Origin of the sequence: Aureimonas populi (assembly GCF_017815515.1) — a bacterium.
Lineage (GTDB): Bacteria > Pseudomonadota > Alphaproteobacteria > Rhizobiales > Rhizobiaceae > Aureimonas > Aureimonas populi.
This window is the reverse complement of the sequence record NZ_CP072611.1, coordinates 1,185,556-2,087,580: the sequence shown is the minus strand read 5'-3', so window position 1 is coordinate 2,087,580 and position 902,025 is coordinate 1,185,556. Positions and strand designations below refer to the sequence as shown.

Annotated in this window: 818 protein-coding genes, 8 tRNA genes, 3 rRNA genes, 1 other RNA gene, 19 pseudogenes and 5 riboswitches (2 of these 854 cut by a window edge); of the genes and pseudogenes, 388 read left to right on the top strand and 461 right to left on the bottom strand. The window is 68.8% G+C overall.

Features of this window, described 5'->3' with window-relative positions; all coding sequences use genetic code 11:
* The 25 genes from flgK to motA all read right to left on the bottom strand — a co-directional run.
* Positions 1 to 1,248, bottom strand: partial view of a flagellar hook-associated protein FlgK gene (gene flgK / locus J7654_RS09655; protein ID WP_209735703.1) — the 5' portion only. It extends 231 nt beyond the left edge of the window; 1,248 of the gene's 1,479 nt are visible here — the first part of the coding sequence; it begins with the start codon at positions 1,246 to 1,248; the stop codon falls past the left edge of the window.
* A gap of 69 nt (positions 1,249 to 1,317) precedes the next feature.
* Complete coding sequence (locus tag J7654_RS09650) at positions 1,318 to 2,622, bottom strand: flagellar hook protein FlgE (protein ID WP_209735702.1); 1,305 nt, start codon at positions 2,620 to 2,622, stop codon at positions 1,318 to 1,320.
* 170 nt (positions 2,623 to 2,792) lie between these two features.
* Entirely contained in the window at positions 2,793 to 3,461 is a 669-nt protein-coding gene (locus J7654_RS09645) for a response regulator transcription factor (RefSeq protein WP_209735701.1), read from the bottom strand.
* A 201-nt stretch (positions 3,462 to 3,662) separates the two neighbouring features.
* Positions 3,663 to 5,012, bottom strand: coding sequence for a flagellar hook-length control protein FliK (locus tag J7654_RS09640; protein WP_209735700.1), 1,350 nt, complete (start codon positions 5,010 to 5,012; stop codon positions 3,663 to 3,665).
* Positions 5,009 to 6,202 carry a hypothetical protein gene (locus J7654_RS09635; RefSeq protein WP_209735699.1) on the bottom strand — a complete coding sequence of 398 codons (1,194 nt, stop codon included), beginning with the start codon at positions 6,200 to 6,202 and terminating at the stop codon, positions 5,009 to 5,011. The genes J7654_RS09640 and J7654_RS09635 overlap by 4 nt, the downstream gene beginning before the upstream one ends.
* A complete protein-coding gene (locus tag J7654_RS09630; RefSeq protein ID WP_245195449.1) occupies positions 6,199 to 7,350 on the bottom strand; it encodes a flagellar motor protein MotB in 1,152 nt (383 codons plus the stop codon). The genes J7654_RS09635 and J7654_RS09630 overlap by 4 nt, the downstream gene beginning before the upstream one ends.
* Positions 7,347 to 8,126 (bottom strand): hypothetical protein, encoded by a 780-nt coding sequence (locus J7654_RS09625; protein WP_209735697.1) that lies wholly within the window; start codon positions 8,124 to 8,126, stop codon positions 7,347 to 7,349. Before J7654_RS09625 ends, J7654_RS09630 begins: the two co-directional genes overlap by 4 nt.
* A 3-nt stretch (positions 8,127 to 8,129) precedes the next feature.
* Positions 8,130 to 9,827, bottom strand: coding sequence for a flagellar basal-body MS-ring/collar protein FliF (gene fliF, locus J7654_RS09620; RefSeq protein WP_209735696.1), 1,698 nt, complete (start codon positions 9,825 to 9,827; stop codon positions 8,130 to 8,132).
* Between the two features lie 191 nt (positions 9,828 to 10,018).
* Positions 10,019 to 10,792, bottom strand: a complete 774-nt coding sequence (fliP, locus tag J7654_RS09615; protein WP_209735695.1) for a flagellar type III secretion system pore protein FliP — start codon at positions 10,790 to 10,792, stop codon at positions 10,019 to 10,021.
* A complete protein-coding gene (locus tag J7654_RS09610; RefSeq protein ID WP_209735694.1) occupies positions 10,789 to 11,322 on the bottom strand; it encodes a flagellar basal body-associated FliL family protein in 534 nt (177 codons plus the stop codon). The genes fliP and J7654_RS09610 overlap by 4 nt, the downstream gene beginning before the upstream one ends.
* A 114-nt stretch (positions 11,323 to 11,436) precedes the next feature.
* On the bottom strand, positions 11,437 to 12,093 hold the full coding sequence (flgH, locus tag J7654_RS09605) for a flagellar basal body L-ring protein FlgH (RefSeq protein ID WP_245195761.1): 657 nt from the start codon (positions 12,091 to 12,093) through the stop codon (positions 11,437 to 11,439).
* A gap of 53 nt (positions 12,094 to 12,146) precedes the next feature.
* Positions 12,147 to 12,728 (bottom strand): MotE family protein, encoded by a 582-nt coding sequence (locus J7654_RS18345; RefSeq protein ID WP_245195448.1) that lies wholly within the window; start codon positions 12,726 to 12,728, stop codon positions 12,147 to 12,149.
* 1 nt (position 12,729) lies between these two features.
* Positions 12,730 to 13,932, bottom strand: coding sequence for a flagellar basal body P-ring protein FlgI (locus J7654_RS09600; protein ID WP_245195447.1), 1,203 nt, complete (start codon positions 13,930 to 13,932; stop codon positions 12,730 to 12,732).
* A complete protein-coding gene (gene flgA, locus J7654_RS09595) occupies positions 13,932 to 14,426 on the bottom strand; it encodes a flagellar basal body P-ring formation chaperone FlgA (protein WP_209735692.1) in 495 nt (164 codons plus the stop codon). The genes J7654_RS09600 and flgA overlap by 1 nt, the downstream gene beginning before the upstream one ends.
* Positions 14,426 to 15,211 (bottom strand): flagellar basal-body rod protein FlgG, encoded by a 786-nt coding sequence (gene flgG, locus J7654_RS09590; protein WP_209735691.1) that lies wholly within the window; start codon positions 15,209 to 15,211, stop codon positions 14,426 to 14,428. The genes flgA and flgG overlap by 1 nt, the downstream gene beginning before the upstream one ends.
* Positions 15,212 to 15,223: 12 nt before the next feature.
* The gene (fliE, locus tag J7654_RS09585) at positions 15,224 to 15,538 is read right to left on the bottom strand and encodes a flagellar hook-basal body complex protein FliE (RefSeq protein WP_209735690.1); all 315 of its coding nucleotides are present in this window, start codon (positions 15,536 to 15,538) and stop codon (positions 15,224 to 15,226) included.
* A gap of 2 nt (positions 15,539 to 15,540) precedes the next feature.
* On the bottom strand, positions 15,541 to 15,960 hold the full coding sequence (flgC, locus tag J7654_RS09580) for a flagellar basal body rod protein FlgC (protein ID WP_209735689.1): 420 nt from the start codon (positions 15,958 to 15,960) through the stop codon (positions 15,541 to 15,543).
* 6 nt (positions 15,961 to 15,966) lie between these two features.
* Positions 15,967 to 16,347 carry a flagellar basal body rod protein FlgB gene (gene flgB, locus J7654_RS09575; protein ID WP_209735688.1) on the bottom strand — a complete coding sequence of 127 codons (381 nt, stop codon included), beginning with the start codon at positions 16,345 to 16,347 and terminating at the stop codon, positions 15,967 to 15,969.
* A 187-nt stretch (positions 16,348 to 16,534) separates the two neighbouring features.
* The gene (locus J7654_RS09570; protein ID WP_245195446.1) at positions 16,535 to 16,978 is read right to left on the bottom strand and encodes a hypothetical protein; all 444 of its coding nucleotides are present in this window, start codon (positions 16,976 to 16,978) and stop codon (positions 16,535 to 16,537) included.
* 89 nt (positions 16,979 to 17,067) lie between these two features.
* Positions 17,068 to 18,156, bottom strand: coding sequence for a flagellar biosynthesis protein FlhB (flhB, locus tag J7654_RS09565; protein WP_209735687.1), 1,089 nt, complete (start codon positions 18,154 to 18,156; stop codon positions 17,068 to 17,070).
* A gap of 47 nt (positions 18,157 to 18,203) precedes the next feature.
* Positions 18,204 to 19,232 carry a FliG C-terminal domain-containing protein gene (locus tag J7654_RS09560; protein WP_209735686.1) on the bottom strand — a complete coding sequence of 343 codons (1,029 nt, stop codon included), beginning with the start codon at positions 19,230 to 19,232 and terminating at the stop codon, positions 18,204 to 18,206.
* A 7-nt stretch (positions 19,233 to 19,239) separates the two neighbouring features.
* Positions 19,240 to 19,578 (bottom strand): flagellar motor switch protein FliN, encoded by a 339-nt coding sequence (fliN, locus tag J7654_RS09555; protein WP_342451467.1) that lies wholly within the window; start codon positions 19,576 to 19,578, stop codon positions 19,240 to 19,242.
* Between the two features lie 110 nt (positions 19,579 to 19,688).
* Positions 19,689 to 20,027, bottom strand: coding sequence for a hypothetical protein (locus J7654_RS09550; RefSeq protein WP_209735684.1), 339 nt, complete (start codon positions 20,025 to 20,027; stop codon positions 19,689 to 19,691).
* The gene (locus J7654_RS09545) at positions 20,008 to 20,943 is read right to left on the bottom strand and encodes a FliM/FliN family flagellar motor switch protein (protein WP_209735683.1); all 936 of its coding nucleotides are present in this window, start codon (positions 20,941 to 20,943) and stop codon (positions 20,008 to 20,010) included. The genes J7654_RS09550 and J7654_RS09545 overlap by 20 nt, the downstream gene beginning before the upstream one ends.
* Positions 20,944 to 20,958: 15 nt before the next feature.
* Positions 20,959 to 21,834, bottom strand: coding sequence for a flagellar motor stator protein MotA (motA, locus tag J7654_RS09540; protein WP_209740396.1), 876 nt, complete (start codon positions 21,832 to 21,834; stop codon positions 20,959 to 20,961).
* A 200-nt stretch (positions 21,835 to 22,034) separates the two neighbouring features.
* Here motA and flgF point away from each other — a divergent pair, with 200 nt between their 5' ends.
* On the top strand, positions 22,035 to 22,760 hold the full coding sequence (flgF, locus tag J7654_RS09535) for a flagellar basal-body rod protein FlgF (protein WP_209735682.1): 726 nt from the start codon (positions 22,035 to 22,037) through the stop codon (positions 22,758 to 22,760).
* The gene (locus J7654_RS09530; protein WP_209735681.1) at positions 22,757 to 24,100 is read left to right on the top strand and encodes a FliI/YscN family ATPase; all 1,344 of its coding nucleotides are present in this window, start codon (positions 22,757 to 22,759) and stop codon (positions 24,098 to 24,100) included. The genes flgF and J7654_RS09530 overlap by 4 nt, the downstream gene beginning before the upstream one ends.
* 21 nt (positions 24,101 to 24,121) lie before the next feature.
* On the opposite strand, the gene J7654_RS09525 is transcribed toward J7654_RS09530, so the two are convergent.
* The 9 genes from J7654_RS09525 to J7654_RS09485 form a co-directional block, all read right to left on the bottom strand.
* Complete coding sequence (locus J7654_RS09525; RefSeq protein WP_209735680.1) at positions 24,122 to 26,554, bottom strand: putative bifunctional diguanylate cyclase/phosphodiesterase; 2,433 nt, start codon at positions 26,552 to 26,554, stop codon at positions 24,122 to 24,124.
* A 95-nt stretch (positions 26,555 to 26,649) separates the two neighbouring features.
* Entirely contained in the window at positions 26,650 to 27,012 is a 363-nt protein-coding gene (locus tag J7654_RS09520) for a DUF423 domain-containing protein (RefSeq protein WP_209735679.1), read from the bottom strand.
* A gap of 3 nt (positions 27,013 to 27,015) precedes the next feature.
* The gene (mnhG, locus tag J7654_RS09515; RefSeq protein WP_209735678.1) at positions 27,016 to 27,435 is read right to left on the bottom strand and encodes a monovalent cation/H(+) antiporter subunit G; all 420 of its coding nucleotides are present in this window, start codon (positions 27,433 to 27,435) and stop codon (positions 27,016 to 27,018) included.
* Positions 27,432 to 27,815 carry a cation:proton antiporter gene (locus J7654_RS09510; RefSeq protein ID WP_209735677.1) on the bottom strand — a complete coding sequence of 128 codons (384 nt, stop codon included), beginning with the start codon at positions 27,813 to 27,815 and terminating at the stop codon, positions 27,432 to 27,434. The genes mnhG and J7654_RS09510 overlap by 4 nt, the downstream gene beginning before the upstream one ends.
* Positions 27,812 to 28,285: a Na+/H+ antiporter subunit E gene (locus J7654_RS09505; protein WP_209735676.1), complete on the bottom strand. Its 474-nt coding sequence runs from the start codon at positions 28,283 to 28,285 to the stop codon at positions 27,812 to 27,814. The genes J7654_RS09510 and J7654_RS09505 overlap by 4 nt, the downstream gene beginning before the upstream one ends.
* Entirely contained in the window at positions 28,282 to 29,943 is a 1,662-nt protein-coding gene (locus J7654_RS09500) for a proton-conducting transporter transmembrane domain-containing protein (RefSeq protein ID WP_209740394.1), read from the bottom strand. The genes J7654_RS09505 and J7654_RS09500 overlap by 4 nt, the downstream gene beginning before the upstream one ends.
* A 46-nt stretch (positions 29,944 to 29,989) precedes the next feature.
* Positions 29,990 to 30,367, bottom strand: a complete 378-nt coding sequence (locus tag J7654_RS09495; RefSeq protein ID WP_209735675.1) for a Na+/H+ antiporter subunit C — start codon at positions 30,365 to 30,367, stop codon at positions 29,990 to 29,992.
* Entirely contained in the window at positions 30,367 to 30,786 is a 420-nt protein-coding gene (locus J7654_RS09490) for an MnhB domain-containing protein (RefSeq protein WP_209735674.1), read from the bottom strand. The genes J7654_RS09495 and J7654_RS09490 overlap by 1 nt, the downstream gene beginning before the upstream one ends.
* Positions 30,783 to 33,161, bottom strand: a complete 2,379-nt coding sequence (locus tag J7654_RS09485; RefSeq protein WP_209735673.1) for a putative monovalent cation/H+ antiporter subunit A — start codon at positions 33,159 to 33,161, stop codon at positions 30,783 to 30,785. The genes J7654_RS09490 and J7654_RS09485 overlap by 4 nt, the downstream gene beginning before the upstream one ends.
* 381 nt (positions 33,162 to 33,542) lie before the next feature.
* Between J7654_RS09485 and J7654_RS09480 the strand changes: the two genes are divergently transcribed.
* Entirely contained in the window at positions 33,543 to 35,657 is a 2,115-nt protein-coding gene (locus J7654_RS09480; protein WP_209735672.1) for a S9 family peptidase, read from the top strand.
* A 77-nt stretch (positions 35,658 to 35,734) separates the two neighbouring features.
* Here J7654_RS09480 and J7654_RS09475 read toward each other — a convergent pair whose 3' ends face one another.
* A complete protein-coding gene (locus J7654_RS09475) occupies positions 35,735 to 36,337 on the bottom strand; it encodes a superoxide dismutase (RefSeq protein WP_209735671.1) in 603 nt (200 codons plus the stop codon).
* 150 nt (positions 36,338 to 36,487) lie between these two features.
* Positions 36,488 to 37,354: a branched-chain amino acid aminotransferase gene (locus tag J7654_RS09470; protein ID WP_209735670.1), complete on the bottom strand. Its 867-nt coding sequence runs from the start codon at positions 37,352 to 37,354 to the stop codon at positions 36,488 to 36,490.
* 185 nt (positions 37,355 to 37,539) lie between these two features.
* Here J7654_RS09470 and J7654_RS09465 point away from each other — a divergent pair, with 185 nt between their 5' ends.
* Positions 37,540 to 38,259: a L,D-transpeptidase gene (locus J7654_RS09465; protein ID WP_209735669.1), complete on the top strand. Its 720-nt coding sequence runs from the start codon at positions 37,540 to 37,542 to the stop codon at positions 38,257 to 38,259.
* A 61-nt stretch (positions 38,260 to 38,320) separates the two neighbouring features.
* Here J7654_RS09465 and J7654_RS09460 read toward each other — a convergent pair whose 3' ends face one another.
* Both J7654_RS09460 and J7654_RS09455 read right to left on the bottom strand, forming a co-directional pair.
* Entirely contained in the window at positions 38,321 to 38,596 is a 276-nt protein-coding gene (locus J7654_RS09460; protein ID WP_209735668.1) for an NINE protein, read from the bottom strand.
* Between the two features lie 62 nt (positions 38,597 to 38,658).
* Positions 38,659 to 40,287 (bottom strand): helicase HerA-like domain-containing protein, encoded by a 1,629-nt coding sequence (locus tag J7654_RS09455; protein ID WP_209740391.1) that lies wholly within the window; start codon positions 40,285 to 40,287, stop codon positions 38,659 to 38,661.
* 188 nt (positions 40,288 to 40,475) lie between these two features.
* Here J7654_RS09455 and J7654_RS09450 point away from each other — a divergent pair, with 188 nt between their 5' ends.
* From J7654_RS09450 to J7654_RS09440, 3 genes are all read left to right on the top strand, one after another.
* On the top strand, positions 40,476 to 40,826 hold the full coding sequence (locus tag J7654_RS09450) for a DUF2267 domain-containing protein (protein WP_209735667.1): 351 nt from the start codon (positions 40,476 to 40,478) through the stop codon (positions 40,824 to 40,826).
* 246 nt (positions 40,827 to 41,072) lie between these two features.
* Complete coding sequence (locus tag J7654_RS09445; RefSeq protein ID WP_209735666.1) at positions 41,073 to 43,013, top strand: putative bifunctional diguanylate cyclase/phosphodiesterase; 1,941 nt, start codon at positions 41,073 to 41,075, stop codon at positions 43,011 to 43,013.
* 181 nt (positions 43,014 to 43,194) lie between these two features.
* Entirely contained in the window at positions 43,195 to 43,971 is a 777-nt protein-coding gene (locus J7654_RS09440) for an N-acyl amino acid synthase FeeM domain-containing protein (protein ID WP_209735665.1), read from the top strand.
* Positions 43,972 to 44,028: 57 nt separating this feature from the next.
* Here the strand turns inward: J7654_RS09440 and J7654_RS09435 are convergent, their stop codons facing one another.
* Complete coding sequence (locus tag J7654_RS09435; RefSeq protein ID WP_209735664.1) at positions 44,029 to 45,030, bottom strand: asparaginase; 1,002 nt, start codon at positions 45,028 to 45,030, stop codon at positions 44,029 to 44,031.
* Between the two features lie 86 nt (positions 45,031 to 45,116).
* Here J7654_RS09435 and J7654_RS09430 point away from each other — a divergent pair, with 86 nt between their 5' ends.
* Complete coding sequence (locus J7654_RS09430; protein WP_209735663.1) at positions 45,117 to 45,857, top strand: DUF3750 domain-containing protein; 741 nt, start codon at positions 45,117 to 45,119, stop codon at positions 45,855 to 45,857.
* An 81-nt stretch (positions 45,858 to 45,938) separates the two neighbouring features.
* Here the strand turns inward: J7654_RS09430 and J7654_RS09425 are convergent, their stop codons facing one another.
* The 5 genes from J7654_RS09425 to J7654_RS09405 all read right to left on the bottom strand — a co-directional run bounded on the left by J7654_RS09425 (position 45,939) and on the right by J7654_RS09405 (position 50,326).
* Positions 45,939 to 46,703 (bottom strand): outer membrane protein, encoded by a 765-nt coding sequence (locus tag J7654_RS09425; RefSeq protein ID WP_209735662.1) that lies wholly within the window; start codon positions 46,701 to 46,703, stop codon positions 45,939 to 45,941.
* Positions 46,704 to 47,052: 349 nt separating this feature from the next.
* Positions 47,053 to 47,889 (bottom strand): outer membrane protein, encoded by an 837-nt coding sequence (locus J7654_RS09420; protein ID WP_209735661.1) that lies wholly within the window; start codon positions 47,887 to 47,889, stop codon positions 47,053 to 47,055.
* 343 nt (positions 47,890 to 48,232) lie between these two features.
* The gene (locus tag J7654_RS09415) at positions 48,233 to 48,640 is read right to left on the bottom strand and encodes a Fur family transcriptional regulator (protein WP_209735660.1); all 408 of its coding nucleotides are present in this window, start codon (positions 48,638 to 48,640) and stop codon (positions 48,233 to 48,235) included.
* On the bottom strand, positions 48,637 to 49,443 hold the full coding sequence (locus tag J7654_RS09410; RefSeq protein ID WP_209735659.1) for a metal ABC transporter permease: 807 nt from the start codon (positions 49,441 to 49,443) through the stop codon (positions 48,637 to 48,639). The genes J7654_RS09415 and J7654_RS09410 overlap by 4 nt, the downstream gene beginning before the upstream one ends.
* Entirely contained in the window at positions 49,433 to 50,326 is an 894-nt protein-coding gene (locus tag J7654_RS09405; protein WP_209735658.1) for an ATP-binding cassette domain-containing protein, read from the bottom strand. The genes J7654_RS09410 and J7654_RS09405 overlap by 11 nt, the downstream gene beginning before the upstream one ends.
* A 43-nt stretch (positions 50,327 to 50,369) precedes the next feature.
* Here J7654_RS09405 and J7654_RS09400 point away from each other — a divergent pair, with 43 nt between their 5' ends.
* Positions 50,370 to 51,296: a zinc ABC transporter substrate-binding protein gene (locus tag J7654_RS09400; protein WP_209735657.1), complete on the top strand. Its 927-nt coding sequence runs from the start codon at positions 50,370 to 50,372 to the stop codon at positions 51,294 to 51,296.
* Positions 51,297 to 51,354: 58 nt separating this feature from the next.
* Here the strand turns inward: J7654_RS09400 and J7654_RS09395 are convergent, their stop codons facing one another.
* Both J7654_RS09395 and J7654_RS09390 read right to left on the bottom strand, forming a co-directional pair.
* Positions 51,355 to 52,266, bottom strand: a complete 912-nt coding sequence (locus J7654_RS09395; RefSeq protein WP_209735656.1) for a class I fructose-bisphosphate aldolase — start codon at positions 52,264 to 52,266, stop codon at positions 51,355 to 51,357.
* Between the two features lie 232 nt (positions 52,267 to 52,498).
* Positions 52,499 to 53,389, bottom strand: coding sequence for a PhnA-like protein (locus J7654_RS09390; protein ID WP_209735655.1), 891 nt, complete (start codon positions 53,387 to 53,389; stop codon positions 52,499 to 52,501).
* 257 nt (positions 53,390 to 53,646) lie between these two features.
* Between J7654_RS09390 and rpsU the strand changes: the two genes are divergently transcribed.
* The 3 genes from rpsU (at position 53,647) to J7654_RS09375 (ending at position 55,599) form a co-directional block, all read left to right on the top strand.
* A complete protein-coding gene (gene rpsU / locus J7654_RS09385; RefSeq protein WP_209735654.1) occupies positions 53,647 to 53,880 on the top strand; it encodes a 30S ribosomal protein S21 in 234 nt (77 codons plus the stop codon).
* Between the two features lie 190 nt (positions 53,881 to 54,070).
* Positions 54,071 to 54,943, top strand: coding sequence for a tetratricopeptide repeat protein (locus J7654_RS09380; RefSeq protein WP_209735653.1), 873 nt, complete (start codon positions 54,071 to 54,073; stop codon positions 54,941 to 54,943).
* 125 nt (positions 54,944 to 55,068) lie between these two features.
* Positions 55,069 to 55,599 (top strand): DUF992 domain-containing protein, encoded by a 531-nt coding sequence (locus tag J7654_RS09375; RefSeq protein ID WP_209735652.1) that lies wholly within the window; start codon positions 55,069 to 55,071, stop codon positions 55,597 to 55,599.
* A 73-nt stretch (positions 55,600 to 55,672) separates the two neighbouring features.
* On the opposite strand, the gene J7654_RS09370 is transcribed toward J7654_RS09375, so the two are convergent.
* The 4 genes from J7654_RS09370 to J7654_RS09355 are packed head-to-tail and all read right to left on the bottom strand — an operon-like array spanning position 55,673 to position 58,994.
* On the bottom strand, positions 55,673 to 57,073 hold the full coding sequence (locus J7654_RS09370; RefSeq protein WP_209735651.1) for an NAD(P)(+) transhydrogenase (Re/Si-specific) subunit beta: 1,401 nt from the start codon (positions 57,071 to 57,073) through the stop codon (positions 55,673 to 55,675).
* A gap of 4 nt (positions 57,074 to 57,077) precedes the next feature.
* The gene (locus J7654_RS09365) at positions 57,078 to 57,491 is read right to left on the bottom strand and encodes a proton-translocating transhydrogenase family protein (RefSeq protein WP_209735650.1); all 414 of its coding nucleotides are present in this window, start codon (positions 57,489 to 57,491) and stop codon (positions 57,078 to 57,080) included.
* Positions 57,491 to 58,720, bottom strand: a complete 1,230-nt coding sequence (locus J7654_RS09360) for a Re/Si-specific NAD(P)(+) transhydrogenase subunit alpha (protein WP_209740389.1) — start codon at positions 58,718 to 58,720, stop codon at positions 57,491 to 57,493. The genes J7654_RS09365 and J7654_RS09360 overlap by 1 nt, the downstream gene beginning before the upstream one ends.
* Positions 58,721 to 58,769: 49 nt before the next feature.
* Positions 58,770 to 58,994, bottom strand: coding sequence for an aa3-type cytochrome c oxidase subunit IV (locus J7654_RS09355; RefSeq protein ID WP_245195445.1), 225 nt, complete (start codon positions 58,992 to 58,994; stop codon positions 58,770 to 58,772).
* 175 nt (positions 58,995 to 59,169) lie between these two features.
* On the opposite strand from J7654_RS09355, the gene J7654_RS09350 reads away from it, so the two are divergent.
* On the top strand, positions 59,170 to 59,430 hold the full coding sequence (locus tag J7654_RS09350; protein WP_209735649.1) for a hypothetical protein: 261 nt from the start codon (positions 59,170 to 59,172) through the stop codon (positions 59,428 to 59,430).
* Positions 59,431 to 59,484: 54 nt separating this feature from the next.
* Here the strand turns inward: J7654_RS09350 and J7654_RS09345 are convergent, their stop codons facing one another.
* From J7654_RS09345 to J7654_RS09335, 3 genes are all read right to left on the bottom strand, one after another.
* Positions 59,485 to 60,048, bottom strand: a complete 564-nt coding sequence (locus J7654_RS09345) for a type 1 glutamine amidotransferase domain-containing protein (protein WP_209735648.1) — start codon at positions 60,046 to 60,048, stop codon at positions 59,485 to 59,487.
* Positions 60,049 to 60,167: 119 nt separating this feature from the next.
* Entirely contained in the window at positions 60,168 to 60,713 is a 546-nt protein-coding gene (locus J7654_RS09340; protein WP_209735647.1) for a regulatory protein RecX, read from the bottom strand.
* A 49-nt stretch (positions 60,714 to 60,762) separates the two neighbouring features.
* Complete coding sequence (locus J7654_RS09335) at positions 60,763 to 61,458, bottom strand: chromosome partitioning protein ParA (protein WP_209735646.1); 696 nt, start codon at positions 61,456 to 61,458, stop codon at positions 60,763 to 60,765.
* 298 nt (positions 61,459 to 61,756) lie between these two features.
* On the opposite strand from J7654_RS09335, the gene J7654_RS09330 reads away from it, so the two are divergent.
* A complete protein-coding gene (locus tag J7654_RS09330) occupies positions 61,757 to 62,506 on the top strand; it encodes a gamma-glutamyl-gamma-aminobutyrate hydrolase family protein (RefSeq protein WP_209735645.1) in 750 nt (249 codons plus the stop codon).
* Here the strand turns inward: J7654_RS09330 and J7654_RS09325 are convergent.
* The 4 genes from J7654_RS09325 to J7654_RS09310 all read right to left on the bottom strand — a co-directional run bounded on the left by J7654_RS09325 (position 62,491) and on the right by J7654_RS09310 (position 65,702).
* Complete coding sequence (locus J7654_RS09325) at positions 62,491 to 63,555, bottom strand: nickel/cobalt transporter (RefSeq protein WP_377946328.1); 1,065 nt, start codon at positions 63,553 to 63,555, stop codon at positions 62,491 to 62,493. The two genes, J7654_RS09330 and J7654_RS09325, sit on opposite strands and share 16 nt — an antisense overlap.
* A complete protein-coding gene (locus tag J7654_RS09320) occupies positions 63,510 to 64,172 on the bottom strand; it encodes a DUF1007 family protein (protein ID WP_209735644.1) in 663 nt (220 codons plus the stop codon). Before J7654_RS09320 ends, J7654_RS09325 begins: the two co-directional genes overlap by 46 nt.
* Positions 64,173 to 64,244: 72 nt before the next feature.
* Positions 64,245 to 64,751 (bottom strand): L,D-transpeptidase, encoded by a 507-nt coding sequence (locus J7654_RS09315; protein WP_209735643.1) that lies wholly within the window; start codon positions 64,749 to 64,751, stop codon positions 64,245 to 64,247.
* 18 nt (positions 64,752 to 64,769) lie between these two features.
* Positions 64,770 to 65,702 (bottom strand): LysR family transcriptional regulator, encoded by a 933-nt coding sequence (locus J7654_RS09310; protein WP_209735642.1) that lies wholly within the window; start codon positions 65,700 to 65,702, stop codon positions 64,770 to 64,772.
* Positions 65,703 to 66,224: 522 nt separating this feature from the next.
* On the opposite strand from J7654_RS09310, the gene odc2 reads away from it, so the two are divergent.
* Both odc2 and J7654_RS09300 read left to right on the top strand, forming a co-directional pair.
* The gene (gene odc2 / locus J7654_RS09305) at positions 66,225 to 67,358 is read left to right on the top strand and encodes an ornithine/lysine decarboxylase (protein ID WP_209735641.1); all 1,134 of its coding nucleotides are present in this window, start codon (positions 66,225 to 66,227) and stop codon (positions 67,356 to 67,358) included.
* A gap of 85 nt (positions 67,359 to 67,443) precedes the next feature.
* Complete coding sequence (locus J7654_RS09300) at positions 67,444 to 67,749, top strand: I78 family peptidase inhibitor (protein WP_245195444.1); 306 nt, start codon at positions 67,444 to 67,446, stop codon at positions 67,747 to 67,749.
* Positions 67,750 to 67,758: 9 nt separating this feature from the next.
* On the opposite strand, the gene J7654_RS09295 is transcribed toward J7654_RS09300, so the two are convergent.
* Both J7654_RS09295 and J7654_RS09290 read right to left on the bottom strand, forming a co-directional pair.
* A complete protein-coding gene (locus J7654_RS09295) occupies positions 67,759 to 68,733 on the bottom strand; it encodes a WD40 repeat domain-containing protein (RefSeq protein WP_209735640.1) in 975 nt (324 codons plus the stop codon).
* Positions 68,733 to 69,851: a CobW family GTP-binding protein gene (locus J7654_RS09290; protein ID WP_209735639.1), complete on the bottom strand. Its 1,119-nt coding sequence runs from the start codon at positions 69,849 to 69,851 to the stop codon at positions 68,733 to 68,735. Before J7654_RS09290 ends, J7654_RS09295 begins: the two co-directional genes overlap by 1 nt.
* A gap of 160 nt (positions 69,852 to 70,011) precedes the next feature.
* On the opposite strand from J7654_RS09290, the gene J7654_RS09285 reads away from it, so the two are divergent.
* From J7654_RS09285 to J7654_RS09275, 3 genes are all read left to right on the top strand, one after another.
* A complete protein-coding gene (locus J7654_RS09285) occupies positions 70,012 to 71,037 on the top strand; it encodes a LacI family DNA-binding transcriptional regulator (RefSeq protein WP_209735638.1) in 1,026 nt (341 codons plus the stop codon).
* Positions 71,038 to 71,051: 14 nt separating this feature from the next.
* Positions 71,052 to 72,032, top strand: coding sequence for a 2-hydroxyacid dehydrogenase (locus J7654_RS09280; RefSeq protein ID WP_245195443.1), 981 nt, complete (start codon positions 71,052 to 71,054; stop codon positions 72,030 to 72,032).
* A gap of 96 nt (positions 72,033 to 72,128) precedes the next feature.
* Positions 72,129 to 72,566 carry a hypothetical protein gene (locus tag J7654_RS09275; RefSeq protein WP_209735636.1) on the top strand — a complete coding sequence of 146 codons (438 nt, stop codon included), beginning with the start codon at positions 72,129 to 72,131 and terminating at the stop codon, positions 72,564 to 72,566.
* 51 nt (positions 72,567 to 72,617) lie between these two features.
* Here J7654_RS09275 and J7654_RS09270 read toward each other — a convergent pair whose 3' ends face one another.
* The 19 genes from J7654_RS09270 to J7654_RS09180 form a co-directional block, all read right to left on the bottom strand.
* On the bottom strand, positions 72,618 to 73,280 hold the full coding sequence (locus J7654_RS09270; protein WP_209735635.1) for a GNAT family N-acetyltransferase: 663 nt from the start codon (positions 73,278 to 73,280) through the stop codon (positions 72,618 to 72,620).
* Positions 73,277 to 74,158 carry an alpha/beta hydrolase gene (locus J7654_RS09265; RefSeq protein WP_245195442.1) on the bottom strand — a complete coding sequence of 294 codons (882 nt, stop codon included), beginning with the start codon at positions 74,156 to 74,158 and terminating at the stop codon, positions 73,277 to 73,279. Before J7654_RS09265 ends, J7654_RS09270 begins: the two co-directional genes overlap by 4 nt.
* The gene (eda, locus tag J7654_RS09260) at positions 74,155 to 74,793 is read right to left on the bottom strand and encodes a bifunctional 4-hydroxy-2-oxoglutarate aldolase/2-dehydro-3-deoxy-phosphogluconate aldolase (RefSeq protein ID WP_209735633.1); all 639 of its coding nucleotides are present in this window, start codon (positions 74,791 to 74,793) and stop codon (positions 74,155 to 74,157) included. Before eda ends, J7654_RS09265 begins: the two co-directional genes overlap by 4 nt.
* 37 nt (positions 74,794 to 74,830) lie before the next feature.
* On the bottom strand, positions 74,831 to 76,315 hold the full coding sequence (locus J7654_RS09255) for an alpha,alpha-trehalose-phosphate synthase (UDP-forming) (RefSeq protein ID WP_209735632.1): 1,485 nt from the start codon (positions 76,313 to 76,315) through the stop codon (positions 74,831 to 74,833).
* Positions 76,302 to 77,039 carry a trehalose-phosphatase gene (otsB, locus tag J7654_RS09250; RefSeq protein WP_209735631.1) on the bottom strand — a complete coding sequence of 246 codons (738 nt, stop codon included), beginning with the start codon at positions 77,037 to 77,039 and terminating at the stop codon, positions 76,302 to 76,304. The genes J7654_RS09255 and otsB overlap by 14 nt, the downstream gene beginning before the upstream one ends.
* A gap of 53 nt (positions 77,040 to 77,092) precedes the next feature.
* Positions 77,093 to 77,899: an N-acetylmuramidase domain-containing protein gene (locus J7654_RS09245; protein WP_209735630.1), complete on the bottom strand. Its 807-nt coding sequence runs from the start codon at positions 77,897 to 77,899 to the stop codon at positions 77,093 to 77,095.
* Positions 77,900 to 77,980: 81 nt separating this feature from the next.
* On the bottom strand, positions 77,981 to 79,312 hold the full coding sequence (locus J7654_RS09240) for a D-amino acid dehydrogenase (RefSeq protein WP_209735629.1): 1,332 nt from the start codon (positions 79,310 to 79,312) through the stop codon (positions 77,981 to 77,983).
* Positions 79,313 to 79,352: 40 nt separating this feature from the next.
* A riboswitch (glycine riboswitch) is annotated at positions 79,353 to 79,465 on the bottom strand.
* A riboswitch (glycine riboswitch) is annotated at positions 79,466 to 79,554 on the bottom strand.
* Positions 79,555 to 79,619: 65 nt separating this feature from the next.
* The gene (locus J7654_RS09235; protein WP_209735628.1) at positions 79,620 to 80,693 is read right to left on the bottom strand and encodes a sn-glycerol-3-phosphate import ATP-binding protein UgpC; all 1,074 of its coding nucleotides are present in this window, start codon (positions 80,691 to 80,693) and stop codon (positions 79,620 to 79,622) included.
* 4 nt (positions 80,694 to 80,697) lie between these two features.
* Positions 80,698 to 81,546: a sn-glycerol-3-phosphate ABC transporter permease UgpE gene (gene ugpE / locus J7654_RS09230; protein WP_209735627.1), complete on the bottom strand. Its 849-nt coding sequence runs from the start codon at positions 81,544 to 81,546 to the stop codon at positions 80,698 to 80,700.
* Positions 81,547 to 81,556: 10 nt separating this feature from the next.
* Entirely contained in the window at positions 81,557 to 82,438 is an 882-nt protein-coding gene (ugpA, locus tag J7654_RS09225; protein ID WP_209735626.1) for a sn-glycerol-3-phosphate ABC transporter permease UgpA, read from the bottom strand.
* Between the two features lie 102 nt (positions 82,439 to 82,540).
* A complete protein-coding gene (gene ugpB, locus J7654_RS09220) occupies positions 82,541 to 83,797 on the bottom strand; it encodes a sn-glycerol-3-phosphate ABC transporter substrate-binding protein UgpB (RefSeq protein ID WP_245195759.1) in 1,257 nt (418 codons plus the stop codon).
* Between the two features lie 207 nt (positions 83,798 to 84,004).
* Positions 84,005 to 85,531, bottom strand: coding sequence for a choline-sulfatase (betC, locus tag J7654_RS09215; RefSeq protein WP_209735624.1), 1,527 nt, complete (start codon positions 85,529 to 85,531; stop codon positions 84,005 to 84,007).
* 59 nt (positions 85,532 to 85,590) lie between these two features.
* A complete protein-coding gene (locus J7654_RS09210) occupies positions 85,591 to 88,740 on the bottom strand; it encodes an efflux RND transporter permease subunit (RefSeq protein ID WP_209735623.1) in 3,150 nt (1,049 codons plus the stop codon).
* A gap of 36 nt (positions 88,741 to 88,776) precedes the next feature.
* Positions 88,777 to 89,865, bottom strand: a complete 1,089-nt coding sequence (locus J7654_RS09205; protein ID WP_209735622.1) for an efflux RND transporter periplasmic adaptor subunit — start codon at positions 89,863 to 89,865, stop codon at positions 88,777 to 88,779.
* A gap of 599 nt (positions 89,866 to 90,464) precedes the next feature.
* Positions 90,465 to 90,579: ribosomal RNA gene (rrf, locus tag J7654_RS09200) — 5S ribosomal RNA — on the bottom strand.
* Positions 90,580 to 90,664: 85 nt separating this feature from the next.
* Positions 90,665 to 93,486: ribosomal RNA gene (locus J7654_RS09195) — 23S ribosomal RNA — on the bottom strand.
* Positions 93,487 to 94,081: 595 nt separating this feature from the next.
* Positions 94,082 to 94,157: transfer RNA gene (locus J7654_RS09190), tRNA-Ala, on the bottom strand.
* A gap of 46 nt (positions 94,158 to 94,203) precedes the next feature.
* A tRNA-Ile gene (locus J7654_RS09185) sits at positions 94,204 to 94,280 on the bottom strand.
* Positions 94,281 to 94,527: 247 nt separating this feature from the next.
* Positions 94,528 to 96,012, bottom strand: a 16S ribosomal RNA gene (locus J7654_RS09180).
* The 16S, 23S and 5S rRNA genes sit together here with 2 tRNA genes alongside, the layout of an rRNA operon.
* 959 nt (positions 96,013 to 96,971) lie before the next feature.
* Between J7654_RS09180 and J7654_RS09175 the strand changes: the two genes are divergently transcribed.
* Positions 96,972 to 98,912: a M23 family metallopeptidase gene (locus tag J7654_RS09175; RefSeq protein WP_209735621.1), complete on the top strand. Its 1,941-nt coding sequence runs from the start codon at positions 96,972 to 96,974 to the stop codon at positions 98,910 to 98,912.
* 54 nt (positions 98,913 to 98,966) lie between these two features.
* Here J7654_RS09175 and J7654_RS09170 read toward each other — a convergent pair whose 3' ends face one another.
* From J7654_RS09170 to J7654_RS09160, 3 genes are all read right to left on the bottom strand, one after another.
* Positions 98,967 to 99,230 carry an excalibur calcium-binding domain-containing protein gene (locus J7654_RS09170; RefSeq protein ID WP_209735620.1) on the bottom strand — a complete coding sequence of 88 codons (264 nt, stop codon included), beginning with the start codon at positions 99,228 to 99,230 and terminating at the stop codon, positions 98,967 to 98,969.
* 89 nt (positions 99,231 to 99,319) lie between these two features.
* The gene (locus J7654_RS09165) at positions 99,320 to 100,204 is read right to left on the bottom strand and encodes an extensin-like domain-containing protein (protein WP_209735619.1); all 885 of its coding nucleotides are present in this window, start codon (positions 100,202 to 100,204) and stop codon (positions 99,320 to 99,322) included.
* Positions 100,205 to 100,218: 14 nt separating this feature from the next.
* Entirely contained in the window at positions 100,219 to 101,628 is a 1,410-nt protein-coding gene (locus J7654_RS09160) for a L,D-transpeptidase family protein (protein ID WP_209735618.1), read from the bottom strand.
* A 336-nt stretch (positions 101,629 to 101,964) separates the two neighbouring features.
* Here J7654_RS09160 and J7654_RS09155 point away from each other — a divergent pair, with 336 nt between their 5' ends.
* Positions 101,965 to 102,348, top strand: a complete 384-nt coding sequence (locus J7654_RS09155) for a PRC-barrel domain-containing protein (RefSeq protein ID WP_209735617.1) — start codon at positions 101,965 to 101,967, stop codon at positions 102,346 to 102,348.
* Positions 102,349 to 102,425: 77 nt separating this feature from the next.
* Here the strand turns inward: J7654_RS09155 and clpB are convergent, their stop codons facing one another.
* The 6 genes from clpB to J7654_RS09125 form a co-directional block, all read right to left on the bottom strand.
* Positions 102,426 to 105,041 carry an ATP-dependent chaperone ClpB gene (gene clpB / locus J7654_RS09150; protein ID WP_209735616.1) on the bottom strand — a complete coding sequence of 872 codons (2,616 nt, stop codon included), beginning with the start codon at positions 105,039 to 105,041 and terminating at the stop codon, positions 102,426 to 102,428.
* 176 nt (positions 105,042 to 105,217) lie between these two features.
* On the bottom strand, positions 105,218 to 106,276 hold the full coding sequence (locus tag J7654_RS09145) for a DUF4167 domain-containing protein (protein WP_209735615.1): 1,059 nt from the start codon (positions 106,274 to 106,276) through the stop codon (positions 105,218 to 105,220).
* A gap of 312 nt (positions 106,277 to 106,588) precedes the next feature.
* On the bottom strand, positions 106,589 to 107,503 hold the full coding sequence (gene prmC, locus J7654_RS09140; RefSeq protein WP_377946354.1) for a peptide chain release factor N(5)-glutamine methyltransferase: 915 nt from the start codon (positions 107,501 to 107,503) through the stop codon (positions 106,589 to 106,591).
* Positions 107,484 to 108,563 (bottom strand): peptide chain release factor 1, encoded by a 1,080-nt coding sequence (prfA, locus tag J7654_RS09135; protein WP_209735613.1) that lies wholly within the window; start codon positions 108,561 to 108,563, stop codon positions 107,484 to 107,486. Before prfA ends, prmC begins: the two co-directional genes overlap by 20 nt.
* A 45-nt stretch (positions 108,564 to 108,608) precedes the next feature.
* Complete coding sequence (gene ptsP / locus J7654_RS09130; RefSeq protein WP_209735612.1) at positions 108,609 to 110,876, bottom strand: phosphoenolpyruvate--protein phosphotransferase; 2,268 nt, start codon at positions 110,874 to 110,876, stop codon at positions 108,609 to 108,611.
* 79 nt (positions 110,877 to 110,955) lie between these two features.
* Complete coding sequence (locus J7654_RS09125) at positions 110,956 to 112,215, bottom strand: aspartate kinase (protein ID WP_209735611.1); 1,260 nt, start codon at positions 112,213 to 112,215, stop codon at positions 110,956 to 110,958.
* Between the two features lie 191 nt (positions 112,216 to 112,406).
* Here J7654_RS09125 and ubiG point away from each other — a divergent pair, with 191 nt between their 5' ends.
* From ubiG to J7654_RS09105, 4 genes are all read left to right on the top strand, one after another.
* On the top strand, positions 112,407 to 113,150 hold the full coding sequence (gene ubiG / locus J7654_RS09120) for a bifunctional 2-polyprenyl-6-hydroxyphenol methylase/3-demethylubiquinol 3-O-methyltransferase UbiG (RefSeq protein WP_209735610.1): 744 nt from the start codon (positions 112,407 to 112,409) through the stop codon (positions 113,148 to 113,150).
* Between the two features lies 1 nt (position 113,151).
* Entirely contained in the window at positions 113,152 to 114,030 is an 879-nt protein-coding gene (locus J7654_RS09115) for a serine hydrolase domain-containing protein (RefSeq protein WP_209735609.1), read from the top strand.
* 160 nt (positions 114,031 to 114,190) lie between these two features.
* Positions 114,191 to 114,667 carry a hypothetical protein gene (locus J7654_RS09110; RefSeq protein WP_209735608.1) on the top strand — a complete coding sequence of 159 codons (477 nt, stop codon included), beginning with the start codon at positions 114,191 to 114,193 and terminating at the stop codon, positions 114,665 to 114,667.
* 155 nt (positions 114,668 to 114,822) lie between these two features.
* Positions 114,823 to 115,305: a Dps family protein gene (locus J7654_RS09105; protein WP_209735607.1), complete on the top strand. Its 483-nt coding sequence runs from the start codon at positions 114,823 to 114,825 to the stop codon at positions 115,303 to 115,305.
* Between the two features lie 51 nt (positions 115,306 to 115,356).
* Here the strand turns inward: J7654_RS09105 and J7654_RS09100 are convergent, their stop codons facing one another.
* The 6 genes from J7654_RS09100 to J7654_RS09075 are packed head-to-tail and all read right to left on the bottom strand — an operon-like array spanning position 115,357 to position 118,329.
* A complete protein-coding gene (locus tag J7654_RS09100; RefSeq protein ID WP_209735606.1) occupies positions 115,357 to 115,653 on the bottom strand; it encodes a DUF1289 domain-containing protein in 297 nt (98 codons plus the stop codon).
* Between the two features lie 41 nt (positions 115,654 to 115,694).
* The gene (locus J7654_RS09095; protein ID WP_209735605.1) at positions 115,695 to 115,991 is read right to left on the bottom strand and encodes a DUF1289 domain-containing protein; all 297 of its coding nucleotides are present in this window, start codon (positions 115,989 to 115,991) and stop codon (positions 115,695 to 115,697) included.
* Complete coding sequence (locus J7654_RS09090; protein WP_209735604.1) at positions 115,988 to 116,431, bottom strand: DUF1178 family protein; 444 nt, start codon at positions 116,429 to 116,431, stop codon at positions 115,988 to 115,990. The genes J7654_RS09095 and J7654_RS09090 overlap by 4 nt, the downstream gene beginning before the upstream one ends.
* Positions 116,428 to 117,291, bottom strand: a complete 864-nt coding sequence (locus J7654_RS09085) for a carbon-nitrogen hydrolase family protein (protein WP_209735603.1) — start codon at positions 117,289 to 117,291, stop codon at positions 116,428 to 116,430. The genes J7654_RS09090 and J7654_RS09085 overlap by 4 nt, the downstream gene beginning before the upstream one ends.
* Positions 117,292 to 117,302: 11 nt before the next feature.
* Positions 117,303 to 117,557 (bottom strand): glutaredoxin 3, encoded by a 255-nt coding sequence (grxC, locus tag J7654_RS09080; protein ID WP_209735602.1) that lies wholly within the window; start codon positions 117,555 to 117,557, stop codon positions 117,303 to 117,305.
* Positions 117,558 to 117,594: 37 nt separating this feature from the next.
* Positions 117,595 to 118,329 carry a ComF family protein gene (locus J7654_RS09075; RefSeq protein WP_209735601.1) on the bottom strand — a complete coding sequence of 245 codons (735 nt, stop codon included), beginning with the start codon at positions 118,327 to 118,329 and terminating at the stop codon, positions 117,595 to 117,597.
* Between the two features lie 102 nt (positions 118,330 to 118,431).
* Here J7654_RS09075 and J7654_RS09070 point away from each other — a divergent pair, with 102 nt between their 5' ends.
* On the top strand, positions 118,432 to 119,331 hold the full coding sequence (locus J7654_RS09070) for a methyltransferase domain-containing protein (RefSeq protein ID WP_209735600.1): 900 nt from the start codon (positions 118,432 to 118,434) through the stop codon (positions 119,329 to 119,331).
* On the opposite strand, the gene J7654_RS09065 is transcribed toward J7654_RS09070, so the two are convergent.
* The 5 genes from J7654_RS09065 to J7654_RS09045 form a co-directional block, all read right to left on the bottom strand.
* Positions 119,295 to 119,588, bottom strand: a complete 294-nt coding sequence (locus J7654_RS09065) for a hypothetical protein (protein ID WP_209735599.1) — start codon at positions 119,586 to 119,588, stop codon at positions 119,295 to 119,297. The genes J7654_RS09070 and J7654_RS09065 overlap by 37 nt on opposite strands.
* 127 nt (positions 119,589 to 119,715) lie before the next feature.
* Positions 119,716 to 120,129 carry a (deoxy)nucleoside triphosphate pyrophosphohydrolase gene (locus J7654_RS09060; RefSeq protein WP_209735598.1) on the bottom strand — a complete coding sequence of 138 codons (414 nt, stop codon included), beginning with the start codon at positions 120,127 to 120,129 and terminating at the stop codon, positions 119,716 to 119,718.
* Between the two features lie 20 nt (positions 120,130 to 120,149).
* The gene (locus J7654_RS09055; RefSeq protein WP_245195441.1) at positions 120,150 to 120,935 is read right to left on the bottom strand and encodes a GNAT family N-acetyltransferase; all 786 of its coding nucleotides are present in this window, start codon (positions 120,933 to 120,935) and stop codon (positions 120,150 to 120,152) included.
* Positions 120,916 to 122,148 (bottom strand): bifunctional glutamate N-acetyltransferase/amino-acid acetyltransferase ArgJ, encoded by a 1,233-nt coding sequence (argJ, locus tag J7654_RS09050; protein WP_209735596.1) that lies wholly within the window; start codon positions 122,146 to 122,148, stop codon positions 120,916 to 120,918. The genes J7654_RS09055 and argJ overlap by 20 nt, the downstream gene beginning before the upstream one ends.
* A 76-nt stretch (positions 122,149 to 122,224) precedes the next feature.
* A complete protein-coding gene (locus J7654_RS09045) occupies positions 122,225 to 123,226 on the bottom strand; it encodes a peptidylprolyl isomerase (RefSeq protein WP_209735595.1) in 1,002 nt (333 codons plus the stop codon).
* Positions 123,227 to 123,493: 267 nt separating this feature from the next.
* Between J7654_RS09045 and secA the strand changes: the two genes are divergently transcribed.
* Complete coding sequence (secA, locus tag J7654_RS09040) at positions 123,494 to 126,217, top strand: preprotein translocase subunit SecA (protein ID WP_209735594.1); 2,724 nt, start codon at positions 123,494 to 123,496, stop codon at positions 126,215 to 126,217.
* A gap of 457 nt (positions 126,218 to 126,674) precedes the next feature.
* Positions 126,675 to 126,943, top strand: a pseudogene (locus J7654_RS18340) (GIY-YIG nuclease family protein); the annotation flags it as partial.
* Positions 126,944 to 127,938: 995 nt separating this feature from the next.
* Here the strand turns inward: J7654_RS18340 and J7654_RS09030 are convergent.
* From J7654_RS09030 to J7654_RS09015, 4 genes are all read right to left on the bottom strand, one after another.
* The gene (locus J7654_RS09030; protein WP_209735593.1) at positions 127,939 to 128,946 is read right to left on the bottom strand and encodes a L,D-transpeptidase family protein; all 1,008 of its coding nucleotides are present in this window, start codon (positions 128,944 to 128,946) and stop codon (positions 127,939 to 127,941) included.
* 295 nt (positions 128,947 to 129,241) lie between these two features.
* Positions 129,242 to 130,201 (bottom strand): acetyl-CoA carboxylase carboxyltransferase subunit alpha, encoded by a 960-nt coding sequence (locus J7654_RS09025; protein WP_209735592.1) that lies wholly within the window; start codon positions 130,199 to 130,201, stop codon positions 129,242 to 129,244.
* 102 nt (positions 130,202 to 130,303) lie between these two features.
* A complete protein-coding gene (locus J7654_RS09020) occupies positions 130,304 to 131,206 on the bottom strand; it encodes a site-specific tyrosine recombinase XerD (RefSeq protein WP_209740376.1) in 903 nt (300 codons plus the stop codon).
* 26 nt (positions 131,207 to 131,232) lie between these two features.
* Positions 131,233 to 131,412 (bottom strand): histidine kinase, encoded by a 180-nt coding sequence (locus tag J7654_RS09015; RefSeq protein WP_209735591.1) that lies wholly within the window; start codon positions 131,410 to 131,412, stop codon positions 131,233 to 131,235.
* A gap of 185 nt (positions 131,413 to 131,597) precedes the next feature.
* Here J7654_RS09015 and J7654_RS09010 point away from each other — a divergent pair, with 185 nt between their 5' ends.
* Both J7654_RS09010 and aroB read left to right on the top strand, forming a co-directional pair.
* A complete protein-coding gene (locus J7654_RS09010; RefSeq protein WP_245195440.1) occupies positions 131,598 to 132,197 on the top strand; it encodes a shikimate kinase in 600 nt (199 codons plus the stop codon).
* The gene (gene aroB, locus J7654_RS09005) at positions 132,187 to 133,311 is read left to right on the top strand and encodes a 3-dehydroquinate synthase (protein ID WP_209735589.1); all 1,125 of its coding nucleotides are present in this window, start codon (positions 132,187 to 132,189) and stop codon (positions 133,309 to 133,311) included. The genes J7654_RS09010 and aroB overlap by 11 nt, the downstream gene beginning before the upstream one ends.
* 209 nt (positions 133,312 to 133,520) lie before the next feature.
* Here aroB and J7654_RS09000 read toward each other — a convergent pair whose 3' ends face one another.
* Both J7654_RS09000 and J7654_RS08995 read right to left on the bottom strand, forming a co-directional pair.
* On the bottom strand, positions 133,521 to 134,222 hold the full coding sequence (locus J7654_RS09000; protein WP_209735588.1) for a YoaK family protein: 702 nt from the start codon (positions 134,220 to 134,222) through the stop codon (positions 133,521 to 133,523).
* Positions 134,219 to 134,518: a BolA family protein gene (locus J7654_RS08995; protein WP_209735587.1), complete on the bottom strand. Its 300-nt coding sequence runs from the start codon at positions 134,516 to 134,518 to the stop codon at positions 134,219 to 134,221. The genes J7654_RS09000 and J7654_RS08995 overlap by 4 nt, the downstream gene beginning before the upstream one ends.
* A gap of 129 nt (positions 134,519 to 134,647) precedes the next feature.
* Between J7654_RS08995 and J7654_RS08990 the strand changes: the two genes are divergently transcribed.
* The 4 genes from J7654_RS08990 (at position 134,648) to J7654_RS08975 (ending at position 139,227) form a co-directional block, all read left to right on the top strand.
* Entirely contained in the window at positions 134,648 to 135,259 is a 612-nt protein-coding gene (locus J7654_RS08990; RefSeq protein ID WP_209735586.1) for a J domain-containing protein, read from the top strand.
* Between the two features lie 96 nt (positions 135,260 to 135,355).
* Positions 135,356 to 136,342 carry a cobaltochelatase subunit CobS gene (cobS, locus tag J7654_RS08985; RefSeq protein ID WP_209735585.1) on the top strand — a complete coding sequence of 329 codons (987 nt, stop codon included), beginning with the start codon at positions 135,356 to 135,358 and terminating at the stop codon, positions 136,340 to 136,342.
* 6 nt (positions 136,343 to 136,348) lie between these two features.
* Complete coding sequence (gene cobT, locus J7654_RS08980) at positions 136,349 to 138,241, top strand: cobaltochelatase subunit CobT (RefSeq protein WP_209735584.1); 1,893 nt, start codon at positions 136,349 to 136,351, stop codon at positions 138,239 to 138,241.
* Positions 138,238 to 139,227: an esterase-like activity of phytase family protein gene (locus J7654_RS08975; RefSeq protein ID WP_209735583.1), complete on the top strand. Its 990-nt coding sequence runs from the start codon at positions 138,238 to 138,240 to the stop codon at positions 139,225 to 139,227. Before cobT (J7654_RS08980) ends, J7654_RS08975 begins: the two co-directional genes overlap by 4 nt.
* A gap of 21 nt (positions 139,228 to 139,248) precedes the next feature.
* On the opposite strand, the gene J7654_RS08970 is transcribed toward J7654_RS08975, so the two are convergent.
* Both J7654_RS08970 and rpmB read right to left on the bottom strand, forming a co-directional pair.
* Complete coding sequence (locus tag J7654_RS08970; RefSeq protein WP_209735582.1) at positions 139,249 to 139,938, bottom strand: queuosine precursor transporter; 690 nt, start codon at positions 139,936 to 139,938, stop codon at positions 139,249 to 139,251.
* 144 nt (positions 139,939 to 140,082) lie between these two features.
* Positions 140,083 to 140,394: a 50S ribosomal protein L28 gene (gene rpmB, locus J7654_RS08965; RefSeq protein WP_209735581.1), complete on the bottom strand. Its 312-nt coding sequence runs from the start codon at positions 140,392 to 140,394 to the stop codon at positions 140,083 to 140,085.
* Between the two features lie 259 nt (positions 140,395 to 140,653).
* On the opposite strand from rpmB, the gene J7654_RS08960 reads away from it, so the two are divergent.
* A complete protein-coding gene (locus J7654_RS08960; RefSeq protein WP_245195439.1) occupies positions 140,654 to 141,430 on the top strand; it encodes a DUF3108 domain-containing protein in 777 nt (258 codons plus the stop codon).
* A 3-nt stretch (positions 141,431 to 141,433) separates the two neighbouring features.
* On the opposite strand, the gene gloB is transcribed toward J7654_RS08960, so the two are convergent.
* Entirely contained in the window at positions 141,434 to 142,204 is a 771-nt protein-coding gene (gene gloB, locus J7654_RS08955) for a hydroxyacylglutathione hydrolase (RefSeq protein WP_209735580.1), read from the bottom strand.
* Positions 142,205 to 142,323: 119 nt separating this feature from the next.
* Between gloB and J7654_RS08950 the strand changes: the two genes are divergently transcribed.
* On the top strand, positions 142,324 to 143,214 hold the full coding sequence (locus J7654_RS08950; RefSeq protein WP_209735579.1) for a class I SAM-dependent methyltransferase: 891 nt from the start codon (positions 142,324 to 142,326) through the stop codon (positions 143,212 to 143,214).
* Here J7654_RS08950 and J7654_RS08945 read toward each other — a convergent pair.
* The 3 genes from J7654_RS08945 to metX all read right to left on the bottom strand — a co-directional run bounded on the left by J7654_RS08945 (position 143,163) and on the right by metX (position 145,639).
* Positions 143,163 to 143,720, bottom strand: a complete 558-nt coding sequence (locus J7654_RS08945) for a tyrosine-protein phosphatase (protein WP_209735578.1) — start codon at positions 143,718 to 143,720, stop codon at positions 143,163 to 143,165. The two genes, J7654_RS08950 and J7654_RS08945, sit on opposite strands and share 52 nt — an antisense overlap.
* A 69-nt stretch (positions 143,721 to 143,789) precedes the next feature.
* Positions 143,790 to 144,404 (bottom strand): methionine biosynthesis protein MetW, encoded by a 615-nt coding sequence (gene metW, locus J7654_RS08940; RefSeq protein ID WP_209740371.1) that lies wholly within the window; start codon positions 144,402 to 144,404, stop codon positions 143,790 to 143,792.
* Positions 144,405 to 144,454: 50 nt separating this feature from the next.
* Complete coding sequence (metX, locus tag J7654_RS08935; protein ID WP_209735577.1) at positions 144,455 to 145,639, bottom strand: homoserine O-acetyltransferase MetX; 1,185 nt, start codon at positions 145,637 to 145,639, stop codon at positions 144,455 to 144,457.
* A gap of 193 nt (positions 145,640 to 145,832) precedes the next feature.
* On the opposite strand from metX, the gene hisC reads away from it, so the two are divergent.
* The gene (hisC, locus tag J7654_RS08930) at positions 145,833 to 146,936 is read left to right on the top strand and encodes a histidinol-phosphate transaminase (protein ID WP_209735576.1); all 1,104 of its coding nucleotides are present in this window, start codon (positions 145,833 to 145,835) and stop codon (positions 146,934 to 146,936) included.
* Positions 146,933 to 147,877 carry a prephenate/arogenate dehydrogenase family protein gene (locus J7654_RS08925; RefSeq protein ID WP_209735575.1) on the top strand — a complete coding sequence of 315 codons (945 nt, stop codon included), beginning with the start codon at positions 146,933 to 146,935 and terminating at the stop codon, positions 147,875 to 147,877. The genes hisC and J7654_RS08925 overlap by 4 nt, the downstream gene beginning before the upstream one ends.
* Positions 147,878 to 147,977: 100 nt before the next feature.
* Here the strand turns inward: J7654_RS08925 and J7654_RS08920 are convergent, their stop codons facing one another.
* The gene (locus tag J7654_RS08920) at positions 147,978 to 148,997 is read right to left on the bottom strand and encodes a DUF2125 domain-containing protein (RefSeq protein WP_209735574.1); all 1,020 of its coding nucleotides are present in this window, start codon (positions 148,995 to 148,997) and stop codon (positions 147,978 to 147,980) included.
* An 84-nt stretch (positions 148,998 to 149,081) separates the two neighbouring features.
* On the opposite strand from J7654_RS08920, the gene J7654_RS08915 reads away from it, so the two are divergent.
* Positions 149,082 to 149,594, top strand: a complete 513-nt coding sequence (locus J7654_RS08915) for a gamma-glutamylcyclotransferase (protein ID WP_209735573.1) — start codon at positions 149,082 to 149,084, stop codon at positions 149,592 to 149,594.
* A gap of 100 nt (positions 149,595 to 149,694) precedes the next feature.
* On the opposite strand, the gene J7654_RS08910 is transcribed toward J7654_RS08915, so the two are convergent.
* The 4 genes from J7654_RS08910 to ftsE all read right to left on the bottom strand — a co-directional run bounded on the left by J7654_RS08910 (position 149,695) and on the right by ftsE (position 152,940).
* Positions 149,695 to 150,474 carry a lysophospholipid acyltransferase family protein gene (locus J7654_RS08910; protein WP_209735572.1) on the bottom strand — a complete coding sequence of 260 codons (780 nt, stop codon included), beginning with the start codon at positions 150,472 to 150,474 and terminating at the stop codon, positions 149,695 to 149,697.
* A 63-nt stretch (positions 150,475 to 150,537) separates the two neighbouring features.
* Complete coding sequence (locus J7654_RS08905) at positions 150,538 to 151,218, bottom strand: YdcF family protein (RefSeq protein WP_209735571.1); 681 nt, start codon at positions 151,216 to 151,218, stop codon at positions 150,538 to 150,540.
* 89 nt (positions 151,219 to 151,307) lie between these two features.
* The gene (locus J7654_RS08900; protein ID WP_245195438.1) at positions 151,308 to 152,288 is read right to left on the bottom strand and encodes a cell division protein FtsX; all 981 of its coding nucleotides are present in this window, start codon (positions 152,286 to 152,288) and stop codon (positions 151,308 to 151,310) included.
* The gene (gene ftsE, locus J7654_RS08895; protein ID WP_209735570.1) at positions 152,281 to 152,940 is read right to left on the bottom strand and encodes a cell division ATP-binding protein FtsE; all 660 of its coding nucleotides are present in this window, start codon (positions 152,938 to 152,940) and stop codon (positions 152,281 to 152,283) included. Before ftsE ends, J7654_RS08900 begins: the two co-directional genes overlap by 8 nt.
* A 145-nt stretch (positions 152,941 to 153,085) precedes the next feature.
* On the opposite strand from ftsE, the gene J7654_RS08890 reads away from it, so the two are divergent.
* The 3 genes from J7654_RS08890 to J7654_RS08880 all read left to right on the top strand — a co-directional run bounded on the left by J7654_RS08890 (position 153,086) and on the right by J7654_RS08880 (position 154,410).
* The gene (locus J7654_RS08890; protein WP_209735569.1) at positions 153,086 to 153,310 is read left to right on the top strand and encodes a hypothetical protein; all 225 of its coding nucleotides are present in this window, start codon (positions 153,086 to 153,088) and stop codon (positions 153,308 to 153,310) included.
* 88 nt (positions 153,311 to 153,398) lie between these two features.
* A complete protein-coding gene (gene hpt / locus J7654_RS08885; protein ID WP_209735568.1) occupies positions 153,399 to 153,935 on the top strand; it encodes a hypoxanthine phosphoribosyltransferase in 537 nt (178 codons plus the stop codon).
* A 73-nt stretch (positions 153,936 to 154,008) separates the two neighbouring features.
* Positions 154,009 to 154,410, top strand: coding sequence for a response regulator (locus J7654_RS08880; protein WP_209735567.1), 402 nt, complete (start codon positions 154,009 to 154,011; stop codon positions 154,408 to 154,410).
* Positions 154,411 to 154,414: 4 nt separating this feature from the next.
* Here J7654_RS08880 and tam read toward each other — a convergent pair whose 3' ends face one another.
* The 5 genes from tam to argH (J7654_RS08855) all read right to left on the bottom strand — a co-directional run bounded on the left by tam (position 154,415) and on the right by argH (J7654_RS08855) (position 160,857).
* A complete protein-coding gene (gene tam / locus J7654_RS08875) occupies positions 154,415 to 155,200 on the bottom strand; it encodes a trans-aconitate 2-methyltransferase (protein WP_209735566.1) in 786 nt (261 codons plus the stop codon).
* A gap of 41 nt (positions 155,201 to 155,241) precedes the next feature.
* Entirely contained in the window at positions 155,242 to 157,767 is a 2,526-nt protein-coding gene (locus tag J7654_RS08870) for a TIGR02302 family protein (RefSeq protein ID WP_209735565.1), read from the bottom strand.
* A gap of 177 nt (positions 157,768 to 157,944) precedes the next feature.
* On the bottom strand, positions 157,945 to 159,207 hold the full coding sequence (lysA, locus tag J7654_RS08865) for a diaminopimelate decarboxylase (RefSeq protein ID WP_209735564.1): 1,263 nt from the start codon (positions 159,205 to 159,207) through the stop codon (positions 157,945 to 157,947).
* A 22-nt stretch (positions 159,208 to 159,229) separates the two neighbouring features.
* On the bottom strand, positions 159,230 to 159,466 hold the full coding sequence (locus tag J7654_RS08860) for a hypothetical protein (RefSeq protein ID WP_209735563.1): 237 nt from the start codon (positions 159,464 to 159,466) through the stop codon (positions 159,230 to 159,232).
* Positions 159,463 to 160,857 carry an argininosuccinate lyase gene (gene argH / locus J7654_RS08855; protein WP_209735562.1) on the bottom strand — a complete coding sequence of 465 codons (1,395 nt, stop codon included), beginning with the start codon at positions 160,855 to 160,857 and terminating at the stop codon, positions 159,463 to 159,465. The genes J7654_RS08860 and argH (J7654_RS08855) overlap by 4 nt, the downstream gene beginning before the upstream one ends.
* A 23-nt stretch (positions 160,858 to 160,880) precedes the next feature.
* On the opposite strand from argH (J7654_RS08855), the gene tlpA reads away from it, so the two are divergent.
* Together tlpA and J7654_RS08845 are read left to right on the top strand one after the other, a co-directional pair.
* Positions 160,881 to 161,543 (top strand): thiol:disulfide interchange protein TlpA, encoded by a 663-nt coding sequence (gene tlpA / locus J7654_RS08850; RefSeq protein ID WP_209735561.1) that lies wholly within the window; start codon positions 160,881 to 160,883, stop codon positions 161,541 to 161,543.
* A gap of 86 nt (positions 161,544 to 161,629) precedes the next feature.
* Positions 161,630 to 162,001: a DUF1622 domain-containing protein gene (locus J7654_RS08845; RefSeq protein WP_209735560.1), complete on the top strand. Its 372-nt coding sequence runs from the start codon at positions 161,630 to 161,632 to the stop codon at positions 161,999 to 162,001.
* Between the two features lie 40 nt (positions 162,002 to 162,041).
* Here the strand turns inward: J7654_RS08845 and J7654_RS08840 are convergent, their stop codons facing one another.
* The 8 genes from J7654_RS08840 to J7654_RS08805 all read right to left on the bottom strand — a co-directional run bounded on the left by J7654_RS08840 (position 162,042) and on the right by J7654_RS08805 (position 167,243).
* Complete coding sequence (locus J7654_RS08840) at positions 162,042 to 162,782, bottom strand: L,D-transpeptidase (RefSeq protein ID WP_245195437.1); 741 nt, start codon at positions 162,780 to 162,782, stop codon at positions 162,042 to 162,044.
* 82 nt (positions 162,783 to 162,864) lie between these two features.
* A complete protein-coding gene (locus J7654_RS08835) occupies positions 162,865 to 163,191 on the bottom strand; it encodes a hypothetical protein (RefSeq protein ID WP_209735558.1) in 327 nt (108 codons plus the stop codon).
* A 46-nt stretch (positions 163,192 to 163,237) separates the two neighbouring features.
* Entirely contained in the window at positions 163,238 to 163,450 is a 213-nt protein-coding gene (locus J7654_RS08830) for an alkylphosphonate utilization protein (protein ID WP_209735557.1), read from the bottom strand.
* A gap of 11 nt (positions 163,451 to 163,461) precedes the next feature.
* Positions 163,462 to 164,340, bottom strand: a complete 879-nt coding sequence (locus J7654_RS08825) for a 3-hydroxybutyryl-CoA dehydrogenase (protein ID WP_209735556.1) — start codon at positions 164,338 to 164,340, stop codon at positions 163,462 to 163,464.
* Between the two features lie 57 nt (positions 164,341 to 164,397).
* Positions 164,398 to 165,327: an electron transfer flavoprotein subunit alpha/FixB family protein gene (locus J7654_RS08820; protein WP_209735555.1), complete on the bottom strand. Its 930-nt coding sequence runs from the start codon at positions 165,325 to 165,327 to the stop codon at positions 164,398 to 164,400.
* Between the two features lie 14 nt (positions 165,328 to 165,341).
* On the bottom strand, positions 165,342 to 166,091 hold the full coding sequence (locus tag J7654_RS08815; RefSeq protein ID WP_209735554.1) for an electron transfer flavoprotein subunit beta/FixA family protein: 750 nt from the start codon (positions 166,089 to 166,091) through the stop codon (positions 165,342 to 165,344).
* Positions 166,092 to 166,409: 318 nt separating this feature from the next.
* Complete coding sequence (locus tag J7654_RS08810; RefSeq protein WP_209735553.1) at positions 166,410 to 166,982, bottom strand: cob(I)yrinic acid a,c-diamide adenosyltransferase; 573 nt, start codon at positions 166,980 to 166,982, stop codon at positions 166,410 to 166,412.
* A 72-nt stretch (positions 166,983 to 167,054) separates the two neighbouring features.
* Positions 167,055 to 167,243, bottom strand: coding sequence for a twin transmembrane helix small protein (locus tag J7654_RS08805; RefSeq protein ID WP_209735552.1), 189 nt, complete (start codon positions 167,241 to 167,243; stop codon positions 167,055 to 167,057).
* A 148-nt stretch (positions 167,244 to 167,391) separates the two neighbouring features.
* On the opposite strand from J7654_RS08805, the gene J7654_RS08800 reads away from it, so the two are divergent.
* Entirely contained in the window at positions 167,392 to 168,351 is a 960-nt protein-coding gene (locus J7654_RS08800; RefSeq protein WP_209735551.1) for an AEC family transporter, read from the top strand.
* Here J7654_RS08800 and gluQRS read toward each other — a convergent pair.
* On the bottom strand, positions 168,322 to 169,227 hold the full coding sequence (gene gluQRS, locus J7654_RS08795) for a tRNA glutamyl-Q(34) synthetase GluQRS (RefSeq protein WP_209735550.1): 906 nt from the start codon (positions 169,225 to 169,227) through the stop codon (positions 168,322 to 168,324). The genes J7654_RS08800 and gluQRS overlap by 30 nt on opposite strands.
* A 33-nt stretch (positions 169,228 to 169,260) precedes the next feature.
* Between gluQRS and J7654_RS08790 the strand changes: the two genes are divergently transcribed.
* Together J7654_RS08790 and J7654_RS08785 are read left to right on the top strand one after the other, a co-directional pair.
* A complete protein-coding gene (locus J7654_RS08790; RefSeq protein ID WP_209735549.1) occupies positions 169,261 to 169,998 on the top strand; it encodes a DNA-3-methyladenine glycosylase family protein in 738 nt (245 codons plus the stop codon).
* Positions 169,999 to 170,084: 86 nt separating this feature from the next.
* Complete coding sequence (locus J7654_RS08785) at positions 170,085 to 170,645, top strand: HNH endonuclease (RefSeq protein WP_209735548.1); 561 nt, start codon at positions 170,085 to 170,087, stop codon at positions 170,643 to 170,645.
* Here J7654_RS08785 and J7654_RS08780 read toward each other — a convergent pair.
* Complete coding sequence (locus tag J7654_RS08780) at positions 170,615 to 171,169, bottom strand: disulfide bond formation protein B (protein ID WP_209735547.1); 555 nt, start codon at positions 171,167 to 171,169, stop codon at positions 170,615 to 170,617. The genes J7654_RS08785 and J7654_RS08780 overlap by 31 nt on opposite strands.
* 464 nt (positions 171,170 to 171,633) lie before the next feature.
* Here J7654_RS08780 and J7654_RS08775 point away from each other — a divergent pair.
* Positions 171,634 to 171,718, top strand: a tRNA-Leu gene (locus J7654_RS08775).
* A gap of 93 nt (positions 171,719 to 171,811) precedes the next feature.
* Here J7654_RS08775 and J7654_RS08770 read toward each other — a convergent pair.
* The 17 genes and pseudogenes from J7654_RS08770 to J7654_RS08690 all read right to left on the bottom strand — a co-directional run bounded on the left by J7654_RS08770 (position 171,812) and on the right by J7654_RS08690 (position 189,442).
* Positions 171,812 to 172,729, bottom strand: a complete 918-nt coding sequence (locus tag J7654_RS08770) for an alpha/beta fold hydrolase (protein ID WP_209735546.1) — start codon at positions 172,727 to 172,729, stop codon at positions 171,812 to 171,814.
* A gap of 260 nt (positions 172,730 to 172,989) precedes the next feature.
* Positions 172,990 to 173,214 (bottom strand): annotated as a pseudogene (locus J7654_RS08765) (glutathione S-transferase family protein); the annotation flags it as partial.
* A gap of 116 nt (positions 173,215 to 173,330) precedes the next feature.
* Positions 173,331 to 173,669, bottom strand: coding sequence for a LysR substrate-binding domain-containing protein (locus J7654_RS08760; RefSeq protein ID WP_245195758.1), 339 nt, complete (start codon positions 173,667 to 173,669; stop codon positions 173,331 to 173,333).
* Complete coding sequence (gene trbL / locus J7654_RS08755) at positions 173,627 to 174,862, bottom strand: P-type conjugative transfer protein TrbL (protein WP_245195436.1); 1,236 nt, start codon at positions 174,860 to 174,862, stop codon at positions 173,627 to 173,629. The genes J7654_RS08760 and trbL overlap by 43 nt, the downstream gene beginning before the upstream one ends.
* Positions 174,863 to 174,866: 4 nt before the next feature.
* Entirely contained in the window at positions 174,867 to 175,232 is a 366-nt protein-coding gene (gene trbK-alt, locus J7654_RS08750; RefSeq protein WP_209735545.1) for a putative entry exclusion protein TrbK-alt, read from the bottom strand.
* A gap of 10 nt (positions 175,233 to 175,242) precedes the next feature.
* Positions 175,243 to 176,013: a P-type conjugative transfer protein TrbJ gene (trbJ, locus tag J7654_RS08745; RefSeq protein ID WP_209735544.1), complete on the bottom strand. Its 771-nt coding sequence runs from the start codon at positions 176,011 to 176,013 to the stop codon at positions 175,243 to 175,245.
* Positions 176,010 to 178,466 (bottom strand): conjugal transfer protein TrbE, encoded by a 2,457-nt coding sequence (trbE, locus tag J7654_RS08740; RefSeq protein ID WP_209740040.1) that lies wholly within the window; start codon positions 178,464 to 178,466, stop codon positions 176,010 to 176,012. Before trbE ends, trbJ begins: the two co-directional genes overlap by 4 nt.
* Before the next feature lie 12 nt (positions 178,467 to 178,478).
* Positions 178,479 to 178,760 (bottom strand): VirB3 family type IV secretion system protein, encoded by a 282-nt coding sequence (locus J7654_RS08735; protein WP_044415520.1) that lies wholly within the window; start codon positions 178,758 to 178,760, stop codon positions 178,479 to 178,481.
* Between the two features lie 4 nt (positions 178,761 to 178,764).
* A pseudogene (locus tag J7654_RS08730) lies at positions 178,765 to 180,069 on the bottom strand (helix-hairpin-helix domain-containing protein); the annotation flags it as partial.
* A 3-nt stretch (positions 180,070 to 180,072) separates the two neighbouring features.
* Complete coding sequence (locus J7654_RS08725) at positions 180,073 to 182,097, bottom strand: Druantia anti-phage system protein DruA (protein WP_209740039.1); 2,025 nt, start codon at positions 182,095 to 182,097, stop codon at positions 180,073 to 180,075.
* Positions 182,098 to 182,171: 74 nt separating this feature from the next.
* Positions 182,172 to 183,884 (bottom strand): ATP-binding protein, encoded by a 1,713-nt coding sequence (locus tag J7654_RS08720; protein WP_209740037.1) that lies wholly within the window; start codon positions 183,882 to 183,884, stop codon positions 182,172 to 182,174.
* A 3-nt stretch (positions 183,885 to 183,887) separates the two neighbouring features.
* Positions 183,888 to 184,541, bottom strand: a complete 654-nt coding sequence (locus tag J7654_RS08715; protein WP_209740035.1) for a hypothetical protein — start codon at positions 184,539 to 184,541, stop codon at positions 183,888 to 183,890.
* A 196-nt stretch (positions 184,542 to 184,737) separates the two neighbouring features.
* A complete protein-coding gene (locus tag J7654_RS08710) occupies positions 184,738 to 186,666 on the bottom strand; it encodes an ATP-binding protein (RefSeq protein ID WP_209740034.1) in 1,929 nt (642 codons plus the stop codon).
* Positions 186,667 to 186,965: 299 nt separating this feature from the next.
* A complete protein-coding gene (locus J7654_RS08705) occupies positions 186,966 to 187,349 on the bottom strand; it encodes an XRE family transcriptional regulator (RefSeq protein ID WP_209740032.1) in 384 nt (127 codons plus the stop codon).
* Between the two features lies 1 nt (position 187,350).
* Positions 187,351 to 187,719, bottom strand: coding sequence for a type II toxin-antitoxin system RelE/ParE family toxin (locus J7654_RS08700; protein ID WP_209740030.1), 369 nt, complete (start codon positions 187,717 to 187,719; stop codon positions 187,351 to 187,353).
* A gap of 12 nt (positions 187,720 to 187,731) precedes the next feature.
* Positions 187,732 to 188,034, bottom strand: a complete 303-nt coding sequence (locus J7654_RS08695) for a helix-turn-helix domain-containing protein (RefSeq protein WP_209740028.1) — start codon at positions 188,032 to 188,034, stop codon at positions 187,732 to 187,734.
* Positions 188,027 to 189,442, bottom strand: coding sequence for a tyrosine-type recombinase/integrase (locus tag J7654_RS08690; RefSeq protein WP_209740026.1), 1,416 nt, complete (start codon positions 189,440 to 189,442; stop codon positions 188,027 to 188,029). Before J7654_RS08690 ends, J7654_RS08695 begins: the two co-directional genes overlap by 8 nt.
* A 325-nt stretch (positions 189,443 to 189,767) precedes the next feature.
* On the opposite strand from J7654_RS08690, the gene J7654_RS08685 reads away from it, so the two are divergent.
* The 3 genes from J7654_RS08685 (at position 189,768) to J7654_RS08675 (ending at position 191,784) form a co-directional block, all read left to right on the top strand.
* Positions 189,768 to 190,493, top strand: a complete 726-nt coding sequence (locus tag J7654_RS08685) for a CoA transferase subunit A (RefSeq protein ID WP_209740023.1) — start codon at positions 189,768 to 189,770, stop codon at positions 190,491 to 190,493.
* Positions 190,493 to 191,149, top strand: coding sequence for a 3-oxoacid CoA-transferase subunit B (locus J7654_RS08680; protein ID WP_209740020.1), 657 nt, complete (start codon positions 190,493 to 190,495; stop codon positions 191,147 to 191,149). Before J7654_RS08685 ends, J7654_RS08680 begins: the two co-directional genes overlap by 1 nt.
* A gap of 116 nt (positions 191,150 to 191,265) precedes the next feature.
* On the top strand, positions 191,266 to 191,784 hold the full coding sequence (locus J7654_RS08675) for a superoxide dismutase family protein (protein WP_209740017.1): 519 nt from the start codon (positions 191,266 to 191,268) through the stop codon (positions 191,782 to 191,784).
* A gap of 54 nt (positions 191,785 to 191,838) precedes the next feature.
* On the opposite strand, the gene J7654_RS08670 is transcribed toward J7654_RS08675, so the two are convergent.
* Both J7654_RS08670 and J7654_RS08665 read right to left on the bottom strand, forming a co-directional pair.
* Positions 191,839 to 193,113, bottom strand: a complete 1,275-nt coding sequence (locus J7654_RS08670; RefSeq protein ID WP_209740014.1) for a GNAT family N-acetyltransferase — start codon at positions 193,111 to 193,113, stop codon at positions 191,839 to 191,841.
* A gap of 97 nt (positions 193,114 to 193,210) precedes the next feature.
* On the bottom strand, positions 193,211 to 193,759 hold the full coding sequence (locus tag J7654_RS08665; protein WP_209740011.1) for a DUF924 family protein: 549 nt from the start codon (positions 193,757 to 193,759) through the stop codon (positions 193,211 to 193,213).
* A gap of 81 nt (positions 193,760 to 193,840) precedes the next feature.
* On the opposite strand from J7654_RS08665, the gene J7654_RS08660 reads away from it, so the two are divergent.
* Positions 193,841 to 194,065, top strand: coding sequence for a sulfurtransferase TusA family protein (locus tag J7654_RS08660; protein WP_209740009.1), 225 nt, complete (start codon positions 193,841 to 193,843; stop codon positions 194,063 to 194,065).
* On the opposite strand, the gene J7654_RS08655 is transcribed toward J7654_RS08660, so the two are convergent.
* Positions 194,062 to 195,147: a CobW family GTP-binding protein gene (locus J7654_RS08655; protein ID WP_209740007.1), complete on the bottom strand. Its 1,086-nt coding sequence runs from the start codon at positions 195,145 to 195,147 to the stop codon at positions 194,062 to 194,064. The two genes, J7654_RS08660 and J7654_RS08655, sit on opposite strands and share 4 nt — an antisense overlap.
* 2 nt (positions 195,148 to 195,149) lie before the next feature.
* On the bottom strand, positions 195,150 to 196,328 hold the full coding sequence (locus J7654_RS08650; protein WP_245195728.1) for a D-alanyl-D-alanine carboxypeptidase family protein: 1,179 nt from the start codon (positions 196,326 to 196,328) through the stop codon (positions 195,150 to 195,152).
* 237 nt (positions 196,329 to 196,565) lie between these two features.
* On the opposite strand from J7654_RS08650, the gene J7654_RS08645 reads away from it, so the two are divergent.
* Positions 196,566 to 197,735 carry a M20 aminoacylase family protein gene (locus J7654_RS08645; RefSeq protein ID WP_209740006.1) on the top strand — a complete coding sequence of 390 codons (1,170 nt, stop codon included), beginning with the start codon at positions 196,566 to 196,568 and terminating at the stop codon, positions 197,733 to 197,735.
* Positions 197,736 to 197,757: 22 nt separating this feature from the next.
* Here the strand turns inward: J7654_RS08645 and J7654_RS08640 are convergent, their stop codons facing one another.
* Positions 197,758 to 198,126, bottom strand: coding sequence for a helix-turn-helix domain-containing protein (locus tag J7654_RS08640; protein WP_245195727.1), 369 nt, complete (start codon positions 198,124 to 198,126; stop codon positions 197,758 to 197,760).
* Positions 198,127 to 198,530: 404 nt separating this feature from the next.
* Here J7654_RS08640 and J7654_RS08635 point away from each other — a divergent pair, with 404 nt between their 5' ends.
* Positions 198,531 to 198,905, top strand: a complete 375-nt coding sequence (locus tag J7654_RS08635; protein ID WP_209740004.1) for a response regulator — start codon at positions 198,531 to 198,533, stop codon at positions 198,903 to 198,905.
* Positions 198,906 to 198,908: 3 nt separating this feature from the next.
* Here J7654_RS08635 and J7654_RS08630 read toward each other — a convergent pair whose 3' ends face one another.
* Positions 198,909 to 199,790 (bottom strand): LysR family transcriptional regulator, encoded by an 882-nt coding sequence (locus J7654_RS08630; protein ID WP_209740003.1) that lies wholly within the window; start codon positions 199,788 to 199,790, stop codon positions 198,909 to 198,911.
* Between the two features lie 125 nt (positions 199,791 to 199,915).
* On the opposite strand from J7654_RS08630, the gene J7654_RS08625 reads away from it, so the two are divergent.
* Positions 199,916 to 201,412 (top strand): CoA-acylating methylmalonate-semialdehyde dehydrogenase, encoded by a 1,497-nt coding sequence (locus tag J7654_RS08625; protein ID WP_209740001.1) that lies wholly within the window; start codon positions 199,916 to 199,918, stop codon positions 201,410 to 201,412.
* Positions 201,413 to 201,505: 93 nt separating this feature from the next.
* Here the strand turns inward: J7654_RS08625 and J7654_RS08620 are convergent, their stop codons facing one another.
* The 3 genes from J7654_RS08620 to cpdR all read right to left on the bottom strand — a co-directional run bounded on the left by J7654_RS08620 (position 201,506) and on the right by cpdR (position 202,794).
* Positions 201,506 to 202,138: a thiamine diphosphokinase gene (locus J7654_RS08620; RefSeq protein WP_209740000.1), complete on the bottom strand. Its 633-nt coding sequence runs from the start codon at positions 202,136 to 202,138 to the stop codon at positions 201,506 to 201,508.
* Between the two features lie 102 nt (positions 202,139 to 202,240).
* Positions 202,241 to 202,315: transfer RNA gene (locus J7654_RS08615), tRNA-Val, on the bottom strand.
* A gap of 113 nt (positions 202,316 to 202,428) precedes the next feature.
* Complete coding sequence (gene cpdR, locus J7654_RS08610; protein ID WP_209739998.1) at positions 202,429 to 202,794, bottom strand: cell cycle two-component system response regulator CpdR; 366 nt, start codon at positions 202,792 to 202,794, stop codon at positions 202,429 to 202,431.
* A 320-nt stretch (positions 202,795 to 203,114) separates the two neighbouring features.
* On the opposite strand from cpdR, the gene J7654_RS08605 reads away from it, so the two are divergent.
* Both J7654_RS08605 and hisN read left to right on the top strand, forming a co-directional pair.
* Positions 203,115 to 203,999 carry an N-formylglutamate amidohydrolase gene (locus J7654_RS08605; RefSeq protein WP_209740363.1) on the top strand — a complete coding sequence of 295 codons (885 nt, stop codon included), beginning with the start codon at positions 203,115 to 203,117 and terminating at the stop codon, positions 203,997 to 203,999.
* 72 nt (positions 204,000 to 204,071) lie between these two features.
* Entirely contained in the window at positions 204,072 to 204,848 is a 777-nt protein-coding gene (gene hisN / locus J7654_RS08600; RefSeq protein WP_209739996.1) for a histidinol-phosphatase, read from the top strand.
* On the opposite strand, the gene J7654_RS08595 is transcribed toward hisN, so the two are convergent.
* Together J7654_RS08595 and J7654_RS08590 are read right to left on the bottom strand one after the other, a co-directional pair.
* The gene (locus tag J7654_RS08595; protein ID WP_209739994.1) at positions 204,838 to 205,848 is read right to left on the bottom strand and encodes an alpha/beta fold hydrolase; all 1,011 of its coding nucleotides are present in this window, start codon (positions 205,846 to 205,848) and stop codon (positions 204,838 to 204,840) included. The two genes, hisN and J7654_RS08595, sit on opposite strands and share 11 nt — an antisense overlap.
* A 208-nt stretch (positions 205,849 to 206,056) precedes the next feature.
* Positions 206,057 to 206,452 carry a hypothetical protein gene (locus J7654_RS08590; RefSeq protein ID WP_209739990.1) on the bottom strand — a complete coding sequence of 132 codons (396 nt, stop codon included), beginning with the start codon at positions 206,450 to 206,452 and terminating at the stop codon, positions 206,057 to 206,059.
* A 286-nt stretch (positions 206,453 to 206,738) separates the two neighbouring features.
* Between J7654_RS08590 and J7654_RS08585 the strand changes: the two genes are divergently transcribed.
* The gene (locus tag J7654_RS08585) at positions 206,739 to 207,203 is read left to right on the top strand and encodes an Hsp20 family protein (protein WP_209739987.1); all 465 of its coding nucleotides are present in this window, start codon (positions 206,739 to 206,741) and stop codon (positions 207,201 to 207,203) included.
* Between the two features lie 81 nt (positions 207,204 to 207,284).
* On the opposite strand, the gene J7654_RS08580 is transcribed toward J7654_RS08585, so the two are convergent.
* The 13 genes from J7654_RS08580 to J7654_RS08520 form a co-directional block, all read right to left on the bottom strand.
* A complete protein-coding gene (locus J7654_RS08580; RefSeq protein WP_209739984.1) occupies positions 207,285 to 207,476 on the bottom strand; it encodes an Rmf/CrpP family protein in 192 nt (63 codons plus the stop codon).
* A 74-nt stretch (positions 207,477 to 207,550) separates the two neighbouring features.
* Positions 207,551 to 212,266, bottom strand: coding sequence for a glutamate synthase large subunit (gene gltB / locus J7654_RS08575; RefSeq protein WP_209739981.1), 4,716 nt, complete (start codon positions 212,264 to 212,266; stop codon positions 207,551 to 207,553).
* A gap of 230 nt (positions 212,267 to 212,496) precedes the next feature.
* Positions 212,497 to 212,982 carry a hypothetical protein gene (locus tag J7654_RS08570; protein WP_209739979.1) on the bottom strand — a complete coding sequence of 162 codons (486 nt, stop codon included), beginning with the start codon at positions 212,980 to 212,982 and terminating at the stop codon, positions 212,497 to 212,499.
* Positions 212,983 to 213,089: 107 nt separating this feature from the next.
* Entirely contained in the window at positions 213,090 to 213,398 is a 309-nt protein-coding gene (locus J7654_RS08565; protein ID WP_209739976.1) for a plasmid stabilization protein, read from the bottom strand.
* 58 nt (positions 213,399 to 213,456) lie between these two features.
* The gene (gene metH / locus J7654_RS08560; protein WP_209740361.1) at positions 213,457 to 217,227 is read right to left on the bottom strand and encodes a methionine synthase; all 3,771 of its coding nucleotides are present in this window, start codon (positions 217,225 to 217,227) and stop codon (positions 213,457 to 213,459) included.
* Between the two features lie 74 nt (positions 217,228 to 217,301).
* Positions 217,302 to 217,517, bottom strand: a complete 216-nt coding sequence (locus tag J7654_RS08555; protein WP_209739973.1) for a hypothetical protein — start codon at positions 217,515 to 217,517, stop codon at positions 217,302 to 217,304.
* Positions 217,518 to 217,736: 219 nt separating this feature from the next.
* The gene (locus J7654_RS08550; RefSeq protein WP_209739969.1) at positions 217,737 to 217,910 is read right to left on the bottom strand and encodes a hypothetical protein; all 174 of its coding nucleotides are present in this window, start codon (positions 217,908 to 217,910) and stop codon (positions 217,737 to 217,739) included.
* A 124-nt stretch (positions 217,911 to 218,034) separates the two neighbouring features.
* On the bottom strand, positions 218,035 to 220,308 hold the full coding sequence (gene glgX / locus J7654_RS08545) for a glycogen debranching protein GlgX (RefSeq protein ID WP_209739965.1): 2,274 nt from the start codon (positions 220,306 to 220,308) through the stop codon (positions 218,035 to 218,037).
* Positions 220,309 to 220,456: 148 nt separating this feature from the next.
* Complete coding sequence (locus J7654_RS08540) at positions 220,457 to 221,500, bottom strand: TerC/Alx family metal homeostasis membrane protein (RefSeq protein ID WP_209739963.1); 1,044 nt, start codon at positions 221,498 to 221,500, stop codon at positions 220,457 to 220,459.
* 150 nt (positions 221,501 to 221,650) lie between these two features.
* Positions 221,651 to 222,310, bottom strand: coding sequence for a ribulose-phosphate 3-epimerase (gene rpe, locus J7654_RS08535; RefSeq protein ID WP_209739961.1), 660 nt, complete (start codon positions 222,308 to 222,310; stop codon positions 221,651 to 221,653).
* Positions 222,311 to 222,374: 64 nt separating this feature from the next.
* A complete protein-coding gene (tkt, locus tag J7654_RS08530; protein WP_209739957.1) occupies positions 222,375 to 224,384 on the bottom strand; it encodes a transketolase in 2,010 nt (669 codons plus the stop codon).
* Positions 224,385 to 224,456: 72 nt separating this feature from the next.
* A complete protein-coding gene (locus J7654_RS08525; RefSeq protein WP_209739954.1) occupies positions 224,457 to 225,485 on the bottom strand; it encodes a class 1 fructose-bisphosphatase in 1,029 nt (342 codons plus the stop codon).
* Positions 225,486 to 225,511: 26 nt separating this feature from the next.
* Complete coding sequence (locus tag J7654_RS08520; protein ID WP_209739952.1) at positions 225,512 to 227,014, bottom strand: helicase HerA domain-containing protein; 1,503 nt, start codon at positions 227,012 to 227,014, stop codon at positions 225,512 to 225,514.
* 186 nt (positions 227,015 to 227,200) lie between these two features.
* On the opposite strand from J7654_RS08520, the gene J7654_RS08515 reads away from it, so the two are divergent.
* The 4 genes from J7654_RS08515 to J7654_RS08500 all read left to right on the top strand — a co-directional run bounded on the left by J7654_RS08515 (position 227,201) and on the right by J7654_RS08500 (position 230,401).
* Positions 227,201 to 228,634 carry a cytochrome ubiquinol oxidase subunit I gene (locus J7654_RS08515; RefSeq protein ID WP_209739947.1) on the top strand — a complete coding sequence of 478 codons (1,434 nt, stop codon included), beginning with the start codon at positions 227,201 to 227,203 and terminating at the stop codon, positions 228,632 to 228,634.
* Positions 228,635 to 228,645: 11 nt separating this feature from the next.
* Positions 228,646 to 229,659, top strand: coding sequence for a cytochrome d ubiquinol oxidase subunit II (gene cydB / locus J7654_RS08510; RefSeq protein WP_209739944.1), 1,014 nt, complete (start codon positions 228,646 to 228,648; stop codon positions 229,657 to 229,659).
* On the top strand, positions 229,649 to 229,780 hold the full coding sequence (locus J7654_RS08505) for a DUF2474 family protein (protein ID WP_209739941.1): 132 nt from the start codon (positions 229,649 to 229,651) through the stop codon (positions 229,778 to 229,780). The genes cydB and J7654_RS08505 overlap by 11 nt, the downstream gene beginning before the upstream one ends.
* Before the next feature lie 129 nt (positions 229,781 to 229,909).
* Complete coding sequence (locus J7654_RS08500; protein ID WP_209739939.1) at positions 229,910 to 230,401, top strand: hypothetical protein; 492 nt, start codon at positions 229,910 to 229,912, stop codon at positions 230,399 to 230,401.
* Between the two features lie 9 nt (positions 230,402 to 230,410).
* Here J7654_RS08500 and J7654_RS08495 read toward each other — a convergent pair whose 3' ends face one another.
* Both J7654_RS08495 and J7654_RS08490 read right to left on the bottom strand, forming a co-directional pair.
* Positions 230,411 to 231,877: a UdgX family uracil-DNA binding protein gene (locus J7654_RS08495; protein WP_209739936.1), complete on the bottom strand. Its 1,467-nt coding sequence runs from the start codon at positions 231,875 to 231,877 to the stop codon at positions 230,411 to 230,413.
* Positions 231,877 to 233,112, bottom strand: a complete 1,236-nt coding sequence (locus J7654_RS08490) for a putative DNA modification/repair radical SAM protein (RefSeq protein WP_209739934.1) — start codon at positions 233,110 to 233,112, stop codon at positions 231,877 to 231,879. The genes J7654_RS08495 and J7654_RS08490 overlap by 1 nt, the downstream gene beginning before the upstream one ends.
* Positions 233,113 to 233,302: 190 nt before the next feature.
* Here J7654_RS08490 and J7654_RS08485 point away from each other — a divergent pair, with 190 nt between their 5' ends.
* From J7654_RS08485 to J7654_RS08435, 11 genes are all read left to right on the top strand, one after another.
* Positions 233,303 to 233,758 (top strand): BA14K family protein, encoded by a 456-nt coding sequence (locus J7654_RS08485; RefSeq protein WP_245195726.1) that lies wholly within the window; start codon positions 233,303 to 233,305, stop codon positions 233,756 to 233,758.
* A 318-nt stretch (positions 233,759 to 234,076) separates the two neighbouring features.
* Positions 234,077 to 236,035, top strand: coding sequence for an autotransporter assembly complex protein TamA (locus J7654_RS08480; protein WP_245195725.1), 1,959 nt, complete (start codon positions 234,077 to 234,079; stop codon positions 236,033 to 236,035).
* Positions 236,035 to 241,692, top strand: coding sequence for a translocation/assembly module TamB domain-containing protein (locus J7654_RS08475; RefSeq protein WP_209739931.1), 5,658 nt, complete (start codon positions 236,035 to 236,037; stop codon positions 241,690 to 241,692). The genes J7654_RS08480 and J7654_RS08475 overlap by 1 nt, the downstream gene beginning before the upstream one ends.
* A gap of 114 nt (positions 241,693 to 241,806) precedes the next feature.
* Positions 241,807 to 243,444, top strand: coding sequence for a glucose-6-phosphate isomerase (gene pgi / locus J7654_RS08470; protein ID WP_209739928.1), 1,638 nt, complete (start codon positions 241,807 to 241,809; stop codon positions 243,442 to 243,444).
* Between the two features lie 3 nt (positions 243,445 to 243,447).
* A complete protein-coding gene (locus tag J7654_RS08465) occupies positions 243,448 to 245,922 on the top strand; it encodes a glycogen/starch/alpha-glucan phosphorylase (protein WP_209739925.1) in 2,475 nt (824 codons plus the stop codon).
* A gap of 164 nt (positions 245,923 to 246,086) precedes the next feature.
* A complete protein-coding gene (glgC, locus tag J7654_RS08460; protein ID WP_209739922.1) occupies positions 246,087 to 247,346 on the top strand; it encodes a glucose-1-phosphate adenylyltransferase in 1,260 nt (419 codons plus the stop codon).
* On the top strand, positions 247,343 to 248,797 hold the full coding sequence (glgA, locus tag J7654_RS08455) for a glycogen synthase GlgA (protein ID WP_209739919.1): 1,455 nt from the start codon (positions 247,343 to 247,345) through the stop codon (positions 248,795 to 248,797). Before glgC ends, glgA begins: the two co-directional genes overlap by 4 nt.
* Positions 248,794 to 250,425, top strand: a complete 1,632-nt coding sequence (locus J7654_RS08450; protein ID WP_209739916.1) for an alpha-D-glucose phosphate-specific phosphoglucomutase — start codon at positions 248,794 to 248,796, stop codon at positions 250,423 to 250,425. Before glgA ends, J7654_RS08450 begins: the two co-directional genes overlap by 4 nt.
* A gap of 12 nt (positions 250,426 to 250,437) precedes the next feature.
* Entirely contained in the window at positions 250,438 to 252,468 is a 2,031-nt protein-coding gene (gene glgX, locus J7654_RS08445) for a glycogen debranching protein GlgX (RefSeq protein ID WP_209739913.1), read from the top strand.
* Between the two features lie 53 nt (positions 252,469 to 252,521).
* On the top strand, positions 252,522 to 254,315 hold the full coding sequence (gene mutL, locus J7654_RS08440) for a DNA mismatch repair endonuclease MutL (RefSeq protein ID WP_209739911.1): 1,794 nt from the start codon (positions 252,522 to 252,524) through the stop codon (positions 254,313 to 254,315).
* A gap of 54 nt (positions 254,316 to 254,369) precedes the next feature.
* Positions 254,370 to 254,582: a DUF2093 domain-containing protein gene (locus J7654_RS08435; RefSeq protein WP_209739908.1), complete on the top strand. Its 213-nt coding sequence runs from the start codon at positions 254,370 to 254,372 to the stop codon at positions 254,580 to 254,582.
* 33 nt (positions 254,583 to 254,615) lie between these two features.
* On the opposite strand, the gene lpxK is transcribed toward J7654_RS08435, so the two are convergent.
* From lpxK to J7654_RS08405, 6 genes are read right to left on the bottom strand one after another with little or no spacing between them, the layout of a single operon-like run.
* Positions 254,616 to 255,638 carry a tetraacyldisaccharide 4'-kinase gene (gene lpxK / locus J7654_RS08430; protein WP_209739905.1) on the bottom strand — a complete coding sequence of 341 codons (1,023 nt, stop codon included), beginning with the start codon at positions 255,636 to 255,638 and terminating at the stop codon, positions 254,616 to 254,618.
* The gene (gene waaA / locus J7654_RS08425; RefSeq protein ID WP_209739902.1) at positions 255,635 to 256,966 is read right to left on the bottom strand and encodes a lipid IV(A) 3-deoxy-D-manno-octulosonic acid transferase; all 1,332 of its coding nucleotides are present in this window, start codon (positions 256,964 to 256,966) and stop codon (positions 255,635 to 255,637) included. Before waaA ends, lpxK begins: the two co-directional genes overlap by 4 nt.
* A complete protein-coding gene (locus J7654_RS08420) occupies positions 256,963 to 257,784 on the bottom strand; it encodes a lysophospholipid acyltransferase family protein (RefSeq protein WP_245195724.1) in 822 nt (273 codons plus the stop codon). The genes waaA and J7654_RS08420 overlap by 4 nt, the downstream gene beginning before the upstream one ends.
* Entirely contained in the window at positions 257,781 to 258,017 is a 237-nt protein-coding gene (locus J7654_RS08415) for a DUF4170 domain-containing protein (RefSeq protein WP_209739899.1), read from the bottom strand. The genes J7654_RS08420 and J7654_RS08415 overlap by 4 nt, the downstream gene beginning before the upstream one ends.
* Entirely contained in the window at positions 257,995 to 258,843 is an 849-nt protein-coding gene (locus J7654_RS08410) for a 3'(2'),5'-bisphosphate nucleotidase CysQ (protein WP_245195723.1), read from the bottom strand. Before J7654_RS08410 ends, J7654_RS08415 begins: the two co-directional genes overlap by 23 nt.
* A complete protein-coding gene (locus tag J7654_RS08405) occupies positions 258,840 to 260,186 on the bottom strand; it encodes a TldD/PmbA family protein (protein WP_209740350.1) in 1,347 nt (448 codons plus the stop codon). The genes J7654_RS08410 and J7654_RS08405 overlap by 4 nt, the downstream gene beginning before the upstream one ends.
* Before the next feature lie 158 nt (positions 260,187 to 260,344).
* Here J7654_RS08405 and J7654_RS08400 point away from each other — a divergent pair, with 158 nt between their 5' ends.
* The gene (locus J7654_RS08400; RefSeq protein WP_209739896.1) at positions 260,345 to 261,382 is read left to right on the top strand and encodes a DNA topoisomerase IB; all 1,038 of its coding nucleotides are present in this window, start codon (positions 260,345 to 260,347) and stop codon (positions 261,380 to 261,382) included.
* Positions 261,383 to 261,395: 13 nt separating this feature from the next.
* Here the strand turns inward: J7654_RS08400 and J7654_RS08395 are convergent, their stop codons facing one another.
* The 5 genes from J7654_RS08395 to J7654_RS08375 form a co-directional block, all read right to left on the bottom strand.
* Positions 261,396 to 262,286, bottom strand: coding sequence for a patatin-like phospholipase family protein (locus J7654_RS08395; RefSeq protein WP_209739893.1), 891 nt, complete (start codon positions 262,284 to 262,286; stop codon positions 261,396 to 261,398).
* A gap of 71 nt (positions 262,287 to 262,357) precedes the next feature.
* Positions 262,358 to 263,668, bottom strand: coding sequence for a M16 family metallopeptidase (locus J7654_RS08390; protein WP_245195722.1), 1,311 nt, complete (start codon positions 263,666 to 263,668; stop codon positions 262,358 to 262,360).
* A gap of 25 nt (positions 263,669 to 263,693) precedes the next feature.
* The gene (locus J7654_RS08385; protein WP_209739889.1) at positions 263,694 to 265,178 is read right to left on the bottom strand and encodes a M16 family metallopeptidase; all 1,485 of its coding nucleotides are present in this window, start codon (positions 265,176 to 265,178) and stop codon (positions 263,694 to 263,696) included.
* A 108-nt stretch (positions 265,179 to 265,286) separates the two neighbouring features.
* Positions 265,287 to 265,844, bottom strand: a complete 558-nt coding sequence (gene rsmD / locus J7654_RS08380) for a 16S rRNA (guanine(966)-N(2))-methyltransferase RsmD (protein WP_209740348.1) — start codon at positions 265,842 to 265,844, stop codon at positions 265,287 to 265,289.
* A gap of 6 nt (positions 265,845 to 265,850) precedes the next feature.
* Complete coding sequence (locus J7654_RS08375) at positions 265,851 to 267,710, bottom strand: pseudouridine synthase (RefSeq protein WP_209739887.1); 1,860 nt, start codon at positions 267,708 to 267,710, stop codon at positions 265,851 to 265,853.
* Between the two features lie 87 nt (positions 267,711 to 267,797).
* On the opposite strand from J7654_RS08375, the gene J7654_RS08370 reads away from it, so the two are divergent.
* The gene (locus tag J7654_RS08370) at positions 267,798 to 268,247 is read left to right on the top strand and encodes a nucleoside deaminase (protein WP_209740345.1); all 450 of its coding nucleotides are present in this window, start codon (positions 267,798 to 267,800) and stop codon (positions 268,245 to 268,247) included.
* Here the strand turns inward: J7654_RS08370 and J7654_RS08365 are convergent.
* From J7654_RS08365 to J7654_RS08345, 5 genes are all read right to left on the bottom strand, one after another.
* Positions 268,244 to 268,909 carry a hypothetical protein gene (locus J7654_RS08365; protein WP_209739884.1) on the bottom strand — a complete coding sequence of 222 codons (666 nt, stop codon included), beginning with the start codon at positions 268,907 to 268,909 and terminating at the stop codon, positions 268,244 to 268,246. The genes J7654_RS08370 and J7654_RS08365 overlap by 4 nt on opposite strands.
* Before the next feature lie 149 nt (positions 268,910 to 269,058).
* Entirely contained in the window at positions 269,059 to 272,022 is a 2,964-nt protein-coding gene (gene ileS / locus J7654_RS08360) for an isoleucine--tRNA ligase (protein ID WP_209739882.1), read from the bottom strand.
* Between the two features lie 299 nt (positions 272,023 to 272,321).
* Positions 272,322 to 273,302 carry a bifunctional riboflavin kinase/FAD synthetase gene (locus J7654_RS08355; RefSeq protein ID WP_209739879.1) on the bottom strand — a complete coding sequence of 327 codons (981 nt, stop codon included), beginning with the start codon at positions 273,300 to 273,302 and terminating at the stop codon, positions 272,322 to 272,324.
* The gene (locus tag J7654_RS08350; protein ID WP_209739876.1) at positions 273,299 to 274,153 is read right to left on the bottom strand and encodes a TIGR01459 family HAD-type hydrolase; all 855 of its coding nucleotides are present in this window, start codon (positions 274,151 to 274,153) and stop codon (positions 273,299 to 273,301) included. The genes J7654_RS08355 and J7654_RS08350 overlap by 4 nt, the downstream gene beginning before the upstream one ends.
* 86 nt (positions 274,154 to 274,239) lie before the next feature.
* Positions 274,240 to 276,408: a TadE/TadG family type IV pilus assembly protein gene (locus tag J7654_RS08345; protein ID WP_209739874.1), complete on the bottom strand. Its 2,169-nt coding sequence runs from the start codon at positions 276,406 to 276,408 to the stop codon at positions 274,240 to 274,242.
* A 261-nt stretch (positions 276,409 to 276,669) separates the two neighbouring features.
* On the opposite strand from J7654_RS08345, the gene groES reads away from it, so the two are divergent.
* The 5 genes from groES (at position 276,670) to J7654_RS08320 (ending at position 280,881) form a co-directional block, all read left to right on the top strand.
* Positions 276,670 to 276,966: a co-chaperone GroES gene (gene groES, locus J7654_RS08340; RefSeq protein ID WP_019996686.1), complete on the top strand. Its 297-nt coding sequence runs from the start codon at positions 276,670 to 276,672 to the stop codon at positions 276,964 to 276,966.
* Positions 276,967 to 277,041: 75 nt separating this feature from the next.
* A complete protein-coding gene (groL, locus tag J7654_RS08335; RefSeq protein WP_209739870.1) occupies positions 277,042 to 278,688 on the top strand; it encodes a chaperonin GroEL in 1,647 nt (548 codons plus the stop codon).
* Positions 278,689 to 278,869: 181 nt separating this feature from the next.
* A complete protein-coding gene (locus J7654_RS08330) occupies positions 278,870 to 279,055 on the top strand; it encodes a CsbD family protein (RefSeq protein ID WP_209739867.1) in 186 nt (61 codons plus the stop codon).
* A 151-nt stretch (positions 279,056 to 279,206) separates the two neighbouring features.
* Positions 279,207 to 280,598 (top strand): class II fumarate hydratase, encoded by a 1,392-nt coding sequence (gene fumC / locus J7654_RS08325; RefSeq protein WP_209739864.1) that lies wholly within the window; start codon positions 279,207 to 279,209, stop codon positions 280,596 to 280,598.
* Positions 280,599 to 280,653: 55 nt separating this feature from the next.
* Positions 280,654 to 280,881, top strand: coding sequence for a hypothetical protein (locus J7654_RS08320; protein ID WP_209739861.1), 228 nt, complete (start codon positions 280,654 to 280,656; stop codon positions 280,879 to 280,881).
* A gap of 39 nt (positions 280,882 to 280,920) precedes the next feature.
* Here the strand turns inward: J7654_RS08320 and hisG are convergent, their stop codons facing one another.
* The 4 genes from hisG to J7654_RS08300 all read right to left on the bottom strand — a co-directional run bounded on the left by hisG (position 280,921) and on the right by J7654_RS08300 (position 284,979).
* Entirely contained in the window at positions 280,921 to 281,616 is a 696-nt protein-coding gene (gene hisG, locus J7654_RS08315) for an ATP phosphoribosyltransferase (RefSeq protein ID WP_209739859.1), read from the bottom strand.
* Positions 281,613 to 282,731 carry an ATP phosphoribosyltransferase regulatory subunit gene (locus tag J7654_RS08310; protein WP_209739856.1) on the bottom strand — a complete coding sequence of 373 codons (1,119 nt, stop codon included), beginning with the start codon at positions 282,729 to 282,731 and terminating at the stop codon, positions 281,613 to 281,615. The genes hisG and J7654_RS08310 overlap by 4 nt, the downstream gene beginning before the upstream one ends.
* The gene (gene hisS / locus J7654_RS08305) at positions 282,728 to 284,242 is read right to left on the bottom strand and encodes a histidine--tRNA ligase (protein ID WP_209739853.1); all 1,515 of its coding nucleotides are present in this window, start codon (positions 284,240 to 284,242) and stop codon (positions 282,728 to 282,730) included. Before hisS ends, J7654_RS08310 begins: the two co-directional genes overlap by 4 nt.
* 107 nt (positions 284,243 to 284,349) lie before the next feature.
* Positions 284,350 to 284,979 carry a DNA-3-methyladenine glycosylase I gene (locus J7654_RS08300; RefSeq protein ID WP_209739851.1) on the bottom strand — a complete coding sequence of 210 codons (630 nt, stop codon included), beginning with the start codon at positions 284,977 to 284,979 and terminating at the stop codon, positions 284,350 to 284,352.
* A gap of 93 nt (positions 284,980 to 285,072) precedes the next feature.
* Between J7654_RS08300 and J7654_RS08295 the strand changes: the two genes are divergently transcribed.
* The 5 genes from J7654_RS08295 (at position 285,073) to J7654_RS08275 (ending at position 288,615) form a co-directional block, all read left to right on the top strand.
* A complete protein-coding gene (locus tag J7654_RS08295; protein ID WP_209739848.1) occupies positions 285,073 to 285,777 on the top strand; it encodes a DUF2927 domain-containing protein in 705 nt (234 codons plus the stop codon).
* A gap of 134 nt (positions 285,778 to 285,911) precedes the next feature.
* Positions 285,912 to 286,754 (top strand): L,D-transpeptidase, encoded by an 843-nt coding sequence (locus J7654_RS08290; protein WP_209739845.1) that lies wholly within the window; start codon positions 285,912 to 285,914, stop codon positions 286,752 to 286,754.
* 131 nt (positions 286,755 to 286,885) lie between these two features.
* Complete coding sequence (locus tag J7654_RS08285; protein ID WP_245195721.1) at positions 286,886 to 287,668, top strand: L,D-transpeptidase; 783 nt, start codon at positions 286,886 to 286,888, stop codon at positions 287,666 to 287,668.
* Positions 287,669 to 287,850: 182 nt separating this feature from the next.
* Positions 287,851 to 288,375 (top strand): O-acetyl-ADP-ribose deacetylase, encoded by a 525-nt coding sequence (locus J7654_RS08280; RefSeq protein ID WP_209739842.1) that lies wholly within the window; start codon positions 287,851 to 287,853, stop codon positions 288,373 to 288,375.
* A gap of 60 nt (positions 288,376 to 288,435) precedes the next feature.
* Positions 288,436 to 288,615, top strand: coding sequence for a hypothetical protein (locus J7654_RS08275; RefSeq protein ID WP_209739838.1), 180 nt, complete (start codon positions 288,436 to 288,438; stop codon positions 288,613 to 288,615).
* A gap of 63 nt (positions 288,616 to 288,678) precedes the next feature.
* Here the strand turns inward: J7654_RS08275 and J7654_RS08270 are convergent, their stop codons facing one another.
* A complete protein-coding gene (locus J7654_RS08270; RefSeq protein ID WP_209739835.1) occupies positions 288,679 to 289,473 on the bottom strand; it encodes an SDR family NAD(P)-dependent oxidoreductase in 795 nt (264 codons plus the stop codon).
* 105 nt (positions 289,474 to 289,578) lie between these two features.
* Here J7654_RS08270 and J7654_RS08265 point away from each other — a divergent pair, with 105 nt between their 5' ends.
* The 4 genes from J7654_RS08265 to J7654_RS08250 all read left to right on the top strand — a co-directional run bounded on the left by J7654_RS08265 (position 289,579) and on the right by J7654_RS08250 (position 294,145).
* A complete protein-coding gene (locus J7654_RS08265) occupies positions 289,579 to 290,319 on the top strand; it encodes a 16S rRNA (uracil(1498)-N(3))-methyltransferase (RefSeq protein ID WP_209739830.1) in 741 nt (246 codons plus the stop codon).
* Positions 290,320 to 290,447: 128 nt separating this feature from the next.
* The gene (locus J7654_RS08260; RefSeq protein WP_209739829.1) at positions 290,448 to 291,821 is read left to right on the top strand and encodes a glutamate--cysteine ligase; all 1,374 of its coding nucleotides are present in this window, start codon (positions 290,448 to 290,450) and stop codon (positions 291,819 to 291,821) included.
* Between the two features lie 126 nt (positions 291,822 to 291,947).
* Positions 291,948 to 292,724 (top strand): hypothetical protein, encoded by a 777-nt coding sequence (locus tag J7654_RS08255; protein ID WP_209739826.1) that lies wholly within the window; start codon positions 291,948 to 291,950, stop codon positions 292,722 to 292,724.
* A 113-nt stretch (positions 292,725 to 292,837) separates the two neighbouring features.
* Positions 292,838 to 294,145, top strand: a complete 1,308-nt coding sequence (locus J7654_RS08250) for a hemolysin family protein (RefSeq protein ID WP_209739823.1) — start codon at positions 292,838 to 292,840, stop codon at positions 294,143 to 294,145.
* Between the two features lie 83 nt (positions 294,146 to 294,228).
* Here J7654_RS08250 and J7654_RS08245 read toward each other — a convergent pair whose 3' ends face one another.
* Positions 294,229 to 294,492 carry a YjiS-like domain-containing protein gene (locus J7654_RS08245; RefSeq protein ID WP_209739820.1) on the bottom strand — a complete coding sequence of 88 codons (264 nt, stop codon included), beginning with the start codon at positions 294,490 to 294,492 and terminating at the stop codon, positions 294,229 to 294,231.
* Between the two features lie 174 nt (positions 294,493 to 294,666).
* Between J7654_RS08245 and J7654_RS08240 the strand changes: the two genes are divergently transcribed.
* Positions 294,667 to 295,623 carry a LysR substrate-binding domain-containing protein gene (locus J7654_RS08240; protein WP_209739817.1) on the top strand — a complete coding sequence of 319 codons (957 nt, stop codon included), beginning with the start codon at positions 294,667 to 294,669 and terminating at the stop codon, positions 295,621 to 295,623.
* A 43-nt stretch (positions 295,624 to 295,666) separates the two neighbouring features.
* Positions 295,667 to 297,238: an exodeoxyribonuclease VII large subunit gene (gene xseA, locus J7654_RS08235; protein ID WP_209739816.1), complete on the top strand. Its 1,572-nt coding sequence runs from the start codon at positions 295,667 to 295,669 to the stop codon at positions 297,236 to 297,238.
* Positions 297,239 to 297,241: 3 nt separating this feature from the next.
* On the opposite strand, the gene J7654_RS08230 is transcribed toward xseA, so the two are convergent.
* Positions 297,242 to 297,318 (bottom strand) — tRNA-His (locus tag J7654_RS08230).
* A gap of 100 nt (positions 297,319 to 297,418) precedes the next feature.
* Complete coding sequence (locus J7654_RS08225; protein WP_245195720.1) at positions 297,419 to 297,943, bottom strand: phasin family protein; 525 nt, start codon at positions 297,941 to 297,943, stop codon at positions 297,419 to 297,421.
* A gap of 210 nt (positions 297,944 to 298,153) precedes the next feature.
* Here J7654_RS08225 and J7654_RS08220 point away from each other — a divergent pair, with 210 nt between their 5' ends.
* The 3 genes from J7654_RS08220 (at position 298,154) to J7654_RS08210 (ending at position 304,206) form a co-directional block, all read left to right on the top strand.
* Entirely contained in the window at positions 298,154 to 301,015 is a 2,862-nt protein-coding gene (locus J7654_RS08220; protein WP_209739813.1) for a PAS domain-containing sensor histidine kinase, read from the top strand.
* 178 nt (positions 301,016 to 301,193) lie between these two features.
* Entirely contained in the window at positions 301,194 to 303,074 is a 1,881-nt protein-coding gene (locus J7654_RS08215; protein WP_209739810.1) for an AsmA family protein, read from the top strand.
* Between the two features lie 37 nt (positions 303,075 to 303,111).
* Positions 303,112 to 304,206 (top strand): hypothetical protein, encoded by a 1,095-nt coding sequence (locus tag J7654_RS08210; protein ID WP_209739809.1) that lies wholly within the window; start codon positions 303,112 to 303,114, stop codon positions 304,204 to 304,206.
* Here the strand turns inward: J7654_RS08210 and J7654_RS08205 are convergent.
* The 6 genes from J7654_RS08205 to J7654_RS08180 form a co-directional block, all read right to left on the bottom strand.
* Complete coding sequence (locus J7654_RS08205) at positions 304,203 to 305,024, bottom strand: ABC transporter permease (protein ID WP_209739807.1); 822 nt, start codon at positions 305,022 to 305,024, stop codon at positions 304,203 to 304,205. The genes J7654_RS08210 and J7654_RS08205 overlap by 4 nt on opposite strands.
* A complete protein-coding gene (locus tag J7654_RS08200) occupies positions 305,021 to 305,938 on the bottom strand; it encodes an ABC transporter permease subunit (protein WP_209739805.1) in 918 nt (305 codons plus the stop codon). The genes J7654_RS08205 and J7654_RS08200 overlap by 4 nt, the downstream gene beginning before the upstream one ends.
* Positions 305,939 to 305,943: 5 nt before the next feature.
* Positions 305,944 to 307,095, bottom strand: coding sequence for an ABC transporter ATP-binding protein (locus J7654_RS08195; RefSeq protein WP_209739802.1), 1,152 nt, complete (start codon positions 307,093 to 307,095; stop codon positions 305,944 to 305,946).
* 13 nt (positions 307,096 to 307,108) lie between these two features.
* Entirely contained in the window at positions 307,109 to 308,194 is a 1,086-nt protein-coding gene (locus tag J7654_RS08190) for a polyamine ABC transporter substrate-binding protein (protein WP_209739800.1), read from the bottom strand.
* Positions 308,195 to 308,300: 106 nt separating this feature from the next.
* Positions 308,301 to 308,786 carry a GNAT family N-acetyltransferase gene (locus tag J7654_RS08185; protein WP_209739797.1) on the bottom strand — a complete coding sequence of 162 codons (486 nt, stop codon included), beginning with the start codon at positions 308,784 to 308,786 and terminating at the stop codon, positions 308,301 to 308,303.
* Positions 308,787 to 308,794: 8 nt separating this feature from the next.
* Positions 308,795 to 310,216 carry a helix-turn-helix domain-containing protein gene (locus J7654_RS08180; protein WP_209739794.1) on the bottom strand — a complete coding sequence of 474 codons (1,422 nt, stop codon included), beginning with the start codon at positions 310,214 to 310,216 and terminating at the stop codon, positions 308,795 to 308,797.
* A gap of 220 nt (positions 310,217 to 310,436) precedes the next feature.
* On the opposite strand from J7654_RS08180, the gene aceA reads away from it, so the two are divergent.
* The 9 genes from aceA to edd all read left to right on the top strand — a co-directional run bounded on the left by aceA (position 310,437) and on the right by edd (position 322,254).
* A complete protein-coding gene (aceA, locus tag J7654_RS08175) occupies positions 310,437 to 311,741 on the top strand; it encodes an isocitrate lyase (RefSeq protein ID WP_209739791.1) in 1,305 nt (434 codons plus the stop codon).
* A gap of 31 nt (positions 311,742 to 311,772) precedes the next feature.
* Positions 311,773 to 312,030 carry an SMc00767 family acetate metabolism repressor gene (locus tag J7654_RS08170; protein WP_209739788.1) on the top strand — a complete coding sequence of 86 codons (258 nt, stop codon included), beginning with the start codon at positions 311,773 to 311,775 and terminating at the stop codon, positions 312,028 to 312,030.
* A gap of 78 nt (positions 312,031 to 312,108) precedes the next feature.
* Entirely contained in the window at positions 312,109 to 313,644 is a 1,536-nt protein-coding gene (locus tag J7654_RS08165) for a glutamine synthetase family protein (protein WP_209739787.1), read from the top strand.
* Entirely contained in the window at positions 313,637 to 314,926 is a 1,290-nt protein-coding gene (locus tag J7654_RS08160) for an NAD(P)/FAD-dependent oxidoreductase (protein WP_209739784.1), read from the top strand. The genes J7654_RS08165 and J7654_RS08160 overlap by 8 nt, the downstream gene beginning before the upstream one ends.
* A gap of 17 nt (positions 314,927 to 314,943) precedes the next feature.
* Positions 314,944 to 315,558 carry a biliverdin-producing heme oxygenase gene (locus J7654_RS08155; RefSeq protein WP_209739781.1) on the top strand — a complete coding sequence of 205 codons (615 nt, stop codon included), beginning with the start codon at positions 314,944 to 314,946 and terminating at the stop codon, positions 315,556 to 315,558.
* The gene (locus tag J7654_RS08150) at positions 315,555 to 318,137 is read left to right on the top strand and encodes an HWE histidine kinase domain-containing protein (RefSeq protein WP_245195719.1); all 2,583 of its coding nucleotides are present in this window, start codon (positions 315,555 to 315,557) and stop codon (positions 318,135 to 318,137) included. The genes J7654_RS08155 and J7654_RS08150 overlap by 4 nt, the downstream gene beginning before the upstream one ends.
* An 80-nt stretch (positions 318,138 to 318,217) precedes the next feature.
* Positions 318,218 to 319,696, top strand: a complete 1,479-nt coding sequence (zwf, locus tag J7654_RS08145; protein ID WP_209739775.1) for a glucose-6-phosphate dehydrogenase — start codon at positions 318,218 to 318,220, stop codon at positions 319,694 to 319,696.
* Entirely contained in the window at positions 319,693 to 320,406 is a 714-nt protein-coding gene (gene pgl, locus J7654_RS08140; RefSeq protein ID WP_377946347.1) for a 6-phosphogluconolactonase, read from the top strand. The genes zwf and pgl overlap by 4 nt, the downstream gene beginning before the upstream one ends.
* Before the next feature lie 30 nt (positions 320,407 to 320,436).
* Complete coding sequence (gene edd, locus J7654_RS08135) at positions 320,437 to 322,254, top strand: phosphogluconate dehydratase (RefSeq protein ID WP_209739773.1); 1,818 nt, start codon at positions 320,437 to 320,439, stop codon at positions 322,252 to 322,254.
* A 163-nt stretch (positions 322,255 to 322,417) separates the two neighbouring features.
* Here the strand turns inward: edd and J7654_RS08130 are convergent, their stop codons facing one another.
* Both J7654_RS08130 and J7654_RS08125 read right to left on the bottom strand, forming a co-directional pair.
* The gene (locus J7654_RS08130; RefSeq protein ID WP_209739771.1) at positions 322,418 to 324,424 is read right to left on the bottom strand and encodes a GumC family protein; all 2,007 of its coding nucleotides are present in this window, start codon (positions 324,422 to 324,424) and stop codon (positions 322,418 to 322,420) included.
* A gap of 94 nt (positions 324,425 to 324,518) precedes the next feature.
* On the bottom strand, positions 324,519 to 325,607 hold the full coding sequence (locus tag J7654_RS08125; RefSeq protein WP_209739769.1) for an endo-1,4-beta-xylanase: 1,089 nt from the start codon (positions 325,605 to 325,607) through the stop codon (positions 324,519 to 324,521).
* 31 nt (positions 325,608 to 325,638) lie between these two features.
* Here J7654_RS08125 and J7654_RS08120 point away from each other — a divergent pair, with 31 nt between their 5' ends.
* Complete coding sequence (locus tag J7654_RS08120) at positions 325,639 to 326,931, top strand: lipopolysaccharide biosynthesis protein (RefSeq protein ID WP_245195718.1); 1,293 nt, start codon at positions 325,639 to 325,641, stop codon at positions 326,929 to 326,931.
* Here the strand turns inward: J7654_RS08120 and J7654_RS08115 are convergent.
* Together J7654_RS08115 and J7654_RS08110 are read right to left on the bottom strand one after the other, a co-directional pair.
* Entirely contained in the window at positions 326,903 to 327,787 is an 885-nt protein-coding gene (locus J7654_RS08115; RefSeq protein WP_209739766.1) for a DUF6492 family protein, read from the bottom strand. The two genes, J7654_RS08120 and J7654_RS08115, sit on opposite strands and share 29 nt — an antisense overlap.
* Complete coding sequence (locus J7654_RS08110) at positions 327,784 to 329,682, bottom strand: WecB/TagA/CpsF family glycosyltransferase (protein ID WP_209739764.1); 1,899 nt, start codon at positions 329,680 to 329,682, stop codon at positions 327,784 to 327,786. The genes J7654_RS08115 and J7654_RS08110 overlap by 4 nt, the downstream gene beginning before the upstream one ends.
* Positions 329,683 to 329,905: 223 nt before the next feature.
* Between J7654_RS08110 and J7654_RS08105 the strand changes: the two genes are divergently transcribed.
* From J7654_RS08105 to J7654_RS08080, 6 genes are all read left to right on the top strand, one after another.
* Entirely contained in the window at positions 329,906 to 330,868 is a 963-nt protein-coding gene (locus J7654_RS08105) for a glycosyltransferase family 2 protein (protein ID WP_209739762.1), read from the top strand.
* Positions 330,837 to 332,126 (top strand): O-antigen ligase family protein, encoded by a 1,290-nt coding sequence (locus tag J7654_RS08100; protein WP_209739759.1) that lies wholly within the window; start codon positions 330,837 to 330,839, stop codon positions 332,124 to 332,126. The genes J7654_RS08105 and J7654_RS08100 overlap by 32 nt, the downstream gene beginning before the upstream one ends.
* A gap of 76 nt (positions 332,127 to 332,202) precedes the next feature.
* On the top strand, positions 332,203 to 332,673 hold the full coding sequence (locus tag J7654_RS08095; protein WP_209739756.1) for a DUF2948 family protein: 471 nt from the start codon (positions 332,203 to 332,205) through the stop codon (positions 332,671 to 332,673).
* Positions 332,674 to 332,698: 25 nt separating this feature from the next.
* Positions 332,699 to 334,006, top strand: coding sequence for a histidinol dehydrogenase (hisD, locus tag J7654_RS08090; protein WP_245195717.1), 1,308 nt, complete (start codon positions 332,699 to 332,701; stop codon positions 334,004 to 334,006).
* On the top strand, positions 334,003 to 334,473 hold the full coding sequence (locus J7654_RS08085; protein WP_209739751.1) for a UPF0262 family protein: 471 nt from the start codon (positions 334,003 to 334,005) through the stop codon (positions 334,471 to 334,473). The genes hisD and J7654_RS08085 overlap by 4 nt, the downstream gene beginning before the upstream one ends.
* Before the next feature lie 103 nt (positions 334,474 to 334,576).
* Positions 334,577 to 334,999, top strand: coding sequence for an arsenate-mycothiol transferase ArsC (locus tag J7654_RS08080; RefSeq protein ID WP_209740334.1), 423 nt, complete (start codon positions 334,577 to 334,579; stop codon positions 334,997 to 334,999).
* On the opposite strand, the gene yihA is transcribed toward J7654_RS08080, so the two are convergent.
* From yihA to rpmH, 4 genes are all read right to left on the bottom strand, one after another.
* A complete protein-coding gene (gene yihA / locus J7654_RS08075; protein WP_245195755.1) occupies positions 334,967 to 335,629 on the bottom strand; it encodes a ribosome biogenesis GTP-binding protein YihA/YsxC in 663 nt (220 codons plus the stop codon). The two genes, J7654_RS08080 and yihA, sit on opposite strands and share 33 nt — an antisense overlap.
* Before the next feature lie 92 nt (positions 335,630 to 335,721).
* Complete coding sequence (yidC, locus tag J7654_RS08070; protein ID WP_209739745.1) at positions 335,722 to 337,524, bottom strand: membrane protein insertase YidC; 1,803 nt, start codon at positions 337,522 to 337,524, stop codon at positions 335,722 to 335,724.
* A complete protein-coding gene (gene rnpA / locus J7654_RS08065; protein WP_245195754.1) occupies positions 337,524 to 337,907 on the bottom strand; it encodes a ribonuclease P protein component in 384 nt (127 codons plus the stop codon). The genes yidC and rnpA overlap by 1 nt, the downstream gene beginning before the upstream one ends.
* 24 nt (positions 337,908 to 337,931) lie before the next feature.
* Positions 337,932 to 338,066, bottom strand: a complete 135-nt coding sequence (gene rpmH / locus J7654_RS08060) for a 50S ribosomal protein L34 (RefSeq protein ID WP_209739743.1) — start codon at positions 338,064 to 338,066, stop codon at positions 337,932 to 337,934.
* A gap of 253 nt (positions 338,067 to 338,319) precedes the next feature.
* Between rpmH and J7654_RS08055 the strand changes: the two genes are divergently transcribed.
* The 6 genes from J7654_RS08055 to J7654_RS08030 all read left to right on the top strand — a co-directional run bounded on the left by J7654_RS08055 (position 338,320) and on the right by J7654_RS08030 (position 343,560).
* The gene (locus J7654_RS08055) at positions 338,320 to 339,804 is read left to right on the top strand and encodes a sensor histidine kinase (RefSeq protein ID WP_209740330.1); all 1,485 of its coding nucleotides are present in this window, start codon (positions 338,320 to 338,322) and stop codon (positions 339,802 to 339,804) included.
* A 117-nt stretch (positions 339,805 to 339,921) separates the two neighbouring features.
* Positions 339,922 to 339,998 (top strand) — tRNA-Arg (locus tag J7654_RS08050).
* A 1,162-nt stretch (positions 339,999 to 341,160) separates the two neighbouring features.
* On the top strand, positions 341,161 to 342,471 hold the full coding sequence (locus J7654_RS08045) for a hypothetical protein (RefSeq protein WP_209739740.1): 1,311 nt from the start codon (positions 341,161 to 341,163) through the stop codon (positions 342,469 to 342,471).
* A gap of 107 nt (positions 342,472 to 342,578) precedes the next feature.
* Positions 342,579 to 342,992 (top strand): hypothetical protein, encoded by a 414-nt coding sequence (locus tag J7654_RS08040; protein WP_209739738.1) that lies wholly within the window; start codon positions 342,579 to 342,581, stop codon positions 342,990 to 342,992.
* A gap of 64 nt (positions 342,993 to 343,056) precedes the next feature.
* A complete protein-coding gene (locus J7654_RS08035) occupies positions 343,057 to 343,248 on the top strand; it encodes a hypothetical protein (RefSeq protein ID WP_209739736.1) in 192 nt (63 codons plus the stop codon).
* A gap of 162 nt (positions 343,249 to 343,410) precedes the next feature.
* Positions 343,411 to 343,560: a hypothetical protein gene (locus J7654_RS08030; RefSeq protein ID WP_209739733.1), complete on the top strand. Its 150-nt coding sequence runs from the start codon at positions 343,411 to 343,413 to the stop codon at positions 343,558 to 343,560.
* 48 nt (positions 343,561 to 343,608) lie between these two features.
* Here the strand turns inward: J7654_RS08030 and J7654_RS08025 are convergent, their stop codons facing one another.
* Both J7654_RS08025 and J7654_RS08020 read right to left on the bottom strand, forming a co-directional pair.
* Positions 343,609 to 345,708 (bottom strand): DotA/TraY family protein, encoded by a 2,100-nt coding sequence (locus J7654_RS08025; RefSeq protein ID WP_209739730.1) that lies wholly within the window; start codon positions 345,706 to 345,708, stop codon positions 343,609 to 343,611.
* A 5-nt stretch (positions 345,709 to 345,713) separates the two neighbouring features.
* Positions 345,714 to 345,977, bottom strand: a complete 264-nt coding sequence (locus J7654_RS08020) for a hypothetical protein (protein ID WP_209739728.1) — start codon at positions 345,975 to 345,977, stop codon at positions 345,714 to 345,716.
* A gap of 306 nt (positions 345,978 to 346,283) precedes the next feature.
* Between J7654_RS08020 and J7654_RS08015 the strand changes: the two genes are divergently transcribed.
* The 3 genes from J7654_RS08015 to J7654_RS08005 are packed head-to-tail and all read left to right on the top strand — an operon-like array spanning position 346,284 to position 348,864.
* Positions 346,284 to 346,574 (top strand): hypothetical protein, encoded by a 291-nt coding sequence (locus J7654_RS08015; protein ID WP_209739726.1) that lies wholly within the window; start codon positions 346,284 to 346,286, stop codon positions 346,572 to 346,574.
* Positions 346,571 to 348,394, top strand: a complete 1,824-nt coding sequence (locus J7654_RS08010; RefSeq protein WP_209739722.1) for a MobA/MobL family protein — start codon at positions 346,571 to 346,573, stop codon at positions 348,392 to 348,394. Before J7654_RS08015 ends, J7654_RS08010 begins: the two co-directional genes overlap by 4 nt.
* Positions 348,391 to 348,864: a hypothetical protein gene (locus J7654_RS08005; RefSeq protein ID WP_209739719.1), complete on the top strand. Its 474-nt coding sequence runs from the start codon at positions 348,391 to 348,393 to the stop codon at positions 348,862 to 348,864. The genes J7654_RS08010 and J7654_RS08005 overlap by 4 nt, the downstream gene beginning before the upstream one ends.
* A gap of 22 nt (positions 348,865 to 348,886) precedes the next feature.
* Here J7654_RS08005 and J7654_RS08000 read toward each other — a convergent pair whose 3' ends face one another.
* From J7654_RS08000 to J7654_RS07985, 4 genes are all read right to left on the bottom strand, one after another.
* On the bottom strand, positions 348,887 to 349,786 hold the full coding sequence (locus tag J7654_RS08000) for a DUF3825 domain-containing protein (RefSeq protein WP_209739717.1): 900 nt from the start codon (positions 349,784 to 349,786) through the stop codon (positions 348,887 to 348,889).
* Positions 349,787 to 350,137: 351 nt separating this feature from the next.
* Positions 350,138 to 351,886, bottom strand: a complete 1,749-nt coding sequence (locus tag J7654_RS07995; RefSeq protein WP_209739714.1) for a tyrosine-type recombinase/integrase — start codon at positions 351,884 to 351,886, stop codon at positions 350,138 to 350,140.
* Positions 351,887 to 352,101: 215 nt separating this feature from the next.
* On the bottom strand, positions 352,102 to 352,344 hold the full coding sequence (locus J7654_RS07990; protein ID WP_209739711.1) for a hypothetical protein: 243 nt from the start codon (positions 352,342 to 352,344) through the stop codon (positions 352,102 to 352,104).
* Positions 352,345 to 352,567: 223 nt separating this feature from the next.
* Positions 352,568 to 353,422 carry a D-amino-acid transaminase gene (locus J7654_RS07985; protein ID WP_209739709.1) on the bottom strand — a complete coding sequence of 285 codons (855 nt, stop codon included), beginning with the start codon at positions 353,420 to 353,422 and terminating at the stop codon, positions 352,568 to 352,570.
* Between the two features lie 337 nt (positions 353,423 to 353,759).
* Here J7654_RS07985 and J7654_RS07980 point away from each other — a divergent pair, with 337 nt between their 5' ends.
* The 15 genes from J7654_RS07980 to J7654_RS07910 all read left to right on the top strand — a co-directional run bounded on the left by J7654_RS07980 (position 353,760) and on the right by J7654_RS07910 (position 368,722).
* Positions 353,760 to 354,611 carry a transporter substrate-binding domain-containing protein gene (locus tag J7654_RS07980; protein ID WP_209739706.1) on the top strand — a complete coding sequence of 284 codons (852 nt, stop codon included), beginning with the start codon at positions 353,760 to 353,762 and terminating at the stop codon, positions 354,609 to 354,611.
* A gap of 14 nt (positions 354,612 to 354,625) precedes the next feature.
* Positions 354,626 to 355,372, top strand: coding sequence for an amino acid ABC transporter ATP-binding protein (locus J7654_RS07975; protein WP_209739703.1), 747 nt, complete (start codon positions 354,626 to 354,628; stop codon positions 355,370 to 355,372).
* A gap of 4 nt (positions 355,373 to 355,376) precedes the next feature.
* Complete coding sequence (locus J7654_RS07970) at positions 355,377 to 356,048, top strand: amino acid ABC transporter permease (RefSeq protein ID WP_209739700.1); 672 nt, start codon at positions 355,377 to 355,379, stop codon at positions 356,046 to 356,048.
* A gap of 10 nt (positions 356,049 to 356,058) precedes the next feature.
* Complete coding sequence (locus tag J7654_RS07965; protein WP_209739698.1) at positions 356,059 to 356,724, top strand: amino acid ABC transporter permease; 666 nt, start codon at positions 356,059 to 356,061, stop codon at positions 356,722 to 356,724.
* Positions 356,725 to 356,758: 34 nt separating this feature from the next.
* On the top strand, positions 356,759 to 357,685 hold the full coding sequence (locus J7654_RS07960) for an N-carbamoyl-D-amino-acid hydrolase (RefSeq protein WP_209739695.1): 927 nt from the start codon (positions 356,759 to 356,761) through the stop codon (positions 357,683 to 357,685).
* A 14-nt stretch (positions 357,686 to 357,699) separates the two neighbouring features.
* Complete coding sequence (gene hydA / locus J7654_RS07955; protein WP_209739692.1) at positions 357,700 to 359,163, top strand: dihydropyrimidinase; 1,464 nt, start codon at positions 357,700 to 357,702, stop codon at positions 359,161 to 359,163.
* On the top strand, positions 359,160 to 359,828 hold the full coding sequence (locus J7654_RS07950; RefSeq protein ID WP_209739689.1) for an aspartate/glutamate racemase family protein: 669 nt from the start codon (positions 359,160 to 359,162) through the stop codon (positions 359,826 to 359,828). Before hydA (J7654_RS07955) ends, J7654_RS07950 begins: the two co-directional genes overlap by 4 nt.
* A complete protein-coding gene (locus J7654_RS07945) occupies positions 359,825 to 360,811 on the top strand; it encodes a LysR family transcriptional regulator (protein ID WP_209739687.1) in 987 nt (328 codons plus the stop codon). The genes J7654_RS07950 and J7654_RS07945 overlap by 4 nt, the downstream gene beginning before the upstream one ends.
* Before the next feature lie 154 nt (positions 360,812 to 360,965).
* Positions 360,966 to 362,192 (top strand): efflux RND transporter periplasmic adaptor subunit, encoded by a 1,227-nt coding sequence (locus J7654_RS07940; protein WP_209739684.1) that lies wholly within the window; start codon positions 360,966 to 360,968, stop codon positions 362,190 to 362,192.
* 11 nt (positions 362,193 to 362,203) lie between these two features.
* Entirely contained in the window at positions 362,204 to 364,195 is a 1,992-nt protein-coding gene (locus J7654_RS07935; protein WP_245195716.1) for a MacB family efflux pump subunit, read from the top strand.
* 126 nt (positions 364,196 to 364,321) lie between these two features.
* Positions 364,322 to 364,810, top strand: coding sequence for a copper chaperone PCu(A)C (locus J7654_RS07930; RefSeq protein ID WP_209739682.1), 489 nt, complete (start codon positions 364,322 to 364,324; stop codon positions 364,808 to 364,810).
* 149 nt (positions 364,811 to 364,959) lie between these two features.
* The gene (locus J7654_RS07925) at positions 364,960 to 365,883 is read left to right on the top strand and encodes a siderophore ABC transporter substrate-binding protein (RefSeq protein ID WP_209739679.1); all 924 of its coding nucleotides are present in this window, start codon (positions 364,960 to 364,962) and stop codon (positions 365,881 to 365,883) included.
* A 172-nt stretch (positions 365,884 to 366,055) separates the two neighbouring features.
* Positions 366,056 to 367,015, top strand: a complete 960-nt coding sequence (locus tag J7654_RS07920) for an ABC transporter permease (protein WP_377946349.1) — start codon at positions 366,056 to 366,058, stop codon at positions 367,013 to 367,015.
* Positions 367,008 to 367,967, top strand: a complete 960-nt coding sequence (locus tag J7654_RS07915; RefSeq protein ID WP_209739675.1) for an iron chelate uptake ABC transporter family permease subunit — start codon at positions 367,008 to 367,010, stop codon at positions 367,965 to 367,967. The genes J7654_RS07920 and J7654_RS07915 overlap by 8 nt, the downstream gene beginning before the upstream one ends.
* Complete coding sequence (locus J7654_RS07910) at positions 367,964 to 368,722, top strand: iron ABC transporter ATP-binding protein (RefSeq protein WP_209739672.1); 759 nt, start codon at positions 367,964 to 367,966, stop codon at positions 368,720 to 368,722. The genes J7654_RS07915 and J7654_RS07910 overlap by 4 nt, the downstream gene beginning before the upstream one ends.
* Before the next feature lie 20 nt (positions 368,723 to 368,742).
* Here the strand turns inward: J7654_RS07910 and cobF are convergent, their stop codons facing one another.
* The 7 genes from cobF to cbiE are packed head-to-tail and all read right to left on the bottom strand — an operon-like array spanning position 368,743 to position 374,974.
* The gene (gene cobF, locus J7654_RS07905) at positions 368,743 to 369,504 is read right to left on the bottom strand and encodes a precorrin-6A synthase (deacetylating) (protein ID WP_209739670.1); all 762 of its coding nucleotides are present in this window, start codon (positions 369,502 to 369,504) and stop codon (positions 368,743 to 368,745) included.
* A gap of 5 nt (positions 369,505 to 369,509) precedes the next feature.
* Positions 369,510 to 370,523, bottom strand: a complete 1,014-nt coding sequence (gene cobT, locus J7654_RS07900; RefSeq protein WP_209739669.1) for a nicotinate-nucleotide--dimethylbenzimidazole phosphoribosyltransferase — start codon at positions 370,521 to 370,523, stop codon at positions 369,510 to 369,512.
* 11 nt (positions 370,524 to 370,534) lie between these two features.
* Positions 370,535 to 371,290 (bottom strand): adenosylcobinamide-GDP ribazoletransferase, encoded by a 756-nt coding sequence (gene cobS, locus J7654_RS07895; protein WP_209739667.1) that lies wholly within the window; start codon positions 371,288 to 371,290, stop codon positions 370,535 to 370,537.
* Between the two features lie 6 nt (positions 371,291 to 371,296).
* On the bottom strand, positions 371,297 to 372,607 hold the full coding sequence (locus tag J7654_RS07890; protein ID WP_209739663.1) for a cobyrinic acid a,c-diamide synthase CobB: 1,311 nt from the start codon (positions 372,605 to 372,607) through the stop codon (positions 371,297 to 371,299).
* A complete protein-coding gene (cobM, locus tag J7654_RS07885; RefSeq protein ID WP_209739660.1) occupies positions 372,604 to 373,368 on the bottom strand; it encodes a precorrin-4 C(11)-methyltransferase in 765 nt (254 codons plus the stop codon). The genes J7654_RS07890 and cobM overlap by 4 nt, the downstream gene beginning before the upstream one ends.
* A complete protein-coding gene (locus J7654_RS07880) occupies positions 373,365 to 373,724 on the bottom strand; it encodes a cobalamin biosynthesis protein (RefSeq protein WP_245195715.1) in 360 nt (119 codons plus the stop codon). Before J7654_RS07880 ends, cobM begins: the two co-directional genes overlap by 4 nt.
* Before the next feature lie 11 nt (positions 373,725 to 373,735).
* Positions 373,736 to 374,974: a precorrin-6y C5,15-methyltransferase (decarboxylating) subunit CbiE gene (cbiE, locus tag J7654_RS07875; protein ID WP_209739653.1), complete on the bottom strand. Its 1,239-nt coding sequence runs from the start codon at positions 374,972 to 374,974 to the stop codon at positions 373,736 to 373,738.
* Here cbiE and J7654_RS07870 point away from each other — a divergent pair.
* Positions 374,973 to 375,725, top strand: a complete 753-nt coding sequence (locus tag J7654_RS07870; RefSeq protein ID WP_209739650.1) for a cobalt-precorrin-6A reductase — start codon at positions 374,973 to 374,975, stop codon at positions 375,723 to 375,725. The two genes, cbiE and J7654_RS07870, sit on opposite strands and share 2 nt — an antisense overlap.
* Here J7654_RS07870 and J7654_RS07865 read toward each other — a convergent pair.
* Genes J7654_RS07865 through J7654_RS07835 form a run of 7 tightly spaced genes read right to left on the bottom strand, consistent with a single transcriptional unit; the run spans position 375,689 to position 383,724 of the window.
* Positions 375,689 to 376,453, bottom strand: a complete 765-nt coding sequence (locus J7654_RS07865) for a precorrin-3B C(17)-methyltransferase (protein ID WP_209739646.1) — start codon at positions 376,451 to 376,453, stop codon at positions 375,689 to 375,691. The two genes, J7654_RS07870 and J7654_RS07865, sit on opposite strands and share 37 nt — an antisense overlap.
* Positions 376,450 to 377,175, bottom strand: a complete 726-nt coding sequence (locus tag J7654_RS07860; RefSeq protein ID WP_209739644.1) for a precorrin-2 C(20)-methyltransferase — start codon at positions 377,173 to 377,175, stop codon at positions 376,450 to 376,452. The genes J7654_RS07865 and J7654_RS07860 overlap by 4 nt, the downstream gene beginning before the upstream one ends.
* On the bottom strand, positions 377,172 to 377,807 hold the full coding sequence (locus tag J7654_RS07855; RefSeq protein WP_245195714.1) for a precorrin-8X methylmutase: 636 nt from the start codon (positions 377,805 to 377,807) through the stop codon (positions 377,172 to 377,174). The genes J7654_RS07860 and J7654_RS07855 overlap by 4 nt, the downstream gene beginning before the upstream one ends.
* Positions 377,804 to 378,970: a precorrin-3B synthase gene (gene cobG / locus J7654_RS07850; protein WP_209739638.1), complete on the bottom strand. Its 1,167-nt coding sequence runs from the start codon at positions 378,968 to 378,970 to the stop codon at positions 377,804 to 377,806. The genes J7654_RS07855 and cobG overlap by 4 nt, the downstream gene beginning before the upstream one ends.
* Positions 378,967 to 382,266, bottom strand: a complete 3,300-nt coding sequence (cobN, locus tag J7654_RS07845) for a cobaltochelatase subunit CobN (RefSeq protein ID WP_209739634.1) — start codon at positions 382,264 to 382,266, stop codon at positions 378,967 to 378,969. The genes cobG and cobN overlap by 4 nt, the downstream gene beginning before the upstream one ends.
* Position 382,267: 1 nt before the next feature.
* Positions 382,268 to 383,305 (bottom strand): cobalamin biosynthesis protein CobW, encoded by a 1,038-nt coding sequence (gene cobW, locus J7654_RS07840; RefSeq protein WP_209739632.1) that lies wholly within the window; start codon positions 383,303 to 383,305, stop codon positions 382,268 to 382,270.
* Positions 383,302 to 383,724 carry a DUF1636 family protein gene (locus J7654_RS07835; RefSeq protein WP_209739630.1) on the bottom strand — a complete coding sequence of 141 codons (423 nt, stop codon included), beginning with the start codon at positions 383,722 to 383,724 and terminating at the stop codon, positions 383,302 to 383,304. Before J7654_RS07835 ends, cobW begins: the two co-directional genes overlap by 4 nt.
* Before the next feature lie 31 nt (positions 383,725 to 383,755).
* Positions 383,756 to 383,967: riboswitch (cobalamin riboswitch) on the bottom strand.
* Between the two features lie 108 nt (positions 383,968 to 384,075).
* Here J7654_RS07835 and cobU point away from each other — a divergent pair.
* Genes cobU through J7654_RS07820 form a run of 3 tightly spaced genes read left to right on the top strand, consistent with a single transcriptional unit; the run spans position 384,076 to position 386,665 of the window.
* On the top strand, positions 384,076 to 384,588 hold the full coding sequence (gene cobU / locus J7654_RS07830; protein ID WP_209739628.1) for a bifunctional adenosylcobinamide kinase/adenosylcobinamide-phosphate guanylyltransferase: 513 nt from the start codon (positions 384,076 to 384,078) through the stop codon (positions 384,586 to 384,588).
* On the top strand, positions 384,588 to 385,202 hold the full coding sequence (cobO, locus tag J7654_RS07825) for a cob(I)yrinic acid a,c-diamide adenosyltransferase (RefSeq protein WP_209739625.1): 615 nt from the start codon (positions 384,588 to 384,590) through the stop codon (positions 385,200 to 385,202). Before cobU ends, cobO begins: the two co-directional genes overlap by 1 nt.
* Positions 385,203 to 385,219: 17 nt before the next feature.
* Entirely contained in the window at positions 385,220 to 386,665 is a 1,446-nt protein-coding gene (locus J7654_RS07820) for a cobyric acid synthase (protein ID WP_209739621.1), read from the top strand.
* Here the strand turns inward: J7654_RS07820 and cbiB are convergent.
* A complete protein-coding gene (gene cbiB, locus J7654_RS07815) occupies positions 386,646 to 387,620 on the bottom strand; it encodes an adenosylcobinamide-phosphate synthase CbiB (RefSeq protein WP_209739618.1) in 975 nt (324 codons plus the stop codon). The two genes, J7654_RS07820 and cbiB, sit on opposite strands and share 20 nt — an antisense overlap.
* Between cbiB and cobD the strand changes: the two genes are divergently transcribed.
* The 3 genes from cobD to J7654_RS07800 all read left to right on the top strand — a co-directional run bounded on the left by cobD (position 387,619) and on the right by J7654_RS07800 (position 390,240).
* Positions 387,619 to 388,653 (top strand): threonine-phosphate decarboxylase CobD, encoded by a 1,035-nt coding sequence (gene cobD, locus J7654_RS07810; protein ID WP_209739615.1) that lies wholly within the window; start codon positions 387,619 to 387,621, stop codon positions 388,651 to 388,653. The two genes, cbiB and cobD, sit on opposite strands and share 2 nt — an antisense overlap.
* Before the next feature lie 91 nt (positions 388,654 to 388,744).
* On the top strand, positions 388,745 to 389,626 hold the full coding sequence (locus J7654_RS07805; protein WP_209739613.1) for an NAD-dependent epimerase/dehydratase family protein: 882 nt from the start codon (positions 388,745 to 388,747) through the stop codon (positions 389,624 to 389,626).
* Positions 389,623 to 390,240 (top strand): sugar transferase, encoded by a 618-nt coding sequence (locus tag J7654_RS07800; RefSeq protein WP_209739611.1) that lies wholly within the window; start codon positions 389,623 to 389,625, stop codon positions 390,238 to 390,240. Before J7654_RS07805 ends, J7654_RS07800 begins: the two co-directional genes overlap by 4 nt.
* A 69-nt stretch (positions 390,241 to 390,309) precedes the next feature.
* Here the strand turns inward: J7654_RS07800 and J7654_RS07795 are convergent, their stop codons facing one another.
* Positions 390,310 to 390,966 (bottom strand): Spy/CpxP family protein refolding chaperone, encoded by a 657-nt coding sequence (locus tag J7654_RS07795; protein WP_209739610.1) that lies wholly within the window; start codon positions 390,964 to 390,966, stop codon positions 390,310 to 390,312.
* A gap of 93 nt (positions 390,967 to 391,059) precedes the next feature.
* Between J7654_RS07795 and J7654_RS07790 the strand changes: the two genes are divergently transcribed.
* From J7654_RS07790 to J7654_RS07780, 3 genes are read left to right on the top strand one after another with little or no spacing between them, the layout of a single operon-like run.
* Complete coding sequence (locus J7654_RS07790; RefSeq protein WP_209739608.1) at positions 391,060 to 391,233, top strand: hypothetical protein; 174 nt, start codon at positions 391,060 to 391,062, stop codon at positions 391,231 to 391,233.
* A complete protein-coding gene (locus tag J7654_RS07785) occupies positions 391,199 to 391,936 on the top strand; it encodes a response regulator transcription factor (RefSeq protein WP_209739607.1) in 738 nt (245 codons plus the stop codon). The genes J7654_RS07790 and J7654_RS07785 overlap by 35 nt, the downstream gene beginning before the upstream one ends.
* A complete protein-coding gene (locus tag J7654_RS07780) occupies positions 391,933 to 393,171 on the top strand; it encodes an ATP-binding protein (protein ID WP_209739605.1) in 1,239 nt (412 codons plus the stop codon). Before J7654_RS07785 ends, J7654_RS07780 begins: the two co-directional genes overlap by 4 nt.
* Before the next feature lie 192 nt (positions 393,172 to 393,363).
* On the opposite strand, the gene J7654_RS07775 is transcribed toward J7654_RS07780, so the two are convergent.
* The gene (locus J7654_RS07775; RefSeq protein WP_209739603.1) at positions 393,364 to 393,984 is read right to left on the bottom strand and encodes a glycosyltransferase family 29 protein; all 621 of its coding nucleotides are present in this window, start codon (positions 393,982 to 393,984) and stop codon (positions 393,364 to 393,366) included.
* Between the two features lie 105 nt (positions 393,985 to 394,089).
* Between J7654_RS07775 and J7654_RS07770 the strand changes: the two genes are divergently transcribed.
* Positions 394,090 to 395,073 (top strand): glycosyltransferase family protein, encoded by a 984-nt coding sequence (locus J7654_RS07770; RefSeq protein ID WP_209739601.1) that lies wholly within the window; start codon positions 394,090 to 394,092, stop codon positions 395,071 to 395,073.
* On the opposite strand, the gene J7654_RS07765 is transcribed toward J7654_RS07770, so the two are convergent.
* On the bottom strand, positions 395,061 to 396,245 hold the full coding sequence (locus J7654_RS07765) for a glycosyltransferase family 4 protein (protein ID WP_209739599.1): 1,185 nt from the start codon (positions 396,243 to 396,245) through the stop codon (positions 395,061 to 395,063). The two genes, J7654_RS07770 and J7654_RS07765, sit on opposite strands and share 13 nt — an antisense overlap.
* Positions 396,230 to 397,315, bottom strand: a complete 1,086-nt coding sequence (locus J7654_RS07760) for a glycosyltransferase family 4 protein (protein ID WP_209739597.1) — start codon at positions 397,313 to 397,315, stop codon at positions 396,230 to 396,232. The genes J7654_RS07765 and J7654_RS07760 overlap by 16 nt, the downstream gene beginning before the upstream one ends.
* A gap of 44 nt (positions 397,316 to 397,359) precedes the next feature.
* Here J7654_RS07760 and J7654_RS07755 point away from each other — a divergent pair, with 44 nt between their 5' ends.
* The 4 genes from J7654_RS07755 (at position 397,360) to J7654_RS07740 (ending at position 402,652) form a co-directional block, all read left to right on the top strand.
* On the top strand, positions 397,360 to 399,423 hold the full coding sequence (locus J7654_RS07755; protein WP_209739596.1) for an HAD-IIB family hydrolase: 2,064 nt from the start codon (positions 397,360 to 397,362) through the stop codon (positions 399,421 to 399,423).
* Positions 399,405 to 400,268 (top strand): glycosyltransferase family 2 protein, encoded by an 864-nt coding sequence (locus tag J7654_RS07750; protein WP_209739594.1) that lies wholly within the window; start codon positions 399,405 to 399,407, stop codon positions 400,266 to 400,268. The genes J7654_RS07755 and J7654_RS07750 overlap by 19 nt, the downstream gene beginning before the upstream one ends.
* A 31-nt stretch (positions 400,269 to 400,299) precedes the next feature.
* Positions 400,300 to 401,433: a glycosyltransferase gene (locus tag J7654_RS07745; RefSeq protein ID WP_209739592.1), complete on the top strand. Its 1,134-nt coding sequence runs from the start codon at positions 400,300 to 400,302 to the stop codon at positions 401,431 to 401,433.
* Between the two features lie 124 nt (positions 401,434 to 401,557).
* Positions 401,558 to 402,652, top strand: a complete 1,095-nt coding sequence (locus J7654_RS07740) for an N-acetylglucosamine-6-phosphate deacetylase (RefSeq protein WP_209739590.1) — start codon at positions 401,558 to 401,560, stop codon at positions 402,650 to 402,652.
* Between the two features lie 37 nt (positions 402,653 to 402,689).
* Here J7654_RS07740 and J7654_RS07735 read toward each other — a convergent pair whose 3' ends face one another.
* The 6 genes from J7654_RS07735 to J7654_RS07710 all read right to left on the bottom strand — a co-directional run bounded on the left by J7654_RS07735 (position 402,690) and on the right by J7654_RS07710 (position 409,756).
* On the bottom strand, positions 402,690 to 404,117 hold the full coding sequence (locus J7654_RS07735) for a M20 family metallopeptidase (RefSeq protein ID WP_209739589.1): 1,428 nt from the start codon (positions 404,115 to 404,117) through the stop codon (positions 402,690 to 402,692).
* A 55-nt stretch (positions 404,118 to 404,172) separates the two neighbouring features.
* On the bottom strand, positions 404,173 to 405,186 hold the full coding sequence (locus J7654_RS07730; protein ID WP_209740327.1) for an ABC transporter ATP-binding protein: 1,014 nt from the start codon (positions 405,184 to 405,186) through the stop codon (positions 404,173 to 404,175).
* Positions 405,174 to 406,163 (bottom strand): ABC transporter ATP-binding protein, encoded by a 990-nt coding sequence (locus tag J7654_RS07725; RefSeq protein ID WP_209739587.1) that lies wholly within the window; start codon positions 406,161 to 406,163, stop codon positions 405,174 to 405,176. Before J7654_RS07725 ends, J7654_RS07730 begins: the two co-directional genes overlap by 13 nt.
* Entirely contained in the window at positions 406,160 to 407,089 is a 930-nt protein-coding gene (locus tag J7654_RS07720; protein WP_209739585.1) for an ABC transporter permease, read from the bottom strand. Before J7654_RS07720 ends, J7654_RS07725 begins: the two co-directional genes overlap by 4 nt.
* Positions 407,086 to 408,063, bottom strand: a complete 978-nt coding sequence (locus J7654_RS07715) for an ABC transporter permease (protein ID WP_209739583.1) — start codon at positions 408,061 to 408,063, stop codon at positions 407,086 to 407,088. Before J7654_RS07715 ends, J7654_RS07720 begins: the two co-directional genes overlap by 4 nt.
* 73 nt (positions 408,064 to 408,136) lie before the next feature.
* Complete coding sequence (locus tag J7654_RS07710) at positions 408,137 to 409,756, bottom strand: ABC transporter substrate-binding protein (protein WP_209739581.1); 1,620 nt, start codon at positions 409,754 to 409,756, stop codon at positions 408,137 to 408,139.
* 151 nt (positions 409,757 to 409,907) lie between these two features.
* Here J7654_RS07710 and J7654_RS07705 point away from each other — a divergent pair, with 151 nt between their 5' ends.
* Both J7654_RS07705 and argE read left to right on the top strand, forming a co-directional pair.
* Positions 409,908 to 410,897 (top strand): LysR substrate-binding domain-containing protein, encoded by a 990-nt coding sequence (locus tag J7654_RS07705; protein ID WP_209739579.1) that lies wholly within the window; start codon positions 409,908 to 409,910, stop codon positions 410,895 to 410,897.
* Between the two features lie 35 nt (positions 410,898 to 410,932).
* Positions 410,933 to 412,090: an acetylornithine deacetylase gene (gene argE / locus J7654_RS07700; RefSeq protein ID WP_209739578.1), complete on the top strand. Its 1,158-nt coding sequence runs from the start codon at positions 410,933 to 410,935 to the stop codon at positions 412,088 to 412,090.
* 9 nt (positions 412,091 to 412,099) lie between these two features.
* On the opposite strand, the gene J7654_RS07695 is transcribed toward argE, so the two are convergent.
* Both J7654_RS07695 and J7654_RS07690 read right to left on the bottom strand, forming a co-directional pair.
* Positions 412,100 to 412,777 carry a response regulator transcription factor gene (locus J7654_RS07695; RefSeq protein WP_209739577.1) on the bottom strand — a complete coding sequence of 226 codons (678 nt, stop codon included), beginning with the start codon at positions 412,775 to 412,777 and terminating at the stop codon, positions 412,100 to 412,102.
* Positions 412,774 to 414,330: a sensor histidine kinase gene (locus J7654_RS07690; RefSeq protein ID WP_209739575.1), complete on the bottom strand. Its 1,557-nt coding sequence runs from the start codon at positions 414,328 to 414,330 to the stop codon at positions 412,774 to 412,776. The genes J7654_RS07695 and J7654_RS07690 overlap by 4 nt, the downstream gene beginning before the upstream one ends.
* Before the next feature lie 162 nt (positions 414,331 to 414,492).
* Here J7654_RS07690 and J7654_RS07685 point away from each other — a divergent pair, with 162 nt between their 5' ends.
* From J7654_RS07685 to J7654_RS07665, 5 genes are read left to right on the top strand one after another with little or no spacing between them, the layout of a single operon-like run.
* Complete coding sequence (locus J7654_RS07685; protein WP_209739573.1) at positions 414,493 to 415,731, top strand: glycosyltransferase family protein; 1,239 nt, start codon at positions 414,493 to 414,495, stop codon at positions 415,729 to 415,731.
* A gap of 4 nt (positions 415,732 to 415,735) precedes the next feature.
* The gene (locus tag J7654_RS07680) at positions 415,736 to 416,983 is read left to right on the top strand and encodes a glycosyltransferase (RefSeq protein WP_209739571.1); all 1,248 of its coding nucleotides are present in this window, start codon (positions 415,736 to 415,738) and stop codon (positions 416,981 to 416,983) included.
* The gene (locus tag J7654_RS07675; protein WP_209739570.1) at positions 416,983 to 418,158 is read left to right on the top strand and encodes a glycosyltransferase family 4 protein; all 1,176 of its coding nucleotides are present in this window, start codon (positions 416,983 to 416,985) and stop codon (positions 418,156 to 418,158) included. Before J7654_RS07680 ends, J7654_RS07675 begins: the two co-directional genes overlap by 1 nt.
* Positions 418,155 to 419,960: an ABC transporter ATP-binding protein gene (locus J7654_RS07670; protein ID WP_209739569.1), complete on the top strand. Its 1,806-nt coding sequence runs from the start codon at positions 418,155 to 418,157 to the stop codon at positions 419,958 to 419,960. The genes J7654_RS07675 and J7654_RS07670 overlap by 4 nt, the downstream gene beginning before the upstream one ends.
* A gap of 14 nt (positions 419,961 to 419,974) precedes the next feature.
* A complete protein-coding gene (locus J7654_RS07665) occupies positions 419,975 to 420,946 on the top strand; it encodes a phosphotransferase (protein ID WP_209739568.1) in 972 nt (323 codons plus the stop codon).
* A 48-nt stretch (positions 420,947 to 420,994) separates the two neighbouring features.
* Here the strand turns inward: J7654_RS07665 and J7654_RS07660 are convergent, their stop codons facing one another.
* The 8 genes from J7654_RS07660 to J7654_RS07625 all read right to left on the bottom strand — a co-directional run bounded on the left by J7654_RS07660 (position 420,995) and on the right by J7654_RS07625 (position 430,455).
* Positions 420,995 to 421,546 carry a sarcosine oxidase subunit gamma gene (locus tag J7654_RS07660; protein ID WP_209739567.1) on the bottom strand — a complete coding sequence of 184 codons (552 nt, stop codon included), beginning with the start codon at positions 421,544 to 421,546 and terminating at the stop codon, positions 420,995 to 420,997.
* A gap of 10 nt (positions 421,547 to 421,556) precedes the next feature.
* The gene (locus tag J7654_RS07655; RefSeq protein WP_209739566.1) at positions 421,557 to 424,556 is read right to left on the bottom strand and encodes a sarcosine oxidase subunit alpha family protein; all 3,000 of its coding nucleotides are present in this window, start codon (positions 424,554 to 424,556) and stop codon (positions 421,557 to 421,559) included.
* Positions 424,553 to 424,840 (bottom strand): sarcosine oxidase subunit delta, encoded by a 288-nt coding sequence (locus tag J7654_RS07650; protein WP_209739565.1) that lies wholly within the window; start codon positions 424,838 to 424,840, stop codon positions 424,553 to 424,555. The genes J7654_RS07655 and J7654_RS07650 overlap by 4 nt, the downstream gene beginning before the upstream one ends.
* Before the next feature lie 13 nt (positions 424,841 to 424,853).
* A complete protein-coding gene (locus J7654_RS07645) occupies positions 424,854 to 426,110 on the bottom strand; it encodes a sarcosine oxidase subunit beta family protein (protein WP_209739562.1) in 1,257 nt (418 codons plus the stop codon).
* Between the two features lie 160 nt (positions 426,111 to 426,270).
* On the bottom strand, positions 426,271 to 427,110 hold the full coding sequence (locus J7654_RS07640) for a glycine betaine ABC transporter substrate-binding protein (protein ID WP_209739560.1): 840 nt from the start codon (positions 427,108 to 427,110) through the stop codon (positions 426,271 to 426,273).
* A gap of 31 nt (positions 427,111 to 427,141) precedes the next feature.
* Positions 427,142 to 427,984, bottom strand: a complete 843-nt coding sequence (locus J7654_RS07635; protein ID WP_209739558.1) for an ABC transporter permease — start codon at positions 427,982 to 427,984, stop codon at positions 427,142 to 427,144.
* Positions 427,984 to 429,222, bottom strand: a complete 1,239-nt coding sequence (locus J7654_RS07630; protein ID WP_209739556.1) for a quaternary amine ABC transporter ATP-binding protein — start codon at positions 429,220 to 429,222, stop codon at positions 427,984 to 427,986. Before J7654_RS07630 ends, J7654_RS07635 begins: the two co-directional genes overlap by 1 nt.
* A gap of 192 nt (positions 429,223 to 429,414) precedes the next feature.
* Entirely contained in the window at positions 429,415 to 430,455 is a 1,041-nt protein-coding gene (locus J7654_RS07625; protein WP_209739554.1) for a GlxA family transcriptional regulator, read from the bottom strand.
* 198 nt (positions 430,456 to 430,653) lie between these two features.
* On the opposite strand from J7654_RS07625, the gene J7654_RS07620 reads away from it, so the two are divergent.
* From J7654_RS07620 to J7654_RS07595, 6 genes are read left to right on the top strand one after another with little or no spacing between them, the layout of a single operon-like run.
* Positions 430,654 to 431,931: an aromatic ring-hydroxylating oxygenase subunit alpha gene (locus J7654_RS07620; protein WP_209739552.1), complete on the top strand. Its 1,278-nt coding sequence runs from the start codon at positions 430,654 to 430,656 to the stop codon at positions 431,929 to 431,931.
* Positions 431,932 to 431,939: 8 nt separating this feature from the next.
* Positions 431,940 to 433,046 carry an FAD-binding oxidoreductase gene (locus J7654_RS07615; protein WP_209739550.1) on the top strand — a complete coding sequence of 369 codons (1,107 nt, stop codon included), beginning with the start codon at positions 431,940 to 431,942 and terminating at the stop codon, positions 433,044 to 433,046.
* A 2-nt stretch (positions 433,047 to 433,048) separates the two neighbouring features.
* Positions 433,049 to 435,088 carry an NADH:flavin oxidoreductase gene (locus J7654_RS07610; RefSeq protein ID WP_209739548.1) on the top strand — a complete coding sequence of 680 codons (2,040 nt, stop codon included), beginning with the start codon at positions 433,049 to 433,051 and terminating at the stop codon, positions 435,086 to 435,088.
* Positions 435,089 to 435,092: 4 nt separating this feature from the next.
* Positions 435,093 to 437,000 (top strand): DUF3483 domain-containing protein, encoded by a 1,908-nt coding sequence (locus J7654_RS07605; protein ID WP_209739546.1) that lies wholly within the window; start codon positions 435,093 to 435,095, stop codon positions 436,998 to 437,000.
* Between the two features lie 41 nt (positions 437,001 to 437,041).
* Complete coding sequence (locus J7654_RS07600) at positions 437,042 to 438,148, top strand: electron transfer flavoprotein subunit alpha/FixB family protein (RefSeq protein ID WP_377946351.1); 1,107 nt, start codon at positions 437,042 to 437,044, stop codon at positions 438,146 to 438,148.
* Positions 438,145 to 438,852: an adenine nucleotide alpha hydrolase family protein gene (locus J7654_RS07595; RefSeq protein WP_209739542.1), complete on the top strand. Its 708-nt coding sequence runs from the start codon at positions 438,145 to 438,147 to the stop codon at positions 438,850 to 438,852. The genes J7654_RS07600 and J7654_RS07595 overlap by 4 nt, the downstream gene beginning before the upstream one ends.
* A gap of 53 nt (positions 438,853 to 438,905) precedes the next feature.
* Here the strand turns inward: J7654_RS07595 and J7654_RS07590 are convergent, their stop codons facing one another.
* Positions 438,906 to 440,252, bottom strand: coding sequence for a dicarboxylate/amino acid:cation symporter (locus J7654_RS07590; RefSeq protein ID WP_209739540.1), 1,347 nt, complete (start codon positions 440,250 to 440,252; stop codon positions 438,906 to 438,908).
* A 217-nt stretch (positions 440,253 to 440,469) separates the two neighbouring features.
* Between J7654_RS07590 and J7654_RS07585 the strand changes: the two genes are divergently transcribed.
* Both J7654_RS07585 and J7654_RS07580 read left to right on the top strand, forming a co-directional pair.
* Positions 440,470 to 442,329 carry a sensor histidine kinase gene (locus J7654_RS07585; RefSeq protein WP_209739539.1) on the top strand — a complete coding sequence of 620 codons (1,860 nt, stop codon included), beginning with the start codon at positions 440,470 to 440,472 and terminating at the stop codon, positions 442,327 to 442,329.
* Entirely contained in the window at positions 442,326 to 443,693 is a 1,368-nt protein-coding gene (locus J7654_RS07580) for a sigma-54-dependent transcriptional regulator (RefSeq protein WP_280842360.1), read from the top strand. Before J7654_RS07585 ends, J7654_RS07580 begins: the two co-directional genes overlap by 4 nt.
* Before the next feature lie 31 nt (positions 443,694 to 443,724).
* Here J7654_RS07580 and J7654_RS07575 read toward each other — a convergent pair whose 3' ends face one another.
* Positions 443,725 to 444,789 carry a dipeptidase gene (locus J7654_RS07575; protein ID WP_209739537.1) on the bottom strand — a complete coding sequence of 355 codons (1,065 nt, stop codon included), beginning with the start codon at positions 444,787 to 444,789 and terminating at the stop codon, positions 443,725 to 443,727.
* A 28-nt stretch (positions 444,790 to 444,817) separates the two neighbouring features.
* Entirely contained in the window at positions 444,818 to 445,012 is a 195-nt protein-coding gene (locus tag J7654_RS07570; RefSeq protein WP_209739534.1) for a hypothetical protein, read from the bottom strand.
* A gap of 90 nt (positions 445,013 to 445,102) precedes the next feature.
* On the opposite strand from J7654_RS07570, the gene J7654_RS07565 reads away from it, so the two are divergent.
* On the top strand, positions 445,103 to 445,660 hold the full coding sequence (locus J7654_RS07565) for a GNAT family N-acetyltransferase (RefSeq protein WP_245195712.1): 558 nt from the start codon (positions 445,103 to 445,105) through the stop codon (positions 445,658 to 445,660).
* Positions 445,657 to 445,899, top strand: coding sequence for a hypothetical protein (locus J7654_RS07560; protein WP_245195711.1), 243 nt, complete (start codon positions 445,657 to 445,659; stop codon positions 445,897 to 445,899). Before J7654_RS07565 ends, J7654_RS07560 begins: the two co-directional genes overlap by 4 nt.
* On the opposite strand, the gene J7654_RS07555 is transcribed toward J7654_RS07560, so the two are convergent.
* The gene (locus J7654_RS07555; protein WP_209739532.1) at positions 445,871 to 446,956 is read right to left on the bottom strand and encodes a LysR family transcriptional regulator; all 1,086 of its coding nucleotides are present in this window, start codon (positions 446,954 to 446,956) and stop codon (positions 445,871 to 445,873) included. The genes J7654_RS07560 and J7654_RS07555 overlap by 29 nt on opposite strands.
* 92 nt (positions 446,957 to 447,048) lie before the next feature.
* Positions 447,049 to 447,149, top strand: a riboswitch (TPP riboswitch).
* 51 nt (positions 447,150 to 447,200) lie between these two features.
* Here J7654_RS07555 and thiB point away from each other — a divergent pair.
* From thiB to thiQ, 3 genes are read left to right on the top strand one after another with little or no spacing between them, the layout of a single operon-like run.
* Positions 447,201 to 448,202: a thiamine ABC transporter substrate binding subunit gene (gene thiB / locus J7654_RS07550; protein ID WP_209739530.1), complete on the top strand. Its 1,002-nt coding sequence runs from the start codon at positions 447,201 to 447,203 to the stop codon at positions 448,200 to 448,202.
* Positions 448,203 to 448,215: 13 nt separating this feature from the next.
* Positions 448,216 to 449,784 carry a thiamine/thiamine pyrophosphate ABC transporter permease ThiP gene (locus tag J7654_RS07545; RefSeq protein ID WP_209739528.1) on the top strand — a complete coding sequence of 523 codons (1,569 nt, stop codon included), beginning with the start codon at positions 448,216 to 448,218 and terminating at the stop codon, positions 449,782 to 449,784.
* Positions 449,781 to 450,494, top strand: a complete 714-nt coding sequence (thiQ, locus tag J7654_RS07540; protein ID WP_209739526.1) for a thiamine ABC transporter ATP-binding protein — start codon at positions 449,781 to 449,783, stop codon at positions 450,492 to 450,494. Before J7654_RS07545 ends, thiQ begins: the two co-directional genes overlap by 4 nt.
* Positions 450,495 to 450,497: 3 nt before the next feature.
* Here thiQ and J7654_RS07535 read toward each other — a convergent pair whose 3' ends face one another.
* The 3 genes from J7654_RS07535 to J7654_RS07525 form a co-directional block, all read right to left on the bottom strand.
* Complete coding sequence (locus tag J7654_RS07535) at positions 450,498 to 451,601, bottom strand: 5-methyltetrahydropteroyltriglutamate--homocysteine S-methyltransferase (protein WP_209739524.1); 1,104 nt, start codon at positions 451,599 to 451,601, stop codon at positions 450,498 to 450,500.
* Between the two features lie 179 nt (positions 451,602 to 451,780).
* A complete protein-coding gene (locus tag J7654_RS07530) occupies positions 451,781 to 453,691 on the bottom strand; it encodes a TonB-dependent receptor plug domain-containing protein (protein WP_209739522.1) in 1,911 nt (636 codons plus the stop codon).
* A gap of 164 nt (positions 453,692 to 453,855) precedes the next feature.
* Positions 453,856 to 454,032: riboswitch (cobalamin riboswitch) on the bottom strand.
* A 90-nt stretch (positions 454,033 to 454,122) separates the two neighbouring features.
* On the bottom strand, positions 454,123 to 455,040 hold the full coding sequence (locus J7654_RS07525; protein ID WP_209740321.1) for a DMT family transporter: 918 nt from the start codon (positions 455,038 to 455,040) through the stop codon (positions 454,123 to 454,125).
* 205 nt (positions 455,041 to 455,245) lie between these two features.
* Here J7654_RS07525 and J7654_RS07520 point away from each other — a divergent pair, with 205 nt between their 5' ends.
* The gene (locus J7654_RS07520; RefSeq protein ID WP_209739520.1) at positions 455,246 to 455,890 is read left to right on the top strand and encodes a DedA family protein; all 645 of its coding nucleotides are present in this window, start codon (positions 455,246 to 455,248) and stop codon (positions 455,888 to 455,890) included.
* A 275-nt stretch (positions 455,891 to 456,165) separates the two neighbouring features.
* Positions 456,166 to 457,446 carry a glycerate kinase type-2 family protein gene (locus tag J7654_RS07515; RefSeq protein ID WP_377946353.1) on the top strand — a complete coding sequence of 427 codons (1,281 nt, stop codon included), beginning with the start codon at positions 456,166 to 456,168 and terminating at the stop codon, positions 457,444 to 457,446.
* Here the strand turns inward: J7654_RS07515 and J7654_RS07510 are convergent.
* The 7 genes from J7654_RS07510 to J7654_RS07480 all read right to left on the bottom strand — a co-directional run bounded on the left by J7654_RS07510 (position 457,443) and on the right by J7654_RS07480 (position 466,348).
* A complete protein-coding gene (locus J7654_RS07510) occupies positions 457,443 to 459,257 on the bottom strand; it encodes a monovalent cation:proton antiporter-2 (CPA2) family protein (protein ID WP_209739518.1) in 1,815 nt (604 codons plus the stop codon). The genes J7654_RS07515 and J7654_RS07510 overlap by 4 nt on opposite strands.
* Positions 459,258 to 459,585: 328 nt before the next feature.
* Positions 459,586 to 460,578, bottom strand: a complete 993-nt coding sequence (locus J7654_RS07505; RefSeq protein ID WP_209739516.1) for an ABC transporter ATP-binding protein — start codon at positions 460,576 to 460,578, stop codon at positions 459,586 to 459,588.
* Positions 460,575 to 461,591 (bottom strand): ABC transporter ATP-binding protein, encoded by a 1,017-nt coding sequence (locus tag J7654_RS07500; RefSeq protein WP_209739514.1) that lies wholly within the window; start codon positions 461,589 to 461,591, stop codon positions 460,575 to 460,577. Before J7654_RS07500 ends, J7654_RS07505 begins: the two co-directional genes overlap by 4 nt.
* Positions 461,588 to 462,544 carry an ABC transporter permease gene (locus tag J7654_RS07495; protein WP_209739512.1) on the bottom strand — a complete coding sequence of 319 codons (957 nt, stop codon included), beginning with the start codon at positions 462,542 to 462,544 and terminating at the stop codon, positions 461,588 to 461,590. The genes J7654_RS07500 and J7654_RS07495 overlap by 4 nt, the downstream gene beginning before the upstream one ends.
* An 11-nt stretch (positions 462,545 to 462,555) precedes the next feature.
* On the bottom strand, positions 462,556 to 463,536 hold the full coding sequence (locus tag J7654_RS07490; protein ID WP_209739510.1) for an ABC transporter permease: 981 nt from the start codon (positions 463,534 to 463,536) through the stop codon (positions 462,556 to 462,558).
* Positions 463,537 to 463,643: 107 nt separating this feature from the next.
* A complete protein-coding gene (locus J7654_RS07485; protein ID WP_209739509.1) occupies positions 463,644 to 465,221 on the bottom strand; it encodes an ABC transporter substrate-binding protein in 1,578 nt (525 codons plus the stop codon).
* A 344-nt stretch (positions 465,222 to 465,565) separates the two neighbouring features.
* The gene (locus J7654_RS07480; protein WP_209739507.1) at positions 465,566 to 466,348 is read right to left on the bottom strand and encodes a hypothetical protein; all 783 of its coding nucleotides are present in this window, start codon (positions 466,346 to 466,348) and stop codon (positions 465,566 to 465,568) included.
* A 227-nt stretch (positions 466,349 to 466,575) separates the two neighbouring features.
* Between J7654_RS07480 and argB the strand changes: the two genes are divergently transcribed.
* Together argB and J7654_RS07470 are read left to right on the top strand one after the other, a co-directional pair.
* The gene (argB, locus tag J7654_RS07475) at positions 466,576 to 467,463 is read left to right on the top strand and encodes an acetylglutamate kinase (protein WP_209739505.1); all 888 of its coding nucleotides are present in this window, start codon (positions 466,576 to 466,578) and stop codon (positions 467,461 to 467,463) included.
* A 69-nt stretch (positions 467,464 to 467,532) separates the two neighbouring features.
* Complete coding sequence (locus tag J7654_RS07470; RefSeq protein WP_209739503.1) at positions 467,533 to 468,252, top strand: pyrimidine 5'-nucleotidase; 720 nt, start codon at positions 467,533 to 467,535, stop codon at positions 468,250 to 468,252.
* Positions 468,253 to 468,289: 37 nt separating this feature from the next.
* On the opposite strand, the gene J7654_RS07465 is transcribed toward J7654_RS07470, so the two are convergent.
* Positions 468,290 to 468,577 carry a hypothetical protein gene (locus J7654_RS07465; RefSeq protein WP_209739502.1) on the bottom strand — a complete coding sequence of 96 codons (288 nt, stop codon included), beginning with the start codon at positions 468,575 to 468,577 and terminating at the stop codon, positions 468,290 to 468,292.
* Positions 468,578 to 468,712: 135 nt separating this feature from the next.
* On the opposite strand from J7654_RS07465, the gene dapD reads away from it, so the two are divergent.
* Positions 468,713 to 469,561: a 2,3,4,5-tetrahydropyridine-2,6-dicarboxylate N-succinyltransferase gene (gene dapD, locus J7654_RS07460; RefSeq protein ID WP_209739500.1), complete on the top strand. Its 849-nt coding sequence runs from the start codon at positions 468,713 to 468,715 to the stop codon at positions 469,559 to 469,561.
* Between the two features lie 43 nt (positions 469,562 to 469,604).
* Here the strand turns inward: dapD and J7654_RS07455 are convergent, their stop codons facing one another.
* Positions 469,605 to 470,597: a lytic transglycosylase domain-containing protein gene (locus J7654_RS07455; protein WP_209739498.1), complete on the bottom strand. Its 993-nt coding sequence runs from the start codon at positions 470,595 to 470,597 to the stop codon at positions 469,605 to 469,607.
* Positions 470,598 to 470,771: 174 nt separating this feature from the next.
* Here J7654_RS07455 and dapE point away from each other — a divergent pair, with 174 nt between their 5' ends.
* Together dapE and J7654_RS07445 are read left to right on the top strand one after the other, a co-directional pair.
* Complete coding sequence (dapE, locus tag J7654_RS07450) at positions 470,772 to 471,950, top strand: succinyl-diaminopimelate desuccinylase (protein ID WP_209739496.1); 1,179 nt, start codon at positions 470,772 to 470,774, stop codon at positions 471,948 to 471,950.
* A 13-nt stretch (positions 471,951 to 471,963) separates the two neighbouring features.
* Positions 471,964 to 472,545 carry a hypothetical protein gene (locus J7654_RS07445; RefSeq protein WP_245195710.1) on the top strand — a complete coding sequence of 194 codons (582 nt, stop codon included), beginning with the start codon at positions 471,964 to 471,966 and terminating at the stop codon, positions 472,543 to 472,545.
* On the opposite strand, the gene truA is transcribed toward J7654_RS07445, so the two are convergent.
* The 3 genes from truA to def are packed head-to-tail and all read right to left on the bottom strand — an operon-like array spanning position 472,503 to position 474,770.
* Positions 472,503 to 473,282 carry a tRNA pseudouridine(38-40) synthase TruA gene (gene truA, locus J7654_RS07440; RefSeq protein WP_209739494.1) on the bottom strand — a complete coding sequence of 260 codons (780 nt, stop codon included), beginning with the start codon at positions 473,280 to 473,282 and terminating at the stop codon, positions 472,503 to 472,505. The two genes, J7654_RS07445 and truA, sit on opposite strands and share 43 nt — an antisense overlap.
* Positions 473,282 to 474,241, bottom strand: a complete 960-nt coding sequence (gene fmt / locus J7654_RS07435; protein WP_209739492.1) for a methionyl-tRNA formyltransferase — start codon at positions 474,239 to 474,241, stop codon at positions 473,282 to 473,284. The genes truA and fmt overlap by 1 nt, the downstream gene beginning before the upstream one ends.
* 13 nt (positions 474,242 to 474,254) lie before the next feature.
* A complete protein-coding gene (gene def, locus J7654_RS07430) occupies positions 474,255 to 474,770 on the bottom strand; it encodes a peptide deformylase (protein WP_209739490.1) in 516 nt (171 codons plus the stop codon).
* 92 nt (positions 474,771 to 474,862) lie between these two features.
* Here def and J7654_RS07425 point away from each other — a divergent pair, with 92 nt between their 5' ends.
* A complete protein-coding gene (locus tag J7654_RS07425) occupies positions 474,863 to 476,035 on the top strand; it encodes a DNA recombination protein RmuC (protein WP_209739487.1) in 1,173 nt (390 codons plus the stop codon).
* Between the two features lie 123 nt (positions 476,036 to 476,158).
* The gene (locus J7654_RS07420; protein WP_209739485.1) at positions 476,159 to 477,607 is read left to right on the top strand and encodes a serine protease; all 1,449 of its coding nucleotides are present in this window, start codon (positions 476,159 to 476,161) and stop codon (positions 477,605 to 477,607) included.
* Positions 477,608 to 477,615: 8 nt separating this feature from the next.
* On the opposite strand, the gene J7654_RS07415 is transcribed toward J7654_RS07420, so the two are convergent.
* Together J7654_RS07415 and J7654_RS07410 are read right to left on the bottom strand one after the other, a co-directional pair.
* The gene (locus J7654_RS07415; RefSeq protein ID WP_209739483.1) at positions 477,616 to 478,530 is read right to left on the bottom strand and encodes a cation diffusion facilitator family transporter; all 915 of its coding nucleotides are present in this window, start codon (positions 478,528 to 478,530) and stop codon (positions 477,616 to 477,618) included.
* Positions 478,531 to 478,587: 57 nt separating this feature from the next.
* Positions 478,588 to 479,811: a lytic murein transglycosylase gene (locus tag J7654_RS07410; RefSeq protein WP_209739481.1), complete on the bottom strand. Its 1,224-nt coding sequence runs from the start codon at positions 479,809 to 479,811 to the stop codon at positions 478,588 to 478,590.
* Positions 479,812 to 480,527: 716 nt separating this feature from the next.
* Between J7654_RS07410 and J7654_RS07405 the strand changes: the two genes are divergently transcribed.
* Positions 480,528 to 480,980, top strand: coding sequence for a nitroreductase family protein (locus tag J7654_RS07405; protein WP_245195709.1), 453 nt, complete (start codon positions 480,528 to 480,530; stop codon positions 480,978 to 480,980).
* Between the two features lie 148 nt (positions 480,981 to 481,128).
* Here J7654_RS07405 and recR read toward each other — a convergent pair whose 3' ends face one another.
* The 3 genes from recR to J7654_RS07390 all read right to left on the bottom strand — a co-directional run bounded on the left by recR (position 481,129) and on the right by J7654_RS07390 (position 484,093).
* Positions 481,129 to 481,734, bottom strand: a complete 606-nt coding sequence (recR, locus tag J7654_RS07400) for a recombination mediator RecR (RefSeq protein ID WP_209739479.1) — start codon at positions 481,732 to 481,734, stop codon at positions 481,129 to 481,131.
* A 98-nt stretch (positions 481,735 to 481,832) separates the two neighbouring features.
* Entirely contained in the window at positions 481,833 to 482,156 is a 324-nt protein-coding gene (locus J7654_RS07395; protein WP_209739477.1) for a YbaB/EbfC family nucleoid-associated protein, read from the bottom strand.
* Positions 482,153 to 484,093, bottom strand: a complete 1,941-nt coding sequence (locus J7654_RS07390) for a DNA polymerase III subunit gamma/tau (protein ID WP_209739475.1) — start codon at positions 484,091 to 484,093, stop codon at positions 482,153 to 482,155. Before J7654_RS07390 ends, J7654_RS07395 begins: the two co-directional genes overlap by 4 nt.
* A 164-nt stretch (positions 484,094 to 484,257) precedes the next feature.
* On the opposite strand from J7654_RS07390, the gene J7654_RS07385 reads away from it, so the two are divergent.
* Complete coding sequence (locus J7654_RS07385) at positions 484,258 to 484,854, top strand: methyltransferase family protein (protein WP_209740313.1); 597 nt, start codon at positions 484,258 to 484,260, stop codon at positions 484,852 to 484,854.
* A 25-nt stretch (positions 484,855 to 484,879) separates the two neighbouring features.
* On the opposite strand, the gene ffs is transcribed toward J7654_RS07385, so the two are convergent.
* Positions 484,880 to 484,977: signal recognition particle sRNA small type (ffs, locus tag J7654_RS07380), an RNA gene on the bottom strand.
* An 80-nt stretch (positions 484,978 to 485,057) separates the two neighbouring features.
* On the opposite strand from ffs, the gene J7654_RS07375 reads away from it, so the two are divergent.
* From J7654_RS07375 to J7654_RS07365, 3 genes are all read left to right on the top strand, one after another.
* Positions 485,058 to 485,471: an HIT domain-containing protein gene (locus tag J7654_RS07375; protein WP_209739473.1), complete on the top strand. Its 414-nt coding sequence runs from the start codon at positions 485,058 to 485,060 to the stop codon at positions 485,469 to 485,471.
* Complete coding sequence (gene nudC / locus J7654_RS07370; protein WP_209739471.1) at positions 485,468 to 486,397, top strand: NAD(+) diphosphatase; 930 nt, start codon at positions 485,468 to 485,470, stop codon at positions 486,395 to 486,397. The genes J7654_RS07375 and nudC overlap by 4 nt, the downstream gene beginning before the upstream one ends.
* Positions 486,398 to 486,552: 155 nt before the next feature.
* Positions 486,553 to 486,699, top strand: coding sequence for a DUF1127 domain-containing protein (locus J7654_RS07365; protein WP_209739469.1), 147 nt, complete (start codon positions 486,553 to 486,555; stop codon positions 486,697 to 486,699).
* Positions 486,700 to 486,773: 74 nt separating this feature from the next.
* On the opposite strand, the gene J7654_RS07360 is transcribed toward J7654_RS07365, so the two are convergent.
* The gene (locus tag J7654_RS07360; protein WP_245195752.1) at positions 486,774 to 487,637 is read right to left on the bottom strand and encodes a prephenate dehydratase; all 864 of its coding nucleotides are present in this window, start codon (positions 487,635 to 487,637) and stop codon (positions 486,774 to 486,776) included.
* Between the two features lie 57 nt (positions 487,638 to 487,694).
* Positions 487,695 to 488,327, bottom strand: a pseudogene (locus J7654_RS18335) (3-deoxy-manno-octulosonate cytidylyltransferase); the annotation flags it as partial.
* Positions 488,328 to 488,626: 299 nt separating this feature from the next.
* Here J7654_RS18335 and J7654_RS07355 point away from each other — a divergent pair.
* The 8 genes from J7654_RS07355 (at position 488,627) to J7654_RS07320 (ending at position 499,308) form a co-directional block, all read left to right on the top strand.
* Positions 488,627 to 489,535, top strand: coding sequence for a c-type cytochrome (locus J7654_RS07355; RefSeq protein WP_209739468.1), 909 nt, complete (start codon positions 488,627 to 488,629; stop codon positions 489,533 to 489,535).
* A 201-nt stretch (positions 489,536 to 489,736) separates the two neighbouring features.
* Entirely contained in the window at positions 489,737 to 491,686 is a 1,950-nt protein-coding gene (locus tag J7654_RS07350; RefSeq protein WP_209739466.1) for an extracellular solute-binding protein, read from the top strand.
* Positions 491,683 to 493,563, top strand: coding sequence for an extracellular solute-binding protein (locus J7654_RS07345; RefSeq protein ID WP_209739464.1), 1,881 nt, complete (start codon positions 491,683 to 491,685; stop codon positions 493,561 to 493,563). Before J7654_RS07350 ends, J7654_RS07345 begins: the two co-directional genes overlap by 4 nt.
* A gap of 56 nt (positions 493,564 to 493,619) precedes the next feature.
* Positions 493,620 to 494,708: a microcin C ABC transporter permease YejB gene (locus J7654_RS07340; RefSeq protein ID WP_209739462.1), complete on the top strand. Its 1,089-nt coding sequence runs from the start codon at positions 493,620 to 493,622 to the stop codon at positions 494,706 to 494,708.
* A gap of 3 nt (positions 494,709 to 494,711) precedes the next feature.
* Complete coding sequence (locus J7654_RS07335; RefSeq protein ID WP_209739460.1) at positions 494,712 to 495,959, top strand: ABC transporter permease; 1,248 nt, start codon at positions 494,712 to 494,714, stop codon at positions 495,957 to 495,959.
* Between the two features lie 121 nt (positions 495,960 to 496,080).
* Positions 496,081 to 497,727, top strand: a complete 1,647-nt coding sequence (locus J7654_RS07330) for an ABC transporter ATP-binding protein (RefSeq protein WP_209739459.1) — start codon at positions 496,081 to 496,083, stop codon at positions 497,725 to 497,727.
* Entirely contained in the window at positions 497,724 to 498,365 is a 642-nt protein-coding gene (locus J7654_RS07325) for an NUDIX domain-containing protein (RefSeq protein WP_209739457.1), read from the top strand. The genes J7654_RS07330 and J7654_RS07325 overlap by 4 nt, the downstream gene beginning before the upstream one ends.
* A gap of 46 nt (positions 498,366 to 498,411) precedes the next feature.
* Positions 498,412 to 499,308, top strand: a complete 897-nt coding sequence (locus J7654_RS07320) for a 2-hydroxyacid dehydrogenase (RefSeq protein WP_209740310.1) — start codon at positions 498,412 to 498,414, stop codon at positions 499,306 to 499,308.
* A 4-nt stretch (positions 499,309 to 499,312) separates the two neighbouring features.
* Here J7654_RS07320 and copM read toward each other — a convergent pair whose 3' ends face one another.
* The 4 genes from copM to J7654_RS07300 form a co-directional block, all read right to left on the bottom strand.
* The gene (gene copM / locus J7654_RS07315) at positions 499,313 to 499,708 is read right to left on the bottom strand and encodes a CopM family metallochaperone (protein ID WP_209739455.1); all 396 of its coding nucleotides are present in this window, start codon (positions 499,706 to 499,708) and stop codon (positions 499,313 to 499,315) included.
* Positions 499,709 to 499,768: 60 nt separating this feature from the next.
* Positions 499,769 to 500,626, bottom strand: a complete 858-nt coding sequence (locus J7654_RS07310; protein ID WP_209739453.1) for a C40 family peptidase — start codon at positions 500,624 to 500,626, stop codon at positions 499,769 to 499,771.
* Positions 500,623 to 500,973 (bottom strand): MarR family winged helix-turn-helix transcriptional regulator, encoded by a 351-nt coding sequence (locus J7654_RS07305; RefSeq protein WP_209739451.1) that lies wholly within the window; start codon positions 500,971 to 500,973, stop codon positions 500,623 to 500,625. The genes J7654_RS07310 and J7654_RS07305 overlap by 4 nt, the downstream gene beginning before the upstream one ends.
* A 118-nt stretch (positions 500,974 to 501,091) precedes the next feature.
* The gene (locus J7654_RS07300; RefSeq protein ID WP_209739449.1) at positions 501,092 to 502,450 is read right to left on the bottom strand and encodes a leucyl aminopeptidase family protein; all 1,359 of its coding nucleotides are present in this window, start codon (positions 502,448 to 502,450) and stop codon (positions 501,092 to 501,094) included.
* A gap of 114 nt (positions 502,451 to 502,564) precedes the next feature.
* Here J7654_RS07300 and J7654_RS07295 point away from each other — a divergent pair, with 114 nt between their 5' ends.
* On the top strand, positions 502,565 to 503,374 hold the full coding sequence (locus tag J7654_RS07295; RefSeq protein WP_209739447.1) for a tetratricopeptide repeat protein: 810 nt from the start codon (positions 502,565 to 502,567) through the stop codon (positions 503,372 to 503,374).
* Positions 503,375 to 503,433: 59 nt separating this feature from the next.
* Here J7654_RS07295 and J7654_RS07290 read toward each other — a convergent pair whose 3' ends face one another.
* The 9 genes from J7654_RS07290 to J7654_RS07250 all read right to left on the bottom strand — a co-directional run bounded on the left by J7654_RS07290 (position 503,434) and on the right by J7654_RS07250 (position 512,163).
* Positions 503,434 to 504,417: a type II secretion system F family protein gene (locus J7654_RS07290; protein WP_209739445.1), complete on the bottom strand. Its 984-nt coding sequence runs from the start codon at positions 504,415 to 504,417 to the stop codon at positions 503,434 to 503,436.
* Positions 504,418 to 504,425: 8 nt separating this feature from the next.
* Positions 504,426 to 505,430 carry a type II secretion system F family protein gene (locus J7654_RS07285; RefSeq protein ID WP_209739443.1) on the bottom strand — a complete coding sequence of 335 codons (1,005 nt, stop codon included), beginning with the start codon at positions 505,428 to 505,430 and terminating at the stop codon, positions 504,426 to 504,428.
* Entirely contained in the window at positions 505,427 to 506,875 is a 1,449-nt protein-coding gene (locus J7654_RS07280) for a TadA family conjugal transfer-associated ATPase (protein ID WP_209739441.1), read from the bottom strand. The genes J7654_RS07285 and J7654_RS07280 overlap by 4 nt, the downstream gene beginning before the upstream one ends.
* A 40-nt stretch (positions 506,876 to 506,915) precedes the next feature.
* The gene (locus J7654_RS07275; protein ID WP_245195751.1) at positions 506,916 to 508,127 is read right to left on the bottom strand and encodes a CpaE/TadZ family protein; all 1,212 of its coding nucleotides are present in this window, start codon (positions 508,125 to 508,127) and stop codon (positions 506,916 to 506,918) included.
* A gap of 68 nt (positions 508,128 to 508,195) precedes the next feature.
* Positions 508,196 to 508,867: a CpaD family pilus assembly protein gene (locus J7654_RS07270; protein WP_209739437.1), complete on the bottom strand. Its 672-nt coding sequence runs from the start codon at positions 508,865 to 508,867 to the stop codon at positions 508,196 to 508,198.
* Complete coding sequence (locus J7654_RS07265; RefSeq protein WP_209739434.1) at positions 508,864 to 510,471, bottom strand: type II and III secretion system protein family protein; 1,608 nt, start codon at positions 510,469 to 510,471, stop codon at positions 508,864 to 508,866. Before J7654_RS07265 ends, J7654_RS07270 begins: the two co-directional genes overlap by 4 nt.
* An 11-nt stretch (positions 510,472 to 510,482) precedes the next feature.
* Positions 510,483 to 511,292 (bottom strand): Flp pilus assembly protein CpaB, encoded by an 810-nt coding sequence (gene cpaB / locus J7654_RS07260; RefSeq protein WP_209739432.1) that lies wholly within the window; start codon positions 511,290 to 511,292, stop codon positions 510,483 to 510,485.
* 135 nt (positions 511,293 to 511,427) lie between these two features.
* The gene (locus tag J7654_RS07255) at positions 511,428 to 511,925 is read right to left on the bottom strand and encodes an A24 family peptidase (protein ID WP_209739430.1); all 498 of its coding nucleotides are present in this window, start codon (positions 511,923 to 511,925) and stop codon (positions 511,428 to 511,430) included.
* A 52-nt stretch (positions 511,926 to 511,977) separates the two neighbouring features.
* Positions 511,978 to 512,163 carry a Flp family type IVb pilin gene (locus J7654_RS07250; RefSeq protein WP_209739428.1) on the bottom strand — a complete coding sequence of 62 codons (186 nt, stop codon included), beginning with the start codon at positions 512,161 to 512,163 and terminating at the stop codon, positions 511,978 to 511,980.
* A 249-nt stretch (positions 512,164 to 512,412) separates the two neighbouring features.
* On the opposite strand from J7654_RS07250, the gene J7654_RS07245 reads away from it, so the two are divergent.
* From J7654_RS07245 to J7654_RS07215, 7 genes are all read left to right on the top strand, one after another.
* Complete coding sequence (locus tag J7654_RS07245; protein WP_245195708.1) at positions 512,413 to 512,862, top strand: pilus assembly protein N-terminal domain-containing protein; 450 nt, start codon at positions 512,413 to 512,415, stop codon at positions 512,860 to 512,862.
* A gap of 87 nt (positions 512,863 to 512,949) precedes the next feature.
* Entirely contained in the window at positions 512,950 to 513,480 is a 531-nt protein-coding gene (locus J7654_RS07240) for a TadE/TadG family type IV pilus assembly protein (RefSeq protein ID WP_209739426.1), read from the top strand.
* Positions 513,480 to 514,025 (top strand): TadE/TadG family type IV pilus assembly protein, encoded by a 546-nt coding sequence (locus tag J7654_RS07235; protein WP_209739425.1) that lies wholly within the window; start codon positions 513,480 to 513,482, stop codon positions 514,023 to 514,025. The genes J7654_RS07240 and J7654_RS07235 overlap by 1 nt, the downstream gene beginning before the upstream one ends.
* A 57-nt stretch (positions 514,026 to 514,082) precedes the next feature.
* Positions 514,083 to 515,273, top strand: a complete 1,191-nt coding sequence (locus J7654_RS07230; protein WP_209739424.1) for a phosphopentomutase — start codon at positions 514,083 to 514,085, stop codon at positions 515,271 to 515,273.
* Positions 515,270 to 516,274, top strand: a complete 1,005-nt coding sequence (locus tag J7654_RS07225) for an adenosine deaminase (RefSeq protein WP_209739423.1) — start codon at positions 515,270 to 515,272, stop codon at positions 516,272 to 516,274. Before J7654_RS07230 ends, J7654_RS07225 begins: the two co-directional genes overlap by 4 nt.
* 38 nt (positions 516,275 to 516,312) lie before the next feature.
* Positions 516,313 to 516,942, top strand: coding sequence for a uracil phosphoribosyltransferase (upp, locus tag J7654_RS07220; protein ID WP_209739422.1), 630 nt, complete (start codon positions 516,313 to 516,315; stop codon positions 516,940 to 516,942).
* 75 nt (positions 516,943 to 517,017) lie between these two features.
* Positions 517,018 to 517,542: a retropepsin-like aspartic protease family protein gene (locus J7654_RS07215; protein WP_209739421.1), complete on the top strand. Its 525-nt coding sequence runs from the start codon at positions 517,018 to 517,020 to the stop codon at positions 517,540 to 517,542.
* 3 nt (positions 517,543 to 517,545) lie between these two features.
* On the opposite strand, the gene deoA is transcribed toward J7654_RS07215, so the two are convergent.
* The 7 genes from deoA to J7654_RS07180 are packed head-to-tail and all read right to left on the bottom strand — an operon-like array spanning position 517,546 to position 524,494.
* A complete protein-coding gene (gene deoA / locus J7654_RS07210; protein WP_209740306.1) occupies positions 517,546 to 518,856 on the bottom strand; it encodes a thymidine phosphorylase in 1,311 nt (436 codons plus the stop codon).
* A 5-nt stretch (positions 518,857 to 518,861) separates the two neighbouring features.
* Positions 518,862 to 519,629 carry a deoxyribose-phosphate aldolase gene (gene deoC / locus J7654_RS07205; RefSeq protein WP_209739418.1) on the bottom strand — a complete coding sequence of 256 codons (768 nt, stop codon included), beginning with the start codon at positions 519,627 to 519,629 and terminating at the stop codon, positions 518,862 to 518,864.
* Positions 519,629 to 520,426, bottom strand: a complete 798-nt coding sequence (locus J7654_RS07200; protein WP_209739416.1) for a purine-nucleoside phosphorylase — start codon at positions 520,424 to 520,426, stop codon at positions 519,629 to 519,631. The genes deoC and J7654_RS07200 overlap by 1 nt, the downstream gene beginning before the upstream one ends.
* Positions 520,423 to 520,818, bottom strand: a complete 396-nt coding sequence (locus tag J7654_RS07195; RefSeq protein WP_209739414.1) for a cytidine deaminase — start codon at positions 520,816 to 520,818, stop codon at positions 520,423 to 520,425. The genes J7654_RS07200 and J7654_RS07195 overlap by 4 nt, the downstream gene beginning before the upstream one ends.
* 24 nt (positions 520,819 to 520,842) lie before the next feature.
* The gene (locus tag J7654_RS07190; RefSeq protein ID WP_209739412.1) at positions 520,843 to 521,808 is read right to left on the bottom strand and encodes an ABC transporter permease; all 966 of its coding nucleotides are present in this window, start codon (positions 521,806 to 521,808) and stop codon (positions 520,843 to 520,845) included.
* Positions 521,808 to 522,944, bottom strand: a complete 1,137-nt coding sequence (locus tag J7654_RS07185; RefSeq protein WP_209739410.1) for an ABC transporter permease — start codon at positions 522,942 to 522,944, stop codon at positions 521,808 to 521,810. Before J7654_RS07185 ends, J7654_RS07190 begins: the two co-directional genes overlap by 1 nt.
* The gene (locus J7654_RS07180) at positions 522,941 to 524,494 is read right to left on the bottom strand and encodes an ABC transporter ATP-binding protein (RefSeq protein WP_209739408.1); all 1,554 of its coding nucleotides are present in this window, start codon (positions 524,492 to 524,494) and stop codon (positions 522,941 to 522,943) included. Before J7654_RS07180 ends, J7654_RS07185 begins: the two co-directional genes overlap by 4 nt.
* A 193-nt stretch (positions 524,495 to 524,687) precedes the next feature.
* Between J7654_RS07180 and J7654_RS07175 the strand changes: the two genes are divergently transcribed.
* Together J7654_RS07175 and J7654_RS07170 are read left to right on the top strand one after the other, a co-directional pair.
* The gene (locus tag J7654_RS07175; RefSeq protein ID WP_209739406.1) at positions 524,688 to 525,137 is read left to right on the top strand and encodes an acyl-CoA thioesterase; all 450 of its coding nucleotides are present in this window, start codon (positions 524,688 to 524,690) and stop codon (positions 525,135 to 525,137) included.
* On the top strand, positions 525,134 to 525,340 hold the full coding sequence (locus tag J7654_RS07170; protein ID WP_209739405.1) for a SlyX family protein: 207 nt from the start codon (positions 525,134 to 525,136) through the stop codon (positions 525,338 to 525,340). The genes J7654_RS07175 and J7654_RS07170 overlap by 4 nt, the downstream gene beginning before the upstream one ends.
* A 51-nt stretch (positions 525,341 to 525,391) precedes the next feature.
* Here J7654_RS07170 and J7654_RS07165 read toward each other — a convergent pair whose 3' ends face one another.
* Both J7654_RS07165 and J7654_RS07160 read right to left on the bottom strand, forming a co-directional pair.
* Complete coding sequence (locus tag J7654_RS07165) at positions 525,392 to 526,387, bottom strand: BMP family lipoprotein (RefSeq protein WP_209739404.1); 996 nt, start codon at positions 526,385 to 526,387, stop codon at positions 525,392 to 525,394.
* A 333-nt stretch (positions 526,388 to 526,720) separates the two neighbouring features.
* Complete coding sequence (locus J7654_RS07160) at positions 526,721 to 527,011, bottom strand: hypothetical protein (RefSeq protein WP_209739403.1); 291 nt, start codon at positions 527,009 to 527,011, stop codon at positions 526,721 to 526,723.
* Positions 527,012 to 527,279: 268 nt separating this feature from the next.
* Between J7654_RS07160 and J7654_RS07155 the strand changes: the two genes are divergently transcribed.
* A tRNA-Ser gene (locus tag J7654_RS07155) sits at positions 527,280 to 527,369 on the top strand.
* A gap of 65 nt (positions 527,370 to 527,434) precedes the next feature.
* On the opposite strand, the gene J7654_RS07150 is transcribed toward J7654_RS07155, so the two are convergent.
* From J7654_RS07150 to J7654_RS07130, 5 genes are all read right to left on the bottom strand, one after another.
* Entirely contained in the window at positions 527,435 to 527,608 is a 174-nt protein-coding gene (locus J7654_RS07150) for a hypothetical protein (RefSeq protein ID WP_209739402.1), read from the bottom strand.
* Between the two features lie 39 nt (positions 527,609 to 527,647).
* Positions 527,648 to 529,153 carry a DASS family sodium-coupled anion symporter gene (locus J7654_RS07145; protein ID WP_209739401.1) on the bottom strand — a complete coding sequence of 502 codons (1,506 nt, stop codon included), beginning with the start codon at positions 529,151 to 529,153 and terminating at the stop codon, positions 527,648 to 527,650.
* Between the two features lie 160 nt (positions 529,154 to 529,313).
* A complete protein-coding gene (locus tag J7654_RS07140; protein WP_209739399.1) occupies positions 529,314 to 530,426 on the bottom strand; it encodes an ABC transporter permease in 1,113 nt (370 codons plus the stop codon).
* A 4-nt stretch (positions 530,427 to 530,430) separates the two neighbouring features.
* The gene (gene rbbA, locus J7654_RS07135) at positions 530,431 to 533,193 is read right to left on the bottom strand and encodes a ribosome-associated ATPase/putative transporter RbbA (RefSeq protein ID WP_209739397.1); all 2,763 of its coding nucleotides are present in this window, start codon (positions 533,191 to 533,193) and stop codon (positions 530,431 to 530,433) included.
* A complete protein-coding gene (locus J7654_RS07130; RefSeq protein WP_209739395.1) occupies positions 533,190 to 534,257 on the bottom strand; it encodes an HlyD family secretion protein in 1,068 nt (355 codons plus the stop codon). The genes rbbA and J7654_RS07130 overlap by 4 nt, the downstream gene beginning before the upstream one ends.
* 162 nt (positions 534,258 to 534,419) lie before the next feature.
* On the opposite strand from J7654_RS07130, the gene J7654_RS07125 reads away from it, so the two are divergent.
* Positions 534,420 to 535,061 carry a TetR/AcrR family transcriptional regulator gene (locus tag J7654_RS07125; RefSeq protein WP_209739393.1) on the top strand — a complete coding sequence of 214 codons (642 nt, stop codon included), beginning with the start codon at positions 534,420 to 534,422 and terminating at the stop codon, positions 535,059 to 535,061.
* A gap of 105 nt (positions 535,062 to 535,166) precedes the next feature.
* Here J7654_RS07125 and J7654_RS07120 read toward each other — a convergent pair whose 3' ends face one another.
* The 3 genes from J7654_RS07120 to J7654_RS07110 form a co-directional block, all read right to left on the bottom strand.
* Positions 535,167 to 535,604, bottom strand: coding sequence for a YqaA family protein (locus tag J7654_RS07120; protein WP_209740305.1), 438 nt, complete (start codon positions 535,602 to 535,604; stop codon positions 535,167 to 535,169).
* 298 nt (positions 535,605 to 535,902) lie between these two features.
* Positions 535,903 to 537,513 (bottom strand): enterochelin esterase, encoded by a 1,611-nt coding sequence (gene fes, locus J7654_RS07115; RefSeq protein ID WP_209739391.1) that lies wholly within the window; start codon positions 537,511 to 537,513, stop codon positions 535,903 to 535,905.
* Positions 537,514 to 537,521: 8 nt separating this feature from the next.
* Complete coding sequence (locus tag J7654_RS07110) at positions 537,522 to 539,720, bottom strand: TonB-dependent siderophore receptor (protein WP_245195706.1); 2,199 nt, start codon at positions 539,718 to 539,720, stop codon at positions 537,522 to 537,524.
* A gap of 141 nt (positions 539,721 to 539,861) precedes the next feature.
* Here J7654_RS07110 and J7654_RS07105 point away from each other — a divergent pair, with 141 nt between their 5' ends.
* On the top strand, positions 539,862 to 540,803 hold the full coding sequence (locus tag J7654_RS07105) for a helix-turn-helix transcriptional regulator (protein WP_209739389.1): 942 nt from the start codon (positions 539,862 to 539,864) through the stop codon (positions 540,801 to 540,803).
* 144 nt (positions 540,804 to 540,947) lie between these two features.
* Here the strand turns inward: J7654_RS07105 and J7654_RS07100 are convergent, their stop codons facing one another.
* The 6 genes from J7654_RS07100 to J7654_RS07075 form a co-directional block, all read right to left on the bottom strand.
* A complete protein-coding gene (locus tag J7654_RS07100; protein ID WP_209739387.1) occupies positions 540,948 to 542,849 on the bottom strand; it encodes an AMP-binding protein in 1,902 nt (633 codons plus the stop codon).
* 41 nt (positions 542,850 to 542,890) lie between these two features.
* Positions 542,891 to 544,357: a succinyl-CoA:acetate CoA-transferase ScpC gene (gene scpC, locus J7654_RS07095; RefSeq protein WP_245195705.1), complete on the bottom strand. Its 1,467-nt coding sequence runs from the start codon at positions 544,355 to 544,357 to the stop codon at positions 542,891 to 542,893.
* Between the two features lie 87 nt (positions 544,358 to 544,444).
* Entirely contained in the window at positions 544,445 to 546,415 is a 1,971-nt protein-coding gene (locus J7654_RS07090; RefSeq protein ID WP_209739383.1) for an acetyl-CoA carboxylase biotin carboxylase subunit, read from the bottom strand.
* Between the two features lie 36 nt (positions 546,416 to 546,451).
* Positions 546,452 to 548,584: a methylmalonyl-CoA mutase gene (scpA, locus tag J7654_RS07085; RefSeq protein WP_209739381.1), complete on the bottom strand. Its 2,133-nt coding sequence runs from the start codon at positions 548,582 to 548,584 to the stop codon at positions 546,452 to 546,454.
* Complete coding sequence (gene mce / locus J7654_RS07080) at positions 548,571 to 548,990, bottom strand: methylmalonyl-CoA epimerase (protein ID WP_377946452.1); 420 nt, start codon at positions 548,988 to 548,990, stop codon at positions 548,571 to 548,573. Before mce ends, scpA begins: the two co-directional genes overlap by 14 nt.
* 23 nt (positions 548,991 to 549,013) lie before the next feature.
* On the bottom strand, positions 549,014 to 550,546 hold the full coding sequence (locus J7654_RS07075; RefSeq protein ID WP_209739380.1) for an acyl-CoA carboxylase subunit beta: 1,533 nt from the start codon (positions 550,544 to 550,546) through the stop codon (positions 549,014 to 549,016).
* A 193-nt stretch (positions 550,547 to 550,739) separates the two neighbouring features.
* Between J7654_RS07075 and J7654_RS07070 the strand changes: the two genes are divergently transcribed.
* The 3 genes from J7654_RS07070 to J7654_RS07060 all read left to right on the top strand — a co-directional run bounded on the left by J7654_RS07070 (position 550,740) and on the right by J7654_RS07060 (position 554,647).
* The gene (locus tag J7654_RS07070) at positions 550,740 to 552,068 is read left to right on the top strand and encodes a helix-turn-helix domain-containing protein (protein WP_245195704.1); all 1,329 of its coding nucleotides are present in this window, start codon (positions 550,740 to 550,742) and stop codon (positions 552,066 to 552,068) included.
* A gap of 192 nt (positions 552,069 to 552,260) precedes the next feature.
* Complete coding sequence (locus J7654_RS07065) at positions 552,261 to 552,935, top strand: VOC family protein (RefSeq protein WP_209739376.1); 675 nt, start codon at positions 552,261 to 552,263, stop codon at positions 552,933 to 552,935.
* 182 nt (positions 552,936 to 553,117) lie between these two features.
* Positions 553,118 to 554,647, top strand: coding sequence for a M81 family metallopeptidase (locus tag J7654_RS07060; RefSeq protein ID WP_209739374.1), 1,530 nt, complete (start codon positions 553,118 to 553,120; stop codon positions 554,645 to 554,647).
* Positions 554,648 to 554,769: 122 nt separating this feature from the next.
* Here the strand turns inward: J7654_RS07060 and J7654_RS07055 are convergent, their stop codons facing one another.
* Positions 554,770 to 555,999, bottom strand: a complete 1,230-nt coding sequence (locus J7654_RS07055) for a metal-dependent hydrolase family protein (protein ID WP_245195703.1) — start codon at positions 555,997 to 555,999, stop codon at positions 554,770 to 554,772.
* Positions 556,000 to 556,070: 71 nt separating this feature from the next.
* The gene (locus J7654_RS07050; protein WP_209739372.1) at positions 556,071 to 557,576 is read right to left on the bottom strand and encodes an ABC transporter substrate-binding protein; all 1,506 of its coding nucleotides are present in this window, start codon (positions 557,574 to 557,576) and stop codon (positions 556,071 to 556,073) included.
* A gap of 374 nt (positions 557,577 to 557,950) precedes the next feature.
* Here J7654_RS07050 and J7654_RS07045 point away from each other — a divergent pair, with 374 nt between their 5' ends.
* From J7654_RS07045 to J7654_RS06945, 22 genes are all read left to right on the top strand, one after another.
* Positions 557,951 to 558,733, top strand: coding sequence for a GntR family transcriptional regulator (locus J7654_RS07045; RefSeq protein WP_209739370.1), 783 nt, complete (start codon positions 557,951 to 557,953; stop codon positions 558,731 to 558,733).
* Positions 558,730 to 560,238 (top strand): ABC transporter substrate-binding protein, encoded by a 1,509-nt coding sequence (locus tag J7654_RS07040; protein WP_209739368.1) that lies wholly within the window; start codon positions 558,730 to 558,732, stop codon positions 560,236 to 560,238. The genes J7654_RS07045 and J7654_RS07040 overlap by 4 nt, the downstream gene beginning before the upstream one ends.
* A 77-nt stretch (positions 560,239 to 560,315) precedes the next feature.
* Entirely contained in the window at positions 560,316 to 561,242 is a 927-nt protein-coding gene (locus J7654_RS07035; RefSeq protein ID WP_209739366.1) for an ABC transporter permease, read from the top strand.
* On the top strand, positions 561,242 to 562,105 hold the full coding sequence (locus tag J7654_RS07030; protein ID WP_209739363.1) for an ABC transporter permease: 864 nt from the start codon (positions 561,242 to 561,244) through the stop codon (positions 562,103 to 562,105). Before J7654_RS07035 ends, J7654_RS07030 begins: the two co-directional genes overlap by 1 nt.
* Positions 562,106 to 562,114: 9 nt before the next feature.
* Complete coding sequence (locus J7654_RS07025) at positions 562,115 to 562,903, top strand: SDR family NAD(P)-dependent oxidoreductase (RefSeq protein WP_209739361.1); 789 nt, start codon at positions 562,115 to 562,117, stop codon at positions 562,901 to 562,903.
* Positions 562,903 to 563,802, top strand: coding sequence for a polysaccharide deacetylase family protein (locus tag J7654_RS07020; protein ID WP_209739359.1), 900 nt, complete (start codon positions 562,903 to 562,905; stop codon positions 563,800 to 563,802). The genes J7654_RS07025 and J7654_RS07020 overlap by 1 nt, the downstream gene beginning before the upstream one ends.
* Entirely contained in the window at positions 563,795 to 565,336 is a 1,542-nt protein-coding gene (locus J7654_RS07015) for a gamma-glutamyltransferase family protein (protein WP_209739357.1), read from the top strand. Before J7654_RS07020 ends, J7654_RS07015 begins: the two co-directional genes overlap by 8 nt.
* The gene (locus tag J7654_RS07010; protein ID WP_209739355.1) at positions 565,333 to 566,307 is read left to right on the top strand and encodes an ABC transporter ATP-binding protein; all 975 of its coding nucleotides are present in this window, start codon (positions 565,333 to 565,335) and stop codon (positions 566,305 to 566,307) included. Before J7654_RS07015 ends, J7654_RS07010 begins: the two co-directional genes overlap by 4 nt.
* Positions 566,304 to 567,287, top strand: coding sequence for an ABC transporter ATP-binding protein (locus J7654_RS07005; protein WP_209739353.1), 984 nt, complete (start codon positions 566,304 to 566,306; stop codon positions 567,285 to 567,287). The genes J7654_RS07010 and J7654_RS07005 overlap by 4 nt, the downstream gene beginning before the upstream one ends.
* Positions 567,288 to 567,308: 21 nt before the next feature.
* Positions 567,309 to 567,701 (top strand): RidA family protein, encoded by a 393-nt coding sequence (locus tag J7654_RS07000; protein WP_209739350.1) that lies wholly within the window; start codon positions 567,309 to 567,311, stop codon positions 567,699 to 567,701.
* A 234-nt stretch (positions 567,702 to 567,935) separates the two neighbouring features.
* Positions 567,936 to 568,844, top strand: coding sequence for a LysR family transcriptional regulator (locus tag J7654_RS06995; RefSeq protein WP_209739348.1), 909 nt, complete (start codon positions 567,936 to 567,938; stop codon positions 568,842 to 568,844).
* Positions 568,845 to 568,962: 118 nt separating this feature from the next.
* On the top strand, positions 568,963 to 570,465 hold the full coding sequence (locus J7654_RS06990) for an ABC transporter substrate-binding protein (protein ID WP_209739347.1): 1,503 nt from the start codon (positions 568,963 to 568,965) through the stop codon (positions 570,463 to 570,465).
* Between the two features lie 38 nt (positions 570,466 to 570,503).
* Positions 570,504 to 571,451, top strand: coding sequence for an ABC transporter permease (locus J7654_RS06985; RefSeq protein ID WP_209739345.1), 948 nt, complete (start codon positions 570,504 to 570,506; stop codon positions 571,449 to 571,451).
* Positions 571,448 to 572,296, top strand: coding sequence for an ABC transporter permease (locus J7654_RS06980; RefSeq protein ID WP_209739343.1), 849 nt, complete (start codon positions 571,448 to 571,450; stop codon positions 572,294 to 572,296). The genes J7654_RS06985 and J7654_RS06980 overlap by 4 nt, the downstream gene beginning before the upstream one ends.
* Positions 572,296 to 573,120, top strand: a complete 825-nt coding sequence (locus tag J7654_RS18330; protein WP_245195702.1) for an ATP-binding cassette domain-containing protein — start codon at positions 572,296 to 572,298, stop codon at positions 573,118 to 573,120. The genes J7654_RS06980 and J7654_RS18330 overlap by 1 nt, the downstream gene beginning before the upstream one ends.
* Complete coding sequence (locus tag J7654_RS18325; RefSeq protein WP_245195701.1) at positions 573,117 to 573,959, top strand: ATP-binding cassette domain-containing protein; 843 nt, start codon at positions 573,117 to 573,119, stop codon at positions 573,957 to 573,959. The genes J7654_RS18330 and J7654_RS18325 overlap by 4 nt, the downstream gene beginning before the upstream one ends.
* Positions 573,956 to 575,359, top strand: a complete 1,404-nt coding sequence (locus J7654_RS06970; RefSeq protein ID WP_209739341.1) for an amidase — start codon at positions 573,956 to 573,958, stop codon at positions 575,357 to 575,359. Before J7654_RS18325 ends, J7654_RS06970 begins: the two co-directional genes overlap by 4 nt.
* Positions 575,360 to 575,800: 441 nt before the next feature.
* Positions 575,801 to 576,811, top strand: coding sequence for a FecCD family ABC transporter permease (locus J7654_RS06965; protein WP_209739339.1), 1,011 nt, complete (start codon positions 575,801 to 575,803; stop codon positions 576,809 to 576,811).
* Positions 576,808 to 577,854, top strand: a complete 1,047-nt coding sequence (locus J7654_RS06960; protein ID WP_209739337.1) for a FecCD family ABC transporter permease — start codon at positions 576,808 to 576,810, stop codon at positions 577,852 to 577,854. Before J7654_RS06965 ends, J7654_RS06960 begins: the two co-directional genes overlap by 4 nt.
* The gene (locus J7654_RS06955) at positions 577,851 to 578,681 is read left to right on the top strand and encodes an ABC transporter ATP-binding protein (RefSeq protein ID WP_209739335.1); all 831 of its coding nucleotides are present in this window, start codon (positions 577,851 to 577,853) and stop codon (positions 578,679 to 578,681) included. The genes J7654_RS06960 and J7654_RS06955 overlap by 4 nt, the downstream gene beginning before the upstream one ends.
* Entirely contained in the window at positions 578,681 to 579,592 is a 912-nt protein-coding gene (locus J7654_RS06950) for an ABC transporter substrate-binding protein (RefSeq protein ID WP_209739333.1), read from the top strand. The genes J7654_RS06955 and J7654_RS06950 overlap by 1 nt, the downstream gene beginning before the upstream one ends.
* A 562-nt stretch (positions 579,593 to 580,154) precedes the next feature.
* A complete protein-coding gene (locus tag J7654_RS06945; RefSeq protein WP_209739331.1) occupies positions 580,155 to 581,606 on the top strand; it encodes an FAD-binding oxidoreductase in 1,452 nt (483 codons plus the stop codon).
* On the opposite strand, the gene J7654_RS06940 is transcribed toward J7654_RS06945, so the two are convergent.
* From J7654_RS06940 to J7654_RS06925, 4 genes are read right to left on the bottom strand one after another with little or no spacing between them, the layout of a single operon-like run.
* Complete coding sequence (locus J7654_RS06940; RefSeq protein WP_209739329.1) at positions 581,586 to 582,743, bottom strand: alpha-hydroxy acid oxidase; 1,158 nt, start codon at positions 582,741 to 582,743, stop codon at positions 581,586 to 581,588. The genes J7654_RS06945 and J7654_RS06940 overlap by 21 nt on opposite strands.
* 3 nt (positions 582,744 to 582,746) lie before the next feature.
* Positions 582,747 to 583,643, bottom strand: a complete 897-nt coding sequence (locus J7654_RS06935; protein ID WP_209739327.1) for a dihydrodipicolinate synthase family protein — start codon at positions 583,641 to 583,643, stop codon at positions 582,747 to 582,749.
* A 26-nt stretch (positions 583,644 to 583,669) separates the two neighbouring features.
* Positions 583,670 to 584,413 (bottom strand): amino acid ABC transporter ATP-binding protein, encoded by a 744-nt coding sequence (locus J7654_RS06930; protein ID WP_209739325.1) that lies wholly within the window; start codon positions 584,411 to 584,413, stop codon positions 583,670 to 583,672.
* 10 nt (positions 584,414 to 584,423) lie between these two features.
* Positions 584,424 to 585,071: an amino acid ABC transporter permease gene (locus J7654_RS06925; protein ID WP_209739323.1), complete on the bottom strand. Its 648-nt coding sequence runs from the start codon at positions 585,069 to 585,071 to the stop codon at positions 584,424 to 584,426.
* A gap of 271 nt (positions 585,072 to 585,342) precedes the next feature.
* Between J7654_RS06925 and J7654_RS06920 the strand changes: the two genes are divergently transcribed.
* Positions 585,343 to 586,221: a transporter substrate-binding domain-containing protein gene (locus tag J7654_RS06920; RefSeq protein WP_209739321.1), complete on the top strand. Its 879-nt coding sequence runs from the start codon at positions 585,343 to 585,345 to the stop codon at positions 586,219 to 586,221.
* Between the two features lie 56 nt (positions 586,222 to 586,277).
* On the opposite strand, the gene J7654_RS06915 is transcribed toward J7654_RS06920, so the two are convergent.
* The gene (locus tag J7654_RS06915; protein WP_245195700.1) at positions 586,278 to 587,045 is read right to left on the bottom strand and encodes an enoyl-CoA hydratase/isomerase family protein; all 768 of its coding nucleotides are present in this window, start codon (positions 587,043 to 587,045) and stop codon (positions 586,278 to 586,280) included.
* Positions 587,046 to 587,061: 16 nt separating this feature from the next.
* Positions 587,062 to 588,585: an AMP-binding protein gene (locus tag J7654_RS06910; protein ID WP_209739319.1), complete on the bottom strand. Its 1,524-nt coding sequence runs from the start codon at positions 588,583 to 588,585 to the stop codon at positions 587,062 to 587,064.
* A gap of 135 nt (positions 588,586 to 588,720) precedes the next feature.
* Here J7654_RS06910 and J7654_RS06905 point away from each other — a divergent pair, with 135 nt between their 5' ends.
* From J7654_RS06905 to J7654_RS06900, 3 genes and pseudogenes are all read left to right on the top strand, one after another.
* The gene (locus J7654_RS06905) at positions 588,721 to 589,470 is read left to right on the top strand and encodes an IclR family transcriptional regulator (RefSeq protein WP_209739318.1); all 750 of its coding nucleotides are present in this window, start codon (positions 588,721 to 588,723) and stop codon (positions 589,468 to 589,470) included.
* Between the two features lie 44 nt (positions 589,471 to 589,514).
* Positions 589,515 to 589,577: pseudogene (locus J7654_RS18520) on the top strand (hypothetical protein); the annotation flags it as partial.
* 315 nt (positions 589,578 to 589,892) lie between these two features.
* Positions 589,893 to 590,831: an acetamidase/formamidase family protein gene (locus J7654_RS06900; RefSeq protein ID WP_245195699.1), complete on the top strand. Its 939-nt coding sequence runs from the start codon at positions 589,893 to 589,895 to the stop codon at positions 590,829 to 590,831.
* Positions 590,832 to 590,851: 20 nt separating this feature from the next.
* Here the strand turns inward: J7654_RS06900 and J7654_RS06895 are convergent, their stop codons facing one another.
* The 10 genes and pseudogenes from J7654_RS06895 to J7654_RS06860 form a co-directional block, all read right to left on the bottom strand.
* On the bottom strand, positions 590,852 to 592,351 hold the full coding sequence (locus J7654_RS06895; protein WP_209739315.1) for an ABC transporter substrate-binding protein: 1,500 nt from the start codon (positions 592,349 to 592,351) through the stop codon (positions 590,852 to 590,854).
* A 121-nt stretch (positions 592,352 to 592,472) separates the two neighbouring features.
* Positions 592,473 to 592,646 carry a hypothetical protein gene (locus J7654_RS06890; RefSeq protein ID WP_209739313.1) on the bottom strand — a complete coding sequence of 58 codons (174 nt, stop codon included), beginning with the start codon at positions 592,644 to 592,646 and terminating at the stop codon, positions 592,473 to 592,475.
* Positions 592,643 to 594,400 carry a YyaL domain-containing protein gene (locus J7654_RS06885; RefSeq protein WP_209739311.1) on the bottom strand — a complete coding sequence of 586 codons (1,758 nt, stop codon included), beginning with the start codon at positions 594,398 to 594,400 and terminating at the stop codon, positions 592,643 to 592,645. Before J7654_RS06885 ends, J7654_RS06890 begins: the two co-directional genes overlap by 4 nt.
* The gene (locus tag J7654_RS06880) at positions 594,397 to 595,587 is read right to left on the bottom strand and encodes a beta-barrel domain-containing protein (RefSeq protein ID WP_209739309.1); all 1,191 of its coding nucleotides are present in this window, start codon (positions 595,585 to 595,587) and stop codon (positions 594,397 to 594,399) included. Before J7654_RS06880 ends, J7654_RS06885 begins: the two co-directional genes overlap by 4 nt.
* Position 595,588: 1 nt before the next feature.
* Positions 595,589 to 597,808 carry a type I secretion system permease/ATPase gene (locus J7654_RS06875; RefSeq protein ID WP_209739307.1) on the bottom strand — a complete coding sequence of 740 codons (2,220 nt, stop codon included), beginning with the start codon at positions 597,806 to 597,808 and terminating at the stop codon, positions 595,589 to 595,591.
* A 76-nt stretch (positions 597,809 to 597,884) separates the two neighbouring features.
* Positions 597,885 to 599,792 (bottom strand): BapA/Bap/LapF family large adhesin, encoded by a 1,908-nt coding sequence (locus J7654_RS06870; protein WP_245195750.1) that lies wholly within the window; start codon positions 599,790 to 599,792, stop codon positions 597,885 to 597,887.
* On the bottom strand, positions 599,765 to 600,211 hold the full coding sequence (locus tag J7654_RS18320; protein WP_245195807.1) for a hypothetical protein: 447 nt from the start codon (positions 600,209 to 600,211) through the stop codon (positions 599,765 to 599,767). The genes J7654_RS06870 and J7654_RS18320 overlap by 28 nt, the downstream gene beginning before the upstream one ends.
* A 145-nt stretch (positions 600,212 to 600,356) precedes the next feature.
* Positions 600,357 to 600,638: pseudogene (locus J7654_RS18515) on the bottom strand (BapA/Bap/LapF family prefix-like domain-containing protein); the annotation flags it as partial.
* A 372-nt stretch (positions 600,639 to 601,010) separates the two neighbouring features.
* Complete coding sequence (locus J7654_RS06865) at positions 601,011 to 602,414, bottom strand: TolC family protein (protein ID WP_245195698.1); 1,404 nt, start codon at positions 602,412 to 602,414, stop codon at positions 601,011 to 601,013.
* Positions 602,415 to 602,685: 271 nt separating this feature from the next.
* On the bottom strand, positions 602,686 to 603,411 hold the full coding sequence (locus tag J7654_RS06860) for a haloacid dehalogenase type II (protein WP_209739303.1): 726 nt from the start codon (positions 603,409 to 603,411) through the stop codon (positions 602,686 to 602,688).
* Between the two features lie 130 nt (positions 603,412 to 603,541).
* On the opposite strand from J7654_RS06860, the gene J7654_RS06855 reads away from it, so the two are divergent.
* The 5 genes from J7654_RS06855 to J7654_RS06835 all read left to right on the top strand — a co-directional run bounded on the left by J7654_RS06855 (position 603,542) and on the right by J7654_RS06835 (position 609,628).
* Positions 603,542 to 603,844 (top strand): hypothetical protein, encoded by a 303-nt coding sequence (locus J7654_RS06855; RefSeq protein ID WP_209739301.1) that lies wholly within the window; start codon positions 603,542 to 603,544, stop codon positions 603,842 to 603,844.
* A 157-nt stretch (positions 603,845 to 604,001) separates the two neighbouring features.
* Positions 604,002 to 604,694 carry an outer membrane protein gene (locus J7654_RS06850; RefSeq protein WP_209739299.1) on the top strand — a complete coding sequence of 231 codons (693 nt, stop codon included), beginning with the start codon at positions 604,002 to 604,004 and terminating at the stop codon, positions 604,692 to 604,694.
* Positions 604,695 to 604,848: 154 nt separating this feature from the next.
* Entirely contained in the window at positions 604,849 to 606,234 is a 1,386-nt protein-coding gene (locus J7654_RS06845) for a hypothetical protein (RefSeq protein WP_209739297.1), read from the top strand.
* Positions 606,235 to 606,381: 147 nt separating this feature from the next.
* Complete coding sequence (locus J7654_RS06840) at positions 606,382 to 607,599, top strand: polysaccharide biosynthesis/export family protein (RefSeq protein ID WP_209739296.1); 1,218 nt, start codon at positions 606,382 to 606,384, stop codon at positions 607,597 to 607,599.
* A gap of 4 nt (positions 607,600 to 607,603) precedes the next feature.
* Positions 607,604 to 609,628 carry a capsular polysaccharide biosynthesis protein gene (locus tag J7654_RS06835; RefSeq protein WP_209739293.1) on the top strand — a complete coding sequence of 675 codons (2,025 nt, stop codon included), beginning with the start codon at positions 607,604 to 607,606 and terminating at the stop codon, positions 609,626 to 609,628.
* A 5-nt stretch (positions 609,629 to 609,633) separates the two neighbouring features.
* Here the strand turns inward: J7654_RS06835 and J7654_RS06830 are convergent, their stop codons facing one another.
* The 6 genes from J7654_RS06830 to pseB form a co-directional block, all read right to left on the bottom strand.
* Positions 609,634 to 610,680, bottom strand: a complete 1,047-nt coding sequence (locus tag J7654_RS06830; RefSeq protein ID WP_209739291.1) for a polysaccharide pyruvyl transferase family protein — start codon at positions 610,678 to 610,680, stop codon at positions 609,634 to 609,636.
* A gap of 10 nt (positions 610,681 to 610,690) precedes the next feature.
* Positions 610,691 to 612,043, bottom strand: a complete 1,353-nt coding sequence (locus J7654_RS06825; RefSeq protein ID WP_209739289.1) for a capsular polysaccharide export protein, LipB/KpsS family — start codon at positions 612,041 to 612,043, stop codon at positions 610,691 to 610,693.
* Between the two features lie 117 nt (positions 612,044 to 612,160).
* Positions 612,161 to 612,811 (bottom strand): ABC transporter ATP-binding protein, encoded by a 651-nt coding sequence (locus J7654_RS06820; protein ID WP_209739287.1) that lies wholly within the window; start codon positions 612,809 to 612,811, stop codon positions 612,161 to 612,163.
* Between the two features lie 3 nt (positions 612,812 to 612,814).
* Positions 612,815 to 613,630, bottom strand: a complete 816-nt coding sequence (locus J7654_RS06815; protein ID WP_209739285.1) for an ABC transporter permease — start codon at positions 613,628 to 613,630, stop codon at positions 612,815 to 612,817.
* Between the two features lie 54 nt (positions 613,631 to 613,684).
* Positions 613,685 to 614,962 (bottom strand): KpsE/RkpR family capsule polysaccharide export protein, encoded by a 1,278-nt coding sequence (locus tag J7654_RS06810; RefSeq protein WP_209739283.1) that lies wholly within the window; start codon positions 614,960 to 614,962, stop codon positions 613,685 to 613,687.
* 130 nt (positions 614,963 to 615,092) lie between these two features.
* The gene (gene pseB / locus J7654_RS06805) at positions 615,093 to 616,088 is read right to left on the bottom strand and encodes a UDP-N-acetylglucosamine 4,6-dehydratase (inverting) (protein WP_209739281.1); all 996 of its coding nucleotides are present in this window, start codon (positions 616,086 to 616,088) and stop codon (positions 615,093 to 615,095) included.
* Positions 616,089 to 616,272: 184 nt separating this feature from the next.
* On the opposite strand from pseB, the gene J7654_RS06800 reads away from it, so the two are divergent.
* Positions 616,273 to 617,367 (top strand): DUF2793 domain-containing protein, encoded by a 1,095-nt coding sequence (locus J7654_RS06800; RefSeq protein WP_209739279.1) that lies wholly within the window; start codon positions 616,273 to 616,275, stop codon positions 617,365 to 617,367.
* A 7-nt stretch (positions 617,368 to 617,374) separates the two neighbouring features.
* On the opposite strand, the gene J7654_RS06795 is transcribed toward J7654_RS06800, so the two are convergent.
* From J7654_RS06795 to J7654_RS06735, 13 genes are all read right to left on the bottom strand, one after another.
* Positions 617,375 to 620,932, bottom strand: a complete 3,558-nt coding sequence (locus tag J7654_RS06795; protein WP_209739278.1) for a capsular polysaccharide export protein, LipB/KpsS family — start codon at positions 620,930 to 620,932, stop codon at positions 617,375 to 617,377.
* Between the two features lie 49 nt (positions 620,933 to 620,981).
* Positions 620,982 to 622,037 (bottom strand): pseudaminic acid synthase, encoded by a 1,056-nt coding sequence (pseI, locus tag J7654_RS06790; protein ID WP_209739276.1) that lies wholly within the window; start codon positions 622,035 to 622,037, stop codon positions 620,982 to 620,984.
* A complete protein-coding gene (gene pseG, locus J7654_RS06785; protein ID WP_209739274.1) occupies positions 622,034 to 623,656 on the bottom strand; it encodes a UDP-2,4-diacetamido-2,4,6-trideoxy-beta-L-altropyranose hydrolase in 1,623 nt (540 codons plus the stop codon). Before pseG ends, pseI begins: the two co-directional genes overlap by 4 nt.
* On the bottom strand, positions 623,653 to 624,348 hold the full coding sequence (gene pseF, locus J7654_RS06780) for a pseudaminic acid cytidylyltransferase (RefSeq protein ID WP_209739272.1): 696 nt from the start codon (positions 624,346 to 624,348) through the stop codon (positions 623,653 to 623,655). The genes pseG and pseF overlap by 4 nt, the downstream gene beginning before the upstream one ends.
* Positions 624,345 to 625,547 carry a UDP-4-amino-4,6-dideoxy-N-acetyl-beta-L-altrosamine transaminase gene (gene pseC / locus J7654_RS06775; protein ID WP_209739270.1) on the bottom strand — a complete coding sequence of 401 codons (1,203 nt, stop codon included), beginning with the start codon at positions 625,545 to 625,547 and terminating at the stop codon, positions 624,345 to 624,347. The genes pseF and pseC overlap by 4 nt, the downstream gene beginning before the upstream one ends.
* A gap of 137 nt (positions 625,548 to 625,684) precedes the next feature.
* On the bottom strand, positions 625,685 to 626,629 hold the full coding sequence (locus J7654_RS06770) for a PhnA-like protein (RefSeq protein WP_377946476.1): 945 nt from the start codon (positions 626,627 to 626,629) through the stop codon (positions 625,685 to 625,687).
* 221 nt (positions 626,630 to 626,850) lie between these two features.
* Positions 626,851 to 627,780, bottom strand: a complete 930-nt coding sequence (locus tag J7654_RS06765) for a YsnF/AvaK domain-containing protein (RefSeq protein WP_245195696.1) — start codon at positions 627,778 to 627,780, stop codon at positions 626,851 to 626,853.
* A gap of 4 nt (positions 627,781 to 627,784) precedes the next feature.
* On the bottom strand, positions 627,785 to 628,219 hold the full coding sequence (locus tag J7654_RS06760) for a DUF2382 domain-containing protein (RefSeq protein ID WP_245195695.1): 435 nt from the start codon (positions 628,217 to 628,219) through the stop codon (positions 627,785 to 627,787).
* Positions 628,203 to 628,361 (bottom strand): CsbD family protein, encoded by a 159-nt coding sequence (locus tag J7654_RS06755; protein ID WP_245195694.1) that lies wholly within the window; start codon positions 628,359 to 628,361, stop codon positions 628,203 to 628,205. The genes J7654_RS06760 and J7654_RS06755 overlap by 17 nt, the downstream gene beginning before the upstream one ends.
* A 123-nt stretch (positions 628,362 to 628,484) precedes the next feature.
* Entirely contained in the window at positions 628,485 to 629,990 is a 1,506-nt protein-coding gene (locus J7654_RS06750; protein ID WP_209739265.1) for a helix-turn-helix transcriptional regulator, read from the bottom strand.
* A gap of 129 nt (positions 629,991 to 630,119) precedes the next feature.
* Positions 630,120 to 631,244: a DSD1 family PLP-dependent enzyme gene (locus J7654_RS06745; protein ID WP_209739263.1), complete on the bottom strand. Its 1,125-nt coding sequence runs from the start codon at positions 631,242 to 631,244 to the stop codon at positions 630,120 to 630,122.
* 8 nt (positions 631,245 to 631,252) lie between these two features.
* Positions 631,253 to 632,569, bottom strand: coding sequence for an NAD(P)/FAD-dependent oxidoreductase (locus tag J7654_RS06740; protein WP_209739261.1), 1,317 nt, complete (start codon positions 632,567 to 632,569; stop codon positions 631,253 to 631,255).
* 32 nt (positions 632,570 to 632,601) lie between these two features.
* The gene (locus J7654_RS06735) at positions 632,602 to 633,123 is read right to left on the bottom strand and encodes a helix-turn-helix domain-containing protein (protein WP_209739259.1); all 522 of its coding nucleotides are present in this window, start codon (positions 633,121 to 633,123) and stop codon (positions 632,602 to 632,604) included.
* A 348-nt stretch (positions 633,124 to 633,471) separates the two neighbouring features.
* On the opposite strand from J7654_RS06735, the gene J7654_RS06730 reads away from it, so the two are divergent.
* The 7 genes from J7654_RS06730 (at position 633,472) to J7654_RS06700 (ending at position 642,528) form a co-directional block, all read left to right on the top strand.
* Complete coding sequence (locus J7654_RS06730; RefSeq protein WP_245195693.1) at positions 633,472 to 635,130, top strand: ABC transporter ATP-binding protein; 1,659 nt, start codon at positions 633,472 to 633,474, stop codon at positions 635,128 to 635,130.
* 63 nt (positions 635,131 to 635,193) lie between these two features.
* Positions 635,194 to 636,864 (top strand): peptide ABC transporter substrate-binding protein, encoded by a 1,671-nt coding sequence (locus tag J7654_RS06725; protein ID WP_209739257.1) that lies wholly within the window; start codon positions 635,194 to 635,196, stop codon positions 636,862 to 636,864.
* Between the two features lie 70 nt (positions 636,865 to 636,934).
* Positions 636,935 to 637,885, top strand: coding sequence for an ABC transporter permease (locus tag J7654_RS06720; RefSeq protein ID WP_209739255.1), 951 nt, complete (start codon positions 636,935 to 636,937; stop codon positions 637,883 to 637,885).
* Positions 637,886 to 637,918: 33 nt separating this feature from the next.
* Entirely contained in the window at positions 637,919 to 638,794 is an 876-nt protein-coding gene (locus J7654_RS06715; protein WP_209739253.1) for an ABC transporter permease, read from the top strand.
* A 22-nt stretch (positions 638,795 to 638,816) separates the two neighbouring features.
* On the top strand, positions 638,817 to 639,743 hold the full coding sequence (locus tag J7654_RS06710; protein WP_209739251.1) for a 2-hydroxyacid dehydrogenase: 927 nt from the start codon (positions 638,817 to 638,819) through the stop codon (positions 639,741 to 639,743).
* 267 nt (positions 639,744 to 640,010) lie between these two features.
* Positions 640,011 to 641,054 carry a tartrate dehydrogenase gene (locus J7654_RS06705; protein WP_209739249.1) on the top strand — a complete coding sequence of 348 codons (1,044 nt, stop codon included), beginning with the start codon at positions 640,011 to 640,013 and terminating at the stop codon, positions 641,052 to 641,054.
* Positions 641,055 to 641,070: 16 nt separating this feature from the next.
* Positions 641,071 to 642,528: an NAD-dependent succinate-semialdehyde dehydrogenase gene (locus tag J7654_RS06700; protein ID WP_209739247.1), complete on the top strand. Its 1,458-nt coding sequence runs from the start codon at positions 641,071 to 641,073 to the stop codon at positions 642,526 to 642,528.
* A gap of 18 nt (positions 642,529 to 642,546) precedes the next feature.
* Here the strand turns inward: J7654_RS06700 and J7654_RS06695 are convergent, their stop codons facing one another.
* Together J7654_RS06695 and J7654_RS06690 are read right to left on the bottom strand one after the other, a co-directional pair.
* Entirely contained in the window at positions 642,547 to 643,824 is a 1,278-nt protein-coding gene (locus tag J7654_RS06695) for an NAD(P)/FAD-dependent oxidoreductase (protein ID WP_209739245.1), read from the bottom strand.
* Positions 643,825 to 643,838: 14 nt separating this feature from the next.
* Complete coding sequence (locus tag J7654_RS06690; protein WP_209739243.1) at positions 643,839 to 644,507, bottom strand: haloacid dehalogenase type II; 669 nt, start codon at positions 644,505 to 644,507, stop codon at positions 643,839 to 643,841.
* A 275-nt stretch (positions 644,508 to 644,782) separates the two neighbouring features.
* On the opposite strand from J7654_RS06690, the gene J7654_RS06685 reads away from it, so the two are divergent.
* From J7654_RS06685 to J7654_RS06660, 6 genes are all read left to right on the top strand, one after another.
* Complete coding sequence (locus tag J7654_RS06685) at positions 644,783 to 645,607, top strand: GNAT family N-acetyltransferase (RefSeq protein WP_209739241.1); 825 nt, start codon at positions 644,783 to 644,785, stop codon at positions 645,605 to 645,607.
* Positions 645,608 to 645,856: 249 nt separating this feature from the next.
* Positions 645,857 to 646,543 carry an HAD-IA family hydrolase gene (locus tag J7654_RS06680; protein ID WP_209740286.1) on the top strand — a complete coding sequence of 229 codons (687 nt, stop codon included), beginning with the start codon at positions 645,857 to 645,859 and terminating at the stop codon, positions 646,541 to 646,543.
* Positions 646,544 to 646,619: 76 nt separating this feature from the next.
* Positions 646,620 to 648,230, top strand: a complete 1,611-nt coding sequence (locus J7654_RS06675) for an ABC transporter substrate-binding protein (RefSeq protein ID WP_209739240.1) — start codon at positions 646,620 to 646,622, stop codon at positions 648,228 to 648,230.
* A gap of 47 nt (positions 648,231 to 648,277) precedes the next feature.
* The gene (locus J7654_RS06670; RefSeq protein WP_209739238.1) at positions 648,278 to 649,228 is read left to right on the top strand and encodes an ABC transporter permease; all 951 of its coding nucleotides are present in this window, start codon (positions 648,278 to 648,280) and stop codon (positions 649,226 to 649,228) included.
* On the top strand, positions 649,228 to 650,076 hold the full coding sequence (locus J7654_RS06665) for an ABC transporter permease (RefSeq protein WP_209739236.1): 849 nt from the start codon (positions 649,228 to 649,230) through the stop codon (positions 650,074 to 650,076). The genes J7654_RS06670 and J7654_RS06665 overlap by 1 nt, the downstream gene beginning before the upstream one ends.
* Entirely contained in the window at positions 650,077 to 651,747 is a 1,671-nt protein-coding gene (locus tag J7654_RS06660; RefSeq protein WP_209739234.1) for an ABC transporter ATP-binding protein, read from the top strand.
* A gap of 16 nt (positions 651,748 to 651,763) precedes the next feature.
* On the opposite strand, the gene J7654_RS06655 is transcribed toward J7654_RS06660, so the two are convergent.
* Positions 651,764 to 652,240, bottom strand: a complete 477-nt coding sequence (locus J7654_RS06655; RefSeq protein ID WP_209740283.1) for an Lrp/AsnC family transcriptional regulator — start codon at positions 652,238 to 652,240, stop codon at positions 651,764 to 651,766.
* Between the two features lie 226 nt (positions 652,241 to 652,466).
* Between J7654_RS06655 and J7654_RS06650 the strand changes: the two genes are divergently transcribed.
* On the top strand, positions 652,467 to 653,789 hold the full coding sequence (locus J7654_RS06650) for an NAD(P)/FAD-dependent oxidoreductase (RefSeq protein WP_209739232.1): 1,323 nt from the start codon (positions 652,467 to 652,469) through the stop codon (positions 653,787 to 653,789).
* Here the strand turns inward: J7654_RS06650 and J7654_RS06645 are convergent.
* The 9 genes from J7654_RS06645 to J7654_RS06605 form a co-directional block, all read right to left on the bottom strand.
* Positions 653,786 to 655,291, bottom strand: a complete 1,506-nt coding sequence (locus J7654_RS06645; RefSeq protein WP_209739230.1) for a tripartite tricarboxylate transporter permease — start codon at positions 655,289 to 655,291, stop codon at positions 653,786 to 653,788. The two genes, J7654_RS06650 and J7654_RS06645, sit on opposite strands and share 4 nt — an antisense overlap.
* 7 nt (positions 655,292 to 655,298) lie before the next feature.
* A complete protein-coding gene (locus J7654_RS06640) occupies positions 655,299 to 655,811 on the bottom strand; it encodes a hypothetical protein (protein ID WP_209739229.1) in 513 nt (170 codons plus the stop codon).
* Between the two features lie 24 nt (positions 655,812 to 655,835).
* On the bottom strand, positions 655,836 to 656,816 hold the full coding sequence (locus J7654_RS06635; protein WP_209739227.1) for a Bug family tripartite tricarboxylate transporter substrate binding protein: 981 nt from the start codon (positions 656,814 to 656,816) through the stop codon (positions 655,836 to 655,838).
* 73 nt (positions 656,817 to 656,889) lie between these two features.
* Entirely contained in the window at positions 656,890 to 658,203 is a 1,314-nt protein-coding gene (locus tag J7654_RS06630) for an MFS transporter (RefSeq protein WP_209739225.1), read from the bottom strand.
* A gap of 171 nt (positions 658,204 to 658,374) precedes the next feature.
* Positions 658,375 to 659,403 (bottom strand): 2,5-dihydroxypyridine 5,6-dioxygenase NicX family protein, encoded by a 1,029-nt coding sequence (locus J7654_RS06625; protein WP_209739223.1) that lies wholly within the window; start codon positions 659,401 to 659,403, stop codon positions 658,375 to 658,377.
* Positions 659,404 to 659,465: 62 nt separating this feature from the next.
* Entirely contained in the window at positions 659,466 to 660,101 is a 636-nt protein-coding gene (locus tag J7654_RS06620) for an N-carbamoylsarcosine amidohydrolase (protein ID WP_209739221.1), read from the bottom strand.
* A 10-nt stretch (positions 660,102 to 660,111) separates the two neighbouring features.
* Positions 660,112 to 660,867, bottom strand: a complete 756-nt coding sequence (locus J7654_RS06615) for a maleate cis-trans isomerase family protein (RefSeq protein WP_280842359.1) — start codon at positions 660,865 to 660,867, stop codon at positions 660,112 to 660,114.
* A complete protein-coding gene (locus J7654_RS06610) occupies positions 660,864 to 661,679 on the bottom strand; it encodes an alpha/beta fold hydrolase (protein WP_209739219.1) in 816 nt (271 codons plus the stop codon). The genes J7654_RS06615 and J7654_RS06610 overlap by 4 nt, the downstream gene beginning before the upstream one ends.
* Positions 661,676 to 662,821, bottom strand: a complete 1,146-nt coding sequence (locus tag J7654_RS06605; RefSeq protein ID WP_209739218.1) for an FAD-dependent monooxygenase — start codon at positions 662,819 to 662,821, stop codon at positions 661,676 to 661,678. The genes J7654_RS06610 and J7654_RS06605 overlap by 4 nt, the downstream gene beginning before the upstream one ends.
* 355 nt (positions 662,822 to 663,176) lie before the next feature.
* Here J7654_RS06605 and J7654_RS06600 point away from each other — a divergent pair, with 355 nt between their 5' ends.
* From J7654_RS06600 to J7654_RS06590, 3 genes are read left to right on the top strand one after another with little or no spacing between them, the layout of a single operon-like run.
* A complete protein-coding gene (locus tag J7654_RS06600) occupies positions 663,177 to 663,650 on the top strand; it encodes a MarR family winged helix-turn-helix transcriptional regulator (protein ID WP_209739216.1) in 474 nt (157 codons plus the stop codon).
* Between the two features lie 13 nt (positions 663,651 to 663,663).
* Positions 663,664 to 664,185 carry a (2Fe-2S)-binding protein gene (locus tag J7654_RS06595; protein WP_209739215.1) on the top strand — a complete coding sequence of 174 codons (522 nt, stop codon included), beginning with the start codon at positions 663,664 to 663,666 and terminating at the stop codon, positions 664,183 to 664,185.
* The gene (locus tag J7654_RS06590) at positions 664,182 to 667,640 is read left to right on the top strand and encodes a molybdopterin cofactor-binding domain-containing protein (protein ID WP_209739213.1); all 3,459 of its coding nucleotides are present in this window, start codon (positions 664,182 to 664,184) and stop codon (positions 667,638 to 667,640) included. The genes J7654_RS06595 and J7654_RS06590 overlap by 4 nt, the downstream gene beginning before the upstream one ends.
* 13 nt (positions 667,641 to 667,653) lie before the next feature.
* Here the strand turns inward: J7654_RS06590 and J7654_RS06585 are convergent, their stop codons facing one another.
* Entirely contained in the window at positions 667,654 to 668,640 is a 987-nt protein-coding gene (locus tag J7654_RS06585) for a LysR family transcriptional regulator (protein WP_209739211.1), read from the bottom strand.
* A 170-nt stretch (positions 668,641 to 668,810) separates the two neighbouring features.
* On the opposite strand from J7654_RS06585, the gene J7654_RS06580 reads away from it, so the two are divergent.
* From J7654_RS06580 to J7654_RS06570, 3 genes are read left to right on the top strand one after another with little or no spacing between them, the layout of a single operon-like run.
* Positions 668,811 to 669,650, top strand: coding sequence for an HpcH/HpaI aldolase/citrate lyase family protein (locus J7654_RS06580; protein ID WP_209740279.1), 840 nt, complete (start codon positions 668,811 to 668,813; stop codon positions 669,648 to 669,650).
* Complete coding sequence (locus J7654_RS06575; protein ID WP_209739209.1) at positions 669,647 to 671,014, top strand: MmgE/PrpD family protein; 1,368 nt, start codon at positions 669,647 to 669,649, stop codon at positions 671,012 to 671,014. The genes J7654_RS06580 and J7654_RS06575 overlap by 4 nt, the downstream gene beginning before the upstream one ends.
* A complete protein-coding gene (locus tag J7654_RS06570) occupies positions 671,011 to 672,531 on the top strand; it encodes a fumarate hydratase (RefSeq protein WP_209739207.1) in 1,521 nt (506 codons plus the stop codon). Before J7654_RS06575 ends, J7654_RS06570 begins: the two co-directional genes overlap by 4 nt.
* Positions 672,532 to 672,559: 28 nt before the next feature.
* Here J7654_RS06570 and J7654_RS06565 read toward each other — a convergent pair whose 3' ends face one another.
* Entirely contained in the window at positions 672,560 to 673,537 is a 978-nt protein-coding gene (locus tag J7654_RS06565; RefSeq protein WP_245195691.1) for a tripartite tricarboxylate transporter substrate-binding protein, read from the bottom strand.
* A 287-nt stretch (positions 673,538 to 673,824) separates the two neighbouring features.
* Here J7654_RS06565 and J7654_RS06560 point away from each other — a divergent pair, with 287 nt between their 5' ends.
* The 3 genes from J7654_RS06560 to J7654_RS06550 are packed head-to-tail and all read left to right on the top strand — an operon-like array spanning position 673,825 to position 676,963.
* Positions 673,825 to 674,991 (top strand): acyl-CoA dehydrogenase family protein, encoded by a 1,167-nt coding sequence (locus J7654_RS06560; protein ID WP_209739206.1) that lies wholly within the window; start codon positions 673,825 to 673,827, stop codon positions 674,989 to 674,991.
* Positions 674,991 to 676,121, top strand: coding sequence for a CaiB/BaiF CoA transferase family protein (locus tag J7654_RS06555; RefSeq protein ID WP_209739204.1), 1,131 nt, complete (start codon positions 674,991 to 674,993; stop codon positions 676,119 to 676,121). The genes J7654_RS06560 and J7654_RS06555 overlap by 1 nt, the downstream gene beginning before the upstream one ends.
* A complete protein-coding gene (locus J7654_RS06550; RefSeq protein ID WP_209739202.1) occupies positions 676,118 to 676,963 on the top strand; it encodes an HTD2 family dehydratase in 846 nt (281 codons plus the stop codon). Before J7654_RS06555 ends, J7654_RS06550 begins: the two co-directional genes overlap by 4 nt.
* Positions 676,964 to 676,987: 24 nt before the next feature.
* Here the strand turns inward: J7654_RS06550 and J7654_RS06545 are convergent, their stop codons facing one another.
* Positions 676,988 to 677,584, bottom strand: coding sequence for a HutD/Ves family protein (locus tag J7654_RS06545; RefSeq protein ID WP_209739201.1), 597 nt, complete (start codon positions 677,582 to 677,584; stop codon positions 676,988 to 676,990).
* Positions 677,585 to 677,598: 14 nt separating this feature from the next.
* Complete coding sequence (hutF, locus tag J7654_RS06540; RefSeq protein WP_245195690.1) at positions 677,599 to 678,963, bottom strand: formimidoylglutamate deiminase; 1,365 nt, start codon at positions 678,961 to 678,963, stop codon at positions 677,599 to 677,601.
* 136 nt (positions 678,964 to 679,099) lie between these two features.
* Between hutF and hutC the strand changes: the two genes are divergently transcribed.
* On the top strand, positions 679,100 to 679,843 hold the full coding sequence (gene hutC, locus J7654_RS06535) for a histidine utilization transcriptional repressor HutC (RefSeq protein ID WP_209739199.1): 744 nt from the start codon (positions 679,100 to 679,102) through the stop codon (positions 679,841 to 679,843).
* A gap of 262 nt (positions 679,844 to 680,105) precedes the next feature.
* Here the strand turns inward: hutC and J7654_RS06530 are convergent, their stop codons facing one another.
* The 4 genes from J7654_RS06530 to argH (J7654_RS06515) are packed head-to-tail and all read right to left on the bottom strand — an operon-like array spanning position 680,106 to position 684,054.
* A complete protein-coding gene (locus J7654_RS06530) occupies positions 680,106 to 680,942 on the bottom strand; it encodes an ABC transporter substrate-binding protein (RefSeq protein ID WP_209739198.1) in 837 nt (278 codons plus the stop codon).
* Between the two features lie 24 nt (positions 680,943 to 680,966).
* The gene (locus tag J7654_RS06525; RefSeq protein ID WP_209739196.1) at positions 680,967 to 681,743 is read right to left on the bottom strand and encodes an amino acid ABC transporter ATP-binding protein; all 777 of its coding nucleotides are present in this window, start codon (positions 681,741 to 681,743) and stop codon (positions 680,967 to 680,969) included.
* A gap of 5 nt (positions 681,744 to 681,748) precedes the next feature.
* Entirely contained in the window at positions 681,749 to 682,618 is an 870-nt protein-coding gene (locus J7654_RS06520) for an amino acid ABC transporter permease (RefSeq protein ID WP_209739194.1), read from the bottom strand.
* A complete protein-coding gene (argH, locus tag J7654_RS06515; RefSeq protein ID WP_209739193.1) occupies positions 682,615 to 684,054 on the bottom strand; it encodes an argininosuccinate lyase in 1,440 nt (479 codons plus the stop codon). Before argH (J7654_RS06515) ends, J7654_RS06520 begins: the two co-directional genes overlap by 4 nt.
* A 192-nt stretch (positions 684,055 to 684,246) precedes the next feature.
* Between argH (J7654_RS06515) and J7654_RS06510 the strand changes: the two genes are divergently transcribed.
* Positions 684,247 to 685,158: a LysR family transcriptional regulator gene (locus tag J7654_RS06510; RefSeq protein WP_209739191.1), complete on the top strand. Its 912-nt coding sequence runs from the start codon at positions 684,247 to 684,249 to the stop codon at positions 685,156 to 685,158.
* A 7-nt stretch (positions 685,159 to 685,165) separates the two neighbouring features.
* Here the strand turns inward: J7654_RS06510 and J7654_RS06505 are convergent, their stop codons facing one another.
* Complete coding sequence (locus J7654_RS06505; RefSeq protein ID WP_209739189.1) at positions 685,166 to 685,966, bottom strand: creatininase family protein; 801 nt, start codon at positions 685,964 to 685,966, stop codon at positions 685,166 to 685,168.
* On the bottom strand, positions 685,963 to 686,409 hold the full coding sequence (locus J7654_RS06500; RefSeq protein ID WP_209739186.1) for a RidA family protein: 447 nt from the start codon (positions 686,407 to 686,409) through the stop codon (positions 685,963 to 685,965). The genes J7654_RS06505 and J7654_RS06500 overlap by 4 nt, the downstream gene beginning before the upstream one ends.
* A gap of 142 nt (positions 686,410 to 686,551) precedes the next feature.
* Between J7654_RS06500 and J7654_RS06495 the strand changes: the two genes are divergently transcribed.
* From J7654_RS06495 to J7654_RS06395, 21 genes are all read left to right on the top strand, one after another.
* Complete coding sequence (locus J7654_RS06495; RefSeq protein ID WP_209739184.1) at positions 686,552 to 687,547, top strand: ABC transporter substrate-binding protein; 996 nt, start codon at positions 686,552 to 686,554, stop codon at positions 687,545 to 687,547.
* A gap of 104 nt (positions 687,548 to 687,651) precedes the next feature.
* Positions 687,652 to 688,428 carry an ABC transporter ATP-binding protein gene (locus tag J7654_RS06490; protein WP_209739182.1) on the top strand — a complete coding sequence of 259 codons (777 nt, stop codon included), beginning with the start codon at positions 687,652 to 687,654 and terminating at the stop codon, positions 688,426 to 688,428.
* Positions 688,425 to 689,285, top strand: coding sequence for an ABC transporter permease (locus tag J7654_RS06485; protein WP_209739180.1), 861 nt, complete (start codon positions 688,425 to 688,427; stop codon positions 689,283 to 689,285). Before J7654_RS06490 ends, J7654_RS06485 begins: the two co-directional genes overlap by 4 nt.
* A 4-nt stretch (positions 689,286 to 689,289) precedes the next feature.
* Positions 689,290 to 690,597: a cytosine deaminase gene (locus J7654_RS06480; protein WP_209739178.1), complete on the top strand. Its 1,308-nt coding sequence runs from the start codon at positions 689,290 to 689,292 to the stop codon at positions 690,595 to 690,597.
* Positions 690,594 to 691,988, top strand: a complete 1,395-nt coding sequence (locus tag J7654_RS06475; RefSeq protein WP_209739176.1) for an FAD-binding oxidoreductase — start codon at positions 690,594 to 690,596, stop codon at positions 691,986 to 691,988. Before J7654_RS06480 ends, J7654_RS06475 begins: the two co-directional genes overlap by 4 nt.
* Positions 691,989 to 691,999: 11 nt before the next feature.
* Complete coding sequence (locus tag J7654_RS06470) at positions 692,000 to 692,593, top strand: NAD(P)H-dependent oxidoreductase (RefSeq protein WP_209739174.1); 594 nt, start codon at positions 692,000 to 692,002, stop codon at positions 692,591 to 692,593.
* Between the two features lie 121 nt (positions 692,594 to 692,714).
* The gene (locus J7654_RS06465; RefSeq protein WP_245195687.1) at positions 692,715 to 693,578 is read left to right on the top strand and encodes a LysR family transcriptional regulator; all 864 of its coding nucleotides are present in this window, start codon (positions 692,715 to 692,717) and stop codon (positions 693,576 to 693,578) included.
* A 178-nt stretch (positions 693,579 to 693,756) separates the two neighbouring features.
* Positions 693,757 to 694,320, top strand: a complete 564-nt coding sequence (locus J7654_RS06460) for an NAD(P)H-dependent oxidoreductase (RefSeq protein WP_209739170.1) — start codon at positions 693,757 to 693,759, stop codon at positions 694,318 to 694,320.
* Between the two features lie 55 nt (positions 694,321 to 694,375).
* Entirely contained in the window at positions 694,376 to 695,563 is a 1,188-nt protein-coding gene (locus J7654_RS06455; protein ID WP_209739168.1) for an MFS transporter, read from the top strand.
* Positions 695,564 to 695,592: 29 nt separating this feature from the next.
* Positions 695,593 to 695,982: a RidA family protein gene (locus J7654_RS06450; RefSeq protein WP_209739166.1), complete on the top strand. Its 390-nt coding sequence runs from the start codon at positions 695,593 to 695,595 to the stop codon at positions 695,980 to 695,982.
* A 299-nt stretch (positions 695,983 to 696,281) separates the two neighbouring features.
* Positions 696,282 to 697,388 carry an LLM class flavin-dependent oxidoreductase gene (locus J7654_RS06445; RefSeq protein ID WP_209739164.1) on the top strand — a complete coding sequence of 369 codons (1,107 nt, stop codon included), beginning with the start codon at positions 696,282 to 696,284 and terminating at the stop codon, positions 697,386 to 697,388.
* 52 nt (positions 697,389 to 697,440) lie between these two features.
* Positions 697,441 to 699,528 carry a hydantoinase/oxoprolinase family protein gene (locus J7654_RS06440; RefSeq protein ID WP_209739162.1) on the top strand — a complete coding sequence of 696 codons (2,088 nt, stop codon included), beginning with the start codon at positions 697,441 to 697,443 and terminating at the stop codon, positions 699,526 to 699,528.
* Entirely contained in the window at positions 699,515 to 701,257 is a 1,743-nt protein-coding gene (locus J7654_RS06435) for a hydantoinase B/oxoprolinase family protein (RefSeq protein WP_209739160.1), read from the top strand. The genes J7654_RS06440 and J7654_RS06435 overlap by 14 nt, the downstream gene beginning before the upstream one ends.
* 26 nt (positions 701,258 to 701,283) lie before the next feature.
* Positions 701,284 to 702,894 (top strand): ABC transporter substrate-binding protein, encoded by a 1,611-nt coding sequence (locus J7654_RS06430; protein WP_209739158.1) that lies wholly within the window; start codon positions 701,284 to 701,286, stop codon positions 702,892 to 702,894.
* A gap of 41 nt (positions 702,895 to 702,935) precedes the next feature.
* Positions 702,936 to 703,955 (top strand): ABC transporter permease, encoded by a 1,020-nt coding sequence (locus tag J7654_RS06425; RefSeq protein ID WP_209739156.1) that lies wholly within the window; start codon positions 702,936 to 702,938, stop codon positions 703,953 to 703,955.
* Positions 703,952 to 704,830 (top strand): ABC transporter permease, encoded by an 879-nt coding sequence (locus J7654_RS06420; RefSeq protein WP_209739154.1) that lies wholly within the window; start codon positions 703,952 to 703,954, stop codon positions 704,828 to 704,830. The genes J7654_RS06425 and J7654_RS06420 overlap by 4 nt, the downstream gene beginning before the upstream one ends.
* Positions 704,827 to 706,515 carry a nickel ABC transporter ATP-binding protein NikE gene (gene nikE, locus J7654_RS06415; protein ID WP_209739153.1) on the top strand — a complete coding sequence of 563 codons (1,689 nt, stop codon included), beginning with the start codon at positions 704,827 to 704,829 and terminating at the stop codon, positions 706,513 to 706,515. The genes J7654_RS06420 and nikE overlap by 4 nt, the downstream gene beginning before the upstream one ends.
* Positions 706,516 to 706,529: 14 nt before the next feature.
* The gene (locus J7654_RS06410) at positions 706,530 to 707,927 is read left to right on the top strand and encodes an aminotransferase (RefSeq protein ID WP_209739151.1); all 1,398 of its coding nucleotides are present in this window, start codon (positions 706,530 to 706,532) and stop codon (positions 707,925 to 707,927) included.
* A gap of 39 nt (positions 707,928 to 707,966) precedes the next feature.
* Positions 707,967 to 709,037, top strand: a complete 1,071-nt coding sequence (locus tag J7654_RS06405; RefSeq protein ID WP_209739149.1) for an LLM class flavin-dependent oxidoreductase — start codon at positions 707,967 to 707,969, stop codon at positions 709,035 to 709,037.
* Positions 709,021 to 710,049, top strand: coding sequence for a transcriptional regulator GcvA (gene gcvA, locus J7654_RS06400; protein ID WP_209739147.1), 1,029 nt, complete (start codon positions 709,021 to 709,023; stop codon positions 710,047 to 710,049). Before J7654_RS06405 ends, gcvA begins: the two co-directional genes overlap by 17 nt.
* 33 nt (positions 710,050 to 710,082) lie before the next feature.
* Positions 710,083 to 712,374, top strand: coding sequence for a molybdopterin-dependent oxidoreductase (locus J7654_RS06395; protein WP_209739145.1), 2,292 nt, complete (start codon positions 710,083 to 710,085; stop codon positions 712,372 to 712,374).
* 11 nt (positions 712,375 to 712,385) lie between these two features.
* On the opposite strand, the gene J7654_RS06390 is transcribed toward J7654_RS06395, so the two are convergent.
* The 6 genes from J7654_RS06390 to J7654_RS06365 form a co-directional block, all read right to left on the bottom strand.
* Positions 712,386 to 713,090 carry an ABC transporter ATP-binding protein gene (locus J7654_RS06390; RefSeq protein ID WP_209739143.1) on the bottom strand — a complete coding sequence of 235 codons (705 nt, stop codon included), beginning with the start codon at positions 713,088 to 713,090 and terminating at the stop codon, positions 712,386 to 712,388.
* Positions 713,090 to 713,872 (bottom strand): ABC transporter ATP-binding protein, encoded by a 783-nt coding sequence (locus J7654_RS06385; RefSeq protein ID WP_209739141.1) that lies wholly within the window; start codon positions 713,870 to 713,872, stop codon positions 713,090 to 713,092. Before J7654_RS06385 ends, J7654_RS06390 begins: the two co-directional genes overlap by 1 nt.
* Positions 713,869 to 714,888, bottom strand: a complete 1,020-nt coding sequence (locus tag J7654_RS06380; protein WP_209739140.1) for a branched-chain amino acid ABC transporter permease — start codon at positions 714,886 to 714,888, stop codon at positions 713,869 to 713,871. The genes J7654_RS06385 and J7654_RS06380 overlap by 4 nt, the downstream gene beginning before the upstream one ends.
* Before the next feature lie 8 nt (positions 714,889 to 714,896).
* Positions 714,897 to 715,760 carry a branched-chain amino acid ABC transporter permease gene (locus J7654_RS06375; protein ID WP_209739138.1) on the bottom strand — a complete coding sequence of 288 codons (864 nt, stop codon included), beginning with the start codon at positions 715,758 to 715,760 and terminating at the stop codon, positions 714,897 to 714,899.
* A 112-nt stretch (positions 715,761 to 715,872) separates the two neighbouring features.
* Positions 715,873 to 717,039: an ABC transporter substrate-binding protein gene (locus J7654_RS06370; protein WP_209739136.1), complete on the bottom strand. Its 1,167-nt coding sequence runs from the start codon at positions 717,037 to 717,039 to the stop codon at positions 715,873 to 715,875.
* A gap of 307 nt (positions 717,040 to 717,346) precedes the next feature.
* The gene (locus tag J7654_RS06365) at positions 717,347 to 718,708 is read right to left on the bottom strand and encodes an aromatic ring-hydroxylating dioxygenase subunit alpha (protein WP_209739134.1); all 1,362 of its coding nucleotides are present in this window, start codon (positions 718,706 to 718,708) and stop codon (positions 717,347 to 717,349) included.
* Positions 718,709 to 718,961: 253 nt separating this feature from the next.
* Between J7654_RS06365 and J7654_RS06360 the strand changes: the two genes are divergently transcribed.
* Positions 718,962 to 719,765 carry an IclR family transcriptional regulator domain-containing protein gene (locus tag J7654_RS06360; protein ID WP_209739133.1) on the top strand — a complete coding sequence of 268 codons (804 nt, stop codon included), beginning with the start codon at positions 718,962 to 718,964 and terminating at the stop codon, positions 719,763 to 719,765.
* A gap of 15 nt (positions 719,766 to 719,780) precedes the next feature.
* Here the strand turns inward: J7654_RS06360 and J7654_RS06355 are convergent, their stop codons facing one another.
* Positions 719,781 to 720,581: an IclR family transcriptional regulator domain-containing protein gene (locus J7654_RS06355; RefSeq protein ID WP_209739131.1), complete on the bottom strand. Its 801-nt coding sequence runs from the start codon at positions 720,579 to 720,581 to the stop codon at positions 719,781 to 719,783.
* A gap of 152 nt (positions 720,582 to 720,733) precedes the next feature.
* Here J7654_RS06355 and J7654_RS06350 point away from each other — a divergent pair, with 152 nt between their 5' ends.
* The 6 genes from J7654_RS06350 to J7654_RS06325 are packed head-to-tail and all read left to right on the top strand — an operon-like array spanning position 720,734 to position 727,376.
* Positions 720,734 to 721,048 (top strand): 2Fe-2S iron-sulfur cluster-binding protein, encoded by a 315-nt coding sequence (locus J7654_RS06350; RefSeq protein ID WP_245195686.1) that lies wholly within the window; start codon positions 720,734 to 720,736, stop codon positions 721,046 to 721,048.
* Complete coding sequence (locus tag J7654_RS06345; protein ID WP_209739127.1) at positions 721,045 to 722,274, top strand: NAD(P)/FAD-dependent oxidoreductase; 1,230 nt, start codon at positions 721,045 to 721,047, stop codon at positions 722,272 to 722,274. Before J7654_RS06350 ends, J7654_RS06345 begins: the two co-directional genes overlap by 4 nt.
* A gap of 15 nt (positions 722,275 to 722,289) precedes the next feature.
* The gene (locus tag J7654_RS06340) at positions 722,290 to 723,750 is read left to right on the top strand and encodes a glutamine synthetase family protein (RefSeq protein WP_209739125.1); all 1,461 of its coding nucleotides are present in this window, start codon (positions 722,290 to 722,292) and stop codon (positions 723,748 to 723,750) included.
* A 49-nt stretch (positions 723,751 to 723,799) separates the two neighbouring features.
* Positions 723,800 to 723,961: a hypothetical protein gene (locus J7654_RS06335; protein WP_209739124.1), complete on the top strand. Its 162-nt coding sequence runs from the start codon at positions 723,800 to 723,802 to the stop codon at positions 723,959 to 723,961.
* Positions 723,958 to 725,802 carry a hydantoinase/oxoprolinase N-terminal domain-containing protein gene (locus J7654_RS06330; protein ID WP_209739122.1) on the top strand — a complete coding sequence of 615 codons (1,845 nt, stop codon included), beginning with the start codon at positions 723,958 to 723,960 and terminating at the stop codon, positions 725,800 to 725,802. Before J7654_RS06335 ends, J7654_RS06330 begins: the two co-directional genes overlap by 4 nt.
* The gene (locus J7654_RS06325; RefSeq protein ID WP_209739121.1) at positions 725,799 to 727,376 is read left to right on the top strand and encodes a hydantoinase B/oxoprolinase family protein; all 1,578 of its coding nucleotides are present in this window, start codon (positions 725,799 to 725,801) and stop codon (positions 727,374 to 727,376) included. The genes J7654_RS06330 and J7654_RS06325 overlap by 4 nt, the downstream gene beginning before the upstream one ends.
* A gap of 34 nt (positions 727,377 to 727,410) precedes the next feature.
* Here the strand turns inward: J7654_RS06325 and J7654_RS06320 are convergent, their stop codons facing one another.
* Positions 727,411 to 728,319 (bottom strand): LysR family transcriptional regulator, encoded by a 909-nt coding sequence (locus J7654_RS06320; protein WP_209739119.1) that lies wholly within the window; start codon positions 728,317 to 728,319, stop codon positions 727,411 to 727,413.
* Positions 728,320 to 728,420: 101 nt separating this feature from the next.
* Between J7654_RS06320 and J7654_RS06315 the strand changes: the two genes are divergently transcribed.
* The 4 genes from J7654_RS06315 to J7654_RS06300 are packed head-to-tail and all read left to right on the top strand — an operon-like array spanning position 728,421 to position 732,695.
* A complete protein-coding gene (locus tag J7654_RS06315) occupies positions 728,421 to 729,656 on the top strand; it encodes an NAD(P)/FAD-dependent oxidoreductase (protein ID WP_209739117.1) in 1,236 nt (411 codons plus the stop codon).
* Positions 729,657 to 729,703: 47 nt separating this feature from the next.
* Entirely contained in the window at positions 729,704 to 730,684 is a 981-nt protein-coding gene (locus J7654_RS06310) for a Bug family tripartite tricarboxylate transporter substrate binding protein (protein WP_245195685.1), read from the top strand.
* Positions 730,681 to 731,190 (top strand): tripartite tricarboxylate transporter TctB family protein, encoded by a 510-nt coding sequence (locus J7654_RS06305; RefSeq protein WP_209739114.1) that lies wholly within the window; start codon positions 730,681 to 730,683, stop codon positions 731,188 to 731,190. Before J7654_RS06310 ends, J7654_RS06305 begins: the two co-directional genes overlap by 4 nt.
* On the top strand, positions 731,187 to 732,695 hold the full coding sequence (locus J7654_RS06300) for a tripartite tricarboxylate transporter permease (protein ID WP_209739112.1): 1,509 nt from the start codon (positions 731,187 to 731,189) through the stop codon (positions 732,693 to 732,695). Before J7654_RS06305 ends, J7654_RS06300 begins: the two co-directional genes overlap by 4 nt.
* An 85-nt stretch (positions 732,696 to 732,780) precedes the next feature.
* On the opposite strand, the gene J7654_RS06295 is transcribed toward J7654_RS06300, so the two are convergent.
* The 4 genes from J7654_RS06295 to J7654_RS06280 form a co-directional block, all read right to left on the bottom strand.
* Positions 732,781 to 733,845 carry an ABC transporter ATP-binding protein gene (locus J7654_RS06295; protein WP_209739110.1) on the bottom strand — a complete coding sequence of 355 codons (1,065 nt, stop codon included), beginning with the start codon at positions 733,843 to 733,845 and terminating at the stop codon, positions 732,781 to 732,783.
* Between the two features lie 28 nt (positions 733,846 to 733,873).
* Entirely contained in the window at positions 733,874 to 734,716 is an 843-nt protein-coding gene (locus tag J7654_RS06290) for a carbohydrate ABC transporter permease (protein ID WP_209739108.1), read from the bottom strand.
* Positions 734,716 to 735,594 carry a carbohydrate ABC transporter permease gene (locus tag J7654_RS06285; RefSeq protein ID WP_209739107.1) on the bottom strand — a complete coding sequence of 293 codons (879 nt, stop codon included), beginning with the start codon at positions 735,592 to 735,594 and terminating at the stop codon, positions 734,716 to 734,718. Before J7654_RS06285 ends, J7654_RS06290 begins: the two co-directional genes overlap by 1 nt.
* Positions 735,595 to 735,659: 65 nt before the next feature.
* Positions 735,660 to 736,892: a sugar ABC transporter substrate-binding protein gene (locus J7654_RS06280; RefSeq protein WP_209739105.1), complete on the bottom strand. Its 1,233-nt coding sequence runs from the start codon at positions 736,890 to 736,892 to the stop codon at positions 735,660 to 735,662.
* 184 nt (positions 736,893 to 737,076) lie between these two features.
* On the opposite strand from J7654_RS06280, the gene J7654_RS06275 reads away from it, so the two are divergent.
* Both J7654_RS06275 and J7654_RS06270 read left to right on the top strand, forming a co-directional pair.
* Positions 737,077 to 738,093 carry a LacI family DNA-binding transcriptional regulator gene (locus tag J7654_RS06275; protein ID WP_209739103.1) on the top strand — a complete coding sequence of 339 codons (1,017 nt, stop codon included), beginning with the start codon at positions 737,077 to 737,079 and terminating at the stop codon, positions 738,091 to 738,093.
* The gene (locus J7654_RS06270) at positions 738,090 to 739,073 is read left to right on the top strand and encodes a nucleoside hydrolase (RefSeq protein WP_209739101.1); all 984 of its coding nucleotides are present in this window, start codon (positions 738,090 to 738,092) and stop codon (positions 739,071 to 739,073) included. The genes J7654_RS06275 and J7654_RS06270 overlap by 4 nt, the downstream gene beginning before the upstream one ends.
* Before the next feature lie 37 nt (positions 739,074 to 739,110).
* Here the strand turns inward: J7654_RS06270 and J7654_RS06265 are convergent, their stop codons facing one another.
* Positions 739,111 to 739,578: an Lrp/AsnC family transcriptional regulator gene (locus J7654_RS06265; protein WP_209739099.1), complete on the bottom strand. Its 468-nt coding sequence runs from the start codon at positions 739,576 to 739,578 to the stop codon at positions 739,111 to 739,113.
* A 379-nt stretch (positions 739,579 to 739,957) separates the two neighbouring features.
* Here J7654_RS06265 and J7654_RS06260 point away from each other — a divergent pair, with 379 nt between their 5' ends.
* From J7654_RS06260 to J7654_RS06225, 8 genes are read left to right on the top strand one after another with little or no spacing between them, the layout of a single operon-like run.
* Positions 739,958 to 741,541 carry an ABC transporter substrate-binding protein gene (locus J7654_RS06260; RefSeq protein WP_209740275.1) on the top strand — a complete coding sequence of 528 codons (1,584 nt, stop codon included), beginning with the start codon at positions 739,958 to 739,960 and terminating at the stop codon, positions 741,539 to 741,541.
* A gap of 59 nt (positions 741,542 to 741,600) precedes the next feature.
* A complete protein-coding gene (locus tag J7654_RS06255; RefSeq protein WP_209740274.1) occupies positions 741,601 to 742,584 on the top strand; it encodes an ABC transporter permease in 984 nt (327 codons plus the stop codon).
* The gene (locus J7654_RS06250; protein ID WP_209739097.1) at positions 742,581 to 743,456 is read left to right on the top strand and encodes an ABC transporter permease; all 876 of its coding nucleotides are present in this window, start codon (positions 742,581 to 742,583) and stop codon (positions 743,454 to 743,456) included. The genes J7654_RS06255 and J7654_RS06250 overlap by 4 nt, the downstream gene beginning before the upstream one ends.
* On the top strand, positions 743,453 to 745,093 hold the full coding sequence (locus tag J7654_RS06245) for an ABC transporter ATP-binding protein (RefSeq protein WP_209739096.1): 1,641 nt from the start codon (positions 743,453 to 743,455) through the stop codon (positions 745,091 to 745,093). Before J7654_RS06250 ends, J7654_RS06245 begins: the two co-directional genes overlap by 4 nt.
* Positions 745,094 to 745,101: 8 nt before the next feature.
* On the top strand, positions 745,102 to 746,433 hold the full coding sequence (locus J7654_RS06240; protein WP_377946482.1) for an NAD(P)/FAD-dependent oxidoreductase: 1,332 nt from the start codon (positions 745,102 to 745,104) through the stop codon (positions 746,431 to 746,433).
* Between the two features lie 14 nt (positions 746,434 to 746,447).
* Positions 746,448 to 746,981 (top strand): L-2-amino-thiazoline-4-carboxylic acid hydrolase, encoded by a 534-nt coding sequence (locus tag J7654_RS06235; RefSeq protein WP_209739094.1) that lies wholly within the window; start codon positions 746,448 to 746,450, stop codon positions 746,979 to 746,981.
* The gene (locus J7654_RS06230) at positions 746,960 to 748,168 is read left to right on the top strand and encodes an amidohydrolase (RefSeq protein WP_209739093.1); all 1,209 of its coding nucleotides are present in this window, start codon (positions 746,960 to 746,962) and stop codon (positions 748,166 to 748,168) included. The genes J7654_RS06235 and J7654_RS06230 overlap by 22 nt, the downstream gene beginning before the upstream one ends.
* Positions 748,165 to 749,286 carry a PLP-dependent cysteine synthase family protein gene (locus tag J7654_RS06225; protein ID WP_209739091.1) on the top strand — a complete coding sequence of 374 codons (1,122 nt, stop codon included), beginning with the start codon at positions 748,165 to 748,167 and terminating at the stop codon, positions 749,284 to 749,286. Before J7654_RS06230 ends, J7654_RS06225 begins: the two co-directional genes overlap by 4 nt.
* Before the next feature lie 13 nt (positions 749,287 to 749,299).
* Here the strand turns inward: J7654_RS06225 and J7654_RS06220 are convergent, their stop codons facing one another.
* From J7654_RS06220 to J7654_RS06180, 9 genes are all read right to left on the bottom strand, one after another.
* The gene (locus tag J7654_RS06220; protein ID WP_209739089.1) at positions 749,300 to 750,763 is read right to left on the bottom strand and encodes a phospholipase D-like domain-containing protein; all 1,464 of its coding nucleotides are present in this window, start codon (positions 750,761 to 750,763) and stop codon (positions 749,300 to 749,302) included.
* A gap of 92 nt (positions 750,764 to 750,855) precedes the next feature.
* The gene (locus J7654_RS06215; protein ID WP_209739087.1) at positions 750,856 to 751,269 is read right to left on the bottom strand and encodes a DUF3830 family protein; all 414 of its coding nucleotides are present in this window, start codon (positions 751,267 to 751,269) and stop codon (positions 750,856 to 750,858) included.
* Positions 751,266 to 752,696: a dihydropyrimidinase gene (gene hydA, locus J7654_RS06210; protein WP_209739086.1), complete on the bottom strand. Its 1,431-nt coding sequence runs from the start codon at positions 752,694 to 752,696 to the stop codon at positions 751,266 to 751,268. Before hydA (J7654_RS06210) ends, J7654_RS06215 begins: the two co-directional genes overlap by 4 nt.
* A gap of 12 nt (positions 752,697 to 752,708) precedes the next feature.
* A complete protein-coding gene (locus tag J7654_RS06205) occupies positions 752,709 to 753,437 on the bottom strand; it encodes an amino acid ABC transporter ATP-binding protein (protein WP_209739083.1) in 729 nt (242 codons plus the stop codon).
* Positions 753,434 to 756,355 carry an FAD-dependent oxidoreductase gene (locus J7654_RS06200; RefSeq protein ID WP_209739082.1) on the bottom strand — a complete coding sequence of 974 codons (2,922 nt, stop codon included), beginning with the start codon at positions 756,353 to 756,355 and terminating at the stop codon, positions 753,434 to 753,436. The genes J7654_RS06205 and J7654_RS06200 overlap by 4 nt, the downstream gene beginning before the upstream one ends.
* Before the next feature lie 7 nt (positions 756,356 to 756,362).
* Positions 756,363 to 757,259, bottom strand: a complete 897-nt coding sequence (gene dapA / locus J7654_RS06195; protein ID WP_209739080.1) for a 4-hydroxy-tetrahydrodipicolinate synthase — start codon at positions 757,257 to 757,259, stop codon at positions 756,363 to 756,365.
* An 18-nt stretch (positions 757,260 to 757,277) separates the two neighbouring features.
* Positions 757,278 to 757,970, bottom strand: coding sequence for an amino acid ABC transporter permease (locus J7654_RS06190; protein WP_209739078.1), 693 nt, complete (start codon positions 757,968 to 757,970; stop codon positions 757,278 to 757,280).
* 64 nt (positions 757,971 to 758,034) lie between these two features.
* The gene (locus J7654_RS06185; protein ID WP_209739076.1) at positions 758,035 to 758,862 is read right to left on the bottom strand and encodes an ABC transporter substrate-binding protein; all 828 of its coding nucleotides are present in this window, start codon (positions 758,860 to 758,862) and stop codon (positions 758,035 to 758,037) included.
* Positions 758,863 to 758,973: 111 nt separating this feature from the next.
* Entirely contained in the window at positions 758,974 to 759,624 is a 651-nt protein-coding gene (locus J7654_RS06180; protein ID WP_209739074.1) for a GntR family transcriptional regulator, read from the bottom strand.
* Positions 759,625 to 759,698: 74 nt separating this feature from the next.
* On the opposite strand from J7654_RS06180, the gene J7654_RS06175 reads away from it, so the two are divergent.
* The 6 genes from J7654_RS06175 (at position 759,699) to fdhE (ending at position 767,742) form a co-directional block, all read left to right on the top strand.
* Positions 759,699 to 760,388, top strand: a complete 690-nt coding sequence (locus J7654_RS06175; RefSeq protein WP_209739072.1) for a GntR family transcriptional regulator — start codon at positions 759,699 to 759,701, stop codon at positions 760,386 to 760,388.
* Positions 760,389 to 760,678: 290 nt separating this feature from the next.
* Positions 760,679 to 762,013 (top strand): NAD(P)/FAD-dependent oxidoreductase, encoded by a 1,335-nt coding sequence (locus J7654_RS06170; protein ID WP_209739070.1) that lies wholly within the window; start codon positions 760,679 to 760,681, stop codon positions 762,011 to 762,013.
* Positions 762,014 to 762,226: 213 nt separating this feature from the next.
* A complete protein-coding gene (gene fdnG, locus J7654_RS06165) occupies positions 762,227 to 765,319 on the top strand; it encodes a formate dehydrogenase-N subunit alpha (protein ID WP_209739069.1) in 3,093 nt (1,030 codons plus the stop codon).
* Positions 765,316 to 766,200 (top strand): formate dehydrogenase subunit beta, encoded by an 885-nt coding sequence (gene fdxH / locus J7654_RS06160; protein ID WP_209739067.1) that lies wholly within the window; start codon positions 765,316 to 765,318, stop codon positions 766,198 to 766,200. Before fdnG ends, fdxH begins: the two co-directional genes overlap by 4 nt.
* A gap of 13 nt (positions 766,201 to 766,213) precedes the next feature.
* A complete protein-coding gene (locus J7654_RS06155) occupies positions 766,214 to 766,879 on the top strand; it encodes a formate dehydrogenase subunit gamma (RefSeq protein WP_209739065.1) in 666 nt (221 codons plus the stop codon).
* Positions 766,876 to 767,742 (top strand): formate dehydrogenase accessory protein FdhE, encoded by an 867-nt coding sequence (gene fdhE / locus J7654_RS06150; RefSeq protein WP_209739064.1) that lies wholly within the window; start codon positions 766,876 to 766,878, stop codon positions 767,740 to 767,742. Before J7654_RS06155 ends, fdhE begins: the two co-directional genes overlap by 4 nt.
* 30 nt (positions 767,743 to 767,772) lie before the next feature.
* Here the strand turns inward: fdhE and J7654_RS06145 are convergent, their stop codons facing one another.
* Together J7654_RS06145 and J7654_RS18510 are read right to left on the bottom strand one after the other, a co-directional pair.
* On the bottom strand, positions 767,773 to 768,816 hold the full coding sequence (locus tag J7654_RS06145) for an aldo/keto reductase (protein WP_209739062.1): 1,044 nt from the start codon (positions 768,814 to 768,816) through the stop codon (positions 767,773 to 767,775).
* A gap of 213 nt (positions 768,817 to 769,029) precedes the next feature.
* Positions 769,030 to 769,170: a hypothetical protein gene (locus J7654_RS18510; RefSeq protein WP_425340254.1), complete on the bottom strand. Its 141-nt coding sequence runs from the start codon at positions 769,168 to 769,170 to the stop codon at positions 769,030 to 769,032.
* A 38-nt stretch (positions 769,171 to 769,208) separates the two neighbouring features.
* Between J7654_RS18510 and J7654_RS06135 the strand changes: the two genes are divergently transcribed.
* Complete coding sequence (locus J7654_RS06135; protein WP_245195683.1) at positions 769,209 to 769,919, top strand: SDR family oxidoreductase; 711 nt, start codon at positions 769,209 to 769,211, stop codon at positions 769,917 to 769,919.
* A 155-nt stretch (positions 769,920 to 770,074) separates the two neighbouring features.
* On the opposite strand, the gene J7654_RS06130 is transcribed toward J7654_RS06135, so the two are convergent.
* Positions 770,075 to 770,677 carry a nuclear transport factor 2 family protein gene (locus J7654_RS06130; RefSeq protein WP_209739060.1) on the bottom strand — a complete coding sequence of 201 codons (603 nt, stop codon included), beginning with the start codon at positions 770,675 to 770,677 and terminating at the stop codon, positions 770,075 to 770,077.
* Between the two features lie 161 nt (positions 770,678 to 770,838).
* On the opposite strand from J7654_RS06130, the gene J7654_RS06125 reads away from it, so the two are divergent.
* On the top strand, positions 770,839 to 771,735 hold the full coding sequence (locus J7654_RS06125; protein WP_209739058.1) for a LysR family transcriptional regulator: 897 nt from the start codon (positions 770,839 to 770,841) through the stop codon (positions 771,733 to 771,735).
* Between the two features lie 99 nt (positions 771,736 to 771,834).
* Here the strand turns inward: J7654_RS06125 and J7654_RS06120 are convergent, their stop codons facing one another.
* The 5 genes from J7654_RS06120 to J7654_RS06100 form a co-directional block, all read right to left on the bottom strand.
* Positions 771,835 to 772,809, bottom strand: a complete 975-nt coding sequence (locus tag J7654_RS06120; RefSeq protein ID WP_209739056.1) for a carbon-nitrogen hydrolase family protein — start codon at positions 772,807 to 772,809, stop codon at positions 771,835 to 771,837.
* A gap of 1 nt (position 772,810) precedes the next feature.
* Positions 772,811 to 773,566: a flavin reductase family protein gene (locus tag J7654_RS06115; protein WP_209739054.1), complete on the bottom strand. Its 756-nt coding sequence runs from the start codon at positions 773,564 to 773,566 to the stop codon at positions 772,811 to 772,813.
* Positions 773,567 to 773,677: 111 nt separating this feature from the next.
* Complete coding sequence (locus J7654_RS06110) at positions 773,678 to 774,730, bottom strand: ABC transporter substrate-binding protein (RefSeq protein WP_209739052.1); 1,053 nt, start codon at positions 774,728 to 774,730, stop codon at positions 773,678 to 773,680.
* Complete coding sequence (locus tag J7654_RS06105; RefSeq protein ID WP_209739050.1) at positions 774,727 to 775,572, bottom strand: ABC transporter ATP-binding protein; 846 nt, start codon at positions 775,570 to 775,572, stop codon at positions 774,727 to 774,729. The genes J7654_RS06110 and J7654_RS06105 overlap by 4 nt, the downstream gene beginning before the upstream one ends.
* Positions 775,573 to 775,581: 9 nt before the next feature.
* Positions 775,582 to 776,343, bottom strand: a complete 762-nt coding sequence (locus J7654_RS06100; RefSeq protein WP_245195682.1) for an ABC transporter permease — start codon at positions 776,341 to 776,343, stop codon at positions 775,582 to 775,584.
* A 394-nt stretch (positions 776,344 to 776,737) separates the two neighbouring features.
* Between J7654_RS06100 and J7654_RS06095 the strand changes: the two genes are divergently transcribed.
* Complete coding sequence (locus J7654_RS06095; RefSeq protein WP_245195681.1) at positions 776,738 to 777,487, top strand: TrmB family transcriptional regulator; 750 nt, start codon at positions 776,738 to 776,740, stop codon at positions 777,485 to 777,487.
* A gap of 85 nt (positions 777,488 to 777,572) precedes the next feature.
* On the opposite strand, the gene J7654_RS06090 is transcribed toward J7654_RS06095, so the two are convergent.
* Positions 777,573 to 778,139: a helix-turn-helix domain-containing protein gene (locus J7654_RS06090; protein WP_209739045.1), complete on the bottom strand. Its 567-nt coding sequence runs from the start codon at positions 778,137 to 778,139 to the stop codon at positions 777,573 to 777,575.
* A gap of 43 nt (positions 778,140 to 778,182) precedes the next feature.
* Here J7654_RS06090 and J7654_RS06085 point away from each other — a divergent pair, with 43 nt between their 5' ends.
* The 12 genes from J7654_RS06085 (at position 778,183) to J7654_RS06030 (ending at position 789,309) form a co-directional block, all read left to right on the top strand.
* On the top strand, positions 778,183 to 778,806 hold the full coding sequence (locus J7654_RS06085; protein WP_209739043.1) for a glutathione S-transferase family protein: 624 nt from the start codon (positions 778,183 to 778,185) through the stop codon (positions 778,804 to 778,806).
* A gap of 117 nt (positions 778,807 to 778,923) precedes the next feature.
* Complete coding sequence (locus tag J7654_RS06080) at positions 778,924 to 779,460, top strand: GNAT family N-acetyltransferase (protein ID WP_209740267.1); 537 nt, start codon at positions 778,924 to 778,926, stop codon at positions 779,458 to 779,460.
* 283 nt (positions 779,461 to 779,743) lie between these two features.
* On the top strand, positions 779,744 to 780,814 hold the full coding sequence (locus J7654_RS06075; protein WP_209739041.1) for an ABC transporter ATP-binding protein: 1,071 nt from the start codon (positions 779,744 to 779,746) through the stop codon (positions 780,812 to 780,814).
* A complete protein-coding gene (locus tag J7654_RS06070; RefSeq protein ID WP_209739040.1) occupies positions 780,814 to 781,893 on the top strand; it encodes an MBL fold metallo-hydrolase in 1,080 nt (359 codons plus the stop codon). The genes J7654_RS06075 and J7654_RS06070 overlap by 1 nt, the downstream gene beginning before the upstream one ends.
* Positions 781,887 to 782,474: a histidine phosphatase family protein gene (locus tag J7654_RS06065; RefSeq protein ID WP_209739038.1), complete on the top strand. Its 588-nt coding sequence runs from the start codon at positions 781,887 to 781,889 to the stop codon at positions 782,472 to 782,474. The genes J7654_RS06070 and J7654_RS06065 overlap by 7 nt, the downstream gene beginning before the upstream one ends.
* Before the next feature lie 36 nt (positions 782,475 to 782,510).
* The gene (locus tag J7654_RS06060; RefSeq protein ID WP_209739036.1) at positions 782,511 to 783,497 is read left to right on the top strand and encodes an ABC transporter substrate-binding protein; all 987 of its coding nucleotides are present in this window, start codon (positions 782,511 to 782,513) and stop codon (positions 783,495 to 783,497) included.
* Positions 783,490 to 785,232, top strand: coding sequence for an ABC transporter permease (locus tag J7654_RS06055; protein WP_209739035.1), 1,743 nt, complete (start codon positions 783,490 to 783,492; stop codon positions 785,230 to 785,232). Before J7654_RS06060 ends, J7654_RS06055 begins: the two co-directional genes overlap by 8 nt.
* A 152-nt stretch (positions 785,233 to 785,384) precedes the next feature.
* A complete protein-coding gene (locus J7654_RS06050) occupies positions 785,385 to 786,788 on the top strand; it encodes a GGDEF domain-containing protein (protein ID WP_209739033.1) in 1,404 nt (467 codons plus the stop codon).
* Between the two features lie 180 nt (positions 786,789 to 786,968).
* The gene (locus J7654_RS06045) at positions 786,969 to 787,196 is read left to right on the top strand and encodes a DUF1413 domain-containing protein (protein ID WP_209739031.1); all 228 of its coding nucleotides are present in this window, start codon (positions 786,969 to 786,971) and stop codon (positions 787,194 to 787,196) included.
* A 73-nt stretch (positions 787,197 to 787,269) separates the two neighbouring features.
* Positions 787,270 to 787,914, top strand: a complete 645-nt coding sequence (locus tag J7654_RS06040) for a TetR/AcrR family transcriptional regulator (protein WP_245195680.1) — start codon at positions 787,270 to 787,272, stop codon at positions 787,912 to 787,914.
* The gene (locus J7654_RS06035) at positions 787,911 to 788,321 is read left to right on the top strand and encodes an organic hydroperoxide resistance protein (protein ID WP_209739030.1); all 411 of its coding nucleotides are present in this window, start codon (positions 787,911 to 787,913) and stop codon (positions 788,319 to 788,321) included. Before J7654_RS06040 ends, J7654_RS06035 begins: the two co-directional genes overlap by 4 nt.
* 10 nt (positions 788,322 to 788,331) lie before the next feature.
* Positions 788,332 to 789,309 carry a zinc-binding dehydrogenase gene (locus J7654_RS06030; protein ID WP_209739028.1) on the top strand — a complete coding sequence of 326 codons (978 nt, stop codon included), beginning with the start codon at positions 788,332 to 788,334 and terminating at the stop codon, positions 789,307 to 789,309.
* A gap of 120 nt (positions 789,310 to 789,429) precedes the next feature.
* Here J7654_RS06030 and J7654_RS06025 read toward each other — a convergent pair whose 3' ends face one another.
* Positions 789,430 to 789,843: a winged helix-turn-helix transcriptional regulator gene (locus tag J7654_RS06025; RefSeq protein WP_209739026.1), complete on the bottom strand. Its 414-nt coding sequence runs from the start codon at positions 789,841 to 789,843 to the stop codon at positions 789,430 to 789,432.
* Positions 789,844 to 789,939: 96 nt separating this feature from the next.
* On the opposite strand from J7654_RS06025, the gene J7654_RS06020 reads away from it, so the two are divergent.
* The 3 genes from J7654_RS06020 to J7654_RS06010 all read left to right on the top strand — a co-directional run bounded on the left by J7654_RS06020 (position 789,940) and on the right by J7654_RS06010 (position 793,460).
* Positions 789,940 to 790,788, top strand: a complete 849-nt coding sequence (locus J7654_RS06020; RefSeq protein ID WP_209739024.1) for an SDR family oxidoreductase — start codon at positions 789,940 to 789,942, stop codon at positions 790,786 to 790,788.
* Between the two features lie 123 nt (positions 790,789 to 790,911).
* Positions 790,912 to 792,303, top strand: a complete 1,392-nt coding sequence (locus J7654_RS06015) for an NAD-dependent succinate-semialdehyde dehydrogenase (RefSeq protein ID WP_209739022.1) — start codon at positions 790,912 to 790,914, stop codon at positions 792,301 to 792,303.
* Positions 792,304 to 792,380: 77 nt separating this feature from the next.
* A complete protein-coding gene (locus J7654_RS06010; protein ID WP_209739020.1) occupies positions 792,381 to 793,460 on the top strand; it encodes an aldo/keto reductase in 1,080 nt (359 codons plus the stop codon).
* Here J7654_RS06010 and J7654_RS06005 read toward each other — a convergent pair.
* The 3 genes from J7654_RS06005 to J7654_RS05995 form a co-directional block, all read right to left on the bottom strand.
* The gene (locus J7654_RS06005) at positions 793,435 to 793,839 is read right to left on the bottom strand and encodes a MerR family transcriptional regulator (RefSeq protein ID WP_209739019.1); all 405 of its coding nucleotides are present in this window, start codon (positions 793,837 to 793,839) and stop codon (positions 793,435 to 793,437) included. The two genes, J7654_RS06010 and J7654_RS06005, sit on opposite strands and share 26 nt — an antisense overlap.
* A 67-nt stretch (positions 793,840 to 793,906) precedes the next feature.
* Entirely contained in the window at positions 793,907 to 794,566 is a 660-nt protein-coding gene (locus J7654_RS06000) for a DsbA family protein (protein WP_209739017.1), read from the bottom strand.
* Positions 794,563 to 795,030 (bottom strand): disulfide bond formation protein B, encoded by a 468-nt coding sequence (locus tag J7654_RS05995; RefSeq protein WP_209739016.1) that lies wholly within the window; start codon positions 795,028 to 795,030, stop codon positions 794,563 to 794,565. Before J7654_RS05995 ends, J7654_RS06000 begins: the two co-directional genes overlap by 4 nt.
* Positions 795,031 to 795,205: 175 nt before the next feature.
* Between J7654_RS05995 and J7654_RS05990 the strand changes: the two are divergent.
* Positions 795,206 to 797,301, top strand: a pseudogene (locus tag J7654_RS05990) (heavy metal translocating P-type ATPase).
* Between the two features lie 28 nt (positions 797,302 to 797,329).
* Here the strand turns inward: J7654_RS05990 and J7654_RS05985 are convergent.
* Both J7654_RS05985 and J7654_RS05980 read right to left on the bottom strand, forming a co-directional pair.
* Positions 797,330 to 800,464 (bottom strand): efflux RND transporter permease subunit, encoded by a 3,135-nt coding sequence (locus J7654_RS05985; RefSeq protein ID WP_209739014.1) that lies wholly within the window; start codon positions 800,462 to 800,464, stop codon positions 797,330 to 797,332.
* Between the two features lies 1 nt (position 800,465).
* Entirely contained in the window at positions 800,466 to 801,620 is a 1,155-nt protein-coding gene (locus J7654_RS05980) for an efflux RND transporter periplasmic adaptor subunit (RefSeq protein ID WP_209739012.1), read from the bottom strand.
* A 213-nt stretch (positions 801,621 to 801,833) separates the two neighbouring features.
* Here J7654_RS05980 and J7654_RS05975 point away from each other — a divergent pair, with 213 nt between their 5' ends.
* The 3 genes from J7654_RS05975 (at position 801,834) to J7654_RS05965 (ending at position 804,805) form a co-directional block, all read left to right on the top strand.
* Positions 801,834 to 802,505: a response regulator transcription factor gene (locus J7654_RS05975; protein WP_209739010.1), complete on the top strand. Its 672-nt coding sequence runs from the start codon at positions 801,834 to 801,836 to the stop codon at positions 802,503 to 802,505.
* Positions 802,505 to 803,827, top strand: coding sequence for a sensor histidine kinase (locus tag J7654_RS05970; protein ID WP_209739009.1), 1,323 nt, complete (start codon positions 802,505 to 802,507; stop codon positions 803,825 to 803,827). Before J7654_RS05975 ends, J7654_RS05970 begins: the two co-directional genes overlap by 1 nt.
* 150 nt (positions 803,828 to 803,977) lie before the next feature.
* Positions 803,978 to 804,805, top strand: a complete 828-nt coding sequence (locus tag J7654_RS05965; RefSeq protein ID WP_209739008.1) for a DUF3313 domain-containing protein — start codon at positions 803,978 to 803,980, stop codon at positions 804,803 to 804,805.
* 47 nt (positions 804,806 to 804,852) lie between these two features.
* On the opposite strand, the gene J7654_RS05960 is transcribed toward J7654_RS05965, so the two are convergent.
* From J7654_RS05960 to J7654_RS05950, 3 genes and pseudogenes are all read right to left on the bottom strand, one after another.
* Positions 804,853 to 805,701: a fumarylacetoacetate hydrolase family protein gene (locus tag J7654_RS05960; protein WP_209739007.1), complete on the bottom strand. Its 849-nt coding sequence runs from the start codon at positions 805,699 to 805,701 to the stop codon at positions 804,853 to 804,855.
* Positions 805,701 to 806,123 carry a cupin domain-containing protein gene (locus tag J7654_RS05955; protein WP_209739006.1) on the bottom strand — a complete coding sequence of 141 codons (423 nt, stop codon included), beginning with the start codon at positions 806,121 to 806,123 and terminating at the stop codon, positions 805,701 to 805,703. Before J7654_RS05955 ends, J7654_RS05960 begins: the two co-directional genes overlap by 1 nt.
* A 36-nt stretch (positions 806,124 to 806,159) precedes the next feature.
* Positions 806,160 to 806,555, bottom strand: a pseudogene (locus J7654_RS05950) (RidA family protein).
* Between the two features lie 51 nt (positions 806,556 to 806,606).
* On the opposite strand from J7654_RS05950, the pseudogene J7654_RS05945 reads away from it, so the two are divergent.
* The 8 genes and pseudogenes from J7654_RS05945 to J7654_RS05920 form a co-directional block, all read left to right on the top strand.
* A pseudogene (locus tag J7654_RS05945) lies at positions 806,607 to 807,026 on the top strand (SDR family NAD(P)-dependent oxidoreductase); the annotation flags it as partial.
* A gap of 153 nt (positions 807,027 to 807,179) precedes the next feature.
* The gene (locus J7654_RS05940) at positions 807,180 to 807,572 is read left to right on the top strand and encodes a nucleoside deaminase (RefSeq protein ID WP_209739004.1); all 393 of its coding nucleotides are present in this window, start codon (positions 807,180 to 807,182) and stop codon (positions 807,570 to 807,572) included.
* Between the two features lie 43 nt (positions 807,573 to 807,615).
* Positions 807,616 to 808,077, top strand: coding sequence for a MarR family winged helix-turn-helix transcriptional regulator (locus tag J7654_RS05935; protein ID WP_245195679.1), 462 nt, complete (start codon positions 807,616 to 807,618; stop codon positions 808,075 to 808,077).
* 68 nt (positions 808,078 to 808,145) lie between these two features.
* Complete coding sequence (locus tag J7654_RS05930) at positions 808,146 to 808,409, top strand: flavin reductase family protein (protein WP_209739001.1); 264 nt, start codon at positions 808,146 to 808,148, stop codon at positions 808,407 to 808,409.
* 302 nt (positions 808,410 to 808,711) lie between these two features.
* A pseudogene (locus tag J7654_RS18505) lies at positions 808,712 to 809,049 on the top strand (recombinase family protein); the annotation flags it as partial.
* 21 nt (positions 809,050 to 809,070) lie between these two features.
* Positions 809,071 to 809,829 (top strand): recombinase family protein, encoded by a 759-nt coding sequence (locus J7654_RS18460; protein WP_342451463.1) that lies wholly within the window; start codon positions 809,071 to 809,073, stop codon positions 809,827 to 809,829.
* Complete coding sequence (locus J7654_RS18455) at positions 809,829 to 810,245, top strand: ribbon-helix-helix domain-containing protein (RefSeq protein WP_342451445.1); 417 nt, start codon at positions 809,829 to 809,831, stop codon at positions 810,243 to 810,245. Before J7654_RS18460 ends, J7654_RS18455 begins: the two co-directional genes overlap by 1 nt.
* A gap of 76 nt (positions 810,246 to 810,321) precedes the next feature.
* Positions 810,322 to 810,585 (top strand): type II toxin-antitoxin system RelE/ParE family toxin, encoded by a 264-nt coding sequence (locus tag J7654_RS05920; protein WP_245195678.1) that lies wholly within the window; start codon positions 810,322 to 810,324, stop codon positions 810,583 to 810,585.
* Positions 810,586 to 810,606: 21 nt separating this feature from the next.
* Here the strand turns inward: J7654_RS05920 and J7654_RS05915 are convergent.
* Positions 810,607 to 811,058 (bottom strand): annotated as a pseudogene (locus J7654_RS05915) (transposase); the annotation flags it as partial.
* A gap of 41 nt (positions 811,059 to 811,099) precedes the next feature.
* On the opposite strand from J7654_RS05915, the gene J7654_RS05910 reads away from it, so the two are divergent.
* Positions 811,100 to 811,855 (top strand): glutathione S-transferase family protein, encoded by a 756-nt coding sequence (locus J7654_RS05910; RefSeq protein ID WP_209738999.1) that lies wholly within the window; start codon positions 811,100 to 811,102, stop codon positions 811,853 to 811,855.
* Here J7654_RS05910 and J7654_RS05905 read toward each other — a convergent pair.
* The 3 genes from J7654_RS05905 to J7654_RS05895 all read right to left on the bottom strand — a co-directional run bounded on the left by J7654_RS05905 (position 811,806) and on the right by J7654_RS05895 (position 813,494).
* Positions 811,806 to 812,117, bottom strand: a complete 312-nt coding sequence (locus J7654_RS05905; protein WP_209738996.1) for an Atu4866 domain-containing protein — start codon at positions 812,115 to 812,117, stop codon at positions 811,806 to 811,808. The two genes, J7654_RS05910 and J7654_RS05905, sit on opposite strands and share 50 nt — an antisense overlap.
* Positions 812,118 to 812,200: 83 nt before the next feature.
* A complete protein-coding gene (locus J7654_RS05900) occupies positions 812,201 to 812,734 on the bottom strand; it encodes a nuclear transport factor 2 family protein (protein WP_209738995.1) in 534 nt (177 codons plus the stop codon).
* Between the two features lie 37 nt (positions 812,735 to 812,771).
* Entirely contained in the window at positions 812,772 to 813,494 is a 723-nt protein-coding gene (locus tag J7654_RS05895; protein ID WP_209738993.1) for an SDR family oxidoreductase, read from the bottom strand.
* A 98-nt stretch (positions 813,495 to 813,592) separates the two neighbouring features.
* Here J7654_RS05895 and J7654_RS05890 point away from each other — a divergent pair, with 98 nt between their 5' ends.
* The 3 genes and pseudogenes from J7654_RS05890 to J7654_RS18500 all read left to right on the top strand — a co-directional run bounded on the left by J7654_RS05890 (position 813,593) and on the right by J7654_RS18500 (position 817,614).
* Positions 813,593 to 814,480 carry a LysR family transcriptional regulator gene (locus tag J7654_RS05890; protein WP_209738991.1) on the top strand — a complete coding sequence of 296 codons (888 nt, stop codon included), beginning with the start codon at positions 813,593 to 813,595 and terminating at the stop codon, positions 814,478 to 814,480.
* Between the two features lie 643 nt (positions 814,481 to 815,123).
* Positions 815,124 to 816,180: pseudogene (locus J7654_RS05885) on the top strand (IS630 family transposase); the annotation flags it as partial.
* 327 nt (positions 816,181 to 816,507) lie between these two features.
* Positions 816,508 to 817,614, top strand: coding sequence for a sensor domain-containing diguanylate cyclase (locus J7654_RS18500; protein ID WP_377946493.1), 1,107 nt, complete (start codon positions 816,508 to 816,510; stop codon positions 817,612 to 817,614).
* A gap of 8 nt (positions 817,615 to 817,622) precedes the next feature.
* Here J7654_RS18500 and J7654_RS18495 read toward each other — a convergent pair.
* Together J7654_RS18495 and J7654_RS05865 are read right to left on the bottom strand one after the other, a co-directional pair.
* Positions 817,623 to 818,600: pseudogene (locus J7654_RS18495) on the bottom strand (NAD(P)/FAD-dependent oxidoreductase); the annotation flags it as partial.
* 133 nt (positions 818,601 to 818,733) lie between these two features.
* Positions 818,734 to 819,570, bottom strand: a complete 837-nt coding sequence (locus tag J7654_RS05865) for an ABC transporter permease (RefSeq protein WP_209738989.1) — start codon at positions 819,568 to 819,570, stop codon at positions 818,734 to 818,736.
* 224 nt (positions 819,571 to 819,794) lie between these two features.
* Between J7654_RS05865 and J7654_RS05860 the strand changes: the two are divergent.
* Positions 819,795 to 820,972, top strand: a pseudogene (locus J7654_RS05860) (IS110 family RNA-guided transposase).
* Positions 820,973 to 820,980: 8 nt separating this feature from the next.
* Here the strand turns inward: J7654_RS05860 and J7654_RS05855 are convergent.
* Genes J7654_RS05855 through J7654_RS05845 form a run of 3 tightly spaced genes read right to left on the bottom strand, consistent with a single transcriptional unit; the run spans position 820,981 to position 823,608 of the window.
* Positions 820,981 to 821,871, bottom strand: coding sequence for an ABC transporter permease (locus J7654_RS05855; RefSeq protein ID WP_209738987.1), 891 nt, complete (start codon positions 821,869 to 821,871; stop codon positions 820,981 to 820,983).
* Positions 821,868 to 822,947: an ABC transporter ATP-binding protein gene (locus J7654_RS05850; RefSeq protein WP_245195746.1), complete on the bottom strand. Its 1,080-nt coding sequence runs from the start codon at positions 822,945 to 822,947 to the stop codon at positions 821,868 to 821,870. Before J7654_RS05850 ends, J7654_RS05855 begins: the two co-directional genes overlap by 4 nt.
* Positions 822,948 to 822,996: 49 nt before the next feature.
* Complete coding sequence (locus J7654_RS05845; protein WP_209738983.1) at positions 822,997 to 823,608, bottom strand: cupin domain-containing protein; 612 nt, start codon at positions 823,606 to 823,608, stop codon at positions 822,997 to 822,999.
* A 397-nt stretch (positions 823,609 to 824,005) separates the two neighbouring features.
* Here J7654_RS05845 and J7654_RS05840 point away from each other — a divergent pair, with 397 nt between their 5' ends.
* From J7654_RS05840 to J7654_RS05825, 4 genes are all read left to right on the top strand, one after another.
* Positions 824,006 to 825,052 (top strand): extracellular solute-binding protein, encoded by a 1,047-nt coding sequence (locus J7654_RS05840; protein ID WP_209738981.1) that lies wholly within the window; start codon positions 824,006 to 824,008, stop codon positions 825,050 to 825,052.
* Positions 825,053 to 825,157: 105 nt separating this feature from the next.
* Entirely contained in the window at positions 825,158 to 827,206 is a 2,049-nt protein-coding gene (locus tag J7654_RS05835) for a hydantoinase/oxoprolinase family protein (protein ID WP_209738979.1), read from the top strand.
* Positions 827,203 to 829,224 carry a hydantoinase B/oxoprolinase family protein gene (locus J7654_RS05830; RefSeq protein WP_209738977.1) on the top strand — a complete coding sequence of 674 codons (2,022 nt, stop codon included), beginning with the start codon at positions 827,203 to 827,205 and terminating at the stop codon, positions 829,222 to 829,224. Before J7654_RS05835 ends, J7654_RS05830 begins: the two co-directional genes overlap by 4 nt.
* 12 nt (positions 829,225 to 829,236) lie before the next feature.
* Entirely contained in the window at positions 829,237 to 830,430 is a 1,194-nt protein-coding gene (locus J7654_RS05825) for an NADH:flavin oxidoreductase/NADH oxidase (protein ID WP_245195673.1), read from the top strand.
* A gap of 203 nt (positions 830,431 to 830,633) precedes the next feature.
* On the opposite strand, the pseudogene J7654_RS05820 reads toward J7654_RS05825, so the two are convergent.
* Both J7654_RS05820 and J7654_RS05815 read right to left on the bottom strand, forming a co-directional pair.
* A pseudogene (locus J7654_RS05820) lies at positions 830,634 to 831,638 on the bottom strand (integrase core domain-containing protein).
* Positions 831,639 to 831,802: 164 nt separating this feature from the next.
* A complete protein-coding gene (locus J7654_RS05815) occupies positions 831,803 to 832,534 on the bottom strand; it encodes a FadR/GntR family transcriptional regulator (protein ID WP_209738976.1) in 732 nt (243 codons plus the stop codon).
* A gap of 122 nt (positions 832,535 to 832,656) precedes the next feature.
* On the opposite strand from J7654_RS05815, the gene J7654_RS05810 reads away from it, so the two are divergent.
* The 10 genes from J7654_RS05810 to J7654_RS05765 all read left to right on the top strand — a co-directional run bounded on the left by J7654_RS05810 (position 832,657) and on the right by J7654_RS05765 (position 842,942).
* Positions 832,657 to 833,958, top strand: a complete 1,302-nt coding sequence (locus tag J7654_RS05810; protein WP_209738974.1) for an NAD(P)/FAD-dependent oxidoreductase — start codon at positions 832,657 to 832,659, stop codon at positions 833,956 to 833,958.
* 11 nt (positions 833,959 to 833,969) lie between these two features.
* A complete protein-coding gene (locus J7654_RS05805; protein WP_209738972.1) occupies positions 833,970 to 835,349 on the top strand; it encodes an ethanolamine ammonia-lyase subunit EutB in 1,380 nt (459 codons plus the stop codon).
* Positions 835,346 to 836,179: an ethanolamine ammonia-lyase subunit EutC gene (gene eutC, locus J7654_RS05800; protein WP_209738970.1), complete on the top strand. Its 834-nt coding sequence runs from the start codon at positions 835,346 to 835,348 to the stop codon at positions 836,177 to 836,179. Before J7654_RS05805 ends, eutC begins: the two co-directional genes overlap by 4 nt.
* Before the next feature lie 5 nt (positions 836,180 to 836,184).
* Positions 836,185 to 837,225: an ABC transporter substrate-binding protein gene (locus J7654_RS05795; RefSeq protein ID WP_209738969.1), complete on the top strand. Its 1,041-nt coding sequence runs from the start codon at positions 836,185 to 836,187 to the stop codon at positions 837,223 to 837,225.
* Positions 837,195 to 838,361, top strand: coding sequence for an ABC transporter ATP-binding protein (locus J7654_RS05790; RefSeq protein WP_209738967.1), 1,167 nt, complete (start codon positions 837,195 to 837,197; stop codon positions 838,359 to 838,361). Before J7654_RS05795 ends, J7654_RS05790 begins: the two co-directional genes overlap by 31 nt.
* Complete coding sequence (locus J7654_RS05785) at positions 838,358 to 839,209, top strand: ABC transporter permease (protein WP_209738965.1); 852 nt, start codon at positions 838,358 to 838,360, stop codon at positions 839,207 to 839,209. The genes J7654_RS05790 and J7654_RS05785 overlap by 4 nt, the downstream gene beginning before the upstream one ends.
* The gene (locus J7654_RS05780; protein WP_209738964.1) at positions 839,202 to 840,020 is read left to right on the top strand and encodes an ABC transporter permease; all 819 of its coding nucleotides are present in this window, start codon (positions 839,202 to 839,204) and stop codon (positions 840,018 to 840,020) included. Before J7654_RS05785 ends, J7654_RS05780 begins: the two co-directional genes overlap by 8 nt.
* A gap of 22 nt (positions 840,021 to 840,042) precedes the next feature.
* On the top strand, positions 840,043 to 841,587 hold the full coding sequence (locus J7654_RS05775) for an FAD-dependent oxidoreductase (RefSeq protein WP_209738963.1): 1,545 nt from the start codon (positions 840,043 to 840,045) through the stop codon (positions 841,585 to 841,587).
* Between the two features lie 201 nt (positions 841,588 to 841,788).
* Complete coding sequence (locus J7654_RS05770; protein WP_245195672.1) at positions 841,789 to 842,049, top strand: hypothetical protein; 261 nt, start codon at positions 841,789 to 841,791, stop codon at positions 842,047 to 842,049.
* 5 nt (positions 842,050 to 842,054) lie between these two features.
* A complete protein-coding gene (locus J7654_RS05765) occupies positions 842,055 to 842,942 on the top strand; it encodes an MFS transporter (RefSeq protein WP_209738961.1) in 888 nt (295 codons plus the stop codon).
* 65 nt (positions 842,943 to 843,007) lie between these two features.
* On the opposite strand, the gene J7654_RS05760 is transcribed toward J7654_RS05765, so the two are convergent.
* On the bottom strand, positions 843,008 to 843,673 hold the full coding sequence (locus tag J7654_RS05760; protein ID WP_209738960.1) for a DMT family transporter: 666 nt from the start codon (positions 843,671 to 843,673) through the stop codon (positions 843,008 to 843,010).
* 29 nt (positions 843,674 to 843,702) lie between these two features.
* Between J7654_RS05760 and J7654_RS05755 the strand changes: the two are divergent.
* A pseudogene (locus J7654_RS05755) lies at positions 843,703 to 843,918 on the top strand (transposase); the annotation flags it as partial.
* 77 nt (positions 843,919 to 843,995) lie between these two features.
* On the opposite strand, the gene J7654_RS05750 reads toward J7654_RS05755, so the two are convergent.
* The 4 genes from J7654_RS05750 to J7654_RS05735 all read right to left on the bottom strand — a co-directional run bounded on the left by J7654_RS05750 (position 843,996) and on the right by J7654_RS05735 (position 846,297).
* Positions 843,996 to 844,442 (bottom strand): DUF2383 domain-containing protein, encoded by a 447-nt coding sequence (locus J7654_RS05750; RefSeq protein ID WP_209738958.1) that lies wholly within the window; start codon positions 844,440 to 844,442, stop codon positions 843,996 to 843,998.
* Between the two features lie 75 nt (positions 844,443 to 844,517).
* A complete protein-coding gene (locus tag J7654_RS05745; RefSeq protein ID WP_377946496.1) occupies positions 844,518 to 845,495 on the bottom strand; it encodes a recombinase family protein in 978 nt (325 codons plus the stop codon).
* A gap of 20 nt (positions 845,496 to 845,515) precedes the next feature.
* Positions 845,516 to 846,007: a GNAT family N-acetyltransferase gene (locus J7654_RS05740; protein WP_209738957.1), complete on the bottom strand. Its 492-nt coding sequence runs from the start codon at positions 846,005 to 846,007 to the stop codon at positions 845,516 to 845,518.
* On the bottom strand, positions 846,007 to 846,297 hold the full coding sequence (locus J7654_RS05735; RefSeq protein ID WP_209738955.1) for a type II toxin-antitoxin system TacA family antitoxin: 291 nt from the start codon (positions 846,295 to 846,297) through the stop codon (positions 846,007 to 846,009). Before J7654_RS05735 ends, J7654_RS05740 begins: the two co-directional genes overlap by 1 nt.
* A 574-nt stretch (positions 846,298 to 846,871) precedes the next feature.
* Between J7654_RS05735 and J7654_RS18305 the strand changes: the two are divergent.
* Positions 846,872 to 847,117 (top strand): annotated as a pseudogene (locus J7654_RS18305) (recombinase zinc ribbon domain-containing protein); the annotation flags it as partial.
* A 489-nt stretch (positions 847,118 to 847,606) separates the two neighbouring features.
* Here the strand turns inward: J7654_RS18305 and J7654_RS05725 are convergent.
* Together J7654_RS05725 and J7654_RS05720 are read right to left on the bottom strand one after the other, a co-directional pair.
* A complete protein-coding gene (locus J7654_RS05725) occupies positions 847,607 to 849,316 on the bottom strand; it encodes a recombinase family protein (protein WP_209738953.1) in 1,710 nt (569 codons plus the stop codon).
* A 19-nt stretch (positions 849,317 to 849,335) separates the two neighbouring features.
* A complete protein-coding gene (locus J7654_RS05720) occupies positions 849,336 to 849,548 on the bottom strand; it encodes a hypothetical protein (RefSeq protein ID WP_245195671.1) in 213 nt (70 codons plus the stop codon).
* Positions 849,549 to 849,822: 274 nt separating this feature from the next.
* Between J7654_RS05720 and J7654_RS05715 the strand changes: the two genes are divergently transcribed.
* The 4 genes from J7654_RS05715 (at position 849,823) to J7654_RS05700 (ending at position 852,089) form a co-directional block, all read left to right on the top strand.
* On the top strand, positions 849,823 to 850,119 hold the full coding sequence (locus J7654_RS05715; RefSeq protein ID WP_209738951.1) for a type II toxin-antitoxin system TacA family antitoxin: 297 nt from the start codon (positions 849,823 to 849,825) through the stop codon (positions 850,117 to 850,119).
* 4 nt (positions 850,120 to 850,123) lie between these two features.
* Entirely contained in the window at positions 850,124 to 850,630 is a 507-nt protein-coding gene (locus J7654_RS05710) for a GNAT family N-acetyltransferase (protein WP_209738949.1), read from the top strand.
* A gap of 104 nt (positions 850,631 to 850,734) precedes the next feature.
* Positions 850,735 to 851,091 carry a MerR family transcriptional regulator gene (locus J7654_RS05705; RefSeq protein WP_209738948.1) on the top strand — a complete coding sequence of 119 codons (357 nt, stop codon included), beginning with the start codon at positions 850,735 to 850,737 and terminating at the stop codon, positions 851,089 to 851,091.
* Between the two features lie 68 nt (positions 851,092 to 851,159).
* The gene (locus tag J7654_RS05700; protein ID WP_209738946.1) at positions 851,160 to 852,089 is read left to right on the top strand and encodes an NADP-dependent oxidoreductase; all 930 of its coding nucleotides are present in this window, start codon (positions 851,160 to 851,162) and stop codon (positions 852,087 to 852,089) included.
* 274 nt (positions 852,090 to 852,363) lie between these two features.
* On the opposite strand, the gene J7654_RS05695 is transcribed toward J7654_RS05700, so the two are convergent.
* On the bottom strand, positions 852,364 to 853,269 hold the full coding sequence (locus J7654_RS05695) for a LysR family transcriptional regulator (RefSeq protein WP_209738944.1): 906 nt from the start codon (positions 853,267 to 853,269) through the stop codon (positions 852,364 to 852,366).
* Positions 853,270 to 853,373: 104 nt separating this feature from the next.
* On the opposite strand from J7654_RS05695, the gene J7654_RS05690 reads away from it, so the two are divergent.
* Both J7654_RS05690 and J7654_RS05685 read left to right on the top strand, forming a co-directional pair.
* A complete protein-coding gene (locus tag J7654_RS05690; protein WP_209738942.1) occupies positions 853,374 to 854,552 on the top strand; it encodes an MFS transporter in 1,179 nt (392 codons plus the stop codon).
* 11 nt (positions 854,553 to 854,563) lie between these two features.
* Positions 854,564 to 855,598: an aldo/keto reductase gene (locus tag J7654_RS05685; protein WP_209738940.1), complete on the top strand. Its 1,035-nt coding sequence runs from the start codon at positions 854,564 to 854,566 to the stop codon at positions 855,596 to 855,598.
* 56 nt (positions 855,599 to 855,654) lie between these two features.
* Here J7654_RS05685 and J7654_RS05680 read toward each other — a convergent pair whose 3' ends face one another.
* The gene (locus tag J7654_RS05680) at positions 855,655 to 856,560 is read right to left on the bottom strand and encodes a LysR family transcriptional regulator (RefSeq protein ID WP_209738938.1); all 906 of its coding nucleotides are present in this window, start codon (positions 856,558 to 856,560) and stop codon (positions 855,655 to 855,657) included.
* A gap of 107 nt (positions 856,561 to 856,667) precedes the next feature.
* Here J7654_RS05680 and J7654_RS05675 point away from each other — a divergent pair, with 107 nt between their 5' ends.
* Together J7654_RS05675 and J7654_RS05670 are read left to right on the top strand one after the other, a co-directional pair.
* Positions 856,668 to 857,708 (top strand): zinc-dependent alcohol dehydrogenase family protein, encoded by a 1,041-nt coding sequence (locus J7654_RS05675; RefSeq protein ID WP_209738936.1) that lies wholly within the window; start codon positions 856,668 to 856,670, stop codon positions 857,706 to 857,708.
* The gene (locus J7654_RS05670; protein WP_209738934.1) at positions 857,701 to 858,450 is read left to right on the top strand and encodes an SDR family NAD(P)-dependent oxidoreductase; all 750 of its coding nucleotides are present in this window, start codon (positions 857,701 to 857,703) and stop codon (positions 858,448 to 858,450) included. The genes J7654_RS05675 and J7654_RS05670 overlap by 8 nt, the downstream gene beginning before the upstream one ends.
* Positions 858,451 to 858,595: 145 nt before the next feature.
* Here J7654_RS05670 and J7654_RS05665 read toward each other — a convergent pair whose 3' ends face one another.
* Complete coding sequence (locus J7654_RS05665) at positions 858,596 to 859,225, bottom strand: TetR/AcrR family transcriptional regulator (protein WP_245195670.1); 630 nt, start codon at positions 859,223 to 859,225, stop codon at positions 858,596 to 858,598.
* 66 nt (positions 859,226 to 859,291) lie between these two features.
* Between J7654_RS05665 and J7654_RS05660 the strand changes: the two genes are divergently transcribed.
* Entirely contained in the window at positions 859,292 to 860,434 is a 1,143-nt protein-coding gene (locus J7654_RS05660) for a serine hydrolase domain-containing protein (RefSeq protein WP_209738932.1), read from the top strand.
* Positions 860,427 to 861,614: an MFS transporter gene (locus J7654_RS05655; RefSeq protein ID WP_209738930.1), complete on the top strand. Its 1,188-nt coding sequence runs from the start codon at positions 860,427 to 860,429 to the stop codon at positions 861,612 to 861,614. Before J7654_RS05660 ends, J7654_RS05655 begins: the two co-directional genes overlap by 8 nt.
* 32 nt (positions 861,615 to 861,646) lie before the next feature.
* Here the strand turns inward: J7654_RS05655 and J7654_RS05650 are convergent, their stop codons facing one another.
* Positions 861,647 to 862,534, bottom strand: coding sequence for an AraC family transcriptional regulator (locus tag J7654_RS05650; protein ID WP_245195669.1), 888 nt, complete (start codon positions 862,532 to 862,534; stop codon positions 861,647 to 861,649).
* A 116-nt stretch (positions 862,535 to 862,650) separates the two neighbouring features.
* On the opposite strand from J7654_RS05650, the gene J7654_RS05645 reads away from it, so the two are divergent.
* Positions 862,651 to 863,604 carry an SDR family NAD(P)-dependent oxidoreductase gene (locus tag J7654_RS05645; RefSeq protein ID WP_209738927.1) on the top strand — a complete coding sequence of 318 codons (954 nt, stop codon included), beginning with the start codon at positions 862,651 to 862,653 and terminating at the stop codon, positions 863,602 to 863,604.
* On the opposite strand, the gene J7654_RS05640 is transcribed toward J7654_RS05645, so the two are convergent.
* A complete protein-coding gene (locus J7654_RS05640) occupies positions 863,596 to 863,958 on the bottom strand; it encodes an ArsR/SmtB family transcription factor (protein ID WP_245195668.1) in 363 nt (120 codons plus the stop codon). The genes J7654_RS05645 and J7654_RS05640 overlap by 9 nt on opposite strands.
* 108 nt (positions 863,959 to 864,066) lie before the next feature.
* Here J7654_RS05640 and J7654_RS05635 point away from each other — a divergent pair, with 108 nt between their 5' ends.
* The 4 genes from J7654_RS05635 to J7654_RS05620 all read left to right on the top strand — a co-directional run bounded on the left by J7654_RS05635 (position 864,067) and on the right by J7654_RS05620 (position 866,175).
* Positions 864,067 to 864,912, top strand: a complete 846-nt coding sequence (locus tag J7654_RS05635) for an MFS transporter (RefSeq protein ID WP_209738926.1) — start codon at positions 864,067 to 864,069, stop codon at positions 864,910 to 864,912.
* On the top strand, positions 864,872 to 865,300 hold the full coding sequence (locus tag J7654_RS05630) for a hypothetical protein (RefSeq protein WP_209738924.1): 429 nt from the start codon (positions 864,872 to 864,874) through the stop codon (positions 865,298 to 865,300). Before J7654_RS05635 ends, J7654_RS05630 begins: the two co-directional genes overlap by 41 nt.
* 148 nt (positions 865,301 to 865,448) lie before the next feature.
* The gene (locus J7654_RS05625) at positions 865,449 to 865,646 is read left to right on the top strand and encodes a transcriptional regulator domain-containing protein (protein ID WP_209738922.1); all 198 of its coding nucleotides are present in this window, start codon (positions 865,449 to 865,451) and stop codon (positions 865,644 to 865,646) included.
* A 64-nt stretch (positions 865,647 to 865,710) separates the two neighbouring features.
* The gene (locus J7654_RS05620) at positions 865,711 to 866,175 is read left to right on the top strand and encodes a DUF2285 domain-containing protein (protein ID WP_342451442.1); all 465 of its coding nucleotides are present in this window, start codon (positions 865,711 to 865,713) and stop codon (positions 866,173 to 866,175) included.
* 178 nt (positions 866,176 to 866,353) lie between these two features.
* Here J7654_RS05620 and J7654_RS05615 read toward each other — a convergent pair.
* Positions 866,354 to 866,430, bottom strand: a tRNA-Met gene (locus tag J7654_RS05615).
* 211 nt (positions 866,431 to 866,641) lie between these two features.
* The gene (locus tag J7654_RS05610) at positions 866,642 to 868,309 is read right to left on the bottom strand and encodes a long-chain-fatty-acid--CoA ligase (RefSeq protein ID WP_209738920.1); all 1,668 of its coding nucleotides are present in this window, start codon (positions 868,307 to 868,309) and stop codon (positions 866,642 to 866,644) included.
* A 134-nt stretch (positions 868,310 to 868,443) separates the two neighbouring features.
* Between J7654_RS05610 and J7654_RS05605 the strand changes: the two genes are divergently transcribed.
* From J7654_RS05605 to J7654_RS05595, 3 genes are all read left to right on the top strand, one after another.
* A complete protein-coding gene (locus J7654_RS05605; protein ID WP_209738918.1) occupies positions 868,444 to 869,361 on the top strand; it encodes a class I SAM-dependent methyltransferase in 918 nt (305 codons plus the stop codon).
* Positions 869,358 to 870,092 (top strand): pseudouridine synthase, encoded by a 735-nt coding sequence (locus tag J7654_RS05600; RefSeq protein ID WP_209738916.1) that lies wholly within the window; start codon positions 869,358 to 869,360, stop codon positions 870,090 to 870,092. Before J7654_RS05605 ends, J7654_RS05600 begins: the two co-directional genes overlap by 4 nt.
* A gap of 142 nt (positions 870,093 to 870,234) precedes the next feature.
* Positions 870,235 to 870,951 carry an OmpW/AlkL family protein gene (locus J7654_RS05595; RefSeq protein WP_209738914.1) on the top strand — a complete coding sequence of 239 codons (717 nt, stop codon included), beginning with the start codon at positions 870,235 to 870,237 and terminating at the stop codon, positions 870,949 to 870,951.
* Positions 870,952 to 871,013: 62 nt separating this feature from the next.
* Here the strand turns inward: J7654_RS05595 and gndA are convergent, their stop codons facing one another.
* The 11 genes from gndA to J7654_RS05540 all read right to left on the bottom strand — a co-directional run bounded on the left by gndA (position 871,014) and on the right by J7654_RS05540 (position 886,072).
* Complete coding sequence (gndA, locus tag J7654_RS05590; protein WP_209738912.1) at positions 871,014 to 872,438, bottom strand: NADP-dependent phosphogluconate dehydrogenase; 1,425 nt, start codon at positions 872,436 to 872,438, stop codon at positions 871,014 to 871,016.
* 31 nt (positions 872,439 to 872,469) lie between these two features.
* A complete protein-coding gene (gene fghA, locus J7654_RS05585; protein WP_209740250.1) occupies positions 872,470 to 873,306 on the bottom strand; it encodes an S-formylglutathione hydrolase in 837 nt (278 codons plus the stop codon).
* 8 nt (positions 873,307 to 873,314) lie between these two features.
* Positions 873,315 to 873,593: a BrnA antitoxin family protein gene (locus tag J7654_RS05580; protein WP_209738910.1), complete on the bottom strand. Its 279-nt coding sequence runs from the start codon at positions 873,591 to 873,593 to the stop codon at positions 873,315 to 873,317.
* A 94-nt stretch (positions 873,594 to 873,687) separates the two neighbouring features.
* Entirely contained in the window at positions 873,688 to 874,800 is a 1,113-nt protein-coding gene (locus J7654_RS05575) for an S-(hydroxymethyl)glutathione dehydrogenase/class III alcohol dehydrogenase (RefSeq protein WP_209738908.1), read from the bottom strand.
* A 119-nt stretch (positions 874,801 to 874,919) separates the two neighbouring features.
* Entirely contained in the window at positions 874,920 to 876,107 is a 1,188-nt protein-coding gene (locus J7654_RS05570) for a c-type cytochrome (protein WP_209738906.1), read from the bottom strand.
* Positions 876,104 to 876,481, bottom strand: coding sequence for a hypothetical protein (locus tag J7654_RS05565; protein WP_209738904.1), 378 nt, complete (start codon positions 876,479 to 876,481; stop codon positions 876,104 to 876,106). The genes J7654_RS05570 and J7654_RS05565 overlap by 4 nt, the downstream gene beginning before the upstream one ends.
* The gene (gene ctaD / locus J7654_RS05560; protein WP_245195667.1) at positions 876,481 to 879,108 is read right to left on the bottom strand and encodes a cytochrome c oxidase subunit I; all 2,628 of its coding nucleotides are present in this window, start codon (positions 879,106 to 879,108) and stop codon (positions 876,481 to 876,483) included. The genes J7654_RS05565 and ctaD overlap by 1 nt, the downstream gene beginning before the upstream one ends.
* Entirely contained in the window at positions 879,105 to 880,076 is a 972-nt protein-coding gene (locus J7654_RS05555; RefSeq protein ID WP_245195666.1) for a cytochrome c oxidase subunit II, read from the bottom strand. Before J7654_RS05555 ends, ctaD begins: the two co-directional genes overlap by 4 nt.
* 134 nt (positions 880,077 to 880,210) lie before the next feature.
* Positions 880,211 to 883,651 (bottom strand): error-prone DNA polymerase, encoded by a 3,441-nt coding sequence (locus J7654_RS05550; RefSeq protein ID WP_209738901.1) that lies wholly within the window; start codon positions 883,649 to 883,651, stop codon positions 880,211 to 880,213.
* Complete coding sequence (locus tag J7654_RS05545; RefSeq protein ID WP_209740248.1) at positions 883,648 to 885,108, bottom strand: Y-family DNA polymerase; 1,461 nt, start codon at positions 885,106 to 885,108, stop codon at positions 883,648 to 883,650. Before J7654_RS05545 ends, J7654_RS05550 begins: the two co-directional genes overlap by 4 nt.
* Before the next feature lie 100 nt (positions 885,109 to 885,208).
* Complete coding sequence (locus J7654_RS05540) at positions 885,209 to 886,072, bottom strand: ImuA family protein (protein ID WP_209738899.1); 864 nt, start codon at positions 886,070 to 886,072, stop codon at positions 885,209 to 885,211.
* 266 nt (positions 886,073 to 886,338) lie between these two features.
* Between J7654_RS05540 and J7654_RS05535 the strand changes: the two genes are divergently transcribed.
* Complete coding sequence (locus J7654_RS05535) at positions 886,339 to 886,761, top strand: metallopeptidase family protein (RefSeq protein ID WP_209738897.1); 423 nt, start codon at positions 886,339 to 886,341, stop codon at positions 886,759 to 886,761.
* A 208-nt stretch (positions 886,762 to 886,969) separates the two neighbouring features.
* Here J7654_RS05535 and J7654_RS05530 read toward each other — a convergent pair whose 3' ends face one another.
* The 3 genes from J7654_RS05530 to J7654_RS05520 all read right to left on the bottom strand — a co-directional run bounded on the left by J7654_RS05530 (position 886,970) and on the right by J7654_RS05520 (position 888,795).
* Entirely contained in the window at positions 886,970 to 887,644 is a 675-nt protein-coding gene (locus J7654_RS05530; RefSeq protein WP_209738894.1) for a TIGR02117 family protein, read from the bottom strand.
* Positions 887,645 to 887,714: 70 nt separating this feature from the next.
* Positions 887,715 to 887,921 carry a DUF1737 domain-containing protein gene (locus J7654_RS05525; RefSeq protein ID WP_209738892.1) on the bottom strand — a complete coding sequence of 69 codons (207 nt, stop codon included), beginning with the start codon at positions 887,919 to 887,921 and terminating at the stop codon, positions 887,715 to 887,717.
* A gap of 4 nt (positions 887,922 to 887,925) precedes the next feature.
* A complete protein-coding gene (locus J7654_RS05520) occupies positions 887,926 to 888,795 on the bottom strand; it encodes an HpcH/HpaI aldolase/citrate lyase family protein (protein ID WP_245195665.1) in 870 nt (289 codons plus the stop codon).
* Positions 888,796 to 888,905: 110 nt separating this feature from the next.
* Between J7654_RS05520 and leuD the strand changes: the two genes are divergently transcribed.
* The 3 genes from leuD to leuB all read left to right on the top strand — a co-directional run bounded on the left by leuD (position 888,906) and on the right by leuB (position 891,066).
* Entirely contained in the window at positions 888,906 to 889,511 is a 606-nt protein-coding gene (gene leuD, locus J7654_RS05515) for a 3-isopropylmalate dehydratase small subunit (protein WP_209738890.1), read from the top strand.
* Positions 889,508 to 889,888 (top strand): RidA family protein, encoded by a 381-nt coding sequence (locus J7654_RS05510; protein ID WP_209738888.1) that lies wholly within the window; start codon positions 889,508 to 889,510, stop codon positions 889,886 to 889,888. The genes leuD and J7654_RS05510 overlap by 4 nt, the downstream gene beginning before the upstream one ends.
* 62 nt (positions 889,889 to 889,950) lie before the next feature.
* Positions 889,951 to 891,066, top strand: coding sequence for a 3-isopropylmalate dehydrogenase (gene leuB / locus J7654_RS05505; RefSeq protein WP_209738887.1), 1,116 nt, complete (start codon positions 889,951 to 889,953; stop codon positions 891,064 to 891,066).
* Between the two features lie 80 nt (positions 891,067 to 891,146).
* On the opposite strand, the gene J7654_RS05500 is transcribed toward leuB, so the two are convergent.
* Positions 891,147 to 892,778: an MFS transporter gene (locus J7654_RS05500; RefSeq protein ID WP_209740246.1), complete on the bottom strand. Its 1,632-nt coding sequence runs from the start codon at positions 892,776 to 892,778 to the stop codon at positions 891,147 to 891,149.
* Positions 892,779 to 893,358: 580 nt separating this feature from the next.
* On the opposite strand from J7654_RS05500, the gene J7654_RS05495 reads away from it, so the two are divergent.
* Together J7654_RS05495 and J7654_RS05490 are read left to right on the top strand one after the other, a co-directional pair.
* Entirely contained in the window at positions 893,359 to 894,390 is a 1,032-nt protein-coding gene (locus J7654_RS05495; protein ID WP_209738886.1) for an aspartate-semialdehyde dehydrogenase, read from the top strand.
* A 219-nt stretch (positions 894,391 to 894,609) separates the two neighbouring features.
* The gene (locus J7654_RS05490) at positions 894,610 to 895,275 is read left to right on the top strand and encodes a YiaD family glycine zipper/OmpA-like lipoprotein (protein WP_209738885.1); all 666 of its coding nucleotides are present in this window, start codon (positions 894,610 to 894,612) and stop codon (positions 895,273 to 895,275) included.
* Positions 895,276 to 895,350: 75 nt separating this feature from the next.
* On the opposite strand, the gene J7654_RS05485 is transcribed toward J7654_RS05490, so the two are convergent.
* From J7654_RS05485 to J7654_RS05470, 4 genes and pseudogenes are all read right to left on the bottom strand, one after another.
* Positions 895,351 to 896,874, bottom strand: coding sequence for a tripartite tricarboxylate transporter permease (locus J7654_RS05485; protein ID WP_209738882.1), 1,524 nt, complete (start codon positions 896,872 to 896,874; stop codon positions 895,351 to 895,353).
* A complete protein-coding gene (locus J7654_RS05480) occupies positions 896,874 to 897,323 on the bottom strand; it encodes a tripartite tricarboxylate transporter TctB family protein (RefSeq protein ID WP_209738879.1) in 450 nt (149 codons plus the stop codon). The genes J7654_RS05485 and J7654_RS05480 overlap by 1 nt, the downstream gene beginning before the upstream one ends.
* Before the next feature lie 500 nt (positions 897,324 to 897,823).
* Positions 897,824 to 898,192, bottom strand: coding sequence for an ASCH domain-containing protein (locus J7654_RS05475; protein WP_209738876.1), 369 nt, complete (start codon positions 898,190 to 898,192; stop codon positions 897,824 to 897,826).
* A gap of 355 nt (positions 898,193 to 898,547) precedes the next feature.
* Positions 898,548 to 898,821, bottom strand: a pseudogene (locus tag J7654_RS05470) (IS66 family transposase); the annotation flags it as partial.
* A gap of 11 nt (positions 898,822 to 898,832) precedes the next feature.
* Between J7654_RS05470 and J7654_RS05465 the strand changes: the two are divergent.
* Positions 898,833 to 899,443: pseudogene (locus tag J7654_RS05465) on the top strand (IS630 family transposase); the annotation flags it as partial.
* A 59-nt stretch (positions 899,444 to 899,502) separates the two neighbouring features.
* Here the strand turns inward: J7654_RS05465 and J7654_RS05460 are convergent.
* The 3 genes in view from J7654_RS05460 to J7654_RS05450 are tightly spaced (at most 46 nt apart) and all read right to left on the bottom strand, a layout consistent with a single transcriptional unit that may run on beyond the window.
* The gene (locus tag J7654_RS05460) at positions 899,503 to 901,032 is read right to left on the bottom strand and encodes an ABC transporter substrate-binding protein (protein WP_209738874.1); all 1,530 of its coding nucleotides are present in this window, start codon (positions 901,030 to 901,032) and stop codon (positions 899,503 to 899,505) included.
* 46 nt (positions 901,033 to 901,078) lie between these two features.
* Entirely contained in the window at positions 901,079 to 901,903 is an 825-nt protein-coding gene (locus J7654_RS05455) for an ABC transporter permease (RefSeq protein ID WP_209738872.1), read from the bottom strand.
* 1 nt (position 901,904) lies between these two features.
* Positions 901,905 to 902,025, bottom strand: partial view of an ABC transporter permease gene (locus J7654_RS05450; protein ID WP_209738871.1) — the 3' end only. Its footprint extends 836 nt past the window's final position; the window shows 121 of its 957 coding nt (coding positions 837–957); the start codon falls outside the window, past its right edge — the gene reads right to left on this strand; the stop codon is at positions 901,905 to 901,907.

Below are 902,025 nucleotides of genomic sequence, written 5' to 3'. Positions count from 1 at the left end.
GAAATCGACCAGCGTCGCGCTGGTGCCGATGCCGGCCTCTGCCGAAAAGCCGCGCGTGCCGCCCAGCGCATCGGCAAGGCCGAGGATGCGGGTCGAGAAGCCCGCGGAGCCCTCGCTGTTGTAGAGGAAGGCGCCCGGATGGTCGGGATCCACATTGATGCCGCCGTCGCGGATGAGGGTGGGCGTCTCGATCGCCCGATCGGCGATCTTGAGGCGGCCGGCGAGGCCAGCCACGCCCTCGCCATTCTCCAGTTGCGCAAGGTCCAGGCTGCCGCCCGAGGCGGTGAAGAGGCCCGGCAGGGAGCCGAGCGTGCCGCCCGCCCTCTGGTCGCTTTCCGCGAAGGTGAGGACCAGCGCGCGGGCGATCTCGTCGAGCTGCGTCTGGAAGGTGACGGCCACCTCGTCGCGAAGCGTCGTCAGCCCCACCACCGCGCCGCTCTTGAGCGGCATGGAGGCGCTGGCGCCCGTCACGGTGACGCCGTCGATCTTGAAGGCGTTGCCCGAAACGCCCGGCTGCAGCGGGCTGGTGGGCGTGAACTCGACGAGCCGGGCCTTGGTGTCGAACAGCGTCACGCCCGAATCGGTGTGCAGCACGAGGTCGTTGTCGCCGCGGATGCGCGCGGTCACGCCGACATATTCCGACAGCGCCGTCACCGCCTGGTCGCGCTTGTCCACGAAGTCGGTCACGTCCGTGCCGGCGGCGGTGCCCTGGACCACCTTCTTGTTCAGCGCCTCGATCTCGCCGAGCAGGCGGTTCATGTCCTCGGCCGCGCTCGCCAGCGAGTTGTCGGCATCGCGCCGCACGGTCTCGACCGTGGCGTTCACCTCGGTGATGGAGGTGGTCAGGTCGCGCGCGGCATCCAGCGCCGCGCGGGCGAACTCGCTGCTGGAGGGGTTGGAGGCATAGGCCTGCAACGCATCCGACAGGTTGGAGATGCGCGCGGCCGGAGAGCGGGCGAGCGTCGTGTCGCCGATCACCTCGTCGATGCGCTGGTAGCCCGAAGCGAGCGTCGACCATGCCCCGACCGCCGAGGAGGAATCCAGCATGTTCCGAAACAGGACCGAATTCTGCGACTGGGCGATGGAGGCCACCTCCACCCGCCCGCCGATGCCGGTCACGACGTTGGCGTATTTGCGCGTGGCGCCTTCCGTGTTCAGGTTGGCGATGTTGCGCGAGACCAGCGCCGTGTGCGTCTGAGACGCGATCAGCGAGGATTTGGCCGTGTCGAGGGCAGAGGATAGCGACATCGCTGAGGGTTCCGGCGAATTTATCTAGACAAGGACGGCCGGCCCGGCCTGCGAAGCCGGGGACCGCGATCAGCGTTTGAGGTTGACGAGAACGTCGAGGATTTCCGAGCCGGTCTGGAAGACCTTGGAATTGGCGGTGTAGCTGCGCTGGCTCTCGATCATGGTGGTCAGCTCGCTGGCCAGATCGACCGTCGACTGCTCCAGCGCGCCGTGAACCAGGGTTCCAAGGCCGCTCTCGCCGCCGAAGCCCAGCATGATCTCGCCGGACTCCTTGCCCGCCACGAAGACGTTGCCCGGCAGGGAGCGAAGATTGTCCGGGCTCTCCACCATGGCGAGCGGGATCTTGTAGAGCGGCACGAGCTCGCCCGAGGCGAAGCGCGCCGAGACGATGCCGTCATCGGCGATGACGATCTGGTCCACATTGCCCGGCGGGTTGCCGTTGACCGTGGCGGCAAGCGGCTGATAGGCGGCGCCGACCTGCGAGGTGCCCGAGATGTCGAGCGTCATCTGCTGGCCGTTGGGAATGGTGAAGGAGAGCGAGCTGGGGTTCACCAGCTTGCCGGCCGCGTCGAAGGTCACGCGGACCGGGGCCATCACCTGCGCGTCGGCATCGTAGGGGAACGGCGTGTCGGAGCCGGAGCCCGCGCCGGAACGGTCGTAGATCGCATATTCCCACTCGCTCTCCGTCTCCGGGTTCGTCAGCGAGCCGTCGACGGTGCGCGTCATGTAGACATCGAGGATGACCTCGTTGCCGGCATTGTCGTAGACGACGATGGAGTCGGTGAAGCTGTAGGCGGCGTCCGCCGCGTTTCCGCCCGGCAGCGCAGCGTCGGCCACCGTCTCCCCGCCCTTGGGCAGGTTGACGCGGAAGACACCGGAATCGGTGGGCGTCAGGCGCAGTTGCGAGGCGTTGAGGTTGACGTTCTGAAGGCCGGCGAAGCCGTTCAGCACCCCTTCCGTGTCGCCGAGCGGCAGCGGGTAGCCCTGCAGGATGTAGCCGGCAGCGTTCACGAGGTCTCCATTGCCGTTCTTCACGAAGGAGCCGGCGCGCGTCAGGAAGGTGCCGCCCGACCCGTCGGAGACCACCATCATGCCCTTGCCCTGGATGGCGAGGTCCACGGCCTGCGAACTGCTGGCGTTGGAGGTGTAGGTCAGCCCGCCCTGCTGGCTGACGAGCTGGCGCGTGTTGGCTTCCACCACGCCCGAATTGTACTGGCCCGAACCGGACGCCAGGACCAGCGCCGAGAACTCGGTGGTCTGGCGCTTGTAGCCCGTGGTGTTGGCGTTGGCGATGTTTTCCGAAACCCCGGCCAAACGCGTCGCCTGGGCATTCATCCCCGACACGCTGGTCCGCATCAAACCGCCGATGCTCATCGCGCTACCTTACTTTGTCTTCCAAACCTAACCAACACTTAGCCTGCGAAGCTTGCGCGGGGCTGCGCGATGGGCAGATTTTCTATCGCAATTTGGGGTTGAAAAAGCAAAAACCCCACATTCCGAAGCAGAATGTGGGGTTCATACTTAGTTAATACTTTGTACTGATATCAGACGCCAATCCCGTACCCAAGGTAGCGCTTGGACGAGACCGGATCGTAGCCGAGGCGCATCTTGAGCTTCTTGCGAAGCTTGGAGATATGGCTCTCGATGACGTTCTCCTCGACGTTCTCGTCGAAAATGCCGTAGATCGCCGAGAAGAGCTGCTGCTTGGTGACGCGGCGGCCGCGATTGGCGACCAGATATTCCAGGATGCGCCGCTCGCGGCGCGGCAGCACCATCGGCTCGCCCGCCACTTCCGCATCGCGCCCGTCGTTGAAGACGCAGATCTCGTCCACCGAGGTGCGGGCCCGGTCCACCCCCTCGCGGCGGCGGATGGCGCCGACACGGGCCAGGATCTCCTTCACGTGCACCGGCTTGGTGACGACATCGTCGATGCCGGCCGCGAACAGGTCGAGCGTGGAGTTCAGCGCCTTGGTCTCGGCCAGCGCGATCATCGGCGCGGTCGAGCGGCTCCGAACGAGCCGCGTGAAAGAATTGCGCTCGGGAAAATCGCCCAGCAGGAAAGCTTCGACGGCCGAGACGTCGGTATCCGACGCGCTCTCAACCCAGTCCCGAAACTCCTCTACCTGGAACCCGGCAGACGAAACCCCCTCGCTGCCGAACAACGACTTGTAACCACCCGTGACCAGATCACGATCATCCACAACTACAATCATCTCACCACCGCCTGCGACTTGCTTCCCCGTGATTTATTGATAGGCGGTGAAGGCGCCGGGGAGCTATCCCTAAAAATCACTATAGGGTTAACGAAAAGTGTCGCGAATGGGGCATTGCGCCTTATCTGCCAATAGCTTGCGCGAAAATGACACGGGTCGAAAAAAGGCGATCCGGTGGCATTTCGATTCGCAAGGCCAGGATCAGAGGTAGACGGAAGACGACGGTTGACGCGCTGAAGATGCGTTTTCACCTCCGCGATCCGGCTGCCGTCGATCAGGTTCCGAATCTTTCTGTGGACGATTTTGCCGCCCGGCCTCCTGCCCGGCCGGCTCGCCCTGGCGCTGCATGGTCCCTTCGCCGCCTGTCTCCGCGCCGCGCTGGGCGGCCGGAACGGTATCGCGCGCCACCACGGTGATCGCGCTTTCGTCCACCGAGAAGCCCGCCTTTTCGAGAAGCGACTTCAGGCTCGCCTTGTCCTCCAGGAGGACACGGGCGGTTTCCATGCGGCTGGCCGAGAGTTCCAGGGTCAGTTGGCCGTCCACGAGGCGCATGGAAACGTCGAGCGTGCCCAGCGTCTCGGGCTGAAGCTGGATCGTCAGCGTCTTGAGCGCGGCGCCGCCGGCGCGCATGCGAAGATGGGTCTCGCCGGAGGGTAGCTCGGCCTCGCCCTTCGGCCCGCCCGAGCCCGGCGCGAAGGCATCGACGATGCGCGCGGCGATCTGGCCCGTCATGGGCAGCGCGTTACCGGTCGGGGCGGTGGTCGAGGATGCGACGGCGGGGGCGGCGGCAGGCGCGAACCGCTCTTCCAGCGCGGCGAAGCGCGCCGAGCGCCCATCCAACAGGGTTGCGCGGCCGGCGGCCGAGCGCCCGCTCGCCGCCTTGCTCACCGGGGCGGCCTCCCCCTCGGCGGCACCGAGGCGCGCCAGCGTCTCGTCGAAGCGCGGGCGGATCGCCACCGTTTCCGTACCTGCCTCCCGGTCCGCCTTGCCCGAAGGGCCGGACAGGATGCGCAGGAGCGCGTCCTCGTCGGCCGCCTCGCCTGAAGCCTGCGCCTCGCCGTCCTTGCGCACGATCACGCCGCCGTCCTGGCCGGGCTCGAAATGCGTTTCCATGTGAACGACTTCGAGCTTCACCCGGCCCCTGGCGAGCGTGATCACATCGGCGGTCTCGCGCCCCGCGCGCGGCGAAGCAGGCACCTCGGCGTCGTCCGCCGCCCCCTCGTGCCCGGCCGGCTCCCCGGCCTGCGCCTCTTCGGCGGGCGGCGGAGTGCGGGCGCGGTTGGCTGCGTCGATCAGGCCGAGCATTTCCCCGGCGGCCCGCCTGGGCTCGGCCGGCGCTTCATCGTCCGGGGCTTTCTCGGGGGCATCGCCGAGCCCTTGCTCGCTTGCCTCGGGGCGCGTCTCGGCCCGGCGCGGCGTCTCACCGCCCCGCCCTTCCAGCTTGCCCACCTCGACGTCGAAGGCGCGCGCGTCGGCGCCGTCGCGCCGCCCCCCCTTTGCGGCTGGGAGCACGTCCCGGTCGAGAGGCATCGGGGCACCGGGAATGTTCATTGCGTTTGCGTTCCAAACTCGGAATTGAGGCGGCCCAGAACCCGTTCGGCCCGGTCGAGGACGGGCGAGGCCATGCCGTCCACGGGTTCCTCGGAAATTTGCGTGAGCAGCGAGGGCGCGCGCTCGATCTCGGCCACGATGTTGCCGGCCGCATCCAGCAGCGCGGCGTCCTGCGGATGCAGAAGGTCGCGGGGAATGTCGGCCAGCGCCCGGCGCGCGCCGGCGGAATCGCCGGGGCCGACGGCGGCGGCGGCATGATAGAGCCGGGCGCGCGCCTCGTCGGCCGGCGTCATGCCCCCGATCTCCAGCGCCGCGCCGGCGGCCTGATGGGCAAAGGCCATGCGCCCTTCCACCAGCGCGCGGCGCGCCACGGCGAGCAGGAGCGTGCGGCGGCGCTCGGCCGGCAGGCCGGCGATGACGTCGGTCATGGCCGCCATGGCCTTGTCCGCCTCCCCCATGCCCCGTGCCGAGAAGATGGCCGCGAAGCGCGCCTCGAAATTGGCGCTGTAGGAGGAGGCTGAATAGCGGTCGAAATACTGGCGCGCCAGGCGGTCGGCCTGATCGTGCCGGCCAAGGCCGTCGACGATCAGCACCTCCAGCCGCAGGGCGGCTTCCTCGATGAGGCCGCCGGGCGCCAGAAGCCGGGCGCGGTCGAGATAGCCCGCCGCCCGCTCGGGCTCATCCTCCTGCCAGAGCTGGCCGAGGACGAGGTTGATATGGCCGGCAAGGCCCGGCTCCATGTCCGACAGATCGACCAGCGACAGGGTATCGCGGGCCCTTGCCACGTCGTTGCGCACATAGGCGATGGCGCCGTCATAGAGCCCGCGATCCTCGATCGGCAGCACGTCGGCGGCGATCAGCCCTTCCAGCACCTCCGCCGGCCCGCCCGACAGGACGAAGAGCACGGCGGCGCGCTGATTGCGCGGGTCGCTCCACACGGGCGCGTCGGCCGCCAGGAAGACCGGCGCGAAGCGCTTGAGCAGAAGCGCCTGGACACGGATGGCCCGGTCGTTGCCGCGCGCCACCTGATCCTGGAGGAACTGGAGCGAGCGGATGATGTCGAAGGGCATGGGCGAGCGTGTGGACGCCGCGCCGGCCTCCGATGTCGGCTCGGCCGGGCTTTCCTGCGCCCCGGCCGGCGCGCAAAGGCCGAGCGCGAGCACGGCGGAAAGGACGAGGCGGTGGGTCACGCGGCCGGCTCTTGCAGCAGGATCTCGATGCGCCTGTTCTCGGCGGCGTCCGGCTCGGCCGGGTTCTTCAGGCGGCGATCGGCGAAGCCCTCGATGGCCGAGACGCGGGCCTCGTCGAGGCCGCCGCGCAGGAGCATGTAATAGGCCATGTGGGCGCGCGCGGTGGACAGGCGCCAATTATCGAATTCCTCGCCCCGATAGGGCCGCGCGTCCGTGTGTCCGCGGATGATCACGGTTCCCTCGCGCTCGGACAGGACCCTGGCGATCTCCTCCATCAGGCTGATCGTGGCGGCATTGGGCCTGGCCGAGCCGATCTCGAACATGCCGCTGGTCAGGCTGTCGGCGAGCGAGATGGTGATCCCGCCCTCGCCCTCGCTCACCTCCACGCCGGCGGCCGTTCCGGGCGTGGTGGTCATGCGCAGTTGCTGCTCCAGCCGGTCGGCCTCGGAGCCGGCCGGCGCGGGCGCCTCGGCCGGTTCCTCCACCACGGCCTCCGGCGCCTCGGCCTCGGCGGCCGTGGCCACGGCGGGGGTGGGCTCGACGACGAGCGTCGCGAACTGGCTCTGCGCCTCCCTCTCGGCCTCGGCACGCCCCTCGGCATTGGGCTGGAGCTGCCAGGAGGTCGGATCGAAGGGGTCGCGATAGGCGTCCCCGCCGTTCAGGCCGGGCAGGCCCGTGCCGTCGGGCACGGGCTCGTTGCGGCCGGTCTGCGTGCCCGGCCCGCCGCCCTCGGCGACGATTTCCGCCAGCACCGCATAGGGGTCGCGGAAGATCGCCTGATCCTCGCCGCCCGTCTCCGTGCCGCCCACGGGCTTGCCGTCCGAGGCGCCCGGCGCCTCCGTCTCGCCGGACAGGGGCAGCGGCTCCTGGCTGGCCGGGGTCGTCTCGCCCGTGTCGAGGCCGGGCGTGGGCGGCGTGGAGGCGTTGAGCTTGATGGGGTTGAAATACTGCGCGACCTGGCGCCGCGTGGATTCGTCCGACGCGTTCACCAGCCACATGACCAGGAAGAACGCCATCAGCGCCGTCATGAAATCCGCGAACGCGATCTTCCAGACGCCTCCGTGATGGGCCTCTTCCTCCTCGTGCCTGCGGCGCACGATGATGATGTCGCCATGGCGGCTGATGGCCGCGCCGTCCTGTGCGCTCACGAAAGGGCCTTCTCGAGTGCCTTGCCCCATGCCGAGAGGCGGGTTTCGATGGTGGTGGCGTCCGCGTCGAGGCGAATGTCGACGCGGCTCTCATCCGGCTTGACGGACAGGCGCCCGGCCTTGTCGCCCAGCTTCTCGCGCAGCTTCTCCAGAAGGTCGCTGGGGCCGGTGGCGGCGAAGCGGAACTCGGCGCCTTCCGGCGCGATCACCTTCACCGCGTCGGCCAGGTCCTCCAGCGCGCGGCGCTGGCGGGCATCCATGGCGAGCGGCCGCAGCACGTTCTTGACCGTCGCCTTCATCGTGTCCTCGAACACGGCGAGCTGGAGGATCATCAGGTCCGCCAGCCTGTCGGCCTGCTCGCTGGACCAGCGCTCCCGCGCGGCGGCCAGGGCCTCCTCGTGGGCTGATTCCATCTCGGCCCGCACGGCCGCGCCGGCAGCCTCGCCGGCCGCCTCCATCTCGGCCCGCACCGCGGCCTGCGTTTCGTCCCGCGCCTCCTGCCGGGCCTCCTCCACGGCGGCCTGGAGCGCCTCACGCTCGGCCGCCCATGCGGCGCGCTCGGCCTCCAGCTCGGCCAGAGGCACCTTCTTCACCTCCGGCGCGGGGGCCATGGCCTGCGCCAGCGGCACGGGCTTGCGCGCGGCCACGGGCTTCAGGGTGCGCACGAAGGGGGGGTCGCCGGCGGGCCGGGCGGGGGCGCGGCGCTCGGAAACCGCACGCAGCGGCACGAACTCCTCGCCCTGGATGTCGCTGAGATACTGCGCCAAGGGGATCATGGGCTAAGCCGCCTCTTTCTGGTGAATCCACTGCTTCAGGATCGAGGCGGCCTGCGCCTCGTCGAAATCGATGAGCTGTTCCAGCCGCGCCTGCGGCGAGCGGTCCCGGCGGCTCGTCAGGTCCTCCAGCAGATCGGGGTCCATGCCCCCGCCCCCGCCGACGCCGCCCCCGAAGCCGAAGTCCGCGCCGAACCCGGGGAAGGCCGGGGCGCCGTCACCCTCGCCGAAGCCGGCATTGCCCAGCTCGATGGGCTCGCCGCCCAGGCCGCCCGCGCCGAGCGCCTCGGGCTGGGGCGCGGCGATGGCCTTGATGGCGGGCTTGAGGCCGAACCAGATGAGCAGCACCGCCACGAGAAGGATGGTGAGCGCGTTGATGAGCGTGCCGGACTGGCGGGCCAGCGTCTCGCCGATGCCCACGGGCTCGACGGGCTGCAATTCCTCGCCGCTGGCCAGGAAGTCCACCGCCGTCACCTCGATCTGGTCGCCCCGCGCCTGGCTGAAGCCGGCGGCGGAGGAGACGAGCGCGCGGATCTCGGCCAGGGCCGTATCCAACTGCTCGGGCGTCGCGCCCTCGCCCACCGTCTGCATCAGACGGCTGCGGTTGACGACGACCGCGACGGACAGGCGCTCCACCTCGTAGCCATCGCTCACCGTCTGCACGGTGGTCTCGTTGATCTCGAAATTGGTCAGTTCCTCGCGCCGCTCGGTCGCCTCGGAGGATTCATTGCCCTGGGGCGAGGCCTGCGCCTCGGCCTGCGGCACGTTCTGGTCCACCGTGGTCGGCGTCTGGCTGTCGCGGTCCGTCGCCTGCCCGGTCTCGCGAACCGTGCGCACGGAGCGCTCGACGCGGCCGTCGGGGTCGAAGGTGCGCGCGTTGACGGAGCGGCGGTCCGTGTTGAGCTTGGCCTGCACGCTGGACTGGAAATTGCCCACGCCCAGATAAGGCGCCAGCGTGCGGCGGATGGAATCCTCCACCTGCCGGGAGACGACCCCCTCCATGCCGAGCTGCTTGGAGGGCGCGGCGGAGACCCCGTCGTCGCCCGAGGCCAGAAGCGTGCCGTCGGTGGAGAGCACCGTGACCTGGTCGACATTCATGCCGGGAATGGCGCTGGCCACCAGATGGCGGATGGCCTGCGCGGAGGAGAAGGCGGCCACGTCGTCGGTGCGGATCACGACGCTGGCGGAGGGCGGCTGGCGCTCGCGGCGGAAGGAGCCCTCCTCCGGCATGACGATGTGGACGCGCGCGGCGCGCACGTCCTTCAGAGACTGCACGGTGCGGGCGATCTCGCCCTCCAGCGCGCGAACGCGCGTCACCTGCTGCATGAAGGAAGTCAGGCCCATGGAGCCGATCTGGTCGAACAGCTCGTAGCCGGCATTGTCCGATCGCGGCAGGCCGCGCTCTGCCAGCAACATGCGGGCGCTCGCGGTCTGCGAGAAATTGGTCAGGACGGTATCGCCCGCCGCATTGACGTCGAAGGGAATGCCCGCCTCCGTCAGCGCCGCGCCGATGCGCGTCACGTCCTGCCTGTCGAGGCCGGAATAAAGCGTCTCCATCTGTGGCCGCGAGAGCGCGTAGGCCCCCAGCGAGACCAGCGCGACCACGAGCAGGCCGATCAGGCCCAGCGCCGCGAGCTTGCGGGTGCCAAGTGCGTTCAGATTGGAGAGGAGCTGCTGGGCTTGAGCCCCAACGACCAAGGACATGCCGTTTCTGCTTTCACACGTACCGTTCGATGCGGTGCACCATGGGCGAGGAAGCTTGTGCGGAACGGGGATTGGGGCCGCTTTCGGGCAGGAATGACACAGGTGTGACTTTCAGGCGCAAGCGTCGCAAAAGCCCCGGCCTCCTTGCGGAAGACCGGGGCCCGGAAAGACGCCGTCGAGGGGGAGCATCGTCAGAAGAAGGAGCGCACCAGAGAGCCCGTCAGCATGTTCCAGCCGTCGATGAGGACGAAGAACAATATCTTGAACGGCAGGGAAATGATGGTGGGCGGCAGCATCATCATGCCCATGGACATGGTCAGCGTCGCGACGATCAGGTCGATCACGAGGAAGGGCAGGACGATGAGGAAGCCGATCTCGAAGCCGCGCCGCAATTCGGAGATCATGAAGGCGGGGATCAGGATGCGCAGCTCGACCGCGCCTTCCTCTCCCGAACCCTGCTGCACCTCCGGCAGGCGGTCGCGCATCGAGGCTTCCGAGATGTCGGCGAAGAGCGCCAAATCCTGCTCGCGCACCTGGGACAGCATGAAGTCGCGGAAGGGGTCGGCGATGCGGGTGAAGGCCTCCTCCTCGGTGATCTCGTTCTGCAGAAGCGGACGCAGCCCGTCGCGCCAGGCCTGGTCGAAGGTCGGCGTCATCACGAAGAAGGTGATGAACAGCGACAGCGAGATGAGGATGAGGTTGGCCGGCGTCGACTGGAGCCCCAGGCCCATGCGCAGGATGGACAGCGCGATGACGACGCGCGTGAAGGACGTGACCATCACCAGGAGGCCGGGCGCGATGGACAGCACCGTGACGATGCCGAAGAGCTGGACGATGCGCCCCGAGATCGCCGCGTCTCCGGCGGGAATGAGGGAGGCGAGATCGCCCAGCCCCCCGCCGCCCGCCTCCTGCGCGAAAGCGGGGCCGGCGGCCAGAAGCGCCAGCAGGAGGACGAAAAGCCTCATTGGGCGATCAGCGAGTGGATGATGTAGTCGGCCACGGCCGGCGAGCGCTGCATGGCGCGCTGCTTCAGGTCCTCGCGCAGATGCAGGAGGCCGCGCGAGCCCTCGATCTGGGCAAGGTCCAGCGAGCGGGCGAAAGCGAGCGTGTCGGCCGAGACCTGCGCGGCGAGCACGTCGGTGTCGCCCGCCTGCTCGGCTTTCAGCACGAGGCTGGCCTCGACGCGCAGGATCGTGGAGGGAGGCGAGGAGATGTTGGTGACGATGGGCTCCACCGGCACGATGACAAGCGGGCCGAGCCCGGCGCCGTAGGCCGCGGGGGCGGCAGGCTCGCCGGCCTCCCCGCCCTCCTCGGCGCCGGCGGCGTCGGGCTGGCGCATCTCGCTCATCAGGAAGCCGGTGGCGCCGCCGGCCACCACGGCAATCGCGGTGGCGGCCGCCACGCCCAGGATGATGGGCATGCGGGCGGGCCTGGCGCCACCCTCGCCGGCGATCAACTGACCTGGATCGAATGCCAGCGCGTTCTCGTCCGCCATCGGTTCCCCTCGCGAATGCCGAAGGCGCCAAGGCCCGGCCGGCCGCCGTCATGGCGGGTTCTTAACGAGGACTTAACGAGGCTGGCTGACCCGGGCCTTGTCGGCCCGGGCCGGTCAGTACGGCAGGATGTTGTCGAGCACCTGCTGGCCCCAGGCCGGCTGCTGCACCTCCGACAGGCGCCCGCGCCCGCCGTAGGAGATACGGGCCTCGGCGATCTTGTCGTAGGGAATGGTGTTGTTGGGCAGGATGTCGCCCGGCCGGATGAAGCCTGCGATCTGGAGCACGCGCAGCTCGTAATTGACGCGCACCTCCTGCTGGCCGGCGATGAAGAGGTTGCCGTTGGGCAGGACCTGCGTGACGACGGCGGCCACCGACAGGTCGATCCGCTCCGAGCGGCGCACCGAGCCGCGCCCCTGCGAGCTGGTGTCGTTCGACACGTCGAGATTGAGCCCGAGCGTTCCAAAGGAGCGGCCGCGCCAGTTGCCGTCGAAATCGGTGCCGAACTCGGTCTCGCCCGTGCGCGAGCGACGGCTGTCGTTGCTGAGTTGGGCCTGGTCCTGGATCTGGATGCGCACCGTGACGATGTCGCCGACATTGAGCGCGCGGGTGTCGCGGAAGAAGTCGGCGTTGCGGTCGGTCCAGAGCGAGTTCGTCTGGCGCGGCAGCTCCGCCGGAAAGGAAGTGGGCTGCACCACGGGGGTGTTGTGGTGGATGCCCGCGCCCACCGGGCTCATCACCGGCTCGGCGCGGAAGTCCTGCCGGCTCGTCATGCAGCCGGAGAGAAGGAGCACCGCCGTCAGGCAGGCCGAGGCGCGAAGGAGGCTCACGAGCGGGCCTCCCCGCCGACGCCGGCCGTTTCGAGGTCCGCGCTGCGGTCGGTGCGCTTCACGATGAGGCCGGCCAGCTCGGAGGCCACGGTGGCGGGCATCTCGGTCATGATCGCGCTGGCCTGGCGCGCCTTCAGCTTGGCGATGATCGCAGCGGCGGCTTCCCGGTCGATGCCCGCGAGCTGGGCGGCGGCGGCGTCCGGACGCATGGTCGCGTAGATGTCGAGCATGATGGAGGAGGTGGAGCGCAGGAAGGCCTCGCGCTTGTCGAGCCATTCCTGGTACTCGGCGCGCTTGGCCTCCAGCTCGTCGATGCGCTTGTCGACCTCGGCCTCCAGCTCGCGCAGGCGCTCGCTCTGCAGGGCCTCGCGGGCCTCGCGGGCGGGGTCGGCGATGGCGGTGCAATAGCGCTCCACATCGCTGAGGACCACCGGGGCCACCGATTGCTCGGTGCCGTCCTCGCCGATCACCCGCACGCTCTGGCGCGGCTGGAGGGGCGCGCCCTCCTGCGCCAGGACGGCGGGGGCGAGGGAGGAAAGGAGGGTGAAGCCCGCAAGGGCGAGGCGGACGCTTTTCATGTCACTGCACCACGAGATCGGCCTGGAGGGCGCCTGCGGACTTGATCGCCTGAAGGATCGCGATGATCCCGGTGGGGCGGAGGCCGAGGCGGTTGAGGCCGCGAACGACCGAATCGAGATTGGCGCCCTGCACGAGGGCGAGCTGACCCCCCTCCTGCGCGGCATCGACGACGGTGTCGGCCGTCACCACGGTCTGCCCGTCCGAGAAGGGCTCGGGCTGGGAGATGACGGGCATGTCGGTGATGCGGACCGTCAGGCTGCCATGGGTCACGGCGACGGTGGAGATCTGCACGTCCTTGCCGATGACGATCGTGCCGGTGCGCTCGTCGATCACCACGCGCGCCGTCTGGTCGGGCTCGATGGTGATGTCGCCGATCTCGGCCAGAAAGCGCGTGGAGGAGAAGTCGGCCGGCCGCGTGAGCGTGACGGTGCGGATATCCTGCTCGCGGGCCACCGGCTTGCCGTATCGCGCCTTCGCGAAGGCGTTGATGGCGTCCACCACGCGGATCACCGTGCGGTAGTCGGGGTTGCGCATCTCCATGGTGATGACGGGGCTTTCAACATCGGGGCGCGAAACCTCGCGCTCGATGAGAGCGCCGCTGGGAATGCGCCCGGCGGTGGGCACCCCCTGCGTCAGGGTCTCGTTCACGCCCTCGCCGGTGAAGCCGGAGACGGCGAGCGGCCCCTGCGCCACGGCGTAGATCTCGCCATCCGCGCCGTAGAGCGGCGTCATGATCAGCGTGCCGCCCATGAGGGAGGACGCGTCGCCCAGCGAGGAGACGGTTACGTCGATGCGCGAGCCGTGGCCGGCGAAGGCCGGCAGCTCCGCCGTGACGACAACGGCCGCCACGTTGCGGGTGCGCGGGTTGGCCGAGCGCACATTGACGCCCATCCGGTCCAGCATCGACTGGAGCGACTGCTGCGTGAAGGGCGAGTTGCGCAGGCTGTCGCCCGAGCCCTGCAGGCCGATCACGAGGCCGTAGCCGACGAGCTGGTTCTCGCGCACGCCCTTGACGGTGGTCACGTCCTTGATGCGCACGCCGGCGGTGCGGCGCGCTTCGGGGGAGCGGTTGAGGTTGGAGAAATGCTCGCGCGCGCCCATGCCCATCTGGCCGGACGGGCCGAAATAGTCTGCGGCGCGGGCCGGCACGGCACCCAGCGCCAGCGCACAGGCCAGGAAGAGGGACAGGGCGCGATGCGACATCAGTTGACGACCTCGATGGACCCGTCGGCGGCCACGATACCGGAAATGGTGACGCCGGAATCGGCGTTGCGCACGCGCACCATCTGCCCCTCGCCGGCCGAGGCCAGCGGCACGCCGACACCCGCGATGGACAGGCCCGGCTCGCGGTAGACGATGGTGACCGGCACGCCGGCGCGCACCACGTCGGGCGACTTCAGGTCCGACAGCATGATGGGCTTATTGGGCAGCAGCGTGCGGGCGGCGACCTTGTCGCGCAACATGCCGCGCTCGACCACGTAGGAGGCGAGGCTGGCGCCCGGCACGCGGAAGCGCGCCGAGATGATACCCCGGTCCAGCACGTTCTGGCCCGGATAAACGACGGCGGCGGGAACCGGCAGGTCGATATCCGCCGCCCAGGCGCGAACCGGGATGGCGAGGAGGATGAGGGCGAGCACGAGGACGCCCGCGCCGTAGAGCGCGACGACGACCGTCTCGCGGGCCGAGCCTTCGCGCATCAGCGGATACCCTTGGAGACGATGCCGGCCATTTCGTCGGCGGCCTGGATGACCTTGGAGTTCATCTCGTAGGCGCGCTGCGCCGAGATGAGCTCGGAAATCTCCTTCACCGGATCGACGTTGGAGCTTTCCAGATAGCCCTGCTTGAGGATGCCATAGCCCGGATCGCCCGGAACGCCGGCGACCGGCGCGCCGGAGGCCAGCGTCTCGCGGAAGAGGTTGCCGCCCTCGGCGCGCAGGCCCGCCTCGTTGGCGAAGGTGACGAGCGTGAGCTGGCCGAGCTCCTGGTCCTCCTCGCCGTCGAGGCGCGCGAAGACCTGGCCGCTGTCGTTGACGATGACCTCGATGGTCTCGGCCGGCACGTCGATCGCCGGCTCCACCTGGAAGCCGTCGAGGGTGACGAGTTGCCCGTCGGCATTGGTGTTGAAGGCGCCGTTGCGCGAATAGAGGATGTCGCCGCCCGGGCCCTGGATCTGGAACCAGCCGGCGCCGTTGATGGCCAGGTCCAGCCGGTTGCCCGTCTGCTCCAGCGCGCCCTGCAGATGCACGTTGCGCACGGCGGCGGTGCGCACGCCCAGGCCGATGGCCGCCCCCTCGGGCACCACGTTCTCGCCGCCTCGGGCGGGCACGCCCTGCATGCGTTCGATCTGGTAGAGAAGGTCGGTGAACTCGGCGCGCGCGCGCTTGAAGCCCGTGGTATTGATGTTCGCGATGTTGTTGGCGATCACCTCCACATTGGTCTGCTGCGCGTTCATGCCGGTGGCGGCGATCGCAAGTGCTCTCATCGTCTTAAGTCCTCAGATCGCCATGCGCGAGATTTCGAGATAGGCGGAGACCACCTTGTCGCGCAGCGCGACGGCGGTCTGGAGCGTGCGCTCGGCATCCATCACCGCCTCGACGACGGCCTGGGTGGAAGCGCCGCCCTGGACGCCCTGGATCGAGACGGTCTCGGCCGTCTTCAGGCTGGTCATCGCGTTGCCGGCGACCTCGGCCATGACGGCGGAGAAGTCCGCCGGCATCGCGCCTTGGGCGGCCGAGGCCGCGGACGGGGCCGCCGCGGAGACGGAGCCGGTGTCGAAACGGGGGAAGGAGGCGCCGATGGCGGGGATCATGGTCAGTTCCTCATCAGGTCGATGGCGAGGTTGATGAGCTCGCGGGCCTGCTTCACAACCTGGAGATTGGCTTCGTAGGAGCGGTTCGCCTCGCGCATGTCGGCCATCTCGACCAGCATGTTGACGTTGGGCAGCTTGACGTAGCCCTCGGCGTCGGCGGCCGGGTTGCCCGGGTCCAGCTCCTTGCGGAACTCGGCCTTGTCCGTGCCGATATTCGAAACGTGCACAAGGCTCGCGCCCGACAGCCGGTCCATCTCGCCGGCGAAGGTCACGGTCTGGCGGCGGTAGGGGTCGGAGCCCGGCGTCTGCCCGGTGGAGCGCGCGTTGGCGACGTTCTCGGACACGATGCGAAGGCGCGTGGACTGCGCCTCGAGCGCGGAGGCGGCGATCTTGAGCGTGGAGGAGATCGGATCGGTGGACATGCGGCGTCAGCCCCGGATCGTGGTGAGGAACATGCGGTGGAAGGCCTTTGTGATGGAGGTGTTGAGCGCGTAATCGCGGGCGATCTCGCCGGATTTCAGCATCTCCTGCTCCAGGCTCACCGTGTTGCCGGAATGGGTCACGTCCCAGCGATCGGCGGCGCGCTCCTCCACCCCGCCGGCGCGCCCGGCGGCGGCCGCCAGATGCATGCGGTCCGTGCCCGCCATCTGGAGGCGGGTCGTCTCCAGCGTCTCGGAGAAGCTCTTGACGTCCTTGGCGCGGAAGCCCGGCGTGTCGGCGTTGGCGACGTTCTCGGCAACGACGGTCTGACGGTTCGTCAGCCAGTCGGCCTGCCGCGCGGCAAGCCCGAAGAGATAGATTCCGCTCATGTCCGGCCCTTCAGAACTCGGCGATCGTGGTTAACCGTGTTCTAAAGATAGGCACTTGTGCGAAGCTTGTCCTATTAAGAAGAAATGGAACAGCTTTGCGCGCGTTAACTTGTCATTAACAATATAATTAAAGGAACGTTAACTCGGACGGCGCAGGCGCGCCGTCCGGGGATACTTTCGACGGCCTTCAGCGCGCGGGATGATAGCGGGCGGATTCGATGGCCGCGCGCAGGCGCTCGGTGTTGGCCTCCGGCGCGGCGTCCGGCTCGGCGAAGGCGATGTAGGTGATGCGCACCGAAGCGTTGGTCGCCGTCAGCCCCAGCCGGAAATGCGCCGTCACCCCTTCCGATCGAAACTCGAGGTCGAGGTCGATGGAGGGCGGCGTTCCCCAGGTGAGGTGGATGTCGCCGCCATTGCCGAAGATCAGCGCGCCGGGGCGCAGATAGAGCTGGCTGGAGCTTTCCACGAGGTCGGCGATGTTGCCGAGCTGGTCCATGCGCAGGAACGCCACATAGTCGGCGACGTCCACCAGCCGCAGCTCGGCCGCGACTTCCTTGACCGCGCCGGCCAAAAGCTTCTCGCGCTCAAGGGAATGCTTGTTCCGGATATCGAGCATGGCGTGATAACCCATGAGACGCTTTCTCTGTTCTTGCGACTGCTGACTCTGCCGGCGCCCTGGCGTAGGGCTTCTCCCACGGGGCACGGGTTCCGCCTTCCGGATCAGGCGGCCCCGACGTCCATCCTCGCCCCATCCCGCGTATGCAGGTAGTAGATGAGTTCGGCCACGGCCTTGAAGAACTGTGGCGGAATCATCTGGTCGACTTCGACATGATCGTACATCGACCTTGCCAATAGCTTGTCTTCGATCACCGGAACGTCATTTGCTTCGGCGATCTCGCGAATCTTGAGCGCCACGAGGTCCGTGCCCTTGGCCAGGACGGTCGGCGCGCCGCCCTCCTCGCGCACATAGCGCAGGGCGATGGCGTAGTGAGTCGGGTTGGCGATGACGAGCGTGGCCTGCGGCACCGCCGCCATCATGCGCTTGCGCGTGCGATCACGCGCGATCTGGCGCTGGCGCGCCTTGACCATCGGGTCGCCCTCGGCCTGCTTGTGCTCGTCCTTGATCTCCTGCTTGGTCATCTTCAGGTCGCGCCGCCAGTGGACGCGCGAGAAGACCAGGTCGGCGGCCACGAGGACGATGGTGGCGATCGATACGGCCGAGAGAAGCTGCATCGACATGGACAGGATCGTCTCGGGCAGTTGCGCCGGATCGGAGAACATGGTGCCGACGGCCGCCTCGAGATCGCGCACCAGGAACATCGAGACGATGACCGAGATGGCGCCGAACTTGAACAGCGCCTTGCCGAACTCGGTGAGCCCGCGAAAGCCGAACAGGCGCTGCCAGCCCGAGCGCAGCGAGACGTTGGACCATTTGGGCCGGATGCGCTCCACATTGATCTGCGGCGCGTTCTGCAGGATGGCCGAGAGGATGCCGGCCAGGATGAAGAAGCCTGCGGCCGGGGCGGCGAACCGCCCCATCTCCAGCCCCGTCATGTGCAGGAGGTGCAGCGCGTCGCGCCCCGTCGCCAGATCCCATTGCGAGGGATTTTCGAACGTGGCGCGCAAGGAGGCCGAGAGGCGCTCTCCGACGTCCTGGAACTGGAAGGAGAGGAACGCCATGGCGGCGAACAGGGAGCCGAGGATCGGCGCCTCGCGCGAGACGGGCAGGTTGCCCTTCTCGACGGTGTCGCGGATCTTCTTCTCTGTCGGCTGCTCGGTTTTCGAGCTCTTCTCGGCGGATTCGGACACGCGCGCCCAGCCTTACCAATGAAACCGGCGGGGGGCACGCATTCGGGTCAGGCTTCCTCTTCACCGACGAGGGCGATGCGGCCTTCGTTCGCAAGGCGCAGGGCGAGCGAGGCGATGGAGCGGCGCGCCGCCGCCACGTCCTTGGGGTCGAGCGCGCGCGGCTGCGAAAGCTCGGCCTCCACCATGCGCCGGGCGCGCGCCGCGAGGGAGGAGAGGACCGTCTCCTTCAACTCGTCGCCAGCACCGGTCAGGGCCGTGATGACGGTGTCGGAGGACACGTCGTCGAAGAGCACGAGCCTGGCCTTCTTGGTCAGCGAGGGCAAATCGTCGAAGGAGAAGATCAGGCGCCGGATGGCGGCCGCCTCTTCCGGTTGGCGCTCGGCGATGGTCGCCAGAAGCTCCTCGGCCTGCGCCTTCTCCATCCGGTTCACGATCTCGGCCAGGTTGCGGTGGCGCTCGTCGCGCCCGGCGCGGTCCGTATCGGCGATATAGGCCTGGCGCAGGCTCGTCTCCATCAGCGCCTGCGCGGCCGGCGAGAGCGGCTTGACGAGCAGCATCCGGCGCAGGATCTCGTTGCGCAGCGGCGCCTCGAACACCGCGACCACGCCGGCCGCCGCCTCGGGCGTCAGGCGCGTGAGGATGATGGCGACGAGCTGCGGGTGCTCGCGCTTGAGGATGTCGCACAGGGCGGCGATGCCCATCGCCTCGAGCTGCTCGAAGAGGGGCATCTCGAATTCGGCCGCGGGCATGCCGCCGCCGTCTTCCAGCACCGCCGAAAGCTCTTCCTTGGAAAGCGATTCGAGAAGCAGCTTCTCCATCTGCCCGTCGAGGCCGATGAGGCCGGGGCCCGTCTTGAAGGCCTCCTGGAACTCGCCGACCAGCTCGTCCAGCTCCTCGGCCGAAACGGGGGACTGGCCTGCCGCCGAGCGCCGCAACATGCGGATCTCGGCCGGCGACAGGTGCTTGATGAGGCGCGAGGCGCCGCTCGGCCCCATGGCCAGGAGAAGCACCGCGGCGCGCGCGGGGCCCACGATGCGCGCCGGCGCGCCGAACTGGTTGTAGGTGCCGAATTCCATCCGCCTATCAGCCCGTCACGGAGCGGCCGCGGGCGGGCCGCGTTCCAGGCGAGACGATCTCGGTCAGCGTGATGCCGAAGCGTGTCTCCTCATTGTCGAGGACCACGACCTCGCCCCGCGCCACGACGCGGCCGTTGACCATCAGGTCCACCGGGTCGCCGACATTGGTGTCGAGCTTGACCACGGCGCCCCGGCCGAGCTTCACGAGGTTGGCCACCGGCATGACGGCGCTGCCCAGGACGACCTGCATCTTCACGGGGATGTCCATGATGAGGTCGAGATTGGGCTTGGCCTCGGCGACCGCCTCCTCCTCCTCTTCCTCGACCTCGATAAAGGGGGTCTCCATCGTCAGCTCGTCGTCGTCGTTCATCAGTCGGCTCGCATCGTGAAAATCATCGGAAGAATGGGTGATGAAGGCTTAGCGCCCCAGGCTGGCGCGGGGCCGATGGCGGCCGTTCAGGCCGCCAGCTCGGCGCGGCGGGCGCAAGCCTCGGCCTCCTCGGCGAGAGCGAAGCGCAGGTCGGCCACGCGGATGGCGTAGTCCAGCCGCTCGCCCTCGGCGCGGGCCTGCGCGATGCGCTCCTCGAGGCCGCCGATCGTGCGCACGCCCTCGCTCTTGAGCATCACCACGGCATGGGCGGCGCGGTTGATGGAGGCCTCGGAGGCTTCCAGCGTGCGGCGGAACTCGGAGTTCTCGCTCCTCAGGAGGCGCAGCTCGCGATAGAGCACGCCGGTGCGCCAGGCCGTGGCCGCCAGGGCCAGAACGAGGATGGCATCAGTGAGATAGGATATCATCGATGAACTCCTCGGTCGGGTCGATCTTCTCCTCGATGCGCACGAGGTAGGATTCGCGGTCGCGGCCCATGCGGCCCCGGAAGAGGCGCTGCTCCTCGCACTCGACGGTGATGAGGCTCTCGGTGCCGGTGTCGAGCACGATGGTCTGGCCCACGGTGAAGCGGGCGATCTCGCCGAGCGTGGTGGAGCGTTCGTCCAGCAGCGCGCGCAGATGCATGTCCGCGTGCTGGAGCCCCTCCTCCATGTCTCGCGCCCAACCCTCGTCGGCCAGGGCGGGTGCCGGCTCGGGCAGCCGGTCCAGCTTGCGCCGGTGGAGCGCGAGGGCGGCCTGCGGCAGGGCCACGCGCAGGCGGGCCTTGAGGGTGCCGACATGCACGCGGAAATTCATCTCCACGAAGATCTGCGGCTCATCCTCGCACATCTGCGACAGATGCTCCTCGATGCCCTCCCCCATCAGCTTCTCGACCGCCATGCCCGGTGCCATGATCGGCTCGAACACGCGGTTGCCGTGGGAGACGAGGCGTTCGGCGAAGAGGTGGCAGAAGCGCCGGTCCAGCGCGCTCAGCGCCCGGCCGGAAGGACGCCCTGCCCCGCCGTCACCGCCGAACAGGCCCTCGACGACGACGTCGGCGACTCCATCCTCGATCATGACGAGGGCGGGGCGCGGCCAGCCGGGCGAGGGCGCCAGGGCCATCAGCCGCACAGGGCTGGCGAGCGGCTCGCCCGCGCGAAGGGCCAGCGAGGAGGCGCCGGTGAATTCGATCTGCGGCGCCTGGCCGAACTCGGCCGCCAGCATCTGCGCCACGCCCTGCGCCCATTCCGCCCCGAGGGCGCGCAGGCGAGGCAGGCGGTCGGGCTCGACACGGGCGGCGGAGCGAAGCTTGGCGCCGATATTGCGTTCTGCTGTCAGGACCATGGTTCAGGCCCCCGCTCAGGCGGCCTGGGCGGCAGGAGCGCCGCCGCCGATGGTCTCGGACTCCACCTGGTCGATGGACGGCCGGTCATAGGCCGAGATGGTCTTGCGGCCGTATTCCAGCGCGACCTGCGGCATGGCGCCGTTCATGTAGGCGATCAGCGTCTGCTTCACGATGACGTAGAGGCGCAGCTTCTTCTCGCGCACGCTCTTCACCTTGCCCGCGATGGGGCCGACGACGGCATAGGAGAAGAAGATGCCGGCGAAGGTGCCGACGAGCGCGGCGCCGATGAGATGGCCGAGCACTTCGGGGCTCTGGTCGAGCGCGCCCATCGCCTTGACGATGCCGAGCACCGCCGCGACGATGCCGAGCGCGGGCAGCCCGTCGGCCATTTCCTGAAGCGCGTGCTTGGGCTTCATGGAATCGCGGCTGATGGTCTGGATTTCCTCGTCCATCAGGCTTTCGATCTCGTGCGGGCGCACATTGCCGATGATGATGAGGCGGCAGTAATCGCACACGAAGCTCGTCATCGCCTTGTCCTTCAGGATCGAGGGGAAGGCGGTGAAGATGGGCGAGGTCTCAGGGCTGTCGATGTGGTTCTCCACCTCCGAGCGCGGCTTGGAGCGCATTTCGCGCATCAGCGAGTGGAGGAGCCCGAGCAGGTCGAGATAATCGCGCTGCTTGGGCACCTCATTCTTGAACGCTTCCACCGTCGCCTTGCCGGCGTCCTTCACGACCTTCATCGGGTTCGCGACGAAGAAGGTGCCGATCGAAGCGCCGAGAATGATGACGTATTCGAAGGGCTGAACAAGGACGGCTATATTACCGCCCATCGCCATGAAGCCGCCCAGAACACAGGCGAGCGTCACGACGAGTCCCAGAACGATACCCATAGCTTCCAAATCCTGTTGCAGTGCCTCCAAGCGGTCTACGGAGAGCGACTTGCGCGAGCCTGTCCGGCCCTTGCGGCGCAGGAGGAACCTTTCCATGCGGGCGTCTAGGCTGGGACAAGCTCGCCGGGCCATGGTCGCGGAACGATGGTGACGGCGCGCCCTGCCCGTCCCACTTTCCTCCTCATTTCAGCCGAGTGTCCATGCAAACCTCCCTGCCGGTCGCCCTTTCCGCCCAGATCGCGATGGAGAAGCGGATGGAGACCATCGCCAACAACGTCGCCAATGTCGGCACGGCCGGCTTTCGCGCCGAAGAGGTGAAGTTCGAATCCTACCTGTCCACCACCGCGCGCAGCCGCACGGCCTTCGTCTCCTCCGGCGAGACCTTCATCTCCACCCGTACGGGGCCGATGAACCAGACCGGCAACGAGCTGGACATGGCGATCTCGGGCGATGCCTGGTTCGCGTTCCAGGGCCCGAACGGCACCGCCTATACCCGCGACGGGCGCATGAAGCTGAGCGAGGAGGGCGAGCTCCTGACCCTGACCGGCCGCCCCATCCTCGATGTCGGCGGCGCGCCCCTCCTCGTCGATCCCGCCGGCGGCTCCATCGCCATCGCGCGGGACGGGATGATCACGCAGAACGGCGCACAGCTCGGGGCCGTGGGCCTGTTCCAGATGCAGCCCGGCACGCAGCTCTCGCGCACCGACACCTCCGGCGTCCTGCCCGACCGCGCGCCGACGCCGATGCTCGACTTCAACGAGGTCAACGTGGTGCAGGGCTTCGTGGAGGGCTCCAACGTCAACCCCATCCTGGAGATCACGCGGCTGATCGAGGTGCAGCGGGCCTTCGAGCAGGCCGCCAACCTCACCCAGACCTCCGAGCGCTCGCTCGATAGCGCGATCTCGCTGCTCGGGGCGCCCAAGTGACGATCGCCGCCCCGGCGCCGCAGGAGGCGTCGGCTTCGTTTCCGGGGCTGGACGACCCGACCATCCGCATCTGCGGACAGATCGTCGATGTCAGCGCGCAATCCTTCAAGGTCGCGGGGCTCTCGCCCTTCGTGCGCCTGGGCGACTGCGTGGCCTGCGAGGGCCCGGACGGGCCGGAGCTGGGCGAGGTGGTGCGGGTGGAGGAGAGCGCGGCGACGGTCAAGCCGTTCGCGGTCGGCTTCCGCTCCGGCGTGCGCACCTCGGTCTGGCGCGCCGGCCCCATCACCGTGGCGCCGGCGACGAGCTGGCGCGGGCGGGCCGTGGACGCTTTCGGCCGCCCCTGCGACGGGCTCGGCCCCATCGAGCAGGGCCCGCGCGCGGCCGTGGCGGACCGCCTTCCCGACGCCGCAATGAAGCGCGGGCGCATCAGGACGCCGGTGAAGACCGGCATCAAGGCCATCGACATCTTCACCCCGCTGGTCAAGGGCCAGCGCATGGGCATCTTCGCCGGTTCTGGCGTCGGCAAATCGACGCTGATGGGAATGCTGGCGCGCGCCAGAGGCTTCGACACGGTGGTCGTGGCGCTGGTGGGCGAGCGCGGGCGCGAGGTGCGCGAGTTCCTGGAAGAGACGATGAAGGGCGAGCTTTCGCGCGTCGTCACCGTGGTGGCGACCGGCGACGAAAGCCCGATGATGCGCCGCCTCGCGCCCAAGACAGCCATGTCGGTGGCCGAGCATTTCCGCGACCTCGGGGAGGATGTCCTCCTCATCGTGGATTCGGTCACGCGTCTTGCCCATGCCGCGCGCGACGTGGCGCTGGCGGCCGGCGAGCCGCCCGTGGCGCGCGGCTATCCGCCCAGCGTCTTCTCCGAGCTGCCGCGCCTGCTGGAGCGGGCGGGGCCGGGCGCGGAGGGCGCGGGCACGATCACCGGCCTCTTCGCCGTGCTGGTGGACGGCGACGACCATAACGAGCCTATCGCGGACGCGATCCGGGGCACGCTGGACGGCCATATCGTGCTGGACCGCGCCATCGCGGAGGAAGGCCGGTTTCCGGCCATCGACGTCCTGAAATCCATCTCGCGCCTGGCCGAACTCGGCTGGAGCGGGGGCGAGCGCGACCTCGTGAGCAAGCTCAAGGCGATGATCGCGCGCTTCGAGGACACGCGCGACCTGCGGCTCCTGGGCGGCTACCATCGCGGCGCCGATGCGGGGCTCGACCAGGCGGTCGATCTCGTGCCGCATCTGTATTCGGCGATCTCGCAATCTCCGGCCGACACGGTGCCGGCCGACGCCTTCGAGGACCTTTCGAGGATGCTGAAGGCGGGCATGGGCGTCGCCTGAGGGCGCTCGGCCGACGATGCCTCAGGCGCGCTGCCGCGCGGCGGGCGCCCCTTGCGCGAACTCGCCCTGGGCGAAGGCGGAATTGATGCGCAGGATAAGCCGGGCCAGATCGGCGGCCGGTCGGGGCCGGCTGAAGAGATAGCCCTGCATCTCGCGGCACCCTTCCTGGCAGAGCCGTTCGAACTGCTCCGGCGTCTCCACGCCTTCCGCGATCACCGACATGTTCATGGCCGAGGACAGGCCGATGACGGCCCGCACGATGGCCGCGTTCTCCGCCTTGTCCATGGCGCGCACGAAGGACTGGTCGATCTTGATCTTGTCGAAGGGAAAGCGCGACAGATAGCCGAGCGAGGAATAGCCGGTGCCGAAATCGTCCATGGAGATGGTCAGGCCCAGCGCGCGCAAGGCGCGAAGCGTGGCGAGCGTGCCCTCGTCATTGTCGAGGAACAGCGATTCCGTCACCTCGAGCTGAAGGCGCTGCGGGGCGAGGCCGGCCATCTTGAGGGCCGTGCGGATGTCGTCGATGAGGCTCGCGCTGCGGAACTGCACAGGCGACAGATTGACCGACAGGGTGAGGTCGCCCGGCCAGCCGGTGGCCTGCCGGCAGGCCTCGCGCAGCGCCCAGACGCCCAGCTCGTCGATCAGGCCCACCTCCTCGGCCAGCGGGATGAAGGTGCCGGGCGGCACCATGCCGCGCACGGGGTGGCGCCAGCGCATCAGCGCCTCGAAGCCCGAGACACGCCCGCGCGTCACGTCGATGAAGGGCTGGTAGAACAGCTCGAGCTGGTCGCTGCCGATCGCGGCCCGGAGGTCGGCCTCCAATTGCCGCCGCTGGTCCATCTCCTGGCGCATGGCGGATGCGAAAAGGCAGACCGAACCCAAACCCTGCCGCTGCGCATGGGCCAGCGCCAGCTCCGCATCCTGCATGACCGTGTAGGGGTCGAGCGGCACGCGCTGGCCGCGCGCCTTGATCTGCACCATGCCTATGCTCAGGCTGGCCGGCAGTGTGCTTCCCTCCACGGAGATCGGCGGCCGGCAGGCCTGCCGGATATCCGCCGCCAGCGCCTCGCAACCGGCTGGCTGGGGCAGGCCCTTCTGGACGATGGCGAAATCGTCCGCGCCGATGCGGGCAAGATAGCCGCGGTCGCCGATGCAGGCCTCGAGCCGGGCGGCCACCTCGCGCAGCACCGCGTCGCCGACGGCGTTGCCATAGGTGGAATTGATGCCGCGAAAGCCGTCGATGTCGAGGCACAGGACGCCGATGTCGCTCTTCTGGTTCTCCCGGCGAAGCGCCGCGTTCAGGTGGTCGTGGAAGCGGATGCGGTTGGGAAGCTGCGTCAGCGCGTCGCGCCCGGCCAGTTCCTCGATGCGCCGGCGCGCCTCGCGCTGCTCGGTCACGTTTTCCACGGTGATGATCGCGCCCCGGCCGTCGAGGCCCATCCGGCGCACCTCGATGACCTGTCCGTCCGGCGTCTCGCGGACCACCACCTCCCCGCCCTGGCCGGAAAACAACGGCTCCAGCTCGGGGTCGGCCTGCAGCTCCTTGGCCGTCACCTGCGTGCCGAGATAGGAGAAGATGCGCCGGAAACTGTCATTGGCGGCAACGAGGTTCCGCTTTTCGTCCAGCATGCAGAAGCCCTGCGGCATGTTGCCGATCGCGGCCTCGAAGCGCCGCTTCAGCTTGTCCACCTCCTCCTTGAGCGCGGCCGTGCCGGCGGCGAAGCCCTTTTCGCGCTCGGCCTGGCGCTCGCGCAAGCGCGACTGAAGGGAGACGAGCGCGCCGAACAGCTCGGTGAAAGGCCCCAGCCCCCTTTCCTCGATGGGCGCGGACGGGTCGCTCTCTATGGAGCGCACGGCCTGCGCGGCGGCGCGCACCGGCCGCGCCACGCTGGAGGAGAGGTAGGCCGCCACCAGAAGCCCCATCAGCAGCAGGCCCGCCAGCCCGCTCGCCTGGATCTGGAAGGCCTGCGCGTATCCCGCGTTGCTGCGGTTTCGCAGTTCCACGATCTCGTTCTGCATGTCGGCGACGGCCGTGTCGAAGAGGGCGCCCGCCGCCGCCAGCTCCCTGCGCATCAGCCGGGCGCTGACATCGCCCTGCGCCGCCTTCAGGCGGCTGAGGATGACGCGGATCTCCTCCATGGTGCCGATCACCGCGCTGCCGGGAGGAACGGCGGGCGCCAGATTGCCGAGGCGCAGCAGGATATCGTTGAACTCGGCGGTAAAGGGGCGGCTGCCAGCGCCAGGCATGTCCTGCGCCTCGGCCAGGCGCAGCGTGAGCGCCTCGGTGCGCGCCTGCGCCGCCTGGAGTGCGGACAGGGGCTCCACGCCCCAGGTGAAGATCCGGGCGCCGATCTGGCTCGCGCCGGATTGCACGAGCTGCGACTGGACAAAGGAGCCGACCGCGATCGCAGCCAGCAGAAGGCCCCCGAAGAGCAGCTTCGCGTTGATGGACATGAAGAAGCCTGCGGGGCGCCTCACGCAACAAAGAATGCCGGCCGGCGCCCGTTCGGACGGCGGGTCGATAGTCGCCGAACGGTCTTAGAAGATCGTTACCTTCCCTTGCCGGCCGGAAGGACGGCGAGCGGCGCCAAGGACAGCCAGCCGAGCATCAGGAGCACGCCCCCGGCCGGCGCCGCATTGGGAAAGAGACGCGTTTCGAGGAACAGGCGCGCCGCAAGATCGCCCGAGAACAGGAGGACGCCGCCGATCCAGAACAGGCCGGGCAAGGCGGCGGCCCGGATGCGGCCGGGGCCGGCAAGTGCAAGCGCGAGAAGCGCCGGGGCGTGGACGAGCGCGATGGCCGCGGCCGTGGCCGCAAGCCGCGCCTCGGCGCCATGAGCCGCATAGGCCGCGCCCGCGACGCCGGCCGCCCCGAACAGCGCCGCGAAGAGGAGAAGCAGCCGCGCGGCCACGGCCTAGCTGCCTGGGCTGACGGGATCGGCAGGCTCGCGCCGGCGGGGCCGATCGTCCTGCTCGGGATCGGCCCGCTCTACCTCGCGCTTGGGCTCCACATAGGGCAGTTCGTCCTGCACCGAGCCTTCCCAGAGCTGGTAGCCGGCCGAATGAGCGGCCTTGCCCAGAAGATGCGCGGAAAGCGGGGCGGTGAGGAAGAAGAAGAAGATGGCGGCGATGGCGCGCAGCACCTCGGCCGTCTCGTTGGAGACAATGGCCAGCGCGACGAGGGTCAGCGCCGAACCCACCGTACCCGCCTTCGCGGCGGCGTGGACACGGGTGTAGAAGTCGGGAAAGCGCAGGAGCCCGAGCGCGGCGATCAGCACGAAGGAGGAGCCGGCGATGACGAACAGCCCGGCGATGATATTGGCGATCGCGCTCATTTGAGCATCTCCTCGCGGTCGAACGGCTCGCGCCGGCGGTGCCGCTCCTCGATGTCGCGCTTGGGCGTTTCCTGCACGGGCGAGCGCTCGGTATCGCCGCGCGCCATGATGAAGCGGGCGAAGGAAATGGTCGCCAGGAAGCCGACGAGGCCGAGCGCGATGGCCACGTCCACATAGAGCGTATAGCCCGTGTCGATGCCGATGACCGCCACGAAGCCGATGGAGCTGGCCGTCAGCACGTCGAGCCCCAGCACGCGGTCCGGCAGGGTGGGCCCCTTCCAGATGCGGAAGATGGTCATGACGAAGGCCACGCCCAGGAGGAAGAGCGCAAGGCTCAGCGAGAAGTCGAGGATGCGCTCGGAAATGTCGATCAGCCTCATCGCAGGGCCTCCAGAAGCCGGCGCTCGAAGCCTTGGGCGATGCGACGGCGCTCCGCGTCGGGATCGGAACAGTCGAGGGCATGGATGTAGAGCGTGGTCCGGTCCTCGGAAATGTCGAAGACGAGCGAGCCGGGCGTCAGCCCGATGAGGTTGGCCAGACACGCGATCTCGAAATCGCGATCCACCATCAGGCGGTAGGAGAAGACGCCGGGCTTCAGCTCATGGCCCGGCCGCAGCACGGCACCCGCCACCTTCACCGCCGACACGGCAATCTCGGCGATGAGGAAGGCCAGGAGCTGGAAGACCTTGACGCCCCGCGTGAGATAGCCGCCCGTCCCGATCTGCTCGCGGATGAGGAAAAGAACCATCGCGGCCAGCACGAAGCCGAACGCCAGGTTCGTCAGGCTGAAGGTGGCGGTGACGATGACCCAGACGAGCGCCAGGACGATGTTGACGACGAAGAGGTTCATCGAACGTCCCCCAGAACGGCGTTCAGATAACCGGCGGGCCGGAGCAGCTCGCCTGCGGCGGTATAGCTCAGCGAGGCCAGCCATTCGGGCCACACGCCGGCGATGACGACGAAGAGGCACAGGCCGACGAGCGGAATGAGCGCCAGCGGCCGGCCCGGCGGTGGCGCGCGGAAGGTCTCCTCCGCGATCTCCCTCGCCTCGGCCGGATCGGCCGCCCGCCCCAGCGCCGGCAGCGGCCGCCAGAAGCCGAGGGTGAAGATGCGGATGCTGGCGATGGTGACGAGGAAGCCCGAGAAGAGGACGCTGGCCGCGAGCCAGGGCAGGTCCGCCGCGAGCGTGGCGCGCACCAGGAGCATCTTGGGCCAGAAGCCGGAAAAGGGCGGAAGTCCGGAGACGGCCAGCAGAAGCACCAGGAACAGCGCCGAGAACAACGGATGGCGCCGCCACAGGCCGCCCATCTCGTGCAAGGAGGAGGAGCCGTTGCGGAAGGCGGCGACGCCGGCCGCCAGATAAAGCGCGGTCATCACCACGATGGAGTGCATGGCATAGAAGATCGAGCCCGCAAGGCCGCTGGCGAGCGTGCCCTGCGCGGCCAGGTTGGTGGCGCGCATCACGGCCGTCTGGTTTTCGATGACGCTGGCCGCCCCGGTCGTGATGATCGAGGTGCTTTCCAGAAGGGGCGGCACGGCGAAGCCGGCCAGGATCGTGCCGATTCCCGTGATGACCACATAGTTCAGGAGCCGGCGCACATCCGTCTGCGACAGGGCGCCGAGCGCGCCGATGACCATCGTCAGCCCCGCCATCCAGGCGATGAGAAGCCCCATCGCCTCGCGCTCAGGCGGAAACAGCATCAGCACGATACGCAGCATCGCATAGACGCCGACCTTGGTGAGCAAGCCCGCGAAGAGCGCCGACACCACGAAGCGCGGCGTGTGGTAGGAGGCCGGCAGCCAGAAGTTCAGCGGGAAGGCCGCCGCCTTCATGGAGAAGGCGACGAGGAAGAGCACCGCGATGGTCTGAAGCTCGCCCTGCCCCTCCATCTCGGCGGCCTTCACCGCGATGTCCGCCATGTCGAGCGTGCCGAAGATGCCGTAAAGATAGCCCGTGGTGAGCAGGAAGATGGTGGCGGCGATGAGGTTGAGGAAGCAGTACTTCGTCGCCCCGTCCAGTTGCTCGCGCTCCGAGCCGAGGATCAGGAGCCCGAAGGAGCCGATCAGCATCACCTCGAACCAGACATAGAGGTTGAACACGTCGCCCGTGAGAAACGCGCCCGACACGCCCGCCATCAGCATGAAGAGGAAGGGATAGAAGCCGTAGCGCCTTTCCTCCGAATCGATGGAGGCGATGGCGTAGATGCCGCAGGCCAGCCCCACGAAACCGGACACCGCCAGGAACATCGCGCTCGTCATGTCGGCGACGAAGCTGATGCCGAAGGGCGGACGCCAGCCGCCCATGGCCATGGAGCGCGGCCCGCTATTGGCGATCTCCACCAGAAGCGCGATATCCACGGCCAGCAGCACCACCAGCCCCGTGATCGCGACCGGCGGATGCCAGTGCATCTGTCGGCGCATCATCAGAAGCACGGAGCCGAACAGGAAGCAGACGAGGATCGGCAGGATCAGCAGCCAGTCGGCCAGCGATCCCTGCCCCAGCACCATGGAGTCGGCAATCAGGTCGTCGAGGCTCTGCGTCGCGGTCAAGGCTTCAATATCCGAGGGGCGGCAGCCCCTCGTCCTCCGGTTCGGCCACACGCATGCGGCGCGTGTCGTCAGTCTCGAGATCCTGATAGGCGCGATAGGTCAGCACCAGCAGGAACACGAACAGCGAAAACGAGATGACGATCGCCGTCAGCACCAGCGCCTGCGGCAGCGGGTTGGCGATCTCGGTGGGCGGCATGTCGAGACCGGACGGGATCAGCGGCGGCGCGATGGGCCCGAGGCGGCCGGCGGTGAAGATCGACAGGTTCACGGCATTGCCCAGGATCGCGACGCCGATCACCATGCGGATGATGTGCCGCGACAGCAGCAGGTAGATCGCGAAGGAGAACATGATGCCGGAAACGGCGGCGACGGCGACCTCCATCAGTCCGAATACCTTTCCTCGAGCGAGAGGGCGATGGCGCAGATCGCCCCGACGATGACGAGATAGACGCCGATGTCGAAGAACAGCGTCGAGGAAATCGGCACGTCTCCGCCCAGCGCCTGCGGGAAGGCCCACAGCCCGGTCATGAACTGGAAGCCGGCGAACACGGACGCCGCGCCCGAGAGCACCGCCATCGCCAGCCCGAAAGCGGCGTACACGATGGGATGGAAGTAGAGCGAGCGGCGCACCGCCTCCACGCCCACGGCCATGCCGTAGACGGCGATGGCGGAGGCGGCGATGAGGCCGCCGATGAAGCCGCCGCCCGGCTCGTTGTGCCCGCGCAGGAGCACGAACAGCGAGAAGAGGAACATGAGGGAGGTGAGATAGGGCGCGCTGACGCGGAAAATCACGGTTCTCATAGGCTCTCCGCCTGCGCCATGCGCTTCTTCTTCCGGGTTCCCTGCCGATCCTTCTTGGAGACGCGGATGCGCACCAGCGCCAGGATCGCGGCGCCCGTCGTCAGCACCACCGCGATCTCGCCCATCGTGTCCACCGCCCGGAAATCCACCAGGATGACGTTCACGATATTGCGGCCATGGGCCACGGTATAGCTGTAGCGGGTGAAGAACTCCGAGACGGACGAATCGAACGGCATCTGCGTCACGGACATCAGGAACAGGGCGAAGCCCAGCCCGCCCATGACCGCGAGCGCCATCTCGGGAATGACCTCGCGCCACGGCCTGCGGTCGGCCGGCATCAAGCGCAGGCGCGTCATCACGAGCGCCAGGATGGCGACCGAGAGGATCTCGACCATGAACTGGGTGAAGGAGAGGTCGGGCGCGCCGAGCAGCATGAACAGAAGCGCGACGGCCACACCCTGGATGCCGAGCGAGACGACGGCCGCCAGGCGGCTCTTGGCGTTGGCCACCACGAGCAGGCCGAGCACGATGAGACCGAGCACCATCCATTCGTAGAAATAAAGGCTCGGGAAGGGCACGCCGCTGGGCAGTGCGCCGGAGAAGACCATCGCGCTCCACAGGGCCACCACCACCACCAGGAAGGTGACGCGCATGTAATAGTCGAGCCGGCCGGGCTGGAGCACGTTGGTCAGCCGGAAGGACCCGGCGATCAGGCCGCGCATCAACTGGTCGAAGCCGCGATCGGGCCCCCAGCCGATCGCCGACAGGATACCCGCGATCCGCGCGCGCACCGCCTGCGACTTCCAGTACAGGAGCGCACCGGCAACGATGGTGACGATCGACAGATAGAGCGCCGGCCCGAGGTGGAACCCGACCGAGATGGTGATCGCCACGGCCTCGTCGATGGAGGGAGGCGCCATGGGGTTGGAGATGAACTGGTGGGTCACTTCCGAGAAGATGCCCGCCAGGAGCCCGATCACGCCCAGCAGCAGCGGCCCGAACCAGACGAGGAAGGAGGTCTCGTGCGCCTTGCGCAGGCCGGAGGGCAGCGATCCGACGAAGGGCTTGAGCGCCACCACCAGGATCGTGGCGAACATGACGGTGTTGCCCACCAGCGCGGCGGCCGTGACAAGATAGGCGTAGAGCCCCGGCCCGGCCTCGGCGACGGCCGCATAGACCTCCTCCTTGGCCAGAAAGCCGAAGAGCGGCGGCAGGCCGCCCATGGCGGCGGCACCCAGGAGCGCGGCGGCGAAGGTGACGGGCATGGTGCGCCACAGGCCCGCCAGCGCACGGATATCGCGCGTGCCCGCCCCGTGGTCGATGGAGCCCGCGACCATGAAGAGGCAGGCCTTCGCCAGAGAGTGGGCGATGAAGTAGAGGACGGCCGCTTCCAGCGCGAGCTCCGAGCCGATGCCGATGAGCATCACCAGCAGGCCGAGCGAGGCGACCGTCGTGTAGGCCAGCATCAGCTTCACGTCGCTCTGCCGGATGGAGAGCAGCGCGCCGACGACCAGCGTCACGCCGCCGAAGAGAGGCAGCACGATCTCCCAGAGCGGCGTGCCGCCGAGCATCGGAAACATGCGCATCAGGAGATAGATGCCGGCCTTCACCATCGTCGCCGAATGGAGATAGGCCGAGACGGGCGTCGGCGCCTCCATGGCGTTGGGAAGCCAGACGTGGAACGGCATCTGGGCCGACTTGGTGAAGGCACCGGCAAGGACGAGGATCAGGATCGGCACATAGGCGCCCGAGCGCATGATCGCTTCCGGGTCGTCGATCAGCCCGCTCATGGACGAGATGCCCGTGACCTCGCGGATGAGGATGAGCCCCGCGAAGAGGGCGAGCCCGCCGCCACCCGTGATCACCAGCGCCTGCAACGCGCCGCGCCGCGCCGTCTCCCTCTCGTGCTCGAAGCCGATGAGCAGGAAGGAGGTGATCGAGGTCAGCTCCCAGAAGATGAACAGGGTGATGAGGTCGTCCGACAGGACGAGGCCGAGCATCGAGCCCATGAACATGAAGATGAACGCGAAGAAGCGGCCCTGCTTGGCGCTCTTCGACAGGTAGCCGCCCGAATACAGGACGATCAGCGCGCCGATGCCCAGCACCAGCAGCGCGAAGGCATAGGACAGGCCGTCGAGGCGGAACGAGAATCGCACGCCGAACGAGGGAATCCAGTCGAAGCCGGCCACCATGATCTGCCGGCCCTGGATCTGCTCGCTCAACGCGAAGACCAGCAGGAAGCCCGCGGCGGGGAAGAGAGCCAGTATGTAGGGAGCCAGGCGCCCCGTGAGGCGCACCACCGGCGATGCCACAAGGGCGCCGATGAAGGGAAACGCAACCGCCAGATAGAAAAGCTGCTCGTACCAGGCGATCATTCGCGCGCGGTCCCCTCGATTCGGCTGATGTGTCTCCGGGCGTTGTTCCCCAGGCGCAACCTATGGCGGCTCGTTGCTTTTGCAAGGCGCGGGGCCGGCTTTCAACCCCACCCCAGCAATTTTCGGGCCGTTTCGCCCCGCTTGCCGCCAAACGGCCAGCCGCCTACCTAGGGCGCGCATGAAAACGAGCGGAGAAACGAACATGGAAGGCGCGACGACGGTGCGCGACGGCGGCCAGGATTCGCGCTACCGATACGCCCTTCGGGCCACCAGCCCTACGGCCCGCGCCGCGACGCGCCGGGCTTCGACCGCGACGGCGCCTCCGGCGCCCGTTTCCCCTATCGGCGAACCACCCTTCGCCCCTGCACGAGTTCCCCGACCATGCCCCACACCGACCGCACGCTTCCCCTGCCCCCCTACGCCGAGATGCGCCCCGTGGAGGACGAGCGGCATGGACGCAGGCGCCGGGACGACTATGCCTGGCTGCGCGCCGGCAACTGGCAGGAGATGTTCAAGGACACCGCCCTGCTCGACCCGGCCATTCGCGCGCATCTGGAGGCCGAGAACGCCTATCAGCGCGCGATGATGGCCGGCAGCGAAGCCCTTTCGCGCGAACTGGTGGCGGAGATGCGCGCGCGCATCAAGGAGGACGACAGCTCGGTACCCGCCCCCGACGGCCCCTTCGCCTACGGCATCGCCTACCGGACGGGCGCGGAATATCCGCGCTTCGTGCGCACGAAGCGGGAGGGCGGCGAGGAGACGGTGCTCCTGGACGCGGAGAAGGAGGCGGCGAGCCGGGCCTATTTCGCGCTCGGCGGCGTCTCGCACTCGCCCGATCATACGCATCTGGCCTGGGCGCATGACGATAAGGGCTCGGAGTTCTACGCCCTCTCCATCCGCGACCTCGCGACGGGAGAGGACCTGCCCTACCGCATCGAGGACACGAGCGGCGCGGTGGCCTGGAACGACCGCGGCACGGGCTTCTTCTACACCCGGCTGGACGCCAACCACCGGCCGAGCCGCGTCTTCTACCACACGCTCGGCAGCGACCCGGCCTCCGACCGCCTGATCTACGAGGAAACCGACAGCGGCTTCTTCATGGGCGTGGGCGAGACGCAGGGCGGCAGCCATATCGTGATCGACATTCACGACCACGAGACCTCGGAAGCCTGGCTGATCCCCGCCTCGAACCCCTCCGCCGAGCCGCGCCTTGTAGCCAGGCGCGAGACGGCGGTGGAATACGACGTGGACGAGGGCGAGGACAGGCTGTTCATCCTGACCAATGCGGACGGCGCGCGCGACTTCAAGATCGTCACCGCGCCCCCTCACCTGCCCGGGCGCGAGCACTGGAGCGACTATGTCCCGCACGAGGACGGGCGGCTGATCCTCGGCCATCTCGTGCTCAAGCGCCATCTGGTCTGGCTGGAGCGCCGCGACGGGCTGCCGCGCCTCGTCGTCAAGCGCCTCTCGGACGGGCAGGAGCACGCGGTCGCCTTCGAGGAGGAAGCCTACTCGCTGGGGCTGGGCGGCACCTACGAGTTCGACACCACCACCATCCGCTTCTCCTATTCCTCGATGACGACGCCCACACAGACCTACGACTACGATGTCGAGACGCGGGAGAAGCGGCTCCTGAAGACGCAGGAGGTGCCGTCCGGCCATGACGCCTCGGCCTATGTCACACGCCGCATCATGGCGCCGGCGGCCGATGGCGAAACCGTGCCGGTCTCCCTCCTCTACCGCCGCGACACGCCGCTGGACGGCACCGCGCCGCTGATGCTCTACGGCTATGGCTCCTACGGCATCACCATTCCCGCCTCGTTCAGCACCAATGTGCTGAGCCTCGTGGATCGCGGCTTCGTCTATGCCATCGCCCATGTGCGCGGGGGCAAGGACAAGGGCTTCCGCTGGTACGAGGCCGGCCGGCGGCGGCACAAGGCCAACACCTTCACCGACTTCATCGCCGCGGCCGACCATCTCGTGGCACAGGGCTTCACCTCCTACGAGCGGATCGTGGCGCAGGGAGGCTCGGCCGGCGGGATGCTGATGGGCGCTGTCGCCAACATGGCGCCGGAGAAGTTCGGCGGCATCGTCGCGGTCGTGCCCTTCGTCGACGTGCTCAACACCATGCTGGACGACACGCTACCGCTGACGCCGCCCGAATGGCCCGAATGGGGCAACCCCATCGCCTCCCCCGAGGACTACGAGGTGATCGCCGGCTACAGCCCCTACGATAATGTGCGCGAGCAGGCCTACCCGCCGATGCTGGTGCTGGCCGGGCTGACCGATCCGCGCGTGACCTATTGGGAGCCAGCCAAATGGGTGGCCCGCCTGCGTGCGCGCAAGACCGACGCCAACCCGGTGCTCCTGCGCATCAATATGGATGCCGGCCACGCCGGCGCCTCCGGCCGCTTCGCGCGGCTGGAGGAAACCGCGACGATCTACGCCTTCGCGCTGGGGCTGATGGAGAAGAAGCAGGCCGCCGAAGCGGCTTGAGGGCGTCGGCCTTCGGCCAACGAAAAAGGCCTCGCCCTTTCCGGGCGAGGCCTTCGAACTCCTGAAACCGATGGGGCTCAGCCGCGGGCGGCCTCGTAGCGCTCCAGCACGTAGTCCCAGTTGATCAGGTTGTCGACGAAGGCCTCGAGATATTTCGGCCGCGCGTTGCGGTAGTCGATATAGTAGGAATGCTCCCAGACATCGACGCCGAGAATGGGCGTGGCGCCGTGTACGAGCGGGTTCTCGCCGTTCGGCGTCTTCGAGATCTCGAGCTTGCCGTCCTTCAGCGAGACCCAGGCCCAGCCGGAACCGAACTGGCCCTTGCCAGCCTCGATGAAGTCCGTGCGGAACTTGTCGTAGCCGCCCAGGTCGCTGTCGAAGGCGGCCTGCAGAGCGCCGGGCAGACTCTTGCCGCCGCCGTTCGGCGCCAGCCACTTCCAGAAATGGATGTGGTTGTAGTGCTGGGCTGCGTTGTTGAAGAGCGGCTGGTTCTTCCCGTAGGACTGCTTCACCACCTCCTCGACGCTCGCATCGCCGAGGCCGGCGTCGGCGGCCAGCTTGTTGCCCATCTCGACATAGGCGTTGTGGTGCTTGTCGTGATGGTACTCCAGCGTCTCCTTGGACATGTAGGGCTGGAGGGCATCGTAGGCGTAGGGCAATTCGGGGAGGGTGAAAGCCATTGGGCGTCTCCTTCTGGTTCCTCTTGCGCGGCAAGGCCGGAACCGGCCCGCCTCGCCGCGATGAACTCGCGTGGCTAATCTAGGGATAAAACCGCGCCTGTCAGCGGCATTGTTTTGCAAAACAGGCGGTGGAAGCGGGAAAATCGGCCTTTAGGCGGCGCCCTGCCGGGCGAAGCGCCAGTAGAGCTCGCGCGCGCGCTCGTAACGGGGGCCGGGCTGGAACTGGCGGCCCTCGAAGCGCGTGACAGGCACGACCTTGGAATGATTGCCGGTGGAGAACACCTCGTCGGCATTCAGGAAATCCTCCACCGTCAGCGATGCCTCGACCACCTCGACGCCGTCCTGCCGCAGGAGCTCGATCACCCGGCGGCGGGTGATGCCGTTCAGGAAGGTGCCGTTGGGCGCGGGCGTGAAGACGACGCCGTCCCGGCCCATGAAGATGTTGGAGCTGCCCGTTTCGGCGATGTTGCCGATGGCGTCGCGGATGAGCGCGTTGTCGAAGCCGCGGGCCTTGGCCTCCAGGATGGCCCGTCCGCTATTGGGGTAGAGGCAGCCGGCCTTGGCGGCGGTGGGCGCCGATTCGGGCGTCGGGCGCCGGAAGGGCGAAAGGCCGAGCGAGAAGCCGCTCGAGGGGATCATCGGCGATTCGTAGAGGCAGAGCGCGAAGCGCGTCGAGGCCGGATCGGCCGGCACGCCCATGTAGCCGCCGTCCTCGGCCCAGTACATCGGCCGGATATAGACCGCCGTCTCGCCGTCGAAGCGGCCGAGCCCCTCCAGCGTCAGCCGCTCGATCTCCCTGGCCGGCACCGTGGCCGACAGGCCCAGCGCCTCGGCCGAAACGTTGACGCGCGCGCAGTGCAGGTCGAGATCGGGGGTGAGCCCCTCGAACCAGCGCGCGCCGTCGAACACCGTGGAGCCCAGCCACATGGCGTGGCTGCGCGGGCCGATCAGGCCGGGGTTTCCTTCCAGCCACTCGCCGTCCACGAAGGTCAGGGTGCGGGAGAGTTCTTGCGCCATCGGGTCGGTTCCATCCGTCTATCCTCAAGCGGCCTGATAGGACGACGTGGGCCTCTTGTCACGATGGACGTGTCGGCAGGGAACGATTTGGCCATTGATTTGTTGGAGAGTGAAAGCGACACGCCGACGCGCTGAAGAGACGATCCGCAAAGGACGCGAGCGCCGGCTTTCCCGAAGGCTGGACGATGAGCAAAACCCTGAACCATGGCGGACTCTCCCGCAGGCATCTTCTTCTCGGGCTCGGCGCGGGCGCCGCGCTCTCGCTGACCGGCTGCATGTCGGCCGGCGGCCGGGCGCCGATCACCGCCTATGCGCCCCAGCGCCCCCCGGTCCGGCCCGCCGTGTCGCCCGAATATGCGGCGGCCTACGGGCCGATCAGCGACGGCGGCTTCAACATTCCCGGCATCGACTTTTCCCGAGTCGACCCGCAATATCTGCGCCGCGAGGTGGATTATTTCGGCGCCGAGACGCCCGGAACGATCATCATCGACACGCCGACTCGCTTCGCCTATCTCGTGCGGCCGGGCAACCGGGCCATCCGCTACGGCGTGGGCATCGGCCGCGACGGGTTCGAGTGGGACGGTCGCGCCCGCGTCCAGTACAAGCGCCAATGGCCGACATGGACGCCGCCGCGCGAGATGATCGCGCGCCAGCCCGAGCTGGAGCGGTTTGCCGACGGGCAGGCGCCCGGTCTCGACAACCCGCTCGGCGCGCGCGCGCTCTATCTCTTCCAGAACGGCGAGGACACGCTCTACCGCCTGCACGGAACCCCGGAATACTGGACCATCGGGCGCGCCGTCTCCTCAGGCTGCGTGCGCTTCATGAACCACGACATCATCGACCTCTACGACCGCGCGGAGGATGGCGCGACGGTGATCGTGAACCAGGGCCCCGCCACGGTCTGAGGGCCGGAGCGGACGGAATGTGGAAGGGCGGGCCTGCGGGCCCGCCCTTTTTCGTGGGCGCTCAGCCCTCTATGATGCGCCCGGAGCGCGCGCGCTGCGCCTCGGCCATGGCGTCCAGGCGCTGTTCCTCCGAGCGGATGAGCCGGCGCTCCAGATTCTGCTCGCGCAGCATGGAGGGCAGGAGGAAGAGGTCGATGAGCTGGCCGATGCCCAGAAGGCCGAAGGTGAGCAGCCAGAGGAGGCCGGTCCAGAACCGGCCGAGATAGAAGCGATGCAGCCCGCAGATGCCGATGAGGCAGCAGAGCCAGAGCACGAAGGCCGCGGGGCCGGATTTCATCGGCGTTTCTCCTGTACGATTCGGTCCTTCCAGATAGGTCGCGACGTGGCGCGATGCGAGGGTCAGCGACCCCTCTTCAGGCCGCCCAGCAGGCCGCGCAGGATTTCCCGCGTGATGGTGGAGGCAGCCGTGCGCCCCACCTGCTTCATCACCGTCTCGGCCATGCTCTGCCGGCGATAGCCCGAGCGCGGCACCGAGGCGGTGCGCCCGCGCGGCGCGGGCGCGGCGTCCTCGCGGCCGAAATCGGGGATGGGCAGCCGGCGCTCGTCCCCGGCCGGGGCTTCGGCGCGCGCCCTTGCCGCCTCGGCGCGGCGCTCGGCCTCGCGCGAGCGGCGCTCGTTCGCCTCGCTCTCCTGCGCCCGGGCCTGCTCCTCCCTCGCCAGCTCCTCGTCCGCGCGCCCGTTCAGGATCTCATAGGCGGACTGGCGGTCCGCGGCGGTCTCGTAGCGCCCGAGGACGGGGCTGCGGGCGACGATCTCGGCCCGCTCCGCTTCGCTCGCCGGGCCGACGCGCGCGGCGGGCGGGCGGATCAGCGTTCGCTGCACCACGCTCGGCGCGCCGCCCGCCTCCAGGGTGGACACCAGCGCCTCGCCGGTGCCGAGCCGGGTGATCGCCTCGAAACTGTCGAAATCCGGGTTGGGGCGGAAGGTGGAAGCGGCGGTGCGCACCGCCCTCTCCTCGCGCGGCGTATAGGCCCGCAGCGCGTGCTGGACGCGGTTGCCGAGCTGGGCGAGCACCGTCTCGGGCAGGTCGAGCGGGTTCTGCGTGACGAAGAAGACGCCGACCCCCTTGGAGCGGATCAGCTTGACGACCTGCTCCACCCGCTCCACCAGAGCCTTGGGCGCATCGGCGAAGAGGAGATGGGCCTCGTCGAAGAAGAAGACGAGCCTGGGCTTGTCCGCGTCGCCCACCTCCGGCAGCTCCTCGAAAAGCTCGGAGAGCAGCCAGAGCAGGCAGGTGGCATAAAGGCGTGGCGAGCGCATCAGCCTGTCGGCGGCCAGCACGTTGACCATACCCCGCCCTTCCCGGTCCGTGCGGATGAGGTCGGCGATGGACAGCGCCGGCTCGCCGAAGAAGAGCGCCGCCCCCTGGTTCTCCAGGATGAGGAGCTGGCGCTGGATGGCGCCGACCGAGGCCTTGGCGACATTGCCGTAGAGGCGCGAAATGCGGTCGGCATTGTCGGAGAGATGGGCGAGCGTCGCCTGGAGATCCTTCAGGTCCAGGAGAAGCAGGCCCTCCTCGTCGGCGATGCGGAAGGCGATGTTGAGGACGCCCTCCTGCGCGGGCGTCAGTTCCATGAGCCGCGAGAGGAGGAGCGGGCCCATCTCCGACACCGTGGTGCGGACCGGATGCCCCTTCTCGCCCCAAATGTCCCAGAAGACCGTGGGGAAGACATCGTTGTAATAGGGCTCGAGCCCGATGGCGGCGGCGCGCTCGACCAGGAAGTCCCTCGGCTCGCCGCGCAGGGCGATGCCCGAGAGGTCGCCCTTTACATCCGCGCAGAACACCGGCACGCCGGCGTCGGAAAAGCCCTCGGCCAGGACCTGGAGCGTCACGGTCTTGCCCGTGCCGGTGGCGCCGGTCACGAGCCCGTGGCGGTTGGCCGCGCGCAGGTCGAGATACTCGCCCGCAAGGCGCGTGTCGTCCGGCGCCCGGCTCGTCCCGAGATAGATCCGCCCCTCTTCCAGCATGTGCATTCCCTCTCCGCCGAGTCAGACATCATGCCTAGCAAAACCACGGGCTGCCCCCAAGCTGGATTGACGCTCCCGTAAACGTCAATTTCACCATTGCGCCGGGTCGGCGGCTTTGCCATCTTTCGCACCGATTGCCCCAAGCGGATTTCGGCCCGTCGCGGGCCATGCCCAGGTCAGGAATTGTCATGCAGGATCTTTACGCCCGTATCGCCGGAGCCGCCGACACGTCCGAGGACGTCGCCCGCCAGTCCGTCGCCCACATCCTCGCCTTCATGCAGGCCGAGAGCGACGATCCGGCGGTGGGCCGCATGGTCGCCGAAACGCCGGGCGCGAGCGAGGCACTGGCCGCGACGGATGGAGCGGACGGCAGCGGCGGAATCATGGGCCTGGGCGCCCGGCTGATGGCGCTGGGGCTCGACATGGGCCAGATTCGCGCCGTGGCCGAGGAGCTGGTCTCCTTCTCCAAGGCCCAGTTGGGCGAGGAGACCGTGGACGACGCGATCGCCTCCGTTCCCGCGCTCGCGCAGTTCGTCTAGCTTTTTGGGCCGCGCGGCGGAATGGCGCCTGCCGCACGGCGAACAGCTCCGACCCCGACGCGACCACACGCGGCGCGAGAAAAAATCCTCGTCTTGCCCGCCGCGTTAATGCGATCTTAACCCTCGATGCAACCAATAGATCGGTTTGCCGGTTATTCAGTGTTTTGCATCCCTCAGTAACGGAAAATTGCGGGTTCCCGCGCCAGTCTCCACCGTTAAGCCCAGGTGGCGACGACTGGTAAGCATATGGAATCTGGACCTCTGAAGTCGATCATAGCGCGCCCGCGAGACGAGCGTGCGCATGTGGTCGAGTCGCTCTACGGCGAGAGGCGATCCTTCCTGGTCGGCGGGTTCGCCCTTGCCGCCGCCGGCAGCATAACGGCCTGGCACGCGCAGACGCTCAGCCTCTGGGTCATCACGGCGCTGATGGCCATGATGACGACCATCCGCTATTGCGCCTTCGAGATCTTCCTGGCCAACCAGTCGCAGGCCGACCGGCACCCGCGCTTCTGGAAACGGCTCTACTGGGGCCTCGGCGTCCTGCACCTGTTCATCATCGGCTTCTGGACCACGCTGGTCTTCTGGCAGACGGACGACCAGTTCTCGCAGCTCCTGTGTATGATGGCGGCGCTCGCCTACCTGATCGGCACGCAGGGGCGCAACTTCTCCAGCCTCGGCCTCGTGCGATTCCAGCTCCTGGCCTGCGTCCTGCCGATGCTGCTGGCCTTCTACGCGCGCGAGGCCGTCTGGGGCATCTTCTTCAGCCTGTTTCTCGTCGCCTTCTACATGTCCTTCATGGAGACCTCGGCGCATCTGCGCCGCATCTTCCGGGACATGATCCGCACCTCGGCCGTGAACTGGGAGCTTGCCCATACGGACGCGCTGACGGGCCTGCCGAACAGGCCCAGCATGCAGGAGGCCATCCGCAACGCCATCGCGGGAGGGCACCCCTTCGCGCTGCACTTCCTCGATCTCGACCATTTCAAGCGGGTGAACGACACGCTCGGCCATCTGGCGGGCGACCAGTTGCTGCGCCAGACCGCGACGCTGCTCCAGCGCGCGGTGGGGCAATCGGGCGTCGTCTCGCGCTATTCCAGCGATGAGTTCGTCATCCTGCAGCTCATCTCCGGCAGGGAGCGCACGCCCGCCGCGCTGGCGGAGGAGCTTCTTGCCGCGCTCAGCCGCCCCGTCGTCGTCAACGGCGTGACGATGCGTGGGGGATGCAGCATCGGCATCGCCCAGTATCCGCGCGATGCCGCTAGCTTCGAGGCGCTGGCCCATCTGGCCGACATGGCGCTCTTCGAGGCCAAGGAGGGCGGCCGGGGACGCATCGTCCAGTCACGCCCCGGCATGCGCGACCGGGCCGCCGACCGCCTGCGGCTGGAAAGCGAGTTGCGGCGCGCGCTGGAGGACGGCTCCATCGAGCTCTACTACCAGCCCATCGTGCTCAACGGCTCGCTGAAGATCGCCAGTTGCGAGGCGCTGGTGCGCTGGCGCCACGCCACGCGCGGCAATCTCTCGCCGGGTGAATTCCTGGCCGTGGCGGAGGAAGCGGGCCTCATGAACGCGCTGACCGACCGCACCTTCGAGTTGGGCTGCCAGGCGGCGGCGGCCTGGCCGGAGACGATCGGCATCTCGATCAACCTCTCGCCCAGCCAGCTCTGCCGGGACGACATCATCGAGATGATCCTGGCCAGAGTGGCCGAGGCGCGGCTCGACCCGCGGCGGCTGGAGATCGAGGTGACGGAGCACATGCGGCTCGACCTCCAGCCCAACATCCGCGAGAAGCTCAACGAAATCAGCGCCAAAGGCATTCGCCTGGCCCTCGACGACTTCGGCACCGGCTACTCCAATCTCGGGCAGATCGCGCGGCTGCCCTTCAACAAGATCAAGCTCGACAAGCAGTTCCTGGAGGATATCGAGACGGACGAGCGGGCGCTCGCGGTGCTGCGCGGCGCCGTGCAGTTCATCGCGCCGCTCGGCCTCGAGATCGTGCTCGAAGGGCTGGAGACGGAAAGCCAGATCCACTTCGCCCTGTCCGAGAAGGGCATATCGCATCTCCAGGGCTATGCCTTCGGCCCACCCATGCCCGCCGCGTCGATCCGCGACTTCCTGCATGCCTCGGCCCGGGTGGACAAGCCCCGCGCCGCCGGCGGTGAAGAGCCCCAGTCGGCACGCCTGCACTAGCAGCCCGCCGCGCCCGCATCCCCGTCAGACCGCTCCCTCCCGGCCTGAGACGCCTCGTTCCGGGAAATCATAAGTGCGCCTTAACCATATCCGTAAATTTTAATTAAAATTTATCGAAATTTGCTCACCCTCCTTGTCGCACGCCCCTTCGCTGCGGTGCAACAAACGAGAGGATCGAGCCTTGACGGATGCCGTGGAGAGAACGAACGGGGACCGCAAGGAGAGCGAAGCGCCGGAGCTTTCCTACCGCCGCGTGGTCAACGACGCGCAGTTGGAAGACATCGTGCGCCTGCGCTATCGCTGCTACCGCCGCGAAGGCATGATCGACCCCCTGCCCGAGCCGCGCTTTGCGGACCGATACGACGAGGACCCCAACGTCTTCATCTTCGGCGTGGAGCTGGAGGGCGCGCTGGTGGCCTCGCTGCGCATCCACGTCGCCTCGCCCGAAATGCCGTTCTGCGCGAGTTTCGAGACCTTCCCCGAAATTCTCGGCGCGATGCTGGATCGGGGCGAATCCTTCGTGGACCCCACGCGCTTCGTCGTGGACCGCACCTTCCGCCGGGCGATGGCGCAGATTCCCTTCGCCACCGTGCGCCTCGCCGCCATGGCGGCGGAGCACTTCCAGACCACCCATGTCCTGGCGACGGTGCGCGCCGAACATGCGCCCTTCTACCGGAGGTTCTGCGACATGGAGGTACTGGCGCCCCCGCGTCAGTACCAGAGCCTGAAGCGCCCGCTCGGCCTTCTCGCCGGGCGCTCGGAGGAGATCAGCCGCTCGGTCTACCCCCGCCATCCCCATTTCGCCTCCACCCATCGCGAGAGGGTGAAGCTCTTCGGCCTCTCACGGCAGATCGGCCTCGGCATGAACGAGCCGCCGGCGCTCAACGACAATGGCGAGGAGAGCTGGCACCTGTCGGAGCGGCCGGCCAACTCCAACGCTCCGACGTCGATCTCCTAGCGCTTCTCCCCCAATCCGAAGCGCGGCAGGATCGGCGCGCGACTTGCCGCGAGCGCTCTAGAAGCCCGTGGGGCGGATCTCTCCCGTCTCACGGCCTTCCCAGTTGCGCATCGTCTTGCGCGACAGGGCATCGTAGCGCTCGGACAGGGCGGGGTCGTGGTCGCGCAGGATGGCGGCCAGCGTGGCGGCGACGCCGGCCTCCGAGGCGCGGGTCGCGCCATCCTCCACCTTCAGGGCAAAGCCGAGGCCAAGTTCTGGCACCGTCCCGCAGAACACGCCTTCCGCGCCGGTCTTGGCGAAGACGCGCCCGGGCGCGGCCTGCATCAGCGCCGCGCAGGCCCGGCCGGTTCCCGACATGTCCCACGGCTCGGCCATGCACGCCGCCATCAGCCGGCGCCCGGCCTCCGCGCGCGCAGGCTCCACACCCTCGCCCGAGGCGAGGGAGGCAAAACCGCGCGCGAACGCGGCGAGCGGCGCGGCATAGGTGGCGATGGAGCACCCGTCCGTGCCGCAGGAATCGGCGTCCAGCCTCGTGCGCGCCAGCGCCTCGATCACGCCCTTCACCCGCTTCTGCACCGCGTGGCCGGCCTCCACATAGCCGGCCGTCGCCTCCCCGAGATGAACGGCCGTGCAGAGGAAACCGGCATGCTTGCCCGAGCAGTTGTTGCCGAGCGGCCTGGGCGCGCCGCCGCGCCGGGCAAGGTCCAGCGCCACGGGCAGATCGAAGGGCCAGTGGCAGCCGCATTCGAGCGCCCCCTCCTCCAGTCCGGCGCGCGCCAGCATGTCGCCGGCCAGCGCGACATGCCCGTCCTCGCCCGAATGGGAGGCGCAGGCGAGCGACAATTCGCGCTCGCCGAATCCATAAGCATCCGCCGCGCCGCTCTCCACCAAGGGGATCGCCTGGAATATCTTGACGGCCGAGCGCGGGAAGATCGCGGCCTCAAGGTCCCCGCGCGAGAACACGGGCCGGCCGGCCGCATCGACGACGGCGACGGCGCCGCGATGGCGGCTCTCCACCCGCGCGCCGCGGGTGATCTCGATCACAAAGGGGTCAGTCATCGGCATTCCGGTTGAGAGGCGGCGGTCCTGCGACTAGCTGCCGTATACGAGCGCGCTCGCGCCCGCCAGCACCTGTCCGGCAGCTCATGACCCTTTTGCGTTTGATTCTTCTCGGCATCGGCGTGGTCTACGTCCTGCCGGCCATCGCCGCCGCGCTTCTGTGGCATATGGGCGAGCATCCGCGCTCCTGGCGGGACGCGGACTGGAGCTCGGCGGCGATCCTGCCCTCCCCGCCCACGGCCGATGGCGCGCAGATCATGGTGCTCGCCGCGCGCACGGGCGGGCTGAAGGGCGCGGTCTCGGAGCATTCCTGGATCGTCATCAAGCGCCCCGGCGCGAATCGCTACGAGCGGTTCGACAAGGTGGGCTGGGGCCGGCCGATCCGGCGCGACGCCTATGCGGCGGATGCGCGGTGGTATTCCAACGTGCCGCGCGTCGTGGCGCGCATGGACGGAGCGGCGGCGGTGGCGGCGATCCCGGCGGTGCTGGCGGCGGTGGAGAGCTACCCCTTCGCCGAACAGGGCGGCTACCGCCTGTTTCCGGGGCCGAACTCCAACAGCTTCGTCGCCCACGTGCTGCGCGAGGTGCCGCAGATCGGCGCGGTGCTGCCCCCGGCGGCCGTGGGGCGCGACTATCCCACGGGCGGGCGCATCATCACCGTGGATGCCGACGGGCGCGACCTGCATGTCTCGCTCCTTGGCTATGCCGGCTTTTCGCTCGGCATGAGGTCGGGCGTGGAGGCCCATTTCATGGGGCTGGTCGCCGGGTTCGACCCCTTGCGTCTTGCCTTGAAGATTCCCGCCTTCGGCACGGTCTCGCTGCGGTAAGCGCCGGACAAAAAGAAACCGCCGACCCGAGGGCCGGCGGTTTCTTGACACTCGAACCGGACGAGCCGGTCGTCGGTCCGCTTAGTTGAAGCGGAACGAAGCCTTGGCCCACACGGTGTGGAAGTCGAGGTCGGTCGAGGACGAGGTCGTGAAGTCCTGCACGCCGGCCGGGCCGTCGTAGGCGACGGTGACGTCCGAGGAGCCGAGGTCGTGGTACAGGTACTCCACGCCGACCGAGAAGTTCTGCGTCACGAGGTAATCGACGCCAGCGCCAACCGCGTAACCGACGTCATCGGTGTCTTCCGAAACCGAGACGGCGTAGGTCGAGCCGCCGATGTCGATGGCAGCCGGGCCCGAGAAGGTGTGGCTGATGTCGGCGTAGGCCAGACCACCGGTCGCGTAGATCGCGAAGCGATCGGCCGCGAAGCCGGCCTTGGCGCGGACGGTGCCGACGAAGTCGATTTCCGACGTCGAGCCGAACGTGCTCGTCGAGCCCGGGAGACCGTAGAACGCGGTGCTCTCGGCGTCGATGTAGCTGATGTCCGCAACCGCACCGACGATGAAGTTGTTGATCTGGTAGTCGTAGCCGACGTGCACGCCGCCGATGAAGCCGGCGTCGCCGTCGTCGTTACCGCCGACGAAGGCGCTGGAACCGAGCTCGAACGGGCCGGAGTCCGGGTTGAAGGCAACGCCGGCCTGGCCACCGGCGTAGAAGCCGGTCCAGGTGAAGGCGGGCTCGAAGGCGATCGGGGCCGCCGGGGCCATCGGCTCTTCGTAGATCACGTCGGCGGCCATGGCCGGCGTGACGAAGGCGGCGGAGGCCAGGAGAAGGGCAAAACGGTTCATGACTATACTCCAAATGTCGCTCGAAGCGACGTTCGATCATCCGGGCCGACGATGCGTCCCCCCGAGTGATGTGACCCGATCCAATTAGGCCGGGGTTGAGGCGAATTATGGTCGCGCGGTCACAAATGACAGTGGCGTTTCCGCGTTCCCGACCGCTGTGTGGCGTTGCGGCCACATGGCCCCTGAACCAGCTATCAGCGTTCGGAAGCACAATGGCAGCTCAACCTTAAAACAGACTTAAGCGGTTGAGTTAATGCAGAAAATTCTATCAGTTAATGCCCGGCGGATGAGCTTGAACGGGGCGGCCTGGAAGGGCCGCCTCGTTCACGTTCGGATACGAAGTGTGATCTCAGTTGAAGCGGTAGGAGAGCTTCGCGGTGATCGTGTGGAAGTCGAAGTCGCCGGGCGAGGTGAAGTCGGTGAACTCGCCGTCGACCGTCACGCCGGGAGCGGCGTTACCGTCGAACGGGCCGCCGTTCAGCCGCGTGACGGAATCGCCGCCGCCCATGTTGGTGTAGAGATACTCGGTGCCGAAGGAGAGGTTCTCGGTGATCTTCAGCTCCATGCCGCCGCCGACCGAGTAGCCCCAATGGTCCTCGTCCTTGAAGACGACGGCCGGATTGGCGGGCGTGGCCGCCGGGCTGTCGGTGGTGAAGGAATAGCCGACCTCGCCATAGGCGGCGCCGCCCGTGGCGTAGGCGAGCACGGTGGGGGTGATGAGGTAGCCGGCGCGAAGGCGCGCGGTCGCCACATAGTCCAGGTCGCGCTCGATCGTGTAGAACGCCGGCGTGTTGGAGAAGGAGCTCTGCGACATCGCGATGTCCGTCGCGTTGATGTCGAGGATGCCGCCGACCACGAAGCGGTCGAACTGGACATCGTAGCCGACATGCGCGCCGCCGACGAAGCCGCTGTCGAAGGAGGAGTCGAAATTGTTGCCGAAGGCGCCGCTGATCGAGCCGGCCGGGAAGTTGGCGACCGTGTCCCCGAACGAGGTGAAGATGCCCTGGCGGTCCGGCGAGGACGGGTTGAACGCGCCGCCGCCCTGAAGGCCGAGATACAGGCCGGTCCAGCCCGACTCGACCGGGGCGAGGACGACCGGTGCCGCCGGCTCGTCATAGATCACGTCGGCGGCGAAGGCGGGCGCCGAGAAGGCGGTTGCGGCGAGAAGAAGTGCGATGCGCTTCATGTTGGATGCTCCAGTCAGGCTGCCAGAGGCGCCTTCGATTGTTCTGAACCCCGTGTCGGCCTGCCCCCTCCAGGGTGGTTCGGCCTGACCGCGTCGTCTGATTCGACAATTGTCCAACCGGGCGGGGCGAACAAGACGGTGGATTCGGCTTGCCCGAGTCCTGTTGCAAAGCTGCAACTTAAAGTGGAGGCCGGCCGAGCCGGGCGGCGAACGCATCCCCCTGACCGGATTGGGGAATTTGCCAAGAAAGCGGCCTAAAGCGCGGTTTTCCCTACCGATTCACATAAACGTCAGACGCCGCGCCCGATCCATATGCAACCGGTCCTGGAATGTCACACTGGCTTTATCCGGCGGCCAGGCAGCCGGCGCACAGGCCGGAGATTTCGAGCGTCGCGGCGTGGGGCGCGAATCCCTGCCCGGTTGTCATCGCTTTCACACGCGCCTCCAGCGCCTCGTCGCAGACCTCGCGGATATGGGAGCAGCGCTGGCAGACGAGGAAGACGAGGGCATGGGGCCCAGCCCCATGGATATGCTCGTGCGCGCAGGCGAGAAAGGCGTTTCGGCTTTCCAGCCGGTGGACCAGCCCCTTCTCCCCCAGGCTCTTCAGCGCCCGGTAAATCTGCGGTGGAGCGCGCAGGCCTTCGCCGCGCAGCGCCTCCAGCAGCGCGTAGGCCGTCTGAGCGCCCGTGCCCCGGCGCAGCGCGGCGAGGACGAGGGCCTCGTTGCGCGTCAGCTTCGCCTCCCGTCTCAAGACGCGGCCCTCCTCTCCCGCCCGCCGGGGAGCGCGAGCCCCGCCAGGAACGCCGTAAGCGCAGCGACGACGATGGCCGGGCCGGGCGGCGTGTCGAAAGCGAGCGAGCCCATGAGGCCCGCGAGCACCGCCGCCACGCCGATGCAAGCGCTCGCAAGGGCCATGCGCTCCGGGTTGGCGGAAAGCCGGCGTGCGGCCGCCGCCGGGATCACCAGCATGGCGGTGACGAGCAGGACGCCGACGATCTTGATCGCGACGGCCACGAGGGCGGCCACGAGAACGAGCAGGAGAAGCCGCATCGCCTCCGGCCGGCGCCCCTCGGCCGCGGCGATCTCCGGGCTGACGGTCGAGGCGATGAGATCGCGCCAGAAGAAGGCGAGAAGGCTCAGTATGGCGACCCCCGCCACCGCGATCAGCACCACGTCGCCCCAGGCGACGGCCAGGATGTCGCCGAAGAGGAGGCTCGACAGATCCACCCGCACCCCCGGCATGGAGGACGCCACGACGACGCCGAGGGAAAGGGCCGAATAGGACAGGATGCCGAGAAGCGAATCCGTGGAATAGCCGCCCACGCGCTCCAGCGCGGCCAACAGGCCGGCAAAGGCCAGCGCGGTGGCGAAGATGGTGGCCGCCGGCGGCAGGCCCGTGAGGAGCGAGAGGCCGACGCCGAGGAGGGAGGCGTGGGCGATGGTCTCGCCGAAATAGGCCATCCGCCGCCATACGACGAAGCAGCCGAGCGGCCCGGCGATGACGGCCACGCCCATGCCGGCCGCCAGCGCCCGCAGGAAGAACTCAGCGAACATGGGGCTCCTCCGCGTGAAGATGGGGCAACGGCGCGGGGGCGTGATGGGCGCAGCCGGCCTCGTGGGGCACAGGCACCACGCGCCCGTCCGAAAGATGCGCGTGGTCGTGATCGTGGCGGTAGAGCGCCAGGGCACCGGCGCCGCGAGCACCGAAGAGAGAGACGTATTCCGGGCTCTGGGCAACGCTTTGCGGCGAGCCCTGGCAGCAGACATGGCCATTGAGGCAGATGACCGTATCGGTCTGCGCCATCACGATATGCAGATCGTGCGAGACGAGCAGGATGCCGCAGCCCAGGCGGCGGCGGATATCGGCGATCAGCTCGTAGAGCGATATCTCCCCGGCGTGGTCGACGCCCTGCACCGGCTCGTCGAGCACCAGCAGCTCCGGCCGCCCGGCGATGGCGCGCGCCAGAAGCACGCGCTGGAACTCACCGCCCGAAAGCTCGGCCATGCGCGCCTTGCGAAGATGGGGCACGCCCGTCTCCTCCAGCGCGGCGCGAAGGTCGCGCTCGGGCAGGCGGCGCGTCAGGCGCATCATGCGCTCCACGTCGAGCGGAAGGGTGGCGTCCACGGCCAGCTTCTGCGGAACATAGCCCACGTTCAGGCCCGCCCGCCGCAGCACCTGCCCCTCATCGGGCCGCTCTATGCCCAGAAGCGCCTTCACCGTCGTGCTCTTGCCCGAGCCGTTCGGCCCGATCAGCGTGACGATCTCGCCCGGCGCGACGCGAAGATCGACATGGCGCACCAGCCAGCGTCCCCCTCGCCGCACCCCCAGGCCACGGCCCGTCAACAACGCATCGACAATGGGGCGCAAGGGCAACTCCTCAGGGCGGCCTCGCGCCGGAGCACGAGGGGCACGGGTTGACAGGCTCGATCTGCGCATTGTTATAGAATAACATAACAACTGGATGCAAGCAGGACCCTCCATGCCCTCTCGCCTTCTCGTGGCGGGCGCCCTGACGCTCGGCCTCTCGGCCGGCCCGTCACTCGCCGAGCCTCCCCGCGTCGTGGCTTCGATCAAGCCGATCCATTCCCTCGTCGCGGCGGTGATGCAGGGGGTCGCGGAGCCCGAGCTGCTGCTGGACGGAGCCGTCTCGCCCCACACCTATGCGATGCGCCCCTCCGACGCGGGCAAGCTGGCCGAGGCGGATATGGTGGTGTGGGCCGGCGCCGGGGTGGAAAGCTTCCTCGGCCGGGCGCTCGCCACCCTCGCCCCCGGCGCCGAGATCGTGGAGGCCGGCTCGCTCAAGGGGCTGAAACGGCTTGCCTATCGCGAAGGTGGCCTCTTCGAGCCGCATGACCACGCGGAAGACGGGCATGGGCACGATGACATGCCCGACGCCCATGTCTGGCTGGACCCGGCGAACGCGCAGGTCATCGTCGCGGCGCTCGGCGAGCGGCTGGCGGCGGCGGACCCCGGCAACGCCGAAGCCTATCGCGAGAATGCCGGGGCGATGCACGCGCGGCTCGGCGCGCTGGACGGCGAGATCGCCGAACGGATGGCGCCCGTCGCCGGCCGCCGCTTCCTCGTCTTCCACGACGCGTTCCAGTATTTCGAGGAGGCCTATGGCCTTCAGGCGACCGGCTCGGTGGTCGTCAGCCCCGAGATCGCGCCGGGCGCAAGGCGCGTGGCCGAGTTGCAGGCCCGGATCACGGAAACGGGCACGCGATGCCTCGTGGCCGAGCCGCAATTCCCGCGCGAGATGGTGGACATGCTGGCCGCCGATGGCACGAGGATCGCCGTGCTCGACCCCAACGGCGCGGCCATCGAGGCGGGCCCGCTTCAATACGAGGAGATGATGCGGGCCAATGCGGCGGCACTGGCCGCCTGCCTGGCCGATCCGGCCCGATGAAACGAAAAGGGCCGGCGAGGATGCCGGCCCTTTTCGCATGACAAGGGAGCCTCAGGGCTCAGGCGTAGATGTCCATCACCTCGTTGAGGAGCTTGATGGCATCCTCGCGGGAGCGCTGGAAGGAGTTGCGGCCGATGATGGAGCCGTTGCCGCCGCCGTCGCGGATGGCGCGCACCTCGTCCAGAAGCTCGGACGTGTTCTTGGCCGCGCCGCCGGAGAACACCACGATGCGCTTGCCGGCGAAGGACGCCTGCATGATGTGGCGCACGCGGTCCGCCCCGGACTCGCGCAGGATCTCGTTCTTCTCGTAGGTCGCCTTGGCGTCGGCCAGGTCGACATGGGAGGTGGGCAGCTTCACCTTGATGATGGTGGCGCCGAGCAGGGCGGCCATGTGAGCCGCATAGGCGATGATGTCGAGGCCGGTCTCGCCCTCCTTCGACACCTTGCCGCCGCGCGGATAGGACCACACCACCGTCATCAGGCCGCGCGACTTGGCCTGGAGCGTGATCTCGCGCAGCTCCTCCATCATGCCGTAGGAGGCTTCGGCGCCCGGATAGATGGTGAAGCCGACGCCCACGCAGCCAAGGCGGAGCGCGTCCTCGACCGTGCCCGTCAGTGCCTGGTCCTGGTTGGTGACGAGGGAGTTGCCCGAATTGAGCTTGAGGATCAGCGGCACCTCGCCGGCGAAGGTGTCGGCCCCCGCCTCCAGAAGGCCGAGCGGCGCGGCATAGCCGGACACGCCCGATTCGATGGCCAGCTCGTAGAGATAATGCGGGTCGTAGGCGACGGGGTTGGGCGCGAAGGAGCGCGCCGGGCCGTGCTCGAAGCCCTGGTCGACCGGCAGGATCACGAGGCGGCCGGTGCCCGCCAGACGACCGTGCATGAGCAGGCGCGACAGGTTGGACTTCAGGCCGGGCGTCTCGCCCTCGTACCAGGACAGGATCTTGCGGACGGTCTCGGTTCTGAGCATGGGACCTCTCGGATGAGCAGCGCGTGGCGCGCCGCGAATGATCGTGCCTTGCGTTCTGCTAGGCCGCGCCCGCGAGGTAAAGATGGAAGGTCGTGCCCGGCCACATTAAAATCGGTTCAAACGCCAGGCGCAGGGTGACGGCGGGGGAATCGGAACCGAATCGGAGCCCGGAGGGCGGCTGGAGGCGGGCCACGACGCCCCGCCTCCCCTTCCCGGTCCCGGAAGGACGTGGTCAGTCGCGATAGAGCGGATGCACACGTTCGGGGCGACCAACGATGCCGCCGAGCGCGGCGACGATCGCGCCGAGCAGGAGCGCCACGAAGGCCGCGAAGGCAGCACCCGACAAGGCGTCGGCCGCGGTGCCGGCGGCCTGGCGCGCCTCGGTCACGGCCTGCTCGTACTGGCCCTGGAACTGCGTCAGCCGCTGCTCAGCCTCCGCTTCCGAAATGCCTGCCTGCGAGGCGATGAGCGAGACGGCGGCCTGCCGCTCTTCCGGTGTCGCGTCGGTCTGGACTCCGGCGAAGATCTCGCTCGCAGCAGCCCCCAGATCCTGCGTTCCGGCCGCCTCGCGCGCATCCTGCGCCGCCGCCTCGGCCTGGTCGCCAGCCGCCTGCGCCTGCTGCTCGCCCCGCTCCAGAAGGGCCTCGGCCTGTGCGCGAAGCTGCGGCGGCAGCGCATCGAGCGAATCGGGCGTGATGGAGGCCGTCGCCGAGCCCAGCGACTGCACCGCCCCGCCGAGGGCCGCGAAGGTGCCGCCGACCACGGCGCTGACGCCGCTCGTCAGGAGATAGACGGCCAGGAGCGTGGCCGTCGCCCAGGTGGTGATCCCGTGCAGGGCCGCATCGCGCCGCGCATGAGCGCCGGCAAAGCGCGCCGCCGCATAGGCGCCCGCGAAGGTGGCGACGAGCACGGTGAGAACCGTGTAGATGCCGCTGACGGAGGTCAGCGCCCCGGCCGCCGGGCTCGCGCCCGCCGCCTCCGGGTCGATGGTCGCAAGCCCAATGCCCAGGCCCAGAAGCCCGAGCATGAGCTGGACGACCAGCGTCAGAATGGTGCCGGCAATGATGGCGCCCCAGGAAATACGCCGGAAACCCGGGGATTCGCGCTCGATAATGGTACTCATGGCAGTGACTCCGTTCATGCGGATACGAGCTGCAACGTTCAGCACCACCAGAGATAGAAAGCCGCCGGCGCCGGCTAGGCCTCCCGCGCGTGAAATCGTATCTTTCGAAATTCAAGGGCACCCTCTCGACAAGCCGCCGCGTGCCTGCTAATGGACCCGCCACTTGCGAAAGGCTCCCGCTTTTCGCGAGAGGCCTCTTTCGGTTTTCGATCCGGCCTCTCCAGCCTCGTCGAAACCGCCAGATACGGATCTTTTCCTTGCAGGTACTCGTCCGCGATAACAACGTCGATCAGGCCCTCCGCGCGCTCAAGAAGAAGATGCAGCGCGAGGGTATCTTCCGCGAGATGAAGATGCGGAACTTCTACGAGAAGCCCTCGGAGAAGCGCGCACGCGAAAAGGCCGAAGCGGTGCGCCGCGCCCGCAAGCTGGCGCGCAAGCGCGCCCAGCGCGAAGGCCTCGTTCCCGGCGGCCGTGTGGCGCCCACGCGCTGATACGCCTTCTTTCGGGCGGTTTCGCGAGATAGCGACAAGGCGGGGGCCTTTCGGCCCGCCGCCTTTTTCGTATGCTTGCGGTCGCCATGACCTTGCGGCTCGCCCGGCCGCCGGGGCGGCTTCCCCGGCCCGCAGCCTCGGGCCGCAGGTTTGACAGAACGAACGCACCCCTGCCGGAGGACCAAGCAGCGTGAGCCCGATCGCCTTCCCCATCCGCCGCACCGCTCAAAGGCCCTGCGCCTTGCCGCTTCGCCTGTCGCTCGGGCTGGCCGGCGCGCTTTTCCTCACGGCCTGCCAGTCCGCGACCGGCCCGTCGCTCCAGGCGATCAGCCTCGATCAGGCGCAGGGCTCGGCGGAGAACATCGCCTCGCTCACGGCGGCGGTCAACGCCGACCAGAACAACCCCGAGCCGTACAATGTGCGCGGCAGCGCCTATGCGCGCGGCGGCGACTACCGCCGGGCGCTGGAGGACTTCTCCACCGCCATCCGGCTCGACCCGAACTTCTACCAGGCCTATGCCAACCGGGCGCTGGTCTACCGGCAGACGAACGAGAACGTGCGCGCGGTGGAGGACTACAATCGCGCCCTGCAGATCAATCCGAGCTACGACACCGCCTATATCGGGCGCGGCAACATCTACCGCGTGGCCGGGCGCAACCGCGAGGCGCTCTCGGACTTCCAGCGCGCCATCGACCTCAACACCACCGACCCGCGCGCCTACCACAATCGCGGCCTGCTCTATCAGCTCGACGGACAGCACCGGCAGGCCATCGAGGATTTCTCGGCGGCGATCTCCATCGACGCCAGCTCGCCGGAGCCCTATTCGGGCCGGGCGATCTCCTATGCGGCGCTGAACAATTACGAGGACGCGCGCGCCGATATCAATCACGCGTTGCGGCTGGACGGGAACCGGGCGGAGTTCTGGGTCAACCAGGGCATCGTGCTGGAGGCGTCCAACGAGCGCGAGCGGGCCCGCAGCGCCTTCGCCCGCGCCGCGCAGCTCGACCCGAACTACGCCCCGGCCCGCGAGGGCCTGGCGCGCGTGGGCGGTGCGGGCGCCTGAGGCGCTTCTCCTCACGCGACTCCCCAAGGGCCGGCTTGTCCGGCCCTTTTCATGCCCGCCTCCTGAAACCTCTTGCCCCCGCACATTGTTGTGATGGGACAATCGGTTTGTCAGGAGCAGTTTCCATGTCCCTCCCCCGCCTTGCCCGCAGCCTTGCCGCCGGCTCCGTTCTTCTTGCGGCGGTCAGCGCCGCACCGGCCGCAAACGCGCAGTCCGGGGTCACGCTCGGCTCCCTCACCTGCCTCAGCGAAGGCTCCACGGGCTATATCATCGGTTCGTCGGAAAACGTCGCCTGCACCTTCGAGGCCGTGGGCGGCGGGGCCTCGGAGACCTATGTCGGCACGCTCGAGAAATTCGGGCTCGACATCGGCGTCACCGGCGAGACCGTCATGGAATGGACGGTTCTGGCCGCCTCGTCCGATGTCTACGCGCCGGGCGCGCTGGCCGGGCGCTATGTGGGCGCCAGCGCCAGCGCCTCCTTCGCCATCGGTGCGGGCGCCAATCTCCTCGTCGGCGGTTCTTCGGAAGGCTTCACGCTTCAGCCCGTCAGCCTTCAGGCGCAGGAGGGAGTCAACGCGGCGCTCGGCGTCACCGAATTCACGCTCGCGTCCGCCATTCCGGTCGAGCCGGCGGCCGAGGTGATCGTCGTCCAGTAGGGCACCAAGCCGCAACCGAAAAAGGCCCGCCGGATCGCTCCGGCGGGCCTTTGCGTTTCAAGCCAGCCAGGCGTCAGTTCGCCAGGGCCTTGTTGATGTCCTCGACCATCTTCTTGGCGTCGGCGAAGAGCATCATCGTGTTGGGCTTGTAGAACAGCGTGTTGTCGATGCCGGCATAACCGGAGCCGAGCGAGCGCTTGATGAACAGGCAGGTCTGCGCCTGGTCGACGTTCAGGATCGGCATCCCGTAGATCGGGGAGGTCTTGTCGTCGCGCGCCGCCGGGTTGGTCACGTCGTTGGCGCCGATGACGAAGGCGACGTCCGTCTGGGAGAACTCGGAATTGATGTCGTCCAGCTCGAACACCTCGTCATAGGGCACGTTGGCCTCCGCAAGCAGCACGTTCATGTGGCCCGGCATGCGGCCGGCCACGGGATGGATGGCGTATTTCACCTCCACCCCTTCCGCCTTCAGGAGGTCGGCCATCTCGCGCAGAGCGTGCTGGGCCTGCGCCACGGCCATGCCGTAGCCCGGCACGATGATGACGCGGGAGGCGTTCTTCATCAGATAGGCCGCATCGTCCGCCGAGCCCTGCTTCACCGTGCGGTCGCCAAGGTCCTGAGCCGCCGCCGCGCCGGCATCTCCGCCGAAGCCGCCGAGGATGACGGAGATGAAGGAGCGGTTCATGCCCTTGCACATGATGTAGGACAGGATCGCGCCCGAGGAGCCGACCAGCGCGCCGGTGATGATGAGCGCGAGGTTCTGGAGCGTGAAGCCGATGCCGGCCGCCGCCCAGCCCGAATAGGAGTTCAGCATCGAGACCACGACGGGCATGTCCGCCCCGCCGATGGGCACGATGAGCAGAACGCCCAGCGCCAGCGCCACCACCACGATCAGCCAGAAGGCCAGATGGCTTTCCGTCATCGCGAAGACCACGATCAGGAGCAGCATGGCCGCCCCGAGCGCGATGTTGATGAGGTGGCGCGAGGGCAGCAGGATCGGCTTGCCGCTCATGCGCCCGTCGAGCTTGAGGAAGGCGATGACCGAGCCGGTGAAGGTGATGGCGCCGATGGCCACGCCCAGCGACATCTCCACCAGCGCCTGCCCGTGGATGGCCCCGACGGAGCCGATGCCGATCGATTCGGGGGCGTAGAGGGCCGCGGCCGCCACCGCCACGGCCGCAAGGCCCACGAGCGAGTGAAAGGCCGCGACGAGCTGGGGCATCGCCGTCATCGGGATGGAGCGGGCCACATAGGCGCCGATGCCGCCGCCGATGGCCACGCCTATGACGATGATCAGCAGCCCGCCGAAGGAGGGGCCGGCCAGGAAGAGCGTCGTCAGCACGGCCACGCCCATGCCGATCATGCCGAAGAGGTTGCCCTGCCGCGAGGTGGTGGGGTGCGACAGGCCGCGAAGCGCCAGGATGAACAGGACGCCGGAGACGAGATAGAGGAAGGCCGCGAAGCTTTCGGACATGGCCTTACTTCTCTTTTTTCTTGTACATGGCCAGCATCCGCTGGGTGACGAGGAAGCCGCCGAAGATGTTGACGCTGGCCAGCACGAGGCCGACGAAGCCGAAGGTCGTGGCAAGGCCAGAGGAGGAGATGCCCACCGTCAGCAGCGCGCCGACGATGATGACCGAGGAGATGGCGTTGGTGACGCTCATCAACGGCGTGTGCAGGGCCGGCGTGACCGACCAGACGACATAGTAGCCCACGAAGATCGCCATCACGAAAATGGCGAGGTGAAAGACGAAGGGATTCACCGCCGCCTGGGCCAGAAGCTCGCCGCCACGTTCGGCGGCCAGCGTCTCGACATTCTGCCGGGCGGCGGACACCGCGGCGGCGGCGCTGTCCAGCGCCGCGCGGGTTTGCTGGAGGGTCTCGTGTTCCATCAGGCTTCTCCCTCCGGCTTCTTCTCGCTGCCGGCCTCGACCTCGGCGGCGGCGGATGCATCCTCGCCCTCGCTCACGGGCACCGGCGTCTCATCCTCGACGGACAGGAAGGCGGGGTGCACGACCCGCCCGTCATGCGTCAGCGCCGTCGCCTTTTGAAGCTCCTCGGCGAGGTCCAGCTTCAGCGCCTTGGCATCCTTGTCGATCAAGGTCTCCAGGAAGGCGGCGATGTTCTTGGCGTAGAGCAGCGAGGCGGTCGCCGCGATACGGCCCGCCACGTTCAGGTGGCCGACGATCCTGGCCGGCCCCACCTGCGCCACCTCGCCCGGAACGGCGCCCTCCACATTGCCGCCGCGCTCCACCGCCAGGTCGACGATGACCGAGCCGGGCTTCATGGATTCCACCATGGCGCGCGTCACGAGGCGCGGCGCGGGGCGGCCGGGAATGAGCGCGGTGGTGATCACCACGTCCTGCTTGGCGATGTGCGAGGCGGTCAGCTCGGCCTGCTTGGCCTGATACTCCGCCGACATCTGCTTGGCGTAGCCGCCGGCCGTCTCGGCTGCCTTGAACTCCTCGTCCTCCACCGCGATGAACTTGGCGCCGAGGCTCTCCACCTGCTCCTTGGCGGCCGGGCGCACGTCGGTGGCCGTCACCACGGCGCCGAGGCGGCGCGCGGTGGCGATGGCCTGGAGCCCGGCGACGCCCGCGCCCATCACGAAGACGCGCGCGGCCGGGACGGTGCCGGCCGCCGTCATCATCATCGGGAAGGCGCGGTCGAACTCGGCCGCCGCGTCCAGCACCGCCTGGTAGCCGGCAAGGTTGGCCTGGCTGGACAGAACGTCCATCACCTGCGCGCGGGTGATGCGCGGCATGAGTTCCATGGCGAAGGCGGTGAGGCCCGCATCTCCCATGGCCTTCACGTCCGCCTCGTTGCCGTAGGGGTCCATGATGGCGATGACGACGGCGCCGCGCTTGTAGGAGGATATCTCCCGCGCGTTCGGCCGGCGCACCTTCAGCACCACATCGGCCTCGCGCGCGTCCTCGGCCGAGCCGATCCTGGCGCCGGCAGCCTCGAAGGCCGGATCGGTCATGCGCGAAGCCTCGCCCGCTCCCGCCTCGACCACGATCTCGGCCCCCAGGCCCGCCAGCTTCCTGACGGTGTCCGGGGACGCGGCGACTCGCGTCTCGCCCCCTTCCCGCTCGCGCGGCACGAACAATTTCATTGCTATTCCCCCTGGGGCCCCGATCCCCTGCGCCGGCTTACCGCCGCGCGCCTCGTCAACTCAATACGTAAGACAGGACGGCGGTGCTCGCGACGAAGACGAAGACGCTGCCGATGACGCCCCAGGAGCCGATGAGCCCGGCGAGCATGCCCAGAAGGATGGCGACCGTCACGATCGTGCCGTACTTCACCAGCCAGAGGAAGCGCGTGTAAGTTCTCTCGTGCTCGGCATAGTCCATGGCGGCGTATGTGATCGGCTCGTTCTTCAACTCTTCGGCCAAAGCGCCCTCCGTTCGTGCGGCATATCCTATGTCACCCGGTCACATATACGAAAGCGGCGAGCGCTAGCAAACCGTTCCGCACGCCGGCCCGCGAGAACTTCGCTCCGGCGGCGTGGAACCTTGGCCCCGCGCTGACCGCTTCCTTCTCCGAACGCAACCGGTGGAGGAGTTCGCCATGGCCGACGAGACGAAGAACAGGCGCGACGACGCGAGGCTGGACGCCAGCCTCAGCGTGCTCGGTGACGAGGGCAAGGAGCCCCACGTGGGGCGGGTCGGCGACACGCCCATCCGGAAGGAAGGGACCAGCCTCGAGGAGGAACTGGCGAAGGGCGAGGCCCGCTCCGGCGAGGGCAGCCACGAGCAGGCGAGCGAGCAGGCCGCCAAGGACGCGATCCGCGCGGAAGTGGACCGCTTCGGCAAGTCCCCGACATCCTGACGCGAAGAGGGGCGCCTTGCGGCGCCCCTCTTCCATCTCCGCGGATGGCGCGCCTCAGGCGGCCTGGCGCTGCTCGTGGCGGCCTTCCTCGACCTCCTCGATGATCTTGGCGATGAAGGCCGGCAGGTCGTTCGGATTGCGAGAAGTGATGAGCGCCTCGTCCGTGACGACCTCGGCGTCCTGCCAGCGGCCGCCGGCATTGACGATATCGGTCCTGATCGACTTGTAGGAGGTGACGTCGCGGCCCTCGATGACGCCGGCCTCGACCAGCAGCCACGGCCCGTGACAGATCGCCGCGAGCGTCTTCTTGGTGTTGTAGAAGTCGTGGACGAATTTCACCGCCGTCTCGTCCGCGCGCAGCACGTCCGGGTTGATCTGGCCGCCCGGCAGCACGAGGGCGTCGTATTCCTCGACCCTGGCGTCCTTCACCAGGCGATCGACCTTGACGCTGTCGCCCCAGTCCTTCTCGTCCCAGCCCTTGATCTCGCCGTCCTTCAGCGACAGCACCTCGACGGTGGCGCCCGCCTCGCGCAGCTTCTGCAGCGGCTGCATCAGTTCCGACTGCTCGAAACCGTCGGTTGCGAGAATGGCGATCCTGGCGTTCCTGATGCTCGGCATCTCAAATCTCCTTGTCGGCGAATCGCGATGCCGCGGGAGGCGGCGTCGCAGGATTCGCGTGTTGGGGGTTCGAGACGAAAACGGCCTGGGCTCGGGGCGGTTCCCTCTCCGTGGCTGCCTTACGAAAACGCATCCTCCGCCGCCCCGTCGATCACCGGCGCGGCGACCTCGAAGGAGAAGCCGGCGCGAATCATCGCGGCGAGGTCGCGGTCGCGGCGCTCACCCCGCTCACGCGTGCGCCAGGGGCCGAGCCGGCGGCGGCGGGCATAGGCGCGCGCGGCCTCCTCCTCGCTGGTCTCGTCGGCCGCCAGCGCGCCTTCCAGCGTCTGCCGGTCCACCCCCTTCTGGCGCAGCCGGGCCTCGGCCTGCCGGCGGGAAGCTCCGCGCCTCCTGAGGCTTGCAAGCTTCGCCTCCGCAAAGCCGGCGTCGTCCAGCAGCTTCAGCTCCGTCAGCCGGTCGAGCACCTCCTCGATGGGGCCCGAGACGTCCCGGGGCTCCTCCTCCCGCAGGACGAAGCGGCGTGCCGCCTTGCGCTCCAGGATGCGCTTCAGGTTGCCGCGCGAGGAGGCGTAGCGTTCGAGATAATGCGTGGCCGCCCGCCAGAGATAATCGGGCGTCACCGCGCTCTTGCGCGGGCGGGCGGCGGGCTCCTGAGGCTCATCCATGACGCCTTCTGGCACGTCCGGGCCGGGAAGCGAAAGCGGCGGCGGGGCCTCAGGCCGCCTGCGCCATGGGCTCGCCGGCCTCGTCCTCGCGCGCAGCCCCCAGAATGCCGACCTCGTAGGCGAGGGTCGCCGCCTCGGCCCGCGCGCGGTCGAGGCCGGGGGCGGCGTCCTCCGGGAGGCTGAAGATGGTGCCGCCATGCAGGAACGGCGCCTCGTAGGCCGCGCGCTGCATGAGGCCGATCTCCAGGCGCGGGGTGGTGCTGCGGCCCATCATGGCTTCGATGGCGCGCGCGACGCGGCTGGGAATGGTGGCGATGGCGCTGGCCACGAAGGCGCGGTCGCGCCCGCGCCGCCCCTTGCCGGCATCGCCGGCCAGAAGCGTGTCGGTGAGCAGCGCGGCGCAGACCGACAGCGGCGAGAAGCGCACGGGGATCAGCGCCCGGTCGCAGAGCCGGGCGGCGGCGCGAATCATCTCCGGCTGGTCGCCGGCATCGATGATGGCGAGGTCGCCCCGGCGGCGCGCGGCGCGCACGATGCGCTCCAGCGCCGCCTCGTCGCCGGCCGCCTCGACGGTGCAGGAGGCCGGACGGCCGGGCTTCTCGCCCCAGGCCACGAGATCGCGGTCGCGCGCCGCGTCGATCAGCACCACCGGAATCTCGGCGGCGGCGGCGACGGCGGCAAGGGAGAGCGCGAGCGTGGTGGTGCCGGAGGTCTTCAGCGACCCGATGGCGATCACGGGAATCATGGCGACATTCCTATGGCGTGGAGCGAAAGGCCCGGCCTTCCGCGCCTGGGACAAAGCGGGTTTGAAGGAGAACGGCCGCCGGCTTTTCAGGGGGCCCGCGCCGCGCCGTCTCGCGCTTCCCGTCCTCCTCGCCGGCGCTCCGCGAACTCGGATACGCGGGTCCGATTCATCTGCCGGTATGGTTAATGAGAGGTTAACGGCGCGGCTTGCGAAGGGGCGGCTCAAGCCATGCTCCAGCCTTGCGGATCGCGGCGCGAGAGAGCATGAGGCGGCGGTTGCACCCGCCAAGGCCCTTTTCATGACCCTGCCGCTTCTCGTCGCCGTTCCCGCCGATGTCCGTGCCTTCGAGACCTATGTCTGGCATTGCAGCCCGGACACCTATCTCAAGGCGATCCTGAAGGGGGCGGGCGCGGTGCCGGTGATCGTGCCGGCGCTGTCGGAGGGGTTCGACGTGGAGGCCCTGCTGTCGCGCTTCGACGGCGTGCTGACGACCGGCTCGGCCTCCAACGTCCACCCCGAGCGTTACGGCGTGGCGCCCTCGGCGCGGCACGAGCCCTATGACCGGGACCGCGACACGCTCTCGGTGGCGATGATCCGCGGCGCGGTGCGCCTCGGCCTCCCGCTGCTGGCCATCTGCCGGGGGCACCAGGAGCTGAACGTCGCCTTCGGCGGCACGCTGGCCACGGAAATCCAGGAGCTGGACGGCCGCCACGACCACCGCGCGCCCGAACTTCCCGAACAGGCGGAACGCTTCGCCATCCGCCATCCGGTGCGGGTGGAAGCGGGCGGGCGGTTGCGGGAGATCGTCGGGGCCGAGGAGATTCGCGTCAACTCGCTGCACCGCCAGGCCGTCGACCGGTTGGGCGAGGGCCTGGCGGTGGAAGCGCGTGCCGAAGACGGCACGGTCGAGGCGGTCTCGGTGGCGGGCGCCGAAGGCTTCACCCTCGGCGTTCAATGGCACCCGGAATATTGGGTGGAGAGCGACCCCGCCTCGGCGGCGATCTTCCGCGCCTTCGGCGCGGCCTGCCGCGCCTACAGGGGAAGCTGAAGCCCGCCGGCCAGGAGCGCGAGCCCCAGGAGAAGCAGGAGCGCGGCCCCCGCGATCTCGATCGCGTCGCGCAGGAAGGCCCCTTGCGAGCCGCCCAGTCGCAGCGCGATGTCCTTTGAGTAGACGGCGAGGCAGGCCAGCGCCGCCACGGTGATCGCCGTGCCCATCGCCATGGCGAGGACTGACAGGACGCCCGCCAGATAGAGGCCGTTCACCAGCGAGAAGGTGAGGACGACGATGGCGCCCGAGCAGGGGCGCAGGCCCACCGCCAGCACCGCCGAGGCGGCCGAACGCAGGCCGAAGCGCTCGCCGGACAGCAGCGCCGGGTCGGCCATATGGGCGCGCCCGCAACCGCAAGCCTCGCCCGCCGGATCGCGGCAGACATCGGCGGCGATCCCGCCTGAGGCGGGGCGCATGATAGGGCCGGCGCCTGCACCGCCGCCGGCGAAGGACAGCCCGCCGGTGGCCGGCGCGGGCGCCCGCGCGGCGCGGCGCGTCCACAGCGCCCGCAGCTTCGCCAGGAGCAGCCCCGCGCCGAACACCGCCACCAATGCGTAGGAGGCCAGTTCCATCCAGCGGCCGGCCTGCGTCATGGTCACGGCCGAGCCGCGCAGGAGATACCAGCCCACCCCCACCAGCGCGAGCGCGGCCAGCGCCTGCACCAGCGCCGAGACGAAGGAGAGGAGGACGCCGCGCCGCAGGGCGACCTCGTTCGCCAGCATGTAGGTGGAGATCACGGCCTTGCCGTGCCCCGGCCCGGCGGCATGGAACACGCCGTAGGCGAAGGACAGGGCCACCAGCCACCAGAGCCCGGCCGAGCCGCCGCGCAGGCCGACGAGTGCGGCACGAAGGCCGGCGAAGAACTCCTGCTGCTTCACGGCGATCCAGGTGAAGAGTGCGCCCGAGCCCGGCTGCACCGCCACCTCCGCGTTGCCGATGCCCAGCGGCGACTGCGCCAGCGCCGGCCCGGCGGCCGCCAGAAGGGCGGCAACGGCCAGCCGGCTCAGCCGCATGTGACCCTCGCCCTGGTGGAGAGGATGCTGCCCCATTCCACCCCGTCCTCGGGAATCGACTGGTCGGGCCCCAGCATGGATATCTCGGCCATCCACTCCTGCGCGGCGGCGTCGGGGTCCGGCACGTCCACGGCCATGGCGCAATTGCCGGGCATGTCTAGAAGCTGGAAGGCGCCCTCCCCCGCGAAGTCGAAGGCGACGAAGAAGCTGTCGTCGAAGACGGAGAAGGTCGCCGGCGTCGCCTTCAGGTCGATCTCCTCGTCCGCCGCCATCTCGAAGAACATCAGGAGCTGCCCCTCCTGGTAGAGGGTGCGGATCTGGTCGGGCGCGCGCATTTTCACCTCGCGGCCGGCGATCTCCACGAAGGTGTAGAAGCCCCATTCGGCCAGCGATTCGCGCACCACCGCGCCGATCGCGTCCAGTTCCTCCTCGTCGAGCCGGCCGTCGCGGTTCCGGTCGAAGTCGAAGAGCACGGAGGAGGAGAAGAGTTCGTCCATGCGCCAGATATTGCGCACGGAAGCCAGCCGGCCCTCCGGCGTGCCGACGATCTCCATGCGCGCCTCGGCGAACACATGCGGATGGGCGAGCGCCTGCGGCGCGGTGCAGACGGCAGCCAGGGCCGTGGCGGCAATCCCAAGGCGGCAATGCTTCAAGACGAGGTCCCCTCCTTACCGGAGGCTCTTATGACCCGCCAAGATTGACCGAACTTTGAAAGCCGGGATGGCTTATCGCAGGACCACGACCTGCGCGCCCACATGCACGCGCTCGAACAGGTCGATCACATCTGCGTTGCGCATCCTGAAACAGCCGGCCGAGGCGGCGGAGCCGATGGAGTTGGGCGAGTTGGTGCCGTGGATGCGGTAGGTGCCCCAGCCCAGATTAAGGGCGCGCTGGCCGAGCGGGTTGGACGGGCCGGGGCCGATGGAGGCGGGAAGGCGCGGATTGCTGCGGCGCATGGAGGGCGTGGGCACCCAGGTCGGGTCCACGCGCTTCTTGGACACCCAGCTCTCGCCGAACCACTGCTCGCTCGGCTTGCCCACGGCGATGTCGTATTTCAACGCCGTCTGCGGCCCGGTCACGAGGAAGAGCTGGCGCGCGCCCGTCATCACCACGATGGTGCCGGCCTCGTAATCCCCCACGAAGATGGTCTCGCGCGGATCGGAGGGCGCGGCGAGCGCCGCCGCCGGCATCAGCGCAAGGCAGAGAAGGAACAGGCGGGCAAGGCGGCGCATAGGGGACGGCTCCACGCATCACGCGGGCGTCAGTTCGTCCTTCGCCTCGCGTGAGGGCTCATTCTTGCGGAACCAGCTTGCCAAGAAGTCAACGAAGAGGCGCGTTCGGGCGGGAAGATGCCGGCGATGGGGGAAGACGGCGTAGATGCCCGCGCCCTGTGGCGTGAAATCCTCCAGGATCCGCACCAGCCGCCCGCTCTCCAGATCGCCCTTCACCACGAATTCGGGCGCCAGCGACACGCCCAGCCCGGCGCGCGTGGCCGCGCGCACGGTGATGGGCGAATTGGCGCAGAACCGGCCGGTGACGTTGACCGGAATCGGCTCGCCCGTGGCGGGGTCGGTGAAGGTCCAGTTGTTGAGCGAACGGGCATTGGAATCCACCACCGCCGGCAGGCTGGAGAGCTCGCGCGGATGGGTGGGGCGGCCGTGCCTGGCGATGAAGTCCGGGCTGGCGCAGATCACCATGCCGAGCGACCCCAGCCGCCGGGCGATCAGCGAGGAATCGGGCAGGCGCGTCATGCGAATCGCGACGTCGTAGCCCTCCTCGACCAGATTGACGAAATTGTCGTCGAGATGGATGTCGAGGGTGATGTCGGGGTGGGCAAGCGCGAACTCCACCAGCGAATGCCCGCATTCGGCATCGCCGAAGGTGCGCGCGGCCGAGACGCGAATCGTGCCCTTCGTCTCGCCGGTCGCCTCGCGCGCCTCCTCGTTCAGGCTTTCCAGGTCCGACAGGATCGTGGCGGCGCGCGAGAAATAGACCTCCCCCGCCGCCGTCAGCGCCACCTGGCGCGTGGTGCGGTTGATGAGAAGGACACCCAGCTCGTCCTCCAGCTCGCGCACATATTTGGAGAGCAGCGCCTTGGAGCGGCCCGTCTTGCGCGCGGCCGCCGAGAAACCCTCGTTCTCCACCACGGCGATGAAGGCGCGCATGCGCGTCAGCGTGTCCATCCCGGTCTCCTTCGCTCGCCCGCGACGCCGCGCCGTTCGGGATGCGCAAGTTCGGGCGAGCTTGCACGAAAATCAATGGCCGCGATTTTTACCATTGTGTGTGACGGCGCGCTTTTCTATATCGCGGCTGCCCCATGTCGCACGTGCCTGTGGGCGTCCCCCGGTCCTCAAATGCGAGGGTTGCCGGGACGGTACCTGGACGTAACACATCCAGTCGGTTTCGCGGCTAGCGAAAACGAGGACGCCTTGAAGCAACGACGGTCCGGGCCTTTCTGGTCTCTCCCGGTCTCCACCACCGGGAAAACTGAAGAGGCACACCATCCTTGCCAGAAGTGCGGCGGGTCCAAGCCCTCCAAGCCACGGCAGACTAAGACGCGCGGTCGATCCGTTTCCTGTCGGAACGGCTCGCGCAACGTTGACGCGTTTCGCGTCCCTTCCCGTCGAGCCGGCTTCACCGCCGTCCGGCGACCGGAGGCGCGCACGCATCTTGTCCCTGCCCGGTTTCCCAAGGGAGAGCTGAAGATGGCCACCCAACGCATCGTCGATTTCCTCAGCCAGCGACGACCGATGAGCCCTTGCCTCGTGGTCGATCTCGACGTCGTGCGCGAGAATTTCAACGGCTTTCGCCGCGCGCTGCCCGATTCCTCGATCTTCTACGCGGTAAAGGCCAATCCTGCCCCGCAGATTCTCGCGCTGCTCGCCGCGCTCGGCTCCTCCTTCGATTGCGCCTCGGTCGCCGAGATCGAGATGGCGCTCGAGGCCGGGGCCAGCGCGGGCCGCATTTCCTACGGCAACACCATCAAGAAGGAGCGCGACGTGGCGCGCGCCCACGGGCTCGGCGTCTCGCTCTTTGCCGTGGACTGTGTGGAGGAGGTGGAGAAGATCGCCCGCGCCGCTCCCGGCGCCCGCGTCTTCTGCCGCGTCCTTACCGATGGCGAGGGCGCCGAGTGGCCCCTGTCGCGCAAGTTCGGCTGCGTGCCGGAGATGGCGATCGAGGTGCTGGAGCACGCCCATCGCCTCGGCCTGGTGGCCACCGGCGTCTCCTTCCATGTCGGCTCGCAGCAGACGGACACGCAGGCCTGGGACGGGGCACTGGCCGATGCGGCGCATGTCTTCCAGCGGCTGGCCGAGCGTGGCATCGCGCTCACGCTCGTCAACATGGGCGGCGGCTTCCCCACGCGCTACCTGAAGGACGTGCCGAGCGCCGAGGCTTACGGCCGCTCGATCTTCGAGGGGCTGAAGCGCCATTTCGGCAATGCGCTGCCCGAGACGATCATCGAGCCGGGCCGCGGCATGGTGGGCGATGCCGGGGTCATCAAGGCCGAGGTGGTGCTCGTCTCGAAGAAGTCCGCGAGCGACGAGAACCGCTGGGTCTATCTCGACATCGGAAAGTTCGGCGGGCTGGCGGAGACGATGGACGAGGCGATCCGCTACCCCATCGTCACCGCGCGGGACCGGGACGCCAAGAGCCCCTGCGTGCTGGCCGGGCCGACCTGCGATTCGGCCGACGTGCTCTACGAGAAGACGCCCTATCCCCTGCCCGTCTCGCTGACGGTGGGAGACGAGGTGCTGATCGAGGGAACGGGGGCCTATACGACGACCTACGCCTCGGTCGCATTCAACGGCTTCGAGCCGCTGCGCGCCTACGTCATCTGACGCCGGGCGCCGATGATGGGGTTCTGCCCCATCATCGGCCAGAATCCCGTCCAGTCTGCGGTCCCCGAACAAGGAGGATCGTTCGATGACTTGCAGGACCATGAAGCCCCTTTCCGGCGCGGCCGCGATGGCCGCCCTGCTGGCGCTGGCGGGCTGCACCGCCACCGCGCAGCCGGAGACGCCCGCGCCGGGCCTTTGCAACCCCGAGGCCGCCGAGCGCATGGCTGGCCAGGCGCGCGTTTCGGATGCGCAGGCCCTTCGCCTGACGGGCGCGACGACGGTCCGCCAGATCGCGCCGGGCCAACCCGTCACGGAAGATTACCGCCCGGAGCGCGTCACCGTGGCGACGGACCCGGCCACGGGCCGGATCGTGAGCGCCTCCTGCGGCTGACCGGCCGCGTCAAGCGATGTCGATGACGCCGGCTTCCCCGCCTTCCGTGCCGAAGGCGAGGAAGCGGCCGGCCTTGTCCCAGGCCATGGCGGAGACGGGCGAGCCACCGGGCCGCCGCAGCAGCGCCTCTTTGGCGTCGCCGAAGCGGGCGGCCATCACCATGCCGTCCTGGTAGCCGATGGCCACGACATCGTCGCTCGGATGGCAGGCCACGCACACGACCATGGTGTCGCCGCGCGTGCCCAGCTCCAGCGGCGGCTTGCCCATAGGCCCGTCGCGGCCCGTGAAGGGCCAGAGAATCGCGGCCGGCGCGCCCGAGGTGGCCAGGAACCGCGCCTTCGCCGACCATGACCAGCTCTTCACCTTGGCGGGATAGCCGGTCATGCGCATGTGCTTGCCGTCCTCCAGCCGCCAGCCGTGCAGGGCGTTCTCCTGCATGATGGTGACCAGGAAGCGCCCGTCGGGCGAGAACATGACGCCGGTATGGGCGCCCTTCCACTCCAGTTGCTGCGGGCCGGCGTCGGTCTCGGGGAAAAAGAGCGAGGCCCCGTCGTAACGGGCGCTGGCGAAGCGCAGGCCCTTGGGCGCGAAGGCCAGATCCTCCACCGTGCGCGGGTGGGCGAACTCGCGCAGGCGCCCCTTGCCGCTCACCACATAGGCGTTGCGGCCGGAGGCGAAGCCGACATTGCCCTGCGGCCCGCCGGCGACGGAGGTGATCCATTTGCGGCCGATGGAAGCCAGTTCCACCTGCCGCCCGTCCGGCTCGGTCGTCACGAGACGCCCGTCCTCGCCGCCCGAAATGAGACGCGGCGCGAAGGGGTCGAGGCGCGCCGTCAGGAGGCCGCCCTCATGCGTCTCCAGCACCGTCTCGCCGCCGGCGGGAAAGCGGATCGTGCCGTCCGCGAGCGCGAAGACGGGCCGGTCCTTCAGGAAAGCGGCGGCCTCGACATGGCCGCCGAACTCGTAAGGCGCGATCTGCGGCATCAGGCGGCGTTCGCGGGCTTTGCCATGAGGAACTGGAACTCCTTGTCCAGCAGCCCGCCATCCAGCTTGCGGCCGATGAGGACGAGCCGGCTGGTGCGCTCTTCCCCCTCGCGCCAGGGGCGCTGGTGGTCGCCCTCCACGATCATGTGGACGCCCTGGATCACGTAGCGGTCCGGATCGCCCTTGAAGGCGAGGATTCCCTTCAGGCGCAGGATGTTCGGCCCCTGCGTCTGGGTGAGGTTCTGCACCCAGGTGAAGAACCGCTTGTCGTCCAGCTCGCCACCCTTCAGCGAGATCGAGGTGACGGTCACGTCATGGATGGGCGCCACCTCGCCGTGATGGTGGTGGTGATCGTGGCCGTGGTGCTCGTGGTCGTGGTCGTGGTCGTGATGATGGTGGTGCTCGTGGTCGCAGTCCGGGCCGCAGACATGGTCGTCATGGGCGTGGGCGGCCTGTTCCAGGAAGGCCGGGTCCTCGTCCAGCACGCGCTTCAGGTCGAAGGCGCCCTGCCCCAGCACGCGGGCCAGGTCGATGGCCGCGCGCTCCGTGCGGTGGATGACGGCATGAGGGTTGATGGCGCGCACCGTCGCCTCCACCTGCGCCAGCTCCTGCGGGGTCACGAGGTCGGTCTTGTTGAGCAGCACCACGTCGGCGAAGGCGATCTGGTCCTCGGCCTCGCGCGAATCCTTCAGGCGCAGCGGCAGGTGCTTGGCGTCCACCAGCGCCACCACGGCGTCGAGCTTGGTCTTGGCGCGCACGTCCTCGTCCATGAAGAAGGTCTGCGCCACCGGCACCGGGTCGGCCAGGCCCGTCGTCTCCACCACGATGGCGTCGAAGCGGCCGCGGCGCTTGGTCAGGCCCTCCACGACGCGCACGAGGTCGCCGCGCACCGTGCAGCAGACGCAGCCATTGTTCATCTCGTAGATTTCCTCATCGGTCTCCACGATGAGGTCGTTGTCGATGCCGATCTCGCCGAACTCGTTGACGATCACCGCATAGCGCTTGCCGTGGTCCTCCGAGAGGATGCGGTTGAGGAGCGTGGTCTTGCCGGAGCCGAGATAGCCGGTGAGCACGGTCACGGGGATCTGGGCCTCTTCGGCCTTGCCGATATCGGACATGGGGAAACTCCGTCTTGGGTCGCGCCCGATATAGGCCAGCGACCGCGCGATTGCACGGGGTGAAGCCGGGCGCGGCGGCCGACGGACCGTTCCGTTGTTGCGCCCGCGCGCCTGCATCGCTTAAACCCTTTCGGACGAGCGTCGGGGAAGCGGGAGCGCGGTGGCCCAAAAAGTCAAACTGTCGACGATTGCCGAGACGCTCGGACTCTCGACGGCGACCGTATCCCTCGCCCTGCGCGACAGCCCGCTGGTGGCGGAAGCCACGCGCGAGCGCATCAAGGAAGAGGCGCGCAACTCCGGCTATATCTACAATCGCCGGGCCGCGAGCCTTCGCACCTCCAAGTCGGGCATCGTGGGCGTATGCGTCGCCGACATCATGAACCCGTTCTTCGGCGAGATCCTGAAATCGGTGGAGAGCGAGCTGGACCGGCTGCGCCAGACCTTCGTGCTGTGCAACCATCACGACGACCTCGCCAAGCAGCGCTCCTTCGTGGACACCATGCTCCAGCTCGGCGCGGACGGGCTCATCATGTCGCCGGCCGTGGGCACGCCCGGCACCGATATCCGCCTCGCCGAGGAGAACGACCTGCCGGTGACGCTCATCGCGCGCACCGTGGAGGGAGCGGGCGTGAAGAGCTTTCGCGGCGACGATTTCTACGGAATGCAGCTTGCCGTCGATCATCTGATCGCGGCGGGCCACCGGCGCATCGCCATGGTGGGCGGCTCGGACCTGACCTCCACGGGGCGGGAGCGCGAACGTGGCTTTCGCCTGGCGCTGGAGCGCGCCGGCCTGCCCTTTCCGCAGGAATGGCGCCTCAAGGGCCCGCGCGACCGGCATTCGGGCTTCGACGCCGCCGCCCGCTTCGCGGCCCTGGCGGACCGGCCCACCGCCGTCGCCTGCTTCTCGGACCTCGTCGCGCTCGGCTTCATGTACGGGCTGGCGCGGGTGGGCCTCAGGCCCGGCGTGGACGTGGCCGTCACCGGCTATGACGACATCGACGAGGCGGCTATCGCCATGCCCTCGCTCACCACGGTGGCGAACGGCCAGAGCGAGGTGGGGCGCCGCGCCGCCGAGGCGCTCGCGGCGCGGCTGGCCGGGGCGCCGGCCAGCGACGAGGTCGAGCTCATCACCCCGCAATTGAAGATCCGCCAGTCGAGCCAATGCGGCCCGGCCGTCCAGACGTGAAGGGAATCTCCAGCGTGCCAGACCTCAAGACGACGACGATCCTCGTGCCCGGCAAGCTCAATCCCGATACGCTGGAGACGCTCGAAGCCACCTTCCGCGTGCGCCGGCTGCCGAGCCGCGACCCTGGCGAACTCAGCGAGGCCGAGCGCGGCGAAATCCGCGGCATCGCCTCCGCGGGCCCGATCACGGCGGCGATGATGCAGGCCCTGCCGGCTCTCGAGATCGTGGCCAATTTCGGCGTCGGCTACGATGGCGTGGACACGGCCCATGCGGTGGCGAACGGCATCACGGTCACGCATACGCCTGACGTTCTCACGGACGAGGTGGCCGACACCACGATCGGCCTTCTGCTGATGACCGTGCGAGAGCTGCCGCAGGCCGACCGCTATCTGCGCGCCGGGCGGTGGGAGGCCGAAGGCCCCTACCCGCTCACCGCCACCACCCTGCGCGGCCGCTCCATCGGCATCATGGGGCTCGGGCGCATCGGCCTTGCCATCGCCGAGCGGCTGGAGCCCTTCGGCGTCTCCATCGCCTACCACAACCGCTCCCGGCGCGAAGACGTGCCCTATGCCTATCATGACAGCCTGATAGGGCTCGCCGGCGCGGTGGACACGCTCATCATCGCCGCGCCCGGCGGCGCTTCCACCGACAAGGCGGTGAACGGCAAGGTGCTGGAAGCGCTGGGCCCCGAGGGCGTGCTGATCAATATCGGCCGCGGCACGACGGTGGACGAGCCGGCACTGATCGAGGCCCTGAGGGCCGGCGCGATCCGCGCGGCCGGGCTCGACGTGTTCGAGAAGGAGCCGAGCGTGCCGCGCGCGCTGATCGAGGCGCCCAACACCGTGCTCCTGCCGCATGTGGCCTCCGCCTCGCGCCACACGCGCAAGGCCATGGGGGCGCTGGTGGTGGAAAACCTGACGCTCTGGTTCTCCGGCGCGCCGCTCGCCTCCCCCGTTCCCGAGGCCGCCGAGGCCGGGCTCACGAAACGAACATGAGAACGTGACGAGTTTTAATGTTCCGTTTCGCGATCGGTTAACGCTCGGGTAAGATTAAGAAGGTGATACTGGCGGCTCATCCGAAAGGAGACCGTCATGAATTTCGCCGCCATGGTCCTGTCCGTCGGGGTCGCAGGTGCGATCCTCGCCTACAACATGCAGGGGCCGGCGATCGCGGCCAACGAAACGCTCGTGGCCGCCATGCGCCCGTCCGTGGAGATCACCGGATCGATCGGCGCCACCGCCGCGCCGGCCAACGCCATACGGCTCATCGACCTGCGCAGCGGCGCGACGTGCAAGATGGCCCGCCCCGAAACGGGCGAGAGCTTCACGCGCGTGCCGCTCGGCCCCGAATGCGCCAAGGCCCCCCAGCTTGCCGGCGTCGCCTATTGGCGCACGACGCAGGAAGGCTCGCTCATCATGGCCGACCGGGGCGGGCAGACCGTGCTGGAATTCGTGCCGGGCGACGGCGTTCTCTACGAATCGGTCTTTCCGTCCAACGAGCTCATCACCATCGTCCCCGCGCGCGGCTAAGGCCGCGAGGGGAAAAGCGGGGACAGGAAACGGCTCCTTCGGGGGCCGTTTTCACGAGGTGCGCAAATCCGCCAGCGGCCGCCTCTGCCGGCCGCCCGCGTCGAAATTCGCGTCGTCGAGCCAGGCCTCGAACGCCGCGCGCCGGGCCGGCCACTCCCCGTCCAGGATCGAGAACCAGGCGGTGTCACGGTTGCGGCCCTTGACGATCATGTGCTGGCGGAACACGCCCTCGAAGGTGAAGCCGAGCCGGGCGGCCGCGCTGCGCGAGGGGGCGTTGGCGTTGTCGCACTTCCATTCCAGCCGCCGGTAGCCCAGCGCGTCGAAGACATGGGCGAAAAGCACGAAGAAGGCCTCCGTCGCCACGCGCGAGCGCTGGAGCTGCGGGCCGAGCGCGACATTGCCCACCTCGATGACGCCGTTTGCCGTGTCGATCCGCATCAGGGAGAAGAAGCCCGCCGCCCGGCCGCCCTCGCGCGGCAGGATGGCGTAGAAGCGCTTGTCGGCGGCCAGCAGCAGCTCGCGCATCGCGGTGTCGAAAGCCGTTCGGCTCTCGAAGGGCCCGACGGCCAGGAACCGCCAGCCGTCGCGGAACCCCTCGCCGCCCAGCGCCTCGTGCAGCTCGTCGAAGCGTGTCTCGTCGGCGATCGGCTCGAGCACCACGTGGCGACCGGCCAGGATTTGCATGTCGGGTGCGGGGCGGGGCGAAAGGTTCATTGCGTCTCCTCCCTGATAAAGGCGAAAACCGCCTCGCGAATCCCCCTTTCGCCCAGCGGCAGGGCCGTGGCGAAGGAGGTGATCGGCGCGATATGATCGACGCCCTCGAAGAAGCGCGCTTCGGCACGCCCGCCCGCCGCCTCGATGGCGCGGGCCATGGAACGGGTGTTTTCCGGCTCGACCGTCGTGTCGGCAAGGCCGTGGATCAGGAGCGCGGGCGGGCCCTCGCCATCGGCGTAGTTCACCGGCTGGCTCTCCTCGCGGGTCGCCTCGGGGAAGATCCGCTTGTAGCGCTCCTCGTCGAGCGGCAGGAAATCGTAAGGCCCGGCAAGGCCCACGAAGGCGGCGATGCGCCCGGGCGACATGGCCTGCGCCGCCAGATAGCGGTGGTCGAACGCCAGGAGCGCCGCGATCTGCGCGCCCGCCGAATGGCCCAGGAGAACAAGCGGGCGCCGCCCCGGCGGCACGCCATAAGCGCCCTCGCGCAGCGCCCGGTCGATCACGGCCGTCGCCAGCGCGCCATCCTCCACGAAGGCCGGGAACGTGACTTCAGGATAGAGCCGGTAGTTCGGCACGGCGAGGATGAACCCCTCGGCCGCCATCGACTGGCCGACGAAGCGATAAATGTCCTTCGAGCCCGAATCCCAGCTTCCGCCATGGAGGAAGACGACAAGCGGCGTTTCGGCCCCTGCCCCGTCGGGCACGTAGAGGTCGAGGCGCTGGCGCTCGCGAGGCCCGTAGGCGATATCGGAGACCACGACATAGCCCGAGCGCGGCGTGAAGGCGTTGAGCGCGCCCGCCGCGCAGGCAGTGAGGAACAGCGCCAGGGAGACCAGCGCCGCGCCGGGCAGAAGGCGCCTTGCGACGCCCCGCCTCACGCCTTCAGCGCCCGGGCCTCGGCCGCGAGGCGGGCGATGGCGGCAAAGTCGCGGGCGGCCAGCGCCTCCTTCGGCGCCACCCATGAACCGCCCACGCAGACGACATTGGGCAGCGCGAGATAGTCGCCGACATTCCTGGTCGAGACCCCACCCGTCGGGCAGAAGCGGATGCCGGGAAAGACGGGCGCGAGGGCCTTGAGATAAGGCACCCCGCCCAGTTGCTCGGCCGGGAAGAACTTCAGCACCTCGTAGCCGCGCTCGATCATCGTCATCAGCTCGCTGGGGGTCGCGGCGCCCGGCAGGAGGGGCGCCGAGCCGGCGGCGGCGGCATCGACGACGCCCTGCGAGGCGCCCGGCGAGACGATGAACTTCGACCCGGCCTTCTCGGCGGCCTCGAACTGCGCGGCGGTGAGGATCGTGCCCGCCCCGCAGATCGCCTCCGGCACCTCGGCGCACACCGCCTCGATGGCGGCGAGCGCGGCGGGCGTGCGCAGGGTGATCTCGATGGCGGGCAGGCCGCCCTGCACCAGGGCGCGCGCCAGATCGACGCCTTCCTCCGCGCTCGAGACGGCGACGACCGGGATCACCGGCTGGCGGGTGAGGATATCCAGAAGGGCGCGGGCGTCCTGGCTCATGGAAGAGCCCTTTCCTGTCTTAGAGAATGGCGGCGCGTCACGGGTTCTGGCGCGGCTGCAGAACGCCGAGGAGCCGCAAAGCCTTATCCCACGTCCAGGGCTTCTGCAAAATCTCCTCGCTGTCGGCCCGGCTCTGGCGGGCGCATTCCTCCATGGCCTCCAGAAAGCCGTCGCACCAGCGGGCGGCGGTGTTCTCGAACACCTTCTGGCGCATCAGGTGGTATCGGCGCTGGCGCTCCTCCAGCGGCATTTCCAGCGCGTAGTGGAGCGCGCGCGATACGTCGTCGGAGGAATAGGGATTGACGATCAGGGCGGCCGAAAGCTCCGCCCTGGCACCGGCGAAGCGCGAGAGGATGAGCACGCCCGGATCCTGCGGGTCCTGCGCGGCGACGAACTCCTTGGCGACGAGGTTCATGCCGTCGCGCAGCGGCGTGACCATGCATACGCGCGCCGCCCGGTAGATGCCCGCCAGCGCCCGGCGGGTGAAGCCGCGCGTCATGATCTGCATCGGCGTCCAGTCGAGCGTGGCGAAGCGGCCGTTGATGTTGCCGGCGATCTGCTCCAGCTCGGTCCGCAGATCCGCGTAGGCCTCCAGCTCGCCGCGCGAAACGGGCGCCACCTGGAGGAAGCGCACGGACCCTTGCGTCTGCGGGTAGTCCTCCAGAAGCTGCTCGAAGCCCCGGAAGCGCTGGATGATGCCCTTGGAATAGTCCATCCGGTCCACGCCCACGATCTGGGCGCGGCCGCCGGCCATGCCGAGCACCATCTTCTCGTGCTCGCGCGCCTCCTCGCTGGTGGCGAACTCGGCGAAGCCTTCCGCGTCGATGCCGATCGGGAAGGTCGCGGCGCGGATCACCCGCTCGCCCACCCGCAGGCGGCCGCCGTCCAGCTCCTCGCCCTCCAGCTCCTCCACGCAGAAGGACACGAAGTTGCGCCGGTCCGTATCGGTCTGGAAGCCGACGAGATCGTAGGCCAGCATGGCCGAGACGAGGTCGAGCGAGGCGGGCAGCGCGCCGAGGATTTCGGGCGGGCAGAAGGGAATGTGCAGGAAGAAGCCGAGCGGGCCCTTGTGCCCGCGCTCGCGCAGCTCGGCGCCCAGATAGAAGAAATGATAATCGTGGACCCAGACGAGGTCCTGCCCGCCCAGAAGCGGATGCAGCCGCTCGGCGAAGCTGCGGTTGACGGCGCGGTAGGTGCGGTCCGACTGCCGGTCGAACTCCGCGATGTCGAGCCGGTAGTGCAGAAGCGGCCAGAGGGTGCGGTTGGCGTAGTGGAGGTAGAAGCCCTCGGCCTCCTCCACGGTCATGTCGAGCGTCACCAGCTCGGTGTTGCCGTGCGTCTCCACCTTCAGATCGCCGGCCAGGCCGGCCTCGGAGGATTCCCCGCTCCACCCGAACCACAGTCCGCCGCGACGGCGCAGCGCGTCGGCCAGGCCCACCGCCAGCCCGCCCGCCTTGCCCTCGTCGCTCAACGGGCCGACGCGGTTGGAGACGAAGACGAGCCTGCGTTCAGCACCCTCCATCGACATCCTCCATCAGCCAGTCCTTCACCGCCCCGATATCGGCCAGCCGCCGGGTCGCCCCGGTCTCGCCGGGCCCGACCTTGACGCCGATGCCGCCAAGCTCGGCCATCACGGCAAAGGCGAATTCGTCCGTCGTGTCGTCGCCCACATAGATGGGCGTGCGCCCCGCGAAGGGCGCGAGCCGGACGAGGCGGCGCAGCGCTTCGCCCTTGTCCATGCCGGCCGGGTGCACCTCCACGATGCTCTTGCCGTGCATCACCGTCAGCCCCTCGCGCCCGGCCACGGCGGCCGCCATCAGCTCCCTCGCCTCCCCCTCGCATTCGGGGTGCTCGCGATAGTGCAGCACGAGGGCCGTGCCCTTGTCCTCCAGCCGCAGCGCGGAGCCGACGGCCAGGGCCGTGCTCAGATGGGTGCGCACATCCTCCAGCGCCTCGGGGCCGGCGAGGCGCTCGATCGCGCCCCCCTGCGCGACGCGGCTTTCCAGCCCGTGAACGCCGGCCGCCGCGAAGCGATGGGGAGAAAGAAAGCGGTCGAGATCGGCGATGCGCCGCCCGCTGACGATGGCCAGCGCGCCGTCGAGGCGATCGTGCAGGACGGCGAGCCGGTCGAGAAGAGAGGGATCGATGGCCACGCCGTCCGGCTCGGGGGCGAAGTCGACAAGGACGCCGTCGAAGTCGAGAAACAGGGCGTGGCGGCTGGAATCTATGGAGACTGGATCAAGCATCAGGAGGCAAGATAGAGCCCTTGCCCCTTTTCTGCCAGCCGAACGCCGCAATCTTATCCCGAAACGCCGAGGCGATCGAGGGTTGCGCGGTCGGCCATGCCGCTCGGCGCAAGGCCCCCGGCCTTCTGGAACGCCATCACCGCGCCCTGGGTGCGCGGGCCGAAAATGCCGTCCGGGGCAAGCGGGTGGCCATGCCGGACCAGCGCCTTCTGAAGCGCGGCGACGGCCGGACCGCGCGCGCCGAGGCGCAGGCCCTCCACGGGCCGGGCCAGAAGGCGGCGCGCCTTGGCATGGGCCTCCGCGATCTTGGCGTCGTAACGATTGGCCGCGAAGCCCGGGCCGTTGTAGCGCCGTGCAAAGCCCTTGTGGTCGCCCGACAGGAGCAGCCGGTGAAGCGCCCCTTCCTTCAGGAACCGCGCGACGAGAATGAACTGGCCCTTCGCGGACTGCCGGGCGAGATCGGCCATGGCGTGCACGCTGGCAAAGCCCAGCCGCTTCCAGTGCTCGCCCATCACCTGCCCCAGCCCCCAGGAGGTGGCGCGGTAGGCGGCCGCCGCGTCGATGGACGCCGCGCGTTCCAGCATGGCCCAGCGCGCCGGCTGGCCGGCGGGGTTCCTCACCGTGCCGGCCCTGGGGCTCGCCAGCCCAGCGGCACGCGCGATACGGCGCGGGGCCTCGGGCAGCAGGCGGTCGAAGTAATGGCCCTCGAAGCGGATCAGCGGCTCGGAACGGCCACCCACCGGCGCGAATGCCATGGCGTTGGTCTCCACCAGCGCCACCGCGAGCAGCACGCTCGCCGCCACGCCCTCCGAGTCCTGCGTTCCCAGCGCCGCTTCGATCACGTCCTTCGATACAGCCATCGCCCCTGCTCCCGCTCCATTCGACACGGGACGGATTGTCTCGCATCGGCACGGAACGGGAACAGATTGCGGCAGAAAGCCTCAGGCGGCGCGGCGCTCGCCCGCCTTCTCGCGGTTGAGGGGCACGATCTCGGCGCCGGAATGGGCCTGCGCGCGCGGATAGTCGCCCGCCACCTCGGCCGCGATCATCTCGGCCGTGACGGCCGAGAGCGTCCAGCCCAGATGACCATGGCCGGTATTGTAGTAGACGCGCGACTTCGAGCCGCGCCCGACCTTGGGCAGCATGTCCGGCATCATCGGGCGAAGCCCCGCCCACGGCACGACGGAGGCCGTGCCGATGCCGGGGAAACGGTGGCGGCACCAGGCGACGAGCGGCTTGATGCGGTCCCACTTGATGTCGCGATTGTCGCCCGCGAACTCGGCCGTGCCGGCGATGCGCAGGCGGTTCCGGCCCAGCCGGCTGGTGACGATCTTGGCCTTGTCGTCGAGCAGGCTGACCCAGGGCGCGCCCGCGCGGCTTTCCTCGTCCTCCAGGTTCACCGTCACCGAGTAGCCCTTGACGGGGTAGATGTTCACCCGGTCGCCGAGCTGCGCGGCCAGGCGCCGGCTGGCGACGCCCGCGCAGATCACCACCGCGTCGAAGCGGTCGAGGCGCTTGGGCTCCTCGCCCTTGGACCATTCGATGCGCACACCGTCCTCGTCATGGCGCAGGGACGAGACGTCCGCGTCGTAGACGAAGGTCGTGCCATGGCGCGCCGCGGCGTCCGAAAGGCCGCGCGTGAACTTGTGGATGTCGCCGGTGAAATCGCTCTCGGTGAAGAAGCCGCCATGATAGGTGCCGGCCAGCGCCGGCTCGATGGCATGGATCTCGTCATTGGTCAGCGCCCTGCGCTGCAAGCCGCCCTTGGCGTAGAGCGCGTTGACCTTCAGCCCGTGCTCGAATTCCGGCTTGGTCTCGTAGACATGCAGGATGCCGCGCTTCTCGACGTCGAAGTCGATGCCCTCCTCCTCGGCCATCTCGAAGAGATGGCGGCGCGCGTCGATGGCGAGGCGGACGGTGGCGACCGTGTTCTCCTCGTAGGAGCGGGCCGCCATCACGAACTCGAACATCCAGGAGAGCTTGTGCCAGGTCGGCGCCGGATGCACGAGCAGCGGCGCGTCCTTCTTGAACATCCACTTGATGCCCTTGATGAAGGTGGCCGGGTTGTTCCACACCTCGGCGTTGGAGGCCGAAAGCTGGCCGCCATTGGCGAAGGAGGTTTCCATGCCGGCGAAGGGCTGACGGTCGAAGACCGTCACGTCGAAGCCCTGCCGCATGAGCTTGTAGGCCGTGGTCACGCCGGTGATGCCGGCGCCGACGACGGCGATGGTGGGGGCGGAATTATGGGCGGCGGTTGCTGAACGGGCAGTCATAGGCACGATCCTTCCGACTCGTCGATCCCGAGTCCTCGTCGTGCCCCTCTCCGTCATCGGCCTGAGAGTTTCACGGGACGAGGTTCATCCTCCTCCCGCTTTCTCCTTCGGCGGGCGACCGTTGGACGGGCCGCCACTCTCCGGATTTGTGAACCACGCCGCGCGGTCCTTTTGCCTGAGAGTTTCCGGGGCGGTTGCTCCTTCGGCGCCGGCTGTCGACCGGTCTCTCCCGCAAGCGGCGATTACAGGATCAAGATACCTCCCGCCTCTCCGCGCGGCAAGCGCAAAGAAAAGGCATTTTCTGCCTTCAGGCGCGCCGCTTGCCGCTTTGCGTGTCGAAGAGATGCAGATGGTCCGGGTCCGCCAGCGCGGTGAAGGGCGTACCGATCTCGCGCCGCGCATAGCCGGGCATGCGCACCGCGATCTCCGCGGCCCCGCTGGCCGGCGTGCCGTAGATGTAACTCTCGGCGCCCACCATCTCCACGGCCGTCACGGTCAGGTCGAAGGTCAGCCCTTCGGCCGCCTCGCCCGGGCCCAGGATGCGCATGTGCTCAGGCCGGATGCCGAGCGTCGCGCCCGGCCCCGCCCCGCGCGCGCCGGCGAAGGAGAAGACGGACGGCAGGTGCTGCGCCGTGGTCTCGTCCAGCGGCACGAGGTTCATCGCCGGAGAGCCGATGAAGCTGGCGACGAACAGGCTGGCGGGCTTCTCGTAGACCTCCAGCGGCGTGCCGACCTGCTCGATCAGGCCGCCGTTCAGCACCACCAGCCGGTCGGCGAGCGTCATCGCCTCGAGCTGGTCGTGGGTCACGTAGAGGCTGGTGGTCGAAAGGCGCTTCTGCAGGGAGCGGATCTCGGCGCGCATCTGCACGCGCAGCTTGGCGTCGAGATTCGACAGCGGCTCGTCGAAGAGGAAGGCGGCGGGCTCGCGCACGATGGCCCGGCCCATGGCCACGCGCTGGCGCTGGCCGCCCGAAAGCTGGCCGGGCTTGCGGTCGAGGAAGGGGGCGATCTCCAGTATGCCGGCCGCCTCGTCGATGCGCCGCTCGATCTCGGCCTTCGGCGTCCTGCGGTTCTTCAGGCCATAGGCGAGGTTCTGGCGCACGGACATGTGCGGATAAAGAGCGTAGTTCTGGAACACCATGGCGATGTCGCGGTCGGCGGGCTCCTTGTCGTTCACCACGCGCTCGCCGATGCGCACCGTGCCGCGCGTGATGGATTCCAGCCCGGCGACCATGCGCAGGAGCGTGGACTTGCCGCAGCCGGAGGGGCCCACCAGCACCACGAACTCGCCGTCGGCGACGGTCAGGGAAATGCCCTTCACGGATTCGGCCGACGCGCCGGGATAGGTCTTTCCGACCTCCTGAAGATCGATGGACGCCAAGTTCTCACTTCTCCGTTTCAACGAGGCCGCGCACGAACCAGCGCTGCATGAGGAGCACCACCAGCACCGGCGGCAGGATGGCCAGGATCGCCGTCACCATGACCAGATGCCACTGCGTGGCCGCGTCCGCGAAGGACATCATCTTGCGGATGGCAATGATGATCGTGTTCATCTGGTTGTCGTTGGTGACGAGCAGCGGCCACAGATACTGCGTCCAGCCATAGACGAAGAGGATGACGAAGAGCGCGGCGATGTTGGTCTTCGACAGGGGAAGCAGGATGTCCTTGAAGAACCGGATCGGCCCCGCCCCGTCGATCCGCGCCGCCTCCACCAGCTCGTGCGGGATGGTGAGGAAGAACTGCCGGAAGAGCAGCGTGGCGGTGGCGGAGGCGATGAGCGGCAGCGTCAGGCCCGTGTAGGTGTCGATGAGGTTGAGGTCCACCATCACCTTGTAGGTCGGCAGGATGCGCACCTCCACCGGCAGCATCAGGGTGATGAAGATCATCCAGAAGAACGCCATGCGGAAGGGAAAGCGGAAGAAGACGATGGCGTAGGCGGAGATGATCGAGATCACGATCTTGCCCACCGCGATGACGAGGGCCACCACCGTGGTGTTCCACAACAGGCGCCAGACATTGACGCCGCCGATCTGCCCCACGCCCCCGAACAGCGCCTGATAGTAGTTCGCCCACCCCTCGCGGCCCGGCAGCAGCGGCAGCGGCGGGTTGAGGATGGTGCGCAGCGAATGGGTGGAGGCCGAGAAGGTGTAGTAGATCGGAAAGGCGACGATCACGACGCCGAGGATCAGGCACAGATGGGCGAAGGCCGTGGCGTAAGGGCGGTTCTCGATCATGGCCGGCTCCTCATGCGTAGTGCACCTTCTTCTCGATGAAGCGGAACTGGAAGGCCGTCAGCGCGATGACGATGGCCATCAGGATCACCGACTGCGCGGCCGAGGTGCCGAGATTCAGGTTCACGAAGCCGTCGTTATAGACCTTGTAGACCAGCGTCTCGGTGGCCCGCGCCGGCCCGCCGCCCGTCACGGCATGGATGATGCCGAAGGTGTCGAAGAAGGCGTAGGTCGTGTTGATGACGAGCAGGAAGAAGGTCGTGGGCGCCAGGAGCGGGAAGACGATGGTCCAGAAGCGCTTGGCCCCGCGCGAGCCGTCGATGGCCGCCGCCTCGATCAGCGAGCGCGGGATGGCCTGGAGGCCGGCGACGAAGAACAGGAAATTGTAGCTGATCTGCTTCCACGCCGCCGCCATCACCACGAGCACCATGGCCTGGTCGCCGTTGAGCAGCGGGTCCCACGGCACTCCCATGTCGCGCAGCATGTAGGCGAAGGTGCCCATGGCGGGGTTGAACATGAAAAGGAAGAGCATTCCCGCCACGGCCGGCGCCACGGCATAGGGCCAGATCAGCATGGTGCGATAGAGGCCCTTGCCGCGCACCACCTTGTCGGCGGCGGTGGCCAGGAGCAGCGCCACCGACATGGCCAGAAGCGCCGTGGCGAGGCTGAAGACCACCGTCGTCCAGACCGAGCCGAGATAGTTCGGGTCCGACAGGACGGCGCGGAAATTGTCGAGCCCCACGAAGCTGGTGCGCAGGCCGAAGGGGTCCTCGCGCAGCGTCGACTGGTAGATGGCCTGGCTCGCCGGCCAGTAGAAGAAGACGAGCGTGATGGCCACCTGCGGCGCGAGCAGGAGATAGGGCAACAGCTTGTTGGGAAAGGCGGCGTTCTGCACGCGGGCTCCTGACTTGCGGCAAGGGGCCGGGGCGCTCCGCCCGGCCGGACAGGCAGGGGCCGGACAAACGCCCGGCCCCGCTCCATCGTCGTTTCGGCGCGTTTACTGCGTCGCGGAGGCGATGGCGGCGTTGCCGCGCTCCACGGCCTTGTCGAGGGCGGCCTGCGCGTCCTGGCTGCCGTTCAGCATCGACTCGAACTCCTCGTTCTGGATGTCGCGCACCTGCGGCAGGTTCGGCAGGCGCACGCCGCGCGAGTTCTCGGTCGGCGCCTTGCCCATCATTTGCGTGATCGGCGTCTCGCGGCCCGGATTCTCCTCGTAGAAGCCGGACGCCTTCGTCGCCTCGTAGGCGGCCATGGTCACGGGCAGATAGCCCGATTCCTCGTGCAGGCGCTGCTGCACCTCGGTCTGCGACAGGAAGTTGAAGAACTCGGCGACGCCCTTGTACTCCTCGTCCGGGCGCCCGTCGAAGACCCAGAGGCTGGCGCCGCCGGGAATGGTGTTCTGCGGCGCGCCCTCGGCGTTCCCCTCATAGGGAAGCTGGCCGATGCCGTAGTTCATGCCCGAATTGACGACATCGCCGAGGCCGCCCGAGGATTCGGTGAGGATGGCGCACTCGTTCGAAAGGAAGAGCTGCTTGGCCTCCGAGGTGCGGCCGCCGTAGCGGAACACGCCGTCACGCGCCAGGTCCGCGATGGCCTGGAAGTGCTCGACATAGATCGGCTCGTTGATCTTGAGCTCCACATCCGGGCCGGCAAGGCCGTTCTCCTGCGTGCCGTAGGACACGTCGTTCCAGGCCGCGAAGTTCTCCAGATGGATCCAGGTCAGCCACGTGGACGTGTAGCCGCAGGGCGCGGCGCCCGAATCCTTGATCGTGCGCGCGGCCTCGAACACCTCGGCCCAGGTGGCGGGCGGGCTTTCGGGGTCCAGCCCGGCGGCCTCGAACGCGTCCTTGTTGTAGTAGAGGACGGGCGAGGACGAATTGTAGGGGAAGGACAGCATGGTGCCGTCCGGGCGCGAGTAATAGCTGACGATGCCCGGCAGATACTGCGCCTTGTCGAAGGCGTAGCCGCCCTCCTCCAGCACCTCGGCCACCGGGCGCACGGCGCCTTCGGCGCCCATCATCACGCCGGTGCCGACATCGAAGACCTGGATGATGGCCGGCGCCTGGCGCGCGCGGAAGGCGGCGATGCCCGCGTTCAGCGTCTCGGGATAGGTGCCCTTGAACACGGGGACGAGGCGGTAGTCGCTCTGGCTCTCGTTGAACTCGGCGGCCAGGCGCTCCACCACGTCGTTGTTGGCCCCGCTCATGGCGTGCCACCACTGGATCTCGGTCTGCGCCGCGGCGGGCGCGGCCATGGTGCCGGCAAAGAGCAGGGCGGCGAGAGCGCCGGCCTTCTGGAAGGTCTCAGTCATCTGGATTTCGCTCCCATTGAACGCCGCGACATGCGGCCGGGCACCACCCTCCTAGCGGCGCCGGCCAACGGCTTGATGAAATTTCTATGACAGTTCGGTAACGTCGGAAAGCCCTGATCACGCTTTCCTTTCACGCCCCGACCGCGATTCTCACAACTCTTTCGGCCGCGGGTAGCGCTGCGCGCTCTCCAGGACGTTGAGGTCCATGTGGTTGCGCATGTACCGCTCGGAGGCCTTCTGCAACGGCTGGTAGTCCCAGGGAAAATACGCGCCGTTGCGCAGCGCCTCGTAGGTGACGTGCCGGCGCGCCTGGCTGGCGCGCACCGCTTGGTCGAAACCGGCAAGGTCCCACCGCGCCGCCGCCATCTCGCGGAACCGGGCGAGGACCCCGGCCGCCTCCGGGTCTTGCGAGCGCTCGTCCAGCTCGTGCGGATCGGCGGACAGGTCGAAGAGCTGGTCGGGATCGGCCGGGCAATGGCTGAACTTCCAGCGCCCCTCGCGCAGGCAGACCATCGGTGCGACGGAGCCTTCCGCCGCATATTCCATCGGCACCGCCGCGCCCCTCGCGCCGCGCGCCGCGGTGGCCAGCAGCGAAAGGCCGTCGAGCCACTGCGCCTGCGCCGCCAGGTCGATCCCGGCCAGCTCGGCCAGCGTCGGCACGATGTCGAGCGTGGAGACCGGCGCCTCGACCAGGGACCCTTCGCGCCCCGGCACGTGCAGCATCAGCGGCACCCGCGCGGAAGGCTCGAAGAAGTTCATCTTGAACCAAAGGCCGCGCTCCCCCAGCATGTCGCCATGGTCGGAGACGAACAGGATGGCGGTGTTGCCGGCCATGTCCGTCGCCTCCAGAACGTCCAGAAGCTCGCCGATCTTCTCGTCCACATAGGAGAGGTTGGCGAAATAGGCGCGGCGCGAGGCGGCGATCATCTCGTCGGTGATGTCGTAGGCGCCGTCCTCGCACGCTTCCATCAGCCGTCGCGAATGCGCGTCCTGCCGCTCGAGGGGGAGACGCTTCACCTCCGGCAACAGCGCCGAGCAGTGCTCGTAGAGGTCGAAGAAGCGCGGGCGCGCGACATAGGGGTCGTGCGGATGGGTGAAGGAGACGGTGAGGCAGAACGGCCGTGAATCCTGCCGTCGCGCCAGATCGTAGAGCCTGGCCTTGGCGTGGTGGGCCACCTCGTCGTCATATTCGAGCTGGTTGGTGATCTCGGCCGTTCCCGCGCCCGTGACGCTGCCGAGATTGTGATACCACCAGTCGATGCGCTCCCCCGGCCTGGTCCAGTCGGGCGTCCAGCCGAAATCGGCCGGGTAGACATCCGTCGTCAGCCGCTCCTCGAAACCGTGGAGCTGGTCCGGGCCGACGAAATGCATCTTGCCGGAAAGGCACGTGCCGTAGCCCGCGCGCCGCAGATGATGGGCGAAGGTGGGAATGTCGGAGGGGAATTCGGCGGCATTGTCGAACACGCCGGTGCGCGAGGGAAGCTGCCCGCTCATCAGGCTCGCCCGCGCCGGGGCGCAGAGGGGGCTGGCGGTATAGGCGTTGGCAAAGCGCAGCGAGGCGCCCGCCAGCGCCCTGAGGCGCGGCACGTGCAGGAAATCCGCCGGCCCGTCGGGGAACAGGGTTCCCGCCAGTTGATCGACCATCAGGATCAGGATGTTGGGGCGAGCGTCCGGCATGGCGTTCCTCTTGCGCATCGGCCCGCTCTAGCCGGCCCCCCACGCGAAGGACAAGGGGCTCATTCCGCCGGTTGCGGGCCCGCGCCGGCCCCGTGGGCCGGATGATCGCCCGGCGCCCTGGGCAGGAAGCGCCCGATGCGCCGGGCGAAGCCATCCAGAAGGGTGAGGATCACCGGCACGAAGATCAGCGTCAGGAGCGTGGAGGAGATCAGCCCGCCGATCACCGCATGGGCCATGGGCGCGCGCTGCTCTCCGCCCTCGCCCGCGCCGATGGCGATGGGCAACATGCCGAAGATCATCGCCAGCGTCGTCATGACGATGGGCCGAAGGCGCACGGCGCCGGCCTCCACGAGGCTGTCGTGGAGCGACATGCCCGCCGCGCGCGCCTGGTTGGAATAGTCCACGAGGAGAATGGCATTCTTCGTCACCAGCCCCATCAGCATGATGAAGCCGATGATGGAGAAGATGTTCAGCGTCGAGCCCATGACGAGGAGCCCCAGCAACACGCCGATCAGCGAGAGGGGCAGCGTCATCATGATGGCGACCGGCTGGAGGAAGGAGCCGAATTGCGAGGCGAGAACGAGGTAGATGAAGATCACCGCCAGGCCCAGCGCCTGCACGGCATAGCCCAGGCTTTCCTGCATGTCCTGCGTCTCGCCGCCGAAGACGACCCGCATTCCCGCCGGCACCTCGATCCGGGCCAGCGCGGCCGTCAGGTCGGCCGACACGTCGCCGAGCGCGCGCCCGGACACGTTGGCGTCCACCCGCACCTCGCGCGAAAGGTCGCGGCGATTGATGGTGGTCGGGGCGATGGATTCGACGATATCGGCCACCTGCTCCAGACGCACGATAACCGGGCGCTCGTTCGCATCCATGCGGCTCGTGGCCAGCGTCAGGTCGCGCAATTGCTGGGCCCGCTCGCGCTGCTCGCGTGGCAGGCGCACCATCACGTCGTAGGATTCCCCGTCCGGCGCGTTCCAGACCGAAACGGCATCGCCCGCGATCAACGGGCGCAGGAGATTGGCGATATCCTCCACCGAGACGCCGAGGTCGTCGGCAGCCTCGCGGCGCACGCGCACCGCCAGTGTCGGGCGCTCGTCCTCGATGGAGGATTCGACCTCTACGGCGCCCGGAATGGCGCGCAGCGCGGCGGCGACCTCGCCCGAGACCCGGCGCAGATCCTCGTCCGAATCGCCAAGGACCGAGATCTGAAGCGGCTTGCCGCCCGGCCCCGCCACCGCGTTCTGGTTGATCGACACGTCGAGCCCGGCGATGACCGAAAGCCGCTGGCGCAGCGGCTCGGCAAGGGAAGCGGCCGACATAGAGCGCTCCCCGAGCGGCAGCATCGTGACCTGGATATTGGCGGCGTTGAAGCCGCGCGCGCCCGCCGAGTTCACCGTGGAATAGGTGGAGGCGATATCGGGAAACTCCGCCAATGCGGCCTCGACCTGGCGCACCTTCACCGCCGTATAGTCGAGCGAGGACCCCTCCGGCACCTCGATGACGATGGAGAACTCGCCCTGGTTGCCCTGCGGCAGGAACTCGCCCCCGATGCGCGGCACCAGCATCAGGCTGCCGGCGAAGACGACGAAGACCGCGATGACAGTGAGGGCGCGATGGGCGAGGCTCCAGCGGATCACGTCGCGATAACGCTCGGCGACGCGCGTGAAGCCGCGGTCGAACCGCTCCACCAGCCGCCCGACCGGCCCGCGCCGGGCATCCGGCTGGGCCTGCGGATCGTACCAGACGCTGGAGAGCATGGGGTCGAGCGTGAAGGCGACGAAGAGCGAGATGAGCACCGCCACCGACACGGTGACGCCGAATTGCAGGAAGAAGCGGCCGATGATGCCGCCCATGAAAGCGACGGGCAGGAAGACGGCGACGATCGACAGAGTGGTGGCCACCACGGCGAGGCCGATCTCGTTCGTCCCGTCCAGCGCGGCCTGCCGGTGGCTCTTGCCCATGTGGAGATGGCGCGTGATGTTCTCCCGCACCACGATCGCGTCGTCGATCAGGATGCCGATGGCCAGAGACAGCGCCAGAAGCGTCATCGTGTTGAGCGTGAAGCCGAGGAAGTAGATCACCGCGAAGGTGCCGATCACCGAGATCGGCAGCGTCAGGCCGGTGATGACGGTGGAGCGCCAGGAATTCAGGAACAGGAAGACGATGGCCACCGTCAGCAGCGCGCCCTCGATCATCATCTGCTGGACATTGGTGACGGAGGCGGCGATGGACCGGGAATTGTCCTGCGAGATATCGAGGACGATGTCCTCGCGCGCCAGTTCCCGGGAAAGCACCTCGATCTCGGCCCGCAGGGCCTGCGCCACGCCCACCGTGTTGGCGCCCTGCACCTTCACCACATCGACGCCCAGCGCCGGGGCTCCGTTGCGGGTGGCCCGGCTCGTGAGCTCCGCGCCTCCGTCCAGAATACGGGCCACCTGGCCGAGATAGACCGGATAGCCGCCATCGCGCGCGACGATGATGCGCTCGAAATCCGCGACATCGCCGATGCGCCCCTCGATGGTGACGATCCGCTGGTCGTTGCCGGAGGTGATGTTGCCGGCGGCGCGATCCTGGTTCTCGCGCGCGACGGCCTCCAGCACGCGCGAAGCCGCGATGCCGAACGCCTCCAGCCGCTCCGGCTCGATCATCACCAGCACCTGCCGGTCGCTACCGCCCACGATGGTGGTCTGCCCCACGCCCTCGATGACGTTCAACCGACGGGTGATGATCTGGTCGGCAATGCGCGTGATCTCGGACAGTTCGCGCGTGGGCGAGGATACGGCCACCGAGAGGATCGGCGCGTCGTCGGGGTTGAAGCGCGTGATCTGCGGCGTGTCCACCTCGTCGGGGAAGCCCGCCTCGAGCTGGGCGACGCGATCGCGCACTTCCTGCGCGGCAAGGCGCGAATCGACGTCGAGCTCGAATTCGACGATCACCAGCGAGCGGCCCTCGAAGGATTCGGACTGGACGCTCTTGATGCCGCCGATGGTGTTGACCGCCTCCTCCACGCGCCGCGTGACATTGGTTTCCACCGTCTCCGGCGCGGCCCCGGTATAGGTGGTGGCCACCACCACGACGGGCAGGTCGATCTCGGGAAACTCCTCCACGCTCATGCGCGAGAAGCCGAACAGGCCGATCACGAGGATCGCCGCCATCATCATGGTGGCGAAGACCGGATGGGAAACGCTGATGCGGGTGAGGAACATGGCCGTCGGGCTTTCCGGGGCCGCGCCCCTCTACGCTTAGAGTTCGGCCATCCGATATTCGACATCGGGCCTGAGATCGGGCAGCGGCGCGGTGACGACGAGATCGCCCTCATCCAGCCCGGCGACGACCTCCACCATGTTTCGATCAGGCCAGCGCGTGCCGATTTCCACCGCCTGGCGCCTCAACCGACCGCCCTCGCCCTTCAGGACATAGTCGCCGCCCTCGTCCCGGCGGATCGCGGCATCGGGCAGCGCGATGACATCGGGCGCCGCCTGCGTTCGAAGCGCCCCGACGGCGAACATTCCGCCGCGCAGGAGCCCGTCCTCGTTGTCGATCTGGAGGAAGACCGGCACGGCGCGCGAGCCGCCGACCGCGACGGGGCTGACCCGGGCGACACGCGCCTCGAACCGGCGCCCCTCGATCCCGTCGACCTGCATCTCGGCACCCTGCCCGACCTGCACCTTCACGATGCGCGTGGTGGGAACGCCGACCTCGATCTCCATGAGCGAGGGATCGACAAGGCCGAGAAGCTCCGAATTGATGCCCACCGCCTGGCCCGGTTCGACCGCCCGCGAGGAGACCACGCCCGAGAACGGCGCGAGGACCCTGGCTTCACGAAGCTGATAGCGCGCCTGGGCAAGCTCGGCCTCCAGCGTCCGCAACTGCGCCCGCAGATTGAGCACGGAGGCCTCCGCCTCGCGCACCGCAGCCTCGGCCGCAAAGCCGGACTGGCCAAGGCGCTGGCTGCGCTCCAGCGTGAATTCGGCAAGGTCGAGTTGCGCCTGCGTGGCCGCCACGCTCGATTCGCGCGCGGCCAGGCCGGCCTCCAGAAGCTCGCGGTCGAACTCCACGAGGACGTCGCCTACGGCAACCGCTTCACCCACCTGCGCGTGGACCGAGACAATCGTACCGGACAGGGGCGCTGCGATCGTCGCGCGCCGCACGGGACGCAGCGCGCCTGAGATGCGCACATCGTCCACCACAGTGCTTCTCGCGACCCGAGACATCTCGATCTGCGCCAGTTCCACCGGCCCATCCGCCGGCTCCGCTACCGCGAGCGCCAGCGTGGAAGCGGGGTCCGGCGAAGCATCCTGGCCGTTACGATAATACGACGCCAGGCCCATTCCCCCCCCGACGACGAGGACCGACAGGACAAGAAGAACTCTCCGGGGGCCGGCCATGATGCGCAGATCCGAAACGCTAGGGACGAGACAGTGCATCAAGATAGGAAGCGAAGATGGTGAGAGGAAGACCTGTGTCCTTGTTGCTGCGGTTACCGGCGAGCGGCGGAACTATTTTGCCGGTGAATGGTGCGATGTGTTGACGCTGGTTTGTATGAGCCGTGGCATTGCGGGCTTTGGCTTTTGGGGATGGGTTTTGCGAAGGTTTTTGCGGCCCCGTACGGTTGCGTGTTTTGATGTGTGCGGGTTCCGGGGTGCGTTCAGTTCGAAGTCTGGTTGGCAGCGTTGTTTTGAGGGTGTGGCTGTGTGCGCGGCGCTTGCGGCGGCTTGGTTCGGGCGGCGTGGGACCGATGGCGGACGTTTCGGGGAGCCTTGCCGGGACCGGCGCCTTGTGCCCTGCCCGTCTGCCCTTGTGCGTCTTGCGCTGATGCCCGGGATCGCCGGGGCGTTCCGCGTGGGTGTGCGAACGCAAAAAGCCCCCGCCGGTTTTGACCGTGCGAGGGCTTGGATGGGGTGTGAAGGGAGGGGGATGTGATTTGCAGACCTGGCAGCGACCGACTTTCCCGCGTCTTGAGACGAAGTATCATAGGCGCTGAGGCGTTTCACGGCCGAGTTCGGAATGGGATCGGGTGCAGCCACCTCGCTGGAACCACCAGGTCGGCAAATCACATCTGTTCTGGAAGCTGGTATTGAGACGAAGCGCCATTGCCGTCGCGAGAGCGATGAGCATTGGCGAATGAGAACGATCAAGCCGATCGAGCTATTAGTACCGGTAAGCTTCATGCGTTGCCGCACTTCCACACCCGGCCTATCGACGTGGTGGTCTTCCACGGCTCTGATAGGGAATACTCGTTTCCAGGTGGGTTTCCCGCTTAGATGCCTTCAGCGGTTATCCCGACCGTACATAGCTACCCTGCACTGCGGCTGGCGCCACAACAGGTCCACCAGAGGTACGTCCATCCCGGTCCTCTCGTACTAGGGACAGATCCTGTCAATATTCCTACACCCACGGCAGATAGGGACCGAACTGTCTCACGACGTTCTGAACCCAGCTCACGTACCGCTTTAATTGGCGAACAGCCAAACCCTTGGGACCTGCTCCAGCCCCAGGATGCGATGAGCCGACATCGAGGTGCCAAACAACCCCGTCGATATGGACTCTTGGGGGTCATCAGCCTGTTATCCCCGGCGTACCTTTTATCCGTTGAGCGATGGCCCTTCCACTCGGGACCACCGGATCACTATGACCGACTTTCGTCTCTGCTCGACTTGTCTGTCTCGCAGTCAGGCAGGCTTATGCCATTGCACTCGACGACCGATTTCCGACCGGTCTGAGCCCACCATCGCGCGCCTCCGTTACTCTTTGGGAGGCGACCGCCCCAGTCAAACTACCCACCATACACTGTCCCGGACCCGGATGACGGGCCGCGGTTAGACATCCATGACGATAAGGGTGGTATTTCAAGGATGGCTCCACGCGAGCTGGCGCCCACGCTTCAAAGCCTACCACCTATCCTACACATGCCGACACGAATGCCAGTGTAAAGCTATAGTAAAGGTGCACGGGGTCTTTCCGTCTGACCGCAGGAACCCCGCATCTTCACGGGGAATTCAATTTCACTGAGTCTGCGTTGGAGACAGCGGGGAAGTCGTTACGCCATTCGTGCAGGTCGGAACTTACCCGACAAGGAATTTCGCTACCTTAGGACCGTTATAGTTACGGCCGCCGTTTACTGGGGCTTCGATTCAAAGCTTGCACCTCTCCTCTTAACCTTCCAGCACCGGGCAGGCGTCAGACCCTATACGTCGTCTTTCGACTTCGCAGAGCCCTGTGTTTTTGATAAACAGTCGCTACCCCCTGGTCTGTGCCACCACCATACGGTTGCCCGCATGGAGGTCACGCTTCTTCCGAAGTTACGCGTGCAATTTGCCGAGTTCCTTCAACGCAGTTCTCTCAAGCGCCTTGGTATGCTCTACCAGTCCACCTGTGTCGGTTTCGGGTACGGTCTATACGGTGGGGCTATTTCCTGGGACCCCTTCGCTGCCGAACCAATCCGATAAGGATCGACAACACACAGGATCCGTCACTCACCACCAGGCCCACGATTATTAACGTGGTTCCCATCGACTACGCCTTTCGGCCTCGCCTTAGGGGCCGGCTAACCCTGCTCAGATTAACTTTAAGCAGGAACCCTTGGACTTTCGGCGAGGGAGTCTCTCACTCCCTTTATCGTTACTCATGTCAGCATTCGCACTTCCCATACCTCCACCGGCCCTCACGGGTCCGGCTTCAACGGCCTAGGGAACGCTCCGCTACCGCTTGCATCATAGATGCAAACCCACAGCTTCGGTGTATGGCTTGAGCCCCGGTACATTTTCGGCGCAAGAACCCTTAAATCTAGACCAGTGAGCTGTTACGCTTTCTTTAAATGATGGCTGCTTCTAAGCCAACATCCTGGTTGTTTTGGGATTCTCACATCCTTTCCCACTTAGCCATAACTTGGGGACCTTAGCTGGTGGTCAGGGTTGTTTCCCTCTCCACGACGGACGTTAGCACCCGCCGTGTGTCTGCCGGACAGCACTTCCAGGTATTCGGAGTTTGGTTGGGTTTGGTAAGACGGTGAGTCCCCCTAGCCCATCCAGTGCTCTACCCCCTGGAGTGTTCATCCGACGCTCTACCTAAATAGATTTCGCGGAGAACCAGCTATTTCCGAGTTTGATTGGCCTTTCACCCCTAGCCACAAGTCATCCCAATCTATTGCAACAGATGCGGGTTCGGTCCTTCAGTGCGTGTTACCGCACCTTCAACCTGCTCATGGCTAGATCACTCGGTTTCGGGTCTAATCCGACGAACTGAACGCCCTGTTCAGACTCGCTTTCGCTGCGCCTACACCTACCGGCTTAAGCTCGCTCGCCAGACTAAGTCGCTGACCCATTATACAAAAGGTACGCGGTCACCAATGATGGCTCCCACTGTTTGTAGGCATCCGGTTTCAGGTTCTCTTTCACTCCCCTTGTCGGGGTGCTTTTCACCTTTCCCTCACGGTACTGGTTCACTATCGGTCATGCACGAGTACTTAGGCTTGGAGGGTGGTCCCCCCAATTTCAGACAGGATTTCACGTGTCCCGCCTTACTCGAGGACCTCAAAGAGCATTGCGCCTACGGGACTATCACCCACTCATGTCAGGCTTTCCAACCTGTTCGGCTTCTCTCATATGAGGCCACTGGCCTGGTCCGCGTTCGCTCGCCGCTACTGACGGAGTCTCGGTTGATGTCCTTTCCTTCGGGTACTTAGATGTTTCAGTTCCCCGAGTTCGCTTCTAACCCCTATGTATTCAGAGTCAGATACCTTTTTGACGATCCTTGGAAACCGCAGCGCCACCGGAAAGCTCGCGCCCTCCAGTGCCGTTCCGATTTTCCAAGGATCAAAGGTGGGTTGCCCCATTCGGAAATCCACGGATCAAAGCTTATTCGCAGCTCCCCATGGCTTATCGCAGCGTATCACGTCCTTCATCGCCTGTGCATGCCAAGGCATTCACCAGATGCCCTTAAGACACTTGATCGTTCTCATCGCCAATGCTCATCATTGCCCGCCTGCTCACGCCGGCGATCCATCGGGATCGCCGTCTGCGCAGGGCGCGGTCCATCAGGACCGACGGCCGTTCGGCCTCGCGAACCCAAAAGGGTTCGATCGGCGTCACGTCCTTCGGAGGATGAACAACTCGAACAAGAGAGAGACGAGCATTGTCGCTTCATTCTCTTCAGAAGCGCCGACAACACCGGCCCGCGTGCAACGGGGATCGGCGTCCTGCGACGGCGCTTCATGCCAACTCCATCCGCTCGGGACGGAATTGACGAAAGACCAGCTTCCAGAGACGGGACCCGATGATGGCGGTCAGGCACATCAATCGCTCGACCCGAACGGCGAACCGCTCGGGCGGGTATGGCGCAGAATGAACTCCAGGAGGCGATGAACCTCCTGGCACCCTGCCCCGGACGGGATCGCATCGCACTCAGGCGCCAGCGATCCCTCAGGACCCGTCTTCTCTTCACATTGTCATCAGAACAGGCAGACACTCGACCCGTTGGCCAAGGCTGCAAACCTTTTCTTTCCCCTGGATGACGACCCCGCGCTCGACACGCACTCCCCGAAAGAAGTGGTGGAGCTTGTCGGGATCGAACCGACGACCCCCTGCTTGCAAAGCAGGTGCTCTCCCAGCTGAGCTAAAGCCCCGATCGCCTGCCCGGGTCCACCAGACCCGACAAACGAGCGTCAGGTCTGGTGGGCCCGGGTAGATTCGAACTACCGACCTCACCCTTATCAGGGGTGCGCTCTAACCAACTGAGCTACGGGCCCGATCTCGGCTCGCCCGGCAACCCAAGGGCTGCACGGGCCAAACATCCAGTGAAGAAAGAGAAACGAGGGCGGCGGCGCCTGCCTGACCACAACCATCCGAGGATGGCATGGCGCTTTTGTATGCGCGGCATCAACCTGACTGGTCGACACCTTGTTCTAAAACAATCCGATACGGTTCTGTCCGGGCAGTCGCCCAATCCCGAAGGACAGGATGACGGGCCGGAGGGCCGTGAGGGATCGTCCTTAGAAAGGAGGTGATCCAGCCGCAGGTTCCCCTACGGCTACCTTGTTACGACTTCACCCCAGTCGCTGACCCTACCGTGGCTGGCTGCCTCCCTTGCGGGTTAGCGCACCATCTTCGGGTAGAACCAACTCCCATGGTGTGACGGGCGGTGTGTACAAGGCCCGGGAACGTATTCACCGTGGCATGCTGATCCACGATTACTAGCGATTCCAACTTCATGCTCTCGAGTTGCAGAGAACAATCCGAACTGAGACGGCTTTTTGGGATTCGCTCACCATCGCTGGCTGGCTGCCCATTGTCACCGCCATTGTAGCACGTGTGTAGCCCAGCCCGTAAGGGCCATGAGGACTTGACGTCATCCCCACCTTCCTCTCGGCTTATCACCGGCAGTCCCCCTAGAGTGCCCAACTGAATGATGGCAACTAAGGGCGAGGGTTGCGCTCGTTGCGGGACTTAACCCAACATCTCACGACACGAGCTGACGACAGCCATGCAGCACCTGTGTCCACGTCCCGAAGGAAGGAAGCCGTCTCCGGCAACCGTCGTGGCATGTCAAGAGCTGGTAAGGTTCTGCGCGTTGCTTCGAATTAAACCACATGCTCCACCGCTTGTGCGGGCCCCCGTCAATTCCTTTGAGTTTTAATCTTGCGACCGTACTCCCCAGGCGGGAAGCTTAATGCGTTAACTGCGCCACCGAAAGGTAAACCCCCCGACGGCTAGCTTCCATCGTTTACGGCGTGGACTACCAGGGTATCTAATCCTGTTTGCTCCCCACGCTTTCGCACCTCAGCGTCAGTACCGGACCAGTGAGCCGCCTTCGCCACTGGTGTTCCTGCGAATATCTACGAATTTCACCTCTACACTCGCAATTCCACTCACCTCTTCCGGACTCAAGACACCCAGTATCAAAGGCAGTTCCGGGGTTGAGCCCCGGGATTTCACCCCTGACTTAAATGTCCGCCTACGTGCGCTTTACGCCCAGTAATTCCGAACAACGCTAGCCCCCTTCGTATTACCGCGGCTGCTGGCACGAAGTTAGCCGGGGCTTCTTCTGTGGGTACCGTCATTATCGTCCCCACTGAAAGAGCTTTACAACCCTAGGGCCTTCATCACTCACGCGGCATGGCTGGATCAGGCTTGCGCCCATTGTCCAATATTCCCCACTGCTGCCTCCCGTAGGAGTTTGGGCCGTGTCTCAGTCCCAATGTGGCTGATCATCCTCTTAGACCAGCTATGGATCGTCGCCTTGGTGAGCCTTTACCCCACCAACTAGCTAATCCAACGCGGGCTCATCCATCCCCGATAAATCTTTCCCCCAAAGGGCGTATACGGTATTAATTCCAGTTTCCCGGAGCTATCCCGTAGGGTTGGGTAGATTCCCACGCGTTACTCACCCGTCTGCCACTCACCCCGAAGGATGCGTTCGACTTGCATGTGTTAAGCCTGCCGCCAGCGTTCGTTCTGAGCCAGGATCAAACTCTCAGGTTTGTAATAAGAGCTATCCCGACTAGTCACTGTCTCAAAGCATCGACGAGAGTTATCGAAAACGGCCAAACGCCCGGCCAGCCAAAGCCAACCAGACAAAATCAACCGATCCCACTCCCCATCCTCGCAAAACCAGCCAAAACCAGCCCCGCGCCAGATGAGAAACGTACACTCTCTATCGTCAGAGACCTGTGAACCGTCGGTTCATCTCTCCAGAAACCTCAAGACCCAGCCAAAGCCAGACCCCTCGGTCCCCGCAGACAACCGCCGTCCACGTCTCTCTTTCTTCTTCAATCTTCAATTCTCAAAGAACCCGGCAAAACCCAAAAGCTCGCCGCTCGGCCAAAACCCCCTTCCGGGAACCCAGCCTCAAAGCATCCAAAGACACTCCGAATATCGTACCAACTACAGCATCCAAAGGCGCAAAACCGAGCCGGTACAGCCGAACCCCAAGGAAAATCCCCGAAACCCAACCGCCAGCTCAACTTTCCGGCAGTCCAGAACACAGCGTCCCCGCCCCGTCCAAACCGCCCCGGCGCCCACCGCCGTCGTCGATGAGCGGCTTATAGGACGGCCCGGCGCCGTTGGTCAACAGCCAATTTCAAAAAATCTCTCCCCGGCCCGATTTTTCCCCCGGCCCGATTTTTCTTCTCCAGCGCCCTCCCAGGGCCCGCAGGGCGCTTTCCAATGCACGTGTGCGGGAAAGGGCGGACGGTTGGCCATGGCCGCCCTCCCCTCCCCGCCTTTCATGACGCCCGCGTAGCGCAAGAGCGCGTGAGGAGGAAAGATCCGGGCGGCTCGGGAGCGAGCTCCTGATTGACAGGAGCCCCGCCGAGCGGTCACAACCCTTCCGGGCCGCCCGCCCTCAGGGCAACGCGGCCATGCGTGCCGTTCCTTGCCCGGCCGTGTCGCGATTTCGCCAAGTTGATTGCCGAAGGCCGATGGAAACGCACGGGACCTGAATGAAAGACAGTCGCACCGCCCGCTCCGAGCTTGGGGACGATCCCCCGCTCGTCGCCGACAAGCGCCGCCGCCCGGACCGGCGCCAAGTGTCGGCGCGCTGGCTGGCGGGCACGCTTCTGACGGGCCTCACCTCCACGGCCCTCATGGGCATCGCGCTTTCGGCGGCGCATGACGGGCGCACGAACATGGCCCGCCCGGCCAGCATGGCCGCGATCGCCGCCATCGCGCATGAGGGGGAGCTTCTTCTGGAGCGCGGCGAGCGGGTTTTCGCCACGCCCATCCCGATGCCCCGCTCGCGCCGGACCATCGAGGTGTCGACCGTGACGGTGGAGGGCGAGCGCGAGGTGATCCGCACCCAGCCGCTGGCCTATGCCTCGATGCTGCTCGGTGCGCGCCACGCGCCCAGCCAGGAATATCCCCCCTTCGATCCGCTGAAGGTCTTCGCCGAGGAGGAGCGCGCGAACGAGCGCGCAATCCTCGATCCCTCGCAGATCTACGACGCCAAGGTGGAACCCGACGTCTCGCTGACGATGCAGCCTTTCGACTTCGCGCAGGCGACGAGCGACGGCTACGAGGACATCGGCACGAAGGCGGCGGAGGCGCTGGTGCGCGGCGCCGCCGGCACGCTCGATGCCCTGCCGGTGCAGGTGGCCGCCTTCCAGTCCTTCGATCCCGGCCGGTTCGACGGCGCCTCGGACGTGACGTCCTACGAGCCCGGCTCGGCCTTCCGCATCGTTCAGGAAAACGTCTCCGTCTCGGCCTCGGACGGGCCCGGCACCGGCGCCAAGCGCTATTTCGAGGAGATCGTCCCCTTTCGGGAGGAGCGCTCCATCGCGGAGGCGCTGGAGGAGGCGGGATACGAGGCCGAGGTGGTGGCCCGCGCCGTGAAGCCGCTGGCCGAGGCGCTGCGCGCCGAAACCCTCGCGCCGGGTGACGTTCTGCGCATCGGCCTGCAGGAGGTGGAAGGGGAGCCGGCCCTCGTGCGCCTTTCGGCCTACCGCAAGGAGCGGCACCAGGCGACGGTCGCCATCCATGCGGACGGCCGTTTCGCCCTCGGGCAGGAGCCCGCCTTCAGCCGTTCGGTGGCGCAGGCCTTCGACGAGAACGCCATGGAGGCGCCCATGCGCGCCACCATGCCCAGCGTCTACGACGGCATCTACCAGGCCGCCCTCTCCTACGGGCTGGACGAGCGGCTTTGCCAGTCGCTCATCCGTATGCTCGCCCCGGAGGTGGACTTCCAGGCCCGGCTGACGCCGACCGACAGGCTGACCATCCTCTACTCGCTGGAGGAGGGAAAGGAGCAGGCGAGCGAGGAATCGGAGATCCTGTTCGTGGAGGCGCGCTTCGGCGATTCCACCAAGCGCCTCTACCGCTTCTGGTCGCCCGAGGACGATACGGTCGATTATTACGACGAGGAAGGGCGCAGCGCGCGCCAGTTCCTCCTGCGCAACCCGGTGCCGACCGGCCGCTTCACCTCCAATTTCGGCGAGCGGCGGCACCCCGTCCTCGGCTACAGGCGGATGCATTGGGGCGTGGACTGGGCCGCGCCGCGCGGCACCCCCATCCTGGCGGCGGGCGCCGGCACGGTGGTGCGCGCCGGCTGGTCCAGCGGCTACGGCCGCCAGACCGTGATCCGCCACGCCAACGGCTACGAGACCTCCTATTCCCACCAGCACACGATCGCGGATGGCATCAAGGCCGGCGCCCCCGTCCGGCAGGGGCAGGTGATCGGCACGGTGGGCTCCACGGGCCTCTCCACCGGCAACCATCTGCATTACGAGCTGAGCGTGAACGACAAGCGCGTCGACCCCTTGCGCATCCGCCTGCCGGACAGCCGCTCGCTTCAGGGAGAGGAGCTGGCGCTGTTCGAGCGCGAGCGCAAGCGGATCGACGACCTCCTGCGCGAGAGCGACGAGGAAATGCGGGTGGCCGGGCGCTAAGAGACCGTTTGAGAATTCGACCTGGTCTCCGAATTCTCAAACGGTCTCGAAGGGTCAGCAGCCGATTTCGGCGCGGATTTCGTCCACCTCGGCGAGTGAGCGGCAGACATTCTCGCAAGGGATGCCGTCATTGTCGCCATCGGCCCGGCTATAGCCGTCGCACCACAGGATCACGGCTTCGCGGCAGCTCGAAACGGTCTGGCAGCTCGGCCGCCGCTGCGCGAGGCGCCACTGGCTTTCCAGCCTCTCCTGAGCACTGCCCACGCGCGGCGCATCGGCTCCCGCCATCACCACACCGAGAATCATCACCGTCAGCATCTGCGCCGCCCTGCCCTCAACCGAAGATTGAGATCAGCGAGAACCGGGATCGGAGGCCGAACGCAATTCACGCTCTCGGCAACGGGGCGTTACCGGCAGTAGGTGGAGCCGCGATTACGGGCGGCGATGTCGAAGTGGAAGTGCTCTGCGTGGTCGGCGTCGGTGCCCGGCCCCAGCACCGTCTTGAAGGGCCCGCAGGCCAGGCGGCGGATCTCGGCCAGGAAGCGGTCCTCGGCCGAGCCCGGCTCCTGCGCCCGGATGTCCACCGGGTCGCGGCCGGAAAAGAGGATCGCCGAGATATCCACCGCGCTGCCGCGCGAATGCTCCGAAATGCGCGATTCGGAGGACCGCTCCCGGCAGACATAGGTGGAGGAGTGCCGCAGGCTCTCCGGCCTTCCCCCGTCCAGCGTCTCGGAGGCGGGAACCAGCGCCTCCGCGATCCAGATGTCCAGCGCCAGCGCGGTGCGGCAGAGCATCTGCGTGTCCGGCGAAAGGGTGACCCCGGAGGATGAAGCGGCAAGGGTCACGGGCCGCAGCACCCCGCAATCCTCGTCCGAAAGGCTGGGGCCGATGGTGAAGGTCGCGCCGCGCCGCTCCAGCTCGGCTTCGCAGGCCAGGGCATCCTCGATGGCGGCGGCGGCCGCGACGCTTTCGGCCGGCGTCACCGCCGCCTCGGGCACCTCGGGCGCTTCCCGTTCGGGAGTCGCGCGGGCCTTTTCGGGGGGAACATAGGCCGGGGTTTCCCCCGGTTCGGGCTCCGGCCCGGGCACTGCCTCCGGCGTGGCCTCCTCATCGGGCCCCGGCGCCTCCGGCTCGTTTTCTCCCGCCGTCTCCGGGCGGGGCTCGGGCAGCGGCACGCCGGCTTCGGCGGGCGGGGCGGGGTCGGCCCCCGTCGGCTCTGCTTCCTGCGCGGCGGGCGCCCCGGCCCAGATGAGGAGAAGGGCGAGCGCGGCCCCGAGCGAACCCCTGGCCATCGCCCCGGGCCTCACTACTCGATGAACTCCACCGTGACGCCCGGCGACACCAGCTTGGCCAGTTCCTTGGCGTCCCAGTTGGTCAGCCGGATGCAGCCATAGCTGTTGGTCTTGCCGATCTGCGAAGGCTCCGGCGTGCCGTGGATGCCGTAGGTGGGCTTGGACAGAGCGATCCAGACCGTGCCGACCGGGCCGTTGGGGCCGGGCGGGATGGTGAGGATGCCCGTGTTCTCGCCCTGCTGGAAGTTGATCTTGGGGTTGTAGGTGTAGTTCGGATCGACGGCGATGCGCGTCACCTCCACCGTGCCGGTGGGCGAGGGCGTGGATGACGAGCCGATGGTGGAGGGATAGGCGGCCACGAGATTGCCGGCCGCATCATAGGCGCGCACCTGCGTGCGGCCCTTGTCGGCCTCGATGCGCACCACGGGCGTCGTCACGTTCTGCCCGGTGTTCATCACCTTCAGCATCGTGCCCGGCCGGGAGAAGTCGGCGCCCGGATTGATGTCGATGAGATATTGCTCGTCCATGTGGAAGCGCTCGGCCAGCATCTCCGAGACGCGCTCGTAGGACATGTGGTCGAGAAGCGCCTTCTCGGAATAGTCGCTCGGAATCGAGGCGACATAGGGCCCGCCCACATCCTCGTTGGTAATGGTGTAGGTGGTGATCGCCGGCCCGCCCGTGGCGTCCAGTTCCTCGGCCAGCGCCTGCGGGTTGGTGAAGTCGATCCGGCGCCCGGTCATCTCCTCATAGGCGGCCACGGCCTTGTTGACGTTGGAGCCCATCTTGCCGTCGATCACGCCGGGCGAGGCGCCGGCGCGGTCGAGGATCACCTGGAAGGCGGCGATCTGGGCGCGGGAATCGGGCCCGCTCGGCCCGGCGACGACCGGGGCGGGGTCGCTCTCCTGCTGCTGGATGCCCTCGGCGGGCATGTTCGGGCCGATGGAGCCGGTGGCGTAGGGGTCGGCGCCCGGCGGCACGGCGGCGTCCTGCGAGGGCGCGGAAAGGGGCGCGGAATCGATCGGCCCGTCATAGCCCGGCCCCTCGTAGCTCCATTCCTGGCCATAGGGATCGCTCGGCGCGCCGAAATCGGCGCCGGGCGGGCGGGTGCCCGCGCGCCCTTCCAGCACCGCGCCCGGCGGCGGCGGGCCGTCGAGGATGATGGCGCCGCCGCGCGTGGGGGCGCCGCGCGCCTCCTGGATGGAGACGATGCGCCCATACTCGTCGATGGTGATGACGCGCCCGTACTGGTCGACGAAGCTCTCCCCGCCGCGCTGGGCCGAATCGTAGGATTCGTAATAGGGGCTGTCGCGATAGGGGTCGTAAGCGCGATACGGCTCGTAATACTGCGCCAGCGACGGCCCCCCCAGCCCCGCGAGTATCGCGAGAGAGAAAACCGTCTGGCAGATTTTCGACCGGATCGTCATCGTCACCCCTCCATGCTCTTCGAAACGGGAAATGCGCGAGCCGGCGAAACGTCGCTTTATCCCATTCTTATCCTTAACATTTAGCAAATGAACCGTGCCTGAAGGTCGCCTGCCGTTCATGAATTCCGGCCCCGCGAAGGCGGGCCGATGCCGGCGAGGAGGATCGCCGGAGGGATGGGGGAAACGGGTGTCATGCGGCCCGGCTTCACGAGGATCATCGAGGCCAACGGGTAGGCGGGCGCTGCGGCGCGAGCATGGCGGGCGGGCAAAATTTCGGAACGGCGCGCGCCAGCCCGCGTTTTGCTGTCAGAACGACACTCAGAAGGGAGTGAACTGATGTCCTACACCCCAGCACGCGCGGCGGACGACCTGCAGACCGGCGTCGACGCCATCGAGGCCAGCCGCGTCAACGGCACGAAGGTCTACAACACGCAGGGCGACAGCCTCGGCCATATCTACGACGTCGTGATCGGCAAGCGCGACGGCAAGGTGCGCTACGCCATCATGTCCTTCGGGGGCTTTCTCGGCATCGGCGAGGAATATCACCCGCTGCCGTGGGAGGTGCTGAAATATGACGAGCGCCAGGGCGGCTACGTGGTGGGCCTGACCCGCGACCAGCTCGAAGGCGCGCCGCGCTACGGTGAGGCGAACCGCCCGAGCTGGAACGATGAAGCCTATGGCCGGCGCGTCAGCGACTATTACGGCGTCGCCTATTACTGAGGCGGTCGCGCCTGCATGACGAAAGGGGCGGTCCTTGCGGGCCGCCCCTTTTTCCTTGTCTTGCGCCCGCGCCTTCGTCAGGCCGCCACGCGCTCGCCCGCCGCGTCGCGCTTGGAGCCCACGACGTGGAAGATCAGCCGGTCGGTGCCGGCGGCGATCTTCACGCGGTCCTCGTCCTTCACCTGCCCGAGCAGGATGCGCTCGGCCAGCGGGTCCTGCACCTCGCGCTGGATCACGCGCTTGAGCGGGCGCGCGCCATAGGCGGGGTCGTAGCCGCGGTCGGCCAGCCAGGCCCGTGCGTCCTCGCCCAGTTCCAGAACGATCTCGCGATCCTCCAGCAGGCTTTCCAGCCGCTTCATCTGGATATCGACGATGGCGCCCATCTCCGAACGCTTCAGGCGGTGGAACAGGATGGTTTCGTCCACGCGGTTCAGGAATTCGGGCCGGAACGCCATGCGCACGACCTCCATCACCTTGTCGCGCACCTTGTCGACATCCTCGTCGTCGCCGAGCGCGGTCAGGTAGTCCGCGCCCAGATTGGAGGTCATGACGATCATGGTGTTGCGAAAGTCCACCGTGCGGCCCTGCCCGTCCGTCAGCCGCCCGTCGTCCAGCACCTGGAGCAGGACGTTGAACACGTCGGGATGCGCCTTCTCGATCTCGTCGAACAGGATCACCTGATAGGGCCGGCGGCGAACGGCTTCCGTCAGGACGCCGCCTTCCTCGTAGCCGACATAGCCCGGAGGCGCGCCGATCAGCCGGGCCACGGAGTGCTTCTCCATGAACTCCGACATGTCGAGCCGCACCATCGCGGTCTCCTCGTCGAAGAGGAAGCTCGCCAGCGCCTTGGTCAGCTCCGTCTTGCCCACACCCGTGGGGCCGAGGAAGATGAAGGAGCCGATCGGCCGGTTGGGGTCCTGAAGGCCCGCCCGCGCGCGGCGCACGGCCTTGGACACCGCCTGCACCGCCTCGCCCTGCCCCACGACACGCCTGGCCAGCACGTCCTCCATGCGCAGGAGCTTCTCGCGCTCGCCTTCCAGCATCCGGTCCACCGGAATGCCCGTCCAGCGGGAGACGACCTGCGCCACGTGGTCGGGCGTCACCGTCTCCTCCACCATGGAGCCGTGCCTGTCGGCGGCCTCGGCCTCGGTCAGCTCGCGCTCGAGCTGCGGGATCTCGCCATAGGCAAGCTCGCCGGCGCGCTGGAACTCGCCCTTGCGCTGGGCGATGGCCAGCTCGTTGCGCGCATCCTCCAGCCGCTTCTTGAGGTCGGCGGCGTGGCCGAGCTTCGACTTCTCCGCCTGCCAGGATGCCGTCAGCCGGTCGGATTCCTCCTCCAGGCCCGCCAGTTCCACCTCGAGGCGCTCCAGCCGGGCCCGCGCGCCGTCGTCGTTCTCCTTCTTCAGCGCCTCGCGCTCGATCTTGAGCTGCACGACGCGCCGGTCGATCTCGTCCAGCGCCTCGGGCTTGGAATCCACGGCCATGCGCAGGCGCGCGGCGCCCTCGTCCACGAGGTCGATGGCCTTGTCGGGCAGGAAGCGGTCGGTGATGTAGCGGTTGGAAAGCTGCGCGGCGGCCACCAGCGCGCTGTCGGAGATGCGCACCTTGTGGTGCTGCTCGTACTTCTCCTTCAGGCCGCGCAGGATGGAGATCGTGTCCTCCACCGTCGGCTCGGAGACGAAGACGGGCTGGAAGCGCCGGGCCAGCGCCGGGTCCTTCTCCACATGCTTGCGGTACTCGTCCAGCGTGGTCGCGCCGACGCAGTGCAGCTCTCCGCGCGCGAGGGCGGGCTTCAACAGGTTGGAGGCGTCCATCGCCCCGTCCGCCTTGCCGGCGCCCACCAGCGTGTGCATCTCGTCGATGAACAGGATGATGCCGCCATCGGAGGACGTCACCTCCGACAGGACCGACTTCAGCCGCTCCTCGAATTCGCCGCGATATTTCGCGCCCGCGATCAGCGCGCCCATGTCGAGCGCCATCAACTGCTTGTCGCGCAAGCTCTCGGGCACATCGCCATTGACGATGCGCAGCGCCAGCCCTTCGGCGATGGCGGTCTTGCCCACGCCCGGCTCGCCGATCAGAACGGGATTGTTCTTGGTGCGGCGCGAAAGGACCTGGATGGTGCGGCGGATCTCGTCGTCGCGCCCGATCACCGGGTCGAGCTTGCCCTCGCGCGCGCCGGCGGTCAGGTCGCGCGCGTACTTCTTCAGCGCGTCGTAACCCTGCTCGGCGGAGGCGGAGTCGGCGGTGCGGCCCTTGCGGATATCGTTGACGGCGGCGTTGAGCGCCTGCGGCGTCACCCCTGCCTTCTCCAGGATAGAAGCGGTTTTGGCCGAGCGCTCCATGGCCAGCGCCAGGAGCAGGCGCTCGACCGTCACGAAGCTGTCGCCGGCCTTCCGGGCGATCTCCTCGGCGGTGGCGAAGACCTTGGCCAGCGCGGGCGCCAGATACATCTGGCCAGCGCCGCCGGACACTTTCGGCATCGCCTCCAGAGCCGCGTCCACGCCCAGGCGCACGTCCTGCGGACGGCCCCCTGCGCGTTCGATCAGGCCCGTCGCCATGCCCTCGTCGTCATCGACCAGCGCCTTCAGGAGGTGTTCGGGCGAGAACTGCTGGTGGTCGCGGGTCAGGGCCGCGGCCTGCGCCGCCTGCACGAAGCCGCGCGCGCGCTCGGTGTATTTTTCCATGTTCATTCGTCGCATCTCCGTTCGCCCGGCCACCCGCCCTGCGGCATGGTCGGAATTGTTGGGAGGCGGACCCCGCGAAGGGCGGCCCGTCGCGATTCATATGGGATGGCGCGCGCGGCGCAAAAAGACGTTTCCACGAAAAAGCCCGCCAAAATGGCGGGCTTTTCCGATGCGTTCGAGGCTCAGTCCTCGGAGGCGAGGAGGAAGGCGGGAAGGCCGCCCTCGCCGCCTGCCTCCTCGTCCGGCTTCTTCTTGCGCGGGCGGCCGGGGCGGCGCTTGGCCGGGGCCTCTTCCGCCGCCGCTTCAGGCGCCGGGGCCTCGGCCGCCGCCGCGCGGGTGGTGCGGCGGCGGCGCGCAGGCGCGGCCGCCGCATCGGCCGCTGCCGGCGAGTGCGCCTCGATGCTGGCCGGAGACTCGGTGGCGGGCGAGGGAATCTCGGCCGTCACTTCCGCCGGCTTGTCCTCGCCGCGCCGCGGGCGCGCGCGCCGGCGCGGAGCGGCCTCCTGCGGGGCCGCCTCCTCGGCGACCGGGGCGGGCGCGGGCGCCGCGACGTCGAGCGGGCGCTCCTCGCTCACCGGCTGCTGAGCATCGCCTTCGCGCTCGCCCTCCTCGCGGCCACGGCTGAAGCGCTCCTCGAAACGGCGCTCGCCGCGCGGGCGCTCGCGGCGCTGGCGCAAGCCGTTCTCGCCGCCGCCCTCGCCGCCTTCGCCCTCGCCGCGCGCATAGGGCTGCGGCCCGGTGCCCTGCGGCCTGTCGCGCCGCTCGCCGCGATCGCCCCGCTCGTTCCTCTCGCGAAACTCGCGACGTCCGTTGCCGTCGCGATTGTTGTTCTCGCGGTTCTGGCCGTTGTTGAAGCGCTCGCCCTGCGGACGATCGCCCTGGACACGCTCGTTCTGGGAGCGCTCGGCCCCGTTGAAGCCGGCCTCGGCGCCGTCCTCGCCCTCGTCCTCGTCACCCTCGGATTCGAAGTCGCGGTCATTCTGGCTGGGCTGGAAGGACCCTTGCGCGGCGGCGACGATGCGGCCGTAATGCTCGGCGTGCTGGAGGTAGTTCTCGGCCATGACGCGGTCGCCGGAGGAGGAAGCGTCGCGGGCGAGCGTGGCGTATTTCTCCGCGATATGCTGCGCCGTACCCCGGATCTTCACGTCCGGGCCGTTCGACTCGTAGCTGCGAGACAGCGGATTGGGGCCCTTGCGCCCGCCACGTCCCCGCATCCGCTTGTTCTGCTGTCCTGGCCTCATGCTCTTCCTGTCTCTGGATCGTCCGGCGCTCTTTGCCGGCGGGGCCCATCATTGCGGACCATTCCCTTCGCGGAATCGCCCGGCACGAATCATGTTTGGAGACGCGGCGCGCACAAGCTGACAGACCGGGCGCGAAGCTCTCTCGTGATTTTCGTTTATGCTGCCGGACGATCCGATCGCCGGCACTGGACGGGTTGGGTGCCTTGATCTCGTTCCCGACCGCGCTTCGGCCATTTAGGCCGGCGCTTCGAAGGGACGCCCCCTCGATCACTTCCGTCTCTTCACTCCGTCATTAGTGGCTTCAAGCCGGTCTCACAAGGCTTTCATCTCGAAAAATGCACCTTTTCCCGTGTTTCGGGCCTCCCGGCGAAGGTTGAACCAGAGCGCGCGGACATGGCCGCCCAGATCGGCGGCGTGTTCGCAGAGTTCGAAACCGGCCGCCTCGGCCAGTCCGGTCACGTCCCCGGCCTGTCCCGCGCCGATCTCCAGGAGCAGCGCGCCGCCCTCCCCCAGAAGCCCGCGCGCCTCGTCCACGATGCGCCGGTAGGCGTCGAGGCCGTCGGGGCCGCCGTCCAGCGCCAGGCGCGGGTCGTGCTCGCGCACATGCGCATCGAGCCCGGCAATGTCCGCGCTCGGTATATAGGGAGGGTTGGAGACGATCGCATCCAGCCGCCCGCCGATGGCGGAAAGATAGTCCGAGGCGACGGGGTGGAACCGGGCGCGCACGCCCGCTTGGTCGGCGTTGCGCCGGGCCGTGGCGAGCGCGCCCTCGGCCAGGTCCAGCGCCAAACCCTGCGCGCGCGGAAAAAGCGCCAGCAGCGAGACGGCGATGGCGCCCGAGCCGGTGCCCACGTCCGCGAAGAGGATGTCCTCGCGCAGGCCGCGAAAGGCGCGCGCGGCCAGCTCCACCAGCACCTCGGTGTCCGGGCGCGGCTCCAGCGTGTCGGCGGACAGCTCGAACTCGTGCGCGAAGAAGTCGCGGCGGCCCAGAATGCGATGAACGGGCTCGCCGGCCAGCCGCCGCGCCAGCAGCGCATCGAAGCGCGCCGCCCGGCCCGGCTCCACCGGCTCCGGCGCGCGCAGGAAGAGCCCGGCGGCGTCGAGCCCGAGCGCCTCCTGCGCCAGAAGCCGCGCGTCGAGATCGGGGCTCTCCAGCCCTCCCGCCCGCAGCCGCGCGCGCGCGCGCGCCAGAAGCGCGCCCAGCGTCTCAGCCATCGCCGCCGACAGCGGCCAGCAGCGCCGCCTGGTGGTCGGCCAGCAGCGCCTCCACCAGCTCGTCCATCTCCCCCTCGATCACCCGGTCGAGCTTGTAGAGCGTCAGGTTGATCCGGTGGTCCGTCACGCGCCCCTGCGGGAAATTGTAGGTGCGGATGCGTTCGGAACGGTCGCCCGAGCCGACCTGGCTGCGGCGCGCGGCCGAGCGCTCGTCGTCCGCCTTCTGCCGCTCCATGTCGTAGAGCCGGGCCTTGAGCACCTGCATGGCGCGCGCCCTGTTCTGGTGCTGCGACTTTTCCGAGGAGGTCACGACGATGCCGGTCGGCAGATGGGTGATGCGCACCGCCGAATCGGTGGTGTTGACGTGCTGGCCGCCCGCGCCGGACGCGCGCATCGTGTCGATGCGGATGTCCTCGGGCCGCACCTCGATGTCGATGTCCTCCGCTTCGGGCAGCACGGCCACGGTGGCGGCCGAGGTGTGGATGCGGCCGGAGGATTCAGTGGCCGGCACGCGCTGCACCCGGTGGACACCCGATTCGAACTTGAGGCGGGAGAACACGCCCTGGCCCTTCACCGAGGCGATCACCTCCTTGTAGCCGCCCACCTCGCCTTCCGAGGCGTCGAGCACCTCCACCTTCCAGCGGTTCAGCTCGGCATAGCGCTGGTACATGCGGAAGAGATCGCCGGCGAAGAGCCCGGCCTCCGAGCCGCCGGTGCCGGCCCGGATCTCCAGGATCGCACCCTTCTCGTCGGCCGCGTCCCTGGGCAGGAGCAGGATGAGGATTTCCCGCGAGAGCCTCTCGATGCGCTCCTCCACCTCGCCGAGCTCGGCGGCGGCCAGGTCGCGCATCTCGCGGTCGCTGGCCGGGTCCTCCATCATGGCGCGCAGCTCGTCGCGCTCGCGCCCGGCGGCCTGGTGGGCGCGGATGGCCGCGACCACGCCTTCCAGCCCGGCATATTCGGCGGCGAGCTTCGAGTAGACCTCATGGGCCGGCCCCCGCGCCATCTCGCTCTCCAGATAGGCGGAGCGTTTGAGGATTTCGGTCATCGTGGCTTGGGGCAGAATCGCCATGGGTCGTCGCTGCGTCCGAAGGGAGCGGGCCGGCCGGGGCCGGGCTCAAAGGGGGATGGAGTGGCTCGTCGCGTAGTCCTCGAGGAAGCGGCGCAGCGTGGTGCGCCGCCGTCCGTCCGCGAGGAAGGCCGTCATCTTCGCCTCGAGATCGGCGATGTCGAGTTCGATCAGCATCGCCTTCACCGGGCCGATGGCCGAGGAGGTCATGGAGATGGAGCGGAAGCCGAGCCCGAGCAGCGCCATGGCCGAGAGCGGACGCCCGGCCATCTCGCCGCACAGCGTCACGCCCACCGAATTGCGCCGCCCCGCCTCCACGATGTCCCTCAGCGCCTTGGCGAAGGGCGGAGACAGGTCGTCGAAGCGGTTCGCCACCTGCGCGTTGCCCCGGTCCACCGCGAAGAAGAACTGGAACAGGTCGTTGGAGCCCACGGAGACGAAATCGACGAGCTGCATCAGCTCGTCGAGCTGGTAGAGGATCGAGGGGACCTCGATCATCGCGCCCAGTTGCAGCCGGTGCGGCAGGTGGTGGCCGAAGCGCGTGAGGTGCTTGAACTCGCGGCTGATGAGATCGCGCGCCTGGCGCATCTCCGACAGGTCGGAAACCATCGGCACCATGATGCGCAGGTCGCGCCCGCTCGCCGCGCGCATCAGCGCGCGCAGTTGCGTGCGCATCAGCCCCGGCCGGTCCAGCGCCAGCCGCAGCGCCCGGTAGCCGAGCGCGGGGTTCTCCTCCGGCGACTGGTGCAGATAGGGCAGCACCTTGTCGCCGCCGATATCGAGGGTGCGGAAGGTCACGGGCCGCTCGCCCGCCGCCTCCAGCACCGCGGCGTAGAAGCGCTCCTGCTCGCTGGCGCGCGGCATGGCCGAGGCGATCATGAACTGAAGCTCGGTGCGGAAGAGGCCGATGCCCGCCGCCCCGGCCTGGTCCAGATGCGGCAGGTCCACCAGCAGCCCGGCATTCATCATCAGGTCCACGTCCTGCCCGTCGCGCGAGCGGGCGGGCGTGTCGCGCAGCGCGCGGTAGCGCTCCTGGCGCCGCGCGCGGAACTCGACGCGTTCGGCAAAGACGCTCTCCACGTCGGCGGGCGGGCGCAGATGCACGATGCCCTCCTCGCCGTCGACGAGGATCGCATCGCCGTTCTCGGCCATGGAGACGACGCCCTTGGCCTGCCCCACCACCGGAATGCCCAGCGCGCGCGCCACGATCACCACGTGGCTCGTGGCCGCGCCCTCCTCCAGCACGAGGCCGCGCACCTGCTCGCGGCGGTAGTCCAGAAGCTCGGCCGCGCCCATGGAGCGGCACACGAGGATGGCGTCGCCCTGCGTCTCGGGCGCGAAGGGGTCGTCGCCGCGGCCCATGAGCTGGCGCAGCAGGCGGTTGGCCAGGTCGTCGAAATCGTTCAGCCGCTCGCGGATATAGGGGTCGCTCATGTGCATCATGCGCGCGCGCATGTCGCTCTGCACCTTCTCGACCGAGGCCTCGGCCGTCAGGCCGTTGCGCACGGCCTCCTCCAGCCGGCGCACCCAGCCCCGGTCATGGGCGAACATGCGGTAGGCCTCCAGCACCGCGCGATGCTCGCCGTCCGCCGCCATGTCGCGGCGCGCCAGCATGTCCTCCACCGAGATGCGCAGCTCCGCCAGGGCCTTGTGCAGGCGGTCGATCTCGGCCTCGACATCCTCGTTGAAGAGGTTGGTGACGACGACGCGCGGCTCGTGCAACACCACGTGGCCGAGCCCGATGCCCTCCGCCAGCCCCGTGCCCTCGAAATGGGCCGGCCGCGAAAGGTCGAGCACGACGCCCGGCCGCGAGACGCCTTCCAGGCTCCCGGCGGCGATCATCTCGGCCACGACCATGGCCACCGTCTCCAGCGCCTCGGCCTCCTCGTCGCGGTAGAGGCGGTTGGCGCGGTTCTGGATGACGAGCGTGCCCAGCGTCCGGCCGGCGCGCAGGATGGGCACGCCCAGGAACGAGTTGTAGATCTCCTCGCCCGTCTCCGGCAGGTAGGTGAAGGCGGGGTGCTTCTGCGCGTCGTTGAGGTTGAGCGGCCGGGCCGTGGCGGCGATGGTGCCCACAAGGCCCTCGCCGAGGCGCAGTTGCGCCAGATGCACCGAGCCCGGATTGAGGCCCTGCGTGGCGTAGAGCTCCAGCACCCCGTCGGCGCGCAGCACGTAGAGCGAGCACACCTCGGCCGCCATCGTCGCGGCGATCTGCCGCACGATCTCGTCCAGCCGCGCCTGGGGGTCCAGCGGATCGGCCATCAGTTCGCGCATCTTGCGCAAGAGGACGCGGGGCCCTAGGGAATCGCTTCGCATCAGAGGCGTCTTCCGTCCAAGGGGTCGGGCTCGCTCGCCTGGGCGGGCGATTCGGCCGGGATGGCGATAATCGCCGGGGTCAGACCGGAGCTTTGTCGAGACCGTAGACGGAATGCAAGGTCCGCACCGCGAGCTCGGAGAACTCGCCGTCGATCAGGATGGATATCTTGATCTCGGAGGTGGTGATGGCGCGGATGTTGATGCCGCGATCGGCCAGCGCCTTGAAGGCCGTGGCCGCCACGCCCGTGTGGCTCCTCATGCCGATGCCGATCACCGAGACCTTGGTCAGCCCCTTGTCGGACTGGATGACGTCGAAGCGCATCTCGGAGCGGGCGTCCTCGATGACCTTGACCGCCTTGGGCAGGTCGCCGGCCGGCACGGTGAAGGTCATGTCGGTGCGCGTGCCGTCCTCGGAGACGTTCTGCACGATCATGTCCACGTTGACCCCGGCCTCGGCCAGCGGCCCGAAGATGGAGGCGGCGACGCCTGGGCGGTCCTCCACGCGGCGCAGCGAGATCTGCGCCTCGTCCTTGGCGTAGGCGATGCCGGTGACGACCTGCTGTTCCACGATCTCGTCCTCGTCGCAAATGAGGGTTCCGGGCGGATTGAGTAAATCGCCCATGCCGGGGGCGTCCGGGTCCTCGAAGGAGGACCGCACGAAGGTGCGCACCTTGTGGACCATGGCCAGTTCCACCGAGCGCACCTGCAGCACCTTGGCGCCGAGCGAGGCCATCTCCAGCATCTCCTCGAAGGAGATGCGCGCCATGCGCCGGGCCTTGGGCTCGATGCGCGGGTCGGTGGTGTAGACGCCGTCCACGTCCGTATAGATGTCGCAGCGGTCCGCCTTCAGCGCGGCGGCCAGCGCCACGGCCGAGGTGTCGGAGCCGCCGCGCCCCAGCGTGGCGATGCGGTTGTCGGGCGCGATGCCCTGGAAGCCGGCGACCACGGCCACCTGCCCCTCGCCGAAGCGGCGCACGATTTCCGCGCCCTCGATCTCCTGGATGCGCGCGGCGCCGTGCTGGCCGTCCGTGCGGATGGGGATCTGCCAGCCGGTCCAGGAGCGCGCGTTCACGCCCATGCGCTGGAGCGTGATCGCCAGGAGCCCCGCCGTCACCTGCTCGCCGGAGGCCACCACGGCATCGTACTCGCGCGCGTCGTGCATCGGCGAGGCCTGCCGGCACCATTCCACCAGCTCGTTGGTCTTGCCGGACATGGCCGAGACCACCACGGCGACCTGATGGCCGGCATCGACCTCGCGTTTGACGTGGCGCGCGACATTGGCGATGCGGTCGATGTCGGCGACCGAGGTGCCGCCGAATTTCAGAACGAGACGGGCCATGAATTGGGTCGACGGGCTGGCGGCGGATGGGTTTCGCCGGCGGGAAAAGGGCTCGCGACCGGCACGAGGCCGATGACGAAAACGCGAGGGCTCCCTAGCCGAAACGCGGCCTCCCCGCAAGGATCGGCGCGCGGCTTGACTTTGCCGGCCAACGCGGAACATGCCGGGGCAAACGCGAAAGGGACCAACCGATGAGCCATTCGGGTGCGACGACGATCGACGCGGCGGAGGTCGAGCGCTTCTCGCGCCTTGCCGCCGAATGGTGGAATCCGGCCGGCAAGTTCAAGCCGCTGCACAAGTTCAACCCGGTGCGCCTCGCCTATATCCGCGAGGAGGTGGGCCTGAACTTCGGGCTGGACCCGAAGGCGGATCGCCCCTTCGAGGGCCTGTCCATGCTGGACATCGGCTGCGGCGGCGGGCTCATCTGCGAGCCGCTGGCGCGGCTGGGCGCCAGCGTCACGGGCGTCGATGCCTCCTCCACCAATATCGAGGTCGCGCGGCTCCACGCGAGCGAAAGCGGCGTGCCGGTGGATTACCGCGCCACCACGGCCGAAGCGCTGGACCAGGCCGGCGAGCGCTACGACGTGGTGCTGGCGCTGGAGGTGGTGGAACACGTCTCCGACGTGGACCTGTTCCTCACCTCGGCCGCCAACATGGTGAAGCCCGGGGGCCTCCTCTTCGTCGCCACCATCAACCGCACCTTCAAGGCGCTGACCTTCGCCATCGTGGGGGCGGAGTACGTGCTGGGCTGGCTGCCGAAGGGCACGCATCAATATTCCAAGCTGGTGACGCCGGCCGAGATCAAGGCCCCCGTGACGCGCGCCGGCCTGGCGATGATCGACGAGACCGGCGTCGTCTACCACCCCCTCGCCGACGAATGGCGCCGCGCGAGAGACATGGACGTCAACTACATGGTTCTGGCCAGAAGGGGCTGAGATGGCTTCCCGTCCCCATGCGGCGCTGATCGGCGCCGATGGACGCGTCATCGTCGAATCCTCTCGTGACTTCGTGCCATGGTGGAGCTTCACCAAGACGCTCATCGCCACGCTGGCCCTGAAGCTTGCGGGAGAGGGGCGCCTCGATCTCGACGCGCCCATGCACGATCCGCGCTACACGCTTCGCCAGGTGCTGCACCACACCGCCGGCCTGCCGGACTATGCGGGTCTTGCGGCCTACCAGGCGGCGGTCGCGGCCGAAGAGGCCCCCTGGAGCGACGGCGAGCTCCTGTCCCGCACCGAGGCGCGCAGGCTCCGCTTCGAGCCCGGCGAAGGCTGGCGATATTCCAATATCGGCTATCTCCTGGCCCGCCGCCGCCTCGAGGCGGCGGGTGGCCGATCACTCGCCTCGCTGCTGCGCGAAACCATCTTCCTTCCGCTGTCGCTCACCGAACCGGTCCTGGCCGAGACGGCCTCGGACATGGCCGGCCTCGCCCTCCCGCCGCCTCATGCCTACGATCCCGGCTGGGTCTTCCATGGAACGGTCATCGGCCCGGCAGGCGATGCGGCCCGCTGCCTCCACGCAATTCTGGAGGGCGGGTTGCTGGCGCCGCGGGAACTCGGCCAGCTTCTCGCCATCCGCTCGCTCGGCGGCCCCCTCCCCGAACGGCCCTGGCTCGCCACGGGCTACGGGCTGGGCGTGATGGCCGGGCCGGTGCCGGGGGCGGAGGCGGCGGGCCATTCCGCCGGCGGACCCGGTAGCGTCGGGGCAGTCTACCGCTTCAAGGGCGCGGGGCGCACCGCCATCGCCGCCGTCTTCGGAGACTATCGCCACGAGGGCGAAGCCGAGTTCGAGGCGATGCGCCTCGCCTCTCGCTAAGCCCACCCGGGCCTCGCATTGGCGGGCGCACCCCGTGGAGGCGCGCGCGGTGCCGAAGCTTTGCACGCCCCCGCGCGATCTGCTAATACCTGCGAAACGCAGTCAACATTCTTCGGGCAGGCCGCCGTCAGGGCCGGAATGCCCGGACACAGGATCGTTCATGGCCGCATTGCTCCGCACCGAGACAGCCTCTCCCGCCGGCCGGACCGTGCTGGCCTTTCCGGGATGTCCGACCGCGCAGCGGCTGGGGCAGGAGCATGGCCTCAGCGAGGCGCAGGCGGTCGAGCTGGACAGGCTGCGCTGGCTGGCGCTGCGCGCCCGGCTCGCGCCCAAGCCCGATCTGGAGCGCGCCTGCTTCCTGCTGGCCGGTGGGCAGGACGGTTCCCTCTCCCGATTCTCCAACGCCTTCTTCCGGGGCCTCGCCGACGGCGCCATTCGCGAAATGTGCTTCTACCGGCCCGGCACGCGCCGGCCGAGCGACGACGAGATCTGGCTGATCCGCCTCGTCGGCGCCTGGCGCGCGGGGGAGGAGAAGGCCGCCGCCGCGCTCGTCTCCTGGCGCGTGCGCCCGGCGCAGCGGCGCTGGATGCGCTTTCTTTCGGCCGGCCTCGTGCGCGCCCTCGACGGACGGAACTGAATCCGGCGCGGCCGGATTGACGGGCGACGGGATTTTTCGGCACGCCAGTTTAGAATGATTCAAAAGAGGCTTGATCACGATATCGATCGAGCCTAGATTGGAACCATTCCAAAGAGAGCGGCCGGCCCGATGCCGGCACGAGACAGGAGAGCATCATGGGACTGGTCGCAGCCAAGATCGAGCCGAGCGCCAAGGAAGACATCGTCGGCGGGCTGACGCAGGCGCTTGCCGAGACCGCCGTGGAAACCCTCAAGGCGCAGAACTTCCACTGGAACGTCACCGGCATGGCCTTCGGCCCCCTGCACGAGCTGTTCCAGAAGATCTACGAGGACCATTTCGAGGCGCAGGACACGCTGGCCGAGCGCATCAAGGCGTTCGACGTTCATGCCGAAGGCCGCTATTCGGTCTATCTGGAGCGCTCCGCCATCGAGGAGCATGACGGGCGCACCGACGCCCGGACCATGATCGAGGTGCTCCTGAAGGATCAGGAGACCCTGTCCTCCACGCTTTCGGCGCTGGCGCAGGTAGCCGAGGAGCATGGCGACTGGGCGACCAACGACCTGGCCACGAACCGCATCGAGGTTCACGACAAGTTCGCCTGGTTCCTGCGCGCGCACCTGAAGACCACCGCCGCCTGAGCGGTTCGCCATCGAGATGAAAAAACCCGCCGGGTCGCCCCGGCGGGTTTTTCATGACGCCTGTCGCTCCGCCGGCCCGGGGTCCAGCGGGCACGGCACGCCCTCGCGCTCGCATTTGCGGCGATAGGCGATCGCCCAGAAGGCCGGATTCCTGTGCTCGGCGGTCAGCCTGGCCAGCAGCGCCTCGAAGAAGGCGCGCTTGCGCTCCGCGCCACCGGAGGCCGGAAAGGCGTCCTTCTCCGCCTTCGTCATCATGCAGCCCACGCAGCGGCCCTGCCGCTTGTATTTGCACACATCGACGCAGGGAGAGGGAGCCTGCGCCCAGACTTCGTCCGGAATATCGCTCACTGGGAGTTCGGGCCCTTCGTGGAAGACTGGAATTCTTCCAGTTAGGCAGCCTCGCGCTCGCTTTCCAGCCTGTCGAGCGGGCAAGGCCGTTCGCGGCGCTCGCATCGGCGCCGGTACATGCGCGTCCAGTAGGCCAGCCGCCCCCTCGCCTCCAGCCGCCCCATCAGCTCGTGGAAGAAGGCCATCTTGTGCGCCTTCTTCTTCAGCCGCTTGAAGGCTTTCTTCTCCGGCCGCGTCATCTGGCAGCCCAGGCATCGCCCTTCGTCGCGGAACTTGCACACGCCGATGCAGGGGCTGGGGGCCTTCTTCCAGACCTTCGCCCGTTTGGACTCGCTCAATGCCCGTCCTCGGGCAGCGCCGGCAGCGGCAGGGCGGGGATGCCATCCTCGGCCAGCGCCTTCACTTCCGCGCCCGACGCCTCGCCATAGATGCGCCGCTCCTGCGCCTCGCCGAAATGGATGCGCCGCGCCTCCTGCGCGAAATCGCGGCCGACATATTCGGAGTTCGCCCGCACCTCGCGCGCCATCTCCTGCAATTTCGCATAGGCCCGGGCCAGCTCGGCCGGAGCGCCCGTCACGGCCTGCGGGCCGGAGGCGGCGGGCGCCTCCTTCCCTGTGGCGAGCGCGGGGGCCATGAGCGCCTTGGCAACGCTCTGCGAGCCGCAGGCCGGGCACTGCACGAGGCCGCGCGCGCACTGCGCGTCGAAATCCTCGCCCGATCGGAACCACCCGTCGAAGCCGTGGCCGGCGGGCTCGCAACGAAGCTGGAAGTGGATCATGCGCCGGCAGCCCCGGCCGGCTCGCCCACCGTGAAGGGGCGCCGGTTCTTCAGGGCGGGAATCTTGCCGCGCGCGGAGGCGACCTCGGCCATGTCGATCTCGGCCAGCGCGATGCCCGGTTCGTCGCCGTCCACCTCCGCGATCACCCGCCCCCATGGATCGACGATCAGCGAATGGCCGTAGGTCTCTCGCCCGTCCTCATGCAGCCCGCCCTGGGCGGCCGCCACCATGAAGGCGCCGTTCTCGATGGCGCGGGCGCGCAGCAGCACGTGCCAATGCGCCTCGCCCGTCTGCCGGGTGAAGGCGGCGGGCGCCGTCAGGATCTGCGCGCCCGCCAGCGCCTGCGCCCGGAAGATTTCGGGAAAGCGCATGTCGTAGCACACGGCGAAGCCCAGCCGCGCCTCGGCGCCGCCGGGCGCGATGTCGGCAAGGCTCGCCCTGGCGCCCGGCGCATAGGTGCGCGATTCGCGCCAGCTCTCGCCATTGTCGAGATCCACGTCGAACATGTGGATCTTGTCGTAGGTCTGGATGCGCGCGCCGTCGGGCCCGAACAGGAAGGCGCGGTTGGCGGCCATGCCGCCCGGCGCGGCCACCGCGCTCGAGCCGATATGCAGGACGATGCCGTGCGTCCGGGCCAGGCCCGAGGCCGCCGTTACGACGGGGTCCTCGTCCTCATCCCTCAAATTCGCCAGAAGCTGCTCGCGCTCCCGGCAGAGCGCGCCGGTCATCTCGGGCGTCTGCACGTAATGGGCGCCCGCGCGCGCCGCCTCGCCCACAAGGCGCTCCAGCGCCTCGATGTTGCCGGCGGGGTCCAAGCCCGAGCGCATCTGCACCACGGCGGCCTTGAAGCGTGTGGGCATGGGCGCCGTCCTCAATCCGCCAGCAGCGCGTCGAGCCGGCCCTCGCGGTCCAGCGCGACCAGATCGTCGCAGCCGCCGACATGCGTCTGCCCGATGAAGATCTGCGGAAAGGTCGAGCGGCCGGAGCGCTCGATCATCTCGGCGCGCAGCGCCGGCTCGTAGGTCGCGTCCTTTTCCTCGTAGGGCGCGCCCTTCTGGTCCAGGAGGCTCTTGGCGCGGGCGCAGTAGCCGCAGAACTGGCGGGTGTAGACAACGATCTGGGGCATGGACCTTCACCGGCTGACAAGCCGCAGAGATATGCGGTCACGCGCCCGCTTGCGCAACCCTTGAGAAGGTCAGCACATCCACCCCGGCCGCGCCGGCGCGTCTCAGGACGGCGGCTGCGCTCGAAACGGTGGTGCCCGTGGTGAACACGTCGTCGACGAGGAGGATGCGCCGGCCCTCGATCTCGGCCCGCCGGCCCTTCGCCACCGCGAAGGCGCCCTGAAGGTTCCGCCGCCGCGCCGCGCCGCCGAGCCCCACCTGCGGGCGCGTGGCCTTCACGCGGGCGAGGATAAGCGGGCGGTAGGCGAGCCCCGCCGCCCCGGCCACGCGCCGCGCCAGATCGGCCGACTGGTTGAACCGGCGCCGGAAGAGGCGGCCGCGATGCAGCGGCACGGGCACCACCAGCTCGGCCTCGGCCAGAAGATCGGCGCCCGCGCGCGCCATCCACCCGGCCATCAGGGGCGCCAGGTCGGTCCGGTCGCCGTATTTCAGGAGCGAGACCAGCCGCGCGCCGAGATCGCGGTGGATGACGGCAGCGCGCAGCCGCCCGAAGGCCGGCGGCTCGGCCATCGCGGCCGGGGAGACCGCGCCCGGCCCGTGGTCCGTCTCGAAGGGCAGGCAGAGAATCTCGCAGAAGGGGCGCTCGATGAAGGCAAGGTCGCTCCAGCAGCCGGGGCAAAGCCCGCCCCCGCGCCCCACCGCGCCTTCGCAGCCGGGGCAGATGGGCGGGTAGAAGAAGTGCCCGATGGGCGCCAGCATGTCGCGCAGCCGCATTCGCCCCTCCCCTTCCGGCGCGATCCGTCCTATCCCACATGCGGCGGGGCGGACGCGATATTATGCCGCCCCCGCCCGCAACGCCGCAAGGGAGACTTCGCCTTGGAACCGTCCGGCCAGCCGTTCGACCGCCAGCTTCTGGCCCGCAGGCGCGCGCTTCGCGGCCGGTCCGGCCGCGCGACCTTCCTGGCCGAGCGGGTGGGCGAGGAGCTGGCCGAGCGCCTTTCCCTCGTGCAGCGCGTGTTCGAGACGGGCGCCGATCTCGGCCATGACGGGGGCGAGCTGGCGCGGCGCCTCTCCGCCGGCGGGCAGGTGCGCCAACTCGTGCGCATGGATGCGCCGGGCGCGGCGCGTGGCGGCGAGGCGTGGCGCGTCGTCGCCGACGAGGAGGCCCTGCCCTTCGCCGATTCGAGCCTCGACCTCCTCACCTCCAATCTCTCGCTGCATCTCACCAACGACACGCCCGGCGTCTTCGCGCAGGCGCGGCGCGCGCTGAAGCCGGACGGCCTGTTCCTCGCCGCCCTCCTCGGCGGCGAGACGCTGGGGGAGCTGCGCTCGGCGCTGCTCTCGGCAGAGGCCGAGCTTTCGGGCGGCGCCTCGCCGCGCGTCCTGCCCTTCATCGAGCTTCGCGACGCGGGCGCGCTTCTTCAGCGCTCGGGCTTCGCGCTGCCGGTCATCGACCAGGAACGGCTGACCGTGCGCTACCCGTCCATGTTCGAGCTGATGGCGGATATCCGCGCCATGGGCATGGCCAACATTTTGCACGCGCGGGCGCGCCGGCCGGCCACGCGCGGCCTGTTCCTGCGCGCGGCGCAGATCTATGCGGAGCGGTTCGCCGATCCGGACGGGCGCGTGCGCGCCACCTTCGATGTGGTGTACCTGTCCGGCTGGAAGCCGCATGAGAGCCAGCAGAAGCCGCTGCGGCCCGGCAGCGCCAAGGCCAGCCTCGCCGAGGCGCTGGCGCCTCAGCAGGCGCCGCGTATCGAGCCGTCGGGGAAATAGAGGCAGGGGCCGCTGCCCGGCGCCTGAAGCACCGAACGGCGCACCGTATAGCGCTCGCCCTGGCCGATGGAGCCGGTGGCCATCTCGTCGAGGCCGGGGGAGCCGTGCGCGAAGCGCGAGGAACGCTCCTCCATCGTTCCGCCGATGACGAAGACGACGACCAGCGCCAGCGAGCCGAAGATCGCCGCCGCGCGCATCAGGGCCCGGCGCGTCTGCACCAGCGTGTCCAGCCCGCCGCGCACCGTGTTTCCAGCCATCGCTCCGCTCCCCATCCGCCGCGCAGCGGCCGCTTTCCAGCATGATGGCGCGGATGGGTAAAATTCGATTTAAGAGCGCCTCATGCGGGTTTCGGGCCGATCGCGTCGGCCGCCCCCTCACACGCCTTCAGCGCCCCAGCAGTTCGACCAGATGCGGAATCAGGGGCAGGTCGGCGGGGGGCATGGGGTAGTCGCGCAACTGGCCGGCGCGCACCCATTTCAGCCGCTGGCCCTCGCGCGGCATGGCGATGCCCTCGTAGCGGCGGCAGACATAGAGGGGCATGAGCAGGTGGAAGCCCTCATAGGCATGGCTGGCGAAGGTGAGCGGGGCCAGGCACTCCGGCTTCGTCACGATGCCGATCTCCTCCTCCAGTTCGCGGACCAGCGTCGCCTCCGGCGTCTCGCCAGGCTCCACCTTGCCGCCGGGAAACTCCCACAGCCCCGCCAGCGACTTGCCCTGCGGCCGCTCGGCCAGGAGAATGCGGTTGTCCGTGTCGAGCAGGGCGCAGGCGGCGACGAGGAGGAGGCGGGAAACGGGCATGGGAAGCGGCTTTCGGGCGGTCAGGCGTCGGCGGGCATGATGCGGTAGACGTAGCGATAGGCCTCCCGGAAGCCGAGGCCGCGATAGAGCGCGATGCCGGCCGTGTTGGCGCACTCCACCTGGAGCCAGCCCGTGCGCGCGCCCTTGTGCATCGTGTGGCGCAGCGCCGTCTGGATGAGGTCGCGGCCGATCCCCTGCCGGCGCATCTGCGGCACAACGGCCACGTCGAGAATGCCCGCCAGATCGTTGTCGGCCGTCGCCAGCGCCACGGCCACCGGCTCGCCCTCCGTGCTCTCGCGCACGAAGAACGCCGTCGCCGGGCGGATGGAGGACAGGATGCGCCACAGCCCCTCGCGCAGCTCCGGCGGGCGCTCGTGCACTTTCAGGCTCGCTTCCAGATAGCGCTCCCCGTCGCGGATGGGGATGCGGTCGATGGCTTGCGAGAGGTCGATGGAGGCGAGGTCGGCGATGAAGACGGCCGTCTCGCTGTCATAGCCCCAGCCGGTGCGGTCCAGATGCTCCACCAGCCGGGGCGGGGCCAGCGGCGACTGGCGAAAGATCAGCGGCCGGCCGAGCGCGGCGAAGCGCTCGCGCGCCCGCTCGATCCGCGCCTCGATATCGGCGTGGTCGGCCGGATCGAGCGGATTGACCGAGTTCAGCCGCCGCGCCGGGAAGCTGTGCGTCAGCCGCACGGCCCAGGTGCCGTCATAGACCGTCGATTCGGCCGGCCATGCCCGGAAGCCGGCCGCCTCCAGCCGCCGCACGATGGCGAACTGCTTGAGCCTCTCAGCTTCGGTAATCGCCATTGATCGCGACATACTCCTTCGTAAGATCGCAGGAATAAACCGTCCAGCGCCCGTCCCCCAGGCCCAGCTCGACGCGGATGGTGATCTCGTCGGCCTGCATGGCCTGCGATGCCTGCGCCTCGCTGTAGGCCGGGTCGCGCTCGCCTTCCGTCGCCACGCGCACATCGCCGAACCAGATGGCGAGGCGGTCGCGGTCGGCGGGCTCGCCCGCCTTGCCGACGGCCATGACGACGCGGCCCCAATTGGCGTCCTCGCCCGCCACCGCCGTCTTGACCAGGGGCGAGTTGGCGATGGACATGGCGATGCGCTTGGCGGAAGCGTCGCTGACGGCGCCCTCCACCGTCACGGCGATCTCCTTGCGCGCGCCCTCCCCGTCGCGCGCCACCTGGCGGGCGAGGTCGAGGAGGAGGCTGTTCAGCGCGGCGCGGAAATCGCCGAGGCGCGGGTCGGCCGCGTCCTCCACCACCTCCCCGCCCGCCTTGCCGGTGGCGAAGAGGAGCAGCGTGTCGGAGGTGGAGGTGTCGCTGTCCACCGTCACCGAATTGAAGCTCGGCGCCACCGCCTCGCGCAGCAGCGCCTGGAGCGCGCCCGGCGCGATGGCGGCGTCGGTGGCCACGAAAGAGAGCATCGTCGCCATGTCGGGCGCGATCATGCCCGCGCCCTTGGCGATGCCGTTGATCCGCACCTGTACCTCGCCGATCCGCGCGTTGCGCGTGGCGAGCTTGGGATAGGTGTCGGTGGTCATGATGGCCTCGCCCGCCCCGCGCCAGCCGGCGCCGTCCGCCGAAGCGGCCATCTCGCCGAGGAGGCCGGAGAACTTGCCCGCGTCCAGCGGCTCGCCGATGACGCCGGTGGAGGCGAGGAAGACCTCGCCGGTGGCGCAGCCGAGCGCCCCGGCGGCGGCCTCGGCGGTCAGGCGCGTCGATTCGCGGCCGCGCCTGCCGGTGAAGGCGTTGGCGTTGCCGGAATTGACCACCAGCGCGCGGGCGCGCCCGCCCTTCAGGCTTTCCCGGCTGAAATCCACCGGCGCGGAGGGGCATCGGGAGGTGGTGAACACCCCCGCGACGCTGGTGCCCTCGTCGAACACCATCATCAGCACGTCGGTGCGCCCGGCATATTTGATGCCCGCCGCCGCCGTGGCGAGGCGCACGCCGGCAATGGGGGCAAGTTCGGCATAGGTCCTGGGGGCCAGGGGCGAGATCGCTGCGCTCATGCCATGCTCGTTCGAGGAAGGGATGGAGGGTCGGGGCGGATGGACGAAAGGCGGCCTTTGAGGCCGCCTTTCGGGATCAGTCGGCCGGGGCGGGCTCGCCCGCCGGCACGGGCGCTTCCTCCTGCGCCGCCTCGTCGGCCGCCGCTTCCCCGGCGCCTTCCGCGTCGGCACCGGCGATGGCGGCCTCCATGGCGCGGATCTGCGTCTCCATCTCCGGGTCGAGATACTCGACCGTCAGGTTCTCGCGCGCCGCTTCCACGAGCTCGATGTATTTCTCGCGCATCAGGAGCTGGCGCACCTGCTCGCGCACCTGCTCGAAGGCCGGCGGCTCGGCCATGCGCTTCTCCAGCACTTCGATGATGTGCCAGCCGAACTGCGATTCCACCGGTTCGGGCGTGTAGCTGCCGGGCTCCAGCGCGTAGGCGGCGGCCTCGAAGGCCGGCACCATCTGGCCGGGGCCGAAGAAGCCCAGATCGCCGCCGCGCTGGCCGCTGCCGGGATCGGAGGAGTGCTCGGAGGCCAGCGCCTCGAACTCGGCGCCGCCGTCCAGCTCGGTGATCAGCGCCTCGGCCTCCTCGCGCGTGGGCACGAGGATGTGGCGGGCGTGGACTTCCTCCACGGGCTCCGTCGCGGCCACTTCCTCGTCGTAGCGCGCGCGCAGCTCCTCGTCGGTGATGGTCTCCACGCCGTTGCGCTCGAAATAGGCGTTGTGAAGGGCGCGGTCGCGCAGGAAGGCGATGCGGCGCTCGGTCAGCGCGTCGTCCTGGAGCCCGGCCTCCTCGGCCTGAAGGCTCAGGGAGCGGATGTCCACCAGCGCGGCCAGCAGCGCGACACGGCGCTGCTCGGGCGGCAGTTGCTGGAACTGGGCGCTGAGGTCGGCGGCGGCCGCCGCAAGGTCGCCCTCGGTGATCTCGGACGATCCGACGCGCGCGATCACGGCGGCCGGATCGGCGGGCGCGGCGGCCGGCTCGGCTACCTCGGGCGCGGGCGGCGCGGCCTCCTGCGCCTGGACCGCCAGCACGCTGGCGGACAGGAAAAGGGTGCCGGCCAGGGCCCGCGAGAGAAGGGGGAAGGTCATGCGGTCTTCCTTGAGCTCGAGAATCATGGCGTTCGGCCGGCACGAAAGCCCCGGATTTGCGGCTTTCCTGTGGGCGCGCCGCGCCCGCGACGCCACGTTGACATCGCGAAAGGCCCCTCTTATCTCTCCCCCGTTCTCTAAGTCCAGCCGCATCCGGTCAACTCGCTAGGGTCGAACACGCGATCCCGCCGGCAGCGGCGGGAGAGGGCAGACACTCGGCCGCACCCGCTTTCCGGCCGGGTTTTCTCTAGACGGAAGGACCTTTGAATGGTCAGTCTCGGTGGCCTCGCAGCCAAGTTGTTCGGTTCGTCCAACTCGCGGGTGGTGCGGCGCTACGATGCCCGGGTGCGCCAGATCAACGCCCTGGAGCCGGAACTTTCCGCGCTCTCGGACGAGGAGTTGCGCGCGCGAACGCAAGGTTTCCGCGAGGAGATCGCGAACGGGCGCACGATCGAGGACCTTCTCGTTCCCGCCTTCGCCACCGTGCGCGAGGGCGCCCGGCGCGCGCTCGGCATGCGGCATTTCGACGTGCAGCTCATCGGCGGCATGGTGCTGGCCGGCGGCTCCATCGCCGAAATGCGCACCGGCGAGGGCAAGACGCTGGTGGCCACCCTCGCGGTCTATCTCGCCGCGCTGGAGGGCAACGGCGTGCATGTCGTCACGGTGAACGACTATCTCGCCCGCCGCGACGCGGAGTGGATGGGGCGCCTCTACAATTTCCTCGGCCTGTCGGTCGGCATCATCACGCACGGGCTGTCGGACGAGGAGCGCCGGAAGGCCTATCTCTGCGACATCACCTATGCCACCAACAACGAGCTGGGCTTCGACTATCTGCGCGACAACATGAAGTACGACCGCGCGCAGATGGTGCAGCGCGGCCACCACTTCGCCATCGTCGACGAGGTGGATTCGATCCTGATCGACGAGGCGCGCACGCCCCTCATCATCTCCGGCCCGCTCGACGACCGCTCCGATCTCTACAAGACGATCGACGCCTTCATTCCCCAGCTCCTGCCCGAAGATTTCGAGATCGACGAGAAGCAGAAGCAGGTCTCCTTCACCGAGGAGGGCACGGAGAAGCTGGAGGGGCTGCTGGCCGCCGCCGGCCATCTTCAGGGCGCCTCGCTCTACGACATCGAGAACGTGGCCGTCGTCCACCACGTCAACAACGCGCTGAAGGCCCACAAGCTGTTCCAGCGCGACAAGGACTACATCGTTCGCGGCGACGAGCTGATCATCATCGACGAGTTCACCGGCCGCATGATGCCGGGCCGCCGCTTCTCCGAGGGGCTGCACCAGGCGCTGGAGGCCAAGGAAGGCGTCACCATCCAGCCGGAAAACCAGACGCTCGCCTCGATCACCTTCCAGAACTATTTCCGCATGTATCGGCGCCTTGCCGGCATGACGGGCACGGCCAACACCGAAGCGGCCGAGTTCGGCGACATCTACCGCCTCGACGTGATCGAGATCCCGACCAACCTGCCCGTGCAGCGCAAGGACGAGGACGACGAGGTCTACCGGACGGTGGAGGAGAAGTTCAAGGCGATCACCGCCGAGATCCGCGATGCGCGCGCGCGCCGCCAGCCGATCCTGGTGGGCACCACCTCCATCGAGAAGTCAGAGATGCTGGCCGAGCGGCTGCGGCAGGAGGGCATGACCGACTTCCAGGTGCTGAACGCCCGCTATCACGAGCAGGAAGCCTACATCGTCAGCCAGGCCGGCGTTCCCGGCGCCGTGACCATCGCCACCAACATGGCCGGGCGCGGCACCGACATCCAGCTCGGCGGCAATCTGGACATGCGCGTCGAGTTCGAGCTGAAGGACGTGCCGGAGGGCCCCGAGCGCGAGGCGAAGGTGGAGGCGATCAAGGCCGACATCGCGCGCCTCAAGGAGGAGGCGCTGGCCGCCGGCGGGCTCTACGTGCTGGCTACGGAGCGCCACGAATCGCGGCGCATCGACAACCAGCTCCGCGGCCGCTCCGGCCGCCAGGGAGACCCCGGCCGCTCCAAGTTCTACCTGTCCCTCCAGGACGATTTGATGCGCATCTTCGGGTCCGAGCGCATGGACACGATGCTGACGCGGCTCGGCCTGAAGGAGGACGAGGCCATCGTCCATCCATGGATCAACAAGGCGCTGGAGAAGGCGCAGAAGAAGGTCGAGGCCCGCAATTTCGACATCCGCAAGAACCTTCTGAAATACGACGACGTGATGAACGACCAGCGCCGGGTCATCTTCGACCAGCGCATCGAGCTGATGGACGCTCCCTCGCTGGACGAGTCGGTGGACGACATGCGCGAGGAGACCATCGAGGCGCTGGTGGCCAAGCGCATTCCCGAGCGGGCCTATCCCGAGCAGTGGGAATCGGCGGAGCTGGCGCAGGACGTGCGCGATATCCTCAATCTCGACCTGCCCATCGTGGCCTGGGCCGAGGAGGAGGGCATCGACGACAGCGACATCCGCCAGCGCCTTCTCGATGCCGCGAACGCCGCGGCAAAGGAGAAGCGCGAGCGCTTCGGCCCGGAGGTCTCGGCCTATGTTCAGCGTTCGGTGGTGCTCCAGACGCTGGACGGCCTGTGGCGCGAGCATCTGGTCAATCTCGACCATCTGCGTTCGGTCGTGGGCTTCCGCGGCTATGCGCAGCGCGATCCGCTGAACGAGTACAAGTCGGAGGCCTTCGAGCTTTTCCAGACCATGCTCACCAATCTGCGCGAGCGCGTCACCCAGCAGCTTGCGCGGGTGGAGATCGTGCGCCCCGAGCAGCAGCCCGCGCCCGCCGTTCCTCCCATGCAGGCGCACCATGTGGACGCCAGCACCGGCGAGGACGAGCTGTCGCCCCCGGCCCCGCCCCCCGCCACCCCCTTCCTCTCGCGCCCCACAGGCCGCGACCCGCAGGACCCCGCCACCTGGGGCCCCGTCGCCCGCAACGAGCCCTGCCCCTGCGGCTCCGGCAAGAAGTTCAAACACTGCCACGGCGCCTTCGCGGAGGCCTGAGACATCGGCCCTGAAAAGCAAAGGCCCGCCGGAGCGCTCCGGCGGGCCTTTTTGCGTCATGGACGGAGACAGGCGCGATCCAGCACGCCCTCGGGCGATTCTTCCCCACATCTTCCGCCTCTGCCCGCTGACGCTCCCTCATCACAACGCGCCCTGCCCTTGCCCTGCGTCACCCTTCCCCGCACCCCTGTGCCCTCACCCTGCGCCTCTCTTCGCCCCCATCCCGAGCCTCTCCTCACCCTCATCCTGAGCCTGTCGAAGGATGAGGGGCTACGCGAAGGGCTCAGGATGAGGAGCGAGGCAAAGCCCCTCACAGTGAGCGGCTATGGCAAGGCGCCCAGGCTGAAAGCTCCAGCAAAGCGCATAAGGAAAGGGGCAACATCGAATCCTGCATTCTGACGGCTCTTCCCCTCCCGTGCGCGGCCATGTCATCCTCGCTCCACCACCGGAGCGCGCCATGGAAGCAACCGTCTACATCCTGCGATGCGCGGACGGCGCCTACTACACCGGTCTGACGAAACAACCCGTGGAAGCCCGCCTCTGGGAGCACGATGAGGGCATCCTCGACGGCTTCACCAAGCCCCGTCGCCCGGTCACGCTCGTCTTCACCGAGACCTACGACCGGCTTCTCGACGCCATCGCCCGCAGATCAAGGGCTGGTCGAGAGCCAAGAAGGAAGCGCTGATCGCCGGCCACTACCATCGCCTGCCCACACTCTCGCGCTCGCGGACGGCTCGGCCCCCTGCCCAGCCTGTGCCCCTCCCGCCCATCCCTGGCCGTCTCCCTTCGCCTCCCTCGCATAATGAGCTTTCTCCACCCCATCCCGAGTTGCCCCCTGAACTCGATGAGGAGCCTCGGCCTGAGCCCGGCCCGGAGCTTTAGCCTCAGTCTGAATTCGGGCTTTCCAGCAGCCTCTCATCCTGAGCCCTCCGTATAGCCGCTCACCCCGAGCCCATCGCACCGCCCCTCACCAGGGCCCTCCGCATAGCCCCTCATCCTGAGCCCATCGCACCGCCCCTCATCCTGAGCCGTCCGCATAGCCCCTCATCCTGAGCCTGTCGAAGGACGGGGGGCGCTTGGTGCAGCGATCGTGCCGCCCACCCTCGTCCTTCGACAGGCTCAGGATGAGGGTGAGGTGAGGTGAGGTGAGGTGAGGTGAGGTGAGGTGAGGTGAGGATGGGCGTACGGGCGAGGCGCAGGACGCAACCGCCGGCCGATTCCCGCGCGATCTTTCCCCCCATCTCCGCAACGCCCCATACTCCTCCCACCGCCGGCCCGCGGATGGGCGCGAATGATCACCGGGATCGTTCGCGGGCCGGCGGGCGGCGTTCGCGGCGCGGCCTCTTCCGGGAGGGGCGGCGACCCGGACGGACCCTCGCAGGCCGGGCGTCCCTCCACCAGGAGAGGGGCCCCAAGTCACGGGGCGCCGCGCGGAACCGGAGACAGCCCAACCGCCCCGTGGTGAGAGCTGGGGTGGAGATCGGGCCGAGGTTCCGGCGTTGGACAGGCGCGGACCGGGAAGCGGAGCGGAGGCTGGCACCCTTCGCAGGGTCTGGAAGACGCCGCGTGGGGCGCCGGAGGCGAGCCACATATAAAATACCAATCGGAGGCGAGCCTCCGGCGCTCCACCGCCCGTTCCTCTTGGGAACGGCACCATCCCTCACCGATCCGGCCGCGAAAGCGGCGCGGAAACGCGCTCGCGCGCTATCGAAGGCGGCGCCTCAGCGTGGAGCGAGCAGGGAGCGGAAGGCGGAAGTCTGCGCGTCGACGCGGTTGCCGAGGCGGTCGTAGCCGGGGCGCCGGTTCTGCTCCTGCGCATAGGCCTCGGCCGAGATGGGCGAGCCGGTGCGGTAGGTGAAGGTGGAGACGGTGGCGAAATCGCTCGGGTTCATGCGCGCGATCAGGGCCTTTTCGGCGGCCTCGTCGGCAAGGCGCTTGGCGGCCACCGCCGCCGGCTCCTCGATGGGCGGGCAGGCGCCCTCGGGTGTCAGCGTGCGCCCGTCGCCCAGCGCCGCGTCGAAGACATATCGCTTCTCGCACACATCCACCGCCACCGGGCGCCTGGTCACTTCGAAGCGGTCATAGCCCTGCTTGAGCATCCGCCAGAAGGGCGCATAGGAGTTGTTGGAGTGGCGCGCCATGTTCTGCGGCGTCATGCGGAAGGGGTAGGCCTGGAACTGGAAGTTGCGCTGGCCGCCCTGGAAGGCATGGCGGGCGAGCGCGTAGATCTCCTCGATCTGGTGGTTGTCCATCGCGTAGCAGCCCGAGGAGTTGCACGAGCCGTGGATCATCAGATGCGAGCCGGTGAAGCCGTTCGCCTGGTCGTAGGCGTTGGGATAGCCGATGTTCACGGCCAGATGGTGCTGCGAGTTCGGGTTCAGGTGCGCCGGGGTGATGTTGTAGAAGCCCTCGGGCGCCTGACGGTCGCCTTCGGCCCGCTTGGGGCCGAGCTTTCCGGACCAGGCGCAGATCGGATAGGTCTTCAGGAGCGCGTAGGACCCGTCGCCGGTCTGCTTCCAGACCTCCAGCTCCGACTCCTCCTTGAACAGGCGCACCAGCATGGGCGAGTTCACGCCCATGTCGTTGGCCTTGATCGCCTGCACCAGCTTGGGCGGCAGGGGCGCGTTGGCGCCCATCAGGTCGCCCAGGCCGTCGCCCGGCTGGCAGGCGGCGAGCGCGGAAAGGCTGATGGCAAGGCAGGCGGCCGCCGCAAGACGCTGGAGCGACATGAATTCCATCCCCTCTTCCACCAAGGGCCGCGGAGCCTGTCCGCAATCCGCTGGCGACGCATCGAAGCCGGCCCTGGCCGGATCGTCCGGTCCGGCGGGCGGCGCTCGCGCGCCAACCGCCATTCCACCCCTCTTTTCGCGCCGCTATCCTTTCGCGGAGGTTAACGACGCGACGGAAATTCGCTTTCCCGGCTGCGCTTCCCCGTCAGGGCAGCGCCGAACTCTCGCAGGGGAATGGCAGGAAGAGAAGGGCGTATCTGTGGCCAAACGGCCGCAGCGGGAGGAAAATCGTCTCCTACGCGTGCAGCGTGCGTCCCATGTCGAGGAATTTCTGGCGCCGTTCACGCCGCAGTTCCTCGCCGCCCATGCCGCCCATGCCGGCCAGCGCCTGGCGGATCGCCTCGCCCGCCGCGTCGATCGCCGCCTGCGGGTCGCGGTGCGCGCCGCCGACCGGCTCCTGCACGATCTCGTCGATGATGCCGAAGCTCCTGAGGTCCTGCGCGGTGATCTTCATCGCCTGCGCCACGTCCTTGGCCCGCGTCGAATCGCGCCAGAGGATGGACGCGCCGGCCTCGGGCGAGATGACGGAGTAGATCGCGTGCTCCAGCATGAGGACGCGGTTGGCGGCGGCGATGGCGATGGCCCCGCCCGATCCGCCCTCGCCGATCACCAGGGAGACGAGCGGCACCTTGAGCGACAGGCAGGTCTGCGTCGAGCGGGCGATGGCCTCGGCCTGCCCGCGCTCCTCCGCGCCGATGCCCGGATAGGCGCCGGCCGTGTCGACGAGGGTCAGGACGGGGATGGAGAAGCGGTCGGCCATCTCCATGATGCGCACCGCCTTGCGGTAGCCCTCGGGCCGCGCCATGCCGAAATTGTGCTTCAGGCGCGTCTGCGTGTCGGCGCCCTTCTCCTGGCCGATCACCGCCACCGCCTCCCCGTCGAAGCGCCCGAATCCGGCGATCACGGCGTGATCCTCGGCAAAGTAGCGATCGCCCGCCAGCGGGGTGAAGTCGGTGACGAGCCGGGCCAGATAGTCCACGCAATGCGGGCGGTCCGGATGGCGCGCCACCTGCGTCTTCTGCCAGGGGTTCAGCTTCTTGTAGAGATCGACCAGCGCGTCGTGCGAGCGCTTCTCCAGCCGCGTGATGTCCTCGGACACATCGAGGCTGTCCTTGTCGCCGCCGATCTTCTTCAGTTCCAGGATCTGGCTGTCCAGGTCCGCGACCGGCTTTTCGAAGTCGAGATAATTATGCATCCGTCAGCGGCCTGTCGCCGTCCTTTCGGCGAGTGTTCGGCCCCGCCCGTCGATGTGGCGCGCAAACTGGCCATCCCGCCTCGCGATGTCAAGGAAGCGCGCTCAGTCGCGCGAAAGCTCCGACAGGGGATGGTGGTCCGTGACGAGCCGAACGAGCCGCTCTTCCAGCACATGCGTGTAGATCTGCGTGGTGGAGATGTCGGCGTGGCCCAGCAGTTCCTGCACCGCGCGCAGGTCCGCGCCGTTCTGCAGGAGATGGCTGGCGAAGGCGTGGCGCAGCACGTGCGGGGAGATCTTGCCGGGCGAGAGCCCCGCCCGCGCGGCAAGGCCCTTCAGGTCGCGGGCGAAGGCCTGGCGGGTCAGGTGGCCGCTTTCCGACAGGGCCGGGAACAGCCACGCCTCGCCCGGAGCGCTGCCGGCGGCCCGCGCCGCCTCGGCGAAGGCGAGGAGCGCGTCGCGCGCCCGCTCGCCGATCGGCACCATGCGCTCCTTGCCGCCCTTGCCGCGCACCACGATGGCGCGCGCCCTGGCCCGCAGGACCGAGCGCGGCAGCGAGACGAGCTCGGAAACGCGCAGGCCCGTGGCGTAGAGAAGCTCGACCAGCGCATGGAGGCGGCGCGCCCTGGCCAGCGCGCCGGGCGACAGGGCGGGATCGGCGGCCTCCGCCTCGGCGCGGTCGAGAAGGCGCCCCGCCTCCTCCTCGCTCATGATCCTGGGCAGGGCGCGGCTCTTGCGCGCGCTTTCCACCGGCGTCGTCGGATCGTCGCCGCGATGGCCCTCGGCATAGAGGAACTTGAAGAACTGGCGCAGCGCCGACATGCGCCGGCGCAGGCTGGAGGGGGCGAAGCCGCGCCGCTCCAGGTCTGCGAGATAGGCGCGCACCGTGGCGGTGGAGGCGCCGGCGAGGCTTTCGCCCGCCGCCGCCATGAAGCCGGCCGCGTCGTCCAGATCGCGCCTGTAGGCCGCCAGCGTGTTGAGCGAGGCGCCCCGCTCGGCCGACATCATCTCCAGGAAAAGCTCGACCTGCCGGCTCACGGCGCGCGCTCGGGCATCCGGCGCACCGGCGCGGGCTCCTGCAGCGCCTCCACCGGAACCTCGAAGCTGATCTCGCCGCGCCGCGGCTCGACGAAGGCGACGAGCGCGGCCATGACGGCGAAGACGAGCGCGCCGAGGATGGCGAGAACCGTCAGGAGACGAACGAGTGTGGGCATCCAATGCCTTCTTGATGCTGCGGGCGTCCCTTCCGCACCTCTTAAACGCAGGCGGGGGACGGCGACAAGCGCAACCGGCGATGGAAGATGGAACGGCCCGCAGAGGCGCGCGGCCGGCCGCCGGGTTGACGTGGCGGCCGGTTTATTGTTTCCCCGGCACATCCTTTCGGCTTGAAGGCTTTTCCTTGTCCGCCACGGCCCCCACAAACGCGCCGCAAGACACGGTTGCGGCGGCTCTCGCGCAGCTCGCCGGCCGCTCCGTCGCGCTCGTCGGGCTGATGGGCGCGGGCAAGACCACGGTCGGGCGCCGGCTGGCGCAGGTCCTCGCCCTGCCCTTCCACGACAGCGACCACGAGATCGAGGCGGCCTCGCGCATGAGCGTGCCGGAGCTTTTCGCTGCCTATGGCGAGCCGGAGTTCCGGGCGCTGGAGGCGCGCGTCATCTCGCGCCTGGCCGAGGAGGGGCAGGCCGTCATCTCGACCGGCGGCGGTGCCTATATGCGGGAGGAAACGCGCGAGAGGCTGCGCGAGCGGGCCGTCTCGGTGTGGCTGAAGGCCGATCTCGACCTCCTGATGGAACGCGTGAGCCGCCGCACCGGGCGCCCGCTCCTGAAGACGCACGACCCCCGCGCGGTGATGCGCGACCTGATGGACAAGCGCTACCCGATCTACGGCCTGGCCGATCTCACGGTCCAGTCGCGCAACGTGAAGCGCGAGGTCATCGCGCAGGAGATCGTCGAGCAACTGGCGGCGATGGGACAAGGGAGCCGGACCGATGGAGCATGAGAGCCCGCGCACGGTGCGGATCGCGCTCGGAAGCCGGTCCTACGACATTCTCGTCGGCCCCGGCCTGATCGCCGGGGCGGGGCGGGAAATCGCCCGCCGCCTGCCCGGCGCGCGCGCCGCGATCGTCACCGACGAGACGGTGGCCGGGCTCCATCTTCCCGCGCTCCTGGCCTCGCTCGGGGCGGCCGGGCTGGAGGCCACGCCCATCGTCCTGCCGGCGGGCGAGCGGACCAAGAGCTTCGAGCAGCTCGTGGCGCTGGTCGACCGGCTGCTGGAGCTGCGGCTGGAGCGCGGCGACGCGGTGATCGCGCTCGGCGGCGGGGTGATCGGAGACCTGGCAGGCTTTGCCGCAGGCATCGTGAAGCGCGGGATGCGATTCGTGCAGGTGCCCACCACGCTGCTGGCGCAGGTCGATTCCTCGGTGGGCGGCAAAACGGGCATCAACTCGCCGCGCGGCAAGAACCTTGTCGGCGTCTTCCACCAGCCCGACCTCGTCATCGCCGACACGAGCGTGCTCGACACCCTGGCGCCGCGTGAGTTCGCGGCCGGCTATGCCGAGATGGTCAAGTACGGGCTGATCGACCGGCCGGACTTCTTCGCCTGGCTGGAGGAGAACCGCCCGGCGATCTTCGCCGGCGGCGCGCAACGGGCCGAGGCGGTGGCGCAGTGCTGCCGCGCCAAGGCCGTGGTGGTGGAGGAAGACGAGCGCGAGGACGGCCGGCGCGCCCTCCTCAATCTCGGCCACACCTTCGGCCACGCGCTGGAAGCGGGCGTCGCCTACGACCCCGCCCGGCTGGTGCATGGCGAGGGCGTGGCCATCGGCATGGCGCTGGCGCACCGCTTCTCGGCACGGCTCGGCCTGTGCCCGCCCGAGGACGCGGCGCGGGCGGCGGCGCATCTGGAGGCGGCGGGGCTTCCCACGCGCATCGGCCAGATCCCCGGCGCGGGCTTCACCTGCGAGGCGCTGATGGGCAAGATCGCGCAGGACAAGAAGGTGAAGCGCGGACGCCTCACCTTCATCCTGACACGGGGCATCGGGCAAAGCTTCGTCAGCGACGACGTGGACCCGGCGAAGGTCGAGGCCTTCCTGAAGGACGAGATCGACGCTCGATAGGCTTCGTCCGGCCTATGGGCGTCGCGTCGGCCTGCGGCCCCGTTGCCGGTATGCTCCCCCCTTGAGGCCGTCGAGCGGCGAGGAACGGGCGGCACGCTGTTCCCCGCCTTGCCCTTCGACGCGACTCGTGGTGAGGGCGACCGAACCCGCGCGGCTGCACCCGCGCCGCGGCAACCGCGTGCACCCGCTCGACCGGATGCCGCCTGCCCTCAACCGCGCCGCGCCGGGCGGGCCGGCGAGACGTAGCCCCGGCGCCACGTGGCGGGGATGGCGTGGCTGACCAGCGCCAGGAGGATGCATGCCCCGGCCGAGGCGAGAAGCGCGTTCTGGCCCAGCGCCGCATGGGAGAACGCCCCCGCCAGCGCCCCCGCGAACATGCCCAGCCACGGCACGAGCTGGTAGCGCCACGCGCCGTTCCTGTCGCCCATCAGGCGGCGGCCGAGGCCGCGCCCGAAGCGTGACAGGGCGCCGGTGACGAAGGTGATGCCGAAGGCGTGGCCGTCGATCTGCTCCACCCCCGCATTAAGCATGCCCATGCCCACCACCGCCGGCAGGATCGCCCAGGGCATGACGCCGAGGAAGACGGGCATGGCGACCAGGAGGGCGATGCAGGTGAGGAGGACCGAATGACGGCGGTTCGCCGCGCGCATGACGATCTCGCCGAGAGCGTTGCCGGCTACGAAACAAGCCAGGATCGCGGCGAGGAACAGGCCCGAGCCCCCGTCGCCCTCCACCAGCGAGACGCCGAGCTGCGTGGTGTTGCCGCTCATGAAGGAGACGTAGCGCCCGACGAGGATGAGGCCGATCGCGTCCGTCATGCCCGCCGCGAAGGCAAGCGAGAGCGTCAGCGCGAGCCCGAGGCCGAAGCGGGTCCGCCTCAGGCGCCGATGGCGGCGCGCCCTGGGATTCACCGCCGGGCGGGCTCGCCGGGGGCGCGCGCCTCGATGGCGAGCGCGTGGACGCCGCCCTTCAGCTCCGCCTCGAGCGCGGCGTTGACGGCGCGGTGGCGCTCCACCCGGCTGCGGCCGGAGAAGGCCGGGGAAACCAGCTTCACCCTGAAATGCGTCTCGCCGCTGCCGTCGAACGGCGCATGGTGGCTCGTATCGTGGTGGTGGCCGGCGTGCAGATGGCTCTCGTTGAGGACCTCCAGCGCCTCGGGCGCGAAGGCCGCTTCGAGCTTTTGGCGGATCGCGGCTTCGATGGACATGAAATCGGCTCCTTCGGCTGCTCGACAAGGTGCCCCTTGCGAAGCATTCCCGCGACCGGTCATCGGCGAGCAATTCGCATCTGTCAATTCTTGTTCGGGTTCGGGGCGAGCCCCATAATCGGTGCCGTGATGAAGCTCGACAGCAAATATTTCGACGGCATTCGACTGCGTCCCGACAGGGAGGCGGCGAAAAAGGCCGAGGCGCCCGTCTGCGGATGGGAGGGATGCAACCTGCCCGGCACCCACAAGGCGCCGGTCGGCCGTGACCAGGAGGGGCGCTACTACCATTTCTGCGTCGACCACGTGCGGCTCTACAACAAGAGCTACAACTACTTCTCCGGCCTGCCGGACACCGACATCCAGGCCTATCTCAAGGCCTCGATGACCGGGCACCGGCCGACCTGGAAGATGGGCTCCAACTCATCCGGCGCGATGCCGGCCGACAAGCCGAGCGGGCCGCCGAGGCGCTGGAGCAAGCATAATCGCGGCAATTTCGACATCTTCGGCGAGGGTGCGGCGCGCGCGCCCACCCCCTCGCGCAAGGCGCGCCCTCTGGAGATCAAGGCGCTCGAAACGCTCGGCTTGCCGCAAAATGCCGCTGGTGAGACGGTGCGAGTGCGCTATAAGGCCCTCGTGAAGCAATATCATCCCGACGCCAATGGCGGCGACCGCGGGTCGGAAGATCGCTTGCGAGAGGTGATCCAGGCCTACAAGCTGCTGAAGCAGTCGGGCTTCTGCTGATCGCCGACCGGCCTTGCCGGTTCGGCCGGGCGGAAGTCTAATGAAGTCCAGTCCCAAGCATCGGCCGCGCCCCGCGCGCCGGCCCCTGGAGGTGTGATGAGTGCAGCGGAAACGGAAGTGGCGGGCCTGCCCGACGCCATGGTCTCCGTCCGCGAAACCTTCGGTTTCGACAGCGATCTCAAGGTTCCGGCCTATTCGGTGGCCGACCCCCATGTTCCCGAGATCGACCCGGATTATCTCTTCGACAAGCAGACCACGCTGGCGATCCTGGCGGGCTTCGCCAAGAACCGGCGCGTCATGGTGTCCGGCTTCCACGGCACCGGCAAGTCGACCCATATCGAGCAGGTGGCCGCGCGGCTGAACTGGCCCTGCGTGCGCGTCAACCTCGACAGCCATGTCAGCCGCATCGACCTCGTGGGCAAGGACGCGATCACCGTGCGCGAGGGGATGCAGGTCACGGAATTCCGCGACGGCATCCTGCCCTGGGCCTACCAGAACAACGTCGCCCTCGTCTTCGACGAGTACGATGCGGGCCGGCCGGACGTGATGTTCGTCATCCAGCGCGTGCTGGAATCCTCCGGCCGCCTGACGCTTTTGGACCAGAGCCGCGTGATCCGCCCGCACCCGGCCTTCCGCCTCTTCGCCACGGCCAACACGGTGGGCCTCGGCGATACGACCGGGCTCTATCACGGCACGCAGCAGATCAACCAGGCGCAGATGGACCGCTGGTCCATCGTCACCGTGCTCAACTACCTGCCGCACGACAACGAGGTCGGGATCGTCCTGGCCAAGGCCAAGCATTTCGACACCAAGGAGGGGCGCCAGACGGTCTCCAAGATGGTGCGGGTGGCGGATCTGACGCGCGCAGCCTTCGTGAACGGCGACCTCTCCACGGTGATGAGCCCCAGAACGGTCATCACCTGGGCCGAGAACGCCGAGATCTTCGGCGATGTGGGCTTCGCCTTCCGGCTCACCTTCCTCAACAAGTGCGACGATCTGGAGCGCGGCCTCGTGGCCGAATTCTACCAGCGCGCCTTCGGCGAGGAGCTGCCCGAATCCTCGGCCAACATGGTGCTGGACTAGGCTGCCATGGCGCGGGTGGGCGATAATTCCAAGGCCGCGAAGGCCAGGGCGCAGGAGCGCGAACCCTTCCGCCGCTCCCTCGCCGCCTGCATGCGCGCCATCGCCGGCGAAAGCGAGCTGGAAGTCGTCTTCGCCAACGAGCGCCCCGGCCTGGCGGGCCAGCGCGCCCGCCTGCCCGAACTGCCCAAGCGCGCCACGAAGAACGACGTCGCCGTCACGCGCGGCCTGGGCGACGCGATGGCGCTGCGCCGGGCGCGCCACGATTCGCGCATCCACGCCACGCTCTCGCCCGAGGGGCGCGGGGCCCGCGCCATCTTCGACGCGGTGGAGCAGGCGCGCTGCGAGGCCATCGGCGCCAATGCCATGACGGGCGTGGGCGACAATCTGGCCTCCATGCTGGAGGACAAATATCTGCGCTCCGACCTTTCGGACGTGACGGACAAGGCCGAGGCGCCGCTGGAGGACGCGGTGGCGCTGATGGTGCGCGAGAAGCTGACCGGGCGCGCCGTGCCCCCCAGCGCCCGCGCCCTCGTGGAGGTCTGGCGCGACTGGATCGAGGAGAAGGCCGGCGACCGGCTGGACCGGCTGACCGGCGAGCTGGAGGACCAGCGCGCCTTCGCCCGCGCCGTGCGCGACCTCCTGACCTCCATGGACATGGCCGAGGAGCTGGCGCAGGAGAACCAGGACGAGGAGGCCGAGGACGAGGAGGCCGGCGACCGCCAGAACCGCGACAACGAGGAGGGCGGCGCGGAGAAGGAAGCCGGCGAGGACGAGGCCGAGGCGGCCGAATCCGAAAGCGAGGGCGACAGCGAGGAGAGCGCCGAGGCCGAGACCTCCGAGGCCACGGCCGAGGAGGAGAGCGAGGACGACAGTCCCGATTCGCAGAACCCGGCCGAATCGCGCCGCGCCGGCCAGGCTTCGCCCTCGCCGATGGTCGATCCGGACTATGCGATCTTCAGCCGTGCCTTCGACGAGACGGTGGGCGCCGAGGATCTGTGCGACGAGGCCGAGCTGGACCGGCTGCGCGCCTTCCTCGACAAGCAGCTCACCTCGCTCCAGGGTGTCGTCGGGCGGCTTGCCAACCGCCTCCAGCGCCGGCTCATGGCCCAGCAGAACCGCTCCTGGGACTTCGACCTGGAGGAGGGCTATCTCGACACGGCGCGCCTGACGCGCCTCGTGATCGACCCCATGCAGCCGCTCTCCTTCAAGATGGAGCGCGACACGGCCTTCCGCGACACGGTCGTCACCCTTCTGATCGACAATTCCGGCTCCATGCGCGGGCGGCCCATCACGGTGGCGGCCACCTGCGCCGATATCCTGGCGCGCACGCTGGAGCGCTGCGGCGTGAAGGTGGAGGTGCTCGGCTTCACCACGCGCGCCTGGAAGGGCGGCCAGTCGCGCGAGGCCTGGCTGAAGGCCGGCAAGCCGCAGCGCCCCGGCCGGCTCAACGACGTGCGCCATATCATCTACAAGAGCGCGGACGCGCCATGGCGCCGCGCGCGGCGCAATCTCGGCCTGATGATGCGCGAGGGCCTCCTGAAGGAGAATATCGACGGCGAGGCGCTGCTGTGGGCGCACAACCGGCTGCTGGCCCGCTCCGAGCAGCGCAAGATTTTGATGATGATCTCGGACGGCGCGCCGGTGGACGATTCGACGCTTTCGGTGAATCCCGGCAATTATCTGGAACGGCATCTGCGCGCGGTGATCGAGGAGATCGAGACCCGCTCGCCCGTGGAACTGATCGCCGTGGGCATCGGCCACGACGTGACGCGCTACTACCGCCGCGCCGTGACGCTGATCGACGCGGAGGAGCTGGCGGGGGCGCTGACCGAGCAGCTCGCCGCCCTGTTCGAGGACGAGGGGGCCGCGCCCGCGCGGCGCGTGGCGGGCCGGCGTTGAGGCGGCTTCTCGCGCTCGTCCTCGCCACGAGCCTCTGCCCGCCCGCGCTGGCCGCCGACATCCGCCCGGTCGAGATCACCGCCCGCGCCATCGAGGCCTTCGCGGTCGGCTCCTCGCAGAGCCGGTTCGGCGGGCTGGACTTCGTGGGCGGCTTTTCCTTCCGGGCCTCCGACAGGCGCCTGGCGGGCGTTTCGGGCTTCCGCTTCCGGGAGGGTGGCGGATCGCGCTTCCTGGCCGTCACCGATACCGGATGGTGGTTCGAGGGGCGCATCCTGCGCGACGGCGAGGGGCGCCCCGTCGGCATGGAGGAGGCGCGGATCGCCCCCATCCTCGATCCGCAGGGGCAGGCCTATCGCTCCAAGGGCCGCGCGGATGCCGAGGGCCTGGCCCTGGACGGGAGCCGCGTGCTCGTCTCCTTCGAGCAGAACCACCGGATCGAGGCCTTCGACGCGGCCGAACCGCTCACGGCCCTGCCGACTCCCGTCGCCCAGCCCATCCCCCGCCACGAGCTGCGCTCCAATGCCGGGCTGGAGACCGTCGCGGTCGCGCCGGACGGGAGGGCGATCACCGTGGCCGAACAGTCGATCGACAAGGAGGGCAATCTCTTCGCCGCCCTTCTCGGCCCCGCCGGCGGCCTCTTCACCGTGAAGCGGCAGCCGCCATGGCACGCGACCGACGGCGCCTTCCTGCCCGGCGGCGACCTGCTTCTGCTGGAGCGGCGCTACGAGGGCTTCGGGCGCCTCGGCATGCGCCTTCGCCGCATCGCGGGCGAGGCGATCCGCGTCGGCGCGCTGGTCGACGGCCCGGTCATCATGGAAGCGGACCTCGGCCACGAGATCGACAACATGGAAGGGCTGGACGTCTTCGTGAACGAGGCGGGGGAAACGATCCTCTCCATCGTCTCGGACGACAACGCCTCGTTCTTCCAGCGCAATCTCTATCTGGAGTTCCGCCTCGTCGAGGACGAGGTCGAGGTTTCGGGCTGAGCCCTCTTCGCTCGGCCCGACTCAGGCGCGCGCCGGCTGGTCCCGGAAGGGGATGAAGGCGCCCACGACGATGCGATAGGGCACGAGGCCGAAGATCGCGATCAACAGCTTCACCGCGAAATCGCCGAGCGCCCAGGAGACCCAGCGCGGGGCCTGCGTATCCATCAGGCCCAGAAGCGGGGCGGCTTCCAGCGCGAAGGGCTCGTTCGGGCCCAGGAGCAGGAAGAGCGGCGCGAAGGCGATGGAGAAGAAGAGGAAGGTGTCGATGATCGACCCCACGATGCCCGAGGCGAAGGGCGCCTTCCACCAGCTCAGCCGCCGCAGCCGGTTGAAGACGACGATGTCCATGAGTTGCGCGAGCAGGAAGGCCGTGCCCGAGGCGAGCGCGACGCGCAGGAGGCGCGCACCGGTGGTCTCGTATTCCAGGAAGCCGAAGGAATGCAGGATCGGCGGGAAGATGATGGAGGAGAGGATCGCCAGTATGAAGCCGAGATAGACCACGCGGCGCGCCATCCGGGGCCCGAACAGGCGGTTGTTGATGTCGGTGACGATGAAGGCGAAGGGATAGACGAAGGCGCCCCAGGTGAGCAGGTCGGCCAGCATCAGCGGCCCGAGTTGCCCCTGAAGCGGGAATTGCACCGCCACATTCGCCATCAGGACGATGATCGTCATGGCGAGAACGGGCACGATATAGGCGCCGAATCGGGTCATCGTCGCGATATTCCATTTTTTTAGGCTGGGGTATGGCACCAGCGGCGGGCACGAGAATTCGCACCCTTCTCACAAAAACGGCTCCGCGACAGGCGCGGAGCCGAAGAATTCATGGGTCCGGGGCGCGCACGCCCGGCCCGGCGCTTACTGCGCGGCGGCGGCGCCCTCGTCGGAAGCGGCCACCTTCTTGGCGATCTGGCGCTTCAGGAGACGGGCGCGCTGCGACAGCTCGCCCTCCTTCGCCTTGGTCAGGAAGGCGTCGAGGCCGCCGCGATGCTCCACCGAGCGCAGGGCGTAGGCCGAGATGCGCAGGCGGTAGCGCTGGCCGAGGGCATCGGAGATCAGCGTGACATTGCACAGGTTCGGCAGGAAACGGCGACGCGTCTTGTTGTTCGCGTGGCTGACATTGTTCCCGGTCTGGACGGCCTTGCCGGTCAGTTCGCAAGCGCGCGACATGGAATCACCTTTCAAACTGCCATAAGCCCCGGCCAGCGCGCCGCCGTTCTTCAAAGACGGCGCGATCAACGGCCCCGGGGCGTGATCCTTGGAATTCAGCGGACCCTATAGTCTCCCCGCCCCGCCCCGTCAACCCGGCGCCCCCGACCACGCGAACGTGACCGCGCGGGAGCGGGCGCGTCGCAGTTCGGCCGGGCTGGTGGGGAAGACGCAAATCCATCTAAGATGCCGCTCCAAGCCTCCAGCCGGACACGCGCCCTTGCTCAACGCCCGCCCGATTCTCCTGCTCGCCTTTCTCCTCGGGCTCGCCATGCCGCAGGCTGCCGGGGCACAGTCCTTCTCGAGCGATTATGTGGTCTCGCTGATCGGGATTCCGATCGGGCGCGCCTCCTTCCAGACGAGCATCGGGCGGGGCGACTATTCGGTCTCGGGCACGCTCGGCTCCTCGGGCCTCGGCAGCCTCGTGTCGCGCACGGACGGAACGAGTTCGGTGGCCGGGCGCATCCGGGGCGGCGCGCTCCAGGCCGAGCGCTACCGCCTGGCCTATACGAGCGACGGGCGAAGCTGGTCGAGCGACGTGCGCATGAGCGGCGGGCGCGTGCGCTCCTCCACCGTCGCGCCGCAGCGCGAGGGCCCGCGCCCGACCGATTACGTGCCTGTCGCGCAGGGGCATCTGCGCTCGGTGGTGGACCCGCTGAGCGGCGTGATGATCCGCGCCGAGGCCAGCGAGGTCTGCAACCGCTCCCTGCCCCTCTACGATGGCTGGTCGCGGCTCGACCTGCGGCTTTCGCCGGCCGGCACGCGCCGTTTCTCGGCCACCGGCTTCTCCGGGCAGGCCGTGGTCTGCCATGCGCGGATCGCGCCCGTCTCCGGCTACCGGCGGGGCTCGAAGGGGCTCAACTTCCTGCAGGGCCAGACCATCCAGCTCTGGTTCGCCCCGCTGGGGGAGACGGGCATCTTCGCGCCTGTCTATGCCCGCGTTCCCACCCAGATCGGACCGCTCTCCCTCACCGCGACGCGCTTCGGCGCGCGGTAGCGGTCAAAAGCCGTCGCGCTTGCCGCGGAGGGCGGCGAAGATTTCCTGCGCGTTTGCGCCCTCCATGCCGAAGGCGCTCGCCAGCTCCGGGTCGTCGGCGCGCAGGAAAGGGTTGGTGCGCTTCTCCTTCTTGAGGCTGACCGGCAGCGTCGCCTTGTGGGCGACGCGCAGATCCTCCACCTGCCGCACCCGCTCGCGAAGGCGCGTGTTGCCCGGATCGACCTCCACCGCGAAGGCCGCGTTCTTGGCCGTGTATTCGTGCCCGCAATAGAGCATGGTCGTCTCGGGCAGCTCGCGCAGGCGCTTCAGGCTTTCCCAGAGCATGGCGGGGGTGCCTTCCAGAAGCCGGCCGCATCCCATGGAGAAGAGCGCGTCGCCGGCGAACAGCGCCTCGGCCTGCGGCAGGTAATAGGACACGCTGCCCAGCGTATGGCCGGGCGTATCGATCACCTCCACGCGGATGCCCCCGACATGGAAGGCCTCGCCGCCCGACACGCCGCGGTCGATGCCGGGGATGCGGTCCTTCTCCTTCTCCGGGCCGATGATCTCGACCCCGAATCGCGTCTTCAGCGCCTCGTTGGCCTCGACATGGTCGCGATGGTGGTGCGTGGTCAGGATATGGGTGAGGCGCCAGCCCTCGTGCTCCAGCGCGGCGAGGATCGGCCCCTCCTGGGGCGCGTCCACGCTGAAGGTCACGCCGCTGGCCGGCTCGTGCACCAGAACGCCGAAATTGTCGCTGTGGCAGGTGAACTGGCGGATCTCGATCTCGCCCATGGGCGGCCCCTCCTGTGCATCGGTTCCTACCGGACCATTATAGCGCGTGGCACCGGAGGGGCCACGCGGCCTCACGGGTTCCGCCCGCGCACTCAAGGTTGTAGTCTGGCGCCGTGAACATGGCACCCCTCCCCTTCGGAACCAACGCGGACATCGTCGATCTGCGCGATTTCTACGCCACGCGCCTCGGGCAGGCCGTGGCGCGCTCGCTGGGGCTGGCGCTCTCGCCGCTGTGGCGGCCCATCCCGCAGGAGCGGCTGGTGGGGCTGGGCTATGCGCCGCCCATTCTCGACCGGCTGATGGCCGACGCCGAATCGACGCTCGCCTTCATGCCGGCGGCGCAGGGGGCCATGCGCTGGCCCTACGCGGGCGCGCCCGCCACCGCGATGGTGGAGGAGGACGACCTGCCGCTGGCGGACGCCTCCATCGACCGGGTGCTGATGGTCCATGCGCTGGAATTCTCCGCCGACCCCGCGCGCATGCTGGCCGAGACATGGCGCGTGCTGGCGCCCGGCGGGCGGCTGGTGCTGGTGGTGCCGAACCGGCGGGGCCTGTGGACGCGGCTCGACCGCACGCCCTTCGGCTCCGGCCGCCCCTGGTCTCGCGGGCAGGCGACGCGCCTCTTGCGCGAGGCGATGTTCACCACCTCCGGCTTCTCGGAGGCGCTGCTCTTTCCCCCCTTCCGGCGCGCGAGCCTGTTGAGGCTCGCCGGCCCGATGGAAACGGCGGGGCGGCGGTTCTGGCCGCTTTTTGCCGGCGTCATCGTGATCGAGGCGACGAAGCTGCTCTATCGCGGCATTCCGGTGGAGAAGCGGGCGCAGGCGCGCATCCGCCTCGCCAAGCCGGCATTGGTGCCGCAGGGCGCGGCGCTCAATCGCGAAGCGTCAAACGACGAACAGGATGCAGATTCGCCCGCGCCCTTCGGGCCTGCCCTGCGTGCTGTCCGCCGCCCGATGTTTCAGAACCCGATCGTCTCCTCGAACGCGTCCCAGGAGCGGTACATCTCGTAGCGGCCGATGCCGGGGATCGGCACATGCCCGTAATAGGGCGAAATCTGGAACTCGGCCTGAAGCTCGGAGCCCTCCGCCACCGCACCGACATAGATGGCCGAGGCCAGCCCCGTGCGATTCGAGCCGTGGTCGCAATGGACGAGGACAGGCTTGGGAACGTCGCGCAGGAGCTGCGCCAGTTCCTCGGCCTTCGGCTGGTCGAGGAAGCGCGCCGAGGACATGGGATAGTCGATGGTCTCGACGCCCAGCCGCGTGGCGGCCTCGCGCGCGCCGCGCATCTCCTCGTCCGGCTCCTCATCGCGCAGATTGACGATGGTCCGGATGCCGTAGCGCTCCACATACTCCGCCACCTCCCCGGCATCGGGTTGGGAGGAGCGGTAGAACTCGCCGGGAATCACCTCGTGGAAGTTCCCCAGGAGCTGCTGGACGCCCATATGCGCGCCCACCAGCGCCGGAACGGCGAGGAACACGGCACAGACGAGGGCAAAGCGGTGCCGTTTGCGCATCGCGGACTTCCTTTTCACGGTTCGAACGGATGCCGGCTTAAGGCCGAGGCACGTCGCGAGCATGGCGGCCTACTTCCTCAGGACGAACACGGCCTGCTGGCCGAACAGGTTCCACAGCGCCCAGGGCAGGTTCATGCCCATCTTGCCCCCTTGCGCGTTCAGCGCCACGGCGCTTTCCACGCTGGCGCCCAGCTCGCGGGTGAGGTCCACGAAGTCCTGGATGGTGCAGAAGTGGATATTGGGCGTGTCGTACCACGAATAGGCAAGGTTGCGCGTCACCGGCATCCGGCCCTTGGCCAGGAGCGAGAGGCGAACGGACCAGTAGCCGAAATTGGGGAAGGAGACGATGGCGTGGCGCCCGATGCGCAACAGCTCGGAAAGGACGAGGCGGGGGCTTTGCGTGGCCTGGATGGTCTGCGACAGGATGACGTAGTCGAAGGCCGCGTCCGGATAGTGGATCAGGTCGCGGTCCGCGTCTCCCTGCACCACGGACAGGCCCCGCGCCACGCATTCGTTGACGCCCTGCTGGCTCAGCTCCATGCCGCGCGCGTCCACGCCCCGGCGTGCCTGGAGAAGCGCCATCAGCGCGCCGTCGCCGCAGCCGACATCCAGGACCCGGCTGCCGGGCGCGACGAGATCGGCGATCAGCTCCAGGTCGACGCGCGCATTGCCGTCGGCCGCCACGGTGGCCGTGGTGGGCACCGGAGGCTCGAAGATGGTGGCCCCGTCGAGCTTCATTTCAGTCCCCTCGCCTTGGCCGCGGAGCGGATGAAGCCATCCATGGCGGCGAAGAATTCCGGCTCGTCGAGCAGGAAGGCGTCGTGGCCCTTGTCCGTGGCGATCTCCACGAAGGAGACGGAGGCCGCGACCGCGTTCAGCGCATGGACCACGGCGCGGCTCTCGGCCGTGGGAAACAGCCAGTCGGAGGAGAAGGAGACGAGGCAGAAGCGCGACTGCGTGCCCCGGAAGGCTTCCGCCAGCCGCCCGCCATGCTCGGCCGCGATGTCGAAATAGTCCATCGCGCGCGTGAGATAGAGATAGGCGTTGGCGTCGAACCGGTCCACGAATGTGGTGCCCTGGTGGCGCAGATAGCTCTCGATCTGGAAATCGGCCTCGAAGCCGAAGCCGAACCTGTCTCGATCCTGAAGGTTGCGGCCGAACTTGCGGTGCAGCGCGGCCTCCGACAGATAGGTGACATGCGCGGCCATGCGCGCCACCGCCAGGCCCTTGTGGGGGCGGGTGCCGGCCTCGATATAGCGCCCCCCGCGCCATTCGGGGTCGGCCATCACGGCCTGCCGGCCCACCTCGTGGAAGGCGATGTTCTGCGAGGAATGGCGCGCGCCGGTGGCGACCGGCAGCACCGAGAAGACGCGCTCGGGATAGGCCACGGCCCATTGCAGCGCCTGCATGCCGCCCATGGAGCCGCCGATCACGGCGAAGAGCTGGTCGATGCCGAGGCGGTCGATCAGCATGGCCTGCGCGCGCACCATGTCGGGGATCGTCAGCACCGGCAGGTCGAGCGCATAGGGCCGCCCGCTCGCCGGGTCGATCGAGGCCGGGCCGGTGGAGCCCATGCACGAGCCGATGACGTTGGCGCACACGACGAAGAAGCGGTTCGTGTCCACCGGCTTGCCGGGGCCGATGATGGAGGACCACCAGCCCGGCTTGCCCGTGACCGGATGGCGGCTGGCCACGTGCTGGTCGCCCGTCAGCGCATGGCAGACATAAATGGCGTTGGACTTGTCGGCGTTCAGCTCGCCATAGGTCTCGTAGGCGATCTCGAAGGGCGAGAGCGTGGCGCCCGCGTCGAGGTGCAGCGGCTCGTCCGCGCCGAAGCGCATGACCCTGGAGGAAGGCTCGCGGGCTTCCTTCAGGCCGAGGGCCGTCTCATCCTTCAAGGGCGCTGCGATGATCGACATGGGGCTCTCCCGCGAACATGGCCGTTGCTATGGCAGATCGGGCCGCGTTTGCAACCTTGCGCGCCCGGCCCGGCGCAAGCCCTTGCCCGCAAAGGCGGCCGGGGCCTCGACAGAAGCCCTGCCGGGGGCTATGCGGCGCCTTGTGAAAACCGGCCCCTGTGGCCCTTTCCCAGCTGCGAAGGACAGGCGAGCGATGCAGAGCCAGAACCGGGGCCCGGCCCCCAAGCCCGGCGTTCTCGACATCCATGCCTACGAGCCCGGCAAGAGCCGCGCGCCCGCCGGCGTGGAACTTCACAAGCTGTCCTCCAACGAGACGCCGCTCGGCCCCTCGCCCAAGGCGCGCGAGGCGATGATGGAGGCGGCCGCGCATCTGGAGCTCTACCCGGACGGGCAGGCGCTGGCGCTGCGCGAGGCCATCGCCGAGGTGCACGGGCTCAGCCCGAAGCGCATCCTGGCCGGCAACGGGTCGGACGAGCTTCTGGGCCTCCTGGCGCAGGCTTTCCTCGCGCCCGGCGACGAGGCGATCCACACCGAGCACGGCTTCCTCGTCTACGACATCTACATCCGCGCGACGGGCGCAAAGCCGGTGGTGGCCCGCGAACAGGCCGAGCGGGCCGACGTGGACGCGATCCTCGCGCTCGTGGGCGAGAAGACGAAGATCGTCTTCCTGGCCAACCCCAACAACCCGACCGGCACCTACCTGCCCTTCGACGAGGTGCGGCGCCTGCATGCGGGCCTGCCGGACCATGTGCTGCTCGTGCTCGACGCGGCCTATGCCGAATATGTGCGGCGCAACGACTACGAGGCGGGCGTCGAGCTGGTGAGCCAGGCGCGGAACGTCGTGATGACGCGCACCTTCTCCAAGATCCACGGCCTTGCCGCGCTGCGCATCGGCTGGCTCTACGGGCCCGAGGCCGTGGTGGACGCGCTGAACCGCATTCGCGGACCCTTCAACATCAACGCGGCCGCCATCGCGGCGGGCGCGGCGGCGGTGCGCGACCGGGCGCATGTCGAGAAGACGGTGGAGCACAACAATCTGTGGCTCGGGCGGCTGACGGAGGAACTGACGGCGCTGGGCCTGCGCGTCACTCCCTCGGTCGGCAATTTCCTGCTGGTGCACTTCCCGGACGAGGACGGGCGGCGGGCGGCGGAGGCCGACGCCTTCCTCACCGAACGGGGCTTCATCCTGCGTCGCGTGACCGGCTACGGCTTCCCCAACGCGCTGCGCATGAGCGTGGGCTCGGAGAAGGCCAATCTCGGCGTCCTCGCCGCGCTCGGCGAGTTCCTCAAACGATGACGCCCCTTTTCGGCAAGGTCGCGCTGGTCGGTATCGGCCTGATCGGCTCCTCGATCGCCATCAACCTGCGCGAGCGGGGCCTTGCGAGCGAGATCGCCATCGCCACCCGGCGGGAGGGGACGCTGGCGCGCGCGCGGGAGCTGGGCCTCGGCACCAGCTATCACAGCGACCCTATCGAGGCGGTAAAGGATGCCGATCTCGTCATCCTGTGCGTGCCGGTGGGGGCCTGCGGGGCGGTGGCGCAGGCCATCGCGCCCGCGCTCAAGCCCGGCGCCGTGGTGACGGATGTCGGCTCGGTGAAGGGCTCGGTGGTGGCCGACATGGCCCCGCACCTGCCCGCCCATGTCCATTTCGTGCCCGGCCACCCCATCGCCGGCACCGAGCAGTCCGGCCCCGACGCTGGCTTCCTCGAGCTGTTCGAGAACCGCTGGACCATCCTGACGCCCGTGGAGGGCACGCAGGCGCAGGCCACGGAACGACTGCGCGCACTGTGGGAAGCGATGGGCGCCATGGTGGAGGTGATGAGCGCCGAGCACCACGACCTCGTGCTGGCCATCGTGTCCCACGTGCCGCATCTCATCGCCTACAACATCGTGGGCACGGCCGCCGACCTCGAAACGGTGACGCAGTCGGAGGTGATCAAGTTCTCCGCCTCCGGCTTTCGCGACTTCACCCGCATCGCCGCCTCGGACCCCACCATGTGGCGCGACATCTTCCTGACCAACCGCGAGGCGGTGCTGGAGATGCTGGCGCGCTTCTCGGAAGACCTCGCCTCGTTGCAACGGGCGATCCGCTGGGGCGACGGCGACGCGCTGTTCGAGCTGTTCACGCGCACGCGCTCCATCCGCCGCTCCATCGTGGAGGCGGGGCAGGACACGGCCGAAGCCAATTTCGGCCGCCTGCCGCCGCGCAAGGACCCGTGGAACGAGGCGGGCGACTAGAGCAATCCCAGCGACAACGGGAACCGGTTTTTGTGTCCGCGACTGCGTAAGAACAAATTGATGGAGCATGGGTGGTGATCCCGTTTCCGCCTGAAATGCCTTAGATCGGCGGGATGCGGCCGAGCGGGATGAAGCCGAGTTGGGCGCGCCCCTCCCGCACCTGGATATCGACCACGGTGCGCCCGTTCTCCTGCCGCCCGGCGAAGGCGAGCCCGCCGGCAAGGGCGCTGGCGACGCCCGCCGAGCCGGGCAGCAGCGTCTCCACCAGCCCCGCGATGGCCTGCGGGTTTTCCACCGCCAGCGCGAAGTCGCCCGAAATCTCGCCGCCTTGCGAGATGGCATAGGGGCCGCTGATTTCGGCCGCCCCGCCGCCTTGCAGATCGAGGCGTAGCATCCGCAGATGCCCGTCCCGCCCGCGAAGGGCGGCGTCCAGCCGCCCGCCGGGCAGGCCCTGCGACAGCCAGTCCTGCGCGCCCGCCACGGCCATCTCGGCATAGAGGTCGAAGGGCGGCAGGCTTGCCAGCCCCGGCGGCGTGACGACGAGCCCCTCGTCGCGGATCGCCAGATCGAGATCGCCGGCATTGCGGCGCGCGTGAATCTCGAACCGCTCGGACCGCGCCACTTCCAGCCGGTCGGACGCCGGCTGGCGCAGCGCCACGAGCGGCGCGTCCACCGCGATGGAGAGGCGGTCGAGGGTGAGGCCGTCGAACACGGCCGAGGCGCGGCCCAGCCGCCACAGGACGTCGAAGGGCGGCAGGTCGGGCGCCTCCACGCTGGCGGGCCCGTCGAACTCCAGCACGATGCGCGAGGGATCGTAGATCTGGGCGGCGGTGCGCACGGCGCCGCCGCTGGCGTTCACCGCGCTTTCCGGCGCGTGGAGCGTCACCGCGTCGCAGGACAGGCCGAGCCGGAACGGAAAGCCGAAGACGCTGCGATTGGCGCAGCCGACGGTGACGCCGCGCCCGGCCGCCGCCTGGAGCGCGGCCTCGGCGCGGCGGTCCAGCTCGCCCGCCAGATAGAACCACGCCGCCACGAGACCGGCCGCCAGAAGGACGACGATGCCGGCCACGATGGCGAAGGCCCGCATGGCGCCCGAGCCGGTTTTTGCGCTTGACGCCATGGGGTCCCCTGTCCTTTCACTGCCGCTCACTGCCGCCGTCCGGCCCACGGGTTGTCGGGCGGGCATCGGGGAATTTCAAGGGCGATGAGCGATCTTTGGGTCTTCGGATATGGTTCGCTGATCTGGCGTCCGGGCTTCTCCTTCGCCGAACGCGCCAAGGGCCGGCTGGCGGGCTATCATCGCTCGCTCTGCGTGCGCTCCCACGTGCATCGCGGCACGCCGGAGCGGCCGGGACTCGTCTTCGGGCTCGACCGGGGCGGCTCATGCGTCGGCATGGCGTTTCGCGTGGAGGCGGCGCTGGCGGAGGCGACCATCCACTATCTGCGCGAGCGAGAGCTGGTGACGCATGTCTACCGCGAGACCACGCTGCCCGTGCGGCTGGAGGACGGGCGGCTCGTGCGCGCGCTGGCCTATGTCGTGGACCGCGGGCACAGCCAGTATGCCGGGCGCCTCTCGGCGAGCGAGGCGGCCCATATGGTGGCGCGCTCGCACGGGCGCTCCGGCCCGAACACAGAATATGTGACATCGGCGCTGGGCGAAATCCGCGCGCTCGGCCTCAGCGATTCCTGGCTGGAGGAGGTCGTGGCGCGCCTCTAGAGCATTTCCGGTGAAAACCGGATTACCTCCCCATGCACTATCTCTTTGTTCTTACGCAGTCCCGGACGCAAAATCGGTTCCCACTTTTGCAGGAATTTCTCTAGGCGCCCTCCTCCGCAAGGCGCGCGCGCACCAGATCGCTCATCGGAAGGTCGGCGCGCTCGGCGTAGGCGGCGCGCATCAGGGCCAGCGAGGCGGTCTCGATCTCGTCCCGCAGGCGGCCGAGAAAGGCCTCGCGCTCCAGGCCCGGCCCGATGACGGGCAGGAATTCGGCCCGGATGGTGCCCGGCTCGCGGCGAAAGGCCTTGCGCGGCCAGAACAGGCCGGAATTGACAGCCACGGGCGCGATGGTGAGCGACAGCTCCGAATAGAGATAATGGACGCCCGGCCGGTAGTTGGGCGCCGCGCCGGGCGCGGCCCGCGTGCCCTCCGGGAAGATCACCACGTGGCGCCCCTCCTCCACCGCCTCGCGCACCGCGCCGCGAAGCGAGGGGAGCGTCGCGCCGCGCTTGGCGCGGTCCACGGGGATCATCCGCATCCGCCGGGCGTACCAGCCGAAGACAGGGATCGCCATCAGCTCCTTCTTGAGGATGAAGGCGGGCTTCTCCAGCTCGGGAATCAGCGCGAAGGTTTCCCAGAAGGACTGGTGCTTGGAGGCGATGATCGCCCCCCCGCTCGGGATGTTCTCCCGCCCCGAAATGACGGTGCGGATGCCGGCCACATGGTGAAGGATCCAGAGGCTGGAGCGCGCCCAGTTCTTGACGATCGCCCAGCAATGGCGCTCCGGCAAGAGGAAGAACACCGGCAGATACACCAGAAGCTGAAGGATCAGGTTGGCGTAGAAGCAGATGTGGAAGGCGAGCGATCGTAGAAGCGTCATGTCCCGGCGAAGCGTTGCGCGTCGTGCTCTCTTAACCGCGCAAGGCCCACAAGCAAAGCCACGTCAGGAGGCGGGATCGTGGGCGGCCAGCTGCCTGTGGCTGCTGCGCGCATAGTCTATGCCGGTGGCCAGCCGCGCCTTGGCGGCCAGAACCTTGGCGAACTCGGTGGCCAGGAGCCTGAGGCCGAGGCGTGTCGGCGTGCCGTCCGCGCGCCAGAGCTTTTCGGGCGAGACGGGATAGGGCACCACCACAGGCGCGTCCGCCACGCCCTCCAGCTCGATCAGCGAACGGGGGATGTGATAGTCGCTGGTGACGAGGATCAGCCGGTCCAGCCCGTGCTCGCGCGCCCACCGGGCGGTCATGCGCGCATTGCCGATCGTATCGAGCGCGGCGTAGTCGAGGTCCACGCAGCATTCGAACAGGGAGCGGTCGTTGCCGGTGAGGCGCGAGAGGCTGGCGATGCCGGTGCCGGGATTGACGCCGCTGATGAGCAGGCGCTGGCCCTCGCCACGCTTGAGCAAGTCGAGCGCTCGCTCGATGCGCTGCGCGCCGCCCGTGAGCACCACGATGCCGTCCGTCTCTTCCAGCGAGGCCGGCACGGAAAGGGAGGCGACCTCCTGCGCGAAGCGCAGGAAGCCGCCCGCCAGATAGGCGGACAGCGCGAGCGCGACGATGAGCGCCACGCCCAGCAACCGGGCGGCCAGACGCCGCCCCCTCCCCTTCCTGTCGCTCTTCTGCCTCATCCGCGAATCCGTCTTGCCGCGTGCGAACCGCCCGATCATTGGCGCCTCAACGCTGCCTGGGGCTTGAACGGCCAGCATAGCCTAAACGTTCAACCTTCCACCGGCGAAAGCATGTCGATGGCCGCGAGCTGGCGCTTGACCGTGAGGCGCGAGGTGAGCGCGGTGACGAGGCCCACGAGGAGCGCCAGCACCACCACACCCGCATAGCCGCCCCAGCCGATGGCGAAGGAGCCGAACAGCGCCCCGATCTGGTCGGCCTCCGGCGTGGCGCGGTTGGAGCGCGCCCACCAGCCCACGAGGCCGAACACGGCCAGCGCCCCCGCCCCACCCGTGGCCGCGCCCAGAAGGCCGAGGCGCAGGAAATGGCGCTGGAACTCGGCGGCGATGAAGCTGGAGCGCGCGCCCACGAAATGCAGCACCTCGATGATCTGGCGATTGCCCGACATGGCCCCGCGCGTGGCGAAGACGACGGTGAGGACGGTGGCCGTCAGGACGAGGCCGAGAATCGCGATACCGGCCAGGACCGTGGCCCGCGCCATGGAGACGAGCCGCGAGACCCAGGCGCGATGATCGTCGAGGCTGGCCTGCGGCACCGCTTCACGGACACGCTCGCCCAGCGCGGCGAAATCGGGCGGGGCCGCTTCGTCGATGGAGACGATCAGGAGGCGCGGAACGGGCAGTTCCTCCAGGTCCAGCCCCGGGCCGAGCCAGGGCTCCAGGAGGCGGGCCGTCGCGCCATCGTCCAGAATTTCGGCCGCCACGACGCCCGGCGTCGCCGCCACCAGCGCGCGCAGGCGGCCGAGCGCCTCGCCCATGTCGAGCCCGTCCTCCGGCAGGATCTGGATGGTGATCTCGCGCGAGATCTCGCTCTCCCAGTCGAATGCCGCTTCCGCCACCAGGGACACGGCCCCGAAGGTGAGGCTGGCGAGGAAGGTCATGATCGCGATGACGGTGGTGAGCGCGCGGCCGGCGACATTGCCCGGCGGCACGATGGGCGTGGGGCGCGCCCCGCGGGCCCGCCGCCAGGAGCGCACGGCTCGCGACAGATGGTCCGCCAGCGCCCTAATCATAGATTTCGAGCCGCCCTTCCGAGAGCACCAGCCGGCGCGCCTCCACCTGCTCCATCAGGCCGAGATCGTGCGTGGCGATGACCACCGCCGTGCCCGTGCGGTTCAGCTCCATGAACAGGCGCAGGAGCCGGCGGGCGAGCGGCGGGTCGACATTGCCGGTGGGCTCGTCCGCCAGGAGGATGTCGGGCTGGTCGATGAGCGCGCGGGCGATGGCCGCGCGCTGCTTCTCGCCGCCGGACAGGACGGCCGGCGGCGCGTTCAGCCGCTCTCCCAGCCCCACCCAGCGGATGAGGTCCACCACGTCCTGCCGGTAGCTGTCCTCCGCCCGACCCCGCACCCGCAGCGGCAAGGCGACGTTCTCGTAGGTGGTCATGTGGTCGAGCAGGCGGAAATCCTGGAACACGACGCCGATCCGCCGGCGGATGGGCGGCAGGTCCTCGCGCGTCAGGGTGGAGGCATCGCGGCCCATGATGGTGACGAGCCCGCGCGTCGGCCTGAGCGCCAGGAACAGCATGCGCAGAAGGCTGGTCTTGCCCGCGCCGGATGGGCCGGTGAGGAACTGGAAGGACTGGCGACCGATCTCGAACGTCAGGTCGCGCAGCACCTCGGGGCCCATGTCATAGCGCAGGCCGACATTCTCGAATCGTATCAAGGTCTCTCCCGCAGCCGCCCCGGCGCTTGATGTGCGCCGGCATACTGGTCATTCTCATGCCGGGCGCCATCGGGGCCCGGTTCACCATTCGTTAACCATGAGGACCTTACCCCTTCCTGAACAGGAGCGAGAGAGGACGAGAGCCATGACACGCGACCCGAACGTCCCCGGCCCGCGCCGCGCCCGGCGCGGCCTCGTCATCGAGGGCGAGATCGTGGCGCGCGCGGGCAAGGCGCCGGCCCCCCGGCCCGTGCCGGCGCCGGACCTTGCGGCGCGTCTCGGCCTGCGCCCGTATCAATCGCTGCTCGACGATGCTATGCGCCTTGCCAGGCGCTGCCGCCCGATGGGAACGGCCTCGAGCCGGGTCTGACGCCAGGCCCGCCAGCGCGCCTCCGGGCCGGCCGGACGCCGGAACGCCTACGAGGCCGGGCGGCGCGGCCGCCCGGAACGGAAACCGAATGATCCACGTCCGCGGCCGGTCCATCGAGACACTCTACAGCGCGCAGGAGATCGCAGGAGCCGTGCGCCGGCTCGCCGGCGAGATCGCCGCGAGCGGGCCGGGCGACCTGCTTCTCGTGGGCATACTGAAGGGCGCCTTCGTCTTCACGGCCGACCTTCTGCGGGCCCTGCACGAGGCGGGCCTCTCGCCCGAGGTCGAGTTCATGTCGCTCTCCAGCTACGGCGCGGGAACCGAGGGCGGCGAGGTGCGCATCCTGCGAGATGTGGAGCAGAGCGTTGCGGGCCGCCACGTGATTCTCGTCGACGACATCCTGGAATCGGGCCGCACGCTCAAATTCGCGCGCGAGCTGATGCTGGAGCGGGGCGCGGCGCGCTCGCAGATCGCCGTGCTCCTCGACAAGGCGATGCGCCGCAAGACCGAGATCGAGGCCGACTATGTGGGCTTCTCCTGCCCCGACCATTTCGTGGTGGGATACGGCATGGATGTGGGCCACGCCTTTCGCGAGCTGCCCTTCGTCGGGCGCGTCGTCGAATAAGGTCCGCGTAAGGATTGGCCGTCATACTGCTTCCGGCCGGCATGCATTCGCCGGCGGCAAGGAAGAGGACGGCATGGCCAAGATTCTCGTCGCCGAGGACGACGCGGGCGTGCGCCTTCTGGTGGCGCGGGCCCTGCGTCTGGACGGCCATGCCGTGAGCGTGGCCGAGGACGGCGAGGAGGCGCTGGAGGTGCTCGTCGCCGAGGACGGGGATTTCGACCTCGTCCTCTCCGATATCCGCATGCCGGCGATGACCGGCATCGAGCTGGCCCATGCCTCGCGTTCCGCCTTTCCCGACCTGCCGATCCTGCTGATGACCGGCTATGCCGAGCAGCGCGAGGCGGCGGAGGATTTGACGGCGATCATCGAGGGCGTGGTCGACAAGCCCTTCACGCTCGCCGAGATCCGCGCCCGCGTGACCAAGGCCCTCATGGCCGCCCCCGCCCGCGCCGAGCCGCTGCGCCGCTACGGCTGAGCCTTCAGCCCTTTTTCGCCACGAAGAAGAGGCGCGGGAAGCCGAGGAGGAGGCGCCCGTCGGAGCGCGCCGGATAAGCCTTCTCCATCTCCCGCGTATAGCGTTCCAGGAAGTCCGCCTTCAGCGCCTCCGGCAGCGGATCGAGAAAGGGCTTGAGCCCCGTCGAGCGGAACCATTGCGTGATGGCCTCGGCGCTCTCCATCGGGTGCTGGTAGTGCGTGAGCCAGACATCGACGCCCTGCGCCTGCCCCGCCAGCCAGTCATAGACCGTGTGAAGCGGGGCGATCGGCTCCCGCGCCTCGCCGGCGCCGGCCAGATAGGGCGCGAAGGCCGGTTCCCGCGCGATCCGCGCCATGGCCGTCTGGCTCGGATCGGCCAGATTGTCGGGCACCTGAGCCGCCAGAAGCCCTCCCGGCGCGACATGGGAGAGGAGGCCGGGCAGAAGCGCCTCGTGCCCGCGCACCCATTGCAGGGCGGCGTTGGAATAGACGAGATCGAAGCGGGTACCCGGCCGCCAGTGCGCGATATCGGCGCGTTCGAAGGCGCAATGGGGCAGGCGCTCCCGCGCCGCCTCCAGCATCGCCTCCGACAGGTCGTAGCCGGTGATGCGCGCCTTCGGGAAGCGCCGGGCCAGAAGCTCAGTGGAATTGCCGGGACCGCAGCCGAGATCGGCGATGGAAAGCCGCTCGCCATCCGCCGAATCGATCAGGCAGCGGGCGAGGAGATCGCGCGCGGGCCTTGTGCGCTCGTCCTCGAAGCGTGTGTAGAGCGCGGGGTTCCAGTCGGTCATCGGGGCCTCGTGTGGCGGATCGCCGCCCTCGATACCCCATGTCAGGGGGTGCGCAGAAGCCGCTCCAGATAGTCCCGCTCCATTTGCGGGGAAAGCCGGTCGCCCAGCCGTTCGCGGATCTGTTCGAGGATGCGGCGCGCGCGCTGCACGTCGATCTCGTCCGGCACCTCGCCGTTCTGGCCGAGCTCGGTTCCGCCATCGGGCCGTTCGCGGCCGAGGGGGTCGCGGCCCTCCCGCTGCTGCGCCTGCCCGCCGCCCGGTCCGCCCTGCCCCTGTCCGGGCTGCGGCTGGCCGCCCTCGGCCATGGCCTGCATCTGGCTCATCATGTCTGCGGCGCCGCGGCGCAGGGCCTCCATGGCCTCGCCCTGCCGGCCCACCGCACGGCCGTCGTCTCCCTCGCCAAGCGCGCCTTCGGCACCCCGCATGGCCTCCTGCGCCTCGCCGAATCCCTCGGCGGGCTCCATGCCCATCTCTTCCATGGACTGCTGCAGCCCCTCCAACTGCTCACGCAACGCCTCCTGCTCGCCCTGCAATTCCTGCATACGCTGCTGCAGCTCCTCCGCGCTCATCGGCTCGCCTTCGCCCGGGTCGCCGGGCATACCGTCCTGGCCCATGCGCTGGCGCGCCTGCTCGCGGCCCAGCTCGAAGGTGCGGTTCATCAGCTCCTGCTGGCGCTGGAGCAGCTCCCCCGCCTCGTTCATCCGCTGCTGGGCCTCGCTCTGCTGCTGCGAGGGCTGCGGCTGGCCCTGCATGGCCTGGAGGTTGTTCATCATGGCCTGAAGCTCGGCCAGAAGCTCGCGGGCCGCATCGGGCGAGCCGGAGCGCGCCAGATCCTCGATCCGGTCCAGCATCCGCTGCAAATCCTGCGGCCGCAGCTCCTGCACATTGCCCATGTCCATGGGCCCCCGCGGCGGCTGGTTCCGCATGGCCTCGGCCATGGCGGCCATGAACTCGTCCATGGCGGCGCGAAGCTCGTCCATCAGGGCGGCGATCTCCTCCTCGGAGGCCCCCTCCTCCAAGGCCTGCGCCAGCGCCTCCTGCGCGTCGCGCAGGCGCTGCTCGGCCGTGGAGAGGTTGCCGTCCTCGATGCCGAGCGCGATCTGCCACAGGAAATCGACGGCCGAGACGAGATGCTCGTCGCTGGCGGCCCCGGCGATGCGGCTGCGCGCGGCGCGCAGGGCGATGTAGTCGCCGGGTTTCTCGATGAAGCTGTCGCCGTGCAGCGTCACGGCGTCCAGCATCTCCACCACGCGCGGGGCAAGATTGGCATCCAGCGCCAGCAGGCGGCGCTGCTCCACCACGGCCCGCGCGAGCGGGTTGGCGAAGGCGCGCGCCGGCAGCGTCATCTCCATCGGCTCGGAGCGGCCGGTCTGGCCGGCATCGTCGCGCGCGGCCAGCGTGAGCGACACGCGCGCGCCGGCATAGGGGCTTTCCGCCAGGTTGACGCTGGTGCGCCCGCGCGCCTCGCCGCGCGTGCGGCGGGGCAGCGAAAGGTTGATCTGCGGGGGCGCGATGAGGGGCCGGGCGTCGGTCGAGAGCGTTTCGAGCACCTCCACCTCCACCTCGCCGCGCGCCACGCCGTAATCGTCCCGGAGCCGGTAGTTCATCTCCAGCGCCCCGTTTCGGGCCTGGCGCGGCTCGCCGTCGAACTCGATCAGGGGCGGCAAATCGGGCAGCACCGAAAAGCTCCAGCGCGACAGCGTGCGAAGCCGCGTCTCCAGGACGGCGGCGCCGCTTTCCTCCAGCGCGAACTCGTATTGCCCGGCCGGGACGGCGGCCCCGCCCTCGGCCGCGTTCGGCGCGATCTCGACGGCGGGCTCCCCGGTGCGCGGGCCGAATCCGAGGCGCAGGCCCTCGCTGTCGGACACCCGCACCGAGAGGACGCTGCCCGCCGGCACCTCGCGCTCGCCCTCGTCCCCCGCCGCCAGGAAGATCGGCGGCACGCCCGTATAGGCCGGCGGCGTGACCCAGGCATCCACCCGCACGCCGGGCGCCAGCGCGCCGTCCACCGGGGCCAGCGCATCGGCAAGCCGCCCCCCATTGGGCCCGAAGGAGAAGGCGAAGGCCGTGACCAGCGAGAGGGCGAGGAGAGCGCGCAGGCCGAGCGGGTCCAGCCGCTCGGTGCGCGCGCGAAGGCCGCCGGCACGCAAGGTCTTGAGCCGCGCGGCCATGCGCCGCTGGTGCTCGCGCCACAGCGCGCCGGCAAAGGGGTCGTCGGACGAGACGGGCCGGTCGCTCTGCACGGCCAGCGGCTGGTGCTGAAGGCCGCTCGCCGCCTCGATCCGCGCCACGACCTCGTGCGGCGCCGGCACGCGGATGCCCCGCGCCCGCCACAGGACGAAGAGCGCGCCGAAGGCGAAGAGGCCGAGGAGCCCCAGCCGCGCATAGGAGGGAAGAGCGGCGAAGACGCCGAACCAGGCGAGCGTGGCGAAAAGCGCGACAAGGCCGGCCAGCCAGAAGAGCGTGGGCCAAAGCCGCTCGGCCAGAAGGGCGGCGAAGGCGCCGGCCCGGGCGGAAACGAGCCCAAGGCTGCTTGTCCGAGCTTCGGGCTCCGTCCGATCCGCCATGAAGCCGCTTTCCGTTACCGCCAAGAAAGGACTGAAGCTTAACAGTTTTTGAGGCGAAGGCGAGGCGGAGGGCTCATCTTGGCGTCCCGCCGATCGGATCGGGCCGATGGCCTCGCCCTCGCCCGTCGGCCCCGGAGCGCGGCGAGGGTGGGACGATCCGGGCGGCCGAGAACCGTTTCACATCCAGGGCGGCAGGCGGTCGAGGGCGATCAATTCCTCGAGGGTCTGGCGCGGGCGCACGGGGAAGAAGGCGTCGTCCTTCACCATCACCTCGGCCACCAAAGGCCGCGAATTGTAGGTGCCGGACTGCACCGCGCCGTAGGCGCCGGCCGAGGCGATGGCCACGAGGTCTCCCGCCTTCAGCGGCGGCAGGGGCCGGTCCCGTGCCATGAAGTCGCCGCTCTCGCAGACGGGACCCACGACATCGACGACCACCCGCTCGCCGCCCGCAGCCTCCGCCACGGGGCGGATATCGTGCCAGGCCTCGTAGAGGGTCGGGCGGATGAGGTCGTTCATCGCCGCGTCGAGGATGACGAAGGTGCGGCCCGACTCCTGCTTCACATAGACCACGCGGGAGACCAGGATGCCCGCATTGGCGGCGATCAGGCGGCCGGGTTCGAACACCACCTTGCAGCCGAGATCGCGCACATGGCGCTTGACGATCTGCGCATAGGCCGGCGGCTCGGGCGGGGCGTCCATGTCGGAGCGGTAGGGCACGCCGAGGCCGCCGCCGAGATCGACATGGGAGATAGCGTGCCCGCGCGCGCGCAGGCGCGCCACAAGGCCCGCGAGCTTCTCGAAGGCGTGGTCGAACGGCTCCAGATCGACGATCTGCGAGCCGATATGCATGTCGATGCCCGACACCTCGACGCCCGGCAAGCTCGCCGCCCTGGCGTAAATCTCCTCCGCCCGCTCGAAGGCGATGCCGAACTTGTCGGACTTCTTGCCCGTCGAGATCTTGGCATGCGTGCGCGCATCGACATCCGGGTTGATGCGGAAGGAGAGATGGGCGGTGCGCCCGAGGGCGAGCGCGCGGGCCGAGATCGCCTCCAGCTCCGGCTCCGATTCGACGTTGAAGCAGAAGATGCCCGCTTCGAGCCCCGCGTCGATCTCCCAGTCCTGCTTGCCCACGCCGGAGAACATGATCTTCTCCGCCGGAATGCCGGCGGCGAGCGCGCGCGCCAGTTCCCCGCCGGAGACGACATCGGCGCCCGAGCCCAGATCGGCGAGCGTCCTGAGCACCGCCTGGTTGGAGTTCGCCTTCATCGCGTAGCAGACGAGCGCGTCGATATCGGCGAAAGCTTCCGCAAACACCCGGTAATGGCGCGTCAGCGTGGCTGTGGAATAGCAGTAGAAGGGCGTGCCGACATCGTGCGCGACACGCCGCAGGTCGACGTCCTCCGCATGGAGGACGCCGTCGACATACTGGAAATGGTTCATGGCGCGCCCGGTTGCGGAGGGGTCAGTTCAAGAGGCCGTCGAGAACGAAGCGGCGTTCGGGGGCAGCGCTGTTGCGCGTGGCTTCGCCCGGCCCGGGGGCCAGCGTGCCGACGGCCACCGCCGAGGGGCGCGACTGCCCGTCGGGGCCCGGCGGGGGCACGGGCGCGTTCCTGCGCCCGCAGCCGGCGAGCGCCAGCCCGATCATGGCCAGTATCACGGCCGTGCGCATCCTCGTCCCCACCATCCGTCCGCTCCTCATGAAGCCAGCCTTTCGCGCCAGAAGGCGACCTGCGCGCGCACATTGTCCGGCGCGGTGCCGCCGAAGCTGGTGCGGCTGGCGACCGAGGCATCCACCGACAGGACGGAGTAGACCGCATCGGTGATGCGCTCGTCCACCGCTTTCAGCGCATCCAGCGGCAGGGCCTCCAGCGCCACGCGCCGCTCCTCGGCCAGCGCCACCACGCGGCCCGTCACGTGATGGGCCTCGCGGAAGGGCAGGCCCGCCTCGCGCACCAGGAAATCGGCGAGATCGGTGGCGGTGGAAAAGCCGGCGCCGGCCGCCGCGCGCATCTTCTGCGCGTTCACGCCCATGTCGCGCACCATGCCGGTGATCGCGGCCAGCGCCAGCGCCAGGTTGTCGATGGCGTCGAAGACCTGTTCCTTGTCCTCCTGCATGTCCTTGGAATAGGACAGGGGCAGGCCCTTCATCACCGTCAGGAGCGAGACCAGCGAGCCGTTGATCCGGCCCGTCTTGGCGCGCACCAGCTCGGCGGCGTCCGGGTTCTTCTTCTGCGGCATGATGGAGGAGCCGGTGGAGAAGGAATCGGAGAGGCGCACGAAGTCGAATTGCGGCGTCGACCAGATGACGATCTCCTCCGCCAGCCGCGACAGATGCGTGGCGCAGATGGAGGCGGTGGCGAGGAAGTCGAGCGCGAAGTCGCGGTCGGAGACCGAATCGAGCGAGTTGCGCGTCGGCCCGGAAAAGCCGAGCGCGGCCGCCGTGCGATGGCGGTCGATGGGAAAGCCGGTGCCGGCGAGCGCGGCGGCGCCGAGGGGGCATTCGTCCAGGCGCGCCAGCGCATCGGCAACGCGCGAACGGTCCCGCGCGACCATCTCCACATAGGCCAGGCAATGGTGGCCGAAGGTCACGGGCTGCGCGGCCTGGAGATGGGTGAAGCCCGGCATGACCGTGGCCGCGTGCTCCTCGGCCCGGTCGAGCAGCGCCTCGATCAGCGCCAGAAGCGCGCGGTCGAGGTCGCGGAAGGCGGCGCGCACATGCATGCGGAAGTCCACCGCCACCTGGTCGTTGCGCGAGCGCGCCGTGTGCAGGCGCCCGGCGGCGGGGCCGATCAGCTCGGCTAGGCGCGCCTCCACATTCATGTGGATGTCCTCGCGGTCGCGCCGGAACTCGAAGCGGCCTTCCGCGATATCGCGGCGAATCGTCTCCAGGCCCTGCCTTATCTTGGCCGCGTCGTCCCCGGAGAGTATGCCGACACCTGCCAGCATCTCGGCATGCGCCAGCGACCCGGCAATGTCCTCCTCGTAGAGGCGCTTGTCGAAGTCGATGGAGGCGTTGATCGCCTCCATGATGGCGTCGGGACCGCTGGCGAACCGCCCGCCCCACATCTCGTTGCCCGATCGCTTGTCCATACCGTTTTTCCGAAAGGTCCCCGATGCCCGAGCCGGAACGCAAAGCCCCCCGTCCCGTCTTTTCCCGCTTCGCAGCGCTTGCCGTGGCGGGCGCGGCTGCGGGCGTCGTCGGCGTATACGTGATGGAGACGCGCTCTGGCAACGAAGCGGCGGCCGGGACCTGCGCGGCCAACGCCGCCTTCGCCCGGGCGCTGGACGAGAATGCGCGCGGCGAGGTGGCCGCCATGGCGCCGCTGGACCGGCCCTTCGCGCTGGACGCCCTCGCCTTTTCGGACGCCGACGGCCAGCCCACCTCCTTCTCGGCCTTCGAGGGAAAGGTGATGCTGGTCAATCTCTGGGCCACGTGGTGCGCGCCCTGCCGGGCCGAGATGCCGGCGCTGGACGAGCTGGAGCGGCAGGCGGGCGGGGAGGACTTCGCCGTGGTGCCCGTGAGCGTGGACATGGGGCAGGACGAGAAGCCGAAGGCCTTCTACGAGGAGATCGGCCTTACCGACCTGCCCTTCTTTCACGACGGCTCGATGGCGCTGTTCAACGACCTGAAGCGCGAGGGCATCGCCTTCGGCCTGCCCGTCACCATCCTGGCGGACGAGGCGGGCTGTGCGCGCGGCGTGATGAACGGGCCGGCCGAATGGGCCAGCCCCGACGCGCTGCGGCTGGTGGACGCGGTGCGGCGGGCGGGCGCCTGACGGCCCCCGCCTCCCGAGCGGCGGTGGAAGCCACGCGCCCCGGCGGGTAAAAAGGGGCCGTCCGCATCCGCGCGAAAGGCCCCTTCATGCTCAACAGCCTCTTCCTCGTCGTCATCGACCTTCTCGAGCTGGCCGGGGTGGGGGTGACGGTGGCCGGGCTCGCCTGGGCTTCGGCGGGCTATGTGCGCGAGTTGCGAGGCACCGCAGGCGACAAGGACCGGAAGGCGGCCTTCCGCGCCTATCGCGCCAATATCGGCCGGGCGATCCTGCTGGGGCTCGAGTTCCTCGTGGCGGCCGACATCATCAAGACCGTGGCGATGGAGCCGACGCTGGAGAGCGTCGGCATCCTGGCGGCGGTGGTGGTGGTGCGCACCTTCCTGTCCTTCGCGCTCCAGGTGGAGATCGACGGGCGCTGGCCGTGGCAGCAGGGCCGCGAAAGCCGCGAGGGAAGCCTTTGAGGCACGGGGGAACGGGGCGCCGGAGGACGGCGCCGCCGCCTCACACGCCGATGACCTTGTCCGCCCCGTCGTGGATGACCACGAGCGGGCTGCCGTCGCTCACATTGTCGTGCAGGTGGATGATGTCCTGGTTGAGCAGCCGGATGCAGCCCGAGGAAACGGCGCGGCCGATCGACCACGGCTGATGCGTGCCGTGGATGCGATAGATCGTGTCCACGCCGTTCTGGTGGATGTAGAGCGCCCGCGCGCCGAGCGGGTTGGTCGGCCCGGGGTCCATGCCGCCATTGGCGATGGAATAGGGCTCCAGCTCCGGCTGGCGCGCCACCATGGAATCCGGCGGGGTCCAGCGCGGCCAGACCCGCTTGTAGGCCACCACCGCGCGCCCCTCCCAGGAGAAGCCCTGCCGGCCGACGCCGATGCCGTAGCGGGTGGCGCGCCCGCCCTGGCCCACATGGTAGAGATATTTCGCCGCCGTATCGACCACCAGCGTGCCGGGCCGCTCCGGCGTGACGTAATCGACCTCGGCGCGCCAGAACTCCGGGTCGACGCGCGAGACATCGACGGCCGGCAGCGGGAAACGCTCCTGCGGCATCGCCTGGTACATGAGGGGCACCGGCGGGGGCGGCGGCGGCGCGGGCGGGGCGACCGCGAAGGTCGGCGCCGGCTCGCGGACGGAGACGCAGCCCGAGAGCGCGGCCCCGCCGAGAGCGGCCAGGAAGCTGCGCCGGGGCAGCAGCGGACGCGCCGCCGCATCCCTGTTCGAATGGGAAAGCTTGGACATGGGAGTTTTCTCGACAAGCCGCTCCATGCCGCGCGCGAGCGCTGGCGGGACGGCGATCAGGTCATGGGATGGAAAGAGGGCGTCAGGCGCGACCCGCGGCGCCCTTGGGCGGTCTCTCGATGCCATGGCCGTGCCAGGGCGGCGGCGCGCCCTCGAAACGGGCGGAGTGCTCGGCGGCGAGCGTTGCCAGAGGCGACTGAAGCTCGGGCGCGGCCCCGCTCACCATCAGCTTGCAGGAGGCGGAAGGGGATTCGGAGGAGAGTGTCCCCGGATCGCTCGCCTCCACCTGCGGCACGCTCACAAAGGCGCATCGCTCGTCGGCATGGGCGCTCGCCACCACGGAGAACGCATGCGCGTGAAAGCCGAGGACGAGGAGAAAGACACCGATGAGCCGAATGAAGCGCCGCATGGTTCACGCCTAGGGCCAAAAGATGGCCAAACTGTCTCGGGAAGGCTCAAGCCTTCTTGAGGAATTCCGTCTTCAGGACGAGGTCCTTCACCTTCTCGGCGCGGCATTCGATCTCGCCTGGATTGCCGGTCAGGCGGATGTTCTTCACCAGCGTGCCGCGCTTGAGGGTGACGTTCGTGCCCTTCACCTTCAGGTCCTTGACGAGGGTGACGCTGTCGCCCTCCGAGAGGATCGTGCCGTTGGCGTCTTTCGTGTCCATCCTGTCGCCCTTCAACGCGTCGGAACCGGGGTCTCGCCGCGATAGTCGTAGAAGCCCCGGCCGGTCTTGCGGCCCAGCCAGCCGGCCTCGACATATTTCACCAGAAGCGGGCACGGCCGGTACTTCGAATCGGACAGCCCGTCATGCAGGACCTGCATGATCGACAGGCATGTGTCGAGCCCGATGAAGTCGGCGAGCTGGAGCGGGCCCATCGGATGGTTGGCGCCCAGACGCATCGAGGCGTCGATGTTCTCCACCGAGCCGACGCCCTCGTAAAGCGTGTAGATCGCCTCGTTGATCATCGGCATGAGGATGCGGTTGACGATGAAGGCCGGGAAATCCTCCGACACGGTCATCGCCTTGCCGAGGCGCGCCACATAGGCGCGCGCGGTCTCGTAGGTCTCGTCGGCGGTGGCGATGCCGCGCACCAGCTCCACAAGCTTCATGACCGGCACGGGGTTCATGAAATGGATGCCGAGGAAGCGCTCTGGCCGGTCGGTGGAGGCGGCCAGGCGCGTGATCGAGATGGAGGAGGTGTTGGTGGCCAGGAGCGCCTCGGGGCGCAGCACGTCGCAGACCTGCGCGAAGATGCGGCGCTTGACGGCCTCGTCCTCCGTGGCCGCCTCGATGACGAGGTCGGCCTCGGCAAGGTCGCCCACCCCGTCCGCCGCCGTGATGCGCGAGAGGGCCGCGTCCCTTTCGCCCGCCGTGATCTTGCCGCCCGCCAGTTGCCGGTCGAGATTGGCCGTGATTCCCCCGATGCCCTGAAGGGCGCGCTCATGGCTGACGTCGAAGACGACGACATCATAGCCGGCGAGCGCGGAGACATGGGCGATGCCCGCCCCCATCTGCCCGGCGCCGACGACACCGATCCGCTGGAGCTCCGCCATCGTCCTCTCCCTGAAAGAAAAGGGGCGGCCCATGCCGCCCCCGTCGTATCCCTGCGCCTAGAGCTTGGCCTGCATTTCGGGGATGAGGGTGAAGAGGTCTCCGACGAGGGAATAGTCGGCGACCTGGAAGATCGGCGCGTCCTCGTCCTTGTTGATGGCGACGATGACGCGCGAGTCCTTCATGCCCGCCAGGTGCTGGATGGCCCCGGAGATGCCGACCGCGATGTAGAGGTCGGGCGCCACCACCTTGCCGGTCTGCCCCACCTGCCAGTCGTTCGGCGCATAACCCGCGTCCACCGCCGCGCGGCTCGCGCCGATGGCCGCGCCCAGCTTGTCGGCGAAGGGCAGGAGAACCTCCTCGAACTTCTCCTTCGAGCCCAGGGCCCGCCCGCCCGAGACGATGATCTTCGCCGCCGTGAGGTCGGGACGCTCGGAGGCGGCCACCTCCTCGCCCATAAAGGCGGAGACGCCCGGATCGCCGAGCCCCTCCACGGTCTCGACCGGGGCAGAGCCGCCCGTCCCCGCCGCCGCGAAGGCGGCGGTGCGAACGGTGACGACCTTCACCTTGTCGGCGGAGCGCACCGTCTGGATGGCGTTGCCGGCATAGATCGGGCGCTGGAAGGTGTCCGGGCCCTCCACCGCCACCACGTCGGAGACCTGCATCACGTCGAGAAGGGCGGCCACGCGCGGAAGCACGTTCTTGCCCGTCGTCGTGGCCGCCGCCACGATCGCCTCGTAGCCGCCCGCCAGCTTGACGATGAGGTCGGCCAGCGGCTCGGCCAGATGATGCGCGTAGGGCGCGCCATCGACCAGCAGCACCTTCGCCACGCCGCCCAGCTTCGCGGCCTCGCCGGCCACGGCCTGCGCGCCCTGCCCCGCCACGAGGACATGGATGTCGCCGCCGATCCGGGACGCGGCGCTCAGCGCCTTGGCGGTCTGCTCCGACAGCGCCTTGTTGTCGTGCTCGGCCAGAAGAAGAATGGTCATGGATCGTCTCTCCCTTACAGCACGCCGGCTTCGTTCTTGAGCTTGCCGATGAGGTCGTCCACCGAGGCGACCTTGATGCCGGCCTGCCGCTTGGCCGGCTCCACCGTCTTCAGAACCTCCAGGCGCGGCGTCAGGTCCACGCCGAAATCGGCCGCCGACTTCTCGTCCAGCGGCTTCTTCTTGGCCTTCATGATGTTGGGCAACGAGGCATAGCGCGGCTCGTTCAGGCGAAGGTCCGTCGTCACGATGGCGGGAAGCTTCAGATCCACCGTCTGGAGGCCGCCGTCGACCTCGCGCGTGACCTGGACGCGGCCCTGTGCCGTCTCGACCTTCGAGGCGAAGGTGCCCTGCGCCCAGCCGAGCAGCGCGGCCAGCATCTGGCCGGTCTGGTTGGCGTCGTCGTCGATGGCCTGCTTGCCGAGGATCACCAGCTCCGGGCTCTCGGCCTCCACCACGCCCTTCAGGATCTTGGCCACGGCGAGGGGCTCCACCACCCCGTCCGCCTTGACGAGAATGCCCCGGTCCGCGCCCATCGCCAGCGCCGTGCGGATCGTCTCCTGCGCCTGCGCAGGGCCCACGGAGACCACGACCACCTCGGTGGCGGCGCCCTTTTCCTTCAGCCGAAGGGCCTCCTCCACCGCGATCTCGTCGAACGGGTTCATGCTCATCTTGACGTTGGCCAGCTCAACGCCCGAACCGTCGCCCTTCACCCGGATCTTCACGTTGTAGTCAACCACCCGCTTCACGCAGACGAGAATCTTCATCGCTCGCTTCCCTGCATTCAAGCCCGGGCACGATGTGGTCCGGGCACCTCGTTCATGCCCAGATATCGAACTTTTACGTAAAGGTCAAAATCGAGGCTTTCGCGTCAGTGGGTGTTTTGCGCCTCCCGCCGCGCGGCGCAAGCGCGGCGGGCGATTTTCTTTCGAAAAGACCGGCCCGGCGCGAAACGGCTCCCGCCGCGCGCCGGGCGGCGCCTCGTCGTCCACCCCCTCACCCGGCCCTCGGAGACGTTCGAGAATTCGGGCGGCGCTGTCCGGCGGGTCTTTCCGCCGCCGCCCCCTCTGTCCCCTTCCCGTCCCTCAGCGGTTCTGACCCGGCACCCAGAGAACTTCGGCCGTTCCCTTGCCGTTGGCGTGGCGCGCGGCGACGAAGAGGAGGTCGGAGAGGCGGTTGATGTAGCGCAGGGCGGGTGCGGAGACCGCTTCGCCGGGCTTGCGCGACAGGGCGACCATCAGCCGCTCGGCCCGGCGCGCCACGGTGCGGGCGTGGTGCAGATGGGCGGCGGCGGGCGTGCCCGCCGGCAGGACGAAGGAGCGGAGCGGCGGCAGATCGGCGTTCAGCCGGTCGATCTCCTCTTCCAGCCGGTCCACCTGCGCGGGCACGATGGCCAGCCGCTCGAACTGCGGCGGCTCGTCGCCCATCGGGGTCGCGAGGTCCGCGCCGAGGTCGAAGAGATCGTTCTGGACGAGGGAAAGAAGCCGGTCGAGCTCCGGCTCGGCATGAAGCCGCGCGATGCCGAGAATGGCATTCACCTCATCGACGGTGCCGACGCTCTCGATCCTCGGATCGGACTTCAGGCGCCGCTCGCCCGCGACGAGGCCCGTGGTGCCGTCGTCGCCGGTGCGGGTGTAGATCTTGTTCAGCCGGACCAACCCTGGCCTCCCCCGTTTCGTGGCCTGCGGTCAGGAAGCGCTTTTGACGCGACAATCAAGCCGGAACGAGGCTCAGCGTGCCAGATAAAGCGCGCAGACGATGACGAAGACCGCGATGGCCTGGAGCATCACCCGCATACGCATGAGCTTTTGCGAGGTGTTGCCCGGCCCGCCCACCATCATGTTGCGAAGGCCCATGAGGAGGACGGCGGCCGTCGCGATCATCAGGATCACGGCGAGAATGGCGAAAAAAGTGGACATCCGAGCTTTCTTTTCGAAGAGCGGCCCCCGGCCCCTCATATAGATCGCCCGTACGCCACGCGCGAGGGGCGCGGCTGTGGCGAGATGCGCGCAAGGGCGATACAAACGCCCCGTCCCGCCCTCGTCCCGGCCGCAAAGCGATTTCGCCGTGCAATCCACCATCTCGATCATCCTGCCCATTTTCGGGCTCATCGCCATCGGCTTCGGCATATCGCGCTTCGGGCTGCTGCCGAGATCGGGCGAGGACGGGCTGGCCGCCTTCGTCTTCGGCATCGCCATGCCGGTCCTCCTGTTCCGCACCGTGGCCACCGGCGGCGCTGCGGAGGCGAGCCCCGTTCTCCTCTGGGTCAGCTATTTTTCCGGCGTGATCGTCGTCTATCTCGCCGGCATGGTCCTCGCCCGGCGGCTCGGCGGCACGGACAGGCGCGAGGGGGTGATCGCCGGCGTCGCCGCCAGCTTCTCCAACCTCGTCCTCGTCGGCATTCCGGTGACGGAGCGCGCCTTCGGGCGCGAGGGCCTCGACATCCTGGCGCTGCTTCTCGCCATCCATCTGCCGCTGATGGTGACGGGCTCCACCCTTTTGGTGGAACGGGCGGCCATGCGCGACGCGAAGGACGGCCTCGCGGCCGGCGGGCGGTTCAGCTACAAAGCCGCGCTCGGCCGGATCTGGCGCTCGCTCTCGCGCAATCCGCTGATCATCGGCATCGTGGCGGGCATCGGCTGGCGCCTGTCCGGCCTGCCGATGACCGGGCCGGTCGGCGACGTCGTCGGCTCCATCGCGGCGACCGCCGGGCCGCTGGCGCTCATCGCGCTCGGCCTGTCGCTGACCAAGTACGAGATCGGGCGCGACCTGCGGTTGCCCGCGCTCCTGGTGCCGCTCTCCCTCATCCTCCAGCCGGCCGTCGTCCTTCTCGTGGGCAGCGCCTTCCTGCCGCCCCTCTGGCTGGCGATCGCCGTGCTGGGCGCGGCCGCACCGGCGGGGGTGAACGTCTACCTGCTGGCCGTCTACTTCAAGTCGGGCGAGAAGCTGGCGGCCTCCGCCATCGTCGGCACCACCATCGCCTCGGCGCTGACCCTCTCAGGCTGGCTCGCCTATTTCGCCCCCTGATCCGACCATGCGCCGCACATCCGCCGGCGTCAGCCCCGCCTCGCGCAGCGCGGCCAACCCGGCATCGCGCGCGCTCTTGGAAAGCTTGCGCCCGTCGGGCCCGAGGATCAGCGCATGGTGGCGGTAGGCGGGCGCGGGCAGGCCGAGCAGGGACTGGAGCACACGATGGACGGAGGTGGCGGGCAGGAGGTCGGCGCCGCGCACCACATCCGTCACGCCCTGAAGCGCGTCGTCCACCACCACCGAAAGATGGTAGCTGGTCGGCAGGTCCCGGCGCGCCAGCATCACGTCGCCCCAGGCCTGCGGCTCGGCTGCGACACGCACGCCGCCCGGCTCCCCGCCACCCTCCTCCGTCCAGCTCAGCGGGCCGGTGCGCGCGCAGGCCGCCGCCATGTCCAGGCGCCAGGCGAAGGGAGCGCCCTCGGCGATGCGCTCCGCGCGCTCGCGCGCGGAGAGGGAGCGGTCCAGCGCGGGGTAGAGCGGCGCCCCGTCCGGGTCGCGCGGCCAGGGCCGGCCGTTCTCCTCCTGCCAACGCTCGGCGAAGGCGCGCACCTGCCCGCGCGTCATGAAGGCCGGGTAGACGAGCCCCTCCCCCTCCAGCGCTTCGAGCGCCGCGCGATAGTCGGCGAAATGCTCCGACTGGCGGCGCGGCCTGTCCTCCACGGCGACGCCCAGCCACCGGAGATCGGCCTCCACCGCGCGCTCGAAGGCCAGCGTGCAGCGGGCGCGGTCGATATCCTCGTGGCGCAGCAGGAGGCGCGCGCCGGCCGCCCGCGCCAGATCGTGGTTGAGAAGCGCGCTATAGGCGTGGCCCAGATGCAGCGCCCCGTTGGGGCTGGGGGCGAAGCGGAAGATGCGAGACGACGATTCGGGCATGGAGAACGGCCCCTTTCATGCCATTTATAGGCGATGATCCGGGACGAGAACGATATCGCCGCCGCGCTGGTGGCCCTTGAGGCGGCCGATCCGCGGCTGGGGCCCGTCATCGCGCGCGCGGGCACCGTCCCGCTGCGGCGCTCGGCGGGCGGGCTTGGCGGCCTTTGCGCCACCATCGTCGCGCAGCAGGTCTCGCGCGCCAGCGCCGATGCGATCTTCGCGCGGCTGAGCGCGGCCGTCGACCTCAGCGATCACCGCGCGCTGCTGGCCGCCACGGACGAGACGCTCGTCGCGGCCGGGCTCTCCCGCGCCAAGCAGCGGACCCTGCGGGCCATCGCGGCGGCCGTGGCGGACGGGCGGCTCGACCTCGCGGGACTCGCGCAGGCCGAGGCGGGGGCGGCCATCGGCGAGATGACGGCGGTGCACGGGATCGGCCCCTGGACGGCCGAGTGCCACCTCCTCTTCGCCCATGGCCATCCGGACGTGTTCCCGGCCGGGGATCTGGCGCTCCAGATCGCGGTGGCCCACGGGCTCGGCCTTGCGGAGCGGCCGAAGGAAAAGGCCCTGCGGCGGGAGGCGGAGCGCTGGGCGCCGCACCGGGCCGTGGCCGCGCGGCTGTTCTGGGCCTATTACCATGCCATCACGAACCGCGACGCGGCGCCCGCCGGCGGAAGCGTCATCTCCTCGTCGCGGAACGGTGGGAAACCAGCGGCGCGCGCGGTGGCCGCAACGCGCAAGGCTTCACAAAGCCTCGGCGATGGGACACGATAGGCGCGTTCGAACAGGACTGCATGGAAGCATGGCCTTCGCAGGACGTCGACCTTGCGGACGGCATGGCTTCGGAAAGGAGATTCTCCTTGACGATCGCAGTGCATCCCGGCCTTTCGCCCGCGCTCGTGCTGAACGCGGATTACAGGCCGCTGAGCTATTATCCGCTTTCGCTCTGGTCGTGGCAGGACGCGATCAAGGCGGTGTTCCTCGACCGCGTGACGATCCTGGCCGAATACGACCAAGAGGTCCGCTCGCCCACCTTCTCCATGCAGCTTCCCTCGGTCGTCTGCCTGAAGTCCTACGTCAAGCCGCCGCGCTACCCGGCCTTCACGCGGTTCAACGTCTTCCTGCGGGACCGTTTCCAGTGCCAGTATTGCGGCTCGCCGCACGAGCTGACCTTCGACCATGTCGTGCCCCGCTCGCGTGGCGGGCTGACCACGTGGGAGAACGTCGTGGCCGCCTGCTCGCCCTGCAACCTCAAGAAGGGCGGGCTGATGCCGAGGGATGCGGGAATGCTTCCCCACCAGGAGCCCTACCGGCCGAGCGTGCACGACTTGCACAATAACGGCCGCATGTTCCCGCCGAACTTCCTGCACGAAAGCTGGCTGGACTATCTCTACTGGGATACGGAGCTGGACCCGGAATAGCCGCGCCGGCGCCCCGCCAGCGCGCCGAACAGGGCGATGACCGCCAGCACGCTCGCCGCCAGCGCGTTCCAGGCCGCGAGCGAGAAGCCGAGGACGAGGAGCGCCGGCTCCTCGCAGGAGGGCGGGCGCACCCCGTCAAGCTGCGACAGGAGGTCGCCACCGCCAAGGTCGAAGCCGCCCACCGCGCCGCAATCGGCCGGCCCCGCCCACCAGCCCCATTCGAAGCCGGCATGGAAGACGCCCAGATACGCCGCCCAGCCCATCAGCAGCGCCACGGCGACCAGCAGAACCCGCACCAGACGATCGGGCGCGCGCAGCAGGCCGGCGGCGAGCGCGACGAGAGCCACGGGAATGGCAATGTAATAGGGCGTGCGCTGCGCGAGGCACAGGGCGCAGGGTATGTAGCCGCCCACATGCTCGAACAGGAGCGCGCCGCCGACCGTCGCCGACATGCCCGCGGCCACCAGCAGCGCGGCGGCGATGCGGGCCGGCGGGCTCGCGCGTTCGGTCGATCTGTCGGTCATGGCGGCCTCCTGCGGTCGGGCCATGCGCGGTTAGCACGATATCGGCCGCCCGGCGACAGCCGAAACGAAGCGCGGGGCGCATCCCGGCCGGCCTCGCGGCGGGCAAGACGGGCACGAAAGGAGACACGACGTTCGTCCAAAAAGCCGCGCACGGGGAAAGCAGATGGAATCAGCCCCTTGGACCCGACGAGAGTTTTCACGGCCCATCTTGGGTTTTCGCACCGCTTGCAGTATACGAGCCAGACGCGCCGCAAGCGGCGGCCCACATGCGGGTGTGGTGGAACTGGTAGACGCGCCGGACTCAAAAAGAGGTTTGTCTACCAATCCACAGGAAAACACGACGAGTTGAAAATGGCGTGTTTGCAGGGGTTTGTGAGTGAAGGAGAAATGGCTGGCGATATTCGGTTTTCGCTCTAGGTGCAGTATAGGTGCAGAGAGCGTCGGCTAGAATCGGCGGCAAATGTGCGGGTGTGGTGGAACTGGTAGACGCGCCGGATTCAAAATCCGGTTCCGAAAGGAGTGTCGGTTCGATTCCGACCACCCGCACCATTTTCGTTCAAAAGCGCGACCCCTAACACCGCCTCCTCTCCGCCAGCGGCGGTGGTGGGGGCCCTCAGCAACTGCGTGCGGTTTCCGCGGGCCTCAGCGCGGCGATGCGAGGAAGTCTCGCACCGCCGCGATCGTCGCCGCAGGCTGCTCTTCCATCAGCCAGTGACCGGCATTCGGGATCACGGCCCCTTCGACGTCGGCAGCGCCGGCGCGCATGACGGCGGCCATCGTTTCCCCGAACGACTTGGCGCCGCCGATCGCCAGCACCGGCATGGTCAGCTTGCCAGCACTCGCGAAGTCCTTGTTGTCGACGGCGTCCTGCTCGAACGCGGCGAACTGGGCGAAGCCTGCCCGCATTGCGCCGGGTTGCGAGTACAGTGCGGCGTAATGCGCGCGGGTCGCGTCGGTGAGCTTTGCAGGGTCGGCTGCAAACTCGTTCCAGAAACGGTCGAGGTAGATGCGCTCGCGGCCGGCGACGAGCCGTTCGGCGTCAGGGCCACCGAAGGAGAAGTGCCATAACGCCCGATTGCGAACGACGTCTTCCCAGGGACCGAGCCCCGGAACCGGCGCGTCCATCAGGACCAGTCGCGTGACGCGCTCCGGGTAGCGGGCAGCGACGGCGTAGCCGACCATGTTGCCAATGTCGTGACCTACGACTGCGGCGCGTTGGACGCCGAGCCTGTCGAGAACTGCGGCGATGTCCGCGGCCTGCGTTCTCTTGTCGTAGCCGGCGGGCGGGCGGGAGGAGAGGCCGAGACCGCGAAGGTCCGGGACGATGACGGTGTACTCGCGGGCAAGTTCGGCGGCGAGCGGTGCCCACATGTCGCCCGTCTGCGTGTAGCCGTGCAGCAGAACGACCGCGGGACCCCGCCCGCCAATGCGGACGTGGAGTTCGGCCCCGTCTGTGGCGACCCGTTCGGTGCGAAAGCCACTCGGGAATGGCGCGACCTGCGCGACCCCTGGGGTGCCGAGAAGCAAAAGGTAGGCAAGTGCCAGGCGGATATATTTCATGTTCTTAGTCCTTGTTCGACTTTGAGATGGAGTATCTCTCCGCCGATGGCGATCTAAGGCCTTGCTGCTCAGGAGAACGGCCGGTTTCACAGCGGAACCGTGCTGCACAGCCGAGTAGAAAGAGTGCCTCATTCATGTGACCGGATCGGGGATCGGGATCGCTATAGCCGGCTGTCGTTAGACGCCCTCGGTCACGGAGGTCCGAGTCTGATCCGTCGCGGAGACGACCGGCGCATACTTGTTCAGCGGGTTAGCGGAAAAAGCGCTTGGCGGGTCAGCGTACGATGCGCCCACGGGCAGGCAAGGCTCACATAGAGATGATAGCGGCCTGGCTCCGCGTTAAAGCTGCCTTTTCCGCTCGGGCCGGGTGAGCCGTCCTTTGTGATCCAGTTTCGGAACGATGCCTCCTGGCGGACGAAACGACCGCCTGTAGAGGCGGTATCGTACCAAGCGTCCTGCCAACGTCCTTCGACCAGAAGGCCCATGATTTCACTCCTCGTAGCCAGCGGCCAAGTTGGAAGTGAATTGGACCTTGTGGGCAGGACCATCAATGTGCAGCGACGGAAGACACCGTTCGGAAACTTTGAATGATAAGCGAGAGTCAGCGATCCCAACTCGGCACGCCGTTGAACGCTTCGGCGAGGAATTCGACCATCGCCCGCACCTTGGCCGAGAGGTGCCGCCGGCTCGGATAGACGGCGAGCACATCGATATCGGGCATGCGGAAATCGGGGAGCAGCTCAATGAGACGACCGGCACGCAAATCCTCGCCGATCAGGAAGGTCGGCTGCCAGATCACGCCTGACCCGGCGAGGGCCGCAGCACGCGCGGTATCGCCATTGTTGGTGGACATGGTCGCGCGCGGCCGAACGCGGTGCGACAGCCCGTCAGCGTCGATTAATTCCCATTCGTCGGGGTTGACGGCGTAACTGTAGACGATCGCACAGTGCTCGCTGAGCTGCTCAGGCGTATGGTCGAGGACCCGCCGGTCGATTCGAGCACGGCCCTGCCGCCGGCGTTGAAACTGGAGCGCATGCTCTCGGCAGCGCGTGACGCGGCTCGGCGCAAGGGTGAAACGGCCGCGCTGCCGCCAGCACGGGCAACGCTGCCCAGGCCGGACGCAACGCCGGCCGCGCCGGACTGCCCTGCAGCTCCCAGGCTGTACGCGGTGGAAGCGCCTCCCGCGACGGCTGCGCCGCCACGCGCTGCGGCGGCAGCTCCGCCCGCCAGAGCACCAACGCCGCCGGCTGCCGCGCCGATCGCGGCGCCACCGGCTGCGATCATGCCGCCAGCGGCGAGCCCGGTGCCGACGGCGGCCCCAGCGCTGAGCTGCGGTCCGCCGGAGACAAGGCCGCTGGCAATGCCTGGGCCGAAGATGCCGAGGCCGAGCAGCGACAATGCCGCAAGCACGATCGCCATGGCTTCGTCGATCGACGGGTTCTGCCCGCCGAACCCGGAGGTGAACTCTGAGAACAGCGTCGAGCCGATGCCGATGATGACAGCGAGCACCAGCACCTTGATACCGGAGGAGATGACGTTGCCGAGGACACGCTCGGCCATGAAGGCGGATTTGCCGAACAGGCCGAAGGGGATCAGCACGAAGCCGGCCAACGTCGTCAGCTTGAACTCGATGAGTGTGACGAAGAGCTGGATGGCGAGGATGAAGAAGGCGAGCAGGACCAGCGCCCAGGCGAGGAACATGCAGGCGATCTGGATGAAGTTCTCGAAGAACGACCAATAGCCCATGAGACTGGAGATCGAGTCGAGCAGCGGTCGTCCGGCATCGAGCCCGGTCTGCGCGACCCTGCCGGGGCGCAGGAGATCGGCCGTCGTGAAGCTCGTGCCGCTGGCCTTGAGGCCGAGTCCGGCGAAGCTTTCGAAAATGATGCGCGCCAGGTTGTTCCAGTTGCCGATGATGTAGGCGAAGATACCGACGAACAGCGTCTTCTTCACCAGCCGCGCCATGATGTCGTCGTCGGCGCCCCAGCTCCAGAACAGCGCCGCCAGCGTCACGTCGATGACGATCAGGGTGGTGGCGATGAAGGCGACTTCGCCACTGAGAAGCCCGAAGCCGCCATCGATGTAGCGAGTGAAGACCTCGAGAAAGTGGTCGATGACGCCGGTGCCGCCCATGATGCTACCGAACCTCCTCGAGCTGAGGCGCGCTCTCGCGGCGGACAGGATCGTCAGGGCTCTCTTGCAGGCCGGCGTTCGGTGGCGGCGGTTCGGGAAGACGCTCCATCGGGCGGGCGCCCGGCGCCAGGAAGCGATGCCGGTTCTCTGCCCAGGCGCGGCGGCATTCCGGATCGCGCGGCCCCGCTTCGCCGAGCGACTGGCAGCGGATCAGCGCGTCCCGCAGGGGATCGACCCGTTCTTGGGTTACGCGGCCGGACGGCCACCGCTCTGGCGCTTCCTCGTTCCGGGTTAACTCGATCGCCGTCGCGGTGATCGCGACTGCGACGAAGACGGCGGCGCCGATCCGGGCGAACATCTTGCCCTCCATGGCTGCGTCCTCAGTTGCCGTTCGGGAACATGCGGGCGTTGCCGGGCTGGTAGCCGCTGCCCGGCGTCAGGAAGCGCCGGCGCTGTTCGCGGCCTTGCTCGGCTGCGGCGGCGCGCTCGGCCTCGGAGAGGCTCTGCGCGCGCCCGTTGGCGGCGACGACGGCTGTAAGGTCGGCGAGCTGCTGGGCCTGGAGGGCGAGAAGCTGATTGCCGGCCTGCGTCGCCTGCAGCGCGCCGGTGGCGCCCTGGCTCTGGCCGACCAGCGCCGACATTTCATTACGGTTGGTATCGATGTTGCCGACGACGCCGGCCTGAACGCGCATGGCGTCCTGCAGCCCGCCGACAGTGTTCTGCCAGCGCTCACGTGCGCCGGCCACGAGCGCCTGATCGGACGCGGACATCGACGCATTGCCGTAGGTGGTCTGGAACGCGCGGTCGATCTGCTGGACATCGAGAGCAATGCCCTGCGCCTGCTGCAGAAGCTGCTGCGTGCGCTGGACCGACTGCTGGAGTTGCTGGAGCGAGGAGTGAGGCAGGCTCGCAAGATTGCGCGCCTGATTGATCAGCATGGTGGCTTCGTTCTGAAGCTGGGTGATCTGCTGATTGACCTGCTGGAGAGTGCGCGCGGCCGTCAGGACGTTCTGCGCATAGTTCGTCGGGTCGTAGACGATCCACTGCGCGGCGGCGGGGGTGCTGAGGATCGGCGTCAGCGCGATCGGTGCGGCAAGCATCGCGGCGGTCATGCGCAGCGCGCGCGAGCGGGAACGAATGGAACGGGTCATGGGAGTGCCTCCTGATCTGCTTGGGGGATGACATTGGTGAGGCCGGTGATGAGGTCGGCGGCCCAATCGAGCCGGTTCGCGGCCAGCCATTCGGCGAGAAATCCGTCCGTGCCGCTGCGGGCATGAACGTCGGCGATCATCGCCTGGTGCTGCTTGGATGAGGCGGCGCAGAGGGCCAGCGCGACTTCCGATAGGCCCAGCTCGAACAGGCGATTGCCGCGCCGAGATTGGCAGTAATAGTCGCGCTTCGGCATCGCCCGCGCGAGGATCTCGATCTGGCGATCGTTGAGGCCGAAGCGACGATAGATGGCGGTGATCTGAGGCTCGATCGCGCGCTCGTTCGGCAGCAGGATACGGGTCTGGCAGCTCTCGATGATGGCCGGCGCGATCGCCGAGCCATCGATGTCGGAGAGCGACTGGGTGGCGAAGATGACGCTGGCGTTCTTCTTGCGCAGCGTCTTCAGCCACTCGCGGAGCTGGCCGGCGAAGCCCTCATCATCGAGAGCCAGCCAACCTTCGTCGACGATGAGCAGGGTCGGTCGCCCGTCGAGGCGGTCCTCGATGCGATGAAAGAGATAGGCTAGAACGGCTGCCGCTGCGCCGGTGCCGATCAAACCTTCGGTCTCGAAAGCCTGGACGTTGGCCTCGCCAAGATGCTCGGACTCGGCATCAAGGAGACGGCCATATGGGCCGCCGACACAGTAAGGCCGCAGCGCCTGCTTGAGGTCGTTGGACTGGAGCAAGACGGACAGGCCCGTCAACGTGCGCTCGGCGACCGGAGCTGACGCGAGCGACGACAGCGCCGACCACAGGTGCTCCTTGATCTCGGGGGTGATCTGCACGCTTTCGCGGCCCAGGATCGCGACCAGCCAGTCGGCGGCCCAGGCGCGCTCGGCGACGTCGTCGATCCGGGCCAGCGGCTGGAGCGACACGCTGTCGGCGGCACCTTCGGTCAGGCCGCCGCCGAGATCGTGCCAGTCCCCTCGCATGGCGAGCGCGGCAGCGCGGATCGATCCCCCGAAGTCGAAGGCGAAGACCTGGGATTGTGGATAGCGCCGGAACTGAAGCGCCATGAGAGCCAGCAGAACCGATTTGCCAGCGCCGGTCGGGCCGACGATCAGCGTGTGACCGACGTCGCCGACATGGATGGAAAGCCGGAACGGGGTCGAGCCCTCCGTTCTGCCGTAAAGCAGTGGGGGTGCATCGAAGTGCTCGTCCCGTTCCGGTCCCGCCCACACCGCCGACAGCGGGATCATGTGGGCGAGATTCAATGTGCTGATGGGAGGCTGGCGAACGTTGGCGTAGACATGGCCGGGCAGCGAGCCAAGCCAGGCGTCCACGGCGTTGATCGTCTCGGGCATCGCGGTGAAGTCGCGGCCCTGGATCACCTTCTCGACCAGCCGCAGTTTCTCGGCGGCGATGCGCGGATCGTCGTCCCAGACGGTGATCGTCGCCGTCACATAGGCCTGGCCGGCATAGTCGGCGCCAAGCTCCTGCAGCGCCATGTCGGCGTCGGCCGCCTTGTTCGCCGCATCGGTGTCGACCAGGGCCGAAGCCTCGTTGGTCATCACCTCCTTGAGGATGGCGGCGATCGACTTTCGCTTGGCGAACCACTGCCGCCGGATCTTTGTCAGCAGCTTGGTCGCGTCGGTCTTGTCGAGCAGGATTGCCCGCGTCGACCAGCGATACGGAAAGGCGAGCCGGTTCAGCTCGTCGAGGATGCCGGGCGTCGTCGCGGTCGGGAAACCGACGATGGTGAGGATGCGAACATGGGCGTCTCCAAGCCGGGGCTCCAGGCCGCCGGTGAGCGGCTGATCGGCGAGCAGCGCGTCGAGGTACATCGGCGTTTCGGGCACGCGGACGCGATGGCGCTTCGTCGAGACGGTCGAATGGAGATAGGTCAGCGTCTCGGGGTCATCGAGCCAGGCGCATTCGGGCATGAAGGCGTCGATCAGGTTGAGGATGCGATCGGTGCGGTCGACGAAGCCGCGGAGCACTTCCCGCGCGTCGACGCCGGCGTGGTCCCGGCCCTCGTAGAGCCAGGTCTCGGCGCGAGCGGCATCCTCGGCCGGCGGCAGATAGAGGAAGGTGAGGAAGTAGCTGGACTCGAAATGCGCGCCGGCCTCTTCGAAGTCGGCTTTGCGTTCGGCGTCGACGAGCGCGGAGGCGCTGTCGGCGAACATGCTGGCGGGATAAGTCGCGGCGCCGTGGCGCTGCGCCTCGACGAAAATGGCCCAGCCCGAACCGAGGCGGCGGAATGCGTTGTTGAGCCGGCCGGCGACGGCGACCAGCTCGGCCGGTACGGCGCTGTCGAGATCGGGGCCTCGGAACCGGGCGGTGCGCTGCAGGCTACCGTCCTTGTTGAGCACCACGCCTTCGCCGACCAGGGCGGCCCAAGGCAGGAAGTCCGCGAGGCGGGCGTTGCGGTTGCGATATTCGGCAAGGTTGATCATCGGCGTCGCCCTTCAGACCGATAGGTGGCCGGGAATGCGCAGATGCTTGCGCACGACATCGACGAACTGCGGATCGCGTTTGGCCGCCCAGACGGCCGCGAAATGCCCAACGGCCCACAGCGCCAGGCCGACGAGCCAGAGGCGAAGGCCGAGGCCGAGCGCGGCGGCCAGCGTACCGTTGAGGATGGCGAGCGAGCGCGGGGCGCCGCCGAGCAGGATGTGCTCGGTCAGCGCACGATGAACCGGGACCGAAAAGCCCGGCACTTCGCCGCGATGGTCCGCGCCGTCCGCCATCAGACAGCCCCTTGACCATGCGCAGACCGAGGCGAACCGCGAAGCGGCTGTCGTCGCCGGTCGATTCGAGCGTGCAGTCCCAGCGCGAAGCGTTGATGCAGACCGGCCGGATCTCGACGCGATGGTCCTGGGCGTCGCGCACGATCTGTGCTGGCGCGTAGAAGCCCATCGGCTGGGAGTTGAGCAAGGCCGCGCAGAAGATGTCGGGATGCCAGCATTTGAGCCAGGCCGAGGCATAGGCGATCAGCGCAAAAGAGGCTGCGTGGCTTTCCGGAAATCCATAACTGCCGAAGCCTTCGAGCTGCTTGAAGGTCTGTTCGGCGAACTCCCGCTCATAGCCGTTGTCAACCATGCCGTTGATGAGCTTGTCGCGGAAGTGAGAGACGCCGCCGGTGAACTTGAAGGTCGCCATCGACTTGCGCAGCATGTCGGCCTCGCCGGGCGTGAAGCCGGCGCATTCGATCGCGACGCGCATCGCCTGTTCCTGAAATAGCGGCACGCCCAAGGTCTTTCCGAGGACCTTCTCCAGCTCGGGCTTGGGATAGTTGACCGGCTCCAGCCCCGGATGCTGGCTGAGATGGCGGGGCGCGCCCATGAGTTGCCGGGCGAGGTCGAGGGTCAGGCGAAGGCGGCGATCGGCGAGATTGAGGTTCAGTTCCTCGACGTGCTTTGGCTCGACGCCTTCCTCCGACCAGGCCCACACTTGCGATGACAGGGTGCCGATCAGATCCTCAGGCAGGCCGAGCGCCTTGCCGACATCACGCAGCGCACCCTTCGTGCGGTATCGAATGACGGTCGAGCAGAGCGCGGCGTGATCACGCCCATAGGTGTCGAACACCCACTGCATGACGATCTCGCGCCGCTCGTGCTCGAAATCCACATCGATGTCGGGCGGCTCGCGCCGCTCCTCGCTGACGAAACGCTCGAACAGCAGATCGTTGCGGCGCGGGTCGATCGACGTGATGCCAAGCACATAACACACCGCAGAGTTGGCGGCCGACCCACGCCCTTGGCAGAGGATGTCCTTCGAACAGGCGAAGCGAACGATCGAGTTCACGGTCAGGAAGTACGGCGCGTAGTCGAGCTTCTCGATGAGCCGCAGTTCATGTTGAAGCGCAGCGGTCACGCTATCGGGCACGCCCTCCGGGTAACGCTCGGCGGCACCTTCCCAAGTAAGCTTCTCGAGCGTCTCCTGCGGCGTGAGAGCCGGATCGTCGCGCTCCTCGGGATGTTGGTAGGCCAGTTCGTCGAGATTGAAGCGGCACCGGTCGGCGATCTGCAGGCCTCGTGTGAGCGCCTCCGGGGGGCGAACTCAGTCCTGCGCGATCGGCAATAAGAACTGGCCGTCGACATCGGCTTGCAGGGACGCCTTGACGCTGGTGGGGCCGAGCGTTGCCAGCGCGGCGATCGTTTCGGGCCGCATGATCCGGTTGCTGAGCCAGCGTTGCTGCCAGGCGGCGGCGATCGCTGCGCAACTCGGCGCGACGTCGTCGACGGTCGCCATTCCGAGCAATGCATCGCGCACGCGGGGCTCGAGTTCACATCCGTAGAAGATGCGCGGCGTCGCATGGTGGAGCACGGCATCACTTTTAAGTCCCAGTGCATCGAGCCCTTCGCGGATCTGTCGCAGGCGAGGACTTGTGCCCTCACCGAAGCGGTTGTTCACCCGCCGAGCGTCGTGCCGGAAAATGGCCATGTTACGCAGCGCCTGCGTTGTCTCTCCGCTCAGATGCAGAGTGCCAAACCCGCCCGTGAGACTCTTGCCGATTGCGCTCCATTTGATGTCGTGACCAAGCTCTGGGAAGTCGGCGGCGCGCAGGGCGAGCCGGTTATATTGGCTTGATCCGATCCCATAGAGACTTGTGGTGGTCAGAATGCGAAGTTGGGCCGGCTTGGTGACAGCGAAGCCTGCCATCTGCGATGCTATGACGCTGACTTGCCCGCCATAGCGGGCGGCGTAGGCATCTCGGACCTCGCGGGACGTCAGCAACATGGCGACCAGTTTGCCGACGAGCAGTCCATTGTAGGGATGGACCGCACCGCAAATGCTTACGTCGGCCACCTGGCTGGAAAGGCCCGCCTTCCGAGTTTCGGCGAGAACGACGTCGAGCGCCCGCTGGCCGTCCTTGCTGCGGAGAAGCGATTGCAGAGCGCGGCGGGGATCGTCAGCCAAGCCGGCCGCGCTGAAGACGTGCCGCGCTCGAAGCAACTGAGCGAGGCTTTCGGCGCGCTTGCGCACAAACAGGAGGTCATCGGAGGCGTTGCGCCAGTCGGTGTCGGCATCGCCAGACTTGAACTCGCCGCGGTGCGGTCGGACTTTTTTCCCGTTATCCCGTTGCGCCTCGTAGAAGGCTTTCAGTTGCGCCTCACGCGCAAACGCGGCGCCCGCCGCGCGCTGCTCCAACCGCAAGGCGATCGTGTCTGTCGGGTTCGATATCTCGGCCGCAGTCGCCAAGTCGTCCCACCGGACGCTGGCGATCGAGGCATCCAACCTGTTCAGCAGCGCGTCGGCAAAGGCCGCAGGCTGCCACCGGCCGTCGACTAGGCGCTCCTCGGCTGACTCGCGTAACCATCCAATCCAGCGATCCCGCGTGCCTAGACGCATGACCGGGCTGGCGAGCATCGCGATGCCCATTACCGGTCGGTTCGGTCGCGCTGCGTTGCGCACCAGGATCAGCATCTGCCGACCGGGAATGGCGCGATATTCATGGGCCCAAGTGTGCCGGAAATACCGCCAGATATCCGTCAACACCAAGCCGGTGTCGGCACACCGGGATCCGCTGTCACAAACCTCGATCTCCGGCTGAATCAACTGCGCCAGGGCAGCACCACGGTCCGCTTCCGCGAGACTCTGGATTCGTTTGAATTCCCGGGCGAGCGCCGCCCCGTCATCGACGAGATCGAGCACCGAGGCCTTGATGCCGTTCCGTAGGGTGCGGCGCTCGACCCGGGACAGGAACTGCCGAACTGAGGGTTCTTCAAGCTGTCTCGATCGAGCGGCATGAAGGGCTCGGCGGACGCGCTCTTTGACTTGATCGACGGACTCATTGTCCGACCGATCCAAGCCGGGCGGCTCCATGACGATCTTTTCGCCCTCAACCTCAACACGCCATCCGTGTTCATGAAGGTCGGCGACGAGGAGGCAGACAGCGCGCAATTTCAAGCTGTCGCCGTCGTCTATGTAGCGACGGGCCAGTGCCCGGAGTTCGGCGACGAAGGAGGGCGGGGCGTCGGTCGGGATGGTCAGCGCGGCATGAAGCCGCTTACGCTCGCCTGGCGCTAGGAAAGGCGAGAATGCGCGTAGTCGACCAGGCCCATAAAGATCATTGTCCGCCAAATACCATGCCCTCGAGAATCATGCGGGCCGCACATGCGGCCCGCGTAGTGTATCGCAAATCGCACCGCCATTCGCTAGTCAAGAGTTGGATCGTATAGCATCGCTCCGACGTCCTCTTCTTCACCGCGCGCGAGGTGTTCGGCAAGCATCGCAAGCGCTAGTTCAAGACGACGTGACCATCCGGCGACATGCTGTGCATAAATCGTCTTCTTCTCATCGTTGGCTTCCAAGATCGCATCGCCAAAGCAGAAGAGCATAAGCTCGAGAGCGGTCCGCATTTCAGGGGTTGAAGCTGGTCCGTCATAGATGTCGTCATAGAATCGATGGGCTGTGTTGATGAGAAGGGCGCGCCCTCCGTCTCGCCTATCGATCCGAAAGAACGGCTTGTCCGGGGCATGCTCGAACAACAGGCTGTACGGCGAAAGACGTAGCGCCAACCCCAGTTGTTGAGCAGCGCCCGCGGACTCCGTGCCGAGTGTCGCCGAACTCATCACGCGTTCGGACGCCAACCGCTCGCCAGGCTTTGGCACGAGCGCCTCGACCCGCCGGGCGGCCTTCGCTTCCTTGACCTTGATGCGCAGTTGCTCGATCGCCTTTGGAAGGCCAGCGGCGCGCAGCAGGTCCCAGATGAAGGTGGAAATGGTCACCTGCTGCTTGGATGTGGTGACGCCGAAGAGTTCGTCGAGACCCGCAGAAAATTCGACCTCCACCTTGATGTAGCGGTCGTTGTTGATGAAGGTCGTCCAAGGCGTGCGGGTCTGAACGTCAATAAGCCGTCCGTTTCGGCTGAAAATTATGCCGTGATAATCCTTCAGCACCTGGAAGCGCGGATTGGCGTTGATGCCGACTGCATCGCGCGCCTTGTCGATCGAGCCGAAGCTCGGCGGCAGCCAAGCGTAGCGAAGCGTCATGGCGCCGAGGAAGCGACCGCCCTCTGGATCGCGGACCTCTACACGGACGGGGTCCAGGCCTTGCGCTCGGTCGTCGTCCACGTCAAAAAAACGGAAGCTTGGCGTCAGGAAAAGGGGATCGATAGGCTCGACGAACTCACCATCGACATAGATCGCGGCTTGCCCGCGCAGCTTGTGATAGGTCGTGCCGAACTGGCGGACGAAATTGTCGGCAAGGCGACTGGTTGTGAGCCATTCCAAACGGTCGAGCTTGTCGAGGAGGATGATGGTGCCCGAGCGCCACCCATCCGGGTAGGCGAGCGCCAGGTGCTCTTCCACGAAGGCCGGCAGGGTCGCGGGCGCGGGCTCCGGGACGATAATGTCACCGGCACGGTCATTATACAGTCCGCCCATGAGATCATCGAGGTCTAGCGTCACGCTGTGCAAGCCGCTGCCTTCGACCTTGGACAAGACCGTGAACCGGCGGCCCAAGCTGACGGCGGCACAGGGCAGGCCATAGCCGTAGCGGCCGAGACCGCTGCGGTCGTTCTCCCGATGCGTGCCCCCCCACATGATGGCCATGCGGATCATGGCCGCTTCCATGCCGTGGCCGTCGTCGATCACGGCCATCTGAACGGGTTTTTTGGTCGAGCCCCCGCCGGCATAGCCGAACACGACGTCGATCCTTTCGGCGTAAGCCTGCAGGGCGTTGTCGATCAGTTCAGCCAGGGCGTCAGCGTTGCTACGGTAGCCGAGGTCGCGGATTCCCCTGACAAAGGCTTCCGGGACCATCAGGCCGAACTTGACGCGCTCGCCGCGCGCTGCGGCGTAAGCGCGTTGCGCCTGTAGGACGGAGCCGATGCCCCGCCCGCGAAGCGGCCCATCGAGGATAGACATGCGTCAAGCCGCCAGACGCCACGGATACGCAAAGGTTTCGATGCGCCGGTGCAGGGCGAAGCGGCTTAGGCCAAGACCTGCCGCGACGGCCTGAATCGGCGCATCGTCGAAGTAGATCAGGTGGAGGACCTGCCGCATCGCCTCGGGGGCGCTTGCCATGATACGGCCTGCGTCTTGCGCACACTCGAAGCGATAGACCGGCTCGGCGCTGGCGGGGTCCGCGAAGCCGTCGATGTCGAGCATAGGGTGCTCGCCGATAAGGACGGTCGCGGCCTCTATCTGCTCCGGGCTGGGGATACGCTCTGCGGCTTCAGCCGCGATCGCTGCGTTCAGCGGTTTGCCGGTCAGCCGCGTGCGGCGGCCGGGCGGCGCGTAGTTGGCCCGGATCGTCCGGATCGCGTTGATCACGGCGCGGCGGAACAGGGCAAGACCCGAGCGGTCATCCAGCGCCTGGGCGCCAATTTCCATTAGGTCCGCTATTGCTTCGTGAACGACTTCCTCGTGAAAGTCTTCAGGAAGATCGCTGGCATACCGGTTGGTGATCCGGCGCGCATACCGATCGGCCTCTCGGCCGAACCGCGGGTTGTTGTACGGGGTGCCGAGCACGAGGGCCCGGATCATCTGGTCAAGGGTAACGCTCGAGACGCCGTTCTCCACGGAGTCCTCCTTTCAGCTGCAAGGGCCTTTCAATTCAGCTTGAAGGCCGATGCAGCATCCCGGCGGACATGGCGGCTCTTGGCCGCACCTACACTGGTCTCGAGCTGTGTACGCTACTACACGAAGCTTCAGCCTAGGTCAGGCTGCCGCAATGTTCAAGACGGGGCGGCGCGGGCGCCGCCCCGTCTTGGGATTTCTATTCAGCCGCCACGACGTCGTCTCCATCATCGGAACTGGCGTCGATCGCTTCTTCGTCCATGGGCGTCATGACGCCTTGGAGCACGCGGAAGGCGTCGCTCAGGAACGGGCTCCAATGCCGCTCGCGCTGCGCCTCATACCACAGCGCCGCCTGCTCATCGTCGACCGCCAGTTCAGCCCGGGCGAGCGCGATCAGCAGGATGTCGAGCGCCTGCTTGGCCTGACCGCCATTCGGGAGACCGATGAGCGGCGCATAGAAGGTGCGGTAGAACGGGTGTGCGCGGTTGACCATGACGGCCACGCGAGACCCGAACTCCCATTCGGGGCGATAGAACGGGCCACGCGGTTCATCGATGAAGCGGATGACGTACGGCCGCTTCTTCGCTTCGTCCTCAATGGCCTTCTTGGCCTCGTCGATAGAGGTCTGATTGACCTTCGACCGACGCTCGGCTTCCGTGTCGAGATCCTCGCGCGCCTTGATCTTGTCGTGGTCGGCGACCCGCGTTTTCTGCCCGATGATGGAATCTGCAGCCGCCGCGGCCTGTTCGGCGACAGTAGGCTGCTCCGGCGTCTCGGCCTTTTCAGCCAGCCGAACCTGCTCCTGACGCTTACGCTCGGTCTCCTGCCAGCGGTTTTCCGCGCGCAACTGGTCGTCGATGCCCGCGGACGCGAAGATACGCCAGAGGTCTTCAATCGGGCGCACCGTCTGCTTGTCGTTGGTGATCCCGAACACCTCGTCGAGAGACGGTTCGAACTGCACTTCGACGCCCCAGTGGTAGGCGAACGTCTGCAGCAACGGCCACTGGCCCAGGCCCTTCGCTTCGTCCTTCACCGATTTGGGGAAGACGTCGACGGTCTCGATCTCGCGGCCGGCGCGGACGAAGGACATGCCACGCCGAGTCTTGCGGATCTCGAAGCGGCGATGAGCGTCGGTGTCGCCCTTCCGCCCCTCGGCGAAGCCGTAAGGCAAGCGGCTGACGCGCACCTTGATCGCCCCGACGGCGAGGAGATCGACGTCCTCGCTGTTCAGTTCGCCGGCATCGTCGACGCGGGCGAGATGGAGCGTGCCCGTCTCACGGTCCTGGAAGTACTTGACCGCAAGGTTCCAGTCCTTGGTCATCTCAGCCCCGCCTTCCTCGGTCGGGACGTAGTAGCGGGCGCCAGGCGTCAGGAAGAGCGGATCGACCGGCTGCACTTTCGTGGCGTCGACGGTGATGTCGACGCGAGGCAGGATGTACCGATAGGTGACGCCGAAGTCATCGACCAGGTGCTCGCGCAGCAGCGCCGCCGTGCGGAAGCTCAGCCGGTCGGGGTTGACCCACACGACGACCGTTCCGTGATCGAAGGCAAGCCCGTTCTTGTCGAGATAGGTCCGCACGAACTCGGGCAGGTCCGCTTCTTCGGGCTCGGGGATTTCCTGCTGACCGAACTCGCTCACCTGACGGGCGTCGAGCGTCGCCTTGGTGATCTTCGCCGCGCCTTCGATCTTGGTGTAGACCTCGACGAGGCGGGTCTGGTTGATCGACGCGTTGGGCAGACCGAAGCCGAACTTGCCAATGAACGCCGGGTCGTCGAAGTGCGTGCCCGATCCCCAGGACAGGGCGTAGCGCGCCATTTCCGGCAACATCCCCGAGCCGTCGTCGATGAATGCGACCGACGTGATCGAGTCCTGGCGCTGATAGGCCTTAAGCACCTTGGGGCGCTCGAACGCGATGTTCACCCGGGTGGCGCCGGCCTCGATCGCATTGTCGACGATTTCGCGCGCGGCGGAGGCCGTGCTGCGGTAGCCGCTGCGGCGCTGCGACTCCAGCGCTTGGGCGGCATTGAAGAGCGGGAACTTGTAGTCCTTGGGCAGCTTGGCGAGGTACTTCTGCTGACGCTCGACTTCGGTGAGCAGGCGGTCGGCGGTTTCGGTGGTAGTAGTCATGTCATCCTCCATTGCTTGGCGGCGCCTGGCCGCGCTGGTGACATTCTACTAAGGCCAAGCATGGAGGCGGCCGTGCGGACGGGGCGAAACTTTTTCGTCCTGCAATCGCCGATTTGGGCAAACCACCCTGGACGACGTACAACGGCGTGACGGTACTCCGGCATTCAGACTTCCATCGAACTGATCGCCGCGACTTGGCTTTGCACGAATGGGGCTATCGACAGCCCGTCACAACGGCCTCACTCTGGTGCCGAGGCACTGGGGTTAATGGACGGCAAGCGGACATCATCGTGAACTGATTAGCGCCCACGGCGACCGCCGATCTGCGCGCGCGTGCGAGGGCTGCGGGCCGCCGCCTGCGTAGGAGCACCGACGTCGCCGAGCTGGTGAATCCGCAAGGCGGGCCGTTTCGGCAGCTTGACCGTCAGTTCGAGTTCTCCCCCCACGGCCTCGACATAGCTGCGAAGCGTGGAGAGATACATATCGGTTTGCCGCTCGATCTGAGAAACCGAGGGCTGCTTGATGTTGAGGGCGGAAGCGATCTCAGCCTGAGCCTTGCCGGCGATCTGCCGCAGCTCGCGCAGGCCTTCCACCTCCTGCTTCAAGTCTTGATAGCGGGCGTCGATGGCTTCCTGCTCTTCGGGCGGAAGCGCGGCGATGATGTCCTGCAGGCTACGGCCCATCTCATTTGCCCTTCTTTGCGGATTTCAGGCTTTCCAGATGCTCGGAAAACCGTAGATCCGCCTTTGCGATCAACGTCCTGTAGAAGCGCTTCTGACTGACGCCAGATTTGTCGCCTGCTACCAGGACGATGGCCTTTCGCTTGCGATCGAAGGCGAAGGCCGCACGCCATTCGCCATCGCCACCCTCGAACCGCAGCTCCTTCATATTGGCGTGTTTCGATCCCTTGAGCGTGTCGGCGTGAGGCCGGCCAAGCTGCGGACCGTAGTGGGCCAACAGCCTGGCGGCGGCGATCAACGCGATGCGGACATCACGCTCAAGAGTCAGGACCTCCGCCTCAAAGGCTGGGTGGAATTCGACCTCCCATTCCATATAGGTTGGAACCTATATTCGGTCAATGGGGAGGACGCGCGGGGCCGTGGGCGAAGAAGTCGTCGCGCGCCGGCAGCTCTCGGCCCATGCGTCGAGATCATCAACTGCATAGCGCACCCATTTCCCGAACTTGTGGTAGGCGGGGCCGCCGCCCAGCGAGCGATAGCATTCGAGGGTGTGAGCCTCGAGCGCTAAGTAGCGGGCAGCCGCCTCCGTATCGACGAACCGGATCGGCCCGGCGTCGTTGACGAACTTCGCGCGCTTCAGGATATCTGGCGTCGGCCACCGGCGTTGAGATTGCGCCTTCTCAGCCATGGGTCGCCTCCTTCGATTCGGCACGCTTCGTGCCAGGAGGAACGCCGCGGTTCTCTCCGCTGCGGTGACGGTAAGGCCGATAGTTTCCGACGCGCGTGCGCGAGGAATAGGCCCCGTCGTCGAAGCCAAGCGGCTTGCCGTCCGGCCCGGTCGGCGCCGGTTCAATCTGGGTTGCCGGTGCGATGGTCGGCGGTTCGGGCGGCACAACAATCGGCGCTGGAGCAGGAGCAGACCTTCCACCCACCACAGACAGACGCCGCTGAGCTACCGCCTCGGCCGCCGCCCTTACCGGGTCATCCTCGGTGTGGACGTACTTCATGAACATGGTGACGGTCTTGTGCGCCGTTAGCGCCATCCCGACCTTCACCGGCACGCCGGAATTGGCGATGTCGGTGGCCGAGCGATGGCGAATGCCGTGGGTGCCGATATGCGGCAGCCCGGCGCGCTGCAGGATGCGACGCCAGCCCTGATAATAGGTGTGCTTCGACATCGACAGGTTGGGGTCGAAGACCGACGGGCAGACAAACGCCGACTCTTCCAACCGGGGCGCGGTTTCAAAGAGCCGGATCGCCTCGGCGCTCATTGGCTTGGACATGCCGCCGGTTTTGCTGTCGGGCCAGACGACGCGGTGATTGTCGAAATCGATCCATTCCCATTTGAGATTCAGGATCTCGGACATACGCGCCGCGAATTCGAACTGGAGCCGGATGGCGAGAAGTATGAAAGGGTGCTCCAAGCCCTCGGCCTCGGCGCGGTCCAGATACTCGAACAGTTTGCGCATCTCGGCGTCGGTGATGAGGCGGGTCTTGCCGCGCTCGGGGTATTTCGGGACGTGCCGGCACGGATTGGAGCCATCGGGACGTAGGGTCCAGACCTCGGCCATGTTGAACATCTTCCGCACAGCCGCCAGGACGCGATTGGCGTTGGTGGGGCTCTTCGCCATCTTCTTCATCATGTGGGCGATGTCGGCACGTGTGACATCCGGAACCTTGAACTGGCCCAAGATCGGGATGATGTAGCGCTTGCCGTATCCGCGGTTCGACTCGACCGTCGCTGGCTTGTTGCGGCTCTCCGAATAGTCGGTGATGAACCGGTCAAACAATTCCTTCACGGTGAGAGCCTGTCGAGCAGCCGCGCGCTCGGCACTCGGATCGACACCCCGGCGCACCTCTGCAAGCCAGTCCTGCGCGATATTACGCGCCTGCTCGACCGTGATCTCTCCGTAACGGCCGATCGCCGGCTTGCGCCGCTGCCCATTGTGGGCGACGTAGGCCACCATGAAAATCTTGCGGCCGGTCGGCGTGACCTTGACAAGGAAGCCGGGTATCGTCGTATCCCGGAGTTCGTAATCGCGCTCCTGCGGGGTTGCGGCGTCTACAGCGGTCTTTGTGAGTTTGATTTTGGGCATTCCTAACCTCCGTTGAGGTCGGATTTCAGGTGCAGAATAGGTGCACCTAGAAAGCCAACCGTAGCGTACAGCCGGTTAGGTATGTGTGTTTCGAGAACCGAGAAAAGCTAGTGCTGACAGTCGGTTATCGGGAAAACGGATACCCCCGGCGGCACAAAGGATAGGGGATATCCGGTCTCTCAAAATCCGGTTCCGAAAGGAGTGTCGGTTCGATTCCGACCACCCGCACCACCCTTCTCCTTCCATGGAATGCGACGCGCGCGATGGCTTCGCAACCGCTTCGCCGCCATGCTACGCCTTCTGGCCCACGCCACGGAGGTCGCCGATGCGGAAGCTTTACCGGGATGCGCGGGAGGCGCTGGCGGGGCTCCTGCGTGACGAGATGACGATCATGGCGGGCGGCTTCGGGCTCTGCGGCATTCCCGAAATGCTGATCGAGGCGATCCGCGCCTCGGGCGTTAAGGGCCTGACGGTGATCTCCAACAATGCCGGGATCGACGGCGCGGGGCTCGGCGTGCTTCTGGAGACGCGCCAGATCCGCAAGATGGTTTCTTCCTATGTGGGCGAGAACAGGCTTTTCGCGCATCAGTTCCTGGCCGGCGAGCTGGAGGTGGAGTTCACCCCGCAGGGCACGCTCGCCGAGCGCATCCGCGCCGGCGGCGCCGGCATTCCCGCCTTCTTCACGCGGACGGGGGTCGGAACCCCGGTTGCCGAGGGCAAGGAAACGCGCGAGTTCGGCGGCCGGACCTATCTGATGGAACACGCCCTCTTCGCCGACCTTGCGATCGTTCATGCCTGGAAGGGCGACCACGAGGGCAATCTCGTCTACCGGAAGACGGCGCGCAACTTCAATCCGGTGATGGCGAGCGCGGCAAGCGTGACGGTGGCCGAGGTCGAGACCCTCGTCTCCACGGGCGAGATCGATCCCGACCATATCCACACGCCCGGCATCTTCATCAAACGGATGATCCACGTGCCGGACGCGCCCAAGCGCATCGAGCAGCGCACCGTGCGCCGTCGATCCGGCGCCGTGGCGGGAGAGGAGGCCTGATGGCCTGGACGCGAGAGGAGATGGCCGCCCGCGCCGCCCGGGAGCTGCGGGACGGCTTCTACGTCAATCTGGGCATCGGCATCCCCACGCTGGTGTCGAACCACATTCCCGAAGGGATGCAGGTGCAGCTCCAGAGCGAGAACGGCATGCTCGGCATGGGCCCCTTCCCTCAGGAGGGAGAGGAGGACCCCGACCTCATCAACGCCGGCAAGCAGACGATCACCGAACTGGCCTCCACGAGCTACTTTTCCTCGGCCGACAGCTTCGGGATGATCCGGGGCGGGCACATCGACCTGTCGATCCTCGGCGCCATGCAGGTGTCGGGCTCGGGCGACCTCGCCAACTGGATGATCCCCGGCAAGATGGTGAAGGGGATGGGCGGGGCGATGGACCTCGTTGCCGGGGTAAGGAAGGTGGTGGTGGTGATGGAGCATGTCGCGCGGACGAAGGACGGCAGCGAGGCGCCCAAGATCCTTGAGGAATGCACCCTGCCCCTGACCGGCAAGGGCGTGGTGGACCTGATCATCACCGATCTCGGCGTCTTCTCGATCGACGAGAACGGGCTGACCCTCATCGAACGCGCCGAGGGGGTGGCGGTGGAGGACATAGAGGCGCGTACGCAGGCCCGCTTCGCGGTCGCGCCCGGCCTCGCCTGAACGGGGCTTGCCTTCGCCCAGGCGCGCCACGCTCCCGCGCGTCGCCGTCGGGGGAACCCGAGGCGAGTCTTCGCGGTTGGCCTTGCGAGAAACGATTCCCACCGAGGAGAAGACCCATGCGAATTCTGGCAGCGGCCGCCGGCCTGGCTTTGATGACGGGCAGCGCCCTGGCGCAGGAGCCGGCAACGGCGACCGGCACCTTCATCGACGGCGAGGGAAACGAGATCGGCACGGCCGAATTCACCGCCACGCCCGGCGGTGTTCTCATCTCCTACGAGGCGAGCGGCCTGCCCGCCGGCGAATGGGTCGGCTTCCACTTCCACGAGACGGGCACCTGCGACGCGGCCACGCATCATGAATCGGCGGGCGCGCACTTCAACCCCACGGATGCCGAGCACGGCTACCTGGCCGAAAACGGCCCCCATGCCGGGGACATGCCGAACCAGTATGTCGCCGGCGACGGCACCTTGCGCGCGCAGGTGTTCAATCCTCTCGTCACGCTCGGCGAGGGGGAAACCGACATTGCGGACCGCGCGCTGATGATCCATGGCGGCGCGGACGACTATCTCAGCCAGCCTTCCGGCGACGCCGGCAGCCGGCTGGCCTGCGCGGTGGTGGAGGCCGCGGGGCAGTAAAGCGCCCCGTCTCGGCGCAAGGTTTCCGGCCGGCCGGGCCGGGAACCGCCGCCCTCAGGCGTCGCGGCGCAGCAGCCGGCGGGCGGCGCGGCGGAGGAGGCCGATGCGCTGGCGCAGCATCGCGGCGCGTCGCAGGGCCGTGAGCGCACGATCCACCGGCCCCGATTCCGGCTTGAGGCCGATGACGAGCGTGCCCAGCTCGACCCGCTCGCGCCACAGGCGGTTCATCAGGGAGTGGTCCGGCACCGCGCAGGAATCCACGAACAGCACGGCCGGGTCGGCGATCAGCGCCTGGCTGGCCCGCGCGATGAGGTGGAAGCCCGGCGACACGCTGGAGAAGGCTTCGTCATAGGCCATCTTCCACAGCACCGCCTCCCCGTCCATCACCAGCGCCACGACGCTGGCGACGGGACGGGCGTCCACGCGCAGCGTGAAGATTCGAACCGCGCCGCGTGCGGCCAGCCCGTTGATGGATTCGCGGGCAAAGGCGGCGCGGTAGCGGTCGGACAGCAGCGCACTCCGCTCCCTCCCTTTCCAGCCGCTGGCCTCCAGCGAAAGGAACTCCTCCAGGGCCGGCGCCACCTCGGCGCCCGAGCGCGCGATATCGAAGGCGATCGTGCCCCGGCGTTCCGTCAGGCGGCGCTGGCGGGCCATTTCGCGCCGGCGCCGGCCCGACAGGGCCCCCTTCAGAAAATCCTCCGGGTTGCCCGTGGCCGATAGCGCCGCGCGGCTGCGAAGCTGGAGGCGCCCGTGCGGCAGGCCCATCCGCTTGGCCTCCGTCACGAGGGTTCTGGCGGTGGCGCCGTCGAGACGCATGTCCGGCAGGACCAGGATGGGCGGCAGTCCGAGGCCCGGATCGGTGAGGCCGCGGAACAGGCTGGAGGCGGTGCCGGCCGGATCGTCGCCATCGAAAAGCACGGTTCCCAGGGGCCCGAAGGGATGGGCCCAGGCGCGCACGACCGGCGGGCCGCCCCACAGGCCCGCGCGCTCCACGGTGAAGGGCATGACGAGGCGCAGGCGGCTGCGTGTCTCGTCCTCGTCGCGCGCCACGAGAAGGCGGACGGGCCGGTCGTCGAGCCGGGGCATGGCGGGCAGCATGAACTGGGGCGCGAAGAAGACGTTCGGCTCCACGGCGCGCGCGACGAGGAAGTCCAGTTCGTCCGCCAGCTCGAAGGCGGCCTGCGGCCCGTAGACGCAGAAGGTCCGGCGCCCGCCCTGCACGCCGCCGACCGCGCCGAGATCCGCCTGCGCGAGGGCGTCCGCACGGCGGCGCGAGGGCGCGGCCGGCGGCGTCTTGCGTGACGTCAGGTGCGAGATGGGAGCGGCCATGGGCAGGAAAAGGCTCGAATGGGTCCGGGAGGGCGGGAGGAAAGATTCGCCGCGCAGCCTGCCCCCGCGCCCTTTAAGATTTCGTCTGCCCCGAAGATCAGCCGGCGAAGCCGCCTTCGTCGAGGAAGGCCTGTTCTTCCGGCGTGGTCTCGCGGCCGAGAATCCGGTTGCGGTGGGGGAAGCGGCCGAAGCGGGCGACGATGTCGCGGTGGTCCACCGCATGGACGAGGTTGGCCTCGCCGATCTCCTCCATCCAGCCCACGCACTCCTCCTGGTCGGCGAGACGTTCCGAATGCATGTGCGGCATGGCGAAGAACTGGTTGAGGTCCTCGCCGACGCGGTGATGATCGCCCCGCGCCAGCGCCGCGCGCGCGATTTGCAGCGCCTTCTCGTCTCCGGCATACATCTGCGCGCTGCCGCGATGGATGTTGCGGGAGAACTGGTCGAGCACGATCACCAGAGCCAGCGCGCCGTTCGGCTCCTCGGCCCAATGGTCGAGCTCGCCCATGAGGGCGCGTTCGTGAAGGTCGCCGAAACGCTGGCGGATGGTCTCGTCGAACGCCTTTTCGCTGGAAAACCAGCGCTCGGGCCCGGCCTCGCGCCAGAAATCGACAACGGTCTGGGGATCGGGGGAGTATTCGCTCATGAAAGGTTCCGGGCAGGATGGCATGGAAGACGCAAGCTGCGAGATAGTGCGCCCGTGCCCGCCACAAAAGATGGTGAAGAGGTGGAACGTCTCGATCTATGCGGCCTGAAATGCCCCCTCCCCGCGCTGAAGACGGCAAGGCGCCTGGCCGCGCTGCCGCCCGGCACGCTCCTGGAGGTGCTGGCCGACGACCCGCTCGCGGCCCTCGACATCGGCCATCTGTGCCGCAGCGAGGGCCATGAGCTGGTGGAGCAGCCGCGCGGCGGCGGCGCGGCGGGCCGGTTCCTGATCCGGCGGGGGAGCTAGCCGAAGGAGGCGCCGGGGATCGCCAGCGGATTTGCCAGCAGCGCGGCGCGGTCCGCCGCGCCGACGCGCGGCCTGCCGGAGAGCGCCGAGAAGAGATCGCGCACGGCCTCCTCGTCCAGCTCCTCGCCGATCAGCACGAAGCGCGATTGCGGGGGGAAGTCCGCCGGCCATTCCGGCAGGTAGGAGGGGGGATGCATGTGCCGGCGCACCCCGTGCAGGACGAGCGGGCGGCCCGGGCGCTCCACGGTGCGCACCACGGCCTTCATCCGCAGCAGCCTGTCTCCGAAGGTGCCCGCGAGGAGGCCGAGGAAATCCTCCACCGCCCGCTCGCTCACCGGCGCCTCTTCCACGAGCGAGAAGGAGCGCACGCGGCCCGTATCGCCATGGGCGTGATGGTGGTGCGCGTGGCCCATATGGGCGGCGGCCCCGTCCAGCCAGGAGCGGACATCGGCGGTGCGCGAGGCAGGGTCGTAGAGGCCCGCCGTCAGGAGCGCGGCGGGCGTCGCCGCGCCGGCTTCCACGAGGGCCGCGCGCGGATTGAGCCGCCGCGCGAAGGCCAGGAGATCGGCGCCCGGCGCGGCGAGGTCGGCCTTGGAGAGGACGATCCGGTCGGCGCAGGCGATCTGCCGCTCGGCCTCGATGCGGCCGGCCACGGCCGGAAGGCCGGCCCGCGCATCGACCACGCAGACCACGCCGGCGAGCGAGAAGGAGCGCATGAGCGCGGGATGGGCCATCAGCGAGGCGAGGATCGGCGTGGGATCGGCAAGGCCGGTGGTTTCGATCACGACGCGCGAAAGCGCGCGAAGCCGCCCGGTCTGCATCCGGTCCACCAGATCGGCCAGCGTGTCGACCAGTTCGCCGCGCACGGTGCAGCAGATGCAGCCGTCCGACAATTCGATGATGCCCTCGCCCGAGCGCTCGACGAGGAGATGATCGATCCCCACCTCTCCGAACTCGTTGACGATGACGGCGGCGTCGCGCAGGGCCGGATCGCGCAGGAGGCGGTTGAGAAGCGTCGTCTTGCCGGCCCCCAGGAAGCCCGTGAGAACGGTGACGGGGATGGGCGCGGGAGGGGGCGCCACGCTCAGTTGGCCCCTTCGGCGTCCCGCGGCTCGCCCTCGCCCAGCGTCGCCTCGCGCGAGGAGGGCGCGCGCACGGTGGCCGCCTCGCCCTCGCGCAGCGGCCGCCAGGTGGGCGTGGGAATGCCGTAGGCCGCGATCTGCTCGATGCCCGGCTCCACGCCGGGCGCGCCCGCCGCCCCGCCCAGCATCACCGGCACGGTGACGCGCGGGCGCTCGAGCCTCGTCATGTAGGGCGAGCCGAAGACGTTCTCGCGCTCGCCCTCGGCCTCGCGCTCGTTGGCGCGGGCGGTGCGGCCCTCCTGAGAGCAGATCTCCTGGCTGATGTCGGCGGGCGGCCCTTCCGAGGTGGGCAGTTCCGTGATCAGCGGCGCATCCGCGGGCAGCTCGGCGGAAAAGCCCTTCTCGAACAGCTCCGCTGCGGTGCGCGCCCGCGCGATCGGCCCCTCCGAGCCGAGGACCACGGCGATCAGCGTGCGCCCCCCGCGCGTGGCGGAGGCGACGACGTTGAAGCCGGAAGCGCAGATATAGCCGGTCTTCATGCCGTCCGCCCCGGCATACTGGCCCAGAAGGTCGTTGCCGTTGCGCATGGTCTCGGTTCCGGTCGAGATCGCCTCGGTGGAGAAGTAATCCACGAAGGCGGGAAACTCGCGGCGGATCGCCGCACCGAGGATGGCAAGGTCCTTGGCCGTCGAATACTGGCCCTCGCCGGGCAGGCCGTTGGGGTTGATGAAGCGCGTGTCGCGCATGCCCAGCCGCCGGGCTTCCGCGTTCATGCGCGCCACGAAGTCCTCCACCGAGCCGCCGGCCAGCGCCTGCGCGATGGCCACGGACACGTCGTTGGCCGACTTCACCATGATCATGCGAAGGGCGTTGTCGAGGCGCATGACGGAGCCGGGCTCATAGCCCATCTTGCTCGGCGCCTCGCTGGCGGCGCGCCGCGTCATCACGACGGGCGTGTCGAGCGCCGCCTTCTGCGCCTCGACGTCCTTCAACGCCAGATAGGCCGTCATCAGCTTGGTGGTGGAGGCCGGATACCAGCGCTTGGACGCGTCGGCCTGCGCGATCACGCGCCCGCTCTCCACGTCCATCACCACGGTCGGCCCGGCCAGCGCCGCCGGGCTGACGGCGAGCATCGCCGCGAGGGCGAGGAAGCGAACGGCGGACGAACGCGATGCGATCATGACAGATATCGTCTTCCTTCGAGAAAAGGACGCTTCGACATGCGCCGGGCCGCCGGGCGCAATGCCCTGAAACCGCCCGCGGCTATCTCGCCCCTGTGGCGCTCTCGTGGCAGGATAGGCCCCTTGAGTCTTTCGAGGACGCCGCGCAAGCATAGAGGCTGTTGTGAACCATGGATAGTTCATAAGGGCCTCCAGCCCGCTCCCGTCCGGAACCACCATCCTTCCAGCAGGAATGCCATGCTGCTCGACGAACGCCCCCTCATCGACGAAACCGGGATCACGCAATGGAGGCACCATCTCCACGCCCATCCCGAACTGCTCTACGACCTGCACGAGACGGCCGCCTTCGTGGCGGAGAAGCTGTCGGGCTTCGGCTGCGACGAGGTGGCCACCGGCATCGGGCGGACCGGCGTGGTGGGCGTGGTGCACGGACGCTCCGGCCCCGGCGGGCGCATGGTGGGCCTGCGCGCCGACATGGACGCCCTGCCCATCGTGGAGGAAACGGGCGCGCCCTACGCCTCCACGCACAAGGGCGTGATGCATGCCTGCGGCCATGACGGACACACCGCCATGCTGCTGGGCGCGGCGCGCGAGCTGGCCCGCACGCGCGATTTCGACGGGAGCGTGGCCTTCATCTTCCAGCCGGCGGAGGAAGGGGGCGCGGGCGCGCGGGCGATGATCGAGGACGGGCTGTTCGAGCGCTTCCCCGTGGAGCGCGTCTTCGGCCTGCACAACATTCCCGGCATGGCCATCGGCAGCTTCGCCATCCGGCCCGGCGCGATGATGGCGGCGACGGACGAGTTCGTCATCACCCTGCGCGGCCGTGGCGGCCACGCAGCGATCCCGCATCGCAGCCTCGACCCCGTCCTGGCCGGCGCGGCGCTGGTCCAGGCCCTCCAGCAGGTCGTCTCGCGCAATGTCGACCCGCTGGAATCGAGTGTCCTGTCGGTGACGCAGTTCCATGCGGGCTTCATCCACAACGTCATCCCGGACGAAGCGGTGATCTCGGGAACCGTGCGCACGCTTTCGCGCGCGGTGCGCGACCTGACCGAAACGCGTATGCGCGAGATCGTGGCGGGCATCGCCGGCGCGCACGGGATGGAGGCGGACATCGCCTACGACCGCAACTATCCGGTGACGATGAACGCGCCGCAGGAGGCGCAGTTCTGCGCCCGGATCGCGGGCGAGCTGGTGGGCGAGGCGGCGGTGGACACGGGCGTCGCGCCGCTGATGGCCGGGGAGGACTTTTCCTACATGCTGGAGGAGAAGCCGGGCGCCTTCATCTTCATGGGCAACGGCGATTCGGCGCCCCTGCACAATGCGCGCTACGATTTCGACGACCGCGCGCTCGCCTACGGCGTCTCCTACTGGATCCGGCTCGCCCAGGCGGCGCTCGGCCGCAACTGAGCGCTCCCGGCGCCGCCGCGCATCAGCGCTGCGGCGTCGTGTCCAGCACGTCGATGAGGGCGCGCAGGCGATCGCGCACCTGCGAATCACGAATGCGCGAGATGGCGATGGAGGATTGGAGCGTCGCCCGGTCCGACAGCGCGCCCGCTCCGTCGAGGGTCTCGTCGCCCAGCCCGTCGAAGAAGTAGGAGATCGAGACCTCCAGCGTCTGCGCGATCCGGTAGAGCGTGGAGGCGCTGACGCGGTTGGCGCCCGTCTCGTATTTCTGGATCTGCTGATAGGTCACGCCGATGCGGCGCCCCAGCTCTTCCAGCGAAAGACGACGAGCCGTTCGCAGCAAGCGCAGGCGGCTTCCCACATGGACATCGATAGGGTCGCGATGCGGTTTCACGGCGTTCAACTCCAGTCAAAAATACAAAGTCGTCATTATGCGTTCCTTTCGGCGGCTGCAAGCGCCGATTGCAGAAAATGGAGTAACGCAGCGTCGAAGACTAACGCCTTATTGTCGCAAAGCGCGCCGCGGCGCCATGATGCTGGCGTCGCCTGCAAGAATGCTGCATGTGGAATAGCGCCCGCCGCGCGCGGCGCGGATGCAACCGTAGGTAAAGTGAACGCCTTTTATTTCCGCCATGCCGCCAAGGTGCAGTTTTGGGGGCGAAGGAATTGGAAGGCTTTCCACCCCATGATGCTTCAACGGCCCCCGCGCCGAGGGGCGAAAAATTCTGATTGAACGTTGAACCTTTAGCCTGTCATTCACGTTATCTGCCGCGTAACGCTTATTCCGGAACGACACCCATGACCTCAAAGCCCAGCCTCGCCGGCCGCCAGATTCTTCTGGTCGAGGATGAGTTCATGATCGCCATGGACATCGAGGCCGAGCTGGTCGAGGCGGGCGCGCAGGTCGTCTGCGCGGGTCGCCTGGAGGAAGCGGAGAAGCTGGCGCAGACGGTGAGCTGCCATGCGGCCATCCTCGACCTCGACCTGCACGGCAAGACCTCCTTTCCCGTCGCCGACCGGCTGGAGGAGCGCGGCATCCCTTTCCTGTTCCACACGGGCCATGGCGTGCGCGAGAACCTCAAGACACGCTACCCCCACACGCTGGTCTGCAACAAGCCGTGCGACATTTCCGACCTGGTGCGCAGCCTTGGCGAGCTCGTTCCGGCGAGCTGAGCGTCAGCCGAAGATCGCGCGCTCGGCCCGGACGAGTTCGGCGATGAAGCCGGCGACGGCGGCGATGCGCGGCACGTCGCGCGCGCTTTCGTGCAGCGCCAGCCAGTAGCTTCGCCGCACCTCCGCCTGGGGCAGCACGCTCTCCACCCCGGCGAGCGGCGCGGCCAGGAAGCGATGGAGAATGCCGATCCCGAAGCCGGCCGCCGTCGCCTCCGTTTGCCCGAGGGCCGACGAGACGGCAAAACGCGCTCGCCATTCGAGCTTGAGGTCCGCCGCATAGGCCAGATGCGGAGTGTGGAGAAGGTCGTCCACCGGCCCCACGAGATCGTGTCCGGCCAGTTCCTCCAGCGTATGGGGGCGCCCGCGCCGATCGAGATAGGACGTGGCCGCATAGAGGCCGAGCGAGTAGTCCACCAGCTTGCGCGAGACGAGACGGCCGTGCTCGGGCCGCTCCAGCGTAATGGCGATGTCGGCCTCGCGGCGCGAGAGGGAGAAGGCGCGCGGCACCGGCACCAGCTCCACGCCCAGATGGGGGTGCCGCGCCAGAAGCGGGCCGAGGCGCGGCGCCAGGAAGGCTGTTCCGAACCCGTCCGGCGCGCCGATCCGCACCGTGCCCGTCACCGCGCCGCCGGGCGTGGCCAGCCGCGCCCGCGCGGCCAGCCACTCCTCCTCGATGCGCTCGGCGCTGGCCAGGAACGTCTCGCCCTCGGCCGTGATGAAGCAGCCATTGGGCCGCCGCTCGAAAAGCCGCGCCCCCAGCGCCTCCTCCAGCGCGGAAAGGCGGCGCCCGACCGTGGCATGGTTCAGCCCCAGCCGCCGCGCAGCCGAGAGAAGCTGCCCCTCGCGCGCGACCGCCAGGAATATGCGGGCATCGTCCCAGTTCATGCGCCTGCTGCTTCAACATTGCCTTAGGCTACAATCTACGCACAACGATTGCCCGCGCGAAGGGGCTTGCCGAGGCGGCGCGCGAGCGTTCATCTGCGGCAGGACAGCGGATCGGGAGAGAGAGCATGGACGAGATCGGCCACTTCATCGACGGCGTGCGGGTCGCCGGAACGTCGGGGCGCAGCGCGCAGGTGTTCAACCCCGCGACCGGGCAGGCCAGCGCCACGGTGGCGCTGGCCTCGGCCGACGAGCTTCAGCGCGCGGTCGACGCGGCGAAGGCGGCGCAGCCGGCCTGGGCGGCCACCAACCCGCAGCGCCGCGCCCGCGTCTTCATGCGCTTCGTCGCGCTGCTCAACGAGAACATGCAGGCGCTGGCCGAGATGCTTTCGGCCGAGCATGGCAAGACGGTGGAGGATTCGAAGGGCGACATCGTGCGCGGGCTGGAGGTCTGCGAGTTCGTCATCGGCATTCCCCATCTCCAGAAGGCGGAGTTCACGGAGGGCGCCGGGCCGGGCATCGACATGTATTCGCTGCGCCAGCCGCTGGGAATCGGCGCGGGCATCACGCCCTTCAACTTCCCGGCCATGATTCCGATGTGGATGTTCGCGCCCGCCATCGCCTGCGGCAACGCCTTCATCCTCAAGCCCTCCGAACGCGATCCTTCCGTGCCGATGCGCCTGGCCGAGCTGATGATGGAGGCCGGGCTGCCCAAGGGCATCCTGCAGGTGGTGAACGGCGACAAGGACGCCGTGGACGGTATCCTCGCCCACCCGGACATCGCAGCCGTCTCCTTCGTCGGCTCCACGCCCATCGCGGCCCACGTCTATGCGCAGGCTGCCCGGTTCGGAAAGCGCGCCCAGTGCTTCGGCGGGGCCAAGAACCACATGATCATCATGCCCGACGCCGACCTCGACCAGGCCGCCGACGCCTTGATCGGCGCGGGCTACGGCTCGGCGGGGGAGCGCTGCATGGCCATCTCGGTGGCCGTGCCCGTGGGTGAGGAAACCGCGAACGCGCTGATCGACAGGCTGGTGCCCAAGGTCGAGGCGCTCAAGATCGGCCCCTATACCGACAGCGCCGCCGATTTCGGCCCGGTGGTGACGAAGGCGGCGCAGGAGAAGATCCTCGGCCTCATCGAGAAGGGCGTGTCGGAAGGCGCCGAGTTGAAGGTCGACGGGCGTGGCTTCTCCATGCAGGGCTACGAGGAGGGCTTCTATGTGGGCGCCTGCCTCTTCGACCATGTCACGCCCGAGATGGACATCTATCGCGAGGAGATTTTCGGCCCCGTCCTGTCCGTGGTGCGCGCGAAGGATTACGAGGAGGCGCTCTCGCTGCCGATGCGCCACGAATACGGCAACGGCGTCGCCATCTACACGCGCGACGGCGATGCCGCGCGCGACTTCACCAGCCGCGTGAATATCGGCATGGTGGGCATCAACGTGCCGATCCCCACGCCCCTCGCCTATCACTCCTTCGGCGGCTGGAAGCGCTCGTCCTTCGGCGACCTCAATCAGCACGGGCCGGACTCGATCAAGTTCTGGACCCGCACCAAGACCGTCACCAGCCGCTGGCCCTCAGGCATCAAGGCCGGCGCCGAGTTTTCCATGCCGGTGATGCGCTGAACCGTCCGGGCGGGCCGGGCGGCAGGGTATCGGGCCGATCGAGCAGGAACCCTGCGTGCCCATGGCGGGCACGCCGAGGCGCACGTGAAAGGCTTATGGCCGCGCCTGCACGAGCAGCATCGCCTCCCCCGTCTCGACGCTGACCTCCAGCGGGCCGAGGGCCTCGTTCGACTGGGTGAGGATGGAATGGAAGGGGAGGTCGGCCCCCTCCAGCGGCCATTTCGCGCCGCGCACCGTCAGCCCGGCGACGTCGGAAAAGCGCAGGATCGAGAAGGGCGTACCCGCCTCGCAGGCGATGCGGCATGGCGCCGGGCCGAGAGGAAGGGCGCGCTCGCATCCATCGAAAAGCTCGATGGATAGGCCCGCCGCCCGGTAGCGCAGGGCGAGCACGAGATTGGAAAAGGCATGGTCGCTGCGAGGGCCCCGCAAGGCGCCGACCAGAAGCAGATCGCGCGCACCCCGCGCCAAGGCCGCCTCCACGGCCGCCTCTCCGTCCGTCCGGTCCTTCTCCCTGGGCAACACTTCGCGCTCGAAGCCGGAGAAGGTCGCCGAGACACCGCCGGGAGACGAATCGAAGTCCCCGATCCAGAGCTCCGGCTTCAGCCCCAGCGGCTCGGCATGCCTGATGCCGCCATCAGCCGCGATCACCCGCCGCCCGTTGAGGGCGTGCCGCAAGGCCGGCGTCGGCGCGACGGGACCTGCCAGGAGAACCGCAAAACGAACCATGCCGCGTCCTAACGAGGACGCTCTCGCGCGGCAAGGGCCATAGCCACCCGCTTTCCGAGCAGCAAACCGATAAACCGGATGACGATAAAATGAAGGATCGAATGGTGGGCGTGACAGGGATTGAACCTGTGACCCCTACGATGTCAACGTAGTGCTCTCCCGCTGAGCTACACGCCCATTCGACGAAGCGGCATAGACCATAGGCTTAAAGGCCGGTCAAGCGCCGGATGCGCAAAAATACGCGTTCGGTGGGGTCACGGCCCGGCCATGCCGGGGCGTGCGGGATGCGGTCAGGCGGCGTCCTTCAGCATCTTGCCCACTTCCTCCACCAGCTCGCGCAGGTGGAAGGGCTTGGAGAGGATCTTGGCATCCTTCGGCGCCTTCGAATCGGGGTTCAGCGCCACCGCCGCGAAGCCGGTGATGAACATGACCTTCAGGTCGGGGTCGAGTTCCGTCGCCCGGCGTGCGAGCTCGATTCCGTCCATCTCCGGCATGACGATATCAGTCAGGAGCAGCGAGAACGGCTCCTCGCGCAGCCGCTCATAGGCGCTGCCGCCGTTGTCGTAGGCCGTCACCTCGTAGCCCGCCTTCTCCAGCGCCTTGGCCAGGAAGCGGCGCATATCGTTGTCGTCTTCAGCCAAAAGGATCTTCGACATCGCATTCAAACCCGTCGCGGCGCGGGCCTGGCCCGCGCTAAAACACCATTATGCCCCGCATCTCTTAACAGAGAGGCAGCGCCGCGCCGAGGGGAATGTTCACGACGCTCCTTCACGTTGAAGGCTGTCGTGAATCTTGAACAAGTGCTGTTCCGGCCCTTGCGCGGGACGCGCGCCTCGCCCGTCCCGACGGGCTGTCGCACCGGACTTCACGGACGCGACACAACGCCTGTCCAAGATTCATGGCAGCCTCTACATATGATGAAGCATTCAGCCGCAGGAGGCATGAAGGAAGAGCCTTGTCGTCCACGAAATCGCCCATGCTGATCACGGCCGCCGGCCCCTGCCCCGCCTTCGAACTGTTCGAGCCCGCGCGCCAGACGAGCCCCTTCGTCTTCTGCTCCGCCCATAGCGGGCGCGCCTATCCCGCCAGCTTCCTCGCCTCCACCCGGCTCAAGGGCACGGCCATCCGCCGCTCGGAAGATCTGTTCGTGGACCAGCTCTTCGACTTCGTGCCGGGCCTGGGGGCGCCCTTCCTCATTGCGCGGTTTCCGCGCGCCTATCTCGACGTGAACCGCGAGCCCTACGAGCTCGATCCCGCCATGTTCGAGGGCGAGCTGCCGGCCCATGTGAACTCCACCTCCGCGCGGGTGGCCGGCGGGCTCGGCACGATCCCCCGGATCGTAGCCGAACGGCAGGAGATCTACGCCGGCAAGCTGGCGGCCGAGGAGGCGCTGGCGCGGATCGAGGACATCTACATGCCCTTCCACGAGACGCTGGCCGGGCTGATCGAGCGCACGGTGGAGATGTTCGGGATGGCCATCCTGATCGACTGCCATTCCATGCCCTCCACGGTGCGGGCGCTGCCGGGCGGACGCCGGCCCGACATCGTCATCGGCGACCGTTTCGGCACCAGCGCCGGCGCGCGCATCGTGGCGGCGGCGACGGCGCGCCTGTCCGCGCTCGGCTGGGACGTGCGGCGCAACAAGCCCTATGCCGGCGGCTACGTGACGGAGCGCTACGGCCGCCCCCGGCGCGGCGTCCACGCGATCCAGATCGAGCTGAACCGGGCGCTCTACGCCGACGAGGCGAACTTCCTGCCCCATCACGGCTTCGAGGCGATGCGCGAGAGCCTGCGCGCCTTCGTCGGCTTCTTCACTGCGGAGATGGAGGCGGAGTTGCTCCGCCCGGCCGCCGCCGAATAGGGCGCCCGGCGCGCTTGTGCCGCGCCTGCGGCCCGTGCCATCCCCCATCTCCAGCCTCGCCAGGGAGCAAAGATGACCGACCTTCCCCCCATGGATTTCCTGTTGCGGCTGGCCGACGCGGCCGACCGGCAAACCCTGCCGCGCTTTCGGCGGCACGGCACGGTGGACGCCAAGGAGGGGCGCTATTTCGACCCCGTGACGGAGGCGGACCGCGAGGCCGAGCGGGCGATCCGCGACCTTCTGGGCGCGGAGTTTCCGCATCACGCCATTCTCGGCGAGGAGTTCGGCGCGAGCGGCGAGGGCCCCTATACCTGGGTGATCGACCCGGTGGACGGCACGCGCTCCTTCATCTGCGGCATTCCGCTCTGGGGCACGCTCATCGGCCTCAACGTGGAAGGCCGCGCGGAACTGGGCCTCCTGTCGCAGCCCTATCTGGGCGAACGGTTCAGCGCGGGGCCGCAGGGCGCTTTTCTGAACGGCCCCGGCGGGCAGCGGCGCCTCGCCACCCGCGACACGCGGGCGCTTGCCGACGCCACCCTCTTCACCACCGCGCCCGAGCTCTTCGCCGGGCCTGCCAAGGAGCGGTTCGGCGAACTTTCACCGCGCGTTCGCATGTCGCGCTACGGGGCGGATTGCTACGCTTTCGCGATGCTGGCGGACGGGCATGTCGACCTGTGCGTCGAAACCGGGCTGAAGCCCTACGACATCGTCGCCCTGATCCCCATCGTGGAGAAGGCGGGCGGCGTCATCTCCACATGGGATGGCGGCCGGCCCGAGGCGGGCGGCGACATCCTGGCGGCGGCAACGCCGGAGCTGCACGCGGCGGCGCTGGAGGCACTCAGGCGCTGAGCGCCTGCTCCAGCTCCGCCACCGCCGTGTCCGGCACGGCGGCCCGCACCGGCATGACCGAGCCGACGAAGCCCTCGAAGGCGGCGAGGAACTGCTCGCGATGGATATCGGCCTCCTGAAGCAGCTCGTGCCGCGCTCCGGGAATGGAGAGGACGTGGCCGGAGCGCATGCGCCACGCCAGGCGTTCGGCGGCCGCCGCATTCACCACCTTGTCGTCCCCGGCCGTCACGAAGAGGGTCGGCAGGTGCAGGCCGGCGATCACGTCCGAATCGTCCAGCCGCCGCATGGCCGCCGCGCAGGCGGCGACCCAGGAGGCGGTGAGGCGATGGACGAAGAGCTGCGGCGCGGCCTCAGCCAGCGCCATGTTGCGCGCCAGCCGGCGCGGATCGCTGCTGAGCGGGCTGGTGCGAGCGCTCCAGACCGGCCCGCCCGGGCGAAGGCGCCGCACCGATGTGCGCCCGAGCCCCACCAGCCTCAGCGCCGAAGCGATGAAGGAGAGGGTTCCGGTGATCCGCGGGCGGGCGGGAAAGGCCACCAGGGGCGCCGACAGCACCATTCGCTCGACACGGTTGACGAGGCGCGGAATGGCCTGGAGGGCGACGAGGCCGCCGGTGGAATGGGCCAGGACGACATAGGGCGCCCGGCAATCGGGCAGCAGCACGCGGGCCACGAATTCGTCCAGGTCGCGCACATAGGTCTCGACGCGGTCGATATGGCCCTTGGCGGCATCGCGCAGCAGCCGTTCCGAGCCCCCCTGCCCCCGCCAGTCGAAGATCGCCACGGCAAAGCCGCGCGCCATCAGGTCCCCGATCGTCTCGAAATATTTCTCGATGGCCTCGTTACGGCCCTGCAGGATAAGCACCGTGCCGCGCGGATTGGCCGGAGCGGCCAGCGCATAGCGCATCCATTTGCCGTCGCGCAGGCGCAGACGCGCGGCTGCGAGGCCCGGCGGAATAGGGTTCTCGGGAATCTCGACGAAGGGCGGGAGGGTGTCGTCCATGGGCGGGATCGTAAAGCATCGCGCGGCGAACCGAAATCGCCTTTGCGCGCGAGGACGCGGGGCCCGCGCCAAAGAAAAAGCCCGACCGCCCGTCCTTGAGCGGGCGGGACGGCCGGGCGAGGAATGGGAGCCGAAGGTTCGTTGAAGGACCTTCGGCTCCACGGCCACGGCGGAAGGGACGGGACGCCGCGACCGTTTTCGGTTCGGCTCAACCGCGAAGGTCGAACCGGAATTCAGGCCCCCGGACACGCTCGACCCCGCGCCGCTCGAAGCCGCGCGTCCAGCCGAGGCGCTCGCGCGAGACGAGGCTGCCGTCATAGGCATCGAAGGCGAGGCGGAAGACGGCGCCGTTGGGGCGCACCGCGTCGACGACATAGCGGTCGCGCCGCAGGCGGATGCCCTCCACCTCCACGAAGCCCTCGCTGAAGGCGAGCCGCTCGATCCGCTGCTCGGGCACGACCTCCCGCCGGCTCGCCGCGCGGTCGGGGCGGACATCGCGCGCATCCTCGTGATGGCCGCCGTGACGGACGGGATTGGCGGAGGCGGGGGCCGTTGCCGCCCCAAGGGCGAGAGTGATCGCCAGTCCTGCAAGAAGCGCCTTCATCGACTTCATCCTCGATCTGCCCCCGCACCATCCGGGAGAACGACACGAAGATGCGCCGGCGCGGCTGAACGCAGGCGGAAGGGGGCGTTCACGTCACGTTCATGTGAAGAGCCCGGTGCGCGGCGGGGGCGGACGGAGCCTCTTGAAGCGCGATCCGGCGCTTACCATCTCCATCCTGCGGCCGCCGCAAGGGGCCGCTCGCCTTCCCCGACCGCCGCGGATGCGGGGTCTTCGAGGAAGCGACGCAGACCAATGACATGTTGCTCAACTTGAAGAGGACACGACCATGCGTCACGTTGATTTCGCCCCCCTCTATCGTTCCACCGTCGGCTTCGACCGGCTCTTCTCCATGCTGGACAATCTCGGCACGCCCGATAGCGGCCAGAGCTATCCGCCGTACAATATCGAGCGCACCGGCGAGAACGCCTATCGCATCACCATGGCGGTGGCCGGATTCGGCGAGAGCGAGCTCTCGATCGAATCGCGCGAGAACGTCCTGACCGTGAAGGGCGACAGGGCCGAAGCCGAGAACGAGAAGTCCGAATTCCTGCATCGCGGCATTGCCGGGCGTGCCTTCGAGCGCCGCTTCCAGCTCGCCGAGCATGTGGAGGTGAAGGGCGCGAGCCTGAAGAACGGCCTTCTGCACATCGACCTCGTGCGCATCATCCCCGAGGCGATGAAGCCGCGCCGGATCGACATCTCCGTTGCCGACAACGGCAATGCGAAGGCCATCGAGGCCACCGCCGCCTGACCTTTCCGCTTACACGTATACGACAAACAAGAACGGCGCCCCTCGGGGCGCCGTTTTCATGTGGTCCTGTCGCCGGCCCGGTCAGGCGGCCGGGCGTGTGCCTTCCCGCCGCGCGGCCGGCACCTGGCCGCGCTTGGGGTCGGTGTTGCTGGCCTGCGTCCAGCCTGCCATCCACTCTGCCCGCAGGCTGGAACCGACAGGATACTCGCACGACGACATGGGATGGTTGTGCTCGTAGGCGAGCTTGCCCTGAGCGTACGCGTCCTTTGCCATGAGAATCTCCTTCTTGAAGTCTCGGGGGACCATGAGAAACCCCGAGACCGACAGGAAGGTTCCCGCCTTTCCGATCACTCCGCCGCGATGCCCATGCGCATGCGCTCCATCTCCAGAAGCGCCCGGCGGTACTCGACCGGCATCACCTTCACGAATTTCGGCCGGTGATGCTCCCACTCGTCCAGCATCTCCTTCGCGCGGGTCGAGCCGGTGAAGTGGAGATGGTTGGAGATGAGCTGGTAGAGCCGCTCGTCGTCATGGCGCGTCATGTCGGAGGAGACGTCCACCCGGCCCATGTGCTGGAGGTCGCCGCCGTGGTGGTGCAGCTTCTCCAGGAGGTCGTCCTCCTCCGGCACCGGCTCCAGCTCCACCATGGCCATGTTGCAGCGCTCGGAGAAGTCGCCCACCGGGTCGTAGACATAAGCCACGCCGCCGGACATGCCGGCCGCGAAGTTGCGCCCCGTCTGGCCGAGGATGACGACGACGCCGCCGGTCATGTACTCGCAGCCATGGTCACCGACGCCCTCCACCACCGCGATGGCGCCGGAATTGCGCACGGCGAAACGCTCGCCGGCCACGCCGCGGAAGTAGCACTCGCCCGCGATCGCGCCGTAGAGGACCGTGTTGCCGATGATGATGGAGTCCTCGGGCACGATGCGCGTGTCCTCACGCGGGCGCACCACGATGCGACCGCCCGAGAGCCCCTTGCCGACATAGTCGTTGCCGTCGCCCACCAGATCGAAGGAAACGCCCCGCATCAGGAAGGCGCCGAAGCTCTGGCCGGCCGTGCCGGTGAGCTTCACGCTGATCGTGTCGTCGGCCAGCCCCTTCATGCCGAAGCGCTTGGCCACCTCGCCCGAGAGCATGGCCCCGGCCGAGCGATCGACATTGGTGATGGCGGTTTCGATCGTCACCTGCTGGCGGGCCGTCAGCGCGGCCTCTGCCCGCTCGATGAGCCTGCGGTCGAGCACGTCCTCGATCGGGTGCTCCTGCCGCTTGGTCCAGAGCAGTTCCTCGCGCGGGGCCTCCGGCTTGAAGAACAGCTTGGAGAAGTCGAGCCCCCTCGCCTTCCAGTGCTCCACCAGCGGCTTCTTGTCGAGCCGCTCGGACTGGCCGGTCAGCTCGGCAAGGTTGCGCACGCCCATGGCGGCCATGATCTCGCGCACCTCTTCGGCGATGAAGAAGAAGAAGTTGATCACGTGCTCGGGCAGGCCCTTGAAGCGCTTGCGCAGGACGGGGTCCTGCGTGGCGACGCCCACGGGGCAGGTGTTGAGGTGGCACTTGCGCATCATGATGCAGCCGGCCGCGATCAGCGGGCCGGTGGAGAAGCCGAACTCGTCCGCCCCGAGCAGCGCGCCGATCACCACGTCGCGGCCCGAGCGCAGGCCGCCGTCCACCTGAAGAGCCACGCGCGAGCGCAGCCCGTTCATCACCAGCGTCTGCTGCGTCTCGGCAAGGCCCATCTCCCAGGGGGAGCCGGCGTGCTTGATGGAGGTGAGCGGCGAGGCGCCCGTGCCCCCGTCATAGCCGGAGACGATGATGTGGTCCGCGCGCGCCTTGGCCACGCCCGCCGCCACCGTGCCCACGCCCACCTCGGAGACAAGCTTGACCGAGATGTCGGCCGCCGGGTTGACGTTCTTCAGGTCGTAGATGAGCTGAGCCAGATCCTCGATCGAATAGATGTCGTGGTGCGGCGGCGGCGAGATGAGGCCGACGCCGGGGGTGGAATGGCGCGTCTTGGCGATGGTGGCGTCCACCTTGTGGCCCGGCAACTGCCCGCCCTCGCCCGGCTTGGCGCCCTGAGCGACCTTGATCTGGAGCATGTCGGCGTTGACGAGATAATCCGTCGTCACGCCGAAGCGCCCGCTCGCGATCTGCTTGATCGCCGAGCGCTCCGGGTTGGCCGTGCCGTCCGGCAGGGGCTGGTAGCGGTCCGGCTCCTCGCCGCCCTCGCCCGTGTTCGACTTGCCGCCGATGCGGTTCATCGCCACGGCCAGCGTCGAATGGGCCTCGCGCGAGATAGAGCCGAAGGACATGGCGCCCGTGGCGAAACGCTTGACGATCTCGCTCGCCGGCTCGACCTCGTCCAGCGGCACGGGATGCAGGCCCATCTCCTCGGCCATCTTGATACGGAAGAGGCCCCGGATGGCGGAGGTCTCCACCGCGCTCTGGTTCACCAGCGCGGAGAACTCCTTGTACTTCTCGTAGGAATCGAGCCGCACCGCGTGCTGGAGCGTGGCCACCGCCTCGGGCGACCACATGTGCGATTCGCCGCGCATCCGGTAGGCATATTCCCCGCCCACGTCGAGCGCGCGGGCCAGCACCGGGTCCTTGGAGAAGGCCAGCGCGTGGCGCTCGGCGCTCTCGCGCGCAACCTCGTCCAGCCCCACCCCCTCGATGGTGGTGGCGGTGCCGGAGAAGAAGCGATCCACGAATACCTGCTGGAGGCCGATGGCGTCGAAGATCTGCGCGCCGCAATAGGACTGGTAGGTCGAGATGCCCATCTTGGACATGACCTTGAGCAGGCCCTTGCCGACCGACTTGATGAAGCGGCCGACAAGCTCGCTCTGGTCCACTTCCGGCGGGAAGTCGCCGCGCGCATGCATGGCGTTGAGCGTGTCGAAGGCGAGATAGGGGTTGATCGCCTCCGCGCCGTAGCCGGCAAGGCACGCGAAATGATGCACCTCGCGCGGCTCGCCCGATTCCACCACGAGGCCGACGGCGGTGCGCAGGCCCTTGCGGATCAGGTGATGGTGCACGGCGGCCGTGGCCAGGAGCGCGGGGATGGGGATGCGATCGGCGCCCATCTGCCGGTCCGACAGGATGATGATGTTGTAGCCGCCCACCACGGCCGCCTCGGCCCGCTCGCACAGGCGATCCAGCGCCCCGGCCATGCCCGCCGCGCCCTGCTCGGAGGCATAGGTCGTGTCCAGCGTCTTGGTGTCGAACCGGTCCTCGGTATGGCCGATGGTGCGGATCTTCTCCAGGTCGCCATTGGTCAGGATCGGCTGGCGCACCTCCAGCCGCTTGCGGCGCGAGGTGCCCTCCAGGTCGAAGATGTTCGGCCGGGGCCCGATGAAGGAGACCAGGCTCATCACCAGCTCTTCGCGGATCGGGTCGATCGGCGGGTTCGTGACCTGCGCGAAGTTCTGCTTGAAATAGGTGTAAAGCAGCTTGGACCTGCCGCTCATGGCCGAGATGGGCGTGTCGGTGCCCATGGAGCCGATGGCCTCCTGGCCGGTGGTGGCCATGGGCGACATCAGGATCTTGAGGTCTTCCTGCGTGTAGCCGAAGGCCTGCTGCCGGTCGAGCAGCGAGACGTCGGCGCGCGAGGCGCGGGGCGCCACGGGCTTCAGGTCCTCCAGGATGAGCTGGGTGGACTTCAGCCAGTCGCGATACGGGTTGGCCGAGGCGATCTCGTTCTTCACCTCCTCGTCGGAGACGATGCGGCCCTTCTCCAGGTCGATCAGGAGCATCCGGCCCGGCTGGAGCCGCCACTTCTTGACGATGCGCTCCTCGGCCACCTCCAGCGTGCCCGCCTCGGAGGCCAGGATCACGAGGTCGTCGTCCGTCACCACGTAGCGGGCGGGGCGAAGCCCGTTGCGGTCCAGCGTCGCGCCGATCTGCCGCCCGTCCGTGAAGCAGACGGAGGCCGGGCCATCCCAGGGCTCCATCAGCGCGGCATGATACTCGTAGAACGCCTTGCGCTCCGCGCTCATCTGCTTGTTGCCGGCCCAGGCCTCGGGGATCAGCATCATCATCGCATGGGCCAGCGAGTAGCCGCCCTGCGTGAGGAATTCGAGCGCGTTGTCGAAACAGGCGGTGTCCGACTGGCCCTCGTAGGAGATCGGCCAGAGCTTGGAGATGTCGTTGCCGAAGAGCTCGGAATCGACGCTCGCCTGGCGCGCGGCCATCCAGTTCACGTTGCCGCGCAGCGTGTTGATCTCGCCGTTATGGGCCACCATCCGATAGGGATGGGCGAGGCGCCAGGACGGGAAGGTGTTGGTGGAGAAGCGCTGGTGGACGAGGGCGAGCGCGCTGGTGAAGCGCTCGTCCTTCAGGTCGCGGTAATAGGCACCCACCTGATAGGCCAGGAACATGCCCTTGTAGACGATGGTACGCGCGGAGAGGGACACGACGTAGAAGTCCGTGTCCACCGACTGCGCCTCTTCATAGACGCGGTTCGAGACGACCTTGCGGATGATGTAGAGCTTGCGCTCGAAATCCTCGTCCGTGGCGCAGGAAGGCGAGCGGGAGATGAAGACCTGCCGGTGGACCGGCTCGGTCGCCGCGATCTCGGGCGCCTTGGAAAGCGAGGAATTGTCGACCGGCACGTCGCGCCAGCCGAGAAGCTGGCAGCCTTCCTCGGCGGCCGCCTGCTCGAACAGCTCCTTGAAATGCAGCCGGCGCGCCTCGTCCTGCGGCATGAAGACGAAGCCGACGCCGTACTGGCCGGGCGCGGGCAGCTCCACGCCCTGCTGCGCCATTTCGGCGCGGAAGAACTCGTGCGGAATCTGGACGAGCATGCCCGCCCCGTCGCCCATCAGCGGATCGGCGCCCACCGCCCCGCGATGGGTCAGGTTCTCCAGAATCTTCAGCCCCTTGGCGACGATGTCGTGGGACTTGCGGTTCTTCATATGGGCGATGAAGCCCACGCCGCAGGCATCGTGCTCGTTGCGCGGGTCGTAGAGGCCGGCGCGGCCGGGATTGGCGCGGGCTTTCACCGGAGCGTCGGCGGTCGCGGCCATGGCGGCCGTGGCTTCGACAGGGGATGGCGTCTTCATCGTCATCGCTTCAACTCCGTTCGCTCGCTCGCGAAACGGCCCAAGGGACCGCCGCGAACGGCATGTCTTTTCAAGAATGAGCCAGGCCGGGCATTCCCGGATCGCCTCCCGGCCTTCATCGCCCGCCGCCCACCGGCGCGTCCAGCCGCGTTTTCCCCCTTGGCGGCTTCCAGGAGCAAGGAGAAATTACGGCAGTGATGCTGACCTATTTCCAAAATGACAGAATTGCAAGCGCTTCACAAGCGGCCCGCGCCGCCCTCCTGCTCCTCGTCGCCGGCGGGAGCGGGCCGGCGGGCGGGCGAGAAGCCGTCCTTGATGGCATCGTGCAGCCGCACCAGCCAGCCTTCGGCTTCCGCCGCGCGGTTTTGCGCTTCCTCGGCCCGCTGCTCGGCCTCGTCGGCCCGGGCCTGCAAGGCGGCGACATGCTCCGTCAGCGCCTCGATCTCCTCGGCCTGCCCGGCGGCGGCCTCGCGCAGCCGCTGCATCTCGCGCTCCATCTGCACGGCACGCGCCTCGGCCCCCCGAAGCGAATGGCAGGCGCGCTTGACGAGGTCGAGCGCCGCGGAAAAATCGCGCTCGTCGGGCAAGGGGGCCGCCGGCTGCTCCGGTTCCGCCGGGGCGCGATTCGGGGCGGCCTCCGGCCGGGCGGGCTCCTCGCGCACGCCCTCCTGCGTGCCGCGCAGGAGGTTGACCAGCGACTGCTCGTCGAAGGGCGCGCTCATGAGAGGCGAGCCTTGCCCGCGCGCCATCGTGCGAATTTCATGTCTCGACTCCGTTCGGCGGTGATCCGTGCGAGGATAGACCATTCGCCGATGGCGGCCAACGCGGTTCAGGCTGCCGCGTTGCGCTTGCGCGTAGCGGCCGCCTTCTTCGCCGAGGCCGAGCGCTCGGCCGCCGTGCGGGAGGCGGATGCCTTGCCGCCCTTCTCGCCGCCCTTGTGCGCGGCGGGATTGCCGGTCGACTTGCCCCGGCCCGAGCCACCGCTCTTGTTGCCGCCGCCGTCGTCCTTGTTCACGCTCGCCCAGGCCCGGCGCTCGGCCTCGTCCTTCTCAACGCCCCGCTTCTCGTAGCCTTCCTCGATATGCTCGGCCTTGCGCTTCTGCTTGTCGGTGTATTTCGACTTGTCGCCCTGGGGCATGGCAGCCTCCCTCGAACGGTTGAGGAAGGGATAACCGCCCGGCGGCCGCGCTGTTCCCTCAGGCCGCCTCGGCGGCGGCGGGCACGTAGTTCAGCACGGGCGCGAGCCAGCGCTCCACCTCGGCCACCGCCATGCCCTTGCGGGCGGCGTAGTCCTCCACCTGGTCGCGCTCCACCTTGGCGACGCCGAAATAGTAGCTGCCCGGATGGGCGATATAGAGGCCGGAGACAGAGGAGCCCGGCCACATGGCGTAGCTTTCCGTCAGCCGCACGCCGATGGCGGCCTCCGCATCCAGAAGCTCGAACAGGGTCGCCTTCTCAGTGTGGTCGGGCTGGGCGGGATAGCCGGGCGCGGGGCGGATGCCGTCATAGGCCTCGCCCAGAAGCTCCTCGCCGGCCAGGGCCTCGTGCGGCGCGTAGCCCCACAGCTCCCGGCGCACATGCTCGTGCATCCGCTCGGCGAAGGCTTCGGCGAAACGGTCGGCCAGCGCCTTGACCATGATGGAGGCGTAGTCGTCGTTGGCGCGGGCGAAGCGCTCGGAGATCGCCTCCTCCTCGATGCCCGCCGTCACCACGAAGCCGCCGACATAATCGGGCGTGCCTTGCGGCGCGACGAAATCGGAAAGCGCGACGTTCGGCCGGCCGTCCCGCCGGGAGAGTTGCTGGCGCAGGGTGTAGAAGGTGGCGCGCTCGCGCGCCCGCGCCTCGTCCGCGAAGAGGCGAATATCGTCGCCCACCGCGTTGGCCGGCCAGAAGCCGACCACGGCCTGCGGGCGGAACCATTTTTCGGCAACGATCTGCCCGAGCATCGCCTGCGCGTCCTCGTAGAGGGCGCGCGCGGCCGGGCCCTGCGCCTCATCCTCCAGGATCTTCGGGAAGCGGCCCTTCAGCTCCCATGTCTGGAAGAAGGGCGTCCAGTCGATATAGCGGGCCAGTTCGGCAAGGTCCCACTCCCGGAACACGCGCGTGCCGAGGAAGCTCGGCCGCACCGCCTTGTAGGACGACCAGTCGATCCGTTCCGCGTTCTCGCGTGCCCGCGCCAGCGGCAGGCGGCGCTTGTCGGCCTCCGAGCGCGCATGGGCCTCGGCCACCTTGCGGTATTCGGCGCGCACCTTGTCCATGTAGGCGGTGCGGCTCTCGGGCGAGAGCAGGCTGGAGACCACGCCCACCGCCCGGCTCGCATCCGTCACATAAACCGTCTGGCCCTTTTCGTAGCGCGGGTCGATCTTCACCGCCGTATGGACACGGCTCGTCGTCGCCCCGCCGATGAGGAGCGGCACCTCGAAGCCCTCGCGCTCCATCTCGGAGGCGACATGCACCATCTCGTCGAGGGAGGGCGTGATGAGGCCGGACAGGCCGATGACGTCCACCTTCTGCGCCCGCGCCGTTTCCAGGATCCTGGCGGCCGGCACCATCACGCCGAGGTCGATCACCTCGTAATTGTTGCAGGCCAGGACGACGCCGACGATGTTCTTGCCGATGTCGTGGACATCGCCCTTCACCGTCGCCATCAGGACCTTGCCGGCGCTCTGGCGCCCTTCGCCGCCGGCCAGGCGCTTCTCCTCCTCCATGAAGGGCAGGAGATGAGCGACCGCCTGCTTCATGACGCGGGCGGACTTCACCACCTGGGGCAGGAACATCTTGCCCGAGCCGAACAGGTCGCCGACCACGTTCATGCCCGCCATCAGCGGGCCCTCGATCACATGCAGCGGACGCGCGGCCTTGAGGCGCGCCTCCTCCGTGTCGGCCTCGATGAACTCGGTGATGCCGTTGACGAGCGCGTGGGCCAGCCGGTCCTCCACCGGCTTCTCGCGCCAGGAGAGGTCCCTTGCCTTCGCCTCCCGGCCGCCCTGCCCCTTGTAGCGCCCGGCGATGTCGAGCAGGCGCTCGGTCGGGCTCTGCCCGCCGCGCCCCGGCCGGTTCAGCACCACGTCCTCGCAGGCCTCGCGCAGCTCCGGGTCGATGCTCTCGTAGACGGCGAGCTGGCCGGCGTTGACGATGCCCATATCCATGCCGGCCTGGATGGCGTGGTAGAGGAACACGGCGTGCATCGCCTCGCGCACCGGCTCGTTGCCGCGAAACGAGAAGGAGAGGTTGGAGATGCCGCCGGAGATGTGGGCGTGCGGCAGGGTCTGCCGGATCGTCCGCGTGGCCTCGATGAAGGCGACGCCGTAGCCGTCATGCTCCTCGATGCCGGTGGCGACGGCGAAAACGTTGGGGTCGAAGACGATATCCTCGGGAGGAAAGCCGGCTTCCTCGGTGAGGAGCTTGTAGGCGCGCGCGCAGATGGCGACCTTGCGCTCGTAGCTGTCGGCCTGCCCCTCCTCGTCGAAGGCCATGACGACCACCGCCGCGCCATAGGCGCGGGCCAGCCGCGCCTGTTCCAGGAAGGCCGCCTCGCCCTCCTTCATGGAGATGGAATTGACGATGGGCTTGCCCTGCACGCATTGCAGCCCCGCCTCGATCACTTCCCACTTGGAACTGTCGATCATCACCGGCACCCGGGCGATGTCGGGCTCGGAGGCGACGAGGTGGAGAAACTCCACCATCGCGGCCTTCGAATCAATGAGCCCCTCGTCCATGTTGATGTCGATGATTTGCGCGCCGTTCGCCACCTGGTCGCGTGCCACGTCCAGCGCGGCGGCATAGTCGCCGTTGGTGACGAGCTTGCGGAAGCGCGCCGAGCCGGTGACATTGGTGCGCTCGCCCACATTGACGAAGGGAATGTCGGGCGTGAGCGTGAAGGGCTCCAGGCCCGAGAGACGCATGGCCGGGGCGATCTTCGGCACGGCGCGCGGCGCAAGGCCCGCCACCGCATCGGCGATGGCGCGGATATGGGCGGGTGTGGAGCCGCAGCAGCCGCCGACCACGTTGACGATGCCCTCCTGCGCAAAGCCCCGGATCTGCGCGGCCATCGCCTCCGGGCTCTCGTCGTACTGGCCGAACTCGTTGGGCAGGCCGGCATTGGGATAGGCGCACAGGAAGGTGTCGGCCGCGCCGGACAGCTCCGCCAGATGGGGGCGCATGGCCTGTGCCCCGAGCGCGCAGTTGAGCCCGACGGTGAAGGGGCGCGCATGGCGGATCGAGTGCCAGAAGGCCGTGGGCGTCTGGCCCGAGAGCGTGCGCCCGGACAGGTCCGTGATGGTGCCGGAGATCATCAGCGGCAGGCGGGTGCCGGTCTCGCGGAACACCTCCTCGCAAGCGAAGATGGCCGCCTTGGCGTTGAGCGTGTCGAAGATGGTCTCGATGAGGATGAGGTCCGCCCCGCCTTCCACCAGACCGCGCACCTGCTGGCCGTAGGCCACGCGCAGATCCTCGAAGGAAACGGCGCGAAAGCCGGGATTGTTGACATCCGGCGAGATGGAGGCGGTGCGGTTGGTGGGCCCCACGGCCCCGGCCACGAAGCGCCGGCGCCCGTCCGCCGCCTCGGCGCGCCGCGCGGCGTTGGCGGCAAGGCGCGCGCCCTCCCGGTTCAACTCGTGCACCACGCCTTCCATGCCGTAATCGGCCTGCGCGATGGTGGTGCCCGAAAAGGTGTTGGTCTCCAGAATATCCGCGCCCGCCATGGCATAGGCGAAATGGATGTCCTCGATGGCCTTGGGCTGCGACAGGATCAGGAGGTCGTTGTTGCCCTGAAGGTGGCACTCGCAGGCCCCGAAGCGGTGGCCGCGAAAATCCTCCTCGGACAGGCCGAGCGTCTGGATCTCGGTGCCCATCGCCCCGTCGAGAACGAGGACGCGCTCGCGCGCGGCCGCTTCCAGCGCGGCCCACGCATCGCCACGCGCGCCCGTCGAAGCCCCGGAGAACAAGCCCTTCGTGGTGCCAGCCATCATCCGTCCCTTGCCGCATTCGCCCACCATATAAACGCATCCTTATATGAAGATGCGATGGAAGGCGATGGGGGTCAGGCCGGGGTGGCCACGCCTCTGCGGTGAGGCCCCAGGACGCAGGCCGCCAGGAGGATCAGCCCGCTGACGCTGGCGATCATGCCGGCCGCGCTCATGCTGGCGCCCCAGCCGATCCAGAGCGGCCCATAGGTGGCGGCCACGAAGCCGACGATGGCCGAGGCGAGCGAGAAGACGATGCTCCAGCCCATTTGCCCCACCATGCGGTCGCTCATGAGCCGGGCGCTGGCTCAAGCCTCAAAAGCAAGGCCGTTATGAGTTGCGCAGTTTTTCACGGTGCCGAGGATGCAGGCGCGAGTGCTGACGGTCCGCCCTTGCTCTTAACAAACGTTGCGCGCACCTTGCGCAGCGTCAGCCCATTCGACGCTGGAACACGAAACGGCCGAGGCGTGAGCCCCGGCCGTGACGCATAGCTTTGATGAATTCGGGGCGCGTTAGCGGTTGATGGAGTAGTAGGCGTCCGCATCGATGCCGGCGGCGTTCAGGGCCGAGCGGCTGGGGCGACGGCCGGCTTCGGCAGCGGCCGCGCATTCCCGAACACCGCCGAGGAAAACGGCGATACCGCGAACCTTGTTGCGAAAACCGGTGCGGGTGGGCTGAGCGGTCATTGTCGTGGCCTTCCTGTCGTTCTCTCTAATCTCTTGACAGGAATATGCGCGCTCACCGCGCGAATCAGTAGAGATGAAAAGACGACGCAGCCATGCACTCCTGCATGGCTGCGTCGTCCGTCTACTACTGCGCCTCGGGCTTCACGAAGCGCACCCGGTCGATGGCGGCCTGCATGAAGGTCTCGCTCACATGCGCGAAGGCGCGCCGGGCGGCTTCGGTCGTCTCGTCGCCGTCTACCGGCTCCAGCAGGAAAAGGAGGAAGGAGCGGCCGGTCGTCATGTACTGGCTGTGGAACTGGAAGGGCTCCAACTCCTCCCTGTCCGGCAGGTTGGTATCGATGACGCAGCGCCAGCAGCTTCCGCCCGGCGCCTCGGGAAGCGTGAAATTGACGACGTCGTGGTGCGCGTTGAGCACGATCAGCATCGTGGCATCCGTGCCCTTGCGCCTGATGCCCTCGGACGGGGCGCGGCCGTCGAGGAGCATGCCGAAGCAGCGGGCCGCGGGATCGGCCCAGTTGTCGTCCGAGAACTCCACGCCCGCCGGCGTGATCCAGGCGACATCCTTGACACCCAGCTCCTCGTCATAGGTTCCGTGCAGGAACCGCCCGCGCCGCAGCATGGGCAGCGCCTGCCGCAGCATGATGAGCTTCTGCACGAAGTTGGCGAGATCGCGCCCCTCGGCCGTGACGTTCCAGTCGATCCAGCCGATCTCGTTGTCCTGCGCATAGGCGTTGTTGTTGCCGCCCTGGGTGCGGGCGAACTCGTCTCCCGCCAGGATCATCGGCGTGCCGCGCGAGAAAAGCAGCGTGGCGAAGAAATTACGGAGCTGGCGGAAGCGGATCTCGTTCAGATCCGGATCCTCGCTCGGCCCCTCCATCCCGTAATTGTTGGAGAGGTTGTGCGAGTGGCCGTCGCGATTGTCCTCGCCGTTCGCCTCGTTGTGCTTGTCGTTGTAGCAGACGAGGTCGTGCAGGGTGAAACCGTCATGGGCGGTGATGAAGTTCACCGAGGACCATGGCTTTCGGCCCCGCTTGTCGAAGAGATCGGCGGAGGCGGAGATCTTTCCGGCCACCGCCGGCACCTTGCCCTCGTCGCCCCGCCAGAAGGAGCGCACGGTGTCGCGATAACCGTCGTTCCACTCGGCCCAGCCCGGCGGGAAGCGGCCGACCTGATAGCCACCGGGCCCGCAGTCCCACGGCTCGGCGATGAGCTTGACCTGGGAGAGCAGCGGGTCCTGCATGCAGGCATGGAGGAAGGAGGATTCCTCCGAAAAGCCATGCGGCTCGCGCGCCAGGATGGTGGCGAGATCGAAGCGGAAGCCGTCCACCCGCATCTCGCCCGCCCAGTAGCGCAGCGAATCCGTCACCAGCTGCATGACGCGCGGGTGGCTGGTGTTGACCGTGTTCCCGGTGCCGGTGTCGTTGATGTAATAGCGCGGATTGTCGGGCAGCAGGCGGTAATAGGCCGCGTTGTCGATGCCCTTGAAGGAGATCGTCGGCCCGTTCTCGTTGCCCTCTGCCGTATGGTTGTAGACGACATCGAGGATGACCTCGAGCCCGTAATGGTGGAAGCGGGCCACCAGCTCCTTGAACTCGTTGACGAAGGGGCTGGCGAGATAGCGCGGATCGGGCGCGAAGAAGCCGATGGAGTTGTAGCCCCAGTAGTTCCTGAGGCCCTTCTCGACGAGGTAGCTGTCGTCCACGAAGGCGTGGATCGGCATGAACTCGACCGAGGTGACGCCCAGGCTCTTGATGTATTTCACTACATCGCGGTTCATCAGCCCCGCGAAGGTGCCGCGATCCTCGTCCGTCACGCTCGGATGGCGCTGGGTGAAGCCCTTGACGTGGGTCTCGTAGAAGATCGTGCGCTCCCACGCCACGTTCGGCCGCCGCTCGTCGCCCCAAGTGAAGGCGGGATCGACGACACGCGCCTTCGGCACGAAGGCGGCCGAGTCCCGCTCGTCGAAGGAGAGGTCTCCATCCGCGTGGCCGATCGTGTAGCCGAAGAGCGAATGGTCCCACACCAGCGCGCCGGTGTGCTGCTTGGCATAGGGGTCGATCAGGAGCTTGTTGGCGTTGAAGCGATGGCCGGCATCGGGCTCGTAGGGCCCATGCACGCGGTAGCCGTAGACGAGGCCCGGGCGCGCGGCCGGCAGATAGCCGTGGAAGATCTCGTTGGTGTATTCGGGCAGCTCGATCCGCTCGATCTCGCTCTTGCCCTCGTTGTCGAACACGCAAAGCTCGACCTTGGTGGCGTTGGCCGAAAAGATGGCGAAGTTGACGCCGAGCCCATCCCACGTGGCGCCGAGCGGGAATGGCTGGCCGCCCTCGACGCGCGACTTGCGCAAGGCGGGCCGGGCGGGATGTTCATGGGTCGAGACGGGGCTCTGGACGTTCACGTGCGTTCGCTCGCGAAAAGAGGGAGGACGGTTCTAAAAAGCGCCGGGCCGCCGCTTTGTTCCTGCCTAACCATGCGCTTTGCGCGTTGCGGCATGAAAAAGGCCGGGCGATGAACCGCCCGGCCTTTTCGTCGTCGAAAGGGGAGCCTTACTCGCCGGGGCGCTCCTTGCGCGCGTCCGAGCGGCTCTTGAGAAGGCTGAGCACCGTGGTGATGACCAGGATGCCGATGATCACCGCCAGCGAGAACTCGGTCTCGATGTGGAGATACGGGGGCACCTCGATCGGCTGGCCGTCATTCAGGAAGGGCAGCGTGTTCGCTTCCACCGCATGGATGATGAGCTTGACGCCGATGAAGGCCAGGATCAGCGACAGGCCGATGCCCAGATAGACCAGCCGGTCCAGGAGCCCACCGATGAGGAAGTAGAGCTGAAGAAGGCCAAGCAGGGCAAAGGCATTGGCGGTGAAGACGATGTAGGGCGCGTCCGTCAAACCGTAGATCGCGGGAATGGAATCCAGGGCGAAGAGAAGGTCCGTCATGCCGAGCGCGAGGATGACGATGAACATGGGCGTGAAGTAGCGCTTGCCGTTCTCCACCACCGTCAGCGCCGTGCCGCGATAATCCTCGGTCGTGGGCAGGTGCTTCTGGAAGTATTTCACCAGCGCGTTCGGCTCGTACTCCTCGTCCGTCGACTTGGTGTGGTTCATGCTTTCGACCACCAGCTTCCAGGCGGTGTAGAGCAGGAAGAGGCCGAAAATGTAGAACACCCAGGAGAAGCGCTCGATGGCCGCCGCGCCCAGCGCGATGAAGATGCCGCGCATGATGAGCGCGATGATGATGCCGATCAGCAGCGCCTTCTGCTGGTAGGCCGCCGGCACCTGGAAGCTCTTCATGATGATGACGAAGACGAAGAGATTGTCGACCGACAGGCTCTTCTCCGTGATGAAACCGGCAAAATACTCAATGCCGTGCGTGCGGTCCCAGAAATACCAGACGCCCACGCCGAAGAGGAGCGCCAGCGTGATGTAGAAGACCGACCAGAAGGCGGACTCCTTGAAGGTCGGCGTGTGGGCGTGTCGCACATGCGTCATGAAGTCGAAGACGAAGATGGCGGCGATGCCGCCGATCGTCGACAGCCAGACCCATGTCGGCACGACGTCGTACGCAACTCCTTCGAGAGCGGTCTGCTCCATCAAACTCTCCTTCGGGGAGGCTCGCGCCTCCTCACAACAAGCCTTCGGGCGCGCTCGCAAGAGACGACGCCCGGCCCGGCAGAGCCATATAGCGTCCGCGATGGCCCGTCATCATCCAAAAACGTGGCCGATGGACGGTCCGGGCCCGCGTCAGCGCAGGGAGGCCCGGATCGCCTCGATATTGGCCGCATAAGCCTGCGGCGTACCGCCCTTGAAGACGGCCGAGCCAGCAACGAGCACGTCCGCCCCCGCCTCCACCACGAGAGGGGCGGTTTCGGGCGTGACGCCCCCGTCGATCTCGATGCGGATGGGCCGCGTGCCGATCATCGCCTTCACCCGCCGCACCTTTTCCACCACGGCGGGGATGAAGGCCTGGCCGCCGAAGCCGGGATTGACCGTCATCAGGAGCACGAGGTCCACGCGGTCCAGCACATATTCGACGACCGTCTCGGGCGTGTGCGGGTTCAGCGCCACGCCGGCCTTCACGCCCAGATCGCGGATCGCCTGCAACGAGCGGTCGAGATGGCGCGTGGCCTCGGCGTGGACGGTGATGAGGTCGGCACCGGCCTCGGCGAAGGCCTTGAGGTAAGGGTCCGCCGGCTCGATCATCAAGTGACAGTCGAAAAGCTTTTGCGATGCGGCGCGGATCGCCTTGATGACAGGCGGGCCGAAGGTGATGTTGGGCACGAAGTGGCCGTCCATCACGTCGAGATGGATCCAGTCCGCGCCGGCCGCGTCCACGGCCGCGACCTCCTCGCCCAGCCGCGCGAAATCGGCCGAGAGGATCGAGGGGGCGATGATGGCGCTCATGACGGTCTCCGTGAAGGCAACGCCGCGCGGGAAGCCCGCGCGGCGTGTTGTCGTGCAACAGGGCTCAGCGGCCCAGAAGCTCCCGCGCCGCCTTGGCGGCGGCCCCGGCCGTGATGCCGAACTGCTCGTAGAGCTTGGGCGCGGGGCCCGAAGCGCCGAAGCCGTTCATGCCGATGAAGCGGCCCTTGTCGCCGAGCCAGCGCTCCCAGCCGAAACCCGACGCCGCCTCGATGGCCACGCGCGGCGCCGTGCCGAGAACCTCGGCCCGATAGGCCGCGTCCTGCTCCTGGAACAGCTCCCAGCACGGGAAGGAGACGACCGCGGCCTTGATCCCCTCGCCGGCCAGCGTATCGGCCGCTGCCAGCGCGATCTCGATCTCGGAGCCCGTCGCCATGATCGTCACGTCGCGGGCGCCGTCCGTATCCTTCAGGACATAGGCGCCCTTGCGCGTGAGGTTCTGCGACGCATCGTCGCGAACGGTCGGCAGGTTCTGGCGCGACAGCGACAGGACCGAGGGCCGACCGGTCTCGGTCAGCGCGATCTCCCAGGCTTCCGCCGTCTCCACCGCGTCGGCGGGGCGGAAGACGAGCAGGTTCGGCGTGGCGCGCAGCATCGCCAGATGCTCGATGGGCTGGTGCGTCGGCCCGTCCTCGCCCAGCCCGATGGAATCATGCGTCAGCACATAGATGACGCGGATGCCCATCAAGGCCGAAAGGCGCATTCCCCCGCGCATATAGTCCGCGAAGGTCAGGAAGGTGCCACCATAGGGGATGAAGCCGCCATGCAGGGCAAGGCCGTTCATCACCGCCGCCATCGCGTGTTCGCGGATGCCGTAATGGATGTAGCGGCCCGCATAGTTCTCGGCCGAGACGGGCGACTGGTTCTTCGTCTGCGTGAAGACCGAATGGGTCAGGTCCGCCGAGCCGCCGAGGGTCAGCTCCGTCAGCTCGTTGACGAGGCCGAGCGTCGCCTCGGAGGATTTGCGCGTGGCCAGCTTGGGCTTTTCCGCCACCAGCTTGGCCCGGTAGTCGGCCATCGCCTTCTCGAAACCGCCCGGAAGCGCGCCGGAGACGAAGGCGTCGAACTCGGCGGCCCTGGCCGCCGCGTCGTGGCGCTTCTCCCATTCGCCGCGCGACGCCGCGCCCTTCTGGCCGATCTCGCGCCAGGCCTTCACCACGGAATCGGGCAGCTCGAAGGCCTCCGATTCCCAGACGAGCTTCTGGCGAACCGCCTTGATCTCCTCGTCGCCGAGCGGCGCGCCGTGGCTCTTCTCGGACCCCGCGAGCTTGGGCGAGCCGTAGCCGATGATCGTCTTGCAGGCGATGAGCGTCGGCTTGTCGGAGGTCTGCGCGCGTTCCAGCGCCGCCTTCACCTCATCCGGCTTGTGGCCGTCGACATGCTCGGCGTTCCAGCCGGCCGCCTTGAAGCGGGCGACCTGGTCCATGGAGGTGGCGAGCGAGGTCTTGCCGTCGATGGAGATGCCGTTGTCGTCGAAGAGGACGATGAGCTTGTTCAGCTTCAGGTGCCCGGCCAGGTCGATGGCCTCGTGGCTGATGCCTTCCATCAGGCAGCCGTCGCCGACGATCGCATAGGTCTTGTGATCGACGAGATCGTCGCCGAAGCGGGCGTTCATCATGCGCTCGGCCAAAGCGAAGCCGACGGCGTTGGCCAGGCCCTGCCCCAGCGGGCCGGTGGTGGTCTCGATGCCCAGCGCATGGCCGTATTCGGGGTGGCCGGCGGTCCTGGAGCCGATCTGGCGGAAGTTCTTCAGCTCCTCGATCGTCATGTCCTCGTAGCCGAGGAGATGGTGGATCGCGTAAAGCAGCATGGAGCCGTGGCCGTTCGACAGCACGAAGCGGTCGCGGTCCGGCCAGGACGGGTTCTTCGGGTCGATCTTGACGAAGTCGCGGAAGAGGACCGTGGCGACATCCGCCATGCCCATGGGCATTCCGGGATGGCCGGAATTGGCCTTCTGCACCGCGTCGATCGAGAGGGCGCGGATGGCGTTGGCCATGTCGCGGGCGTGGCGGTCCACGCTTTCCTCATGCGGGTTGGCGACGGTCTCGCTGACCATGGTGTCCTCCGGAAAAATGAAATCGGGCCGCTTCTAGCCCATCGTGCCTCGAACCGAAACGCCGGCCGCGCCTTAAAGCGGGGCGAGAGGCCGTTCGAAGGCGGAGAAACGCTCGCCGAGATTGTCCGGGTCGGCGGCATATCGCGCGACTTCCAGAACCTCATCGCGCGAGCCGAACACGACGGGCGTGCGCTGATGCAGCCCTTCGGGGACGATGTCGAGAATGGGATTGAGGCCGTCGCTCGCCGCGCCCCCGGCATTCTCGGCCAGGAAGGCGATGGGGTTGGCCTCGTAGGTGAGGCGGATGCGCCCGCTGGAATAGCCCTTGCGCGTATCGCCGGGATAGAGATAGACGCCGCCGCGCAGGAAGATGCGGTAGGCATCGGCGACCGCCGAGGCCACCCAGCGCATGTTGAAGTCGCGCCCGCGCGGGCCGTCCTTGCCGGCCAGGCAATCGTCGATATAGCGGCGCATCGGGGCTTCCCAATGGCGCTGGTTGGACGCGTTGACGGCGAACTCCTTCGCCGTTTCGGGAATCGCCATCGCCTCGATCAGCACCTCGAAGCGCCCCGTGGCGGGCCGGAAGGCATAGGTCGCGGTGCCCTGCCCGAAGCTGAGCACCAGCAGGAGCTGCGGCCCGTAGACGAAGAAGCCGGCCGCGAGCTGCCGGCGGCCCGGCTGGCGAAACACCGTGTCGGCGCCGGCATGTTCGCCCCCGGCGGGAAGAATGGAGAAGATGGTGCCGATGGAGACGTTGGTCTCGATGTTGGAGGAGCCGTCCAGCGGGTCGATGGCCAGCGCCAACGTGCCGGCGGGCGCCATGGGCACGGCCTCGTCCTGCTCCTCCGAGCCGTAGAAGGAGACGGGCGAGCGCCGCGCCGCCTCCACGAAGAGGCGGTCGGCCGCCACGTCCAGCGCCTTTTGCAGATCTCCGCCCGAATTGCCGATGCCGGTCGCCTCGGCGCCGCCCTCGGCGCCGCCGTTCTGGATCAGCCGGTGCAATTCGATCGCGGCGGCGGCGAGCGATCCCACGCAGGCCGCCGTATCGGCCAGGGGCGACCCCGCCAGCGCGGCCAGATTGTCGTCGAGCGTCTTTTGCATCGGCAGATCTCCTGGGCTCGGGCTTTTCACGCGCGCTGCGCGCGCGGGGTGATGCCCGGAATGTAGGACTTTCCGCCGGAAGCCTGCGTGCGCCAGCCGCTGCCCGCGATGGTCACGACGCGGTTGCCGCGAAAGTCCGTTTCCACGGCGATGAAGCCGCGTTCGGCCATATAGGTCAGCAGAAAGCGCCCGCGAGAGGGCGAATGGCTGCCATAGGCCTTGGCGAGTGCCCCGTCCTCCGGGCAGGGCTGCCCGTCACGCGCCGCGCGCGCCACCATCAGGTAGACGCCCTGCATGTCCTCCGGCAGCGCCTCGGAGCGCTCCACGACGGTGCGCCATTCCTCGCTTTCCTCGCCCTCGATGCCCGCGCGCGCCAGCGCCAGCCGGCGCCGGAAGACCGCCATGTCGGTCTCGCCCGCGGGAACGCGCTTCAGCCGGCAGTGGACGAGGAAGTCCTGGTAGAGCACCGGCACGGGCCGGAACGCGGCCTCCGGGTCGGCGATCAGCTCGGCGAAGATGGCGTCGATCGCGGCCGCGCGCTCGGCCAGCTCCTCCTCGCTGGGGGGCGCCTGCGGCTCGGCCGGCATGGCCACGGCGGGGGCCGAGACGCGCTCCAGAAGCTCGCGCGTGGCCACGCTCTCGCGGCGCGGCGGCTCGGGCAGCGCGGCGGGCTCGTCGGCCCCGGCGGTGAAGATCAGGCTCTCCATCGCCTCACGGCCCATCTCGGGCAGCGCCATCAGCACGGGGCGGCCAGAGCGGCCGGCGGTCTCCACCGTGCCGATGCGGATGGGGATCGGGCGGCGCGAGAGAGCGGGCCCCAGCGCCACGAAATGGCCGGGCTCCAGGTCGCGGAAGCGCTCGGCTTGCCGGCGCTCAAGCCCCAGAAGGTCGGCCGCGCGCGCCATGTCGATATCCAGGAAGGTGCGGCCCATCAGGAAATTGGAGGCCTCGGCCGCCACGTTCTTGGCCAGCTTCGCCAGGCGCTGCGTGGCGATGATGCCGGCCAGCCCGCGCTTTCGGCCACGGCACATGAGGTTGGTCATCGCGCCGAGCGAGATTCGCCGCGCCTCGTCGCCCACCTCGCCCGCGATGGCGGGGGCGAAGATCTGCGCCTCGTCCACCGCGATCAGCATGGGGAACCAGACATGCCGGTCGGCGTCGAACAGCCCGTTGAGGAAGGCGGCGGCGCATTGCATCTGCACCTCCGCGTCCAGCCCCTCCAGGTTGAGCACGACGGAGGCCCGGTGCTGGCGAATGCGCGCGGCGATGCGCGCCAGCTCGGCCGGCGTGCGGTCCGCGTCCACCACCACATGGCCGAATCGCTCGGAGAAGGAGACGAAGTCGCCCTCCGGGTCGATGATGGCCTGCTGCACCCATTCCGCGCTCTGCTCCAGCAGGCGGCGCAGGAGATGGGATTTTCCCGAGCCGGAATTGCCCTGCACGAGAAGGCGCGTGGACAGAAGCTCCTCGAGGTCCATCTCTGCCGGCTCGCCCGTGGCGGTCGTTCCGAGATCGACGGCAACCTTCATCGACAGTCTCCGGTGGTCGGGAACGCGGACCCTACGGCAGAACGGCCCGCGCATGGAGTCCCGCAAACGCGGCCGTCCACAGTTTCGGGCGGTGCGACACGATGAACCTGCGACCGGATGGCCGCTTCGACAGGACGCGGATTTGACCTAGATCAATTCGACATTCCAGATTTGGAGGCGCCGGCCATGTTCGAGGGCTTCGATCCCGTGCTTCTGGCGCGCATCCAGTTCGCCTTCACGATCTCCTTCCACATCGTCTTCCCCGCCTTCACCATCGGCCTCGCCTCCTATCTGGCGGTGCTGAACGGGCTGTGGATGTGGACCGGGCGGCAGGTCTACCTCGCCGTCTTCCAGTACTGGCTGAAGATCTTCGCCGTCAGCTTCGCCATGGGCGTCGTCTCCGGCATCGTGATGAGCTACCAGTTCGGCACCAACTGGTCGGTCTTCTCCGACCGGACCGGGCCGATCCTCGGGCCGATGATGGCCTACGAAGTGCTCTCGGCCTTCTTCCTCGAAGCCGGCTTCCTGGGCGTCATGCTGTTCGGGCTGAACCGGGTGGGGCCGCGCCTGCATTTCTTCGCCACGCTCATGGTGGCGGTCGGCACGCTGGGCTCGGCCTTCTGGATCCTTTCCGTCAATTCCTGGATGCAGACGCCCGCCGGCTACGCCATCGCCGCCAACGGCCAGTTCATTCCGCAGGACTGGTGGGCCATCGTCTTCAACCCCTCCTTCCCCTACCGCCTCGTCCACATGGTGCTGGCCGCCTACCTCACCACCGCCTTCGTGGTGGGGGCGGTCGGGGCGTGGCATCTCCTGAAGGACCGGGGCAACCAGGGCGCCAGGCTGATGTTCTCCATGGCGCTGTGGATGGCCGCCGTTGTGGCCCCCATCCAGATCTTCGCCGGAGACCAGCACGGCCTCAACACGCTGGAGCACCAGCCGATGAAGGTCGCGGCCATGGAGGGGCATTTCTCGACCAACACGGAAGGCGCCATGCCGCTGACGCTGTTCGGCCTGCCGGACATGGAGGCGGGCGAGATGCGCTATGCGGTAGAGGTGCCGGCCTTGGGATCGCTGATCCTCGGCCATTCGCTCGACGCGCAGATCGCCGGGCTCGACCGGTTCCCGCGCGAGGACTGGCCCAATGTCTGGATCGTCTTCTTCTCCTTCCGCCTCATGGTGGGCATCGGGCTGGCGATGCTGGGCATCGGCGCGTGGTCGCTCTGGCACCGCTGGCGGGGCGATCTCGTGGAAGCGACATGGCTCCAGCGCGCCAGCGTGCTGATGGGGCCGATGGGCTTCGTCGCCGTGCTGGCCGGCTGGATCACCACCGAGGTGGGGCGCCAGCCCTACACGGTCTATGGCCTCATGCGCACGGCCGAGAGCGCCTCGCCCATCGCGGCGAGCGCGGTCGGCACCTCGCTCCTCGCCTTCATCGCGGTCTACTTCCTCGTCTTCGGCGCGGGCACCTACTACATCCTGCGCAGCATGAGGAAGCCGCCGGAGATGGACGAGGAAGGGCCGCGGCCGGAAGACCCCATCCGCACCGCGGGCTTCGCGCAGGGTCCGCATATGGAGGCGGGCGACAACCCGTCCCGTTCGCCGGCCCCGGCCGAGTAGGAGAGCACCCCATGGACCTCCCGCTCATCTGGGCTTTCATCCTCGCCTTCGCGGTGCTCGCCTATGTCGTGCTCGACGGGTTCGACCTCGGCGTCGGCATCCTGTTCCCCTTCCTGCCACGGCACGAGGACCGGGACACGGCGATGAACACCATCGCCCCCTTCTGGGACGGCAACGAGACGTGGCTGGTGCTCGGCGGCGGCGGGCTCTTCGCCGTCTTTCCGCTGGCCTACGCCGTCGTCATGCCGGCGCTCTACGCGCCGATCATCGCCATGCTGCTGGCGCTGGTGTTCCGGGGCGTGGCCTTCGAGTTCCGCTTCCGCACGGTGCGCTGGCGCGGCGTCTGGGACATCGCCTTCTTCGCCGGCTCGATCCTGGCCGCCTTCGCGCAAGGGCTGGCGCTCGGCACCATCGTGCAGGGCATCGAGATCGAGGGTCGCGCCTATGCGGGCGGCTGGTTCGACTGGTTCACCGCCTTCTCGGTGGTGACGGGCGTGGCGGTCGTCATCGGCTACGCGCTGCTCGGGGCGACATGGCTGATCATGAAGACCGAAGGGCCGCTGAACCGCCTCGCCGCCCGCCATGCGTGGATCGCGGGCGCCGGCACGCTCGGGCTCATCGGCGTCGTCTCGGCGTGGATGCCCTTCCTTCAGGACGCGTTCTACTGGCGCTGGCTCTCCTTCCCGCGCATCGCGCTCGTCGCGCCGATCCCGATCATGGTGGCGGGCGCGGCGTTCCTGCTGTTCAGGTCGCTCGCCAACCACGAGTCCAACCGGCGCCCGTTCCTGAGCGCGCTCTCGCTCTTCGCCCTGTCCTTCGTGGGCATCGGCATCTCGTTCTACCCCAACATCCTGCCGCCCGAGCTGACGATCTGGCAGGCCGCCGCGCCGGACAGTTCGCTCGGCTTCCTGCTGGTCGGCGCCAGCGTGCTCATCCCCATGATCCTGGCTTATACGAGCTATTCCTACTGGGTCTTCCGGGGCAAGGTGCGCGAAGGCGAAGGCTACCACCAGCATGGCCACTGACCCGCACCGCCCGACCCCCGGGCCGCTCTGGCAACGCCTCCTCTGGTTCGCGGCCCTGTGGACCGCCAGCCTCCTGACGCTCTCGGCCGTCGCCTACGGCATACGGGCGATGATCCTGTAGGCCGGCCGGCGGACACACGGCGAAACTTGATTTTCCGCCTCAACTTCCTAAGGTTCGTCCGAAGGCGGCGCAGCCGCAGGGAAGCGGGGCGGCCTCATGAAGTGGTTCGTTCGGATCGTCGGCGCGTTGTTGTTCGTGCTCGTCGCGCTTCCCTTCGGACTTTTCCTCGCCCTGACATTCGAGACGTCGCAACGCACGCCCGAGCGGATCCCCATGACCGTGGAGATCGGACCGAGCAGCATCGCGCTCGAACGGCTGCAAGCCCACATCTTCCTCGCGGAGTACCGCCGGACGCTGGTGGTCCTGCGCGGCGGGGAGGAGATCGGGCGCGCCGGCCTTCCCATGGACACCGGCGGCACGGCGCATATGAACGTCTATCGCACGGGTGAGCAAACCCTGCGCCTCGTCGATCGCTTAACGGTCTACACGGTGAATTTGATGGACGGTTCGGTTCGCGGAACGTCGCGGACCGGTTCGGGCGGCGGCAGTTCCCTGACCGAGCGCCAAGGGGATTTCATCGGGGCCTTCGATGCGATCGGCGAAGGCGGCGAACGTGTCTTCCGCTTCATTCCCTCCGGCGAGCGGCCGGAACTCCGAATCAGGCACGCCCGCGTCGGATAGAAGGGGGCCTCACGCCCCCAGGGCGATGGCCGGCACGTATTCCTTCACCATCCCCATGTCCTTCTCGAAAGCCGCCTGTTCGCGGGCTTTGGCGGCCGCGTCGGGCAGGCGCAGGATGTAGGAGGGATGGACGGTGACGAGGAGCTTGGTGCCCTCCTCGAGATCGATGAGCCTGGAGCGGGTGTCGCGGATCGTGACGGAATGGCCGAGCACGGAAGCGGCGGCCGTGGCGCCCAGCGCCACGATCAGCCGGGGGCGGATCAGCTCGCGCTCCAGTTCCAGCCACCATCGGCAGACCTTCACCTCGCCCATGTTCGGCTTGGCGTGGATGCGCCGCTTGCCGCGCGGCTCGAACTTGAAGTGCTTCACCGCATTGGTCACATAGGCCTGGCGCCGGTCGATGCCCGCCGCCGCGAGCGCGGCGTCGAAGACCTTGCCGGCGGGGCCGACGAAAGGCTCGCCCGCCAGATCCTCCTGGTCGCCCGGCTGCTCGCCGACGAAGATCACCGGCGCGTCGGCCGGCCCGCGCCCGAACACGGTCTGCGTGGCCGGCTCCCACAGGGGGCAGGCCTTGCAGTGCCTCGCCTGCTCGCGGGCCTCGTCCAGATCGTCCGGCCGCTTGTCGCGCCCCGAGAACGCCTCGTCCGTCCTTGCCATCGCGCCGCGCTCCACCTGGCGTTCATGGCGATAACTCGGCAGGGTCGGCGCGGTTTCGACCATGGCCCGCGCGGCGGCCTCGGCTCCCTTGATCAAGGGGTCGATCAGGACGGCCTCGGGCAGGTTGCGCCAGTATTTCTTCGGCATCTCGGCCTGCATGGCCCTCACCTTCAGCCGCGCCGGATTGAAGATCGAGGCGTAATAGGTCAGCCACAGCGCCTCCATGTCGTCGTCCTGCGGCTTGTCGGCCATCGAGGCACCGGGGGCGAAGACCAGATCCACCCCGTCCCAGTGCACCGAGCGCTTCGGCGTCAGGATCGACCAGACCATGCCGGTGAAGCGGCGCATGAAGAAGGGCGCGGTCAGTTCCACCACGTGGTGGAAGGGCTCGAACCAGGCGATGTAGTGGCGGCCTTGCGGCGTCTCGATCTCGCGGAAGCGCACGAAGGCCTTCATCTTGTGCGCGTCGCGCCGCACCGCCTTCGCCATTTCGGCCGCGCGCGCCACGTCCGGGTCGGAGGCGATTTCCAAAAGCTTCTTCTCGCCCTGAAGCCGCCAGAGCAGGCGGTAGGCGAGGGAAAAGCGCTGCGCATCGGCATGGCAGAGGAGAAGGCCGGCCAGATCGAAAAAGGCCCTGGGCACGAAAGCCTGGCGCGCATCGGGCGGCATGGGCGGCAGCGGCTCGGCAAAAAGCCCGCCTGCCTCGCCCTCCACCATGAACCCCATATCCTGCGGCGCGATGCCCAGCGCCAGCGCGGTGCGCGCGGCCTGCCGCCAGCCCTCGAAATCGGCGGGAGCGCCGAGCCGCACCTCGAACATCACAACAGGCTCAACTGCTCGGCCTTCGGCGCCACGAGGGGGCGCAGGTGCTCCCGGTCGGTCAGGCCGCCCGGGCTCCAGCCGAGCGCGGAGACGAAGGGGCGCACCTTTTCCAGCGAGGCGCAAAGCCGCCTCAGATCCTCCAGCCGCAGCGTGCGGTGCCGCCGTGTGGAAAGGATGCGGTCCACCGATTTGGCGCCCAGCCCCGGCACGCGCAGCAGCATCTCCCGGTCAGCGCGGTTGACGTCCACCGGAAAGCGGTCGCGGTTCTTCAGCGCCCAGGCCAGCTTGGGGTCGATGGAAAGGTCCAGCATTCCACCCGCCCCGCCGGACACGATCTCCTGCCGGTCGAAGCCGTAGAATCGCATCAGCCAGTCGGCCTGGTAGAGGCGGTGCTCGCGCATCAAGGGCGGCTTGGCCAGCGGCAGGCGGCTGGACGCATCGGGAATGGGCGAGAAGGCGGAATAATAGACCCGGCGCAGGTGATAATTGCCGTAGAGGTTTTCCGAGCGCGTGAGGATGGCGTCGTCGTCGGCCCCGTCGGCGCCGACGATCATCTGCGTGGATTGCCCGCCGGGCGCAAAGGGCCTCGGCCTTGCCCGGTCCTTCGCCTCGCCCTTGTGCTCCTCGATCTTGAGCCGCAGATGGCCCATGGAGCGCTTGATGTCGCCGGGGTGCTTTTCCGGCGCCAGATCGGCCAGCGCCACATCGGTGGGAAGCTCGATGTTGATCGACAGGCGGTCTGCGAACAGCCCCGCCTCCTCGATCAGGGCCGGAGAGGCGTCCGGGATCGTCTTCAGATGGATGTAGCCGGCAAAGCCGTGCTCCAGCCGCAGCAGCCGGGCGATGCGCACCATCTCCTCCATCGTGTAGTCGGACGAGCGGATGATGCCGGAGGAGAGGAACAGGCCCTCGATATAGTTGCGTTTGTAGAAGTTGAGGGTGAGATCGACGACCTCCTCCACCGAGAACCGTGCGCGCGCCACGTTCGAGGAGGATCGGTTCACGCAGTAGACGCAGTCGTAGATGCAAAAGTTCGTCATCAGGATCTTGAGCAGCGAGATGCATCGCCCGTCCGGCGCATAGGCGTGGCAGATGCCCGAGCCCTCCGTCGAGCCGATCCCTTTCGACTTCATGGAATCGCGCTTGGTCGAGCCGCTCGACGCGCAGGAGGCGTCGTATTTGGCCGCGTCGGAGAGAATCGCGAGCTTCTGGATCAGGGTCGTCTTCGCCATCGCCACTTTATAGTGTTCGCTCTTCGTTCCGAACAGGGGTGGTTCGGCTTCGTGAACGGGGGTTTCAGCTACGGTTCATCTCGGCCGGGTCAGTCTGGATGCAAAGGAACGGCCGGCGGATCGAGCCGTTTCGTCTGCGGGGCTCAGAACCGCGCCGGCATCGATGAACGCAAGAAGGACAGGAAACGAAATGCGAAAACTCTTCAGCAGCATGATGGCCGTCGCGATGCTGGCGACCGGTTCCGTGACCATGGCGCCCACCGAGGCCTCGGCCCAGAGCATCCGCGAGCAGCAGCGCTTCGTGGAGCGCTATTGCGCACGCAACCCGGGCAACCGCGACTGCCGCGACTTCCGGCGTGGCGGAGGCCGCAACTGGGACCAGCGCCGCTACCAGCGCTGGTACCGCGACAATTACCGCCATGACCGGCGCGACGGGAACCAGGCCGCGATCGCCGCGATCTTCGGGCTGGCCGCCGGCGCCATCGCGGGCGGGGCAATTGCGGGCGGCGACAATCGCCGGCCGGGCGCGCGCAATGTCAGCCGGGAATCGGTGGCGCGCTGCGCCCAGCGCTACCGCACCTACGATCCGGCCACCCACACCTATGTGGCCAACAGCCGGGGCGAGAGGCGCGTCTGCCAACTCTGAGAGCGTCGAACGGGACAGAATGGAAGCCGGCGGGACACCCCGCCGGCTTTTCTCGTACAAGCTTCCAGCGATGGGAAAGGAGTGTGGCACAAGTCCCACAAAATGTTCGCGCAATAGGCTTCGCGCCCCCTCTTTCACGCCAGACCACAGATTTGGGCGTTGTCAGGCGGGGGCCTTTGCCGCCATCTTGAGGGCACACGCTTGGAGGGCGCGGGCGGCCATCGCAGGGCCGCCGGGGGGATGAGAGCCGCGGGATCGTCGCCGGCCGGAACCCCGCCCTTCGGGTACGGGCAGGTCCTTGCGAAGAGAAGACGTTCATTGCGTATCGGTTTCAAGGGCTTGGCGGGCCAACTCGCGTTGACGGGAATGTTCGGGCTGGTCGTTGCCTCGGCCTTGCCCGCCCCGGTGGACGCGCGCAGCCTGCTCGATCCTTTCGGCTTGTTCTCCAGCGACGACGAGGTCGAGGACGAGATCGTCGATCCGGTGGAATACACGGTCAGCCTCACCGTCACGCCCGAGGTGGAGGGCCTGCAGGACATTCTGGAGAGCGCCTCCACCCTCGTCGCGGACGAGCACGAGGCCGTCTCGGGCTCGCTCGGGCTTCTGTCCAAGGCGCGCAACGACCGCCGCCGCCTCGTTGCCGCGCTGTACGAGAACTCGCGCTACGAGGGCATCGTCACCATCCGCATCGAGGGGCAGGACATCGCGGACCTGCCGCCGGACGCCACCTTCGACACGTCCCGGCCCGTGCCGGTGACGATCACCGTCACGCCGGGCCAGCTCTTCACCATCGGCCGGGTCGCCATCAGCGCCCAGGGCGTGCCGATCGACCCGGCGGAATACGGGCTGGAGGCGGGGGAAGCCGCCGACTCGGTGCGCGTCCTGGCGGCCGAGAACCAGATCTACCGCGACCTGCGCGAGACCGGGCGGCCCTTCGTGGCCGTGACCGGGCGCGACGTGGTGGCCGACAGCGCCACGGCGCGGCTCGACTACGCGCTGGAGCTTTCCCCCGGCGAGCCGGTGCCCTTCGGCGAGACGGGCGTGTCGGGCACCCGGCGCGTCATCCCCGGCTTCGTCGCCTACATAGCGGGCATCGAGCCCGGCACGACCTATTCGCCGGAGGTGATCGACCGGGCGCGCGAGCGCCTGACCGGCCTCGGCGTCTTCTCCAGCGTCAATGTGCGGCCGGCGGACGCGCAGGCTGCGGACGGCACGCTGCCCGTGTTCGTGGAGATCGCCGAGCGGCCCTTCAACACGTTTGGCGCGGGCGCGACCTTCTCCAACACGGAAGGGGCCGGCGCGAACGTCTATTACGAGCGCCGCAACCTCTTCGGCCGGGCCGAGAGCATCCGCCTGGAGGGCGCCGTCTCGCGCCTCGGCGCCAACGAGATTTCCGACAACGGCCGCGAGATCGAGGGCGCGGACTACCGGGCCTCGGCGGTCTTCCGCAAGCCCGGCGTGCTCGGCCCCGATTCGGTCTATGTCGGCTCGCTGATCGCGCTGCGCGAGCAGCCGCTGGCCTATGACCGCTACTCCATCGCGGGCACCAGCGGCGTGGAATACCGGATCGACGAGCGCCAGAGCGCCAGCGCGAGCATTCGCGTCGAGTACGAGGATATCACCGACTATCTCGGCACCGAGGATTTCCTGATCGGCTCCCTGCCCGTCACCTATACCTACGACGCGCGCAACGACGAGCTGAACCCGACCGAGGGCTTCCGCCTCCAGTTCACCGGCGAGCCCTCCTTCGACGCGATCAACTCCACTCCCTTCTTCAAGGCGCGGGGCGATGTCTCGGCCTATCTCGCCTTCGACGAGGAGGCGCGCTTCGTGGTGGCCGGGCGCGCGGCGCTGGGGACGGTGCTGGGCGCGGACCTGATGGACGTGCCCAACTCGCGGCGCTTCTACGCGGGCGGCGGCGGTTCCGTGCGCGGCTACACCTTCCAGTCCATCGGCCCCTATTACCCGTCCGAGGTGCTGCCCGGCGCCAACGAGCTGTTCGTCGACACACCGACGGGCGGCCTCTCCCTGTTCGAGGCCTCGGCCGAATTGCGCATCGGCGTCACCGAAAACATCCAGATCGTGCCCTTCATCGACGGGGGCACCGTGTCGGACGACCTCTTCCCCGATTTCGGCGAGTTCAAGCTCGGCGCGGGCGTCGGGGCGCGCTACCTCACCGGCTTCGGCCCGATCCGCCTCGACGTGGGCATCCCGCTCGATCCGGGCCCGCGCGACGGCTCCTTCCAGATTTATGCCGGTATCGGACAGGCCTTCTGATGATGACGATCCGCCGCCGTCTCGCCCCCTTCGCGCTGGCCTTCGGCCTTGCGGGCGTTGCCACGCCCGCCAGCGCCCAGCAGTTCGTCGCCAACCAGATCGCCCGGCTGATCTCCTCGGAGAATGCGCAGGTGGAGATCACCGGCCTGTCGGGCGCCCTGTCCGGCGCGCTGCGCATCGGGGAGGTCACGGTTTCCGACGCGGACGGCGTCTATCTGACGGCCAGCGACCTGGCGATGGACTGGTCGCCGCTCGCGCTGGCGCGCTCGCAGGTGAGCATCGAGAGCCTGACGGCCGGCCGCATCGAGCTGACGCGCCTGCCCGGCTCCGCGCCGCAGGACCCGGAAGCGGACAGGTCGGGCGGCTTCTCCCTGCCGGCGATCACCGCCGATATCGGCGAGATCGCCATCTCGGAATTCGTGCTCGGAGAGGCGGTGGCCGGCGTGGCGGCCGCGCTTTCGGCCAGCGCCTCCCTGGCGCTTTCCAACGAGCCCACGCTTCTGGACGTCTCGGCCAATGTCCAGCGCCTCGACCAGCCCGGCCAGGTGGCGCTCACGCTGGCCTTCGCGCCCGACGAGAACCGGCTCGTCGTGGACGTCAACGCCTCCGAGCCGGCGGGCGGCATCGTGGCGGGCCTTCTGGACCTGCCCGGCGCCCCGCCCGTCAACCTGACGGTCTCCGGCACCGGGCCGCTCACCGACTTTTCCGCCGAGGGCGCGCTCGACATCGCCGGCGAGCGCGCGATCACCCTCTCCGCCCAGGTCGCGGACGGGACGGACGGGCGGCGCGTGAGCGCCGACATCTCCACCATCACCGGCCCCTTCGTTCCCGAGCAATATGTGGACGTGGTGGGCGACACGGCCGAGCTCGACGTGGCGGTTCTCCTGCGCGAGGACGGGGTGATCGTGGTGGACGAGGGCCGCGTCGTCTCCGGCAATCTCCAGCTCGACGCGCGCGGCGCCTACGACCCCAACGGGGCGGGCAACGATTTGAGCGTCACCATCGCCACGGATGCCGGCAACCCCGTGCCCCTCGCTTTCGGCACCGGCACCAGCCGCACGCAGCTCGAGATTTCCGGCCTCGAGGCGCGCCTGACCGGGGCGCTCTCGGCAGCCGGGCTGGACGCGACGGCGCGGCTGCGCACGGCAAGCTTCGGCGACTATGCGGCCAGCGCGCTGGAAGCGCGCGTCACCAGCCCCGGCTTCGACCTGAACACGCTGCGCGGGCCCTTCGACATCTCCGCCAACGCGCGCACCCTTTCCGCCCCTGCCGGCGTGCAGCAGAACCTCCTGCAAGGGCCCGTCACCATCGAGGTGGCCGGGGCGCTCCAGGAGGAGGGCCTCGTCCTGGAGAGCGCGCAGGCTTCGACCCGCACGGCCAATGCCGCCCTCTCCGGCACGGCCGCGCTGAACTTCTCGACCTTCGACCTCGCCCTGACGAGCGATGTGGAGACCCGCGCCCTTTATGCCGACGCCGTCACCTATGCGGGTGAGCGGGTGGCGCTGGCGGGCGCCGTCTCGCGCTCGGCCGAGGGCGACCTCTCCGTGCGCGATCTCGCCCTGACGGGCGAGGGGCTGGAGATCGGCGGCTCGGCGAGTCTTGCCGGCGAGACCATCGCGGCCGATATCGACGGGCGCCTCGACCAGTCGCAAAATCCCGACACGGCCCTGACGGGCCAGGCGCAGTTCTCGCTGGACGCGAGCGGCCCCCTCTCCGCCCCCCGGCTGGACCTCGCGCTCACCGGCAGCGGCCTTGTCGTGGGCGGTCGCGAGCTGAGCGACATCGACGCGCGCGTGCAGGGCACTTTCGCCAGCGAGGCGCCGAGCGCCACGGTGGCGGTTTCGGGCACCTACAACAACCAGCCGCTGCGGGTCAGCGCCGATGTCGAGACGCTGGCCGAGGGCGAGCGCGTCATCCGCGACCTTCTCCTGGAGCAGGGCGAGAACCGGATCGCCGGCGAACTGACGATCGACGCGCAGAACGTGCCCCTCGGTCAGCTTACGCTCGCCCTGCCGGACATCGCCACCCTTGCCGCGCTGGCCGGGCGGGACGCCTCGGGCGACTTGTCCGGCGAGGCGGTGTTCGCGCGCGGCAACGGCGGCACGCCGGTGGTCGATCTCGACCTCTCCTCCACCAGCCTCGCCGCCGCCGGCACGACGCTGGCAGGCGCCGACATCGACGTGCGCGTGACCGACTATCTGCTCCGGCCCGTGGCCGCCGGCACGGTGGCGGCGGCCGACCTGCAGGCCGCCACGCTGACCGTGGAGGACCTGTCGGTCGAACTGGCCAACCTGAACGACCAGACCGTGATCGACGCGGGCGTGACGGTGAACTCGGTGCCCATCGCCTTCATCGGCGATCTGGAGGTGATCGACACCGGCGTTCGCGTGGCCCTGCGCACGCTGACGGCGGAGATCGAGAACGCCGCCGTGGCCCTGCGGCAGCCCACGACGGTGGTTCTGGGCGGGGGCATCGTCAATCTCGGCGAGATCCTGCTTTCGGTGGGCGAGGGATCGCTGACGGCGTCCGGCACGGTGGGCGAAGGCGTCGATCTCGATGTGGCGCTCGACGCCTTTCCGCTCGCCATCGCCAACCCCTTCGTCGCCGGGCTCGACGCCTCGGGCTTCCTGACCGGCACGCTCCAGACCGCCGGCCCCATCGCGAACCCGCGCGCGGATTTCATCCTTTCGGGCTCCGCCCTCGAGACGAGCCAGACCCGCGCCGCGGGGCTCGACACGCTGGAACTCCATGTGGAGGGGCGCTACCGCAACGCCATCGCGACGCTGGAGCAGGCCACGCTCGACCTGGGCGAGGGCACGATCTCCGCGACCGGCGATGTCGGCCGGACGCTGGCGCTCGACATCGCGGTGAACGCGGCGCCCGTCTCGCTCGCCAACGGTTTCGTCCAGGGGCTGGACGCGCAGGGGTCGATCTCGGGCACGGCGCGCGCGAGCGGCGCGGCGGACAATCCGGTCGTGATCTTCGATCTGGACGGCACCGGCATCACCGCCGCGCGCGTGGCCGCTTCCGGCATCGCGCCGCTGACGCTCGATATTTCGGGCGCGCTGCGCAACGGCACGGTGCGCTTCCAGGAGGCGCTGGTCGATATCGGCGACGGCGAGATCCGGGCCGTCGGCAGCGTCGGCCGCGACCTCAATCTCCAGCTCGACCTTTCCGATGTTCCGGCCGGGCTCGCCAACGGCTTCGTCGCGGGCCTCGACGCCTCGGGCACGCTGTCGGGCAATGTCGCGGCCATGGGCTCCATCGCGGACCCTTCGGCGACCTTCGAGCTGTCCGGCGCCAATCTCTCGGCCGAGCCGCTGCGCCAGTCCGGCGTGCAATCGGTCGCGCTGACCCTCGGGGGCGCTTACGAGAACGAGACGCTGACGCTCCGGCAGGCCGAGCTGGACGCCGGCACCGGTCGCCTCTCCGCCTCCGGCACGGCGGGCGAGGCGCTCGACCTGCTGCTCGTTCTCGACAACCTGCCCGTGGCGCTCGCCAATGCCTTCGTGACCGATCTGGGCGCGCAAGGCACCTTGTCCGGCTCGGCGGCGGCCACCGGCTCGCTCGCCAACCCCGCCGCGACCTTCGATGTCAGCGCCGACGCCATCTCGGTGGCACGCACGCGCGCCGCGAACGTGCCCGCGCTCGACGCGCTGGCGCGCGGCTCCTATGCCGGCGGCACGGCCACCATCGAAGCCGGCACCGTGGATGTGGGCAGCGGAAACCTTTCCGTCACCGGCACGGTGGGCGAGCTTCTCGACATCGATCTGGTGGTGAACCAGCTCCCGCTGGCGCTGGCGGACGGGTTCGTGCCCGATCTCGGGGCGCAGGGCACGCTCTCGGGCAATGTCTCGGCCAGCGGCCCGCTTGCCAACCCGGCCGCGCAGTTCGACGTCAGCGCGTCGGGCGTGTCCGTGGCGCAGGCCCGCGCCTTCGGCGCGCCGCCGCTCGACGCCGTGGCGGCCGGCACCTATTCCAACGGCACGGCGCAGCTTTCCAATGCCCGCGTCGAGTTGCAGGGCGGCGGCACGATCACCGCCACGGGCACGGTGGGCCAGGTGCTGGATGTGGACGTGACGCTGGCCGCGATCCCCGCCTCGCTCGCCAGCGCCGTGGCGCCCGACCTCGCGCCGGCCGGCACCATCGCAGGCACGGTCTCGGCCACGGGCTCCATCGCCGCTCCGAGCGTGACCTACGATATCTCCGCCACCGGCCTCTCCGTCGCGCAGACGCGCGATGCGGGCGTCGGGCCGCTGAACGTCTCGGCCGACGGCACCTATGCCGGCAACAGCGTCAACCTCAACGCGCTGACGCTGGCGGGCTCGGGCATCGACTTCTCGGCCTCCGGCTCGGTCAATGTCGCCGGCACGCCGAGCTTCGACCTGTCGCTGAACGGCACCGCGCCGCTCTCCCTCGCCAATCGCATCCTGGCAGAAGGCGGGCGCTCGATCAGCGGCACGGTGGCGGTCAACGCCTCCGTCTCCGGCACCGCCGCCGCCCCCAACGTCAACGGCACGATCTCGACCAGCGGCGCGCAGTTCATCGACACGGGGCAGAACGTCGTCGTCAACAACATCACGACCACCGTGGCGCTCTCGGGCCAGACGGCGACGATCCAGAGCTTTTCGGCCAGCCTCGGCGCGGGCGGCACCATCGCGGTTTCGGGCACGGTGGGCCTGACGGACGGCTTCCCCGCCAATCTCTCGATCCAGGCCAACGGCGCGCGCTATGCCGATGGCGAGTTCCTGACCACGCAGCTCGACGCGAACCTGACCTTCACCGGCCCCCTCACCGGCTCGCCGACGCTGGCCGGCACGGTCGACCTGCGCGAGGCCAATATCCTCGTGCCGGAGAACCTGCCCTCCTCCCTGGCGCAGATCGACGTGCGCCATGTCAACGCACCGCCGGCGGTCTACCGCCAGCAGCGCGAGCTGAACCCGGAGAGGCAGTCGGGCGGCGCGCAAGGGGGCATCAATCTCGACGTCACGCTCAACGCGCCCAATCGCGTCTTCGTGCGCGGGCGCGGGCTGGACCTCGAGGTCGGCGGCTCGATCCGGATCACCGGGCCCACGCAGAACCTGGCCATCGTGGGGTCCTTCGACCTCCAGCGCGGGCGTTTCCAGATCCTGTCGCGCCGGCTCGATTTCGAGCGCGCCTCGCTCACCTTCTCGGGCGATCTCGTGCCGACGCTCGATATCGTGGCCGCCTCCGACACGGGCGACGTGACGGTGCGCATCCTGATCACCGGCCCGGCCAACGATCCGGCCTTCGCCTTCACCTCCACGCCGGCGCTGCCGCAGGACGAGGTGCTGGCGCGGCTGATCTTCGGACAGGCGACGACGGACCTGTCGCCGCTCCAGATCGCCCAGCTCGCCTCGGCCGTGGCCACGCTCACCGGCGTGGGCGGCTCCTCCGGCCTGCTCGACAATCTGCGCTCGCAACTGGGCGTGGACGATCTCGACATCCGCACGACGGCGGACGGGCAGGCGGCGGTGGGCGTGGGCCGCTACATCAACGAGAACACCTATGTGGGCGTGGACAGCACCGGGCGCGTGTCGATCGACCTGGAGCTGGGGCGCGACGTGAAGGCGCGCGGCGCGGTGACGGCGGACGGCGGCGGCGAGGTCGGCATCTTCTACGAACGCGAATATTGAGCCCTCCCCGCGCGCGGCGCGGGGGAGCCTTGCGAAGGAAGGGGGCCGAACGGGCTTTCCGATTCCAAAAAGCTCTTAGATACTCGGGCGGAAGGCAGCGATGCCGGCACGAGCATGGGGAAGTTTGGTTTGAGCCTGGAACAGGAACTGGAAAGCCTTGGTCGCAAGGCCGCGGCCGGGGGCATCGCCCGGCGCTTCGCGGAAGACGAGGGGCGCTTCGACGCGCTGTCCTTCCGGCTGGACGACCTTCTTCTCGATCTGTCCAAATGCGCGCTCGGGCGCGACGATCTCGACGCGCTGATCCGATTCGCCCGCTCGCAGGCGCTGGAGGAGCGGCGCGATGCCATGTTCGATGGCGCGCCGATCAACGCCACGGAGGGGCGCGCCGTCCTTCACGTCGCCCTGCGCGCCGAGCCCGCCGATGGCTACGCGGTGAACGGCTCGTCCGTGGGCGAGGAGGTGGAGGCGGTCCTCTCCGCCATGTCCGGCTTCTGCGAGGGGGTGCGCTCGGGCTCCATCGCCTCGTCCAGCGGGGCGCGCTTCACCGATGTCGTCAATATCGGCATCGGGGGGTCCGATCTCGGCCCCGTCATGGTGGCGCTGGCGCTTTCGCCCTATCATGACGGGCCGCGCACGCATTTCGTCTCCAACGTGGACGGCGCCCATATCGCCGATACGCTCAAGGGCCTCGATCCGGCCACGACCCTCTTCGTCGTCGCCTCCAAGACCTTCACCACCATCGAGACCATGACCAACGCGCAAACCGCGCGGCGCTTCATCGCCGATGCGCTGGGCGAGGCGGCGGTGGGGGCGCATTTCTGCGCCGTTTCCACGGCGCTCGACAAGGTGTCGGCCTTCGGCATCGGGCAGGAGCGCACCTTCGGCTTCTGGGACTGGGTCGGCGGGCGCTACTCGGTCTGGTCGGCCATCGGGCTGCCGGTGATGCTGGCCATCGGGCCGCAGCGCTTCCGGGAGTTCCTGGCCGGGGCGCGCGCGCTGGACCGGCACTTCCGAGAGGCGCCGCTGGAGAAGAACCTGCCCGTCCTCCTGGGCCTCGCCGGCTGGTGGCACCGGGTGGCGCAGGGCTACCCGTCGCGCGCGGTGATCCCCTACGACCAGCGCCTGTCGCGTCTGCCGGCCTATCTCCAGCAGCTCGACATGGAATCGAACGGCAAGCATGTGGGGCTCGACGGCGCGCGCGTTTCGACCCCCACCGGGCCGCTCGTGTGGGGCGAGCCCGGCACCAACGGCCAGCACGCCTTCTTCCAGCTCCTGCACCAGGGCACCGATATCGTGCCGGTGGAGTTCATCGTGGCCGCCAACGGCCATGAGGACGGGTTGAAGGAGCATCAGGATCTCCTGCTCGCCAACTGCCTGGCGCAGAGCGAGGCCCTGATGAAGGGCCGCACGCTGGAGGAGGCCCGCCGGCAGCTTCTGGATGCGGGCCGCTCGCCGGACGAGGCCGAGCGCATCGCGCCCCACCGCGAGTTCTCGGGCGACCGCCCCTCCATCACCATCCTCTACGACAGGCTGACGCCCTTCGCCCTCGGCCGCCTCGTCGCGCTCTACGAGCACCGCGTGTTCGTCGAGGCCCAGCTCTTCGGGATCAACGCCTTCGACCAATGGGGCGTGGAGCTCGGCAAGGAGCTGGCGACCGGCCTCCTGCCGGTCGTAAGGGGAGAGGAGACGCCCGAGGGGCGCGACGCCTCCACACGCGGCCTCGTCCGCGCCATCGCCACGATGAGGTCCTGACCGATGTCCGTTACCGCACAGAAGCAGCGCACCCTGAAGTCCGAGCCCCGGCGCAACGACGCCGACACGCTGGCGCTGGAGATCGTGGAGAAGCTCACCTATTCCCTGGGCAAGACAACGGACGCCGCGCGCCTGCACGACTGGGAGCAGGCCACCGCGCTGGCGGTGCGCGACCGCATCATCGACCAGTGGCTGACCTCCAGCCGCAAGGCGCGCGAGGAGGGCGCCAAGCGCGTCTGCTACCTGTCGATGGAATTTCTCATCGGCCGCCTCCTGCGCGATGCGATCTCCAATCTCGGCCTGACCGAGCCGGTTTCCGAGGCGCTGGCGCGCTACGGCGTGGAGCTCGACCTCGTCGAGCTTCTGGAGCCGGACGCGGCGCTGGGCAACGGGGGCCTGGGGCGCCTTGCCGCCTGCTTCATGGAGTCCATGGCCTCGGTCGGCATCCCGGCCTTCGGCTACGGCATCCGCTACGTCCACGGCTTCTTCCGGCAGGAGATCGTGGACGGGGCGCAGGTGGAGCTGCCGGAAACCTGGCTCGACCACGGCAATCCGTGGGAGTTCGAGCGGCGCGAGCGGTCCTTCGAGATCGGCTTCGGCGGCAAGGTCTCGACGCTGGAGGAGCCCGGCAAGGCCACGCGCTATGTCTGGCGCCCGGCCGAGCGCGTGCTGGCCGTGGCCTACGACACGCCCGTCATCGGCTGGCGCGGCGGCCATGCCAACACGCTGCGCCTGTGGGGCGCCCATCCGCTGGACCCCATCCTGCTCGACACGTTCAATTCGGGCGACCATGTGGGCGCGCTGGTGGAATCCAACAAGGCCGAGGCGATCACCCGCATCCTCTACCCCGCCGATTCGCACCAGGCGGGGCAGGAGCTGCGCCTGCGGCAGGAGTTCTTCTTCTCCTCCGCCTCGCTGCAGGACATCATCCGCCGGCACCTGACGACCAATGAGAGCCTGTCGAACCTCGCCGACAAGGTGTCCATCCAGCTCAACGACACGCATCCCGCCGTGTCGGTGGCCGAGCTGATGCGCCTTCTGGTGGATGTCCACCAGATGGACTGGGACGAGGCGTGGGCCGTGACGCGCGCCACCTTCTCCTACACCAACCACACGCTCCTGCCCGAGGCGCTGGAGACCTGGCCGGTGCAGCTCTTCGAGCGGCTCCTGCCGCGCCAGATGCAGATCATCTACGCCATCAACGCCGAGGTGATCCGCGGCGCGCGCGCCGAGCGGGACTTCTCCGGCGAGGCCGTCTCGGCCATCTCGCTGATCGACGAGAACAACGGGCGGCGCGTGCGCATGGGCCAGATCGCCTTCGTGGGCTCCCACTCGGTCAACGGCGTCTCCGGCCTTCACACCGAGCTGATGAAGGAGACCGTGTTCGGCGACCTCCACCGCCTCTATCCCGAGCGCATCCAGAACAAGACCAACGGCGTCACGCCCCGCCGCTGGCTGCTCCAGTCCAATCCCGGCCTGACAGGGCTCATCTCCGAGGCTATCGGCGACGGGTTCAGGGACGATATCGAGAAGCTGATCGAGCTCGACCCGCTGGCTCAGGATGCCGGCTTCCGGGAGCGGTTCGCGGCGGTGAAGCGCGCCAACAAGGAGCGCCTCTGCGCCCAGATCGAGGACCGGCTGGCGACCTCCATCGACCCCTCGGCCATCTTCGACATCCAGGTCAAGCGCATCCACGAGTACAAGCGTCAGTTCCTGAACGTCATCGAGGCGGTGGCGCTCTACGAGCAGATCCGCGCCCATCCCGAGATCGACTGGACGCCGCGCGTCAAGATCTTCGCCGGCAAGGCCGCGCCCTCCTACGCGCAGGCCAAGGAGATCATCCGGCTGGCCGGCGACGTCTCGCGCGTCATCAATTCCGACCCGGCGGTGCGCAACCTCCTGAAGGTCGTCTTCATCCCCAACTACAATGTGAGCCTGGCCGAGATCATCATGCCGGCGGCCGACATCTCCGAGCAGATCTCGACGGCGGGGCTGGAAGCCTCGGGCACCGGCAACATGAAGTTCGCGCTGAACGGCGCGCTCACCATCGGCACGCTGGACGGGGCCAATGTGGAGATGCTGGAGCATCTGGGCGAGGAGAACATCTTCATCTTCGGGCTGAAGGCGGGCGAGGTGGCCGAGCTGCGCCGCAACGGCCATACCGGCCGGGGCGCCATCGAGGAGCAGCCGCTCCTGCGCTCGGCGCTCGATTCCATCGCATCCGGCGTGTTCTGCCAGGACGAGCCGGGCCGATACAGCGGCCTTGTCGACGCCATCCGCGACCGCGACTGGTGGATGATCGCGGCCGACTTCAAGGCCTATTGGGACACCCAGCGGCGGCTCGACGCGCTGTGGGGGGACCGGGCGCATTGGGACGCGATCGCCGTGCGCAACACGGCGCGCATGGGCTGGTTCTCCTCCGACCGGGCGATCCGGGAATATGCGAGGGACATCTGGCACACGCCGCCCTCGGCTTGAACCGGCTTCCGGCCGGTCGTATGGGAACCGGCCGGAAACCGCACAAGGCGAAATTCTTCGCCCGTCCACCTTCCCGCGCGATGGAAGCCGGGCGCGCCCGGCGCTATCTTCGGCCGCGCGTGGGGAGGAATCTCCCGCCAGAAAAACGAAACGGGAGGCCACCCATGCAGCAGAACCACCGCGCCGCGCCGATCGCGCGTGATACGATGGCCTATGTGCTTGCCGGCGGGCGCGGGTCTCGCCTGATGGAGCTGACGGACACGCGCGCCAAGCCCGCCGTCTATTTCGGCGGCAAGACGCGCATCATCGACTTCGCGCTCTCCAACGCCATCAATTCGGGCATAAGGCGCATCGGGGTGGCCACGCAGTACAAGGCCCACAGCCTGATCCGGCACCTGCATCGCGGCTGGAACTTCCTGCGGCCGGGCCGCAACGAAAGCTTCGACGTGCTGCCCGCCTCCCAGCGCGTTTCGGAAGACCAGTGGTATGCGGGCACCGCCGACGCGGTCTACCAGAATCTCGACATCATCGAGGACTACGCCCCGCGCTACATGGTGATCCTGGCGGGCGACCACATCTACAAGATGGACTACGAGATCATGCTTCAGGCCCATGTGGACTCGGGCGCCGACGTGACCGTCGGCTGCCTGGAGGTTCCGCGCATGGAGGCAGTGGGTTTCGGCGTGATGCATGTGGACGAGACCGGGCGCATCACAGACTTCATCGAGAAGCCCGCCGACCCGCCCTCCATTCCCGGCCGGCCGGACACGGCGCTGGCCTCCATGGGCATCTATGTCTTCGACACGAAATTCCTGGCCGAGCAGCTTCGCCGCGACGCCGCCGATCCGGCCTCCTCGCGTGATTTCGGCAAGGACATCATCCCCCATGTCGTGCGCCACGGCACGGCCTATGCGCATTCCTTCAACACCTCCGTCGTCAAGTCGGAGGGCGAGGCCGACGCCTATTGGCGGGACGTGGGAACGGTGGACGCCTACTGGCAGGCCAATATCGACCTGACGGACGTGGTGCCGCCGCTCGACATCTACGACCGCGACTGGCCCATCTGGACCTATGCGGACGTAACGCCGCCGGCCAAGTTCGTGCACGACGAGGAAGGGCGGCGCGGCACGGCGGTCTCCTCCCTGGTCTCGGGCGACTGCATCATCTCCGGCGGCTCGCTCTCCCGCTCGCTTCTCTTCACCGGGGTGCGCCAGCGCTCCTGGTCGGTGCTCGACCATGCGGTCGTGCTGCCCCATTGCCTGATCGGGCGGGGCGCGCGCGTCTCCCGCGCGGTGATCGACCGGGGTGTTCGCATCCCGGACGGGCTCGTCATCGGCGAGGACCCAGAGCTCGACGCGCAGCGCTTCCGCCGCACGGCGACCGGCATCTGCCTCGTCACGCAGCCCATGATCGACCGCCTGTGACACGTCTCCTGTCCGTTTCCTCCGAGGTCTTTCCCCTCGTGAAGACGGGAGGGCTCGCGGATGTGGCCGGCGCGCTGCCGGGCGCGCTGGCGGAGGTGGGCGTCGAGACGCGCACTCTGATGCCGGCCTATCCCGGCGTGCTGGCGAAACTGGGCACCGCCGAGCCGGTGCACCGCTTCGAGCTACTCTTCGGCGGCCCGGCGATGGTGCTGGCGGCGCGCCATGGGAACGTGGAGCTGCTGCTGCTCGACGCGCCGCATCTCTACGAGCGCCCCGGCGGCCCCTATGCGGGCCCCGGCGGCTACGACCACCCGGACAACTGGGCGCGCTTCGCCGCGCTCGGCAAGGCGGCGGCCGAAATCGGCATGGGCGCGGTGGAAGGCTGGCGGCCGGACGTGGTGCAGGCGCATGACTGGCAGGGGGCGCTCGCGCCGGTCTATCTGGCCTTCGCGCAGGGCCCTCGCCCCAAATCCATGGTGACGATCCACAACCTCGCCTTCCAGGGCACCTTCCCCCACGCCGTGTTTCCGCTGCTGGGCCTGCCTGACAGCGCATGGTCGCTGGAGGGGGTCGAGTATTACGGCTCGGTCGGCTTCCTCAAGGGCGGCCTGCACGCGGCCGACATCGTCACCACCGTCAGCCCTTCCTATGCGCGCGAGATCGTCACGCCCGAAGGCGGCATGGGGCTGGACGGACTGCTGCGCGGGCGGCGGGACCGGCTGGTGGGCATCGTCAACGGCATCGACACCGATGTCTGGAACCCGATGAGCGATCCCCATATCGCCGCGCCCTTCGGGCCGAACGCCATGGAGGGCCGCGCGCTCAACCGGCGCGCGCTGGCGGAGGAGTTCTCGCTGGAGGAGGCGGACGGGCCGGTCCTGGCCGTCGTCAGCCGCCTGACCTGGCAGAAGGGCATGGACGTGCTGGTCGATGCGCTGGAACGGATCGTCCATCTCGGCGCGCGCCTCGTCGTGGTGGGCTCGGGCGACCGGATGCTGGAGGGCGCCTTCCTGGCCGCGCAGGCGCGCCACCCCGGCCGCGTGGGGGTGCGCATCGGCTATGACGAGCTTCTGGCGCATCGCGTGCAGGCGGGCGCGGACGCGCTTCTGGTGCCCTCGCGGTTCGAGCCCTGCGGCCTCACCCAGCTTTGCGCCCTGCGCTATGGATGCCTGCCGATCGTGGCGCGCGTCGGCGGGCTTGCCGACACGGTGATCGACGCCAATTTCGCGGCGCTGGCCTCCGGCGCGGCCACCGGCTTCGTCTTCTCCCCGCTCGACGCCGACGCGCTGGTGGCGGCGGTGCAGCGGGCCTGCGAGCTTTTCGGCGAGCCCCCCGCATGGCGCGCCCTGCAGAAACAGGCCATGAGAAGCGACGTTTCATGGGGCGCGAGCGCCAGGCGCTACGCCGCCCTCTACCAATCCCTCATCAACGGCGAGAACGCGGCACCATGACGATCCGCACGGTTGCGACCACCCCCTTCGACGACCAGAAGCCCGGCACCTCCGGCCTGCGCAAGAAGGTCCCGCATTTCCAGCGGGAGAACTACGCGCAGAACTTCATCCAGTCGATCTTCGACGCCGCCGGGCCGGGGGCCGGCCAGAGCCTCGTCATCGGCGGCGACGGGCGCTTCTTCAACGCGGAGGTCGTGCGGATCGCCATCCGCATGGCGGCGGCGCACGGCTACGGGCGGCTCATCGTGGGGCAGAACGGCATCCTCTCCACGCCCGCCGCCTCCAACCTCATCCGCCAGCGCAAGGCTTCCGGCGGCCTCATCCTCTCGGCCAGCCACAATCCCGGCGGGCCGGAGGGTGATTTCGGCATCAAGTACAATGTGGCCAATGGCGGCCCCGCGCCGGAGGGCGTGACCGACGCCATCTACCGGCGCACCCGCGAGATCACCGAGTACCGGATCGCGGAGGAGGAGGCGCCTGACCTCTCGGCCCTTGGCGAGCACCGCCTCGGCGACACGGTGGTGGAGATCGTCGACCCCGTGGCCGACTATGCGGCCCTGATGGAGACGCTGTTCGACTTCGACAAGATCGCGGCGGCCATCGCCGGCGGGCTGACGCTGCGCTTCGACGCCATGCACGCCGTGACCGGCCCCTATGCCCGGGAGATCCTCGAGCGGCGCCTCGGCGCGCCGGAGGGCACGGTGCTGAACGGCGTGCCCTCCGAGGATTTCGGGGGCGGCCACCCGGACCCCAACGTGGTGTGGGCCGCGCCGCTGGTCGACCTCATGATGGGCCCGACCGCGCCCGATTTCGGCGCCGCCTCGGACGGCGACGGCGACCGCAACATGATCCTGGGGCGCGGCATCGTGGTCACGCCCTCCGATTCGCTGGCCGTGCTGGCGGCCAACGCGCATCTGGCGCCGGGCTACCGGCGCGGCATCGCGGGCATCGCACGCTCCATGCCCACGAGCGCGGCGGCCGACCGCGTGGCGAAGGCGCGCGGGCTCGGCATCTACGAGACGCCGACCGGCTGGAAGTTCTTCGGCAATCTGCTCGACGCGGGCAAGGTGACGATCTGCGGCGAGGAGAGCGCGGGCACCGGATCGGACCATGTGCGCGAGAAGGACGGGCTCTGGGCCGTGCTCCTGTGGCTGAACATCCTGGCCGAGAAGAAGCAGTCGGTGGCCGAGATCGTGAAAAGCCATTGGGCCGAGTTCGGCCGCAACTACTACCAGCGCCATGATTACGAGGAGGTGGACGCCAAGGCCGCCAACGGACTGATGGAGAGCCTGCGCGACCGCCTCGCCTCCATGTCCGGCCAGCGCTTCGGCTCGCTCGTGGTGCAGGAGGCCGACGACTTCTCCTATCGCGACCCCGTGGACGGCTCGGTCTCCACCGGCCAGGGCGTGCGCATCGTCTTCTCCGGCGGCTCGCGCGTCGTCTTCCGCCTGTCGGGCACCGGCACGGTGGGCGCCACGCTGCGCGTCTATCTGGAGCGCTTCGAGCCCCGCCCGGACCTCCACGACCTGCCGGTGGAGGAGGCGCTGGCCGAGCTGATCGAGACGGCCGATTCCATCGGCGAGATCGGCAAGCGCACGGGGCGAAGCGGGCCGGATGTGCGCACCTGACCCGATTGTGACGTGAAGGCCCCATCGATCACCGCCGAGCGCGGCTGCCCGGCCCGCCTCGGCGCGAGCGTTGAGGAGTACGGCGTCCATTTCGCTGTACTCTCGCACCATGCCGAGCGGGTGGAGCTGTGCCTTTTCCGGCCGGGCCGGGCCCATGAGGATCGCCGCCTGGCGCTGCCGGGCCGGCAGGGCGACGTCTTCTTCGGCTTTGTGCCGGGGCTGAAGGAGGGCGCGCTCTACGGGCTGCGCGCGCACGGCCCCTTCGACCTTCACCGCGGCCACCGCTTCGACGCGGGGAAGCTCTTGGTGGACCCCTACGCGCTGCGCATCGACCGGCCCTTCGTCTACGATCCGTCGCTGGGCCTGCCGCCCGAACGGCGCGTGGATACCGCGCCGCTGGTGCCGCGCGCCATCGTCACCGATCCGGCGCGGGACGCGGCCCCGCTGCCGCCGGGTCTGCCGGGGCTGACCTACGAGCTTCTCGTGCGCGGCTTCTCCATGCGCCATCCGGGCGTGCGCCCGCAGTGGCGCGGCACGGTGCTGGCGCTGACCGAGCCGGCCGTCCTGGACGGCCTGGAAAGGCTGGGCGTGGAGACGGTGGAGTTGATGCCGCTCGCCGCCTGGATCGACGAGCGGCATCTCGGCCCGCTCGGCCTTTCCAACGCCTGGGGCTACAATCCCGTGCCGCACATGGCCCCGGACCCGCGCCTTGCGCCCGGCGGCCTCGCCGATGTGCGCCGGGCGGTGGAGTCCCTGCACGCGCGCGGCATCCGCGCGATCCTGGACGTGGTGCTGAACCATTCGGGCGAGAGCGACGAGCTGGGGCCGACCCTCTCCTATCGCGGCCTCGACAATGCGCTCTACTACCGCCTGCTCGAGGACGACGCGGCGCTCTACGTGAACCATACGGGCACCGGAAACACCTTCGCCGCCGAACGGCCGGCGGTGGTGCGGCTGTTCATCGACACGCTGCGCACATGGGTGGAAACCACCGGGCTGGACGGCTTCCGCTACGATCTCGCCCCGGTGCTGGGGCGCGATCGCGAGGGTTTCCACGCCGACGCCCCCTTCTTCCGGGCGCTGGCGGCGGACAAGGTGCTGAAGGACCGCATCCATGTGGCCGAGGCGTGGGACATCGGGCCGGGCGGCTACCGCGTCGGGCAGTTCCCCCGGCCCTTCCTCGAATGGCACGACCGCTTCCGCGACGATGTGCGCCGCTTCTGGCGCGGCGAGGCCGGCCGCGTGCCGGCGCTCGCCACGCGCCTGTCGGGCTCGCCGGACCTCTACCAGCACGACGGGCGGACCCCTTCGAGCGGCGTCAACATCCTCGCCGCCCATGACGGGTTCACCCTCGCCGACCTCGTCTCCTTCGAGGCCAAGCATAATGAGGCGAACGGCGAGGCGAACCGCGACGGGCACGGCGACAACCATTCCTGGAACAACGGCGTGGAAGGCTTCAGCGGCGACCCCGCCGTGGTCGAGGCGCGCCGGCGCGACGTGCGCGCGCTCCTGGCCACGCTCTTCCTGGCGCGCGGCACGCCTTTTCTGGTGGCCGGAGACGAGTTCGGCCGCACGCAGGGCGGCAACAACAATGCCTATGCGCAGGACAACGAGACGGTCTGGCTGGACTGGGAGCGAGCCGACCATGCGCTCGCCGCCTTCACCGCGCGGCTGGCCGCGCTGCGCAAGGGCCACCCGGCCCTGTCGCGCGACAGGTTCTTCAACGGCCTGTCGGAGGTCGTCTTCGGCGTTCCCGACGTCGAATGGCTGCGCGAGGACGGGGCGGCGATGACGGAGGCGGAGTGGAACGAGCCGGCGCGGCACCTTCTCGGCCTTGCCATCCATGCCGACGGCGAGCGGCTCCTCGCTTATCTCAACGCCGGGCGTCAGTCCCGGCCGGTGCGCCTGCCGCCGCCCCGCGACGGACAGGGTTTCGTGCTGCACCTCCAGAGCGACGAGCCCGACCTGCCCGAGCGTGCGGTGAAGGACGATCTCGTCGTCACGCCGCGCTCGGTCTTCATCCTCCTGGAAAAGCCGGTTTGATCGCGGACGCGCCGACCCTTATCCTCAAGCGCTGAAACGCAAAGAGAATCGCAATGCCGATCCGCCAGTTGCCCGAGACCGTGATCGACCGGATCGCCGCCGGCGAGGTGGTCGAGCGCCCGGCGAGCGTGGTCAAGGAGCTGGTGGAGAACGCCCTCGACGCGGGCGCCACGCGCATCGAGATCGCCACGGCCGGCGGCGGCAAGACGCTCCTGCGCATCACCGACGATGGCTGCGGCATCGCGCCCGAGGAGCTGCCGCTGGCCGTGCGCCGGCACTGCACCTCGAAGCTCTCCGACGACCTCTTCGACATCCGCACGCTGGGCTTCCGGGGCGAGGCGCTGCCCTCCATCGCCTCCGTCGCGCGGCTGACGCTGCGCTCGCGGCCTGCGGGCGCGGAGGCCGCCCACGAGATCGCGGTGTGGAACGGCGCGGTGGAGGCGCCGCGCCCCGCCGCGCTCTCCCGGGGCACGGTGGTGGAGGTGCGCGACCTCTTCCAGGCCGTGCCCGCGCGGCTGAAATTCCTCAAGAGCGAGCGGGCCGAGGCGGGCGCGATCACCGAGATCGTGCGGCGCATCGCGCTGGCCTTCCCCGCGGTGCGCTTCGAACTGACGGGGCCGGACCGCTCTCCCCTCGTGCTGGAGGCCGGCGGCATCGAGGCGCGCATGGCGGCGATCCTGGGCGCGGACTTCGCGGGCAACGCGATCGCGCTCGACGCGTCGCGCGAGGGCGTGCGGCTGACCGGCCATGTCGGCCTGCCCACCTTCAACCGGGGCAACGCGCTGCACCAGTTCGCCTATGTCAACGGGCGGCCGGTGCGCGACAAGATGCTGGCGAGCGCCCTGCGCGCGGCCTATGCCGACGTCATGGCGCGCGACCGGCACCCCGTGGCCGTGCTCTTCATCGAGATCGACCCGGCCGATGTGGACGTGAACGTGCACCCGGCCAAGGCGGATGTGCGCTTTCGCGACGGGGGCCTCGTGCGCGGCCTGCTCATCGGGGCCATCCGGCAGGCGCTGTCCGGCGCGGGCATCCGGCCCGACACCTCGGGCGCCAGCGGGCTCATGGCGCGCTTCTCCGCGCCCGCCCACGCCGCCGTGCGGCAGACGCCCTGGGAGGGTCCGGCCGCCTCACCCTATCGCCCGCTGGAGGAGGAGCCCCACCGCTTCGCCGGCGCCGGGCTGATGGAGAGGGCGGCCGAGTTCCAGGGCTTCGCGCCGCAGGCGCGCGCCCCGGAGCCGGCGCCTGCGCCGCCGCCCGCCCGCGACTTCCCGCTGGGGGCGGCGCGGGCGCAGATCGACAAGGCCTTCATCGTGGCCGAGACGGGCGACAGCCTCGTCCTCGTGGACCAGCACGCCGCCCATGAGCGCCTCGTCTACGAGGCCCTGAAGGGCGCCTTGCATTCGCGCCCCCTGCCCTCGCAGATGCTGCTCATTCCCGAGGTGGTGGACCTGCCGGAGGACGATGTCGACCGGCTGGCGGAGAGCGCGGAGACCTTCGCTCGCTTCGGCCTGCATCTGGAGCGCTTCGGCCCCGGCGCGGTGGCGGTGCGCGAGACGCCCGCCATCCTGGGCGAGGTGGATGCGGGCAAGCTGGTGCGCGACCTCGCCGACGATTTGGCCGAGGCCGGCTCGCCCGACCGCCTGAAGGGCCGCGTCGATCATGTGGCCGCCACCATGGCCTGCCATGGCTCGGTGCGCTCCGGCCGCTCGCTCCGGCCGGAGGAGATGAACGCGCTCCTGAGGCAGATGGAAGCGACGCCGGGCTCGGGCCAGTGCAACCACGGCCGGCCCACCTTCATCGAACTGAAGATCGCCGATATCGAGCGCCTGTTCGGCCGGCGTTGACGAGACGCGCCCCGGGGTGCTTGAACGCTGGAAACGATCCTGACGAGGCCACAGATGAACCGGATGGACAGCGGCGGCGAGGCCGTGCTGCGCTACGATACGCCCGAATTCGACGTGATCCGCCCCGGCGCCTTCGTGCGCTGCGCGATCACGGGCGAGGCGATCCCGCTCGAGCTTCTTCGATATTGGAGCGTGGACCGGCAGGAAGCCTATCGCGACGCCGCAGCCTCGCTGGAAGCCGAGCTTCGCGCCGGGCGCAAGGGCTGACACGGCCCTGAGCCCGCGCTGGACGCATGAGGTCTAGCCGAAGCGGCGGTGGCGATAGGCTTCCAGGGTGTGGCGCACGATGCGCGCGGCTGTTTCGGGCGGGTCGAACAGGAGTTCGACATCCACCACGCGGGCGGCGGACAGAAGCCGCTCGGCGGCCGCTCCGCGCCCCTTCAGGCGCACGGCGTCCTTGCGGGTCGTCACCAGCGTCAGCCCCGCGCCGGCGGCCTCGGCGAGCAGCGCCTCGATCTCGGCCGGCGTGAAGGGGTGATGGTCGGGAAAGTCGCGGGCCGCCACGATCCTCGCGCCCATCGCGGCCAGCGTCTCGTGGAACTTGCCGGGGCGGGCGATGCCGGCGAAGGCGAGGACGCGCTCCCCCGCGAGCGGATCGCCGCACGCGTGGAGCCGCGCCTCGAAAACCGGCTTGCCGGCCCGCGCGCCGGCGCGCACGCCCGCCTCGCGCCCCTCGCCCTCGCCGATCACGACGACCCCGTCGGCAAAGCGCATCTGCGCCTCGGCCGGCGCGCGCAAGGGCCCGGCCGGAATCACCGCGCCGTTGCCGAGACCGCGCCCGGCATCCACCGCGACGAGGGAGAAGTCGGCCGCCAGGCGCTGGCTCTGGAAACCGTCGTCCATGACGATGAAGTCGCAGCCTGCCCCTATGAGAAGGCGCGCGCCGGCCAGGCGGTCGCGCGCGACGGCGGCCGGCCCCGCGCCCGCCAGGAGCAGCGGCTCGTCGCCGACCTCGCTCGCATCGTGGCGCCACGCCTCGACGAGCGTGGGAGCCCTCAGGGAGCCGCCATGCCCGCGCGAGAGGAAGCCGGGCGCGTAGCCGGCCTGCCGGGCGGCCTTGGCGATGGCGAGCGCCGTCGGGGTCTTGCCGCCGCCGCCGGCCGTCAGGTTGCCGATGCAGATCACCGGGGACTCGACCGTGGCACGGGGCCCGTTCGCCATGCGGTGCTGCGCCACCGCGCCGTAGAGCCAGGCGAGGGGAGACAGCGCCCGGGCCTGCCAGCCCTTGCGCCCCTCCCACCAGAAAGAGGGCGCGCGCCTCATCGCCGGTCGATCTGGCGGGGGCTTCTGTCGAAGCCGCCGGCGAGCCTCAGGGGCTGGAGGAAGGGGTCGAGCGCCTGAAGCGTGCGGCCGAGCGCGCCGCGCATGTCCTCCACGCTGGCGAGCGCCGCCTCGGCCATGGCGTGGCGCGCCTGCGGATCGTCGAGCAGCGTCTGCACCTCCCGGGCGAGCTGGTCGCCATCCTTGACGATGCGCGCGCCGCCATCCTTCAGGAGCCGCTGGTAGACGTCGCGGAAGTTCTGGACATAGCGTCCCGACAGGATGGCCGCGCCGAGCATGGCCGCCTCCAGCGGGTTCTGCCCGCCTTCGCCCTTCAGGGACTTGCCGACGAAGACGATGCCGGCAAGCCGCAGATAAAGGCCCATCTCGCCGATCGTGTCGCCGAGGAGAATGTCTGTGGTGGGGTCCGGCTCCTCCCCGCGGGAGCGACGGGCCACATGCAGGCCCATGGCGGTCAGCTCGCGCTCGATCTCGTCGGCGCGCTCCACATGGCGCGGCACGATCAGCGTGAGGAGGCGCGGCCTGTCCTCCCTGAGCTTCAGGTGCACTTGCCCGGCAAGGCTTTCCTCCCCCGCATGAGTGGAGATCGCCCCCCAGACGGGGCGCAGGCCCACGCTCCGGCTCATCGCGGCCAGGGCCTTCTCGTCCAGCGGCGGGGGCTGGGTGTCGGCCTTCAGATTGCCGGCCACCGTAACGGCGCGTGCGCCCAGCACATGGAAGCGCTCACCGTCGACACTGGACTGCGCCACGACATGGGCGAGATTCTCCAGAAGTGCCTCGGCGAGCGAGGAGGCGGCGCGCCAGCGGCGGAAGGAGCGGTCCGACAGGCGGGCGTTGACGAGGACCTGGGGCACGCGCCGCAAATGAAGCTCGCGCATGGTCATCGGCCAGATCTCGCTCTCGGCCATGATGGCAAGCTCGGGGCGCCAGTGGTCGAGGAAACGCGAGATCGAGGGCTTGAGGTCAAGCGGCACATATTGGTGGATCACCGCATCGGACAGGCGCTCGCGCACCACGGCGGCCGAGCTGACGGTTCCCGTCGTCATCACGATGGCGATGCCTTCGGCGGCGATCTCGCGGATCAGCGGGGTGACGGCGGCGGTCTCGCCGATGGAGGCGGCATGGACCCAGACCAGCGGCCCGTCATGCGGCCGCTCCACGCCGGCAAAGCCGTAGCGCTCCCGGCGGCGCTCCTTCTCTTCCTTGCCGCGCGAGACGCGCCAGCCGACATAGGGGCCGACCAGCGGATAGGCCAGCGCCCCGGCCATGCGATAGGCGCCGAGCGCGGCACGGGCCCAGCTATCGCTCACGAGAGCGCTCCGGCATCGGCGAGTTCGGCGGCCCGCCGGTTCGCCGCCTCGATGGCGGCCGTCACCTCGGCGCGCTTGGCCTCCATCAAGGCCTCGCCCGCGTCGGCGGGAACATGGATGGGCTCACCCATCACCACGGCGAGGCGTCCGAAAGGCAGGGGCAAGGTCGTGCGGTCCCAGGTTCGTTCCAGCACGCGGCGGCGGCTGGTGATGGCGGCGGCGGGCACGATGGGCCGCCCGGAAATACGCGCGAGCATGACGACGCCGAGGCCCGCCTCACGCGGCGTGCCCTTGGGCACGTCGGCGATCATGCACACGCCCTGCCCGTCCTGAAGCGCGCGCCGCAGCTCGATCAAGGCCCTGGCCCCGCCCTTGCGGTTGGCCGCCTCGCGCACGCGCCCGCCCGAGCCGCGCACGGCGCGAATGCCGAAGCGCTCCACGACGCCCGCATTGATCTGCGCGTCCGCGCTGCGCGACAGGAGCGCGACATAGGGCAGATGCGACGGGCGGAAGAAGGGCGCCAGAAGATGCTGCCCGTGCCACAGGGCGACGATGGCGGGATGCTCCCGCTCCAGGATCGCCACGTGCGGGCTCGAGCCCGCGGCCATACGCTGGGTGGCGTGCACACCCTTCAGCAGGGCATGGGCCAGCCGGCTGGCAAGGGATGCGAAACGCGCCGAACGGCCAAACCGCTTCACGCGCCGGGCCACCCGCTTGCGCCAGCCGGGCTTGGGAGCCGGCGCGGGAACGGACGGCACGGCCCTCTCGCCGGGCTCGTCCGGGCGCCTGGCCGTCGCAGTGGTGGTGTCGGCCGTCAAAAGCCTTCGGGCTCGAGCAGGCGGTGCATGTGGACGATGAAGTAGCGCATCTGCGCGTTGTCCACGGTTGCCTGCGCCTTGCCCCGCCAGGCGGTGAGCGCGCTCTGGTAGTCGGGGAAGATGCCGACGATGTCGAGAGCGCCGAGATCCTTGAACTCGCTGCTCGAAAGGCTCTTCAGCTCGCCCCCGAACACGAGGTGGAGGAGCTGCCTAGCGTCTTTTGTCTCGGCCATGTTCGTCATGCCCTTTCGTGGGGTCCGGGCGGCGCACGGGCGCATCGCCTTCAAGGGTCGCGGCGACGGCTCTCAAGCGGTCGAGCGCATGGTCGGCACCGGCGACAAGCAGGCCATGCCGCCTCGGATGAAGCTTGTAAAGATGCTGCTTGCCTTCGGCGGTCAGAAGCGCGCCCCCGGAGCGGTGCAGAAGGAGGTCCGCCGCCGCGATATCCCAGTCGTTGGCGCGGGGCTGGACGATGGTGCCGTCGAAGCGCCCGCTGGCCACCAGCGCCAGCCTGTAGGCCAGCGAGGGCAGGCTTTCCCGGATATCCAGCTCGCCCGCCACCTCAGGGGAGAGGCTCCGGCGCACCCGGTCCGGCAGGGAGACGCGCAGCGGCCCTTCGGGCACGCGCATGTCGAAGGGCTGGCGGTTCAGCATGGCGGGGCCGTCGGCCGTGGCGGTGAAGACCTGCGCGGCCACGGGAACGTCGATGACGCCCACCACCGGCCGGCCGTTCTCCACCACCGCCAGCGACACGCACCATGTGGCCTCGCCGCGCAGGAAGGAGCGCGTCCCGTCGATGGGATCGATCACGAAAAAGCGGTTCTCGCCCTCGTAAGCCGGCTCGGAGGCCGTTTCCTCCGACACCCAGCCGTAGCGGGCGCGGGCCGAGAGGAGGAAATCGCGCAGGAAGCCGTCCACCGCCAGATCGGCCTCGCTGACGGGGGAATTGCCCTCCTTCCAGAACACCTGGGGATCGCGCCGGAAATAGCTCATCGCGATCGTGCCCGCCTCGCGGGCGGCGCGCGTCAAAAGGGCCAGATCGGCGGCGTAGGCGCTCACGGCCGCCGGCCCGCCACGGTCATCGCCTCCAGCCGCACGGTGGGCGCGACGATGCGGTGGCGCGTGTCGAGGTCGTCGGCCAGCGTCAGGCCGAGGAACATCTCCCTCAAATTCCCCGCGATGGTGAATTCGGAGACCGGATCGCCGAGGCGGCCGTTCTTTATGAGGAAGCCGGAAGCCCCGCGCGAGTAATCACCCGTCACCAGATCGGCGCCGTGGCCGATCAGCTCGGTCACGTAGATCCCCTCCCCGGCCTCTGCGATCAGCGCTTCGGGGCTGAGCTGCCCGGCCGAGACGACGACGTTGGATATGCCGGGCGTGGTGCCGGCGGAGGAGCGCTGCGCCCGCCCGTTGGTGGCAAGGCCGATCTCGCGGGCGCTGGTGGAGTCCAGCAGCCAGTTCGCCAGCACCCCGCCCTCCACGAGCGCGAGCCGGCCGCCGGCCACCCCCTCCCCGTCGAAGGGGCGCGAGCCGGCCCGCCGCGGCAGAAGCGGCTCGTCGGCCACATCGACACCCTCGGGCAGGATCGGCTCGCCCATCCTGTCCTTCAGGAAGCTCGTGCCGCGCGCGATCGCCGCGCCCGAAAGGCCCGCGACGAGATGGCCGAACAGGCCGCGCGAGATGCGCGGGTCGAAGACGATGGGGTAGCGGCCGGTCTCGGGCACGCGCGGGTCGAGGCGCCGCACCGCGCGCTCGCCGGCGCGGCGGCCGATATCGCGGGGCGCTTCCAGATCGGCCAGATGGATGGCGGCGTCGAAATCGTAGTCGCGCTGCATGCCCGTGCCCTGCCCGGCCACGACGCTGACGGAGCGCGAGAAGCCCGAGCGGCGGCGCTCGCCGGAAAAGCCGCCGGAGGTGGCGAGGACGAGGCCCGTGAAGCCGGCCGAGGCCGAGGCGCCGCCCGAATTGGTGACGCCCGGCACCGCGCGGGCCGCCTCCTCCAGCACCAGTGCGTCGCGCACGAGATCCTCGCCCGAAGGTTCGCTGGAGGCGTCGAAGAGATCGAGATCGAGGATGTTTCGGGCCAGAAGCGACGAATCGGCAAGCCCGGCAAAGGGGTCCGGCGGGGAAACCCGAGCCATCGCCACGGCCCGCTCCACCAGCCGGTCCAGATCGACGGCGATGTCGGCCGAGACGCCGGCCACGCGCCCCTCCACGAAGACCCGCAGGGACAGGTCGGCGCTCTCGGAGGCCTCCACCTCCTCCACCTGGCCGAGGCGCACGCTGGCCGCGCGCGAGCGCGAGATCACCACCGCCGCATCCGCCCCCTCGGCCCCATGGCGCCTGGCCGTCTCGATCAACCGGCCCGCCACGTCCAGAAGACGCGCCGTGTCCTGCTCCATCATTCCCACGCCAATCCCGATCGTTCAATTCAGCTCATTTAGGTCGCATATCGTTAAGGATAAACCATCACGAAGAGGTTTTACCCATCGGTGCCGATAGCGGGAACCGGCGCGGCGGCAAGCCCGTTGCCGTCTCCCGCGATGGAATGCCGCCCCCGATGAGCCACACCCGTTTGGAATCGCATGCCGGACGCCACGGCCTCGTCATGGTCGATCCGGGCGTATTCGACATCGAGCGCCGCAAGAGCGGGCGCGGCCACCGCATCTGCCTCTCCGACGGCGAGGCGATCACCGACAAGCGGCTGAAGGCCCGCGTCAAGGCGCTTGTTCTGCCGCCCGCCTGGACCGACGTGCGCATCTGCGTGGAGGAGAACGGGCACATCCAGGCCATCGGGCGCGACGAGAAGGGGCGCCTTCAGTATCGCTACCACGACCTGTGGGTGAATGTGCGCAACGCTGTGAAGACCGAGCGGCTGCTGCGCTTCGGCCGCACCCTGCCCCGGCTGCGCAAGCGCATAGACCGCGACCTGAAGCGCTCGGCGCTGGACCGGGCGGGCGCGGCGGCCACGGCCGCGCGGCTCATCGACCTCACCGCCCTGCGCCCCGGCCATGAGAAATACGCCGAGGACGGAGGGCTGGGCGTCGCCTCGCTCGGCAAGCGCAACCTTCGCATAACCGGGCGCACGGCGACGCTCGACTTCGTAGGCAAGGCCTCGAAGGCGCACAAGGTGGTCATCCGCGACAAGCGCATGGTCAATTCGCTGGCGCGGGCGCGAAAAGGGGCCGGCCAACGGCTGTTCCGCTTCAAGGCCCGGAGCGGCAAGCCGAAGGCGCTGACGGCCAATCTCCTGAACGACTATCTGCACGAGGCGGGCCACGCGAAGATCTCGGCCAAGGATTTCCGCACCTTCCACGGCTCGGCCGAGGCGCTGCGCTTCCTCATCGAGGAGGTGGGCGAGAGCGCCGGGACACCCTCCAGGCGCAAGCGGGCCGTCGCTTCCGCCATGCGCGCGGTCTCCGAACTCCTGCGCAACACGCCCGCCGTGGCGCGCTCCTCCTACGTGCATCCCGAGATTATCACCGCCTTCGAGGAGGAGCGGCTGTCGCCCTCCTTGTTGAAGGGGCGCCCGCGCGCGGGGCTGACGCGGGTGGAGAGCGGGCTGATGCGTTTTCTGGAAGAGGTGGCCACGCGCTAAGCGCCACGGCGGATCAGCGGCGGGCGGCGGCCTCGCAAAGGGCGGCCACGTCGCGCTTGGCGCTTTCGCGCACATGCGCGGTCTCGGCCAGGATGACAGCGACGCGCAGGAAGTCGAGCACCCGGTAGTTGGACACGGGCGGCCGGATCAGGAGATCGGGCGGGGCGTGGGCGCGCCTCGTCTCGATGATGGAGTGCATCATCAACTGCGAGGAGCCGAGCATGGTGTCCACCGGCGAGGGCATGGGCTCCGGCCCCTCGGGCGCCTCGGGCGGGCCTGTCACGTCCACCGCCACGGTCAGGTCGCACATGCCGGCGAGAAGATCGTAGGGCAAGGGGTTGCAGATACCGCCGTCGATCAGGACCTGCCCGTCCCGCCGCACGGGGCGGAAGACGGCGGGCAGCGCGATGGAGGCGGCGAGCGCGCTGACGAGGTCACCGCTGGATACGCCGCAGCCGCACGCCCCGTAAAAGCGCGTGGCCGTGACGGTGAGCGGCAGGGAAAGGGACTCGAACGTCCTCGGCATTCCGATGGGAAGGAACTCGGTGAGCACGCGCTCGGCGTTGAGCTGGCCGAGGCGCATTCCGCCATCGGCCAGGAAATCGGCGAAGGAGGCCGCCCGCGTGCGCCACAGATGGCCGAGCACGAGCCGGCGCTTGCCGAGGTGATCGACGACATACTCCTCGATCTCCGCCGCGCTCATGCCGCCCGCATAGGCCGCGCCGATCAGCGCGCCGATGGATGAGCCGGCGATGCATCGCGGCTTCACGCCCAGATCGTCGAAGGCAGCGAGGACATGGATATGGGCGAGCCCGCGCGCGCCCCCGCCGCCGAGCGCGAGCCCGATGCGCGGGCCGGCGGCGAACGGGCGCTCGAGCGCAGAGGGTGCTTCCAGAACCGACATGATGCCGCTCCGCGACTGGCGTTGCAGCGAGGATTTAGCCGATGGGCCGCCCGCCGCAAGCCCTTGCCGGGTCAGGTCGTGGACGGGCCGACCGTCACGATGCTCGGATCGACGGTCAGGAGCTCGCGGGCCATGCGCTGCACGTCCTCCAGCGTCACGGCGTCGATCAGCGCCTCGCGCTCGTCGATATAGCCGATGCCCAGGCCGTCGAGCTGGATGCCGACCAGCGTGGAGGCGATGGAAAGCGAGGAGGAGAGGTTCTGGACGGCATAGGCGCCCTTCACATAGGCCTTCGCCTTGTCCAGCTCCTCCTGGCCCGGCCCCTCCTCGGCCATGCGGACCATCTCGGCGCGGATGATCTCGATGCTCTCCTGCGCCCGGTCCGCGCGCGTCGCGGTGGAGGCGGCCAGCAGCGCCGAATGGTCGTAGTTCGACAGGTAGGAGCCGACGCCGTAGGCGAGCCCGCGCTTTTCGCGGATTTCCTGGAAGAGCCGCGAGGTGAAGGTGCCGCCGCCGAGAATGTGGTTCATCAGATAGGCGGCGAAGAAATCCTCGTCGTCGCGCCGGATGCCGGGCACGGCGAGCTGGATCGTCGTCTGCGGCACGGCCAGCTCCACCGCCTCGCGCACGCCCGTCGCCGGCACGATCTCCGGCACCTCCGCCACGGCCGCCTCCTGCGGCAGGGCGCCGAACACCTCGTCGAGCCGCCGGCCCAGCCGCTCGGCGTCGATGGCGCCCACGACGCCGATATAGAGGTTGTCGCGGCCGAAGGAGCTTTCCATGAAGGCGCGCAGATCGTCCGCCGTCACCGCGTTCAGCGTGTCGATCGTGCCTTCCACCGGCCGTGCATAGGGATGGCCGGGGAAGACGGCGTTGCGGAAGGCCTCGCCGGCCAGCGTGCCCGGATCGTTGCGGTTGGCGATGATGCCGGTGGCTATCTGGCCGCGGATGCGGTTCACCGGCTCCTCGTCGAAACGCGGCTCGTTGACGGCGAGCCGCAGGAGCTCGAACGCCTCGTCCTCATGCTCCACGATGGCGCGGAAATTGCCGGAGAAGGCGTCGTAACTGGCCGAGAAGGAAAGGCTCACGCCGAAATTGTCCAGCCGCTCCTGGAACTCGGCGCTCCCGATCTCGCCCGCCCCCTCGTCGAGCAGGCCGGACAGGAGGTTGGCGGTGCCCTCCCTGCCCTCGGCGTCCTGCGTCGCGCCGCCGCCCTTGAAGGCGAAGCGCACGGCCACGAGGGGGTTGGTGTAGTCCTCCACGAGATAGGCCTTGATGCCGCCGGGGCTCGTCACCTCCTGGATGTCGATGGCGAAGGCCGGCGCGGCACCGGCTGCGAGAAGCGCCACGGCGCCGGCGAAGGTCTGGCGAAACTGGAACAAGGTCAACAAATCCTCAGGCGTTGGGTCAGCCGTCGATGGCGCCGGGCAGCGCGGGCTCGGCCACGGAGGGTGCGGCCGCCTCCGGCGCGGGCGGCGTCGTGCCGGGCTCGGGCAGCAGGTTGCCGGAGACGGAGCGCTCGCGGCGCAGATAGGTTCGGGCCGCCGCGTTCACCTCGTCCACCGTCACGGCCTGGATCCGCTCCGGCCAGCTTTCCACGTCCTCGATGGTGCGCCCGGTGGTGAGCGCCGCGCCATAACGGCGCGCGAGGGCGGTCTGGCTGTCGCGCTGGTAGATCAGGGCGTTGCGCACGCGGTTCTTGGCCGCGTCCACCTCCTCCTGCGTCACCCCCTCGGCGGCCAGGCGGGCGATCTCGGCCTCGATCCCCTCTTCCACCGCCTCGAGCCCGGCCTCGCCGCGCGGCGTTCCGTAGGTGATGAACTGGCCCTCCAGCAGGGCGTCGCCCTGGTAGTAGGCGCCCACGCCCGCCGCGATCCCCTGCTCCACCACCAGCGCGCGATAGAGGCGGCTGGTGGTGCCACCGCCGAGGATATCGGCCAGAAGGTCGAGGGCCTCCGATTCGCCGGGCTCGGCCGTGCGCTCGGACGGCGTCACGTAGCGGGTCTGGAGATTGGGCTGGGTGACGCGCGCGTCGGTGAGCGTCACGGTGCGGCGGGTGATGGATGGCGGCTCCACGGGGCGCAGGCGCTCGCCCGGCTCGGCCCGCTGCTCCACCTGCCCGTAGGTCTTTTCCGCCAGCGCACGGACCTCATCCGTGGCGACGTCGCCGGCCACGATGAGGACGGCGTTCGAGGGCGTATAATAACGGTCGTAGAAGGCGATCGCGTCCTCCCGCGTCAGCCCTTCGATCTCGCTCTGCCAGCCGATAACGGGCGTGCCGTAGGGGCTGTTGGTGAAGAGCGTGGCCTGCATGGCCTCGGAGAGCTGCGAGGCGGGGTCGTTTTCCACCCGCATCCGGCGCTCTTCCAGAATGACGTCGCGCTCCGGGTTCACCGCCTCCTCCGACAGGATGAGATTGCTCATCCGGTCGGCCTCGAAGGTCATCATCTCCTCCAGCGCCTCGACGGGCACCTGCTGGAAATAGGCCGTGTAATCATAGGAGGTGAAGGCGTTCTCGTCGCCGCCGATATCGGCGATGGCGGCGGAGAACTCGCCTTCCGTATAGGTCTGCGTTCCCTTGAACATCAGATGCTCGAGGAAATGGGCGATGCCGGACTTGCCGGGCGCCTCGTCCGCGGAGCCCACCTTGTACCAGATCATCTGCGTGACCACCGGCGCGCGCCGGTCCGGGATGACCACCACCTCCAGGCCGTTGTCGAGCGTGAAGCTCTCGATCTCGGGCCGCAGCGCCTCGGCCTTGCGCGCCGCCTCCTCCGCCGGCGAGGACACCGCCTCCCCGCCCGAGGCAGGCCCCTTCGCGAAGGCGGGAGCGGCGGCGGCCAGCGTGAGGGCGAGGAGGCTGACGCCGGTGAGGCGGGCGGAGCGAATCATATGGCTCGGTTTCCTCTCGGATTTCATGCGCCGGGGCGGGCACGCACCCCGGCCGAGGAGATAGGACGGGCGCCAACAGGCACGCAATTTACGTTTTTGTAAGGGCGCTCAGGCGGCGGGGCGCAGGAAACGCAGCGCCGTCTCGCCCATCGTCCGCTCGTCCTCCAGCACGAAGCCGGCGGGCGTATCGAAGGGCGCGTCCCGGCCCTCCTCCACCACGCAGAGCGCTCCGGGCTTCAGCCAGCCGCCCTCCAGCGCGGCGAGGAGCGCGCCCTCGCCGAGGCGCTTGCCATAGGGCGGATCGGCTAGGAGAAGATCGAAGGGCTCCACGGTGCCGGCCGGGCCGAGCTTCGTCGCGTCCCGGCGGAAGACCTTGGTGCGGCCCTGAAGGCCCAGCGCCTCGACATTGCGCCGGATCAGGCCGCGCCCTTCCACGCCGTCCTCCACGAAGAGGCAGAAGCGCGCGCCGCGCGACAGGGCCTCGATGCCCAGCGCCCCGGTGCCGGCGAAGAGGTCGAGCGCGCGGATGCCTTCGAACGACACGCCCAGACCGTGCTGGAGAATGTCGAAGAGGCTGCCGCGATGACGCTCGGAGGTCGGGCGGATGGAAGCGCCCTGCGGACCGGCGAGCGCCCGGCCGCGAAACTCGCCGGCAACGACACGCAGCACGGATCAGCCCTTCGGCCGCCCGCGCGGCCGGTCCCCGTCCGAGCGCGGCCCGCCGCGCGGCGCGGGCCGGGGGCCGCGCGAGGTGCGGCCCTCCGTCCGATCGCGGTCGCGAGCCTCGCGCTCGGCCTGCTTCTTCTCGCCCACGGCGCGCGCGCCGGGCGCCATCCAGACATTGGCGGTGCGCTTGGGCGCGGAAGGAGGACGGCGCGCCGGCTTCGCGTCCGCGTCGCCGCCGCCCTCGCGCTTGTCGCCGAAGCTCCTGGGCTTGCGGTCGCCGAAGGGGCGCTCGCCCCGCTCGGGGCGCGGGCCGCGCTCGGGCCTGTCGCCCTTGTCGAAGGCGCGCGGCGCGCGCGTATCCAGCCGCCCCAGCGCGTCGTCGCGCTTCTTCTCGCCGAACTTCTTGCGGTTGGGCCGGCCGCCGTCGCTGGCCGAGATCCATTCGCTGCGCGCGGCCGGCTTCTCGGTGCGCGGCGGCGTTTCGGCCTGCACCGGCTTGTTGGAGAAGGTGTTGACGATGGGCGCGTCGAAATCGGCGCCCGATTCCTCGATCAGGCGCTCGCCGAGCTGGTCGCGCAGCGTGCGCCCCTTGATCTCCTGCACCGCGCCCTCGGCCAGCTCGCCGAGCTGGAACGGGCCGAAGGACAGGCGGATCAGGCGGTTCACCTCGAGCCCGAGATGGCCGAGCACGCGCTTGACCTCGCGGTTCTTGCCCTCGCGAAGCCCGAGCGTGAGCCAGACATTGGAGCCCTGCTCGCGGTCCAGCGAGGCCTCGATGGCGCCGTAGAACACGCCCTCGATGGCAATGCCCTGGCGCAGCTCGTCGAGCCGCTCCTGGCTGACCTCGCCGTGGGCGCGCACGCGGTAGCGGCGCAGCCAGCCGGTGGCCGGCAGTTCCAGCGTGCGGGCAAGCCCCCCGTCATTGGTGAGGAGGAGGAGGCCCTCCGTATTGATGTCGAGACGCCCGACGGTCAGGACGCGCGGCATCTCCTCGGGCAGGCGGTCGAAGACGGTGGGGCGCCCTTCCGGGTCGCGGTTGGTTGTCACGAGGCCGGCCGGCTTGTGGAACAGCCACAGGCGCGTGCGCTCGATGGCCGGCAGCGGCGCGCCGTCCACCTCGATGCGGTCCGAGGCCGAAACCTCGACCGCCGGAGTGTCCAGGATCTTGCCGTTCAGCTTCACGCGGCCGTCGGCGATCATGCCTTCCGCATCGCGGCGCGAGGCGATGCCGGCGCGTGCAAGGCGCTTGGCGATGCGCATGGTGCCCACACCGCCGCCTTCGGCGGGCGCGGCGCGGCGCGGGCGCTCGTCGCGCTCCTCGCGGCGGGGCCGGTCCTCGCGCGGGCGGTCGGAAAAGCTGCGCGGCTTGCGCTCGCCGCCCTGCCCCTCATGGGAAAGCCGGCCATGGCTGCGCGCGGGCTTTGCCGCCCCGTCCGCGTCGCGCCCGCCATGGGAGACCATGCCGCGGCTGCGGGGCACGAAGGGCTTGTCGCCCCGGCGCTCGCCTTCCGGGCGGGGCTCACGCGGGCGGAAGGGCTTGCGCTCCCCGGCCGGCTCACCGCCGCGTTCCTCGCGCGGCCGGAACGGCTTGCGCTCCTCGCCGCGCCCCTCGCCGCGCGGCGCGAAACGGCGTTCGGCTTCGCCCTCACGCTGCGGGCGATCTTCGCGAGGGCGGAAGGGCCTGGAGCCGGCGGGCCGCTCGCCGCCCTTGGCGAAGGGGCGGCCCTCGCGCGCGGGGCCTTCGCCACGGGTTTGTGCCGAGGCGCCGCGCGGCTTGAAGCCGCCGGGCTTGCCGCCCTTGCGAAACCCGCCGCCCGGCCGCCCCTGTCCGCCGCCGCGTTTGCCGCCCTCGGTCTTGTCGTTCATCGTCGTCTATGCCTCTTTTGCCGCGGTCTTTATCAGGTCGAAATCGCCCGAACGAGGGAAAAGCACGCGGTGACGCGCATCAATTTCATGGAATCCGCACTCGACGAGGCCCGCGCCGCCGGCGCGCGCGGCGAAGTGCCGGTGGGCGCGGTGATCGCCGACGGCGAGCGGATCGTGGCCGCCGCCGGCAACGAGACCCGCGCCCGGAACGACCCCACGGCCCATGCGGAGATGGTGGCGATCCGCAGGGCCTGCGAGGCGCTGGGGCAGGAACGGCTGGCCGGACTCGACCTTTACGTGACGCTGGAGCCCTGCGCCATGTGCGCGGCGGCCATCTCGTTCGCGCGGGTGCGGCGCCTGTATTTCGGCGTTGGAGACGAGAAGGGCGGCGCGGTGGAACACGGCCCGCGCTTCTATACCCAACCGACCTGCCACCATGCGCCGGAGGTCTACTCCGCCATCGCGGAGAGCGAGAGCGCGGCGATCCTGAAGGAATTCTTCGCCGCGCGCAGGGGCCAGCGCCCGGAGCCTTCCTAGAAAGGCAGGGACTGGCGGATGCGCGAGCCAAGGGACTGCGTGCCCTGCTGGCGGCGCTGCTTCACCTCCTCGTCGAGGCCGGGATCGCCCACGGGCGCGGTCTGCGAGGGCTGGCGGTAGTCCACGGGCGGCTCGGAGAGATAGCGCCGCTGGGTGGGGCTGCCCTGGTTATCGGCCCGCTGCTGCGTGGCGCGCTGCCCGCCGGCGCGCAGTTCCTCCGGGCTCAGCCAGCTACCGTCCTGCTCGGCCCGGCTCAGGCCGCTGCCGCGACGCGGCGCCTGCGAGGCCGGCCCGCCGAGCGAGGGATTGTAGTTCGCCGGCAGGGTCGCCTCGCCGCGCGTGGACTCGCCTGCCGCAAGGTTTTGCGCCCGGATGGCCTCGGGCGACTGGGGCCAGTTCGGGTCGTTTCGCGCGCTCACCGGCGCCTGCGGCGGCGGCAGGGCGCCGATCGAGGCGGGGCGCACCAGTTCGGGGCGCGGCACGTAGGCGATTTCCTGCCGGTTGGTGGAGCCGAGGGTGAAGAGCCCGTCGACATCGCTGAAAAGCTGCCCCGCCTGCGAAACGCCGGTGCCGTAGGTCGGTCCCGTGTTGCAGCCGGCCAAGGCGAGCGCGCCGGTGCCGAGAAGAAGGCCGGCGAACAGCCGGCGGGCTTGGATGGCCATCGGGAAACCCCCATCGAAGGCGGACGGAAAACCCCGCCGCGTCGAGATCATCGCGCCGCTAGCGCGATAATCCGGCGAATTGCGGGCAACTTATACGAGCCGCCGGGGCGGCCCGCAACGTTTGCTTTACGACTTGCGTGGCGGCGCGCTCAGATTCGGCCGAGCGCCGCCAGCTCGCGCAGCGCCTGCGCGTCACGCGGGGTCACGTCGGGATAGTCCGCGTCGGAGCCCACCTCCTCCGATATCTTCCAGGAGCGCGCGCATTTGCGCCCCTGTGCGAGGCGGAACGCCACCGCGACACCCGGGGTGTCGGCAAGAGAGAACGCGCCTTCCGGCGCCGCCTCGCCCGAGACCGAAAGGGCGCTGGTGATGGCGATCTCGGCAAAGTCGGTGGAGGACACCAGCGCGCGCAGGGCCTCGTCCTCGATATGCACGATGGGCGCGGCCTCCAGCGAGGAGCCGATCTCCTTGGCGCGGCGCTTCTCCTCCAGCGCGCCCATGACGACGCGGCGAACGCGCCGGAGCTGGGCCCAGCGCGCGGCCAGCGCGTCGTCGCGCCAGCCCTCGCCCGCCGGGCGGAACGCTTCCAGATGCACCGAGACCGCCTGCGGGTGACGCGAGAGCCATGCCTCCTCGGTGGTGAAGGGCAGGAGCGGGGCCATCCAGGTGACGAGCCTGTCGAAGATCAGCCGCACCACCTGCAGGGCGGCCTTGCGGCGTGTGGAAGACGGGGCGTCGCAGTAGAGCGCGTCCTTGCGGATGTCGAAATAGAAGGCCGACAGCTCCACCACGGCAAAGTCGAGCAGCGTCCTTGCGATGCGCTTGAAGTCGAAGCCGTCATAGCCCTTCTCGACCACCTCGCCGATCTCGGCCAGGCGATGGAGCATCAGGCGCTCCAGCTCGGGCATCTCGGCAAGGGGCACGTCCTCCCCCGTGTCGTGGGCCAGCGTGCCGAGCATCCAGCGGATGGTGTTGCGCAGCTTGCGATAGGCGTCGACATTGGTCTGGAGGATCGTCTTGCCGAGGCGCAGATCCTCCGAATAGTCGGAAGAGACCACCCACAGGCGCAGGATGTCGGCGCCCGACTGCTTGATGACCTCCTGCGGCGTGACGATGTTGCCCAGGGACTTCGACATCTTGCGCCCCTCCTCGTCCATGACGAAGCCATGGGTGAGGACGGCGTCGTAGGGTGCGCGGCCGCGCGTGCCGCAGGCCTCCAGCAGCGAGGAATGGAACCAGCCGCGATGCTGGTCAGAGCCCTCCAGATAGAGGTCGGCGGGCCATTTCAGGTCGGGGCGCCGTTCCAGGCAGAAGGCGTGGGTGCTGCCCGAATCGAACCAGACGTCGAGGATGTCGCGAACCTGCGTCCACTTGCGCGGATCGTGCTCGTTGCCCAGGAAGCGCTCCTTGGCGCCGTCGGTGAACCAGGCGTCGGCGCCCTCGGCCGCGAAGGCGGCGGTGATGCGCGCGTTGACGGCCTCGTCCTTCAGGATCGCGCCGTCCTCGTCCACGAAGACACAGATCGGCACGCCCCAGGCGCGCTGGCGCGAAAGCACCCAGTCGGGCCGCTCGGCGATCATGCCGCGCAGGCGGTTCTGCCCGGAGGCCGGCACGAAGCGCGTCTGGTCGATGGCGGCGAGCGCGCGGCCGCGCAAGGTGTCGGCGCCCTCGCGCAGATTCGTCTCGGCCAGGCCGTAACCGCCCAGGTCCTTGTCCATGTGGACGAACCATTGCGGCGTGTTGCGGAAGATCACCGGCTTCTTGGAGCGCCAGCTATGCGGGTAGGAATGCTTCAGCCGGCCGCGCGCCAGCAGCATCCCGCGCTCCACCAGCGCGTCGATCACGCGCTTGTTGGCGTCACCCTTCCTGCCCTTGTCGTCGATGACGCGCGCGGCCCCACCCGGCGCTTCCGGCCCGAAGCCCGGCGCGTCCCTGGTGTAGAAGCCGTCGTCGTCCACGGTGAAGGGGATGGCGGGGTCGATGCCGCGCGCCTCCAGCGCGCGCCGCATGGCCATCCACACGTCGAAATCCTCGCGTCCGTGGCCGGGCGCGGTGTGGACGAAGCCGGTGCCGGCCTCCTCGGTGACATGGTCGCCCTCGAGCAGGGGCACGGCGAATTCGTAGCCGCCGGCAAGGCCCTTCAGGGGATGGTCGCAGGCGAGGCCAGAGAGATCGGCCGCCGCCACCGCCGCCACGCGCCGGTAGCCACCCTCGGGCACGCGGGCCTTGGCGAACACATCGGCCGCCAGCGCATCGGCCAGGACGAGCCTTTCACCCTGCCGCGCCCAGCGCGGATTGTCCGCATCCTCGGGCGCCGTCACCTCGTAGAGGCCGTAGGCCACGCGGCCTGAATAGGCGATGGCGCGGTTGCCGGGCATCGTCCAGGGGGTGGTGGTCCAGATGACGATGGAGGCGCCGGAGAGCGCCCCCTCCCCCCGGACCGGGAACTTCACCCAGACCGTATCGCTCTCATGGTCGTGATATTCGACCTCGGCCTCGGCCAGCGCGGTCTTCTCCACCACCGACCACATGATGGGCTTGGAGCCGCGATAGAGCTGGCCGCTGGTGGCGAATTTCAGGAGTTCGCCCGCGATGACGCTCTCGGCCTCGAAGGCCATGGTCAGATACGGGTTCTTGAAATCGCCCTCCACCCCCAGGCGGCGGAACTCGCGCGACTGCTCGCCCACCCAATGGGCGGCGAAATCGCGGCATTCCTGCCGGAACTCGTTGACCGGCACCTCGTCCTTGTCGCGGCCGCGGGCGCGGTACTGCTCCTCGATCTTCCATTCGATGGGCAGGCCGTGGCAGTCCCAGCCCGGCACGTAATTGGCGTCGCGCCCACGCATCTGGAAGGAGCGGGTGATGACGTCCTTCAGGATCTTGTTCAGCGCGTGGCCGATATGGAGATTGCCGTTGGCATAGGGCGGGCCGTCGTGCAGCACGTATTTCGGCCGCCCCTTTCCGGCCTCGCGCAGCTTGCCGTAGAGGTCCATCGCATCCCAGCGCTCCACCCATTTCGGCTCGGCCTCGGGCAGGCCCGCCCGCATGGGAAACTCGGTCTGCGGCAGGAACAGGGTCTTGGAATAGTCGGGCGCGGTCTGGCTGTCGGTCATGGCGTCTTTCGGGTCTCGGCCGCCGGCCGGGGATCGGCTCGGGCGGCAGGCATGGAAAGGCGCCTCGAACGGGCGCAGGGCGGGGCGGCATCCCGGCCACCGCCGCGCGCCTTCAGCGCGCCGGCGAGGCCGGGCGGCTAATTCGCCCCGTCAGGCGCAGAGAAAGAGACGATCCGTCGCGCATGGCGGTTCTCTATCAACCGCGCGCGCCGCCACACAAGGACTTTTAGAGAGCGTTTGAGAATTCGGGCGGGTCGGTCCTGCGGGTCCTTTCCGCCGCCGAATTCTCAAACGCTCTCTTAGAAGGCGATCGCGCGGTCGAGATCCGAAAGCGGCTCGGCGGCGGCCAGGAGGGCGCGGCCCTCTGCCGCGTCCTCGTCCATCCGCGCGACGAGCGCGGCGACATCGGCAAACTTCTCCTCGCCGCGCAGGCGCCGGAAGATGGAGACCGAAACGGTCTCGCCGTAGAGATCGCCCGAAAAGTCGAAGAGGAAGGTCTCGAACAGAGGCGCCCCGTCGTCGAAGGTCGGGCGGCGCCCGTAGCTGGCCACGCCCCCGTGCAGCGCGCCGCCGGCGCGGCGAAGGCGCACCGCGTAGATGCCGTGCTGGAGAAGCGCGGGGAACGGCAGCGCCATGTTGGCGGTGGGATAGCCGAGCGTGCGCCCGAGCTTTCGCCCATGGCCGATCTCGCCCTCCACCGTCCAGCGCCAGCCGAGCAGCCCGGCCGCGCCCGCCACGTCGCCGGCCGCCAGATCCTCGCGGATGCGGCTGGAGGAGACGACGCCGCCCTCGTCGCCATGGGCCTCGATGATGGTGACACCGAAGCCCTCGGCCTCGCCCGCCGCACGCAGATAGGCCGGATCGCCGCCGCGCCGCGCGCCGAAGCCGAAGTCGAAGCCGGCCACCACATGCGCCGCGCCGAGCCGCCGCACGAGGACGGCCGAGACGAACTCGGCGGCGGTCAGCGCCGCGAAATCGCGGGTGAAGTCCTGCTCCACCACCGCCGAGAAGCCGAGCGCGCGGAGCAGCCGCGCCTTGAGCGGCGCGGGCGTCAGGCGGGGCACCGGCCGGCCCGGCTGGAACAGCGTGCGCGGATGCGGCTCGAAGGTGAGCGCCAGAAGCGGCAGGCCCCGCTCGCGCGCGATGCGGCCGGCGCTGGCCAGCACCGCCTGGTGCCCGCGATGCACGCCGTCGAAATTGCCGATGGCCACCACCCCGCCGCGCAGATGCGCCGGCAGGGCGCTCTCGCCGAAGATACGCGTGAAGCGCGCAGGGCTCATACGAGCTGCGGGATCACGTAGCGCGCGGCGACGCCGCGCCCGGCCAGCTCCGCCGCCAGCGCGGCGACGTCGCCGTCCGCCGCGCGCAGCTCGTCGCGATGAATGCCCTCGCGCACGAAAAGCGCGTCGGCGCCGATGGCGGCCGCGCCCGCCACGTCGGTGAAGAGCCCGTCGCCGATGCACAGGAGGCGGGGGTTCGGATGCTTCAGGCCGGCGAGCGCCACCTCGTAGATCGGCCGGTGCGGCTTGCCGGCCAGGCGCACCGTGCCGCCGGCCTCGCCGTAGCCGCGCCCCAGCGCGCCGGCGCAATAGACCAGCCGCTCGCCCCGATGCACCACGATGTCCGGGTTGGCGCAGACGAAGGGAAGCCCCCGCGCCGCCATACGGGCGAGGAGGCCGGCGTAATCCTCCGGCGTTTCGCTCTCGTCGTCCGTCAGCCCCGTGGCGACGACGGCCTGCGCCTCCTCCTCCCCGACCAGCTCGATGTCGAGCCCCTCGAAAATGTCCGCGTCGCGGGCGGGACCGATATGGAAGAGCCGCCGGGGGCCCTGCTGGATGAGGACGCGCGTCGCATCGCCCGAGGTGACGATGCGGTCATAGGCCTGCCGCGAGACGGCGAGCGCGTCGAGCTGCGCCTGGACGCCCGCTGAGAGGCGCGGCGAATTGGTGACGAGCACGACCTCCAGGCCCTTGCCCCGCGCCGCGATCAGCGCCGCCTCGGCTTCCGGCGACTTGACGACCCCGTCATGGACGACGCCCCAGACATCGCACAGGATCGCGTCGTAGTTGCCCACGATTTCGCCGAGCGTCCCGATCGCCGCCAGCGCGCTCGCCGTGTCCGGCTGTTCCATCGCCTGCCCCTTCTGCCCGTGGCCGCCCTCGGCTGGCTTCATGGCCCGAGGCGATAGTCAGCGCGCTCCGGTCGGTCAAGGGCGGCTCAGCGCGCGATGCGAAGGCTCGACAGGGAGGCGACGATGTCGGCGAAGGCCTGCCGCAGCTTCTCGTTGCTGGAGGCCTCGTAGAAATAGGTCCGCTCCAGGTCGCGCGCGCGACCGGCGCGCTGATCGTCCAGATAGGAGGAGGCGCAGCCTTTCAGGAGCGGGAAGACCGTCGCCTGATCGCTCCTCGGAATGTCGAAGGCGATGGTGTAGATGATCACGCCGTCGCGCGTCACCTGCCTGCCGTCCACCATCCGCGGCTCGCCGCGCGCGTTGGTCACGGGCACGCGCCCGTCATTGCGGGCATTCTCGCAGATCTGGGCCGTGCGCTGGTTCATGGCGCGCGAGAAGTTCGCGTTGGTGTAGGTGCCGGAGGGTACGGTGGTGTTCTCGAAGATGCGCCCCTGCGCGGCGTAGCCGTAGGCGCCGTAGCCGGACTTGTTGAGCGTATCGTTGGCGTAATAGGTGTTGGCGCCGTCGGTCATCAGGATGATGGCCTTGATGTTGTCCTCCTCGCCCCGCGCCCGCCCGCCGGTGAAGGGCTCGTTCGGCGAGAGAGTGCGCCAGCCCCAGCCGACGCCCTCCTCCACATTGGTGGCGCCGGACGCGTCCAGCGACCGGATATGAGCGATGGCGGCCGCCGCATTGTCGGTCAACGGCAGGATGGGGGCCGATTCGCAGATATAGGAGGGTGAGCCGGCATTGTTGGTGCCCGGCTTCGAGCGCCCGAGCACCTTGGTGGGCCGCATGAGATATTTGCGCACGTCCTGTTGCGAGCTGCGCATGTCATTCTCGCTGCGGCTGCCCCGGTGGTCGCGCAGGGCGTAGATTCCCGTGGGGGCAAGCCAGCCGACGTTCTCGCCGTTGGCCCACCGGTTGGTGTCGTAATTGACGTAGCTGTTGCGCTCCCACCCCCTGTCGTTCAGCCAGTTGTTGCCGAAGGACACCTGCGAGTGGATGTCGTACTCGTCGGGCGCGAAATAGGGCACGAAGAGCGTCGATGGGTTGCTTTCCGTGGGCGTGTCGTCGGTCAGCGCGTAGATGCCCGGACGCGCCTCGACGCAGCCGGCGAAGGGGAACAGGGGCGTGGTGCCGGTCGGCGTCAGCGTATAGGGCGGATGGCAGGTCGGGTCGGAGCCCAGGTTGCAGTTCCTGAAGGCGCCCGTCTGCCGGCTGACCGTCATGGCGAAGCTGCCTGGATTGCGGTTCGTCCAGGTGCACGTCACGCTGCTCGTCGTGGTGGTGGCGGTCATCGCCGTCGGGCATCTGGTGAAGTCGAACGAGACGGACTGCTCGCGCATGTTCTCGTAGATGTACTGTCGCGTCAGATGGACGGCCGGGTTCGACTTGAGCACCCAGGGGCCTTTCTCGGTGGTGCCGAGATTGCGCGAGATCTGGTTGACGGTCTTCGTCGTGTCCGACGACCAGTTGTAGCTGGCCCAGTCGAGATTCTCGTGGTGGATCGGCGAGAGGCCCTTGGGGTCCATCCAGGCGGCCCGCAGATGGTCCGCCCCCACATTCACCGCGCCGGCGAAGGGCACGATGGAGACCTGCGAGGGTTTCTCCAGGCCGGAAACGCCGCTGTTCTGGAGCAGGCTGTCGACGGCCGTCTCGGCCACCTCGCGCAGCGTCTCGATCTTGCTGCTACCGCCGCCGGAGGGCGAATCGTTCATCGAGCCGGACGTGTCCAGCACCAGCGCCACCTCCAGCGTGGTGTTGCCGATGGCGATCACGCTGCGGACCTCGGAGAAGCTGTCGCCCATCCCCTCGAAGACGCCGGCCATGAGAGGCAGGAACATCGGCCGGTAGGAATAGTCCACGCTGATCGCCAGCTCGCGCACATTGTGCTCGTTGAACGAGACGCCCTCGTAATGCAGCTCGGTGCTGGAGCGGAACAGCTCGCCGGCATTGGCGGCGAAGTAGTCGCGCGCGAAGCTTTCCAGCCTGCCCGAGTCGGGGTCGGTGTTGAATTGCTTGGCCGCCGCCAGCGCCGCCGCGTCGGCCGCGTTCTGGACGCGCACCCGGTTGGCGTAGAACATGTTGAAGTCCAGCGCCCCGCCGATCGTGAAGATGACCGGGACGGCGGCCAGGGCGGTGATGACCGCGAAATTGCCGCGTCTGTCCGACAGAAAGGAACGAGGGCCCTTGCGGCGGCGCTGGTGGTTCATTCGTCTATCCCGGCTCAAGACCCCGAGACGCCGAGATCGTGGGCCGGAAGGATAGAGGCCATGTCTTAACGCCCGCTTCGGCGGGCCCCTAAACTTGTCGCCCGGGCGCGCAAGGACCTCCGGCGGCGAAATGGCGGGCGGATGCACCTTGACAGGAACCCTGCGCGAGCCTTATCTCCGCTTCGCTAGCACTCGCCTTCGGGGAGTGCCAATCGATTGGCCGGGCGTGAAGCCCGGCGACAACAACGAAGGTTCTGTTCGATGGCCAATGTGAACTTCCGTCCCCTGCACGACCGCGTCGTCGTGCGCCGTGTCGAGTCGGAAAGCAAGACGGCAGGCGGGATCATCATTCCCGACACCGCCAAGGAGAAGCCGCAGGAAGGCGAGATCGTCGCCGTCGGCGCCGGCGCGCGTGACGAGACCGGCAAGGTCAACCCGCTCGAGGTCAAGGCCGGCGACCGCATCCTCTTCGGCAAGTGGTCCGGCACCGAGATCAAGCTCGGCGGCGAGGACCTGCTCATCATGAAGGAATCCGACATCCTCGGGATCGTCGGCTGACGCCAGCGCCTTCGCAACTTCCCTTCCTTTTGAAACGGCGCCGACCGCCCCGCGGGGCGCCGAGGAGACAGACAAATGGCTGCTAAAGAAGTCAAGTTCGGTCGTGATGCCCGCGAGCGCATGCTGCGCGGCGTCGACATTCTCGCCGATGCGGTGAAGGTCACGCTCGGCCCCAAGGGCCGCAACGTCGTGATCGACAAGTCGTTCGGCGCTCCGCGCATCACCAAGGACGGCGTTTCCGTCGCCAAGGAGATCGAGCTGGAGGACAAGTTCGAGAACATGGGCGCCCAGATGGTGCGCGAAGTGGCCTCGAAGACCAACGACAAGGCCGGTGACGGCACCACCACCGCGACGGTCCTGGCCCAGGCCATCGTCCGCGAGGGCGGCAAGGCCGTCGCCGCCGGCATGAACCCGATGGACGTCAAGCGCGGCATCGATTCGGCCGTCGCCAAGGTCGTCGAGACGCTCCTGTCCTCGGCCCGCAAGATCGAGACCTCGGACGAGGTCGCGCAGGTCGGCACCATCTCGGCCAATGGCGAGAAGGAAATCGGCCAGATGATCGCCTCGGCGATGCAGAAGGTCGGCAACGAGGGCGTCATCACGGTCGAGGAGGCCAAGACCGCCGAGACCGAGCTCGAGGTCGTCGAGGGCATGCAGTTCGACCGTGGCTACCTGTCGCCGTACTTCGTGACCAATGCCGAGAAGATGGTCGCCGAGCTGGAGGACCCCTACATCCTCCTGCACGAGAAGAAGCTCTCCAACCTCCAGGCGATGCTGCCGGTCCTCGAGGCCGTGGTGCAGTCGGGCAAGCCGCTCGTCATCATCGCCGAGGACGTAGAGGGCGAGGCGCTGGCCACGCTCGTCGTCAACAAGCTGCGCGGCGGCCTGAAGATCGCCGCCGTCAAGGCGCCGGGCTTCGGCGATCGCCGCAAGGCGATGCTTGAGGACATCGCGATCCTCACCGGCGGTCAGGTCATCTCCGAGGATCTCGGCATCAAGCTCGAGAACGTCTCGCTCGACATGCTCGGCCGCGCCAAGAAGATCTCGATCACCAAGGAAAACACCACCATCGTCGATGGCAACGGTGAGTCCGAGGGCATCAAGGCCCGTGTCGGCCAGATCAAGGCGCAGATCGAGGAGACCACCTCGGACTACGACCGCGAGAAGCTCCAGGAGCGCCTGGCCAAGCTCGCAGGCGGCGTGGCGGTCATCCGCGTCGGCGGCGCGACCGAGGTCGAGGTGAAGGAGAAGAAGGACCGCGTCGACGACGCCCTCAACGCGACCCGCGCGGCCGTGGAAGAAGGCATCGTGGCCGGCGGCGGCGTGGCGCTGCTGCGCGCCTCCAACGCGCTGACGATCAAGGGCGAGAACCAGGACCAGGAAGCGGGCATCACCATCGTGCGCCGCGCGCTCCAGGCCCCGCTTCGCCAGATCGTCACCAATGCCGGCGGCGAAGGCTCCATCGTGGTGGGCAAGATCCTCGAGAACGAGTCCACGACCTTCGGCTACAACGCCCAGACCAGCGAATACGGCGACATGATCCAGTTCGGCATCGTCGATCCGGTCAAGGTCGTCCGCTCGGCCCTGCAGGACGCGGCTTCGGTCGCCGGCCTGCTCGTCACCACCGAGGCGATGATCTCCGAGGCTCCCAAGAAGGACGGCGGCTCCATGCCCGCCATGCCGGGCGGCGGCATGGGCGGCATGGGCGGCATGGACTTCTAAGTCCCGTCCATCTCTGGAAAACAGGGAAGGGGTCCGGTTCGCCGGGCCCCTTTTTTCGTGCGCCCCATGCGCCCTCCGCAACCGGCCGGCGCAATCGGCGGGAACCGACCGGGCGCCTGCCCCGTTCTTCCTTCAATATCGACGGCCATCGCCGCCGAGAGAATATTCGAGGAGAACGGATATGGTGGACAGCAACCAGATCAAGGGCGGCGCCAAGGAAATCGGCGGCAACATCAAGGAAGCCGCCGGCAAGGCGGTCGGCAACGAGCGCCTCCAGGCCGAAGGCCAGATCGACCAGGTCGAGGGCAAGACCCAGAAGAACTACGGCAAGGTCAAGGACGCCGTGAAGGACCAGACCGGCCACTGACCGGACGCACCTACGGTTCATGACGAGGCCGCTCCCGAAAGGGGGCGGTCTTTTTCGTGCGCGCCTTGAGGGTTCCTCCCTCCCGCCCTTCGTGATAACGCGCGGAGCGGGATTTGCGGCGCGCCGCGCCATGGAGAGGGAAGAGGACATCATGGGTGCAACGAGACGCGAGACCGATTCCATCGGCGCGATCGAGGTGGCGGCGGATCGCTATTGGGGGGCACAGACCGAGCGCTCGCTGAACAATTTCAAGATCGGCACGGACAAGCAGCCCATCGCCGTCATCCATGCGCTGGCGACCGTCAAGAAGGCGGCCGCGCGCGTCAACCGCGATTACGGCAAGCTGGAAGCGAGCCTTGCCGAGGCCATCGAGAAGGCGGCCGACGAGGTGATCTCGGGCAAGCTGGACGATCATTTCCCGCTGGTGGTCTACCAGACCGGCTCGGGCACCCAGACGAACATGAACGTCAACGAGGTGATCTCCAACCGAGCCATCGAAATGCTGGGCGGCGAGATGGGCTCCAAGAAGCCGGTCCACCCGAACGACCACGTCAATATGGGGCAGTCGTCCAACGACGTGTTCCCGACGGCCATCCACGTGGCGGTCGCCATCGAGGCCGGCAAACGTGTCCTGCCGGCCATCGACAAGCTGCATGCCTCGCTCGACGCCAAGGCGCGGGAATTCGACGGCATCATCAAGATCGGCCGCACCCACACGCAGGACGCCACCCCGATCACGCTGGGGCAGGAGTTCTCCGGCTATGCGGCGGCGCTCAAGCTCGGCAAGCGGCGCATCGAGCAGGCCCTGGAGGACGTCCACGCGCTGGCGCAGGGCGGCACGGCCGTGGGCACCGGGCTGAACGCGCCGGTGGGCTTCGACGTGAAGATCGCCGATGAGGTTGCGCGCCTGACCGGCCTGCCCTTCCGCACCGCCGAAAACAAGTTCGAGGCGCTGGCCTCGCACGGGGCACTGGCCTTCTTCCACGGCTCGCTGAACGCGCTGGCGACCGATCTGTTCAAGATCGCCAACGACATCCGCTTCCTCGGTTCCGGCCCGCGCTCGGGGCTGGGCGAATTGTCCCTGCCGGAGAACGAGCCCGGCTCCTCCATCATGCCCGGCAAGGTGAACCCGACGCAGTGCGAGGCGCTGACCATGGTGGCCGCCGAGGTCTTCGGCCACGAGACCACGGTGACGGTGGCCGCTTCCCAGGGGCATTTCGAGCTGAACGTCTTCAAGCCCGTCATCGCCAACGCCGTCCTCTCCTCCATCCGGCTGCTGGGCGACGGCATGGATTCCTTCCGCGAGCATTGCGTGGACGGCATCAAGGCCAATGAGGACCGCATCAAGGACCTGATGCAGCAGTCGCTGATGCTGGTGACGGCGCTGGCCCCCACCATCGGCTACGACAACGCCGCGACCATCGCCAAGACCGCCCACAAGAACGGCACGACCCTGCGCGAGGAGGCCCTGCGCACCGGCCTCGTCACCGGCGAGGACTACGACCGCATCGTCGACCCCGCCGCGATGACCCGGCCGGGCTGATCGTCATCGGTGAAGGGCGGCCTCCAGGGCCGTCCTCCCGACCATGGAGAGTCCATTGAAGATCGCGCGAAGACTGGCCGTGTTCACGGGGCTGCTTCTGGCCGCCATCCCCGCCCTCCTGTGGATCTACCAGACCGCGCAGTTCGGGGGGATGGGCTGGGACATCTCCCGCATGTCCGCCGATCGAGTGGTGGCGACCCTTGCGAAGGCGTTTCTGTTCGCCACGGTCGCGACACTGATCGTCACCGGCGACTGGCTTCGAATCTGGAAGCGGATTCGCTAAGCCCGCATGGCGGAGCGGCCTTCGGGCCGCCTTTTCGTCTCAGGCGGAAAAGCGCCTGACGATCTCGGCCACCGTGGCGGTACCCGCCGCGTCCACCGGCGCCGTCCGCGCGCGAGCCAGACAGGCCTGCGAGGACAATATCTTGCCGTCCGACAGGACGCGCAGCCGGTTGGCCGAGAGCGTGGAGCCCGACGAGGTGATGTCGACGATGATGTCGGCCGAGCCCGCCGCGGGCGCCCCTTCCGTCGCGCCGAGGCTTTCCACGATCCGGTAGGTCTGGATGCCGTGCGCGCGGGTGAAGAAGCCCTGCGTCAGCCGCCAGTACTTCGTGGCGATGCGCAGGCGCCGGCCATGCCGCAGGCGGAAGGAGCCGGCGACATCGTTCAAATCCTCCATCGTGTGCACATCCGCCCAGGAATCGGGCACGGCCACGATCACGTCGGCATGGCCGAAGCCGAGCGGGGCGACGATCTCGATGGCCGGGGCAAGGTCGGGCACGGTCTCGCGCAGAAGGTCCTCGCCCGTCACGCCGAAATGGATGGCCCCGTCGCGGAGCTCGCGGGCGATCTCGGAGGCCGAGAGCAGCAGCACCTCCAGCCCCTCCATGCCCTCCACGCGGGTGCGGTAGGAGCGCGCATCCTCGCTGGCCACCACGCGGATGCCCGCGCGCGACAGCGCCGCCACGCTGTTCTCCTTCAGCCGCCCCTTGGAGGGGATCGCGAGGACGACGCTCATGCCAGGCTCTCCGTGAAGGGGGCGAGCCTGTCGAGCCACAGCGAGAAGCCGACGGCGGGGATGGGCTCGGGCGCGCCGAGATAGGAGACGAGCCTGTCGTAGCGCCCGCCGCCCGCCAGCGGCCCCGCCGCGCCCGGCACGGACATCTCGAAGACCATGCCGGTATAGTAATCGAGCGGGCGGCCGAAGGCGGCCCGGTAGCGGATGCGCGAAAGATCGAGCCCGGCCGCGCCGAGCGCCTCGTTGCGGCTCGCGAAGAGGGTGAGCGAGGGGCCGAGATGGCCGCCGAGCGCGGCAAGCTCGCCTTGCGCCTCGCTCAAGGGGCAGTCGATGGCGAGGAAGCGGCGAAGGCGCGCCAGGAGCCCGGCGTCGAGCCGCGCCTCGGCCACCGCGACCTTCTCGATCAGGCGGCGCGCCACCTCGCCGGGAGTGCGGCCGCGATTGGGCGGCAGGCCGCCCTCCTCCATGCGGCTGGCGATCTCCTCCGTCAGCCGCGCCTCGTCTCCGGCCCGCGCCAGGTCCAGGAGGCGCTCGGGAACGGAAGCGATTGAGGCGGCCCCGCTGCCGCTCGCAAGGCCCTCGAGGGCGGAGCGCAGCGCCTCGTCGTGGCCGAAGGTGCCGATGAGGCGGCGCTGCCAGCCGGCCGGCAGGCCGAGCGTGCGCAGGAACGCCTCGAACAGGGCCTGGTCGCCCAGAACCGTCTCGGCCGCGCCGGGCGCGACGCCGCAGGCCGCCAGCGCATGGGCCGCGTCCGCCACGGCGGCCGCATCCGCGCCCGCCACGTCGGGCGTGCCCAGATCCTCGATGCCGGCCTGCCGGAACTCGGCCGAGCCCTCGCGGTCCTGCCGGAAGACGATGCCGGAATAGGCGTAGCGCTGCGGCAGCGCCTCGCCGCGCTCGATATGGGCGATGGCGACGGGGATGGTGAAGTCGGGACGCAGGCACAGCGAGCGCCCGCCCTCCCCGCGCGTGAGGAAGATGCGCCGGCGCAGCGCCTCGCCCGCCGTGTCGAGATAGGGCTCGGCGGGCTGGAGAACGGGCACGTCGACGATCTGCGCGCCGCGCTCGCGGAAGAAGACGCGCAGCCCCTCCTCGAAGGGGGGAAGGCCGTTCATTCCCGCCCCGCCCGCGCATCGAGAATGCGCCGCACGGCGTCGACGAGATCGGCCTCGTCCACGAGCTCCTGGCCCGCGCGCGCCTCGCGCCATTCGGCGTTGTCCTCGATGCCGGCGGCCATCTCCTTGCCGAGCGCCAGGTCCTTCACCTGCAGCTTGCCGGCCGCCTTCTCGTCGCCGCCCTGGATGACGACCACCGGCGAGCCCCGCCGGTCGGCATATTGAAGCTGCTTGCCGAACTGCTTGGGATTGCCCTGGAAGACCTCGACGGGCACGACCGGCCTGCCCGGCCCGTTCAGCGCGTTGCGCAGCCGGGCGGCCATCGCCTGGTAGTCGGCCATGCGGTCGCGGTCCATGACCGTGACGACGATGGGGCCGGTCGCCGCCGCGCCCTCCAGCCGGCCGAGATTCTTGAGCGCCGCCTGAAGGCGCGAGACGCCGATGGAGAAGCCGGTGGCGGGAACGGGGGTGGAGAGGAACCGCGAGACCAGCCCGTCATAACGCCCGCCGCCGCCGACCGAGCCGAAGCGCACCTTCTCGCCCTTCTCGTTGACGACATCGAACAGGAGCTCGGCCTCGAAGACCGGGCCGGTGTAATATTCCAGGCCGCGCACGACGGAAGGGTCAATCAGGATGCGATCCTCGCCATAGCCTGCCGCGCGGCTGGCGGCCTCGATCCGGGAAAGCTCGTCCGCGCCCTCCTCCACCATGGCCGCGCCGGCAAAGGCCGCGCGGATGGCATCGAGCCGCGAGCCCTGGGTGGAGCCGGCGAACAGTCCCATCACGCGGTCGATCGCCTCGGGGCCGAGTTCCGCCCCCTTGGTGAAGTCGCCGCTCTCGTCCTTGCGGCCCGCGCCGAGGAGAAGCCGCACGCCCTCGTCGCCGAACTTGTCGTGCTTGTCGAGCGCGCGCAGCACGGTCAGGCGCTGGCCGGCCTTCTCGTCTCCGGAAAGGCCGATGGCCTCCAGCACGCCGTCGAGCACCTTGCGGTTGTTCACCCGGATCACGTACTGGCCGCGCCCGATGCCGAGCGCCTCCATCGTGTCGGCCATCATCATGGCCATCTCGGCGTCGGCCGAGACGTTCGGCGCGCCCACGATGTCGGCGTCGAACTGCATGAACTGGCGGAAGCGCCCCGGCCCCGGCTTCTCGTTGCGGAAGACATAGCCGGCCCGGTAGCTTCGATAGGGCTTGGGCAGGTCCTCGAAATTCTCCGCCACGTAGCGCGCCAGCGGCGCGGTCAGGTCGTAGCGCAGCGACAGCCATTCCTCGTCGTCGTCCTGCAGCGAGAACACGCCCTCGTTCGGCCGGTCGCTATCGGGCAGGAACTTGCCCAGCGCGTCGGTGTATTCGAGGAAGGGCGTTTCCACCGGCTCGAAGCCGTAGGTCTCGTAGACGCGCCGGATCGTGGCCAGCATCCGCTCCTGCGCGCGCAGGTCGTCGGCGTTGCGGTCCACGAAGCCGCGCGGCGCGCGCGCCTTGACGCGGGTGGGCTTCTTCTTGGCGGCCATGACGAGATTTTCCGAACGGATCGACGGGATGGGCGATCAATGGATTGTTGAAGATGCCCCGCGTCCTACCGGATGGGGCCCATGGCTTCAAGTTGGAGCGTCCACCCTCAGCGCGGACGCTCGAAGGCGGCCCGCTCCTCCTCGCAGGGGGCGCGGCAGGCGCAGCCCTCCACATGGTCGTTGACGAAGCCCATCGCCTCCATGAAGGCGTGGCAGGTGGTGGGGCCGACGAAGCTGAAGCCGTGGTGCTTCAGCGCCTTCGACAGCCGGGCCGAGGCGGGCGTGATCGTGTTCGCCGCGACCCACTCGCGCGTCACGAGATCGGGCCGCTCCTCGCGCCCCGGCTCGAAGCTCCAGAGGAAGGCGGCGAAGGAGCGACCCTCCTTCTGCTCCAGCGCGATCACCGCCCGCGCATTGTTGACGGTGGAGGCGACCTTGCCGCGATGGCGGATGATGCGCGCATCGGCCGCGATCCGGTCTATCTCGGCCTCGCCCATGGCGGCGACGCGCTCCACCTCGAACCCCTCGAAAAGCGCGCGGAAGGCCTCGCGCTTGCGCAGGATGGTGATCCAGGAAAGGCCCGCCTGGAAGCCTTCCAGGCACAGCTTCTCGTAGAGCGCGCGGCGCCCGCCCTGCGGGCGGCCCCATTCGTGGTCGTGATAGCGGCCGTAAAGCGCGTCGCCGCCGGCCCATGCGCAGCGCGCGGTGCCGTCCGCGCCGTGAAGAAGTCCGTTCATTTCGCGGTGATGCCCGTCCGGGCCCGGCCGCGCAAGCTTGAACGTTTCGTCGCGAGCTTTCACAAAGGAAGCTTCTCCTGCCGAAGGACCCCGATGCCGCTTTACCTCATCCTCGCCGCCCTCGTCTTCCTCACGGCCCAGGCCCACGCGCGCGAAAAGCTGCCGGACGACGTGGCGATGATCGAGGGGTTCAACCGGGTGGTCTTCACCGCCGAGATATCCGGCCCCTTCAGCGATTCGGGCTATCTGAAGAAGTTCACGCGGCCCGTGCGCTTTCGGGTGGAGCAGGGCGCTGCCATCGACCGGCGGGCGGCCGTGGAAGCCTTCGTGGCCGAGATCGGCGGTTCGGTCGCGGGGCTGCGCACGCGCATGGCCGGGCCGGCGGAGCGGGCCGACTTCACCGTGCATGTGGTGGACCGCGCGCAGTACCAGAGCATCGGGCGGCGGATCTACAGCAACCCCTTCATGCGGGTGCCGGGCCATTGCATCGTGCGCGCGAACTTCTCGGAAAAGGGGATCATCCGTTCCGACGCGATCATCGTCTCGGACGAGGGCGAACCGCGCTTCCGCCGCTGCCTCGTCGAGGAGGTGTTGCAGGGGCTGGGGCCGCTGGCGGACAATCCCGACGCCATGCAAAGCGTCTTCAACGACCGTTCGCGCGCAACCACCTTCACGCGATACGACCGGCTGATGCTGAACATGCTCTACGATCCGCGCCTGAAGCCGGGGATGCGCAAGGGCGATGCCGCCCCGTTCCTGCCGGCCGTGCTGCGCGATGCGCGGCGGTACGTGCGATAACGCCGTTAACCCTTCGCTAACCGTCTTCAAGAACTTGCCGCGCGGGCGCGCGCGACGAGCCGCTTCGTTCACCATCGATTGGCGCTTTGCGCCCCATCCTCGCCCCAAGTCTGAACGGCACGAGGATGCCTCCCATGTCCATTCGCACCAAGGCGGGCCTCGCGCTCGCCGCGCTCCTTGCGCTTTGCGCCGCGGCCGGCGCGGGCGATGCGGCCGACCGGGTCTATCTGGACCGGACGCTGGCGGCCGAGCGCGTGCTGCAGCTTTCGCCGGCCAGCGGCGTGGGCGTCGCCTATACGCGGCCGCGCCTCGTGGAGCCCTACCATCCGGGCCAGGTCGTCTTCGAGGGCAATCTGCCCGTGGCGGTGGTGCCCAAGGGCGGCGGCCCCCTGCAACCGCTCGGCTCCTTCGCCGATCCGCGCATGGCCCGCCCGGCGCCGCCGCCGGTTCTCGTCCACCCCGCCCCGCCGCCGCCGCCGCAGGCCGTCGCCGTGCGGCGGGTGCAGCCGCAGGGCGGCCTCGACCCGGCCTTCCTGCCGCAGATCGTGCGCTACGAGGCGCGCCACGCGCCGGGCACCATCGTGATCGATACCGGCGCCAAGTTCCTCTACCTCGTGGAGCCGGGCGGAAAGGCCCGCCGCTACGGCGTGGGCGTGGGGCGCGAGGGCTTTTCCTGGAAGGGCCGCGAAAGGGTGTCGCGCAAGGCCGAGTGGCCGGGGTGGACGCCGCCGCAATCCATGATCGCGCGCGAGCGCGCCAAGGGCGTGATCCTGCCGGCGCACATGCCCGGCGGGCCGGAGAACCCGCTGGGCGCGCGCGCGCTCTATCTGGGCTCCACGCTCTACCGCATCCACGGCACCAACCAGCCCTGGACCATCGGCCGCGCCGTCTCATCCGGCTGCATCCGCATGCGCAACGAGGATGTGATCGACCTCTATGAACGCGTGCCCGTGGGCGCCGCCGTGATCGTGATCTGAAAGCCACACCTGCCCCGTGATCACATTATGGCGAGAGCGTGGCGCGGAGCGATGAAGCTTCCATCTGCATTGACGGATAAACCGCTGGAGGGGTGGCCCCGCCGCCCGAACGACAAAAAAAGGCTGAACGCATGACGATTTCGACGAAGATGGCCGTGGCGCTGTTCGCCGGCCTTGCCACCGTGGCCACGGCCATGCCCGCCAGCGCCCAGCAGGCGCGCTATTACGACTTCGGCCAGCAGAGCTGGCAGGAAGGCACGCCCGAGACGCGCGCGCAGATCCGCCGCCAGCAGCAGGGCCAGGCCCGCTCGGCCCAGACCATGCCGCGCCCGGACGCGCGCTTCGACCGCCACCAGGTCTCCATCGAGACGCGCGAGCGCCCCGGCACCATCATCGTCGATACCGACCGCAAGTTCCTCTACTACGTGGAAGGCGAGGGCCGCGCGACCCGCTATGGCGTGGGCGTGGGCAAGGAGGGCTTCACCTGGGCCGGCTCGGCCACCGTGGGCCGCAAGGCGGAATGGCCCGGCTGGACGCCGCCGGCCGCCATGCGCAAGCGCGAAGCCGCCAAGGGCCGCATCCTGCCCGCCTACATGGAGGGCGGACCCGACAACCCGCTCGGCGCGCGCGCGCTCTATCTCTACCAGGGCGGCCGCGACACGCTGTTCCGCATCCACGGCACCAACCAGCCCTGGACCATCGGCCAGAACCTTTCCTCCGGCTGCATCCGCATGATGAACGAGGATGTCACCCATCTCTACGAACGGGTGGGGAACGGCGCGAAGGTGATCGTCATCGGCCCCGGCCAGGACGGCGGCCGGGTCTATGCCGAGACGGGCGTGATGCGCCAGGCGAGCATCGGGGGCGAAAGCCGCAATCCGCTCGCCCGCCTCTTCGGCTCCAGCGTCCAGTAGGGCCAGCTCCCCAAAGCATCCGAAGAAGGCCGCCGCGGGGCGGCCTTCTTGCTTTCCGCCCCGCCTCTCGCCCCCCATCACTGCCCGCGACGCCCACCGGCGATTGAACCCGGCGCCGCGGCGCCCCAACTCCCACAGACGGGGACGGCGGAGCGCCGGCCCGGGCATCAGGGAGCTGGACGATGCTTGTGGAACGCAATGGCTGCCGGGTGGAGGTCATCACCGCCGACATCACCACGCTGACGCTCGACGCCATCGTGAACGCGGCCAATGAGAGCCTGCTCGGCGGCGGCGGCGTGGACGGCGCCATCCACCGCAAGGCGGGGCCGGAGCTTCTGGACGAATGCCGCTCCATCGGCGGGTGCCCGACCGGCGAGGCGCGCATCACCTTCGGCTACAAGCTGCCGGCGCGGCGCGTCATCCATACGGTGGGGCCGGTCTGGCGCGGCGGCCAGCGCGGCGAGGACGAGGCTCTCGCCAGCGCCTATCGCGCCTCCTTCGCGCTGGCCCGGCAGAACGGCGTCTCGAGCCTCGCCTTCCCGGCGATCTCCACCGGGGTCTACGGTTTTCCCAAGGAGCGCGCGGCGAGGATCGCGGTCAGCCAGGCGTTCGCGGCGGCCGATGAAGGGGACTTTTCGCTGATCCTTCTTTGCTGCTTCTCACGCGAGGATGCCCTCCTTTACGCGCAGGCGCTCGAAGGCAGGTGAGCTGCGCCGGAACGCTTGGGGCCCCCGCCCGTTTCGGGCAGCGAAACAAGGAGAACGACGATGTCCGACATCGCCAAGGGCAACGACCCGAAACACCAGGCCGATCCCGAGAACCGAGATCAGCCCGGCGCGCAGGAACGGCCGATGAACCGGGAAGAGGATCGCGACGAATCGCTCGACGATACCTTTCCCGCCTCGGACCCGGTTCCCGCCAAGCATATAGACGGCCCGAACAACTGAGCGGAGCCGGTCGAACCGAAAGCCGCCGACGCACGAGGGCCGGCGGCTTTCTCTTTCGAGGGGTCAGTTCTGCACGGACTGCACGGAGCCATCGACGCGCACATTGCCGCCGTTCATGAAGGAACCGCGCTCGGAGACGACGAGCGCGATCACCGCCGCCACCTCCTCCGCGCGGCCCCGCCGCTTCAGGGCGATGCCGGGGCGCTCCTCCTCCAGGAAGCTTTCCACAGCCTCCTCGAAGGAGACGCCTTTCTCCTTCGCCCGTTTCTCCATCATGCCGTCCGTCATCGGGGTCTCGATGAAGGCGGGGGAAACCGTGTTGCACAGGATGCCGTTCCCGGCCTCCTTGTAGGACAGGTTCTTCACGAAGGCGGCGAGGGCCGCCTTGGCGGCATTATAGGTCGCCTCATTCCAATAGGGCTGCACCGCATTCTCGGAGGTGATGCACACGAAGCGGCCCCAGCCGCCCTTGCGCATGACGGGAAAGCTCGCGCGCGCCACATGCACCGCGGAGAGGAAATCGATCCTCCAGGCGTCTTCGTAATCCTCGTCCCCCACCTCCAGCGGGTGGCCTTTCGCCCCGGTGACGCCGGCCGTGTGGATGACGATGTCCACTGTGCCGAAGCGTTCCACGGCCCGGGCCACCAGCGCGTCCACCTGCGCCTGGTCGGTCACGTCCGCCTTCACGCAGAGCGCGTCGGCGCCGAGCGTCTCGCACTCCTTTTCGAGCTGGTCCGTCTTCAGGTCGGACAGCACCAGCCGGACGCCCTCCTGTGCCAGAAGCTGCGCCGTGGCCCAGCCCATGCCGTCGCTGGCGCCGGTGATGATGGCCACGCGCCCCTTGATGCCCAAATCCATGTCTGCTTCTCCGGAAGAGCGGCGAGAAGCGCCGCTCGTTGTCCGCCGTGACAACGAAGGGTGCCGCCATAGGTTTCGGGCGGCGAATGCGGGAAAGGCCAGGCGATGCCCGATTACGACTTCAAGGCGCAGCGGCTCTTCGTCGAGGCAGATCTTCGCGCGGGGAGCGTCCTGCCCGCCTCGCCCGAGCAGGCGAACTATCTCGGCAACGTGCTGCGGCTTTCCGACGGGGCCGGGCTTCTCCTGTTCAACGGCCGCGACGGGGAGTGGCTGGCGCGCGTGGAGCGGCCGTCGAAGAAGCGCGTGGACCTCGTGCCCGTGGAGCGGGTGCGCGAGCAGACGCCGCCCCCGGACCTGCGCTATCTGTTCGCCCCGCTCAAGGCCGCGCGCCTCGACTACATGGTCCAGAAGGCGGTGGAGATGGGGGCGGGCGTGCTGGAGCCGGTGATGACACAGCACACGCAGAACCCGCGCCTGAACGTGGAGCGGATGCGCGCCAATGCCGTGGAGGCCGCCGAACAATGCGGCATCCTCAGCGTGCCGCAATGCCGGCCGCTGGCGAAGCTCGGCCCCGTCCTCGAGGAATGGGACGGGAGCCGGCGCCTCTTCTTCTGCGACGAGCGCGAGGATTGCGCGAGCCCCGCCGCCCTTCTCGCGCCCTTCGCCGGCGCGCCGCTCGCCCTTCTCGTCGGCCCGGAGGGCGGATTTTCCGGCGAGGAGCGGGCGCTTCTGCGCTCATGCGACTTCGTGACGCCGATCTCGCTCGGACCGCGCATTCTCAGGGCCGACACCGCCGCCGTGGCGGCGCTGGCGCTGATCCAGGCGATCGCGGGCGACGCCCGGTGAACGCGGCGTCTTCGCCGCCCATGGTGCGAAAGCGCTTGCAATGCGCGCCGAAGGCGGCGAGAGACGCGCGACCTTGCCCCTTCTCGGCCGAGCGGTAAAAACCAAGGCCACCCGACCGGACTTTACAGATGGCGCGCGACACAACCGACCTCACCTCCATCGGCTCGATCGACGATCTCGTCGCCGACATCGCGGCCGGCGAGAAGCCGGCAGAGGCTTTCCGCATCGGCACCGAGCACGAGAAATTCGGCTTCTACGCCGAGGATCTCTCGCCCGTTCCCTATGAGGGCGAACGCGGCATCCGCGCGCTTCTGGAAGGGCTTCAGGCGCTGTCGGGCTGGGAAGCGATTCTCGACGAGGGACGCATCATCGGCCTTGCAGGGGCCGATGGCGGGGGCGCCATCTCGCTCGAGCCCGGGGGGCAGTTCGAGCTTTCGGGCGCGCCGCTGCGCAGCATCCATGAGACCTGCCGCGAATCGAACGCGCATCTGGCCGATGTGCGGCGCGTGGCGGCGGAGCTGGGCATCCAGTTCCTCGGCATCGGCTCCAGCCCGCTCTGGACGCTGGACGAGACGCCGCGAATGCCCAAGTCGCGCTACGACATCATGGCGCGCTACATGCCGCAGGTGGGCACGCGGGGGCTCGACATGATGTTCCGCACCGCCACCATCCAGGTCAATCTCGACTTCTCCTCGCAGGCCGACATGGCGCGCAAGATGCGCATCGGCATGGCTCTCCAGCCGGTCGCCTCTGCGCTCTTCGCCAATTCGCCCTTCACGGAGGGGCGGCCGAACGGCCTCGTCTCCTGGCGCTCGGCCGTCTGGGCGGATGTGGACAATGCGCGCTCGGGCCTCCTGCCCTTCGCCTTCGAGCCCGGCTTCTCCTACCGCGACTATGTGGAATGGGCGCTGGACGTGCCGATGTACTTCGTCATGCGCGAAGGCCGCTACACGCAGGCGACCGACGTCACCTTCCGGCAGTTCCTGGACGGCGCGCTCAAGGGCCGGATCGCCTCGCCCGAGCCGACCATGGGAGACTGGACCAACCATCTCTCCACCCTCTTTCCCGATGTGCGGCTGAAGCGCTTCCTGGAGATGCGCGGCGCCGATGGCGGCCCCTGGCGGCGCATCTGCGCCCTGCCCGCCTACTGGGTGGGCCTTCTCTACGACGACGGGGCGCTGGACGGGGCCGAGGCGCTGACCAGGGACTGGAGCTTCGAGGAAGTCTCGGCGCTGCGCGCCGAGGTGCCGCGCTCGGGCCTGCGCACCCCGTTCCGCGGCGGGACGGTGCTCGACATCGCCCGCGCCAGCCTCGACATCGCCCGCGCCGGCCTCGTCGCCCGCGCCCGGCTGAACGAGGAGGGCCACGACGAAAGCGTGTTCCTCGCCCCTCTGGAGGAGGTGGTGGCGCGCGGCACCACGTCGGCCGAGGAACTGGTCCGGCTTTACGAGGAGCGCTGGGACCGCTCCATGGCGCGCGTCTTCGACCATCTCATCTATTGACGCCGGGCGGCCGCGCCGCCCGCCGCATTGACGGCGACTTGGCAGGACGGCCCCGCCGCCCCATTCTTCCCTGTTCCGGCCCGCGAGGGGCCGGCGCGTCGGCGCCGTGCGCCCTGGGAGCGGGAGATGACCGATTTCTTCGACTGGCTGGCGGCCGGCGACTGGGGCCTTGCCACCGACCGCCTGCGCGGCGAGTTCCGCCTGAGCCAGGAGGAGATGCGCCGGACTACCGACGCGCTGGCGCCCGCCTTCCTGCTTGCCCTGCGGCGCACCGCCGCCGACCCTTCGGCCTGGGGCGCGCTGGCCGGGGGCCTCACCGCCCCTTCGCCCGGCGCAGGCGCCATCGGGGCCTCGTCGCAGGCCGCAAGCGCTACCATGCTGGCCGCCCTCTTCGGCACCAGCGCGTTGAGCGATGCGGTGGCCCGCCACGCTTCCCTCTTCTCCGGCGTCGCCCCCGACACGATCCGCCGGATGATGCCCGCCCTTGCGGCCATGACCGTGGAAACCGTGATGCGCATGTCCGGCTGGCGGGACGCCACGGGGCGCCAGCCGGGCGAGGCGACGGGCGAACGCCGGGACCGGCCACAGGAGGCGAACTATCTCGAGCAGCTCTTCGCCGATGCGCTGAAAGGCGGCTTCCCCTGGCTTGGGGACTTGCGCGGCGATGCGATGACGGCGAATATGGGGTTCTTGCCATTCGGCTCCCTCAATCCTTTCGTCGAGATGACAGGCCCCTTTCCCGAGACATCCCCCGCACGCAACGCCCGGCCCGCGCCGAGCGCCGACGCGCGCGGGAAGGACACGCCGCCGGGCGGCGCGGCAGATGCCGGGCGCGCATTCCAGGAAGCCTATATGCGCCAGATGCTGACCCTGTTCGAGCGCCATGCGCCGAAGGCCGGCTGACGACACGATTCCCCATCCCCGTCCGTCCTGCCCGGCCGGCGGGTTTTTCCTTATGCCGGGCGCTTTAACGGAGGCCTGATATCGAGCGGCAGAATCCGCCCGATGGAGCCGAGATGCTTTTAACCAACGCACTGATCGTCTTCGCCCTCATTCTTCTCAATGGATTCTTCGCGATGTCGGAGCTCGCGGTGGTCTCCTCCCGCCGGGCCCGGCTCCAGCAGATGGCCGACGAGGGCTCCCGGGGCGCGCGCAATGCCCTGAAGCTGGTGGACGACCCGACGAGCTTCCTTTCCACGGTGCAGATCGGCATCACGCTCGTGGGCATCTTCGCCGGCGCCTTTGGCGGCTCGGCCTTCGCCGGGCCGCTGGCCGAGATCCTCGACCCGCTTCCGGTGGTGGGCGCCTACGCGCAGGGCACCGCCTTCGCCCTCGTCGTCATCGTCATCACCTATCTCTCGCTGATCCTCGGCGAGCTGGTGCCCAAGCGCTTCGCGCTGGCCAATTCCGAGCGCATCGCCGTCTTCGTCGCCCCCATCATGCTTTTGATCGCCCGGGTCGGCGCCCCGGTGGTCTGGTTCCTGCGCTTCTCCACCGAGACCGTGGCCAAGCTTCTGGGGGGTGGGGGCGCCACCGAAAGCTCGGTGACGGAGGAAGAGGTCAAGGCGATGATCGCCGAGGGCACGCAGAGCGGCGTCTTCGAGCAGAAGGAGCGCGAGATGATCGAGGGCGTCCTGCGCATCGCCGACAAGACAGCGCGCTCGCTCATGGTGCCCCGCCCCGACGTGTCCTGGATCTCCATCGACGACGACCCGGAGGAGATTCTCGACGAGATCATCGGCAGCGGCCACTCGCGCTTTCCCGTCAGCGGCGAGGAGCAGGACGACATCATCGGCGTCGTCCAGGCCAAGGAGCTTCTGGACCAGTTCCGCCGCACCGGCGGCATCGACCTGCGCCAGGCGCTGCGCGAGCCGCTCTACGTCAACGAATCCATGCCGGCGCTGAAGCTGCTCGACCGCTTCCAGTCGGCCAACATCCACGTGGCGATCGTGCTGGACGAGTACGGCTCCTTCGAGGGCATCGTCACGCCCACCGACATTCTGGCGGCGATCGCGGGCGCCCTGCCCGAGGGGCTGGACGAGGACTATTCGGCCATCCAGCGCGCGGACGGCTCCTATCTGGTGGATGCCGGGATGCCGATCGACGAGGTGGACCGGATGCTCGCGGGCGCATCCTTCCCCAAGGAGCGCGATTACGAGACCTTCGCCGGCTTCATCCTCGACCGCTTCGGCCACATCCCGGAGGTGGGCGAATCCATCGACTACGGCCTGTGGCGCTTCGAGGTGGTGGATCTCGACGGGCGGCGCGTCGACAAGATCCTGGCGACCCGCATCGGGGACGCGGCCGAGACGCAGGGCGAATAACGAAAAACCGCCGCAAGCAGGACTTGCGGCGGTTCAGCTTCGGCGGGGTCGCTTCATCGGCGCGGCGGCCGTGAGCGGGGGCTTCAGTTGCTCCTCCGTCGGCAGGCGGTGCGGGCCAGCACATAGGTCGGGTCCTCGCGCCAATCGGCCTTCAGGGCGGCGTGCACATCGTCGCGCTTCAGCCCGATATCGGCCAGCAGATGGTCGGGCAGGTCGGCCATGTAATAGGCGGCCCGCCGGTTGCGCAGGGCCTTCACACGCGCCAGCAGCCCCGCATAGGCGATGCTCAACCGCCCGGCCCAGCCGATCTCGCCGTCGCAGGCGCCTTCCCTGGATATCACACTCATCGTTCGTCTCCTTCGCGATGGACAAGGGAGGGGCGTTGCCGCGCGAGATGGGTCCCCGCGAGGCTCGAAGCGCCTGTCCGTCGTCCTGACGAACAAGGAGATACGCCGCACCGCTTGATCAGACCAACGAATGTTCATAATCTAAGCCATCAACGAAACCGATGGATGGCAGCCATGGCCGCGCCGCTCGATCTCGACCAGCTTCGCACCTTCGCCGCCGTGGTGGATTCGGGCAGCTTCACGCGCGCGGCCGACGAGGTGTTCAAGACGCAGTCGGCCGTCTCCATGCAGGTGCGGCGGCTGGAAGAGCGGCTGGGCACCGAGCTGTTCGAGCGCGGCGGGCGCGCGGTGCGCCTGACCGAGGCTGGTGCGCGCCTCCTGACCTATGCCCGGCGGATGCTGGCGCTGAGCCAGGAAACGCTGACGGCCTTCGATGAGACCCATATCGCCGGGCATGTGCGCATCGGCCTGCCCGACGACTATGCCGAGCGCTTCCTGCCCGAGATCATGGCGCGCTTCGTGCGCACCAATCCGCGCGTCGAACTGCAGATCGCCTGCGAGACGACATCGAGCCTCGTGGAGCATGTGGAGAAGGGGCATCTGGACGTCGCCCTCGTCTGCCCGTCCAAGACCCATGCCTGGTCCGAGATCGTGCGGCGCGAGCCGCTGCACTTCGTCACATCCGCCTCGCACTCCACCCATGAGGAGAGGGTCCTGCCGCTGGCCATCGGGCGGGCGGACTGCAACTGGCGCCGGCAGGGCATCGACGCGCTGAACGCGGCGGGGCGCGAGCACCGCATCCTGTTCACCAGCTGGTCGGCGCAGATCGTGACGTCGGCCGTGCTGGCCGGACTGGCCGTCAGCGTTCTGCCCGAATGCGCGCTGCGGCCCGGCATGAGGGTTCTGGGCGAGGCGGAGGGATTCCCGCGCCTGCCCGATGCCGAGATCGCGGTGATGCGCGGCAAGAACAGCGATACGCCGGTCGTCGGCGCCCTGGTGGACCATATCCGCGAGAGCCTGCAGAACCTCGTGCCGCCCGCCCGGGTGGAGGGCGAGGGCGACGTGCCGGAGACGCGCTGCGTGCGCCCGGCGCGAACCCGCCCGGCGGCAGTGGCGGCCGGCGCGTGGTGAGGCCCGGCTTGACCGCCGCGCCCGCCCTTCCCCAAATAGCGGCATGAGCCTTGCCGAGACCCCAGCGACGAACGCCACCGAATATTCGGTTTCCGAACTCTCCGGCGCGCTGAAGCGCACGGTCGAGGACAATTTCGGCCATGTTCGCGTGCGCGGGGAGATTTCCGGCTATCGCGGCCCGCACGCCTCGGGCCACGCCTATTTCGCGCTGAAGGACGAGCGCGCGCGGCTGGAGGCGGTCGTCTGGCGCACCTCCTTCCAGAAGCTGGCCTTCAAGCCGGAGGAGGGGCTTGAGGTCATCGCCACCGGCAGGCTGACGACCTATCCGGGCTCGTCGAAGTACCAGATCGTCATCGAGGATTTGAAGCCGGCCGGCGCGGGCGCGCTGATGGCGCTTCTCAACGAGCGCCGGCTCAAGCTGGAGGCCGAGGGGCTGTTTGCGCGCGAGCGCAAGCGCCCCCTGCCCTTCCTGCCGCGCGTCATCGGGGTGGTGACCTCCCCGACCGGCGCGGTGATCCGGGACATCTGCCACCGCATCGCGGACCGGTTTCCCGTGCGCGTCCTCGTCTGGCCGGTTCGGGTGCAGGGGGAGAGTTCGGGCGCCGAGGTCGCGGCCGCCATCGAGGGATTCAACGCGCTGGAGGCCCGCGGGCCCGTTCCGCGCCCGGACCTCCTCATCGTGGCGCGGGGCGGCGGCAGCCTGGAAGACCTCTGGGGATTCAACGACGAGGCCGTGGTGCGCGCGGCCGCCGCATCGGCCATCCCGCTCATCTCCGCCGTCGGCCACGAGACGGACTGGACGCTGATCGACCACGCGGCCGACCGCCGCGCGCCCACCCCCACGGGCGCGGCCGAGATGGCGGTGCCCGTGCGCTCCGAGCTTCTGGCCTCGCTGGCCGCCTGCCACGCGCGCCACGACGCGGCGCTCTCGCGCTCGCTCGTCGAGCAGCGCCGCACGCTGCTCGCGCTCGGCCGGGCGCTTCCCTCGCCCGACATGCTGCTGGGGCTGCCCCGCCGCCGGCTGGACGAGGCGGCGGCCGGCCTCGACCGCGCCCTGCGCGAGGTCCAGACCGGGCGCCGCCACCGGTTCGCCGAATCGGCCGCGCGCCTCCAGCTCGACCGACTCGAGGCGCTCCTGCGCGACCGGCGCGGCGCGCTGCGGCACGCGGAATCGGGCGCCCTGCATGGGCTGACGCAAATCCTCTGGCGCCGCCGGCAGGCGCTGTCGCGGCTGGACGGGGTGCTGAACCCGCGAATCGTGGCATCCCGCTCGCAGGAGGCCCGCCGCCATCTCCAGTTTCTGGAAGCGCGGCTCATCCAGACCACGGAGCGCGCGCTCGCCCGGCGCACCGAGCGCGTCGACACGGCGTGGCGGATGGCCGGCAGCCTCGACCCGCGCCGCGTGCTGGAGCGAGGCTATGCCATCATCCGGGGCGAGGACGACAGGCCCGTCACGAACCCGGACGAATTGCAGCCCGGAATGGCCTTCGAGGTGGAGTTCGCCGGCCGCCGCCGCCGCTCCGCCATCGCGGCTGGCAAGCCTTCCGCCGCAAAGCCCACACAACGCCGTCGCCAGCCGGCCCCGGCGGGGCAGGACGATCTTTTCAGGAAATAGGAATGGTACGGTTGGGTGGGTTCGAACCACCGACCTTCGGAGCCACAATCCGACGCTCTAACCAGCTGAGCTACAACCGCAAGCCTTGCGAAGGCGCGAACCGCGCCGCCACGAGGGTCCAGATAAATTCTTTCGCGTCCGGGCGCAAGCCGCAAGAGGGAGCTTGCGCCCGGACGCGTGTCAGTCGCGCTCGCGCATCTTGTCGGCCGCCTCGCGCGCGGGGCGCAGCATGTCCTGCGCCACGGACCTCGACAGCGCCTGCATCTCCCGCGCCTGCTCGGCCGCCGTCTCGATCTGGCGGCGGACATAGCTCGTCTGCAGTTCGATCAGTTCGGAGAGCGACTTGACGGCCGCGAGCTTCTCCAGATGCGTAAAGCCCATCTCCGCATTGGTGCGCATGGCCTCGATCGCCTTCCTGGAAAGCGTCAGCGAGCCGCCATGGGCGCTCTCCACCGTCGTCTCCATCGCCTTGCCGGCTTCCTCCGCCGCGGCTTTCACCCGGTCATACGCGTCCCTGGACTGCTCCTGCGCGCGCTCCGCCATCATGCGCAGCGTTTCCTGCATCCTGGCCGGATCGAGCCCCATGGCGGCCTGCGCCTGGGCCACGCGCTCGGGGTCCGTCGCATCGCGGAAGGCCCGCGCGGCCTGCTCGGCCGCATCGCGCAACGCATCCTGCGGCTTGCCCCTGTTCTTTTCCTCGGCCATGACTGTCTCCTCACCGTTTCCCGCCGGGAATGTGAGCCGGAACCGGACGGCCGGCAAGTCGGGGAGCGCCGCGTTAACCCTTTTGCCGTGTTTGCCGCCGCGGCCCCCGCATCATTCTGGATTTGTTCGCCTCTACGGCCTATTAACGTTTCATCAACCAACGGCCCGGCGCATGGCGCGGGGCCCGGCCGCACAGAGGATTTGAGCGCGTTGGCCCTCACCACGCTCGACATCATGGCTTCCCAGGAGGTTCGCGCCGCCAACGAGGCCGCGCGTGCCGTGGTGGTGCTGACGCCGGATCTGGAGGGCGTCCTCTTCGCCAACTCGATGGGCGCGGTGCTGCTGGGCCTGGAGGGTCATGGCGACGCGCAGACGCCCACCCCGCTGCCGGCCATGGGCGCAGGGCGGCGGATCCGCGCCGTGGCGCCGATTCTCGAGGCGGACGGCGAGGCCATGCTGCGCCTGAAGGGCGGGGCCGAGGGACTGGAGGTGTGGACGACCGCCCATCTCCTGATGGACGTGATCGGGCCGGCTTCGCCCGTCGCCCTCCTCACCGCGCCCGTTCCCATGCACCGGCCCGAGAAACCCGTCGAGCTGGCCGCCCGCCTCCTGGCCGAGGCGCGGCGCGAGCCCGGCGCGGCCGTCGCGGTCCTTTCGGCCGAGGGAACGCTGGCCGCCGCCGAGGAATGGCCGGAGGAGCCGGGACCGGACATCGCAGAAGCCCTTGCCCGCTTTCTCCAGTCGGATGCGACGCATGAACGGGAGGCCGAATCGGGCCTGGAATTCTGGCGCGTGGGCGCGGGACTCGCCTTCGCGCGGCTTTCCGCAAGCGCGGCGCCGGCCGAAGCCGAACCGGCGGCTGCCACGCCCGTCGCCAGCCTGCTGACGCGCTGGCGCGACCGGCAGGAGGCGGAAAATCAGGCGAGCGAGCCCGGAAGCGACGAGGAGCCCGACTTCGCGCCCTCGCCGCTGGACGGCGAGCCGGTGCGCTTCGTCTGGCAGATCGACGCTTCGGGATGCTTCCGCGCCCTGCCGGCCGAGCTTGCCGCCGTGGTCGGCCCGCTCGCATCCGATGTCGAGGGGGTTCCCTTCGCCGAGGTGGCGCGCGCCTACGGGTTCGACCAGACCGGCGAGATCGGCCGCCTTCTGGAGCGGCGCGAGACCTTTGCGGGGCGCACCGTCCTGTGGCCCGTGCAGGGCACGGACCGGAAGGTGCCGGTGGAGCTGGCCGCCCTGCCCGTCTACGGCCGCGAGCGCGTGTTCGAGGGGTTTCGCGGCTTCGGCGTGGTACGGCCGGCCGAAAGCGTGGCCGATCCCGAGGGCATCGGGCAAATGCTGTCCAGCGGCCTGTGGGAGGAGGCGGACTCGCCGGAGGAGACCGAAGCGCTGCTCGAGGCTTTTGCGCGAGAGGCGCAGGAGCCGATGGTGCCGGAGCTGCCCTTCGGCCGCCGCAGCGAGCCGCCCGGCGAGGAGGAAGCGCCCGCCCGCAAGCGCATGGACGAGCGCCGCCGGGCGCGCGACCTCCTTTCGCCGGCCGAGCGGGACGCCTTCCACGCCATCGGGCAGGAGCTTGCGCCGGGTGCGGAGGCGCCCGCGCCCGCCCCGCGCGAGGCCGCGCCGGGCCTGCCGGCCGACGCGCTGGCGCTCCTTAGCGCCATTCCCCTTCCCGTGCTGGTGGAGCTGCGGGGGGAAATCGTCTTCGCCAGCGAGGAATTTCTCGACTTCACCCTCTACGGCAATGTCGAGGCGCTGCGCGCGGCCGGCGGCATCGACGCGCTGTTCGTGGAGGGGAGCGAGGGCGAGGATGCGCCCGATCTCGGCCTTCGCCGCGCCGATGGCTCGCAGGTCCGCGCACGCGTGCAGATGCGCCGCCTCACCCTTTCCGCGCGCTCCTGCCTGATCTTCACCTTCCAGCCGGCGACGCCGGAGCCTGGCGAGGGCGATGCGGAGCATCTGCGCGAGGAGGTGGAGGAGCTTCGCGCCGTTCTCGACACCGCGACGGACGGCGTTCTCCTGCTCGACCCGGAGGGGCATATCCGCTCCATGAACGGCTCGGCCGAGGCCATGTTCGGCGCTTCGGAGGGCAATCTGGAAGGCGCGCATTTCGCCGATCTCCTCGCGCCCGAAAGCCGGCGCAGCGCGCGCGACTATCTCGACGCGATGCGCGAGGAGGGGCTGGCCGGCATCCTCAACGACGGGCGCGAGGTGACGGCGGAGGTGGCCGGGCGCGGCACCATTCCGCTCTTCGTCACGGTGGGGCGCCTGTCGGGCGAGCGCGGCTGGTGCGTGGTGCTGCGCGACATGGCGCATTGGAAGCAGGTGGAGGCGGAGCTGGTGGCGGCGCGCCGGCAGGCCGAGGATGCGAGCCTGCACAAGAGCCGCTTCCTCGCCAATATCAGCCACGAGCTTCGCACGCCGCTCAACGCCATCATCGGCTTCGCCGACGTGATGGTCTCGGAGACCTACGGGCCGCTCGGCCATGAGCGCTACATGGAGTATCTGGGCGACATCAAGCGCTCGGGCCATCACGTGCTCGACCTCGTGAACGACCTGCTCGACATCTCCAAGATCGAGGCGGGCAAGGTGGAGATGGCCTTCGAGGCCGTGTCGCTGAACGAAGTGGTCAGCGAGGTCGTCTCGCTGATGCAGCCGCAGGCCAATCGCGAGCGCGTCATCGTGCGCTCCAACCTGCCGGCCGACATTCCCGCCGTTGTGGCCGACCGGCGTTCGCTGCGCCAGATCGCGCTCAACCTCCTGTCCAACGCGATCCGCTTCACGCCCTCCGGCGGGCAGATCGTCGCCTCCACCAGCTACGGGCAGGATGGCGAGGTGGCTCTGCGCTTCCGCGACAGCGGCATCGGCATGACGGACCGGGAGATCGAGATCGCGCTCACGCCCTTCCAGCAGGTCAACAGCGCCAGCAAGGAGCGCGGCGACGGCACCGGGCTCGGCCTGCCCCTGACCAAGGCGATGGTGGAGGCCAACCGCGCCCAGTTCCGCATCGCCTCCACCCCGGGGGAAGGGACGCTGATCGAGATCACCTTCCCGGCCCAGCGCGTTCTGGCGCACTGAGCCATCGGCCGGCGCGCCTCGCCTTGATGGCGCCATCGGGCGTGTTCATCATCGCGCTTCCCCTCCAAGGCCTGGGCTCGCTTTCCAGCGCCGCCCTCTCCCGTTACCTTGGCGCTCCCGCCGCCCGCGCTTCGCGTGTCCGGCCGCCAACTCCCAAGCCAGGAGCCCGCATCCCCCGATGGCCGAAGACATGCCGACCGGTGAACGACACGCGACGAGGCGCGGGCGCATCGCGCTCCTGGCCCTCATCCCGGCGCTCGTCCTGGCCGTCATCGCCGCCGCGTGGATTGCGGGCGCATCGTCCTTCTCGCTGAACGCGGCGGGCGCGCAGGCCGATCTCGAGGCCCGCCTTTCGGAGCTGACGGGCGAGCCGGTGATCGTGGACGGCACCGCCCAGTTCAGCCTGCTTCCCTCCCCGCTGCTGACCCTTTCCAGCGTGCGCATCGGGGCCGACGATGGCGGGCCGATCCTGCGCATCGAGGGAGTGCAGGCCGAATTCGACCTTCTGGACGCACTGCTGGGGCGAACCGATATCGGGCGGCTGATCCTCTTGCGTCCCTCGCTGGCCTATCCCGAGGCTGCGCCGGAACAGGCCGGCACGAGCCCGGGCGCGGCCACGGCGGCGAGCCCCCCCGCCAGCGCCGAGGCCGATGGCGCGGGCGAGGCGGGGCCCGGCAATCCGGCGCTCGACTTCGCGCGAGACCTCCTCGGCCGTTTCGAGGGCATCCGCTCCGTCGAGCTGCGCGAGGGCACTTTCCGGCCGAAGGACGGCTCGCTGGGCATCACCAATGTGGCGCTGCGCCTCGACTGGCCGGCCCGCGACGCGCCGGCGGAGCTGGCGGGCAGCTTCGTGTGGCGAGGCGAGCCGACCGAAATAGCGTTCCGCGCCAGGACGCCCGCCGCTTTCCTGGAGGGCGGCGCGAGCGAGCTGTCGCTCAGCCTCTCCGCCCCGCCCCTGCGGGCAAGCTTCGCGGGCACCGGCACCGGGGGCGAACGCCTCGGCCTCGACGGCCAGTTGTCGCTGTCCGTGCCCTCTCCCACCCGCGCGGCCACCTGGCTCGGCCGGGAGACCTCGCGCCTGCCCGATATCGGCCCGATGTCGCTCGACACGCGCATCCGGCTGGAGGGGTCGGAAATGACGCTGCCATCGGCGCAGGTGGGCCTCGGCGAGCAACGGGGACAGGGCGCGCTGGAGATGTCCTTCGACAAGGAGGGGCGGCCCACGCTCTCTGGCACGCTCGCCTTCCCGCGCCTCGACTTCGACCGTTTCGCGCAGGCGGTGGCGCCCTATCCACGCCACGCGCTCGATTACCAGCGCCCCATACCCGTCGCCTTCATCGGCGATTTCGATCTCGACCTGCGCCTGTCGGCGACGGAGGGCGGCTTCAGCGGCCTGCCGTTGCAGCAGTTTGCGGCCACGCTGAAATTCGCGCGCGGCCAGGGGCTTCTCGACATCGGCGATGCCGAGCTTCTGGGCGGGCGGGCCCAGGCGCGCCTCTCCCTCGACCTGACGGGCGCGCGGCCGTTCGGGCGCGGGCGCATCGAGCTGGCCGGGGTCGATGCGGCGGGGCTCGCGGGGCTGCTCGATCTGGGCACGCTCGGCCTTTCCGGCCGCGCCAGCCTGACGGCCGACGTGGCGGCCCCGATCACCAACTGGACGAACATCCTGCGGGAGGGCGAGGTGGCCTCGCGCCTTTCGGTCTCCCAGGGGCAGATCGCCGGGTTCTCCCCTCGCCTCGCGGAAGCCGGGCAGAGCACGCTGCGCCTCGAGACGGACGCCGCCCCCGTGCCCTTCTCCTCCATCGAGGCGCGCCTGCGCTCTCGCGGGCCTTACGTCAACCTCGAGGGCCTTTCGGTCGAGAACGCCGCCGGCCGCATCGAGGCCACCGGCTTCTTCTCCGTTCTCGACGATCAGCTTTTCGTGACCGGCACGTTCCGGCCGCAGGAGGAGGGAGAGAGCGAGGCGGGATTCACCCCATCGCAAGAGATCGGGTTCAGGATGCAGGGGGAATGGCCGAACCCCACCGTTATCGTCGCGGACGGCGAACGGCCGATCTGAGCGGCGGCCCCGGCCGCCATGCCAAGGCAGCCCGACCATGATGTCCTCGCCCCTGCGGTCCCGCGCGCTTCGCCCGCTTCTTCTGGCGCTCCTCCTGACGGCGGGCGCCTCGCCGGCCCTCGCGCAGGAGGCGAGCTGCACGAAAGACTACCATTCCAGGCTGCGCGCCATCGAGACGGGCGAGTTCGCGGCCCTGAAGGCGGCGGGCAACGCCATCGGCGAAACCGACCCCGGCCTGCCCGGCCGGATGATCTTCACCGCCCCCCGGCAGGGCGCGGAGCCCGGCGCGCAGCGCACGCGCCGCGCCGCCGAGGCCCTCGCCCGGCGGCAGGGCCGCACGAGCTTTGCCACCAACGCCGACACGCGCTGGATCGCCGGGCGCATCCGCGAGGATCTGGGCGACTATCTGGGCCAAGGGGAAACCCCGTTCCTTTGCGCGGGCGTGGCGAACTATCTTGGCACGTTGCGCGAATATGCGGCGCGCGGCGCGCCCTCGCCCGTCCGGCTGGCCGAGGACGTCCGGGACCAGAGGCTCGTGGCCGCGCGGAGCCTTGCGGCCGCCCTTGGCGCCATGGCGCCCGCGCCCCTGCCGCGCTTCGCGCCGGCGGACCGGCCCGGCGAGCCGGCCATCGCGGGCTTGCGCCTGGCGCTGGATACCGGCCTGCGCGAGCCGCCGAAGGCCGAGGAGCCGGTGCGGCTTGCCGCGCGCGATGCCGGCAACACGCAGGTCTCCGAGGGCCAGGGCGATCCCGACCTGCCGGCCCTGGCCGAGACGCCGCCCTTCCGGCTGGCCGACGAGCGCGAGACCCTCGGGGCGATCAACGTTTTGGTGGCCAGCGCCGAGCGCGCCGGCTTCCTCGCACCGGCCCGGCGCGGTGTGCTGGGGAACCCGTCGCTTCATTCACGGCCCGTGCTGACCCGCCTGTCCCATCTGAAGGCGCGTTTCGACCAGAGCGGCATTCAGGATGCGCGGGTGGGTCCGGCCACGATGCAGGCCTTGTCGGACCTCGAGGCGCTGGACTACCTCATGGCTGCCGAGAAGGGCGCCGCCGACCCTCTCAGCGCCGCGCTGCACGGCACCATAGACGCCATCGAAGCGGCCCATGGCGAAGCCTGCGGCTGTTCGGGCTAGGAATTCTCGGCCGCCGCCAGCCTTTCATCCCGCAGGCGGCGCACTTCGGCGCGCTTGGTGACGATGGTGGCGGCGATGACCCCGCTTGCCACGATGGCGATGAGGATGGTGGAGATGGCGTTGATCTCCGGCGTCACGCCGAGCCGCACCTGGCTGTAGATGCGCATGGGCAGCGTGGTGGCGCCCGGCCCCGAGGTGAAGCTGGCGATCACCAGATCGTCGAGCGAGAGGGTGAAGGCCAGCATCCAGCCGGCCGCAACCGCCGGCCAGATCACCGGCAGGGTGATGACCAGGAACGCCTTCCACGGCGGGCAGCCGAGATCCTGCGCGGCCTCCTCCAGGCTGCGGTCGAAGGAGATGAGACGCGACTGCACGACCACGGCCACGAAACACATGGAAAAGGTGATGTGGGCGAGCGTCACCGTCCAGAAGCCCCGGTCGAAACCGATCGAGACGAAGAGCAGGAGCAGCGACAGGCCGGTGATGACCTCCGGCATGACGAGCGGCGCGAAGATCATGCCCGAGAACAGGAGCTTGCCCCTGAAATCGGCGTGCCGCACCAGCGCCAGCGCCGCCAGCGTGCCCAGCACCGTGGCCACGCTCGCCGAAAGTAGCGCCACGCGCAGCGTCACGAAGGCCGCGTCCAGGAACTGCTGGTTGCGCCAGAGCGCCGAGTACCATTGCGTCGAGAACCCGCCCCAGACCGTGACGAGGCGCGAGGCGTTGAAGGAATAGACGACCAGAAGCAGGATCGGCACGTAGAGGAAGGCGAAGCCCACCACCAGAGAGACCACATTGAAGGGCGAAAGCCTGTTCATACCGCCCGGTCCCTGTAGCGCTGGAGCGCCACCATGGGCGCGACCAGGAGGATCAGAAGCAGGATCGCCACCGCCGAGGCGACCGGCCAGTCGCGATTGGCGAAGAACTCGTCCCACAGCACCTTGCCGACCATGAGGGTCTGCGAACCGCCGAGCAGGTCGGGAATGACGAACTCCCCCACGGCCGGGATGAAGACGAGGAAGGCGCCCGCGATGATGCCGGGCACCGACAGGGGCAGGGTGATGGCCCAGAAGGCGCGCCAGGGCGGGCATCCCAGATCGCCCGCCGCCTCGATCAGCCGCCCGTCCATCCGCTCCAGGCTGGCATAGATCGGCAGCACCATGAAGGGCAGGTAGGAGTAGACGATGCCGATATAGACCGCCGTCTCCGTATTGAGGATCGACAGCGGCGAGGAGATGAGGCCCGTCCAGAGAAGGAACTGGTTGAGGTAGCCCTCCGGGCGCAGGATGCCGATCCAGGCATAGACGCGGATGAGGAAGCTCGTCCAGAAGGGCAGGATCACCAGCATGACGAGGATGGGCCGCCAGCCGGCGGGTGACCGGGCCATGGCATAGGCCAGCGGATAGCCGATCATCAGCGCCAGAACGGTCGAGATGGCCGCGATGCGAAGGCTCGACAGATAGGCGTCGAGATAGAGCCGGTCCGAGAACAGCCAGGCGTAATTGTCGAAGGAGAGCTGGCGGATATCGGCCCACAGGCCCGCCAGGCTGTCGAGAGCGAAGACCGGCGCGTAGGGGGGCTGGCCGTAGCTCGTCTCCGACAGCGATATCTTGAAGACGAACAGGAACGGCACGAGGAAGAGGCCGAGAAGCCAGAGATAGGGGATCGCGATCGCCAGCCGGCGCGACACCGCCCGCCCGATCCTGCCGCCCGCCCCGCCGTCTTCCGCCATTTTCGTCAGTCCTTCAGGATGACGCCCGCGTCGGGCGAGAAGGTGAGCCAGACCTCGTCCTCCCAGGCGATCTGCTCCTGCGCCACGCGCGCGGCGTTGATGACCGTGGCGCGCAGGATGGCGCCGCTGGCGAGCCGGACGTTGAAAAGGGTCACGTCGCCGAGATAGGCGATGTCCCAGACCTGCCCGCGAAGCGCGTTGACGGCCGTGTTCGCCGGGGCCTGCTTGGAGAGGCGAACCTTTTCCGGCCGGATGGCGAAGGCGGCCTTGTCGCCGGGCGCCAGGGCATGTTCGCTCAGCGTCTCCAGCACCGCACCGTCCGCCTCCAGCCGTACGCGCCCCTCCCCCGCGGCGGTAACGGTGCCTTCGAGGATCGAGACCGTGCCGACGAAATCGGCCACGTAGCGGCTGCCGGGCGCCTCGTAGAGCACGGCGGGCGTGGCGACCTGCGCCACGCGTCCCTCGCGCATCACCGCGATGCGGTCGGACATGGTCATCGCCTCCTCCTGGTCGTGCGTGACGACCACGAAGGTGAGGCCCAGCTCCTGCTGGAGGTCCATCAGCTCGAACTGCGTCTCCTCGCGCAGCTTCTTGTCGAGCGCACCCAGCGGCTCGTCCAGAAGCAGCACCTTGGGCCTCTTGGCGAGCGAGCGCGCCAGCGCCACGCGCTGCTGCTGGCCACCGGAGAGCTGCTGGGGCTTGCGCCTGGCGTAGCGCTCCAGCTTCACCAGCTTGAGCATCTCGGCCACCCGCGCCTCGATCTCGGCCCGCCCCATGCCGTCCTGCCGCAGCCCGAAGGCGACGTTCTTCTCCACGCTCATATGCGGGAACAGCGCGTAGGACTGGAACATCATGTTGAGCGGGCGCCGGTGCGGCGGCACGCCTTTCAAGCTCTGGCCGGACAGGCGGATATCGCCGCTCGTCGGCTCCTCGAAGCCCGCCAGCATGCGCAGGAGCGTGGACTTGCCGCAGCCGGAAGGCCCGAGCAGCGCGAAGAACTCGCGCGTGAAGACGCGCAGCGACAGGTCGTCCACCGCCACCGCCTCGCCGAAGCGCTTGGTCACGCGGTCGAACTCGATCAGCGGGGCTTGCGCCGGATCGTTCCAGGGCTCGAAATTGCGCCGGATATTGCCGAGCGACTTCTGCGGGGCGGTCATGCCGGCGCCCCGCTCAGCGGCCGGTCTTCAGGCTCTGGAAGTTCCGCGTCACGAGGCGCTGGGTGCGCGCGTCGTAGGGCAGCTTGATGAACAGGGTCTCCAGCGTCGCCTCGTCCGGGTAGACGGCCGGGTCGCTCAGGATCTCGGGGTCGATCAGCTCCTGCGAGGCGAGGTTGCCGTTGGCATAGACCACATAGTCCGTGGAGCGGGCGATGATGTCGGGCCGCATCATGAAGTCGATGAACTGGTGGGCGGCGTCCACATGCGGCGCGTCGGCCGGGATCGCCATCTGGTCGAACCACATCAGGGCGCCCTCCTTGGGGATCGAATAGCCGATCTCGACGCCGTTGCCGGCCTCCTCGGCGCGGTCGCGCGCCTGGAAGACATCGCCGGAGAAGCCCACGGCCACGCAGATGTCGCCATTGGCCAGCGCGTTGATGTATTCGGAGGAGTGGAAGCGGCGGATGAAGGGGCGGATCGAGGCCAGCAGCTCCTGCGCCCGCTCCAGATCCTCGGGATCGCGGGAATCGGGATCGAGGCCGAGATAGGCGAGCGCGGGCGGATAGATCTCGCCCGGCGAATCCAGGAGGTCGATGCCGCACTGGCTGAGCACCTCGGCATTGGCCGGGTCGAAGACCAGCGCCCAGGAATCGAGCGGCGCGTCGGGCAGCAGCTCGGCGACGCGCCGCGTGTTGTAGCCGATGCCGGTGGTGCCCCACATGTAGTTGACAGAATGGGCGTTGTCCGGGTCGTAGAGCGCCGTGCGCTCCTCGATCAATGGCCACATGTTCCCCAGGTTCGTCAGCTTGGAGCGGTCGAGCGGCTGGAAGATGCCGGCCTCGATCTGCCGGCCCATATATTCGGCCGAGGGCACCACCACATCGTAGCCCGAGGAGCCGGCCAGTAGCCGCGTCTCCAGGATCTCGTTGGAATCGTACACGTCGTAGACCACGCGGATGCCGGTCTCGGCCGTGAACTCCTGAAGGACGCTCTCGTCGATATAGTCCGACCAGTTGAAGACGTTGACGACATTGTCCTGCGCGAGCGCGGGCGTTGCGGTGGCGAGAAGCGCGGCGAGCGCGGCGAACCTGGCTGTCATGGCGGCAACCCTTGAGCGTTCGAGGCAGGCGGGAATCGGGATCGTCCCCGGATGGCGGCCTACTATTTCCGAGCGGCAGGGGAATGAAAAGCCCGTCGCCGCGCTTTCAATTGCGGCGCAGCATATAGATGGCGCCCTCGCCATAGGGGGCCAGCTTGGCGCGCATGTCTTTTTCGGCCGGCCGAAAGCCGAAGCGGGCCCAGAACGGGCCCGTGCCGTAGACCGAGACGAGCGAGGCCGTCTCGAACCGCGCCGCGAGGTCGAGAAGTCGGCCGATGCCGCTCGCCGCATGGCCGCGACCGCGCCGTTCGGGCGCCAGCGCCACATCGTGCAGGTAGTAGTCGTCCGCCGCCTCCGGCAGGCCGGGCAGGATCGCGTCGAGCGGCGGCGGGGCGTAGCGGCGGATCGGATGGGAGACGGCGTAGCCGCCGATCTCGCCGCCCCCGCACAGGACGAGGCAGCCGGCGGGAAACAGCGACAGGCGGTTGCGGAACATCGCCTCCCCTTCCGGGAAGCCGGGATGGACCCGCACGGAAAGCGCGAGAACCGCCGGCAGGTCCGCCTCGCGCATGGCGCGCCATTCGAATGTCATGACAGCCTCTACTGGAAGTCGAAGGGGGTCAGCCCGCTCGTCCATTCGTCGAGGCCGAGGGGGCGCGTCAAGGGCGGTTCGGCGCGGGCCAGGCACCCGACGCGCTCGCACAGCCGGCAGGCGGGGCCGATCTTCAGGGCCGCGCCCTCCCGCAGCAGCCGGCCATAGACGAGGCGGTCCTTGTAAGCGAGGTCGCAGCCCAGAAGCACGGCGCTGCGGCGCGGGCGCTCCCCCGCCCCCGCGCGCGGCCCCTCCACCGTGCGGGCCACCAGCAGGAAAGCGTCGCCGGCCGGGGTTTCGCCCGCCTCCACCAGGACGCGACCGGCCTGCGCGAAGGCGTCGTGCACCGGCAGCTTGACGCAGCCGCCGCCGAAACGCTGCGCCGGAAAGCCCCGCGCCCCGGCGCGGCGCAGCCGGTGGCCGGCATGGTCCATCTCCATGAGGAAGAAGGGCACGCCCGGCGCGCCCGCGCGCTGGAGGCTGGTCAGCCGGCTGGCCGCCTGCTCGAAGGAGACCTGGAAGCGGGCGCACAGCACCTCCACGTCGTAGGCGGTGCGCTCGGCCGCCGCGTGGAAGGCGCCATAGGGCATGATCAGCGCATGGGCCGCATAGCGCGTCAGCTCCACGCGCGCCAGCCGCCGCGCCTCGGGCGACTGGAAGGAGAAGGAGCGCACCTCCTCTTCCACCAGCTCGCCAAGCCTCAGGGACACGCATTCCCCCGCAATCTCGCGCAGCCGGTCGGGCGCCGAAAGGCGCTCGGAGACGAAGAGGCGGCGCGAATGGCGGTCGAAGCGCCGTCGCCAGTTCGGCATGGTCTCGGCCGGCAGGACGCGCACCGAAACGTCGTGCTCCTCACGCAGCCAGCGCCTGAGGGCGCCGGCCGGATCGTCGCCCGGCGCCAGCGCGGCATGGAAGGCCTCCGCGGCGCTGTCGAGGGCGGGGTAGAAGTTCGGCCGGCTCTCCAGCACCTCCTGCACCTCGTCCATCGGCAGGCGCGCGGCCGGCTGCGGCGCGGCCTTGCCCTCATGCGCCAGCAAGCCGGAGAGGTCGGAGAGGCGCGCCTCCAGCTCCCTGTAGGCGCCGTGCAGCTTCACCAGCCCCGCCGCCGCGTTGGGCGCGGCCTCGGCGATCTCCACCAGCTCCTGGTCGCCCGGCAATTCGCCCGCCAGCAGCGGGTCGGCGAAGACGGCCTTCAGCTCGGCGAGCGAGACGGCCTTCTCGGACGACCCGTGCAGGCCGGCCGGATCGATCCGGTGCACCTCCGAGAGCTTGAGGATGAGCTGCACGGTGAGCGGGCGCTGGTTGCGCTCGATGAGATTGAGATAGGAGGGCGAGATGCCGAGCGACTTGGCCATGGCCGCCTGCGTCAGCCCGATTCCGTTGCGCAGGCGGCGCACTCGGGGACCCGCGAAGATCTTGTTCTCGGCCATCTTCACCGATCTTTACAAATGCCGCCCGCCTCGCGGGCCTTTCGACATTTACATCTTTACAAGGCGATCTTGTAAAGACCGAGACAAGACGACCCCATTCCACCCCGCCCAAACCCCGGTTTTTCCGGAAAGCCGCGCCCGACCTTGTAAATCCCGTATCAGAGCGGAAGGGCGAGCGGCCCATCCGCCCAAGTTTCGATACCGGGAGAATCGTAACGCCATGACCGATTTTTACAAGCTCGTTCCCTCCGCGCCCCAGGGCCGTTTCGAGGGCGTCGCGCGCAACCATACGGCAGCGGACGCCGAGCGCCTGCGCGGGTCGGTGCGCATCCGCTACACACTGGCCGAGGAAGGCGCGAACCGCCTCTGGACGCTTCTGCACGAGGAGGATTTCGTCAATTCGCTCGGCGCCATGACAGGCAACCAGGCCATGCAGCAGGTGCGCGCGGGCCTGAAGGCCATCTACCTTTCCGGCTGGCAGGTCGCGGCCGATTCCAACACCGCCTCGGCGATGTATCCCGACCAGTCGCTCTATCCGGCCAATGCCGCGCCGGAGCTTTGCCGACGCATCAACCGCACGCTCCAGCGCGCCGACCAGATCGAGCACGCCGAGGGCAAGCGCTCGGTCGAGACCTGGTTCGCGCCCATCGTGGCCGACGCGGAGGCCGGCTTCGGCGGGCCGCTCAACGCCTTCGAGATCATGAAGGCCTTCATCGAGGCTGGCGCGGCGGGCGTCCATTACGAGGACCAGCTCGCCTCGGAGAAGAAGTGCGGGCATCTGGGCGGCAAGGTGCTGATCCCCACGCAGGCCCATATCCGCAACCTCAACGCCGCGCGGCTCGCCGCCGACGTGATGGGCACGCCCACCCTCGTCATCGCGCGCACCGATGCGGAGGCCGCCAAGCTCCTCACCTCCGACATCGACGAGCGCGACCGGCCCTTCGTGGACTACGAGGCCGGGCGCACGCCGGAGGGCTTCTACCGCGTGAAGAACGGGCTGGAGCCCTGCATCGCGCGCGCCATCGCCTATGCGCCCTATGCCGATCTCATCTGGTGCGAGACCTCCAAGCCCGACCTGGAGCAGGCCAGGAGGTTCGCCGAGGGGGTGCATCGCGAGCATCCCGGCCAGATGCTGGCCTATAATTGCTCGCCCTCCTTCAACTGGAAGAAGAATCTCGACGAGGCCACCATCGCCCGGTTCCAGCGCGAGCTGGGGGCCATGGGATACAAGTTCCAGTTCATCACGCTCGCGGGCTTCCACCAGCTCAATTACGGCATGTTCGAGCTGGCGCGCGGCTACAGGGACCGGCAGATGGCCGCCTATTGCGAGCTCCAGGAGGCCGAGTTCGCGGCCGAGGCCGACGGCTACACCGCCACCAAGCACCAGCGCGAGGTCGGCACAGGCTATTTCGACGCGGTGGCCACCGCCATCGCGGGCGGCGAATCCTCCACCGTGGCCATGGGTGAATCCACCGAGGCCGCGCAGTTCAAGCCGGAAAACCCCCTCCACATCGCGGCGGAATGAGCCGGACAGGCCACCAAAAGGGAGAAGACAGATGAGTGCCATCACCGAACTGGAGCGCCCCCGCACCCGCGTCCGCGAGCGCGCCGAGGAGCAGTCCACCAGCATGGACGAGACGCAGCAGGCGGCGATCCGCAGCCTGGCCAACGACCTGCACCGGCTGAACCAGTCGGTCATGAAGGCGGTCGAAAGCGGCGTCTCGGTGGAGCTGGTCCGCTCCGCCCGCCACCACTCCGGAAACGGCTGCTGGGGCGACCTCATGATTCCGGTCATCCTGCGCAAGGAAGGCTGAGGCGCGAAAGGCGGTTTGCCCAAAGGGGGAACGCGCGGCTATCATCGGCCGCGCGTTTCCGCGTCATCGAAGGATTCCATGGTCGACCGCCCGAAGATTCCGAAATCGGAGGCGAACGCCCCCTCCACCTTCCAGCGCCGCGCCGACGGCCACGGCCAGGAGCGCCGCGCCTCGCGCTCCGAGCGAGAGGCGCCGCCGGAGGCGGGCCGCTTCCTCGACATAGAGGCCGCCACGCCCACCGTGCTGGAGCGCAAGCGCGGCGTGAAGACGATGGAGGAGGCCGCGCAATGGCTGCGCTGGCGCGGCATCGACGATGTCGAGTGCATCACGCCGGATCTTGCCGGCGTGGCGCGCGGCAAGATGATGCCCACCAAGAAATTCACCGCCAACACCTCGCTAGCGCTGCCCTCCGCGCTCTTCATGCACACGATCTCCGGCGACTACCCGGAGGAGACGGGCGAGTTCCGCTATTCGCCGAACGACGGCGACCTGAAGCTGATGCCCGACCTTGCCACGCTGTGCGAGGTGCCCTGGGAGAGCGACCCGACCGCGCAGATCATCTGCGACGTGGTGGACACGGCCGGCAACGCGGTGCCCTACACGCCGCGCAACGTCTTGAAGCGCGTGCTGGCGCTGTACGAGGAGCGCGGCTGGCGCGCGGTGGTGGCGCCCGAGATCGAGTTCTACCTCGTCTCCAAGAACATCGACCCGGACTATCCGCTGACGCCGCCCATCGGCCGTTCGGGGCGGCAGATCCAGGGCGGGCAGGCCTATTCCATTGGCGGGGTCAACGAGTTCGACGAGCTGATCGACGACATCTACGACTTCTCCGACCGGCAGGGGCTGGAGATCGACACCCTGATCCACGAGGAGGGCGCGGCGCAGCTCGAGATCAATCTGCGGCACGGCGACCCGATCGAGCTGGCCGACCAGGTCTTCCTCTTCAAGCGCACCATCCGCGAGGCCGCGCTCAAGCACGGCATCTACGCCACCTTCATGGCCAAGCCCATCCAGGGCCAGCCGGGCTCGGCCATGCATATCCACCAGTCGGTGGTGGATGTGCAAAGCGGGCGCAACGTCTTTTCCAACGAGGACGGCAGCCCGTCCGCCCTCTTCCGCCACTTCATCGGCGGGATGCAGCGCTACGTGCCCGCCGCCCTCATCATGATGGCGCCCTATGTGAACTCCTACCGCCGGCTGACGCACGGCATGAGCGCGCCCACCAACAATGCCTGGGGCTTCGACAACCGCACGACCGCCTTCCGCGTGCCCACTTCCGACGCGGCCGGGCGGCGGGTGGAGAACCGCCTGCCCTCCTCCGACGCCAATCCCTATCTGGCGCTCGCCGGCTCTCTGGCCTCCGGCTGGCTTGGCATGGCGAACGGGCTGGAGCCCGACCAGCCGACGGACCGCACGGTGAACGAGGACGGCGTGATCTCGCTGCCGCGCGGGCTCCTGGAGGCCGTGGCCGCCTTCGAGGGCGAGGCGTGCTTCCACGATGTCTTCTCGCGCGAGTTCGTCGGCACCTTCTCGGGCATCAAGCGCGGCGAGCACGAGACCTTCATGCAGGTCATCAGCCCCTGGGAGCGCGAGTTCCTGCTGCTCAATGTCTGACCCCTACCGCTCGCCCATCTCCCCCGGCCGCTCCTGGTACGAGGACAGCGTGGGGCCGCGGCCGCGCCATCCCCGGCTCGACGGCTCGCGCACGGTGGACGTGGTCGTGGTCGGCGGCGGCTTCACGGGCCTGTCGGCCGCCGCGCATCTGGCGCGGGCCGGGATCTCGGTCGCGCTCCTGGAGGCCCATCGCCTCGGCGACGGCGCGTCCGGGCGCAATGGCGGGCAGATGGGCACCGGCCACCGGCTCTGGCCGGTGGAGCTGGAAAAGCATATCGGCCTGGAGCGCTCCCGCACCCTGTTCGACGTGGCCGAGGAGGCCAAGGCCCATCTCCTCGCCTTCTCGCGCGAGAACGACATCGAGATCGACTACCGGCCCGGCCAGCTCTCGCTCGCCCACAAGAAGGGCTATGTCGAGGAGTACCGTAAGGCGGCGCAGGTGGTCGCCGAGCGCTACGGCTATGCCCATGCCCGCTTCATGGAGCGTGGCGAAGCCGCCGAGCGGCTGGGCTCGAGCGTCTATTTCGGCGGGATAAGCGATACCGGCACCGGCCATATCCATCCGCTGAAACTGCTTCTGGGCACCGCGCGCGTGGCGGCCGAGGCGGGCGCGGCGCTCCATGAGGAGACGCCCGTCCTCTCGCTGGAGCGCCGGGGCGGGAGGATCGAGGCGCGCACCCCGTTCGGCACCGTCACCGCCGCGCGCGCCCTCATCGCCACCAACGCGCATGGCGGAACGCTGAACGCGCGCACCGCCGCCCATGTCCTGCCGATCCGCTCCTTCATCGCCGCGACAGAACCGCTGGCCGAGCCCGAGCGGGTCATTCCGGGCGGCGAATCGGTCGATGATTCGCGCTTCGTCGTTCGCTATTTCCGCAAGAGCGCCGACAACCGCCTGCTCTTCGGGGGGCGGGAGGCCTATTCCTCCGCCTCCAGCGCCATCGAGCCGCAGATCCGCCGGCAGATCGAGGCGACATGGCCGCATCTCAAGGGCGTGCCCATCAGCCATGCCTGGGGCGGCTCGGTGGCCGTGACGATGACGCGCATGCCCTATGTGGCCGAGGTCGAGCCGGGCATCACGACGCTCGCCGGCTGGTCGGGCCACGGGGTGATGCTGTCGAATTTCTGCGGCCGGCTCTATGCCGAGCGCGTGGCCGGGGGCCCCGACCGGCTGGAACCGCTGGCCGCTCTGCGCATTCCAGCCTTTCCGGGCGGGCGGCGCCTGCGCACGCCCCTGCTTTTCCTCGCCATGACGTGGTTCTCCCTTCGCGATCGCTTCTGAGCCCTTTCGGATATTCCTTGCCCGACGCACCCCGCCCCCACAGGCCGGACCATCGACTGCGCGCGCGCCTGCGCGAGGGCACGCGAGAGCGGCACGAGCGGCTCGACGCGCTGTTCGACCCGATGTTCCGCACCGGCGACCTCGCGCCCTACCACCGCTTCATCCGCATGAACCACGCCTGCCACGAGGCGCTGGAGCCGCTGATCGCCGCGCCGCTCGCCTCCCTCCTGCCGGACTGGGCCGAAGGATCGCGCCTGCCGCAGCTCCGGCGCGACATGGCCGAGATGGCGCTCGCGCCGCTGCCCGCGCCGGCCTTCGGCACGCCCGATACCGTAGCGGCCGTGGGCATCGGCTACGTGCTGGAGGGCTCGCGCCTGGGCGGCATGATTTTGCTGCGCCGTCTCCATAAATTGGAGGCCGGCGCCCTGTCATCCCGGCCCAGCGCGCACTATCTCGCTTCCTCTGAAGGGGCCGAGCGCTTCAACCGCTTCCTGAAGGCAGCGTCCGGCCTCGACTGGCAAGAGGCTCGCTTTGCCCGATGCCTCGCCGCCGCCAACGCGGCATTCGATTGTTTCCTCGCCGCCGCGCGCGCGGCCGGGGCGGAACCAGAGCCGAGAGCCGCCATTTCGTGACGATCACCGATCCAGCCGACTTCAAGGTCGACCTGACCAATTGCGACCGGGAGCCGATCCATCTCCTCGGGGGCATCCAGGGCTTCGGCTTCCTGATCGCCGTCTCGACCGACTGGCTGATCGAGCGTGCCTCGGAGAACATCGCCGCCTTTCTCGGCCGCGAGGCCGATGCGCTTCTCGGCGAGCCGATCACGGGCGTGCTGAGCCAGAACGCGGTCCATTCCATTCGCGGCCGCCTCCAGACCCTGGCATCCAACGACGGGACGGAGCGCCTGTTCGGGGTGGACCTGATCGGCACCGGCCAGCGCTTCGACGTGGCGATCCACCTTTCGGGCAAGTCCATCGTGATCGAGGCCGAGCCGGCGCTCGACACGGGCATGAATCCCAACACCCTCGTCAAGACGATGGTGACGCGCATCCAGAAGACGCCGGACCTCGCGACCCTCTATCGGGAGGCCGTGCGCCAGCTTCGGGGCGTGACGGGGTTCGACCGGGTGATGCTTTACAAGTTCGCCCCCACGGGCGCGGGCGCGGTGGTGGCCGAATCGGCGCGCGGCGGCATCGGCTCCTTCCTGGGGCTGAACTATCCGGCCAGCGACATTCCGGTTCAGGCCCGCGCCCTCTACGTGCGCAACCAGATCCGCATCATCTGCGACGTGGATGCCGAGCCGGTTCGCATCCAGCCCTCGCTGGACCCGCACGGCCAACCGCTCGACCTGTCGCTCTCGGTGCTGCGCTCGGTCTCGCCGATCCATCTCGAGTATCTGAAGAACATGGGGGTGGGCGCCTCCATGTCGATCTCCATCGTCATCGACGGCAAGCTCTGGGGGCTCTTCGCGCTGCACCACTACGGCCCGCGCCATCTGCCGATGGAGCTGCGCTCCACCGTCGAGCTTTTCGGCCAGATGATCTCGCTCATCATCGAGGGCCGGCTCTACAAGGAGCAGCGCTCGGCCGAGGAGAAGGCCCGCACGCTGCACGACCGCTTCGTGGCCAAGATCGTGGCCGCCACGCCCTCCATCGAGGCGATCGCCGATTTCTCCGAGGAATTGTGCGAGATCATCGACTGCGACGGCTTCGCCCTCTACGCCAAGGGCCGGGCGCAGACGATGGGGCAATGCCCGACGGGCGAGGAGATCGGCGCGCTTGCCCGCTTCCTCAACCGGGCGGGCGCGAGCCGCGTCTATGCCAGCGACGGCCTGTCCGACGTGCACCCGCCGGCGCAGGATTTCGTGGATCGCGCGGCCGGCGTGCTCGCCATTCCCGTTTCCCGCTCGCCGCGCGACTACATCCTCTTCTTCCGCAAGGAGATCGTCCAGAGCGTGACCTGGGCTGGCGATCCCTACACCAAGGAGCGCGGCATCGGCCCCCACGGGGCGCGGCTGACGCCGCGCAAGAGCTTCGAGACGTGGAAGGAAACCGTTCACGGCCGCTCGCTGCCATGGTCGGACGCCGATCTTCGCGCCGCCGAGGCGCTGCGCATCTCGATCCTGGAAGTGCTCCTGCGCTTCAACGAGGAGACCGAGCGGCAGCAGGCCCTCGCCTCGCAGCGCCAGGAGCTTCTGATCGCCGAGCTGAACCACCGCGTGCGCAACGTGCTGAGCCTCATCCGCGCGCTGGTGGCGCAGTCCAAGCCGGGCGCGGAGAGCGTCGACGAGTTCGCCGCCATCATCGGCGGGCGCATCCAGGCGCTGGCGCGCGCGCACGACCAGGTGACGAACGAGAGCTTCTCCACCGTCTCGCTGCGCGACATCCTCCAGACGGAGATTTCCGCCTATATCGGGCACAAGGCTGCGCGCTTCCACCTCTCCGGACCCGATATCCTGATCGAGGCCAACGCCTTCGCCACCCTTGCTCTCGTCTTCCACGAGCTGGTGACGAACTCTGCCAAATACGGGGCGCTTTCCGATTCCTCCGGCAGCGTCAAGGTGGACTGGACCATAGAGCCGAGCGGGAACTGCCGCATCCTCTGGCGCGAGAGCGGCGGGCCGCCGGTGACGCCGCCCATGCGCCGGGGCTTCGGCTCCACCATCATCGAGCGCTCCATCCCGCACGATATCGGTGGCGAGGCGCAGGTGGACTACCGCCTGGCGGGGCTGGAGGCGAGCTTCCTCCTGCCCGCCACGGTGCTGCGGCCGGACGCACGCCCGGCGGCTTCCGGCAAGCCGGAGCACGGGAAGGGCGACGCGCCCGGCGCTTCGTTCCTGCCCGGCGCGCTCGACGGGCTTCGCGGCCTGATCGTGGAGGACAACATGATCATCGCCCTCGATGCCGAGCAGCTCATGCTCGACAACGGCATGGGCGCGGTCTTCACCGCGGCCAGCGTGGCGGAGGCGCGCAAGATCATCGACGCGCAGGCCGTGGACGTGGCGCTTCTCGACGTCAATCTCGGCAGCGAGACGAGCTTCCCGCTGGTTGCCGATCTCGACGAGCGCCGCGTACCCTTCGTCTTCGTCACGGGCTATGGAGAGCAGATCGACTATCCCGCCGAGGCGGGCGAGGTTCGCGCGATCAAGAAGCCCTTCGCCAGCGAAGAGCTTCTGGCCGCGCTTTCGAAGGCCGTGGGGCGTGGCGGATAGGCGCGTCGGCGTTGCGCTCTTAATCGATTAGACTATATGTCTGGCGGCATTCCGAGCGCGAGGAGGCTGAAGGAAGGCGCGTGTCCAGTCAGATTATCCCGGTCGATCTCTTCGACTACGTCGTTTTCGGCGGCAATGGCGACCTTGCCGAGCGCAAGCTCCTGCCGGCGCTTTATCATCGCGATCTCGACGGCCAGCTCCCCGAGGGGGCGCGAATCATCGGCGCCTCGCGCTCCGAGCTTTCCGACGAGGAGTACAGGACCTTCGCCAGGGCCGCCGTCGAGGCGCATGTCGGCAAGGCCGAGCGCGACGACGAGGCGCTGGAGCGCTTCCTCTCGCGCCTCTTCTACCGGAAGGTCGATGCGCGCGAGGACGAGGGCTGGGACGAGCTGAAGGCGTTTCTCGACGAGGCGGGCGACGAGCGCGTGCGCGCCTTCTACCTCGCCGTCGGCCCGGCCCTGTTCGGAGACCTCGCCTGCCGCATCCGCGAGAAGGGCCTCGCCCACCACAACACGCGCCTCGTGGTGGAGAAGCCGGTGGGGCGCGACCTCGCCTCCGCCAAGGCGCTGAACGCGGTGATCGGCAAGCATTTCACCGAGGACCAGGTCTTCCGCATCGATCACTATCTCGGCAAGGAGACGGTGCAGAACCTGATGGCGCTGCGCTTTGCCAACATGCTCTACGAGCCGGTGTGGAACTCGGCCTATGTGGACCATGTGCAGATCACGGTGGCCGAGGGCGTGGGGCTGGAGGGCCGCGCGGGCTATTACGACAAGGCCGGCGCGCTGCGCGACATGGTGCAGAACCACATCGTCCAGCTCCTGTGCCTGGTGGCGCTGGAGCCGCCCTTCGCGCTGGACGCGGATGCGCTGCGCGACGAGAAGCTGAAGGTCCTGCGCTCGCTCAAGCCCATCACCGCCGTCAATGTCGAGCAGATGACGGTGCGGGGCCAGTACAAGGCCGGGGCCTCCAACGGCGGACCGGCGAAATCCTATCTGGAGGATCTCGGCGCCCCTTCCAGCGACACCGAGACCTTCGTGGCCATCAAGGCGGAGATCGACAACTGGCGCTGGGCCGGCGTGCCCTTCTACCTGCGCACCGGCAAGCGCCTGTCGCAGCGCATGAGCGAGATCGTCGTCACCTTCCGCAAGATTCCCCATTCCATCTTCGAGGAGAGCGTGGGCACGGTGGCGCAGAACCAGCTCGTCCTGCGCCTGCAACCCGACGAAGGCGTGAAGCAGTGGCTGATGATCAAGGACCCCGGCCCCGGCGGAATGCGCCTGCGCCACGTGCCGCTGGACATGAGCTTTGCCGAATCGTTCGGAATGCGCAATCCGGACGCCTATGAGCGCCTGCTGATGGACGTGATCCGGGGCAACCAGACCCTGTTCATGCGCAAGGACGAGGTGGAGGCCGCCTGGGAGTGGATCGACCCGATCCTGACCGCCTGGGAGACCAAGAACATGAAGCCGCAGACCTACACGGCCGGCACATGGGGGCCCTCGGGCTCCATCGCCCTGATCGAGCGTGACGGGCGCACCTGGCACGAGCCCGAATGATGGGCGCGGACCGGCACAAGCTTCACGAATACGCGGATCGCGAGGCGCTGGCCGAGGCCCTGGCGGCGGGGGTCGGCGCGGTGCTGGCGGGCGGGCTCGCCACGCGCGGCTCGGCCATCCTCGCCGTCTCGGGCGGCTCCACGCCCAGGCTCTTCTTCGAGACGCTGGCGCGGGCGGAGATCGACTGGCAGGCCGTGACGGTGCTTCTGGTGGACGAACGCTGGGTGCCCGCCGGGCACGAGCGGGCCAATGCCACGCTGGTGCACCGCCACCTCCTGCAAGGGCCGGCCGCCGCCGCCCGCTTCGAGCCCTATTACACGGAGGGGCTGGGCGCGCCCGAGGGGGCCGCGCGCCTGTCGCAGCTCTTCGGCCATCTCGCCCGGCCCATCGACGCGCTCGTGCTCGGCATGGGCGCGGACGGGCACACCGCCTCCTTCTTCCCCGGCGCGGACCGCCTCGCGGAGGCGCTCGACCCCGCCACGCCCCGGCTCTTCGAGGCCGTGGAGGCGCCGGGCGCGGGCGAGCCGCGCGTGACCCTGACCTTGCCGCCCATCGTGGAGGCACGCTTCCTGGCGCTCCATATCGAGGGGGAGGAGAAGCGCCGCGTGCTGGCGCAGGCGCAAGCGCCGGGGCCTTGGGAGGCGCTTCCCGTGCGCGCCGTCCTGCGCAGCCCTCGCGCCCATCCGATCGAGATATTCTGGGCGCCCTGAGACGGGCCGCGCCCTCATATGGAGGCCATCATGGCCGCAGACAGCCGCATCGAAGCCATCACGAGGCGCATCGCCGAGCGCTCCGCCCCCACACGCGAGGCCTATCTGGAGCGCATCGAGGCCAAGGGCGCCGAAGGCCCCAAGCGCAGCCGGCTCAATTGCGGCAACCTCGCCCACGGCTTCGCGGCCTGCGGGCCGAGCGACAAGGCGCGGCTGGCGGGCGACGTGACGCCCAATCTGGGCATCATCACCGCCTATAACGACATGCTTTCGGCCCATCAGCCCTATGAGCGCTACCCCGAGCTGATCCGGCAGGCCGCGCGCGAGGTGGGCGCCACGGCGCAGGTCGCCTCCGGCGTGCCGGCCATGTGCGACGGCGTCACGCAGGGGCAAGGCGGCATGGAGCTTTCGCTGTTCTCGCGCGACGTGATCGCCATGGCGGCGGCCGTGGGCCTTTCGCACGACATGTACGACGCGGCCGTCTATCTCGGCATCTGCGACAAGATCGTGCCGGGCCTTGCCATCGCGGCGCTGACCTTCGGCCACCTGCCCGCGATCTTCGTCCCCGCCGGGCCGATGACCTCCGGCCTGCCCAACGACGAGAAGGCGCGCATCCGCCAGCTCTATGCCGAGGGCAAGGTCGGGCGCGAGGCCCTTCTGGAGGCGGAATCGAAGAGCTATCACGGCCCGGGCACCTGCACCTTCTACGGCACGGCCAATTCCAACCAGATGCTGATGGAGATCATGGGCCTGCACATGCCGGGCGCCTCCTTCGTCAACCCGAACACGCCCCTGCGCGACGCGCTGACGCGAGAGGCGACGAAGCGCGCCTTGTCCATCACCGCGCTCGGCAACGAGTTCACGCCCATCGGCCATGTGGTGGACGAGAAGGCGGTGGTGAACGGCGTCGTCGGGCTCCACGCCACCGGCGGCTCCACGAACCACGTCATGCATCTGGTGGCGATCGCGGCCGCGGCGGGCATCAAGCTGACCTGGGCCGACATCTCCGACCTGTCGGACGTGACGCCGCTTCTCGCCCGCGTCTATCCGAACGGGCTGGCGGACGTGAACCATTTCGAGGCGGCGGGCGGCATGGGCTTCCTGATCCGCGAGCTCCTGTCCGCCGGCCTCCTGCACGAGGATGTGCGCACCGCCTTCGGCCACGGCCTCTCCGCCTATACGGTGGAGGCGAAGCTTTCGCCGGACGGGCACGGCGTCGTGCGCTCCCCCGCCCCGGCCGTCAGCGGTGACGAGAAGGTGCTGACCACGGCGGACAAGCCCTTTTCGGCCAATGGCGGGCTGAAGATGCTGAAGGGCAACATGGGCAAGGCCGTCATCAAGGTCTCGGCCGTCAAGCCCGAGCGGCGGATCGTGGAGGCGCCGGCGCGGGTCTTCGAGGACCAGGACGACCTCCAGAGCGCCTTCAAGGCCGGCGAGCTGACCGGCGATTTCGTGGCCGTCGTCCGCTTCCAGGGCCCACGCTCCAACGGCATGCCCGAACTGCACAAGCTGACCCCCACGCTCGGCGTCCTCCTGGACCGGGGGCAGAAGGTGGCGCTCGTCACCGACGGGCGCATGTCGGGCGCGTCCGGCAAGGTGCCGGCCGCCATCCACGTCACGCCCGAGGCCAAGGAGGGCGGGGCCATCGGGCGCATCCGCGACGGCGACATGATCCGTCTCGACGGCGAGAGCGGCGAATTGTCCATCCTCGTCTCCGAGGAAGAGCTGATGGCCCGCCCCGTGGCGCAGGCCGACCTGTCGCGCAACGAGCATGGGCTGGGGCGCGAGCTCTTCGCCGTCTTCCGCAATGCGGTCGGACCGGCGGATCTGGGCGCGAGCGTCTTCTAGGAATTCGGAAACCGTTTGACGATTCGGCGGCGGAGGGCTTGCGAGGGATTTTTCGTCGTCCGCACGGAGCCAGTCGATGCCGGCGGCATCGGCGAGGCTCGGGGACGCGGCGGCGGCGGCAAAGACCCGCAGGACCGACCGGCCCGAAGTCTCGAACGCCCTCTCAGCCCTTCGGCTCGGCAAGCCGCCGGCGGCGGATTTCGGCCACCGTCAGGCGCTCGCCGTCCTTGGCGGGCTTCGGACGGGCGGAGCGGATCGGGGGTTCGTCCTGCGCGGCGCGCGCCGTGCCGATGTCGCGCAGCCGCTGGCGCAGATTCGCGCGCCGCTGTGCATCGGTCGCGGGTGCGGGGTCCATCTCGCCCGAAGGCTCGCTCGGCTCGGCGGCCGGTGGCGCTTCCCCGCGAACGGCCGGCTCTTCGGCGCGCGAAGCCTGCGGCTCCTCGGGCCGCGTCGGTGCCTGCGGCGCCGGCTCCCGCTCGGCCTCCCGGGCGCGCGGCTCGTCCTGCTCCATCGCAGCTTCCGTTTCGGGCCTGGCGGGCTCAGGCTCGGGCTCAACGGGCGGCGCGTCGCTCACCGACGGGCGAACGTCCGGCCGGCTCGCGGCGGGCGGTTGCGGTCTCGATGGGCGGGCGGTGGAATAGGTGACGGGCACGGGCAGGGCGGTGAAGACGGGATAGCCGCCATCGGCGTTGGGCGCGGTGCGCACCGCTTCGCTGGCGGCCAGATGCTCGCGCACCAGCCGCCAGAGCGCGGCGAGGATCGCGATGCCGAGGCCCAGCCCGAGGCCGAGGATCAGGCCCGCCAGCACGATGAGCTTGCGCGAGGGGCCGGTCGGCTCGAAGGGCGGCATGGCCTCGGAGATGGTGCGCACATTGGCCGTGTTCAGGCTTTCCTGTTCGCCGAGCTCGCGCGCGCGCAGGAGATAGGCCTCGTAGACCGCGCGCGAGGCCTCGACCTCGCGCTCCAGTTGGCGCAGTTCCACGAAGGAGCCGCTGGTCTCGATCTGCCGGTCGCGCAGCGTCGCGATCTGCGCGCTCAGGGCGCGTTCGGTCTCCTCGGCGCGTGCCAGCTCGGTCTGCGCCGAGGCCACGATGCGCGAGAGTTCGGTGGCGATGGCCCGCCGCGCGGTGCCGAGCGCGTCCTCGCTGGCGGCGCGCTGGGGGTGGCGCGGCCCCAGGCGCGAGGCGAGAACGGCGTTCTCCTGCGCCAGATCGGCATAGGACTGGCGCAGCCGCAGGAGCGCGGCCGAGTTCAGCTCCTCCGGGAAGGCGCCGTCCACCACGTCGTCCACGCTCGCCTGGCGCATGGAATCGGCGCGCACGCGAAGCCCGGTGATGGTGGCGCGCGCCTCGGCGAGCTGGTTGTTGATGCGCAGGATGAACTCGTCGTCGATGAGCCGGCCGCCCACGCCCACGAGCTGGTTCTGCGCCCTGTAGGCCTCCACCGCATCCTCGGCCCCGCGCACCCTCTCGCGCAGTTCGGCCAGGCGCGCCGTGATGGCGTCCGTTGCCCGGCGCGCCGTATCGGACTGCACGCGCGCCTGCTCCTCCACGAAGATCTGCGCCACGAGATTGGCCAGATCCGCCGCCTTGGCCGGCTCCAGGCTCTCCACCGTCACCTCGATGACGAAGGAGTTGGCGTTGCGGGCGGCCGTCACCTGCCGGCCGAGATTGACGATGGTCAGTTGCCGCCGGTCGGTGATCTCGGCTTCCGGCTCGGCGCCGGGCAGAAGGGTGATGGAGGGCAGCCACCGGTCGAACGGCCCCTCGGCCGTGCCGTTGAACTCGGGGTCCTGCGTCAGCCCGGCGCGGTCCACCACCTGCGCCAGCACGCTTTGCGAGGTGATGACGGCGATCTGGCTCTGCACCAGCGCCAGCGCGGCGTCCGAGGCCAGACCGAGCGGCGTCTGCGTCACCTCGTTCTGGACGAGGTTGAGCCCGCGCGGGTCGAGGATCATCTGCGTCGAGGCGTGGTAGACCTTCGGCATCGAAAGGGCGATGAAGGCCGCGAGCGCCCCGCCCACGAGCCCGAGCCCCAGAATGGCGAACCTGGCGCGCCAGACGCGGCGCGCCACGAACACCGGATCGACGAGCGAGGACGGGGCTGCACGCGGCGCAAGGCTGGCCGAGGACGCCGCTGGGGACGCCTTGGTCTCGTCGGAAGTGAACATCGCGGGCAGCTATCCGGAGTGTGAAGGCGAAGGGTCTGGACCGATTGTCACCCCATCATGGCAAACAAAGGGTTAAACGTCGATTCAACGCTGTTCAGCCCATCGCCGCGAGCCGGGCGCGCAGCATGTCGTACCAGGGCTTGGGCCGCATCCGCGCATCGAAGGGCAGCGGGCGGGAAGGCTTGCCGTCCTGGCGCGGCATGGCATCCGGCACCCAGGAGTAGCGATCCGTCAGCCCCCAGGTGACGAGGGCGAGCGGCGGCGTGCCCTCCACCGCGTCCAGAAGGTCGGAGACGACGCGCGTCGCCGCCGCGTCCTGCTCCTCCACCCCGCCGCGCACCTGGAAGTCGATCACGTCGAGCTCGGTGACGATGAGGCGCACGCCCAGCGCCTCCAGCGCCTCGCCGAAGCGGGCAAAGCCCGGAACGTCGACGGCCAGATGCGAATAGAGATGGGCCTGGAGCCCCACGGCATCCACGCGGATGTTGCGGTCCTGAAGCTGGCGCACGATGTCCAGCATGGCGGCGCGGCGCGCGTCGTAGCGGTCGCCGGCGAATTCGAGATCGTAGTCGTTGATGACGAGGCCGGCGCCCGGGTCGGCGCGCGCGGCCGTCTCGAAGGCCAGCGGCACGTGGCGGGGGCCGAGGCGCCGCAGCCAGAAAGTGTCGCGCAAGGGGCCGTCCGGCCCGCCGCGCGGATCATGGGCGATCACCTCGTTGACCACGTCCCAGTCCGTCAGGCGCCCGCGATAATGGTCGGCCACGCGCTCGATATGCTCGATCAGCGCGGTCTCGGCCTCGCTTTCGTCCTCGATCGCCTCCAGCCAGGGCGGGTTGGTGGACCACCAGACGAAGGCGTGCCCGCGCGAGGCCTTGCCGTTCGCCAGCGCGAAATCGACGAGGCGGTCGGCATGGGTGAAGTTGAACTCGTCCCGCGCCGGGCGCAGGAGGCCGAATTTCAGCTCGTTCATCGGCATCACGATGTCGCAATGATCGACGAAGGCCTGAACGTAAGACGGATCGGTGTCGAAATAGTCCGACTGGATCGCGGCGCCGAAGGGCACGCCGCCCGCCGCGCGGGCGGGCCGCGCCAGGCAGGCCCCGGCCACGAGCCCCGCGCCGGCCGCCAGAAACGAACGGCGCGTTAAACCGCCGGTGGCAGGATGGGCTTGCGGTGTCGTCATGGCGGGGCGAACCTTTGGCAGCGGGAAGACGATGGGGCGAGCGGCAGTCTGGCGCGAAAGATTTAAGGGCGAGATACGCACGCTCGGACATTTCGCCAAGCTGGCGGGGGGCGCCGCCGGGCGGCTGGTGATCTCGCTCGCCTATTTCGTCTCGCTGGCCAACACGCTTTCGGTCGCCGATTTCGGCCTCTTCGCCACCGCCTCGGCCATCGGCATCGTGCTGTCGCGCGTGGCCGGATTCGGCTTCGTCTCGCCGCTCTACCGCATCGCCACGGGCAAGCCCCGGCTGGTCGGCGCCTATACGGGCACCCTCCTCGTGGCCTTTCTCCTTTCCGCACCCGTGGTCGCGGCGCTCTCGGCGCTGTTCTTCGCGCTGTTCTTCGCCGGGCAGATGGCGGCCCTCGCCTTCGCGGCGGTGATCGTGGCGGAAGTGGCCTGCTGGCGGGCGCTGGAGGTGGTGTGCATCGTCAATAACGGGCTCGGCCGCTTCGGGCGCGGGGCGGCGATCGTGATCCTCGGCACGGCGCTTCGCGCGCTGGCGGCCATCGCCTTCGCAAGCGCCTCGGACGGCTCGCTCCTGTCCTGGTCGCTCGCCTATCTCGGCGCGAACGCGCTGGCCGCGCTTCTGTCCATCGCCCTCTGGTATCCGCGACGGCGCCTGCGCTTCTCGCGCGGCCACGCCTTCGCCCGCTGGCGCGACAGCCTTGCGGTGATGGCCTCCGAAATCGCCTTCTACGTCCAGTCCGAGCTGGACAAGCTGCTCGTCCTGGCGGTGGGCGGGCCGCAGGCGGCGGGGCTCTACGCCATTCTGATGCGGCTGATCGACCTGACCGCCCTGCCCGTGCGCGCCTTCAACACGCTGGTGGTGCAGAAGCTGATGCGCGCGCCGCGCTGGCTCGCCTCGTGGCGGCGGCGCATCGGCATAGAAGCGGCCATCGCCGCCGCCTCGGTGGCGGGTCTCGGCGCGCTCGGCCTCGTGCTGCATGTCCAGCCGGCCGCCCTCGGCCGCAATGTCGCGGACGCGGCGCCCTTCGTGCTCCTGGCGCTGCTGGTGCCGGCCTTCCGCAACCTCGTGGAGTATCAGGGCGAGATGCTCTATGCGCGCGGCCTGACGGGCCTTCGCGTGGCGATCCTTCTTATGGTCGGCGCGCTGAAGGCGGGGCTCCTCTGGCTGCTCCTGGCCACGCAGGAAGACGCGCAGGCGCAGATCCTCGGCCTCAACGCCGTGTTCGCCGCGCTGTGGCTGGCCTCCACGCTGGCCAGCTACGGTGCACTGGCGCGGCTCGACCGGCCCTTCAGGCCAGCCCGACCAGCGAGCGGATGAGCGCGGTGTTCGTGCCGGTGAAGGACTGGATGCCCAGCGCCACCTCGTGCGGGGCCATGTCCCCCAGGAAGGCGCTGAGCGTCCCCTCGTCCATCGCCGCGCCGGCCCAGTAGACGCGGCACAGCGCCTCGGCGCTGGGCCAGTGCCGCTCCGGCCGCTCTTCCACCTCGTCCACGAAGCGCCCGTAGATGGTGCATTCGGACAGCGAGCGCGTGGCCGCCAGCGCGCGCAGGGCCGGCCGGCCGGTGACGGCCTCGATGCGCGCGGCCATCTCGCGCGCCGTGTCCGCGCGCCAGCCGATGACGGTGTTGATGTGGTCGGCCGTGTTGCTGCGGCCCGCGGCGATGCCCAGAAGCGCGGCGGCCTTCCGCGACCAGCGCGTATGCTCCTCCTCCGCCTCGGGCACCAGGAGGGCGAACCCGTCCGGCACGCGGTAGAAGCGCAGCGCGCCCTCGCGCCACAGCCCGGCCATGTCGAAGGGGCGCACGAACACGACGTCGGAATCGCAGGAGATCATCGCCGCCTCGTCCATGAGGCGGGCGAAGGCGATGCGGCGAAGCTGCTGCACGTGCCAGCCCCGCAGCGGCGGCCCGAAGGGCGAGAGCCAGAGGCGCCGGCGCGGATTGAGGGGGTCGGGAACCGCGCGCAGCCAGAAGGGCAGGAGGTCGCGCTCGCTGACCACCGTGCGGCGCGGCCCCTCGAACGGACGGAACAGGGCGGCATCGGCGCCCTCCACCAGAAGGTAGTGTCGCGCGTGGCCGCTCACATGGCGGTCGATGCTGTCGCACAGGAGGCGGCAGCGTTCCAGGTCGCCGCGATAGCTGGCGGTGACGATGGCGGTGGCCGGATGCGTCACGAGCGCCCCGCTTTCTGGCGCAAGGCGGCCCAGAGGAAGGACGGGTTGCCCAGCACGTAGCGGGCGAAGAGGCGCCTCGGCTCGCGCGCGAGGCGATAGGCCCATTCCAGACGCAGGCGGCGCAGGCGCTCGGGCGCGCGCGGCACGCGCTGCGCCATGAAGTCGAACAGGGCGCCGACGCCCAGCGCCAGCCGCGCATGGCTTCGCGTGACATGCTCGGCGATAAAGCGTTCCTGCGCCGGCACGCCCATGGCGACAAGCAGGAGATCGACGGGCTCCTCCTCCAGCCGCCGGAGGATCGCCTCGCGCGCCGGCGCATCGAAGAAGCCGTCGCCGAGAACCTCGTAGCGGTGGCCGGGCGCAAGGCCCGAGAAGGCCGCAGCCGCCTCGCGCGCGACGCCTTCGGCCCCGCCCAGAAGCCCCACCCTCAGCGGCCGCCCCGCCTCGCGCAGGAGCTGGGGCACGAAGTCCGTGCCGTTCAGATTGGCGGGAAAGGGGCAGCCGTAGAGAAGGCGGGCGGCGAGATCGACGCCGATCCCGTCCGGCAGGACGGTGAAACCGGAGAGAGCGCCCGCATAGGCCGCGTCCCCGCGCGCCACGTTGACGCAATGGGCATTGGCGAAGGCGATCTTCGTCAGGCCGCCGCCCTCCAGAGCGCGCCGGCACAGTTCGAGCGCGGCCGGAAGCGACAGGGCCGCGACGCGAACCTTGCCGATCCGCAGCGAAGGCAGGCGCGTGCCGGCCAGATCGAGCGCGCGGCGCGCGACATCGGCGGCTGCCCGGCCCTGCTGCCCGGCGAAGGCCCGGCCGTCGAGGCGCGCCAGCGTGCCTTCGCGCTCGGCCGCCACCATGCGCCCCAGCGCCTCGGCGAAGGCCGGCGCGTTTTCGGCGACCGTGAAATTGGCCGGCAGGGGCACCTCGACGCCGCGCAGGGCGGCGGGCGTCGCCACCGCCGGCATTCCCTCCTCCAGACATTCCAGCGTCTTGAGCTGGATGCCCGTACCGCTGGTGGTGGCGAGCGCCATGACGCGGCTTTCGCGCACGAAGGCCTGCGCGTCCGGCACCCGGCCGAGAAGGCGGATATGGGGGGGCGTATCCGGCCTTGGCGCCGGCAGGCTTCCGGCGATCTCCACCGACAGGCCGGGGTCGAGGCGGGGAGCCACCTCGGCCAGGAACCAGTCCAGCCCGGCGCGATTCGGCGCCCAGCTCCAGGTACCGATCAGGCCGATATCGCGGCGGCGAAGCCCCTCGTCGCGGGGCGCGGGGCGCCCCAGGACAAGGGGCAGCACGTGGGCGCGCAGGTCGCCGGAAAGGCCAAGCGGCGCGAGGTCCTGCGCCGAGAGCGTAAGGACCGCGCCCGCCTGTGCGCACAGGCGCGTCTCACAGCGCTCCAGAAGCCGCGCCTCTCGCGCATAGAGCCGGCGGGCGAGCGGGCCGCGCGCCGTCCTGGCGTTCTGGCGGGCGGAGAGAAACTCGACATTGTGCGCCACGTAGATCGTCGGCGCGATGGTCTCGAGGGCGGGGTAGGCGGCGGGCATCTGCACCGAATTGAGGATGACGGCGTCGTAGGGCCCGCGTGCGGCCAGGCGCTCCAGAAGCGCCTGGCCGGGCAGGACGGCGAGCTTGGCCGCGCCCACCGGCAGCCCCTTGGCGAGCGCGCGGCTGGCCCATCTGCCCTTCGCCGCCGCCCCCACGCGGGCATTCTCGATCGCCATTTCGCCGAGCAGGATCTCGTCCTCCCCCTGCCCCGCGGTGCTTCCGGGCCGCCGGAAGCCCGCCAGCGTCAGCCGCGCGCCAGCCGCGCGAAAGGCCGAGAGGATGGAGGCGTTGGCGATCTCGAAGCCCGTCTCGGGAACCGGCTCGGGCAGCAGGGAGGTGACGAAGAGGCAGTGCATGGAGCCCTGGGGGATGATGGCGCGGGCCGGAGTGTGGCCGGCGCTTCTTACGATCCGGATAATACGGCAAAGCCTTTCCATTAAGAGTTTCGGGCTAGGGTCGCCCATATGGAGCGTGCCGGGACGATTCAATTCACCGGAACGGCTCATCTCTTCGTCTTCTTGCATTTCCGGACAGGAAACGGCTCTCCCTTTACCTAAAATGTCTTAGCGGAACGCCGGAATGACCCAGCCTATCACCATCGAGACACGCTCGCCCCGCCTTGGCGAAGGCGAGCACCGGCTCGTTGCCACGCTGCCGACCTTCCGCCGGCCGGAGCATCTGGCGCGCACCCTGGCCTCGCTGGCGGCGCAGACCCGGCCGGTGCCGGTGATCGTGATGGAAAACGATGCCGAGCGCCGCGAGGGGCTGGCCGCCGCCCGGCCCTTCTTCGAGGACGGGCGCCTTCAGGGCCTCGTGCTCATCGCGCATGAGCGCGGCAACTGCTCGGCCTACAATGCCGGCTGGGAAACGGCGCTGGCCGAGTTCGGCGCCCTGGAGCACCTGCTCGTCATCGACGACGACGAGATCGCCGGGCCGCAATGGGCCGAGCGCCTAGCGGGAGCGGCCGACGCCTTCGCCGCCGATATCGTCGGCGCGCCGGTCCTGCCCGTGTTCGAGGACGAGCGGGGCGAGCGCTGGCGGCGGCACCCGGTGTTCTCCCCGCCCTACCGGGCGAGCGGCCCGGTGCCGATCCTCTACGGATCGGGCAACCTGGCGATCGCGCGGCAGGTTCTGGAAACCATGCCGCGCCCCTATCTCGACCCCGCCTTCAACTTCATCGGCGGGGGCGACGCGGACTTCTTCTCGCGCTGCAAGCTGCGGGGCTTCTCCTTCGCCTGGTGCCAGGAGGGCGCGCTTTACGAGACCACCCCCGCGCGGCGCACGGAATTCTCGTGGGTCCACGCGAGGGGCTTACGCAACGGCGCGCTTTCGGCCATCATAGAGCGGCGGCGAAAGGGCCGGGCCGTGTCGCTGGCGCGAAGCGCAGCCCTCCTGGCAGCCTGCCCCTTGCGCGCGGCCAGGCTCGGCCTGCAAACCGGATCGGCCGCCATCGGCCTTTATCCGATACAGGTGGCACTCGGGCGCTGGCAGGGCGAGTTCGGACTGGTTCATGAGCAATATCGCCGCCCCGAAGCCCATTGAGGCGCAACTGACCGACGCGCTACGCACGCTTCTGGGCGCGGCGCTGCTCACGCTTCTGCTCGTCACCTTCACGCCCTTCCAGACGCAGTTCCAGGGCGATCTCGACAGCGGCAACCTCGTCAACCAGCTCGGCTATTCGGCGCTGGGCGCGCTGGCGCTGGCGGGGCACCTCTTCTTCACGGAGCGGCGCGTGGCGCTCTCGCTGCTGCGCCCGTTCTGGATCGTCACGGTCCTATGGCTCCTCTTCGCCGCCGTGCAGTCGCTCTATCCGCCGAACGCGCTGCGGGCGCTTGCCTTCACGCTGTTCGCCATGCTGGCGGCAACGGGCGCGCTGTGCCTGCCGCCCCATGCGCGCGCCTTCCGCTTCGCGCTCGCCGCCGCCTCGCTGGCGGTCCTCGGCCTCTCCTATGCCGGCGTCGTCCTCATTCCCGAGGTCGCGGTCCATTCGGCCGCCGATCTGGAGTCCCAGCACGCGGGGCTGTGGCGCGGCATTTACAGCCACAAGAACACCGCCGGCGCGATCATGGCGACGCTGTTCTTCTGCGGCCTCTACCTCCTGCGGGCGGGAAACCGCCTCTCCGGAGCGGCGATCATGGTGCTTTCCGGGCTCTTCGTGCTGCAGGCCGGCTCGAAGACGGCGGCAGCGCTGCTGCCGCTCGTGGCGGCCCTCGTCCTTTCGCCGCGCCTGACGGGCAGTCGGCACCTGCCGGTTCTGGTGCTGTCCGCGGCGCTTGCGGGCCTTGCGCTGGCGACGCTCGGCAGCGTGCTCATCCCCGCCATGGACGCGCTGGTGCAATGGGTGCTGCCGGGGACGACCTTCACCGGGCGCACCGATATCTGGCGCTTCTCCTTCGAGCAGCTCGCACCCCGGCAGTGGACGGGGTTCGGCTTCGAAAGCTTCTGGCGCACACCCGCCATGCTGGCGATGGAAGCCAGCCGCGAGCTTTCCTGGGACCCGCGCTTCACGCCGAACGCCCATAACGGCTATCTCGACATCGCCATCGCGGCCGGCTGGCCGGGGCTCGCCCTCGTCGTCGGGACGCTGATCGTCCTGCCCTTCAGGGATTTCGTGCGCACGCCGCAGGACGCGGCCTCGCGCCGGTTGGCCGATCTCTTCCTGATGATCCTCTCCTTCGCGCTGATGAACTCCTTCCTCGAAACCTTCCTGTTCGACCGGGCCAACCCGTTCTGGGTGATGATGTGGTTTTCGGTGGCGGGCCTGCGCCTGCTGGCGCGCCACCGCCCCCTGCCGAACTGAGGCCGGGCGCGGCCCGGCGCATTGGCACGGGGCCCGCGCGGCCCTATCTCCCGGTTTCCCGCAACGGAACGCCAGCATGACCGAACTGAAGCTTCTCGCCCTGGACGAGGACGACCTCGCCATCCTCTCTGCCCACTGCCAGGACGCGGTGGTGCGCGCGGCCGACCTCTCCTTCGAACGGGCCGCCGGGCGCTTCCTGGTGCCGATGAACCGCTTCGTCTGGGAAGAGGCGGCGGCCCGGCGGGGCTTCCTCGCCCGCCGGCGCCCCTATGAGCGGCGGCGCGCCGTGCTGCATTTCGACCGCGTGCGCCGCGTCAGCCAGACCGGCGTGCTCGTGGGTGATCCCGACCAGGTGCTGGCGCTGCTGGCGCTGCGCTTCACGCCCGGCGAGGCGCCCTCGGGCCTCGTCGAGCTTGTGTTCGCCGGCGGCTCCGCGATAAGGCTCGAGGTGGAGTGCATCGAGGCGCAGCTCGCCGACCTCGGGGCCGCCTGGAGCACGCAGAACCGCCCCGACCATGCGCGGGAGGATTTCGAGCTTCCGGGGTGAGGCGGGCGGCAAACGGGGGAAGAGCTTGCCTCTCAGGCTGAACATTTCCGATCCGGGTTTCGAGAGCGATTTCCGTGCGCTTCTGGGGGCCAAGCGAGAGGCCTCGCAGGACGTGGAAGCGCGCGTGCGCGAGATCGTGTCCGATACGCGCGCGCGGGGCGATGCCGCGCTGATCGACTACACCTTGAAATTCGACGCCCTGGAGCTGACGCCGCAGACGCTGCGCGTGGAGGCCGGCGCCATCGAGGCCGCCTATGAGAGCGCGCCCGCCGCCACACGCGAGGCGCTGCACTTCGCCCATGAGCGCATCCGCAGCCACCACGAGCGCCAGCGCCCGAGCGACGAGCGCTATGTGGACGCCGCTGGCGCCGAGCTCGGCCATCGCTGGACGGCCATCGGCTCGGTGGGCCTCTACGTTCCGGGCGGCGCCGCGAGCTACCCCTCCTCCGTCCTGATGAACGCGGTGCCGGCCAAGGTGGCGGGCGTCGAGCGCATCGCCATGGCGGTGCCGGCGCGCAACGGCGAGCTGAACCCCCTGGTGCTGGCGGCCGCGCGGATCGCGGGCGTGGACGAGATCTGGCGCGTGGGCGGGGCGCAGGCCATCGCGGCCTTCGCCTACGGCACCCAGTCCATCGCGCCCGTGGCCAAGATCGTGGGGCCCGGCAACGCCTATGTGGCCAGCGCCAAGCGGCAGGTCTTCGGCACGGTCGGCATCGACATGATCGCCGGCCCCTCGGAAGTGCTGGTGATCGCCGACGGCGAGAACGATCCCGACTGGATCGCGGCCGACCTTCTGGCGCAGGCCGAGCACGACGCGGCGGCGCAGTCGATCCTCGTGACCGACGACGCGGCCTTCGCCAGCGCCGTGGAGGCGGCGGTGGAGCGCCAGCTCGCGCGCCTGCCGCGCGAGGAGACGGCGCGCGCGAGCTGGCGCGACTTCGGCGCAGTGATCCTCGTGCGCGACCTGACGGCGGACGCCCCGGCGCTGGCCGACCGCATCGCCGCCGAGCATCTGGAGATCGCCACCGCCGACCCGGAGGCGCTATTCGCGCGCATTCGCGACGCGGGCGCCGTTTTCCTCGGCCGCCACACGCCCGAGGTGATCGGCGACTATGTGGGCGGCTCCAACCACGTGCTGCCCACGGCGCGCTCGGCGCGCTTCTCCTCCGGCCTTTCGGTGCTCGACTTCGTCAAGCGCACCTCGGTGCTGAAACTTTCGGCCGAGGCGCTGCGGGCGCTCGGCCCGTCCGCCGTGGAGCTGGCCACGGCCGAGGGGCTGGACGCGCACGCGCGCTCGGTCTCCATCCGCATGAATGCGGGGCCCGGCGCATGAGTGCGCACGGCCGCCTCGTCTCCATCGATCTCGACGAGACCATCGGGCGCGCCACGCCCGACGTGGAGCATGAGCGGGCCGTCGCCATCTTCGACCTGATCGAGGACAATTGCTTCGAGCCGGTCGGGGCCGAGGGCGGGCGCTACCGGCTGAAGCTGCGCGTGGCCGACAAGCGCCTCGTCTTCGAGATCGAGGACGAGGCCGGCGCGCCGCTGGCCACCCACATCCTGTCGCTCACGCCCTTCCGGCGCATCATCCGCGATTATTTCCTGATCTGCGACAGCTATTACGCCGCCATCCGCTCGGCCACGCCCTCGCAGATCGAGGCGATCGACATGGGCCGGCGCGGCGTCCACAATGACGGATCGCAGCTCCTGCGCGAGAGGCTGGCGGGCAAGATCTCGATCGACGACGACACGGCGCGGCGGCTGTTCACGCTGATCTGCGTGCTTCACTGGCGCAATTGACGATGCGGCGCGCCCTTCCCCACCCCGCCGGGATGCAGCGCCCTTGAGCCGCGGCGCGCAAGAGGGCGCGAGCCTGCCCTCCTCCATCCTGTTCGTCTGCGGGATGAACGCCATCCGCTCGCCCATGGCCGAGGCCATCGCCCATTCGGTCCTGCCGCCCTCGGTCTATGTGGCGTCGGCGGGCGTGAAATGCGGCGAGCGCGACCCCTTCGTGGACGTGATCCTGGCCGAGCACGGGCTGGCGCTGCAGAATTTCCAGCCCCGGGCGCTGGAGGACCTCGCGGACGGCTATTTCGACCTCGTCGTCACCATGTCGCCCGAGGCGCACCATGTCGCGCTCGACCGTTCGGGCGCGGAGGCGGTGGCGGTAGAGTTCTGGCCGATGCCCGACCCTTCCGTCGTCACCGGCTCGCGGCAGCAGATTCTCGACGCCTATCGCGACCTCTACCGGCGGATCGAGGCCAAGCTGACCGAATTGCGCGAGCGCGCCGCCTCAGGCGGCCAGAGCGGCGATCGCGGCGCGTAGATCGTCCAGCCCCGCACCTTTTTCGGACGAGGTGGAGAGCACCTGCGGATAGGCCGCCGGCCGCTTGCGGATCGCCTCGATCGTGGCGTCCATCAGCTTGGGCATGGCGAGCGCGGAGATCTTGTCGGCCTTGGTCAGCACGATCTGGTAGGAGACGGCCGCCTTGTCGAGAAGCGCCAGCACCTCGGTGTCGTTCGTCTTCAGCCCGTGGCGCGAATCGACCAGAACGAAGACGCGCTTGAGCGTGGAGCGGCCGCGCAGATAGTCGAAGACCAGCTTGGTCCAGGCGTCCACCTGCTCCTTGGGCGCCTTGGCGTAGCCGTAGCCGGGCATGTCGACCACCGCCAGCGGCGGCAGATCCCCCGCCTCGCCCGAATAGCCGTCCGGCACGAAGTAGTTCAGCTCCTGCGTGCGGCCGGGCGTGTTCGACGTGCGCGCAAGGCCCTTCTGCGAGAGAAGCGCGTTGATGAGCGAGGACTTGCCGACATTGGAGCGGCCGGCGAAGGCGATTTCCGGCGGCCCCTCGGGCGGCAGGAACTTCAACGCCGGCACGCCGCGAATGAACACCCAGGGGCGAACGAAGAAGAGCCGCGTCTGCTCGCGCTCCGCGGTCGACGCCTCGGCCGCCATCGCGGTGTCCCTGTCTTCTTGGCTGGCCATGATTCCTCCTTCGCACGGGCCCGAAACGCAAAAGCGGGCCTTGCGGCCCGCCCTGCCCGGTCTCAGGCGTCCTTCTTTCTTCGGAAGGTGGCCCGCAGATTGTCCCACAGCTCGATCTTCGCGCCGTTGCGCTTCATGATGACGGACTGCTGGATGATCGACAGGAAGTTGTTCCACGTCCAGTAGATGACCAGACCCGCCGGGAAGGTGGCCAGCATGAAGGTGAAGACGATCGGCATCCAGGTGAAGATGAGCTGCTGCGTGGGGTCCGGCGGCAGCGGGTTCAGCTTCATCTGGATGAACATCGTGATGCCCATCAGGATCGGCCAGACGCCGATCATCAGGAAGAGCGGCAGCGAGATCGGGATCAGGCCGAAGAGATTGAAGATCGAGGTCGGGTCGGGCGCCGCCAGATCCTGAATCCAGCCGAAGAAGGGCGCGTGGCGCATCTCGATGGTGACGTAGAGCACCTTGTAGAGCGCGAAGAAGACCGGGATCTGCACCAGCACCGGCCAGCAGCCGGCCGCCGGATTGATCTTCTCCTCCTTGTAGATCTTCATCATCTCCTGCTGCTGCTTCACACGGTCGTCGCCGTATTTCTCGCGCAGCTCCATCAGCCTCGGCTGCACCTTCTTCATCTGCGCCATCGACTTGTACGACTTGTTGGCGAGCGGGAAGAACAGGAGCTTGATGAAGACGGTGACGAGAAGGATCGCCACGCCGAAATTGCCGGTGAAGTTGTAGATCCAGTCGATGGCGGTGAACATCGGCCGGGTGATGAAATGGAACCAGCCCCAGTCGATGAGCTGGGTGAAGCGGGCGATGCCCAGCTCCTCCTCATAAGCCTTGACGAGGCCCACCACCTTTGCCCCGGCGAAAAGACGGTTGGTCAGCTCGCTCGACGCGCCGGGCTCCAGCGTCACGCTCTGCGCCAGATAGTCGGACTGGTAGAAGGCGCGGCCCTCGCCCGAATAGCGAAAGTTGGGCTGGAAGACCGCGTCGCCGGAGGCGCCCGGCACCAGCGCCGTCGCCCAGTACTTGTCGGTGATGCCGAGCCAGCCGAAGCCCGATTGCGGGGGCGAGATGCGGCCCTCGTCCTCGATGGAGGAATAGGTGATCTCGTTGAGGCCGTCCTCGCCCAGAACGCCGATCAGCCCTTCGAACACCACGAAGGCGGCGGCGACCTCGGGCTTGGAGAAGCGCACGACGCGGCCGTAGGGCGACAGCGTGACCGCCTGCCCGCCCTCGTTGAGCACGGTGTCGGTCACGGTGAACAGATAGTTCGCGTCGACGGAAATCTCGCGTGTAAAGGTAAGCCCCTGCGGGTTGGTGAAGGTGAGCACGACCGGCGTCGCGGGCGTCAGCGTCTGCTCGCCGGCACTCTCCCACAGGGTCGCGGGGCCCGGCAGCTCGCCGACATTCTGCCCGCTGTAGCCGAACTCGGCGAAATAGCCGTTGGCGTCGGTCTCGGGCGCCAGGAGGACGATATTGGGCGAATCCTCGTCCACCGTCTCGCGGTAGCTCTTCAGGCGCAGATCGTCGATTCGCGCGCCGCGCAGGTTGATCGTGCCGGCAAGCTGCGGCGTGTCGATCGCCACGCGCGGCGCCTCGGCGGCGGCCTGCGGCGCGGCGGCGGGCTGGGGCGCCTCCCCTTCCAGCGGCACGCTTTCGGGGCCGGAGGGAATGAACGCGCGCTCCTGCGGCTCGCCGGCCGGCACGGTGGGCGCCTGGAGCGAGCCGGGCTCGGCCGTCACGCCGCTCGACTGCTCGACCTCCATGCGGGGGCTGACGACGAAGAACTGCCAGCCCACCAGCACCGCGATGGACAGCGCCATCGCCAGGAGGAAATTGCGGTTGTTTTCCATCACTTCTCGTTCCCGGTGGGCGAGCGGCGCCCTTGCGGAGCACCCCGTGCGTCGGCGGCTTTCCGAAACCGCCGCGAAAGCTCGAGACCGATGGACTCGAAAGGCGCGTCCAGAAGCTCGTGGCGGGCGACGATCACATAATCGAAGCCCTCGGCCATGTCAGCCCGCGAAACGACGCGGATCGCTTCGCGGAGCCGCCGCCGGATGCGGTTGCGCACCACTGCGTTGCCGACCTTGCGCGTAACGGTCAGCCCGTAGCGGGCCGGCGCGCCATCGCCGCGATCGAGTGCCTCCACGAAGAAATAGGGGCCGTTCAAGCGACGGCCCCTTCGTGCGGCAAGGAATTGAGGGCGCGCCCTCAGGCGCGGGACAGGCGATGCCAGCTCCGCTCCCCTTCCCTGCCCGGCTCAGGCCGAAAGGCGCTTGCGGCCCTTGGCGCGGCGGGCCGACAGGACGCGGCGGCCGCCGGTGGTGGCCATGCGCGCGCGGAAGCCGTGACGGCGTTTGCGGACGAGCTTGGAGGGCTGATAAGTGCGCTTCATGATGCAAACTCCACGGTCGAACCGCGGACCCCTGGAACCGGGTGAAACCTTCGTGTGACTTGGAAGCGGCGCGCCGGGCACGGCAAAGCCGCTAGCGGAAGGCACTCTCGCTCGATCGGGCGCTTATAGGGAAAGGAGGGCGGCAAAGTCAATTGCCGCCCTCGCATCGCGCGGCGGGCCGCTCTATGCATCCACCGCAGGCGCTCGCACGTTCCAGGATGTCGAGCGGACGGATGGAGGGCGCGTGGCGAAGATGCGGGACCGGGCGGTTGCCCGAGGCGGGGGCCATCGGAACGGAGAGCGGCGGCGCAAGGCGCGCGCGCCTCTGCCGCACCATCTGGCCGCGCGTCTCGTCCGCGTGACGATGATCGCCATCCTCATCGCGGAAGCGGTGATCTTCGTGCCCTCCGTCGCCCATTTCCGCAAGGAGTGGCTGCGCGCCAAGCTGGAAGCGGTGGCGGTGGCGAGCTTCGCCTCCGGCAGCCAGGACGGCGGCCCCATGCCCAGCCCGGCGCGGGAGGCCGAGCTTCTGCGCGCGCTGGAAGCCGACCTCATCGCGGTCGAATCGGACGGGGTCTCGCGGCTGCTGGCCCGCTCGGCGGACGTGCCGACGGTGGATCTGGAAATCGACCTGGCGCGCGAATCGACCATCGGCTCGATCACCGGCGCCATGGAGACGCTGGCTCTGGGCCGCACACGCACGCTGCGCGTTCTCGGCCCCATCGGCGACGGCTCGATGGTGGCCGAGGCGGTGATCTCCGAGCGGCCGCTGAAGAGCGCCATGGTCGCCTTCTCCATCAACATCGTGCTGGTGTCGCTGCTGATCGCGCTCTTCGCGGGGCTTCTGGTCAATCTGGCGATCCACCGCGCGCTGGTCGGGCCGATCCGGCGGCTGACCGAATCCATGGTGCGCTTCGGGGAGGACCCGGAGAACCCGGCCCGGATCATCGAGCCCTCCCCGCGCAACGACGAGATCGGCGTCGCGGAGCGCGAGCTGTCGCAGATGCAGAGCCGGCTGGCGCGCACGCTGCGCGAGCAGCGCCACCTGGCCGATCTCGGGCTTGCCGTCGCCAAGATCAACCATGACCTGCGCAACACGCTCGCCTCCGCACAGCTCGTGTCCGACCGCCTCTCCGACATTGAGGACCCGCAGGTGCAGCGATTCGCGCCCACGCTCATCCGCAGCCTCGACCGCGCCCTCAGCTACACGCGCTCGGTGCTCGCCTATGGCCGGGCGGTGGAGGAACGGCCGGTGAAACGCCGCGTGCGGCTGGCCTTCCTGGTGGACGAGATCCTGGAGGCGCCCGCGACGGCCGGCGATTCGGGCACCGAGCTTGTCAACGGCGTTCCCCGCGACCTGGAGGTCGATGTCGACCCCGACCAGTTCCACCGAGCCCTCTCCAACCTCGTGAAGAACGCCGTCGACGCGCTGGCCGCCGTGGAGAGCGCCGCCGTGGTGCGGCGCGTGCAGGTCGAGGCGCGGGAGGAGCCGGACGGGGGGTGCACGATCGCGGTCGAGGATACGGGGCCGGGCCTTTCGGAGCCCGCGCGCAACACGCTTTTCCAGGCCTTCCGGGGCTCGACCCGCGCCGGGGGCACGGGGCTCGGCCTTGCGATCGCGGCCGAGATCGTCAAGGCGCATGGCGGCACGATCCGCTATGCCGAGCGCGCGGGCCCCGGCGCCCGGTTCGAGATCGAGCTGCCGCCGCGCGACGACGAGGCCGCCCCGGCGCCCTGAACCCCGCAACGGCCACTTTGTGCAAAACGGAGGCGAAGACGGGCTTGCAATCACCGAACCGAGCCGCTAGGAAGCGCCCACGAAGAGCGAGCGCCCCAAAGCGCAGCCCTTCAGGCGGCGCCCGTAGCTCAGCTGGATAGAGCACCAGACTACGAATCTGGGGGTCAGAGGTTCGAATCCTTTCGGGCGCGCCATCAACACGCTGAAATCGCTGGAGATTTTCGAAGTCGCGAAGGCGGCTGCGAGGTCGCGTTAGATCTCCACGGCGCTTTAGACCAAGTTTAGACCAACATTGTTGACAGCACCGCCCGCCAAGGACTCGCGCCTACGAGTCCTTGGCGGGCGGTGAGTGACGACGCAGCCGTCGCGATCCGGCCGCACCCACGTCGCCCCGCGAGGGGCGTGAACCCCTCCCCTGGGGGAGGGGTGGAGCGGACCTATGGTCCGGGTGGGGGAAGGAGACACCGCCTCACCGATCCGCCCACCCCGCCTTGACCACAGGGCTCCGGCGCACCTACGGCGCTTTGGGGGCGCGGCGCGCCTCCGCCCTGCTACGGCCCCGTTCCGGGGCTGGACAACGCGGGATGGCCTGCCGTCGAGCTTGCGACCACCGATGCCATCGGAGGGCTCCGGCCTCCGGCCGCCTCGACGGGGCGCCCTCGCTCCGCCCGGCCCGCGTCGGCTGCGCCGCCACGCGCCGCGCGCGGTCAGGTTTATTAACGTCTATCCGGTTAAAATCCGCCGCCGGTTTGACGCCCGCCCCGATCCACCGAACGCTAGACACAGAAAGACCCCCGATCACCGCGCTTGCAGGCGCTCCCGGGGGTCTCTGGTAGGCGGGGCAATGATGACAATCGGCACGTACGCCGTCAACGGCGACAGCGAGTGACCCCCCGGCTGGGACATACTCCCAGCCAGCCGACAGCCTCCCCAGCCCAAACGCGTCAACAAATTTTGCCTCCCCACCGCCCCACCGAGGGCGGGATCGCCGCGCGCCTCCACGCCGCGATGATCGACCGAGGCCCGGCCCCGGAGTCGGGCGCCGCCCAGCGCCTCGCCCGCCGCTCGCGCGAGCCGGTCGACGGCGCGGCTTCGGCTCCCGCCCTTTCCCTCTTCGAGTCCTTCCCCGCCTCGGCGACCTCGCACGCCGGCTCCGCCGTCGCCGCATCGGGAGCTTCCGTCAGCGGGGCCGCGAGGCCCCGCCTTGCCACAGGAGGAGCTACATTCACCCCCCTAGCCGGGGAGGCGCAGAGGACCACGGCGACCCCCGCCGCCGAGCCGCAGAGGGACGAGCGGACTTCCGCCCCACGTCCCACGACGCGCCGCCGGTGGGACCTCCTCGCGGGCATCTCCCGCATGCTCCGCGTCGGTCTTGCCGCCGACGAGCGCGGCCCTTCCGTCTGCGGGTGCGGTCGCCCCGGTCACGCCATCGAGGAGATTGGAGTCCACCGGCGCCCCGCGAGCGCCGACCGCCCCACCCGCGCCTTCGTCTCGGGGGTCTACCGATGCGGCTCCGGCTGGCTCTGCCCGACCTGCGCGCCCGCGGTCGCCACGCTCCGGCAGGCACGAGTCCAGCGCGTCGTAGAGGCGACGACCGACCGGGGCGGGACGTTCGTCATGGGCCTCGTGACCGTCTCGCACGGCCCGACCGACCGCCTCACGGACCTGAAGAAGCTCGTCACCGAATCCTTCGCCGCCGCCCGCCGAGGAGCGCCGTGGGACCGCCTGCGCAAGCGCGGCGGCATCGCGGGCGTGCTGGTTGCGCCCGAGGTCACGCACGGCGAGAGCGGCTGGCATTTCCATGTCCATTTCGGCATGCCGTGCCTCGCCGACACCGTGGCCGCGCGCGCGGCGGGCGAGGCCCTGATCGCGCGGTTCATGCGCGCCGTAGAGAAGCGCGGCGGCAAGGCCCTCCGGAAAGGCCAAGGCGTGGAGATCGCCGCCTCGCCCGAGGCCGCAGGCGAATACATCGCCAAGGGCACCTCATGGGAACTGGCGGCGGGCGCGTCCGGCCACAAGAGCCGGACGGCCGGACGCACCCCGTGGGACATCGCCGAGGCCGCGATCGCCAACCCCGACGACCGTGGCAGCTATGGCCTCTGGCGAGAGTTCGCCGCCGTGATGCCGGGCACGCGCTCGTGCGTCGTTACCCCGGGCCTCGCCGCCGCCCTCGGGCTTGAGGCCGATGAGGATGACGAGGCGGGCGGGAAGTTCGACCTTACCGACGACGTGGCGCTCGTTGGCACCGTCCCCGCGCCGACCTGGAAGGTCATTCTGCGGACGGGCCTCGCCGGGACCTTCCTCGGCCGGATCGAGGAGGCCGAGGCCATCGACGCGCCCGTCTTCGCCTCGCTCCTCGCCACCACGTCGGCCGAGGCAGAGGAGCGCGCCCAGCGCATCGCCGACCTCGCCGAGGCCCGTCGCGTGAAAGCCGAGCGCGCCCGCGATGCCGCCGCCGCCCGCGAGGCCCGAGCCCGGCTGGACCTTGCCATCTCGCGCGCCCTCGACCGCCTCGGCGACCTCACGCGTGGCGGCGCGGACACCCGCGACCGTCTCGCCCGTGCCTGCGACGACGTGGCGGCGGCCTGCCCCGATCTGCCGCGCCCGACCCCCGCCGACATCCTGTCGGCCGCGCAGGCCCGACGCCCCGCGCATCTCGCGGCCTGATCCGCGAGGCCGCGAGCGCGTCAAATTCCTCCCCATTGACGCCCGGCGCGTTATCCGGGACGAGAGGCGCGACGGCTAGGGGAGCCGACCACAACGGGTGACGACACATGGACATGGGATCGGCCGACGAGGCGCTGGGGCTCTGGCTGACGGCGAGCGTAGGTTACGTGCGCGAGCCGCAGGAGGCGGTCGCGGCCGTCATGGGGGTGAAGCCGCGCGCCGACGTGCGGCTGTCGCCGTGGGCGCACGAGTGCGCACCCTGCGGTGGCACCGAGTGGTGGTGTCACGTCATCGGCGCGACCGTTCGCGATGACGAAGACGACGACGCGGCCCGCATGACGCTCCTCGTCTCGCCGGAGCGCGACGTGCGCGGGGCCTGGAGCGCGCGCCTCCTCGACAAGCGCGGGTTCCGCGCTCCCCTCGTGGAGGGTTGGTATGACACCTGCGCTGAGGCGCTGGCCGGGGCTGATAACGCCGCCTACTGCATGCTCCTGACCGACCGTCGCCTCGCCGCCGACTGACGGCCTGGACGTCGGCACACCGGGGCCCCAAGCTTGAGAGACACTCCAGCACGAGGCTCCGCCGATGACCCCACCATATCGAATCGAATACAACTGGCGTGACGCGGTAGCCGTCGGCGTTTTCTTCGCCTTCTCGATCCCGTGGACGGCGATGAGGGCTTGGGTGAAGGGTGATGGCACCTTCCTCGCCATGACGATGATCCTGATCGCGTTGGCGGTCCGCATCATCTGGCTCTACGTCTATCGTCCCCGCTAGGCCGCTAACGCCGTTCCTTCGAACCTCTACGCCGGGCCTCGCTGGTGCGCTGATGCCCAAGCGCGGGGCGTCGCCCTACGGGCGAGGCAGATACCCCGACGAGGCCCGGCGTGGTCGAGGTCGGAACGGCTGAAGAGCGGCCAGCAACGAAGGAGACCGGACATGGCACGACGCTACGACTACTCGCAGGTGGCAGGCATCCGGAACCCGGCCCTCCGCGCCATCGCGGCCATGGCGATCGTGGCCTTGCCCGTCCTTGGCGCGCTGGCCTTCTTCGCCCTGCTGGCGCTGGCCTACACAATCGGGCGGTGATCCCACCCGATGACGAACGGGCGGCTCTGGCGGGCCGTCCGTTCTCGTTTACCCCTCCTTCGGGCCCGGTTTGGCGCCGAGGGGGCGACCGCCTTTCGCCCTCACGCTTTCGCCGGGGGCGCTGCCCTTGCTTCCGCCGGGCTTGGGAGCTCCCGGGATGTTCCGCTGGCTGGACCACACGCCACCGACGACAGTGGACCCGGCCTCGCCCTCGCCCCATGAGGCGACCGACACGCCGAACCATGCGCCCAGCTTCTCCGGCACCGACAGGATCAGCCGGAAGGTCCAGACGACGAACTGCCACTGCATGTAGACCATGACGGCGAAGGCCACGACGATCCCCGCCAGCCCGGTTGCGCGCCCGATGTTCGCTCCCTGAACCGAGAGGTTGTAGGAGGCGAGGAAGGCGTTCAGCAGGACGACGACGAGCATGTGGGCCGCGATGAACGCCAGGACGGTTGCGGGAAGGCGGAAGAAGATGCCGATCAGAAGTTGCCCGTAGCCGTGTCGCTGGGCCTCGCTGACGAAGGTCTGCCCGTCAGGCCGGACGTGGACGAACGCCCATACGAGAACGGCGATGGACGCGACCGCGAATTCCAGCACGAAGGCCCCGAACGCGAACCACATCAGGACGTAGGGAACGAGCGGCAGGACGTAGGTCAACACCAGCCCGACGAGGAAGAAGACGCCGAGGATCGGCCAGCCCGGCACCATGATGGCATCCAGCGCCCCTTGCCCGGCCCCCATGAAGAGCGCCGACGTGCCGTAGGCGGCAAGGGCGACGGCGTAGCCCGCCTTTGCTCCGACGATGAGGCGAGACCCCATGTCCATCATGTCGGCGATCGGGTCCGCACGAGGCCCGTCGTATGACAGTAGGTGATCCCGGATCGGGTCCGTGACAGTCGACACAAGGTCGGCGAATACGCCCGACGCCTCTGCGGTCGCCTCTCCGATCTCGCCGTCCGCCAGCACCTTCGCGGCGGCCTCGCGCCGGAACTGCGTACCGACGTAGGCGAGCGCCCGCGAGGCCTCGCCGTCGTAGACCCCGAACGCTGCGGGGTCCGGCTTGACGCGGACAGGGCGTTCGCCTGCTGCCTCGGCCGTTGACAGGCTGACATGGGCCAGCACCCGGTAGTAGCTGGCGAGGGCCATGAACCCGCGCTCCTGCACGTCCCGCAGCACCTCCCCGCGCATGGTCGACGCGGCTCCAGACCTGCGGGCGACCTCCGTCGCCGCCACGGAGAGCGTGCGATCGAGATCGGCGCCCGCGCGCGCGATGGTCGTTGCGAGATCGGCGGGGAGCTGGCCGTGGGCCTTGGCCGCCTCGATCATGTCCTCGGAGGGCGGGGCCGGGTCTACACCAACCCCTCGCACAGCCTCTGCGAGCCGCTGGACGAACTCCTGCGCCCTCACGCCCGCCACGATCTCTCCGATGGCCCGCCGCCGGGCCTCACCGAATGTCCCGTCGCCGAACTCGCTGGCGGCGGATACCGAAAGGCTTCCGCACGCTGGCCCCCATGACCACGAGTAGCCAGTCGTCGCGGCGGGCGTGGACTCGCCCCATGGCCAGAACGATTCCCTCGCCGGACGCACAACGGGCGACCCGGCAGGATTCGGCAGGCTCGCCGCCGCGGCCGACGTATCGGCGAGGTTCGCACGGCCCGCGAGGATCGCCGCCGCGCAGACCTCGGACTCGAACACCTCGCGCACGAGCGAGGCCCCGCCGATAGAGAGGGGTGACAGCGTGTTCCCGTCTCGCACGACGTAGGCGGTGGAGGACTGCGCCACCGCGTTGGCCGTGTTGATGGCAGGACGCGCCACCAAGTCTCGCAGGACGTAGGAAACGGCAGGCAGGCCGCCCGAGAGCGGCACCAGCATCCCGAAGGCCAGCACCACGCGTAGCGGCCCCCAGAAGCCGTGGATGCCGTCGCCGAAGGGTCTCCCGGAGTAGGCGGCCTGCGTCAGGCCCGAGAGCCAGAACCATGCCAGCCAGCAGACCGCGAGGAACGTCAGTGCGGAGGCGAGGACGCCGATGCCGACCGAGAAGGCGGTTGCCTCTCCCGACATCGGAATGATGGCGGTGACGACCGACCACGCGATGTCCGTATCCGGCGGGTTCGACAGGAGGTCGGGGAACGGGAGCGCCATCGCATCTACTCCCCGGGTTCGGCCATGACGGGAGCGGTGTCGCTCGCGAAGAGTGCGGCGTCGCGATCTGTCATCCGGCCGACGAGCGCGGTCAGGATATGGATAGGGAGCACGCCATCCCTGACGGCGGCGAGGAGCGCGCCCCCGACGACAACCTTCCGCCTGGTGTCGTCCCTTCGCCGGGCCTCCCGAAGCGCCGTAGTCGTCTGCGCCAGCTTGCTTTCCAGCGCTGCCCGCCGCTGCGCGAGCTTCTTGAGATCGAGTGTCACGCCGTCGCCTCCCGTCCGAGCCGGAGGCCCCATCGCCGCCGGCGGAATCCACCTCCACGTCGGAAATGATTTCCGATCCGGAGCGAGGCCGCCGCCTATTTTTGTAGGTCTCATGCGGCCTCGGGCGCCCCGTCGCGGGGCGCCGACTCCCATGGTCCGGCGTCGCCTTGCGCCGAGCAAATCGGCGCCCTCACAATCGGTCGGGGGAAGCCATCCAACCCGAAGGGCGCGCTTAAGCGTCATCCCCTGCGGGGATGACGCGCACGGCCTGCGGCGCTGGCCCCCGTCGCCGACGAGGGAGGACGAATGTCGTCAGCACACCGCCAGATCGCCGAGGCCGAACGCACCGCCTGGGACCACGCGCAGCGCATCCTCCTCGCCGCGAGGCGGGCGGGCGCGGCCCGAGCCGACCTCGACGCGCTCGCCGACCACCACGACGAGGCCCGCGACCGCTGGCTCCGCGCGGATCACCGGGCCCGGCGTGATGACGACCGCCGCCGCGACGTGTTCGATATCGGCGACCCCTTCGCCACGCTGGACTCCTACGATCCGGACTTCGACATGCAGACATACGCTCCGCCCGAGGACTCCGCGTGACATCGCTCCCGGCCCACGAGGCCCTGTGCCACGTCTCCGCGAAAGTCGTTCAGCGGAGCAAGGGGCGGTCGGCCGTCGCCGCTGCGGCGTATCGTTCCGGAACGCGCCTGACCGATGCCCGCACCGGTTCGACATGGGACTACTCACGCAAGAAGCACGTAACGGATTCGTTCGTTATGGCCTCGCCGGACACACCCGCTTGGGTGCATGATCGCGAGGCCCTATGGAGCCGCGCCGAGCTCGCCGAGCGGCGTAAGGATTCGGTCACGGCGCGCGAGGTGGAGGTCTCGATCCCCCGCGACCTTCCCGACGACCGATGGGCCGACTTCCTGCGCGATGTCGCGGCTCCCTATGTCGCCGCCGGTGCCGTAGTGGATGTCGCGATCCACTGTCCGCCAGCGGCCGACCGCGAACGCCAGCCGCACGGCCATCTCCTGATGACCATGCGCCGCCTGGACCCATCGACCGATACGGGATTTGCCGGAACCCGGAACGCGGACCTCCTCGCGATCTTCGAGAGCGGCGGGCGGGCGGGAGGCAAGAAGGGCGATGCCCTCATCCGCGAGCGCGAGCGTGTCGCAGGCGTGCTCAACGCTCACCTTCGAGCGGTCGGCTCGAAACGGCGCGCCGACCACCGTTCGTATCAGGCTCGCGGGGACCCACGGACCCCGGAGCCCCTGATCGGCGAGCGCCGAAAGGCCTCCGTCGTCAGGCGACGGCAGAACGACCGTCGCACCACCCATGTGGCAAAGATTCGTGAGTCACGGAAAATCGACAACGCCCTCACCGAAACGGAGATTGAAATGGCCCTGACCGCCCGAGGATTCGCCCGCGCCCCCGCCAGGAAGCGAGAGCCTCACCAGCAGGATTACAAGCTGTCGATCCTCGCCGACCGCTTCCCTGACGGCGACTTCACCCCGTTCCGGGATGCCCTCTACCTCGTGGACGCGAGGGATTCGCGCCGCACCCGCACGATGCTCCGCGACGGCGCTTGGGTGGAGGTGGATGACGAGTCCGGCACCGTCTCTCTCTGGGGGCCTCGCTCGCCGCAGGCCGCCGCGCTCGCCGAGGCCATCGCCGAGTCGGCGGGCTACGGCGTAGATCGGCTGCCGCGCACCGCGGCGACTAAGAGGCCCGGCCGATCCCGCCGCAAGGCCATCCCGGAGGCCGAGGCCGTCAGCCTCGCCGACCGTTGGCGGCGGCGCGGCTTCGCCGATGTCACGGAGTCCCCCGCTGGTGTCCGCGTCGGCCTCGGCGGGCGTAGCCGGCTCCTCGACTCCGGCGACCACGTGGACCTCCACGGCCCCGTATCCGACGAGGCCCTGCGCGCCCTCGCGGCGAAGGCGGCCGAGGACTGGTCGGGGCACCTCGCTCTCGACGGCCCGTGGCCGCCAGAGTCGCAGGCCCGGCTCTGGCTGGAGTGTCAGCGACAAGGCGTGAGCCTCGACGGCTACGAGCCGTCGCCAGCGCTCGCCGCCGCCTGGGCGGTTGAGACGGGCACCGCCGCCGAGGCCGACACTCGCCTGCGCGCGGTGCGCAGCGAAACCCGGGAAGCGGATCTCCTCCTGTCGGCGGCCTCGGGCGATGTCGTCGCGCTGCGGAACCTCGATCCCAACCTACGCGCGTTCGTGTCTGGTCACCTCGATGACGAGCAACGGCGCGACCTTGCCCGAGCTGGCCGTGAGGAGATCACGGCCAGCCTGTCCGCCTTCCGTAAGTTCGGGGCGGCCGAACTGGAGCGGGACCCGCGGGCCGCGACCGTCGTCACGCACCCCGAGCCGCAGGCCTTGACCAACGTCCACGAGAGGCGGCCCTCGTGACGACCGCGACCGCGGCCCTCGAATCCTGCCGTGAGGCGACCTCGCTCCGCCGCTATGTCCGCCGACGCGCGGCAGGCCGCGGCGCTCCGGAGTGGTCCACCTACGACACCGCTCTCGGCGCGTGGGTGGTCGCTGACGGCGAGGCGGCGGCCACGTCATCGGGCCGCCCGTGGCGGCGTGTTCGCCAAGAGTCGGAACCGTGGTGCGGCACCCTCGGGCGGGACCTCACTATCGCCTGCGACGACGACCTGCAGGCGCTCTTCGCGACCCTCGATGAGGACGACCCCGGGGCTTGGCGAACTCTCTGGCTAGAGGCCGACCGCCAGCCGGCGCGCTGCCTCGCGGACTGGCGCTCCCGGGGCCGCCGCCTCCTCTCCGCCATTGACGGCGCGTCCATGATCGACGGCGGAACCCTCGCCGCGAAGTTCGCCGCGCGAGGGGGTGGGAAACGGTCGTTGACGACCGTCTGAAACGGCCGTGCGTTGCCCTTCATCAATCGACGTCCCGAACACCCGTTCGGAAACCACCCAACCACTCGCTATTTGGCCGTGCCAGCAGCCGAGCATGGCTGTAGGCCCAGTCCGTGTAGAGAATAGTCGCGGCCCTATACCAACCTCCGTGACGTTCGAGGGTGAGGGCCAGATCAGGCTGTGATGAGTCCCGGAGGTAGAGAGGCAGCAGGAGCTGGATCTTGCCTCTGTAGAACTGAGGAACTGCCAAACGATAGCTTCTCTGAGCGAGCCGAATGCTCTGCTTGACGGCACCTTCTAGCGCATTCCTAGCCGCCACCGGAATTTGGCGTTGCTGACCATTATCTTCAACGTTGTTGTCATCATCATCGTCGCCCGCAGCATCTTCAGCGAGGTCGGTCGGCTTTCCATCCTTTCCTACCTTTCCCCCCAGTTCCTCAGGAAACCGGTTCAGGTTGTCGCGGATGATATGATCAAGATTGAGTTGGACCTGCAACTTCGGATCAAATATCAAGTCTTTGGGATCGTTCCAGTACTCGGTCAGGTTTGGCAATTCCATAAAGTCCGTCAGAACCCTATCCCCGGATCTCGCCCAACTCTTCAGCCACCACTTCTTGTTCGCAGGCGAGATCGGTTGAGCGCGATCATAGGTATCGGAAACGGTGAAAACGCCAAAGATTTCTTCCTGACCAGGTGTAAGGAGGCCGGTGTTGAAACAGGCGACCTGATCCGCGATAACAATCTTCTGCTGGTCATACGCTCTGATGAACGTGTGAGTAAGATATCGATCAAGAACGGGATGCTGGTTCTTGGCCAGAAGGTGAAGGTTTTTCCATCTTTCGGGTTCTGCCATACTAGCCAAGGTAGCGAGACGATCGTCCCAATCCGCGACCCGTGCGAAGTCGAAGATTCTAGTTGCCATGCGTTGCTCCTTACGCCACGGTCATTTGATAGGTTCAAGTCCGATGGTTATCACACGTTCGGACCCGCTGTCGAAGACATGGCATAGAAAAAGCCACCAAGATGCGTGTTTAATTCCCGGTAGCGCCGCGCTGAGCATCTCGCAGTATGTCCGCTTCAAAGCGGTTTCGAATTGTTTCCATTCCAACGAGCAGTCAAACCACCGTTGAAGCCCGACTAGAACGGTCGTGCGATGCCCTCACGTCACAACAATTCATCGGGATGGAAAGATACCCGCCCTCGATCTTCGTGCCGTCCTGCGCCCTCCCATAAAGGGCGATTCCCGTCCCTTCGCCGTCCAATTCCTACCCAACTACCTGCTCGAATCATTGCGTTCTCCTCTCGCGACCCATTCCGGGTCGGGCTCGTCGTCAGGCCGGACGTTCCCCAGCGCGGCGAGACGCAGCGGTCCACGCGCCTCGCGCTCGCGGCGGACCCGTTCAACCTCCGCCGCCGCCCGCCGCTCGGCTTCGATTGCCATCCGCCGATACCACGGGAACCATTCGGGTATCGGGGTGCCCGGTCCCAATGCAATCCGGGGCCCCTTCGGCCGGTGCGAGGCCCACTCGGCGTCGCACGCCCCGAAGAGCGCGCCGGTCCACGCCTCGACAGCCACTCGCTTGAGTTCAAGGCGCTGACTGTAATCGTAGGCGAGCCGGGTAATGTCGGCCGTCGTGGCCGCAGGTGCGAACCGGCCGCCGGTATCGACCTCCTGCGTATGGTCGAGGACCGCCGACACGGCATCGCCACGAACGGCGAGGTCGCCGCAGGTGGTCGCGAACGTCCGGCGGAGATCATGCGGCGAGAAGTGCTCGATGCCGTCGAGGAGGTCGGGGCCTCGCGCATTGTCGTCGGTCTCTCCCTCCTCACAGAGGGCTGTGTCGGCGGGGCGCCCGCGCAGCCGCGACAGGAGCAGGCCCGGCGAAGATTTTGTCATGGGCGTGTCAGCAACGTCCCCGGTCGTGCGAACGGTCGGGAAGACGAACGCCGAATCCTTCCGGGCGGCTGCGGCTATCGCGCGTTCAACCAAGAGAACGGCACGGGGTGGAAGGGGGATCGCGTGGGGTCGTCCCGCCTTCATGACTTCCCCGGGAAAGTAGGCCACCCGCCAGCCCTCCGGGCCGCCTGGCCATGGGAGGACGTGCGCCTTTCGGAGCGAGAGCCCGGCCCCGGCGCGCTGCGCTGTCAGGGCGAGCCACCAGAGGGAACAAAGGATGCCGTCCGACGTGCGTCGCTTCGTTTCTCGCCCCGGCATTGTCCGCGTCGTCTCGGCCACCCATAGAACATGCGCCAGTTCGGCGACGGAGGGGTGACGGGCACGCGGAGCCGGGATCGTGGAATCCAGCTTTTCGACCTCAAGCCACCAGCGGGATACACCTTCGAGGCCTGACACCCGCGAATGCTTGCGCCGGGCGAATGAGAGGGCCGCCTTGGAGTAGGCGACGAACTGACGGCTCGCCGCCTTCGCACCCGCCTTCTCGGCGGCGTCGCGAACCTCCTCCAGGTCGCCCGTTCGAAGATCGGAGACCAGTCGGCCGCGAAGCGGCGCGGTCGCCTCCATCGTCAGGTATCGTCGGGCCTCCGCCGCCGTGGACAGCGACGGCAGCTTGATGACGCCCCGGGAGGTCGTCCGGGGCTTCGACAGGTATTCCACATACCGCTCGGCCAACGTCTCCCACGTCCAGCGGCCCGATGCGATCGCCGTCCGCCGCTCGGCCTCGGCGAGCGCCTCCGCCTCGCCCTTGCCCGCCCCCTTGCCTGTCAGGAACGCGGCTGGGTCCGTCCCGTCGCGGAGAAGCGCTCGAACTTGCTGTGCTGCCTCCCTCGCGACTTTGGCCGACTTCACGTCGTCCAGTTTCCCGAGGGATCGTGTCCTGCCGTTCCACTTCAACGCCCACCCTGCGGAACCAGCCTGAACCCGCAGGATCAGGCCCTTTTCCACCACGTCAGCGAAGACCAAAGGATTTGATGTGGTGAAGGTGCGGGCGGCGGCGGCCTTCCGGGCCTCGGCGATGTGCTTCGGCCCGATCTCTACGCGGTGTGTAGGCAAAATCTGACTCACTTGGTCTGACGGTCTGGAAGTCGGAGGCACCCTATCCTTAGACCAATTTTAGACCAAGTGATTTGTTGACAAAGCCTCTCCATCGCCAATGAGAAGCGGCCATGACCGCAACAAAATTCAGACACATGACGCTGATATCGCTTCATTTTCTCAGGATCTTGGAAACAATCCAGAATCTTTTATTTGTCAACTGATTTTGGCTACGAATCTGGGGGTCAGAGGTTCGAATCCTTTCGGGCGCGCCATTTCGGTACAAAACTGCGAACGCCAATACCCGCCGATTCTACGCTCGAAGCAGCGACCAGGGTTTGCAGCAGTCCGCTTTTCGATCCAATGACGCGAACCTCGTCGTCGGCGACCTCGACTCGCTGGGCGAAGGCGCGCAGATGGTCCCGCCGATAGCCGCCACTGTTCAAGCACAGGCCGGCGCGTGCCGCCACCGAGAGCGAATCGATCATCGCCGGTGTGACCTCATCAGTGCTCGACGCATCCAGGCTCGTTTGGATGCGCTCTGCGTCGGCGGTAGCCTGATCCGAGGCTGGATGGCGGCCTGGCGCGCTGGGTGCAAATCCGGGCCTGTACGGGTGGGCGGCTGAACCTCACCCCGCCCCCGGACCAATGTCGATCGACTCCGACGGGCCGGCCCGGGCCTCGACGGCTCGGGGCGCGGCCTCGTTCTTCTCAGATGGCGGTTCGCAGGCTGCTTGCGATGTAGAGCTCGCGCATGCGGCGCGTGATCGGGCCGGGCCTCCCGTCGCCCACCGCGCGCCCGTCCACCTCCACCACCGGCAGCACGAAGCTGGTGGCCGAGGTGATGAATGCTTCACGCGCCCGTCCGAGCGCCTCGACCGAGATCGGGCTTTCCCGCGCGGGAATGGCGTGGTCGCGGGCGATCGACAGCACCGAGCCGCGCGTGATGCCGGGCAGGAGGGCCTCGGACAGCGGCGGGGTGTGGATGACGCCCTCCTCGTCCACGATATGCAGGTTGGCCGAACTCGCCTCCGTCACCATTCCGTCCTCCACCAGAATGGCGTCGTCCAGCCCCTCGCGCACCGCCTGCGACTTGGCGAGGGAGGAGTAGAGAAGCTGCACGGTCTTGATGTCGCGCCGGCCCCAGCGCCGGTCGGGCATGCATTTGACCTTCAGGCCGGTCTGCGCCTTCGGATTGGCGAGCACGGTCTTGGCCTGGGTGAAGAGGACGAGGCCCGGGGCCGCGTTCGGATCGATCACGAAGTCGCGGTCGGCCGCGCCGCGCGTGGCCTGAAGGTAGACCAGCCCCTCCTCCAGCCCGTTGCGGGAAACGGCCTGGCGGTGGAGCTCGAGAAGCTCGGCGGCCGGCATCGGCTCGGCGATGGCCAGCTCCTTCAGCGAGCGCGAAAGACGCCGCGCATGCGCTTCGTAGTCGATGAGCTTGCCGCCCACCACGGCGGCCACCTCATAAACGGCATCGGCGAAGAGGAAGCCTCGGTCGAAGACGGAAATGGACGCAACGCCCTCGTCCTGCCACACGCCGTTCACGTAGACGCTGCGCGCCATTCCGGGCTCCTTCGCCATGCCTTGCCGATCCATGATCGCGCAAGCGCTAAAGGACGGGCCGCGCTGGCGCAAGATGGCTTACCGCGCCCGTGAAACGGCAGCCCGAAGCACCGGCGAGCATGAACGCGGGGGAAAAAGAACGGGAGCCCCGGCAGTTCATCGCGCGCAGAGGCGACCGTCCCCGGTGCGTCGACCTCCTATATGATTTTCTAATCATTCAACTCCTTCGCAGCGCATTTTCAAATGTTGCGCCCCTTTTGCGCCCGTGACTAAATGCTTATGCGTTGAACCTGTCTAGATTTCAGGCATCCCTTCCAGCGACCGGAGACCACCGCCCATGACCCGTCGTCTTTTCACCTGCGTCGCGGCGCTTGCGATGGTGGGCCTTGCGTCGAACGCACCGGCGCAGGAGACCCTGCGCACGGCCCTCGACGGAACCTTCGCCCCGCACGCCATGCCCACGATGGCCGGGGGCGTGGAGGGCTTCAACGTCGATCTCGTCGCCCTGATCGGCGAGCGCCTCGGCCGCGAGATCGACTTGACGGCCGCGCAGTTCGCCGGCCTCATCCCCGCGCTTCAGGCCGGAACCTACGATTTCATCGCCGCGCCCGTGACGGTGAACGAGGAGCGCGCCTCGAACCTTCTGTTCACCGAAGGGTTCATGGACACCAACTTCGCCTTCGTCATCCCGGCGGACGCGCCCGAGCATACCAGTCTCGAGGATTTTCGCGGCAAGACCATCTCGGTCAATCGCGGCTCGGCTTATGACAGCTACCTGAACGAGCACGCCGCCGAGTACGGCTGGACCGTGGAAGCCTACGGCAGCAACACCGATGCGGTGGCGGCCGTGCTGGCGGGCCGCGCCGACGCAAACCTCGCAGGCAACACCGTCGCGGCCTGGGCGGCGCGGCAGACGCCGGGGCTGGCGCTCTCCTACGAGATCGAAACCGGCCTCGTCTGGGCCCTCTCGTTCCGGCAGGACAGCGAGGAGCTGCGCAACAGCGTGGACCGCGCCATCGAGTGCCTGAAGCTCGATGGCTCCCTGGCCGAGTTGTCGGAGAAATGGTTCGGCGTCACGCCCGCCGAGGGCACGACCATCGTGACCCCCACGCCCGGCTTCGGCGTTCCGGGCTTTGCCGGCTACACCGAAAGCGACCATGCGCCGTCCTGCGAGGGTCTGGCTTCCTGACGCTCGAGCCTTCCATGCGCCCTGCCCTCGAAATCATCTCCCTGTCCAAGAACTTCGGCCGCTCGCAGGTCCTGCGCGACATCAGCCTGTCGGTGAAGCCGGGCGAGCTGGTCTGCCTGATCGGCCCGTCCGGCTCGGGCAAGAGCACGCTGCTGCGCTGCTGCAACCGGCTGGAGGAGCCTTCGGGCGGGGACATCGTCATCGAGGGGCGCAACATCCATGCCGGCACGGCGCGCGATCTGCAAAGGCTGCGCGCCAGGACCGGCATGGTGTTCCAGGGATTCAACCTCTATCCGCATCTGGACGTGATGGGAAACGTCACGCTCGCCCAGCGCAAGGCCCTCGGCCGCGGCCGCGGGGAGGCGGAGGCCAAGGCGCTGGAGATGCTGGCCATGGTCGGGCTCGGCGAGAAGGCGAAGGCCTTTCCGGCCGAGCTTTCCGGCGGCCAGCAGCAGCGCGTGGCCATCGCCCGCGCGCTGGCGCTCGACCCCACGGTGATGCTCTTCGACGAGCCGACCTCGGCGCTCGACCCTGAGCTGGTCGGCTCGGTCCTGGCCGTCATGCGCGATCTCAAGGCGCGGGGCATGACCATGCTCGTCGTCACCCACGAGATGGCCTTCGCGCGCGAGGCGGCCGATCGCGTCGTCTTCATGGATGGCGGGCTGATAGTCGAGGAGGGCCCGCCCGAGGCCGTGTTCGGCGCGCCGAGGATGGAGCGCACCCGCGCCTTTCTCCAGCGCCTCGGCGACCGGGCGGGCTGAGGCCGTGGAACCCTTTCTCGCAACCTTCTTCAACCCCGTCACGATCGCGGCCTACACGCCGGCCGTGCTGGAGGGGATGAAGGTCACGCTCATGCTCGCCCTGGCGGTGACGCTGGCCGGCACCCTTCTCGGGCTCGCCCTGGCCATGCTGCGCACCTACCGGATGCGCGCGGTGAACCTTCTCATCGTCGGCTTTGCCGATATCGGCCGCGCGCTGCCGCCGCTGGTCGTCATCCTGCTCTTCTATTTCGGCCTGCCGGGCGTGGGCATCCGGCTGTCCGGCCCCATGGTGGTCTTCCTGGTGCTGGCGCTGACGCTCGCGGCCTTTGCCGAGGAAGCCTTCTGGGCCGGCTTCACCTCCATCACGCGCGGCCAGTGGGAGGCGGGCATGGCCACCGGGCTCAGCTTTTCGGGCACGCTTCTTCACATCGCCCTGCCCCAGGCGGTGCGCCTTGCCGTGCCCCCGCTCGTCAACCGGATCCTGGCCATCTCCAAGATGACGGCGCTCGGCTCCGTGGTGGGCGTTCAGGAGATTCTGGGCGCGGCCAGCGCGGCGCAGAGCCTTTCCGGCTCGGCGACGCCCCTCACCATGGCCGCCGTCGCCTATCTTGCCGTGTTCCTGCCCGTCGCCGTTCTGGCGCGCGTGGTGGAACGCCGGTTCGCCTGGAAGAATTGAGGGGATCGGCATGGACGCGGTGATCCGGCAATTCTTCAACATCGAGGTCATGATGCAGGCGGCGCCGCTGCTCCTGCAGGGCCTGTGGATGACCGCGCAGCTCTGCGCGGCCGTGGTCGGGCTCGGCCTTGTCGGCGGCCTTCTGGTGGCGCTGGCGAGCCTGAGCCCCCGCCCCCTCCTGCGCTACCCCGCCCTCGTCTATGTGGACGTGTTCCGCGCCCTGCCGCCGCTGGTGCTGCTGGTCTTCGTCTATTCGGGCCTGCCCTTCGCGGGCGTGGAGCTTTCCCCCTTCGCCGCCGTTGTGCTCGCCTTCCTTCTCAACAACTCGTCCTATTACGGCGAGGTCTACCGGGCGGGGCTCCAGTCCGTGCCGGCGGGCCAGAGGGAAGCGGCGCGCGCCACGGGCCTCACGGAAACGCAGGCGCTGTTCTCGGTGGTGCTGCCGCAGGCCGTGCGCAACGTGCTGCCCGACCTTCTCTCCAACACGATCGAAGTGGTCAAGCTCACCTCGCTCGCTTCCGTGGTCTCGCTGGCCGAGCTGCTCTACGCCGCCAACATGGCGCGATCCATCACCTACAACGCCTCGCCGCTGGTGGCGGCGGCGTTGATCTATCTCGTGCTGCTCTGGCCCCTCGCGCGCCTCGTCAGCCGTTACCAGCGCCGGCTCGCCATCTGACGGCCGGCCCCATGCCTTGCAAGGACATCACAACATGACCCAACTCGTCGTCGGCGGCGCCCAGATGGGCGCGATCCAGAGGGCCGACAGCCGCAAGGCCGTCATCGCCCGCATGATCGCGCTGATGGAGGAGGCCGCCTCCCGGGGCGTCGAGATGCTCGTCTATCCCGAGCTGGCGCTGACCACCTTCTTCCCGCGCTGGTACATGGAGGACGCGGCCGAGGTGGACGCCTGGTTCGAGCGCGAGATGCCGGGCCCGCAGACCGCGCCCCTGTTCGAGAAGGCCCGTGAACTCGGCATCGCCATGACCTTCGGCTATGCGGAACTGACGCCGGAAGGGCGGCATTTCAACACCTCCATCCTGACGAACCGCAAGGGCGAGATCGTCGGCAAGTACCGCAAGATCCACCTGCCGGGCCATGTCGAATACGACACGGAGCGCGCCTTCCAGCATCTGGAGAAGCGCTATTTCGAGCCGGGCGATCTCGGCTTCCCCGTCTGGCGCAACGAGGGCGTCGTCATGGGCATGGCCATCTGCAACGACAGGCGCTGGCCCGAAACCTTCCGCTGCCTCGGCCTTCAGGGCGTCGAGCTCGTCACCATCGGCTACAACACGCCCTCGGTGAATAGCCAGATGAGCGCGGAGGGGCTGAAGGAGCGCCTGTTCCATTCCGAGCTGTCCCTCCAGGCCGGGGCCTACCAGAACGCGACCTATGTGGCGGGCATCGCCAAGGCCGGCGTGGAGGACGGCCATCCGCTGATGGGCGGCTCGATCATCGTGGACCCGAACGGCTTCGTCATCGCCAGGGCCGAGACGGAGGAGGACGAGTTGATCGTGGCCCCTTGCGACTTCTCCGCCTGCGCCTTCGGCAAGTCCACCATCTTCGACTTTGCGCGCCACCGCCGGATCGAGCATTACGGGCGCATCACCTCGCAGGCCGGCATGGTCGTCGAGGTCTGATGGGAGCGGTGGGGATGGCGCGTTTCGACACGGTGATCCACGGCGGCACGCTGGTCACGGCCGCCGAGACCTTCAAGGGCGATCTCGGCATCCGGGACGGGCGCATCGCCGCCATCGCCGAGCGGATCGAGGGGGGCGAGCGGCGCATCGACGCGGGCGGGCGCCTCGTGATGCCGGGCGGCATCGAGGCGCATTGCCACATCGCGCAGGAAAGCTCGTCCGGCGTGATGAGCGCCGACGATTATTACACCGGCTCCGTTTCGGCGGCCTTCGGCGGCAATTCCTGCTTCGTGCCCTTCGCCGCGCAGCATCGCGGCCAGTCCATCGACGCGGTGCTGGCGACCTATGACGGGAGGGCGGCGCCCCATTCGGTGCTGGACTATTCCTACCACCTCATCGTCTCGGACCCCACGCAGACGGTCCTGCACGAGGAGCTTCCCCGCGCCTTCGCGCGCGGAATCACCTCCTTCAAGGTCTTCATGACCTACGATCTGATGAATGTCGGCGATGCCGGCCTTCTCGACATCCTCACCGTCGCCAAGGCGCATGGCGCGCTGACCATGGTCCATGCCGAGAACAACGACATGGTGAAGTGGATGAACGCGCGCCTTTCGGGCGCCGGGGCCACCGAGCCGAAATACCACGCCGTCAGCCGGCCCGAACTGGCGGAAGAAGAGGCCATCCATCGCGCGGTGTGCCTTGCCAGGCTGGTGGACGCGCCGCTCTTCGTGGTTCATGTCTCGACACGCGGGGGCGCTGAGATCGTGAGCCGCGAGAAGGCGCGCGGCACGCGGCTCTTCGCCGAGACCTGCCCGCAATATCTCGCCTTCACGCGCGCCGATCTCGACAGGCCGGGCATGGAGGGCGCCAAATACATCTGCTCCCCGCCGCTGCGCGACGAGGCGACGCAGGAGGCGCTGTGGGCGCATGTCGCGGGCAACGTCTTCGACAGCGTCTCCTCCGACCACGCGCCCTACCGTTTCGACGCCGGCGGCAAGTTCCTGAACGGGGCGGATGCGCCCTACCCGAAGATCGCCAACGGTATGCCGGGCATCGCCGCGCGCCTGCCCTACCTGTTCTCCGAAGGCGTCGCGGCCGGGCGGATCACGCTCCAGCAGTTCGCCGCCCTCTCCTCGGGCAACGCGGCGCGCATCTTCGGCTTGACCTCGAAGGGCTCGCTGATGCCGGGCTTCGACGCCGACATCGCGATCTGGGACCCGGAGGCCCGTCGCACCGTGCGGCTGGAAGACCAGCACGACGCCATGGACTACACGCCCTTCGAGGGCATGGAGCTGACGGGCGTGCCCGTCACCGTCCTCAATCGCGGGGCCAGCGTCGTGCATGAGGGCCGCCTGGAGGCGGTGCGCGGGCAAGGGCGCTTCGTGGCGCGCGCACCTTCCGGCCAGGGCCCCGCCCGGGGCTATCGCGCGCCCGAGTTCGAGGCCGCCGCCCGGTACGGCGTGGAGATCGCCCCATGACGGCTCCCGGTCCCATCCTCGTCGTCAATCCCAACAGCGACCGCACCGTCACCGAGGCGCTGTCGCGGGCGCTGGACGGCTTCCGCCTGCCCGGTGCGCCCGCCATCGAGTGCGTCACCTTCGAGGACGGGCCGACCGGCATCCTTACCGAACAGCATGTGCAGGAGGCGGCGCTCGCCTTCGGCGCCTATGCCGCCGCGCGGGCCGACGCGGGCGCCATCATCAGCGCCTGCTACTCGCAGCCCGGCGTCGATCTCGCCCGCTCCCTCACATCGGTGCCGGTGATCGGCATCCAGGATGCCGGCGTGCTGGCCGCGCTGGCGCGGGCCGACCTCTTCGGCGTGATCGCGGTGGCGCCCGGCTCCATCCCCCGGCATCTGCGCCACTTACGCCGGCTGGGCGTGGACGGGCGGCTGGCCGGCGAGGTGGCGCTGGCCGAGCCGGTGAGCGTGGCCGAGAGCGGCCGGGGCGAACGGAGCTTCGCCCTCCTGATGCAGGCCGCCACCGCGCTCGCGGGCAAGGGCGCGGGCGCGGTCGTGCTCGGCTGCGCGGGCATGTCGGGCCACCGCCGGCGGCTGGAGGCCGAGCTCGGCCTGCCGGTCATCGACCCGACCCAGGCGGCCGTTTCCATGGCGCTGGGCGCGATCCTCCCGGACGCGGCATGAACGAGGACGGCACCTCGCCCGGCGACGGGCAGGAGGAGCAGATCCCGCTGCGCCTCCTGTCCATCTTCAACGCGCTGATGAGCGGGGCGACGACCAAGGAGGCCGCCGAACGGCTGAAGATGTCCCAGCCGGCCGTGTCCAACGGCCTGCGGCAGCTCGAAACCCGGCTCGGCGTCAATCTCTTCGAGCGCCTGCACCGGCGGCTGGAGCCGACGGAGGAGGCCTTCCAGCTCTTCGCCGAAATCCAGCCCGTCTTCTCGATCCTTCGCGGCTTCGGGATGCGCGCGCGGGCGATGCGGCTCGGCATCTCCGGGCGCCTGCGCGTTCTGTCCACCCCGCCCCTCGGCCACACGATCGCTGCACGCGCGCTCGGCTCGCTGCTGGAGGACCGGCCGGAGGTGACGGTGTCCTACGACGTGCGCCGGCTGGAGCATGTGGTGGAGGCGGTGCAGAACGGCTCGGTCGATCTCGGTATCGGGCTGGGCTTCGACGCGCACCCCGCGCTCAATGTCGAGGTCGTGGCGCGGGTGGAGATGGTCTGCCTCGTGCCGCACGGCCACCGCCTCGCCGGGCGGGAGGCGATCGACGCCGCCGATCTCTCCGGCGAGGACCTGATCGGGCTGGAGGCGGAGTCGCGCCTCGGCAGCGCCGTGCGCGCCGTGTTCGACCGGCGGGCCAGCGTCTACGCGCCTCGGGTGGAGGTGCGCTACTGCTCCACCGCCGCCGTGCTTTCGGCCGCCGTCGGCGCCGTCACCGTGGTCGATCCCTTCACGGCGTCCATGCGCGCGCCCACGCAGGACGTGTGCGCCTTCACCCCCCGCTGCCAGGTTCCGGTGTCCATCCTCTTCCGCCGGGGCGTGCCGCGCCCGCGCCTCGTCCAGGCCTATGTGGCGCAGTTGCGCGCGGCGCTCAGGGGCTTCGAAGCCGGCGGCGGCGAAACCGTCGCCTTCGCCCCCATCGCAGCGAAGCGGGACGGCGCGTAGGGCCGGAACCACGGCGGCGCCCGGATGTCCGGCAACGACATTCTGCAACAATTCGATACGCTGGCTAAGGCCCGCCGATGGTAGTCTTCGATTGGATATGAAGGCGCGTTCGCGCGAGCGCCGCGCCGCCCGTCACGGAGCCGATCGTCGTTCGATGCTGCAGCGCACGCAACCCAGCCTTCTGGCCACACCCGCCGAGCGGCGGCACAAGTCGCGCAGGCGCAGATACTGGCTGGCCGCCCTCGCCGCGCTCATCCTGGCCGGTGGCGCGGGCCTCGGCCTTTCCTTCCTGGGCGAAAGCCAGACGCCCTCCGTGGCCTACAGCTTCGCCACCGCAACGCGCGGCACGGTGGAGGATTCCATCGCCGCCGTCGGAACGCTTTCGGCCGTGCGCTCGGTGGATGTGGGCGCGCAGGTCTCCGGTCAGCTCACGCGCGTCCACGTCGCGGTCGGCGAGCGGGTGGAGGAGGGCCAGCTCCTGGCGCAGATGGACCCGGCCATCTACGAATCCACGGTGGAGGCCACGCAGGCCCAGCTCGACAATCTGAATGCCCAGCTCATCAACGCGCGCGCCCAGCTCGTGCTGGCCGAGATCGTCCTGGACCGGCAGCAGAACCTGTCGCGCACCAACACCGGCACGCGCAGCGACCTCGACAACGCCGTGGCCGCGCTCGCGGCGGCGCAGGCCGGCGTCGACGGGCTGGAGGCGCAGGTCCGCGAGCGTCAATCGGATCTGAGGCGCGCCGAGGCCAATCTGGGCTACACGCAGATCTACTCGCCGCTCTCGGGCACGGTGGTCTCGCAGTCGGCCGAGCAGGGCCAGACGCTGGCCGCCTCGCAGACCGCGCCGACCATCGTCACCATCGCCGACCTATCCACCATGACGGTGGAGGCCGACGTCTCGGAAGCGGACGTCTCGCACCTGCGGCCGGGCATGGAGGCCTATTTCACCACGCTCGGCGACCCCTCGACGCGCTGGACCGGCGCCCTGCGCCTCATCAAGCCCACGCCCACCACCGAGAACAACGTGGTGCTCTACCAGGCCCTGTTCGACGTGCCCAACGAGAGCGGCGCGCTGATGATCGACATGACGGCGCAGGTCTTCTTCCTCGCCGCCACCGCGCAGGACGTCGTCAGCGTGCCGACCGCCGCCATCCAGAGCGGGCGCGACGGCGAGACCAGCGTGCTGGTGCGCACCGGTTCCGGCGTGGAGCGGCGCGCGGTGGAGGTGGGGCTCCGCACCCGGGCGCTGGCGGAAATCCGCTCCGGTCTGGAGGAAGGCGAGGAGGTGGTCGTCGGCCAGGCCAGCGCCTCGTCCTCCGCCGCCTCCACGCGCGGCTCGCAGGGCGGGGCGGGCGGCTTCGGCCCGCCGCCGTTCTGAGGGCGCCCGCCATGCTCGACCGTCCCCACATGCCCGCCACGGCGGCGGCCCGCACCGAGCTGAGGCTCGAAGGCGTGCGCAAATCCTATCCGAGCGGCGGCGAGCGGCTCGACGTGCTGAAGGGCATCTCGCTGTCCATCGGCGAGGGCGAGTTCGTCGCCATCATCGGCCAGTCCGGCAGCGGCAAATCCACCTTGATGAACATTCTCGGCTGCCTCGACCGGCCGAGCGCGGGCCGCTACTTCGTGGGCGGGCGCGACGTTTCGGAGCTGGAGGGCGACGAGCTGGCGGCGCTCAGGCGCGACATCTTCGGCTTCATCTTCCAGAGCTATCATCTGGTTCCCGGCGCGAGCGCGCGCGAGAATGTGGAGCTGCCCGCGATCTATGCGGGCCTTGGCGCCGACGAGCGCGCCGAACGCGCCGAGCGCCTCCTGACGCTGATCGGCCTCGGCGAGCGCATGGACCATCGGCCGAACCAGCTTTCGGGCGGCCAGCAGCAGCGCGTCTCCATCTCCCGCGCGCTGATGAACGGCGGCTCGGTGATCCTCGCCGACGAGCCGACCGGCGCGCTCGACACCGCGTCCGGCCGGGAGGTGATGGCGCTTCTGCGAAGCCTCAACGCGGACGGCCACACCGTCATCGTCATCACGCACGATCCCAAGATCGCCGCGCAGGCCGACCGGCTGATCGAGATCGAGGACGGCGAGATCGTCTCCGATACGCCCTCGCCGGAGGCCGGGGCGAGGGCGGCGCGGGCCTCGCCTGCCCCCCCTGCCTCCGCGCCGCCGGCCCGCCGCGCGGCCTCCGCGCTGGCCGGGCTCGGCGAAGCGGTCCGCATGGCCTTCCGCTCCCTGGCGGCCAGCCCCCTGCGCACCGCGCTCACGCTGCTCGGCATGGTCATCGGCGTGGCCGCCGTCATCGTCATGCTCGCCATCGGCAACGGCTCGCGGCAGGACGTGGTGGAGCGGATCAGCGCCATGGGCACCAACCAGATCCTCGTGCGCCCCGGCGCGCCGGGCCAGCGCGTGCCCGGCGGGGTGGTGGCCACGCTAGTGCCGGCGGACGCGCGCGCCATCGCCGGGCTCGACAATGTCGCCGCGGTGGTGCCCGAGATCCAGGGCAGCGTCACCGCGCGGGCCGGCGGCGCGGACCACCAGACGACCGTGACCGCCACATGGCCGGACTTCTCGGCCGCCCGGAGCTGGCCGGTGGCCAGCGGCAGCTTCCTGGAAGAGGAAGACGAGGCCGGCTACGCGCCCGTCGCCGTCCTCGGCAAGACGGTGCGCGACGCGCTGTTCGCCGGCGGGGACGATCCGATCGGGCAATATGTGCTGTTGAACAACAACCCCTTCCTGATCGTCGGCGTGATGGGGGAGATGGGCGCCTCCACCATGGGCTCGGACCAGGACGACGCGATCTTCGTGCCGCTCTCGACCGGCAGCCTGCGGCTCTTCGGCCAGACCTATCTGCGCTCGCTGACGGTGATGGTGGAAGACGTCTCGCGCATCTCGCAGACGGAGAGCGAGGTGCAGGCGCTGCTCGACGGACGCCACGGGACGCGCGACACCAACATCCGCAACATGTCCTCGCTGCTGGAGGCGGTGCAGGCGACGGCGGGCACGATGACGGTGCTGCTCGGCTCGGTGGCGGCGATCTCCCTCCTCGTCGGGGGCATCGGCATCATGAACATCATGCTCGTGAACGTCACGGAGCGCACGCGCGAGATCGGCATCCGCATGGCCACCGGCGCGCGCCAGCGCGACATCCTTCGCCAGTTCAGCACGGAGGCCGTGGTGGTCTCGGGGCTGGGCGGCGCGCTCGGCTGCCTCCTGGGGCTCGGCGTGTCGCTCGCCCTCAAGGCCTTCGGCCTGTCGCTCGTCGTCACCGCCGGGCCCTTCGCCCTCGCCTTCGGCAGCGCCTTCCTCACCGGGCTCGTCTTCGGCTGGCTGCCGGCGCGCAAGGCGGCGGGCCTCGACCCGGCCGTGGCGCTCTCCGGCGCCTGAGAGCGCGCGAGAGGGCCTGCCGCGACCTTCCGTCACCCGGCGCCCTCCGTGACAAGGCCGCCAATGTCTGACATGAGCACGGGCCGACAAGGCCCTTGCGACCTCACGCCTCCGGGAGACACCCCCATGCGTATCCTTTCCCGCGCCTTCCTCGCCCTGGCGCTGCCGCTCGTTGCCGGCCCCGCGCTCGCCCACGACTACACGACCGGCGCGCTGCGCATCGACCACCCGGCCAGCCGCGCCACGCCGCCCACGGCCCGCGTCGGCGTCGGCTACATGGTGATCAGCAACGACGGCGCCGAGCCGGACCGGCTTCTGGGCGGCACGTCGCCCGTGGCGGAAGCGGTGGAAATCCACTCCATGACGATGGAGGGCGACGTGATGCAGATGCGCCGGCTGGAGGACGGGCTCGACCTGCCGGCCGGGGAGGAGGTCGCGCTCGCCCCCGGCGGCTACCATCTCATGCTCGTCGATCTTAACGAGCCCTTGCGCGAGGGCGAGCGCGTTCCCCTGACGCTGCGCTTCGAGAAGGCCGGCGAGGTGACGGTGGAACTGGCCATCGAGGCGATGGGCATGCGCGGGGGCAACGCCGCGGACGGCCACCAGGGGCATTGAGGCGTCCTTTCCGTAACGGCACGAAAAGATGACCAAATCCGTCATCTATCTTTGACACTCCGGCGAGGTGCCGTTAGGTGTCGAGACATGCTTTCGACTCTCGATCGCGCCCCTTGTCTCAACACCGCCGGATGGACGCCTTGAAAGCCTTGCCTCGTCATCTCACCGTGCTGGCCGCCCTGACGGCCGCCATCATGACCCTGTCGGCGCCCGCCCTTCGCGCGCAGGAGACGACGACGGTCACGCACGCCCAGGGCGAGACCGTGATCGAGGGCGTGCCCTCAAAGGTACTGGTGCAGGACTGGGCGGCCTTCGACAATCTGCACGCGCTCGGCGTGACGGTGGCCGGCGTTCCCAGCTCCGCCACCCCCGCCTATCTCCGGGAGTTCATCCCGGCGGACGCGCTGCAGCTCGGCTCGTTGCAGGAGCCCGACTTCGAGGGCATCGCGGCGGCCGGCGCCGATCTCTACATCGTGGCCAGCCGCTCGCGAAACGCCTATGGCACGGCCAGCGGCATCCTGCCCACCATCGACCTGTCGGTGGACAATGCCGAGCTGATCGAGGGCATCAAGGCGAACCTCACCACGCTGGGCGAGATCTTCGACCGGACGGAGCAGGCCGACGAGCTGAAGGCCAATCTCGACGCCAAGCTCGCCGAGGTGCGGCAGGCCGCCGAGGGTGCCGGCGACGCGCTCGTGCTGGTCACGAATGCCGGAAATGTCGGCGTCTACGGCCCCGCCTCGCGCGTGTCCTGGATCCATAACGAGCTGGGCATTCCCTCGGCCATGGACCGCGTGCAGGACGGCGACCATGGCGGCAACGCGGTCTCCTTCGAGTTCATCCTCGAGGCCGATCCCGACTGGTTGTTCGTGGTCGACCGCGACGCGGGCGTGGCGGGCGGCGAGGGCAACGCGGCGGCCGCCCTGCTCGACAACGAGCTGGTGAACCAGACCACGGCCGCACGCGAGGGGCAGATCGTCTATCTCGACCCGGCGGCGGCCTACATCACCATGCACGGCTATCACGGCGTCATGCTGCTGCTCGACCAGGTGCTGGCCGGCTTCCAGGGCTGAGCCCAAGGCCATACCGGACCCGGCGTCTTCGGGCGTGCCGGGTCCTTCGTGGAGCAACGGCCCGCCCGCCGGACCGGCCGCCCGGGACCCGAGGCTCCCCACGCAACCTCACTCGTCGCCATGCGCATCCGGGCGCATGCGAGGCGGCCCGAGGGGCCCGCGGAACCGCCCTTTGCCCTATCTTCTCCTAGCCATCCTCGCCACGATCGCGCTGGCGATCACCAGCCTCTTCGTGGGCGTCAGCGACGTGTCGCTGGGGGCGCTCCTGTCCTCCAGCCCTCAGGACAGGCCGATGCAGGTCCTGCTCATCAGCCGGATACCGCGCACGCTGGCCATCGTCCTGTCGGGCGCCTCCCTGGCCGTGGCCGGGCTGGTGATGCAGATGGTGGTGCGCAACCGCTTCGTGGAGCCCTCCACCGCCGGCACCACGGAATCGGCCAGCCTCGGCTTCCTCACCGTCACGCTGCTCGCGCCCGGCTGGCCCCTGATGGCCAAGATGCTGGTGGCCGCCGCCTTCGCGCTGGCCGGCACGGCGCTGTTCCTGCGCATCCTGCGCGCGGTGCCCCTGCGCGACGTTCTGCTGGTGCCGCTGGTGGGCATCATGCTGGGCGGCATCATCGGGGCGATCACCACCTTCTTCGCCTACCGCACCGGCCTGCTCGCCTCGCTGCTGGCGTGGAACATGGGGGATTACTCCGGCATCCTGCGCGGGCGCTACGAGCTGCTCTGGATCGGGCTCGGCTGCTACCTCCTCGCCCATATCGCGGCGGACCGGTTCACCGTGGCGGGCATGGGGCGCGACTTCACCACCAATCTGGGGCTGAACTACCAGCGGGTCATGGTGCTCGGCCTCGTCATCGTCTCGCTGGTCAGCGCCGTCGTGCTCGTCTCGGTCGGCTCGATCCCCTTTCTCGGGCTGATCGTGCCCAACGTCGTCAGCCTGATGGTGGGCGACAACATGCGCCGCACGGTGCCCTGGGTGGCGGTGGGAGGCGCGGGCTTCGTCCTGGCCTGCGACATACTCGGCCGGGTGGTGCGCGCGCCCTACGAGATTCCGATCAGCGTCGTCGTGGGCGTCATCGGCAGCGCCGTCTTCCTCTATCTTCTGCTCAGGACGCGCCGGCATGCCTAGGCTTTCGCGCCCCGCCTGGGTGCTGAGCGGGCTCGCGCTCGCCGCCCTCGTCTCCATCGTGTGCTTCATGACGCTGGGCGCGCGCGGGAGCTGGAGCTTCATCCTGCCCTTCCGGGGCCGCAAGCTTCTCTCGCTCCTGCTCGTCGCCTATTCGGTCGCCATCTCCACCGTCCTGTTCCAGACCGTCACCAACAACCGCATCCTGACGCCCTCCATCATGGGCTTCGACGCGCTCTATGTGCTGATCAAGACGGGCCTCGTGTTCTTCCTGGGCGTCGGCGCCCTCGTCTCCATCGACCCGCAGGCCCAGTTCGGCATCGAGGTGGCGGTGATGGTGGTGTTCTCCGCGCTGCTGTTCCGCTGGCTCTTCCTGGGCGAAGAGCGCAGCCTGCATCTCCTGGTGCTGGTCGGCATCGTCTTCGGCATCCTGTTCCGCAGCCTCAGCCAGTTCATGCAGCGCCTGCTGGACCCCAACGCCTTCACCGTCCTCCAGGACACGTTCTTCGCCAGCTTCGCCACGGTGGATTCCACGCTCCTCCTGGCTTCCTCGGTCATCGTGGCTCTGGCGACGCTGGCCGTCTTGCGCCTCGGCCACACATTCGACGTGCTCTCCCTGGGGCGCGCCCACGCCATCAATCTGGGCGTGAACTACAAGCGCACGGTGGTGGGCATCCTCGTCATCGTCTCCATCCTCGTGGCGGTGCCCACCGCGCTGGTCGGCCCCATCACCTTCTTCGGCCTCCTGGTGGCCACCCTCGCCCATTCGCTGGTGGGCAGCAGCCAGCACCGCTACGTGCTGCCCGCCGCCGTGCTTCTGGCGATCATCTTCCTCGTCGGCGGCCAGACGGCGCTCGAGCGCATCTTCGCCTTCGACACCGCGCTCTCGATCATCATCGAGTTCCTGGGCGGCATCGTCTTCATCGCCCTTGTCCTGAGGAGATCGGCCCGTTGATCGTCACGCAAGACGTCACCAAGAACTACGGTTCGAGCTGCGTGGTGGACGGGGTGACGCTGTCGCTCCCGGCCCGGGGCGTCACCTCCATCATCGGGCCCAACGGGGCGGGCAAGTCCACGCTTCTCTCCATGGTCAGCCGCCTGATGAGCATGGACCGGGGCACGGTGACGGTGGACGGCCTCGACGTGACCACCACGCCCGGCGACGTGCTGGCCCGCCGCCTCTCCATCCTGCGGCAGGACAACCACATGACGGCGCGCCTCACCGTGCGCGACCTCGTCTCCTTCGGCCGCTACCCCTATTCGAAGGGGCGGCTGACGCAGGAGGACAAGCGCCATATCGACGAGGCCATCAGCTATCTCCATCTCGAGGAGCTGGCCGAGCGGTTCCTGGACGAATTGTCGGGCGGCCAGCGCCAGCGGGCCTTCGTCGCCATGGTCATCTGCCAGGACACGGACTACGTGCTCCTGGACGAGCCGCTCAACAATCTCGACATGCGCCATGCCACGGGCATGATGAAGCTCCTGCGCCGGGCGGCCGACGAGTTGCACAAGACGGTCGTGCTGGTGCTGCACGACATCAACTTCGCCTCCTGGTACTCAGACACCATCGTGGCCATGCGCGCCGGCAAGGTGGCGGCGCAGGGCAGCGCGGCCGAGATGATCCGCCCCGACGTGCTCTCCGACATCTACGGCATGGACATCAAGGTCCACGAGATCGACGGCCACCGGATCTGCCTCTACTACGAGTGACCCGCCGGCGGCCGGACGCTTCAGGCGGCGCGCCGGCGCAGGATGTAGGTGTCCATGATCCAGCCCTTGCGCACCTGCGCCTCCCGCCGCGCCGCCAGGATGGCCGGCGCGACCTCCTCCAGCGGGCCGGCGAGGAGGATCTCGTCCGGCGTGCCGAGATAGGCCCCCCAATGGATGTCGAAGACGCCCGGCGGCAGGGAGAGGAACGAGGTCTCGCCGTCGAGCAGCACGACGATCGTGTCGGCCTGCCCCGTCTCGCCCGCCCGCAGGCGGCGCCCCGTCGTCACATGCACCGCGCCGCCCACCGTATTGAGCGCCACGCCGTGGCTGGCGCAGAGCGCCTGGATGCTGGCGATGCCGGGCACCACCTCGCGCCGCAGGGGCCAGCCGGCCGCCGCCTCCAGCCGGTCGAGGATGCGCAGGGTGCTGTCGTAGAGGGAAGGATCGCCCCAGACGAGCAGGGCGACGGTGCCCTCCTCGCCCGTATAGGCCGCGATCAGGCCTTCATAGAGCCTGGCGATCTCGCCGTGCCAGTCGGCCACGCGCTTGCCGTAGGCCGGCTCGGCCTCGTCGCGCGAGGGAAGGTCGAACTCGACGATGCGGGTCGCCTCGCGCCTCAGGTAGAGCCGGCAGATCTCGCGGCGCAATTGCGCCAGATCCTCCTTCGCCTCCCCCTTCTTCGGCAGGAGGACGAGATCCGCCCGGTTCAGGGCGTTGATGGCCTGCACGGTCATATGCTCCGGGTTGCCGGTGCCGATGCCGATGACGAGAACGGTGCGCATCGCGCTCAGCCCTCCGAGACGCCGGCCTCGGCAAAGCTCGCCATGCCGGCATGGCAGGCCAGCGCCGCGCGCAGCAGCGGCACCGCCAGGCAGGCGCCCGAGGCCTCGCCCAGCCGCATGTCGAAGTCGAGAAGCGGGCGCAGGCCGAGCTTCGCCAGGAGCTCGCGGTGCGCCGCCTCGGCGGAGACATGGCCGGCCAGCGCATGGGAGAGCCCGCCCCCGTGCAGCCGCGCCAGCGGTGCGAGCGCGGCCGTGCACACGAAGCCGTCGATCAGGACGGGGATCGCCTTTCGGCGGGCGCTGAGCGCCGCGCCGAACATGGCCGCCAGCTCGCGCCCGCCCAGGCGCCGCAGCGCCTCCAGCGGGTCCGCCAGCGCGCCGGCATGGCGCGCGAGCCCGGCATCGACGGCAGCCGCCTTGCGCGCCAGCCCCGCCGCGTCCACGCCCGTGCCGCGCCCCACCCAGTCGGCGCCCGTGCCGCCGAAGAGCGCGGCGGCCACCGCCGCCGCGGCGGTCGTGTTGCCGATGCCCATCTCGCCGAGGCACAGTAGCTCGGCGCCGGGCGGCACCCCGTCCCAGCCCGCCCCGACGGCGGCGAGGAACTGCGCCTCGTCCATCGCCGGCCCTTGCGTGAAGTCCGCCGTCGGTCGCCCGATATCGAGCGCAAGGACGCACAGGCGCGCGCCTGCCATGTCGGCGAGCTGGTTGATCGCCGCCCCGCCGGCCTCGAAATTGGCCACCATCTGCGCCGTGACCTCGGCCGGAAAGGCGGAGACGCCGCGCGCGGCCACCCCGTGCGAGCCGGCGAAGACCAGCACCGCCACCTCGTCCAGCGCCGGCACAGCGCGACCCTGCCAGCGGGCGAGGAAGCAGGCGATCTCCTCCAGCCGCCCCAGGCTTCCGGCCGGCTTGGTCAGCGTGCCCTGCCGCGCGGCGGCGGCCCGCGCGGCGCTCTCGTCGCCCTCGGGCAGGATCGTGCAGGCGTCGCGAAGCGCGGCAATGGAGGAGAAGGCGGTCATGTCCGTTTCCGTCAGGCGAGAAGGGTGGAGGCACAGAGCAGCACGGCGATCTCTCCGCCTTGCTGGAGCGTGCCGAGGACATCGCCCGTCTGGCCGCCGATCTGCCGGCGGCTGAGCGCCGCCAGCGCGAGGAACCAGAGGGCGAGGAGAAGCGAGGCGGCAAGCGCGAACCAGACCCCGCCCGGCAGGAGCACGAGGAACCCGAGCGCCAGAGCGGCGAGTGCGGTGCGCGCCTCCATGCCGGCGATGCCTGCCGAGAGCCCATCGCCCCGCGCTGGGGGCAGGGCCATCATGAAGGCGGGCAGGAGCGCGCGCGAGGCGGCGTGGGCGGCGGGCAGGGCAAGGAGCGCGAGCGGCCCCCCGGCACTGGCCAGAGCCGCCAGGGCCGACCAGCGGATCAGCACGGTCACGATCAGCGCCAGCGTGCCATAGGCGCCGATGCGGCTGTCCTTCATGATGGCGAGCTTGGCGTGCCGCGTTCGCCCGCCGCCGAAGCCGTCCGCCACATCGGCCAGCCCGTCCTCGTGCAGCGCGCCGGTGGCCAGCATGGAAAGGCCGAGCGCGGCGGCGGCGGCGGCCTGCGGCGACAGGCCGAGGGCGCCCCCGAGCCATAGCGCGGCGGCGACGATGAGCCCAACGGCGAACCCCGCCACGGGCGCGGCCCATTGCGCGCGCGCAAAGCGCCCCACCGCCTGCCAGCCGGCCGGCACGGGCAGGCGCGTATAGAAGCCGAGGCAGGTGGCGATATCGGACAGGAGCGCGCGCATCCCGCTTCAGGCCCTCGCGATGGCGTGGAAGAAGGTGCCGCTCACCCGCCCCCGCCGCCCGCCGGCGGGGCCGAGCGGCTGGCCGAGCCCGTCGAAAAGCTCGGCGAAGGGCTCGTCCGGCCCGGCCTCCACCACCCTTGCATAATGGAATTCGTGCCCGCGCACCGCCTCGCCGGCGCGGCCGAGCGGGCCGTCCGCCAGGAGGCGGGCCTCGCGATAGCCGAGATTGAGCCGGCGCCTGGCAAAGCTCGTGGCATGGCCGAGAAGCCCCGCCATCTCATGGGCCAGCCCTTGCGCATCCTCCAGCCCCCGGCCCAGAACCATGTAGCCGCCGCACTCGCCATGAACGGGCCGCGTCGCGGCGAAACGCGCGAGGCCGGCCTTGAAGCGGGAGGCGGCGGCAAGCCGGCCCGCATGCAGCTCGGGATAGCCGCCGGGCAGCCAGCAGACATCGCAAGTCCCGTCCGGCCCCTCGTCCGCCAGCGGCGAGAAGGGCACGAGCTGCGCGCCCGCCTGCCGCCAATGGCGCATGAGGTGCGGATAGACGAAGGTGAAGGCGGCGTCCTGCGCCAGCGCGATGCGCTGGCCGGGCGGGGGCGGCAGGTCCGCCTGCCCGGCCGGCGGCTCGAGCGGGGCGGTCGCGGCCTGGATGGCCGCCATGTCGAGGCAGGCTTCCATGACATCGGCCAGCCGCTCGATGAAGCTCTCCAGCCCGGCGTGCTCGCTGGCCTGCACGAGGCCCAGATGCCGCTCCGGCAGGGCCATGTCGGCATTGCGGCGGATCGCGCCGAGAACCGGCAGGCCGCTCTCCTCGATCGCGCTCCGGGCCTGCGCCTCGTGCCGCTCGCTCGCCGCCTGGTTCAGCACCACGCCCGCGATCCGCACGTCCGGGTCGAAGGTCGCAAAGCCGTGCGCGACGGCCGCGGCGCTCTGCGACTGGCCCGAGATGTCGAGCACCAGCAGCACCGGCAGCCGGTAGCGCCGGGCCAGATCGGCCGCCGCTCCCCGGCGGCCGGGAGCGGCGCGCAGGCCGTCGAACAGGCCCATGGCGCTTTCCACCAGCACCATGTCAGCCCCCTGCCCCTGCTCGCGCGCCAGACGGTCGAGAAGCGCCGGGGCCATCGACCAGCTATCGAGATTGACGCCCGGCCGCCCCGTGGCGGCGGCGTGGAAGCCGGGGTCGATATAGTCCGGGCCGGACTTGGCGCCCGCCACGACCAGCCCCCGCCGGCGGAAGGCGCGCATCAGGCCGATGGCGACGCTGGTCTTGCCCGAGCCCGAGCGGGGCGCGCCGATGATCAGGGCGCGCGCGCTCATGCGCCCTCGCGCCCCCGGAAGCGGCGCTGGTAGGCGGCGTCGTAGAGCGCGCTTTCGCGGTGCCCGGCGTCCGACAGGCCCGGCCCGGCGAAGATGATCGCGGTGCGCTCGATCGGCTCGCGCGCCAGTTGCGCCTCGATCGTGGCCAGCGTGCCGATGACGATCCGCTCGCGCGGCCAGGAGGCGTTGGCGACGATGGCGACGGGGCAATCGGGGCCGTAGAGCGGCGTCAGCTCGGCCACCACGCGCCCCAGCGCATGGATGGCGAGGTGGATGGCGAGCGTCGCCCCGCTCGCCCCGAAGGCCGCCAGCGTCTCGCCCCCCGGCATGGGCGAGGCGCGACCGGAGACGCGGGTGAGCACCAGGCTCTGCGCGAGGCCGGGCAGCGTCAGCTCGCGCCCCAGCGCGCTGGCCGCCGCCGCGAAGGCCGGCACGCCCGGCGTCAACGTGTAGGCGATGCCGCGCGCCTTCAGCCGCCGCATCTGCTCGGCCACCGCGCTCCAGATGGAAAGATCGCCCGAATGCAGGCGCGCCACGTCCAGCCCCGCCTCGTGCGCGGCGACGTATTCGGCCTCGATCTCGTCCAGCGAAAGCGGCGCGGTGTCCACCAGCCGGGCCCCTTGCGGGCAATGGTCGAGAAGGCCGGCCGGCACGATGGAGCCGGCATAGAGGCAGACCGGGCAGCGGGCGAGGAGGTCGCGCCCGCGCACCGTGATGAGGTCGGCGGCGCCCGGCCCGGCGCCGATGAAATGCACGGTCATGACAGACTTTCCGCGATGGCGCAGGTGACGGGGCCGAGCTTGATGCGGGGCCCCAGAAGCCGGCCGCCCGTCGCCGCCAGGGCGGCGGCTTCGCTGGCCGAGGGGGTGGATGTGGCGGCGAGGGAGGCGGCCGAGCGCGTGAGGCCTTGTGCGGCTGCGGCATCCATCGTCTCGGGCGAGACGACGTGCAGCGGCAGGCGCAGGCGGCGCGCGGCCTCAGCCACGCCGGGCTCGCCGGCCTTGGCGGGGATCACGGCCAGCGCGTCGAGATCGGCGGGCCCAAGGCCGTGCGCCTTCAGCGCGGCCTCCAGCGCGGCGACCACCTCGCCTGCCGAGGCGCCCCTGCGGCAGCCCATGCCCGCCGCCCTCACGGCTTGACCCAGCGCCATTGCGTGACGGGCATGGCCGGCCGCCAGCCGGTCATGGAGCCGACAGGGGCGGCGCGCGACAGCTCGATGCGCGAGAGGTCGCCGCCGAGGCTCGCGTGCCGCCGCACCAGCTCGGCCTCCGTTTCCAGCGTCACCGCGTTGGCGACGAGCCGCCCGCCGCTCCTCAGGGCCTCCAGCGCCGCCTCGATCACCGCCGGCTCGCCGCCCCCGCCGCCGATGAAGGCGGCATCGGGGGCGGGCAGGCCGGACAGCGCGGCGGGCGCATGGCCCTGCACCACCTGCAGCCCCGGCACGCCGCAGGCGCAGGCGTTGCGCGAGAGGCGCGCGGCGCGCTCGCCCCGCCCCTCCACCGCGATGGCGCGCATCGAGGGATGGGCGAGCATCCAGGCAATGGAGATGGAGCCGGACCCCGCGCCGATATCCCAAAGCAGCTCGCCGCGACGCGGGCCAAGGGCGGCCAGAGTCATGGCGCGCACAGCCTGCTTGGTGATCTGCCCGTCATGCTCGAACAGATCGTCGCCCAGCCCGCCCGTCAGCGGCAGGATGCGCGCGCCCGGCCCGGCGCGCACCTCCACGGCGACCACGTTGAGCGCGTGGAACGGCCCGGCGACCTCCCCCGCCGCCGCGCGGGTCAACCGCTCGTCCGGCCCGCCGATCGCCTCCAGCACGTGGAGGATGGAGGCCTCGAAGCCGCTTTCGGCGAGAAGGCCGGCGATGGCGGCCGGAGCCTGCCCGTCCGAGGTCAGCGCGAGGACGCGCCGGCCGGGATGCAGGGTGGGGCGGATGAGGTCCACCGGCCGGCCGTGCAGCGACACGGTCTCGCAATCCTGAAGCGGCCATGCGAGCCGGGCGGCGGCGAGGCTGAAGGCGGAGGGGGCGGGAAAGGCGCGCATCTCGCCCGCCGACACATGCCGCGCCAGCGTCGCGCCGACGCCGTAATGGAACGGATCGCCCGAGGCTAGAACGCAGACGCTGCGGCCACGCAGGCCCAGCACCACGCCCAGCGCCGGATCGAAGGGCGTGGGCCACGCCACCGCCTCGCCCCGGATCAAGGGGTCCGCGAGATCCAGATGCCGACGGGCGCCGAACACGAAGCTAGCCTCGGCCACCGCCTCGCGGGCCCGCGCGCCGAGCCCCTCGACGCCATCCTCGCCGATGCCGACGAGCGAAAGCCATTTTGCCGTTGCGTTCGGGGCCTTGCCATCCTTAACCGGCATGATGAAACATATCCTCATCCTCGGCGGCACAGGCGAGGCGCGGCGTCTGGCGGACCGGCTGGCCGGCACGGCGCGCGTCACGCTGTCGCTCGCCGGCCGCACGGAGCGCCCGCTCGCTGCGCTGGCCGAAATGCGCAGCGGCGGTTTCGGCGGCGCGGCGGGGCTGGCGCGCTTCATGGTCGAGGCGAAGGTCGATGTCCTGGTGGACGCCACGCACCCCTTCGCCGCGCGCATCTCGCACAACGCCGAACTCGTCGCGCGGCAGGCCGGCCTGCCGCTGCTCGTGGTCGAACGGCCCGCCTGGGAGAAGGCGGACGGCGACCGCTGGATCGAGGCGGCCGACATGGCCCACGCCGCGGCCTCGATCGGCCCGGCGCCCCGGCGCGTCCTCCTCGCCGTCGGCCGGCAGGAGCTGGCGCCCTTCGCCGCGCATCCGCAGCACGCCTATCTCATCCGCAGCGTCGATCCGGCCGAGCTTCCGCCCGGTCTTGCGCACGCGCGCGCCATCCTCGCGCGAGGCCCCTTCGACGAGGCCCAGGAGCGCGCCCTCCTGCTGCGCGAAGGCATCGAGATGGTCGTTGCCAAGAACAGCGGCGGGGACGCGACCTATGGCAAGATCGCCGCCGCGCGCGCGCTGGCGCTTCCGGTCGTCATGGTGCGCCGGCCCCGGCCGCGCCCGCCCGGCGCGGTGGCGGGGGTGGAGGAGGCGCTGGCTCATCTCGCGGCCCTGCCCGCCGAGCGCGGCGAATAGACGAGCGCCGGCTGCCCCTCGCGCGGCACGATTCGCGTGTCCCGCGAGCCGACGATCACGCAGGTCGCCATGTCGGCGAGGCCCGCCTCGGCCTCGCCCAGCGGCACGACCGCCATTCGCTCGTCGGGCCGCCCGGCGGCACGGCCGAAGACGACCGGCGTCTCCGGCGGCAAGATCTCGCGCAGAAGCTCGAAGGCGCGGCCGAGCTGCCAGGGCCGCGCGCGGCTGATCGGGTTGTAGAGCGCGATGACGAATCCGGCCGTGGCCACGGCCCGCAGGCGCTCCTCCACCAGCTCCCAGGGCTTCAGATTGTCGGACAGGGAGAGGGCACAGAAATCGTGCCCCAGCGGCGCGCCCACCCTCGCCGCCACCGCCAGCATGGCGGTGACGCCCGGCACGACGCGGAACTCCACCGCGCGCCAGCCCGCCGGCCCGGCCTCGATGGCCTCGCACACCGCCGCCGCCATGGCGAAGACGCCGGCATCCCCGCCCGAGACGACGCCCACGCTGCGGCCCGAGGCCGCCATGTCCAGCGCCGCGCCGGCGCGCGCCACCTCCTCGCGATTGTCCGAGACATGCCGCCTCTGGCCGGGAGCCGGCGCCAGGCGATCGAGATAGGGCTTGTAGCCGAACAGATCGCTCGCCTCCGCCAGCGCCCGCGCGGCCTCCGGCGTCATCTGGTCCGGGCTTCCGGGGCCGATTCCCACCACGGTCAGACGCCCGCTCATGCGCGCGCCCGCCAGCCCGGAACGAGCACGATGGAGAAATAGGGCGCGGCTTCCTCGCCGCGCTCGCACAGGCGGCAGGCCGCCATTTCCGGCATGGTGCCGCGCTCCACGTAGAACGCGTCCTGAAGGCGCCCGGCCAGCGCCAGCGCGCGGCGGATCTTCGGCAGGTTGCGCCCCACCTTCATCACCACCGCCGCCTCCGACCCCGCGAGGCGGTGGGCGAGCTCATCCTCGCCCAGCGTGCCGGGCAGGACGGTGAGGATGTCGTCCCCTTGCGTGATCGGGTGGCCGACCGCCGACCAGCAGCCCGACATGGCGGTGACGCCCGGCACCACCTCGGTCGGATGGCTCCCGGAAAGGCGCACGTGCAGATGCATGTAGGAGCCGTAGAAGAGCGGATCGCCTTCGCTGAGCACGGCCACGGTGCGCCCGGCCCTCAGATGCGCGGCCACCTGTGCGGCCGCGACTTCGTAGAAGCCCTCGATCGCATCGCGATAGGCGCTTTCGGCCTTGGGCGATTCGGTCGTCACGGGGTAGAGCAGCGGCAGCTCCACATGGTCGGGCCGCAGATGGGCCTGAACGATGCGGCGCGCATTGCTGGCGTTGCCGCGCTTGGCGAAATGCGCCACGACATGCGCCTCGCCCAGCGCCCGCACCGCCTTCAGCGTCAGAAGCTCGGGGTCGCCCGGCCCGGTGCCGAGGCCGATCAGCCGCCCGCTCACAGGCCCGGCCTCGCCAGCGCGTTCAGGGCCGCCGCCGTCATGGCGCTGCCGCCCAGCCGCCCGCGCACCACCGCGAAGGGGATGGCGTGGTCGCCCTGCGCCAGCGCCTCCTTGGATTCGGCCGCGCCCACGAAGCCGACCGGCATCCCGAGGATCGCGGCGGGCCTCGGCGCGCCGTCCGCCAGCATGTCGAGGAGATGGAACAGGGCGGTCGGCGCATTGCCGATGGCCACCACCGCGCCCGCCAGATGCTCGCGCCACAGCTCCAGCGCGGCGGCCGAGCGCGTGGTGCCGAGCCGGGCCGCCAGCGGCGCGGTGCGCGGGTCGGACAGCGTGCACAGCACCGCGTTGCCGGCCGGCAGGCGGGCGCGCGTCACGCCGTGGGCCACCATCTGCGCGTCGCACAGGATGGGGGCGCCGGCGGCCAGCGCGCCGCGCGCCGCCGCCACGAAGCCGGGCGCGAAGACGAAGTCCCGCGCCGCCTCCACCATGCCGCAGGCATGGATCATGCGCACGGCCACGTCGGCCTCCTCGGGGCCGAAGCGGGCGAGATCGGCCTCGGCGCGGATGATCGCGAAGGATTTCTCGTAGATCGCCGCGCCATCGCGGATATAGTCGAACGAGCTTTTCACCCGCGCCCCTCTTTCCAGTTCAGTCCTTCGGCGCCCAGCCGGGCGAGAAGCGCGCGCAGCTCGCCGGACGGGCCCTCGCCCTCGGCGCGGATGTCGCATTCCCCTTCCCGGCCCACAAGCGAGATCACCGGCGCGGGCGGGCGGGCGCATTCCTTGCCGCAGCCCGACACATGCAGGCGACGGCCGGGGCGCATCCGGGCAAGTTCCGCGGCGATGCGGCGCGCCGGCAAAAGCGCGCCGGCACAGGCCGGCGCCCCCGCGCAGGCGCTGACCAAGAGCCGCGAATCTCCCTCCTGCCCGACGAGGCCCGCGCGGGCCGCCGCGCCGAGGATCGCCGCGTCCTCGGCGGGGCTTTCGTGCAGGATGAGCAGGCCGCGCCCCGGCGCGAGGCGGATATCCTCGCCGGCTTGGCGCGCGAAGTCGGCCAGCGCGGCGGCCTCGATCTGGCCGAAGGCCAGCGCGAGCCCCCGCGCCCACCGCCCGTCCTTCAACGCGAAGCGGCCCACGGGCAGGGCCGCAGGCGCGCTCTCGTGGCCGATAGCGGGGCCGAGGCTCGCCCAGGCGGCCGGCTCCAGATGCCTCGCCCGTGCCTCTCGGCCCGTCTCGGCCAGGGCACGCAGCACGAGGAGGGCCGCTTCCACGGCCGCGTCCGGCGCAAAGGGGCCGAAGCAGGCGGCGCCGACGCGCGCGATCCAGCCGCCGGCCACCGCCTCCAGCTTCACATCCGCGCCGATCCCGGTCAGCGGCAGCGCGCCGCCGCCATCCACCGTGACGGACACTTTCGGGCCGAGCCGGTGCGCCAGGCGATCCGCGCCCGCCCGGATGCGCCGGGCGAGGGGGCGCGGGTCCCGCTCCTCCCGCGCATCGAGGCCGGCGAGCGCGCCGGTCTCGACCGTCAGGCCGGCCTCGTCCTCGACGCCCAGCGCCGCGACGGCCTGCGCCAGGCGCGGCGCGGTTTCCTGCGTCAGGCCGCGAATCTGGAGGCTGCCCCGCGCGCCGATCTCCAGAAGGCCGTTGCCGCAATCGGCCGCCGCGCGGGCGAGCCCGGCCAGTTGCGCGCCGGTGAGGCGCCGGCCGCGCGGGTGGAGGCGCGCCAGCAGGCCGTCGCCCGTCCGCATGGGTTCGACAAGGGTGGGGCAGGCGCCCCGGCGAAGCCCGGTCACGACGCCCCGGCCTCGGCGATCAGCGCGGCCAGCTCCTCGTCCAGCGAGTTGCGGCGCGGATGCCACAGGCCCCGCCGCCGCGCGCTCTGGAAGCGCTCGGCCATCGCCCGCGCGGCGGCCGGGTTCTGCTCGAGAAGGAAGGCCCGCAGGCGCGGATCTGCGAGATAGGCGTCGTGCACCGCCTCTATCAGCTCCGGCGCGACGGCGCCGGTGGTCTCGGCGAAGCCGACCAGCCGGTCCACCGTCTCGGCGAATTCCGCCGCCCCGCGCGGGCCGTGGCGAAGCTGGCCCTCGATGAAGCGCGGATTAAGGGCGCGCGCGCGCACCGTGCGCGTCACCGCCTCCTTCAGCGAGCGCGCGCGCGGCCGGGCCGGGTCGGTGGTGTCCAGCACCACGAGGTCGGCCCGGCCGCCCAGCGCCTCCACCGCCGCCGCGAAGCCGCCGATGAAGGCGACATCGGCCGAGCCTTCCAGGATGTCGCGGCCCGGATCGTCTCCCGTGTGGACGAGAAGGTCCGCCTCCGCGATCCGCTCGGCGAAGGCGCCCGCCTGCATCCGGCCCTCGCCATCCGCGCCGCCATAGGCATGGGAGGCGGCGCCCAGATAGGCGCGTGCGAGATCGGCGCGGCTCTCCCACCGCCCGCTCGCCAGTTGCTCCTCTATGCCCGCCCCGTAGGTGCCGGGGGCCGAGCCGAAGATGCGGGCCGGCCCGCCGCCGCGCCGGACCGAGGCGGCCAGCGGGTTCTCGCCCTCCTCCTCGTCGCGCGCGGCGACGACCGCCACGGCCGCGTCGATCAGCGCGATCTGCGTGGCGAACATATCGCGGAAGAGGCCGGAAATGCGCCATGTCACGTCCACGCGCGGGCGGCCGAGCGCGGCGGGCGGCAGCACCTCGATTCCGGTGACGCGGCCCGTGCCCGCGTCCCATCGCGGGCGGCAGCCCATGAGCCAGAGCCCCTGCGCGATCTCCTCGCCGCCCGTGCGCAGGCTGGCGCTGCCCCACAGATCCATCACCAGCGAGCGTGGAGGCTCGCCATGCTCCTGCGCGTAGCAGCGCACCACCTCCTCGGCCGCCGCCTTGCCGAGCGCGAAGGCCGTCTCGGTCGGCAGGGTGCGCGGGTCCGCGGTGTAAAGGTTGCGGCCAGTGGGAAGCACGTCGGTGCGCCCGCGCGCCGGCGCACCGGAGGGCCCGGCGGAAACGTGCCGCCCGTCGAGCGCGGCCAGAAGCGCGGCGCGCTCGGCCTTCGCGCTCAGCCGCCGCATCGGGTCGGCCTCGCCCTCCGGCGCGCGGCCATAGACGTGCAAGCCGTCCTTGACGGCGAAATCCTTCAGGTCGCACAGCCAGGCGTCGATGCGCAGGAGCGCGGCGTCCGGGTCCTCGTCCTCCGCGACGCCGGCCTCGCGTGACAGGCCCGTGCGCCCCGCCGTTTCCACGATGAGGGCGGCCAGCCGATCGCGGCGGCGGCGGTCCAGCCCCTCGGCCTGCGCATATTCGTCCACCAGCCGCTCCAGCGCCTGCTGGTCGGCGGAGAGCCCGGCGCCGACCAGCGGCGGGGTGAGGTGCCCGAGCGTGACGGCGGCGATGCGCCGCTTGGCCTGCGCCGCCTCGCCCGGATTGGAGACGATGAAGGGATAGATCACCGGCAGCGCGCCGGCCACGATCTCCGGGAAGCAGTCCGGCGAGAGCGCCACCGTCTTGCCGGGCAGCCATTCCAGCGTGCCATGCGCGCCGAGATGGACGAGGGCGTGCACGTCGAGGCTCTCGCGCAGCCATTGCCCGAAGGCCAGGAGCGCGTGGCGCGGCGGCAGCACGGGGTCGTGATACTCGGCGCGCCTGTCGGCCGCGCGGCCCCGGTCGGGGGCCAGAGCCACGGTGACATGGCCGAAGCGCACCGCGCGGAAGAGGAAGGCCCCGCCCTCGGCATCCTCGCCCGGCGGGCCCCATGCCGCCTCCACGGCCTGGGGGGCGGGCGGCAGGGCTTGCAGCGGCAGGCTCATCGTCTCCCGCTCCAGCCGCCGCATGAGGTCGCGGGCCGTCGCGGGGATGCCCTCCACGCGATAGCCTTCGTCCGCCAGGTCGCGCAGCATCTCCAGCACGCTCTGCGGCACGTCGAGCCCCACGGCGTAGCCCATGCGCCCGGCGCTGGCGGGATAGTCGGGGATGAGGATGGCGAGCCGGCGCTCGGCACGCGGCGTTGCCCGCAACCGCAGGAAGGCCGCGATGCGCCGCGCGACCTGCGCGATCCGGCTCTCCTCCGGCCGGTTGACCTGGAGGGCGGCGGCGAGCCCGGCGTCCGGCTCGCCCGCGTGCTTGAAGGAGATGGCGCCCGCCATCACCCGCCCGTCGAGCTCGGGCAGGACGACATGCATGGCCAGATCGGCGGGGGCGAGGCCGCGCTGGCCCTCCTCCCAGGCCTGCCGCCGCGTGGTGGCCACCGCCACCTGGAAGACGGGAAGGCCGAGCCTGTCGAACAGCGTCGCCCCGCCGGGCTCGGTGCCGCTGGAGAAGGCCGTGGCCGTAACGAGCGCCGCCGGCTTCAGCGCCGCCGCCATCTCCTCGACCAGCCGCACCGCCTCGCCGTCGCGCAGGCTCGGCACGAAGAGCGGCACGGCGAGGATCCCCCGCTCCTCCAGCGCCCCGGCCAGCGCCTCGACGGGCGCGGCGTCGCCGGCCAGCAGCATGGAGCGGTAGAAGAGGATCGGCACCACGGGCCGGCCCTTCGCCTCGAAACTCTCCAGCGGCACCGCACCATGGCCCGGCTTGTGGCAACCAGCCTTCGGGAAGGGCCGTGCGGCCGTCAGTTCGCGCTCGTGGCCGGCCAGATGCGCCATGCGGTCGAGGAGACGGCGCATATTGTCCGGCCCGCCCTCGCGGAAGCAGGCCAGAAGCGCTTCATAGTCCTCGCGCGCCACGGTGGAGAGCGCTTCCAGCCGCTCGTCGCGCTCGCGGCATTCGCCCGGCAGCAGCGCCAGCGCGATGCCGTGGGCGCGCGCGTGGGCGGCCAGCCGGTCGCAGCCGTAGCGCCACCAATCATAGCCGCCGAGAATGCGCACGAGAACGACGCGCGCGGCCAGCCGCTCCAGCCACAGATCCACCGACATGGGGTGGCGCAGATCGCGCAAGGGCGCGAGGCGCATGCCGGGCAAGGCATCGGCGCCCGCGTTCCACGCGGCGGAGAGCGCCGCCAGATCGCTGTCGGTGAAGGACAGCGCGACCATCTCCGCCGGCTCGTGCCGCAGATCGACAGGCTCGATCAGATCGTCCAGCGAGGCGGAGCTGGTGGCGAGGATGTGCATGTCAGGCCGCGAGCAGCGTTTCCACGGCCGCCCGGTCCAGCCCCTTGAGGCCGATGACGACGAGGCGCGTGGTGCGCGCCTCCCCCGGCTCCCAGGCGCGATCGTAATGGTGCGAGACGCGCGCGCCCACCGCCTGCACCAGAAGCCGCATGGGCTTGCCCTCCACATGGGCGAAGCCCTTCAGCCGCAGGACGTGCTGCGCCCGCGCCGCCGCCTCCACGCGGGCGGCGAGGTCGTCCGGGCTCGCGATAGCCGGCAGCTCGACCACGAAGCTGTCGAAATCGTCGTGCTCGTGGTCGAGCTCGCCGTCATGATGGGTCCTGCGGTTCTCGATATCCTCCTCCACGGCAAGGCCGAGGCCGAGGAGGACGCCGGGGTCGATGCGCCCTCCCTCGCTGGGGACGATCTTCACCGCGCGCGGCAGATGGGCCTTTACCGCCGCCAGCACGCGGGCGCGGGCCGCCTCGTCCAGCCGGTCGCTCTTGGAAAGGATGACGAGATCGGCGCAGGCGAGCTGGTCCTCGAACACCTCCTCCACCGGGTCGTCATGGTCGAGGCTCTCGTCGGCGGCGCGCTGCGCCTCCAGCGCGGCGCGGTCGCCCGTCACCTCTCCCTCGGCGAGGGCCGGCCCGTCCACCACGGCGACGACGCCGTCCACCGTCACCCGGCTCTTCACGCCCGGCCACTGGAACGCCTGCACCAGCGGCTTGGGCAGGGCGAGGCCCGAGGTCTCTATCAGGATGTGGTCCACCCTCGGCTCGCGGGCGAGAATCTTGTCGAGCGCGGGCACGAAATCGTCGGCCACGGTGCAGCAGATGCAGCCATTGGCCAGTTCCACGATGTCCTCGTCGGCGCAATTCTCCACGCCGCAGCCGCGCAGAAGCTCGCCGTCGATGCCCACGTCGCCGAACTCGTTGACGATGACGGCCAGGCGCGTGCCATGCGCGTTCTGGAGCACATGGCGGATGAGCGTCGTCTTGCCGGCGCCCAGGAAGCCGGTGACGATCGTGCAGGGCACGCGGGCGGGAGAGGCGGTCATGGCAGATCCTTCAGGTGATCGAATGGGGGAATGCGCGCCACCATGCCGCCCTTCAGCGAGGCCGGGCGGGGGCGGAAGGGCATGAGCCCGTCCCGCGAGCCGGCCAGCAGCCCGGCCCCGGCCACGAGGTCCGCGCCGCTGCCTGGCTCCAGCCCGCCGAAGATGTAGCTCCACGAGCCGGATTTGAGGATGGCGGCGCTCAGGGCGCGCTTGCAGTTGCCGAGGCACGCGACATGGGTGACGCGGATGCCCGTGCCCTGCGCGGCCCGGCGCGTATCCTCGGCCAGCACGGCGCCGGGGCGCGGCTGGTCCTGCGGGTCGCTCTCCCGGCGGCAGGAGGAGCAGACCACGATGGTCACGTCGCCGACATCGTCGGCAAGGGCGGGCGACGGATCGCGCGAACCGTTCGTCAAAGACATTCTCCTTGCCCGGGTGCACCCGCCGGGCGGTCAGGATTTCTCTTCGACGGCAGGTCTCCTGGCTCACGAAGCACCGTTCCAGGCCGCCTTCCCGAAGCATCGTCGCTTCAGTGGCTTATCGGCCGGGAACCCTTCGTTCACAGTTGCGGGGACAGCCGCGGAATTGCCTCCTTACGAGGCTCACCGCATTCCCTCTTAGCGCCCTCCCGGTGAGGAAGGGCGACCGTCGGCCCGCATCTAGAGCCGGCAGGGCGAGCCTGTCAACGAAGCGCGGCGGGGGCTTGTGCGCCGGGCGCGATGCGATAAGCCTGTGCGCGCTCGAACGCGGGCGGCCAGGATGGGGACCGGAGAATGACGACAGGCGCGCTGACGCTGGTGCTGGGCGGCGCGCGCTCGGGCAAGAGCCGCCACGCCGAGTCGCTGGTCCAGACGTATGCCCCGCCCTTCCTCTACATCGCGACCGCGCAGGCCCACGACGCGGAGATGGAAGCCCGCATCGCCCTCCACCGCCAGCGGCGCGACGGGCGCTGGCGCACGCTGGATGCGCCGCTCGATCCGGCAGGCGTCCTTCAGGCCGTGCCGGAGGGCGCGCCGCTCCTTCTCGACTGCCTGACGCTGTGGCTGAGCAATGTCATGCTGGCGGAGCGGGACGTCGAGGCCGAGATCGCCCGCCTCACCCAAACCCTTGCCGCCCCGCGCGGCCCGTGGGTCGTCGTCTCCAGCGAGGTGGGGCTCGGCATCGTGCCCGACAACGCGCTCGCCCGCCGCTTCCGCGATGCGGCGGGGCGGCTGAACCAGGAGATCGCGGCCGTGGCCGGCGCGGTGGTGCTCACCGTCGCCGGCCTGCCCATGAAGGTGAAATGATGCGTGAGATTTCGCAGGACGCCGCCGAACGGCACAAGGCGAAGATGGAGCGGCGCAAGGCGGTCCAGGATGCCGAGGTGGAGGGCAAGACGCTCGAGAAGGGCCTTCTCATCGTCAATACCGGCCCCGGCAAGGGCAAGACGACGGCCGCCTTCGGCCTTGCGCTCAGGATGCTGGGATACGGCCGGCGGGTGGGAATCGTGCAGTTCGTCAAGGGCGCGTGGCACACGGGCGAGAAGGACGCGCTCGCCCGCTTCGGCGATCTGGTGAGCTGGCACGCCATGGGCGAGGGCTTCACCTGGGAAACGCAGGACCTCCAGCGCGACATCGCGGCGGCCGGGCGCGCGTGGGAGAAGGCCCGCGAGCTGATGGCCGACCCCGCCCTCGGCCTCCTCGTCCTGGACGAACTGAACATCGCGCTGCGCTACGACTATCTGGACGTGAACGCGGTGGTGGAGACGCTGAAGGGCCGGCGGGACGACCTGCACGTCGTCGTCACGGGCCGCAACGCCAAGCCGGCCCTCGTGGAGGCGGCCGATCTCGTCACCGAGATGGGGCAGGTGAAGCACCATTTCGCCGCCGGGGTGAAGGCCCAGACCGGCATCGAGTTCTGACCTTGGCCAGGGCGCTGATGTTCCAGGGCACCGGCTCGGATGTCGGCAAGTCGCTGGTGGTGGCGGGTCTGGCCCGCGCCTTCACGCGGCGGGGGCTCGTCGTGCGCCCGTTCAAGCCGCAGAACATGTCGAACAACGCGGCCGTCACGGCCGATGGCGGCGAAATCGGCCGCGCGCAGGCGCTCCAGGCGCGCGCCGCCGGCACCGCGCCCAGCGTCCACATGAACCCGGTTCTCCTGAAGCCGCAGAGCGAGGTGGGCGCGCAGGTGGTGGTGCAGGGCCGCGTGCACGCCACGGCCGACGCGCGCGCCTACCAGGGCATGAAGCCGGGACTGATGCCCTTCGTGCTGGAGAGCTTCGAGCGGCTGAAGGCCGAGGCGGACCTCGTTCTCGTGGAGGGCGCGGGCAGCGCCTCGGAAACCAATCTGCGTGCCGGCGACGTCGCCAATATGGGCTTTGCGCGCGCCGCGAACGTGCCCGTGGTGCTCATCGGCGACATCGACAGGGGCGGCGTCATCGCCAGCCTCGTGGGCACGAAGCATGTCGTCGATCCGGCCGACGCGGCGATGATCGCGGGCTTCATCGTCAACCGCTTCCGGGGCGATCCGGCGCTGTTCGAAAGCGGCATGGCCGAGATCGCGCGCCTCACCGGCTGGCGCTCCTTCGGCCTCCTGCCCTTCCTGCCGGAGGCGGCGCGCCTGCCCGCCGAGGACGCTTTGGCCCTGACGCGAGCCCCGGCGGCCCGGCCGGCCGGCGGCCGGGTGAAGATCGCGGTGCCGATCCTGCCGCATATCTCCAATTTCGACGATCTCGACCCGCTTGAGGCGGAGCCGGACGTTCAGCTCGTGCGCGTGCGCCCCGGCGCGGCGCTGCCGGGCGACGCGGCCTTGGTGCTGCTGCCGGGCTCCAAGGCCACCGTCGCGGACCTTCGCGCGCTGCGCGCGGCGGGCTTTGCCATCGACATCGCCGCCCATCTGCGACGGGGCGGCCATGTGCTGGGGCTTTGCGGCGGCTACCAGATGCTCGGCCGCTCCATCGCCGACCCGGACGGGATCGAGGGGCCGCCCGGCACGGTGCAGGGACTGGGTCTCCTCGACGTGGAGACGCGGCTGACCGGCGAGAAGCGCCTTGCCGCCGTGCATGGGCAGACGCGCGAGGGCGTGCCCTTCGCCGGATACGAGATGCATATGGGGCAGACGAGCGGCCCGGACGCCGCCCGCCCCTTCGCCATGCTGGAGGGCGCGCGCGCCGACGGCGCGGTCTCGGCCAGCGGGCGGGTGGCGGGCACCTATGTGCACGGGCTCTTCGCCCATGACGGCCAGCGCGCGGCTTGGCTGGAACGGCTCGGCGGCACCGCCTCAGGCCTCGACTACGAGGCCGGCGTGGAGGAGGCGCTGGACGCGCTCGCCGCCCATCTCGAGGCGCATCTCGACCTCGACGGGCTCATGGCCCATGCGCGATGAGCAGCGCGGCCAGCGCGCCGAGGCCCGCGATCAGCAGCGCATCCGCCACCCGGTAGAGCGCCAGCGCGCGGCGTATGTCGGCCGCCCCCGCCTCGCGCCGCCCGCCCTCGCCCATCAGGGCGTCCCGCACCTCGGTGCCGCCATAGGCGCGCGGGCCGGCCAGCGCGAGGCCGAGCGCGCCGGCCATGGCCGCCTCCGGCCAGCCGGCATTGGGCGAGCGGTGGCGCGGCGCGTCGCGCACCATGGCGCGCCATGCCGCGCCGGGGCGGGCGCCGGGCACGACGAGGGCGGCGGCCAGGATCAGGAGGCCGGCAATGCGCGAGGCGGGCAGGTTCACGAGATCGTCGAAGCGCGCCGCCGCCCAGCCGAAGGCCTCGTGCCGGGGCGTGCGATGCCCGATCATGCTGTCGGCGGTGTTGGCGGCCTTGTAGGCGGCGGCCCCCGGCAGGCCGAGCGCGGCCAGCCAGAAGGCCGGCGCCACCACGCCGTCGGAGAAGTTCTCCGCGAGGCTCTCGATGGCCGCTCGCGACACGCCCGCCTCGTCCAGCATCGCCGTGTCCCGGCCCACGATCATGGACACCGCCCGGCGGCCGGCCTCCAGCCCCTCCCCTTCCAGCGCCCGCGCCACGGCGGCCACATGCGCGTGGAGGCTGCGCTGGGCCAGAAGCGCGCTGGCCAGAAGCGCACCGGCCAGAAGCCCGGCGAGCCCGGCTCCCAGGAGATGCTGCGCGGCCCAGCCCGCCCCGCCCGCAACGGCGAGGAGCGCCAGAAGCGCGGCCGCGCCGGCGGCCTTGCGCCCGCGCGCCGGCCAGTCCGGCCGGTTCAGGCCCCGGTCCAGCCGGCCGATCAGCCGGCCCATCCATGTCACCGGATGGCCGATCGTGCGAAACAGCCGGTCGGGATAGCCGAGGACGAGTTCGGCGATCAGCGTCAGGAAGGCTAGGAGGATCGACATGGCACTCGTGGCAGGCAAACCGCTCGCGGATGTGACCGATCACGGCGGGAGCCTGTCGCGCGCGGCCGAGATGTTCCCGCGCGCCAGGGGGCCGTGGCTCGATCTTTCCACCGGCATCAACCCGTTCTCCTACCCGCTGGGCGCGCTTCCCGCCACCGCCTTCACCCGCCTTCCCGAGGCGGCGGAGATGCGGGCGCTGGGCGAGGCGGCGGCGCGCGCCTATGGGGCGCCGGGCGGCGGCAGCGTCGTCGCGGCGCCGGGCACGCAGATTCTGCTGCCGCTCGTCGCCTCGCTGGTGCCGCCCGGCCGCGCGGCGATCCTCTCGCCCACCTATGCCGAGCACGCGCGCGCCGCCGCGCTGGCCGGGCACGCGGTGGAGGAGGTGCGGGACATCGACGCGCTGCATGACGCGGACCTTGCCGTGCTCGTCAACCCGAACAACCCGGACGGGCGCATCGTGCCGCGCGCCGAGCTTCTGGCGCTGGCCGGGCACCTGCGCGGCAAAGGCGGCCTTCTGGTGGTGGACGAGGCCTTCATGGATGTCGGCCCGCCATCCGAGCGGCTCGATGGCGACGTGGCGCGAGGGGGCATGGTCGTGCTGCGCTCCTTCGGCAAGTTCTTCGGCCTTGCGGGCCTGCGGCTTGGCTTTGCAATCGCCGCCCCGCCGCTGGCGCGCGCATTGGGCGCCCGGCTCGGCCCCTGGGCGGTGAGCGGGCCGGCGCTGACGGTCGCGGGGCGGGCGCTGGCCGACCTTTCGTGGCAGGAGGAGATGCGCCGCCGGCTGGCCGCGCAGGCGGCGCGCCTCGACGAGGCGCTGGCGCGGAGCGGCCTTGCCGCCGGGGGCGGCACGGCGCTGTTCCGCCTCGTGCGGACGCCGGATGCGCAAGGGCTCTTCCGCCGTCTCGGCGAGCAGGGCATCCTCGTGCGTCGCTTCGACCACAGCCCGGATGCGTTGCGCATCGGCCTTCCCGGCGGCGAGGAGGATTTCGCGCGGCTGGAGGCGGCCCTGTCCGGCGCGCGCGCATCGAATTGAAGGCGGCGGGGGGATGCGATAGATAGCCCCCCTTCCCCGGCGCCGGCCGAATGCCCGAGCAAGGACGGCCGCTCCAGCGGCTCACAGCACCATGGCCCCCTCCGCATCCCCTCCAGCGCCCCCGCCCCATGCCTGGCTCGTCGTCGGCGCCACGGGGCGCGTCGGGCGGATGGTGATGGACCATTGGCGCCGCAACCCGCCGGCCGGCGCGCTGGTGCACGCGCAGGGGCGGCGGCCGGGCGCGGACCTCGTCTGGAATCCGATCGAGGAGCCCCTCCCCGCCTCCGCGCCCCGTTACACGGGCCTTGTCGTGCTGGCCGGCGCGGTGCCGGGGTCGGGCATCGACTTCTCCTTCAACGCGGCCATCGCGCGGGCCTGCCTCGCGGCGGCCGAGAGGAACGGGATCGCGCGCGTGCTCCTTGCCTCCTCGTCCGCTATCTACGGCGCGAGCGGCGACGGGCGGGCGTTTCGGGAGGAGGACGACCCCGCCCCCGCCAGCGCCTACGGGCGCAGCAAGCTGGCGATGGAGGCGGCGTGCGCGGGCCTGTCCCGGCCCGGGCGCGAGGTCTCATGCCTGCGCATCGGCAATGTAGCCGGGGCCGACGCGCTTCTCATCAACGCCGCCGGCGCCGCGCCCGAGCGGCCCCTGCGGATCGACCGTTATGGCGACGGGGCCGGGCCGCGCCGCTCCTATATAGGGCCGGGCGCCATGGCGCGGGCTCTCGAAAGCCTCCTGCGCCATGCAGGCGCGCTGCCGCCCGTCCTGAATTTCGCCGCCCCGCGCCCGGTGGAGATGAGCGCGCTGGCCCGCGCGGCGGGCGTGCCCTTCGTCTGGAACGAGGGGCCGCCCGCCTCGCCGCAGGCGATCACGCTCGACTGCGCGAGGCTGTCCCTCTATCACCGCTTCCGGCCGGGGGATTGCGAGCCCGCTTCGATGATCGCCGAATGGAAGACGCACGGAGTTGCCGCGTGACGCCGCAGAAGCGCCTGTTCGATATCGCCCTCGCTCTTCTCCTCTGCGTGCCCCTCCTGCCCGTCATGGCGCTTATCGCCGCGCTGGTGGCGCTCAAGGACGGGCGCCCCGTCCTCTACGTCTCGGAGCGGATGAGGAGCCAGGGCGAAGGGTTCCGGCTCGTGAAGTTCCGCACGATGAAGGTCGTGGCCGCCGACGCGGGCGTCTCGGGCAGCGACAAGGCGGACCGCATCACGCGCACCGGCCGCTTCCTGCGCCGCACGCGCCTCGACGAGTTGCCGCAGCTCTGGAACGTCCTGGCCGGCGACATCAGCTTCGTCGGCCCGCGTCCGCCCCTGCGGCAGTATGTGGAGCGGTTCCCCCAGGTCTATCGCCAGGTGCTGGCGTCGCGCCCCGGCATTACGGGCCTCGCCTCGCTGCACCTGCACGACTACGAGGAGCGGGTCCTCTCCCGCGCCCGAACGGCCGAGGAGACGGACGCGCTCTATTGCCGCCTGTGCATTCCGCGCAAGGCGCGCATCGACATGATCTACCAGCGGCACGCCAGCCTGTGCTTCGACCTCCAGATCCTCGTGCAGACGGGCCTGAAGCTGTTCTACCGCCGGCGCCCGTAAGGGCGACGGCGGCTTGTGGAACGCCGATGGGGCGGATTGCCCCACCGGCTCGTGGCGGAAGGGCGCCGTTCAGCGGGCCGGCGGCGGGCCGGCCTCGGCCGGGCCGCGCTCGGACGCACCCGGACGCTCGCCGCCCGCACGGCCGTGGCCGCGCGGCCCGTCCCCGCGATGGCCGCGAGGCCCGCGCAGTTCGGAAAGAAGGCGCTCGGCGGTCTCCACCTGCTCGGGGGTGAGCACGGCGGAGAGGCCGTCCACGGCCGTGCGCAGGCTCTGCGCCGCCTCGGCGCGCTCCGTGCTGCGCTCGATCATCCTGTCGAGCATCCGCACCGCCGGAAGGTCGGTCAGCGTGCGCGCGCCGGGCTCGGCGCCCTCCTCCTCCTGCGGGGCGGGACCGCCGCGCTCGGGGTTCGGGCCGGGCCGGCCGGCCTGCACGAAGGCGATGGCGGCGGCGGTGAAATCGTTCCACGCCCCTTCCTGCTCGGGCGTGATGGCAAGCGCGGTGCGCGCCGCCGTCAGCTTCTCGGCCGTGTTCCAGAGCGAAGCGCCGCCGCGGGGACCCTGCCGCCTGTCATGGTGGCCGCCGCGCTCGGCCCCGCCGCGCTCGGCACGCTCGCCGGCCTGCGCCGGGCGCGGCTCGCCGGCTCCGCCGGGCTGGCCCTGGGCCAGGGCCGGCAGGGCGATGGTGGCGGCAAGGCCGGCAACGGCGAGTTTCCTGAAGATGGTCATGGAAGGGGTCTCCTCTCCCGTGTTTCGATGAGAGGAAGATACGCATCGCTCGCGCCCTTCCCATGGCGAGGGCGTGTCGATGCGTAACGAAACATGTCCGCGCCGCCCTCGCGCCCGGCGCTCCCGGCCTTCGGCGTTGCCGCCTGCAAGCTTTCGCAACAAAAAGGCCGGGCGCGCGCCGGCGCGAAAAACGATAGCCTGAAGGGCGTGCAAGATGCGGACGGCAAGGAACATGACCGGCAGGACAAGCGTGCTCGTCGTCGATGACGACCTCGAAATCAGGCGGCTTCTCGGCCGATATCTGGAAAGCCAGGGCTTCCAGACGGCGCTGGCGGGCAGCCGCCGGGAGTGCGAGGCGAAGATCGCGGACGGGGCGTTCGACCTCGTGGTGCTGGACGTGATGCTGCCCGACGGCTCGGGCCTCGACATCTGCCGCGACATCAAGGACCGGCGGCCGGACCTGGCCGTGATCCTGCTCACCGCGCTGAAGGAGGATGTGGACCGCATCGTCGGGCTGGAGATCGGCGCCGACGACTATCTGGGAAAGCCCTTCAACCCGCGGGAGCTGGCCGCGCGCATCCGCGCCGTCCTGCGCCGGGGGGCGGCCGCCGTCGCGCCGTCCGAAGCGCCGGCGCGGGCCTATCTCTTCGAGGGCTACAGGGCGGAGACGGCGCGCCGGCGGGTTCTGGACCCCAAGGGCCGGGAGCTGGCGCTGACGGGCGCCGAATTCGACCTCCTGCTGATCTTCCTGGAGCGCCCAGCGCGCGTCCTCTCGCGCGAGACGTTGCTCGACCTTCTGCACGGGCGCGCCAGCACCGACCCCTTCGACCGCACCATCGACGTGACGATGAGCCGGCTGCGCCGCAAGTTCGGCGACAACGGCGTCTTCCGCCTCTTCAAGACGGTGAGGAACGGCGGCTACCAGTTCGCCGCCCATGTGGAGCGGCAGGCCGAGGGCGAGGCGCCATGACCTCGCTCAGCGTTCGCCTCGCCGGGCTCCTGGTCGCGGCCATCGTCGCGGTGGTCGTCGCGGCCGCCTTCGTCACCTTCCAGATCGTGGACCGCCCGCGCGACCGCAGCTTCGAGCGCAGCTTCGCCGAGGAGGTGCTGCTGCTCTCGCGCCTCATCGACGGCTCGCCGGAGCGGGCGCGCGCGGCCGGGGTGGCGCTGGGGCCCGAACCGGAGGAGGTGGGGGACGAGGATTGGCCCGCCCGGCGCATCGGGCGCGCCCTGCGCCGCATGGGCGAGGACGTGCCGGTGCGCGTCGTCTCCCCGGCCGAGGGGGAGCGCCGGCTCGCTTTCCCCGTGACGGCGCAGGAATGGGCGTATCTCATCTATCCGAGCCCGCCGCCCTCGCCGCTGCCTGCGCTGACGGCCTATCTCCTGCTCGTCGTCGCCGGGGCGGTGGCCGTGGCGCTCTACGTCGCGGTCAAGATCACCGGGCCGGCGCGGATGCTGGAGCGGGCCATGGGCTCCATGCGCGCGGACGGCACGCTGGAGCCGGTGCCCGAGACCGGGCCGGCGGAGGTGCGCGCCACGGCGCGGGCGCTGAACGCCTTGTCCGCGCGCCTGCGCACGGCCCTCGAAAGCCGGATGCGCCTCGTGGCGGCGGCGGGGCACGATCTGCGCACGCCCATGACGCGAATGCGCCTGCGCGCCGAGTTCCTGCCCGACGAGGACCGGGAAACCTGGCTGCGCGACCTCGAGGAGTTGGACCGCATCGCCGACAGCGCCATCCGCCTCGTGCGCGAGGAGGTGGCCGACGACGCCTTCGAGGCGGTGGAGCTCGCGCCCTTCCTGGAGGAGATCACCGCCGAGCTGTGCGAGATCGGCCTGCCGGCCGAGTTCACCGCCCTTTCGAACCCTTGCGTGAAGGCGCAGCCCCTGGCGCTCAAGCGCGCCTTGCGCAACCTTCTGGAAAACGCGGCCACGCATGGCAAAGGCGCGCGCGCAACACTGACGCAGGCGCAGGGCGCGGCGCTCCTGACCATCGAGGATGACGGGCCGGGCATCCCGCCCGACCTCATCGAGCGGGTCTTCGAGCCCTTCTTCCGCGTCGATCCGGGGCGGCGCAAGCTGGGGCCCGGGGCCGGTCTGGGCCTCGCCATCGCGGGCGAGATCGTGGAGCGCCACGGCGGCAGCATCGCCATCGCCAACCGCGAGGGTGGCGGGCTGTCGCAGGAGGTGCGCCTGCCGCTAGCCTGAGAGACTGTTTGAGACGGAGGCGGCGGAGGGCCGTGCGAGGGATTTTTCGTCGTCCGCGAGGAGCCCGTCGATGCCGGCGGCGTCGGCGAGGATCGGGGGCGCGGCGGCGGCGCAAAAGACCCGCAGGACCGACCCGCCCGAAGTCTCGAAGGGTCTGCGAGGCGCGTCCCATCGGGCTTTCGCCGCGCCGGGTCACGCCAGGGCGCGCAGGGGATGCAGCGTCAGGCGGCGCTCGCGGTGGGCCGTCTCGAACCAGCGCCGCTCGGCCGCCCAGGGGTGGCCCCGCCACCCCGCGAAGCCGAAGCCGAACACATGGATGCGCGCCTGCGGCAGGGCCCGCGCCATGTGGAGCGCGACGAGAAACCCCGTGCTGGGGTTGGGCGCGCCCTTCGCGCCATGCTCGCGCAGGCTCGCGCGGGCCTGCCGGTGGAGCGCCTCGTCCAGCACCTCCACGCCGAGCCCGAGGGGGGAGAGGCGGCGCAGCAGGGCCTCGGTGTGGCACAGGCCCGCGCCCTCCTTCCCATCGAGGGCGGGAAAGGGCAGGATCACCCGCCTTGCGGCCCGCAGTTCGGAGCGGCGGGTGAAGCCCTCGTCCTCCAGCCATTCGCGCGGCTGACCGCCGCGATTGACGAGGGCGAGATGGGTGACGCGGCGCCCGCTCGCGCGCGTGAAGCCGGCCGCGTTGTTAAAGCGCACCACCATGTCGCAGGAATCGATCTGGGCCCCGCGATCCCCGATGTCCGGCGCGTTGCCGACGATGGCGAGCGAGAGGGGGCCGGCGCCTGCGGCCGGATGGTCGCGATCCCTGAACATGCGATGGCTCTCCCTCGCCCGGCTTTGCGACTCCAACGCGCGCGCGCGGCCTTTGTTGCAGCGCGAAAAGGCGGCGGGGAACGAGCGTGGGTGGTAGGATGGCGCATGACCCAGGATCGCCCGTCCCGCTGCTTCCTCTGCCGCTCGCGCGAGATCGCGCCGACGGACCGGCGCCTTGCCTATCCGGGCGGGCGCGAGCGGCGGTTTCCGCTCGCCTGCACCTCCTGCGGGCTGCTTCTGGAGCCGGAGGCGGGCAGCGAGGTTCCGGTCTCCCTTGCGGCGGACCTTTGCGCCGAACGCTTCGCGCCGGGGCCGCACGAGCCTTTCGGGCTGGACATCTACACGCTGCGCATGGCCGCCACGCTGTTTGGCCGCCGCGCCGCCCCCGCCGACGCGGCGCAGCGCGCGGCGCTTCGAAACCCGCATGGCGCGCTTGCGGCGAGCGCCGTCCTGTCCGACCTCGCCGACATGCCGCCCGCGCCTGTCTCTCTCGGCATGATGTGCCGAGCCGGGGAGGTCGAGGCCATTCTCGCCAGCCTGCCGCAAAGCGCGGCCTTCGCGCGCGACGTGGTTCTCCTCAGCGAGAGCGGAACGGCCGGGCCCCTGACCGTCGAGGGCTTCCCGAGCGGCGCCGTCCGGCTGGCCACGCGCCCGCTCGCCGGCGATTTCGGGGCGCAGCGCAACGCCCTCCAGGCGCTGTGCCGGCAGCGCTGGGTGCTGCAGCTCGACGCCGACGAGACGCTCGACGGCAAGACCGCCGCGCTTCTACCGGGCCTGGCCCGCATGGCGGAGGAGGACGAGGCGGTCTCCATCGGCCTGCCGCGCCGCAATCTGGTGGGCGGCGTCCTCTCCGACGTCTACCCGGACGTGCAGTACCGGCTGAACCGGCGCGAGGTGCCCTATGCCGGCAAGGTGCACGAACGGCCCGTGCGCCACTGGCGGCAGAGCTTCATCGCGCTGCATGGGGCGATCGACCATCATTTGAGCGCGGAGCATGTGGCGCGCCGTTCGCAAGGCTACGAGGCACTGGACCCCGGCCATGGCCGGCTGGAGGAGGCGCAGGCGCTGCTGCGCCCCTATCGCGGCTGAGCGAGCGCCTGCTCGTAGAGCGCCAGCGTCTCGCGTCCCAGCGTCCCGCGCGTGAAGCGGCCGGCCGCCGCCAGCGCCTTTTCGCGCACGGCCAGCCTCTCGGCATCGGAGACGACCAGCGGCCGCATCGCCGCCGCCAGCGCCTGTCCGCTCGCCTCCCCCGCCATGCGCCCGGCCCCGGTGTCGCCGACGAACTGGCGCGCGCTCGCATCCAGCGCGCAGGCCACCAGCGGCCGGCCATAGGCGATGGCCTCCTGATAGACGAGGCCGAAGCTCTCGTAGCGCGAGGGCGCGGCCACGATGTGCGCCGCCTCGTAGCGGCGCGCCAGCACGGCCTCCGGCTCGCGCCCCCGCGCCTCGATGCGCGCGCGCGCGGCAGGGGGTAGCCCGGCCGGCAGGTCCTGCGGCTCCACGCCCACGAGCGTGAGCCCGAACTCGGGGATCGCGCCGCGCGCCGCCTCCTCCGCCAGGAGGGCGGCGGCCTCCATCAGCATGTCGAAGCCCTTGCGATGCTCGGCCCGCCCCACGAAGAGGATCTGCACCGCGCCCGCCTCGCCCGGGTAAGGCGCCCCGCCCGCCCGCGCCAGCATGGCCGGCGGAAGGGAGAGGCCGATGACCGCATGGGGCCGGCCGCGATCGGGGCCGTAGAGCGCCGCCATGCGCCGGCCATGGTCGGCGGTGTTGGAGATGAGGGCGGTGCTGCGCCGCGCCTGCCGCCGCTCCAGCCGGTCGGCCGCCCAGCCGTCCAGCCGGTCGCGAAAGGTCGCGGGCGCCTCGCGCGAGAAGGCGGCGGGCGTCGAGTGGCGCGTCACCAGCGCGAAGCCCCCTTGCCCGGCCAGAAGCGCGGCGGGCGCATACCAGTTGGTCGCTTCCACCACGGCGAAGGGTGCGCGCGCGTGCTCGGCCAGAACCGCCCGGCGAAAGGCGAGCGGGGCCGCCAGATGCCCGGCACCGCCATGAAGCCGCAGCCGCGCCAGCGCGGTGCCCGCCCGCACCTCGCCGCCGCAGCCGATGACGCGCACCGCGCCGGCCGCCTCCACCCCGGACCTGTCGAGCGTGAAGACGCTCACCTCGCAGCCCTGGCCGGCAAGGCTTTCGGCGATCTCGCGCGCGGCGGTGGAAAGGCCGCTCGGCGCGGGCGGATAATCCCAGGCGATCAGCGCGGTGCGCATGGCGCGGCCAGGAGGCGGCGGTAGAGGGCGAGATAGTCGGCCGCCATGCGATCGGAGGTGAAGCGGGCCTCGAAGCGCGCACGCACGGCCCGCCGGTCCAGCTCGCCCACGCGCCTCACGGCCTCCAGCGCCTGCGCCTCGTTCTCCACCACGAAACCCGTCACGCCCTCCTCCACGATCTCGGGCACGGAGCCCCGGTTCCAGGCGATCACCGGCGTGCCGCAGGCCATGGCCTCGATCATCACCAGGCCGAAGGGCTCGGGCCAGTCGATGGGAAAGAGAAGCGCCTGCGCCCCGGCGAGAAGCTCGGCCTTCTCCCTGTCGCCCACGGGCCCGACATAACGAGCCGTCTCCGACAGGAGCGGGCGCACCTCGCGCTCGAAATAGAGCGGGTTGCCCACATCCACCGTGCCGGCGAGGCGAATCGGCCTTCCGGCCGCCCGCGCCACGCGGATCGCGACATCGGGGCGCTTCTGGTCCGTCATCCGCCCGATGAAGGCGAGATAGGCGCCCGGCTCCGCCCGGAGCGGGAAGCGGTCCTTCTCGATGCCGTGATGCACGATGCCCGCCCGGTTGGCGGCCGGCAGGTCGGCCGACTGCGCGGCCGAGATGGCGGCGACGGGCAGGTCGGGGAAGGCCGAGAAAAACAACTTGCGGTCGAGCTCGTCGACCCGCCAGTGAATCGTGGTCAGCGAGCGGGCGCGGCGACCCGCCAGAATCGCGGCATGGAAGAACTCGCCATGGCAATGGACGATGTCGAATTGATCCAGTCTCGTGCGCAGTTCTTCCATGCGCACCACCTCCAGAACCGAAGGTATGGACGCAGGAACCTGACCGTATTTGCGTTCCAGGCTATGCAAACTGGGAAGACTGCCGACCCGTGGAACTTCGGCCACACTGTCCGAGGGCGCGAACAGCGTTATTTCGACTCCGGAGCGCCGAAGCGCAACGCTGAGATCGTGCACGACCCGTTCGGTTCCTCCGTGGTCGGCCGGGGGCACCGGGAAGATGCCCGGGGCCACCTGTGCCACGCGGAGGCGTTCGTGTCGCGTCGTCCCGGCCAACGGCATCGGTGCTCCTGCCTGTTTAGTATCCGAGTAGAGGAAAGCGGTTAATGTTCGTGCTCCATATCGCTCTCCAGGGTTGCCTGAAGGCCGGCGACATCGAATACGGCCTGACGGCCGACACTGGCGGCCATATCCGCTACCTGCTCGACCTCGCGCGCGCCTGCGAGGCGAGCGAGCCGGGGGCGCGCATCGTGCTCGCCACGCGCCTCTTTTACGGGCTCTCGCCCTCTTACGCGGCGGCGCGCGAGCGCGTGTCGGAGCGCGTGGAGATCGTGCGCCTTCCCACCGCCTCGCCGCATTACCTGCCCAAGGAGGAGATGCACGCAGAGGTGGAAAGCTTTGCAGAGGCTCTGATCGCGCATATCGAGGCCGAGGGGCGGCCCGACATCCTCCATGCGCATTACGCGGACGCCGCGGCCGTTGCGGCCATCGTTCAGGCGCGCCTGGGCATCCCCTTCCTCTTCACCGCCCACTCGCTGGGCCGGGTGAAGGAGAAGGCGCTGGGGGCCGGCGGCGGCGGCGCGGACCTCGCCCCCCGCATCGCGGCCGAGGAGACGGGCCTTGCCGGAGCCGCGCTCGTCATCGCCTCGTCGCGCGACGAGGCCGAGGTCCAGTATGCCGGCTACAGGGCCTACGATCCGGGCCGCATCCGCATCCTGCCGCCGGGCAGCGATCTCGACGCCTTTCGCGGCGCGCGTTCCACGCCGGCCGTGGAAGCCGAGATCGGCCGCTTCCTGCGCGAGCCGGAGAAGCCCGCGTTGCTGGCCATCGCGCGGCCGGTGCGCAAGAAGAACCTCGCCGCCCTCGTCACCGCCTTCGGCCAGAACGCCGCGCTTCGCAAAAAGGCCAATCTCGTCCTCGTGGCGGGAACGCGCGGCGAGATTGCCGAGCTCGACGGCGACATGGCGCAGACGATGGACGAGATCCTCCACCTCATCGACCGTTACGATCTCTACGGGCAGGTCGCCTATCCCAAATCGCACCGCCCGCAGGACGTGCCGGCCTATTACGCCTATGCGCGCGAGCGCGGCGGCCTCTTCGTCAACCCGGCGCTGAACGAGCCCTTCGGGCTCACGCTGCTCGAAGCCTCCGCCGCGGGCCTGCCCCTCATCGCCACCGACAGCGGCGGCCCGAACGACATCGTGGAGACCTGCGGCAACGGCATCCTGGTCGATCCGCGAGACCCCGCCGCCATCGCGGCCGCGGCCCTTCGCATCCTGTCCGACAAGGATCTGTGGCGTGCCTTCGCGCGCGGCGGGGAAAGGGCCGCCGGCATCTACGACTGGCGCCGCCACGCCCAGCGCTACCACGACCTGGCGCGCGACATCCTGGCACCCCGCGCCCCGCCTGCCGCCCCGCGCCAGCTCCTCATCTGCGATATCGACAACACGCTGGTCGGCTGCGAGGCGCGCATCCGCGCCTTCGGAAGCTGGCGCAAGGCGCAGGACGGGCTCGCCTTCGGCGTGGCCACCGGCCGCTCCTTCCACAGCGCCATGGCGATCCTGGAGGAACAGGAGGCGCCCCGCCCGCAGGTGATGATCACATCGGTGGGGTCGGAAATCTACCATCTGGATGCCAACGGCGTGACCTATACGGCCGACGCCGCATGGCGCACCGTGGTCTCGCGCGGCTGGGACAGGGCCGGCGCGCTCGCGGCCCTGCGCGGCCTGCCCGGCATCGCGCCGCAGGCGCCGCTGGAGCAGCGCTCCCACAAGCTCAGCTATTTCAGCGACGGGCGCGGCGAAACGGTGGCCCTCGTGAAGGCGCGGCTGGAAAAGGCGGGCCTCCGGGCCTCCGTGATCCACAGCCACGGGCGCTATCTCGACATCCTGCCGATCCGCGCTTCGAAGGGAACGGCGGTCGATTTCGTGCGCCGCCGCTGCCGCCTGCCGGAGGAGGCGGTCTTCGTGGCGGGCGATTCGGGCAACGACATCGAGATGCTGCGCACCATTCCGCAGGCGATCATCGTGGCGAACTATTCCGACGACCTCGCCAGCCTGCCCTCGCTGCGCCACTCCTACTTGGCGCGCGAAACGCACGCGCTCGGCATCATCGAGGGCGTGGCCCATTTCCGGAAGAAGGCGCGCCGCGCATGCAAGCCAGCGTCCTGACCCTCGTGCGCGGGCGCGGGGCCCACCTGCGCAATCTGATGAAGAGCCTCGCCGCGCAGGGCGAGAGGCCGGCCGAGCTCGTCATCGCCTGGATGCAGGAGGCGGCCGAGCCGGACCTGCCCGATCCCGGCTGCCCCGTGCGCCACGTCTTCGTGCCGGGCGAGCCGATGCCGCTGGCGGCGGCGCGCAACCGCGCGGCCGAGGCGGCGGGCGGCGACCTTCTCGTCTTCCTCGACGTGGACTGCATCGCCTCGCCGAGCCTCGTCGGCTCCTATCGCGAGGCGGCGCTGGGCCGGGAGGGGCTGTTTCTGGGCGAGGTGCTCTATCTTCCGGCGGGCGCCGTCGGGCCGCATCTCGACTTTACCGCGCTCGATGCCGCCGGGCGCGCGCACCCCTCCAAACCACCCATCCCGCAGGCCGGCGTCCGCCGGGAGCGGCAGGCGGGCGAGCTATGGGGCCTGTCCTTCGCGCTCACGGCGCGCGCGTGGGGCGCGCTCGGCGGCATGGACGAGGCCTTCACCGGCTATGGCGGGGAGGAGACCGATTTCGCGGCGCGCGTGGCGAGCGCCGGGCTGCCCCTGTTCTGGACGGCCGGGGCGCGCGCCTACCACCAGCACCACCCGGTGCATGTGCCCCCGCTCCACCATTTCGACCATATCCTGCGCAACGCCGCGCTGTTCCGCGAGCGGCACGGCCGCTGGTGCATGGACTACTGGCTCGGCCAGTTCGCGCGCGCCGGCTTCATCGAATGGAGCGAGCGCGAGGAGGCGATCCGCCTCAAGCGCCGGCCCGGCCCCGCCGAGATCGCCGCCGCCCTCCAGCCCGGCGAGACGCTGTTCTCATGACGCCTCCCCTCACGCCCCCGGAGCATCTGCCTTGAAGAAGCCCATCGCCTTTTTCGTGCACCATCAGGGGCGCGGCCACGCCAACCGCACCATGGCGCTGGCCGAGCGCTTCTCCTCCGACCGGCCCGTCAGCGTGCTGACGGCCGGCCCGCCCCTCTTCGACGGCTTTGCGCGCGACATCGAGATCGTGGAGCTGCCGGACATGATCGGCGCGGCCGTGCCCACGCCCCGCCTCTTCGCCGAGCCGACGCCGCAGGTCATGCATTGCGTGCCGCTGGGCGTTGCGGAGATGCGCCGCACGATGCGCACGATCCTCGACCATCTGGACGACCGGGACGTCGGTCTCTTCGTCGTCGACGTCTCGGCCGAGATCGCGCTCCTCTCGCGCGCCGCCAGCGTGCCGGCGGTGCAGATCCGAATGCACGGAGACCGCTCCGACATCGGCCATATCGGCTCCTACGAGGCGTGCGTGGGCATGCTCGCGCCCTTCGACGAGCGGCTGGAGCAGGACGACTATCCCGCCTATCTGCGCGACCGGACCTTCTACAGCGGCGGGCTGTGCACCACGGCGGACGCGATCCCCGACAAGGCCGAGGCGCGCCGGCGCCTGGGGCTCGACCCGCGGCGCGAGCTGATCGTCACCGTCACCGGCGGGGGCGGCCGCGGCACGCCCTATGCCCCGCTGACGGTGGGCGCGCGCGCCGCGCAGGATGCGCTCTGGCTGGTGCTCGGCCCCACGCACCGCGAGGGGCACGAGACCGACTTCTCCAACCTGCGGGAACTGGGATGGGTGTCCGGCGTGACGGACTACCTGGCCGCCGCCGACATCGTCATCGCCTCGGCCGGAGACAACACGATCCATGAGATCGCGCGTGTCGGCGCGCGTCTCGTCGTCATGCCCGAATGGCGCTATTTCGGCGAGCAGCAGCGCAAGGCGCAGGCGCTGGCCGCGCTGGGCGCGGCCGTGCACGCGCCGGTCTGGCCGGGCGACCTGGAGGGCTGGCGCGCGCTTCTGGCGGCCGCCCGCGCGCTGGACGACGGCGCCATCCGCACGCTTCACGCGCCGGACGCCGCGCCCCGCGCGGCCCGCTGGCTGGAGGCGTTGACGGACGAATTATGGGCGGGCGCCGCCGCCGCATCCCCGGCCCTCCTGCGCGCGGTGTGAAGCGGCCGGGCCGGCCATCGGCCAGCGAAAGAGGCCGTCCTCCCCCTTGCATGGGAGCCGCGCCCGGTTAGGGAGAACCTGAACGGCGCCGGCCAACGGCGATCGCATGGAAGGAGCCCGGCGGATGAACGCCCTGATCGCGCCGGAGCACATCTGGATCGAGGGAGGCCTCAGGACCGGCCTTGCCGTGGAGATGGCGGCGGGCCGGGTCGCGCGCATACGCCCGCTCGCCGAAGGCGAGGTTCCGACCAGCCGCCCCCACCTCATGATGCCGGCCTGCACCGACCTTCAGGTGAACGGCAGCGGCGGCGTCATGCTCAATGACGGGCCGTCGCCGGAGACCATCGCGCGCATCATCGCGGCCCAGCGCGCGCGGGGAACGGGCTGGGTGCTGCCCACCCTCATCACCAGCGCGCCCGCGCAGATCGCGGCGGCGGCCGATGCCGTGATCGAGGCCTGGGGCCTTCCGGGGCTGGCGGGCCTGCATCTGGAGGGGCCGCACATCAATGTGGAGCGCAAGGGAACGCACGATCCGCGCCATATCCGCCCCATGGACGAGGCGACGCTCGCAGCGCTCGAACGGCTGCGGGCGGCCGGCATTCCGGTGATGCTCACGCTCGCGCCGGAGATCGTGCCGCCCGGCACCATCGCGCGCATCGCGGAGATGGGCGTCATCGTCTCCGCCGGGCACACCGCCGCCAGCCCCGCGCAGGCGAAGGCCGGCCTTTCGGCGGGCGTGAGCTGCTTCACCCACCTTTTCAACGCCATGCCGCCCATGACCTCGCGGGCGCCCGGCGTGGTCGCCACCGCGATCAACAGCGAAGCCTATTGCGGGATCATCGCGGACGGCATCCATGTGGATTGGGCGATGCTGGCGCTCGCCTGCGCCGCGCGGCCCGTGCCCGGGCGCATGTTCCTCGTGTCCGACGCCATGGCCACGGTCGGCGGGCCGGACCATTTCACCCTCTATGGCGAGCGGATCGAATTGCGGGGAGGCGCGCTCGTCAATGCGGCCGGAGCGCTGGCCGGGGCGCATATCGACATGCTGGCGAGCCTTGGAAACATGGTTCGCCATGCCGGGCTGCCGCTGGAGGCGGCCGTGGCGATGGCCTGCGACAACCCCAACCGCGCCATGGGCCTGACGCCGCCGGCCATCGAGCCCGGCCGCGCGCTGGACGAACTGGTGATGCTGGACGCCGCCCTCGAGCGGACCGGATAGGCGTTCGCCGGGGAGAGCCCCCGCGAACGCCCGGCCGTCAGTGCCCCGAGGGGCGCGGCTGGATGGGCGCCGAGACGCCCTCCGGGATGGGGCTCTCATAGGGCGTGCGATCGGTGCGCGCCTTGTGATCCGCCTTGGCGCGGGCGAGCAGCGCGGGGTCGGACAGGAGATCGACCGCCGTGCCGGCCATGACCTTGGCGGCATAGACCAGCCCCTTGTGGGCCTGGCCGGACTTGCCTTGCGCGGTGATCTGCCAGGAATGGCCCGGCGTGCCGATCGCGTGGGTGGCGGCGCGGGCCTGCACGGTGGGCACCACCCAGGACACGTCGCCCACGTCGGTGGAGCCGATCATCGCCTCGCCCTCGGCCTCCAGCGGCACGATGAAGTCGCACAGCGGCGCGTCCTCGCGCGGCTCGGCGCCGGCGCGGCGATAGTCGTTCAGTATGTCCTCCTGCGACAGCGTCGCCTGGATCGCGCGGGCATAGGCGCGGTCCTCATCGTCGAAGGCGACGGGGCCGAGGCGCTGCATGTTGGCGTACATGACCTCCTCCATCGGCGTGTTGCCGAGGAGGTTGGACACGGCCGACAGGATCTTGATCTCGACCTTGGTCTCCGTCATCAGCGCCGCGCCCTCGGCCACCTTCTTCACGCGCTCGTTCAGCGCCTTCATGCCGTGGATGTCGCGCGAGCGGATGGCGTAGCGCACGGTGGCCCTGGCCTGCACCACGTTGGGCGCGATGCCGCCGGCGTCGATCAGCGCATAGTGGATGCGCGAGTCGGAGGGCACGTGCTCGCGCAGGTAGTTGACGCCCACATTCATCAGCTCCACCGCGTCGAGCGCGCTGCGGCCCAGATGCGGGGCGGCGGCTGCGTGGGAGGCGCGGCCGGTGAAGGTGAAGTCGATGCGCGTGTTGGCAAGGCTCTTGGCGTCGTCGACGCGAGTGATGGAGGCCGGATGCCAGGTGATCGCCGCGTCCACGTCGGCAAACAGCCCGTCGCGCACCATGAAGGCCTTGGCGGCCCCGCCCTCCTCGGCCGGGCAGCCGTAATAGCGCACCGTGCCGGGCAGGCCGTTCTCCTTCAGGTAGTTCTTGTAGGCGGTGGCGGCCAGCAGCGCCGCCGAGCCGAGCATGTTGTGGCCGCAGCCATGGCCGTAGCCGCTGCCCGGCAAGGGCTTGTGCTCGGCGATGCCGGCCTCCTGGCTAAGCCCCGGCAGGGCATCGTACTCGCCGAGGAAGGCGATGACCGGGCCGCCCTCGCCCGCCTCGCCCACCACCGCCGTCGGGATGCCCGCCGGCTCGTCGGTGATGGCGAAGCCCTCCGCCTCCAGCATAGCGCGGTGCTCGGCCACGGAGCGGAACTCGGTATAGGCGAGCTCGGGCATCTCCCAGACACGGTCGCTCAGCGCCAGATAGTCGGCGCGCCTCTCATCGACGAGTTCCCAGATGCGGGCGGTGTTCTGCATGATGCTCTCCTCGCTTTCATGATGCGGCGTCCATATGCGCCGCTGGCGGGCCCTGTCAGGCCCGGTCGTTCAGGTGGCAGGCCGACATGCGCCCGGGCGCGACCGCCTTCAAGGCCGGCCGCTCGGCGCGGCACCGCTCGAAGGCGTGCGGGCAGCGCGGGTGGAAATGGCAGCCGGGCGGCGGATCGAGGGGCGAGGGGATCTCGCCCTTGACGGGCGAATAAGCCCGCCGCCTCGTCTCGAAGGTGGGCACCTCGGCCAGCAGCGCCTGGGTGTAGGGGTGGTTCGGCACGGAGAACAGCGACTGCGCCTCCCCCTCCTCCACGATGCGCCCGAGATACATGACCGCGATCCGGTCCGAGATATGCTCGACGACGCCCAGATCATGGCTGATGAAAAGATAGGTGAGAGACAGCTCCTCGCGCAGGCGCATGAAGAGGTTGAGGATCTGCGCCTGGATCGACACGTCGAGCGCGGCGACCGATTCGTCGCAGACGATGAAGTCCGGGTTCACCGCCAGCGCCCGTGCGATGCCGATGCGCGCGCGCTGCCCGCCGGAGAACTGGTGCGGATAGCGCTTGCGGGTGGAAGGGTCGAGGCCGACGCGCTCCAGCACCCCGTCCACATAGCCGTTCAGCTCGCCCCGCGGAACGAGCCGGTGGACGCGCGGCGCCTCCCCCACGATCTCGTCCACGCGCGAGCGCGGGTTGAGCGAGGACATGGGGTCCTGGAAGACGAGCTGGACCTTGAGCGCGGCGTCTCGCGCCTCGGCGCCCTTCAGCCCGGCGACGTCCTTGCCGCGAAAGCGGATCTTGCCCTCGCTCGGCGGCAGGAGGCCCGCCACGACCCGGCCGAGCGTGGACTTGCCGCAGCCCGATTCGCCCACCAGGCCCACGACCTCGCCTTTGCCGATGGACAGATCGACGCCGTCCACCGCGTGCACCGTGCGCGGGCTCACCCGCGAGCCGAGCAGCCGCGCGGTGCGCTCGGCGATGTCGAGGTCCTGCACGAAGCGCTTGGAGACGTTGGCGACTTCCAGAACGGGGGTGGACTGGCTCACGAGAGGGATGCCTCCATCTGTGCGGGGCCATGCGGATGGACGCAGCGGGCGAGGCGGCCGGGCGCCTTCTCCTCCAGCGCCGGCTCCTGCGCGCAGGCCGCGTCCGCGCGCGGGCAGCGCGGCGCGAAGGTGCAGCCGCGCGGCAGGTTGAGGAGAGAGGGCGTCATGCCCTTGATCTGCTCCAGCATGGAGCCGTGCGGCTTGCCGTGGGGCACGGAGGCGATGAGGCCGCGCGTATAGGGGTGGATGGGGTTGGCGATGATCTCGGCCGTCGGCCCCTCCTCCACGATGCGGCCCGCATACATCACCGCCAGCCTGTCCGCGAGGCCGGAGACGACGGCCAGATCGTGCGTGATCCAGATCAGCGCCGTGCCCGTCTCGGCACACAATTTCTGCACCTCGGCCAGGATCTGCGCCTGGATGGTGACGTCGAGCGCGGTGGTGGGCTCGTCGGCGATGATGAGGTCGGGCTTGTGCAGGAGGGCGATGGCGATGGCCACGCGCTGGCGCATACCGCCCGAGAACTGATGCGGATAGCTTTCCAGCCGCTCGTCCGGCGCCGAGATGCCCACCTGCACCAGCGCCTGGCGCGCCCGCTCGCGGGCGGTGGCCCGGCTCACCTTCTCATGCGCCTGCACGGTCTCGATCATCTGCGTATCGACCCGCAACACCGGGTTCAGCGTCATCATCGGGTCCTGGAAGATCATGGCGATGCGCTTGCCGCGCAGGCCGCGCATGGCCTTCTCGCCGCCCTTGACGAGATCGATGCCGGCAAAGGCGATCTCGCCCGAGACGACGCGCCCCGGCGGATCGACGAGGCCCAGCAGCGAGAAGCCGGTGACGGACTTGCCGGAGCCCGATTCTCCGACGAGGCCGAGGATCTCGCCCTTGTCGAGACGCAGGCTGACCCCGTCCACCGCCTTGGCCACGCCGTCGCGCGTGAAGAAATGCGTCTTGAGATCGGTGACTTGAAGCAGCGCCGTCATTTCTGGAGCCGTGGGTTGAGCACGTCGCGCAGGCGGTCGCCGACGAGGTTGATGGCAACGATGGTGACGAGCAGCGCCACGCCCGGAAACACGCTCACCCAGTAGCGGCCCGAGAGCAGGTAGTCGTAGCCGTTGGCGATGAGCAGGCCGAGCGAGGGCTCGGTGACGGGCACGCCGACGCCGAGGAAGGAGAGCGTGGCCTCCAGCGCGATGGCGTTGGCGATCTGGACGGTGGCGACCACGATCAGCGGCGGCACGCAATTGGGCAGGAGGTGGCGGAACATGATGCGCCGGTGCGAGAAGGCGAGGCACCGCGCGGCCTGGATATAGTCCTTGCGTGTCTCCACGATGGCCGAGGAGCGCACGGTGCGGGCATAGTAGGCCCATTGGACGATGATGAGCGCGATGATCACCTTGTCCATGCCGCGCCCGAACAGGGCCAGCAGGATCAGCGCGATGAGGATCGAGGGAAAGGAGAGCTGGAGGTCCACCACGCGCATGATCAGGCTGTCCACGCGCCCGCCGAAATAGGCCGCCGCCGTGCCCGCCACCACGCCGATGGTGATGGCGAAGGCGAGCGATACGAAGGCGACGACGAGCGAGATGCGCAGGCCGTAGAAGATGGCCGAGAGCATGTCGCGCCCCTGCGGGTCGGTGCCCAGCCAGTAGGTGAGCCCGGAGAAGCTCGTCTCGCCGGGGGCGAGCCCCCCGTCCATGATGTCGAGCTGGGCGAGGTCGTAGGGGTTCTGCGGCACGATCCACGGCGCGGCGAAGGCGAGCGCGGCCACGAGGGCGAAGACGAGAAGGCCCAGAACCGCCAGCCTGTCCTCGAAGAAGCCGCGCACCAGCCGCCGGAAGGGGGTCTCCACCGCGGCGGGCCTTGCCGCCAGCGGCTCCACGGCCGCCACCACCGCCTCCTCGCTCATGCCTTCACCTCCGACAGGCGCACCCTCGGGTCGAGGAAGGAGTAGAGGATGTCCACCACGAGGTTGATCGTGATGATGATGACGACGGTGAGCATGAGGTAGGCCACGATCACCGGGCGGTCGAGGAGATTGATGGAATCGATCAGGAGCTTGCCCATGCCGGGCCAGGCGAAGACCGTTTCGGTGACGACCGCGAAGGCGATCATCGAGCCCAGCTCCAGCCCCAGAATGGTCACGACCGGGATCATGATGTTCTTCAGGACATGGACGAGGACGATGCGGCGGGGCGACAGGCCCTTGGCGCGGGCGAACTTGATGTAGTCCTGCAGGCAGACCTCCCGGGTGTTGGCGCGCGCCAGGCGGATGACCAGCGCCATCTTGAACAGGGCCAGGTTGAAGGCCGGCAGGATGAGGTGGGTGAGCCCGTTCGTCGTCAGGAAGGAGACGCGCAGGCCGAAGAGCTCGACCGTCTGCCCGCGCCCGCCGGCCGGCAGCCAGCCCAGGAAGACGGCGAAGATCAGGATGAGGATCATCCCCTGCCAGAAATTGGGCAGCGAGAAGCCCAGGATCGAGCCGGCCATGACCGAGCGCCCGCCGATCGTATCGGGCTTCAGCCCGGCATAGACGCCCAGCGGCACGCCGAGCGCGACGGAGATGACGAGAGCGACGAAGGCCAGCTCCATCGTCGCCGGCAGGCGCTCCATGATGATGTCGAGCGCCGGGCGCCCGTAGACGAAGGAGGTGCCGAGATCGCCGCGCAGCGCGTTGCCCGCGAAGGTGAGGAACTGGCGCCAGAGCGGCTGGTCGAGGCCCAGCCGCGCGATGGTGGCCTCGATCTCGGCCTGGTTGGCGTCCGGGCTGACGAGCACGTCGACCGGATTGCCGATGGCGTAGACGCCGAGGAACACGAGCGTCGCCATCGCCGCGATGGCGAGGAGACTCTGCCCGATCCGCCTTACCAGATAGACGATCATCGCGACCTCATGGAGCCGATGGAATGCAGGCCGGCCGGATCGGGCGACCCGGCCGGCGAGGGATGGGCGCGTGTCAGTCCCCGGCGCTCGCGTCCGCCGGGCGCACCGCGAAAGCCAGTGTGTACTGGTCCACGCGCGGCTCGTAGGCGATCTCGGGCTTCATCGCCCAGGCCGAGCGCTCGTAGTGCAGGGGCAGGATGCCGAAATCGTCGAGCGCGATGGTCTCGGCCTCCTGCAGGAGGCGGGAGCGCTCCTCGTCGTCGATCGTGACCATGGCCTCGCGCAGGATCGTGTCCAGCTCCTCGCTGGAGTAGCGTGCCGCATTGGTCACGCCCATGCCGGCCTCGCGGTCGTAGGTGGCCACGAGCGACTTCAGCGGCGAGGACATCTCGCCGGAGGAGGCGCCCCAGCCGGCCAGGTAGAGCGGGAACTCCAGATTGTTGCGTCGCGAGAAGAACTGGCTGGCGGTCGTGGCGTCCACCTGCGTGCGGATGCCGATGCGCGTCAGCATCTGCGCGACGGCCTGCGCCACCTGCTCGTCGTTGATGTAGCGGTCGTTGGGCGTGCCGAGCACGACGCCGAAGCCGTCCGGCCAGCCCGCCTCGGCCAGAAGCTCCTGCGCGCGGGCCGGGTCGTAAGGGTCGACGGCGCGGCCCGAGGTGCCGAACATGGGCGGCGGAAGCAGCTCGCCCGCCGGCTCGGCATAGCCGTTCATGATGCGCTCGACGATGGCCTCGCGGTTGATGGCCAGCGACATGGCCTGGCGGACGCGCGGGTCCGTCATCGGGTTGGCGCCATCGGTGCCGGTCAGGCTCGGCGCCTCATCCTCCTGGAAGGGCGCCAGATAGATGACGCGGTTCGACAGCGTGTCGACGACGTTGAACCCGGCCTGCTCCAGGCGCGGCAGATCCTGGATGGGCGGGGATTCGATAAGGTCCACGTCGCCCGACAGGAGGGCTGCGACGCGCGGGCCGGCGCTGGTGATCGGGCGCAGGACGACCCGCTCCCAATGCGGCGCCTCGCCCCAGTAATCGTCGTTGCGGGAAAGGACGAGCTGGGCGCCGCGCGTGAATTCCACGAGCTTGTAGGGGCCCGTGCCCACCGAGACGGCCGGGTCGTTGAAGGCGGTAGCCTGCGGCACGGTGCCCATGCCCTCGCAGCCCTCGCCGTTGAAGACGACCTCCTCCTCGGCGCCGGCCGCGTCGGCCGAGAGGATGGCGATGGTGGAGCTTTCCACCGGCATCAGCGGGTTCGGGCCGTTCGTCTCCACGATCAGCGTATGGTCGCCCTCGGCGCGCATGGCCGTGACCGACTGGGTGTAGATCGAGAAGGAGGAGGGCGAATTCTCCACCAGCGGCACGCGGCAATAGCTGTAGATCACGTCGCGCGCGGTGAAGGGGGTGCCGTCGTGGAAGGTCACGCCCTCGCGCAGGGTGTAGCGCCAGGTCGTGTCGTCCACCGCCTCCCACTCGGTCGCCAGCGCCGGCTGGAGCCCCTGAAGCGCGTCCTGCGCGATGAGGGATTCGAAGATGTTCTGGCGCACCTGCGAGTTGGTGGCCAGATTGTGGAACTGCGGGTCCATCGAGGTGGCCTCGGAGGCGAGGCCGATCGTGAGCTGCTGCGCCGACGCGCCGCCCGCAAGCGCACTTGCCGCGATCAGTCCTGCCGCTAGGCTGGTCGAATAGGAATTCATCGCCTCTTCTCCATCAGGTTGAAACCGCCATGGGGCCGGGGGCCGCTCCGCCGCCCGCTCGCCGCCCCTGTTGGCACGAACGCTATTATGCGCTAATCAAATTGGAAAGAAGAAATTCTATGCATAATGATTATATGTCGCGCAGGCCCCGGTGAGCGAGATCGACGACAACCGGCCTCAGGAACGCCGTTCCGGCATCACGCTTCGCGAGCTGGAGGTGCTGCGCGCGCTGGTGGAGGCGGGCACCACCACGGCTGCGGCGCGCCAGCTCGGCCTGTCCCAGCCCGCCGTCAGCCGTGCCCTCGGGCAGCTCGAAGCACAACTGGGGCGAAAACTCTTCGAGCGGGCGGGCGGGCGCCTGATGCCCACCGCCGAGGCGCTTTTCGCCAATGAGGAGGTGGAGCCCATCTTCGCGGCGCTTTCGCGCATCCAGGACCGCACGGCCGCGCGGCGGCGGCTGCATCGCGGCGCCTTTCGAATCGCGGCGCCGCCCACCATCGCCCACCGTTTCCTGCCGCCCTTCATCGCCCGGTTCGGCAAGGCCAATCCGGAACTGGAAATGTGGTTCGAGGTGGTTTCCAGCGACGTGCTGACCACGGGCGTGGCGGAAGCGCGCTTCGACATCGCGCTAACCGACAGCGTGCCCTCCCACGAGGGCGTGCGCATGGAGCTCCTGCTGGACACGACGGCGATCTGCGCCCTGCCGGCGCGCCACCGGCTCGTGGGCAAGGAGGTGATCCGCCCGGAGGACCTCGGCGCGGAGCCCTTCGTGGCCCTGACGCGCCGCCATTCGGGGCGCATCGCCATCGACCGCGTGCTGGAGCGGGCGGGGGTCACGCCGGCGATCGTCATCGAGACGGCGACGGCGGTGTCGGCCTGCGAGTTCGTGCGCGAGGGGATGGGGCTTTCGCTCCTCAACCCCTTTCCCATCGCCCGCCAGATGGGCAGCGGCATCGTCGTGCGGCCCTTCCTGCCGGAGATTCCCTACCGGACCTCGTTCCTCATGCCGTCCAGCCGGCCGAAATCGCCGGCGGTCGCCGATTTCATGGACCTCGTGCGCGACGGGGCCGGCCACCGGCAGGGAGGCCGGTCCGCATTCCAGGCCCCTTCGGCCGGGCCCGGCCCGGAGGAATCGCCTTGACGCCCCTGCCCGACATGCCCCCAGAGGAGTTCCCGATGGCATCGCCCACCAGCACGCAGATGCTCGCCCGGCTCGTGGCCTTCGACACGACCAGCCGAAACTCCAACCTGCCGCTGATCGACTTCGTCGCCGGGACGCTGGAGGCGCAGGGCGTGGCGTGCCGGCGCGTCTTCGACGAGACCGGGCTCAAGGCCAATCTCTGGGCGACGATCGGGCCGTCGGACGAGCCTGGCATCGTCCTGTCCGGCCACACGGACGTGGTGCCGGTGGACGGGCAGGCCTGGACGAGCGATCCCTTCACCCTCACCGAGCGCGACGGGCGGCTCTACGGGCGCGGGGCCTGCGACATGAAGGGTTTCCTGGCCTGCGCGCTGGCGGCTGTGCCGCGGATGCGCGCGGCCGGCCTCAGGCGGCCCATCCACCTCGCCTTCTCCTATGACGAGGAGGTGGGGTGCCTCGGCGTCGTGCCGCTCCTCGAGGCGCTGAGGGCGGACGGGGTGCGGCCGGCCTTCTGCGTGGTCGGCGAGCCGACCTCCATGCAGGTCGTGACCGGCCACAAGGCCAAGCGCTCCATGCGCGTGACGGCGCGCGGGCGCGCCTGCCATTCCTCGCTCGCCCCGCAGGGCGTCAACGCGGTGGACTACGCCGCGCTGGTGGTGGTGCGGATGCGCGAGATCGCCCGGCGACTGGCCACCTGCGGGGGGCGGGACGAGGCCTACGACATTCCCTTCACCACCGCCCATACCGGCACCATCGCGGGCGGGACGGCGCTGAACATCGTGCCCGACGAGTGCGTGCTGCAATGCGAGTTCCGCGTCCTGCCCTTCGAGGACGCGGACGCCCTCGTGGAGGAACTGGCCGCCTATGTCGCGGAGCTGAACGCCGAAATGGGCGCGCACGCGCCCGAGGCCGGTATCGAGCTGGAGGTCTATGCCGGCTTTCCGGGACTGGAGACGCCGCCGGACGCGGAGGTGGCGCGCCTCGCCAGGAGCTTCTCGCGCACCAACGGCCATTCCAAGGTGGCCTACGGCACGGAGGCCGGGCGCTTCCACGAGATGCTCGGCACGCAGACGATCGTCTGCGGCCCCGGCTCCATCACGCAGGCGCACAAGGCCGACGAGTTCATCGCCATCGAGCAGATCGCGGCCTGCGACGCCTTTCTCGAGCGCCTGATCGACTGGGCGCGCGGCTGAGGCGCGGGCTCACGCGCCGGGGGCGGCCAGCCTGTAGCCGACGCCGCGCACGGTGCGGATGAGATGCCCGTCATGGTCGCCGAGCTTGGCGCGCAGATAGCGGATATAGACGTCGACCACCTTGGTGCCCGGATCGAAGCCGTAGTTCCAGACGCTGGACAGGAGCCGCTGGCGGCTCACCACCTTGCCGGCATTGGCCATCAGGAAGCGCAGCAGCTCGTATTCGCGCGGCGTGAGGGAGACGTCCTCCCCGTTCATGGTCACGCGGTGGCTCGTCTCGTCGATCTCCACCGGGCCCACGGCCAGCCGGCCGCTCGCCTCCCACACCGGGGCGCGCCGCTTGAGCGCGCCGATCCGCGCCAGCAGCTCGTCGAAGGAGAAGGGCTTGGTCAGATAATCGTCCGCGCCGCCCTGGAGACCCTCGATCTTGTCGGGCAGGCTGTCCTTGGCGGTGAGCATGAGGATGAGCACGGGACGCGCCTCCTGGCGCACCGTGCGGCACAGCGTCAGCCCGTCCATGCGCGGCAGCATCCTGTCCAGGATGACGAGGTCGATGCCGTTCGCCCGGATCGCCTCCAGCGCCGACAGTCCGTCCGTGGCGGTCGCCACCGAGAACCCCTCCGCCTCCAGCCCGCGTTGCAGGAAGGAGAGGATGCGCGGGTCGTCCTCGACGAGAAGCACGTTCATCGCGGCACCAGCGGCAGGCGGATGCGCAGGCGCGCGCCCGCCCCCTCCTCCCGGCCTTCCAGCGCGATCTCGCCGCGGTGCCGCTCCACGATGGTGCGCGCGATCGAGAGGCCGAGGCCCAGCCCCCCGGGGCTGCGGCCCCGCGCCGCCGGCCCGCGATAGAAGCGCTCGAAGGCCTGCTCGCCCTCCCCGTCCGGCAGGCCGATGCCGCTGTCTGAAATCACGATCTGCGCCTCCCCGGCGATGCGGATGGCCGAGACGGTGACGAGGTCGCCGCGCGCGGAATATTTGATGGCGTTGTCCAGCCCGATCAGGAAGACCTGCCGCAGGCGCGCGGCGTCGGCCTGGAGAATCATGGACGGGTCCTCCACGCGCGATTCCACCGAAACGCCCGCCCGCTCCGCCAGCACCTGGCTGTCGGCGATGGCCTCGCCCAGCACCCGCGCCAGCTCGACCGGCTCCAGGTCCAGCGGCACGTCCTCGCTTTCGGAGCGCGCGAAGGCGAGGAGCTCCTCCAGGAGGCGGCCCATCTCCGCGGCCTGGGCACGGATGCGGGAGAGGGAGTCGCGGTGGCTCTCCCCGTCGCCCGCGCGCAGGGCCACGTCCGCCTCGCCGCGCAGGATGGTGAGGGGCGTGCGCAGCTCGTGGCTGACATCGGCGAAGAACTGCGCCCGCTGCCCGTCGATGCGTTGCAGCCGCTCGTTGGCCAGCGTCAGCTCGCGGGTGCGCGCGCGCACCTCGCGCTCCAGCCCGAGTTGCGCGGCCGCCAGTCCCTCCTGCTTCTCCTTCAGGGTCTTGGCCATGGCGTCGAAGCTGGCGGCGAGGCGCGAGAAATCGCCCCGGCCCGCAATGCCCACACGATGGTCGAGATCGCCCTGGGCGATGGCGTCGGCGCCCTGGCGAAGGCGGCGCACGGGATGGACGATGTCGCGATAGAGCAGCCGCCCGAGGGCCGCGCAGGAGAGGCTGGTGAGGATGGACAGGAGGATGGCGATGGCCACCAGCCGCGCCTGGCGCTCGCGCGCCTCGGCCAGTTCCGCCGCCAGCTCGCCTCGCGCCTCGCTCGTCGCGCTCGCCAGCAGCGTCTTGAACTCGTAGGAGAGCTGATACTCGACATCGCTGCGGAAGGCGGCCACCGCTTCGGCCTGCCGGCCTTCCTCGCGCAGGCGGAAGATGTGTTCGGCGGCCAGCGCGATGGCCCGGTGCACCTCGCCCAGGCGCTGCACCAGCGCCGTGTCGAACCGGCCCTCGGCGCCGGCCGATTCGCTCGCCAGATCGCCCAGCTTCCGCAGGCTCTCGTCCACCGCGAGGCTGGCCCTGAGGAAGTCGTCCATCTGCTCCTCGCCGAGGAGCAGCACCTCGGCGATCTGCTCGGCGTGATTGCTCACGCTCTGCTCCACGTCGTTGAGCGCCTGGAAGCGCCGCTGCGTCTCCGCGATGCGCTGCACAACGCCTTCCGTGGTGCGAAGGCCCACCCAGGTGATGGCGATGGAGGACGCGATGAAGGCGGCCACCACGAGCAGCAGGACGAGGATGCGCTCGCGGATCGGCATGGCCGCGCGCCGGGCGCGGAAGGGCGCGCGCCTCTCATCAACTTCTAATCCCGCTCTTTCCAAATTCTAACCTTTTCGCCGCCGACGGGCCTTTTGCGTCATCTAGATGACATTCCGATAACAGGAGCGACCTCGCCCCATGGAACAGGAAAGCCCGGCCTGATGACAGCCCCCTTCGCGCCGCAGCATGGAGAGCGCTTCGACGCGGCGAGGCTTCGCCGCGTCGTGCTCTACTCGCACGATACGATGGGCCTTGGCCATTTCCGCCGCAATCTCCTCATCGCGGACGCGCTGACGGGCGCCGATCCTGGCACCGAGGTTCTGATGGTGACGGGGCTGGCCTGCGCGGGCGCCTTCCCGCTGCCGCCGCGCGTGGAGTGCCTGACCCTGCCGGGCTACGCCAAGGACGTGGAGGGCGCCTATCGGCCGCGCGTCTTCGCGATGGAGGCCGACGAGCTGGCGCATCTGCGCGCGGCCACCATCGGCGCGGCGCTGGAGCGCTTCGCCCCCTCGCTGGTGGTGGTGGACAACGTGCCGCTCGGGGCGATGGGCGAACTTCGCCCGGCGCTGGAGGCTCTGGGACGGCGCGCGGACGCACGCACCGTGCTGGGCCTGCGCGACATCGTGGACGAGCCGGAGACGACCCGGCGCGAATGGGCCGCCAGCGGCGCGCTGGCCCAGATGGAGGCCAGCTACGACGCCATCTGGATCTATGGCGACCCTCAGGTCTTCGACGCGCGCAGGGCCTACGCCATCGCGCCATCGCTGGCCGCGCGCATGCGCTTCACCGGCTATCTGGACCGCACGGCCGGGCTTGCCGACGCAGCTCCGGGCGCGATTCCGGCCGAGCCCTACGTGCTGTGCGTGGTGGGCGGTGGGCAGGACGGCGTGGCGCTCGCGCAGGCCTTCCTGCGCGCCCCCGCGCCGCCGGGCCATGTGCGTGTCCTCGTGGCGGGGCCCCTGATGGCGCCGGAGGACAGGGCCGGCCTTGCCGCGCTGGCGCGCCCCGGCGACATCATCCACGACTTCCTGCCCGAGCCGGTTCCCCTGATGCGCGAGGCCGCCGCCCTGGTGTGCATGGGCGGCTACAACACCGTCTGCGAGGTGCTGGGGCTCGACACGCCGGCGCTCGTCGCGCCGCGCACCGTGCCGCGCCTGGAACAGATGGTGCGCGCCGAGCGCCTGGCCGCGCGCGGGCTGCTCGACTGCCTGCCGCCCGAAGGCGTGGAGCCGCAGGCCATCGGCCTCTGGCTGGCGCGGGCCACGGGCGCGCGCCACGACCGGCATGGCCGGATCGATCGCGGCGCCCTGTCGCGCCTTCCCGTGCTGGCGCAGGCGGTCCTGGCCGCCCCGCGCCGCGTGAAAAGCCCCCTCGCCCCTCTCGCACTAGCCGCCGAGTGAGCCCATGCAGAGCCCCCTGAAGATCGGCTATGTGCTGAAGCGCTACCCCCGATTCTCCGAGACCTTCGTCGTCAACGAAATCCTGGCGCATGAGGAGGCCGGCGTCGAGATCGAGATCTTCTCGCTGCGCACGGTTCTCGAAACCCATTTCCAGGACATCCTGTCGCGGGTGCGCGCGCCGGTGAACGCCGTGCAGCACGTAGCCCCGAAGCTGCGCGAGATCGGGCCGCTCCTGTCGCGCGCCCAGATCGAGCTGCCCGGCCTTTCGGCGGTCCTTGCCGAATGCGCGGAGGTTCCAGGCGAGATCCTGATGCAGGCGATCGAGGTCGCGCTCCTTTCCCGCGAGCGGGGCATCGAGCATCTGCACGCCCATTTCGGCACACGCGCCACCACCGTGGCACGGCTCGCCGCCTGTCTGGCGGCCATCCCCTACACCTTCACCGCCCACGCCAAGGACATCTACTTCGCCTATGAGGAATCGGTGGACCTCGGCGTGAAGATGCGCGACGCGGCCGCCGTCATCACGGTTTCGGACTACAATCTCGACCATCTGCGCCGCACCTTCGGCATGAGCCATGTCCACCGCCTCTACAACGGCATCGACCTAGAGCGCTTCGCCTTCTCGCCGCGCGCGGGCGCAGGCACCGGGCGAAGCATCCTCGCCGTCGGGCGGCTGGTGGAGAAGAAGGGCTTCGACGTGCTGGTGGACGCCTGCGCCATCCTCAAGCGGCGGGGCGTGCCCTTCGAGGCGCGGATCATCGGCGACGGGCCCTTGCTGGCAGACCTTGGCGAGCGCATCGCGGCGCGCGGGCTCTCGGCGGAGCTGCGCCTCAGCGGCCCGCGCCCGCAGGCCGAGGTGCTGGCGGCCATGCGCGAGGCCGACCTCTTCGTCGCCCCTTGCGTGGTGGGCGAGGACGGCAATCGCGACGGGCTGCCCACCGTGCTGCTGGAGGCGATGGCGCTCGGCGTCCCGTGCGTCTCGACCCCCGTCACCGGCATCCCGGAGCTGGTGCGCGACGGCGAGACGGGGCTTCTGGTGCCCGAGCACGATGCCCCGGCGCTGGCCGACGCCATGGCACGCCTCCTCGGCGCGCCGGCCCTGGGCGCGCGCCTGGCGAAGGCCGGCCGCGCGCTTGTGGAGGCCGAGTTCGACATCCGCGCCAACGCGGCCCGGCAGCGGGAGATCTTCCAGGCGCTGCGCGCGCCGGCGCCCCGCGCCTCCCCGCGCCCGCGCCTCGCGGAGGTGGGCTGATGCATATCGCCTATGTCTGCGCCGATCCCGGCATTCCCGTCTTCGGCGCCAAGGGCGCCTCGGTGCATGTGCAGGACATGGTCCGCGCCATGCGCCGGCTGGGGCACGAGGTGACGCTGATCGCCCGGCGGCTGGGCGGAACGGCGCCGGCCGACCTCGACGATCTGGACCTTGCCCGGCTGCCGCGCACCTCCGGCCTGACCGGCGCGGCGCGCGAAAGCGCGCTGATCGGCCACGACCCGCATGTGACCGCCCTGCTTTCCGGCCTTCCCGGCGTCGACCTCGTCTATGAGCGCCATTCGCTGTGGAGCGCGGCGGCCATGGGCTGGGCGGCGGCCGAGGGCCTGCCCTCGGTGCTGGAGGTGAACGCCCCGCTGGTGGAGGAGCAGGCGGCCCATCGCGGCCTCGTCGATCGCGGCACCGCCATGTCCATGGCCCGCGAGGCGATGGGCCGGGCCGGGCTCGTCCTGTGCGTCAGCGAGCCGGTGGCGGCCCATGCGCGCGCCATGGGCGTGGAGGCGGACCGCGTCCTCGTGGAGGAGAACGGCGTCGATCCCGTGCGCTTCGGCGCCCTGGCGCCCCGTCGCGCCCCCATGGAGGGCACGCCCTTCGTCGTCGGCTTCCTCGGCACGCTCAAGCCCTGGCACGGCACCGCCACGCTGCTGGAGGCCGTGAGCCGCCTGCGCGCCGAGGGGCGGGACGTGGTGATCCGCATCGTCGGCGACGGGCCGGAGCGGCCCGCGCTGGAGGAGCAGGCGCGCGGTGCCGGGCTTGCCGGCGCAGTGACCTTCGCGGGCACCGTCGCGCCCGCCCTCGTGCCCTCCCATCTTCAGGAGATGCATGTGGGCGTGGCGCCCTATCCGCCGCTGCACGGCTTCTACTTCTCTCCCCTGAAGGTGCTGGACTACATGGCCGCCGGCCTTCCGGTGGTCGCCAGCCGCACCGGCACCCTGCCCGAGCTTCTGCGCGAGGGGTGCTTCGGGCGCCTGACCGAGCCGGGCGATGCGGCGGCGCTGGCGCGCGCGCTGGCCGCCAAGATGGACGACTACCCAGCCGCGCTCGCGCGGGCCGCCGAGGCGCGCGTCCACGCGCTGGCCGAGCGGAGCTGGGACGGCATCGCCGCGCGGGCGCTGGCCGCCGCCCGGCCGGGCATCGCCGAAGCGTGCGCGGCATGAGCGCGCCCGATTCCCGCGCGCCGATCAAGCGCCGCAGCCGGCCGAAGGGCTTTCGCAAGGCGCTGCCGGGGCTGACGCGCGTCGCCTCGCGCCTGCGCCCCTATCTGAAGCCCCATCGCACGCTTCTGGGCGGCGGGCTGGCCGCTCTCCTCCTCTCCACCCTCTTCCGCATCCTCGAGCCATGGCCGCTCAAGCTGGTGGTGGACAATGTCCTGGGCTCCGAGCCGCTGCCGGCCTGGGCCAGCACGCGCCTGTCGTTCCTGGACCCGGCGGCCGGCGGGGCGACGGCGCTGATGGCCGTCGCGCTCGTCGCGCTGGTCTTCGTGGTGGTGCTGCGGGCGGTCAGCGCCTATGCCGCGACGCTCGCCTTCGCCATCGTCGGCAACCGCGTGGTCACGCGGCTGCGCTCGGACCTCTTCGCCCATCTTCAGGCGCTGCCGCTCGCCTTCCATGTGCGCGCCCGCGTGGGCGACCTCACCATGCGGCTGATGTCCGACATCGCCATGGCGCGCGAAACGGCCGTGACGGCCTTCCTGCCGCTGATGGGCAACGCGCTGATCCTCGCGGCGCTGGGCATCGTCATGCTGGTGATGAACTGGCGGCTGGCGCTGATCGCCCTCGCCCCGCTGCCGCTCGTCTGGCTGATGACGGTGCGGCGCGGACGGCGCATCCAGGAGACGAGCCGCAAGCTGCGCAAGCGCGAGGGGCAGATGGCGGCGGCGGCCGGCGAGGCGCTGGCGGGCATCCGCTCCGTGCAGGTGCTGGGGCTGGAAACGCGCGTCGGCTCGCTCTTCGAAACCGCCAACAAGGCGGGGCTCAAGCAGGACGTGGCCGGCAAGCGCCTCTCGGCCGGGCTGGAGCGGCGGGTCGAGATCGTGGCGGGCGTGGCCACGGCCGCCGTCATCTTCTTCGGCGCGCGCATGGTGCTGGAAGGCGCGCTGACGCTGGGCGGCCTGCTCGTCTTCCTCACCTATCTGCGCACCATGCTGCGTCCCGTGCGCGACCTGGCCAAGTTCTCCGCGCGCCTGGCCAAGGCAAGCGCGGCGGGCGAGCGCATCCTCGACGTGCTCGACGTCTCGCTTCCCGGCGAGCCGGAGGGCGCGCAGGAGATGGCGCGCCCGCGCGGCGAGCTTTCCTTCGAGAAGGTGCGCTTCGCCTACGAGCCGGGGCGGCCGGTGCTGGAGGGGCTCGATCTGTCCATCCGCCCCGGCGAGATCGTGGCCGTGATGGGCCCCTCCGGCTCCGGCAAGTCCACCATCGCCGACCTTGCCCTGCGCCTTGCCGACCCGGACGAGGGCACCATCCGCATCGACGGGCAGCCCATCACGCAACTGCGCCGCCGCGCCCTGCGCGGGCACATGGCGGTGGTGTTGCAGGACACGGTGATCTTCGCCGGCACCATCCGCGACAATGTCGCCGTCGCGCAGCCGGAGGCCAGCGAGGAGGCCGTGCTGGCGGCGCTGGAGGCGGCGGGGCTGCGCGAGACGGTGGAAAGCTGGCCGGAGGGCATCGACACGCCCGTCGGCGAGGGCGGCGCCGACCTTTCGGGCGGCCAGCGCCAGCGCATCGCCATCGCCCGCGCCGCGCTTTCGAACGCGCCCATCCTCATCCTCGACGAGCCGACCACGGGTCTCGACCGACGCACGCGCGAGGGCGTGGTGGAAACGCTGCTCGCCATGGCGAAGGGCCGCTCCACGCTCCTCATCACGCATGAGGCCGACCTTGCCGCGCGCGCCACCCGCGTCCTCGTCCTGGAGGAGGGGAAGCTCGTGGAAGAGCGGCCGCCGATGGCCGCCGAGTAGACGGGCGGGACGCCATGGAACGCACAGCAAGGCTCGAACGCCTGATCGCCAGGGCCAGCGCCCCGAAAGGGCGCACCGCCGCAGCCATCGGCGCGGAACTCACGCGAACGCTGGGGCCGGGCGCGCTCGGCTCCACGCAGGTGCTGCGCCTGAAGCCCGGCCGCCGCGCGCTCCTGCGCCTTCACTGGCGCAAGGCGGGCGGCGAGGTGCCGGTGCTCGCCAAGATCCGCGCCAAGGCGCACGACCACGCCGCCGTCGATATCCAGCGCCGGCTGGAAGGCCTCTCGGCCGAGGGCTTTCCCATCGCCGCGCTGCTGGGAGAGGTGCCTTCGGCGCGCCTCTGGCTCCAGACCGATCTCGGCGGCGTGGGCGGCGGCGCCTTCCTGGCCGATGGGGGCGACGCCGCCCTGTTCGGTGCGCGCAGCGCGGCCGCCATCCGCCGCCTGCACGAGAGCGGCGTGCGTCTGGAGCGCGAATGGAGCGTGCCGGACGAGGCGGCCGTCATGGGCAAGGCGCTGGACAGGCTCGCCGCCGGCGCCCCCCGTTTCGCACCGGACGCCCGCCGCCTGCTGCAAACGGCGCTGGACGTTCTGTCCGGCCTCGGCCCCTTCGAGGCGCGCGCCATCCATCGCGATTTTTACATGGATCAGGTGCAGGTGACGGAACGCGGCTTCGCGCTGGTCGACCTGGACCTCGCCGCGCACGGCGATCCGGCGCAGGACGCCGGCAATTTCCTCGCCCATCTCGACGAATGGCGGCTGCGCGAGCCGGGCCTTTCCGGGGCGCTCGAACAGGCGATCCACGCCTTCTCCGCCGGCCTGCCCTTCTCGCGGCAGGACAGGGAGCGCATGGCGCGCTGGCGGGCGATCTCCCTGACGCGTCTGGCCGCCATCGGCCACGCGCTGCCGGAACGCGCCGCGTTCACCGCCGTCACCATCGAGGCGGCGGAGCGGGCGCTGGGGGCCGAGGCGGTTCCCGCCGTTTGAGGGATGCGAGCTCGGGGGTTGAGGGCCGGCCGCCTCCCCGCCTCCGCCTCAAAGCCCGGCCGCGAGCTCCCGGCCGATCGTCTCGAGCAGGCCGTGGACATGGGCGGCGTATGAGCGCCAGAACTCCAGGCGGAAGCGCTCGGGCGTTTCCTTGACGAGGAGCACGGCCACCTTGTCGAAGAGCGTGCGCGTCGCCGTGCCCGCGGCCATGGCCTCCAGATCGAGCGGGCACACGGCCATCAGCGCGTAGGCGGCGCGGGGGCCTTCCACGAGCAGCGCGCATTCGCGGTCGCTCACCTCCACGAGGCTGAGGGGGGCCGGCAAGGCCGCGAACAAGGCGGGCAAGGCCGCGCCGTCCCGCGGGCGGCAGAAGAGGAACCATTCGTCCGGCCCCACGCACACGGCGCGCCGCCCCTCCTCACCCTCGACGCCACCGATGCGCGAGGGGATGGAGAGGCCGAAGGCCTCGCTCGCCTGCGCGAGCGAGGCGGGGTCGATCCGCAGCGAGAACCGCGCGCAGGGCTCGGCCGGACGGACGGCGAAGGGCGCGGCGAACGGGGCGGGCGCGATGGCGTCCAGCGGGTCGAAGGCTTTCAGCATGGTCGGCTCCTCACGCGTTCAGCCGCGTGCCTTCGGGGTCCAGGAACACGGTTCCCGTCACCTCGGCCTCGAGGGTGGCGTCCGGCATGGGGATGTGGACGCGCGAGCCGGCCAGCGCGCGGCCGTTCTCCACCAGCGCCAGCGCGATGGAGCGGCCCAGAGCCTCGCTCCAGTAGGCGGAGGTCACATGCCCCACCATCCGCATCGGCACCGTGCCGGCGGGGTCGAGAACGATCTGCGCACCCTCCTCCAGCACCGTGCCCGGCTCGCGCGTGAGAAGGCCGACGAGTTGCCGGCGGCCGGGCGCCATCAGATCGGGGCGCGCAAGGCCGCGCTTGCCCACGAAGTCGGGCTTGGCCTTGCCGATGGCCCAGGCCAGGCCCGCATCCTCCGGCGTCACCGTGCCGTCCGTCTCCTGCCCGACGATGATGTAGCCCTTTTCGGCGCGCAGGACGTGCATGGCCTCGGTGCCGTAGGGGCAGATGTCGTAGGCGCCGCCGGCTTCCATCAACTTCTCCCACACGGCCAGGCCGTAGCGGGCCGGCACGTTGACCTCGAAGCCCAGCTCGCCCGTGAAGCTGACGCGGAAGAGCCGCAGCGGCACGCCGAGGATCGAGCCCTGGGCGATCGACATATGGGGGAAGGCGCCGGCCGAGATGTCGATGCCCTCCACGAGAGGCTCCAGAACCTTGCGTGCGTTCGGCCCGTTCAGCGCGATGACCGCCCATTCCTCGGTGGTGGAGGTGAGCCAGACCTTGAGGTCCGGCCACTCGGTCTGGCGATAATCCTCCATCGTCGCCAGCACGCGCGGCGCGCCGCCGGTGGTGGTGGTGACGTGGAAGCGGTCGGGCGCGAGGCGGCCGATCACCCCGTCGTCGCGGATGAAGCCATCCTCGCCCAGAAGCAGGCCGTAGCGGCACCGGCCGGGGGCGAGCTTCGTCCAGGAATTGGCGTAGAGGCGGTTCATGAACTCGGCGGCGTCCGGCCCCACCACCTCGATCTTGCCGAGCGTGGAGGCATCGAAGATGCCGAGCGAGGCGCGGGTCGCCCGGCATTCGCGCCGCACGGCCTCCTCCATGCTCTCGCCGCCCTTGGGGAAGTAGCGGGCCCGCCGCCAGAGCGCGACCGGCTCGAACACGGCGCGGTTCCGTTCCGCCCAGGGGTCGATCGGGGTCTTGCGCGTCACCTCGAAATGCGCGCCCTGCCCGTAGCCCAGAAAGGCGCCGAAGCTGGTGGGCGTGAAGGGCGGGCGGAAGGTGGTGAGCCCCACCTGCGGCACCGGCCGGCCGAGCGCGCCCGACGCGATGGCCAGGCCGTTGATGTTCGAGGTCTTGCCCTGGTCGGTCGCCATGCCGGTCGTGGTGTAGCGCTTGATGTGCTCGATGGAGCGGAAGCCCTCGCGCACGGCGAGCTTCAGGTCCTTGGCCGTCACGTCGTTCTGGAAGTCGACGAAGGCCTTGGCGCGGGCCGGATCGCCCGCCATCGGCAGCTCGGCCCTCGCCTCGCCGCTCGCCGGCCCAACGCCGCCGGCGGCCAGGACGGGTGCGTGAGCCTCGAAGCCCGCGTCCCGCGCCGCCGCCGCGCCCGCCTGCGCGCCGCCCGACAGGGCCGCCTCCAGCGTGAAGACGCCCGCGCCGGCCCCCGCGCAGCGCACCGCCTCCTCCGGCTCGCCGGGCAGATAGGCTTGCAGCTCCTCGTTCCAGTCCAGCTTGCCGCGGGAGTGGGAGAAGAGGTGGACGCTGGGGGTCCAGCCGCCCGACATCAGCAGGCAGTCGCACTCGATCCGCCGGCCCTTGCCCGCCCCGCCCACCGCGCCCAGCGGGTTGACGGTGGCCGAGGAGAGGCGCAGGCGGCCCGCCGTGCCGGACACGGTCCAGCCGGCCAGCACCTCGATGCCGAGGGCCCGCGCCCGGTCCGCCAGGGCCTGCGGCACCGCCGCCCGCAGATCGAGGATCGCGGCAATTCTCACGCCGGCCTCGGCGAGGTCGAAGGCCGCGTCCCAGGCGCTGTCATGCGAGGTGACGACGAGCGCCCTCTCGCCCACCTTCACCCCGTAGCGGTTGAGATAGGCGCGCGCCGCGCCCGCCAGCATCACGCCGGGCCTGTCATTGCCGGCGAAGACCAGCGGCTTCTCGATGGCCCCTTGCGCCAGCACCACCTGCCTCGCCCGCACCCGCCACAGCCGCTCGCGCGGCGCGCCGGAGGGCGGGGCGGCGAGGTGGTCGGTCAGCCGCTGGCACAGGCCGATCATGTTCTGGTGGTAATAGCCGATGGCCGTGGTGCGCGGCAGGAGCGTGACATTGTCCATGGCGGACAACTCGCCGCGCACGGCCTGCGGCCAGTCCTGCGCCGGCCGTCCCTCCACGCTCGCATGGCCCTCGGCCAGGAGGGAGCCGCCCATTTCGGCCTGCTCGTCCACCAGCATCACCTTCGCGCCCGCGCGGCCCGCCGCGAGCGCGGCGGCAAGGCCCGCCGGGCCCGCGCCGACCACGAGCACGTCGCAATGGGCGTAGCGGCTGGCGTAACGGTCGGCGTCCTTCTCGTCCGGGGCGCGGCCGAGGCCCGCCGCATGGCGGATCACCGGCTCGTAGAGCCTGTCCCAGAAGCCCTTCGGCCACATGAAGGTCTTGTAGTAGAAGCCGGCGGTGAAAAGCTGGCCGAGCGCGTCGTTGACCGCGCCCACGTCGAAGGCAAGGCTCGGCCAGCGGTTCTGGCTCTCGGCCCTCAGCCCCTCATGGAGCTCGACCACGGTGGCGCGGTTGTTGGGCTCCGCCCGCCCCGGCCCCCGGTCGATCCGCACGAGGGCGTTCGGCTCCTCCGAGCCGGCCGAGAGGATGCCGCGCGGGCGGTGATACTTGAAGGAGCGGCCGACGAGATGGACGCCGTTGGCCAGAAGCGCGGAGGCCAGCGTGTCGCCCGGATGGCCCTCGTAGCGCTTGCCGTCGAAGGTGAAGCCGAGCGTCCGCGAACGGTCGATCCGCCCGCGCCCGGCGATGCGGCAGCGGCTCATGGCGCATCTCCCTGCGGCCGGGGCTCGCCCGCCTTGTAGGTGGCGTGGAACTTGTCGCTCACCGTCTCGCGCAGCGCGTTGAAGAAGCGCCCGCAGCCATGGACATGCCGCCAGCGCTCGGCCATGAGGCCGCGCGTGTTGGAGCGCACATAGAGGAAATCGCGGAACTCATCGTCCGACAGAGCGGAGGGGTCCGCCGGGCGGGCGACATGGGCCTCCCCGGCATAGGCGAACTCCACCTCGGGCCGGTCCTCGTCGCAATAGGGGCAGCGGATCAGAAGCATCGTTGCCCCCTCCTCAATGCGCCACGGCGGCGGCCGCCGCCTCGTCGATCAGCCGGCCGGTGGCAAAGCGCTCCAGCGCGAAGGGCGCGTTGATGGGGTGCGGCTCGTCGCGCGCGATGGTGTGGGCGAAGAGATGGGCCGAGCCCGGCGTCGCCTTGAAGCCGCCCGTGCCCCAGCCGCAATTGACATAGAGCCCCTTCACCGGGGTCTTGCCGAGGATGGGCGAGCGATCCGGCGTCACATCGACGATGCCGCCCCATTTGCGCAGCATGCGCATGCGGGTGAAGACGGGGAAGATCTCGCAGATCGCCGCCAGCGTGTGCTCGATGACGGGCAGGCCGCCGCGCTGCGAATAGGAGATGTACTGGTCCGTGCCCGAGCCGATGACGAGTTCCCCCTTGTCGGACTGCGAGATATAGGCGTGCACGGTGTTGGACATGACGACGCAGGGAAAGACGGGCTTGACCGGCTCCGACACCAGCGCCTGCAGCGGATAGCTCTCCAGCGGCAGGCGCAGGCCCGCGCTGTCCATCACGACCGAGGTGTTGCCGGCGGCCGAGACCGCGACCTTCTTCGCCCTGATGAAGCCGCGCGCCGTCTCCACGCCGCACACCGCGCCCGAGGCATCGCGGCGGATGGCGGTGACGGGGCAGTTCTGGAGGATGTCCACGCCCCGCGCCGAAGCGCCGCGCGCATAGCCCCAGGCCACCGCGTCGTGGCGCGCCACGCCGCCGCGCCGCTGCACGGCCGCGCCGACGACCGGGTAGCGGGCGGCGGGGGAGAGGTCGAGCGGCGGGCAGAAGGCCTTGGCCTCGCGCGCGCTCAGCCATTCGTTGTCCACGCCGTTGAGGCGGTTGGAGTGGATGTGGCGCTTGAAGCTCTGCACGTCGTGCACCGTGTGCGCCAGCATCATCACGCCGCGCCGGGAGAACATGACGTTGTAGTTCAGCTCCTGGGACAGGCCCTCCCAGAGCTTGAGGGAATGGTCGTAGAGCGCGGCGCTCTCGTCGTAGAGATAGTTGGAGCGGATGATGGTGGTGTTGCGGCCGGTATTGCCGCCGCCGAGCCAGCCCTTGTCGATCACCGCCACATTGGTGATGCCGTGCTCCCGGGCGAGATAATAGGCCGCGCCCAGCCCGTGGCCGCCCGCGCCCACGATGACGACGTCGTACTCGGCCTTCGGGCTCTCGGGCTCCCGCCATTGCGGCTGCCAGTTCCGGTGCCCGGACAGGGCGTTCATCAGGATGCCGGCAAAGGAGAAACGCGTCATCGTCGTGCCTTCGGGTCGCGATCGCGCCAGCCTACAGGAGCCCCCCGGGGGCAGGGAGAGAAGGAACGCGCCATCTTCTCGGTATGGAGGCGACGCGTGCGGCGAAACGGAAAGGGCCGGCGCGAAGGCCGGCCCCTGTCTCCATGCCGGGCGGCCCGCCTTACTCGGCGGTCCACTCCGCGACCTTGTCCGGGTTGGCCTCGATCCAGGCGCGCGCGGTGGCGGCCGGGTCGCCGCCCTCCTCGTTCTCCAGCATCAGGGCCTCCTCGTCCTCCAGCGTCAGGCGGAAGTTGGAGATGATGCGGTAGACGTCGGGCATGTCGTCCGAAAGGCCGGCGCGCACGACGTTGTTGACCGTCTCCTCGCTGCCCAGCGAGCCTTCCGGGTCCTCCAGATATTTCAGGTCCCAGCGCGAGAACATCCAGTGCGGCGTCCAGGCGGTGACGACGATGGGCTCCTCGCGCGAGATCGCGTCCTGGAGCGCGGCGGTCATGGTGGCGTCCGAGCCGTCCATCAGCGTCACGTCGAGCCCGTAATCGGCGATGGCCTGCTCGGAGGCCGACATCAGCCCCGCGCCCGGATCGATGCCGATGACCTGGCCGTTCACCACGCTCGGATCGTCCGCGATGTCCTGGATCGAATCGATCTCCATATAGGCCGGCACGGCCCAGCCGAGGCGGGCGCCCTCGATATTGACGCCGACAAGCTCCACCTGGTCCTGGAGCTGCTCGTAATAGGCCGCGTGGGTGACGGGCAGCCAGCCGGCGACATGGGCATCCGCCTCGCCGGTGGCCACGGCCTGCCACATGGCCGCGCCGGGCAGCGGCGTCATGTTCACCGTATAGCCCTCGTCCTCCAGGACGGCGGCCAGGATGTTGGTCGCCACCACCGTATCCGACCATTCCACATAGGCCAGGTTCACCGTGCCCGTTCCTTGCGCCTGCGCGGCGCCCGAAAGCGCGGCTGAGGCGAGGAGAATCGCGGCGAGAGTCCGTTTCATATGTCGTTTCCTTTCGTTGCGGTGGGGGTGTTCAGTTCGCCCGGGCGCGCTGCGCCATGGCCTGGGTGATGCGGTCGAGGATGACCGCCAGGATCACGATGGCGATGCCCGCCTGGAAGCCGGCGCCCGCGTCCAGCCGCTGGATGGAGCGCCAGACCTCCCGGCCGAGCCCGCCCGCCCCGATCATCGAGGCGATCACCACCATGGAGAGCGAAAGCATGATCGTCTGGTTGATGCCCGCCATGATGGTGGGCAGGGCCAGCGGCAGTTGCACCTTGACGAGCTTCTGCCCCGTCGTCGTGCCGAAGGCGTTCGACGCCTCGATCAGGTCGTGCGGCACGTTGCGGATGCCGAGCGCGGTCAGGCGGATGACGGGCGGCATGGAGAAGATGATGGTGGCGAAGACCGCCGAGACGGCCCCGAGCCCGAAGAAGGGAATGGCCGGGATGAGATAGACGAAGCTCGGCATGGTCTGCATCATGTCCAGCACCGGCCCGACGACGCGCCAGAGCCGCCGCGACAGGGCGCAGAGAATGCCGATGGGAATGCCGATGGCGAGCGCGGCCACGGTTGCCAGCGTCACCAGCACCAGCGTCTCGATGGTGGCCGGCCAGAGCCGCAGGTTCCACAGGAAGGCGAGGCCCACCAGCGACAGGAGCGCCACGCGTCGGCCGGCCAGCCACAGGGCGAGCGCCGAGATGGCGAGGATCAGGACGAGCGGCGGCAGGGCGCCCAGCCCGTCCGTCGCGGCGGTGATCCAGGCGCGCACGAGCCGGCTCGTGCCGCGCGTCACGTCCGAGAAGTTCGCCGTCATGAAGGCGAGGGCGTCCGCCGACAGGGTGTCGAGCGGGAATTTCGGGATCGACCATTCCATCAGGCGGCCCTCCCCTCGAGCGGCGATGCGCCGGCGGGCGCGAGGCCGTCATGGGGGTGCGTGCCCTCGCGCGAGGCGAGGGCGGCCAGCGCCGCCCCTTGCGTGACGACGCCCAGATAGCGCCCCTCGCCATCCACCACGGCCACCCCTTGCGTGCGCTGCACCAGCTTGGGCAGCGCCGCCTTCAAAACATCCTTGCCGGCGGCGACCGGCAATGAGGGCTGCATCAGCGAGGCCACGCTCGCGCCGGCCGTGCCCTGCGTCAGCGCATCTCGGGAGAGCTGGCCGACGGGCATGTTCCTCTCGCAGGTCACGACGAGCTGGTCGGCGCCCGTGCGCTCGAACTCGGCGAGCGCCTGCGAGCCGGTCAGCTCGCGGAAGAGCGAGGGGGCCGAGCGGTCCGCCAGGCGCGCCAGCGTGATGACGGAGGAGACGTCGATATGCTCCACGAAGCGGCGCACATATTCGCCCCGCGGCCTCAGGAGGATCTCCTCCGGGTAGCCCGCCTGCACGATGGCGCCGTCCTTCATCAGGACGATGCGCCCCCCGAGGTGGATGGCCTCGTCGAGATCGTGGGAGACGAAGACGATGGTCTTCTTCATCCGCTCCTGAAGCGCCACCAGCTCGTCCTGCATGTCGCGGCGGATGAGCGGGTCGAGCGCGGAGAAGGCCTCGTCCATCAACAGGATGTCGGCGTCCACCGCCAGGGCGCGGGCCAGCCCCGCCCGCTGCTGCATGCCGCCCGAGAGCTGGCTCGGATATTTGTCGTGCCAACCCTTCAGGCCGACGAGCTCGATGGCCTCCATCGCCTTCTCGCGGCGCAAGGCGGGCTTCATGCCCTGCACCTCCAGCCCGTATTCCACGTTCCGCGCGATGGTGCGGTTGGGAAACAGGGCGAAGTGCTGGAAGACCATGCCGAACTTGGCGCGGCGGAACTCGAGGAGCTGCCGGCCCGAAAGGCTCGTCACCTCCACCCCGTCCACCAGGATGGAGCCGGCCGTCGGCTCCACGAGCCGGTTGAGGCAGCGCAGCATGGTGGACTTGCCTGAGCCCGAAAGACCCATCACCACCAGGATCTCGCCTTCCTCCACGCCGAAGGAGACCCGGTCGAGGCCGAGCACCGCGCCGGTGCGCGAAAGGATCTCGTCCTTGCCCTCCCCCGCGCGCAGAAGCTCGAGGGCCTGTTTCTCTTCGTCGCCAAAGAGCTTGACGACATCGGTCACGCGAATGCGTTCCATCGATACTCCGTCGTGGCCGCGCGATCCGCCGAAGAGAGGCGTCCGGACGCGGTTATTGCGGGATCGTGACGGGAAGCCCTGGCCGCTGCGATGCTGGAACGGACAAGGACGGGTAGAATCCCGACAGAGGACATGGCGGCGCGAAGGAAGTGGGCCAGTGGGCCGAGCGCCGCCGCTCGAAGGTGGCCTTGGCTAAAGCACGGCTCCCGCCGCGTCAACCGCCGCATGTGCGGCGGGAATGCGGCGGTGGCGGGCATCGCGCGGGGCGAAGCCGAAGAACCCCCTGAATTGCCTGGCGAAATGCGCCCCGTCGCAAAAGCCCGATTCCACCGCGATCTCGGTCACGCTCTTGCGCGTCGTCTCCAGGAGCCGGCGGGCATAGCGCAGGCGCAGGCGGCGATAGGCGGCGGCCGGGCTCTGGCCGATCGTTTCCTGGAACAGGCGCTCGAGCTGGCGGGTGGAGAGCTTCAGCTTGCCCGCGATGGCCTCGATGGCCAGAGGCTCAGCCACATGCTGCTCCATGACGAGGATGGCGCGGCGCACGCGCTCGTCGTCGGCCGGGCCGGAATCGGGATGGGGCTGGGCGTGGGAGCCGGCGCGCGCGTTCTGCATCTGCAGGACGTGCAGGCTCTTCTGCGCCGCCGCCTGCCCCACATGGCGCTCGATGAGATGGGCCGCGAGGTCGGCGACCCCCGAGCCGCCGGCGCAGGTGATGCGGTCGCGGTCCACGATGAAGAGGCGGTCGGCATCCGGCACCTGGTCGGGGAACTCGGCCTCGAAATCGGCGTAGTGATACCAGGAAACGCAGCAGCGGCGCCCCTTCATCAGCCCGGCGCGCGAGAGCACGAAGGAGCCCGTGCACACGCCCACCAGCGGCACGCCGAGCGCCGCGGCCGAGCGCAGATAGGCGAGCGAGGCCTCGTCCATCTGCTCGCCGGCATGGAGCAGGCCGCCCACCACCACGATGTAGTCGAAGGAGGCGGGGTCGCTCAGCGGCGCGGTGCGCGTGACCTGCACCCCGCAACTGGAGCGCACCGGCTCGCCGCGCGCCGCCATCACCGCCCAGGAGCAGTGGATGGGGCGCGAGCGGTCGCCCTCGTCCGCCGCCAGGCGCAGCGCGTCGACGAAGAGCGACAGGGCGCTCAGGGTGAAATTGTTGGCCAAGAGAAAGCCGACGCGAAGCTGCGCCGGCCTTGCCGCCTGAAGCTTGCGAAGCGTCATGTGCATGTTCATCGCGACAGCCCTCCTGCGGCAAATCTCATCATGCTCCGAATTTTGGCATAATTCCAATATGATGTTCGTGAAGACAACCCGGGCGCGAGCCGGCATGGCGCAAAAGCTCCCGGTCCATGTCGCGTTTGAGAAAGTATTGGCGCGCGGGCCGGCCCCAGACTGCGACGATACCGGCGCCCCGCTCGAGGATTGGACGTCATGGCTCAGACAATGCTGAAGACGCTGCTCAGGGGCCGCCGGCCGGGCTATTCGCTCGACGCGCCGTTCTACACCAGCCCGGAGATCTTCGCCGCCGACATGGAGGCGATCTTCGAGCGGCACTGGATCTTCGTGGGCGTCGAGCCCGACATTCCCGAGCCCGGCGACGTGATGACGCTCGATATCGGGCGCAACGCCATCCTGATCGTGCGCGACGACGAGGGGGGCGTGCGCGCCTTCCACAATGTCTGCCGCCATCGCGGCGCGCGGCTGGTGCACGAGGAGAAGGGCACGGTCGGCAACCTCGTGTGCCGCTACCACACCTGGACCTACAATCTGGAAGGCGCGCTCATCCATGCCGAGCACATGGGAGAGGGGTTCGACCGCGGCTGCCACGGGCTGAAGCCCGTCCATCTCCGCTCGCTGGAGGGCCTCATCTTCATCTGCCTCGCACAGGAGCCGCCGGCCGATTTCGACCAGATGGCCGCCGCGATGGGCCCCTATATCGCGCCCCACAACATCAGGGACGCCAAGGTCGCCTACAGCCACGATCTCATCGAGCCGGGCAACTGGAAGCTGACGATGGAGAACAACCGCGAGTGCTACCATTGCGGCGCGAACCATCCCGAGCTGACCGTGCCCCTCTTCGCCTACGGCTTCGGCTTCGCGCCCGAGGACCTGGACGAGATGGAGCGCGAGCAGGCGCGGCGCTACGGCTGCCTCGTCGACGACAGCCATGGCGACTGGGAGCGGGCGGGAATTCCCAGCCGGATGCTGGAGCACCTGGACGACATGGTGACCGGCTACCGCACCGAGCGCCTGCCGCTGGACGGCGACGGCGAGAGCCATACGATGGACACGCGGGCGGCCTGCAGGCTGCCGATGGGGCCCTTCCCCAGCGCGCGCATGGGCGGCCTGCATTTCTGGACCCAGCCCAATAGCTGGCACCATTTCATGGGCGACCACGCCGTCACCTTCGCGGTGATCCCGCTGGACGAGAACCGCTCGCTGGTGCGCACCAAATGGCTGGTGCACAAGGACGCGGTGGAGGGCGTGGACTACGACCTCGAAAACCTGATCTCGGTCTGGATGGCCACCAACGCGCAGGATTCCGAGCTGGTCGGCTTCTGCCAGGAGGGCGCGCGCACCGCCGGCTACGAGCCGGGGCCCTACTCGCCCCACACCGAGATGCTCGTGGAGAAGTTCTGCAACTGGTATGTCGGGCGGATGCGCGCCCATTTCGACCCGGCGCCCGTCGCCGCCGCCGTGGCCGCCTGACGCCGGGCATGGACGCGACCAGCCCCGCGCCGGCCGCCACCGGCTTCTACGCCTGGAACCCGGAGGAGGACGACGTCCTCATCTGCCGGGCCGTGCGCGAGGAGGCGGAGGACGTGAAGAGCTTCATCTTCGCGCCGCGCTCGCAGCGCCGCTTCGCCTATCAGCCGGGCCAGTTCCTCACCTTCGAGTTCGAGATCGGGGGCGAGCCCGTCCACCGCTGCTACACGATCTCCTCGGCGCCCTCGCGGCCCGACACCGTGTCCATCACCGTCAAGCGCGTGCCGGGCGGGCCGGTCTCCAACTGGCTGCACGACCATTTCCGCCCCGGCCAGATGCTGAAGGCGGCCGGCCCCATGGGCGATTTCTCCTGGAGCCGCCACCCTTCGCGCACCGGCCGCTACCTCCTCATCTCCGGCGGCTCGGGCGTCACGCCCATGATGTCGATGGCGCGCACGGCCTACGATCTTGCCGAGATCCGCGACACGATCTTCCTCCACGCCGCCCGCTCGCCGCGCGACATCGTGTTCGCCGACGAGATCGCCATGATGGCGCGGCGCAACCGCTCCATCCGCGCGGCCCATATCGTGGAGGCCGACAGCCCGCTCCAGGCCTGGCACGGCTTCAGGGGCCGCATCTCGCGCGCCTCCATCGAGGCGGTGGCACCCGATTTCCTGACCCGCGAGATCTTCGTCTGCGGCCCCTCGCCCTTCATGGCCGCCGTGCGCGCCATCCTGAAGGAGGCCGGCTTCGACATGGCTCGCCATCACGAGGAGAGCTTCAACTTCGACGAGCTGGCGCCGCGGGAGCAGGCGGAGGTGGAGGAGGCCGCCGCCTCGCTCGAAAGCGAGGTGAAGACCTGGCGGATCGAGTTCGCGAAGACGAAACGCGTGGTGGAATGTCCTGAGACCATGACGATCCTGGAGGCGGCGCGCCGGGCCGGCATGCGTTTGCCCTCCTCCTGCTCCAAGGGCCTGTGCGGCACCTGCAAGTCGAGAAAGCTCTCCGGCGAGGTGGAGATGCGCCACCAGGGCGGCATCCGCCAGCGCGAGGTGGACGCGGGCATGATGCTGATCTGCTGCTCCCGGCCCCGCTCCGACGTGACCGTGGAGCGCTAGGGATGATCGCCCATGCCGAGGCCCTGCTCAGGCCCCTCACGATCAAGGGCCTCACCATCCGCAACCGGGTGATGTCCACCAGCCACGCGCCCGGCTACGGCCAGGACGGCAAGCCGCAGGAGCGCTACCAGCTCTATCACGAGGAGAAGGCGAAGGGCGGCATCGGGCTGACCATGTTCGGCGGCTCCTCCTCCGTGGCGCTGGACAGCCCCGCCACGCCGTGGAACCAGATCGATGTCGGCTCCGACGCGGTGGTGCCGTTCTTCCGCGAGTTCTCCGAGCGCATCCACCGCCACGGCGCCAGCCTGATGGTGCAGCTCACCCATATGGGCCGGCGCACCAAATGGGACACAGACAACTGGGCGCCCGTCATCGCCCCGTCCGTGCGCCGCGAGCCGGCCTCCCGATCCGTGCCCAAGGAGATGGAGAGGGAGGATATCGCCCGCGTGGTGAAAGCCTTCGGCGAGGCGGCGCGCCGCTGCCGCGAGGGCGGGCTCGACGGCTGCGAGATCTCCGCCGCGCACGGCCACCTCGTGGACCAGTTCTGGAGCCCTTCGGTCAACCGGCGCACCGACGGCTATGGCGGGAGCCTGGAAAACCGGATGCGCTTCGGCATCGAGGTGCTGGAGGCCATGCGAGCGGCGGCCGGCGAGGACTACGTGATCGGCATGCGCATGTCGGGGGACGAGCTGGTCTCCGACGGGCTTACGCAGGACGACCTCCTGAGCATCGCGACGGACTACGCCCGGCGCGGGCTGGTGGACTTCCTCAACATCGTCGGCGGGCAGGCGCGAGACCACATAGCCCATGCCATCTCCCTGCCGAACATGAGCTTTCCGGTCGCGCCCTTCCTCTATCTTCCCAGCGCCATCAAGCGCGAGGTGGACGTGCCCGTCTTCCACGCCCAGCGCGTCACCGACCTCGCCACGGCCGCGCGGGCCGTCCACGAGGGCCATGTGGACATGGTGGCGATGACGCGCGCGCACATCGCCGACCCGCATCTGGTGAAGAAGCTCCAGGAGGGGCGCGCCGAGGACATCCGCCAATGCGTGGGGGCCGGCTACTGCATCGACCGCATCTATGTGGGGGGCGACGCCCTGTGCATCCAGAACGCGGCCACGGGGCGCGAGGCGACCATGCCCCATGTCGTGCCGAGGGCCGGCACGCGCAGGAAGGTGGTCATCGTGGGCGCGGGGCCGGCCGGGCTGGAGGCGGCGCGCGTGTGCGCCGAGCGCGGCCACCACGTCGTCCTCTTCGAGAAGGAGCCGCTGGCCGGCGGCCAGGTCTCCGTCGCGGCCAAGGCCACGTGGCGCGAGGCGCTGTCGGGCATTCCACGCTGGCTGCACGGGCAGGCGGTGAAGCTCGGCGTCGACCTGCGCTACGGCACGCAGGCCACCGAGGCCGCCATCCTGGCCGAGGCGCCCGACGTGGTGCTGGTCGCCACCGGCGGCACGCCCAGCCTCGGCCATGCCAAGGGGGCGGACCGGCACGCCGTCTCCACCTGGGACATCCTCACCGGCCGGATAGAGCCGACCGGCTCGATCCTCCTCTACGACGAGCAGGGCCAGCACAACGCCGCCTCCACCGCCGAGCACATGGCCAGACGCGGCTGCCTGGTGGAGATCGCCACGCACGACCGGATGGTGGGCGAGGAGATCGGCACCACCAACCAGCCGATCCACATCCGCGAACTCTACAAGCTCGGCGTGGTGATGACGCCGAACATGGAGCTGATCGAGGTCTACCCGGAAGGCAACCGCCTCGTGGCGGCCCTGCGCAACACGCACACCGACGCGGAGGAGGAGCGCGTGGTGGACCGCGTGGTGGTGGAGTACGGCACCCTGCCGGCCGACGCGCTCTATTTCGGCCTGAAGGAGAAGTCCGCCAATGGCGGCCAGACCGATCTGGACGCGCTGGTGGCGGGCCGCCCCCAGCCGGCCTGCGGAGACGGCTTTCATCTCTACCGCATCGGCGACGCGGTGGCCGGCCGCAACATCCACGCCGCGATCTACGACGCGCTCCGGCTCTGCAAGGATCTCTAGCCCCATGGACGGCGCGTCGTTCCTCCCCGCGCTCGTCCTTCTCATGGCGGCCCTTGCCGGGCTGATGATCGCGGGCCGCGCGCGGCTGTGGAAGGCGGGCCGCCCGGCGCGGGTGGGGTGGGCCGCCGGCCTTCTCGGCCTGCCCCGGCGCTATCTGGTGGACGTGCACCACGTGGTGGGGCGCGATCCGTATGCCGCGCGGATGCATGCGCTCGTCGCGGGCGGGCTCGTCGCCGGATCGGCCCTGGCCGCTCTTGCCCTCCTTCCCCCGCTCGGGGCCTCGCGCCTCTATTGGGGCCTCGTCGCGCTGTCCTTTGCCGTCATGCTGGCGGGAAGCGTCGCGGTGGGCGCGCGGCGGATGCCCGGCAGGCCCCGGCGCCTGTCCGGCGGCAGCTTCCAGATCCTGCCCTTCCTGCTCCTCGGCTACGGGCTCGGCGCCTTTCTCGCCGCCCTGTCGCGGGCGCTTCTCCTGCCCGCCCTGTCGTGGCCCGGCCTGATCCTGGCCGTCGCCGGCGGGCTCGGCCTTGCCTGGCAGACGGGCAAGGGGCCGATGCGCCATGCGATCACCGGGGCGGCGCATCTCGTGGCCCATCCGCGTCCCGGCCGCTTCGAAGGCGCGCGCGAGACGGCGCTTGCGCCGCTCGACCTGGGCGCCGCCAGGCTCGGCGTCGAAACGCCGGCCGACCTGCCGTGGAACCGGCTTCTCTCCTTCGATGCCTGCATCCAGTGCGGGCGCTGCGAGGCGGCCTGCCCGGCCTTTGCCGCCGGCCAGCCGCTGAACCCCAAGCGCCTGATCCAGGACCTTGCCGCCGCCATGACGCCGGGCGGCAACCCGGCCTATGCCGGCAGCGCCTATCCGAACGCGCGCTCCGTCTCCGGCGCGTCCGGCCTGCACGAGCCGCTTCTCAGAGGGCTTCTCCATCCCGACACGCTCTGGTCCTGCACCACCTGCCGGGCCTGCGTGGAGGAGTGCCCGATGATGATCGAGCATGTCGATTCCATCGTCGATCTCCGCCGCTTCCAGACGCTGGAGGCCGGCGCCGTGCCGCACAAGGGCGAGGCGGTGCTGGCGCAGATGCGCGGCGCAGACGAGCCGGGCGGCCGGGCGCTGGCCGAGCGCACCCATTTCGCGGCCGGCCTGCCCCTGCCCCGCATCGCGGAGCGCGGAGAGGCGGACCTTCTCCTGTGGCTGGGCACCAGCGCCTACGACCTGCGCGTCGGGCGTTCCCTGCGCGCGCTCCTGCGCCTGCTGATCGCGGCGGGCGTGGACTATGCCGTGCTGGGCGAGGAGGAGCGCGATTGCGGCGACCTTGCCCGACGGCTGGGCGACGAGGCCACCTTCCAGCGCCTCGCCCGCGCCAATATCGAGACGCTGGGGCGCTATCGCTTCGAGCGCATCGCCACCGCCGACCCGCACGCGCTGCATGTGCTGCGCAACGAATATCCTGCCTTCGGCGGCGCCTTCGAGGTGGTGCACCACACGGCGCTGATCGAGGAGCTGGCGGCCGGCGGCCGGCTGGCCCTCGGCACGCTGCCCGCCGGCCAGAGCGTCACCTATCACGACCCCTGCTATCTCGGCCGCTACAATGGAGAGTTCGACGCGCCGCGGCGGCTGCTGGACCGGCTCGGCATGACGCGCGTGGAGATGGCCCGATCGGGGCCGCGCGCGCTGTGCTGCGGCGGCGGGGGCGGCGCGGCGGTGACGGACATCGCCGGCGAGCGGCGCATCCCGGACCTGCGCATGGAACAGGCGAGGGAGACGGGCGCGGCGGTGGTGGCGGTCGCCTGCCCGCAATGCACCGCCATGCTGGAGGGCGTCGTCGGGGAGCGGCCCGACGTTCTGGACATCGCGGAGCTGGCGCTGCGCGCGCTGGAGGCGGCGCCCGCGCCCCGGCGGGCCGTGCCGGCATGAGGCCGCGCCTCGACCCGCGCGCCTTACGGGAGGGACGGCGCGTGGCCGGACCGGGCCGTCCGCGCTTCGACCTCGGGGCCTCGCGCGCCGGCCGCCCCCGGCGCGATCCGCGCGCCGATGCGGCGGCCCTCCTTGTCGGGCGCGAGCCGCGCCCGCGCCTCGACCGCGCCCATCGCGGCGCGCCGGTGGCAGGGGAGCGGGCCGGGGCGGCGGCGCCCCGGATCGTCACCGTGGACAATCCGGCCTTCCTCGTGCTCGTGGTCGCCGATCCGGGCGTCGGGCCCTTGAGCGCGCACGACCGCCAGACGCTGGGCGCGGCACGGCTGCTGAGCCAGGAGGGCGGCGCGGTGGTGCTGGCCACGGAGAGGCCGCTCGACGAGGCCGGGGCGCTGGGCGCCGACCGCCTCGTCGCCCTGCCGCCGCTCCTGCATCCCGAACGCCGCGCGGCGAGCGTGGCGGCGCTGATCGAGCAATTGAAGCCGGCCCATCTCGTGCTGCCGGAATCGCCGGAGGGCGGCGATCTGGCGCGCCGCCTCGCGGCCTGGAGCGACGAGGCCCTGTTCTGCGGCGTGGAGCAGATATCGCGGCGCGGCCTCGTGCGATCCGTCCGAAGCCGGGGGGTCGACCAGGCCATCGCCGCGCCGCCGCGCTTCCTGACCGTGGCGCCCGACATGCTGGCCGCCTATGACGGCCCGGAGCGGGAGGCCCGGCGCATCGAGCCGGACCTGCCGCCGGCGGCGGACGCGCCGGCCGAGCACCTGCCCGCGCAGGCCGGCGGGCTGCCGCTGGCCGAGGCCGATTTCGTCGTCTCGGCCGGCAACGGCATCGTGGATTTCGAGGCCTTCCGACGGCTGGCCGCCGCGCTGGGCGCGACGGCGGGGGCGAGCCGCGTGGTCTGCGATGCGGGGCTCATGCCGCGCGAGGCGCAGGTCGGCGCCTCCGGCACCGTCCTCTCCGCCTCCTGCTATCTGGCGCTCGGCATCGCGGGCGCGCCGCAGCACCTTCAGGGCATCGGCACCTGCGAGCACGTCATCGCCGTCAACACCGATCTGCACGCGGCGATGGTGGAGCGCGCGGAGCTGGCCATCGTGGCGGACGCCCATCCCGTGATGCAGGCGCTCCTGCGGCTTCTGGAGGAAGGCCGGTGAGGATCGCGATCCTCCTCTCCGCCTCGCGCCATCCGGTGTCCGGCCGCCCGGTGCTGGCGGCAACGGAGGCGCGGGCGATCGGGCTCGCCCTCAGGCTCGGCGGGGAGGTGGCGGGCTTCCACGCAGGGCCCGGCAGCGAGGCCGCGCGCCTTGCCCTCGGCCACGGCCTGCCGCGCCTCGTGCATCTGCGGCTCGGCGGGCAGGAGGACCCCTTGCCCGCGCTCCATGAGGCGCTGGCGGCGTTCTCGCCCAGGCTCATCCTGTGCGGCCGGCGCGCGGAGGGCGGGGACGAGACCGGCCTCCTGCCCTATCGGCTGGCCGCGCGCCTGGGCGCGCCGATCCTCGCCGACGCGGTGGAGATCGCCGGGAATGGGGGCCATGTCGTTCAGGCGCTGGCCCGCGGCGGGCGCCGCCGCCTGCCCTTGCCGGCGGGAGCGGTCGTCATCACCGTCCACCCCGCCGCGCCGCCCGCCGGCTCCTTTGCCTTCGCCCTGCAACGGCGCGGCGCGGTGGAAACCCGCGAGGCCGCCGGCCCCGTCATGGCGACGGACATCGAGGAGCGGACGATGCGCCGGCGCGGCAAGCTCATGGCCGCGCCGGGGGCCGCGCCCGGCAAGTCGGGAGAGCGCCTCGTCGACCCGGAGGCCGAAGAGGCCGCGCGCGCCATCCTCGCCCATCTGGAGCGCATCGGCGTCCTGCGCTGAAACGCCTCGTTCAAAGGAGCCTGCGGCGGGCGAGGGCGCCCGCCGCCCCTTGGCTATTCGGCCGGCACGAGGGAGGGCGCTTCCAGCTCCGGCTCGTCCAGCGGCAGGGGATGGCCGCTGAGCGCCGCGTCCAGCCGCTCGCGGTCCAGCTCGCCTTCCCAGCGCGCCACCACCAGCGTCGCCACCGCGTTGCCCACGAGGTTGGTCAGCGCCCGGCACTCGGACATGAAGCGGTCGATGCCCAGGATCAGCGCCATGCCGGCGACCGGCACGGTGGGCACCACCGAAAGGGTGGCGGCCAGCGTGATGAAGCCGGCCCCGGTGATGCCCGCCGCGCCCTTGGACGAGAGCATGGCCACCAGCAGCAGCAGGATCTGGTCGCCCAGCGAGAGGTCGATATTGGTGGCCTGCGCGATGAAGAGCGCGGCCATGGTCATGTAGATGTTGGTGCCGTCGAGATTGAAGGAATAGCCGGTCGGCACGACGAGCCCGACGACGGACTTCTTGGCGCCCGCGCGCTCCATCTTCTCCATCAGCGTGGGCAGCGCCGCCTCCGAGGAGGAGGTGCCGAGCACCAGGAGAAGCTCTTCCTTGATGTAGCGCAGCAGCGCCAGGATCGAGAAGCCGTTGTAGCGGCACACCGCACCGAGGACGACGAGCACGAAGAGGATGGAGGTGAGGTAGAAGGTGGCGACCAGCAGGGCGAGATTGGCGATGGAGCCGATGCCGTAGCGGCCGATGGTGAAGGCCATGGCGCCGAAGGCGCCGATCGGGGCCGCCTTCATCAGGATCGCCACCAGCTTGAACATGGGGGCGGACAGGGCGTTGAGGAAGTTCAGGACAGGCTTGCCCGCATCGCCCACCATGCCGAGCGCGATGCCGAAGAGCACCGAGAAGAACAGGACCTGGAGGATGTCTCCCGAGGCGAAGGCGGAGAAGATGGTGGAGGGGATGATGTTGGACAGGAAGCCCACCAGCGACTGCTCGTGCGCGGCCTGGGTGTAGTTGGCCACCGCCGAGGGGTCGAGCGTGGCCGGGTCGATGTTCAGTCCGGCGCCGGGCTGGACGATATTGGCGATGATCAGGCCCACGATCAGGGCGAGCGTGGAGAAGGTGAGGAAGTAGAGCATGGCCTTGCCGGCCACGCGCCCGACCTTGGCCAGATCGCTCATCCCCGCGATGCCGGTGACGATGGTCAGGAAGATCACCGGCGCGATGATCATCTTCACCAGCTTGATGAAGGCATCGCCCAGCGGCTTCATGCTCTCGCCCGTGTCCGGCCAGAAATGGCCGAGCGCGATGCCGAGCGCGATGGCGGCGAGCACCTGGACGTAGAGCTGTGCGTAGAACGGCTTGCGACCGGCCGGCACGGCGGCCTGAGCGGGCATGGAAACGGCCATGCAACCCTCCCTGAACTTTGGCGCGGCACCCCGCCGGCCTCCCGAACCGGCGCGCGCGCCGGCTACGGACATGCAGTTGCAAACGCCGTGCCATTCTCTCGCCGCAGGGCTGCCATGCCGTCAGAACAGGGCTTACGCGCGCTTTTCTCGCGAGGGCGGACCCAAGCGCGTGCGATTTTTCGCGCAAAATCCCGAACGCTTGTGTGATAATCCGCACATGGCCTCGTCCCCCTCTCCCGCCTCGCCGCTTTCGAACGTTCCCGCCTCCGCGGCGAGCCGCTGGGGCCGCGCGCTTCTGGTGCTGCTGGCCCTCGGCGGATTTGCCCTTGCGGTGGAGGGGGTTGGCCGCTTCGCGGAAGGGCGCGTGGTGGAGCGGCTGCGGGAAGAGGCGCATCTGGCGCTGCCGCTGGCGGGCTCGGCCCTGCGCGCGGAGATCGACCGCCAGCGCGCCGTGCCCCTCGTCCTCGCGCAGGAAAGCACCGTGCGTGCCACACTGGAGATGCGGCTCGCCTCCAGCGTGGCGGCGACGAACGAGAAGCTGCGCCGGCTCGCCACCGGCACGCGCGCCAGCGTCCTCTACCTCATCGACGCGAACGGCCTTGCGGTGGCGGCCAGCAATTTCGGCGAGGCGGACAGTTTCGTCGGTTCCAGCTACCGCTTTCGCCGCTACTTCACGCAGGCGCTGGAGGAGGGCCGGGCCGAGCAATATGCGCTCGGCACCGTCAGCGGCCGGCCGGGACTCTACATCGCGGAGCGGATCGGCACGGCCGAGGTGCCGATCGGGGTCGTCGTCGCCAAGGTGGAGCTGGGCACGGTGGAAGGCGAATGGGCCAGCACCGGCCGGCCCACCTATGTGACGGACGCCGAGGGCGTGGTGCTGGCCACCAGCGTGCCGGCATGGCGGTTCCTCGCCGAGCGCGAGATCGGCGAGGGCGAGGCGGCGGCGATCCGCGAGCGGCTGCAATCGGGCGAGGCGCCGCTCTCGCGCCTGCCGGTGCGGGAAACCCGCACCGAAGGGCTCCTTCGCGCGGCGCCGGGCGGGGGCGCGCCCGGGCGCTTCGCCGGCGCCTCGCAGGCGCTGGCGGGCGGGCCGGAAGGCTGGCAGCTGCATCTTCTTGCCCCGGCCGACGCCGCCATCCGGCAGGAGGGCGCGCTCGCGCGCCTTCTGGCGGCGCTGGCGCTGGCGCTGGCCGCCATCGCGGGCTTCGCCTCATGGCGGCGGCGCCAGCGCGAGGGCGAGCGCCGCGCGGCGCTGGCCCGCACGGCGGCCGAGCTGGAAACGCGCGTGGCGGCACGCACCGCCGAGCTGACGCAGGCCAACGCCCGCCTGCAAGGCGAGATCGCCGAGCGCGCGGCGGCCGAAAGCCGCGTCCTGAAGCTGCGCGACGATCTCGCGCAGGCCAACCGGCTGGCCACGCTCGGCCAGATCACGGCGGGCGTGGCCCATGAGATCAACCAGCCGCTGGCGGCCATCCGCGCCTATGCCGAGAACGCCGGCCGCTTCCTGGAGCGGGGCGAGCCGCGGCAGGCGGGCGCCAATATGGGCCATGTCGTGCAGCTCACCGAGCGCATCGACACCATCACCGAGGCGCTGCGCTCCGTTGCCCGCCGCGCGCCCGGGCGCCGCCGCCGGATGGACCTGAGCGAGGCGCTGGACGGCGCGCTCCTGATGCTGGCGAGCCGCATCCGCGAGGCCGGCGTCACGCTCGAGCGCTCCGGCGTCACCGGGCCGCTGCCGATCGAGGCGGACCGCATCCGGCTGGAGCAGGTGCTGGTCAATCTCCTGCGCAACGCGCTGGACGCGCTGGGCGAGACGCCCTGCCCCGTCATCACGCTTGAAACCGGCGCCGGCGAGAGCACCGTCGGCCTCACGATCCGCGACAACGGCCCGGGCCTTGCGCCGGACGCGCTGGAGCGGCTGTTCACCCCCTTCTCCACCACCAAGCCGAACGGGCTGGGCCTCGGCCTCGTCATCTCGCAGGATATCGTCAGCGAGATGGGCGGGCGCATCCTGGCGAGGAACGCGCCGGAAGGGGGCGCGATCTTCACCGTGGAGCTGCGAAGGGCCGGGCCATGAGCGAGACGAACGAGCCCATGCCGGTGCTGTTCGTGGACGACGAGGCGCATCTGCGCGCCGCCAACGCGCAGACGCTTGAGCTGGCCGGCTTCGAGGCGCGCCCCCTGCCCTCGGCCGAGGCGGCGCTGGACGCGGTGTCGCCGGACTTCCCGGGCGTCGTCGTCACCGACCTGCGAATGCCCGGCATGGACGGCATGGCGCTGTTCCGCCGCCTGAAGGCGCTGGACCCGGACCTGCCGGTCATCCTCATCACGGGCCATGGCGACATCGAGATGGCCGTCGCCGCCCTGAAGGAGGGCGCCTACGACTTCATCGCCAAGCCCTTCGCGGGCGAGCGGCTGGTGGAGAGCGTGAGGCGCGCGGCCGAGAAGCGTCGCCTCGTCCTGGAGAACCGGCATTTGCGCGCCGAGGCCGGAATGGCGGACGGCGACGTCTCGATGATCGGCGAGACGCCTGTCATGCACCGGCTGCGCCGCACGCTGCGCCAGATCGCCGATACGCGCGTGGACGTGCTGGTGGAGGGCGAGACCGGGTCGGGCAAGGAGGTCGTGGCCTCCCTTCTGCATCGGTGGAGCGCGCGGCGGGCGCACCCCTTCGTCGCCCTCAATTGCGGCGCGCTGCCCGAAACGGTGATCGAGAGCGAGCTTTTCGGCCACGAGGCGGGCGCCTTCACCGGCGCGCAGAAGCGGCGCGTGGGCCGCATCGAGCATTCCAGCGGCGGCACGCTCTTTCTCGACGAGATCGAATCCATGCCCCCCGCCGTGCAGGTGAAGTTCCTGCGCGTTCTGGAAACGCGCGCCATCGAGCCGCTCGGCACCAACGAAACGCGCCGGCTGGACCTGCGGGTGGTGGCGGCGGCCAAGGTCGATCTCGGCGATCCCGCCGCGCGGGGCGATTTTCGCGAGGATCTCTATTACCGGCTGAACGTCGTGACGCTGCGCATCCCGCCCCTGCGCGAGCGGCGCGAGGATGTGCCTCTGCTCTTCCGCCACTTCCTGGCCCGCGCCGTGCGGCGCTTCGGCGCGCCCATGCCGGAGGTGACGCGCGAGGTGCGCGAGCATCTGGCGCGCCACGACTGGCCCGGCAATGTGCGCGAACTGTCCCATTACGCCGAGCGGCTGGCGCTGGGGCTGGACGACGCGCCGCTTGCCGATGCCGCGCCCCCCGCGCCCGCCGGCGCCAGCCTGTCGGAGCGGCTGGAGGCTTTCGAGGCACAGGCGATCCGCGAGGCGCTGAGCGCCCATCGCGGCGATGTGCGACGGACGATCGAGGCGCTCGGCCTGCCGCGCAAGACCTTCTACGACAAGCTCCAGCGGCACGGCATCGACCGGCGCTCCTTCACGGAGGGGCCGGCGGAAGGGTAGCGCTCTTGCGGCCGCCGCCGAGCCTGCGAGCCTATCGCTCCCAGGTCCGGCCGAGGACGTCCAGCCAGTTGCGCCAGGCGATCTTCTCCACCAGCTCGCGGCCGAAGCCGGCCCCGGCGAGATGCGCCAGAAGCTTCGGCAGGCCGGCTGCGTCGCCGATCGCACAGGGCACGGTGGCGCCGTCGAAATCCGAGCCGAGGGCCACGCCCTCCTCGCCCAGATGCGTCAGGAGATGGTCCAGATGGCGGGCCAGCGTCTCGAGCGGCGTGTCCTCGTCCATCCGCCCGTCCGCGCGCAGGAAGGCGGTGGCGAAGTTGAGGCCGACGACGCCCCGGCTGTCGGCGACCACGCGAAGCTGCCGGTCGGTGAGATTGCGGCTGACGGGGCACAGCGCGTGCGCGTTGGAATGGGTCGCCACGAGCGGCGCATCGGACAGGCCCGCCACCTCGTCGAAGCCGGCCTCGTTGAGATGCGACAGGTCGATCAGAATGCGCTTCTCGTTGCAGCGCCTCACCAGCCGCTTGCCGGCCTCGGTCAGCCCCGGCCCGGTGTCGGGCGTGGAGGGATAGCGCATCGGCACGCCGTGGCCGAAGATGTTCGGCCGGCTCCACACCGGCCCGATGGAGCGCAGGCCGGCCGCATGGAGCACGTCCAGCATCGCAAGGTCGGCGCCGATCGCTTCGGCGCCCTCGACATGCAGGACGGCGGCCAGCCGGCCCGCCGCCATCGCCGCCTCGATGTCGGCCACGCCGCGGCAGACGGACAGGCGGCCCGCCGAGCGCTCCTCCAGCCGGAACAGGATCGAGGCCATGGCCAGGGTCGCATCGCTCGCCACCGCCCTGTCCAGCGGCTCGGGCAGCGGCAGGTCGTAGGGAGAGGCGGCCATGGCGGTGGAGAGCGCCGGGTCGCGAAGGCTGGGCGGGAAGATCGCGAACAGCCCGCCGGCGAGGCCGCCGGCGCGGGCCCTCGGCCCGTCGATATGGCCGGGCGCACCGCCCTCGAAGAAGACGTCGAAGGCCCGGCCCGTGCCGTCGAGGAAGAGGCGCAGAAGCGTGTCGTTGTGACCGTCGAAGACGGGAATGGGGGTGTCGTTCATCGCCCTGCGGCCCTCATGCCCGGCCCGTTCAGCCCTTCGGCGACGAGGGCTCCAGCGCCATCATGCAGAAGCACTGGTGAACCTTGCGGCGCTCCTCCTCCGGCAGGCGCGAGAGCGCGGCCTCCATATGCCGGCGAATCTTGGCCGGATCGTCGCCGAACAGCATGGCGCCCTCCGCGGCGAAGCGCACGGCGATCTCGGCCGGCGAGGTCAGGTCGTTCATTTATGAAGGCCCCTTCTAAATCTTCGGCCTTCCGGGCCGGCGGGCCGCGGTTCTAACTCGCATCGTAGCCAACAACGAGGTGCGATGTCGATGTCCCAGTCTTCGGTCAACCGCAAGAACAGCCTGCGCGCGGTCGTGGCCACGACGCCCGAGCACATGCGCGACGTGACCATCCTGCGCAGCATCTGCTTCGTGCACGAGCTGGATATTCCTCCCGCCTTCATCTTCGACGGCAATGACAGCCAGGCCACGCATTTCGTGTTCTACGATGGCGACGAGCCCATCGGCGCGCTGCGCATCCGCTGGTTCGCGGGCTTCGCCAAGTACGAGCGCACCTGCTTCCGCGAGAAGTACCGCAACCCCTTCATCATCAAGCGCTGCATCCAGATCACCTTCGAGCATTGCGCGCGCAAGGGCTTCACGCGCATCGTCACGCAGTCCGAGCCGCGCCTGACACGGCTGTGGACGAAGCTGCTCGGCCTCGAGGTGATGGAGGGCAAGGATACCTACCTCTTCGGCAGCGAGGAGCCCTATCACCTGCTCACCGGCGAGATCCCGGCCCATCCCGAGCCGGTCTCGATGGACAGCCCGGCCGAAGTCCTCCTGCGCGTCGAGGGTGCGTGGGACCAGGCGGACCGCTTCTCGTGAGCGAGGTCCTGGAGCGCGAGCCGGCACGGGCGGGCGACATCGCGTCGGCCGACGCGCTGCGCGACGAGATCGTGGACCGGCTTCGGCTGCACACGGAAATGGTGTCCCGCCTCCTCGACGAGCCTGCCTTCCTGCCGGAGGACTTCGCCGTCTTCCTGGAGGACGTGGCCAACGCCTATCTGGACATCGCGGCGGAGGTGAACGCGCGGTCTATGCCCCTTGGGGGCCGTCCACATTGAAGAAGGCGCGGAAATCCTCCTCGGGCATGGAATGGCCGGGCTGCAGGCGCAGCTCCCTTCCGAAGAAGGGGTTTTCCGTGAACAGCTTCACCACCCATTCGAAGACGGCGGCCACGGGCGCCGAGCGCAGCCGGTCGGTCGCCACCGCCGCGTAGAAGGGCAGCGGGATGTGGATGCCGAGGTCCACCGGCACCAGGCGCGGCTCGATCAGGATGTAGCTGCCCAGGAGGCCGATCCCCGCGCCGGTCTTCACCATGCCGTAATAGGCCAGCGAATCCTCGGCGAAATGCGCAATGCGCCCGGCTGTGGCGATATCCATCCACGGCTTCCAGGCCTGCGTGCCGCCCTCGTAATAGCTGCATTGCAGGAAGTCATGCCGGGCGAGGTTGGAGCGCGTGGGCACGCCCTGCCGCGCCACGTAGGAGCGCGCGGCCACCGGCACGAGATGCAGCGTGCCGATCTCGCGCAAGGTGACGCCGGCCCGGCGGATGGGCGTGAGCGAGAGCATGATGTCGGTCTGGTTCTTGGCGAAGTCCACCAGCGAGATCTGCCCCTTCAGGTCGACCTCGATCTCGGGATAGGAGCGGCTCAGCCGCTGCACCGCCGGCGCGACGAACGCCACGGCCAGCCCCGAGGTGACGCTGACGCTGACACGCCCGGCGACGGAGGAGCGCTCCCGTTGCAGCGTGCTCGACAGGCTGTGGAGCTTGAAGTCCAGATCGGCCAGATCCAGCGCCAGCGCGCGGCCCATGGCGGTGAGCGTGATGCCCGAATGGCTGGCGACGACCAGATTGGCGCCCGTCTGCTCCTCCAGCCGCTTGACGTCGCGGCTGACCGTGGGGCCGCTGGCGTTCAGCATGGTGGCCGCCTCCGCGAAGGAGCGGCTCTTGGCCACGGCCAGGAAGGTGCGCAACTCCTTCCAGATCGGCCGGGACAGAAGGCCGCGCACGTCCAGCGGCGAGCGGTCGAACTCGGGCGCGGCATGGTCGAAGGGCTGGGGTGAATCGTCTTGCATCGGCAGGCTCGGGCGGCGGGCGGTGTGGGAGTTTCGCACCATTGTGGCACTCTTGCGCCACAAACGCGAGTTGCAACTGCGCGCCGGGCGCCGTCCCGCCGCTTGCGGGCCGCACGGGCCGCGCCTATGGTGAGCGCGCTCACACGGGGTGCCCATCCGGGCTGAGAGGCTTGCAGCCAACCCGCAGAACCTGATCCGGCTCGTACCGGCGGAGGGATTGAGGGCGCTCGGGGCCTTTGCCTCCGGGCAACCCCGTCCGCCTCCGGCCGAGCGCTCGAGGCGACCGATGACGAGACCCCTTCTCCCGCTGGCCCTGGCTCTCCTGGCGCCCCTTCCCGCGCTGGCGCAGGACAGGCCCGTCCTCACCGTCTACACCTATTCCAGCTTCGTGCCCGACTGGGGCCCCGGCCCGCGCGTCAAGGCGGGTTTCGAGGCCGTGTGCGGCTGCACGCTGGAGCTCGTGGGGCTCGACGACGGCGTGGGCATCCTCAACCGCCTGCGTCTGGAGGGCGAGCGCACGCCGGCCGACGTCGCGCTCGGCATGACCACCGACCTCATTCCCGAGCTGAAGGCCACGGGCCTCTTCGCGCCCTCCGGGGCGGACCTGTCGGGCCTCGCGGTTCCCGGCGGGTTCGAGGACGACATCTTCGTGCCCTTCGACTATTCCTGGCTCGCCTTCGTCTATGACAGCGAAGCGGTGGAGGACCCGGCGACGAGCCTGGCGGCGCTGATCGCGGGCGATCCCGACGAGAAGATCGTCATCCAGGACGCACGCACCTCCACGCCGGGGCTCGGCCTGCTCCTGTGGATGAAGGCGCTCTACGGCGAGGAGGCGGGCGGGAAATGGGCCGAGCTTTCGCCGCGCATCCTCACCGTCACTCCCGGCTGGAGCGAGGCCTACGGGCTGTTCACCAATGGCGAGGCGCCCATCGTCCTCTCCTACACCACCTCCCCGGCCTACCACATGATCGAGGAGGGAACGGACCGTTACCGGGCGATGGAATTTTCCGAGGGCCATTACACGCAGGTGGAGATCGCCGGCCGGCTCGCGGGCTCCGACCAGCCGGAGCTGGCCCGGCAGTTCCTGCAATACATGCTCAGCCAGGAGGTGCAGGCGCTCCTGCCCGTGACCAACTGGACGCTGCCGGCCGTGGAGCTGGAGGAGCCGCTGCCCGAGGCCTTCTCGCGCCTCGCCCAGCCGAAGGCGGCGCTGTCCATCGACCCGGAGGAGATCGCGGCGAACCGCGCGGCCTGGACGCGGGAATGGCTTCAGGCCATCGGCCGCTGACGCGCCGGTGACGATGTCCGGGGACGAGCGCTGGAAGCGCGCGGGCAGCCTCGCCTCGCTGGCCGCGCTGGCGCTGCTGCTCGCCCTGCCGCTTCTCCTCCTGCCGGTGCTCACCGGCACGCGGCCGGACTTCGCCGCCCTCGCCGCCGATTCCTACACGCGCGGCGTCGTGCTCTTCACGCTCCATCAGGCGGCGCTGTCGGCCCTTCTCTCGGTCCTCTTCGCCGTGCCGCTGGCCGTCGCGCTGCACCGCACGCGCTTCCCAGGCCGGGAGCTGGCGCTCAAGCTCTTCCTGCTGCCGCAGGCGCTGCCCACGCTCGTGGCCGCGCTCGGCATCCTCGCCGTCTTCGGGCGGGGCGGCGTCCTGTCCGATCTGGCCGCCGCCCTCGGCGCGCCCCGGCTCGACGTCTACGGCCTGCCGGGCATCCTCCTCGCCCACGTCTTCTTCAACATGCCGCTCGCGGCCCGGATGATCCTCTCCGCCCTCTCGGCCGTGCCGGCCGAAACGTGGAAGCTCGCCGGCCAGCTCTCCCTTTCGCCGCTCGCCACCTTCCGCGTGGTGGAGTGGCCGGCGATCCGCAGTGTCGTGCCGGGCGCGGCGAGCCTCGTCTTCATGCTGTGCGTGACGAGCTTCTCGCTGGTGCTGGTGCTCGGCGGCGGGCCGGCCTCGACCACGATGGAGGTCGCGATCTACCAGTCGCTGCGCTACGATTTCGATCCCGGCCGGGCGCTCGCGCTCTCCATCGTGCAGGTCGGCCTCGTCGCGCTCATCGTCGCCCCGGCGCTTCTCCTCGGCCGCGCGCGGGGCGGGGCCTTCTCGCTCGGCGCCCTGCCCCGCCGCCACGATCCGCGCTCGGCGGCGCGCGCGCTTCTCGACCGGGGAATCGTGTTTCTGGGCCTCGCCTTCATCCTCGCGCCTTTCGCGGCGATCCTCCTGAAGGGTCTTTCGGCCGATCTCGGCGCGCTTCTGGCCGACCCGGCCGTGCGCCGCGCCGCCGCGACGAGCCTCGTCATCTCCACCCTCTCCACGGTTCTGGGCCTTGCGCTCTCCCTGCCGCTGGCGCTGGCGGGCGGAGGGCGGGGCGTGGCCGCGCGGCTTTCGGGCAGCCTCGTCCTCGTGGTGCCGCCCATCGTGGTCGGCGCGGGCTGGTTCCTCATCCTGCGCGAGTTCGGCCCGGTCTCGGCCTTCGCGCCCGTCATCGTGGTGGCCACCAACGCGGCGATGGCGGTGCCCTTCATGACGCGCATCCTCGGCCCCGCCGCCAGGAGCGCGAACACGCGCGCGGGGCGGCTCGCCGCGCATCTGAACCTTTCCGGCGCGGCCCGGCTCGCCCATGTGGAATGGCCCGCGCTGCGCCGCCCGCTCGGCCTTGCGCTCAGCCTCGGCTTCGCGCTGTCGCTCGGCGATCTCGGCTCCGTCGCCTTGTTCGGCAGCCCGGATTTCGTGACGCTGCCCTATCTCCTCCTGCAACGCATCGGCAGCTACCGCTCCACCGACGCGGAGGGGCTGGCGCTCATCCTCGGCGCCCTGTGCCTCACGCTGATGCTCATCGCCGAGCGCGGCGCAAGGGAGCGCGCATGACGCCGGCCCTCACCCTCGACGCCGTGACCTATTCCTTCGAAGGGATGCGCCTTTCCTTCGACCTTTGCGTCGCGCCGGGCGAGTGGCTGGCGCTGATCGGGCCGAGCGGGGCGGGCAAGTCGACGCTGCTGGACCTTGCCGCCGGCTTCCTCGCCCCCGCCTCCGGGCGCATCCTGATGGAGGGGCGCGACGTGACGGAAACGCCGCCGGGCGAGCGCCCCGTCAGCCTCGTCTTCCAGGAGAACAATCTTTTCGCGCATCTCACCGCGCAGAAGAACGTGGCGCTCGGCCTGTCCAGCCGCCTGTTCACGCGCAAGGCCGACATGGCGGCGGCGCGCGACGCGCTGGCGGCGGTGGGGCTGGCCGGGCTGGAAGCGCGGCGGCCCTTCGAGATGTCGGGCGGGGAGCGCCAGCGCGTGGCGCTGGCCCGCGCCTTCCTGCGCCGCCGCCCTCTCCTGCTTCTCGACGAGCCCTTCGCCGCGCTCGGCCCCGCGCTGCGGGTGGAGATGCTCCAGCTTCTGGCGCAACTTCGCAGGAGCTTCCCGGTCACGGTGGTGATGGTGACGCATCACCCGCAGGACGCGGCCGGCTTCGCCGACCGCGTCGCCTTCGTCGAGGCGGGGCGGATCGTGCTCACCGGCCCGACCTCGCAGGTGCTCGGGCCGGACGCCGACCCGCGCGTTTCCGCCTATCTGGGCGAGCGGGGCTGAGAGCTATTTCCAGACGTCGTCGGCGATCCGGCGGATCATCGCGAGCTTGGCCCACTGCTCGTCCTCGGCCAGGACATTGCCCTCCTCGGTGGAGGCGAAGCCGCATTGCGGGGAGAGGCCGAGCTGGTCGAGATCGACGTATTTCGCCGCCTCGTCGATGCGGTGCTTCACGTCGTCCGGCTTTTCCAGCGTGCCGGTCTTGGAGGTGACGAGGCCGAGCACGACCTGCTGCCCGCCCTTCCTCACATGGCGCAGGGGCTCGAAGGTGCCGGCGCGCTCGGTGTCGTATTCCAGGAAGTAGCCGTCTATGTCGAGCTCGCCGAAGATCGTCTCGGCCACCGGGCCGTAGCCGCCTTCCGAAATCCAGGTGGAGCGGAAATTGCCCCGGCAGATATGCATGGTGATCGCCATGTCGGACGGGCGGTCCTTGATCGCCGCGTTGATCATGCGGCTGTAGACCTTCTGCAATTCGTCCGGGTCGAGCCCCCGCGCCCTCACCTGCGCACGCTGCTCGTCCGAGCACAGATAGGCCCAGACCGTGTCGTCGAGCTGGAGGTAGCGGCAGCCGGCCTCAGCGAAGGCCTTCACCGCCTTGGCGTAGGCGGCCGCCAGATCCTCGAAGAAGCCGTCCATGTCGGGATAGACGTCGGTCGAGATCGCCTCGCGCCCGCCCCGGAAGTGCAGGAGGCTGGGGCTGGGGATCGTCATCTTGGGGACGATCTTCGCCGTCTCCTTCAGGAAGCGGAAATGCTCCAGCATCGGGTGCGTGGTGAAGTCGAGCTTGCCCGTCACCTTCACCGAGCGCGACTTGGTTTGCACGCCCTGGAACTGGATGCCCTGCGCGGCATCGTACCCCTCCACCCCGTCGAGGCCCTCCAGGAAGTCGAAATGCCACCAGGCGCGGCGGAATTCGCCGTCCGTCGCGGACTGGAGGCCGATCTCCTCCTGCTTGCGCACGATGCGGGCGATCTCCTCGTCCTCCACGGCCTTCAGCTCCTCGGCGGAGATCGCGCCCTCGGCGCGCCTGGAACGCGCCTCCTTCAGCCGGGCGGGCCTGAGGAGGGAGCCGACCATGTCGGCGCGGAAGGGCGGTCTTGAGCGCTGCATCTCTCTTGTCTCCCCGAAAGATCGTCAGGCGGCCGGGATAGGCCGCCCCGCCCCGTCATGCAAGCGCGCGGAGGCGCCGGCGACGCCCAGATGGCGCCCTCCGCAGGTCGGTTCGCAACGGTCCTCGACGTCAGCCGCGCCCCAACCGGCCGGGCGTGTATACAGGCATCCCCGGCGGCCTAGAACCGTGCGTTCAGGCCGGCGAACGCGCCCCGGCCGGGCGCGCTGTAGCCGTAGACCTCCTCATAGGCTTCGCCGAGAAGGTTCTCGACGCGCGCGAAGCCCTCCAGATGCTCGGTGAAGCGATAGCTGCCGCCCAGGGTGACGAGCGTGTAGGAGCCGAGCCCCACGCGCCGGGCGCCGGCGCTGCCGAAGGCGTCGTCCTCCATCCGGCCGTTGAAGGCAATGTCGGTGAAGAGGCGCGCGCGCTCCTCGTCGAAGACATAGGCGGCGCTCAGCGAGCCGGCGTGCCTGGGCCTTCGGACCTCCCGCTCGCCCTCGGGATCGCTCGCGTCGGTGTAGGTGTAGCTGGCGCCGGCCGAGAAGCCGTTGCCCAGGTCCAGCGTCGCCGCCAGCTCCACGCCCCGCCGCCGCGAGCGCCCCTCCTCGTTGACCGGGGTGGAGGTGAAGTCGGGCAGGAAGAGGGTGACGATCTCGTTCTCCAGGTCCTGGTCGAAATAGGTGGCGTCCACCACCAAAGCGCGGCCGAGGAAGCCCTGCTCGACGCCGATGTCCCAGCCGAAGCTCTTTTCCGGGCGAAGCTGCGGATTGCCCGCGAAGCTGCCGGGGATGAAGCCGAACTGGTCGTAGAAATTCGGGTTCTGCACGCCCGTGCCCAGCGATGCGTGAAGGCGCGTTTCCCGGCCCGGCAACACCCAGGCGCCGCTCAGCGAATAGGTCGCCGCATCCTCGAACGCATCGTTGAAGTCCTGCCGCACGGCGCCGGTCAGGTGAAACTGGTCGAGGAAGGTGCCGCGATATTCGCCGACCAGCGCATGCATGTCGCGCGACTGCGTGTCGAGCTGGCTGGGGTCGAAGACCGGCTCGAGCTGGCGGAAGCTCTCGCGCTCGAACTCGTAGCCGCCCGTCACGACATGGCTCGCGCCGGCGGGGCCGTCGAAGGCGTGGCTGGCCTGGTAGAGCGCGCCCACCCGCCGCCCCTTGCTGCCGCCGCCCTCCCCGTTGCGCTCGCCTTCGGCAAAGGCGCGCAGGGTGGCGTCGTTGCCGGACAGGCGCAGGCGCTGGGTCAGCGCCCCGTCCGGCGAGACGGCGGTGAGGCCGAGGCCGCCGACCAGGTCGCGCACCCGCGTCTCCTCCTGCGCGTCCACCGGCAGGCCGGTGGCGAAATCGGTGCCGTCCAGTTCGTTGCGGCGATGGACGAGGCGGAACGAGCCGTCCAGCGTCAGCCCGTCGGCGAGATCGACGGTGAGCCTGCCGTTGAGCGTGCCGTTCACGTCCCCGTCGCGCTCGCGGCCGAAGCGCGAGAGGTCGATGCCCTGCGTCGAGCGCGCGCTGCCCGACACGGCGAAATCGTACCCCGCCCCGCCGCCGCGCGCAGACAGGTGCCCGTAGCCGGTGCCGAAGGCGCCGCCCTCGGCCGTGGCGCGCACCTCCAGGCCCTCGCGGAGGCCGCCCTTGGTGATGATGTTGATCACGCCCGCCAGCGCCTGCGAGCCGAAGAAGGCGCTCTGCGGGCCGCGCAGCACCTCTATGCGCTCGATATCGCCGCCCAGGAGCCCGCCGAAATCATAGCCGCCGTCCGAGCCGCGATTGGCCCTGACGCCGTCGATGAGGACGAGGACGTGGCTCGCCTCAGCGCCGCGCAGGCGCACCTGCGTGAAGCCGCCGAAGGAGCCCGAGCGCGAGACGGACACGCCCGGCACGCGGCGCAGCGCGTCGGAAACCTCGCGCACCTGGTCGCGCTCCAGCGCCTCGCCCTCCACGATCGTGTGGGCGCGCCCCACGCTTCGGGCAGGGGCGGCGGTGCGCCCGGCGGTGACGAGCACTTCGTCCAGTTCCACCACCTGCGCGGCGGCGGGAGAAGCGAGGAGAAGGCCGGCGGCGGCGACGGCAAGGACGGATCGGTTCACGGCAGCCTCCGGCCCGGAGCGTCGGGCGGGTTGAACGGACCACGGGCGGGGATGAACCGGGTGTCCCGGCCGTCCGGCGCGCGCGGCGACAGGAGTCTCGCTTGTCACCGCGACGGACGACCGCGCCCCGCCGCACCCCGCGACGGAACATGGGTGACGGGAGCCGGGCAGGTCTCCTGACTTCCGGGTCTCAGCCTCGTCTTCCGTCTTCCCGGGCCCGAAGACGCGCCCAGTGACATGAGTGGAAGACCGCTCGCCGGTCACAGTTGCGGGGGCAGCCGGGGCCCTGGCCTTGCCGGCCGCACCCCGTTCCCTTTTCATCCGCCTTGCGGCGGAACCCGTTCCTGCCCGCGTGGCTAGGGACAGGAGGCGGGCCTGTCAATCGCGCGCCGCCCGCCCGCCGCGCTTGGGCGTGCGCCGTTCGAAAAATGTCACACCGGCCCCGCGCCATCCTCCTGCGCCAGTGCGTCGGGAACGGCCGCCACGGTGGCGCGCTGGCCGCGCGCCCGCTCGCGCAGGAGGATGAAGAGGCCCGACGCCACGATCAGCGCCGCGCCCAGAAGCAGCGAGGGGGTCGGCTCCTCCCCGAAGAAGGCCATGCCGTAGACGATGGCCCAGACGATCAGCGTGTACTGGTAGGGCACCACGACCGACGCCTCCGCGATGGCGAGCGAGCGGTTGACGCACACATGCGCGCCCATGGCGACGAGGCCGAGAAGGGCGAGGACGCCGAAATCGAACGCGGAGGGCGCGCGCCAGTCGAAGGGCGCGAGCGCCAGGCCGAGCAGCAGCGCGCCCACGGTCTGCCAGACGATCAGCGTGGTGCCGCCGGCCGAGGCGAGGCGCCGGGTCAGGATGATCATCACGGCATAGGCGAGGCTCCCGGCCACGGCCACCGCCGCGCCGAAGGAGGCGGCGGCAAGACTCGGCCCCAGCGCGATCAGGACGCCGCAGAAGCCCGCCAGGACGGCCGCCCAGCGCTTCCAGCCCACATTCTCCTTCAGGAACAGGGCCGAGAGCGCCGTCACATAGATCGGCGCGGCGAGATAGAAGGTCATCACGGAGGCGAGCGGCAGGTGCAGGAGCGCCACGTAGAAGAGCCCGATCTCCAGCGTCGAGGCCACGGCGCGCGCGCCGTGCAGGCCGGGGCGCGCCGGCCGCGCGATGGCCCCGCCCGCCCGGCGCGCGAAGGGGGCGAGCACGAGGAGAGCGGCGGCGCTGCGGATCAACAGGATCTGGCCCACGCCGTAGCTGGCCAGCATCCACTTGCCCATGGCGTCGTTGGTGGCGAAGAGGAAGACGCCCAGCACCATGAAGCCGATGCCGGCGAGCGCCGCCCCGCCGGCCATGCGCGTATCGTCCGCTGCACTCACGCGAATGCGCCTCCACGAGGGCCTCGGGCCCGACGGAGGAACGGAAAGGCCGTTCGGCGCCCTCGTGCAAGAGGGACGCGCGAAGTTTTTCGCCCGCAACCTCGCATCCGCCTTGTTCCTTGCTATTAAATCGGGAACCCGCAACGCCGGCGCCGCCGGCAAGCCGCTAGGATCGCACGACATGGATGCAATGATCGCCGAGATCGGGCGACTGATCGAACTGCATCAGGCCTGGGCGATTCCCATCATCGGGCTCATCGCGTTCGGCGAATCGCTGGCCGTGGTCGGGCTCCTGATCCCCGCCACGGCGATCATGCTGGCGATCGGCGGGCTCGTGGGCGCCGGCGTGCTGGACCCCTTCCCCATCCTCCTTTCCACCGTGATCGGCGCGGTGCTGGGCGATGCGGTCTCCTACGGCATCGGACGCTATTTCGGCCCCACCGTCGTGCATCGCTGGCCGCTGCGCAGCCATCGCCGCGGCGTGGCGCGCGCGCGGCTGTTCTTCCGCCGCTGGGGTTTCGCCTCGGTCTTCCTCGGCCGTTTCTTCGGGCCGGTGCGCTCCACCATCCCGCTCGTGGCGGGAATCCTCGGCATGAGTCATCTGCGGTTCCAGATCGCCAATCTCGGCTCGGCCGTCATCTGGGCGCCGGCCATGCTGGCGCCGGGCTACCTGGCGGCCACGGGCGCGGCCCATACGGGCGGCATGGAGGAAGGGCACTGGATCGGGCTCATCGCCTTCGTCACGCTCGCCAGCGTGGCGCTGGCGCTTCTGGGCATCAGGCGGATGAACGCGCCGGCGGTGCGGGCCCGCAAGGTCGCGCCCTGAGGGCGATTGTCTCCTGTCGCTGGAACGATCGGGCGCCAACCGCGTTCACGGCTTTGTCAGGAACAGGAGAGACCCCGTGAACATTTTCTACATTATCGGCGTCATCGTCGTCATCGTCGCCATTCTGAGCTTCCTCGGCCTCACCTGAGATTTCGCGGGCCGCCCGGCGGCCGACGGATTTTGAGAGAGGGTGGATCGAAGGTCCCGCGTCGCGCGGGGCCTTTTTTCGTTGTCGCCCCCGCCATCCGCCCGCTAACAATCGGGGTGGAGGGCCCATGATGGACAGGCTGAGGGAATCGCTGGACGAAACACAGGCCCGCGCGCTCCTGCGCCGGATCTTCGAGGCGGGCATCGCCAGCGCCGATCCCCTGAAGGTGCTGGCGGCGCATCTGCCGGCAAAACCCCGCGGGCGCTGCGTCGTCGTGGGCGCAGGCAAGTCGGCGGCGGTCATGGCGCAGGCGGTGGAAGCGGCCTGGCCGGATGTGGACCTTTCCGGCGTCGTCGTCGCCCCCTATGGCCACCGCGTGCCCACACGGCGCATCGAGGTGCTGGAAGCGGCCCACCCAGTGCCGGACGAGGCGAGCGAAGCGGCCGCGCGCCGGATTCTCGACGCCGTTTCGGGCCTCGGCGCGGAGGATCTCGTGCTCGCGCTCATCTCGGGCGGCGGCTCCTCGCTGATGGCGCTTCCCGCGCCAGGGCTGACGCTGGCCGACAAGAAGGCGGTCAACCGGCTGCTCCTCGCTTCGGGCGCCAGCATCAACGAGATGAACCGCGTGCGCCGCCGGCTCTCGGCCATCAAGGGCGGGCGGCTGGCGGAGGCGGCCCATCCCGCCTTCGTGGTGACGCTGGCCATCTCGGACGTGCCGGGCGACGATCCGCGCGCCATCGCCTCGGGCCCGACCGTCTTCGACCCGCAGGCGGGCGACGACCTTTCCGCTCTCGTCCGGCGCCTCGGCACCGGGCTGCCCCCGGCCGCCGCGCGGCTCCTGGCGAACGAACCGGGACCGCGCGACCATTTCGTGTCCGATTTTCGGCTGATCGCCACGCCCTTGATGGCCCTGCAGGCCGCCGCGCGCGTGGCACGGGACGCAGGGCTGCGCCCCCTCATCCTCGGCGACGCGCTGGAGGGCGAGGCGCGCGAGGTCGGCACGCTGATGGCCGGCATCGCCCGCTCCGCGCGCCGCCACGGCCATCCGCTGGGCGGCCCCGCCGTCATCCTCTCCGGCGGGGAGACCACCGTTTCCATCGGCTCGGCCAGGCCGGGGCGCGGCGGGCGCAACACGGAGTTCCTGCTCGGCCTTGCGCTGGCGCTGGCGGGCGCGCCCGGCATCTTCGCGCTGGCCGGCGACACGGACGGGGTGGACGGCACGCAGGAGGCGGCCGGCGCCGTCGTGACGCCCGACACCCTTGCGCGGGCGCGGCAAGCGGGGCTCGACCCGGCCGCCCTCCTGGCGGCCCACGACAGCTACACGCTGTTCGAAGCCCTCGGCGACCTCGTGGTGACAGGGCCGACACTGACCAACGTCAACGACCTTCGGGCCATCCTCATCCTTTAAGAGGCGGGGTTTTCGTGCCCCTCCACGTCGAAGACACGGCCGGGCCGGCGCGGCCGTGTGAGCGGTTCGGGCATGGGCGCATTGCCCCGCATCAGCCGGCGCCCGGCGTCGATGTCGCCGGCAAGCTGGAGCGCGAAGCGCTCGGCTTCGCGCCGGCGCACATCCTCCACCACGTCGGCGATGTCGGCCTCGTCGGTTCCCAGCTTCCGCAGGGCCTGCGCGCCGAAGGCCATGGCGGATTCGAAGGTCTCGCGGATCTGGTAGTCCACCCCCGCCTTGACCAGCTCGATGGCATGGCCGCGATCGTAGGCGCGCACCAGCACCTTGGCGTGCGGGAACTCCGAGCCCAGAAGCTCCACCACCCTCGTCGCCGCCTCGCGGTCGTCGATGCACACCAGCACCGCCTCCGCGCGCCCCGCGCCCGAGGCGCGCAGGACATCGAGCCGCGTGCCGTCGCCGTAATAGACCTTGAAGCCGAAATCGGCGGCGGCGCGGATCATCTGCACGTCGTTCTCGATGATGGAGATATCGATGTTCCGCGCCAGCAGGGATTGGCTGGCCACCTGCGCGAAGCGGCCGAAGCCGATGATGAGCACGCGCCCCTCCAGCTCCTCGGGCCGCTCCACGCCATCGAGCGAGACGGCCTCAGCGGGCATGAAGCGCTTGAGGGCCAGCGCGGTGAGCGGCGTCAGCGCCATGGAGATGATGACGGTGGCGGTGAAGACCGCGTTTGTCCCGGCATCGAAGATGCCGTTGTCGAGCGCGGCGGAGTAGAGGACGAAGGCGAATTCGCCGCCCTGCGCGAACAGCGTGACGCGCACGATGGCCTCGCGCCGCCGCGAGCCGAGAAGCCGCGCGACGAGATAGATGCCAAGCGATTTCACCAGCACGAAGGCGACGACCGACAGGATGATCACGGGCCACCGCGCGGCGATGACGGCGATGTCCAGCGACATGCCGACGGCCAGGAAGAACAGGCCGAGCAGGATGCCGCGAAACGGCTCGATATCGGCTTCGAGCTGGTGCTTGAAGGAGGATTCGGACAGGAAGACGCCCGCCAGGAACGCCCCCATCGCCATGGAGAGGCCGCCCGATTCCATCAGCAGCGCGGCGCCCAGCACCACAAGGAGGGCGGCGGCCGTCATCACCTCGCGCGCCTTGGAACGGGCCAGCACCGCGAACATCGGGTTGAGAAGATAGCGCCCGGCCAGCACGAGGAGCGCCAGCGCGCCGGCCGCCAGCGCGAGCTCCTGCCAGAGCGGCGTCTCGACGACCTCCCCGCGCGGCCCGATGAAGGCGACGATGGCCAGCAGCGGCACGATGGCCAGGTCTTCCAGAAGCAGGATCGACACCGCCTTCTGCCCGGCCGGCGTGCCGAGATCGCCGCGCTCCTCCAGCATCTGCGTGACGACGGCGGTGGAGGAGAGGACGAAGCCCATGCCGGCGACGAAGGCGACCGGCAAGGAGAGGCCCGCCAGATGCCCGGCCAGCGTCAGCAGCGTGCCGCAAGCCAGGACCTGCGCGAGGCCGAGGCCGAAGATCTGGCGCCGCAGCGCCCAGAGCCGCGCCGGCTCCATCTCCAGCCCGATGACGAAGAGCAGCATGATGACGCCGAACTCGGCGAGATGCAGGATGCCCTCCGGATCGCCGAAAAGGCCGAGGCCGAAGGGTCCGATGGCAAGCCCGGCTGCGAAATAGCCGAGCACGGAGCCAAGGCCCAGCCGCTTGAAGATCGGCACCGCGACGACGCCCGCCGCGAGAAGCGCGACCACGTGGGCAAGATCGAACCCGTTGCCCCCGTCCACTGCCATCACTTCGCCGCTCCGCCTGATGAACGCCCCGATATCCACCCGCGCGGACTTCCGCGCAAGGCCCGAGAGCGGCAGGGTGCCTGGCCGGGTGCCCTCCGCAGGGGCCCAGGCGGCCCGCTACGGGCGGGCGCGAAAGCGGCGCGCGCCCGCCCCGACGGGCAGGCGGCGCCTTGAGACTGTTTGAGAGTTCGGCGGCGGAGGGCCTGCGAGGGATTTTTCGTCGTCCGCGAGGAGCCCGTCGATGCCGGCGGCATCGGCGAGGATCGGGGACGCGGCGGTGGCGCAAAAGACCCGCAGGACCGACCCGCCCGAAGTCTCGAACGGTCTCTTAGATCCGCCCTTCCTCCACGCCGTGGCAGGCGACGACGACGCCGTCCTGCGCCTTCATCAGGGGCACCTCGCGCCGGCAGCGGTCGTTGGCGAAGGGGCAGCGGGGGTGGAAGGCGCAGCCGGAGGGCGGCGAGATCGGGTTCGGAATCTCGCCCTTCACCGGATGGCGCTCGCGCCCGGTCATCTCCATGTCGGGCACGCTGTCCAGCAGCGAGCGCGTATAGGGGTGGCGGGCCCGCTCGAACAGCACCCTGGGCGGCGCGATCTCGGCCAGGCGCCCGAGATAGAGCACGCCCACCTCGTCGGCCATGTAGTTCACCACCGCAAGGTTGTGGCTGATGAAGAGATAGGTGAGGCCGAACTCGTCCTGGAGATCGCGCATCAGGTTGAGGATCTGCGCCTGCACCGACACGTCGAGCGCGGAGGTCGGCTCGTCGCAGACGATGAATTCCGGCCGGTTGGCGAGCGCGCGCGCGATGCAGATGCGCTGGCGCTGGCCGCCCGAGAACTGGTGCGGATACTTGATCCCGTCTTCGGGCGAAAGCTTCACCACCTCCAGAAGCCGGCCGACCTCCTTGTTGATCTCCGCGCTCGTCGTGGCGATGCCGTAGGTCTTCAGGGGCTCGGCGACGATGTCGCGCACGCGCCAGCGCGGGTTGAGGCTGGCATAGGGGTCCTGGAAGATCATCTGGAAGCGGCGGCGAAGCTCGCCGACCTGCCGCTTGTTGGCCGCGTCCCAGATGTCCACGTCGTCGAACTTCACCGCGCCCTTCGTCGGCTCGATCAGCCCCACGACCATGCGCGCGATGGTGCTCTTGCCCGAGCCCGATTCGCCGACCAGCGCGAAGGTCTTGCCCTTGCGGATCTCAAGCGTCACGTCGTCGACGGCCTTGACGCTCTGCTTGCCCTTGCGCTCGATCACCCGGTTCAGCCAGGGGGCGGACACGTCGAACTCGCGCGAGAGATGGTCGATCGTCAGAAGCGCGCTCATGCCGTGGCGTCTCCATGGAGGAAGCAGGCGACATCCGTCTGCCCGACATGGTTGAGGCCCGGGCGCTTCTGCGAGCAGACGGGCATCTCGTGCTCGCAGCGCGGATGGAAGGCGCAGCCGGAGGGGATGCGGTTGAGGCGCGGCATGGAGCCGGGAATCTGGCGCAGGCGATCGTCCGTCCCGGCGATGGAGGGGATCGAGCCCATCAGGCCGGTCGTATAGGGGTGCAGCGGCTTGCCGAGCATGTCCCTCACCGGCCCCACCTCGGCCACGCGGCCCGCATAGAGCACGGCCACGCGGTCGGCCGCCTCCGCGATCACGCCCATGTCGTGGGTGATGAGGATGGCGGAGGTGCCGCGCTCCTCGCACACGCGCTTGAAGACGGCGATGATCTGCGCCTGGAGCGACACGTCGAGGGCGGTCGTCGGCTCGTCGGCGATGATGAACTCCGGCTCGGCGCAGAGCGCGAGCGCGATGACGACGCGCTGGCGCATGCCGCCGGAGAACTGGTGCGGATAGCTGTCCACGCGGTTGTCCGGCGCGGGGATGCCGACATCGGCCAGAAGCTCGATGGCGCGCTTGCGCGCCTGCGCCTCCGACATGGGCAGATGCGTGCGGATGGTCTCGATGATCTGCTCGCCCACCGTGTAGAGCGGGTTGAGGCTCGTCAGCGGGTCCTGGAAGACCATGCCGATGCGCTTGCCGCGCAGGCGGCGCATCTCCTCCTCGGGCAGATTGTCGATGCGCTTGCCCTTCAGCAGGATCTCGCCCCCGGCCACGCGCCCCGGCGGGTCGATGAGGCCGATGATGGCCGAGCCGGTGATCGACTTGCCCGCCCCCGATTCGCCGACCACGCCCAGGATCTCGCCCGGTGCCACGTCGAACGAGACCTTGTCGATGGCCCGGAGCACGCCCCGCCGCGTCGGGAACTCGACCACGAGGTCCCTCACGCTGATGACCGGCGTCGCCGCGGCCCGCGCCCGCTCGCCCGCCGTCTCGACGGCGGCGCTCATTTGGCCAGCCTCGGGTTCAGCGCCTCGCGCAGCCAGTCGCCGAGGAGATTGATGGAGAGCGCGAGCGCCAGGAGCGTCAGGGACGGGAACAGGAGGATCCACCATTCGCCGGAGAAGAGGAAACCCTGTCCCACGCGGATGAGCGTGCCGAGCGAGGGCTGGGTCGGCGGCACGCCGACGCCCAGGAAGGACAGGGTCGATTCGGAGATGATCGCCAGCGCCAGCGAGATGGTGGCGATGACGAGGATGGGCTCGGTCACGTTGGGCAGGACGTGGCGGAACATGATGGCGAAGGGCTTGCGCCCGATCAGCATGGCGGCCTGCACATATTCCTTGTTCTTCTGCACAAGCGTGGCGCCGCGCACGGTGCGCGCATACTGCACCCAGTCCGACAGGCCGATGGCCACGATCAGGACGTAGACCGCCATGGTCTCGCGATACTGCGGCGGCAGGAAGCCGCGCGCGATGCCGAAGATGAGCAGCGCGATGAGGATGACCGGGAAGGACAGCTGCACATCCGCCACGCGCATGATGACGGCGTCCGTGCGCCCGCCCATATAGCCGGCCAGAAGCCCGAGGCTGACGCCCAGGATGAGCGAGAAGGTGACGGCCGCAAAGCCCACGAAGAGCGAGACGCGGCTGCCGTAGAGGATGGCCGACAAGACGTCGCGGCCCTGGTTGTCGGTGCCCAGAAGGAAGGTCTCGCCGGTGAAGCGGTTCGGCTCCATGGGCGGCGTGAAGCCGTTCATCAGGTTGATGCCGCGCCCGTCGAACGGGTTGGTGGGCGCGATCAGCGGCGCGAACAGCGCCATGCCTATCAGGAGCAGCACCACGAGCGCGGCGAGGATCGTCACCGGCGACTTGCGGAAGGAATAGCCCAGGTCCGAATCCCAGGCGCGGTAGAAGATCGATCGCTGCGGCGGCGTCGGCACGGGTTTGGCGGTATCGCTCATGACGGGAATTCCTATTTCGCCGTGCCGGTCGAGACGCGCAGGCGCGGATCGACCACGTGGTAGAGAAGGTCCACCGCAAGGTTGATGACGACGAAGACGAAGGCGATCAACATCAGGTAGGCGGCCATCACCGGCACGTCCACGACCTGAACCGACTGGATGAAGAGCAGCCCGACCCCCGGCCACTGGAACACGGTCTCGGTGACGACCGCGAAGGCGATGATCGAGCCGAGCTGCAACCCGGTGATGGTGATCACCGGCACCATCGTATTCTTCAGCGCGTGGCCGTAATTGATGCGCCGCTGCGGCACGCCCCGGGCGCGCGCGAACTTGATGTAGTCCGAGCGCATCACCTCCATCATCTCGGCGCGCACCAGGCGCATGATCAGCGTCATCTGGTAGAGCGAGAGGGTGATGGCCGGCAGCACGAGGGAAAGAAGGCCGCTGGTGGTCAGGAAGCCCGTCTGCCAGCCGCCGAGGTCCACCGTCTGGCCGCGCCCGAAGGAGGGCAGCCAGCCGAGCTCCACCGCGAAGACGTAGATCAGGCCGATGCCGATCAGGAAGGTGGGCAGCGAGACGCCCACGAGCGAGGCCGTCATCAGGAAGCGCGAGACCAGCCCGTCGCTGCGGATGGCGGTGTAGACGCCGAGCGCCAGGCCCATGACCAGCGCCAGGATGGCCGAGGTGAAGGCGAGTTCCAGCGTGGCGGGGGCGCGGCTGATGATGAGATCCATCACCGGCTGCTGGAGGCGGTAGGAGATGCCGAACTGGCCCTGCACCGCGTTGACGACGAAGTTGAAGAACTGGACGTAGAACGGATCGTTCAGGCCGAGCCGCTCGCGCATCATCTCCTGCTCGGCGATGCGCGTGTCCTGCCCCACCATGGAGGCGATGGGGTCGCCCACATAGCGGAAGAGCATGAAGGAGATGAGGGCGACCACCAGCATGACCAGGATCGACTGGCCGAGGCGTCTGAGGATGAAGGCCAACATGGGCGCGAAGCTCTCCGTGGAGCGGCGGGCGACGAGGCGCTCCCGCCAAAAAAAGCGGCCCGCCCCGCGCGTGGATTCGCGGGGCGGGCCGTGCCGTGGTCTCGCGCTTACTCGGCGACCTGCATCTCATAAAGACGCGGCTGGTTCTCCGGATGCACGGCGAGCGTGAGATTGTCCTTCATCGCATAGGCCAGCACCTGGTTGTGGATCGGCAGGACCACGCGGTCGGCCTGCACCGCTTCCCAGATCTCGGCGATGGCGGCGTCGCGCGCCGCAAGGTCGGTCTGGGTGCCCAGCGCCACGATCTTCTCGTCCAGCTCCGGGTTGGAGTAGAGGCCGCCGTTATAGGCGCCGTAATCGCCTTCCTTCGTATGGATGAGGTCGTTGAAGTTATAAGCCGAATCGAAGGTCGGCACGCCCCAGCCGAGAAGGTAGAAATCCGTCTCGTTGTTCTGGATCAGGGGCGAGTGCTGCGCCACGGGGCGCGAGGCGAGCGTTACGTTCACGCCGATCTGCGAGAGCATCCCGGCCACCGCCTGGCTGATCGCCTCGTCGTTGACGTAGCGGTTGTTCGGCGTGTCCAGCGTCACCGTGAAGCCGTCCGGGAAGCCGGCCTCGGCCATCAGCTCGCGGGCCCGCTCGATGTCGGGGGCGGGATAGGCGTCCAGTTCCTCCGTCCAGCCGTTGACGAAGGGCGGGACGACGATGCCGGTGGGGTCGGACTGGCCGCGCATGACCACCTGCTGGATGGCCTCGCGGTCCACCGCCAGATGGATCGCCTCGCGCACGAGCGGGTCGTTGAAGGGGTTGCGGTCGGTGATGTTGGAGGAGCGCAGCGGCTCCTCGCCGAAGCGGTAGGCGAAGTAGATGGAGCGGTTCTCGGCCCCTGTCTCGATCTTCACCCCGCCCTGGTTCGACAGGCGCTCCACGTCCTGCACCGGCAGGTCCTGGACGAAGTCCACCTCGCCCGAGAGCAGCGCGGCGACGCGCGTGGCCGCCTCGGAGATCACCACATACTGGATCTCGGCGACGTCCGGGGCCTCCTCGGCCCAATGCTCCTCATAGGCCGTCATCACCGAGCGCACGTCGGGGTCGCGCGAGGCCAGCGTGTAGGGGCCGGTGCCGTTGGTGTTGCGGACGGCGTAATTGTCCTCGCCGCCGGCGAAGTCCTGCACCTCGACCACGTCGTTGGTCTCGGCCCAGGTCTTGTCCATGATGAAGGTGTTGGTCAGATTGTTCGGATAGAGCGGCGAAGGGCCCTCCATCTGCACTTCCACCGTGTAGTCGTCCACCGCCGAAACGCTGGCCACGTCCGCATGGAGCTGGCGCATGTTGGAGGCTTCGGTCTTGGCGCGCTCCAGCGAGAAAACCACGTCCTCGGCGGTGAACTCGGACCCGTCGTGGAAGGTCACGCCCTCGCGCAGCTTGAACACCCAGACGGTGTCGTCGCCCTCCTTGAGGTTCCATTCGGTGGCCAGACGCGGGATCAGCGTGCCCTCGGTGTCGCGATCGACCAGCGTCTCGTAGATGTGGTGCAGGAAGTTGTGGTTGGTGCCGAGGTTCTGCGCATGCGGGTCGAGCGTCGTGGCGTCCTGCGAGCGGGCCCAGCGCACCGTTTCGGCGCTCGCGCTCGTGACCAGGCCCGCAGCAAGCGCCGTCGCGGCCATGAAGGTTGCAATCCGCATTATCGCTCCATCCTCATAGAGATACGAAAAGCCGGGCCGCGATGCGTTCGAATGACGCCAACGTAACCGGCGCGCAAAATGAACACCGATTCCCGGCAGATGACAAGGGACAGGTCAAAAAAGAGACAGGCGCATTTGTTCGCCAGGCCGGCAATGGCGAAGGAAAGGCGCGCCTTCCGCCATCCCCTACACCTCGCCATACGCAGCCCGCCCGCCACGCGGGCCGCAAGCAGCCGAAGCCGAACCGGAACGACCATGACCGCCGCCCCGCCCGTCTCGAAACATCTCGGGAAGGGCAAGCATCGGGCTAAGTAAAGGCCGTTCGCACGAGAGGTGCGGGGCGCTCAGAAACGCAACCACAGGCTGACGAACGCCCCCTCCTCCTCCAGCGTGCTCACCCCCATGAGCGTGCGGAACAGTCCGGCCTGGAGCGAGAGGCTTTCGCTCACGTCGAGCACCGCACTCGCCTGCAGCTTGTGGCTTTGCGAGCCGGCGGGCAAGGATGCGCCACGCTCCGGCTCGATGGCGGAAAAGCTCTGAAGCAGAAGAAGGACGGGTTCGGCCAGGCGCGTTCCGAAGGTCAGGTCGAGCAGAACCTCGTCGCCTTCACGTTGTGGTCGATGGCGCCAGCCCGCCTGCATGTCGAGGAAGGAGGGGAGCCCGCGCAGCTCGAAGCCGTAGCCCGCGAGGAGGCGCCCCTCGAATTCCGGCGCGGTCCGATCATGAGCGTCCGCCACCCGCAGAGAAGCTTCCACCGAGCCGATGAACGGCCCCGATTCGACCAGACGGTAGCGCCCGCCGATCTCCTGCACGCCCCAGCCGGCATGGTCGCCGGCGCCGGGCGCGCCCAGCCGCCAACGTTCCACATGCCCCTTGCCGCGCAGGGTGAAGCGGTCGCTGATGCCGTATTCGGCCAGCACGTGGATTTCCGCCTTGCGCCATGCCGGCGCGGCGGCCAGGGCGCCGTCCCCGTCGAAGGCGCGCGAGGCGCTGGCGCCGGCCAGCGTCGCGATCACGAGCCCGCGCCCCTTCTCCTGCGTCCAGGCGCCGGCCAGCGCCTTTTCGCCGGGCGCGAGAAGGAGGGCCGCCGCCAGCGCGCCACACGCCGCCCGCCGTCCCCGGCCCAACCCGATCGCCTGCCTTCGCGACCCTCGATCCACGCCCGCCTTCCATGCCCTGCCGCCCTTCGCAAGGAGAGGCCAGGGCAGGCGGGAACACAATCTATGAAAGAATTCTTTTGCAGGTTTGCGCGGCTTTCATGCGCGAAGGGTTAACCGGCCCGCCCGCTCCACCCCTTCAAACCGTCGCCGCGATGCTCTAGACGAGCGCTGCGAAGGCTGGCGGAGGATGGGACATGAGCATGGACGACAGCGAGAATCAGGCCCGGTTCCTGGCGCAGGCCCTGCCCTTCATGCAGGCCTACGAGAACAAGACCGTGGTGGTGAAATATGGCGGCCACGCCATGGGCAACCCGGAGCTGGGCCGCGCCTTCGCCCGCGACATCGCCCTGTTGAAGCAGTCGGGCATCAACCCCATCGTCATCCACGGCGGGGGCCCGCAGATCGCGCGCATGCTGGAGAGGATGGGGCTGGAAAGCCGCTTCGAGGGGGGCTTGCGCGTCACCGACGAGAAGACGGTGGAAGTGGTCGAGATGGTCCTGGCCGGCTCGATCAACAAGGAGATCGTCGCCCTGATCAACGCCGAGGGCGAATGGGCCATCGGCCTTTGCGGCAAGGACGGCAACATGGTCTTCGCGCAGAAGGCCAACAAGACGGTGCGCGACCCCGACAGCAATATCGAGCGCGTGCTCGACCTCGGATTCGTCGGCGAGCCGGTGGAGGTGGACCGCACGCTGCTCGACCTCCTGGCCCGCTCGGAGATGATCCCCGTCATCGCGCCGGTCGCGCCCGGCCGCGACGGCCACACCTACAACATCAACGCCGACACCTTCGCCGGCGCCATCGCCGGGGCGCTGGGGGCCGAGCGCCTGCTCTTCCTCACCGACGTGCCGGGCGTGCTGGACAAGGACAAGCAGCTCATCAAGGAGCTGTCCGTCGCGCAGGCCCGGGCGCTGATCGCCGACGGCACCATTTCCGGCGGCATGATCCCCAAGGTGGAAACCTGCATCGAGGCCATCGAGCGCGGCGTGCGCGGCGTCGTCATCCTCAACGGCAAGGTGATGCACGCTGTGCTTCTGGAGCTTCTGACCGAGCACGGCGCCGGCACGCTCATCGTTCCGTAGGCTTCCGGCAAGGGCAACCTATATAGGATGTCCCGCTCACGAGGAGCGGACACCGGAGCCCTGGCCGACATGAACGAGACGACGACGATCCGCCGCACCGCGCAAGCCTCGCCGGAGGACTTCGCCCATGTGCGCGACTGGATCTTCGACCTCGACAACACGCTCTACCCGCGCCGCACGAACCTCTTCGCGCAGATCGACGCGCGCATGACGAGCTTCGTGGGCGAGCTCCTGCAGCTCGACCCGCAGGAGGCGCGGCGCGTGCAGAAGGCGTTCTACCGCGACCATGGCACCACGCTGGCCGGCCTGATGAGCGTCCACAATGTCGATCCGGACAAGTTCCTGAACTATGTCCACGACATCGACTATTCGGTCCTTTTGCCCGATCCGGCGCTGGGCGAGGAGATCAAGGCGCTGCCCGGCCGCAAGTTCATCTTCACCAATGGCGACCGGGGCCATGCGGAGCGCACCGCCCGCGCGCTCGGCATCATCGACCATTTCGAGGACATCTTCGACATCGTGGCCGCCGGCCTCGTGCCCAAGCCCGCCGCCGAGACCTATAACAAGTTCATGGGCCTTCACCGCATCGACCATTCGCGCGCGGCCATGTTCGAGGACCTCTCGCGCAACCTTGCGGTGCCCAAGTCGCTCGGCCTGAAGACCGTCCTGATCGTGCCGCACAATTTCGAGACGACGGTGGGCGACGCCTGGGAGCACGAGGGCCGCGAGGGCGTCCATATCGACTACATCACCGACGATCTGACGCGGTTCCTCCAGAATATCCGCTAACGGCCCCCGAGCTTCGGAGAAGCGCGCGCGGGAGGCCTCAGCGCCCGAGGATGGAGCGCCCCCTGCCCACCAGCGGTCCCTTCTGGTGCCCGTGGGGCCGCCGGTCGCCATCGTGGCCGGCGCTCGCCTCGTTGGCGGACAGCACGTCGTCCTGCCCTTTCGCCGGATCGGCGATCGGGTGGTCCATGGCGGCCTTGCGGGCGGCGCTGCTCGCCGCGTCCGAGTCGCCCGCCCGCGCCCGCTCGCGCGTCTCGTCGGGCGCCACCGTTTCGGTCACGTCCCTGGCCTGCTGCTCGCGGATCGTCTTGTCGAGATTGGAGGCCATCGCCGGACCCTTTCCTGCCGTTCGCTCCTATCGGAACGGGAGAGCTCGCGGGCCGGTTCCCCGGCCTCCGATTGACCCTGCGCGCCGCCTCGCCTAATCCCCGCCCGAGCGAGCAATCCCAAGGAGACGAGCCCCATGTCCGATCATTCCGGCCTCGAACAGACCATCGACGCGGCCTTCGAGGCGCGGGACGGCATTTCCGCCTCCACCACCGGCGAGGTGCGCGAGGCCGTGGAGGCGGCGCTGGGCCTTCTGGACAGCGGCGCGCGGCGCGTGGCGGAAAAGGGCGCGGACGGGCAGTGGGTGGTGAACCAGTGGCTGAAGAAGGCCGTGCTCCTCTCCTTCCGCCTCAACGACATGGAGATCATCGAGGGCGGGCCGGGCGGCGCGCCCTGGTGGGACAAGGTGCCCTCCAAGTTCGAGGGCTGGGGCGCGAACCGCTTCCGTTCGGAAGGCTTCCGCGCCGTTCCCGGCGCCATCGTCCGCCGCTCCGCCTTCATCGGCAAGGGCGCGGTGCTGATGCCGTCCTTCGTCAATCTCGGCGCCTATGTGGGCGAGGGCACCATGGTGGACACCTGGGCCACGGTCGGCTCCTGCGCGCAGATCGGCGCGAATGTGCACCTGTCCGGCGGCGTGGGCATCGGCGGTGTGCTGGAGCCGCTTCAGGCCGGCCCCACCATCATCGAGGACAACTGCTTCATCGGCGCGCGCTCGGAGGTGGTGGAGGGCTGCATCGTGCGCGAGGGCTCGGTGCTGGGCATGGGCGTGTTCCTCGGCCAGTCCACCAAGATCGTCGACCGCGAGACGGGCGAAATCCTCTATGGCGAGGTGCCGCCCTATTCGGTGGTGGTCGCCGGTTCCCTGCCCGGCCGCCCGCTGGCCAATGGCGAGGCGGGTCCGAATCTCTATTGCGCGGTCATCGTGAAGCGCGTGGACGAGCGCACGCGCTCCAAGACCTCGATCAACGATCTCCTGCGCGGCTAGCCGCGGTCGCGGCCCCGCCGGGGTCCCGGGCGGGCCGTGAGCCTCAGTCGCCGAAGCGGGCGGTGTCCGGCTCGGCGAAGGCGCTCGCGACCTCCTGCACCGCCTCGGCCTCCGGGGCGGCGTCAGTCGCCTGCGTCTCGGCGGGAGCGGCCTGCGCCGCCGCCTCCGCAACGGCTTCGGCGGCATCGCCCGCGCCCGTCTCCGGCGTCGCGGCACCCTGCGCCACGGCCGCCGCCACGCGGCTGGTCTCGATGGCGGCCGCCGCCGGGCTGGCCGGCCGGGTGGCAGGCGCGATGGCCGCCGCCGCGGCGGGCGTCTCGACGCCGGGCAGCTCGACCACCTGCGTTTCGCTCGGCGCGGGCCGGCCGGTGATGGCAGCCATGTGGCGCTTGACGTTGGAGCAATAGGTCTGGGCCGAGCGCGTCATCGCGGTGGCGCGGTGGCCGCCCTTGTACTTCATCGAGGCCTGGCAGATGTCCTTGCCGCCCTTCTCCCACGCGCCCTTCAGATAGCGCATTCCGTAGCGCAGATTGGTGCGGGGATCGAAGAGGTCCTCGGTCGAGCCAGAAAAGCCCAGAGAGCGGGCCGTGGCCGGCTTGATCTGCGACAGGCCGTAGACGCCCGCGCCCCGCGCCTTCGGATTGTAGCGGCTTTCCACATGCACGACGGCGAAGGCGAGCTCGCGCGGCACGCCGGCTTCCGCCGCCGCCTCCTCGATCATCCGGTCGATGGCGGCCGAGCCGGAGATGGTGCCGTCCTGGCGCACGGCGGAGCTGGGCGCCAGTGCGGTGACGGTGGCCTGCCCGCCCTTGGCCTCGGCCGTCTCGACCGCCGGCTTCTCGCCCGGGACCGCGACCGGGGCGCCGTCCGCACCTTGCGCGGCCACGGCCTGCGGGGTGCCGACCTCGGCAAGGCCCACCATGCCGCCCTCGCCGGAAACGCAGGCGGAGAGGAGGACGGGCAGCGTCAGCGCGGCGAGGAGGCGAGGCAGGCGTTTACGAGAAACGACAGACGATCCGACCGCGCACGACAGCATATCCAAGGCCCCTCTAGCCATTGTCCCAACCCTCGTTTCCGGCGGCAGATGGGCCGAAAAAAGGCCGCGCCGGACGAAAGATGACGGAACCGTTATCAAGAAACGGCGAGCGTTGCGAATCTGCATCGGTTTCCGTGGCTTGGCGCCGCCGCCCGGCCCCGCTATCACCGACCCATGACCCGTTTGCCCACCGACCCCGCCGCGAATCTCTCAGCCCTCATCCGCTGCGTCTCCGTCACGCCGGCCGAGGGCGGCGCCCTCACCGCGCTCCAGGCCATGCTGGAGCCGATGGGCTTTTCCGTCGAGCGGCCCGTCTTCCGCCAGGAGGGCACGCCGGACGTGGAGAACATGCTGGCGGTGCGCGGCACGCGGGGGCCGCATCTGGCCTTCAACGGCCATACCGACGTGGTGCCGCCGGGGGATGAGGGCGACTGGCGGCACCCGCCCTTCTCCGCCGCCGTGGAGGACGGCGAGATGTTCGGGCGCGGCGCGGTGGACATGAAGGGTGGCATCGCCTGCTTCGTGGCCGCGCTGGCGCGGCTGGTGGAAAAGGGCGCGCTGGAGGAGGGGCGGGTCTCGCTCCTCATCACGGGCGACGAGGAGGGCGTGGCCATCAACGGCACGGTCAAGCTGCTCGCCCACGCCGCAGAGCGCGGCCACCGCTTCGACGCGTGCCTCGTCGGCGAGCCGACCAATCCGGACGCGCTCGGCGACATAATCAAGATCGGCCGGCGCGGCTCGCTGTCCGGCCTCGTCACGATCACCGGCGCGCAGGGCCATGTCGCCTACCCCCACCGGGCGCGCAACCCGATGCGCGTGCTGCCCGCCGTGATGGAGGCGCTGCAAGGCGTGCCGCTGGACGAGGGAACGGCCGATTTCCAGCCTTCCAACCTGGAATGGACGAGCGTGGACACCGGCAACAGGGCCGCGAACGTCATCGCCGCGCGCGTGTCGGCCGCCTTCAACGTGCGCTTCAACGATGTGTGGACGGGCGAGACGCTGCGCGCCGAGATCGAGCGGCGCCTTGCCGCGAGCGTGGCGCAGGCGGACGGCTTCACCGTGGGCGTGGAGTGGAAGGAGCCGGTGGCCGACGCCTTTCTGACCGCAGAGGGGCCGCTCACCCGCGCGCTGGCCGGAGCGGTGGAGGAGGAGACCGGCCGGCGCCCCGAGCTTTCCACCTCCGGCGGTACTTCGGACGCGCGCTTCGTGAAGGACTTTTGCCCGGTTGTGGAATTCGGGCTTGTCGGACGCACCATGCATATGGCCAATGAACGCGTGGCCTTGTCCGATCTGGAGAGCCTGACGCGTGTCTATGAGACCTTCATCGCCCGCTGGTTCGCCGCCAACGCCTGACTTCATCCCGCCGTTGGCCGACATCCTGCGCTACTTCTCCGGCGCCGCGCGCCTGATGGCCGGCAAGCCGGACGGGCTGAAGCGGCTGGACCTGACGGCCGACGGCTTCTGGGGCTCCTTCGCCGCGCTCCTCGTGGCGCTTCCCCCTCTCGCCCTCTCCTGGATCGAGTACGAGCGGGTGGAGCGGGCCGTGCCGCCGCCCGAAACGAGCGCTTTCGGGCTCTACGGCGCGCATCTCTTCGCCGACGCCACGGCGTGGCTGTTCCCCATCCTCGTGCTCATGCTGATCGCGCGCCCGGCGGGCTTCTCCCGCAAGCTCGTGCCGCTCGTCGTCTCGCTGAACTGGGGCAGCGCGCTCGTGGCCTGGGCGCTCTCGCCCTTGTGGCTCGCGCTCCTCATGGCAGGCCCGTCTCAGGCGGGCTCGCTTCTGGCGCCGCTGGCGGTGCTCGGCGCCATGGTGCTGACCGTGCGGCTCGTCGCCTGCGCCATGGCGGCGGACCTCATCGTCGCCTCGGCCATCGTGCTGGTGACGGTGGTCGCATCGCTGATCGCCTACGCGGCGGTGGCCGACGTCACCGGCATCGCGCTCGTATAGTCGACGGCCGTCAGGTAGAGCCCGTCCGGCGGCGCGACGGGGCCGCATCGCTTGCGGTCCCGCGCCTCGAGCGCTGCCACGAGGTCCTCAGCGCTCCAGCGATGCTCGCCCACCAGCTTGAGGGAACCGGCCAGCGAGCGGATCTGGTTGTGCAGGAAGGATTGCGCGCTGGCGTGGATATGCACCTCGTCTCCCGGCGCGCGCGTCACATCCAGACGCTCCAGCGTGCGCACCGGGTTCTTGGCCTGGCAATGGGTGGAGCGGAAGGTGGTGAAGTCGTGCGTGCCCAGGAGCCGTTTGGCCGCGCTGTCCATCGCCTCCACATCCAGCGGCCGCCACGCCCACCACACATGCCCCTTGAGGAGCGTGGGCGGCGGGCGGCGGTTGAGGATGCGGTAGAGATAATGCCGCTTGCGGGCCGAAAAGCGCGCGTCGAAGCTGTCGGGCACCGCTTCCGCCTTCAGCACGCACACGCCGCCGGCCTCGCGCAGCCGCGCATTCAGCGCGTCGCGCACCGTCTCGCCCTTCCAGGCGCGGGAGAGGTCGATATGGCACACCTGGCCCGTGGCGTGCACGCCGGCATCCGTGCGCCCCGCGCCGAAGACGGTCACGTCCTCGCCGGAGAACTCCTTCAGGACGATCTCCAGCGCCTCCTGCACCGACAGGCCGTTTGCCTGCCGCTGCCAGCCGCAATAGGGCGCGCCGTCATATTCGACCGTCAGCTTGTAGCGCGGCATCAGGGGGCCGCGATCCGCGTGCCCGGCGCAAGACGCGCGCCGTTGACGAGCGCCTCGCCGCTGACCGGCTTGCCGCCGGCGCGCTGCACCTGGAGAAGCGCCACCGCGCCCGTGCCGCAGGCCAGGCGCAGCCCGCCGGCCAGAAGCGTTCCGGGCGCGCCCTCCCCCGCCTCGGCGCGGGCGCGCAGCAGCTTCACGCGCTCGGGACCCTGCCCCAGATCAAGCATGGCCCAGGCGCCGGGAAAGGGAGAGAAGGCGTTGATCTTCGCCGCGACGGAGGCGGCAGGCGCGGCGAAGTCCACCTGCGTCTCGGCCTTGTCGATCTTGCCGGCATAGAGCATCTGCCGGCCGGTGCGCGCCGCGATCGCGTCCTGCGGCTCGAAGGAGAGCGTTCCGGCCTCCAGCCGGGCCAGCGCCTCCACCATGCCCTCGGCCGAAAGCCGCGAGAGCCGGTCGTGCAGCTCGCCCGCCGTCTCGCCCTCGCCGATGGCGGTCTCGAGCGCCAGCGCCACGGGGCCGGTGTCGAGCCCGGCCTCCATGCGCATCACCATCATGCCGGTGGCCGCATCCCCCGCCTCGATGGCGCGCTGGATGGGCGCGGCGCCCCGCCAGCGCGGCAGGAGCGAGGCGTGGCCGTTCAGCGCGCCGTGGCGGGGCGCGTCCAGCACGGCCCGCGGCAGGATGAGGCCGTAGGCCACCACCACCGCGATATCGGCCTTCAGGCCGGCGAAGGCCGCCTGCTCCTCGGCACCCTTCAGCGAGACCGGCGAGCGCACGGGAAGGCCGAGGCGCTCCGCCTCGACCTGCACCGGGGAGGGTGTGGGCGAAAGGCCGCGCCGCCCAGCCGGGCGCGGCGGCTGCGTGTAGACGGCCGCGATCTCGTGCCCCGCCTCGTGCAGGGCCCGCAGGGTGGGGACCGAGAAGGCGGGCGTGCCCATGAAGACGGTTCGAAGGCTCATGCGCCCGACGCCCTCAGGCGACGGCCTTGCGGGCCGCCTTGGTGAACTTCTTCACGACCATGTCGCGCTTGAGCTTGGAGATGTGGTCGATGAAGAGCACGCCGTTCAGATGGTCGATCTCGTGCTGCAGGCAGGTGGCGAGCAGCCCGTCCGCCTCGATCTCGCGCTCCTGTCCCGAAAGGTCGAGATAGCGTACGCGCACGCTCGCCGGACGCTCCACCTCGGCGTAATAATCCGGGATGGACAGGCAGCCCTCCTCATAAACCGACAGGGCGTCCGAGCGCTCCAGGATCTCCGGGTTGATGAAGGTGACGGGCGCCTTCTCCTCGTCCTCCTTCGCAAGGTCGATGACCAGCATCCGCAAGGGCTCGCCGATCTGGATGGCCGCCAGCCCGATGCCGGGCGCATCGTACATCGTCTCCAGCATGTCGTCGGACAGGCGGCGCAAATCGTCGTCCACCCGCTCCACGGGCGCGGAGACCTGGCGCAGGACCGGATCGGGCAGGATGATGAGAGGCTTGATCGTCATTCCGTTGCGATAATCCGGCGCGCCCGCGCGGTCAATCTCACGGCGTTTGTTCACCATTTGATCTTGCCGCCGGGGCGCGTTAGGCTGCGCGGATGAATGCGGCCGTTCTCGATTCGCCTCTCTTCACCCTCGCGGGCTTTCCGGTGACGCTCGGCCTCGCGCTGGTCTGCGGCCTGGGGCTGGCGCTTCTGGCCGCGCTCGCCCGCCTCGGCACCGGCCGGCGGGAGGCGCAGGAACGGGCGGCCCTGGCGGAGGAGCGGATCGAGGCGCTCCTGCGCTCGCAGGGCGAATTGTCGGGTCGCATGCAGACCATGGCCGAGATCTTCGGGGGGCGGCAGACGGAGATGACCCGCGTGCTGGCCGAGCGGCTGGACGGGGTGGGCGCGCGGGTGAACCAGTCGCTCGGCAATGCCGCGCGCGAGACGGGCGAGAGCCTGACGCGGCTGGCCGAGAGGCTGGCGGTGATCGACCGGGCGCAGGGCGAGATCCGCAACCTCGCCGGCGAGGTCGTGCGCCTTCAGGACATCCTCGCCAACAAACAGGCGCGCGGCGCCTTCGGCCAGGGGCGGATGGAGGCCATCGTGGCGGATGCGCTGCCGCCGGGGGCCTATTCCTTCCAGGCCACGCTCTCCAACGGCAAGCGGCCGGACTGCCTGATCGCCATGCCGAACGGCGCGCCGGCGCTGGCGGTGGACGCCAAGTTCCCGCTGGAGGCCTGGTCGGCCTTTCGCGAGGCGCAGGACGAGGCGGGCCGCGCAAGCGCGGGCCAGAGGCTGCGCCGCGACATGGACGTGCATATCCGCGCCATCGCGGAGAAATATCTCCTGCCGGGCGAGACGCAGGACACCGCCTTCCTCTTCGTGCCCTCCGAATCCATCTTCGCCGAACTGAACGAGCGGTTCGAGGACGTGGTGCAGAAGGCCCATCGCTCGCGCGTGGTCATCGTCTCGCCCGCGCTCCTGATGCTCTCCATCCAGGTGGTGCAGGCGATCCTGAAGGACCACCGCATGCGACAGGAGGCCGGGCGCATCCAGCGCGAGGTCGCGCTGCTCGGCGCGGACATGCAGCGGCTGGACGCACGGGTGGCGGCGCTGAAGACGCATTTCCTCCAGACCGGCCGGGATATCGACCAGATCGTCGTCTCCACCGAGAAGCTGGTGCGGCGCGGGGAGCGAATCGCCTCCATCGACCTTGACGAGGAGGAGTCGGCGCCCCCGCGCTCGCGAGAGAGTGATCGCGCAGCCGAATCGTCAGTCTTTTCATGAAGATGAGGACACGGAATCAATCCCGCCCCATCATCTCTTGACAAAGCGTGAATTCGGGCGGGATCGAAATTCACCATGCTGCGTTTGCCTGTCTTGAGAGGTTGAACGCGGGGACCGGGTGACATGCGGCGCACATTGAAGGCAGTTCTGACCGCATCCGTCCTCCTGACGATGCCCGCCGCCGCCCTCGCGTCTCCGACCCAGGCCTCCGGCGAGCTGGTCGAGGCGTATAACGAGCATACCGACCGCGAATTCCGCCAGGGCCTTCAGATGCGTCTGGCCTGGACCGGCGACTATACGGGCCCCTTCACCGGACATGTCGGCCCCGAGACGCTGCGCGCGATCCGCGACTTCCAGGCCCGCAACGCGATGGCGGCGGACGGGGTGATGACGGAGGCGTTCCTCCAGTCTCTGGTGGCGGAGAGCGACCGCCGGATCGCCGAATTCGGCTTCGGCTGGGAGGATGACGAGCGCACCGGCGTGCGCGTCGGCCTGCCCTTCGCCCTCGTGGCGCCGGTCGGCCGCACCGAGGTGGGCTCCATGTGGCGCGCCCCCGACGGGGGAATCGAGATCGAGACCGTGCGCTTCATGGAAGAGGGCTACGGCCTCCGGCAGGTCTTCGACATCCTGCGTGAGCCGACGCCCACCAAAAGCGTGCGCACCGCCGACTTCATCGGCGACCATTTCATCCTGACCGGCACCGAGGACGGGCGCGAGTTCTTCATCCGCTTCGACGGCGAGGGCTCCGACCTTCGCGGATTCTCGGTGGCCTATCCGGCCGGCGAGGCGGAGTTCCTGGCGCCTTATATCTCCGTTGCGGCCAGTTCCTTCGCCCCCTTCTCCGGCACGCCGCAGGACGGCACCGGCCCGCTGGCGGCGCTTCGCTCGGCCGACAGCTATGCCCTGACCCATGCGCCCTCCGGGCCGATCGGCGGGGCGCGGGACGGGCAGAAGGCCTATGACGCCTCGGGCACCGGCTTCACCGTGGCCGATGGATGGCTCCTGACGAATGCCCATGTGGCCAAATCCTGCAAGACGGTGATGGTCGGCAGCGTGGGCATGGCCTCCGAGGTGATCGTGGACGAGACGCGCGATCTGGCGCTGCTGCGCGTGGAGGGCGATATCGGCGAGCCGCTGGATATCGCCGTCGGCAAGCCGCGCCTCGGCGAGGACATCCTGGCGCTCGGCTTCCCGCTGCGCTCCATCCTGGCAGACAGCCTCAATGTGACGCGCGGCAACATCTCCTCGCTGCTCGGCCTGATGAACGACCCGGACTATCTGCAAATCTCCGCCGCCGTGCAGCCCGGTAATTCGGGCGGGCCGGTCATCGATCTCGCCGGCCGGGTCGTGGGCGTCGTCACCGCAAAGCTGAACGCGGTGGCGGTGGCAGACCTGACGGGCGATATTCCCCAGTCGATCAACTTCGCCATCCAGCCGGAGGCAGCGGCGCGGTTCCTGGAGGAGCACGACATCACCTTCAGCCCGGCCGACGCCGACGACGCGCTGGAGAGCGTGCCGGACGCGACCGCGAAGGTGCAGCCCTCGATCCATCCGGTGCTCTGCCTCGGCTGAGCGACAGCTCACACCGCCCAGCGCTCCTGCCCGGTGAAGACCACTGTCAGCCAGCGGTCCCTCGCCTCGCCGCCGAGCGCGGCGCCCACCTCCTCGCGGACCGCGTCCAGCCGCTCCACCGGGCCCACCTCGTAGCCCGGCGGCAGGATGAAGTGGATCTCGATCATGCGCGAGCGGCCGACCTTGGCGACATAAGTGTGAGCGGCGGAAAAGCCGTGATCCTTCACCGCCTTTGCCGCCACCCGCCGCGCCGCCTCGTCCAGCTCGCGCGGGGCCACGAGGAAGATGTCGGCGATGGCCTCGCGCAGGATCCTGAACGGCATCGGCACGATGCACAGCGTGAGAACGGCCAGCACGGCGGGGTCGACATAGGGCGTCAGCCCTTCGTACGCGGTGCCCTGCAAGGCGTAGCCGATGGCGAAGGCGACGAGCAGCGCGAGGGTGATGAGGCCGGAGATGAGCCAGCCCTTCGCGTCGAGGATGAGGAACTGCGAGCCGGTGCGCGCGGCGGCCCGGCGCCCCGTCCAGGCCATGACCGCGCAGATCGCGACCACGATCGAGGCATAGGCGATGGCCCAGCCGAAGGCGAGTTGCCGCCCGCCTTCCACCAGCGCCGTCACCGCGTTGATGAAGGCGTAGAGCGTCAGCACCATCAGGAGGCCGGCGTTGAAGGCCAGCACCATCGGCTCGATATGCCAGAACCCCATCTGGAACCGCCGGCTGCCGCTGGTGTCGCGTGCGATGAGGCGCGAGACGAGGAGGGCGAGGAAGGTCATCGCCGCGTCCACGGCCGAGAAGAGGCCGTCGAAGATGATGGACTGGGCGCCCGAGAGGATGCCGAAGCCCACGCCGATGCTGCCGACCACCAGCGTGGCGGCGATGGAGCGGGTGAGGACGGCCTGTTCGGCGCGTTCGGTGGGCATGGCGGGGTCTTTCGGAACTCGGCGATGCCCGGGAGATAGCGCGCCCCCGCCCTCTTGTCAGCCGAGGCGGCCGGCCGCCGCGCGGTTCGGCCAGCAGGTGGCGGCCAGCCCGGCGCGCTCCTCCACCTGCCCGATGGAACGGCGCGTCTTGAAGCCGGCCAGTCCGTCCACGCCGCCGACATCGTAGCCGGCCGAGACCATGCGCTCCTGCATCCGCGCCACGTCGCCACGCGTCATCCTGTCGGACGAGGCCCAGCCGCCGGCGAAAGGCCCCGCCCCGCGCATCCGGTCGGCCACATGGCCGATGAACAGGGCGTAGAGGTCGGAATTGTTGTAGGCCTTGATGACGTAGAAGTTCGGCGTGGCGATGAAGGCGGGGCCGAAGCGCCCGGCGGGCATCAGGAGATGACCCGTGGCGCGCGCCTCGTGCGGGGGAAACGGCCGGCCCGAGACGCGGGCGACGCCGGCAGAGACGAAATCGGCGATCGGCCGGCCCCTGTCCGGTCCCTCCAGCGCGCAGGAGACGCTTGCGGGCACATTCGCCTCGAAGCCCCAGTCCCGGCGCGCCACCCAACCGGCATCCGCCAGATAGTTGGCGATGGAGGCCAGCGTGTCGGGCACCGAGTTCCAGATATCCTTGCGCCCGTCCCCGTCGAAATCCACGGCCAGCTCCAGAAACTTGGTGGGCATGAACTGCGGCTGGCCGAGCGCGCCCGCCCAGGAGGATTTCATCTCGGACGGCCGCAAGTGGCCCTCCTCCACGATGCGCAGGGCCGCGACGAGCTCGGCCCGGAACATCTCCTTGCGGCGCGCCAGATAGGCCTTCGTGGCCAGAACCTCGAAGGCATCGTGCGGGATGGAGGCCGAGCCGAAGGCCGATTCGCGGCCCCAGACCGCCACGATGATCGGCCCCGGCACGCCGTAGCGCTGCTCAATGCGCGCGATGACGGCCGCGTGCTCCTGGAGAAGCCGCCGCCCCCGGCTGGCCAGCCCGGCCACCTGGTTCTCGGCGAAATAGCTGGCCGGGCTTTGGAATTCGGCCTGGTGCTGGTTCTCTGCCACTGGCGCGCCCTGCCCCGGCATCACCAGGTCGGGCAGGCGCAGATTGGGCCGGACGCGGCCGAGCGCGGCCTCGAAGGTGGCGCGCGAAACGCCCTGCGCGCGCGCCTGCGGCCAGATCTCGCTTTCCAGGAACGGCCTGAAGCCCGCTTCCACATTGCCCTGCGCGAGAGCGGGGGCAAGGCCGGCCAGAAGCGCCAGAAAGACGATGACGATTCGCATGGGCCGTATCTCCTCCAGCTTACGAGGGGCGCATTCTAGCAGGCAGGCTTGTGTCGGCCCTGTGGCGGCAAGGGCGCGCGGGCGCGGCGAGCGAGCCGGGGCACGGGCGGGGGACGCGGTTAAGGGCGAGGTTCGCGCGGGGGTCGCGTTTCGGGAGCCGGCAGGCGAGGATGATGCGCGAGCGCGTTTCCGCGCCGCTTTGGCGGCCGGATCGGTGAGGGATGGTGCCGTTCCGCACGGGAACGGGCGGTGGAGCGCCGGAGGCTCGCCTCCGATTGGTATTTTATATGTGGCTCGCCTCCGGCGCCCCACGCGGCGTCTTCCAGACCCTGCGGAGGGTGCCAGCCTCCGCTCCGCTTCCCGGTCCGCGCCTGTCCAACGCCGGAACCTCGGCCCGATCTCCACCCCGGCTCTCACCACGGGGCGGTTGGGCTGTCTCCGGTTCCGCGCGGCGCCCCGTGACTTGGGGCCCCTCTCCTGGTGGAGGGACGCCCGGCCTGCGAGGGTCCGTCCGGGTCGCCGCCCCTCCGGAAGAGGCCGCGCCGCGGACGCCGCCCGCCGGCCCCCGAACGATCCCGGTGATCATTCGCGCCCATCCGCGGGCCGGCGGTGGGGGGAGTATGGGGGCGTTGCGAAGATGGGGGGAAAGATCGCGCGGGAATCGGCCGGCGGCTTGCGTCCTGCGCCTCGCCCGTACGCCTCAAGCCGAGGGCAGAATGACGCCCGATTTCCCATTTTCCTATGGCGAGTTCTACGGCGCGTATAGCGAAAGGCAGAAAGCACAGGGCGCAGCATATTATCAGGCGCTGGGTATCGCGATCGAGGATTTTGACGAACGACAGTCCGCGATCCGTAAGAATCTGGAGTTTTTTGGCGCCCCGCATGTTTGCCTGCTGTTCATGCCGGAGTTTCATTCGGTGCGCATCGCCGGTGATGTCGGAATGTATGGACAGACGTTCCTGTTGGCGCTTGCAGCCCATGGACTTGGCGGCGTGCCACAGACGTTGCTGGGGTTTTTCGCCGATACGGCGCGGGAGGTCCTGGGCATCGATCCGGCGATGAAGATGCTGTTCGGAATCTCGTTCGGCTATCCCGACACGACGTCCGCTGCGAGCCGGTACCGCATTGAAAAGGCGCCTGTCGACGAAACCGTTACGTTTCACCAATAGGCCCCTGGCAGCTTTCGGGGTCCGCCCCGCCGAAAGCTGCCAGATGGCAATCCACACATTCGGGCCCTCTGCCGCTTCAGGCCCCCCGGCAGGGTCGCCGCGGTTACGGCGGGTCGGCAGGCGTGCGGGACCGGAGGCGGGATGGGGGCTAGAATTTCGTGCGCGAGCGCATGGCGGCCGAGAGGGTGCCCTCGTCGAGATAGTCCAGCTCGCCGCCCACGGGCACGCCGTGGGCGAGGCGCGTGATCTTGATGTCGAAGCCTTCGAGCTGGTCCATGAGGTAGTGGGCCGTGGTCTGGCCTTCCACCGTGGCGTTCACGGCGATGACGATCTCGGCGATGCCGCCCTCGGCCACCCGCTCCACCAGCCGGGCGATGTTCAGCTCCTCCGGGCCGATGCCCTCCAGCGGCGAGAGGACGCCGCCCAGAACGTGATAGGCCGCGTTCAGCGCCTTGGCCCGTTCCAGCGCCCACAGGTCCGACACGTCCTCCACCACGATGAGGGTGGAGCGGTCGCGGCCCGGATCGGCGCAGATCGTGCACGGGTCGCGCGTGTCCACATTGCCGCAGTTGGAGCAGGTGCGCACGCTCTCGTTGGCCTCGGCCATGGCGCCGGCGAGCGGCCCCAGAAGCTGCTCGCGCCGCTTGACGAGATGAAGCGCGGCGCGGCGCGCCGAGCGGGGCCCCAGCCCCGGAAGCTTGGCGAGCAACTGGATGAGCCGCTCGATCTCCGGGCCGGCGATGGATTTGGCCATGGCGTGTCGTCTCTCACGGGCCGAACGGCCCGCCCTGTCGGTTCGTTTCTCGAGAAAGCCCCGGCGGCGAACCGGCTCCGGCCTTTTTCACGGGCGCCCTAGAAAGGCAGCTTCATGCCGCCGGGAAGCTGGAGGCCGGCGGTGAGGGCCTGCGTCTTCTCGGCGATGAGGCCGTCCAGCCTGCGCTTGGCCTCGGCATGGGCGGCGACGATCAGGTCCTCCAGGATATCGGCCTCCTCAGGCTTCAGGAGCGAGGGGTCGAGCGAGAGGGAGACCAGCTCGCCCGCGCCCTTCAGCGTGACGGTGACGACGCCGCCGCCGGACTGGCCCTGCGCCTCCACCTCCGCGATCTCGGCCTGGAGACCCTGCATCTTCTCCTGCATGGCCTTGGCCTGCTTCATCATGCCCATCAGGTCTTTCATCGATCCTCGTCCTCTTCTTCCTCGGTCTCGAAGGTCACGTCCGCCGGCTCGCCCCAGTCGAGATCGTCCGGGTCGATGTCCACCCGCTCGGGCAGGCCCGTATCCTCCTCGACAACGGGCTCGTCCTCGACAGGCTCCTCGACCTCTCCCCGCAGGCGCACCTCCTTCACGGTGGCGCCGGGAATGGCGGCGAGGATGGCGGCGACCTCCGGGTCGCCCCGCGCCTCCTCGATCAGCTCCCGGCGGCGGCGCGCCTCGCGCTCCTCCAGCGTCTCGGCGCCGCCCGCGGGCACGAGCGAGACGACGAAGCGCCGGCCGGTCCAGTCGAAGAGCTTGCGCGACAGGTCGTTGGCGAAGGTGGCCGGCGCGCCGGGGGCCAGCTCGGTCTCGATATGGCCGGGCTCGATGGACTTGACGCGCAGATAGCGGCGGATGCGCGTGCGCATCAGGGAATCGCGCTTCTCCAGCGCCAGCTTCGCCAGATCGTCGATGGAGGCGGGCAGCGCGCTTTCGTCCACGCCGGGCACGGCCGGGCGCATGGGCACGGCCTGCGGCGCGGGCGACAGCAGCATGGCGGCAAGGCTGGGCCCGCCGGAGCGCGCCTGCGGCGCACCGCCGCCCTGCACGGCGCGGGGCGCGGGCGCGGCGGGCTGCGCGGAGGCGGAGACCGGCGCCCCGCCGGCCGGGCGAGGCGGGGCAGAGGGTGCGGCGGAGGGCACGGAAGTGGCCGGGCCACCGGCGGGCGCGGCGGGCACCTCGCCGCGCTCCAGCATGCGCAGGAGCTCGTCCGGCGAGGGCAGGTCGGCGGCGTGGGCGATGCGGATGAGCGCCATCTCGGCGGCCTGCCGGGGCGAGGCGGCGAGGCGCGCCTCCTCGATCGCCTTCAGCAGCATCTGCCATGTCTGCGACAGGGTGCGCACCGACAGGCCGGCCGCGAAGGCCGCGCCGCGCTCGGCCTCGGCCGGCGAGAGGGAGGCGTCCCCGGCCGCCTCCGGCACATAGCGCAGCGAGGTGACGAGATGGGTGAAATCGGCCAGATCGCTCAGCACCACCACGGGATCGGCCCCGCTGGCATATTGCTCGCGAAGCTCGGCCAGGGCGGCGCGCGCGTTTCCCTTCATCAGGTGCTCGAACAGGTCGAGCACGCGCACCCGGTCCGCCAGCCCCAGCATGTCGCGCACGGTGGAGGCGTCGATGGCGCCCGCGCCGTGGGCGATGGCCTGGTCGGTGAGGGACAGGGCGTCGCGCACCGAGCCTTCCGAGGCGCGCGCGATGAGGCGCAGCGCCTCATCGTCGATCCCCACCGATTCGGCCTCCAGAACGCGCTTCAGGTGGCCCATCATCTCGGCGGCGCCGACGCGGCGCAGGTCGAAGCGCTGGCAGCGCGAGAGGACGGTGATCGGAACCTTGCGGATCTCGGTGGTGGCGAAGACGAACTTCACATGCTCGGGCGGCTCCTCCAGCGTCTTGAGCAGGCCGTTGAAGGCCTGCGTGGAGAGCATGTGCACCTCGTCGATGATATAGACCTTGTAGCGCGCGGAGACCGGGCGGTAGCGCACCTGCGCGATGATCTCGCGGATATCGTCGATGCCGGTGTGGGAGGCGGCGTCCATCTCCACCACGTCCACATGCCGCCCCTCCATGATCGCCTGATCGTGGATGCCGGGCTCGCCCATGTGGATGGTGGGGCGGTGGACCGTTTCGGTTTCGTAATTGAGCGCGCGCGCCAGGATGCGGGCCGTCGTGGTCTTGCCCACGCCCCGCACGCCCGTCAGCATCCAGGCCTGCGCGATGCGCCCGGCCTCGAAGGCGTTGGTGAGCGTGCGCACCATCGGCTCCTGGCCGATGAGGTCGTCGAAGGAGCGGGGGCGGTACTTGCGCGCAAGGACGCGATAGGGGCTCGCCCCGCTCTGCGTGCTCGTCTCGCTCTGTGCCATCCGCCCAGCCCCGACAGGTCTCTTCGCGGCGAACCTAGCCGCCTTTGCCGACAATGCAATCGGCAAGACCGGCGGAGGCGGACCGGCGCCGCAATCGCGCCATGCTTGCGATGGATGGAAAGGCGCCGCCGGCATGGCGGTGCCTGGGGACCGTCCTCGTGAACATGAGCCTCTTCCAGCGCCGCCGGCGCTATGTTCTCGCCGCCCTGATCCTGGCCGCCTTCGCCGCCCTGCTCGGCATTTCCCCGGCAGGATCGCACCGGATCCACGAGGCCGTCGAAGCGGGCGGGCTCATCCTGATCCTCCTCGGCATCGCCGGCCGCCTGTGGTGCACCCTCTATATCGGCGGGCGCAAGAACGTGGAGATCGTGCGGAGCGGGCCCTATTCGATCACGCGCAACCCGCTCTACTTCTTCTCGACGCTGGCGGCGGGCGGCGTGGGCGCGCAAAGCGGCAGCCTGACCCTCGGCGTGATCTTTCTCCTGGCAAGCTGGGCGGCGTTCAGCATCGTCATCCGGCGGGAGGAAACCTATCTCGCGGGCCTGTTCGGCCCGGCCTATGACGCGTACCGGCGCAGCGTGCCGCGCTTCTGGCCCGATCCGCGCCTCTTTAAGGACCAGCAGACGCTGAGCGTGCGCACCGGGCGCCTCTATGCAACGCTGCTGGACGGCCTCGTCTTCCTCGTGGCGATCCCCGCCTTCGAAACCACGGAGCATTTACAGGCTACGGGGGTTCTCGATCCCGTCCTGTGGCTCTACTAAGCGGGCGGCCGGACGGGGGAAAAGGGTGGGAGGCTGGCACGATGACCCGTGCCGGAGCTCGTTGGGGCTGCTTCCTTCCGGACCTGACCCGGTTGGCGAGTGGCTCGTCCACCACCAACCTCCCGGCCTCCATATCGTTCGAGCCGGCGCCAAATGCAAGCCGCCGGACGCCCGCAATCGGAAAAGTCACCCCGAAAGCCGCCATGTCCTCCTTTCTCCTCGATCCGCGCCTTGAGGCGGACACGATCCCCCTCGCCCGCCTGCCCCTGTGCCGCGCCCTCCTGATGAACGACCGGCGCTGGCCATGGGTCATCCTCGTTCCCGAGCGGCCCGGCCTTGTGGAGCTGTTCGACCTGGCCGCGCCCGAGCGCGCGCTCCTGGCCGAGGAGGCCAGCTTGACGGCCGAGGCACTGAAGGCGCAGACGGGGGCGCTCAAGATCAATCTCGGCGCGCTGGGCAACATGGTGCGCCAGTTCCACCTGCACGTCATCGCGCGGCAGGAGGGCGACGAGGGCTGGCCCGGCCCGGTCTGGGGCCGGCCGGGCGCGGCGCCCTACGAGGCCGGCGAGGGACAGGCGCTGGCGCTGGCGCTGGCCGGGCGGATGGGCCGGGCATGAGCGCGCTCCTCACACAAGCCGCGCCGGCCATGGGCTTTTGCGGCAACCGCCTCGTCCGCTCCGGGGAGGAGCGAAGCGAGGAAACGCTGGCGCTGGCGCTGCGCCATGCGGATGCGCGCATCTTCCTCTCGCTCGGCGGGCAGTGGCTGTGCCGGACGGTGGAGGGCCGCGCGGACCCCGCCTTCGCGCTTTTCGAGGCGCAGGCGCTGGGCGGCGCGCTGGAGGAGGCGGTGCTGCTCGGCTGGCGGCGCGAGGATGGCGCGCCCCGCCTGGCGCTGGCCCTGCCGGAGGGCATGGAGGCGCCCGGCGAGGCCGAGCCACTCGACCTGCGCACGCTCGCCATGGAGGCCCGGCTCGACGCGGAGGCGCAAGGCGAGCTGGCGCAGGGGCAGCATCTCCTGACCTGGCACCGCCGGACGCGCTTCTGCGGCCTGTGCGGGGGGCGGACCGTTTCGGAGATCGCCGGCTATCGCCGCCGCTGCACGGCCTGCGGGCAGATGCATTTCCCGCGCACCGACCCGGTGGCGATCATGCTGATCCACGACGGCGAGGGGAACGGGCTTCTCGGCCGGCAGCATCATTTCAAGCCCGGCATGTGGTCCTGCCTCGCCGGCTTCGTGGAGCCGGGCGAAACCATCGAGGACGCGGTGCGCCGCGAGACGCAGGAGGAGGCGGGCATAATGGTGGGCGAGGTCGCCTACGAAGCCTCGCAGCCCTGGCCCTTTCCCGGATCGCTGATGATCGGCTGCCGGGGCCGCGCCCTGACAAGCGACATCACGATGCAGGACGCGGAGCTGGAAGGGTGCCGCTGGTTCACGCGCGCCGAGATGCAGGCCATGCTGGAGGGGCGCCATGCCGACGGACTGAGCCTGCCTTCAAATTATGCAATCGCGCATCAACTCGTGCGGCGATTTTTAGGTGGCTAAGCCGGAAACCCGGCTTCATGGCCGAATTTCGACAATGCGTCTGCCCGCCTCATGCACAATATGCACAACAGACGTGCAAAATCTGCGCTCCTCGTGGGCAGGTGGAGGGTCTATATGGATGCTCAGAACAGATGCACCCTCCAAGGACAAAAACGATGTTTTCGGGATTCACCCGCCGCCTCAAGAACTACCGCGACTACAGCCGCAGCGTGAGCGAGCTGCGCGAGATGGACGACCGCATGCTCGCCGATATCGGCGTGATGCGCGGCGACATCCGTCGTGCGGTGCAGCAGGGCCGCTAAACCCTCCCCACCGAACGACAGCAGACGCCAAGCCCCCGCATTCCGGGGGCTTTTTGCTGTCCGGCCCCCGATTTTCAGATGCGCTCGGGCGCGGCGGGATAGACGCCCAGGATGGTCAGCCGCTTGGTGAAGAAGGCCAGCTCGTCCAGCGCCCGCCCCAGCGGCTCGTCGCTCGGGTGGCCCTCCACATCGGCGTAGAACTGCGTGGCGGTGAACTGGCCGCCGAGCTGGTAGCTCTCCAGCTTGGTCATGTTGACGCCGTTGGTGGCAAAGCCCCCCAGCGCCTTGTAGAGCGCGGCCGGCAGGTTGCGCACCTCGAAGACGAAGGTCGTCACGGTCGGCCCGTTGCCCGCCGGCGCCCAGAGCGCCTCGTCCCCCTCGCCGGCGCGCGACAGGACGACGAAGCGCGTGGTGTTGTGCGCCGCGTCGTCCACGTCTTCCAGCAGGATGTCGAGCCCGTAGAGATCGGCGGCCAGGCGCGGGGCGAGCGCCGCCGCGCCGCGCGCCTCCATCTGCGAGACGAGGCGCGCGGCGCCCGCCGTGTCGCCCGAGACGACAGGCTTCCAGCCGTGCCGGCGCAGGATGCCCCGGCACTGGCCGAGCGCGTGGATATGGCTGTGGACCTCGCGCACCTCCTCCAGCGACACGCCCCTCTTGGCCATGAGCTGGAAGCGGATGGGCAGGAAATGCTCGCCCACGATCTTCAGCCCGGAGATGGGCAGGAGGTGATGGATATCGGCGACCCGGCCCGCGATGGTGTTCTCGATGGGGATCATGGCCAGATCGGCCTCGCCCTTCGTCACCGCCGCGAAGGCGTCCTCGAAGGTCGGGCACGGCAGGGGCTCGAGCGCCGGATACCAGTTGCGGCAGGCGGTATCGGAATTGGCCCCCGGCTCGCCCTGGAAGGAGATCCGGCCCGTGGCGGCGCGGGGAAGCAGCTTGCGCCGCGCCTCCTCGAGCTGGGCCGGCGTATCCACGCCCAGCGGCACGGCGCCGACGATGCCCACGTCGATGCGCATTCCCGCTTCCAGCGCGCGCAACTGCTCCAGGCTCTCGCGGCGCTCCAGCGCCGAGGGGCCGAGCGCCACGAACCGCTCCAGCGCCCGGCGGCGATAGGCGTAGACGCCGATATGGTGGAACAGCTCGCCCTCCCCCGCCGGGGCGCTGGCGCGCGTGAAGTAGAGCGCGCGCAGCCGCCCGCCCGGCAGCGGGGAGCCGACGACCTTGACCACCGCCGGATCGGCCCGCTCCCTTTCCAGCGTGATCGGGGCGGCGAGCGTGGCGATGTCGCAATCGGCCTCCTGCGCCAGAAGCTCGGCCACCGCGCGGATCGAGGCCGGCTCCACGGTCGGCTGGTCGCCCTGGAGATTGACGACCACCTCCACCTCGCCCCGCGGATCCAGCAGCGTGAGGGCCTCGAAGCTGCGGTCCGAGCCGGAGAGATGATGGCCCCCCGTCATCACCGCCTCGAAGCCCGCCGCCTCCACGGCCTTGCGAATCTCGGGCGAATCCGTGGCCACGACCACACGGCCGATGCCGGCGGCCGTGGCGCGCTCGGCCACGTGCACGATCATCGGCCTGCCCGCGATGTCGGCCAGCGGCTTGCCGGGGAGCCGGGTGGAGCCCATGCGGGCCGGAATCAGGACGAGAGCTTTCATATCGGGCCTTGCGGGGCCGTGCGGCCCCTCTCGATTTTGCGTCTGTGTTGCAACCGGCGCTTGATCCTTGGCGCGCGCCGATGCAAGAACGGTTCTAACTCGCTCGCCCGGCCGCCTTCTTCGCGAGGCACGGCCGAAGCGGTTCGAGCCCGGTCTCGTGGGGACTTACAGATGTTGCCTCAAAAGGGCAAAGCTCCTAGTTTTCGCGCGATTTCTTGAATGCGTTCGTCGGCCCGGGAGTTGCCGGCTGGTGAGGAGCCGCCCGTTTCATGGATTCTTTCGAGGCCAACAAGATTTTCGGCGCCGTGCTCGGCACCGTCTTCGTGCTGTTCGGCGGCAGCCTTCTGGCGGAGGCGATCTTCACCTCCCGGGTGCCGGAGCAGCCCGGCTACGTGATCGAGGCGCAGGAGGAGGGCGCGGGCGGCGCGGCGGAGGAGGTGGCTTTCGTGCCCATCGCCACGCTGCTCCAGGACGCGGACGCCGAGGCCGGCTCCACCGTGTTCCGCCGCTGCCAGTCCTGCCACAGCCCCGAGGAAGGCGCGCCCTCCGGCGTCGGCCCGCATATGTGGGACGTGGTGAACCGCCCCGTGGCCGAAGATCCGGGCTTTTCCTACTCCACCGCCATGGAGGCCTTCAGCGAGGGGGCCACGGTGGTGTGGGACTACGAGCATCTCGACCATTTCCTGCGCAATCCGCGCCAGTACATTCCCGGCACCGCGATGGGCTTTGCCGGCATTTCCAACGACGGCGACCGCGCCAACCTGATCGCCTATCTGCGCACGCTCTCCAACGACCCGGCCCCCCTGCCCGAGCCGCCGGCCGAGGAGCCCGCCGCCGAGGGCGAGGCCGCGCCGGGCGGGGAAGCCGCGCCGCAGGACGAGGCGACGCCGCCGACGGTGGGGACCGACCCCTCGCAGCCCGCCACCGACCAGCCGCAGGCCCCGGCCACGACCGATCCCGCCAGCGGCGCGGCGCCGATCTCCGAGAGCCCGGCCACGACCGGCGAGGCCACCGACCCGCAGGCCGCCACGCCCAACACGGGCGAGGAGGCGCCGGCCACCGGGGAAGCCCCGGCGCAAGCCGCGCCGGCCGAAGCCGGCGAGCCGGCGCCGGCCCCGGCCCCGGCCCCGGCTCCGGCTCCGGGCGGCACCACCATCGTTCCCGCGCCGCAGCCATAGGCGGCGCGCCCTTCATGGAAACGGGCCGGACAGCGATGTCCGGCCCGTTTTCACGTTGCGGCCTGTCTTAAGCGTAATGTGGCGGCGGTGGACTCGCGCGCATTTGAAGCTAGACTCGGCGCCAGAATGCCGCACTGCCGAACGAAGGCCACAATGCCCGGCATGGCTGAACACGACCACAGCGCGGGGAGACCGGATTTCATGAAGCTCTTGCGGCAGGCCCTCGCCATCGCGGCCCTCCTCCTCGCCCCCGCGCCCGCCCTCGCCCAGGACACCCCGCCCGCCGCCGAGACCGCGCCGGCGGCGGAGATGGGCGATTGGCGCCCCTCCTCCAGCCTCATCGAGCCGACGAAATACCCGGACGACTTCGCGCATTACGACTATGTGAACCCGGACGCCCCGAAGGGCGGCACGCTGAACCGCATCGCATCGGGCAGCTATGACAGCTTCAACCCGTTCATCCTGCGCGGGACGGCGGCAGCCGGAACGAGTTCGGGCGTCGGCGGGTTCGGCGGCGGCGTCATCTACGATACGCTGATGGAGCAGTCGCCGGACGAGCCGGGCGTGAGCCACGGGCTGATCGCCGAGGCGATCCGGTATCCGTCCGACTATTCCTCGGTCAGCTTCCGCCTGAACCCCGAAGCACGCTGGCACGACGGCGAGCCCATCACCGTCGAGGACGTGTTGTGGAGCTTCGAGACGCTGAAGACCCTGCACCCGCAATGGTCCTCCTACTACGCCAATGTCGCGGAAGCGCGACAGAGCGGCGAGCGGGAGGTGACCTTCGTCTTCGACCAGACGAACAATCGCGAGCTTCCCAACATCATGGGCGACCTCGTCGTCCTGCCCAGGCACTGGTGGACGGGGCAGGACGCGCAGGGCCGCACGCGCGACATCACCCAGCCCACGCTGGAGCCGCCCCTCGGCTCGGGCCCCTACCGCATCGCGACCTTCAACGTCGGCAACTCGGTGGAGTGGGAGCGCGTGCCGGACGCCTGGGGGGCGAGCCTGCCGACACGCGTCGGCCGCTACAATTTCGACCGCCTGCGCTACGTCTATCTGCGCGATGCGAACGCCTCGTGGGAGGCCTTCAAGAAGGGCGGGCTGGACGACTGGCGGATCGAGAACGATTCCCAGCGCTGGTCGACGGGCTACGACTTCCCGGCGGCCGTCGACGGGCGGGTGGCGCGCGAGACCCTGCCCGACCACTCCGTGATGTCCATGCAGGCCTATGTCCTGAACAACCGCCTGCCCAAATTCTCGGACCGGCGCGTGCGCAAGGCGCTGACGCTCGCGTTCAATTTCGAGGACATGAACCGCAACTTCTTCTACGGCCTGAACAAGCGCATCTCCAGCTACTGGGACAATAGCGAGCTGGCCGCCAAGGGGCTGCCGAGCGAGGCCGAGCTTCGTTATCTGGAGCCCTTGCGCGACTCGATCCCCGATGAGGTGTTCACGCAGGAATTCAAATTGCCCGTCTACGACTCGGCCACCGGCGGCCGAGAATATCTGCGCGAGGCGCTGGGGCTGCTGCGGGAGGCCGGATACGAGCTGCGCGGCACGACGCTGGTGAACGGCGAGACGGGGGAGCAGCTCTCCATCGAGTTCCTGGGCTCGGACCCCAGCTCCAACCGCACGCTGGAGCCCTATGCAAGGCAGCTCGAGCGGCTCGGCATCCGCACCAATGTGCGGATCATCGATCCGACGCAGTATATCGAGCGGATGAACAATTACGACTTCGAGCTGGTGGGCATGCGCTACTATCCGCAATCGCTCTCGCCCGGCAACGAACAGCGCGACTTCTGGTCTTCGACGGCGGCCGACACGCCCGGCACGCGCAACTATGCCGGGGTGAAGGATCCGGCGGTGGACCAGTTGATCGACGCGATCATCACCGCGCCCGATCGCGACTCCCTGGTCGCGGCCACGCGCGCGCTCGACCGCGTCATGCTGTGGAACTACCATGTCGTTCCCCAATGGTACCGCGACGAGTTCTGGCTGGCCTACTGGGACAAGTTCGGCATGCCGGAAAGCCAGCCGGCCTATGCCGGGATCGACCCGTTCTCCTGGTGGGTGAAGGGTGAAGTGGCCGTCAACACGCCGGCCGACGCGCAGGCGTCCGGGCTGTCCGACAGCGACATTCCGCAATGACCGGCTCGCTTACCCGCTTCACCCGCCGCCATCTCGGCCGGATGCTGCTCGGCGCGGGGGCCGCGGCGGCGCTGCCGAGGCTGTCCCTCGCGCAGGTGCCCGCGGACACGCCGCTGCACGGCTTCTCGGCCTTCGGCGAACTGAAATACGGGCCCGGCTACACGCATTTCGACTATGCCAACCCGCAGGCGCCGCAGGGCGGGCGCATGGTGATGGACGTTCCGAACTGGCTGTTCAACCAGTCGGCCACCACCTTCGACACGCTGAACACCTTCGTGCTCCAGGGCAATGCGCCGCCGCGCATCGAGAGCCTCTACGAATCGCTGATGACCTCCTCGCTGGACGAGCCGGATTCGCTCTATTGCGCGCTGGCCGAAAGCATCGCGATGTCGGCGGACGGCAACGTCTTCACCTTCGCGCTGCGCCCGCAGGCGCGCTTCTCCACGGGCGAGCCCGTCACGGCCACCGATGTCGTCTTCTCCTACGAGACGATGAAGCAGGAAGGGCATCCGAGCCTGGCCTACCTTCTGCAGGAGGTGACGGGGGCCGAGGCGGTGGACGAGCGCACGGTGCGCCTCACCTTCTCGGGCCGCCAGTCCGTGCCGGCCGTTCTGGGCGCGCTGATCCTGCCCATCATCCCGGCGGGCTTCTTCGAGGGGCGCGAGTTCGCGCGCACCGGCATGACGGAGATTCCCGGCTCCGGCCCGATGCGCGTGGGGCGCTACGAGGCCGGCCGCTTCATCGAATACGAGAAGCGGGACGACTATTGGGGCGCGGACATGCCCTTCGCGCGCGGGCTCGGCCATTTCCAGACGCTGCGGATCGAGTTCTTCCGCGACCGGCAGGCGGCGTTGCAGGCCTTCAAGTCCGGCCTCATCACCTTCCGGCAGGAGTTCACCACGCGCGCCTGGGCCACGGAATACGAGTTCCCGGCCGTGCAGGCGGGGCGGGTGCAGCGGCGCACCTTCCCGCGCGAGAAGCGGCCGAGCTTCCAGTGCTGGGCCTTCAACCAGCGGCGCCCGCGCTTTGCCGATGCGCGCGTGCGCCGGGCGCTGAACCTGTGCTTCGACTTCGAATGGACCAACGCCAACCTCATGTACGGCCTGCGCGTCCATTCCGATTCCCCCTTCGAGGGCTCGGACTTCAAGGCCCATGGCGCACCCTCCCCGGAAGAGCTGGCGATCCTGGAGCCCTTGCGCGGGCAGGTGCCGGACGAGGCGTTCGGCGAGGTGTGGGTGCAACCGGTGACGGACGGCTCGGGCCGCGACCGCGCCATCCTGCGCCGGGCCGCCGACCTCTTCGCCGAAGCGGGATGGACGCGCTCGGGGAGCGGGCTCGTCAACGAGGCGGGGGAGGTGTTCCGGCTCGAATACATGGCGAGCGACCCGGAGCAGGTGCGCGTCTACGGGCCGATGATCGAGACGATGAGGCTGCTCGGCGTGGATGCCTCCATCCGCGTGGTGGACGCGGCGCAGTACCAGGAGCGGCAGAACAATTTCGACTTCGACATGATCCTCGCCGCCTTCTCGCTCGGCACCACGCAGACGCGCGACAGCCTCGACATGTTCTTCGGCAGCGGATCGGCGGCGCGGCCCGGCTCCTACAACTATCCCGGCATGGCCGATCCGGGCGTCGACGCGCTGATCGGCGCCGTGGACGCGGCGAGGGCGCGGCAGGACGCGGTGATCGCCATGCGCTGCCTCGACCGGGTCCTGCGCGCGCGGCTCGACTGGGTGCCCAACATCACCTCCGCCGAGCATCTCGCGGCCTATTGGGACATGTTCGGCTTCGACGAGCCGAAGCCCGATTACGGCTTCCCGGTGGAATCCCTGTGGTGGTACGACGAGGACAAGGCTCGCGCCATCGGCCGGGCCTAAGACCGAAGCGGGTCCACGCTCCCTTTCGCGAAGTCCAAGGAACGAGAAGGCCATAGATGGGCGCCTATATCCTGCGACGACTGCTCTTGATGGTGCCGACTCTCCTCGGCATCCTCGCCATATCCTTCGTCGTCATCCAGTTCGCGCCCGGCGGGCCGGTGGAGCAGGTGATCGCCCAGCTTCAGGGCACGGGCGGGGGCGCGGCGGACCGGCTCGGCGGCGGGGGCGGCGACTTCCAGGCGCAGTCCTCCGGCGAATCTTCCGGCTATCGCGGCGCGCAGGGGCTCGACCCGGCCTTCATCGCGCGGCTGGAAGCCCAGTTCGGCTTCGACAAGCCGCCGCTCGAGCGCTTCGGCCTGATGGTCTGGAACTTCCTGCGCTTCGACTTCGGCGAGAGCTATTTCCGCTCCATCTCCGTCATCGACCTCATCATCGAGAAGCTGCCCGTCTCCATCTCGCTCGGCCTGTGGATCACGCTGCTCTCCTATGCGATCTCCATTCCGCTCGGCATCCGCAAGGCGCTGAAGGAGGGCTCCTCCTTCGATACGTGGACGAGCGCGATCATCATCGTCGCCTATGCCATTCCCGGCTTCCTCTTCGCCGTGCTCCTCATCGTGCTCTTCGCCGGCGGCTCCTTCCTCGACTGGTTCCCCCTGAGGGGGCTGACCTCGGACAACTGGGCGCAACTGTCCTGGCCCGAGCGCATCCTGGACTATTTCTGGCACCTGACGCTGCCGCTCATTGCCTTGTCGCTCTCGGCCTTCGCGACGACGACGCTGCTCACCAAGAATTCCTTCCTCGACGAGATCCGCAAGCAATACGTCACCACCGCGCGGGCCAAGGGCCTGACGGAGCGGCGCGTGCTCTACGGCCACGTCTTCCGCAACGCGATGCTCATCATCGTCGCCGGCTTTCCCGGCGCCTTCATCTCGGCCTTCTTCACCGGCGCGCTCCTGATCGAGACGATCTTCTCGCTCGACGGGCTGGGCCTGCTCGGCTTCGAGAGCATCTACCGGCGCGATTATCCGGTGGTCTTCGCCACACTCTACATCTTCTCCCTCCTGGGCCTCATCACCACGCTGATCTCCGACCTCACCTATACGTGGATCGACCCGCGCATCGATTTCGAGCGGCGGGAGGTCTAGCGCATGGACAAGGTGAGAGAAGGCCAGCGCCCCGACCCGCAGCCCGCAGACCATCCGGACGAACCGGTGAAGCCGGCCGCGCTGAACGCCGCTTCCACGGCCACGGAGCAGACCGCCGGCCTCGCGCAGGCCGCACCGCCCGCGCGCGTGAAGCGCTCCCGCCTGTCGCCGCTCAACGCGCGACGCTGGGAGAACTTCAAGGCGAACCGGCGCGGCTACTGGTCGCTGTGGATCTTCGGCGCGCTCTTCCTCGTCACCCTCTTCGCCGAGTTCGTGGCCAACGACCGGCCGATCCTCGTCCAGTACCAGGGCGAATACTACTACCCGACCTTCGTGGACTATCCGGAGGAGGTGTTCGGCGGGTTCCTGCCGGTGACGAACTATCGCGACCCCTTCGTGGCCGAGGAGATCGAGGCGAACGGCTGGGCCATCTGGCCGCCGATCCGCTATTCCTACCGCTCGGTGAACAACGAGATTCCGCGCCCCGCCCCCTCGGCCCCCTCCTGGCTGATGGACCGCGAGGAGCGCTGCCAGCGCTATCCGCTCGGCGCGGAGGATCCGAACTGCAATTTCGGCAACATGAACTGGCTTGGCACCGACGACCAGGCCCGCGACGTGCTGGCCCGGCTGATCTACGGCTTCCGCATCTCGGTGCTGTTCGGCCTGATCCTGACGGGCGCCTCGGCGGTGATCGGCGTGGCGGCCGGCGCGGTGCAGGGCTATTTCGGCGGCTGGGTGGACCTGACCTTCCAGCGCTTCATCGAGATCTGGTCCTCGATCCCGGTGCTCTATCTTCTCCTCATCGTCGCGGCGATCCTGCCGCCGGGCTTCTGGATCCTGCTTGGCATCATGCTGCTCTTCTCCTGGGTGGCGTTCGTGGGCGTGGTGCGGGCCGAGTTCCTGCGCGCGCGCAACTTCGAATATGTGAACGCGGCGCGAGCGCTGGGGGTGAACGACTTCACCATCATCACGCGGCACCTGTTGCCCAACGCGATGGTGGCCACGCTCACCTTCCTGCCCTTCATCCTCAACGGCTCCATCACCACGCTCACCTCGCTCGACTTCCTCGGCTTCGGCCTGCCGCCCGGCTCGCCCTCGCTGGGCGAGCTGCTGGCGCAGGGGCGCAACAACCTCCAGGCGCCGTGGCTCGGCATCTCGGGCTTCGTCGTCCTGTCGCTGATGCTCTCCCTCCTCGTCTTCGTGGGCGAGGCGGTGCGCGACGCCTTCGACCCCAGAAAGAGCTTCCGGTGAGGCCTTGGGCGCATATGCCACGGCAACGATCGAAGCCGACGCACGGCGGCGGGAGGACGCGCGCGACCATGCCCCGCCCCACGCCCATGCCCACCAGCCGCGCCGACAGGAGGCCGACCCGTTGAGCCAGACGAATCCGGCCCTCGCACCCATCCTCTCGGTCCGCGACCTTCAGGTCGCCTTCCACCAGGGCGGGCGCACCATGCGCGCGGTGGAGGGCGTCTCCTTCGACATCGCGCCGGGCGAGACGCTGGCGCTCGTGGGCGAATCGGGCTCGGGCAAGTCGGTCTCGGCGCTCTCGATCCTGAAGCTCCTGCCCTATCCCTCGGCCAGCCATCCGGGCGGGGCCGTCCTCTTCGAGGGCAAGGACCTCCTGACCGCCGACGAGCCCACCTTGCGGGGCGTGCGCGGCAACAGGATCTCGATGATCTTTCAGGAGCCGATGAGCTCGCTCAACCCGCTCCACACGATCGAGCGGCAGATCGGCGAGGTGCTGAAGGTCCATCAGGGCCTTTCGGACAAGGCGGCGCGCGGGCGCATCCTCGAGCTTCTGCACCAGGTGGGCATCCGCGAGCCGGAAAAGCGCCTGAAGAGCTTCCCGCACCAGCTCTCCGGCGGCCAGCGCCAGCGCGTGATGATCGCCATGGCGCTGGCCAACGAGCCGGACATGCTGATCGCCGACGAGCCCACCACCGCGCTCGACGTGACGGTGCAGGCGCAGATCCTCGAACTCCTGAAGACGCTCCAGGCCGAGCGCGGCATGGCCATGCTCTTCATCACGCACGATCTGGGCATCGTGCGGCGCATCGCCACCCGCGTCTGCGTGATGAACAAGGGCCGCATCGTGGAGGAGGGCGAGACGGCGCGCATCTTCTCCGACCCGCAGCACCCCTATACGCGCCATCTCCTGGCCGCCGAGCCGAAGGGCGCGCCGCCGCCCGCCGACGAGACCGCGCCGCTGGTGATGCAGGGCACGGACGTGAAGGTGTGGTTCCCGGTGCGCACGGGCTTCCTGCGCCGCGTCACCGACCATGTGAAGGCGGTGGACGGCATCGACGTGACGCTGCGCGCCGGCCAGACGGTGGGGATCGTGGGCGAATCGGGCTCGGGCAAGACGACGCTCGGCCTCGCGCTGTGCCGCATGATCGGCTCGACGGGCGAGATCCGTTTCGACGGCGAGCGCATCGACCAGCGCTCCTTCAAGGCGATGCGCCCGCTTCGCGAGGAAATCCAGATCGTCTTCCAGGACCCGTTCGGCTCCCTCTCCCCGCGCATGTCGGTGGCCGACATCGTGGCCGAGGGGCTGGAAGTGCATGAGAGGGGCCTTTCGGCCGAGGAGCGCGACGCGCGCGTCGTGGCCGCGCTGGAGGAAGTCGGGCTCGATCCGCAGACGCGCTTCCGCTACCCGCACGAATTCTCCGGCGGCCAGCGCCAGCGCATCGCCATCGCCCGCGCCATGGTGCTCAAGCCCCGCTTCGTGATGCTGGACGAGCCCACCTCGGCGCTGGACATGAGCGTGCAGGCGCAGGTGGTGGACCTCCTGCGCGACCTGCAGAAGAAGCACTCCCTCGCCTATCTCTTCATCAGCCACGACCTCAAGGTGGTGCGCGCGCTGGCCAACGAGGTGATCGTGATGCGAAACGGCCAGGTGGTGGAGCACGGCCCGGCGCAGGCGATCTTCGAGAACCCGCAAAGCGACTACACAAGGGCGCTGATGGCGGCCGCCTTCGACATGGAAGCGGTGCCGGCCGAGGTGCTGGCGCCATGAGCGAGGCGCCCGCCGACGCGGCCCTGGCCTTCCGCCTGATCTCCACCGAGCGACTCGGCGGGGCGTTCCGCCCGCTCGACAAGGTGACGGTGGCCCATGATTCGCTCTCGGGCGGCCGGGAGCTGACGGTCTCCCGCGAGGTGATGCGCGCCGGCACGGCCGCCGTCATCATCCCCTACGATCCCGTGCGCGACGCCATCGTGGCGATCCGCCAGTTCCGCATCGGCGCCGCGCTCGCCACGCCCTTCGCCGCGCCGCTGGAGCTGCCGGCCGGGCTTCTCGACGAGGGCGAGGACGCCGCCACGGCCGCCCGGCGCGAGCTGGCGGAAGAGACGGGGCTGGCGGCGACCGCCATCGAAGAGGCCTTCGCCATCCTCTCCTCGCCCGGCCTGTGCGACGAGAAGGCGGTCGTCTTCCTTGCCCTGGTGGACGCCTCGGCCCTTGCCGGCTCGGCGGGGCTGGCGGCCGAAAACGAGGACATCGTGCCGGCCGCCTTTGCGGTGGACGCGCTGGTGGCGGCGGCCGACGAGGGGCGGATTCTGAACGGCTTCCTCTTCGCAAGCCTGCAATGGTTTGCCAGAAAGGGCCGGGAGCGGGCGCAGGCCATGCGCGCGCACGGCCACGGGGAGCAAGCCTGAGTTGAGCCTACTTCTGTCCGTCACCGGCTTCGAGCCGACGCGCTGGATGCGCGCGCTCCAGGTCCATCTGCCGCAGGACGAGATCCTCCTGCGCCCGAGAAGCGCCGGGGACGAGAGCATCCGCTACGCCGTCGTCTGGAAGCAGCCGCCGGGCGTCTTGTCGGGCCTTCCCGCCCTTCAGGCGATCTTCTCGCTCGGCGCGGGCGTCGACCATATCCTGGCCGACGCCACGGTGCCGGACGTGCCCATCGTGCGCATCGTGGCGGAGGATCTCTCGCGGCGCATGAGCGAGTATGTCGTCTGGCGGGTGCTGGACCATTTCCGCCGGGGCTGCACCTATCGCCGGCAGCAGGCGGCCGGCCTGTGGAACGAGCGTGCCCAGCCGGGAGCGGGCGAGATCACCATCGGCATTCTGGGGCTCGGGGAGCTGGGGCGGGACGCGGCGCGGATGCTGCGGCCCTTCGGCTTTCGCCTCGCGGGCTGGAGCCGCACGGAGCGGCAGGTGGAGGGCGTGACCACCTATCACGGGCAGGACGGGCTCCATGCCTGCCTCGCGGCCTCGGACATCCTCGTCGTGCTCCTGCCGCTGACGCCGCAGACGCACGGGCTGATCGGCGACGACTTCCTCTCGCGCCTCAAGCGCGAGACGCCGCTGGGCCGGCCGATCCTCATCAATGCCGGGCGCGGCGGGCTGCAAAGCGATTCGGCGATCCTGCGGGCGCTCAATGACGGGCGGCTGATGGAGGCCTCGCTCGACGTGTTCGAGCGCGAGCCCCTGCCCAAGGACAGCCCCCTCTGGCGCCATCCCCAGATCTTCGTCACGCCGCACGCGGCGGCCTCCTCCGAACCGGAAGCGCTGGTGCCGCTGATCGCCGCGCAGATCGCCGCGCACCGGCGCGGCGAAGCGCTCACCCATCTGGTGGACCGGAACGCGGGCTACTGAGCGCTCACTCGGCGTGGCCGTTATCGGCCAGCCATTGCCGCATCTCCCCGATCTCGGCCTCCTGCGCCGAGACGACCTCCTCGGCCAGGGCGCGGATCTGCGGGTCCTGCCCGTGCTCCAGCACGATCCGCGCCATGTCGATCGCGCCCTGGTGATGGGGGATCATCGAGCGGACGAAGTCGACATCGGCGTCGCCCGTCAGCTCCACGCCCATGTCCTCGTGCATCCGGGCCGCGGCGGCCTCGAACTCGGCGGTCGAGGGGGAGGCGCCGGGGGACGCGGGCGCCTCAGACGCGGCGGCCGGCGCGTCATGATGCTCCGCATGGCCCGCCCCTTGCGCGAGGGCGGCGGCGGGGGCCGCCAGCATCAGGGCGGCGGCGGCAAGAATGGCGATTCTCATCGGTCTCTCTCCTTCAACGGTGCGAGAGAGCGTCACCTACGGCTTCCAGCAGGGGGAAGGTCAAGCGCGGCGCACGGATGTGACGGGCGCGCCCCGCGCGGCCAGCCGGGCCACCGCCTCGGCCAGCGGCTCGACCGCCGTCATCATGTGATGGGCATTGGCATGGAGCAGGCGCTCGCCGTCCAGCATGAGGCCGACATGGCCCTTCCAGAAGATGAGGTCGCCGCGGCGGCGCGGCTCTTTCTCTCCGACGGGCGCGAAGAAGGCCTCCTGCATGTCGGTGTCGCGCGGCGCCGCCCGACCCGTCATCGCCAGGGACAACTGGACGAGGCCGGAACAATCCATGCCCAGCACCGACTTGCCGCCCCACAGATAGGGCGCGCCGAGGAAGCGCTCGGCCACCGAAACGAAATCCTCCGCCGCCGCCGCGCCCACGGGCCGCAGATGCTGCTCCACTACCGCGCCGAAAGGCTCGATGAGCACGTAGCGGGCATTGCGGTCCTCGGCCACTCCCCGCGCGGCGATGCGTGCGCCCATGGGCAGATCGCTTACCGGCGGCAGCTTGATGTCCGGGCCGGGGAAGACCAGCGTGCGGGGCACGCTCACCTCGTGGCTCGGCGCACCGGCGGGCGGGCCCAGCGCCTCGCTCTCCATCCAGCCGACATAGGAATCGCTTTCGAGCTGCACCCAGGCCCAGCCCTCGCCCGGCTCGTCGAAGACGAGAACCGCCTCTCCCGCCAGCGCCTGCGTTTCCAGCGGCGCGTCGGAGGCCGGGCGGCGGCGCAGGGCCGCGAGCGGCGCGGTAACGCGCCGTGCCGCGCCGCCCACGAAGCGCGCGGCCCGAACCCGCCCATCGAGGCGGCGGTCGGCCAGGTCGGGGCGAAACGCGTTGAGGCGGGGATCGAGCGGCACGGTCATCGCGGCAGCTTCATCCCTTCCTCCACCAGCCGGTCGGCCATCTTCGACACGAACAGGCTCCCCTTCACCGTGCGCCGCACGAGGACGTTGCGCAAGTCGCCGGGGTCCCGCCGCCGCTCCAGAAGCTCCATGCGGCCCATCGTGTCCAGCGCCCGCGTCACCACCGGCTTGGTCACGGCCAGCCTGCCCGCCAGCCCCCGCACCGTATGGGGCGGCGGCTCGAGATAGACCGTGAGGAGGATCGCGGTCTGGCGCACCGTCAGGTCCGGGGCGCTCTCATGCGTCTGGCGAAGCGCCGTCTGGTGCAGGAGCCGAAGCGCCTGAGCCGGCCTCATCTCGATGCCCATCCCGCCTCCGCGAAGCCTCGTTACGGAACCGGTTCGATCCTAGCTCCTTGCGAGGGGCGCGGCAAGCCGGCGCGGCGGAGGGCCGAACCGCGCGCCATGGCTCGCTCGCGTTGCCCGCTCAGCGCGGGGGAAAGCGCCGCGCGAGGACGCGGAAGATGGCGCGCACCCCTTGCGCCTCGCCGCCCGCCGGGCCGATGGCGCCGGGCTTGGGGCGCCATCCATAGACATCGAGATGCGCCCAGCTCCGCGCCTTCTCCGCGAAGCCCTGGAGGAAGAGCGCCGCCGTCACCGAGCCCGCCATGCCGTCGGCGGTGACATTGTTGATGTCGGCGACCTTGGAGGAGAGGTTCGCGGCGTAGGGACGCCAGAGCGGCATGCGCCAGAGCGGGTCGCCGATGGCGGCGGAAGCCTCCGCGAGCGCCGCGGCCAGCGCCTCGTCATCGGTGTAGAAGGGCGGCAGGTCGGGGCCGAGCGCGACGCGCGCCGCGCCCGTGAGCGTGGCCATGTCGATAAGGATCTCGGGCGCCTCCTCGTCGGCCAGCGCCAGCGCGTCGGCCAGCACCAGGCGCCCTTCCGCGTCCGTGTTGCCGATCTCCACCGTCCGGCCCTGCCGGCTTTGCAGGATGTCGCCGGGGCGGAAGGCGTTGCCGGAAATGGCGTTCTCCACGGCCGGGACCAGGACGCGCAGCCGCAGGTCGAGCCGCGAGGCCATGACGAGACGCGCCAGGCCCAGCACGTTGGCGGCGCCGCCCATGTCCTTCTTCATCAGCAACATGCCGGAGGCCGGCTTGATGTCGAGCCCGCCCGTGTCGAAGGCTACGCCCTTGCCGACCAGCGTCACCCTCGGCGCGTCCTCGCGCCCCCAGGCGAGGTCGACGAGGCGCGGGGCGCGCGGGCTTGCCCGGCCCACCGCGTGGATCATCGGGAAATTGGCGGCCAGCAGGTCCTCGCCCACGGTGGACTGGACGCTGGCCCCGAAAGCCTGCCCCAGCTCGCGGGCGGCGGCCTCGATCTCGGCGGGGCCCATGTCGCTGGCCGGCGTGTTGACGAGATCGCGCGTCAGCCCCACCGCCTCGGCCGCGCGGATCGCGGCCGCGCTGTCGGCGCCGGGCACGTGCAGGCGGATCTCGCCGCGCTCCGCGCCCCGCTTGTAGCGGGTGAAGCGGTAGGCGCCCAGAAGCGCGAAGAGGGCCGCGAGGTCCGGGTCGAGGCCGCCGGCCTCCAACGTCCAGTCTCCTTCGGGCAGGGCGGCGGCCAGCCTGCCGGCGGCCATGGCGGCCGCGGCCCCGGCCGGCCCCTTGCCGAGGCCGAGAAGGGCCGAGCCGGCGCGCCCGCCCTCGCCCGGAACGAGGAGGACGGCCCCCTCCTCCCCCTTGAAGCCGCTCTCGCGCGCCCACTCTCCGGCGCTCTCCCCGTCCGCGACGGCGCGGACGATGCGGGCTTGGGCGGCGGGCTCGGCGAGGAGGGACAGGGTCATGGGAATCCTTGAAGGGGCAAGAGGCGGCACGCGGCCGTTTTAACGGAGCGTTAGGGTTAACGAAATATTGTGCGGGCCAGAAGTCCCATGCTGCCCGCCCAAGGAGCGCCGCCGATGAGCCCTTCCTCCCGCCGCCCGGCCTTGCGGGGCGCCACCCGCCCGGCGCTCGCCCTTCTGGCGCTGGCGCTGCTGTCCGGCTGCGCGCAGGTCTCGCGCGAGCATACGGGCTCCATCGCCAGCGTCCCGGCCGCGCCGGCCGGCCTTTCGCAGATGAACACGCAGCAGCTCGATTCGGTCGTACGCTCCTACGGCTCCTCCTACGAGGCCGCGCCGCAGGACAAGGCGACGGGCCTCGCCTACGCCTCCACGCTGCGCATGACGGGGCGCAACGACCAGGCGCTGGCGGTGATGCAGCAGATGGCCATCGCCCACCCCACCGACCGCGGCGTGCTGGCCGAATACGGCAAGGCGCTGGCCTCGGCCGGCGAGCTGGAAAAGGCGCTCGACGCCGTGCGGCGCGCCCAGACGCCCGACCATCCCGACTGGGGCCTGCTCTCGGCCGAGGGCGCGATCCTCGACCAGCTCGGCCAGAAGGGCCCCGCGCGCGTCCTGTTCCAGAAGGCGCTGGACATCAGCCCGAACGAGCCTTCGATCCTGTCCAACATGGGCATGTCCTATCTCATGGCGAACGAGCTGCCGGATGCCGAGCGCTATCTGCGGGCGGCGGTCTCCCAGCCGGGCGCCGACAGCCGCGTGCGCCAGAACCTGGCGCTGGTCGTCGGGCTTCAGGGCCGCTTCGACGAGGCCGAGCGCATCGCTTCGGCCGAGCTGCCGGCCGAGGAGGCCAGCGCCAACATCGCCTATCTGCGCTCCATGCTCTCGCAGAGCAACACGTGGTCGGAGCTGGAGCGGGAGGGGGCCTGAACCCGCGGCTCCCTTCAAGAGACCTCAGGAAATCCGGGCCAGGCCCGGATTTTCCGTTTTCAGCGCAGGCCCATCGTCTGGATGATCGCCGGGCCGATGATGACCCCGAAGAGGACCGGCAGGAAGAAGACGATCATCGGCACGGTGAGCTTGGGCGGCAGGGCCGCGGCCTTCTTCTCGGCAAGGTTCATCCGCGTGTCGCGATTCTCCTGGGAGAGCGTGCGCAGGGCGGTGCCCAGCGGCGTGCCGTAGCGCTCGGCCTGGATGAGGGCCATGCACACGCCGCGCACCCCTTCCAGATTGGTGCGCGCCACGAGGTTCTCATAGGCCTGCCGCCGCTCGGGCAGGTAGGAGAGCTCGGCGGTGAGCAGCACCAGCTCCTCGGCCAGGGGCACGGACTGGATGCCGATCTCGTCGGCAACCTTGCGGAAGGCGGTTTCGATGGAATTGCCCGATTCCACGCAGATCAGCAGGAGATCGAGCGCATCGGGCCAGGCGCGCGTGATGGACAGGGCGCGCTTGGAGGTTTGGTTGGAAAGGAAGACGATGGGCGCGTAGAAGCCGGCCATCGCGGCGATGAGGCAGACGAGGAGCCGCACGACGAAGGGGCTCTCGGCCATCAGCCCGAGCCCGAAGACGTAGAGCGCCGAGAGGACCAGCAGCGCCAGCGGCAGGGCGACGCGCATGAACAGGAACAAGGTGAGCGCGCGGGCGGAGCGGTAGCCGGCCACGCGCAGGCTCTGGATCGTCTTGTCGTCCACCAGCGCGCGCTTCAGGTCCAGCCGATGCACGACCTTGGCGGCAAACCCGTTCTCCTCGCTGTGGCGCAGGCCCCGCCCCCGCTCCTTCTCCGCGCTCAGCCGCGCGCGTTCGCGGGCGCGCACCTGCTCGCGCTCGAGAGCGACCGACTTCATGCGCGTCTTGAGCGTGTTGCCCGCCAGAAGCGGCAGGCCCACCGCGACGAGCGAGGTGAAGACGGCGGCCGCCACCAGCAGGCCGACGATGACGCTTCCCGACAGGCCGTAGGCGGCGAGGATATCCATGGCGGCCCCTAGAAGTCGAAGGAGATCATCTTCTTCATCACCACGACGCCCGTGGCCATCCACACCGCCGATGCGATGAGGATGAGGTGGCCGGTCTGGGTGTTGAAGAGGGAATCGAGATAGGCGGGCGTGGTCAGGAAGATCATGAAGGCCACCACCACGGGCAGGCACCCGATGATCCAGCCGGAGGCCTTGGCCTCCATCGACATGGCCTGGATCTTGGCCTTCATCTTCTTGCGCTCGCGCAGCACGCGCGACAGGTTGCCCAGCGCCTCGGACAGATTGCCGCCCGCCTGGGCCTGGATGGCGATGACGATGGAGAAGAAGTTGGTCTCGGCCAGCGGCACGTTCTGGTAGAGCCGGTCGACCGCGTCGGCGGTGGAGATGCCGAGCTGCTGCGCCTCCACCACCTTGCGGAACTCCGAGCCCACCGGCTCCCTGGCCTCGGCGGCGACGATGCGCAGCGTGTCGTTGAGCGGCAGGCCCGACTTGACGCCGCGCACGATGACGTCGATGGCGTTGGCGAACTCGTCGACGAAGCGCTGCATCCGCCTTTTGCGCAGGTGAGACAGCATCCAGCGCGGCAGGCCGAGGCCCCCCGCCACCGCCACGCCCAGCGCGAGGAACGGCGAGGCGCCCAGAAGCAGCGCCAGGAGGAAGGCGCCGACGCCCGCGCCGATGCTGGCGAGCACGAAGCCGCGCGGGCTCATGGAAAGGCCAGCCTGCTGCAGCCGCCGCGCCAGCGGGATGCGGGCCACGATGCGATCGTGCTGTTTCTGCTTCTCCTCCACAGCCTTCAGCGACGCCTGGAGATTGCGCCGCCGCTTGGCCACTTCGGCCACCCGCTCGCGCGCCTGGCGCCGGGAGGTCGCGTCCGTCTCCGCGCCCTTGAACTGCTCCAGCCGCCCGCGCGCGTTCCGCTCCATCGCGATGCGCGGCTGGAGCAGCGCATAGGCGAAGCCGCCCACCGCAAGGCCGGTGAGGACGACGAAGAGGAGCATCGCGAGCGTCATTGCAGGTCCTCGCTCTTGAACTCGGCGGCATCGAGAGCGGCGGCCAGGCGCTTGTCCTCGTTGAAGTAGCGCGCCTTGTCCCAGAAGGCGGGGCGGCCGATGCCGGTGGAGCGGTGGCGGCCGAGCAGCTTGCCGCGCGCATCCTCGCCCAGGATATCGTAGACGAAGAGGTCCTGCGTGGTGATCACGTCGCCCTCCATGCCCAGCACCTCGGTGATGTGGGTGATACGGCGCGAGCCGTCGCGCAGGCGCGCGGCCTGGATGATGACGTCCACCGAGCCGACGATGATCTCGCGCACCGTGCGCGCGGGCAGCGAATAGCCGCCCATGGCGATCATCGCCTCCATGCGGTTCAGGCACTCGCGCGGGGTGTTGGCGTGGATGGTGCCCATGGAGCCGTCATGGCCGGTGTTCATCGCCTGGAGGAGGTCGAACACCTCCGGGCCGCGCACCTCACCCACGATGATGCGCTCGGGGCGCATGCGCAGGCAGTTCTTCACCAGGTCGCGCATGGTGATCTCGCCCTCGCCCTCGATGTTGGGCGGGCGGGTCTCCAGGCGCACCACATGCGGCTGCTGGAGCTGAAGCTCGGCCGAATCCTCGCAGGTGATGATGCGCTCGTCCTGGTCGATATAGCGCGTCAGGCAGTTGAGCAGCGTGGTCTTGCCCGAGCCCGTGCCCCCGGAGATGACGACGTTGCAGCGCACGCGGCCGATGATCTGGAGGATCGCCGCCCCCTCGGGCGTGATGGTGCCGTATTTCACGAGCTGATCGAGGGTCAGCTTGTCCTTCCTGAACTTGCGGATCGTCAGGATCGCGCCGTCGATGGCGAGCGGGGGCGCGATGACGTTGACGCGGCTGCCATCGGGCAGGCGCGCGTCGCAGATGGGCGAGGTCTCGTCCACGCGCCGGCCGACCTGGGAGACGATGCGCTGGCAGATGTTGAGGAGCTGCTGGTTGTCGCGGAAGCGCACATTGGCCTCCACCACCTTGCCGTCCACCTCGATGAAGGACTGACGCGAGCCGTTGATCATGATGTCGGCGATGTCGTCGCGCGCCAGCAGCGGCTCCAGCGGCCCGTAGCCGAGCACGTCGTTGCAGATGTCGGAGAGCAGGTCCTCCTGCTCGGCGATGGTCATCGCGAAGTTCTTGATCGCGATGATGTCGTTGACGATGTCGCGGATCTCCTCCTTCGCCGCCTCCGTGTCGAGGCGCGCGAGCTGGGAGAGGTCGATCGTGTCGATCAGCGCGGCGAAGACGCGCGTCTTTGTCTCGTAATAGCTGTCCGGCCGCTGGCGGGCGGGCGCGGCGGGCGCGGGCTCGGAGGCGCGGGGCTCCGGCGCGCGGGCCGGTGGCGCGGCCTCGGGCATGGGGGGGCGCGCGGGCGCGACGGCGTCCGGGCGAAGGGGCCGGCTCGTCGTGTCGTTGGCGCGCTTTCCGAACATCTCGTTATCCTGTCGCGAACGGGTCTTGCGGCCGCCGCGTTCAGCGGCGGCGCAGGAGGTCGAGGAGCTTGAGCGCGCCGCTGCGCGGCACAGCCTTGGGCGCGCCGCGCCCGGTGAGGTCGTGGGCGATCTGGTTGAAGGCCGCGACGGCCGGGTGCCGGGCGTCGGTCTCGGCCAACATGCGGCCGTTGTTGGCCGCCGTGCCGAAGAGCTGCGGATCGAAGCCGATGGTCGCCAGCGCCTTCAGGCCGAGCGGATCGAGGAACTCGGCCGGGTCGATCTCGGGGCGCCTGGGGATTCCCACCTGGTTGAGGACGAGGCGCGGCGGGGCGTCGTTCGGGCGGCTCTTGCGCAGCGTGTCCACGAGGTTCTTGGCGTTGCGCAGATTGGCAAGGTCGGGCGTCGCCGTGATGACGATGTCGTCGGCCTGCTGGAGCACGCTGCGCGTCCAGTCGTTCCAGACATGGGGCACGTCGAGGACGACGACGGGCGTGCCGCGCTGGGCGGCCTCGATGAGGGCGGCGAAGGCATCGCCGGGAAAATCGTAGGTGCGGTCCAGCACCGAGGGCGCGGCCAGGAGCGAGAGATGCTCGGCGCAGCGCGCGAGCAGCCGGTCGAGCAGCACGTCGTCCATCCGCTCGGCCGAGAACAGCGCCTCGGCGATGCCCTGCGCGGGGTCCTGGTCGAAATTGATGTTGGCCGTGCCGAAGGGCAGGTCGAGATCGGCGATGAGGACGTCGCTCTCGAACAGGCGGGCGATGGACCAGCCGACATTGTGCGCGATGGTGGAGGAGCCCGCGCCGCCCTTGGCGCCGACGAAGGCGATGGTGCGCCCCAGCGGCTCGGCGTCGGGCGCGGCGAAGAGGCTCGACACGACGGAGATGACGTCGATGAGGGTGATCGGGGCGACGAGATATTCCGAGACGCCGCGGCGCGTCAGCTCGCGATAGAGGAAGACGTCGTTGTGGTGGCCAATGACAACGACTTTGGAGCCCGGATCACAGACCTCGGCCAGCGTCTCCAGCTCGGCGAGCAGCCCTTCGGGATCGAGCGCCGATTCCAGGATCATCAGGTTGGGCGTCGGCGCGCTGGCGTAATGCTCCATCGCGGCGCGGATGCCGCCGGTCTGGACGCGCAGATGCGCCTTGGCCATGCGCCGGTCGCGGCCCGCCTCCTCCACCGCCGCGCAGGAGGCGGGCGTTTCGCAGAAGGCCTGGATCGAGATGCGCGGCACCGGGCGCAGCGCATCCATGCGCTCGCCCCATTCGGGCTCCGGCGCGTCGGCAAGGGGCGCGGCCCCGGCGCTGTGCAGCATCCTCGTCACCATTCGTAGTTCGACTCTGTCGTCGGGCGCTGGGAGGCCGTGTTCGCGCCGCGGCGGTATCTCTCGATCACGTCCGTGCGCCGCTCGGCGTCGATCCCGCTCATGCCGCGCGGGCCGAGCAGGTCGCGCGGGTCGGCGATCTGCGCGGCGAGATTGGCCTGGCTGGCGCAGCCGAAGTTGAAATAGTTCTTGTTCTCGTGGCTGTTGCCCATGTCCTCGGGCCAGCGCCCGCAGGGCCCGGCGCTCGCCGTGAGGCTGGAGAAGGCGAGGCGGATCGGCACCGGGCCGCCCGTCCCCGTCGCCGGATAAGGGGTGACGAGGATGCGCTCGTGCCGCACGCCCCGCGCGCGCAGGATCCTGACCGCATCCTCGGCCGCCAGGCGCGCGGCCGCGTCGTTGAAGCCACCGGAGGGCACCATGACGCGGATGGCCGCCGCCCGCGAGGCCTCGAAGCGGGCCGCGAACTCCTCCACGCGCGAGCGCGCCGAGGAGGGCAGGCGCGTGTCGGAGGCGGTGATCGGGATCTCGATCGCCGTTTCCCCCTCGGAGACGACGATGGGATGGCGCGTGCGGTAGTCGTCGGGAATGGCGCCGACTTCCACGTGGCTGACATTGGCGCAGCCGGCGAAAAGGGCCGCGGCGAGGAGGGCGAGGGAAACGCGGGTCATTTGTAGATGTATCCGACGTTGCCGTGGTAGCGGCCGGGAGGAAGGGTGGTCTCGGCCGCACCGTAGACGCGGTTGATGCGGCCGAGAAAGTTGGCCGAGCCGTCGGAGGTGAAGGCCAGCCCGTCATCGGGGCGCGTCAGCTCCTGGCGCGCGACCGGGCGCACCAGATAAGGCGTCACGATCACCACCAGCTCGGTCTCGTAGCGCTGGAAGTCGCGCGAGCGGAACAAGGTGCCCAGGACAGGCAGCCTGGACAGGCCCGGATAGCCGGAGATGACCTGCCGCACCTCGTCGCGCACCAGCCCCGCGATGACGAGGGAGCCGCCGGAGGGAAGCTCGACCGTGGTGTCGGCGAGGCGCTTGCGGATGCCGGGAATGCTCGAGGACGCGACGTTGGCGCTGCCGGCCAGGTTGAATCCGCCTTCGAAGGTCGGCTCGGAGACGGCCGTGCGGATCTTCAGGCTGATGCGGCCGGGCGACAGGACGACGGGCGTGAAGTCCAGCCCGATGCCGTATTCCACCTGCCGGCTGTTGAGCGTCACCTGCTCGGGAACGCCGGGTGTGGTGTTGTAGATCGGCGTGCCGTCTGGCGCGATCGCGACCAGATCGCGCCGTTCCGGCACGGCCGGCGTGATATCCCGCCCGTCGGCGATGGCGAATTCGCCGCCGACCTTGAAGCTCGCGCTTTCGCCTGAAATCGCCGTCAGGCTGGGTTCGGCCAGCGTGCGCATGACGCCGGCCTGCTCGAGGGCGGACAGCGTGGCGGCGATGTCGAAGCTGCCGATCGCGCCGCTCGCGGCGAGGCCGCTATTGGCGACGCGGTTGCCGAAGGCGAACGGATTGTCGGTGCTTCCCAGGAAGCTGATGCCGTCCGAGGCCCGGCCGACCGTTCCGTTCAGCCCGAGCTGCTTGACGACCGAGCGCTGCACCTCGGCCACCGTCACCTTCAGCGTCACCTGGTCCTCGCCCTGGATCTGGAGGAGGTTGACGATCTGGCTGCGCCGGCGGGTCTCGCCGAGCTGGGAGACGCCGCTGCCGCCGCCCGCGCTCGCCTCGCCCGTGGCGGAGCGGATGTACTGGCTGGTCGTCCCCTCGCCGCCCGTCACGTAGATGTCGGCCAGTTGCACCGCGCGCGCGGCGTCCTGCGGGGTCTGCACCGTGCCGGTCAGGACGACGTTGTCGTTGATCATCTCGGCGCGCACCTGCGCCTCGGGCAGGAAGCGGCGGATCGTGGATTCCAGGCCCGTGATGTCGCGCTCGATGCGCAGGTCCAGCACCGCGACCTCGCGGCCGGCGGCGTCGAAGACGAAGATGTTGGTCTGGCCGATCTGCTTGCCGAAGATGTAGATGCGCCGCGCCGTGCGCGTTACCGCGTCGGCGACGGCCGGATTGGCCACGAGGATGTCGTGGGCATCGCGCGGCAGGTCGATGACCTTGGACTTGTCGAGCCCGAGGGAGATCGACTGGTTGGGCCGCGTGACCGTGACCACCGCCTCCTGCGCGGCGGCCGGGCCGAGGGCGGGAAGCGGCGCCGTGATCGCGATCACGCCGGCGAGCGCGGCCTGTGCGAGCCGGGCGGTCGGGGAAGGTCTGGAAAGCCGCATCGGTTCGCCCGTCAATTCGTCGTCGTGGTGATGTCGGTCGTCTGGCCGTACCGCACGAGGCGGATGCGGGAGCGCTGGGGCGCCTCCTCCTGGTTCAGGAGGAATTCGGCATAGCCGGGAGAGCCGGGAACGGAATCGCTCAAGGAACGCAGCGAGAGCACGAGCCGGTCGGCCATGCGCTGGGCGACGGTGAGGGCCTCGGCCTGCGCGGGGTCCACCTCGAGCGTGGCGGTGGAGCCGACCACGACGCGCTCGCCGTTCTGCTCCTCGATGGTCTGGTCGATGGCGAGCACGCGCAGGTTCTGCATGATCGTTTCGGTGTCGAAGCGATCGCCGAGCTGGCGGGTCATGATGACGTCGACATGGTCGTTGGGCAGGATGAAGCCGCCGGCCGAGGTGTCGGCGGCGATGGACACGGCGACGGCGCGCTTGCCGCTGGGCAGGATGGCGGACATGAAGCCGCGATCGGTCTCGATCAGCTTGGCCTCGCGCACCGGCTCGCCGGCAAAGAAGCTCTGGCGGGCGACGGAGCCCTTCAGCTCCTCCATGGCGTTCGGGCGGGCATCGCGCAGGATCAGCGTCTCGCCGACGCCGTCCTCGGGCCATTTCTGCCAGGACATGGCGTCGTCGATCCGCGCGCCCATGGGAAGCTCGCGGGCGGTGACGAGCACCTCCACGAGCCGGATCGGCGGCTCGACGGGCTGGGCCGAGATGATGACCGGCTCGGGCACCTCGGGCGTGGCGAGGTTGACGGCGATCAGGCCCGCGCCGACAGCGGCCGCGAGCGACAGCCCCAGAACCGCAAGGCGCGCAATGCCCATCCCTCAACCCCCTCGCATGGCGGAATTCCGGACGATCCGAAGTCCCCTTCGCAGGTTGTTATCGGGCTCAAACCCTCAATGTATGGTTAACGAAGCGCTACGGGCGGTGCCCCCGCGGAAAGGATTTCGCAAGGTTCAGGGCAGGGTCGCGGCAAAGGGCCCTTGCAGGAAGACAATGATCCCCGCCGCGCCGAGGGCGACGCCGTAGGGAACGCCCGTTCGCGGATGAAGAAGCCGGTCGAGGAACACAATTCCCGTGGCCGGGCGCGCGAGAGCGCGGGCGCCGAGAAGGCAGAGCGTGAGGGCGCCGCCGAAAAGGGCGCTAAGAAGGACATAGTCGGCAAGGCCGGCGCCCGGCCCGAACCACAGGGCGGTGGCCGCGATCAGCTTGGCATCCCCACCGCCCATCCAGTTCAGCGCGAAGAGGCAGAAGGTCAGGGCCAGCACGAGGAGCCCGGTGAGGGCGTGAATGCCGATCGCGGCCGGCGCCATGCCGGCCGCCAGGGCCGACACGGCGAAGGCCGCGACGAGGAACAGGCAGAGCCGGTTCGGGATGGTCATCGAACGGATGTCGGAGACCATGGCGAGGATCATGGCCGGCACGAAGAAGAGTGTGATCAGCGCTTCGAGCATGGCCGTCTTCCCTGGTGCCCGGAGGGCGGCCGAGCCGCCCTCGCAAAGCCGATCAGTTCAGCGTGGAGGGGGTCTCGCTGAGCGCGCCGCTCAGATTCGTGAAGGCGGTCTCGAGGCCGTCGCCCAGAAGGGTGAACGCGGCGATGACGGCGACGGCCATGATGCCGGCGATCAGGCCGTATTCGATGGCGGTGGCGCCGTTCTCGTTCTTGCGGAAGCGTGCGATGAGCTTGGACATGGGAACTCCTTACAGGTCCTGGTGTAATTCCACTCCCGACGACCAGTGCTTCGTCGTTCGGTTGACCCGGACCATGCCCCCGCCCCGGTTCGAATGACCTTAAGGGATATCCTCAACAGAGCTTTAAATGCGACGAACCACCCCCGTGGTTAAATCATCGTCTTTGCTATGGATTAAAGCCCGCTTAATCTTGCTTCCCTTAAGATCATCCCCGCACGCCAGACACATCGTCCCGAGGATGCCCCATCCATGCCGCTCCGCGCCGCCCTTCTCGCCAGCGTCCTGCCGCTCATGGCCGGCGTGCCCGCCGCGCTGGCCGAGGAGGGCTCGCTTCGCGTGGCCCTGGACCGCGCGCAGGTGGTGCGCATCGAGCGCGAGGCCGAGACCATCATCGTCGGCAACCCCTCCATCGTGGACGTGGCCATCCACGACGCGCGCACGCTGATCCTCACCGGGCGCTCCTACGGCGTCACCAATCTCGTCGTGCTCGACGGCCAGGGCGACGCGGTGATCGACCGCACCGTCACGGTGGGCAGCGTGGAATCGGCCTCCGTGCGCGTCTACCGCCAGGCCTTGCGCAGCACCTATTCCTGTAATCCTTCCTGCGAGCCCACCGTGACCATCGGCGACAATGACGAGGCGTTCTCCGCCGCCGCCGGGCAGTTCGGCACGCGCGAGGGGCTGGCGCGCTCCCAATAAGTTTCGCGCCCGCCGCTTCACCGATCCGCAAGAAAGGCGGGCCTATCCTGCCAGCCGGCAATCACGCCGGAGAGGCCGGGCGGGCAGATGGAAGACGAGAGACGGACGCGCCCCCGGCGCCGCGCGGGCCTGCCGCGCCGCCTTGCCGGCGACAGAAGCGGGGCGACGGCGGTGGAGTTCGCGCTGCTCGCCTTTCCCTTCTTCCTCACGATCTTCGCGCTTCTGGAAGTGGCGCTGCTCTTCGTCGCCGAGCTGACGCTGGACGCGGGCGTCGACCGGATCGGGCGCGAAATCCGCACCGGCCAGACCTTCGCCGCCCAGCCCACGCGCGAGGAGTTCCGGCAGGCGCTCTGCAGCTCGGTCGGCTTCCTGCTCGACTGCGACAAGCTCAAGATCGACCTGGCGACCTATACCTCCTACGGGGCCATCGAGCCCGGCCCGCCGAGGCGCGACGGGCGGATCGACGACGACGCGCTGCGCTACGAGATCGGAGGGGCCAGCGAGATCGTGGCGCTGCGCGTCTATTACGAATGGCCCATCGTGACCAACGTCATGCGCCAGATCCAGGACACGCAGCTCCTGACCGGCATGACCGCCTTCCGCACGGAGGCCTTCTGATGGCGGGCGCGCTGAGGCGGTTTTCCCATGCGAGCGGCGGCGCGGCGGCCGTGGAATTCGCGATGGTCCTCCCGTTCCTCGTGTTCCTCTATGTGGGCGCCTCGGAACTCTCCCTGGCGGTGACGGCGAACCGCAAGATCGACAATACCTCCGCCACGATCAGCGACCTCGTCACGCAGGCCGGCGACGAAGGGCTGACCGTCTCCGAGCTGAACTTCATCATGGCGCTCTCCAAGGCCTCCATGGAGCCGTTCGACGCCGGGAAGGCGACGATCCGCGTGACGCAGGTCTTCATCGACGCGCAGGGCGTGAGCCGGGTGGACTGGTCGAGCGATGCCTCGACCTATCCCAGGAACCGCCTGTTTCCCCTGCCCGCCGGCATCGCCAACCAGCGCGAGCGCCATGTGATCGTGACCGAGACGAGCTTCCGCTACGAACCGGTGATGAGCTTCGGCATCATCGACCCCATCGAGATGAAGCGGGTGGCCTACCACCAGCCGCGCACGGTCGCGCAGGTGCGGTGCACCGACTGCCCCGTGGGGTGATTGCCCTTCGCGCATCGCGCGTGGCACAACCGCGCCCTTGAAACGGGAGACGAAGACATGGCCCGCGCGATCCTGATCGTCCTGGATTCCTTCGGCATCGGCCGCGCGCCGGACGCGGCGGCCTATGGCGACGAGGGCGCCGACACCTACGGCCACATCCGCCGGGCCGCGCAGGAGGGCCGCGCGGACCGCGAGGGCCTGCGGACAGGCCCCTTGCGCCTACCGAACCTTAACGCGCTGGGGCTTGCGCGCGCCGCCGGCTTCCCGGAAGGCGAGCCGGCCGGCCTGTGGGGCGCGGCCGTCGAGACCTCCCGGGGCAAGGACACGCCCTCGGGCCATTGGGAGATCGCCGGCGTGCCGGTGCGCTTCGACTGGGGCTATTTCCCGGACACGCAGCCCGCCTTCCCGCCCGGGCTGATCGCCGCCATCGTGGAGGAGGCCGGGCTGCCGGGCATTCTGGGCAACCGCCACGCGGCGGGCACGGAGGTGATCGAGACGCATGGGGAGGAGCATGTCGCCAGCGGCAAGCCGATCTTCTACACCTCCGCCGACAGCGTGTTGCAGATCGCCGCGCATGAGGGCCATTTCGGACTGGAGCGCCTCTACGGGCTGTGCGAGATCGCGCGCCGCCACGTGGATGCGCTCAATATCGGCCGCGTCATCGCCCGGCCCTTCCTCGGCGAGACGAGCCGGACCTTCAAGCGCACGGCCAACCGGCGCGACTACGCCGTGCCGCCCCCGGAGCCGACGATCCTCGACCGCGTGGTGGAATCGGGCGGGCGGGTCATCGCCATCGGCAAGATCGGCGACATCTTCGCCCATCGCGGCATCAGCGAAGTGCGCAAGGGGGCCGGCAACATGGCGCTGTTCGACGCGCTTCTGGGCGCGCTCGCGGATGCGCGCGACGGCGACCTGATCTTCGCCAATTTCGTCGATTTCGACACCGAGTTCGGCCATCGCCGCGATGTGGCGGGCTATGCGCAGGCGCTGGAGGCCTTCGACGCGCGCCTGCCCGAGCTGCATGACGCGCTGAAGCCCGGAGACCTTGCCGTCATCACCGCCGACCATGGCTGCGACCCGACCTATCGCGGCACGGAGCACACGCGCGAGCGCGTGCCGGTGCTGGCGTTCGGCCCCGGCATCGCGCCGCGCGGGCTCGGCGAGCGCGCGACCTTCGCCGATATCGGTGAGAGCGCGGCCGCCCATCTCGGCCTTCCCCCCGGCCCGCACGGCACAAGCTTCCTGTGACCGCCGAGCCCAGGGCGGAGATCCACGTTCACCTGGAAGGCACCGCGAGCCCCCTTCTCGCCCGCGAGATGGCGGCACGGCACGGCGTCGACATCTCCGGCCTCGTGCGCGGGCAGACCTATGGCTGGCAGGGCTTTGGCGGGTTCCTCGCCGCCTACGACCTCATCGCCGCGCTCTTTCGCAGCGAGGAGGACTATCGCCGGCTGGCGCTGGACTATCTGACGCGCCTGTCGAGCGATGGGGCGCTCTATTGCGAGATCTTCATCTCGCCGGACCATGCGCGCGAGGCGGGGCTTTCGCCCGAGGCCTATCTGAGCGGCATCGAGAGCGGCGTGGCCGAGGCGCAGGAGAGGACCGGCATCGCCTGCCGCCTGATCGTCGTCGGCGTCCGGCATCTGGGGCCGGCGGCGGTGGAGGGCGCGGCGCGGTTCGCGGCCCGCTCCGGGCATGGGCTCGTCACCGGCTTCGGCCTTGCCGGCGACGAGCGCGCGCACCGCCCGCGCGACTTCGCGCGGGCCTTCGACATGGCGCGCGAGGCGGGCCTCGGGCTGACGGCCCATGCGGGCGAATTCGCGGGCGCGAGCGCCGTGGCCGAGACGCTGGACGCCCTGAAGGTCTCGCGCCTCGGGCACGGCGTGCGCGCCATCGAGGACCCAGCGCTCGTGCGCCGCCTGGCGCAGGAGGGCGTGACGCTGGAGGTCTGCCCCGGCTCCAACCTCTCGCTCGGCGTCTATCCCTCGCTTGAAGCGCACCCCTTGCGCGCGCTGCACGAGGCGGGGGTGCGGCTGACCGTGAACTCCGACGACCCGCCCTTCTTCGGCACCGATCTGGCGCGCGAATACGCGCTGGCGCGCAAAGCCGGCTTCACCGCGCCAGAGCGCCTCGCCCTGACCCGCAACGCCATCGAGGCGGCCTTCGTGGACGAGGAAACGCGACGGCGCCTTCTGGAACGCCTGATGCTGCGCGCCATTTCGCTTGGCGCACCCGGCACGAGCGACTAAACAGGCGCTTGCCCATTTCGCACTGGAGAACCCCGCGCATGAACGGTGTCACCGTCGTCGATCACCCGCTGGTGCAGCACAAGCTGACGCTGATGCGGCGCAAGGAGACCTCGACGGCGAGCTTCCGGCGCCTCCTGCGGGAGATCTCGACGCTGCTCGCCTACGAGGTCACGCGCGAGCTGGACCTCACCACCATGCGCATCGAGACGCCCATCATGGAGATGGACGCGCCGATCCTGGAGGGCAAGAAGCTGGTCTTCGCCTCCATCCTGCGTGCCGGCAACGGGCTTCTGGAAGGCATGCTCGACCTCGTTCCGGCCGCGCGCGTCGCCCATATCGGGCTCTATCGCGACCACGAGACGCTGGAAGCCATCGAATACTACTTCAAGGCGCCCGAGGATCTGGAGAACCGCCTCGTCATCGCCGTCGACCCCATGCTGGCCACGGCCAATTCGGCCATCGCGGCCATGGACAAGCTGAAGGAGCGGGGCGCGAGGAACATCCGCTTCCTGTGCCTGCTGGCCGCGCCCGAGGGCATCCGGCGCTTCCAGGAGGCGCATCCGGACGTTGCGATCTTCACCGCCTCGATCGACGAGAAGCTGAACGAGAAGGGCTATATCATCCCCGGCCTGGGCGATGCGGGCGACCGCATGTACGGGACGAAATAGAGCGTTCCGCTTGGCAAAGGATTAAGCGCTCGCCCGGCAGGATCGGTCGGAACCGGTTCGGCCAAGGCGCTTACGATGAACAAGTCCCTCCTGCTCGCCGGCGGCGCCTCGCTCCTGGCCCTCGCCTTCCCCGCCGCCTTCCAGCGCGCGAGCGAGGCACCGCCGCCGGAGGCCCCCGTGGAGGCCGCGCCCGCCCTGGTGGAGGTGGCGAGCCCGGCAGCGGCGCCCGGCCGCAGCGTTCGGCTGCAAGCGGACGGGCGCGGCCATTTCAACGCCGAGGCGCGGCTGAACGGGCGCCGCGAGACCGTGCTGGTGGATACGGGCGCAACCTTCGTCGCGGTGAACGAGAGCGCGGCGCGAAGGTTCGGCCTCTCCGTCTCGACCGCCGATTTCCGCCATCGCGCCGACACGGCCAACGGGCCTATCCATGTCGCGATGGGGCGGCTCGACCGGGTGGAGATCGGCCTCGTCTCGGCACGCAACGTGGAGGTGATGATCGCCCGCGACGAGGCGCTCTCCGTCACGCTGCTGGGCATGAGCTTCCTGAACAAGCTGCGCCGCTTCGAGGTGGAGGATGGCGTCCTCCACCTCGTGGAATAGGGTTCAGCCCTCGAAGCGGTCGATCACGGCCGGGCGCGGGCCGGGTGCCTGCCCGAAGGTGTAGGCGCGGCGCACGAACTCCTCCGCGCGGCGGAACCCCTCCTCGTCGCGCGCATGGACGGTGCAGAACGGCTCGCCCTTTTCCAGCGTGGCGCCCAGACCCGCAAGGCCGGCAAGGCCGACGGCGTGGTCGACCGCATCCTGCGGCCGGGTGCGGCCGCCGCCGAGCGCCACGACGGCAAGGCCCAGGGCGCGCGTATCGACGCCGGCGACCGTGCCCGCCACGTCCGCCTCGATGGGGCGCACGAGGTCGGCCCTCGGCAGGTGCTCGTCCATCCTCTCCACGAAGTCCGCCGGGCCGCCGAGCGCATGGACCATGCGGCCGAAGATGTCGGCCGCACGCCCGTCATCCAGAGCGGCCCCCGCCTTGCGCAGGCCGTCGGACGGATCGGAAGCGAGGCCCACCAGCGCCAGCATCTCGGCGGCGAGCGCCAGCGTCACCTCGCGCAGGCGCGGGTCGCGATGCGCGCCGGTGAGGAAGCGCACGGCATTGCGCACCTCCACCGCATTGCCGGCATCCGAGGCGAGCGACTCGTCCATGCCGGTGAGAAGGGCGGTGGTCTTCAGCCCCGCGCCGTTGGACACGGCCACGAGGCTTTGCGCCAGCGCCCGCGCCTCGCCTTCCGTGCCCATGAAGGCGCCCGAGCCCGACTTCACGTCCAGCACCAGCCCCTGAAGGCCGGCGGCGAGCTTCTTGGACAGGATGGAGGCGGTGATGAGGGGGATGGATTCCACCGTCGCCGTCACGTCGCGAATGCCGTAGAAGCGCTTGTCGGCGGGGGCAAGGCGCCCCGTCTGGCCGATGATGGCGCAGCCGATCTCCTCCGTCACCTTGCGGAACAGGGCGTTGTCGGGGGTCACCGAATAGCCGGGGATCGATTCCATCTTGTCCAGCGTGCCGCCGGTATGGCCAAGGCCGCGACCGGAGATCATCGGCACGGCTCCGCCGCAGGCGGCCACGATGGGCGCGAGCATCAGCGAGACATTGTCGCCGACGCCCCCGGTGGAATGCTTGTCCACGATCGGCCGGTCGATGCCCGACCAGTCCAGCACGTCGCCCGAATCGCGCATCGCCTCGGTGAGCGCGACCGTTTCCTGCCGTTCCAGGCCGTTGAAGAAGACGGCCATGGCGAAGGCGGCGACCTGGCCCTCGGTCACGCGCTCGCCCTCGAAACCGGCGATGAAGGCCTTGATCTCGGCGGGATCGAGCGGCTTGCCGTCGCGCTTTTGCCGGATGAATTCCTGCGGAAGCATGGCCATCAATAGTCGCTCTTGTCCTCGGGCCGCCGTTCGCCACCGGCCACGGCCAGAAGGTCGGCCAGGACGCCCGAGGCGCCGAGGCGGAAGGTCGAGGGCGTTGCCCATCCCTCCCCCATCACCTCCTCGGCGAGATCCCGATAGGCCCTCGCCTCCTCGAAGCTCCTGATGCCGCCGGACGGCTTGAAGCCGAGCCTGCGCCCACTTTCGTCCTGGAGGATCGAGCGCAGGAGGATGCGCGCGGCGGGCAGCGTGGCGCTGACGGGCGTCTTGCCGGTGGAGGTCTTGAGGAAATCCGCCCCGCCATGCAGCGCGGCCACCGCAGCCACCTCCACGAGGCCCGGATCGCGCAGCTCGCCGGTTTCGAGAATGGCCTTCAGCGTCGCACCGCCGGCCGCCTCCTTCACCTTCTTCACGTGGTCGGCGGCATAGCCGGGGTCGTTCTCGATGCGGCCGTAGGCGATCACATAGTCGATCTCGTCCGCGCCGTCGGCCAGCGCGGCCCGCGTCTCGGCGATCACGGACTGGATGTCCTCGCCGCCGGCGGGGAAGTTCACCACGGTGGCGAGCTTCACGCCTTGCGGCAATTTCGGCCTGGCATAGGCCACGAAACGCGGCCAGATGCAGATCGCGGCGACGGTTCCGTGCGGCGTCGCGGCCCGCTCGATCAGCGCGTCCACGTCGCCCTGCGAGCAGTCCTCATCCAGATTCGTCAGGTCGAGGCAGGCGATCAGCTCGCGCGCCTCGCTCACGGGGTCTTTCTCGGTCATCAGATGAACTCCGGCAGCGCGGCCTTGAGGATACGGGCGAGTTTTTCGCCGCCCCTGGGCGCGATTTCCTTGGTCTCCTCGTGGGAGAGCTCGTTTCCGGTCATCCCGGCCCCGAAATTCGTCACCACCGAGGCGGCGACGACCCGCAGGCCGAGGAACCGGGCGAGGATCGTCTCGGGCACGGTGGACATGCCGACCGCGTCCGCGCCCAGCCGGCGCGCCATGCGGATCTCGGCCGGCGTCTCGAAGGACGGGCCGGAGAACCACATGTAGACGCCCTCATGCATCGGCACACCCGCCGCCTTCGCCCCGTTCACCATCGCGGCGCGCAGGTCGAGGTCGTAGGCCGTGGTCATGCCGGTGAAGCGCGCTTCCGAGCGCTCGCCGATGAGCGGGTTGAGGCCGGTGAGGTTGATGTGGTCCTCGATGAGCATGACCTCGCCCGGCGCGATGCCGGGGTTCACCGAGCCCGCCGCGTTGGTGAGCACCAGCGTCTCGACGCCGAGGAGCTTCAACGCCTCCAGCGCCGGGCGCATGGCCGCCGCGTTTCCGGCCTCGTAATAATGGATGCGGCCCGAGAGGATGAGCACGGGCACGCCGGACAGGCGCCCGGCGACGATCTCGCCCGCATGGCCGGTGACGGCGCTTTGCGGGAAACCGGGGATGTCGCCATAGGGGATGCGCACCGCGCCCTCCACCTCGCCCACCAGCGAGCCGAGCCCCGAACCCAGCACGAGCGCGATCCGGGGGTTCAGCGCGCCGATGCGGCCCGCCACATGGTCGGCGGCCGGCTTCAAGACACCGCCTCCCGGGGGAAGGCCTTGGGCAGGAGATCGCCGAGCGTCACCGTTTCCACCACGCCCTCCTGCGCATCGCACAGATGCACGAGCGTTTCGGACGTGCCGAACTCGGCCAGGCGCTGGCGGCAGCCGCCGCAGGGCGTGCAGGCGCGCATCCTGGAGGCGACCACCGCCACTTCCGCGATCTCCCGCGCGCCGGCCATCACCATGTGGGCGATGGCCGAGGTCTCGGCGCACCAGCCCTCGGGGAAGCTCACCACCTCGATATTGGCGCCCGTGAAGACACGCCCGTCCTTCGTGCGGATGGCCACGCCCACGGGGAAGTTGGAGTAAGGCGCGTGGCATAGATCCATCGCGGCCCTTGCGGCGGTGAAAAGCTGGTCTGTCATCGTTCCTCTTCGCGGGCCTGCGGCTCACCGCTCCTTCACATAGGGCACGCCGCCCGCCTTGGGCGGGATCGCCTTGCCGATGAAGCCGGCGAGCAGCACCACCGTCAGCACATAGGGCAGCGCCTGGATGGCCTGCGGCGGCACCTGCCCGATCAGCGGCAGGGTGATGTTCTGGGCGCGGATGGCGAAGGCGTCGAGAAAGCCGAAGAGCAGGCAGGCGAACATGACCGGCACCGGCTTCCACTTGGCGAAGATGAGGGCCGCGAGCGCGATGAAGCCCTTGCCCGCCGTCATGTCGCGGTTGAAGCCGGCGGCCTGCGCGATCGCGATGTAGGTGCCGGCAAAGCCGGTGAGGACGCCGCAGATGATGACCGCGCGATAGCGCAGCCAGGGCACGGACACGCCGGCCGTGTCGACCGCCGCCGGGTTCTCGCCCACCGCGCGCAGGCGCAGCCCGAAGCGGGTGCGGAACAGCACCCACCACGAGACGGGCACCATGGCGAAGGCGAGGTAGACGAGCAGATTCTGCCCCGAGACGACGCCCGAATAGAGGGGGCCGAGCACCGGCACGCCGGACAGCGCCCCGGCCCCCGGCAGCGTGATCTCCCCGAAGCGCTGCGCCCCCGACAAGGGCGGCGTGCGCCCCCCTTGCGCGAACCACGCCCCGCCCAGGATGATGGCCAGCCCCGCCGCGATGAAGTTGATCGCCACGCCCGAGACGATCTGGTTGCCGCGATAGGTGATGGAGGCGAGGCCGTGGACGAGCGCGAAGGCGACGGCCGCCAGGACGCCCGCGAGCAGCCCGTAATAGGCCGAGCCCGTGACGGCGGCCGCCGAGGCGGAGGCGAAGGCGGCGATCAGCATCTTGCCTTCCAGCGAGATGTCGAAAATCCCCGAGCGCTCCGAGTAGAGCCCCGCGAGCGCGGCGAAGATGAGCGGCACCGAGAGGCGGATGGTGGAATCCAGGACGTTGAGGAAGAGCGCGTCCATCAGGCCCTGCCCTCCACGCCGCCCGCGCGCGGGGACCGGAAGCGCACCGCCTGGAAGGCCGCGCCGATACCCGGCCGCAGCATGTTCTCCAGCGCGCCGGCAAAGAGGATCACCAGCCCCTGGATGATCACGATCATGTCCCGCGAGATGGCGGGCATGTCGAAGGCCAGCTCCGCCCCACCCTGGTAGAGGACGCCGAAGAGCAGCGCGGCGGGCACGATGCCGGCCGGGTGGCCGCGCCCCATGAGCGCGACGGCGATGCCCACGAAGCCCGCGCCGGCGGGAAAGTCGATCTGGAGCCGGTACTGGTCGCCCATCACCGGGTTCAGAGCCATCATGCCGGCGAGCCCGCCGGAGATCAGCATGATGATGACGACGAGCCGCACCTGGCTCATGCCTGCATAGCGCGCCGCGCTGGGCGAGAAGCCCAGCGTGCGGATCTCGTAGCCGAGGCGCGTGCGCCAGATCAGCACCCAGACGAGAAAGGCGGCCAGAAGCGCGACGAAGAAGGTGACGTTGAGCGGCGCGCCGCCGAGATCGAGGCCGAAGCGCTCGAACAGCGGGCCGAGCTTGGGAAGCTGCCCGCCTTCCAGGAAGCGCCGCGATTCCGGCTGCATGGTGCCCACCGGGCGCAGCGGGCCGACGATGAGATAGACCATCAGCGCCGAGGCGATGAAGTTGAACATGATCGTCGTGATGACGATGTGGCTGCCGCGCCGGGCCTGGAGAACCGCAGGGATGAGCGCCCAGAGCGCGCCGAAGGCGGCGGAGGCGAGGATCGCCAGCGGCAGGTTGACCCACCACGGGAAGGTGCCGTCGAGATTGAGGGCCACCAGCGCCACGCCGAGCCCGCCGAGATAGACCTGCCCCTCCCCGCCGATATTGAAGAGCCCGCCATGGAAGGCGACGGCCACCGCAAGCCCGGTGAGGATGAAATTGGTGGTGTAGTAGAGCGTGAAGCCGAAGCCCTCCGAATAGCCGAAGGCGCCGCGCAGCATCAGGCGCGCCGCCTCGACCGGACTCTCGCCCACCGCCAGCACCACCAGGCCTGCGACGAGAAACGCCACCGCCACGTTGACGAGCGGGATGAGCCCATGGTTGATCCAGCCGGGGAGCGGCACATAGGGGCGGCTCATGCCTGTGTCCCTCCTGCGGTGGTTTCTCCCCCTCCGGGGCCTTGCGCGCCGGCCATCAGGAGGCCGAGCTCGCTTTCCTGCGCTTCCGGCCCCCGCTCCCCGACGATGCGCCCGTCGAACATGACGAGGATGCGGTCCGACAGGGCGCGGATCTCGTCCAGCTCCACCGAGACGAGGAGGATCGCCTTGCCGGCGTCGCGCATCTCCACGATGCGCCGGTGGATGAACTCGATGGCGCCGACATCGACGCCGCGCGTCGGCTGGCCGATGATGAGCACCTCCGGGTCGCGCTCCATCTCGCGCGCCAGAACGATCTTCTGCTGGTTGCCGCCCGAGAAATTCGCCGTCTTCAGGTCGCAGGAGGGCGGGCGGATGTCGTAGGCCGCGATCTTGGCGGCCGCCTCGCGGCGCATGGCCCCGATGTCGAGGAAGGGCCCCTTCGCGTAGGCCGGATCGCGATGATAGCCCAGGATGGCGTTCTCGCATTCCTTGAAGGGCAGGACGAGACCCATATGGTGCCGGTCCTCCGGCACGTGGGCAAGGCCCAGCCGGCGCAGCTCGGCCGGGTCGCGCTCGCGCGCCGGGTCGATATCGCGCCCGTTGAGCACCACCGCCCCGCCGGCGGCGCGCCGGATGCCGGCCAGCGCCTCCAGAAGCTCCGACTGGCCGTTGCCGGCCACGCCCGCAATGCCCACGATCTCGCCCGAGCGGACCTCGAAGGAAACGTCCTTCGTCATCGTGACGCCGCGCGAATCCCTTACCGTCAGGCCGCGGACCGAGAGGCGCACCGCCCCCGGCGCGCCCTCCCCCTTGTCCACCCGCAAGAGGACGCGGCGCCCGACCATGAGCTCGGCAAGCTCGCCCACATCGGTGCCGGCCGTTTCGCGCGTCGCCACGATCTCGCCGCGCCGCATCACCGAGACGGCGTCCGTCACCGCCATGATCTCGCGCAGCTTGTGGGTGATGAGGATGATGGTCTTGCCCTCGTCGCGCAACGCGCGAAGGACGCCGAAGAGCTGGTCGGCCTCGGCCGGGGTGAGCACGCCCGTCGGCTCGTCGAGGATGAGAATCTCGGCGCCGCGATAGAGCGCCTTCAGGATCTCGACCCGCTGCTGGAGGCCGACGGGAAGCCCCTCCACCACCGCGTCCGGGTCGATATCGAGCCCGTGCTCCTCCTGCAGCCGCAGAAGCTCGGCGCGCGCCCGGCGGATGCCGGGGCCCAGCAGGCCCGACTGCTCCGCGCCCAGCATGACGTTTTCCAGCACCGTGAAGTTCTCCACCAGCATGAAATGCTGGTGAACCATGCCGATGCCGGTGGCGATGGCCGCATTCGGGTCCGTGATCGAGACCTTCGAGCCGTTGACCCGGATCTCGCCCGAATCGGCCTGGTAGAACCCGTAGAGGATCGACATCAGCGTCGACTTGCCGGCGCCGTTCTCCCCGACGATGCCATGGATGGTGCCCTTGCCGACGCTGAGATTGATGTTCCTGTTGGCCCGGACCGCGCCGAAGCTCTTGTCGATATCGATGAGCTCGATCGCAGCCGCCATGCCGTTCTCTGCAGAAGTCGCGTTTCGCCGTAGACTAGAGGCGCCCCCCGCCGAAGGCCAGCGCCTTTCTCGTAGCCCGTGATGAACCCGGCACAGGGGCCGGGGCCCCTTTCCGGCGCACGCACTTGCGCCAGGGGCGCGCGCCTGTCAACGCTCACGTAAAGGTCAATTCAGGAACGCCACAGGAACCTCTATGCCGCCATCCTCCCCCGCGCCCGCCCGGCGGGCCCGCCCGACCCGCGCCGATTATCGCGCCTTCGTGCCCATCACCAGCCGCTGGTCGGACAACGACATGTTCGGGCACCTGAACAACGCCGCCTACTACTCCTATTTCGACACGGCGGTGACGAGCTGGCTGTTCTCCACCGCGCCGCAGGGCGAGCGCTCGCGCATGTTCTTCGTGGCCGAGACGGGGTGCCGCTACCTTTCCGAGATCGCCTATCCCGACAAGGTGAGCGTGGGCCTTCGAATTGGCCATCTCGGCACGTCCTCGGTCCGCTACGAGATCGGCGTGTTCCGCAACGACGAGGAGGACGCGGCGGCCGAGGGGCTTTTCGTCCATGTCCATATCGACCCGGCCACGCGCCGCCCCGCGCCGCTGGACGAGCCCCTGCGCCGGACGCTGACGGAGATCTGCGCATGAGCGAGGAGAAGGGGCTGGTGGAGCTGCAGACGCTTCTGGCGCACCAGGGGCGCACGATCGACGAATTGTCCGAGGAGGTGCGCCGGCAGGGCCAGGCGCTCGACCTTCTGGAAAAGACGCTGCGCGAACTCGCCCAGCGCTTCCTGGCGCTGGAGGAGACGGCCACGCCCCGGCCCGAGATCACCCGGCCGCCGCATTATTGAGGCGAAGGGAGAGGGAGGCCGGAGCTTCCTCTCCCTTCGCCTGCGTCACACTCAGTAAGGGCAGGCGCTGTCGGTGTTGTAGTCGTGGACCTCGACGGTGCCGGCGATGATATCGGCCTTCGCCGCCTCGACCGCCTCGCGCATCTCGGCGGTCAGGAGCGCCTCGTTGTTCTCGTCCAGCGCATAGCCCACGCCGTCCTCGGCAAGGCCCAGCGTCACCACGCCGGTCGTCCACTCGTCCTTCGCCGCATCCTCGAAGGCGGCGAAGACGGCGTTGTCCACGCGCTTGACCATGGAGGTCAGGATATGGCCGGGGTGCAGGGCGTTCTGGTTGGAATCCACGCCGATGCCGAACTTGCCGGCGTCGGCCGCCGCCTGGAGAACGCCGATGCCCGTGCCGCCGGCGGCGTGAAAGATGACGTCCGCGCCCTGGTCGATCTGCGAGCGGGCAAGCTCACCGCCGCGCACCGGGTCGTTCCAGGCCGAGCCGGTGGTGCCGGTCATGTTCTGGATCACGCTCGCCTCCGCATTGGCCGCCTTGACGCCGCCGACATAGCCGCAGGCGAACTTGCGGATGAGCGGCACGTCCATGCCGCCGACGAAGCCGACCGTCCCGGTCTCGGACTTCATCGCCGCGAGCAGGCCGACGAGATAGGAGCCCTCTTCCTCCTTGAAGAGGATGGAGCGCACATTCGGCAGATCGACCACCGAATCGATGATGGCGAACTGGAGATCGGGGAATTCGGGCGCCACCGCCTCGATCGCCGCCTGCTGGGAGAAGCCCACGGCGATGATGGGCGAATGGCCGTCGCGCGCGAAGCGGCGCAGCGCCTGCTCGCGCTGGGCATCGGACTGGATCTCGAAGTCGCGATACTCCGTTCCCGTCTCCTCGCTGTAGCGCTCGGCGCCCATATAGGCCGCCTCGTTGAAGCTCTTGTCGAACTTCCCGCCGAAATCATAGACGACGGCCGGGTTGATCTCGGCGGCAAGGGCCGTGCCGGCGGTCAGGACGGTAGCGGCGGCAAGCCCGGCGAGGATGGTCTTCATCGTTGATCCCGTGATCCCTGTTGATCGTTGCGCGCGCCCTGTCGGCGCCCGAGGCCCCGGCGCGGCCCTTGCGGGCGGCCGGTCTTCCATGCCGCCAGACTGGCACGACCCGGCCGGCATTGCATCAAGATTCGGCAATCATCCCGAACGCGTTTTCTTCAGGCATCCAAGGAACGCCACAGCAAAAACGCCCGGCCGGGGGGCGCGGACGCGCCGCCGCGCGCTCGGGACTTCGCACCGCCGGCGAGGACAGCCCCTTCAGCGGCGCCGCCGCCCGGGCGCGGCCTCGCTCCCTCGCCCTTCCTGAAGGGCGCCCAGGCTCCTGCCTGCGAATCATCGCGCGAGGCGAGCGGGCGACGCGCGGCGACGCCCGAGGAGAAGCAGCAGGACCGCGAGCGCGGCCAGCGTCGGCGCCATCGGCCAGGCCGCGACGAGCGCGGCCAGGTTCGCGGCCAGCCCCGGCGGGGCCGAGAGCGGCGCGCCGGCGAGAAGCTCCCACCCTTCCGCCACGCTCGTCATGCGCAGGCGCTCGGCGCTCAGCGAACGGGCGACATCGCCGGTGGCGAAGACCGTGCCGGCCGCGAGGACGAAACAACCGATGAGACGAAACAGGAAGGCGATCATCGCGAGGATACCGAAACAGGGCCCGTTCGGGCAGAAGCGTCAAAGGCTCCAGGCGCCGCGGCAGACGCGCCGCCCCGCCCCCGGCGGGAAGCGCCCGACCGGAGCATCGATACCACATAACGGAGCCGGCGTCGCCATCGCCCGCAAAGCGCGAGGCGGCATCGATTGGCCCTTGAACCGCAACCCGTTCTGGCTATAGTCCGCGCCGTTCGGCGGAGCTGCCGCGCGACGCGGCCCACCCCCGCTTCGCGCCCGGCCCCGCCCGGCAGGAGGGGTGGCCGAGTGGTTGAAGGCGCACGCCTGGAAAGTGTGTATACGGGAAACCGTATCGGGGGTTCGAATCCCCCTCCCTCCGCCACTTCGGAACAAAACCGGGAACGCCGAGTCCCGCCGATTTCCCTCCTTTAGCAGCCACAAGCGTCCTCAACCGGTGTCTTTGCTGCCTGTGATGTAAATCGCGTCGTCGGCGACCTCGACGCGCTGCGCGAACGCCCGGACGTGATTCCGCCGATAACCGCGCTCTACGAAACGGAACCGGCTGCGCGGTTCGCTAATAAGTTCGCGCGCGGCCGCGCCCGTCAGCGCATTGTGCGTCATCGCTTCGATCTTAGCCGCGTCGGTTCTTCGCGGCCAGGCTCACCAGTAACCAAGCAGGCGCCACCAGAGGAGGCCGGCGGTGGCGAAGATCGTCAGTTCGATGAGGCACATGGCCAAGCCGACGCTCCACCACTTTCCCATGCCCACGAAGCCGCTGCCGAAGATGATGGGCGAGGTTCCGGTCGCGTAATGCGTCAGCGTCATCATGATGGCTGAACTCGCGGCCATCATCAGCATGAAGGGCGCGTGGTACTCGGGAGGGACGAGGTTCACGCCGACCAGGAGGAAAGCCAGCATCATGGCGCTGATATGAGCCGTGGTGCTGGCGAACATGTAATGGGAGAAGGTAAAGACGAGTACGAGGATCGCCGCGGCCAGCGGCCATTCCACTCCTGCGGAGGCTATCGCGGCTTCCATGCCGCTCGAGAACCAGGCGACGACGCCGAGCTTGTTCAACTGATCGGCCATCATCACCAGGGCACCGAACCAGAAGAGCGTGTCCCACGCGCTCCTTTCTCCCAGAACGTCGTTCCAGTCGATCGTGCCTGTGATCAGAAGCAGGAACAGGCCGAGCAGCGCGACCATCGTCGGATGCAGCGTGAAGGCCTCCCCCAGCAGCATGGCGGGAATGTTGGCCCACAGCAGCAGCAGCAGGACGAACACGGCCGTCATAACGCGCTCCTGGGATGAGAACGGCCCCATTCGACCGAGTTCGGCCTTCGCGAAGATCACCGCGTCCGGCGTTTCCTTGATCTGCGGCGGCGAGAGAAGGTAGATCGCCAGCGGCATGATCAGAAGCGCCAGCAGCCCGGGTATGAACATCGCCAGCGCCCAGCCGGTCCAGCTCAGATGGAGCGCCCCGCCGCTTGCACGCGCAAGGAAGTCCTGAACGAGCGGATTGGGCGCTGTCGCGGTCAGGAACATGGCCGAGGTGATGGGGTTCGCATGATAGTTGACGAGCGCCAGATAGGTGCCGATGCGGTTCTGCGTTCCCTTCTGCGGATCTGAATCGAAGGAAGACGCGATCGAGCGCATGATGGGATGTATGATGCCGCCGCCGCGTGCGGTGTTGCTGGGGGTAACGGGCGCCAGCAGCAATTCGCAGGCAGCAAGCCCGTAACCGATTCCGATCGTCCGGCGGCCGAAGAGCGCGATGAAATGGAGCCCGGCCCGCTTGCCAAGCCCCGATTTCTTGATACCGACGGAGATCATGATCGCGATGACGATCAGCCAGATCAACGGGTTGGAGAAACTGCTCAGCGCATCCGCAACGGCCCCGCTGGAGGTCGGCGAAGTAACACGCGCCATCGAGACGATGACCATGGCCATCAGCGCCATGACGCCGATCGGCATGACCTTCAGAATGATGGCGACGATCGTCGTGAGGAAGATCGTCAGCATCACCCAGCCCTCCCGGCTGAGTCCGCCGGGCGTGGGCAGTGCCAGAAGCGTCAGGAGAACGGCCGTCGTCACGAAAGCGGGCACGATGCGGAAGGGAACCGCCTGCAACAGATGACGCACGGTTTCCGTGATGGATTTCAGCATCGGCCTGACCCCAGGGAATCGGACATTCGATCGCACTCATATCCTGTGTCGTGCGCGGTCGGCAAAGACAGGCTCGACCCGCAGTGGATGACGGGCCCGCCGGCTTCGGCGCGGGGCGCGGCATCTCCGGGTGACGAGCGCATCGGGGATCTTCCCGGTCTTACTTCAGAAAGGCGCGGAACTTGCGAAGCGCGAGCAGGAACAAGACGGCTGCCAGGAGCGCCAGGGCCAGGAATTGCGGCCAGACCACCGAGAGGCCGGCGCCGCGGAACAGGATCGCCTGGGCGAGGATGGTGTAATGCGTGTTGGGCGCCGCGAGCATGATGTGCTGGATGATCTCGGGCATGCTCTCGCGCGGCGTCACCCCGCCCGAGAGCACCTGCAGCGGCAGCAGCACCAGCATCAGGAGCAGCCCGAACTGCGGCATCGTGCCCGCGAGGGTCGCGAAGAAGATTCCCATCGACGCCATGGCGACCGCCATCAGCGCCGTGCCGGCCAGGAACAGCGGCAGGGAGCCGAGGACCGGCACGCCGAGCGCGCCATGCACGACGAACAGGAGCGCGAAGGCCGATGCCGCGAAGACCACGATCACCATCGACCAGATCTTCGCCAGCATGATCTCCAGGGCCGTGACGGGCATGGCCAGGAGGTGTTCGATCGTCCCGTGCTCCTTCTCCCGGATCAGCGCCGCGCCTGTCAGGATGATCGACAGCATGGTGATGGACGAGATCACGCTGGTGACGGCGCCGAACCAGGCGGGGTCGAGCCCCGGATTGAACCTGGCCCGCAGCACCAGGTCCACCGACGGTTCGGGCGCGGCACGGTAGCGCGCGGCATATTCGGACACCTCGCTGGCGACGATCTCCTGGATGTAGCCGGAGCCGGTGAAGGCCTGGGTCATCCGCGTCGCATCGACGTTCAACTGGACGACGGGCGTCTTGCCCGCCAGCACGTCGCGCTGGAAGTTCGGGGGGATGTCGAGCGCGAACGTATCCAGCCCGGCATCCATCCGCGCATCCATCTCGGCGACGCCGATCTCGCGAGGCGTCACGAAATAAGGGGGATAGAAGGCGCTCGCGATTCTTGCCGAGAGCGGCGACTGGTCCTCGTCCACGATGGCGATGGTGGCCCGGTTCAGCGCATCGGGCATTCCGCTGGCCGAGGTGTAGATGGAGAGCGTGAAGGCGTAGGCGATCAGCACGATCATGATCGGATCGCGCAGGAGACCCCGCAGTTCCTTGATGCCCAGGTTCATCACGTTGGAAAGGCGCATGGGCCTACCTCGCCTGCTTGCGGGTCAAGGCCGCGCCCAGCGCGAGGATGGTGGCCACCGCCAGCGCGAGCGGCACGAAGACGCCCGCCAGATCGCCCATCTCCAGCCCCTTGGCGAAGGTGCCGCGCGAGGCGGTGATGAAGTAGCTGGTGGGATAGACCGTGCCGACCAGCCGGCCCAGCCCTTCCAGGGAAGACACCGGATCGATCAGCCCCGAATATTGGGCCGCCGGGATCAGCGTCAGGAGCGCGGTGGCAAAGAGCGCCGCGATCTGGCTGGAGGTGAAGGTGGAGACCAAAAGCCCGATCCCCGTCGCCGCCACGACATAAAGGAGGGCGGCCAAGCTGAAGGCAAGCATGCTGCCGGTGAAGGGCACGCGGAAGACGAAGACCGCGCAGGCCGTCATCAGGGCGAAATTGACCATGGCCAGCGCCACATAGGGGAACTGCTTGCCGAGCAGGAACTCGAACCGCGTCACCGGGGTCACGTAAAGATTGACGATCGACCCGAGCTCCTTCTCGCGCACGACGCTGAGGGTGGTCAGAATGGCCGGGATGAGCAGCAGGAGCAGCGGGATCACCGCCGGCACGATGGCCACGAGACTCTTGATGTCCGGGTTGTATCGGTAGCGGATCTGCAGGTCGAAATCTCCGGTCAGGGCCTGGCCGCCATAAGCCTCGCGTGCCTTGCGCGTCAGCCAGGCGGCGTGCATTCCCTGCACGTAGCCGCGCGCCGTCTGCGCCCTCATGGGCATGGCGCCGTCGATCCAGGCGCCGATCTCGGTCGCCGTCCCACGCGCGACGTCGCTGGCGAAGCCGGGCGGAACCTCGATGGCGAGGCTGATCTCGCCGTTGCGCATCCGGCGATCGAGATCGGCGTAGTCGCGGATGGGCGCCTTTTCGATAAAGTAGCGGGACCCGGCGATGTCGGCGATATAGTCGCGGCTGGTGGTGGTCTGGTCGCGATCGAGCGCGGCGAAGGTCAGATCCTCGATATCCATGTTGATGCCGTAGCCGATCACGAACATCAGCATGAGGGAGCCCACCAGCGCCATGGTGCTGCGGATCGGGTCGCGCCGCAGTTCCAGCGCCTCCAGCCGCGCGTAGCTGAACATCCTGCGCGGATCGAAGAAACGCCGGCTCGCCGGCCGGTGCGCGCTGACAACCGGGGGCGGCGAGGCCGGCACGCGCGTTGCGCCGCCGCCGGCCGAACGATCGGGCCCCGCCGCTTCTTCGAGATAGAGGATGAAGGCGTCCTCAAGGTCCTTCGCCCCGCGCCGGCGCACGATATTGTCGGCCGTGTCGCTGATCAGCACCTTCCCTGCATGCATCAGCGAGATCCGGTCGCACAGGGCGGCCTCGTTCATGAAATGGGTCGAGACGAAGATCGTCACGCCGTCCTTGCGGGAGAGATCGGAGAGGATCTGCCAGAAGCGGTCGCGCGCCACGGGATCGACGCCCGAGGTGGGTTCGTCGAGGATCAGAATCTCCGGCGCGTGAATCATGGCGACGGCCAGCGAAAGCCGCTGCCGGATGCCGAGGGGAAGAGCGTCGGGGAAACTGTCCATCACCTCGACCAGATCGAAGCGCTCCGCCATCTCCTCGATCCGGGGCGCGATCGCCTCCGGCTTCATGCGGAAGAGCCGGGCGTGCAGGTCGAGGTTCTGGAGCACCGTCAGCTCGCCATAGAGCGAGAACGCCTGGCTCATGTAGCCCACGCGCCGGCGCATATCGAGGTCGCTCGAATCCACCTCGCGGCCGAAGAGCTTCGCGCGGCCCTGTGTCGGCTCGAGCAGCCCGGTCAGCATCTTCATCGTGGTGGTCTTGCCGCAGCCGTTCGAGCCGAGAAAGCCGAAGATCTCCCCCTTCGGGATACGGAAGCTGACATCGTCCACGGCGGTGAAGCCGCCGAAGCGCATGGTCAGGCCCTTGGCCTCGATGGCAATCTCCTCTCCTTCACGGGCGGCGCGCGGCGGGATCACCAGCTTCTCGTGGCCGCCTCGCGCCTCTTCCGGCAGGAGGGCCACGAAGGCGTCGTCGAGCGTGTGGGTTCCCGTCCGCTCCATGAGGCCGGCCGGCGTGCCGGTGGCCAGGATGCGGCCGGCGTCCATCGCCACCAGCCAGTCGTAACGCGCGGCCTCCTCCATATAGGCGGTGGCGACCAGTACGCTCATCGCCGGGCGTTCCTCTCGAATCCGGTCGATCAGCTCCCAGAACTGGCGTCGCGACAGGGGATCGACGCCGGTGGTGGGCTCGTCGAGGATCAACAGGTCCGGATCGTGGATCAGGGCGCAGCAAAGGCCGAGCTTCTGCTTCATGCCGCCCGAAAGCTTGCCGGCCGGCCGGTCGGCGAAGGGCGAAAGGCCGGTGCTGTCCAGGAGTTCGGCGATCCTGCGCTCGCGCTCTTGCTTGTCATGCCCGAAGAGGCGGCCGAAGAAATCGACGTTCTCGAAGACCGAAAGCGTCGGATACAGGTTCTTTCCGAGCCCCTGCGGCATATAGGCGATGCGCGGGCAGATGCGGTCGCGGTGGCGCTTGTCGCGCATGTCGCCGCCCAGCACCCGCAATCGTCCCTCCTGCAAGGCGCGGGCGCCCGCGATCAGGGAGAGAAGGCTGGACTTGCCGACGCCGTCCGGCCCGATCAGCCCCACCATGCGGCCGGCCGGAATATCGAGGCTGAGCGCGTGGAGCGCCTCGACCTTGCCATAGCGCAGCGAGACCCCTTCCAGCCGGATGACGGCGTCTGCCGCAGGGGCCATTTCGTTCATTCGGCGATCTCGCCCGCGAACTCCGGCCAACTGGCCTCGGGGTCGAGCTGTACATAGGCAGTGCCCGGCAGGCCCGTCTTGACGTATTCGAGGTATTTCGTCAGCAGCTCGCGGTCGATCCTGGCTCTCACGCGAAACATGAGCTTCTCGCGCTCATCGGCGGTCTCGACCGTCTTGGGCGTGAACTGAGCGACATCGGCGACATAGGAGACCGTGGCAGGAATCACATATCCGGGGGCCGCGTCCAGGACGAGCCGCACCTGGGTTCCGATCCGGACGCGCCCGGCCTCCGAAGTGGGCAGGAAGACGGTCATGTAGACATCGCCGAGATCGACGAGGTTGAGAATCCGCCCGCCGGCCGCCACGATCTCGCCTTCCTGCGCGACCCGGTACTGCACGCGTCCGTTTCGCGGCGAGGTCAGCGTGCTGTCGTCGATCGAGACGGCGATCGATTCGATCGCTGCCGCAGCCGCGGCGACGGCGGCTTCGGCGTTGATCACCTGGGCCCGAGAGGCTCCCACCTGCGCGTCGGCCGCGGCCAGGTTGGCCTCGGCGGCGGCGATCCCCGCGCGGGCCTGGCGGTCGGAGGCCCTGTCGTTGTCGAGCACCTGCTGGGAGATCGCGTTGCTCCTCACCAGCTCTTCAGACCGCGCGCGGCGCAGCGCGGCGGCGTCGGCCAGGGCCTGTGCCTGCTCGAGGGCTGCTTCGGCCGCCCGGCGCTGCGCTTCGGCCTGAACGACGAGGCTGCGTGCGGAATCGACACCGATCCGCGCGCTGCTCAGATGCGCCTCCGCCTGCCGCCTTTGCGCCTCCAGCTGGAGGGTATCCATCTCGACCAGCACGTCCCCCGCCGACACGAAATCGCCCTCGTCCACGCGGATCGTGCGGATGCGCGCGCCGGCGAGCGCGGAAATGTCGATCTCGGTCGCCTCTATCCGGCCGTTGGCCACGGCAATGCCTTCGGGCACGTCGGAACCGTTCAGCCTGTCCCAGGCGAACCAGGCCGCAACGACGAGCGCGATGGCCACGCCCGCATAGATCCACCGCGTCCGCCGCTTCGCCATCGTGCACTCCTTGCAATCGCGCCGAAGCCCGGGAATGGGAGGCTGCCCAGACTGCCGCTTGCATGTCGATCATGTCAACGAGTGTTGACGTCTGGGCCGGGGCATACTGCGCAACCGCCCGCCTTGTCGATACGTATTGTTCCCGAAGGAGAGGAATGTGCCATGAGAAGCCCTGCGGCCGGAGACCGCGCCATGCCCGCGCGGGAGCGTATTCTGAACGCGGCGATCCTGCGCTTCGCCCATCATGCCTTCGCGGAAACGAGCCTGCGGGACATAGCGGCCGAGGCGGGCGTGGATGTCGCCTATGTGCATCGCAGCTTCGGTTCGAAGACAGGGCTGTTCCGCGAGGCTTTGAACGCGACGCTTCATCGCCGCGGCGGCACCACGTCCTCGGCGGCCGATCCCGTGAGCTGGCTTTGCGACCAGATCGTCACCGGGCGCCCCGAAAGGTCGGAAGATGTGCTTCCCCTGACGCTCGGCCTGCGCTCCCTGACCAACACCGAGACGCGCGAGATCGTCCACGAGTTCATCGAGGAGCATTTCATAAAGCCCGCCGCCCGCGAGTTCGGCGACGACACCTACCGCGCCTCGATGGTCGTCGCACTGCTGACGGGCCTTGCGATCTTCCGCCTCACCCTATCCATGCCCCCCTTGCTGGACACCCCGGAGCCCCGGCTCCGAGCCTCGATAAAGGCAGCCATCCGCGGTCTCCTGGACGAAGGCGCCGAAAGCGACGATGAAAACTCGGCGAAGCCGGCACGCACCGGCGGCTCCGGGCCGACATCGATGGCCGGGAAGGGATAGGGCGCTTCGACAAGCCGCCCCCAAGAGAACGTGAGAATCGCGGCCTTTTCGCTTCCCTGATCGCTCGACAGGGACCGGGATGCGATGAGACCTTGGCGGAGCGCCTCACGCGAACTCCAGCGTGACGGCGGACACGATGATGTAGCGCCCGGCTTTTGCGATCGTGACGAGCAGGAGGAAGCTCCAGAAGGGCTCGCGCAACACGCCGGCAGCCACCGTGAGAGCGTCGCCGCCCAGCGGTGCCCAGCTCAGGAGGAGGCTCCAGCGGCCCCATCGGCGATACCATCGCGTCGCGCGACCCAGAGACCGTTCGCCGACCGGGAACCATCGCCGGTCACGGTAGTGCTCGATCCAGCGGCCGAGGAGCCAGTTGGTGACGGAGCCGAGCACATTGCCGGCCGTCGCCACCGCCACGAGGAGAGCGGGCGATGGCCCGCCGACGATCAGCAGCGCGATCAGCGCCGCTTCGGATTGTGCCGGGAGGATCGTGGCTGCCACGAAGGCGACGGCGAACAGTCCGGCCAGCGAAAAGAGGTCTTCCACGGTTCCGGTCAACACTCTCGTGGCCACGCGACATGCATATCAACGATCACATGGGCATGGATGTGTCTATGGGCAGGGACTTGCAGGACCATGTCGAGGCCGTTGTGTCCCGGCTTGAGCGCCCTGGCCCTTGCGCGAACTGGCGGCGTGTCGTGATGGCGGCCCGCTCTTTCGGCGGCTGGCGCGCGGGCCCGGTCGCCGGACCCGAGGATGAATGAAGCGGCCGGGCCGCTTCAGGGCCGGGCGGAAAGGGGCCACGGTCCCGGCGCGCCGCCCGGCGGCCGACGGGTCTGGCTCTCTACCATGGATCGGCGCCTTCGGGGGCGGTCAGGGCGATCAGCCCATCCGCCAGCGCGCCGCGCCAGACGGCATAGTCGTGCCCCCCCGCATATTCGCGGTAAGTGACCCGATATCCCTTTGCGGCAGCCACGTCGCGAACGTGGCGCGACGTTTCCAGGATGCCGGTCACGCCCGGTCGTCCGGTCTCGAACAGGCCGGCGGACAAATGGAAGCGGATATCGGCGCGGGGCGCCCCGGCGATCCGGCTTGCCACGTAGACGGCCTCCTCGGCCGGCGTGCCCTCGGGATGCCACCAGAAGGAGCCCGAGAGGCTGAGGGCGTTGCCGAAGGCCTGCGGCTCGGCGAGCGCCGCTGTGACCGCCGCCAGGCCGCCATAGCTCGATCCGGCCAGAATGGTGCGCGCGGCCGGCACGTCGAATTCCAGCTCGGCCTTCACCAAAGGCAGCAGTTCATCCGCCAGGAAGGATGCGAAGTCGGGGTTGCCGGGCAATTCGCGCGCGCGCCATTGCGGGCTGACCGAAGGCACGAAGACGACGGCCATGGGGGCGATCCGCTTCTCTGCGATCAGCGCATCGAGGATCGCGGGCGCGGGAACGCGCGTTTGATACTCCAGCCCGTCGAAAAGGATCAGAAGGCCGGCGCGCGGATGGGCCGGATCGAACCCCGCAGGGCGATAGAGGGTGATCTCCCGCTCATTGCCCAGATGCGCGCTCGGCGCTGCCAGGCGGGTGGAGCGCCCTTGCGGCTGCGCGCCTTCCTGAAAACCGGGCTGTTCGGGCGCATCGGGCAGTTCCAGCATGGAATGCTGGTTGAAGGCGTCGGGCGCCTCTGCCGGCCAGCGGCGCGGATTGAGCGGGTCGGCCTGCGCCGTGGCGAGAATCGCCACGCGCCGTTCGCGGGCCGTCCCCTCGAAGGTGGGCACATCCGGTGCGATCCTGTAGGCGAGGCGCGTCGTCGCCGGCAGCGAGAAGGAGGCATACCAGACGTCGCTGGCGCCAAGGCGCTTCAATTCGGTGTGGTTGCCGTCCGGCCCGCCGAAGAGGCGCACATTGCGCTCGGCGCCGCGGGCCAGGAAGGTGACGATCGCATCGCCCTGCGATCCGCGCTCGATGAGGGGCGCGCCTTCCCTCCCGATCCGTTGCCAGAAGGCCCCGGTTCCCTCTCCGGCGGCGATGGCGTCGGAAAGCGCCGCCAGGGTGGGGCTGAGGAAGGCGGGCTCGTCCGCATCGCGCGGCTCGCCGTCGGCCACGATGGCGGGGTCGAGGACGATGCTCATCTCCCCCTCGCCGGACGCCGTCGTTTCGAGAGTGAGACTTTCGGCCTGGGCGACGAAATGAAAGGCGCCGCTCACCGACACCCCTGCGGCCAGCCGGCGCAAATGGCGCCCCTGAGCGTCGAGGAGATCGAGCGCGAAGGGGCCGCCCTCGGCCACGATCCGCCCGCGCAGATAATCGCCGGGCCGTGCCGCGAGGGTCAGCCTGCGCGTCTGGCCCTCGGCCATCGCTCCGAAGCTTGCCGAACCGCCCCCGATGCCGTCGAGCGTCTGCGCGCTCGCGGCAAGGGGGTCGGCCACGGCCAGGAAGGCGAGGAATGCCGCAAGAAGACGCATCGCCGCTCTCACCACGTCTTGCGCAGCGTCGCCACGACGCTGCGTCCCGAACCATAGAAGCAGGAGGTGTTGCTGGCGCAGGAGGCCACGTAACGCGTATCGGCCAGGTTCTTGGCGTTCACCTGAAGCTCCACGCCCTCGAAGCGCGCATCGAGATATCCGAAATCGTAGGACACCATGGCATCGGCCAGCGTCACGGCGTCCACCTTGAATTCGTTTGCCGCGTTTCCGTAGCTCGTGCCGATATGGCGAAGGCCGCCGCCGACCTTCAGCCCTTCCAGCGCGCCGTGCTGAACCGCATAGGTGCCCCATAGGCTCGCGGTGTGGGCCGGCGTTCGAGCGGGCGTCCTGCCGACCTCGCTGGCGTTGGCCGACTCGGTGATCTGCGAATCCAGATAGGCATAGCCGCCGACCAGCGAGAAACCTTGCGCCAGCTCCGCGCGCGCGGACAGTTCGACGCCGCGACTGCGGATCTCGCCGATCTGCGAATAGACCGTCTGGCCGAGATCCGAGCTCCACACGCCCTGCACCACGCCCTTCTGCGTCAGCTCGTAGAAGGCTGCGGTGAGAAGCATGTTCATGCCGGCGGGCGCGTATTTCAGCCCGACCTCGAACTGCTCGGCGGTGGTGGGGTCGAAATCGGGCTCGCCGGCATTGGGCGATTGCAGCACCGGCTCGAAGGATGTCGAATAGCTCGCATAGGGCGAGAGCCCGTTGTCGAAGGTGTAGACCGCGCCCGCGCGCCAGGTGAAGTCGTTGTCGTCGAAATTCTCCTCGATGCCGCTCAGCCGGTTTGTGGTGTCGGTGCTGGCCCAGTCGTGCCGGCCGCCCAGAAGAAGCGTCCAGTTGTCGACCTCGATCTGGTCCTGGAAATAGAGGCCGGCCTGGCGAACCTTGCGCACGCGGTCCGTCACGGCGGTGAAGTTCAGCGACGAGAAATCGATATTGCCGTAGACCGGCTCGGCAAGGTCGATGGCGGGCACGTCGCGCGAGCGGTACCAGAGCGAGTCGGTCTTGTCGTAGCGATAGTCCAGGCCGCCCAGAAGCGTGTGGGCGAGAGCCCCCGTGGTGAACTCCGCCTGCATCTGATTGTCGATCGTGACATGGTGCTCCCTGTCCGGCCCGCCACTGGCGATGCGGCTGATGGACGTGTTGGCACCGGTGATCGGGCTGAGGGACGGGCTGCCCCAGATCAGGGAGTAATGGTCCTTGGCGGTGCGGAAATAGCGCGCGTTCTGGCGGAGCGTGATGGCCTCGTTCAACCGATGCTCGAACTCGTAGCCCACCCAGACCTGCTCGCGCTCGAACCGCTCATAGTCCGGATCGGACACGAAGAAGCCACGCGGAACATAGCCGTAGCCTGCGATGGGCTCGACCGTGCCGGCCCGGTCGAGGAAGTTGCGATAGCCGACATGCGGCTCGTTCTGGTAGCCTGCCAGCACCGTGAGCGAGGTGTCGGCGTCGGGTTCCCAGCGCAGCGAAGGCGCGAAGGCATAGCCCTCCTGCCGGGTGAAATCCTCCTGCAGGTCGCGCCTCAGCCCGGTGGCCACCAGCCTGTAGGACAGCCCCTCGACGCCGGGCATCCGGTCGCTGACATCGACGGAGGCGGAGAGTTGGCTGTGCGTGCCGAACGAGAATTCCACCTGCCGGTAGGGCTCGTCGGTCGGCTTCTTGCTCACCATGTTGACGATGCCGCCGGGATTGGCCTGCCCATAGAGCACGGAGGCGGGACCGGACAGAAGCTCGACCCTTTCCAGAAGATAGGGAAGGATTTTCGACTGGCTGGAATCGCCCAGCGCCAGACCGTCGAGATAGCGGGGCACGTAGTAGAAGCCGCGCACGAAGATTTCGTCGCGGACATTGGAATCGCCGCGATACTCGGTGAAGGCGCCGGGCGTATAGCGCAGGGCTTCGGCCACCGAGCCCGCGCCCTGGTCCTGCATCTGCTCGCGCGGCACGACGCTGATCGACTGGGCCGTGCGCTCGATCGGCGTGTCGATCTTGGTGCCGGCCCGGCTGCGCCCGGCCACATAGGAGCCGACCGGCCCGTCCCCTCGCTCGCCTTGCACCACGACGGCGTCGAGCACGATATCCGTGACCTGTGCGCCCGTCGCGACGTCCTGCGCCAGCGCCGGAGCCGCCATCATGAGCCAGATCAGGGAAGCGCCGAGGAAGGAGGCGGTCGAACAGGAAGGAAGGGCGGACATGCGTGGCTCGCTCGCGATTGCAAAAACATGAATGGCCTGCTCATGTATCGAAGCGTCCACCACCGTTGAATGGGCGCAAAAGGCAAAGAAGAGGGCGTGAGAAGCGGCTCTTTAGACCGCTTGCAACGAAGGTGCGATCCGATGGTGAGCCAGGAAAGCGGAGGGCGCCTGCTGCCCGCCATGCCGCACAACGTTTTCGTGGGCGCGCTCGAGAACAAGGTGGCCTGCGCGCCGCAAGAGGTGGACTACGATATCTGGCCGAAACTGCTCGTCATGGTGCTGCTGCAAGGCAGCCAGCATTTCACGGTGGACGGCACGCCCTTCCGTATCGAGGCGGGGCCGGGTCGTCGAACCCCGCCGCTCGTCTTCGTCCTGAACATCGCGCGCTATGCCAGGCTGCGCTTCTTGCCCTGCCAGAGCGCTCCCCTGCGAAAGGTCATGGTGTCGGCTCCCCAGTCCTGGCTGCGGTCCCTGCACGCCGGCAACGAAACCGCCGCCTCCCCTCTCTGGGACTTTCACCGCCGGCATCTGGCCCATGTCCGCTTTCCCGCCACGGGGCCGGTCCTGGAGATCGCCGAGGAAATCCTGCATCCCGGGGAGGGGTCCGGGGGTGAACTGCGAACGCTTCACCGCAAGGCGCGCGGGCTTGAACTGATGCGCCTCGTCTCGCTGCGCATCGCCCGACAGGAACGGGGCGCAGGCGCCGCGCACGGGTGCCCGCCCATGGGCGGGGCCACTCTTGCCGAGCGCGCCCATGCGTTTCTTCTGCATCATCTGGATTCGGACGTGCCCCTTGCCGAAGTCGCCCGGATCGTCGGCGGCAGCGTTTCCAGCGTGCAACGCCAGTTCCGCGAACGATACGGCACGCCCCTTTGCGCCTTCGTGAGGCACAAGCGCCTGGAGCGTGCGCGCGATGCGCTGACGGTGGAGAGAATGTCGGTCGCGCAGGCCGCCTATCACGCCGGCTACCGCGATGTCTCCAGCTTCAGCACCGCCTTCCGCCGCGCCTTCGGCATCTCCCCGGCCGTTGCGCGAAGGGAAGGACTACGCACGAACACGCCCGCCGAAACCGACCCCGTCTGATCCCAGCCTTCAATGGTTCGTTGTTTCCTATGCACGGAAAGATGCTACGCAGCCTCGCTCCCACGAGGCCATCTGCAAAGCCTGGACGGACGATCCGTCCAGGTTCATCCGTAATCCGCGCTGCCAAATGCCGGGACCGAACATCTAGACATCCGTCTTCCAGGCGGTCTCGATTTCCGAGAGAGCGGCAGGGTCCTCGATGGTGGCGGGCATGTTCCAGCTTTCGTCGTCGGCGATCTTCTTCATCGTGCCGCGCAGGATCTTGCCCGAGCGCGTCTTGGGCAGGCGGTCCACGAAGAGGAGGCGCTTGAGCGAGGCGACGGCGCCGATCCTTTCGCGCACCAGCGCGGCGACCTCGCGGGCCAGCGCCTGGCTGGCCTGTGCCGAATTCGACTTCAAGACCACGAAACCGCAGGGAATCTCGCCCTTCAGGTCGTCCTTCACGCCGATGACGGCGCATTCGGCGACGGCCGGATGGGCGGCCAGCACCTCTTCGATGCCGCCGGTGGACAGGCGGTGGCCGGCCACGTTGATGACGTCGTCGGTGCGGCCCATCACCCAGACATAGCCGTCCTCGGTCAGCATGCCGGCGTCGGCGGTGGAGTAGTAGCCGGGATAGGCGGAGAGATAGACGTCGCGAAAGCGCTGGTCGGAGCGCCAGAGCGTGGGCAGCGCGCAGGGCGGCAGCGGCAGGCGGATGGCGATGGTGCCGAAGGTGCCGGGCGGCACCGGCTGGCCGGCCTCGTCGAGGATCTCGATGCGGTAGCCGGGCATGGGAACGCTCGGCGAGCCGCGCCGCACCGGCAGCTTCTCGATGCCCAGGGGGTTGGCCGCGATGGCAAAGCCCGTCTCGGTCTGCCACCAATGGTCGATCACCGGCACGCCGAGCGAGTTCTCGGCCCACTCCACCGTATCGGGGTCGGCGCGCTCGCCGGCCAGGAACAGGGCGCGCAGCCTCGACAGGTCGTGTTCCTTCACAAGGGCGGCCTCGGGATCGACCTTGCGCACGGCGCGGATCGCGGTCGGCGCGGTGAAGAGCACGCACACCCCGTATTCGGCCGCCACCCGCCAGAAGGCGCCGGCATCGGGCGTGCCGACGGGCTTGCCCTCGTAGAGCACCGTGGCGCAGCCCGCGAGCAGCGGCGCGTAGACGATGTAGGAATGGCCCACCACCCAGCCGACATCGGAGGCGGCCCAGAAGGTCTCGCCCGGCTTCACGCCATAAACCGCCTCCATCGACCAATGCAGCGCCACCATGTGGCCGCCATGGTCGCGAAGGACACCCTTCTGGCTGCCGGTCGTGCCGGAGGTGTAGAGGATGTAGAGCGGATGGGTGGCCGGCACGGGGACGCAGGGCGAGGCGCGCCCCTCCTCCAGGGCCGCACGGGCGCGGCCGACGGCCTCGTCCCAGTCTTGGTCGCGGCCCGGCGTGAGCGCGGCCTCGGCCTCGGGGCGCTTCAGGATCACGCAGGCCTGCGGCTTGTGGCGCGACTGCTCGATGGCCGCGTCCAGCAGCGGCTTGTAGGGAATGACGCGCGAGGGCTCGATGCCGCAGGAGGCCGAGAGCACCACCCTGGGCTGCGCATCCTCGATGCGCATGGCCAGCTCGCGCGCGGCAAAGCCGCCGAAGACCACGGAATGGATGGCGCCCACGCGCGCGCAGGCCAGCATCGAGATCACCGCCTCGGGCACCATCGGCATGTAGACGACGACCCGGTCCCCGGCCGCGACGCCGAGATCGGTGAGCATCAGGGCGGCCGCCTTCACCTCGTGCAGAAGCTCGGCATAGGAAAAGCGGCGCTTGGTGCCGGTGACGGGGGAATCGTAGATCAGCGCGGTTCGCTCGCCGTGGCCGGCCGCCACGTGCCGGTCCAGCGCGTTGTGGCATGTGTTGCAGATGCCGTCCGGGAACCAGCGGCCGTAGATGCCGGCGGCCTCGTCCACGCCGATGGCCGGCTCGCGCTCCCATTCGAGCTTGCGGGCCTGTTCCAGCCAGAATCCGGACGGATCGGCGAGCCAGGAATCGTAGACTTCGCGGTAGCCCATTGTCTTCCTCCCAGAAAACGCGCCGCCGGACGGCGCCTGGCTCAGGTCATGGAGCCGGTCTCGATGTAGCGTTGGTGCCAGGACAGCGCCTCGTTCAGGAGAACAGGCGTGTGCAAGCCGTATGAATCGCGGCGCGCGCGCCGGTCGTAGTCCTGAAGGCGCTCGCGATAGGCCGGGTGCGCGCAATTGGCGATGATGACGTCGGCGCGCTGCTTGGGCGAGAGTCCGCGAAGGTCGGCCAGCCCCTGCTCCGTCACGATGATCTGCACGTCCTGGGTGATGTGATCGACATGGGCGACCTGCGGCACGATGGCCGAGATCTTGCCGCCCTTGGCGACCGAGGGCGTCATGAAGATCGAGACATAGGCGTTGCGGGCGAAATCGCCCGAGCCGCCGATGCCGTTCTGGATGCGCGAGCCCATGATGTGGGTGGAGTTGACGTTGCCGTAGATGTCGGCCTCCACCAGCCCGTTCATGGCGATGCAGCCCAGGCGCCGCACCAGCTCGGGATGGTTGCTGATCTCCTGCGGGCGCAGGATGATCCGCTCGCGGAAGAAAGCCATCTCGTCGTTGAGCCGCTCGGCGGCGATCGGGCTCAGGGAGAAGCCGGTCGCCGAGGCCATGCGCAGCGAGCCCGATGCCAGCAGGTCCAGCATCCCGTCCTGAATCACCTCGGTGAAGGCGGTGAGATCGCCGAAGGGCGAATCCTGAAGGCTCGACATCACCGCGTTGGCCACGTTGCCGACGCCGGACTGGAGCGGCAGGAGGTTCGCCGGCAGGCGGCCCTTGCGCACCTCATGGGCGAAAAAGTCGAGAAGCTGGCCGGCGATGGCGCGCGCCGTCTCGTCCGGGGGCGAGAAGGGCAGGTTGCGGTCCGGCCCGTCCGTTTCCACGATGGCGACGATCTTCTCCGGGTCGCAGCGCAATGTCGGCTGGCCGATGCGGTCGTCGGGCTTCACCAGCGGGATCGGCACGCGGTGCGGCGGCAGGGCCGTGCCGTAATAGATGTCGTGGACCCCGTGCAGCCCTTCGCTCTGCCAGCGATTGAGCTCCAGGATCACCTTGTCCGCCCGGTCCAGCCACGTCTTGTTGTTGCCCACCGAGGAGGAGGCGACGAGCGAGCCGTCCGGCAGGATGGCCGACACTTCCACCACCGCCACGTCGAGCGGCCCGAGGACGCCCTGCCATGCCACGGGCGCGAGCTGCGACAGGTGCATGTCGAGATATTCGATCTCGCCGCGATTGATCTTGTCGCGCACGATCGGATCGGAGTTGAAGGGCGTACGGAACTCGATCCCGTCGACCTCGGCCAGTGCGCCGTCCAGCTCCGGCCCGGTGGACGCGCCCGTCCAGACGCGCACGCGAAACGGATTGCCGGCCGCCTTCTCGCGCCGGATACGCTCGGCCAGCGCCTGCGGCACGGCCTTGGGATAGCCCGAGCCGGTGAAGCCGCTCATGCCCACCGTCGCGCCCGGCCGGATGAAGGCGGCCGCATCCGCGGCACTCATCACCCTGGACCGAAGGGCCGTGGAACCGATACGCGTCGATGTCACTGTTTCATGCCTTCCCTGATCCGGCGTTCAAGCCGCCCGCCCTCATTCGAATTCCAGGATGACGGCCTCGACCATGAGGCTTTCGCCGGGCTTGACGCAGACCTGCGAGACCGTGCCGGCCTTTTCGGCGCGAAGGACGTTCTCCATCTTCATCGCCTCGATGGTGGCGAGCGCCTGCCCCGGCTCCACCGCCTCCCCCGGCCTGACGTGAATTGCGGTCACGACGCCGGGCATCGGGCACAGGAGGAAACGCGAGAGGTCCGGCGGGGCGCGCTCGATCATGTGACGCGACAGTTCGGCGACGAGCGGTGGCAGCACGGTGATCGAATGCGAGGCGCCACGCGTCGTCAGCGTCCAGCGCCCCCGCTCGCGCGCGACCCGGAGCGCCAGGGGCTCGCCGTCGAAGCGCGCCTCCACAAGGCGCTGGCCGGGGATGAAGTCGAGCTCCACCTCGATCGCCTCGCCATCGACGAGAACCGTGCCGTTCTCCAGCTCCACGCGGTGGTCGGCGCCGCCGAAGCGCACGATCCATTCTGCGGGCGCCGCGGGCAAGGGCCCCAGCCGCCCGTCGAGACGGCGCGCGCGCGCCGTCTCGACGCGCTGAAGGAGGGCGGCGGCGGCGGCCAGCCTGGCGATGAGCGCCTCGCCGGCCGGCGCGCCGGCAAAGCCGCCCGGATATTCCTCGGCGATGAAGCCCGTGGTCAACCGCCCCTCGCGAAAGCGCTCATGCTGCATCAGGGCGGAGAGGAAGTCGATATTGTGGCCGATGCCCTCCAGCTCGAAGCGGTCGAGCGCCCGGACCTGCGCGTCCACCGCCGAGAGGCGATCCTCCCCATAGGTGATGAGCTTGGCGATCATCGGGTCGTAGAACATCGAGATTTCCGAGCCCTCGACGACGCCGTCGTCGACGCGGACGGTCCCGGACGCCTCGGGCGGGCGATAGCGAGACAGGCGCCCGATGGACGGCAGGAAGCCGCGATAGGGGTCCTCGGCGTAGATGCGCGTCTCCACCGCCCAGCCCTTCAGCGTCACGTTCTCCTGCGCGAAGGCCAGCCTCTCGCCCGCCGCCACGCGGATCATCTGCTCCACGAGGTCGAGGCCGGTGACGAACTCGGTGACGGGGTGCTCCACCTGGAGGCGCGTGTTCATCTCGAGGAAGTAGAAGGAGCGGTCGGCGCCGGCGATGAACTCCACCGTGCCGGCGGAATGATAGCCGACGGCCTTGGCGAGCTGCACCGCCTGCTCGCCCATGGCCGTTCGCATCCGCGGCGTCACGAAGGGGGACGGCGCCTCCTCGATCACCTTCTGGTGGCGGCGCTGCACCGAGCATTCGCGCTCGCCCAGATGCAGGACGTTGCCGTGCCTGTCGCCCAGAAGCTGGATCTCGATATGGCGCGGATTCTCCACGAACTTCTCGATGAAGATGCGGTCGTCGCCGAAGCTCGAAAGCCCCTCGCGGCGCACCGGATCGAAGCTGTCGCGCACGTCCTGCGCGCTGAAGGCCAGGCGCATCCCCTTGCCGCCGCCGCCGGCCGATGCCTTCATCATCACCGGAAAGCCGATCTCCTCGGCGATCGCCACCGCGTGGGCGGCGTTCTCGATCTCGCCGATGAAGCCGGGCACCACCGAGACGCCGGCCTCGCGCGCCAGCTTCTTGGACTCGATCTTGTCGCCCATGGCCGCGATGGCTTCCGGCGGCGGGCCGATGAAGGTGATGTCGCTCTCGCGCAGGAGCCTTGCGAAGCTCTCGCGCTCCGAGAGGAAGCCATAGCCGGGATGCACCGCGTCCGCGCCCGTCTTGCGGCAGGCCTTCAGGATGGCGTCGGCCAGGAGATAGCTTTCGGAGGCCGGGGGCGGGCCGAGACGCACGGCCTCGTCGGCCAGCTCCACATGCGGGCTGCGCGCGTCAGCGTCCGAATAGACGGCGACGGTCGCGATGCCCATCCGGCGCGCGGTGCGGATGACGCGGGCCGCGATCTCACCGCGATTGGCAACGAGGATTTTCTTGAACATGCAGCAGTCCCGGTCAGGAGGCGGAGAGGGCGGGCGTCAGGCGGCGTCTTCGCCGGGCGGGGGCATGTTGTGGCCGAGAAGGCGGAGCACGCGCCCGCCCGCATCCACCAGATTGGTGCCGGGGCCGAAGATCTCCTGCACGCCGGCCTTGCGCAGGCGCGCATAGTCCTGCGCCGGGATGACGCCGCCGGCCACCACCTTGATGTCGGCGCGCCCCGCCTGTCGCAGATGGTCGATCAGTTCGGGGATCAGCGTGTTGTGCCCGGCCGCGAGGCTCGAGGCGCCGACGATGTCGACATCCTTTTCCACGGCGAGCCGGGCTGCTTCGGCCGGCGTCTGGAACAGCGAGCCGGACACCACCTCGAAGCCGAGATCGGCGAAGACGGACGCCACGAGATTGGCGCCCCGGTCGTGCCCGTCCTGCCCCATCTTGGCCACCAGGATGCGCGGGCGCCGGCCCGTGCGCCGCACGATGGACTCCACGCCCTCGAGCAGCGCGGCCCAGCGCCTGTCGTCCCTGTAGGCGCCGCCATAGATGCCCGTCACGGGCGTCGGCTGCGTGCCGTAGCGCTCGAAGGCCTCCTCCATGGCGGCGGAGATCTCGCCGAGCGTGGCGCGGGCGCGGGCAGCCTCCACGGCCAGGGCCAGCAGGTTCGCGGACCCCTGCGCACCCTCCTTCAGGGCGTCCAGCGCGGCCCGGCAGGCGGCCTCGTCGCGGTTCGCCCTGTTGCGGGCGATGCGCGCGATCTGCCCTTCGCGCACGCGGTGATTGTCCACCGCGAGAATGTCGAGGGATTCCTCCTCGGCCAGCCGGTACTTGTTGACGCCGACGATCACGTCCTCGGCACGGTCCACGCGCGCGGCCCGCGCCGCCGAGGCTTCCTCGATCATCGCCTTGGGCCAGCCGGCCTCCACGGCCTTCGACATGCCGCCCTCGCGCTCGACCCGCTCGACGATCTCCCAGGCCTTGTCGGCCAGTTCCTTCGTCAGCGCCTCCACGTAATAGGAGCCGCCCAGGGGATCGACGACCCTGGTGATCCCGGTCTCCTCGGCGATGACGAGCTGTGTGTTGCGGGCGATGCGCGCGGAGAAGTCGGTCGGCAGCGCGATGGCCTCGTCCAGCGCGTTGGTGTGCAGCGACTGCGTTCCGCCGAGCACCGAGGCCATCGCCTCGATCGTGGTGCGGATGACGTTGTTGTAGGGGTCCTGCTCTGTGAGCGACACGCCGCTCGTCTGGCAATGGGTGCGCAGCATCTTGGAGCGCTCGGATTTCGCGCCCGCCAGCGTCATCGCCCGGTGCCACAGGAGCCGCGCGGCGCGCAGCTTGGCGACTTCCATGAAGAAGTTCATGCCGATGGCGAAGAAGAAGGAGAGGCGCCCGGCGAAGGCGTCCACGTCCAGTCCCTGGGCCTGCGCGGCGCGCACATACTCCATGCCGTCGGCGATGGTGAAGGCCAGCTCCTGCACCTGCGTCGCCCCGGCCTCCTGCATGTGATAGCCGGAAATGGAGATGGAGTTGAACTTCGGCATGTTCGCCGAGGTGTAGGCGATGATGTCCGCCACGATCCGCATGGAGGGCTCCGGCGGATAGATGTAGGTGTTGCGGACCATGAACTCCTTCAGGATGTCGTTCTGGATGGTGCCGTCCAGCTTCTCCTTCGAAACGCCCTGCTCCTCGGCCGCCACGATGAAGAAGGCGAGCGTGGGGATGACCGCCCCGTTCATGGTCATCGACACGCTCATCGTATCGAGCGGAATGCCCTCGAAGAGGATCTTCATGTCCTCGACCGTGTCGATGGCCACGCCGGCCTTGCCGACATCGCCCGTCACGCGCGGATGGTCGCTGTCATAGCCGCGATGGGTGGCAAGGTCGAAGGCGACGGAAAGGCCCTTCTGACCCGCCGCCAGGTTGCGCCGGTAGAAGGCGTTGGACTCCTCGGCGGTGGAGAAGCCGGCATATTGGCGGATGGTCCACGGCCTTCCCGCATACATCGAGGCGCGCACGCCGCGCGTGAAGGGTGCAAAGCCCGGCAGGCCGGGTTCGATGCCGGCCACGTCGGCCGCCGTGTAGAGCGGCTTGACGGCGATGCCCTCGGGCGTCTGCCAGGTCAGGTCGCGGCCCTTCACCTCCTTCTCGGCAAGGGCCTTCCAGTCCTCAATGGCCGGCATGGGGCGCCTCCATGATCTCGGTGAGAATGCCGCCCATGTCCTTCGGATGAAGGAAGGCGACGAGGGTGCCGTGCGCGCCGATGCGGGGCTCGCCCAGAACGCGCCTGCCCTCCGCTTTCAGGGCCCGGAGCGCGGCGGGAAGATCGGCCACCTCGAAGCACAGATGGTGCTGCGCGCCGGCCGGCGACTTCTCCAGGAAGGCCGCGAGCGGGCTCGCTTCCCCGAGCGGCGCGATCAGCTCGATCTCGCTGTTGCCGGTGGAGACGAAGCAGGCGGTGACGCCGTGGGCTGGCAGGTCCACCGGCTCGCCCACGGCACCCGCCCCGAACAGGGCCCGGTAGCGCTCCTGCGCCTCCTCCATCGAGGGCACGGCGATGCCCACATGGTTCAAACGGCCGAACAGCATGGCTTCCTGCCTCCCCACGCCGCTCACAGCGGGATGTTGTCGTGTTTCTTCCAGGGGTTCTCCAGCCGCTTGCCCCGCAGCTTGCGAAGGCCAAGCGCGATGCGCCGGCGCGTGGAATGGGGCATGATCACCTCGTCGATGAAGCCCTTGGATGCGGCCACGAAGGGGTTGGCGAAGCGCTCCTCGTATTCCCTGGTTCGCGCGGCGATCTTGTCCGGGTCGCCGGCATCCTTGCGGAAGATGATCTCCACCGCGCCCTTGGCGCCCATTACCGCGATCTCGGCGGTCGGCCAGGCATAGTTCAGGTCGCCGCGCAGGTGCTTGGAGGCCATCACGTCGTAGGCGCCGCCATAGGCCTTGCGGGTGATGACGGTGATCTTCGGGCAGGTCGCCTCGCCATAGGCGAAGAGCAGCTTGGCGCCGTGCTTGATGATGCCCGAATGCTCCTGCGCCACGCCCGGCAGGAAGCCGGGCACGTCCACGAAGGTGACGATGGGAATCTCGAACGCGTCGCAGAAGCGCACGAAGCGCGCGGCCTTCTTGGAGGAGTTGATGTCCAGCACCCCGGCCAGCACCATCGGCTGGTTGGCCACGAAACCGACCGTGCGCCCCTCGATGCGGCCGAAGCCGATGACGATGTTGGCGGCATGGCCCGGCTGAAGCTCGAAGAAATCGCCCTCGTCCACGACCTTCACGATCAGTTCGCGCATGTCGTAGGGCTTGTTGGACGAATCGGGGATCAGCGTGTCGAGGCTCGGTTCGATCCGGTCGGCCGGGTCCGAGGTCGGGCGCTCGGGAACGCCCGAGCGATTGGAGAGCGGCAGGAAATCGAAGAAGTCGCGCGTCGTCATGAGCGCCTCGATGTCGTTTTCCAGCGCCATGTCGGCGACGCCCGAGCGCGTCGAATGCGTCACGGCCCCGCCCAGATCCTCCTGGCTGACGCGCTCGCCCGTCACCGTCTTCACCACGTCCGGGCCGGTGACGAACATGTAGGAGGAGTGCTTCACCATGAAGATGAAGTCTGTCATGGCCGGCGAGTAGACCGCCCCGCCCGCGCAGGGGCCCATCACGAGGCTGATCTGCGGCACGACGCCCGAGGCCAGCACGTTGCGCTGGAACACCTCCGCATAGCCCCCGAGGCTCGCCACGCCCTCCTGTATGCGCGCGCCGCCCGAATCGTTGAGGCCGATCACCGGCGCGCCGACCTTCAGCGCCATGTCCATGATCTTGCAGATCTTGGCGGCGTGGCGCTCGGAGAGCGAGCCGCCGAAGACGGTGAAGTCCTGGGAGAAGACGAAGACGAGGCGGCCGTTGATGGTGCCCGAGCCCGTCACCACCCCGTCGCCGGGGATGCGCTGCTCCTCCATGCCGAAATCGGCGCAATTGTGCTCGACATAGGTGTCGAGCTCCTCGAAGGAGCCCTCGTCGAGGAGGACCGTCAGGCGCTCGCGCGCCGTCAGCCGGCCCTTGGCATGTTGCGCCTCGATGCGCACCTCTCCGCCACCCAGGCGTGCGCGGGCGCGCTTGTCTTCAAGCTTGGCCAGAATCTGAAGCAAGCCGTTCCTCCCTCGGAAGCCACCTTCATCGCGAACGTTTCTTTCAAGTCCCCGGGCGATATGCAAATGTGAATTTGCAAAACTGCAAAGGCCAACTTTACAAACCATGGCACAAAAACCGGGACATAGTCGCCTTTACGCAGGAACGGAGCTACGCGCTCTTCGTCTGTCCCAGGGGCTCGGGCAGGCCGCGATGGCCGCTCGCCTCGGGCTCTCGGTCAGCTATCTCTCGCAACTGGAAAACGACAACCGGCCGTTGACCGCCCCCATCGCCGCCCGCCTCGCCAAACTGTTTCCGCTCGACTGGAGCGACGGGCGCGCGGCGGCGGCGCGGCGCGAGGCGGCCCTCAAGGCGGTGTTCGACGATCCGCTGTTCGACGATCTGGAACGCTCCAGCCGCATGGCGCGGGCGATGGAGCAGCAGCCCGCGCTGGCCGAGCTCCTCATCCGCCTGCACACCGCCTGGCGCGACACGCACCGCCAACGCCAGATCGCCGACGAGGCGCTTTCGAGCGGGGTTCCCGGCGCGACCCGCCTGCCCTGGGAGGAGATCCGCGACTGGTTCCACGAGGCCGGCAACTATATCGACCCTCTCGACCGCGCGGCCGAGGCGCTGGCCGGCACGCTCGGCCCCCTGCCCGCCGGCGAGGCGCGGCTGGCCGCCTTCCTGAAGGAGCGCAACGGCGTGGAGCTGCGCGAGATGGAGGAGGGCGAGGGCGAGGGCGTCCTGCGCCGCTTCGAGGCCGCGCGCGGCCTCCTTCTTCTCGGCCGGGGGCTGCCGCCGGAAACGCGGCGCTTCATGATCGCCCACCAGATCGGGGCGCAGAACCTCGCCGACGAGCTGGCCTCGGTGCTGGACCGGGCCGCGCTGCCGAGCCCCGAGGGCCGCCGGCTCCTGACGGCGGGGCTCCTGAACTACGCCGCGGCGGCCTTGCTGATGCCCTACGGCCCCTTCCGGCGGGCCGCGCGCGCCATGCGCCACGACATCGACCGCTTGTGCCAGCGCTTCCAGACCAGTTTCGAGCAGACCTGCCACCGCCTCTCCACCCTCCAGCGGCCGGGCGAGCGGGGCATTCCCTTCTTCTTCTGCCGCGTGGACATGGCCGGCAACATCACCAAGCGCCATTCGGCGACGCGCCTCCAGTTCGCCCGCTTCGGCGGCGCCTGCCCGCTCTGGATCGTGCACGAGGCCGTCGCCATTCCCGACCGTGTCCTGGTGCAGCTCGCCGAAACGCCGGACGGGGTGCGCTACGTCTCCATGGCCAAGGGGCTGGTGAAGCCCTCGGGCTCCTATGCGCGGCCGCCGCGCCGCTACGCCGTGGCGCTCGGCTGCGAGGCGGCGCACGCGCAGGAGTTCATCTATGCCGACGGCATCGACACCGCCAAGCGCGGCACGCCCATCGGCATCTCCTGCCGCCTGTGCCCCCGCACCGGCTGCGACCAGCGCGCCTTCCCCCCCTCCGACCGCCCGATCGCCGTGGACCCGAACCTGCGCGAGTTCGTCCCCTACCGCGTGCTATAAGAGACCGTTTGCATGGATTCTGGAAAAGTGGCCCCGCGTGTCGCGCGTTGACACTCCACGTGCCAGCCTTACTGTAGGGTCGCAATCCGTGGCGCGCCGGCACTCAGCGCCGCCGGGGCAGACGCCGGATCATCGCCATCGCAGCCTCGAGGTGCGCAGTCATCGACGATGACGGTGCGAGAGGGGATGAGCATGTCGATCCGGCTTCCCGTGGACCATCTCGTCGCGCTTGTGCCGAGCCTCGAAAGAGCGCGCGCGGCCTTCGCGGAATCGGGCTTCACGCTCACGCCGACCGCCTGCCACAGCGAGGCGATGGGAACGGCCAATAGCTGCATCATGCTGCCCGGCGCCTATGTCGAGCTGATGGGCATCGTCGCGCCGACCCCGGCCAACGAGGGCTGGCGAACGCTGTTGCGCGCCGGCCCCGGCCTGCGGGGTATCGCCCTGCGCAGCGGCGACGTGGCGCGGACGGCCGCGATGCTGGCGCGAAGGGGCATAGACGCCGAGCCGGCGCGCACCTTCTCCCGGCCGATGGCCGAGGGCGAGCTGCGCTTCTCGGTGATCCGCCTGCCCCGCGCCTCGACGCCCGGCCTGCAATGCCTGTTCTGCCAGCACCACACCCCGGCCCTCGTCTGGACGCAAGGCGCCATGGCGCACGCCAACGGCGCGAGCCGCATCCTGTCCGCCGCGTTCCCCGGCAGCACCGCCCTGACGCATCTCGCGAGCGAGGAGGCCGGCGACGTTGCCGTCGCGGATGAGCCGGAGGGACGGATCACGATCGAGATGCGGCAGAGCCTCTCCAGCGAGCACAAGGCCGCCATCGCGCGGGAAGCCGGCATCCATATCGACGAGAGCCTGATCCCATGACGTCATGGCCTACGGAGGCCCTCCTGCCGGGCGACGGGGCCTTCTCCGACCCGCGGCAGGATTTGCGCTACATGCGCAAGGCCCCGCGCGGTTGATCCTTCCCTGTCCTCGCTGGCAGGACGGGCGCGAGGTGTAGCCTCCTCCCGTTCCGTTTTTCGACCGATCATCCCTAAGGTTTGCCGATGCCCCGCGCCGCCGTCATCCAGCTCTTTCACGAAGCCAACGCCTTCACCCCCGCCAAGGCTTCCTACGAAGGCTTTCGCTCGGCGCAATATGTCTCGGGCCAAGCCGTCCGGCGGGAATTCGGATCGACGAGCAACTGGCTGGGCGGGGTGACGGAGGCGCTGGACGAGGCGGGATACGAGATCGCCTACGGCCTGTGCACGGGCTGCCTGCCCGGCGGAACGCTGGACGGGAAGAGCTACCACCGGCTCGTGGGCGAGATCGTCCGCTCGCTGGAGGACATCGCCGCGAGCGGCCCGGTGGACGTGGTGGCGTTGCTTCTGCACGGCGCGCTGGTGGTGGAGGGCGTCGAGGCTCCCGAGACCGATCTTGCGCGAAAGGTGCGCGCGATCGTGGGGCCGCGCGTGCGCATCGCCGTGCCGCTCGATTTCCACGCCAATGTCGAGCCCGCCCTTCCCCATACGGTGGATGTGGTGATCGGCGGCAAGCTCTATCCCCATGCCGACACCAGGGCGCGGGGGCAGAAGCTGATGCGTCTCGCGCTCGACGCCACGCCCTGGCGCACGCGCCGCTTCCGTCTGCCGCTGGCCGCGCCCATGAGCGCGCAGACGAGCGACGCCGCCCCATTCCGCGACCTTGTCGCGCTGTCGAACGAAGTCGAGAGACGCGAGGGCCTTGCCGATGTCGTCGTGATGGGCGGCTTTCCTTACGTCGATTCCGAGGAGGTCGGCAGTTCCGTGCTCGTTACCGGGACGGATGACGAGGCGATGCGCCGAGCCTTCCGGGACATGGCCGAGGCGATCTGGGAGCGGCGTGACGCGATGCTGAAGAGGGCGCCCTCCTTCGCGGAGGCCGCGCCGGAGATTTTCGCGCGGGCCGCCGAGGGCCGTGTCGTCGTCGCCGATGCGGGCGACAATCCGGGATCGGGGGGCGTTGCCGATGTCGCCGACATCATCGCCGCGCTCGCCGGGCAGAGCCTGCCCTTCGCGGCGGGTTTCCTGGTGGACGCGGATGCCGTGCGTGCTGCAAAGGCCATCGGCGAAGGGAAGCGCGGCGTGGTGGCGATGGGCCGGATGCGCGATGGCGAGCCGTTCCGGGCCGAGGTGACGGTGGAGCGCCTGGGCGAGGTCCGCTACCGCAACGAGGGGGCGAACCTCTTCGGCGAGCTTCTGGAAGGCGGGCCGGGCGCGGTCCTGCGCGTCGGCGAGGCCGGCCATGTCGCTCTCGTCACCGAACGCATTCAGGCCTACGACACGCAGGCCTTCCGCAGCCAGGGCATCGTTCTGGAGGACAAGGCGATCATCCACGTGAAGTCGAGCAACCACTTCCGCACGTCTTTCACGCCGCTGGCCGAGAACGGCATTTACGTGGTGGACAGCGGGGGATGGGCCTCGACGGACGCACGACGCTTTCCCTTCACGCGGCGCGGGGCGCGCATCCTGCCGCTGGCGGAGCTCGGCAAGGCGGAATGGGATCGGCAGATCGAGGCCGAGTGCGAGATCGCCTTCCGGCCTCGGCAACCGTCCTGAGAGCACGCCCACCGGGAATGGTGGCCACAACGCTCATCCAGCGCCATTGCGGCCTTGAGGAAGGATGACGCCCGGAGAAGGCTGCGCCGAACGCCAGCCCGGCGGGCTTTCGGCACGCCCTGTCAGTCCTGCACGATGCCGCCCTTGATCGTCAGTTCGAGATGGTGGGCGAAATTGGCGAGAACCCCCTTCTCCAGCGGGTTGGCCGAGAGGATGTTGAGGTCGGCGCGATAGCCGGCGCGCACATGGCCGATCTCGTTCTGCATGCGCACGAGTTCGGCGGCCGTGGCGGTGGCCGAGCGCAGGAGATCCAGAGGCGCGACGACCTCGGCGCGCAGGGCGAACTCGTCGAGCTGGCGCTCCTGCATCGGGCCGATCAGATCCGTGCCGTAGGCCATCGGAACGCCGGCGCGATAGGCCATCTCCACCGCGCGGATGCCCGAATCGAGCACCTGCGCGATCTTGTCCCTCCGATCCGCCGGAAAGCCGCTCGCCTCTCCCACATCCGCCAGCGCCCGGAAGCAGGAGAGCGTCGGTGTCAGATAGGCGCCGGCCGTCTTCATCAACGCGACGGTCTCCTCGTCGAGGAGGTTCCCGTGCTCGATGGAGCGCACGCCGCACCGCACAGCGCGGGCCACCGAGCGCGCCGTGTAGGTGTGCGAGACGACGTAGAGATCGGCCATTTCGGCCTCCTCGACGATAGCCCGGATTTCGTCCTCGCAGAACTGGTCGGAGGTGATGCGGTCGGTGGGCGAGGAGATGCCGCCATTGGCCATGATCTTGATATGATGCGCGCCGCGCCGGATCTCGTCGCGCGCGGCCCGGCGTACGGCATCCACGCCGTCGCAGCGGCGGCCGAGGCTGACCTGCGCGTAGGCGCCCTCCTCGTGCTCCATGCCCCTGGAGCGATGGTCGCCATGGCCGCCGCTCGGCGAAAGCGCCTTGCCTCCGTAGAGAAGGCGCGGGCCGGCGATCAGCCCTTCCTCCACCGATTGGGCGAGCCCGAACTCGGCCCCGCCGACATCGCGCACGGTGGTGAAACCGCGCTTCAGCATGGCCTTGAGGAGCCCCGCCGCCCGCGCCGCCACATACATGGGCGACTGGCGCGGCAGTTGCGAAAGATCGGCGGTGTAGGCCGTCGCATGGACGTGTGCGTCGATCAGGCCCGGAATGACGAAGCGCCCATCCACCGGAATGCGCAAAGCCTTGTCGAGGGAAGCGGCCCCCTCCCCCACTTCCCGGATCGTGCCGTTCTCCAGCACGAGATGCCGGTCCGGCAGCACCTCGCCGCTTTCGATATCGACGACATGGGCGTTTTCGAGAATGGTGATCATGGCCGCCTCGCTGTTCATGGCGTTCCTGAAACGACGAGAACCGGACGCCCGAAAGCGCCCGGTTCGAGCCTTGCGTCTCTTTACCTCGGTTACTCGCCCGACCAGCCGACGCGGTTGAGGAAGAGGTTCTCGTTCGGCAGCGGCGAGAATTCCACGTCGTTCGCCGCGCCGTAGATCACCGAGGCCTGATAGAGGGGAATGATGTAGGTCTCGCGTGCGACGATCTCGTGCACCGTCCTGTAGAGTTCGAGGCGCTCGTCCGAATCGATGGTGGTGCGGGCGGCATCCAGCGCCGCATCGATTTCCGGATCCTGGATATAGGCCCAACTGCTCGACGAATGGAGGAGCGGATAGAGCGTGCCGTCCGCATCCTGGCAGCCGCAGCTCCAGCGGCCGAAGGCGCTCGCGGGAATCGTCTCCGGGCCGGACTGCATGCGCTGCATCCAGTTGCCCATGTCCGTGGTCTCGATGGAGACGTTCAGGCCGACCTCGGTCAGCATCTGCTGGATCGCCTGGACGACGCGCTGGTCGTAGGTGGGCGTCGTGAAGAGCGTGAACTCGGTGCGCGCCGCCCCGCCCACCTCGGCAAGGATTTCACGCGCCCTGTCCGGATCGTAAGCCGGCGCCTCGATGCCCTCGACATAGCCGAAGGACACCGGGGAGGTGAGTTGCGAGAGCGGCGCGTCGAAGCCGCCCAGAATGCCCTCGACGATGCCTTCCTTGTCGATGGCGTGGGCGATGGCGAGGCGTACGCGCGGGTCGTCCAGCGGCGGCTGGTTCACGTTGAGCGCGAAATAGGCGATGCGCTCGCCGCGCACCGGCAGCACCTTGCCGACGCCGAATCCCTCGAGCTGCGCGGCAAGATCGTTGTCGAGATTGCTGACGAGATCGGTGGTGCCGGACTGAAGGTTGGCGATGCGGGTCGATCCGTCCGGGACGGCCCGGAACGAAACCCGCGGAAAGGCCCCCTTCTCCCCCCAATAGTCGTCGTTGCGCGTCAGAAGCACTTCGACGCCGCGCTGCCAGTTTTCGAAACGATAGGGCCCCGAGCCCACCGGGGCGACATTGAACTCCTCCTTGGAAACGGCTTCGACCACATGGCGCGGCACGATGGACAGCTTGGTGAGCTGGGCGAGGAGGACGGGATAGGGACCCCTGGTGGTCACGACGACCGTATTGTCGCCCGTCGCCTCGGCCTTCTCGATCTGGTTGAACTGGCCGAGCTGGGGGCTGGCGAATTCCGGATCGATGATGCGCTCGATACTGAAGGCGACGTCTTCGGCGGTGAGGGGCGCGCCATCGTGGAAGGTGACCCCCTCGCGGATCGTGAACTCGATCCGCGTATCCGACAGATAGTCCCACCCGGTGGCGATCTGCGGGGCGATCTCGCCCTCGTCATCGCGTGTCAGGAGGTTGTCGAAAATGTTGCGGTAGACGTTGAAGCTGTCGGTGTTCCACTGGACATGCGGATCAAGGGAGCTCGGCTCGGCGATGAAATCCACGACGAGAACCTCCTTGGCCGAGGCCAGCGCGGTTGACGACACGAGCGAGGTGGACGCCAGCATGGCGGCGACCAGCAGATTCTTCAGGCGCATCGGCTCATCCTTACCTTGAGAAGTGTCGGCGCAGACCGCCCGAAGACAAACACTGCGGCTGCGGACTGGAAACGTCCCGATAAATTCAAAACTGACATCTCAGTAACGAATTTTGTAACGTCAAAATCTATTCTGCCGATGTCATACGACCCAGGCAATCGCGAATCATGCCAAAAGCGATCTCCGGCACCGTGACTGCCGAGAATCAGAAAAGCGATTTCTTTTCAGTTGGTTGATGAAAGGAAGAGGACTTCCTGCACGCATGGGAAGCTGAATGATTATTTTAATCCGGCCTCCAAAGCCCGAAATTTATGCCCTTCCATTCACTGATTAAAGATGACACAGTTTGGAACTGAGAGGTTAGAAAACCGCCGATGCTGGATACCGACGCCTACGTCTCTCCGACCCCCGCGCCCGGCAAGGGCGAAATGGCCGAGCGCGCCTTGCGCAATGCCATCGTGAGCTGCGTCCTCGCCCCGGGGGAACGGCTTTCCGAGAGCGCGCTGGCCAGCGAGTTCGCGCTGGGGCGCGGCGCTGTCAGGGCGGCGCTGGCGCGCCTGCAGGTCAGTGGCTTCGTCTCCTCCAGCGCGCGCAGCGGATGGTCCGTCACGCCCGTCTCGGCGAGCGAAATCCGAGAACTCAGCGCGGCGCGGCGCCATCTGGAGCCGCTCCTGTGTTCCGTGGCGCTCGACGAAAGGACGGGAAATCGTTTGAGGGCGCTTTCGCAGATGCATGTCGTTCTGGCTCAACGGCGGGATCTGGGAGGCGATGTCCTGCCCACCATCCGTCGTTGCGAACGCGATATTCTCGAGTGTCTGGCCGCACAGCTCTCCATGCCGATGGTGCAGAGCTGGCTGACCGATCTGTGGGACCGCTCGATCCGCCTCGTCCACTTCTTCGAGGCCAGGGGTCCGCTGAAGCTCGTTCCGGCGAACCGCTCGCGCCTCGTGGAGGCGCTGACGCATGGGCGCAAGGCCGAGGCACTCGACCATCTGGCCGCCGCCAACACCGTTCTCGAAACCTATCTGCTCGATCGTTTCCTGGAATCCGAGGCGATGGTCTCGCGCAAGGCGTCGCGCCGCGCCGCGCCGCCGCGCAAGGCGGCGTCCTCTCCCCCAACCGACCCAACCGCTTCCAGACCGAGGATTCTTGGATGACCCGGATGACCCGCCCCTTCGCGTCGGCGCTCGCAGCCCTCGCGCTCGCCTCCTCGCCGCTGGCGCTGGGAGTGGCCATGGCCAAGGACCTCCTGGTGGTGGATCTCGTGAGCGAGCCCTCCTCGCTCGATCCCCACAAGCAGTGGAATCCGGACAGCTACTACGTCTACCGCAACGTGTTCGATAATCTCGTGACACGCGACGACGAGGGCGAGATCGTTCCGCAGATCGCCACCGAATGGTCCTATGCCTCGGACACACAGGTGGTCTTCACCCTGCGCGACGACGTGACCTTCCACGATGGCGCGCCCCTCACGGCCGAGGATGTCGCCTTCTCCGTCAACCGCATCATCGATCCGGAATTCGCCAGCCCCCAGCTCGGCCAGTTCAACAAGATCCTCTCGGCCGAGGTGACGGGCGAGAACGAGGTGACCCTGACCACCGACGGCCCCTATCCGGTCCTCCTCGCCCAGCTCGTGAAGCTGTCCATCGTGCCGGCCCATGTGGTGGAGGAGATCGGCGACGAGGCCTTCAACGAGGCCCCGGTCGGCTCGGGTCCCTACAGGTTCGGCGGCTGGCAGCGGGGCGTCTCGGTCTCGCTGGAGCGCAACGACGACTACTGGGGCGAGGTCGGCGTCTTCCCCGCCGCCGAGTTCCGCGCCGTTCCCGATGCGGCGACGCGCGTGGCCAATCTCCAGTCCGGCGCGAGTGACCTTGCCGTCGGCCTCGATTCCGACCTTGCCCTCCAGCTCGAAGGCTCCGGCACCGCCAAGGTCCTTTCGGTGCTGACCGAACGGGTCGGCTACGTAAAGCTCAACCCGACGCGCGCGCCCCTCGACGACGAGCGCGTACGCCGCGCCATCGCCCATGCCATCGACAAGGAAGGGATCGTCCAGGGCATTCTCGGCGGCTTCGACACGCCCGTGTCGCAGATGGCGACGCCCGCCCATTTCGGCTATGTCGAGGGCATCGAAGCCCCGTCCTACGACCCGGAGGAGGCGCGGCGCCTCGTCGAGGAGGCCGGCGCCGCGGGGCAGACGCTCTCCTTCGCCACGTCTCCCACCTTCGACCAGCGCATCGTCCAGGCCATCGCCCAGATGCTGAACGACACCGGGCTTTCGGTGGAGATCGAGCTGACCGACATGGCGACCTATCTCCAGCGCGTGCAGAGCGCGCCGGAAGACCAGCCTTTCGTGGCCTTCGGCCGCTGGTCCTGCGCCTGCCAGGACGCGGACGGCGTCCTCTTCCCGCTCCTGCACTCCTCCAGCTCCTGGTCCTCGCTCTCGGACGCCGGCATCGACACGCGCCTCGAAGAGGCCCGCGACACGCTGGACGAGACGGCGCGCCTGGACGCCTATCGCGAGGTGGGCGAATTCGTCGCCGAGGAGGTGCCGGTGGTGCCGCTCTATCAGGCGGCGATCCTCTACGGCGCGGCGAGCGGGCTGGAATGGCAGCCCACGGCCAACGAGAGCCTGTTCCTGAACCGGATGGGCTGGTCGGACTGATCCGCACCGCCTTCCCGGCGGGAGCAGGTCCCGCCGCATCGAGGCGCCCCATGGCAAGCTGAACGAGGATCGCAACGGTGTCGGCGTTCTTTCTCAAGCGCACGGTTCAGGCGCTGATCGCCGTCATCGGCGTGATGACGCTGATCTTCTTCCTGCAACGTCTGGCGGGCGATCCCGTGCTCCTGCTCGTGCCGCAGAACGCCACGCGCGCCGATATCGAGGCGATGCGCGTCTCGCTCGGCTTCGACCGCCCGCTGATCGTGCAGTATCTCGACTATATGGGCGGGCTGCTGAGCTTCGATCTCGGCCGCTCCTACGTGCAGAACGTCTCGGTCTGGACGCTCATCTGGAGCCGGCTGCCCTACACGCTGTGGCTGGCGGGCGGCGCGCTCCTCGTCGCCTTCGGCATCGGCATTCCGCTCGGCGTCCTGATGGCGGTGCGGCGCGGCAGGCCGGAGGCCAAGGCGATGATGGGCTTCGTGCTAGCCGGCCAGTCCCTGCCCACCTTCTGGAGCGCGATCCTGATGATCATGGTCTTTGCCGTGTGGCTCGGCTGGCTGCCGCCCTCCGGCGCGCGGGACGGGTGGAGCCTCGTCATGCCCTCCATCGCGCTCGGCCTCCTGTCCATGGCAACCTTCGCGCGCGTCGCGCGCACCGCCGTGCTCGACGAGCTGGAGAAGGATTATGTGCGCACCGGCCACGCCAAGGGCCTTCCGATGCGGCGCATCGTCATGCGCCATCTCCTGCGCAACGCCGCCATTCCCGTCACCACGGTGGCGGCACTGGAGATCGCCAACCTTCTCGCCGGCGCGGTGATCGTGGAGACCGTCTTCGCCTGGCCGGGGCTCGGCCAACTCACCGTGCAGGCCATCAACGCCCGGGACTTCATGGTGGTGCAAGGCGTCGTGATGCTCGGCGCGGTCACGGCCATCGCGCTCAACCTCGTCGCCGACCTTCTCTACAGCGTCATCGATCCGCGCATCCGCATCGAGGGTGGAGCCTGATGGCGGCGCCCGCCCTCCCCGTCCGCGCGCCGGGCAAGCGCCGCCCGGTTCCGTGGGCCGTGCTGCCCTTCGCGGCGATCCTCCTCGCCCTGGTTCTGATGGCGGTCTTCGCGCCGCTGGTCGCGCCGATGGACCCCAATGCCCAGAACCTCCTGGCGCGGCTGAAAGAGCCGGGCTTCGAAGCACGCGGCCTCGTCTACCACCTCGGATCGGACGAGCTGGGCCGTGACGTCCTCAGCCGCACGATCCACGGCGCGCGCGTCTCGCTGCTCGTCGCCTTCGCCTCGGTCATCCTGTCGGGCATCTTCGGCAGCGTACTCGGCATGGTCGCCGCCTTCTATCGCGGCTGGGTCGAGACGATCATCATGCGCCTGGTGGACATCGTCCTGTCGGTGCCGGCGATCCTTCTGGCCATCATCACCGTCGCGGTACTGGGGCCGAGCCTCTACAATGTCGTCATCGTGCTGGCACTGACACGCTGGCCGCGCTATGCGCGCGTCGCCTACGGCCAGACGCTCGCCGTCGCCAACATGCCCTATGTGCGCCTCTCGCGCTTCATGGGAGCGGGCTGGCTGCGCCTTCTCTCGCGGCACATATTGCCCAACATCACCGGCGCGCTCGTGGTGGTCGCCACGCTCGAATTCGGGCTGATGGTGCTGTTCGAGGCGGGCCTCTCCTTCCTCGGCCTCGGCGTGCAACCGCCCACGGCGAGCTGGGGCGCGATGCTCTCCACCGGGCGTAACTATGTCGGCAACGCCTGGTGGATCGCGACCTTCCCCGGCCTTGCGCTCTTTCTGCTCGTCCTCTCCATCAACCTCATCGGCGATCACGTGCGCGACCGCCTCGACCCGCGTTCAAGGTAAGGATTTCCCATGCATTTCGCCGACGAGTTCCAGGGCAGGACGGCGGTCGTCACCGGCGCGTGCGGCATCATCGGCGGCTGGATCGCGGAAGGACTCGCGCAGGCGGGCGCGCAGCTTTGCCTGACGGACCGCGACCCGGCGAAGCTGGAGGCGCGGCTGGCGAAGCTTCCGGGCGCAGGCCATTTCGCGTTGGCCGCCGACCTTCTGGACGCAGGCTCGATGACGGCCTTCGCCGCGTCCGTCGCCGAGCGCTGGGGCGCGCCGGACATTCTCGTCAACAATGCCGGCATCTATCCCTCCGGCTTCCTGCTCGACATCGGCGTGGAGGAGTTCGACGCCATCATGGGCGTCAATCTGCGCGCGCCCTTCCTTCTGTCGAAGCTGTTCGCCCGGCAGATGATCGACGCCGGCAAGGGCGGCTCCATCGTCAACATCTCGTCGGGCGCGGCGCGCAAGATGCGCACCACCGTCGTTCCCTACTGCACCTCGAAGACCGCGCTCGACCGGCTGACCAAGGGATTCGCTCTGGAGCTGGCCGAATACGGCATCCGCGTCAACGCCGTGGAGCCCGGCTTCATCGCCGGCAGCGAGGCCAGCCCCTTGCCGCAAGAGCACGTGCGCAATGTCACCGCCGCCATCCCGCTCGGCCGCACCTCCTCGCAAAAGGATGTGGCGAGCGCCGTCCTCTACGTCTGCTCCGACGCCGGCGCCTACGTTACGGGCGCGACGCTGACGGTGGATGGCGGCAACTCCATCGGCACGACGGCCGTGTTCCAGGCCAAGAAGAAGGCGCTGTGATGCCCATCCCCTCCCCCTGGCCCGACTACCGATGGCCCGAGGGCAAGCGCTCGGCCGCGCTCCTCTCCGTCGACGTGGACGCGCTCTCGCCCTTCCTCTGGTCGCTGCGCGACGAGGTGCCCCCACGGCTCGCGACCTTCGAGATGCGCCGCTTCGGCCCGCGCACGGGGCTCTACCGGCTGCTCGACCTCTTCGCGCGTTACGGCTTCAAGGCAAGCTTCTACGTGCCGGGCGTCGTTGCCGAGATGAACCCCGAGATTCTGCCGGCGATCCTCGAAGGCGGGCACGAGATCGGCCTGCACGGCTACTTCCACGAGATCGTCTCGGAGGTTTCGGACGCGGAGTTCACCGGCGCGCTGGAGGCGAGCCTCGAGCTGTTCGTGAAGCAGACCGGACAACGACCTGTCGGTTTCCGCTCGCCCGCCTGGGAGATGACGCCCCATATGCTGGCGGAGGTCAGGCGCCTCGGCTTGTCCTACGACAGCTCCCTCTCCGGTTTCGACCACCCCTACGAGATCGAGGGCCTCACCGAGATTCCGGTGCAATGGGCGGTGGACGACGCGATCTTCTTCAAGTTCGAGGGCGGCGGGCGCGACAAATGGCCGGTGCAGTCCGGCCGCGCCGTGCTGGAGGACTGGACGAGCGAGTTCCGCACGTTGCATCGATTCGGGGGCCTCTTCACCCTCACCGTCCACGACTGGATCTCCGGGCGCGCCCAGCGCATCGCGCTTCTGGAAAAGCTGTTCGACGAGATCGCCTCACAGGAGAGCGTCTGGGTCGCGACCGGCGCCGAGATCGCCGCCCACCATGCCGCCTCGCCCAATCGTGGCCGTTTCTCCGTCGAGGCAGAGGTTCCGCAAGCCATCGGCCCGCGCCGCTTCGGGCAGGCCCATGGCTGACCAGTGGACGGTGCGCAAGCGCGAGGTGCGCAGCGAAAAGGGCCTCGTCGCCTGCCAGAACGTGCTGGCCGCAGAGGCCGGGGCGGCGGCGCTCTCGCGCGGCGGCAATGCGATGGATGCGGCCGTCACCGCCGCGCTGGCGCTGAGCGTCGTGGAGCCCTGGCTATCGGGGGTGGGCGGGGGCGGCTTCCTGCTCCATGCCGATGGCAGGACCGGGGCGGTCGACGCGCTCGACTTCAACGTCCATTCCTCCCGCAACCTCGACCCGGCGCATTACCCGCTGGCGGAAGGCGGCGAGGGCAACTGGTTCAACTGGCCACCGGTGAAGGACGACCGCAACCTCATCGGCTACGGCTCGATCTGCGTGCCCGGCGCTGTGGCGGGCCTGTCGCAGGCGCTGGAGCGGTTCGGCACGATCTCCTTCGCCGAAGCCCTGCAACCGGCCATCGAGCACGCAAGGCGCGGCCTCGTGCTCGACTGGTTCGCCCTGCTGGCGCTCGCGATCGACGCCAACGGGCTCTCCCGCTTTCCGGCCTCCGCCGCGTTGTTCCTGAAGGAGGGCCGCGCGCCGCGAGGCAGCGAACCCGGTATCGTGCGCACCCTGCCGATGCCGCGCAAGGCGGCCATGCTGGAGCGGCTGGCGAGCGCCGGCGCGCGCGACTTCTACGAGGGCGAGGTCGCCGCCTCGCTGATCGCCGACTTGAACGCAGGGGGCTCCCCGATCGATGCGGCCGAACTGCGCGACTACGCGCCGCGATGGCGCGAGCCGCTACGGGCCTGCTACCGGGGCTGGAGCGTCCATGCCATACCGGGATTGTCGGGCGGGCCGACGCTGGTCGCGGCGCTCGGCGAACTCGACCGCACGCTGAGCGACGGGGACCCGCTCGGCGGCCACACGGCGCTTGCCTTCGCGCGCGCCATCCGCCGCGCCACGGAGCACCGGCTGCGCACGCTCGGCCATGCGGGCGGGGGAAGCTGCACCACCCATTTGAGCGTCGTGGACCGCGACGGCACGATGGTGTCGCTCACCAACACGCTGCTGTCGCGCTTCGGTTCCAAGGTCGTGCTGCCGGGAACGGACCTGCTGATGAACAACGGCATGATGTGGTTCGACCCGCGTCCGGGCCAGCCGAACTCGATCGCGCCGGGGGTCAGGCCGCTTGCCAACATGTGCCCGGTCATCGCCACCGAGGCCGGCCTGCCGAGGCTGGCGCTCGGCGCGGCGGGCGGGCGGCAGATCATGCCGGCGGTGGCGCAGATCCTGAGCTATGCGGCGGGCTTCGGCCTGTCGCTGGAGGAAGCGATGAACGCCCCCCGGATCGACGCGAGCGGCGTGACGCTGCGCGTCAACCGAAAGGCGCGGCCCGATGTCGCGACGCGCCTTGCCGAGGAATTTCCCGTCGAGATCGTGGACGACACGCTCTATCCGGTGAACTTCTCCATTCCCTCCGCCGTCGCGCGCGACGGCGCGGAGAATATCGGCATGGCCCATCCGAACCACCCCCACGCGGCGGTCTGCCGGGAGGGCGCATGACCGCTCCCGTGCTCAAGGTCGAGAATCTCAAGGTCTCCATCGCCGGGCAGCCCGTCGTCGACGGCGTCAGCTTCGATGTCCATGCGGGCGAGATCCTGTCGGTGGTGGGAGAATCGGGCTGCGGCAAATCCATGACCGCATTTTCCGTGATGGGGCTCCTGCCCAGGGTGGCGCGGATCGAGTCCGGCACGATCCGCCTCGGCGACACCGACCTTCGCAGGCTCGCCGAAGCCGAGCGGCGCAAGCTGCGCGGCAACGACCTCGCCATGATCTTCCAGGAGCCGGTCGCCTCGCTGAACCCCCTGATGAAGATCGGACGGCAGATCGAGGAAGGGCTCATCGTCCATCGGGGCACGAGGGGCAAGGCGGCCCGGCACGCCGCGGTGGCCATGCTGGAGGAGGTCGGCATCCCCGAGCCTCAGATCCGCTTCGAGCAGTATCCGTTCGAGCTGTCGGGCGGCATGTGCCAGCGCGCCATGATCGCCATGGCGCTGATCTGCCGCCCGAAGCTCCTCATCGCCGACGAGCCGACCACCGCGCTGGACGTGACCATCCAGGCGCAGATCCTGGAGCTGATGAAGCGCCTGCGCGAGGAGACCGGGACCGCCATCCTCCTCATCACCCACGATATGGGGGTCGTCGCGGACATGGCGGACCGGGTGGCGGTGATGTATGCGGGGCGGGTGATCGAGGAAGCGCCGGTGGAGGCGATCTTCGCGCGCCAGGAACATCCCTATACACGGCTCCTCCTCTCCACCATTCCCCGGCTCGACGGCGAGCCCAAGGCGCTGCTGCCCACCATCGAGGGCCTCGTGCCCGATATCGGGCAATGGCCGGCGGGCTGCCGGTTCAACCCCCGCTGCCCGCTGGCGGACATGCCCTGTCTCGAGAGCCAGCCGCCGCTTCTGGCCCGGCGCGACTGGGGCCATGCGGCCTGCTGGCACTCCGACAAGGTGGGGGCGATGCTTTGAGCGACACGCTTCTTTCGCTTCGCGGCCTGAAGGTGCATTTCCCCATTCGCGGCGGGCTTCTCGGGCGGCCCGTGGGCTGGGTGAAGGCGGTGGACGGCATCGATCTCGACATCGGGCGCGGGGAAAGCGTGGCGCTGGTCGGGGAATCGGGTTGCGGCAAGTCCACGCTGGGCGCGGCGATCCTGGGCATGCAGCGCCCCACGAGCGGCACGATCCGCTTCGAGGGCAAGCCCATCGTGCATGGAGAGGCCGCCGCGCGCCGCGCCTTCTCGCGCGACGTGCAGATCGTGTTCCAGGACCCGGTCTCGGCGCTCAATCCCAAGCTCACCATCGGCGAGAGCATCGCCGAGCCCCTGGCGATCCATGGGCTCGGCAGCGCGAAGGAGCGGCGCGCGCGGGTGGCCGAGCTGCTCGGCCTCGTCGGGCTCCACCCCCAGCACGCAGAGCGGCGGCCGAACGCCTTTTCCGGCGGCCAGCGCCAGCGCATCGTGATCGCGCGCGCGCTCGGCCTCAATCCCAAGCTCCTGATCCTCGACGAGCCGGTCTCGGCGCTCGATGTCTCGATCCGCTCGCAGATCCTGAACCTGCTTCTGGACCTTCAGAGAAGGTTCGGCCTGTCCTACCTCTTCATCAGCCACGATTTGTCCGTCGTGCGCCATTTCGCCGATCGCGTGGCGGTGATGTATCTCGGCCATCTGGTGGAGACGGGCCTCACCGGGGCGGTCTTTGCCGATCCCGTTCATCCCTATACCGAAGCGCTCCTGTCGGCCGTGCCGTTGCCCGACCCCGTGGCGCAGCGCGCGCGCCGGCGCATCGTCCTGAAAGGCGACCTGCCAAGCCCCGCCAATCCGCCCAAGGGCTGCACGTTCGTCACGCGCTGCCCGCTGGCCGAACAGGTCTGCCGGGACGTGCCGCCGCCGCTCGTCGCGCTGGCGGGCGGCCGCAGGGCGGCCTGCCATATCCGCGCCCCCGCTGCGTGAAGACGCCACTGGAGAGAGCCAATGACCGCCGTCCGCCGTCCCATCAACGCGCCCGACGCGCCGCCGACCCTCCACCGCCGCTATGCTCAGGCCATGGAGGTGAGCGGCCAGACGCGCACGCTCTATATCAGCGGCCAGATACCGACGGATGCCGATGGCGTCGCGCCACCGGATTTCGAGGCCCAGGCCCGACTGGCCTGGGCGAATGTGGGGCGGCAGCTCGCGGCCGCCGGCATGACGCTCGACAACCTCGTGAAAGCGACGGTCTTCCTCGCCGGCCATGAGCATCGCGAGATCAACGCCAAGGTGCGTTGGGAGGTGATGGGCGATCGCCTGATCGCCCTCTCCACGGTGATCGCCGGACCCTACGATCCGAGCTGGCTGATCGAGATCGAGGCCGTCGCCGTCGGGTGACGGTTTCGTCCGAAGGCCAGGGGCGCCGAAGTGTCGAGGAAAACCGGCTCATGCCGCGCCCTGCGCAAGCGGGGAGCGTACGGCGGGAAAGCAGGGGCGTGGACGGCGCTGGCCTTGCCTCGCCGGCCGACCGATGCTGAAACTCGCCGGCGCCGGCCGTGCCGGCAGGATCGTCGGTCATTTTCCGCGAGTCAGGAGTTCGACATGTCCGATCTGGCGAGGGGTTGAGGCGCCATGCAGCTTCGCGCCCTTCTCTATTTCCAGGAACTGGTGCGGCTCGGCTCGATGCGGCGCGTGGCCGAGAAATTCGGCGTGGCGCCCACCGCCGTCAGCCGGCAGATCGACCAGCTCGAGTATCATTTCGATGCGCCCCTGGTGGAGCGCGATCCGCGCGGCGTGCGCCTGACGGCGGCGGGCGAGCTTCTGGCCGTGCGCCTCACCCGCGCCCTCGCCGACCTCCAGCACGCCGAGACGCTGATCGCGGACCTGAAGGGCCTGCGCTCCGGCAACGTCTCGATCTATACCAACGGCGCGGCCGTGCCGGCGATCCTGACGAAGGCGCTGGTCGGCTTCGCACGGCTCTACCCGAAGATCCGCTTCGAGATCGTGGTGACGAGCGTCGGTCTCGCCCTGGAGGCGGTGCGCAACGGCAGTGCCGACATCGCCCTCACCCTCTTCACCCCCGCCGCCTTCCAGCACGCGGTGCACTACCGCTTCCCCGTCCCGCACGCCATCGTGGTGAACCCGCGCCACAGGCTGGCGGAGAGGGGCGAGGCGCGGCTGGCCGATCTGGCCGACTGCGCGCTCGCCCTGCCCGATTCCAGCTTCGGCGCGCGCCAGAGCCTCGACCGGCAGATGGCCGAGGCCGGCCTGCCGCCCCTCGATCCGGTCTACACCACGAGTTCGATGGAAACGCAGAAGGACCTGGCGCGCGAGGCCTCGGCCGTCCTGTTCCTGCCGCCGATGGCCGTGCGGCGCGAATGCGAGGCCGGCGAACTCGTGGCCGTCCCCCTGGTGGACGCCACGGTGACGACGACGCTCGACCTCTCCCACGCCCCCGAACGGCCCCTCTCCTTTGCCGCCGCCAAGCTGCTGGCGGCCATCGAAAGGGACATGCGCACCAGCGGCAGTGCGAGGGTGTAGCGTTTTGTGATACACGGTGTCCCGCATAACGTCGTAGACGGGACACTGACGGGCCGTCACTCTCCGGCCCAGACCTGTTCCGGCTTCTCGTCTCCGTCCACGTTCCGCTGGAGTTTCCATGGCTGCCCGCACCGCGTCCGCGCTTCTCGCCTGTCTCGTTCTCGGCCTTCCGGCCCTGGCGCTTCCCGCCTCGGCCCAGCCGCGAACGGACCTCGTTCTCGGCATGATCAGCGAGCCCCCGACGCTCGACCCGTCCGCCGCCGCTCCCATCACCATCGGCCAGGTGGTCTGGCAGAACCTCTTCGAGGGGCTGACGCGGGTGGACCGCGACGGGGCGGTGGTGCCGCAGCTCGCGGAAAGCTGGAGCGTGTCGCAGGACGGGCTCGCCTACACCTTCACGCTGCGCGAGGGCGTCACCTTCCACAATGGCCAGCCTTTCAACGCCGGCAGCGCGCGCTACACCATAGAGCGCATCCTGGCGGAAGGCTCCACCAATCCCCAGCGCGCCGCCTATGCGGTGATCGAGGCGGTGGAGACGCCCGACGACCGCACGCTGGTCCTGCGCCTCTCGCGCCCCTCGGGCGACCTGCCCTTCCGCCTCGCCCAGCCCGCGGCGGTGATGGTGGAGGAGACGTCGAGCGGCACCAACGGCACCGAGCCGGTGGGCACCGGCCCCTTCCGTTTCTCCGACTGGCGGCGCGGCAACGAGGTGACGCTCACGCGAAGCCCCGACTATTGGGACGAGGCGGGCGCGGCCCGGCTGGAACAGGCGACGTTCCGCTTCATCCCCGACCCGCAGGCCGCCGCCGCCGCGCTTCAGGCGGGCGACGTGGACGCCTTCCCGCTCTTTCCCGCCCCCGAGCTCTATCCGACCTTCGAGGCGGACGAGCGTTTCCAGGCCGAGCCGGGGCTGACGCAGATGAAGGTCGTGGCCGGGCTGAACAGCGAGCGCGCGCCGCTCGACGATCCGCGCGTGCGCCAGGCGCTGATGATGGCGGTGGACCGGCAGACGCTGATCGAGGCGGTGGCCTCCGGCTTCGGCCTCGCGATCGGCAGCCACCACACGCCGAGCGATCCGGGCTACGCGGACCTGACGGGCGTGCACTCCTACGACCCGGAGGCCGCGCGCGCGCTTCTGGCCGAGGCCGGTTACCCGGACGGCTTCCCGCTCACCATCAAGGCCCCGCAGATGCCCTATGCGGCGCGCTCGGCCGAAATCCTCCAGGCGCTCCTGGCCGAGGTGGGCGTGCAGATCACCATCCAGCCGACCGAGTTCCCGGCGAGCTGGGTGCAGCAGGTGCTGACCGAGCGCGACTACGAGATGACGATCATCGCCCATGGCGAGCCGCTCGACATCGGCATCTACGCCCGCGATCCCTATTACTTCAACTACCGCAACCCGGCCTTCGACGAGACGGTGGCGGCGGCCGGCGAGGCCGTGGAGGAAGGCGAGCGCGCCCGGCTCTACGGCGAGGCGCAGGCCATCCTCGCCGAGGACGTGCCCGCGCTGTTCCTCTACCTCCAGCCCAAGCTCTCCGTCTGGCGCGCGGGCCTGGAAGGCTACTGGATCGACGAGCCGGTGCCCTCCAACGATCTCACCGAGGTCCGCTGGACCGAGTAGCCCCTTCCCCGCCCGGCCCCTTCGCAGCGGACCCGCCCATGCCGAAGCGTTTCCTGCGCAGCCTTCTCGGCTTCGCCACGACCTTCCTCGTCCTGTCGGTGCTGATCTTCGCCCTGATGGAGATCGTGCCGGGCGACATCGCCTCGGCGATGCTGGGCACCGCCGCCACGCCGGAAACGGTGGCGGCGCTGCGCGCCGAGCTCGGGCTCGACGCGCCCGCGCTCCAGCGCTACCTCGCCTGGGTCGGCGGTCTTCTGACCGGCGACCTGGGCACCTCGCTCGCCTACCGCGTGCCCGTGTCGGGGCTCATCGCCGAGCGCATGGCGGTGACGCTGCCGCTCACGCTGATGGCGGCCACGCTCGCCGTCGCGCTCGCCCTGCCGCTCGGCGTCCTGGCCGCCGCGCGGCCCGGCGGCCCGATGGACGTTCTGGCCACGCTCTACGCGCAGGTCGGCATCGCGGTGCCGAACTTCTGGATCGGCCTTCTCCTGATCCTCTTCGTCTCGCTCTGGCTCGGCCTCCTGCCGGCCAGCGGCTTTCCGGGCTGGGACGGAGGGCTCCTTCCCGGCCTTCGCGCGCTCCTCCTGCCCGCGCTCGCGCTCGCCATCCCCCAGTCGGCGGTGCTGACCCGCGTCACCCGCGCCTCGGTGGTGGAGGCGATGAACGAGGATTTCGTGCGCACCGCCCGCGCCAAGGGCGCCTCGGTGCGCCGCGCGCTGTGGCGGCACGCCGTGCCCAACGCCCTCGTTCCCGTGGTGACGATGCTGGGGCTCCAGTTCTCCTTCCTGATCGCGGGGGCGGTTCTGGTGGAGAACGTCTTCTCCCTGCCCGGCATGGGCCGGCTCGCCTGGCAAGCGCTGGCGCAACGCGACCTCATCGTGATCCAGAACGTCGTCTTCCTGTTCGCCGCCATCGTGATCGCCGTGAATTTCGTCGTCGACCTCCTGTACACGGTGCTCGACCCGCGCCTGCGCAGGCGCGCATGAGCACGCTTGCGATGCCCGCGCGGCGCGGCCGCGCAAACGTGCCCCTTCTCCTCGGGGGGGCGATCACCGCCATCCTCACCGCCGCCGCGCTCCTCTCGCAGGTCTGGACGCCCGGCGACCCGGCCCGCCTCGCCATCGCCCGGCGGATGCAGCTCCCGCTGCAGAACGGGCTGCTGGGCACCGACCATCTGGGCCGCGACCTCGCCTCCATGGTGATGCTGGGGGCGGCGAACTCGCTGTCCATCGCTCTCTCGGCCGTGTTCCTCGGCGCGCTTATCGGCACGGCGGCGGGCGTGACGGCCGCCGCCCGGCGCGGCGGCCTCGTGGACGCGCTTCTCATGCGCGTGTGCGACGCGCTCTTCGCGCTGCCCGCGATCCTCTCGGCCATCCTGCTGGCCGCGATCCTGGGCACGGGCGCCTTCACCGCCACCATCGCCATCGGCGCCTTCATGGTGCCGGTCTTCGCGCGCGTCTCGCGCGGGGCGGCGTTGCAGGTCTGGGTGCGCGACTACATCCTCGCCGCGCGCATGGCCGGCAAGAACGGCCTGCGCATCACGCTCGAACACGTGCTGCCCAACATCTCGGGCCAGCTCATCGTGCAGGTCACGATCCAGCTCGCCATGGCGATCCTCACGGAGGCCGGCCTCTCCTTCCTCGGCCTCGGCCTCGCCCCGCCGGCGCCCACCTGGGGGCGGATGCTGGCCGATTCCCAGACCTATCTGGCGCAGGCGCCCCATCTCGCCCTCGTGCCCGGCCTTGCCATCGCGCTCGCCGTGCTGGGCCTCAACCTTCTGGGCGACGGTCTCGCCGCCCGGCTCGACCCGCGCCGCAGGCAGGCCTCCTGATGCTCGACATCCGCTCGCTGACCATCGACTTTCCAGGCCCCGACGGCCGCCGGCGCGTGGTGGACGACGTGTCGCTTTCGCTCGGGCCGGGCGAGACGCTGGGCATCGTGGGGGAAAGCGGCTCGGGCAAGTCGCTCCTGTCGCTGGCCACGATCGGCCTCCTGCCGCGCACCGCCCGCGTCTCCGGCTCCATCCGCTTCGAGGGTCGCGAGCTGCTGGGCCTGGCAGAGCGCGACCTCCAGCGCATCCGGGGCGCACGGATCTCGATGATCTTCCAGGAGCCGATGACGGCGCTGAACCCGGCCATGACGGCGGGCGCGCAGATCGCCGAGGGCATCCGCCTGCATCGCCGGGCGAGCCGCCGCGAAGCGCGCGCCGAGGCGCTGGCGCTCATGGAGCTCGTGCGCATTCCCGATCCGGCGCGGCGCATCGATTCCTATCCGCACGAAATGTCGGGCGGGCAGCGCCAGCGCGTGGGCATCGCCATCGCGCTTGCCCTTCGCCCGCGCCTCATCATCGCCGACGAGCCCACCACCGCGCTCGACGTGACCGTGCAGAAGGAGGTGCTGGACATCCTCGACGAGCTGGTGCGCGAGATGGGCCTGTCGCTCGTCCTCATCAGCCACGATCTCGGCGTGATCGCCCGCATGGCCGACCGCGTGCATGTGATGCGCCGGGGCCGCACCATGGAAGAAGGAGAGACCGCCGCCGTGCTGCGCAACCCCGCCTCCGCCTATACGCGCGAGCTGCTGGACGCGATGCCCAGGCGCGCGCGGCGCGGCTTCCATATCGCCCCCGCTGCCGGCGGGGAGGTTTCCCGATGAATGCGCGCACCCCGCTTCTCCAGACCCGAGCGCTGACGCGCGACTACCGCCTCGGCGCGCGTGGCGGGCAAACCTTCCGCGCCCTCGACGCGGTGTCCCTCACGCTGGAGGAGGGCCGCGTCCTGGCCGTGGTGGGAGAATCGGGCTCGGGTAAATCCACGCTCGCGCGCATCGTCATGGCGCTGGACCGGCCGACCTCCGGCGAGGTCGTGTTCGGGGGCGAGAACCTCTTCGCCCTGCCCCCGCGCGCGCTCGCCGGGCGTCGGCGCGGCTTCCAGATGGTGTTCCAGGACCCCTACGGCTCCCTCGACCCGCGCCAGCGCGTCGGGCGCATCGTCGCCGAGCCGCTGCATCTGGTGCCGGACGCCCCGCGCGGCGCGGCGCGGGAGGCGCTGGTGGGCGAGATGCTGGAGAAGGTCGGCCTGCGGGCCGGCGACGGCGCGCGCTACCCGCACGAATTCTCCGGCGGCCAGCGCCAGCGCATCGCCATCGCCCGCGCGCTGGTCACGCGCCCCAGGCTCCTCGTCGCCGACGAGGCGGTCTCGGCGCTGGACCTTTCCGTGCAGGCGCAGATCCTGCGCCTCATCCTCGACCTCAAGCGACAATACGGGCTCGCGGTCCTGTTCATCACCCACAATCTCGGCGTGGTGGAGGAGATCGCCGACGAAGTGGCGGTGATGAATGCGGGCCGTGTCGTGGAATACGGACCTTGCGCGCAGGTGCTCGACGCGCCGAGCGATCCCTACACGCAGCGCCTTCTGGCCGCCGAGCCGACGCTTGCGGCCATCCGCCCGCCTCGCCCGCGCTTCCCTCCCCCAGCCGAGTCCCGCGCCCCATGACCGACGACCTCCTCTCCCTCAGCGCCCCGCGCCTTGTCGAGCGTTTCGCCGCGCGCACGCTCTCCCCTTCCGAATACTGGCAGGCTCTGGAGGGGCATATCGCGCGCTGGGAGCCGGCCATCGCCGCTCTCTACGCCTACGATCCGGACGCGGCCCGCGCGGAAGCGGCGGCCTCTACCGAGCGTTGGGCCAGGGGCCGACCGCTCGGGCCCCTGGACGGCGTGCCGGCGAGCGTGAAGGAGGTGATCGCCACGCGCGGCGTGCCCGTGCCCCTCGGCACGGCGGCCTCCATGCTGGAGCCGGCCGCGGCGGACGCACCGCCCGCCGCGCGCCTTCGCGAGGCGGGCGCCATCATCTTCGCCAAGACCACCTGCCCGGATTACGGGATGCTCTCCTCGGGCCTCTCCACCTTCCACCCGCTGACGCGCAACCCCTGGGACACGGCCATGAACCCCGGCGGCTCCAGCGCTGGGGCGGCGGCGGCGGCGGCGGCCGGCTACGGTCCCTTGCATCTGGGCACCGATATCGGCGGCTCTGTGCGCCTTCCGGCGGGCTGGTGCGGCGTGTTCGGCTTCAAGCCCACGCAGGGGCGCATTCCGGTGGACCCTTTCTATGTCGGGCGCTGCGCCGGGCCGATGACGCGCACCGTGGCGGATTCGGCGCTGATGATGCCCCTCCTCTCGCGGCCCGACGCGCGCGACGCGACCAGCCTGCCCTTCGCCGAGATCGACTGGCAGGCGCCCCTCGGCGACATAGCGGGCCTGCGCATCGGCCTGATGACGGAGGCCGGTTGCGGCATCGAGCCGGAAGATGCGGTTCTCGGCGTCCTCCACGAGGTCGCCCGGCGGCTGGAGGCCCGCGGCGCGCGCATCGTGCCGCTTGCCCCCGTCCTGACGCGGGAGATGCTGGACGGGCTCGACGACTTCTGGCGCGCTCGCTTCTGGAACGACCTGATGGCGCTTCCCGAGCCGAGACGCGCGCGGGTTCTGCCCGCCATCCTGGATTGGGTGGCCCGCGCCGGGCAAATGACGGGCCCACGGGCCGCGCTCGGCTTCAACCGCACGCTGGAGATGGCAAGCGCCTGCGCGAACGCGTTCGAGGCGGTGGATTTCGTCCTTTCGCCCACCAACCCGGTGGTGAGCTACCCCGCCGAATGGCCCTCCCCCACCAACGACCCGGCGGACAAGCCTTTCGAGCATATCGGCTTCACCGTGCCGTGGAACATGGGCGGGCAGCCGGCGGCCTCGGTGAATGGCGGCTTCTCGCCGGACGGCTTCCCCATCGGCGTCCAGATCGTCGCGCCGCGCTTTGCCGACACGCGCGTGCTGGCGCTTTCGCGGCTGGTCGAAGAGATGGCCGGGCCGATCCCCTGGCCGGAGCCGCCCGCTCCCTCCGCCTGAGAAGGCCGCAGGGGCGAAGTCCTGCAAGCGCGTGCCCACACCGTGATCCCGCCGGCGTTCGGGACCGCCTGGCACAAATGCGGACCGTGGAGCAGCGGCGCGCGAGACGGCGGTCGGCCGCTTGTTCCCGGAGCGTGCACCAGGCCAGCGGGAACGCAGTGCCTCGCGAAGCCATCCCATCACCTTCGCACTTGACCGCGTAATTCTCGGCAGTATAAGCCAAAAAATACAAGCTCTCCTCGCAACGCAAATTGGATTTTCGAAATTTATAATCGTTCCAATATAGATATTTCATTGATTCTGCGAATCATAGCAAAGCAATGATCGCCAATCTCTGCAAATTAAATGGGCGATTGTTCAATAATATGTCCAATGAGTCGCTGTTTCTGACGATAATGATGAGACGAACCGTGCGCATCCAGTTCGGCTGAGAAGCTTCACATGCATTCATGGCCAGTGCGCTCTTCGTTTTCTCCGGCGCTCATTTCCGTCATCGGCATTTTCATCCTGACCTGCGTTCTGAGCCTCGCTCTCGGCGCGCGCTCCGTGCCGCTCGGCGAGGCGATCACCGCCTTGTTTCATGACGATGGCAGCATCGATCACTCCACCATCCGGTCCCTTCGCCTGCCGAGGACGCTGGTCGGCATCCTGGCCGGCCTCGCCCTGGGATTGTCCGGCGCGCTCATGCAGGCGCTGACCCGAAATCCGCTGGCCGATACGGGGGTGCTGGGGATCAATGCCGGCGCCGCCCTGGCCATGGTGCTGGGGATCGGCCTCCTCGGCGTGACGTCGCAGATGACGCTGGTCTGGTTCTCGTTCGCCGGGGCCGGCCTGACGACGCTGGCCGTCTATGCCGCCGCCTCATCGGGGCGGATCGGCGCGACACCGCTGCGCCTGGTGCTTGCCGGCGTCGCCATAGGCGCCATCCTTCGGGGGCTGACGGCCTCCTTCGTGCTCACCGATCCGAACGTCTTCGACCAGATGCTGAGCTGGGATGTCGGCACCCTGGCCGTCATCGGCTATGAGAAGGTGGTGGTCGCCGCGCCCTTCGTCCTGATCGGCAGCATCATCGGCCTGCTCGTGGCGCCCTCGCTGAACATCATGGCCCTGGGGGATCACACCGCGCAGTCGCTCGGGGCCGGGCTGGTCCGGGTGCGCACCATGACCATCGTGGCCGTGATGCTCCTGACGGGATCCGCGACGGCTGCCGCCGGCCCCATCGGCTTCCTCGGGCTGATGGCGCCGCAGGTCGCCCGCGCCTTCTGCGGGGCCGACCAGCGGCGCATTTTCGTCCACACCCTCTTCATCGCGCCCACGATCCTGCTGGCCGCCGATATTCTCGGCCGCCTGATCATGCGCCCCCAGGATATCGATGTCGGCCTCGTCATGGCGGTGGTGGGAGCGCCGATCCTGATCTGGATCGTGCGCAAGCGGAAGGTCGCAGCCCTGTGAGCCGCCTTTTCGATCCGCCCAAGCGGGTGATACGGGCATTGAGCGACCGGGTCAGCTTCGTCTCGGACGGCCGCGTTCTGCTCGTCGCGCTGGCGCTCGGTCTCCTCGGGCTTTTCGTCCTCGTCTTGTCCATGGCTTACGGGCGCGTGGAATTCTCGCTCTCCGACGTGATCACGGCCCTTCTGGGGGGCGGAGAACGGCGAACCCGGATGGTGATTCTGGAATGGCGGCTGCCGCGCGCGCTGGCGGCCCTCGTTCTGGGCGCGTTGCTCGGCCTTGGCGGGGCGATCTTCCAGTCGGTCACGCGCAATCCGCTCGGCAGCCCGGATATCGTCGGCTTCGATGCCGGCGCCTATACGGGCGCGCTCATCGCCATCATGATCGGGGGTGGCGGCTGGGTGCTCCTGGCCGGATCGGCGGTCGGCGGCGGCCTGGCCACCGGCGCGATGGTCTATCTCCTCGCCTGGCGCCAGGGCGTTTCCGGGTTCCAGCTCATCGTGATCGGCATCGGCATCAGCGCCATGCTGACGGCGCTCAACCAGTGGATCCTGCTCATGCTGCCCTTGGGCACGGCCATGGCCGCCGGAGCCTGGGCGACCGGCACGCTGTCGCGGGTAACGGGGGAGCAGGCGACGTTCATCCTCGCCGCCGGCCTTCCGGTCGTGGCCTTTGCCCTCGTGCTCTCTCGCCGGATGCGGATCCTGGAAATGGGCGACGAACGCGCGCAGGCCCTGGGAATAGCGGTCGAGCCGCTGAGGCTCCTGTTGATGATCCTGGCCGTCGTGGCAACCGCGCTGTCGACCGCCATTGCCGGCCCCATTCCCTTCATCGCGCTGGCCGCACCGCAGATCGCCCATCTCCTCACCCGCTCGGCCGGGACGACGCTTCTGGGCGCGATGGCCACCGGGGCCGCGCTTCTCCTGATGGCGGACTTCATCGCACAGCGCGTCATCGCCCCCGAACAGATCCCGGTCGGCCTTGTCACGCTGTGCATCGGCGGCGGGTATTTTCTCTGGCTTCTTCTGAAGGAGGCGCGGCGATGAACGCCCATGCCTGCGAGAATTGCATCGAGGCGCGGGACGTCAGGCTGAGCCGAAGCGCCAATCCGGTGCTCAAGGGGCTTTCGGTGAAGATTCCGCCCCGCTCGTTCACGGCGATCGTCGGGCCGAACGGCTGCGGCAAGTCCACCCTGCTGATGACCCTCTCGCGGATACTGGCGCCGGACAGCGGCAACGTGCTGATCGACGGCAGGGCAGCGGCCAGCCTCTCGGCCAGGGAGTTCGCGCGCCGGGTGGGGCTGATGCCGCAAAGCTCCATCGCACCCGATGGCATCACGGTGGCCGAGCTGGTGGCCTGCGGACGCTTTCCCTACCAGAGCGCGCTTCGCCAATGGTCGCGCGAGGACGAGCGCGCCGTGACGCAGGCGCTTGCCGCCACCGGGCTGAGCGGGTTCGCGACCCGCCATGTCAACGAACTCTCCGGCGGACAGCGCCAGAGGGCGTGGGTCGCCCTGGTGCTCGCGCAGGAAACGCCCGTCCTTTTCCTCGACGAGCCGACCAGCTTCCTCGACATCACCCACCAGATCGAACTCATGACGCTGCTCGAGACCTTGAACATGGAGCGCGGCCATACCGTGGCTGCGGTTCTTCACGATCTCAATCAGGCCTGCCGCTTCGCAACCCACATGATCGCGATGCGCGACGGGCAGATCATCGCGGAGGGCCCCCCCGCGCAGATCGTCACAGAGGAACTGGTGGCCCGGGTGTTCCAGCTTCAGGCCCGGATCATCCCAGACCCCGTTTCCGGCACGCCGCTCGTCATCCCGCGGGGCGGCAGCCGCGACACTTCCCCCACAGAAAGAGGTTTTTGATGAAGCTCCCCATCTTCGCCCTCATGGCCGCAGTCCTGGCCGTGCCCGTGCATCCCGCCCTGTCCCAGGAGACCCGGACGATCACGGACCTCGTCGGCGAGGTCGAGGTGCCGGTCGATCCGCAGCGCATCGTCGTGACCGATGGCGACAACATCCTTCAGCCGACCGTTGCGCTGGGCCTGGTTCCCGTCGGCGCGTCGCGCAACCCCATCACGGGCGACTATGCGAAAGTCGTCGCGGAGCGGTTGCCCGAGGATCTCGCCTATATCGGGGCGCCCCGGGAGCCGGACTATGAAGAAGTCCTCATGCTTGAACCCGATCTCATCCTGATGTCGAACGACGAGTTGCCGGACGAGGACGGCATGTACAGCCGCTTCAGCGACATCGCGCCGACGGTCCTGATCAACCAGGATCAGGTTCTGTGGAAACAGGCGCTGCTGGACGTCGCGAACGCGACAGGCCGCGAGGCCGAAGCCCGGGAACTGCTGGACCGCTACGAGGCACGCCTGGCCGAAGTACGCTCCGTGATCGGCGATCGCGCCACCACCGCGAGCGTGATGCGCATCCGTGCGGACCATCTGCGCTACATGGCGCAGGACAGCTCCTATGTCTGGGATATCCTCAAGGAGCTGGGCTTCCGCGCGCCCGATCAGCAGGAAAAATCCAGCCCCTCCGCCTTCGTCCGTGTCAGCCTCGAGCAAATCGACGTCGTCGACGCCCCGCTCATCATCGTCCTGGAAGACCAGGGCGCGGTCGGCCCCGGAGGCATGGCGGAACAGATCAAGCAACTTCCCGCGTTCCAGAGCCTGTCCGGCGAGAAGATCCACCTGCCTACGGGAGAATACCTCTTCGGCAACATCCTGACGGCCTTCGAATTCCTCGACCTTTTGGAACAGCACTTCGAGGGTTAGAGCAGGCCCGGAAGATCAAGCGGCCCATGCGATGCGACACAGAAGGAACAGGACGGTAGTCGCATAGAGAAATGCACCTGCGGAGGCGGTCACCGCCTCCGCATCTTTCCATGGCAGCGATGCTCGCCTCGTCCACACGAAAGAAGCGTTCGCAGCCTGAAATCCAGGGTAGACGGCAAAGATGACATGATCCGGTGGATTTTGACGATCTCTATCGTTTATGCGCATCTCGGTAATCTCAATAACGCAGAAGGCCAACCCCTTGGCTGAGTTACCCCAGACGGCAGATCACCGACTTTGATGATTATTTCGGGATCACACTTTGCCGTTTCATCAGTTCAATATTTTGGTTGGTCGAATTTTTCCAAGTTTCGTATGCATCAAATCCGAGCCGCATGTTCAAGGCCGCATTCCATTTTGGAATGAGATCATGAAAGATATTCTATGGAGGCTTGTCGACATCGGCCAAAATGCCCGGTAACCGAGGATAGGGCAATGCTTGCTACCGCCAGCAGAACCTGTCGCGTTTCCGGGAAAATCCAATGCTTGATGCGGTTCGGACATGACAGTCGAAAATTTTCTGACCGCCCTGCGGGCAGCGGTCGGTGCCGGCAATGTCTGGACAGACCTCTCTGATCTCGCTCCCCTGTTGCAGGATTGGCGGGGGGATGTGAAGGGCGAGGCGCTCGCTGCCGTGTTTCCGCAGTCCTGCGAAGAAGTCTCGGCCGTACTGCGCATCGCGGCCGAAGCCAAGCGGCCGATCGTGCCGCAAGGGGGGAACACCGGTCTCTCCTACGGCGCAACGGCTCGGGATGCCGCGACGGGAATTGTGCTCGGGCTGCGCAGGATGCGGATGGTCCGCGAGATCGACCGCGCGTCGAACATCGTCACGGTCGAGGCCGGCCTTACCCTGGCCGAGCTGCATGAAGAGGTCGCGCGGGTGGAACGCCAGATGCCGCTGCGCCTCGGAAGCGAGGGAACGGCGCAGATCGGCGGCCTTGTGTCCACCAATGCCGGCGGCACCGGCGCGCTGCGCTACGGACCGATGCGCGACCTCGTCGCCGGGGTGGAAGTCGTGCTGCCGGACGGACGTATCTTCTCGGACCTTGCCGGACTGAAGAAGAACAACACGGGCTACGATCTGAAGCATCTCTTCATCGGCGCGGAGGGCACGCTCGGCGTCGTCACTGCGGCGGCGTTGCGCCTGCATCCGCTGGTGCGCTCGTCTGCCAGCGCCTGGCTCGCATTCGACGCGCTGCCGACGGCAGTCGAGATTCTGATGCGGCTGCAAGAGCGCTTCGACAGCGCCGTCCAGGCGGTCGAACTGCTGAACGCGGACCAGGTCGCCTTCGCCCTCCAGCATGTGCCGCGCACCCGTCTTCCCTTCGATCAGGTGCCCGCATGGTCGCTGATGATCGAACTCGGCAGCAGCGACCCGGCTAGCGACCTGAAGGGTGCCCTCGAGGAGTGGCTCATCACCCTCGTCGAGGACGATCTGGTCTCCGACGGATTCCTGTCGCAGAGCGTCGCGCAGGCTGAGGATATCTGGCACGTCCGCCATTCCGTGTCCGAGGCCAACCGCATCGCCGGCCACAGCCTCTCGCACGATGTCGCCGTGCGCCCCTCGCGCGTTCCCGAGCTGATCGAACGCGCCGGCGAAGCGGTCCGGACGATTCATCCCGAAGCCAGGATTCTGATCGTCTCTCATCTGGGAGACGGCAACGTGCATTTCATCGCTCACTTCGACCATGCCGCCTGGGCCTCCTTCGAGGATCCCGAGAGGATCACCGGCGAGGTGATGGACCGGGTCCACGACGTGACAGCGAGCCTTGGGGGCACGTTCTCGGCCGAGCACGGTATCGGCCGAAAGCTTGTTCGCTCGCTGGCCGAGCGCACCGCTCCCGAGCGGCTGTCGCTGATGCGCGAGGTGAAGCGGATGCTCGATCCCGAAAACCGAATGAACCCCGGCGCCCTCTTCTCGGCCGAGGCGAAGTCAACCGACCCATTGGCATGAGGAGAGCGCGCCGAGGTCGGGCGCGCCGGTGAAAGCCATGAAGGCGCGCAGTTCCTCTGCCAGCTGATCCAGCATGGTCACGACACCACCCTCTCCGTCTGCCGCCAACCCGTAAAGTGGAGCCCGACCGAGAAGGACCGCGTCCGCGCCTGCCGCCAGGAGCTTGGCCGCGTCCGATCCACGCTGAACACCACTGTCGGCAAGAATGGTGGCCGAAGTCCCGACAGCACGCCGAATGCCGGGCAGGACCTCCAGTGGCTGTGCAGCACTGTCGTGGTTTCGTCCACCATGCGAGGAAACCACGATGCCGTCGCATCCCTCTTCGAAAGCCTGCACGGCGTCACCGGCCGAAAGAATGCCCTTCAGAAGCAACCGGCCGCTCCATCTGCGGCGCAGTTCGGCGATAAACGCATTGTCCAGCACCATGTCGAGCGCGAAGCGCTCGTCGCGGATCGCAGCGGTCACAGCCTTTGCCACGCTGCCGGGATAGTGCCCATAGGAGGGCAGACCGCCTTGCGCGAGATATCGGCCCATCACTCCAACAGTCCAACGCGGGTGAAGCGCGAGGTCGAGACTTAAGGTAAGGGAAGGCTTCAGGGGCACGCCAAAGCCGTTGCGCGCATTGTGGACCTTCTTAGGCGAGCCCGGCGTATCGACGGTCAGCAAGAGCGTCTCCACGCCGCATCGCGCAATGCGGTCGAGGAGCTTCCAGGTCTGCGTGCGGTCCCGCCAGACATAGAGCTGGAACCAGAGCTCGGCTTGCGGCACCTGCCCTGCGATCGCCTCTATGGACGTCGAGGATTGGGTGGAGACGACGAAGGGCACTTGCGCGGCAGCAGCAGCCCGGGCCATGAGAACTTCGCCGTCGAACCGGACCAGGCCGGCAAGCGCGGTCGGGGCTATGATGAGGGGCGAGCGTCGTTGGTCGCCCAGATACCGCGCCGACAGATCGATCTGCGACACGGGCCTTAGAACATGCGGCACGACGCGACGGGCGTCGAACCCGCTCCGCAAGGCCACGAGTGCCTGCTCCCCCTCGGTCCCCCGGTCGATATACTCGAACAGAGCGCGGGGCAGAAAGGACTTGGCCCTGGCCCGCGCCTCTTCGAAGTCAAGGAACAGGGCACGCAATCCCATGGCTCAGTGCAGGCCCTCGGACCGCACCACGGCAACGGCCTTGGAGATCAGCGCGCGCGTGGCCTCGCCCGGCGCGGTCAGGGGAAGGCACTGGGGTCCGACGGGCTGTCCAAGTTCAGCCATCATCGCCTTCAGCGGACCGGGATTGACCTCGTTGAAGAGCGCGGCGAACACGGGCAGAAGCTTGCGGTGGAGACGGACACCTTCCGCGATGTGGCCGGCGGCCAGAAGTTCGTGGATTCTCGCCCAAGTCGTCGGCAGCATGGGAGCGCTGGCAAGAATGCCGCCTCGTGCTCCGTAAAGCATATGAACGGCATACATCATGTCGTCTCCCGAGAGGAGAGAGATGCATTCTCCAACCGCGACCGACAGGCGGTTGAAATAGTGGGCATCGGTATTGCAAATCTTGGCGCCGATCACCGTGCCGTCATCCGCAAGCGCCGCCAGCGTATCGACTGCCGTGACGAACTGCGTGCGCGAGGGCACATCGTAATAGACGATCGGCGCATCGACCTCAGCGCGGTAAGAGCGGAAATAGTCGATTACCCCCTGCTGCGAGGGCACCACATAGAAGGGCGTGACGACGAGAAGCGCGTCGGCGCCTGCCTCCTTGAAGGCGCGGCCAGCCTCCACCGCCTCTGCGCGGCCCGGCGACACGACCCCGGCCACTACGGGGACTTGTCCGCCCACGACCTTCACCGTCTCGCGAACGACCGAGACGCGCTGGGCGGTGCTCAACGCCGTATATTCGCCCGTGCCGCCCATCGGCGCGATGCCCTTGGCACCGCCTTCGAGATTAGCTTCCACGAGGGTGCGCAGCGTTGCGAGATCGACCTCGCCGTCTCGTGTCAGGGGTGTCGGAATAGCTGGCAGCATCCCGTGGAGATCTTCGGCTTTCATGCGCAAGGGTCCGGAAGTGGGCGTCGTCAGTGTTCAACGCGGGAGAGGAAGGAGCGGAGGCGGTCGGACTTCGGCTGACGCAGGACCTCGCCCGGCGCCCCCGTCTCGATGACATGACCGCCCTCCATGAAAATCACCTTGGAGGCGACGTTGCGGGCAAAGCCCATCTCGTGCGTGACCACGATCATCGTGGTTCCGTCGTTCGCCAGGCTTTGCATCACCTCCAGAACCTCTCCGACGAGTTCGGGATCGAGCGCGGAGGTCGGCTCGTCGAACAGCATCACTTTCGGGTCGAGCGCAAGCGCGCGGGCGATCGCTACCCGCTGGCCCTGGCCGCCGGATATCTGCGCGGGATAGAGATCGGCCTTCTCCGCAAGGCCCACGCGCGCCAACAGACGAGCCGCGAGTTCGCGGGACTCAGCCTTGTTTTTCAAACCGTTGAGGTAGGGACCTGAAGCGACGTTCTCGATCACGGTCATGTGCGGAAAGAGATTGAAGCTTTGGAAAACCATGCCTGTCCTTGCCCGGAAGGCCGCCTGATGGCGTTCCGGGACCCGCGACGACGGCGTGAAGGAGAGGCGCTTTCCCGCCACTTCTATATCGCCGGAAGTCGGTTGCTCAAGCAGGTTGAGGCAACGAAGCAAGGTCGACTTGCCGCAGCCCGAAGGGCCGATCAGAACGGCGACTTGTCCCTCGTCGACCGCGATATCGACACCCTTGAGGACCTCGATCTCTCCGAAAGTCTTGCGCAGTTGATGGATTTTAATCACGCCCGCCGCCTCAGTGCTTGATTTCGAAACGGCTCGCCAGAAGCGTCACCGGTGTCAGGATCACGAGATAAAGGAGCGCAGCGAAGGTGTAGACTTCGAGGGGCCGAAACGTGGACATCGTCAACGCACCTGCTGCGTACATGATGTCCGGCACGGCAACGACCGAGAGCAGCGACGTATTCTTCAGCTGCAGGATGGTTTGACTGACGATGGGAGGGATCATCCGCCGCGTGGCCTGCGGCAGGATGATGTGGCGCATCTTGGTTGCATAGGAGAAGCCCAGGACGGTGGAGGCCTCCCATTGTCCCTTCTCGATGGAGATCACACCGGCGCGGAAGATCTCGGCAGCGAAGGCCGACATGTAGAGTGTGAGCCCGAGCCCGGCGGCGAACCAGTCCGGCATTGTGAAGCCGGTTATCATCGGCAGCGCGTAGAAGAACCAGACGATTTGGACCAGCAGCGGCGTGCACCGGAAGACGTGGATGTACACGTGCACGATCTGCGCCAGGACGGGAATTCTCGCGACAAGGATCAGACCCAGAACCACCCCGAGCAGAAGTCCGGCCACCGATGTCACGGCCGCATAGACGATCGTCACCCCCATCGCGTTGAGCCATAGATTGGGGTCGACGACTACCGACCAGTCGAACTCGTACATTCGGACCTCCGTCGTTTGGCGGCCCATGGCCGATCACTGCCGTGGCGCGCCCGAATAGGGGGCCCATGGCGGGGAACCGCACCTAAGCCGAGCCAGGAGAAGAAATCCAGCATCAGGCCGCGATTTGCTATCAAAAAAGACGCAAAACTCTTGTTTTTAATCGCATACCGATAACATATAATTTTATACGGCTTTTTCTCTCAGAGAACGACTTTTTTTCGATCCATAGTGATGGATTGCACCGAAAGTTTGCCTCATGATGAGGCCTCCGATGGATCCGCTCACTCGCTCATCGATCACCGTGGAGACTGAAATGACCCGTAAGTGGACTTATGCGTTGACAGCCGTTGGCATCCTCGTGGCGACACCCGCCCTCAGCGAAGCTCTCTGGGATAAGATTGAAAGGACGGGTGAAGTGGTTTGCGGCGGCATTCACGCCTATAAGCCGACTTCCTTCTATACAGGCAGCGAGTTGCAGTACGAGGGCTATGGCCCGAACGTCTGCCGCCAGATGGTCGCCGACCTATCGGAGGAGATGGGCAAGCCGCTGACTGTACGGTGGCACGAGACGACCTGGCAAAGCGTGGTGCTGGACCTGCAGGCGGGCCGCATCGACATCTTCCCCGGCATGACGGCGACCGAAGAGCGCAAGAGGGCCCTCGATATGGCCGGCCCGCTCTACCGCATGACCGATTGCGTGCTCGCCGGGCGAAGCGCGGAAACGAAGGAGACCTGGGAGGAGTACAACAACTCCGACGTCACCTTCGCGATGGTTACCGGGACAGCGCAGACGCAGTTCATCACGCAGGACCTGCCGCAAGCGAACGTGATGACGCTGAAAGAAATGAACGAAGCCATCATGGCGATCCAGTCCGGGCGCGCCGACTTCGTGGTTCAGGAGCTTCCGATCTGCCTGCAGACCTTCTCTACGACGCCGCAGGTCTTTTCAGGCTACACGGTGCCGAAGCCCGAACACGGCATTCCGGCTGCCGCCGGACTGCGCAAGGATGGCGATGGCCGCCTGCGCGACTTTATCCAGGCTTGGGGCGAGCGCAAGCGGGCCGACCAGTCCATCGTTCCGCTTCTGATCGACGGCTTCCAGGCCGCCGGCATGGACACCGACTCCATCCCCGAAGGCATCGAGTTCTGATCCTTTCCGCATCGAAAAGGGGCGCCGGTCGAACCCGGCGCCCCTTTTTTTCGTCGTCAGTTCTTCTTGTTGAAGAACTTCGCCATCTCGGCCTGTGTCTCGCCGGCCTCAAAGGCCCTCCGATGAATCTGGCGAGCGAGTTCGAAGGTTTCATCGAACCCGGCCTGCGTCGCCGCGCAGATGCGCTGCTTGTTGAAGGCATAAGCGTGCTTGGGCTTGCCCGCCAGCATGCGCGCCAGTTCGAGCGCCCGCGGCAAAACCTCTTCGCGTCCCACGATCTCGTTGATCAGGCCGAGCCGATGGCTTTCTTCCGCCTCGAGGATACGGCCGGTCTGAATAAGATCGACAGCGCGCGCCAAACCCAGCATCTCACGCAGGATCCAGAACCCCGTTGCACTCGCAATGCCACTGTTGATCTCCGGCTGCCCCATCTTCGACAGCGCATGTCCGATGCGGAAGTCTGCCAGAAGCGACACCTGAAAGGCCGAGCCGGCCGCAATGCCGTTCAGTGCGACAACGAAGGGCTTATCGAAACGGCGGATCGCGTTGTAGAGCGTGCGCCACTCCTCGATCCATAGTTCCGCCCGGTCGGCATCGAAGGTCTTGCCTTCATTCAAATCCTGGCCGGCGCAGAACGCGCGATCGCCCGCTCCTGTGAGCACCACGGCCTCCACATCGGAAGCCTTCGACGCCTTCAGGATCGCCATCACGAGGTCGTCGCGCATCGGCTTGTCCCAAGCGTTCAGCCGGGACGGCTTGTTCAGGGTAATCACCAGGATGGATCCCTCCATCGTCTGGAGGATATGGTCCGGTTGCTGAGTCACGTCAGTTCAGTCTCCTTCAGGTTCGGGTCCAGTCGCCGGCCGGGGTCGGGTCGAGCTTGTGCTTCATGATCCGCTGGCTCGGCGTTCGTTCGAAAGCGGAGACGAAGGTGATGTGCCTGGGCAATTGGTGGGGAGCCAGACGCTCGCGGACCCAGTCGAAGATCTCGGTGCCGGTCAGTTCTCGGTCCGATGCGACCTGCACGAAGAGCTTGATGTCGGCCTCGCCGATCTCTGCCTTGACGGGAATGACCGCGCAGGCGGCAATCGCCTCATGCTGTTCGATGACGTGCTCGACCTCCCAGGCGGAGACGTTTTCGCCGCGTACGCGGATCGTCTCCTTCATGCGCCCGTGAAACTTCACGCGGCCTGCCCCGTCCATTTCCCCCAGGTCGCCCGTATGCAGCCGGCCGTCGCGCAGACATTCGCGCGTGGCCTCCGGCGAATTAAGATATCCCGAGAACAGTGCCGACGCGCCCTTGCCGATCGGTTTGACCACGATTTCCCCGCGAACGCCCGGCGGGCAGCGGGACCCGTCGGACGAAATGATCTGCACATCGAACCACGGCATGGCGCGGCCAACGAAACCCGGTAGCCCCTCGTCGTTGATCGTGGTGAGGCTGGAGGCCTCCGTCATGCCGTAGCATTCGACCATTTGCGTACCAAAGCGGCGCGAGAATGCGGTCCAGACCTCGGACGTGCATCCGCCGCCCCAGGCGACGGCAACGCTGTGATCGCGATCGCGGTCGCTCGGCGGCTGCTTCAGAAGCATCTGCAGGATGCCCCCCAGATGATGGATGCGCGTCGCCTGACATGCACGCACTTCGTCCCAGAACCGGGACGCGGAGAACCTCGGAGTGAGCGCCAGCGTCACCTGCCGTATGAGCGGCAGGATGATCATCTGGGCCCCGCCAATGTGGTTGAACGGCTCCCAGACATAAAGGACTTCCCCGGGATCGGCCTTCGCCGCAAGGGCTGCGGCTTCCGCCGCAAAGCGCATCATGGCGTGCGTCACCGGGACGGATTTCGGCCGGCCGGTCGTGCCGGACGTGAAACTGATCATCAAAATGTCGCACGGCCGCACCTCCACCGAAGGCAACGCGCCGTCTCCGAGGAGCGATGAAAGTCCGTCCGCCTCGTTGCGCAAGACCATCGGCATCTCGGGACGGGCCGCGGCGATCGTGTCGACGAATCTGCTCTCGGCAACGACCAAGCTGACATCGCTCTCGTTGAAGATGTAGGTCAGATTGGTCGGCAAAAGGCGCGTTCCTACCGGAACCCAGATCGCGCCCAGGCGTGCGATCGCGAGGATGAGGCAGAGGTGATCGGAATGCGTGTCCATCATGCACGCGACGCGGCCGCCCTTACCGACGCCCCGGGCAGCAAGCCCACGGGCAAGCGCTTCGGACCGCTCGACGATGCCAGCCAACGGATGCGAGACGAGCGCGCCCGATACGAACTCGCTTGCATAAATGCGTCCGGGGTCCGTCTTTACCCGTTCGGCGAGAAGATGCAGGAACCCCTCGCCCATCCATTCACTCACAATGAATCTCCTGGATATCGAAATGCAATAATGTTTATTGTATTTCGCTAACATGATATTATATTGATTTCATATAGCACAATTCAGATCGTGAACAGAGAGATATCTATGAGTGTGGATCGAACCGACCCTCTGATGGTCCGCGCAGTGGAAAAGGCATTCCGGGTCCTCACCACTTTCGACGCCACCTATCCGCGCCAGACCTTGACGCAGATCGCCGACCGGACGGGCCTCGATCGCTCGGCGGCCCAGCGCTTCATCCACACGCTGACCGCGCTGGGCTACCTGCGCAAAGACACTCGCACCAAGGCCTACGAGCTGACGCCGAAGGCGTTGAGCATGGCCTATCAGTACACGCGTTCGAGCCCTCTGGTGCTGCGAACGCATCCGTATCTATCGCACCTGAACCGAACGACCGAGGAGACAATCTCCCTGACTGTCCTCGACGACAGCGAGATCATCTACGTCTCGCGCTATCTCTCGCCCAATGTTCTGGACACCGACGTGAACGTGGGCAGCCGCCTGCCGGTCTATTGCACCGCGGGCGGGCTCTGCCTCCTGTCGGTGCTCGACGACGCGCAGGTGGACGACATCCTTGCCCGCGCCCATCTGCGCGCCTTCACATCCAAGACGATCTACAGCCTTGATGGAATCTGGCGGCAGCTTCGCCAGGTGCGTGAGCGCGGCTTCTCTATCGTTCAGGAGCAAATCTATTCCGGCGACATCTCGATCGCCTGCCCGGTCGTCTCGCCGGACTGCCAGACGATCGCGGCGGTCAGCCTGGGCACGTCGCGTTTCCGATACGAAGAGGACGTTATCATCCAGCGGTTCGTCCCCACGCTGCTCGCCGCCGCACGTTCGATGTCGCAGGCCCTTCAAAGCTAGAGCAAGCGTTTCGGTCGATAGTTCCCGATTGAATCGACTATGAAGTGACGGGTGCGCGTACTGTTGTTCTGGCCGCGAAGACCGGTGTCAGCGTGGGCTCGCTCTACCAGTATTTTCCGAACAAGGCGGCCATCCTCCGGCGACACGACGACGCATCCTCTCGAACGCCTAAGGCAGTTCGTTCATGCCTTCATCCTCTCGGAATGCGACGAGCGGCCATCCGTGTCGCGCTGGACGCTGCCGCCCCGCTTTATCGCGAGGGGTGGAGGCGGGCGCGTGCGAGACGTCGCCGTCCAGGCGGGGCGGTTCTCCTTCTCTTGTTCTCAAATCCCGCAGGAGGGCGTAGCAAAGGCCCGGCGCCTGCGCCGTTCGCGGCGAGCCCGTCATCCGCCGACGCGCCCTCGGCAAGACGAGAGAAGAACATGCCCCATCACCACCTTCGCGCCTCGTCCCGGTCCTGCGCCTGGGGCTATTTCGATCCGGAGCGGGAGGCGCGGCTGGTTGTCGACAGCGGAGAAACAGTCGTCATCGACACGGTATCGGGCGGACCCGAGGTACTTCCGGAGGGTGACTTCACGATCCCCGAGGAGCTTCTCGAAATCCACCGCAATTCCAGAATGGAAATGCCCGGCCATATCCTCACCGGGCCGGTCGCGGTGCGCGGCGCACGGCCGGGCGACGTTCTGGAGGTGAGAATCAAGGCCGTGGAGCTGCGGCAGGACTGGGGCTACAATGTCATCCGTCCGCTCGCCGGCACCCTGCCCTACGATTTCACCGAAAAGCGCCTGTTGAATATTCCCCTCGACCGGGAGGCGAATGTTGCGCGGCTGCCGTGGGGCCTTCGCCTGCCCCTCGCGCCGTTCTTCGGCGTCATGGGCGTGGCCCCGCCCGCCCATTGGGGCCGCATCTCCTCCATCATGCCGCGCGCCCATGCCGGCAACATCGACAACAAGGAGCTCGTAGCCGGGACGACGCTGTTCCTGCCCGTCTTCAACGAAGGCGCCCTGTTTTCCTGTGGCGACGGCCACGGGGCGCAAGGAGACGGCGAGGTCTGCATCACGGCGATCGAAACCGCGCTTCGTGGCACCTTCGAGTTTATCGTCCGACGCGACCTCGGCTACGCCTATCCGCGTGCGGAGACGCCCACCCACTACATCACCATGGGGATGGACCCCGATCTCGACCAATGCGCGGTCATGGCGCTTCGCGACATGCTCGATCTCATCCAGGAGAAGGGCGGCCTGTCACGACAGGATGCCTATACGCTTTGCAGCCTGGCCGGCGACCTGCGCATCACCCAGACCGTCAACGGCTGCAAGGGCGTCCACATGATGCTGGCCAAGTCGCTTCTCCAAGCCTGAGCACCGCCCGGACGGGCGCCTCAGTCGCGCCGGGACACGTTGCGCAGGCTGATCACGCCGGTCGGATTCGGCTCGAAGCCCTCGATGTTCGCGGCCAGCACATACGGGAACGGCTGGTGATAGACATATATGATCGGCAGCTCGTCCTGAAGGATCGCCTGCGCCTCGTCATACATCCGTTTGCGGGCGTCGAAGTCCGCCTCGATCTTGGCCCCGTTCAACAGGCGATCGACCGTTTCGTCGCAAAAGCCGGCGAAGTTCAGCCCTGCCTCGCAGGTGACGAACTGATGCAGGTTTCCGTCCGGATCGTAGCGGCCGGACCAACCGGTCTGCACCACGTCGAACTCGCCCGCCTGTGTCATCTGCAGCATGGAGGCGAACTCGACAGGCCGCAGCGACACGTCGAAGCCCACTTCGGCGACCATGGCCTGGACAAGTTCGGCGATCTGCTGGCCCGTCGTCGAATTGGCGAACAGAAGCTCGAAGGAGACGCGCTCGACGCCCGCCTCGGCCAGAAGCGCCCTGGCCGCTTCCACATCGCGCCCGATGACGGGAAGATCGGAATCGTGGAACGGGCTCTGCTCGCTGAACGGCTGCTGGGCCGGCTGGAAACTGCCCGCTCCCACGACATCGTTGATGACGTTGCGGTCGATGGCGAGCTGAAGCGCCTGGCGCACGCGCTTGTCGCCGGACAGGGGGCCGTCGGCGCGGGCGCCGTTGCCGACATTGATCGTGAGACCCTGATATCCGACGCTCGTCACGAGGGCGAGTTGCAGGCTGGGATCATCCCGAACGAGGGGGATGTCCGAAGGCGCGAGGCGCTCGATCATCTCCAGGTCGCCCGCGCGCAGATTGGCGAGGCGAACCGTCGTATCGGGGATGGGGTAGAAGGTGATGCGCTCGAAATGATAATCGTCGGCATTGCGATGATCGTCGAATTTCCGCAACGCGATTCGATAGTTCTGCTCTCGCTCGACGAACATGTAGGGCCCCGAGCAGACCGGGTTCAGCCCCACCGCGCCTTCGCCTTCGAAGACGGCGGGCGACATCATCATGCCGGCGCGATTGGAAAGCTGCGGCAGCAAGGTGGGGTCGGGCTGGCTCAAGGTGATGGTGAAGGAAAGGTCATCGACAACGTCGACGGACTCCACCGACTGCAACTCGCTGCGGCGCATGCTGTCGGGCAGCGTCATCGCGCGGTCGAGATTGGCCTTCACCGCCCTGGCATCGATCGGGCTTCCGTCGTGGAACATGAGATCGGGATGCAGCGCCATCGTAAGCTGCGTCTGATCGTCGTTCCAGGACCATCGGGCGGCCAGCTCAGGCTCAGGCTCGAGGTCGACGCCGACCGCAACGAGGCTGTCGCACAGGGATTCGAACACGATCTCGCCCACGAAGGTCCGCGAGCGGGCGGGATCGAGCACATCGACATCGTCCTGCAATCCAATTCGAAGATCCTGAGCCTGGACCGCCACGGTCATGGCAAGAAAAGACACGGACAGAAGGGCGTTCGTCTTCATGGCGGGGAGCTTTCGGATCTGAACAGGAGTCGTCGGCACGCGCTATGCAATGGCCCGGAGCGGCCGACGCGCACCGATTGAGCAGAACTATACCTCGCCGCAAGATGAGGCAACGGCGCCCTTACCCTCGCGGGCGATGCGCAGGCAGGCCGACGGGAAGCCCTGCCCCGCACACGGGAATGCTGACGGTCGTCCCCTTCTCCAGCACGACCTTGCCGGTCGCGAGCGCAGCGACGGCGGCCGCACCGCTGAGATCGGCCGCAAGTCCGGACTCGAACCACAGCGTCACGCTCACGATCCGCAGCTCGTCTTGATGCCCTGTGCGCCAGCCGGCCTTCGGATAGCAACTTCGTTGCGGGGCATGGCGGTTTCCGACAGATCGTTCCAATAGGCCACGAAGCCGGAAAGGTAGTGTTCCACGTCGTCGATCCGCACCCGGAAGGCGTGGTGGCGGATGAAGAAGGAGCCGGCGATCCTGTCGGGTTTGCGGAAGAACATCGCCAGTTCCGGCCAGAAATGGCCGTTCAGGAGATGATGCGCGCGCTTTTGCAGCGCGGCCTCGAAACGCACGAGGTCGACCTGCGCCAGAAGCGGGCGCATTTGCGGCATGGAATCGATGCGCGCCAGGGTGCGGCGCGCGGCCATCATCAGTTCCAGAAGCGTCGGGAAGGTGGTGATCCGGTTCGCGACGAAGTCGAGATGGTCCGCGACGTTGCGGATGGCGAAGCGGAAGTAGCGCTCCTCCGGGCGGTGGCGCGTCAGCTCATCGACGCAATAGCCCAGCCAGTGGTCGTGGTGCTTCCAGTGCTCCTGCGCGATGAAATGCTCGAATGCTCGCTCCACCATGGCCAACCAGCGAGAATCCTTCGTCAGGGCATACAGGCGCATCAGCGCGAAGGCGGCCTCCCCCTCGTAATAGATCGTGCGGAAGCCCTGCTTCACCGAAAGGTCGCCCGCCTTCAGCACGTGGACGAAGGCGCCGCTGGCCTTGTCCTGCATATGGGCGATGCCCAGCGCCAGCTTCTCCATGAGCGGCAGATGCGCGCGCGCGCCCGTCACCTGCGCGTGCTTGGCAAGTGCGAGGATGGCGACCGCGTTGCCGCCCAGCTTGATCTCGTCGCCCGTGTCGACAAGGAACGCCGCCTCGCCGCCGCCCGGCAGGGCGCGGGTGTGGATGAGCGCGCCGGTGAGATGGGCCAGCGAACGCTCGATGGCGGCCCCGAGCCGGGCGTCCCGCGTCACCTCGAAGGCTTCCACCATCGCATAGGTGGTGCTGGCGTGGCGCAGCGTGTTGTAGGTCCCGATCGGCCGGTCGAAGCAGGGGTGCCAGCCATAGACGAAGGAGCCGTCCGCCTTCACCTGCCGCGCGAGATAGGCGGAGGCGTCCTCGATCATCGACAGGAGGCCCGCCTCGTCGAGGCGCTCCACATGCCGCCGGCCGGCATTCGGGCCGGGGCCGTTCAGTTCATGGAGCCGCCCCGCCTCGTCGCAGAACACGCCGCGGGTGGACAGGACGAACACCGGCGCCTCGTCGCGAAAGCCGGGCGCGTCGAGGCCGGGATACCGGGCCCGCGCATAGAGCGAGAAGTTCCGCTCGTTGAGGACGGCATGCTCCACCGCATTGCCGCCGTAGAGCATGGCGTTGGCGTTCAGCTCCTCTTCCAGGAAAGCGTTGGCCAGACCGGCGTCGAGCGCCAGCCCGTGGCGGAAATAGTTGCGCTTGGTGGCGGCGAGGATGGCGCGCAGCTGCTTCCAGTTCGTCTCCTTCACACCCTCCACCCGGTCGACCCGCACCCAGCGGCCTTGCAGGCCCGCCTCCTTCAGAAGCGGGCGCAGGGCGGAAAGCCCGCTCTGCCAAGCCGATTCCAGCGAAGGCCCCGACGCGTTGACGACACGTGCGCGCGAGAATCCGTCGCAGACCGAGAAGAACAGGGTGACGGCGGGGTAAGGCGCCTGAAGCGCCACGGGCCGGGCGCGCAGCGCGGCGCGGACGGCCGAGAGCTTTTGCGCGAGCGGCACCGGGCCGGCCTTCGAAAGCGGCTTTCTCATCGTTCGCGCAGCGCCTCGCCCGCCTTGTTGAAGGGCTTCACGAGGTAGTCCAGCACGGTCTTGGCGCCGGTGTGGATATCGACCGTGGCGATCATGCCCGGCACGATGGGGAATTGCCGGCCCGCGCTGTTCACCAGCGCGTCCGCCTGCGTCTTGATGAAGACGCGGTAGTAATAGGTCTCACGGTCCACCTCGTCCTGGATCGTATCGGGCGAGATCGTCGTCACCTCGCCCTCGAGCCCTCCATAGATGGCGTAGTCATAGGCGCTGACCTTCACGTTCGCCGCCTGTCCGGGATGGATGAAGGCGATGTCGCGCGGGGAGATTCGGGCCTCGATGAGCAACTGGTCGTCGAGGGGAATGATGTCCATCAGCCTGCCGTTGGGCGGCACCACGCCGCCGATGGTGGAGACCTCGATATTCTTCACGATGCCGCGCACCGGCGAGCGGTGCGTGAGCCGGGCGAGGCTGTCGGCGCGCCCGGCGACCACGGGGAAAAGGGAATTCACCTCCGCGTTCACGCCGGACAGTTCCTCGCGCGCGCGCACGGCGTAGTCGGCATGAAGCTCGACCTTCTTCAGCTCCAGCTCGGAGATCTGCCGCCGCAGCCGGATCACCTCCACATGGCTGGCCGCCCCGATGGCGGAGAGGGATTCGTTGATCTCCAGTTCGGAACGGATGAGGCCGAGCGATTCCTCCACCCAGCGCACCGCTTCCTCCAGGGCGCGCAGGCGCGCGGTGTAGAGCTCGGTCTCGGCGGCGATGAGTTCGGGATGGGCGTCCAGCTCGGGCGGAAAGCGGAGCGGCACGCCGTCCGCCTCCGCGCTCAGCCGGGCCGAGGCGGCCAGCGCGGCCCGGTATTTCGCCGCGCTCTCCTCCACGTCGGACTGCGAGCGCGTGGGGTCGAGCTGCGCCAGGATCTGGCCGGGCTCCACGACCTCGTCCTCGCGCACATGCAGCGCGGCGACGATGCCCCCTTCCAGCGACTGGATCACCTGCTCGCGCCGGGTGGGCACGACGCGCCCGTCGCCGGTGGAGACCTCGTCCAGCTCCGCGAAGAAGGCCCAGGCGAGCCCCGCCGCGAGCAGGAGCGTGAAGAGCCCCACCACGCGCGTGGAGCGCGAGAGGCGGACCTCGTCCTCCTCGCCATAAGTCCAGCCGGCGGAGCCGTCCGCGCTCAGCGTCATCTCAGGCTCCCCCTTGCGCCACGGCGCGCAGGGCCGGGCGCGCATCCTTGACGGCGGGCGCGCCCATGACCTTGCCGACGCCGCGCATCCGCTTCAGCGCCTCCTCCTTCGGCTCGTCCAGCACGATCCGGCCGCCATCCACCACCAGGACGCGCCGCACGAGGTCGAGCACGCGCATGCGATGGGTGGCGATCACCACCGTGCGGCCCTCGCTCCATGCCTGGAAGCGCGAGAGGAAATGGCGTTCGCTGGCCTCGTCCATCGCCGCCGTCGGCTCGTCCAGAAGCACGATCGAAGGGTCGCGGATGAGGAGGCGGGCGAGCAGGAGGGCCTGCTGCTGGCCGCCCGACAGGCCCCGCCCGCCCTCGAGGATGGGATGGTCGAGCCCCTTGGGCAGCCGACGGATGAACTCGTCGGCCCCCACCATGGCGAGCGCGTCCAGAAGCGCCGGTTGCGAGGCATGGAGCGCGCCCATGGTGACGTTCTCGCGGATCGTGCCGTGGAACAGGCGCGCGCCCTGCGCCAGGAGGCCCACATGGCGGCGCAGATCGGCCGGGTCGATCTGGTTCAGCGCCAGATCGTCCACCAGCACCTCGCCCGAGGCGGGCTCGGCAAGGCCGGCCAGCGCCATGAGCAGGGTGGACTTGCCGGCGCCGTTCTTGCCCAGGAGCGCGATCCGCTCTCCCTGCGCGATGGCCAGGTCGCCGACCGTGAGCGCGGGTCTTTGCGACTCGGCATAATGGAAGGCGGCGGCCCGCAGGCGGTAGTTCCCGCCAAGCAGCGGCGCGCTGACGCGGGTTTCAGTCTCGGGATGGTCCACCGGCAATTGCATGATCGAATCGAGGCTCTTCAGCCCGACCTTTGCCTGCTGGAGGCGGCCCAGAACCTGCGTGATCTGCGACATGGGGGCCATCATGCGCGAGCTGAGGATGGAGGAGGCCACCAGCGCGCCGGTTGTCATGTCGCCGGCCATCACCAGGGGCGCGCCGAAGAAGACGATCACCGCGAAGGTCCCGGTCTGGACGCACTGGCTCCAGGCGGCGAGGCCGTTGGTGATGGCGCGCAGGCGTAGCTGCGCCTCACCCGCCACCGCGTTGAAGTGGTTCCAGCGCTCCTGGAAATGGTCCTCGGCCTGGAGCGACTTGATGTCCTCCACGCCCTGCACGGCCTCCACCAGCATGGCGTTGCGCAGGGAGGATTCGCGCATCGCCTCGTTGGCGCAGGCGCGCAAGCGCCCCTGGACGGCCAGGCCCGGCACCACGAGCAGCACGAGCGCGGCCGCCGGCACGGCGGCAAGCGGCCCGCCGATCTGCCAGAAGATGAAGAGAAACAGGAAGAAGAACGGCAGGTCGGCGATGGCCGCGACCGTGGTCGAGGTCAGCAGCTCGCGCACCTGCTCCAGATCGCGCAACTGGGCGATGAAGGTGCCCGTGGAATTGGGCCGCGCGCCGTTCTTCACTCTCAACGCGTGGCCGAAGACGAGGTCGGAGATGCGCATGTCGGTGCGCTTGCCGAGGATGTCGATGATGCGCGTGCGCGCCCGACGCATGACGAAGTCGAAGAAAAGGGCGATGAGCACGCCGATGAACAGCACATGGAGCGTGTTGAGCGAGCGGGCTGGCACCACGCGGTCATAGACCTGCATGGAGAACAGGACGCCGGCCAGCGCCAGCGTGTTGGCCACCAGCGAGGCCAGGAGGACATGGCCGTAGGGGCGGATATCCTTCAACGCCAGCCGGCGGAACCAATGCTCGCGATAAGGCGCGATATAGGCGTCCACCCGCTCGTCGGCCGCCGCCCGCTCGGGCCGTGCCATCACCATCAGGCGGGTTTCGGCCAGGAGGATGTCGCAGGGCAGCGTCGTCGCCAGCCCGTCGTCCCCGCTGAACACCACGCTCGCTTCGCCGCCGGCGCCCAGCGCCGTGACGACACCCACCGAGCCGTCGTGGAGCGCCAGGATCACGGGCAGGCGCCGGCTCGTCAACGCCGAGGGCGAAGCCGGCACGGGCCTGACGCGCAGGCCGTGCCGGCGCCCCAGCCTCGCGACGGCCTCCCCCTCGCTGGCCGCCTCCAGCGCACCGGCCAGCCGCTCGGCGCCGCGGGGCGAGAAGGGCACCTTGAAGTGGCGCGCCACGTGGCCGAGAGCCTCGATCCAGGCGGCGGTGTCCGGCGCGCCCTCCGGCTGCGGCATCCGATCCGGCTTCAGCTCGGGGCCCGGCATGGATCATCCTTCGATTCGCACGAGGGTCATGGGCCACCGGGGCGCAGGCCGCGCCCCGGTGGGAAGGGAGGCAGGCTCACAGGGCGCTGGTGCCCGCGTTCTGCCAATCGTCGTCACCGGTGAGGTGCGAGAAGGGGTCGGCGGGCGGAGCGGCGTCCACCGTCGCGATCTCGGCCATCGTCCCGCCGATATCGGCATCGCCCTCCTCCTCGTCCGCCGTCCCGGAGAGAGCCGAGAAGGCGTCGAGCGAAAGGGCCTCGCCCGGCTCCTCCACCAGCAGCGCCAGTTCGGGCGCCTCGGCCGTGTCGCCGTCCGGCGTGCCGTCATCGCCCTCGCCCTCGCCCTCGCCCTCGCCCGAGGCGTCCATCAGATCGAGCGCGATCACATCGCTCTCGGCCATTGTCGGGGCGCCGGCGCCGGGCGGCGTCGGCCCGTCGCCGAGCTCGAGCGCGACGGTGAGCGTCGCCGAGGAAATATCCCCGTTCGGGTGCACGAGCCGGTAGGCGAACACATCCTCCTGCCCGAGCCCGGCAAGGTTCGGCGCAGGCTGGTAGGAGTAGCTGCCGTCGGCATTGACGGTCAGCACGCCGTATGCGCCCTGCACCTGCGTGCCGTTGGCCACCTCGACGAAGGCGCCGCCGCTCTCGATCTGGAACTCCGTGAAGGTGGAGGCGAGCGTATCGTCCTCCAGCACGTTGCCGGTGCTGGCGGCGGACGGGGCGCCGACCACCTGGCTCAGATCGGCCGTTTCGGAGGCGATGTCCACGGTAACCGTGCCCGCCGCCGTGACCACGGAGGTGTTGGCCACCGTCACCCTGTAGTTACCGGCTTCCAGCCCGTCGAGTTCGGCCACGAGGGACTCGTTGGCAAGGCCCACGAGGTCGAGGACTCCGCCGGAACCGAAGGTCTGGACGACCTCCCAGATGCCCGTGCTCACCTCGCGCTCGACCGTGACGAGGATGGAATCCACCAGCGAGATGACCGAATTGACCGCGACGTCGATGCTCACATCCTGCGTGGTGCCTTCGGCGACGACGAAGCCTGTCTGCCCCGAGGTCTCGCCGATGACGACCTGCCCTAGGCCCACATCCACACCCAGCAGCCAGGTGAACGCGATGGCGTCCTCCACCGTTGGATTGGGCGTGGACGGGTGCTGGGTGTTGATCGCCGCCGTATCGGCGTCGGCCACCGCGACCACCGTGGTGGCGTCGGCGCCCGGATCCGCCGGATCCCACACGAGGCCCTGGCCCTCGCTGTCGATCTGCACGAAGAGCGTGGCCGTATCGGAGAGGCCCGTCGCCGGATCGGTGATCGTGTAGGAGAATTCGTCCACCCGGCCGATCCCGGCCGCGTCCTCGTTCGGCGTATAGGTGTAGCTGCCGTCCGGCGCGATGACGAGCACGCCGAAGCTGCCCGCGATCGTCGTCTCGCCGTTGACGGGCACCCCGTTCACGCTCGAGACCACGGTCGTCGGCGTGACGGTGTCCGATCCCTCGCCGGTGATGACGTTGCCTTCGACCGGGACCGCCTCGAAGCCGCCGATCTCGGTGAAGTCCGACACCGTGCCGCCGACTTCCAGGAAGCCGGCCACCCCGACGCCCACGCCTTCGAAAGTGGCGAACGCCCTGTACTGTCCCGGCTCCAGCGTCTGCGCGGCCTGATAGCTGTTGCCGCCCAGAAGCGTGAGGTCGAGGAGCGTGCTTTCGCCCGACCCGTCTATGGAGGTCCACTGCGTGCCGTCCCAACGCTGGACGACCACCGCATAGTCGCTCAGAAGCCCGATCGCCGCCAGCGCGCCGAAGTCGAACGTGGCATCCAGCGTCGTCCCCTCCTCCACCGAGAAGGTCACGCTCTCGGTGCCGAGAACGGTGGCCTGCAGGTCCAGAATGCCGACCGACACCAAGGCGAGATAATTGGCCTCTCCCAGATCGACCTCGGTCGTGACGGGAAGGATGTTCAGCCGGGCCGTCGCGAGGTCATCCACCGCGACGATGTCGGCGTCCGCATCGGCGTCGGCATCCGCGTCTGCATCCGCATCAGCGTCAGCGTCAGCATCGGCATCCGCGTCAGCATCCGCATCTGCATCCGCGTCAGCATCTGCATCCGCGTCAGCGTCTGCATCAGCGTCAGCATCGGCGTCCGCGTCCGCGTCAGCATCTGCATCTGCGTCCGCGTCAGCATCGGCATCCGCGTCAGCGTCAGCGTCAGCGTCAGCGTCAGCGTCAGCGTCAGCGTCAGCGTCAGCGTCAGCGTCAGCGTCAGCGTCAGCGTCAGCGTCAGCGTCAGCGTCTGCATCAGCGTCAGCATCGGCGTCCGCGTCAGCATCGGCGTCCGCATCCGCATCGGCGTCGGCGTCGGCGTCCGCATCTGCATCCGCGTCAGCATCCGCGTCTGTATCGTCACCCGATGAGCCGCCGCCCGACGAGCCGCCTGCGATCGCGGCCGCTCCGGCGCCGAGGAGGCCGAGGCCCGCGAGGCCGAGCACGGAGGCATCCTGGCCCGCCGCGCCGACGAGTTGATCCACCGCCTCGATCTGCGAGAAGCGGAAATCCGCCAGGCCGTCGGAATACTGGCCGAGCCACAGATTGCCGTTCTCGTCCTCCAAGACGAGGTGGTTGGCCTCCTCGCCCGGCGCGACATAGAAATTCGCGACCCGGATGACCTCGCCATTGACCAGGCGCAGCAGGAGATCATCGCCCTCCCGGATGAAGGATGCGACATCGCCGGGGGCGACGGGAATCTGGACGATGCTGGGATTCTCGATGAACAGCCCGTCGAGGGAAACCGTTCGGGATGTTCCACTGATTGTGTCTGTTACGATCGCGACCACGGTATAACCTCCAACGTGGTTCCATGCGCAGGACACGGAACTCCCCTGCCGCCGGAAATCTTCGGGCGGCTGCGAATAAAGATGCTGATCGGGGCGGATATTCCCGGCTCCACTGCGACCGCGCAGCGCTCAGCCCGAATTATCCATTCTCCCCGGCGGCCCTCCGACGATTTTCACGAGAAGCCTCGAGAACATCATCGGGCGAATCGCCGCAATGGCAACTCGAGATTGCATTTCGGATCGAGTTTCACGTGGGCAGGGCTAAGGATTGGTTTACGGCGCAAGATTTAAAGATGAATATTTCGTTAAAGAACAGATATTCATCCTTATGAACATGCCGTCCCAAATAAAACTGCGCCGCACAACCGCTTATTACCATGGCCCCGTCAGCGCGAAATATTCGCGCAGGCGCCCGGTGCTGAAGCCGCAGTCGATGGCGAGGCGGCGCAGGTCGTGCTCGATATTGACGCCGTCGAAGCGGGCCGCATGCAACTCCTGCGCGGCATTGAGAAGGTCGAGAAGGGTTCTCGTCCCGAGCTCCAGATATTGGGCGCGGTAGAGGTCCCGCGTCTCGCGCATCATGCTCTGGCGCGAGGCGAGGGAGGAGAGCAGCCCGCGCATGCTCTCGATCTGCCCCCTGGCTTCCAGAAGCGTGCGCCGCGCGGTGAGGCGCGCCTCCAGCCCGGCGGCCTCGGAGGCTTGCAGGGCATGGGTGGCGGCCGCCCGGCGCGCCTGCGTCTCGCCGCCATTGTAGAGATTGCCCCCCACATTGAGGCCGATCCTGTAATCGGGCTCGCGCGAGCCGAGATGGTCGAACCGGGAGCCCGCACCCGCATCGAGCGACAGGGTGGGCATGGCCTGCGCGCGCGTCAGATCCAGCTCGGCCATGGCCGCCGCCCGCCCTGCCTCCGCCTCCATCACGGCGGGCACGAGCGACCAGTCCGGCTCGGGCGAGTTGCACGCCCTCGCCAGCCATTGCGGGGCGGGGGCACCGGCGTTCACCGGGGCCGGGCTTGCCGTAAGCGAGGACAGCGCGCTCTGCCAGCGCCGCGCCTGCGCCTCGATCTCCAGGAGGGTGGACTGCGCCGCCTGCACGCGGGCCTCGGCCTGGATCTCGTCCGAGCGCGTGCTGGCGCCCTTGTCCGTGCGGGCCCGCACCAGGTCGAGAATGGAGGAGATGTCCTCGATCTGGTCGCGCGCGATGACGCGCAGGGCTTCGTTGCGCTGCGCCTCGATCGCGGCCTGGGCGGTCTCGCGGGCGAGTTCGTCCACCGCGATGAGGATCTGCGAGCGGCGTCCCTCGATCCCGGCTTCGGCCACCTTGACCCGGCCGTCCACCTTTCCGAAATCGAAGATGGTGTGGGAAGCGGAAATGCTGAGCGCGGGGCTGTAGCCGTCCTGCCCTTGCGTGTCGTAGGAGGAATCGACACCCCAGTTCACGCGCGGCCGATAGCCCGCCCGCGCCTCGTTCAGAACCTCGCTCTGCTGGCCGAGGCGGCCCATGGCCCGCGCGACCGAGGGATGGGAGGCGACCGCCCGGCGAACGGCCTCCTCGAACGTCATCGCGCCGGCCTGCGGCGCGCCGCGCAGCAGCGCATCGGCAAACAGGCCGCGAGCGGCGGGCGCGCTCGCTGGCACCGGTTCGCCGCGCGGCGCTTCGGCGAAGGCCGTCACCGCGCCGCCGGCCGCAGCGATGGAGGAGACGGGCGCTGGGTCCAGCCGGGGCTTGTGCGTCCGCGTCTCGCAGGCGGAGACGAGAAGGGCAGAGCAGACCACCAGCGCCACCCCCCGAAGGCGGGACCGTCGTGATACGAGCCTTTCCGCAACGTCGAAATCGAACACAGGCGACCCGCCAAACCGATGCACGCCCGGCGTGCAATTACCGGCGTGAGGGCCGGCGCTCTACACCCACTAGGTGCAGGACATGGTTAACGAAGGGTTAGCGCCCGCATCTTCGCACCCTGCCTGGCTTGCCGTTGCGGCGAGCCTTTCCCACCGGACCACGCGTGGCGGGGGCCGGCCCGGCAGGCGGAAGAGCCCCGCCTCCTCAGCGCGCCGACTGTTCCAGCCGGTGCGCTTCCACGAGTTCGGCCATGGAGTTGAAGCGGATGTCGTAGCGCGGCATGTCGCCCGGATGCATCGTCGCGCCGAAGCCCTCGCGCCCGTGGCGGCGATAGATCCACGCGGAGGCCAGCCCGAAGGCGTTCGCCGGGGCGTGGTCGTGGAACATGCTTTCGGCCGTGTGCAGGATCTGGGCCTTCTCCACCCCCAGCGTCCGCAGCTTCTCCAGCATGTACTCGAAATTGCGCGGCGAGGGCTTGTAGGACCCGATGTCCTCGGCCGTGTAGACCGCGTCGAAGGCCACGCCCAGCCTCTCGTTGGAGCCCGCGAAGCTCTCTGCGTCCACGTTCGACAGGATCACCAGCTTGTAGAAGCGCTTCAGGTAGCCCAGCGCCTCGGCCGAATCGGGGAAGGCCGGCCACCGGCCCACCGACGCGCCATAGGCCTTGCACTCCTCCCACGAGACGGGCACGCCCCATTCCTCCGCCAGGCGCCGATAGACCGTGGCCAGAAGCCGGGTATAGGGCATGGTGGGCGTCGCCGCCTGCTGGGCGGATTCGTGCCGGGCATGCGCCTGGAGGATCGCGTCGCGGCCCGGCGCCTGCGGCAGGCGCGCCAGAAGCGGCGCGAGGTTCTCGACGATGCCGCTTTCCCAGTCGATCAGCGTTCCGTAGCAGTCGAAGGTCAGCGTGGTGTAGTCGCTCAGTCGCATGGGGCTCTTCCGGCTTGTTGGTGAGGGGCCCGTCAAAGGCGGGAGGAAGCATGGAGATACAAGAAGGTCGCGCCGATATCGACACCGGCGGCCCCACACCTGCCCGCATGGTCGGCCTGCCGAGGCGGGCATGGCGGAGGCCGGCCGCATCATGATGCACGCGTTGATCGCCCTCCTGTTCCAGTCTGCGATCCGCCTCGGCACGGGGCGCTGGTCCCACGGGGCCTTTGCCATGTCGGCCTTCTTCTGGGCGCGGGAGATCACCCAGGCCGAATATCGCTGGATCGCCGCCTCGGCCAGCCGCCTGCGGGCCGACATGCCGTGGTGGGCCGGCCTCGACCTGACCCTCTGGGATGGCAAGAGCCTGGCGGATGCACTCCTGCCGACCCTTGCGACCATCGTGCTCTGGTGGCTGGCCCAGCCGAAGAATTAGGCTTTGCCGGCCGGCCCGCCCGGCTATGGTGCCTCTTATAGTTGCACGAGCGCAACAACCGTGCACGGATGTGCTCAACGGGAAAACCCAAGCGGACTCTTAATCATTGGAGTGCTACTCAGTCGGCTCACATGCCTATCGTATGGAGAATGATATCATGAAGCGCCTCCTCCTTGCTGCTGCCGTCGCCGCGTCGACAACCCCCGTTCTGGCCGCAGACGTCATCTACGAGGAGCCGGCGGCTCCCGCTCCGGTCGTCGCCTACGAGCCGGCCTTCGTCTGGACCGGCTTCTACGCCGGTGCGACCGTCGGCTACGTCTTCGACAACGCCACCGAGATCACCGGCTTCAACGACGCCGGCACCTTCTCGAGCCGTTACCTGACGGACGATGACGGCGTGACCGCCAGCGCCTTCGCCGGCTATAACTACGAGTGGAACGGCGTCGTCCTCGGCGCCGAGGCCGACATCGAGTATCTCGATTCGCAGGACAGCCGCTCCACCTTCCGCGGTGGCGCGGTGACGGGTGCCGACCAGTCCTGGCAGGGCTCGATCCGCGCGCGTCTCGGCTACGGCATCGACCGCGCGCTGATCTACGCGACGGCGGGTCTGGCTCTCGGCGACATCGACTACACGGCGACCGACTTCTCCGGCACCGCCACGAGCAGCAGCACCGAAACCGGCTACACGGTCGGCGCCGGTATCGATTTCGCCGCCACCGACACGATCTTCGTTCGCGGCGAGTATCGCTTCACCGACTACGGCACGCGCACGATCTCCACGGCGGCGAACTCCTACGAGTTCGACACCCAGTCGCACATCGTCAAGGCCGGCGTCGGCTTCCGCTTCTAAGAAGCGTCCGTCTATCGGTTCCATATCGCCCCGTCCCGGCTCCTCGCCGGGGCGGGGTTTCCTTTGCGTTTCGCCCCTCCGCCCATCTCCCGCCTCATAGGCGATGGAGAGAAGCGGTGTGGCTCGAAAGGCCATTTCCGCGAAGGAGAGGGCCTTGATTCGAGATGTGCCGCAGGCGTCGGCCAAGCCGGCGATCGCCGTTTACGATCCGCGCTGGTTCACGCCGGCCGGCCAGCGCAGCGCGGCCATCGCCCATGCCCTGTCCGGGCAGGAGCCCGGCTCCCATCCCGTCGCGCTTGCGGGCTTCTATCGCGACTGCCCCGTGGTGCGCCTCTCCCATAGCGACCTTGCCTATCGCTTCGACAACGGGCGGCTGATCGCCGAACGCGCGCAGGCCTTCGCGGCGGCTGGCCTTGCGGCCGGCGCGGCGGATGGCGAGAGCGCCGAGGAGCAAGCGGTGCTGCATGAGCTTCTGAGCGCCCATGCCAACGACCCGCGCGGCCCCATCCTGGCCGAGCTGGCGCGCGCCGGCCGCCAGGTCGAGCCGCTGATCGCCACGGCCGAGGGCGTCGTCGTCAACGGCAACCGCCGGCTCGCCGCCATGCGCGCACTGAACGAGGCGAAGGACGGGGACGAGGCGCCCTTCGCCCGGGTGGACATCGCGATCCTGCCGCCCGGCATCGAGACGGCCGAGCTCGAATATCTCGAGGCGAGCCTCCAGATGGCGCCCGAGACCAAGCTCGGCTACGGCTGGCCGAACCGCAGGATGAAGCTGCGCACGCAGCGCGACGTCCTGAAGCTGCCGGCCGGGCGCATGATCGAAGCCTACCGGCTGGAGGGCGAGGCGCAGCTCGAGCGCGAGATCGGCGAGCTCGCGCTCGCGGAGCGCTACCTTGCCTGGCTGGGAAAGCCGGGCGCATGGGGGGAGCTGGAGGGCGGCTGGCCGCTCGTGGAGGCGCTCGCGGCGCAATTGCCCGCGCTCGACGAGCCCATGCGCGCGATCTGGCGTGCGATCGGCTTCCTGCTGATCCGTCATCGCCAGGGCGGCGATCCGGGCAAGGTCTTCCCCTTCGCCGCGCCCTTCTCGCCCCAGCATCCCCGGCTCGCGGCCCAGCGGATCGCGGGTCTTGCCGGCCTCCTCGAAGCGGCGGCGCCCGGCGACAAGGTGCTGGAGGCCGCGCTCGTGCCCTTCGCGGACACGGGAGACGCGGCCCGTGCGGCGGAGATCGGCGAGGTGATGGCGGCCTTGCGGCAGGAGCACCGGGAAAGGGTCGCGCCCATGCGCGCGCTCTCCCAGCTCAGGCAGACCGGGGCCATGCTGCAACGGCTGGAGCCGGAGCGCCTTTCGCAGGCGCAGCGGCGCCAGCTACGCTCGGACCTTGCCGCGCTTACCGCGCAGGCCAGCTATCTCCTGGGGGAGATCGAGGAGACGCGGGAGGATCGCAGGGCCTCGTGGAACAGGCGCAAGGGCCTGTTCGACCCGCCCTTCCGCAAGATCCTGCCGCGTATGCTGCGCCGCCTCTCGCGCGCGAAGGACTGAAGGCAGGTGCGTTCGGGCTGCAACACCACGGCCACCGATTGGCGGACTGCCGAGCCCGTTAGCGCTTTGTTCGATCATTCCATGCTAGATGGCGTGGAAATTTCATCGCTGATTGATGGTTGAATGACGGTAATCGAGCCTGGGCAGATGCGTAGTCGCTATCTCGGCGAGCCCGCAACGCGCCCGCAATTCGTCACCCGCCGCTCCGTCGGACTGTTATCGTCCGCTTTCCTTGCGCTGAGCTTGGCAGGCTGCGTGCCCAGCAACGGGCCGCTGACGGCCGAGGTCCTGGGCTCGGCGGCCAATCGCGGCGCGCAGACCTATGCGCAGCGCCCGCTCACCTTCGACGCGGTGGATGTGGACCAGGAGGTGGCCGCCATCGCCGCCGAATTCTGGCCCGGAGACCTTCAGAGCGCCTTCGGCGTGGGCAGCGGCTCGGTCAATCCCACGCTCGGCGTGGGCGATACGCTGGAAATCACCATTTTCGAGGCCGGGCCGGACGGGCTCTTCTCCACCACCGAGAATCGCTCTTCCACCCTCACCGTCACCGTGCAGCCGGACGGCAGCGCCTCCATCCCCTATGTCGGCTCCTTCCGCTTCAACGGAAAGACTCTGGAAGGGGCGCGCCGCGAGATCGTCTCGCGCCTGGAAGGGCGCGCGGTCGAGCCGGACGTGATTCTCACCCTGACGGAGAACAGCTCGCGCGTCGTTTCGGTGAACGGCTCGGTCGGTTCTCCCTCCCCCGTGCCGCTCGGCCTTCGCGGCGACCGCCTCATGGAGGTGCTGGCCAAGGCAGGCGGGCCCAGCGTGCCCTCGCACGACGCCATCGTCCGCCTGACGCGCGGCGGCGTCTCGCGCGAGGTTCCGCTCCAGGCGATCCTCAACAATCCGGGCGAGAACATCTACGCGCAGCCCGGCGACCAGATCTTCGTGTCCGCTCGCCCGCGCATGTTCTCCGTGCTCGGCTCGGCCGGCCGTTCCGCGCGCCTGCCCTTCGAGACGGACGAGCTGAACGTCATCGAGGCAGCCTCCCTGGCCGGCGGCGCGCAGATCAGCCTTGCCGACCCGCAGGGCTATTTCGTCTTCCGCTACGAGTATCCGAGCGTCGTCGAGGCGCTGCTGGGGGCCGGGCGCATCGCCCAGCTCAAGCAGGAGGGGATGCTTCCCGACCGGCAGGGGCGCTACCCGATCGTCTACCGTTTCGACCTCTCGGACGCATCCTCCTATCTCGTCGGGCAGAAGTTCATGATGCGCGACGGCGACGTGCTCTATGTCGCCCGCCACCGCTCGGCCGACTTCCTCAAGTTCATCTCGCTCATCACGAGCTCGACCTCCTTCGCGGGCCAGGTCGCGGCGCCGCTCTAAAGGCATGCAGCGGGGCCCGCAAGAGAAGGACGGGGCCGAGACGGTCGGCCTTACCTCCTTCGGCCTGTGGGCCGCGCGCGGGGACATGGCGGCGTTGACCGGCGCCGTGCCCGTGCCTGCCCTGCCCGGCCTCCCGGCCCGCTGCGAGACGTTTCTGGGATGGGGTGCCCGGCCATCGGCCCGCCGCGCCGGCGCCCTCGCCCGGCAGGCAGGCAAGCCCCTCCTGCTCGTGGAGGACGGGTTCCTGAAGGGCTACGACCCCGGCCTGCGCGAGCCGCCCCACAGCTACGTCCTCGACCGCACCGGCATCTATTTCGACACCGCACGCCCGAGCGACTTCGCCGCGCACGTGGATGGCCCGCCACCCTCGGCGGCGCAGAGCGAATGGGCGCTGGCGGCAATGGCGCGGATGCGGGCCGAGCGGATCACCAAGTTCAACAACTGGCCGCAGGGGCAGGCCGGCGCCGAGAGCCCCGCGGGCGGGCGGCCTTATCTCCTGCTCGTCGACCAGGTCGCGCATGACGCCTCCATCGCCGGCGCCGGCGCCGGGCCGGCGAGTTTCGAGCGCCTCGTGCGCGAGGCCGCGGACGAGGCGGCCGGGCGCGCGCTCGTCGTGCGCACGCACCCGGCCGCCCGCAAGGGCAGCGCGCTCATGGAGGCCGCCCGGCGGCTCGGCGTGCCCGTCCTCGTGCCGGGGCCGGTCAATCCCTGGTGCCTCGTGGAGGAGGCGGACGCGGTCTACACCATCTCCAGTCAGATCGGCTTCGAGGCCCTGATGGCCGGCCGGCCGGTGATCAGCTACGGCCGAAGCTTCTATGCCGGGCGCGGGCTGACACGGGACCGGTTCGAGCACCCGGCGCTCAAGCCCGCCTCGCTGGCGCAGCTCTTCGTCGCCTTCCACGCCCATTACGCCGTCTATCTGGACCTGCACACGCGACGGCGCGTGTCGCTGGATGTCGCGCTCGACCAGGCGCTCGCGGTGCGCGACCAGCGCGCGCGGCTGCGCGGCCGCGTCCACACGGCAGGGCTCTCGCCCTGGAAGCGCCGCGCGGTCGCGCCCTTCCTCGTGGGGCCGAAAGGCCGGCCGCGCCATGCCCTTGCGCACCCGGCGGCGCTGCGCCGCGCGCGGGCGGAGGGCGGCGAGGTCGCCGTCTGGGGGCCGGAGAGCGCTGAAGGCCCGTTCCTGCGCCTGGAGGACGGTTTCCTGCGTTCGGCCGGGCTCGGCGTCGATCTGGTGATGCCCTCCTCCCTCACGCTCGACCGGGCCGGCGTCCACTACGAACGCGACAGGCCGGGCGAGCTGGAAACGCTCCTGTCGCTCACGGACTTCACGCCGCGCATCCTGTCCCGCGCCCGCCGCCTGCGGGAGGCGATCGTGGCGGGCGGCGTCACCAAGTACAATGTCGGTCAGGGCTTCGAGCCCCCCGCCGTCGCGGAGGGGCGGCTTCGTATCCTCGTTCCCGGGCAGGTGGAGGCCGATCGGTCCATCCGCCTCGGCTCACCCTCCGTCTCCACCAATGCGGCGCTGGTGGCGGCCTGCCGGGCGCTCTTTCCGCAAGCCTTCATCGTGTTCCGCCCGCATCCGGACGTGGCGTCCGGCCGCCGGCCGGGGGGCGCGGCGCCGCGCGGGCAGGACGTGACGGCACCGGGCGGGTCCGTTCACCAGTGGATCGCCTGGGCCGACCGGGTGGAGACAATGACCTCTCTCACCGGCTTCGAGGCCCTCCTGCGCGGCCGGGCCGTGGGCGTGCACGGAACGCCCTTCTATGCCGGCTGGGGCCTGACGGACGACCGGCTGGAGGCTCCGCGCCGGACCCGCGCCCTCTCGCTGGACGAGCTGGTGGCCGGCGCCCTGATCCTCTACCCCTTCCACGTTCACCCGCTCAGCCGCCTGCCCTGCACGCCCGAGGAGCTCGTCCGCGCGCTCGCGGCCGAAGCGGCTGGCTCCGGCCGCGTGCCGGGATGGCGCGAACGCCTGGAGCAGGCGGTCAACCGCGCGGCCGTGCTCTGGCGCGACAGGCTGCGGTAGCGCCCTTAGCCGTTCAGGACTTCGGCCACGGCGTCGAACCACGGCGAGACGCGCTCGGCATGGGTGCGGTCTATGAAGGCCAGGAGCGGCGCGTAGCCGGAAAAGCCGCTCGCCATCTGTTCGTCCAGAAGGGCAAGTGCCCGCTCGGGCGCCGTGTCGTCGGGCTCCCGGCTCTCCTGCGACCAGGCGTCCACGCAGCCGAAGGCGGTGCCTTGGGTGCGCGAGAAGCCGTAGGAACGGGCATCCTCCACCATGAGGATGGAGGGCTTGCGATTGCGCAGGAAATGCAGATGCCCGTGCAGGCGATAGCCGACATGCAGATCGACGGTCTCGTAGAGATCGAGCTTGGCGACCTCGCCATGGACCTCCAGCAGCTCGTAGCCGAGTTCGGCCATGCGCGCGGCGAGCACCCGGTTCATGGGGTTGGGCACCGCATGCATCGAGACGAGGCGACGCCATTCAGGGTATCGGGCCCGCACGCGCTTGGCCAGATCCACGATCTGCTCCAGATAGCGCACATGGTGCTGGAGCGTGATGACCAGCGTGCCCACGGGCGGGGGCACGCGCAGCGCGGTGCCGATGCGCTTTTCGTCGAAGAGGGCCAGATCGCCGAGATAGAAGGCCGGCACGCCGCTGCGCTCCAGCCGATCCACGATCAACTGGTCGCGGCAGGGAAACGGCCCGAAGCGCTCCGCCATCCGTTTCAGGAAGGCCAGCGTGTCCTTGCCGTAAGGCGTTTCGAAGGACGCCCTTTCCGGCAGATTGGCCTGGAAGGAGCAGCCGACGGGCCAGAACCGCTCCATGCGGTCGAGATCGGTGAAGAGCGGGAACAGCGCGGGATAGGTGCCGTTCGCCACCGAGAAACCCGGCGCGAAGACGCGGTGCCGCGTCTCCCGGGGCAGTTCGTCCAGCGGCGTCTCGCGAAACATCACCACCGGCTCGAAGGCCGGGACGCGGGCACGGACGAGCTCGATCATCGAATGGGTGATCAGCGCGTCGCCCACATTGCGCGATCTCTCGGCCGGATAGGTCGTCAGGACGATATCGGCCACGGCCTGCTTATCACCCCGCCGCGAGGGAGGCGTCGGCAGGGAAGGCGACGACGGGGGGGTACGCCGTGCGCGAAGGGGATTTCGCCTGCGCCGCGCACCAGTCCGTGACGGCCTGAGCGGTGACGGCGAACTCCTCGGCGAGATAGAAGTCGCCGGGCTTCAGCGAGCGTGCGCGCAGCCAGCCAAGATACTCCTGGCGCAGCGCCGCGGGCGCGGCGCGCGCCTCGGTCCAGAAGCGGTCGATATCCGTATCGTCGCCGAGCAGGCTGACGAGTTGCTCATGCCCGTAGATCGCACGGCCGAGCACCCCCAGCGGGCGCCCGTGGTGGAGCGCCGAGAAGCCGGAGCTGCTGTTGATCGTGATCATCCCGCGGCAATGGCGGGCCATGAGCCCGACCGAACCGGAGGAGAGGACATCCACCCTGCCGGACACGCCGTGCAGCTCGGCGATGGCCTGGACATGGCCCACATAGTCGAAATGGCCGCGATCGATGGGATGGACCTTGAAGACGAGCCGGGTGGCGCGTGGCGCGCGGCGGGCGAAGGAGGCCACCAGCCGCTCGATGACGCTGGTGTTGCTCCAGCCCAGGCCGAAGCGCAGATGAAGCTGCCCGTCGTCCGGCACCTGCAGGGGGACGAGGTAGAACTGCCCGTCATGGCGCTCCAGCAGCCGCTCCATGCAGGCGGAGTTGCGCGGCAGATCGGCATATTTGCGGAAGGCGCTGCGAGCCCAGCAATGCGCTTCCTGCATGAGGTTCAGGCGCTCGCGCTTGTGGAAGAACCGCCGCTCGGCCCGCCTCGATAACAGGCCGTGCACGAGGTAGTAGACGGCCGCGTAGCGGCCCATCTGCGCGAAGGAGGAGCGCGGACTGTCCGAGCGCACCGGCTCGGTCCAGCCTTGGCCGTCCTCCGACGGCAGGCGGCCGGCGATGGGCGAGGCCGCGCAATTGCCGCCCTCCTCCATGGTCACGAAGCCGGGGCGGAAATATCCCTCCTCCAGCGACAGGACCGGGATCGACAGCTTGCGGCAGACATTGCGCGCGATCTCGTGGATGGGCCGGGCGCACCCGAAGAGGACGACCATGGAGAAGCCGCCATCCACCAGGAGAGCCCGCAGCCAGCTCGCATAGCGCGAGGGGCGCTCGCCGTAATTCACCGTCTTGTGGCCGCGCGCGAAGAACCGGTCGCCGGCATTGAAGGTCACGCGCCAGGCATCGAAGCCGCCCTCGTTGAGAGCGTCCTGCAACTTGCGGAAGAACGGCCCGACGGGCCCCTGCAGCAGGAGGACGCGAGGAACGCGCCCGGCCTCAGTCGCGCCTCCACCCGCCACGGGCAGGGCCACCACATTGCTTGAATTCGTCACGGCCTTCCCCCATTCCGCCAGGGCCCCGGCCGGCCGCGCCGCCCTGGCAATTCTTCCGCGCGATCATGGAGATGCGCGCGGCCTCGTATACGGCTGGCGGCCAAGAGCCGCAACCCGTCAGGACGTCCGCTCATAGTAGGAGAAGGCGTCTTCGATACGGTTAAAGCGCCGAAGCCGCCCCCCTTCCAGGACGCAGCCCGTCTCGCAGAATTCCCGCAGGAGCCCGGCGGAGTGGGAAACGAGGATCACCGTGGCCGAGCCCAGCCTGTCGTCCAGCACCTGTCGGCACTTGCGCTTGAAGCTGGCGTCGCCCACCGCGATCACTTCATCGATCAGGTAGTAGTCGAAATTGATCGCCATGGAGAGGCCGAAGGCGACGCGCGCCTTCATGCCCGAGGAATAGGTCTTCACCTCGTTGGCCATGTTGCGGCCGATCTCGGCGAAATCCTCCACGAAGTCGAGGATCTCGCCGTAGTCCTTGCCGTAGAGCCGCGAGACGAAGGCGACGTTCTCCCGGCCCGTGAGCGAGCCGTGGAGCCCGCCGGCGAAGCCGAGGGGCCAGGAGACCTGCGCCCCGCGCTCCACGCGCCCCCTGTCCGGAAGCTCGGCACCGGACAGGAGGCGCATCAGGGTGGACTTGCCCGCGCCATTGGGGCCCAGAATGCCCGTGTTCTCGCCGCGCGGAAAATCGTAGCTCAGCCCCGAGAAGACGGTCTTGGGGCCGGTGCGCGTCGGATATGTCTTCTCCACATTGACGAGGCGGATCATGGTTCAGGCGGCCAGGAGGCGATAGCGGTAGAGGCGCTCCAGCGCAAAGCCCGCCACGAGCATGACGAGCCCGACCAGGAGCGGGTACCATTTGTCCAGAAGCGGGTCGTAGACCAGATAGGTCCCGCTGCGCATCCACTCCACGCAGTGCAGGAGCGGATTCCACCACAGGATTTCCTGCACCCAGTGCGGCAGCGAGCTGGGCAGGTAGAAGACGGCCGAGGCGAGCAGCAGGGGAATGCGCAGGAGGCTGAACACCATGGTCCACATCGGGAGGAGCACGGAGAGCACCGCGTTCAGGACGCCGAGCCCGAAGGACAGGAACGTGACCGCCGCCAGCGCTTCCGCCATGACGACCGGATGGACGATGACCGCCCGGTCGCTGACGAAGGCCAGGGCCCCGAAGCACAGCGCGAAGACGACATACATCGTCAGCATCTCCAACAGGAGGCGCGCGAAGAGGATGTCGTTGACCTTCACCGGCGGATAGGCGAGCAGCGCCTTGTTGCCGCTGATGCCGCTGGCGACCCGCCCCGAGATGGCGAGGAAGATGCGGAAGACGAGAAGGCCGGTCAGGAAGAACAGCACCAGGCTTTCCCCGAAGGGGACGTGGCGCCCGATCAGGGCGCGAAGGCCGATGAAGATCCCCACGAAGGCCAGCGGCTCGATGATGGCGAGGAGATAGCCGAGGCGGCTCTTGCCGAAGCGCGTCTTGGTCTCGCGCAGCACCACCGCCGTCACCACGCGCGAGGAGATGCGCAGTTGTTCGCCGAACAGCGCGAGGGGACCCCGCGCCGGTGCGGTTACCGGAGCGAGCATGGCACCGGGGCGGGCTGGCGGGCCCCGCGGTCCGGCTCAACCGGACTGGCGCCCCTAGACGGCATGGTCGCGCACGCTCTGCATGACGAAGTAGGACAGAAGCCAGAGCAGCACGAGCACCGCGAAGGCGAGCATGGTGTTGCGCAGGCTGGAGGGGTAGAGCGGCACGGCGGGGTCGGTGGGGCGCACCACGGTGGCGAAGTAGCGCTCCTGCTTGCGCGCCTCGGCCTGCGAGGTTTCCAGCGCCGACAAGGCGGCCATGTAGGCCTTCTGCGCGAACTCCTCCTCCAGCACCAGCGCGCTGTAGTCGTTCAGCACCATGGCGAGATTCCGGTTGCTCGGCTGCGCGGTGAGGCTGGCGGCTTCCGTGCCGCTGCCCACGGCGCTGCGCTGGCGTTGCAGCTCCTCCTCGACGGCCGCGATCTGCCGGTCGATCACGCGCAGGGAGGGGCTCTCGCCCGAGATGGTGGAGCGCAGGGCGGCGCGGCGCGTGTTCAGATCGGCCAGCTCGCCCTGCAATTGCTGGACGAGCGCCTCGTTGCTGCTGGCGCGAAGCTGCGGATCGAGCGACTGCTCGCGGTTGCGGAAAGCGGTGAGTGTGGAGCGCGCGCCGGCCAGCCTCCGCTCGGTGCGCAGGACCTCCGCCTCGGCCGTACGGATGAGCTGGTCGCGCGCTTCCCGGGAAAGCTGGTTCACGAGCTTGGCAGCGGCCGCCAGCACCGCCGAGGAGATCGTCTGCGCGTCCTCGCGCGAGAAGGCGCGGACCTGGAAGGTCGTGATCGAGGTGGTCGAGTTGTACTCGCTCTCGCTCACCCGGTTCCAGTACGAGACGAACCGCTCCAGCGGCATGGAAGGGTCTATGCGGTAGAAGGCGTCGATATCGGGCGAGCCGTAGAACTGGCGCAGGTCGATGCCGTGATCGTCGATCAGGTCGCGCAGGAGCTGGACCGAGCGGATATATTCGTTGACGATATAGGCGTCCGAGGCCTGCGTCGTCGTGCCCGGCAGGGCCGAGAGGCCGAGGTCGGCGAGCGGGGAGGTTTCCGTGCCGCGCACCGCAAAGCGCGATTCGGACTGGTACTGGTCGGAGGCCACGAAGCCGTAATAGAGCGCGATGACGAGCGTGGGCACGGCCACGATCGCCAGGAAGAGGTTGAGGCCGAGGGAGCGGCGGCGGCGGCGCGCCTTGAGCCGCTCGCCCAGGCGCTGCGCCGCGTTCAGCGGCAGGGAGACGACCTGGCCGCGAGAGGACGGCCCCTCGCCGAGCAGCCGCTCCCCGAGCGTCAGGCCCGGCTGCTTCTGATTTGCCTTTTCACCGGCTGGCCCACTCATTCACGCATGCTCCGAGGCGATGCCCGCGCTCCAAACACGCTGGAAAGGCATCTTGATGGCAACGCACTCGAAGGAGCGCCGCCCCGGACGGGAGAAGGCGCCGTGCCGGCCGCGCCGCAGTGTCACGCCTTCAGGCGCGCTTGTCGATCTCGAGAATGCGCTCGACGTCGAGAAAATCGGAATTGTTGCCGCTATGGTACTCAAATCCCATCTCCACCGGCCGGCCGCGCTCGCCCAGGGCGTTCACGGAGTAGTCGAGGTCCTGATGATGGAACTGGATGGTGGGGCGCAGCACGAAATGGTCGTCGAACTCCAGCGTCAGATGGCTGTCGTCGGCCGGGCACATGATCTCGTGCAGCTTCTCGCCGGGGCGGATGCCCACGAACTCGGCCTCGCGCGTGCCGCTATAGGCCTCCACCAGATCCAGGATGCGCACGGAGGGGATCTTCGGCACGAAGATCTCGCCGCCATACATGCGCTCGAAGTTCTTCAGCACGAAATCGACGCCGTCCTGGAGCGTGATCCAGAAGCGCGTCATGCCCTCGTGGGTGACGGGCAGCGGCACGCGCCCTTCCTGGACGAGCTTCTTGAAGAAGGGCACCACCGAGCCGCGCGAGCCCACGACATTGCCGTAGCGCACCACGGAGAAGACGGGGCCGTGGCCGCCGGTCATGTTGTTGGCCGCCACGAAGAGCTTGTCGGAGGCCAGCTTGGTGGCGCCGTAGAGGTTGATGGGGTTGGCCGCCTTGTCGGTGGAGAGGGCGATCACCTTCTTCACATCCGCCGCGATGGCGGCCGCGATGACGTTCTGCGCACCGTCGATATTGGTCTTGATGCATTCCATCGGGTTGTATTCGGCCACCGGCACGTGCTTCAGCGCGGCGGCGTGGATGACGTAGTCGATCCCCTGCATCGCCTGGCGCAGCCGCTCCTGGTCGCGGACATCGCCGATGAAGTAGCGCATCTGCGGGCTGTTGTGCGTCTGCGCCATCTCGTACTGCTTCAACTCGTCGCGCGAGTAGATCACGATACGCGTGGGGTTGTACCGGGAGAGGATCGTCTCGGTATACTTCTTGCCGAATGACCCGGTTCCACCCGTGATCAGGACCGCTTTCCCGTTGAGCATTCTCTCGTCCACACCATTGAAATCTCGGCGTCCTGTACAGCGGGGTCGTGTCGCGATCAAGGCGCCGTGAGGGTAGCCTGCACAACCGTGGCGCAAAGCGCCTTTCCTTTAGGCAGGCAAGAACTTCTCCCCCTGCCCGGCCGCCGCCTCATCATGGCCTTCACGGATTCGACAGGAGGCCGCGTTGAGCCAGACCACACACCATCTCTCCCTGCCCTACCTCATGCCCGCGCAGGCCCAGAAGCACGTGACGCACAACGAGGCGCTGCGGCTTCTCGACCAGATGCTGCACATCAGCGTCCCCACGCGCGCCGGCCGGGCCGAACCGCCCGCCGCGCCGGCCGAGGGCGAGCGCCATCTCGTGGCGGAGGGCGCGACGGGGGCCTTTGCGGGGCAGGACGGGCGGATCGCCTCCTTCGTGGACGGCGCCTGGACCTTCCTGGAGCCGGCCGCCGGCTGGACGTTGCATGCCGGGGACGAGGCCACCCTCCACGTCCATGACGGGCAGGGCTTCCGGCCCGTCGCGGGCACGGCGGGGCAGGAGGTGGCGCAATGGGGCGTGGGCGCGGCGCCCGACGCGGTGAACCGCCTGAGCGTCGCCTCCCCCGCCAGCCTGTTCAGCCATGCGGGCGGCGACCACCGTATGGTGGTGAACAAGGCGGCGCCGGCCGATACGGCCAGCCTCGTCTTCCAGACGGGCTTTTCGGGCCGCGCCGAATTCGGCCTTGCGGGCGAAGACGCCTTCTCGGTGAAGGTGAGCCCCGACGGCGCGGCCTGGCGCGAGGCGCTGCGGGCCGACCCGGCCACGGGCGCCCTCACCGCGCCGCAGGGCATCGACTTCGGCGGCCCCTCCCGCCTCGCCCATTACGAGGAAGGCGTGTTCACCCCCTCCCTGCGCGGCGGCACCGTGGCGGGGAACCCGACCTATGTACAGGCCGAAGGCCGATTCGTTCGAATCGGCAGCTTGATAACGGTGTGGGCACGGCTGATCTGGAGCGCGCGTGGCGGTATTGAGGGCGCACTCACGATCCACGGCCTTCCCTATGCCTGCCGTCCGGGCCTCGTCCATCGAGCGCCGATTGGCGTGGCGTGGTACAATCGCCTCACCATGGGCAGCGCCGTGACGATGCTGGGTGGATTCGTGGAACCGGGAGCCGGCCACATCCGGCTTTGGGGCGCGACCAATCCCGGCACCGGAATCAACCGACTGCTGGCAGAGGACGCTATAGGCGAGAGCGGCGAGATTTACTTCCACGCCGCCTATCTCACCGCTGCATAGCGGCGTCCTACTCCGCCGCCGCGCCCTGCGACCGTTCGTCGCGCCATGCGACGAGCTTGGCGCGAAGGGCCTCAACCAAGGACGCCTTGTTCTGAAGAATCGGGCCCTCTACGTGGGTCAAGGAATGATGCCACACGTCCTGGTCGGTGCCATCCAGCTTACGCCAGTGCAATTCGGACGAATTCGACAGCATCCACGTAGGCGCACCGACTGCCCCAGCCAGTTCCACAACCGTGGTCGCCGGCGCGATCACAAGATCGAGGGCAGAGATCAGCGAGGCCACCTTATCCAGTTCGTTATACTGCTCGACCCAATCGGGGTCGAAAAGCCTGCCCGGGAAGCGCTCGTTCACCAGCGCAACCTCGTTCGAACACTCGTCATATTGGAGGTTGATGAATTGGATGCCATCCAACTCAAACACCGGAAGAAGTTCTTCGACCGACAGATAATGCTCGTTCCTCGAGAACGTATTCAGGCTGCTACGCCAAGAAATTCCTACACGCAGCGGAGCCGCAGGAAGCAAGGAACTGAATTTTCTTGTCTGGTCCGGATCGGGTCGTAGATAGTCCGTGCCGGGGAAGTCCTCGTAACAAGTCCGGAACTCAGCCAATGCATCCGTAACAACCATCGAATGAGATGCCGCCCCAATCGCATCGACAGCGCGATTGTCGATGATGGCGCGGAGGGCAGAATTACGAATCCGGTCGTAAGCAGCAACGTCGAAGGCATCGGCCTTTCTAGGCTTTCGGGCAACCGGCACGAACTCGATATGGGGGAACGAGCGTGCGAACAGCGTCAACAATCTTGGTTCGCACCCGATACTCAGCCGCTTCCCGCCAAGGGCCGCTTCGAAGTCATTATACAAACTAGCGAATCGAATTTCATCGCCCGGCCCGAAAAGAGCGGCGGCGAAGAGACTGTCACCGTCGAATTCGGAAACGCGCCCTGAGTAGTATTCGTCGGGGAAATGCCTTCTGAGGCTCTCCACGATGCCAAGGCTTCGAAACGTCTCGAAAGCTTCCTTTGGTTGCCGAAGGCCGAAGTACATCTTGCGGAGTGACATTTCGCCAACAGGGAGTTTCCTGTCGTCAGCGAGCGCGAGAACTTTCTTTCCCGCTGCGTAGTCCCCGCTGATAACGCAGACTCGAAGCGCCTCCTTGAAGGCTGGAACCGAGTAAGGATGGGCAATCAGGGTTGATTCGATGAGTCTCCTTGCTTCCTCAACCTGATCGGCGGCCACCAGCGCTTGCGACAGGGCCACGGCGTTACGATGGTCAGTAGGAACCTTCTGGAACAACGATCTCGCGACTTCGAGCGCCCCCTTCGTATCACCCAGAGCAATTAGCGCATTGACCTTCGCGATACTGATCTCAGACGAGAGATAGACATGTTTCGTAAGCAGAACGGCTATCCGCTGAAACTCGGCCGTGTTCTCAACCGCGTTCATCGGCAAAAGCAAGCGAGCCACTTGGGAGCACGATGCCGCAATGAGCGCAGAGTTAATGAATGCAAAGCGGCTCGGATCGTTTCGCTCGAACGTCTCGGAGATTACCGACAGCGCACGTAGAACGTCCGGCTTCTCTCCCGTATACGGCAGGAGGCTTGCAATGGCATTCGCGGCGGACGATCCAAAGAGGATCAACTCTATGTTGATGAGCAGCCTTATGCAGTCAACCTGCTTGTAGCCGTTCAAAAGCAGCAGATAGCAAATCCTGCGAGATTCTTCATACCTGCAACGATCGAATTCAGACTGTGCAAGCTCGTAGTAGAAATCCATCTTGTCGGCATTTTCCACACGCAGGACGGGCTCTTCCCCTTCTGCGGAGGCGTCCGAGGGCTCCAAATCGACGGACTCGGCGAATACATCCTGCCTTACTGATTGCAGATAGACAGCAGCCTCCCCCGCCGAATCGGCGGAACGGAGATAGTTCGCTATGAATTTATGATGATTCCACTCTTTTTCGATCAAAGAGAGGTAATTGAAATACTGCACCATCGTCTCGCGTGAGACGAAAGTGGAGCTTTGCTTCACTAGATTGGAAAGGTGCACGGGAGAGCGAGCCCACCCCGTCAGCAGGCAGAGAACCGTAAGATGGAACCTGTCTTCCTTCCGTTCGCGGAATTCAATCGACAGGGGGATACGCCCTGCATTCGACTGACTTTGATCAAAGAACTTCGCGCCCGATTGTAGATTAGAAAACACGACGGAAGGCCAGTGATCACTGGCCACGTAAACGGACATCGCTTCCGCCGACGTTTTGACATCATGATTGATCTGGCTGAGCGTCAGGAGGTATTTATCGGCAAGGATGCGATAGAGTGTCGCTTCAATGGCATCGCTGGGGTTCTCCAGCGGGACCAGATACCTTGCATACAGGATGTAGGTCGCAGCAAAGATTTCCAGCGGCGTCAGCGTTCGGCCCTTCGGCTGCGCGGTGCGGTCGTCCGTGGCGCCCCAGCCGGCGTAGAACGGGGTGCCGAGGGTCGTCACCTTCACGCCCCGGACCAGCGCTTCCAGCCCGGAGAGCGAGGAGATCGTGTAGACTTGGTCGGTCGTCTTCAGAAGCTCGACGAGCGAGCCTTCCGGCGGCACGATCTCGGCGATGTTTTCCACCAGCCCGGCCTTGAAGCGCGTGCGCTGGTGGCCGCGATAGACCTCCGGATGCGGGCGGTAGAGGATTTCGGCGTCCGGGTTCTCCAGCCGCGCCAGACGAATGATGTCGCCCATGCGCCAGCCGCCGGGATTGCCCATGCGCACCGCCGCGTCGTTGTCCACCTGCCCGATCACGAGGACGCGCCGCCGCGTCTTGATCCGCAGCCGCGCGGCGGGATCGGACGTGTCGGGCAGGTTGTATTTCGAAAGCCCGTTCTCCACGATCAGCCGAAGCGCACGCTCCGCATCGGCCATCAGCGCCGTGTCGCCCGCGAAATCGTGGTTCGACAGAAGCTCGGAGAGATCGTTGGGCTCGGCGGTGTTGTAGTAGAGCCCCTTGGAATCGAAGACGAGCGAATAGGGGGTGGCGTGGTTGGCGCCCAGATCCGCCGAGCGCAGGAAGGCGTCCTCAACGCGCACCAGCTCGATCTTGTAGCGGCGGGCGTAGCGCGCGATCCAGCTCGGGTCCGTATAGCCCCACACATAGATGCGCCGGGGCATGGGGTGCATGCGCTTGACGGCGCGGCGGGCGCCGAGACCCAGGAACTTGCGCGGGGCGAACGCGATGCGCACGTCCGGGCAGTAGTCGGCGACAAAGCCGAACTTCCACATGTTGAAGCCGAAGGCCAGCGCCACGGGCGCCTCCGGCCTGTGCCGCCAGTTGCGCCCGATCAGGTGGAACGCGCCCAGCCCCTCGGGCACGTTCCGGAGGGTCGGCGCATAGTGCACCTCGTAGGGGTATTTCTCGGCGAAGGGCGTCTTCTTCTCGAAGAAGCGCAGGACCTGCGCGTCGAGATCGCGAAGGACGAGCCTCGGCGTCGCGCGCCGCGTGGCGCGATCCACCATGTCCTGAACGAAAAGGGAGCCGGAGCGCAGGAGGCCCAGCGCACGCCGGGCGATCGGAAACTTCATCTCGGAATGCTCGAACCGTTGATCGGAAAAGGGCGCATATCGCCGGGCCCTACAGGTCGGCTTCGGTGAGCCTCTCTCCGAAGCCGATGGCGCGGCGGGCGGGCTTGCCCAGCAGCGCCTCGAAATGGCGGGGGGCGAGGCTGAGGCCGGGCCGGCAGATCTTCAGGTTCTCACGGCTGAAGACCTCCCCCGGCGCGATGTCGCGCGAGGGGTAGACGGACTGGCGGAAGCGGCGCGAATTGGCCTCGTTCTCGGTGCCGCCGTAGCGCACCTGCCCGCCCGAACGCCAGGCGCGCACGGTCTCCTCCTTCAGGAGGCGCATCTCCCACGGCTCCAGCGAGAAGGCCGAATCGACCCCGCCATCCTTGCGGTCGAGCGTGAAGTGCTTCTCGACCACCGTGGCGCCGCGCACCACGGCCGCCACGGCCACGCCCGTGCCCAGAGTATGGTCCGACAGGCCCACCTGCACGCCGAAGCGCGCCTGCATGTCCGGGATGGTCAGGAGGTTGGCGTCGGAGGCGTCGGCCGGGTACTGGCTGGTGCATTTGAGCAGCACGATGTCGCGCGCGCCCGCGCCCCTGGCGGTGGCCAGCGCCTCCTCGATCTCCTCCACGCTCGCCATGCCGGTGGACATGATCATCGGCTTGCCCGTGCGCGCCACGCGGGCGATGAGCGGCAGGTGCGTCATCTCGAAGGAGGCGATCTTGAACATCGGCACGCCGAGCCCGTCGAGGAAGTCCACCGCCGTATCGTCGAAGGGCGTGGAGAAGGCGAGGACGCCGAACTTGGCGGCCTCGGCGAAAAGCTCGGCGTGCCACTCCCAGGGCGTGTGCGCCTCGGCGTAGAGATCGTGCAGCCGGCGCCTGTCCCACAGGCTCTTCCCGTCGGCGATCACGAAGTCCTCGCCGCTGGAATCGAGCGTCATCGTATCGGCGGTGTAGGTCTGGAACTTCAGGCAATCCACGCCGCAGCGCGCCGCCTCGCGCACGATCTCGAGCGCGCGCTCCTTCGAGCCGTTATGGTTGCCCGACATCTCCGCGATCACGAAGGGCTCGGCGTCCGGCCCGATGATCCGATCCGCCACCTGAAAGGACGACACCGTCATTTGCTTCCGTTTCCTGCATCTGGCCGCCGCGAATCGCTCCACACCAGGAGGTCGGGCGCATAGGTGGCAAAGCCGGCGCCGGCGAACAGCCGCCGCGATGCCTCGTTGCCCGGCAGCACGCGCGCGACGATCGCCTCGCCGCCATGCGCCGCCTTCAGGCTCGTAAGCGCGCGGGACGCCACACCGCAACCATAAAACTCGGGCGCGGTGAGAATCGAGACCTCCCGCCACGCCATGCCCGCCGCCAGCGGCGGCGCCTCGGCGCCCGACCTGTCCAGCCGCACCACGCCGCAGGCGATGCCGCCGGCCGTGGCCACGTAGAAGGAGGAAGCCGCGTCGGCCAGCTTGCGCGCCATGAAGGCCTCGTGCTCCTCCCAGGCCGGAACGGCCGGGTTCACCGCATAGCGCCGCGTGCGCGGGTCGCACTGCCACTCGTAGAGCAGCGCCGCGTCCTCCATCCGCGCCTTGCGCAGGGCGAAGGGAAGCGCGCGGACGCCATCCGCCAGAAGCGCGGACAAGACGCGCTGCACGCCATGCCCGTCGGCGACGAGGCGCGCCCGCTCGCTCACGGGGCCAAGCGCGCCGGCCGCCAGCAGCGGCTCCACATGCCTCGCGGCCCAGGCGGCCGGGTCCGCGGCCGGCTCGAAGGCGCCGCCATCCTTCGCGGCGCCGGCCTGCGAGAGCATGAGGGCGATGGTGCGCTGGTTGTCCGCCAGAACGAGGTTCACGGTCGGCAGGCCGAGGCAGCAGCGCTCCCAGGCCGAGCCGCCGGCGGCGCCGACGGCCAGGTCCATGCGCGACAGGAATTCGGCCATGTCCCACACGTCGTGGTGGATCTCCAGAAGCCCGCCGAGCCTTGCCGCGCGCGAATGAAGCCTCTCCCCATGCGGATAGGCCGCGCCGACAAGGGCGTGGAGGCGCAGTCCCCGCGCGCGGGCAAGGGGCTCCAGCCCCTCCAGCACCCAGCCGGTCGCGTCCTGCTCATCCGCCCCGCCCATCGAAACGAGCACGTCCCGTGCCGGCTCGCCTTGCGAAAAGGCAAGGTCGCGCCGCGCAAGGGACCCTGCGCGCAGGCGGGCGAAATCGGGCCGCAGCAGCGCATAGGACGCGCCGACCAGACGCCGGGCGCCCTCCGGCAGGAGCCCGTCATAGGACGCATCGTCCTTGCCGAAGGTGGGGTCCACCAGCACGTGCGCCGCATGGGGCCGGGACAGGTCGTCGAGCGCCAGAAGCGGCGCGCCGAACGCCGCCTGAAGCTCGCGCTCCCAGGCCTCGCCCAGCGCGTAGTGATCCACCACGATGGCCAGGGGGGACGTTCCCGCCAGGGCCTCGGCCGTCGCGCGCACGTCGTGCGCCTCGCTCGTGCCCAGCCACTCGCCATAGGGGGCGCCATCCGCCGCCGGGCCGTCCCCGGCCAGACGCAGCAGCCGGTGGCCGGAGCGCTCGACGCGCTCGGCCAGGCCTTCCCCGATGGTCCGGGCCACGAACAGGCAGGCGATGCCGCGCTGCGCCAGCGCATCGGCCAGCGTCAGGCAACGCATCACGTGGCCGGTGCCGATCCGCACCGACCCGTCCGCGCGAAACGCCACCAGCGGCACGCCCGGCAGGGCCCCGCTCAAGAGGGCGCTCCCCCGGCCCCGAGCGCGAACAGCTTCTCGGCGAAGGCCCAGTCCTCCGGCGTGTCGATATCCTGCACGCGGGCGCGGTCCATGAGATAGGGAACAGCGTCCGGGCCCAGCATGGGCCGCCCCGCGCGCACCGCCTCCGGCCGGCACCAGTAGAACTGGCCCGCATCGTGGAAGGCCGGCTCCAGATCCTGCGAGCGGGTGGCCGCATGCTCGGGGTGGAACATGGCCGCGCGCCCGCCCACCAGGCGCAGCGCCCGCTGGATCGGATAGGGGAATTCGGCGGCCGCGAAGACGTAGGACGCGCCGCTCTCCTCCAGAAGACCATGCGCGGCTTCCAGATCGGCCGCCGTGGTGAAGGGCGCGGTGGCGTAGAGGCAGCACAACGCCTCCACCCGCGCGCCCTGCGCCTCCGTCTTCTCCAGCGCGTCGGCGATCACCGCCAGTGTCGTGGCATGGTCGCCGGAAAGCTCGGCCGCGCGCATGAAGGGCACCTGCGCGCCCGCGGAGCGGGCGAGCGCGGCGATCTCCTCGTCGTCGGTCGAGACGATCACGGTGTCGATCCGCCCGCAGGCGAGCGCCGCCTCGATGGAGCGCACGATCATCGGCTTGCCGTGGAAGGGAAGGATGTTCTTGCGCGGGATGCGTTTGGAGCCGCCCCGGGCCGGGATCAGTCCGAGCCTCACCGGACGACGTGCCGGAGCGCGGCGACCACCTGGTCCTGCTGCGCCTCGCTCATCCCATGGAACAGGGGGATGGAGATGGCGCGGGCATAATAGGCCTCGGCCGCCGGGCAATGGCCGGGCCGGAAGCCGAGCGCCCTGTAATAGGGCTGGAGATAGATCGGGATGTAATGCAGGTTCACGCCCAGCCCGCGCGCGCGCAGCGCCTCGAACACCTCGCGGTGCGTGGCGCCGATCTCGCCCAGCCGAAGCTGGACCACGTAGAGATGCAGGCCGGAATAGCTTTCGGCCACGCGGCGCGGCAGGTCCAGCGGCAGGTCGGCGAGCTGCGCGTCGTAGCGGTCCGCCAGGCGGTGGCGGTCGGCCACGAACGCGTCCAGCCTCTGGAGTTGCGAAAGGCCGAGAGCGGCCTGCATCTCCGTCATGCGGTAATTGTAGCCCAGCTCCACCTGCTCGTAATACCAGGGCCCATGCGAGGGCTCGGCCATCAGCGCCTCGTCGCGCGTGATGCCGTGGGAGCGGACGAGCGCCAGGCGCCGGGCCAGCTCCGGGTCGCGCGTCACCGCGCAGCCGCCCTCCCCCGTGGTGATGATCTTGACCGGATGGAACGAGAAGACGGTGATGTCGGAATGGGCGCAGTCGCCCACCGGCCGCCCGTTGTCGCGCGCGCCGATGGCGTGGCTGGCATCCTCGATCACCTTGAAGCCGTAGCGGCGTGCCAGCGCTCCGATGGCCGCCATGTCGCAGGGCAGGCCGCACAGATGCACGGGGATCACCGCCTTGGGCAGGCGGCCGGCCGCCTGCGCCTCGATGAGCTTCTCTTCCAGCTTCCGCACGCTGAGATTCAGGGTGGCCGGGTCGATATCGACGAAATCCACCGTGGCGCCGCAGTAGAGCGCGCAGTTGGACGAGGCGACGAACGACACCGGGGAGGTCCACACGATGTCGCCCGGCCCCACGCCCAGCGCCAGGCACGCGATGTGCAGGGCGGCGGTCGCCGAGTTCACCGCGACGCAGTGGGGAGCCTCGACCGCCGCCGCGATCCCGGCCTCGAAACGCTCGACCACCGGCCCCTGCGTGAGGAAATCGGACCGCAGAACGCCGACCACGGCTTCGATATCCGCGTCGCTGATCGACTGGCGGCCATAGGGCACAAACGACACTGGATGCTCCTCTCGTTTCGGCAATCGCAACCGCCGCATCGGTCCGGCCTTATTCTATACAAGGCCCGGTCTCGCAACCTCCCGGGTCGGGCGAGCAAAAAAGGGGCCCGCAGGGCCCCCTTTTCCATCGTCCCGGCGCGCTGCGTTCGTAGCATCGCACGGAACCTTGGCGCGGATCAGGCCGCGCGGCGGCGCGTGGGCACCACGCGGTCGGCGTAGACCGGATGGACCACGCCGGAGCGCCCGCCCAGCCAGCCGGCCACGGCGCCCAGAACCAGGGCGACGAAGGCGAGGATGGCGCCGGTGGAGATCGCCGAGGCCGCCGTATCGGCCGCCTGCGTCGCGCTCTGCCGGGCATCGGCCATGGTCTGACGGTACTGCTGCTCGATGTGCGCGACCTGCTGCTGCGCCTGGTCGACGGGGATGCCGCGTGCGTTGGCCAGCGCCTGCGCGGCCTGCTGGCGAGCCTCGTCCGCTCCGGCTTCGTCACCCGTCACGAGCGCCCGGATCGCATTCACCGCATTGGCCTGCAACGCATCGGGATCGGTGCCGGTCGCCGCCACCTGGTTCTCGAGCGCCTGCAAGGGGTCGGCATTGGCGAGCGCGGGCGCCGCCGTCTCCGCGATGGTGGAACCCAGCCCGCCGACCGCGCTGGCGACGCCGGAGAAGACGCCGCCGATCAGGGCGCCGACCGAGGAGGTGAGAAGGTACAGCACGATGAGGGTGGTGACGGCCCAGGTGGTCAGGCCATGCAGGGCGCCGGTCGTGGCCACCGTCTTGCCGGACATGCGGGCGGCGATGTAGCCGCCGATGAAGGCCGCGACGAGGCCGGACACGACATACCAGATGCCGGCCGCGATGGAGAAGGTCGAGGCGGCGGGATTGTCCACCGTGCCCGGGTCCAGCGTGGCGATGCCGATGCCCATGCCGAGCATGGTGAGAAGCACCTGGACGATCAGCGCCACCGCGACGCCGGCGAAGATGGCACCCCAGGAGACCTTGTTGATCATGATGGTGTGGGCGTCGTCCGACGCGGACGGGGCCGCATGGACGAGGGTGGCACCCGCGCCCGTCGTTCGGACTGTGTCGGCGGGGGATGCGGTTCGGGAAATGTCGCTCATGGTCGTCTGGCCCCTGGGGCTTGCGGACGCGCCTCCCCTCGGGGATGGGCTGCGTCGCGGTTTTCTGGGAATGGTGCTGCGCCTTGTGGCAGCATCGCGAACGGCTTCGTCTCCGGCTCTTTCGGGCCGCATGGGAAAGCGCCGATCCGCAGTCGGGGCCCCATGGGCGGAACCGGAAGCCGACGGGAGGTCCCCGTCGGCCCGCCTCGATCGCCCGGCGCCTAGCGGCGGCGAAGAGCGGCCAGGCGCTCCTCCTCGGTCTCGGCGCGGGCGGAGGTCGTCTCGCCCGCCAGGCGGCTGGCGCCCGCGCGCTCGTCCTCGATCTCCACCTCGGTGCGCCGCACCGTGTCCGAGACGGTCTCGGTGCGGTCCTCGACGGTGCGGTTGAGGTCGATCTCCTCCACCACGCGGGCCTCCTTGGAGATCACAGCCTCCTCGGCCGTTTCCTCCAGCTCGATGGTGCGATCGCGGAAGGCATCGACGCCGGCGGCCGGCCGGTCCACGGCACGGCGCTGGACGTCCACGCGCTCGCTGTGCAGGTCGATGTTCTGGTTCACCGCCTCTTCCACCACATAGGAGCGCACGCGCACCCGGCCGTGGCTGACGTCGCGCTTGCCGACGCGCAGGTTCTCCTCGACGACCTCGATCGTGCCGTCATGATCCTGAACCTCGCCGGAGGCGGCATAGGCGGCGGTGCCGGTGGCCGCGCCGCTTGTCGCCCCGGTCGTCGCCAGCCCCGCGTCATAGCCGGATACGCCGCCGGAAGCGGTGCCGGACCAGCCCTCGGAACGCCAGCTCTCCTCGCGCTCCTCCATGTTCACAGTGCCCTCGTCGTCGAGAATGTCGATGACACGGTCGCGGTTCGCCGCCGTGGTCGGCAGGGAGACGAGATAGCCGCCCCGGCGAAGGCCCTCGGCGTAGGAATGGCGATCCTCGTCGGGCATGAAGAAGTCGCCGAGCGCTTCGAAGAAGCCCCTGTCGCGCTCCGGCGCCACGCCGGCAGAGGCGCCCGCGCCCTCGACAATGCGGATGTCGCCTCTGGCGATCCCTTCGTCAACGATGCGCTCGACGGCCGCATCGGCCTCCTCGCGGCTATCGAAGAATGCGGTGACATACTGGCTGCTGCTGGTGGATGAGGTGGTCATCGACATGGTGTCATTCCTTTGGGGTGAGATCGCTGTCTTCGGTGGGGAGGCGTTCGACGACCGCCCGTTGCTTGCGAAGGGACACGGGGATTTCGACGTCCTCGCGCGTCGCCTCGCGGCGGATGTGCAGCTCCTCCTTGAGGAGAAGCCGCTTCTCGACGACGAGGACTTCCTCCAGGATCGGGACGATGGTCACGCCGTCCTCGATGCGGGTTTGGGGCAGGTCCGGGACGACCCGGTCGACAGGGACGCGTTCCACCACCACGCGCTCGCCCGACAGCGTCTCGCGCACGGTTTCCTCGACGGTCTCGGTCAGGCTGCGAACGCGGACCCGGCCGCTGACCCGCTCCTGGCGGGAGACGACGAGGCTCTCGGCCGCGAGCGCCATCGCTTCCTCCGGCGCACCGGGCGCGGCGGCGGGGTCGCCCTTATCGCTTCGAGACATCGCCCGCCGGCCTTCCGGCCTTCCCGGCCCCGGCCGGGATGCCCGCCTTCTGCGCGGCGCCCTCGGCCTCCACGGCCTTGTCGCCGGTGATCTTGCCGATGGCCTCCTTCAGGGAGCCCTTGGTCTTCCGGTCCGCGTCCATGTGGGGCATTCCTCCGCCGGGGGGCGCGCCAGGGGCGGCTTGTCCGACAGGAGAAAGATGGGAGCCTCGCGGGGGCACCATAAGTGCCTGAATGTTCAGTCGCGGGGATGCGCCTGCATCAGATCAGCGGATTTTTGCGCCGGGCTGGGAAGTTTTTCCCTGCGCAAGGCCGCGCTCCCGCCCCCAGACGATGGCCGCCCCGCGCCGGTTGACGCCGATCTTGCCGTAGATTCTCGCGACATGATTGCGCACCGTGGCGCGCGACATGGAGAGTTCCGCGGCGATGGCCAGGTCCTCGGCCCCCTGGCAGAGAAGGCTCAGGACCTCCTTTTCCCGCCGGGTCAGGACGGCGACCTCGCGGGCCGGCGCGCGCGTGGGCGCGGCTTTCAGATTGGCCAGCTTCTCGACGATGCCGTGGCTGAACCAGCTTGCATCCTTCATCACCGCCTCGATCGCCCCGATCAGCTCCAGTTCCGAATGGCGCCGCTCGGTGATGTCCTGGATGACCCAGAGGACGCACGGATCGTCCACCATGCTGATGGTGGCGGCGGAGACCAGCGCGTCCAGGAGCTCGCCGTTCCTCGCGCGCACCTTGGCGTCCACGTTCCTCAAGCTGCCGGCCGCCTCGAGCCCCTGCTCCAGGCGGCGGCGCGTGTCGGCCGTGTCCCACAGGGTCAGCTCGCCCGGGCTGCGGCCCAGGAAGCACTCCTCGCCATAGCCGGTCATGGCCTGGAAAGCCTGGTTGGCGTCCAGCACCCTATGGCTCCTGAGCGAAGCCACGAGCATGGCGACGGGCGCCAGCCTGAAAGCCTGCGTGAAGCGCTCCTCGCTCTGAACCAGAGCCTTCTCGGCCTTCCGGCGCGGCTCGAGGTCGGCGAAGGTGAGGAGCATGCAGGGCTCCTCCGCGATCTCGATCGTCTGCCCGGCGACGATGACGAGCCGGGTGCCGCCTCCGGGCAAAGCCAGCTCCGCCTCCATCTGCGGAATGGTGCGGCGCTCCGAAAGCCGCTCCTTGGCCAGCTCGCGCTCCGAGGCGCCATGGAAGATGTCGAACTCGAAGACGGTGCGGCCGACAATGCCCTCGCGCTCGATCCCCGTCATCTCCTGGAAGCCCCGGTTCGCCTTGATGAAGCGCAGGTCGGACAGGCGGCAGATCAAGGCGGGAGCGGGGTTGGCGTTGAAGGCCTGCTCGAAGCGCTCTTCCGCCTCGAAGCGCCGCGAAACGTCCTGCAGGATCAGCACGAGATAGTCCGGGTCGCCGTGCTCGCCGGTGACGACGAGGCTGCGGACCTGATGCACCCATTCGGGCTCCTCGGCCCCGGCCCGCGCCACCTCCACGACGACATCGCAGAACGCCTCGCCGTCGATGACGCGCTCGATGGGGTAGTCGCCCGCCTCCAGCGGATGGTTGTTGCGATAGCGAAGCTGGAAGCGCTCGCGATATTCGGTGACGGTTCGCCCGAGATCGCCGAGCGAGACGCCCCCATGCATGGCAAGCGCCGTGTCGTTCGCCCACAGGATGGTCTGGTCCGGATCGATGAGGATGACGCCCTCGGTCAGCCCCGCAATGATCTGGCGCAGGCCGCTGAGGCCGCCGGCGCGGCGGATGCCGGAGTTTGCCTTGCCCATCGCGCGCGTCCTTCTGGCCTCTGGGCCACAACGCGCCCGGCCCCTATTGGCTGCGCGCCGGGCAAGGCGGGGCCGCCGCAGTGACGCTCCGGACGAAAGAGGGCGCGGGCCGGCGCGCGGCCGGGGCGCCTATCGCCGCCCCCTGGCATCCACCGGCCAGATGTCGACCAGCCGATCCTGCCGCACGCAGCAGAAATGGTCGTACAGGACCACGGTCGGGTCGCAATGGGGGACGACGCATTCAATCAGCTCGCCCAGCCCCGGCAGGGCGCCGCCGGGCCCGGCGCGGACCCGCCCGTGCTCGTCGCCCGCATAGTCGTAGGCCGCCCCGGCGAAGCGCGGGGTGGCGATGGGGGGCTTCGGGCCGTTGAGCGCGAAGGACTTGGTTCCCGCATCCGTCGTCACCGTGCCCGCCCCGTGCGCGCTGATGACGGCGGTCTGCACGAAAAGCGCGTTCTCGAAGGGCCACGCCGTGTCCTTCGCGTAGGAGACGGCGCGATATTCGGCATCCATGAAGACGTAGGACCCGGCCTGGATCTCGGTGAAGGGCCCTTCCGCGGCGTCGATGGCATGGCTGCCCGTGCCCCCGCCCGTCACCATGGCCGGCGGCAGGCCGAGCGCGCCCAGATGGCGGACGATGGCGGAGATGAAGGCGTGCGCGCGGCGGCACAGCGCCACGCGCTCCTCGTGATCGGCGGCGTGCTGGAGATGGCCGCCATAGGCCTGGAGGCCGCAGAATTGCAGGAAAGGGTCCGCGTGGATGGCGCGGGCGAGATGTTCGGCGGCCTCAGCGGACACCACGCCCGTGCGCCCGAAGCCGAGCTCGATATCGACGAGCAGGCGCAGCGTCACGCCGCCCCGGCGGGCAGCCGCCGAAAGCGCCTCGACGGTCCGTGGGTCGTCCACGACGATCATCGTGTCGGGCGCCTGCCGCGCAAGCTCCACGAGGCGCGCAATCTTGGGGGCGGTCGCGATCGGGGAGGTGACGAGGATGCCGGGGATCGCGGCCGACGCCATGATCTCGGCCTCGTCCAGCGTGGCGCAGCAGATTCCCACCGCGCCCGCCTCGATCTGGGCGCGGGCGATCCGCACGCTCTTGTGGGACTTGGCATGGGGGCGCAGGCCCCGGCCCGCCTGCCGCATCGCCTCCGCCATGCGCGCCACGTTCCGCTCGAGCGCGTCGAGGTCCAGGATGAGGGCCGGCGTGTTCAGCGCGTAGCGCGTTCCCGGCTCTCCCAGGCGAGGGCTCGCCACCTCCGCGATCACCCGTCGCGCCCCGCCCGGCGCATCGCCAACTTGTCCTGAAGGCGGTAGAGGGCCATGAAGGCGGGCATGAACCACGGCTTGCCGCGATAGAGCGGGATCGCGGCGGGCGGGCGGAAATCGAAGGCCGATGGCCGGCCCGCGTCGTCGCCGATGAGCTTGTGCGCGGCCTGCGTGCCGATCCAGGGCGCCCATACGACGCCCGATCCGCAGAAGCCCGTCGCATAGGTGACGCCGCGGCGCGAGAAGATGCGCGGGATCATGTCGCGGTGCATGGCGACGTTCCCGAACCAGCTATGCGTCAGGCGCACATTCTCAAGCTCGGGGAAGATGCGCACGAGGCCCCGGCGCAGATGCAGGGTGGGCTCGGCGGGGTCGCCCTTCGTGGAGCCGTCCCGGCCGCCCAGGAGGATTCGCTTTCCGTCCGGCGAGGGGCGGTAGTAGAAGCCGAGATGGCGGCTTTCGCCGCACATCATCCGGCGCGGCATCAGCCTTGCCATCGTCTCCGCCGGCAATTCCTCCGTGGCGATGATGCGGCTGCGGACCGGCACGAGGCGGCGCCTCAGCCATGGGGTCGCGCCATCGGTGTAGGCGTCGGTGCAGACGAGGACCTGGCGCGCCGAGACCTCCCCTCGCGCGGTCGAGACGCGCAATGCGCCCGCTTCCGGCTCGATCGCCGTCACGCCGGTCCGGGAATGGACCGTCACGCCGGCGGCCAGCGCCACGCGCAGCAATTCGGCGTGGAACTTGGCCGGGTGCAGCCCGCCTATATCCATGCGCACCGAGCCGCCATCGTAGAAGTCCGTGCCCAGATAGTCGCGCTGCTCGGCCTTGGGCACGGCAAAGGACTCGATGCCGAGGCTCTTGCTCAGCTTCTCCGCGCTGCGCGCCAGTTGCTCGTAATTGCCCTGCCCGAACGCGCCGTAGAAGCGGCCGACGGGCTGGAAATCGCAGTCGATCCCTTCCTCGGCCAGGAGAGCGTAGAGGAACTCGCGCGCCACCTTCCCCTCCGCCTCGATCGCCATGGCCCGCTCGGCCCCGAACTTGCGGACCAGCGTGGGGTGGTCGAGGCGTATGTTGCCGCTGGTGATGCCGCCATTGCGAGAGGAAGCCCCCTCGCCCGGATTCTGGCGGTCGAACACCGAGACCGACCGGCCCGCCCGCGCCAGCGCCAGCGCGGCGGAAAGGCCCGCATAGCCCGCCCCCACGACCACCACGTCCGTCTTCGCGTCGAGCGGCGCGCTGGCCAGCGGTTTGACGGGCGCGGCCTCCCACCAGTAGGGCGTGGCCTTCTCGGCGGGTCGAGGCTCTTGCATGGCGGGCTTCCTTTCCTGGCTGTGGAGAGCCTCTAGAGATGGCGGTCGAACTGGACCGCCCCGATGATCCAGAGAATGGTGGCCAGCCGTTCCCCCTCGTTTCTGAAACTGTGGGGCAGAGCGCTGTCGAAGACGAAGCTGTCGCCCTCGCTGAGGCTCGCCTCGCGGCCGTCGACCGAGAGAACGAGGGCGCCGGCCAGCACGAGCCCGCCCTTTTCGGCGGGATAGCTGAGCGCGGTGTTGCCGGATTCCCCGCCCGGCTCGACATTCAGGATCATGATCTGGAGATTGTGATTGCCGCCCGAGGTCAGAAGCTCCTTCTTGAGCTTGCCGAGATCGATCTGCGGCCGGTCCCGGCGCCGGCGCACGAAAGGCGGGTCGGCCGCCTCGCCCGCCGCCTCCGACGCTTCCCCGAACATCTCGTGGATCGGGATGTTGAGCGCGCGCCGTATCGCGGTCAGGACGCGCATCGAGGGGTTCGCACGGTCGCGCTCGATCTGGCTGATCATGCCCACGGAAACGCCGGAGCTGAGCGCGAGCTGCTGGAGCGACATCTTCTTCTGATGCCTCAGCCGCCTGAGGTTGGCGCCCAGTTGATGCTGCGGCTTCGAGGCTCCGCTCCGATCCCCGCCCCGGACCGGCAGGCCCGCCTGTGCCGCCCGTGCGTCTCGCCGATCCTCAGCCAATGAAAGCGCGCCCCGCTTTTTCAAGATGATGCATCATGCCATGCAATTTCAACGGATGAGGTAGTTGCTCGAAAACGATCAAAACGTTGTTTTCTTTATATTTTATCTCAGTTTTGGCGCGCTTCATGATGTTTTAGAGGGCAATTCTGTCCGGTGCACTTGTCATAATTTTCAATATAAGCTTATGATTTGGTTCCAGGCAAGTGGAGTGGCAGAGTGGCGGCAAGCGATGCGGAGGCGGGGATCGAGGCGGATCGCACGGCGGCGCTCGCGGTGCGCGACCTCACCGTCACCCTGCCGAAGGGCATGGACCGCCCCTACGCCGTCGAGCGCGTCTCCTTCGACCTCGTGCCGGGGCAGATCCTGTGCATCATCGGGGAATCGGGATCGGGCAAGTCCGTGACCGCCAATGCCGTGATGGGGCTGCTTCCCCCGGCGCTGCGCGTCGTATCGGGAACCATCCGGTGCGCGGGAACCGATCTGGTGAACGCCCCGGCGCCCACCCTGCGCAGCCTGCGCGGGCGGGTCGTCTCGATGATCTTCCAGGACCCGCTTTCGGCGCTCAACCCGCTGATGACGGTCGGGGACCAGATCACCGAGGTGATGATGGCCCATGGCGAGGGGAACCCCGCCCGGCGGCGGGCCCGCGCGCTCGAGCTCCTGGCCGAGGTGGGGCTGCCGGACCCGCCCCTGATGTACCAGCAATATCCGTTCCGCCTCTCCGGCGGGCAGCGGCAGCGCGTCATGATCGCCATGGCCCTGGCGCTCGAACCGGGCATCCTCATCGCCGACGAGCCGACCACGGCCCTCGACGTGACGACGCAGGCGCAGATCCTGCGCCTCATCCGCGACATCCAGAAGCGCAAGGGCATGAGCGTGATGTTCATCACGCATGATTTCGGCGTCGTCGCCGAGATCGCCGACAGCGTCATCGTGATGGAAAAGGGCCTCATCGTCGAACAGGGCTCCGCGCAGGCCGTGCTCCAGGCGCCACGCCATCCCTACACAAGGCGCCTGATCGCCGCCGTGCCCAAGCTGACCGGCAAGGATCGCTCGCCTCCCGCCGCAGGCGCCGGCCCTGTCCTGAAGGTGGAGAATCTGGCGAAGATCTACCGCACCGGCAGCGCGCTGTTCGGCAGGCAGCGCGTGGTGAAGGCGGTGCAGGAGGCCTCGTTCGAGCTGGCCCCGGGGCGGACGCTGGGGGTGGTCGGGGAGAGCGGCTCGGGCAAGTCCTCGCTCGGGCGCCTGCTCATCAAGCTCATGGACAGCGACGGCGGCCGCATTCTTTTCCGCGGCCGGGACATCGCGCCGCTCAAGGAGAGCGAGTTCCGCCCCTTGCGGCCGAAGATCCAGATGATCTTCCAGGATCCCTTCGCCTCGCTCAACCCGCGCTCGACCATCGGCCACATACTGACCGTCGGCCCGGTCTCGCACGGGATGCCCTACCGGCAGGCGAGGCAGGAAGCCCGCCGCCTCCTGGAGAATGTGGGGCTGGATGCCGGCGCCTTCTCGCGCTATCCGCACGAGTTCTCCGGCGGGCAGCGGCAGCGCATCGGCATCGCCCGGGCGCTGATGTTCAAGCCGGAGCTCCTGATCGCCGACGAGGCCGTGTCCGCCCTCGACGTCTCGATCCAGGCGCAGATCCTGATGCTGCTCGACCGCATCCAGCGCGAAACCGGCGTCTCGATGATCTTCATCACGCACGATCTGCGCGTCGCCAGCCAGATCTGCGACGAGATCGTCGTCATGCAGCGCGGCCGGATCGTGGAGCGGGGCCCGCCCTCCCAGATATTCCTGAACCCCCGGTCGGACTACACGCGCGAGCTGGTGGCCGCGATCCCCGGAGGGCAGCAGGACATGGCCGGCGCCGCCTAGCCGCCCCTTCCAACGACACCCGCCCGAAGGCCCGTTCAAGCCGACATGAGAGGAATGTTTGAGATGACAGACGTGAGACCGACCGTTCCCGCGACCACGCGCCGGCATGCCCTCAAGATGCTGGCCCTGACAGGCGCCGCCGGAGCGTTCCTGCCCCATCTCATGGGGCGGACGGCCCTCGCCGCCACGCCGCCCTCCGAGCCCACCGGCCGCCTCATCGTCGGCTTCTCGCAGGAACCCACGGTCTTCAACCCGCTGATGCCGCGCATCGAGGTCGATGACGGGGTTCACTTCTCGCTGTTCGATGCCCTGTTCCGGATCGACCCGGAGGGCGCGTTCCAGCCGGCGCTGGCCGCCGAGGTTCCCACGACCGAGAATGGCGGCATTTCGGAAGACGGGCTGGAATGGCGCGTGAAGCTGCGTGACGACGTGCTCTGGCACGACGGCACGCCCTTCACCGCCGAGGATGTCAGGTTCACGCTGGAGCTGGTGGTCGATCCGAATTTCCGAAGCTGGCGCACGGCGGGCCACGCGCTCGTGCGCGACGTCACGGTCGTCTCCCCCACGGAGCTGACATGGCGGATGGAAAGTGCCTTCGCGCCCTATCTGGCGATCCTGGCCGAGACCTTCATCGTGCCCCGGCACATCCTGGAGCCGGAGCCCGACCGCAACACCGCCGCGTTCAACAACGCCCCGGTCGGCACCGGCCCGTTCAAATGGGCCAACCGCATCGCGGGCGACCATATCGAGCTCGAGGCGAACCCCGACTACTGGGGCGAGGGGCCCTATGTCGAGCGCCTGGTCTACAAGTACATTCCCGACCTGACGGTGCTCTACACCCAGTTCAAGAGCGGCGAGATCGACATCATCGGCTCGCAATACATCACCCCGGACAATTACGCCGAGGCGCAGACGCTTTCGGGAAGGGTGGTGGAGCTGGTTCCGGCGGCCACGGTCGAATCCATCTATCTCAACATGGAGCGCCCGCAGTTCCAGGAACTGGCCGTTCGCGAGGCGATCTATGCCGCGCTGGACAAGCAGACGATCATAGACGCGCTCTATTACGGGCTGCCCATCCCGACCGAAAGCTACATGCCGCAGCAATCGGCCTATTACAACGCGGACCTGCCCCCGCATGAGTTCGACCTGGATCGCGCGCGCACCCTTCTCGACGAAGCCGGCTGGGAGCCGGGACCGGACGGCATCCGCGCCAAGGACGGCGTGCGGCTGGCCTTCACCAACTCCACCACCTCGGGCAATCACCTGCGCGAGCAGACGCAGCAGTTCCTGCAGCAGACGCTGGCGGAGATCGGCATCGAGATGACGATCTCGAACATGCCGCCGGCGGTGATGTGGGGCGAATACTGGACGCAATCGCAGTTCGACACCGTCCTGGTTGGCGTCATCTTCATGACGGGCAGCGACCCGGACGTGACGTCGCGCTTCCATTCGGAGGCGATCACGGTACGGGGCGGGCGCGGCGCCAACAACGGGCAATACGTCAACCCGGAGGTGGACGCCCTTCTGGAAGAAGGCGGGCGCACCTTCGATCCCGAGGCGCGCCGGGCGATCTACAACGAGGTCCAGGAGAAGATCCGCGCGGACCTGCCGCTGCTGCCCATGTTCCAGTCCGTCACCGTGCGCGGGCACAAGGAGGGGGTGGAGGGCATCCGGCCCAACATCAACACGCGCATCGATACATGGAACACGGCCGCCTACTACTGGAACAGCTAGGACGAACGCCCGCCGCCGCCCTCGCCACCGGCGCGGGCGGGCGGCGGCGCGTCGAACGACAGGAACGTGAATGGCCGGATATCTTCTGAACCGCCTCTGGCAAAGCATCGTGCTTCTGGTCATCGTCTCGATCATCGGCTTTGCGGTTCTCAACCTGACGCCCGGCGGGCCGCTGTCGCAATTCGCGCTCACGCCTGGAATGACGCAGGAAGCCATGGACCGCATCGCCGAGCAGATGGGCCTGAACCGGCCGCTGCCGGTGCAGTATCTCGACTGGGCCTGGCGGCTGGTGCAGGGCGACTGGGGCACCTCCTATCGCGACGGCCAGCCCGTGCTCAGCGTCATCGGCCGGCATATCTTCGCCACGCTGCTTCTGATGGGCACGTCCACCGCCATCGCGATCGCCATCGGCACCTGGATCGGCATTCGCGGCGCCACGCACCGCTATTCGCTCTTCGACTACACCGCGACCATCGGCGCCATGGTGGCGCTTTCGATCCCGACCTTCTGGTTCGGCCTCGTGGGCATCTACATCTTCTCGCTGCGGCTGGGGTGGCTGCCGGCCGGCAACATGTACACGATCGGCGACGGGTCGGTGATGAACTACCTGCACCATCTGATCCTGCCCAGCATCGTCCTGTCCTTCGTCAATGTCGCGATCTGGAGCCGCTACATGCGCACCGCGACGCTCGACGTGATCAACCAGGACTTCGTGAAGACCGCGCGCGCCAAGGGGCTGACCGAGCGGCGCGTCCTGATGAAGCATGTCGTGGGCAACGCGCTTCTTCCCATGATCACGCTGGCCGGAATGCAGCTTCCCAACATTCTCAGCGGCGCCCTCGTCACGGAGACCGTCTTCACGTGGCCCGGCATGGGGCGGCTGTTTCTCGATAGCCTGGGCTACAACGACTATCCGGTCGTGATGGGCCTCCTGATGTTCTCTGCCATCCTCGTGCTCGCCGGCAACCTGATCGCCGACCTCGTGGTCGCCGCCGTCGATCCGCGCATCCGGGTGGGTTGAGAACATGCGCGACGCCCCATCCTGGAGACCCGCATGAGCGTCATCGCCTCCCCCGCCCCGTCGCACTGGTGGCAGAGCCGCGGCGTGCGCCGCTTCATGCGCCACCGCCTGGCGCTCGTCGGGCTGGCCATGATCACGCTTCTGACGCTCGCCTGCGTCGTCGGCCCGTATCTGCTGCCCTATGACGAGCTGTATATCGACCTGCGGGCGCGCTTCTCGCCGCCGCTGACGGGGGATCACTACCTGGGCACCGACCCGCTGGGGCGCGACCTTGCGGCCCGGCTTCTCGTGGCGGGGCGCATCTCGCTGCTGGTGGGCTTCTTCGCCATGCTGCTCTCGACCCTGATCGGCGCGGTGATCGGCGTGGTCGCCGGCTATTCGGGCGGGTGGGTCGGCGCGGCCCTGATGCGCTTCGTCGATGCCTTCCTCTCCTTCCCCTCGATCTTCCTGCTCCTGGCGCTGGCGGCCCTGCTCCAGCCGAGCCCGGTGATGATCACGCTCATCATCGCCCTCACGAGCTGGATGGAGGTCGCTCGCATCGTGGAGGCGGAGGTGCGCTCCTTGCGCGAGCGGGACTTCGTCATGGCCGGGCGGATGCTGGGGCTGCGCAGCACGCACATCATGTTCCGCGAGATCCTGCCCAACGCGATGGGCCCCATCATCGTGGCCGCCACGCTCACGGTGGCGCGCGCCATCCTCCTGGAGGCCTATGTCAGCTTCCTCGGCTACGGCATCCAGCCGCCGCTGCCGAGCTGGGGCAACATGCTGAACGGCGCCCAGCAATATCTCGCCAGCGCGCCCTGGCTGGCCATCATCCCCGGCATCACCATCACCGTGGCCGTGACGGGCTTCAACTTCATCGGCGATGGCCTGCGCGACGCGCTGGACGTGCGCGGCGACCATCTCTGACCTTGCTTCGACAGGGATCGGCATGACCTTCCTCGCCAATATCGACGCCGTTCGCGGCCAGAGGCTTCGCGAGCGCCTGGCCGCGATCGCGCCCGGGCAAGCGGTCGTGCTGCCCGGCGAACCGTTCGACCGGGCGGATATCCGCTACATCCTCACCTGGGAGGCTCCGCAAGACCTTTCCGCCTTCCCGGCGCTGGAGATCGTCTTCTCGGTCGGGGCGGGGGTGGACCAGTTCCTGCGCAGCCGCCTGCCGGACAATGTGGCTCTCGTGCGCGTGATCGATCCGGGGCTGACGGCGATGATGCAGGAATATGTCGCGATGGCCGTCCTGAGCCTGCACCGCGACCTTCCGGCCTATGTGGCGCAGCAGCGCCGGGAAGTCTGGGGGAAGGTGGCCGTGCCGCCGCCGGCGAGCGAGCGGCGCGTGGGGGTGATGGGGCTCGGCGAACTGGGCCGGGGCGCGCTGGAGGCCCTGAGGCCCTTCGGCTTCGGCCTGGCGGGCTGGGCGCGCAGCGCCCATTCCATCGAGGGCGTACGCTGCCATCACGGCGCCGAGGGCCTCGGCCCGTTCCTCGCGGACACAGACATCCTCGTCTGCCTCCTGCCCCTGACGCGGGAGACCGAAGGCATTCTGGATGCCGGCCTGTTCTCCCGCCTGCCCGAGGGCGCGGCCCTGGTTCACGCCGGGCGCGGGCGGCAGCTCAACCATACGGACCTGATGGCGGCGCTCGACAGCGGCCGGTTGCGGGCCGCCGTCATCGACGTGACCGAGCCGGAGCCCCTCGCGCCGGGACACCCGTTCTGGAGCGACCCGCGCATTCTCCTCACCCCGCACATCGCCTGCATCACCAGCGTGGATATGATCGCCCAGCCGATCGCCGCAAATCTGGCGCGGCACGGGCGGGGCGAGCCGATGTCGGGCCTCGTCCAGCCGGGCCGTGGCTACTGACAGCGCCGCCCTTGCCCGAAACGCCGGACGGCCGAAGATTTCGCCGCGGCGCCGCGCCGAACGGGATAATCCGTCGCCCGCGGCCCCGGACACGATGCAAACTGCGGGACCTTGCGCCATAGGCTCGGCCGGCTCCCGCAAGCCTGCCCCGCCGCCCGAGGCGGCCACGGTCGTCCGCGGGGCTCACATCCGGGGCACAGGCAGCTACAAGAGTGGCCGGGACCCCGGCCGCCGGGTTCGTCCCGATCGGACCTTGAGGAGGATCGTTTGAAAACCCACTCCATCGCGCTCATTCCCGGCGACGGCATCGGCACCGACGTGACCTCGGCCGCCTGGGATGTCCTCCAGACGGCCGCGCACCGCGAGGGCTTCGAGCTGAAGGGCGAGAGCTTTCCCTGGTCCTGCGCCTTCTACCGGCAGACCGGCGCGATGATGCCGGCGGACGGGATCGAGACGCTGAGGCGCTTCGACGCCATTCTCCTCGGCGCGGTGGGCTGGCCCGCCGAGGTGCCGGATTCCGTTTCGCTCCACGGCCTTCTCCTGCCCATCCGCAAGGCCTTCGTGCAATATGCCAATATCCGCCCGCACCGGCTGTTGCCCGGGGTGGAGGGCCCCTTGCGCGCCGGCGAGTTCGACATTCTGTGCATCCGCGAGAACACGGAGGGCGAGTATTCGGGCGCGGGCGGGCGCGTTCACCAGGGCACGGCGGACGAGGTGGCGGTGGAAACCTCGATCTTCACGCGCGCGGGCGTGGAGCGCATCCTGCGCTTCGGCTTCGAGGAAGCGCGCAAGCGGCGCGGCAAGCTTGCTTCCGTGACGAAATCCAACGCCCAGAAATACTCCATGGTGTTCTGGGACGAGATCACCGCACGGCTCGCCGCCGACTACCCGGACGTGGAGGTGACGAGCTACCATATCGACGCCATGGCCGCGCGCATGGTGATGGCGCCCGAAAGCCTCGACGTGGTGGTGGCGTCCAACCTCTTCGGCGACATCCTCACCGATCTCGGCGCCGCGATCCAGGGCGGGCTGGGCTTTGCGGCCTCGGCCAACATCAACCCGGACCGCACCGGCCCCTCCATGTTCGAGCCCGTCCACGGCTCGGCCCCCGACATCGCGCATCTGGGCATCGCCAATCCCATCGCCGCCATCTGGTCGGGCGCGCTCATGCTGGAGCATCTGGGGGAAGCGAAGGCCGCCGCCAGCGTGATGCGCGCGGTGGAAGGCGCAACGCGCCGGGGCATCGGCACGGTGCCGGGCCGCGACCGCACCGGGGCGATCACCGCCGCCGTGCTCGACGAACTGGCCTGACGGGAGACAAAGCCCCATGGAACTGAAGGACAGCGACCTCCTGCGGCAGGCGCAGCTCATCGGCGGCGCGTGGGTGGCCGCGCGCTCGGGCGCGACCATCGAGGTCGTCGACCCGGCCACGCAAGGCACGATCGGCACGGTGCCGGACGCGGACGGCGCCGACACGCGCGCCGCCATAGAGGCGGCCGAGGCCGCCTTCGGGCCGTGGCGCAAGCGCACCCATGGCGAGCGCGCCGCGCTTCTGGAACGCTGGCACCGCCTCATTCTGGACAATCTGGAGGATCTGGCCCTGATCCTCACCACCGAGCAGGGCAAGCCCCTCGCCGAAGCGCGCGGCGAGATCGGCTACGGCGCGGCCTTCGTGAAATGGTTCGCCGAGGAAGCCCGGCGCATCAACGGCTCCACCATCCCCTCGCCCGCGCCGGACAGGCGCATCGTGGTGCTGAAGGAGCCGGTGGGCGTGTGCGGCGTGGTCACACCCTGGAACTTCCCGACCGCCATGATCACCCGCAAGGTGGCCCCGGCGCTGGCGGCCGGCTGCACGGTGGTCATCAAGCCGTCGGACCTGACGCCCTATTCCGCGCTCGCGCTCGGCGTGCTGGCGGAGCGGGCGGGCATTCCCGAGGGCGTCGTCAACATCGTCACCGGCCTGCCGGAGAAGATCGGGGCGGAGCTGACCGGCAACATGGCCGTGCGCAAGATCTCCTTCACCGGCTCGACGCGCGTCGGCGCGCTGCTGATGCGCCAGTCTGCCGATTCCATCAAGCGCCTCAGCCTCGAGCTCGGCGGCAACGCGCCCTTCATCGTCTTCGACGACGCCGATCTCGATCTTGCGGTGGAAGGGGCCATCGCCTCCAAGTTCCGCAATGGCGGGCAGACCTGCGTGTGCGCCAACCGCATCCTGGTTCAGGCCGGCATTCACGATGCCTTCGCCGAGCGGCTGTGCGCGCGCGTCTCGGCCATGAAGGTCGGGCCGGGCACCGAGGCGGGCGTCGATATCGGGCCGATGATCAACCGTGCCGCCATCGAGAAGATCGACCGCCATGTGGAGGACGCGACGCGCAAGGGCGCGCGGATCGTCTCGGCGCCGCCCGCCGCGATGCCGCAGGGGCCGCAATTCACGCGCCCGCTGGTTCTGGCCGGGGCGACGACGGACATGCAGCTCGCCGCCGAAGAGACCTTCGGCCCCATCGCCCCGCTCTTCCGCTTCGAGCGGGAGGAGGAGGCCATCGCCATCGCCAACGGCACGCCCTTCGGCCTGGCCGCCTATTTCTATACCGAAAGCCTCAAGCGCTCATGGCGCGTGGCCGAAGCGCTGGAATTCGGCATGGTGGGGCTCAACACCGGCGCGATCTCCACCGAAGTCGCCCCCTTCGGCGGGGTCAAGCAATCTGGCCTCGGACGCGAGGGGGCCGGTATCGGCATCGAGGAATATCTGGAGGCCAAGAGCTTCCACATCGGCGGCCTCGGGTAGAAGCCGCCGCCTCGTCCCTTACCGGAAGCGGTCCAGCGCCTTGTAGTAGAGGCCGACCAGCGGCAGGAACCACGGCTTGCCGCTATGCCCCGGGATCGCCGGCCAGTCGAGGCCGGCGACCGGGTTGCGGTCCGCGCGGCCGAGCATCGCCTCGGCCATCACCTCGCCCATCTGCACCGACATCTGCGCGCCGTGGCCGGAATAGCCCATGGCGAAATGCACTCCGTCCGCCTCGCCCGCGCGCGGGTAGCGGTCGCGGGTCATGTCCACCATGCCGCCCCAGCAATAGTCGATCCGCGCATCGGCGAGATGGGGGAACATGCCGGCCAGCGCCCGCCGCAGGATCGCGCCGCTCTTCTCGTCCGAGCGCGGATCGGAGCGGGCCGAGAAGCGCGCCCGCCCGCCGAAGATCAGCCGGTCGTCCGGCGCGCGGCGGAAGTAGTTGCCGACGTTCAAGGAGGTCACATAGGTGCGGTCGCCCGGCAGCGTCGCCTGCATCTCCTCGGCGCTCAAGGGGCGCGTGGCGATGATGTAGCTGCCGACCGGCACGATGCGGCGGCGGAAATAGTCGAACGGGCCGGAGGTGTAGGCCCCGCCCGCCAGAAGCACCTTGTCCGCCGAGAGGCTGCCGCCCGCCAATGTCAGTTCGTGCCGCCCGCCCGCCTTGCGCCGCCCCGTGACCGGCGCGTTCTCGTAGATCGACGCGCCGTGGCGCACGGCGGCGTCGGCCAGGCCGGTGACGAAGCGGCCCATATGCATCATGGCGCTCTTTTTCGACAGCATCGCGCCATGGAAGCCGGGCGAGCCGACCTCGCCGGCAAGCTCGCCGGCCGTCAGAAGCGCGGTGTCGGGGTCGATCTCGGCATGGACCGCCTCGAAATTGCGGGCGATCCCCGCCATGTGCGCCGGCTTGGAGGCAAGCTTGAGCTTGCCGCAGCGGCGGAAGGCGCAGTCGATGCCCTCCTCGGCCACGATCCGCTCCACGCTGTCCACCGCGTCGTCGAGCGCGCGGTAGAGCGCCCTGGCCCGCTCCACGCCCAGTTCCGCCTTCGCCGCGATGTAGGAATGGGAAAGCCCGTTATTGAGGTGGCCGCCGTTGCGGCCCGAGGCGCCGAAGCCGACATGGCGCGCCTCCAGGACGGCGACCCGCGCGCCCTCCATGGCCAGCCTGCGCGCGGCCGAAAGCCCTGTGAAGCCGCCGCCCACCACGGCCACGTCGTAGCGGCCGTCCGGCGGCCCCTTCTCGGCCCCGGCAAAGCGCGGGGCGGTGTCGTGCCAGTAGGAGGTGAAGCGCATGGCGCGTGCCCTTCCTACAGGCCGACGACGGCGGGCAGGCCGGAAATGTCGCGGATCTCCGTATAGCCGTAATAGGGATTGGCCGGCTCGTGGCCGCGATTGACCCACACCTTGTTGTGGATGCCCAGATCGTGCGCGGACATGAGGTCGTAGCGGAAGGAGGAGGAGCAGTGCAGCACGTCCTGCGGCCCGCATCCCAGCATGTCGAACATGTATTCGAAGGCGCGCAGGCGCGGCTTGTAGGCGCCGGCCTGCTGGGCGGTGTAGACCGCGTGGAAGGGCGCGCCGAGCTTCTCCACATTGGAGACGATCTGCGCATCCATCGCGTTGGACAGGATGACGAGGGGTATCTCGCGGGCCACCTTGGCGAGGCCCTCCGGCACGTCCGGGTGCGGCCCCCATGTCGGCACGCGCTCATAGATGTCCAGCGCGTCCTCGGCCCGGAAGGCGACACCATTCTTGCGGCAGGTGCGCTCCACCGCGTTGTGGATCACCTCCCCATAGGGCTTCCAGTCGCCGAGGATCTCGTCGAGGCGGTAGGCGGCAAAATCGCGGACGAAGGCGGCCATGCGCGGCTCGTCCAGAAGCGGGCCGTAGATCTCGCGCGCGGCCTCGGCCATCTGGAAACGGGTGAGCGTGCCGTAGCAGTCGAAGGTCACGTATTTCGGCCGGAACTGGGTCATCGTCTCTCTCGGATCATCCTCGCGGGCGGCGCCTTGCGCCTTCGCCGTCCACGATCATAGGCGCCCGATCGGACGGCGTCCGCTGCATTGGGCGGCGGGCGAAGCAGATTGTTCCGTATCGCCCGGGCCGCCCGCACGAGATTGCGGGCGCGGCACAAGATGCGGCGGGGCCGCGCGCGCAAAGGCGAAGATGTCGAGCGCCTCTGTTCCTCGCAACGATCCCCTGCGCCCGCCGGGCTATTGCTCTCTGCGAACCGCGACGGGAGAATGCCGGGATGGACGCGATCGAGCTTTGCGACTTCACCCCCGCCCATCTGGCAGGAGCGGTTGCGCTGTCGCGCGCCGAGGGCTGGCCCCATCGGGCGGAGGATTGGGACCTCGTCCTGTCGCTCGGGCGCGGCGTGGCCGCAACACGCGGAGGATGCGTCCTCGGCACGGCGCTCATGGTGCCGTTCGGCGAGGATGCGGCCGCCATCGCCATGGTGATCGTCGATTCCGCCATGCGGGGGCGCGGGCTCGGGCGCCGGCTGATGGCGGCGGTGCTGGAGGCCGCGGGAGACCGGGAATGCCGCCTCGTCGCGACGGCGGAGGGACTGCCGCTCTACGAAAAACTTGGCTTCCAAGCGCGGGGCGCGGTGTGCCAGCACCAAGGCATCCTCGCGGCCCCGCCCGGCGCGCCGAGCGGGGCCGTCGCCTTCGATCCCGTCCCGGACATCGCGCGTCTTGCCGCCATAGACCGGGAGGCCACGAGCGTGGACCGCACCGCGCTCCTGGCGCGCCTCGCCTCGGCCGGGCGCATCGCCGTGGCGAAGGGCGGCGGCTTCGCGGCGCTTCGGCCCTTCGGGCGCGGGGCGATGGCCGGCCCGGTCGTCGCGCGCAGCGGCGAGGAGGCGCGCGACCTCCTTTCCCTCCTCTTCGCGCAGTGTCCCGGCCGTTTCATGCGCGTGGACGTGCCGGAGGAGGCGGGCCTCGGCCCGTGGCTCGAGGAACGGGGCCTTGCCCCGGTCGGCGGCGGCATCGCCATGCGCCGGGCGGAACGGCCGGCGAACGGCGCGGGCGGTTTCAAGCTCTTCGCCCTTGCCAGCCAGGCGCTGGGCTGAACCGGTCCCTCGGGCGCGGGGCCATGGGACAAGGCTGGAAACTGCCGCTCTCTTCGGCAATATTGCGTGCTGCCTCTCTTATTCGCAATTTTGTGCTGCCAAGCCGCCGAGTTCGGCGAATTCGATGAACGGGGTCCGGCAGTATGAGGGAAGTGAGACAGGGTGCGACCGGTCCTGAAAGCCCGGCCGCACCGGCAACCACGGCGAAGGAGCCAGCCCTTGACCAGACGTCTCGTCGATTTCCGGTACATGACCTTCGACGTCGTCGGCACGCTGATCGATTTCGAGGGGGGCATCACGCGGTGCCTCGAGGAGATCGGCCGGGAAGCGGGCGTGGCGGTGGACGGGGAGGCGGCGCTCGCGCTCTACCGCGCGGCCCGCTATCTGCCCGAGGCGGGCCTGTTCCCGGACGATCTGGAGCGCGTCTATCTGGAGATCGCCCCGCGCCTTCGCCTGCCGGCGGAGCCGGCGGCCGGCAGACGGCTGCGCGACAGCGTGAGGGACTGGAAGGCGTTTCCCGACAGCGCCGAGGCGCTGGCGCGGCTTTCGAAGCGCTACCGGCTGATCGCCATGACCAACGCGCAGCGCTGGGCCTTCTCGCATTTCTCGACCGAGCTCGGAGAGCCGTTCCACGCCGCCTTCACCACCGACGACACGGGCACGGAAAAGCCGGACCCGGCCTTCTTCGAAAAGGTCTTCGCCTTCGTGGAGGCCGAGGGCGGTTCGAAGGACGACATCCTCCATGTCGCGCAGAGCCAGTATCACGACATCGGAATCTCGCGGCGGCTTGGCCTTGCCAATTGCTGGATCGAGCGGCGCCACGGGCTGAGCGGCTATGGCGGGACCATCGAGCCGCAGGCCTTCACGCAGCCCGACTACCACTTCACCGCCATGGCCGCCCTTGCGGACGCGGCGGAGCGGGCCGAGGCGGCCTGAGCCGACGGGAGGCCGACCACATCCCCGCCATCCGGGGCCGGACCATGCGCGCCACAGCAAGACAGGGGAAACGACGATGACCGATCGCATCACCAACTGGTCCCGTGCCGACGACGCGATGGTGGAAGACGCCATTCGCCGGGGCGCCACCCGCCGCGAACTTCTCCAGCTCCTCATGGCCGGCGGCGTCGGCGCGATGGCGGCGGGCACCGTCCTCGGCCGGGCCACCGTCGCCCTGGCGCAGACGCCGGTCTCCGGCGGTTCGCTGAAGGCCGCCGGCTGGTCCTCCTCCACGGCCGACACGCTGGACCCGGCCCGGGCCTCGCTCTCCACCGATTACGTGCGAAGCTGCGCCTTCTACAACCGCCTCACCTTCCTGGACCGGGAGGGCACGGTGCAGATGGAGCTGGCGGAAAGCGTGGAAACGGATGACGCGCAGCTCTGGACCATCCGCCTCAAGCCGGACGTCACCTTCCACGACGGCAAGACGCTGGAGGCGGCGGACGTCGTCTTCTCGCTCAACCGCCATCTCGACCCGGCCGTCGCCTCGCGCGCCAACGCCATGGCGAGCCAGATGACTGCGATCCGCGCGCTCGATCCGCGCACCGTCGAGATCGCGCTGGAGACGCCGAACGCCGACCTGCCCACCATCCTCGCCATGCATCACTTCATGATCCTGGCGGAGGGCACCTCCGACTTCTCCACCGCCAACGGCACCGGCGCCTTCCGCTGCGAGCTCTTCGAGCCCGGCAACCGCTCCATCGCCGTGCGCAACGAATCCTACTGGAAGAGCGAAGGGCCCCATCTCGACTCCTTCGAGTATTTCGCGATCCCGGACGATACGGCGCGCGTCAACGCCCTCCTGTCCGGCGACATCCAGCTCGCCGCCTCCATCAACCCGCGCTCCATGCGCCTGGCCGAAAGCCAGCCGGGCGTCGAGCTTTCGGTCACGACCTCGGGCAACTACACCAATCTCAACATGCGGCTCGACCTGTCCCCCGGCGACAAGGCCGATTTCGTGGAGGGCATGAAGTATCTGGTCCATCGCGAGCAGATCCAGCGGTCGGTGATGCGCGGTCTTGCCGAGATCGGCAACGACCAGCCGGTTCCGCCCTCCTCCCCCTATTACAACGCCCAGCTCCAGCCCAAGCCCTTCGACCCCGAGCGCGCCCGCTCCCTGTTCGAGAAGGCGGGCGTTCTGGGCCAGTCCATCCCGCTCGTCGCCTCGGAGGCGGCCTCCTCCTCCATCGACATGGCCATGGTGGTGCAGCAGGCGGCGGCGGAGGTGGGGCTCACGCTCGACGTGCAGCGCGTGCCCTCGGACGGCTACTGGTCGAACTACTGGCTGGAGGCGCCGGTCCATTTCGGCAACATCAATCCGCGCCCCACGCCCGACATCCTCTTCTCGCTGCTCTACGCCTCGGATGCGGCCTGGAACGAAAGCCGCTACAAGTCGGAGCGCTTCGATGCCATGCTCCTGGAGGCGCGCGGCCTGCTCGACGAGGAGCGGCGCAAGGAGATCTACGGCGAGATGCAGGTGATGGTCGCCGAAGAGGCCGGCACGATCATCCCGGTCTACCTCTCCAACGTGGATGCCCTTTCCACCCGGCTGAAGGGGCTCCAGCCGAACCCGCTGGGCGGCCAGATGGGCTACGCCTTCGCCGAATATGTGTGGCTGGAGGGCTGAGCGCCGCCCCCGCCGCGACCATCACGGCCACTGGCAAGGAAGCGCCCTTGAACCACCGCATCCTGTCCCTTCTGGCGAGCCGGCTTGTCATCGCGCTGGTCAGCCTCGTCATCGTGTCCTTCGTCATCTTCTTCGCGACGGAGATGCTGCCCGGCGACGTCGCGCAGATCATCCTGGGACAGGCCGCGACGCCGGAGGCGGTGGCGGGCCTGCGGGCGGCGATGAATCTCGACGAGCCGGCCATCTGGCGCTTCCTGCGCTGGCTGGCCAACCTCGCCTCCGGTGATCTGGGCACCTCCTACGCCAACAACATGGCGATCTCCGACCTCATCGGGCAGCGACTTGCCAACACGCTGCGGCTGGCCGCCGTCACCGCCCTCTTCGCGGTGCCTGTGGCGCTGTTCCTCGGCATCACGGCCGCCACCCTGCGCGGTTCGCTCTACGACCGCATCGTCTCCATCCTCACCGTCGGCGTCATTTCCGTGCCCGAGTTCATGGTGGCGACCTCCGCCGTCCTCATCTTCGCCGTCTGGCTGCAATGGCTGCCCGCGCTTTCCTTCGCCAACGACGTGCAGTCCATCGGCCAGATGCTGCGCGTCTACGCCATGCCCGTCATCACGCTCTCCTTCGTCATCTGCGCGCAGATGATCCGGATGACGCGCGCGGCCGTGATCGACACCTTGAACACGCCCTATGTGGAGATGGCGCTCCTGAAGGGCGCCTCGCGACGGCGGCAGGTGCTGCGCCACGCGCTTCCCAACGCTCTCGGCCCCATCGTCAACGCAGTGGCGCTTTCGCTCTCCTACCTGCTCGGCGGCGTCATCATCGTGGAAACGATCTTCAACTATCCGGGCATCGCCAAGCTGATGGTGGACGCGGTGGCCACGCGCGACCTGCCGCTCATCCAGAGCTGCGCGATGATCTTCTGCATCGGCTACCTCGCCCTCATCACGCTTGCCGACCTCATCGCCATCCTGTCCAATCCGAGGCTGCGCTGATGGCGGCCGGCCCCCTGGCGCGCGGCTCGCGAAAGCTCGGCTATTCCCTCAACGCCGTCGGCCTGTTCGGCCTTGCCATCGTGATCTTCTGGGCACTGGTCGCCCTGTTCGGACCCATGCTGACGCCCTATCCGGTGGGCGAGATCGTCGACTGGGACTATTTCGGGCCGGTGTCGGCCGATTTCTGGATGGGCACGGATTATCTGGGCCGCGACATCTTCTCGCGCGTGCTCATGGGCGCGCGCTACACGGTGGGCATATCGCTGGCCGCCGTCATGCTCGCCTGCTTCTGCGGGGTCGCCCTCGGCATGGCGGCGGCGGTGACGGGCGGCTGGCTCGACAGCGCCCTCAGCCGCTTCCTCGACGCCCTGAACTCCATCCCCAGCAAGCTCTTCGGCCTCGTCGTCGTGGCCGGCGTCGGGCCCTCCATCCCCGTCCTGATCCTCACGCTCGCGGTGATCTACACGCCGGGCGCCTACCGCTTCGCCCGGGCGCTGGCCGTCAACGTCAACACGCAGGACTTCATGACGGTCGCGCGGCTGCGCGGCGAGCGCACGGCCTATCTGATCGGCTCGGAGATCCTGCCCAACATCATCGGGCCGGTGCTGGCCGATTTCGGCCTGCGCTTCGTCTTCATCGTGCTCCTCCTCTCCGGGCTCTCCTTCCTGGGGCTGGGCGTGCAGCCGCCTTTCGCCGACTGGGGCGCGCTGGTGCGCGAGAATATCGGCGGCCTGCCCTTCGGCGCGCCGGCGGTGATCTTCCCCTCCATCGCCATCGCCAGCCTCACCATCGCGGTGAACCTCCTGATCGACAATCTGCCCCGCAAGATCCGGGACCGGAGCGCCTGAATGGCCAATCTCGTCGAACTGCGCGGGCTGAAGGTCGAGGCGACCACCGATGCGGGGCGCAAGGTGGAGATCATCAAGGGGGTGGACCTCGATGTCGCCCATGGCGAGATCGTCGCCCTGATCGGCGAGAGCGGATCGGGCAAGACCACCATCGCCCTGACGCTGATGGGCCATGCGCGCCCCGGCTGCCGCATCGTGGGCGGCCGCATCATGGTGGCGGGCAAGGATATGGCCGCCTTGACGGAGAAGCAGAGGGCCAGGGCGCGCGGCACCGAGGTGGCTTATGTGCCGCAGAGCGCGGCCGCCGCCTTCAACCCCGCGCGCACCATCATGGACCAGGTGATCGAGGTGGCGCTGATCCACCGCCTGATGCCGGCGCGAGAGGCGCGCGAGCGCGCCGTGGAGCTGTTCCGCGCCCTCGCCCTGCCCGAGCCGGAGAGCATCGGCGCGCGCTATCCGCACCAGGTTTCGGGCGGCCAGCTCCAGCGCCTCTCGGCGGCCATGGCGCTGATCGGCTCGCCGGAACTGGTCATCTTCGACGAGCCCACGACGGCCCTCGACGTGACGACGCAGATCGAGGTGCTGCGCGCCTTCAAGTCGGTGATGAAGGAACGGGGCGCGGCGGGGGTCTATGTCTCGCACGACCTGGCGGTCGTCGCGCAGATCGCCGACCGCATCGTGGTGCTGAAGGGCGGGCAGGTGCAGGAGGAGGGCACCACGCAGGATATCCTCTCCCGGCCGCGGCACCCCTATACGAAGGAGCTGCTCGCCGCCTTCCGGCCGGGCCTGGCGGAGCGCGCGCGCCTGCCCGAGGCGGGCGCGCCACCGCGGCCCATCCTCGACGTCAGCGACCTCGTGGCCGGCTACGGCCCGTTGCAGGAGGACGGCACGCCCAGGCTCGTCGTCCTGAAATCGGTGAGCCTGCGCATGGAGCGCGGCTCGAATTTCGGCATCATCGGGGAATCGGGCTGCGGCAAGTCCACCCTCGCGCGGGCGATCGCGGGCATCGTGGCGCCGGTTTCCGGCTCGGTGGTCTTCGAGGGGAAGGAGCTGGGCCGCACGATCCGCGAACGCAGCCGCGACCAGCTTCGGCGGATGCAGATCGTCTTCCAGCTCGCCGATACCGCGCTCAACCCCGCCAAGCCGGTGGGCGACATCCTGGGCCGCCCCCTCACCTTCTTCAAGGGTCTTCGCGGCGCGCGCCGGGAGGCGCGGGTGGACGAGCTTCTGGACATGGTGCGCCTGCCGCGCACGCTGAAGCACCGCCTTCCGGGCGAATTGTCGGGCGGACAGAAGCAGCGCGTCAACTTCGCCCGCGCGCTCGCGGCCGAGCCCGAACTCGTGATCTGCGACGAGATCACCTCCGCCCTCGACACGGTGGTGGCCGCCGCCATCATCGAGCTGTTGCGCGAGCTTCAGAGGGAGCTCGGCCTCTCCTACATCTTCATCAGCCACGATCTCTCGCTGGTGCAGTCGATCTGCGACCGCATCGCGGTGATGTATGCCGGCGAGAAGGTGGAGGAGCTGGAGCCGTCCGCCTTCGGCGGCGCGGAGAGCCACCCCTATTCGCGGCTGCTCCACGCCTCCACCCCCAAGCTCGACCCGGCCTGGCTGGACACGCTGGAGTGGAACCCGCAGGCCGCGCGCCTGGCCGGGGAGACGCGGCGCTGAGCGGCCGCGCCCCTACCTACATGGGGAACAGCTTGGTGAGCGGCATGTGCGCCTTGGCGATGGGCGTCTTCAGCACCACGAAGCTGAAATACTTGTCGATGCCGATCTCCATGTCGGTCAGCCGCTCCATGGTGGCCTGGTATTCGGCGATGCCGCTGGTGACGAATTTCAGGAGATAGTCGTAGCCGCCCGAGATGAGGTGGCATTCCACCACGGAATCCTCCTTGTCCACCACCGAGGTGAAACGGGCGAAGTCGATCTGCCGGTGGTTCTTCAGCGTCACCTCGGTGAAGACGGTGAGCGTCTGGCCGAGCTTGCCCACATTCACCTGTGCCGAGTAGCCCTCGATATACCCGGCGGACTGAAGCTTCTTCACCCGCATCAGGCAGGGACTGGGAGAGAGATTCACCAGCTCCGCAAGCTCGACATTGGTGATCCGGCCGTTCTTCTGAAGCTCGTAGAGAATCCTGATGTCGATCCGGTCGAGCTTCATCATCGGCACCTCTCTCGCAAACGGCTACCCCTCGCCTCGGCATAGTATGCTGCCCTTGCGCGCCTCGCGCGCCGGGCCGGAATGGATCGTATCCTCAAGGCCCCGCCGCGCAAGAGCCTTTCCGCCGCGCGGCGGGCGAAAGGAAATGCGGCACGCGCCCCGATTACGGCATCCTCTCCGCTTCCCGTATCGCTATGGGAGGGGCAGACCCCACGGAGCCGCCCGAATGCCCGCCCCCCTTCTGCCCGTCGAGACGAGCCCCACCCTGCCTGCCGAGGCCGATGTGGTGGTGATCGGCGGGGGCATCGTGGGCAGCTTCACGGCCTATTATCTGGCCCGGCGCGGCATATCCGTGGCGCTGGTGGAGAAGGGGCGCATCGGAGCGGAGCAATCCAGCCGCAACTGGGGATGGTGCCGGCAGCAGAACCGGGACGCGCGCGAACTGCCCATGGCCATGCGCAGCCTCGACCTGTGGGACGCGCTGGCCGGCGAGCTGGGCCAGGATGTCGGCTTTCGCCGCTGCGGCCTTCTCTATCTCAGCCAGGACGAGGCCGAGATCGCCGGCTGGGCACGGTGGCGGGACTTCGCCAGGGGGCACGGCGTCCTCACCCATATGCTGGACGCCGGGCAGGCGGCCGCCCGCGGCGGCGCCACGGGCCGGGGCTGGAAGGGCGGCGTCTTCTCTCCCTCCGACGGGATCGCCGACCCCGCGAGGGCCGCGCCGCTGGTGGCCAGGGGCGTCATGGCGGCGGGCGGCACGGTGCACCAGATGTGCGCGGCGCGGGGACTGGAAACCCAAGGCGGGCGCGTCAGCGCGGTGATCACCGAGAAGGGCACGATCCGCACGCAGGCCGCCGTCATGGCGGGCGGGGCCTGGGCCTCCTCCTTCTGCCGGCAGCTCTTCGTCCGCTTTCCGCAATCCTCCGTGCGCTCCTCCATCCTGTCGCTCGCCTCGCATGTGGAGGGGCTGCCCGACGCGCTGCACACCGCCGCGATCTCGGTGACGCGGCGCGCCGATGGCTACACCCTCGCCATCAGCGGGCATGCCAGCATCGACCCGACGCCCCAGAAGCTGCGCTTCGCGCGCGAGTTCCTGCCCATGTTCGCCAAGCGCCGCGCCGCCCTGCGGCCGGGCGGTCTGGAAGCGTGGCGGTGCGGCCATGAAGGGCTGGCGCGCTGGCGGCTCGACCGGCCGACGCCGATGGAGAGGATGCGCATCCTCGACCCCCGGCCGGACATGCGCCTTGTCGAGGAGACGCACCGGCGCGCGGTCGCGCTCCTGCCAGCGCTCGGGCGGCTGGGCCGGCAGGCCGCCTGGGCCGGCTTCATCGATTCCACGCCAGACGGCGTGCCCGCCATCGGGCCGGTGGAGAGCCTGCCGGGCTTCATCCTCGCCGCCGGCTTCAGCGGCCATGGCTTCGGCATCGGGCCGGGGGCCGGCCATCTCGCGGCCGACCTGGCGACGGGCGGCGATCCTCTGGTCGATCCGCGCCCCTACGCGCCGTCGCGCCTCTCGCGATCGGCGCGCGGCCAGGTCGCGGATTTCTAGCGTCCCGCAAGCACTTCCCGGTCGCGAAGGCGCGCGCGCAGCCAGCCGAAGGCCGGCAGGAGAACGATCGCAAGGCTCGCCAGCACCAGCGCGAGCGCGATGGGCCGGTCCAGGAAGATGCTCCAGGAGCCGCGCGAGAGCATGAGCGAGCGGCGCAGGTTCTCCTCCAGGATAGGGCCGAGGATCAGGCCGAAGGCGAGCGGCGCGGTGGGCAGGCCGAGGCGCAGGAAGAGAAGGCCGACAAGGCCGAAGGCGATCATCACATAGACGTCGTTCATGTCGTTGCGGATGGCGAAGGCGCCCATCAGGCAGAACACGGCGATGAACACATACATCAGCCGGGCGGGGATCTGCGTGACGAGAACCGCCGCGCGGATGAGCGCGAAGCCGAGGACGAGCGTTGCCACGAGCGAGAGGAGCACCGAGGCGTAGACGGAGGAGACGAAGCCCGGATCGTTCTGGAACAGGAGCGGGCCCGGCGCGAGGCCGTGGATCAGGAGCGCGCCCATCAGCACGGCGGTGATCGTGTCGCCGGGCACGCCGAGCGCCATCAGCGGGATGAGCGAACCGCCGACGCTGGCGCTGTTGGCGGCCTCCGGCGCGAGCACGCCATCCGGGTGGCCCTTGCCGAACGCCTCCGGCTCGCGCGAAAGGCGCCGCTCCTGCGCATAGGCGATGGAGACGGCCACCGCCGAGCCGGTGGCGGGGATGGCGCCTACGAAGGTGCCCACCGCCGAGCCGCGCAGGATCGTCTTCCAGCGCGACAGGAGGTCGCCCAGCGGCACCGCGATGCGCCCCAGGCCCGGCCGCGCGCGCGGCTCGCCGGAATGGTCGAGGAGGTTGTCCAGCACCTCCGCCAGCCCGAACAGGCCGATGATCACGGGGATGAGCTGCAGCCCGGACTGGAGGAGCGGCAGGTCCAGCGTCATGCGCTGCGCGTCGGTCAAGGGGTCGAAGCCGACGGTGCCGAGCACGATGCCGATGAAGCCGATCACCCCCGCCACCAGGGTCGAGCCGCTGGAGGCGAAGGCGAGCATGGCCACGCCGAAAAGGGCGACGGCGGCAAATTCCGGGCTGCGGAAATTGGTCGCGTAGTCGGCCAGTACGGGGGTGAGGACGACGAGCGCCAGAAGGCCGAGGATCGCCCCCACGGTGGAGGCCACGAGCGCGTAGGTGAGCGCCTGCCCCGCCCGGCCCGCCCGCGCCATCGGGTAGCCGTCGAGCTGCGTGACGATCGAGGCCGGCGTGCCGGGGATTTTCAGGAGGATCGCCGAGACCGAGCCGCCATAGACGCTCGACATGAACACGGCCATCAGGAACAGGATCGCCGTGTCCGCCTCCATCGCGAAGGTGAGCGGCAGCAGGATGGCCAGCGCCATGGTGGTGCTGATGCCGGGAATGGCGCCGAGGACGAGGCCGACCAGCGTGCCGCCGACCAGCAGCGCGAGGTCCAGCGGATTGGCGAGGAAGCCCGCCAGCACCGGGAGGAACGTGTCGGTCATGGGGCCCTCATGTCGGCAGCGGCACGTTGAGAAGGCGGATGAAGACCAGCGAGACGAAGCCCGCCGCCGCGCCGGAGGCCGCGAGCGCCCCCGCGACGGCCAGGGGGCCGAGCCGCGCCTCGCGCCCGTGCAGGATCAGGATCCACGGACAGGAGAAGAGGAACACCGCAAGGGTGGTGCCGAGCCCCGTCATCAGGGCCGGCATGGCCAGGAGCGAGAGGGTGAAGCCGGCGGGAAGGAGCCAGCGGGCCGGCGCGGCCCCTCCGCGCGGGGCCTGCCCGGCCGGCGGGGCGCGGCGCAGGAGGCGGACGGCGTGCAACGCCAGGACGAGGCCCGCGAGGAAGATTGCCGCAAGGCAGAGCCGGGCGAGGAAGAAGGGGCCCGGATCGCCGGGCATCACGAAGTTCGAGAAAGCGGCCTCGCTCTGCCGGAGCAGCGCCCAGCCGAGCGCGGCGATGCCGAGGAAGATGCCGGCCGTGCCGAAGGCGGCGACGAGCCGCGCCCTGGGAGAGGTGTGCATGGCCGTTTCCCCGCAGGCTCCGCTTCAGTCGCGCCGAAGCTGCTCGGCCACGAGGCCTTGCGAGTCGAGAAGGGGATAGATCGTCTCGACCTGCCGCCCCAGTTCCTCGGCGGCCATATCGGCGCCCCCCGGCCGCAGCACGAGGCCGTTGGCGCTCGCCCGCTCGCCGAAGCCCTCGGAGCCGATGGCCGCCAGCAGCCCCTCTTCCAGGCGCGCGCGCACCGCCTCGGGCAGGCCGTCCGGCGCGGCCACGATGATGAAGTCGTTCACCGCGATGTCGTGGCCCGCCTCGGCGAAGGTCGGCACGTCCGGCAGGAGCGGATGGCGCTCGGGCGCGGCCACCGCCAGCATCCGCACGGTGCCCGCGCGCACATGCTCCAGAACCGGCGGGACGGGCAGCGTGGACGACTGGATCTCGCCCGTGGCCAGCGCCGTCACCGTCGCGGCATGGCCCTGATAGGGCACCTGCATCATCTCCACGCCCAGCGCCTCGCGGATGACATTGGCGAAGACGAAGGAGTTGCCGCCCGGCGCGTCGTTGCCGTTGACGGTGGCGAACGGGTCGGAGCGCACCGCCTCGACATAGGCCTCCACCGTCTCGATGCCGGTGGAAGCGGCGACCTGGAGCCCGCCCGGCTCGTCCGCGATGTAGGCGAGCGGGGTGAAGTCCTCGAGCTTGGGCGCGTTGACGTTCATGAAGGACTGGGTCACCGCATGCATGCCCATGATGCCGATCGTGTAGCCGTCCGGCGCCGCGTTCTCCAGATGCCGCAGGCCCGTGGAGCCCGCCGCCCCGGTCACGTTGTCCACCACCACGGGCACGCCCATGCCGGCGGACAGCTCCTGCCCCAGAAGGCGGCCGACCAGATCGTGCCCGCCCCCCGCCGGCCAGACCACGACGATATGGATCGGCTCGGACGGGTAGTCGCCCTGGGCGAGCGCGGGCGCGGAAGCGAAGGGGGCAAGGCCCAGAAGTAGGCCGGCCATGAAGCTGCGTCGTCTCATCGTTTCGACCTTTCCGGTTCGGGAAGCATTCCGGGCCTCCCCCGCGCGGGGGAGGCCGCTTCGCGGGGAGGCGTCAGTGAAGGCCGCGGTTGCGGGTCTCCACGTCGATCAGGAAGACGAAGAGCGCGGCGACGGCCAGGAGCCCGGAGAAGGCCATCAGCGACAGGCCGAAGCTCGCCGCCATCAGCGGTGCCACGATGGAGGGGGCCGCAAGCCCGCCGAGCCGCGCCACCGCGCCCGCGCTGCCCATGCCGCTGGCGCGCAGCGAGGTGGGGTAGACCTCCGGGGTGAAGGCGTAGATCGCGCCCCACGTGCCCAGCAGCGCAAAGCTCATCAGCAGCGTGGCCGCCACCACGATTCCCGCCGTCTGGCCGAGGCCGTAGGCGAGGCACCCGGCCGCGGAGAGGAGCAGGAAGCCGATCAGCGTCGGCTTGCGGCCCCATTTCTCCACGCCGTAGGCGGCCAGCGCATAGCCGGGAAGCTGGGCCAGCGCGATGATCACGAGGAACATCTCGCCCCGCAGGAAGCCGAAGCCCTGCCCCGCCAGTTGCACTGGCAGATAGACGAAGATGCCGTAATAGGACATCGAGATCAGGAACCAGGCCAGCATCAGGAAAATGGTGCGGCGGCGCAGGTCGGGCGAGAAGAGCGCGGCGATGGACTTCTTCTCCGGCGTCTCGGCCACCAGCGGGGGAATCTCGGCCTGCGTGCCGTTCACCCGCGCCACGCGCCGCAGAACGGTGCGCGCCTCCTCCGAGCGCCCCTGCTTGTTGAGGTAGAAGGGCGATTCCGGCACGTAGAAGCGCAGGACCACGCCGATCAGCGCCGGAAGGCCGGTGACGAAGAAGATGGTGCGCCAGGCCTCGCCCCCGCTGGTGCCGGCGACCAGCGCCAGGACCGCGAGCGCCACCGTGCCCACCGCCCAGAAGCCCTCCAGCAGCACGAGCCAGCGGCCGCGACGGTCGGAGGGCAGGAACTCGGCCATCATGGCGTAGTCCACCGGCAGCGTGCCGCCCACGCCCACGCCCGTCATGAAGCGCAGGAAGAGGAGCCATTGAAGGTCTGGCGCGAAGGCGGAGGCGACGCCGAAGATGGCGTCGAGGATGATGGCGATGAAGAGCACCGGACGACGCCCGATGCGGTCGGCCAGGCGCCCGAAGACGAAGGCGCCGACGAGCATGCCCAGGAAGAAGAAGGTGCCCGTCTGGAGCGCGGCGGGGACGGAAACCCCGAAGCTCGCCGCGATGGAGGGCGCGGAGAAGCCGATCGCCAGGACCTGCATGGCATCGGCGGCCCAGACCAGGCCGAAGATGACGAACAGCCTCTTCTGGAAGTTGCCGACGCCGGCGATCCCGATCGCCTGTTCAACTGTTGCTGGAGAACTCACCGACAGCCCTTTCCTGAGCGGTTTCCAAAGGTTTCATGCCCGCAGCCGGGCCCGGCATACGGGCACGCGGGGGCCTTCGGGCCGGGGCATGGAGCCCCGGTCCGGTCGCCTGGCCTGACGAAGCGGCCTCTCCCCGCCCTCCCCGCGCCGGGCGGGGAGAAGCGGCGCGGCCTATTCGACCGGCTGCATCTCCTTCACCACCACGTCGCCGTTCAGCACGATGGGCTCGTCGTCGAGGAAGAGGGAGCAGCCGCGCATGGGAATGTCGAGATGGCAGGCGGTGTCGTTCGGCCCGCCCAGCTCGTTGTTCGGCCCGGTGGAGAACATCACGTTGCCGTAGAAGGAGCGCGGCTCCATGCCCATGCCGCCCGGGAACTCGCCGGGCACCATGCCGTGCCACTTGGCCTTCTGGTTCAGGCCCCAGCCGACATGGCTCATGCCCATGCCGCGCGGATCGTTGAAGCCGGCCATGTAGGACTTGACCAGCTCGGCATCGAGCCCGCCGCGAATGTCGGTGATCCAGCCCTTCTCGATCGTGTAGGTGATCGGATCGCGCACATACATGTTCTGCGGCAGGAGGATGTCGCCCGGCGCCACGACGATGGTGCCGTCGACGCCGTCGTCGTCGCCCCCGGTGAAGACGAAGCCGGAGGGCCAGTGGTCCCAGCGGCCGGGCTCGTCGGTGCAGGCGTATTCGGTGACGGCCGGATAGGTGTTGAGCTTGTAGACGACGTCCGTGCCGTGCGGCGAGGTGATGCGCATCACCTTGGCCTTGCCGAGGATCTCGCCGGCGACCTCCACGCGCTCGCGCAGCTCCTTCGTCGGCATCAGCCGGGCCAGAAGCTCGGGCGGCTCGACGGCGGTGAGGATGCGCGTGCCGGCCGCCTGGATCGCCATCTGCTCGGGCGAGAACAGGAGGAAGATGCAGTCGATCAGCATGTCGGCCGCCTTCAGCGCCTCCACCGCCTCCGGCATGGCGGCCAGGCCCGTCTGGCCCACCGCCCAGGCGCCGGCCGGCGGCGGGGCCGGGAGGCGCATGTGATACATCTTCGCGCCGAGGCGCTGGCCGGCGGCCATGAAGGCGTCGGCATAGTCGAGGCGCTCATTGCCCTGGGTCAGCACCACGAGCTTCTCGCCCTCGTGAACGCCCGACATCTTGAGCTGGTGCAGGCAGATCTCGGTGAAGCTGAACTGGTCCATTCCTGTTCTCCTTTCGAGCCGGGGCCTGACGGCACCGACGTTCGGATGGGTCGGCCCGCCCCTCAGCGAGGCAGGCGCGCGAGATGGGCCACGGCCTCGGCCAGCGGGACCACGTCGCCATATTTGGAATCGATGTCGAAGAGATTGGCCTCGTGCGGGCCCTCGTGCCGGTCGCCCACGCATTCGCGGACGACGATGGTGCGAAATCCGTTCTGCACCCCGTCCACCGCGCTGGCGCGGATGCAGCCGCTGGTGGAGCAGCCGGCCAGCACCACGGTGTCCACCCCTTGCGCGTGCAGCATGGGGGCAAGGCTCGTGCCGAAGAAGGCGCTGGCATATTGCTTGGTGATCACCGGCTCGCCGGGGGCGGGCTCCACGCCTTCGCAGAACTCGGCCAGCGGGTTGCCGGCCACCATGGCCTTCATGACGGGGGCCTTCTTCACCCACACCCCGCCATCGGCGCAGCCGGGCGCATGGTAGAGGATGTTGGTGTGGATCACCGCAACGCCGGCCTCGCGCGCCGCCTTCAGGAGCGCCGGGGCGTGGCGCACCGCTTCCACCACGCCGGGCGCATAAAGCGGCGCGCCCTCGGTCACATAAGCCTTCATGAAGTCGATCACGAGAAGGGCGGGGCGGGCGCCGAAGCCGATCCGGCTGCCCCACACACCCTTGTAGTTCGCGCTCGCGCTCTCGCTCATGGCCACCCCCTCAATAGGCGCCGGACAGGAGCGCGCCGGCCCCCGGCACGACGGGTTCCAGATCGAGTTCCCTGAGCATCCGGTAGGTGGTGGCCACGGCGGCGGTGACGACGGGCTTGCCCGTCAGCGCCTCCACCTTGGCGATGGAGGCCAGCGAGGGCATCTGCACGCAGGCCGACAGCACGATGGCATCCACCCCTGAGGTGTCGAGGCCGGCCACGATGCCCGGCAGCTTCGCCGGGTCGTGCGCGGCCACCTTCAGATTGTCGGAGATCTCCAGCGCCTCGTGCGTGACGACCTCGACGCCCTCGGCCTCGATATAGTCGATCACGAGCTTCGTCAGCGGCTTCATGTAGGGGGCGACGAGGGCGATGCGCCTGGCCTTCATCACCTCCAGCCCCTCCACCAGCGCGCCGGCGCTGGTGACGACGGGCGCAGGCGCGCCGTTCTCGCGCGTCACCTTCGAAAGGCGCGCCTGGCTCGTCCGGTGGTAGCCGTGGCCCATGGCCATGATGGCGACGAGGCAGGCATAGCCGAGCACGTCCACCTGCGCGTCGGACAGCTCCAGCGCGCAGCGGTCGGACTGGGCGTCCATCGCCGCCAGCTCGTCCTTCGTCACGTGCTTCATGCGCATGCGGGCGGAGTGGAAGGTGAAGCGCTCGGGCCGGATGAGCTGGCGCGCGGCCAGCATCGCCGGAATCTCCGTCTCCATCGTGACGTTGGAGCTCGGCACGATCTGGCCGATGCGGAAGCTCTTCGTGCTCATGCGCCGGCCCTTGCGAAAGAGGTGCCCAGAAGCTCGTCGAGGGCCAGGAAGAAGCCGTCGAAATCGTCCCAGGGGATCATGTGTCCGGCATCGGGCACACGGGCGATGCGGATATCGGGGTTGAGTTCGAGGATTTCGGCCTCGTCGGCCGGCTCGATCACGCCGCCGCGTCCGGCCACCATCAGCGTGGCGGGCACGGGCAGGCCCGGCAGGTCCTTGTGGATGTCGTCCCGATGGAAACCCTCGAAGGCGGTGACGATGGCCGGCTCGTGGCAGGTGTGCAGCCATTCGGCGCGCAGCGCGCGCTGCTCCTCGCTCCAGGTGGGGCAGAAGGCCTTCATTGCCTCGGCATCCATGCCCCGTTCGGCGAGGCGTATGGAATCCACATACCAGGGCAGTCTGGAGGGATACGCCCTGCGGCCGGGGCCGGAGACGGGCGGATCGACGAGGACGAGGCGCTCCATGCCGGCGGCGTTGCGGCTGGCGGCCCGCACCGCGATGCGCGCGCCCATGGAATGGCCGAGCACGGTGACGCCCGAGAGGCCGAGAGCGCCGATCAGGGCTGAGAGATCGTCCGCCATCGCGTCGAGCCCGTAGTCGAGCCCCGGCCCGGAGGAGGAGAGGCCGCGCCCGCGCACGTCGAGGACATGCACGTCGAAGGCTTGCGCGAGGCGCTCGGCGACGAAGCCCCAGGTGATCGCCGGGCTGGTGATGCCCGGCACGAGGACCAGCGGCGCGCCCTGCCCCGCATAACGCAGGACGTGGAGGCGTACCCCGTTGGCCGCCACATTGAAGCCGAAGGCGGCGCTCATGCCGCCACGCCTTCGCGCAAGGGGTGCCCGAACACGTCGTAGCCGAAGACCCAGGCCGGGTCCTCCTGCGTGCGCAGCCAGGTGTTGGCGTTGGAGACGGCCTGCACGCGCGAGGCGCGATCGCGCCGGTTCGCCTCATAGAGGCGGAAGGCGCTCTCGTGGTCAGACAGGCCCGTTTCGGCGAGACACCGCGCCAGCATCGCCCCGTCCTCGATGGCCATGGCCGCGCCCTGCGCCATGTGCGGCTTCATCGGGTGGCAGGCGTCGCCGAGCAGCACCATGCGCCCCCGGCTCCACAGCGGCAGCGGGTTGCGGTTGAGAAGGGGCCATTTGGAGATGTCCCCGGCGCTGTCGATCAGCGCCTGCACGATCGGATGATAGCCGGCGAAGGCCTCACGCATCTCCTCGCGCGAGGAGGGCACGGAGCCTGCCTCATGGGTCCATTCCGGATGGGGAACGCCGGTGACGAAGTAGTATTCGTCGCGCCTGGCCGTGGTGTAGTAGACCATCATGTGGCGGTCCTCGCTCCACCACTTCACGCAGGGCTCGAACTCCAGACCGGTGCGGGCGAGGTCTCCCGCGCGGATCAGCGCGCGATGGGCCACCCAGCCGCTGTCGTTCGGCTTCTCCGGGCCGAGGAGCACCTCGCGGATGCGCGAATTGATGCCGTCCGCGCCCACCACGATGTCGGCGCGCGAGCGCGTTCCGTCGGCGAAGAAGAGATCGACGCCCGCGCCGTCGTCGCGCACATCCGCAAGCTGCTTGCCGAAGCGGATGGTGCCGGGCTCCAGCGCCCCGATCTGCAATTCGTGCAGATCGCCGCGATGGATGGTGACATAGGCGGCGCCGTATTCCTTCAGCGCGAAATCGCCCAGCGGAATGCGCGAGAGGTAATCGCCCGTCTCTCCGTCGCGGCTCATCCAATGGTCGGGATGGGAGCTGATCGCCGAGACGGCGTCCTCGATGCCCAGGCGCCGGAAGATCTTCAGGACGTTCGGCCCCATGTGGATGCCCGCGCCGAGGCGCGAGAAGGCGGGCGCCTGCTCGAACACCTCCACGCTGAAGCCGGCCCGCTGCAGGAGGGCGGCGGCGGCCGCGCCTCCGAGACCGGCTCCGATGATGGCGATACGGGGTTGTTGCATGGGGAACGTCCGGGGCCTGTGATATTTGATGCAGATCAAATGAAAGAGTGTATGCGCTCTTTTTGCAAGCAAAAATATTAGGCATCCATCCTTCGGATCTCTGCGAGAAATTGCTGCATTTGCGCTATTTTTTCGGCATATCGGAGCGTTGACAGCTTTTCCCGATGACGTCTATCGTAGCGTATGCTCTTTATTTCAGGACCGGAATCGATGTCGCCCGGCTCTCCGGAACCGTTCGGTCCGGCGCCTTTCCCCCTGCCGATCCAGCCTGCCCGCGCTTGCACTGTGCGCGCGGAGCGCCTACGCGCGGCCGGGTGCGCCAAGGACGGGCCAGCGAACAGGACGGGGCGGAGCGATGGGCGAGGAGCCGGACGGGCGGCAAGAGCCGCAGGGCACGCAGGACTACCGGTTCTCGGACCAGATCGGCTATCTCCTGCGCCGCGCCTATCAGCGCCATCTGGCGATCTTCCAGGCGAATGCCAGCGACCCGCATCTCACCGCCGTGCAGTTCTCCACCCTGTGCGCGCTGCGCGACCGGGGCGCGCAGTCGCAGGGCGCGCTGGTGAAGTCGACGGGGGTCGACCAGGCCACGATCCGCGGCATCGTGGACCGCTTGAAATGGCGCGGCTTCATCTCGCTCTCCAAGGACAGGCACGACGGCCGCAAGGTGATCATCGACATCACCCCGGCGGGCCGGGAGACGCTGGAGCGCATGATCCCCTGCGCGGCCCGCATCAGCGAACTGACCATGCAGGACCTCAATCCGGCAGAGCGCATGGCGCTTCTCTACACGCTGCGCCGCATCTCCGGCACGGAGGAGGCCGAGTAGCCCGGCCTGCCGCATGAGCGCTGCGGACGCCCCGCGAAACGGGCCGCCGGGCCGGACCACGCTTCTCGTCAACGGGCGGGCGCGCGCGGTGGAGGCCGACCCCGCCACCCCGCTCCTCTACGTGCTGCGCAACGACCTTGCGCTCAACGGTCCCAAATACGGCTGCGGGCTCGGAGAGTGCGGCGCCTGCGCCGTGCTGGTGGGGGACAAGGCCGTGCGCTCGTGCACCGTGCCGCTCTCGGCCCTGCGCGGGCGCCCCGTCACCACGCTGGAGGGGCTCGGCACGGCCGAGGCGCCCCACCCCGTGCAGCGCGCCTTCATCGAGGCGCAGGCCGCCCAGTGCGGCTATTGCCTGAACGGCATGATCGTGGCGACCGTCGCGCTCCTGCGGCGCGAGCCCCGGCCCGACGAGGCGGCCATCCGCAAGGCGCTGCGCCACCATCTGTGCCGCTGCGGCACGCATATCGAGATCCTCGCCGCCGTGCGCCTCGCCGCCGACCGGGCGGCGGCCGATCTCGCGGAGCCAGACGCATGAGCCCCAAGCGCGACCGCCCGGCGGCGGACTATCTCGCCGATCCCGACCGCCTGACCGTCTCCCGCCCTGCCGCCTCCGGGGCGGACGAGCTGTTCCTCGCGCTCTGCGCGGACGGCACGGCCACGGCCTTCAACGGCCATGTGGACCTCGGCACCGGCATCCGCACCGCGCTCGCCCAGATCGTGGCCGAGGAGCTGTGCCTGCCCTTCGAGCGGGTGGAGATGGTGCTGGGCTCCACCAGCGCCACGCCCGACCAGGGCGCGACCATCGCCAGCGAGACCATCCAGGTTGCCGCCGTGCCGCTGCGCCGGGCCGCCGCCACGGCGCGCGCCTGGCTGCTCGGCGAAGCCGCGCGCCGCCTGGAACGCCCCGCCGAGGCGCTGCGCGCCCGGGAGGGCGCGGTTTGGGCGGAAGGGGGCGGCAACCTGTTCCTGCCCTATGGTGACCTCATCGCCGGCAAGGCCGTGCGCCTTCGAATCGACCCGCAGGCGCCGCTGAAGCCGACAGCGCACTACACGGTCGTCGGGCAGGGCCGGGCGCGCACCGACATTCCCGCCAAGGCCACGGGCGCCTTCACCTATGTGCACGATGTGCGCGTGCCGGGCATGCTGCACGGGCGCGTGGTGCGCCCGCCCTATGCCGGCTTCGACACGGGCGCCCATGTGGGGGCGAGCCTGATATCGGTGGACGAAGCCTCGGTCGCCGACGTGCCGGGCCTCGTCGCGGTGGTGGCGATCGGCGATTTCGTGGGGGTCGTGGCCACGCGCGAGGAGAACGCGGTGCGGGCCATGCGCCAGCTCGCCGTGCGCTGGAAAGCCCCGCCGGGCGTCCCGAACCTCAACGCGCCCGAGGCCCCGCTGCGGGAGAACCAGGCCACGGCGCGCGTGCTGGCCGACACGGGCGATGCACGGGCCGCCCATGCGGCCGCCGCCGAGCCGCTCTCGCGCACCTATGTCTGGCCCTACCAGATGCACGGTTCCATCGGCCCCTCCTGCGCGGTGGCGGACTGGCGCGAGGACGGGCTCACCGTCTGGTCCGGCACCCAGAACCCCTTCCCGATGCGCGCCGACCTCGCCCGCCTCCTCGACATGCCGCAGGAGCGCGTCGTGGTGGAGCGGCTGGAGGCGGCGGGCTGCTACGGGCGCAACTGCGCCGACGACGTGACGGCCGACGCCGCGCTCCTCTCGCGCGCCGTCGGCGCGCCGGTGCGCGTGCAGCTCACCCGCGAGCAGGAGCACGCCTGGGAGCCCAAGGGCGCCGCGCAGGTGATCGACGTGCGCGGCGGGCTCGACACGGAGGGCGGCCCGGCGCTCTACGACTTCGAGACGCGCTACCCCTCCAACCTCGCGCCCACCCTGCCCCTCATCCTCACCGGCAAGGTCGCGCCCGTCGCCGACATCGCGCAGATGGGCGACCGCACCGCCATTCCGCCCTACGCCTTCCCCAATCTTCGCGTCACCGTGCACGACATGCCGCCCATCGCGCGCGCCTCGTGGTTCCGGGGCGTGTCGGCCATGCCCAACACCTTCGCGCATGAGAGCTTTATCGACGAGCTGGCGACCGCGGCCGGCGTCGATCCGGTGGAGTACCGCCTGCGCTACCTCACCGACCCGCGCGCGGCCGATCTCGTGCGCGCGGTGGCCGAGCGGGCCGAATGGAAGCCGCATACCGGCCCCTTCAGCCACGGCGGCGAGGGCGACATCCTCTATGGCCGGGGCTTTGCCTACGCGGTCTATGTGCACGGCAAGTTTCCGGGCACGGCGGCGGCCTGGGCGGCGTGGGTGGCCGATGTCGCGGTGAACAAGGCCACCGGCGAGATCGCCGTGACGCGCGTCGTCTGCGGGCAGGACACGGGCCAGGTGATCAACCCGGACGGCGTGCGCCACCAGATCCACGGCAACGTCATCCAGTCCACCAGCCGCATCCTGAAGGAGGAGGTGCGCTTTTCGGAAACGGGGGTCTCCAGCCTCGAATGGGGCGCCTATCCGATCCTCCAGTTCCCCGACGTGCCGCAGATCGACGTTCTGATGGTGCCGCGCCCGGACGAGCCTCCGCTGGGCGCGGGCGAATCGGCCTCCGTGCCGAGCGCGGCGGCCATCGCCAACGCCATCTTCGACGCCACCGGCGTGCGCTTTCGCGAATTGCCGCTGACGCCCGAGCGGGTGCGCGCCGCACTCAACCCCCTGCCCCCGCCCGCGCCGGACCAGGGCGGCGCGAAGCGGCGGCGCTGGGGGTGGCCGCTGGCCGGGCTCCTGGCGGGAACGCTCGCCACGGGGGCGGCGATCCTGCCCTTTCGGGCCCCCATCGCGCCGGTGCCGCCGCCCAGCGCGGACGTCTTTTCCGCCGCGACGGTGGAGCGCGGGCGGCTGGCCGCCGCCGCCGGGGCCTGCAATGTCTGCCATACCGGCGCGGACGGAACGCCCTTCGCGGGCGGGCGGGGGCTGGAGACGCCCTTCGGAACGGTCTACGCCACCAACATCACGCCCGATCCGCAAGCGGGCATCGGGGCGTGGAGCTATCCGGCCTTCGAGCGCGCCATGCGCCAGGGCGTTTCGCGCGACGGGCGCCATCTCTACCCGGCCCATCCCTACACCGCCTTCGCCAAGGCCGGGGAGGCCGACATCCAGGCGCTCTACGCCTTCCTGATGACGCAGGCGCCCTCGCCCGCCGCCGCCCCGAAGACGGAATTGCGCTTCCCCTTCAACATCCGCCCGCTGATGGCCGGATGGAACGCGCTGTTCCTCTCACCCGCCCTCCCTGCCGATCCGGCGCGGGGGGCGGGCTGGAACCGGGGCGCGGAGCTGGTGGAGGGGCTCGGCCATTGCGCGGCCTGCCACTCGCCCCGCAACGCGCTGGGCGCCGAGGGCAAGGGCGCGGCGCATCTCTCCGGCGGCCAGGCCGACGGATGGGACGCGCCGGCCCTTGCGGCCCCCGCCTCCTTCGCGCCGGTCGGCTGGAGCGAACAGGCCTTCTACGACTATCTGCGCACCGGCCGCTCTGCCGAGCACGGCGCGGCGGGAGGGCCGATGGCGCATGTGGTGCAATCGCTCGAGCCCCTGCCCGATTCCGACATCCGCGCCATGGCCACCTATCTGGCGAGCCTCGGCGAGGGGGCCGGGCGGGCGGCGCCGGACGTGATCGCCGCCTCGCAGGCGGCCGCCGGCCCCGCAGCGCTGGCCGAGCCGGTCGGCGCGCGCATCTTCGACGGGGCCTGCGCCTCCTGCCACGAGGGCGATGCGGCCATCGCGTCGCTGGCGCTGAACACGAACCTGCACGCCGACAGCCCCAACAATCTGATGCGGGCGATCCGCGAGGGCGTGCCCCTGCCCGCCGGCATTACCGAGGAGACGATGGCGATGCCGGCCTTCGCGGGTGTCCTGGACGAGCCCTCGATCGAGGCGCTGGCGCGCTATCTTCGCGCGCGCTACGCGCCCGAGCGCCCCGCCTGGGACTGACGGCGCGCTCGGCCTAATGCGCGGCGTCCTGCCCGTCGCCGGGGCAGGGCGGCCTCGGGGAGGGGCCGGCGAGTTCCGCGCGCCACTGCCCGGTGCCGATGAGCTCGGCGAGCACGTCGCGGCACAGCGCCTCCACCGCCGCCATCGCCTTGGAGGCGGGCCGATCGCAACTGCGCACGAGATGGACCGTGCGCGTCAGGGCCGGCGTGCCGATGCTCCAGCAGCGGAAGCGCCCCGCCTCGACATCGGGCGCGACGGCGTTCACCGGCAGGATGGAGTAGCCGACGCCCCGCTCGACCAGTTCCTTGATGACGCTGTAGGAATCCACCTCGAAGACGGTGGAGAAGCCCAGCCCCTGCCGCTCCATCCGCGCGTCGATCAGGCTTCGCAGCCCGTGCCCCGTGCCGGGAAGGACGAGCGGCAGATGGCAGATCGCCTCGAGCGAGACGCTGCCGGGGGCCGGCGTCTCGACGCCGGCGAGGCCGGCGGCGGGCGCGAAGAGGCACAGCCCCTCCTCCACCACCGGCTCCGATGTCAGGCCCCGCTCGTCCACGGGAATGTAGAGCAGGCCGAGATCGACCCTTCCCTCATGCAGCCATTCGAGCACGAAGCCGCTCATCGCCTCGGCCACCTTGAGGTGGATGCGCGGATAGGCGGTGCGGGTCTTCAGGATCAGCGGCACCGAGAGCATTTCCCCGATGGTGCCCGGCAGGCCGAGCCGCACCTCCCCCGCCGGCTCGCTGCCATGGTCGGAGACGGCCTGCTTCATGGCCTCGAAATCGGCCACCAGCGCGCGGGCGCGCTCCAGAAGAAGCTCGCCGGCCGGCGTGGGGAACACGCCCTGCGGCGTGCGCAGGAGAAGCTCGGTGCGCAGATCGGCTTCCATGTTGCGCACATGAAGCGACAGGGCGGGCTGGGCGACCCGAAGGCTGACCGCCGCCCTCGAGAAGGACTTCGCCTCCACGATGGCGATGAAATAGCGAAGCTGCCGAAGATCCACGGCCCGTCGTCCTCCCTCGCCCGCGCCCTGCCATGCTTAGCGGGCGCGCCGCGCACGGGCAACGGCGCGCCAGCACGAAACTTTCTGGCGGGGATCGCGAAGCTGTATTGGAGGCGCCGGGGCCGGGCGGCGATGCTGGCGGCGCAGCCCTGGAAGCCTCACCCATGCCCATGATCGACGCCTCTCCCTTCTTCCCCCTGTTCGTGCCGGCCGACCGGCCGGAGCGCTACGCGAAGGCCGCGGGCGCCGGCGCGGACGCGATCATCGTCGATCTGGAGGATGCGGTGGCGGCGGGGGCGAAGGACGCGGCCCGCGCCGCGCTGGTCGGCCGCCTGCGCGAAGGTGGCCTCGGCGCCCCGGTGCTGGTGCGCGTCAACGCGCCGGACACGCCCTTCTTCGAGGCGGATGTCGCGGCCCTTCGCGGGCTGGAGATCGCGGGCATCGTCCTGCCCAAGGCCGAAAGCGCGCAGGCGGTCCGGTCCCTGCGCGCCGGGACCGGATGGCCCGTCGTGGCGCTGGTGGAATCCGCGCGAGGGCTCGCCCGGGCGCGCGAGCTGGCGGCGGCGGCCGACCGCCTCGCCTTCGGCTCCATCGATTTCGCCCTTTCCATCGGCGCGGCGCACAGGCGCGAGGCGCTTCTCCTGGCGCGCTCGGAGCTCGTGCTGGCCGCCGCCCTCGCCGGGCGGCCCGCGCCGCTCGACGGGGTGACGACCTCCGTCTCCGATCCCGGCGCGGTGGAGGACGACGCGGCCTATGCGGCGGCGCTGGGCCTCGGCGGCAAGCTGCTGATCCATCCGAGGCAGCTTGCGCCCGCGATCCGGGGCTTCGCGCCGGCGCCGGCACAGGCGCAGGAGGCCGGGCGGATCGTCGAAGCTTCCGGGGGCGAAGCCGTGAAGCTCGACGGGCGCATGGTGGACCTGCCCGTGGTGGAGGCGGCAAGGACGGTGCTCGCAAGGCATGAAAGAGCGGCGAGCCGCCTGGCCGCGCTCGGAGCGGGAGGGGAGCGATGACGGACGAAACGGGCAGGCTTGCCGCCTATGTGGCGGGATTGCGGTTCGAGGACCTGCCGGAAGGCGTCGGCGCGCGGGCGCAGGGCCTCGCGCTCGACCTTGCCGGCTCCATCGTGCGGGCGGACAGGGAAGCCGATTCCACGCCCAGCCTCTATGCCGCCCTCAGGACGCTGGGGCTCGACGCACCCGGCGCGGCCAGCGTCGTCGGCTCGGGCCGCCGGCTCGCGCCGCCCGTGGCCGCGCTCGTCAACGGCATGCTCGGGCACTCGCTGGATTTCGACGACACCCATGCCGACTCCTCCCTGCATCCCTCCGCGCCGGTGGTTCCGGCGGCGCTGGCCGTGGGCGAGGCGGTGGGCGCCAGCGGCGCCGAGATCGTAGCCGCCATCGTGGCGGGCTTCGAGGTGTGCTGCCGCCTGGGCCTCGCCCTCGATCCCAGCGCGCATTACGCGCGCGGCTTCCACCCCACGGCCACGGCCGGCACCTTCGGCGCGGCGGCGGCGGCGGGCAAGCTCTACGGGCTCGACGCGGCGGGCATCGCCAGCGCCTTCGGCGTCTCGGGCAGCCAGGCGGCGGGCTCGCTCCAGTTCCTGGAGAACGGGGCGTGGAACAAGCGCTGGCAGGTGGGGCAGGCCGCGATGAACGGCGTGATGGCCGCAGCGCTGGCCAGCCAGGGCTTCAAGGCCGCCGCCGAGCCCATCGAGGGCAAGCACGGCCTGCTCGCCGGCTACACGGACGGCGGGAACCCCGGCAAGGCGGTGGCCGGTCTCGGCACGGTGTTCGAAACCCTGCGCATCGGCGTCAAACCCTATCCGAGCTGCCGCTACACCCATGCCGCGCTGGACGGGCTGGAGGCGATCCGGCGCGAGAACGGCCTGGCGGCGGGCGATTTCCATGCCGTATCCATCGGCCTGCACCGCAACGGCATCATCCTGACCGGCGAGCCGCCGGCGCGCAAGCGCCGGGCGCGCAGCGTGGTGGAGGGGCAGTTCTCCATGCCCTTCACCGCCGCCGTGATGATCGAGCAGGGCTCCTTCGGCTGGGACGATTACCGGCGGCTGGGAGAGCCCGGCCTCGACGTCATCGCGGACCGCGTGGAGGTGGTGCGCGACGAGACGCTGGAAGGGCTCGCCCACCCCTTCGGCGCGACGTTGCGGGTGGCGACGCCGCAAGGCACGCTGGAGCGGCGCATCGCGGACCCGGCCGGCGAGCCGGCGACCTTCCCCGGCGAGGCGGCCCTGCGGGCCAAGTTCATGACGCTGGCCGAGCCGGTCCTGGGTGCGCAGGCCGCCCCTCTGGCGGACTTCTTCCTGACGCTAGGCACGCGGAACGCCATCTCCGGCGCGCTGAGGGCGGCGGCGTGACGGTGATCGGCGAGGCGGATTTCGTCGCCTCGCTGGCCGACGCGCTCCAGTATATCTCGATCTACCACCCGCCGGACTTCATCGCCCACATGGCGGCGGCCTACGAGCGGGAGGAGAGCCCCTCGGCAAGGAGCGCCATCGCGCAGATCCTCGTCAATTCGCGCATGGCCGCGCTCGGCGGGCGGCCGATGTGCCAGGACACGGGCACAGTCAACGTCTTCCTCAAGATCGGCATGGGCGCGCGCTTCGACACGAAGCGGGCGCTGGGCGAGCTGGTGAACGAGGCGGTGGAGCGCGCCTATACCGACCCCGCCAACCCCTTGCGCGCCTCCATCGTGGCCGATCCGATCTTCGAGCGCCGCAACACGCGCACCAACGCCCCGGCCGTTCTGCACGTGGAGATGGTGGCGGGCGAGCGGGTCGGCGTGCATGTCGCCGCCAAGGGCGGGGGTTCGGAGAACAAGGCGAAATTCGCCGCGCTCGAGCCGTCCGATTCCGTCGCCGACTGGGTGCTGCGCACGGTGGAGGGGCTCGGCGCAGGCTGGTGCCCGCCGGGGCTTCTGGGCATCGGGGTGGGGGGCAGCCCGGAAAAGGCGATGCTGATGGCCAAGGAGTGCCTCCTCGCGCCGCTCGACATGGGCGAGCTTCTGCGGCGCGGCCCCGCGTCCAGGCTGGAGGAGATGCGCATCGACATCTTCCAGCGCATCAATGCGCTCGGCATCGGCGCGCAGGGGCTGGGCGGGCTGACCACGGTGCTCGACGTGAAGATCGCGACATGGCCGGTCCATGCCGCCTCGCTTCCCGTGGGCCTCATCCCGCAATGCGCGGCGGACCGCCATCTCGCCTTCACGCTGGACGGCTCGGGGTCGGCGCGCTTTGCCCCGCCCTCCATCGAAGTCTGGCCGGAGATCGCGCTGGAGGCATCGGCGCAAGCGCGGCGCGTGGACCTAGACAGCTTGACGCGCGAGGAGGTCGCGGCATGGCGGGCGGGCGAGACGCTGCTCCTGTCGGGCCGCCTCCTGACCGGGCGCGACGCCGCCCACAGGCGCATGGCGGGCATGATCGAGCGGGGCGAGCCCCTGCCCGTCGATCTGAAGGGCCGCGCGATCTACTATGTCGGCCCGGTGGATGCGGTGCCGGGCGAGGCGGTGGGGCCGGCCGGCCCCACGACATCGACGCGCATGGATCCCTTCACGCCGCTGCTTCTGGAGCGCACCGGGCTTCTCGTGATGGTCGGCAAGGCCGAGCGCGGCCCGGACACGGTGAACAGCATCGCCCGGGCCGGCGCGGCCTATCTGATCGCGGTCGGCGGCGCGGCCTATCTCGTCTCCCGCGCGATCCGCTCCGCGAGGGTGCTCGCCTTCGAGGATCTGGGCATGGAGGCCATCCACGAATTCGTGGTGGAGGACATGCCGGTGACGGTGGCGGTGGACGCGGCCGGGACGTCCATCCACGAGAGCGGGCCGAGGCGCTGGCGGGCCCCGGCCGTTCGCCGCGTCCCCTCCCTCGGGCGGTAGCGAGGGGCCGGTCTCCCGGCCTCCCTTCTCAGTTGGCGTACTCGCCGGCCTGCTCGATCAGCGGCCGCCAGAACTCGATCTCGCTCTTGAAGAGTGCTTCCAGCGATTGCGGCGTGATGTCCTCCTGCGGCACCGGCGTGGTGCCGAGCTCGGCGAAGCGCTGGATGACGGTCTCGTCCGCAAGGGCGATCCGGAGCGCCTCCGTCAGCCGCTCGCGCGCCGCCTCCGGCGTGCCGGCGGGCACGTACATGCCGTGCCACACGCCGATCTCGAAGCCCTCCAGCCCCTGCTCCAGCGCGGTCGGCACGTCGGGCAGCGTCTCGATGCGCTCGGCGGTGGCCGTGGCATAGGCCTTTACCCCGCCGCCGGCCACCGCGCTGGTCGCGCCCGTCGTCTGGTCGCACAGGAGATCGACCTGCCCGCCCATCGTATCGGTCAGCGCCGGGCCGGTGCCGGGATAGGGAACGGTGGTGAGCTGCACGCCCACCGCCTGCATGAACAACATGCCGCACAGATGCGAGACCGCGCCCGGCCCGGCATTGGCCAGGAGCGTCTCCTCCGGGTTCTCGCGCACCATCTCCAGAAGGGCGGCGAAATCCTGCGCCGGATAGTCCGGGCGGCTGACGAGCAGCATCGGCACCGTCGTCACCTGCCCCACATAGTCGAAGGCGGTGAGCGGATCGTAGGGCAGATCGCGATAGAGCGTGGCGCTGGTCGCCATGCCCATGTGGTGCAGGAGAAGCGTGTGCCCGTCCGGCGTCGACTGGGCGAGGCGGCCGGCGGCCAGCGTGCCGCCCGCGCCCGTGACGTTCTCGACCAGCACCTGCTGGCCCAGGGTCGCGCTCATGGACTGCGCGATCAGGCGCCCGATGACGTCGGTGGGCCCGCCCGCGGAGAAGGGAATGAGCATCGTCACCGGCTGTGTCGGGAACGCCTGCGCGAGCGCATGAACCGGGACCGATAGCGAGAGCGCCGCGCCGAGCGCGGCCTTGGCGAGAAACGTCACAGGCTTCCTCCTCTTCAAACCCGAAGCCCTATCCGCCCGAACGCATGTGGCCGAATGGGCCTTTTTCTTCAAAGCCGTCTCCGGCAGGCGGCGCCTCCCGCGCCGCGTGTGGCGATCCTTTCGCGAAGCGGGCCGGAGCGCAAAGACGCCTTCGCTCTGCCCGCCATCATGGAATGTTATCGGCGTGCCATAGCTCCCGGCTATGGCGCTTAGGCCAAATCCGTCTTTGCCCCGGGCTCGCGCCGCGAAGATGATGGCCGCACATTCCCCCAAGGACCCGCCGTATCATGGACAGCCTGACCCCGACCGCCGACCATCAGGACATCCGCGAGGAGATCGCCAAGCTCTGCGCCGGATTTCCGGGCGAGTACTGGCGCAAGCTCGACCGCGAGGCGGCCTATCCGGAAGAGTTCGTGGACGCGCTCACGCAAGGGGGCTGGCTCGCGGCGCTCATCCCGGAAGACTACGGCGGCTCGGGCCTGCCACTTTCGGCCGCCGCCGCCATACTGGAGGAAGTGCAGCGCGCGGGCTGCAACGGCGGGGCGTGCCACGCGCAGATGTACATCATGGGCGCGCTGCTGCGGCACGGCTCGGACGCGCAGAAGCGCCAGTACCTGCCGGCGATCGCGAGCGGCGAGCTGCGCCTCCAGGCCTTCGGCGTGACCGAGCCCACCAGCGGCACGGACACGACCTCCATCAAGACCTTCGCCGAGAAGCGGGGCGATCGCTACGTCGTCAACGGGCAGAAGGTCTGGACCTCGCGTGCCGAGCATTCCGACCTGATGCTGCTTCTGGCCCGCACGACGCCCAAGGACCAGGTGCAGAAGCGCACGGACGGGCTCTCGGTCTTCATCCTCGACATGCGGCAGGCGAAGGAGAACGGGCTTTCGATCCGGCCCATCCGCGCCATGATGAACCACGCGACGACGGAGGTCTTCTTCGACAATGTGGAGATTCCGGCCGAGAACCTCGTCGGCGAGGAGGGCAAGGGCTTCCGCTACGTCCTGTCGGGCATGAACGCCGAGCGCATCCTGATCGGCGCCGAATGCGTGGGCGACGCCAAATGGTTCGTCGAGAAGGCGAGCGCCTACGCCAGGGAGCGCGTGGTCTTCGGCCGCCCCATCGGCCAGAACCAGGGGGTGCAGTTCCCCATCGCCAAGGCCTACGCCCAGATGCGCGCGGCGGAGCTGATGGTGCGCGAGGCGGCGCGGCTCTTCGAGGCCGGCATGGCGTGCGGAGCGGAAGCGAACATGGCCAAGATGCTGGCGGCCGAGGCCTCATGGGCGGCGGCGGAAGCCTGCGTGCAGACCCATGGCGGCTTCGCCTTCGCGGAGGAGTACGACGTGGAGCGCAAGTTCCGCGAGACGCGCCTCTACCAGGTGGCCCCGATCTCCACCAACCTCATCCTCTCCTACATCGCCGAGCATGTGCTCGGCATGCCGAGGTCCTACTGATGGGCACGCGCCTGCCCCTCGAGGGGCTCACCGTCGTCGCGGTCGAGCAGGCGGTCGCCGCTCCCTTCTGCACCGCGCGCCTTGCCGATGCCGGCGCGCGCGTCATCAAGATCGAGCGGCCGGGCGGCGACTTCGCCCGGGGCTACGACGATGTGGCCAACGGCCAGAGCAGCTATTTCGTCTGGCTGAACCGGGGCAAGGAATCGCTCGTTCTCGACCTGGCGAGCGAGGAAGGGCGACAGGAGCTCGGCAAGCTCATCGCCGGCGCGGACGTTCTGGTGCAGAACCTCAAGCCCGGCGCCCTCGCCCGGCTCGGCTTCGGCACCAAGGCGCTTCGCGAGCAGCATCCGCGCCTCGTCAACCTTGCGATCTCCGGCTACGGGGAGAGCGGCCCGCTCGCCTCGCGCAAGGCCTACGACCTCCTGATCCAGGCCGAATCCGGCCTTGCCTCGATCACCGGCGGCCCGAACGAGCCGGCGCGCGTGGGCGTTTCGGTGGTGGACATCGCCACGGGCGCGACGGCCCACGCCGCCGTCCTCGAAGCCCTCATCGCCCGCGCAGCGACGGGCGAGGGGGCCGACATCCACGTCTCCATGTTCGACGTGATGGCCGACTGGCTGACCGTGCCGCTGCTGCACGAGGAAGGCGGCCGGAGCCCGCAGCGCGTCGGCCTCGCCCACCCTTCCATCGCGCCCTACGGCGCGTTCCGGGCGGGCGACGGCGCCCTGTTCCTCATCTCGATCCAGAGCGAGCGGGAGTGGAAGACGTTCTGCGACCATTTCCTCGGGCAGCCGGGCCTGCCTGCCGATCCGCGCTTCTCCTCCAACGTCGCGCGGGTGAGGAACCGCGCGGAAACGGACGCCATCGTCTCGCTGGCCTTCGCCGCCATGACCGGCGCCCAGGCGAGCGACGCCCTGACGCGCGCCGACACCGCCTTCGCCTCCGTCAACGACATGGCGGCGCTCTCGCGCCACCCGCATCTGCGGCGCATCCGGGTGGAGACGCCGAACGGGCCGGTCTCCTACCCCGCGCCCGCGCCCGTGGTCTCGGGGCCGGCGCGCCGCTACGGACCGGTTCCGGCGGTGGGCGCGCATGGCGCGCTGGAGGAAGGGCGGGAGGCCGCCCAGTGACCGATCAGATCGACATCGCGCATCTGCGCTCCTGGATCGGGCGCGAGGAGGAGGCGACGGACGTGGTGGGCGCCGAGCTCGTCCGGCGCTTCGCCGCGACGCTCGACCTGGAGCCCGCGTCCGCCGGGCCGGGCAGCCCCGCGCCCGCGCTCATCCACCTGTGCCTTGCCCCGCCCGTCGTCCCCACCTGCGCCACCGGGCCCGACGGGCACCCGGCGCGCGGCGGCTTCCTGCCGCCGGTTCCTCTGCCGCGCCGCATGTGGGCGGGCGGCGCCTTCACCTTCCATCGCGACATCCGCGTGGGGGAGCGCGTCCTGCGCCGCTCGCGCATCGGCGAGGTGGCGGTGAAGGAAGGACGCACCGGGCTCCTGTGCTTCGTCACCGTGGAGCATCGGATTTCGGTGGAAGGGGAGCTGGTCGTGACGGAGCGGCAGGACATCGTCTACCGCGATGCCGGCGGCGCGCCCTCCGCCGTGCCCGAGCCGGCCCCGGCGGGCGAGGTTCGCAAGCACGTGGCGCCCACGCCCCTCCTCCTGTTCCGCTATTCGGCGCTGACCTTCAACGGCCACCGCATCCACTACGATCATCCCTATGCCACCGGAGTGGAGGGCTATCCCGGCCTCGTCGTCCACGGGCCGATGCAGGCGACGATGCTGCTCCATCACGCCGCCGCGATCGGCGGGCGCACGCCCTCGCGCTTCTCCTTCCGCAGCCTTTCGCCCCTGTTCGACGATGCGGATTTCACGCTGAACGCCGTTGAAGACGGCGAGGGCATCCGGCTCTGGACGGCGCGGGAGGGGGGGCCGGTCGCCATGAGCGCGCAAGCATGGTGGCAAGCCTGACCCCGGCCCGCGCGCCGGATGCGCTTACGCGGCCGGCTTTTCCGGGCCGGATTCGAGTGTCACGAGGTAAAGCACCGTCGGCGCCTGCGCGCGCAGGCGCACGGGCGGGTCGCCGCGAACCAGCATCAGCGCGTCGCCCCGCCTCAGGCCGAGGGGCGGTCCCTCCTCCCGCTCGGCGGTAAGGGCGCCCGCGGGCAAGGCCAGCGTCCAGCGCGCCTGCGCGACCAGCAGATATTCGGCCTCGATGGCGATCCGCCGGAGGCCATGGCTTGCCGCGCCGCGCCGGGTCATGACGTTCAGGTCGGTGATCGGCCCGCCCGTGAGGCGTGCCGTGGTCGGCGCGTCGGCGGGAAAGCGCAGGGGCTCGGACGCCGCCGTGAGGAACCGGGAGCCCATGCCCTCGATCTCCAGCTCCATCCCCTCCCCCGACAGGAGCGCCAGGGTCCGGTCGATCCCCTCGAACACGGAGAAGGGCCCGTCCGCGGCAACGCTCGCCATCGAGACGCGCCAGGCGAAGCCGGAGAGGCCGGCGCCGGGCGGGTGGACGGCGATCTCGATCGTTTCCCCGCCGCCGTTCTTCCAGGGCATGCGCCTGTGGTCGGCGGCCTTCAGAAGGTGCATCGCCCCGGCCCCGGTCAGCGCAATTGAAGAAGCGTTCGGGCGAAGGCGGCGTCGATCTCCTCGTCCTTCTCGTGGCGCCCCTCGCGCACGAGCCAGCGGCCGCCAATCATGACGTCGCGCACGGCCGGGCGGCCGAGCGCGAAGATCCAGCGGTCGAGGATGGCGTCTCCCTCGGCCGCCGCCAGATAGGGATCATTGCCGTCCAGCACGACGAGATCGGCGGGCGCGCCGGGGGCGATGCCGGAGGCCCCGGCGCCGGCCGCGCGGGCGCCGCCCTGGAGCGCGGCGTCGAAGAGAGTGCGCCCGACCGAGCGGCCGGGGCCGGCCACGAAGCGGCTGCGCCGCCGGTCGCGCAGGCGCTGGCCGTATTCGAGAAGCCGCAACTCCTCGGCGACATCCGTCGCCACATGGCTGTCTGTGCCGATGCCGATGCGCCCGCCCGCCTCGCGAAAGGCGGTGGCGGGGAAGATGCCGTCGCCCAGGCTCGCTTCCGTCGCCGGGCACAGGCCCGCCACGGCGCCGGAGCCGGCAAGACGGAGCGTCTCCCCTGCGGTCATGTGGGTGGCGTGGATGGCGCACCAGCGCTCGTCCACCGGCAGTTCGTCCAGCATCCAGTCCACCGGGCGCCGGCCGGTGAAGGCAAGGCATTCCTCCACCTCGCGCTCCTGCTCGGCGACGTGGATGTGGATGGGGCCGCCGGTGCGCTCGGCCTCCAGGATGCGCCGCATCTCGTCCGGCGTCGCGGCTCGCAGCGAGTGGAGGGCGAGGCCAAGCCGGGCGCCCTGCGCCTCGCATTCCGGCGCGAGGGTGTCCAGAAGAGCGAGGAAACCGTCCACATCGTGCAGAAACGGGCGCTGCCCCTCGCTCGGCTCGGCGCCGCCGAAGCCGGCATGGGCATAGAAGACCGGCAGATGGGTGAGGCCGATGCCGACGGTGCGCGCCGCCTCGATGATACGGCGGGAGGCCTCGGCGGAATCGTCGGTGCGCCCCGCGCCCCAGGCGTGATGAAGATAGTGGAACTCCACCACGCGGCCGAAGCCGCCCTTGAGAAGTTCGATATACAACTTGGCCGCGATGGACTCCATCTGCTCGGGCGACAGGCGGGCGACGAGGCGGTACATGGTGTCGCGCCACGTCCAGAAACTGTCCTCGGTGGCCCCGGCCGTCTCGGCCAGGCCCGCCATCGCCCGCTGGAAGGCATGGGAGTGGATGTTGGCGAGCGCCGGCAGGACCGGCCCCGCGATCCGCTCCCCCTCGGCGTCGGCGTTGAACCCGCGACGGACCGCCTCGATGCGGCCCGCGCCGTCCAGCGTGACGGCCACGTCGCAGGCCCATCCCTCGGGCAGGAGAATGCGGGAGCAGAGAAGCGTGCGGCGCAACGGCGTCTTCCAGCAAGAATGCAAAGTTGTATAGGCAACATGGCGCATATCCGGTAGAATTGGCAACCGGTTTTGCCTGGCGGCCCGTTCTCCCTCCTCGTTCCGGGGTCCGGGCGGCGCGGGAGAAGGAGGGCGGATGACGAGGGATCGCGCGGCCGGGCCTGCCTTCGCTCTCGAAATGGAGGCCGCCGGGCCTCTCTACGAGCGGCTGAAAGCCGAGATCCGCCGCCGGATCGACAGCGGCGCGTGGCCCGTGCACCACCGCCTGCCGTCCGAGAACGAGCTGGTGGAGGCGCTCGGCGTCAGCCGCATGACCGCCCATCGCGCGCTGCGGGAACTGGCGTCCGAGGGCGCGATCGTGCGGGTGCGGGGCAAGGGCTCCTTCGTCGCGCCGCGCAAGCGCAGCGCCCCGGTGGCGGGCGTGCGCAACATCGCCGAGGAGATCGCCGAGCGCGGCTCGGCCCACTCGGCCCTGTGCGTCCTCGCCCAGGCCGAGATCGCCGGACCGGACCTCGCCGAGGCGCTGGAGATCGGGATCGGCGCGCCGGTCTTCCATTCGCTCATCGTGCACCGGGAGGACGATTTGCCCATCCAGCTCGAGGACCGCCACGTCAACCCCGCCATCGCCCCGGGCTATCTGGAACAGGACTTCGCCGCCCGCACGCCGCACGCCTATCTGACGCAGGCCGCGCCGATCACCCGCAGCGAGCAGTTCGTCGAGGCGGTGCTGCCGCAGGCATGGGAATGCAGGCTGCTTGCCATCGCAAGGGGCGAGCCCTGCCTTCTGGTGCGCAGGCGTACATGGTCCTCGGGCGTCATCGTCACCCGCGTTCGCCTCCTCTATCCGGGCACGCGCTACCGCCTGGAAAGCTCCGACTGAGCGCCGGGGGCCCGCGAGGCCTCGCCGGCCGCCAAGCGCGGGCCTTTAGGCCAGCGGAATAGCGTTCCGGTGCTTGCCGTCCTGATATGCCGCGGAGAGCGCGTCATATTCGCGCCGGATCGCGGCCGCGCCGCGGCTGATACCGCGCCGATCCACGGCAAGGCTCCCCGCCCGCGCGTGACGGGGCGACCGGTCCGCCCCGCGGACCGGCGCACGGCTTGTGGCATCCCCGCCCGCAAAGAGGCGGGGGCCGGCTTGGCGCCTAGTTTCCGGCGTTGATCTCGACGGCGTCGAGGGCGTTCGCCTCCAGCGAACGGGCCGCGAAGATCTCCTGATAGCGGCCGCTCTCCATCAGCCTTTCCAGCGCCCCGGCCACCGCGTCGCGGATCTGCTCGCCTTCTTCCGACTTCAGGGTCGGGATGCCCGCGAGCGTGCGCGTGAAGGGCTCGCCGATGAGGACATAGGTGTCCGGCTCCAGCTCCTGGAAATAGGGAAGCGTCTCGTTGCCCTGCGTGGCGGCGTCGAGGCGCTGGCTCTTGAGCTGGGTGCGCGCGTCGGCAGAACCTTCCGTGCCCACCACCTCGATCGCCGGCAGGCCGGCGGCCACGCAGTTCTCCTCGCTCCAGGCCGCGATGTCGTTCGGCCAGTTGGTGTTGCGCGAGGCGCCCACCCGCTTGCCGCACAGATCGGTCGGCTCGGAGATGTCCTGCGCCAGCGCCGTGAGCGTGTAGAACTGTGCGCCGGAGTTCATGTAGTCGACGAAATCGACGGTGTCGCGCCGCGACGGCAGGTCGGACATGCCGGCGAGCGCGATATCGACGCGCCCGGTCTGGAGGGAGGGCAGCATCTGGATGAATTCGGTCTCCTGCCACTCGATCTCCACGCCGAGCTCCTCGGCGATCGCCTCGCCCAGCTCGATGTCGAGGCCCATGATCTCGTTCGTGGCCGGATCCTTGTAGACGATGGGCGGATAGTTCGGGTTGGTGGCGGCCACGATGCGGCCGGCATCCAGAATGCGCTGCGGCAGCTCCTGCGCGGGGGCCGAGGCGGTGAGCGCGGCCAGCGAAGCGCCGGCGATCCAAAGGGTGGAAGGCTTCATTTCAGTTCCTCTCCTGTCGGCGGCTCAAGACAGTACGGCCGCGATGAAATCCCGGGTTCTCTGCTCCGTCGGATGGCCGAGCACCTCGCCCGGCGTGCCCGTCTCCACGATCCGCCCGGCATCCATGAAGACGACGCGGTCGGCCACCTCGCGGGCAAATCCCAGCTCGTGGGTGACGACGATCATGGTCATGCCGCTGGCCGCCAGGTCGCGCATGACGCCGAGAACCTCGCCCACCAGCTCCGGGTCGAGCGCCGAGGTGGGCTCGTCGAACAGCATGAGCTTGGGTTGCATGGCGAGCGCGCGGGCGATGGCCACGCGCTGCTGCTGGCCGCCGGACAGTTGGGCGGGATAGGCGCCCGCCTTCTCCGACAGGCCCACGCGCGCCAGCAGCTTCTGAGCCTGTGCCCGCACCTCGCCCTTGCGCCGCCGCAGCACGGTGACGGGCCCTTCCATCACGTTCTGCAGGACCGTCATGTGGTGGAAGAGGTTGAAGCGCTGGAACACCATGCCGCAGGCGAGCCGCTGCCGGGCCACGGCACGGTCGTCCAGCTCGTGCAGCGTATCGCCCTTCTGCCGATAGCCGGCGAGCTCGCCGTCGATGCGGATCGTGCCGGCCTCCGGCTTCTCGATCTGGTTCAGGCATCGCAGGAGCGTGGACTTGCCCGAGCCGGAGGGGCCGATGATGCACAGCACCTCCCCGCGCGAGACGTCGAGATCGACGCCGTCCAGCGCGCGGTGCGCGCCGAAGGTCTTGGAGACGCCGCGTGCGCGGACGAGGGGCGGGGACGCGTTCGACATGGGGTTCAGCGCCTCCCGGTCGCGTAGCCGCGCGAAAAACGCCGCTCCAGGAAGAACTGCCCGACGGACAGGACGGAGACGACGGCGATGTACCAGATGGCCGCGACGATCAGCAGCTCGATGACGCGGCCGTTGGCGAAGTAGATCGTCTGGGCGTTGCGCAGGATTTCGGAAAACTGGATCACCGAGGCGAGCGAGGTCAGCTTGACCATGGAGATGAACTCGTTGCCGACGGGCGGAATGATGACGCGCATGGCCTGCGGCAGCACGATCCTGCGCAGGATCGTGGGGCGCGCCATGCCGATGGCCTGCGCGGCCTCGGTCTGACCCTCGTCGACGGAGAGGATGCCGGCGCGCACCACCTCGGCGGTGTAGGCGCCCTGGTTGATGCCCAGCCCCAGGAGCGTCGCCACGAAGGGCGTGATGACATCCACCGTGCGGAACTCGACCAGCCCCGGAATGCCGAGCGTGGGAAAGATGAGCGCGAGGTTGAACCACAGGAGGAGCTGGAGGATCAGCGGCGTTCCCCGGAAGAACCAGATATAGCCGTTGGCCGAGGCGCGCAGCACGGGGTTGGGCGACATGACCATGACGGCGAAAAGCACGCCGAGCCCCACCCCCAGCGCCATGGCGGCGATGGCCATGACGATGGTGTTGACGAGGCCGTTCAGGATCGCGCGCGCGGTGAGGAACTGGGCGACGATGCTCCATTCGATCTGGCCGAGGGCGAAAGCGCGCACGATGCCGGCGAGTGCCAGCAGGATCAGCGCGGTCGCGATCCAGCGGCCGTAGTGCCGCCGCGGCACGATGCGCAGCGGCGTGCCGGCCGCGAACGGATCGCCCGCCGGGTCGGGCGCGAGGGAAGGCCTGCTCATCTGTCGGTCCCTTCCTCGAACGGCTCGGGAGCGGCCCCGGCCCAGAGGCGGCGGCGCTCGAGCGTGGCCTGGAGGCGGCGCAGTTGCTCGCGCACGGCGGCGGGCGCCGTGCCGCCCGGGGCCGAGCGGGCAGCAAGGGCTGCCTCCACCGTCAGGCAGGCCGCCACGGAGGCGTCCAGCGCCGGGTCGATGCCGGAAAATTCCTGCGGGTCGAGCCCTTCCAGGCCGACGCCCCTGTCCTCGCAATAGCGCACGGCCCTGCCGGTGATCTCATGGGCCTGCGAGAAGGGAATGCCGCGCCGGGCGAGCCAGTCGGCCATTTCCGTCGCCAGGGTGAAGCCCTCGGTGGCGGCGCGCCTCATGCGCGCCTCGTCGAAGCGCAGCGTCGCCACGAGGCCGCGCATGGCCGGCAGGACGAGATGCAGCGTGTCGACGGCCTCGAACGCGGCGCGCTTGTCCTCGATCAGGTCGCGATTATAGGCGAAGGGCAGGCCCTTCAGCGCCACCATCATGGCGTTCAGGCTGCCGATCAGCCGGGCGCTGCGGCCGCGCGTCAGCTCGGCGATATCCGGGTTCTTCTTCTGCGGCATGATGGAGGAGCCCGTCGCGAAGCTGTCGTCCAGCTTCGCCCAGGCGACGGCCTGCGAGCACCAGTAGATGATCTCCTCGCACAGGCGCGAGAGATCGACACCGATCATCGCGGTGACGAAAAGGAATTCGGCGACGTGATCGCGGCTGCCCACCGCGTCGATGGAGTTCTCGCAAGGCCCCTCATAGCCGAGCTCTGCGGCGCTCGCCTCCGGGCTGAGCGCTATGGCGCTTCCCGCGAGGGCGGCCGCCCCCAGGGGCGAGCGCGCCGAGCGCCTGTCCCAGTCCTCGAAGCGCTCCAGGTCGCGCTGGAGCGCCTGCGCATGGGCCAGGAGCTGGTGCCCGAGCACGATGGGCTGGGCCGCCTGGAGATGAGTGAATCCGGGCATCGCGGTCTCGACATGGCGCTGCGCCTGCACCGCCAGCGCGTCGATCACCGCCAGAAGCGCCGCCGCGATGGCCCTCGCCTCGGCGCGCAGATAGAGCTTGAGGTCATTGGCCGCCTGGTCGTTGCGCGAGCGGCCCGCCCGCAGCTTGCCGCCCAGCTCGCCCAGCCGTGCCATGAGCAGGCGCTCGATGAAGGTGTGGATGTCCTCGTCGCCCGGCAGGGGCGCCTCCTCGCCGGAGGCCACGTCCCGCTGGATGGCGTCCAGCGCCGCCAGCATACGCTCCAGCTCCCCCTCGTCGAGGATGCCGGCGCGGCGAAGCTCGCGGGCATGGGCCCGGGAGCCGGCGATGTCATAGGGCACCAGGCGCAGATGGCTGGGATCGGACCGGGAAAAGGCGGTCAGGGCCGGGTCCGGCAGGCTGCGGAAGCGCCCGCCCCAGAGTTTCGTCTCCTCGGTCATTCCGCGCCCCATCGCCCTGCTCAAGTTTTGGACAAGGATGCAGCCTGACGCCTTCCTGCACAAACGACATTATCCGGTCGGCGGTATGACGAAAGCGACTAGGCTGCTATGAAGCGGCGGCGGGCGCGGTGCCGGGCCTTGGAGCCTCGGAGCGCTCATGCATGGTTCACGACAGGCTCCAGGGAGGGCCCGGTGGCATCCGGACGCCAGAGATTGCCATCCATGGCAGCATTGCAGATCCTGCTCGCCGTGGCCGAGCGGGGCTACACGACGGCGGCCGCCGAGAGCCTGAACCTCTCGCAAAGCGCCGTGAGCAAACAGCTTCTGGGGCTGGAGGAGCTGATCGGCGAGCCCGTCTTCACCCGCACCGCGCAGGGCATGATCCCGACCGAGGCGGGACGCATCTATGTCCGGCACGCCCGGGCCGCGATCAAGGCTATGGAAGACGCGGCCCTGCAACTGGCGCGGCTGAAGCCGGACCCGAAGGCGCTGCGCCTGCAGGTGCCGCCGATCCTCGGCGACCGGTGGCTCCTGCCGCGCTTCGCCGACTTCTCCGACCGGTTCCCCGAGATCGACGTGCAGTTCACCACCTTCGTCTCCCCCGCCCAGGCGGAAAGCGCCGACGGCATCTTCACCTTCGACGTGGCCCCTCCGGCGGGCGAAAGGGCGCTCTACCTCTTCGGCCGCGACGTCGCGCTGGTCGGCACGGCGGGATACTGGGACAAGGTCGGCCGTCCGGGCGCGATCGAGGAACTGGCCGGAGCCGTCATGCTGGAACATCCGCAGACCCCGCTGCACTGGCCGGACTTCGCCAGCGCGCTGGGAAAGTCGGGCCTGCGGCCCCGGCACACGGTCCGGTTCGGCTACTACACGATGGTCATCCGGGCGGCCCTCGCCGGGCAGGGCATGGCGCTCATCCCGCGCGGGCTGATCACGGACGAGCTGCGCTCCGGCCGGCTGATCAATCCGCCCGGCTTCAGCTACGAGAGCGACCTCTGCTACTGGTTCACCGTGCCTCGGGGCGCAAGCGTGAGCCCGGCGATGCAGGTCTTCATGGACTGGCTGCGAACCTCGCTGCGGGAGCGCCCCGCCGAGGCCGCCTGAGCAAGGCTCAGAGCGCCGGCACAGCCGCAGGAACCGCCTTGCGCCGGACATCGCGCAGGAGCTCGATGAAGCCGTCCACCTGATGGGCCGCAAGGGCCGCGCCCTTGGCCGCGCTCGCAAGCTGCGCCTCTCCCACCGCGCCGGCCGGGTTCAGGTCGCTCGCGACCCAGGCATAGGCATGGGGCCCCGTCGCGCGCAGATGGGTGAAGGCGGCTTCGTCCTCCTCGACCGTGGAGGCGAAGTCGCGCGCCTCCTGCATCCGCACGGCCTGCGGGCGGAAATGAAGCATCAGCGAGGTTTCCGCGTCGCCCGCGTGGATGCCGTAGCGGTTCTCCCGCTCGCCGAAGAGCCCCTCCGGCTTGCCGAAGCGCGACCAGGAGCTCTTCACCACCAGCAGCCCGGCGCGCACCCGCAGCTCGCGCGCCACGATGCCGATGACCTCCTCGTTGCCGCCGTGGGAATTGACGATCACCAGCTTGCGGATGCCCGCCCGCGCGACGGAAAGGCCGAGGTCGGTCCAGTGCGCGACGAGCGTCGCGGCCGAGATCGTCAGCGTGCCGCGCGCATGAAGATGCTCGTTCGACTTGCCCACCGGCTGAACGGGAAGGACGCGCACGTCCATGTCGCCGGGAAGCCGCTCGGCGAGCATGGCGACCATGCCGCTGTTGATGAGGAAATCCGTGCCGGTGCCCAGATGCGGCCCATGCTGCTCGATGGCGGCCACGGGCAGGACCGCGATGGTCTCCATCGGGTCGAGACCCTCGAACTCGGTGGTGGCGAAGTCCGCCCAGTGGATGCGTCTCGTCATGCGTCTTCCCCCTCGGCGCGCCCGGCGGCCACCACTTCGATCTCCACCACGAACTCCTCGCGCGTGAAACCGGAGACAATCATCAGCGTCGAGGCCGGAAAGGGCGCGGGGAACAGCCGGTCGCGGACCCGCATATAGGGCGCCATGTGCTCGCGCGCGGTGACGAAGGCGTTGATGCGCACCACGTCCCGCAGGCACAGGCCCGCGCCGGACAGGATCGTCCCGATCTGGGCGAAGCACAGCTCGGCCTGCGCCTCGCAGCCCTGCGGCACCGCCCCGTCCGGCCCTATGGCGAGCTGCCCGGAGCAGAAGACGAGGCGCGCGCCCGCCTCCACCGCCACGGCGTGGCTGTAGGCCGCCAGCGGCGCGGGGACCTGCGGCGCGAAGACGGGCGAGAGGGCCGGAGCGTGGCCGGTGCCCGGTTTCGGCAAATTGTGATGCATTGCAAAAATGCCTTGCAATTAATCTCGCTCATTTCATAGTCTGTATTCGTCTAGGCTTATGTCGATGGCGTTTGCAAGTCGTTTCTCACCTCCGCCATATGCCTGAACCGATTTTCTCCGGTCTTCGCAAAGGGCTTTTCGCATGTCCGCTCGTCTCCTTGCCGTCGCTGCCGGCGTGCTCGCAGCCTCCCCCGCCCTCGCGCTCGACGAGGTGACCTTCGGCACCAACTGGCTCGCCCAGGCCGAGCACGGCGGCTACTACCAGGCGGTTGCCGACGGCACTTACGAGGAATACGGGCTGGACGTGACCATCCGCCCCGGCGGCCCGCAGGCGCCGAACCGCCAGCTCCTGATGGCAGGCCAGATCGATTTCTACATGGGCGGCACGCTGGGCGTGCTCGACGCGGTGTCGCAAGGCATCCCGCTCGTGGCGGTGGGCGCGATCTTCCAGAAGGACCCGCAAGGGCTGCTCGCCCACGCCGACTCGCCGGTCGAGACCTTCGCCGACCTCGCCACGATGGACACGATCTTCATGGCCCGCGAGGGCTTCTCCACTTATTTCGAATGGATGAAGGCCAATTTCGAGGGCTTCTCCGACGAGCAGTTCAGCCCCTACCAGTTCAACCCCGGCCCCTTCCTGGCCGACCCGAACTCGGCCCAGCAGGCCTATCTGACCTCCGAGCCCTACAAGATCGAGCAGGAGACGGGCTGGGCGCCGAAGATGTTCCTTCTCGCCGATGCCGGCTACCGGCCCTATGCATCCACGATCGAGGCGCAGAGCTCGCTGGTGGAGGAGAACCCCGACCTCGTGCAGCGCTTCGTCGATGCGACGCTGATCGGCTGGTACAACTACCTCTACGGCGACAACAGCGCCGCCAACGAGCTCATCAAGGCCGACAATCCCGACATGACCGACGGGCAGCTCGCCTTCTCGCTGGAGCAGATGAAGGCCGAGGGGATCGTCGATTCCGGGGACGCGGAGGCGGGCGGCATCGGCTGCATGACAGAAGGGCGCTTCCAGGAATTCTTCGAGGACATGGTCCAGATCGGCGTTCTGGCGGCGGATCTGGACTACACGCAGGCCTATACGCTCGACTTCGTTTGCAAGAACGTGGGCGCGGACCTGCGCCCGTCCTGAGCGGGCGCGTGGGTTCCTTCGACGGATCAGGAGTGTCGTCCCCCGTGGCTTCCCCCTCACAGCCCGTGCGCGGGCAAGGCCGGGCGTCCCGGCCGGTCGTGCGCATGAGCGACGTTTCCAAGCGCTTCTCCAACGGCACGCTGGCGCTCTCGCGCATGTCGCTGGACATCCGGCCGGGCGAGTTCGTCAGCCTGCTGGGGCCTTCGGGCTGCGGCAAGTCCACGGCGCTGCGGATCATCGCGGGGCTCGGCGAGCCCACGGCGGGCACGATCGACTGGCCGGCCTCGCGCATCGACGAGCGCGGCCGCCCGGATGCGGGCATCGGCTTCGTCTTCCAGGAGCCGACGCTGATGCCCTGGCGCACCGTGTTCGGCAATGTGCACCTGCCGTTGCGGCTCAAGGGCGTCTCCAAGGCGGCGGGCCGCGAGCGCATCATGGAGGCTCTGACCACCGTGGGCCTCCAGGACTTCGCCAAGGCCTATCCGCGCGAATTGTCCGGCGGCATGAAGATGCGCGTTTCCATCGCCCGCGCGCTCGTCACCGGCTCCAGCCTCCTCCTGATGGACGAGCCCTTCGGCGCGCTCGACGAGATCACCCGCCAGAAGCTGAACGACGACGTTCTGGCGTTGTGGGCCGAAAAGGGGCTCACCGTCGTCTTCGTCACCCATTCGGTGTTCGAATCCGCCTATCTGTCGAGCCGCATCGTGGTGATGGGCGCGCGCCCCGGCCGCGTGGTGGCGGACCTGTCCTTGCCCGACCCTTCGGGGCGCGACGAGAGCTTCCGCACCACGGCCGACTATGCGGAGCTGTGCCGGCGCGTCTCGGCGGAACTGGCCGGCGCGATCCACGCCCCGGCCGCCCTGCCGGAGGCCGCGGCATGAACGTGGGCACGGCACGAACCGGCACCGCGGCCGATCCGGCCCCCGCGCCGGAGCCCCCTGCGGCGGGGCTCGACAAGGGCAGGGCGCTGCGCATCGCCATCCCCGTTCTGGTGCTGGCCGCGACGCTTCTCGTCTGGGAGGTCTATGTGCGGGTGAACGCGGTTCCGCCCTACATCCTGCCCGGCCCGCTCCTCATCGCCTCCACCTTGTTCAGCGATTGGGGAACGCTCTCGCCCGCCTTGTGGGTGACGGTGAAGATCACCTTCTCGGCCCTGTTCCTGGCGCTCGCGGGCGGCGTGGCGCTGGCCGTCCTGCTCGTCCAGTCGCGCTGGATAGAGCTGGCGCTCTACCCCTATGCGGTGATCCTGCAAGTGACGCCGATCGTCGCCATCGCGCCGCTCATCCTCATCTACATGCCCTCCACGCAGAGCGCGATCCTGCTCTGCGCCTTCCTCGTCGCCTTCTTCCCGATCCTGTCCAACATGGTCCAGGGGCTGAAAAGCGTCGATCACAACCTCCTCAACCTCTTCGACCTTTATGGCGCCACGCGCTGGCAGCAGCTCGTGCACCTCAAGCTGCCCGCCGCCCTGCCCTATTTCATGGCCGGGCTGAAGATCGGCGGCGGCCTCTCGCTGATCGCCGCCGTGGTGGCCGAGTTCGCCGCAGGGTCCGCCGGGGCCGGTTCGGGCCTTGCCTTCCGCCTCCTCGAATCGCAGTACCGGCTGAACATCCCCCGCCTCTTCGCCGCCCTCGTGCTCCTGTCGGCGACGGGCGTTGCGATCTTCATGCTCACCTCCGCCATCGCCTGGGCCTCGCTGCATCGCTGGCACGAAAGCGCCCTGAAGCGGGAGAACTGACGCCTTGTCGAACGCATCCCCCGGCCTTCTGCGCAATGCCCGCGTCCCCGCCGTATTGACGGGCGAGGGAAGCGGCTGGCGCAAGGTCGACATCCGGCTGAAGGACGGAACCATCGTCGCGCTGGACAGTGCCGGCGCGGCTTCGCCGCAGGCGGGCGAGACGGTGCACGATTGCGACGGCGGCATCGTGCTGCCCGCCTTCTGCGACCTGCACACCCATCTGGACAAGGGGCATATCTGGCCGCGCCGGGCCAATCCCGACGGCAGCTTCATGGGCGCGCTTCTGGCGGTGAAAGAGGACCGGGAGGCCCATTGGAGCGCCGCCGACATAGAGGCGCGCATGGAGTTCGCGCTGCGCTGCGCCTATGCGCACGGCACGGCGGCGATCCGCACGCATCTCGATTCCGCCCCGCCCCAGCACGAGACCACATGGCCGCTCTTTTCAGCCATGCGCGAGCGCTGGGCGGGGCGCGTGGAATTGCAGGCCACCGCCCTGATCGGCCCCGACCACGCGCTGGACCGCGACCTCGTGGAGGAGATGGCTCGCACCGTGAAGCATCATGGCGGGCAGCTCGGCGGGGCGATCTCGCTCTTCGACCGGGCCGGCGAGGCCATCGCCAATCTCGTGGAGGCGGCCGGGCGGCACGGGCTCGACCTCGATTTGCATATCGACGAGAGCGAGGAGCCGGATTCGCGCACGCTGCGGGTGCTGGCCGACACGGTGCTGGAGACGGGCTTTTCCGGCCGCGTCCTGGCCGGCCATTGCTGCTCGCTCGCCGTGCAGGAAGAGGCGTTCGCGAAGGAGACCATCGAGCGCGTGGCGCGGGCCGGCATCGCCGTGGTCTCCCTGCCCCTGTGCAATCTCTACCTCCAGGACCGCCACAACGCCGCCTTCCCCCGCACGCCGCGCTGGCGGGGCGTCACGCTCGTCAACGAGTTGAAGGCGGCGGGCGTCGCCGTCTCGCTTTCCTCCGACAACACGCGCGATCCCTTCTACGCCTATGGCGATCTCGACATGGTGGAGGTGTTTCGCGAGTCCGTGCGCATCGCCCATCTCGACCATCCGGCCGAGCACGCGGCGAGCTGGTTCTCCGCCGTCACCGCCACGCCCGCCGCGACGGGGGGCTTTGCCCATCGCGGCCTGATCGAGCCCGGCCGTCCCGCCGACCTCGTGGTGACGCGGGCGCGCGACCTCACCGAATTCCTCTCCCGCCCGCAGAGCGAGCGCATCGTCCTTCGCGCCGGCGCGCCCATCGACACGGCCCTTCCCGATTACCGCGAACTCGACCCCATCCTCGGAGACCGCCCATGACCCTCGACGCCTTCCGCTCCGACCTCGGCGCCATCAAGGTCGAGGACAATCCGAAATTCGTGCAGAAGAAGAGCCGCGACTTCTACTGGTATTCGCCCGTCCTCAAGCGCCAGCTCGAAGGGGTGAGCGCCGAGCTGGTGGTGACGCCGCAGAGCGAGGCCGAGGTGGTTCAGGTGCTGCGCGCCGCCTACCGGCATGGCGTCGCCATCACCCCGCGCGGGGCGGGCACCGGCAATTACGGGCAGGCCATGCCGCTTTCGGGCGGCGCGATCCTCGATCTTTCCGCCATGGACCGCATCGTCCATTCGGATGCCACGCGCGTGCGCGCGCAGGCGGGTGCCATTCTCGAAAAGATGGACCGCCACACCAAGGCCGAGCATGGCGCGGAAATGCGCTTCTTTCCCTCCACCTACCGCACGGCGACGATCGGCGGCTTCGTGGCCGGCGGCTCGGGCGGCGTCGGCTCGATACGCTGGGGGGGCCTGCGCAATTTCGGCAACATTCTCGGCCTCACCGTCGTCACCTGCGAGGAGGAGCCGCGCGTCCTCAAGCTCGAAGGCGCGGACGTCCTGAAAGTGGCCCATGCCTACGGCACCAACGGCATCATCACCGAGGTCGAGATTCCACTCACCGCCGCCTATGACTGGGTGGGCGTGATCCTCGGCTTTCCCGACATCATCGAGGCCTGCCGCTTCGGCGAGGCGCTGGGCCGGCAGGACGGCATTCTCGTCAAGGAGATCGCGCCGGTCGCCGCGCCCGTGGCGCATGATTATTTCGGCCATCACCGCCGCTTCATCCCGCGCGAAAGCTCCGTGGTGGTGGCCATGGTCGCCCCGCAATCGGTGGAGGCGCTGGAGGTCTATGCCCGCCACAGCGATGCGAAAATCCTGTTCCGCTCCGACCGGGATGCGCAGGGCGAGCGCCTGCCGCCGGTGTTCGAATTATGCTGGAACCACACCACCATGCTGGGGCTGAAGGTCGATCCCTCGATCACCTATCTCCAGACGCAATATCCGGACCTGGAGCGCGTGAAGCGCATCCACGAGCTTCTGGGCGACGAGCTGCCCTTGCATCTCGAAGTGATCCGCTTCGACGGGCGCGTCGTCTTCTCCGGCCTGCCCATCGTGCGCTTCACCACGGAGGAGCGGCTGGAGGAGATCATCGCCATGCATGAGGAGAACGGCTGCCTCGTCTTCAACCCCCATCGCTACACGCTGGAGGAAGGGGGCATGAAGCGCACCGACCGGGGGCAGCTCGCCTTCAAGCGGGAGGCGGACCCGAAGGGCATTCTCAACCCCGGCAAGATGGTGGCCTGGGAGAATCCCGATTTCGATTTCGACAGCGGGCGCCAGTGGCTGTTCTCCGGGCTTCAGCGCGCCGACGCGGCCTGAGCGAGGGCCGGATGCGCGTCCTCGTCATCCACGCCCATCCGGTGGAGGAGAGCTACAGCGCGGCCCTGCGCGATGTGGTGCTGGAAAGCCTGAGAAAGGCCGGGCACGAGATCGACCTTCTGTCCCTCTATGCGGAAGGGTTCGAGGCGGTGCTCTCGCGCGAGGAGCGGCTGCGCTACCACGACACGGCCGCCAACATCACGCCCGAGATCGCCCCTTACGTGGAGCGCGTGCGCGCGGCCGAGGGGATCGTTCTCGTCCATCCGGTGTGGAATTTCGGCATGCCGGCGATCCTGAAGGGCTTCTTCGACCGCGTCTTCGTGCCCGGCGTCGCCTTCGAGATGGAGGAGGGCGACCGGGGCCGGCTGCGGCGGGTGATGAACAATATCCGCAAGGTGGCGGTGGTGACGACCTATGGCGGCCCGCGCCTGCGCGCCATGCTGGTGGGAGATCCGCCTCGGCGCGTGGCGCGCCGAGTGCTCTACGGCATCTTCCGCCCGCAGGGGCGCGTCGGCTATCATGCGCTCTACGACATGAACAACAACGGACCGCGGGAGCTGGACGCCTTCAAGCTCACCGTGGCGCGGAGGATGGCCCGTTTCTGACACGCCCCCCACGGACGCAGGCGCGCCGGCGAGCAGCGGGAAGCCGCCGCTGGAGCGCGCCCGCACCGAGCTCGACATCCGTCAGCTTCGCATCCTGAAATCGGTGCTGGACGAGCGCAGCGTGTCGCGCGCGGCCGCCGCTCACGGCCTCAGCCAGCCGGCGGTGAGCCTGACGCTGCGCCGGCTTCGCGGGCTCACCGGCGACCCGCTTCTGGTGCGCGGCGGAGGCAGCCTCGTGCGCACCGAGCGCGGCGAGGATGTCGCGGTCCTGATCGACCGCATCCTGTCGGACGTGGACCATCTGGTAGGGCGGGAGACGGATTTCGACCCCTTCACCTCCGAGCGCCACGTGCGCATCGTCGCGGCGACGAGCCTGGGGCCCTATCTCCTTCCCCAGCTCGTGAAGAGCCTGCGCGCCGCGGCGCCGAACATGGTGCTGGAAGTCTCGCCCATGCCGAGCGCGGCGGCGCTGGACGGCCTCCTGGAATCGGGCGAGGCCGACCTCGTGCTGGGCCATCGCGAGCTGCCGGGGCGCGACCTGCGGTCCGAGGAGCTGATGGACTGCGAGGTGGTGTGCATGGTGGACCGCGCCCATCCGGCGGCCGGCGCCGGCCGCATCTCCATGGCGCATTATCTACGGCTGGAGCATCTTTCGCCCAACCCGCCGCACGCCTCCATGGCGAGCCCCATCGACGGGCGGCTCGCGGAGCTGGGGCTCGCGCGCTCCATCCGCGCGGCCGTCTCGGAATATGCGCTGGTGCCGTTCATCCTGTCGCAGAGCGACCTCGTCTTCACCTCCGCCCGGCCCTTCGCCGATTATCTGGCGCGATTCGGCGATTTTTCGGTGGTGGGCGCGCCGGAGGAGTTCGGCCGGATGCGCTTCTTCATGCTCTGGCACGAGCGAGCCCACCACTCCAATTTCGGCGCCTGGCTGCGGCGCTTCGTGAAGGACGTGCTGCGGGAAGCCCACGTCCCGCCCGGATAGCCTCTGCGGGCTTGCAATCCGCCGGCCGCTCGGCCGATAGTCTGCCCGGGGCCCGGCACTGCCGGCCATACGATTAAGCGCAGCTTAGGTCGTCGATGATATTTCTCGTTTGTCACGCCCGTCCGACATTCCCACAGTCGTGGAAAGCCAAGTTCGCTCCCATGTCGGAATTCCTGTCGTGCGCATCGCCATCCTCTCCGCCAGCCCGTCCTCCGGCTCCCGCAGCGCCTTCGTCGCCGAGGCGGTGGGAGGGCATCTGACGATGCTGGGCGCGAAGACGACCCATCTGGCGCTCTCCCGCCTGCCGGTGGAGGCCATGGTGTTTCGCCGCGACGGCGACCCGGCCATCGAGCGGGCCCTGTCGCTCGTGGCCGCGGCGGACGGCGTCGTCATCGTGACGCCGATCTACAAGGCCTCCTTCTCGGGGCTCCTCAAAATCTTCCTGGATCTCCTTCCCCAGTTCGGGCTGGCGCGCAAGACCGTGCTGCCGCTGGCGGTGGGGGGCAGCCTTGCCCATGTCCTGGCGCTGGACTACGGGCTGCGGCCCGTGCTCCAGTCCATGCGCGCGGGCCACGTGGCCCGCTCCCATTTCGTTCTCGACAAGGACATCGCCTGCACGATCGGCCCGCAGGGCGCCATCGAATGCGACGAGCTCCTGGGCGTCATGGGGGAATTCGTCGCCGCCCTGCCGGCCGGCCCCGCCGAGGAGCGCGCCCCCGTCATGGCGCGCGCCGCATCCTGATCCGCCCCGCCGGCCGGGCAGGGCCCTTGCCGGCCGAAGGGGAGCCCCTCGCACCATGATGTCCGCGCGTCTCGTCGCCATCGCCGGTGCGGCTTTCGTCTCGCTCGGCCCCTTGTCCATGTCGATCTATACGCCGGCCATGCCCTCGATCGCTGAGGCGTTCGCGGTGGACGAGGGCGCCGTGCAGTTCACCCTCGTCGCCTATTTCTTCGGCTTCTCCTTCGCCCAGCTCGCCTGCGGCCCGCTCGCCGACGCGTTCGGGCGGCGCATCGTGCTGCAGCTCTTCCTCGCCACCTATATCGCGGGCAGCGCTCTCGCCCTTGCCGCCACCTCGATAGACGGGCTTTCCGCCGCGCGGCTGATCCAGGGCATCGGCGCGGCGGCGGGCATCACCGTCACGCGCGCGATCGTCCGCGACCTGTTCGACGACGAGCGCGCCGGGCAGGTCCTCGGCTCGGTCGGAACGATGCTGGCGATCCTCCCGGCCTTCGCGCCGGGGCTGGGCGGGCTGCTCCTCACCGTCGCTCCGTGGCCCGGCTTGTTCGTGCTGATGATCGCCTTCGGCGTCTTCCTGCTTCTCCTGTGCACCTTCTGCATCGAGGAGACCAACCCGGAGCCCGACCGGCGCAAGGCGGCGCCCGTGCAGGTCGCCAGGACCTATGCCCGGCTCCTGGGGCGCGGGCCGATCGTCGCGTCCATGTCCATCGCCGCCTGCTCGATCGGCTGCATCTACATGCTGTCCACGGTGCTGGCCTTCGTGGCCGACGCCGATCTCGGCCTCTCGCCCGCGCAGTTCGGCGCGGCGATGCTGCTGCAATCGGCCTTCTACACGCTCGGCGCCCTGCTCGCCCGGCGCCTTCTGCGCCATCGCTCGGCCGCCTCGCTCGTGCTGCCGGCGAGCCTTCTCATGCTGGCGGCGGGTCTTTTGCTGGCGGTGAACGCGGCGCGCGGCTTCGACAGTCTGGCGGCGGTGTTCCTGCCGGTCGGCCTCTATGCCTTCGCGGTCGCCATGGCTACGCCCGGCTTCACCGTGCAGGCGCTGCGGAACACGAGCAAGGAAGCGGGGGCGGCCTCCGCGCTGCTCGGCTTCTCGCAGCTCGGCGGCGGGTTCGTCGGCGGGCTTCTCGTCACCCTCTTCCCAAGCCCCTCCTCCGCCCTTGGGACCCTTCCCCTCCTCATGGCCGCCATCGCCTGCCTCTCGCAGCTCTACGTGCTGCGGGAGGCGAGGTCCGGCAGGGTCTGACGTCCGCCTCGAAAGGAGAACCGCAAGCCGTGCCCAAGCAATTCCACAACCCGGGCGGGCGCGCGGCGCCCCTGACCTACCACCATGCGGTGGAAGTGTCGGGCGCCGTGCACACGCTTTATCTCGCCGGCCAGATCGGCCTGCGCGCGGACGGGACCGTTCCGTCCGACTTCGCGCAGGAAGCGGCGGCCGTCTTCGACAATCTGGAGCTTGCCCTGGCCGAGGCGGGGATGAGCCTTGCCGATATCGTGCGCACCACCGTCTTCATGACCCGGCCACAGGACCGGGAGGCCTTCTCGCACGTCCGGGCCGAACGCATGGGCGGACACAAGCCGGCCTCCACGCTGGTCTATGTCGCGGGGCTGGCGCGGCCGGAGCTGCGCCTGGAGATCGAGGCGATCGCCGTCGCCGAGGACTAGAAGGCCGCTTGCCGCAGAACGAGCGGAACGGGCGGGGCCACAGGGCGCCCGCCCGTTTCGCTTTCTGCGTGTAAAGGCCTGGAATCGCGCTCTTTCCAGGCTTTTTGCATATATTTTTTGCAGGCTTGCCACTCGCCTCAATTAGAAGCACTAATGCATCGCCGACGCGTAAGCGGCGGTTGGCGTCCGGTTAGGAACGAACGCTTGTGACGGCCGGCCGCGCCGACGAAGCTGAGTTCGTGACAAGGTCGGCGGGGCGTTCCCGGCGATGCAGGACGCCAGCAGAAGAAGGGCGCGCCGTGAAGTTTGGCCTCTTCAACCTGATGACCCACCACGACAATCCGGGCGGCATACCCGGCGTGATGGCGGACACGCGGACCATGGTCGAGATCGCGGACGAGGTCGGCTTCGATGCCGCCTGGTTCGCCGAGCATCATTTCACGAACTATTCGCTCAGCGTCTCGCCCCTGATGATGGCCTCCTACATGGCCGGGCGCACGAAGCGGATCCGGCTGGGGCCGGGCGTCGTGGTCCTGCCGCTGCACCATCCGCTGCGCGTGGCGCAGGAGATCGCGCTCCTGGACCAGCAGAGCGGCGGGCGCGCGGTGCTGGGCCTGGGCAGCGGCTATCAGGCGCACGAGTTCGAGCGCTTCGGCATCGACCTCGCGCGCAAGAACGAGATCTTCGTCGAGTACTGGACCGTGCTGCGGGCCGCGCTCGTGGAGGGGCGGGTGGAATTCCGGGGGCGCCATATCACCGTTCCCGAGACGGCCTTCGCCATCCGCCCGGTCCAGAAGCCGATGCCCGACGTCTTCCTCACCTCCATCGCGCCGGAAATCTTCGCCGCCGTCGCGCCGGACGGCGCCGTCCCCTTCGTGTCGGGCGCGCTGAACGGCAAGCCCGGCCTGCTGGCCCGCTCGCACGCGGCGGCCTTGCAGAACTGGGAGGCCTGCGGCTTCGCCCGGGACGCCATGCCTGTCGCCATGCAGCAATATATCCATGTGACCGACGACAAGCGCGAGGCGATGGACGCGGCCGAGCGCGGGCGCAGCTATGCGCGCATGGCCTTCGCGCTGAGGGCGCGAACCCCGGCCATGGACGGCTCGCGCCTCGAGCCCGTGGCGATGCCCGACGAAGCGAGCCTGGAAAGCTTCCGGGACAACTACATGATCGGCGATCCCCATGGCATCGCCGAGCGCATCGTGGCGGACCTGCGGCGCTTCGATCCCATCCATTTCAACTGTTTCTTCCAGTTCGGCGACATGCCGATCGCGCGCGCGCGCCGCTCGCTCGAGCGCTTCGCCAAGGAGGTGGTGCCCCTGGTGGAGCGCGAGATCGGCCCGCTCGAGGCGGTCGGCCGCCGCGGCCTGCCCCCCGCGCCGCCCCGCCTGGCGGCGGCAGGGTGAGTGTCCCGTTCCAGGGCTCGCTGACGAGCCCGCCCATTTCGAAGGAAGCCCAATGAACTGGCGAGTTGGTGTCGATATCGGCGGCACGTTCACGGATGTCGCGATGATCGAGGAGAGTACGGGGCGCCTGGGCATCGCCAAGGTGCCGACGACGCCGCTCGATTTCGCCGAGGGCGTCCTGTCCGGCCTGGAAACGGGGCTTGGCCGCTCGGGCGTCTCGCCGGAACGGGTGTCGCTTCTCTCCCACGCCACGACCATCGTCACCAATGCGCTGCTGGAGGGCAAGGGCGCCGAATGCGCCTTCGTGGCCACGCGCGGCTTCCGCGACCTTCTCGAACTGCGGCGCAGCACGCGCGTCGATCTCTACGACCTGTTCCAGGACGCGCCGCCCGTCCTCATCCCGCGAAAGCACCGCTACGAGATCACCGAGCGGATCGACGCGCAGGGCGAGGTGGTCACGCCGCTGGCCGAGGAGGAGATCGCGCCGCTGGCGGCCGCCCTGCGCGAGAGCGGGGTGAAGACGGTCGCCGTCTCGCTTCTCTTCTCCTTCCTGAACGATCGCCACGAGAAGCGGCTCGGCGAGGCGCTGCGCGCCGCGCTGCCAGGCGTCCAGGTGTTTCTCTCCTGCGAGGTGCTGCCGGAGATCCGCGAGTTCGAGCGCGCCAGCACCACGGCGGTCTGCGCCTATGTCGGCCCGCTGATGGAAAGCTATCTGGCGCGGCTGCACGAGGCGGTCACGCGGACGGGGCTTCCCGAGCTGGTGGTGATGGGCAGCAGCGGCGGCGTCGTGGACATCGCCGAATGCCTCCGCATGCCCGCCCAGGCGGTGGAGTCGGGGCCCGCGGCCGGCGTCATCGCGGCGGCGCTCGTCGGCGACCAGCTCGGCGAGAACCGGGTCATCTCCTTCGACATGGGCGGCACGACCGCCAAGGCGAGCGTCATCGTCGACGGCGAGATCACCGTCACGGCGGACTACGAGGTGGGCGGCGCCGCCAACGCCAAGCGCTGGATCAACGGCACGGGACACCCCATCCGCGTGCCGGTGATCGACCTCGCCGAAGTCAGCTCGGGCGGCGGCAGCATCGCCTGGATCGACCCGGGCGGCTCGCTGAAGATGGGCCCCCACAGCGCCGGCGCCCTGCCGGGACCGATCGCCTACGGTCGCGGCGGCACGCAGCCCACCGTGACGGACGCCAACGTGGCGCTCGGCTACCTCAACCCCCTCTCCCTCCTCGACGGCGAGCTGGCGATCGACAAGGCCGGCGCGGAGGCCGCGATCGACCGGCATATCGCCACGCCCCTCGGCCTCACCGTCGCGGAGGCGGCGGCGCGCATGATCGAGGTCGTCAACGCCAACATGGCCGAGGCGCTGAACATCGTCTCGGTGGAGCGCGGGCACGATCCGCGCGAGTTCACCATGATCGCCTTCGGCGGCGCGGGGCCGATCCACGCGATCGCGCTGGCGAAGGAGCTGGGCATCCCGCGCGTCGTCATCCCGCCCGCGCCGGGCGCGTTCTCGGCCCTCGGCCTCGTCGCCACCGACCTGAAGCGCGACTATTCGCGCACCTTCTATGCCGCCCTCGCCGGGGTCGATCTCGACCGTCTCGGCCAGGCCTATCTGGCGATGGAGGCGGAAGGAGCGGCCATGCTGGAGCAGGCCAAGGTGCCGCCGGAGCGGCGCGAGCTGCAGCGCTACGCGGATGTGCGCTACCGCCGGCAGGCCTACGAGCTCACCGTGCCCGTCGCCGCCGGGCCCGTGACCGCGCGGACGCTGGCGGCGATCGCCGAGGCCTTCCATCGCAAGCACGAGCAGACCTACGGCCACGCCAATGCCGACGAGCCGATCCAGCTCGTCAATCTGCGCCTGACCGCCCTCGGCAAGCTGCCGAAGCTGACGCTGGCGCAGCACCGCGTGGCCAGCGACCCGCGCCGCGACGAGAGGCAGGTCTGGTTCCCCGCCACCGGCTCCGTGGCGACGAGCGTCGTGTGGCGCGACGGCCTGGAGGCGGGCGAGACCATACGTGGCCCCGCCATCGTGGAATCGCTCGATTCCACCACCGTGGTGCCGCCCGGCTGGGTCGCCACCGTCGACCCCAACGGATTCCTGATCGCGGAGGAACGCGAACATGCCGACGCCTGAAAAGCCCCAGCTCGGAATCGACGCCGCCCGCTTCGAGATCGTCAAGAACGCGCTGCTCTCGGCGGCCGAGGAGATGAAGATCGTCCTCGCCAAGACGGCCTATTCGCCGCTCCTGAAGATGGCGGGCGACTATTCCTGCGGCATCTTCGACGCACGCGGCAACATGGTCGCCCAGGGGCCCGACCTGCCCATCCACCTCGGCTCCATGCCGGACGCGGTCCGCTCCGTCGTCCGGGCCTTCCCCAGCCCGCGGGACGGCGACGTCTTCATCCACAACGACCCCTATCACGGCGGCTCGCATCTGCCGGACGTCAACGTCGTCATGCCCGTCTTCGTGGGCGAGCGCCTTATCGCCTATGGCTGCGTGCGCGCCCACTGGCCCGATATCGGCAGCGCCACGCCCGGCTCCTACGGCGCGGTGACGGAGATCTACGGCGAGGGGCTGCGCATGCCGCCGGTGCGCATCTATGTGGACGGCGAGCCGGACCCGAACGTCGAGGCCCTGATCCTGGCCAATGTGCGCGCGCCTTCCGAGAGGCTGGGCGACCTTCGCGCGCAGGTCGCGGCCAACCGCAGGGCCGCCGAGCGCCTGCGCAACCTGGCCGCCAAATACGGCGTGGACGAGCTGTTGCGCGTCATGGACCGCATTCTCGACTACTCCGAGACCATGATGCGCGCCGCCATCCGCCGGCTGCCGGACGGAACCTCGACCTTCGTGGACACGATCGACGGGGACGGCATCCTGGAGCCGGGCGAGACCATGGACGCGTGCTTCACGGTCAAGGTGCGCGTGACCAAGCGCGACGACACGCTCCTCGTCGACTTCGACGGGTCCGATCCGCGCGTGAAGGGCCCCATGAACGCGCCGCTCACGGTGACGCGCTCGGGTGTCTTCGCGGCGCTGAAGATGATCCTCGATCCCAACAGCCTCATCCCGCCCAATTCGGGCGCGTGGCGTTCGGTGGAGGTGCGCGCGCCCGAAGGCAGCGTGGTCAACGCGCAGGAGCCCGCCGCCGTCACCTATGCCAATCACGAGATGTCGGCGCGCGTCGGCGACATGATCTTCGCGGCCATGTACGCCATGGCGCCGGGCAATGTCCCGGCCGCCTCGCACGGAACGGGGGGCGTCGTCGTCTTCGGCGGCATCGACTACCGCACGGAGCAGACCTTCATCAGCTACGAGGTCACGAAGGGCGGCTTCGGCGCGCGTCCCGTCAAGGACGGCATGAACGGCGTCGCCACGCCGGTCGGCAACATGATGAACACGCCGGTGGAGATCCTGGAGATGAGCTTTCCGCTGCGCGTGGAGGAATACGCGCTGGCGCCCGACAGCGGCGGGGCGGGCACATGGCGCGGCGGCCTGGGCGTGCGGCGCGCCTGGCGCATCCTGGAGCGCGAGGTGCACTGCGCCACCTGCGCGGACCGGAACCAGACGGCGCCGTTCGGCCTGGCCGGCGGCAAGGAGGGCGGGCTCTCCGCGATCTCGCTCGAGATGCCGGACGGCACCACGCGCGCGATGCAGGGCAAGGGCGCCTTCCTCGCGCCGGCCGGCTCCCGGCTCGTCTTCCAGGTGGCCGGGGCCGGCGGCTACGGCGACCCGGCCGGGCGCGACCCCGAACTGATCCGCCGGGATGTGGAGGCGGGCTACGTCACGCGCGAGGCCGCGCGACGCGACTACGGCGCGAACTGGGAGAGCCGCGCCGCCATCGACCCCATCGCAGCCGAATGACCCCCAACTCCGATTGAGGATACAGCATGGCACATGTCTCGGTTCGCGGCCGGCGCCTTTCGGCGATCGCGCTCATCCTCGTCTCCACCCTCCTTTCAGTGCCGGCCGGCGCGCAGTCGCGGGAGGAAACCCTGCGATACGTGACCGGTGGCTCGGTGAACACGCTCGACCCGGTGATGCTGGGGGCGACGCCGGAGGCGACGGCCCTCAGCTCGGCCACCTACGACCGGCTCGTCGCCTTCGACAGCCGGCCCGCCGGCGACTATCGCGTCTTCGACTTCGAGTCCCTGCGCGGCGAGCTGGCCGAGAGCTTCGAGGTCTCCGAGGACGGCCTGACGCTGACATTCCATCTGCGCCCCGACGCCCTCTGGCAGGACGGCCGGCCCGTCACGGCCGAGGATGTCAAATGGTCGCTCGACCGGGCCGTCAGCGCCGAGACGATGTCGAAGGCCCAGCTTGCGACGGGCTCGCTGACCGACCCCTCGCAGTTCACGGTGGTCGACGAGCGCACGGTGCGCATCACGCTGGAGAAGGCGGACCGCCTCGCCCTGCCGAACCTCGCCTCGCTCTACGCGCCGATCTACAACAGCGAACTGGCCCGGGAGCATGCCACGGACGAGGATCCGTGGGCGCTGGAATGGCTGAAGGACAACACGGCCGGCAGCGGCGCCTACGCCGTCAGCACCTTCAGGGCCGGCCAGCAGGTGGTGCTCGACGTGAACGAGGGCTGGGCGAACGGCCCCCGGCCCAGCTTCCGCCGCGTGATCGTGCAGACGGTCCCGGAGGCCTCGACGCGCGCCAACCTCGTGGAGCGCGGCGATGCGGACATCACCCTGAACCTCCAGTCGCAGGACCTGCGGGCGCTGGAGGGGCGCGACACCGTCAAGGTCGCCTCGATCCCCATGCCCACGGCCGCGGCCGGCCTGATCTTCAACACGCGGATGGAGCCCTTCGACAACGTGCTCGTCCGCCAGGCGGTGGCGCTCGCCCTGCCCTACGACAACCTGTTCGAGACGGCGGTGCTCGGCCGAGGCGAGAAGCTCTACGGCGCCGGCTGGCAGGGCGAGCCCGAGGAGGGCGTCTTCCCGCAGGCCCTGCCCTGGAGCACCGATCTCGACCTTGCCCGGCAGAAGCTGGCGGAAGCGGGCTATCCCGAGGGCTTCGAGACCACGCTCTCCTTCGGCGTCAACCGCGCCAATTTCGCCGAGCCGGCGGCGGCGCTGATCCAGGAATCGCTGGCGCGCATCGGCATCACCGTGCGCATCGACAAGCTGCCCGACCCGCAGATGGCGGAGGCGATCACCGACAAGCGCCTGCCGATGCTCATCGAGCGCACGCTCGCCCTGTTCCCCTCGACGGAATACTATTTCCGCATCTTCTTCAGCGGCCCGTCGCGGTGGAACTATTCGAGCTGGGACGATGCGCGGGTGAACGAGATCCTGCCCCGCGCCCGCTTCGAGGCCGACCAGGCCGCCTACGAGGAGGACGCACGCAGGCTCGTCGGCCTGCTCGCCGAGGAGGTGCCGATGACGTATTTCTGGAAGCAGACGCTCGACGTGGTCATGGCGCCCTCCATCGAGGGCTTCACGGCCTGGTATCACTACAATGTCGACTTCCGGGACCTGTCCCGGACGTGACGGGCCCCGCGACATCGAGTGGCGGCCGGTCGAGGACGGCGATGCCAACCCTCCTCGTCCGGGTCCCCGTCCGCCTCCTCTCGGCCTTGCCCGCCCTGTTCGGCGTGCTGGCGCTCACCTTCGTGCTGATGCGCGTCCTGCCGGGGGACCCGGCGGGCCTGATGGCCTCGCCCTCGGCCAGCGAGACCGAGCTCGCCACGATCCGGGCGCGGCTCGGCCTCGATCGCACCATCGCCGAGCAGTTCGTCCTCTATCTCGGGCAGCTCGCGCGCGGGGACCTGGGCATGTCCACGACCTCGGGCCAGCCGGTCCTCTCCGATCTCGCCGAGAGGCTGCCGGCCTCGCTGGAGCTGGTCGCCCTCAGCTTCCTCCTGGCCGCCGGCATCTCGCTGGCGCTCGGCATCGCGGCCGCGCTGCGCCCCAATTCGGCGCTCGACCATGTCGCGCGGCTGGTGTGCACCGCCGGCGTCTCGATCCCCACCTTCGTCTCGGGCCTGCTTCTGGTCTACGTCTTCTACTACCTGCTCGGCTGGGCGCCCGACCCGACGGGGCGGATCGACGTCTTCGCCATCCAGCCGCCGGACGTCACCGGCTTCCTTCTGGTCGATTCGCTGCTGGCGCGCGACGGGGCGGCCTTCGGCTCCGCGCTGTCGCAGCTCATCCTGCCCGCCACGACGCTGTGCCTCTTCGTGCTGGCGCCGCTCACGCGCATCACCCGCGCCTCCATGCTCTCGGTGCTGGAGAGCGACTATGTGCGCACCGCCGAGTCCCTCGGGCTCGGCCGCTTCAAGATCGTCGTGGTCTACGCGCTCACCAACGCGCTCCTGCCCGTCCTCACGATCTCGGGCACGGTGATCTCCTCGATGCTGGGGGCGAGCGTGCTCGTCGAGAAGGTCTTCGCCTGGCCCGGTATCGCCTCCTACGCGGTGGATGCGATCATGGCCTCGGACTTTGCCCCGGTGCAGGGCTTCGTGCTGCTGATGGCGACGCTCTACGTCGTGGTGAACCTGACGATCGACCTTCTCTACGGCCTGATCGACCCGCGGGTGAGCCTGTCATGAGCGTCGCGAGCCCCCTCGTGCCGGACGCGCCCCCGGCCGCGCCGGCGCGGGGCGGGCGCCTTTCGCGCGTCAATCCGCTCACCGTCCTCGCCGCGCTGGGCACCGGCCTCTTCCTCGTCGTCGCCCTCCTCGCGCCGTGGCTGGCGCCCTACGACCCGCTGGCCTCCAACGCAGGCGGCGCCCTGCAACCGCCAAGCTGGGCGCACTGGGCGGGCACCGACCAGATCGGGCGCGACGTCTTCTCGCGCCTGGTGGCCGCCACGCGGCTCGACATGGCCATCGCCGCCTCCGCCGTTCTCCTGTCCTTCGCCGTGGGCGCGGTGATCGGCGCCTTCAGCGGCTATGTCGGCGGCCTTCTCGACCGGATCGTCGGGCGCACGGTGGACGTGCTGATGGCCTTCCCGCTCTTCGTCCTGGCGATGGCGCTCGTGGCCGCCTTCGGCAACAGCGTGGCCAACATCATCTACGCCACCGCCATCATCAACCTGCCCTTCTACGTCCGTTTCGCGCGCGCGGAAGTGAACGCGCGGCGCGGCATGGGGTGGGTGGAGGCCGCGCGCCTGTCGGGCAACAGCCATCCGCGCATCGTCCTGAGCCTGCTCCTGCCCAACGTCATGCCCGTCATGATGGTGCAGATCTCGCTCAATCTCGGCTGGGCCATCCTCAACGCGGCCGGGCTTTCCTTCCTCGGCCTCGGCGTCCAGACGCCGACGCCCGAATGGGGTATCATGGTCGCCGAGGGGGCGCGGTACATGGCCAGCGGAAGCTGGTGGCTCGTCACCTTCCCGGGCCTGGCGCTGATGCTCGCCGTCCTGTGCTTCAACCTCCTCGGCGACGGGCTGCGCGACCTTCTCGACCCGAGGGGGCGCAGATGACCGGTAGCCTTCTCAGCGTCGAATCCCTCAGCGTCGATTTCGAGGTGGAGGGACGCTTCATCCCCGCCCTGCGCGACGTCTCGCTCGGCGTGGCGCAGGGCGAGGTGCTGGCCATCGTGGGGGAGAGCGGGTCGGGCAAGACGACGGTGGCGATGACGGCGGTCGGCCTCAACGCGGCGAATGCGCGGGTGCGCGGCGGGCGGATCGTCTTCGAGGGGCGCGACATCACCCACGCCTCGCGGCGCGTGCTGCGCCCGCTGCGCGGCGCCTCCATGGCCGTCGTCTTCCAGAACGCGCGGGCCGCCCTCAACCCGGTGCGCCGCATCGGCCAGCAGATCGTGGACGCGATCCGCGCCCATCGCCCCGTGACGCGCGCGCAGGCGCGCGCCGAGGCCCTGGACCTCCTGCGCGCCGTGCAGTTCCGGGACCCCGAGCGGGGGCTTGCGACCTATCCGCACGAATTGTCCGGCGGCATGTGCCAGCGCGCCATGATCGCCATCGCCATCGCATGCCGGCCGAAGCTGCTCGTCGCCGACGAGCCCACCACCGGCCTCGACGCGACGACGCAGAAGGAGGTGATGACGCTCCTGAGCGGCCTGATCCGCGAGCGGAACATGGCCATGGTGCTCATCACCCACGATCTGGGCCTTGCCGCCCTCCACGCCCAGCGCGTGGCGGTCATGCAGCAGGGCCGCGTGGTGGAAGAGGGAACGCCCCGGCGCCTCTTCCTCGCTCCCGCGCACGACTACACGAAGCGCCTGATCCGATCGACGCCCCTGGCCGACACGAGGATCGAGACCCTGGCCGAGAGCGACGGCGGCACGCCCCTGCCGCCGGTGCGCCCCCTGCCCCACGAGGCGGGCCGGCCGCTCGTGCTCGACGTTCGCGACCTTCGCAAGGTCTATGCCGGCACGGTGGCGGTGGACGGCGTCTCGCTGACGCTGAAGGCCGGCGAGAGCCTCGGCCTCGTGGGCGAATCCGGCTCCGGCAAGAGCACGCTTTCGCGGATGCTGACGCGGCTGATCGACCAGACCTCCGGCACGATCCTCTTCGAGGGCGAGGACATCGGCGGCATCCCGGAGCGGCGCTTCTACGCCTCGCCCCTGCGCTCGCGCATCCAGCTCGTCTTCCAGGACGCGACCGACAGCCTCAACCCGCGCTGGAGCGCCTTCGATTCCATCGCCGACCCGCTGCGCCGGCTGAAGCGCCTGCGCGGCGGGCCGCTCCGCCGGCGGGTGGAGCAACTGGCCGATCTCGTCGAACTCGACCGCGCGCTTCTCGAGCGCCGGCCGCACCAGCTCTCCGGCGGCCAGAAGGCGCGGGTCGGCATCGCGCGGGCCATCTCGGTCGAGCCCCGCCTGCTCGTGCTCGACGAGCCGACGGCCGCGCTCGACGTCTCGGTCCAGGCCGTCGTGCTGACCCTCCTGGAGCGGCTGAAGCGCCAGACGCAGCTCAGCTACGTCTTCGTCAGCCACGACCTGAACGTCGTGCGCATGATGTGCGACCGCACCATCGTCCTCAGGAACGGCCGGGTCGTGGAGGAGGGCGCCAGCGCCGCGCTCTTCGCCGCCCCGCAGCACCCCTATACCGGGCAGCTTCTGGACGCCGTGCCGCATCTGTCCTTCGAGGCGCCGGACGAGGCGCCGGCCCGGGACATGCCCATTCGATCCGCCTCAGCCGGATGACGAGGAGCCAAGCGATGATCCCCAATTCCATGCGCGCCCGCGACAGGGCCTATGTGGTCCACCAGCAGACCAATCTGCGCAGCTTCGAGGACGAGGGGGGCCTGCTGATCACCGGCGGCGACGGGGTCTATGTCGTGGACGACGAGGGCCGGCGCTATCTGGAGGCGATGGCGGGCATGTGGTCCGCCTCGCTCGGCTTCAGCGAGAAGCGGCTGGCCGAGGCCGCCCACCGCCAGATGCAGACCCTGCCCTTCTACCATGTGTTCCACGCCCGCGGCCACGAACCGGCCGCCGAGCTGGCCGAGGCGCTGCTCGCGATCGCGCCTTGCGCGCCGGGCGCCGAGCCGATGGCGCGGGTGATGTTCCACTGCTCCGGCTCGGAGGCGAACGACACGGCGATCAAGCTCGTCTGGTACTATCACAACGCCATAGGCAAGCCCGCGAAGAAGAAGATCATCGGCCGCGTGCGCGGCTATCACGGCTCGACCGTCGCCACCGCCAGCCTTTCGGGCAACGCCACCATGCACGCCGAGTTCGACCTGCCGCTGCCGATCTTCCGGCACACGGAGAACCCGGACTACTACCGCTTCCACGAGGAGGGCGAGAGCGAGGAGGCGTTCTCGCGGCGCATGGCCGACCGGCTGGAGGAGTTGATCCTGCGCGAGGGGCCGGACACCATCGGCGCCTTCTTCGCCGAGCCGGTGCAGGGCGGCGGCGGCGCCATCACCCCACCGGCCCGCTATTTCGAGCTCGTCCAGGCGATCCTGAAGAAATACGAAATCCTCTTCATCGCCGACGAGGTCATCTGCGGCTTCGGGCGGACCGGCAACATGTGGGGCTCGCAGACCTACGAGCTGCGTCCCGACATGATCTCGTGCGGCAAGGCCCTGTCGGCCTCCTACCAGCCGATCTCGGCGCTGATGCTCACGCAGCGCATCCATGACGCGATGCTCGACCAGAGCGCCAAGCTCGGCAATTTCTCCCACGGCTTCACCTTCGCCGCCCATCCCGTGGCCTGCGCGGTGGCGCTGGAGACGCTGCGCATCTACGAGGCGGACGACACGCTCGGGCACGTGCGCGCGGTCTCGCCGCTCTTCCTGGAGGCCCTGTCGCGGTTCCGCGACCATCCTCTGGTGGGCGACGTGCGCGGCGTCGGCCTCTTCGCCGGGGTGGAGATGGTGGCCGACAAGGCGACGCGCCGGCCCTTCGCGCCGGAATGGAAGGTGGGCGAGCGCGTCCAGCGCGCCTGCATGGGCAACGGCCTGTTCGTCCGCTCGATCGTCGACCGGATCGCCTTCACGCCGCCCTTGATCATCCGGCCCGGGGAGATCGAGGATATGGCCGCGCGCTTCGGCGCCGCGCTCGACGAGGTGCTGGCCGACCTCGAGGGCCAGCGCGCCGCCGCGCAGTAGAGGGGCCGGGCCTGGAGACGGAATGCAAGGAGAGCGCGGATGACGACCCTCGGACTGTTCAACCTGATGGGGCTCCACGACCGCAACACCTCGCCCATGTCGGTGCTGCGCACCACCGTCGACATGGTGGCGATGGCGGAGGATTTCGGCTTCGACATCGCCTGGTTCGCCGAGCATCACTTCACCAACCACTCGATCTGCCCCTCGGCGCTGATGATGATCTCGCATTGCGCGGCCCGCACCTCGCGCGTGCGGCTTGGCACGGCCGTCCTCGCGCTGCCCTTCCACAACCCGATCCGCCTCGTCCAAGAGGCCGCCTTCGCCGATCTCCTGGCGAGCGGGCGCCTGGTGCTGGGGCTGGGGGCGGGCTACCAGCCTTATGAATTCGACCGCTTCGACATCGAGGAAAGCACCAAGATCGACCGGATGATGGAGATCTGGGACATTCTGGAGCAGGGGCTGACGAAGGGCTATGTCGCCTATGAAGGACGCCACTACCGGATTCCGCCCACCGAACTCTCGATGCGCCCCTTCGGCCTGTCCATGCCGGACCTCTACGTGGCCAGCCGGCGCCCGGAGGTGATCGCGCGCTGCGCGCGGGGCGGGCATACGCCGTTCATGAGCTTCGGCCATCGCGGCCTCGCACCCGCCGTGGCCGCCAAGGAGAAGCTCCTGACGATGTGGGCCGATGGCGGGGGCGAGCGCTCGGCCATGCCGCTGGCCATCCAGCGCTTCATCTACGTGACGGAGGAACGCGACGACGCGCTGCACGCGGCGCGCTGCGTGCGCGATTTCGCCCGCGCATGGGTGACGCTGCACGAGCGCAACCTGGAGAAGGAAGGCCCTTTCGTGCGGCTGATGCCGCTCAACGACGAGCCGCCGCTGGACGATTTCCTCGAAAGCGCGGTGATCGGGCCCCCCGAATATTGCGTGGAGAAGCTGCGCGAGGAATTATCGGCGCTCAGGCCCTCGCATCTGTGCTGCCTGATGGGCCCGGCCGGCATCGGGCGCAGCGAGACGCTCGCCTCGCTGGAGCGCTTCGGTTTCGAGGTCGTGCCGCACCTGTCCGAATGGCTCTCGCTGGGGCAGAGCGATGACCTTGCGGCATGAGCCCGGCAACACGGTCCCCTTCCCCGCGGTGGACGCCGCGCAGGAACAGCGCAAGCGCGCGCTGGCCTCGGCGCGCCTCCCCGCCAGGCTGCCCCCGCTCAACCTGTTTCGCACCTTCGACGCCGCTGCCCGCCACAACAGCTTTCGCCTGGCGGCCGACGAGCTGTGCGTGACCCCCTCGGCCGTCAGCCAGCAGATCCGGCAGCTCGAGGAGTTCCTCGACATCCGCCTGTTCCGGCGCCTCACGCGCCGCGTGGAGCTGACGAGCGAGGGCGGGGCGCTGGCCGGCACGGTGCAGGAGGTGCTGGCGATGCTGACGGCGAGCTGCGAGAAGCTTCGCGACCCCTCCACGCCCGCCGTCGTGTGCATCAACGCCATGCCGGCCATCGCGATTCGCTGGCTCGTCTCGCGCCTCAAGGCGTTCATGGAGGCGGACGAGCAGATCAAGCTGTCGCTCCTGGCGTCCTCCGACCCGCTGGACTTCGAGCGGCAGGACGTGGATCTGGGCGTGCGCTGGGGCAACGGCTCCTTCCCCGGCATGCGTGCCGAGCGGCTCGCCGCCGACCGGATGGTGGCCGTGTGCAGCCCGGAGATGGCCGAGCGCGCCCGCACGCCCGACGATTTGCGCCTCCTGCCGCTGCTGCAGGCGCAGGGCGGCGTGGCGTGGACCCGCTGGTTCGAGGCGGCGGGCGTTGCCGGCAAGCCGGCGGCCGAGAGCGTCTTCTTCAACGAGTTCAGCCTGCTTCTGGAGGCGGCCGCGTGCGGCCAGGGGGTGGCGCTGGCGAGTTCGCTTCTCGTCGAGAGCGACCTGCGCTCCGGGCGCCTCGTGCGGCTCTTCGACGTGGCCGCGCCGGCGGAGGAAGGCTTCTACATCCTCTCCTCCGAGACGCTGGGCGACAAGCCGGCCATTGCGCGCGTGCGCGAATGGCTGCAAGCGGAGGCGAGAGGCTCGATCGAGGCGACGGCGAAGCTCGGTTTTTCGGAAGGCACGCTCCACCCTTTCCCCCGTTAGAGCCCCGCCGATCCTCGCGACAGGACGAGAGCCATGCATCTTCTCGGCACGCATTACGGAACCTACGAAGTCCGCGACGATGGCCGGGGCGGGCAGCGCCTCGTGCCGTTCCGGCACGACCCGGACCCCTCGCCCATCGGGCTCTCGCTGCTGGAGATGGCCGACCATCCCGCGCGCATTCCGACCCCGATGGTGCGGCGCGGCTGGATGGAGGGCCGTGAGCGCCCGGGCGAGCGCGGCCGGGACCGGGGGCGCGACGAGTTCATGCCCGTCGAATGGGAGGAGGCCATCGGCCTCGTGGCCGGCGAGATCGAGCGCGTGCGCGGCACGCATTCCAGCGAGGCCATCTTCGGCGGCTCCTACGGCTGGGCGAGCGCCGGGCGGCTTCATCACGCCCAGAGCCAGCTCAAGCGCTTCCTCAATCTTGGCGGCGGCTTCGTCTCCTCGGTCGGGACCTACAGCTACGGCGCCGCGACCGTCCTCCTGCCGCACATCGTGGGCGCGCGCGCGACCTCGCAGACAGACGGGCCGAGCTGGGACCTGATCGAGAAACACGCCAGGGTCGTCGTCTCCTTCGGCGGCTTTCGCCTCACCAACGCGCAGGTCGGCGCCGGCGGCGTGGGCAGCCACTCCACGCGGCAATGGCTGGAGCGCACGGTCCGTTCGGCCGAGCGCGTCATCGTCGTCTCGCCGGTGGAAGGCGACATCCCCGACATCGAGGGCCGCGAGCGGATCGAGTTCGTTCCCATCCGGCCGAACACCGACATCGCGCTGCTCCTCGGCGCTTCCTGCGAGCTGATCCTCGCCGGGCGGGCCGACGAAGGCTTCCTCGCCCGCTGCACGACCGGCTACGAGCCGTTCCGGGCCTATCTTCTGGGCGAGACGGACGGCATCGCCAAGACCGCCGAATGGGCCGCGCGGATCTGCGGCGTGCCGGCGGCGAAGATCCGGGAGATCGCCGGGCTCGTCGCCGGCAAGCCCTCCCTCCTCAATGCCGCCTGGTCGCTGCAGCGGGCGCGGTTCGGCGAACAGCCCTATTGGGGACTGATCGCCCTTGCGGCGATGGCCGGCCAGATCGGCCGGCCCGGCTGCGGCTTCGCCTTCGGCCTGACGGCCAGCTCCTCGATCGGCGAGCCGATCCGCCGCCTGCACGGCCCCTCCGTCCCGCAGGGGCAAAACCCCGTGAAGGCGTTCATCCCCGTCGCCCGCATCACCGAGCTTCTCTCCCAGCCCGGCGGCACGCTGGAGTTCGACGGGCGCACGCTCGCCCTGCCCGACATCCGCCTCGTCTACTGGGCCGGCGGCAACCCGTTCCACCACCATCAGGACCTCCACCGGCTGGCCGAGGCCTGGAGGCGGCCGGAGACGGTGATCGTCAACGAATCGGTCTGGACGGCGACCGCACGCCATGCGGACATCGTGCTGCCGGCCACCATGCCCTTCGAGCGCGACGACATCGTCGCGGCCTCCAAGGACCGCTGGATCGTGGCGAGCCGCAAGGTGCGCGAGCCCTTCGCCGGGGCGCGCAACGACAGGGACATCTTCGCCGCCCTCGCCGAGCGCATGGGATTCGGCGAAACCTTCACCGAGGGCCTGGGGGAAGCGGGCTGGCTGGAGCGGATCTATGCCGGCTACCGCCAGGGCTTCCCAGAGCTGCCGCCCTTCGAGACCTTCTGGGCCGAAGGCTTCGCGGCGCTCGACCCGCAGGCGCAGGCGCCCCGGCCCCATATCCCCTTCGCCGACTTCGTCGGCGATCCGGCGCGCCATCCGCTCGACACGGTGTCGGGGCGCATCGAGATTTCCTGCGAGACGATCGCCGGCTTCGGATATGCCGACGCGCCGCCCCACCCGGCCTGGCTCGCGCCGGAGGAGGCGGCCGCGCCGGGTGCGCGCGCATGGCCCCTGCACCTCCTCTCGCCGCAGCCCGCGCACCGGCTTCACAGCCAGCTCGACCACGGCGCGGTGAGCCGCGCCGCCAAGCGGGGCGGGCTCGAGGTCGCCTTCATGAACGCGCGGGACGCGGCGCGGCGCGGCCTCGCCCACGGGGACGCCGCCGAGATCGTCAACGATCGGGGCCGCTGCCTCGTCAGCCTGGACACGAGCGCGGCGATAGAGCCCGGCATCGTCGTGCTGCCGACCGGCGGATGGTTCGATCCCGTCGCGCTGCCCGACGGCAGCGTCGTCGACCGCGGCGGCAATCCGAACGTCCTGACCTCGCATCTGGGGACGTCACGGCTGGGACAGGGCTCGGCGCCCAACACCTGCCATGTCGATGTCCGGCGCTTCGAGGGAGCGCTCGCCGGAGGCGGCCGAGACGGCCCGTAGCGCCATCGGCCTCAGAGGCCGACGCCCGTCAGCGCCTCCAGGCGCTCCGTGTCCCGCAGGAGCGCGGCGCTGGGCGAGCGGGCGACGATCTGCCCGCGATCCATGACGATCGCGTCCTGCGTGATCTCCAGCGCGTCGGCGGCGTGCTGCTCCACGATGACGATGCCCATGTTCGAGGCCGCGATGCCGCGCAGCGTGTCGAGGACGAGCTCGGCCATCACAGGCGCCAGCCCCTCCAGGGGCTCGTCGAGCAGCAGAAGCACGGGATTGAGCGTCAGCGCCCTGCCGATCGCCAGGAGTTGCTGCTCGCCCCCCGAAAGCTGCCAGCCGAGATTGCGCTGGCGCTCGCGCAGGCGCGGCAGGAGGGTGAACACACGCTCCAGCGTCCAGTGGCCCGGGCGGGCGGCAACCTCGAGATTCTCCCGCACCGTCAGGTTTCGGAAGACGCGGCGCTCCTGCGGAACCCAGCCGATGCCGAGCCGCGCGCGGGCTGACGGGTCCTCGCCCGAGATGTCGCGGCCGCGCCACAGGACCTGCCCGCCCAGCCGCGTCGTCAGCCCCATGACGGTGCGGATCAGCGTCGATTTGCCCACCCCGTTCCGCCCCAGGAGCGCGAGGCGCCCGCCCTCCGGCAGGCTGAGCGAGATGTTCTCGATCACCGTGGAAGGCCCGTATCCGGCCCGCAGGCCGATCAGTTCGAGCTGCGCCCCGGCCATCAGTGCCGCACCCCCCGTGTGCCCAGATAGGCGTCGCGCACGCCCGCATCCGCCGCGACCTCGGCCGGCGTCCCCTCGGCAAGCACCTGGCCCGCCGCGAGCACTGTCACGCGCCGCGCGAAACGGCGAACGAGATGCATGTCGTGCTCGATGAAGAGGACCGTCACGTCCCGCGACAGGCGCTCCAGCACCTCGAAGAGGCGCTGGCTTTCGCCGGCGGGAATGCCGGCAGCCGGCTCGTCCAGCAACAGCACGCGCGGCCGGGAGGCGAGCGCGATGGCGATTTCCATGACGCGCTGGTGCCCGTAGGCGAGCTCTCCCACGACCCGCCCGAGAAGGTCGGCGAGGCCGAGTTCCTCCAGGATCTCTCGCGCCTCATCCATCACGGCGGCGCGCGAGCCGAGGGGCGCCAGGAAGCGCCAGGTCAGCCCCTCGCGCTCGGCGATGGCCAGCGCGACGGAGTCGATCGCGGTCATTTCGGGAAAGAGGGACGTGATCTGGAAGGTGCGCGCAAGGCCGCGCCTTGCGCGTGCCGAGATGCCGAGCCGCGTGAGATCCTCGCCGTTCAGGAGAACGCGGCCCCCGCTCGCGGAGACGGCGCCGGTGATGGCGCCCACCAGCGTGCTCTTGCCCGCTCCGTTCGGGCCGATCAGCGCGTGGCGCGCCCCCTGCGGCAGGCGCAGGCTCACCTCCCGCACCGCCTTCAACTCGCCGAAGCTCACCGAGACCCGCTCCACCGCGAGCGCCTCGGCCGCCCGCGCCGCCGCCGCCTGCCCGCTCATGCCGCACGCTCCCCGGGCCGGGCCCGCGCCGGCGCCTCGCCCCGAGGACGCCGGGGCCCGGCGAGCCTGGCGGCAAGGGCCCGGGTGATGCCGACGATGCCCTTCGGCGCCAGCAGCACCACCAGGATCATCACCAGGCCGAGCCAGCCCATCCAGTATTGCGGGCTCATGGCGGCGAGCCAGTCGCGCATGGCGACGTAGACGACGGCGCCGATCAGCGCGCCGTAGCGGCTGCCGACACCGCCGAGGATGAGGATCACGAGCACCTCCGCCGAACGTTGCAGGCTGAGCGACTCGAGGGCGACCGACTGGGCGGTCTGGGCCAGAAGCGCGCCCGCAAGGCCGGCCAGAAAGGCGGAGATCGCATAGGCCTGCGTCAATCGCGCCCGCCCCGCCGTGCCGATGGCGGCCATGCGCTGCGGATTCTGGCGAAGGCCGGCAAGCGCGAAGCCGAAGGGCGAGGCGGCGATGAGCCGGGCCAGGAGAAAGCCCGCCGCCGTGACGGCGAGGGCGTAGCCATAGGCCGTGACGCCGAAGAGATCGAATTCGAAGACGCCGAAGACCGGGGCGATCATGAAGCCCGCGAGCCCGTCGTCGCCGCCGGTGACGGCGCGCCAGCGCGAGGCGCCCTCGTGCAGGAGGAGCGCCAGCGCCAGCGTGACCATGAGCTGCGCCAGCCCGTGCACCCGCACCACCAGCGGCGCCATGGCGAGCCCGGCAAGGCCGGCGGCCAGCGCCGACAGGAAGAGCCCGCTCAACGGCTCCTCCCAGCCGTTGAGCGCCAGGAGCGAGGCGCCGTAGGCGCCGATGCCGAAGAAGGCGGCGTGGCCGAGCGAGGTGATGCCCGCATGTCCGATGAGGATGTCGAGCGAGATGGCGAACAGGGCCAGGACCGCCACCTGCGACAGAAGCAGGAGATGGTCGGGCGCAAGGAGCGGCGCCAGCGCGAAGGAAGCCCAGAGCAGGACTTCGAGGCCGATCGCCGCCCGGCGCGGGAAAGCGGGGGTTTTCGTCATGGGATCGCTCATGCCCGGGCCACGATGCCGTTGGGCCGCCAGAACAGGATCAGGAGAACCAGCGCGTAGATGACGAAGCCGCCGATCTCCGGGGCATAATACTTGCCGGCCACGTCGATGATCCCGATCGCGAGCGCGGCGACGAGGGAGCCGAGCACGGTGCCGGGACCGCCGACGCAGACCACGATCAGGAAGAAGACGAGATATTTGAGCGGAAAGGTCGGGTCGAGCCCCAGCACGGGGATGGAGAGTGCGCCGCCGAGGCCCGCCAGCGCGGCGCCGAGCGCGAAGGTGGCCGCGAACAGGCGGTCGACGCGGATGCCGATGCCGCTCGCCATGTCGCGGTCGCCTTGCGCGGCGCGCACGCGGGCGCCGAAGCGGGTGCGCTCGATGCCGAGGAAGATGGCGAGCGCCACCGCCGCGCCGACCAGAAGCAGGAAGGCGCGGTAGCGGCCCACCGCGTAGCCGCCGGGCAGCTCGACCTGCCCCTGCAGGAAGACCGGAAGCTGCACCGCCTGCTGGCCCGCGCCCCACACGAAGGTGCCGAGCGCGATCCAGACATAGATCATGCCGACCGTGAAGAGGACCTGGTCCAGCGCCGAGCGCCGGTAGAGCCGGCGAAACAGCGTTCGCTCCAGAACCGCGCCGGCCAGCGCCGTGACGGCCGCCGCCACCGGCAGGGCGAGCAGGAAGGGAACGCCGAACCGGCTCGTCAGCACCACGGAGGCGAACCCGCCCATGGCCGCGAAGCTGCCATGGGCCAGGTTGACGACTCCCATCAGCCCGAGCGTGACCGACAGCCCGACGCTCATGAGGAACAGCAGCATTCCATAGACGACCCCGTCGAAGAGGACGATCGGCAGGCCCGACATGACCTTCATTTCCCGGTTGCGCTCCGCCGGGCGGAGCGGCGGATGGAGCCCGCACGGGCCGCCCGCCAGCATTGGAAAGGGAGCGCCGCCGGCCCAGGCCGGCGGCGGCGGCTCAGGCGTGCGGATTGGCGACGCGCTCGAAGGAATCGAACTCGATGCAGGCGAGCTTGCCGTCCACGCGCTCGGTCCGGCGCACATAGACCGTCTGGACGATGTCGCGCGTCCGGGCGTCGATCTCGATGGGGCCACGGGGGCTTTCGATCCGAAGCCCGCGCAGCGCCTCGATCACGGCCTCGCCCCCGGTTTCGCCGCCGGTCCTTTCCAGCGCCGCGTGCAGCACGGCCATGCCGTCATAGGCGGTCATCGCCATGTAGTTCGGCGGGTAGTCGCCGTGATTGGCCCGGTAGCCCTCGATGAAGGTGCGGTTGAGGTCCGAATCGTGCGCCGTTGAGTAATGGTGCGTGGTGATCAGGCCGAGCCCGGCCTCGCCCGCCGCCTGCATGTAGCTGTCGTCCATCGCCTCCCCGGTGGCGAGCAGCCGGATTCCGGCCTGCGGCAGGCCGCGCTCGTGCGCGGTGCGCAGGAAGTTGTTGGGCAGGTCGCCGGAGGGGAAGAAGAAGAACACCGCTTCGGGCGCCTCGTCGCGGATGCGCTGCACATAGGCGGAGAAGTCGGGGTTGCTCATCGGCACGCGAAGGGAGGAGACGACCTCGCCGCCCTCCGCCGCGAAGGCATCGCGGAAGGCGTTCTCGGCGTCGACGCCGGAAGAATAGTCGGCCACCACGGTGATCACGCGGCGGATGCCCTCGCGGCCCGCCCAGGTTCCCATCGGGGCGCTGACCTGGGCGACGGTGAAGGAGATGCGCGCGATGTAGTCCGAGCGGGCGGGAATGTCAGAGGCGCTGGCATTGAGGATCAGGCAGGGGATCCGTGCCTGGGTCAGCACCGGGGCGATGGCCATCGCATTCGGGCTGAAGTCGAGGCCGATGATGAAGGACACCCTGTCGCGGGTGACGAGCTCGCGGGCGAACCGCGTGGCGAGGTCGGGAGCGGCCCCGGCCGTGTCGCGGCGCACGATCTCCACGGGCCGGCCGGCCACGGTGCCGCCGTTCTGCTCCAGCCACAGCGCGATGCCGTTGTCCATCTGCCGGCCGTAATCGGCATAGGGCCCGGAATAGGTGACGATCAGCCCGATGCGGATGGGCTCCCCGTCCTGCGCGAGGGCCTGGCGGGGGAAGGAGGCGTGCAGGGCGGCGGCGATCGAGCCGGCCGCGGTCATGGCCAGGAACCTGCGGCGGCCCGGATCCGCCGCGTCCTCAGGCGATGCCGGCCGCGCCGCACAGGCTGTAATGATCTCTTTCATCTGCGCATCCCTTCTCGGAGTTCACACTCGTATACCCTTCGGGGCGATGTCCATGCACCGGCGCGGCGCGGCCGAAAAGAGGGCCGGCGCCTCCGCTCAACAGGCCAATGGCCGCATCTCCCCCGCCGGACGCGCGAGGTCGTCGATCCGGGCTGCGGCCCGTCCGGTCAGGGGTCAGCGGGAATGCGATCGGGGGTGGCGCCGGCCGGCCCCACCCGCGCCTTCAGTGCGTCACGAGCCGCAGATGGGCGGTGCCGGCCTCGACGTCGGCAGGCACCGGAGCGCCCCAGGGCGCCGCCCGGCGCCGGCCGACATCCACTTCCATCCAGAAGGTCTCCCAGCCCCGCGAGGGCCCGATCCCGTCCATCGTCGCCGGCCCCTGGATGGCCTTGGCCGAACGCGAGTCGAGCCACATCAGCGGCTCCTCGCCGGCGGCGACCTTCTCGATCTGCTCGCGCAGGAGCCGCCGGTACTGGACGATGGCCTTGTCCGACTGGCCGAGATGCTCGCGCGTGCGGTCCTGGATCGCCCCCATGGATTCCACCGCCCACTGGTCGTGCACGTTGATGTCGAGGCCCATGCCCGTATAGGTGCTGCTTTCCTGCTCGTGCGGGTCGAAGCCGTATTCGTTGGTCTTGTTCCGGCGCGACTTGTAGAGGGGCAGCTCGAACAGCTCCAGGCGCTGCTCGCGCATCTTCTCCTTGTCCACCGGCGCGCCGTAGCTGGTGAAGAAGGCGTACCAGTAGCAGTTCTCGTCGTCGATCGGCACATGCCACTGGGTGATGGTCATGTCGTGGCTCATCGGGATCATGAAGCCGTGCGGGAACACCTGGTTGGTGACGCGCACATGCGTGCGCTGCTCGTCGATCTCGCGCAGCGCGATGATGCGCAGGCCATATTCCGTGCGCTCCACGTTGATGATCGGGCGATCGTATTCGCGCAAGATCTTCGTCATGGGCAGGTCCGTGCCCGAGGATGCGCTGCGGAACTGCTTGCCGTAAGCGTCCGCGGGGTCCTCATCCTCGAAGAAGCGGTGAAGGAAGGAGGCGTGGGCCGGGTCGATTCCGACCTCCAGCGCCTGCAGCCAGTTGCACTCGATCAGACCCTTGAAGGCGAAGACATGGGTCTGCGGCGCGACGAAGCAGTCCAGCTCGGGGAAGGCCGGCGGCTCCCCCTCGCCGAGATAGGCGAAGAGGATGCCGTTGCGCTCCTGGACCGGATAGGCCTTCTGCCTGATGCGCTGGCACAGGGTGGAGCCCACCGGCTCGGCCGGCGTCTGGATGCACTGGCCCGTGGCGTCGAACAGCCAGCCGTGAAAGGCGCAGCGCAGCCCGTCCGCCTCGATGCGGCCATAGGCGAGATCGGCCCCGCGATGCGGGCAGTCGCGATCCATGAGGCCGTAGCGCCCGCTTCCGTCCCGGAAGAGAACGAAGTCCTGGCCCAGCAGGCGCACGGCCACCACCGGCCGCTCGGGGCTCAGTTCGTCCACCAGCGCGGCGGGCTGCCAGTACCGGCGCATCATTTCACCGGCCGGCGTCCCCGGCGCGATGCGGGTGATCAGGTCGTTCTGCGCCTGGCTCATCATGATGCGGATCTCCTGCGCTTTTCATCGCGGCGAGGACGAGACCGGGGCGCCCTATGACCGCCTATCGAACTTAATACGATAAAGTGAAATCATTCCAATCGAGGTGTCAACGCGAAAGATTGGGCGGTCCATGCCGTTCTTTTGAGCAGGACGGGCCGGCCACTCCTGCCGGGATGGCGAAGCGCGCGTGCGTTCTCTTGTGAAGTCGCGACCCGTCTTCTACACGCAGCCGTAGCAATGGAACGGAGAGCAGATGCCGCGGGTGAACCGAACGCCGGAGGAAAGCGAACTCGTTCGCACGCACGGGCCCGAATATCTGGAACTCCTCGCACGCGCGCTCCGGCTGATCGTCCTGTTCAACGCCGAGCACCGGGAGATGACCCTCAACGAGCTGGCCGCGCTCTCGGGAATGCCGCGCTCCTCCGTGCGCCGGGTCGTCCTCACCCTGGAAACCCTGGGGATGGCGGAACAGAACGACCGCTATTTCCGGCTGACGCCGCGCGTCCTGACGCTGGCGGCGGCCTATCTGCGCTCGAACTCGTTCGCCGACAAGTTGCAGCCGATCACGGATCATGTCTCCGCGCGGGTGGGGGAGGCCTGTTCGGTCGCGGTGCTCGACGGCGACGAGGCGGTCATGATCGTGCGGACCGCGCCGCGGCGCATCGTCACCGTGGCGCTCGAGATCGGCCTGCGGCTGCCGGCCTATTGCTCCGCGGTCGGCCGGGTGCTTCTCGGCGGAATGGACGAGGCGGAGCTCGACGCCTATCTGGCCCGCCTGCAGCCACGGAAGATGACGCCCGCGACGGTGACGGACAAGGCGGCCCTGAAGGCGCGGGTGACGGGCGACCGCGCGCAGGGCTATTCGCTGGTGGACCATGAGGCCGAGCAGGGCTTCCGCTCGCTGGCCGTGCCAATCCTCGACCGCGACGGACGGATCGCCTGCTCGCTCCATATCGGCATGAGCGCCGAGCGCACCTCGATAGAGCAGGCGCTGGAGGAGTACCTGCCCGTTCTGCGTGAGGCCTCGGCGGAAGCGGCCCTCGTGATCGCGGTCTGAGACCGGCCCGGCAGCCTACTTCACGAGCTCGGCCATCACGCTCGCGCATTCGCGCAGAATCGAGACGGCACGCTGTCGCACGGCCGGGTCGGCGTAATGCTCCGCGTCGCCCGAAACGCCGATCGCCGAAGCCTCGCCGCCATTGGCGCGCAGCGGAACGGCGATCGCGCATATGCCGGGCTCGAACTCGCCCTCCACGCACGCATAGCCGCGCCGCGCCGTGAGCGCGACGTCCTCCAGGATCGACTGCCGGTCGAGAATGGTGGCCGCCGTATGCCGTTCGAGCGGCGCCCGGGCGATCAGTTCCTCGGCGTCGGCCGAGGCACAGACGCTGAGGAGAGCCCGGCCGATAGCGCTGGAGAGAAGCGGCACCCTGGAGCCGACGGTGAAGCCGATGCTCACCGCGCTTTCGCGCGCCGCCGCGTGGGCGACATAGACGGCCTCATGGCCATCGATCATCGCCATGGAGATCGCGCTGGAGATGCGATGCGAGAAGCTGCGCATCACCGGTTCGATGGTCTTGCCGAACTGGCGCCCCTGCAGGAAGCCGCCCGCCAGAACCAGGATGCGCGGGGTCAGGGAGAAGACGCGATCCTGCGCCTTGATGTAGCCGAGATGGACGAGGGTGAGGACGAGCCGGCGCGCCGTCGCCCGGTCGAGCCCCGTGGCGCGCGCCACCTGCGGCAGCGTCAGGTGCGTCTGCGTGGCGTCGAAGGCCTTCAGCACGCTCATGCCCTTGGCGAAGGTCAGCGAGATGTCCTTGGCCGAGAGCGGCGGCCCGCCCGGGCCTCGAGGCCGCTCCGTTCCTTGCACCATCCTTTTCCCTCCCCTCCCGGCCCGCTGGCTCTTGACAAGCATTTTAGACCACGTCCAAAGTACGTTATACGACCATACGCGCGATAATCGCACGCATGTCAAGTTCTCCCCTCTTTGCCAACGGAGCTGTGCGGATGCGCCGGACCGTGACCGTGACGTTCAGATCGGCCGATGGCGGGCTCTACCCGGTCGAGACGCAAACGGGCGTCAGCCTGATGCAGGCGGCCGTGCTCGCCAACGTCCCCGGGATCGAGGCGGAATGCGGCGGCGCGTGCGTGTGCGCCACCTGCCACGTCTATGTGGATGCGCGCTGCCTCGAGGCGGCGGGCGAGGCTCGGGACGACGAGCGGGAGATGCTGGAACTCGTCGCCTCGGAGAGGCGGGAGAACAGCCGCCTGTCCTGCCAGATCGAGGTCGTCCCGGAGCTGGACAGGGCGCGGATCGACATTCCGGAGGCCCAGTATTGAGCGCGGGCGCCGTCATCGTCGGCGCATCTCATGCGGGCGTGCAGCTCGCGGCCTCCCTGCGCCAGTCCGGGTGGGGCGAGGCGATCAGGCTCGTTTCGGCCGAGCCCAGCCTGCCCTACCATCGCCCGCCACTTTCCAAGGCTTTCCTGACCGGCAGGCAGACAGCCGAGCAGATCGTGCTGAAGGGCCCCGATTTTTACGCCGCGCAGGGGATCGACCTGATGCTCGCAACGCGTGTCGAGGCCGTCCTGCCTCATGAGAAACGCGTCGTCCTCGCGGACGGGGAATCCCTTGCCTATTCGGCCCTGGTCCTGGCGACCGGCGCCTCGGCCCGCCGCCCCGCGCTTCCCGGCGCCGGGCTCGCGGGCCTGCACGTCCTTCGCGACCTGGCGGACGCCAGCGGCTTGAAGGCGGTTCTGGAGGCGGCCGGGTCGATCGCCATCCTCGGGGGCGGCTATATCGGGCTGGAGGTGGCCTCCAGCGCCGTGGAGGCAGGCAAGCGCGTCACCGTCGTGGAGATGCAGGACAGGCTGCTGGCCCGCTCGCTTCCCCCCTCCCTGTCGCACTGGATCCTGGAGCTTCATCGCTCCAGGGGCGTCGATGTCAGGCTCGGCGCGAGGGTGCGGCGCTTCATGCACGAGCGGGGGCGCGCGCGCGGCATCGAGATCGAAGGCGCAGAGCCGATCGAAGCGGATCTCGTTCTCGTGGGCATCGGCTCGCAGGCGCGCACCGGCCTTGCGGCCTCGTTCGGCGTTCCCCTGTCGGCCGGCGGCATCCTGGTGGACGAGAGGGGCCGCACGGGCCTCGACGGGGTCTATGCCATCGGCGATTGCGCCGCTCAGCGAAACGGGCAGACGGGCGAGGTGACGCGCGTGGAATCGGTGCAGAACGCGGTCGACCAGGCAAGGCGCGCGGCGAGCGATCTCACTGGCACGCCCCTGCCCCCGGCGCTCGCCAACTGGTTCTGGAGCGATCAATACGAGCACAAGATCCAGATCGCCGGGCTTATGGAGCCCGGCTGCCGGGAGATCCTGCGCGGCGATCGGCGGACGGGGCGCTTCTCCGTTCTCATGACGCGGGACGGGCGGCTGCGCACGGTGGTCTCCGTCGGCAGCCCCGCCGACCATATGAGCGCGCGCAAGCTCGTCGCCGAGGGCGCCGTCCTCGACCACGACCGCGCGCGCGACATCGCAACGCCGCTTGCGAAAGCGGTGCTTTCTTCCTGAGCGGGGACGTTACCGATGAAAGAGCAAGGTTCCGACGAAGGCTCCGCGCCACCCTCCCGCGCTCCGCTCCTCGACGCGGAGGCGAGCCGGGCGGCGGCCGAGGTGATGCGGCGCGTGCGGGCCGAGGGGATCGAGACGATCCGGCTGTCCTTCGCCGACCAGCACGGCATATTGCGCGGCAAGACCATCGTGGCGGAAGCCCTCGAAGCGGCGTTTCGCGGCGGCATGGCGATGACCTCGACGCTTCTTCTGAAGGACACGTCGCACCGCACGGTGTTTCCCGTCTGGGAAAACGACATCGGCTTCGGCAAGGGCACGCTCACCGGCGCCGGCGACGTGATGATCGTGCCCGATCCCTCCACCTTCCGCGTCCTTCCCTGGTCGCCGCATTCGGGCTGGATGCTGTGCGACCTGCGCTGGAAGCATGGCGGGGAAATGCCGTTCTGCGTGCGCTCCATCCTTCGCCGCGCCGTGGACAGGCTGGCCGCCCGGAACCTTGCGATGGTCTGTGGGCTGGAGTTCGAGTTCTACGCCCTGCGCGTCGAGAGGGCGAACCTCGCCCACGCCGACGCGGGCCTTCCCGCGAGGCCCCCCGAAACGAGCCTGATCACGCATGGCTACCAGTATCTGACGGAAGCCAAGTACGACGCGCTGGAAGAGGTGATGGACGATCTGCGCCGGGCAGCGCAGGCGCTCGGCCTGCCCGTGCGCTCCATGGAGGCGGAGTTCGGCCCGAGCCAGATCGAATTCACCTTCAGGCCGGACGGGCCGCTGGCCCAGGCGGACAACACCGTGCTTTTCCGCTCGATGGTGAAGCAGCTCTGCCAGCGCAAGGGGCTCCATGCCACCTTCATGTGCCGGCCCAAGATCGAGAACGCCGTGCCGAGCGGCTGGCATATGCACCAGTCTGTGGTGGATATCGGAACCGGCCGCAACCTGATGATGCCGCAGAGCGCCGGCCAGCCGAGCCGGGTGGCCGGCCAGTGGATCGCCGGGCTTCTGGAACACGCCGCCGAAAGCTGCCTCCTTTCGACCCCCACGGTGAACGGCTACAAGCGCTACCAGCCCTTCCAGCTCGCGCCCGACCGCGTGCAGTGGGGCCGCGACAACAAGGGCGCCATGATCCGCGCCCTGATGGAGCCGGGCGACCCGGCCTCGCGCGTGGAGAACCGCGTGGCGGAGCCGACGGCGAACCCCTACCTCTTCATCGCCTCCCAGATCCTCTGCGGTCTCGACGGCATCCAGCGCGACCTCGCTCCGCCGCCGCCGGTGGAAAATCCCTATGCGAACGGTGCGATGAGCCTTCCGCGCAGCCTCATCGCAGCGCTCGAGCGCTTCGACGCCAGCGACTTCTACCGCGAGGCGCTGGGCGCGGATTTCTGCTCCTATCTCTCACGCATCAAGCACGCCGAATGGGACCGCTACCTGATGACCGTCTCGGAGTGGGAGCAGAGCGAATATTTCTCGCTCTTCTGAGCGGCCCCTCCCGCCCCCGCCCGCCCATGCTCCCGGAAGGATCGGACCCTTGATCGAACCACGCCCCCTGACGGCTGACGCATTCAGGCCCTGCGGACATGTCGCGCGCAGCGTCTTCGCCTCGGCCATGTGGCGGCAGGACGAGGGTGGCAGCGATACGAGCTTCCCCGTCCTCGAACAGCCGCTCGCGGTCGCGGATGCCATCGCATGAGCGTCCTTGCGGTCGATCTCGGCTTCGAATTCGTCGACCTCGCTTTGGAGGCGGGCGGGCGCGTGTCGATCGTGAAGCATCCGGTCGGGGACCGCGCGCCGGCCGACGCGGCCCTCGCCGCGATCGCGCGCCTCTCGGCCGAGCTGTCCTTCGACATCGCCTCGCTCGAAGCCGTGCGCTTCGGGGCGACCTCGGCGATCAACGCCCTCATCGCCCGGCAGGGCGCGCGCATCGCGCTCATCACCACCACGGGCTTTGCCGACACGCTCTATCTTGGCCGGCAGAATCGGCGCGACCTCTACGACCCGGTCGCCTGCCCGGCGACGCCGGCCTTTCTGGTCGCGCCGGACGATATTCACGAGGTGGACGGGCGGCTCGATGCCGCCGGATCGCAGGTCCGGCCTCTCGACGAGACACGCCTTGCCATCATCGCCGGGACGCTCGCCGAGCGGCCCGTCGACGCCGTCGCCGTCTGCCTCCTTCACGCCCATCGCGAGCCGGCGCACGAGCGCGCGGTGCGCGAGGCGCTCGCCAGCCGCTTCGAGGGCGTTCCCATCATCCTCTCGCACGAGATCGACCCCCATCCGCGCGAGTTCGAGCGCACGGTCTCGGCCTGTCTGGAGGCCTGGCTCCAGCCTCTCCAGGCCCGTATCCTGGACCGTCTTTCCAGCGGGCTCGCGGTGCTGGGCTTTTCCGGCTCGCTCGACCTTGCCGACAGCCTCGGCACGCTCGTGCCCCAGAGGCAGGCACGGCACCGGGCAAGCGACCTCGTCATGAGCGGTCCGGCCGCGGCCGTTCGGCACGCCGCTTCCCTCCTCGCCGCGGCCGATATCGACGCGGCGATCACCGTGGATATCGGCTCGACCACCACCGATATCTCGGTGCTGCGCGGCGGATCGCCGGCCTTCGTCTCCAGCGCCGAGCACGCTGGAGTGCCGATGCGGCGGCGCATGATCGACCTCGGCAGCCTGGCGCTCGGCGGGCGCACGCGCGCGGCGGCGGATGGGGTGGGCGGGGTCCGCCTCCGGCCCCCGCCGGGCGGGGACGGACCGACGCTTCACGACTGTCTCGCCTTTCTGCGCCGCCTTCCCCTGCCGGCCTCGGACGGGACGACGCAACGCCTCGCCTCGCTCGGCACCTCGCTCGGCGAGGCGGACGCCGAGGCGGCGGCGCTACGGGTGGTGGAAGCGGGCGAGCAGGCGGCCGCCACGGCGATCCTGCGCCATGCGGTCGGCCACAACCTCGACCCGGCGCGCGCGACGCTGGTGGCGATGGGCGGGCTCGGCGGTGTGCTGGGCGCCGGCGTCGCCGCGCGCCTCGGCGTCACCCGTATCCTGGTGCCCGAGCGAGCCTCGCTCGCCGGAGCCCTTGGCCTTCTGGCCATGTCGGCGAACCCTTCCGCGAGGATCAGGGTGGACATGGAGCCCGCCGCGCTCGGCGACGAAGGACTGCGGCGCTGCCTGGAGAGCCTTCGCGCCATGTTGCCGGGGGGCGGGCGGGCCGGGCATGAGCGCCTGGTGGCCGAAATGGCCGCCACGGCTGCCCTGCATCCGCTGGAGATCGCCTTTCGGGAGCCGCCGTCCGGCGCGCAGGCGGTCGCGGCCGCCTTCGCCGAGCAGTATGAGCAGCGCTACGGCATACGCCCGCCCGCCGGCGGCCATGTCTTCGCCTTGACGCTCTCGCGCGTGACGCAGGCCCCCGTCCGGACGGAAACCGTGCCCGAGCCGCCGGGGCCGGCATGCGGCATGCGGGCCCTTCCCGGAGGAACCTTGTGGATTCCCGCAGGCTGGACCCTCTCCTCCGGCCCGGGATGCCATCTTCTGGAAAGGAGCGCGGCATGAGGAACGGGCTCGAGGCGGGCGCGCTGGACGTTCTCCAGATGCGCCTCGACGCGATCGCCGCCGGGATGCAGGCGACGCTGTTTCGCACCGCGGTCTCGCCGGTGGTCCGCGAGGGCGGCGACGCATCCTGCGCGATCTTCACGGAGGGCGGCGAGCTTCTCGCCTTGTCCGACGCGATCCCGCTGCTTCTCGGCGCGCTGCCGGGCGCCGTTCGCGCAATCCTGGCGCGCTTTCCGGCCGGAGAGATGGCCGAGGGCGACATCTTCCTCATGAACGATCCCTTCGCGGGCGGCACCCACCTGCCGGACATCACCGTGCTCGTGCCGGTCTTTTCCGGGAGCGCCCTCGTCGCGTTCGCCGCCAGCATCCTGCATCATCAGGACATCGGCGGGATGCGGCCGGGATCGGTGCCTCCGGACGCCACCGACATCTTCCAGGAAGGAATTCGCCTGCCGCCCATGAGACTCGCCCGTGGCGGGCGCCTCCTGCCGGAGGTGGAAGAGCTGATCGGCTTCAATTCGCGCGCGCCCGGCATCGTGCTCGGCGACATCGCCGCGCAGGTGGCCGCCGGCGTCAGCGCAGCGCGCGCGCTGCAAACGGTCGCAGCCGAACTCGGCGAGGCGCTTTTCCTCCAGCGCTCGGCGGCCTGCCTGTCGCGCAGCGAGACGCAGGCCCGACGCTTCCTGGAGACCATGCCCGAAGGGCCGTTCGCGGGCGCGGACGGGCTCGACCCGACGCCCGGCCTGCCACCCGTCGAGGTCCGGCTGTCCCTCTCCTTCGCGGGCGGACGCATGAGGGCCGATTTCTCGGGCTCCTCGCCGCAGGTGGCCGCGCCGATCAACTGCGTGCGCTCCGGCCCCCTTTCCTCGGCGCTCTATGTCCTGCTGAGCCTGCTGCCGCCCACGATCGGCCGCAATGGCGGCATCCTGCGCCTCCTCACCCTCGAGCTGCCGGAGGCAAGCGTGGTCAACGCGGCGCCGCCAGCGGCCGTCAACGCGCGGATGGGCATGGTCCGCTCCATCACCTCCGCACTTCTTCAGGCGGTGTCGCAGGCGATCCCCGAGCGTATGCCGGCGGCCAATTCGGGCATGTCCTACGTGCTGGCCTTTTCCGGGAACTGGCCGGACGGGCGACGCTTCGTCACCACCGAGATCATTGCCGGCGGCGCGGGCGGCGGGCCGCAGAAGCGGGGCGCGGATGCCGTTTCCACCGATGTGGGCAACGCCATGAACATGCCGGTGGAAGCGCTGGAGGACATCGCCCCCATCCGCCTCGTCTCGGCCCGGATCCGCCGCGGCTCGGGCGGGCGGGGCCGCTTCGACGGCGGCGACGGCATCGAGCGGGTCTACGAGGCCCTGGCCGACGGCATCTCCGTCTCCCTGCGCGGGGAGCGCTTCACCCGAGTTCCCCAGGGCCTGCGGGGCGGCGGCGCTCCATCGCCATCGCGCGCCACCGTGTTGCGGGCGGGCGGTGACAGCATCCCTCTTGCCTCGCGCTCCACCGTGCGGCTCGATCGCGGCGATCGCCTTGTGGTGGAAAGCTGCGGCGGCGCCGGATACGGCACGCCTCCCTGAGTTCGGGGCGCCGGGGCGGCCCTTGCCGGCGGCTTCAGAACCGGCGCGATGGCGAGGCCGCGATCCGGGCACGCATCAGTTCGATGAACGTCTCCGCCGCCGGTGACAGGTGGTGGTTGCGCCTCCGGTAGAGATAGAACTTGCGCAGGATCGGCCGGTTCTCGATCGGCACGAACCGCACCTTGAAGTGCTGGCGGAAGACGTCCGCGTAGCTCGGCGCGGCGGTGATCCCCATGCCGCGCCCGACGAAGGCGAGCGCGGTCGATAGATAGCGCACGTTCGAGCTGCGTTTCATGTGAAGGGACATGTCGTTCAGAATCGTGCGTTCGATGTAGACGGAGAAGTCGTCCGAATAGTGGATCCAGTTCGCGTCCAGCACCTCCTCCCAGGAGACGGAGCCGCGCGGGTCCTGCCCGCCCCGGTCGGGCACCACGATCTGGATCGGAACCTCGAAGAGCGGCTGGGCCTCGATCGTGGGGTCCGGGGCGGCGCGCTGCGGCCCGATGCCGATCTCCGCCTCGTTGTCCTCGACCGCCGCGATGATCTGGTCGCCCGTCGTATCGACCACGTGGACGCCGATATGGGGGTGGTCGGCCGAGAAGTCCGCCACGATCCCCGGCAGCCAGCAGCAGGCGAGAATCTGCGGCACGGCCAGGCGGAGCGTCCCGCGCTTCAGCATCCGGATGTCGTCCACCCCTTCGCCGAACCTGCGAAGATCCTCCAGGATCCGCTCGGCCACCGGCAGCATCTGCTGTCCGATCTCGGTGAGCTGCGCGCTGCGCTGGACGCGGTGGAAGAGCGCGACGCCCGACTCGATCTCCAGTTGACGCACCAGCATGCTGACAGCCGACTGGGTAAGATTCAGGTTACGGGCGGCGAGCGTGAAGCTCTGCAACCGGGCGACCTCGACGAAGGCGCGAAGCTGGCGCAGCGTCAGATTCATTAGACAACCTGATCCTTCCAGAAGAAAAATTTGCTTGTCTGATCCAATATGCACGGACACGATGCACTCCTCAAATGCGAACAAAAGTTGGGCGGGTGCGAGTGCGGATCGCTGTGATCGGAACGGGCATCGTCGGCGTATGCTCGGCGGCCTTCCTTCAGGAGGACGGTCACGAGATCGTCTTCCTCGATCCTCGCGAGGCCGGCGAGGCCTGCTCCTTCGGCAATGCCGGCTCACTCTCGCCCAGTGCCTGTCTGCCGGTGGGCATGCCCGGCGCCTGGCGCAACGTGCCGGGTTGGCTCCTGGACCCCGATGGCCCCCTGGTCATCCGGGCGCGCCACCTTCCCAAGGTCCTGCCCTGGCTCATGCGTTTCCTGCGCGCATCGAGCGAGACGGAGGTCCGCCGCATCGCCGCCGCCTTGCGCAGCCTGCTGCAGCCGGTGTTCGAATGCTACGAGCCGCTGATCGAGCGCGCGGGCGCCCGCGCGCTGGTGCGCCGCAATGGCTGCCTCTACGTCTATTCCTCCCGCCGCTCGGCCGACCGCTGGCGCTGGGGCATGAACCTGCGCCGCGAGCTGGGCGTGGAGATGCGCGAGGTCGGCGAGGCGGAACTCGCCGAGCTGGAACCCGATCTGCGGGGCCGCTTCCGCTTCGGGCAGTTCGCGCCCGACAACGGCTCCACCTCCGACCCTTCGGCGCTGGTCAAGGCGATCTACGGGCAGGCGATCGAGGACGGCGCCACGCATCGTCGCGCCAGCGTCGTCGATTTCGAAAGGCACGCCGGCGAAATCCGCGGCATCGTTCTCGACGATGGCGAGCGACTGGCGGCGGATGCGGTGGTGATCGCGGCCGGCGCCTGGTCGGGGCGACTCGCAAGGAAGGTCGGCGCGCGCGTTCCGCTCGAGAGCCAGCGCGGCTACCACGTCACCGTGGAGGACCCCACGGTGAAGCTGAACCGCACCGTGATGGCGGTGGAGCACAACATGATGATCAACCCGATGACCGCCGGGCTGCGGCTCGCCGGCACGGTGGAGTTCGCCGGCCTCGCCGCCGAGCCCCGATACGCCCGCTCCAGGGTGCTGCTGGAGAAGGGCCGGGAGCTCTTTCCCGGCCTCAAGGGTTCGCGCAACTCCTACTGGATGGGCCACAGGCCCTGCCTGCCGGACAGCCTGCCGGTGATCGGCGCGGCGCCCGGGGCGGACAACGTCTTCTTCGGCTTCGGCCATGGCCATGTCGGCATGTGCGCCGGCGCAACCACCGGGCGCGAGATCGCCCACCTCGTATCCGGTCGCCGGCCGGCCATCGACCTTTCCCCGTTCAGCCCGACGCGGTTCTGAAAACCGCGAGGCCCGACCAACTCGAAAAGGCAAGGCGGATGACACGCATGGATCGCAGATCGTTCCTGGCCGGGGCCGCCGGCGCCGCGAGCGCGCTCGCCATGCCGGCCGTCGCCCTGGCACAGCCGGCTTATCCGCAAAAGCCGGTGACCATCGTGGTGCCCTTCCCGCCGGGCGGATCGACCGACCTCATCGCCAGGCGCTTCGCCGAGGAGATCGGGCGCAGCCTCGGCCAGCCGGTCGTGGTGGAGAACCGCGGCGGGGCCGGAGGGGCGGTCGGCGCGAACCATGTCGCCCGGTCCCGGCCGGACGGCTACACCCTGCTCATGGGCGTGACCGGCTCGAACGCCATCAGCGCGGCCCTGCGCGACGACCTGCCCTACGATCCCGTCGCCGACTTCGATCCGGTCTCGATCGTCGTCTCCGCGCCGCTCGCACTGGTCGTCAATGCCGACAGCCCGTTCCGGTCCGTGGAGGACGTCGTCGCCTTCGCAAGGGAGAATCCCGGGCGCTTCACCCACGGGACTCCCGGCGTCGGCACCTCCATGCACATGACCGGCGAACTCTTCGGGGTCGAAACCGGCACGACGCTGCTCCACGTCCCGTTCCGGGGCAGCGCCGAGGCGATGCAGGCCCTCCTCGGCGGGCAGGTCAGCGGCATGTTCGGCGACGTCCTGGTGACATCCGAATATGTGAAGACGGGACGGTTGAGGGCCCTCGGCGTCACCTCGCCGGAGCCCCACTATCTCTTGCCCGACGTTCCCCCCATCGCGGAAGCGGGCGTGGCCGGGTTTTCCTCGCTCTCCTGGCAGGGCGTGTTCGCGCCGGCCGGAACACCCGCCCCGATCGTCGACGCGCTCTATGCCGAGATTTCGCGGCTGGTGGCGGCGAGCGAGATGCAGGACTTCTTCCGCGAGCGCGGCTTCATCGTGGAAAGCCGGCCGCCGGCCCAGTCCAGGAGCTTCGTCGCCGAAGAGGTGGAGAAGTGGCGCAACGTCGTCGAGGTCGCCGGGATCGTCGTGCCATGAGCGGCCCTGCACCGCAGGCCGCGGCGCCGTCCCGGGGGCGGCTCCGCGCCTATCTGGGCACGGGCGCCTTCGCCGCGTTCGGGGCCGCGATCGCCGGCGGCGGACTCTCCTACACGGTGGGGACCGTCTTCAGCCCGGGACCCGGCTTCTTCCCGCTGGTCATCGGCTGCATCATCGTCTTCCTGGCCGCCCTGACCGCGATCGAGGCCTTCGCCCAGGGCGTCGAGGCCGCCGACCCCGTCGTCGAGGGCGATGCCACGGCTAGAACCTCATGGGCCTGGCGTCCGCTCGGCGCCGTCGTCGCCGGCATCCTCGCATTCGTGTTCCTCGTGGACCGGGCCGGCTACGTGCCCGCGACCTTCGCGCTCGTCTTTCTCAGCGCGCTCGGCGAAAGCAGGCAGAGCTTCCTGAGGATCCTCGGCGTCGCCGCCTTCATGGCCGCGTTCGGCGTCATCCTCTTCATCTGGGGCCTCGGCCTTCCCATGCAGGCTTTCGGATCGCGATGAACGAGTTTGCGGGCAATATCGCGATCGGCCTCGGCCAGGCGCTGACGGCCGACTCGCTGCTGTTCTGCTTCATCGGCGTCACCGTCGGCACGCTGGTCGGCGTTCTGCCGGGCATCGGCCCGCTGGCGGCGATCTCGCTGGCGCTGCCGATGACCTACTATCTCGACCCCACCACGGGGCTCATCATGCTGGCCGGCATCTTCTACGGGTCGCAATATGGCGGCTCCACGGCCTCCATCCTGCTCAACCTTCCCGGCAGCGCCACGTCGGCGATCACCTGCCTCGACGGCTACCCGCTCGCGCGCCAGGGCAAGGCGCTGCTGGCGCTCTTCGTCACCGCCATCAATTCCTTCGTCGGCGCCTCCATCGCGATCCTCATCCTGATGGGCTTTGCTCCGCTGATCGCCGACCTCGCCCTCGGCTTCTCGTCCGCAGAATATTTCTCCGTCCTGCTTCTGGGGCTGGTGGCGGCCGGAACCATGACACCGGGTTCGCCGGTGAAGGGCCTGATGATGGTCGCCTTCGGCATCGCCCTCGGCCTTGTCGGCACCGACGTGAACAGCGGGGCCTTCCGCTTCACTCTGGGCCTGCTCGACCTCAGCGACGGAATCAGCCTCGTCGCGCTGGCGATGGGCCTGTTCGGCGTCAGCGAGGTGATCGCCAATATCGGCGGGCGGGCGACGAGGCCCATGCGAATCGAGCGCATCCGCCTGAGGGACATGTGGCCGAGCCGCCAGGAGTGGCGGGAAATCTGGCCGCCGACCCTGCGCGGCTCGATGATCGGCTCCTTCGTCGGCGCATTGCCGGGCACCGGCCCCGGGGTCGCAACGCTCATCGCCTACGCCACGGAAAAGCGGATCTCCAAGCATCCCGAGCGCTTCGGAAAAGGCGCGCTGGCCGGCATCTCGGCGCCGGAGGCGGCCAACAACGCGGCCGTGCAGGCCGCCTTCATACCCACGCTCAGCCTCGGCATCCCGGGCGACGCCGTCGTCGCCATGCTGATGGGCGCGATGATCCTGCACGGCATCACGCCGAGCCCGAACCTCATCCACGAGCAGCCCACCCTCGTCTGGGGCCTCATCATGAGCTTCTGGGTGGGGAACCTGATGCTGCTCGTCCTCAACATACCGCTGCTGGGCCTGTGGGTGCGGCTCTTGTCGATCCCCTACAACCTTCTCTACCCGGCGATCCTGGTTCTCGTCTGCGTCGGCGTCTACGCGGCCGACAACAGCGTCTTCGACATCTTCGTGGTCCTCGCCTTCGGCATACTCGGCTATGTGATGCGGATTCTGGGCTATGAGGCGATGCCGGTGCTGCTGGGCTTCATCCTCGGGCCTCTCATCGAGGAGCATCTGCGGCGCACGCTGCTGCTCTCCCACGGCGACATGTCGATCCTGGTCGAAAGGCCCGTCAGCCTCCTGTTCCTCCTCGCCAGCCTGCTGCTCCTCGCCATCTCCGCCCTGCCGGCGCTGAGAAGGCGGCTTGCCCGGATGGAGAGCGTCTAGGGGCGATATCCCCCTCGTGCGCGGGCCCGGCGACGAGCGCGAAGGATCGGGCGCGCGGTGCCCAGGGCGGATGGGTTTTCCCGTTTCAAGCGCGCGGCTCGATCCGCCCTCCGTTGCCCGCGTCGAACAGATGGATGTCCGGCGCCGCGATGGTCAGCGTGATGGTCTCTCCGGGGCGGGCATGGGTGCGGTTGCGCAGGAGCACGACGAGCGGAAGGCCCGCCACCCGCACAAGCAGTTGCGTGTCCGGCCCGGTCGGCTCGACCACTTCGATCACGCCGCCGAACCCTTCCGATGCCGGCACGATCGATTCGGGGCGCGCGCCCCACAGGACCGCCCGGCCCTCGTCCTCACCACTCGCCCTTCCCGCCGGCAGAACCGTGCCGTCCTCGGCGACGACATCAGTGCCCTTCAGCCGCCCGCTGACGAAATTCATCGAGGGAGATCCGAGAAACCCGCCCACGAACGCGTTGGCCGGGCGATCGTAAAGGTCGAGCGGAGCACCCTCCTGTTCGATCACGCCGCCCTGCATGACGACGATGCGGTCCGCCAGCGTCATGGCCTCGATCTGGTCGTGGGTGACGTAGATCATGGTGTTGCGCAGCCGCTGATGCAGGGCCTTGATCTCGGTGCGCATCTGCACACGCAGCTTCGCGTCCAGATTGGACAGCGGCTCGTCGAACAGGAAGAGCTTGGGATTGCGCACGATCGCGCGCCCCGTGGCGACGCGCTGGCGCTGGCCGCCCGACAATTGCCCCGGATATCGATCGAGCAGGTCCTGAAGCCCCAGGACACTTGCGGCCCTTGCCACCTCGGCCTCGATCGACCTCTTGTCGACGCCGCGCAGCCTGAGCGAGAATCCCATGTTCGCCCGCACGCTCATATGCGGATAGAGCGCGTAGTTCTGGAAGACCATGGCGACATCGCGGTCCTTGGGCGCGAGCGCGGTCACGTCACGGTCGCCGATGAGGAGCCGGCCGGACGAGGCCGCCTCCAGCCCGGCGATCAGGCGCAGAAGGGTCGATTTCCCGCAGCCGGAAGGCCCCACGAGGGCGACGAACTCCCCGTCGCCGACGGCCAGGTCGATGCCGCGCAGGACCTCGGTCTTGCCGAACGACTTGCGCAGCTTCTCGATGTTCATCGTGGACATGGAAGGCCCCCCAGGGAGGATCGGCCGCTCACTTGATGCCGCCGGAGATCAAGGTGCGGACATAGAAGCGCTGGACCAGCAGGAACGGGATCGTGCCGAGAAGGATGGCGACGTTGGTGGACGCGAAGAGCCCTCCCCAGTCGCTCTGCTCGAAATTGACGTTGCGGGCGATGGCGACCTGGACCACCGCGTAGTCGGGATTGCTGGCCGCGACCACCGGCCAGAAGAAGGAATCCCATTGCGAGAGAAACAGCATGAGCCCCGAGGTCGCGATGGTGGGCCAGGACAGCGGCATGGCGATGCGCGTGAAGATGTAGAGCCAGGACGCGCCATCCACCCGCGCCGCCTCGTAGAAGTCGCGCGGGATCGAGGCGAAGAACTGGCGGAACAGGAAGATCACCATCCCGTTGGCGATCTCCGGAACGATGAGCGCCTGATAGCTGTTGGCCCAGCCGAACGCGCGGATCATGACGTAGAGCGGCAGCACGATCGCCTCGAAGGGCATCATGAAACTGGCGATCACCAGAAGGAACAGAAGGTTCTTGCCGCGAAAGTCGAACGCGGCGAAGGCGAAGCCCGCCAGCGCGTTGACGCCGATGCCCAGGAGCACGGTGCTGACGGCGACGAAGGCCGAGTTCTTCACCGCCAGCGGAAAGTCGCCCGCCCAGAGCGCCCGATAGTTGTCGAGGGTGAAGCGGGACGGGACGAAGGTGCTCCAGCCGAATTCCGATACGGGCTGGAAGATCTCGCCCTGCGGGCGCAGCGACGCCAGCGCCAGCCAGGCGAGCGGGCACACGACGATGAAGGCGAGGATGGAGAGCAGGCCGTAGCGCAGCATCATCGCATGGGGATTGGCGAGGCGGGCCTCCATCAGGCCCGCTCCTCGGGCGAGCGAAGCAGGCGGAACTCCAGGACGACGATGACGAGGATGATGCCCAGGAGGATGGTCGAGATCGCGAGGGAGCGCCCGATGTCGGAGAAGGTGAAGGCGGCGCGATAGGCCTCGAACATCAGCAGCGAGGTGGTGCCGGCCGGCCCGCCCGAAGTGAGGATGTAGACCGGCGCGAAGAAGAGGAAGTTGATGGCGGTGTCGGCCACCAGCACGAAGGCCATGGGCTTGCGCATCAGCGGCAGCGTGACGAAGCGGAACCGCTGCCAGCTCGTTGCGCCGTCGATGGTGGCCGCCTCGTAGACGGTGGGGGGAATCGAGTAGAGCCCCGCGAGCAGGAACAGCATCCAGTAGCCGGCTCCCTTCCACGTGGCGATGCCGATCAGCGTGTAGAGCGCCTGTTCCTGACTGCGGTGGAACGGCTGCGCGCCGACGCCGATCCACTCCAGGAACCCGTTCAGAGGCCCCAGATTGCCGTCCAGGAAGAGGCCGAAGAGGACTGCGCTGATGCCGGTCGACACCGCCATGGGCAGGACGAGCAGCGTGCGGTAGAGCCAAAGCCCCGGAAGCGGGCGGAAGACCAGGAGGGCGAGCGCGAACGCGACGAACAACTGAAGAGGATTGATGAGGAGATTGAAGAAGAGCGTGATCTTCAGGGACGACCAGAACTGCGCGTCCTCGAGAAGATAGCGGAAGTTCTCCGCGCCCACGAAGCGCGCCTCGCCCATCAGCGAAACGCCCGTCAGGCTGCCGGCCAGCGCCACGCCGATCGGAGCGATCCGGAAGATCAGGAGGCCGGCAAGGGCCGGCGCCAGGAAGAGGAACGGGGTCCAGCGGGACGAGATCATGGGCTCGCTCATGAAAGAGTCCGGCGAGCGTCCCCGCCGCGATCCTGCGAATTCGACGCGGCGCGGGCGCCGGCCGATCAGCGGTACTTCCGCATCTCCCGCTCGATGCTTTCCGCCGCGCGTGTCAGCGCGGGGGAAACCTCGGCGCCGGTCTGGATGTCCTGCATGGCCGTGCGCAGGAAGTCCTCATATTCCCGGTAGGCCGGCGTCGCGGGGCGGGGCGTGGCGGTGTTGGCGAGCTCGTGGCGCACGATCGCCCAGGCCGGATCGACGAAAGTGGTGCCTGCCCGCTCGTCCCAGATTTCCTCCAGCGACGGCGGATACTGGCGAAGCTCGAACCACAGGTCCATCGCCTCGCGGGTGGAGAGCCATTTCACGAAGGCCCTGGCCGCATCCATGTGCGCGGTGCGAGGATTGATGCCGATGTGCCAGCTCCCCGTGGGCGTGATCGGCGTGCCGCCGGCGAAATAGGGATGGGGAGCGACGCCGAAGTCGAGGGCCTCGAACTTCTCGAACCCGACGAGGTTCCAGGTGCCGCCGACGATCATGGCCAGCTTGCCCGAGCCGAACATTTCCTGGGTCACGCCGGTCTGGAACGTTCCGACCGGCCCGATACGATGGGTCTGGAAAAGCGCCTGATACCACGTCATCGCCTCGACCATGCCCTCGCCGTCGACATAGCCGGAGGCGCTGAGGCCGTCGGGGCCGATCACCTCGACGCCCCGGCTGAGCGGCACGGGCAGAAGCTGGTACGGATTGGTGTTCTCGAAGGCGAATCCGAACTGCGAGATATCCGGCTTCGTCAGCTCCTGCGCCATGGGCAGAAGCTCTTCCCACGTCAGGCGCGCCGCCGGGTCGGCCGAGGGTTCGGGAATACCCGCCTCGGCCAGCAGCTTGCGATTGTAGAAGAGAAGCTGGGACGAGGTGCCGAGCGGCATGGCGTAGAGCGTGTCGTCATAGGTGCCCTGGACGAGCGTGCTGGGCACGAAGCGACCGAGGTCGCCCGCCAGCATCTCGTCCAGCGCCAGAAGGTGGCCGCGCGCCGCGTAGGAGGCGGTCAGTGGGCCGTCCACCAGATAGACGTCGGGAAGCTCGTTGCGCGCCTGGAGCCTGACCTCGAGGGTGCGGAACAGCTCGGCGATGGGAAGCCGTTCGGCCGAGACGCGGATGCCGCTCTCCTGCTCGAAGGCGGCCATGAGCGGTGCGACCTGCTCCTCCGGCCACCCCATCCACGGCGCGGACAAGGTCGCCGTCTGCGCGGCGGCACGCCCGAACGAACCGAGGAAGGCCATGCCGGCGGTGCCGACCATGAATTGACGTCGATCGATTGGCATCGAAATCCCCATTGGCGTTCGGGCCTCGCTGATACGACGCAAACCATCGTCTCAGGTTGTGCACACGTGTGAATATGCGTATAGACCGCGACACCTAGTCAAGAGGGAAATTTTGGTCGAAACGGACCGGGGGCCTTCTTGAACTTCGGAGATCGGGAATTTGGACAGGGACAAGACGAAGGTCCGCTCCTTCGAGGTTGCCGAACTGGCGCAGATCTCACGCTCGACCGTCTCGAGGGCGCTGGCGGGAGATCCGCGCATCTCGGAAAGCACGCGGGCGCGGGTCCGTGCCGCGGCCGCCCAGCTCGGCTACCAGCCCAATCTCATCGCCCGCGGCCTCAAGAACCGGAGTACCGGCATCGTGGGCGTGGTCGTGACCGACCTCAACAACCCCTATCATGCGCAGGCCCTGCAACTGCTCGTCGGCAAGCTCGGGGCGCGCCGGCTGGCGCCGCTCGTCTTCGTCGGCGATACGGCCGAAGGCGCCGAGAGCGCGATCGAGCGGCTGATGAGCTATCAGGTCGACGCCGTCATCGCCCTCGCCGCCCCTTTCAGCGGCCAGATCGTCCGGGCCTGCCGGGCCGGCCGCAAGCCGCTGGTCCTGATGAACCGGCATGACGGAGACGAGGATGTCAGCGTCGTCAGCGGCGACGGCGTCGCGGCCGGCGCGATGGCTGCCGACCATCTGATCGCGCAGGGGGCGCGGACATTCGCCTATTTCGCCGGCGACGACAGCACATCCATCAGCCTCGACCGCGAGACGGGCTTTGCCGAACGCCTCGCGGAAAACGGCTTCGAGCTGTCGGCCCGCCTTTCGAGCCGGTACAGCCACGCCCATGCGCTGGACGTGGCCGCCGACCTTTTGCGCAGCGGGGCGCAGGCCATCTTCTGCGCCAACGATACGCTGGCTTTCGCGCTGATGGATGCCGCGCGCGGCATGACGGGCGGCGCGCGGCGCCCGCTGGTCGTCGGCTACGACAATTCCGCTCTCGCGGGCTGGCCGGTCTACGACCTGACCTCCATCGACCAGAACCTCGAGGACATGACCTCGCTGACGGTCGAGACGGCGCATTCCATGGTCGCAGCCCCCGCTTCTCCCCCCCGCCGCCACGTCATCAGCCCGCATCTCGTCCAGCGCGGCTCGTCCATCAACAGACCCCCCAAGGGAACGATATGACCAAGGTGCTGATCGATTGCGATCCCGGGCATGACGACGCGACCGCAATCCTCTATGCGGCGCGCCACCTCGAGCTTGTCGGCATCAGCACGGTCTATGGAAACCAGTCGGTGGACAAGACCACGCAAAACGCCCTGTCGCTGACGGCTCTTCTGGGAATCGACGTGCCTGTCGCGCGCGGATGCGAGCAGCCGCTGATCCGCACCTTCCGACATGGCGGCGACGTTCACGGCAAGACCGGGATCGACGGCGCGGAACTGCCGGCGCCCCGCCAGGAGGCGATCGACGCCCACGCGGTGGACTTCATCATCGAGACCGCCAGCAGATATCGCGAGGAGCTCGTCCTCTGCCCGATCGGGCCGTTCACCAACGTCGCGCTGGCGCTGCGCAAGGAACCACGCCTGGCACGATGGCTGCGCGGCATCAGCTGCATGGGCGGCACGACGCAGGTGGGCAACACCACGCCGGTCGCCGAGTTCAATATCTGGTGCGATCCGGAAGCCGCCGACGTCGTCTTTCGCAGCGGCGTGCATATCTGGATGGTGGGACTGAACGTCACGCGCCAGGTCGGCATCACCGAAGGCGACATAGCGCGCCTGAACGAGGGGGGGGCCGTCGCACGCGCCTATGGCGGGCTGTTCGGATTTTTCCGCAGGAGGCTCGGGGAGATCCACGGGCTCAGCACCGCCTCGCTGCACGACCCTTGCGCGCTGGTGCCGTTCATCGACCCGAACCTGATCACTTACGCGAACTGCCCCGTCGAGATCGAGCTGGGCGACGGCCTGACCCGCGGGATGACCGTATGCGACTTCCGCACCCTGACCTCGGCAAGGCTCGAGAACATACGATCGCGCTCCGCCAGCAACTGCGAGGTCGCGGTGGGGGTCAGGGCCCGCAGCCTGGTCGAGCACATCATGGAGGCGATCCTGACATGGCCCGACCACGACGCGGTGGCGCGCCGCGAGCCCGCCCGTTCCTGAGCCCGGCAAGGCCCCCGAAATTTGCGAGGAACCCCGCTCACTTCAGATAGATCGTCGGGACCGCCGTGGTGAACTTCAGCTCTTCCATGGAGATCGCGGAGTTGATGTGGGTGAAGTCCAGTTTTTCGATCATCCGCTTGTAGACATTGTCGAATGACGCGACGTCGGGGACGAGGACCTTGAGGATGTAGTCGACGGTTCCAGTCAGGCGATAGGCTTCGACGATCTCGGGAATGCTTTCGATCAGCGCCCTGAACTTCACCAGCCAGGCCATTTCGTGCCTCGGCGCGGTGATCGAGATGAAGACCGTCATCGGGACACCGGCCATCTTCGGGTCGACGAGCGTCACGCGCTCGCGGATGACGCCGGCCTCCTCCAGCCGCCGGATCCTGCGCCAGCACGGGGTCTGCGAAAGCCCCACCTCCTCGGCGAGCGTGCTGACCGGGCGGTCGCGCGCCTGGAGAAGGTCGAGGATCTTGCGGTCGGTCTCGTCGAAATTGGCCATGCAAGGACAAAGGCTCCGTTTCACATCGGGCTGACGGCCCGCGCCGCCGGCCGCCGATCGAGGCTGCGCGCCCGCGCCGCCGAGGGCCGAGCCCGCTTCTCCCGTAACTCGCCCCACGCCCGATCGTGCCGGCCCCCTCCCTCGCCATGTAGCATGGCCGCAAGGTCGCCGACACTCACGGAATGGGCAGCGATAGGATCAAAATATCGTCTTTTGCCGATTATGTAGTCAATTATATCTATATAAAACTCTTTTCGTGGTTTCTGCTTGACAGATTAAGGGCGGATGCGGGTTTATCCCTCCTGCCGCCAGGGAAGCGCTCCATCGAGGCGGCCCGGCGGTGATCTGCGAAATCGAAGGGACGGTGATGAGAAACGGAATGGGACAGCTCCGGCTTGTCGGCGGAGCGCTCGGCGTGGCGGCGGCCGCCCTGACGGCGGCTCATGCGCAGGACGTGCAGCGCGGCGGCACGGTGATCGTCCATGTCAACGCCGAGCAGGGCGTGCTCAACCCGGCGCTGCGCGCCTCCACCGGCGTCTACCAGATCACCGGCAAGTTCATGGAGCCGCTGATCGAGCTGACCTACGAGGGGTACGAGGGCGTCCTGGCCACCGAATGGTCGTCCTCGGCGGACGGGCGCGAGATCAGCTTCACGCTGCGCGAGGGCGTGAACTGGCACGACGGCCAGCCCTTCACCTGCGAGGACGTCGCCTTCTCCGCGATGAACCTCTGGAAGCCGCTGCTCAACTATTCCAGCACGCTGCACGCCAATCTCGAGGCGGTGGACTGCCCCGATCCGCACCGGGCCGTCTTCCGCTATTCGCAGCCCATGCCGCTCGAGCTGATCGTGGCGGCGATGCCCGATCTCGGCCATCCCGTGCCCAAGCATCTCTACGAGGGCACGGACATCCTGCGCAACCCGCACAACCAGGCGCCCGTCGGCACCGGGCCGTTCCGCTTCGGCGAGTATGAGCGCGGCCAGTACATCATCGGCCTGCGCAACGAGGATTACTGGCGCGGGGAGGAGTATCCCTATCTCGACCGGGTGATCTGGCGCTTCATCCCCGACAAGGCGGCGGCCGCGGCGGCGCTGGAGGCCGAGGAGATCATGGAATCGCCCTTCATCGGCATCTCCATGGAGGACATGCGGCGGCTGGGAGACGACCCGCGCTTCGACATGGGGCCGCAGGGCTTCGAGGCGAACACGGCCCATTCGACCGTGGAGTTCAATTTCCGCAATCCCATCCTCGCCGACCTGCGCGTCCGCCAGGCGATCTACCACGCGCTCGACATCGACTTCGCGCTTCAGACGATCATGCGCGGCTACGGGCAGCCGGGGCGCGGCCCGATCCCCTCCACGGGGGGCGAGAACTACACGGACGACGTGCCGACCTACGCCTACGACGTCGAGCGGGCCCGGCAGCTCCTGGACGAGGCCGGCTACGCGCCAGGCCCGGACGGCATCCGCTTCCGGCTGCGCCACCGCCCCGCGCCCTGGGGCGAATACACACAGCTCTGGGCGGAATATTTCGTGCAGGCGATGCGCGAGGTGGGGATCGCGGTGGAGCTGGTGACGAACGATGCGCCGGGCTTCCTCACCGGGGTCTATCGCGACCACGATTTCGACACGGCCAATGGCTGGCATCAGTTCCGGTCCGACCCGGCCGTCTCGACCACGGTGTGGCTGCGCTCGGGCGCTCCGGCTGGCACGGCCTGGTCCAACCAGTTCGGCTACGAGTCGGCCGAGATGGACCGGCTGATCGACGAAGCGGCGCAGGAGCTCGACCCCGCGCGCCGGGCGGAGCTCTACCATGAGGTGCAGAGGCTCGCGATGACGGACCTGCCGGTCATCTTCGCGATCGAGCATCCGTTCCTGGGCATCAGCAACCGCAAGCTGATGAACCACCACAACACGCCGAGGTGGGATTCCTCGAGCTGGTACGACCTCTGGGTCGCCGAATGACGGTCCTGCGCCGGGGCGCGAGCCCCGGCCCCGTTCGCAAGGAGCCCGGCGCCATGTCCCTGCCGATACCCCCGATCCTGGCCTATGCGGCGCTGCGCGTCGTCAAGGCCGTGCCCATCCTCGTGCTGATCATGATCGGCAGCTTCCTCCTCATCAAGCTCGCCCCCGGCGACACGGTGGACGCGCTGGTGGGCGACATGGGCGGAGCCGATCCGGCCTTCGTGGCCCGGCTGCGCGCCGAGTACGGGCTCGACCAGCCCGTTCTCGTCCAGCTCTGGCTCTATCTCGGCAAGCTGGCCCGGCTCGATTTCGGCTGGTCCTACGTCTATGAGCAGCCGGTGCTGACCGTCCTGACGGCAAGGCTCGGCAACACGCTTCTCCTGATGGCGAGCTCGCTGTCCATCGCCTTCGTCTTCGGCGTCGCGCTCGGCGCCTTCGCGGCCCGCAGGGCCTATTCGCTGACCGACAACGTGATCTCCACGCTCGGCCTCGTCTTCTACGCCATGCCCTCCTTCTTCCTCAGCCTCCTGATGATCCTGCTCTTCTCGGTCACGCTGGGCTGGCTGCCCGTGGGCGGCATCCGCACGATCGGCGCCTTCAACACGGGCTGGGCCGACGTGGTGGACGTGGCGCGCCATCTCGTCATGCCCACGGCCGCCCTCTCGCTGATCTACCTCGCCTTCTACATGCGCCTGATGCGCACCAGCGTGCTGGAGGTGAGCGAGCTCGACTTCGTGCGCACGGCGCGCGCCAAGGGGGCGGGCGAGACGCGGCTGATGGTGCACCACATCATGCGCAACGCGCTCCTGCCGGTCATCACGCTGCTGGGCCTGCAATTCTCCACCGTCCTCGGCGGCTCGGTGATCGTGGAGACGATCTTCTCGCTGCCGGGTCTGGGGCAGCTCGCCTACACCTCCGTGGTGAAGCGGGACCTCAACATGCTGATGGGAATCATCGCGCTCTGCTCCGTCGTCGTGGTCGTCGTCAACATCCTGACAGACCTCGTCTACGCCTGGCTCGACCCGAGGATCGAACTGAAATGACCGTGATCGACACGCCCCTGGCGCCCTCCGCGCCGGCGCGAGGCCTCGTCCTGTGGCGGCGCTTTCGCCGCAACCGCGCCGCCTTGCTGGGCCTCGTGCTCTTTGCGATCGTCGTTGCGATGGCGCTCCTGGCCGACCTCGTGGCGCCCGGCGACCCCATGCGCCTCGCCGGGCGGCCGCTGACCGCGCCCTTCACGGAGGCGGCCACGCCGCTGGGCACCGACCAGCTCGGACGCGACATCCTGTCGGGCATCGTCCACGGCGCGCGCATCTCGCTGATGATCGGGGTCGTCGCCACCTTGATCTCGATCGCGCTCGGCGTCGTCATCGGCGCCCTGGCGGGCTATTTCGGCGGCTGGGTGGACGGCGCGCTGATGCGCGTGACCGAGGCGTTCCAGACCATTCCGAGCTTCGTGCTTCTCCTCACGCTCGTGGCCATCTTCGGCTCCAGCATCGGCAACATCGTCGTGGCCATCGGCATCGTCTCGTGGACGGCGCCCGCCCGCATGGTGCGCGCCGAGTTCATGTCCCTGCGCCGGCGCGAGTTCGTCGACGCGGCGCGCAATCTGGGCGTGGGCGACCTGTCGATCATCTTCCGGGAAATCCTGCCCAACGCGCTGCCGCCGGTCATCGTCTTCGCCTCCGTCGTCATGGCCACCTCGATCCTGATGGAGAGCGCGCTCGCATTCCTCTCGCTCGGCGACCCGAACTATGCGAGCTGGGGCAACATGATCGGGCAGGGCCGCTCGGTCCTGCGCACCGCCTGGTACTGCGCGGTGTTTCCGGGCCTTGCGATCCTCTTCACCGTGCTCTCCTTCAGCCTCATGGGCGAGGGCCTCAACGACGCGCTGAATCCGAGGCAGAAGCGATGAACGGCGAGCAAAAGACCATTCTGGAGATCGAGGGCCTGCGCATCTCGCTGCCCGCCGGCTCCGACCGGCCGGACGCCCTGTGGGGTTTCGACCTGCGGGTGCGCGAGGGCGAGATCGTCTGCCTGGTGGGCGAGAGCGGCTCGGGCAAGTCGCTGGCTGCCAACGCGGTGATGCGCCTCCTGCCCGAGCCGCATGTGCGCGTTCGCGAAGGGACGATCCGGCTCGACGGCGAGGACCTCCTCGCCTTGTCGCCCGGCCGTATGCGCGCCCTTCGGGGCGACAAGATCGGCATGATCTTCCAGGAGCCGATGACGGCGCTGAACCCGCAGAAGACCGTCGGCTGGCAGATCGACGAGGTGCTGCGCCTCCACACGGGGCTGAACCGCGCCGAGCGCAGGGCGCGGGTGCTCTCCATCCTCGCCGACGTGCACATACCCGACCCCGCCTCGGCCTATAACGCCTATCCGCACCAGATATCGGGCGGCCAGCGCCAGCGCGTCATGATCGCCATGGCGCTGGTGCTCCAGCCCCGGCTGATCATCGCCGACGAGCCGACGACGGCGCTGGACGTGACCACGCAGAAACAGATCCTGAAGCTGATCAAGGACCTCCAGGCCTCGCACGGGGCGGGCATCCTCTTCATCACCCACGATTTCGGGGTGGTGGCCGAGATCGCCGACCGCATCGCGGTGCTGCGGCTGGGCGAGATGGTGGAACAGGGGCCGGCGGCGGAGGTGCTGCGCAACCCGCAGCACCCCTATACGAGAAAGCTCATCGCCGCCGTCCCGGCGCTGACCCCGCCCCCGGCGCGGGCGCCCGGCGACGGGCCGGTCGTGCTGGAGGCGCGGCATCTGCGCAAGACCTTCGCCGCGCGCGGCGGCTTCCTGGGCGGCCGGCGCGGCGCCGTGACGGCGGTCAAGGACCTGTCCTTCGAACTGCGGCGGGGCGAGACGCTCGGCGTGGTGGGCGAGAGCGGATCGGGAAAGACCACCGTATCCCGGCTCGTCACGCGCCTGCTGGAGGCCGACGGGGGGCAGGTGCACATCGACGGGCGCGACCTCATCGCCGCATCGAGGCGCGAGATGCGCGCGCTGCGCAAGGACATCCAGATGGTGTTCCAGGACCCGATGGCCTCCCTCAACCCGCGCCGCAAGGTTCTCGACCTGATCGCGCAGGGGCCCATCGTGCAGGGCGTGCCGCGCCATGTCGCGGAAGGCCGGGCGCGCGAGCTGCTCGCGCTGGTGGAGCTGCCCCCCGCCGCCGCCGACCGCTACCCGCACGAATTCTCCGGCGGGCAGCGCCAGAGGATCGGCATCGCCCGCGCGCTCGCCATGGAGCCGCGCGTGATCGTGGCGGACGAACCGGTCTCCGCCCTCGACGTCTCCGTGCAGGCGCAGGTGCTGAAGCTCCTGGCCGGCCTTCGCGAGCGCCTGCAACTCTCGCTGCTCTTCGTCACGCACGATCTGCGCGTGGCCGCCCAGCTCTGCGACAGAGTGATCGTCATGTCGAAAGGCGAGATCGTGGAAACCGGGCCGACCGCAAGTGTCTTCGCCGATCCCGTCCACCCCTACACCCGCTCGCTGCTCGCTTCCATTCCGGGCCGCTCGTGGGAGCCGCCCGTTTCCAACGCGGCATGAGGCGGAGCATGGCCATGGACACTACGGGCAAGCAGGCGGACGGCGTCGCGTTTCCTGCCTCGATCTGGGCGCAGACCGCGCCGGCGCGCCCTTTGGCGCCGGCCCTGCAAGGCGCCGTCGAGGCCGACACGGTGATCGTGGGCGGCGGGCTGACGGGGCTTTCGGCGGCGCTGCATCTGGCGCGGGCCGGCCAGAGGGTCGTCGTCCTGGAGGCGATGGCGGTCGGCTGGGGCGCCTCGGGCCGCAACAACGGGCAGGTCATCCCCACCATGACCGCCGCCGAGCCGGACGCCATCGCCGCGCGCTACGGCGAGGCGGGCGAACGCTTCGCCCGCCTCATCGGCAACAGCGCGAGCCTGCTCTTCGACATCGTGCGAGAGGAAGACATCGAAGCGGAGGCCGAGCAGACGGGCTGGTTCCAGCCGGCCCATTCGCCCGGCCGGGCGCGCCTGTCCAGGGCGCGCGTGGAGGCCTGGAGCCGCTTCGGCTTTCCGGCCCGGCTGCTCGACCGGGACGAGACGCGCGCGCTGCTGGGCTCCGACTTCTGGTATGCCGGAATGCTCAACCCGACGGGCGGGCACGTGAACCCGCTGGCGCTCTCGCGCGGCCTTGCCGCCGCCGCCGAGCGCCATGGCGCCACGATCCACGAGGCGAGCCCGGCGACGGGCTGGCGGCGCGAGGATGGCCGCTGGATCGTCGGCGGGGCGCGAGGGGAGGTGCGGGCGCGCCATTTCCTGCTCTGCTCCAACGCCTATACGGGCGAGATCGTGCCCGGCTTCGCCAGCCGGCTGGCGCGCTCCATCGTGCCGGTCCTGTCCTGGCAGATGGCGACGGAACCCGTGGCCGAGCCCCTGCGCGCAGCCATCGTGCCGGGGCGGCAGGCCGTCTCCGACACGCGAGGCGACCTGCGCTTCTTCCGCTACGACGCGCGCAACCGCCTCATCACCGGCGGGGTGGTGCCGGGCCGCCGGGACGTGGCGCGGCGCGTGGCCGAGAAGGCCTCCCGCAACCTCGCCGAAGCCTTTCCCGCGCTGGGGCAGGCCCGCATGACGCATGTGTGGAGCGGCTATCTGGGCATGACGTGGGACCGTTTCCCGCGCGTGCACCAGCTCGGGCCGGACGGCTGGGCCTGGATCGGCTGCAACGGGCGCGGGGTGGCGGTGGGCGTCTCGCTCGGGCGCGAGATGGCGCGCGCGGTCCATGGCGAGGCGGTGGGCGATCTGGCGCTGCCGGTGTCCGAGCCCCGGCCCCTGCCCTTCCATTCGCTGGCCCGCCGCATCGCGCCTTCCTACCTTGCCTGGCTGCGCCGCCGGGATCGCATCGAACTGCCCCAATCCTGACCCGCGAGAGCCCCGTGACCGACCTGCCCATGCTCGAGCGCCGCCGCATCGAGGCGCAAATTCTGAAGAACGTGCACGAGACGATCGCGGCCCGCTCCGGCGTGGAGGAGGCCGACGCGGTGATCGGCCAGGCGGTCAGCCGCTCGGCGATCGAGCAGGGGCGCGGCTTTGCCGAGGCGCTCGGCCGCGAGCCCGATTTCGAGGACTTCGCGGCGATCCTGCCGCTGTGGACCAAGGACGACGCGCTGCGGATCGAGACGGTCGAGACCTCGGCGGAGCGGCTGGACTTCAACGTCCTTCGCTGCCGCTACGCGGAGATGTACCGCGAGATGGGGCTCGGCCGCATCGGCCATCTCCTGTCCTGCAACCGCGATGGCGATTTCTGCATCGGATACAATCCGAAGATGAAGATGACCCGGACCCAGACCATCATGGGCGGGGCGAGCCACTGCGATTTCCGCTACCGAATGGCGGGCCCCGACGACGGGGCGCACGAAGACCAAAGCCTCCAACCCGAGGAAAGACCATGGCCGTCGACAACTGGGTGAGCGATCACCTGGACGAACTCATCGCGTTCCGGCGCGATCTGCATCGCAACCCGGAACTCCTCTACGATCTGCCGCGAACATCGGCGAAGGTCGCGGCCGCCCTGCGCGCGATGGGCTGCGACGAGGTGGTGGAGGGTGTCGGGGGCAGCGGCGTCGTCGCGGTGGTGCGCGGGCGCACGGACGCCTCGGGGCGCGCCATCGGCCTGCGGGCGGACATGGACGCGCTGCCCATCGCGGAGGCGACCGGCAAGCCCTGGGCCTCGCTGGCGGCGGGGAAGATGCATGCCTGCGGCCATGACGGCCACACCACCATGCTGCTCGGCGCCGCCATGGGGCTGGCGCGCGAGCGGGCGTTCGACGGCACGGCGGTGCTGATCTTCCAGCCGGCGGAGGAAGGCGGCGCGGGGGCGCGGGCGATGATGGAGGACGGCCTGTTCCGGCGCTGGCCGGTGCAGGAGGTCTATGCGATGCACAACCGGCCGGGCCTGCCCGTGGGCGAGTTCACCATCGCGCCCGGCCCGATCATGGGCTCGGTGGACATGATAGGGATCGAGATCGAGGGGGTGGGCGGGCACGCGGCCTCGCCGCACCAGACGGTGGACCCGGTGCCAGTGACGGCGGCCCTCGTGCAGGCCGTGCAGGCCATCGCGGCGCGCACGATCGACCCCATGGACAGCGCGGTGATCTCCATCACCACGATCCACGGCGGCGACGCCTTCAACGTCATACCGCAGAGCATCCGCCTGACGGGCACCGTGCGCACGCTGAAGGAGGATGTCCGCGCCCATGTCGAGACGCGGCTGGGGCAGGCGGTGTCGGGCATCGCCGCGGCCTTCGGGGCCAGCGGCCGGCTCGACTATTCGCGCCACTATCCCGTCACCGTCAACCATGCGCGCGAAACCGAGCTCGCGGCCCTCGCGGCCGAGGCGGTGGCGGGCGTGGGGCGGGTCGGCCGCGACATGCCGGCCACGCTCGGCGGCGAGGATTTCGCCTTCATGCTCGCCGAGGTGCCGGGCGCGATGATCAATATCGGCAACGGGCCGAGCGCGGGCCTCCATCACCCCGCCTATGATTTCGACGACGAGGCCATCGCCTGGGGGTGCTCCTACTGGTGCGAGCTGGTGCGCCGGCGCCTGGGCGCGGGCGGGGCCGAACCCTCCCGCGCGCCGCGCGAGGAGCCCGCATGACCGGTCCCGAAAGCCGGACCTGCCCCACCCTCCTGCCGCTGCCGGACTGCCGGGAGCGCGAATGGGCGCGCCAGGCCATCGCGCTCCTCGAGGGCGACGGGCGGCGCTCGGCCGACACGCATCTGCTCAAGCCGCTGTTTCCGGGGCTGAAGGGCGTCTCCATCTATCTGAAGGACGAGAGCACGCACCCCACCGGCAGCCTCAAGCACCGGCTCGCCCGCTCGCTGTTCCTCTACGGGATCTGCAACGGGCGCATCGGGCGCGATACGACGCTCGTGGAGGCCTCCTCCGGCTCCACGGCCGTGAGCGAGGCCTATTTCGCCCGCCTGCTCGGGCTGCGCTTCATCGCCGTCATGCCCTCCTCCACCAGCCGGCAGAAGATCCAGACGATCGAGAGCTTCGGCGGGCAGTGCCATTTCGTGGAGCGGGCGGGCGAGGTCTACGACGTGGCCATGCGCGTGGCCGCCGAAACCGGCGGCCATTATCTCGACCAGTTCACCAACGCGGAGCGCGCGACGGACTGGCGCGGCAACAACAACATCGCCGAAAGCATCTTCCGCCAGCTCGACAGCGAGGAGTTCCCGGTGCCCGAATGGCTCGTGATGAGCGCGGGCACGGGCGGCACCTCGGCCACGCTGGGCCGCTATATCCGCTATCGCAATCTCGATACGCGCCTTTGCGTGGTGGATGTGGAGAACTCGGCCTTCTACGACGCGTGGCGCACGGGCGACGCCTTGATCACGGCCGCCGGCTCGCGGATCGAGGGCATCGGGCGCCCGCGGGTCGAGCCCTCCTTCATGCCGGGCGTGATCGACCACATGATCCGCGTTCCGGACGCCGCCTCCATCGCGGCGGCGCACGTGCTGTCCGAACGCCTCTTCCGCCAGATCGGCGGCTCCACGGGCACGAACTTCTTCGGCCTGTGCTGGGTGGCGGCCAACATGATGGCCTCGGGGAAGGAGGGCTCGGTGGTGACGCTGATCTGCGACAGCGGGCAGCGTTACGCCGACACCTATTTCAACCCCGCATGGCTGAAGGCGCAGGGCATCGACATCAGCCCCTACCGGCAGATGCTGGACCGTTTCCTCGACACGGGGCAGTTCGTGCCTCCGGGCTGACGCCTCGGAGACCTCAGAGATAAGGCGAGCCGAGCCACAGGAGCCGGTCCATGAGCCGGATCGGGAAGGGCCGGGCGCGCAGGCCTTCCAGCGTCACCGCCTCGGCGCCTTCGATGGCCTCGGCGATCCGCTGGTCGATGTCTCCGGCGAACTGCGCGTCGAGCACCTCCATGTCGATCTCGAAATTCAGGCGCAGCGAGCGGGGATCGAGGTTGGAGGAACCGATGAAGGCCCACACCCCGTCCACGCAGAGCAGCTTGGAATGGTCGAAGGCCCCGGGCCGGCGCCAGATCCGGCAATAGTTTTTCAGCACCTGGTCGAACTGCGCCAGCATCGCCCTGTCGACGAGGAAAAGGTTGTTGTTGGCCGGCACGACGATATCGACCTCCACGCCGCGCCGGGCCGCCGTCGTCAGCGCGCTGATCAACTCGCGGTCGGGCAGGAAGTAGGGCGACATGATGCGGATGGAGCGCTGGGCCACCGAGAACGCCCCCATCAGCATCCGGTGGCTCGTCTCCACCATCGCGTCCGGCCCCGAGGGCACGGTCCGCACGAAGACGGGCGCGCCGAACGGCGCGGTGGGCGGCAGCGCGGCCCGCCACGCCTCGCCCTCCAGCGCGAGGCCGGAGGCGAAGCGCCAGTCCTGCGCCGCCACCTGGAAAAGCTCCGACACCGCCGGGCCGGTCAGCCGGAAATGCGTGTCGCGCGAGAAGGCCTCGCCCGCGAACTCGCGGGTGAAGCCTTCGCGAATGTTCATGCCCCCCGCGAAGGCCACCGCGCCGTCCACGACCAGGATCTTGCGGTGCGTGCGCAGATTGGCATAGGGCAGGCGCAGTCCCGCGATGAGCCGGCCGTTGAACAGCTCGACCGGAACCCCGCCGGCCCGCAGGTCGCCGATTATGCTGGGCGCGGAGTATCTGGCGCCCACCGCGTCGATCAGCACGCGAACCTCGATCCCCCTGCCCACCGCCGCGATCAGCCGGCCCGCCAGCCGCAGGCCGATGGCGTCGCGATCGAAGATGTAGGTTTCGAGGATGATGCTCCGGCGCGCGCCGTCGATCGCCGCGATCATCGCCGCATAGGCCTCGTCGCCATCCTTCAGGAGGAGGATCGCGTTGCCCGAGGTCATGGGGTGTTTCGACACCCGGTCGCCGAGCGTCTTCATGGCCCCGAACCGCTCTCCGAACAGATCGGTCACGAGCGAGCGCGGCACGTCTGCCTGCCCCAGCCGCGAGAGGACGGCGGAGCTGGTCCTGCGGCGCTCCGAGGTGATGGAGGCGCGCCGGATCCGGTTGATCCCGGCCACCGCGTAGACGAGGGCGCCCAGGATCGGGGAGAGGATGATGACGCCCACCCATCCGATGGCCGCGCGCACCTCCTCCTTGGTCATCACCGCGTGGATGATCCCGGCCGCGGCCATCGCCACGGAGAGGACGGCCAGAAGATGCGGCCAGTAGGTCGAGAGGGTGCTCCACATGGAACCATCCCATACCGCATCGGATGGCGGATCGGTGGTTTTTCCTCACCTCCCGGAGGGCGCCCGGGGCCGATCCCCCTGCCCGGCCGGGCTTACGAAGCCGAGAAGAGAATGGGCTTGGCGCCGTGCCAGAGCGTGTCGCGGCCGAGCTCGGCAAGCTTGTCGAGGCCATCGGTGATCGTCAGGAAATGGTTGCCCGCCAGCGGCCCGGCCTTGGAGGCGAAGGCGACGGGGCCGTAGGCGAGGAGGATCTCCGTTTCCGAGACGCCGCCAGGATAGAGGATCATCTGGCCGGGATGGGGGTGGCTGGTGGCGTTCTCGTAGCCGAGGCCGAAATCGGTGTCGCCGAGCGGAATCCAGCACGCCTCGCCGCTCCAGCGGACATGGATCACCCGTTCCGAATAGGGCAGGAGCTTGCGGAACGCCGCCACCGTCCGGGGCGCGGCCTGGCTCTCGAAGCGGGCGGGAAAGGCGTGGCCTTCGATCTTGATGACGAGTTCGCTCATCCGGTTGTCTCCTGTCGGAAGGGGGTTGGCCCGGCCATGCCGGGGATGGAACGGCTGCGGTACTGCCCCGCGCCCTTTTGGCCGAGGAGTGCGCCGTCCTCGACCATGACGCGGCCGCCGAGGATGACGGTGGTGGGCCAGCCCGTCACCGCCAGGCCCTCATAGGGGCTGTAGTCGGAACCGTCGTGGAGGTCGGCATGGGCGATGGTGCGGCGATGGGCGGGGTCCCAGATGGCGATGTCGGCATCGGCGCCGATCGCCAGCGTGCCCTTCTGCGGGTAGAGACCGTAGGTCCTGGCGTGGTTGGTGGAGGTCAGCGCCACGAAGCGCGGCAGGTCGATGCGCCCCTTCATCACCCCTTCGGAGAACAGGATGGGCAGGCGCGTCTCCACGCCCGGAATGCCGTTCGGGATATGGCGGAAGCTCGTCCTGCCCCTCGGGTTCAGCTTGCCGCGCTCGTCCGCGTAGCGGAACGGGCAGTGGTCGGAGGAGAACAGGTCGAACACGCCCGTCTCGATGCCCCGCCAGCAGGCCGCCTGCGCCGCCTCGTCGCGCGGCGGCGGCGAGCAGACGAACTTCGCCCCCTCCCAGTCCATGCCCTCGAGATCGCGCGCCGTCAGCATCAGATATTGCGGGCAGGTCTCGCCGATCACCTTCTGGCCCCGCGCCCGCGCCCGCCCGATCTCCTCCATCGCCTCGCCGTTCGAGACATGGACGATGACGATCGGCACCTCGGCCACCTCCGCCAGCGAAAGGGCCCGGTGCGTCGCCTCCCGCTCCACCGCCACCGGCCGCGTCGAGGCATGGGCGCGCGGCGCGACGTCGCCCTCCGCCTCGTGGCGCCCGATCAGATAGCGGATCGCGTCCTCGTTCTCGCAATGGACCATCACCAGCGCGCCGGTGCGCCGGGCCGTGTCGAGCGTGGCGAGAATCTGCCCGTCGTTCAGCCGCAGGCCCTCATAGGTCATGAACACCTTGAAGGAGGTGTAGCCGTCCGCCACCAGCGCCGGCAGGTCCTGCCCCAGCACCGCCTCGCTCGGATCGGTGACGATCAGGTGGAAGGAGACGTCCGTGTAGCACTGGCCTTGCGCCTTGGCATGATAGGCCTTCAGCGCCTCGCGCAGGCTCTGCCCCTCCTCCGGCAGGCAGAAGGGCAGGACGGTGGTGTTGCCGCCGAACAGGGCCGAGCGCGTGCCGCTCTCGAAATCGTCGGCCATGTCGATGCCCTCGCCGGAGGGCTGGGCGAAATGCACGTGGCTGTCGATCCCGCCCGGCAGCACATATTTACCCTCAGCGTCGATCTCCCGCGCGCCGGCTCCAAGCCCCGAGCCGATCTGAGCGATCCGACCGCCCACTATGCCCAGATCGGCCGCAAACACCTCAGACGCCGTCGAAAGCATGCCTCCCCGGATCACAAGGTCGAACATCAAACGCCTCCTTCAGTGATTGAGAATCTTGCCGAGGAAGCTCTTCGTCCTCGGATTGCTGACGTCGGAGAAGAAGGCGTCCGTCGGCCGGTCCTCCACGATCTCCCCGCCGTCGATGAAGATGACGCGCGAGGCGACGTTCCGGGCAAAGCCCATCTCGTGCGTCACGCAGATCATCGTCATGCCCTCTCGCGCCAGGCCCACCATCACGTCCAGAACCTCGGCGATCATCTCGGGATCGAGCGCGGAGGTCGGCTCGTCGAAGAGCATGGCGATCGGGTCCATGGCCAGCGCACGCGCGATCGCCACCCGCTGCTGCTGCCCGCCGGAGAGCTGGGCGGGATATTTCGCCGCCTGGTCGGCCAGCCCCACCCGGTCGAGCAAAGCCATCGCCTTGCGCCGGGCGAGATCGCGGCTGCGCAGCAGCACCTTCTCCTGCGCGATGGTCAGATTGTCGATGATCGACAGATGGGCGAACAGCTCGAAGTTCTGGAACACCATGCCCACGCGCGTGCGCAGGGCCGGCAGGTCCGTCGCCGGATCGCCCACCTCGATTCCGTGGACGCGGATGGACCCCTCGTCGAAGGGCTCCAGCCCGTTGACACACTTGATCAGCGTGGACTTGCCCGAGCCGGAGGGCCCGCAGACCACCACGACCTCGCCCTTGGCGACGCTGGTCGTGCAGTTCTTCAACACCCGGTAGGGGCCGTAGGATTTGCTGACGCGGTCGATCTCGATCATGAGCGGCCTTTCGCGAAGCGTGCGATGGAGAAGGGTTCGATGTCGCGCCCCGGGTCCCGGCCCGTGGCGAGCGCGGCGGTGATCCGCCCGACCAGGGGCCCGAGCGTGTAGCCGTTGGAGGTGACGGCGTTGAAGAAGCCCGGCGCGCCGGGGTGCTCGCCCAGGATGGGCGCCCCGTCGATATTGATGTTCATCGCCGCCCAGCTCCGGATGACATGCGCCTTGCGCAGCGCGGGCACCACGTGCTGCGCGACCCAGAGATTGCCCTCCAGGCTGTCGAGCAGCGGGCGCGGATGCTGGTGCACAGGGTCGAGCGCCGCCGTCCAGCCGCCGCCGATGACGACATTGCCGTTCGACGCCTGCTTCAGCGTCAGGTGCCGGCCCGCATGGGCGACGAGCCGCGAGACGAGCGGGGCCACCGCCTCCGTCACCACCATCTGCAGGGGCGCGCCGAACACCGGCACGTCGAGCCCGGCCATGGCCCCGATCCGCGATGCGAAGGCCCCCGCCGCGTTGACGAGGCGCGGGGCGCGAAGGAGTCCGCGATGGGTGCGCACGCTCCATGCGCCGGAAGGCTCGCGCGACAGGCCCAGCACCTCTACGCCCTCCAGAACCCGTGCGCCGGCGGCCTCGGCGGCGCGGCGGACGCCGTGCGTGGCCACGAGCGGGTTGATCTTGCCTTCCTGGGACGCGAAGGCCGCGCCCAGGAAGCGCTCGGACAGGGCCGGCTCGAGGCGGCGCAGCTCGTCGGCGCCGATCACATGGCTGTCGATGCCGAAACGGCGTTCCAGCGCGGTCTTGGCCTCCAGGAAGCGCAGATGCTCCTGCGTCTCGGCCACCATCACCCCGCCGGTCACGCCGATTTCGAAATCGGCGGCCAGCTCGCGTTCGAGCGTCCGCCAAAGCTCGATGGAATCGCGTTGCAGCGGCAGGGTCATGGCCGCCGGCCCGCCGCCGGCCTCGGCCCGCGCGCCGTAGTCGAAGGAGAGGAGCTGGGCGTGCAGGCTGCCCGCATTGCCGCCCGAGGCGCCCGAATTGACCGTGCCGCGTTCCAGCACGGCCACGCTCTCGCCGGCGCGCGCCAGGAACAGCGCGGTGGAGAGCCCGGCAATGCCGCCGCCGATCACCAGCGTGCCGACATCCATGGGCGGCAGGGGTTCGGCCGCGCCGGCCGCCTGCCGCTCCGGCAGCAGCGCGCGGCGATGGCCGCCCCATTCCGGCTTCTCCAGCGCCAGCGCCGCCAGCGGCACCGGACGCAGCGGCATCTGCGGCGCAAGGCGCGGCGGCGCGGCGGCGCGGCCATCCGCACCCATGCGCGCCAGCACCGGGCCGCAATAGCGCGACTGGCAGCGCCCCATCCCGGCCCGCGTCAGGCGCTTCAGGGCGGCCGCATCCATGCCGCCCGTGCCGCTCGCCGCCTGGCGCAGGGTTTCGAAGGCGACCGCCTCACAGCGGCAGGCCAGCCCCTCGCCGGCTTCCGCCCCGGACGCGGCTCCGGCCTCGAACAATGTCCAGAGCGCGCGCTGGAAGGCCTCCTGCCGGCGCAGGGCGCGGCGCGCGACGCGCTCTTCGGCGCCCGAGCCCTGCACGGCCCGTCCGAGGCGGCGCGCCGCCTCGCGCCCCGCAAGGCGCCCCTGCGCCATGGCGACATGCGCGCCCGCGAAGCGTCCCGCCTCGCCCACCACGAAGATGTCCGGCTGCGAGGTCGCGCCGTTCTCGTCCCGCTCGACCTCCAGACGCTCGCCGGCCCTTCGATGGGCGCAGCCCAGCAGGCGGGACAATTCGTTGGCCGGAGAGAAGCCGTTGCCGATCAGGACCGTGTCCACCTCGAACCGCATCTCGCCGCGATCCGAACCCGTCACGGCCGCCTCGACGCCATCCGTTCCCTCGATCCGCTTCAGCGCCGTGCCCCAGGCGATCTCGACGCCGGCCGCCTTCAGCGCCGCGATGCGGCGGATGCCCGAAAGGGCGAGGGCGGGATGGGCGCGCAGGAGCGCCATGGCCTCGACCGGGCGGGAGAAAGGCGAGGGCGCGCGCTCGGCGACGGCCGCCACCCGCGCGCCGGCGCGGTGCAGCTCGGCCGCGACCTGAAGGTTCAGCGGCCCGTTGCCGGCGATGAGCACGCGCTCTCCGGGGCGCACGCCATAGGCGCGCAGCAGGGTCTGGGCCGCGCCCGTGGTCATCACGCCCGGCAGTGTCCAGCCGGGCACATTCAGCGGCTCCTCGTAGGCGCCCGTCGCGATCACGAGCTGGCGCGGGCGGTAGCGCAGGGCCCGCCCCTCGCGGATCGCGCCGATCACGAGGCCCCCCGACGCGTCGCGTTCGGCGCCCCAGACCATGGTTTCGCCGTGGAAGGAAACGCCGAGCGCGCGCACCGCCGCGATGAGGCCGGCGCCATCCCGCATCTGCCGGTCGATGCCCAGAGCGCGGGCCGGCGCCGTCCGGGCCTGCTTGTAGAACTGGCCGCCCGGCGCCGGTCGCTCGTCGATCACCGCCACGCGGGCGCCGAGCGAGGCGGCGGTGTGCGCCGCCGCAAGGCCCGCGGGCCCCGCCCCCACGACGAGAAGATCGACCTCGGTCGCCTCGATCGCCTCCGGCAGGGGCGTCAGCTCGGCGAGCGCCGGGGAGGCGAGGTCGAGGCGCGCCGGCTGCGTCTCGATCCGCTGCCCGTCACGGACCTTGGTGAGGCACGCGCGCTGGCCGGCCTGCCCGTCCACCACCACGAGGCATTCATGGCACACGCCCATGCCGCAATAATGGCCCCGGGCCGTCCCGTCCTTGCCGCGAGACTGCGCCCGCCAACCCGCCCCGATCAGCGCGGCCGCCACGCTCTCGCCCGGCACGGCCGCGACGGGATGCCCGTCGAAGCTGATGCGCGCCTCGGCGCCGGGCCGGGAAGAGGGGACCGCCTCGATCATGGCCGTCTCAGGCGGCCTTCGCGGCGGCGAGGCCGAACTGCTCGACCAGCGCCTTCATGCGCGCGTCGTCCGCATCCGGCAAGGGCAGGCGCGGGGGGCGCGGGGCGCCGACCGGGCGGCCCATATGGTGCAGCAGCGCCTTGGTGCCGGCGACATAGAAATGGCCGCCGACCGCCTCGATGAGCGGCAGCCATTCGAGATAGAGCTCGCGTGCCTCGGCGATGCGGTTCTCGTCCGCCACCAGCTCGAAGATGCGGGCCATGGGACCCGGCGCGACGTTGGACGCCACCGCCACCCAGCCCTGCGCACCCTCCACGAAGGATTCGAAGCCGAGAATGCCGCCGAAGACGGTCATGTCCTTGCCGGCCTTGCGGATGATGTCGCGCACGCGCGTCACCTCCAGCGTCGATTCCTTGATGTAGTCGCAGCCCTCGATCCCGGCGATGCGCGCCACGAGGTCGGGCTTCAGGTCCACATTGGCCGTGGCCGGGTTGTTATAGACCATGATGGGGATGGTGACGGCGGCCGCGATGGTGCGATAATGGTGCACCAGCTCCTCGTCGGTGGGCGTGGAGTAGAAGGGCGGGATGATCATCGCCCCGTCGGCGCCCATCTCCTGCGCCTGGCGCGTCAGCCGGACGGCCTCGCGCGTGTCCTCGGCCCCCGTTCCCACGAGCACGGGGACGCGGCCGGCGGCCGTTTCGATGACGGTGCGCGCCACCGCCACGCGCTCCTCCTCGGCCAGGGAGAGGAACTCGCCCGTGGAGCCCAGCGGGATGAGGCCGTGGATTCCCTCCCGGATCTGCCAGTCGGTGAAGGCGGCGAGCGCTGTAAGGTCGAGCTCGCCCTGCGCGTCGAAGGGCGTGATCATGACGGTGAAGACGCCGCGAAAGGCTTTGCGCATGGATCTTTCCATTGGATGTCAGCGCTGCTCGCCGGCGGCGAGCGGCTGGTCGGACCGGCCGAAGCGCTTTTCGATGCGGCGCTGGACGATGTCCCACAAGGTGGTGAGGAGGAGGTAGTAGAGGGCGGCGACGGTGAACAGCTCCAGCACCTCGAAGCGCTCCTGGATCAGCACCTGGGTGCGGCGCAGAAGCTCTTCCATCGAGATGACGGAGGTGACGGAGGTCGTCTTCAGAAGGCCGTTCACCGAATTGCCGAGCGGCGGGATGATGATCTTGAGCGCCTGCGGCATCACGATGTAGCGCATGATCTGGCGCTCGCGCATGCCCAGCGCCCGCGCCGCGCGGACCTGCCCCTTCGGCACGGCCTCGATGCCCGAGCGCACGATCTCGGCCAGATAGGCCGCCTCGTTCAGGACGAGGCCCAGAAGCGCCGCCTGCCAGACGTTGAAGCGGATGCCGAGCTCGGGCAGCGCGGTGTAGATGACGATGAGCTGGACGAGGAGCGGCGTGCCCCGGAACAGCCAGATGTAGACCCGCGCCGCCGCCGAGACGACGCGGTTCTGCGAGCGCCGCATCATGGCGATGCAGAAGCCCAGCACGAGCCCGGCCAGGATCGCCACCACGGTCAACCAGAGCGTGGTGAACACGCCCTGGAGGATGAACGGATTGACGAGGTAGCCGAAGAATCCCGACCAGCTCCAGTTCAGCATGCGCGAACCTCATGTTTCAGGGCGGGGGCGGTTCGCGGCCGATGCCGCGAACCCTTCTCCTGCGTCAGTTGGACGGCCCGTGGACCTCGATTTCGCCGTCCAGCGCCGAGACGCCGTATTCGTCGAACAGGGCCTGGAACGATCCGTCGGCCCGCATCTCCTCCAGCACCTCGCCCACCGCCTCGGCGAGCGCGCGGCTCTGGAAGGCGAGCGCGACGGGGGTGGGGCGCAAGCCGCCGATCGCGCGGTCGAAATCGCCGCGCCTGGCGTATTCCTCCGCCACGCCGTCGATGGACACCATCGCGTCCACCTGCCCGGCGCGCAGCGCCTGATAGGCGAGGGCGAAATTGTCGAAGGTGCGGATCGTCATGCCGTCAAGGCCCTTCTCGCGCAGCTCCGCGTCGATGGCCTTGGCCTGATTCTCCTCGAAACCGCCGATCTCCACGCCCACCGAAAGGCCCGCCAGGTCGTCGAGCTTCTCGATCCGCACGCCCGACCGGGTGGAGGTGGAGATGCTGATCGCCTGGTTCTCGTAGGGGATCATCTGCATGATGGCGGCGCGCTCGGGCGTGTAGAAGATGCCCGTGTTGATCATGTCCCACCGGCCCGACTGGAGGCCCGGCACCATCGCCGAGAACTCGATGCGGATATATTCCGGCTCGAGGCACAGGCGACGCGCGATCTCGGTGCCCAGCTCGACGCGCATCCCCTTCAGCTCGCCCGACGAATCGATGAACTGGAGCGGGGGAAGCGTCGGATTGGTGGACATCACCAGTGTGCCGGGCTTGATGAGGTCGCCATCGGCGACGCGCGGCGTGCACTCCTGAGCGTGGGAGAGCGAGACGCCGGCCAGCAGAAGCGGGACGGCAAGGAGGGATACGCGCAGCTGCATGGATCGGATCCTGAAGGTTCGATGATCGGGAAGGAGCATTCGCATATAATTGGTATACCACTATCATGCAGCAATGCGCTGCGTGCTTCAAGCCGCTTTCCGGCCCGTGGCTCAGAATTCCTGCAGGACGCGCTCGCGGATCGCCTTCAGATGCTGCTCCATGGCCCGGCGCGCCCCCGCCGAAGACCGTTCGGCAAGGCTCTCCAGAATCGCGCCGTGCTCCTTCGCATCGGCCTGCGAGGCCCCGATGCGCCCGGCCTGGCGCTCGTAGATGGTGGTGTAGCGGCGCATCTCGCGCAGCGTGCGCTCCATGAAGGGATTGCCGCAGCGGCGGGCGATGGTCTCGTGAAGATCGTCGTCGAAGGCAAGCCGCGCCTCGGGCGCGGCATCCGGCGCCGCTTCGATCGCGGCCAGCGCCGCGGCGAGGCGCCGCAGATCCCCGGCGTCGAGCGATTCGGCGCACAGGGCCGCCGCGCTCGGCTCCACCAGCATGCGCATGTCGAGGCTTTGCAAATAGTCGCGCAGGCTGATGGCGCGCACGGTAAGGGCGCCCGTGTTGCCGCGCACGACGAGCCCCTCCCCCGCCAGCCGCCCGAGCGCGTCGCGCATGGGAGAGCGCGAAACGCCGAGCTGCGAGGCGAGCCGCCGCTCCTGCACGGGTGTTCCGGCCGGCATGCGGCCGGAGAGGATGGCATTGAGGATATGGCGATAGGCCTGGTCGGCCAGTTGGCTTCCGCCTTGTCCGTCCGCTTCGCTGCTCATCGTCGCCCCTTCGTGAATGCTATTGAAGACAAGTGGCATACCGTTCAAAGGTCATGGCGGGTCAAGAGGTGGATATGAGCGCACCGGCAGCGGACGAGGCGGGAACGGCCAGGGGAACCGGCGCGGCGAGCGGGGCCGCGCGCGCGCACAACCTCGCCAATCTCGCCTATCGCTCGGTGTCCGACATGATCCGCCATCGCCGCCTTCGCGGGGGCGACGTGATCGTGGAGGTCAAGCTCGCCGAAACGCTCGGCATCTCGCGCACGCCCATGCGCGAGGCCCTGCAACGGCTGGAGGGCGAAGGCCTCGTGCACAAGGGCGACGGGCGCAACTACGTCGTGCGCCGCGTCGATCTGGGCGAATATCTCCAGAGCCTGCACTTGCGCCTGCTGATCGAACCGGAGGCGGCTGTTCGGGCGCTCGGCCATATTCCGCGCAAGCGCCTCGTCGCGGTCCATCGCGAGATCCTCGAACTGATGAGCGCGACCGCCTACCACACCGACGCCCATTGGGAATCGGACGACAATCTGCACGGAACGATCATCGAACACTGCCGTAACGCCGTGATGGGGCGCGTACTGAGCGACCTGCGCACCACCACCCGCCTCTTCGAGATCGACCAGCTCAAGGACCGGCTCGTTCCCGATTCCACCGAGCATCTGCGGATCGTGGAGGCCCTCCAGGCCGAAGACCCGGAGGAAACGCGCCTGGCCGTCGCCTCCCACGTGCAAAGCCTCATCGACTTTGCACGCCGCACGCTCTGACGCGTCGGCCATGGGCCGTCGGGCGGCCCCCATCAGGGGTGGCGCGGCGGATCGACGCGGGCGCCGGAGGGCGGCGCGTGAGGTGGTTCGCACGCGTTGACGCTCCCCGTAGGGCTCTGTAACAGCCATGCCGATGCCCTACGCTGGTCTTGCTGCGCGCGGCCGGCATACGGCTCCGTCCGTCGCGGCTTGCCGAAGCCGCTCGTGCCGGCGGCGTCGGGGGCGCGCATAAGCTGCCCGATCGTCGCGCTCGCCTCGTCACGGTCGGGATCAATGAGGAAGCAGGGTCGATGACCTCGTCCAACGCCATATCGCCCGCAGCCCACCGCATCGTCGTCGTCGGGGCGGGGTTCGGGGGCCTGGAAGCCGTGCACCGGCTCGGCGGCGCCCCGGTCCAGATCACCCTCGTGGACCAGCGCAACCACCACCTCTTCCAGCCGCTGCTCTACCAGGTCGCGACCGCCTCCCTCGCGACATCGGAAATCGCCTGGCCGATCCGCCATCTCCTGCGCAACCGGCCCGATGTGCGCACGCTGCTCGCAAGGGTGGAGGGCGTCGACAAGGAGGGCCGCAGCGTGCTTCTGGAAGACGGCGCATCCCTGCCCTACGACACGCTGGTCCTGGCCACCGGCGCGCGCCACGCCTATTTCGGCCGCGACGAATGGGAGAGCGTCGCGCCGGGGCTGAAGACGCTGGAGGACGCCACGACGATCCGCCGGCGCATCCTGCTGGCCTTCGAGGAAGCCGAGCGCGAGAGCGACCCCGAGCGGCGGCAGGCCCTCTTGAACTTCGTCGTCATCGGCGGCGGCCCCACCGGCGTGGAAATGGCCGGGACGATCGCGGAACTGGCGCAGGACACCCTCGTGCGCGAGTTCCGGTCGATCGACACGCGCACCGCGCGCGTCGTCCTGATCGAGGCGGGGCCGCGCATCCTGCCCGCCTTCGCCGAGGAGCTGTCGCACTACGCCCACCGCTCGCTGGAGAAGCTCGGCGTGGAGGTCCAGCTCGGCGCGCCGGTCACGCAATGCACCGAGGACGGAGTGACCTACGGCGGCAACCGGCTCCCGGCCGCCACCATCGTCTGGGCGGCCGGCGTGCAGGCCTCCCGCGCCGCCCAATGGGTGGACGCCAGGGCGGATCGCGCCGGCCGCGCGATCGTGGAGTCCGACCTGACCGTGCCCGGCCACCCGGACATCTTCATCATCGGCGATACGGCCGCCATCGCGATGCCGGAGGGCGGGGTCGTTCCCGGGATCGCGCCGGCCGCCAAGCAGCAAGGGGCGTATGTGGCCGCCGCCATCCGCCGGCGTCTGGAAGGGGCGCCCGGCGGCGCGCCCTTCCGCTATCGCCATCAGGGGAGCCTCGCCACCATCGGCAAACGCCTCGCGGTGATCGATTTCGGCCGCGTCAAGCTGCGCGGGGCGCTGGCATGGTGGATATGGGGCCTTGCGCACATCTACTTCCTGATCGGGGTGCGCAACCGGGTCAGCGTCGCCCTGAGCTGGCTGTGGATTCACACGCGCAACCAACGAAGCTCGCGCCTGATCACGCAGGGCGGGCAGGCATTGCGCCTCCGGGTGAAGCGCAAGGAAGCATCGGCCGAGGCAGGGCGACCGGAGGTGTGAACGCACTGTCGTCATGGAACCGGGCCGGTGTACGCGCGGCTGCGAAATCAGGCGTTGGAGCCGTTCATATTCTGGCCCGCAGCTTGCGCTGCGCCTTTTTCACATTTTGATGCGTTGCGGCGAAATGTCCCGCACTTTATAGCCGCTCAAAACTAAGGGTGGCATACCTCCGAAATGCGTCTGCTGCCTGAACGGTTCCGAAAGGCAGGCAGGATGAGCGGCAGCGCATTCCAACTCGGCAGACGCCAGTTCCTCAAGATTCTGGGCGTGGGCGCGGCCTCCGCCACGGCGACGGCCCTGGGCCTCTCCACGGCCGAGGCGCAGGCGGGCGCGTCGGTGCGGCCCTACAAGCTGCTGCGGGCCAAGGAAACGCGCAACAACTGCACCTATTGCTCGGTCGGCTGCGGCATCCTGATGTACTCGCTGGGCGACGGGGCGCGGAACGCCAAGCCGCGCATCTTCCACATCGAGGGCGACCCGGACCACCCGGTCAGCCGCGGCTCGCTCTGCCCCAAGGGGGCGGGCCTGCTCGACATGATCCATTCGAAGAACCGCCTGATCCACCCGGAATACCGGGCGCCGGGATCGAGCGAGTGGGTCCGCATCTCCTGGGACGAGGCGACCAAGCGCATCGCGCGGCTCCTGAAGGACGATCGCGACGCCAATTTCATCGAGCGCAACGAGCGCGGCCAGCTCGTGAACCGCTGGCTCTCGTCCGGCTTCCTCGCCTCCTCGGCCGCCTCCAACGAGACGGGCGTGCTCGATTTCAAGTTCGCCCGCGCGCTCGGAATGCTCGGCCTCGACTGTCAGGCGCGGCTGTGCCACGCGCCCACCGTCTCGGCGCTGGCGCCCAGCTTCGGGCGCGGCGCGATGACCAACCACTGGGTCGACATCAAGAACGCCAATGTCGTGATCGTCATGGGCGGCAACCCGGCCGAGGCCCATCCCGTGGGCTTCAAATGGGTGATCGAGGCCAAGATCAAGAACAAGGCCCAGGTCATCGTCGTCGATCCGCGCTTCAACCGCACGGCGGCGGTGGCCGACATCTTCTCGCCCATCCGCGCGGGCTCCGACACCGCGTTCCTGATGGGCATGGTTCGGTGGCTGCTGGAGAACGACAAGATCCAGCACGACTATGTGCGCGCCTACACCAACGCCTCGCTCATCGTGCGCGAGGATTACGGCTTCGACGAGGGCGTCTTCACCGGCTTCGACCCTGAAACGCGCGTTTACGACAAATCCTCCTGGACCTACGAGACGGACGAGGAGGGCAACGCGCTTCGCGACCCGACGATGACGCATCCGCGCTCCGTGCTGCAACTCCTGCGCCGCCATGTCGACCGCTACACGCCCGAGGTGGTCGAGGACATCACCGGCGTCAAACAGGCGGACTTCCTGCGCATCGCCGAGATCGTGGGCTCGTGCGCGGCGAAGGACAGGACGCTGACCTGGCTCTACGCGCTCGGCTGGACGCACCATACGGGCGGGGCGCAGATCATCCGCGGCTCGGCGATGATCCAGCTCCTGCTCGGCAATATCGGCATGGCGGGCGGCGGCGTGAACGCGCTGCGCGGCCATTCCAACATCCAGGGCTACACCGATCTCGGCCTCCTCTCCCTGCGGGTGCCGGGCTACATGAACCTGCCCTCCGACGACCAGCAGACGCTGGGGCAGTATCTGGAGGAGACGACGCCGCGCGACGTGCTGCCCGGCCAGGTCAATTACTGGAAGAACACGCCGAAATTCTTCATCTCGCTGTTGAAGAACCTCTACGGCAGGAATGCCACGCGCGAGAACGACTTCGACTTCGATCTCCTGCCGAAATGGGACCGCAGCTACGACATGCTGGCCTATTTCGACATGATGTACGAGGGCAAGGTCAACGGCTATATCGCTCAAGGGTTCAACCCTCTGGCCGCGATGCCGGACAAGAACAAGACCTCGCTAGCGCTCTCGAAGCTGAAATTCCTCGTGGTCATCGACCCGCTGGTGACGGAGACGTCGAATTTCTGGCGCAACGAGGGGCGCTTCAACGACGTGAAGACCGAGGAGATCATGACCGAGGTCTTCCGCCTGCCCTCCAACTGCTTCGCGGAGGAGGACGGGGCCATCGTCAATTCGGGGCGCTGGCTGCAATGGCACTTCGCGGGCCAGGAGCCTCCGGGCGAGGCGCGCCACGACCCCAAGATCCTCGGCGACATCATGATGGAGCTTCGCCGGCTCTACGCGGAAGAAGGCGGCGCCTGCCCCGAGCAGGTGCTGCACATGACGTGGGACGCGGACACCTATCACGACCCCTCCTTCCCGCACCCGGAAGAGATGGCCAGGGAGGCCAACGGCTACGCGCTGGAGGACGTGTTCGACGAGAACGGCAACCAGATCCTGCGCAAGGGCCAGCTTCTCGACAGTTTCGCCCAGCTTCGCGACGACGGAACCACGCAGAGCTATTGCTGGGTCTTCACCGGCTCGTGGACCGAGGCCGGCAACCAGATGGCCAACCGCGACAACACCGATACCGGGCTCGGCAACACGCCGGGCTGGGCATGGGCCTGGCCGGCGAACCGGCGGCTGCTCTACAACCGCGCCTCGATGGACGAGATGGGCAACCCCTGGGACCCCCATCGCCAGATCCTTCATTGGGACGGGCAGAAATGGACCGGCTCCGACGTGCCGGACTTCCCCGCGAACCTGCCGCCGGGCAGCCCCGCCCTGCCCTTCATCATGCTGCCGGAAGGCATGGGCCGCCTGTTCTCCGAGCGGGGAATGAACGACGGCCCCTTCCCCGAGCATTACGAGCCGGTGGAGAGCCCGATCGCCAAGAACCCGCTGCATGAGCGGGTGACGCACAACCCGACCGCGCGCATCTTCCAGAACGACGCGCAGCGCATGGGCAACCGCGACGACTACCCCTATGTGGCGACGACCTATTCCGTGACCGAGCTGTTCCGCCACTGGACCAAGCACAGCCACCTCAACGCCATGCTCCAGCCCGAGCAGTTCATCGAGATCGGGGTGAACCTGGCGGCCTCCAAGGGCATCGCCCATGGCGACACGGTGAAGGTTTCCACCAAGCGCGGCTACATCACCGCCAAGGCGGTGGTGACCAAGCGCATGCGCACGCTGACCGTGGCCGGCCAGGAGGTCGAGCAGATCGGCATCCCCTGCCACTGGGGCTTCGAGGGCGCCACGCGCAAGGGCTATCTGGCCAATACGCTGTCGCCGGGGGTCGGCGACGCGAACTCGCAGACGCCCGAGTTCAAGGCCTTTCTCGTGAACGTGGAGAAGGCGGAAGGAGCGCTGGCATGAACTCGCAGAACATCGTGCGCCGCTCGGCCACGAACGCGCAGACCCCCGGCCCGCAGATCCGCGACCACCAGATGGAGGTCGCCAAGCTCATCGACGTGTCGATCTGCATCGGCTGCAAGGCCTGCCAGGTGGCCTGCAACGAGTGGAACGACCTGCGCGGCGAGGTGGAGGAGAATGTCGGCGTCTACGACAATCCGCGCGATCTTTCGCCGGATAGCTGGACGCTGATGCGCTTCACCGAACATGACGACGAGGCCGGCACGTTCGAATGGCTGATCCGCAAGGACGGCTGCATGCATTGCGCGGACCCCGGCTGCCTCAAGGCCTGCCCGGTGCCCGGCGCCATCGTGCAATACGCCAACGGCGTGGTGGACTTCCAGAGCGACCATTGCATCGGCTGTGGCTATTGCGTGGCCGGCTGCCCGTTCAACATCCCGCGCATCTCGCAGAAGGACCACAAGGCCTACAAGTGCACGCTGTGCTCGGACCGGCTGGCCGTGGGCCAGTCTCCCGCCTGCGCCAAGACCTGCCCGACCGGCGCCATCGCCTTCGGCTCCAAGGAGGAGATGAAGGACCTTGCCGCGACCCGCGTGAGCGAGCTGAACGAGCGCGGCTACGAGAATGCCGGCCTCTACGACCCGGAGGGCGTCGGCGGCACGCATGTGATGTATGTGCTGCAACATGCCGACGACCCGCAGCGCTATGCGGGCCTGCCGAAGGACCCGAAGATCAGCCCGGTCGTCGCGGGCTGGAAGGACGTGCTGAAGCCCGTGGCGGCGGTGGCGGGCGCCGCGGCCGTGGCCGGCATGGTGGCGCATTTCGTGGGCGTCGGCCCCAACACCACGGACGAGGACGGCCCGTTCCCGGACGGGCGGGGCTGAGGAAGGAGCGCAGATGGCACATTCTTCGAAAGGCGGGCAGGACAGGATTCTGCGCACGAAGTTCTCTGAGCGGCTCTGCCACTGGGCGATCGTGATCTGCTTCTTCCTGGCGGCCACCTCCGGCCTGTCCTGGTTCTACCCGTCCTTCTCGTGGCTGAGCGGGTTTCTGGGCACGCCGCAGATGGCGCGCATGTTGCATCCCTTCCTCGGCATCGCCGTGTTCGCCGGCCTTTGCTACATGTTCGTGCGCTTCGTGAAGTACAATCTGCCCGCCCGCACGGACGCGATCTGGTTTCGCAACGTCAAGGGCGTGCTCCTGAACGATCACGCGCAGCCCCTGCGGATCGGCAAGTACAATGCCGGCCAGAAGGTTCTCTTCTGGCTGATCATGCTGTCCATCATCGTTCTCATGCTCTCCGGCATCGTCATGTGGCGGGCCCATTTCTCGCATCTTTTCTCCATCCCCGTGCTGCGCCTGGCGATCCTGGCGCATTCGGTCGCCGGCATCGGGCTGATCCTCCTGATCCTCGGGCACATCTATCTGGCGATCTGGGTGCGCGGCTCGATCAAGGGCATGGTGACGGGCTATGTCTCCCGCCGATGGGTGCATCAGCATCACGACCGCTGGTATGACGAGCTGGCGGCCAAGGAAGCCCGGGCGAAGGGCAGCGAGACATGAGCCAGCCGCCCGCCCTGCGCTCCTCGGTCCCGCCGGAAGCCGCCTCCCGCCATTTCGACCCCGTGCTGCGCCCGGATCTGGCCAGTCTCTACATCGCCCGCGCGCAGCGCCTGAGGGCGCTGGCCGAGGGGCACGAACTGGCCGACTATCTGCGCCTTGCCGCCGCGACAGCGCAGGCGCAGGCCGGGATCGCCGGGAGCGAGGCGCGCGAGCGCACCGGCGTGGAGCCGGCGGCCATCGCGCGCGAGGGGCACTGGTCACGTCACCTCGACACGCTGCTCGAACACCTGGCATCCGTTGCTCCCGGGCCGGTCGCGCCGCATCTGGGCGAGCTTGCCGCCCTGCCGCTGCCGGCGCGCATCGGCTTCGGCCTGGCTCTGGCCGAGGGGCGCTTCGAAGCGGTGCCGGCCGCCATCGCGCCCTTCCTGTGGGCGGCGCTCTCGCTGGAGGTGGCGCTCGCCGCCCGCGCGGCGCCGCTGCGGGCGTCCGGCCCGCAGGAACATGCGCAATGCCCGATCTGCGGCACGGCGCCGGTCGCGAGCTTGATCCACACGGGCGACCGGCAGGGGCTGCGCTATCTGCACTGCGCCCTGTGCGAATGCGAATGGCACATGGTCCGCGCCAAGTGCTCCAGTTGCGGCGATGCCGGGCAGCTCGACTATCTGAGCTTCGAATCGCCCGAGGCCGTGGTGCGCGCCGAAAGCTGCGGACATTGCGGGGGCTATCTCAAGGTCGTCTCGCAGGAGCGGGACCCCGAGGCGGAGGTGGTGGCGGACGACCTCGCCAGCCTCGCGCTGGACGAGGCGGCCACGGCAGAGGGCTACGGCAGGACGGGCTTCAACCCCTACGCCCTCCCCGGCTGAACGCAGCGCGACAGGGCCGGCCGCCCGGCCTCACCTCCCCGGCGGCGTCAGGAACGGGGCGCGGTACTGCGCCTGGCGTTCCAGCATCCAGCCCGGATATTCGGCCGGAAGCCTCGTGACGGCGTCGAGCGCGTCCAGATCCTCACGCGAGAGTTGCACCTGCGTGGAGGCGATGTTGTCCTCGAGCTGCTCGACCCGCCTGGCGCCCACGATGACGCTTGTCACGACCTCCTGGTGCAGCAGCCAAGCGAGCGCCACCTGCGCGACGGAGCAGCCCTTGGCCTGCGAAATGGCGCGCATTGCCTCGATGGCCGCGTCTCCGCGCTCCATGTCGACGGGCGGGAAATCGAAGCTCGCGCGCCGGCCCTCGGCATTGGCGGTGCTGCCGCCGCTGTACTTGCCGGAGAGGAAGCCGCCGGCCAGCGGGCTCCACACCATCAGCCCGATCTTCTCGGACTTCAGCATGGGCACGATCTCGCGCTCCAGATCACGCCCGACGAGCGTGTAATGGGCTTGAAGGGAGATGATCGGCGCAAGCCTGCGCGCCTCCGCGATGCCCACCGCCTTGACGATCTGCCAGGCCGCCCAGTTGGAGAGGCCGACATAGCGGACATGGCCGTGCCGCACGAGCGTATCCAGCGCCTCCAGCGTTTCGGCGAGCGGCGTCAGCGGATCGAAGCCGTGGATCTGGTAAAGGTCGATATGGTCGAGCTGCAACCGCTGCAAGCTGGCCTTGGCCTGTTCGAGGATATGGTAGCGCGAGGCGCCGCGCGCGTTGGGCCCCTCGCCCATGGGGCCGAGCACCTTGGTGGCGACCACCAGATCCTGGCGGGCCAGCCCCAGATTGCGGATCGACTGGCCGAGAATGCGCTCGCTTTCCCCGCCGGCATAGACATTGGCGGTGTCGATGAAGTTGATGCCGGCATCGACGGCGGTCTTGACCAGCGTATCGGCCTCGTCCTGCCGCAACCGGCCGATCTGGCCCCACATGCCCTCGCTGCCGCCGAAGGTCATGGTGCCGAGGCAAAGCTCGGAAACGAGAAGCCCGCTCGGGCCGAGGGAACGGTAGCGCATGGAGGGCTCCTTTGCCTGGATGGGATCGCCGGCCGGGAAATGTCCGGGCATCGCGCTCTCAGAAGATTGGCGCCAGACCGCGCCGATACGCAAGGCTTTGATGCCTTGCGCTTCATCCAAGGTTTTCCAGCACATCCCCGAACTGATGCCGCAGGGCTTCCGCCCCAGGGGACCGCCCGCGGACGGCCGTTTCACGTGAATCCCCCGGCCCGGTCAGGCCGATGCGCTGCTGCGGGCTTGGGCGGGCATCTGGGCCCTCAGCCAGTCCATGAACACCCGCACCCGTGGCGAGAGCTGCCGGTTCCTGGGGTAGAGCAGCGAGACCGGCGTCGGCGATGGCGGACAATGGGGCAGGATCTCGACCAGATCACCAGACGCCAGAGCGCCTCGGCGTGGTAGCGCGGAATCTGGATCAGCCCGAGGCCCATCCGCGCCGCCTCGCCGCCGATGGCCATCGCGTCATCGTCAACTACGCCGGCTCTGTCGCCGCCGCCGAGGAACTGGCCGCCGATATCGTCCGTTCGGGCGGTCAGGCGACGGCCCATCAGGCCGATGTCGGCGATGCGGCCGCCGTGGCTCGGATGTTCGACAGCGCCGAGGCGGCCTTCGGCGGCATCGACATCCTGGTCAACAATGCCGGGATCATGAGGCTGGCCCCGATGGCGCAGTCGGACGACGCGCTGGTCGACAGCCAGATCGCCATCAACCTCAAGGGCACGGTCAACACGCTGCGCGAGGCGGCCCGGCGGCTTCAGGACGGCGGGCGGATCGTCAACCTCTCCACCAGCGTCGTCGGGCTGAAGCTGGAGACCTGCGGCATCTATGCCGCGACCAAGGCCGCGGTCGAGGCGCTGACCGGTATCCTGGCCAAGGAGTTGCGAGGCCGCGGCATCACCATCAACGCCGTGGCGCCGGGGCCGACCGCGACCGCATTGTTCCTCGACGGCAAGTCGCCCGAGCTGGTCGAGCGCATGGCCAAAATGAGCCCGCTCGAACGCCTTGGCACGCTCGAGGACATCGCCGCCGCCGTGTCCTTCCTGACCGGCCCGGATGGCGGCTGGATCAACGGCCAGGTGCTGCGCGCCAATGGCGGCATGATCTGAGCGCCGGGGACGCTCGCAGCCATGGGCTGGCAATATCCGGCGGGCCATGGCTCGCCGCCGGGCGGTCAGCGTCGAGGGTGGCGCGCAGGATGTCGACCCATGCCCGGGCGGAGGCCCCGAAGGGGCCAACGCCAGGGCCGACGGTCGAGGGTCGATTACTCCGCGCCGACCTCGAGCGGTGCCGAATCCTCGGTGGTCTTCACCGTCCACGAGCCGGACTGGCGGAACGATCCGGCGGAGGCATAGGTGTCTTCCATGAACTGGAAGTAGGTCATCTTGCCGTCGCGCACCTTCGCATGGATCGAGAAGGGCGAGGTGAAGACATGGCCGAGGGTGACGGAACGGTAGGTGAACTTGCCGAAGATGGCGACATCCTCACCCGAGGCGATCTGATCGGTAACGGTGAAGTCCTCGATGTTCCAGTAATCGGCCACTCGCAGGAAAGTGCCGCTATAGGCCTTCGGCCCCTGATCGGTACCCGCCCAGGGCAGGATCTTCTTCAGTTCCGGGTTTTCGAAGTTGAGCGAGACATAGGTCGCGTCGGGCGCCACCAGCCTTTCGGCAGCCGCCTCCACCTTGTCGGGCGCGGTGTTGGACAGGAAGTCCATGACCACGGCCAGGGACGCCGCCGACTGGGCCTCGGCGCTGCTGGTCTGCGCAGCGGCACCGGACGCCGCGCCGGCATAGGCGGCGACGGAGAGCGTGGCGGCGAGGGCGGTGGCGAGGAGATGGCTTCTGCGGGATTTGGTGCCGGACATGGTAGATTCTCCAACTTGCAAGGCAGCGACAGGCTGCCGATGAGGAGAATGTACTCTGATGTAGATTGGCATAAAGACCCGATATCGGGTTTCAGAATCCCGCATATGATATAATCAGTGAGTTCAGGCTGCGCGCCGACAGCGGTTCACTGGAAGGAAGAATGGAAGGCATCGATCCGAACGACCTGATCATGTTCTCCTTCGTGGCGCAGGAGGGGAGCTTCAAGAAAGCCGCCGAGCGTCTGCGGATTCCCCATTCCACGATTTCCAGGCGCATCATGGTTCTGGAAAGCCGTCTCGGCGAGAAGCTCCTGCACCGGACCACCCGCACGATCGCCCTCACAGACCTCGGCGGCGCGGTTCTCATCCATGCGAGGCAGGTGGCGGCGGAGGTGGAGGCGACGGGCCATCTCGTCCAGACGGGAACGTCCGAACCGCGCGGCCGATTGAGGATATCCATCCCGACGGACTTCACGGCCGACATGCTGGCTTCGTTGATCACACGCTTCATGGCGACCTATCCGAAGCTCTCCGTCGACATCGACGTCTCGCGGCGTCGCGTCGATCCGATCACGGAGAACTTCGACCTGGCGGTCCGCATCGGAGACCTCCAGGACGACGCCACCCTTGCCGCCAGGCGGATCGGCACGATCGAGATGGGCCTCTATGCGTCACCGGGCTATCTGGAGAGCCGCGGAACGCCGTCGCGCCCGGAGGATCTCGTCTTCCACGAGGCCCTGCACCTCACCCAGCGGATCGGGGAGGCGCCCGGCTGGAAGCTCGCATCCGGAACGGAAAGCTGGGAGGGGGTCGCGCAGGGCCGTGTCACCGCCAACTCACCCGGCGTGCTGATGCACATGGCGATGAACGGCGCCGGCATCGCGCCGCTGGCCAACCATCTCGTCGCGGAGATGGTGCGATCCGGTTCCCTGGTCAGAATCCTGACGGACTGGCATCAGGCCCGCATTCCCATATGGGCCATCATACCGGGCCGAAGGCTCCTTCCGGTCCGCACGCAAATGTTCATGGAAGCCCTTCGCAAGGAGCTTTCGCCATGAAACGCCTCCTTCGACGGGCTCTCCGGGCCCGGGACTCCTGAAAGAGCGCCTCATGGAAGCATCCCCGGCAAGGCTTGGGACGGCGACACGCGAACGGGTTCAGAGCTGCGGCTGGCTCGTTGGCCCGCGCTCCGCAGCGATATCGCGGCGACCGGATGACACGACCGGCGAGCAGCTCGCTTCGTTGACCGTCAGCCTGAAGATGTCGGGCCGCGCGTAATGCCCCACGGGATCGAAATCCAGCCGTGCGCCGATCAGTTCGTCGAGATCGATCTCGGCGGTGAGAATGCCTTCCTCATCGAGGAGCGGGCCTGCCAGAATGTCGCCGAGGGGGCCGACGATGACCGAGCGCCCGCGCATGAGCCAGTCGTCCGGCGCCACCTCGATCCGGCTTGCGTAATCGTCCGGGTAGTCCGACCGCCGCATGACCTGGCATGCGCCGATCACGAAGCACCGCCCCTCCATCGCAACGTGGCGCATGGTGGCGACCCAGCTTTCGCGATCGTCGGCCGTCGGGGCGGCCCAGAGCTGGACGCCCTTGCTGTAATAGGCCGCTCGCATGAGCGGCATGTAATGCTCCCAGCAGATTGCGCCGCCCAGCCGCCCATGCGGCGTGTCCACCACGGTCAGGGTCGATCCGTCGCCGAACCCCCATACGAGCCGCTCCGCACCGGTGGGCATGACCTTGCGATGGGTGCCCAGGAGGCCAGCCGGCGAGAGGTACAGGGCCGTGCAGTAGAGGGTGCCGCCATCACGCTCGATGATGCCGACCACGGCGTATAGCCCATGACGCGCGCAGGCCGCGACGAGTTCATCGACTTCCGGTCCCGGCACGCAAATGGCCCCCCGCACATAGCGAGCGAAGTCGGCGCGCCCCTCGCTCGTTCGCCGGCCGATGCAGCAACCGAAGTCGAGGCCCTTGGGATAGCCGCCGATGAACGCCTCGGGGAAGACGGCCACCACGGCGCCGGCAGCCGCCGCCTCGCCGATCAGGGCGACGGTGCGCTCCGTGGCGGCGGCTGCGTCGAAGGGAACCGTGGCAGCCTGCACCGCCGCGACCTTTATCTTCGTCATTTCAATCGTCCTCTTTATCCACCCTGCCCTGCGTCTCCGCGCTGTCGCGCCATGCGGGCCGGGCCATCTCGAAAGTCTCTCTCGTACGGGCATAGGTCGCCGGCCCGTGCATCCTGCCGACGAGGTCCAGTGCCGCAGCGTCGATGCGCGGCCGGTCCGGATTCCCGGTGAGGACGCCTTGCGCGAAATGGGCGTGCAGCACCTCGCCGACCATCAGGAACTGGTCGGTGCCGGTCTCCAGGCCATGGGTCAGCCGGCACTCGAAGGTGACGGGCGACAAGGCGATGCGCGGGGGTCGGACGGCCAAGCTCGGCAGCGTGGCAAGGTCGGCCAGCGCCAGTTCGTCCACCTCCGGGGGCGCCTCGACGCTGGTCGCGCTCATCTCCCGCGCCAACGCGAAAGGCACGAGATTGACGACGAATTCGCGCGTTGCCAGGATGTTGGCGGCAGTGTCCTTGCGACCGCAGGGACCGGGAAGAATGCCGATGGCCAGCACCGGCGGATCGGCCCCGAAGACGTTGAAGAACGAATAAGGAGCGGCATTCATCCCCCCATCGGCCGCACAGGTCACAACCCAGGCGATGGGCCGCGGCATGATGGACGAGGTCAGCAGCCGGTAGCGCTCCGGGCCGGAAAGGGAGGAAAAGTCGAAGTGACGCGTTGGCCCGGCGCTCGCCTGCGCCTGTCGCCCGGCCTGTTCCGCCTGCTCGTGCCCGCCGGACGCCGGCGTGGTCCGCGCCCCATTCTTCCCCAGCATGCGTCCCGCATCCCCTACGTTTCCAGCCCTCATCGTCGCAGCAAGGACACGCCTGCGGCGCGCCGGCAGGTTCCTGCGCGCTCCCGGCAGAGGACCGGCGCGCCTCGACTGCTAGCCGGTGATCGTCACGGTCGAAGGATCGAAGCCTCTCGTGGCCGCCTCGGCATCCACCTGCTCGGCGATCGCCGTGTTGACGAACTGCGAGACCTCGGGCGCGCGGGGAAGAAGACTGGCTTCAGCACCCCAGTCGGCAAGGGTCTGCATCTGGTCGATCTGTTCGCCCGAGAGCGCCGCCCTGACGTCGGTGAAGGACTGTGCGCTCCAGGCCGGATCGTAGCTCGACGCCGTCTGGAGGACATGCTCGGGAATGTTCTTGGCCGGCTCGAGCGAACGGAACCAGCCATTGGCGAGGTCGTGATTCTGGCTGGCGAAGAACAGCGCCTCGGAGTTCGCCCTCAGGAAGCGCTTCAAAACGTCGGGGCGCTCGTCGACGAATTCGCTGCGCGCGGTCAGGACGATGACCGGCGTCAGGTTCTGCGAGACGACGCTGGCAAAGCCCGCATCCTCGAAGAAGGTCACGAAGGGATCGTAGGTGAAGAAGGCGTCGATCCTCTGCGAACCGACGGCGTCGGCCAGTTCCGCCGGGCCGATATTGACGAAATCGACATCCCGCCCCGGCGCCAGCCCCACGCTCTGCACCGCCTCCTGGGCGTTCTGGAACGCTGTGATCCCGAAGGTGCCGTAGACCTGCCTGCCCTTCAGGTCCGAGAGTTGCGTGATGCCGGAATTGGTGGTCGCAAGAATGGCCGAGCGGAACCGGGCCTGGGACGAGACGGTGGTCACGGGCGCCCCGACGGCCATGGTGGTGACAGCCGCGAAGTCCGACAGGGTGCCGATATCGCCCGCGCCCGACACGAGGGCCTCGTTGATCGCCGGAGAGGCGTTCAGTTGCAGCATCTCCACGCGCAGCCCGTTGCGGGCGGCGATGTCGGTCCGCATGAGGACGTGGGCGATCTGGGCCGAAACCGTGGTGGTGTTGAACCAGCACATCCGCACCAGATCGCCCTCCTGCGCGCGCAGGATCGCGGGGGTCATCAGCGGGGCGGAAGCGGCAAGGCCGGCGGCCAACTGGCCGAACCGACGACGCGACATGTTCATCGTCATTCCTGTTCTCCTTTCTGCCATTCAGGTTTCAGCGTCTCCCACAGTTCGTTGACGGTGGAGACGAACCAGGGGTCGGATCTCATTTCAGCGGTGCGCGGCCGGGGAAGCGGGACGGCCACTTCCTCGCGCACCCGTCCCGGCCGCGGGCTCATGACCACCACGCGGTCGGCGAGGAAGACCGCTTCCTCGATGCCGTGGGTGACGAAGAGGACGGTCTTTCCCGCCTCCGATGAGATGCGGGCGATTTCCTCCTGCAGGAGAACACGGGTCTGCGCATCGAGGGCGCCGAAGGGCTCATCCATCAGGAGAATGTCGGGATCGGGCGCCAGCGCCCTGGCGATGGCCGCGCGCTGCTTCATGCCGCCAGACACCTCGTGAGGGTACTTGTCCTCGAAACCCGTCAACCGGACGGTATCGATCAGAGACCGGGCAACCTCGCCGCGCTCGCGCTTCGACAGGCCCTTCGCCTTGAGGCCGAACTCGATGTTCGCCTGGATCGTCATCCACCCGAACAGGGCGTAGTCCTGGAAGACGACGGTTCGCGTGGGGCCGGGCCTGGTGATCGGCCGCCCATCCTGGAGAACCTGCCCGCTCGAGGCCGGCTGGAAGCCGGCGACGATGCCCAGAAGCGTGGACTTTCCACATCCCGAGGGGCCGAGCAGGGAAATGAACTCCCCGCGCCGCACACCGAGCGTCACCCCGTCGAGGGCAACGACCGCGCTCTCGGCGTTGGGGTCGCCATAGATCTTGCCGACGTTCTGGATGCTGATCTGGACGGGACCCTCGATGGGACCGGGGCCCCGCCCGGCGACGGGGACGATGGAAGTCACGGCGCTGTTCATGTCGCTACCTCAAAGACGCTCGGAGGGCGCCCAGGCGTTCACCCGGCGCTCGACCTGTTCGAGAAGGGCGGACATGGCGAAGCCGACGAGGCCGATCGTCACCATGCCGGCTACGACGTTGTTGATCTGGAACAGCATGCGCGATTGCTGGATCAGGTAGCCGAGGCCCGTCTGGGCGGCGATCAGCTCGGCCGTCACGACACACATCCAGCCGATGCCCAGAGCGATACGCAGGCCCGGCAGAATGATAGGGAGGGAAGCGGGGATCAGCACGTCCCGCAGCAACTGCCAGGGGCCGGCGCCCAGGCACAGGGCGGCGTTCATCTGGTTGCGATCCAGTCCCCTCACCGCGGTGTAAGTGGCCAGGAAAGCGGGAAACACCGCTCCGAGGAAAACCAGGAAGTAGGAGGCGGCATCCCCGAGACCGAACCACAGGATGGTGATGGGAATCCAGGCCAGCGGCGGGATGGGCCGGAGCGCCTCGACCACCGGGCGGATATAGTCCGAGAACGCCCGCCACCAACCGCAGAGCAAGCCCAGCGCCAGCCCGACGATGCACGCCAGAAGGAAGCCGACCGCGACACGCTGGAGGCTGGCGCCGAGATGGACCCACAAGGATCCGTCGAGGGCCATCTGCCACAGGGCGCCCGCGACCGCGAAGGGTGAGGGCAGAAGGAAGCCATCGACGATCCCGGAGCTTGTCAGGCCCTGCCAGACGGCGAAGAAGGCGAAGAGGCCGATCGCCCCCCGGGCGGCCCTTCCGTTCAGCATTCGCGCCCCCGCCGGCCAGGCCGTTCGGCCGGCGCCACCCGGCAGGACAGGTGTTCCGATGCCCTTTGACATGGCAACCTCTCGTTATGCCTGTAAGCTTCACGATTGTGCGCAAGGAGATCGCCTCCTCGGCGCGCCCTGATCATCCTCAACATGCCGCACTACAGCAAGAGCAAAATGTCGGCATATATCGACATTTTGTAATTCAGAATTTTGTTACATTATCGGGGAATTTTCGAACGTAAATTCCATATTGTCTGTTTTTTTGGCGCTATATCGGCGGAATATGCCTAATTAATGAGATGCCGATTTTGACATTTGTCGGAAGAAACCGACATTGATAACTCCGGCGAATTGGGACATGCCCGTCCGCGAGCAGGAAGGAAGATCGATCGTGAATCTTGAGGACAAGCTTGCCCGCGTTGGGATCACCGGCACGCTCTACAAGCTCTACCTGACGGCGATCAGCCTCGGCGGTGCGTCCGTCGCCGAGATCGCGGCCCGCGCGGGTCTCGCCCGCACCACCGCCCATGACGCGCTGGCGAAGCTGGAGGAGGAGGGGCTGGTCAAGTTCGTGGACGAGGGCCGGCGCCGCTTCGTGGTCGCGCGCGACCCGAGCATCCTGCTCGAGAGGCTGGAGGCGCGTCGCCAGATGCTCGACGAGGTGATGCCGGTGCTGCGCTCGATGTATCATCACGAAAGCGGACAGCCGAACGTGCGCTTCCACCCCGGCCCGGAGGGGATCAGGGCTGCCCTGTGGGACACCCTGGCCGGCGAGGAAACGGTGCTGCGCGCGACGCTGTCCATGAGGGAGCTGATGGCGGAGCCGGGACTGGACGAGATCGGCGGCTATCTGGCCGAAAGGGCGCGGCGGGGCATATGGCTGCGGGTGATCCGGTCGCAGGAGCGGGACATCATTCCGATCTGGCCGTCGAGCAGGGAGGAGAAGCGCGAGCTGCGTTACGCGCCGTCGCAATACACGCTGGCGATGACCTCGTTCGTCTACGGCAACAAGGTGTGCATGATCTCCTCGGCGCGCGAGAGCTACGGCCTGATCATCGACAGCGCGGAGTTCGCAGTGTTCCAGGCTGCCATGTTCGATGCGATGTGGAGCATGAGCACCCCCACGCATCCCGAACCCTGATCGAGGCATGACGGGCAAGAAACGTCTGGATCAGACCTGCCCGCACCGTCGCCATCGCCCGTCGAACGCTGGCGGTGGCGCGGGTTCAGGGGTTGCGTAGAACGACGACGGCGTAGCGGCAGGGGGCGGTCGTCTCGTTTCGGAACTCGCAATCGGCCGGCGCGCCGAGTTCGAGGCAATCGCCCGCCCGCAGCTCGTGCCGGACCGTGCCTTCCAGGAAGACGAGCTCCCCTTCCAGCACCCAGACGAGCTGGCGGAGGAAGATATAGGCCGAGGCCGGCATGGACACATGCCGTTGCGCCGGCAGGACGACATTCACGAGGTCCAGCGGCATGTCCGAGCTGGGCGAGACGTGGCGGCGCTCGTAGCCCGTCTCGGGATCGGTCCATGCAGGCTGGTCCGCCTTGCGAAGCAGGCGGCCGTGGGGAAGCTCGGCCCGCGCCATGAGCCGCGACATGCTCAGCCCGAACGCGCCCGACAGCTTGCCGAGCAGGTTGGCCGTCGGGCTGCTCTGCCCGTGCTCCACCTTGTGGATCATGGCGCGGGAGACCGACGCCCTGCGGGCCAGTTCCGCAAGCGACCAGCCCCGGCTCTCCCGCTCGATCCTGATGCGGGCCCCGATGCGCTTGTCGATGTCGTCATGATCGTCCATCGTGCCACTATGGTGAACGATCGCCGGAAGGGGAAGCGAAACGATGCTGCGCATTCTGGGACGGATGTCCTCGATCAATGTCCGAAAGGTTCTGTGGACATGCGACGAGATCGGCCTCGCCTATGATCGCGAGGATTGGGGAAACGGCTACCGGCCTACCGGCACGCCCGACTTCCTCGCCCTCAACCCCAACGGCCAGGTTCCCGTCATCCAGGACGAGGAGGGCGTCCTCTGGGAGTCCAACGCCATCTGCCGCTATCTCGCCGGCCGGCACGGCCGCGCCGACCTCCTCCCGCCGGGCGGCCGGGACCGTGCCCTCGTCGAGCAGTGGATGGACTGGCAGGCCTCGGACCTGAACGTGGCCTGGCGCCATGCCTTTCTCGGCCTCGTGCGCCTGAACCCGCGGTTTCAGGACGCGCGGATGATCGAGCAGAGCATCGAGGAATGGAACAGGGCGATGGGCATCCTCGAGGGGCAGTTGACGGCGACGGGCGCCTACGCCGCCGGAAGCGCCTTCACCCTCGCCGACATCGTGCTGGGCCTTTCGGTTCACCGCTGGCGCATGAGCCCGATCCCGCGCCCGTCCTCCCCGGCCCTCGACGCCTATTACGCGCGCCTCAAGGAGCGTCCCGCATTCCAGGTGCACGGCAGCGACAGCATCCCCTGACCCATCCCGTTCAGGCCGCGAGGCGAGCCCCGCCCGCCTCTGCGGCATTCGATTGACAGCTCCATCTCTCGTTATAATATATTATCATATCATACCACGATGGTGGAAAGGACCATGATGGAGCTGCGCGATGCCCATGCCGGTGATGCGGAGGGGATCATGGGCATCTACAACGACGCCGTGGCCAACACGACCGCGATCTGGAACGAGACGCCGGTCGATGCCGCCGACAGGGCAAAATGGCTCGCCGCGCGGCAGGCCAGCGGCTATCCGGTGCTGGTTTGCCTGGACGAGACCGGCTGCGTGTGCGGCTACGCCTCCTTCGGCGACTGGCGGGCCTTCGACGGATACCGGCACACGGTGGAGCATTCCGTCTATGTCCGCAGCGATGCCCGGGGCCGGGGCATCGGGAAGAGCCTGATGGTCGCGCTCATCGAGCGCGCGCGCCTGTGCGGCAAGCATGTGATGGTGGCGGGAATCGAGGCCGGGAACGCGGCTTCGATCGGCCTGCACGAGAGGCTGGGATTTGAGCGCGCCGGGCGGCTCGAGGAGGTCGGAACCAAGTTCGGCCGCTGGCTCGACCTTGAGTTCATGTATTTACGGCTGGACGCGGGGGAGGCGCCCCCTCCCCCGCACTTGCCCCCGGCCGCCTGATCCCGGCAGGGCAGGCCGCCCCGTCCGCCGACGTGCGGGCCGGCAGGGGGTGGCGGGCCGTGCGCCCGGCGCCGCAGGTCGGGTCGAAGCCGGGATTTTCGCGCCTACGTGCCGGAGCATGATCTCGGGCTGGTCGAAGCCCTCGGCGCATGGTCTCCGGGGATCTCGCCCGCTGCTCGCCCTTGGCAATCTTCGCCGGAAGGATCGCGGGCCCTGTCATCGCCCTGTCGCAGATCTTCGTTACCGCCCTTCGCATCTTCCCCGGAACGAGGGCCTGCAGTTCATGGCGCAGATCGAGCTTGGCGATGTGACGCGCCGCTTCGGAACGGGAGCGGCGGCGGTGGACGGGTTGAACCTGCATGTTCCCGCCGGGTGCTTTCTGGCGCTGCTCGGGCCGTCCGGCTGCGGCAAGACGACCGCGCTCCGCCTGATCGCCGGCCTGGAACGGCCGGATAGCGGGGTGATCGGCATCGGCGGGCGGCTCGTGGCCGGGGACGGGCTCTTCGTGGAGCCGGAGGATCGCGGGATCGGCATGGTCTTCCAGTCCTATGCGCTCTGGCCGCATATGGACGTCTTCGCCAATGTCGAGTTCGGCCTGCGCGTGCGGCGCCTGCCGGCGGCAGAGCGGCGCGCGCGCGTTCGGGACGCGCTCGAGCTGGTGGGCCTCGCCGGCCATGCCCGGCGGCGCCCGCACGAGCTTTCCGGCGGCCAGCGCCAGCGCGTGGCGCTGGCGCGCAGCCTTGCCGTGCGTCCCTCCGTCATCCTTCTGGACGAGCCGCTGGCCAATCTCGACGCCCATCTGCGCGAGCAGATGCAGGCCGAGTTCCGCCGCATCCATCGCGAGGCGAAGACCACCTTCGTCTTCGTCACGCACGACCAGGCCGAGGCCATGGCGCTGGCCGATCTGGTGGCGGTGATGGATGCGGGGCGGCTCCAGCAGGTCGCGGACGCCCAGACGCTGTTTCGCAAGCCCGCCTGCGCGATGGTGGCCCGCTTCATCGCGGGCGGACGCACCGTGCCGGTGGCCGTCGCGCCCGAGCGCCCGGCCGAGGGCCTGTGCCGTATCCGGCTCCAGGAGCAGGTCTTCGACCTTCCGGGAGACGCGCCGTCCGGCCAGGGCCTGCTCTGCCTTCGCCCGCGTGACCTTGCCCTCGCCCAGGAGGGCGGGCCCGGCCCACGGCTTCACGGCCATGTGGAGGACGCACGCTTCGAGGGCGGCGACCATCTCCTGACCGTCGTCATCGAGGACGGGCCGCACCGCTCGCGCGTGACCGTGCGCAGCGCCTCGGCGCGGCGCCGGGGCGAAGCCGTCTCGCTCGCCGCCACGGGCGGCTGGGTGCTGAGGGCCGCCTGATGAACCGCCTGACCGCGCTTTCCGGCTTCGACCGCAAGGGGCCGGCCGCCTTCCTGGCCGAGATCGAGGGCCGCCGCTTCCTGCTGGACCTCGGGGAGGGCCCCGACGATGCGCGCCGGCCGGACCTTTCCGGCGTCGGACCGGTCGATGCCATCCTCGTCAGCCACGGCCATCCCGACCATGTCGGCGCCCTCGACATGAAGGGCGCGCTGGGCAACCCGCCGGTCCATGCGACCGGCCTCGTCGCCCGCACGGCGGCGCGCGGCCTTTCGGGCGAGGTCCTGCCCCTGCCGATGGAAGGGGCGAGCGAGATCGCCGGCGTCACGGTCGAGACGGGCCCCGCGGGCCATGCGCCGGGCGCGGTCTGGATGCGGCTCGGCGGCGAGGAGGGCCTTCTCTACACCGGAGACTGTTCGCCCGAGAGCGTCCTCTTCGCCTATCGATGCCCGCCGCGCGCCGCCGCGCTCGTGCTGGACGCCTCCTACGGGGTCTATGACGAGCCGCTGGAATCGGCCCTGGCCCGCCTGCTGGCGCTGGCGCAGGAGCCGCTTCTCCTGCCCGCGCCGGCGGGCGGGCGCGGACTGGAGATGGCGCTTCTTCTCTGCGAGGCGGGGGCGGAGGTCGCGCTGTGCCCCGCGCATCTGGAGGTCGCCTCGATCCTTCTGGAGAGCGGCGGGCTTTCCCCCCGCCTCGCCGCACGCCTGTGCGCCCTTCTGGAAAAGGCCGCGCCGCTCGGCCCGGACGCGCCGGCGCGCGGCGTGATGATCGCCGCCAAGCCCAACGCGCAAGGGGGCGTGGCGGCCGCGCTGGCCGAGCGTTTCGCCCGGAGCGGCGAGGCGCGCATCGTCTTCACCGGCCATCTTTCGGCGGGCACCCCGGCGCAGGCGCTGGTGGCGGCCGGAAAGGCGCAATTCCTGCGCTGGAACGTCCATCCGCGCCTGACGGACATCGCCGCGCTCCTGGAGGCGGTGCGCCCCCGGCTCGCCATGCCGGCCTTCGTCGCGCAGGGCGGGCGCGAGGCGCTGGCGGCGGCCCTGCCGGGCTTCCGGCTGGCCGACCGGCCGAGGATGAAATGGTGATGCCGCCGGAGGATTTTCTCGGCGGGCGGTTCCTCTTCCTGCGCCACGGGCAGACGCCCGCCAACGCGGCCGGGATCGTGGCGGGCGTGACCGACATCCCCCTTTCCCCGACGGGCGAGGCGCAGGCGCGCGCGGCCGCGGAGCTGCTCGCCGGCATGGAGTTCACAAGCATCTGGACCTCCGCCCTGACGCGCGCGATCCAGACCGCCGAGGCCGTCGCCACGCTCACGGGCCGGCCGCTGCACCGGCTTCCCGAACTGGGCGAGCGGAATTGGGGCGCCTGGGAAGGCGGCCCGCGCTCCATCATCCGGCGCGAGGCGACCCCGCCCGGAGGCGAGGGGCCGGACGCGTTCGCCGGCCGGGTGCGACGGGGCCTTGCCCGCATCGCCCCGCCCCACCCCGTCCTGATCGTCGCCCATTCCGGCACCGCGCGCGTCCTGTGGCAGACGCTCCTGCCGCACGAGCCCTTCCGCCGGCCGGACAACGCCGCCCTGAGCGAGTGGCGGCGGGGCGGGGACGGGCTGTGGCGCGTCATCGATCCGAAATCCTGCTGTCACCGCCCTGTCGCGGAAGACGCCTAGAGGCTGACCCGACCCAACCCCCGGAGCCGACCCCAGATGCCCCTTCTCGCGAAGATCGCCCTTCCGCTTCTCGCCGCCTCCATGCTCGCCAGTGCCGCGCAGGCGCAGGAGGGCACGATCACCGTCTACACCTCGCAGCCGACCGACCAGATGAACGCGGTGATCGAGGCCTTCAACCGCGACCATCCGCAGATCGCCGTCGAGGTGTTCCGCTCGGGCACCACCGAGCTGATGGCCAAGCTGCAGGCCGAGTTCGCCGCCGGCAATCCGCAGGCCGATCTTCTGCTGATCGCCGATTCGGTGGCCATGACGCAGCTCAAGAACGACGGGCGCCTCGAGCCTTACGCCGACGCCCCGGTGGACGGGCTGCCGGAAGCGCTGGTCGATCCCGACCGCACCTTCTTCGGCACCAAGCTCATCACCACCGGCATCGTCTACAACACCGATCTCGTTCAGACGCCGCCCGCCTCCTGGGCCGATCTGACGGCCGAGGGCGTCGCCTCCGGCGTCATCATGCCGAGCCCGCTCTATTCGGGCGCGGCGGTGATCCATGTCGGCACCATGGTGCAGCAGCCCGGCTTCGGCTGGGGCTATTACGAGGCGCTGGCCGATGGCGGGGCCGTGGCCGGGCAAGGCAACGGCACGGTGATCGAGGCGGTGGCGCGCGGCGAGAAGGCCTACGGCATCATCATCGAATACATGGCGCTGAACGCCAAGGCGAACGGCTCGCCGGTGGATTTCGTCTTTCCGCAGGAGGGCGTCTCCACGATCACCCAGCCGGTCGCCATCGTGAAAGGAACGGACAATCGCGAGGCCGCGCAGGCCTTCGTCGACTGGCAGCTCGGCCGCGCCGCGCAGGAGCAGTCGGTCGCGCAGGGCTACTTCCCGGTGATCGCGGGCGTCGAGCCCCCGGCCGGCTACCCGGCCGTGGCCGACCTCACCATCCTTCCCGCCGACACGGACCGGATGCTGGCCGAGGACCAGGAGATCAAGATGCAGTTCGCGGACCTCTTCGGTGGCTGACATCGGCATCAGCCTGGGGCGCGCGCCGCTGCCGGGCGCCCGGCGCCTTCCCCGCCCGCGCGGGGAGGCGTTGCTGCTGCTCGGCCTCGCGCTCTATGTGGGCCTGTTCAGCGCCTTCCCGCTGCTGCGCCTCCTGTCCGAGGCGCTGGGGGCGAATGCCGAGGGCGAGTTCCTGGGCACGCTGCGCGAAAGCTGGTCGAGCCGGGCCGTGCGGCGCGCCTTCTGGAACACGCTCGGCGCCTCCGGCGCGGCGGTGGCCGTCTCGGCGCTTCTGGGAACGGCGCTGGCCTTCTGCGTCACGCTCGCGCCGGTGCGCGCGCGCGTCGCGGCGACCTTCCTCATCCTCTCGCCCCTTCTCATCCCCTCGCAGATCACGGCGCTCGCCTGGATCGAGCTGTTCGGCTCGTCGAGCCCCCTGCTCGCCCCGCTCGGGCTCGCGCCAACGCCGGGCACGCCCAACCCGCTCTATTCTGGCACCGGCATCGCCCTCCTGATGGGCATCGAGCACATGCCCTTCGTGTTCCTGGCCGTGCGCGCCAGCCTTCTGGCCGTGCCGCAGGACCTGATCGAGGCGGCGCGCATCGCGGGCGTGCGCACGGGGCGCGTCGTGTCGCACATCCTGCTGCCGCTGGCCCTGCCGGCCGTCCTCGCCGGCTCGATCCTCGCCTTCGCCGCGGCGCTCGGCAATTTCGGCGTGCCGGCCCTGCTCGGCATTCCCGGCCGCTTTCCCATGCTCACGACGCTGATCTACCAGCGGCTCGCCGGCTTCGGGCCTTCGGTGATGGGGCAGGTCGCGTCGCTGTCCATGATCCTCCTGGCGATGGCCGCCGCCGCGCTTTGCGCGCGGGGCGTGCTGGTGAGGCGCCTGTCGGTGCCCATCGCGGGCGGCCAGCCGCTGCGCCCGCTCTTGCGGGGGCGCGCGGCCGTGGCGGCGGGCCTCTTCGTCTGGGGCGCGATCCTGCTGACGGCCGTGGCGCCGCTCCTGGCGCTCGTCGGCGCCTCGCTCGTTCCGGCCGTCGGCGTTCGGCTGTCGCCGGAGACGGCGACGCTCGCCAACTACGCCGCGACGATCGGCGCGAGCGGGACGGTCCGGCGCGCCTTCGCCAATTCCTTCCAGCTCTCCCTCGGCGCGGCGGCGGCGGCGGTGCTGATCGCCATTCCCCTCGCCTATCTCTGCGCCCTGCGCAGAAGCGGCCCGGCGCGCCTCGTCCAGAGCATCGCCGACATGCCCTTCGTGGTGCCGGGCACGGTCTTCGCGCTCGCGATGATCCTGGTCTTCCTGGCCCCGCTCCCGCTTCTGGGCGTCTCGATCTACGGAACGGCGACGATCCTGTTCCTGGCCTACGCGGCGCGTTTCCTGCCGCTCGTCCTGCGGCCGACGACCTCGGCGCTGGAGGCGGTCGAGCCCGCGCTCGACGAGGCCGGGCGCATGCTCGGCGCGCGCCTGTTCCGCCGCCTCGCCTTCATCGTCGCGCCTGTCGTCGCGCCGGCGGCGGTGGCGGGCGGCCTGCTCGTCTTCATGACCGCCTTCAACGAACTCACCGTGTCCGCCCTCCTCTGGTCGAGCGGTGTCGAGACGGTGGGGGTGATGATCTTCTCGCTCCAGTACGAGGGCAACTCCACGGGCGCGGCGGCGATCTCCACGCTTTCGGTCCTGTTCGTCCTCCTGCTCGCGCTTCTGCTGGACCGCCTCGGCCGCCGCCTGCCCCCCGGCACGCTGCCCTGGAGGAGCTGAAGCGCGCAGCGCGCCATCCACCCCATGCGCCGGCACGGTTTTCAAGGGCCGGCGCTCCGCATATGGATGTGACGCCGGCGGTATTCACTCGGCTTGCCATATCGCCGGGCGGCGCTTAGCCAGCGTTCACATGCGGATGCGGGGGCAGAACGGTGTTCAGCGATCAGGATGGATCGGCGGCCAGCCGGCGGACCGGCGAGACGGCCCCTGTGGGGGCCCGCGAGGCGCTGCTCGGAATCATCGAGGGCGATGCCGAGGAACTGGTCGCCTCCTTCTACCGGACATTCCTGAAGCATGAGGAAGCGGCGAACTTCCTCAGCCATTCCGTGGTCCAGGAGCGGCTCAGCCATTCCCTGTGCCGTTGGCTGCGGGCCTTCTTCCGCGACGAGCCCGATGACACCGAATTCGCCGCGCGGCAGAAGCATATCGGCGAGGTCCACGCCCGCATCAAGATTCCGATCCATCTGGTGCTGGAAGGGGCCAGCCTCGTGAAGAGCGGCATCGCCCGCCGCCTTCCCGCCTCCAGCCTCACCGGGGAGGAGATGGCGGCCGTGCTGATCCTGCTCGACGAGCGGGTCGACCTGGCCATGCGCCTGATGAGCGAGGCCTATTTCATCGGCACCCGCCAGCGCGCGCAGGTCGACGAGGCGTATCGGCTTTTCTCGCTGGGGCAGGACATCAGCATGGAGCGGGAAAGCCAGCGCGCCGCCCTGATGGAATGGAGCCAGAGCGCCCTGTTCGGCCTGTTCGGCGGTCAGGGGAACGCGACCCTCAAGCCGATCTCGGCCTCCTCGTTCGGCCTGTGGCTTCGCCACCGCGCCGGCATGATGTTCCAGGGCGCGGCCGCGCTCGATCCGATCGAGGGCATCATGCAGCAGATCGACAGCGTGCTCCTGCCCAAGATCGCCGATACGCGGACGGGGGACGCCTCCGGCCTGCCGCAGGCGGTGGAGCGGCTGCAGGCCGCCATCGAGGAGATCAACTTCCTGCTCGCCGAACTGTTCCAGGGCGCGGCCGCGCTGGAGAACGGCCGCGACCCGCTGACCCGGACGCTGAACCGGCGCTTCCTGCCCTCCATCCTCAGCCGGGAGATTTCCCTCGCCACGACGAGCGGCGCGGCCTTCTGCGTCCTGATGATCGACATCGACCATTTCAAGCGCATCAACGACCAGGGCGGGCATTCGGCGGGCGACCTCGTCCTTCGCCAGATCGCCGACGTGATCCTCGACAGCGTGCGGCAGAGCGATTTCGTCTTTCGATATGGCGGCGAGGAGTTTCTCGTCGCCCTGGTCGAGACCCGCCTGGAGGATGCGGTGCGACTTGCCGAGCGGATCCGCAAGACATTCACCGAGCAAAGCCTGCGGCTGCCGGACGGAGGCGAGCTGACGGTGACGGCGTCGATCGGCGTGGCCGCCTTCGACGGCCATCCCGACCACGCCTATCTCGTCAACGCCGCCGACAAGGCGCTCTATCGCGCAAAGGAGATGGGGCGAAACCGCGTCGAGACGGCTCTCCCGTCGGACCATGACGCCCCGGCGCGACAGGACGCCGTCTGACCGTCACCCGTGGCGGCTCGGGGCGGCCGGCCTCCCCGTCGCCCGGCATGTTACAGGAAGGCGTCTCGAACGTAGTTGGGGCGGAAGATGAAGACGGGTGGCCGGAAGGCTCCAGGATCGGCCTTCATGGCCGGCGACAGCGAACGGCCTTGCCAAGGCGGCGCGGGAAAGGAGGCACCCATGCAGGCGGAACGGCTGACGGCCCTGAAGAACGCGATCGCCGCGCTGAAGCCGGGGGAGTTCCACTTTCCCCAAATCTACGGCGCCGGCTGGAACGAGCTTTATATGGGCGACAAGGTGAAGCTCGGGCGCGAGTTCATGAACCTCGTGCGCAAGGGCGCCTTCCCCGGCGTCGAGGATACGGGGAGGAAGCGGACCGGCGGGCGGGTCTACCTCAAGAGCCGATGAGCATTCCCGGCACGCGAGGAGGACGGGCGGAAACGATGCCGAATCACTAGACGACTGGTCTATTCTTTACTATATGCACGTCATGACCCTGACGGCCAAAGCGGAAGCGACACGACGCACCATTCTCGATACCGGCCATCGGCTGGTGCTGGGCAGGGGCTTCACGGGCCTCGGGTTGCAGGAGATCCTGAAGGAATCGGGCGTGCCCAAGGGGTCCTTCTACCATTACTTCCCCTCGAAGGAGGCCTTCGGCTGCGCGCTTCTCGCCGACTATGTCGAGACCTATGCCGCGCGGCTGGAGGAGCTGACCGAAGGCGGCGGCACGGGAAAAGACAGGCTGATGCGCTACTGGCATGCCTGGATGAGCGACCCCTCCCGGCCCGATGGCAGGGGCTGGGGGGAGGAATGCCTCGTGGTCAAGCTCGGCGCGGAAGTGGCGGACCTGTCCGACGACATGCGCCGCGTCCTCAGCAATGGTGTCGAGCGGGTGACGGGGCGGCTGGCCGCGATGATCGGGGAGGCGCGGGCCGACGGCTCGCTGCCGCCGGGGGCCGAGGCGGCGGGGCTGGCACAGGTTCTGTACCAGATGTGGCTGGGCGCCGCGCTGCTGGCGAGGCTCAGCCGCGACAAGGGCCCCATGCGGCACGCGCTCGGCGCCACCGAGCGATTGCTCCTTTGCGAGCCCGAAGACCTTTCCGGAAAAGGACACAGACCATGAAGATCTTCTACAAGACGAGCGCCGTCGCGACCGGCGGCCGCTCCGGCCATACGGCGCTCGAGGACGGCAGCCTGGCCTTCGATCTGGCCACGCCCGGCTCCGGCAAGGCGGGCGCGAACCCCGAGCAGCTCTTCGCCCTCGGCTATGCCGCCTGTTTCGACAGCGCGCTGAACCACGTCGCCCAGCAGAAGAAACTGACCGTGGCCGGCAGCAAGACCTCGGTTCAGGTGGGTATTGGGCAGACGCCCGAGGGCGGCTTCAAGCTGGACATCGATATCTTCGCCGAAATCCGGGGCCTCGACGAGGCGGCGGCGCGGGAACTCGTCGCGGCGACGCACCAGGTCTGCCCCTATTCCAACGCCACACGCGGCAATATCGACGTGCGCCTGCACGTCACCACGCTTTAAGGAGCCCCCCATGCGCAGCGCCATCCACGCCAGCTTCGGCGAACCGGCGGACGTCCTCACCCTCACTGACAGCCCCGTGCCGCAGCCCGGACCCGGCCAGGTGCGGGTCCGCACGATCCTCTCGCCCATCCACAATCACGACCTTTGGACCGTGCGCGGCACCTATGGCTACAAGCCCGAGCTTCCGGCCATCGGCGGCTCCGAGGCGGTCGGCATCGTGGACGCGCTGGGCGAGGGCGTGAGCGGCGCGGCCGTGGGCCAGCGCGTCGCGGTGGCCTCGGTCCATGGCACCTGGGCGGAGTATTTCCTCGCTCCCGCCTCCGGCCTCGTTCCCGTGCCCGACGCGATTGCCGACGAAGCGGCCGCGCAGTTGATCGCCATGCCCTTCAGCACCGTCACGCTCCTGGACTTCCTCGAGGTGGAGCGCGGCGACTGGGTGATCCAGAACACCGCCAACGGCGCGGTCGGCAAGATGCTGGCGATGCTGGCCGCCACGCGCGGGGTGCAGGTGGTCAACCTCGTGCGCCGCGACGCGGGGGTGGACGAGCTGGCCACGCTCGGCATCGCCAACGCCGTCTCGACCGCCACCGACGGCTGGAAGGACAAGGTGCGCGCGATCACCGGCGGCGCCCCCATCCGCGCGGCCGTGGATTCCATCGGCGGCCAAGCCAGCGGCGACATCCTGTCGCTGCTCGGCGAGGGCGGCCTGCTCGTCTCCTTCGGCACCATGGCGGGCGAGCCGATGCAGCTTTCCTCCGGCGACCTGATCTTCAGGCAGGCGGTGGTGAAGGGCTTCTGGGGCTCGAAGGTGAACGCGCAGATGCCGGGCGAGACCAAGGTGCGGCTGATCGGCGAATTGCTGCGGCTCGTGGCCGCGGGCGAGCTGAAGCTGCCGGTCGAGGGCATCTTCCCCCTGGAGCGCGCCACCGAAGCCGTCGCCGCCTCGCTCGCTCCGGGCAAGGCCGGCAAGGTGCTGCTCAAGCCCTGATTCACCATGCGCCCACGATCCGCCAGGACATCCCGTGCCCGCACGGGCATGGGATGTCCACGCAGGGCAGGCACGAAGAGGCGGCGTCCCGTCCCGTGGGCCGGCGCCCGCCGCTTGCGGCTAGTCGTCCCGGCGCGCCGCGTCCCAATGAAGGGCGATGCGCGGAAGGCTGGCCTCGATCCAGCCGGCCAGGTCCTGCACCTTGGCGGCCGCCTCCCGCCCCAGCGGCGTGAGCGTGTATTCCACATGGGGCGGAACGATCTTGTAGGCCTTGCGCTCGACCATTCCGTCGGCTTCCAGCCTTTGCAATGTCTGCGCCAGCATGCGTTCGCTGACGCCGCCCACCTTGCGGCGCAGGTCGCTGAAACGCTGCGTGCCCGATTGAAGGGCGATCAGCACGAGCACGCCCCAGCGGCTGGTCAGGTGGCGCAGCACATCGCGCGAGGGGCAGGCGGCCGCCATGAGGTCGCCGCGCTCCAGCTTCTGCGACAGCGTCATGGCCGGTTCCCCGGGGCAGTCGTCCGTCTTTACCATGACATTCCCCATGCTTACCTTTGTGTGCGCACTAACGAAACGTCACCATCACGCGTATATGATGGCGACTGCCAACCGAGACAAGGAGTTCGCCCCATGACCATCGCCGTGACAGGCGCCACCGGCCAGCTCGGCCGCCTGGTCGTCGAAAAGCTGAAGCAGAAGACGGCGGCCTCCGGGATCGTCGCCCTCGTGCGCAGCCCGGAAAAGGCGCGAGACCTGGGCGTGGAGGCGCGCGCCGTGGACTATGCGAGCCCTGAGACGCTGGACACGGCGCTCACCGGCGTCGACACGCTGCTTCTGATCTCGTCCAACGAAATCGGCCAGCGCGCCGTCCAGCACAAGAACGTCATCGATGCGGCGAAGAAGGCGGGCGTGAAGCGCATCGTCTATACTAGCCTGCTCCACGCCGACACCTCGCCGCTCAATCTGGCCGGAGAGCACCGCCAGACGGAAGCCGATCTGAAGGCATCGGGCGTGGCCTACACCATCCTTCGCAATGGCTGGTACAGCGAGAACTACACCGGCTCGATCGGCGGCGCGGTGGCGGGCGGCGCCTTCATCGGCAGCGCCGGCGAGGGCAGGATTTCCGCCGCGCCGCGCGCCGACTATGCAGAGGCGGCCGTGGCCGTGCTGACGGGCGCCGGCCACGAGGGCAAGACCTACGAGCTGGCCGGCGACACGGCCTGGACGCTGTCCGACCTCGCCGCCGAGATCTCCCGCCAGACCGGCAAGGACATTCCCTACAAGAACCTTCCCGAAGCCGACTACGCCGCCGCCCTGGCCAGTCATGGCGTACCGGAAGGTTTCGCGGCCTCGATCGCGAGCTGGGACGCCGGGGTTTCGCAGGGTGCTCTGTTCGACGATGCAAAGCAGCTTTCGGCGCTGATCGGCCGGCCCACCACGCCGCTCTCGGTGCCCGTCGCGGCCGCTCTGAAGGGGTAACCGGGCCGGCGCGCCCACCCCATATCGAATCCGCAACCCAAGTGCCCGCTCCGCCGGCGGGAGCCGGATATCCGGCCTCCCGCCGGCGGCCTCATCGGGCAAACATCTGGAAGGCAGCCATCCATGGCCTACGCTACGATCAATCCCTACACGGGCGAAACGCTCGAGACCTTCGCCGACGCGACCGACGCCGAGGTGCGCGAGGCGATCGGCAAGGCGCACGACGCCTTTCTGCGCTGGAAGGAGATGCCCTTCTCCGAGCGCGGCCGCATTCTCCAGAACGCGGCGAACATCCTGCGCGAGAACAGCGACGCCTATGCCAGGCTGCTGACGCTGGAGATGGGCAAGCTCACCGCCGAGGCGAAGGCCGAGGTGGAGCTTTCGGCCAAGATCTTCGAATATTACGTGCGCAACGCCGAGGAGCTGCTCAAGCCCGAGAAGCTGCCGGTGCTCGACCCTGCCGAGGGCGAGGCGATCCTCGTCCACGAGCCGCTCGGCGTCCTGCTCGCCATCGAGCCCTGGAACTTCCCCTATTACCAGATCGCCCGCATCATCGCGCCGCAGCTTTCGGCCGGCAACACGGTGCTCCTGAAGCATGCCTCCAACGTGCCGCAGAGCGCCGCCGCCTTCCAGGACCTGATGATGAAGGCGGGGCTGCCCGAGGGCGCGTTCCGCAATCTCTATGCCACGCGCTCGCAGATCGAGCTCATCCTCAACGACGACCGCGTCCATGGCGTGGCGCTGACCGGCTCGGAGGCTGCCGGGTCGGTCGTCGCCGCGCAGGCCGGCAAGGCGCTGAAGAAGTCGACCATGGAACTCGGCGGCGCGGACGCCTTCATCGTCCTGGCCGATGCCGACCTGGAGAAGACCGCGAAATGGGCGGTGTTCGGCCGTCACTGGAACGGCGGGCAGGTCTGCTGCTCCTCCAAGCGCATGATCGTCGCCGATCCGGTCTACGACCAGTTTCTCGATCGCTACAGGACGGGTGTCGCGGGCCTGGTGGCGGGCGACCCCTTCGACCCGAACACGACGCTCGCCCCGCTGTCCTCGCAGAAGGCCGCCGACGATGTGAGGGAGCAGATCCGCGAGGCGGTGAAGCTCGGCGCCAAGGCCGAGGAGGTCGGGGCGCCGATTCCCAATCAGGGTGCCTTCGTTCAACCGACGATCCTGACCGATCTCGCCGAGGACAACCCGGCCCGCTACTGGGAGTTCTTCGGTCCGGTCTCGATGCTGTTCCGGGCGAAGGATGAGGACGATGCCGTGCGCATCGCCAACGATTCCCCCTTCGGGCTCGGAGGCTCGGTCTTCACGTCCAACCCGGCGCACGGGGCGGAAGTGGCGAAGAGGATCTCGACGGGCATGGTCTTCGTGAACCACCCCACCAAGGTGGAGGCGGACCTGCCCTTCGGCGGCATCCGCCGCTCGGGCTACGGCCGCGAGCTGATCGGGCTCGGTCTCAAGGAGTTCGTCAACCACAAGCTCATCGACGTCGTCGATATCGACGCGCCCTTCTGAGAACCGTCCCGCGTCCCCGGCCCGCACGGGCCGGGGACGCCACCCGCGCGTCCGGATTCGGGAAAAGGAAACGACTGATGGAATATCGCCGCCTGGGGGCATCGGGCCTTCGCGTGCCCGCCCTCTCCCTCGGCACCGCCACCTTCGGGGGAGCCGGGGACTTCTTCAAGGCCTGGGGGGCCACCGACAGCCAGGGCGCCAGCCGCCTGGTGGACGTGTGCCTCGACCACGGCATCAACATGTTCGACAGCGCCGACGGCTATTCGGCGGGGCTGGCCGAGGAAATCCTCGGCGGCGCGATCAAGGGCAAGCGGGAGCGCGTGCTCATCTCCACGAAGGTGACCGCGCCCACGGGCGAGGGTGCCAACGACTACGGCTCCTCGCGCTACCACCTCCTGCGGGCGGTCGAGGCGTCGCTCAAGCGCCTGAACGTCGATCACATCGACCTGCTTCAGATGCACCGCCCGGACTACAACACCCCGGTGGAGGAGACGCTCTCCACGCTCGACCAGCTCGTGCGCGAGGGCAAGGTGCGCTATATCGGCGCCTCGAACTTCTCCGGCTGGCACCTGATGAAATCCGTCGGGGCATCGGAGCGTTACGGCTACGCGCGCTATGTCGCCCACCAGGTCTACTACTCGCTGCTCAACCGCGACTATGAGTGGGATCTCATGCATTTCGGCCACGACCAGGGCGTCGGCGCGACGGTGTGGAGCCCGCTGGGATGGGGCAAGCTGACCGGCAAGATCCGCCGGGGCCAGCCCGCCAGGCCGGGAACCCGCGCGCACGACATCGCCGGCACGGGGCCCGCATTCGACGAGGAGCGCCTCTTTGGCATCGTCGATGCGCTCGACGCGGTGGCCGGGGAAACGGGCAAGACCATCCCCCAGATCGCCATCAACTGGCTCTTGAGCCGGCCGACGGTCGCCAACGTCATCATCGGCGCCCGCAACGAGGAGCAACTGGTGGAGAATGCCGGGGCGGTTGGCTGGACGCTGACGAAGGAGCAGATCGCCCGGCTCGACGAGCCAGCGATGCGCCGCCCGCCTATCCGACATGGTCGCAGCGCGAGTTCCCCGCCCTCAACGAAACCGGCCTTCCCGGCTGAGACAATTGGCCTCCCTCTCGCCGCTATCGCGGCGAGAGGGTTTCGATGATCCTGCAATCGGCGACGACACCGTGTCCGCACCGGTTGATCATCCTGTCGAGCTCGGCCTTGAGCGCCAAGAGGTCATTGATCTTCTTCTCGACCTCGGCGCGGTGTTCGTTGGCGATGGCGTCGATGGCCGCGCAGGACTGCCCACGATCGTCGGCCAGCGTCAGCAGCGCCCTGATCTGGTCGAGCGAGAAGCCGAGGTCGCGGGCGCGCCGGATGAAGCTCAGCCGGTTCAGGTGATCGGGCTCGTAGGCGCGGTAATTGCCCTCGGTGCGCGAGGGCGCCGGCAGGAGTCCGTTCTTCTCGTAGAAGCGGATCGTCTCCACCTTGGTGCCGGTCTGCCGCGCCAGATGGCCGATCGACAGGAATGATGCGCTCATCGGGAAACCCTGCAATGGATGCAGGGTCAGTCTACGGTCGATCCTGTCGCCTGTCGATCCGTCCCGCCTATTGCGTCGCCCGCGCGCTTTCCACCTCGCCCCGCACCAGGTCGTAGAGCTGCTGCGGGCCGAAGGACGGCAGGGGCTTGCCGTTGACGAAGAAGGTCGGCGTCTGGCGGACATCGTTGCTCGCAACATCGGCCATGTCCTGTTCGAGAACGGCGTCGATTCCGGGGGCCGACATGTCGGCCCGCGCGCGCTCGACATCGAGCCCGGCGGCCGCCGCGAGCTCCCATGCTTTCGCCAGATCGGGCGCACCATGGACGGCCCATTCCGGCTGCCGCTCCAGAAGGGCTTCCAGCACGGGTTCGAACCGGCCCTGAAGGCGCGCCGTTTCGAGGATTCGCACGGCTTCGTCCGATCCGTCGTGGAAGGGCGCGTACCGGATGACGAGGCGCGTCTCGCCCGGGAAGGCGGCCATGATCTGCTTGACGACGGGATAGAAGGCCCGGCACGCCTCGCAGGACGGATCGAAGAACTCCACGATCGTCACCGGCGCCTCGGCGGGGCCGATGATCGGCGAATGTCCCCGGACCAGCGCATCGCCTTCCACCGCCGCCACGGGCTGCGCCGGGTTGGCGCCATAGCGGTCATAGAGAAAGGCGCCGCCGGCAAAGACGATCAGCGCGACGAGGCCGGTGATGAGAACGAGGGACCGTCTGGTCATGCGGAACGACTCCGGCGCACGAGAAGGAGGAGAAGGGCGATGGCCGTGAAGGCGGCCAGCGACAGATAGGGAAGCGGCAGGCCGCCGAGAATGGTCATGCCGGCGCCCGAGCAGGAGGGCCCGTCCCGCCCGCAGGGCTGGATGGCCGCCGGAACGATGCCCGCATAGAGCAGCGAATGAAACGCGGCCACCGCCCCGCCGATGGCGGCCAGGGGAAGGCCGTAGCGCCAGACGTCCGCATCCCCCCGGAAGCTCGCCACGGCCAGGATGACCGCCAGCGGGAACATGAAGGCGCGCTGGTGCCAGCACAGGTCGCACGGCGCCTGTCCCAGCACCTCGCCGATGAAGAGGGCGCCCAGCGCGGCGGCCAGCGCGACGAGCCATGCCGCGAACAGGAACGCAAAGGCGTTCGCGGCCGCGCGCTCGCGCGGTGGAGCGGCCGTCTTCCCCTGCCCTGCCTGCATCGTACGGGTGTCCTGCTTCCTGCTTCGTCGCGGCGCTTGTGCACCCTCTACCAGCTACAGGGTCAAGCCGGTGCGCCGGCCACGGGTGCGACGGATCGCGCGCTTTCCGTGCTTGACCCTCTAGTGGCTACAGGGTCTATCCGAACCGTCATGTCGGCAGATTCGAGGTGACACCATGGCGGCGGCGAGCCCTTACAGATTGCGCATCGAGGGCATGGACTGCGCCTCCTGCGCCTTGAAGATCGAAACCGCCGTGCAGCGCTTGCCGGGCGTCAGCGACATCAACGTCAACTACGCGAACGGCACGCTCGCGCTGCGGGTGGACGAGGACCGGACGGCCCCGCGCACCATCGCGGAGAAGGTCCGCGCGCTCGGCTATACGCCGGTGGACGCCGGTGCCGAACCCGAGCCTGCCCTGCCCACCAAACGCGTCCGGGAGCCGTGGTGGCAGGGAGCCAAGGGCCGGCTCGTCCTCATGACCGCCGCCCTGTTTGCGCTCGCCTTCCTGCTCGCGCAGGTCTTGCCGCAGTGGGAGCAATGGCTCTATTCGGGAGCCGCGTTGATCAGCGTGATCCCGTTCGCCAGACGGGCGGTCGCCGGGGCGATGTCGGGCTCTCCCTTCACCATCGAGACGCTGATGAGCGTGGCGGCGCTCGGCGCGGTTGCCATCGGCGAGGCGGAGGAGGCTGCCGTCGTCATCGTCCTCTTCGCGGTGGGCGAACTCCTGGAGACCGTCGCCGCCGGCCGGGCCCGCGCCGGCATCGAGGCGCTGATCGACCTCGTGCCGCGCGTGGCCTTGCGCGAGCGAAGCGGCGCGATCGAGAAGGTCGCGGCGGAAGAGCTGGCGGTCGGCGACGTCGTCGTGGTGCGTCCCGGCGACCGCGTACCCTCCGACGGCACGGTGATCGACGGCGCATCGGAGGTCGACGAGGCACCGGTGACGGGCGAATCCGTGCCGGTGCTGAAGGAGGCCGGCGCGAAGGTCTTCGCCGGCTCGATCAACGCCAATGGCGAGCTGCGCGTGGAAATCAGCCATGTCGCGGCCGACAACACCATCGCGCGCATCATCCACATGGTCGAGGAAGCGCAGGAATCCAAGGCGCCGACCGCGCGGATGATCGACCGCTTCTCGCGCTGGTACACGCCCGCAGCCATGGCCGTCGCGGCCCTCATCATCGTCGTGCCGCCGCTCGCCTTCGGCGGCGACTGGATGACGTGGATCTATCGCGGCCTCGCCACGCTCCTGATCGCCTGCCCCTGCGCGCTGGTCATCTCGACGCCCGCCGCCATCGCCTCGGGGCTGGCCGCCGGGGCGCGGCAGGGCTTGCTGATCAAGGGCGGCGCTGGAAACGCTCGGACCGTCGCCACAAGACGCGCGACCGCGGGCAGGTCACGGACATCGTGCCGGTCGGGGGCAGCGAGGAGAGCGTGCTGGCCGTCGCGGCGGCCGTCGAGCGCAACACCAGCCATCCGCTCGGGGTGGCGATCGTGGAGGCGGCCGAGGCGCGCGGGCTCGACCTGCCCGCCACCTTCGGCGGTGGCATCGCCACGCCCGGCAAGGCCGTGACGGCGCGGCTGAAGGAGGGCTTCGCCTCGGTCGGCTCGCCGCGCCACGCCGCCGAGCAGGCCACGCTCGAGGCTGGCACCGCCGAGACGATCACCGCGCTGGAGAGCCAGGGCAAGACGGTCGTGGTGCTGATGAAGGGCAAGTCCGTCGAGGGACTGATCGCCCTGCGTGACGAGCCGCGCGAGGATGCCGCCGAGGGCGTCAGGCGGCTGACGGACCGCGGCGTGCGCGCGCTGATGCTGACCGGCGACAACAGACGCACGGCCGAGGCCATCGCGGCGCATCTGGGCCTTGAGGCGCGCGCCGAGCTTCTGCCCGACGCCAAGCTGGCCGAGATCGGCCGGCTGAAGGCGGCCGGGCCCATCGCCATGGTCGGCGACGGCATCAACGACGCACCGGCGCTGGCCGCCGCTTCCGTCGGCGTCGCCATGGGCGCGGGCACCGATGTCGCCTTGGAGACAGCCGATGCCGCCCTTCTCAAGAACCGGGTGACAGGAATCGCCGATCTCATCGCGCTCTCGCAGGCCACGCTCGGCAACATCTGGCAGAACATCGCCATCGCGCTCGGCCTCAAGGCCGTCTTCCTCGTCACCACCCTGTTCGGCGTCACCACGCTCTGGATGGCGATCCTCGCCGATACCGGCGCGACGGTCCTCGTCACCGCCAACGCGCTGCGCCTCATCGCCTACAAACCCTCGAAGTGAGGGTCGCGCGGGCAAGCGCCGGAGGGTTCTACGGATCGGCGTTCGAAACCGCCGGCGATCCCTCGTCGGGCGCGGCGGGCATGAAGCGCGACAGGCGGCGGGTCATGCTGTCCAGACAGGAGAGGATGACCGGCACGACGAGGAGCGTGAGAAGGGTGGAGCTGACGAGCCCGCCGATGACCGCATGGGCCATCGGGGCGCGCTGGGCACCGCCCCCGCCCACGGCCATGCCGAGGGGGATCATGCCGAAGATCATCGCCAGGGTCGTCATGACGATGGGCCGGAAGCGGATGGCGCCGGCACTGGCCAGCGCCTCGTCCAGCGAAAGGCCGCGCCGGCGCTCCCTGTTGGCGAAGTCCACCAGGAGGATGCCGTTCTTGGTGACGAGGCCCATCAGCATGATGAAGCCGATCAGGGAGAACATGTTGATCGTGCTGCCGGCCACCATCAGGCCCATGAGCACGCCGACGAGCGACAGCGGCAGCGAGGCCATGATGGCGATGGGCTGGGTGAAGCTGCCGAATTGCGAGGCGAGCACGATGTAGATGAAGATCACAGCCATGGCGAGGGCGGTGATCATGTGGCCCATCGTCTCCTGCATGTTCTCCGTTTCGCCGCCGAAACGGATGCCGTAGCCCTCCGGCAGGTCGCTGCGCGCGATCAGCGCCTCCAGCTCGCCCGTCACGTCGCCGATGGTGCGGCCCGATACGTCCGCCGAGACCTGCACCTCCCGCAGCATGTCCAGGCGCCGGATCTCGGAGGCGGCCGGCACGGCGCCGATCCGCGCGACCTGGTCGAGCCGAACCATTTCGGGCGCGCCACTCTCGTCCGTGCGCCCGGTCGTCATCATCAGCTCGCCGATGGCGGCCAGGTCGGAGCGTTTCTCCGCCGGAAGGCGCACGACGACCTCGTAGGTCTCGCCGAGCGCGTCGGTCCAGTTCGAGACGGCCTCGCCGCCGACGAGCGGGGAGAGCATGGCGGCGAGCTCCGGGACGCCGACGCCCAGGTCGCTCGCCGCCTCGGGCTTCAGGCGCACGGAGAGGACGGAGGTCGCCTCCTCGGCGCTGGAGGTCACGTCCACCATGCCCGCGATCGCGCGCATGTCGCGCGCCAGTTCGCCCGCGATGCGCTCCAGCACGGCCCTGTCGTCGCCCATCACGCTCAGCCGGATGGGGCTGTCGCCACCGCCCAGCCCCTCCTGGACGATGGCGATCTCGATTCCGGGGATGACGGACAGGCGCTCGCGGATCGGGTCCGCGAGCATGGCGGGCGTGCGCGCGCGCTCGGCGTGCGGAACCAGCCTCACCAGGACGGCCGCTCGATGCTTGCCCACCGAATTGCCCGTGTTGACGGTGGAATAGATCGCGGAGACCTCCGGGAACTCGCGCAGCGCGCTTTCCACCTGCCCCACCTTGGCGGCCGTGTAGAGAAGCGAGGAGCCGGCGGGCGTCGTCACATTGACCTGGAAGCGCCCCTCGTCGGCATTGGGCACGAACTCCGTTCCCACCAGCGGAACCATGAACAGGCTGGCGACGAAGAGGCCGGCGGTCGCCGCCAGCGTGAGGAGGCGGTGGCGCAGCGTCCAGCCGATGACGCCCCGGTAGCGCTCGGCGAGCGCCTCGAACCCCCGGTCGAAGCGTGCGACGAGGCGGCCGACGGGCCCGCGCCTCGCGCCGGGCTGCGAATCCGGGTCGTGCCACACGCTCGACAGCATCGGGTCGAGCGTGAAGGCGACGAGAAGCGAGATCAGGACGGCCGCCGAGACCGTCACGCCGAACTCGTAGAAGAAACGGCCGACGATGCCGTCCATGAAGGCGACGGGCAGGAACACCGCCACGATGGTGGCCGTCGTCGCCATCACCGCCAGGCCGATCTCGTTCGTCCCCTCCAGCGCGGCGCGGCGGTGCGACTTTCCCATGTGGAGATGGCGGGTGATATTCTCGCGCACCACGATGGCGTCGTCCACGAGGATGCCGATCGAAAGGGTCAGCGCCAGAAGGCTCAGCGTGTTGAGCGTGAAGCCCAGGACATCGATGACCGCCAGCGTGCCGAGCATCGCCACGGGAAGCGTCAGGCCGGTGATGACCGTGGAGCGCCACGAGTTGAGGAACAGGAAAACGATGGCGATGGCCAGCGCCGCGCCCTCCAGAAGGGTGGCCTGAACCTGCGAAACCGACTCGCGGATCGGGACGGAGGCGTCCGTCACCACGCTCAGCCGCACCCCTTGCGGGGCCAGCTCGGCATCGAGGCGCTCCAGCCGCCGCAGCACGTCCGCCACCACCTGCACGGTGTTGGCGTCCTGCACCTTGACGACATCGACGGCCAGCGCCGTCTGGCCATTGTAGATGGCAAGGCTCTCCGCGTCCGCCGCCCCGTCGGCGACGGTGGCGATGTCGCGCAGATGCACCGGCCCGCCGCCGCGCCGGGCCACGATCATGTCGAGAAGCTCGTCCGGCCGCTCGATGCGGCCCTGCACCTGGAGGGTGCTCTCGGAGAAGTCGCCGACGACGCTGCCGGCCGGCCGGTTCCGGTTGCCGGACCGCAGGGCCTCGATGACCTCGTCCACGCCCACGCCGAGCGCGCGCATGCGCGTCTCGTCGATCGAGACGTCGACCTGCCGCTTGCGCCCGCCGACGAGCGTGGCCTGTCCCACGCCGGAAACGGTCGTGAGCTGGCGCACGACGCGCCGCTCGGCGATGGTCGTCAGCTCCGGCACGCCGAGCGTGGGGGAGCTGATGGCGATCGACAGGACGGGCTGGTCCGAGGGGTTGAAGCGCGAGACGATGGGCTTGTCGGCATCCTCGGGAAAGTCCGCCTCCAGCGCCGCCACTTTGTCGCGCACCTCCTGGGCCGCCGCCGGGCCGTGCACCTCCAGCCTGAAGCTCGCCCGCACCACGGAGCGGCCCTCGTAGGAGGTCGAGGTGATCTCGTCGAGGCCGCTGATCGCGTTGAGAGCGTTCTCCACGGGGCGCGTGATCTCGGTCTCGACAGTCTCGGGCGTGGCGCCCGGATAGGCCGTCATGACCACGACGATCGGCACGTCCACGTTCGGATACTGGTCGAGCCCGAGCCGCTGGAACGAGAAGACGCCGAGCACGAGCAGGGCCACCATCATCATGGTGGCGAAGACGGGATGGGAAACGGAGATGCGGGTGAGGATCATGTCAGCCGGCCCGCGCCAGGATCGCGGCGGCGCCGGGCCGCAGCTCGGGCAGAGGCGCGGTGACGACGACGTCGCCGGCCAGCACGCCCTCCACCTCCAGGCGGGCGCCGCCGTCCCAGCGCGCGCGGACCGCGACCGCCTGGCGGACCAGCCTGCCCTCCTCCAGCTTCAGGACGAACGCGCCCCCCTCGTCCTCGCGCAGCGAGGTGGCCGGCAGGACGAGCGCGTCCCGGCTCTGTCGCACCAGGATGGAGCCCGTGGCGAACATGCCGCCCCACAGGCGCCCCTGCGGGTTGGCCAGCCGGACGAAGACCGGCACGAAGCGCGAGCCCTCGTTGGCGACCGGGTTGATCCGGTCCACCGTTCCCGCAACGGTCCCGCCCTCGAGCCCGTCGATCTCCAGCTCGGCGGTGTGCCCCACCCTGAGGCGAGCCACGTCCCTCGTGGAGACGAGCATTTCCGCTTCCAGGACAGAGACATCGACCAACGTCAGGAGATCGGCGTTGGCAGCCGTGGCGGCGCCCGGGTCCACGGCGCGGTGCGAGACGACGCCGTCGAAGGGCGCCCTGATCTCGGCATTGGCGAGGGCGGAGCGGGCGATGTCGATCTGCGCCGACAGGCCCTGCACCTTCGCCCGTGCCGCCGAGACATCGCTCAGCGCCCTGTCGAGCTGCTCGGCCGAGGAGATGTTCCGGCGGGCAAGCTCCTCCACCCTGCCCCGCGTGCGCTCGGCCTGGAGAAGCTCGGCCCGCGCGCCCTCCATGTTGCTCGTGTGCTGCGCCAGGGCTGCCTGCAGGTCCTGCGTCTCGAAACGCACCAGCACATCGCCGGCCTCCACCGACTGGCCGGCGCGCACCTTCACCTCCAGCACGGTTCCGGCCGCCTTGGAGCGCAGCACCACCCGGTTCACGGGCCGCAGCTCGCCGCTCACGCGCAGGCGCTCGGCCATCTGGGCAGGCGCGACCTCGACGACCTCGATGGCCGCCAGCTCGAGCGGCCGGGGCACAGGGTCCGGGAGGGGGACGGGAGCGACCGATGCCTGCCGCGCATTGGCCTCGACCGCCGCGCCTCCGGGGTCGAACCGCACGAGGCCCGCATAGGCGCCGCCGATCAGAACCGCGATCGCGACGAGCCTTCCGGTCCATTTGCGCGCCATGGGGCCTTGTCCTTCGAAAACCGTTGCGGGAAACATCGCACGCCCGCAAGGCTCTGCCGTGGGGAGCGTCATGCACGGGGCTTGCGGGCCATCCTGCCTCCCAGCGGTAGGGGGCAAGCATTGCGGCAGCATTACCCGCGCCCCGGCGCGCCACCGCAATGCTGCCGCAACGGTCGGCCTGGACGATAGGGCGGCGAAACGGATGCGAGGCGCATGAGAATATTGCTGGTCGAGGACGAGATGGAGATGGCCGGGGCGTTGTCCGTGGCGCTCGGCAAGCACGGGATCGTCATCGACCACACGGCGATGCTGGCCGACGCGCTCGAGCTGACCCGCCAGACGCTCTACGACGCCATCCTGCTCGACCGCCGCCTGCCGGACGGCGAGGGGCTGGCCTTCATCCCGAGGCTGAGAAAGGCCGGCATCGACACGCCGGTCATCGTGCTGACGGCCCGCAACGAGACGAAGGAGCGGATCGAGGGTCTCGACAGCGGCGCGGACGACTATCTCGGCAAGCCGTTCCTCGTCGAGGAGCTGATGGCGCGCATCCGTGCCGTCCTGCGCCGACCCGCCCATCTGGCCGAGCCGCAGTTCGGCGTCGGCCGGATGGTCATCGACCCGCTCAATCTCGCCGTCTCGGTCGACGCCGTGCCGCTGGACCTGCCCCGGCGCGAGCTACTCGTCCTCGTCGCGCTCGCCAAGCGGCGCGGGAAGACCGTGCTGCGCTCCACGCTGGAGGCGGCGGTCTACAATTACGAGGAAGAGATCCAGTCGAACGCGCTCGACGCCCATATCTCGCGCCTGCGCAAGCGCCTGGCGGATGCGGGGGCCGGCGTGTCGGTCCACAATATCCGCGGGGTCGGCTATCTCCTGAAGGAAGACTGATGCGCGACGCCTCGCTTCGCTGGACGCTGAGCTGGCAGCTCAGCCTCGTCTTCGTCGCCGTGGTGACGGCCGTCATCCTCGGCCTCGGCGTCTACGGCGCCATGACCCTTTCGCCCAACATCACGATGGCCCGGACCCTGCGCGCGGCCATGGCGGAGGCGGTGGTCCCGGCCGCCCAGGGCCGGTTCGAGATCGCCCGCACGGCCGAGCTCGAAGCGCTGGAGAAGGAAAATCCGGACCTCTGGTATGTCGTCGCCACCATCGACGGCGCCTTCCAGACCCACGGCGCGGTGCCCGCGCCCTATGCCCCTCTGGCGCCGGTGGTGCACCGTTTCCGGGAGGCGGACATCCGCGGATCGGCGGATACGGACGAGATCGCCTCGATCGACACAGTACAAACAGCGGCTGGCGAGGTCAGGATCCTGTTCGGTGGCGGTTCCGGGCAGCATTGGCCCTTCCTCACGCTTCTGGCCGTCACCTACCCGATCTACGTGCCGCTGCTTGCCATCGCTCTGCCCGCCATCTTCCTGGCCGTTCCCCGGATCGTGCGGCGCGCGCTCGCGGGGTTGAGCGAGGTAGCCCGCCAGGCATCCGAGATCGAGCCGCGCCGGCAGGGCGCGCGCCTTCCCACGGCCGGCGTTCCGCGCGAGGTGGCCCCGCTCGTGGTGGCCTTCAACGGCGTGCTCGGCCGGCTGGAGCAGGAGTTCCGGGCGCGCCGGCGCTTCCTCGTCGATGCGTCCCACGAGCTGAGGACGCCCATCGCCATCATGCAGACGCGCATCGAGGGAATGCCGGAGGGCGATGATCGCCGGCGCCTGCTGGACGACGTCGCCCGCCTCGGCGAGACGGCCGAGCAGCTCCTCGACTTCGAGCGCAACGACCAGGCCGCCGATCCGCCCGAGAGCATCGATCTCGTGGAGATCGCCAGGACGGTCGTGGCCGAGCTGGCGCCGCTGGCCATCGCGGCGGGCTACGACATCTCGTTCCGAAGCGAGGCGCAGACGCTGACGCGGCAGGGCAGCCCCTCCGCCTTGCCGCGCGCGGTCAGCAATCTGGTTCGCAACGCGATCGACCATGGCGGCAATGCCGGCGCGATCTGCGTGTCCGTCTCGGCGCAGGGAGACATCGCCGTCTCCGACCAGGGGCGCGGGATCGCCGAAGACCACAGGGAGCTGGTGTTCGAGCCGTTCTACCGCGTGACGCCGCGCAGCAAGGGAGCTGGCCTCGGGCTGAGCCTGGTGAAGCAGATCGTGACCAACCATGGCGGCGAGGTCGAGATCGAGAGCGGCGCCACGGGAACCACGGTGCGGATCCGGCTCTGAACATCGGCCGATCCGGCTTTGCATCGCGCGGCGCATCGCGCGTAATGCTGCGGCAATCCTTGCCTGCCACTTTCGAGCCCACACTCATTCGCGCCCGGCCCCCGAGACTTGCGGCCCGGCCATTTTCCTTCCTGAGGGCATGAAACGGCGATGCGGCTGCGTTTTGCGGGACTTTTGCTTTCCTTGGGCCTGGCGCTGCCGGGCTGCGCCTCCGTGCCGCTGAAGGAGGCGGGGACGCTTTCGTCCTACGCCAATCTGGGGGAGCCGAAAGGCAAGGTGGGCAAGTCGCGCACCTATGTGGACGCGCAAGGCCTGGCGGGGCTTCAGACCGTCAGCATCACGCCGACGGCCTTTTCGCCGGCCGCCTCCTCGCGCATCAAGACCGATGCCGACCGCCTGCTGGTGGCCAATGCGCTGGACCGCGCGGTCTGCGTGTCGCTGAGCGACAAGTACCGGATCGTGCCGAGCGGCCAGCCCGCCGACCTCGTCGTTCGAACCGTCGTCACCGACATCGTACCGACGGACAAGACGCTGGCGGGCGTGGCCACGGCCGTTTCGCTGGGCAGCAGCGCCGTCCTTCCGGTCAGCGTTCCCCGCCTGCCGGTGGGGCTCGGGGGACTGGCGGTGGAGGCCGAGGCGGTGGACGGCGCTGGCTTCCAGCGCGCTGCGATGGTCTGGGCCCGGGGCGCCAACTCCATCCAGAACAACCCACGCGTCTCGGAGGTGGGCGACGCCTACGGCCTGGCGTCCAAGTTCGGCAACGACTTCGCCCGGATGCTCGTCACCGGGGAGGAGCCCAAGGCGCTCGATATCGCGCTGCCCTCGGGGCAGCGGACGAAATCCTGGTTCGGCGGAAAGCCGAAATACGCCGCCTGCGACGCCTTCGGCCGGGCGCCCGGCCTGATGGGCGTGGCCGCCGCCAAGATAGGAGCGCCACCGCAATGGACCGATGGACGGCAGGTGGCGGCGGCGCAGTAAGCGTGGCTTTCGCGGATGGAGGAGCCTGTCGAGTTCGTCGATGGATCTCAGCCCGCCGCCGCGATGGTGGTCTGGTGCTGCTCCCCGAGGCCCTCGATGCCAAGGTCGATGCGCTGTCCGGGCCTGAGGAAGACGGGCTCGGGACGCAAGCCCATGCCCACGCCCGCCGGTGTGCCGGTGGCGATGACGTCGCCGGGCTGAAGCGTCATGAACTGGCTGATATAGGAGATGAGGACGGCGACCTTGAAGATCATGTCCGCCGTAGTGCCGTCCTGCCGGCGCACGCCGTCTACATCCAGCCACAGGCGAAGCGACTGAGGGTCGGGAACCTCGTCGCGCGTCACGAGCCACGGGCCTAGGGGCCCGAACGTGTCGTGGCTCTTGCCCTTGGTCCATTGGCCGCCGCGCTCGGACTGGAAGGCGCGCTCGGACACGTCGTTGACGACGCAATAGCCGGCGACGTGCTCCAGCGCGTCTCCTTCGCCGACATATTTAGCGCGCTTTCCGATCACGACGCCGAGTTCCACCTCCCAGTCCGCCTTCAGGCTGGCGCGCGGGATCTCGATGTCGTCGTTCGGGCCGCAGATCGCGCTCGTGGCTTTCATGAAGAGGATGGGCTCTGCGGGCGGTTCCTTGCCCGCCTCGCGCGCATGGTCGGCATAGTTCAGCCCGACGCAGATGAATTTGCCCGCGCGGGCGACGCAGGGGCCGATGCGGCCGGCATCGGCCAGCGGCAGCGAGGCCGCGTCGAGCGCGGCCAGGCGCGCCAGCCCCTCGTCGGACAAGGTCTCGCAGCCGATGTCCGCGACCACGCCGGAGAGATCGCGGACCTCGCCGCGCGCATCCAGAAGGCCGGGACGCTCCCGGCCGGGCTCACCCCATCGAACGAGCTTCATCAGGCCCTCCTGTAGCCGGCGAGGATGCTATCGACATCAGGCACATTGACGACGATATTGTCGAGTGTGCGCGTGGTCAGCCAGACCAGTTCTTCGGTTGTGGACATGTTGACCTCCACATGCGGAAAATGCGGCGGCACGAAGACGAAGTCGCCTTCCTCCATGTCGAGATATTCGCAGTAGTTCTCGCCGTAATAGATGCGCCCTTTGCCCTTCGGCACATAGCCGCCGGTTTCCGCCTCGCCGTGGTGATGGGGAAGGGAGCGGTAGCGCGGCTCGTTCGACACCGTGCCGAACCATATCTTCGTGGCGGGTGTGCGCTGGGGGCCGACGCCGCTGATGCGCACGCAGCCGCCGGACTGGCCGGTGCGCCCGTCCTCCTGCCCCTTGCGCGTGACGACGGCCTTGACCGTTTCGCTCATGATGCTCCTCCTTGCCGTTGGGGACGAATGCTTACCTCAGTCCGGCACGACAGCGAGAGCCTGGATCTCGATTTTGGCGCGATCCTCCATCAGCGCCACCACCTGCACGGCCGCCATGGGCGGAAAATGGCGCCCGATGATCTCGCGATAGACGGCGCCGATCTCCTTCATGCGCGATTTATAGGCCTGGCGGTCGGTGAAGTACTAGGTCATCTGGACGAGATGCTCGGGGCGCGCCTGCGCGCAACGCAGCACGGCCACGATGTTGAGAAGCGTCTGGCGCACCTGCTCCACGAAGTCGTCGGACTGGAAGCGCCCGTTCTCGTCCCAGCCGATCTGGCCGCCCACCTGCACGATGCGCCCGCGCGCGCTGATTCCGTTGGAATAGCCGATGGGCTTCGCCCAGCCTTCGGGCTGGATGCTCTCGTGCATCATGCCGTGGGCTCCAGATAGCGCGACAGGCCCGCCCGGATATCGTCGGGCCAGCGCTCCTTCGACGAGGCGGCGACCGCCCTCGGCGGCCTCGATATTCTCGTCAACAATGCGGCTTCCGCAGCCTATACGACGATCGCCGAAGTCGACGCAGAAACGATCGACGAAATGTTCGCCGTCAATGTGCGCGGCCCCATCCTCACGTCTCAGGCGGCCATACGGCACCTTCCAGCGGGTGGACGCATCATCACGATTGGCTCCAGAGGAGTCGACCGCATCGTCGGAGATACGGGCAGGCTCTACTTCATGACCAAGGCGGCACTCCAGACGTTCACGCACGGTCTCGCGCGCGAGCTCGGCCCACGCGACGTCACAGTGAACCTTGTTCAGCCAGGCTCGACCGATACCGAGATGAACCCCGCCGACGGGCCTTTCGCAGACCTCCAGCGGAGCTTGATTCCGCTGGGTCGTAAGCGCTGTTCTGGGAGCACCTTTCGCGCGAGGGCGTAGGGACGATGTTCGGAGCCTTTGAGGGCTTCGACATATGACGATTTCAGAGTTTACGCTAAGGTCCAACGATCCGGAGCCGGTGCGCCGGTTTGAGGTTTTCACGGGATCTGGCCGATGGCGCGAATTGTCGCCGGAAGACAAGGCACGGATCGTGGCGGAAAGTTACGCGGCCGGGAGCATTACGACCCGACCGCGCATGCGGAGGTCGAGGCAATTCGTGATGGGTGCCGCGCCCACGGAACGACCCATCTGCATGGAACGACGCTGCTCGCTTCAGGCGAGCCCTGCGCGATGTGTTACGTGAGCGCGCTTTATGCGGGCATCTCGCAGGTGTTCTTCGCCGTCGATCACGACGAGGTGGCCGCGCACGGCTTCGACTATCGCAGCGGCTACGCGTTGTTCGCCGGCGATCCTGTGAACTGGCGGTCAATGGCCGAGAAAAAGCTCGCCGTGCCGGAGGGTCTGCGGCCGTTCACCGAATTCCATGCAGCTCGGCACAGGTTCTGAAATGCGCGCGGCATCTTGAGGCAATGATTGCATGGGCATACATATGATCAATCGTCTCGAACATTGCCCAGAGGAGCCGCCGTTCATGTCGAAAAAAAGCGCGTCATGGCTCAAGCTGATACACGTCGTCGCCAATGTCGAGGCGGACCTGGGCAAGGTTCTGCAATCGGACCATGGGCTCAGCCTCTCGGAATATCGCGCGCTGGAAGTGCTGGCGCGCTTCCCCGATTCCGAGCTTCGCATGCAGGAGCTGGCTGCGCATCTGCGCCTCAACCAAAGCTCGGTGTCGCGGATGGTCGAGCGTCTGGAGCGGGGCGGTCTGACCGTTCGCGATCTCTGTCTGGACGACAAGCGCGGCGTCTACACGGTCCTCACCGACAAGGGACGCCAACGTCTCGAAAGCTCGCAGCCGGATTACGAAAAGGCTCTCGACGCAGCGTTGAAGGAGCATGGCTGCGAGGACCTGCTGGCGGCGCGGTTCATCAAGGCGGCCCAGCCGGCGTAGCGCCGGCTTTCCCGTCTGGCGGGACCATTCGTTCCCTTCCATCCCATCCAGCACCGGGAAAATCGCTCATGACGATCTATCACAGCTACGATCCGCACGAAGGACACCGGCTGGCTCACAGTCCGATCAAGGCGATCATCGCGCCACGCCCGATCGGCTGGATTTCCACGCTCGGCCCGGACGGGATTGCCAACCTCGCTCCCTATAGCTTTTTCAACATCGTGTCGGAGAGGCCGCCGATCCTGCTGTTCAGCAGCGAGGGACGGAAGGATACCATCCGCAAGGGGCGTTCGTCTTCAACCTCGCCACTCGCGACCTCGCTGGAGCCATGAACGTTACGTCGGCGGACGCAACGGCTTGCCTGAATTCTGTGTCCCTGCCCTTCTGGGCCCCGGTGCAACTTCTTGCCCTTTTTCGGAAACATGTTTCCGCTCCTCAGCAGTTAGACTGATGACGATGCGGAGGCGGCAGGCGCGACCCTGACCGCCGTCATGTTGGCGAATCGAGGTGTCGCGTGGCGTTTCCTCGGACCAGAGCCGAGTAAGGACGCAACGTCGTGGCGGCACCGAATGCACATCATTTCGACAAGGAGGCACTGCCGGAGAAGCGAATCCGCGCGTCCGAGTACCTTCGAATGTCGACAGACCATCAGGAACACTCGACCCAAAATCAGGCCGATGCGATCCGCCAGTATGCAGCCGCTCGAGCAATCGACACTGTAAAACCTATGCTGACGAAGGTAAAAGCGACCTTAGCACTGACGGTCTCGACGCTTTCAAACGCTTAATAAAAGACGTCGAAAGCGGCCGAGATGAATTCGATGCGATCCTGGTCTACGATGTCAGCCGGTGGGGCCGATTCCAGGATACGGACGAGAGCGCCTATTACGAGTACATCTGCAAGCGTGCGGGTGTCGGCGTTCACTATTGTGCAGAGCAGTTCGAGAATGACGGCAGTCCGATCGCAGCCATCATCAAGGGCGTAAAGAATGCGATGGCTGGCGAATACAGCCGCGAACTCTCGGTCAAGGTATTCGCCGGTCAAGGTCGGCATATCGAACTCGGGCACCGTCAAGGCGGCCCGGCGGGATACGGCCTGCGCCGTGCGCTGATCGACCAGAGCGGCGCATTCAAAGGCGAGCTTGCCCATGGAGAGCAGAAAAGCATCCAGACCGATCGCGTCGTGCTGGTTGCCGGCCCCGACGAAGAGGTCGCCATGGTCCGTGAGATTTATCGGCGTTTCGTCGAGGACCTTATCCCGGAGCGGCAGATCGCCGATGAACTCAACGCTCGCGGCATTGTCACCGACCTTGGCCGATCATGGACGAGGGGCACCGTCCATCAGATCCTGATCAACGAGAAATACATCGGCAACAATGTATGGAATCGGGTCTCCTTCAAGCTGAAGAAAAAGCGCGTCCGCAACAGCCCCGATATGTGGTTCCGTGCCGATGGCGTCTTTCCGGCGATCGTCGACCGCCACCTCTTCGAGGCCGCACAGACGATCATTCGCGAGCGATCATTCCGGCTGTCGGATGAGGAGATGCTGGAGGCGCTGCGGAATCTGCGCAGGGACAAAGGCCTGCTTTCAGGCTTGATTATCGACGAGGCCGAAGGGCTGCCGTCGAGCAGTGCCTACAGCTCGCGGTTTGGAAGCTTGCTGCAGGCCTACAAGCTGGTCGGCTACACGCCGAAGCGGATTATCGGTATGTCGAGATCAACCGCCATCTGCGCGCCCTTCATCCTGACGTGATGACTGAAATCCTCGGCGGCCTGGAGACGGCCGGGTGCCAGATCCTGACCATCCCGGGTAGCGAACTGATTTCGGTGAACGGCGAACTCACCATCTCGGTTGTCATCGCACGGTGCCACCATACACCCGACGGTTCCTACCGATGGCGGCTCCGCTTCGACACGAGCCTCCAGCCTGACATCACCATCGCCGTTAGAATGGATGCCGCCAACAAGGCCCCGCTCGACTACTACCTGCTGCCGCGCATCGACCTGCGCGCCGGTCTGCGCCTTTTGGAACGCGAGGAGGCGGAAGTCGCCGCGTTGCGCGACCGTCTCGCGGAGCGCCTCGACCAAGCTCGAAGCGGGAAGCTGGCCGAGGGGACCGGTGCCGACGCCATTCGCCGCGCCTTCACCCGGGCAAAAGCCCTGCAGTAGATGCCGAAGCCCTAGCGACTGACGCAGCAGGCCGAGGAGTCACTGTTCGCAATCGCGTGCTGGACGCTGGAGACCTTTGGTCCCCGTCAGGCCAAAAGTCTATGAGGAAGACCTGATCGCTCGCTGCGAGGCCATTGCAGCAGGAGCGGCCCATTCGCAAGGCTGCAGGGAGATCATCGATCCGGCCCTCCCCGCTAATCTCCGCTTCACGCGCGCAGGCGGACATCTCATCATCTTCGTCAAGATGGACTCGGAGGTCGTGATAACCGACTTCCTCCATCCGCAGCGTGACCTGCCGCGCAGGCTCGCCGATCCAGGCGGCCGAAACACGATGCGCTGATCTGAGAGACCGTCCGGGAATTCATGATGCGCGAGCGATGCGGCGCAGGAGGATCATGACGGAAGCGGCGTAGAGGAAGGCTGTCGGGGAGGCGAGCGTAGCCTCGGTATCTTTCCAGAGGCGCCTGTTTCGGCTGATCCAGGCAAAGAAGCGTTCCACGACCCATCGCCTTGGATGGACGGCGAAGCCGACCTGTTCTGGCGGCTTCCTGACGATCTCGATGTCGATCAACGTGGCGGTACGTAGCCGTTCACCGGCAAAGCCTGCATCGGCAAAGGCCTTCGTCACGAAGGGGAAGGAACGCCGCGACAGGCGTAGGACCGGGACGGCGCCATCGCGATCCTGGACGCTGGCGGTTGAGGATCGAGAACCAGGGCGCGTCCGTCCGTATCGACCATGGCCTGGCGCTTCCGGCCTTTCACCTTCTTGCCGGCATCATACTCCGTCGGCCCGCCGGCCTCAGTGGTCTTGACGCCGGGGCGGATGCGAAGGCGTGGGCAGAGGAGACCGCACCTTGATCCTGTACGATGCAAAACAGCCCGGACCGAACCCGGCCGTCGTCCGGCTCTTCGTCCATGAGCGCCAGGGGCTTCGGTTCGACGTGGAGACGATCGATCTCGCCGGTCTGGAGAATCGAAAGCCGACTTATCGGAACACTGTAAATGCTCGGGGAGAGGTGCCAGCGCTCCGCCTCGATAATGGAAGGATCATCACCGAGATCACCGCGATCTGCGGCTATTTCGACGAGATCGCGCAAGGCGGGCGGCGGTTGTTCGGCAACACGCCTGAGGAACGCGCGGAGATCCATATGTGGACCCGGCGGGCCTATCTCGAAGTCGTCCTTCCGTTCGTGACGTGGTGGCGGGGCACCGACGCGGCGGAGGAAGCCTATCGCGGCCACCGGATTCTCATGCCGGAGGCCAAACGCTCGCATCGGCTGCTCGCCGACCAGGGCCTCAATCAGTTCGACGAGGATCTCGAAGGCAAGACCTTCATCGCCGGCGACAATCTCTCGATGGCCGACATCATGCTGTACGGCTTCATCGGGACGAACGTCGCCACCGGGGAGATTCCGTGGTTCAACGTGCCCCAAGCGCCCCAACGTCGCCGCGTGGTTCGACCGTATGGCGGCGCGCGATGCCAGCCAGAAGATGATGACCGCTTTGCCTCTACGCGTCGAAAACTAGGCTGGCCGTCTATGGAGAACGATCCTATCGACGTTACTGGCGATAGAGGATCATGCCAGCGTGATGGAGCACGTCGTCGATGAAATCGCCGTCGGCCGTGAAGCCGGTGTCGTCCCAGTATTCGATGTGCGTGCCGGTCACTTCGTAACGCCCCTCATAGGCGCGCTCGCGCGTCCCGCGTGCTTCGACATAGCGCCCGTTGGGCAGAAGCTCGTGGCGGATGTGACCGTCCTGCGTGACCCAGAGGCCGACATAGGAATGATGGGCTTGCACTTCCGTTTCCTCGGCTTGGACGGGTTGGGCCAGGAGCGTTGCGGCGATCAGGGCGACGAAGGCACGCTGCATGGTCGAACTCCTTGTTTCCATGTGAGTTGATTTGAGACGAGCGGCATGGAAGCCGCCCGTCTGGCGTGGTTGGTTTGAGCGGCCTACTGCTCGCGGGGCTCGTTGTTGTCGACGACTTCCTGGTAGGCGACGAGATCGAGGAAGGCCTCGGCCTCGACGACCGAACCCTCCTCCATCCGCCAGATCCAGACGAACTGGTTGTTGTAGGGCGCTCCGGAGGTCGTGGTGGCCGAGGCGTCGAAGCGGACGATGACCCGGTCTTCAACGGCCCATATGTGATGCACCTCCGGCGTCAGCGGCGTCGCGAGGCGGCTGACGAGGGGAACCGATCCGCGCTGCACGAAGTCCTCCACGCCGTTGTAGGTGTCGGCGACAGGGCCAGAACCGTGGATCGTCCAGCGGACATCGGGCGAGAGCAGATCGAAGACATTGCCGCCTCCGGTTGCCCATCCCCCGAAGGCCTCGCGAACGATGGCTTCGTTGCGGGCCTCAGTATCAATGCCCGGCGCTGTGGCGATGCTGGCCTGCGCCGGCGCGACGGCGACGACGAAGGCGAGCGCGATCAGCAGGTTGCGGGCGGCGGCCACCGCGTTTGCGCTTCGTGAAGCAGGCATCATGGGGTCACTCCATTCTGGAAGTTGATCGGGGCCGGCATCAATTGCTCGATGCGGTCGGGCGGATGGTGATCTCGGTGGTATCGACGCTGGCGGGCGCCTCGATCACGTTCCGGACGGCACGGGCGATGTCGGCCGGCTGGAGCGCGACGGCGCGATAGGCGTCCATCGCGGCCATGGTCTCCTCATGGGTGATCGTCGAGGCGAGCTCGCTCTCCACGACGCCGGGATTGACGCAGGTGACGCGGATGTTGGTGCTTTCCTGGCGCAACCCGTCCGAGATCGCCCGGACCGCGAACTTCGTTGCGCAATAGACCGCCGCCGTCGGCACGACATGGAGCGCGCCGATGGAGCCGATATTGATGATCTGGCCGCTGCCCTGCGCCTCCATCACCGGCAGCACGGCGCCGATGCCCCAGAGAACGCCCTTGATGTTGACGTCGACCATGCGCTCCCATTCGTCCTGCTTGCCGGCGGCAAGCGGCGAGAGCGGCATCACGCCGGCATTGTTGATCAGGACGTCGACGCGGCCCCACTTGTCCATCGCGGTCTGAACGAAGGTGGCCATGGACTGGCGGTCGGTGACGTCCAAGGCTTGGGCCTCGGCGGTGCCGCCCGCCGCGTGGATTTCCGAGGCGACGGCTTCGATGCGCTCCCTGCGGCGCGCGCCCAGCAGCACTTGCGCGCCGGCGGCGCCAAGCTCTCGGGCTATGCCCTCGCCGATGCCGCTGGAGGCTCCAGTGATCAGGATGATCTTGTCCATGTCGTTCTCCCTTGCGTCAGGTCAGGGGAAAGATGGACGCTTGCGACTGGTGCCGGTATCCGCCATCTTCTGGACTTGGCGGTTAGCTGCGCTGGACAATGAAGATCGACCTTAATCTCCTGCCGCTGTTCCTCGCCGTGGCGGAGGAGCACAATTTTCGCGCCGCCGCCGATCGCTTGGGCGTGACCCGCTCGGCCGTCAGCCAGGGCATGCGACGGCTCGAGGATGCTTTCGGCACGGCGCTGGTGATGCGCACCACGCGTTCCGTGCGCCTGACGGAAGCCGGCGAGCGTCTGCACGATGCCCTGTCAGGCCACCTCTCCGAGATCGGAGCGGCGCTCGAAGGCGTGGCGGCGGAAAGCGCACCGCGAGGGCTCCTGAGGATCGCCGCAACCTCGATCGCCGAGCAGTTCCTGTCCGGTCCACTGATCGCCTCCTTCGCAGAGGCCAACCCCGGCGTAACGATCGACGTCACGGTCACCGACGAGGAGTTCGACATCGTCGCCGCCGGCTACGATGCGGGCGTCCGATTGGGCGAGGTGATCGAGCAGGACATGATCGCGATCCCCCTCACCGGCGATCAGCGCGAGGCGGTCGTGGCGGCGCCCGCTTATCTCAAGGCCCACGGCGCACCAGCGCATCCGCGCGAGCTTGTCCATCACCGCTGCATCGGCTGGCGCCCGGCACCGAACGTCGCGCCCTACCGCTGGGAGTTCGAGGAGAACGGTCTTCCCTTCGACGTGGCGGTCGAGCCCCAGATCACCACCAACGATCTGCGTCTGATGCTGCGCACCGCCCTCGCCGGCGGCGGCATCACCTTCGCGCCGGAGGAGACCTTCCGGCCGTTCGTGGAAACGGGCGAGCTCGTGCCCCTGCTCGGCGACTTCCTGCCGCCCTTCCCCGGCTTTTTCCTGTACTTCCCCCAGCGTCGAAACATGGCGCCCAAGACGCGCGCGCTCATCGAGCATGTCAGGCGGTGGAGATGACGCTCACCGGCAATGGCGGAGCCTGCCCGGCAAGGGCCCGCCCCTCTGTGGCCCTTTGGCCGTTGAAGACGCGGAGCCCACGGCGCACGGCGCTCACCAGGGTACTTCGCCTCAGCCCGGCACCCGTGGACACCACCCATGCGGAGTAGGAAATCGTAGTTTTGGACGAGATAGCGTGCTCAGACGCAGGTTCAGCTCCAGGGCAATCTCTCACTTTTACTTGCCCACAGCAAGCAAAGATGGTTGCAGGTTCCGGCCTCCACGTTAGCGTCGGCTCGACTCCATCATTTATAAATGAATTATCGAAGCTAATCCAAGCAGCGGATGCGACGCGTCACGATGATGCGCTTTTTGCCGTGATGGCCTAACTGATCCGCCGCCAAGGACGGGTCCAGTTTGCTTGTTGGCAGAATCTTGGTCGCTGCGTTTCCGCAGCGATGCGGAATCGTTCATTCGTAGTACGGTATCATGCCATGGTCGAGGCATTCGTATACCGTGTGTATGTTCAGACAATTGCTATGCTCAGAAGCGTGCCGGATGCCAGCTGTGGCGACTTATACCGACTCCCGGATTGTCTGACTCGTGGGGGATTTTCGACGCGTTGTGGGTGTGATTCAAACTGGCGAACAGGAGGATGTTCGCCATGGCCACACCCGTTCCCCTTCGCCCGGACTTCGATGCTTCGAGCCTGCGCCGGGCGGCTCGGCAATCGCGGGATGCATCCCAGACCCGCCGTCTTCTGGCGCTGGCGGCGATCTATGAGGGCGGCTCGCGTAGCGATGCGGCTCGGATCGGCGGCATGACGCTCCAGATCGTGCGGGCCTGGGTGGTGCGTTTCAATGCAAAAGGCATGGACGGCCTCGTAGACAGAAAGTCGCCGGGCACGCCCTCGCGGCTGGGGCCTGTGGAGCGGCAGGCTCTGGTGGGCAAGATCGAGGCGGGCCCGATCCCTTCCGTCGATGGCGTCGTGCGCTGGCGTCTTGTGGATCTCGCCCAGTGGGTGTTCGAGGAGTTCCGCATCCCAATCAGCGTCCAGACGCTGTCGCGCGAACTGCGGGCTTTGGGCTACCGCAAGCTGTCGGCCCGCCCGCGCCATCATGCCCAGAACGAGTTCGAACTCGACGCTTTTAAAAAGACTTCCCAGCCACGCTGGCAGAGACCTCGGCGAACGAGGCCGCCGGCAAACCCATGGAGATCTGGTTCCAGGACGAGATGCGCGTCGGCCAGAAGAACCCGATCACGCGCCGATGGGCAAAACGAGGAACCCGACCCTCGGCGCCCAAGGACCAACGTACCGCCTCGGCCTATCTGTTCGGCGCGATCTGCCCGAAGCTCGGCAAGGGCGCCGCCCTCGTCATGCCGCGCTGCGACACCCACGCCATGGCCTGTCACCTCGCCGAAATCTCTGCGCCGTCGCCCCCGGCGCCCACGCCGTCGTCCTGCTCGATCAGGCCGGATGGCACACCACATCCAAACTCGCGATCCCCGGCAACGTCACCCTCCTACCGCTGCCGCCCCGGGAGCCCGAACTCAACCCCGTCCAGAACCTCTGGCAGTTCATGCGCGATAACTGGCTGTCCAACCGCGTCTTCCAGTCCTACAGCGACATCCTCGATCATGCCTGCCACGCATCGCGCAAAATCGAAGCCCAGCCCTGGCGCATCGTCTCCATCGGACTGCGCCAATGCGCTCACGGGTTCGGATCAATGGGAAGCGGTATAAGTTGGGCTGTTGCAGATAGGTCATGGCGGGGACATCAAATAAATCCGCCGTTATTATCAGTCTAAACCCGGTAAGGCATCAGGGAACGATCGGCTGGTTCTGTTGTTGTGGCGTTGAGGAATATTTTCCGAGTTTTCGACGCGCTAAAGCTGATGGTTCGACCAACTTGCTGGCTGCGTATCCTATACCCGCCAACGAAGAACGCGTCTCAAGGCCCTGGCTGACTATCACCTGATCGACACGCCGCCGGAAGAGGATTTCGACCGGCTGGCGGCGTTGGCGTCCAAACTGTTCGACGTGCCATCGTGCTGGTCTCGCTCATCGAGCGCAACCGGCAGTTCTTCAAGGTCCATGTCGGTCTCGATATCTGCGAGACCAGCCGCGAGGTCTCGTTCTGCGCTCACGCCATCGTTCAGAACGACATCCTGTTCATCCCCGATGCGACCAAGGATCCGCGCTTCTCGTCCAATCCGCTCGTCCTCGGCCCGCCCTTCATCCGCTTTTACGCCGGAAAGCCGCTGGTCACGCCGACCAGCGAAAAGCTCGGCACCGTCTGTCTCATCGACAGCAAGCCTCGACCGGAATTTACGGCCGAGGATCGCAAGAACCTCACCGACCTCGCGGCGCTGGTGATGGACCGTATGGAAATCCGCCGGCTGGAATATGTGCGGACCGTCAGCCAAGCCCGGTTCGAGAACATCGCCGCGACGTCTCCCGACGCCATCATATGCTCGAATTCGGAAGGCGAGATCATCTTCTGGAACAGATCGGCCGAACGGCTCTTCGGCTACTCGGCCGCCGAGATGGCGGAACGCTCGAGTGAGGTTCTCATCCCCGACAGTTGGAGGAGGATTTACGAAGCCGAACTCGACCGTCTCCAGCATGGCGAGCAGATGGAACTCGCCGACCGCACGATCGAGCTCTCGAGCCTACGCAAGGACGGCAGCGAGTGTCCAGCGGAATTTTCTCTGTCCACCTGGCAGAAGGGCAACGGCACGAGTGTCGGCGCGATCGTGCGCGACATCACCGAGCGGCGGCAGAACGAGGAACGTCTGTTCCGGCTGGCGGCGATCGACGCGCTAACCGATCTGCCCAATCGCGGCGCATGGCGGGAATGCCTTGCGAAGAGACTCGCGGCGGAGAAGCCGGCAACAGTGTTGCTGCTCGATCTCGACGGCTTCAAGGACGTCAACGACACGCTCGGCCACTCGGCGGGCGATTCCGTCATCAAGGACGTGGCCATGCGCCTGAAGGCCGCCTGCGAGAACGCGATCATGGTCGCGCGGCTGGGCGGCGACGACGAGCTTCTGGCGAAGGCTATGGCCGTCGTTCCCGCTCCCTCCTCGCCAAGGATCTGCCGCGCCGCCTTCGTGCCGAGCCAACGCGCCCATACGACGCCGGATCCGCAGTAGCCAGTGGCATACGTCACGCCATCCTTCCTGAAGATGCGAGGGATCATGTCGCGGTGCATGGCCACATAGCCAAACCAGCTGTGGGAGAGGCGCGCCCCGGTCAGGTCGGGGAAGATGCGCGCGAGTTCGGCGCTCAAATGGTCGGTCGGCCAGGCAGGCTCGCCGGACACGGTGCCGTCGCGCCCGCCGAAGAGGATCCGCGAGCCGTCCGGGGATGGGCGGTAATAGTAGCTGAGTTCGCGCCCGTCGCTGTACATCATGCGCGACGGCATCAGCTGCGCCATCATCTCGGCGGGCAGAGCTTCGGTGGCGATGATACGGCTGCGGACGGGAACGAGGCGTCGGCGCAACCATTTGTCGGAGCCGTCCGTATAGCCGTTGGTACAGCTCAGAACGTCGCCGGCACGCACCGTGCCCTGCGTCGTGGCGACGAGGAATTCCTTGCCGGACTGCTCGACCGACAGCACGGCCGTCGCGTCGCGGATGTGGGCGCCAGCCGTCTGTGCCACTCGCAGCATGCCGGCATGAAACTTAGCGGGATGCAGGCCGCCGATATCCATGCGCACGTTGCCGCCATGGTAGAACTCCGTGCCGATGTAGCGGTGCTGCTCGTGAGGCGGAACGGCGTACGACTCGATGCCGAGCGTCTTCGCGAGCGCCTCGGCGCCGCGGACGGTAACGTCATACTCCTTCGCGGTCAGAGCGCCCGAGAATCGCTGGTAGTCGCAGTCGATTCCCTCGTCTTCCACGAACCGGCGAAGGTCCTCGCGCGCTTCCTTGCCCTCCGCCTGAATGTCGAGCGCTCGCCGTTCACCGAACCGGCGCACCAGCGATCCGTAAGACGGGCGTATGTTGCCGCTGGTGATGCCGCCGTTTCTCGTCGAGGCTCCTTCGCCGGCGCGCTGACGATCGAGGACGAGCACCGAGCGACCCGCACGAGCCAGCGTGATCGCGGCCGCAAGACCGGTATAGCCGGCGCCGATCACCACGACGTCCACGGATGTCGCAAGCGGCAGTTCGGGCAGGGAGGCCAAGGGCGCCTCTTCCCACCAGTAGGGCGTGGCCTTCGACGGGGCGGTTGTTATGTCCGCAAAATCCTCCGTGCGAAAAGTACCTGGATCACGCGGCGGTCAGCTTTTCGATGCCGAACAGCACATTGACGACGAGGAGGGAACCAATCGCAATCAGCATCTGCACCGTCGAGATCGCGGCGATCGAGGGATCGAACTGGTTCTGCATGTAGCTGAGCATCACCACGGGCAGCGTGTTCGTATTGGCGCTTCCGAAGAAGAACGACAGCGGAAGGTTGTCGAGCGAAATGAGGATGGCGAAGAGCGCGCCGGCAAAGATGCCCGGCCGGATCAGCGGCAGCGTGACGTGATAGAACGTATGCCAGCGCGACGCCCCGAGCACCGCCGCCGCCTCCTCGAAGTTGCCCGGAATCGAACGGTAGACCGCAAGCACCGTGCGCGACACGTACGGGATCGAGACCACCGTATGGGTGATCAGCAGTGACAGGAACGAGACCCCGAGCGACATCGCGGACAGGAGATACAGAAGCGAGAAACCCAGCACGATCGCCGGCACTGAAATCGGCGCGAGCAGGAAGTTCGAGACCGCCGAAGCGAGCGGGCTGCCGGATCGCGCCGCCCAAAGAGCGGCTGGAACGCCTAGCAGGGCGCCGAAGAAGGCCGACAGGATGGCGATCTGCAGGCTGACCCAGAGCGAGTTCATGAATGGCGCGTAGTCGAGGATGCGCGCGTACCACTGCAGGGAAAACCCCGGCATCGGAAAGACGATGAAGGATGCGGAGGAAAAGGAAACCAGCACGACCACGAAGATCGGCATCAGGAGAAAGACCATGAACGCCACGACGTAGAGCGCCAAGAAGAGCTTCGTGTAGTTCGGCTTGCGCGGCCGCAGCGCGGGCGCCTGGGTAGCGGGCGTCTCGCTCATGCGGCCTTACCCCTTTTCCTTGCGCCTGGGTGGATGAGAAGCTGCTTTGGCGCAGGTGGTGCGGGCATGGTTGTCATGCTTGCTGCCCTTGATGGTTCAGGTGGCTGAGCCACCCGCATCACCGCCCTTGATCGACCGCTGATTACGCGCTGCCGTTGATGGCTATGTAAGGCGATGCCGGCGAGACGGGGCGAGCGGCGGAGCGGCCAAGAGAGGGAGGTGTCATGCGCGTTTGTGTGGGAATCGACGTTGCCAAGACGGTGCATTGGGCTTGCGCCGTCGACGAGGCGGGGCAGGTCATGCTGGAGCGGGCGGCGGACAACAGCCCGGATCAGATTGCGTCCTTCATCGTCGACATGCGTGCCCTCGGGGGCGAGCCTGTCATCGGCCTCGACGTCGTCGGGTCCTTCGCCTGTTTCCTCGAGGCATCCTTGCTGGCGGAGGGCTTCCGGCTCGTCCATGCGCCGGGTATCTCGGTCAACCGTGCCGGCCAGGGCTTCGCCGGCGGCGAACGCAAATCCGATCCACGCGACGCCCGCACGATCGCCGAGTTGGTCCGCACCCGTGACCTGCGTCCGATCCTGCCAGACGACGCAACGGTGACGGCGATCCGCCTCAAGGTGGGGCGCCGACGCGATCTGACCGGGGAACAGACCCGGCGTCTGGCCCGGCTGCGCGCGCTGCTTGCCAGCGTTCATCCGGGACGGGAACGTGAGCTCGATGTGACCTGCAAGGGACCTCTCACCTTGCTGGCCCGCTACGTCACGCCCGCCGAGATCAGACAGGCCGGCAAACGCAGGATCGTGGTGCATCTCGTCAAAACGCCTCACCTGCGCGCGGTTGAGCGGCTGGCAGACCAGGCGCTGGCTGCCGCTCAGGCCCAATCCCTGGCGGTGACGGGTGAAGCGGCAATCGCCGAACGGGTCCGCGAGCTGGCCGCCGAGGCACTGGAAAGCAAAGTGAAGATCGCCCGTATTGATCACGACATCGTTGCGCTTCTCGCCGCCCACCCTGATGGAGCCCTCGTCCAGTCCTTGCCGGGGATGGGGGCGGTGCTCGCGGCGGAGTTCATCGCCTGCGTCGGCAACATCGCACGCTTTCGTTCGGCCGATGCGCTGGCCGCCGCCGCCGGTCTCGCGCCGGTGATCAGGCAGTCGGGGAAAAAGCCGGCTGGAGAAGAGCCTTCGGCGGGGACAAAGCCCTCAAGCGCGTCTTCTTCCAGGGCGCGTTCTGCGCCGTCTGCACAAAAGACCCCTTGTCCAAGGCCTTCTACGACCGAAAACGGCGAGAGGGAAAACACCACACGCAGGCCATCATCGCCCTCGCGCGCAGACGAGTCACCGTCCTCTGGACAATGATCCAGAGCCGCAAAACCTTCGATCCTCTCCCCAAAGCTGCTTGACACGCGCATTACGCAGCCACACCTTTTCTGTGGATGAATTTCAGCTGAACGACGAGGCAGACGAGGGCGAACAGGAGAAGCAGGTTTCCCATCGCGGCGGCGAAGCCGACATCCTGCGTCAAGGTGAACTGCTGATAGATGAGGAGCGAGAGCGTCGTGACCTGCCCGCCGCCAAGGAGGAGCATCGTCAGGAAGCTGCCGTTCGTGAGAACGAATACGAGGATGCAGCCGGTCGCGATCCCGTCCATGCTCAGCGGCAAGGTGATGCGCCAGAAGGTCGTCAGCTTGTTCGCGCCCAGCACCTGTGCCGATTCCTCCAGGCGCCGGTCTATCGTCTGCAGGACGGCCGTGATCGAGAGGACCATGAAGGGCACGAGCACGTGCACGAGCCCGATATAGACCATGATCTCCTGATTGAGGATGTTGAGCGGGCGCTCGATGATCCCCCAGTCGACAAGCCAGATATTGATCAGCCCGCGACGCGAGAACAGCACCGTCCACCCGAAGGTGCGCATGATGATCGATGTCAGGAGTGGCGCGATCAGGCAGAACACGATGACGGCATTCCAGCGCCCGGCGTAACGAACCATGAAATACGAGATCGGGTAGCCGATAACGACGCAGATCGCCGTCGATAGGACCGCAACTTTGACCGTCTCGTAGATGATGCCGAGATAGTACGCGTCGGTCAGCAGCGCCCGATAATAGAAGAGCGGATCGTCTGCCGCCTGACCGCCGGTGACGCTGCGGACGATGTTCGAAACCAGCGGCAGCACGAAGAACGCCATCAGGAAGACCAGAGCCGGCACGGCCCAGGGAGAGCCGATGCCGATCGCGCGCCGTCGCTTTCGCCTCGACTTTTCGCGAACCGCCTCGAAGGGAAGCGACTGATCGCTCATCGGCCCACCTCTTCGGACAGGAGGATCGAGTACGTGTCGGGCCATGTCACCATGACGCGACCGTCCGCCGAGATGTCCTCCCGCTCCCCGGAGTAGACGTAGATCGGATCTTCGCGACCCGGCAGTTCGAGTTCGTACGCGTAGTAGCTGCCGCGAAAGACGACGCCGCGCACCTTCGCAGCCACGCCGTCCGGTCCGTCATGGAAGCGCATTCGCTCCGGCCGGACCGCGATCTTGACGCTGGCGCCCTCGGGCACCTGACTGCTTGCATGCGTCGGGATGCGCGCACCGTTCTCGTCGAGCGTCACGAGCACCTTATCCCCGGCCTGCCCGATCGCTCTCCCGGAGAAGATGTTGGCCGTGCCGAGAAACTCCGAGACGAAACGGGAATTCGGCCGCTCGTAGATGTCGATCGGGGCGCTGATCTGAACGATCTGGCCATCCAGCATGACCGCGACCCGGTCGCTCATCGTGAGCGCCTCCTCCTGATCGTGGGTCACGATGATGGCGGTGATGCCGAGCCTGTTCTGGATCTCCCGCAGTTCGAACTGCATGCTTTCGCGCAGGTTCTTGTCCAGAGCCCCCAGCGGCTCGTCGAGAAGCAGCACAGCCGGATCGGTGACGAGCGAGCGCGCCAGCGCGATACGCTGCTGCTGGCCGCCGGAGAGCTGGTGGATCGAGCGGTCTTCGTACTGGGCGAGGCGCACCATGGAGAGGGCAGAGCGCGTGCGCGCGGTGCGATCGCTCTTCCCGATGCCGCGCATTTTCAGGCCGAAGGCGATGTTCTCGCCGACCGTCATGTGCGGGAAGAGGCTGTAGTTCTGGAAGACCATTCCCAAGCCGCGCCTGTGCGGCGGAAGGTCGGTAACATCGCGGTCGCCGATGTGGACGCTGCCGGTGTCGGGATTCTCGAACCCTGCGATGATGCGCAAGGTGGTCGTCTTGCCGCAGCCCGACGGCCCGAGGAGCGCGATCATTTCCTGCGGCTCGACATGCAGATCGAGAGGCTTCAGCGCCTGAACGGCGCCGAAGTTCTTGCTGATCTGGGTGAGGCGAAGAGGCTGGGAATTATCCATTGGCGTCACGCGAGATCGCTTGGGGTTTCAGATGAGCAAGGGCGGGCGGCTATAGGTGGCGGTCCAACTGCACCGCGCCGATGATCCAGAGGACCTGCGCAGGCTTGTCGGTCTCGTTTCGGAAACCGTGCGGGAGGGAACTATCGAAGAGAAAGCTGTCCCCTTCCCGCAGCGTAGCCTGCTCCTCGCCGACGGTCAGCACGACTTCGCCCGAGAGGACCATGCCGCCCTTTTCCGCCGGGTAGGCGAGCAACGTCGCGCCTGACGTTCCGCCGGGCTCGATGTGAAGGATCATCAGCTGGAGATTATGGGCACCATTGGCTGAAAGCAGTTCCTTGCGCAGCTCGCCGAGTTCAAGGATCGGCCGGAATCCGACCCGGCGAACGAACCCCGGGTCCGAACGCTGAAGTTCCCCGCCCTGGAAGAGAGATTCGAACGGTACGTTGAGAGCTCGGCGGATTCCCGTGAGCACGCGCACCGAAGGGTTCACCAGATCGCGCTCGACCTGACTCAACATTCCGATCGAGACGCCGGACGCGTTGGCCACATTCTGCAACGACATTCCCTTCTCGCGCCTGAGGCGGCGTACAACCGCACCGATGCTTTCCTCTGCATCAGCGGCCTCCGTACTGCCTTCGGCGGCCGCAACCACTGATGCCATCCAACGCCCCCTCCACCTGCCCGCATTTTTCATTTCAGTCACCCTATCCGTTTAACATACGAAAACAAGCTCAAATAATGCGCACGGTTACAAATCGGCCTTCGGTCCTTGACGAAGGGATCAGTTCGGCGCGATGCTGCGTATCCGGCGGCGGAACTCGCGAGCAGCGGCCCGCCGACATAGAGAGCGCTGGCCTTCAATCCATTAGATTTCTTAGTTTTTTTGCATGTCTTCAGTGCAGCCTGCCTGAAATTTGTTTTCTGCGCACGCCTTCGAACCGCTGTTTGAACGAGCGACGACTTCGCCGCCGACAAAATTTCGAAAGTAAAAATTTGTTGCCGTATTTTTTATTATCTGAAACAGTCTGACATCCTGTTCTCGAGCCACGATGGAGCCGATGACCATGAACGTCGCCTGCCTTCACCATGTTACGGCATCGCTGATTGGAGCATGTGCCGCCGGCGCGTTTGCAGCCACGGCGGCCGCCGAGGAGATCACCGTCGGTGCCTTCGGCGGGCTCTGGGAACAGAGCCTGCGGGAATGCGTGGTCGCTCCCTTCGAAGCAGCGACGGGTCACACGGTCAACGTCGTGCTCGGCGCGCCCGTGCAGTGGATGAACCAGATCGCGGCGAGCCCGAACGATCCGCCGCTGGACGTCATCTACATGCCATCCGACAACGCATTCGACGTCGTCGATCGCGGACTTGCCGAGCAGTTCACCCTCGAGAACGTGCCGAACATGGCCAGCCTGCCCGAGGCCTTTCAGACCATCGGCGACGGCTATGGGGTCGTGCACAACTACGGATCGATGGGACTGATCTACAACACGGAGACGGTCAGCGAGCCGCCGGCAAGCTGGGAGGATTTCATCGAAGGCGTCGCCGAAGGCGAGTGGTATGCCTCGATCCCCGGCGTGAACTATCCGGGCGCGCTTTCCACCGGTCTCTGGAACTTCGCAAATCTTGCTGGCGGTGGGCTCGACGACATCGAGCCGGGCTTCGAGACGATCGAGCGCATGCAGGAGGGCGGGTCCCTGGAGTTCTGGAGCGATCCTAACCAGGTTCTGAACGGGCTCCGCAGCGGCGCGATCGATATCGCCATGTACTGGGACGGCCGCGCCCTCGCATTCATCGACGACGGCAACGAGAACTTCGCCTACGTCACGCCGTCTCCCGGCGCGGTGGCGGCCATGACCTGGATACAGAAGGTGACGAACTCCAGCGACGTCGGCTGGGAGTTCGTGAACGCGGCTCTCGACGCAGAAGCACAGGGCTGCTTCGGGAGCCGGACGCGCTACGGCGTGGGTAACGCGAGCGCGGAATTCGATCCCGCGGTGCGAGACCAGATCACCAAGTTCGACGAGCTGGTCTTCCCTCCCTTCCGCGAGATGACGGAGGTCCAGTCCTTGCTGATCGATCAGTGGAACCGTCGCATCGGGCGCTGAGACGACGACCGTCGGGCGCAGGCTCGCAACGACAGCCCCGCCCGCAACCACCTTTGAATGGCAGTTTGAACGGCGACCGGATGGTCGATCGAGGGAATCGAGACAATGTCATTTCGCGTGGGCGTCGATATCGGCGGCTCCTTCACCGACTTCGCGCTTTTCGACGAGGCGTCGAGGACACTTCGCACCCTCAAGGTATTCTCCCGGCCGGACGAGCCCGGGGCGGAGGTTCTGGCCGGACTGGCGCTCGCCGGCGAGCGCTACGGGATCTTTCCCGAGGACATCTCCTACTTCACGCATGGCACCACGGTGGGCATCAACACCGTGATCCAGCGCAAGGGACTGACGTTGGCGCTCCTTGCGACGGAGGGCTTCCTCGACGTCCTGGAGATCGGGCGCATCAAGATCGCCGACATGTACAACCTCCTGTCCCGCCGCCCCGCACCTCTGATCCCCCGCAACATGGTCTTCGGCGTTCCCGGACGGCTCGACGCGAGCGGCGAAGAGATCGCCCCGCTGGACGAAGAGGCCATCAAGCAAGCGGTGAAGCGCGCCGTCGCGGCCGATGCCGAGGGCATCGTGATCTCGCTTCTCCATTCCTATCGCAATCCCGACCACGAGCAGCGCGTGAAAGCGCTGGTGGAGGCGGAGGCGCCTGGCCTGCCGGTGTTCTGTTCCAGCGAGACATGGCCGATCATCCGCGAATACGAGCGCACGATCACCACCATCATCGGCGCCTATGTCCAGCCCCGCGTAGCCCATTATCTCGGCTCGCTGCAGCAGGCACTGGCCGAGGTCGGCGTCGCCGGCGAGCCACGCCTGACCAAATCCAACGGCGGCGTGATGACTGCCGAACAGGGCAAGTCGGAATGCGTGCAGATGATCCTGTCGGGCACGGCGTCCGGCGTCATCGGTGCGAGCTACGTCGCCAAGGTCGCCGGCATCGACAGGTGCATGAGCATCGACATCGGCGGCACCAGCGCGGACGTCGCGATCATCATGGACGGCGAGCCGCAATATGGCGTCGGGGAACTGATCGGCGAGTTCCAGATCTACATCCCGTCCGTATCGGTCAGCTCGATCGGCGAGGGTGGCGGCTCGATCGCCTGGGTCGACGGGCAGAACGTGCTGCGCGTCGGCCCGGAAAGCGCAGGCTCCAGCCCGGGGCCCGCCTGCTATGGACGAGGCGGCGATCGCGCCACGATCACCGACGCCTTCGTAGCGCTCGGCGCGATCGGCCATAGCGAGCTCGGTTACAATGCCGTGCAGGTGGACCGCGAGGCATCGCGCCGCGCCGTCGGCGAACTCGCCGAGAAGCTCGGGCGCACGATCGAGGAGACGGCGGAGGCCATCATCGAGATCGCCGTTTCGGGCATGTACACCGACGTATCGGCGCTGGTGTCGCGCTTCGGCATCGATCCGCGCGACTTCTCGGTGCTCGCCTTCGGCGGCGCCGGCCCGATGCTCGCCTGCTTCCTGGCGCGCGAACTGCGCATGAAGGAGGTGGTCGTGCCGCCGACGCCGGGTGTTCTCTCGGCGCTGGGCGGCCTGATCGCGGACGTGAAGAACGATTTCCTGTCGACCATCTATGTCGAGGCGACGGCCGATGCGGCGAGGCAAGTCGCCGACGAGTTCCGTGCGCTCGAGGAGCGCGCCGTGGCGTGGTTGCGCGAAGGACAAGGCTACGAAGGCGAATACGAGCTGATCCATTCGGCCGAGATGCGCTATCGCGGCCAGAGCTTCGAGATCGACACGAAGATCGATTCCGAGGCGATCGCGAACGCCGAAATCGACAGCATCGTGGAAGCCTTTCACAAGGAACACGAGCGCATCTACGACCATGCCGACCGTGGCGCGGCCGTGCAGATCATCAGCGTCCGGCTCGTCATCTCGGGCAAAACGAAGAAGCCAGAGTTCTCGAAGTTCCCGCTTGAAGTCGCGCCGGCGAAGCCGGAGGGTACGGTGCCGGTCTGGATGGGCGGGCAGGCGCGCGATGCCGCGCTCCACCATCGTGCCAAGCTGAAGCCGGGCCACCATCTCGAAGGGCCTGCAATCATCGCCCAGGAGGATTGTACGACCGTGGTGCCGCCCGGCAGCACGGTCAATGTCGACGAATTCGGCAATCTGCGCATTTCCGGTGGAGGCGAGGCATGAGCAAGGACGCCAACATAACCCTGCATGTTCTGGCCAACTATTGCGCGGCCGCCGCCGAGAGCATGGGCTGGACGCTGATGCGCACCGCCTACTCGACCTTCGTCAAGGAAACCGAGGACTTCTCGTGCCAGGTGCTGACGAAGGAAGGCCTGACGGTTGCCTCCCCCAAGACGTTCGGCGCGACCTGGTACACGGGCCTCGACTATGGGGGCGTCATCAAGCTCTTCGACTACAAGGAAGGCGACATCTGCGTCGTCTCCGATCCCTATTCGGGCTTTGTCGCGACACATGCGCCCGACCTGCACATGTGGAAGCCCGTCTTCTGGGAAGGCGAGCTGATGTGCTTCGTCGGCAACCACATCCACAACACCGATGTCGGCGGCGCTGTCCCGGCCTCGCTCTCGCGCAGCCTCACCGAGGTCTATCAGGAAGGCCTGCGGATCCCGCCGATGAGGCTGGTGCGCGACGGCAAGATGAACGAGGACCTGCTCCGCATCATCGAGACCAATGTGCGCCTGCCTGAGCAGAACTGGGGCGATCTGAACGCGCAGATCGCCTGCGTGAACGTCGGTGAACGCAAGGTGCACGAAATCATCGAGCGTTTCGGCAAGGAGGCGTTCAGCTCGGGCCTCGGAGAGCTTCTCGACTATGCCGATGCCCAGGCGCGGGCCGTGATCCGCGGCCTGCCGGACGGCGAATACTTCTTCGCCGACTACGCCGACGAGGATCAGGCGGGTGGCTATCCAGTGCGCGTCTGCGTGACGCTGAAGATCCACGGCGAGACGATGACGCTCGACTATACAGGCAGCGACCCGCAGCTCGTCTCCTCGCTCAATGTGCCGACCGGCGGCAACGAACGCCATTCGCTGGCCATGGTGGGGGCAGTCTACGCACTCTACTGCCTCGACCCGACCGTGATGCTCAACGCAGGCCTGATGCGCTCGGTGCGCGCGATCCTGCCCGAAGGCACGGTGATGAACGCCGTCAAGCCGGCGGCCGTCGGCATGCGCAGCCTGATGTGCAACCTCTCCCAGGTGGCGACCATCGGGGCGTTCTGCCGGGTCGTGCCCGACCGCATGCCGGCCTCGCCGGGCAGCGGCCTGTCGATCATGAACGTGAAGACCTCGACGAAGGACGGGCGGCCGATCATGGCCTCGATCGGCCCGGTTGGTGGCGGCTCGGGCGGCGGCCCCAAGGCGGACGGCGTGGAAGCCTGCGGTGCTAACATGTCCTATCTGAAGAACACGCCGGTCGAGATCAACGAGGCCGAGGTGCCGATCCGCATCCGCCGCTACGGCCTGGTACAGGATTCGGGCGGCCCCGGCTTCTATCGCGGCGGAACGGCGCTGGAGATGGAGTTCCAGCTTTTCGCGCCGCAGTCGATGGTGACGGCGCGCAACCGCGACCGGTCACGCTTCTCGGCCTGGGGGCTTGCAGGCGGAAAGGCCGGCAAACCCTCGCGCTTTGCGCGCAACCCCGATAGGCCCGACTGCGTCGAGCTGGGCTCGACCGACATCGTGAACTGCGATCCGGGCGACATCATCCTGATCCAGGGTCCGGGCGCGGGCGGCTATGGCGACCCGCTCCACAGACCGGTGGACCTGGTGATGCTCGACGTCAGGCGAGGCTTCGTCTCCCGCGAGGCGGCGCACGCCGACTATGGCGTCGTGCTCGGCGAAGATTTGTCGGTGGACGACGCCGCCACGGAGGCGCTCCGCGCCGAGATGTCGGCCGGTTCGAAGCCGGTGCCGCTAGCCACGTTCGGTCACGGCGAAGCCCGCGCGGCCTACGAGGCGGTGTGGACCGAGGGGCGCTACGAGGCGCTGACCGATATTTTGGCTCAGCTTCCCGTGTCCTGGCGCTACTTCATGAAGCATCAGATCTTCCGCTCGATCGGCGATACGCCGCCGGCGGGTCGGGGGGATGGGAGCGACATCTACGACGTCTTCGACAAAGTCGCCCGTCGTTTTCCGGAACTGCCAACCGTCAGCCGGCCGACGGCGCTCGCTGCTGAGTAAGAGAGGCATCCCGTGAGCGACAAGCCAGTTTCGGGCCAGACGATGCTGTTCAGCCCCTACACCCTGCGCGGCGTCACATTTCCCAATCGTATAGTGCTCGCGCCCATGCAGATGTACATGACGGGACCAGACGGGCGGGCGACCGACTGGCACCTTCAGCATCTTGCGAAATACGCGCTGGGCGGCTTCGGCACGGTGATGACCGAGGCGTTGATCGTCGAGCCGCGCGGCCGCTCCACCTACGGCGATTGCGGCATCTGGTCGGACGACCAGATCGCGCCGCTGCGCCGCATATCGGACTTTCTGCGCGAGCAGGGCGCGGTCCCGGCGGCCCAGCTGCATCATGTCGGCCCCAAGGCGTCGCGCCAGCGACCGTTCGAGGGGTTGCAGCCGCTCGGGCCTGCCGAAGCCGCGCGCGGTGAGGCTCCGTGGCAGCCAGTCAGTTCCTCACCGGGGCGATCGATTGAGGAGTATCACGAGCCCAGGGAACTGACGGTCGACGAGATCAGGGAATTGGTCGAGGCCTATGCCGCCGCTGCGAAGCGCGTCGACCAGGCCGGATACGACGTCCTCGACATCCATGCCGCGCATGGCTACCTGATCCACTCCTTCCTGTCGCCGGTGGCCAACCTGCGCACCGACGAATATGGCGGCGACATCAACGGACGGATGCGTTTCGCGCTGGAGATCGCCGAGGCGGTGCGCTCGGCTTGGCCGTCCAGCAAGCCGATCCTTTACCGCATCTCCTGCGTCGACTGGCGCAAAGACCTGGACGACCGCACCGACGGCTGGACCATCGAGGATAGCTTCGTGCTGGCGGGCGAGTTGAAGAAGCGCGGCATCGACGTGGTGGACTGTTCGTCCGGCGGCATCCGCGCGGCGAACTCGGTCATGGACTACGCCAAGAAGCGCAAGAAGCTCGAGCGCGGCCATCAGGTGCCCTATGCCGAGGCGATCCGGCGCAAGGCCGAGGTGCCGACCATGGCGGTCGGCGTGATCCTTGACGGGCCGCAGGCCGAGGCCATTCTCCAGGCCGGGCAGGCCGACTTGATCGCGATCGGGCGAGAGGCGTTATACAATCCTCATTGGGGACTGCATGCTGCGCGAGCTCTTAGCGCCGACCCGAATTGGGGCTACTGGCCCTCCTCCTACGGCTGGTGGTTGGAGCTCCGGGAGCGCATCGGCATTGAGGATCCGAAGCCGTAGGAAAGTGCCGAACGGATCTATGGCGCGGTGACGAGCGGCAACGCCCGTTTGATGACGTGCCGGGCTCTCGCTCCGACGACGAAGGGTCCCGTGAGTGGCTTCGGCCCCGCTTCGATGCAATAGCGGTGGCCTGCCCCCATTAGGTCGCCGGTTCGAAACTCATGCATCGTCGGCTTGGTCCTGCCCCGGACACTGGCCAAGCTTCATGAGAGCTCTCGGGGTTTTCTGAATTGATCCGCGAACTCGGCCGGGGTCAAGTTTCCTAAGCTCCTGTGCGGACGGTGATGGTTATAGTCCTCCCGCCAGACGTCGATCCGGGATCGGGCGTCAGCCACGGACAGGAACCAGGAGGCGTTCAGGCATTCGCTGCGCAAGCGGGCGTTGAACGCCGCGATGAAGGCATTGTCAGTAGGCTTTCCAAGCTTCGAGAAGTCCAGCTTGACCTTGTTCGGACCGATCGTAGCATCTGCATTCGGGATCCGTCTTACTATCGATGAATTACATGCTTGGGTCGTTTACAGATCGGCAGCTTCGGTCCTCGACGAAGTCGTAGGACCAGACATGGTTGGGTCGTTCGGCCCGCAGACGGATGCACGATCCGTCGTTCAGCCAGAGCCGGCCCTTCTTCGGTTGCCTGGCGGGAACCTTCAGCCCCTCACGTCGCCAGATGCGCTCGACCCGCTTGTCGTTGACCACCCAGCCCGCCTGGCTGCGCAGAAGCGCGGCGATCCGGCGGTAGCCGTAGCGACCATAGCAACGGGCGAGCTCGACGATGTCCTCGGTCAGTTGCGCTTCGTCGTCCCGGCCACGAGGCCGGCGCCGCTGCGTCGAGCGATGCTGACCAAGAGCCCGGCAGATCCGGCGTTCGCAGACCTTCTTCGGCAGAACCGAGCGGACATGGTCGATACAGGCACGGCGACGCGCGGGGCTCAGAAGTTTCCCCGGGACGCCTCCGAAAGGATCAGCTTGTCCAGGGTCAGATCAGCCACCGCCTTGCGAAGCCGCTCATTCTCTTTCTGGAGCTCTTTCATCTGGCGGAGCTGGTCGCGGCTCATGCCACCATACTCCTTCCGCCACCTCTAGAAGGTCAGCTCCGACACGCCGATCTGGCGAACGGCATCAGCCATCGCCACCCCCTGGCCTCGTAGCACCTCAACCTGCCGAAGCTTCGTGACGATCTCGTCGGGCTTGTGTCTCTTCCGGGCCATCGTGGTCCTCCTTCATGGCAAAAACCATACTTCAGGATAGACCCGTTCAATGGGGGAGGATCATAGGGCCCGTGCACGATCGTCGATCGCGATCGAGCCACAATTGCTGGACAAGTCCAGGGCAGCCGCTATGAGTTTGAAAGTGGTGGTTCCGTCTATTTGCACTACGAGTGAAACTGGCTTGCCTTTTGAAGCAGGCTTTGCGTCAACCGCACATTTTCCTCCGTCGCACGTGCGGCACCTTCTCCATCCCGTTTTCCTATTGCTTCTGCGATCGCGCGATGGAGCGGCAGGCCCGTGCGAAATGCGCCAGGGGCCGATGTCGTGACCGCTATCTGCTGTCGCATAATATGGCCAATCATGTTGCCCACGTAGATCAGCATCCGATTGCGCGAAGCCCGGAAGATCGACATGTGAAATTGCAGATCGACGTCTTGGGAGCGCTCGTCGGAGGCGCGATCCATGATACGTTCGCTTTCTTCGTAGAGCCGATCGCAGAGCTCGGTGATCTGCTGGCTTTCTTCATCTGTCCTGTTCAGCGCTGCTGCGTAAGCGGCAGCAGGCTCAACAGCCATGCGGAACTCGAGAAACTCACGCAGATAATCGATGCGCGATCCGTAATCCCAAAGCCAGTCAAGGACATCTGTGTCCATGACGTTCCACTTGCTCTCCGGCTGGACGCGAATCCCGACTTTGGGCTGTGCTGTCAAAAGGCCCTTTTCGCTTAACACGCGCAGCACCTCGCGCACGACGCCACGGCTTGCTCCAAGCTGTTCGCAAAGCTTCTGCTCGGCTGGGATCGCGCCATCTGCACCAAAGCTGCCAGAGACGATCTGTCGCCCGAGTTTGTCGAGCGTCGATGAAAAGACCGAAGGTCTGCGACCCGACTCTGCCATGCGTGCCGATCTCCTGATTCACGGGCGTCGCTTCATAGGCGACCGGGACGGTGTTGACAAATCCTCCAATGATATGATGATTTGCTGTGCTCATATCATTAGACTACAACGCAGAGAATCTGATGCTCCCCGGCTTGGCGACCCCTTCGATCCTTCCTCCACTGGCCGCGGTGCAGCGCACCAGCGTTGGCGTCATCGGCGCGGGCGTCGTCGGGCTGTCCTCTGCGCTTTGGCTCCAGAAGGCCGGCCATCGCGTAACGCTGGCCGATCCCGCTCCGCCGGTTGCGGGCGGCAGCTACGAGCAAGCTTCCAGCTTCGGAAATGCCTGCACGATGGCGTTCGGCGCCTGCATCCCGGTCGCCTCGCCGGGAATTCTGCGCGCCCTGCCGCGAATGTTGCTGGACCGTCATGGACCGCTCTCGATAAACTGGAGCGACCTTACCGGCCTCATGCCTTGGCTTGCCAGTTTCCTGCGAGCTGCCAGCCCAGTCGCCGTCAGCCGCATAGCCGGGGTGCTCGGTTCGCTGCTTCGACTGGCCGAAGCGGGGCAGGCGCCGCTTTTCGAGGATGCACGCGCCACTCATCTAAAGCGCCCGACCGGTTGCCTCTATCTCTACAGAAGCGCCCGCAGCTTCGCGCGAGCGCAGCCGGAGATCGCGCTGCGCCGCCGTGAGGGCGTAAGGATGCGAATCCTCGAACAAGACGAGGTGCGGGCGCGTGAGCCGAATCTCGCGCCGCTCTACCACAAGGGCCTGCTCTTCGAGGATGCATACTCCATCGACAACCCGCTGGCCTATGCGCAGCAGCTGTTACGCTGCTTCATCGACCGCGGCGGCGAGGTGGTGACCGCGCGGGTCCGCACCATCGATCGCGGCACCGATGGTCTGACCATTCGCTGCGAGGACCGCTCGATCCGCAGCGATCACGCGGTCCTGGCCGCGGGCGCCTGGTCTGGAGGGATCGCCCGCAGCTTTGGCGACCACATCCGGCTCAGTACCGAGCGGGGCTACCATGTCATGTTTCCAGGCGAGGGCGGCCTGCTCTCCGCCCCCACCTGCTATCCCGAGCACGGCTTCTACATGACGCCCCTGGGCGAGGGCCTGCGTGCCGCCGGAACGGTGGAGCTTGGCGGGCTGGACAAGCCGGCGCGCGAGGAGCGCACGCAGGTGATCGAGCGCGTGACGCGCGAGCTGCTGCCCTGCATCGGCAAGGCTGGTCGCACTTGGCTCGGCTTTCGCCCCTCCATGCCGGATTCGCTGCCGGTCATCGGCCGATCGCCGTCAGATGCACGCATCATCCATGCATTTGGTCATGGGCATATCGGGCTGACGCTGGCCGGGATTACCGGCCGGTTGGTCGCGGACATGATCGGCGGTCAACCGCCCCTCGTTGACCTTACTCCGCTCCGCGCCGATCGGTTTTAGGGGAGAGGACTGTGTTTCATACGACGCTGGATCATCATCGCTGGGTGTTTGAAGATCTGAAGTCGCTTCTGGCCAAGGCGACGCCGGCGCGCTCCGGCGACCGGCTGGCAGGGATAGCGGCAGGGTCGGCCGAGGAGCGGGTCGCGGCTCTCTACTGCCTGTCCGAACTTCCGCTGAAGACCTTCCTCAACGAAACGGTGATTCCGTATGAGTTGGACGAAGTCACCCGGCTCATCCAGGACAGCCACGACGCAACCGCCTTCGTGGCGATCTCACACTTGACCGTGGGCGAGTTCCGCGACTTCCTGCTCTCGGATGCCGCCCGGCCCGCCATGCTGGAACGGCTCGCGCCTGCGATCACGCCAGAGATGGCCGCCGCAGTCTCCAAGCTGATGCGTAATCAGGATCTCATCACGGTTGCAAGGCGTTGCCGGGTTGTCACCCGTTTCCGCAACACGATCGGCCTGCCGGGAACGATGGCGGTGCGGTTGCAACCGAACCATCCTACAGACGACCGTCGTGGTGTAGCCGCTTCGGTGATCGACGGGCTGAGCTATGGTTGCGGCGATGCGGTGATCGGCATCAATCCGGCCTCCGACTCCGTGCCGACGATGGATGAACTGGCGCGGCTCTTTGACGGGATCATCCATCAGCTCGACCTTCCGACGCAGGCCTGTGTGCTTGCGCATGTCACCACCTCCATCGAACTGATCGAGCGTGGAGCGCCTGTCGACCTGGTGTTCCAGTCCATCGCGGGCACGGAAACCGCAAACCGCGGCTTCGGGATCGACCTTGGGCTCATTGCCGAAGGACGCGCCGCCGCGCTTTCACTTGATCGCGGCACGATCGGCAACAACGTGATGTATTTCGAGACCGGACAGGGATCGGCGCTTTCGGCCGGAGCGCATCACGGCGTGGACCAGCAGACGCTCGAAGCACGTGCCTATGGCGTGGCACGCGCCTACGATCCGCTTCTCGTCAATTCCGTCGTCGGCTTCATCGGACCCGAGTATCTCTATGACGGCAAGGAGATCGTGCGCGCGGGGCTGGAGGACCATTTCTGCGGCAAGCTGCTCGGCCTGCCGATGGGTGTCGACGTCTGCTATACCAACCACGTCGAGGCCGACCAGAACGACATGGATACGCTGCTGACGCTGCTGGGCGTGGCCGGGGTCAACTTCGTCATAGGCGTGCCGGGCGCCGATGACGTGATGCTCAACTATCAATCCACCTCCTTTCACGATCAGCTCTATCTCCGCTCGGTTCTGGGGCTGCGCCGCGCACCGGAATTCGAGGCCTGGATGCAACGCATGGGCATGACGGACCGCCACGGCGCGTTGATCGACGGTCATGCCCCGCTCGACAACGCCTTCGGACGGCTTCTGGCATGAGCGTCGAGCGTTCCCGTCCCGACCCTACCCGCTGGACCCCGGCGCGCGTCATGCTGGGGCGGGTCGGCTCGGGTCTGCCACTGGCCGAGATGCTCCGTTTCCAACTGGCGCATGCGCGTGCGCGCGACGCTGTCCACTTGCCGCTTGACGCTGGGGCGCTGGCCACGACGCTGAAAGAGCGGTTTGGGGCCGAGGTGACCGAGTTGCGCAGTCGCGCGGTGGATCGCCATCAATATCTCGTCAATCCGGACCTGGGGCGAAGGCTACGCGCCGAGGACCACGAGAAGGTAGATCACCGCTCTCCCGACCTCGCCATCGTGATCGCGGACGGTTTGTCCTCCCGCGCGCTCGGCCATGTCGCACCGTTGCTCGACCAGTTGCTGCCTCTGTTCGGCGGCACCGGAATTGATACCGCGCTCTTCGTTGCAACACAGGCCCGGGTCGCCATCGGCGACGAGATCGGCGCACTCGCCGGGGCTGACCTGGTGCTCGTGCTGATCGGCGAGCGGCCGGGCCTGTCATCCCCCGACAGTCTCGGGGCTTATCTCACCTTCGCCCCCCGCATCGGGTGCAGCGATGCCGAGCGCAACTGCGTGTCGAATATCCGGCCGGGCGGCCTTGGCTACCTGCAGGCGGCGGCACGGCTCTCCTGGCTGGTCGAGGCCGCCCGGACCAAAGGCCGGACGGGCGTGACCCTGAAGGACGAAAGCCAGTGCTCGGCAGCCATCGGAGCGTTGCCGAAGCCACCCCCTGCACTTCACGGCTCCGCAGCGACCGCGAGCCTTCCCGGCGACAATCACGTCGCGCCATCACTACAACCAGAGGAGTGACCTTTATGAGCTACACTAGGTACACGATTGCCGCCCTCGCGATTCTAGCCGGCGGGAGCGCCCCCGCGCTGGCGCAGGACACGCCCGACAGTATTATCGTCAACACCTCGGGCGGTGAGAATGGTCCGATGCTGCGGGAGGCCTATTTCAACGACTTTGAGGCCGTGACCGGCGTCAGGATTCTCGATTCCAGCCCCGCCGATCTCGGCCGACTGCGTGTGATGGTCGAAAGCGGCAACGTGGAATACACGGTAACGGAAGTCGAATCCGAGGACGCCGGTCGCGCAATCGAGCTGGGTCTCCTCGAGCCCATCGACGACACGATCGTCGATCGTTCGAAGTTCCCGCCAGAGACGATCAACCCCTATCTCTATCCAATTTCCAGTTATTCGACGATCATTGGCTATTCTACCGAGGCGTTCCCGGAAGGTGGTCCGACCAACTGGGCGGAGTTCTGGGACGTGGAGGCCTTTCCGGGCCTGCGGGCGATGCGCAACCATCCGATTGACAATCTGGAGGCGGCGCTGCTTGCCGACGGCGTCGAACCAGCCGATCTTTATCCGCTCGACCTAGATCGGGCCTTTGCCAAACTCGACGAGATTTACCCGCATGTGGCGACTTGGTGGACCACCGGCGCTCAGCAAGCGCAACTTCTGATCGACGGCGAGGTCGTAGCGACGACCGGCTGGAATTCGCGGTTTTACGCGGCCGTGCGAAACGGAGCGCCAATCAAGATGGAATATGGCGGTGGCGTGCTGAAGGCTGCGGCCTATGCCATTCCCAAGGGCGCACCGAACGCCGAATTGGGCCAGCAGCTCTTCGCGATCATGGCCAAACCCGAGAACCAGGCAAAGTACGCGCTCGCGTTTGGCCTGTCGGGACCTGATCTGGACCATGTCAATTATGTACCGGACGAGGTGCGCGAGATGCTGCCGTTACATCCGAAGAATGCCGCACGTCAGGTATGGATGGATGAGGCCTGGTGGCTGGAAAACGGCGAGGCGCTCAATGAGCGTTGGACCGCTTGGATGTTGAGCCACAACTGACGAAAACAAAAGGAATCGGGCGGTTCGATCCGCCCGCCCAACAGGGGATCGACATGAATTCCGATAAGCAAGCGGCCGTCCTTAACATCGAGAAAGTCCGCAAGACCTATGGGACAGCGGAGGCGCTTGGCTCGATCGATCTCTGTGTCGCGGCTGGAGAATTCCTGACGATCCTCGGCCCCAGCGGCTCGGGGAAGACGACGCTGCTGCGCATCATCGCCGGATTTGAGGCGCCCGATTCAGGCCGGGTCAGCATTCGCGGCATGGACATGACGTGGGCAACGGCTGCGGAACGCCAGATCGGCATGGTGTTTCAGAACTACGCGCTGTTCCCTCATCTCACCGTACTTGAGAATGTGATGTTCCCCCTGGAGATGCGAGCAATCAGGCGAGGCCCGGCTACCGAGCGCGCCCGCGCTGCCCTGGAATCCGTTCATCTTGGTGCCTTCGCCGATCGATATCCCAAGCAGCTCTCCGGCGGTCAGCAACAGCGTGTGGCACTGGCCCGCGCCATCGTATTCGAGCCCTCGCTGCTTCTGCTGGATGAGCCGTTCAGCGCGCTGGACCGCCGTCTGCGCGAGAGCATGCAGCAGGAGGTAAAGCAACTGCAGGTCTCGCTTGGCCTGACCACGATCTTCATTACGCACGATCAGGACGAAGCGCTGGTCATGAGCGACCGCATCGCGGTGATGAGCGGCGGCGCGATCCGCCAGATCGGCACCCCAAGCGAAATCTACTACCACCCGAACTCGATCTCGGTGGCGACATTCGTGGGCGAATCCAACATTTTCGATGGCACACCGGTGGGGTGTGGATTCCGCGCGGCCTCGGGGGCACGTTTCACCTTGGCAGCGCCGGCGGAGTGCACGCGAATCCTAATCCGCCCCGAGACCGTTTCCTTGCGCCGCCCGCCTGCCGCCGCCGACCATCACGAGAAGAATGTCTTCTCGTCCACGGTCATTGGCCGCAGCTTCGTCGGCGGCTTCACCGACTACCGCGTCCGGCTGGCCGAAGGCGATGAGATAAGCGTGCGCGCCGTCGCGCGCGAGGGCGGCGCCTTCGAGCTTGGGGAGACGTTGCAGATGATCGTCGCACCTGAGGATTGCCGGCCGCTGTCCGGAAAGGCGGGCCGATGAATGCCCTCGTCTCTTCCATTCGCGGAGGAAGTTTGGGATCCGTGTTGCTGATCAGCCCAGCCATGGCCCTGCTGGTTCTGCTTTTCTTCTATCCGCTGGTGATGCTTTTTTTAACGACGCTTGAGCCTGGGAATATCCAGAACTATGCCAACGTGGTCGGCAGCGACACCTACATGCGGGTTTTCCTGAATACGCTGCGCCTGGCCGCTATCGTCACTGTGATCGACCTGCTGATCGCTTATCCGCTTGCCTTCTATATCTGCCGCCTGACGAGTAGCGGCCGCGCGATCGCCTTTTTCCTGCTGCTGATCCCGCTCTGGACCAGCCAACTGGTGCGCACCTACGCCTGGATGGTACTGCTCGGCCGCAACGGGCCGATTAACGGTGCTCTCATGAGTCTCGACATTATCGACACGCCCTTGCGCCTGTCGAACAGCGAATTCGCCGTTGTGATCGGCATGGTGCATATACTTCTGCCCTACATGGTACTGCCGATCTACAGTTCGGCCTCCAAGATCGACCGTAGCCTCGTCGAAGCGTCGCGAGGGCTAGGGGCCGGGCCGGTATCGATCCTGACGCGTGTGCTGATCCCGCTCACCATCCATGGCGTGCTTGCCGGTGTGAGCCTCGTGCTCGTCCTCTCGCTCGGCGTCTTCATCATGCCGGCTCTGCTTGGCGGCGGGCGGGTGCCGGTGATCCCGCTGCTGATCGAACAACAGGCCGGCTCGTTCCTCAACTGGGCGATGGCCGGAACGCTCAGCGTCATCCTGCTGCTGATGGTTCTGGTTGTCTTCTGGCTGATCAAGCTCGCCACAAAGCTACTGGTGCGGGGACGCCTCAATGCTTAACAGCCGCCGCCGTTCCTTCCTCCTGCGACGGGCGGGAGTAGGAATCCACCACGTTCTTGCTTGGCTGGTCTTCCTGTTCCTGCTGGCTCCACTGCTGATCGTCGTGCCAATCTCGTTCAGCGGCGGAGCCTACCTGCGCTTTCCGCCCGAGAGCTACTCAACGCAGTGGTACGAGGCCTATTTCGCGCAGGACAGTTGGATCAATGCGACGATCCTCAGCCTGCAGATCGGCATCGTCGCGACAATCATTTCGGTTTCCGTAGGCTTTCTCTTCGCGCTTGGCATCACGCGTGGCCTGCGCAGCTGGGCGCCGACGCTCGAAAAACTGGCTATCGCGCCGATGGTGGTCCCTTCCATCGTCTATTCGGTTTCGATGTATTCGTTATTCTCGAGTCTTGGATTGGTGGGGAACTGGTTCGGTATCGCCCTCGCGCATGCGATTTTGTGCCTGCCCTTTGTTGTGATCGTGCTGGCGGCAAGCCTGCGGGAATACGACATGGACCAGGAGATCGCCGCCCTGGGCTTAGGCGCGAGCCGCTTGACCGCGATCCGCCGTATCACCATTCCCCAGATCCGTCCGAGCCTCTTGTCCGCAGCCTTCCTCGCCTTCATCACGTCCTTTGATGAACTCGTAGTGGCGATGTTCCTGTCGGGAACCTTCGGCACGCTACCTAAGAAGATGTTCGACAATATCCGCTTGCAGATCGACCCGACCATTGCGGCAGTATCGGTGATGGAAATCGTCATGGTCATCCTGGTGATGGCCGTCCTGCTGCGGATCAACCGCGCCAATGCAAGCCGGTTGACCTGACCTGCCTTCAAGGAGAAGAAACGTGCGAAGCGAACTCCGTGAACTCGAAGGACAGTCCTTCGACGTCGCGATCATCGGCGCGGGAATCAACGGCTGTTCGGCCGCCCAGCACCTCGCTGCTGCGGGCTACAAGGTCCTGCTAGTCGACCAGAACGATTTCGCCAGCGGCGCGACCAGCCGCTCGGGACGTATCCTGCATTGCGGCCTGCGCTTTCTAGCTCCCAAGAAGACGGTTTGGGAGTTCTTCTCCGCCCCAGGCCAGCTTTGGATGAAAATCCGCACCGCGAAGGAGATGGCCGAGGCCCAGGGCGAACTCTACACGACGATCCGCCCCTATCTGCGGCCGATGGACATCGCATTGCCGATCTACGCCGGACAGGGCTACTCCGGTTGGCACGTCGATATCGGGGCGATGCTGGTGAGGTGGATGAACCGCGGCCGGAGCCCGATCAATTACCGGCGCTGGAAAGGCGTGAAATCTCCACACCCGTTTGTGCGCCATCTCACCCGGCCCGAGGCGATCCGTTCAGTGGTGGCGTTCGATGACCAGCAGTTCATCTGGCCCGAGCGCATCGCCCTGGACGCTTGCTTCAATGCGCGCGATCTGGGCGCAGTCGTGCGCAACTATACACGAGTTGTTGGCCTGGAGAAAAGCGGCGCATCGGCTTGGCGCCTCCAGCTCTCCGATATGACGGGGAGCGCCACGGTCGAGGCGGCCTATGTGCTGAACCTGGCCGGGATCGAGATCGACGCCGCCAACCGCTTGGTTCCTGGCCTTCACAACATTCCGCCCCGGGTCCGCGCGATGAAGGGGGTGCATATTCTTGTGCGACTGCCGAAGGAATATCGCGGCCACGGTATCGCCGGCGAGAATTCCTTGGGTGAGCACATCTTCTGCCTACCTTGGGGCGAGTATCATTATATCGGCCCGACCGAGACGATCTATGACGGCGATCCCAATGAGGTCACACCGGACGACGAGGACATCTCCTTTCTGAAGCGCGAGGCGCAGGCGTTGCTGCCAGGCCTCCCGATCATGGATGCGAGGGTCGAGCTGGCCTGGGCGGGAGCGCGGCCGATCACCTTCGATCCCGAGCACGCCCATGGCAAGCGGCTGCCTTTCAGTATTTTCCACGACATGACGGACGAGGGCGCGCGCAATCTCCTCGCCGTCACCTGGGGAATCATCGTCAACCATCGCGCTACGGCGCGGCGGATCGTCGACGAGATACGCAAAAGGCTATCCCCTTCGGGCACAGGCTGCAGGATCGACTACGCGCCACGCTCCCGGCCGAACCTGAACCCGACTTCGTCCAAGGCGGAACTCGACGCAGCCGTCGCCCATTTCATCGATGTTGAATGCGCTACTTCCGCCGTCGATATCTTATGTCGCCGCACCATGCTGTTCTGGGACAATGTCGTTACAGCAATGCTGCTTTCCCGCGTGGTAGCGGCCATGAGCGATAAGTTCGGCTGGTCCGAGAGGCGCCAAGCAGCGGAGATTGATGATTTCCGCAGTTACGTCAGCCGACAGCACCGGGTAGATGCCTTAATCGACGAGATTTGAGAACTTTCTCTGGTGGGAGCTGGGGCTGTCAGTTTTCACATCAATCGAAAGGGGCGGTGAGGCAGCGGACGCCCAAATTGTACGCAGGGAAGTGTTCCGCAGTGCATGTCGGAACTATGGTCGTTTTGGATCGGTTCAGTAAACGAGGTGGCCGGAGTGAACACGTCACGGACCGCCGTTGTCGGAGCTGGGATCGTCAGGATGTCCTGCGCGCTTTGGCTTCAACGGGTAGGGCGCGAGGTCATCGTCGTCGACTCCAACGAGCCCGGTTCGGGCGCGAGCTACGGCAATGCGGGCTGTTTGAATGGGTCGTCCATCGTGCCGATGTCGCTGCCCGGCATGCGGAGCAGCATCCCGAGCGGCTGGCTTCCATCCTTCGCCAATCATGGCAGCGATCGCGTGAAGACAGCAAACCGCGAGACAACGCTCCTGCGCGACTTGGGAATCGAGGGGAAGCGCTGACGGCCATGCCAGCGACACTCAACCTGCCGGCGCAGGCGAAACTCATCCTTGTCATACGTGCCGTCCGGGTCTTCTGCGACAGTTTCCTGGCGCTGATGATTCCCATCTATCTGGCTGCGCGCGGCTTCGACTCCGTGATCGTGGGCGCGGTCGCATCGTGCATGCTTCTTGGTTCCGCCTTCACGATCGGCTTGGCGGGCGCTTTCGTTCACCGCGTCGGAGTGCAGGCCGTCCTATGCCTGGCAAGCCTCAGCATGGTGCTCTCGGGCGTCGGCTGGTCGATGAACGCGACTCTGCCGACTTTGATGCTGATCGCGTTCTTCGGATCGCTCAACCCGCACGGCGGCGAAGTGAACCTCTTTCGTCCCATGGAACACGTGGCGCTTGCGGAGCTGATCCAGGGCACGGCGCAAAGAACGGTCTTTGGCTACTACTCCTTCATCGGCGCGGTCGCCGGGGCGATCGGCGCCCTGGCGATCGGTGCCCTTCCCCTTCTTTCCGCGACGCTGGGAGAGGGGGAAGCCTCGACGCTGGTCTTCCTCTGCTATGCGCTTCTCGTTAGCGGCGTCTTCTTGTCGTATAGCCGGATGAAGCTGGCCCGCGCGGAGGCCATACCTGCGCCACCCGTTCGTCTGGGGGCGTCACGCAGACGATCGGCCGAATGGTCGCCATCTTCTGCGTCGATGCGTTCGGCGGCGGCTTTGTCGTCAACGCGCTCGTCATCCTCTGGCTCGTCCAGCGGTTCGACGCCTCGCTCACGGAGAGCGGCACCCTCTTCTTCGTCGCAGGAACGATGGCCGCTTCAGCCCAGCTCCTCGCCGCTCCGATCAGTCGCCGGATCGGACTCATCGGCACGATGCTTGTCGGCCATGTCCCCTCCAGCCTCCTGCTGATCATCGCCGGATTCGTCCCGACCTTCGGGATCGCGGCGGCGTGTCTGATCTTGCGCGGCTTCCTCTCACAGTTGGACGTGCCGAGGCGAGAGCAGCAAGGCTTGGCTCGCCGTGGTGACCGAGAGCTGGCGAAGTGCGCGAGCCCAGAACCAGAAACCGAGGATGCTCGGGCCGATTGGGCTGCAGATCGCGATCGCAACAAAGGTGGGGGTAAAGCTCGTGGTATGAACCTCGAACAACACGGCCGCGACAAGGGAGAAGACCGCGCCTGCCAGAAGTTGAACGAAAACCAACTGCCAGAGATCGGAACGCCAGGTCCGCGAGCGATGCAGGATGGATCCCGAAGCCCAGCCGAGCGTCGCCAGGAGGGCGATGCCGGACCCCAACATGGGTCCAGGGCTTGACCAGTCCCTCGACCAGGGTGCGACCAGAACCGCCATACCCGTAGAGCCCAGACATAGGGCCATAAGCATCGACCGAGAGGCGCGCTCGTTCAGGTAAAGAAAGCTCAGGACTGCACTCCAGAGCGGCATGGAATAGGCGATGAGAACGGTGCGGCTCGCATCGATGTACTGCATCGCAAGCGTGGTGCCCCCGGTCATTACCCCGATCTGCAGGATACCCACGAGACAGGCTGCGGACCTCTCTTCCCGATCAGGAAGGATGTTCCCGAACCCGCGCCTGTACCAAAGCAGAAGACCGAGCAGCAACGCGGCGAGGACGTTGCGCATGGCATTGAACGTCCAAGGCCGCGGCCTGCCTGAAGGAAAAGGGTGCCTGGTTCCTCTTCCTGCCACCCTACAGCCCGGACTTGAACCCGATCGAGATGGCTTTCGCCAAACTCAAGGCGCATCTGCGAAAGGCTGGTGCGCGCTCCTTCGACGCCCTCTGGCCCGCCATCGGCAAAATCTGCGACCTCTTCACTCCGACCGAATGCTGGAACTTCCTCAATGCCGCAGGGTATGCCTCCGATTAAACGTCCGAAGCTCTAGGGGCGGCGGATGCCCGAAGGGCCTTGCGCCCCGACCTTCGCCGAGGCGCAGGAAGCGTCCGTCAGGTGCCGGCGGCGGCGTCCATCCAGTCCTTGTGCCGGGATTCGTCGGCGAAGGCTTTCTGGAAGAACGATCGGGCTTCCGGGGTGGCTGTCTCGTTTTTCGAAGCCTGATCGTAAGCCATTTTTGTCTCGACTTCGTTGGTCGACATGGCTTTGAGGATCGTCTTGTCGCCGACCAACGAAGCGAGCGCCACCTTGCCTGTCGTCAAATATTGCTTGGCGTCACCTTCCTGCGGGGCGTTGGTGCCGATCGCGCCCGCGAGGCGCGTCAGTTCTGCGACGTGGCTTTCGTGGTCGCCCTTGAACTCGGCGATCTTCGATTTGGAGACTGGATCTTTGAGTTTGTCGATCGTCGAGTCATAGGCGGCGATCGCATCGTGCTCAAGAATGAGCAGGTTCTGAACGAGCTTCTCAAACGTGTTTTCGGTTCCGACTGTCGTGACCATCGGTCGCTCCCTTCATGCTGATGAAACATGAAGGCTGTAGGGGCTCCACGCGTTCCGGCACCAGCATGAAGCTGGCTAACAAACCTCTGATCGCCGCACCCAGACGTTCCGCGAGAACACGCCCAAGCTCCTGCAACTCGCCAATACCTTGTCGGGGAACAAGAACCGTCGTTGGCGTCTCACCTGCCGTGCAGAGGATTGGCGCGATGCCGTCGATCTCGGAGCCATGCGACGGGCGGCCAACAATGGCGCGATCACCGTGGCGCGCCTTCTGCCCTTGGACGAGACGCGCTTGCCGGTGGACGGGTCCTTGACGAAACGCTGGCGGTTCCAGACAAGCACGCCCGCATAAAGCTCGTTGTTGATGATGCCGGTGCTGCGCGAGACATGGCCCCGGATGCTGGTGTCGCCCCATGCGCGGCCGAGCGGACCGGGAACGCCGTCTCTGTTCAGATCAACGGCAATGGCCTTCGGGCTTTTGCCGGAGGCGAACTCGCGGAAGATACGGCGCACGATCTCCGCTTCCTCTAGCACGATCTCCCGGTCGCCCCGGATCGGCTCGCCATTACCGTCGAACTTCTTCACAACGCGATAGCCGTAGCAGAGACCGCCGCCCGCCTTGCCCTTCTCCACCCTGCCCCGCAAGCCACGCCGCGTCTTGTCGGCAAGGTCTTTCAGGAACAGGGCGTTCATCGTGCCTTTCAGGCCGACATGCAATTCGCTGATCTCGCCCTCGGCCAGCGTGACAATGGTAATGCCTGCGAATTTCAGATGCTTGTAGAGAGTCGCCACATCCGCCTGATCGCGGCTGATCCGGTCCAGCGCCTCGGCCAGCAGGATGTTGAACTCGCCATGCTGCGCATCGCGCATCAGCCGCTGGATGCCGGGACGCAGGATCGTGCTCGATCCCGATATAGCCGCGTCCTCGTAGGAACCGACGATCTGCCACCGCTCCCGCTGCGCATGTTCCCGGCAAAGCCGGAACTGGTCCTCGATGGACGCCTCGCTCTGGTTGTCGGACGAATAGCGGGCGTAAAGGGCTGCGCGGGTCATGGCGGCCGCGTCCTTCCTGTCTAGAGGTTCTTCAAATCCTTGATGAGTGCGAACAGATGCAGCGGATCGGTCGGAGACGGCTGGAAGTCGAACCGCTCATAGAACGTCCGTGCCGCGTCGTTCTTGGCGTGAACCACGAGCGCGCGGACACCGGCAATGTCGGCCACTTGCAGCGTCCGCAGAACGGCATCGCGCAGCAATCCCGCGCCGATCTTCTTGCCCTGCCACGCCTCGCTGACGCCAAGCCGGGCCAGCAGCATGACCGGCACGGGATGCCGGGCCAGTCCCTTGGTCAGCCGCTCGGGGGCTTCCTCATAGCGGACCTCGCCGACAACGAGCGTGTAAAAACCAACGATGGCGTCGTCATCCGCAACACCCACATAGGTCTGCGAGGCATTCGCCATCTGGTTCGGCAGGGCGAAGCGGACCAGAAAGCGATTCAGCGCGTCCTCGCCGCAGTCGAAGTTCTCGACGGCATGGCGACGATGCAGCTTTTCGATGCGAAGGCCCATTACGAACGATTATCGTCCGAAAAGACGCCCGGCTCGTTCAGCAGCCTGCGCAGGCGCGGCAGATCGCGCGGCGGCGCGTCCAGCGCGGCGACGAAGGCTTCCCACCTCTCGGGCGGAAGCTGGAACACGCGACGGTCGGCAAGGGCTTCCTCGGCCCGGCCAAGCGCGCTTTCAAGCACGAACTCGCTCAACGAACGGCGCTGCGCCTGCGCGGCGACGGCAAGGGTGTGCTTGGCCTCCGCCGTCAGGCGAAGATCGAGCTTTTCGGTGCGGGTGATGCGTGTGGTCATGGTGTTGTCTCCTGACCGCACTCTATCAGAACGACAGACATTGTCAAGACAAATTGCCCGCACCTTCATGTGTCCTTTCCGTCCGGCTCGTCTCGCGTCGGTGGCGCAATGTCGTTGGCGGCCTGCAGCGCCTCGAAATGCTCGCGTGCGATCTGCCTGCCGATCAGGCGGGCGATGGTCAGCACCACCCTGTCCAGCCGCTCGGACGCGTCGGCCTCGTGCCCAGAACGCCTTGGCGCCCGAAGCGAGGGCGTGGAAGCACATTCTCGATGCGGCGTCGATGATTGCTTCAACGTTCGGCCTGGGATCTGTCGCCCGTTCGGGATCGTGCTCGTGGGCCAACGCCCAGATAGCCTTTTCGAACAGCTCGAAACGACTGCTTGGCCACACGCCCTCGGCAGCAACCACCGAATGAAGCAAGCGACGACTCAAAGGGCTCTCGAGAAAGGCATCGGCACCGCGATTGCGTGCCTCGACCACGAACGATCTCGGATCAGCGGCCCCAAGCGCCATCAGCACGGCCCGGGCTTCGCCTTCACGGCCGAACCCGCCGGAAAAGTGGATCAGGAGTGAGGTGCCGCATCTGCGCATCGTGGACGACGCGGTCTGGAACGCGGTGCGCGCTCGCCAGAAGGCCATCGCCGTCCGGTTCGAGGCGACGGCCGAGGGCGTCAGAAAGGCGAAGGCGCGCAAGCTGCATGAGAAGAAGCGGCCCGTTTCTCTTCTTTCCGGCCTGCTGACCTGCGGTTGCTGCGGCGGCAAGTACGGCCTCATCCTGCGTGATCGTTACGGTTGCCTCAATCATCACCGGCGTGGCACTTGCGACAACAACAAGACCATCACCCGTGAGAAGATCGAGGAACGTGTGCTGTCCGGTCTCAAGGACAGGCTGATCTCGGCGTGGGCCGTCGAGGAAACAGTGCGTGCCTTCGCCGAGGAAATGAACCGCCTCAACCGGGAGCGCCGAGCGAAGGGCGAGCAGGAACGCAAGGCGTTGGAGAAGATCGACAAGGCCATTGCCGGGATCATCGCGGCCATTGAGGACGGCATGTACCAGCCGTCGATGAAAGCGCGCATGGACGAGCTGGAGCGCCAGAAGGCAGAGATCATCGCGCGCCGGGCCCAGGTCCCGACCGACACGCCGGACGTTCATCCCAACATCGCCAGCATCTACCGCAAGCGGGTCGAACGGTTCACCGAAGCCCTGCACAAGGAGGACGAGGGTCGCCTCGCCGCCGAGGAACTGCGCTCGCTAATCGAGGAAGTCGTGATCATGCCCGGCGATAAGCGCGGCGAGGTCCACGCGAAGCTACGCGGCGAGCTGTTTGGCATCCTCGACTTCGTTGATGCCGAACACAGGCAAAAGCCCGGCGAAGTTAGGACAAAGGTTAAAGCGACCCCCCGCAACCATCTTTACCTGCGATCCACCCCGCTCTCCGGCGGGGTTTTTCGTTTGTGCGGAAATCGTAAGGATTCCAGCAAGATCGCCGCGAACGTCGATCTCGACCTTCCCATCCACCGGCGTCAGCACGATCGCCTCGACCAGCGAACGGATGATCTCCGCCGTCTCGACCCGCTTCTCTTCGTTTTCACCCTGTAGCGCCTCGTAGAGGCCCTGCACACGGGCCCGGTACTGCAGCGCCATCGAGGGATGCAGTAGTGGAGGCGGCTCGTCCGCCTCGGCGAGGAACGTGGTCAGTTCCGCCTTCCGGGCTTCCAGCCGCTTCATGTCTTCGACGATCGCCTGCAGCGGCCCGCCCGCCTTGAGGGCGGTCAGCAGCTTTGCCAGCTCGCGCTCGATCTTTGCGATCTCGGCCTCGGCCGAGACTATGCCGGCGCGGCCTTCCATGCGCAGCCGGTTCATCTCGCGCGTGAATGTCTCACAGAAACGGGCGAACAGCGCGGGATCGACGAGGCGGTGCCGCAGCGCGTTCAGAACGCGCGCCTCCAGCTCGTCGCGGCGGATGTTGACGCGGTTGTCGCAGGTGCCCTTGTTGCGCGCCGTCGAGCAGCCGATCAGCGTCGCCGAGATCGCCGAATACCCGCCCCCGCAGCAAGCGCATTGAGTCAGGCCCGAGAACAGGTAGCGTGGCCGCCGGCGATAATTGACGGCGGCGACATCGGCCTTGCCACCGGCGTCGCGCGCGATGGTGTTGCCAGCCTGCCGCGCCTTCACCGTCTCCCACAACTCGTCATCGAGAATACGTAGCTCCAGCGCGTCCTGAATCACCCATTCGGATTGAGGATTCGGCCGGGCCTGCCGCTTGCCGCTGTCGGGGTCCTTCACGAAGCGCTGGCGGTTCCAGACGATCTTGCCGACATACATCTCGTTGTTGAGGATGCCATTGCCGCGCCTGGGATTGCCGTTGATGGTGCTGAAGCCCCAGTCGCCGCCGGAAGGAGCGGGGGTACCGTCCTTGTTGAGCGCGACGGCGATCGTCTTGGCCGACTTGCCGGCCGCGTAGTCACGGAAGATGCGGCGCACGACATTGGCCTGCGCCTCGTGGATAGTGCGGTCGCCCCGGATCGGCTCGCCATTGGCATCCAGCTTCTTGACCACGTCATAGCCATAGGCGTTGCCACCACCCGACTTGCCAGCCTCGACGCGCCCACGCTGGCCGCGCCGCGTCTTGTCGGCAAGGTCTTTCAGGAACAGCGCGTTCATAGTGCCCTTCAGCCCGACATGCAGATGGCTGACCTCACCCTCGGAGAGAGTGAACATCGTCACCCCCGCGTAGGACATGCGCTTGAAGATGCCCGCGATGTCCTCCTGATCGCGTGAGAGGCGATCCATCGCCTCGGCAAGGATCAGGTCGAAGCGGCCGCGCGAAGCGTCGGAGATCAGGGCCTGGATGCCGGGATGCAGGAGCGACGCGCCGGAAATGGCGTGATCGGAATATTCCTCGACAATGCGCCAGCCCTGCTTCTCGGCGTGGAGCCTGCACATGCGAAACTGATCGGCGATCGAGGCATCGCGCTGGTGGTCGGACGAATAACGGGCGTAGAGCGCGACCCTCATGGCGCATCTCCTTCTTTGGTCAGGAGGTGCGCTCCTCCTTCTGCTTCAGCTCCGTCTCGTAGCATTCGCGCGCCGCCTGCCGGGCCAGGAACTCGACGAGGCGGATGAGACGGGGATCGGGATCGCCGCACGGCGTGAAGGCAAGCTCCTGCTCTCCGAGCAGCAGCGCGTCGAGCAGGTCTTCCCGCTCGCTTGGCGTCATCGCTTCGGTGGTGGATGCCGTTTTGCTCATGCGCCCGAGCATCCATGCCGCAGGACGTCCAAACAACTGGAATCACGAGCGTATCGCGGGCGGCAAAGGGCGTGGCGAAGCGCACCCTGTCGCATGTTCGCGCAGCGTGGCGAACGCTGGCATAGCGAAATAACCTATGGGATTCGTTGGGCGCGTAGGCGTGAAACATAGCGACCTCGGGCAGTGCTGGAACGAGCAGCTCCATCAAACGCAACACTATCGTATTGCGTTTGGCGCTACAAGCGTTTATACGCTTCCCTGAAGGAGAATTGCCATGGCCACCGTTACCCGCAAGGAATACCCGCTCTCGATGCGTCTGCCAGAGGCCGACGTCGCGATGATCGATCGCGCGGCGGCACTGCGCGGCCGTTCGCGCACCGACTTCGTGCGCGACGCTGCCGTGCGGGCAGCAGAGGACGTGGTCATGGAGGCCGGACTGATCCGTATGAGCCCGGAAGGGTTTGCGGACTTCATGGAGACGCTGTCCGGCCCGGCCGCTACCGTTCCCGAGATGGTCGAGCTTGCCAAGCGGCCAGCGCCTTGGGAGCCAGGCTACGCCGCCAAGCGCTGATCCCGTGGTTCTATCGGCACCCGAGCTCCTCAACGCAGGGCACGACGTCTCACACTTCTCCTGCGGCAAGCCGGTGCTCGATCATTGGCTAAAGACGCGCGCGCTGTCGAACCAGCAGAAGGGTTTTACCGCCGTTCTCGTCGTTCACGAGGACAACCGGGTCGTCGGCTATTACGGCCTGGCACCGACCGCTGTCGTGCCGTCCGTCCTGCCGCGCTCGATCCGCACCGGGCAACCGCCGGACCCCGTGCCCTGTCTGCTTCTCGGTCAACTTGCGTCGGACACCGCCTGGACGGGGCAGGGCATCGGAACGGGTCTCGTCAAGCATGCGCTCCAGCGCTGCGTCCAGGCGGCGAGCCTGATCGGGGGACGGGCGCTGATGGTCAATGCGGTCGATGAGGACGCGGCTCGGTTTTGGGACAGGCGCGGCTTCGTTCGGACGAAAGACGATCCGCTCGTCCTCTTCCGCTCGATCGCGGCCATTGCCGCTTCCCTCGCCGAGGCGGAATGATAGCGGGTAGGCACGGAGTTAACAGCCAGCGGTGGACGCAGGCACGCTGATGACGCTACTATCTAACATGGATGTGAGAGATTGACTCGCAATGAGGACGGGCGATGCGGATCGGTGAATTGTCGCGGCGAACCGGGGTGAGTATCCGGTCGCTACGATATTACGAGGAACAAAACCTGCTGCACCCCGAGCGGATGGCGAGCGGCTACCGGCGTTATGCCGATCCTGATGTGGTAAGGGTGCAGCGCATTCAGTCGCTGCTCGCAGCGGGGTTGGGTACGCAAAAGATCGACCGCATCCTGCCCTGTATGATGCAGCATCGCGAGGAACTGCGCCTGTCGTGTGCGGACCTCTATGACGATCTGGTTGCGGAGCGAAAGAACCTCCTTGATCGCATCGCGACCCTGCGTGCCTCGGTAAACGCTCTGGACGCGATTATTGCCGCCAGCCCGGCCACCTGACGCCTCGGGCGACCTTTGTCAAAACCCGCTTGACTCTGACATTGGTGTGAGACTGTAGCCTTTGCAGCATGAGCAAACGAATCGTCTACTACGAACATGGTGGCCCCGAGGTTTTGCGCTGGGAGGACGAGACCGTCCCCGAACCGGCGCACGGTCAGGTGCTCGTGCGCAATGAGATGATCGGCGTCAATCCGATTGACTGGAAACTCGTCGCAGGAGTCTTCAAAAGCGATCCGGCACCGTTTCCCGGAACGCCCGGCTGGGCAAGCACCGGCATTATCGAGGCGGTCGGCGAGGGTGTGAACAACTTCGCCGTGGGGCAAGCGGTGATCGTGGACAGCCGCGCCCGTCTGGCTGTGACCTCGGGCAGCCGTGCAGGCACGTTCAGGGAATATCTGGCGGTGGATACACGCCAGATTGTCGCCCGGCCGCCGGACGTCAGCATCGAGCAGGCGGCTGGACTCCCATCATCAGCCGTCGCCGGCTATTCCATGGTCCATCATCTCGGGATCACCGAGGATGACACCCTGCTGGTCCATGGCGCTGCCGGCGGCGTCGGCTCCGCCGCCGTGCAGGTGGCCGTCGCACGCGGCGCGCGCGTCATCGGAACCGCGTCCCCAGCCAACCATGACTATCTTCGATCATTGGGCGCGCATCCGGTCGATTACACCGCCGACATGGTGGAGGTGATCCGCAAGCTCGGCCCTATCACGGCCAGCGCGGATGCCGTTGGCGGCGCTGCTTCGGTTGCGGCCACTGTTACACTGCTGCCCGCCGGCGGAGGGGCCGTGACCGCATGGGGCGACGAGCATTCCCAAGCCGCCAGCATTCCCTGGGTCAGGCATCCAGACGATGAACTTCACCAGGTCGCGAAACTGGCCGCGCAAGGTGTGCTGAACATACGGATCGCGGAAACCCTTCCGCTATCTGAGGCAGCAGTGGCATTAGAGCGCAGCCGAACCGGACACAGCCCCGGAAAAATCCTGCTCCAGCCCTGATCTTGGTAGTCGCTCTCCCACTTACCGCAAGGGCGTCACCGTCTTCTTTCGCCAACTGGCTGGGCGGATCGAATCGCGTGGCGCGAAAATCCGGCGCATCCTTGCCGACAACGAGATGGCCGTGGTGCTGGGCCATCTGGAGTAAGTGGTCCGTGCCACCGGCAAGCTGATCCGGTCCCCCTTCGCCTACGACCTCACGGTGAAGGACGGCAGGATCGTCCGCTATCGCATGCTGGAGGACAGCCATGCCGTCGCCCGCGCGGCGGTCTGTTCGTCACGATACCCTGCCGTTCTCGGCAAGGAAGTCGAGCAGCGCCCTGACGCGCGAGGGCAGCGGGCCACCCTGACCAACATAGACGGCGTGGAAGGCTTCTGTTTCGCCCGTTTGAAGATCATCGAGAACCGGCACAAGCCGCCCGGCGGCAATGTCCTGACGCACGGTGAAGGCAGCAAGGCGGCCGAGACCGACACCGGCGAGCGTCATATGCCGCAGGCCCTCGCCATCGCTCGCCTGCACGCGGCCCGTCGCCGGCACGACGACGGTTTCGCCATTCTCTCGCAGAGGCCAGCCATCGACGGCGCGCGCGTAGCCGAAGCCGAGGCGATTGTGCCGCTCGAGATCGGCAATCGTGCGCGGCTCGCCGCAGCGGTCGAGATAGGCCGGCGCGGCAACGATGGTCAGCGCCGTCTCGCCCAGCTTGCGCGCCACGAGACTGGAGCTTTTGAGTGGTCCCGCCCGGATCGCCACGTCCATCCGCTCGGCAAGCAGATCGACTACCGCATCGGTTTGCACAATGTCGAGCGTGACGCCCGGATGCAGCGCAAGGAAGTCCGGCAGCAGCGGCGTGAGGACATGGTTGGCGTAGGAGGCGCTGGTGTTGATCCGCACGCGGCCGACCGGCTGCTCGCCGACGCTTGCCGAGCGTTCCGCATCTTCCAGATCGGCAAGGATGCGGGTCGCCCGCTCGTAGAAGGCGCAGCCTTCGGGCGTGAGCTGGAGCTGGCGCGTCGAGCGGTTGAGCAGCCTTGCGCCCAGACGGGATTCCAGCCTGGCAATCAGCTTGCTCACCGCAGAAGGCGTGATGCGTGCCGCGCGTGCGGCGGGCGAGAAGCCGCCAAGCTCGACCACGCGCACGAACACCTCCATCTCGCCGGATCGGTTCACCTCAAGTCTGGCCATGATGACTTCATCTCACAAGTGATATTCCCAAGTGCATTCTATTTCATCGCGAAGCATCGATCTATCTTTCGGGCAATCGCTTGGGAAAAAATCGAGACCGCATCATGCCGCTGGCGCTCTACGCCCTGACGGCCGGAGCCTTCGGCATCGGCGTCACCGAATTCGTCATCATGGGCCTCTTGCTGGAAGTCAGCCGGGAACTGAACGTCACCATCGCCGCCGCTGGACTGCTGATCTCCGGCTATGCGCTCGGCGTCACCATCGGCGCGCCGGTCCTCACCGCGCTCACCGCCCGCTGGCCGCGAAAGCATGTGCTGGTCGGATTGATGGTGATCTTCGTCATCGGCAACGCCGCCTGTGCGCTCGCACCGACCTATGGCTGGCTGATGGCAGCGCGCGTGCTGACCGCATTGACGCACGGCACCTTCTTCGGTGTCGGGGCTGTCGTCGCAACGGGACTTGTCGCCGAAGACAAGCGCGCCTCGGCCATTTCCATCATGTTCACCGGCCTGACGGTCGCGACCGTGCTCGGCGTGCCCTTCGGCACCTGGCTCGGCCAGCACTATGGCTGGCGCGCGACCTTCTGGGCGGTGACGCTGGTGGGGTTGGTCGTGCTCGTCGTCCTCGCCGCGCTGGTGCCGCAGGACCGGACGCAGCCCGTGGCCTCCGACTGGCGGGCGGATTTGCGCGCCATTGCCCGCCGTCCCGTGCTACTCGGCCTGCTGACCACCGTGCTCGGCTATGCCGGCGTCTTCGCCGTCTTCACCTACATCGCACCGATGCTGACGCAGATCAGCGGTTTTGACGACAGCGCCGTTTCGCCGATCCTGCTCATCTTCGGTGGTGGATTGGTCATGGGCAACCTGCTGGGCGGCAAGCTCGCCGATCGCAATCTGATCCGCGCAATCCTCGGCACGCTGACGGTGCTCGCCATCGTGCTCGGGTTGATGACTTTCACATTCAACAATCAGATTGCCGCCATCCTCTTCACCGGGCTGCTCGGTGCGGCTGGCTTCGCCACCGTCGCACCCTTGCAGATGTGGGTGCTGTCCAAGGCCGGCGCTGGCCAGAGCCTCGCATCCAGCTTCAACATCGGGGCCTTCAATCTCGGCAACGCCATCGGCGCATGGGCCGGCGGCTTGGTCATCGACCACGGGCCGGGCCTCACCTTCGTGCCGCTCGTCGCTGCGCTGTTCCCGCTTCTTGCCATCGCCACCGCGCTCTTCGCCGTCCGGGCGAGCAAGCGCGCGGCGCTAACGCCATCCTGTAATCCCATTCACTAAGGAGCATTTCCATGGACTATCGACCGCTCGGCAAATCCGGCCTCAAGGTGCCGGTCCTCAGCTTCGGCGCGGGCACGTTCGGCGGCTCCGGTCCGCTCTTCGGCAACTGGGGCACATCCGATGCCACCGAAGCCCGTCGCCTCATCGACGTCTGCCTCGAAGCCGGCGTCAACCTGTTCGACACCGCCGACGTCTATTCTGACGGTGCTTCCGAACAAGTGCTCGGCGAGGCCATCAAGGGCCGCCGCGACGCGGTGCTGATCTCGACCAAGACCAGCCTGCCCATGGGCGACGGGCCCAACGACGCGGGCTCTTCCCGCTTCCGGCTGATCCGTGCCGTCGAGGATGCGCTGCGCCGCCTCCAGACCGACTACATCGACCTCTTGCAACTTCACGCCTTCGACGCCGGCACGCCGGTCGAGGAAGTGCTTTCCACGCTCGATACGCTCGTTCGCGCCGGCAAGGTTCGCTATGTCGGCGTGTCCAACTTCTCCGGCTGGCAGATCATGAAGTCGCTGGCTGTCGCAGACCGATACGGCTGGCCGCGCTATGTCGCCAATCAGGTCTATTATTCGCTGGTCGGACGCGACTATCAATGGGATCTGATGCCGCTGGGCGCAGATCAGGGCCTTGGCGCGATGGTCTGGAGCCCGCTCGGCTGGGGCCGTCTGACCGGCAAGATCCGGCGCGGCACGCCGCTGCCCAGCAGCAGCCGCCTGCACGAGACCGCTAGCTTCGGCCCGCCGGTAGACGACGAACATCTCTATCGCGTGGTCGATGCGCTCGATGCTGTTGCGGAGGAAACCGGCAAGACGGTCCCCCAGGTCGCGCTCAACTGGCTGCTGCAACGCCCGACCGTTTCCTCGGTTATCGTCGGTGCGCGCAACGAGGAACAGCTTCGCCAGAACCTCGGCGCGGTCGGCTGGAACCTGACACCCGAACAGGTGGCAAAGCTGGACGAAGCCAGCGCCGTCACCGCACCCTATCCTTACTTCCCTTACCGGAGGCAGGAAGGTTTTGCCCGGCTCAACCCGCCGTTGGCGTGATAGCCAATCGAGACTGCGCCGCGACTGGCAACCTCGCATCCGCAAACCGGCGGCGGTCACAGCTCGGCGCTGCCGGGCAGCGCCACCGCAAGCGCGTCGATAGCGAACCGGCCCCGGAGAGGCAGATGCGGCGTTTCCGGCCAGAGCGCATGCGTCCTGAACACAAGGCGCGGCACGTTCTCCAGAAGCGGAACGAGCCGGCCGCCGCGAACCTGTTCCCGGATCAACCAGCACGGCAACCAGGCAAGACCGTGCCCAGCTTCTGCTGCGTCGGCGATGACTTCGAGATCATCGAAGCGTATCCGGCTCGGCGGTGTCATCTCCCGCACCTCGCGGTCACCCACTGGAAACTGCCATGTCTTGATACGTCCCGCCCGGCCATAAACCATGGCGTGATGGACTGCGAGGTCTTCGAGCGTATCCGGCCTTCCATGCGCCGCGAGATAATCCGGTGCCGCACAGACGGTCATCCGTTGCAGGCCAATCGTGCGGGTCATCAGCCCCGAGCCTTCCCCAATCAGGCCGTTGCGGATGGCAAGGTCGAAGCCATCTTCGATCAGATCCACCGGGCGATCGCAAAAGGAGAGATCGAGTTCGAGTTTCGGATGCTCCATCGCCAGCCGGGCCAGAACCGGAGCAACGCAGCGCCGCCCGAACAGCACCGGCATCGACACGCGCAGACGTCCCGATGCCTCACGCCGGCCGGAGTCGAGCGCCGCTTCCCCAGCCCGCAGTTCCTCAAGCGCTCGCACGCATCGCTCGTAATAGACCTGTCCATCTTCCGTCAGGTTTTGACTGCGCGTCGTACGGTGAAACAGCCGTACTTTCAGCCGCGCCTCGATGCGCGCGATTGTCTTGGCGACAGCCGATCGCGTGAGATGCAGTCGCTCGGCGGCAGCGGCGAAGCTGCCGCTTTCCACCGCTGCCACGAAGACATCCACGCCACCGAGCGAATCGCTCATTCATTGTCATCCATAGGGAACCAATATGAGGATCATATATCCCCGCTGGCATCATGTGTTCAACGGTACGTTGCCTCGACTCCTTCAAAACACATGAGGAACGAGCGATGACAGAGACGATGCGGCGTTGGGAGATGGATGAGACTGGTCAGAACACGCTGGAATTGAGGGAAGTGCCGGTTCCCAAGCCCGGGCCGGGCGAAGTCCTGGTGAAGGTGACGGCGGCGGCACTCAATTATCGGGACAAGCTGGTCATCGATGGCAGCATGGCTTTGCCGCTGACCTTCCCGTTCACACCGGGCTCCGATCTCGCTGGAACGGTGGTGGCCTTGGGCGAGAACGTTACCCGGTTCCAGACCGGCGATCGTGTGATCTCGACCTTCGCGCCGGGCTGGATTGACGGTGCGCCGCTGGGTGATGCGCGCACTCCACCCTATCGCACCCTTGGCGGCACCTATCCCGGTGTGCTCGCGGAATACGTCGCCTTTTCACAGGAATGGCTCGTCCGCGCTCCGGAAACCCTTTCCGATGCCGAAGCCAGCACCTTGCCCTGCGCGGGCCTGACCGCGTGGTTCGCATTGATCGAGAAGGGGAAGCTCCATGCGGGTCAATCGGTTCTGGTCGAAGGCACCGGCGGGGTGGCTCTGTTCGGTCTCCAGATCGCCAAGGCGCATGGAGCGCAAGTGCTCGTCGTTTCGGGCAGCACCGACAAACTTGAGCGTGCGAAAACGCTCGGGGCCGATCACGGCATAGACCGCACCAGCGTAGACTGGGTGGAAGCGGTATGGCGCATCACGGGAGATCGCGGTGTGGATCATATTGTCGAACTGGTTGGCGGGCCGCATGTCGCTAAGGCCGTTCAGGCCGCGGCCATTGGCGGGCACATTCACCAGATCGGCGTTTTCGAAGGCTTCGACATTGCGGCTCCCGCCGGTCCTTTGATGCTCAAGAACGTCACGGTCCACGGCATCGGTGTCGGGCATCGCCGTGCGTTGGCGGATCTGGTCGCGGCGGTCGATCATGCGGGGATCAAGCCGGTCATCGATACGATCCATCCCCTCGCCGAACTGCCGGCCGCGCTCGATCAACTCGACCGCGGCCCCTTCGGCAAGATTGTCATCGAACTGGTGTTAGGACAGAATGACTGAACTTCAAAACAGGATCGCCATTGTCACCGGGGCTTCGAAAGGGATTGGCTCGGGCATCGCGCGGGCCTTGGCAGCGGCTGGCGCGGCTGTCGTCGTCAACTATGCGGGAAGCGGGCCGGATGCGGAGCGTGTTGCCGGGGAGATCACGTCTGCGGACGGCCGGGCAGTCGCCATCCGCGCCGACATCTCGAAACGCGCCGAGGTAGAACGGCTGTTCGCGGAAACCGTCTCCGCTTTCGGACCACCCGACATCATTGTGAATAACGCCGGCGTGTTTTCTTTTCAGCCTTTGGAAGAGATCGTCGAGGCCGAATTCCATCGCCAGTTCGACGTCAACGTGCTCGGTGCGATCCTCGTCGCGCAAGAGGCGGCGAAGCATTTTCCGGCGTCGGGAGGGTCGATTATCAACATCGGCTCGACGGCCAGCGCCAATCCAGAAACTAATTCGGCGATCTACTCCGCTACGAAAGCGGCCCTCGACGCGGTGACGCGCAGCGTGGCCGTTGAGTTGGGGCCGCGCGGTATTCGGGTCAACACCATCGCGCCGGGTGGCGTTGAGACTGAGGGCACGCGTGCCAACGGTGTCGTTGGCGGGGAAGCCGAACGGCGGATCGTCGCTGCCACGCCGCCCGGGCGCTTTGGCCAGCCTGCTGATATCGGCAAGGTGGCTGTCTTCCTCGCTTCCGATGCTGCTGCCTGGATCACCGGCGAAGGGATCGTCGCTTCGGGCGGATTTCGATGAGGCATGAGTGCCTTCAGCTAAACAACATGTGCCGCTAAATCACGCGGATGCCTTCAAGGTCTGTTGGCGTCGTTGGCCTGCCATCCCGCGCCAGATAGTGGGGCGAGTTGGACGGGAGCGAGCAAACCACCATGATCCACTCGTATCACACGCGCTGACGCTCGATCTCCGCGACCGCATACTTCGTCAGTTGGAGCAACGCTGCCTCGTTCGCGCCGTCCCGCGCCTGCACCGACATGCCCTGGATCATCGCGCCGACAAAGCGTGCAAGCGCCTCGGCATCCGTCTCAGGTCGCAACTGTCCTTCCGCAACTCCGCGTTTGATCCTTGCCTTTATGGCGTCAAGAGTGCGGTCACGCAGGCCGGACACATGCCGGGCAACCGGCTCGTTCTCGATGGCGCAGGTCAGCACGGCGGTCGAGACCATGCAGCCATGCGGACGGCCGGGTTTTGTGAACTCCCGCGCGGATTCCCGGAGCACACGCGTCAATCCCGCCACCACGTCATTCTCTTCGAGCGCGCGTGCTGTCGAGGCTCCGATATGGGCCTGATACCAGGCCAGCGCCTCGCGATAGAGATCGGCCTTCGACGTGAAGGCCGCATAAAGGCTTTGCGGCGTGATCCCCATAGCCGCCGTGAGATCGGCGATGGATGCGCCCTCGTATCCCAGCCGCCAGAAGGTTTCCGCAGCCTTCTCCAACACTTCGTCACGGTCAAAAGCGCGGGGCCGGCCGCGTGGGCGGGCAGCAATTTTGCTATTTTTCACAACGGTCACTCTGGAAATATCCTTCCGAGCGGGTTATTCAGGAATGATCATTGTGATTATAGAGGACTGACCCGCATGAGTCTCCCCGATTTTTCCCAGGCGCCCGTCCGCATCGACGCCGCCATTGAGAAGGCGATCGCTGAGAAGCGCATCGTCGGTGCCGTCGTGCTCGTTGCCCATGACGGTGAGGTTATCCATCGCCTCGCCGCCGGCTACTCAGATCGCGAAACCCGAACCCCGATGCGCGAAGATGCGATCTTCCGGCTTGCTTCCATCACCAAACCCATCGTGACGGCGGCGGCTATGCGGTTTGTCGAGGAAGGCCGGCTAGATCTTCATGCGCCGGTGACGCAATGGCTGCCGGATTTCCGTCCCGCTCTGCCTGATGGATCGACGCCGGAGATCGCGGTCCATCATCTGCTCACCCATACGTCCGGCCTCGGCTACAGCTTTCTGGAGCCGGCAGATGGTCCCTATCACAAGCTGAATGTCTCGGACGGCCTCGATCAGCCGGGCCTGTCATTTCAGGAAAACCTGTCGCGCCTTGGGGCGGCGTCGCTGGCGTTCGCCCCCGGAACCGGCTGGCAATACTCCCTCGGCCTCGACGTGCTCGGCGGCATATTGGAGAAGCTGGAAAGCCGGAGCCTCGCCGAGATCGTTCGTGAGAAGGTGTCGGTCCTACTTGGCCTCGCGGATACGGACTTTGCCGTCCAGGATACGTCACGCCTGGCCGCCGCCTATGCGGACGGTGATCCCGAGCCGGTGCTGATGACGGACGGAATGCAGGTGCCGATTTTCGGCACGGCCGCGTGCTTCGCTCAGTCCCGCATCCTCGATGCCAAATCCTATCCATCGGGCGGCGCCGGCATGGCAGGCACGGCGGACGACGTTTTGCGCTTTCTCGAAACGATCCGCACCGGCGGCTCACCAATCCTTAACTCGAGGACGGTCGAAACGATGGCCGCCGATCATGTCGGCACCCACGCCGAGACACAGGGACCGGGCTGGGGCTTCGGCTATGGATGGGCCGTGCTGGTCGATCCCGCGCCGACCGGCACGCCGCAAGCGCCGGGCACGCTGCAATGGGGAGGAGCCTACGGCCACAGCTGGTTCATCGACCGCGCGAACGGGCTGTCCGTCGTCGCGCTCACCAACACCGCCTTTGAAGGCATGTCCGGCGCGTTTCCGACAGAGATCAGGAACGCGGTCTATGGATAGGACGGCGACAAAGCCACTGGCAGCACTGGCGCTCGCCGCTTTCGGCATCGGCACGACCGAGTTCGTCATCATGGGCCTATTACCGGACGTAGCGCGCGATCTCGGCGTTGGCATCCCGGCAGCAGGGCTGCTCGTCTCGGGCTATGCACTCGGTGTCGCCTTCGGCGGCCCCTTGCTCGCGCGGCTCACTGCGCGCTTGCCGAGCCGCCGTGCCCTGTTCCTGCTCCTTGGTCTGTTCATCATGGGGAACGCCGCCTGCGCGCTTGCGCCAGGTTATGGCTGGCTGATGGCGGCGCGTATCGTCACGGCATTCTGCCACGCGGCCTTTCTCGGCGTGGGGTCAGTGATCGCAGCGGGTCTGGTCCCGCCTGAAAAAAGGGCGCAGGCGATAGCCCTGATGATCGGCGGGCTGACCTTGGCAACCGTACTGGGCGTCCCGTTCGGCACCTTGCTCGGTCAGGCGGCAGGGTGGAGGACAACTTTTTGGGCGGTGACGGTAGCGGGCCTTGTTGCCTTCGCCGGTCTTATGTTCTGGCTACCCAAAGGCAATGAACAGCGTCGTAATCTGCGCGCAGAACTACGGGCGTTGCGGGCGTTGCCCGTCTGGCTGACGCTCGGGATCAGCGTCGTCGCCTCGACCAGCATGTTCACCTTCTTCACCTATATCACGCCGATCCTCACGGACGTTTCGGGGGTCGAACCTTCTTATGTCAGCGGCGTGCTGCTCGTTTGCGGCATCGGCCTGACGCTGGGCAACTTCATCGGCGCGCGGCTTGCGGACTGGCGTGCCCTGCCATCGCTCGCCGGCATTCTCGCGGCCGTTGCCCTTGTCCTCATTGGCTTCGGGTTTATTGGAGCCGTGCCCCTGCTGGCGACAACCGCCGTGGTCGTTTGGGGAATCGTCGCCTTTGCGGTCTGCGCCATCCTCCAGGCCGAGGCGGTCGCTCGCGCGGAAGCCGCACCCAATCTGGCCGCGACGCTCAACATCGCCGCGTTCAACCTCGGCAATGCTATGGGAGCCGGGTTAGGTGCCTTCGCGCTGACACGAGGGCTGCCGATGGCGGGCGTCCCCGCACTTGCCGGCGGCGTGGCGTTTCTGGCCCTTCTGCTGACGACAGCGACGATCATCGTCACGCGAAAACGGGCCGATCTCGGCCAATGCTGCCCGATGACATCATGACGAAACGGTCTAGTTTTGGATTCATGGTCTACTCATCTATTGCGTCCGGGCGAGGTTCCGATGATGCGGCGGAAGGTGGTGCTGAACGCCGCTTCGGATTCGTAGCCCACCGACAGGGCGATCGCAGAAACGCGTTCGTCCGTTCGCCGCAATCGGTCGGCCGCCACTCTCATGCGCCAGTGGATGAGATATTCGAGCGGCGGCCTCCCGACCACGTTGCGGAAGCGCTCGGCAAAGCTGGTTCTCGACATACCTGCGAGGCCAGCGAGTTCAGCAACAGACCACTTCCGGCCCGGATCGGCATGCATCGCTCCGATAGCGCGCGAAAGGCGTGGGTCCGACAATGCGCCCAGCCAGCCGGGCGCTTTCGCGGCTTCGGATGCAAGCCACAAGCGGAGCACCTGCAACAGCATGATCTGCGAAAGATGCTCCGCCATCAACGCGCCGCCCGGTGGTCGCGTCTTGAGTTCGTCGGCGAGTTGTTCAAGCGCCCAGCGCAGGACGGCCGCCTGGGCGGAAGCATCCTGAACATGAAGGACGGCCGGCAAGGCGTCGAACAGCAGGGGCGCATGGTCGCCCTCGAAAGAAAACCGGCCGCCGATCAGAAAGAAGTCGCCGCCACCATTGCAGGTGGCGATACCGTCCACCGCCCCGTCGTAGATCGTAGGGGACTCTATCGCCGGCAGCGCGAGATCGGTCGCGAACTTGAAGGGACGGCCGCGCGTCAGGAGGAAGCAGTCGCCGGCCTCGATCCTCTGCGCTTCGGATTCTCCCTCGACCTGCACCCAGCAGGACCCGCGCATGACCGCATTGAACTTGATCCCTTCATGCGGTGGGAAACGGATCGCCCAATCGCCACCCGCATCAAGACCGGCGCTGATCGCGCTTTTCGGCCGCAACAGGGAAAGGACATCGGACAAGGGGTCCAAGGCAACAAATCCGAACGATCAAGAAGGAATTTTGTATCTTACAGCATGGATCGTTCGGCTTCCAGCGTCGATCTTCTCCTGACCATCCGCGATGACAGGAGAATCATATGACCGATCACCAGAAACCGCTTGGCTCCGGCTTCGGAGCGAGGACAACCGCCGGCGAAGTGCTCGCGGGCATCGACCTGTCCGGCAAGCACGCCATCGTCACCGGCGGGCACTCCGGCCTGGGGCTCGAAACGACGAAGGCGTTGGCCGGAGCGGGTGCGAGGGTAATCATCGCGTCGCGCGATCCGGCTTCGGCGGCGAAAGCCACCGCTGGGATTGACGGCGTAAGCGTCGAGAAACTGGATCTGTCGGACTTGGACAGCGTGCGGTCCTTCGCCGATCGCATCCTTGCCACCGGCAGCCACATCGACATGCTCGTCAACAACGCAGGCATCATGGCCTGCCCGGACACCCGCGTCGGACCGGGCTGGGAGGCGCAGTTCGCCATCAACCATCTCGGGCATTTCGCGCTGACTAATCGGCTCTGGCCCGCGATCGAAGGTGGTGCGCGCGTCGTCTCCGTGTCATCGGCCGGCCATCACAATTCGCCGATCCGCTGGGATGATATCCAGTTCGAGCGCGGCTATGACAAATGGCTCGCCTATGGCCAGTCCAAGACGGCCAACGTGCTGTTCGCCGTCAATATCGACAGGCTGGGCCGTGGGGCTGGTATCCGCGCCTTCTCGCTGCATCCGGGCAAAATCTTCACACCGCTGCAACGGCACCTGTCGCAAACCGAGATGATCGCGGCCGGCTGGCTCGACGCGGACGGCTCTCCGGCCGATCCGACGTTCAAGACGCCCGAGCAGGGCGCGGCGACAGCGGTATGGGCAGCGACCTCGCCCCAGCTCGACGGCCTCGGCGGCCTCTATTGCGAAGACTGCGACGTAGCCATGCGTGCCGAAGCGACTGACGAGCCGTTTGTTGGCGTCCGCTCCTATGCAGTCAATCCTGATGATGCCGAGCGGCTTTGGAGCCTGTCGGCAAAGCTGGCACAAAGTGGGTTACAATGAATGCGCCGATTGCCACGCTTTGACGAGATCGAGCAGGCCGGGAAAGCGAGCATCGAGGTCTTCGGTTCGCACCCGGCTTCGCCGTTCAAGCCCATACTGCCGCTGGCGGATAAGACCCGCCTCACGCAGCGCCTTGAAATGGTGCGTCAGCGACGACTTCGGCCGGTCGAAACCGAACCAGCCGCAGGTGTGATCGTAAGATTCTGACTCCAGCAGCAGCTTGCGGATGATCGTCAGGCGAAGCGGGTCAGCGAGCGCACCCATGATGATTTCCAGACGCAGTTCATCGACCGTCGGCTCAAGCAGAGGCGGCGGAAGGTCATTCGGTGGAGAGAGGTCGGCAAGAGCGGTCATAGCTTGCATCATAGCACGTCAGTACGATTCTTGTCGAATATACAAGTACGAGTTATGTCGAACTATGATAAGTACGATTCCAATCGTACTGGTCGACGGAACCCGCCTATGTCACGCCTCACGCCGGCCAACGCCGCAGATTCTCCTTCACTCGCTACCGAAAATGCGCCCTGGCGGATGTGGGCAGCGGCATGGATCGTCATCGCCATCTTCATCCTCTCCAACTCCGCGACGCCTCTCTATGTCCGCTGGCAGACCGGGATCGGCTTTTCCTCCGCCATGCTCACGGCGATCTTCGCCGCCTACATCCTCGGCCTGCTGCTCACATTGCTGGTCGCCGGTCAGCTCTCCGACCGCTTCGGACGGCGACCCGTATTGTTGCCGGGGCTTGCGGTCGCAATCATCGCCTGCCTGCTGTTCGCGAGCGCGCAATCGGTCGCGGTGCTGCTGATCGCGCGCTTTCTGTCCGGCATGGCGGTTGGAGCGGCCGTCTCGGCAGGGATGGCGTCGATTGTCGATCTCGGAGGGCAGGAACGCCGGCGTCAGGCATCGCTTCTCGCTTCGGTTTCCATGGTGCTCGGCGCGGGCCTTGGTCCGTTGCTGGCGGGCAGCCTCGCCCTCGCTCTCTCCGAGCCGGTCATACCGATCTTCGTCGCCGAGCTTGCGATTCTCGCCAGCGCCTTGCTCATCGCGTTTGTCCTGCCATTCCAGAAGGGGACTCCCCCTGCCGATGGCAGATGGAAGCTGAAACTGCCGAGTTCCCCGGCCCAACCGCCGGCACCTTGCCTTCGGAATCGCCGTATTCGGGCCGGGGATCACCGCCACGTCGTTTGTGCTGTCGCTCGGCCCTTCGCTGCTCTCCCGCCTGATCGGCGTGACGAGCCCGCTGATCGCAGGCGCGATGGCCTGCGCGATGTTCCTGACAGCGACGGGCGTTCAGTTCCTCGCTCGTAGCTTTTCCGTCCGAACCATCTTCCTGCTTGGCGCGGGCGCGACCGTGCTCGCAATGGCCGGGATCGAGATTGCCGTCGCTGCCTCCAGCGCTGTCGCACTGATCGTTGCGGCGCTGCTCGCCGGCAGCGGCCAAGGGCTTGGCCAACTCGGCGGGCTGACGCTCACTGGGCTGCATGTGCCCGGCGAGCGTCGCGCCGAGGCCAACGCCGTGCTCAATATCGGCGGATATATCCCCGCCGGACTCATGCCGATGGCGACGGGTTTCGCTATCGACTGGGCCGGGCTGGCGACAGGCTCCGCATGCTTTGCCCTTGCCCTTGCTGCCATCGCCGTCGCTAGTGGCGTTTTCATAGGCCGCAATCTCACCAACGCCGAGGATCAGCCATGAGCCTCGCGGGGTCCGAATGACGGGGGGCGAGTAGCGATGCGGCGACGATGGCATTCAGCACTGATGGTTGACCGTCAATGGGGAATACCGACCTCGCTCGCCCTCGCGTCGCTCATCCAACCACGGTCCAGCATGGAGGAGTGACGCCATGCTGCATATCGAGTGGTGGCACCATGCGGCCTACGGGTACATGTCGCAGCTTGCCGCCTCCGGTTTCGCTTGGGAGTATCTGCGGCGCAACGACGAATATCGCTATGACTGCCAGACGCTGGCGCTGACCCGCACGCAGGATGCGAACCAACTCGAATCGTTTGCACACCGCTGGGGTCTGCTGTTTCCCAAGTGACCCTGACACGGCGGCTGATCTGCAAGCTCCGCTCTGGTCGCCGCGCGTGCATCCCAACGCGTTCATGCTGTTGCCTGTCGCGGATGTAATCGACGCGAACGGACCGACCATCAAGCTCGCCGATCTCGACGGCCTCGTCCTGCGCCGCGCGGCCGATGGCTGGCACGGCATCTGGCAGGCCGATGGCATCGCGCATCAATTGTGGCTGCCGCGCGCCGCTCCCGACGCGGTGGCCTTCTATGGCACGTTCTTGCCATTGGATGCCTTCTACGAACTGCGACCCCATGCGGCCCGGCGGTTCTGGCGCTCCGTCGAAGGCCGCCCTCCGGGACCAGAGTTTCGGGTCATGCCCGCCCAACTCCGCCAATGGCATATCCTGTCGCTACGCGCCTTGGACGCACGAATGCATGGCGAGAGCTATCGCACCATCGCCGAAGTGCTGCTTGGATTCAGCGGCACGAAAGAGGATTGGGAAGTCGATCGTGTAAGAACAAGGCCCGTCGCCTCGCTGCCCACGGCATCAGGATGATGCAGGGCAGTTATCGGCTGCTGCTGCACTATCCCATCAAAACGGACGAGCATTGAGCCCGCAGGGGTGCAGGCGGCCGGGACGGCTAATTTCGGCTGGATTCAAAAATGGAAAAGGCCGCCTTGTGGCGGCCTAAGCGTCTGATCACACATCGATTTCGAGTGTTTTATGACAGAAGTGGTTGCGGGGGCAGGATTTGAACCTGCGACCTTCAGGTTATGAGCCTGACGAGCTACCGGGCTGCTCCACCCCGCGCCATGCCGGGGTGCTTGGAGCGCCGCCGGTGAGTGCGATATAGGCCATAGGCGGGGCGCTGTGAAGGGGTTTTTTCGAGAAAGACGAGGCACTCTCGCGAAATGCCGTTCGCAAGCCTTTCATCGTTCCCGGGCAGGATGGCGCGGCACGGCGGTGAACGCAAGAAGGGGCACGGCGGCCCCTTCCGTGGCGGCGATGGGCGGGAAGCGGATCAGTCGCGCAGCGCGCGGCGCAGCACCTTGCCCACGCCCGTCTTCGGCAGCTCGTCGCGGAACTCCACAGCCTTGGGCCGCTTGTAGCCGGTCAGGTTGTCGCGGCAGTAGGCCTTCACGTGGTCCTCGGTGAGGGAAGGGTCGCTTTTCACGACGTAGAGCTTCACCGCCTCGCCCGAATTGTCGTCGGCCATCCCCACCGCGGCCGCCTCCACGATGCCGGGCATCTGCGTCACGATCTCCTCCACCTCGTTCGGATAGACGTTGAAGCCCGAAACGTTGATCATGTCCTTCTTGCGGTCCACGATCTTGATGGCGCCCGTCTCGTCCATCATTCCGATGTCGCCGGTCTTGAAGAAACCGTCGGCCGTGAAGGCGCGCCTTGTCTCCTCCGGGCGGTTCCAGTAGCCGGGCGTCACCTGCGGGCCCTTGATGACGATCTCGCCGCGCTCGCCCAGCGGCAGGTCCCGTTCGTCGTCGTCGACGATCTTGAACTCGGTCGAGGGCAGCGGGAAGCCGATCGTGCCGCTGAAGGCGCGCGATGTCACGAGGTTGCAGCTCGCAGAGGGGCTCGTCTCCGAAAGCCCGTAGCCCTCGCAGATCGGCACGCCCGTCGTCTCCAGCCAGAGCTGGGCAGTGGCCGGCAGCACCGCCATGCCGCCGCCCACCGAAAGCTTCATGCTCGACCAGTCCACGCTCCGGGCGTCCGGGTGCCGGGCAATGGCGCCGAACAGCGTGTTGACGGCCGGGAAGAGGTGGAACCTGTGCGCCTTCAGCTCCTTGATGACGGCCGGAATGTCGCGCGGATTGGTGATGAGGATGTTGCAGCCGCCCGTGCGCATGGCCAGCATCATGTTCACGGTGAAACCGAAAATATGGTAGAGAGGCAGCGCGCAGACGGTGTGCGGCTGCTCGCCGGCCGGAATCGACTTCGTGGCCGGCGAATTCCACAATTCCGATTGCAGGACATTGGCCACCACGTTGCGGTGCGTCAGCGTGGCGCCCTTGGAAACCCCCGTCGTGCCGCCCGTGTATTGCAGCACCGCCGCATCGTCCAAGTTCGTCTCCACCGGGGAAAAGCGTGCCTGGGCGCCCTTGGCCATGGCCTGTTTCCAGGTGATGGAGCCGGGCAGGGAGAAGGCCGGCACCATCTTCTTCACCCGGCGCACGACGAGATTGACGATGAAGCCCTTCACCGCCGGCAGCGTCTCGCCGATGGAGGCGACGATCACGTGCTCCACCGGCACGCCGGCGCGGCAGGTCTCCAGCGTCCTTGCCATGTTCTCCAGGATCACGATGGCCCTGGCGCCCGAATCCTTGAGCTGATGCTCCAGCTCGCGCGGGGTGTAGAGCGGGTTGGTGTTCACCACCACCATGCCCGCGCGCAGGACGCCGGCCACCGCCACCGGGTATTGCAGCACGTTCGGCATCATCAGCGCCACACGGTCGCCGCGCTTCAGCCCGGTGGACTGGAGATAGGCCGCGAAAAGGCGCGACTCCTCCTCGAGCCGGGCATAGCTCATCGCCGTGCCCATGAACTTGAAGGCCGGCCGGTCGGCATATCTGGCGAAGGCTTCCTCCAGCAGCGCGGCCAGCGAGCGATAGGGGAAATCGGGTAGTTCCGCCGGAATTCCTTGCGGATAATGCTGGAGCCAAGGCTTGTTCATAGGTGACCTCCCAGTTGCCGTTTTTTCCACCACTATACGAGTGTAACGCGAAGCGAAACTACTTCCGTTTACGTGAAAGTCGCCGCGCCGCGCCCCGGCTGGGACGTGCCGACCCGACCTGCTATGGCTGCGCCATGACACTACCTGCCCCTCCCCGCGCGGCCGTCTTCGGCTCGCCACCGCCCGATCTCGTCGACACGCCCGAGGGCGCCGTCCAGCTCTCGCCCCTGCGTCCGGGGGCGGCCGCCATCGAGGGGATTGCCGAAGCATCTCTGGAGAGCATCGTGCTTCTGGCCCCGCCCGGCGCGGTGGAGCGGCGCTTCACCCTCGCCCATGCCCTGCGGGCGCTGCGGCCGGGCGGGCGCCTCGTGGCGCTTGCCCCGAAGGACAGGGGCGGCGCGCGGCTGAACGCGGAGCTGACGGCCTTCGGCTGCACGGTGGCCGAGCGCTTCAAGGCGCGCCATCGCATCTGCGAGGCGGAACGGCCGCAGCTTCTGTCCGGTGTCGAGGCGGCTCTCGCGGAGGGCGCACCACGCTTCATCGAAGGGCTGGGCCTCTGGTCCCAGCCGGGCATCTTCTCCTTCGACCGGATCGACCCGGGCAGCGCCTTGCTGCTGGAAACCCTGCCGGGCCTCAAGGGGCACGGGGCCGATCTCGGCGCCGGGCTCGGCGTGCTGGCGCGCGGCATCCTCGGCTCGCCGGCCGTGGCCTCGCTGGCGCTGGTGGAGATCGACCGGCGGGCCGTGGAGGCGGCGCGCCGCAATGTCGAGGACGAGCGGGCGCGCTTCCATTGGGGCGACGCGCGCGAGACGGACCTTGCCGGCCTCGACTTCGTGGTCACGAACCCGCCCTTCCATGCCGAGGGCGCGGAGGATCGGGGTCTCGGCCAGGGCTTCATCCGCGCGGCGGCGCGCATGCTGTCGCGCGGCGGCACCCTCCATCTCGTCGCCAACCGGCACCTTCCCTATGAAAGCGTGCTGCGCGAGGCCTTCCGCACCGTGGACACCACGGCCGAGTCCGGCGGCTACAAGATCTTCGAGGCCCGCAAATGAAGGCCGCGACGTCCCGGCTCGACAAGCTCCTGGCCAATATGGGCTATGCCTCGCGGCGCGAGATCCAGATGCTGGCCAGGAACGGCCGCATCCGCCTCGACGGGCAGCCGGTGCGCTCGGCCGAGGAGCGCGTGAAGTTGACGCCCGATCTCGAGACGCGCCTGGATGTGGACGGCGAGGCCCTGGACCCGCTGCCGGGCTTCGTCCTCATGCTTAACAAGCCGCTCGGCACCACCTGTTCGCGCAAGGAGGCCGGCCCCCTGGTCTACGATCTCCTGCCGCCGCGCTGGCGGGTGCGCGAGCCGGCCATCTCCACCGTCGGGCGCCTGGACAAGGAAACCTCAGGCCTTCTCCTGATGACGGATGACGGCGCCCTCCTGCACCGCATCATCTCGCCGAAGCACCATGTGCCCAAGCGTTACCGCGCGCGCCTGGCGCGGCCGATGCGCGGCGACGAGGCGGGCGTCTTCTCCGCCGGCACGCTGATGCTGGAGGGGGAGGACAAGCCCTTGAAGCCCGCCGAACTGGACATCGTGTCGGCGCGCGAGGCGCTTCTGACCGTCCATGAGGGGCGCTATCATCAGGTGCGGCGCATGTTCGCCGCCCTCGGCAACCATGTCGAGGCTCTGCACCGCGAGGCTGTGGGCGGGCTCTGCCTGCCGGGCGACCTCGCGCCGGGGGCTCACAGGCGCCTGACGGGGGGCGAAGTGGAGGCGATCTTCGCGGGTTGAAAACGTGTCATTTCGGCAACATTGTCCGGTGCGGGACCGAGATCGCCGCCGGTCCTTGACCTGCATCAAAACCGGCCGGCGCCCTCCTGGCGCAACATGCTTCGCAGGCGGGCGACCCCGCCGATTTGCGAAGGACGACGACATGTTGAAGAAGACGATGGGTGCCATGGGCGCGCTGATCGCGGCACTTCCGGCCGGCCAGGCACTGGCCGCCGATATCTATCCCGTGGCGGATACGGGCCTCTACGCCCCGGCCCCGGTCGAGACCCGCAGCCCGTGGCAGATCCGCGTGCGCGCCCTCGGCATCGTCACGGACGACAACGGCACCGTGAATGTCGCCGGCACCGGCACACCGTTCCTGCCCGGTGACGGCCTGCTCCAGACCACCGACTCGCTCGTTCCCGAGCTCGACATCACCTACTATTTCACGCCCAACATCGCCGCCGAGCTTATTCTGGGCACGACGCGCTCCACCGTGAAGGCCGATGGCGACCTTGCGGCGGCGGGGATCGGCGATATCGGCAAGACGTGGATTCTGCCGCCCACGCTCACGCTCCAGTACCATTTCACCGATTTCGGGGCGTTCAAGCCCTATGTGGGCGCGGGCGTGAACTACACGATCTTCTACGAGCAGAAGTCGGCCGACGGCTTTTCCGCGCTCGACATCGACAACACGTTCGGCTGGGCGCTGCAAGCCGGCTTCGACTACATGCTCGACGAGCATTGGGGCATCAATTTCGACGTCAAGAAGCTGTTCCTGCGCCCCGACTGGACGGTGGTCGCGGGAGACACCCAGCTTCAGGGCGAAACGAAGCTCGATCCGTGGCTGATCGGCGCGGGCGTGACCTACCGGTTCTGACCGCCGCGGGACAAATGCGGCGCCCGCCGGCGCCGCATCCCTCCTTCGCTATGAACGCGCCCTCACACCGCCGGCCAGCGGTGATGGAAGGTGCCCTCCCTGTCGAGCCGGTGGAAGGTGTGCGCGCCGAAGAGGTCGCGCTGCGCCTGCGTCAGGTTGGTGGTGCCGCGCGCGCGGCGATAATCGTCGAAATAGGCCAGCGCGGCCGAGAGCGCCGGCACCGGCAGGCCGGAGAGCGCCGCCTTGGCCACCACCTTGCGCAGGGCCCCCTCGCCGGCCGAGACGCGCGAGACGAAATCCGGCGCGACGAGCAGGTTCACCGTCTCCCCGCTGTCGGTGACGGAGGCGATGTCGTCCAGGAAGCGGGAGCGGATGATGCAGCCGGCGCGCCAGATGCGCGCGATCTCGCCGAGCGGCAGGTTCCAGCCGAACTCCTTGGAGGCCGCATCCATCACCGCGAAGCCCTGCGCATAGGCGATGATCTTGGCCGTCTCCAGCGCCTGTTCCAGCTCGGCGATGCCGGCCTTGTCGCCGGAGAACTGCCCGCTCGTGGCCGCCAGCCCCGCATAGGCCTCGGCCGCCCTTGCCCGTTCCCCGCGGCGCGAGGAGACGCCGCGCGCCGAGACGGCCGCCTCCAGCGTGGTGGCCCCGGCCCCCAGCTTCTGCGCCTCGATCACCGCCCAGCGGCCCGTGCCCTTCTGCCCGGCCTCGTCGGTGATGAGGTCGACCAGCGGCTGGCCCGTCTCGGGGTCCTTCTCGGCGAGGTTCACGGCCGTGATCTCGACGAGATAGGAGGACAGGCCCCCCTTGTTCCATTCGGCGAAGATGTCCGCCATCGCGCCGGCCTCGAGGCCCAGCCCGTCGCGCATGATGCCGTAGATCTCGGCGATCATCTGCATGTCGGCATATTCGATGCCGTTGTGAATGGTCTTGACGAAATGGCCGGCGCCGTCGGTGCCCAGATGCGCCACGCAGGGGCTGCCCTCGTATTTGGCCGAGATGGCCTCGAGGATGGGCTGGAGGCGCGGATAGATCTCGGCCGGCCCGCCGGCCATGATCGAGGGGCCGTGGCGCGCGCCCAGTTCCCCGCCCGAAACGCCGATGCCCACGAAATGCAGCCCCGAGCCTTCCAGCTCCCGCGTGCGGCGCACCGTGTCGTTGAAGTCGGCATTGCCGGCATCCACCACGATGTCCCCGTCCGACAGGAGCGGGCGCAGCGCGGCGATCTGGTCGTCCACGATGGTGCCGGCCGGCACCATCAGCACGATGACGCGCGGGGCCTTGAGGGCGGCGACGAATTCCTCCAGCGTCTTGGCGGGCACGATGGTGCCGCCGAAACCCCTGGCCTCCTCCGCCAGCTCGAACGCCTTTTCATGCGTGCGGTTGTAGCCGGCCGTGACGAAACCCTTCTCGGCGATGTTGAGGGCGAGGTTGGCCCCCATCGTCCCGAGGCCCACGACGCCGATCTCGGCCTGTTCGCTTGTCATCTTTTTTCGCGTCCTGCTCTGCTAGAGGCTGTCAGGCCTTCAGCCGCGCGGCCGCATAGGCCACGTGGTCTTCCATGAAGGTCGAGATGAAGTTGTAGGAATGGTCGTAGCCCTCGCGCATGTTGAGCGTGAGGGGAATGCCGGCCTTCTCGCAGGCATCCCGCAGGAGCTGCGGCCGCAGCCCGTCCTCCAGGAACTGGTCGGCCGTGCCCTGGTCCACGTAGAACTCGGCAAAGCGCTTGCCGTCCTCGATGAGGAGGCAGGTGTCGTAGGCGCGATGGGTGCGCGGATCGCGCCCGAGATACTTCTCCAGCGCCGGCTTCGACCATCCCGCCACGGTCGGCCGGACGATGGGCGCGAAGGCGGAGGCGCTCCTGTAAAGGTCCGGGTTCTTCAGCGCGATGCTCAGCGCCCCGTGCCCGCCCATGGAATGGCCGCACAGGCCCATCCGGCTGGTGTCGGCCGGGAAGTTGACCGCCAGATAGGCCGGCAGTTCCTCGGTGACGTAGGAATACATCCGGTAGTTCTCGGCATAAGGCTCCTGCGTCGCGTCGACATAGAAGCCCGCGCCGGAGCCGAACTGCCAGTTGTCCGGCTCGTCCGGCACATGGTCCCCGCGCGGGCTCGTGTCGGGCAGCACCACGATCAGCCCGTGCTCGGCCGCCGCGCGCCGGTACTCGCCCTTGTCCATGGCGTTCTGGTGGGTGCAGGTGAGGCCCGAGAGATACCACAGGACCGGCAGCTTCTCGCCCGCCTCGTGCTCCGGCACGAAGACGGCGAAGGTCATGTCGCAATCGGTGGTGCGAGACCGGTGGCGGTAGACGCCCTGGACGCCGCCATGGGCCTTTGCGGTGGAGATGATGTCCATGCGTCTCGTCACATCCTTCCGTTTGCCGCGTCGCGCTCGATCCACTCGCGCAGGGCCTGGTTCACGCGGGTCTGCCATCCCCGGCCGCTCGCGCGCAAGGCCGCCGCCAGATCCTGGTCGAGGCGCAGCGTGATGCGCTCCTTCGGATGGGCGACCTTCGGGCGACCGCGGCGGATCAGCGTCTCGCCGTGATAGAGGTCCGCCTCGGCGAACATTTTCTCCGTCCACTCCGGCGCGTCGTCAGGATCGATGAAGGTGTTTTCGGACTCGTTCGGCTTCCCGCTCATGACAGCGCCTCTCCCGCTCGGCCGGATCGAAACTGATCTCCATTAAATGTGCATACGTTTAATGTTCGTCAAGCGTCGATCCGGCGCAATTCGGTCAGTACACCACCACGGATCGGATCGACTTGCCCTCGTGCATCAGGTCGAAGGCGGTGTTGATCTCCTCCAGCGGCATGGTGTGGGTGATCAGGTCGTCGATGTTGATCTTGCCGTCCATGTACCAGTCGACGATCTTGGGAACGTCCGTGCGCCCGCGCGCGCCGCCGAAGGCCGTGCCCTTCCAGACGCGGCCGGTGACGAGCTGGAACGGGCGCGTGGAGATTTCCTTGCCCGCTTCCGCCACACCGATGACGATGGATTCGCCCCAGCCGCGATGGCAGCATTCCAGCGCCTGGCGCATCACGTTCGTGTTGCCGGTGGCGTCGAAGGAGAAGTCCGCGCCGCCATCCGTCAGGTCCAGGATCGCCTGCACCACCTTGTCGTTGCCCACCTCCTTCGGGTTCACGAAGTCGGTCATGCCGAACTTGCGTGCCATCTCGACCTTGGAGGGGTTGAGGTCCACGCCGATGATCTTGTTGGCGCCCACCATCCGCGCGCCCTGGATCACGTTGAGCCCGATGCCGCCCAGCCCGAAGACGACGACATTGGCCCCCGGCCAGACCTTGGCGGTGTAGATCACGGCGCCGATGCCCGTCGTCACGCCGCAGCCGATATAGCAGATCTTGTCGAAAGGGGCGTCCTCCCGCACCTTCGCCACCGCGATCTCGGGCAGGACGGTGAAGTTGGCAAAGGTCGAGCAGCCCATGTAGTGGAACACCTCGCCGCCCTCGCAGGAGAAACGGCTCGTGCCGTCCGGCATCAGCCCCTGCCCCTGCGTGGCGCGGATGGCGGTGCACAGGTTCGTGCGCTGCGAGAGGCAGCTTTTGCACTGCCGGCATTCGGGCGTGTAGAGCGGGATCACGTGGTCGCCCGGCTTCACGCTCGTCACGCCCGCGCCCACCTCGCGCACGATGCCCGCGCCCTCATGGCCGAGAATGGCGGGGAACTTGCCCTCCGAATCGAGGCCCGACAGCGTGTAGGCGTCCGTGTGGCACACGCCCGTCGCCATGATCTCGACCAGCACCTCGCCGGCCTTCGGGCCCCCGATCTCCACCGTCTCGATCGTCAGCGGCTTGCCGGCCTCCCAGGCCACGGCGGCTCGTGTCTGCATGGGTATCTTCCTTTGCTGCTCCTCGCGTGGAGCCACGCGGGAATCGGTCCTGGAACGTCAGGGGAGGTTCTAACCAAGCTCGCCCGCCGAAGCGACACCCCTTCGCATGAACCCGGCGTTCACCGCCCCACCCTTGCGTAATGCAGGGCCAGCGCGTCGATATGTTCGTCCTTCAGGTTCACCGCGATCGGCTCCATCAGATGCGCGAAGGGCCCGCCGCCGCGCGCGCCTTCCTTGAAGAGCTGGAGCTGGGCGGCGATATACCATTCCGGCTGGCCGGCGAGGGAAGGCGCCGCCGGCTGGCCGGCCTCGCCGTGGCAGCTCTGGCAGGCCGGCAGCTTTCGCTCGGGCAGGCCCTCCAGCGCGATGCGCCGGCCGAGTTCCGCCAGATGCGCCTCGTCGTAGCCGGAGGAGCGCACGGCCCTCGCGCGATGCTCCGCCCCCAGCGTCGCGCCGCGTGGCTCCGCCCCGGCCCCGGCCGCGCCGGCGGCCGGCTGGCCGGCATAATGGGCCGCCAGCTCCGCCAAGCGGTCCGGCGTGTGGATGCCGGCCGCCGCTTCCATGATGCCGCTGGTCCGCTCGCCCCGCGCATAGGCGGTGAGCGCCGAAAGGAGATAGGCCTCGCTCTGCCCGGCGATGACGGGGAAAGCACCGGCCGAACCGTCCGCGCCCACCCCGAGCCCGTCCAGCCCGTGGCAGCGCGCGCAATCGGCGAGCGCTGCCTGCGTGCCCCCGTCGAAGCCGGCGGTCGAAAGGCCCGAGGGCGGGCCCGCAACGCCCTCGCCGCCCAGCGCCAGGGTGCGGTATTCCTCCTCGCCCATGCCGGGCAACGCGCGCAGGAACGCCACCATCGCCCAGACCTCGTCGGGCCGCTCCTGCGTCGTCCAGGCCGGCATCCCGGAATATTTGATGCCGTGGCGCACGATCCAGAACAGCTCGCGGTCCTCCCAGCGCCCCACCTGCCCCTCCAGGCGCGGCGGCGGCGGCATCATGGCCAGCACGGTCGGGCTCTGCAGAACCCCCGGCGCGCCGTGGCAGGAGGAGCAGGCGCTGGCGAAATGCCCCGCCGCCCTCCGCACCAGCGAGGGGTCGGCCAGATCGACCCCCTCGGGCAGGGAATAGGGTAGCGACTGGGTGCGCACCGCGTTGCGCATCGTGGAGTGGAGGAACCACTCCACCACCTGGAAATGCCCCGTATTGGCCGCGATGGAGACGAGGCCCGACCAGGACACGCCGAGCGCCGCGACGATGGCGGCCGCCCCCGCCAGCGCCAGCCGCCGGCCCGTGATGGTGAGCCTCATCTTCATCGGCAGTCCATGATCATCAGGGCCGGCATGGCGGTGAAAAGGATGGCGATGAAGGACAGCGCGGCCAGGAGCAGCGAGGAGAACTCCATGAAGCGCTCGCGCACGCCCGCCGAATCCCCGTCATGGGGAAAGGCCCCGCCGTTGATCCGCCACTCGCGCGCCGCCCGCCAGCCCGCCCAGCCGACGATCGCCAGCGAGAGGACCGTGGCGAGCGCGATGGCGATGCGCACGCCCGCGATGGTCTGGAAGATCGACGTGTTGGGCGCGCAGGCATAGGCCGCCGCCACATAGGCGAAGAGGAAATGCCCCGCCCAGACGCTGGGCGTCAGGATCAGCGTCCACAGCGTGTCCTGCGTCTGCCCGCGAAGCTGCATCACGAGGCTCCCAGCGGCACGAGGATGAGGACGGACACGGTGACGAGCCCCGTCCAGCCCGCGAAGTGCCAGTAGAGCGCGACATTGGCGATGTCGATGTCGTACTCCGGCGTCAGCCGGCCGGCCAGCGAGCGCGCCAGGCAATAGCCGAGCATCAGCGCGCCGACCCCCGCATGAAGCGCCGTCCAGATGGCGAGCAGCCAGACGATGGCGGGATAGACATGCGTCGTCGGCTGGAGCCCGGTGGCGTGCGGGCCCATGAGCAGCGCCGCCCCGGCCGCCAGCGAGCCGGCGATGCCCAGCCCCATGGCCAGACGCGCGGTGAGGACGCGCCCCCCGGCCATGGCGCGCCGCGCGCCCTGCGCCAGCGCCCAGGTGGCGGCGAAGAGGGCCAGCGAGGCGAGCGGCCAGAACAGGCCCGGCCCCTCCACGCCCGGCGGCGGGAAGCTCTCATGGACGGTGAAGTAGAAGAGATAGCCGAAGACGAGGCTGAGAAAGGCGGTGGAATCCCCCAGCATGGTGATGAACATCGCCCACCACGACACCGAATGCGGGCCGGAGACGTAGATGGGCAGGGAAAGCCCGCGCCCGACATCCTTCTCGCCCTTCTCGGGGATCACCGAGGTGGCGCGCCAGAGCCAGAGGATGATGACGCCGACCGCCACGGCCAGCGAGACGAGCGTCAGCGTCCAGTAATGGAAGGTGGCGGCGATGAAGCAGCCGCCGAGGAAGAAGGCGGCCGCCATCGGCACGAAGCTCGGTCCCGGCACGCGCAGGGCCTGCACCGGCTCGGCGTCGAGCACGGTCGTCACCATGGTCTCGCGCTTCATCTCCTCGGCGTCGGGCATGTAGAAGCGGCCCTTGTCCATGTCGTCGATGAAGTTCGGCTGGTCCCACAGCGGGTAGCGGGTGCTGACGATGGGCACGGAGCGCACGCCCCAGGTCTGGTCCGGCACCTCGCCCGCCCATTCCAGCGTGCCCGCGTTCCAGGTGTTGCGGCCGGCATAGGGGTCCTTGCGCGGGCGCAGGACGTCCACGACCACGACCAGGAAGCCGGCGGCGAAGACGAAGGCGCCCACGCTGGAGATGAGGTTCGGCAACTCCAGCCCGATGCCGCCGGGAAAGGTCCAGATGCGGCGCGGCATCCCGATCAGCCCCGAATAGTGCATGGGGAAGAAGCCGATGTTGAAGCCGCAGAACATCAGCCAGAAGGCGATCTTGCCCGCCCGGTCCGAGAGGCGGCGCGAGGAGACGATGGGCCAGTAGTAGTAGAGGCCCGCGAGGATCGGGAAGAGCACCCCGCCGATGATGACGTAATGCAGGTGCGCCACGATGAAATAGGTGTCGTGCGCCTGCCAGTCGAAGGGCACCAGCGCCACCATCACGCCCGTCAGCCCGCCCAGCACGAAGATGGCCAGCGCCCCCGACACCCAGAGCATGGGCACCGAATAGAGGACGCGGCCCGTCAGCAGCGTGGCGAGGAAGACGAAGATCTGCACCCCCGTCGGGATCGCCACCGCCTCGGAGGCGGCGGAGAAGAAGCCGAGCGAGATCGACGGCAGCCCCGTCGTGTACATGTGGTGGACCCACAGGCCGAAGGAGAGGAAGCCCGTCCCCACCGCCGCCAGCACGATCCAGGAATAGCCGAGCAGCGGGCGCCGCGCGAAGGTGGGTATGATCATCGCCAGAAGCGCGATGGAGGGCAGGAAGATGATGTAGACCTCCGGATGGCCGAAGATCCAGAAGAGGTGCTGCCACAGCATCGGGTCGCCGCCGCGCGTGGGGTCGAAGAAGGGCCAGTCGAACAGGCGCTCCATCTCGAACAGGATGTCGCCGGCGATCAGCGGCGGGAAGGCGAAGAGGATCATCGCCGCCACCACCAGCACGTACCAGGCGTAGAGCGGCATCAGGTTCAGCCGCATTCCGGGCGGGCGGCACTTCAGCGTGCCGACGATCAGCTCCACCGCCGCCGCGATGGAGGCCACCTCGATGAAGGAGAGGCCGAGCAGCCAGATATCGGCGCCGTAGCCGGGCGTGAAGCGCTCCTGCGTGGTGAGCGGCGGATACATGAACCAGCCGGAATCGGGCGCCTGCCCGAAGAAGATCGAGCCGCACACGAAGATGCCCCCGATCAGGAAGCACCAGTAGCCGAAGGCCGAGAGGCGCGGGAACGGCAGGTCTCGCGCGCCCAGCATCTGCGGCAACAGGATGATCGCCACCGCCTCGAAGATCGGCACGGCGAAGAGGAACATCATCACCGTGCCGTGCAGCGTGTACACCTGATTGTACATGGTGGCGGTGAGGAAGTCGTTGTCCGGCACGGAAAGCTGCACGCGGATCATCAGGCCCAGGACGCCCGCGAACAGCATGAAGGCGAAGGCGGTGGCCGTGTACCAGACGCCGACCGTGGTGTTGTTGACATCCGACCAGTAGCGCCAGCCCGGCGGCGTCGCCCATGTCGCGATGAGGCGCGCCTCCTGCGCGCGGCGCACGGCCGGGTCCTCCTGGTCGCGCGTGGAGGCCGGCGGCACGCGCCCGGCCCGCGCCTCCTCGATCGCCACGCGGGCGATCGCCTCCTCGCCCGTCTCGCCCGGCAGCCCGAAGGCGTCCTCCATCACGGCGCTCATTGCAAGGCCTCCAGCCAGAGCGCGATGGCCTCGATCTCGGCCTGTGGCAGCATGGCGAATCCCGGCATCTCGGCCCCCGGCTTCTCATGTTCGGGGGAGGCGATGAAGCGGGCGAGATTGTCCGCGTTCATCGCCATCAACCCGGCTCCCAGCGTCCGGCGGGAGCCGACATGGGTCAGGTCCGGGCCGAGCCGCCCCGCCGCCTCGGTGCCGCGCACCGCATGGCAGGCCGCGCAGCCGTTCTGCATGAAGGCGGCGCGCCCGGGATGGTCCGGCACGGCCGCCGGCGCGGCCTGCGCCGCGACATGCGCCTCGAAGGCCTCGGGCGAGACGACGCGCACCCGAAAGCCCATCTGCGCGTGGGCCGTGCCGCAGAACTCGGCGCACACGCCGTTGAAGACGCCCTCGCGCGTCGGCTCCAGCACGAGGCGGTTGATGCGGCCGGGGATCATGTCGGTCTTGCCGGCGATGGCCGGCACCCAGAAGGAATGCACCACATCCGGCGAGCCGAGCATCAGCTCGGTGCGCCGGCCGACCGGCAGCCACAATTCGTTGGCGCTTTCCACGCCCTCCAGCGGCAGCGAGCGCTGCACGCCGGGCAGCGCCTCGGTCCCGTAATGGATGCGCCACCAGAAGCGTTCGCCCGACACCGCGATGCGCGGCCCGTTCGCCTCCGCGCGCAGCTCGGGCATCAGCCCCAGCCCGAAGGCCAGGAGCCCCGCCAGCGTCACCACGGGAAAGGCGCAGCCGCCCCACACGATCAGCCGGATGCCGCTCTTCTCGCCGTGGCGGTCAGGATGCACCACGGTGGCGTAGACCGAAAGGCCGATGACGAAGAGCCAGATCAGCACCGCCCCGGCCAGCATCCACCAGAACAGCGCCTCCACGGCGAGCGCCTCGGCGCCCGCCCCCGCGAAGGTCGACTGCTCGCCCCGGCAGGAGGTGAGCGCGAGGAGGCCCGGCAGCACCGGCCACCGGCTTCCCCGCCATGCGCGATGCCGCCCTTGTCCCATGTCCCCTCGGCCGAAACGCGCACGTCCCCCCGGTCGGGCGCTGGAATATGTCCAAGATAGCAGCGGCCGCGACCCGGACGAGTCCCCCGTCAGTGAAAATCGCGGCTTTTGGGGAAGGATGCCACCGGCGGACCCGGCCGGCGCACTTCGTCGGCCCGCGCCAGCGCCGCGCCGAGGGCCGCGGCCGCGCCCGCCATCTCGCCGGCAAGCCCGGGCGAGGCCGGCGCGCGGCTCTTGTCCGGCGCGCGAAGGGGCGCCTTCACATGGTCCGTCGGCTGCAGCGTCCGCGCGCCGTCGAGCCCGCCCTCGGCGATGCGCGACAGGAGGGGCGTCAGGTCCTCGATCGTGTCCGCCACGACGTGGACGACGCCGCGATCGGCTTGCAGCCGCCCCTTCACCCGCATCAGCCGCGCGCCCAGCACCTGCGGGCGGAAGCGCTCGAACACCGGCGGCTTGACGATGAGGTTGGCGATGCCGGTCTCATCCTCCACGGTGATGAAGATGATGCCCCGGGCCGAGCCGGGCCGCTGGCGGATGAGGACGATGCCGGCCACGCAGACGCGCCGGCCCGGTTCCATCTCCCCGAGCGCCGCGCAGGGCAGCACGGAACGCGCGCGCAGCTCGGCGCGCAGGAAGGAAAGGGGGTGGGCGCGCAGCGAGAGGGAGAGGAAGCGGTAGTCGTTGACCACCTCCTCGCCCATCGGCATGGGCGGCAGGGCGGCCTCCTCCTCGCGCTGCAGGTCCTTGTGCGCCGAAAGGTCGAAGAGCGGCAGGCGCTCGGCCGCCCCGGCCTCGTCGAGCGCGCGCGCCGCCCACAGCGCCTCGCGGCGGGAAAGGCCGAGGCAGGCGAAGGCATCGGCATCCGCCAGCCGCTCCACCGTGCGGCGGGACAGCCCGGTGCGCAGCCACAGGTCGCGCACCGAATCGAAGGGCAGGCTCGTCTCGCATATCCAGGCGAGGCGCTGCATCTCGGCCTCCGCCAGCCCCTTCACCTGCCGGAAGCCGAGCCGCACGGCATGCTTCGTCCAGATGGCCCCAGCCATGTCGGCATGGCGCGGGTGGATGCGCGAGGGCTCGAACGGGGCCGGCTCCAGCGTCTGGTCCCAGCGCGAGCGGTTGACGCAGACGGGCCGCACCTCCACCCCGTGCTCGCGCGCGTCCCGCACGAGTTGCGCGGGGGCGTAGAAGCCCATGGGCTGCGCGTTGAGGATGCTGGCGGCGAAGACGTCCGGGTAATGGCATTTCAGCCAGCACGAGGCATAGACGAGGAGCGCGAAGGAGGCCGCGTGGCTTTCGGGAAAGCCGTATTCGCCGAAGCCCTCGATCTGGGAGAAGCAGCGCTCGGCGAAATCGCGCTCATAGCCGTTGGCGACCATGCCCTCGACCATCTTGGTCTTGAAATTGCCGACCTCGCCCGTGCGCTTGAAGGTCGCCATGGCGCGCCGCAGCCTGTCGGCCTCCGACGGGGTGAAGCCCGCCGCCACGATGGCGATCTGCATCGCCTGCTCCTGGAAGAGCGGCACCCCTTTCGTGCGCTCCAGGACCGCTTTCAATGCATCGCTCGGATAGGAGACGTCCTCCAGCCCCATCCGGCGCTTCAGATAGGGGTGCACCATGTTGCCCTGGATCGGGCCGGGCCGCACGATGGCGACCTGGATGACGAAGTCGTAGAACGCCACGGGCTTCAGCTTGGGCAGCATGGACATCTGCGCCCGGCTCTCGATCTGGAAGACGCCCAGCGTGTCGGCCCGGTGCGTCATGGCATAGAGCGCCTCGTCGCCCGCCCTCTCGCCCACGATGCCCGCCAGCGTCGGCATGGCGGGGAATTCCTGCCTGTAATGCTCATGCAGCATCTCGAAGCCGCGCTTCAGGCAGGAGAGCATCCCCAGCGCCAGGATGTCGATCTTGAGGATGCCCAATTCGTCCAGATCGTCCTTGTCCCATTCCACGATGGTGCGCCCCTCCATCGCGGAGTGAAGCACCGGCACGGTCTCGTCCACGCGCCCGCGCGTCAGCACGAAGCCGCCGACATGCTGGGAGAGATGGCGCGGAAAGCCGGAAATCTCGGTGCAGAAGTCGAGGACGTTGCGCGTCGTCGGGTCGGCCTCGGCAAGGCCGGCCGCCCGCGCCTCGCGCGCGCCGAGGTCCGAGGAGGAATAGCCCCAGACCGAGCCGGAAAGGGCCGCCACCGCATCGTCCGACAGGCCGAAGGCGCGGCCCACCTCGCGCGCGGCCGAGCGGGCGCGATAGGTGATGACGGTGGCGGCGAGCGCCGCGCAGTCTCGCCCGTATTCCTCGAAGATCCACTGCATGATCTCGTCGCGCCGCTCATGCTCGAAATCGATGTCGATGTCCGGCGGCTCGTCGCGGTCGGGCGAGATGAAGCGCTCGAAGAGAAGGCCGCCCAGCGCCGGGTTCACCTCCGTCACGCCGATGCAGTAGCAGACGGTGGAATTGGCCGCCGAGCCGCGCCCCTGGCACAGGATGCCCATGGCGCGCGCCGCTTCCACGATGCGCTGGACGGTGAGGAAATAGGGCTCGTATTTCAGTTGCCCGATGATCCCCAGCTCCGTCTCGATCTGCCGCGCCACCGTCTCCGGCACGCCCTCCGGGTAGCGCCGGGCCGCGCCCTCCCGGGCCAGCGCCCGCAATTCCTCGGCCGGCGTGCGCCCCAGCCGCAGCTTCTCGTCCGGATAAAGATATTCGAGGCTCTTCAGGTCGAAGGACAGCTCCTGGAAGAAGCGCCGGCTCTCCTCCGGCGCGCCGGGATGGTCGCGGAAGAGAGCGGCCATCTCCTCCATGGGCTTCAGGCGCCGCTCGGCATTGAGCGAGAGGAGCCGGCCGGCCCCGGAAAGCGGCACATGCTCGCGGATGGCGGTGAGCACGTCCTGCATCCGCCGCCGCTCCTCCACATGGTGGAACACGTCGTTGGTGGCCATCAGCGGCGTGCCCATGTCGCGCGCCAGCCGGGCGGCGCGCTCCAGCCGGCGCGCATCCAGCCCGTCATGCCGGCAGGCCGCCGCCAGCCGCACCGCGCCGGGAAAGGCCTCGCGCAAGGGGCCGAGCCCATGGCGGCACAGGCTCTGCGCCGCCTCCCACCCCGCGCCGCCCAGCGCATCGGGGCACAGCAGGGCGAGGTTCATCCCCGCGCCGCGATCCAGGAGGTCGGGCAGGAACAGGCGGCACTCGCCCTTGTGCGCCCGCAGGTTTCCCAGCGTCAGCAGCCGGCACAGATTGCCCCATCCGGCCCGGTCGCGCGGATAGGCGAAGATGTCGGGCGTGCCGTCGGCGAAGACGAGCCGCGCGCCGGGGCGGAAGGCGAAGCGCTCCACCCGCGCCTGCGCATAGGCGCGCACCACGCCGGCCACCGAATTGCGGTCCGCAAGGCCGATGCCCCCGAGCCCCAGGAGCTTGGCGGCCACCACCAGCTCGCGCCCGTGCGAGGCCCCGCGCAGGAAGGAGAAGTTGGAGGCGAGGCCGATTTCGCAAAACCCTTGCCCCGCCGGGAAGAAGCCGCTCTCCCGGCTCATGCGAAGAGCCCGTGCAGATACCAGGCCGGCGCCGTTTCGCCACCGTAATGGCCCTCGCGGAACAGCCAGTAGCGCCGGCCCTCCTCGTCCTCCACCCGCCAGTAGTCGCGCGCGGCGCCCGCATCCTCGCGCCACCACTCGGGGGCGATGCGCTCGGGGCCCTCCACGCGGGCGACCCGGTGCAGCGCCCTACGCCAGCGGAACTGGGCCGGCGCGCCCTCCGGCACCTCGGCGGTGGCGATGACGGGCTCGGGGCGCGCCAGGAGCCGCAAGGGGCGCGGCGAGAGGGCGAAGGGCGCCGCGCCCGCATCGCCCGCCGCCCCGAAGCGGAGCGCCTGGGCGCGCTCGGGCCTGTGGCTCCCCACGCCCTCCAGCCCGAACACGCAGACCTCGCCGAGGCGCGCGCTCAGGCGGTCGAGCAGCGCCTCCACCGCCTCGCCGCCCCCCTGCGCCTCCTCCAGCGAGACCTGCCTTTCCGCCAAGGGGTCGGCGGCAAGGACGCTCAGCTTGACGAGATCGTAGCCGAAGCCCGCATCCAGCTCCTCCCCCCGCGCGGCCAGCTTCTCCTTGAACAGGCGGGCAAGGCGCGCCGGCTCGCGCGAGGGCGCCGACAGGCGCACGCCCACGCGCTCCACCGCCCCGTCGACGCGAAACAGCGACAGCTCCAGCCGCCGTGCGCCCTCGCCCCGCTTTTCGAGATCCCCCGCGATGCGCTCCGCCAGCGTGCCGGCGATGGACAGGACGTCCTCCTGCCGCGCGATGGGTTCGAACAGGCGGCGCTCGTGGATGATGAGGGGCGCGGGCCGGCGCGGGGCGATGGGGCGGTCCCGGCGGCCCAGCGCCTCGTCCAGGCCATCGGCCAGCGCGCGGCCGAAGCGGCGGGTAAGCCCCGCGCGCGGCAGCGCCATCAATTCCCCGAGGCGCCGCAAACCGAGGCGCGACAGGAGCGCGGCCGCCTGCGGCGCCAGACGCAGCGCGCAGACCGGCAGCGGCGCCAGCGCGCGCGCCTCCTCCCCCTCCTGGAGGCGCGTGCCCGGCGCATGACGCACCAGCGCGCGGGCCGTGCCGGCATGGCCGGCCACGGCGGCCTGCACCGCGAAGCCCTGCGCGCCCACCTGCGCGACGATCGCCTCCATCATCGCCGCCTCGCCGCCGAAGAGATGGGCGCAGCCCGAAATGTCGAGGAGGAGCCCGTCCGCCCCGTCGAGCGCCACGAGCGGCGTGAAGCGCTCGCACCAGTCGGCGACGCCCTCCAGCAGCCGGGCCTCGGCGGCGGGGTCGCTCTCGCAGGCTTCGAGGCCCGGAAAGCGCGCCCGCGCCTCCGCCAGCCCCAGCCCGCATGAAAGGCCCAGCGCCTCGGCCTCCTCGCACAGGGCGGCGAGGCGCAGCGCGCCCTCGATCTTCTCGGTGAGAACGAGCGGCCGCCCTTCGCCTTGCCGGCCACCGCCCGCGCCCATGCCCGCCCCCACGGGCACGGCCCCGCCCTTGGCGCGGTGGGCGCTGCCGGGCATCTCCGGGAAGGCGAAGGGCTCGGCGCCCTGCGGCGCGCGGGGCCCCTCAGGAGGCGCGGCCGAGCGCCAGGCGCGGCCCAGCCTGGCGCGCCGGATGCGGTCGCTCGGCAGGCGCGGCAGCCACAGGGCGAGAAAGCGGGGCGGCACGGCGCGCCGGCTCGAAACGGTGCTCATCGAGGTTCCACTCCAGAAGGAATTGTCCGCCGCGCCCGCCGGGCGCCTTTTCCACCCGCACCCGGAACACCGGCGCGCCGATGAGCCGGCCGCGGCCGGCCCTCTCGCCGAGGGAGGCGGCGGGAGAGACGAGAAGCCGCACGGGGGCCGAGCTGGTCTCGCCCGCCGCGCTCTGGCGCAGGAGCAGGAAGGGCCGGCCGCTTTCGCGCGCCCGCAGATGCAGGCGCCGCGTGCCCTCCAGCGAGAGCAGCTTCGGGTTGCCGCGCACTTCGAGGATGGTGAGCGCCGGCGCGCCCGAGCGCGCCGCCTCCTCCCCCGCCCAGACGGCATCCTCCACCCGGCGCGCGCGCACCACGACCAGCGCCCCGGGGTCGAGGCCGAATCCGGCCAGCCCCTCCCGGCAGGCCAAGCCCGCCTCGTGGAAGGCCAGGTCCTGCCCGATCCACAGGAGAGGGCGCCCCGGGGCCGCGCCGAAAAGCGCGGCAAGCCCGAGCGCAAGGCCCGTGCCCGCCCCCGAATCGCGCGCCTCGCCGACCCGCAATTCGCTGAGCCCGCAGGCCGGCAGGCCGCCGGAGAGGCTCTTGTCGAGCCCCGGCACGCCCAGGGAAAGGACTTTGTTCCTCTCCGCCTCCCCCTCCACCGGCCCCCTGCGCAGGCGCGGTCCCACCGTGCCCTCGATACGCGCGATCGCCTGGCGCAAGGCCGCCACACGCGCCGCCCCGGAAGCGGAATCCACGCCGCAAAACGACATCCCCCCTTTCTTCCCTGCGTCGGCAGCCATGGCGTTCTCCTCGGCCGGGACCGCATCCGTCCCGCCCGTCAGCCCGTTCGAAGGGGCGATAGTTCCTGTTATGTTCCTATGAATTCCAGAGCCTCCCAAAGGAGTCAAGCGGGTGGGATTGAAGAATATTTTCTCAAAGCCGGGCAACCATTCGCGCCCGCTCTGGAGCCGACCGCGCCGGATGCCTATGGTGCGCGGCGAACGCCACGGAAGGAATGGACATGGCCAAGCTCGACCGCACCGGAGACTGGGGCGCCCGCATGGCGCCGAGCCTCGAGGAGTTCGAGAGCCTGGCGCTGGAAGCCTATGCGGCCCTGCCGGACGAGTTCCGCGCGCTCTCGGGCGAGATCCGCTTCCTGATCGCCGATTTTCCCGAGGACGCGGTGGTCGAGGAGATGGGGCTGGAGAGCCCCTTCGACATTCTCGGCCTGTTCGAGGGCCGTCCTTTAGGCGAATCGGACGTGCCGATGACCTTCGAGATGCCCAACCGCATCCTTCTCTATCGCCGGCCGATCCTCGACTACTGGGCCGAGCACGAGGAGACGCTGGGAGCGCTCGTCACCCATGTCCTGATCCACGAGATCGGCCACCATTTCGGCCTCTCGGACGAGGATATGGAAGCGCTGGAAGCGGGCGCCGACTGATCCGCCCCCGCCAGCCCGGTTCCGGTCTCCTCACCCTCGTCGAGGGGCGGGACGAAGGTCTTTCCGGCCCTGGAAAAGCGCGCCCCACGCGATCTGCGCGCCCAGCACCGCGAGCCCGGCGAAGAACCAGCGCCGGAAGCGTTCAGGGCTCGTGCGCCCGCGCAGCCGGCCGCCAGCGCCGGGGCAGGCGCTGGAGGAGGAGGCGTCCCTATGAATGCAGGTCGAGGGAGGCGAACAGCAATTGCGGCAGGGGCGTCCACCAGCCGGTGGAGACGCCCGCCGCCGCCAGCGCCGCCGATGTCCAGACATTGCAGCCGATCAGGATGTTGAAGGCGCCCCGCGCCTCGAAGAAGCGGTCGAAGGGGGTGTAGCCGGCCCCCTCCACCACCTGCGGCGCCCCGGCCTCGTCCCGCGCCAGCGTCGCCTCGATGAAGGTGACCAGCGCCTCCAGGCCGGCGTCCGACAGGACGATCCGGCGCGTATGGCCAAGATCGGCCGGCAGCGGCGGGATCAGCTCGAAGCGCAGGACGGAATCGTCCAGTGTCACCGAGGCGAAGGCGGCTCCGGGCGTCAGCTCGCCCCAGGTGGGCGTGCGCGTGTAGAACTCCCGCCCGCCCCAGCCGACGAGCACGTGGCCGAGGCCCGGATGATCGAGCGGCAGGCCCGCCGCGCCGAGGAAGCGGAGGCGCGACAGGACCGGGGGCGTGGAGGGAAGCGCGATGTCGGTGTGGATCGGGTTGGCGATGAGGACGATCTCATGCGCGCCCCCCGCCGCCGGCGCGGCCACGGGGCGCGGCACCACGAGGCCGAGCGCAAGCGCAAGCGCGATCATGAGCGCGAGCGCGAGAAAGGCCCCGGCCGAGCGCCGGGCGCCGGGGCGCATTCGCCTCAGGACCCGTCCGGGAAGGGGAGGCGCGCGCCAAACCGATCCGATGCCGTTCCCGCAGGGGCCCTCACTGTTCGCCCAGCTTCATGGAGGGGTCGTAGTCCTTGCCCTCGACGATCTTCGTCACCGGCTGCGCGCATTTCATCACCTGCTCGGCCGCGTCGAAGGCGTAGGCGGGGCTGCCGGCCAGCTCCCAGCCCTTGGAGAGGGCCAGCGAGACCTTATGGCAGAAGGCGGCGTCGTCGATGCCGGTGAGCAGGCGGTAGAGCTTCATGGGGTCAGTTCTCCAGTCTGTCGCGGAAGGCGAGAAGCGCCCTCGCCTCTTCGAGATGCAGGCGCTCCACCATCCGCCCGTCGAGCGAGATGACGCCGCGCCCCGCATGGGCCGGCAGGGCGAAGGCGGCCACGATGCGCTCGGCGGCCGCGATCTCCCCGGCCGAGGGCGCGAAGGCCGCGTTCGCGGCGCCGATCTGGTTCGGGTGGATCAGCGTCTTGCCGGCAAATCCGAGCGCGCGCGCCTGCGCGCACTCACGCGCCAGTCCCTCCGCGTCGCGGAAGTCGTTGTAGACGCCGTCCAGCACCGCCACCCCGGCCGCCTTGGCGGCGAGCACGACCTGCATCAGCCAGGGCACGAGCTCGGGCCGGCCCGGCGAAAGGCGGATGCCGGTGGACAGGACGATGTCGTTCGGCCCCACGACCAGCGCCCCGACGGGGCGCGACAGCCTGGCCGCCGCGATCTCCTGCGCGGCGAGGATGCCGCGCGGCGTCTCCACCATCGCCCAGAGCTCCAACGCCTCCGGCGCGCCCGCCCCGGTCAGGCCCTCGTCGAGGGCCGCCAGCATGGCCGCGCTCTCCACCTTGGGCAAGAGCACCGCGCCCAGCCCGGAGAGCGCGGCGATATCCTCCGCCCCGCCCTCGCCGAGCGCATTGACGCGCGCCACCCTGAACGGGCCGCCGTCGGGAAGGGCGGCCAGCTGGGCGGCCAGGCGCTCGCGCGCGCCCTCCTTCTCCTCGCGCGCCGCCGAATCCTCCAGGTCGAAGATCAGCGCGTCCACCGCCAGCCCCGCGCTCTTCTCCAGCGCGCGGGGCTTGGCGGCCGGCACGAACAGGGCGGAGCGCAGCGGGCGGGGCGGGGCGGCGGGCATCATGGCTCCTTCCTGCCCCGGCCCCGGTGCGCGCGCAAGGGGAGGCTTTGACCCCCGCCCCGCCCCGATGCTATTTCGGCCCGGCACGCGCGAGGAGCGAAGGGACGAGACCCATGCAGAAGTTCGACAGGCTGGACGGGGTGGCCGCGCCGCTGCCCATCGTCAACATCGACACCGACATGATCATCCCGAAGGATTATCTGAAGACGATCCGGCGCACCGGGCTGGGCGTCGGCCTCTTCGCCGAGCTTCGCTACAGGGAGGACGGCTCGGACAATCCCGATTTCGTGCTGAACAAGCCCGCCTACCGGCAGGCGCAGATCCTGGTGGCGGGAGACAATTTCGGCTGCGGCTCCTCGCGCGAGCACGCGCCCTGGGCGCTGGCCGATTTCGGCATACGATGCGTGATCGCCACCTCCTTCGCCGACATCTTCTACAACAACTGCTTCCAGAACGGCATCCTGCCCATCCGCGTCAGCCAGGAGGAGTGGGAAGCGCTTCTTTCCGACGCCGAGAAGGGGGCCAATGCCCGCCTCTCGGTGGATCTGGCCGCGCAGGAGATCCGCCGGCCCGACGGCGAGGTCGTCTCCTTCGAGATCGAGGCCTCGCGCAAGCACCGCCTGCTCAACGGGCTGGACGATATCGGCCTGACCCTCACGGGCGCCGAGCGCATCGGAGCCTTCGAGGAGAAGCTGGCCAGCACCCGGCCCTGGGCATGAGCCGGCGCCTCATCTCCACCGGCTCGCCCTTCGAGCGGCAGGCCGGCTATTCGCGCGCGGTCGTGGCCGGCAACTGGTGCTTCGTCTCCGGCACGACCGGCTACGACTACAAGGCCATGACGATGCCGGACACGGCGGGCGACCAGGCGCAGGCCGCCTTCGAGACCATCGCCGCCGCCCTCGCCGAGGCCGGCTTCTCGATGGAGGACGTGGTGCGCGTGCGCTACCTCGTGACCGATGCGGGGATGGCGGACGACGTCTTCGCCGTTTCCGGCCGCTGGCTGGGCGAGATCAGGCCGGCCGCCACGCTCGAGGTCACGGGCCTTCTCAAGCCCGAGATGAAGGTCGAGATCGAGGCGACGGCCTACCGCCCCTGAGACCGCCACAAGGCCGCCCCGCCTCGGGGCCGAGCCCTCATGCCAACCGAACGGACATGCCCATGACCACGCGCAAGCTGCTTCTCCTGCCCGGCGACGGGATCGGCCCCGAGGCCATGGCCGAGGTCGAAAAGCTCATCGCCGCCATCAACGAGGAGGCCGGCGCGGGCTTCGAGAGCGAGCGGGCGCTCGTCGGCGGCAGCGCCTACGACGCGCATGGGGCGGCCATCTCCGACGCCGACATGACGCTGGCGATGGACGCGGACGCCGTGCTCTTCGGCGCCGTGGGCGGCCCGAAATGGGACGGCGTGCCCTACGAGTCGCGCCCCGAGGCCGGCCTCCTGCGCCTGCGCAAGGACATGGGGCTCTTCGCCAATCTGCGCCCCGCCATCTGCTATCCCGCGCTCGCCGAGGCCTCCTCGCTCAAGCGCGAGCTGGTGGACGGGCTCGACATCCTCATCCTGCGCGAGCTGACGGGCGGGGTCTATTTCGGCGAGCCGAAGGAGATCATCGATCTGGGCAACGGCCAGAAGCGCGGCGTGGACACCCAGGTCTACGAAACCTACGAGATCGAGCGCATCGCCCGCGCCGCCTTCGAGCTGGCGCGCACGCGCCGCGGCAAGGTCACGTCCATGGAAAAGCGCAACGTCATGAAGACGGGCGTCTTGTGGAACGAGGTCGTCACCGCCGTCCACGGGCGCGAATATCCCGACATCGCGCTCGACCACATGCTGGCGGACGCCGGCGGCATGAAGCTGGTGCAGAACCCCAAGCAGTTCGACGTCATCGTGACCGACAATCTCTTCGGCGACATGCTCTCCGACATCGCGGCCATGCTCACCGGCTCGCTCGGCATGTTGCCGTCCGCCTCGCTCGGCGCGCCGGACGAGGTCACTGGCAAGCGCCGCGCGCTCTACGAGCCGGTGCACGGCTCGGCGCCCGACATCGCCGGCCAGGGGCTGGCCAACCCCATCGCCATGATCGCCTCCTTCGCGATGATGCTGCGCTATTCCTTCGAGATGGTGGCCGAGGCCGACGCGCTGGAAGCGGCGATCGCGGCGATTCTGGACGCCGGCACGCGCACCGGCGACATCATGGCCCCCGGCTGCCGGCAGGTCGGCACCGCCGAGATGGGTGACGCCATCGTGGCGGCATTCCGCGAGAGGCTCGCCGCCTGAGGCGCCTCGGGCGCCGCGCATAAGGAAAAAAGGCCCCGGATCGCTCCGGGGCCTTTTCATTGTCGCGTCGGGCTCGCCGGTCAGTCGAGATTGTGGATGTCCACGTGGCGCGTGTCCTTCAGGAACAACATGCCGATCACGAAGGACATGGCCGCGATGATGACGGGATACCACAGGCCCGAATAGATGTTGCCCGTCGCCGCCACGATGGCGAAGGAGGTGGTGGGCAGGAAGCCGCCGAACCAGCCGTTGCCGATATGGTAGGGCAGCGACATGGAGGTGTAGCGGATGCGCGTGGGGAACAGCTCCACCAGATAGGCGGCGATGGGGCCGTAGACCATGGTCACGAGCAGGATGAGGAAGAACAGGATCGCGACCGTCGCGACATAGTTCACCTCGTCCGGGTTGGCGGCGGCCGGATAGCCCGCCGCGCGGATCGCATCGGTGGCGGCCGTGGAGAACTCGGCCGTGCGCGCCGTGCGCTCCTCGGCCGAGAGGGCGCCCCCCTCGAAGCTCTCGATGGTCACGTCGCCGATCTGCACCGTGGCGACAGAGCCGGCCGGCGCGGCGATGTTGTCGTAGTTCACCGCGTTTCGCGCGAGGAACGCCTTGGCGATGTCGCAGGACGAGGTGAAGGCGGAGGTGCCCACCGGGTTGAACTGGAACGAGCAGGTCGCCGGGTCGGCCGTGACGTGCACCGGGGCGCTCGCCTGGGCGCTGGCAAGCTGCGGATTCACCACCTGCGTCAGCATCTGGAAGGCGGGGAACAGCGTCACCACCGCCAGCCCCAGGCCCGCCATGATCACCGCCTTGCGCCCGATCCTGTCCGACAGGGCGCCGAAGATCAGGAAGAAGGGCGTGCCCAGGAGCAGCGCGATCGCCATCATGATGTTGGCGGTCGGCCCGTCCACCTTCAGCGTCTGCGTCAGGAAGAACAGCGCGTAGAACTGGCCCACATACCAGACCACGGCCTGCCCGGCGGTAAGGCCGAACAGCGCCAGAAGCACGATCTTGAGGTTGGGCCAGTTGGCGAAGGATTCCTTCAGCGGGCTCTTGGAGCCCTTGCCCTCCGCCTTCATCTTCTTGAACAGCGGGCTTTCGTTCAGCTTGGTGCGGATCCAGACCGAGATCGCCAGGAGGATGATCGAGATCAGGAACGGAATGCGCCAGCCCCAGGCCTGGAAGGCCTCTTCGCCCAGATAGGTGCGCGTGCCCAGGATGATGATGAGCGAGAGGAACAGGCCCATCGTCGCCGTGGTCTGGATCCAGGCGGTGAAGTAGCCGCGCTTGCCGTTGGGCGAGTGCTCGGCCACGTAGACGACCGCGCCGCCATATTCCCCGCCCAGCGCAAGGCCCTGCAGCAGGCGCAGGATGATCAGCAGCACCGGAGCGACGAAGCCGATCTGGTTGTAGGTGGGCAGGAGGCCGACGATGAAGGTCGACAGGCCCATGATGACGATGGTGATCAGGAACGTGTACTTGCGCCCCACCAGGTCGCCCAGGCGCCCGAACACCAGCGCGCCGAACGGGCGCACGGCAAAGCCCGCGGCGAAGGCGAGAAGGGCGAAGATGAAGCCCGCCGTCGGGTTCACGCCCGCGAAGAATTGCGCCGCGATGATCGCCGCCAGCGAACCGTACAGGTAAAAATCGTACCATTCGAAGACGGTGCCGAGGGAGGAGGCGATGATGACCTTCCTCTCCTCTTTCGTCATGCTGGTCTGCGAGCGCACGGACTGCGCCCCTGCATTGGTCTGTGTCACGAAATCTCCTCCCTTCGCCGGCCCTCCTGCGGCCCTCCAGCCGCGTGGCGAAACAAGACGACGCTATCCCTTTTTCATCGAATGTAAATACCGTGTTCCTTTACGGGGAAGACCAGACTAGATTTGAACTTGCTTGCCGATCATTGCGCGATGCATCGCTTGCGCGCGGGCGATGAACGGGCGGGGGCGCAACCTCCCGTCGAATGGCGCGTTGTACCCTGTGAAAACCCTGTTTCGGAGGCCCGACCATGATCCGTTCCATCCTCAAGGCCGTGTTCGTCGGCTGGGTGACCAAGAAGATTCTCAATCGCGGCGAGCGCGGCGGCGCACCCCGCCGGCGCGGCTGAGGCCGCCTCGCGCGCGCCGGTTCGGCGATTGACAAGACGCACCGCTGCGCTCATAGGAAACGCATGATCCTGCGCTCCACGACCAAAACCGCGATTATCTGACGCCTTCGTCCCGCACTCCCCCGGGACGGGGTTGGAGGTGCTGGACAAAGGTCTCGCGGGGAGCTCAAGGACGGTCAATCACAATGGGCTACAAGATCGCTGTCGTGGGCGCGACCGGCAATGTCGGGCGCGAAATGCTTTCCATCCTCGACGAGCGCGGCTTCCCCGCCGACGAGGTGGTGGCGCTCGCCTCGCGGCGCAGCCAGGGCACGGAGGTCTCCTTCGGCGACAGGACGCTGAAGGTGAAGGCGCTGGAAAGCTACGACTGGGCGGGCACGGACATCTGCCTGATGTCGGCCGGCGGCTCGGTCGCCAAGGATTGGGCACCGAAGATCGCAGCGCAGGGCGTCGTCGTCATCGATAATTCCTCCGCCTTCCGCTACGATTCCGACGTGCCGCTGATCGTGCCGGAGGTGAACGCGGACGCCGTGTCCGGCTTCACCCGCCGCAACATCATCGCCAACCCCAACTGCTCGACGGCCCAGCTCGTGGTGGCGCTCAAGCCCCTGCACGACAAGGCCACCATCAAGCGCGTCGTCGTCTCCACCTACCAGTCGGTCTCCGGCGCGGGCAAGGACGGCATGGACGAGCTGTTCGAGCAGTCGCGCGCCGTCTTCGTGGCGGACCCCACCACCAACAGGAAGTTCACCAAGCGTATCGCCTTCAACGTCATCCCCCATATCGACGTCTTCATGGAGGACGGCTCCACCAAGGAGGAGTGGAAGGTGATGGCCGAGACCAAGAAGATGCTGGACCCGAAGATCAAGGTGACGTGCACGGCCGTGCGCGTACCCGTCTTCATCGGCCATTCGGAGGCGGTGAACATCGAGTTCGAGAACCCGATCACAGCGGAGGAGGCGCGGGCCATCCTGCGCGAGGCGCCGGGATGCCTCGTCATCGACAAGCACGAGGATGGCGGCTACGTGACGCCGATCGAGAGCGCGGGCGAGGATGCCACCTACATCTCGCGCATCCGCGAGGACCAGACGCTGGAGAACGGGCTCAATTTGTGGGTCGTGGCCGACAATCTGCGCAAGGGCGCGGCGCTGAACGCGGTGCAGATCGCCGAGCTTCTCGTCAACCGGCGCCTGCTGCAGAACCGCAAGGCCGCCTGAGCGCCCTGCCCCCGATACTGGAAAGGCCGCCTGAAAAGGCGGCCTTTTTCATGGGCGTCGCCGGTTCGCAACAGTCGGGGCGGTTTGCGCCCGGCCGCCCCCATTCCGCCCACTAACGGTCCTAAAGGCCGATTTCGCGGCGATCGGCTGCTTTTTAATCAAAGTTGAACCATAAGGGGCCCAGCCTCTTTGCAATCGTCCTGTCCTCGGAGCGCCTTCATGAAGAAAACCATCGCCGCCTCAGCCTCTCTGGCCATTCTCGCCGGCTGCACCACCAGCAATCCCTATACGGGTGAGCAGCAGATTTCGAGGGCGGCCGCCGGCACCGGCATCGGCGCGGGCGTCGGCGCGCTCGGCGGCTATCTCGTGGGCGAGGTGGCGGGCGTGGACCGCGGCCGCGCCGCGCTTCTGGGCGCGGGCATCGGCGCGCTGAGCGGCGGCGGCATCGGCGTCTACATGGACCGGCAGGAGGCCGACCTCCGCGCCCAGCTCCAGGGCACGGGCGTCTCGGTCACGCGCGTCGGCGACCGCATCGTGCTCAACATGCCCTCCAACATCACCTTCGCCACCGACCAGGACCAGGTCCGTTCCGAGTTCTACCCGACCCTCACCTCGGTCGCGATCGTCCTCAACAAGTACGACCAGTCCATCGTGGATGTCGTGGGCCACACCGACAATGTCGGCTCGGCGCAGTACAATTTCGGCCTCTCCCAGCGCCGCGCCTCCAGCGTCGCGGGCTTCCTCCAGAACCAGGGCGTCAACGGCCGCCGCCTGAACGTGCAGGGCCAGGGCCTTTCGCAGCCCGTCGCCTCCAACGCCACCGAGCAGGGCCGCGCGCAGAACCGCCGCGTCGAAATCTCGATCTCGCCGCTTCAGGCCGGCTGAGGCCGGGCGGCCCTGAAACGAGAAAAAGGGGGAGCGGCCCGGGCCGCTCCCCCTTTTTCATGCCCGCAATCGCCCTCAGTTGGTCACTGAGAGCATCGGGTTGCGAGACTGGCGGAAGGCCGCCCAGGCGCTCCACACGAGCAGGAGGGCCGTCACGGCCAGAACCGTGCCCGAGATCGGCCGCTCGAGGAAGGTCATGAGATTGCCGCGCGAGATCAGCATGGCGCGGCGGAAATGCTCCTCCATCAGCGGCCCCAGCACGAAGCCGAGCAGGAGCGGCGCCGCCGAGAACTGCAACAGCCGCAGCCCATAGCCCAGCGCCCCGAAGAACAGCACCAGCCAGACGTCGAAGGCGTTGTTGTTCACCGTGTACACGCCGATGCAGATGAACATCAGCACCGCCGGGTAGAGCAGGTGGTAGGGGATCAGCAGCAGCCGCACCCAGAGCCCGATCAGCGGCACATTGAGCACGACCAGCAGGAGGTTGCCGATCCAGAAGCTCATCACCAGGCCCCAGAAGAGGCTGGCCTGCTCGGTCATGAGCTGTGGCCCGGGCGTGATGCCATGGATGATGAGCGCGCCCAGCATCAGGGCCATGGTGGGGCTGCCGGGAATGCCCAGCGCCAAAGTGGGGATGAACGAGGTCTGGTCGGCGGCGTTGTTGGCCGATTCCGGCGCCATGATCCCCTCGATGGCCCCCTTGCCGAAGCGCGAGCGGTCCTTCGCCACCCGCTTCTCCACGGCATAGGCCATGAAGGCGGCGACGGAGGGGCCCGTGCCCGGCAGGGTGCCGAAGAAGGAGCCGAGCCCCGTTCCGCGCAGCATCGGCCCGATGGAGCGGCGCAGATCGTCCCGCGTCGGCTTCATCGCGCGCAAGGTCACGCTCTTGCGGTCGATGCGCGCCACGCCCACCTGCCGGACGCCGACGATGATCTCGGAGATGCCGAACAGCCCCATGGCCAGAGCGACGAGGCTGATGCCGTCGGCCAGTTCCAGCATTCCGAAGGTGAAGCGCGCCTGGCCCGTATAAAGGTCCATGCCCACGGTGCCGAAGGCGATGCCGAGCACCACCATGGCCAGCCCCTTGATGGCGGAACCGTCCGAGATGGTCGAGGCCGCCACGAGGCCGAGCACCATCAGCGAGAAATAGTCTGCCGAACCGAAGGACAGGGCGTAGGAGGCGATGGTGGGCGCGAAGAGCATCATCAGCACGATGCCGATGGAGCCGCCGACGAAGGAGGCGACCGTCGTCATCAGCAGCGCCACGCCTCCCCGCCCCTGGCGCGTCATCGGATAGCCGTCGAGGCACGTCACCGCATTGGCGGGCGTGCCGGGAATGTTCAGGAGGATGGAGGCGGTGTTCCCACCATAGCTGGTGCCGTACCAGATGCCGGCCAGCATGATCAGCGCGGCCGTGGGGTCGAGATGGAAGGTGATCGGGAAGAGCATCGAGATCGCCGCCAGGGCCCCGAGCCCGGGAATGACGCCGATCACCGTGCCGAGGAAGACGCCGACAAAGCAATAGAAGAGGTTGGAAGCCGACAGGGCGGTGTTGAGGCCGAGCGCGATATTCCCGGTAAGCGTGCCGAAGACGTCCATCAGTGCGGCCACCGGACCATGGCGAGCGGCAGGCCGAGCCCGACGCGGAAGATCAGATAGGCGAGCAGGGACAGGAAGACGATCGACCCGACGAGCGCGACGGGCCGGAACCTCGTTTCCGCGAGCATTGCCACGAAGACCAGTGCCGCGATGGCCGGTAGGAGGCCGTAGGGCCGGATCGTCAGCGCGAAGGCGCCCACGCTCGCCAGCACCGCGAGGGTGGGGCGGATCTCCACCGCATCGAGCGTTCCCTGCCGGAAGAAGGCCGGAATCATGATGGCCAGACCGAAGCCGGCCAGAAGCACGCCCACAGCCATGGGAAACAGGCCCGGCCCCATGCGGCGCACGGTGCCAAGGTCCAGCGCCGTTGAGGCCTGCCAGGCGATCAACGCCCCCGTGAGCAGAAGAAGCCCTCCGCCTATGATATCGCGATAGTCCCTTTGGTACATGCCCAGATCACCTCCCATGGCCGAACCCCCTCAGGAAACATGATCCGGCGCGATTTGGAAGATAGAGGATTCATGTATCTTGCATGTTCGCGTGCCATAGTGCGGCAGAGATGCGTTCCACACCACCTTCGCCACGCCCCTCTCCGGGAGATCATGGAACGCGACGCAGGGACAGCACACGTTCCTGCCCCGACTTGCGACAACGCACTGCACAACGCGGCCGCCTCGCCGATCAAGATGGCGCCCCACCCAATCCCTCCCGAGCCGCACCGCATAGGGCCGGCAACGCCTCACCCCGCCTCGCATTAGCTCACCAAGGACGGCCAGCAACGCGTCCTCACCGCAGTGCTCGCGCTCGGGCTCCCGGATGGGCTCCTACGCCCTGCGGAAGGGGGCCGCCCACGACGTCGCATCGCAGGACCTTCGCGAAGCAGACCATGCCGGGCGTCCGATCGTCTCGCGACGCGGCGTGGACAATGATCCGGCCGGGCGTTCGACGATCACAGGGGTATCGGCAAATCGGACGGCGAGTCGATGTCGTACATCCCACGAGCTGCCTTCACGTTGAATGTCGAGGACAGCGGACGGACGTCAACCAGCTCCCATGCCAGCCAGCCCTCTTCGAAAGAGCTGCCGCAAGCTGCGACCATATCGTCCGGCACGAATGGGCGAACATTCGCAACGCGGACGAGAGCGACGGCTATGCCCGCATCGTCTTCCTCCCCATCGTTTCGAAGGAAACGGCGGTTCTCGACGATCAACAAGTCCTCATCGGCATGCAGGTTGGGTTTCCAACGCCGCACTTCCAGCGTCTTGTCGCCGGATGCAATGCGACTGCCACCGGGCGCTACGATCGACAGGGCTTTCATAACCCTCTATTTCACACGGGCCGCACTCAACGGCAACCGTAGTCATTGGCTGCCACAACGTGCGTCTCATCATGGAACTGTTTCGACACAGGATCGGCGCGCTGTCTCAACGCTGCTTGGGGAGAGCCGGGCTATTGCTGGCTTCGGCTTTAAGAATGCGTTGTTGTTTTGACGGGGTTGTGGGCGCGGTGCTTGCGGCGGCTTCGTTCTGGCGGCGCGGAATGATGGCGGACGTTTCAGGCGCGTTGGCCTGGGCCGGCACCTCGTGCCCTGCCCCCTGTATGCCCGTCATCGCGCTCACATGTAAGCGCGATGACGTGGCCTGTGCAGCCAGACTCGACGGCTGTGGGTGCCGCCAGGGCATGAGGTGTTCGATGTAGGATTTGGGGTGCCCGTCGAGGACGGCGGAGGGTTTCGACAAGATAGTCGACGGGGGTCACGCCGGACATCTTGCAGGTAGCAACGAGCGAAGCGAGCATGGCCCAGTTCTCGGCGCCGACCTCGTTGCCGGCGAAGAGGGCGTTCTTCCGCGTCAGCGTGATCGGGCGGATCTGGTTCTCGACCGGGTTGGTGTCGAGCTCGAGGGTGCCGTCGTCGAGGAAGCGGATTAGCCCGGGCCAGTGCGCGAGGGTTTAGCGGAAAAACGCTGCTGGCCAGCGAGCGAGATCGACCCGACGTCAAGAAGGCGCGCCAGGAATGGACGGCTGGGCGGCAACCGAGGGTGCGGCTTGAACCGCATAGGCTGGTCTTCATTGACGAGTCCGGCACGACCACGAAGATGACATGCCACTACGGCCGCTGCCCAGGGGCGAGCGGCTGCGCTCCAAAGCGCCGTTCGGTCACTGGAAGACCCAGACCTTCATCGCCGGCCTCAGATGCTTCGGGCTCACCGCACCTGTCGTGGTGGATCGGCCGATGAACCGGCGCGTCTCCGAGGCTTATGTCGAGACCCAACTTTCCCCGACACTGTCTGCGGGCGACGTCGTCATCCTCGACAATCTCGCCGCTCACACGAGCCCGAAGGCCCAAGCGGCTATCAAGGCGCGCGGCGCATGGATGCTGTTCCTGCCGCCATATAGTCCCGATCTCGACCCCATCGAGATGGCCTTCGCCAAACTCAAGGCACATCTGCGGGCCGGAGCCATCCGAACAATCGACGCCCTATGGCAGGCAATCGGAGACATCTGCGATCTCTTCTCTCCCACGGAATGTCAAAACTACTTCAAAGCTGTTGGATATGCACCAACTTGAAAGTGCGAGGCTCCAGAACCGTCCGATTGCAGCCGCGCCCGGAGGCGCCGGCGGGGGGATCATTCGATCTGCGTATCCTCCAGCGAGAAGCCGGACTGGAATGTCAGGAAGGCCGGCATGTTGACGAAGCCCGATACGGATTCGCTCACCGCATAGCTCTGGTCGCGCCAGTTCAGGAAAATGATCGGCGCGAGCTCCAGCGCGCGGTCGACGAAGCGGGAATAGATCTCGGCGCGCTCGTCCGCGTCCACCGTCGCCCGGCCCTCGTCCAGCAGCGCGTCGATCTCGGGATCGGAGAAATAGGGCGCGTTCGTGGTGCGCACCAGGTTCTCGCCGCCGTAGTAGAACTGGCTCAGCCAGTCGGGGTCGGTGATCTCGCCCACCGTGCCCATGATGGCGAAGTCGTAGTCCGCGGTGGTGACCTTGGCCATCCGGTTGGTCCAGTCCGGCATGTCGAGGGTGACGGTGATGCCGATCTTGGCCAGCTCCGATTGCACCGCGATCGCGGTGTTCTGGTGGAAGCTGTATTGCGACGTCGAGACCAGTCGCGCGGTGAACCCATCCGGATAGCCTGCCTCGGCCAGCAGCTCGCGGGCGAGATCGTAGTCGAGGGTATAGAAATCGGCCTTTTCCGGATCGTAGCCCGGGTAGCCCTCGGGGATCGCGAGGCCGTAGTTCGGCGCGCCGAGGCCGTCGAAGGCGGTGGCCACGATCACGCTGCGATCCACCGCATGGGCGACGGCGCGGCGCACCTCGGGATGGCTGAACGGCTCGAAGGAGGTGTTGAACTGCAGCCCCATGAAGGGGCCGTAGGTGCTTTCCAGCCGCATGTCGGAGCTGGCCTCGACGCTCGCCATGTCGCGCGCGGGGACATATTCGACGATGTCCACGTCCCCCGTGCGGATCGCGTTCATCCGCGTGTTCTCGTCGGTGTAGAACTGGTAGACGACTTCGTCCAGATAGGGCTTGCCCTCCTTGTAGTAGTCGTCGAACCGCTCGATCACCAGCTCCTCCCCCCGCGCCCATTCAACGAAGCGGAAGGGCCCGGCGCCGACCGGCGCGGCGCTGGCGATGTTGTCGAGGTTCTCCTCCAGCCAGGCAGCGGGCAGGATCACCGCCTCGGGCAGCGCCAGATAGTGGAGGAAGGAGACCGAGGGCCGGTTGAGCGTGATCACCACGGTGCGATCGTCCGGCGTCTCGATGCTGTCGACGATCTCGAACTGGCTGCGCAGCGAGGCGGCACTGCCGGGCGCCATGATCCGGTCGAAGGTGGCCTTGACGTCGGCCGATGTCACCGGGCTGCCGTCGTGGAAGAAGGCCTCGCGCAAGTGGAAGGTCAGGGTCTGCGCATCGGGCGCCACCTCGTAGCTTTCGGCCAGTTCCTGCGAGAGCTCCCCGTCGGTGCCGTAGTTCAACAGCCCCCGGTGGATGGCGAGCTTCACCGTGCGGAAGGCGGTGCCGGCCTGGATATGCGCGTCCATCGTCGGCGGCTCGGCCGACAGCCCGAAATAGAGCGTGCCCCCGTCGGCCAGCGCGGGGCCGGCCATGCCCATCAGCACCGTCGTTGCGGCGAGTATGATCTGTCTCATCTTTTCATCCCCTGTCGTTGTCATTCGTCATGGCGCGGCGCATGGGTCAGTCACGCCGCAGGCGCGGGTCGAAATGGTCGCGCAGGCTGTCGCCGATGATGTTGATCGCGAGCACGGTGATGGCGAGGAAGATCGCGGGCCAGACCAGATACATCGGGTTCTGCGAGAGATAGGATTGCGCGGTGCCGATCATCTGCCCCCAGGAGGGCGTCGGCGGCACGATCCCGAGCCCGAGGAAGGAGAGCCCCGATTCCAGCAGGATCGCCTCGGCCATGGTCAGTGTCGCCTGCACCATCAGCACGGACAGGATGTTCGGCAGAATGCCGGTGAAGACGATGCGCGGGACGCGGGCGCCCATCAGTTGCTCGGCCTGGATATAGTCCTGCCGCGCGACCTGCAGCGTCACCGACTGCGCGATCCGGGCGAATTGCGGCGCGTAGACCACGCCGATCACCACCGTCAGGCTGAGGATGCCGCTCTGCCAGAAACCGACGGCCAAGAGCGCGAAGAGGATCGGCGGGAAGCACAGAAGAATGTCCACGCCGCGCATTACCAGCGTGCCGAGCCATCCGGTGGAGTAGCCGCCGATGATCCCCAGCGCCGTGCCGAGGATGGCGGCCAGCACGGTGGCGCCGGTTGCCACCACGATGGTCGGCCGGATTCCGTAGAGCAGCCGCGACAGGATGTCCCGGCCGAATTCGTCGGTGCCCAGAAGATAGGCGGCCGACGAGCCCTGGTTGATCGCCTGCGCGTTGATCAGCAGCGGGTCGTGCGGCGCGATCATCGGCCCGAAGGCGGCGGCGAGGAGAATACAGGCGAGGATCGCAAGGCTCGCGATCACCGCGGGACGTGAGCGGAAATGTCGGATCATCTCAGCGCCTCCGCCGCACGCGCGGGTCGAGCAGCGTATAGATCAGCTCGACGGCCAGGTTGATCAGGATATAGACGCCCGCGATGGTCAGGATCGCGCCCTGCACCAGCGGGTAGTTGCGG

Excerpts from the sequence above, each read along its gene's own strand:
- J7654_RS09650 (WP_209735702.1), bottom strand. The coding sequence starts at position 2,622 with ATGAGCATCGGCGGTTTGATGCGGACCAGCGTGTCGGGGATGAATGCC.
- J7654_RS09645 (WP_209735701.1), bottom strand. The coding sequence starts at position 3,461 with ATGATTGTAGTTGTGGATGATCGTGATCTGGTCACGGGTGGTTACAAG.
- J7654_RS09640 (WP_209735700.1), bottom strand. The coding sequence starts at position 5,012 with ATGAACATTCCCGGTGCCCCGATGCCTCTCGACCGGGACGTGCTCCCA.
- J7654_RS09625 (WP_209735697.1), bottom strand. The coding sequence starts at position 8,126 with ATGATCCCCTTGGCGCAGTATCTCAGCGACATCCAGGGCGAGGAGTTC.
- fliF (WP_209735696.1), bottom strand. The coding sequence starts at position 9,827 with ATGTCCTTGGTCGTTGGGGCTCAAGCCCAGCAGCTCCTCTCCAATCTG.
- fliP (WP_209735695.1), bottom strand. The coding sequence starts at position 10,792 with ATGAGGCTTTTCGTCCTCCTGCTGGCGCTTCTGGCCGCCGGCCCCGCT.
- J7654_RS09610 (WP_209735694.1), bottom strand. The coding sequence starts at position 11,322 with ATGGCGGACGAGAACGCGCTGGCATTCGATCCAGGTCAGTTGATCGCC.
- flgH (WP_245195761.1), bottom strand. The coding sequence starts at position 12,093 with ATGACGAGCCGGCAGGACTTCCGCGCCGAGCCGGTGATGAGCCCGGTG.
- J7654_RS18345 (WP_245195448.1), bottom strand. The coding sequence starts at position 12,728 with ATGAAAAGCGTCCGCCTCGCCCTTGCGGGCTTCACCCTCCTTTCCTCC.
- J7654_RS09600 (WP_245195447.1), bottom strand. The coding sequence starts at position 13,932 with ATGTCGCATCGCGCCCTGTCCCTCTTCCTGGCCTGTGCGCTGGCGCTG.
- flgA (WP_209735692.1), bottom strand. The coding sequence starts at position 14,426 with ATGCGCGAAGGCTCGGCCCGCGAGACGGTCGTCGTCGCGCTCTACGGC.
- flgG (WP_209735691.1), bottom strand. The coding sequence starts at position 15,211 with ATGAGAGCACTTGCGATCGCCGCCACCGGCATGAACGCGCAGCAGACC.
- fliE (WP_209735690.1), bottom strand. The coding sequence starts at position 15,538 with ATGATCCCCGCCATCGGCGCCTCCTTCCCCCGTTTCGACACCGGCTCC.
- flgC (WP_209735689.1), bottom strand. The coding sequence starts at position 15,960 with ATGTCCACCGATCCGATCTCCTCCACGCTCAAGATCGCCGCCTCCGCG.
- flgB (WP_209735688.1), bottom strand. The coding sequence starts at position 16,347 with ATGAGCGGAATCTATCTCTTCGGGCTTGCCGCGCGGCAGGCCGACTGG.
- J7654_RS09570 (WP_245195446.1), bottom strand. The coding sequence starts at position 16,978 with ATGGGTTATCACGCCATGCTCGATATCCGGAACAAGCATTCCCTTGAG.
- J7654_RS09560 (WP_209735686.1), bottom strand. The coding sequence starts at position 19,232 with ATGGAATTCGGCACCTACAACCAGTTCGGCGCGCCGGCGCGCATCGTG.
- fliN (WP_342451467.1), bottom strand. The coding sequence starts at position 19,578 with ATGGAGACCCCCTTTATCGAGGTCGAGGAAGAGGAGGAGGAGGCGGTC.
- J7654_RS09550 (WP_209735684.1), bottom strand. The coding sequence starts at position 20,027 with ATGATATCCTATCTCACTGATGCCATCCTCGTTCTGGCCCTGGCGGCC.
- J7654_RS09545 (WP_209735683.1), bottom strand. The coding sequence starts at position 20,943 with ATGGTCCTGACAGCAGAACGCAATATCGGCGCCAAGCTTCGCTCCGCC.
- motA (WP_209740396.1), bottom strand. The coding sequence starts at position 21,834 with ATGGGTATCGTTCTGGGACTCGTCGTGACGCTCGCCTGTGTTCTGGGC.
- flgF (WP_209735682.1), top strand. The coding sequence starts at position 22,035 with ATGCAAACCTCCCTGCCGGTCGCCCTTTCCGCCCAGATCGCGATGGAG.
- J7654_RS09525 (WP_209735680.1), bottom strand. The coding sequence starts at position 26,554 with ATGTCCATCAACGCGAAGCTGCTCTTCGGGGGCCTTCTGCTGGCTGCG.
- mnhG (WP_209735678.1), bottom strand. The coding sequence starts at position 27,435 with ATGAGCGCGATCGCCAATATCATCGCCGGGCTGTTCGTCATCGCCGGC.
- J7654_RS09510 (WP_209735677.1), bottom strand. The coding sequence starts at position 27,815 with ATGAGGCTGATCGACATTTCCGAGCGCATCCTCGACTTCTCGCTGAGC.
- J7654_RS09505 (WP_209735676.1), bottom strand. The coding sequence starts at position 28,285 with ATGAACCTCTTCGTCGTCAACATCGTCCTGGCGCTCGTCTGGGTCATC.
- J7654_RS09500 (WP_209740394.1), bottom strand. The coding sequence starts at position 29,943 with ATGGTGCTGGGGCAGGGATCGCTGGCCGACTGGCTGCTGATCCTGCCG.
- J7654_RS09495 (WP_209735675.1), bottom strand. The coding sequence starts at position 30,367 with ATGGAGGTCGCCGTCGCCGCCGTTTCCGGCATCATGTTCTCCTTCGCG.
- J7654_RS09490 (WP_209735674.1), bottom strand. The coding sequence starts at position 30,786 with ATGAGAACCGTGATTTTCCGCGTCAGCGCGCCCTATCTCACCTCCCTC.
- J7654_RS09485 (WP_209735673.1), bottom strand. The coding sequence starts at position 33,161 with ATGATCGCCTGGTACGAGCAGCTTTTCTATCTGGCGGTTGCGTTTCCC.
- J7654_RS09480 (WP_209735672.1), top strand. The coding sequence starts at position 33,543 with ATGCCCCACACCGACCGCACGCTTCCCCTGCCCCCCTACGCCGAGATG.
- J7654_RS09475 (WP_209735671.1), bottom strand. The coding sequence starts at position 36,337 with ATGGCTTTCACCCTCCCCGAATTGCCCTACGCCTACGATGCCCTCCAG.
- J7654_RS09470 (WP_209735670.1), bottom strand. The coding sequence starts at position 37,354 with ATGGCGCAAGAACTCTCCCGCACCCTGACCTTCGTGGACGGCGAGTGG.
- J7654_RS09465 (WP_209735669.1), top strand. The coding sequence starts at position 37,540 with ATGAGCAAAACCCTGAACCATGGCGGACTCTCCCGCAGGCATCTTCTT.
- J7654_RS09460 (WP_209735668.1), bottom strand. The coding sequence starts at position 38,596 with ATGAAATCCGGCCCCGCGGCCTTCGTGCTCTGGCTCTGCTGCCTCATC.
- J7654_RS09455 (WP_209740391.1), bottom strand. The coding sequence starts at position 40,287 with ATGCTGGAAGAGGGGCGGATCTATCTCGGGACGAGCCGGGCGCCGGAC.
- J7654_RS09450 (WP_209735667.1), top strand. The coding sequence starts at position 40,476 with ATGCAGGATCTTTACGCCCGTATCGCCGGAGCCGCCGACACGTCCGAG.
- J7654_RS09445 (WP_209735666.1), top strand. The coding sequence starts at position 41,073 with ATGGAATCTGGACCTCTGAAGTCGATCATAGCGCGCCCGCGAGACGAG.
- J7654_RS09435 (WP_209735664.1), bottom strand. The coding sequence starts at position 45,030 with ATGACTGACCCCTTTGTGATCGAGATCACCCGCGGCGCGCGGGTGGAG.
- J7654_RS09430 (WP_209735663.1), top strand. The coding sequence starts at position 45,117 with ATGACCCTTTTGCGTTTGATTCTTCTCGGCATCGGCGTGGTCTACGTC.
- J7654_RS09425 (WP_209735662.1), bottom strand. The coding sequence starts at position 46,703 with ATGAACCGTTTTGCCCTTCTCCTGGCCTCCGCCGCCTTCGTCACGCCG.
- J7654_RS09420 (WP_209735661.1), bottom strand. The coding sequence starts at position 47,889 with ATGAAGCGCATCGCACTTCTTCTCGCCGCAACCGCCTTCTCGGCGCCC.
- J7654_RS09410 (WP_209735659.1), bottom strand. The coding sequence starts at position 49,443 with ATGTTCGCTGAGTTCTTCCTGCGGGCGCTGGCGGCCGGCATGGGCGTG.
- J7654_RS09405 (WP_209735658.1), bottom strand. The coding sequence starts at position 50,326 with ATGCGCAGATCGAGCCTGTCAACCCGTGCCCCTCGTGCTCCGGCGCGA.
- J7654_RS09400 (WP_209735657.1), top strand. The coding sequence starts at position 50,370 with ATGCCCTCTCGCCTTCTCGTGGCGGGCGCCCTGACGCTCGGCCTCTCG.
- J7654_RS09395 (WP_209735656.1), bottom strand. The coding sequence starts at position 52,266 with ATGCTCAGAACCGAGACCGTCCGCAAGATCCTGTCCTGGTACGAGGGC.
- J7654_RS09390 (WP_209735655.1), bottom strand. The coding sequence starts at position 53,389 with ATGAGTACCATTATCGAGCGCGAATCCCCGGGTTTCCGGCGTATTTCC.
- J7654_RS09375 (WP_209735652.1), top strand. The coding sequence starts at position 55,069 with ATGTCCCTCCCCCGCCTTGCCCGCAGCCTTGCCGCCGGCTCCGTTCTT.
- J7654_RS09370 (WP_209735651.1), bottom strand. The coding sequence starts at position 57,073 with ATGTCCGAAAGCTTCGCGGCCTTCCTCTATCTCGTCTCCGGCGTCCTG.
- J7654_RS09365 (WP_209735650.1), bottom strand. The coding sequence starts at position 57,491 with ATGGAACACGAGACCCTCCAGCAAACCCGCGCGGCGCTGGACAGCGCC.
- J7654_RS09350 (WP_209735649.1), top strand. The coding sequence starts at position 59,170 with ATGGCCGACGAGACGAAGAACAGGCGCGACGACGCGAGGCTGGACGCC.
- J7654_RS09345 (WP_209735648.1), bottom strand. The coding sequence starts at position 60,048 with ATGCCGAGCATCAGGAACGCCAGGATCGCCATTCTCGCAACCGACGGT.
- J7654_RS09340 (WP_209735647.1), bottom strand. The coding sequence starts at position 60,713 with ATGGATGAGCCTCAGGAGCCCGCCGCCCGCCCGCGCAAGAGCGCGGTG.
- J7654_RS09335 (WP_209735646.1), bottom strand. The coding sequence starts at position 61,458 with ATGATTCCCGTGATCGCCATCGGGTCGCTGAAGACCTCCGGCACCACC.
- J7654_RS09330 (WP_209735645.1), top strand. The coding sequence starts at position 61,757 with ATGACCCTGCCGCTTCTCGTCGCCGTTCCCGCCGATGTCCGTGCCTTC.
- J7654_RS09325 (WP_377946328.1), bottom strand. The coding sequence starts at position 63,555 with ATGGGGCAGCATCCTCTCCACCAGGGCGAGGGTCACATGCGGCTGAGC.
- J7654_RS09315 (WP_209735643.1), bottom strand. The coding sequence starts at position 64,751 with ATGCGCCGCCTTGCCCGCCTGTTCCTTCTCTGCCTTGCGCTGATGCCG.
- J7654_RS09310 (WP_209735642.1), bottom strand. The coding sequence starts at position 65,702 with ATGGACACGCTGACGCGCATGCGCGCCTTCATCGCCGTGGTGGAGAAC.
- odc2 (WP_209735641.1), top strand. The coding sequence starts at position 66,225 with ATGGCCACCCAACGCATCGTCGATTTCCTCAGCCAGCGACGACCGATG.
- J7654_RS09300 (WP_245195444.1), top strand. The coding sequence starts at position 67,444 with ATGACTTGCAGGACCATGAAGCCCCTTTCCGGCGCGGCCGCGATGGCC.
- J7654_RS09295 (WP_209735640.1), bottom strand. The coding sequence starts at position 68,733 with ATGCCGCAGATCGCGCCTTACGAGTTCGGCGGCCATGTCGAGGCCGCC.
- J7654_RS09290 (WP_209735639.1), bottom strand. The coding sequence starts at position 69,851 with ATGTCCGATATCGGCAAGGCCGAAGAGGCCCAGATCCCCGTGACCGTG.
- J7654_RS09275 (WP_209735636.1), top strand. The coding sequence starts at position 72,129 with ATGAATTTCGCCGCCATGGTCCTGTCCGTCGGGGTCGCAGGTGCGATC.
- J7654_RS09270 (WP_209735635.1), bottom strand. The coding sequence starts at position 73,280 with ATGAACCTTTCGCCCCGCCCCGCACCCGACATGCAAATCCTGGCCGGT.
- eda (WP_209735633.1), bottom strand. The coding sequence starts at position 74,793 with ATGAGCCAGGACGCCCGCGCCCTTCTGGATATCCTCACCCGCCAGCCG.
- J7654_RS09255 (WP_209735632.1), bottom strand. The coding sequence starts at position 76,315 with ATGGAGGGTGCTGAACGCAGGCTCGTCTTCGTCTCCAACCGCGTCGGC.
- otsB (WP_209735631.1), bottom strand. The coding sequence starts at position 77,039 with ATGCTTGATCCAGTCTCCATAGATTCCAGCCGCCACGCCCTGTTTCTC.
- J7654_RS09245 (WP_209735630.1), bottom strand. The coding sequence starts at position 77,899 with ATGGCTGTATCGAAGGACGTGATCGAAGCGGCGCTGGGAACGCAGGAC.
- J7654_RS09240 (WP_209735629.1), bottom strand. The coding sequence starts at position 79,312 with ATGACTGCCCGTTCAGCAACCGCCGCCCATAATTCCGCCCCCACCATC.
- ugpE (WP_209735627.1), bottom strand. The coding sequence starts at position 81,546 with ATGATCGAGAACCGCCCTTACGCCACGGCCTTCGCCCATCTGTGCCTG.
- ugpB (WP_245195759.1), bottom strand. The coding sequence starts at position 83,797 with ATGGCCGCGCCCGCCGCGGCGCAGACCGAGATCCAGTGGTGGCACGCC.
- betC (WP_209735624.1), bottom strand. The coding sequence starts at position 85,531 with ATGCCGGACGCTCGCCCCAACATCCTGATCCTGATGGTCGATCAACTG.
- J7654_RS09210 (WP_209735623.1), bottom strand. The coding sequence starts at position 88,740 with ATGTTCCTCACCCGCATCAGCGTTTCCCATCCGGTCTTCGCCACCATG.
- J7654_RS09205 (WP_209735622.1), bottom strand. The coding sequence starts at position 89,865 with ATGGGCCTGGCGTCGTATTATCGTAACGGCCAGGATGCTTCGCCGGAC.
- J7654_RS09175 (WP_209735621.1), top strand. The coding sequence starts at position 96,972 with ATGAAAGACAGTCGCACCGCCCGCTCCGAGCTTGGGGACGATCCCCCG.
- J7654_RS09170 (WP_209735620.1), bottom strand. The coding sequence starts at position 99,230 with ATGCTGACGGTGATGATTCTCGGTGTGGTGATGGCGGGAGCCGATGCG.
- J7654_RS09165 (WP_209735619.1), bottom strand. The coding sequence starts at position 100,204 with ATGGCCAGGGGTTCGCTCGGGGCCGCGCTCGCCCTTCTCCTCATCTGG.
- J7654_RS09160 (WP_209735618.1), bottom strand. The coding sequence starts at position 101,628 with ATGACGATCCGGTCGAAAATCTGCCAGACGGTTTTCTCTCTCGCGATA.
- J7654_RS09155 (WP_209735617.1), top strand. The coding sequence starts at position 101,965 with ATGTCCTACACCCCAGCACGCGCGGCGGACGACCTGCAGACCGGCGTC.
- clpB (WP_209735616.1), bottom strand. The coding sequence starts at position 105,041 with ATGAACATGGAAAAATACACCGAGCGCGCGCGCGGCTTCGTGCAGGCG.
- J7654_RS09145 (WP_209735615.1), bottom strand. The coding sequence starts at position 106,276 with ATGAGGCCAGGACAGCAGAACAAGCGGATGCGGGGACGTGGCGGGCGC.
- prfA (WP_209735613.1), bottom strand. The coding sequence starts at position 108,563 with ATGGCGATTCTGCCCCAAGCCACGATGACCGAAATCCTCAAACGCTCC.
- ptsP (WP_209735612.1), bottom strand. The coding sequence starts at position 110,876 with ATGCGAAGCGATTCCCTAGGGCCCCGCGTCCTCTTGCGCAAGATGCGC.
- J7654_RS09125 (WP_209735611.1), bottom strand. The coding sequence starts at position 112,215 with ATGGCCCGTCTCGTTCTGAAATTCGGCGGCACCTCGGTCGCCGACATC.
- ubiG (WP_209735610.1), top strand. The coding sequence starts at position 112,407 with ATGAGCCATTCGGGTGCGACGACGATCGACGCGGCGGAGGTCGAGCGC.
- J7654_RS09115 (WP_209735609.1), top strand. The coding sequence starts at position 113,152 with ATGGCTTCCCGTCCCCATGCGGCGCTGATCGGCGCCGATGGACGCGTC.
- J7654_RS09110 (WP_209735608.1), top strand. The coding sequence starts at position 114,191 with ATGGCCGCATTGCTCCGCACCGAGACAGCCTCTCCCGCCGGCCGGACC.
- J7654_RS09105 (WP_209735607.1), top strand. The coding sequence starts at position 114,823 with ATGGGACTGGTCGCAGCCAAGATCGAGCCGAGCGCCAAGGAAGACATC.
- J7654_RS09090 (WP_209735604.1), bottom strand. The coding sequence starts at position 116,431 with ATGATCCACTTCCAGCTTCGTTGCGAGCCCGCCGGCCACGGCTTCGAC.
- J7654_RS09085 (WP_209735603.1), bottom strand. The coding sequence starts at position 117,291 with ATGCCCACACGCTTCAAGGCCGCCGTGGTGCAGATGCGCTCGGGCTTG.
- grxC (WP_209735602.1), bottom strand. The coding sequence starts at position 117,557 with ATGCCCCAGATCGTTGTCTACACCCGCCAGTTCTGCGGCTACTGCGCC.
- J7654_RS09075 (WP_209735601.1), bottom strand. The coding sequence starts at position 118,329 with ATGCGGCTGCGCGACATGCTGGCGCCCATCGGGCACTTCTTCTACCCG.
- J7654_RS09065 (WP_209735599.1), bottom strand. The coding sequence starts at position 119,588 with ATGGCTGGAAACACGGTGCGCGGCGGGCTGGACACGCTGGTGCAGACG.
- J7654_RS09060 (WP_209735598.1), bottom strand. The coding sequence starts at position 120,129 with ATGCCCGTTTCCCGCCTCCTCCTCGTCGCCGCCTGCGCCCTGCTCGAC.
- J7654_RS09055 (WP_245195441.1), bottom strand. The coding sequence starts at position 120,935 with ATGGCGATTACCGAAGCTGAGAGGCTCAAGCAGTTCGCCATCGTGCGG.
- argJ (WP_209735596.1), bottom strand. The coding sequence starts at position 122,148 with ATGAGCGCAGCGATCTCGCCCCTGGCCCCCAGGACCTATGCCGAACTT.
- J7654_RS09045 (WP_209735595.1), bottom strand. The coding sequence starts at position 123,226 with ATGACCTTCCCCCTTCTCTCGCGGGCCCTGGCCGGCACCCTTTTCCTG.
- secA (WP_209735594.1), top strand. The coding sequence starts at position 123,494 with ATGGTCAGTCTCGGTGGCCTCGCAGCCAAGTTGTTCGGTTCGTCCAAC.
- J7654_RS09030 (WP_209735593.1), bottom strand. The coding sequence starts at position 128,946 with ATGTCGCTCCAGCGTCTTGCGGCGGCCGCCTGCCTTGCCATCAGCCTT.
- J7654_RS09025 (WP_209735592.1), bottom strand. The coding sequence starts at position 130,201 with ATGCATAATTATCTCGACTTCGAAAAGCCGGTCGCGGACCTGGACAGC.
- J7654_RS09020 (WP_209740376.1), bottom strand. The coding sequence starts at position 131,206 with ATGATGTCGGCCGAGCGGGGCGCCTCGCTCAACACGCTGGCGGCCTAC.
- J7654_RS09015 (WP_209735591.1), bottom strand. The coding sequence starts at position 131,412 with ATGCCCACACTCGTTCGTCTCCTGACGGTTCTCGCCATCCTCGGCGCG.
- aroB (WP_209735589.1), top strand. The coding sequence starts at position 132,187 with ATGGAGCATGAGAGCCCGCGCACGGTGCGGATCGCGCTCGGAAGCCGG.
- J7654_RS08995 (WP_209735587.1), bottom strand. The coding sequence starts at position 134,518 with ATGTCCATCGAAGCCGCGATCCGCCAAAAGCTCGAAGCGGCCTTCGCG.
- J7654_RS08990 (WP_209735586.1), top strand. The coding sequence starts at position 134,648 with ATGAAGCTCGACAGCAAATATTTCGACGGCATTCGACTGCGTCCCGAC.
- cobS (WP_209735585.1), top strand. The coding sequence starts at position 135,356 with ATGAGTGCAGCGGAAACGGAAGTGGCGGGCCTGCCCGACGCCATGGTC.
- cobT (WP_209735584.1), top strand. The coding sequence starts at position 136,349 with ATGGCGCGGGTGGGCGATAATTCCAAGGCCGCGAAGGCCAGGGCGCAG.
- J7654_RS08970 (WP_209735582.1), bottom strand. The coding sequence starts at position 139,938 with ATGACCCGATTCGGCGCCTATATCGTGCCCGTTCTCGCCATGACGATC.
- rpmB (WP_209735581.1), bottom strand. The coding sequence starts at position 140,394 with ATGTCGCGCGCTTGCGAACTGACCGGCAAGGCCGTCCAGACCGGGAAC.
- gloB (WP_209735580.1), bottom strand. The coding sequence starts at position 142,204 with ATGGGCGAGATCGAGATCCGCCAGTTCACCTGCCACAGCGACAATTTC.
- J7654_RS08950 (WP_209735579.1), top strand. The coding sequence starts at position 142,324 with ATGGCACCCCTCCCCTTCGGAACCAACGCGGACATCGTCGATCTGCGC.
- J7654_RS08945 (WP_209735578.1), bottom strand. The coding sequence starts at position 143,720 with ATGCGCAAACGGCACCGCTTTGCCCTCGTCTGTGCCGTGTTCCTCGCC.
- metX (WP_209735577.1), bottom strand. The coding sequence starts at position 145,639 with ATGTCGATCATCGCAGCGCCCTTGAAGGATGAGACGGCCCTCGGCCTG.
- hisC (WP_209735576.1), top strand. The coding sequence starts at position 145,833 with ATGCAGAGCCAGAACCGGGGCCCGGCCCCCAAGCCCGGCGTTCTCGAC.
- J7654_RS08925 (WP_209735575.1), top strand. The coding sequence starts at position 146,933 with ATGACGCCCCTTTTCGGCAAGGTCGCGCTGGTCGGTATCGGCCTGATC.
- J7654_RS08920 (WP_209735574.1), bottom strand. The coding sequence starts at position 148,997 with ATGGCGTCAAGCGCAAAAACCGGCTCGGGCGCCATGCGGGCCTTCGCC.
- J7654_RS08915 (WP_209735573.1), top strand. The coding sequence starts at position 149,082 with ATGAGCGATCTTTGGGTCTTCGGATATGGTTCGCTGATCTGGCGTCCG.
- J7654_RS08910 (WP_209735572.1), bottom strand. The coding sequence starts at position 150,474 with ATGACGCTTCTACGATCGCTCGCCTTCCACATCTGCTTCTACGCCAAC.
- J7654_RS08905 (WP_209735571.1), bottom strand. The coding sequence starts at position 151,218 with ATGAGGCAGAAGAGCGACAGGAAGGGGAGGGGGCGGCGTCTGGCCGCC.
- J7654_RS08900 (WP_245195438.1), bottom strand. The coding sequence starts at position 152,288 with ATGATTAGGGCGCTGGCGGACCATCTGTCGCGAGCCGTGCGCTCCTGG.
- J7654_RS08890 (WP_209735569.1), top strand. The coding sequence starts at position 153,086 with ATGACACGCGACCCGAACGTCCCCGGCCCGCGCCGCGCCCGGCGCGGC.
- hpt (WP_209735568.1), top strand. The coding sequence starts at position 153,399 with ATGATCCACGTCCGCGGCCGGTCCATCGAGACACTCTACAGCGCGCAG.
- J7654_RS08880 (WP_209735567.1), top strand. The coding sequence starts at position 154,009 with ATGGCCAAGATTCTCGTCGCCGAGGACGACGCGGGCGTGCGCCTTCTG.
- tam (WP_209735566.1), bottom strand. The coding sequence starts at position 155,200 with ATGACCGACTGGAACCCCGCGCTCTACACACGCTTCGAGGACGAGCGC.
- J7654_RS08870 (WP_209735565.1), bottom strand. The coding sequence starts at position 157,767 with ATGGCGGATCGGACGGAGCCCGAAGCTCGGACAAGCAGCCTTGGGCTC.
- lysA (WP_209735564.1), bottom strand. The coding sequence starts at position 159,207 with ATGAACCATTTCCAGTATGTCGACGGCGTCCTCCATGCGGAGGACGTC.
- J7654_RS08860 (WP_209735563.1), bottom strand. The coding sequence starts at position 159,466 with ATGAGGAGCGGACGGATGGTGGGGACGAGGATGCGCACGGCCGTGATA.
- argH (WP_209735562.1), bottom strand. The coding sequence starts at position 160,857 with ATGGACAAGCGATCGGGCAACGAGATGTGGGGCGGGCGGTTCGCCAGC.
- tlpA (WP_209735561.1), top strand. The coding sequence starts at position 160,881 with ATGCCCGAGCCGGAACGCAAAGCCCCCCGTCCCGTCTTTTCCCGCTTC.
- J7654_RS08845 (WP_209735560.1), top strand. The coding sequence starts at position 161,630 with ATGCTCAACAGCCTCTTCCTCGTCGTCATCGACCTTCTCGAGCTGGCC.
- J7654_RS08840 (WP_245195437.1), bottom strand. The coding sequence starts at position 162,782 with ATGTCCAAGCTTTCCCATTCGAACAGGGATGCGGCGGCGCGTCCGCTG.
- J7654_RS08835 (WP_209735558.1), bottom strand. The coding sequence starts at position 163,191 with ATGCGGCGCTTCATTCGGCTCATCGGTGTCTTTCTCCTCGTCCTCGGC.
- J7654_RS08830 (WP_209735557.1), bottom strand. The coding sequence starts at position 163,450 with ATGGACACGAAAGACGCCAACGGCACGATCCTCTCGGAGGGCGACAGC.
- J7654_RS08825 (WP_209735556.1), bottom strand. The coding sequence starts at position 164,340 with ATGGCGGAGCTCCAGCGGATCGGTGTCGTCGGCGCCGGGCAGATGGGG.
- J7654_RS08820 (WP_209735555.1), bottom strand. The coding sequence starts at position 165,327 with ATGACCATTCTTCTTCTGGCCGAGCACGACAACAAGGCGCTGTCGGAG.
- J7654_RS08815 (WP_209735554.1), bottom strand. The coding sequence starts at position 166,091 with ATGAAGATTCTCGTCTGCGTGAAGCGGGTGGTTGACTACAACGTGAAG.
- J7654_RS08805 (WP_209735552.1), bottom strand. The coding sequence starts at position 167,243 with ATGTCCACTTTTTTCGCCATTCTCGCCGTGATCCTGATGATCGCGACG.
- gluQRS (WP_209735550.1), bottom strand. The coding sequence starts at position 169,227 with ATGCCCGAATCGTCGTCTCGCATCTTCCGCTTCGCCCCCAGCCCCAAC.
- J7654_RS08790 (WP_209735549.1), top strand. The coding sequence starts at position 169,261 with ATGATCCGGGACGAGAACGATATCGCCGCCGCGCTGGTGGCCCTTGAG.
- J7654_RS08780 (WP_209735547.1), bottom strand. The coding sequence starts at position 171,169 with ATGACCGACAGATCGACCGAACGCGCGAGCCCGCCGGCCCGCATCGCC.
- J7654_RS08770 (WP_209735546.1), bottom strand. The coding sequence starts at position 172,729 with ATGAAATATATCCGCCTGGCACTTGCCTACCTTTTGCTTCTCGGCACC.
- trbL (WP_245195436.1), bottom strand. The coding sequence starts at position 174,862 with ATGGGCGGCACCGGCGTCATCGACCACTTTCTCGAGGTCTTCACTCGC.
- trbK-alt (WP_209735545.1), bottom strand. The coding sequence starts at position 175,232 with ATGGAGGGCAAGATGTTCGCCCGGATCGGCGCCGCCGTCTTCGTCGCA.
- trbJ (WP_209735544.1), bottom strand. The coding sequence starts at position 176,013 with ATGACCCGTTCCATTCGTTCCCGCTCGCGCGCGCTGCGCATGACCGCC.
- trbE (WP_209740040.1), bottom strand. The coding sequence starts at position 178,466 with ATGATCAACCTTGCCGAATATCGCAACCGCAACGCCCGCCTCGCGGAC.
- J7654_RS08735 (WP_044415520.1), bottom strand. The coding sequence starts at position 178,760 with ATGGCGGACGGCGCGGACCATCGCGGCGAAGTGCCGGGCTTTTCGGTC.
- J7654_RS08720 (WP_209740037.1), bottom strand. The coding sequence starts at position 183,884 with ATGTCTATCCTCGATGGGCCGCTTCGCGGGCGGGGCATCGGCTCCGTC.
- J7654_RS08710 (WP_209740034.1), bottom strand. The coding sequence starts at position 186,666 with ATGACTACTACCACCGAAACCGCCGACCGCCTGCTCACCGAAGTCGAG.
- J7654_RS08705 (WP_209740032.1), bottom strand. The coding sequence starts at position 187,349 with ATGGGCCGTAGCCTGCAGGACATCATCGCCGCGCTTCCGCCCGAAGAG.
- J7654_RS08700 (WP_209740030.1), bottom strand. The coding sequence starts at position 187,719 with ATGGAATGGGAGGTCGAATTCCACCCAGCCTTTGAGGCGGAGGTCCTG.
- J7654_RS08695 (WP_209740028.1), bottom strand. The coding sequence starts at position 188,034 with ATGGCTGAGAAGGCGCAATCTCAACGCCGGTGGCCGACGCCAGATATC.
- J7654_RS08690 (WP_209740026.1), bottom strand. The coding sequence starts at position 189,442 with ATGCCCAAAATCAAACTCACAAAGACCGCTGTAGACGCCGCAACCCCG.
- J7654_RS08685 (WP_209740023.1), top strand. The coding sequence starts at position 189,768 with ATGCGGAAGCTTTACCGGGATGCGCGGGAGGCGCTGGCGGGGCTCCTG.
- J7654_RS08680 (WP_209740020.1), top strand. The coding sequence starts at position 190,493 with ATGGCCTGGACGCGAGAGGAGATGGCCGCCCGCGCCGCCCGGGAGCTG.
- J7654_RS08675 (WP_209740017.1), top strand. The coding sequence starts at position 191,266 with ATGCGAATTCTGGCAGCGGCCGCCGGCCTGGCTTTGATGACGGGCAGC.
- J7654_RS08670 (WP_209740014.1), bottom strand. The coding sequence starts at position 193,113 with ATGGCCGCTCCCATCTCGCACCTGACGTCACGCAAGACGCCGCCGGCC.
- J7654_RS08665 (WP_209740011.1), bottom strand. The coding sequence starts at position 193,759 with ATGAGCGAATACTCCCCCGATCCCCAGACCGTTGTCGATTTCTGGCGC.
- J7654_RS08650 (WP_245195728.1), bottom strand. The coding sequence starts at position 196,328 with ATGATCGCATCGCGTTCGTCCGCCGTTCGCTTCCTCGCCCTCGCGGCG.
- J7654_RS08645 (WP_209740006.1), top strand. The coding sequence starts at position 196,566 with ATGCTGCTCGACGAACGCCCCCTCATCGACGAAACCGGGATCACGCAA.
- J7654_RS08635 (WP_209740004.1), top strand. The coding sequence starts at position 198,531 with ATGACCTCAAAGCCCAGCCTCGCCGGCCGCCAGATTCTTCTGGTCGAG.
- J7654_RS08630 (WP_209740003.1), bottom strand. The coding sequence starts at position 199,790 with ATGAACTGGGACGATGCCCGCATATTCCTGGCGGTCGCGCGCGAGGGG.
- J7654_RS08625 (WP_209740001.1), top strand. The coding sequence starts at position 199,916 with ATGGACGAGATCGGCCACTTCATCGACGGCGTGCGGGTCGCCGGAACG.
- J7654_RS08620 (WP_209740000.1), bottom strand. The coding sequence starts at position 202,138 with ATGGTTCGTTTTGCGGTTCTCCTGGCAGGTCCCGTCGCGCCGACGCCG.
- cpdR (WP_209739998.1), bottom strand. The coding sequence starts at position 202,794 with ATGTCGAAGATCCTTTTGGCTGAAGACGACAACGATATGCGCCGCTTC.
- J7654_RS08605 (WP_209740363.1), top strand. The coding sequence starts at position 203,115 with ATGCTGATCACGGCCGCCGGCCCCTGCCCCGCCTTCGAACTGTTCGAG.
- hisN (WP_209739996.1), top strand. The coding sequence starts at position 204,072 with ATGACCGACCTTCCCCCCATGGATTTCCTGTTGCGGCTGGCCGACGCG.
- J7654_RS08595 (WP_209739994.1), bottom strand. The coding sequence starts at position 205,848 with ATGGACGACACCCTCCCGCCCTTCGTCGAGATTCCCGAGAACCCTATT.
- J7654_RS08590 (WP_209739990.1), bottom strand. The coding sequence starts at position 206,452 with ATGAAGGCGCTTCTTGCAGGACTGGCGATCACTCTCGCCCTTGGGGCG.
- J7654_RS08585 (WP_209739987.1), top strand. The coding sequence starts at position 206,739 with ATGCGTCACGTTGATTTCGCCCCCCTCTATCGTTCCACCGTCGGCTTC.
- J7654_RS08580 (WP_209739984.1), bottom strand. The coding sequence starts at position 207,476 with ATGGCAAAGGACGCGTACGCTCAGGGCAAGCTCGCCTACGAGCACAAC.
- gltB (WP_209739981.1), bottom strand. The coding sequence starts at position 212,266 with ATGACGATGAAGACGCCATCCCCTGTCGAAGCCACGGCCGCCATGGCC.
- J7654_RS08570 (WP_209739979.1), bottom strand. The coding sequence starts at position 212,982 with ATGAGCGCGCCCTTCGACGAGCAGTCGCTGGTCAACCTCCTGCGCGGC.
- J7654_RS08565 (WP_209739976.1), bottom strand. The coding sequence starts at position 213,398 with ATGCCCCAGGGCGACAAGTCGAAATACACCGACAAGCAGAAGCGCAAG.
- metH (WP_209740361.1), bottom strand. The coding sequence starts at position 217,227 with ATGGCTGGCACCACGAAGGGCTTGTTCTCCGGGGCTTCGACGGGCGCG.
- J7654_RS08555 (WP_209739973.1), bottom strand. The coding sequence starts at position 217,517 with ATGAGCGACCGCATGGTGGGGCAAATGGGCTGGAGCATCGTCTTCTCG.
- J7654_RS08550 (WP_209739969.1), bottom strand. The coding sequence starts at position 217,910 with ATGACCGCTCAGCCCACCCGCACCGGTTTTCGCAACAAGGTTCGCGGT.
- J7654_RS08540 (WP_209739963.1), bottom strand. The coding sequence starts at position 221,500 with ATGGAGCAGACCGCTCTCGAAGGAGTTGCGTACGACGTCGTGCCGACA.
- rpe (WP_209739961.1), bottom strand. The coding sequence starts at position 222,310 with ATGAGCGCCATCATCGCCCCCTCGATCCTCTCGGCCGATTTCGCGCGG.
- tkt (WP_209739957.1), bottom strand. The coding sequence starts at position 224,384 with ATGGTCAGCGAGACCGTCGCCAACCCGCATGAGGAAAGCGTGGACCGC.
- J7654_RS08525 (WP_209739954.1), bottom strand. The coding sequence starts at position 225,485 with ATGCAAAAGACGCTCGACGACAATCTGGCCGCGCTGGCGGGGTCGCCC.
- J7654_RS08520 (WP_209739952.1), bottom strand. The coding sequence starts at position 227,014 with ATGAAGGTTGCCGTCGATCTCGGAACGACCGCCACGGGCGAGCCGGCA.
- J7654_RS08515 (WP_209739947.1), top strand. The coding sequence starts at position 227,201 with ATGTTCGAGGGCTTCGATCCCGTGCTTCTGGCGCGCATCCAGTTCGCC.
- cydB (WP_209739944.1), top strand. The coding sequence starts at position 228,646 with ATGGACCTCCCGCTCATCTGGGCTTTCATCCTCGCCTTCGCGGTGCTC.
- J7654_RS08505 (WP_209739941.1), top strand. The coding sequence starts at position 229,649 with ATGGCCACTGACCCGCACCGCCCGACCCCCGGGCCGCTCTGGCAACGC.
- J7654_RS08495 (WP_209739936.1), bottom strand. The coding sequence starts at position 231,877 with ATGTTCGAGGTGCGGCTCGGCGCTCCCGCCGATTTCGAGGGCTGGCGG.
- J7654_RS08490 (WP_209739934.1), bottom strand. The coding sequence starts at position 233,112 with ATGGCGAAGACGACCCTGATCCAGAAGCTCGCGATTCTCTCCGACGCG.
- J7654_RS08485 (WP_245195726.1), top strand. The coding sequence starts at position 233,303 with ATGCGAAAACTCTTCAGCAGCATGATGGCCGTCGCGATGCTGGCGACC.
- J7654_RS08475 (WP_209739931.1), top strand. The coding sequence starts at position 236,035 with ATGATGACGATCCGCCGCCGTCTCGCCCCCTTCGCGCTGGCCTTCGGC.
- pgi (WP_209739928.1), top strand. The coding sequence starts at position 241,807 with ATGGGGAAGTTTGGTTTGAGCCTGGAACAGGAACTGGAAAGCCTTGGT.
- J7654_RS08465 (WP_209739925.1), top strand. The coding sequence starts at position 243,448 with ATGTCCGTTACCGCACAGAAGCAGCGCACCCTGAAGTCCGAGCCCCGG.
- glgC (WP_209739922.1), top strand. The coding sequence starts at position 246,087 with ATGCAGCAGAACCACCGCGCCGCGCCGATCGCGCGTGATACGATGGCC.
- J7654_RS08450 (WP_209739916.1), top strand. The coding sequence starts at position 248,794 with ATGACGATCCGCACGGTTGCGACCACCCCCTTCGACGACCAGAAGCCC.
- mutL (WP_209739911.1), top strand. The coding sequence starts at position 252,522 with ATGCCGATCCGCCAGTTGCCCGAGACCGTGATCGACCGGATCGCCGCC.
- J7654_RS08435 (WP_209739908.1), top strand. The coding sequence starts at position 254,370 with ATGAACCGGATGGACAGCGGCGGCGAGGCCGTGCTGCGCTACGATACG.
- lpxK (WP_209739905.1), bottom strand. The coding sequence starts at position 255,638 with ATGAGGCGCGCGCCCTCTTTCTGGTGGGAGGGGCGCAAGGGCTGGCAG.
- J7654_RS08415 (WP_209739899.1), bottom strand. The coding sequence starts at position 258,017 with ATGGCCGAGACAAAAGACGCTAGGCAGCTCCTCCACCTCGTGTTCGGG.
- J7654_RS08405 (WP_209740350.1), bottom strand. The coding sequence starts at position 260,186 with ATGGAGCAGGACACGGCGCGTCTTCTGGACGTGGCGGGCCGGTTGATC.
- J7654_RS08400 (WP_209739896.1), top strand. The coding sequence starts at position 260,345 with ATGAGCCACACCCGTTTGGAATCGCATGCCGGACGCCACGGCCTCGTC.
- J7654_RS08395 (WP_209739893.1), bottom strand. The coding sequence starts at position 262,286 with ATGTCGGTTCTGGAAGCACCCTCTGCGCTCGAGCGCCCGTTCGCCGCC.
- J7654_RS08385 (WP_209739889.1), bottom strand. The coding sequence starts at position 265,178 with ATGATTCGCTCCGCCCGCCTCACCGGCGTCAGCCTCCTCGCCCTCACG.
- J7654_RS08375 (WP_209739887.1), bottom strand. The coding sequence starts at position 267,710 with ATGAACGACAAGACCGAGGGCGGCAAACGCGGCGGCGGACAGGGGCGG.
- J7654_RS08370 (WP_209740345.1), top strand. The coding sequence starts at position 267,798 with ATGGAATCCGCACTCGACGAGGCCCGCGCCGCCGGCGCGCGCGGCGAA.
- J7654_RS08365 (WP_209739884.1), bottom strand. The coding sequence starts at position 268,909 with ATGGCCATCCAAGCCCGCCGGCTGTTCGCCGGCCTTCTTCTCGGCACC.
- ileS (WP_209739882.1), bottom strand. The coding sequence starts at position 272,022 with ATGACCGACAGCCAGACCGCGCCCGACTATTCCAAGACCCTGTTCCTG.
- J7654_RS08355 (WP_209739879.1), bottom strand. The coding sequence starts at position 273,302 with ATGAGCCCTGCGCGCTTCACGCGTATCTTCGGCGAGAGCGCCCTGCCG.
- J7654_RS08350 (WP_209739876.1), bottom strand. The coding sequence starts at position 274,153 with ATGGAACAGCCGGACACGGCGAGCGCGCTGGCGGCGATCGGGACGCTC.
- J7654_RS08345 (WP_209739874.1), bottom strand. The coding sequence starts at position 276,408 with ATGAACCACCAGCGCCGCCGCAAGGGCCCTCGTTCCTTTCTGTCGGAC.
- groES (WP_019996686.1), top strand. The coding sequence starts at position 276,670 with ATGGCCAATGTGAACTTCCGTCCCCTGCACGACCGCGTCGTCGTGCGC.
- groL (WP_209739870.1), top strand. The coding sequence starts at position 277,042 with ATGGCTGCTAAAGAAGTCAAGTTCGGTCGTGATGCCCGCGAGCGCATG.
- J7654_RS08330 (WP_209739867.1), top strand. The coding sequence starts at position 278,870 with ATGGTGGACAGCAACCAGATCAAGGGCGGCGCCAAGGAAATCGGCGGC.
- fumC (WP_209739864.1), top strand. The coding sequence starts at position 279,207 with ATGGGTGCAACGAGACGCGAGACCGATTCCATCGGCGCGATCGAGGTG.
- hisG (WP_209739859.1), bottom strand. The coding sequence starts at position 281,616 with ATGAGCGTCGTCCTCGCGATCCCCTCCAAGGGGCGGCTGAAGGAGAAC.
- J7654_RS08310 (WP_209739856.1), bottom strand. The coding sequence starts at position 282,731 with ATGAACGGCCTTCCCCCCTTCGAGGAGGGGCTGCGCGTCTTCTTCCGC.
- hisS (WP_209739853.1), bottom strand. The coding sequence starts at position 284,242 with ATGGCCGCCAAGAAGAAGCCCACCCGCGTCAAGGCGCGCGCGCCGCGC.
- J7654_RS08300 (WP_209739851.1), bottom strand. The coding sequence starts at position 284,979 with ATGAACGGACTTCTTCACGGCGCGGACGGCACCGCGCGCTGCGCATGG.
- J7654_RS08295 (WP_209739848.1), top strand. The coding sequence starts at position 285,073 with ATGCCGCTTTACCTCATCCTCGCCGCCCTCGTCTTCCTCACGGCCCAG.
- J7654_RS08290 (WP_209739845.1), top strand. The coding sequence starts at position 285,912 with ATGTCCATTCGCACCAAGGCGGGCCTCGCGCTCGCCGCGCTCCTTGCG.
- J7654_RS08285 (WP_245195721.1), top strand. The coding sequence starts at position 286,886 with ATGACGATTTCGACGAAGATGGCCGTGGCGCTGTTCGCCGGCCTTGCC.
- J7654_RS08280 (WP_209739842.1), top strand. The coding sequence starts at position 287,851 with ATGCTTGTGGAACGCAATGGCTGCCGGGTGGAGGTCATCACCGCCGAC.
- J7654_RS08275 (WP_209739838.1), top strand. The coding sequence starts at position 288,436 with ATGTCCGACATCGCCAAGGGCAACGACCCGAAACACCAGGCCGATCCC.
- J7654_RS08270 (WP_209739835.1), bottom strand. The coding sequence starts at position 289,473 with ATGGATTTGGGCATCAAGGGGCGCGTGGCCATCATCACCGGCGCCAGC.
- J7654_RS08265 (WP_209739830.1), top strand. The coding sequence starts at position 289,579 with ATGCCCGATTACGACTTCAAGGCGCAGCGGCTCTTCGTCGAGGCAGAT.
- J7654_RS08260 (WP_209739829.1), top strand. The coding sequence starts at position 290,448 with ATGGCGCGCGACACAACCGACCTCACCTCCATCGGCTCGATCGACGAT.
- J7654_RS08255 (WP_209739826.1), top strand. The coding sequence starts at position 291,948 with ATGACCGATTTCTTCGACTGGCTGGCGGCCGGCGACTGGGGCCTTGCC.
- J7654_RS08250 (WP_209739823.1), top strand. The coding sequence starts at position 292,838 with ATGCTTTTAACCAACGCACTGATCGTCTTCGCCCTCATTCTTCTCAAT.
- J7654_RS08245 (WP_209739820.1), bottom strand. The coding sequence starts at position 294,492 with ATGAGTGTGATATCCAGGGAAGGCGCCTGCGACGGCGAGATCGGCTGG.
- J7654_RS08240 (WP_209739817.1), top strand. The coding sequence starts at position 294,667 with ATGGCCGCGCCGCTCGATCTCGACCAGCTTCGCACCTTCGCCGCCGTG.
- xseA (WP_209739816.1), top strand. The coding sequence starts at position 295,667 with ATGAGCCTTGCCGAGACCCCAGCGACGAACGCCACCGAATATTCGGTT.
- J7654_RS08225 (WP_245195720.1), bottom strand. The coding sequence starts at position 297,943 with ATGGCCGAGGAAAAGAACAGGGGCAAGCCGCAGGATGCGTTGCGCGAT.
- J7654_RS08215 (WP_209739810.1), top strand. The coding sequence starts at position 301,194 with ATGGCCGAAGACATGCCGACCGGTGAACGACACGCGACGAGGCGCGGG.
- J7654_RS08210 (WP_209739809.1), top strand. The coding sequence starts at position 303,112 with ATGATGTCCTCGCCCCTGCGGTCCCGCGCGCTTCGCCCGCTTCTTCTG.
- J7654_RS08205 (WP_209739807.1), bottom strand. The coding sequence starts at position 305,024 with ATGAACAGGCTTTCGCCCTTCAATGTGGTCTCTCTGGTGGTGGGCTTC.
- J7654_RS08200 (WP_209739805.1), bottom strand. The coding sequence starts at position 305,938 with ATGGCGGAAGACGGCGGGGCGGGCGGCAGGATCGGGCGGGCGGTGTCG.
- J7654_RS08195 (WP_209739802.1), bottom strand. The coding sequence starts at position 307,095 with ATGACCGCCCCGCAGAAGTCGCTCGGCAATATCCGGCGCAATTTCGAG.
- J7654_RS08190 (WP_209739800.1), bottom strand. The coding sequence starts at position 308,194 with ATGACAGCCAGGTTCGCCGCGCTCGCCGCGCTTCTCGCCACCGCAACG.
- J7654_RS08185 (WP_209739797.1), bottom strand. The coding sequence starts at position 308,786 with ATGACATTCGAATGGCGCGCCATGCGCGAGGCGGACCTGCCGGCGGTT.
- J7654_RS08180 (WP_209739794.1), bottom strand. The coding sequence starts at position 310,216 with ATGGCCGAGAACAAGATCTTCGCGGGTCCCCGAGTGCGCCGCCTGCGC.
- aceA (WP_209739791.1), top strand. The coding sequence starts at position 310,437 with ATGACCGATTTTTACAAGCTCGTTCCCTCCGCGCCCCAGGGCCGTTTC.
- J7654_RS08170 (WP_209739788.1), top strand. The coding sequence starts at position 311,773 with ATGAGTGCCATCACCGAACTGGAGCGCCCCCGCACCCGCGTCCGCGAG.
- J7654_RS08165 (WP_209739787.1), top strand. The coding sequence starts at position 312,109 with ATGGTCGACCGCCCGAAGATTCCGAAATCGGAGGCGAACGCCCCCTCC.
- J7654_RS08160 (WP_209739784.1), top strand. The coding sequence starts at position 313,637 with ATGTCTGACCCCTACCGCTCGCCCATCTCCCCCGGCCGCTCCTGGTAC.
- pgl (WP_377946347.1), top strand. The coding sequence starts at position 319,693 with ATGATGGGCGCGGACCGGCACAAGCTTCACGAATACGCGGATCGCGAG.
- edd (WP_209739773.1), top strand. The coding sequence starts at position 320,437 with ATGGCCGCAGACAGCCGCATCGAAGCCATCACGAGGCGCATCGCCGAG.
- J7654_RS08130 (WP_209739771.1), bottom strand. The coding sequence starts at position 324,424 with ATGTTCACTTCCGACGAGACCAAGGCGTCCCCAGCGGCGTCCTCGGCC.
- J7654_RS08125 (WP_209739769.1), bottom strand. The coding sequence starts at position 325,607 with ATGACGACACCGCAAGCCCATCCTGCCACCGGCGGTTTAACGCGCCGT.
- J7654_RS08120 (WP_245195718.1), top strand. The coding sequence starts at position 325,639 with ATGGGGCGAGCGGCAGTCTGGCGCGAAAGATTTAAGGGCGAGATACGC.
- J7654_RS08110 (WP_209739764.1), bottom strand. The coding sequence starts at position 329,682 with ATGCACTGCCTCTTCGTCACCTCCCTGCTGCCCGAGCCGGTTCCCGAG.
- J7654_RS08105 (WP_209739762.1), top strand. The coding sequence starts at position 329,906 with ATGACCCAGCCTATCACCATCGAGACACGCTCGCCCCGCCTTGGCGAA.
- J7654_RS08100 (WP_209739759.1), top strand. The coding sequence starts at position 330,837 with ATGAGCAATATCGCCGCCCCGAAGCCCATTGAGGCGCAACTGACCGAC.
- J7654_RS08095 (WP_209739756.1), top strand. The coding sequence starts at position 332,203 with ATGACCGAACTGAAGCTTCTCGCCCTGGACGAGGACGACCTCGCCATC.
- J7654_RS08085 (WP_209739751.1), top strand. The coding sequence starts at position 334,003 with ATGAGTGCGCACGGCCGCCTCGTCTCCATCGATCTCGACGAGACCATC.
- J7654_RS08080 (WP_209740334.1), top strand. The coding sequence starts at position 334,577 with ATGAACGCCATCCGCTCGCCCATGGCCGAGGCCATCGCCCATTCGGTC.
- yihA (WP_245195755.1), bottom strand. The coding sequence starts at position 335,629 with ATGGCGGCCGAGGCGTCGACCGCGGAGCGCGAGCAGACGCGGCTCTTC.
- yidC (WP_209739745.1), bottom strand. The coding sequence starts at position 337,524 with ATGGAAAACAACCGCAATTTCCTCCTGGCGATGGCGCTGTCCATCGCG.
- rpmH (WP_209739743.1), bottom strand. The coding sequence starts at position 338,066 with ATGAAGCGCACTTATCAGCCCTCCAAGCTCGTCCGCAAACGCCGTCAC.
- J7654_RS08055 (WP_209740330.1), top strand. The coding sequence starts at position 338,320 with ATGCGGGACCGGGCGGTTGCCCGAGGCGGGGGCCATCGGAACGGAGAG.
- J7654_RS08045 (WP_209739740.1), top strand. The coding sequence starts at position 341,161 with ATGCTCCGCGTCGGTCTTGCCGCCGACGAGCGCGGCCCTTCCGTCTGC.
- J7654_RS08040 (WP_209739738.1), top strand. The coding sequence starts at position 342,579 with ATGGACATGGGATCGGCCGACGAGGCGCTGGGGCTCTGGCTGACGGCG.
- J7654_RS08035 (WP_209739736.1), top strand. The coding sequence starts at position 343,057 with ATGACCCCACCATATCGAATCGAATACAACTGGCGTGACGCGGTAGCC.
- J7654_RS08030 (WP_209739733.1), top strand. The coding sequence starts at position 343,411 with ATGGCACGACGCTACGACTACTCGCAGGTGGCAGGCATCCGGAACCCG.
- J7654_RS08025 (WP_209739730.1), bottom strand. The coding sequence starts at position 345,708 with ATGGCGCTCCCGTTCCCCGACCTCCTGTCGAACCCGCCGGATACGGAC.
- J7654_RS08015 (WP_209739726.1), top strand. The coding sequence starts at position 346,284 with ATGTCGTCAGCACACCGCCAGATCGCCGAGGCCGAACGCACCGCCTGG.
- J7654_RS08000 (WP_209739717.1), bottom strand. The coding sequence starts at position 349,786 with ATGGCAACTAGAATCTTCGACTTCGCACGGGTCGCGGATTGGGACGAT.
- J7654_RS07990 (WP_209739711.1), bottom strand. The coding sequence starts at position 352,344 with ATGATCGATTCGCTCTCGGTGGCGGCACGCGCCGGCCTGTGCTTGAAC.
- J7654_RS07985 (WP_209739709.1), bottom strand. The coding sequence starts at position 353,422 with ATGGCGCGCAGCGTCTACGTGAACGGCGTGTGGCAGGACGAGGGCGTT.
- J7654_RS07980 (WP_209739706.1), top strand. The coding sequence starts at position 353,760 with ATGACCCGTCGTCTTTTCACCTGCGTCGCGGCGCTTGCGATGGTGGGC.
- J7654_RS07975 (WP_209739703.1), top strand. The coding sequence starts at position 354,626 with ATGCGCCCTGCCCTCGAAATCATCTCCCTGTCCAAGAACTTCGGCCGC.
- J7654_RS07965 (WP_209739698.1), top strand. The coding sequence starts at position 356,059 with ATGGACGCGGTGATCCGGCAATTCTTCAACATCGAGGTCATGATGCAG.
- J7654_RS07960 (WP_209739695.1), top strand. The coding sequence starts at position 356,759 with ATGACCCAACTCGTCGTCGGCGGCGCCCAGATGGGCGCGATCCAGAGG.
- hydA (WP_209739692.1), top strand. The coding sequence starts at position 357,700 with ATGGCGCGTTTCGACACGGTGATCCACGGCGGCACGCTGGTCACGGCC.
- J7654_RS07950 (WP_209739689.1), top strand. The coding sequence starts at position 359,160 with ATGACGGCTCCCGGTCCCATCCTCGTCGTCAATCCCAACAGCGACCGC.
- J7654_RS07945 (WP_209739687.1), top strand. The coding sequence starts at position 359,825 with ATGAACGAGGACGGCACCTCGCCCGGCGACGGGCAGGAGGAGCAGATC.
- J7654_RS07940 (WP_209739684.1), top strand. The coding sequence starts at position 360,966 with ATGCTGCAGCGCACGCAACCCAGCCTTCTGGCCACACCCGCCGAGCGG.
- J7654_RS07935 (WP_245195716.1), top strand. The coding sequence starts at position 362,204 with ATGCTCGACCGTCCCCACATGCCCGCCACGGCGGCGGCCCGCACCGAG.
- J7654_RS07930 (WP_209739682.1), top strand. The coding sequence starts at position 364,322 with ATGCGTATCCTTTCCCGCGCCTTCCTCGCCCTGGCGCTGCCGCTCGTT.
- J7654_RS07915 (WP_209739675.1), top strand. The coding sequence starts at position 367,008 with ATGCCTAGGCTTTCGCGCCCCGCCTGGGTGCTGAGCGGGCTCGCGCTC.
- cobF (WP_209739670.1), bottom strand. The coding sequence starts at position 369,504 with ATGCGCACCGTTCTCGTCATCGGCATCGGCACCGGCAACCCGGAGCAT.
- cobT (WP_209739669.1), bottom strand. The coding sequence starts at position 370,523 with ATGACCGCCTTCTCCTCCATTGCCGCGCTTCGCGACGCCTGCACGATC.
- cobS (WP_209739667.1), bottom strand. The coding sequence starts at position 371,290 with ATGCGCGCGCTCCTGTCCGATATCGCCACCTGCCTCGGCTTCTATACG.
- J7654_RS07890 (WP_209739663.1), bottom strand. The coding sequence starts at position 372,607 with ATGAGCGCGCGCGCCCTGATCATCGGCGCGCCCCGCTCGGGCTCGGGC.
- cobM (WP_209739660.1), bottom strand. The coding sequence starts at position 373,368 with ATGACCGTGCATTTCATCGGCGCCGGGCCGGGCGCCGCCGACCTCATC.
- J7654_RS07880 (WP_245195715.1), bottom strand. The coding sequence starts at position 373,724 with ATGGGCTGCCGCAGGGGCGCCTCGGCAGGCGAGGTGGTCGCCGCGCTG.
- J7654_RS07870 (WP_209739650.1), top strand. The coding sequence starts at position 374,973 with ATGATGAAACATATCCTCATCCTCGGCGGCACAGGCGAGGCGCGGCGT.
- cbiE (WP_209739653.1), bottom strand. The coding sequence starts at position 374,974 with ATGCCGGTTAAGGATGGCAAGGCCCCGAACGCAACGGCAAAATGGCTT.
- J7654_RS07865 (WP_209739646.1), bottom strand. The coding sequence starts at position 376,453 with ATGAGCGGGCGTCTGACCGTGGTGGGAATCGGCCCCGGAAGCCCGGAC.
- cobN (WP_209739634.1), bottom strand. The coding sequence starts at position 382,266 with ATGCACATCCTCGCCACCAGCTCCGCCTCGCTGGACGATCTGATCGAG.
- cobW (WP_209739632.1), bottom strand. The coding sequence starts at position 383,305 with ATGACCGCCTCTCCCGCCCGCGTGCCCTGCACGATCGTCACCGGCTTC.
- J7654_RS07835 (WP_209739630.1), bottom strand. The coding sequence starts at position 383,724 with ATGTCTTTGACGAACGGTTCGCGCGATCCGTCGCCCGCCCTTGCCGAC.
- cobU (WP_209739628.1), top strand. The coding sequence starts at position 384,076 with ATGACGACAGGCGCGCTGACGCTGGTGCTGGGCGGCGCGCGCTCGGGC.
- cobO (WP_209739625.1), top strand. The coding sequence starts at position 384,588 with ATGCGTGAGATTTCGCAGGACGCCGCCGAACGGCACAAGGCGAAGATG.
- J7654_RS07820 (WP_209739621.1), top strand. The coding sequence starts at position 385,220 with ATGTTCCAGGGCACCGGCTCGGATGTCGGCAAGTCGCTGGTGGTGGCG.
- cobD (WP_209739615.1), top strand. The coding sequence starts at position 387,619 with ATGGCACTCGTGGCAGGCAAACCGCTCGCGGATGTGACCGATCACGGC.
- cbiB (WP_209739618.1), bottom strand. The coding sequence starts at position 387,620 with ATGTCGATCCTCCTAGCCTTCCTGACGCTGATCGCCGAACTCGTCCTC.
- J7654_RS07805 (WP_209739613.1), top strand. The coding sequence starts at position 388,745 with ATGGCCCCCTCCGCATCCCCTCCAGCGCCCCCGCCCCATGCCTGGCTC.
- J7654_RS07795 (WP_209739610.1), bottom strand. The coding sequence starts at position 390,966 with ATGACCATCTTCAGGAAACTCGCCGTTGCCGGCCTTGCCGCCACCATC.
- J7654_RS07790 (WP_209739608.1), top strand. The coding sequence starts at position 391,060 with ATGTCCGCGCCGCCCTCGCGCCCGGCGCTCCCGGCCTTCGGCGTTGCC.
- J7654_RS07785 (WP_209739607.1), top strand. The coding sequence starts at position 391,199 with ATGACCGGCAGGACAAGCGTGCTCGTCGTCGATGACGACCTCGAAATC.
- J7654_RS07780 (WP_209739605.1), top strand. The coding sequence starts at position 391,933 with ATGACCTCGCTCAGCGTTCGCCTCGCCGGGCTCCTGGTCGCGGCCATC.
- J7654_RS07775 (WP_209739603.1), bottom strand. The coding sequence starts at position 393,984 with ATGTTCAGGGATCGCGACCATCCGGCCGCAGGCGCCGGCCCCCTCTCG.
- J7654_RS07770 (WP_209739601.1), top strand. The coding sequence starts at position 394,090 with ATGACCCAGGATCGCCCGTCCCGCTGCTTCCTCTGCCGCTCGCGCGAG.
- J7654_RS07765 (WP_209739599.1), bottom strand. The coding sequence starts at position 396,245 with ATGCGCACCGCGCTGATCGCCTGGGATTATCCGCCCGCGCCGAGCGGC.
- J7654_RS07760 (WP_209739597.1), bottom strand. The coding sequence starts at position 397,315 with ATGCCGTTGGCCGGGACGACGCGACACGAACGCCTCCGCGTGGCACAG.
- J7654_RS07755 (WP_209739596.1), top strand. The coding sequence starts at position 397,360 with ATGTTCGTGCTCCATATCGCTCTCCAGGGTTGCCTGAAGGCCGGCGAC.
- J7654_RS07750 (WP_209739594.1), top strand. The coding sequence starts at position 399,405 with ATGCAAGCCAGCGTCCTGACCCTCGTGCGCGGGCGCGGGGCCCACCTG.
- J7654_RS07740 (WP_209739590.1), top strand. The coding sequence starts at position 401,558 with ATGAACGCCCTGATCGCGCCGGAGCACATCTGGATCGAGGGAGGCCTC.
- J7654_RS07735 (WP_209739589.1), bottom strand. The coding sequence starts at position 404,117 with ATGCAGAACACCGCCCGCATCTGGGAACTCGTCGATGAGAGGCGCGCC.
- J7654_RS07725 (WP_209739587.1), bottom strand. The coding sequence starts at position 406,163 with ATGACGGCGCTGCTTCAAGTCACCGATCTCAAGACGCATTTCTTCACG.
- J7654_RS07720 (WP_209739585.1), bottom strand. The coding sequence starts at position 407,089 with ATGAGCGAGGAGGCGGTGGTGGCGGCCGTGGAGCCGCTGGCGGCAAGG.
- J7654_RS07715 (WP_209739583.1), bottom strand. The coding sequence starts at position 408,063 with ATGATCGTCTATCTGGTAAGGCGGATCGGGCAGAGTCTCCTCGCCATC.
- J7654_RS07710 (WP_209739581.1), bottom strand. The coding sequence starts at position 409,756 with ATGAATTCCTATTCGACCAGCCTAGCGGCAGGACTGATCGCGGCAAGT.
- argE (WP_209739578.1), top strand. The coding sequence starts at position 410,933 with ATGGCATCGCCCACCAGCACGCAGATGCTCGCCCGGCTCGTGGCCTTC.
- J7654_RS07695 (WP_209739577.1), bottom strand. The coding sequence starts at position 412,777 with ATGAACGTGCTTCTCGTCGAGGACGACCCGCGCATCCTCTCCTTCCTG.
- J7654_RS07690 (WP_209739575.1), bottom strand. The coding sequence starts at position 414,330 with ATGCCGATCCGCGAGCGCATCCTCGTCCTGCTGCTCGTGGTGGCCGCC.
- J7654_RS07685 (WP_209739573.1), top strand. The coding sequence starts at position 414,493 with ATGACAGCCCCCTTCGCGCCGCAGCATGGAGAGCGCTTCGACGCGGCG.
- J7654_RS07680 (WP_209739571.1), top strand. The coding sequence starts at position 415,736 with ATGCAGAGCCCCCTGAAGATCGGCTATGTGCTGAAGCGCTACCCCCGA.
- J7654_RS07675 (WP_209739570.1), top strand. The coding sequence starts at position 416,983 with ATGCATATCGCCTATGTCTGCGCCGATCCCGGCATTCCCGTCTTCGGC.
- J7654_RS07670 (WP_209739569.1), top strand. The coding sequence starts at position 418,155 with ATGAGCGCGCCCGATTCCCGCGCGCCGATCAAGCGCCGCAGCCGGCCG.
- J7654_RS07665 (WP_209739568.1), top strand. The coding sequence starts at position 419,975 with ATGGAACGCACAGCAAGGCTCGAACGCCTGATCGCCAGGGCCAGCGCC.
- J7654_RS07660 (WP_209739567.1), bottom strand. The coding sequence starts at position 421,546 with ATGCTGAAAGCCTTCGACCCGCTGGACGCCATCGCGCCCGCCCCGTTC.
- J7654_RS07655 (WP_209739566.1), bottom strand. The coding sequence starts at position 424,556 with ATGAGCCGCTGCCGCATCGCCGGGCGCGGGCGGATCGACCGTTCGCGG.
- J7654_RS07650 (WP_209739565.1), bottom strand. The coding sequence starts at position 424,840 with ATGCTTCTGATCCGCTGCCCCTATTGCGACGAGGACCGGCCCGAGGTG.
- J7654_RS07645 (WP_209739562.1), bottom strand. The coding sequence starts at position 426,110 with ATGACGCGTTTCTCCTTTGCCGGCATCCTGATGAACGCCCTGTCCGGG.
- J7654_RS07640 (WP_209739560.1), bottom strand. The coding sequence starts at position 427,110 with ATGAAACGGACTCTCGCCGCGATTCTCCTCGCCTCAGCCGCGCTTTCG.
- J7654_RS07635 (WP_209739558.1), bottom strand. The coding sequence starts at position 427,984 with ATGGAATGGTCGATCCCGAAATTCCCGCTCGACACCCTGTCGGCGGAC.
- J7654_RS07630 (WP_209739556.1), bottom strand. The coding sequence starts at position 429,222 with ATGGAACGCATTCGCGTGACCGATGTCGTCAAGCTCTTTGGCGACGAA.
- J7654_RS07625 (WP_209739554.1), bottom strand. The coding sequence starts at position 430,455 with ATGAACATGCACATGACGCTTCGCAAGCTTCAGGCGGCAAGGCCGGCG.
- J7654_RS07620 (WP_209739552.1), top strand. The coding sequence starts at position 430,654 with ATGGCTCAGACAATGCTGAAGACGCTGCTCAGGGGCCGCCGGCCGGGC.
- J7654_RS07615 (WP_209739550.1), top strand. The coding sequence starts at position 431,940 with ATGGACGCGACCAGCCCCGCGCCGGCCGCCACCGGCTTCTACGCCTGG.
- J7654_RS07610 (WP_209739548.1), top strand. The coding sequence starts at position 433,049 with ATGATCGCCCATGCCGAGGCCCTGCTCAGGCCCCTCACGATCAAGGGC.
- J7654_RS07605 (WP_209739546.1), top strand. The coding sequence starts at position 435,093 with ATGGACGGCGCGTCGTTCCTCCCCGCGCTCGTCCTTCTCATGGCGGCC.
- J7654_RS07590 (WP_209739540.1), bottom strand. The coding sequence starts at position 440,252 with ATGGCCGTTTCCATGCCCGCTCAGGCCGCCGTGCCGGCCGGTCGCAAG.
- J7654_RS07585 (WP_209739539.1), top strand. The coding sequence starts at position 440,470 with ATGGCCTCGTCCCCCTCTCCCGCCTCGCCGCTTTCGAACGTTCCCGCC.
- J7654_RS07580 (WP_280842360.1), top strand. The coding sequence starts at position 442,326 with ATGAGCGAGACGAACGAGCCCATGCCGGTGCTGTTCGTGGACGACGAG.
- J7654_RS07575 (WP_209739537.1), bottom strand. The coding sequence starts at position 444,789 with ATGAACGACACCCCCATTCCCGTCTTCGACGGTCACAACGACACGCTT.
- J7654_RS07570 (WP_209739534.1), bottom strand. The coding sequence starts at position 445,012 with ATGAACGACCTGACCTCGCCGGCCGAGATCGCCGTGCGCTTCGCCGCG.
- J7654_RS07565 (WP_245195712.1), top strand. The coding sequence starts at position 445,103 with ATGTCCCAGTCTTCGGTCAACCGCAAGAACAGCCTGCGCGCGGTCGTG.
- J7654_RS07555 (WP_209739532.1), bottom strand. The coding sequence starts at position 446,956 with ATGGTGCGAAACTCCCACACCGCCCGCCGCCCGAGCCTGCCGATGCAA.
- thiB (WP_209739530.1), top strand. The coding sequence starts at position 447,201 with ATGACGAGACCCCTTCTCCCGCTGGCCCTGGCTCTCCTGGCGCCCCTT.
- J7654_RS07545 (WP_209739528.1), top strand. The coding sequence starts at position 448,216 with ATGTCCGGGGACGAGCGCTGGAAGCGCGCGGGCAGCCTCGCCTCGCTG.
- thiQ (WP_209739526.1), top strand. The coding sequence starts at position 449,781 with ATGACGCCGGCCCTCACCCTCGACGCCGTGACCTATTCCTTCGAAGGG.
- J7654_RS07535 (WP_209739524.1), bottom strand. The coding sequence starts at position 451,601 with ATGCAGCGCTCAAGACCGCCCTTCCGCGCCGACATGGTCGGCTCCCTC.
- J7654_RS07525 (WP_209740321.1), bottom strand. The coding sequence starts at position 455,040 with ATGGCCGGCGGGGCGGCGCTCGCCGGCATCGGCTTCATGGTGCTGGGC.
- J7654_RS07520 (WP_209739520.1), top strand. The coding sequence starts at position 455,246 with ATGGATGCAATGATCGCCGAGATCGGGCGACTGATCGAACTGCATCAG.
- J7654_RS07515 (WP_377946353.1), top strand. The coding sequence starts at position 456,166 with ATGATGGACAGGCTGAGGGAATCGCTGGACGAAACACAGGCCCGCGCG.
- J7654_RS07510 (WP_209739518.1), bottom strand. The coding sequence starts at position 459,257 with ATGGCAGTGGACGGGGGCAACGGGTTCGATCTTGCCCACGTGGTCGCG.
- J7654_RS07505 (WP_209739516.1), bottom strand. The coding sequence starts at position 460,578 with ATGAGCGCGCTTCTGACGATCGACCATCTCTCGCGCGAGTTCGACGTG.
- J7654_RS07500 (WP_209739514.1), bottom strand. The coding sequence starts at position 461,591 with ATGAGCGCCGCCGTCGAGACGGCGGGCGAGCGGGCGCGGGCCGCGGCG.
- J7654_RS07495 (WP_209739512.1), bottom strand. The coding sequence starts at position 462,544 with ATGAGCGATACCGCCAAACCCGTGCCGACGCCGCCGCAGCGATCGATC.
- J7654_RS07490 (WP_209739510.1), bottom strand. The coding sequence starts at position 463,536 with ATGTTGGCCTTCATCCTCAGACGCCTCGGCCAGTCGATCCTGGTCATG.
- J7654_RS07485 (WP_209739509.1), bottom strand. The coding sequence starts at position 465,221 with ATGCGGATTGCAACCTTCATGGCCGCGACGGCGCTTGCTGCGGGCCTG.
- argB (WP_209739505.1), top strand. The coding sequence starts at position 466,576 with ATGAGCATGGACGACAGCGAGAATCAGGCCCGGTTCCTGGCGCAGGCC.
- J7654_RS07470 (WP_209739503.1), top strand. The coding sequence starts at position 467,533 with ATGAACGAGACGACGACGATCCGCCGCACCGCGCAAGCCTCGCCGGAG.
- J7654_RS07465 (WP_209739502.1), bottom strand. The coding sequence starts at position 468,577 with ATGGCCTCCAATCTCGACAAGACGATCCGCGAGCAGCAGGCCAGGGAC.
- dapD (WP_209739500.1), top strand. The coding sequence starts at position 468,713 with ATGTCCGATCATTCCGGCCTCGAACAGACCATCGACGCGGCCTTCGAG.
- J7654_RS07455 (WP_209739498.1), bottom strand. The coding sequence starts at position 470,597 with ATGCTGTCGTGCGCGGTCGGATCGTCTGTCGTTTCTCGTAAACGCCTG.
- dapE (WP_209739496.1), top strand. The coding sequence starts at position 470,772 with ATGACCCGTTTGCCCACCGACCCCGCCGCGAATCTCTCAGCCCTCATC.
- truA (WP_209739494.1), bottom strand. The coding sequence starts at position 473,282 with ATGCCGCGCTACAAGCTGACGGTCGAATATGACGGCGCGCCCTATTGC.
- fmt (WP_209739492.1), bottom strand. The coding sequence starts at position 474,241 with ATGAGCCTTCGAACCGTCTTCATGGGCACGCCCGCCTTCTCGGTCCCC.
- def (WP_209739490.1), bottom strand. The coding sequence starts at position 474,770 with ATGACGATCAAGCCTCTCATCATCCTGCCCGATCCGGTCCTGCGCCAG.
- J7654_RS07425 (WP_209739487.1), top strand. The coding sequence starts at position 474,863 with ATGAATGCGGCCGTTCTCGATTCGCCTCTCTTCACCCTCGCGGGCTTT.
- J7654_RS07420 (WP_209739485.1), top strand. The coding sequence starts at position 476,159 with ATGCGGCGCACATTGAAGGCAGTTCTGACCGCATCCGTCCTCCTGACG.
- J7654_RS07415 (WP_209739483.1), bottom strand. The coding sequence starts at position 478,530 with ATGCCCACCGAACGCGCCGAACAGGCCGTCCTCACCCGCTCCATCGCC.
- J7654_RS07410 (WP_209739481.1), bottom strand. The coding sequence starts at position 479,811 with ATGCGAATCGTCATCGTCTTTCTGGCGCTTCTGGCCGGCCTTGCCCCC.
- J7654_RS07405 (WP_245195709.1), top strand. The coding sequence starts at position 480,528 with ATGACGCCCGATTTCCCATTTTCCTATGGCGAGTTCTACGGCGCGTAT.
- recR (WP_209739479.1), bottom strand. The coding sequence starts at position 481,734 with ATGGCCAAATCCATCGCCGGCCCGGAGATCGAGCGGCTCATCCAGTTG.
- J7654_RS07395 (WP_209739477.1), bottom strand. The coding sequence starts at position 482,156 with ATGAAAGACCTGATGGGCATGATGAAGCAGGCCAAGGCCATGCAGGAG.
- J7654_RS07390 (WP_209739475.1), bottom strand. The coding sequence starts at position 484,093 with ATGGCACAGAGCGAGACGAGCACGCAGAGCGGGGCGAGCCCCTATCGC.
- J7654_RS07385 (WP_209740313.1), top strand. The coding sequence starts at position 484,258 with ATGAGCCTCTTCCAGCGCCGCCGGCGCTATGTTCTCGCCGCCCTGATC.
- J7654_RS07375 (WP_209739473.1), top strand. The coding sequence starts at position 485,058 with ATGTCCTCCTTTCTCCTCGATCCGCGCCTTGAGGCGGACACGATCCCC.
- nudC (WP_209739471.1), top strand. The coding sequence starts at position 485,468 with ATGAGCGCGCTCCTCACACAAGCCGCGCCGGCCATGGGCTTTTGCGGC.
- J7654_RS07365 (WP_209739469.1), top strand. The coding sequence starts at position 486,553 with ATGTTTTCGGGATTCACCCGCCGCCTCAAGAACTACCGCGACTACAGC.
- J7654_RS07355 (WP_209739468.1), top strand. The coding sequence starts at position 488,627 with ATGGATTCTTTCGAGGCCAACAAGATTTTCGGCGCCGTGCTCGGCACC.
- J7654_RS07350 (WP_209739466.1), top strand. The coding sequence starts at position 489,737 with ATGAAGCTCTTGCGGCAGGCCCTCGCCATCGCGGCCCTCCTCCTCGCC.
- J7654_RS07345 (WP_209739464.1), top strand. The coding sequence starts at position 491,683 with ATGACCGGCTCGCTTACCCGCTTCACCCGCCGCCATCTCGGCCGGATG.
- J7654_RS07340 (WP_209739462.1), top strand. The coding sequence starts at position 493,620 with ATGGGCGCCTATATCCTGCGACGACTGCTCTTGATGGTGCCGACTCTC.
- J7654_RS07335 (WP_209739460.1), top strand. The coding sequence starts at position 494,712 with ATGGACAAGGTGAGAGAAGGCCAGCGCCCCGACCCGCAGCCCGCAGAC.
- J7654_RS07325 (WP_209739457.1), top strand. The coding sequence starts at position 497,724 with ATGAGCGAGGCGCCCGCCGACGCGGCCCTGGCCTTCCGCCTGATCTCC.
- J7654_RS07320 (WP_209740310.1), top strand. The coding sequence starts at position 498,412 with ATGCGCGCGCTCCAGGTCCATCTGCCGCAGGACGAGATCCTCCTGCGC.
- copM (WP_209739455.1), bottom strand. The coding sequence starts at position 499,708 with ATGAGAATCGCCATTCTTGCCGCCGCCGCCCTGATGCTGGCGGCCCCC.
- J7654_RS07310 (WP_209739453.1), bottom strand. The coding sequence starts at position 500,626 with ATGACCGTGCCGCTCGATCCCCGCCTCAACGCGTTTCGCCCCGACCTG.
- J7654_RS07305 (WP_209739451.1), bottom strand. The coding sequence starts at position 500,973 with ATGGGCATCGAGATGAGGCCGGCTCAGGCGCTTCGGCTCCTGCACCAG.
- J7654_RS07300 (WP_209739449.1), bottom strand. The coding sequence starts at position 502,450 with ATGACCCTGTCCCTCCTCGCCGAGCCCGCCGCCCAAGCCCGCATCGTC.
- J7654_RS07295 (WP_209739447.1), top strand. The coding sequence starts at position 502,565 with ATGAGCCCTTCCTCCCGCCGCCCGGCCTTGCGGGGCGCCACCCGCCCG.
- J7654_RS07290 (WP_209739445.1), bottom strand. The coding sequence starts at position 504,417 with ATGGATATCCTCGCCGCCTACGGCCTGTCGGGAAGCGTCATCGTCGGC.
- J7654_RS07285 (WP_209739443.1), bottom strand. The coding sequence starts at position 505,430 with ATGACGCTCGCGATGCTCCTCTTCGTCGTCCTCACCGGCCTTGCGGTG.
- J7654_RS07280 (WP_209739441.1), bottom strand. The coding sequence starts at position 506,875 with ATGTTCGGAAAGCGCGCCAACGACACGACGAGCCGGCCCCTTCGCCCG.
- J7654_RS07275 (WP_245195751.1), bottom strand. The coding sequence starts at position 508,127 with ATGGATGCGCTGCGCCCGGTGCCGCGCATCTCGATCCAGGCCTTCTGC.
- J7654_RS07270 (WP_209739437.1), bottom strand. The coding sequence starts at position 508,867 with ATGACCCGCGTTTCCCTCGCCCTCCTCGCCGCGGCCCTTTTCGCCGGC.
- J7654_RS07265 (WP_209739434.1), bottom strand. The coding sequence starts at position 510,471 with ATGCGGCTTTCCAGACCTTCCCCGACCGCCCGGCTCGCACAGGCCGCG.
- cpaB (WP_209739432.1), bottom strand. The coding sequence starts at position 511,292 with ATGGGCATTGCGCGCCTTGCGGTTCTGGGGCTGTCGCTCGCGGCCGCT.
- J7654_RS07255 (WP_209739430.1), bottom strand. The coding sequence starts at position 511,925 with ATGCTCGAAGCGCTGATCACACTCTTCTTCGTGCCGGCCATGATCCTC.
- J7654_RS07250 (WP_209739428.1), bottom strand. The coding sequence starts at position 512,163 with ATGTCCAAGCTCATCGCACGCTTCCGCAAGAACGAGAACGGCGCCACC.
- J7654_RS07245 (WP_245195708.1), top strand. The coding sequence starts at position 512,413 with ATGCCGCTCCGCGCCGCCCTTCTCGCCAGCGTCCTGCCGCTCATGGCC.
- J7654_RS07240 (WP_209739426.1), top strand. The coding sequence starts at position 512,950 with ATGGAAGACGAGAGACGGACGCGCCCCCGGCGCCGCGCGGGCCTGCCG.
- J7654_RS07235 (WP_209739425.1), top strand. The coding sequence starts at position 513,480 with ATGGCGGGCGCGCTGAGGCGGTTTTCCCATGCGAGCGGCGGCGCGGCG.
- J7654_RS07230 (WP_209739424.1), top strand. The coding sequence starts at position 514,083 with ATGGCCCGCGCGATCCTGATCGTCCTGGATTCCTTCGGCATCGGCCGC.
- upp (WP_209739422.1), top strand. The coding sequence starts at position 516,313 with ATGAACGGTGTCACCGTCGTCGATCACCCGCTGGTGCAGCACAAGCTG.
- J7654_RS07215 (WP_209739421.1), top strand. The coding sequence starts at position 517,018 with ATGAACAAGTCCCTCCTGCTCGCCGGCGGCGCCTCGCTCCTGGCCCTC.
- deoA (WP_209740306.1), bottom strand. The coding sequence starts at position 518,856 with ATGCTTCCGCAGGAATTCATCCGGCAAAAGCGCGACGGCAAGCCGCTC.
- deoC (WP_209739418.1), bottom strand. The coding sequence starts at position 519,629 with ATGACCGAGAAAGACCCCGTGAGCGAGGCGCGCGAGCTGATCGCCTGC.
- J7654_RS07195 (WP_209739414.1), bottom strand. The coding sequence starts at position 520,818 with ATGACAGACCAGCTTTTCACCGCCGCAAGGGCCGCGATGGATCTATGC.
- J7654_RS07190 (WP_209739412.1), bottom strand. The coding sequence starts at position 521,808 with ATGGACGCGCTCTTCCTCAACGTCCTGGATTCCACCATCCGCCTCTCG.
- J7654_RS07185 (WP_209739410.1), bottom strand. The coding sequence starts at position 522,944 with ATGAGCCGCCCCTATGTGCCGCTCCCCGGCTGGATCAACCATGGGCTC.
- J7654_RS07180 (WP_209739408.1), bottom strand. The coding sequence starts at position 524,494 with ATGGCGGCTGCGATCGAGCTCATCGATATCGACAAGAGCTTCGGCGCG.
- J7654_RS07175 (WP_209739406.1), top strand. The coding sequence starts at position 524,688 with ATGCCGCCATCCTCCCCCGCGCCCGCCCGGCGGGCCCGCCCGACCCGC.
- J7654_RS07170 (WP_209739405.1), top strand. The coding sequence starts at position 525,134 with ATGAGCGAGGAGAAGGGGCTGGTGGAGCTGCAGACGCTTCTGGCGCAC.
- J7654_RS07165 (WP_209739404.1), bottom strand. The coding sequence starts at position 526,387 with ATGAAGACCATCCTCGCCGGGCTTGCCGCCGCTACCGTCCTGACCGCC.
- J7654_RS07160 (WP_209739403.1), bottom strand. The coding sequence starts at position 527,011 with ATGATCGCCTTCCTGTTTCGTCTCATCGGTTGTTTCGTCCTCGCGGCC.
- J7654_RS07150 (WP_209739402.1), bottom strand. The coding sequence starts at position 527,608 with ATGACGCACAATGCGCTGACGGGCGCGGCCGCGCGCGAACTTATTAGC.
- J7654_RS07145 (WP_209739401.1), bottom strand. The coding sequence starts at position 529,153 with ATGCTGAAATCCATCACGGAAACCGTGCGTCATCTGTTGCAGGCGGTT.
- J7654_RS07140 (WP_209739399.1), bottom strand. The coding sequence starts at position 530,426 with ATGCGCCTTTCCAACGTGATGAACCTGGGCATCAAGGAACTGCGGGGT.
- rbbA (WP_209739397.1), bottom strand. The coding sequence starts at position 533,193 with ATGAACGAAATGGCCCCTGCGGCAGACGCCGTCATCCGGCTGGAAGGG.
- J7654_RS07130 (WP_209739395.1), bottom strand. The coding sequence starts at position 534,257 with ATGGCGAAGCGGCGGACGCGGTGGATCTATGCGGGCGTGGCCATCGCG.
- J7654_RS07125 (WP_209739393.1), top strand. The coding sequence starts at position 534,420 with ATGAGAAGCCCTGCGGCCGGAGACCGCGCCATGCCCGCGCGGGAGCGT.
- fes (WP_209739391.1), bottom strand. The coding sequence starts at position 537,513 with ATGCGTCTTCTTGCGGCATTCCTCGCCTTCCTGGCCGTGGCCGACCCC.
- J7654_RS07110 (WP_245195706.1), bottom strand. The coding sequence starts at position 539,720 with ATGTCCGCCCTTCCTTCCTGTTCGACCGCCTCCTTCCTCGGCGCTTCC.
- J7654_RS07105 (WP_209739389.1), top strand. The coding sequence starts at position 539,862 with ATGGTGAGCCAGGAAAGCGGAGGGCGCCTGCTGCCCGCCATGCCGCAC.
- J7654_RS07100 (WP_209739387.1), bottom strand. The coding sequence starts at position 542,849 with ATGGGCTACCGCGAAGTCTACGATTCCTGGCTCGCCGATCCGTCCGGA.
- scpC (WP_245195705.1), bottom strand. The coding sequence starts at position 544,357 with ATGAGTGCCGCGGATGCGGCCGCCTTCATCCGGCCGGGCGCGACGGTG.
- J7654_RS07090 (WP_209739383.1), bottom strand. The coding sequence starts at position 546,415 with ATGTTCAAGAAAATCCTCGTTGCCAATCGCGGTGAGATCGCGGCCCGC.
- scpA (WP_209739381.1), bottom strand. The coding sequence starts at position 548,584 with ATGCCGGCCATTGAGGACTGGAAGGCCCTTGCCGAGAAGGAGGTGAAG.
- mce (WP_377946452.1), bottom strand. The coding sequence starts at position 548,990 with ATGCTGTTCGGCCGTTTGAACCATGTGGGCATCGCCGTGCCCTCGATG.
- J7654_RS07070 (WP_245195704.1), top strand. The coding sequence starts at position 550,740 with ATGGCCGCTCGCCTCGGGCTCTCGGTCAGCTATCTCTCGCAACTGGAA.
- J7654_RS07065 (WP_209739376.1), top strand. The coding sequence starts at position 552,261 with ATGTCGATCCGGCTTCCCGTGGACCATCTCGTCGCGCTTGTGCCGAGC.
- J7654_RS07060 (WP_209739374.1), top strand. The coding sequence starts at position 553,118 with ATGCCCCGCGCCGCCGTCATCCAGCTCTTTCACGAAGCCAACGCCTTC.
- J7654_RS07055 (WP_245195703.1), bottom strand. The coding sequence starts at position 555,999 with ATGAACAGCGAGGCGGCCATGATCACCATTCTCGAAAACGCCCATGTC.
- J7654_RS07050 (WP_209739372.1), bottom strand. The coding sequence starts at position 557,576 with ATGCGCCTGAAGAATCTGCTGGTCGCCGCCATGCTGGCGTCCACCTCG.
- J7654_RS07045 (WP_209739370.1), top strand. The coding sequence starts at position 557,951 with ATGCTGGATACCGACGCCTACGTCTCTCCGACCCCCGCGCCCGGCAAG.
- J7654_RS07040 (WP_209739368.1), top strand. The coding sequence starts at position 558,730 with ATGACCCGGATGACCCGCCCCTTCGCGTCGGCGCTCGCAGCCCTCGCG.
- J7654_RS07030 (WP_209739363.1), top strand. The coding sequence starts at position 561,242 with ATGGCGGCGCCCGCCCTCCCCGTCCGCGCGCCGGGCAAGCGCCGCCCG.
- J7654_RS07025 (WP_209739361.1), top strand. The coding sequence starts at position 562,115 with ATGCATTTCGCCGACGAGTTCCAGGGCAGGACGGCGGTCGTCACCGGC.
- J7654_RS07020 (WP_209739359.1), top strand. The coding sequence starts at position 562,903 with ATGCCCATCCCCTCCCCCTGGCCCGACTACCGATGGCCCGAGGGCAAG.
- J7654_RS07015 (WP_209739357.1), top strand. The coding sequence starts at position 563,795 with ATGGCTGACCAGTGGACGGTGCGCAAGCGCGAGGTGCGCAGCGAAAAG.
- J7654_RS07010 (WP_209739355.1), top strand. The coding sequence starts at position 565,333 with ATGACCGCTCCCGTGCTCAAGGTCGAGAATCTCAAGGTCTCCATCGCC.
- J7654_RS07000 (WP_209739350.1), top strand. The coding sequence starts at position 567,309 with ATGACCGCCGTCCGCCGTCCCATCAACGCGCCCGACGCGCCGCCGACC.
- J7654_RS06995 (WP_209739348.1), top strand. The coding sequence starts at position 567,936 with ATGCAGCTTCGCGCCCTTCTCTATTTCCAGGAACTGGTGCGGCTCGGC.
- J7654_RS06990 (WP_209739347.1), top strand. The coding sequence starts at position 568,963 with ATGGCTGCCCGCACCGCGTCCGCGCTTCTCGCCTGTCTCGTTCTCGGC.
- J7654_RS06985 (WP_209739345.1), top strand. The coding sequence starts at position 570,504 with ATGCCGAAGCGTTTCCTGCGCAGCCTTCTCGGCTTCGCCACGACCTTC.
- J7654_RS06980 (WP_209739343.1), top strand. The coding sequence starts at position 571,448 with ATGAGCACGCTTGCGATGCCCGCGCGGCGCGGCCGCGCAAACGTGCCC.
- J7654_RS18330 (WP_245195702.1), top strand. The coding sequence starts at position 572,296 with ATGCTCGACATCCGCTCGCTGACCATCGACTTTCCAGGCCCCGACGGC.
- J7654_RS18325 (WP_245195701.1), top strand. The coding sequence starts at position 573,117 with ATGAATGCGCGCACCCCGCTTCTCCAGACCCGAGCGCTGACGCGCGAC.
- J7654_RS06970 (WP_209739341.1), top strand. The coding sequence starts at position 573,956 with ATGACCGACGACCTCCTCTCCCTCAGCGCCCCGCGCCTTGTCGAGCGT.
- J7654_RS06965 (WP_209739339.1), top strand. The coding sequence starts at position 575,801 with ATGCATTCATGGCCAGTGCGCTCTTCGTTTTCTCCGGCGCTCATTTCC.
- J7654_RS06955 (WP_209739335.1), top strand. The coding sequence starts at position 577,851 with ATGAACGCCCATGCCTGCGAGAATTGCATCGAGGCGCGGGACGTCAGG.
- J7654_RS06950 (WP_209739333.1), top strand. The coding sequence starts at position 578,681 with ATGAAGCTCCCCATCTTCGCCCTCATGGCCGCAGTCCTGGCCGTGCCC.
- J7654_RS06945 (WP_209739331.1), top strand. The coding sequence starts at position 580,155 with ATGACAGTCGAAAATTTTCTGACCGCCCTGCGGGCAGCGGTCGGTGCC.
- J7654_RS06940 (WP_209739329.1), bottom strand. The coding sequence starts at position 582,743 with ATGGGATTGCGTGCCCTGTTCCTTGACTTCGAAGAGGCGCGGGCCAGG.
- J7654_RS06935 (WP_209739327.1), bottom strand. The coding sequence starts at position 583,643 with ATGAAAGCCGAAGATCTCCACGGGATGCTGCCAGCTATTCCGACACCC.
- J7654_RS06925 (WP_209739323.1), bottom strand. The coding sequence starts at position 585,071 with ATGTACGAGTTCGACTGGTCGGTAGTCGTCGACCCCAATCTATGGCTC.
- J7654_RS06920 (WP_209739321.1), top strand. The coding sequence starts at position 585,343 with ATGGATCCGCTCACTCGCTCATCGATCACCGTGGAGACTGAAATGACC.
- J7654_RS06905 (WP_209739318.1), top strand. The coding sequence starts at position 588,721 with ATGGTCCGCGCAGTGGAAAAGGCATTCCGGGTCCTCACCACTTTCGAC.
- J7654_RS06900 (WP_245195699.1), top strand. The coding sequence starts at position 589,893 with ATGCCCCATCACCACCTTCGCGCCTCGTCCCGGTCCTGCGCCTGGGGC.
- J7654_RS06895 (WP_209739315.1), bottom strand. The coding sequence starts at position 592,351 with ATGAAGACGAACGCCCTTCTGTCCGTGTCTTTTCTTGCCATGACCGTG.
- J7654_RS06885 (WP_209739311.1), bottom strand. The coding sequence starts at position 594,400 with ATGAGAAAGCCGCTTTCGAAGGCCGGCCCGGTGCCGCTCGCGCAAAAG.
- J7654_RS06880 (WP_209739309.1), bottom strand. The coding sequence starts at position 595,587 with ATGACGCTGAGCGCGGACGGCTCCGCCGGCTGGACTTATGGCGAGGAG.
- J7654_RS06875 (WP_209739307.1), bottom strand. The coding sequence starts at position 597,808 with ATGCCGGGCCCCGAGCTGAAGCCGGATCGGATGCCGCAGCCGGAGGGC.
- J7654_RS06860 (WP_209739303.1), bottom strand. The coding sequence starts at position 603,411 with ATGCGACTGAGCGACTACACCACGCTGACCTTCGACTGCTACGGAACG.
- J7654_RS06855 (WP_209739301.1), top strand. The coding sequence starts at position 603,542 with ATGGCGGAGGCCGGCCGCATCATGATGCACGCGTTGATCGCCCTCCTG.
- J7654_RS06850 (WP_209739299.1), top strand. The coding sequence starts at position 604,002 with ATGAAGCGCCTCCTCCTTGCTGCTGCCGTCGCCGCGTCGACAACCCCC.
- J7654_RS06840 (WP_209739296.1), top strand. The coding sequence starts at position 606,382 with ATGCGTAGTCGCTATCTCGGCGAGCCCGCAACGCGCCCGCAATTCGTC.
- J7654_RS06835 (WP_209739293.1), top strand. The coding sequence starts at position 607,604 with ATGCAGCGGGGCCCGCAAGAGAAGGACGGGGCCGAGACGGTCGGCCTT.
- J7654_RS06820 (WP_209739287.1), bottom strand. The coding sequence starts at position 612,811 with ATGATCCGCCTCGTCAATGTGGAGAAGACATATCCGACGCGCACCGGC.
- J7654_RS06815 (WP_209739285.1), bottom strand. The coding sequence starts at position 613,630 with ATGCTCGCTCCGGTAACCGCACCGGCGCGGGGTCCCCTCGCGCTGTTC.
- J7654_RS06810 (WP_209739283.1), bottom strand. The coding sequence starts at position 614,962 with ATGAGTGGGCCAGCCGGTGAAAAGGCAAATCAGAAGCAGCCGGGCCTG.
- pseB (WP_209739281.1), bottom strand. The coding sequence starts at position 616,088 with ATGCTCAACGGGAAAGCGGTCCTGATCACGGGTGGAACCGGGTCATTC.
- J7654_RS06795 (WP_209739278.1), bottom strand. The coding sequence starts at position 620,932 with ATGAAGTTTCCGATCGCCCGGCGTGCGCTGGGCCTCCTGCGCTCCGGC.
- pseI (WP_209739276.1), bottom strand. The coding sequence starts at position 622,037 with ATGACGGTGTCGTCCTTTCAGGTGGCGGATCGGATCATCGGGCCGGAC.
- pseC (WP_209739270.1), bottom strand. The coding sequence starts at position 625,547 with ATGCGGCGGTTGCGATTGCCGAAACGAGAGGAGCATCCAGTGTCGTTT.
- J7654_RS06770 (WP_377946476.1), bottom strand. The coding sequence starts at position 626,629 with ATGAGCGACATTTCCCGAACCGCATCCCCCGCCGACACAGTCCGAACG.
- J7654_RS06765 (WP_245195696.1), bottom strand. The coding sequence starts at position 627,780 with ATGTCGATGACCACCTCATCCACCAGCAGCAGCCAGTATGTCACCGCA.
- J7654_RS06760 (WP_245195695.1), bottom strand. The coding sequence starts at position 628,219 with ATGTCTCGAAGCGATAAGGGCGACCCCGCCGCCGCGCCCGGTGCGCCG.
- J7654_RS06755 (WP_245195694.1), bottom strand. The coding sequence starts at position 628,361 with ATGGACGCGGACCGGAAGACCAAGGGCTCCCTGAAGGAGGCCATCGGC.
- J7654_RS06750 (WP_209739265.1), bottom strand. The coding sequence starts at position 629,990 with ATGGGCAAGGCAAACTCCGGCATCCGCCGCGCCGGCGGCCTCAGCGGC.
- J7654_RS06740 (WP_209739261.1), bottom strand. The coding sequence starts at position 632,569 with ATGCAAGAGCCTCGACCCGCCGAGAAGGCCACGCCCTACTGGTGGGAG.
- J7654_RS06735 (WP_209739259.1), bottom strand. The coding sequence starts at position 633,123 with ATGTCGCTCCAGCAGCTCGCGCTCAGCTCCGGCGTTTCCGTGGGCATG.
- J7654_RS06725 (WP_209739257.1), top strand. The coding sequence starts at position 635,194 with ATGACAGACGTGAGACCGACCGTTCCCGCGACCACGCGCCGGCATGCC.
- J7654_RS06720 (WP_209739255.1), top strand. The coding sequence starts at position 636,935 with ATGGCCGGATATCTTCTGAACCGCCTCTGGCAAAGCATCGTGCTTCTG.
- J7654_RS06715 (WP_209739253.1), top strand. The coding sequence starts at position 637,919 with ATGAGCGTCATCGCCTCCCCCGCCCCGTCGCACTGGTGGCAGAGCCGC.
- J7654_RS06710 (WP_209739251.1), top strand. The coding sequence starts at position 638,817 with ATGACCTTCCTCGCCAATATCGACGCCGTTCGCGGCCAGAGGCTTCGC.
- J7654_RS06700 (WP_209739247.1), top strand. The coding sequence starts at position 641,071 with ATGGAACTGAAGGACAGCGACCTCCTGCGGCAGGCGCAGCTCATCGGC.
- J7654_RS06695 (WP_209739245.1), bottom strand. The coding sequence starts at position 643,824 with ATGCGCTTCACCTCCTACTGGCACGACACCGCCCCGCGCTTTGCCGGG.
- J7654_RS06690 (WP_209739243.1), bottom strand. The coding sequence starts at position 644,507 with ATGACCCAGTTCCGGCCGAAATACGTGACCTTCGACTGCTACGGCACG.
- J7654_RS06685 (WP_209739241.1), top strand. The coding sequence starts at position 644,783 with ATGGACGCGATCGAGCTTTGCGACTTCACCCCCGCCCATCTGGCAGGA.
- J7654_RS06680 (WP_209740286.1), top strand. The coding sequence starts at position 645,857 with ATGACCTTCGACGTCGTCGGCACGCTGATCGATTTCGAGGGGGGCATC.
- J7654_RS06675 (WP_209739240.1), top strand. The coding sequence starts at position 646,620 with ATGACCGATCGCATCACCAACTGGTCCCGTGCCGACGACGCGATGGTG.
- J7654_RS06665 (WP_209739236.1), top strand. The coding sequence starts at position 649,228 with ATGGCGGCCGGCCCCCTGGCGCGCGGCTCGCGAAAGCTCGGCTATTCC.
- J7654_RS06660 (WP_209739234.1), top strand. The coding sequence starts at position 650,077 with ATGGCCAATCTCGTCGAACTGCGCGGGCTGAAGGTCGAGGCGACCACC.
- J7654_RS06655 (WP_209740283.1), bottom strand. The coding sequence starts at position 652,240 with ATGAAGCTCGACCGGATCGACATCAGGATTCTCTACGAGCTTCAGAAG.
- J7654_RS06650 (WP_209739232.1), top strand. The coding sequence starts at position 652,467 with ATGCCCGCCCCCCTTCTGCCCGTCGAGACGAGCCCCACCCTGCCTGCC.
- J7654_RS06645 (WP_209739230.1), bottom strand. The coding sequence starts at position 655,291 with ATGACCGACACGTTCCTCCCGGTGCTGGCGGGCTTCCTCGCCAATCCG.
- J7654_RS06640 (WP_209739229.1), bottom strand. The coding sequence starts at position 655,811 with ATGCACACCTCTCCCAGGGCGCGGCTCGTCGCCGCCTTCGGCACGGCC.
- J7654_RS06635 (WP_209739227.1), bottom strand. The coding sequence starts at position 656,816 with ATGAGACGACGCAGCTTCATGGCCGGCCTACTTCTGGGCCTTGCCCCC.
- J7654_RS06625 (WP_209739223.1), bottom strand. The coding sequence starts at position 659,403 with ATGGACCAGTTCAGCTTCACCGAGATCTGCCTGCACCAGCTCAAGATG.
- J7654_RS06620 (WP_209739221.1), bottom strand. The coding sequence starts at position 660,101 with ATGAGCGAGAGCGCGAGCGCGAACTACAAGGGTGTGTGGGGCAGCCGG.
- J7654_RS06615 (WP_280842359.1), bottom strand. The coding sequence starts at position 660,867 with ATGAGCACGAAGAGCTTCCGCATCGGCCAGATCGTGCCGAGCTCCAAC.
- J7654_RS06610 (WP_209739219.1), bottom strand. The coding sequence starts at position 661,679 with ATGAGCGCCGCCTTCGGCTTCAATGTGGCGGCCAACGGGGTACGCCTC.
- J7654_RS06605 (WP_209739218.1), bottom strand. The coding sequence starts at position 662,821 with ATGCAACAACCCCGTATCGCCATCATCGGAGCCGGTCTCGGAGGCGCG.
- J7654_RS06600 (WP_209739216.1), top strand. The coding sequence starts at position 663,177 with ATGGGCGAGGAGCCGGACGGGCGGCAAGAGCCGCAGGGCACGCAGGAC.
- J7654_RS06595 (WP_209739215.1), top strand. The coding sequence starts at position 663,664 with ATGAGCGCTGCGGACGCCCCGCGAAACGGGCCGCCGGGCCGGACCACG.
- J7654_RS06590 (WP_209739213.1), top strand. The coding sequence starts at position 664,182 with ATGAGCCCCAAGCGCGACCGCCCGGCGGCGGACTATCTCGCCGATCCC.
- J7654_RS06580 (WP_209740279.1), top strand. The coding sequence starts at position 668,811 with ATGATCGACGCCTCTCCCTTCTTCCCCCTGTTCGTGCCGGCCGACCGG.
- J7654_RS06575 (WP_209739209.1), top strand. The coding sequence starts at position 669,647 with ATGACGGACGAAACGGGCAGGCTTGCCGCCTATGTGGCGGGATTGCGG.
- J7654_RS06560 (WP_209739206.1), top strand. The coding sequence starts at position 673,825 with ATGGACAGCCTGACCCCGACCGCCGACCATCAGGACATCCGCGAGGAG.
- J7654_RS06555 (WP_209739204.1), top strand. The coding sequence starts at position 674,991 with ATGGGCACGCGCCTGCCCCTCGAGGGGCTCACCGTCGTCGCGGTCGAG.
- J7654_RS06545 (WP_209739201.1), bottom strand. The coding sequence starts at position 677,584 with ATGCACCTTCTGAAGGCCGCCGACCACAGGCGCATGCCCTGGAAGAAC.
- hutC (WP_209739199.1), top strand. The coding sequence starts at position 679,100 with ATGACGAGGGATCGCGCGGCCGGGCCTGCCTTCGCTCTCGAAATGGAG.
- J7654_RS06530 (WP_209739198.1), bottom strand. The coding sequence starts at position 680,942 with ATGAAGCCTTCCACCCTTTGGATCGCCGGCGCTTCGCTGGCCGCGCTC.
- J7654_RS06525 (WP_209739196.1), bottom strand. The coding sequence starts at position 681,743 with ATGTCGAACGCGTCCCCGCCCCTCGTCCGCGCACGCGGCGTCTCCAAG.
- J7654_RS06520 (WP_209739194.1), bottom strand. The coding sequence starts at position 682,618 with ATGAGCAGGCCTTCCCTCGCGCCCGACCCGGCGGGCGATCCGTTCGCG.
- argH (WP_209739193.1), bottom strand. The coding sequence starts at position 684,054 with ATGACCGAGGAGACGAAACTCTGGGGCGGGCGCTTCCGCAGCCTGCCG.
- J7654_RS06505 (WP_209739189.1), bottom strand. The coding sequence starts at position 685,966 with ATGACGAGACGCATCCACTGGGCGGACTTCGCCACCACCGAGTTCGAG.
- J7654_RS06500 (WP_209739186.1), bottom strand. The coding sequence starts at position 686,409 with ATGCATCACAATTTGCCGAAACCGGGCACCGGCCACGCTCCGGCCCTC.
- J7654_RS06495 (WP_209739184.1), top strand. The coding sequence starts at position 686,552 with ATGTCCGCTCGTCTCCTTGCCGTCGCTGCCGGCGTGCTCGCAGCCTCC.
- J7654_RS06490 (WP_209739182.1), top strand. The coding sequence starts at position 687,652 with ATGAGCGACGTTTCCAAGCGCTTCTCCAACGGCACGCTGGCGCTCTCG.
- J7654_RS06485 (WP_209739180.1), top strand. The coding sequence starts at position 688,425 with ATGAACGTGGGCACGGCACGAACCGGCACCGCGGCCGATCCGGCCCCC.
- J7654_RS06475 (WP_209739176.1), top strand. The coding sequence starts at position 690,594 with ATGACCCTCGACGCCTTCCGCTCCGACCTCGGCGCCATCAAGGTCGAG.
- J7654_RS06470 (WP_209739174.1), top strand. The coding sequence starts at position 692,000 with ATGCGCGTCCTCGTCATCCACGCCCATCCGGTGGAGGAGAGCTACAGC.
- J7654_RS06455 (WP_209739168.1), top strand. The coding sequence starts at position 694,376 with ATGATGTCCGCGCGTCTCGTCGCCATCGCCGGTGCGGCTTTCGTCTCG.
- J7654_RS06440 (WP_209739162.1), top strand. The coding sequence starts at position 697,441 with ATGAACTGGCGAGTTGGTGTCGATATCGGCGGCACGTTCACGGATGTC.
- J7654_RS06435 (WP_209739160.1), top strand. The coding sequence starts at position 699,515 with ATGCCGACGCCTGAAAAGCCCCAGCTCGGAATCGACGCCGCCCGCTTC.
- J7654_RS06430 (WP_209739158.1), top strand. The coding sequence starts at position 701,284 with ATGGCACATGTCTCGGTTCGCGGCCGGCGCCTTTCGGCGATCGCGCTC.
- J7654_RS06425 (WP_209739156.1), top strand. The coding sequence starts at position 702,936 with ATGCCAACCCTCCTCGTCCGGGTCCCCGTCCGCCTCCTCTCGGCCTTG.
- J7654_RS06420 (WP_209739154.1), top strand. The coding sequence starts at position 703,952 with ATGAGCGTCGCGAGCCCCCTCGTGCCGGACGCGCCCCCGGCCGCGCCG.
- nikE (WP_209739153.1), top strand. The coding sequence starts at position 704,827 with ATGACCGGTAGCCTTCTCAGCGTCGAATCCCTCAGCGTCGATTTCGAG.
- J7654_RS06410 (WP_209739151.1), top strand. The coding sequence starts at position 706,530 with ATGATCCCCAATTCCATGCGCGCCCGCGACAGGGCCTATGTGGTCCAC.
- J7654_RS06405 (WP_209739149.1), top strand. The coding sequence starts at position 707,967 with ATGACGACCCTCGGACTGTTCAACCTGATGGGGCTCCACGACCGCAAC.
- gcvA (WP_209739147.1), top strand. The coding sequence starts at position 709,021 with ATGACCTTGCGGCATGAGCCCGGCAACACGGTCCCCTTCCCCGCGGTG.
- J7654_RS06395 (WP_209739145.1), top strand. The coding sequence starts at position 710,083 with ATGCATCTTCTCGGCACGCATTACGGAACCTACGAAGTCCGCGACGAT.
- J7654_RS06390 (WP_209739143.1), bottom strand. The coding sequence starts at position 713,090 with ATGGCCGGGGCGCAGCTCGAACTGATCGGCCTGCGGGCCGGATACGGG.
- J7654_RS06385 (WP_209739141.1), bottom strand. The coding sequence starts at position 713,872 with ATGAGCGGGCAGGCGGCGGCGGCGCGGGCGGCCGAGGCGCTCGCGGTG.
- J7654_RS06380 (WP_209739140.1), bottom strand. The coding sequence starts at position 714,888 with ATGACGAAAACCCCCGCTTTCCCGCGCCGGGCGGCGATCGGCCTCGAA.
- J7654_RS06375 (WP_209739138.1), bottom strand. The coding sequence starts at position 715,760 with ATGTCGGGCCTGCCGATCGTCCTCTTCGACGGGGTCGTCTATGGAATG.
- J7654_RS06370 (WP_209739136.1), bottom strand. The coding sequence starts at position 717,039 with ATGACCGCGGCCGGCTCGATCGCCGCCGCCCTGCACGCCTCCTTCCCC.
- J7654_RS06365 (WP_209739134.1), bottom strand. The coding sequence starts at position 718,708 with ATGATGAGCCAGGCGCAGAACGACCTGATCACCCGCATCGCGCCGGGG.
- J7654_RS06360 (WP_209739133.1), top strand. The coding sequence starts at position 718,962 with ATGCCGCGGGTGAACCGAACGCCGGAGGAAAGCGAACTCGTTCGCACG.
- J7654_RS06355 (WP_209739131.1), bottom strand. The coding sequence starts at position 720,581 with ATGGTGCAAGGAACGGAGCGGCCTCGAGGCCCGGGCGGGCCGCCGCTC.
- J7654_RS06340 (WP_209739125.1), top strand. The coding sequence starts at position 722,290 with ATGAAAGAGCAAGGTTCCGACGAAGGCTCCGCGCCACCCTCCCGCGCT.
- J7654_RS06330 (WP_209739122.1), top strand. The coding sequence starts at position 723,958 with ATGAGCGTCCTTGCGGTCGATCTCGGCTTCGAATTCGTCGACCTCGCT.
- J7654_RS06325 (WP_209739121.1), top strand. The coding sequence starts at position 725,799 with ATGAGGAACGGGCTCGAGGCGGGCGCGCTGGACGTTCTCCAGATGCGC.
- J7654_RS06320 (WP_209739119.1), bottom strand. The coding sequence starts at position 728,319 with ATGAATCTGACGCTGCGCCAGCTTCGCGCCTTCGTCGAGGTCGCCCGG.
- J7654_RS06310 (WP_245195685.1), top strand. The coding sequence starts at position 729,704 with ATGGATCGCAGATCGTTCCTGGCCGGGGCCGCCGGCGCCGCGAGCGCG.
- J7654_RS06305 (WP_209739114.1), top strand. The coding sequence starts at position 730,681 with ATGAGCGGCCCTGCACCGCAGGCCGCGGCGCCGTCCCGGGGGCGGCTC.
- J7654_RS06300 (WP_209739112.1), top strand. The coding sequence starts at position 731,187 with ATGAACGAGTTTGCGGGCAATATCGCGATCGGCCTCGGCCAGGCGCTG.
- J7654_RS06295 (WP_209739110.1), bottom strand. The coding sequence starts at position 733,845 with ATGTCCACGATGAACATCGAGAAGCTGCGCAAGTCGTTCGGCAAGACC.
- J7654_RS06290 (WP_209739108.1), bottom strand. The coding sequence starts at position 734,716 with ATGGAGGCCCGCCTCGCCAATCCCCATGCGATGATGCTGCGCTACGGC.
- J7654_RS06285 (WP_209739107.1), bottom strand. The coding sequence starts at position 735,594 with ATGAGCGAGCCCATGATCTCGTCCCGCTGGACCCCGTTCCTCTTCCTG.
- J7654_RS06280 (WP_209739105.1), bottom strand. The coding sequence starts at position 736,892 with ATGGTCGGCACCGCCGGCATGGCCTTCCTCGGTTCGTTCGGGCGTGCC.
- J7654_RS06270 (WP_209739101.1), top strand. The coding sequence starts at position 738,090 with ATGACCAAGGTGCTGATCGATTGCGATCCCGGGCATGACGACGCGACC.
- J7654_RS06265 (WP_209739099.1), bottom strand. The coding sequence starts at position 739,578 with ATGGCCAATTTCGACGAGACCGACCGCAAGATCCTCGACCTTCTCCAG.
- J7654_RS06260 (WP_209740275.1), top strand. The coding sequence starts at position 739,958 with ATGGGACAGCTCCGGCTTGTCGGCGGAGCGCTCGGCGTGGCGGCGGCC.
- J7654_RS06250 (WP_209739097.1), top strand. The coding sequence starts at position 742,581 with ATGACCGTGATCGACACGCCCCTGGCGCCCTCCGCGCCGGCGCGAGGC.
- J7654_RS06245 (WP_209739096.1), top strand. The coding sequence starts at position 743,453 with ATGAACGGCGAGCAAAAGACCATTCTGGAGATCGAGGGCCTGCGCATC.
- J7654_RS06240 (WP_377946482.1), top strand. The coding sequence starts at position 745,102 with ATGGCCATGGACACTACGGGCAAGCAGGCGGACGGCGTCGCGTTTCCT.
- J7654_RS06230 (WP_209739093.1), top strand. The coding sequence starts at position 746,960 with ATGGCCGTCGACAACTGGGTGAGCGATCACCTGGACGAACTCATCGCG.
- J7654_RS06225 (WP_209739091.1), top strand. The coding sequence starts at position 748,165 with ATGACCGGTCCCGAAAGCCGGACCTGCCCCACCCTCCTGCCGCTGCCG.
- J7654_RS06220 (WP_209739089.1), bottom strand. The coding sequence starts at position 750,763 with ATGTGGAGCACCCTCTCGACCTACTGGCCGCATCTTCTGGCCGTCCTC.
- J7654_RS06215 (WP_209739087.1), bottom strand. The coding sequence starts at position 751,269 with ATGAGCGAACTCGTCATCAAGATCGAAGGCCACGCCTTTCCCGCCCGC.
- hydA (WP_209739086.1), bottom strand. The coding sequence starts at position 752,696 with ATGTTCGACCTTGTGATCCGGGGAGGCATGCTTTCGACGGCGTCTGAG.
- J7654_RS06205 (WP_209739083.1), bottom strand. The coding sequence starts at position 753,437 with ATGATCGAGATCGACCGCGTCAGCAAATCCTACGGCCCCTACCGGGTG.
- J7654_RS06200 (WP_209739082.1), bottom strand. The coding sequence starts at position 756,355 with ATGATCGAGGCGGTCCCCTCTTCCCGGCCCGGCGCCGAGGCGCGCATC.
- dapA (WP_209739080.1), bottom strand. The coding sequence starts at position 757,259 with ATGCGCAAAGCCTTTCGCGGCGTCTTCACCGTCATGATCACGCCCTTC.
- J7654_RS06190 (WP_209739078.1), bottom strand. The coding sequence starts at position 757,970 with ATGCTGAACTGGAGCTGGTCGGGATTCTTCGGCTACCTCGTCAATCCG.
- J7654_RS06185 (WP_209739076.1), bottom strand. The coding sequence starts at position 758,862 with ATGCAGCTGCGCGTATCCCTCCTTGCCGTCCCGCTTCTGCTGGCCGGC.
- J7654_RS06180 (WP_209739074.1), bottom strand. The coding sequence starts at position 759,624 with ATGAGCAGCGAAGCGGACGGACAAGGCGGAAGCCAACTGGCCGACCAG.
- J7654_RS06175 (WP_209739072.1), top strand. The coding sequence starts at position 759,699 with ATGAGCGCACCGGCAGCGGACGAGGCGGGAACGGCCAGGGGAACCGGC.
- J7654_RS06170 (WP_209739070.1), top strand. The coding sequence starts at position 760,679 with ATGACCTCGTCCAACGCCATATCGCCCGCAGCCCACCGCATCGTCGTC.
- fdnG (WP_209739069.1), top strand. The coding sequence starts at position 762,227 with ATGAGCGGCAGCGCATTCCAACTCGGCAGACGCCAGTTCCTCAAGATT.
- fdxH (WP_209739067.1), top strand. The coding sequence starts at position 765,316 with ATGAACTCGCAGAACATCGTGCGCCGCTCGGCCACGAACGCGCAGACC.
- J7654_RS06155 (WP_209739065.1), top strand. The coding sequence starts at position 766,214 with ATGGCACATTCTTCGAAAGGCGGGCAGGACAGGATTCTGCGCACGAAG.
- fdhE (WP_209739064.1), top strand. The coding sequence starts at position 766,876 with ATGAGCCAGCCGCCCGCCCTGCGCTCCTCGGTCCCGCCGGAAGCCGCC.
- J7654_RS06145 (WP_209739062.1), bottom strand. The coding sequence starts at position 768,816 with ATGCGCTACCGTTCCCTCGGCCCGAGCGGGCTTCTCGTTTCCGAGCTT.
- J7654_RS06130 (WP_209739060.1), bottom strand. The coding sequence starts at position 770,677 with ATGTCCGGCACCAAATCCCGCAGAAGCCATCTCCTCGCCACCGCCCTC.
- J7654_RS06125 (WP_209739058.1), top strand. The coding sequence starts at position 770,839 with ATGGAAGGCATCGATCCGAACGACCTGATCATGTTCTCCTTCGTGGCG.
- J7654_RS06120 (WP_209739056.1), bottom strand. The coding sequence starts at position 772,809 with ATGACGAAGATAAAGGTCGCGGCGGTGCAGGCTGCCACGGTTCCCTTC.
- J7654_RS06115 (WP_209739054.1), bottom strand. The coding sequence starts at position 773,566 with ATGCTGGGGAAGAATGGGGCGCGGACCACGCCGGCGTCCGGCGGGCAC.
- J7654_RS06110 (WP_209739052.1), bottom strand. The coding sequence starts at position 774,730 with ATGACGATGAACATGTCGCGTCGTCGGTTCGGCCAGTTGGCCGCCGGC.
- J7654_RS06105 (WP_209739050.1), bottom strand. The coding sequence starts at position 775,572 with ATGAACAGCGCCGTGACTTCCATCGTCCCCGTCGCCGGGCGGGGCCCC.
- J7654_RS06100 (WP_245195682.1), bottom strand. The coding sequence starts at position 776,343 with ATGCTGAACGGAAGGGCCGCCCGGGGGGCGATCGGCCTCTTCGCCTTC.
- J7654_RS06090 (WP_209739045.1), bottom strand. The coding sequence starts at position 778,139 with ATGGACGATCATGACGACATCGACAAGCGCATCGGGGCCCGCATCAGG.
- J7654_RS06085 (WP_209739043.1), top strand. The coding sequence starts at position 778,183 with ATGCTGCGCATTCTGGGACGGATGTCCTCGATCAATGTCCGAAAGGTT.
- J7654_RS06080 (WP_209740267.1), top strand. The coding sequence starts at position 778,924 with ATGGAGCTGCGCGATGCCCATGCCGGTGATGCGGAGGGGATCATGGGC.
- J7654_RS06075 (WP_209739041.1), top strand. The coding sequence starts at position 779,744 with ATGGCGCAGATCGAGCTTGGCGATGTGACGCGCCGCTTCGGAACGGGA.
- J7654_RS06070 (WP_209739040.1), top strand. The coding sequence starts at position 780,814 with ATGAACCGCCTGACCGCGCTTTCCGGCTTCGACCGCAAGGGGCCGGCC.
- J7654_RS06065 (WP_209739038.1), top strand. The coding sequence starts at position 781,887 with ATGGTGATGCCGCCGGAGGATTTTCTCGGCGGGCGGTTCCTCTTCCTG.
- J7654_RS06060 (WP_209739036.1), top strand. The coding sequence starts at position 782,511 with ATGCCCCTTCTCGCGAAGATCGCCCTTCCGCTTCTCGCCGCCTCCATG.
- J7654_RS06045 (WP_209739031.1), top strand. The coding sequence starts at position 786,969 with ATGCAGGCGGAACGGCTGACGGCCCTGAAGAACGCGATCGCCGCGCTG.
- J7654_RS06040 (WP_245195680.1), top strand. The coding sequence starts at position 787,270 with ATGCACGTCATGACCCTGACGGCCAAAGCGGAAGCGACACGACGCACC.
- J7654_RS06035 (WP_209739030.1), top strand. The coding sequence starts at position 787,911 with ATGAAGATCTTCTACAAGACGAGCGCCGTCGCGACCGGCGGCCGCTCC.
- J7654_RS06030 (WP_209739028.1), top strand. The coding sequence starts at position 788,332 with ATGCGCAGCGCCATCCACGCCAGCTTCGGCGAACCGGCGGACGTCCTC.
- J7654_RS06025 (WP_209739026.1), bottom strand. The coding sequence starts at position 789,843 with ATGGTAAAGACGGACGACTGCCCCGGGGAACCGGCCATGACGCTGTCG.
- J7654_RS06020 (WP_209739024.1), top strand. The coding sequence starts at position 789,940 with ATGACCATCGCCGTGACAGGCGCCACCGGCCAGCTCGGCCGCCTGGTC.
- J7654_RS06015 (WP_209739022.1), top strand. The coding sequence starts at position 790,912 with ATGGCCTACGCTACGATCAATCCCTACACGGGCGAAACGCTCGAGACC.
- J7654_RS06010 (WP_209739020.1), top strand. The coding sequence starts at position 792,381 with ATGGAATATCGCCGCCTGGGGGCATCGGGCCTTCGCGTGCCCGCCCTC.
- J7654_RS06005 (WP_209739019.1), bottom strand. The coding sequence starts at position 793,839 with ATGAGCGCATCATTCCTGTCGATCGGCCATCTGGCGCGGCAGACCGGC.
- J7654_RS06000 (WP_209739017.1), bottom strand. The coding sequence starts at position 794,566 with ATGACCAGACGGTCCCTCGTTCTCATCACCGGCCTCGTCGCGCTGATC.
- J7654_RS05995 (WP_209739016.1), bottom strand. The coding sequence starts at position 795,030 with ATGCAGGCAGGGCAGGGGAAGACGGCCGCTCCACCGCGCGAGCGCGCG.
- J7654_RS05985 (WP_209739014.1), bottom strand. The coding sequence starts at position 800,464 with ATGATCCTCACCCGCATCTCCGTTTCCCATCCCGTCTTCGCCACCATG.
- J7654_RS05980 (WP_209739012.1), bottom strand. The coding sequence starts at position 801,620 with ATGGCGCGCAAATGGACCGGAAGGCTCGTCGCGATCGCGGTTCTGATC.
- J7654_RS05975 (WP_209739010.1), top strand. The coding sequence starts at position 801,834 with ATGAGAATATTGCTGGTCGAGGACGAGATGGAGATGGCCGGGGCGTTG.
- J7654_RS05970 (WP_209739009.1), top strand. The coding sequence starts at position 802,505 with ATGCGCGACGCCTCGCTTCGCTGGACGCTGAGCTGGCAGCTCAGCCTC.
- J7654_RS05965 (WP_209739008.1), top strand. The coding sequence starts at position 803,978 with ATGCGGCTGCGTTTTGCGGGACTTTTGCTTTCCTTGGGCCTGGCGCTG.
- J7654_RS05960 (WP_209739007.1), bottom strand. The coding sequence starts at position 805,701 with ATGAAGCTCGTTCGATGGGGTGAGCCCGGCCGGGAGCGTCCCGGCCTT.
- J7654_RS05955 (WP_209739006.1), bottom strand. The coding sequence starts at position 806,123 with ATGAGCGAAACGGTCAAGGCCGTCGTCACGCGCAAGGGGCAGGAGGAC.
- J7654_RS05940 (WP_209739004.1), top strand. The coding sequence starts at position 807,180 with ATGGCGCGAATTGTCGCCGGAAGACAAGGCACGGATCGTGGCGGAAAG.
- J7654_RS05935 (WP_245195679.1), top strand. The coding sequence starts at position 807,616 with ATGATCAATCGTCTCGAACATTGCCCAGAGGAGCCGCCGTTCATGTCG.
- J7654_RS05930 (WP_209739001.1), top strand. The coding sequence starts at position 808,146 with ATGACGATCTATCACAGCTACGATCCGCACGAAGGACACCGGCTGGCT.
- J7654_RS18460 (WP_342451463.1), top strand. The coding sequence starts at position 809,071 with ATGGCTGGCGAATACAGCCGCGAACTCTCGGTCAAGGTATTCGCCGGT.
- J7654_RS18455 (WP_342451445.1), top strand. The coding sequence starts at position 809,829 with ATGACTGAAATCCTCGGCGGCCTGGAGACGGCCGGGTGCCAGATCCTG.
- J7654_RS05905 (WP_209738996.1), bottom strand. The coding sequence starts at position 812,117 with ATGCAGCGTGCCTTCGTCGCCCTGATCGCCGCAACGCTCCTGGCCCAA.
- J7654_RS05900 (WP_209738995.1), bottom strand. The coding sequence starts at position 812,734 with ATGATGCCTGCTTCACGAAGCGCAAACGCGGTGGCCGCCGCCCGCAAC.
- J7654_RS05895 (WP_209738993.1), bottom strand. The coding sequence starts at position 813,494 with ATGGACAAGATCATCCTGATCACTGGAGCCTCCAGCGGCATCGGCGAG.
- J7654_RS05890 (WP_209738991.1), top strand. The coding sequence starts at position 813,593 with ATGAAGATCGACCTTAATCTCCTGCCGCTGTTCCTCGCCGTGGCGGAG.
- J7654_RS05865 (WP_209738989.1), bottom strand. The coding sequence starts at position 819,570 with ATGAGCGAGACGCCCGCTACCCAGGCGCCCGCGCTGCGGCCGCGCAAG.
- J7654_RS05855 (WP_209738987.1), bottom strand. The coding sequence starts at position 821,871 with ATGAGCGATCAGTCGCTTCCCTTCGAGGCGGTTCGCGAAAAGTCGAGG.
- J7654_RS05850 (WP_245195746.1), bottom strand. The coding sequence starts at position 822,947 with ATGGATAATTCCCAGCCTCTTCGCCTCACCCAGATCAGCAAGAACTTC.
- J7654_RS05845 (WP_209738983.1), bottom strand. The coding sequence starts at position 823,608 with ATGGCATCAGTGGTTGCGGCCGCCGAAGGCAGTACGGAGGCCGCTGAT.
- J7654_RS05840 (WP_209738981.1), top strand. The coding sequence starts at position 824,006 with ATGACCATGAACGTCGCCTGCCTTCACCATGTTACGGCATCGCTGATT.
- J7654_RS05835 (WP_209738979.1), top strand. The coding sequence starts at position 825,158 with ATGTCATTTCGCGTGGGCGTCGATATCGGCGGCTCCTTCACCGACTTC.
- J7654_RS05830 (WP_209738977.1), top strand. The coding sequence starts at position 827,203 with ATGAGCAAGGACGCCAACATAACCCTGCATGTTCTGGCCAACTATTGC.
- J7654_RS05815 (WP_209738976.1), bottom strand. The coding sequence starts at position 832,534 with ATGGCAGAGTCGGGTCGCAGACCTTCGGTCTTTTCATCGACGCTCGAC.
- J7654_RS05810 (WP_209738974.1), top strand. The coding sequence starts at position 832,657 with ATGCTCCCCGGCTTGGCGACCCCTTCGATCCTTCCTCCACTGGCCGCG.
- eutC (WP_209738970.1), top strand. The coding sequence starts at position 835,346 with ATGAGCGTCGAGCGTTCCCGTCCCGACCCTACCCGCTGGACCCCGGCG.
- J7654_RS05795 (WP_209738969.1), top strand. The coding sequence starts at position 836,185 with ATGAGCTACACTAGGTACACGATTGCCGCCCTCGCGATTCTAGCCGGC.
- J7654_RS05785 (WP_209738965.1), top strand. The coding sequence starts at position 838,358 with ATGAATGCCCTCGTCTCTTCCATTCGCGGAGGAAGTTTGGGATCCGTG.
- J7654_RS05780 (WP_209738964.1), top strand. The coding sequence starts at position 839,202 with ATGCTTAACAGCCGCCGCCGTTCCTTCCTCCTGCGACGGGCGGGAGTA.
- J7654_RS05770 (WP_245195672.1), top strand. The coding sequence starts at position 841,789 with ATGTCCTGCGCGCTTTGGCTTCAACGGGTAGGGCGCGAGGTCATCGTC.
- J7654_RS05765 (WP_209738961.1), top strand. The coding sequence starts at position 842,055 with ATGCCAGCGACACTCAACCTGCCGGCGCAGGCGAAACTCATCCTTGTC.
- J7654_RS05760 (WP_209738960.1), bottom strand. The coding sequence starts at position 843,673 with ATGCGCAACGTCCTCGCCGCGTTGCTGCTCGGTCTTCTGCTTTGGTAC.
- J7654_RS05750 (WP_209738958.1), bottom strand. The coding sequence starts at position 844,442 with ATGGTCACGACAGTCGGAACCGAAAACACGTTTGAGAAGCTCGTTCAG.
- J7654_RS05745 (WP_377946496.1), bottom strand. The coding sequence starts at position 845,495 with ATGACCCGCGCAGCCCTTTACGCCCGCTATTCGTCCGACAACCAGAGC.
- J7654_RS05740 (WP_209738957.1), bottom strand. The coding sequence starts at position 846,007 with ATGGGCCTTCGCATCGAAAAGCTGCATCGTCGCCATGCCGTCGAGAAC.
- J7654_RS05735 (WP_209738955.1), bottom strand. The coding sequence starts at position 846,297 with ATGACCACACGCATCACCCGCACCGAAAAGCTCGATCTTCGCCTGACG.
- J7654_RS05725 (WP_209738953.1), bottom strand. The coding sequence starts at position 849,316 with ATGAGGGTCGCGCTCTACGCCCGTTATTCGTCCGACCACCAGCGCGAT.
- J7654_RS05720 (WP_245195671.1), bottom strand. The coding sequence starts at position 849,548 with ATGAGCAAAACGGCATCCACCACCGAAGCGATGACGCCAAGCGAGCGG.
- J7654_RS05715 (WP_209738951.1), top strand. The coding sequence starts at position 849,823 with ATGGCCACCGTTACCCGCAAGGAATACCCGCTCTCGATGCGTCTGCCA.
- J7654_RS05705 (WP_209738948.1), top strand. The coding sequence starts at position 850,735 with ATGCGGATCGGTGAATTGTCGCGGCGAACCGGGGTGAGTATCCGGTCG.
- J7654_RS05700 (WP_209738946.1), top strand. The coding sequence starts at position 851,160 with ATGAGCAAACGAATCGTCTACTACGAACATGGTGGCCCCGAGGTTTTG.
- J7654_RS05695 (WP_209738944.1), bottom strand. The coding sequence starts at position 853,269 with ATGGCCAGACTTGAGGTGAACCGATCCGGCGAGATGGAGGTGTTCGTG.
- J7654_RS05690 (WP_209738942.1), top strand. The coding sequence starts at position 853,374 with ATGCCGCTGGCGCTCTACGCCCTGACGGCCGGAGCCTTCGGCATCGGC.
- J7654_RS05685 (WP_209738940.1), top strand. The coding sequence starts at position 854,564 with ATGGACTATCGACCGCTCGGCAAATCCGGCCTCAAGGTGCCGGTCCTC.
- J7654_RS05680 (WP_209738938.1), bottom strand. The coding sequence starts at position 856,560 with ATGAGCGATTCGCTCGGTGGCGTGGATGTCTTCGTGGCAGCGGTGGAA.
- J7654_RS05675 (WP_209738936.1), top strand. The coding sequence starts at position 856,668 with ATGACAGAGACGATGCGGCGTTGGGAGATGGATGAGACTGGTCAGAAC.
- J7654_RS05670 (WP_209738934.1), top strand. The coding sequence starts at position 857,701 with ATGACTGAACTTCAAAACAGGATCGCCATTGTCACCGGGGCTTCGAAA.
- J7654_RS05660 (WP_209738932.1), top strand. The coding sequence starts at position 859,292 with ATGAGTCTCCCCGATTTTTCCCAGGCGCCCGTCCGCATCGACGCCGCC.
- J7654_RS05655 (WP_209738930.1), top strand. The coding sequence starts at position 860,427 with ATGGATAGGACGGCGACAAAGCCACTGGCAGCACTGGCGCTCGCCGCT.
- J7654_RS05645 (WP_209738927.1), top strand. The coding sequence starts at position 862,651 with ATGACCGATCACCAGAAACCGCTTGGCTCCGGCTTCGGAGCGAGGACA.
- J7654_RS05640 (WP_245195668.1), bottom strand. The coding sequence starts at position 863,958 with ATGACCGCTCTTGCCGACCTCTCTCCACCGAATGACCTTCCGCCGCCT.
- J7654_RS05635 (WP_209738926.1), top strand. The coding sequence starts at position 864,067 with ATGTCACGCCTCACGCCGGCCAACGCCGCAGATTCTCCTTCACTCGCT.
- J7654_RS05630 (WP_209738924.1), top strand. The coding sequence starts at position 864,872 with ATGTTCCTGACAGCGACGGGCGTTCAGTTCCTCGCTCGTAGCTTTTCC.
- J7654_RS05625 (WP_209738922.1), top strand. The coding sequence starts at position 865,449 with ATGCTGCATATCGAGTGGTGGCACCATGCGGCCTACGGGTACATGTCG.
- J7654_RS05620 (WP_342451442.1), top strand. The coding sequence starts at position 865,711 with ATGCTGTTGCCTGTCGCGGATGTAATCGACGCGAACGGACCGACCATC.
- J7654_RS05610 (WP_209738920.1), bottom strand. The coding sequence starts at position 868,309 with ATGAACAAGCCTTGGCTCCAGCATTATCCGCAAGGAATTCCGGCGGAA.
- J7654_RS05605 (WP_209738918.1), top strand. The coding sequence starts at position 868,444 with ATGACACTACCTGCCCCTCCCCGCGCGGCCGTCTTCGGCTCGCCACCG.
- J7654_RS05600 (WP_209738916.1), top strand. The coding sequence starts at position 869,358 with ATGAAGGCCGCGACGTCCCGGCTCGACAAGCTCCTGGCCAATATGGGC.
- J7654_RS05595 (WP_209738914.1), top strand. The coding sequence starts at position 870,235 with ATGTTGAAGAAGACGATGGGTGCCATGGGCGCGCTGATCGCGGCACTT.
- gndA (WP_209738912.1), bottom strand. The coding sequence starts at position 872,438 with ATGACAAGCGAACAGGCCGAGATCGGCGTCGTGGGCCTCGGGACGATG.
- fghA (WP_209740250.1), bottom strand. The coding sequence starts at position 873,306 with ATGGACATCATCTCCACCGCAAAGGCCCATGGCGGCGTCCAGGGCGTC.
- J7654_RS05580 (WP_209738910.1), bottom strand. The coding sequence starts at position 873,593 with ATGAGCGGGAAGCCGAACGAGTCCGAAAACACCTTCATCGATCCTGAC.
- J7654_RS05575 (WP_209738908.1), bottom strand. The coding sequence starts at position 874,800 with ATGCAGACACGAGCCGCCGTGGCCTGGGAGGCCGGCAAGCCGCTGACG.
- J7654_RS05570 (WP_209738906.1), bottom strand. The coding sequence starts at position 876,107 with ATGAAGATGAGGCTCACCATCACGGGCCGGCGGCTGGCGCTGGCGGGG.
- J7654_RS05565 (WP_209738904.1), bottom strand. The coding sequence starts at position 876,481 with ATGCAGCTTCGCGGGCAGACGCAGGACACGCTGTGGACGCTGATCCTG.
- ctaD (WP_245195667.1), bottom strand. The coding sequence starts at position 879,108 with ATGAGCGCCGTGATGGAGGACGCCTTCGGGCTGCCGGGCGAGACGGGC.
- J7654_RS05550 (WP_209738901.1), bottom strand. The coding sequence starts at position 883,651 with ATGAGCCGGGAGAGCGGCTTCTTCCCGGCGGGGCAAGGGTTTTGCGAA.
- J7654_RS05545 (WP_209740248.1), bottom strand. The coding sequence starts at position 885,108 with ATGGGCGCGGGCGGTGGCCGGCAAGGCGAAGGGCGGCCGCTCGTTCTC.
- J7654_RS05535 (WP_209738897.1), top strand. The coding sequence starts at position 886,339 with ATGGCCAAGCTCGACCGCACCGGAGACTGGGGCGCCCGCATGGCGCCG.
- J7654_RS05530 (WP_209738894.1), bottom strand. The coding sequence starts at position 887,644 with ATGCGCCCCGGCGCCCGGCGCTCGGCCGGGGCCTTTCTCGCGCTCGCG.
- J7654_RS05525 (WP_209738892.1), bottom strand. The coding sequence starts at position 887,921 with ATGAAGCTCTACCGCCTGCTCACCGGCATCGACGACGCCGCCTTCTGC.
- J7654_RS05520 (WP_245195665.1), bottom strand. The coding sequence starts at position 888,795 with ATGATGCCCGCCGCCCCGCCCCGCCCGCTGCGCTCCGCCCTGTTCGTG.
- leuD (WP_209738890.1), top strand. The coding sequence starts at position 888,906 with ATGCAGAAGTTCGACAGGCTGGACGGGGTGGCCGCGCCGCTGCCCATC.
- J7654_RS05510 (WP_209738888.1), top strand. The coding sequence starts at position 889,508 with ATGAGCCGGCGCCTCATCTCCACCGGCTCGCCCTTCGAGCGGCAGGCC.
- leuB (WP_209738887.1), top strand. The coding sequence starts at position 889,951 with ATGACCACGCGCAAGCTGCTTCTCCTGCCCGGCGACGGGATCGGCCCC.
- J7654_RS05500 (WP_209740246.1), bottom strand. The coding sequence starts at position 892,778 with ATGACGAAAGAGGAGAGGAAGGTCATCATCGCCTCCTCCCTCGGCACC.
- J7654_RS05495 (WP_209738886.1), top strand. The coding sequence starts at position 893,359 with ATGGGCTACAAGATCGCTGTCGTGGGCGCGACCGGCAATGTCGGGCGC.
- J7654_RS05490 (WP_209738885.1), top strand. The coding sequence starts at position 894,610 with ATGAAGAAAACCATCGCCGCCTCAGCCTCTCTGGCCATTCTCGCCGGC.
- J7654_RS05485 (WP_209738882.1), bottom strand. The coding sequence starts at position 896,874 with ATGGACGTCTTCGGCACGCTTACCGGGAATATCGCGCTCGGCCTCAAC.
- J7654_RS05480 (WP_209738879.1), bottom strand. The coding sequence starts at position 897,323 with ATGTACCAAAGGGACTATCGCGATATCATAGGCGGAGGGCTTCTTCTG.
- J7654_RS05475 (WP_209738876.1), bottom strand. The coding sequence starts at position 898,192 with ATGAAAGCCCTGTCGATCGTAGCGCCCGGTGGCAGTCGCATTGCATCC.
- J7654_RS05460 (WP_209738874.1), bottom strand. The coding sequence starts at position 901,032 with ATGAGACAGATCATACTCGCCGCAACGACGGTGCTGATGGGCATGGCC.
- J7654_RS05455 (WP_209738872.1), bottom strand. The coding sequence starts at position 901,903 with ATGATCCGACATTTCCGCTCACGTCCCGCGGTGATCGCGAGCCTTGCG.